A 922,746-nucleotide genomic window follows, 5' to 3' on the forward strand; every position below is an offset into this window, starting at 1 on the left:
GGTTGAGGTCTTCCAGGGTTTCCTGGATCCGCGCCGACCGGAACGCCAGGGCCGCGACCGAGCCCAGGCCGACGATGAAGGCGACCTCGTCGTCATCGAACGGCTGGCCGTTGTGCTTGGGGCCCAGGACGACCACGCCCGCCAGCTCGCCGTCGGAATCGAGCGCGGCGGCCATCTCTCCCCCCAGCGCGATCATCGCGTCGGTTGCCGGGTCGGGTCCACCGCCCGATCCTGGCGAGTGCGAGACCCGCACGATCGGAGTGGTCCCGAGCCGCACGACCAGGGCATTGTTTGGTGAGAGCCGGCGCTCGTCGGGTTCGGGCCCGTGGCAGGCCGTCAGCCAGAGCGAGGGGTCGGGCGGCTCGCTCAGGTAGATCGCCCCCCACTCCAGACGCAGCACGTCGGTCACCGCCTCCAGCAGTCGCCGGCCCAGCGTCTCGTTGTCGGCCAGGCGGTCCACCGCCATGCTCATCTTGCGCATGGCCAGGTCCAGGTTCGACTTCTCCTTGGAGAATCGCCGGTCGATCGCCCGCTGGAACCGGACCCGCGCCAGCTCCGACAGCACCAGCACGACGATCGCCGTGACGACCACCAGGATCGGATCGTGCGACCACCGGTCGCCCGACAACTTCAGGCCGATGAGGGTGCCGCAGACCAGGAGGAACGAATAGATCAGTCCCGCGCCGGCGCTGATCAGGAAGTAGCGTAGCCCCTGGTTCCAGACATTCTCGACCTGAACCAGGCGATAACGCGTGATGCTCAGGGCATAGCCCATCGTGTACAGCAACGACACGATGAACATCGGCCAGGCCGCGCTCGGCCTCCCCAGCGCCGCCGGGTCGAGATAGGTGTTCCGGATCAGGTAGCCGATCGGGATCACCGACACCAGGGACGCCAGCAGGATGTACTGGACCTGGTTCCGCTCGGCCCGCGACTTCGCCCGGCGATAGCTCCCCCAGAGGATCAGCACGCAGAGCCCGAACAGGGCCACCGCCACGCCGACGTAGGTGAGTGCCAGGAACTTCACCCAGTCCAGCGCCACGATGACCAGGGGCGACCGCTGCTTCCCCAGCTCGCGCGACCAGATCATGGTCGACCAGGTCACGCACAGGTACGTCAGCGGCAGGCCATACATCAGGCCGAGGGTCAGCTTGTGACGCCGGACGATGAACGGGCGAGGGGTGGGGAAGACCAGATAGAAGTGGAGGCAGGCCACAGGCAGGAGGATACCGTAGAACGCGAACGCATAGATCATCCAGGGCCAGAGGACGATCTCAGTCCAGTGGTAACCCCCCATGTACGCGCCGACCGTGGCGATGCAGACCCAGAAGAAAACGCTGGCCGACTCATCCTCGGGACGCTTCCAGAACACGAGGAAGCCGATGACGAAAATAATTAGTTCTTGCGCAAACCAAATGGCGGAGCCGAGATAGGTCCAGACAGGCGGTCGTTGAACCGTGGCATAGGCGGAATGAGCCGTCGGCTTCCCGCCCGGATCAGGAGACGACCATCGGACCAGGACACTGCTGCCGATCTTGTCCTTGATCGAGCGCTGCGTGTCGACATAGTCGGAGTAGTAGGTGATCGTCCGGCCATCGAGCTGCAGCAGCGTGTCGCCCGCCTTGGGGCCCGGGACGCGAGCGGTCTTGTCCAGGTTGGTCCAGACATAGGACGGCTCGATCGAAACCTTCACCTCGGTGGTGAAGACGCAGCGCAACCCGATCGATCCGGCCGTCGAGATCGCCAGCAGGACGAGCAGCGAATAGGCGATCGTCAGCAACGACAGGACGATCAGGCCGATCCGGTGATCGAGAATCCACCGGCCCCGACCTTCCTCGGATCGCCTGGCCTGCCTCGGGGCGCGGCCCTCATCCGGGCGGTGAAACGGCACGCTGAGCGCCATAAAGAAGAAGACTCGAAAGAGGTCGATCATCGAGGCGGTCGCATGGTGGTCGCGTCTTCTAGTTGACCTCACAGGGCGACGAAAGACAAGCGAATCGTGTCGAAATTTCGGCGCCGGACCAGCAGTTGGCGAAAAGACATCAGCATTGTTAGCCGACTCGTCGTCGTCGCCAGGTCTTAATCCTGAGAGAGTTCTCCAGTCCGCCAAAGTCGATTTTGCCTTCGGACGATGCGTAAATCACCTATTTTATGAGAATTTGGGGGATATGGGTTGGATGGGGACTTATTCAGATTCCGAGTAGCGAAAATTCGTCAGTCCCGTCATCCAGAATTTCACCAAATTGCGTCGGTCGTGCTGGGTGTCGGATTGGCGAAATGGTGGAATTTCTCCTGCGGTACGAAACCTGCCTTATAGCTACCCGCAAAGCACCTCCGACGTTCATCGACTTGCAGTGCTCGCGGGAGAAACTCATGAGGCTTGGAACTCGCAGGCGTGGCGACTATTCTGCTTCATGGAATGCGGTCGAAGGGGACCGAACACAGATCCGTGTGGGTCGAGGCATGGCCGAGATCGTTCGGCTCGGCCAGGGTGATCCGATCGTCATGGTCCCGGGTCTCGCGGGGGGCTGGAAGCTGCTGGCGCCCCTGGCCAGGTCGCTCGCCCGCACGCATCAGGTCGTCCTCTATGATATGAGGGGCGATCGCGACTGGATCGGCTCGCCGAGCGCCCTGGATCTCGGCGAATATGCCGATGACCTGGCCGGCGTGATCGAGGGGACTGGCCTCGAGCGGCCGGCCGTTTTCGGCGTCTCCTTCGGCGGTGCCGTCGCGCTCGAGTTCGCTCTGTCCCATCCGGGACACGTCTCATCCTTGATTCTCCAGGGTGTCGAAGCTCAGTTCGAGCGCACCATCGGCTCGCATATCGCCCGCTGGGCCCTGGAACGCTTCCCTCTGCCCGCCGATAGCCGGTTCATCAACCAGTTCTTCAACTTGCTGCATGGCAAGAAGCCCCAGCCGGGCCCCCTGGTCGACTTCATCGCCGAGCGGATCTGGAAGACCGACCAGTCGGTGATCGCCAACCGGCTCGCCCTGGTCGAGCAGTTCGACGTCTCCGACCGCCTCTGGCAGCTCGACCTGCCGACGTTGGTGATGGCCGGATCGCGCGACGCGATCATCACCCCGGCTCGCCAGCGGATGTTGGCCGATTCCATCGCCGGCTCGAAGTTCCAGGCCATCGAGGGGGCGGGGCACGTCGGCTTCCTCACGCACCGCAAGGAAACGGCCGCCGCCGTCCGCGGCTTCGTCCGCAGCCTGGCCCATTCTTCCTGCTAATCGAGCGATCGTCCGGACCGGCTTACCGTTTCCCGGAGAGCCGCCTTGCTGCTGAGCCTGACCCTCGAACGGGCCCTCCGTTGGGCGGCGACCTGCCATCAGGGGCAGGTTCGCCGGGGGAGTAACGCCCCCTACGTGGAGCATCTCGTCGGGGTCGCCTGGATGCTCGACCGCCTCGGGTATCCCGAGCACGTCGTCATCGCCGGCCTGCTCCATGACGTCGTCGAGGACACGCCTGCCACCCTGGCCGAGGTCGAAGCCTCGTTTGGCGCCGACGTCGCAGCGATCGTCGGGCATTGCAGCGAGGTCAAGCTCGACGAAGCTGGTGCCCAGCGGCCCTGGGCCGACCGCAAGCGAGATCACCTGGCCGCCCTGACCCTGGCCCCTGCCGAGGCCAGGGCCGTCGCGCTGGCCGACAAGGTGCACAACCTCCTGAGCATCGCCCTCGACCTGCGAGAGGGGCGCGACGTCTGGTCGCAGTTTCACGCCGACCGGGCACGGGTGCTGGCCTATTACCTCGAGGCCATCCGGACCCTGGGTTCGGGCGATGCGCGGCTCTCGAAGCTCTCCGCCGAGGCGACGGAACTCCTTGCCTTGATCGGGGATTGAGTGTTGTCACCCGAAAACTTTCGAAATCATCGCTTCTGCCCGTTGATCCTCGATGCCTCGAGGCTATATTGAAGGTGTCGGACGCGGCAGACGAAGCCCGGACGACTGGGTCGTGCGGACGTGGCACGACTGGCCGAAGCCCGCTCCTGCTCGAGGCTGGACTCCCTCAGGACCGGGGTGGCTTTTCCGGAAGGAGGTGATCACGTGTGTAGTGAGAACCAGAGGCGGCTCGCCTAACGGCGACTGACGGGTTGCCCGTCGGGCAGCCGCATCTTCCGCTGACACGGTCAGCACGACCCGGCCAGGCCAGCAATCAAGCCGGCCTGGCTGGGTTTCTCAATAGATTCACAGGCCAGTTTCAAGACAGAGGCGAGTGAGTCGGTGAACGCGTCGTCCTTCGGTCAGTATGGCTTCGGCTCCTTTACCGCTTGGTGGTACCGGTTTTTTACCGGGATCGCCGATCGAGGTGCCGGGCCGTGGACTGACCGACCTTAGACGAGTCGTCCACCGATTCACTCTCTCGCGAGAGAATTCGAAGCCCCGGGACCTGATCGGTCCCGGGGCTTTTTTTTGTCCCCAGATTTTCCACGAGGGCGGCCCACCGTGATTGTCGTGATGAAACCAGGCGCATCTTCCGAGCAAATCAACCACATGGTCGCCCACATCACGGCCCTGGGCATGAGCCCTCAGGTGCTCGTCGGCACCCAGCGAACCGTGATCGCGGCCATCGGCGAGGAGCGTGCAGGCCTCCTGGAAGCCCTCGAGCCCGGCGAAGGGGTGGAGAAGGTCTTGCCGATCGTCGCCCCCTACAAGCGGGCCAGCTCCGAGCTGAAGCGCGAGCGGACGGTGGTCCGGGCCCTCGGCCTGGAGATCGGCGGCACCAAGGTCGCCGTCATCGCGGGCCCCTGCACGGTCGAGAGCGAGGCCCAGATCGTCGGCCTGGCCGTTCAGCTCAAGGAGAAGGGTGCCCACGGGTTGCGCGGCGGTGCCTACAAGCCCAGGACGAGCCCGTACAGCTTCCAGGGGCACAAGGAAGACGGCCTCAAGATGCTTGCCGCCGCGCGTGACGTGACCGGCCTGGCCATCGTCACCGAGGTCATGGCTCCCGAGCACGTCCCCCTGGTGGCCAAATATGCCGATATGCTCCAGATTGGCGCCAGGAATATGCAGAATTACCAGCTCCTGCAGGCCGTGGGCGAGTCCGGCAAGCCGGTCCTGCTCAAGCGAGGGATGAGCGCGACGATCGAGGAATTCCTGCTCGCCGCCGAGTACATCCTCGACCGAGGCAACCCCGACGTGGTCCTCTGCGAGCGGGGCATCCGCACCTACGAGACCCACACCCGGTTCACGCTGCCGCTGGCCACCGTCCCCTACCTTCAGGAGAAGAGCCACCTCCCCGTGGTGGTCGACCCCTCGCACGGCACGGGCAAGGCCAGCCTGGTGCTGCCGATGGCCAAGGCCTCCGTGGCCGCGGGCGCCGATGGCCTGATCGTCGAGGTTCACGACGATCCGGAGCACTCCTTCAGCGACGGCTCGCAGACGATCACGCCGGCCGCCTTCAGCCTGATGATCGACCAGTGCCGCCGGGTTGCCGAGGCCGTCGACCGCTCGCTCTGAGCTCGATCCTCGACGCCGCGCAAAGCCGCCGGATCGCCCTTGGCCATCCGGCGTGCCCGTTGTATCATCCCCGCCGCCCGAGTCGGCGCGCACCCATCGCGTGCGCCCGGCCGGCGATGGCACGTAAGCCCCGGCACGTCCGGGCGTCGGCAAGGAGGCCGTACGGTGACTCGAAGCCAGACATCCCGGCCGCACCGCGGCGCCTCGAAGCTGGGCCTCCTCGCCCTGGTGCTCTCCCCCCTGGTCGCGGTTGGCTGCGCCAATTTCCAGGGGACGACCGCCGCGAGCTTCATGAAGACGCTGCAGACCAGCGACGACCCCAACCGCCGCTACGTCGCCTATTCCAAGCTCGGCTCGGCGAATTGCTACGACACCCCCGAGCAGCGTGAGCAGGCCGTCAAGATCATGGTCGCCAGCCTGGAGTCGGGCAAGGAACCGATCGCCACCCGTGCGATGATCTGTCGGAGCCTGGGCAGCCTCGCCCTCCCCGAAGGCCGTGGCGCGCTCTTGAAAGCCGTGCAAGACCCCGACGGCGTGGTCCGCACCGAGGCCTGCCGCGCGCTCGGTCGAGTGGCCCAGCCCGAGGACGCCACCGTCTTCGCCCGGGTCATGGCCGTGGAGACGATGGAAGATTGCCGGATCGCCGCCATCGAGGCCATCGGCGCGATGAAGGCCAAGGACCAGCGGGTCCAGTCGATGCTCGTCAGCGGGCTGGAAGACGACGACCCCGCCATCCGCCTGGCCTCGTTGAACGCCCTCCGCGCCATCGCCGGCAAGGACCACGGGATGCTCGCCACCGACTGGACCACCGCCCTGAATCTGCCCACAACGTCCCCCGCCAAGCCCGACCCCGCCGCCGCTGTCGTCGAGGCCCCGACCTTGCCCCAGCGTGCGCCCGAGGACACGCAGACCCAGCCCGCAACCTACCCGGGCTTGCCGCCGATCCCCTGATCGCGGGCTCACGCGATAGACTTCGCACCCGGTCAGGCTAGACTTGAAGTAGCCGGGGCCGGCTCGATTCGTCGTGCGTCGAGCTGGATGTCGAGCACGCCCCGGCTGACCCGGATCGGGGCATTGTCTTCAATGCCCCGCGTTCGAGCGTTCGTCACTCGAGCGGGGCGTTCCCATGAGCCGCCTGAGCTCGATCGATCTTGCGAGCAACCCGGCAGGGGCGTCGCCGGCCCTCCTCGCCAGCGTTGCGTCCGCTCGCGTCTTGATCTCCACCGGCGACGGGATCGAAGATCGGACCGATTGGGTCGTGGTCGAGGAGCCGCTGGAGATCCGCGCCGGCGGCTTCGGCCAGGCTCCGATCAGCGTCGCCGTCACCATGCGCACGCCCGGCCATGATCCCGAGCTTGCCGTGGGGTTCCTCTGGACCGAGGGGCTGATCGCCCCGGGCGTCGAGGTCATCTCGGCCACTCCCTGCGGGCCGAAGGGGCCCGATGGGGGTTCCAACGTCATCCGGGTTGTCCTATCGGAACCCTTCGACGGCTCGGGCTTGAAGCGGAACTTCTTCGCCACGTCGAGTTGCGGCATCTGCGGCAAGGCAACCCTCGATCAGGTCGCCCTGCGTTGCCCGGTTGTGGCGCCCGGCCCCGTCGTGGGTCGTTCCACGCTCCTGGAACTCCCCGGCCTGCTGCGGCAGGCGCAGGCGGCGTTCGACCGGACCGGCGGCCTGCACGCGGCGGGGATCTTCGACGCCGACGGCCTGCCGATTGCCGTTCGAGAGGATGTCGGCCGGCACAACGCGGTGGACAAGCTGATCGGCCGGGCCTTGCTCGACGGCAAGCTGCCACTCTCCGGGCACATCTTGATGGTTTCGGGCAGGACGAGCTTCGAGATCTTGCAGAAGGCCGCCGCGGCCGGCCTGCCCATCGTCTGCGCCGTCTCGGCGCCTTCCAGCCTGGCGATCTCCGCGGCCGATCAACTGGGAATCACGCTCGTCGGCTTCCTCAGGGGCTCGACGTTCAATCTCTATACCCATCCGGGACGCATCGACGCGGGCCGCTGACGGTCTACGCGAGGGGGTTCTATGTCCGTTCTCGATCCGAACAGCAAGACCGTAGCGGGACCGGCGAACGAGGCGGGCGCGGCCCCCGTCGAACTGGCCCAGATCGACCTCCGGCCCTATCATCACGCGGCCGGCGGCCTGGGCGCCATCGTCAGCACGTTCAAGCAGTCCTTGCCGCAGATGGGCGTCGTGCGCACGGGCCTGACTCTCTTGAGGCTCAACCAGCCGGGCGGCTTCGACTGCCCCTCGTGCGCCTGGAGCGAGCCCGACCCCGCCCATCGGGCCATGGCCGAGTTCTGCGAGAATGGCGCCAAGGCCGTCGCCGCCGAGGCGACCCTCGCGCGCTGCACCCCCGAATTCTTCCGCGAGTGGTCGGTCACCCGACTCCTGGATCAGCCCGACCACTGGCTCGAAGCCCAGGGGCGACTCACCCATCCGATGCTCCTTCGCGAGGGCTCCGACCACTACGAGCCCGTCTCCTGGAGCGAGGCCATCGGCCTCATCGCTGCCGAGTTGAAGGCCCTCGGCTCGCCCGACGAGGCCATCTTCTACACGTCGGGCCGGACGAGCAACGAGGCCGCGTTCCTCTATCAACTCTTCGTCCGGATGACCGGCACGAATAACCTGCCCGACTGCTCCAACATGTGCCACGAATCCACCAGCGTGGGCATGGCCGAGACCCTCGGCGTGGGCAAGGGAACCGTCTCGATCGAGGATTTCAACCACGCCGACGCCATCTTCCTGATGGGCCAGAACCCGGGGACCAATCACCCGCGGATGCTCACCACCCTGGAACACGCGGCCAGGCGTGGCTGTCATATCGTCGCCATCAACCCGATCCACGAGCTTGGCCTGTCCAGATTCGCCCATCCCCAGAGCCCGGTCGACATGCTCACCGGCGGCCGGCAAATCTGCGAGCTGTTCCTGCAGGTACGCATCAACGGCGACGTCGCCCTCCTGAAGGGGATCATGAAGGAAGTGCTTGAGGAGGAGCGTCGCCGCCCCGGCGAGGTCCTCGACCACCGCTTCATCGACGCCCACACCTCGGGCTTCCGGGAGTTCGCCGCCGACATCGAGGCCGCCTCCTGGGACGAGATCGTCGAGAGTTCCGGCATCGATCGGGAGCTGATTCGCAGCGCCGCGCAAATTTATATCAATGCGAAGGCGACCATCATCTGCTGGGCCATGGGACTGACCCAGCACAAGAACGGCGTCGCCAACATCAAGGAGATCATCAACCTCCTGCTGATGAAGGGAAACCTCGGCCGCCCCGGCGCCGGCCCCAGCCCCATCCGCGGGCACAGCAACGTGCAGGGCGACCGGACGATGGGCATCTACGAGCGCCAATCCGACGCCGTGCTCGACGTGCTCGCCAAGACGTTCGACTTCGAGCCCTCACGCGAACACGGCTACGACGTCGTTGCGGCCGTCAAGGCGATGCACGAGGGCAAGGCCCGCGTCTTCCTCGCGATGGGCGGCAACTTCCACTCCGCCGCGCCCGACACCCATTACACCGCCGAGGCCCTGCGCAACTGCCGCCTCACCGCGCACGTCTCCACCAAGCTCAACCGCTCGCACCTGGTCCATGGCAAGCTCGCCCTGATCCTGCCCTGCCTGGGCCGCACCGATCTCGACATCCGCGGCTCAGGGCCGCAGTTCGTCACCGTCGAAGACTCGATGAGCAACATCCACTCCTCCGAGGGGAAGCTGACCCCCCCCTCCGAGCACCTGCTCAGCGAGCCCGCCATCGTCTGCGCCCTGGCCGAGGCTGTCCTCCCTCCCAACCCGCGCCTCGACTGGCCCGCGATGGCGGAGAACTACGACCTCATCCGCGACCAGATCGCCAAGGTGCACCCCGACTTCCACGACTTCAACGCCCGCGTGCGCGTCCCCGGCGGCTTCATTCTTCCCAGCCCGGCCAACGCCTACAACTTCAAGACCGAGACCAAGAAGGCCATGTTCACCGTCCAGCCCATCCCCCACATCCCGCTGGGCCCCGGGCAGTTCCTGATGATGTCCATCCGCAGTCACGACCAGTACAACACGACCATCTACGGGCTGGATGACCGCTACCGGGGCGTCTACAACGAGCGCCGGGTCGTCTTCCTCAACCCCCTGGACATCGACGACTTGGGCCTCGTCCCCAAGCAGGTCGTCGACCTCATCGGCGAGTATGGCGAAGAGCGTCGCTACGCCCCCCGCTTCATCGTCGTCCCCTACGATATTCCCCGCCGCTGCGCCGCCACCTACTACCCCGAGACCAATGTCCTCGTCCCCGTCGACGACAAGGCCGACTACAGCTTCACCCCCGCCTCCAAATCCACCGTCATCCGGATCGTACCCGCCGGGACGAGTTGATGCTCAAGGCAGGTTGTAGTCGCGGAGGAACTCGGCCGGCGGGTTCTCGGCGGGGATGGTGATTGACTCGATGGGGATATTACCGGGGCCGCTCAGGTCATACTTGCCGGCGGGGAGCAGGATCCTGTATCGGCCGGCTTCATCGGTCCCTCCGGAGAATCGAATTCGCATTTGCTGATTGAATTCGGCGCCCTCGCGGCGAATCTTTTCGGGTATGCTGCCGAGTTCGATCCTTGCATCGAGATATTGGAGGGGGGCAGGGACGGCCATTATCCCCTTGGTGACCGTCCCGTGCATCCAGGTCCCGTGCCGGAGGATCATGTCCTCGGCTTCGGTCCGCTCGCCAGGTCTCGTGATCAGGACGGACTTTCCGAAGCCTATCAAGTCGCCCTTAGTCGCGGTTACAACGTAGGCGAGATTGCTGTTCGTTAACATTGAATATCGCCCTTCGCTGTCCGTGACGTCGGTCCCTGGTATTTCCATCGGAAAGTTACCGCCGGAGCCAAATCCCTTCGCCTTGACGCCAGCACCGCTCACCGGTTGCCCGTCAGCGGTCCTGATGATGCCCGAAAGGTGGCTAAAGCGGACGTGGGCGAGGATCTGATCGGTCTCAATCGAAGTCGATAGCCGTGGGAGTACGTTCTTTGGATGGTATTCGTGCGAGTCTGTGAAGACGTTGACCGGGTCTCCGATGTCTCGCGGCAGCCAGTCGACGACCGCGACTCCGTCTTGGCCTGTCTGGGTCTTTGAGAATCGCCCCAGGCCACCCGAAACATCCACCCCAGCGACCTTGAAGAGTGGAACGGAGAGATTTAATTCGGGGATGGGCTCGCCCCGTTCATCCACCGCCTTGATCTTCAGCGGCGGCCCAACGCCTTCAAGCTTCATGGAGATCGAATCGGGCAGAGGATGAGTGGGAGCTGTGACATTCGAGTTCGGACGGGTTGATACAAATGCGATTCCAACCTTAGGTTTCAAGGCCGCTACGCTGGCCTTCGCCAAGTCTACCGGCATCGAAAACGAGAGGTGCCCATCCGGTCCCGTCTCTCCTTCGAAGACGCAGGTCCAATCGGACATCGCCACAATCGAGGCCCCGGCGACCGGATTTTCCTCTGCGTCGACCACAAGAACGCGGATCGTACGCCCAGTCTTGACGACAATTCGGACGGGTTCAGTTCGCTTCAATGCACCGACGCCAAAGACACCGAGGCGACCATCATCGGTCTTCGCCACCAGGCTGAAGCTGTGATGATCCATGAGAAGTGACATGTCCTGAATCGAGACAGAAAACTCTCCGTCGAGTCCGGTCCGGCATCTCCATTCTTTGAGATCTCGATAGAGGACCATCGCGCCAGCGACGGGCTTTCCAGCCTCGTCGACCACCTGGCCCGACATGGTTGCCCTGGAATACCGGCTGTCTTCGTCGGCGGGCGATGGTTGCGGCGCCGAGGCGAGCCAGCAAGCTAGGAGGAGAAAAGAACGGGCGTGGTGGGCGCTCCTCGATTCGAGCATGCGGGATTCTCGTTCGACGTGATTTCGAGATCTGTCTGGGAGAGCGGTGCGATCCAGGCTAGCAGAGCCCAGTGGGCGATTCTCGGAATTCCAGCGGGCGGGGTCGGAATCGAGTTGGGTCTGACCTTGCACGCGGGCGCAAGGGGACGGGACAATCGTTTAGTAGGGTGGGCGGGCGAACCGTCGGGCGGGGTTTTGTGTCCGGGACGGACGCAGGGGGCTTGGCTCGGGCGCGGGGCTCGGTGGGTCGGTCGGGCTTTCGAGGTGACATGGATACGCATACGCTGGGTTTGCTCGACTTCGACAAGATCCGCGCGATCGTCGCCACGTATGCGGCCTGCTCGCTGGGCAAGGGCGAGGCCCGGGGGATGGAGCCGAGCATCGAGCCAGGAGTCGTCCGCGAGTCGCAAGCCCTGACGACCGAGATGGCCGAGGCGCTTTCGGCCGGGATCTCGCCCCCGTTCGGCGGGCTTCATGACATCCGGCCGCTTGTCAGGCGCGCCCAGATCGGCTCGACGCTGGCCGCCGAGGAGCTGGCCGAGACGGTCGAGACGTTGCATGCCGTCGAGGGATTGGGGCGGTGGCTCAAGAAGGTGGGCGAGGAGTTCCCCAGGCTGGGAGGGATGGCGCTGGGGGTCGGGGAGTTCGCCGGGGTCGTCAACGCGATCGAGGCTTGCCTGGACAGCCGCGGGAATGTGCTGGATACCGCCAGCCGCCGACTGTCGGTGATCCGCGGCGAGATCCGCAAGGTCGAGGAGCAGATCCAGGAGATCCTCAAGCGGATGCTGCGGTCGCCCGAGATCAAGCGCATCCTCCGCTTTCCCAACTTCACGATGGTGGGCGAGCACTACGTCCTGCCCATCTCCAAGGATCACCGGGGCGAGATCCAAGGGTCGGTGCACCGCACCAGCGCCAGCAACGAGACGGTCTACATCGAGCCCCAGGCCATCGCCGAGAGGTCGGCCCAGCTCTCGTTCCACAAAGCTCAGGAAGCCAAGGAGATCCGGCGGATCTTGCGGTACCTGAGTGCCCAGGTGGGCCAGGTGGCGGAGTCGCTGCTGGAAAGCCTGGAAACCCTTTCGCAGCTTGACCTTATCTTTGCTCGGGGGCGGTACAGCCTCGACTTCAGGATGAGCCCGCCGGACCTCAACCAGGAGGGGAAGCTGTCCCTCAGAGGCGCCCGGCACCCGATCCTGGAATCGCTGTTCCGCGCCGAGGCCCAGCCCAGAAAACGAAACGAACCCGAACCGGGCGAGGAGGCGGAGGCCGAGGCCGCCCAGCCCGAGCTGCCGCCGAAGGCGCGGACGGTCACCCCGATCGACGTCCACCTGGGCATCCAGCACCAGATCCTGATCGTCACCGGGCCCAACACGGGCGGCAAGACGGTGGCCATGAAGACGATCGGCCTGCTGGCGGTGATGGCCCAGTGCGGCCTGCACATCCCGGCCAGCCAGGGTTCGCAGCTCCCCTTCTTCGATGACGTGCTGGCCGATATCGGCGACGAGCAGAGCCTGGAACAGTCGCTGTCCACCTTCTCGTCGCACGTCCGGCGGGTCTCGGAGATCTTCAAGCGGGCGACCCCTCGCTCGCTGATCTTGATGGACGAGATGGGCGCGGGGACCGACCCGATCGAGGGGGCCGCGCTGGGGCGGGCGATCCTCGACGAGATCGACAGCGTTGGCTGCCTGGCCCTGGTGACGACGCATATCGGCGACCTGAAGACTTACGCGTTCAACAACCCGAGGGCCCAGAATGCGGCCGTCGAGTTCGACCTTGAAACGCTCAAGCCGATGTACCGCCTGCACATCGGCGACGTCGGCCAGTCGAACGCCCTGGAGATTGCCCGCCGCCTGAACCTGCCCGAGCACCTTGTCGAGCGTGCGTCGCGGTATCTCAACCAGGCGAGGGGGGCCGATCAGCCGGAGCTGGAGATGCTTCAGAAGCTCCGCAGGGAGGCCGAGGTGGCGAAGCTCGCGGCGTTGCAGAGCCAGGCCGAGGCCGAGCAGACGCGCGAGGCCCTGAACAGGCGGCTGGCCGACCTGAACCAGCAGACCGAGATCGACGCGCGCCTGGTCGAGGCCCGCGCCAGGCTCCAACCCGGCGACCGCGTCGTCGTCCCGAGGTTCGGCTACGACCGGCCCGGACGGGTCGTGAAGATCGACGCCCGCAAGAAAACGGCGTCGGTCGCCATCGGCCGGATGAACTGGGACGTCCCGATCGAGGAGCTGATCCCCCAGATCATCAAGACCCCCGACATCGGCCCCGACACACCGCCGGCGGGGAAGAAGTTCGGCCGGTTCGACGACTTCAAGGGCTGAGCCCCGGTCAGTCTTGCTTCGGCCCGCGTCGGACCGAGCCGAGCAGGTAGGTGGTCTTGGACTGGGACTCGTAGTAGGTGCGCATCACCATCTCGGCAAGCACGCCGAGCATGATGCTCTGCAACCCGCCCAGGAAGAACATCACCGCGAGCAAGGGGAGGGGGGTCTCCACGAACGTCTTGGGCGGGAGATTCCAGCCCATCGGCCAGGGAAAGATGTACTTGAAGTAGAGCATCGCCGCGAACGAGAGGATGCTGAGCAGGATCGACCAGAGCCCGATCCGGCCGAAGAGGTGGATCGGCCGCTGGGAATAGCGTTCGAGGAACCGGATCAGGATCAGGTCGAGCACTACGTTGAAGATCCGGCCCAGCCCGTACTTGGTCCGGCCGGCGGTCCTCGGTCGGTGGTTGACGACCATCTCGGTGACCCTCGCCCCCTGCCAGGTGGCGTAGACCGGGATGAATCGGTGCATCTCGCCGTAGAGCCTGATCCCTTCGAGCACCCGCCGGCGATATGCCTTCAGGGTGCAGCCGAAGTCGTGGAGCGGGACGTGCGAGAGCCGGGCGACGATCCGGTTGGCGACCCACGACGGGATCCGCCGGGAGATGAGCTTGTCCCGCCGGTCGCGCCTCCAGCCCGAGACCACGTCGAAGCCTTCATCCAGCCTGGCCAGCATCCTGGGGATATCCGCCGGGTCGTTCTGGAGGTCGCCGTCGATCGGCACCAGGACCGACCCCCTGGAAAGGTCGAGCGCCGCCGAGAGCGCCGCCGTCTGGCCGCAATTGCGGCGCAGGGATGCGACCAGGACGTGCTCGGGGTCGGCCGCCTGGATCGCCTCCAGCCGGTATGCGGTTCCGTCCGTCGACCCATCGTCCACGAAGATGATCTCGTAACGCAGGCTCGTCTGAGCCAGCGCCTCGGTCAGCTCGCGGTGCAGCGGGCCGACGTTCTCGAGTTCGTCGTGCACCGGGATCAGGATCGACAGGTCGATGGGCAGGGCATCGGTGTCGGTCGTGGGCGAGTCGTCGATGATGTCGGGTTGCATCAGGCGATGAACTGCTTGAGGTAGCGGCCGGCGATTCGCAGGGCCTCTTTCCGCTTGTCGAGGGAGCCTTCGAAGGCACGATCCTCGACCTCGATGGCGACGTGCCCGTCATAGCCGGCGTCGGTCAGGGCGCCGAAGAACTTGCCCCAGTGGATGTCGCCCATCCCGGGGATCTTGGGCGTGTGCCAGAGCCCCGGATACGACAGGACCCCGTGGTCGTTCACCGAGTCGAGGTCGAGCCTCGCGTCCTTGGCATGGACGTGAACCAGCCGACTCTTGAAGTCCTTCATCGGCCTGAGGTAGTCCATCTGCTGCCAGACCATGTGCGACGGGTCGTAGTTCAGGCCGAAGGACTTGCTGGGGATCGCCTCGAACATCCGCCGCCAGATCGCCGGGCTGGTCGCCAGGTTCTTGCCCCCCGGCCATTCGTCGGCCGAGAACAGCATCGGGCAATTCTCGATTCCGATGCGCACCCCTCGCTCCTCGGCGCGGCCGATCAAGGGGGTCCAGACCTCCAGGAATCTCGGCCAGTTGGCGTCGACCGTCCTGGCCGGGTCGCGGCCGATGAAGGACGTGACGGTGTCGAGTCCCAGTTCAGGCGCCAGGTCGATGACCGTCCGGAGGTGGTTGATGGCGACTTCGGACTCGGCGGCGTCGGCCGACAACGCGTTGGGATAATAGCCCAGGGCCGAGGCGACGACGCCGGTCGTCTCGAATAACGTCTTCAGCCTCGTTCGGGTCTCCTCGACCGGCTGGCTGGCGTCGATGTGGGTCGTGCCCGCGTATCGCCTCAGGGCCTTGCCCGGCGGCCAGCACATGACCTCGACGCTGGCGAAGCCCGCCTCGCCGGCGAACTCGAAGACCTCTTCGAGGGTCAGCTCCGGGAAGATCGCCGAGACGAATCCGAGTTGCATCGCGGTCGATCCCCTCATCCCCATTCAATCGTGGCTTGGCCCCATCTTAAGGGGCGTCCGCGGGCGAATAAAGGCCGCGCATCTGGAAAGCTCGGATCATGGGTCAGTAGCGCATGAATCCGAAGACCATCCCGACGAGCAGTCCGCCCACATGAGCCCCGTTGGCGATCGGGCCCACGACTCCGGTCATGCAGATGATCAGCCAGATGACCATGATGTTGACCACCTGCGGGCGGATGGCGATGCCGTCGCCGAGGTCGAAGATCGTCTTGCCCCAGAGGTAGCCGAACAGGGCGTAGACCACCCCCGACATCCCCCCGAACAGGGTCGGGACGCCGTGGGAATGGACCGACCAGGCATGCTGCGCGAAGTTGGAGAGGAGGGCCGAGACCAGGACCAGGACGGCAAGCTTCCCGATCCCCTTGCGGTCTTCGATCAGGCGACCCAGGTCGAGCATCCACCACATATTGAAGAGCAGGTGGAAGCCGTCGAAGTGGACGAAGATCGGCGTGATCGCCCGCCAGATCTGCCCCTGCCCGAGCTTGCCGAAGCCCATCGGGTCATCCAGGACGACGTGCCGCCCGAGGATGTGGTACGAGTCGAACGTGAGGTAGCGGAGGATCGAGGTGTAGTCGTGGCCGAAGTTCGTCGCCAGCGAGGCGGCGATGCTCGTGAGGATGAGCACCGAGGTCAGCGGCCGACGCCGCCACTCGGACAGCGTGCTGCGTTCGCTCACATGACGGACCTGCTTGCGATACGACTTCTCCGCGCGTTCTTCCTCGCGACGCACCTTCCCGGCGACCTCCTGGGCCGCCCTGAATCTGGCGTCGTCGGGCGAGGCCATGAACTCGGAGTAGGCCTCGCGGGCGGCCGGCAGCCGGTTCTCGTCGATAACCCAGATGACCCGGCCGTCGGGCCCGGTCATCTCTTTCGAGTCGATGCTGAGGCTGAGGAGGTAGTCGACGAACCGCGCCGCCTGTTTCGGATCCTCGATGGTGCCGATCTGCCGCATGGATGACTCGCCTGGGGGGAAGGGCATGCCGAATGAGCGGCCGATCCAGGCGAGTATGCCGGGCTCAGGCCGAGGCGGTCAACCGGTTCGGCACCTGCCGGCCCGTCCGGTCCTCGGCCTCGGTCGCCTCCTCATGGTACTCCGCGTCGGTGTTGACCTTCCAGGGATCGAACGTGCCCAGGCCCAGGATGTTCCGCGCCGCGAGCACGGCGGTCATCATCGAGTGGTCCTGATTGTTGTACTTGTGCATGCCGTTGCGGCCGGCCAGCTCCAGGTTCGACAGGTTGCTCAGCCAGCCACGGACCACGTTCAGGTGGTCGCGATAGCTGTCGTCGTAGACCGGATACGCCTTGGGCATCCGGACGACGCAGCCGTCGACGACGTCGCCGGCCGAGATCAGGCCGATCGAGTCGATCTCACGCGTCCCGAGCGCGATCAGGTCGGCGTCGGACTTGCTCCAGAGGTCATCCCCCTCGAAGCAGAAGTATTCCAGGCCGAGGCTCGACATCGAGGGGTCGGGGACCAGGTGGGGCGACCAGTTCTTGAAGTTCTGGACGCGGCCCAGCTTGACGTCCGGCTCGTGAACGTAAATCCAGTTGTCCGGGAAGGTTTCGGCCTTCTTGACGATGAGCACCACCGTCAGGAAGTCGCGATACTTGAGTGACTCGGCCGCGTGGACAACCTCAGCGGGAGGCTGGGGGTTCATGCCGCGGATCAGCTCGCGGATCGGCAGGGTCGAGAGGAAGTGCTTGCCGAGGTAGCGCGTCTGCTTGCCCTGCTGGTCGCGGGTGACCACGGAGTTGACCGCCGACCCGTCGTGCTCGATGCTCACGACGCGGCTGTCCATGTGCACACCGCCGCCGTCGGCTTTCACGCGGTCGCGGGCCATCTCCCACATCTGGCCCGGGCCCAGGCGGGGGTACTGGAAGGTGTCGATGAGGGTCTTGATGACCTCGCCCTTGCCCTTGGTCTTGCGGCCGAAGGAGGGCATCAGGGCGGTCCAGACGGCCCGGAAGAGGCTCAGGCCCTTGATGCGCTGGGCGGCCCAGTCGGCCGACATCTCCGAGGTGGGCATGCCCCAGACCTTCTCGGTGTAGGTCTTGAAGAAGATCTCGAAGAGCAGGCGGCCGAAGCGGTTGACCACCCAGTCTTCGAAGCTTCGCTCGGGCTTGATGGGCTGGAGCCGGGCCTTGATGTAGCTGGCCACGATCATCAACGACTTAATCGGCCCGAGCTGGCTGAGGGCGTTGACCGGCTTCAGCGGATAATGGAAGAACTTGCGGTTGTAGTAGATCCGGCTCAGGCGCGACCGGGTGATGAGCTGGTCGCCCAGGATCTCGGCCCAGATCGCGTTGACCTCGTCGCTCTTGGAGAAGAACCGGTGGCCGCCGATGTCGAAGCGGTAGCCCTTGTACTGGTCGGTCCGGCTGATGCCGCCGACCAGCTTGGGGTCGGCCTCCAGCACCACGCAGGGGTGTCCGTGGCGCGACAGCTCGAACGCGGCGGTGAGCCCGGCTGGGCCCCCTCCGGCGATCACCGTGTCATAGGCGGCCACGACGCCGACCTGGCCAGGCTCCTCGACCCGCGTCCAGCGGTGCGGCGGAAGTCCCGGGCGGGTCGTCTGGGTGTGGTGGCGCGGAGTGTCCGGTGCCATCGGGGCATCCCTTCCATCCATGGCGGAAGCCCGCGCGATTCCATTCCGCGCGAAGTTGCGAGCGTCCTCACCGATGAGATCGGCAGGGACGTGACGCGAGTTGTGGCAAATCGGCCCGAATCGGTCAAGGCCGCGGGGCCAGGCCTCCCGACCCGCCCACTCCGACCCTCCCAGGATGCAGGTCGAGATTCGGCCCGTGGAGTCGCCTCTTGGCGCCCAGGTCCTTGCCGCCGCCGACCCCCAGCAGCTGGCAGAGCCCCGCGATCAGCACATGCTTCGTGATATTCAGGCCGATGAAGCCATAGATGAATCCCTGGCGGAAGAGCCAGAAATTGATCGCGACCCCGGCGACCAGGCCAAGCATCGCCGTCACGCTGATCTGGAGTCCGCGTCGTTCCATATCAGGTTATTATGGGCCCGGGCCCGTCGCCCGGGAAGGAGACGCGCCCGGAATCCGGGGCCAAATTCAGTGACGAGTGCGCATCCGCGGTCCCCACTGGCCAAGCTCCGACCGCCGGTCTAGGATAGGCGCACGCTAGCAAATCCGTCGGGGCGGACGCGACCGACCTCCTGGTCGAGCGATGAGCCTGCGTGCGGGCCGGGGCAGCCTTCCCGGAACGACTCTTCGCACCCCAATCCCTAAGATTGACTATGTCGACAACGACCCCGCAGCCCTCGATCATGCGGCCCGAGTGGATCACGGTCATCGACCCCGTGCTCCAGAAGGAACTCGAGCAGCACGTCCTGGTCACCAACTGGGACAACCTGCTCAGCGTCGTCGACTCCGTCTACAACTGGGGCCGACGCTCCAGCCTCTGGCCGCTCGGCTTCGGCCTCGCCTGCTGCGCCATCGAGATGATCTGCACGGCCTCCAGCCGGTTCGACATCGCCAGGTTCGGCGCCGAGGTCTTCCGCGGCTCGCCCCGTCAGGCCGACGTCATGATCGTCTCCGGCACCGTCACCAAGACGATGATGCCGATGATCGCGCGACTGTACGACCAGATGCCCGAGCCCAAGTACGTCATCTCCATGGGCGCCTGCGCCAACGGCGGCGGCCCCTTCAAGGAAGGTTACAACGTCGTCTCCGGCGTGGATAAGTACCTGCCCGTCGACGTCTACATCCCGGGCTGCCCCCCCACGCCGCAGGCCCTCTTGAACGGCCTGATCGTCCTCCAGAAGAAGATCGACGGCGAGCGGATCACCCAGTCACCCTGGTATCTGGGCAACGTCGAGCGTGACGTGGCCGTGCCGGTCCTGGGCCCCGACCTGGTCGACCTCCGCCTGCTCGAAATCACCGCCGAGAAGACCGCGCAGGGCCTCTGCGAGGCTCGCGAGGAGACGCTCGTCAAGCCGACGATCCTCCCCGCCCCGCTGCCCGACGGCGTGGCCGAGCCCGAGCCGGCCCCCGTCGTCGCGGCCGAGGCGACGGCCGAAGGCGAGACGCCCGCCCCCGCCCCCAAGCCGGCCGCCAAGCCCGCCAAGAAGGTGAAAAAGGCCGAGGTCAAGCCCTCGCTCGTCTGGCTGGGCGACACCGGCCTGGCCGCCTTGAATGGCCGCATCAATGCCGAGTTCGGCGAAGGGGCCTCGGCCATCGTCCAGGCCGGGCTTCTCGTGCCGGCCAACAAGCTCGTCGCCATCTCCACCTATCTGCGGGACCGCAACTCGATCCTGTACGACTACCTCGTCAGTCTTCAGAGCGTCCATTACGAAGACTGCATCGAGGTCAGCTACCAGCTCGACAGCACCACCCAGCCGGGCAACCTGATCGTCCTCCGGGTCCGGACGTCGCAGGTCGAGGGCGAGGGCGAGGTCCCGTCGGTCATCTCCGTCTGGCGCGGGGCCGACCTCCAGGAACGCGAAGTCTACGACATGATGGGCGTCCGGTTCGCCGGCCACCCCGAGCTGAAGCGCATCCTGATGTGGGACGGCTACGCCTACTTCCCGCTCCGCAAGGACTTCCTCGAGCCGTACTACGAAGGGCCGACGAAGGTCTTCGACAGCCGGGTGGAAGAGGGCCAAGGCAAGCATTTCCGCGCCGAGGAGTTCAACCCCTACGGGTCGAACACCAAGATCCCCAAGGACTTCAAGGACTGGGCCTCGCTCGACCCGGCCGACGACACCAAGGGCAAGAACCTGATGCCCGCGGGGGTCTCGGTCGAGGAGCTGGGAAGCGACCAGTTCATCGTCAGCATGGGCCCGCAGCACCCGAGCACCCACGGGGTGTTCCGGATGAACCTGAGGGTCGACGGCGAGACGATCATCGGCCTGAAGCCCGTCATGGGCTACATGCACCGCAACCACGAGAAGATCGGCGAGCGCAACACGTTCCTGATGAACTTCCCGTTCACCGACCGGCTCGACTACCTGACGAGCATGGGCAACAACTTCGGCTACGCCCTGGCCGTCGAGCAGCTCATGGGCGACGACGCCAAGGTGCCCGAGCGGGCCGAGTATATCCGGGTCATCATGGCCGAGCTGACCCGCGTGGCCAGCCACATGTGGTCGATCGGCTTCCTGCTGAACGACCTGGGCGCCTTCTTCACGCCGGCCCTCTACGCGATCGAGGAGCGCGAGCTGATCCTCGACCTCTTCGAGTGGGCGGCCGGCAGCCGGATGATGTGCAACTACTTCCGGTTCGGCGGGGTCGCCTTTGACCTCCCCAAGGGCTGGATCGAGCGCTGCCGCGGCACCGTCTTCGACCGACTCGATGGCAAGATCGACGAGCTTGACCGGTTCCTGTCCAAGAACGAGATCTTGCTCGACCGTTGCAAGGGTGTCGGCGTCCTGAGCTCCGACCAGGCGATCAATTTCTCGACCGCCGGCCCCGTGCTGCGTGCCTCGGGCGTGGCGTATGACATCCGCCGGGCGGCCCCGTATAGCATCTACGATCGGTTCGACTTCAACGTGGTGACCGGGACCAAGGGCGACCTGTACGACCGCTACTATGTCCGGCTGCTCGAGATGCGCGAGAGCGTCAAGATCCTCAAGCAGGCCATCGACCAGATGCCCGCCTCGGGGCCGATCCTGCCGGGCAAGAAGAGCTATCAGATCAAGGTCCCGGCGGGCGAGGCTTACTCCCGGGTCGAGAACCCCAAGGGCGAACTCGGCTTCTACGTGGTGGCCGACGGCTCGGCGACCGCGTACCGCTACCACATCCGCAGCCCAAGCTTCATCAACCTGACCGCGCTCGAGCAGATGTGCCTGGGCCACACGATCGCCGACGTCGTCGGCATCCTGGGCAGCCTGGACATCGTGCTGGGCGAGGTCGATCGCTGAGCCGCGTCGGCCGGGCACCTTTCCTCCATCCTTGCCTCATTCGCGGGTCGTGCACATGGAACTCGGACAAGGGATCCTCGTCGGTCACTGGGTGACGCTCAGGCGTTTTCTGCTGACGTTCTGGCGCGACCTACGCACCGGCAAGGCCATCCATCGGCGGGGCGGCGGGCACATGCTCATCGACCTCTGGGGCTCGCCCAGGAGCCGGGCCGACACGCCCGTCGTCCAGCAAGACTTCAAAACCGACGGCCTTTTCACCGTCGAGTATCCCGACGAACGCCTGCCCGTCTACGAGCGGTTCCGCGTCCTGCCGGTCCTGCTCTACGACACCGAGGACGGCAACGTCCGCTGCACGTCCTGTAATATTTGCGCCAAGGTCTGCCCCCCCCAATGCATCTGGATGAGCCAGGCCAAGGGCCCCAAGGGAAACGTCCTGCCGCTGCCCGAAGAGTTCTTCATCGACATGGACGTCTGCATGAACTGCGGGCTCTGCTCGGAGTACTGCCCCTTCGACGCCATCAAGATGGACCAGAACTTCGAGCTGTCCAACTACGAGCGGCACCAGACGCACATCTATAGCCTGCAAGACCTGCTCGTCTCGACCGAGTATTACGCCAAGACCCACCCCGAGGCCTGGTCGAGCCCGGAGGAGGTGGCCGAGCGTAACAAGGTCGCCAAAAAGAAGGATCAGAGGCTGCAAAAGGCCCTCGGCGCGACCGCAGCGCCGGCCAAGCCCGCCCCCCAGCCGGCCAAGGCCTGAGGCCCTCATGCCGACCCGCGACACCACCGACGACCTGCCCGAATCGATCCGCGACAGGCTTCCCGAATTGATGCGGGCGGCCGTCGCGCAGGGTCGAATTGGCGACGACCCGTTCGGTTGCGTGCTCGCGGCCCTCGATGACGGCCGGATCGTGCTGGAGGCGGGCAACTCGGCCGGCGGCGATCCCACCGCGCACGCCGAGATGAACGCCCTGAGGCGTGCCGCCGAACGCGGCCTCGACCCGACGTCGTTGGCCTTGATCTCCACCGCCGAGCCATGCCCGATGTGCATGGCCGCGTCGTGGTGGGCGAAGGTGCCCGTCGTCGTCTTCGGCACATCGATCGAGTCGCTCATCCGGTTCGGCTGGACTCAGGTCGATCTTGCTTCGGGCGAGATCCTCCGGTTGGCCCGCGGCGGGCCCACGATCCAACTCGTCGGGGGTGTCTTGACGGCCGAGACCGATCCTCTTTATTCGGGCGGACCGCGATCGAAGGCCAGGCCCGGTGGCCACTTGCCCGGCTCGTCCGGCACCTTGTAAGATACGCCCCTTGACCGGCCGGAGACGGCCGGCCCCTCCCGCGAGTTCCCCGCATCCCCGGACAACTGGATCGAACGATGATTCCCACGCCGCCCAAAGCGCGTTACGAGCCAGGGACCCGTCTCCGCGTCCAGCACTCGGTCCGCGTCGGCCACCTCCTGTGGAAGACCTGGGTCGAGGGGACTGTCGAGCGCGAGGGGCTCAGGCCCGTCGGCGGCATGGAGATGGGAGGCAAGTCGCTGTACTGCCACCAGCCCACGCTGAGGCTGAGGCGCGACGACGGCGAGATCACCTCGGTGGCGCTCGACGACGACACCCTCGTCGAGGTCGTCGGCGGAACCCGCTAGCCCTGGACCGAATCCCGACGACTCGGCCCGCACCCGGAACGCCACGACGATGATTATTCTGAACTACGTGTTCATCGGAATGCTGCTGATCGGCGCCATCGGGTTCGCCCTGTCGCCGATCGTGCTCGTCTCAATCGTGGCGCCCCGCAAGCGGTTCCGGACCAAGTCCGACATCTACGAGTGCGGGCTGCGGACCACGGGCGAGACCTGGGTCCGGTTCCGGATCCAGTATTACATCTATGCGTTGATGTTCGTGATCTTCGACGTCGAGACGGTGTTCCTCTACCCCTGGGCGGTCGCCTACGGCGGCCTCGGTTGGTTCGCCCTCGTCGAGATGATCATCTTCCTATTCATGCTCTCAGTCGGCCTGATCTATGCGTGGGCCAAGGGCGTCCTGCGCTGGGTCTGAGAGCGGGCGGCGTCGTGCGGGATCATTCGGCCGACTAGCGGGGGACTTGTTCGTTGAATTTCGCGACCGACTGGCCCGCGACTCTCCTCTGGGCCCAGCAGAGCCAGCTCGACTCGGTCCCCTGGATCAAGTGGATCCTGGTCGTGCTGGTCGTCTTCCTCGGCATCTTCCCCGGCATCGTCGCCTACATGGTCTGGGGCGAGCGCAAGGTGGCTGCGCGGTTCCAGGACCGGATCGGTCCCAACCGGGTCGGCCCCCTGGGCCTCTTGCAGCCGATCGCCGACGCCATCAAGCTGATCATCAAGGAAGACATCGTCCCCAGGTCGGCCGACCAGTTCGTCCACCTGCTGGCGCCCGTGATCATGATCGTCGGGGCCTTCCTCGGGCTGGCGGTCATCCCGTTCGGCATCGGCCTGGCCGCGGTGAACCCCCCGTCGGGCTTGCTCTACCTGATCGCGGCCTCAAGCCTCTCGTCGCTGGGCATCTTCCTGGCCGGCTGGTCGAGCCGCAATAAATACTCGCTGCTGGGGGCGATGCGGGCGGTGGCCCAGCTCGTCTCCTACGAGATCCCGCAGGTGCTGGCCACCGTGCCGGTGGTGCTCTGGGCGGGCAGCCTGAGCATGGTCACCATCTTCGAGCAGCAGCTCGTCCACGGCTGGAACATCGCCTCGCCCCCCGGTTTCCTCGCCTTCATGATCATGACCATCGCCAGCATCGCCGAGGTGAACCGGGCCCCGTTCGACCTGCCCGAGGCCGAGTCGGAGATCATCGCCGGCTACCACACCGAGTACTCGGGCATGCGGTTCGGCCTCTTCTTCCTGGCCGAATATCTGAGCATCTTCGGCGTGAGCTGCCTGGGGACGGCCCTATTCCTGGGAGGCGGGGCGCTGCCGTTCCTCGACGTCACTGAGATCTTCGGTCGCGGCGACACCTGGGGCGCGTTCCTGGTGGTCAACTCGATCTTCCTCGCGAGCTTCGCCGTGAAGGTCTCGGGCTATATCTTCGCCATGTTCTGGATCCGGGCGACGCTCCCCAGGCTCCGGGTCGACCGCCTGATGAACTTCGCCTGGAAGTTCCTCGTGCCGCTCTGCCTGATCAACATCCTGATCGCGGCGATCTGGTACGAATGCGTCATCCGGCCCGGGTCGCCCAACTACCTGCTCGGCTGGGCGATCACCGGCCCGCTGGTCATCCTCGCCTACGTCGGCATGGCCGCGATCAACCGCCTCGGCCGTCCTGCGGTGCCCAACGTCGCCCCGAAGCCGTATCTCGGCCTCGTCGCCGTGCCGGGAGCTCGCTGAGTCGTCCGCCCGCAAGGTCGTTGGGTCGTCCCTCTCCTCCACACGAAGTCCCCCGGCCGGAGTCTCGCCCCGTGATCCGCATCGTGTTCGGCGTCTTCGCTGGCCTGGGTTTGCTCTCGGCCCTGGGCGTCGTGCTGGCCCGGAACCTCGTCCACGCGGCGCTGTTCCTGGTCGCCTTCTTCTTCATCGTCGCCTGCCAGTTCCTGCTGCTGGAGGCCGAGTTCATCGCCGCCGTGCAGGTCCTGATCTACATCGGCGCGGTCGCGATCCTGATGATGTTCGGGATCATGCTCACGCGAAACATCCAGGGGGACGACACGACCATCGTCCCGCGCGGGTGGAAGATCCCGGCGGCGCTCGTCGCCTTCGGTGTCGTCGCCATCCTGTTCATCGGCATCGGCGACCAGAAGGGTGACGGGCTGACCGCCTCCTGGTCGGACACGACCGAACGCCCGTCGATCCTGCCGCAGGACGGCCGCGACAAGACCCCGCAAGCCCTGGCCATCAACGACATGGGCAAGGCGATCGGCGTCGAGATGATGACCCGATACGTCGTCCCGTTCGAGCTGGCCGGCCTGCTGCTGACGGCCGCCGTCGTCGGTGCGATCGCCCTGGCGAAGCCCGAGGACACGGACGCGGTGATGCCCCTCTCCAACGCCGAGGAAATCGCCCGGTCGCCGCTTTCCAGGGGGATCGACAAGGGGGTGCCGGCCGAGCTGGTTGCCTCCTCGGTCGCCGACGACGGCTCGATCTGAGCCCGCCTGAGCACGACACCGCGATACCATCCAGATCAAGGGCCTCGCGACAGGACGAACCGAATGACCGACATCCCGCTGACTTGGTTCCTCTACTTCGCGGCCGCGTCATTCGGCATCGGCCTCTTCGGCGTCCTGGTGCGCCGCAACGCGGTGGCCGTGCTGATGGCCATCGAGATCATGCTCAACGCGGCGAACATCAACCTCGTCGCCTTCTGGCGGTATCGAGAGCCCTCGCCCGAGGACGGAGCCCTGACCGGCGTCATGTTCGCCGTCTTCGTCGTGACCATCGCCGCCGCCGAGGTCTCCGTGGGAATCGGCATGATCTTGCTGGCCTACCGCCGCTGGCAGGCCGCCGACGTCGACCGCTACAACTCGCTGGCCGGCTGAAGCCGCCCGACCCGAATCGCCCCGACGCAACGCCCACCGCCCGAGGCTCGCATCGATGTCCAGGCTGCCCTTCATGACCGACTTCGTGTTCCTGATCCCCCACACGGTCCTGGCCGCCGTGGGGCTGCTGGTGCTCGTCGTCGACTTCAGCCTGCTGCGCAACACGCCTCCGGCGCAGCGCAACCGGGTCCTCGGCACGCTGTCGCTGCTCGGCATCGTGGCGACCCTGTTCCTGGCCGCCCCCTTCGTCTCGACCCGGCTCAGCTACGAGAAGCCATTCTTCCTCGGGCTCAACCTGAATCTCAACGCCGACCCGCTGCTGTTCATGGGCACGATCTCGGGCGACCTGGCCGTCGCCTGGTTCAACGTCATCATCCTCGCCATGCTGGCCCTGGTGGTCATCCTGTCGATGGGCTGGGACTTCACCCGCGACTGGGGCGAGTACTACGCCCTGCTGCTCTGGGCGACCGTGGGCATGCTCTTCCTCGTCGCGGCCGAGGAGTTGCTGACCCTCTTCCTCGCGCTCGAGATGATGACCATCTGCCTGTACCTGCTCACGGCCATCCAGAAGGACAAGCGGCGCTCGGTCGAGGGGGGCCTGAAATACTTCGTCTACGGCAGCGTCTCCTCGGCGCTCTTCCTCTTCGGCCTGAGCTTGATTTACGGTCTGACCGGCACGACCAGGCTTCCGGCCATCGCGGTGGCGCTGACTCCCAAGTCGGGCGAGATGGCCGGCCTGGGCGGGAACATCGCCGCCGCGACGGCGGTCCTGATGATCCTGGTCGGCTTCGGCTTCAAGATCGCCGCCGTGCCGTTCCACCAATGGGCTCCCGACGCCTACGAGGGGGCACCGGCACCGGTCGCGGCCTGGGTCGCCACGGGGTCGAAGGTCGCCAGCTTCATCGCCATGATGAAGGTGATGCTTTACGCCCTGGGCCCATGGTCTTATGGCGCCGCCAGCGAGCTGAGCCCCGGCTGGATTGGCATCGTTGCGGTCATCTCCGCGGCGACCATGACCTACGGAAACTTCGCCGCGCTTGCGCAGACGAACTTCAAGCGGATGCTGGCCTACTCGTCGATCGCCCACGCCGGCTACATGCTCGTCGGCGTGCTGGCCGCCGGGATCTCGGTGCGGGGGAATGAGGCGACCGGCGCGGTGCTCTTCTACCTGGTCATCTACGGGTTCAGCAACATCGGCGCCTTCGCCGTCGCCGCCTGGCTGGCCAAGGAGCGGGGTACCGACGAGATCGACGACCTGAATGGCGTCGGCCAGACGTATCCGATCCTCGGCGTATGCATGGTCTTGCTGATGCTCTCGCTGATCGGCATGCCGCCGCTTGCGGGCTTCAACGCCAAGATCTTCATGTTCAGCGAGGCGCTCAATGACGGCGGCGAGAAGGGCCGGCTGGCCTTCCGCTGGCTCGTCGCCCTCGGCCTGTTCAACAGCGTCGTCTCGGCGTTCTACTACGTCCGGGTCCTCAGGGCGATGTTCCTGCGCCCGCCCGGTCCGCTGCCGATGAGGCCCACTCCGGCGACCATCCGGATCCCGGTCCTCGTGGCCACGGTGATCGTGACGGCCTTCGGTCTCTACCCGGCCCCTCTGCTCGACGCCATGACCACCGCGGCCGAGCCCATGCTCATCACCGGAACCCAGGTCATCCAGTTCCTCGACGAACCGGCCCCGGTCGACGCCTTGAATGAACCCCCGGCAGTCCGAAAGGTCACGATTCGGTAGCCACCGCTGCGGCGCTATGGCCGCCTGGCTCTCCCGTGACGACCTCGTCCCCGATCCTCCCTTCCCCGCGATGCGAGTGCGACGCAATGGGCATCGTCAATACGCTGGCAAAGTGCCTCGACAGCCCATATCTGTTTGCGGACGCCGAGGCGAAAAATCGCATCGGCGGGCTGCTGGCGATGGCCGGCGATCGGCTTGAGGCGGCCTCCAATCTCCAGTCGACGGGGCAGGGCGACCCTGCCGATGTGACGTTCCTCTGCTACGAGGCGATGTTCTCCTGCATCCGGGCCCTGGTCTACGCCAAGGGTTACCGCGAGGCGGGCCTGCGCTGCCTGCTCCTCGCCTGCGAGACGATCTACGTCCGCCCCGGCCTGCTCGACGTCGAGTTTCTTCACGCGTTCGAGCGCATCCAGGGGCTGAAGGCCAGCCCCGAGGACAGCCTGGCGTCCGCCTCCGCGCTCATCAAGCGGACCTTGCAGCTGCTGGCCCAGTGATTCTTCGGGGAAACCCCGAACGTTCGCCGAGGGCGAACTTCGATGGGCGCGCGGGAGGATCGCGGTTAGCATCCGCCCGACTCCCACGATGAGGCCTCCTCGGAGGGCAGCGCTGCCCTCCCACATCGGGCCTCGAACTCATGCGAGGTACGCCGATGGAACGGCGCGGAACGATCTTGCTCGTCGAGGATGAAGCGATCCTCCGGCGGCTCGTCGCCGAGTATCTCCGGATCGAGCGTTTCGTGGTCGTCGAAGCCGCCGATGGGCAAGAAGCCATCGAACGTTACGACGATTCCGGACCCTTCGACGTCGTGCTCTGCGACCTGAACCTCCCCCGTCGCAGCGGCGTTGAGGTGAGCCGCTGGATCAAGGCACGCTGCCCGTCTCAGGGCCTGATCATTTGCAGTGCGGCCGTCCAGGGCGAGGCTGAGGGGATGCTTCGTTCGGTCGGGGTCGACCGCTTCCTGAGCAAGCCGTTCCTCCCCTCGGAGCTGGTCCGGCAGGTGGGAGCTGAGACGTCCGCCTCACGTGGTCGCGTGGCGCGTGGTATTGCGGGCGATCTGCGACTAAACTAGAGCTCGTCCGATCTGGCACGTGAATCCCGAACGTCCGTGCGCGTGTCGGATCGCTGCGCCCGGCTCGGCGAGAGCAACTGGTCCCGTGAAGGGCGACATCAATGGCAGGCAAACCGCAGAATCGCATGGACTTGCGTCGACAATACGACGCGGCCGAGCCGCTCGATCCCATGGAGGACGAGGCGGAAGATCAGGTCGAAGACGCCGATGATGAATCGGAACGACGTCCGAAAAAGAAGCCGAAGGCCACCAAGGCCAAGGTCAAGGCCGTCAAGGCCGTCAAGGCGGCCGCTCGGATGCGGATCGTCTGGACCGTCTTGAATGACGCCTTCAAGCCGATCGCAACCTTCGAGTTCGCCCAGAAGGAGGCGGCCGAGGCCAAGGCGGCCGAGATGACCGCTCGCGGCAAGGGCACGCACTTCGTCCAGAAGACGAAGGAGCCGATGCCCGACAATGCCCCGGGCCTTGGCTCCGCCATCCCGCGTCCCCTCGCCATCGAGCCCGTCGTCGCGGCCATCACGCCCGGCGATGACGACGAGGAAGGCGAGGAGGATGACGATACCGATGCCGACTCCGATTCCGACTCCGAGGCGGAAGCTGAAGAGGACGACGACGAGGAATGAGCCTCGCCGCTTGAGTTCAACGAAAACGGCCCCCGCAGCGATGATTCGCTGCGGGGGCCGTTTTTCATTTGGGCGCACGAGGATTTGAACCTCGGACCTCGCCCTTATCAGGGGCGCGCTCTAGCCAACTGAGCTATGCGCCCGATGCTTGGCTGACGGGACTCATTCTAATCCGAGTCCACCAGGAGTCAATGATCCAGTGCCCCCGACGTCCATTTCGGGAAGATTGAGGCCCGCGCACCGGCTTCCAGGCGGTCGATGACCGCTGGGTCCAGGGCGAAGGCAGAAACCGACACAATCGACCCTCCCGACCATTGACCCCGGGTGGCCTGCCGCGATATGATGCCCCGGCGTCGTTCGACCGGGCCATTCACCATGGATGACCCGCAGAGTCCGATGTCTCCCGGGCAGATAGCTCAGCTGGTAGAGCACAGGACTGAAAATCCTGGTGTCGGCGGTTCGATCCCGCCTCTGCCCATTCCTCCTCATGGCCTTGAATCCGAAGACGCTGCACGAAGTTCCTTGGTCCTGGATCTTGATAAGTGCGGCGGGGTTTAGACCCGCCGCTAACGATGGATCGCCAACCTGGCCCTTGCGTCAGGGGACCTGTCGGTTTAGCCGCAAGAGCAGGCGCTCGGCGCGGAAGACGACCTCGATGTCCTTGTCTTTCAAGGCATCTTCGAGGACCGGGATGGCGGCGGCTCCCAGCTCTTGCAAGCGGGTCTCGGCCGATTCTCGCGTCTTGGGGGTGGCGTCGCCGAGCTGCTGCACCAGGGTCCGCGCCTTGTCCTGGAGCCTCGGGTCGATCCCGTGCGTGACGACGAGCGCCGTCCGGACGAATGTCTTGGGCGGTGGGAAGACGTCGAGGAGCACCGCCTCGTCGATCGCGTCGCGCGACAGGTGGGCCAGTACGATCAGCTCGCCGGGTTCGAAGAGATTCTTGCCATATCGTTCCAGCAGGAGCCGGGCGGACTCGTCGCGCAGCCCTTGCTTCTTCAGGCGGCGGGCGAGCGAGTCGTGCGTGACTTCGCGGTAGGAAGGGCTCGACGGCATCAGGGGCTGGCCCATGGTCAGCTTGATCGGCGGCCCCTCGACGGCGGCCCCTTTCTTGGTGTTGTCCTCGGCGAGTCTGGCGGCGGTGGTGATGTAGAGGCTGCCATTCTCGGTGATGCGGTAGCTCAGGCCGGCGCCCGCGAGCACGTCCGAAAGGGAGTCGCGGGCTGTTCCCTGGCCCACCTTCAGGGTGGCTGGCAGGCTCATGTCGACCTCGGCCTTGGCCAGGGCCTTGTCGTCCAGCTCGTAACTCAGGCGAGCCTGGCCCGCGATCAGGCTGATGGCATCCTTGCGGGGGGCCCGGTCGACGGCCAGGGTGATGGGTCGATTGAGGATCTGGTCGACCTGGGCACGCACGTCGGCGTCGCCCTCGGCGGGGATCGGGGTGAGGGCGTCGTCCTTCGCCTTGGGGGCCTTCTCGCCCTCCTCGAAGACCGCCTCGGCCTTCTCCTCGGCGGTCTTCTTCGCCGACTTGTCGTCCTTCTTTTCCTCTTCCTTCGCGGGCGCGGCGGTTGGCAGCTCGTCGAGCCAGCCGACGCGGAAGCCCCCCGCGGCGGGGGCGATGACGGCGATGTCGACGAGCGTGCGTCCGGTCAGGTTCTGGAGGGTGTACTCATCGGGACCGCCCCGGAGCCGCACGGGGACCGGCGTGGTCAGCTCGGTGTCGTAGGCGAGGAATCGTTCGGTTCGCGTCTCGTTTTTCACGTAGAGGGCGGGCTTCGAGGCCCTCAAGGTTTGGAACCAGTGGGTTTCCGGCAGGTAGTTTTCGGGGATTCCCGGCGGGAGCGCGGCGAGGAGGTCGGATCCGAACCACTGGATCCGCCCGCCCCGGTCGGTGCTGGGGGGCCAGTGTGCGACGAACGTCCCTTTCTTGGCGCGAATCTCGATGTCGACATCCTTGGTCGGCTCGCCGTACGCCTGGACGACGGAGATCGGCGCGATCGGGAACTTGGCGGCCAGGTCCTTCTCCTCGAACTTCGCTCGCGAGGTGCCGACAACGTCGGGCATCGCGTTACGATAAATCCTGGTCCCGTTGAGGTTCGGCTGCGCGGGCTGGCCGACCCAGATCGACCATTCGTGGACCTCGATCGGCGATGCCTTGGCGTCGTCGGCCGCCGGCGCGAAGGTCGGCGCACTGACCGCGGACGCGGCCCAGAGGAGCAGGATTTGGACGAGAGGTCGCTTCATCGATGGGCCCTTCGCTGACTCGGTCGCGGCGAACTCGGCTGTTCGTTGGGGGTCAGTCTTTCGCGGGAGCGGCGCTCGTCGCGGAGACCTTCGTTGGGGCCTTGAGGTAGATCCTGGCGTCGGCCCAGATCAGGCGATCGCCGGTGTCCTCCCCCTGTCCGTAGTCGACCAGGAGCGTCAGTTGCTGGGCCCCCTCGACCGGGAGGCTGAGTTTGACCGGCTCACCGTCGGCCCTCAGGTCGGTGTTGGCGAAGAGTTCCTTGCCGTCGGCGAAGACCCGGCAATCGACGCGTCCCTTGCGGCTGGCCGCATCGTCGAAGCCGACCAGGGCTTCGAAGGTCGAGTATCGACCGTCGAGGTCGTAGGTCAGTCGGCTGCGTGAGTGGACGGCCAGGCCACGTTCATAGCGTTGCCCGCCCATCTTCAGGGGTTCGCCGTTTAGCGCCAGGTCGCGCCGATACGGCACCTTGCGGCCGAAGAAGGGTGTCTCCTCGATCTTGCTCGGGACGAGGTCCGACAGGAAGGTTTGCTTGCCGCCTCGGAACCGGACCTCCTGAACCTCGGGCGCGGGGAGCTTCAATTCCTGGCCCCAGGGGGTCTCGACCTTCCATGTGGCGGCCTCGATTCCCTTCCAGGTCCCCGAGATCGACTGCCCGCCGGGGAGGGAGAAGGTCGGTCGCAGGTCGTTGGCCTTGCGAGCGTTGGGCCTCGAGGCCATCACCAGGCCTTCGACGAGCTTCAGGGGGAGAGTCCTGAGTTTCCCTTGATAGCGGAAGCTCAGCTTCTCGGCCTCGGAACCGGCGACGACTCCCGAGATGGCGACGACGTCACCCGCCTTCGACCGGGCCAGCAGGAGGTCTTCGGTGCCGGGAGTCTTGAGCCGCCGCGCGAACGATTCGGGCGTTTCCTTTCGCCCTTCCTGGGCGAGATGGACTCCTGCAATCCGGCCGAGCGGCACGTCAAGTTTGTCCTGCCAAGGCGTGGTCAGCGTCAGTGTCTCCTCGCCGATGGCCCCCAGCTTGCCGAAGATCTTCTCATCCCCGATCAGGTAGACCCAGGCGTCGGGGGCGGGATCGGCGGGCCCTTTGGGGTCGACGGCGAGCTTCGGGTCGGTGTGCTTGCTGGCTTTGAAGGTCGCATTCGCGTTCTGACCGTCGGCATAGGTCACCGCGACGTTGAAGTCTTTCTCGAAGCAGTCGCCGGCGGGGGGCTCCAGGAACAAGTCGGCCCAGCCTTCGGTTCCCGAGCGGCGGACGACGAGGGGCCAGTCCGCAGACCCGGAGGTGTCGAGCCGCCAACTGCCTTGACCCTTGTCGGTCGGGCAACTGACGGTCACCTGCGTGATGGCCGCGTTCCTGAGGTTGCCCAGCGATAGTTGCAGATCCCGGATCCCGTTCTTCTTCGGTTCCACCTTGGCTTGAACCGTCGGTGCGGCGGCCGTGCCAGGAGGAGGTGCATTGACATCCAGGGCGGTGGGGGTCTTCTTCGTCTCGTCCTTCTTCGTCTCGTCCTTCTTCGTCTCGTCCTTCTTCGTCTCGTCCTTCTTCGTCTCGTCCTTCTTCGTCTCGTCCTTCTTCGTCTCGTCCTTCTTCGTCTCGTCCTTCTTCGTCTCGTCCTTCTTCGTCTCGTCCTTCTTCGTCTCGTCCTTCTTCGTCTCGTCCTTCTTCGTCTCGTCCTTCTTCGTCTCGTCCTTCTTCGTCTCGTCCTTCTTCGTCTCGTCCTTCTTCGTCTCGTCCTTCTTCGTCTCGTCCTTCTTCGTCTCGTCCTTCTTCGTCTCGTCCTTCGCGGGGGAAGGGTCCGTCTTTGCCCCAGGAGCGGGCATGGTGAAGTCGAAGTTGGGTTGACCCAGGAAGTGGCCGGTCAGGGCAGGGGTTCGCTCGAATCGGACGAGTTCGACCTCGTCGAGGGGGATTCGTGCTTTCTCCTTGGGCGGCTCCGGGGGCTTGGCCGGCGCCGAGCCCGGGGCGGTGCCGGCAGGGGAAGGCGTGGCATCCTTGGGGGGCGTAGGCGTGGTGCCCGGTTTGTCGGCCGGCGCTGCCGGGGCCGCGACGACCGGCGCAGCCGGAGCGGGGGCGGGGGCGACAACCACAGCTGCGGCCGGAGCGGGGGCCGCAACAACGACACGATTGACCGCGACCGCGACCTCCGTGGTTGTCGTGGTCGCGCCCCCCGGCACGACCGTGCGAGGTTGGCCTGGATTGGCATTTCCTGGCTGCGGCGTGCCTGCAACCTGGCCGCCGATGAGTAGGGCTCCATCCTTGATGGAGGTGGGCTCGCCGTAAACGATCTCGCCGCGGATGGTGCGGACCGAGGTGCCCAGGCCGGTGATTCGGTCGGCGTGGATCGTCAGGTTGCGCAGAAGGACGTTGATGGGCTCGGCGCCGTTGCGGTTCGTGGCGAACAGCTTCAGGGCGGCGATGTCGCCCGGCCCGAGGTTGACTTGCCCTAGGTAGCGCGGGCGGCCCCCGACGCCTTCGGAGACCTGGTAGCGGACGGTTCCCCCCTCGCGCTTCAGCTCGAAGTGGACTGTATCGCCGGCGGCGGGGAAGGTCATACGCGGCGGCTTGGGAGGCTTGGCGTTCGGCTGCGGGAAGCCCATTCCCCTCATGTTCATCATCATCATCTGCTGCTGCATGCGCATCTGCTGCATCGGGTCGTTGGGGTTGGGCTTCTCCACGGATCGGTAGACGTCGGCGCCGCCAGGCTCGCGCAGGCGGATCAGGGCAAGGTCGGGCTGATTGATGTCCTGCGTGGCGATGGCCAGGCCCACGGCCACGCCATCTTCCTGGGCGGGCTTGGGCATCGTCTTGATCGAGAGATCGGCGGAGATGGTGAAGTCTCCGCCGATCTTGAGCGCCTGCGGCGACTTCCAGCCGGTCTCCTGGTTGCCCGGCCCGAGGGTGATCCTCAGCCCGTCGTCCTCCCGCTTCAACGCCTTCTTCTCGCCGTAGCCCTCGACATCCAGGGTCGCCTGGTCGAGGGACTTGGCGTCGAGCGCGCGGGCGTAATTGGCGGAGCTGCCTGGGGTGGCCACGGCGACCGGGACCGGCTGGCCATTCGGGCCCATCTGGCCCCGGAAGACCATCTGGCCTTGGAAGACCACCATCGGGCCCTGGAAGCCGATCAGGAGCAGGATCAAGGCGTGCATCGGTCGTCCTCGGTGGCTGCGCTACGTCTGGTGATCAACCCGCCCACCGCTCGGTCGTTCAGGGCGTTTCCGTCCTGGTCGCGTCGGCCTTGGCGGGGGCGGCCGGAGATCCGGCGGCGGACTTCTCCTCGGCCAGGCGCCGGTAGTAGCGTTCCAGGACGACCTGGTACTCGGGCGGGAACCCTTCGGTCATGGACTGGAGGATGCGGTCGCGCTCGCGGTCGGAGAGCTTGGCCCAGTCCTTGTTCCCCTTGCCCGGCTCGGCGAGGTCGCCGATGCCGCCGGTCCCCCCCCTGATGACCGAGTCGGCCAGTGGCGAGTTGGGGTTGTTCTTCTTGATGCCGTTCTTGCAGGCCTGGCACTCCTTCTCCAGGGCCGCGATGATGGCGTCCAGGTCGCTGACGATCGCCTTCTCATCCTTCTGGACCGGCTCACCGGTCTTGAGTTTTCCCAACTCGCCGGCGACTCCGGTCATCTTTGACGAGATGCCCGAGAGCGTCTGGGCGTGGGCGGTGCTGGCCATGCAGGCGGCCACCGCGGCCGACAGGAACAGGGGGCGAATCGATCGTTTCATCGGACCCTCGCGTGTAAGATGGTCGATGCGTTTGAGTCAGATTTCGCGCTTCTTCAGGAGCCGATCGGGGTTGAGCAGGGGGTTGTCCGATTCCGGCGGCGGCTCGAGTTGCTCGGAGATCTTCGACAGCGAGTCGCGGATCTCTTCCTGGGCCGAGTTGAGGGCCTCGATCTCCCGCCGGAGGGCGGGCGGGATCGTCGCGGCGCCGGGGCGGGTGCCGTCGACCGCGACGGTGTCGTCGTTGAGCCGGGTCTGGAGCAGGCGGATCATCTTCAGCTCGGCGACGAGCCGGTTCAGCTCGCGCTCGCGGTCCCTCGGATTCGAGGGGAGTGGGGTGCCGGGGGGCGGCGGCTTCGTGGGCGAGAGCCGGCGCATGGCCTCGGCCAGGCTCAGCAGGTCTTCCTCGATACGAATTTCCAGGGCGATGGTCGCCGGGGAGGCGTCCCCCTCTTTGAGCAGGATGCTGGCCTTGACCATCTGGCGGGACAGGACTCCGAGCGCGGTCGGCAGCGCGATGCCGAACTCGATCTCCTCGGTCAGCACGCGGAGGGTGTTGGTGCGGCTGGCCAACTCGCCCTCCTTCTGAGAGAGGCCGGAGAGGAGGATCAGGGCCGTACGCGACTTCTGGGCGACGCGCGGGGCCTGTGCCTGGGTGGTCTCGCGGATCGAGACCTGGATCTCGTGCATCTCGGCCAGCTCGGCGATGATCCTGGTTTGCAGCTCTCCGCGGAGTTCGGTGAGCAGGCTCTCGGACGCCTTGGCCAGCTCATCCCGCCCTTTGGTCAGGTGCTTCAGGGCCTCGAGCTGGTCCTTCGACGCGGGCTCGGCCTCGGTCTTGGCGAGATCCCCCTCGGCGGACTGCATCGAGCCGCCTGCGCGGATCAGGTCCTTCTGGAGGGCGACACCGGTGTTGCCCAGGCGGGCCGAGGCCTTGCCCAGGGAGTCGGTCGCGGACCGGTTGCGGGCCTGGTCGATCTCTGACTTGCGGAACTCGTCGGCGGCGACCGCCTTGGTGGCCTCCTCGATCCGCCCGTTGAGCCGTTCCAGCTCCTTGCGGAATGATTCCTGCGCCTTCTCCTCATCGGCGACGGCCTCCTTGCCCTTCTCCGCGGCAGCCAGGTTGGTCAGGGCATCTTCGAGCGGCTCGTCGGCCTGCTTGAGGTGGGCTGGCTGCTGGGTGGCGAAGAGGGGATCGGCGGCGAGCTTCGCGGCCGACTTGCGGACCTCGGCCTCTCGACCGCGGAGGGCCTCACGCGCCGGCGGCTCGGCCCCGGCGGGGACGGCCTTTGTGTCCGCGATGACCTTCCCCTGGGCGAGGACGAGCGCCTCCAGGTCGGCCTTCCTGGCCTTCAGCTGCTCGAGTTCGGCTTGGGTCTCCAGGGCCGTCCGCGACCAGGCCATCTCGCGCTTCTCGTCCTTGATGATGCGGTCGAGCTGGGCAAGGCTCTCGCGGATCTGCCTGAGCCGGGCCAGCTTCATCTGGAAGTCGAGGTCCTCGGCCAGGAGCAGGTTGCGGAGGTGCTCCAGCTTGGCAAGCAGCTCCTTGGCCTCGGTCTCGGCCTTGGAGAGCTGGGCCTCTTTCAGGAGCTTCTGGGTGTCCCGCATCTGGTGCAGGATCAGCTCCTCGCGGGAGAACTTCAGGGCGAGGTTCAGGCGAGACGCGTTCTCGGGCTCCAGGGTGCGTAACGCCTCCGAGAGCCGGAACATGCGCTCCTCCAGTTCGGTCATCTGCGAGGCGACGTTCTCCTGGGTGAAGCCGATCGAGTCGGTGCCCTGCGCGGGTTCTTCGGCCTTGGCCTTCGGAACCTCGGTTGGCTTCGTTTCGCCCGGCTTCGGCGATTCTTCTTTGGGCGTCTCCGGCTTCGGCGTTTCTTCTTTCGCCTTCTCCGGCTTCTCCTCGTCGAAGACGTCGGCGGCTTTCGGGTCCTGGGCCAGGGCCCCTCGATGGGTGGGATTGGCGATGAGGAGGGCCGCGACGAGGCCGGCCGCGAGGCAGATCCGTCGTCGCTCGGTCGGCGGTGCGGGTCGGCTAGGGCTTGTCATCGAAGACCTCCTGCGTTCGCGATTCTCGGGCCTTTTCGGTGGATTGGAGCACGCCCTGCTGCATCCGAATAACCTCGGCCACCTGGTTCACGACGTCGATGAAGCTCTCCCACTGCGACATCTGATCCAGGATCGCCTTCATCTTGGTCACCACCTCGTCGTGCAGGCGGCGGGCCGTTTCGCGGTCGGACTGCTTGCCGCCGGCCGGGCTGGAGAGGGGTTGGAGGGCCGCCCTCGTCGCGTTCATCGGGCCGGCGGAAAGGGCCTTCGTCGGGTCGATGACGGCCTCTTGCAGCAGCCTGTGGGACTTGGGCGTGCCGACCTGATTGAGCTTCATCTCCTGCAAGGTGTCGGTCAGCCGGCCGGCGATCTGGTCGACCAGGCGCGAGGCCGAGTGATGGGCACGCAGCACCTTCAGGACGTCCTCGGGGGGTGCCTCGGTAGCCAGCGTCGGGGTCTGCTTCTCCAGGCCCTCCAGCGCCGCGACGAACTTGGCCCGCTCGGCGCGCTGTCGGATCAGGATCTCGTAGAAGAGTTCTTCGACGGAGACGACCATGAGCTGGAGCGTGCCCGACCGGCCGGTCTGAGCACCCCGGGCGCAGCGGTCGTCGGCCTCGGCCACGAACCTGAGGATGGTGCCGACCTTGGGGGGCTCGGCCTGGAGCAGCACGTCATGCTGGAACTGCTGGTCGAGCACCGCGCGGTCGGAGTCCTGGGGTAGGGGGAGGGGGATTGTCTTGCGGGCCGTCTTCGGCTCCTCAGAGTCGCCGCCGGGTGTCGTCCGGTCGGCCTGGATGCGGAGCGCCGCCAGGCCGAGGTCGTCGGTGGCCCCGATCGTGAGCGGGATGGTGGCGACCGGCGTGACCCGGGTTCCGACGCCGACGGCCCGCATCGTGATGCGAGGCTCGCGGTCGCGCTGGATGCTGATCGACAGGAAATTGGGCTGCGAGGTCAGGCCGTTGGACGCCGAGGTGAGGACCACCTCCAGCGTCGTGGCCTCGTGCAAGACCCACTTCGCCTTGAACGTCTTCGGGTCGATGCGTTCGACGACGGGCGGGCTGCCGGGGTGGACGTTGAGGCGGATTCCGGCCAGCGGCTCGCTGCCGACGAACGTGAATTCGACCTCGGTGTCGGGCAGGAAGAGCAGGTGCTGGCGAGGATCGGCGACGTTGCGGGCCCCTTCGTAGGTGGCGCCCGGCTCCCGGACGCTGAGCCTGAGATCGGCCAGGGTTGGCCGGTCAACCCGCTCGACCCGGATCGGCCCGAGCCAGTCGTCGTTGGCGGTCAGCTCGAAGGTCGAGGGCGTGGGGGACGCGGGCAGCTCGTGGCGGAATTGCGCCGGGCCCGAGGCCACCATCACGGCGTCGCGCCTGGCTCCTTCGGCGGTCCGCTCGCGGATCGAGACGGCCGCCGGGACGCCCGGCTTGCTCGGTTTCTTCGCCAGGACCAGCGGTTCCCCCCGGCCGCCGACGGCCCAGCGATCGCCCCTGCGATCGACGAGCGGCATGTCGCCGCGGACCTCGACCTGGAACCGCTCGCCGCGCGGGGCGATCAACATCCCTCGGGAGTCGAGGCCCATCACGGTGAGGTAGGTCCGCTGCGGCCAGCGTTCCGACGACCCGAGCAGCCAGCGGGCGAAGCTCAGGCGGGCTGCCGCAGGTGCGACCAGGGCGAACGCGGCCGGGACGAGCAGGCCCAGCCCCAGCGCGACGAGGCACGCCTTCGTCCGCCTTCGGTTCCAGAGCGAGCCCCAGTCCGAGCCGGCCAGGGCTTCGCTCGCCCGCCGCACGGCCAGGCGGACCATCGCCGGCGACGCATGCGCCTCGGCGTCGGGACCGTCGACAAGGTCGGGGAGCTGGAGCACGTCGGCGATCTGCTGGCCGACGCCCGGGCGGTAGTGGTCGAGCGTCATCGCCAGCGCCAGGTCGTCGACCTTCGACGATCGCCAACGCTTCAAGGCTCGGATCGCCAGGAAGGTCAGCCCCGCGGCCAGGGCGATGGCCAGCAGCGCGAGCCGGGCGGAAACTCCCGGACGAAGCCACCAGTCCAGCAGCACCAGGGCGGCGGCGGCCAGTACCAGGACGGTCGTCACCTCGACGGCGGATTCCAGGGTCAGCTGGAGCTGCAAGCGGCGGCGTAGCCCGGCGAGCCGCGCACGCAGGGCGGCCTGCTCATCTCTGAGTGATTCCAGGCCTGGAAGTTCGGTCGCAATCGCCACGATTCGGCCCCCGGACTTTCGGACTGCTCGACGCCGTTGCTGGTCAGACCATCCGGAACATCTTGCGCAAGATCCACTCGGCGGTGAGGCTCAGGACAATTGTCGCGGAAAAGAGCGGCGCGTCCCAGAGTTCGTCTCGCGTCTCCAGGGTCCGCGTCACCTCTCGGATGGGGATGGCGGCGTCGAGCTTGCTCACGTCGGCCAGCTCGAAGACGCGTCCCTTGGTGATACGGGCCAGCTCGGTGAGGAGCGGCCGGTTCAGGGCGGGCTCGTCGATCTCGCGACGGGGGGGCTCGACCCGGAACGTGGTGGTCGAGGCCCGGACGCCCGACCCCGGGTCGGCCGCGGTGGCCGAGACGATCCGCAAGGTGTAGGCACCCGCCTGCTGCGCCGGGAAGGTGGCGGTCAGCGTGCCGGGCGTGTCGGCGGCCGCCTTGAACGGCAACGGCTCGGGCGGCTGCCCGGCGATTTCCAGCTCGGCGGTCAACTCGGCCGCCTCGGCGATCGCGCCCGGCTCGGTGGACCGGACATCGACGGTCACCTGATCGCCGACCCGGTAGGCCCCCTTGCCGAGGTGGACCTGATAGGGGAATCGCCCGCCGAGCGCCTTGTTGCGACCGGCCCGGTCGACCAGTCGAGCCCAGAAGCCGTCGTAGTAATCTTCGGACAGATAGCGCCAGCGATAGGTGCTGTCGAAGCCGATGAAGACCGTACGGCCCGGCCCATACAGCTGCGAGGCGAGCAACACCTGCCGCCCGTGCTGGTTCTGCATCCGAGGGTCGCCGTGGCGGGTGAGCACCGTGGCCCCCGGCCTGGCCCGGGTGACGGGGAAGCTCCAGTACATCCCCGGCAGGCTCGTCAGGATCGACCGGTTGCGGATCGGGTCGGCGTTGAACTCGAAGACCGGGTCGCTGCGCCCTTCGCCGGTGAGGTCGAGCGTGTAGGTGCTCTGGGTGCTCAGCCGGACCTCGGCCTCGGTGCGGAAGAGGCCGGGATCACGCACCACCGGCAAGATCTTTGTCCAGTTGCCCGAGGCGCTCGCCGCGTCCGCCTCGTCGTAAAGCTGCTGCGAATAAAGCTCGCCGGCGACGTAGATCAGGCCCCCGCCTTCCTGGCCGACGAAGTGCGTGATCAGGTCGGGCCACTCGGGCCCGAGGTCCTTCATATCTGGGTCGATCAGGAGCAGGGCGTCATACTTGCGCAGCTCCGCCTGGTCGCGGGGGAGCCTGGCGATGGGCCGGTCGCCGGCCTGGCGGTAGCCGGGGTCGGCGTGCTGGAGCCAGGCGGTGAACTCGACGTGCTGGTCGCGCATCAGGGCGTTGCGCAGGAACTGGACCTCGGGCGACGGGGCACCGGCGATGACCAGGACCCGGATCTGCTGGCGGACGACCTTCACGGCTGCGGTGGACACATTGTCTTCCTGGGTCAGCTCGGGCCCCGCGTCCTCGACCCGGGCGCGAAACTCAACCTGGCCGACCACCTTGGGGGTGACCCGGAACGTCGTCCGCTTGAGGATACCGTCCTCGCCCAGCACGACCCGCTGGCTGGCCACCGACTCCCAGCCGCCGTCGTTGGTCCGCTGCTCCAGGACGACCGTGGCCTCGGCGTCGCGCAGGCCACGGGCCTCGACGACGACGGCCACGTTCATCGGGTCGCGGACGAAGACGACCGGGCTGACCTCGATCTCGGAGAGCCGGACGTTGCGCGGACCTTCGTCGGCACCGGCGGCGATGACGTAGATCGGGATGTTCTGGCGGACGGCGGCCTCGGCGGCGCGGAGCGGGTCATCGCCGGCGTTCGACCGGCCGTCGGTCGCCAGGACCAGGCCCGCGACGTGCTGACCCCGGTGCGCCGCTAGCACCCCGCCCAGGGCATCGCCCAGCGGGGAGATCGGCCGGCTGGGCTTGATCGCGTCCACCGTCCTGGTTTTCGCCGACGAACCCGTGCCGCCGCGGGCCGCGGAGTCGAGGTCGTAGACGAACAGGTCGCGGCCCTTGCCAAGCGCATCGAGGGTGGGCCTGAGGGCCGTCTTGACCAGGTCGAGGCGGGGGGTCTCCCGCAGCCGATCCGCGGGGGCACGGCCATCCGCGGTTTGCAGCTTCAGGGCCGACGCGATGTCGACGGCGCGCGAGGCGTCGGTGTATGGGTCGGAGAACTTCATGCTCTCCGAGTCGTCGACCACGATGGCCAGCTGCGATTTCAGGGTCTCGGTCCGGCTGGAGACCAGCACCGGCTCCAGCAGCATCGCCGCGAGCGCCAGCAGGGTCAGCCCGCGCAGGCCGACGAGCAACCCGCGCTTGCCGGGCGACAGGTCGCGGCTCTCGCGGCGATAGAGCCGCCAGAGCAGGTACGCGACCGCGACGGCCGCCAGCGCCAGCGCGACGGAGACCGCCCCGCGCGGCAGGGCCGCGAACTCCAGCCGCGAGCCGACGCCCGCCTCGGCGCCCGGCGACCGATCCAACCCCAGGAGTAACCGCGTGAATGTGTTCATGAGTTCCCTGGGGACATCAACGAGAACGGCCGACCCACGCCGCCACGATCGACTCGCCGACGAGCAGGACCAGCAGGAAGAGGGCGGCCTCGTGCCAGAGTTCGCGGCCAACCGGCGAGAAGAGGTCGGCCCCGCCCCCACGAGCCTCGGCCACCTCGACCTGCAAAGGGGCCAGCAGCGTCTTCAGGTCCGCCTGGCCGATCCGATCGAGATCGCTCTCGCGGGCGTCCGGGTTCACGGCGTACGAATCCTGCTGAGTGCCCAGCGCCCCCTCGTCCCAGGAGACCCGATAGAGCCCGGCCCGACGCGTGTCCGGCACGCTGAATTCGACCGCCGGGCCCTCGTCGTCGGGCCTGCCCTGGACGGGCGAGGCAAGCAAGGGCAGGGGCTCGCCGCCGCCCGGGGGGGCGACCCGGACGTTGGAGACCTGCTGGCTGGTCAGCACGACGCGCCGGACCAGGTCGCCGGCGCTGACCGTGTTGGCGAAGCTCGTCGGCCGCGAGACGCCCAGGACCGCCTCGCGCATCGCCAGCACGAAGCTCGGCTCGATCGGCCAGTCGTTGCCGGCCCGGTCGGCGGTGGTCGTCCAGAGCAGGACCCGGCCTTCGCCCGAAATCCGCTCGATGACCGCCGGCGATCGGCCCGGGTCGTTCCACCTCGCCAGCACGCGGACCTTCCCCTCCTCGCTCGTCTCGTCGACCGCCATGATCTGCCGGACGGGGACCCGCTCCAGGGCCGACGTCTTCAGGTCGAGCAGCTTCTCCAGCGGGGAAGGCCGCAGCGGTTCGACGACGATCCCGCGGATTTCCTCGTCGACCAGCGATTTCAGGGCGACGGGAAGCACGCGGGCGTTGGTCCGGTAGAGCAGGTCGTTGTAGAGGCCGGTGTCGAGCTTGGCGCCGGTGAAGATCATCAGGCCCATGCCGTCGCGCACCATCCGGTCGATCCGCGAGGCCTGCTCGGCGGTGGGCGCGGCGACGTTGGCCATGACCAGGACGTCCGGTGAATCGAGCCTGGGCGAGACGAAGTCGGTTTCCTGAACCACCTCGGTTCGCCAGGCTTCCGCGGATCCCACGCCGATGGAGAGCGGGGCCGCGAGGAAGTCGACCTCCGACCCGAACGGCTCCGACGATGGCTCGCCGTCGACCAGGCGGATCAGGAGCGAGTCCTTCACCGGGACCGAGGACCAGCGCCTGTTGTCTCCTGCAAGCTCGTCCTCGGGTAGCTCCAGCGACACGTCGTGCATGCCGGCGCCCGGGAACCGGACGGTCAGGGGGACGCGTACCGCCTGACGGGGCGCGATCTCAGGCAGGGTGACCTCGGTCGGCTGGTCGTCGACCCTGAGGATCGCCTTGACTCCCGACAGCACGCGGGTCGAGTCATTCCGGACGGTCGCCTCCCAGCGGCTCTCGGAACCGGCGAGCACCGTCCGATCCTGGGGGATGAGCGACCGGATCGAGATGTTCGAGGTCCCTTCGTCGCCCACGTCAACGATCCTGACCCGCACGCCGGCCTCGTCCCAGGCCTTGGCGATCGGCGCGACGCCGGCTCCCCAGCCTGAGCGTCGGAGGTCGGTGATGATCGTGACCTGCCGGGTGGGATAGGTGCATGACTTCAAGACCTCGTCGAGCCCTTCCAGAACCCTCGACCAGGAGGCGTGCGAGGCCGTCGGCACCAGGCCCGAGACGGCGCCGGACAGGTCGTCTCGGCGTGCCCCTTCGACCTCGGAGAGGATGGGCGTCGTGGGCGACGAGCTGGCCAGCAGGGTGCAGCGATCCTGCGGCCGGGTGCCGGCCAGGAGCGCCCCGGCGACTTCCTTGGCCCGGCGGAAGGCGGGCTCACCGCCGTCGGCGGCGTAACCCATGCTCAGCGAGTCGTCCACGAGCACGACCTGGCTCGACCGGCCCCCCGAGCCCAGCCAGCCCTCCAGCCCGGTCGGGTTCAGGACAGGCCGCGCCAGCAGGAAGAAGAGCAGGACCAGGCCGGCGACGCGCAGCAGGAGCAGCAGCCATTGCTCGATCTGGACCCGTCGCCGGTTGCGCTGGATGGTCAGCCTGAGGTGGCGCATCGGGGCCCATTCCACGCGGCGGAACCGTCTGCGGTTCAGCAGGTGGATGATGATGGGGATGGCGCCCAGCAGGGCCCCCCAAATCAGGAGCGGGCTGAGGAAGGACATCATGAGGGTCGCCCGCCGCGGCTCTTCTCCTCGCGTGCGTGGAGGAAGGTGCTGAGCGACGAGACCAGGGGCTCGTCGGTGACGAATTGGACGTGGTCATAGCCGCGGCTACCGCACTCGCGCTTCACGTCACCGAGGAACTCCACCATCGCGTGCTTGTACGACTTGCGGAAGGCCCAGGGCTCGGCGAACAGCTCTTCTTCCCCTTCAATGTCGTGGAAGATCGTCGGGCCTTCGAAGGGGAGGTCCAGCTCGTCGCGGTTGAGCACCTGGAGCATCAGGACCTCGTGACCCTGGAACCGGAGCCGGTTGAGGCCGTCGTAGACCGGCTCCATGTCCGTGAACAGGTCCGAGACGACGACCAGCAGGCTTCGCCGCTTCAACTGGCCGGTGACGGTTTGCAGCAGCCCGCCCAGTTCGGTCTTGCGGGACGGGACGCACTTCTCCAGCAGGCCGGCGATGACCATCACCTGAGACTGCGTGGCGTTGGGCGGCAGGATCGTGCCGGCCTTCTCGTCGAAGAGGACCAGGCCGACTGGGTCTTGCTGGCGGGTCAGCAGCATCGACAGGGCGACGACCAGGGTGGCGGCGTAGTCGTACTTCGACAGCGCGGCGGATCCCTTGTAGTTCATCGACGCGCTGGCATCCACGAGGAACGTCACGCGGACGTTGCTCTCTTCTTCATATTGTTTGATGTAGTGCCGATCGGACCGGGCGAAGACGCGCCAGTCGAGCCTGCGCAGGTCGTCGCCGGGGGTGTACTCGCGATACTCGGCGAACTCGACGTTGAAGCCGTGGAACGGGCTGAGATGCTGCCCGCTGATGGCCCCCTCGGCGAGCCTCCGCGACCGCAGGGTGAGGTCGGAAATCCGCGCGATCGCGTCAGGGTCGGAATACTTCGGCGACGGCGGCATCGGCGGCTCCCTTCCGGACGGGGATGTCCTTCAAGAGTCGCTTGATGATCGAGTCGCTCGTCTCGCCGGCAGCCTGGGCGTTGTAGTTCAACACGATCCGGTGCCGCAAGACCGGGTGGGCCACCGCGCGGATGTCCTCGACGGAGACGCTCGCCCGGCCGGCGAGCGCGGCCTTGGCCTTGGACGCGAGGATCAAGGACTGCCCGTCGCGCGGGCCGGCGCCCCAGGCGACATACTCGCCGATGAATCCGGGGCCGCCATACGCGGGGCCGCGGGTCGCCCGGACCAGGTCCATCGCGTAGTCGATGCAGTGGTCCGAGACCGGCACCCGACGCACCACCTTCTGCAAGGCCGCGATCCGCGCCCCGTCGAGCGTCGGCGTGATCTCGTGGTCCTGAGATCCGGTGGTGACCCGGTAGATGCGCCGCTCTTCCTCGGGCGTGGGGTAGGTGATGAAGATCTTGAAGAGGAACCGGTCGAGCTGGGCCTCGGGCAGGGGGTAGGTCCCTTCCTGCTCGATCGGGTTCTGGGTGGCCAGCACGAAGAAGGGGTCGGGCAGGCCGTGGCGATGCCCGCCGGCGGTGACCTGCCGCTCCTGCATGGCCTCCAGCAGCGCGGCCTGGGTCTTGGGCGGGGTCCGGTTGATCTCGTCGGCCAGGATCAGGTTGGCGAAGATCGGCCCGGGGACGAACCGCAGCTCGCGGGCGCCGCTGTTGCGGTCCTCGTAGAGCACCTCGGTGCCGGTGATGTCGCTGGGCATCAGGTCGGGGGTGAACTGGATCCGGTTGAAGTCCAGCGAGAGCGAGCGGGCCAGCGAGTTGACCATCAGGGTCTTGGCCAGGCCCGGCACCCCTTCCAGGATGCAGTGGCCGCGGGCGAAGACGGCGATCAGGAGCTGGTCGACGACGTCGTCCTGGCCGATGATCTGCCGCGAGATCTGCTCGCGGATCTGCGCATGGGCCGACTTCAGCTCGTCCAGCTCGGCCAGGTCGATGTCGATCTCTTCTTCGGTCGTCCCGCTCAAGGTCGCGTCTCCAGTCGGGCTATCGTTGAAAGACCGGCAGATATTTGTAGGGGAGCTGGAGGATGATCACGCCGATGGCCGTGCCGTAGACCTGGCCGATGCCGTCGCCGTTCCACGAGCCGTCGGGCGCCTGCATGGCGATCAGGGCATCGCGGGTGCCCGGGAAGTAGGCGTCCCAGTACTTGTCGCCGGCCATGTAAAAGCCCTGCGACGCATAGAGCTGCGAGTAGAAGGCGTGGCCGCCCCCCTTATCCCAGCCCGGGACGGCCTGGTACTGGTCCCAGACATATTTGAGGCAATCGGTGGCGATCCCGCTGTCGAACTGGCCCGCGTTGTACAGGGTGGCCACCGCGGCCGCGGAGATGGCCAGCCGCGGGCCGGAGGGTGACCTGAGGGAATACTGGATTCCCCCCTCGGGGGTCCGGCACTTTTCCAGGTATTTGGTCGCCTCCTCAATGACCGCCTGCGGCACCAGGAAGCCGGCGTTGTGGCAGGCCCGCAGCGCCTGGACCTGGGTGACGGTCACCGACCCTTCGTCGCCGGTGCCCGGCACGTAGGTCCAGCCCCCATCGGCGCTCTGGCCCTGGCTCGTCAAGGCGACCGCCTTGCGGATGGCGTCGCGCACCTTCAGTCGCAAGGACTCCTTGGTGATCATCCCGTAGACGGAGGCCAGGAACATCAGGGCGAAGCCGTGCCCGTGCATCGGCTGGCCGCTGTCCTGGCTGGGGCCGGTGATCAGGCCGGTGGGCGTCGCGCAGCGGACCAGGTACTCGACGGTCCCCTGCACGTTCCTGGAGTATTTGCCGCGGGTGGGCGAGTTGCCGTGCGCCAGCATCGCCGTGCCCGCCAGGCCGGCCATCGCCACCGGATAGGCTTGCCCTCCCCCGGCGATCCAAGACCCGTCGTCGGCCTGGCTCGAGGCGAGGTAGTCGAGCCCCTTGACCACGGCCTTGAGCGCCTCGGGCGTGATGTGCTTGGGCAGCACTTCGGACTCCGCCGCGCGGGCGAGGCGGTCACCCGCCGCCAGCCAGGCGGCGGCCGCGCAGCCCATGCCCAGGACGTCCCGGCGCGTCGCGCGGCCGGCTCGGGTCCAGCTTTCAATGCGACCGGTCGTGTTCATTTCGCGGCGGCCCCCTCGGGCTTGGCGTTGGCCGTCGTCGAGGGTCGGATGCCGAATCGCACGAGCAGCTCGACCCGGACCGGGATCTCCTGGAACTTCGATGCCTCGAGCCGCCGGGGGCCGCGCTCCTCCTCCTCGCCGGTGTACGGATTCATCCGGGGCCGTTCGCCGGGGACGAAAACCTCGCGGACGGCCAGGACCGGACCCAGATCCACGCCGCTCATCGTCGCCAGCCGCTTGGCGCGGGCGCGGGCGTCGTCCATCGCCTTCTTGAAGGCCTCGTCCTGGATCGCGTCGAGGTCATCGACGACGAATCGGACGAGCGACTGGTTGTTCATTTGATAGGGGTTGTAGTAATACGGATTGAAGTTGTTCGACCCGCCGATCTTACCCCCGGCGTCCTGGGCGACGTCGAGCAGCCGGGCGATGAGCGGGAGCAGCGTGTCCTCGTCCATCGGCCTAATGTTCGACACCTTGACGATCAGCTTGCGGGTCAGCTGCACCTCGGTCCTGGCCCGCGTGCTCTGCGGCATTCCGTTGAAGTAGTTCTGGTTCATCATCCCCTTCTGGTCGACCAGAAGGCCGCGTTCCTCGACCTTGACGTCGGCGAGCTTCAGGGCCGTGAAGGCCTCGCTGAGCTTGCGCTTGGCGTCGCGGTATTTGACGATCGCGTCGGCGGAGAGCTCCGAGGCGGCATTGACCTCGAGGTCGATCTCCAGCAGGTTCGGCTTGACCCCGATCGACGACTTGCCGACCACCGAGAAGCCCTCGATGTTGCCCGAGGAATCTCCGCCCGCCCCGCCGTAGGAATACTGCGCCTCCGAACGCGCGGCGGCGACGGAGAGCCCGATCGACAGGGCGAGCAAAACGACCTTCGAGCTATTCATTCGATGCCCTCGCCTTGTTGGACCCGGGGCCGCCGCCTGAGGCCACCCCGGCGCCGGCTGCGCGGCGGTCATATACCGAGATCGTCCGATTGGAGACCGAGACCAGCATCCGGTCGGTCACGATCAGGTCGCCGCCGGCCACGCCGAGGTCGTCGCCGCGGATGATCCTGCGAGTGTCGCCCGTTCTGGGGTCGATCTCGAAGATTCCCCGATGGGTCAGCTGCCAGATCCCGTCGGGCCGGGCGAGCACCTTCCCCTTCAGGCTGCCGCCCGGGAGCTTCGACGACCACCCGAGCTTGCGGGTCTCCAGGTTCATCTCCCCCAACTCGGGGCCGCCCAGGTAGAGAGCCCCGGCGCCCGCGGCCAGCAGCCGCGTGGATCTGGCGATCGGCCGTTCCCAGGCCAGCTTCTGCGTGTTGGGGTCGACCGCGTAGAGCCGATCCGACTGGGCCCCCTTGATCAGCAGGAGTTCGCCCGCCGCCAGCGGAGGATTCCCCGAGCCCGCCGGCTCCACCTGCATGTTGCCGTTGAAGAAGAAGAACCGATTCTGCCCCTGGACGGGATCGGTCCGGTAGCCGAAGCCCCAGTCGATCGCGCCCGTCTCGGCGGTGACGCGGGCGAGCACGCCGAGGTGCGTGTCCACGTACACCGATCCGGCCCGATAGAAGAGCTGAGGCTGGGTCGAGGAACTCTGCTGGTATGGATTCCAGTACTGCTCGACCGACCGGAGGGCGCCCAGCTCGGCCTTCCAGAGCAGCTTGCCGTCATGGCCTCGGATCGCCACCAGGAACTGCTCGGCCTTCCCCTGCTGCCGCTGATTCATGCCGGACTTGGCGGCGACGAACAGCGTCTCGCCCACGAGCAGGGGTTGCCCCACCAGGTCGACATCAACGTAGTCGGACAGGTCGGTCGAGTTCCAGATGACGTCGCCGTTGGTGGCCCGCCGGCAGGTCAGGCCGAACGGGGCCATGTAGTTCTGATCCTTGAGGTCGCGGCCCAGCGTCCAGACGCTCTCTCCCGAGGCGACGACCGCGAACCGGCTCGTGTCCATGAACTGGACCTGCTGCTGCATCGCCGAGAGGTCGACGTGATGGAACGTGCCCGAGCGCCAGAGCAACTTGCCGGTCCTGGCGTCGATGGCGAAGATCGTGCCGAGGTAGTTGGCGTAGATGTTGGACCCGTCGACGGCCACCGCGGGGACGACCAGGCTGAGGGGGGTGGCCTGCCACTGGACCAGCTCCGCGGGCGTCATCCCCGCCTCGACCGAGTCGGCAAATCGCATCTGCCAGGACGCCGTCGCCGAGTCGCCGAGGTCCGGGGCGGGTACGACTGGTGTGGCCTGGGCGACGCCGGGGCCGGCAAGGGCCTTCTCGCCCTCCTCGCCGAGCAGCAGACGGAGCACCTCGGCCGGCGAGCCGCTCCTGCCGCCGAGCGTGACCTTCTCGTCGGCGTGCCGTTCCGCCAGGTCCGTCCGGACCTGCGCGAGTTCCGCCATTCGCCCGGCCCGGTAAAGTGCCAGGGCGGCCTTGAGGGAGACCAGGCCGATCGAGAGGTCGGTGTCGGGCCGCTCGCGGACGATGGAGAGCCAGCATTCGGCGGCCCGGTCGAAGTGGCCCAGCTCGAAGTTCAGGTCGCCCAGCCGGTCGGCCGCGTTGTCGCCGACGGACGAGGCGAAGTAGGCCGAATAGACGCGTTCGAGATTCTTCTTCTCCGAGGAACCATCGGCCTCGTCGAGCAGCTTCTTGGCATCGGCGTCGTAGAAGAGGCGATAGGCCGCCTGGCCCTCGGGCGGCAGGCTCGAGAGCACGGCCCGCCGCTTCTGCGCCACCGAGATGATGAACCCCCCCTCGCCGTCGACGAACTTGGTCGTCTGCTCGTCGGGGATCGTGAAGAGCGCCTTGAGGGCCCGCTCCCAGGCATTCCGCCGCTTGAAGCGTTCGAAGTCGTCGAACGCCTCCTTCACCTCCGTCGACGCCGGAGGCATCTGGAGGGGCCGGTCGGGCTGGTCGTTGGAGACCTTGTCGGCCTTCTCGTCGACCGCCTGTCCGGGCGCGAATGCGGCGATCAGCAGGAGGAGCAAGCTTGCCAGCAGCGGGCGCATCGCGGGCATCACACCTCGGGGGAATGAGGTTTCCTGACGCTCGGCCGCCCCTGGGGGCGGGCCACGGCCACGAGTCGACGCAATCCATATTTCATGATAACGCCAGCCAGATTCGGTCGGCGTTCACTCCGAATAGATTGATAGGACACTTGTAGACGAATTCGCCCCACCGTTGCAAGCAAAATCATGGGAGCGTGAGGTGACGCTCGGGGCAGACTTCCCGGGGCGATGTCGCGGACGGTGTCGGCTCTGGATAGAGTTCGAGTTTCCGACGCGACTGCCGTCACGCCATCTTGCCCAGGGAGCCGCACCGATGCCCTCGATCTCTCCTCGATCTGGCCTCGCCTGCTTACTCGCCGCGTCTGGCCTCGTCGCCTGCCTGGCCGCCGACGTGGGCCCGCCCGGGGCCGAGCCCGCTCGCTGGAGGCAGCACGACATCCGCAGGCCCAAGCCGCCCGTGGCCGAGCCCTCGGAGGCGGCCGCACCGACGAAACCCCCCAAGGGCGCGGTCGTGCTCTTCGACGGCACCGGTCTCGACGCCTGGAAGGCATCCGCAGGAGGCGGCCCGGCGGGCTGGAAGGTGGTCGACGGCCAGATGGAGACGCTGCCCGGGGCCGGCAAGATCGAGACGAAACAGGGCTTCGGCGACATCCAGCTCCACGTCGAGTGGGCCTCGCCCAGGGAACCGAACGGGGTCGGCCAGGACCGCGGCAATAGCGGGATCTTCCTGATGGATCAGTTCGAGATCCAGGTGCTGGATTCTTACAAGGCGGATACCTACGCCGACGGCCAGGCGGGGGCGATCTACGGCGAGTACCCGCCCCTGTTCAACGCCTCACGCCCGCCCGGCGAGTGGCAGACCTACGACATCGCCTTCCGCCGCCCCCGATTCGACTCGGCGGGCAAGCTGAAGGAACCCGCGCGCATCACCGTCCTGCACAACGGCGTTCTGATCCAGAACAATGAAGAGCCGTTTGGCCCCACATCCTGGCTCAGGTGGCAGCCTTACGCCGATCGAGGCGACCGAGGGCCGATCTCGCTCCAGGACCACGACCACCCCGTGCGCTACCGAAACATCTGGCTGCGCGAGATTCCCGAGCGGCCCGCGCCAACGGCGTCCGACCTCGCACGCCCCAAGGTCATCACGCTGCCTCAGGCCACCCTCGACCAGTACGCGGGAAATTACCTTTTGAACGCCAAGCCCAACGCGCCGGTCGCCGCGATTGCCCGCGAGGAAGGGCACCTGACCATCAAGCTTCCGTTCCTGCCAAGGCCGCTCGCCCTGGAGCCGATTTCCGAGACCGAATTCGACATGCCCCACACCGACGGCCGCTTCAAGTTCGCCAGGGACGATGCGGGGAACGTGACCGGAGTCCAATTCCGGATCGGTGACGGCCAGCGTGAGATGAAGCGGACCCCCTGAATTCCGTCGCCGGTCAGTTCGCCGAGGCCTCGGCCGCCAGGTCTGCGAGGATCGGCTCATTGGCCTCGGGGAATCTGTGGGTCGTGAGGTCGCGGGTGGCGGCCCAGAGGAATCCGGAGCCGAGGGCCGGCTCGGCGCCGGGTTCGGGCGTGCACTGGTAGTAATGCAGGCGGACGAAGCCGTGTGGGTACCGGTGGACGACGACTCGGCGGCACCGGTCGACGCTCACGATCAGGCCGGTCTCTTCGAGGCATTCGCGGGCCGTGGCGGCCTCGGGCGGCTCGCCGGGCTCGCATTTGCCGCCGGGAAATTCCCAGTAACCGGGCATGGGCGAGCCGACGGGCCTGCGGCGAATCAGGTACGACCCGTCGCGGTGGACCAAGGCGATGCCCACGTCGAGCGGCGTCTCGGCTGGCGTGCTCGACATGGGCGAACCCCTGGAACGATCACCTGACGGGCCTGATCAATCAGTGCGGGATGGCGCGGCCTGGGGAGCCCATGGCGTTGTAGCCGCCATCGACGTGGAGGATCTCGCCGGTGATGCCGCTGGCCAGGTCGGACAGGATGAACATCCCGGCCGCGCCCACTTCCTCGCGGGTGATGTTGCGACCAAGGGGGGCGACTGCTTCGTAGAGCTCGGCGAGCTTGCTGGCGTCGCCCACGGCGGAGGCCGCCAGCGTCTTGACCGGGCCGGCGGAGATGGCGTTGACGCGGATCTTCTTGGGGCCGAGGTCGTAGGCCAGGTACTTCACCGCGGCATCCAGGGCGGCCTTGCAGACGCCCATCATGTTGTACCCCTCGACGACGCGCTCGCCGCCGAAGTAGGTCAGCGTGGCGATCGAGCCGCCGTCGGGCATGACCTCGGAGGCGTACTTCGAGACGGCGGCCAGCGAGTAGACGCTGATGTCCATGGCCGTCTTGAAGCCTTCGCGGCTGGCCTGCACGAACGGGCACTTGATGTCGGCGATGGGGGCGAACGCGATCGAGTGCAGCACGAAGTCGAGCTTGCCGTAGGTCGCCTTGGCCTCTTCGAAGACCCGGGCGATGTCCTCGTCCTTCTGCACGTCGCAGGAGGTGACGAGCTTGGCCCCAATCGGGTCGGCCAGCTTGCGGACCCGCCGCTCCATCTTCTCGCCGGGCAGGTGGGTGAACCCCAGCTCCGCGCCTTGCTCGAGAAGTTGCTGGCTGATCGCCCAGGCGATGCTGAAGTCGTTGGCGACCCCGAGAATCATCCCCTTCTTGCCATCGAACAACCCCATCGGTCGATTCCTTTCTTATCCGGACTTGCGGCGGCGAGGCCCGAGGCCCGCACGCCACGTTCGAGTTCTTCCAAGGGGCGACGACGCCCGAGGGCATGACGGCCGACGCGACGGGACCGGCCTGGAACCAGGCGGGCCCCTAGGCGGGGATGCGGCTTCAGGATAACGTCGGGGGGCCGGACGCTCAACCTCACTCGCGCGCAAGGCCCTGCGCAGAGGCGGTTTGAGCCGGCAGGAAAGGGAGGCGAGGATGGCTCAGGCGGGCGATTCCGGTCCCGGCGAAGGGTCGCGGCGCTGGCTGGTGCCCGCAGTCCTCTTCCTCGTTGCGCTGGCGCTGAGATCGCTGGACCTCGGCCGGCTGAGCCTCTGGTATGACGAGGTCGTCAGCATGCACCTGGCCCGGCAATCGGGGCCGATGGCCTTGCTCGAACGACTGGAGGCGACCGATGCCACGCGGGCCCCTTTGCATCCGTTCCTGCTTCAAGGATGGCTGGCGGTGTTCGGCACCTCGGATCTCGCGGGTCGGTCCTTCAGCGTCGTCTGTGGGGTGGTGACCGTTGGCCTCATCGGCTGGATCGGGACGGTCGTCTTCGACCGACGAGCTGGGCTGGCGGCTGCCTGGTTGGCGGCGATCTGCCCTCCACTTGTCGTCTACTCACGCGAAGTCCGGATGTATGCCCTGCTAACCCTGCTCACCTGCCTTGCCTGGGCATTGGTGCTCCGGCCCGGAGGGCTCCGGGGCATCGGAAGGTCGGTCGTCTATGTCGTGCTACTGGCGGCACTCGCGTATTGCCACCCGCTCGGATTGATCATGGCGGTCACCCTGGCCGGGGTCTGTTTGGCGGAGTCGGGAAGGTCGTGGTTTAGCCTGCGCCGCTGGTTCGTCCTGCACTCCGCCGCCCTGGCCCTGGTGGCCCCCTGGTTGGGGCACTTTCTGGACCATGATCCGGAATCGGTCACAGGCCCGCTGCCGCTCAAGTTCCTGCTGGGGATGCCCATCGCGTTCGTCGGCGGGAATGCCCTGACCCTGGTCGGCATCGTCTTCCTGGCGGCACTGGGCTGCCTGGGCCGGGGAACCTGGCCGAGGCCCGGTATCGACCGCAGGGCCTTGCCGCTGGTCGCCTGGTTCGTCGTGCCGCCGACGGCCCTTTACCTGTATTCGCTGGTGGGCCATCCCCTCTTCGGCCCGGTCCGATACACCCTGTTCTCGGCCCCGGCCTGTCTGCTTCTAATTGCCGGGGGGCTTTCACATCTGCCGAGGAGGACGTCGCTGGCGGTCCTGTGCGGCCTGAGTCTTCTGACCATCGTTCCGCTGAAACAAGGAGTTTTCGCCCCCGACTTGAAGGCCGACTGGCGTGCCGCCGCCTTGTTCCTGGGGGATCGGCCCGCGAGCGAGCCGCTGCTCGTGACTTCGAGCGACCCGAGCCAGAATGTCGAGGTCGAGGCGGCCCGGTATTACGTCGAAGGGTCGAGGCGGGTCGAGGCCTGGCCGATCGAGGACGACGAGTGGCCTTCGGACCTTCTGAGTGCCCCCTCGGCCTGGATCTCCGAGCCGGTTCGCGATGGCAAGATCGTCGCCCAGGCTCCCGAGTTTCTCGGCCCCTTCGCGGCCAGCGGCGAGGTCAAGGCGCTGCCGGGCTTGCGGCTGGTGCGTCTGGTGAGGCGGCCGGAGCCTGGTCCGGTGACCGCTCCCTGACGGGCAGGGCCAGGCGATCGAGGTCGCCCTGGATCTCGGCCCGGGCCGAGCCCAGCGCCTGCCGGGTCGCCGCGCCGATGCCGAGGCTGGTCCGCTTGAGCTCGTCGGGAATCCCGCCCAGGTTCAGGGACTCGACGATGCCGAAGACCGCCTTGACCTGGGGATCGGCCAGCAGGTCGGCACCGTCGCCGGCCCCACCGGCGCCCGGCCTGCCGCTCGCCTGCCGGGTCGCCACCTGGTGCCAGTTCTCGGGACCGAGTCGGGCCCAGAGCGTCGCCTGCACCTGGACGCCGGAGTTGTCGGGTGCCACGTCCAGCTTGGTGACGAGCACGCCGACCCGGCCGCGTGCCTCGGCCTCGCGCAGTTTGGCGGGCAGGGGGTCGACAGGTGCGACATCGGACAGCAGCGACTTCAACGCGCCCGTCACGGACGAGAGCCCTTCGAGGGGCGATGGCATCTCGCCGGCCGCGGGTTCGGGCAGCAAGATCTCGCCGTGCCTCAGGTAACGAAGGCCATCATCGTTGGCCACCTCGGTCGCAGCCCTGCGAGCCAGCCACTCGGCGTCCGACTCCGTCTGCGGGGGCAAGAGCGCCGAGAGGTTGGGCTCGGCCATCCGCGTCGCCGAGACCCCGCGCCCTTCCAGGGCCTGTTTCAGCTGATCTGCGTCCAGGCTCGCCGCGTCGTGGATGCCCGACGACCAGGCCAGCTTCAGCAGCCTGGTCGAGGCGATGGGAGCACGGGCGATGGTCCGTATGTCGCCCCTCAGGATCCTGGCGACCAGAAGAGGCGATTGGGCCGCGGAATTGTCGGCCCGGGCTCGCTGCGCCTCGATCCAGTTGGAAATCGCGTCGTCGGCCCCGGCCGAGTGACGTTCGGCGGCCCAGTCGTCCAGTCGTTTCCGCCTCTGCTTCGAAGCGGCGAGCGTGGAGGGTGCCTCGGCCCGCTCCCAGCCTTCGAGCCACTTCGGGGCGTTGGCCTTGGCCCAGCCTCGCTCGACGATCAGGGTTGGCCCACCCCGGGGCGAAACCTGGATGATGACCCCCGGCACGACAACCCCGTCCCGGAGCGTGACCTGGTCGGCCGCCGGAGCGGCACCCAGGGTTGAGATCGCGAGCAGCATCAAGGCAGACATGGACGTGCCCCCCGACTGGACGGCCGCGGCCTCGGTGGACGAGGGTTCGAGGCGCAGCCCATCCCCTCATGTTAGAACGTTCGAGCTCGGCCCGACAGGGCGCATCCCCGTCCGAGACTCTTCCGATGCCTCGAATCCAACCGCTCGGTGACCGAGCCTGGCTCGCCCGATTCGACTCCGAGGCCGACGCGGCAGCCTGGGCCGGGGCCGCCCGCGCCGCGGCCCGGCCCGGTGTGGTCGACCTTGTCCTCGCCTACCGGTCGGCCGCCGTCTACGTCGACCCCGACCTGGCCGACCCCGCCGAAGTGGGCGAATGGCTCGGCCGATTGACGGTCGCTGACAGGGCGGATGAGACGACCGATGCGCATCGGATCGTGGTGCCCGTGCTGTACGACGGCGACGACTTGGCCGACGTCGCGGGACGCGTGGGGCTGAGCGTCGACGAGGTCATCGGGCGGCACGTCTCGGCCGAATACCGCGTCTTCGCGGTCGGGTTCCAGCCCGGTTTCCCGTATGCAGGATATCTGCCGGAAGGGCTCGCGGGCCTCCCTCGCCGGGATCGGCCGAGGACGGTGGTGCCGGCCGGTTCGGTGGCGATCGCGGGCCGGCAGACGGGCATCTATCCGGCCCCTTCGCCCGGAGGCTGGCACCTGCTGGGCCGGACGCCGCTGACGATCGCCGATCTCGAACGCGGCTTCTTCCCGATCCGCGCCGGCGACTCGCTCCGATTCCGGGCGATCGATCGGGCCGAGTTCGACCGCCTGCTGGGCCTGGATCTCGGGACCGAGCCCCCTTGAGCGTGGCCGGCCGATTTGGCGACTGGGGTCTCGATTGGTAGAATTCGCCGAGACCAGAGCCGATGGCCGACTCGTCGGGCTCGCGGACGTCGCCGACGTCGTCCGGGCCAGCTCTTACCCGGGACCACCGACGATGGACCTCGCCGCCGAGCAGCGACCGCGCGTCCTGGTCATCGAAGACAGCAAGACCGACCAGTCGATTTACCGCCACACCTTGCGCGACTACGACCTGAGCTTCGCCGACTCGGGCGAGTCGGGCCTCGATCGCCTGGACCGGGAGAAGTTCGGCCTGGTCATACTCGACTTCCACCTGCCGAGGATGAACGGCGACGAGGTCCTCAGGGCGATCCGCGACACCCTGAACCTGGAGATCCCGGTCGTCGTCGTCACCGGCGGCGGCTCGGCCAGCGTGGCCGTGGACTTGCTGAAGCGTGGGGCCTCCGACTACGTCACCAAGGACGAGCTGCACACTCCGCGGGTGGCCTCGGCCGTGCAAGGGTCGCTTAAGCGGCACTGGCTGGAGCTGGCCCGCCGCAAGGCCGAGGACGAGCTTCGGACCCGCAATGGCGAGCTGATGGTGGCCATGCGGCAGCTCCAGGAGGCCCAGGCACAGCTCGTCCAGAGCGAGAAGATGGCCAGCCTGGGCCAGCTCGTCGCCGGCGTCGCCCACGAGATCAACAACCCGCTCGCCTACGTCAGCAATAATATCGCGGTGCTCGACCGCGACGTCCGCCACCTCGCCGAGATCACGCAGGCCTATCGGGCGCACCTGGGAGCCGCGACGCCGCAGGAGATCCTCGACCGCGAGGAGGTCGTCGACCTGGCCTACACGATGGAGAACCTCGACCGGCTTCTGAAGTCGTCGCGCCAGGGCTTGCAGCGGGTCCGCGAGATCGTCTCGGGCCTGCGTGACTTCTCCAGGCTGGACGAGGCCGACCGCAAGCAGATCGACCCCAACGAGGCGGTGCTCACCACGCTGGAGCTGGTCCGCTACCACATCCGCCAGAAGGGGGTGCACCTCGCCCTCGACCTGGGCCAGCCCCCACTCATCTGGTGCTTCGCCGGCAAGCTGAATCAGGTCTTATTGAATATTCTGATGAATGCGATCCAGGCCGTGGGGCCCGGCAACACGATCGAGGTGTCGACCTCGGCCCGGGGCGAGGGGGGCGAGGTCGAGTTCGTCATCAAGGACGACGGCCCCGGCATCCCCGAGTCGATCCGCGGGAGGATCTACGACCCCTTCTTCACGACGAAGCCCCAGGGGGTCGGGACCGGCCTGGGGCTCTGGATCAGCTACAACATTGTCTCCGAGCACGGCGGGCGGATCGAGCTGACGACCGAGGAAGGCAAGGGGACCACCTTCTCCATCATCCTGCCCGTCAGCCAGCCGGGCGACCCCGGCTGAGGACACCGCTCAGAGGCCTTTGTACTTGTAGACGGGCGGCTGGTTCGGGTGGAAGTGCCGGGTCCTGGGGATCAGGTTGCCCACGTGAACCAGGGGTGCACCCTGCGGGGCATACTGCACGACCGGCGCGGCCTGCGGGGCATACTGCAACGGCTGGGTCACGACCGGCGCCTGGGCGTAGCCATAGCTGTAAGTGGGGTAGGGGACTGCCTGCGGAAACGCGGCAAAGGGAGAGGAAGCCGCCGGCGCGTGGGCCAGCAGGCTCGACGCTGGCGCGGGGGCCGCGGCCGACGTCTGCGCGGAGAGGGCCGCCTCGACCATCGACTCGACGTCCTGATTCTGCTCGGCGCTCAGCTCGGCCAGGTCGGGGTCTTTCTGCTGGACCGCGGCCAGGTAGAGTTCCTGGCCCTGCTCGACCAGCTCGCGGATCCGACCCGAGGCCGTCGTCTCCGTCCCCCTGAAGTCGCGCAGGTCTTGCAGGATCGCCTGGCGCTGGAAATTCGAGAGCCCCAGGCGTCCCGAGACCGCCGGGGCAAAGCCCGCCGCCGGCGCCGAGCCGGTCGTGGTCAGCGTGTAAGTCGTGACGGTCGGCGCCTGGGAATAGGTCACCACCGTCGGTGCGGCCATCACGGTCGGGGCCTGGGAATAGGTCACCGTCGGGGCGGCGGAATAGGTGACGGCCGGGGCCTGGTAATACGTCAGCGGGGCCTGGGCGACGGCCATCGGCTGCACCGCGTACGAATAAGCCGGCGCGGCCGCTTTGTGTCGCAGGTGGTCGCCCGCGAGGCAGGCATGGCCGGCGAACAGCAGCAGTCCGAGCGTCGCGGGGACGATCGCGGGCCGTCGAGGTTCCATCTCCGATCCCTTCTTCTGATGGCCGTCCGCCCGTGACCGAGGCCGTGGACGTCCGATACTTCCGACCTTGGCGATCATCCGGGGTCGACCCGAGGCCGAATCCGTCCCGGCTATGCCCTCATGCGAACTATACCCCGCTGCCAAACTGACGCGGTCCTAATCGCGAGATTATGCCGTTTGCATCCCTTCAAGCCGATCCAACGCGCATAATGAAGCCAGATTGGCCGAGTCTGCCTCCGTAGAACCGGCCTCACCCGAAGACCTGGGCACGACCCGAGTGTCGCTTATTCCTTAATGACGTGTCGTCCGGACCGGGTGATGCCCGGATGAGGTCCTCGACGATGAAGCGGACTGAACGCATCAAGGGTTCCGGGCCGGCCCGCGCGGCGATCGCGATGGCCCTGACGCTGCTGGCCACGGTCCACGAGGCCCCGGCGGGCCAGGCGCGATACGACCCCGCGACCAGGTCGATCAAGCTGACTTATACCTTCGCGTCGCTGGCCGAAGGCTATGCCGGCGGGGCGGCAATCGGCTCGCCCCAGGTGCCGACCAATGAGCAGCATGCGATCGTCAGGAGCCTGCTCAAGGAGGTCAACGACGCCGTCTCCCAGGCCACCGGCGGACGCCTGACGATCAGCTCGCTCGACCGGGTCGACGACGTACGCAACGTCGACCTCGTCATCTCGATGTCCGGCAAGCCGGCCAGCGCGGGCTGGGCCATCGTCGGGGCCATCGAGGGGAAGCCCGGCCAGATTGGCCTCTTCTATCAGACGCTCGCCGACCGCTCGCTCTATGTGCGCAGGGATGCCGTGCTGGCCGCCTCGCACGAGCTCTCGCACTACCTCTTCTCATTGACCGACGAGTATGCCTTCCCCGGCGGTTGCCCGCTCGATCACCCGGGCTCCCCCGGCTGCCTGATGGATAACTACAACACCAACGGTGTCCGCCACGGCTGGTATGGCCGGTATTGCAACGACTCGGACCACGTCCACGGCCAGTTCCAGCAGCCCCGATCGTGCCAGTCGATGGTCGACGAATTCTTCGCCGCCCGCGGCAATCCCTCGCCGCAGCAGGGCAACGGCGACGAAGCCCAGCTCGGGTATCTGGCCGACGCCGCCTTCGGCCACGCCCAGGAGCAGGCCGCGGCCAGGAAGGGCCCTCGCTCCCCGACGGGCACGTTCCCGTCAGGCGCGGTCCGCAGCTCGGCCGACAAGTTCCTCCGCGAGCAGGTCGCCCGCCTCGGGCTGAATGTCTCTCCCCAACTCGTCCGCAAGACCGTCGTCGACGTCTCCAAGGACGCCGCGAGGATCCCCCTGGGCAACCCTGGGCGGCTCGACAAGGCACTCATCGGCGAGCTCACCGCGAAGGCCGCGAAGTCGGCCGCCGAGTCGCTGATCGGGGAGCCCGGCAGTGCCCAGAGGGCGACGGTCCGGTCGGCGATCCTCCGCGAGCTGCTGGGCATCGCCAAGGCGGCCCTCTTCGCGGCCGCGGCCCCCTCGTCGCTGACCGCGGACGAGCAGCGTTACATCGCCGGGATCGCCGCCGCCGCCGCCGCCGAATCGCCCGAGGAGAGGCGATTCGAGAGGCTCGTCACGGCCGCGAGGCTCCAGATCAAGTTCGACCAGGAGACGGCCGTCACCACCGTCGAGATCGCCGACGAGCTGGGCATCCCCGGCACGCCCGACCGGCTCAAGGTCCTGCGTGAGCTCGACGAGGAGCTGCGGAGCAACGCCCTCCCCGGCCGGACCTCCAGCCGGTTCGGTCGCCGCCGCACCCTGATCATCGCCCCCGACCCGATCGACCCCAAGTATGATTACATCCCCACGAAGGACGGGATCCACCACTACGACGAGCTCCGCGATGACTGCATCGACGAGTTCAATCGCCTGATCGACCGGGCCAAGGTGCTCCCCACGCTCGTCACCGGCGCCGAGGTCCAGGGAGCTCCGTTCCTCGGCGGCCTGCGCGATCGACGGCCCGAGATTGCATTCGGGGAGGTCGATCGGCCCGACACCGCCCACGAGCGCAACGAGGCGATCCGCCGGATCTTCGCGCAGGCGATCGACCAGATCCGCCGCAACCGGATCGAGAACATCATCATCGTCGTCCCCCCCGGCGGCCTCCCCCCCGACCTCGGCCGCTCGCTGGAGACGATCCGGACCGAGATGATCTCCAAGGCCGACCTCCGCCTCGACGTCGTCCTGTTATGCGACGAGGTCATCCCGGCGCAGCTCCGCGACCTCTCGATGCGCTCGGGCGGCTCGATCCTGACGATCACCGACATCGACGAGGTCGGCGCCCTGGCCCAGCGGCTCAAGAACGCCCAGTCGGCCGGCGCCTGGGTAGTCATCCCGCTCCAGGACGAGATCCGGCCCCTGGGCGAGGACGCCGCGGCGAAGGAGCCCGCCAAGTCCTACGACGCGCAATCGTACAAGCAAATGGTTGTCGACACCCTGGCCTCCATGGCGGCCGACGTCGCGGCCCTGCGAAAGATCGCCCCGACCCAGGGCGCCCAGGACCTTGAGGACGCGATCAAGGCGACTCAGAAGGCCGTCGCAGCCTCCAAGGAGATGACCTACGACCGGTTCATCAGCGTCCTCGGGCCGTTCGTCCGGGCCCAGGACGCCCTCCGCCGGATCAGGCTCGACGCGGTCGGCGGGCTCCGAGACGCCGGCCAGCCGGGCGATCCTGGCGCGATTGTGACCTTCCCCGGCGGCCAGCCCCAGGCCGCCCAGGCCAGGCCCGCGGAACCATCCCAGACGCCCGAGGCCCTGGTCGCGAGCCTCTCAGCTCACTTCCGCCGGATCAACGGGCCGACGGCCCAGCTCCTGGGGGCCCCCGCCGCCAGCAGGATCGACCGCCGAGCCGTCGCCGAGGCCGCACGCACCCTCATTGTCCCCGACGCGGGCGGGCAGACCCCCGAACAGCTCGCCACCAGGCGAACCCAGCAGCAGGACGCCCTGAAGGCCAGGAATGACGACCCGAAGGGCCGCGAATTCGTCATCCCGCTGCTCCCCTTCTATGCGGAGAAGGGGGCGAAATTCGAGCTAATCGTCGGCTCGACCGAGCCCCTTCCCGGGGTCACCCTTCCCTTGGCCCGCGAGGAGACCCCCTGGGCCAAAAAACTCCCCGGCATTCGCTTGACCGATGCCGACGGCAAGCCGGTGGAGGCGCCGGCGCTGCTCCTCGACCGCGACGCATCGACCGACACGATCCTGGTCTATCGCCTCCAGTTCCTCAAGCTGTTCGACGGCAAGTTCTACTTCGCCGAGCTGGTGCTGGACAAGGAGGAGTACTCGAAGCTCGACCACGCGATCAACTTCACCTTCTCGGTCTCATCGTCGAGGCCCAACGTCCAGCTCCACGCGTCGCTGGTGCAGGCACCGCCCGAGTCGGACATCGACCCGCCCCCGGCCGACCGCGGCACAGTCCGGACCGAGCTGGGGCAGGCCCGGATCGAGGTCCAGGTCTTCGGCGGCACGTCGGTCCGCGACGCGCACGTCTTCGGCGGTCTCCAGAAGCTCACCCCCGGCGTCGGGCCCATCGATCTCTCGTACCTGTCCTTCAAGGACGGAGGAGCCGACGGCGACCGCGTGGCCGATGACGGCGTATACACGGCCCTGATTCCCATCGATCGGCTGGGCCAGGAGGCCGAGTACCGCGTGAGCATCCAGGCGCTCTCGACCCCCAAGAGTCGCAACATCGTGCCCGAAGACCCCAACGCCGGGGACGCCGCCCGCCGCAAGGCCCTCATCGACTCCGGGTTCAAGAAGATCGTGCCCAAGCCCGCGACGCCCGAAGGTGGCGACAAGGACGCGACGAAGGCCGACGAAACCCCCAGCCTCGGCAAGGCCCTGGAGTTCGAACGCGCCACGTCGATCCACTTCCGCGTCGAACGCTGAGCCGAGAGGTGGTCGTGGGCGGTCCGATCAACGGAGCGGGGGCCGGCGGAGGGGAGTTCCCCATCGCCGGCCCCGCTCGCATCGTCGTCAAGGCTCGCTGGATCAGTGATTCAGCATCCGATGGATCAGGCCCGGCTGAGGCTGGTCCTGCTGCGGCGACCCGGTGGTCGTGGGCGGCGGGGCGGGGGGCGGATAATAGCCCGGATTTTGCGGCGGGTACGAGGGGGGCGGCCCGTAGCCCTGCTGGGCGTAGACCGGGATGATCCCGGGCGCGGCCTGGGGCATCTGCATGGCGGCCACGGGGGCCTGGGCCATCTGCAGCCTCGGGTTCTTGAACTGCGAGAGCCCTTCGCCCACCGCGCCGATCACCCGGCCGAACAGCCGAGGGGTGGTGACCACCATCGCCGATTGAGGCGCCGCGGCCTGGACCGGAGGGGCGGCATACACCGGCTGCGGCGCCTGGGCATAGACCGGCTGTGGTGCCTGGGCATAGACGGGCTGCGGCGCGGGGGCATACATCGGCTGAGGCGCCTGGGCGTAGACCGGCTGCGGCTGCGGGGCCTGCTGGGCGAACAGGGGGAGGACCGGGGGGGCCGCCATCGCCGGGGGCAAGTTGACGTAGTTGATCGTCGGGCCAGCCGTCGGGGCAGGATTCAAGATCGTGATGGTCGGCGGCGGGGCCGCCTGGATCATGATATTGGGCGCCTGCTGCTGGATCAGGACCGGCGAAGGAGCGGTCTGGACCACCACCGGCTGGGGCGACTGCACCGGCACATACTGCGGGGGCTGCTGCTGAGGCGGCGGAGCATACGCCGGCGGGGCATAGTTGGGCGGCGGGACCGCGACCGGCGGGGCGTAGGACGGCGGTGCTTTCGTCGGCGGCTCGGGCTGCGCCACATACGGCTGCTGCGGGGTCGGCTGTGCCCGCTGGGGGCTGGCTGAGCCGTGCCCGCCGGTCTGCCGGACCTCGGGATCGACGATGGTCGACTCGCGACCGGGGGAACGACCGGCCAGCGTCTCCGAGATGTTCGTACGCGACATCGCCGCGGAAAGCCAGCGAATGGAGTCCTCGGGAGACCTCGGGGTGTCCAGTCTGGCCACCATTTCCGCCTTGTTCGCCGCGTTCCGCTTGTACAGGAGCATGCAGGGGGTCTGCTTGACCTTCAGCCGTTCCATCCAGCCGGGCTCGGCCTCGGCCGAGAGCTCGACGAACTGGAGCGCCGGCCTGAGCCGGACGAACTCCGGCCGGTAGGCGATCTCCGACGCCAGGAGTCCCGAATCCGGATTGGCCGCCGAGGTCACGACGACCAGCATCGGCCGCCCTTCGCTTAGCAGCGCCCGATAGGCCGCGGCCAGCGCGGGCCAGCTCGGGTCGGCCGCGGCCGTCGCGACGCCAGGCGCCATGGTCAGGGCCAGGGCCGACGCGGCCAGGGCCCTGAGGCGTATTGCACCCGATCTCCGAAGGCTCATCGACTTCCCCTTCCGGGCGACCGCGTCGCCAATTGGTCCCACAGGCCCTCATCCTCGCGTCGCCCGGACCGGATCCGGGCACGACTCTCAGCGGAGCCCCGGGCCCGGGCCTGCGGCCCGGAACCCCTCGGCCATCGCCCTGAACTGCTCCGCAAGCTGCTCTTTCTGCGCATCGCTCAGCGGGGCCGATTGCCCCTCCACGCGGGTCAGGTCCACACCCGCCGTGCGAAGCCGGTCGACCAGGCGGACCGTCAACGGCGCGAAGACACGCTGGCCCCAGGCTGCCCTGAGCGCCGGATCGGCCGGCACGGCGGCCTCGATCCGCCGGGAAATCTCCTGGTACGCGTCGGCGTAGGTGCGATAAAGGTCCATCCGGCCGGCGATCCCGTCGAAGGCCGCCGCCAGCCCCTCGGCCGACGCGGGGCCGCCGTCCATGGTCGACAGCACGCCGCGAGCGATCGCCTCGGTTGCCTCCTCGGGCTGCAAGGCGTTGGCGGCAGGCACCTTCTTCGCAGCCGATTCGTCGCGGCCATCGCCGATCCCGGGGCCAGCCGTCGGGATCCCGCGATCGGTGACCTTCCCGACGAAAGCGCTCAGCGACGCGATCGGGGTGATCGGCTCGCCGGCGAGTTCAGCGAGGTCATCGCCAGCGTCGGCCTTCAGGTCCAGTTCGACCGACTTCGCCGGATCTTGGGGCGAACTCACCGAGATCGAGAGCGGGGCCGTGTCCAGCCCCTGGGCGTTGCCGACGACGAGGAGGAACTCCAGCCGGGCGTCGGCCTGCGGTAGACTGACGCGTGTCCTGCCCGATTGCGGCCGGTCGACCACCACCTTCGGCCCCTGGATCTGCACCCAGAGGTGGTTCAGTTCGTTCCCCAGCGAGTCGTCGCCGACGAGGGTGATCTCGTAGCCGGGAAGTGGCCGCCCATCGAAACGAGCAACCGCCTTTGGCCTCGTCGAGACCTGGATCATCTGAGAATCGTCGAGGACAACCGGCTGAATGACCGGTTCTTGGGCCCTGGCGAGAACCAAGCTGGGCTTCGCCGCCGGGGTGTCCTTGAGGGGAGGAGTGGCCAGATTGAGCGGCCAGGTCAGGAAGGCGACGGGAAGGCCCAGGCCCACCGCGACAAGGCCGCAACCGACGGCTCGGTAACCGGATGCGGAAATCGGGTTGGCTCGCTTCATCTGGGATCCCTCCCCGGTCGCTTCGCGGTTTCGAGCTTAACTGTCCGTGTCTATCCACAAATTCGGATCATGAGGGCGTTCACTTGAAGGAAACCGCCGGATTGTGCCTGCTATGTGGTTTATGTCGGCCAGACTGGCGGTCGAGAGGGAGCCGGCTCGGCTCTTCCAATGGCGAAATGACGGCGAGGGCCGGCTTTTGAAGACAATCGACCTCAATGTCGACCTCGGCGAGGGGTTTCCCTGGGATGCCGAGTTGCTACCCCTGGTTAGCTCCGTCTGCGTCGCATGCGGCGGCCACGCCGGCGATGCCCGCACGATGGACGCCACGCTCCGTGGCGCGAAGCTGCGAGGCGTCACGGCGGGGGCTCATCCGGGATATTTGGACCGCGCGAACTTCGGCCGGATTGACCGGGAGGCCACCGCCGAGGAAGTGCGGGGTCTCATCCTCGAACAGTGGGATGCGCTCCAGGCCGTCGCCTCCTCGATAGGCATTCCCCTTAAATTCCTAAAGCCACACGGTGCCCTGTATAATCAGGCCCGCCTCAGCGAGCCCCATGCATTGGGCATCGTCGAGGCCGCTGCCTCCCTCGGGATGCCGGTCCTGGGAATTTCGGGAGGGCTCGTCGAGAGTCACGCCGCCCGTCGCGGAGTCCGCTTCGTCTCCGAGGGCTTCGCTGACCGGCGTTATCGGCCGGACGGCTCGCTCGTCCCGCGGAGCGAAGCCGGGGCTGTACTCGATGACCCGGCCGAGGCGGCGGAACAAGTGTTGACCCTGACCGAGCGCGGGATCGAGACGCTCTGCATTCATGGCGATCATCCGGAGGCCGTCAAACTGGCCCTGGCGATCCGAGTGACCCTGCAACGCTCAGGAATCGAAGTCCGCTCCGCGTTCTGAGCCCCGGAGGTACCGATGGGCCTGATCGTGCTCAAGTCGGGGCTTTGGACGACGTTTCAGGACGAGGGGCGGCCGGGATACCGTGATCGTGGAGTTCCCCCGGCGGGAGCGTTCGACCTCGGTTCGCATCGACTGGCCAATGCCTTGCTGGACAACCCGCGAGGGGTCGCCACCCTGGAATTGACCCTCGACGGGGGCCATTACCAGGCCACGGCCGCGATGGAACTGGCCATCGCAGGCGCGGCCATGCCTGCTCGGATCGAGCTGACCGGGAGACAGCCCGTCATCCTGCGACCTCCCTGCGCATTCCTGCTTCGAGGTGGCGAACGCCTGACGATCGGTCCCGCGCGGACCCAGATCCGGGCCTACCTCGCGGCCCGCGGAGGCTGGCGGTCGCCGGTCGTCCTGGGGAGCAGATCGTCCGAAGTCCCGATCAAGGCTGGGATTGTGCTCGAAGACGGGTGGACGCTCGACGCGGAAATGGATCAACTTCGGTGCAATGGGAGGCGTCTGGGTTGCTTCGAGCCCTCCGCGGACGAGGGACCCTACCGAGTCATGACCGGGCCCGACGCAGTGGCCGATTTCGAGAACTCACCGCTCCTGACGGGGGAGTTTCGCGTCCTGCCTCAATCCAACCGGATGGGTCTGAGGCTGGAAGGCCCCGCCTTGAACGTGCAAGCCGATCCCGATCGGCTGTCCGAGCCGGTCGCCGTTGGCGCGGTCCAGGTCGCGGGCGGGCAACCGCTCATTCTGGGGGTGGCCTGCGGCACGATGGGGGGTTATCCGCATCTGGCGCAGGTCGTCTCGGCCGATCTCGACCGGCTCGCCCAGGCCAGGCCGGGTTCCTTGATCCGATTCGGGCGGGTGGAGCCGGAGGAAGCGAGGCGTCTGGACTCGGCGCATCGGCTTGAGCAATCTGCGTTTCTGAGTCGCGTCGAGTTGCGGGTCCGCGACCATCGGCGGCTTCTCGAGGCGGGCGGCTGAGCTTGCCGTCTGGGCCCGAATCGAGTATTCCGTTCGCCCAGGGAGGGCCGGTCGTGGCCCCTCCGGGTTGGGCTCCGACTTTCGATCCGGTCGCAGGAAGAGGCGCTATTGATGTCGCAGGGACGCTCGACTCAGGTCCATGCACTGAGATGGGCCCTGGCCTTGGCCATCGTCGGGCCCACGGCCGGCGGCTGCCGGATGGCCCAGAGGCGGCATGATCGGCCGGCCGGCGCGAGGCCCGAATCTCGGGTGCCCGCCCTGCCCATGATCTCGGCCGAAGCCCCCCGGAGCGACTCGGAAACCCGGACCACCGGCTACGAGGTGGTGGCCGAGCCGGGCGAGGAGAAGTCGCCCCCGGAATTCGCCCCAGCCCCGACACCGATGCTCGACCGGGCGATCGTCCGCTCCAAGGCGATCCAGGACGGGGTTGTGGCCGGGATGACCCAGCCTGCACCCGCCGTCGCGCCGGCCTCGACGCCAGACTTGCCTTTGATTCCGGTTTCCACCGCCGCGGCGGCCCCGGCCGAACTCGCGGCGGAGGGCGACGCGCTCCCGACCATGCCCGTCCCCGAGCCCACGCCGCCTGCTCCCGCGGTGGTGGTCGCGGCCAATCCGGCCCCCGCTCCAGCCCCGAAACCCGAAGCGAAGCCCGAGCCGACTGCCGAGGAAGCCTGGGACGAAGCCCTCGCCCGCCTGCGGGCACTGGCTAAAAATGGCCAAGGCTCGGGCGACGCGCCTGGGGCCTTGGCCTGGACGCTTCCCGTGATCGATTGGCTGGCCCGGCCGGCTGGGGACGAAGGGGCCGGTGCCGACCCGATTCGCCCCGTGATTGTCGCCCTGATCCGCGAGGCCGAGCCCGTCCCGGGTCGGGAATCGGCCCGCATCCGCGAGGCGGTCGGTGCGCTCGAAGCGGCCTCGCCGCTGGAGATGACCGACCTGCGATGGTGTCGCAACGTCTACGGGTTCGGCGAGTTCGAGCCGATCGACGAGCCCGCGTTCCATCCGGGGCAGGCGGCGATCCTTTATTGCGAGCTTGCCGGCGTCCACTCGGTCGAGGCCGATGGCCAGTTCCGGTCGAAGCTCCAGGCACAGCTGGCGATCGTCCCCGACGGAGGGGGAGCACCCGTCTGGACCCAGTCGTTCGACCCGGCCGAGGATCGTTGCCGCCGACGCCGTCGCGACTTCTTCGTCAACTACTCGTTCAGCATCCCCGAGAGCCTCGCCCCGGGCCTCTATCGACTTCGCCTGACCCAGACCGACCAGGTGGCCGGCCGGGGCACGACCCGCGAGATCGCCTTCTCGATCGAGCCCAAGGTCAAGGCCGAGCCCGCGCCCGCGGCGGCATCCGCGGCACGCTGACCCGGCCCCAGGCCAATCAAAGTTCCCGAAGGGCGCTGATGACGTCCAGGCGAACGGCGCGAATCGCCGGGAAGAGGCCGCCGAAGAGGCCCATCACCGCCGTCATGCCCACCGCGATGATCATCACGGTTGGCCCGAGCCGGAAGTTGACCGTCAGCTCCGAGAAGGTGTCGCTGCTCAGGGTGCCGAAGGTCAGGGCGCTCAGCGGGATGGTGGCGAGCAGCCCCACGGCGCCGCCGAGCATGCAGAGCAGCAGCGACTCGGACATGAACGAGATCAAGACGTCCGACCGCGAGAACCCCAGGGCCCGCATCGTGCCGATCTCGCGGGTTCGCGACGACACGGCCGCGAACATCGTGTTGGCCGCCGAGAAGAGGGCGCCGATCGTTAATAGCACGGCGATGACGGTGCCGAAGACCTGGAGGAAGATGCTCGACTGGGTCTGCTTGGCGAAGTAGTCGACCTCCGAGAGCGGGTCGAGCTTGAACTGGTCGTTCGACGAGATTGTCTTCTTGAGCCGGCCCAGGGCCTCGGGAGAGACGGCCCGAAGCTGGATGCAGCTCACGGAGCTTTCGCGATTCAGGGCCCGGGACAGGTCCTTCTCGTCGACCCAGATCTCGCTCTCGGCCGAGCTGCCGCCGGCGGTGAAGATCCCCACGACCCGGTACGACTCGCGGTCGCCGCACCTGATGACGCCGCCGATATTCGCCCCCTTGAACCGGCCCGCCAGTAATTTGGGGACGATACACTCGCCGCGGCCCAGCTCGAGGTCTCGCCCCTCGGTGATCTTGAAGTCGGGTCGCAGGGCCCTCGACGCCGGCTGGATTCCGCGCACGATCAGGTTCGTCCGGGTGCCGTTGGCCCGCTGCACCACGGGGATGCTCAGCAACTCGCCCGCGATAAGCGGGAGCCCACGCTCGTCGCGGGCGATCCCGTCGAGGGTGGACATCTCGTCGGCCGTCTTCTTGTCGATGCCGCTGGTCGTCTCGGCATCGGCCCCTTTGCGCAGGACGATCAGGTCGAGCGGGTCGCCGGAGACCTTCAGGCTGTGCTGAAGCCCCTCGACCATGCCGAAGAGGATGCACGAGCACCAGACGACCGCGCCCGTGCCCAGCACGGTCATCAGCGTGGTGGCCCAGCGCACCCGCAGGTTCCGCACGTTGTACTTGATCGGGATCATGGTCGGTTCGCCATCCTTGTGAGAGAACGGGGGAGGGGGCCGGGCGGCCGGTCAGACGACCTTGCGCAGCCCCTTGATCACCGACAGGTTGGCGGCCAGGATCGCCGGGATCAGGCCGCTGACCAGGCCGATGGCCAGCGAGGCCGCCATGCCCACCAGCGCCGTGCTCCAGGGGACGTAGAAGAAGGGGAGGAAGCCCGCGGTGTAGGGGGCGATGTCCACGAAGTCGAAGAAGAACTTCGCGCCGATCGCGCCGACGAGCCCGCCGATGCCGGCGACGATGATGGCCTCGCTCAGCACGATGAAGCAGACGAGACCCTTGCTGAATCCGATCGCCTTGAGCACCGCGACCTCGGTCGTCCGCTCGCGCATCGCCATCGCCATCGCGTTGCCCGCGACGCAGACCAGGGAGAAGACGACCGCGACGCCCACGGCCAGGATCAGGTCCTTCAGGTTGCCGAAATACTCGGCGAACATCTTGCCGAAGGCCTCTTCCGTCTGGGTCTTCGTCGGCATGTCGCTGTTGGTGTAGGCCTTGTCGATCTTCTCCGACAGCATCGCCATCGCCGCCGGATCCTTGCACTTCAGGTAGATGATCCCGGCATTGCCCGCGGCGCCCGCCATGCTCGACTTCTTCAGCCCCTCGTCCAGATAATCCCAGTTGAACATGCACATGCGCAGGTCGCGATTCGACGGCCCGTCGTAGATCGCGCGCACGGTCAGGTCGAGATCGAACGGGTAGATCGTCCCCTTCAGGGGGAGCGGGTCGCCGATCTTCAGCTTGCGGTCGGACGCCAGCTTGGCCCCGATGACGCAGCCCGCCCGGTCCTTCTTCCAGGCCTCGAGCTGGTCGGGCGGCACCGACAGCTCGTCCATGATCGTGAAGATCTGCGACGGGTCGACGCCGAACTGGGCGAAGGGCATCCGCTCGTTGCCGACGCTGCCGCCGTACCAGCTGAACGGACTTGCCGCGACGACGCCGTCCATCGCGGCGACCTCGGCGACCCGGGCGACCGGCACCTTGCCGCCGAGCCCCTGCGAGCTCATCGTCACGACCCGGTTGTAGATCTTGACCGACGAGTTGACCTCGTCGTTGACCGTCAGGAACGACGCCAGGATCATCGACAGGAAGAGGCAGACGCTCACCGATCCGACCGTCAGCAGCGAACGGATCGGGTTGCGGCGGGCGTTGCGGAAGATGTAGACGAGGAACTTCATGACGCGGCCTCCAGGCGACTTTCACGCACCACGTCGCCGACGAGCTGACCCTTGTCCAGGTTCAGCAGGCGGCTGGCCCGCTGCGCCGCGTGGGGGTCGTGGGTGACCATGACGATGGTCTTCTTGAACTCGCGGTTGAGCTGCTCCAGCAGGTCGAGGATCTCCTCGGCGCTGGTGCGGTCGAGGTCGCCGGTCGGCTCGTCGGCCACGAGCAGATAGGGGTCGGTGACGATCGCGCGGGCGATGGCCACGCGCTGCTCCTGGCCGCCGGAAAGCTGCCTGGGGCTGTGGTCCTCGCGGCCGGCCAGGCCCACGATGCGCAGGGCCGTCATCACGTTCTCGCGCCGCTTGCGCTTCGAGAGCTTGGTCAGGAGCAGGGGGAGCTCGACGTTCTCGAAGGCGGTCAGCACCGGGATCAGGTTGTACATCTGGAAGATGAACCCGACGTTGTTGGCCCGCCAGCGCGTGACCTCGCCCTCGCCCATCCCGCCGATGTCCTGGCCGTGCACCCGGACCACGCCGCGAGTCGGCCGGTCGAGCCCGGCGATCAAGTTCAGGAGTGTCGTCTTGCCCGAGCCCGACGGGCCCATCAGCGCGAGGAACTCTCCCTCCTCGACCTTCAGGTCCAGGCCGCTCAGCACGGGGACCGTGAAGGAATCTCGGCGGTAGGTCTTGTCGACCCCCTCAAGCTCGATCGAATACGTCGCGCCGCTCATAGGCCTCTCCTTCTTGGAGTCAACGGTGGGGATGTCCGGGCCGAGGGCTAGCGGGCCACGGAGACTCGCTCGCCGTCGCGTAAGGCCTTGGTCGGGTTCAGGACCACGCGATCGCCGGCCTTCACGCCCGACTCGACGCGAGCCAGGTCGTCATTGGTCAACACCACCTCGATGCCGCGTCGGCGCACCTCGTCCTTGTCGTCGATGACCCAGGCGTACCAGTGCCCGGTCTCCTCGACGATGGCCGCCTTGGGCAGGAACAGGAAGGCCTTGCCGGCGTCGGGGTTGACCACCCCCTTGTCGGGCAGGAAGTGCACGGTCGCCCCCAGCTCGGGGAACAGGGAGGCGTCGGGGTCGAGGATCTCCACCTTCACCTTGACCGTCCCCCGGGCGCGGTCGCCCATCGGGATGATCTGCCTGAGCCGCCCCCGATAATGTTTGCCCGCCACCGCGCTGACGGAGACTTCCGCGGGCTGGCCGATCACCACGCGCGAAAGCAGGGCCTCGTTGACGTCGGTATCGACCTCCATCCGGTCCAGGTTGGCCAGCGTCACCACGGCCGAGCGGCCGGTCGAGCTGCTCATGCTCATGCTGGTGATGACCTCGCCGACCTCCCCCTGCTTCTCGACGACCGTACCGTCGAAGGGGGCGTAGAACGACATCTGGCGGATGTTGTCCTCGCACTCGGCCACGTTGGCACGCAGCAGTTTGGCCGCCGCCTCCAGGGCCGCCACGCGGGCCTCGCCCATCTCGCGGGCCGTGTCCGCCTGCTCGACCTCCTCCAGCGACGCGGCGCCGTTGAGCGACCGCAGGCGAACCATCCGCTTCGCCTTGCGGTCCTTGTCCTTCAGGTCGGCGCGGGCCTCCAGCAGCTCGGCGTCGGCCTTCAGCACCTCGGCTTTTTTCGATTCGAGCAGGGCCTCCATGTCGCGATGCTCGAGCACCGCCAGGAGGTCGCCTTTCTTGACCTTGCTCCCCTCCTCGACGCGCATCTCCTGCACGCGTCCGGGGAACTTGGTGCCGATCATCGCCTGGTTCCTCGACTTGAGGTAACCCTTGGCGCTCAGCAGCTTCTCGGCCTCGCCGGAGGTCATCGTCGAGACCACGCCGACGTTCACCTCGACCTTGGTGCGGATCTTCTCGTACTCGCGATAGGCGTAGAATCCGCCGCCCGCGAGCAGGCCCAGCGGCACCAGCCAGATCGACCAGCCCAGGAGCGCCGAGCCGAAGCCCCTGCGCCTGGCGGGGCGACCGGGGCGGTCGTCGCGTTGTCGGATCGTCGAGCCGCGTCCGTGGTCGCCGCGGTCGATTTTCAGCGAGGCCAGGTCGTCGCGCAGCGTGCTCGCCATCTGGGTACGCCCCTCCCCGATCGAAGCCCGTGTCTCGCAAGGGCGTTCGTCGCCCGCCCCGCTTCGTTAGGTCAGGCCGCGAAAATTCCCGGGCCCACTCCATCCAGTCATGCTGGAATGAAGGGCGCGATCGGGTTTTTTACGGCTTCATCGGGACAGGAGTATACTACCTTGCGATCGATGTCAAGTGGTCGCACGATCACCATGACAACCGGTCACGTCTCGATCGGTCAATAGCCGCAGGCCTTCAGGTGCTGGACGCTGCGCACGACCCGATCATGTCGACCTTCCAGGCCGGGCTCGGGTTCGCCCAGAATTCCCTCGATCTCGATGGTGTAGGCACCGCCGTATCCGACCTTGTCGAGCGTCTCGCGGATCCGGACGAAGTCGACCCCGCCCCCCTCGCCGATCGCCGGGAAGTACCAGTCCTCGAACCGGCCTCGCCCGTCCTTGACGTGAACGTTGCGGACCAGGTCGGCCACCTTGGCCAGTTCGTCGACCGGGTCCACGCCCTCGTTGTAATAGCCGATGTTGCCCGTGTCGAAGTTCAGGCGGATCGAGGGGTGATCCAGGTCCGACATCAGGTCGAGCATCGCCTTGGCGTTCTGGGTCGGCCCTTTGTGGGTCTCGAGGGCCACGGTGATGCCCAGGGCCCCGGCGGTGTCGCCGATCCGCTTCAGGTTCTTGACGATCAGCCGACGCTCGTCGGCGTCGGCGGGCTGGCCGGCGCCCGAGACGACCAGGCCGACGTTGAACCACTTGCCGGCGAAGGCGATGCGCTTCTGGGTCGTCTCGACCCCCGCCTCGGTGCGGATGTCGGCGCCGCCGACGTTGCAGCCCGAGATCCCCACGCCTTCCTTCTCAAGCAGGGCCACGAAGGCCGAGGCGGTCGCGTCGTCGGCCTTCTCGGTGATGACGGCCGACTCGGGGATGACCAGCCCCCCCATGTCGTGGCCGCGCAGGGCCAGCTCCAGGTGATCGATCCCGGTCGATCGGATCCGTTCGACGGCGGTGCGGACGCCCGAGGCGCCGTAGCTATTGGTGAAGCAGCTGACCAGGCGGTTCATGACCGGAAGACCTCGCGCGGATTTCTCGGGGACCTGGGGCCGTTGCTCGGTCCCGTTCAACCTTCGGATCGCTTTTCCAGCGCCACGGGGACCTCGGCCAGCGGGTCCACAACCCTCAGCGAGGTGCGACCCGCCAGGACTTCCAGCAGGGTCTGGCCGCAGACCTGATCGCGCCAGCCGTCGGCGAGCACCGGCCTGGGCAGGCCGAGGCTACCGTCGAGGCTCCAACGGATCAGCTCCTTCAGGTCGGCCGCGGAGCCGACCAGCCCGGTCGCCACCTTGTGCTCGGCGCAGCAGCGGGCGAGCGTTGCGGCGAGCAGGCTGACGACCATCGACAGGCCGGGCCCCTCGTCGAATCGCTCGGGGGCCTCGGGGAGCGACTCGGCGGGCGTCGCCTGCGCGGCCTGGATGACCTCGACGACCTCCTGCGACTTGGCCAGCAGGTGCGGCCGGTTGTAGTCGCGCAGGGCTTCCAGGTCGCGGCGGCTGCTCGGCTGACGCTTGGCGATGGCCGTCAGCAGGTCGTCGCGCATCACCTGTCGCATGGGGCGATTGGAGCGCCTGGCCTCCTCGGACCGCCACTCGTAGAGGAGCCGGGCGGCCTCGAGGCCCCGGCGCGAGAGCTGGTGAAGCCCCGAGAGCTTGCGCCAGCGCTCATCGTCATCGCGCCTGCGGATCACCTCGATGAAGTCGGCGTACTCGGCCTCGGCCCACTCCGTCCGGCCGAGCTTCTGCAATCCGGCCTTCAGGGTGTCGACCACGCGCAGCAGGTGGCGTACGTCGTCCAGCGCGTACTGGATCTGGGCCTCGCTGAGCGGGCGGCGGCGCCAGTCGGTGCGCGTCTCACCGCCCGTGACGCTCACGTGCAGGACCTGGCCCAGCAGATTGCCCAGCGACAGCGGGTAGCCCATCCCGACCAGGCCCGCGGCGATCTGGACGTCGACGACCCGCGCGGGGAGGAAGCCGGTCTGGAACCGGCAGATGCGCAGGTCTTCCCCCGCGGCGTGCATCACCACCTCGATCGTCGGGTCGATGACCGCCTGCCAGAAGGGCCCGATGTCGCGGATGGCCAGGGGGTCGACGATCGCCAGCCGCTTCCGGGTCGCGACCTGGATCAGGCAGAGGATCGGCTCGAACGTATCCTCGCTGACGAACTCGGTATCGAATGCAAATTGCCCCTCCTCGCGGAGGTGCGCAACCAGCTCGGCGAGCCCCTTGGCGTCGTCGATGAATTCTTCTTGAATCGGTTCGGTCATGCGAATCGTGCCCGGTCGCGGCCTCCGGACTCCCCGAGCTTCGTGCCCGCGGCCCCACCGGCCCGTCGCGACTGGTTGGGATTGTCACACCGAAGTCGCTCGGATGCAAGCGTCGGCCCACTGATGCGGGAACATTTGGACACGTTTTCTCGACGTGCCCGTTGGCGAAGCCGCGGGCATTCGAGGCTCAGGGTGCGGCGTCATACAGCACGAAACAGGCCCAATGAACCGGATCCTGGAACTCGGGATTGCGTGCAACCAGCCTGCGGGCGGCCTCCAGGGCGCGGGCGGGCGAATCGCCGCGGGCCACCCCACGATGGAATTCAGACAGCAGGATGGCCGACGATTCGGTCGGCGGATCCCAGAGGCTTAGCAAGACGGTCGAGGCTCCGGCCGAGAGACCGGCCCGCGCCAGGTCGCGGAGCGCCGCGGGTGTCACCGCACCCCGGTCGTCGGGGTCGCCGACCGCCATCGCCAGCACCTCGGCGGAGAGCGGGACCCTCAGCAGGTCGCCCGCCGAGACCCGGCCGTCGACGCGGCAAGGGGGGGGATCGCCGGGCCTGAGCAGCAACTCGGGCTCGCCCGACGGCGTGCGCGACGGGTCGAGCACGGCCAGGGCCGAGACCTGGATCGACCGGGCGTGCGCCACTTCGGAACTCAGGAGCCGGCGAGGGCCCGCGTCCGGGCCGGCGTGCAGGACGACGGGGCGTGTCAGCGCGCGGATCACCTCGGCGAGCTCGGCATGGATGAACGGGTCGGCCCAACCTCGCCGGGACAGGCCTCGGGGAGTGTCCTCGGGGCTGGCGACGATGAGCAGTCCCGTGCCGCGCGGCGGGTGCTCGGCCCGCTGCCTGCGGATCAGGGTCAGCGAGGGGGCATACCTCAGCCCGAACCGCTCGCCGAGCGGCCGGTCGCGGCCGATGACCTCGAAGGCGACGGCCGACGTCGCGTCGCCGGGGACGATCAGGAGCCGTTCAACGCCATTGAAGGCGGGACCGAAGGGGCGGATCAGGACGTCGTCGAGGAACGTCCCCCAGTCCTGGGCCTGCGGCGGGGGGGGCATGCCCGAGGGGGTGCTGGGCCGATCCGGCTCGGGCAGGAGTCCGATCAGGGCGTCGGCCCGGCCTGGCTCGGAGACGCGTAGGCCTCGCCCGGAATCGCCCAGCTCCGAGCGCCAGGCCTCGACCGCCCTGCGCAGGAGGGTCCGCGTGACCGGCACGCGCCTGGCCTCGACCCCCAGGCCCGGCCGGATCAGGAAGCCGACGAGCGACTCGGGGCCGGCAGCCGCATAGACCAGCACCGCCTCGCCGGTGCGGAGCTTGAGCCCCTCGACGTCGACCCCCTTCGCCGGCCCTTCGAGGTCGAGTCGGGCGCCGTCGGCTTCGATCCCGGCAGGGGGTTCCTCGGCCTCAGTTTCCCCGCCCAGCCAGGCGACGAGCCGCCGCTCGGCCTGCGGGCGGCCCGACTCGGGCAGGAACGCCATCGAGGCCGAGGCGAGTGAACGGCCGACTCGATCGCCCCATCGTCGTCGGTCGGCGCGGTCGAGCGCGGCGAGGGCTTCCTCGGGCCTGCCGGTGGCGAGCTTGCAGCGTGCGGTCCCTCGGGCAATCCGGCCGTCGGCCCCGAGGATCGGCCGCGAGGCCTCGCCGCCGGTCCCCTTCAGGGCGCGGTCCGCCAGCCGCCGCCTCAGGTCCGAGAGCAGGTCGGCCGCCGCGTCGGGCTGCCCGGCGCGTTCCAGGATCTCGGCGCGTTCCAGGTCGGCCTCGGCCGCGAGCCAGGGGCGCCCCGCGGACCGGTGCGCGGCGGCGATCCCGTCCAGCTCGTTAAGTACGCGGGACAGCTCAGGGACCTGTGAGGGGTCGGTCGCCTTGCCGACTTCCTCGGCCGCCAGCCGCCTGGCCCTGATGTGAGGGGCGACCGCCGCGTGCCAGGGCCCCGCGTCCGCGAGATGGCCGGCACGTGCCAGGAAGGTTGCCCGCCGGAGATCCCAGGCGGGCTCATCGGCGAGCGAGACTCCGGCGAGGTCGACCCCGTCTCGCCAGCGACCCAGGGCTGCCAGCGCAGTCAGCCTTCCCAGGGCCGCCTCGCGCCAGAGGCCAGGGCGGCCGGCCCGGTCGACCCTCGCCAGGACCCGGGCGTCGGCCGCCTCGGCGGTCGGCCAGTCCTCGCGGCCAGCGGCCAGCGCCGCGACAATCCGGTCCAGCTCCGGGACCATCCGCAGGACCGGGTCGGACCGGATCGACGGGCCGAGGGTCGCCACGACCGGGCCGGCCGGCCCCCCCTCGCCCTCGACCGACGCGATCCAGCCGCCCAGGGCCTCGGACAGGACACGGAGCCGGGGCATCGGCGGGCTCGATCGAGATGCCAACTCGGCGGCCAGCCGCGCGTGGTCGCGGGCCTCGGCCGCGTCGATCCCGTCGCCCCCATCCAGGCCGGGGGCCAGCTCGACGGCGAGCCAGAATTCCATCTCGGCCTGGCGGTCGAGCCGCTCGCGCCGGCCGAATGCCGCCGAGGCCCGGCGGACCGACTCCACGACCGTCGCGGTCGGGCGCCCTTGCCGCCGCTCGATCGTCGCCCTCAGCGTCAGGACCTCGGCCGCAGCCAGCGGTGTCATGCCCGGGTCCGCCTCCAGGTGGAGGAGCGGCCCGGACAGGTCGTCGCCCTCGCCCCGGTCGACCCGGTCGACGAGCGACTCGTATCGGGCCGCCAGCGCCGTGGGCAGGTCGAGCTCAGCCGAAGATCCGCGGCGCCGGTAGAGGCGACGGTCGGGCTGGAAGGCCAGGTCGGCGGCATCTTCCAGTGACCAGGAAACAGCCCGCCGGAGCGCCGATGCCGTCGGAATCAGCTCGATCCGCCCCGACGCCCTGGCCAGACCGATCCGCCCGCCATCGGGCGAGGTCGAGGCCGCAGTCCAGCGATCCAGGGGCTCGGACGCGGCGAGAAACCGGGCACGCGACGCGAGCGAACTCGGCGAAACTTCGGCCGGAATCAGGAGCACCCCGCCGACGATGGGGACCATCACCGAACGCTCGCCGGCGGTGCCCACGAACGCGATCGTGCCGGCTGCGTCCGCAACCGAGAGCCGCAGCGCCGGGCCGCCGACGACCCGCTCGATCGAGACGACCGGCCCTTCGGCCAGTCGTGCCAGGCCGGCCGAAGGAGACTTTCCGCCCGCCGTCGCCACCGCGATCGCCGCCCCGAGGTTGACTCCCTGCCCCGAGAGGTCGCGGCGATGCCGCTCGACGCTTCCCCCGGCGCGGCGGACGAGCAAGCTCGCGCCACCTGCATCGAACGCGATCGACGTGGGCCTCAGCCCGGGGGAAAGTGAGGCCGGCTTCTGCTCGCCCGAGGGGCCCGCGATCCGTCCGTCGGGGGTGGTCGTGACGCGGAGGAGCCGGCCGTCGTCGAGGCCAGCGATCACGTCTCCGTCTACGTCGGGCGAGCAGGCCAGCGCCGAGACGGCACCGCAGTCGAGCCTGGCTATCGGCTGCGTCGATTCGCCCGAGACGTCCCAGAGGACCAGGCCGGCCAGGTCGCCGGTGACGACCCGGCCGCCGGGGCTCACTCCCAGGGCCCTGGCCCCCGTCTCGGCCGGCGAGACGAAGGTCGGCCGGTCCGACCGGTCGGGCATGTAGACGGCGAATCGCCCGTCGAGGAACCGGACCACCAACCGCAAGGTTCCCGCCCTGAGGCCCATCCCCTCGGCCCAGGCGAACTCGACCGCGGGGGTTGCCTGGCCGTCGGGCCTTCGGAGCGAAACCGTCCCGAGTTCCGCCGTTGCGGCCGATTTCCGGGGGCGAGCGGGCCGCGCGGGATCGTCGAACGGGCAGCCCGTCGCCGTCAGGAGGGCGAGCATGGCCGCGAGCCAGGCCGGCCCGGGGCTTCGGCTCATGCCAGCCCGCCGAGGAACTCGCGCAAGGCGGCATTGGTCCGTTCGGGCTGCTCCAGCGGGGCCAGATGACCGGCCCCCGGCACCACCACGAACCTGGCGCCGGGGATCGCGGCGGCCATCGTCCGCGACTCCTCCAGGGGGATGAGCTGGTCTTCCTCGCCGGCAAGCACCAGGGTCGGGACCTTGATCGAGCCGAGGAAGTCGGTCCGATCCGGCCTGACGGCCATCCCCCGGGCCGCCGCCGCCACCCCCTCGGCGGACGCCCCTCGCATCACCCGGCCCATCCGCTCGACCAGCTCGGGTTTCGCCTGATAGGTGGCCGGCGCGAAGAGTTTGGGCAGGGAGGCCCTGACCGCAAGCTCGGGGCTACCGGCCTCTTCGACCATCGTCGCCAGCTCCTTGCGACCCCTGGCCGTCGAAGGCGAATCGATGCCCGCCCGCGTGTTCAGCAGGAGCAGGGCCCGGACGAGCTCGGGGTTGTTCTCGGCGATCGCCAGGGCCACATACCCGCCCATCGACAGCCCGCCCACGACGGGCGGGGCCGGCAGTTGAAGCGACTCGATGAGCGCCACGACCTCTTCGGCCATCTCGTCGATCGTCAGGGTGCCCGGGATCGCCGGCGACCGGCCGTGGCCGGGGAGGTCGGGCGTGATCAGGCGGTAGTCTCCCGCCAGGGCCTCGACCTGGTCGCTCCAGGTTGTTCGGTCGAAAGGATATCCGTGCAAGAGCACGACGGCCGGCCCGGCCCCCTGGTCGTCATAAGCGAGCATCGTCGATGGCCCCCAATCGGCGTCCTGCGTCCTGGCTCCACGGATTCTAGGCCACCTCATCGGGCCCGGTCAACGTCGAGACAGGTGACCTTGCACCCTTGAGAATCGCGAGCCGGTCGACCATCGTTGAGCATCCCCGAACCCAAACCCAGGTCAATCGCATGCTCGCAGCTCGATCTCAGATGCAACTCCTGTCCGCACTGGCCTTGCTCGGCCTGGCGGCGGCCGGCTCCACGGCCAGGGCCGACGACTTCGGCCGGCTCGACGGCAAGGTCCTCGAGCGGGTCGCGGGCGAGGCGAAGCCGGCGCCGGGGCCGCTCACCATGTCGGCGATCGCGCGGCTTCCGGCCGTGCTGGCCGGCTCAAGGTCACCTCTGCTCGTGGCCAGGAGCAACGAGAAGGGGATGGCCCGGCTGCTGGTCGCCCCTGCGTTGAAGAAGCGGGCCGGCGGCGGCGAGCCGATCCCGGTCCTGATCATCGAGCGGTTCGACGCCTTCGCCGCCGGCGAGTCGACCACCCGCCAGGCCCATGCCCAGGACCTGATGCTCTTCGACGGCTTCGAGTTCGACCTCGACGCCGGCCAGGTCGTGCCCTCGGGGCAGGGGGGCGACCTCAGGTTCTCGGCCGAGGGCGAGGGAGGCCCGCGGCTGATCGCCCTCGGGGACGCACAACTGTTCATCCCCGAGTCCAACCCGCTGCCCGCCGCGCCCGAGCCGGGCAAGCCCTCGGCGGGCCGGGCGGTGATCCCGGGCGACTTCGGCGGGGTTTACCGCCTGAATGCCGACGGCCAGTGGACCGGCTCGCTGGAGCTGAAGGTCGGGCCCGAGGGCGAGGTCTCTGGCCGGTTCGCCTCGGACCTGAACGGGACGGTCTACCCGGTCGAGGGGGAGGTCTCGCGGGAGTCGCCCCAGAAGGTCAGCTTCCGCGTCAAGTACCCCCGGGCCGAGCAGGATTTCGAGGGCAGGCTCTTCACCGAGGGGAAGAATGCCCTGGCCGGGACCGTCGTCATGCTGGGCAAAGCTTATGGGTTCTATGCCCTGCGCGAGACGGCCCCGGAGCCCGCTCCGGCCGGGAAGTAGGTCAGTCCTCGGTCTCGGCGAGCAGCTCGTTGATCTCGTGGTTGAGCATGCCCATGTCGGCCCCCTCGTCGTCGAAGTCGTCATCGAAGCTGTCGATGTCGTCGCGGCCCATGCGGCTGCCGTAGTCGACCCTGGGGTCGGAGACGGCAGTCTCGCGGCGGCCGCTGTCGCCGACCTCGGTCTGCGACCTCGCCCTGAGGTAGAGCTTGATCGGGATGTCCTGGAACGGCAGCCGCTCGCGGAAGGCGTTGAGCAGGTAGCGCTGGTAGGTCGGCTCGAACAGGGACGGCCGGTTGACGAACAGGACGATCGTCGGCGGGGCCGAGCCGACCTGGGTGGCGTAGTAGACCCTGGGGAACTTGCTGTCCTTGCCGGTCGGCGGGTGCGCCTCCAGGGCCTCGCGGACGATCCGGTTGAGCATGCCGGTGCCCACCCGGCCGTTGGCCTGCTTGAACATCGACTGAGCAAGGTTCAAGAGCGCTTTCACGTTCTTGCCCGTCTTGGCGGTGATGAACGCCATGGGCATGTACGTCATGTTGCGGAACGAGGCCTGCACGGCCCCCGCCGCGCGGCCGGTGGCGTTCTCGATCCGGCCGGCAGGGTCGGACATCACCAGGTCCCACTTGTTGAACACGAAGATGCACGGCTTGAACTGCTTGGCGATGTAGTCGGCAAGCTGCTTGTCCAGCCGCGAGATCCCCTGCGTCGGGTCCAGGAACAGCAGGACCACGTCGGCGCGGCGGATCGAACGCTCGGCCCGGTGCACGCTGTAGAAGTCCAGGTCGTCGCGGATCTTCGCCTTGCGGCGGATGCCCGCCGTGTCGATCGCGGTGAACGGCAGGCCGTCCAACTCGAACCGGACGTCGACGGAGTCGCGGGTGGTGCCGGCGACCTCCGAGACGATCATCCGCTCGGCGTGGGCCAGGGTGTTGATGAAGGTCGACTTGCCCGTGTTGGGCCGGCCGACAGCCGCGATCTTCATCACCGACTCGCGCGGCCGGAAGTCGTCGCCGGTCGGCAACCGCTCGGCGATCATCTTCTCCAGCAGCCGCTTGTTGCGCCTCTGCTCCACGGAGATGTACACCGGCTTGCCGCGGCCGAGCTTGTAGAAGTCGCCGCCTCGGCTGTCGAACTCCTCGGTATCGGCCTTGTTAATCACCAGGATGACCGGCGTGCTCAGGGGCCGCAGGCGCTCGGCCACCTCCTCGTCGAGCGGCATCCGGCCGTCGCGGACGTCGACGACGAAGAGGATCAGGTCGGCCTCGTTCAGGGCCGTCTCGATCTGGCTGTCGACGTGCGCGCTCAGGTCGTCGCGGTCGACCATGCCGATCCCGCCGGTGTCGATCAGCTCGAAGAACCGGGCGTTGGCGTCCTCGCCGACCTGGGCCAGGGTCCCGACCCGGTCTCGGGTCACGCCCGCGACGTCGTCGACGATCGCGATCCGGCGGCCCGCGAGCCAGTTCATGAGGGACGATTTGCCCACGTTGGGGCGGCCGACGATCACCACTTTGGGCAATGCCATGAGGAACGAACTCCGGGCGTCGTATCCCGACCCCGCAGGGTCCGGCGACGCCAATCCACTGGAACGGTCGACGTAGGGCCCCGTCCTATCCCGGAACGGCCGCAACGAGAGCGGCCGCCTGGCCCCGTCCCCGGCCCGACCTGGGTCAATTTCACCCAGGGCGGCCGGGCCCCGCTTCGTCTCACGACGATCGGCGCACGACACAAGGTTTATTATAAAGGAATCCATCCGAGGGCAACAGCGTGATTGATGATATGGTCCCAGAGCAACCGACCGATCCGGCATCAGGAGCAAGCTTTGAGGGCTCCTCCGCGATTTTCGAGGCCACCGACATTTTCAAGGGGCTCCCCACCCCGGGGCGTCTGGATTTGCTGACATCCATGAATGAGGGCGATCGGATTGCCCTGTTGGGTTCCCTTTCCCCGGACGACCGCCGCGCCCTGATGGACGGGCTCGCCGCGCGTGGGGCACTCTCCCCCGCCGAGACCCCGGAACCGGCACCGGCCGTCATCCCCGGCAATGACCTGACCATGCCCGACCTGGCGGCGTTCGTCGTCGGGGCGGCCGTCGCTTCGGCCCACCTCCGGCCGCAGTTGGATGGCGGAATCCTCGGCGTCACCTGGCTCATCCTCGGCCCCGTCTTCGTCCTGATCTCGGTCACCGCCTCGGGCCCGTTCCTACTCTGGATCAGGCGCCGGGTCCGCCGGGTTTCTGGATATCCCAAGCTTGGCGATTTGCTCTGGGGCATGCTCGGTGCTCCCTGGGTCATCTTCGCCCCCTTCGCGGGTCACGCGCATTCCGATGTCAGCCTCGCCGCGATCGGTCTTTCCTGGTCCCTGGGCCTGGCGTGTGTGGTCGCCCTGGCCGCGGTCGTGTTGAACTGGTCCAACGTCAGCCCCGAGCGGGCCTCGCTGACGGCCGGCCCCCCCTGGACGAATCGCCTCGGCCTGTTCCTCGCGGTCGCCTGGCCGTTCCAGTGCGCCTCGTGCCTGGCCGTCCTCAGCGGCTGAGCGTGCGCCAAGACACCGGAGGCCCGAGCATGACCGAACCCGCCCCGCCTCGCCGCTTCCGGCTGCTCGACACGGCGGCCCTGGTCGTGGGCTACGGCCTGGCCTCGCTCCTCGTCCGCGCGTTCTGGCCCGAGGCCCCCACGACCCCGTTTCCCGTCGCCGCGGCCATCGGCCTGGAATACCTCTGGCTCGGCCTGGCCATGAGCGGGCCCATCGTCATGGCGGCCAACCGCCGCAAGCCCCCCGACGACATCGACGACGACGAGACCCCCGACTCCGAGCGTCCCAGGGCCACCTGGGCCGAGAACGCCTGGATCCTGGTCGGCGTCTACTGGATCTGCCTGACCATCCTGGTCGTCCCCGCGCGTCTCCGTACCACCCGCGTCTCCGACGTCGCCTTCCTCGGCGTCTTCCCCATCCTCGCCTCGATCGCCCTCGGCTGGCTCTCCCGCAAGGAGCAGCCCCCGGAATACAACTGGACCCACAAGACCGCCGTCTGGCTGATCCTCACCTGGCCCGCCGCCTGGGTCGTCCTCATCCTCCTGGGCAAGGTCCTGTAGCTCGTCTCCCGGTGCCATGTTCTTGCAAAGCATGGGCATGAGTCAATCGACCCCCGATCCCCGGACACACTCCACGCGCAAGCCCGCCGCATCGCCCGACCGCGCGACGAGGGAAAACAGGGACTGGCTCCGCAGCGAAGCGCAGGTGCCTGTCTCCGTTTTCCCGGCAGACCGTTGGGGACGCGACGTTCAGGCGGGAACCGCGCGGCCAGTGCGTGGAAACCCCTCGATCCAACCGGATTGTTAAAGATCGGCACATTTCCAGGATACCGGCCCGACTTCAGGCAGCCGGCAGGGCGACAATGCGGAGCAATTCCGGGCGAACCGTCCGGGTCACCACCGCCGAAGGCCGGGCCAGCCGCCGGCGGGGCCTGACCGCCCGCATCAAGGTCCGCGCGACCGCACCCGGCCCGGCAAGCGAGCGGGCCAGCAAGAGCAATCGGCCCGCGAGATGGGTCCGCCCGGCGAGTTGGCCCGACCCCCCGCGTTGGCTTCGTTCGGCGCGTTGCATCCGCAAAGCGTCGTGGCTTCGTTCGGAGCGAGGAACAGCCCCGGCGGGCAGGGAATGGCCGTTGCTTGATGCGTGGTCGCCCCGATCATGCGTCCGATCGGAATCGGGCGTGGGGGCGCCGGGATCGGGGTTGGGGGCGGGAGATTCCGGGTGCGGGACCGGGTCGGGCGCGCACCAGACGGAGGAGACCTGCCGGGGACGCTCAACATAATCGTGCGTCATCACCGGGATCGGGGCCGGCTTCTGGCGCCCCTTGTGCAGCATGTCCAGCGCCCACCGCTGTCGGCGGAAGCTGGCCGTCTCGTACCGACGAAGCAGGACCAGCGTCGGGTCATCGACGGCGATCAGGCCCATCGACGTCGCCTCGCGCAGGTCATCATCAATCGCGTCGAGCGCCTCTTCACGGCGCATCAGCAGCCCGTCAATCTCCGATTCGACCAGCTCCCGCAAGTGGGACATCAGGGCATCGCCGTCGGATGGATCGAGCGGGTTGTCCATCTCGCGGACCTCGGCGGAAACCCCCATCAGGTCCATCGCCAGCGACCGCTGCGGTTCGCTCCAATCCCCCGTTTTTTCCAGCACCTTGCCCAGCGCCTGCCAGCGGACCAGCATCCAGTCGCACCCGGCCGAACTCGTCGACAGCTTGGGCGCCACCTCATCAGGGCACCCCGCCAGAGTCTTCCCCAGCTTCGCCGCCTCGGCCTTCCGCTCGTCGAGCCAGCACGCCCCGGCCCGCCGAGCCCGGACATCCCGCACCAGCCGCTCCTCGATCCGGCAGCGGTCGATCCGCACGCTCTCGATCGCAATCGTCTCGACCAGCCCCAGCTCGAACGCGTTCATCGGCCGCAGCGACGAGACCAACTGCTCGCCCCGCTCGCGGGCGGCCTGCGCCTCGTCCTCGGGGACCACCACCCCGGCGCCGGCCAGCCCGTGGATCAGGCTATTGCGCCGAGACCGCGCCTTGCCCTCCTCGGTCCTGGGCCCGGTGCTCTTCTGCGCGTTGCGGCGATTGGCGTCGATCCGGCGCTGGCTGCTCTCGGAGTTTCCCATGGTGCTGCGTCGCTTCCTTGGGGTGCGGATTCAGGAGGTGTGCAAGCCTCGCCGACATCGGCGAAGGGCCCGGACCGCGCGACTTCGCGCCAGTCCTTGGGGCCTCTCCTCAAGAATATCCCCTAAGCGGGAGATAATGCCCCAAGAAAATCGACAAATTCGGAAAAGAATTCCGGACCCCCATCTCGGCCCGGCAAAATCCCGCCCGCGTCCGGGCCTGAACGGGCCGAAATCGCGCCCGGCACCCTCCGTGTCCAGGGCAGTCCAGACCTTAGCCGCGGGGAGCGACGGGGCACGCGGCCGAAAAGGCATGTCCCGTCGAGCCCCGCCCAATCATCAACTCCGGCTGACCCCGCCCAATCCTCAATGGCCCTCATCCGTTCCGTCCATTCGAGCCTTGCGACCTCCCTTGGGCGTGGATAGGCTCGCAGTCGTCCGCGACGCGCGGTGGTCTCCGCCCGCCCTGAAAGCGATCCGACCGCTTTGGAGTGTTCCATGCCCCGCAATTTCGTGCTGACCCTGGCCGGGCCCGACCGGATCGGGATCGTCGAGGAAGTGACCCGCCTGGTGCTCGAGAAGGGCGGCAACGTGGAGGCCAGCCGCATGGCGCGTCTCGGCGGCGAGTTCGCCGTCCTGATGCTCGTCGCGACCCCCGCGGGCAAGGGCGACGTGACCGAGGCCGATTTCGACGGCCTGAAGGCCCAGGGCTACAAGCTCTCCGTCGCCCCCGCCGCCATGCCCGCCGACTCCGCGCACGAAGGCTGGAACCCCTACCGGATCGAAGTCGACGGGGCCGACAACGAGGGCATCATCCACGAAGTCTCCCGCCACCTGGCCGCCCACGGAATCAGCATCGAGGAAATGGACTCCGAGTCCGCCCCCGCCCCCACCAGCGGAGTCCCCCTCTTCTCCATGAGAGCCCTCGTCCTCGTCCCCCCCGATGTCGACGAAGCCTGGACCGACGGCCTCAAGGAGATCGGCTGGCGGATGAACCTGGAAATCGACGTCGCGCCTGCGTCGGAGGATGAGGTCGATGAGGATTGACGGGCGAGGGCAGGTCACCTAAACACTGGATTCCCCCCCTCTAGCCAGCCGAAGCCCGAGGCCTGGGCCCTTCTAGTTAGTAGGATCCGGCGGACACGATCTCACCACCGCTCCTCGTCGAGAGGGCCCTCCACACCTCGATCGAGATCGTTTCTCTTGCCGACACGACGTGACCGTCCGCGAACAGGCAGTTCGACGAGGTCCCGTGGAGGCTACCGGCGGTGTAGGCACCCTCCTGGGCATACCCGTCGTTGGAGCACGTCTTCCCATTCGGCGTGATGTTGTGGTTGTAGACTGTCATGCTCAACTGCCCTTCGAGCCATTTGAGGCCCTTGGCCTCGCGCTCCGCGAGCGCCGTGCTGCCGAGGCAGGCGGCGATGAATGCGTCAAACTTCTCGGGCCCTCGGATCATCGGCGTGATGTAGACCTGCCGCTTGGGCTCAGGATCGGGCGCGGTCGGGGGCGGGCTGACCAGCCATTCGGACATCGCCACGGTATTGGACATGCCATCCGCGATGCCGGCGATCCGGATGGGCTGTTCGAAGCCGTTCACGAAGATGCCGTTGCTCGAGGCCTCGGGCACCGAATTCCTCTGGGCACCGAAGCCGATGCACACGGGATAGCTGGCGGGTCCGCCCGGGCCACGAGCGGCGGAGTCCGAAGGGCAGGCGAAGATGGAGAGCGACGTGGATCCGACGGTCCTGTTCTGCGACGAATAGGGGTTCACGTTGAAATTGATCGAGTGGTACAAGGCCGTCTGCTCGCAGAACGGGAGCATCATTGAGTGGGCCGAGAAACCGTTGATATTGCCCGCGAACGGCATCGAGCTCAGCGCGGTTTCGTATGACGACAGGGCGATGCCCAACTGACGGAGATTCTGCATACAGCTGGCCCGCCTAGCCGCCTCGCGTGCCGCCTGGACCGCGGGCAGCAGGATCGCGATCAATACACCGATGATGAGGGCCGCGACCATCGCCTCGATCAACGTGAATCCGTTCACTCGTCGTCGCATGGATGACCTCGGGTTGGCCGGTCGAGTTGGAATCGGGACGGCGGACAATGTCATCGAGGGAAAAGGGGACATTCTACTTTATTGAAGTGGGCCCGCCTTCCTGGGGCGGGGCTTGGAAAAGTAGAACGTCCCCTTTTTCCCTTTCAACGAGGACTTGGCGTTTTGGGTGAGGTTGCGGTGGACATCTCGATGACGGCAATTCTCTGCTTCGCGGCCTTGGCCTGGGGGCTGTCCGGGTAATTTTGGATCAGCAAGCGGTAGGCTTTCAAGGCTTCGGAGGGCTTCCCCATCGACTCCAGATGGCCGGCCTTCAAGAGCAACAAGGCGGCTTCGTCGGGAGCAGGCTCGTCTTCCTGGGCGAGTTCGATCAGGTCGCTCCGGTTGAGCTTGCGCCCCAAGCCCACGAGCAAATTCGTCGCCTCATTGACGGTCGTGATGTCTGCCTCCATCTTCCGGACTGCCAGAAGCCAATCGACGGCAGCTTCCCGCTTGCCCTGGCGTATCAGGGACTTTGCGATCGCGAGGTCTGAATTCGCCTTCGTCACCGAGCCAGGGGCTTGCGATCCGCCCTTGCCGGTCGAGTTTTGACTGTCCGCGACGGCGACTGACGCCGAGGTAGGCTTGGATGTCGTTCTCGCCCGCTTCTTCTTCGACCTTCCACCTATCCGGGGTGACGGCGGAATGTATCCTGTCGCGTCGTGGCCAGTCGCCCGGTAGGGCTGGGCGTTGATAGCCTCGGCAAGCCCGCCGCCGAAGCCCATGCCGACTCCGCCCCCGTAACTGCCGTCATATCCGGCGGAGTTCGGCAGGAACTGGCCACCGGCGTAGAACTTGCCGTTGACGGTGATACCGCCGGCCGGGGCGTGCCGCTGCTGGGCCATGCATTCGCCGGAAACGGTCAGAATCAGGTATGCCGAGATTCCCAGAACGATGCGTCTTGAAATCGTCTTTGTGGACGGTTTGGACATGATTCAACTCGATGGGGGGCGAACTTCAGAGCGTCGAGGCGAGATCATCAGGTATATCGTGCGATCATGCAATCGTGTCGGGGCGAAATGAGTCTTCCCGGCGACGAAAGTGCCGGCGGCGGGGCGAGAGGGGAAAAGGGGACATCGAATCGACCCCCCCGAAGTCGCCACGCTCGGCTGGGATCGGCCCGATGTGCCGGAGAGGGTTAACCTGGCCAATCTCTCGAAGATCGGGCAGCGGGAGGTCGAGTCACGCGGACCCGATCAGCTCGTCGTCGCCCCCAGCTGCATCATCAGGCCCAAGGTGTCCATAAGGATTCGGGTGTCCTTGATCCGCCCTTCGATAAGCCGGTCGATGACCATTCCCCATACGGACACACCGCGGCCGGTGGCCGGGATGCCGAGGAATGGCCCGTTGTGGGTCCCGGTCCACGCGAACCGAGTGAGCACGCGGTCGCCTTCGGTGAGTTGCTCCTCGATGGTCCAGTGCATGTCGGGGAACGCGGCACGCATGCCACGCAGGACGTCCTGAAGGCCGGTTAGGCCAGGTCCCTGGCCCGGGAACGGAACAAGTTCGACCACGTCCTCCCAGGCGAACCGATCGGCCCCGTCCACGTCCCCCTGATTGATGACCTCCTCGATGAACCGGCGGACGATGGCGGCATTGTCGGGCATGGACGGTTCTCCGGACGGTTCGGGCGACCCCAAAGAGGCCCGGAGAGTTTACCGCGGTCCTGACCTCTGCGCAAGGGTGACCCCATGGCGAGCTAAGTCGTTGCCGGTTCCCATGATCTCGCACGCGGCCCGCCCCGCGGTTCTCGCCCGGAGCAGCTTTCGAAGGAAAGGGAAAAGGGGATCGATTCACGACGTTAAGATTCTTCTGGATTCAACGCATCACCCATGGCATCATGATCGGCTCTTCTCGTCATCACCTTTCTATCGAGAATCTCCGACGATGCGAACGAGGATCTATTCCACCGGTCTCCTTTGTCTCGCGATGATCGCGACAGCGTCCTCGGCCCGGTCCGAGGCGATCGGGATTTCCTTTTACGGCAGCCTCTACGACATCGACCTGGCGACCGGTGCTGCCACAAATCTCCGGAACACGGGGCTTCAGTCGGTTGTCGGGGTCGCCCTGCGTGCGGATGGCGCCCTGTTTACGATGACGACATTCGGCGACAACATCCCATCAACGCTCATGCGCATCGACCCGCTCACCGGGGCCGCGACTGTCATCGGTGCGGTGGGCCTGGACATCCGCGAGGGCGACCTCGGCTTCGACCCGAGCACCCAAGAACTGTTCGGGCTCTTTAACCTCGGGAGCGGGGGTACGCAGAGCCTGCTGCGATTGGATGCCGACACGGGGCAGGCCACGGTGATCGGTGTGGTCCCGGGGGGGGTTGACGATATGTCCGGCCTGACATTCGACGCGTCGGGTAATCTGCTCGTCCTGGAGACTCGCATCAGCACGGATGGAGACTCAAGGCTCCTGACGCTGGACAAATCGACCGGTGCAATCCTCTCTGCGCTGACGCTCGATCGTCAACTCGGAGTGGTCGGGGGTCTCTCGTACGACGGCCTCTCCGGCAATCTCTACCTCGTCGAAGGCAATTTCGGCTCATCCGACCCGAATTCCCTCTACACGGTTGATCGGACAACGGGTGGATTGACCGCGGTCGGGCCGACCGGCCTATCGACCGAAGGCCTGGCGGGCCTGACGATCACCCCGTTCGCAGTCGCGGTCCCGGAGCCGGCGTCAGTTGTTCTTTTAGGCCTTGGTGTCGCAGGCCTCGGGGTCCGGCTCCTACGTCAGCCCCACCGTCGGGCCATGACCCGTTAGGTGGACGACCAGTTCCCCGCCTTAACGTGGGCGCAATGCGGCCCACTCCAGGAGGGCGTCGAGTGCCGGGCACATCGCCTTGCCCCACTCGGTCAACTCGTATTCAACCTTCGGGGGGACCTGGGGATAGACGGTCCGCTTGACCACGCCGTCTCGCTCGAGCTCGCGGAGCTGCTGGATCAGCATCTTCTGCGAGACGGCGGGCAGGGCCTTCTCCAGCTCCGAGAATCGCAGGACCCCGCTGCCGAAAAGCTGGAAGATGATGGCCATCTTCCATCGCCCCTCCAGGATGCGAAACGCATCCGCGACGCCGCTGGCGGCCATCGCGGGGGTGACGTCGTCTAACTTACCTGTGGGTGAGTACCCCACTTTTTTGTCTGTTCTTGCCATGGTTGTCAGTATAGCCATAAAGTTCGGCTCAAGCGATTGGCCCTCTCGGTTTGTGTTGACCGACGGCTGCTGAATCGCTCAAGCCGAGGCGACGATGAGCAATTATCTGGGGTTCAAGGGCACACGAGCCCTCGTCACGGGCGGCAGTAAGGGCATCGGCGAGGCGGTCGTCCGGCGAATGCGGGAGGCCGGTGCGACGGTGCTCACCACCGCTCGCACGCGGCCCGCGGACATCCCGGACGACGAGTTTTTCGTCACTGCGGACGTGGCGACTGCCGAGGGCTGTACGACCGTGGCTGACGCGGTCCTGGGGCGACTTGGCGGGGTCGATGTCGTGGTCCACGTCGTCGGCGGGTCATCGGCCCGCGCGGGAGGGTTCGCGGCGCTCGACGACGGCGCATGGCGGCGGGCACTCGACCTGAACCTGTTCCCGGCGGTCCGATTGGATCGGGCCCTGCTGCCGTCGATGCTCGAGCGGGGGGCGGGCGTCATCATCCACGTCAGCTCGATTCAGCGAGTTTTGCCCCTGCCCGAGGCCACGATGGCCTACGCCGCGGCGAAGGCCGCGTTGTCGAACTACAGCAAGGGGCTCTCGAAAGAAGTGAGCCCGAAGGGCGTCCGCGTGGTCCAGGTCTCGCCCGGGTGGGTCGAGACCGAGGCCTCCACGGGACTTCTCCGGGAGTTGTCGAAGACGATGGGTTCAGGGATCGAGGAGGCCCGCCAGGCTCTGATGGCCTCGCTCGGGGGCATCCCTATCGGCCGGCCGGCCCGTCCCGAAGAGGTGGCGGACCTCATCGCGTTCCTCGCCTCGCCACGAGCGGCCTCCATCACGGGGGCCGAGTACGTCATCGACGGAGGGACGGTGCCCACGGTGTAAGACCTCGAGGTTGATCTGCCGCTTGATCATCACCCCATGACCTGCCCACCTTATGGGAAGGGGACATTCGACTTGATTGAAGCGAGGTCGTCTTGCTGGGGCGCGAGGAGCACGACGTCGAGTCGAGCTTCTCGCGGGGTTGCTGCGGAGTTGTCACACAATCGGGGCCGGTTTCGTCCTTGTGGTCAGTCGGGGGCATCGGTGGGATTGGACCGGGTCGCACTCGTCGAGTGGCGGCTCTGGTCCTTCCGCCGCGATGTGCGGGCGACAATTCGGGAGACTTGCCATGAAGATTGTGGTGATTGGCGGCAGCGGGCTTATTGGTACGAAGCTCGTGAGCAACTTGCGGGCGGCTGGCCACGAGGTCGTGTCGGCGTCGCCCTCGTCGGGCGTGAATACGCTCACGGGCGAGGGCCTTGCCGAGGCTCTGGCGGGGGCCAGCGTGGTCGTCGATGTGGCGAACTCGCCTTCGTTCGAGGACAAGGCCGTCATGGACTTCTTTGAGACGACGGGCCGGAATATCCTCGCCGCCGAGGCGATTGCCGGGGTTTCCCACCATGTCGCCCTGTCGGTCGTCGGCACCGAACGGCTGCTGGCGAGCGGGTATTTCCGGGCGAAGATGGCCCAGGAAACGCTGATCCAGGGCGCGAAGATCCCCTACACGATCGTGCGGTCGACGCAGTTCTTCGAGTTCGTCGGCGGCATCGCCCAATCGGCCACCGAAGGGACGACCGTCCGCCTCTCGCCGGCCCTGTTGCAGCCGATCGTTTCCGATGACGTCGCCGCGATCCTCGCCGAGGTCGCCGTCGCGGAGCCCTTGAATGGCACGATCGAGATCGCCGGCCCCGAGGCCATCGCCCTCGACGAACTCGTCCGCCGCTATTTGATCGCGAACCATGACCCGCGAACCGTCATCACCGATCCCAAGGCCGGATACTTCGGCACCGAGGTGGACGACCGGAGCCTGACCCCCGGCCCCGGCCCCGGCGCCCGCCTCGGCGCCACCCGTTACAACGACTGGCTCGGGCGTACCGCCGCCAAGGCTTGAGGCATCGTGCGGCCCCATGCTTCCGGAAGGCCTACTCCGAGTCTTCACGGTCCGAGGTCGATGTGCCGCTGCCGGTGGCTTCACCGCGGCGGGGAAAGGGGGGATACTCTCCCTTTTGTCGGGAAGGCCGGCGGTCTCGGACGCGAGGGGCGGTCTTCGAGATCGACGCATGGGAAACGGGGGCTCGAAGTGACGATTGACGCGGACCACATTCGTCTTGGACGACGGGCCTTCCTCAAGAACGGGACTCTGGTGCTGGCGGCGGCCTCTCTGGGGTCGGCGAAGCTGATCGCCGACGAGGGCGCTCCGCGCGTGCGTGTGGGGCTTATCACCGACCTGCATTACGCCGACAAGGCGCCGGCCGGCACGCGGCACTACCGGGAGACGCTGGCGAAGCTCGACGAGGCGGCCCGGCAGTTCGAGCAAGACAAGCCGGCGTTCCTGGTGGAACTCGGGGACCTGATTGATGCGGCCGACTCGGTGGATGTGGAGTTGGGCTATCTCAGGACGATCGAAGGGAAATTCTCGGCGATCTGCAAGGATCGGCACTACGTCCTGGGCAATCACTGCGTGGAGACGCTGAGGAAAGAGGAGTTCCTGGGCGACGTCGGGCAGGCGACGTCGTACGAGTCGTTCGACCGGGGCGGAATCCATTTCGTCGTGCTGGATGCCTGCTTCCGCGGCGATGGCAAGCCGTATGGCCGGAAGAACTCGAAGTGGGACGACGCCAACATTCCCGCCGCCGAACTCGAATGGCTGGAAGGGGATCTCAAGGCGAATGACAAGCCGGTCGTCGTGTTCGCGCACCAACGTCTGGATGTCAGCAATGCTCACGGCGTGAAGAATAACGGCGAGGTGCGGAAGGTCCTCGAAGCGTCGGGGCGGGTCCTGGCCGTGTTCCAGGGGCACAGCCATCAGAACGACCTCAAGGAGATCGGCGGGATCCACTACTGCACGCTGGTCGCGATGGTGGAAGGCTCGGGCGCCGAGAACAGCGGTTACTCGCTCCTGGAGATCGGATCGGATGGGACGATCGAGCTGACCGGGTTCCGCAAGCAGAAGGGGCATACCTGGGAGCGTCCGCAATAAACGCTTGCCTTCGGGATGTTCGAGTTTGTGATCCGGCATCCTTGGAAGGTCGAGCACACCGTTCTTGCCCTCTCGGTCGTCGCCCCGACGGCGACCCCCACGACGGTCGCGTCGGGGTTCATTACGATGGACACCTCGCTCGATTCGAGCGATGCGCGACCCGAGGGGCTCGACCCGTGGTGAATCATCGGCGCGGGCTTCGGCTCGGTCTCGGCCCCGTCTTCGCGTTCGAGTGGACGGCGTGCTCGCGGCGGTGGCAATGGTATGCGCTGCGGGTGTTGTTCGCGGGGACGCTGCTGGCGGCGCTCCTGGTGGCCAACTCTCAATATGTAGGGCCAAGAAGCGGGGCGACGCTGCGCGACCTGGCGAAGCTCGGCGAGAATTTCTACATCGCGATGATCGGGACCCAGCTGACCCTGGTGCTGCTGGCGGCCCCGGCCGCCACGGCAGGCGCGGTCTGCCACGATCGTTCGTCGGGCATGTTGACTCACGTGCTCCTCACCGACCTGTCCGACTCCGAGATCGTCCTCGGCAAGCTCGCCGCCCGGCTGGTGCCGGTGGTCGGGCTGGTGGGCTGCGCGTTGCCGCTGATGGCGATCCTGACCCTGATGGGCGGGGTCGACCCCGAGGCGCTCGTCGGGGCGTCGCTCGTGACGGTCGGTCTGGCGGTGCTGGGGTGCTCGCTCGCGTTCCTCCTCTCGCTCTGGGCGAGGAAGACGCACGAGGCATTGCTCGGCACCTATGCCGTCTGGGGGATCTGGCTAGCCGGCCGGCCGTTCCTCGGGTTGTTGAACTCGGCGTTCGGATTGTCCTTGGCCGTTCCCCCCAGGCTGGTCGATCCCTATTACCTGGCCTTCGCGCCTTACTGGTCTCCCGGCACCGTTTCGTTGGGCGAGTACGGCCTCTTCCTGGCCGCCACCACCGGTGTCGCGTGTGTGCTCGTCGCCGTCGCGGTGTTCAGGCTCCGGGCGGTTTGCACCCGGGTGAACGTCGCCAGGAAGCTGAGCGTTCGAGGCCGGCTTGAGAGGTTCGCCGCCCGACTCGACCCGTCGCGGCTTCTGCCCGGCCCCTCGCTCGACTTCAACCCGGTGCTCTGGCGCGAGTGGCACCGGGCTCGCCCCTCGGGGATGGCACGCGTCGTGGGTGCGTGCTTCATGGCGAGTGCGGTCGTCGCGAGCCTCGCCGCGATCATGATGCCGAGGTCTTCGTTCAGCATGGCCTGGGTCAACGGCCTCCAGGTCTCGATCGGGATGCTCCTGCTGAGCGTGACGGCGGCGACGTCGCTGGCCGAGGAGCGGGCTCGGGGAAGCCTCGACGTGCTGATGACGACGACGCTCTCCACGCGCCAGATTGTCATGGGCAAATGGCTGGGGACGTTCCGCCTGGTCCCCTGGTTGGCGGTCCTGCCCGTCCTTGTCATCCTTTGCAGCGATCCCTTGAAGCGGGCTTACGTTCGTTCCGCCCTGCTGACGTTCCTCTTCGTTCTCGTCTGCGGTGCGGCGGTCACCGGTCTGGGGCTCGCGATGGCGACCTGGTGCTCCAGGCTCGGTCGGGCGATCGCGCTGACGGTTTCGATCTATGTCCTCCTTGCGGTCGGCTGGTTTTTCATCGGGGCGGTCTCCATGAGGAGCCCCGACGGAGAGGGGTGGATGATGGCCAGCCCCTTCTTCTTCCCGGGCCAGCTGGCGGCCGACATGTGCGCCAATAACCCCGATCGAAATCACATCGAGTGGGCGATCTACTGGACGCAGGTCTATGCGGTCGCTGCCGTACTGCTCTTTGTCGCGACGCTGCTCACCTTCAACCGATGCCTGGGCCGAGTCGAGGTCGGGCTCCCCCTGGCTCGTCCGATGCTGCGAGACGGGGCCGAAACCGTGAAGACCGTGGCGATCGGCGGCGATCCGGCGGGTCATTGAGCCGCGGGTACTGTCGGTGGCGGCGTCCGAGAGACGCTCGGCGTCCCTCGTGAGGGGTCGGATCCGGCTCTTTGTCGCGGAGGACGTCCCACCAAAAAAGTTGACCTACGCTTGTCTCGGCCCAGACGTGCATGGACTTCCCCGATGATGGGGAACGGGCGGGGCCCGCGCGGTTGACTTTGAGGGTTCTGATGATGCTCCGCCGATCGGTGGTTGCCGGCGTGGCCTGCTGCGTTGCGGCCGTGTTCGTCGCCGGCGTGGCCCAAGGGGCTGCTCCCGTCCCGGCCGCGGGGACGGAAGGGGGGAGGGGACGGTTCCCGGATTTCGGGTTCTTGCCCCAGGGGTATTCCGGCCGGAGCTTCAAGCTCAGCCAGGACTATCCGTCGGTTGCGCCGGACAAATCCGCGGTCCCCGAGTTTTTCGGGGCGGAGACGCGGAGCGACTGGGTGGAAGGGTCGCTGCGGGCGGGCTGGAAGCCGTATATGCTGGCCCTCAGGCGATATTGCTATGAAGGGAATGTCGAGGCCGACTGGCGGGTCGAGGAGAACAAGGTCCGCCGCTGGTATCACATGCCCTGGCAGCACTTCGGCCCCACCGGGCGCGAGGGAATCCGAGGGATGACGAAGGAGGCGGAGGTCAAGAAGTACCAGCTCGCCCCGGGACAGACGTACTCCGGCGGGCAGACCTATGCCGTGGCGTATTACAACGAGATCGCGGGATACACGATCGGCCAGGTCTGGAAGAACCACGAGGCCCCCGACTTGCAGGGCGGGGCGGAGTTCGGCCACGGCTCGGTGATTTGCAAGCTGCTGTACGTGGACGTGCCGACCGAGCAGGTGCCCAGCCTGGTGGATCCGATCCTCTGGCAGGGCTATATCTGCGACAACTTCGCGTCGGACAATCGCTCGGTGCGGCCGCTCGCCCTGATCCAGATGGACGTCATGGTGCGGGACGACCGGACGCCGACGGGCTGGCTGTTCGGCACGTTCCAGTACAACGGGACGCTGAAGCGGGCCGACCGCTGGGACAACCTCGTGCCCGTGGGAGTGCAGTGGGGCAACGACGAGGGAGTCAGGACCGACAAGTATCACATCCGCTGCCCCGAGCGGACCTTGACGGTCGCGGAGATCCGGGAATCGATCATCAACGAGGACCGGGACGAATTGCCCGCGACCCACCTGGGGTGGAACGGCCGCCTGAACGGTCCGGTGGACAATCCCCGCAGTTCTTGCATGAGCTGCCACTCGACGGCCCAGTATCCGATCAAGTCGGAGATGGCCCCGTTCTTCGAACAGAACCCCCCGGCGCCGGGCGACGATCGCTGGATGCGCTGGTTCAAGAACAACAAGTGCACCAGCAAGGGGGGCGTCGCGTTCGACGAGGGGAGCCAGTCGGCCGATTTCTGCATCCAGCTCGTGCAGGGGATCGACAACTTCCATCGCTGGAAAGACCAACGAGGCGGGATCTTCGCCTCCGAGATCGACAAGCCCGGGGTGCTCGACCGCCCCGAGGCCAGCCGCGACCGGCCCGAGACCGACCGGAATGACCGGAACGACCTGGGCCTGGACCCCAAGCCGCTGTCGAGCATCCAGCCCGACCAGGACGACGAGCCCGACCCGCTGCCGAAGCGATAACGATCTGTCACTTCGCGAGAAGAACTGAGGACCGGTGCGGCGGCCGCGAGGAGCGGGCCGCGGTGCCGGTCCTCTTCGCATGCGCAAGCCGACTTTCAGAGGGGCTTTCCTCCTCTTCGGGCACTGTCGGGGCGGCGTTTATCGCTTGCTTGATGAATGTTGGAATTTTTGCTAGGGTTCGTGGATCCCAGACCTCAAACCTATGCACGAATTTCGAGAGCGGAGCGGCTCGGATGCTTCGATTCCTCGGCCCTTCGTCCCGTCTTTGCGACGGCTTGACACGCCGCGAGATCCTCCGCGTAGGCGGGCTCGGCTTGCTGGGCTCGGGCCTGAACATCGCGGACCTGGCCCGCGCCGGGGTCGCCGGGGGGCGTGCGTCGGCCGGCTCGACGTTCGGGCGGGCCAGGTCGTGCATCGCGCTGTTCCTGATGGGCGGGGTGCCGCAGCACTCCACCTGGGACCCCAAGCCGGACGCCCCCGAGCAGATTCGCGGCGAGTTCCGGCCGATCGCCACGAAGGTTCCCGGCCTGAGCCTCTCGGAGCTGATGCCGCGGACCGCCGCGGTGGCCGACAAGCTCTGCATCCTGCGGGCGATGTCCACGGGCGACAACGCCCACTCGTCCAGCGGCTATTACATGCTGACCGGGCAGCCCCACAACCCGAAGAATTTCGAGAACGCCAACCCGGGGGCGCCCAACGATGCCCCGGTGCTGGGTGCGCTGGTCGGCCGGCTCGCCCCGCCCCTGGGCGGTTTGCCTTCCGCCGTGACGCTGCCGCACCGGATCTTCAATACCGACGGCAGCATCTGGCCCGGCCAGGATGCGGGGTTCCTGGGCCGGTCGAGCGACCCCTGGTTGTTGAACGCCGTGCCGACCGCCGAGGGCTACCAGATCCGGGAGATCAACCTGCCCGCGGACCTCGACCCGGCCCGGCTGGGGCGGCGCAAAAGTCTCCTCGACGAGGTCAACGCCTTCAGCCAGGGCCTCGGGGCGAAGTCGATGGAGGGGCTGACCCGGCAGGCGCTCGACCTCCTCTCGTCGGCCCAGGCGCGACGGGCATTCCAGCTCGATGACGAGCCGAGAGAGAGCCGCGACCGTTACGGGGCCAGCCCGTTCGGCCAGGGGGTGTTGCTGGCCCGCCGCCTGGTCGAGGCCGGGGTCCGGCTGGCGCAGGTCAACTGGTATCGGGCGGCCGACGAGCCGCAGGCCAATCCCTGCTGGGACAGCCACGAGAACGAGGCGGGCCGCCTCAAGACGGTGCTGATGCCGCCGACCGATCAGGCCTACTCGGCGCTGCTCGAAGACCTCGACCGGCGAGGCCTCCTGGACGAGACGCTGGTCGTCTGCATGTCCGAGTTCGGCCGGACGCCGAACCTCGATGCCAGGGGGGGCCGGGGCCACTGGGGGACCGTCTTCTCGGTGAGCCTCGCGGGCGGAGGGGTGCGCGGAGGCCAGGTGTACGGGGCTTCGGACAAGATCGGCGGCGACCCGCGCGACGGGCTGGTTCGGCCCGAAGATCTGGCGGCCACCATCTTCCACTGCCTCGGCTACAGCCCCGACACCGAGTACCAAGATCCCCTCGGCCGCCCCCACCCGATCAGCCGGGGCACGGTCCTCCACGCGATCCTCTGACGTCGATCGGTGATCGCGAGGTCCGATCGGTCGAGCATGGATTCCCGGGCAATTCAGGGCACCGGGGATTCCGCCGGGCGGGACTCTGAAGTTCTTGGGTCGCGTCGGGAAGTCTCGGCATAATTTCGGACGTGGTTGGGCGAACGTCTTCCATGAGCCACGAAAACCCCTCCCTCGGCCGACGATCCGACCTGGACGCCCTGCGGGCGGGCGCCATGCTGCTGGGGATCGTCCTGCACGGGTCGCTCTCGTTCTTCCCGTCGTTCTGGGTCGTCACGGATCGTCGGCAGGATCCTGCTTTCGGGATCGTGTTCTCGGCCATCCATGGCTTCCGGATGCCGCTCTTCTTCGTCATGTGCGGTTTCTTCAGCGCCATGCTGCTCCACCGCCGAGGCCGTTGGGCGCTGGTCAAGCACCGGTTCCACAGGGTGTTCCTCCCGTTGTTGCTGGGGATGGCCACCGTCGTCCCGGCCACGATCTGGATCTCGGGCGTCGCGATGTCGTCCGCCCCCCCCAAGCCGGCCGCCCTGAAGCCGGCCGCCAAGGCGTCGAACATCTGGACGGCCGCCCAGGCAGGGGACCTCGGCGCCATCGAGGGGTACCTGGCGAGCGGTGTGGCGGTGGATGAGACGGATCCCGAACAGGGCGGGACGCCGCTGCTCTGGGCGGGGGCCTCCGGTCGGGCCGAGGCGATCGAACTGCTCATCAAGCGGGGCGCCGATGTGAACGCCTCCGACCGTGAAGGCGGGACGGCCCTGCACGCGGCGGCCTTTCTGGGTCACGAGCTTACCGTCGATGTGCTCCTCAGGAACGGCGCGAAGGTCAACGCGACGAATAAGCGCGGTAACACGCCTCTCGATCTCGCGGTCCTCGATGAGGAGACCACCCGGTTCTACGCGTCGCTCCTCCAACTCAAGGCGAACGAAGACGGGTTGGGACGGCACAAGGCCACGATCGCGGAGTCCCTGCGCCAGCGTGGCGCGAAGGTGGGGCGCACGACGAGCGTGGCGGAACTGCTGATGCAGATCCCCATCTTCCACCACCTCTGGTTCCTCTGGTTTCTCTGGTGGCTCGTCGTCGGCTATGCGGCCCTCTCCGCCCTCGGCGCGAGGCTGCCCTCGGTCCACCTGCCCGACTGGCTGGTCCTCTCGCCCGCCCGCTACCTCTGGCTGGTCCCACTGACGATGATTCCCCATTGGTCCATGGGAGACGGGGGCGCGTCCCCGATCTTCGGGCCCGATACCTCGATCGGCCTTCTGCCGATCCCGCACGTCCTGGCCTATTACGCGATCTTCTTCGGCTTCGGTGCCCTCTATTACGGGGCCGAAGACCGGTCCGGTCGCGTCGGCCTGCGATGGTGGCTGCCGCTCTCGATCGGGCTCCTCGTCGTCTTCCCGCTGGGGATGGCCCTCATGGCGGGCTGGGCCGGGCCCGCGGGCGCTGAACTCGGGCCGCTGCAGCGACGAGTCCTGATGGTTCTGTTGCAGGCGGCCTTCCCCTGGCTCATGACGTTCGGACTCATGGGATTGTTCCGGCGGGTCTGCTCGGTCGAGAGCCCGACGATGCGTTATCTGTCCGACTCGGCATACTGGCTCTATCTCGCCCACCTGCCGCTGATCATCGGGGCCCAGTACGTGGTCCGAGACTGGCCGATCCCGGCCCCGGTGAAGTTCGTGCTCATCGTCGTGGCGGTGACCGCGTTCCTGTTGTGGACCTATCAGGCCATGGTCCGCTACACCTGGCTGGGGCGGTTGCTGAACGGGCCGCGCACCAGGCCCGCGCCTGCCGGGGCGCCCGTCGTCGTCGCATGAAGCCGTGTCACGTCAGTGACGTCTGCGTTAACGGCCGATCCCTCACGCTCGGGGGACCGGACCGATCAGGGGGCCTGCGAGGTGGCCGCGCCCTGGGACAGGAGGTTGTCGAGGTCCAGGTGCCGGGAGAACATGGCCAGGCCGCCGTCATGGTCGCGCGGCCATTCCTCGCGGGGGCGGTCCCAGTAGAGTTCCACGCCGTTGCCGTCGGGGTCGCGGATATAGAGGGCCTCGCTGACCCCATGGTCGCTCGCGCCTTCCAGGGGGATTCCTGCCGCGATGAGCTTTCGCAGGGCATCGGCGAGCGCGACGCGGGTCGGATAGACGATGGCCAGGTGATAGAGGCCGGTGGTGCCCGGCGGCGGGGGCGTGCCGCCGAGGCTCTCCCATGTGTTCAGGGCGATGTGATGGTGGTAGCCGCCCGCGGAGAGGAACGCGGCGCTCTTGCCGTACCGCTGGGTCAGCCCGAAGCCGAGCACACCGCGGTAGAAGTCGAGGGCGCGGTCCAGGTCGGCCACCTTGAGGTGGACATGCCCGATCCCGACGCGTGGATCGATTGGCTCGCTCATGGCCCTGCTCCCGGTCGTTTCCTGGGGCGGATGTCGGCGACCAGGACATGGACCGGGCCGCCGACATGCCTGCCATCGTCAAGGTTTTCCCGATGTCTTCCCGGCCAAGAGGGCGGGATCGACCAGGAGGGCGAGGATCGCCTGGGCGTAGACGCGGTGGCCATAGTCGTTGGGGTGATTGACCCCGTTGCCGTTGAGGTCGAGGTGATGCTTCCGAGCCAGCAATCGACTCCAGATTGAAGTGAGGTCGACGAGGACGACTCCCGGGGCTTCGAGCGAGGCCAGCGCTTCGCGGTACTCGGGGAACATCGACGGCGGGGTCGCCATCCAGTCGGGGTTGCCGGTCATGGTGGCGACCAGGATGACTTCGGTCTCCGCATTCGTCGCATGGATGCGCTTGAGCATGGCTTCGATGTTCGCCCGGAACGCCTTGGGGTTACGCCCGCCGACGTCGTTCATCCCGTAGGCGATCACGATCAGGTCGGGGTTCGACTTCAGGAGCTTGTCGACGTCGTTGAGCCCTTGCCCCGACGACCAGCCGCCGACGGCGAAATTGCGGAGCGTGACCTTGGCGCCGTAGGTCGCCTCGAGCTGGGCCGCGACCAGCGTGGGGTAGGGGGGGAGGAACGGGAGTGTCTTGGTGAACTCCGATGCGTTGTATCCCTCGGAGATGCTGTCGCCGCTAACGGCGATCGTCACGGGCTGCTTCGCCTTGAGCCTGTCGATGGTTCGCCCGAGCCGTTCGCCCGCGAACGAAGGTCTGTAGGCATCCCACTTCGCGTCCCTGGGGACGTAGCTTACCTCGACCTGGCGGTCGTGGAAGAAGTGGGCGTTGTCGAAGAGGATGCTCGTCTCGGGATGACCTGTGCGGTGGCCGATGCTATTGGGCGATCCCTTGGGAGGGAACAGCTCCCCCTCGGCGAGCGACGCGATTTTCGAACCCTGGGGGAGCACGATCCCCGAGCCGTCGGGGGTCAGTTGATAGTCGGTCTCGTTCTCGAACGAGCGGAGTCCATCGGCGGAACGGACTTCGAGCACGCGTTCGGCGTCATAGAGGAGCCTGGCCGACGGCTTGCCGTCCGCCCCCTTGATGAACAGCACGCTCTCGCGGTGGATGGTGCCGCCGTCCCAGGGCCCCTTGAGAAGGTGGAGATCGGGCAGGCGTTCGGAGATCGGCGCCGGTCGCGGCTGCGGATCTTCGGCCCGTGCGGGGGTGGCCACGAGGCCGATCAATGCCGGGAGGGACAGGACACAGCGCGATCGGAATTGCATCGGGATTCTCCGCGAGGATGGATTGTTCGTTTCGGCGGCCCGTTGCGGGGCGGGAGAGGCCGGCCAGCTCAGATGAGGCCGCCATTGGCGCGGATGTTCTGCCCGGTCACCCAGCGAGACTCGTCGCCGGCCAGCCAGGCCACGACGTCGGCGATGTCTTCCGGCCGACCAAGCCGGCCCAGGGCGGCCATCTGGGCGAACCGCTGCTTGTCCTGCTCGGACTTCCCCTGGCTGAACAGCTCGGTGTCGGTCGGGCCGGGGGAGACGACGTTCACGGTGATCCCGCGAGGTCCCAGCTCTTTGGCCAGGACGCGGGACATCTGCTCGACGGCCCCTTTGGTGGCGACGTAGGCCCCGTAGGTCGGCAGCATCATCGCGGTGGTCGACGACGAGAAGTTGATGATACGCCCGCCGTCGGCCATCCGTCGCGCGGCCTGCTGGCAGGCGAAGAAGACCCCCTTGACGTTGACGGCGAAGAGGCGGTCGAACTCTTCCTCGGTCACGTCGGCGATGGGCGCGTTGGTCAGGGCGCCCGCGTTGTTGACCAGGATGTCGAGCCGGCCGTATCGGCCGATCGCCTCGTCAAAGAGTCGCACCACGTCAGCGACCCTGCCCACGTCGGCCTGCACGGCAAAAGCCTTGCCGCCCGCCTCTTCGACGGCGGCGACGGTGTCGCCTGCTGCCTGGGCGTTGCCCGAATAATTGACGACGACCGAGGCCCCCTCCCGACCCAGGCGAACGGCGATCGACCGGCCGATCCCCCGGGAGGCCCCCGTCACCAATGCGACCTTCCCGACGAGTCCCGGCATGCTGTCTCCCCCTTTGACGACCCGCTGGTTGCACGACCGGCCCGGCCCGAGATCATTGACGGGCGGGAGCCATGCGACCGGGCGATTGTAACCCGGCGTTGGGGGTGGGGCGACGGGCCTCGCCGGCCGGTCCGATCGCCGCGAGGCGTGCCATGGTCGGGGGGAGAGTGCTCGGGCGGCCGGCAGCCCGGACTTCTTCCGGGGTAAGGAATGTCCTCCATTCACTCATGTCGCGGGGGCTGGTACGCTCGTCGGGTACCGGAGGAGCACGCAATGCCCGTGGAACGACTGGCCCGCCCGCTCGAACTCATCCCGGCGTTTGCATCGACGGTGCTCCACCTACCAACGCGGGTGCGTGGCTACAGGAGGTTCGCCGTCCTGGCGGTTTATCTGCTGGCGATCGTCGCGACCTGGACGTTGCTCTGGAGGTGGTCGCAGCTGCGTGAACTCCCCGACGTCGGGGATCGGGCGTTTCGCGTCACGCGCACGCGGCCACCCGCCGAGCTCAATGCCTTCGGCCCTTATCTCAGGGCGATCGAGGGGCTCGGTGAGGTGATCGAGGCCCAAGGTGGCGTAGCAACGAGCGGGTACGTCGACCAGAACGGGGTGGACCCCGTGATGCGGGCCTGGATGTCGCAGCATCCCGGGGCGATGGAGCTGCTGATCGAGGGAGCGTCTCGCCCCGATGCGTTCATCGACGTCGAGGGGGGTATGACCGGGGCGAGGGCGACCGCGATCAGGCTCGAAGCGACGAAGAGGCTGGCGGCGCTCGCCGACGCGGCGCTGATGGAGGCGGGGCGGCTCAGGAGAGAAGGGGACCTGGCCGGGGCCTGGGCGCACTTGATTGCCGCGATCAGGGCCAGTCGTCACATGGCGATGGCGGAGCCGACGGCCCGCTTCGAGGCGTCAAACCTGGCCGAGGTGGCGATCGAACCGGTCTTTGAATGGGGCCGCGACCCGAAGGTCGACCTCGCCCTGCTGAGACGGGCCCTCGACGAGCTGGCGGCGGCCGAGGCGCTCACGCGGCCAATCTCGGACGTCTATCGGGCGCAATACGCGACCGCCGAGGAATCGCTCTCGAACTTGCGGCCTCTGATCCACGGGTGGTCGGAGGTGCGTCAGCCGGCGGAATGGCCCGACCCACTGGCGCACACCCCCGCCCTGGAATCCTTCCTGAACGGGGAGCCCGAGCGGAGCCGCAGGGTCTTGCGACTCCTGGCCGCGAATGACCTCGCCTGGTGCGACCGGCCGATCTTCGAACGGCCGGAATTTGCCGAGCCCCGCCTGCGGATCTACGCGAGCGACCCGGCCGCGCTGGCGGCGGCCCGGGCGCTCCCCGCCGACGATCTGGCCCGATGGCTCGACTCGAGCCTGATCGCGCCCACGCTGCTCTGGAGGCTGGGCGAGGCCGAGCTTGTGGATCGGGGTGACCGCCAGTGGATGGCCCTGCTCAAGGATGCGGTCGCCGTGCCGCTGTTTACCCGCGAGATGGGCCGCCCACCCGCTTTTTCCGCCGAGGCCATCCGTCACTATTTCCCCGATCCGGCCGCCGCGTTGGATCCAGTCGAGCCGGGGCCGGCTTCCGGTCGGGTCGAGGAGAAATGACCGGCGTGCTCAAGCCCGGCCGTTGGGCTCGATGAGCGGGCCGTAGAAGGCGGGGCGGCGGTCGCCGATGCGGTCGACTTCGTGCTTGCCGGGGACCCGGATGAGGCGCTTGGTTCGGGCACGGATGGGGTCGATGTCGGCCTGGAGGATGACCTCTTCGTCGGGGCCGGCCATGGCAAGGACGTTGCCGGCGGGGTCGACGATGGAGCTCCGGCCGATGAAGCGGAAGCCGGCTTCTTCGCCGACCCGGTTGATGGCCATCGCGTAGACGACGTTCTCCATCGCCCGGGTGGGCATCATGTGCTCGGCGGCGCACTCGGCGTGGGTGGGCCAGTTGGTCGGCAGGACGAGGAGGTCTGCGCCCAGGAGCGTCTGGATGCGGCCGGTCTCGGGGAATCCGGCGTCGTAGCAGATGTGCATGCCGATGCGAACGTCGCCGGCATTAAGCACGTCCAGGGGGCGGTCGCCGGGGTCGACGTGCATGTCGATGCCCAGGAACGGCAGGTGGATCTTGCGATAGGAGCCGACCAGGCCCGAGGGGCCGACGAGGACGCAGGCATTGAAGAGTCGGTCGCCGTCGCGCTCCAGCAGGCCGAAGACGGCGTGAACTCCTAGGCGGGCGCAGGCCTCGGCGACCTTGTTCGTGGCGGGGCCGGGGATGGTCTCGGCGTGGTCCATGCCCTCGGCCTTGCTGCCGAAGCCGTAGCCGGTGAGGGCGCACTCGGGGAACGCGATGAGCGCGGCGCCCGTGGCGGCGGCCTCGTCGAGCTTCGAGAGGATCGCGTCGAGGTTGCGGCCGAGCTTGCCCAGCTTCGGCTCCATCTGCACGGCGGCCACCCGGACCAGTTTGGACGTGCTCAAGGTCGGCCTCACTTCGAAGGAACTTGGTCGGTCCACACGGTGCCGGGGTCGAGCGGGAGGATCGGCCGGCGGATCCGATGATACTCGAACAGCCTCGGATTGGCGGCGGTCAGGCCCGGCGTATCGACCTCGATGACCGTCCCCCCGAGCGGGACATAGGCCGCCTTGTAGGCGACCGCCGCCTTGACGACGATCTGGTCGAAGCCGTGCGGGTCGAGCCCCAGGCTGGTGATCTGCCCCAGGCTGAACGGCGGATGCCTGAGCGAGTTGACCACGACGGCATGCTCGCCGCCCGGCGCGGCGGGAACACGAATGACGGCCGTCGGCCCCTGGTCGTTCAGGCGGATCCCGCCGTGGCGGGCCTGCTCCTCGACGTAGAGCCCGTCGTGTAGCGTCTCGACCCGGCCGGAGACGAACACGGGGGGGGCATTCGTGTCGGCCTTGCCACCGACTTCCAGGTGCACGGTGGCCCCGACGCCGGCGTCGCGGCAGGCCTGCGCGGCCGCGGGGTCGTGCAGGACGACCAGGCTCGGGCCGGCGTCCTGGCGGATCAGCTCGTGCAGCAGGACCGTGCTGTCGGCCGCGGATCCGCCGCCGATGTTATCTCCCAGGTCGATGAGCAGCGCGGGGCGAGCGGTGACCTGCCTGGCCAGGGCGACCGCCTCGGCGGGGCCGGGAGGGCCGGCGGTGAGGGTGGCGCGGGCGGCCCAGAGGGATTCGCCCAGGAAGCTGGCCTCGCGGCGGGCGAGCGCGGCATCGCCGTCGGCGACGACCACGCAGGTCGGGCCGCAGGCGGGGACGTCGGCGTAGGGGAAGCCGGCGAGCAGGCTGGCGTCGAGGATCCCGGCCGAACTCGCGAGGATGTTCGTCTGCGCCATCAGGGCGGCCATCGGCCCGCGCCCGGTCTCCTGGGCGAGCAGGTGGATGAGCATCGGGGGCTTGGAGATCGCCTGGACGGGCCTGATCTGCCCGAGAGCCGCCCGGTAGGCCAGGGTCGCCGCTTTGAGGCCGCGCGGGCGCTGGTCGACGTGCGGGTACGTCTGGTAGGCGACGAGGGCGTTGGACTGGGCGGCCATCTGCTCCGAGACGTTGGCATGGAGGTCGAGCGTGACGATGAGCGGCTTGTCGGGCCCGATCGTCCGTCGCACTCGGGCCAGGGTCTCGCCGTCGGCGTCGTCCAGCCCTTCCACGGCCATCGCGCCGTGGAGCGCGAGCAGGACGGCGTCGAGGGGGCCCGCGGCCTGGATCTGGTTGAGCAGCCTGTCGACGAGGATCTCGTAGGTGTCGCGGCCGACGGTGCCCGACGGTGTGGCCCAGGCCATGAGCGTCGGGACGGCCTCGAAGCCGAGGGACTTCGCGCCCTCGAAGAAGCCGCCGACCTCGTGGTGTGCGTCTCCCCAGCGGTCGCGGATGCCCGGGCCGACTTCGAGCCCGCCCGACTCGAAGCCGCCGAGGCCGGTAGGCGTGGCGGAGAAGGTGTTCGACTCGTGCATGAGGCCGCCGACGGCGATCCGGATCATGGGAGGCGGCCCTCGTCATTCGTGAAGGTCGGGCGCGGCGGGTGAGAACCGTCCGCCGCGCCCTGGTCTCGTTCAGACGGCCGGGCTCGCGCCGTGGGCGTGGCCTTCCGCGGCGTGCCTCAGGTCCAACGTCGCCGGGGCCGGCGCATTGGGGGGCTGGACATCGAAGAGCAGCGAGACGCGTTCCTCGTCGAGGGGGGCCGTCAGCAGGCTGACGATGACACCCGCGGCGAGCGATGCGCCCAGGCCCCAGACGCAGGGGTCGAGGCCCAGCAGGTAATAGGCCACGAACAGGCCGGTGGGCTGGGGGCCGATCGTCGGGTCGACTCCGTACTTATATTTCAGCACGAAGCCGGCGACGTAGAGGCCCATGGTGACGGCGGCGCCCACCGACATCGCGGCGATCGCGCCGGCGGCGTTGGCCCTGCGCCAGAAGGCCCCCAGCATCGCGGGCATCAGGAAGGCCGCGGCCATCCCGCTGGAGGAGAAGACCACGATCATTTGCAGGTACTGCGGGGGATTGATCGCGACGACGGCGGCCAGGATGCCGACGCCGACGGTGGCGATGTAGCTCGCCCGCTCGACCTCGCGCTCCGTCGCCGCGGGGCGAAGGAACCGCTGGTAGACGTCGCGCACCAGGCCCGAGGCGACGATGAGCAGGAACCCGCTGACGGTGCTCATGACGGCCCCGTAGGGGGCGGCCATGATCAGGCCGGCGATGTAGGGGTTGGCCAGCTTGATGACCATCCGCGGCATCACCTCGTCGGGCTTGGCCAGGTCGGGCAGGATGCTCCTGGCGGCGACGAAGATGAGCACGAGCGGCACGTAGATCACGATGTTGTAGAACACCAGGTAGATGATCGACGTGCGGAGCGTGCGCGAGTCCTTGAAGGACATCAGGCGGACCATCGTCGAGGGCTGGCCCATGCCGGTGATGGCCCACATGACGAAGAACGAGAAGGCTAAACCGATGGTATGGAAGTCTCGACCCGCCCCGGGCCCGAAGGCGAACCCGTTGCCGGCCAGCTCCATCCCCTTGGTCGTCGCCTGCTCCATGCCCCCCACCTGCCACAGCGCAAGTGGGAGCAGGATCATCACCCCCACGGCCATGACGAGGCTCTGGAAGACGTCGGTCCAGACCGCCGCGAGGAACCCGCCGTAGGCCGTGTAGGCGATGACGGTGATGGAGAAGATCGCCAGCCCGAGGAAGTAGCCGATGTCGGCCGTGGCCGGGGTGTCCTCGGTGACGAACATGTTGACCGTCTCGGAGGGGAGCACGGTCTTGAGGATCACGGCGCCGGCCTTGAACTGCGGGACCAGGTTGCAGGTGAGGAAGAACATGACCAGGAGGCTGGTGAGCAGGCCCAGCGTGGGGCTGCCGAACCGCTCGCGGAAGAGGTCGGGCAGTGTAATCGCGCCGGTGCGCCTGGAGAGCTGGCCGATGCGCTTGCCCAGCACGCCCAGCACGGTGAGCGGGGCGATCATGTACGAGGCGATCCAGAGGCCGACCACCCAGCCGTGGGTGTAGATCAGCGCGGGGAAGCCCATGAAGGTGCCGCCGCTCATGACGGCCGCCGTCAGCGCGACGGCGAAGGCGCCCAGCGAGCGGTTGCCCAGGAAGTATTTCTGGAGGAAGCCGGCCCTGCGGCTGGCGACCATGTTGGCCACCACGCCCAGGCCGAGCGAGATGAGCGTGAAGAGGACCAGGGCCACCAGCGTCGCGGGCTGGGCCCTCCCGGGATCGACGTCAGGCATCGACGGCCCCCTCGCGGATGTCCGCCTCGAGCTCCGCGGAATGGTCGACGCCCAAATCATCGTCCTTCATGACGAAACCGGCGAACCAGACGGTGAACACGCCGCAGACCAGCCAGGGGACGATCCAACCCCAGAAGGCCCACGAGGGGATCCCCCAGATGGGCTTGACGTCGGCCGGGCCCAGCGTGCGGGTGGCGGTGTTATAGCCGAAAAGATACGAATAAGTGCAGCAATAGATCGTGGCCGCGAGCCAGGCGAGGCCGATCCAGATGGCCTCCCTGCGCGCGTTCTTCAGCACGGGATCGGTCGACTCGGCCAAGGCGGGCTCCTCCGAACGAGGTGGGCGAAACCGATCAAGGAACCGGCGGGTGGTCGGCCCGGCATGCGGGCCGCAAGGGCGGTAGGCTGAACCGTTGTCTCACGCGGCGGCCCAGGTTGCAACCGGTTACCCGAAACCGCATTACTTGGCGAAAATTCTGCATCAAGTCTCAAACAATCCCCTTGTATTCTTTAGAACTTCCGGTCATCTTCACGATCACCTCTCCCCTAACGGCTGGTCTGCACCCTCACATCTGAGGAGCAAGTCGTGATTCGACGAAATCGTGCGCACGGACTCCGCGCAGGCTTCACCCTCATCGAGCTCCTCGTTGTCATCTCAATCATCGCGGTGCTGATCGCCCTGCTGCTGCCGGCCGTCCAGTCGGCCCGCGAGGCGGCCCGCAGGACGCAGTGCGTCAACAATCTGAAGCAAATCGGCCTGGCGATGCACAATTACGAGAGTGCCAACGGCGCCCTGCCGCCGGCCAAGATCCGCTCGGGGAGCTGCGGGGCCGACTATCCCGCCTCCAACGGCCTCCCCTCGGGCTGGATCCTCAACACGACGGGCTTCACCATGATCCTCAGCATGATGGAGCAGTCGACGCTATCCAACGCCTACAACTTCAGCCAGGCGTCGTCGAACAGCCTGAGCTGGTTCCTCTCGGGCAACAAGACGCTGGCGGGCAATGCCCTGGTCAACACGACCGTCACCGGCTCAATGGTCGCCGCCTTCTGGTGCCCCTCGGACAATCCTCCCGAGTCGAAGGACTTTGACGTCGCCGGCTTCGGGCCTTACTCGATGCAGAAGGCCCGCCGCAGCAATTACGGGCTGATGTCCAGCAGGTACACCGAATACGACTGCCCGCCGGCCTCGGCCAACTACAGCGATCGGGGGATGTTCTTCACCGACCTCTCCACCACGTTCGGCAGCGTCACCGACGGGCTGAGCAACACCTGCATGGTCGGCGAGATCCGTCAGAAGAAGCTCGACTGGACGGCCGACTACTCGGTCCAATACTTCGGGCCTTACTGGGGCTCGGGCACGCACACGTCCACTCACGCGGTGGTCTATCCGCCCACGCATGCCAATGCCCCGACCTCCGTTCCGAACGCGGGCTGGGTGTTCGACGGGCAGAGCGCCAACCCGCAGAATCTCCCCTATGCCTGGCGGATCAGCGGCCTCCACCCCGGCGGCGTGAACATGGGCATGGGCGACGGCAGCGTCCGGTTCTTCAAGAACACGGTCAACACCTACACCTGGTGGGCCGTGCAGACGATCTCCGGCGGCGAGATCGTCAGCTCCGACGCCCTCTGAGGCGCGGGCCGAGTCGAACTGATGCTGGGGCCGGTCGCCGCCCGATCACCGGCGGCTGCCGGCCGTACTCCGATCGAACAGGCCCCGTCGAGAGTTCACGATCATGGCTCGCAGGCTTCTTTTCCGACCCCTCGCCGGGGCGGCCTGCTCATTGGCCGTCCTGGCCGGCTGCGGCGAAGACGGGCCAACGCTCGTGCCCGTCAGGGGCACGGTGACCCTGAACGGCCAGCCGCTGGCCGATGCCGAAATCGTCTTCGTCCCCGACCCAGCCAACACCGACGTCACGGGCGGCCGCGACAAGTCCGGCCCCGATGGCAATTATCTCGCCACGTACAACGGCCGATCGGGCCTGGCCGTGGGGCGGTACAAGGTCCTCGTCAGCAAGAAAGCCGAGGCCCCTCCCGGCATGGTCCTTCCCGATGCGATCAAGATGGACCGCGTGCAGCAGGAGATGATGGGGATCCGCAAGGAAATCCTGCCCAGCAAGTATTCCAGCGCGACGAAGTCGGACTTCGCGGCCGACATCAAGGAACAGGGGGGCGTCTTCGACTTCGACGTCAAGGCCCCCGCCAGCAAGGTCGCCTCCAAGAAGTGAACTGAACGAATCCCGACGCGGCCGCGTCCCCCATCTCCGCGACGGCGGGACGCGGCCGCGCTTCCCATGGCCGACTATGAGGGAAGCGCCCTTGAACGATCGACTCGCCGCATTGTGGCCCCTCCTCGCCTGCACCCTCCTGGCCGGCTGCGAGATGGGCTCCGCAGATTCCGCCCGCCCCAGGTCGCCCAAGCGTGTCCCGACCTCGGGGGTGGTCACCCTCGACGGGAAGCCGCTGGCCGGGGCCGTCGTCACGTTCCTGCCCATCGATGAAGAGGGGAGCCTGACCGTCAGCGACGTCCGAGAGGGCGGGCACTACGACCTGACCTATGTCACATTTCCCGGTGGGACCGCCCCGGGCAAATATAAGGTCGCCGTCAGCTATCTGATCGGGACCGACGGTCGCCCCGTCGATCTGGGGACCCGCAGCGCCTTGCAGGTGCCCAAGGAGGCAATCGAGGCCAAGGAGCGCCTGCCCAAGAAGTACAGCGACCTGGGCGTGACCACGCTGGTCGCCGTCGTCCCCCCGGCGGGGGGCACCTTCGATTTCCCGCTGGAGGGGCCGCTCTTGCCGGGCCCCGATGTTAAGCTGGGCGACGCAGACCTGGAATCGGAGCAACCTCCTCCCGATCGTCCAGGTCTCGCCGATCCGAACCTACCGCCATCGACCGAACCGAAGTGACCGGAGACCCGCGGGTGATGACGACTGCCCAGATCTGCTCTCGCCCGCGGGGTCGCCGCCTCGGCTCCTCCATGATCCTCTCCCTTCTCTGCCTCACCAGTGGCGCGACGGCCGCCCTCGGGCAGGGCCCGACACCCCCGGCGGCCCCTCGCGTGGGCGGCCTGACTCCGGAGCAAGCCCGGGCGAAGATGACCCTGGCGCAGGGGATCTCCGCCGGTGTCTTCGCCTCGGAGCCGATGGTCCGCCAGCCGGTCGCGGCCTGCTTCGACGAGCGCGGGCGGATGTGGGTGATCGAATACCTCCAATATCCGAACCCCGCGGGCCTGAAGCCGGTCAAGGTCGACCAGTTCCTGCGCACCGAGTACGACCGCGTGCCCGAGCCGCCCCCCAAAGGCCCGCGCGGGGCCGATCGGATCAAGATCCTCGAGGACACCGACGGCGACGGCGTGGCCGACAAGTCGACGGTCTTCCTGGAAGGCCTGAACCTCGCCACCGGCATCGCCGTAGGCCGCGGCGGAGTCTTCATCGGGCAGGCACCTTACCTGCTCTTCTATCCCGACAAGGACCGCGACGACCGGCCCGACGGCGACCCCGAGGTCCTGCTCTCGGGCTTCGGCCTCCAGGACGCCCACGCCACCCTCAATTCGCTGACCTGGGGCCCCGACGGCTGGCTCTATGGGGCGCAGGGGAGTACCGTTACCGCCAAGATCCGCGGGATCGAGTTCCAGCAGGGCATCTGGCGCTATCAGGTCGAGTCCAAGCGTTTTGAGCTCTTCGCCGAGGGGGGCGGGAACACCTACGGGCTCGACTTCGACCGCACGGGCAACCTCTTCGGGTCGTCCAACGGCGGCTTCATCGCGTTCCACATGGTGCAGGGGGGCTACTACTGGAAGGGCTTCGCCAAGCACGGGCCGCTGCATAACCCCAACACGTTCGGCTACTTCGACGCCATTCGCTACGTCGGCACCAAGGTTGGCGGGCACGTCACGCCCGGCGGGATCATCTACAAGGGCGGGGCCTTCCCGGCTGAGTTCGACGGCGCTTTCATCGGCGGGAACCTGCTGGCCAACGCCGTGTACTGGCACACGCTGACCCAGGACGGGTCGACCTTCGCCGGCAAGTTCGCCGGGACCCTACTCGATTCCCACGACCCCTGGTTCAGGCCCGTCGACCATCTCGTCGGGCCCGACGGCGCCGTCTATGTGGTCGACTGGCACGACAAGCGGGCCAGCCACCTCGATCCCCGCGACAACTGGGACCGTTCCAACGGACGGATCTTCCGGATCACCCACGGGGCCGGCAAGGCCACGGCGCCCTTCGACCTGGCGGCGAAGTCCACCGCCGAGCTGGTCGCCCTGCGAACCAGCCGCAATGACTGGTACGCCGCGGAGGCCCGGCGGATCCTCGCCGATCGCCGCGACCCCGGGGCGATCCCCGCGCTGAAGGCGCTGCTGGCCGACGACCGCGATGAGACCCTGGCGTGCCGCGACCTCTGGATGCTCAACATCTGCGGCGCCCTGGATGACGCCTACGCGGAGTCAGTCCTGTCGCACCCGGTCGCCGCCGTCAGGCGCTGGACAGTCCGGCTGCTCGGCGACGACCGGAGGATGAACGCGACGCTCCGGGGCAAGCTCCTGGCGCTCGCCTCGGACGACCCCGACGCCACCGTCCGGTCCCAACTCGCGGCCAGCTGCCAGCGCTGGGACACCGCCGACGCCCTGCCGATCCTGGGCAGGCTGGCAAGCCGCTCGGAGGACGCCGGCGATCGGTTCATCCCGATGCAGCTCTGGTGGGCGCTGGAGCGGCATCTCGGCGACCATGCCGATGACGTCGTCGGTTTGATGGCGGACCGCGACGTCCAGGGATCGCCAATCGTCCGCGAGATCCTGCTCGAGCGGCTGGCCCGGGCCCTCGGTTCACGCGGCACCGAGGCCGACTTCAGCCGTTGGACGCGGCTCCTCGAAGCGGCCCCGAGCCGCGATCAGGTCGACCGGCTCATCGCCGGATTGGAGAAGGGCCTGGAGGGGCGGAAAATCGACGAGGTCCCCCCGGCCCTGGCCCACTCGATGCGCACCCTGGCCGCCGCCGACACGCCGAGCGTGGCCCAGCTTCGGCTGGCGATCCGGCTCGGTGTCGACGACGCCTACGCCCGGGCCGTCGTTCTTGCCGGCGAGCGAGGCACGCCCGAGGTCGATCGCATCGCGCTGATCGAGATCCTCGGGCAGCGGCCTGAGCCTGCCGGGGAAGTGGCCCTGCTTAAGCTGATCGGCTCCGATCAGGCCCAGGCGCCGCGAACGGCCGCCGTCGCGGCGCTCGGAGGCTACGATCGCCCCGCGATCGCCGATGCCCTGGTCGCCCTCGTGCCGGGCCTTCCCGCGGCGATCCGCGACCGCGTCGTCGACGTCCTTTGCAGCCGCAAGAGCTGGGCGGGCACCCTGGTCGGGGCGATCGAGGCGGGCAAGATCCCCGTGAAGGACATCAGGGCGGCGCAGGTGATCAAGATCGCCCAGCTGAGCGATCCGGCCCTGACCTCGCGTCTCGAGGGGGTCTGGGGTCGCGTGCCCACCTCCAACTCGGCGGAGAAGGCCCGACGCATCGCCGAGGTCCGGGGGATGCTGCCCGAAGGGGACAAGGGCGACCCCAAGCGGGGTGTGCTCGTCTTCCGCGAGCACTGCGCCACCTGCCATCTGCTGCACGGGGAGGGAACCGCGATCGGCCCGGATCTCACCGGCGCGGAGCGGGGCGACCTCGACTTCCTGCTCACCAGCCTGGTCGCCCCCGGGGCGGTGATCCGCAAGGAATACCAGGCGCAGACGGTTGCCATCGACGACGGCCGGGTGCTCACCGGACTCATCGTCGAGGAGTCGCCGGCGGCGATCACGCTGCTCGACGCCAACCGCCAGAAGACGGTCATCCCCCGCGACGGGATCGAGGAGCTGAAGCTCTCGGAGACGTCGCTGATGCCCGAGGGGATCCTCGACAAGCTGAACGAAGGCCAGGTCCGCGACCTGTTCCGTTACCTCCAATCGAGCCCGCCCGCACGCTGACGCCGACCCTCGGACCACCCGGGGAGGCATGGATCAGTTGATGATTGTTTGAGTCGCGCGATCGCGTCGACGAGGGGTCGCGCGACCCCTCGGGGCATCAATCCCGAGTTTTCTCGTCGTCAAGCTCCAGGGTTTGCGGGTCTCGACGGCCAGAGACGGATCCATTCAAGAATGATTGTTTGAAGTTCGAAGGCCGGCAAAATTTCTTTGGCGTGAATGGCCTTTTATTGCGGGAAATCGTGGTTTTCGGACAAAGATCCGTCTTCGAATGGTGAAAAACTGACTCCGGAGTCATAGACTTCCTCGATGCCTTCTCTATGATGTCCTGACACGTCTCGACGGTGGGATGAGCTTCTCCGTCGATTTTGCAACCTGCCCCGATCGGCTCGGGCTGCGTCCCTTCCCGATTGTGCGCGGCGTCCAGGGATTCGGATCCGTGCGCACCTCGTCTGTCCGTTGCTCCCCGAGCGAGCGGACGCACGACGACCCGCAGTCCACCTTCGGCATGTGCTCTTATCGCGGCGAGCAGGAGAAGCGCCACGACTCCCGGTTCGTCTCGGCGAGCTGCAAACGCCCCGACAACTTCGACTCGAGGATGGCCGATCGCAGTGTCTGGTTCGTCAAGCGTATGAACAGATGCAACCCCGTGCGGGCCCTGGGTCGCAAGGTCGGCGGCGAGATCGTCGTCGCCGATGCGTCGCGGAAACGTGCCGAGTCCTTCGAGAATTGCGGCCGGGGCGACAAGCCCGGCCCTAACCCCAAGAACGTCCGCGTCATCGCCACGAAGACGTGATTCGCCCCCCGATCGGAGCTGATCGGCGCGTTGGCGCGGACGTTCTTGCCGATGGCCGGCCCCTCTCCCGAGGGGCCGGCCATCTCGTGTTTCGGGGGTTGATGCCGAGGAGCCCAGGCCTCAGGCCTGCTCGTTGACGGCATCCTTGCGGCCGACGCGAGAGGTGAGGAATTTGGGGCGAGGCGGCACCGATCCGGCGGGGTCGCCGCCGTGGAATCCGCGCGGGCCGATCGGGCCTCTGGCGCTCCCTTCCCAGGCGTGCCGATTGATGCTGTCGACCACCTGATCGGCCAGGCGCATCGCGCGGAGGGCGATCTCGCCCGAGACGATGGGGGCGGTCCGGGCGCGGATCGAGCGGACGAAGTCCTCGAGTTCCAGGGCTAGCGGCTCCCGGCCCGAGCACTGAATCGACTCGGGCTGGAGCACCGTGCCGAAGACGTGATCCTTGACGGCCGGCGGGCTGGACAGGTCGACGCCTTCGAGCTGGAGATCGCCCCGGAGCAGGGCTTCCGAGGGCCGGACGATCGTGGCTTGCCTGGCGCCGAAGTCGAGCGTGGCGTAGCCTTCGGGGCCATATAAACGCATCTTGCGCACGGCCTGGTAGCTGGCGCGGCTCGCGGTGATATTGGCCACCGCACCGTCCTCGAATTCGATCCGGGCGTTGGCCACGTCTTCGAGCGTCCCGAAGAGGCTGACGCCGACGGCCTCGACCGAGCGGACGGGGGCCGCGATGAGGGACAGGATCAGGTCGAGGTCGTGGATCATCAGGTCGTGGACGACGCCGATGTCGGTCGACCTGAACGTGTAAGTGCCCAGCCGTTCCGCGGCGATGTATTTCGGCCGGAGGTCCAGGCCGTCGAGCGCGGAGAGGGTCGGGTTGAACCGTTCGATGTGGCCGACCTGGAGCGTGGCGCCCGAAGTCCTGGCCAGCTCGACGAGCTCTGCGCCCTCGATCGAGTCGATCGCAAGCGGCTTCTCGACCATTGCGGAGAGGCCGCGACGGAGGAATTCGCCGGCGACCTCGCGGTGGGCCGAGGTGGGGACGGCGACGCTCACGGCGTCGACCTGGTCGAGCATTTCGCGCCAGTCGGCGAACCAGGTGGTGCCGCAGCGGTCAGCGACGGCCCGGCCCTGATCGGGACGGGAGTCGGCGACGCCGACGAGCAGGACGTCGTCCATGGAGGCGAGGACCCGCGCGTGATGCTGGCCGAGATGGCCGACCCCGACGACTCCGAGGCGAAGGCGATGCATGTCAGCCCTTTCTCATGCGTTCTCGGGCCCGGCCGTGCTTGCCCTCGGCCTGGTCGTTGATGAATCGGAGCAGGCGGGCCACTTCCGGGGTCATGTGCCCGTGGGACGAGAGGATCTCGGCGGCGTGGGTGGCCGACATCTTGGCGCGATAGATCAGGCGATGGGCCTCGTGCAGCGCGTCGATCCCCTCGGGGCCGATGCCGTTGCGCTTCAGGCCGACCACGTTGATGCAGCGGACCTTCGATGGATTGCCGTCGATGAGCATGTACGGCGGGACGTCGTGGACGATGCGCGACTGGCCGCCGATGAAGCTGTAGCCGCCGATGGACGCGTAGTGGTGCACGGCCACGCTGCCCGAGACGCTGGCGTGCGACTCGATGTGGACGTGGCCGCCGAGCATCGTGCCATTGGCGATGGTGATCCGGTCGCCGAGCTTGCAGTCGTGGGCGACATGCGTGGTGGCCATCAGGAAGCAGTGGTCACCGATCCGGGTGACGCCGTCTTCCTTCTCGGTCCCGCGGTTGATCGTCACGCCTTCGCGGATGATATTGTGGTCGCCGATGGAGACCCGGGTTGGGGAGCCCTGATAGGAGAAGTCCTGCGGGTCTCCGCCGATGACGGTGAAGGGGCTGAAGACGTTCCCCTCGCCGATGTCGGCCACACCCAGGATGCAGACGTGACCGATCAGGCGGGTCCCCCGGCCGATCTTGACGTCGGCCCCGACGACGCAATAGGGGCCGACTTCGACGTCGTCGGCCAGCTCCGCCCGGGGGTCGACGCATGCGGTATCGGCGACGAGAGTGGCCATTGGACGCTTCCTCGCTCAGGGATCACGCCGCGCCGGACGTCCCGGCGGGCGACAGGCGGATACGACGCCCGCTCAAGCGGCCCGATCGGCCTCGACCATCACGAATTTGATCTTGGCTTCCGCCGCGAGCTGGCCGTCGACCCGGGCCACGCCCTGGACGGAGGCCGACCGCTCCTTGATCCGGATCCCGTCAACTTCCAGGCGGAGCTGGTCTCCCGGGATGACCGGGCGCCTCAGCTTCACGCCGTCGATCGACGCGATCAGGGCCACCATGCCCGTGGGGTCGATCTTCTCGGCGATCATCAGGCCGGCGGCCTGAGCCAACGCCTCGACGATCAGCACACCGGGCATGATCGGCCGATCCGGCCAGTGACCTTGAAAGAACGGTTCGTTACAGCTGACGTTCTTGATCGCCACCACCCGCCGGCCCGGCGTCAGCTCCAGCACGCGGTCGACCAGCAGGAAGGGGTAGCGGTGCGGCAAGATCCGGCGAATCGCCGCGAAGTCGCGCGGGCCGCCGTCGATCCGCGTGCTCTGGCTCGACCTCTCGACGGAGGCGAGCAGCTTGCGCACCAGCCTGGCGTTGAGCTCGTGCCCCGAGCGATGGGCCACGACGTGGCCGGCCAGGTCGACGCCCAGCATGGCCAGGTCGCCGACCATGTCCAGGATCTTGTGGCGCACGCACTCGTCGTGATAGCGGAGGGTGTTGCCCACCACGCCATCGGGCCCGAAGATCAGCAGGTCGGAGTAGGTCGTTCGGCTCCCCACCCCGGCGTTGCGCAGGGAGTCGGCCTCGGACTGGAGGAGAAACGTCCGGCTCGGGGCCAGCTCGTTCCGGAAATTCTCCGGGCTGATCTCGACGAACCGACTCTGGCTGCCGATGGGCGACTGCCGGCCGTAGTCGAGGTTGTACGAGAGCACCAGGCGGTCGGGGGCGCCGGGGTGCGCGGTGAGGATCGAGTCCCCCTCGCGAACCGTGACGGGCCGGTCGATGACGTAGGTCGACCTGGGCTGGCCCTGGTCGGAGGCGCCCGCGTGGTTCAGGGCCTCGACGAAGGCCTGGCTCGACCCGTCGCAGCCGGGGGTCTCGGGCCCGTCGATCTCGACGATGCAATTGTCGATCTGGAGGCCCGAGAGCGCGGCCATGACGTGCTCGACCATCTCGACGACGGCCGGGCCATCCTGGATGGTCGTGCGACGCTGCCTGGGGATGACCTTGGAGACGTGGGCGCGGACCGACGGCGACCCGGGCAGGTCGGACCGCACGAAGACGACGCCTCTTCCCGTCTCGGCGGGGCGAAACGTCATCCTGACGTCGAGCCCCGAGAGGAAACTGACTCCGCTGAGCGACGATTCGCGGGCGATCGTGCGCTGCGGACGGCTCGCGGTGAGCATGCGAGTCGGACCCCTACATCCGTGTTGGGTGATCCTGTCCACGCCGTTCGATCGGATCGTGGCCGGGCCGCTGTGCGCAGCCCGGCCCTGGTCGGGTCGATCTGGCCCGCCTTGGCCGATCGAGCGTCGTGGTCCATTGTGACCTGGGAGCTGGGCCCCGGCCGGTTCGGTTTAGCGGCCCTGGCCTGCGGCAGGCGCGGTCGGCGCGGCAGGCGTCGTGCCCGGGGCGGCGGCCCTGGGCTTGGGGGCGACTCCGCCGGCCTGGCGATAGGCGTTGTTCAGGTGGAGGACGACGTCGTTGGTGATGTCGTTGCGAGGGTCGGAGTAGATCATCGCCTTTGACATGGCCAGGCCGACCGACTCCGGGTCGCTGCCGCTGACCGGCGAGCTGGACGTCTTGATGACGTGCGTGATCTTGCGATAGGGGGCCACCCGGGCCACCATCGCCTGGATCTCGTTGTAGACGGTGGCGACCGACTCCGCCTCGCGGCGGGCGAATTCCATCTGCGACTGCTGCTTCATCGCCTCGCCCTTGGCCGCGAGGCTGGTGATCTCGATCTCGACCTTCTTGTAGTCGGGGCTCGACGGCGCCAGCTTGGACATCTTTTCGGAGGCCAGCTTGGCGTCATTCATGATCTGCATCAGGTCGGCCTTGCGGGCCTGGACGGCCGCGGCGAACTCCTCGGAGTTGACCTTGAACTTGTCGTACTTGCGGAGGGCTTCCTCCAGGTCGATCGTGCCCAGGACCGTCACCGCAGGGGCGGGCGGTGCGGTGGCCGCGGTGGTGGCCCCGGTGGCAACCCTCTGCACCTTGGCGTCCGGCTGCTGCGCCAGGACGGGGACGACGACGAGGCAGAGGCCTCCCAAGCCCGAGCCGAGGGCCCAGGACACGCGCGCCGAGATGGACATCGATCGAACTCCTTTTCGATGCGAGAGTGCCGGGTTGTGCTTCCGGGCTGTCGTCGGCCGCCAGCGTCATCGTTGGCAGATCAAGGTGAAGGCCTTGACCGACGGCGGGGCATATCGTGTCGGAATCGGCAGAAAGGGTCAAGTCGACCCGGACGAATCGGGGGGATCGATTCGTAAGGAGTCTGTCAACGACGACACGCGGGGCGTCGCGCCCCGCGAAGTCGTTGTAACAGGCGGCCTCGATCGGCGGCTCAGCGGTTGGGCAGGCTCAGCGTGAAGTCCTGGAACTTGATCTTGCTCGGCATCGGGCCGGCGGCGGAGAAGAGGCTCTCGAGCAGCTCGCCGAAGTGATCGGTCCGGACGCTGTAGAAATTGTGCTTCCCCTCGCGGCGGGATTCGATCAGCCCGGAGACGCGCAGGAGGGCGAGGTGGTGGCTGACGGCGGGCTGGCTCTGGCCGAGGCGGTCGCAGAGGGCCGTGACGTGCAACTCTTGATTCTGGGCCAAATAGAGGAGAATCCGGAGGCGGGTCTCGTCGCTGAGGAGCTTGAAGACTTGTGCCAGCTCGCGTACCGAGGAGTCGGAGACGGGAGGCATGGTCTGGACCGCGGTCGCGGTGCTCTCGCCCACTTTTTTCGTCGTCGTCTTCCGTGCCATGGATGCTCACCTTTACGGATCGGAGTAAAGAACCCGGATGACCCGGGACCAGAGCCTCGGGAAAGCCCCGAGACGCGAGCAGCTGAGAGTCCCTGCCGGTCATGCTCGCGGATGACCTGGCCGGCCAAATCAATGGTTTGAAGATGAGTGGTTCGGACCACTCATCGAGGAAGAACACAGCAAAGGATGCGCCGCATCAACGGCCATCCTCGAGTAAGCCGTAGCCGATGAGGCTCCGGCGGACAATCTCGCGCGACCGTTCGTCGAGCGGGGTGAGCGGCAACCGGACCTCGCCATTGCCGCGTCCCAGCAGGGCCATGGCCTGCTTCAGCGGGATCGGGTTCGACGCGAGGCCTAGCAGGTCGCGGCAGAGAGGGAAGAGCTTCGCGTGCCGACGGCGAGCCGCGACAACGTCCCCGCGGGCAAATTCGGCCACCATGGCCATGACGTCACGCGGCACGATGTTGGCGGCGACCGAGATCACCCCCTCACCGCCCACTGCCATCATCGGCAGGGTCAGGCTGTCATCGCCGGAGAGGAGCGTCAGGTCGGTGCGGCTGACCAGCTCGCTGACCCGGTCGAGGGAGCCGCTGGCCTCCTTCATTGCCACGATGGGGGCGATCTTCGAGAGCCGCTCGACGGTGTCGGCCTCGATGTCGCGCCCGGTTCTTGAAGGAATGTTGTACAAGACGATGGGTAGATCCGTTGCCTCGGCAATCTTGGCGAAGTGGGCGTAGAGCCCTTCCTGCGTCGGGCGATTGTAGTAGGGCCCGACGATCAGGGCGGCGTCGACCCCGGCACGGGCGGCGAACTTGGTCAGCCGGACCGCCTCGGACGTGGAATTCGAACCCGTGCCGGCGATCACCTTGGCCCGGCCCGCGGCCCTCTCGACGACCAACCCGACGACGCGCTCGTGCTCGTCGTGCGAGAGCGTCGGGCTCTCCCCGGTCGTCCCCACGGGGCTCAGGACCGGCGTCCCCTGCTCGAGGTGCCAGTCGACCATCCGGCCGAGGGCGACCTCGTCCAAATCGCCGTCGCGAAATGGGGTGACGAGGGCGACGGTGCACCCCGCGAAAGCCCGCCCCTTTGATCGTCGTTCGTCGCCCACGCTGATCCCCTTGGTGTCAGATGTCAACATGATAGAAGCAAATCCTTAAAAGGGAAGTGTATGTCCCTCAGAATTGCGTGACCCCACGAGGCCTTTGTCCATGCATGAGCGCTTTCATCTCGCCCACGGCGCGATCCAGGCCGACCATGATCGCCCTAGCAATAATGCTGTGACCGATGTTTAACTCAGTCATCCCGCCAATTTCGGACACGCGGGTCACGTTCAGATAATCCAATCCGTGGCCCGCGTGGAGCAGCAGTCCGAGTCCCAGGGCCGAGGCCGAAGCCCGCGAAAGATCGCCAAATTCAGCGTCCCTCGCCTCTGCCGTCGACGCGTCGGCGTAGCGGCCGGTGTGCAGCTCGACGGCCTGTGCGCCGCAGTCGGCCGAGGCCGCGACCTGATCGGGGTGCGGGTCGATGAAGAGGCTGACCTCGAGCCCCGCCGCGCGGCAGCGGGCCACGGCGGCGGAGACCCGGGCGCGCTGGCCGACCACGTCGAGGCCCCCCTCGGTGGTCAGCTCCTCGCGGCGCTCGGGCACGAAGGTCAGCTGGTCGGGGCGGGCCGCGATCGCCAGGTCGATGATCGAGGGCTCCAGCGACAGCTCCAGATTCAGGCGCGTCGAGATCGTCTCGCGCAAGACGCGGAGGTCGCGGTCCTGGATGTGCCGGCGATCCTCTCGCAAATGGATCGTGATCCCGTCGGCGCCCGCGAGCTCGGCGATTACGGCGCCGTGCACGGGGTCGGGCAGCCGGCCGCCGCGTGCCTGCCGGATGGTGGCGATGTGGTCGATATTGACGCCCAGGCGCGGCATGATTCGTCTCCTCTGGGTCGGCCGGCGAGCCCCGCGGGGAGGTCCCGGCCTGCGTTCGAATGGGGGGGGCATCGTCAGCGGCTTGCCACCACTCGCAGGGGCGACCGGGCCAGGACGAACGTCCGTTCCCCGCCGATGGTGAAGGCGACGCGACCCTTGCGATTCGGCCCGGCGCCGTCGACGGCGACCAGCCGGCCGATGCCATATTGGGGGTGAATGACCGAGACTCCCGGCCGAAGTGCGTCGATGTCTTCCGGGGCGCGGGCCTGCGGAAGGCCCGCAAGGGCTGCGGCGGTGGTCAGGCGGAATTCCGACGGGGGCCTGCGGCTCGGGGTGGGCGTGGTCGGCTCGCGCTTCTGCGGCGGGGCCGACGGCCAGCTCGCGCGGAAGCTGAGCGAATCGCGCTCCGAGAGGTCGACATGATCGATGCTCTCCTCGGGAAGCTCGGCCAGGAACGGCGAGGGGATGGCCACCTGGCGCTGGCCCCGGAAGTCGCGGATCCGGCAGTGGCTGAGATAGAGTTCGCGCTCGGCCCGGGTGATCCCGACGAAGAAGAGCCGACGCTCTTCCTCCATCTCGGAGTCGCTCTCCAGGGCTCGCGAGTGCGGCAGCAGGTTCTGCTCGATGCCGACGATGAAGACGACGGGGAACTCAAGCCCCTTGGCCGCGTGCAGGGTCATCAGGGCGACCGCCCCCTTGCCGTCGTCCCAGCGATCGACGGCCGAGGCCAGGCTGATATCCTCGAGGAAGTCGAGGATCGACGAGCCCGGGTGCTCCTGATCGAAGGCACGCGCCGCGGTGATCAACTCGTCGATGTTGGCCAGCCGGTCCTCGCCGCCGCCGGACTTGTCCTCGGCCAGCGCCTCGCGGTATCCGGTCAGGGTCAGCAGCCGGCGGATGACCTCCTCGGAGGGGTGATCGCGGAGCGTGTTCAGCTCGTCCATCAGCATGGCGAAGTCGCGCAATGATCGCGCGGCCTTGTCCTTCATGCCGGGGATCGAGGCCCCCTCGCGGGCCATCGCCAGCATCGGCAGCGAGAGCGCCCTGGCCCGTTCCGACAGCCGTCCCAGGGTCGTCTTGCCCAGCCCGCGGGGGGGGACGTTCACGACCCTGTCAAAGGCGACGTCATCCTTGGGGTTCGACAGGAGATTCAGGTAGGAGAGGACGTCCTTGATCTCTTGACGCTGATAAAAGGAGACACCGCCGATGATCTGATAGGGGATTTTGGCGGCTCGCAACGCGGCCTCCAGGCCTCGGGTCAAGGCCGTAATCCTGCAGAAAATGGCGATGTCGGCGTAGGTCCGGTTGCCTTCTCTGACGAGCTCGACGATCTTCGATGCCACGCCGCGTGCCTCGTCGGCCTCGGCGGCGTAGGTGGTCAGGTTGACCTGGTCGCCGTCGGCGTTCTCAGTCAGGAGCGATTTCGGCTTGCGCTTTCGGTTGTGACGGATGAGGGAATCGGCCACCCTCAAGATATTTTTCGTGCTCCGATAATTCTGCTCGAGCTTGACGACCTTGCTGCCCGGGTAGTCGTGCTCGAATTCGAGGATGTTGTTGAGATTGGCCCCGCGCCAGCCGTAGATCGACTGGTCGGGGTCGCCGGTGACGCATAGGTTGGGCGTGTCGCGCGAGAGGGCACGGATGATCCCATATTGCGCGATGTTGGTGTCCTGATACTCGTCAACCAGGATATAGCGGAACCGGGCGTCGAGGGTTTTGCGCACATCCGGGTGAGATTTCAGAATTGTGACGAGGTGGACCAGCAGGTCGTCGAAATCGACGGCCGAGGACTCGACGAGCTTCTTCTGATATTCGGCGTAGACCTTGGCGGCCACGGCGGCGACGTGGTCGCCGGCTCGCTTCGCCATCAACTCGGGGGTGATCAGGTCGTTCTTGGCCCGGCTGATGATCGAGTCGATCCGCTCGGGGGTGACCCCCGCGGCGGCGAGGTCGAGCCGCTCGACGGCCGACTTGACCGCCCTGAGTCGGTCCGACTGGTCGTAGATTGTGAAGGATCGGTCAAGGCCCACAAGGGGGGCGTATGACCGCAGGAGCCTGGCGCAGAGGGCGTGGAAGGTGCCGACCCAGACCTTGGAGTCGGGCGCCAGCGCCTCGATGCGCTGGCGCATCTCGCCGGCCGCCTTGTTCGTGAAGGTGAGGGCCAGGATGTTCGAACCGTGGACGCCCCGCGAGAGCAGGTTGGCGACCCGCCTGGTGATCACGCGAGTCTTGCCCGAGCCGGCGCCTGCGAGGACGAGCAGGGGGCCGTCGACGTGGGCGACGGCCTCGCGCTGGGCTGCTGTCAGGTCGCTATTCGGATCCATGAAGCGATCTACCCGAGACGTGTACGGGGCGGCGGGCGCGAACCATCGGGCCGGGGCCGCCGGTCGCGGATACCCAGACTATAGCCGACGAATGGCCTTGCCGCGACAGGAACATCGACCATATGCGGGCCCGTCATGGCCGGATGACCCATCGAACCGTGGTTGCATGAGCAATCGTTCGTCGCAAAATCGGCGCATCTTGCCGCCGCGGGGCGCCGTCCGGCATTGGCCAGGCCGGGACCCGGTCGATAAACTGGCTCGACGCGAGGCCGGTGCTCCCGCATCGCCCGCGGCGGCCGACAATCGAAGACATGTACGCGAAGAGCGCCCGCCCACGGGAGTAGCCGTTCGATGAATATCCTGGGAATCGGCACCGACATCATCGAATGCCCGCGGATCGGCAAGATGATCGAGACGCACGGAGAGGTCTTCCTGCGTCGGGTCTACACCGACCGGGAGATTCGCTACTGCAATGCACGCAAGCACGCGATCGAGCATTTCGCCGGGCGATGGGCCGCCAAGGAGGCAATCCTGAAGGCCCTGGGGACCGGCTGGGCTCGGGGAATCGCCTGGACGGACCTGGAAGTCCGGAACCTGCCGGGCGGCGCGCCTAAGGTCCACGTCCGCGGAGGTGCCAAGGACGCCGCGATCGGCCGCGGGATCGGCGACATCGTGGTCTCGATCTCGCACTGCCGGACGTACGCCACGGCCTTCGCGCTCGCGATGGCCGGCGGGGTCGGGGGGGCTCCCGGCTCGCTGTTCGAAGCGGGCCGGGAGCCCGACGAGCCCGAGGGTTACTGACGGGCCCGGCGCCGTTCAGGCGCCAGGCGTCGCGCCGGTGGCCACCTCGGTCGCCTGGTCGACGGCCCGGCGAAGCTCGTCGGGGCCCGGGTTGAACAGGGTCTCGTTGTTAATCCGGATGGTCGGCAAGACCCGCTTGCCGCCGTTCAGGTCGGCCAGATATTCGTTCAGCTCGGGCGACTCGTCGACATCCTTGAACTCGAAAGGGATCTGCTTGGCGTGCAGCAGGGCGGTGGCTCTGGTGGTGTCGGGGCAGGTCGTCGATCCGTAAACGGTCACATTTGCCTGGGACATGGGAAGCACCTCTCCCCACACGCGGGGGCCTTTACATCGTTCGGGAAGGCGAGCGAATCCTCGCCCCTCGCCCTCCAACGATGCAAAGGCCGCGCCGCGGCGGGCTGAGGGGTCAATCTTCGCCGTCAACTTCCACCTCGGCGTCGACTTCGACGTCGAGTTCCACGTCGGAGTCGGCCGCGGCCGCCTCGTCGGTGGGTAGCTCGGGCTTCTCGCCGGTGGCCGCCGAGATCTTCTCCAGGCTCAGCTCGCTGGGCTCGCGGGTCCCCTTGCATTTGGGGTATTTCGAACAGCCGAGGAAGTAGCCCCGGCGTCCCTTGCGCACGGTCATCGTGCTGCCGCAGTCCTCGCAGGTCTCGTCGACCTGGATCGACTTGAGGTCGGGGCCGCTCGATGCCGAGGCGGGGGCGGCGGTGGCCAGGTCGCCCAGCTTGTCCTTCAGGTCATCGGGAATGGGCGCGGTGGTCCGGCACTTGGGATAGTTCAGGCAGCCGAGGAAGGCACCCCGGCGTCCCTGCTTCAGGCCCATCGGCCCGCCGCACTTCTCGCACTTCACGTCCACCGCCACCGGCACGACCGGCTTGCCCGCATCATCCACGGGCATGGTGTTGCGGCACTTGGGGTAGCCCGTGCAGCCGAGGAACGACCCGCGTGAGCCGGTCCGCAAGGCCATCGGCTTGCCGCACTTGTCGCAGACGTGCTCGGTCTCGATCTTCGACGGGACGGGCTTGCCGTCCACGGGGTCGATGTTGAACGACTCCTTGCAACCTGGGTAGCCCGAGCACGACAGGAACGGCCCGCGCTTGCTCTCGCGGAGCATCAGGGGTTTGCCGCATTTGGGGCATTTGTGCTCGGTCTCGACCGCCGCGGGCCGGGCCTGGCCGTCCATGGGGCGGGTGGCCTTGCACTCGGGGTAGCGGGTGCAGCCCAGGAACGAGCCGGTCTTGGTGAACTTGATCGCCATCGGGGCATTGCAGTCCTGGCAGAGCTCCTTGCTCAGGACCTGCACCTTCTCCATTTTCGTCTCGGCCTCTTTCAGGGCCTCCTGGAAGGGGTGATAAAACTCGTCGAGAACGCGGGTCATCTCGACGTTGGAGCTAGCGATCCCGTCGAGCTCGTCCTCCATATGGGACGTGAACTTCAGGTCGAGGATCTTGGGGAAGTGCTTGACCAATAGCTCGGTGACGATCATCCCCAGGTCGGTGGCGAAGAATTTCCGGTCCTTCTGCTCGACGTAGAGCCGGTCCTGGATCGTCTGGATGATCGGCGCGTACGTGCTCGGCCGGCCGATGTTCTCCTTTTCCAGGGCCTTGATCAGCGTGGCCTCGGAGAACCGGGGGGGCGGCTGGGTGAAGTGCTGGGTCGGGTCGACCGAGTGCATGTCCAGGGCCGATCCCTGGCTGACGTTCGGCAGGAGCGCATCCTCCTGCTTGCCCGCCGGCGGCAGCGCCCGCCGGTAGCCGTCGAACTTCATGATCTTGCCCTGGGCCTTGAACAGCCCCTCGCCGGCGCGGACCTGGACGTTCGTCACGGCGAAGACCGCGGGGGTCATCTGGCTGGCGACGAACCGCTTGTAGATCAACGAATAGAGCTTGTACTGGTCGATCGACAGCTTGCCCCGCATCGACTCGGGGTCGAGCGACAGGTCGGTCGGGCGGATGGCCTCGTGGGCCTCTTGCGCCTGCTTGTTCGCGGCATATCGGTTCGGCTTGGCGGGCACGTAGCGGTCGCCATATTGCTTGGCGATCATCTCGCGGACGCCGGCGATCGAGTCCTCGGAGACCCGCAAGCTGTCGGTACGCATGTAGGTGATGAGCCCGGTGGGCCCGTCGCCGCCGACGTCGATGCCTTCGTATAGCTCCTGGGCGATCTTCATCGTCCGCTTGCCCGAGAACCGCAGGCGGATGACCGACTGCTGCTGGAGCGTGCTGGTCTTGAACGGGGCGTCGGCCTTGTCGAGCTTCTCCTGCTCCTCGACGGAGGAGACGGCGAAGCTGGCGGTGACAAGGGCGTCGCGTGCGGCCGTCGCGTCCAGCTCGTTATCGGCCTTGAACTTCTGTCCCTTCCACTCGGCCAGCTCGGCCTCGAAGCGGTCGGACTCGGCGGTCGACCCGGCCGGGGAGACGGTGGCGGAGATGCGCCAGTATTCCTCGCTGACGAAGGCCTTGATCTCGGCCTCGCGCTCGGCGATCAGGCGGACGGCGACCGACTGGACCCGGCCGGCGCTGAGGTGGCGGGCCACCTTGCTCCAGAGCAGGGGGCTGAGCTGATAGCCGACGAAGCGGTCGAGGAACCGCCTGGCCTGCTGGGCGTTGACCTTGTCCATGTCGATCGGGCCGGCGTGATTGAACGCCTCTTTGACGGCCTTCTCGGTGATCTCGTAGAACATCACGCGCTTGACGCGGTCGTCGGGCAGTCCCAGGGCTTCCTGAAGATGCCAGGCGATGGCCTCCCCCTCGCGGTCGGGGTCAGTCGCCAGGTAGACCATCGAGGCGCGGTCGGCTTCCTTCTTCAGGTCGACGACGGTGGCCTTCTTCTTGTCGGGCACGACATAGCTGGGGACGTACCCGTTGAGGACGTCGATGCCCAGGTCTCGGACCTTGCCTCGCTCGGGCAGGTCGCGGACGTGGCCCATGCTCGCCTTGACGACGAAGGCAGGGCCGAGGAACTTGCCGATCGACTTGGCCTTCTTGGGGCTCTCGACGATGACCAGGCTGCGGCCACCCTTCGGTGTGCTGTCCGCGTCGGATTTGGCCACCTTGGGCTTGGCGACGCGCTTGGTCGCGGGCTTGGTCGCGGCCTTCGGCTTGGCCGGGGCCTTCTTGGTCGTTCGTTTAGGGGTCGGCTCGGACCCCGGTTCGGTCTCAGACTTGGCGGACTTGCGGGCCACGATGTCTTCCTATCATTGATGCAGCAAACGACTTGAGGCCACCGACGGTCGAGCCACGGGGGCCGGCCGGTTTCCGGGGCGGGGCCCGGTCTGCCTTGGCTGCGGCGATGCGTGTTGTTACACTTCAAGAGAGGCCGGCGATTCGGAAGTCGCGCCCTTCAAATAGCTAGGGTATCGGCGCCTGTCAAGGGGGCCGGCATCGGGCGAGGCCCGCCCCAGAATCCACCGCGTCGAGATAACCTCATGCCCTTCTCCGTCTTCCGTCAACACCAGAAGAAACTCCTGGCTGTCTTCGGCATCATGGCCATGATCAGCTTCGTGCTGGCCGATAGCCTACCCAGGTTCTTCAGCCCGGCCGAGGGGCCCAATGGCGGAGATCCGGTCGTCGCCCGGCTCTACGGCAGCGATGTCCACCGCTCCGACCTGGCCAAGCTGGCCCAGGATCGGCGGTTCGCCAACATGTTCGTCGGCCAGATTGTCGGCAACCCCGGCCTGACCCCCTTCGGCGGCTACAGTACCCGTGACCTGGTCTCCGGGCTTATTTTACGCCACGAGGCCGATCGCCTGGGCCTACCCGACTCGCCGCAGGTCGCCCGCGACTGGCTCAAGCAGGTCACCAACAACCGGATGACCCGCGAGCTCTTCGACGTGGTGATGGCGGGGTTCGCCGACCAGATCACCGGCGAGCAGGCCCTCTCGGCCATCTCATCGCAGGTCAGGCTGACCCAGGTCCCCCGGCTCATGGCCGGCACGATGGTGACCCCCTTCGACGTCTTCCGCTCCTATCGGGATCAGTCCGAGAGCGTCTCGGCCAAGGTCATCAGCGTGGCCACGGCCGATTATCTCAAGTCGATCAAGGATCCCTCCCCGGCCGAGCTGCAGGCCTTCTTCGACAAGTATAAGGACGCCTTGCCGGACCCCTCGAGCGAGACGCCCGGCTTCAAGGTCCCCCGCCAGATCCAGGCCGAGATCCTCAGCATCGACGGCGCGGCACTCGCCAGGCAGATCCGGCCGACCCTGACCGATGCCGAGCTCCGCGTCAGCTACGACGGCCGCAAGGACGAGTTCGCCATCCCTTCGGAGCTGCCCGCCGAGATCTTCAAGGACGGAGCGGACCTCACCCCGGTCCTCTACCAGTCGTTCGACGAGGTGAAGGACGGGCTGGCCAACAGCCTGGCCGAGGAAAAGGCCCAGGCCGACATCTCCGCCAAGTTCACCGCCTTGAAGGATGAGGTGCTCATCCCGTTCGCCGACAAGTATCAGGAAGCGATCGACGAGATCAAGGACGCCCAGAAGAACGGCGAGACCCCCACCACCACACTCCCCAAGCCGGCGGACCTGGAGCCGGTCGCGAAAAAGGCTGGGCTGAACTACGAGAAGAGCCCGCTGCTGGACCGCGAGCAGGCGGGCCGCTACGGCCAGGTGGCCAACGCCGAGCTGGGCCTTAGCCCGCTCAGCGGCGGTCGGAAATTCGCCGACGAGATGTTCGACGCTCGCAATGCCCTGTACGAGCCGATGGAATTCACCGACGCCGACCGCCGCCGGTTCCTCGTGCTCAAGACTCAGGACAACCCGCCGAGGGTTCCCACGCTCGACGAGGTGAAGGCCGAGGTCACGCTCGCCTGGAAGTCGGAGCAGGCCCGCCCGCTGGCCCAGAAGGCCGCCGACGAGCTTGCCGAGAAGCTTCGAAAGGCGGGGGGCAAGGTCGAAGGGGCCACGTTCGAGGGCCGACCGGTCGTTGTCACGGGCGCCGTCCCCAAGCTTCAGCCGGGCCTGCCCATCCCGGGCCAGTTCCTCGACGCTGGGGCGCCCACCCCCTCGACGATCCTGGAGCTTCCCGACCCCAGCCCGACGCTCAGGGACGACTACTTCGCCCTTGAGCCCGGGAAGGTCGCCATCGGCTGGAACGCCCCCAAGACGATCGCCTACGTGCTGACCCTCGATCGCCGGACGCCCGCCGCCTTCTCCGACCTCTTCGGCCGCGTCAGCTCCTATGCCGTCTATCAGCGTGAGGCCATGAACGAGGCGGCCCGCGTCGCCGGCGAGACCTTCATGGCCAAGCTCCGCAAGGACGCCGGCCTGCCCGACGACTGGGTGCCCGAGGACGAGGCCGATCGCGCCAACTCGGCCTCGCAGACCGCCAGTCTCTGATCCAATGACCCAACCCTCGCCGGCAGGCCATACCTTGGCCGAGCCGGCGAGCATGTCCCGGGTTCGTTTCGTATCGGGAGCCGCAACCGGCCATTGACGCCGGCGTGCGGCCCCGATTTTTTACTGTAAGTCGTTATGTGAAAACAGCTTCGGAATCATTTTTCCGATCCTGGCGGGCGGGACATCCTCCTGATCTGCGACGACCGATGCGACACCCGCCCCGCTGGCAGCGGGCTCTTTCGGGGGCAATCTGGATGACTTCTTACAGCGACGAGGCCGACGAATACTTCGTCAACATGAACCTCAGCACCGAGATGGAGCTGCCCGACAATCGCGACACCGTGCTCCATTTCTATGAGCGAATGAGCAAGGCGTTCCCCGACTTGCAGAACTTCTACACCAGGGAGAACGACGACCTCGTCCTTGAAGGGGACAAGGAGTCGGGCTCCTACCGATGGCTGACCATCGAGGCCCGCCGACTCTGTTCGGGGCATGTGAATCCCGAGAGCCTGGACGAGGCCTACCGTCAGCACGAGATGGTCCTCGACCTGGCCCCCCACCTCTTGACCCTCAGCGTGCTCGACTGCGAGGCGCTCGACCTGATGTACGGGTTCGACTTCAACTACGAAGGCAACCACGACGAGATCGTCGTCGAGGCCCTCGGCCTCGGTTCGGGCTTCGAAGGGGTCCTTGAGACCGGCGGGACGGTGCTCAACTACGAGCCCTCGATCACGCTGGCCCTCGATCCCGGCTGTCGGCTCCAGGCCCGGCTGTCGATCGAGACCCGCACCAGCGCCTACCAGGTGCGCACCGGCGAGTTCGGCGACGACCAGATCAGCGTCTACTTCACCGTCAGGCAATACTGGAACAACGTGGCGGGCGACTCGTTCGTCGACTCCCTGCGCCGCCAGCGTGCCATCGGCGAGAAGTACGTCGAGTCGGCCGTCATCCCGCGTATCGTCCGGCCGATGGCACGGGCGATCGCCGCGCGTTAGTCTCGGCGTCGGGCGACCGCGACCATCCACGACGAGGCGACGACCGACCATGCCGCGACTGAGCCGACTTGCGGGCGGCCTCACCGCCGAGACCGCGTTCACCGTGCTGGCCCTGGCCAGGGCCCTGAAAGCGAAGGGCAAGGACGTCGTGGAGCTGGAGATCGGCGACAGCCCGTTCCCCAGCCCGCCGCACGCCAAGGCGGCCGGCATCCGCGCGATCGAGCAGAACGAGACCGGTTATGGCCCGAGCCTGGGCCTGCCCGAGTTCCGCGCCGCCGCCGCCCGGATGGTCCGCGACGAGTTCGGCATCCGGGCCGGCGCCGAGAACGTGGTCATCGCGTCCGGCGCGAAGCCGTTCGAGCAATACTTTGCCGAAGCCCTGCTCGACCCCGGCGACGGCGTGCTCGTCTTCAGCCCGCACTTCCCCACCTACCTGCCCAACATCGAGCGCCGGGGGGCCCGAGCCGTCCTGGAACCGCTCCGCGCCGAGGACAAATTCCGCCCCCGGGCCGAGTCTGTCAGGCGCTTCCTGGAGACCGACCCCAGCCCCCGGGCCATCTTCCTGAACTCGCCGCACAACCCCACCGGCGGCGTGGCCACGCTCGAAGACCTGGAGGAGATCGCCGACGTCGTCCGAGGCACCGACCTGATGGTCTTCTCCGACGAGCCTTACTGCCACATGATCTGGGACGGCCGTCACGAGTCGATCGCCGCGCTGCCCGGGATGCTCGACCAGACTGTGGCGGCCTACACGTTCAGCAAGTCATACAGCATGAGCGGCTGGCGTATCGGCTTCGCGGTGGCCCACCCCGACGTGGTCGACGCAATCGGCAAGCTGATCAACACCACCGCGTCGTGCAGCCCCCCGTTCGTCCAGCGGGGGGCCATCGCCGCACTCGAGCGCGACAGGCCGGACCGCGACGCGACGATGTCCAAGTTCCGCACCAAGGTCGAGACCCTGACCCGTGGCCTTGCCCTCATCGATGGCCTGACAGTCCGGGAGCCGGTGGGGACGTTCTACGTCTTCCCCGACGTCCGGCCCATCTGCAATCGCCTGGGCATCACCTCCCACGGCCTGGCCCTCTACCTCCTGGAAGGCGCCGACGACGCCTTCGGGGTCGCCTGCCTCGGTGGAGAATGCTTCGGCCCCGCCGGAGCCGGCTTCCTCCGCTTCAGCTGCGCCGAGCCCGACGACCGGATCGCCCGGGCCCTCGCCTTCTTGCCCGGCGCCTTGGCCGACACCGCCCGTGTGGCCGCTTACCTGGCCCTTCACCCGGAACACCGCGCGACCGCCCCATATTGATGGGCAGCATCAACTCCGGGCCAGGACTGACGGTCTGAGATCCCCGACCCCGGCCGGGGTCAAGTCGCCATCGAGTGAGTGATCCGAGCTGACGTCGTTTCCATTGCCCAGCCGGGCAAGGTGGGGCCCTCTGGCCCGTGGTCTCGTTCGGTGCATTCGAAGGTGCTCATTCGTCGGTTGTCTCCCGCGCGATTGCCACGTCGCCCGATGGCTTGATCCGGGCTGCGCCGGGATTTTGCTCGCCGCCACATCCCACCGATTCGATCGATCCGCCCCAGGCGCAGCGGGTCTCAATGCGATGGCGTCAGACTCGGTCGATTGTCAAGAGAGCGTGGAGAATTTGCGACAAGTCAAAGCATTAGCTGGCAATGCGGCAAATGTTTTATGATATTCGTCGGCTAAAGAGATGCCGATTCGGCCGTTGTTCGTCCCCCCCATCTAGGTCCGGCCCAAGCATGAATCAAAATTATGATGCCAATTCGACACATGGCGAATTGGATAATGAAGCGGATATGGTCGAGCCGCCTACTCGTCCCTTCCTCGACGACACGACGTCCCCTGCGGAATCCCGACAACGGGATCCTGGCGGAAGCGAAGAAGGGACCGAATCGTGGCAGGAGCGAGTTTGCCGGCTGGCCCACCTGAAAGGCGAGGTCTTCGTATCCGAGCCTCGGAAGGTCTATCGTGCTGAGCATCAGGCGATCGCCGAGCGTCGACGGTTCTTCGAGCAGGGGGATTTGAAAGCGGGGGAGAGTCTGGAGGACCCCGACGGCGAGAAAGTCAAGGATGACCTCATCGGCCTTTCCCTGTCGGGCGGCGGGATTCGCTCGGCGATGTTCAATCTGGGCCTTTTGCAAGCCTTCTGGAGGCGAGGTGTTCTTCCTCAGATCGATTATCTGGCGACCGTCTCCGGCGGCGGTTACGTCGGCTCCCGGCTGACCCAGGCGGCCGCGACCTGGTCGGCGGAACAATCTGACGACAGCAAAGATCAGAGCCGCCGGGCGACAAAGTCCGATGGCGATCCTAAGGGGGCGGTGCCATGGTTCCCGTTCGACTTCCGGGCCAATCGGCCCGTGGCCGCGAACTCGACCGGCCCTCGCCAGATCTACAATCGGGGCGACTACCTGAATGATCCTTTCCGGTTCTTCTTCCAATGGTTGCCTGGCATGGTCATCAACCTCGTCATCGTGCTCTCTATGCTGGCGATCGTCGCGTCGGCCGCCGCCTGGATCTTCCGGGCCTTCGATCACCCATGGGTCGATTCCGGGATGCGCGGTTGCGTTATGCAGATGCTCATGGGGCTGCGCCACATCGGTGTCTACTTAGGGATAGATTGGTCGAGTAATTGCGATACTTCTCGACCCAGGAACGCCTTCATCGGTCAGTGCTGTGTCTTGGCGACGCTCCTTGTGCTCTGGATCGCGCTGCTGGGCCTGGCGTTCAGCGTCCGCAGGCATCTCGGTCCGTCGCGGTTCAAGCGGATGGCCAGGGGCATTTTAACGATCGTTGTGGCTTGCTACCTATTCGTCGCGGCCGTGGGATTCACGTCACTCCTCCGCTGGCCCCAAGGTAATCCGAAATGCGACACCGCGGGATACTTGTCTAAAGACAAGGATGTCCCCGCCAAGGATCCGCAGAATATTAAGCAGCCGACGGGAATGGAATTCAACCGCACCCTGAGTCTTTCCAACGAGATCTTGAAGCCGCAGGATCCCACGGCAACTGACCATTTGCGAAAAAAGCGAGCCCGGGAGCTGGCGCAGGTTGTCGAGTACTTGGTCGATGAGGATCCCTGGTATCAGGTTAGGGCCCTGAAATCGTGGGAGCGTCTCAAGGATGATCCCTCCCAAGCAGGCTCGCAAGGCAGGAACCTCGTCAATCGACTCATTACTACCTTGGCAGTGCTCAGGGCTGAATCGCCGGACGGTGTTGTTTGGAGCTTCGACCGGGTCACGAAGGCATTAAGATCGATCTGGATTGGGTCGCCTGACCAGGTCGTAAAGGGTTTCGAGGTTCTCGATTCCCCAGACATCACAGAAACGATCACTGCGCAAGCAAAAATTCTCTTCTGGCCCGCCTCCAGGGATTTGATCGCCGCCTGTGAGGAACTGAAGGTCGAACCTGTCAAAGTTTTCGACGGGACGCCTTCCAGGAATTTGGGAACATTTCGCGAAAGTATGATCGCCCTGGAGACGTCGAGCTTGATTGTCACCGATTTGACCCGTGCGATGATCCCGGCCCTCATTTTCTCGGCTTTGTATGGGGTCCTGCACCTCGCTCGCTACGTTTTGGTCGACATGCACCCTCGGAACAACGGGCGTCTGCGTTGGTTGGAGGGGAAACTAGGTGCCCTCTCATGGATCGCGGCGTTGCTGGGCATTTTTGTCCTCCTCGGGAATGGCGACACCGACATCGGTGGCTTCAAATACTTGAGGCCGGACGCCTGGAACAATATCAGCGCCGACGACTCGAATGAGGGCATCCTGCCCAGCGCGAGGTATTCGCTGCAAGAAGGCCTCCAGGCCTTCATACACACGATCCTGCTCGTGCCTACCGCCATCGCCGCAGCCCTGGCCCTGGTGCCGATCCTCGCGCCCGGCAAGTTCCTCCAGAGCAGCGAGCGGCCCAGGGACTCGGTGCAGGGCCTCGTCTACCGTCTGGTCGTGGGCTCATTCATCCTCGTCTTTCCTCTGGCCGCGTTCTTCTTCCTGGCCAGGGAGAACGTCTCGGGCGCGGCGCCTTCGAAAACGGAAACGGCCACCTACGAGAGGGAGGCCATTCCTGGTCGAGGCGAGGACAGACCGCCGGATGCCTCGGGCCTCGCAACCGACCCCAATCGATCGAACGCCGACGAGCCGCGGGGCGGCGAACCCGGGCAGGTGCCGGTGAAGAACATCGCTCGGATGGCGTATTGTCCCGCGGGCCTTTTCACCACCTTCGGCTACCTGATTCAGAATGACCAGGCTATTCGGGGCCTGATTTTCTTCGCCGGCCTGGCCGTCTTCTTCATCCTGGGGACGCTCTCGAACGTCAACCGCTCGTCGATCCACTACTTCTACCGCGAGAAGCTGCGCGAGACGTATCTCAACTGGGACAGGGACATCGGCAGGGATAAGACTGTCGCGGAAAGGCCCGACTATCGCAAGCTAAAGGACCAGCGGGGCAGTGAGGTCGGCGCCCCGTATCATATCCTGTCGGCGACGTTGAACGTCATCGTGAACCCCACCGAGCGCCGAGAGCTGAAGGAAATCCGCCACAATTTCATCTTCTCGCCGCTCTACTGCGGCTCGAAGGAGGTCGGGTTCCGCAGGACCGACAAATATCACGGGGGAGTCGACTTGGCCGATGCGATCGCGATCTCCGGGGGTGCCATCAGCCCCATCCAGGGTCTCACTTTCGGTGGCCGGTTCTGGATGGTCCTGCTCAATGCGAGGCTGGGCCAGTGGTACGCCAATCCCAACCCGAAATTCGAGCCGTGGTCCATGCCCACGATCCCGAGCCTGATGGCCGAGTACTTCTTTCACAGCTGGAAGAAGCGGGGCCATTATTTCCTCTCCGATGGCGCCCACCGCGACAACCTCGGCCTGGAGCTGCTCCTCCTGCGTCGTTGCCGTCTCATCATCGTCTCGGACGTCTCGCACGACCCCAAATATGAGCTGAACGACCTCATCCGCGACCTGCGGCGGGCACGGATCTGGGAGGGCATTCAGTTCCGGCCGCTGTCGATGAAGGCGATGGAGGAGGCCATCCCCAGGCTCTTCAAGACGGTCCCATCCGCGGCGCCGCTCTTCGGCCTAGACCAGTTCTCCGACGATGTGGCCGCGAAGGCCGCGGGCAAGAAATATACGCGGGAGAATTTCTTCCTCATCCAGATCTGCTATCCCTCAATCCCGCCCGAGAAGGATGGGACCGGCGGCGAACCGGCGCGTGATGGGCTGCTGATCGTCGTAAAACCGTCGCTCAGTGCCCGGTTCCCGACGCCGGGCGAATTGGAGCAGCACTACAAGATCAACCCGTCCTTCCCGCACGACCCGGATCTCGAGCAAATCTACGAGGAGGATCGGATCGAGGCCTATCGCCAGCTCGGCGAGCACATCGGGATTTCGCTCTCAAACGGGCTGAGCTGCCTCGTCGACACCGACGCCGACCAGAGCTTCGCGTCGAAGCGGGCCTCATTCTTCGAGCTCAGCGATCGAATCCTGAAGGCAGCCGGCTCGAACTCTCGCACCGAGTAGGTCGCAGCGTCCGGCTCCTCGTCGAGGAATGCGACAATCGCAGGAGCTTCGACGAGATAAGGGATGTAAACAATCGGAAAATCCGCACATGATTGTGCGTTATAGCGATAATATTGACCGATGATCGAATGGGGGACGATAATGTCCCCCTCCTCACTTCTTGCGAGCCCTCGGGACAGCCTCGCGACATCGGGACGATGGTCGGCCTGCATCCTACATCGTATGTCCTCTCCTTCGAGGATGGGAGCAGACGCGGCGTCATAGGCCGACACCGGCCGGTTTGGCGGAGAACGATTCGGAATGATGGATAAAAACGTCCCCCCGGAGGCTTTCTTTCTCATAGAGCAATCGAATGCCCTGGAGGACGGACCATGGGACGAAACCCTGGCGGCTCAGCCCGCCTCTACTTCAAGTCGCTCGTCGAGGGCGAACATCAATCCGGACTGACCGACGGTCAACTCCTGGAGCGGTTTACGACCGGCAACCCCGACTCATCCTCGCTTGCATTCGCCGGCCTGGTCGAGCGTCATGGCCCGATGGTCCTCAGGACTTGCCGGGGAATCCTCCGGGATGAGCACGAGGCGATGGACGCCTACCAGGCAACATTCCTCGTTCTCGTGCTCAAAAGCCGGTCGCTCTGGGTCCTCGAGTCCGCGGGCCCCTGGCTGCATCGGGTCGCATGCAGGGCGGCCAGGAGGCTTCGGACCGGGGCGAGGCGTCGTCGAGAGATGGAACGAACGCTGTTCGGGAGAATCGCGGCCGGCCGGCCGGCCGGGCCTCCGGACGGCCTGGTCGCGGCGATGCACGAGGTCCTCGACCGACTCCCCGAGCGTCAGCGCGTGCCGATGATCCTCTGCGACCTCGAGGGCCTCACCTGCGAGGCGGCGGCACGCCGGGTCGGGTGCCCCATCGGCACCCTCGCCAGTCGACTCTCCCGAGGCCGAGAACTACTCCGCGTCGGGCTCATACGCCGCGGATATGCCCCGTCCATCGCCGTCTCCTTCGCCGATCACGCGTGCGAATTCGGCGGTTCGACGGTCCCTCGTTCCCTCGCCGAGTCGGTCGCCGCCCTCGTTGGCGGTGGTGCCGACGGCCTCGGGACGGTGTCCGGTTCTTCCATCCAGATTGCTCGTTCGGTCGCGAGGAGCATGATCATGGCCAAGATGATGTCAGCCTGCGCCATCACCGCCGTCGCCCTGGGTCTCTGCGCGACGTCAACCTGGACCCTGCGGCCCGGCCTCGGCTCGCAGCGGCCGGATGGGACGTCGCCCGATGTCAAAGCCGGAGCGACGGAGAAAAACGCCAGGCCCGAGGCCAAGGTCCGGGTTCTCGCGGCGGGGGAAAATCTCCACGGTCCCGGGAACGTCGACAATCGTTGGGAAGGCGGGAGGGAATCCGACCTCTTCCGAGTTCCCGCACCGCCCCAGCCCCTCCACCGGGACGAGGCGGGCCCGATTGGGCCGGAGAGTCGGCAGGCGATCGTCTATCTGGACGGTTCGGTCAAGCTCTGGAAGTATCACGGGCCGAATTCAGTGCTGGCGACCTTGCGGCATGACGAGCCGATCCGGAGCTTCGGCTTCGTCGCGGACGTGGGCCTGTTGCTCACCACGTCGGACCATACGGTCAAATCCTGGGATGCCTTGACCGGTGCGCCTCGCAAGGTGCTGGCGGGGCAGACGGCGCCATGGCTGAATCCCGCACTCCCGATCAGCGGGAGGCGATTCGTCACGACGTCGCCGGGTCTGAAGGGGTTGACGATCTGGGACGGGAGGTCGATGGAACCCGTGGCGACATTTCCATCGATGAGCCTGGAAATCCGCGATCGGCCCATCCCGTCGCGGGACGGTAAGACGCTCGCCGTCTTCAGGTCCGATCCGGCCTTCTCCGCGGAATTGATCGACTTGAGGTCGAAGAGTTCATTCGCCACGCTCAGGGAACCCTGCGCGGCACTGGCCGAGTTCGACCACGGCGGCTACTCCTCGAATTATCTCACCGATTCGGGTCGTTTCTGGTCCGTCGCACGCCTCCTGTCTCCGCCTCACGAGGATGCGGAGGACTGAGGACGCGGCGGGCTGTCAGTCCGAGATTCTTCAGTGTCTGCCCGATTCTCCCTTCGAATCCGGGGGAAATCGGTTGTCGCCCGGGCCGTCATCGATCCATGTTGGGGTGTGCGATGGAGCATATCGAACGAGGATCGAACGGGGGACGATGATGTCCCCCTCCTCGCTTCCTGCGAGCCCACGGGGCAACCTCGCGACATCGCGACGATGGTCGGCCTTGCATCCTTCATCGGACGCGGGCCGAGGCTGATCGGGGGCCGATCAACGCCCCGGGGCAGTCGGTTGATGGCCGGGGTGCGATCCGTCGCGACGGTTGGGCGTCCGGGCCTGCTTGCGGATCGATGCGGCGGCTTGAGGAGCGAGAGCGAGGCTCGGGCGACCTCAGAGGGTCGGGCCTTGCATCTCGTCGACCGAGTAGTCGAGACAGGCGCGAATGTCGGCCTCGGACAGCTCGGGGTAGCCCCTCAGGATCTCGGCCCAGGACCAGCCGTCGACCACCCTGGAGACGACCTGAGTGACCGTGACCCACGTCCCCTTGACCACAGGAGAGGCTTCGGAGATGTCGGCGTCGAAGACGAGCCGGTCGCTCCAGGCCCCTTCGACCTCGGTGCAGGTGTCGTCGTCCGCCTTGGGTTCGGCGGTCTCGCCTTCGCATTCCTCGGCGGCTTCAACAGGGGGGCGAGCGAGCGTCCGGGCGGCCCGGCTCGGCGTGCGCGGCTCGTCGGCGACGACGGGCTCGCGGGTGAGCTGGCGGACCCGTTCGAGGCCCTCGATGGCACGATCGAGCGATCGCTCGGCGCGGACGACGTCGCGTCGGACGGCGTCGAAGGTGGCACGCAGCAGGTCGTCGCCCGCTTCGATCGATGCCTCGGCCTTCAGCCAGAGCAACTCCTCGCGGGTCGCAACCCAGAGGTTCCACGACGCGATCACCACCCGCTCGGCCAGGATCTGCTCGAGCGAATCGATCGCACCCAGCCGGCGGCGGACGGCGGCGGCGTAGGCTTCGAATTCAATCGAGGGGGAATCGGCCGTCGTATCGGGAAGCCCGGCGGGGAGGCTCCCCCCGTCGAACCGATTCATGCCCTCGGAGTTCCGACCCAGGAAATTGCAGTTGGCGGTGGGGTCGTTGAAGTTAAGTCCGCAATCCATGGCTAATCCCTCGTCGTTGAGGTGCTCGCACGATCGCCGCAGACATCACGGCGACGCACTCCTGACAATAAGATCATCCTAAAAACTGGCCATAACGTACTGCCTATTTCGGAAATAACCCCCAGATTGCCCACTTACTTTGGCGGTGTTTCTTTTTGTAAACGTTTATTGATGAAAAAAGCCGCCATCTCCCGCTTGAATCGGAGCGATGGCGGCTTTAAGTATTATTAGGCCATTTTAATTGGGCGTATTCATCCGCGACGCAGGGCCCGCCCGGGGGTTGCACCCGTGGGCTCGCCGTCCAGGAGGGCCAGGGTGCCGTTGACGACGACGTGCTTCATCCCCTCGGCGAGGGTCCGGCCGGCGGCGTAGGTGGAGCGGTCGATGATGGTCAAGGGGTCGAAGATGGCCAGGTCCGCGATGAAGCCGGGCCGGACCAGGCCGCGATCGGTCAGGCGGTAGCGGCGGGCGGCGTGGGTAGCCAGGTGAGTAACGGCCTCGGCCCAGGTGTAGTCGCCCAGCTCGCGGGTATGGTAGCCCAGGAAGCGGGCGAAGGCGCCCCAGCCGCGGGGGTGGGGGAAGCCGCCGCCGAAGATTCCGTCGGAGCCGGCCATGTGCGCGGGGTGGCGGAGGATGGCCCGGACGTCGTCCTCGGTCCGTTCGCCCGGCCTGAAGCCGACGATGCCGACGGCCATGGAGGATGCGCGGAGGATCTCGCAGACGAAGTCGCCCGGGGCGAGGCCCGCTTTCTCGGCCGCCGCGACAACGGTGAGGCCCTCGGCCCAGCGCCAGTCGGGGTTCGAGACCATGGCGATGGAGGTGGTCTCGAGCGGGTAGGGTGTCCCCTTGCTGAACCAGTCGGAGTTCAGCGTCTTGCGGATCGAGGGGTCGCCCAGCCGTTCGACGGTCGCCTCGATGCCACCTTCCTGCACCCAGGGAGGGAGCGCGACCATGCCCAGGATGGTGCTGCCTGCGAGGTAGGGGTAGGAGTCGAAGGTGAGGTCCAGGTCCATGGCCAAGCCCTGGTCCATCAGGGGGAGCATCAGGCTGGCGGGGCCGTTGTAGTGCGAAACGTGGGAGGCAACGCCCGAGTCGCGGGTGATCTGGTAGACCTCGTCCATGCCGACCTTGGAGTTGGCTCCGTAGGCCCGCATGTGGGTGACGTAGATCCCGCCGTCGGGGACGATCTCCTTGCAGAGTTCGGCGAGCTCGCGGCCGTCGGAGTAGCGGCTGGGGATATAGTCGAGGCCCGTCGACAGCCCGACGGCGCCCGAGTCCATCCCCTGGCGGATCAGGCGACGCATCGCCTTGATCTCGTCATCGGTGGCGGGCCTGGGGTCGAGGCCCATCACTTCCATCCGCACGTTGCCGTTGGGGATGAGGTAGGCGACGTTAATGGCGACGTTGCGGTCGAACCGGGCGAGATATTCGTCGACGGTGTTCCAGGTGTAGTCGACCCCCTCGGGATTGGCGTTGAAGCCGGCCGAGTACCGCCTCATATAGTCCATGGTGGCCGGCGAGGCGGGCGCGAACGAGGTGCCGTCCTGGCCGATGATGTAGGTCGTCACCCCCTGCTTCAGTGCGGGCAGGTGGACGGGGTCGGCCAGCAGGACGGCGTCGCCGTGGACGTGGGCGTCGATGAAGCCGGGCGTGATGTACAGGCCTGTGGCGTCGAGGGTGCGCGAGGCGGCCGCGCCGTCGAGCCGGCCGACATCGGCGATCATGGTGTCGACGACGCCGACATCGGCGGTGAAGGGGGGGCCGCCGCTGCCGTCGATCACCTTGCCGCCCTTGATGAGCAGGTCGAACTCCATCGGTCGCCGTCCTTCGATTCGTCGTTGAATGTCGGAAGTTTCCCGCGTCGGCTCAGTGTCCCTTGAGGACCTTGCTGGCGGGCGGGTTGTCGATCTCTTCCCAGAGATACCACATCGCCGCGGTCCGGTAGGGGCGCAGCGGCTCGGTCAGCTCGCGGCACTGCTTGGGCGTGGGCATTTCCAGCAGGCCGTGATGCTTGCGCAGGCCGACCCGGATGCCCAGGTCGCCCACGGAGAGGACGTCGGGCCGGCCCAGCGCGAAGATGAGGAACATCTCGGCCGTCCAGGACCCGACCCCCTTGATGGTCGTCAGGCTCTCGACGATCTGCTCGTCGGTCCAGTCGTGGAAGAGCTCGATCGGCACGCGGCCTTCGCGGACCGCGTCGGACAGGTTGAGGAGATAGCGGGCCTTAACCCCCGAGAGGCCGACGCCGCGCAGGCCTGGCTCACCCAGGGCCAGCAGCGGGTCGTAGTGGTGCGGCTCGCCGGCCAGTTCGCGGAGCCGGCGGTCGATCGAGGCGGCGGCCTTGGCCGAGATCTGCTGGCCGATGATGGCGCGGACGAGGGTGCCGAAGCGGTCGGGCCGGACGGTCAGCCGGCAGGGGCCAACGCGGTCGACGAGGGCACGCCAGCCCTCGTCGACCTGACGCAAGTGCTTGACCGCCTTGGCCCAGGGGTCGGACGTGGTCGTCTTGGTGCGGGTCGCCATGGCCTCTCCGTGTCCTTGGGTCCGTTCCGTCTCGATTCGCTCAGTTAAGGATCTCGAGCTTGGGCATTTTGGGGGCCTTGATGTTCTGGATGCTGATCTGCGCGGCCAGCTTCTCGACGATGCCGAGCAGGTAGGGCCTGGCGGGGGAGTCGGGCCCCAGGGCCGACTTGATCTTGCCGGCGTCGCCCGCCTTGCGGATGTCGACGGTCAGGGGGACGTCGCCCAGGTATGGCAGGTTCGACGCCTGGGCCATCGCCTGCACGCCCCCCTTGCCGAACATCTCGCCGGTCATGTTCTCGACGACCCCGAGGATCGGGACCTTCAGCTGGTTGAACATCGCCACGGCGCGGCGTGCGTCCAGCAGGGCGACCTCCTGCGGGGTGCAGACCACCACGGCGCCGGTGAGCGGCAGGGCCTGGGCCAGGCTCAGGGGGACGTCGCCGGTGCCGGGGGGCAGGTCGATGACCAGGTAGTCGAGCTGGCCCCATTCCACCTGGTGGAGGAACTGCTGGATGATCCCGTGCAGCATCGGCCCGCGCATGATGACGGCGCGGTCGGGCTCGACGAGCAGGCCGATGGAGATGATCTTCAGGCCGTCGGCCTCGATCGGCTGGATTCGCTCGCCCTGCGCCATGGGCCGGCCGGTGGCGCCGGTGAGGTGGGGGATCGACGGGCCGTAGACGTCGGCGTCCATCAGGCCGACCTTGGCGCCGTAAGCTTGCAGGCCGTAGGCGATCGCGGCCGCGAGCGTGCTCTTGCCCACGCCCCCCTTGCCCGATCCGACGGCGATGACGTTCTTGACGCCGGGGATGTCCCCCTTCTCCTTGATTGCCTTGCCGCGCACCTCGGCCGACATCTGGATCAGGAACTTGTAGGTGCCGCCGAAGTGGGCGGCCAGGGCCTCGCGCACCTCTCGCTCGATTTGAGCTTTCAGCGGGCAGGCGGGGGTGGTCAGGTTGACGGTCAGGGAGATGGTGTCGCCGTCGACCTGGATGGCCTTGATCATGCCGAGCTCGACGAGGTCGCGGTGGATCTCGGGATCCTTGACCCCCTTGAGGGCGGCCAGCACGTCCTGCTCGGTCGGGGTCTCGGATTTCTTGCCGAACATGGGGGCGTCGTCCTTGGAATGGGACTCTGTCGGGGCGGGGCTTGTCTGCGTGTCGTATCGGGTTCAGCACGCCTCGGCGATGGCGATCAGCTCATCGATGAGGCCGGGCTTGGGCTCGCGGTCGGGGGACCAGCCGTCGGCGTCGGATCGGGCGTCGGCCAGGGCGATCCATCGGGTCAGGAGGTTGACCATCGCGGGGGGGACGACCACGCCGGGGAGGACCAGGGTCGCCCCCATCTCGGGGGCCAGGGCGACAGCCGCGGGGCGGCTGCGGGGCTCGACGACGACGATCAGGGCGTCGGGGGCGGCCTCGCGGGCCTCGGCCAGCTCGGCCAGGCCGCGACGGAGGGGGTCGCCCAGGTCGAGCACGACGATGGGGCGCGACCGGCCGAGCAGGGCCGCGCGTAGGTCGGCCGTCGATCGGGTCTCGACCCAGCGGATCGACTCGGACGGGAACCTGGGGCGGAGCTGCCGCGCCCAGAGGCCTCGCCGCTCGTGGGTGATGATCGTCCGGGTCGTCGAGGCCAAGGCAAGTGGGTCCGGAGGCGTTGAGGGCATGCCCCGAAGGGCGGGCGCCGACATCGACGCCGAACGAGACGATTATTGTACGGCCCTGGACCTTGCGCGGCGAGTGCCGAGGTGGCCGGCGACCGGTTCGCGGCGGCTTGAACCTGCCGTCGGACGCGACGTATGATAGGATCGGACAGGATCCGGCGAGCCGCGACGATTGACCGCCAGGGCTCCCACTTCTTCGAGGCAGAGATGGCCGAACGCGACTATTACGACGTGCTCGGCGTGGCCCGGACCGCGACCGCCGACGACATCAAGAAGGCTTATCGGGGCATGGCCCGGAAGTTTCACCCCGACGTGAACCCCGGCGACAAGTCGGCCGAGTCCAGCTTCAAAGAGGTCCAGCAGGCCTACGACGTCCTCTCGGACGCGGAGAAGCGCCAGACCTACGACCGGTTCGGCATGGCCGCCTTCGGCGGTGGTTCGTCCGGCCCGCGCGGCCACGCCGCCGACTGGGCCGCAAGCCAGGGGGGCGGCCGCCCCGGCGCCGGCGGGGCCCAAGGGGGGTTCGAGAATATCGACTTCAGCCAGTTCTTCGGCGGCGGCCCCGGGATGTCGGCCGAGGGGATGAACGAGGGGGGCGGAATCTTCGACGACCTTCTCGGCCGCGTCCGGGGCGGACGGGGCGGGAAACGCACGCGCGGCCCGAGGCCGGGGCCCGCCGTCGAGGCCGAGCTGACCATCCCCTTCCTGACCGCCGTGCAGGGTGGCGAGACCTCCTTCGAGATCGCCCGCGACGGCGGCAAGAACGAGACCCTGGTGGTGAAGATCCCGCCGGGCGTCGAGACCGGTGCCAAGCTCAGGCTGAAGGGCCAGGGGGAACACAGCGAGGAAGGCGGCCCTCGCGGCGACCTGACGATCATCCTCAAGGTGCATTCTCACCCTTACTTCCAGCGTCACGGTCGCGACCTCGTCGTCGAGGTCCCCCTGAGCGTCTCCGAGGCGATCCTGGGCGCGAAGATCGAGGTGCCGACGCTCGACGGCCACAAGGTGTTGCCCGTCCCCGCGGGCACGTCCAGCGGCCAGCGTCTGAGGCTCCGCGGCCAGGGCGTCCCCGCGTCCGGCGGCAAGCCCGAGGGCGACCTCTTCGTCTCGGTCAAGATCGTGACCCCCAGAGCGATCGACGACGAGAGCCGGGCGCTCATCGAGCAGTTTGCCGCCCGCAACCCGCAGTCGCCGCGTCTGGGGCTCTGGTAAGCGACCCCGGCTGACCATGTCGCCGGGACGCGCAACCCTTGGATCGGGAGGCCGAGGTCCGATGACGCCGAATTTCATCGCCCGCGACGAGGTAGCCGAGCACCTCTCCGTGACCACCGCCGTGCTGAGGAGATACGAGGCGCGCGGGCTCGTCCACCCAGTTCGCCGGGGGGAGCTGGAGGGCTACGAGACGCGCGAGGTGGGACGGCTCTGGACGATCGTCACCTGCCAGCGCGACCTCGGGGTGAACCTCGCCGGAGTGGAGGCCATCCTCAAGCTTCGGGACCACCTCGACGATGTCCACCGCCGGATCGCCCTCCTGGCCTCGGAACTGAACACCGCCCTGGATGAGTCCGAAGTCGATGATTGACGCACCCGCCCGGAATACGCGACCCGACCCCGCCGAGGCCAGGCGACGCTTGGGCGAGGCCGCTACGTCCTTGCTGGGCTGGGGCCTCGCGGGCATCGTTGCGCTCGGGGCCCTGGCCATCTGGCACCTGGTCCGGCGCGGTCGCCTGATCCGAGACGGGCTCGCCCCGCCCAGGGACGTGCAGCTCCCCGAGATTCCCGACGGCTTCCCTCGGGACAAGTCATGACCACCGCACGATTCAGGCCCCACGAGCGCCTGCGAGACTCGGCCGCGTTTCGTCGCGCCTTCGACCGGCGGAAGTCGGCCTCCGACGAGCGCCTGATTGTCCACGCCTCGGAGAACGGCATGGACTGCGCCCGGATCGGCATCGTCGTCTCGCGCAAGCGGATGCGGCACGCCACCGACCGCAACCACTTCAAGCGGATCGTCCGCGAGACCTTCCGCCTGACCCGCGCCGAGTGGCCCGTCGGCTTCGACTACATCGTCCTGCCACGCGGCAAGACCCCCACCCTCGCCGAGACCATCGCCAACCTCCCCGCCCTGGCCCGGGCCGTCGCCCGCCGACTTGCCAAGAACGTCGGCCCCGCCGCGACACCCCCCGAACCGCCGAAGCAGCCGTGAGTCGGCCCAGCTTGCCATCCAGGGCCCTGATCGCCTCGATCCGCGCCTACCAGGCCACGTTCAGCCAGCTGCTCGGCCCCGCCTGCATCTACGAGCCGAGTTGCAGTCGCTACATGGTCGGCGCGATCGAGAAATATGGCCTCGTCCGCGGTGTCCTCAAGGGGCTGAGGCGGATTGGCCGCTGCCACCCCTGGGGACGAGGCGGCTTCGACCCCCCCTGAGCCGATGGGCGCTTGGGGGCTCCGAGGATCAGAAGGTCGGCTTGCCCTTGAGCAGCTCGTCTTCCCAGGCGTCGAGCAGGGGCCAGTCGACGGCACAGGTGCCGAAGTCGGCCATGTGGGTGTAGCCTTCCAGGCGGGCGATCGTGGCGTCGAGCAGGGCGTTGTCCTTGCGGAAGATCGGGCCGTGGGAAGGGAGGATGAATTTGGCGTCGCAGTCGCGGATGCGCTGGAGGCTGGCGATGTAGTCGACCAGGTTCGAGCCGTGGTGGGCGTCGATCACGCCGACGCAGCCGTCGCGGAAGATGTTGTCGCCGGAGAAGAGCAGGTCGCCCATCCGGAAGCTGAGCTGGCCGTCGGTGTGGCCCGGGGTGCTCCAGACTTCCAGCGACTTGTCGCCGACGGTCAGGACGTCACCCTCGTTGATGACCTGATCCACCTTGCACTTGGGCATCTTGATGTGGATGTTCTGGGCATCGATCCGGGCGTAGGTCGTGATCTCGTCGGCCTCTTCGAGCGGCTTGACGCTCTTGGGGTGCGCCAGGACCTTGGTGCGGAGCACGTCGCGGGCGCGGGCCAGGCCCTGGGTGTGGTCGACGTCGGCGTGCGTGGCGAGGATGAACTTGCAGGCGGAGAAGCTGAAGTTCATCTGCCGGATCAGCTCCAGCACGTCGGGAAGCTCATCCAGGAAGCCGACGTCGATGATCGCGAACTCGGTGCCGCCGTCGATGATGTAGATGTTGACGCCAAGCCGCCTGCGTGCCTGGACATTCAGCTCGATGACGCCCGGGAAGACATATTGACGTTCGACCATTCCGGGACGAGCTCCAGGTGCGACGGGGGTCGGCATGTTGCGGGTGAGACGACCCAGCACGATCGCGTTGGGCGGCCCTTGGATCATACCCAGGGCCCCTCGACGCGGCAACCTCGCCCGGAGACCCGCCGGGCCCGCACATGCGTCATCCCGCCCGCCCGCGAGCCGTTTCCGGTGGGACCTGCGGACATTCCAGGAGAGGCCACATGGATCCCCGCTGAAGACGCCGGGGACAGGGGCGACCCGGGATTTCGCGGGAGAAGCCGCTTGACATGAGCGGCCGACCGTGCACTATGGGTCGTAGTACTACTGTCCATAGTATTGGAGGTCGCATGGACGACGACACGCTCGACGAGCTTGGGGAGCTGCAGCGCTCGGCGCTCGAGGCCGTCTGGGAGCTGGGCGAGGCGAGCGTGCAGGGGGTGCGCGACCGGCTCGCCGAGTCGGGGCGCGGCGGGCTCGCCTATACGACCATCCTCAGCGTGATGCAGAAGCTCGAGAAGGCAGGCTGGCTCGACCACAGGGCCGAAGGCCGGGTCTACATCTACAGGCCGACCAGGTCGAGGGACGAGGCCGACTCCTCGACGGCCAGGTCGCTGCTGCGCAGGGTGTTCGGGGGCGATCCGCTCCGGCTCTTCCAGCACATCATCGCCGACGAGGACCTGTCGGATCAGGACCTCGCGGCCCTTCGCAAGCTCATCGAGCGCAAACGCACGGAGAAAGGGAGGGGGGCATGATGACGGATTCGCTGAGCATGGCCACGCCCGCGTGGGTCGCGTTGGCCTGGCAAGTCGCATGGCAGTCGACCGCGGTGCTCGCCGCGGGCCTGGTCGCGTCGTGGACGGTGCCGATGCGGCCGTCGCGGGCCCATCGGATCCTCCTCGCCGCGGCGATCGCGTGCCTGATCGTCACACCCGCGTCGCTCATCGCACGCAGGTTCGACCTCGGCCTGCTCCCCCCGCGTCTCACGACCAATCCGCCCGAGGTTGCGGCCGAACCCGGGCCCTCTCCGCGGCCGACCCTGGCTTCGTCCGGGGTTGTGGCACCGCCTGTGAGCTTCGCTTCGGGGCGCGACATGGCGCGGCCCGAGGTCCAGCCCATCGGCTTCAATCCCACACTGCAAGAACAGTCAGATGTCTCGATCTCGCCGGTGACCCCGAATCCGGTGGCGAGCGAGGCGTCGATCGTTTCGTTGATCCCGCCGGCCTGGGCCGTCCTGACACTCGTGGGCCTGTTGTCGCTGCTCGCATCCTACGCTCTTGGGCTGAGGCTCAAGGCCGGGGCCGCGATTCTCCGCGATGGCGACCTCGTGGAGGCGGCGGGATCGGCGTCCAGGAGCCTGGGAATGTCAATCGTGCCCGAGTTGCGGAGGTCACGCTCGGTGCGGTGCCCGGTCGTCTGGTGCTGGGGGCGGCGACCCGTGCTCATCGTGCCGGATTCGCCGTCCGCCGCGGACACCGGCCACTGGTCGGCGATCTTCTGCCACGAGCTGGCGCACTGGACGCGCCGCGACCACCTCTCGGCGCTGGCCGGCGAGTTGCTCACCTGCCTCCTGCCTTGGCATCCGCTCGCCTGGACGTTGCGCGGCAGGATGGCCGACCTCTCGGAGCTTGCGTGCGACGACTGGGCGCTCGCCCATGCGCCCGGGGTCTCGCCGCCCGACTATGCCGCGTCGCTGCTCGGGCTGGCCGTCGACCGTCGCCGCCCGCTGGTCCCGTCGGCCGTCTCCCGTCGGTCGGGTCTCGGAGCCCGCGTCCGTCACATCCTCGAAGAGTCCGATCCGAGGCCACGCACCGGAGCCGCCTGGAACTCGCTCCTCCTCGGCCTTTCCCTGGGGCTGATCGTCACCCTCACGCTCGCCCAGGCCAGGCAAGCCCGGGCGATCGTTGCGGCGGCCGTGCCCCGCGTTGCGGACGACGCGGCTCAGGGATCAGGAGGTGCAAGATTGACGACGATTGAAGGCACGGTCCGGGACATGAGCGGGAAGCCGCTGCCCGAGGCGGAGGTCCTCTGGATCGGAGTGGACGCGCCAACCCTCAGCCATGTCGCCATGCCGCACGACCATCCCGACTACGGCAGGCATGTCAACAAGGTCGTTGCTCGCGGCGTGGCCGACGATCGCGGGAGATTCACCCTCTCAAGCTCGACCCAGAGGCCATCGAACGATCGGCCACTCGCGATGGTCGTCGCCCATGTCAAGGGCCTGGCCCCGGCGAGTTCCATCGCCGCTTTCGACGGCAAGCCGATCGAGATCGTCCTCCAACCTCCGGTGCCGATCGTCGGGCGGTTGATCACCCCCGGGGGCGAGCCCGCGGCCGGCGTCGTCGTCCGGCTCGAGACCTATTCCAACGGCTTCTGGCGCGATACCAAGACGGCCCGATACACCCAATATGGGATGGACGGGGAGGATTGGGACGCTCGGCCCAGGTTCTATCCGGGCGAATTCCGCACCGATGACGAGGGCAAGTTCGTCATCGACGGTTACGTGCCTGCGAATATGTTCGCGACCCTCACCCTCAGGCATCCCGACTACTCCGTCGAAGAGCTGACGGTCTCGACGGGGGCCAGCATCGAGCCGACTCCGGACCTGGCGGCCTTCAGCATCAGACCCTTGCCGCGAGAATTTACCCACACTCTCCTTCCGCCCCACCCGGTCGTCGGCCGGATTACGGACGCGGAGACCAAGGCCCCGCTGGCCGGGGTGACGGTCGAGGTCACGCCGATGCGTAAGCACGGGGGGAAGCCGATCCGGAGCCTGACAGACGCCGACGGTCGCTATCGCGTCTCCGACCGCGAGGGAGAGCACTACTGGGTGGCCGTCTACCCGAAGTCCAGCTCGGGCTATCTCCCGGCCGAGCGGGGCATGGTCCAATGGAAAGACGGCGAATCCGACCTGCGGATCGACCTGCCACTCCGCCGCGGCGTCGTCATCCGAGGTCGGGTCATCGATGAGACGAACGGCGGGCCGATCGCCGGCGCCGGGGTCGTCTATCAGCCGAAACGAGGCAACCCACAGGTCCGCGCCGACGACGACTTCCGCAGCCCGACGATCACCGATTCCGAGGGCCGTTTCACGCTGACCGGCGTCCGTGGTCCCGGTGTCGTCGTCGCCGAGGGGCCTTCCGACTCCTACATACGCCGCGCGGTCGCCCCGATCGACTTCGGCCACACGTCGAGCCTTCACGTCCACGGCCTCGCCCGGATCGAGGTCCCCGCCGTGGGCGAGGGTTCCGAGGCGGTCGTCGGACTGAAACGCGGTTTTACCTTGGAGGCCAGGGTGACAGGGCCCGATGGCTCGCCGCTCGATTCGGTCCGCGCGTGGTGCCCGGAACTGAACGCGAGGCTCCTGGAGAATTGGGTCTCGCCCCTCATGTTCAGCGACGGCATCTTCCGCCTTCCGGGGGCCGAACCGGGTCGCACCTACCGCGTGTTCCTGCTCGATGAGGGCAGGAAATTCGGTGCGGTCGCCGAGCTGAAGGCCGACGCCGATCGCAAAGAGCCCCTTGAGGTCAGGCTCGCCCCCACGGCGACCGCCCATGGGCGGGTACTCGGCAACGACGGGAAGCCGCTCGAAGGATCTCAAATCCTTCCCAACATCCAGCTCGTCGATCAGGGGAGCGATCTGACCGAGAGAGACCGTTACGACCGGTTCGGCCTCCACATCTACTCGATGTTCACGGATGAGCCACTGAAACAGGTCTATCCGGCCGACTTTCGCTATGTAGGGCTCATCCCCGGGGTGCGTTACTTCGTGATGTGGAACAGCGGTGGAGTTCCCTGCTGGCGTGCGATCGAGCCCCTGAAGCCTGGCGAGGATCGGGACCTGGGAGATATCCGGGCAGACAAGAAGAAGGAGGCCAAGGATGGGAACTGACCCGGAATCTCCCTGGGATGGCGAGCCCGCCGCGGCCTGGGAGCCCTACGACCCGTCGCGCGACGGGGCCTGGGACCTAGCTCGCGTCGCGCATCTGCATCGTCGGGCAGGGTTCGGGGCCGGGGCGTCCCGCCTGGCCCGGGACGTGAGCGACGGGCACGAGGCGTCGATCCGCCGCATCGTCGAAGGCGATCCCGTCGGCCCGGACGGCCGGACTCGCGCCGAGTTCGACGACCTGGCGGGCTCGATGACCGATTCCGCGCGGCGCGATCCCGCCATCGGCCGCGTGCGGCTCGCCTGGCTCTTCCGGCTCTTGAACGGCCCGCACCCGCTCCAGGAGCGGATGACCCTGGCCTGGCACGGTCACTACGCGACAGGGGCGCGGAAGGTCGCGGATCCGCTCGCGATGCTCGATCAGGTCGAGGCGATGCGGGGGCTCTGGAATGCTCCCGTCTCCAAACTCCACCGCGCCATGCTCGACTCCGCCGCGATGCAACTCTGGCTCGACGGACCTTCCAGCGATCGGGACAGGCCGAACGAGAATCTCGGACGGGAGTTCCTCGAACTCTTCGCGCTCGGCGAGGGGGCATACGGCGAAGGCGACGTGAAGGCGGCCGCCCGCGCATTGACCGGATACCGCGTCGGCGGCGGAGCAGACCTGCGAGCTCGCTCCGTCGTCTTCGACCCGAAGCGGCACGACGGCGGCGAAAAACTCCTGCTCGGCGAGACTGGCCCCTGGGGTCCGGCCGACCTGGTGCGGATCGCCTCGAAGCAGCCGCCCGCCGCGCGTGCGGTGGCGCGGCGACTCTTCCTCACGTTCATCGACGACATCACCCCGCCGCCGGCCCCGCTCGTCGATGCGCTCGCGGATCTCATCCGCACGCCCGGCGATGTCGACGTCGCGCGGGGCATCCGGGTCGTCCTGGGTTCCCGCTGCTTCCATTCGGGAGGGGTGCGGGGACGGAAGGTGAAGTCGCCGGTCGACTTTGTCGTGGGCCTGATTCGCACGACCGGCTGGTTCCGCCCCACACCTGACCCGATCACGATCGACGTCTCGCTCACGCGGATGGGCCAGACGCTGCTCGACCCGCCGAGCGTCGCGGGGTGGTCGGGCGGATATTCGTGGCTCGGCGCCCCGCTGCTCATCGCCCGCGCCAACTTCATGGCGGAAATCACCTCGACGGCAGGCGCCGAGGCGAAGCTCAGGACGCTCCACGGCAAATCCAGGGGAGGCTCCCCGTCGTCGTGGGGCGCATCGGTCGCCGGGGCATTCGCACCTTGCGTCCAGGGGCCGGGCCTGCGAGGGGCGAAGGCCCCCGCGAGCTATGCCGAGGCCCTGCGGCTTGTCGCCTCGTATCCCGAAGCCCATCTCGCCTGAGGAGTCCAGGCCATGAATCGACGCCGCTTCCTCTCGAACACGTCCGCCCTCCCGGTGTTCGGCTCTCTCCCGGGCCTCTGGAGTCGCGCGGCAGCCGCCGCAGGGCCTCAGTCGGACGCGCCCATCCTCGTCGTCGTCGAGTTGACCGGCGGCAATGACGGGCTGAACATGGTCATCCCTTACGTCGATGACGCCTATCACCGCGCACGTCCCACGATCGGGATCGCCGCCGACAAGGTGCTCAAACTCGATGATTCGATGGGCCTCCATCCGGCGATGACCGGCCTGCGGACCCAGTGGGACGCGGGGAAGCTGCGCGTGCTGATGAATGTCGGCTACCCGAGGCCGAGCCGATCGCACACGCGGGCGATGGAGATCTGGCAGTCCGGAGACGTCGCGCCGTTGCCGACCACGGGCTGGCTCGGCCGTTACTCGGAGATCACGCCGGAACGCTCCCCCTCCTGTTTCGTCGGCCCCGACAGCATGCCGCTCGCCGTCCGGGGCCGCAAGGTCGCCCCGTTCGCGCTCGGCGACATCAAGGCGATGACGCTCCGACCCGAGGCCGCGCTGACCCCGATTGCGGGCCTTGCGGAGACGTCGACTCCGGCGGGTCGCGTGGCGAAGGCGATGGAGGCGGCTCGCTCGATTGCCGATCGGGTCGCGGCGATGCGCCCGGACGATGCCACCGCAGGGCGAGAAGGCCTGGAAGTGAAGCTCGCAGTGATCCGCCGGCTCATCGAGTCGGGCTCAGGGTCGAGGGTCTATTACACCTCGCTCGACGGCTTCGACACGCACGCCGGGCAGGAATTCGCCCATCAAAGCCTGCTAGGAACGCTGTCCAAGGCGCTTGCTCGCTTCCAGGCCGACCTCGAAGCGAGCAAGCTCGACGATCGCGTGGTCGTGCTCGTCTTCTCCGAATTCGGTCGACGTCTCGAAGAGAACGGGTCGAAGGGGACCGACCACGGAGCGGCCGCGCCTGTTCTCCTCCTAGGCTCGGGGGTCGCAGGCGGTCTCCTCGGCGGGCCGCCGGATCTCCGGGACCTCGACGAAGGGGATGTCCGCTTCACCCTCGATTTCCGCGACCTTTATGCGTCATTGCTGGCGGATTGGCTCGGCGTCGACCCGACCCCGGTGGTCGGCCGGGGCCAGGAGGGTCGTCTTCACCTGTTCCGTTGAGTCTCAATGTTCGGCTTCGGCCGCACCTTCGAGGAGGCGGATGTCCTTGATTTCGAGCTGGATGGTGCGGCGGCCGTTCCACTCGTTGATGGCGGGGTGGTAGGCCAGGTCGACGAGCATGCCGGCCTTGAGGTGCTTGTAGCGTTCGCCCATGTTCCAGCCCACCGCCTCGACGGTGGCCGTGCCGTGGGCCACGCGGAGCTTGATGTGCTTGCCCTCGGTCATCGTCTTGGGGTCGCCGACGAGCCGGACGCCGGAGGTCGCCAGGATCGGCCTGAGGTTGCCGATCCCGTGGGGTTCGAGGGCCTCGATCTGCTCGGCCACGCGGATGGTGAGCATGGCCAGCTCGATCTCGGCGTCGATCGACAGCTCCTTGACCAGGGCCTCGGGCATGATCGCGTCGCGGCAATGGCGGTCGAACAGCTCGGTGAACTGCGGGAGCGAGGCGGCGGGGAGGCGGACGCCCGCGGCTGCGGAGTGGCCACCGAACGCGCTCAGCACGTCGCCGCAGGCTTTCAGGGCGTCGTACAGGTTGAAGCCCGGGATGGACCGGGCCGAGCCCTGTCCTCGTTCGCCGTCCAGGGCGATGATGACGGTGGGCCGGTGGAACATCTCGGCGATCCGGCCGGCGACGATGCCGATGACGCCCGGATGCCAGCCCTCGCGGGCCAGGACGATGCCCCGGCGCTCGTCCATTCCGCCCAGCTCGTCGAGCATGGAGCGGGCCTCGGCGACCATCCGCGCCTCGACCTCGCGGCGGCGGACGTTGCACTCATCCAGCCCTCGGGCGAGCACCATGGCCCGCGCGGCGTCGTCGGTCGTGAGCATCTCGACGGCGTGCATCGCCCGTTCAAGCCGCCCCGCCGCGTTGATCCTCGGCCCGAGGGTGAAGCCGACGTGGCCGCTGGTGATCTTCAGCTTATCCTTCAGGCCAGAGACCTCGATGAGCGCCTGAAGGCCCGCCGATGGGGCGCGGTTCAGCCCATCCAGGCCGTGCTTGACCAGCACCCGGTTCTCGCCGAAGAGGGGGACCATGTCGGCCACGGTGGCCATGGCGACCATGCCCATGGCGTTGATGAGGAACCCGCGCATGTGGGGTGACGCCTTCTTGCCATCACCGAAGGTCTTGGCCATCTGCCAGGCGAGCTTGAAGGCGACCCCACAGCCGCAGAGCTCGGGAAACGGGTATTGGCTGCCGATCAGCTTGGGATGGACCAGCGCAGCGGCCTCGGGGAGCCGATCGCCGATGGTGTGATGATCGGTGACGATGAATTCGAGGCCCAGCTCCCGGGCGAGCTCCGCCTCGGCCACCGCCGAGATGCCGCAGTCGACGGTGACGACCAGCTCGGCCCCCTCGGCGGCCAGCTTGCGCAGGGCGTCGGCGCTGACGCCGTAGCCTTCCTCGACGCGGTGGGGGATGTAGTACTCGACGTTGGTGGCGCCTGCGAGTTTCAGGCAGTGCCAGAGGATGCTCGTGCCGCAGACGCCGTCGACGTCGTAGTCACCATAGATGACGACCTTGCGGTTGGCCCGGACGGCGGCCACGATCCGGTCGGCGGCCTCGACGATGCCGGGGAGGCTTTCGGGGTCGTGCAGCCCCTTCATCTTCGCTTCGAGGAACTCGGATGCGGTGATCGCGTCGCGGATCCCCCGATTCCAGAGCAGGTGGGCAAGCAGCGGTGGGAGGCCCGACTCGCGAGCTAGCTCCTCGATGGGCCCCCGGTCGAAGGGCCTGAAGCGCCAGCGTGGGGCGAGCATCCGGGGTCTCTCGCGGGCCTGCGGGACGAGGTCGATGGCCATCAGAACCATCCGCGGAGGCGGCTCCAGAACCAGAGGACGTAGGGGGTGGCCGCCATCACGATGACCGACGCCCAGAACAAGGTGGCCTTGGGCAGGGGGGGGCCGGTGAACTCCAGCGTCTGGCCGAAGAAGTTCATGCCGAAGAACCCCACCAGGAAGGTCATCGGCAGGAACATCACCGTGACCAGCGTCAGAGTTTTCATGATGTCGTTGGTCCGGTTCGAAACCGCCGAGAGATAGGTATCGAGCGCCCCCGAGATCAGGTCGCGCAGGCTCTCGGCGATGTCGTGGGTCCGGACCAGGTGATCGTAAATGTCGCGGAAGTAGACGCGATTCTCCGCGTGGATCTGGGCGAATGGGTCGCGGGCCAGGCGATTCATGATTTCGCGCTGGGGGGAGAGGGTGCGGTAGAGCCGCAGGCTCGCCCGTTTGATGCGGAAGATGCGCTTGAGGGTCCTGGGCCTGGCCTTCTTGAAGACTTCGTCCTGGGCCGCGTCGATGGCATCATCCAGGTGTTCGATGGCGGGCAGATATTCGGCGACGATCGCGTCGAGCAGGTGATAGAGGAGATGCTCGGCACCCCGGCCATTGCGGTTGCTAGGGTCGCGCTCGATGTTCCGACGGTGCTGGTCGAGGGCGTTGATCGGCTCGGTGTGGTACGTCAGTAAATAGTTCACGCCCAGGAAGATATCCAGCTCGTGCATGCCGAGCTTCTCGTCGCGTTTCCGGAAGTCGATGGTATGAAAGACCAGGTAGAGGTAGCTGCCCCAGTCGTCGAGCTTGGCGATGTGGGTTTGCTGGAGCGCATCCTCGATGGCCAGCGGGTGGAACTGGAAGGTATCGCGCATCAAGGTCTCGGCCTCGGCGGTGACCGTCCCCGGGTCCTCGATGTCGATCCAGACGCAACCCTCGCGGTCGTCGAGGGCCTGCTGGAGCTGTTCCCTGGGCCAATCGCGGTGCAGCTCTCCCGAGCTTGAGCGGTAGAGGACCGAGATCGCTGGGTCGGTCTTCGACCCCTGGGCGGGGGCTTCGGCGGTGGTTTCCGAGGTCGCCATGCGTCGCAGCTCCGTTGCGGTTGGCTGGCGGGGGATCAGCCGTTGGGGGACCAGTCGGGGGGGACCTCTCTCAGGGCGGCCCGAAGCTCCAGATCGAGCGTCGAGGCGGAGGTCGGATCGATTGTACGCCTCAAGGGGCTGCGGAATCCGCCGAAGACACGGCCGAACGTGATGGGCGGGGCCACCGGCACTCGGTTGGCCGAGCTGTGCGAGACGGCGACCAGGTTCCTGCCGACCGCGACGCCGGTCGCCTCATAACGGCCGTCGAGGCCGATCGGCGCGGTTCGGTGGTGGCCGACGGCGCCGTCAACGGGGACGAACTCGACCCAGCCGCCGACGACGGGGCGACCGTCGACGGTGATCCGGCCGCGGACGACCGCAGTGTGGGCGACGACCGGGTGCAGCTCCTCGGCGCAGCCCGCGGCGAGCAGGGCGGCCAGGCCAATCCAGGCTTCGCCGAAGTGGGACATGGCGGGTCGCCTCGCGGGCACAATCGGGTCAGGAAAGGCCGATAAGTTCGGCGGGAATTTCGTCGATCGTTGAAAAGAGGACAAGGTCTCCGCCGGTCCGGCCTCGGCCCGAGTGGGGACCGACGGAGCCGAGGGGGGCGTAGATGACCCCGCCCGACTGGCGCTCGCCCAGCAGGCGGCCGACTCGGCCTCGATACAACTGGCTGCCCCCCTGGCAGTTGAGCCCGGCACGATGTCCCGCGTCGCCAGCGATGATGAGGGTGCCCCCCCGCTGGTCGTAGCCCGGGGCGTCGGTGGCGGAGCCCAGCACGACGACCCGGCCGGCCTTCATGCTGCGAGCCACGCCGTCGGCGGCGTCACCCCGGCAAAGGACGGTCAGGCCGGGGGCGTTCAGGCCGGCGCCCAACTCGGGGCCGGCGTTCCCCTCGACCTCGATGACGGCCTTCCACGCGCCGGCGAGGCCGGCGGCCAGAAGGCGTTGACGCTCGACGCCGACGAGCCTCACGCGAGGCGAACCGGAGTCGAGCAGGCGAGTTAGCTCGGCGTTGATGCGCTGGTAGTCCCTGATATCCGGGACCACCAGCGCGTCCCCCTCAGCGTGCGGCATCGGGGTACTCGGCTCCGCCGGCGACGAGGCGGCGGTCCTTGGGTGTGTTCTTGTCGAGGGTCGCCTTGAGGTCGGCGACGCGGGCGGAGAGGTCCTTCTTGCGGGCCTCGATCGTCGTTCCGGCCGCCTGCGAGAGGCGGACGGCGGCGGCGGCGACGGCCTTGACCTGGTTGACGATCTGGTCGACGACCGCCTTGTCGGCCCCCTGCGCCTTGCTGGCACCGGAGCCCTGCACGGCGGGGTCGCCGGCCAGGGCGGGGTAGACCTGATAGAGCAGCATCGAGGTGAGCTGCTGGGCCTTCTGGGAGCCTTCCGACGAGTGCGTCTCGACGATCTGGTCGCCGAGGTCGGCGGCGGCGCGGCCGATGGCGTAGGCGGCCAGGTTGGTGTTATAGCCCTGAAGCGGCGGGGCGATCTTCATCATGCCGAGGCTCCAGGCGGCCTGCGACCGGACCTCGATGCGCTCCTTCGGGTCGCTCAGCAGCTTCATGGCCGCGTTGACCATCTCGGCCTTGCCGCTGACCAGCGGGGTGGGGATTCGCAGCGCACCGATGGCCTCGACGACCCTCATCCGGACCGGCCAGGGTGCGCCGGTCTCGCGATCGAGGAACGAGGCCAGAGACTGCCCGGCCTTGATGGCCCTGGCCGTGTCGGTCAGCGTCCCGCGTCCCCCCTGGGCGGCGTTGGTGATGCCGCGAGCTGCCCAGAGCTTGACCCAGACTGATTGCTCGGGGTCATCCAGCTGCTTGATGTAAATATCAAGAGCGTCTGGACTTCCGGTCATTCCCAGGACAATCATCGCCTGGATGCGGGCGTAGAAGTGGTTGTCCAGCAGCTTGGGCAGTGTCGAGATCAGGATGGGGACATAGGCGTTGAGGAACGCCGTGTTGCGGGGGTTGGTGGCCATCGCCGTCGTCAGGGGGTCGATCAGCGCCGTCGCGGCGCGGTCGATGGCCCGGGCGGCTGCGGCGTTGCGGCTGGCCTCCGAGGCGTTCTTGGGCTGCGACGGGGGATCGAGCAGGGCCTTGATATTACGATGGCTGGTCAGCTCGGCCGTCCAGTAGTCGACATACCGCTGGAGGAATGCCTTGTCGGCCTGGCCGCTGCCGCCGGCCCAGCCCCTGATGCGTGAGAGGTCGTTGGGGTTACCGACCAGGTCGAGTGGCGGGTTAGGCGGGCGCAACTCCTTGAAGGTGTTGACCAGGGCCGCCTCGGTCTTGGGGTCCTTGAAGACCTCGTCGACGTTCGACTTGGTCTCCTCAGAGGCATCGACCATGCCCTTGAGCTGGGCCTCGTTGGGGGCCGAGACGTCCTGGGGGACGACGGCCGGCTCGGCCTTGGGCTCGGGGGCATCCTTGGCCGTCGCGGCGGGCTGGTCGGCCTTCTTGGCCGGTGCCTGCTGGGCGACGGCGGAGGCGAACGTGGCGATCACGACCAAGCAGGACACCACCGGCACAGGCCAGAGGCACACCCGCGAATCTCCCCGCAGCACCCTCGGGGCGGACGCTTGGAGCATGTTCGCTAACCTTTACAGGGTTGATTCGAAAGGAAAGGACGCGAGCAGGCCGCGGCCGAGGACGATCGGGGGCGGGGACGAAGCCGCCCGCGGGACCCGGAGACGGGCCCCGAAACCCGGCCCGATGGATGCGACGAACGTCGCAGTCGGGCCTTGCGGCATCCCAGGTTCAGGCTAACCCGCTCCCGGACCCATGTCAAGTTTCCCAGACACCTTACCTCGCCTCGCCGGAAGGTTGCATGACCCATTCGACGCCCCCGGCGACCGATGGTTCCATCGACCGTGTTGCACCCCGCTCGAATCCGGCCCCGAAGCCCGGGTTCGTTTCGTCTTCCCGGGTTCGTTTCGTCTTCCCGGGTTCGTTTCGTCTTCCCGGGTTCGTTTCGTCTTCCCGGGTTCGTTTCGTCTTCCCGGGTTCGTTTCGTCTTCCCGGGTTCGTTTCGTCTTCCCGGGTTCGTTTCGTCTTCCCGGGTTCGTTTTGTGTTCCAAACATAGTTGTGCAATTAAATGCTCTTCCGGAAACTTCAGTGCCTGGAAGCCGTTGTGTTGCGCGTTTTCTGGTTTCTGGATGGCGGTGTGATTCTTCTCAGCTCAACGGATCCTGACCTCGGACTCGAGCGAAGTCATTCGCTCGAATGAGCGAGTTCTCCATAAGAGAACCATCTGAATTTCTGAAGGCTTCCTCCCTACTTTCTGGAAATTTTTCGGGGATGATGCGTGGCGTCAACATGTTGGATCGAGGTGGCGGGCTGCTGAAGGAGTTTCCCGGCATGATCCGGACCGTGATCGTCGGCTATGGGTTAGCCGGTCAGTCGTTTCATGCCCCGTTGATCCGGCGGCAGGGCCGGATGGAGATTCGCGGGTTCGTGGCCCGGGATGCCGGTCGCAGGGCCGAGGCGGTCGCGGGCTGGGGGGGCGTCGGGTACTCCAGCCTGGAGGGGGCTCTGGCGGATTCCGAGGTCGACCTGATCGTGCTGGCCACTCCGCACGACGTGCATGCATCGCAGGTCATCCAGACGTTGGAGGCGGGCAAGGATTGCGTGGTCGACAAGGTGATGGCCCTGAGCGAAGCCGAGGCCGACGCGATGATCGAGGCGCGAGATCGGTCGGGGCGGATGCTGTCGGTCTTCCATAACCGGCGATGGGATTGGGACTTCTCGACGGTCAGGGGGGTGCTTGCGTCGGGGCGTCTGGGGCGGCCGTTCCTGGTGGAAAGCTCGGTCTGCCGGTATGCGCCCCCTCGCACCTGGCGGGGCCGGGCGGCGGAGGCCGGGACGATTTTGCATGACTGGGGGGCCCACCTCGTCGACCAAGCGTTGCACCTGGGTCTGGGTCGATTCGAAAGGTTGCGGGCTACTCTGACGCCGGCCCCCTGGCCGGGCGTGGATATCGGCGGGCATGGGCGGATCGTGCTGGAAGGGGCCGGGACTCTGGTGCAGCTGGAGACGAGCCGGATCTGCCGGCTGGATCGGCCAAGGTGGTGGGTGCTGGGCCCGAACGGGGGGTTGGTCAAGGATGGGCTCGACCCGCAGGAGGCGGCGTTGCGGGAGGGGAACCTGGACGCGGCGAGCGAGGCCGACGACCGGCGGGCGCGGGTCAGGGATGAGTCGGGCGAGTCGGTCGTCGAGACGATTCGAAGCTCCTGGGACGCCTATTACGCGAACATCGCGGCGCACCTGATCGACGGCGAGCCGCTTGCGGTGACCGCGGAGCACGGGCGCGAGGTGGTCCGGGTGCTGGACGCCGCGGTGCGGTCGGCCGCCGAGGATCGGGCGGTGGAGGGACCCTGGGGCTGGCCTGACTGACGTGGCGATGCGCGGAGTTTTGCCGGGTCTTCGCGCGGTCGGAGGTCGGTTCTTCACGGTCCTCTGTCAGAACTGGAGGCCTGTGGCACCGACCCTCCGAATCGTCCCGGACGTCATCTCGCATTCCCGCGGATGTTGGCGGGTGGACTGGCCCGGCGAATGGCCCGATCATGGCGCCATGGCCCGTGGTTCCCGCCCCTGGACGATCGCACGGGGCCTTCGGCGTGCGTAGACCCCTGGATTTCCGCGAGTTGACCCGACCGGAGACACTCCATGTTCGACCGCAGGACGCTCGAAAGCGCCGTCCGTTCCGAGGGGGGCATCAGCCGCCGCCTGATGCTGAGCTATGCCGGGGCGCTGGCCGCCTTGCCCATCCTGGGCCTGCGGGCCGAGGGCCGCACCGTTCGCAAGCCCAGGTTCGATTCCGACCCGTTCACGGTGGGCGTGGCATCGGGCGACCCGACCGACACGGGGGTTGTGCTCTGGACCAGGCTGGCGCCCAGGCCGCTGGAGCCGGGTGGCGGGATGCCCGAAGAGAAGGTCGCCGTGGCCTGGGAATTGGCCGACGACGAGGCCATGACCAACATCGTGCGCCGGGGCGAGGCCCTGGCCACCCCGCAGCTCGGGCACTCGGTGCACGTCGAGGTCGACGGCCTGAAGCCCGGCCGCTGGTACTACTACCGGTTCCAGGCGGGCGACGCCGCCAGCCCGGTGGGCCGGACCCGGACGGCGCCCGAGGCCAGCTCGACGCCCGACACGCTGAAGTTCGCCTTCGCCTCGTGCCAGCATTACGAGGCCGGCCACTTCACCGCTTATGAGCACATGCTCAAGGACCAGCTCGACCTGGTCGTCCACCTGGGCGACTACATCTACGAGGGGCCCGGCCGCGACAACGGCGTCCGCAAGCACCAGGGCGCCGAGATCGAGTCCCTGAACGACTACCGGATTCGCCACGCGCAGTACAAGACCGACAAGCACCTGGCGGCGATGCACGCGGCCTGCCCCTGGGTGGTGACCTGGGACGATCACGAGGTCGACAACAACTACGCCGCCGAGATCAACGAGAAGGACGGCGTCGAACCCATCGACTTCCTCCTCCGCAGAGCCAACGCTTACCAGGCCTACTATGAGATGATGCCGCTGCGGCGCGACAGCCTGCCCCAGGGCCCGAACTTGCAGCTCTACCGGACGGTGAAGTTCGGCCGGCTGGCCGAGTTCCAGGTGCTCGACACCCGGCAGTATCGCTCCGACCAGCCCAACGGCGACAAGCGATCGCCCCTGAACGACGCGGCCCTGGACCGGAAGAATTCGCTGCTGGGTGCCAAGCAGGCCGACTGGCTGGCCTCGCGATTGCTGGACTCGGGCGGCACCTGGAACATCCTGGCACAGCAGGTGATGATGGGCATGGTCGGCTTCCCCTCGCCGGGCGAGCCGCAATATTCGATGGACCAGTGGCCGGGTGCCGCCGCCGAGCGTATCCGCCTGGTCAAGTTCCTGGCCGATCGCAAGATTCCCAACCCGGTCGTCCTGACCGGCGACATCCACTGCAACTGGGCCAATGACCTGCGAGTCGACGACCGCAAGGTGGACGAGCCGGTGGTGGCCGCCGAGTTCGTGGGCACGTCGATCTCCAGCGGCAGCGATGGTTCCGACACCCGCAAGGGCTCGGATCTGATGCTCGCCGCCAACCCCGGCATCCGCTTCTTCAACGCCCAGCGCGGCTACGTGCGCTGCAACGTCACGCCGACCGAGTGGCGCACCGACTATCAGGTGCTCGACCAGGTGACCAAGCCCGGCGGAGTCGCGTCCACCCGCGCCTCGTTCCGCCTGGAGGCGGGCAAGCCCGGCCTAAGCCCGGCCTGAGCCTCCGACAGTTGCAGGTTCGCGGCGGCCCGATGGTGCGATGGAGGCAACTCCTGCGTACCATCGGGCCGCTTTTCCAATTTAAATTTGGAACCTTCGACCGCCGGCGCGGCGTTATCCACAACGAGGCCGGGGCGGATGGCGGGCGCTGGAGGCGATCGTGTGGCAACCAGCCGGGCAGACGGGGCGGCGCGCGACCTGGCGAGCCTGTTCGGGCTCGGCGCGTCGGGCTCGCTGAGCGACGGTCAGTTGCTGGAGCGCTTCGTCGAGGGGGAGAATCCCACGGCCCAGCTTGCCTTCTCCGCGCTCGTCGATCGCCACGGCGCCCTGGTCCTGGGCGTCTGCCGGTCGATCCTACGCGACGAGCACGACGCCCGCGATGCTTGCCAGGCGACCTTCCTGGTGCTTGCCCGCAAGGCTCGTTCGCTCTGGACACTGGAAACCCTCGGCCCCTGGCTGCATCAGGTGGCCCTGCGCGCCGCGAGGTCGTCGCGAGCCTCGACGGTGCGTCGCCGGGGCCACGAGCGAACGGCCGCGTCTCTAAACCAGGAACGCGTGAGCCCCGGCGAAAGACTTGGCCCCGACGCCTGCGTGGTCCACGAGGAGATTGGCCGGCTGCCCGATCGCTACCGCATTCCGGTCGTTCTCTGCGACCTGGAAGGCCGGTCCTACGCGCAAGCGGCGCATTCCCTGGGCTGTGCCGTGGGGACTCTCAAGAGCCGTCTATCGCGAGGTCGGGCAAGGCTGAACTCACGGCTGACTCGGCGGGGACTGGCCCCGGCGACCTGGGTGCCCGGGGCATTGCTTCGGGAGGAAGTTGGCCTGTCGACGATTTCGAAGGCCCTCGCGGATTCCACGATGATCGCCGCGATGGAGGCTCTGTCGGGCGGTGGGTCGTCGGGGTTGGTCCTTCGACTAACTGAGGGAGTGCTCATGAGCATGTTCAAGGCCAAGTTGAAGTCGGTCGGACTGGCCACGCTGGCCGCCGTCATGGCGACGTCGGGTGCGTTTGTCATTGCACGACGGATGAATGCGAGGGAGGATCCCGCCCAGGTTGCCCCGGTCGGCCCGGCCGTGACCACCCGGACGGGCCCCGAAGTGTCGGAGACGAAGACGGACGCAGTGGATAGCGACCGCGCCTTGGCCGTCGGGTTCAGCCCCGATGGCAAGAGGATTGTCTCGGCCGGGTTCGGCCCGATTTTGCTCTGGGATTTCGCCACAGGTCAGAAGCGAGCCCCCACCGGTGGGGGCGGGCGAATCATCCGCACGATCGCCTTCTCCCCGGACGGATCGGTCATGGCGAGCAGCGGCGACGATGCAATCGTCAGGCTCTGGGATCCCCATTCGGGAGCACCGATCCGCTCATTTCCAGGGCTGAGCGAGGGCCTGCTCGCAGTTGATCCGAACATCGGTGTCTCCTCGATCGCTTTCTCTCCCGATGGTGGCTCGATTGCCATCGGCGGTGGAATCGGTGTACTGCTCGATAAGTCCGCCTACGAGGTGCGTCTCTTCGAGGCGAAGACCGGCAAGCTGAAGTGGACCCACATGGGCCGCATGGACTGGGTGCTCTCGGTTGCCTTTTCGCCCGACGGAAAGTCGTTGGCGAGCACGGGGACCAACAAGGTCAGGATCTGGGACGCGCGGACCGGGGATGTCCGGGTCGCGCTATCGCCGGCAAGGGGGAGCATCTACTCAGTCGCGTTTTCTCCCGACGGCAAGACACTTGCAGGAGGAGGGGCGTATCTCTCCGAGGATGGAATCCGGCCCGCGGGCCAGGTGATCCTGTGGGATGTGCTGACGGGTGATGCTTTGCGGACCCTGGAAGGACACCACGGGGGTGTGATGGCGATCCAGTTTTCCCCCGATGGACGGTCGCTCGCGAGCGGCAGCAGCGGCCCGGTCCGCCAAGATCCCCCCAGGTCGCCCGGAGGAATCAGCCCCGGCTGGAGGCTCGTCAGCGAGGTCAAGCTCTGGGAGGCGCGAACGGGAAGGCTGCGTTGGACCTATGAGGGTGAGTCGTCGGACGTGACATCACTGGCCTTCTCGCCCGACGGGAAGGCCCTCGTGTCTTGCGACAACAAGACGGTCACCGTTATCGGCGTGGAGTCGGGCCTGGCCGAGCGAACGCTGATGACGACTGAATTTTCCGCCGCGAAGGTTCGTCCTTAGCATGGACCTTACCGGTCCGTCTGGTTTCCCCGGGTTAGAAGAGCCAATCCCGGGCGCCTGGCACGGTTTCGACCGGGTCGAAATGAAGCGTTCTGGAGAGTCGTTTCCTGCGGGAATAGCCTCATGCCCATCAACGCACGCCTGATCCTGGATGCGGTAATGGAAGAGTACGTCATGTCCCCGGGCGGGATTCACGGCGTCTCTCACTGGGCGCGGGTCTGGGAGAATGGGCTGAGGCTGGCGACCGAGACGGGGGCGGATGTAGAGGTCGTCAAGGCGTTTGCGCTGATTCATGACTCGAAGCGATGGAACGACGACGATGATCCGGGGCATGGGCCCAGGGCGGCCGTGTTCGCCAGGACTTTGCGTGGACGGGGGCTTGAACTCGGGGAGGAAACCTTCGAACTCTTGTTCGTCGCATGCCGCGACCACACGTCCGGGCGGACGCATCCAGACCCGACGGTCCAGACCTGCTGGGATGCCGACCGGCTCGACCTCGGCCGGGTGGGAATCTGCCCCGAGCCCGCCTTCCTCTGCACCGAGGCGGCGAGCCGTGCGGTGATGATCGACTGGGCCAACGGTCGGTCCGAGGCGTGCGAGATGCCCGACTGGGTGGCGGACGCGTGGGGGATCGAGATCGAAGGCGCCGATTGAGGCGTGGAGGTCGGGCATCCGGCCTGGAGGGTTGGCCGATCAGAAGTCGGTGAGGATCCGGGCCTGGAAGCGGGTGCCGATCTCCCCGGCGAAGTAGCCGTAGAGGTCGTTGGCGGCTGGGGAGTGGTTGACCTTCTTGGTCTCGAAGGTCCCCCGGACGTTGCGATTGTCGAAGACGTACCAGTTGATTCCGCCGCCGATCTCGGTCCCCTCGCCGAACTTGCCCGAGACGATGCAGACCCGCCCGAAGAGGTCGAGCCTGCGGGGAATGATCGAGTAGGAGAGCTGCACGAGTCCGCCGGTGTCGAACTGGCTGAGGTCGCCGCGTGGAAAGGAACCGCCTGCGGCGTCAATGCCCTGGATCCATCGGGCGTAGAATTCTCCGCTGGCGCTGAATCCGCGATATTTGAGGGCCAGGTCATAAGAGAAGAGGGTGACGTCGGCGGCCTTGACGAGGACGCCCGGAGCGAGCGCGCCCCGCTGGAAGAGCGGCGTGCCGTCGGAATGGCAGAGGATGGTGTTTTCCGGTTTGACGGAGCCGGCGGCGAAGTCGGACTCCCTGACGCTGCGGAGTTAGGTGAGCCGAGAAGGCGAAGCCGCTCAAGGTGAACCAGGCGCGATTGAGGTTGAAATTGCTCTGGTTCAGGACCGGCTTGACCATGCCCGAGCTGTCGGTCCAGGTGGGAACGGCTCGCGAGAAACCGCTGTAGCGGACCTGCGAGGTGAGATTGAACTTGAGTGCGAAGGGGGCACGCTGCTTGTCGGAGGGGGCGACGATGACGAAGCCGTTGTCGTCGTTGCCGGCGATGAATTTGGTGTCGGGGGCGGTGATCCGGGCCGGCTTAGTCCCTCCGCCCGAATCGAGCAGGGCGTTGAAGGCGGATTTCTCGGGCGGTGCGACAGTCGAGGCGGGAACCGGGACGGGGCGACGTCTGCGGGTACCTGGGCCTTCGCGGCTGCAGAGAGCGATGTCGCAAGGAACACGACGAGCAAGAGCCGGTAGCCACGCGACGCGTGTGACTTCTCACTCAGAAAACCCGTCCTCGACGGATCAGGCACGCGACCTCCTCGGTCGAGGGGGGGACGATCGGTCGGCTCGATCAGAAGAACATGGCGAACCGCATCCAGACGGTCTGGTAGGTGTCGATCGGGCTCCGGCCGCTCAGGGGAATGGCCTCGTTGAAGTGGGTCCAGACGTAGTCGAGGCTGAGCCTGGTGTAGCGGTTGGGCCACCAGTTCATGCCGGTCATGAAGTTGCCCATGCGGCTGGCGTTGTTGCCCGCGGTGACGAACCCGCGAGCGAAGTCGCCGGTCCCAGCGTTCAGCTCCGACCACTGGGCGGCGATCTGCCAGGCACCCGGGCCATACAGCTGTCGGCTGGGGATGAACGGTCGATTGGGGATGACGGTTGAGTAGCCCTGGAAGCCGTTGCCCTTGAAGTCCTTCTCGCCGGTGAGATAGTAGGACAGATTGACATAATAGCCGCGCTGGGTGGATCGGCCCTTGGTGTCGCCGTCGGTGAGCACGCGGCTGTGGTTGATGTATTCGGCCAGGGCGCTGAAGCGGCCGTACCAGTAGACGTGCGGGGCGAAGACGTCTCGCATCCCGTCGGCGGAGACGTTGGCGTTATAGCTGTGGAAGGGGATGCCCAGGACGGTGGTGAAGGCCTCGTTGGTGGTGGACTCGCCATTGTTCGTGAAGGCGGTCCCCCCCTGTTTGAGGAGGTATTGCTGCTTGCCGGCGGAGAAGCCGACGCCGGCCCCGAGGCCTTCCCAGATGGTCCCTTCCCAGTCGTCGCCCCGGAAAGGGGTGACGTCGACGGCGCCGTTGAAGTCCTGGTTGCGGTCGATGTTGCCGAACAGGCTGGCCCCGCTGTTATTGACGCCCGACCACCACTGGATGCGTTTGTCCCAGAGCGTGCCGGTGAGCATCATGCCGATGGGACGCTTGCCGGCCAGCTGGTAGAGCGGCGAGTTGGTGATGACCGGTTCCAGCGCGGGGCTGAAAGCGTAGTATTCATACAAGGGGGGGGCCAGACCTTTGCCTGCGCGGAGGGTGATGTCGTCGGTGATGTGCCAGGCGAGGAAGGCATCGAGGAGGTTGAACGTGCCGAGGAAGCCCTGGACGCCGACCTGATAGCTCCAGTCCTTGGTGATGTTGCCGTAGATGAAGGAACGAGTGAAGGGCATGTTGAACCCCTGCTCGTCGGTGGGCAGTCTCGCCCGGTCGACGAAGGTGCCGTCGACGGTCACCTGGTTGGTGACGTTGAGGCTGTACTCGTCGTCGTCGGAGCTGAACGCAAAGTAGCCGCCGCCGCCCAGCGGGCCGGTCGCCTTCTCGTTGTACTTATAGCGAGCCTTCAGCCCGAAGCGACTGGTGCTGGGATTGGGGTGGTCGCTGCCGGCGAACGCCCCCGAGTGGTAGCGTTCGGGTACGCCGTTGATGCCGTCGCCCGCCTCGGAGGCGGTTCCGCCACGAGGGTTGCCGGCTTCACTGTAGGCGCCGACATCGGCCGCGGGCAGCTCGCTCATCGCGCGGATCTCGCCGCGAAGCTGGAGCAGCTCGGCCTTGAGTGCGCGGGCCTCGGCGACCTCGGCGCGCAGGCTACGCATCTCGGCGGCGAGCTCGGCGTTGGTCGGGTCGGCCTGGAGCGGGTCGGCGGCGACCGCGGGCGCCGGATTGGCCACTGGAGCCGCCGGAGCAGGCATGACGGCGATGGGCGCCGGCGGGACGAACACCGGCTGGGCGGCTGCGCCGCGAGCCCTGCTTCCGGGGCGGGGGGGCGTCGGGTTCTGCGCGTCTGCCGTCGATGTCAGGACGAGCAGGAGGGCCAGAGGTACAGCCAGGACGGATCGTCGCGGCCGGCGCGGGGCGGTGCGTGCTGACCGATTTCTAAGATCCGTCATCTGGGGATACCCCCACCTGGGCGTGCGGACGCGAGCCGTGAGTCCTGTAGGACGTATGCGTTAGAGATGAATCGGTCTGCGGAGGCCGATCGCTTGAAAACTCGTCGGAATAATCCGCATAACAGGGCGACTGACTCTTGCCTTGCCCCAGCGACGCCTCTATAGTGCAGGCCGAAAACGGCTCGGGGCGGCGAGCCGTAACCTTCTAAGTCCAATCGGCTTGTACGATTTGCACCTGGGGTGGGGCGTTATGCCTGAGCGTTGGAACGGGGCGGTTGGTGCCCGACGCATCATGTCGGTCGTGCTCCGAGGCGTCGCCCAGGTGATGTTCCAGCCCCATGCTGGGACTGGCCTTCTGTTCGTGATCGGCCTGGCGTTCGGCTCTCCGTTGTTCGCGGCCGGGGCCTTGCTCGGCTCGCTCATCGGGTCGGCAGTGGCGGTGGCATTGAAGTTTCCCGCCGACGAGATTGAGCAGGGGATTTACGGGTTCAACTCGGCGCTGGTGGGGCTAGCCCTGCTGGTGCTGCTGCGGCCGGTGCCGACGACCTGGATCCTGATCGTCGTCGGCTGCGTGCTGGCGTCGCTGGTCACGCGCCTGGCACGGCAATTCCTGCCGTTCCCGACGTACACCGCGCCCTTCGTGCTGGTGACCTGGGCGGCGTTGCTGACGGCGCACGGGATGGCAGGCAACTCGATCGATCCGCCTCACTCCCCGGTGCCGGTCGAGTCCGCGGGATTCCTGCGGTCTGTGCTGGCTGGCGAGGCCGAGGTGATGCTGGGGGCGAGCTCGCTGACGGGGGCCTTCTTCCTGATCGGCATCGCGTTGAGCGACCCCCGGCACGCCATCCTGGCGCTGGTGGGATCGACGGTCGGTACGCTGACGGCGATGTATCATGGTGACCCCGATCCATCGGTCTCGCTCGGGCTTTACGGCTACAACGCGGCGCTCACGGCGATGGCGGTCTACCTCTGGCGGAGGTCGCTGCTCGTCCCCATCCTGGGGGCGCTCATCTCGGTGCCGTTGACGGAGTTCTTCCCGAAATCGCTCGGCCTGCCCGCGCTCACGGCGCCGTTCGTGGTCGCATCGTGGATTGTCCTCATCGCCGGGATCGTCGAGCGCGAGTTCCTCAGGGAACGGCAGGCACGATAACCTCGGATTGGTCCATTCGCTCCGGCTTGTTCTCCTCTCTTCCAAAGCCCCGGGGGGTGATCGATGCACCTGACGCCGCGCGAGCTCGATAAGCTCATGATCCACACGCTGGCCGACGTCTCCCTGAGGCGCAAGGCCAAAGGGCTGAAGTTGAACCATCCCGAGTCGATGGCCGTGATCTGCGCCGCGGCGCTGGAGGGGGCCCGCGAGGGGAAGTCGGTCGAGGAGGTGATGAAGGACGCCGCCCAGGTCCTGACGAAAGCCGACGTGATGGAGGGGGTGGCCGACATGATCTCCTACGTCCAGGTCGAGGCCGTCTTCACCGACGGCAGCCGTCTTGTGACGGTGCACGACCCCATCAAGTAACAAGGGTGTCTCGATCTCGTCCGATCCCCGAGCCGCAGGAGACCAGCCCATGGCGGAGCCCGAATTCAAGCCAGGCACCGACGAGACGGGGGTCGGCCCGTGGCTGCGCCACCCCGACGCCGCGCCGCAGGCCACCAGCCTGTCCGAGGCTCCCGTGGGGGGCCTGATCCTGGGCGAAGGGGACATCGAGCTGAACGCGGGGCGCCCCCAGACCAGCCTCGAGGTGCGGAACACCGGCGACCGACCCATCCAGATCGGCTCGCATTTCCACTTCTTCGAGACGAACCGCGCCCTCGAATTCGACCGCCCCGCGGCGTTCGGCCTGCGGCTGGACATCCCCTCGGGGACAGGCGTCCGCTTCGAACCGGGCGACCAGAAGACCGTCCAGCTCGTGCCCATGGGGGGCAAGCAGCACTGCTACGGGTTCAATAACCTGGTCGACGGCTGGACCGGCGGCGGGCCCGAGCCCGACTTCCGGCCGAACCGGATCACGGCGATCGCCAAGGCCGAGGCGCTCGGCTTCAAGTCCTCCAAGAAGGCCTGAACCGACCGAGACACCCGGGGGAGTCTAGCCGAGCCATGTCGAAGATCTCCAAGAAGCAGTACGCCGACCTGTACGGGCCGACCGTGGGCGACCGGATCAGGTTGGGCGACACCAGCCTGTTCATCCAGATCGAGCGCGACCTGCGCAACTACGGCGACGAGCTGCAATACGGCGGCGGCAAGACCCTGCGCGACGGCATGGGCTCGGACAACCAGATCACCCAGGCGGCCGGCTGCCTGGACATGGTCATCACCAACGTGACCATCCTGGACCCGCTGCTGGGCGTGGTGAAGGCCGACGTGGGGATCCGCAACGGCCGGATCGTGGGCATCGGCAAGGCGGGCAATCCCAGCACCATGGACGGGGTGACGCCTGGGCTGACCACCGGCACCGCCACCGACGCCATCGCCGGCGAGCACCTCATTCTGACCGCCGCCGGGATGGACGCGCACATCCACTTCATCTCGCCGCAGCAGGCCTACGCCGCGCTCAGCAACGGCATCACCACACTTTGGGGGGGAGGAATCGGGCCATCCGACGGGACCAACGGGGTCACCACGACCAACGGCCCCTGGAACATGGAGATGATGCTCCGGGCCGCCGAAGGGCTTCCCGTCAACGTCGGCTTCCAGGGCAAGGGGAACTGCTCGGGCCGGTCCCCGCTCGTCGAGCAGCTACTCGCCGGGGCCGCCGGGTTCAAGATCCACGAGGACTACGGCACGACCCCGTCCACGATCCGCTCCTGCCTGCGCGTTGCCGATGAGTTCGACGTCTGCGTGGCCATCCATACCGACACGCTCAACGAGGCCGGCTACGTCGAGGACACCATCGCCGCCTTCGACGGCCGGACCATCCACACCTACCACAGCGAAGGGGCCGGCGGCGGCCATGCGCCCGACCTCTTAAAGGTGGTCGGGCAGTCGAACGTGCTCCCCAGCTCGACCAACCCGACGCTGCCTTGCGGCGTGAATTCGGTCGCCGAGCTGTTCGACATGATCATGGTCTGCCACAACCTGAGCCCGAAGATCCCGTCGGACGTCGCCTTCGCCGAGAGCCGGGTGCGCGGCGAGACGATCGTGGCCGAGAGCGTGCTGCACGACATGGGGGCCATCTCGATCATCAGCAGCGACTCGCAGGCGATGGGCCGGGTGGGCGAGAGCTGGCTGCGCAGCATCCAGACGGCCGACATCATGAAGAAGGCCCGCGGCCCGCTCCCCGAGGATTCCGAGGGAAATGACAACGAACGCGTGCTCCGCTTCGTGGCCAAAGTCACCATCAACCCCGCGCTCACCGTGGGCATCGCCGACACGCTCGGCTCGATCGCGCCGGGCAAGATGGCCGACCTGGTCCTCTGGGAGCCCGCGTTCTTCGGCGCCAAGCCGAAGCTGGTCCTGAAGGGGGGCTTCATCGCCTGGGCGAACATGGGCGACCCCAACGCCTCGCTGCCCACCTGCCAGCCGATGTATTATCGGCCGATGTTCGGCGGCTTCGGATCGGCGATGACTGAGACGTGCGTGACATTCATCTCGAAGGCCGCGTTCGACCTGGGAGTCGCCCAGAAGCTCGACCTCAAGCGGGTGGTCAAGCCGGTCTACGGGACCCGCACGCTGACCAAGCACGACATGGTCCGCAACAGCTATCTGCCCAAGATCGAGGTGAACTCGCAGACCTTCGCCGTGACGGTCGACGGGGTGCACGCCACGATCAAGCCGCCCACGCATATCTCGCTGAACCAGCTCCATTTCTTCAGCTGAGCCGCGACCAACGCCGAACCCGGGGTGGAGCATGATCCTCGTCGAGAAACCGCTGGGAAATATCCGCGATGCCGAGTGGGCGCGGAAGCTGGAAGGGGCGGTCGTCGACCTGCTGCATCTGGACCAGTGGCAGGCGCAGAAGAACAGGTTTCGCCTGAGAAGCGAGAACGGCACCGAATTGGCGGTGGCCCTGGAGCGCTCAACCCACCTGAGCGACGGAGACATCCTGGCCTGGGACGAGGCGACCCGCACCGCAAACGTCGCCCGCATCAGGCTCCAGGACGTCCTGGTGATCCACCTGGACGGATTGCTGGGAGAGCCGGCCGAGATCCTCGCTCGCACCTGCTTCGAGCTCGGCCATGCGCTCGGCAACCAGCACTGGCCGGCCGTGGTGAAGGGGACGACCGTCTATGTTCCCCTGACCGTCGACCGCAAGGTGATGGACTCGGTAATGCGGACCCATGCATTCGTCGGAATTCGTCACGAGTTCAAGCCGGGCCAGGAGATCGTCCCCTACATGGCCCCGCACGAGTCCAGGCGACTCTTCGGCGGCGCCGACGCCACGCCCCACTCGCACGCATCGGGGCTCGTGGCGCCGCAGGATCCTCCGCCGACCGGGGCGGTCGTCGGTCCGTAATCGCTATTCACGATGACAGGGAAGGGCGGACGTTCGCACACCCGCATGAGTATCCCAACAGACACACGACCTGATCCCGTCTCCGTTCCCATGACGGATCTCCTGGGCGTGATGCGCCTGCTCCAGTTCGGCGACTCGATGCTGCCGGTTGGCTCATTCTCGTTCTCCAACGGGCTCGAATCGGCCGTCCAGTGCGGATTGGTGCAGGACCAAGAAACCCTGGAGGCCTTCGTGCGCACCGCCGTGCGGCAGGCCGGGACGTCCGACGGCATCGCGCTGCTTGAGGCCCATCGAGGCACCCTCGCCGGTGACCTCTCGCGGGTCATCCTGGCCGACCACGCGGTGTTCGACCGCAAGCTGGGCGAAGAACTTCGCACCATGAACACGCGCATGGGTCGCAAGCTGGCGGAGATGGCCGGGCGTGTGAACGGAGACCCGGCCGCCGCGAGTTGGTTGGCCTCGATCCGCGCGGGCGAGACCCCGGGGACCTATCCGGTGGCCCAGGGGCTCGTTTTCGCGTCCATGGGGCTCGACGAGCGGATCGCCTTCGGGGTGCATCAGTACGGCGTGGCGAGCATGATGCTGGGGGCCGCGCTCCGACTGATGAGGCTCGACTATCTCGATGCGCAGGCGATCCTCTATCGGATCAATGACGGGGCCGACGCCGCCTACGAGCGGGCCGCCGTCGCGCCGCTCGAAGAGATGGCGTCGTATGCCCCCTCGATCGACGTGCTGGCGGCCGTGCACGTCGGCGCCCACGTCCGGATGTTCATGAATTAGATTCGTTGGTTGACGGGAATCGGGGCGTCATGAAGAAGATCACGCGCATCGGAATCGGCGGCCCGGTCGGGTCGGGCAAGACGGCGATCGTCGAGTCGATCACCCCCAGGCTCGTCGATCTCGGGATCCGGGTCCTGATCATCACGAACGACGTGGTGACGACCGAGGACGCCAAGCAGGTCCGCCGCACGCTCAAGGGGGTCTTGATCGAGGAGCGGATCCTCGGCGTCGAGACCGGCGCCTGCCCGCACACCGCCGTCCGCGAAGACCCGAGCATGAATCTGGCCGCCGTCGAGGACATGGAGGCACGCTTCCCCGACACCGACGTCGTCCTCATCGAGAGCGGCGGCGACAACCTGACGCTCACCTTCAGCCCGGCACTCGTCGATTACTTCATCTACGTGATCGACGTGGCGGCCGGCGACAAGATCCCGCGCAAGAATGGCCCGGGCATCACCCAGTCCGACATCCTGGTCATCAACAAGACCGACCTGGCCCCTTACGTCGGCGCGAGCCTTGAGGTGATGGACCGAGACTCGCAGTTGATGAGGGGGGGGAAGCCTCACCTCTTCACCAACTGCAAGACCGGCGAGGGGGTCGACGAACTCGTGCACCTGATCCGCGAGAACGTCCTGTTCGATCTCCAGTTGAAGGCCATCAAAGAGTGACCCCCCTTCACCTGGTGCCCGAGCTGGCCCCCTATCAGGACGAACCGGCACAGCTCCCGAGCGGCTCCCTCGGGAAGGATGCGCGACTGCGCCTCAGGTTCGAGCGGCGGGGGGAGAAATCGATCCTCTCGCACATGGAACGCAAGGCGCCTCTGCTCGTCCAGCGTGCAATCTACTGCGACGAGGGACTGCCCGGAATCCCCTGGGTGTTCATCATCACCAACTCCGGCGGGATCCTCCAGGGCGACCGATACCAGATCAAGATCGAGGCGGGGCCCGGGGCGATCGGCCACGTCACCAGCCAGGCCGCGACGAAGATCCACGAGATGGACGCCAACTTCGCCGCGCAGGAGCAGGAGATCATCCTGGAGGAGAATTCCTACCTGGAATATCTCCCGGATCAGATCATCCCGTTCCGTCACTCGCGATTCCTGACCCGGACCCGCCTGAACGTCGACCCCACGGCGACCCTGTTGTATTCGGAAATACTGATGGCCGGTCGCAAGTATTACGGCGACGGCGAGTCCTTCGAGTTCGACCTCTTCTCGTCCACCGTCAGGGCCGAGCGTCCCGGCGGGAAGACACTCTTCGCCGAGAAATACGTCATCGAACCGCACGCCCTCAGCCCTCGCGAACTTGGCGTGATGGGCGATTACGACGTTTTCGGCAACGTCATCCTGCTCACTCCGAAGATTCACGCCGAGGCCATCTTCGCCAAGGTGAGGCCGTCGTTCGACCGATCCTTGCCCTGGGTCGAGGGCGTGTCGAGGTTGCCCAACGACGCGGGACTGATCTTCAAGGTGCTGGCCAGGGAGTCGAGCATCGCCCGTGCCCGGATCCGCGAGTTCTGGTCGATCGTCCGGCCCGTGGTCGCGGGCTCTCCGGTGCCTGCGGAATTCCTCTGGCGTTGATCGGAATATGCGGTCTTAGCGATATGAAGAACTCGAGGAGTATGCCCTTGCGGCCGATGAAGAATCGGATAGGCGGGACATTGGCGGCCGGGCCGATTGGACTTTTGGGGATTTGAGGCTAGAGTTCACTGGAGGCCTTGCCCTCCAGGATTCTCCCGCGTGGCCGGTCCTCGGTCAGCGCCGATGGAGTGGAATTCCCGTCAGTTGTCGATTTTTCGGGCCTGTTGATGAACCCTTTTATGGGGCATCGAGCCATGAAAAAGGGCAGACGGCACTTCCTCAATACCCGGTTCGCCCGCCTCCGGCGGCACCTGGAAATTAGCGCCGACATGGCCCGCCCCCGGCGGATTCGCACCAGGTCGGCCCGCTATGCCGCGTCGCTTGCCGAGCAACTCGGCCTGATCGAGCGCCCGTCGTGCTGCACCTGGTGCCGCCGGCATCAGAGGCTGGAGCGGCACCACTGGGACTACCAGGAGCCGCTCGTCGTGACGTTCCTGTGCGAAGCCTGCCACGAGGTGGCCGACTCGATGGTGGGTCGCTCGCAGACCGCTTAGTCGTCTGCCAAGTTAAATTTGCGGATCGTCTTTCACCTGGGTTCAGGTGGGTCTGACGACACCGGAAGCCACGGGTGGCTGGATGCGTCTTGGTATTTCAGGCTGAGTGCGTGATGGTATTCGGCGCGTATCTGATAACTTTCGGCGTCGGCTGTCCCGGCTTGATGCCCCGCCAAACCTATCATCTTAAGGCGATTGATCAGGTGATTTCGTGCCAAGGCGCGGAACCTTTGCCTCCGCTGGTCCATTTGTCGAAGACCAGCAAGGCCACCGAACGCGATTCCCAGGATTGCCACGGCGATCATCAAAGTTCGGAGGCGAAATTTCGAGATGCGCAAGGGCTGACCTCCGAGTGTTTCGTTTGAACTTACCTCAGGGGTGCGAATCCCGAAAATCTAGGGCCATGCTTCTGTTGCGGGCTGATTCTCGGCAAACGTGACGTTCCCGGGGAGATGCCAACCCCGCAACGTGGGTATGTTGGACGACTATCCCGGGCTGGGGGGTGGGCCCGCCTCGCCGAGGGGAAGCGGCCTGACGACCGGGCTGAGCGGGAGCGTGGCGACGAACGTGGTCCCCTGTCCCGGAGAGGAATGCCAGGCGAGGTGGCCCCCCGCTCGTTCGAGGTAGCGGGCCGCCCGGGGCAAACCCAGGCCGAGGCCTCGGCCCGCCTGTCGACCGCAATAGAACGGGTCGAAGAGGTGGCTGGCGTCGGTCGCGGAGAGCCCACGTCCTTCGTCGTGGACCGTCCACCGCAGGCCGGCGAGGGATCGTTCGGTCGTGACCGAGATGCTCGATCCCTTGGGGCTCGCTTCCAGGGCGTTACGCACCAGGGCGTCGGCGACCTGCCGCAGCGGGTCGGGGTCGACCCAGGCGGCGGGCCCTGCGTCGCGGTTCTCGGACTGGATCCGGATGTCGCGGGCCTGCGCCTCGTGCTGGAGGTCACGCAGGCAGCCGTTGATGATCTCGGCGGGCTGGCACGAACGCGGCCTGGGCTCGGCCGGGCGGGCGACGTGCATCAGGTCGCGGAGGATGTGGTGGGCCCGCTGCGCCTGGCCGATGATCGCCCGCAGCGACTTGGCGGTGTCGGCGTCGCGGGTCGCGGCGAGAAGGAGCTGGGCCCGGCCGAGGATGACGGCAAGCGGGTTGTTCATCTCATGGCTGGCCCCGGCGGCGAACTCGGCCAGGGCGCCCAGATGATCCGACTGCTTCGACCGGGTCTCGTCTCCGAGGTGCGACCGATGCGAATGCACCACCGCGTCGAGCCTGCGAGCAAGCCGGTCGCGGTCGCTGACACGGCCGGCCCAGGCGCGCCAGGCCTCCAGCGTCGGGTGGCGTAGCAGACGAGCGGCGTCGGCCGGATCTTCGGGCCAGAGATGGACTTCCGCACCCTGGCCGTCGGCCGAAAGTGGGACGACGAGCGGTGGCCTGGGATTGGCCGACGGGGTAAGACTCTCGGGAGACCAGGAGACCCGTGCGCTGGCGACCCCGGGTTCTTCACACCACAGGCGCCCCGCTTGAGCGGCCCAGTTCGCGGGGGAATCGGCGGGGTCGGACGAGGTGAGCGCGTCGAGGAACCGGTCCTTGGCGGCGAGGTCGTGGGCGAGACGACGATGCTTCAGCGTCAGCGCGACATGCCGACGGGAGAGGTCTTCCTCGCGGCGTGACGAGTCGTCGGCGACCAGGTTGCCGGAGCAGCGGACCTGGACCTCGGCGATGAGCAGGCGGACGCGGACGTCGGTGGGCCCGGCGCCGTTGCGGGCCTGCGGTGCGAGGGTCCATGGGGTCTGGTTGGCCCGGGCGTGGGCTTCCTGGATCCAGGACAGGCGCAGGGCGTCCGAGGCGCCGGAGTTGAGCGATCCTCGCTCGTCGGAGGCGAGCCAGGCGGCGTCGGCGACGAGCGAATCGCAGCTAAGCCGATCGGCCAGGGCCAGGCCGATGGACGGCGCATCCTTGCCCAGCTCGAGGACTTCCAACGCATGCCGTTCGGCCGGGTTGGCCATCGCGAGCAGTCTGGCCAGGAGATCCGGACGGTCGGCGGCGATGGACCAGTAGCCGAGATTGGCGAGCAGGCCGGCGCGTCCGACGCGGTCGGGATCGGTGTCACCCGCTTCTCGTGCGATGCGCCTGGCGGCGAGCATCACGGCGACGGAGTGCCGCCAGAGGGTCTCGACCGCCTCGGCAGCGGGGCCGTCGAGTGTCGGCCACCAGGTGGTCTCGGCGACGAGACCGGCGGGACTCAAAGGGCCGGATTGACGCAGGCGGGAAGCGGCGAGCTGCCAGCCCGGGTCGATCTCGGCGGCGGCGGGCGCGACGAGGTCGGGCTCGCTGCGATGGTCATCGGGCTCGCGCTCGGACTCGGCCAGCCTGGCCAGCACGAGCCGGGCGGTCGCGGGACGGAGGGGCAGGGGGGCCGGGCCTGCTGGCCGACGCGTGTGGTCGGGCCTCGCGGACATGGGAACACTCACCGAGTCGGGCTCCTTCCCCTCGGCGCCATTCGGCGGGCATCCTGCCACGCCGGGACCGCTCAGCTTGCCGCGGTCTCAATGTCTAGTTGTCGGCAGATTCGCCGGAGGAGTTCATCGATGTCGAGCGGCTTGTGGAGGAAATCATCGGCCCCGGATGCCCGCAGCTCGTCAATCTTGTCTTCCTCGATCAAGCCCGAGATGCAGATGATCTTGATGTCCGACATCGTCGGGTCTTTGCGGATCAGCTCGCAGACGGCCTGGCCGTTGATGTCGGGGAGCATCACGTCGAGGATGATCAGGTCGGGGTGATACTCCTTGGCGAGCATCCCGGCGCCGAATCCGTTATTCACGACCTTGGTCTCGAACCGGGCGTCGCCGGCGAGCACGTCGACGATCAGGTCGACAACAGCCTGGTCGTCGTCGACCACGAGGATCCGCCGCCGGCCGCTTTCGAGGGCGTCGGTGGGGATGCTGTTTTCCTTCATGAACCGGAAGAGCGACTCGCGTGGGATGCGGCGAAAGCGCGAGCCAGGGACGCGAAATCCGCGTAGCTGGCCCGAGTCGAAGCAGCGGATGATGGTCTGCTGACTGACTTTACAGATCTTCGCCGCTTCACCGGTCGTGAACACGGTCTTCATAGTTGCATTGGTCCTATCCTACGGGTTCGTGGAACCCGATCGACCCAGCAGTCGGCGTACCAGACCTCCGCGGGGCCGTCCCGCCGGTCGCCCGACCCGCCCAAAGAATCGTCCTTGGCCGACCGCTGCCTACCATGGAATGCAACCTGGTAAAGTCGTCCGGTTTTAACGATCTTACCAGAATTGCCGACACGGCCAATTATAAGACGCCCGCCTATCCTGTCAATCCAGATGATCGGGCCGCCAGATACCCATCTTCCATGACCGTCGCACGCGCCTGACTTGACCCAACCCTCCAATTGATAAGGGGTTGTTGGCAGGGTGGCGATACGAGGTGGGCTGCGAGCCCGGTGGCGGCGCGGCAAGTCACGTTGCGGAACGGGTTGCGCGTAGGGCTGTGGACCTGGGGTTGCAGGGGGCGCTGCGCGGGTCGGCCGGCCTCGGGCTTAGCGGAAGACGCCGGGCCGGGCCTCGCCGCGGTTTTCTCGCTTGAGGTGGATCAGCAGGGTGGCAACATCGGCCGGGGAGATCCCGGCGATCCGGCCGGCCTGGCCGAGCGAGATGGGCCGGACGCGGTCGAGCTTCTCGCGCGCCTCGGCCCTCATCTGGGGGATGGTCAGGTAGTCGAGCCAGTCCGGAAGCTGCTTGTCTTCGAGGCGGCGGAACCGCTCGACCTGCTCGGACTGACGCTTGACGTAGCCGCCGTAGCGGGCCTCGACCAGCGTCAGGGCGACCGCTTCGAGGTCATCCTCCAGGTCGACAAGCCCGGGATGGTGCACGAGAAGGTCGGCCCAGGTGGTCTCGGGTCGGCGGGCGACCTGTTCGAGCGTGGGGCCGTCGGACCCGACCCGGACCTGTCGGAGTGTGGCCTCGATCTGGTCGACTCGATCTCGCTTGGCCTCGAAGCGGGCCCAGCGCTCATCATCGACCAGGCCGATCTCACGCCCCAGCGGAGTCAGGCGCATGTCGGCGTTGTCGTGGCGGAGGAGCAGTCGATATTCGGCCCGGCTCGTGAACATCCGGTAGGGCTCGTCGACTCCTCGGGTAACGAGGTCGTCGATGAGGACCCCGACGTAGGCCTTGGAGCGGTCCAGGTAGAACGGTTCAAGTCCCGAGACGGAGCGAGCGGCGTTGATGCCGGCCATCAGGCCCTGGGCGGCGGCCTCTTCATAGCCGGTGGTGCCGTTGATCTGGCCGGCGAAGTAGAGGCCGGGGACGCCTTTGGTTTCGAGGGTCGGCGCCAGCTGGGTGGGGGGGGCGTAGTCGTACTCGACCGCATAGCCGTAGCGCATGATCTCGGCGTGTTCCAGGCCGGGGATCAGGGGGATGATGCGGTCCTGGACGTCGCGAGGGAGGCTTGTGCTGATGCCGTTGCAGTAGTATTCGAGGGTGGTCCGGCCTTCGGGTTCCAGGAAAATCTGGTGGCTCTCTCGGTCGGCGAAGCGGACAACCTTGTCCTCGATCGACGGGCAGTAGCGCGGCCCCGTGCTCTGGATCTGGCCGGAATACATCGGGGCGCGATCGAGGTTGGCCCGGATGATCTCGTGGACCTCGGCGTTAGTCGACGTGATGTGGCACTGCATCTGGGGCTGGTCGATCTGCCGGGTCAGGAACGAGAAGGGTACCGGAATCTCATCGCCCGGCTGAGGCTCGGCCTTGCTGAAGTCGATGGTCCGACCGTTCAGGCGCGGCGGGGTGCCGGTCTTGAACCGGTTGAGCTCGAAGCCGAGCGAGCGGAGGCTGCCGGACATCCCTTCGGCCGAGGCGTCGCCGGCTCGGCCGCCCGCGGTCTTGACCTCGCCGGTGTGCATCAGGGCCCGCAGGAATGTGCCGGTGGTGACGATGACGGCCCTGGCGCGGTACTCGATTCCGCCGCGGCAGGCGACCCCTTGAATTCGTCCGCCCTCGACGATCAGCCCTTCGACCATCTCCTGGCGAAGCGTCAATCGTTCCTGCCGCTCGACTTCTAGCTTAGCCAGCGCCTGATAGGCCTTCTTGTCGCTTTGCACGCGTGGGCTGTGCATCGCGGGCCCTTTGGCCCGGTTGAGGAGGCGGAACTGGATGGCCGTGGCGTCGGCGATGCGGCCCATCGCGCCGCCGAGCGCATCGATCTCGCGGACGATCTGCCCCTTGGCCACTCCGCCGATGGCGGGGTTGCAGCTCATCTGGCCGACGGCGTCGCAGTTAATGGTCAGCATCGCGGTGCGTGCGCCCAGGCGTGAGGACGCGAGGGCCGCTTCGAGGCCGGCGTGGCCTGCACCGATGACGATGACGTCGAACTCGCTCAAGGCCATGAATCTGCCTCGCCGGGCGGCCTGGTTGGGGGCAGGCCGGGCGAGCATGGCACGCGAGTCCCGCCGGGCCAGGCCTCGTGGTCGAGGTGGTGCCGGCGGTGGTTCGCGAGTCGGCGGGCCGAGGTTGCCCGAGGGGAAGGAGAGGGAGACGTACTGACCGAGTGGGCGCTACTGGACTCGAACCAGTGACCCCTACCGTGTGAGGATAGTGCTCTAACCAACTGAGCTAAGCGCCCGGTCATCGGAGGGGGTGACAGGACGCAGTTGCGTCCTTCAACCGTGCCCCGAAAGGGTCCACCCCGGCCTGGGCGTTGGGTCGGGTTCGACGTCACGTCGGGCCGGGGCGAGAGGACACATGATACGAAAAGCCTGGGCGAGTACAAGCCCCGGGTGCCCCCGGATCAGTCGGGATAGACCTGAGGCTCGTATTCCATCTTGGGGACGGGGGGGGCCGAGGGGGCTTCGAACTTGGGGACCTCGGCGACGGGGCTCGACTTGCGCGAGGAGTCGAAATCGTAGTCGTCGCGGCGGGCCGGGGTGGAGCTCATGCCGTTGGAGGCGGCATGGAACTCTTCCTCGATGCCGCTGAGCCCCTTCTTGAACTCGACGATCCCCTTGCCGAGCGACCGGCCGACTTCGGGCAATCGCTTGCCGAAGAGCATCACGGCCACGCCCATCACGACGAGCATCTCGGGTAGGCCAAGCTGCGGGAACATAGATCAGCCTCGCGGGTTCCGGGTTCGTTCGGTCGTGAGATCCGTCTGGTGGGGGCAGGTGTCCGGCCCGAATCAGGGGGTGGTCGTCGGGGTCTTCTTCTCGGCGACGACGTTCTCGTTGATGTCTTCCTCGATGCCGGAGACCCCCTTCTTGAACTCGGTGACGCTCTTGCCCAGCGATCGCATGACGCTGGGCAGGCGGTTGCCGAAGATCAGGAGGGAGACGAAGGCGACGATCATCAGCTCGGGGGTGCCCAGGTTGGGCAGGAATGCGAGTAGGGTCATGGTCGATGTCCTCGGTCGAGACGTCGTTCGTCCGGCAACGCGGTCGGTTTCAGGAAGTCCGGGGGGGTAGGGTTGCGACCCAGACCCGGGTGATGACGAGGGCCGCGACGGCGGTGGCCGCCAGGACGGTCAGGAAGAGGAAGACTCGGTTGGACAGCCAGTGGGCCTTGTCGCCGCGGCCTCGAGCGTTCGGGCCGCGTCCCTGGGGAGGTCGCATGCCAGGCCGCAAGATCGCCCTCAGGGCGCCTGAGCGACCATAGAGGGTGATGAGCACCACGGCGATCAGGGTCAGCTCCCGCAATCCGGGAATGAAGCCCATCGCGAAATCCGTCGGGAAAAAGGACGAGGCGGTGTGGCGGGTGCCAACCGGAGGAGGGGGGGCCGACATCTCGGCGCCGACCGGGGAGTGCGTCTCGTCAGGGACGACGCATCATCGAACGGACCCCTTCATGCTACCGCCCGCCCCGCCCCAGTCAACCGGCTCCTCCGGCAACGACACGGGAATTGACGAAGAACCATGCTCCATGGCCCGGTGAGGGGGCCGCCTCAGGGGCCTCTCTACCTCGAAGTCGGCGGGTGATCCCACAAATGCGACGGAGTTCTGGTATTGACCATTGGGGCTTGCTAGGATCCGAGCGATCCAACTTCTATCGCCGTCTCGACCGCGATTGGCCGGGACCGGTGATCGATGCTCGTTCGCGGGAAATCCGTGTCGATGAGCTGCGACTTACGTCCAAACTCTGGACACACTCGAGGCCAGGTGCTGCTCGCACTGGCGGCCTTGCTGATTGCGCTGTCGTCACCTCGCGGCGCGCAGGCGGCTGGCTGCGCCGGTCACTCGGGCTTTCCGCTGGATCAGATGCTCGGCGAACTCGCCTCACTGTCCGGGAATTTGAACGCGAACCTCCCCCCGCTCGACAATCCGGTCGAGCCGCCCCGAGGCCCGTGCCGGGGTTCGTCTTGCTCGGGGAGATCGTCGGATCCGGCCCTACCAAGCAGCATCGACCCGGCCCGGACCCGGATCGACCGCTGGCCGGCGCTGCTGTTTGCTCCTCCTGTCTTCGCTCCACGTTCGGTGGGCCTTGACCCGAGCGAGCCGGACGTCAGGCCGATTGACCGCAACGAACCGGTCGACCGACCTCCGCGACGGGGCTCCTGACCCGACCGCGCACGTCCCCTGGTCAATCGCCGGCCTCACCGGCGTGCCGTGGCGTCGCGCGTTGACATCGCGCTGAATCCGTGGAAATGGCCCGAGCAGGGGGCTTCGTCGGACCGTCTGAGCCGTCGTGCGCCGCATCGTGTCGCATCAAGGCCGGGGGGGGATCCGCGGGAGCCTCTGGGTCGTCTCCTCGGGATTGCATGAGCGAGTGCCCGGCCGCGTTGGACGGTCCCGGGTGCCCGCGTCATCAGACCGTGCGCACGCCCGTTTTCCGCGTTTTCTCGACAAGAGAAGGCGTTAAAGATCGGGATCGGTCATCGATTCGGATGGGTCGCGATATTTCGAATTCTTACTCGCTCGCTCGAATCAATCCTTGGAAAGGGGTCGATCATGATCGGAGCCCGAATGCCTCGTCGCGCGTTCACACTCATCGAGCTACTGGTGGTCATCTCAATCATCGCGGTGCTTATCGCATTGTTGCTGCCGGCGGTGCAGAGTGCCCGCGAGGCGGGCCGGCGGATTCAGTGCGTCAACAACCTCAAGCAGATCGGCCTGGCGCTGCACAATTACCACGACACGGTCGGGGCGTTCCCGACGAACCGCTCGACGTACAACACGGCCTTTTCGTATTCCGCGCTCGCCCAGATGCTGTCGTTCATGGAGCAGTCGCAGCTTTTCGCGGCCTTGAACTTCAACGTCAGGCGCGACGACGCGTCGAACCTGACCGCGCAGGGGACCGTGATCAAGGCGTTTCTCTGCCCGTCCGACTCATGGTCGGCCTACCCCGTCAAGACTGCAGGCACGAATTATCGTGCCAACGAAGGTCGGAACATCCTGCACCTCTACGGGGCGGCCGACCCGACCGGCAGCAACGCCAATCAGCCCCCGCCCGACGGACCGTTCTTCGCCAATACGTCGTTCAGGCTGGCCGACATCGGCGACGGGACGAGCAACACGCTGGCCTTCGGCGAGATGACGATCGGCGACATGAGCAACGCGATCGCCACCACGAACCGCGACATCTTCTCGCCGGGGACGAGCCCCGCGAATCTGGACGAGGCCATCGCCGATTGTCGGGCGATCGACCCCAAGATCCTCACATTCCAGTACTGGTCGACGTCCGGGGCGCCCTGGCATTTCGGGTCGGGGGCGTATTCGGTCCTGAAGACGGTCGCGACGCCCAACACTCGTTCGTGCGCCTACCCGGCCAACAATCGGATGCTTGAGACCGCCATCAGCTTCCACCCAGGCGGGATCAACGGTTCGTTCTGCGACGGATCGGTGAAGTTCATCAAGGACACAATCTCGGTCCAGGTCTGGCGTTCGCTGGGCTCGCGCAATCTGGGCGAGATCATCAGCTCGGATAGCTACTGAGCCGGGCCGTATGCGCGGCACTCGGTCGATTCTTCGCGGCGAGACGAGATTCCGACACCTAATTTCGAGGGAACCTGCGATGCGATCCTCTTTGACCGTTTTCTGCCTGGCTGCGATGGCCGCCCCTGCGTTCGCAGACGGCCCCCCGCCGGTGCCCCTGACGCGGGCTGAGATGAAGCGGATGATGGAAGAATCGAAATTGGATCGGCCGCGACTCTCCGCGACGCCTTCCGCGAACGCCGACATCAGCGTCTCGCTCAGGGGCACGGCGGCCGTCCAGATGCTTCTGCCCAAGGAGCTGCGCGACGGGTTCAGCTTCTTCATGACCGACGGCCGGTTGATGGAGATGAGCAAGTTCGCGCTGAGAAACCCCGCGATCACCGAGAGTCCGACGGCCCCCTCGGCGCGTGGCCCCAAGGTCGAGCGCGACCCGAACATGACGATGGAGTGGGCCTATCGGACGATGATTTTCTGGGTCGTGTCGCGCAGCAATAATTGCATTTATTGCATGGGACACCAGGAGAGCTCGCTGCCCGCGGTGGGCGTGACCGAGGATCGGATTGCGGCGCTCGACGGCGACTGGTCGGAGTTCACCCTCGCCGAGCGTGCGGCATTTGCGCTGGCCAGGAAGATGACTGTGGCGCCTCACACGATCGTCGACGCGGACATCGAGGCGGTGCGGCGTCATTACGCCGACCTTCAAGTGTTGGAGATGACTGGGTTGGTGGCCGGGTTCAACGCGATGAACCGATGGACCGGCCCGCTGCGGCTGACTCAGGAGGGATTTCGCGAGTTCCTGACACCGACATCGTCGAAGTACGCCTCGATCGTGACGAAGGTCGGGCCGGTGCCCGGCGGTGTTGTCGGCGCGCGATGTGCCCCGGCGGCGATGGACCGGCCGGCCCTGGAGCCGCGGTCCGAGGTCGAGGCGAAATGGGACGAGTGCCGGGCGCGTAAGGCCCGATTCCCGCTCGTCGACCCTTCGGCAGTGCGCGCGATCCTGGCCGAGGGCACGTTACCGGCGGATCGCCCGGTGCCGAACTGGGTCCGCCTCTTGCTGAATTTCCCCAAGGCCGGGCCGGCGAAGGTGTCGACGCTGAGTCTCTCGAGGACGAAGGGGGCGGTGCCCGCCAAGCTGAAGGCTCAGCTCGCCTGGGTTTCCGCGAGGGCCGATCGATCCTGGTATGCCCTGGCCGAGGCTCGGGATCGCCTGCGTGCGCTTGGTGCGTCCGACGACGCAATCTTCGGCATCGACACGGCCAGCGAAGGGGAATTCACCCCCGCCGAGCGTGCGGCGTTCGCCTTCGCCCGCAAACTGACGATTGACCCCGCGCGGATTGACGATGCCGATTTCGACGCGATGAAGGCGCACTACAGCGACGCCTTGATCGCGGAGATCCTGTTCCACACCAATCACTCGATCTTCTTCAACTTGCTGACCGAGACGGCCGGCCTGCCGCTCGACGATGCCCCGGACAAGGCGGTCTCGAGTCCCGCGTCGGGAGGCCAAGGCTGACGCGGCGTTCCGGGCCTGTCTCCCTCCCGGTCGTGCTGCGGCCGAGGAGGGTGACGGGACGCTCGGCGTCCTCAGGCGGAGGGTTTCGCCGGAGTCGCTGCCGCGGTGGCGGGCTCGGGCTCAACGTCCCAGTCGTAGACGGCGTCAAACGGCTCCCACCACTTGGCGACACCGGAGGCGGGGTCGCTGTGGCGGCCGAGGCCACCGGCGGAAGGGGGCTCGATGTGGTAGGTGAGCTTGTAGGATCCGGGGGGGGGAAGCTCCATGCTGGCCCCGTAATGCAGGCCATCGATGGCGACCATGGGAATCATCTCTCCCTGACTGATGACGGCCTTCTTGGCGTCGGCCAGGGTGTACCTGACCTTCAGGTAGGGGACGAACTCGTTGAGGGCGAAGCCGTTGGGGTTGTTGGCAAGGGCGCGGACGTCGGCCTCGACGTGGATCAGGCCGGGAGCCGAGGAGGCCATGCCGTCCATCATGATCGAGCGGAGCCAGACGGCGGCGAAGCGGATGTGGTTCTTCTCGACATCCTCGCCGATGGGGTATTCCTGCAACTTCGGCCGCGAGGCGTCGCCGGTGGCATCGGGGCCGGCGACGAGTGCGGAGGGGGCGTTCTCTCTGGTGGGGCCTTCGGCGGCGGGGCGCGTCGTCTCGACGTTCAGGTAGAGCAGCCCGGCCACGCCGAAGACGATCAGGGATGCCAGCAGCGGGCCGACCCAGCGTTGTGACACGGCGATGTTCCTTTGGATGCGGTGAAAGGCGAGCGTTCGAAGCCGACGCCGTGGTGTCAGGACTTGACTCCGACGGTCTCGGTCTCGGGTGTCCTGACCCCTCGGGACTCGGCGGTCGCGGTTTCGGGAGTTTTGGTCGCTGAGGGCTTGGAGGCCTTGGTCTCGGGCGTCTTGACCGCTCGGGACTTGGCGGTCGCCGCGGACGGGTCGAGTCGCATGAGGACGTAGGCGGAGAGGGCTCCGGCGATGAGGAGCCCCTGGATCGCCAGGCACTGGACGTTAGGGTAGATGCCCAGCCAGCCAATGCCGCGCCCGGCCCATTCGACGGCCGTCTGCTTGATCCAGCCGGACTGCTGCAACTCGGCGACACCGTGGCCGGCGAAGACCACCGACATGGCGAAGAGGACCACGCCCGTCACCTGGAAGAACCGACGCAACGGCAGGCGTACGGCGGTTTTACGAATTGCGCGGTCGATGAAGATGAGGGCGAACAGGCCGGCTGCCAGGCCTGCGGCGAGCCCGAGCAGGCCGGGGCGGGCTCCCCCCTGGTTGGCGATCATCGCCTGGAAGATGAGGGCAGTCTCGGCCCCCTCGCGGAAGACGGCCAGGAAGGCGGTCAGCCCCAAGGCGCCCAGGCCCCCGACGGAGGTCGACTTGCTGGCCTGGGCCTTGATGAAGTCGGTCCAGCGCTTGGCCTGGGTCTGCGCGATCAGCCAGTAGCTGACGTAAAAGAGGACCATCGAGGCGGAGAGCAGGACGAGCCCTTCCATCACCTCGCGGGTGCGGCCCTGGGCCGACGCGATGAGCATGTTCAGTGCGACGGCCGTGATGAGGCTGGCGACGACGGCCAGTCCAACGCCGACCCAGATGGCCCGGAGGCCATCGGGACGACCGGCCTTGGTGGCCAGCGCGGTCAGCATGGTGAGCAGGAGGATGACCTCGACCCCCTCTCGGAGGATCGTGATGAGCGAGGCGAAGAAGGCGGGGGCGAAGCTGCCGACCTGCTCGCCCTCGGCCCTGAGCAGGGCGGCGTCGATCTCGGCCTTCAGAGAGCCGAGCTTGGCGGCAAGCGGCTCGCCCTTGAGGCCCGAGCCGAGGTCGCCTCGTAGCCGGCCGAACTCGAGTTCCAGGGGCCGGACGGAGGCGGGATCGCGGATGATGAGAAACCGCTCGATCGGCTCGAACGCGTCGAAATACGCCCCCGTAAGCGCCGACGATGCGTCATCGGCCTCGTCGGCGTCGGCAAGCTCCCGGACGTTGTCCAGGGAACGCGACAGGGCCATCCGCAAGGTCTGACGGTCAACCGAGCTGACGGGTCCATCGGCGGCGAGTGCCCGGCCGGCTCCCAGCTTCGAGCCGTCGGTGATCCCCATCCGGTTGAGGTCGTCGGACGCCTTGACCAGGTTGATGAGGAGGTCGCGGGTCAGGGTCGTCCACCTGGCGGCGTCGATCTTCCCCTCGGAGAGCTGACGGCTGGCCTTGAAGAGGTCGCGGAACTGAGACTCGAGCTCACCGGCTCGGTCGACGCCGAGGTTCGCCCGGACGGCGACCTCCATGTCGGACAGCTCGAACTCGACGAAGTAGGAATCCTCGGCGAGCCTGCGTGCTTTCTTCGCTCCACCCGGCTTGGCTCCTTCGGCGCGACTGCTGCCCAGGAGCAGGCCGATCCGGTCGATGACCTCGGGCCAGATGCGGGGGGGGATCTTCAGGGCTTTCCCGCCGGAGGAGACGTTGGCGGGCGCGGTGAGGGTGAGCGTGCCGAGGTCGAGACCGTCGTCGGCCACCACGACCTCGCGTTCGAGCGGGTCGCCCATCTCGTGCCAGACCTTGGCGAGGTAGCGGCCCGGTGCCACGTCACGAATCTTAAACGTGCCGCCGGCCCGGCAGACGGCGACGTTGGGACTGTCTGCCACGAGGATGAACGCCCGCATGTGGCTGTGGACGTCGCAGCCCATTTTCAGGAGACCCGGGGCGGCCGGGGTATAGTCTTCGATTCCGCCGGGCCCCATCGACTTGTTGAAGGAGAGGCCGGGCGTGAGAAGATGAAGGTTGTGGGTCTCGCTGTCCTGGTTGGTGAACCGGATCGTCTGACCGACCGAGATCGCCTGGATGCGAGGGACGAACTGGAGGCCGCTCTGGTTCACCAGCTTGACGTCGCCGGCCTGGCCTTTGGGTTCGTCTCGTTTCGGCGCGTCCTTGGATTCGAGGACGACCACCGCGGGGCTGACCGCGGGCGAGCAGACGTCGGGCATGGAGACCCGGCCACGAACCTCTCCGGCCGCCGCGGTCATCCCGCAGGCGAGCGCCAGGGCGAGTGCGAGCGGGAACGACGAGGTGGGAAAGGTCGGACGCATGGGGGTCGCTCGTGGACTGGGTCGCCCCGGGACCAGCCAGGTCCGGGGCGACAGAGGGTTGAGATCGAGTCTCAACTTCCGGTGATTATAGTCTCCGTCAAGGGGGGGGTCAAAGGGTGGGTGCTGAGGCAATGCGGATGGAGGACGAAATGGCGAACGCCGGAGCGACGGCCTACGAGGGGCCGATCACGTCGACCCCGTTCACGATCGGCGGCACGAAAATCCAACTGGCGAGGCCGGCCGACCCCGACCTGATGCTGGAAGCAGCCGACGTGCAGGCCTGGAACGCCCGCGACGACTACATGCCCTACTGGGCCTACCTCTGGCCAGGCTCCTACATGCTGGCCGATTGCCTGGGCCGGACGGCCGAGATCGGCCCGGGTGTCACCTGCCTGGAGATTGGCTGCGGCCTGGGCCTGGCGGGCCTGAAGGCCCTGGCGATGGGAGCCTCCGTCCACTTCACCGACTACGACTCGACCGCGCTCGCCTACGTGGCCCGCAGCATCGAAGAGTCCGGCCTGGACGCGACCCGGGCGACCTTCGAGCGCCTCGACTGGCGCGACCTGCCCGCCGATCGCCGCTACCAGGTGATTCTGGGGGCCGACGTCCTGTACGAGCGCCGGCTCGTCCCCCTGGTGGCCAACCTCCTGGCCCGGATGCTGGAACCAGGCGGCCTGGCGCTGCTGGCAGGCCCCTATCGGGTGGCAACCAAGGATCTACCCGAAGCCCTGAAAGCGGAGGGCCTGGTGTGCGAGGTCGCGGACATCGAGATCGAGTCGCCCGAGCTTGGACCGCTGCGGGGGGAGTTGCACACGGTGCGACGGCGGACCGTGGCGATGCCATCGGAACCGATTTAACCCTGGCGGTGATGGCGGTCAATTCCAGGTCGGTCCACGTCGGTTGTCGGGCCTCGAATTCATCTTCCGTCCGAAAGGCTTGGCGATGAGACCCGATGCCGGTTGATCCCGGAGCGAGTGTTCGTTTCACGGCTAACCTTCCCTCCTGGCAGCGGATAAGCTGGAACGACCGCTGAGATTGGGCAAAGTTTCGAGAACTGCTACGCACTCGGGCAGCTTGGCGAGCTTTCGCGGCGCGGAATCGACGCGCCGTCGCAGAACCGGGCTTTGTCAGGAAATACCGATGGCCTCACCCTGGCGTCTCTTATGGCTGGTCGTGCTGGGGTTCCATGCCGTCGCCGCCAGTGCTTGGTGGTGGCTGATGCCCGGCGGGTTTCCGGCCTGGCATCAGCGATTCTGGGCGAACGGCGTCGCCCCTCTGGTTGTGCTGTCGGCGGTGGTCCTGGCCGTCATGGCGGCGCGGCGCAAACGTTTGAGGGTGCTCAGTTTGACTCTCGCGGCGTTTCCCGCGTGCTGGGCCGCCGTGGCGGTCGCGGGCCGGGCGGCGTTTCCCATCACCCTGCAACGGATATTTGTGGTCCCTCTGGCGTGCGGGGTGGTGATGGGCCTCCTTTGGTGGCTCACCTTCAGGCGACAGCTCGCCGGGGAATCCGCACCGCCGAGACGGTCCTTGTGGACGGCCGTGCTCACGTCGGTGGCGTTCGGGGCCACGTTTCCGTTCCTGATCCGTGCTCCCGCGGCGGAGACACGCCCGACCGACATGGCGTTCCCCGATGTCGCTGGCGGGTCGACGACGCTGGAGGGGGGCGTCAGCCGCCGGCTGTTTGTGCACGGGGGCGACGGTTCGGTGACGGTGAAGGCGGGAGGATTGAACCTGTCGATCCAGCCGTTGCTGACCTTCATCAGCCGCTCGCCGGACGGCTGCCAGACGATCCTGGCCCCGGCCTCGCTGCGGGAAGGGCCGTCGAGGCGGCTCATCTCCGCTGAGCGGGTCGAGGGCGGTCTCTCGGCACTGTATCGGGAGGATTTCGATGCCTTGTTGCGCATTGAGCCGGACGACGGGTCCGGGCCGATCCGGCTGGAAACGCTCGCCTCATTGCCGCGCCGGATCGACTCGCACTTGAACTCCTTCTGCGATGTGGAGGTTTCCGGCCACAAACGGCTCGCGTTGTCGTTCTCGCCCTGCCCTAAACATCGCATCGAGGTTTTGCCCGCCGATTACCCGGTCGGGCGCCCGATCCGCCTGGCCTATCTGGACGATGCGGGCGGGTTCCACGTCGTGGAGGCTTCCAACAGCGAGAAAGGCCCCTTTCGCGAACTGGCCGGGGGTCGGCTCAAGCGAGGCGAGGTGCTGACGATCACCTTCCATGACGAGGGAAAGGCGGTCGCGAGCGTGACTCTGGACGACTGGTCTGCCCAGGTCGCCACGGCCCTGTCACCGACCGCTGGCTGGGGACTGCCGGTCAACGCGATCGAATTCAGCCGGGCGGGTAACGAGCCCAACGCCATGGCTGGCATCTACATCACCCTGGCGAGCACCTCCGTCGGGCGGGGCTGGGATAGCGTCGGCCACTATCCGGGCGTCTATCGCAATCGGTTGAGGATTGAAGATTTGAGGCAGAACAAGCCTGTTTCTCAATGACCGTTCTTGCGTCCGATTCTGGGACGATTCAGTTCGAGATGTGACTGTTTTTGCCGGATGGCATGGTCTCTGGCCGCAGGCCATTCCGCATGCAGTCTGCGTTGTCTGTCCTGCTTGTCCCAACCTCGTCTGGCGGAATTGCGATACGTATTCTCATAATCAATTAATGTTGATTATTGGGTGGATTTTGTTCGCAATCTATATACCCTTGGGAGTCGGCGGATCCATCGTCTTCTACTGGTCGAAGGATGCGGATTTCAAACGAGAGTGGTTTTCCTTGTGGAGTTGGTCGTCGAGCATTCTCTTTGCATTGATTTTAACCATCTTTCTATCGAGTGGTAAGTCATGGAAGTTTGGCGTGGGGGCACTGTGTCTCGCCGTTCCGTTCTGCAGCCTTATCGCCTGGCTTAAGGTCAGGACCACCAATTTCTGCGGCCGTTGCGGTGCGACTTCCTCCACCTGGGATTGGATGTCTACGGTCGGCAGATGTTCCAGGTGTGGGGCAGAATTCGACTCGACCCGGTAAGGCACCTGCAGGAAACTCGGCCGATCCAATGAGTTCTGTCGGCGAATGAAACGAGAGTTCGTCGATCAGAAGACATATCGGGCCGAATCACGATCGAGGTAGAGGCGGGCGCCGGGGTGGCGGCGGAGGGCGGTGGCGGGGCACGATTCGTGGATCGGGCCTTGCAAGGTAGCTCGGACGGCCTCGGCCTTGAGGGGGCCGGGGACGACGACGGAGACGATCGGGGCCGATAGCAGGGCCGGGACGGTGAGCGTGTAGGCGTGGGTCGGGACGTCGTCCAGCGTGGCGAAGCAGCCGTCGTGGACTTGCTGGGTCCGGCAAGGCTCGTCGAGGCGGACGACCTTGACCAGGACGGGGTCGAGGAAGTCGGCCACGGGCGGGTCGTTGAAGGCGAGGTGCCCGTTCTCGCCGATGCCGGCGCAGACGACGTCGGTCGGGTTGGCCTTCAAGGCGGCCTCATAAGCCAGGGCCACGGCGAGTGGGCTGACGGTGGACTCGCCGGGGATCAGGTGGAGACGGTCGGAAGGCAGGCCGACGGGCTCGAAGCAGTGCTCGCGGAGGTAGCGGCGGAACGAGGCGGGATGGTCGGGACCGAGGCCCAGGTACTCGTCCATGTGATAGCCGTCGACCTTCGACCAGTCGACCGAAGGGTCGGAGACGAGGGCGGCGAGCATCTCGTCCTGGCTGGGGGCGGCGGCGAAGATGACGTTGGCGTGGCCCGCCGCGCGGATCCGGTCGCCGATGGCCTGGGCGACGTGAGCCGCGGCGGCCCGGCCCATCTCGGCCCGGTCTTCGAAGACGAGGACGTGGAGCGAGTCGACGCGGAATTCGGCGACGGGGCGTGGGGGCTGGCTCATCGACCGGTTGACCTTCGGGTTCGGGGGGCGCCTTAAGGCCGGCCAGCGTATCGGCGCCCCCTGCGCAGGACAAGGGTCAGGCCGAAGTGCGTCGTTCAGCCTGCCCCCAGTCGCGGGCGTCCCGAGTTCGTTCAGAAAGAGTCGGCGCTGAGGACCTCGTTCCCCCTGCGGGTCGAGAGCGCCTGGTAGACCTGGGGGACGGAGGAGCCAATGTGGGGCTCGCCGCAGTCGATGCCGTAGGCGATGCCGATCGGGTCGCCATTGACGTTGTTCACGTCGATCGGCCAGGACGAGATGGTCTCCTTGATGAACCGGACGGAGCCGTCGACCATCGAGAAATTGGCGCCGCCGGGGTGGAAGCTGGAGGCCGCCTGGAGGGGGACCCAGTACCAGCCACTATTGACGATTTGATCGCGGTATTTCTTGTGGCCGTTGATGGGGTAACTGGTGTCGAACATGGTGTCGGTCCAGTAGCCCGAGTGCCACCACTGGAAGCCTGTCCGGTCGGATTGGGCGATGACACCGCGGGCGTGCTCGCCGAATAGGAGCGTGTTGCTGGTGCCGTCGGAGATTTCTGCGAGACTGACCGTCCCCTGATCGAAGATTGTGCCATTCATGGCGCTTCGATAGGTCGGCAGGCAGGCGCGGGTGACGGTGTAGAAGGTGTCACCCCAGTAGCTCCCACGGTTGCCGACGTAGCTGCTGAACTTCTGGGTGATGCTGGGGGGTGTGTAGCCGTAATAGGCCTGGTCGAGCGCCAAGCTCTCCGAAGAGACCGGGTCGCTCGGGCACCACAGGCCCAAGATCCCCACGCCGGCGACCGTGACGTTTGACGGCGATCCGATAAACAGGTTGAAGTTGAACGCGTTGTAGGCCTGCGCCTGTTCCAGGGTGGGGGCCAGCAAGACGAGGGCGTTGATGCCCAGCCCATAGGTCGTGGCACCGTCGGTGCGCAGCGAGAAGTGGCCCGAGGGCAGGGCTCCGGTCTGAGACTCGTAGTTGGCGGCGGCCAGGGCAAGTTGCTTGAGATTGTTGACGCACTGCGAGCGCCGGGCGGCCTCGCGTGCCGACTGGACGGCGGGCAGCAGGAGGGCGATGAGAACCGCGATGATGGAGATGACGACGAGGAGCTCGATCAGCGTGAACCCGGGAGGGCGCCGCGTTCGGCGGGTGAGGTTCATGGGGAGGCCTCGGATGTTCGAAGGGGCTAACCGTAACCGGAGTGATGGCCTCGGTGAAGTCAGGACCGGGCGGGTTGTGACGTGATGATGGGAGGTGAAGTGAGGTGGGGCGGGGTCTCAGCGGCCCGGGCCGCGTGAGGTGGATCGGATTGGCGGTCCCGGGGGATTCGCCGCGTTTCGGCCGACCCCTCTTGCCTTGGAGTTCGTGATTGAGACAGGTTTACGGGAAATGCCCTTGGAATCGGCGATTGACTTGGACTTGCCGAGATCGATCGTCCCCACCTCGCTCTCGCCGCAGCCGATCGACACGGTCGCGAAGATCAGGGCGAGGTACGGGGCTCCGGGGCGCTTTCTGAGCGTTGGCATCGGGGGTGTCCTGGAATGTCTCTCGGGGTTGGGAGAGATTCCAACGAGAGAGGCAAGCCTCTTCTGAGAACTGGAGGCAGTTTACCCGCGAATCCGACCGGATGAGAAGGAGGTTTCAAAATCCACTTCAAATCCATCCCCGAAAGCCCCGTGCTTCACCTCGCGCGCAATGTTCAGTCGACGCCCAGGAATCGGCCGCCATCCACCCGGTAGCATGCGCCGGTGACAAAGTCGGAGCCTTCCAGGAGGAAGAGGATCATCCGGTTGGCGTCTTCGGGGGTTCCCAGGCGGTGCAGGGGGGTGGCGTCGAGGACGGCGGTCCGATCGGACTCGGAGAGGTGGGGAGGTGGGTCGATCATGGCGGGCTGGACCATGGTGACGGCGATCTCGGGGGCAAGCTCTTTGGCAAGGGCCAGGGTGAAGGTGGTCAGGCCCCCCTTGGCGGCGAGGTAAGGGAGGTAGTCGCGGTAGGGGCGATCGGTGGCCCAGTCGCCCACCTGGACGATCTTCCCCTTGATGCCGTCAACGGCGGGCTGCCGTCGCATCTGGCGGGCCGCGGCGATGGCCGCGTGGTAGGGGGCGGCCAGATTGGCCGCGAGCATCGCGTCGAAGTCGGCGGCGGTCAAGTCGTCGAACGGAGTCTTCTTGTAGACGCTGGCCATGTTCACGAGGATGTCGATCCGGCCGAGGGACGCGACGACCTGCGTGATGGCGGCGTCGGCCTGGTCGGCGCGGGAAAGGTCGGCCTGCACTGTCAGGGCCCGGCGTCCCCGGGCTTCGACGGTCTCGGCGGTGCGTTCGATGGCTTCGCGGCTGGTGTGGTAGGTCAGCGCGACGTCGACGCCGCGGTCGGCGAGCATCAGGGCCAGTTGGCCGCCGACTCGTCGACCGCCCGTGATGAGGGCGACCTTACCCTGAAGGTTCAAAGCCCACCCCAGGGGGTGTCGGCGACGCCGGCCTCGTGGTTGATGCTACGGGCCATCACGAACAGGTAGTCGCTCAGGCGGTTGAGGTAGACGATGACGTCGTCGGAGACCTGCTCCTCGGGTTTGTTGCGCAGGGCGACGACCAGTCGCTCGGCGCGGCGGCAGACGGTGCGGGCCAGGTGCACCTGCGCGGCGGCGGCGGTGCCGCCGGGGAGGATAAACTGAGTGAGCGGAGGCAGGCCGGCCTCCATCTCATCGATCTGGCCCTCCAGTCGGATCGCGTGGGCCTCCTTGATGGCGTTGTAGAACCGACCTTCGGGGTCGGGGTCGGCCAGTGCGGATCCGACGGCGAAGAGGTCGTCCTGGACGGCGGCGAGCCAGCCGTCCAGGCTTGAGGAGACCCCAGCAGCTCGGGCCAGGCCGAGGACGGCGTTCAGCTCGTCGACGGTGCCATAGGATTCGATCCGGGCGTCGTCCTTGGAGACCCGGCCGCTGCCGAGCAGGCCGGTCATGCCCTTGTCGCCGGTCTTCGTGTAGATCTTCATGCGTTCGCCGAGGGGGGGGCGCCGGGCCTTGGCGAGCGCCCGGCGATGGATTTATACTTGGCACGCTCGGGGCCGCGACGGACGAGACTCGCCGCGCAGCCCGACCCGACAGACCCCGACGGAGCCACTCGCCATGCTTTCCATCCTCGTCGCAGCGGCCATTGTCGCGGCCGAACCCCAGGGGCCGCCCGCCGCCGAGCCGGCCTTGCCTGCCGCCGAGGTAGCCAAGCTTGAGTCCAAGCACCTGCGGAATATCCGCCAGGTCACCAGGGGCTTCGCCAGGGCTGGCGAGGGCTATTTCCGGCCCGATGCGAAGGCCATTATCTTCCAGGCCAACGATCCCGACAAGCAGGATTACCAGATCTACACCCAGGACCTGGCCGAAGGGGCCAAGCCTCAGCTCGTCTCCACCGGCGAGGGGAAGTGCACCTGCAGCTACTACCACCCCGACGGCAAGTCGATCCTGTTCGCGTCGACCCACCTCGACCCTGCCTTGAAGGAGGGAATCCCCAAGCCCGCCACCAAGACGGGGCCGGCTTACAGCCGATCCGAGCGGTACAAGTGGGAATTCGACCCGCAGATGGACATCTTCAAGGCTGATCTTGACGGGAAGAATCTCGTCCGGGTGACCGACACGCCGGGCTATGACGCCGAAGGGAGCTACTCGGCCGACGGCAAGCAGATCATCTTCACGTCGTTCCGCGACGGCAATGCCGAGATCTACATCATGGACGCCGACGGCACCAACCCCAGGCGGATCACCGACGCCAAGGGATACGACGGCGGCCCTTTCTTCAGCCCCGACGGCAAGAAGATCATCTACCGCAGCGACCGCAAGGAGAACGACCTCCTCCAGCTCTTCATCAACACCCCCGACGGCAAGAACGAGAAGCAGCTCACCGACAACAAGGCCGTGAACTGGGGCCCCTACTTCCACCCAAACAGCCGCCACATCCTGTACTCGACGAGCATCCACGGGCATAGCAACTACGAGATCTACCTGATGGACACCGAGACCGGCCAGCAGGAGCGGATCACCTACCGCGAGGGGTTCGACGGGCTCCCTGTCTTCAGCCCCGACGGCAAGAAGGTGCTCTGGACCTCGAAGGGTCGCAACCCCGAGAACACCAGCCAGCTCTTCATCGCCGACTTCGAGCTCGAGCCGTCGGCCACCGCCGCCCGCTGATCCCTCTCCCCTCTCCCACTCGAGCGATTCGACATGACGGCCAAAGACCTGATCGATCAAGGTTTGGCGCGGAGCGAGTTCTTCCTGGAGAAATACCTGGAAGGGCTCGACGACGCCGACCTGACGCTGGTGCCGATCGAGGGGATGAACCCGATCGCCTGGCAGCTCGGGCACCTGATCTCGACCGACACCAGGCTCCTGGAAATGATCAGGCCAGGCGCGGCCCTGCCGCCCGGATTTGCCGAGGCCCACCCGCGCGACCCGTCCGCATCATCCGGGGCGTTCCTGACCAAGGCCGAATACTTCGACCTGCACGGGAAGGTGCGGGCCGCCACCCGCGCGGTCCTGGAGACGATGGACGACGCCGGGCTGGACACGCCCAGCCCCGAGGCCGTCCGCAAGAACTTCCCGCTGGTGGGCAACATGCTGAATCTGATGGGCCAGCATGCCGTCCTCCACGCCGGCCAGTTCGTCGCGGTCCGACGGGCCCTCAAGAAGCCGATCGCGTTCTGAGGCCTTGAAAAACACCCCCGCCCGGCGCGGACGGATTCGCGCGGGCGGGCGGCTCAGAAGACGAGGTCGGCCACGCCGACGACGAGCAGGCCCATGCTGATGGCGACGTTGACCTGGAAGAAGGCGACGTTGACCCGCGTCAGGTCATCGGGCCTGACGATGGCGTGCTCGTACACGAGCAGGAGCGCCACCGCGGCCACGCCGCTGAAGTAGATCGTGCCCAGCGGATAAGCCAGGCCCAGGGCCACGAGCGCCACGACGGTCAGGGCGTGGCAGGCCGCCGCCAGGCGCAGGGCGTTGGCGATGCCGATGCGTCCGGGGATTGAATGCAGGCCGGCGCCGCGGTCGAACTCGGCGTCCTGGCATGCGTAGATGATGTCAAAGCCGGCCACCCAGAACAGCACGGCCAGGCCGAGCAGGACCGGCGACCAGGCGATGTCGCCCCGCAGGGCGATCCAGGCCGCCACCGGTGAGAGCATAAGCGCGAAGCCCAGCCAGAAATGTGCCAGGCTGGTGAATCGCTTGGCATACGAGTATCCCAGCAGCCAGAGCAGGACCGGCACGGCCAGGATGATGGGCCAGCGGTTGGGCAGGAACAGGAGCGTCGAGGCAACGAATGCGATCGAGCTGAGCAACGTAAAGCTCGCCACCGCGCTGGCCGACAGCAACCCGGCGGGAATATGGCGCCCGGCCGTGCGCGGATTCCTGGCGTCGATCTCGCGGTCCGCCCAGCGATTGAACGCCATCGCCGCGGTCCGGGCCGTGGCCATGCACAGGAGGATGCCAATCCAGTCGCGGGGCCGCCCACGCCAGCCGTCCGGGCCGTGGGCCGCCAGGGCGGCGCCCAGCAAGGCGAACGGGAGCGCGAAGAGGGTGTGGCTGAAACGGACGAGCGAGAGATAGTCGCTGAGTCGCAAGGCTTTGCCTGATAGACGGGTGTGGCGGGCGATCGGACTTGCCGGATGCTAACCGGATCGCCGCCCGGCCGTCCAGGACTCGGGTTGCCCGAGTCCACAGTCGCCCCATCCTTCGGGGCGGATCGAGGGCAGACCTGGCCCTTCGGTACGGGCGTCGACTTCTTGCGGGATGAGCGGAGATTCGGCCATATAGGTACCCAGTGATCGATTTCGACTCAACATGGAGATGAATGGATGAGCAGCCCCAAATATCGGCGAATCTCCAAGGATGACGCCGCGGTCCTCTTCGTGGACCATCAATGCGGGCTCACCGCGCTGGTGCAGGACTACTCGCCCTCGGAGTTCAAAAACAGCGTCCTGGCGCTGGCCGACATCGCCAGTTATTTCAAGCTTCCGACCATCCTGACGACCAGCTTCGAGGAAGGCCCCAACGGTCCGCTCGTGCCCGAATTGAAGTCGATGTTCCCCGACGCGCCTTATATTGCCCGCCCCGGGCAGATCAATGCCTGGGATAACGAGGATTTCGTCAACGCCGTGAAGGCGACCGGCCGGAAGCAGCTGATCATCGCCGGGATCGTGACCGAGGTCTGCGTGGCCTTCCCGGCGCTCTCGGCGATCGAGGCGGGCTACGAGGTCTTCGTCGTCACCGACGCCTCGGGGACGTTCGACAAGGCGAGCCGTGACGCCGCCTGGCTGCGGATGTCGGCCGCGGGCGTGCAGCTCGTCAACTGGTTCGCCGCGGCTTCCGAGCTTCATCGCGACTGGCGCAATGACGTCGAGGGCTTCGGCAAGCTCCTCATCGACCACACGCCCATCTACATGGCACTGATGACGGCACACAATAGCCGGAAGCAGGCTTGATCGCGGAGCGTCAAAACGAGATTCGCGTCGCCCTGCCATCGGGCAGGGCGACGCGAATTGATGAATCAAGCACATGCTCGGGCGTTTGAACGTAACGTGCTCAAACGTCGGCGCTCGCGCGTCCAGGGGGGTGCCGGCGGTTCAGATCCGGTCCCAGGCGTCGCGGGTGGCGTGCTTGGCCTTTTCCCAGCCCAGCTTGGTGTTGTGCTTGGTCGCTTCCCAGCCGGACTTCAACTCGGCCTCGGCGTCCTGGAAGCTGGTGTGGGCGGACTTGGCGCGGGATTCCCAGCCGTACTGATAGGCGGGCGCGTAGTCGTCGTAGGTCGCGTCCGAGGAGGCATAGGGACGAGACTTGTAATTTTCGCGCCAGTAGGACGCCTCGGCGGTCGGGTCGATCGATTCGGCGACGCCCTTGCCGGCGAGGCCGCCAGCGACGGCACCGACGACCGCGCCGATGGCCGCACCAACCGGGCCGGCCGCCATGCCGATGGCCGCACCGGCCGCGCCGGCGCCAGCCGCGCCCAGGCCGGTGCCGACCGGGTGCGCACCCGGCTCACCGGTGATCGGGTCGCGGTTTTCGTCACGGTTCTTATCTTCGGGATTGATGGCCATGAGTCGGCTCCGAGAGAGGAGGGGCGAATCTGCATTCACGGCAGGTGGAATTGCAAATGGAGTGCCACAGGAGGTTTCTGGTCGCGTGTGTCAAATCGGGGACGGTTATTGACCGGGATGCCCATTCGGGTGGACAATCGTACCCGACCGACCGTCGGGGCGCCGCCGCGGGCGACGCAGTCGAAATGGCCCTTCGATGCCGAGCGGGGCCGGTCCCTCGATCCAGGCACCTCGACCACATGCTGGCCAAGCTCAGCTCGTATACGCTCATCGGCATTGATGCCGCCCCGGTTGCCGTCGAGGTCGACGTCTCGTCTTCGTCGATGCCCAAGACTGTTCTTGTCGGGCTGGCCGAGGCGGCCGTCCGCGAGAGCACGCATCGGGTGGAGCGGGCGCTGGTCAACTCGGGCTACCGACGGCCCGACGACCGCGTGATCATCAACCTGGCCCCGGCGGACATCAAGAAGGACGCGGGAGGGCTCGACCTGCCCATCGCGCTGGGCCTCTTGATCGGAAGCGGCCAGGTGCGCTGCGATCGACCGGGCCGGTTCGCGGTGATCGGCGAGCTAGCGCTCGACGGCCAGACCCGGGCCATCAAGGGGGCCCTGGCGATGGCCCTGACGGCGTCGTCCGAAGGGATCGACGGGCTCCTCGTCCCCGAGGCCAACGCGGCCGAGGCCGCGGTCGTCGAAGGGTTGCCCATCTACGCGGTCGGCAGCCTGGCGCAGGCGGTTGGCTTCCTTTCCGGCCAACTCGACCTGGAGCCGACGCGGGTCGACCTGGACGACGTCTTCACCCGGCTGGCACGCTACGAGGAAGACTTCGTCGACGTCAAAGGCCAGGACTACGCCAAGCGTGCCCTCCTGATCGCGGCCAGCGGCTCGCATAATGTCCTGATGATCGGACCTCCCGGCACGGGGAAGACGCTGCTGGCCCGCCGGCTGCCCACGATCATGCCCTCGCTGACGCCCGCGGAGAGCCTGGAAACCACGCGCATCTATAGCGCCATGGGCCTGCTAAAGTCGGGCGAGCCCCTGATGGCCGTCCGCCCCTTCCGCTCGCCCCACCACTCGGTCTCGGACGCGGGACTGGTCGGCGGCGGAAGCACGCCCCATCCCGGCGAGATTTCGCTCGCACACAAGGGGGTCTTGTTCCTGGACGAGCTGCCCGAGTTCAACCGCAAGACCCTGGAAGTGCTGCGCCAGCCGCTGGAAGAGGGGCAGGTGACCATCAGCCGAGCCTTGCGGAGCACCACCTTCCCCGCCGACTTCGTGCTGGTTGCGGCGATGAACCCTTGCCCCTGCGGCTATCGATCCGACCCGCGCCGGGCTTGCACGTGCACGCCCCCGCAGGTGGACCGCTACCTGAGCCGGATTTCCGGGCCGCTGCTCGACCGGATCGACCTGCACGTGGAGGTCCCCGCCGTGCCGTTTGCGCAGCTGAACGAGGCCCCGCCGGGCCCGACCTCGGCGGAATTCCTCGCCCTGGTCGTGAAGGCCCGTGCGCGTCAGGCCAGGAGGTTCGGCCCGAAGGGGACGGCGGTCAACGGCCGGATGACCCCCCGGCAAGTGCGGAAGTACGCGGTCCTGGGGCCCGACGCCTCGTCGCTGCTGCGGGCGGCGATGGAGGAGCTGGGCCTCTCAGCGCGAGCCCACGATAAAGTCTTGCGCGTCGCGCTCACCATCGCCGACCTGGAGGGGGTCGACACGATCCAGGGTCATCACGTTGCCGAGGCCGTCGGTTACCGATCGCTGGACCGAGGAGTTTTCTGCTAAGGTCAAAATGAGCAAGCCCGATCGTCGAAGTATGGGTGGTGAGTCGTGCAATCCCATCGCTCGGAGCAAGGGGGCATTCCGTGCCAATCACCTCGGTCGCGATCTGGCTGACCTTGCTGGCCACGGGTGCCACGCCGGATGGTGGCCAGCTGGAGGTCGACCCGCCCGCATTCCGGTTCGTCGGTACTGACGGCCTGGGCCAGATCGTCGTGACGGAAAACGACATCGACCGGACGGCCGATGCGACCTACGAGAGCCTTGATCCGGTTGTCGTCCAGGTCGACGACCGGGGCGTGGCCCGGCCACTCGCCGACGGGGCGACCTCGATCGTCGTGCGGGTCGGATCACGCGCCTCGCGGATTTCGGTCGAAGTCACCGAGTCGGCAAACGGGCGGCCGGTTGCCTTCGAGTCTGACGTGGTCCCGATCTTCACCAGGCTCGGCTGCAATGGCGGCGGTTGCCACGGGAAATTGGCCGGTCAGAATGGGTTTCGGCTGAGCCTGCTTGGGTTCGATCCGGCGATGGATCACGAGACGCTGGTCAAGGAGGGCCGGGGGCGTCGGGTGTTCCAGGCCGCGCCCGGGTCCAGCCTGGTGTTGGCGAAGGCGACCAATGCCTTGCCCCATGGCGGCGGTAGGAGACTCTCGGTCGACTCGGCCGAGTACCGCGTGATCGCACGCTGGATCGCCCAGGGGGCCAGGTCCCCTGAGGGGCGGGGGAAGTTGGCGACGCGGATCGAAGCCAGGCCCCATTGGAGGAATCTTCCGGCCGGGGGCGGCCAGCAACTCCGTGTGGTGGCCCACTACGCCGACGGGTCGCAGGCCGACGTCACCCAACTCGCGCAATTCCAATCCAATGCGGCCGACCTCGCCACGGTCGACGAGCGAGGGCATATCCTGGCCGGCCGGGGCGTCGGCGAAGCCGCCATCATGGCCCGGTTCAACGGGTTGGTGGCCGTCGCGCGAGCGACCCTCGCACGTCCGCCGGTCGAGGGAGAGGCAGCCGTCGCCGATCCCCCGGCCAGGAATTTCATCGACCCGCTCGTGATGGGAAAGCTCCGCTCGCTGGGCCTTGCTCCGAGCCCGGACTGCACCGACGCGGAGTTCGCCCGGCGCTCGTCGCTGGACCTTTGCGGCGTCCTCCCACGGCCTTCCGACGTCGCCGCGTTCGAGGCCGACACCAGGCCCGACAAGCGTGAGCGGTGGGTCGACCGGCAGGTCGAGCGTCCCGAATATGCCGACCTGTTCGCGATGAAGTGGTCGGCGATCCTCAAGAACAAATCCCCGTTCGGCCCCAGGTCGCAGCCGGCCACTTACGCGTTCCATGCCTGGATCCGCCAGGCGATGGCCGAGAATATGCCCTATGACCGATTTGTCACCGCGATCGTCGCGGCCAGGGGAGACGCCCTCGTCAACCCGCCGGTCGTCTGGTATCGCGGGGTGTCCACCGTCGAATCCCAGGCCGACGACACCGCCCAGCTCTTCCTCGGCCTGAGGATTCAGTGCGCTCGCTGCCACCATCATCCATTCGAGCGCTGGAGCCAGGACGACTACTACGCCTTCGCCTCGATCTTCGCGCGGATCGACCGCAAGCCGGGCTCCGACCCATTCAGCCCTCGCCTGTTCGTCAAGCCGAAGGGCCTGGCCACGCACCCGATCACGAAGCGAGATCTCCCCGCGAAACCACTGGGGAGCCCCGCCTGGGCCGATCCCTCGGCCACACGCGACCCGAGGCAGGACCTGGCCGAGTGGATGGGACGGTCGGACAACCCGTTCTTCGCCCGGGCCCTGGTCAATCGTTACTGGAAGCACTTCCTCGGTCGGGGCCTGGTCGAGCCCGAGGACGACATGCGGGCGACGAATCCAGCCACCAACCCCGAACTTCTCGACGCGCTGGCCGATGATTTCGTCGCGCACGGTTTCGACCTGAAACGCCTCGTCCGCCTGATCGCTACGAGCCGGGCCTATGACCGGAGCAGCATGCCGATCCCTCAGAATGAAGGGGACCGCCAGAACTTCGCCAGGTTCTATCCGCGACGCCTGCCGGCCGAGATCCTCCTAGACGCTGTCAACGAGGCCGCCGGCACCCGCGAGGCGTTCGCGAACGTGCCCGGCGAAACGCGAGCCGTGCAACTTGCCGACGCCGGGGCCGACTCGTATTTCCTCGACGTCTTCGGCCGCCCCGCCCGTGAGAGCGTCTGCGAATGCGAGCGGTCGCCCGAAGCGAATCTGGCGCAGACCCTCCACCTGCTCAACTCGCCGGAAATCCAGCAGAAGTTGACCGAGGGCAAGGGCCGGGCCCAAATTCTAGCCGCCGACTCCCGCCCCGATGCCGAGAAGCTCGACGAACTCTATCGCCTCTGCGTCAGTCGACCTCCGTCGGCCGACGAGCGTGAAACCTGCCTGGCCCACCTGGCACGCCGACGCTCTCAGGAGAGGCTTGTCCAGGGTTATGAAGACCTGATCTGGGCTCTGATCAATACCAAGGAATTCCAGTTCAATCGCTGAGGAAACGCCCTTGGCCTCGGGGCAGGTTGTCCTGAGACGACAAATTTTCCGAAAGCGATTGATCTCTGGATTTTGGCGATGGATCGTTGGTGAAGTCACTGATAGCATGGATGCTAATCTGCGAGGCATCCACGCTCGACCGCCATGTTGGGTTTGGCGACGCATTCGAGGCCCGCAGTTGCTGTCACCTCTACGGACTCCTCCCAGTGAACGAACCCAATCCAGAGAAGCCGCGGGGTCGCCGTTCGCCCGGTAACTTCGTCGTCGGATTCGTCGCCCTGGTCGTTCTTGTCGGGGCCGGGAGTGTGATCTGGGGAGCCATCGGCGAGGACGTCAAGCAGGCCATCGCCCAGGCCAGGCTCGCCGTCGCCGCGAAGCCCTTGGCACAGGTTGCCGCCGCGCCCCGACCGCCAGTCGCCGCCGCTCCGGTCCCGATCGAGGAGGATGAATCGGCCTACTGGAGCGATGTCTCAATCTACAAGGCAAGGCCGGGGCGGCCGATCCCGATCGTGGTTCTCCAGCGAGGTAAACAGCCCGAAACCGCGGAGAATTACTCGATTTACCTGGGGCTCCTGGCCCGCGATATGGTCCGCCAGGGCCTGCTCATCTCGGCCCGCGAGGAACTGGGCGCCTTGACTCGCGACGTGCCCATCGGCGACCACGCGCCTGCGGGCGAGCCCGACGTCCGCTTTCGCATCGGGTCGCAATTCCTGCGCGAATACGAGTTGCCCCCGGGAGAGACCCCCCACGGCAGGATCACGATCGTCGAGGGGCAGGGGGAGACACGGAAGGTCGTCTGGGCGACCCGTGTCGACTACAAGCTGCCAATCGCCCCCGATTACAGCCAGCTGGCCGGCGAGGTCGAGGGTTTTTCTCGCAAGGAATTCCGCCGCGCCCTCGAAGGCCTTGGCCTGAAGCGCACGGAGCCTGCGCCGGCCCGCCAGCCGGAGGCCCCCCTTCCCGAGAAGGTGGAAGCGAGCCTGAAGCAGCCGGTCGAGACCGAGCAATTCGCGGCGATCCGCGCCTTGCACTCGGAGATCCGGCGGGGTGGCGAATCGAGGACGCTGCTGGTCGCCCTGGCCAGGGCCTACGCCCATCTCGGCTCGCTCTCGGAAGGGCAGTGGACCTCCGATTCCAACGCGTTCCAGGCCAGATCGTTGCTGTACGGGCGGCGTGCCCTCTCGCTCGACGAGAACAATCCCGAGGCCCTGAGCGGCCTAGCCTATGCCGAGGCGGTCGTCGGCCTGAACAGGCCGGCGAGCCAGCACTTCTTCGAGGCCGACGAGGCCGGGATGGTCGGCCCGGACCCCGACTGGATCAGGATGATCAGGGCCTTTCTCCTGTCCGATTGCAAGACGCTGGCGACGATAGACTCGGAGAAGCCCGGCGACCCCTGGCCTGCCTACTTTCGATTCCTGTCGATCTCGCGGTCTTCGTCCATCTTCGACGGCCTCGACCGGGTGAATCGGCACGAGATCGTCGAAGCCGGCCGGCACCTCCTGACGCGTGTGCCCGACTGTTATCGGGTCCACGACGGGCTGGCCGCCATCGGTGGGGTGTCGAATCTGCACCGGGCGACGACCGAAGGCCAGGCTCTGTATGCGGGTGCCGTCCTCAGGCGAATTTCTACCTTGCAAGGGCTTCCCGCGCGGGTCGCGGGCCTGGTTGACGACGGTGGCCATCCCGACGAGGTCTCGCTTCGAAGGGCGTTTGATGAATCGGCCGGGGAAGACGAGGGAGACGTGACCTGGGGCGTGCTCGCCAGGCAGCTCCGCGAGATCCGCTTCACTCAGGTCTGCCGTCGCCTTTACTTCCTCACCGACTGGCTCAATGTCTCGCCCGCGGAGTTCGCCGAGCAGGTTACCCCCTACGTCGCCGACCACCCGAGCCGGTCGTATGTCGCCCTGTTCGCGGGCGTCGATGCCGAAGCGATCAAGGGGATTCGGGCCATTGACCTGGATGACATGCCGTACAGGGCGAATTCCATGTTCAAGCATCTGCAAGGGATCGACACGGCTTGGGCGGCACAAGCCGGCCTCATGGCCTGGTCGCGGAACGAACACGGGACGGTCCCGGGGATGGTCGAGAGGATCGCCGCGATCCGTGGCATCGGACTGAGTTCCGCGGCGCTTCAACTGCGTCAGCTCGACCCCTACTCGCCACTGGGCCGTGGCGCATGGATTTACGTCGATGAGTCGCTCTCCGACAAGGAAGCCACGGAATGGCGAAAGGACCACGGGGGAGACGATACCTACGTGCTGGCCACGCTCGGCATCAAGCTCGAGGGCAAGAATAAGCTCGACGAGGCCCAGGAACTTCTGGAAGCGGCGCTGAAAGCCTCGCCCGATCTCTGGATCTTCGACGGCCTGGTGAACATTTACCTGAAGACCGGCCGGGCCGACCGCTGGATCGCGGCGGTCGAGGAGTTCGTCAAGAACGAGGACATGGCCCTCGACCACTCCAAGGCGCTCATGGGCATCGCCAAGTTCCTGATGGCCAAGGGCGAGTACGAGAAGGCCCGATCGTTCGCCGAGCGGGCGGCTGCGTCGTGGTCGGGCGACTCGATGCTCATGGCCGCCAAGTGCGCCGAGGCGATGCAGGATTGGGACGGGGCTGAGCGCTGGATCCGCCGGATCTCCGAACGCTATAGCAACGACTGGCTGTCCTGGGCCTACTGGTGCAAGCGGACCGGCCACGGGGACGCCAAGGCCGCCGCGGCGCTCGTGGAGGCACAGCTCGCTGCCGGTCGCGTACCGAGGCCCGACGAGGAACTTCACGTCGCCATCATTCAGATTCTCGACGGCAAGCCCGAGAAGGCCCGAGAGAGGCTGGTACCTCGCTTCGCCGCGACGAATGACACGACCGACGGGGCCATCCTGGCCCTCGCCTGTGAGCTGGCCGGCGACAAGGCGGGCCGCGATGACGCGTTGAAGGCGATTGGCGACAACCCGAGCCCGAGCAGCCCCAGGACCGCGAAGGTCATGGGCAGGCTCGGTGTCTGGCTCGCCAAAGGGGATCCCAATGAACTCGACATGGAGGCGCTCAAGGCCGAGATCGAGGAACTCACAGCATCGAAATGGCCCTCGACTTGCGCGATCCTCGCCCCCTTTCTCGAACGCAACGGTAAGCAGGAGGCCGCCCTCGAGTACTTCAACCTGGCGAACGCCGACCCGTGCTATGCCTGGTTCAGGCTTATCGCCCAGGACGGCCTACGTGCCCGAGGTGTCGACCCGGGAATCTTCCCCTGGTAGACGACTGACGCTGTTGGGATGGTACGATCGAAGTTCCATGGAGGTTGGCCGCCGGGCCGATGTTCCGGCGGGAGATGCACCGATCTCGGCCCGGTAGGGGAGGGGTAATCGGCCATGCTCGATCTCATCTCGGGGCGTTCCAGGACGTGCGACGGCCTCACACGGCGCGGCTTCCTTCGGGTGGGCTCGCTCGGGCTGGGTGGGCTGACTCTGGCCGATGTTCTGCGGCTGCGATCGAAGGCCGCGGAGGCCGGGCTTCCGACCAGGGATACGGCCGTGATCCAGGTTGTGCTGGGGGGCGGCCCCAGCCAGATCGAGACATGGGACCCCAAGCCCGACGCTCCGGCCGAGTTCCGGGGCGAGTTTAAACCAGTCTCCACCAACGTCCCGGGAATTTTCCTGGGCGAGATGTTCCGCGGCCAGGCCGGCCTGATGGACAAGCTGGCCGTCGTTCGTGGGCTGCACCACGAGGCCGACGATCACAATATCGGCAGCCACTGGATCATGACGGGGTTCAGGGCCGACTCCGCATTCCAGCCGACGAACGGCCGGCCCAGCGTCGGGTCGATCGTCGCGAAGATGAGGGGACCCAACGCGGTCGGCCTCCCCGCGTATGTCTCCGTGCCGGGCGCCCCGTCGTATGCCCAGGCGTCGTACCTGGGGGCGGGCTACAACCCATTCCGGGTCGACGGCGACCCCTCGGCCAATGCCCGGGTGCGGAACCTCGTCCCCCCGGACGGCCTGGACCTCGACCGGATCGACGACCGTCGCCAGCTCCTGGCGCAGCTCGATCGGATCGAGCGTCGTCGGGACGCCTCGGGAATGATGGACGGCCTGGACCGATTCGCCGTCGAGGCGAACGCGATGGTGACGGGCAAGGCGGCCCGACGCGCCTTCGACCTGACGACCGAGGACCCACGCCTGCGCGATCGCTATGGTCGGACGAAGGTCGGCCAGAGCTGTCTGCTGGCACGCAGGCTGGTCGAGGCGGGCGTGACGTTCGTGACCGTGAATGACACCGGCTGGGACCACCACGGGCAGGTCTTCCAGGCCTGCCGCCGCCAGCTTCCCCCGCTCGACGCGGCCATCGCCGCGCTGGTCGAAGACCTATACGACCGCGGGCTCGATCGGCGAGTCTTGCTGGTCGTCTGGGGCGAATTCGGCCGCACCCCCCGAATCAACGGGTCGTCGGGGCGCGATCACTGGCCCAACGCGATGAGCGCGGTCCTTGCCGGCGGGGGCCTGAATGTCGGTCAGGTCGTCGGCGCGACCAATCGCAACGGAGAACGTCCCGTGGACCGCCCGCTCAGGCCAGAGGACCTGATCAGGACGATCTACCATGTCCTCGGGCTAAACTCGTCTCACGAATTCCCCGACGACTCCGGCCGACCCAGGCCGGTTCTCAATGTGGGCGAGCCGATTGCCGAGCTGATCTGAGCTCCGGCGATTCGACTCATTTCGGCTTGGGCTCGAGCGCCCGCTCTAGGTCATCCAGCGAGACCTGGGTGGGCATGGCATTGCCGAGCAAGGCGCTGAGCTGGAGGCCGACGAGGGCTTCGCTCGAACTCTTGTTCTCGGTGACCATATTCAGATACGCGTCGGCACCGACGAGCACCGCCCTGGGCTTGCCGTGGACCGTCAGCACGTAACGGACGTCACCTCGCTCAAGCTCGCGGAGGATATTGGGCAGATTCTGGTGCAGTTCGCGACTGCCGATGATGCGCACCGGCGAGTCATTCGTCTTGTCCGGCATGGGACCGGATCTCCAGGCTCGAGAGAGGTTGTCCGCGTGGTCCGGAGGTCGGACGTGACGACGGGAGTCGGACGTGACGTCGAGGAACGCGGTCGGAGACCGGCCGAATGGCGATGACGAGCCGTGATCACGATCGATCAAGGGCCGCGAACCGCTTCGGAAGGCGTTGACCGCTCGAAGGGTGAGCTTCGGAATCGAGGCTCTGTCGCCCAGCTGCGCAGGTCCGTCCGAATCTTTCGCGACATGGCGTATTCTAACGGAGACTCGGCAGATTTCAAGTTGCCCTGACGCCACGCAGGTTGGCGGCGGCTCTCGAGTCACCGGTCGGTCTCGGCCGCTTTCCTTGTAAGGAGAAGGATGTTATGTTAATCGGCCTCGCGGCCTTCTCCTGAAGCGCAACGGCTCAGGCATGGCGTCCCGGTTCTCCTCTGGATCCAGGAGTTGGGCCTTGCTCTTCAATTCGGTCGACTTTCTCGTCTTCTTCGCGATCTTCTACGCGCTCTATCGCCTGATCACGGACGTCCGCTCGCAAAATCGCCTGCTGCTGTTCTCGAGCTACATTTTTTACGGCTGGTGGGACGTCAGGTTTCTGTACCTGGTCGTGCTATCCACTGGTCTCGACTTTTGCTGCGGGCTCTTGCTGGGGCCGGGTCGAATTCCGCTCCGAGACCGACTGGCCGTCTCGGCGTGCCTGATCCTGGCGGCCGTCGCGTTCGTCCTCCCTCGCTGGGGGGCGATCCAGTTCGACCGACCGGCCGTGGTCGGCCCCGCGTCAGTCCCCGAACTGTGGGGCGTCTCCACCCCGATGGGGCGGGCGACCGTGGACTTCGGTCAGCTCCTCACGCCCGACCAGCTCGGCTGGTCGGTCTTGCTGGGGACGATCATCGCGGTGGCCCTGGCCAACGCCGCGTATCGTCCGCTTGCACGCATGCCCGAGACGGCTCGACGCCGGTTCAGCCTGGTGATGACGGTGGTGTCGAACCTGGTGTTCCTGGGCTTCTTCAAGTACTTCAACTTCTTCATCGACAGCGCGGGCCGGCTCGTCGAGGCCCTGGGCGGGTCGGCGTCGACCTGGCACCTGGACATCATCCTGCCCGCCGGCATCTCGTTCTACACCTTCCAGTCACTCAGCTACACGATCGACGTCTACTATCGCCGGACCGAGGCCGTCGAGCGTCTGGAAGATTACGCCCTGTTCGTGATGTTCTTCCCGGTCCTCGTCGCGGGGCCGATCGAGCGCGCCGGGCATATGATGCCCAAGCTGATGCGGCCCCGGGTCCTGACCGTCGACCAGACGACGCGAGGCCTGTTCCTCATCCTCTTCGGCCTGATGAAGAAGGTCGCCGTCGCCGACGGTCTGGCCCCCGCGGTCAACTCGGTCTTCAACTCGACCTCGACGCCCTCCTGGGCCGACATCGTCCTGGCGACCCTGTACTTCACGTTCCAGATCTACTGCGACTTCTCCGGCTACACCGACATCGCCCGCGGGGTCGGCAAGGTCCTGGGCATCGACCTCCTGTACAACTTCAACCTCCCGTATGTGTCCCGCAGCCCGGGCGAGTTCTGGCAGCGCTGGCATATCAGCCTCTCGTCGTGGCTGAGGGACTATCTGTACATCCCCCTGGGGGGAAATCGCAGGGGAGTCGGGCGTACGTACAGGAACCTGATGCTCACGATGATCCTGGGCGGTCTCTGGCACGGGGCCGCCTGGAATTATGTGCTTTGGGGCTTCTATCAAGGGGCCTTGCTCTGCGGCTACAGGCTGCTCGCGCCCGGGATCGCCGGGTCGGTCCCACCGACCCATACCGGGCCCGTCCCCGAGGATGGCTGGCGGCGAAATCCGTTCACCTTCGGGCTGTCCATCGCGGTCTTCTTCGCGTTCACCTGCTACGGCTGGCTCCTGTTCCGCGCCTCGTCGCTCGACCAGGTCGTGCGGTATACGGGGATCCTATTCCGTAACGTCGGCCAGATGGGGCTGTCGATCGGCAAGCCCACGTTGTCGGCCCAGGCGGGATTGCTCGTCCTGCTCGCGTTCGAGGGGCTGGAATATCTCGCGGGCACGCGCACGTTCTATCGGAGCTGGCCCCGACCCGTCCGCGGCGTCCTTTATGCGTTGATCACGATCGTCCTGGCCATGGGGTTCTCCAATGAGGCCGCTCAATTCATCTACTTCCAGTTCTGATCCGGCGGGCAGCGGTGTCCCCACCGGCGACGAGGCTGGACGGGCGGATGGGACGGGCGGCGGGAACGATTGGCGCGATGCCCTGATCGTCGCGGCCTGGTTCCTCCTGGCCCTCGCCGGCGCCGATGCGGCGATCAACGTCCTGTTTCGCAGGCCAACCGACCCCAGGGCCGGTGCTGGCAACTCGCTCCAGGCCTATTTCAACTATGGGTGGTCGATCGAGTCGAAGATCCGCCGCGACGTCCGCCCCACCGACGAGGCCGGCTCCCCGCTGATGACCGCGGGCTGGGTCGAACGCGAAGTGGTCCGCAATCGGGTCGAGCCGGGCAAGGGAGGTGGCAGGCCGACTGTCTCTTTCTACGGTATGTCGTTCTCCAACGACATCGCCCGGAGCTTCGAGCGGATCGCGCCTGAGTATCGCGTCAGGATGCTCGCCGGCCCGGCCGCGCCCCCGAACCACTCGTTCGCCCTCTTCGAGGCCGATCGCGACGATCCCTCCGAGGTCGTCGTCCTGGGCATCCTCGGGTCGAGCGTGGTTGGCCTGGGCACCAACAATGGCATGACCTGGCGGTTCGAAGGGCCGGCCCCGTTCACCTATCCACGATATGACGTGGCGGGCGGCGCCCCGGTCGCCGAATGGCCGATGGTGAGGAGTCTCGACGACTTACGATCCCGGCTCGACGACCCGGCGGCCTGGGATGCGTACCTGGGCCAGCTCAGCCAGACCGACGAGTTCTACAACGCGTTCCTCTTCCGGCATAACTTCAGCGACTCCTCCGCACTGGTCAGGATGATTCGCAGGGCAGTCGCCCAGCGTTGGCAGACCTCGCGTTCCGATCGAATTCATCGACGTGACGGATTTGTCGACAGCTCTACGGCCCTCGTGACGCTCAGGGGGATCGTGGCCGAGTTCGCCTCCGAGGCGAGGAGACGCGGCAAGGTCCCCGCCGTCCTGCTGATCCAGGATAAAGGCTATCGCGATCACCTGAACCTCTCGCTGGCGGCGACCCTTGAACGCGACCGGATCCCCTATGTGAGCACACACGCGCTTTCTCCGGACACCGACCCCCGGAATTTCGTCGCCGACGGCCACTTCACCGAGGAGGCCTACGGGAAGATCGCGTCGGCCCTGCTTGAGGTCGTGCGGAAAGAAATGGCGGCGGTCGGTAAGCCTGCGCCGGTCGCTCCGGGCGCAAACTAGCCGGGTGCCCGGCCTCCCTTGCAGGGTCTAGCCCGCGGATGCCGACGGGGTCGATTCGGATGGCCGCTCGATTGGCCCGGTTCCCTCGCCTATAATCGATGGGCGGGGCGCCGAAGTCTCCGCCAGACGCCGAGGCAGTCGCATGGATCATGAATTCTCCAAGGTCGAAGACGCATTGAATGCCCTGGAAGAGGGGCGGTGCGTGATCGTCGTGGACGACGAAGACCGCGAGGACGAAGGAGACTTCATCGCCGCGGCCGATCGCGTGACGCCCGAGCTGATCGAGTTCATGATCACCCACGGGCGCGGGCAGCTTTGCATGCCGATCATGCCCGAGATGGCCGCCAGGCTCGACCTGAGGCCGATGGTCGAGCACAACAACGCCCCTTACAAGACTCCGTTCACCGTGCCGGTGGACCACGCGAGCTGCCGGACCGGGATCAGCGCCGAGGAACGGGCCCTGACGATCCGGTCGATCATCGACCCGGCGACGAAGCCCAGCGACCTGGTCCGCCCCGGGCATCTCTTCCCGCTGGTGGCCAAGGAGGGGGGCGTCCTGCGCCGGGCCGGCCACACCGAGGCGACGGTGGACCTGGCCAGGTTGGCGGGGCTCACCCCTGCCGGCGTGCTCATCGAGATCCTCGACGGCATCAAGGTCGCCAAGCGAGCGAAACTGCACGCGCTCGCCGCCGAGTTCAACCTGCCGATCCTGTCGATCGAGCTCCTGATCCGCTATCGCCGCCGCCGCGAGAAGCTCGTCCAGCGCGCGGCCGAGTCCGAGCTGCCGACCCGATACGGCCGAGGGAAGATCGTCGGCTACCGGATCGAGCACGAGCCGGGCAACGAGCCGGTGGCCATCGTCATCGGCGACCTCGCCTCCAAGGCCGCTCCGCTCATCCGGATCCACTCGTCCTGCTTCACCGGCGACCTGCTCGACTCGCTGCGGTGCGATTGCGGCGACCAGCTCCACATGGCGATGGCCATGATCGCCGAGGAGGGCGTGGGCGCCCTGATCTATCTGCCGCAGGAAGGGCGAGGGATCGGACTGATCGAGAAGATCAGGGCGTATCACCTCCAGGATCAGGGGATGGACACCGTCGAGGCCAACCTGGCGCTCGGACATCGCGCCGACCAGCGTGATTACGGCGTGGGCCTGCAAATCCTCCAGGATCTCGGGCTCTCGAAGGTGCGTCTGCTGACGAACAACCCCAAGAAGATGGACGCGTTCGTCATCCACGGGCACGGCCTGGAAGTGGTCGGCCAGGTCCCGATCGTCGCGCATGACGAGCCCGACCGTCGGGCTTATCTGGAAGCCAAGCGAAGCAAGATGGGCCACCTGCTCCCCGAGCTCGACTGAGCCCCGCCCTCCCCGCCGCCGATCCAACCAACCCGCCGAGCCCGCGGACCTCTCGCCGCGGGCTTTCCCACCTGCCACGCGAGACCCTTCCATGCGAACTTCCCGCCTCGTCGGACTGCTGATCCTGGGCCTGTCGGCCCAATCGATGGGGGCCGAGCCAGAGAAATCGCCCGAGGCGAAGGGGAGGCTCGATGCGGTCTCCAAGGCATACCGCGCCCTGGAAGGCTATGCCGATCAGGGGCATATCGAGCTGATCGCCACCATAGACGGCAAGGTGCGCAACGAGACGGCCGCCGCCAGCCTGGCCTTCGCCCGGCCGAACAAGGTTCGCGTCGACACCGACATGGTCAAGCTGCACAGCGACGGCTCGACCCTGACGACGTCGGTCACCCCCCTGAAGCGCTACATCGCCGGCCCGGCACCCCAGCTCATCGCCACCGACTCGCTCATCGACGGGCCGATGGCCGCCACCCTGTTCAGCGGACCGGTTGGCCTGCCGCCGCTCCTGACCCTGAACTTCCTGGTGTCCGAAGACCCTTTGAAGCTGATCGGCGACCTGGCCGAAGGCTGGAACGTCGAGGCCGACGCGAAGGTCGAGGGCAAGTCGTTCCAGGTCGTCCGGCTGGACATGTCGAAGGGCCCCGACCTGAAGCTCCTGATCGATCCCGAGACGAAGCTGCTCGGCCGGATCGAGGTCCTGTTCCCCAAGCCCGAAGGTGACGGCCCGGTCCCAGGGACCAAGGTCTCGATCGACTCCTGCATCTGGATCGCTGGAGCCGTGGAGACCAAGGCGCCCGCCGCCGACCTCTTCGCCTTCAAAGTTCCGGCCGGCTACGAGAAAGTCGCCTCGCTCCAGGAGGCGATCGCCGACAAGCCCGGGGACGCCGAAGCCCAGAGCTCCCTGGTGGGCAAGCCGGCCCCCGAGTTCACCATGATGGCAATCGACGCCCCCGGCAAGCCGAAGCCTCTGACCAAAAAGGACTTCGCCGGCAAGGTGGTGCTCATCGACTTCTGGGCAACCTGGTGCGGACCCTGCCTTAAGGAGCTACCCGAGATCCAGAAGATGGTCGAGGCCTACGCCAAGTCGGAGAAGCCGCTGGCGGTGATCGCCTTGAGCGTCGACGACAACGACGGCGTGGACCTGATCCCCGCGCGGACCCTCATCGAAGAGACGCTCAAGGAGAAGAAGATCACCCTGACGGGCAACTCGGTCGGTCGGTTGGCGATCGACCCGGGCGGAGAGATCGGCAAGGCCTACCAGGCCAATGCGATCCCGATGCTCGTGCTGCTCGACGCGAAAGGTGTCGTCCGGGCCGTGCACATCGGCTACACCGAGCGATCAGAACTGACCGCCGAGATCGACGCCCTTCTCGACGGCAAGCCGCTGCCCGGCGAGGCGGCGAACAAGGACGACAAGCCCGCCGACTGAAACGCTGAGGGGATCAACTCAGAGCCCGCGTCCCAGGGTCTCCAACTCGGAGACGTGGATCACGCGGGCCTTGAGTTTCTCGTCAAACCGGGTCACACCTCGGACTCCGACCCGGCTTCCCATGAGCTTCTGGGAGTCAACGCCGACGGGAAGATCGAGATAGGCGATGGCCCGGCCGTTCTTGCCGATCAGAGCCGCCGCCTTGCGCCCCTCGATCAGCCTCGACGAACTTTGCAGCAGACCGGTCGCGGCGAATGGCTCCGCCTCCTCGGCCTCCGTCTCTTCCTCGTCTCGCTCGCCCCGCTCGACCTTGAGCTTGGCGTCACGTTCTCGACTCTTCTGTATGATGGCCACGAATGATCGGGCCGATTGGGCCGAGGCCTCGAGCTTGCTCAAGCGGTCCAGGCGGCGCTCGATCTCGACTCGACCGCCGGAGTCGGCCGCATCGCGCAGGGCGATCAGCCTTGAACGGATCGTGGCGAACCGCCAGGTCTCGACAGGATCGCGCAAGGTCGCGGCCACTTGCAGGTCCAGGTCTGCTAGCTCGTCTCGCGCCGGGCCGGATTCCAGGCCCACGCGGATCGTCGACGGGTCGGCCTGGCGAGGTTCCGTGGCGGTACCCGACGCAGGGCGGTTCGGTCGGAACGGGCCGAGATCGTCGAGCCTGAGATAGGCCGTCGAGTTCTCGGTCGGCCAGACGGCTCGCCAGGTCCGCGTCTTCTTTCCCTGCTTCGTGGCCAGGGGATCGAGGTCAAGCAGGCGGAGTTCGGTGCCGGCGCCAAGCTTGCATCGGACCGGGCCGGGACTTGTTGCCTCGGCATTGCCAAAGCGAACCGTGGTGTCTTTTCCCTCGACCCTGGCCCAGTTGGCGTCCAGAATTTCGAGGTCGGCCTCGTCGATCCAGTCGACCGAGCCGACCGGAGGGGTGACCTCGACCCAGCCGCCATCGAGCGTGCGGTGGACCTCGACGACTGACCCTCGAGCGAGCTGGGCGGTGACGAACGCGGTGGCGTCGGGCCTGGCATAAACCTCCGCATTTTCGACGCTTACATCGGCGCGCCGGATCGGCGCATCGACCTGGAGTAGGCCGAGCGTCGCCGTCAACACGCAGATCGTCAGGGTCGGCAGCACTCGGGCCTTTCGCCGGGGGCACCCGCCGGACCGGGGCGCGCCGTCTCTTGCGGCGCAGACCGTCGCCGGTACTGGTCGGGGCAATACCCGATCGTCGGGAGGCCGTCAATGCGAGGACCTCGACGCGGGAGGGGGGTCCGGGGATAATGAAGGGCCCGAATCCGCCGCCCGACTGCCGAGGCCCGCCGCAATGTTCCAGCCCGCCCAAGGCTATCCCACTCACCAACTCCGACGTCTCCGCGGCCACGCCCAGATGCGTGCCCTGGTGCGTGAGAACCACCTCTCGACCGACGATTTCATCTATCCACTATTCCTCTATCACGGCACGAACCTGAAGCGCGAGATTGCGTCGATGCCGGGGCAATATCAGCTCTCGCTCGACCGCATGAGTGAGGTGATCGCCGAGGTCGTCGACTGCAAGATTCCGGCCGTCGTCCTGTTCGGGATCCCGCAGCACAAGGACGCCGACGGCTCGTCGGCCTTGCTCGACGACGGGATCGTCCAGCAGGCCATCCGCCGGATCAAGCTCCAGGCACCCGACCTGATGGTGATCACCGACGTCTGCTTCTGCGAATACACCGACCACGGCCATTGCGGGCCTCTGGTGGATCGGGGCGGACGTATCGACGTGGACAACGCGGCGACTCTGCCCCTTCTGGCTCGGCAGGCCGTCAGCCACGCCAGGGCCGGTGCCGACATGGTGGCGCCCTCGGGGATGATGGACGGGATGATCGGCGCGATCCGCGCGGGACTCGATGAGTCGGGTTTCTCCCACATTCCCATCCTTTCCTACGCCGCCAAGTTTGCCAGCGCCTATTACGGCCCCTTCCGCGACGCCGCCGAGAGCACCCCCTCCTTCGGCGACCGGAAGGGATATCAAATGGACCCCGCCAACGGCCTTGAGCCGCTGCGCGAGGTGGCCATCGACCTGGCCGAGGGGGCCGACCTCGTCATGGTCAAGCCGGCGCTCGCGTACATGGATATCATCCGACGGGTCAAGGATCGGTTTGAGGTCCCCGTCGCGGCCTACAACGTCTCGGGCGAATACGCCATGGTGAAGGCCGCCGCCGCCCGTGGCTGGATCGACGAGCGCCGGGTCGTGCTGGAGACGCTCCTCGGATTCAAGCGCGCCGGTGCCGACATGATCCTGACGTATCACGCCCTGGATGCCGCCCGATGGCTCCGCGCGGGCGAGTGACGACCCCTCTCCATCATCCTGAGTCTGCGAGTTCCATGACTCCAAGCACCCCCGCCTCGTCCGTCCCGTCGTATGAGCTGCCCCTCAGCCACAAGGCGTTTGTCCGGGCGAATCGATCGATTCCCGGCGGAGTGAATAGCCCGGCGAGGGCCTTCGGGGCCGTCGGCGGCGAGCCCCCGTTCATGGCTCGCGCCGCGGGGCAGTATCTCCACGACATCGACGGCCACACCTACATCGATTACATCGGCTCGTGGGGCCCGATGATCCTCGGCCACGGCCACCCCCGGGTCCGCGCCGCGATCGAGGCCGCACTCGACCAGGGGACGACCTTCGGCGCACCGACCACGCGCGAGGTGGACATCGCCGAGGCGGTGATCGCCGCCGTGCCGTCGATCGAGAAGGTTCGTTTCGTATCCTCGGGCACCGAGGCGTCGATGTCGGCCGTGCGCGTGGCGCGCGGCGTCACCGGCCGTGACAAGATCATCAAGATGACCGGCCATTATCACGGGCACGTCGACGCCCTGCTCGTCGCGGCCGGATCGGCGGCCACCACGCTCGGCACCCCCAACAGCCCGGGTGTCACGGCCGGTGCCGTGGCCGACACGATCCTCTGCCCGTTCAACGACTCGAAGGCGGTCGCCGAGGCTTTCGCCCGCTATCCTGGGCAAATCGCCGCGGTCTTGCTGGAGCCAGTCGCCGGCAACATGGGGCTCGTCCCACCGAAGTCGGGGTACCTTGAGAGCCTCCGCGACCTGACCCGCAAGGATGGGGCGCTGCTGTTCTTCGATGAGGTGATGACCGGCTTCCGCCTCGCTTATGGCGGCGCCCAGGAGCGTTACGGCGTGACGCCCGACATGACCGGGTTGGGCAAGATCATCGGCGGCGGGCTTCCCGCGGCGGCGTATGGCGCGGCCGGCTCGATCATGGATTTTGTTTCTCCGGCCGGGCCGATCTATCAGGCCGGGACCCTTTCGGGCAATCCGCTTGCCATGGCCGCGGGGCTGGCGACTTTGGAGGAGCTGAACGAAGGGACGCACTACGAACGGCTCGAGACGCTCTCGCGCAGGCTGGAAGAGGGGCTGCACCGCGCGGCGTTCGATGCCAGGGTGCCGCACGTCGTCCAGCGGGTCGGGAGCATGCTCACGCTCTTCTTCCATGACGGCCCTGTCGAGAACTACGAGGACGCCAAGCGCAGCGATACGAAGCTCTTCGCCCGCTTCTTCTGGGAGATGCTCGCCCGGGGCGTCTACCTGCCGTGCAGCCAATTCGAGGCCGCCTTCGTCTCGTCGGCCCACACCGAGGCCGACATCGACCATACCATCAAGGCCGCGGCCGAGGCGCTCAAGGTGAGCGTCGGCTGACCCGGCCTCGGCCTTCCCGCTCGTCTCGGCGATGCGGGAAGGCACGCGGGCATTTCTGATTGACACCGGCGGGCATGATGGATACTGTCCCGCCGCACGTCGCGACCATTGATGGTCCGGCCGCCTCAGACTCGACGACGACACACCTTGCCACGCAGCAGAATTGAAGGGCGGCCGTGCACCAGCAACGGTCCCGGCACGCGTTCGGGCGACCCCAAGGATGGGGATGCATACCGGCGCGTGCCTGCTTGACGGCGAGGGTGGTTCATGGATGAGTTCCCCGCCGATCCGGCGAGCTTGGGGCCTCGGAGGCACGCGCTCACCATCGTCATCCCCGTTTATAACGGGGGAGACGACCTGGGACGCTGCCTCCGGGGCCTCGGCACATCAACCCGGACAGATTACGAACTGATCGTCGTCGACGATGGCTCGACCGACGCCTCTGCGTCGCTCGCCGCCTCCTTCGGCGCGCGGGTCCTCCGTCGCGACCGCCCGGGTGGCCCTGCGCTGGCCCGCAATGACGGGGCCCACGTCGCCTCCGCACCGATCGTCTTTTTCCTCGACGCCGACGTCGTGGTCCACCCCGACACGCTCGCCCGCGCCATCGCCCGCTTCGACGCCGATCCCGGCTTGGCCGCCCTCTTCGGCTCCTACGACGATACGCCCGCCGACCCGGGGCTCGTCAGCCGATTCCGCAACCTCTTGCACCATTATGTCCATCAGTCGGGCGAGTTTGTCGACGACACACGACCCGCCCGGACGTTCTGGACCGGCTGCGGCGCCATCCGCCGCTCCTCCTTCCTCGGCGTTGGCGGATTCGACCCCCGCCTCTATCGTCGTCCCGCGATCGAGGACATCGAGCTCGGCTATCGTCTGACCCGGGCCAAGCAGAAGATTGTCCTGGCCCGCGACGTCCTGGCCACTCACCTGAAGCGCTGGACGCTGGCCAACGTCGTGCGCACCGACATCGTCTGCCGGGGCGTCCCCTGGCTCTTGCTGATGAAGCGAGAGCGGATCCCTGAGACGGATCTGAATGTCAAGTCGTCGCAGAAGCTCAGCGTGGCGCTGGCCGTGCTCGCGATCATGCTAGTCCCGACTTCCTTCTGGATTCCCGGCGCAGCGGCGGTCGCGGCCGGATGCGTGGGGCTCAATGCCTGGCTGAATCGGGACTTCTATCGTTTCCTGGCCCGCCGTGGCGGTTGGGGTTTTGCACTTCGGGCCTTGCCGCTACATTACGTCTACTTCGTCTGCTGCGCCTTGTCGGTCGTGATCGCCGAGGCGATCTGGCATCTCGGCCTCGGCCCTCGCGAGGCGGCGAAGGCCCAGGATGGGGCGACGGAACGGGGGGAGGCGGCCGGCGCAACGATGCGTCGCCCGCACGCCGCCAAGGCACGGAGGCCGGCCGCACCATGGACGCGAAACCGAGAGTCGCGCTCGTCCGATCCGATAATCGACGAGGCGCGATCGCGCAGGCCCTCACGCTAGTTTCCGACGACCTGCGCCGCGTAGCCTCGCCCGAAGTTCTGCTGAAGCCGAATCTCGTCAGCCACTCGAGGCAGGGCCCGTCGACCCACGCCGATGCCCTGTCGGCCACCCTCGACGCCCTGTTCGCCGCGGGGTCGCAACGAGTCACCGTCGCCGAAGGGGCCAGCGACGCGGCCGCGGGCTTCGAACGCATGGGATACCTGCGCGAGACGGCCGGCCGGCCCGTCTCTTATTTCGACATCAACCGGGATGAAGATGCCTGGGAGATGCTCGACCTGGTCGGGGTGGACGGCCGGACGCTGCGGGCCCGCGTCTCGCGGACGATCGCGGGGTCATCCTGTCGCGTCTCGCTCGCGCTGGCCAAGACCCACATGATCGTCCCCCTGACGATGACGCTCAAGAATATGCTTTCCAGCATCCACCCGGCCGACCGCGTGATGATGCACGGCTACCCGGCCGGCCAGAACGGCACGAAGGGTTGGAAACGGCACATCGTCAACTGGCTCAAGCGAGACGATCTCCTCGTCAATCTGGCCACTCGCACGATGGGCCGGGGTCGTAACCTGGTCCACGCGGCCAGGCGGCTTGACTCGATCGACGGGCACACCCGCCTGAACGGGTCGGAGCGGCATTTCCTCAAGTCGGTCGCGGCGATGCAGGCCAATCTCGTCGCCCTCAATCACCTCGTCCGACCCCACTTCGGAGTGATCGACGCCTTCGTGGGCATGCACCGGGAAGGACCGAGGCACGGCACCCCGATCCGGTTGGGGATCGCCGCGGCCGGGGCCGATCCGGTTGCCGTGGACGCCGTCGTCGCCGCCTCGATGGGCTTCGATCCCATGGAGATCGGCTACCTGCGGGACGCCGACGCCGCAGGGTTGGGTGTGGCACGGCTCGACGCCATCGAGATCGTCGGCGATCGCCTGGCGACGGTAATTCGCAAGTGCGTGCCGCATTCGACGCACGTCATTCAGCGGCATGTTTCGAGCGTCGTGGGGCGCCCCGTCGGGGCCGCCGGACCCGCTCTCCGGGGCCCGCACGCGTCTGGGTCTCGCACGCTAGCCGGTCGTCCGAAGGAATCGGACGCCTGAGACGGAAGCTCGACGAACGATGGTTCTCCGCATCCTGATGCGGAACAACTCGGGAGGGCCTGGCATGGATGCCGGCAATCGGGATCTGGGCGTGCTGGTGGTGGGCGTTGGTTTCCTGGGCTCCCTGAGGACAGCCGCGGTCGCCGCGGCTCGCGGGATGAAACTCGTCGCGGTGCTCGACCCCGACGAGGCCAGGGCCCGCGCCGTGGCCGCACGCCACGCGGTCTGCACGTTGCCCGACATGGCGACGGGCCTGGCGATGCCCGGCGTCGATCTGGTCATCGTCGCCACGCCTCACTCCGATCACGCCCAGGCCGTGCACGCCGCGCTCTCGGCCGGGAAACACGTCCTCTGCGAGAAGCCGCTCGCGACGAGCCCCGAAGACGCCCGCGCCCTCGCGTATCAAGCCGATGCCGCCGGCCTTCGGCTCGCCACCGGCCTGAATCACCGGTTCTACAAGCCGATCAGCGACGCGCTGGACCTGATCCGGTCCGGTGCCCTGGGCCGGGTCGACTCGGTACGCGCCACGATCGGCCATTCTGCGACCGCCGAATTCCTCTCCGGATGGCACTCCGACCCGCGCATTTCCGGCGGAGGCACGCTGGCCGACAACGGCCCCCACGCCTGTGACCTGATCAGGCACCTGCTGACGGAAGTCGTTGCGGTGAAGGGCTACGTTCAGCAGGGCCTGCACCTGCCCGAAGGGTGCGAGACCGAGGCATTCGCCCTCTTCCGCAACCATGACCTCGGCGTCGGCGAGCTGCACTCGAGTTGGAGCCAGCCCGAGGGCTACCTCACGCTGGAGATCCGCGGAACGCAGGGGCACCTGCGCGTCGAGACCGCCCCCTGGTTGCTCACCGGTCGCGTGCGGTCGGGCAAGGCGATTCGCCGGCGATACGTCTCGGAGCGGCTGGCGGAGAAGGCTTATCGCTGGCGTCACGGCTGCGAGTCGAGCCTTGTCCTTGAGCTGGAATCGTTCGTCGAAGGCCTGGCGACCGGCTTGCCGGGGCCGGCCGCGACCGGCTGGGATGGCGTGCGGGCCGCCGAGATGGTGGCGGCCGTTTATGAGTCGGATCGGACAGGCGAAGAAGAGTTCATCGCCCCCTGGCGCGATGCCCCCGAGATCCTCGTCCGCGAGGACGCCCCCAAGGAGCGCGTCGCATGACGACCAAGGTCGCGGCATTCGGGCCGCTCCCCATCCTCACGTATCACGGCTTCGGGCTCGGTCACGCCGCCACCACGGCCGATCCCGAATGGTTCGTCGAGACCCTCGACGCGCTCGCCGGCGAAGGCTTCCACTGCGTCGATCTGGAAGCCTGGATCCGGGCCGGACGGCCGGCCGTCGACCGAGGGTTCGCCCTGACGTTCGACGACGGCCTGGCCTCGATCCTGGACGTCGCGGAGCGGGTCGTGCATCACGGCTTCACCGCGACCGTCTTCGTCGTCACCGACCGCGTCGGGCAAGAGAATGACTGGCCCGGTCAGCCCGGTTGGGTTCCTCAGGAGCGGCTCCTTTCCTGGCCTGAACTGCTGGACCTTGACCGTTCAGGCCTCCGTCTGGGTGCCCACGGTCGGACTCACAGGCGTCTTGGTCGACTCGACGACGCAACGGTTGCCGACGAACTTCGCGGGTCTCAGGACGCGATCGAGCAGCGCACGGGCCGTGCCTGCTCGCTCTTCGCTTACCCCTACGGCGACACGTCCGCCGGGGTTCGCTCGCAGGTCCGCACGCTCTTCGATGGCGGCCTCGGCACCTGTCCAGGCCTGGCATGCCTCGCGGATCACCCGGCCCACCTTCCTCGTGTCGACGCCTACGACTTGCGGACCCCGGCCGCCCTGCGTTCCCTGCTTGAAGGTTCGCTCGCAGGCCGCCTCCGCCTTCGATGGGTCGTCCGGGCCGCCCGAGCTTGTCTCGTTAGCCGACCGGACTGATTCCTCGCGGATTCTCACCCTGATACGCCCGGCGAAAGGACCGCAACCTTGTCGACCTTGATCGCAGAATCGGCCGTCGCGACCCGGGCGATCGCTCCGTCAAGGGCGCTCGGGCTGGCCTGCGTCGTCTGCCGTGGCGAGCTTCTCTCGCATGGCGGCGGTCACGAATGCGAGGCGTGCAGTCACGTTTATCCGGACATCGCTGGCATCCCAGACATGCGCCTCGCCAACGATCGGTATCTCAGCCTGGACGAAGAGCGAGCGAAGGCCCTGCGTCTCGCCGCCGGTGAATCTACTGGCGATCTTGGATCGATGGTCTCGGCCTATTACGCGATGACCGCCGACGTGGACGCACGCCGTCGCGCCGGGTTCTCCTCGCACATCGAAGGGGCCGAACGCCGCGGCGCGACGCTCGCGGGCTTGCTCCCGAAACGGGGCCAGATCCTCGAGGTCGGATGCGGAAGCGGCGGATTCCTTTCGGCCTGTCGGGACAGGGGACTCGATGCGGTCGGCGTGGACATCGGCCTTCGTTGGCTGGTCATGGCGAGGCGTCGCCTGGCTGATCGTGGAGGGACGGCCTCCCTGGTCGCGGCGTCCGCCGATCGGCTCCCCTGGCCCGACGCCACCTTCGATGCGGTGGTGGCGGACAGCGTCCTGGAACATACCGATGACGCCCTTGCATCGCTCTGCGAGTGGCGACGCGTCCTGAAGCCCGGGGGCCGGCTGCTGGTCTGGTCGCCCAACCGTCACTTCCTGGGCCGCGATCCCCACGTCTTTCTGGTCGGTGTCGGCTGGATGCCGCGGTCCTGGGCCGAGCGATACGTACGGCTCCGTCGCGGTGACATCTGGCTACCGAACTGTCTTACTCCGGCCGAGTCGAGGACGCTTGCCGACGAGGCCGGGTTCTCGAACCTGATGGTCGGGCCGGTGGACATCCCCGAGTCGTGGGCCCGATCGCCTCGCCAGCGGCTAGCCATCCGCCTCACCTCGGCATGGACTCGGGTGCCGGTCATTCGATCCGCGTGGCTAGGCCTGGGCCCGCTCTGGCAACTTTCGGGGGTGGCTTCATGAGCATCGGCCTGAGTATCGACGAGCCCGCCTATTTCGATCGTCTGGCGCAAGTTGAGGCCGAGCACTGGTGGTCTCGCGGCATGTGGCGCCTCGCGTCGCATTGGCTCGACGCGGCCATCGGCGAGACCCACCTCGCCCGCGCCCTTGATGTCGGCTGCGGGGCAGGGGGGACTGCGATCCGCCTCGCCGATCGCTATCGGATCGGCGAGATCATCGGCCTCGATCCGAGCGAGGCGGCACTCGACCGGGCCCGGCGCCGCCACGACGGGCCGCTCATCCTGGGCTCGGCCCTTGAACTCCCATTCGAGGATGCCTCGTTCGACCTGGTCGCCTGCCTCGACGTGATGCAGCACCTGCCCGAGGACGACGATGCGAGGGCCGCTTCGGAGCTGCACCGGGTCCTCCGGCCTGGTGGCCTGGCGCTGGTCCGGTCCAATGCGCTCAGCCGGCGTGCCTATCGGGGCGAGGGGGTGCGTGCCCTGGGCCTGCGGCACCTCGTCGGGGTGCTCAGCGACGCAGGGTTGAAGATTCGTCGTGCCAGCCGCGCCAACTGTCTTCCGGCGATGGCCGAGGAGGTGCGAGGGCGGCTCGGGTCACGACCGAGGCAGGTCAACGCCTCGAAACCGGAGGGGGGCGGCCTCTGCATCCGGGTCCCATCGCCGGCAGTCAACCGCATCATGGGTGCGGTCTCGACGGCCGAGGCATGGGTGGCGGGCAGGGCGGGCGTGCCGCTCCCTTACGGGCATAGCACGATGGTCCTGGCCACACGCGAGGGAGGTTGACGCCATGCGCATCGGCATCGACGGCGCCTGCCTGTCTAACCGCCGCGGCTTCGGCCGCTTCGCCCGCGAGAGCCTCAAGGCCCTGGCCCGCGCCGGTTCCAGGCACGAATTCAAGGTCTTCGTCGATCGCCCTTCGATCGATTTGGTCGAGGTTCCGTCAGGCTTCGAGACCGTCCCCGTCGAAGTACGCGAGGCCCCGAGCCGGGCCGCCTCGGCGAACGGGCGTCGAGGGCTGCGGGACATGCTGGCGGTCGGTCGATCGATGGCCCGCTCCCATCTCGACCTGGCCTTCTTCCCGGCCAGCTACAGCTTCGTGCCGGTCTGGAACGTCGGCAAGGTCGTGGTGACGATGCACGACACCCTTGCGCTGGCTCATCCCGAGCTGGTCTTCCCAACACGCGCGGGGCGGATCGCCTGGGCGATCAAGGAGCACGTCGCCGTGCTGCGGGCCGACCGCATCCTGACCGTCTCCGACTCCGCGAGGCGCGACCTGATCGACTGGTTCCGCCTCCCCGAGAGGCGGGTCCGCGTGGTCACCGAGGGACCAGACGACGCGTTCCATTGCAGGCCATTCGGGGCCGAATCCGACGCAATCTTGCGTAAATATACCCTGGAGCCCGGAGAGCGGTTCTTCCTGTACGTCGGCGGCCTGAGCCCGCACAAGAACCTGCCGAGGTTGGTCGAGGCCCTTGCCCGTGCCGGCCGAGACGATGCCCGGCTGATCCTGGTTGGAGACCTCGGCGATGTGTTCCACACCCACGTCCCCGAGCTTCGAGCGGTCATTGAGAGGCTGGGGTTGGGGCACCGGGTCCACCTCGCCGGCTTCGTCCCCGATGACGAGCTGGCCTATCTCTACAGCCGGGCCTTTGCCCTGGTGCAGCCGTCGCTGATGGAGGGCTTCGGCCTTCCGCCGGTCGAAGCCATGGCCTGCGGCACGCCGGTTCTGTCGAGCACAGCGGGCTCGCTTCCCGAGGTCGTCGGCCCCGCCGGTCGGTTCTTCGACCCCAGGGATATCGACGCCATCGCCCGGTCGATGCGTGAGCTTCTGGACGATCCCGCCGGGCGTGATCGCCTGGCCGAGGTCGCCGCGCGACGCGCGGGCAAGTTCACCTGGGATGCCTCGGCCCGGTCGATGCTCGACTGCTTCGAGGAACTCGCGCCCAAGCGGGATCGCCCCGCCGCCCCGCATCAAGGCCCGTCGTCGTCCATCGCCGGGCGAAGGCCGAGGATCCGCGCATGACCTTCTGCATGCTGACCACCTTCTTCGGCCCTCACAGCTTCGGTGGCGACGCCGCCTTCGTCGACCGGCTCTCGCGGGCACTTGCCAGGAGAGGGCACGACGTCCACGTCATCTACTGCCGCGATGCCTTTGAGATGTCGCGCGGCGAGCAGACGCCAAGGCCCTACGAACCGCCGCCGGGCGTGACAATTCACGCGCTCTCGAGTCCGCTGGGGTTGCTGTCGCCGCTGGCAACCCACCAGACCGGCGCCCCCTGGTTCAAGCTGCGGGCCATTCGAAAGATTCTCCAAGACGTAAGGCCCGATGTCGTCCATTTCCACAACCTCTCGCTCATCGGGGGCCCGGCCTTGCTGAAGGTCCAGGTCCCTCATGCCGTCAAGCTGATGACCGCACACGAGCACTGGCTCGTCTGCCCCCAGCATGTCCTCTGGAAGACCGGCGAGGGTTTGTGCCAGGCCCGCGATTGCGTCCGCTGCTGCCTGAAGGCGGGGCGGCCGCCGCAGCTTTGGCGGTCGAGCGATCTTCTCGAAGACTCGCTGACGCATCTCGACGCGCTCATCGCGCCGAGCGCATCGACCGTCGCCGAGCACGCCCGCCGCGGCCTGCGTAGTCCCATGCTCCACCTGCCCTATTTCCTGCCCGATGACTACGCGGGGACGGCCGCCCCTGCGCCGACTCCGTCACACGACCGGCCTTACGTGGTGGCCGCCGGGCGTCTGGAGGAAATCAAGGGCTTCCAGGACGCCATCGACGCGATGCGCCGGCTCCCCGAGGTCGACCTGCGGATTGCCGGCACGGGCGCCTACGAGGCAGTCCTCCGCGCCAGGGCCGCAGGCATGCCGAACGTCCACTTCGAGGGCCGACTCGACTCCACCCAGCTCGCCGCCCTCTTCCGCGGCGCCCGCGCCCTGGTTGTCCCCAGCCTGGTCTATGAGACGTTCGGGTACGTCGTCCTGGAAGCGTTCGCCGAGCGTACGCCCGTGATCGTTCGCGACCTTGGCGCCTTGCCCGAATTGGTGGCGTCCAGCGGCGGCGGGTTCGTGTTCCAATCCGTCGAGGGGATGGTCGACGCCATCCGTCGGCTGGCCGACCCCGAACTCCGCGTTCGGTTGGGCGACAGCGGACATCGGGCCTGGAAGAGGGTCTGGTCGGAAGACGATCACCTCGACGCCTATTTCTCCCTCATCGAAGACTGCCAGCGCTCCCGCCATTGGGGCGAAGAGGCCGCAACCCTGCCGGCAGCGATCCCGGAGGCGAAACGGGCCGCCGCTCAGCCAGTCTGATTCGCGGTGTAGGCTTCTTCGAGTACCCTTCCGACCCCCTGGGCGAAGGCGGCCACCGTAAATCGGGCCGCGTGCGCGAGCCCGCGTGTGATCCGCACCGATCGCTCCGCCGGATCGTCCGCCAGGCGGTCTAACGCCGCGGCGATCGAGCCCGGCCCGACCTCGCCGAGATCGTAGGCCGCGTCTCCTCCCGACTCGGCGAGGGCCCCGCGCACCGAGGTCACCGCGGGGCATCCGCTGGCGAGTGCTTCCAGGATAGGCAGGCCGAATCCTTCTTCCGACGACGGATAGACCAAGGCCCTGGCGCCGGCGACCAAACCGTACAGGACGGCGTCCGGCACGCGCCCGGCCGCGATCACACCATCAGGGCCTCCGAGGGCTTCGGTGCCGGGCCCGGCGAGGACAAGCTTGATAAGTGGGTGATTCCGTCGGTGACGCTCGAATCCGGCGAGCAATGCGGGAAGGTTGCGGCGTACAGACGGCTTGCCGAGGAAGAGGAGATAATCGGCATCGCCGAGACCGACGGCTGCACGGGCTCCGAGCACGACGGGATCGGAAGCCGTCCGGGGGTGGAACTCGGGGGCGACGGCCGGATCGACCGTCCGAAGACGATCGGGAGCGATCCCGAGGTGCTCGATCACGCCGCGAAAGGTCGCCCGTGATGGGACGATCACCAGGCTTGCCCGGTGGGCTGCCAGTCGCATTCGGCGACCGAACCAAACGCGGTTTCGCCACGTAAATCCCTGCGGGGCGGTCCAGAGCAGGGTGTCGAACAGCACCAGAACCGATGGCCCCGGCCAGTTGGCCGGGATCAGGTTGGTGGGCGCGAAGAGCACGTCTCCAGGACGATACGACCTGCCCAGCGCAATCCGCTCCCAGGCCAGTCCGGGCCAACCGACCCCTCGGACTTGTGCCGTCATGTTCGGGCAATTCGGGATCAAATCCAGTCCCGCGGGATCGTGCAAGATGACCAGAGTCTCGGACGGCGGGCCGCCCGCATCGGCCCAGCCGTGTAGCAAAACTTCCAGATAGCGACCAACACCCGTCTGTCCCAAACCCAGTCGCCGGCCGTCGACTACGATACGCATGGCGACCCCGTCCGGCTTCGGGCCAAGAGATTCAGCCCGGCTATTCTTATCATGGCGTAGAGTGCCCAGCGCGTTCCAGTCGATCTGGGCTGGTTGTCGGGCGCAACGATGCGCGAATTCCGACCGCCTCGGGTTCGCAAACCTAGACGGCCGTGGTAAGATGTTTACGTCCAGAACAGAGGTGTCTAGCACCCCGCCGGCTCCAGGCCGTGTCTCCCCTCGCGGATCCCCTGCCTCGTTGGTCGCAATGCGCTGACTTCGACTCTCCGAATCCGAACGGCCCGACGAAGGGCCCGCCGGGCACGGACTTCTGGGCGCGAACTGGCCGACAGCATGATCGCCGCGTTCGAGGTCGGGCGACCATGCTGGTCGTGCCGCCGCTGCCCGTAGTCCGGGGTCCATAGGAGCGTTCTTTTGCAGACGCAGATCAGTCCCGAAGAAGAGTCAGAAACCCCGATCATCGCGACCACCCCGACCTTCGAAGACCTGGGCGTCAGCCCGGTTTCTCAGGTTGCGCTGGCCCGTGCGGGTTATGCAGAGCCTTCGCCGATCCAGCAGCATCTCCTGCCTCCCGCCCTGGCGGGACGCGACTGCCTGGGTAATGCCCCCACGGGCACCGGCAAGACGGCCGCCTTCCTGCTGCCGATGTTGGAGTTGGTTGACGAGAGGGATCGTGCCCCGCAGGTCTTGGTGCTGGCACCGACCCGCGAGCTCGCCCATCAGATCGGCCGCGAATTCGAAAAACTGTCGTACGGCCGGAATACCCGCGCCGCGGCGATCGTCGGCGGCGAGTCGATCCACAATCAGATGCGCCAGCTCGGTGGCGGCTGCCAGATTGTGATCGCCACCCCCGGACGCCTGATGGACCTGATGGAACGCAAGTCCATCCGGCTCGATCGCGTCAAGATGGTCGTCCTCGACGAAGCCGACCAGATGCTCGACATCGGGTTCCGCCCGGCCGTCGAAGAGATTCTCCAGTCGGTCCCGGCCGGCCGTCAGACCCTGCTGCTCTCGGCCACCATGCCCAAGGGCGTGAGCGACCTGGCTCAGCGGTACCTGAATAACCCGGTCGACGTCCGCCTCATCCGCGAGAACGAAGACGCGACCATCCCGGCGATCAAGCAGTCGTACATGATGGTCCATCGCGACCAGAAGTGCGAAGTGCTCGTCAAGCTGCTCCAGCGTGAGCAGCCGCAGCGTGCCATCGTCTTCTGCCGGACGAAGCACGGGGCCGACGAGATCGGGGCGATCCTGCGTTCCGAGTCGCTGAAGGCCGACGCGATGCATGGCAACCTGTCGCAGGCCCAGCGCAACCGCGTCCTCCACAACTTCCGCTCCGGTCGGTTGAACATCCTCGTCGCCACCGACGTCGTCGGCCGTGGCATCGATGTTCGGGGCGTCACGCACGTCTTCAACCTCGACCTGCCCGAAGACCCGGAAAATTACATCCACCGGATCGGCCGTACGGGCCGAATGGGCTCCGATGGCGCCGCGTTCTCCTTGGTCTTGCCCGACCAGGGTCGCCTGCTCGACATGATCGAGAAGGCGATTTCGCGAGACATCGAGGCCGACCAGCTCGAAGGGTTTAACCACCCGCCTCGTCCCTTCTTCCGCCAGCAGCAGCGTCAGCAGGGCGGTGGCCCGCGTCGCGGCGGCGGCGGCTTCCGCGGCGGACGTCCCCCTCGCCGGGGCGGCGCTGTCACCGAATTCCACAACGGCATCCGGCGTCCCAAGCGGTCGCCCCAGGGTGTCAGCCGCGGTTGATCCCGCAACCCTGACTGTTCCGATGCACGGCGGCCTCGCACCATTTCCCGGTGCGAGGCCGTTGCATGCGCCTCTCGCAGCATTGTCCCTGATGCCGCTTGCCGTTACGCTGAGACGAGTGACCCACCCAGACCCCGCTCGAACTCGCCTCCCACCGCCCATCATCGAGGAAGCCCACGATGCCCGTCATGGCATGCCTCAACGGCGAACTGATGCCCGCCGACCAGGCTCGTGTCCCGATCTCGGACCGCGGATTTCTCTTCGGCGACGCCATCTACGAGGTCTGCCGCGTTTATCGGGGCCGTTGCTGGCTCGAAGACAGCCACATGGATCGGCTGGCCCGCAGCCTCCGCGAGATGCAGTTCCCGCCGATTGACCTCGTCGGCGTCCGACGTCGGATGCACGCGACGATCGAGGCGAGCGATGTGGCCGAGGGGACGGTCTACATCCAGATCACCCGAGGCGTCGCACCTCGCGCCCACGCGTTCCCCAATCCACCTGTGCCGCCGACCGAAGTCATCGTGGCACGCCCCTACGACGACTCGGCCACGGCCCTGATGCGAGAGACGGGATGCCGGGTCATCAGCCATGCCGACATTCGCTGGGGACGCTGCGACGTCAAGTCGGTGAATCTCCTCGGGAATGTCCTGGCAAATGAGGCCGCGCATCGTGCCGGGGCCTTTGAAGCAGTTTTGATTGACCGAGACGGATTGATCACCGAGGCGACGCATTCTTCGCTCTGTTGGGTCAAAGATGGCGTCATCATCGGCACGCCCGACGGACCGGAGATTCTCCCGGGGACGACCAGGCATCGCTCCGCGGGGCTTGCCGAACGGCTGGGCTTTGCCTTCGCCGATGGTCGGATTACGCTCGAAGACCTGAAGCGTGCCGACGAGGTGATCCTCACCGGGACGACCATCGAGGTCCTCTCGGTGGTAACCATCGACGACGCGACCATCGGCGACGGTACGCCGGGGCCCGTGACCCGCAAGCTTCAGTCTGCATTCACCGAGGCCGTCCGACGCTGGCTTGCCGGCGACGAGGGCTGAGGGTTACCTCGGTCTCGTTTTCCCAGGCGGGCGGGCGCGAAGAGGCGGCCGATGAGTCGGATTCCATCGAGGGTCGGAGCCGGCATGAATCCGATCGACAGCTCGCTCCTGTTCGAAGATGACCCCTACGCCGCCCACTATCGCCGCGAGCCGCGGACCGGCATGCCCGTGCTCGCCCTCGTCTTCGAGAGGCCCGGAGCGGCGGGGACGGCCGAGGTCGTCGACGGCCTGACAAGGCTCCTCAACCGCAAGGGGAGGAAGCCACGGGTCGAGATCGTCCGGGTCGATGATGGGCAGGCGCACGCGGAAGTGCTGGCAAACGTGCTAGCCGAGGGCGACGAGCCGCTGATCCTGATCACCACGGCGACGAAGCCCTGGAGCGAAGCCCATCTGACGGCCTTGCTCAAGGCGATCGACCAGTCCGACCATGTCATCGGCCGGCGCAAATGTTCCTTCTCAGGACGGTTGCGACGCTGGGTTTCGAGCCTGCCCTGGAGATGGATCTTCGCCGTGCCGGTCCGGGACGTGCATTCCCCATGTCGCCTCCATCGCCGCGAGGCCCTGGCCGCGATCCCGCTCCAGTCGGCATCCGACTTCCTCGACGTTGAGATCCTGGCCAAGGCGACGTTCTTCAGCCAGTTGATCGACGAGGTGGACGTGCCGCCGCTGCCCTCGGACCCTTCAAGTGTCGCGATCCGCGATCTCGCGGATGTGTTTCGCCATCCTCGCCTGAAGTTCGTCGAGCCGTCAGTTCCAGCGGAAGATTTTCAATGCGATGAGGAACGTCCCGATGGTCCAGGCCATCAGGATAGCCAGCGCGGGGGCGACGGCGACGAACCCGGCCCCTTCGAGCATCACCATCCTGAGGGCGGAGATGATCTGGGTCAGGGGCAGGGCCTGAATGAAGGGCTGGGCGGAGGCAGGGAATCGCTCCGAGGAGAAGAAGACCCCCGAGAAGAGCCACATCGGCAACATGACCAGGTTCATCAACCCGCTGACCGTCTCGGTGGTGGTGGCCCGGCTGGCGACCAGTAGGCCGATCCCGGCGAAGGCCATGGCGCCCACGACGTCGACCAGGATCAACAGCCAGAACGATCCGCGAATCGGCATGCCGAACATCCAGGTCCCCAGCACCAGCAAGACGCCCAGGTCGGGGATCAGGAACGTGAGCCTGGCCCCGATCAATGCCAGCAGGAAGTTCCGCCTGGGCATCGGTGTGGCGCGGAAGAGCTTTAAAAGCTTGGCCACGCGGAAGTTGACCAGCAGGAATCCGATTCCCCAGAGCCCACCCCCCATCGTGTTCAGGCCGATCAGGCCGGGGATGAGAAAGTCGATGTAACGCGAGCCCGGCTCCTGCACGGCCTCATCGGCGGTCTTCAGGGCATCGAGGCGGCCGAAGCCGACCTGGAGGACGTTGTCGACCGCGGCGCGAGCGGTCAGGGCCTCGGGCCGGGTTGGGTCATATCTGTAGGTGAGGGGTGCATTCGTTGACGTCCCCGGGATGACGATCAGCGGCGTCTTGCCGGTTTCCAGCCTCGACTTCGCCTGGTCGACGCCCAGGACCTTGATCAGGAGGTCGGGCGTGCCAGCCTGGCGTTTTGCCTTGTATTCCTCGAGCTTCGCGAGGATCTCTGGAGTGCCCGCGTTCTCCACGAGGTCGAGCTGGACCAGCTCGGCCGGCTTGCTCCGAAATGCAAGGCCCAGGCCGATGGCCAGGACTGTGGGGAACCCGTAGACCCAGAAGATCCGCGCGGGCTGGCGGAAGAACTCCCGGAGCCTGGAGAAATAGAGTTCTCTGAGGGAGTGGTCTCGCGGCATGAAGTCGCTCGATGGGGCGTGTGGTTCGGGCGGGCGGCCCGAGATTGTGCGAATCGGGTCGTTCGGCTCTCGCGGCGCAAGGTCAGTCGGCTCGGCCTAGCGTCGGCGTCCTCGTCGACGCTTCGGCTTGACCTCTGCGTCCGACTCGTCGGCCTCGCGAAGATGGCGGCCGGTTAGCGACACGAAGACATCCTCGAGGCTCACCTGGCGCGTGTTGAGCCGGGCGAGCTGACGCCCTCGCGCATTCAGGTCTTCGAGCAGGGCCGGGATCGCAAGATGGGGCTTGCCCACGGTCAGGGCGAATCCGTCGGCCTCGGCACGGCTGGCGAGCACCGTCAGGAGCGGGGCGAATTCCGAGGCCTCGGCGGGGGGGCTTTCGTCCGTCAGGGCGAACTCGACGACGTGCTCTCCGCCGAGTCTGGAGATGAGGTCGGCGGGCGACCCCAGGGCGATCACCTTCCCTTTGTCCACGATCGCCACCCGGTCGCAGAGCCGCTCGGCCTCGTCCATGTAGTGCGTGGTCAGCACGGTCGTGCGCCCGCGCTCGTGGAATTCGTTGATCACGTCCCAGAGCTGCCGCCGAGACTGGGGGTCGAGGCCGGTCGTCGGCTCGTCGAGGAACAGCAATTCCGGGTCGCCCACAAGCGCGATCGCCACCGCGAGCCGCTGCTGCTGGCCGCCGGAGAGGGTCTCGACGAATGCACCCGCCTTGCCTTCCAGCGAGACACGCCTGAGGGCCTCGATCGGCTCCAGGCCGGAGGGATAGAAGCTGCGGAAGAGGCGGGTGAGCTCCAGGACGGTCTGCTTGTCGGGGAACCTCGTCTCCTGGAGCGTGACCCCGATCCGGCCCCGAAGCTCCTTCTCGTGCGTCTTCCAGCGTCTTCCCAGCACCTCGACGTCGCCGGAGGTCGGCTCGTTGAGGCCTTCGAAGATCTCGACGGTGGTCGTCTTGCCCGCGCCGTTGGGGCCGAGGAGGCCGAAGCATTCGCCGACGTAGACCTCAAGGTTTAGCCCATCAACCGCGTCGACCGGGCCTTCGCGACCTTTGTATCGCTTGCGGAGTTCCTGCACGCGGATGGCGCAATCTGGCATCGTGGGCAAGCTCGCGAGGTCGGGGCGAGGTGGGGGAGGGGCCCCCAGATTCCCGGACCATCATAACAAGGAATCAGGCGCCCGCCCACCGGCCGGAAGCGGCCGGCTCGCTCAAGCCCCGGGGCGGATGGCACCGATGAATGACTTGAGCCGAGCGTGCCAGGAGCGGCTGCCGGCAGGCCACCGCCCCTCCCAATCCACGGAGGGGTCGGGCCCGATTGACGGTCGTCCCGGGACCAATTCGCCCGGTGCGAACCGAACGTCGGCCGTCGTCCCAGGATGCTGAAGGATTCCATCGATGGACCTAGCCAGGCAAGATCGAGCCGCGCACCCATCGGAGGGCCGAGCCGAGTCCGGTCCGCCCGGGGACTTCATCCTCCCCAGCCGGGCCGCCGCACTCGATGCCTGCCGGGCTGCGGGCGAGGAACGCCTGGGACCGCTGCTCCTGACCGGCGCGGCCGGGGTCGGTAAGTCGTGGCTCTGGCGCCGGATGGCCCGTGGGTTCCCGTCGTTTTTCGGCGTGATCTCCGTCGACCTGGCACCCAGCGACACTCCGGCCGACTTGCTCAGAGCCATTCTCCACGCTTTGGGAGTCGACTCGAAAGTCTCCGGAGGATGCAGCCGGCTGGAACTCCACGAGGAACTTTCCCGCAGGTCCGAAGATGGGGAGCGATGGCTGCTCGTCCTTGACGAGGCCCAGAATGGCTGCGACTTCGTGCTCGAAGAGGCCCGCCTGATGGCCAATCGGCTCGGCGAGGCCGACGGATTCGAGACCCTTCTGCTCGTCGGCCAGCCCCACCTCGCCCATCGACTCAGGGGGCGATCGCTCCAGGGGTTGAGAAACCGACTCGGGGCCCACCAAACGCTGGGAGCCCTGGACATCGAAGAGGCCGGGTCACTGCTGCGGTCGGCTCGACCCGGGCTGACCTGGGATCAGGGTGAGATCGACCGACGGCATCGCCTAGCTTCGGGGAATCCGCGTCGGCTGCTCCTCCTGGCCCGGCCAGGGTTGGTCGCGCCCGCGGGCGTGGCTCGGCTCGCCGAGACCGTGACGGACGAGGCACTCGTCGCGAGATCGCCCTGGGGGCTGTCCTCCAAGCCCCCGTTGAGGGTCGAGGATGGCCTGATCGAGGTCGGTTGGTCCTCGGCATCCGAGACAGCAACTCCCGACGCCGAGAACTCGGAACGAGCCGAGCCCGACAAGGCCGCGTCGGGTCACTTCCCGGCGGCGACTGGCTGGGATGACTGGGACGACGAGGCCGAGCGAGAATCTGACGATGCCGAGGCCTTGTACGACTCCGAGGAGCGGGCCCGCAAATCGGTCGCCACGCAGGAACCGGCCGACGACGGAGTCGAGGCGGAGCTGCCGCTTCTCAGGGCCGAGCCTCAGCACGGCTATGCGCCTTATGGCCCCCTGTTTTCCAGGCTCAGGCCGGCGCGCGACGCCGAATGACGTGGGACCGGATTGACCCGCCACGGACGCCCCACAACGGTCGGATCTTTCGCTCAAGTCTCCAACCGAGTTCCGCCGAATCCACTCCTGTGATCCCCGATGGTCGATCAGGTCGAAGCGGGGATCGCCTCAGTCCATTCGAGCAGGTGCCGTCCTCTTGGTGCTCCCAGGACCTTCTTTTCCCGGAGAAGGCTTCGATGACGCCCGTCCTCGCCCCCGGTTTAGGCCGAGGGGGGTACGTCGGACGTCTCGATGAGCGGCACCTGCTCGATTTCAACCCCATTGCGGCCTATCGGTTCGACGTCGAACCTCGCCCCCTCCCGCCCTATCGTTCCCTCGGCTTGCCGCCGAACGTACGCTTGGCGCGATGGACCATCTTGCACTAGAATCCGCCGGTTGGGCGGGCGACGCGGACCTCGATGTCGGGTCCGTCCCCTTTCGAACTCGAGCGAGTCCCCCCGGCCGTGCCGCAGACACCTTCGGAACCGGGCCCGCAGCCGCGCCTGCTCATCTCCTTGGCCACGTATAACGAGGCCGGAAATCTCGCGGAACTCGTCGCTGCGATTCGCCAGAACGTGCCCGACGCGTCGATCCTGATCATCGACGACAACTCGCCCGATGGCACCGGAGCCATCGCCGACGAGCTCAAGGCGTCGATGGACGAGATCCACGTCATCCATCGCACGGGCAAGCAGGGGCTGGGCACGGCGATCATCGCGGGAATGCAATACGCGATCGACCGCGGGTTCGACTATTTCCTGAACCTCGACGCCGATTTCAGCCACCCGCCTCGGTTCATCCCCGCCCTGGTGGAAGGCATGAGCCGCTACGACGTGATGATCGGGTCGCGCTATGTCCCGGGCGGCGGCGTCGACGGCGACTTCAATTTCCGCCGTAAGTTCATGTCCACCGGCATCAACGTCTGGGCCAGGTGCTTCCTCGGCTTGAAGACGCGAGATAACAGCGGCTCGTTCCGCTGCTACCGGGTGTCGAAGCTGGCCCTGATCGACTTCACGAAGATCAGGTCACGCGGCTATTCGTTCATGGAAGAGATCCTCTACTGGTGCCGTGTCGTCGGCTGCACCTTCGGCGAGACGCCGATCATCTTCGAGAATCGCCGCGCCGGCTTCTCCAAGATCAACAAGATGGAAGCCGTCAAGGCGCTCCAGATCATCGCGCAGATCGGCCTGGAACGGGCCCTCGGCGTCCGGCACGCAACGAAGCAGGCCTGACTCCGCCTGTTCCAGTCTGCCGGCGCATGAAACGACGACGCCGGAGCTAGGCCCGGGGCCCGCATCCGGTGTCGACGATTCGATCGATCTCGGGGTTGCGCTGTCCGGATCAGCTAAGGTCGTGCTCGCGCACGGTCACATAAACTTCCTGGCAGGTCTCGGCGATCTTGTCGCCTAGCCCTTGATGCCGGGTCTCGAGCTGCGCCGAGTACATCGACAGCACCTTGCAGAGGAAGCTGCCGTGGCAGGGGTCGGCCTCGACGCCGAGCTGCTCGAGTGACTCCTCGATCTGGTCGGCCAGATAGAGCAGGAACTGGGCCTGCCCCTTGACCTCGGCCAGCGAGCGGGTCAGCTCGGGCGAGGTCGGCATGGCGACCGGCATCGCCGAAGTCGCGGGAGACGGGGCGGAGGGAGCCTCGCGGCCGACGGTCAGCGGGCCGCCGAGCGATCCCCTTGAAGGCGAGGCATTCATGCCGCGTCTCCGTTGTCATACGAGTCTTCGTGCTGGACGTTGACCGACGATTCCAGGGCCCCGCAGAGCTCGCCGACGAGCCGCATGTTCTCGCACTCGACGGCCAGGTTCGAGGCGTGCATCTCGATCAGCTGACGCAGGAAGATTTGCGTCCCCGCGTCGGTCTCGTTCTGGAACCGGTCGACATCGGCGACCGCGGCACGTACCAGGTAATCCATGAATTGGAGCTTACCGCGGATCGAGGTGCAAAGCTTTTCGAGGTGTGCCCGGTCGGTACCTTGGGGCATGGCGGTGACTGATGACATCCGTATCAGATCTCCCCCGACCCTCTGGGTCGGCTCCAAAGGGAACTGCGCGCGGTTCGAGGTCCACGCGTGCTCGTCCTGCGGCGACCGGTGCGCCTCCCTTATGCCGAGAGAGTAGCGATCCCGGCCGGTCCGGGCAAGCGCAAACCCCCAGGTCGGGGTCGTCGGCAACCTGGCCCTCGGTTCCCGGACACCCCCATACCGCGCGTCTCGGGGCGAGGTTACGATGCCAACGTCAACGCCCCGCCGGGCTTCGTCTCGGCGCGGCAATCCCCGCCGGATCCTCTCCACAACGTACCGGGAGTGATGGACGATGCAGATCACCCGTCGACAGGCCCTGCTGGCGGCCGCTTCCGCCGCTCTGGGCGCCGGGGTTACCCGCAGGTCGGTCGCCGCGCCGGCGACCAAGAAGGTCCTCTTCTTCACCAAGAGCTCGGGCTTCCAGCACTCGGTCATCGCCCGCAAGGGTGACGAACTGTCCCACGCCGAGAAGATCCTGGTCGAGATCGGCAAGGCTGCGGGCTTCGAGGTCGTCCCCAGCAAGGACGGCCGGATGTTCGACCCCGACAAGATCGGCCAGTTCGACGCCTTCGTCTTCGTCACGACCGGCGACCTGACCACGCCCGGCACCGACAAACAGCCGCCGATGAGCCCCGAGGGCGAGCAGGCCTTCTACGCCGCGGTCAAGTCGGGCAAGGGCTTCGTCGGCATGCATTGCGCCAGCGACACCTTCGGCCACCACCGTCACCGAGGGGCCGATGATCCGTTCATCCAGCTCATCGGCGGCGAGTTCTCCGGCCACGGCGCCCAGCAGAAGGCCACCATCCTCGTGAGCGACCCGGCCTTCCCGGGCGCCACGGCGTTCGGCGACAAGTCGTTCCAGATCGAGGACGAGTGGTACGCCCAGAAGCACCTCGCCAACGACTTGCACGTCATCCTCACCCAGCAGACCGAGGGGATGAAGGGCAATGACTACCAGCGCCCCAACTTCCCCCAGACCTGGGCCCGCAAGCACGGCCAGGGGCGCGTCTTCTACACCTCGATGGGCCACCGCGAGGACGTCTGGGACCGCAAGGAATATCAGGACCTGATCATCCAGGGCCTGAAGTGGGCCACCGGACAGGTTGAGGCCAACATCGAGCCCAACATCTCGACCGTCACTCCTGAATACGACAAGGTCGCAGGCAAGGGAATCTTCACCCCTGTGGAGAAGGTGTTGAAGAGGGCCGTCAAGTAATCCGACGTCGATGACTTTCCACGCCGGCACGGACCAGGGTCGGCGTGGAAAGTCCGAATTTCGCCACGCTTTCTTGAATGGCATCAGAGTTCCGGTCAGCTCGACGGGCCGTCCGTGGTCAGGCGAAGGGCCCGGCCCGGCAGGACTCGACGCGGCTTCCCTTCGGCGATCGCGGCGACCCCGTTGACGAAGAGGTAGGCCACACCGGGGGCGTACCGGGTGGAGTCGTCGAAGGTGGCCGCGTCGCGGAACGTCTTCGGGTCGAAGACCACCAGGTCGGCATAGGCACCCTCGCGGATGACGCCCCGGTCGCGCAGGTGGAGGATCTCGGCGGGAAGGCCCGAGGATGATCGGACGGCCTGTTCCAGGGTGATGACCTTGTCGTCGAGGGCGTAGCGAATCTTGCGCGGGAAGGTGCCATAAACGCGGGGATGGGGCTTGTCCGGGCCACCGGGGACATCGGCCCCGCCGTCGGAGGCCGTGGCCACGTAGTCATGCGTCATGATCTGGCGAACTTCCGCCTCGTCCATCCCGAAGCTGATCGCCTGGGCCCCTCCGTTCCGCTCGATGTCGAGGACGACCTCCAGCGGTGTCGTCTGTTCCGCGGCGGCAATCTCCACGAGATTCTTGCCGACCCGGCCCGGAGCCCTGGCGTAGCGGGCGATCCGGACCGAGGCACCGCCCGAGCGCTGTTCCAGCTCCTTGGAAATCTCGGCTCTGAGCTTGGCTCCTCGGACGGGGTCGTCGGCAATGCGTCTGAACTCATCGGCGTTGCCCTGGCGGGCCCAATGCGGCACGACCATCGCGGCGAGTCGCGTGCTTGAGGCGATGTAGGGGTACTGGTCGGCCGTGACGCGCTGACCCTTGGCGCGGGCCGCCTCGATCCGCTCCAACGCCTTGCCGGCCAGGCCCCAGGCCGCCTTGCCCGATGCCTTCAGGTGCGAGATGTGCACGGGCAGTTTGGCTTCGCGGCCGATCGTCAGGGTCTCGTCGATCGAGTCGAGCAGGGCCGTCCCCTCATCTCGCATGTGGCTGGCATAGATCCCGCCGCGTTTGCCGACCACCTTCGCCAGCGAGACCAATTCGGCCGTATCGGCGTACATGCCGGGCACATAGATCAGGCCGGTGGACATGCCCCAGGCCCCCTGACGCATCGCCTGGTCCACTTTCGAGGCCATGGTTGCCAGCGCCTCGGGGGTCGCCTTCACCTGGGCGTTACCCAGCACCGACTGGCGGAGGGAGCCATGCGGGATCAGGTGGATGACGTTGGTTCCGGCCCCTTGCTTGTCGACCTCCTTGAGGAAGCCCCCAACGTCGATGGGCCCGCTGCCGCAGTTGCCGGTGACGATCGTGGTGACCCCCTGGGCCTGATAATTCAGGTTGGGCCGGGTCTTGGGCTGGAGGATCGCCGTGTCGGAGTGGGTGTGCAGGTCGATGAACCCCGGCGCCACCACCCAGCGCGACGCGTCGATCACCTTCGCACCGGGCACGACCTTGAACGATCCGACCGCGACGATGCGCTCGCCGAGGATCGCGACATCGGCTCTCTTGCCGGGTGCCCCGGTTCCGTCGACGACGAGGCCCCCCTTCAAGACCACGTCGGCACGGACGGGGGAGGGAGCGGGCCTGGGCTCGTCTCCTCGCGTACCGAAGGGGGACAGAAGCAGCAACGCACCGAGCCACCAGATCAACGGACGTCGAGCCACGCTCAAGACTCCCACCTCTCAAGGCCCCGGAAGCGGGGCAACACATTTGAGGACGCCCCATGATCGCACGTCGGCCCCCAACGCCCAACCGTCCGATCCGCCCCGAGGCCTTCCCTCACACGATTGGCCGGGCGTATCCTCGTGGAAGTCGCCGGTAGGATGAAGTCGCACCTCGATCGAGAAGGGATACGCCGTGGTGCATTCCATTTCGCGGGCCAGGATCTCGACGTTGCTCGTCCCGATCCTGATGGGCCTTCTAGCCTCGTTGAATCCAGGCGATAACGCCCGGGCGCAAGGGGTGGTCGCGTTCCAGCCGGAGATCGACGCCCTTCCCAGCGGCGTCTCCCTACCGGTGACCCCCGTCGTCTCGGCCGACCGTCGCTACGTCCGGCTGGGGATGAATCCGCAGTTCACCGACTTCGGCGGGTTCCAGACGTTCCCCGTGCCGGCCGCGGTGGCGGGCGGGAATTCCAGCATGGGGCTGGGGATGAACGGCGGCTTTTCCGGCATGAACGGGCCCGAGTCGGCACCCTCGCCGTTGTACGCCCAGGGCCTTGCCGGAGGCGACGCGTTCATGCCCGCGGGGCGATCCTCGACCGACTTGCCGTTCCAGGCCGCTCGGCCGGTCGTGAGATCCGGGGCTGCTTCCCGGTACTCGACGGCGGCCAGTCCGGTTGACGGCCGACGCCAGCGTCGTAAAGCAGCCCGGACACCACTGAAATCCGCCACGTCGACGGCTCGCGTCGGCAGCCGCTGACCCGTCAAATCACGACTCGGGGGGCGGCGGCTTCATCGCCTCGAGGCCCGCGCCCCAGGTGAACCTGTGCAGGCTCCCGGCCCATCGGTCGTGGACCTTCGGTCGACCGTCAGGTCCGATCTGCACCGCCGAGGCCAGCACGATCAAGGCCATGAGGATCAGGCCCAGGCGTGGCCATGAACGGGGCCAGCCCGGATCGGCGTTTTCGGGCACCGGCGTCGCCAGTCGACGCGGCCAGGCCAGGCAGGCGAGCGAAGTCAGCAGCCCCCCGATGGTCAGGATCAAGCCTTCGGTCCATCGGGCCGGCTGATAGGTGAAGATCACCCGATGCTCGCCGGCGGGCATCGCCACGGCGCGGAAGGCCAGGTAGGCGGCCCGGATCGGGGCCGGCTTGCCGTCGAGGGTCGCCGACCAACCGGGATCGCCGGTGTCGGCGAGCACCAAGTAGGCCGACCCGGCCGAGGCGGTCGAGACTTCAACTCGCTCGGGCAGGTCGACTTCGATGGTCGCTCGTCCGCTCGCCTCCTGGTCTTCTCGGATCGGGCGGTCGGGATCCTCGACGACCAGATGGTCGGTCACCTTGATCGCAAGCGTGGCCATCGCCGCCCGGGCCGAAGGGATATCGGCGGCATAGACGGGGCGACCCATCAGCCTGGCCCTTGGTAATGCGAAGCGATTTGTATAGATGAATGCGGTCCCGACCTCCTCGGGTGGGCCCGGCAGGTTTTGCTGCCTCCGGCCGGTCACCCAGTGCGTGACCCCTTCGAGGATGAACCTGCCCCCGGTCTTGCTGGCCTGATTCATGTAGTCGAGCAGCCGCTTCGGGATGATCGGCGTGGCCCCGAGCGCAGAACGCAGGCCCCAGATCGTCGGCAGGCTCCAGTCGAGGGTGTCGCGCACGGCGAAGAAGTCGATCGGCTCGGACGCGTACCCGGGCTCGCCGGCCGACAGCTTCGCGATCCCGAACAGCCGGATGAACGTCGGATCGGCCTTCAGGCGTTGGGCCGTCGCGGGCGGATTGGTCCAGTAGGACGGGGCGACCGTCGCGACGTCATTCCAGTGGGCTCCGAGCAGCTCGGCGATCACCACAATGGGGAGGAAGGAAGCGACCAAGGCACGATGTCCGGGCCTGGAACTGCGAATCGCCGCGAAGGCGAAGGCGATACCGAGGCTCGCGAGCGTCAGCGACCGCAGGCTTCCGACGATCAATTCCCGCCCGAGCCAGCGATATCGGGCCTGGTGGTATTCCTGGGCCCACCGGCCGGGCTGGGTCCAGACCGGTGAATAGACAATCAGCAGGATGGGCACCGAAGCCAGGACCATCAGCAGGATGAGGCGTATTGGCCCCCGCAGACTCACGGTCCCCGGCCGCGTCACTCGGTCGACCCCGACCGCGGCCAGAGCGGCGACCGCCATCGTCATCCAGAGGTGGAACCGCACCGGGATCCGCGAGCTGCCCACGATCGGGATCCGGTGAGCCAGGTCGAACAGGAACGTGAACCGGCCCAGCATCAGCATCGCCGAGACCCCGGCCAGCAGCACCCAGAACCCGACCCATCGGTCCTTGTAGCGTCCGGCCCCGACCGCCGCGAGCATGATCGCGGTGATGCCGAGATAGGCGTTCATCTCGTGATAAGGGTAGAACCCGTCCATCCAGTCGGTGTCCCGCGCCCGCGTCCCGTAGGCTTCGCGCACGAGCAAGGTCGGCAGTAGCTCAGGGTGCCACGACCCATAGGTGAGGTCGTCCCAGGTCAATCCGCCCGCCCGCGGAGACCGGTCGAGCAGCTCTTTCGAAGGCATCCACTGGATCGCCGAGACCAGGCCCCCCAGCGCGATCGTCAGCCCGAGCGTCCCCAGCACGAAGGCCCTCGGCCGCCAGCTTACCTCGGTGGCCGCCCGATAGAGGCCGTAGGTCGTCAGCAGTCCGGAGGTCAGGATGACGTCCTGCAAGTGGCCGGCGAAGACCTGGCAGGCCAGCGCGAACCCGGCCAGGGCCACGCCCCGGAGCCTGCCCCCTGACCAGGCGCATTCCAGGCCCCAGAGGGCGAACGGCACGCTTGTGAGCGCATTGTTCATGCTGGTATGGATCAGGTGGGCCCACGTGAACCCGCCCAGCCCGCACACCGCGGCCCCCGCCAGGGCCCCGCCCGCCCCGACATGCCGCCTGAGCCAGCCATACGCCCCGAGTCCGGTCAGCCAGACCGACCCGACCGTGTCCAGGTTGAACGCTTGCCAGGTCGCCATCCAGGGATAGAGCACATACTTGAGCGGGTGGAGATAGCCCGCCTGGCTCTCGGCGAAGAGAGGCAACCCGCAATAAAGATCGGGGCACCACCGCGAGAACCGCCCGGCCTTCAGCTCCCTGGCGAAGAACTCGCGATAAGCGTAGTTGATCTCGGTGATGTCGAAATAGAAGAGGGCCTTCGACAGCCGCACGACGTCCCAGAAGAAGAAGACAATCGCCGCCGTCCAGACGGCCAGCGCCAGCAGATCCGCCAGGCCCCAACGCGGTGAGGCGGTCGGCTCGATGACGTCGGGAATCGGGGACGGCACTGCGGAATCCATGGCGATGGCTCAGGGGGCTTCGAGGATCGTGACGCCCCGGGTACGGAAGACGGGCCTGGCGCCCTGCTTCAGTGCCTCGGCGGCGAAGAACTGAGACTCGGCCGCGGGCCGGACCATCGTCCATCTCGGGGCCCCGTCGGCCGGCCAGGGTCGGCGTTCTGGGAAGCGATTCGGGAAGACGGGGAACGGCACCCCTTCAAGGCGTCCGCCAACGAGGAAGGCCAGGCGATAGGCGTCCCAGTAGCCGGCGAAGAGATGAGTGACCTCGGGATGTTCGATCAGCCAGGCGAGAGTCGGGTCGTCGATGGCCGTGCGGACGGGTCGAGAGCCCTCGTCGATCCATCCGAGCCGGCGATAATATTCGGCCGTGTCGAGCGTCATGATCAGCGACAGTCCGGCGGCAAGCACGGAGGCGACAGCCAGGCCACACGGGCCACGCGATGAGAGCCTGGCCGCCAGCAGACCGAAACCCGACGAGGCCGCCGGGATCAGAAAGACGAGATATCGGTAGTTATCCGAGTTAAAAATATTCCGATTCAAAACGAATCCGGCGGCTACACCGACCGACGCCAGGGCCAGGGTCCGCCGCACCGCACGGGCGGCCCGAGCGTCGGAGGCCTCGCGAACGATCAGCAGCGAGATGACCGAGGCGGCGAACAGGCCGAGTCCGGTCACCGTGGCAATCACCGCAACCGGGCCAATCTCGGAGGCACCTCGAATCGGAGGGCGGCCTGGCAGTGCGGTGGGGGCGGGCTCGGCCTGGAATCCGGGCAGGCGATGACCGGCGACCAGGCGGGGAAGGCAGTCAAGCAGCAAGATTTTCGCATGCGCCGCCAGGACGCTCGGCTTATAGATCGGCGCAAACTGCTCGGCGTACGCGTCATGCGGCTCGAAGTGCTGGCCCGCAAGGTAAGGGGTGAATCCCAGGGCCAGAGCCGGCAGAAACGAACCCAATGCGACAAGGCCATCGCGTCCGAAACCATTCGCGGCCCACGCCCAACTGCACGCCAGCCCGATCGAAGCCAGAGTCACGACGAACATCGAGTCGACATACAACCCGAGGCCGCACCAGAGCCCCAACGCGGCCGCTCGCAAGACACTCGGCCGGGCCATCGTCGCGCCCAGCCCCGCGATCGCGACCGCATGCCAGGCGGTCACGAGCAAGTGGCCGCCGGTGATCCGGCCGGAGAGCCAGACGACGCCCGTCGACCCGAAGGCCAGTGGCACCAGCGACCAGGCGGCGGCATTCGGGCCAAACCCGCGCCAGCAAGCGAGGAAGCTCGCCGTTACCACCAACCCCCAGGCAACCGTGCCGCCGCTGACCAGGGTGATCGGCGATGCCCCCCAGACCTTGGCCTGGACCCAGGAGAGCAGGACGGGCGGAGTGCCGATGTGCGGCGTGCCCGGGTAGTGCCATCGCCAGTGGCCGTCGAGGGCCTCGAACAGCGTGAGCCCGTCGACGGCCAGGTCGCTATCGAGGTGATCGGCCGCATTCAGGACGAGCGGGACGCGGACGAGCGATGACCAGGCGATCGCCAGGATCAAGATCGCCCAGGGCCAGAGCGGGCGTCGCGGCGTCGCGGCGATGGGGTCGATCATTGGTCGGGGTTTCTGCCGCCTCAGTCACAATGTTGGATCAGGGAAAGAAGTCGGCCACGGCGCAGCGGAAGCCTGGAAGCTCGGGCAGGTTTTCCAGGGTATCCGAATCTTCGTAGGTCAGCGGGGCTTGCTCATCTCCGCGGTAGAGTACGACCTTCTTCGACTTGGGATAAACGATCAAGACGACCATCACGCCGACATTCAGATATTCTCCCACCTTCGTCAGGATTTCGCCGCGACGATCGCCGGGCGAGACAAGCTCGACGACGAGATCCGGAGGAATTTCTGGGAGGATGATCGTCACATCAATCGGAAGACGAGCAAAGCTGAAATAAGAAACGTCGGCCCCGCGTACCGAGTCGGGGCCAGCCGTGGTTTTGACGGCCGTATCGTTGCAGAGCGCATATCCGTGGCCGGTCTCGTGGCCAAAGTTGCCGAGGATGCGGTTAATCTTCGAGCAGACAAACCCGTGAAGGAAGTTCGGCGGGCTCATCTCGACCACCTTCCCGCGGACCAGTTCCAGGCGTCGGCCGTCGTCGGGCAGGTCCATGTACTGGTCCGCGGTCATCAAGGGCTCCCCGATCGGGGGTGGCACCTTCGCTTCCTCGGTCGAAGTCGCCATCGGATGCCTCCTCGTCCTGGAGAGCGCCGGGTCGCCTGCTCAGACGGCCCCGGCCATGGCTTCGAGCTGGATGACGGAGCGGTTCTGCTCCTTGGCCAGGTAGTCTCGGCCCTTCTTGACGAGGATATGGTCCCAGGGGAGGACTTCTTCGATGGGCCGGTCGCGCTGGGAGTAGAAGCCGACGTCGATGCCCAGGTCGTCGAAGGCTTTCCACCAGATCTTCGGCTGGAAGTGCTCGGTCCAGGCGTCGAGGCGGGCACCCTGACGCCAGGCCTCTTCCAGGGCGGGGGAGACCCGGCGGTCGCCGCGGGTGAGGATGCCTTCGAGCATGCTGGTCTCGATGTCGTGGCACTTGACAGTGACCGACTTCATCCGGACGCGCGACCGGAGATATTTGTGGGCCCAGCGGAAGTATTCCCGTTCACGCATCCCGTTCCACTGGTAGGGGGTGTGGGGCTTGGGGATGAAGTTGGAGATACTGGCGAGGACCTCGGCGTTGCGGCCGGTGACCTCCCTGCCGATCTTGGAGAGTGTCTCGGCCATCTCGATGATGCCGTCGAGGTCGGCCTGGCGCTCGCCGGGCAGGCCGCACATGAAGTAGAGCTTGACCTTCTTCCAGCCTCGCTTGAACGCCTCGGCCGCCCCCTCGTAGAGGTCCCGATTGTCGATCGGCTTGCGGATCTGCTCGCGCATGTCGTCGCGGGCCACTTCCGGGGCCAGCGTCAGGCCGCCCCGGCGCCCCTCGTCGAGCAGTGCCGGGATCTTCTTCAGGGTCTCGGTGATCCGCAGGCTGGGCAGCGAGATCTTCACGCCAAGAGGGGTGAAGACCTCGCTCATCTTCGTGACCAACTCCTCGAAGTGCGGGTAGTCGCTGGTGGACAGCGAGAGCAGGCTGATCTCGTCGTAGCCGGTGTTCTTGTAGCTCTCCATCGCCGCCTTGAGGATCGTCTCGACGGTCCGATAGCGCAGCGGGCGCTTGATGACGGTGCTCTGGCAGAAGCGGCACTGCCAGGGGCACCCGCGCATGATCTCGATGGCGATCCGGTCGTGGGCCGTTTCGACGAACGGGATGATTGGGCTGGTGGGCAGGGGGCTGGCGTTGAAGTCGTCGATCACGCTGGCGCGGATGGTCTCGGGGACGTCATCCCTGGTGCGGTCGAAGCCTTCGAAGGCGCCTTCGGCGGAGTATCGAGGCTCGTAGAACCTGGGAGCATAGGCCCAGGGGACCTGACCGACGATCTTCGCCAGCTTGTCCTCGCGGGACAGGCCGCTCCCCTTCATCGACAGCCAGAGCTCGCAGACCTTCGGCAGGCTCGGCTCGCCGTCGCCCACGACGAAGAGGTCAATATAAGGGGCGAGCAACTCGGGGTTCTGGGCGCCGGGCCCGCCGGCGATGACGAGCGTGTCCTCGTCCAGGCGGTTGACCGCGTGGAGCGGGAGGCCGCCGAGGTCGAGCATCGTCAGGACGTTCGTGTAGCAGATCTCGTACTGGAGCGAGAAGCCGAGGACGTCGAACTTGCTCAGCGGGGTGAACGTCTCCAGGCTGTAGAGCGGCAGGCCGTGCTCGCGCAGCTTGGTTTCGAAGTCGGGCATGGGGGTGAACGACCGCTCGCAGGCCCAGCCGGCGTCGTTCATCAGGCTGTAGAGCACCTGCAAGCCGTGGTGGCTCATCCCGAGCGTGTAGGCATCGGGGAAGGCCATGCAGAGCGTGCCGACGCACTCGCGGTGGTCCTTGCGGGTGGAGTTCCGCTCGCCCCCCAGGTACTGCGCCGGCATCTGCACGTCCATGAGGATGCGTGAGGTGATGTAATCCTTCAGGGCCGTGTTGAGCATGCGGGCAACTCCGGATACGTCGGCTTGAGCGTGTGCGAATGGGGCGTCGGCCGGGAATAAGCCTCCCGGTGGACGAGTCGTTCGAATTCCTCGGCGGCCCGTCGAGAGAGACCTCGCCGGGCCGTCCGCGTCCCGGAGTTACGAGGGGTCGTAGGACAGGTTCGGGGCGAGCCAGCGTTCGGCCTCGGCCCGCGTCATGTGCTTGCGGGCGGCGTAGCTGTCGACCTGCTCGCGGGTGATCAGGTCGACGGCGAAGTAGCGGGCCTCGGGGTGGCCGAAGTAAAAGCCGCTGACCGACGAAGCCGGGTGCATCGACAGGCCTTCGGTGAGCACGATGCCGGTGGCCTTCTCGACGTCGAGCAGCGACCAGAGCGTCCGCTTCTCGGTGTGGTCGGGGCAGGCGGGGTAGCCGGGCGCGGGCCTGATCCCTCGGTATTTCTCCTCGATCAGATCCTCGGCGCTCAAGTCCTCATTGGATCCGAAACCCCATTCGACGCGTGCCCTCTGGTGCAGCATCTCGGCCAGGGCCTCGGCCAGTCGGTCGGCCAGGGCCTTTGTCATGATCGAGTTGTAGTCGTCGTGATCGCGCTCGAAGTGGGCGGACAGCTCGTCGGCGCCGAAGCCCGAGCTGACGGCGAAGCAGCCGAGATAGTCGTGCAGGCCGGAGGAGGCGGGGGCGATGTAGTCGGCCAGGCTGCGGAAGCTCGTCTGGCCTTCGCGTTCCCACTGCTGCCTGAGCATCGGGAACCGGGCCCTCTCTGCCGTCCGACTCTCGTCCTGGTAGATCACCAGGTCGTCGTCGTCGCTGTTGGCCGGGAAGAATCCGTAGATCGCCCGCGCAGTCAGGCTTCCGTCGCGGATGATCGTGTCGAGCAGGGCTCGGGCATCCTTGTAAAGGGACTTCGCCTGGGCACCCACCACCGCGTCGTCGAGGATCTTGGGATACTTCCCGGAAAGCTCCCACGACTGGAAGAAGGGGGACCAGTCGATATAGGGGACGATCTCGGCCAGAGAAATCTGGTCGAGGATCCTGGCACCGGTGAACGAAGGCTTGGGCAACTGGGCCTGCGACCAGTCGATGGCGAATCGCCGGGCGACGGCGTCGGGGTAGGAGACGAGCTTTCGCTGCCGACGCTTGGCGAACGACTCGCGCTCGCGTTCTTGCATGGCCCGGTTCTCGACGGCCAGGTCCTGCCTCGATTCGGGCCGAGTCAGGCGATCGACCACGCCCACGCTGCGCGACGCGTCCTTGACGTAGAGGACCTCGAAGTCGTACCCCGGCGCGATCTTCACCGCGGTGTGCTTGGCGCTGGTGGTCGCTCCGCCGATGAGCAGTGGGATCTTGAACCCTTCGCGCTGCATCTCGCGGGCGACGTGCGACATCTCGTCGAGCGAGGGGGTGATCAGGCCGGACAGGCCGATCATGTCCACGTTCTCGGCGCGGGCGGTCTCCAGGATCTTCTGGCAGGAGCACATGACGCCCAGGTCGATGATCTCGTAGTCGTTACAGCCCAGGACGACGCCGACGATGTTCTTGCCGATGTCGTGGACGTCCCCTTTCACCGTGGCCATCAAGACCTTGCCGCGCGACTGGCGACCGCTGAGTTTCTCGCCGCCGGCCTTGGCCTTCTCTTCTTCCATGAAGGGCATCAGGTAGGCGACGGCCTTCTTCATCACTCGGGCGCTCTTGACCACCTGCGGCAGGAACATCTTGCCGGAACCGAAGAGGTCGCCGACGACGCTCATCCCGTCCATCAAGGGCCCCTCGATGACGTGCAAAGGGCGCTCGTAGTGGTGGCGTGCTTCCTCGGTGTCCACGTCAATGTAGTCGGTCAGGCCGTGCACGATCGCGTGCTTGAGCCGCTCCTGCACCGTGGCGTCGCGCCAGAGGTGCGCGACTTCTTCCTTCTTCCCCTTCTTCTTGACGGTCTCGGAGAATTCGGTCAGGCGGTCGGTGGCGTCGGGCCTGCGATTGAGCAGGACGTCCTCGACGCATTCGAGCAGATCCTTGGGGATGTCGTCATACACGGCGAGCTGGCCGGCGTTGACGATTCCCATGTCCAGGCCGGCCTTGATCGCGTGGTAGAGGAACGCCGCGTTCATCGCCTCCCGGACGACCTCGTTCCCCCGGAAGGCGAACGAGACGTTGGAGACGCCGCCCGAGGTCTTGGCGTCGGGGAACTTCAGCTTGAGCTGGCCGATGGCCTCGATGAACTCGACGGCATAGTTGGAGTGCTCCTCCATGCCCGTGCCGACGGTGAGGATGTTGCTGTCGAAGATGATGTCGCTGGAGTTGAAGCCGACCTGCTCGGTGAGCAGCCGGTGCGCCCGGTCGCAAATTTCCAGTTTGCGGTCGGCCTCGACGGCCTGCCCCTCCTCGTCGAAGGCCATGACCACGACCGCGGCGCCATACCGCCTGACCGTGCGGGCCTGCTCGAGGAACTTGGCCTCGCCTTCCTTCAGGCTGATCGAGTTGACGATTGCCTTGCCCTGCACGCACTTCAGGCCCGCCTCGATGACCGCGAAGTTCGAGCTGTCGATCATGATCGGGATGCGGGCGATGTTGGGGTCAGCGGCGACCAAGTTGAGGAACCTGGTCATGGCCTTGGGCCCGTCGATGAGCCCTTCATCCATGTTCACGTCGAGGATATTGGCCCCCCCCTCGACCTGGTCGCGGGCGATCGATAGGGCCTCGTCGAAGTGGCCGTCGCGGATGAGCCTGGCGAACTTGCGCGAACCGCTGATGTTCGTCCGCTCGCCGATCATGAGGAAGTTGGTCTCGGGGCGGATCGTCAGCGGCTCCATCCCGCTGTAGCTGGACAGCCCCTTGTGCTTGAGCCTGGGCCTGGGCTTGATGTCCTTGACGGCCTCGGTGATGGCGCGGATGTAGTCGGGGTTGGTCCCGCAGCAGCCGCCGACGATGTTCAGCCAGCCGTTGCGGGCGAACTCCGAGACGACCTTGGCCATCTCGGCGGGGGTGCTGTCGAAGTTGCCGAAGCCGTCGGGCATGCCCGCGTTGGGGTGGCTGCTGATGAACGTCGTGGCCACCTCGGCCAGGCTCTCGATGTTGGGCCTCATCTCCGACGCGCCAAGCGCGCAATTGATGCCGACCGAGAGCATGTCGAAGTGCGAGACCGAGTGCCAGAACGCCTCGATGGTCTGGCCCGAGAGCGTCCGGCCCGCCTTGTCGATGATCGTGCCCGAGATCATCACCGGCAGCGTGATGTTGTTGTCGACGAAGTACTTGTCGATGGCGTAGAGGCACGCCTTCATGTTCAGGGTGTCGAAGCTCGTCTCGGGGAAGAGGATGTCGACCCCACCCTGAACCAGGCCGTGGATCTGCTCGGTGTAGGCCTCGACCAGCTCGTCGAACGTGACGTTGCGGTAGGAAGGGTCCTCGACATTCACGGCGACCGAGGCCGACTTGTCGGTCGGGCCGATGGAGCCGGCGACGAACCGGGGCTTGTCCGGGGTTAGCCGCGTGACCTCTTCGGTCACTGACTTCGCTAGCTCGGCGGCCACCCGATTAATCTCGACGCAGCGGTCTTCCAGGCCGTAATTGGCCATCGTTAGCCGGTTGGCGACGAACGTGTTCGTCTCGATGATGTCGGCGCCGGCGTCGAGGTAAGCCCGATGGATCGCCGCGATCACGTCGGGCCGGGTCATCACCAGCAGGTCGTTGCAACCCTGCAACGGCTTGGGATGATCCTTGAAGATCTCGGCTCGAAAGTCTTCCTCGACGAGGTTGTACGTCTGGATCATCGTCCCCATGGCGCCATCGAGGATCATCAGCCGCTCGGCGAGGATCTCTTCGAGTTGCTCGCGTACCGAGGTGTGGACCGATCGCGCCGCGGAGGTGGAGATCATCGTTGACTCTCGGAGGGGACGGTTCGATCGAGACCGGCGGGGCGGGACCATCGCGGGCAGAACCCGTCCAATGTCTCACGCCGCCGTGAGCCGCTCACCAACGAATTATGAGTGCACCCAGGAAAGGGTGTCAAGCTCCGCATCGCGGGGCTTGTACTGGCCATCCGTCCAAAGCGCGATGACACCCCCGACTCTTCCGAATTCCCGAGTTCTCAGGTGGATTTTCGAGCTCCAACTGAGAATCTGGGTTTGATGCAAAGAATGGGTTGAGTTGAAAGATCGTCGGGCCGATGAAGTTCGGAAAGCCGCATTGGACCGACCAGGTTTCCCTTTTGAGACGGCAACCCCGCGAGGACGCTGACGATGCGGCGCCGACTGCCCGATTCACGTGCCGTGGTTGGGACGATGTCGACCCGCAACGCGGCCCATCGCCCCGTGTTCGACTCCCTCGAACGGCGACGCCTGCTGGCCACCTTCATTGTGTTGAACACGAACGACGCCGGCGAGTCTTCGTTACGAGACGCGATGGATCTGGCCAACATGTCGGGCCAGGCCAGCACGATCGAGTTCCGCATCCCCACGCAGTCTCCGGTGATCGAGACACTCGTGGTCAACTCGCCCCTGCCGGTGATGACCGTCCCGATCTCCATCGACGCGACGACCCAGCTCGGCTACAGCCAGATCCTCCGCCCCGTGGTCGAGTTGAGGCCGCAATTTGACCAGGGAAACGCGGCGTTCCGCGGGGCCGGCCTGGTGCTGCGTGGGGGTAATAGCTCGGTCCTGGGCCTGGCCATTGGTGGGTTCGATGGCGAGGGGATTCTGCTTTCGGGCGGTAGCAATCGGATCCTGGGAAGCTACGTCGGCACAGACGCCACGGGGACCGTCGCCGTCCCCAACGCGGGTGATGGCGTGTTGATTCAGGGGGGTACCGGCGACCAGATCGGTGGCCCTGGGTTGTCCGAGCGGAACATCCTCTCCGGCAACGGCGGGTCATACCAGCCGTCGAGGTCCCTCCCGGCCGCAATCGGCTCAGTCGCGGTTGTTGCGTCCGCTTATCAGACGGGAACCGACCGGTCGCTGGGCTCATTCGTCGCCACCTCAGCCATCAGCGGATCGATCACGGTGGACAGATCGATCGACGGCGTGAATTTTCAGCGGATTCAGACGCTCGGCTCGAACTCACCCGACGGGATCGTTTCGGGCGACTTCAATGCGGACGGCTTGAATGATCTGGCCGTCTCATCCAATAATTCGCGGCAGATCCAGGTCTTCCTGTGCCAGGCCGACGGCACGTTCTCGGCCCTGACTCCGATCGACCTCGATGGCTCCCCGAGCCCCTTGGTCGTGGGCAATTTCAATGGCGACAGCCTTCCCGATCTCGCGGTCGCCGTCTCCTCATCGGACAGCGTTCCTCCCGGAATCGCCGTCTTCCTGGGTCTTGGCGATGGACTCTTCTCGCAGGGGGCCACCACGCCGACCGACCGGTTCCTCACCTCGATCACGACGGGACGCCTCTTCGGCTCCAGCGTCGATGACATCGCGGGGGTGAACGAAGAGCCCAGTACTCTCACCGTCTTGAAGAACGACGGCCTAGGCGGATTCTCGGTCGATTCCACGACGAGCCTGACCCATACTCCCTCAAGGATCGTCTCAGGCGAGTTCGTGACGGCCGGGGTTTTCGATCTCGCGGTCTCTGACAAATTCAATTCGACGGTGACGATCCTCAATAACCTGGGGAACGGAAGTTTCTCGGAGTCCAGCCCGATGCCAGCCGGGGCCTTCCCGTCGGCCATGGCCACCGGAGACTTCAACGGGGATGGTCTCACCGATCTGGTTGTCGCGGACTCGGAAATTAATTCGAGTTCATTGCTCCTCTTTCAGCATGGTCCGACCAGTCTCATTCCGACCCTGCGGATTCCCGTGGGACCGGGGCCGCTCGGCGTCTCGATCGCCGACCTTGACGGCGACGGCAGGCCTGACTTTTCGACCGCCCAGTCCGAGGACAGCACGGTTGGCCTGGTCCTGAGTCGCAATTCCGCGCGGGGCTTGCACGTTGTCAATGCCACCGGCACCACGGTCCAGGGAAATCTGATCGGCATCGATGTCACCGCCACAAACGCCCTCTCGAACTATGGCGGCGGCATCGGAGTCGAAGATTCGTCGGGCGTGGTCCTCGGTGGCGAACAGATTGGCCAGGGCAACGTCATCTCGGCCAACGGCGTCGGCGTGATTCCCGGCAGCGGCATCAGCGTGGTCAGGTCGCCTTCGACCTTGATCGCGGGGAACAGGATCGGGGCCGACGTCCGAGGCAACAGCAGCGATGGAATCTCGCTGGTCGATAGCCGGGGAGCGATCATCGGCGGTGCGGGCGGGTTCGGCGGCAATCTGATCTCGGGCAACGGCGGTTCGGGCATCCTGGTCGTCGGCATTGATAGCGCGGGAACGGGAATTTACGGCAATCGAATCGGCACCGACGCGTTGGGCCTGTCCGCACTTTCCAACGCCCAGTCGGGAGTTACGCTGGCAGGTGGGGCGAATCTGGTCGCCATCGGCGGAGATGGAGTTGGCCAGGGCAACCTCATCTCGGGAAACGGCGTGCACGGGGTCGTGCTCACGACGGGATCGAATCGAAACACGTTGGTCGGCAATCGGATCGGCACCGACGCCGCAGGCCAGGCCGCGATCCCCAATGCCCAGGCCGGCGTGGCCCTCTCGGGAGTTGACGTCGTCCAGAACCAGATCGGTAGCAGGACGCCCTTCGGCATGCCCGCCTCGGGCGAGGGCTACGGCTCGGGCAACCTGATCTCGGGAAACGCGGCGCACGGCATCCAGTTGCTCGATGGGACAACCGGCAACGAGATCCTGAGCAATTTCATCGGCTCGAATTTCGACGGCACAAGGCCCATCGGCAATGCCCAGGGCGGCATCGTGCTGATGGGAGCGAATCCCTCGGGAAACATCATCGGAGACCTGTCCGATTTCCGCGGCCCGAATCTGATCTCGGGCAACGGGCTCTTCGGCGTCCTGCTGAGCGGAGTGGGCACGACGCTCCTGCGATCCAACTTGATCGGCACCACCGCCGATGGCCAGAATGCGCTGGGCAACTCGGGTTCGGGCGTCATCGTGCAAGACTCCCAGGTCGTCATCGGCGGTGCGGTCCTCGGTTACGGCAATACAATCTCTTCCAACGAGCTGGCCGGGCTCCTGATCACCGGAGGAGGTTCCTCCGGCTTGCGAGTGGGGAACAACCGCGTCGGGGTCGGTTCGACGAGCCTGGTTGCCCTGGGCAACGGAGCGGCTGGCATCGTCGTGGCCGGCGGTGCGAGCCAGACGCAGATTGGCTATGGAGACGGTGAAGGGGGCTTCTTCCCGAACCTTGTCGCTGCCAACAGCGGACCGGGTGTCCTGATCGCGGGCGCGGGCGTTTGGGGCGCGGCGGCCGGCATCGGCAATTCGGTCCTCGGAAACTCGATCTTCTTCAACGCCGGGCTGGCCATCGACCTCGGGCCGGTGGGGCCGACGCAGAACGTCCCGGGCAACCCCCCGGGCGGACCTAATGACCTTCAGAACCACCCGGTTTTCGACCACGCCACCCTCGACTCGGCCGGCGGACTGGACGTGGGCGGCACCCTTGGGAGTCGCCCGAACAGCACTTACCGGATCCAGTTCTATGTCTCCGCGACATTAACAGCCGGCGATCGCGCCGATGGCAGGACCTTGCTGGCTCAGTCCACGGTCACGACCGACGCCGCGGGAAATGCCCCGATCGCCGCATACTTCCCCGCGGGAACTTCCCCGGGCGTCGCAATCGGCGCGTACTTTGGCGCCACGGCCACCGCCGAGGATGGCAGCACCTCGGAATTCTCGGTCGGGACACTCATCGACGACCTTTCCTTCACCGTCATCAACACCAACGACTCGGGCCGGGGCTCTCTCCGGCAGGCGATTCTCAACTCGAACATCCACCCCGGCCGCGACACGATCGACTTCAAGATCCCGGGCCCGGGGCCGTTCACGATTCCGGTCAAGTCGCCCTTGCCAGCCCTGACTGATCCAGCTGCGCTCGACGCCGCGACGCAACCCGGGTACGTCCGTTCGCCCATCGTCGAAATCACCCCCGCGAGCCCGACCGTTGGCGGTGACGGGCTCGTGCTCGTCGCGGGCAATACTCTGGTCCGGGGGTTGGTGATTAACCGCTTCGCCGGCGCGGGCATCCGGATTGAAGGAGCCGGGCAGGATCAGGTCGAGGGCTGCTACATCGGCCTCGACCTCTCAGGCCAGACGGGCCTGGGCAACAGCGGCGACGGCGTCCTGATCCGCCAGTCCGACGGGAATGTCATCGGCGGCCAGCTCGCGAATTCCAGCAACGTCATCTCGGGCAATAACGGCCGTGGTGTGCGAGTCTTGACAAGCGCCGGGACTCGGATCGAGGCCAACCTTATCGGCACGAACCTCAATGGCAACACCGCGATCGGCAATGCCCTCTCGGGCCTGAGCCTGGAGGATTCCGCATTGGCGCTCGGTGGTCTGGCCTCGGGTGGGGTTGGCAACCTGATTTCAGGGAACGGCGGCGATGGGATCTCGATTTTCGGCGTCGGCTCCTCGGGATCGAGCGTTGCCTCGAGCCAGATTGGCACCGATCGAACGGGTTCGATCGGGCTTGGAAATCTCGGAGCGGGGATCCGCATCGACGGGGCGAGTTCGGTGACGATCGGGAGCGGACCGGCATCGCTGCGGAATCTCATCGCCGCGAATCTCGGGCCCGGAATCCTTGTCGCGGCGACCCGTGGCGCGGTCGCGGGCACCTCGATTGTCGGCAACGACATCGGCTCGACGACCTCGTCCGGCGTCCCGCTGGGAAACTCCGTCGGTATTGTCCTGGCTGGCGTGGCCGGCACGACCATTGGCGGGACGGGGCAGGGCCTGGGCAATCGAGTTACCCAGAATCGGATCGGCGGGATCGAGGCTTTCGGCGGATCGACCTCGACCCTCATCCAGCAGAATCTCATCGGGCAGAACGGCTTCGGCATCGCCCTGCATGGTGCCACCGGCACCCAGATCGGCGGCGATACTCCGAATGCCAGCAACACCCTGACGAGCAACGCCGGCGACGGAATCATTCTGGAAGGGGCCGGCACATCGGCCAACCTGATCTCGGGCAACCACATCGGTGTTGATGCGGTCGGCATCATCGGGCAGGGCAATGCCGTCGCCGGCATCCGCCTCAGGAATGCGCCCGCCAACACGATCGGTGGCCTGGCACCGGGGACCGGCAACCTGATCTCGGGCAACACCGGCGATGGGCTCGTTCTGGAAGGCCAGGGATCCAACACCAATCTCGTGGCGAGCAATTTCGTCGGCCTGGATATCAACGGCGCTGGGCTCGGCAACGGCGGCGACGGCATCTCCCTGGTCGACGCGCCTGACAACACGATCGGGTCGCCGACGACCGCGCCGGGTAACGTGGTTTCGGGCAACGCTGGCATCGGCATCGCCTTGCGGGGGGCGGGATCTACGGGCAATTGGATTATCCGCAACCATATCGGGACGAATCCGGCGGGTACCATTGCCGTCGCCAATGCCGTGGGGATCGCGCTGTCGGGGGCCTCGCGCAACACCATCGGCGGCCCCAACTCGACCGATGTCAACCTGGTCTCTGGCAATCGGGACGCTGGGATCCAGATTCTTCTGGGATCAGGAGGCAACAGGGTGTTGGGGAACACGATCGGGCTGGACGCGACCGGCCAGGCGATTCTGGCCAACGGCACCTACGGCATCATCGTGTCCAACTCCGGGGGCAACGTCATCGGCGGTCCGGGGTTTGGCATGCGCAACCTGATCTCGGGCAATGAATCGGTCGGCCTGTCACTGGTGGGGGCGAGTTCCACATCAAACGTCGTCTCGGGGAACTTGGTCGGGACGGACTCCACGGGGACGCTCGCGCGGGGAAACGGAGACATCGGAATCCTGGCGGACAATGCGCCCGGGAACACGATCGGAGGGCTCACCTCGAGCTCGGGCAACCTGATCTCGGGCAATGGCCAGATTGGCCTGGAGCTTGCCGGCCTGGGGACGTTTGGCACGACCATCGTCGGCAATCGGATCGGGACGACCTTTGACGGTTCGAGGTCCCTTGGCAACGGCTCCGATGGCATCTTCCTGAACGGTTCGCCTCGCAACCAGATCGGCGGCACTGCGGCCGGGTCGATGAATCTCGTCTCGGGGAACCTTTCGACCGGGATCCAACTTTTCGGCCCGGGTGCTTCGGGCAACGTTATCGAGGGGAACTGGGTCGGCCTGGACGCGACGGGCCGTTTTGCTCTGGCCAATCGTTTCGGCCTGTTCCTGAATAACGCCGGTGGAAATCGCCTGGGTGGCCGCTCGACGGGCTCAGGCAACGTGGTCTCCGGGAACGCAGCCGTCGGGGTGGAGCTTGCTGGCCTCGGTTCGGCTGGCAATAGCATTCAGGGCAACAACATCGGCGGAGACGTGTCGGGCACACGACCGATCGGCAATGATGTTGGCCTGTTCCTCGCGGGCGCCGGGGTGAACACCGTCGGGGGGACCCAACCCGGGGCGCGCAACACCCTCCTCGGGAATCGCGTGGACCTGCTGGAAACGCCCGCGACGACGACCACCGCGAAGGTTGCGGTCGCGTCGCTCAGGTCTTCGAGATTGACGCTCCCGGCTCACTGGAGACGCCCGAGGTCCTGAAGGATTCGGGCTGGGTCGTCATGGGCGTAAGCCGCATGTCATGAGGTCGGCCCTGACGCCGGATCCGGAATCAGCCGGAGTGTGTGCTCGGCCGGCCCGGGCAGCAGCGGAGACGGCAGTCCGCGGACCCAGTCGTCGTGCCCGGCGCGGTAGAAGGGCGAGAAAGGGTGCCCGCTCTGCCCGCAGGGCATATGGAAGATCCCCTCGTCCTCGCGACCCGGCGAGACCACCATTCGCTCCGAGGCGCCGTAATCGGGCCCCTGGATGAACGGCATGTCGGTCCAGGCCCCTCCCATCGCCACGGCCGGCATGTTCAGGAACCGGCCAATCAGCGGGATCGCCGCGGCAAGCGGGTGCCCGATCGCCAGCGTATTCATCTCCCCCCAGGTCCGACCTTGCGCTCGACCGTCGGCAGCCCCTCCGATCATCTCGTCGAGGATGGACAGGAGAAAGTGGTCCCAGGATGGGAAACGCGGGTCCAGCAGATGTGGCGGTCGTTCGGTCACCAGCGACCAGGCCGGGCCTTCGAGCGTTCCCAGTCTCGTGAGTCTGAAGCCAGGATCGGCGTCCCTGCACGCGGCAAGAAGGGGAGAGAGCGAGTCTCGAACCACCCGGAGCCTGAACTCGCGGACCAGGCCGTAACCCTCGGAGTCCGCCGTCGCCCGGCCGTCCCAGGCCTCGACCAACCTCGCCGGCCCGGATCGCCGCGGATCTTCGGAGAGCGCGGGCTCATTCAGGGTCTCGACCATCAAGGTCCGCCAGCGCCCGAGGAACAGGGCTCGGTCGTCGCGCTGAAGATTCAGCATGTCCTGCTCGGTCGCCCGTTCCAACACCAGGAGCGAATCGCGGATTTGACGCCCTCGAGCACCCCGATCATAGGGCCCGTGGCCGACCCGGGAGAGATCGGGCCCGAGCACCGATCGGCCGTTGCCATTCCAGATCAGGCCGTCGGCGGGCTTGACCACTCGAGGGTTCTCGGCGGCCGGGAAATATCCGTCCCATCGCCGCGTCCCGTCGGCCCAGGACGTGGGCCTCCGCCCATCCAACCCGACTCTCCGCGGGATTCGGCCCATCACCGTCCAGCCGACGTTCCCGTCCCCGTCGGCCGCGACGCAGTTCAGGTGCGGCACGCCGCCCAGGTTGGCCCGGTCGAGCAAATCGCCAAGGGTCCTGGTCTCGGCCAGTTCCATGATCCCCAGGTGGACCCCCTCCGGGTCGAAGGCCGTCCAGCGCATGACCCGCTTCCGGCCCAGGTGGTCGACATCGAAGACAGGTCCCCAGATCGTCCGCTCGACGACCAGAGGGAGGTCGGCCCCTCCTTTCACGCGGACGATTTCCTCCGACCGATCGAACTCCGCCCAGCCTTCGGGCGTCCGATATCGACTCGGATCGCCCGGGTCCACCTCCAGCTCGACCAGATCGCACCAGTCTCCCTGCGTGTTCGTGAACCCCCAGGCGACATCCCCGTTGCTGCCGACGACGATCCCCGGTCCTCCCGGGATCGAGACGCCGACCGCCGATCGTGGACCGTCTTCTTGCTGAGCGTCGCCCCACTCAATCCTGGCGCGATACCAGGTATTGGGAACGCGCAGGAAGAGGTGCATATCATTGGCAACGATCGCGCCGCCATGCTCGGAACGTGAGCCGGCGACCGCCCAGGCATTGCTGCCCGCGACCAGGCGTTCGATGTGGTTCGGCGAGATCAAGTCTCGCGATGGCTCCGGACGGTCCCTGAGGTCGAAGACCTCGGGACCGGGCACCGGCGGGACCGGGGACGATGCTCCATAGAGCGGAGCGTCCCAGTCGGGGTTCTCCTCGGGCGTGAGGAACTCGGCCAACCCTCTGGGGAGCAGGTCGTGCACCAGCCCCACGGCGGACTCCAACGGCGGATTGTCGCCCTGCAAGTCGAGGTACAGGGCCAGCACGACAAGCAATGAGTCCTCGGATTTCCAGGCCTCGGGCTTCGATCTCAGCAGGCCGAACTCGAATGGATAGGCACTCAGAGAGGCCACGCCGGCATTCACCCCGTCGACATAATTCCTAAGTCGTTCCCGCTGGGATTCGGGCAGGGCACTCACAGCGCGGGTCGCCACGCCATGCAATCCGAGCGTGCGCACCCGGCGATCCAGGTCGATCAGCTGGCCCTCCTCGCCGGGGCCGAACAGCTCGGAAAGGCGGCCCGAGGCGTAGCGACGAAGCGCCTCCATCTGGAAGAGGCGATCCTGCCCGTGGACGAACCCGAGGCCATAGGCCGCGTCCATCGCCGACTCGGCCCGGATGGTGGGGACGCCCATGGCGTCTCGTTCGATCGTCAGGGGACGCCCCAATCCGATGACGGTGACCGAACCGTCGAGCCTGGGCAGGCTGAGCCGGAGGTGGATGCTTATTGCCGCGAGCAGGATCAGGGCAGGGACGAGAACGACGAGGCCCAGGACAAGAGCGACCAAAACCACCATAGCGGCCCCCGACATTGCCCGGGCCGACGCGGGCCAATCGCGGCCCGTCGCGGCAACAGTCGCCCAATGTAACAGGTCAAGGTCGGTCGTTCGACTTGAGACGCGAGACTCAGGGGGTGACATCGCCGAGCGTGGCCCGGACGACTTCCGCGAGGGTGGCGACCTCGGCCATCGCACCAACCCCGAAATCGCCGCAAGCCAGCCGCTTGGAGATTGGCGGGATGAGAACCATCCCGGGGGCGTGCCTCGCGAAGATCTCGTCGGCCTCGTCGAGCGAGAACGGGGGCAGGGGCGATCCGTCGCCGTGGTCTTCCAGCAACATCCTCAGATGCCTGAGCGTGACGGGGTTCCGCCACATCAGCGTGTTCATCGCCGGCGCGAGCAGCACGGGACGTTCAAAATTCCAGGCGCGGAAGACGCAGGTCAGGAAGTTGTCGGCCAGTCCCTGGGCAAACTTGCCCAAGGTATTGGCATCCAGTGGCGCCACGACGAGCACCTCGGCCCAGTCTCGGAAGTCGATATGGGGCACCGCATCGCCCCGAGCATAGGGCGAAGCGGGCCACTCATCCGAGTCGCGGAAGACCGGGCCTCCCTCGTCCCCCTCGCCCAGCTCGGCGGGGTCGAAGAAGTGGAACGCGGGTTCGGTCGCCACCACGCGCACGCGGTGACCGAGCTGGCGGAGGGCCCCGTAGAGCGCAGGAGTGCGCGTCGCGGCCACCGAGCCCGTCACCCCGAGGAGTAGCCGCGCCATGGTCGGAATTCCTTCGTCGTCGATTCGGATCGCATCATCTGTGGGGGCGACGCCCCAATCCCGACTCTCTTCGTCGGGCAAGACCTGGCCGACGCGGAATTCGTCGCGTCAGGTCGGGTGGGTCGCGAACTCGGCGAAAGAGTCCATCGTCATCGAGTCTCGGCCGACAGGGGCTTCAAGGAATCATTGACGGCGGCCGTCACGCGATCCCAGATGCTGGCTTGCAATTGCTTGTATTCGCGCCTGGTCAGATACAGACGCTCGTGGGCGCGTTGCGTGAGCGCCCCGACCATGGCTTTCAGGTCGGCCTCGAGCAGTCCCTCGAGGCCTTCGAACTCGGGGGGCAAGTCGAACGACTTCAGGGGAGGTGAGATCTTCTTGCAAGTAGCCATCGGGTCCCTCCTTGGCCGGTGTGCGCGATGATGTGACGGCGTGGTCCTTGCCGAGACCGACAAACTACGCCGCGTGTGCACACCGGTCAAGTGATTCGGCCGGGAGGCGACTGGCCGCAACGATTCGGCCCGTGATTATCCCGGAGACGTGAAGATCCCGCCCGCGACGATGACCGTGATCCGGCAGAGGTCTCCGGCCCGGTCCTCGCGCTGCGGGGGGAGAAGAGTGCGAATCTCGCGCCGGTCTGGCGCGAGTGCCCGGAGTTAGAACCAGACGGGCTCTGGTTCCTTGCGCGAACCCGGCCCCATGGCATCCTGCACCAGCTCGATCAGCCTGGGCCCGTCGATCAGCTCGATCGGGTGCTCCGCGGCGAATTTCTCGGCGGCCAGGGTGAACGTGCGAGTGGTCACGAAGAACCCCTTATGACTGCGGGTGTGATGGACCGTGCCGAGGAACTTCTGGAGCTCGGGCGAGCCGATCACGCCACGGCTGTAGTACTTGCACTGGACGACCGCACGCAGTCCGTCACGGCCGATCCTCAGGTCGGCCCCCTCATCGCCGCTTCCGCCCACGCGTTCGACGGCGTAGCCGAGCGACTCGAAGACCTCGGCGACGAACTCCTCGAAGCCCTCGGGGCTCAGGCTGCCGAGCTGGCTGATCTTCAAGTCGGCACGCTTCGCCTGCATCCGCAATCGCTCCCCGCGCTCCCGCCCCTCGCGTACCTCGTCCCGCAGGTGCTCGTACTCTGAAAGGACCTTCGTCCGCCCTTCGGCAGTCTCCAGACGCTCGGCGTAGCGCTCGACCTTGTAGAGGGCATTCTGGATCGTGTTGTCCAGCCTGGCCCGCTCGGCCCGCGTGAGCTGATTCTGATATCTACGGAATACTGCATAACGCAAATGTTCAAGCGTGCCATCCAGCTCGGCCTCCGTGAAGATCGCCGGCGCCTCGTCCTGATAGGGGGCCGACCTCCAGAGGATTCCCTGCTTCGGCGCCGTCGTCGCGGGCATCGGTACCTCGGCGGCACCGGCCGCATCCGCCGACCCGCCCGCGATCCGGGCCTTGATCCAGTCGAGCAACAATGCCGCGCATTGCGGAGCATCGCAGTCCATCTTCGCCCCCCCGAACCCCGCCGCGCTGCTCCGTCTTGCCGGCGTATCCCGCACGCCGCCGGTCGCGACCCACTCATTCAAGAATGGGCCCGGAGGCCCTTCGCCTCAAGCGAAATCCGGGAATTTTCACCGATGAAGGCGTTCGCACGTCCTGTTGAATCAACGACTAAACTTCGACGCCACGCCAGACGGGGCGATCGGCATCGGTTCTGGTAGCATGGGAAGGTCGGGCGGCCGCCGTGCGGCCTCGATTTCGCCCCGCGGAGATCATCGCGCGATGCCTCGTTTCGCACTCATCCTGCCCGCCGCAGGCCGTTCCACCCGATTTGGCTCCGTGCTCGACGACAAGAAGCCTTACGTCCCCCTCGACGGTCGGGCCGTCTGGCTGCGGGCCATCGATCCTTTCCTCAAGCGCGACGACGTCGTCCAGTGGATCGTCGTCATCTCGCCCGAGGACCGCGAGCTCTTCGAACGTCGCTATCGGCCCAGCGTCGCGTTCCTCGACATCCAGGTCGTCGAGGGGGGCGCGGAGCGATTCGATTCCGTCGCGAAGGGCCTCGCCGCCATCCGCGATGACTGCGACCACGTCGCCATCCACGACGCGGCTCGACCATGCGTCACGCCGGCGATCATCGATGCCGTCTTCGCCGCCGCGGTCAGGCACGGTGCGGCACTTCCCGGGGTTGCCGTCGCCGATACCCTCAAGCGAGTGGACGACCAGCTCCGCACCGTCGAGACCGTCTCCAGGGCGGGCCTCTACGCGGTCCAGACCCCGCAGGCGTTTCGCAAGGATCTGCTCCTTCAGGCCCACGCCATGCGTCCTCAACTGCCGTCCCACGTCGTCGTCACCGACGATGCGCAACTTGTCGAGGCCACAGGCCACGCCTGTCAGATCGTCGTCGGCGACGCCCAGAACCTGAAGATCACGACCCAGGCGGATCTCGCCCTGGCTTCCTCGATCTTGAAGTCTCGACTCACGCCCGAACGCGAGCCCACCCCCAGGCGGCTGGGCGACGAAGGTGAGCTCTGGGACTGACCTCGATCATTCCGCGGGCTTCCCCGCGCAGCAGGTGAGATAGAGCGTCCAGAGACCCCCGGGAAGGCCGAGCCCATCGTCCGGGGGCGTCTCCCCCTTTTCGAGATGCCAGGCCCGGAACCGGGCCTGAGCCTCGTCATCCAGGAACGCGGCCAGCGGCACCGGCTTCCCTTGCCTGGCGACCCAGGTCGCGTGCCGAACGACTGCCGAGTGCTCCAGGCCGCGAATCGCCGCCGCCTCGTCGAGCGTGAATCCACGATCCAGCAGCCGCCACGTCCACTCCTCCGTCGGCACGTAGGACGTCGGCGACGGAGCGGGAGGCGTCGTCTCGACGACCGGCCGTCCCGTGACCGTCGGACTCACGACGGCCGTTGCCGGTCGAGGGGCCGCGGGGGCAGAAACCGGCTCGGGCTTGCTTGCCCGTGGTGTCGGGGTCGATTCGATCGACCGAGGGGCGGGGCTGACGGGTTCTGCCCCCGGCCCGCAGTATTCCTTGATCGCTTCGAGAAGTGCCTGTCCGTATCGCTCGAGTCTCGCAGGGCCCAGGCCTTTGATGGTGGCGATCGCCGCGGGAGTGGTCGGCCTGTTTCGGACGAGCTCGTCCAGAGTTTGATTGGTGAAGACGACGTACGCGGAATATCCGGACTCACGCGCCCAGTCGCCACGCATCGTCCTCAGCCGGGCCCTCAGCGGATCGTCGTCGCCGATGGACGAAGGATCACCATCGACAACCGACTCACTGACCCTGGCCGGCGTCTCGGGTTGGCGAGCCGAACGCCGTTCCAGGCCGCCCTGGCGGATCTTCAAGGCAAGTTCGGCGGGGATCGGCAGGGTCAGGGGCATCTGCTGGTCGCGGAGCCACTCCTTGCCACGCGCGGTCAGGTCGATAATCGGCCTGAAGCGGTCGACTTCCTGGGCATGCACCAGCCCGGCCGAGCTCAAGGCGTCCAGGAGTTGCGTGACCTCGGTCTGGCGGAAGGCGGACAGGAGGCCGAAGGTGCTCAGACTGCGCAGGCCCAGGCGATCCATCTTCTCCGAGCCCGAGCCGGTCAGCATCTGGGCGACCATCGTCTTGCCGAACCGACCCTTGGCGCGGGCGACGCCTGAAAGGGTCTTCAGGAGCACATCCCTGCCCGCTTCGGTATCGATTTCGGCCCCCGCGAGCTCGTCGGGGCGACTGTAACCGTCGTCGCCGCAGTTGTCGCAATGGCCGCACCGATCCGCCATTGCGTCGCCGAAGTAGCCGAGGATATAGGCCCGACGGCAGTCTCGCCCGGTCGCGTAGCCGATCATCCGGTCGAGCTTGTCGTACTCCAGCCGCTTGCGGCGATCCAGCTCGGTGAAGTCGACGGTCAGGTCACGTGTCGGCCGTTCGCGGTCCACGATCCTCGTGGCGTTGCCCCGGAACGGCGGGACGTAGTCGATGGGCAGCTCGGCAACCAGATTCCTAATCGCGCGGGTGAGGGCGACCCGGTCGAGGCCCAACGCGCCGGCAAGCTCGTCGGGATTGAAGTAAACCTGCTCGTTGAACCGGCGATTGACTAGCCCTTCCAGGCCCAGCAGCACGATGCGCTGGGTGTGGGCCTGCGGGCCGAGGCGCCCGACGAGGCTCGGCTCGTCGTCCTCGACGTTGAACCGGATGATCGCCATGTTCTCGCGGGGACGCAGCCGCTCGACCGCGCCGGCCCCTTCGAGGATCTTCAGGACGGTGCCGATGGCGCTCTCGTTCAGGTCCAGCCCCACCACGTCCTTGATCTCGGCGTGGGTCAGCTCGATCGGGTCGGCATCCATCCGACGCATCGACTCGTACGTGCGGAAGACGGCATCTCTCGGCGGATATTCGTTCTCGATGAACATTTCCTGGAGGAAACGGTCGCCGGGGGCATAGATCAAGGCGCACGCCGAGGGCAGGCCGTCGCGGCCGGCTCGTCCCGCCTCCTGGTAGTAGGCTTCCAGGGTGCCGGGGATGTTGAAGTGGACCACCGAGCGGACATCAGCCTTGTCCACGCCCATGCCGAATGCGTTGGTCGCCACCACGACCTCGGCACGGCCCGACATGAACAAGTCTTGCGCCTCGGAACGCTCTTCGCGTCCCAGCCCGGCGTGATAGACAACCACCTCGCGTCGCCTAGACCGCCGCAGATAGTCGCCGATCATCTCGCATCGCTTGCGGCTGGATGCATAGATGATGGCGGGGCCGGGGTTCTGGTCGAGCACCTCCGCCAGGGCATCGAGCTTATTTGCGTCCTTCGCGGCTTCGATCACGGAGTAAGCCAGATTTGGCCGGTCGAACCCGGTGACGAAGATCGCGGGGTCGTGCAGGTTGAGCTGATCGGCAATGTCCCGGCGCACCAGATCGGTGGCGGTGGCGGTCAGGGCGATCGCCGGCGGCATGCCCATCGCCTTGCGGGCCTGGCCGATCTTGGCATAGTCGGGGCGGAAGTCGTGCCCCCACTCGCTGATGCAGTGCGCCTCGTCGACGGCCAGCAAGGCCGGCTTGATCCGGGCCATCGCCTCGACGAACCGGCCGCTGCGGAACCGTTCGGGCGCTACATAGACGAGGTCGTACTGGCCTCGCTCGATGTCCAGCAGCCGGGTCCGCTGCTCCTCGAGTTCGAGCGTGCTGTTGATCAGGGTGGCACGCAGGCCACGCCTGAGCAGGGCGTCGACCTGGTCCTTCATCAAGGCGATCAGCGGGCTGACGACCAGCGTGACCCCGGGCAGAAGGATGGCCGGCAACTGGTAGCAGAGGCTCTTGCCGCCGCCGGTCGGCATCACGCAGAGGACGTCGCGCCCCGCTAGCACCGATTCGATGACCTCTCGCTGTCCGGCGCGGAATCGCTCCAGCGCGAACCGTTCGCTCAGGGTCTGATCGAGTTCGAGTTCGGTCATCGGTCGCGACATCCGGGCGGTCCCTCCATCCCTCAAGCCGGCCCATTATAGGGGCCGAGCGGCCGACCTTGGAACGCCCCTATGCCGGAACAAGTGTCACCTGCCGGTTTGACGCCCCCCCATCCCGGACATTAGCATCGGGCCGACGGCCGGGGATGTCCCCGACGGTCATTGACTCCGGTGTCAAAAACGCGAAACGAGGCGGCGATGGCCGACCGGCCCAAGGCGGTGGTTCTGCTCAGCGGTGGGCTCGACTCGGCGACGGCACTGGCCGAGGCGCTGGACGCGGGCTTCGAGCCTCACGCGCTCACGGTCATTTACGGCCAGCGCCACGCCGTCGAGCTCCAGGCCGCCCGGCGTGTCGCCAAGGCGTTCGGCGTCTCCCATCACATCGAGTCCCAGGTCGATCTCCGGGCCTTCGGCGCCAGCGCCCTGACGGCCTCGATCGACGTTCCTAAGGATCGACCTGCCGACGCGATGTCCCACGGAATCCCGGTCACCTACGTTCCCGCGCGCAACACCGTCTTCCTCTCCCTGGCGCTCGCCTGGGCCGAGGCCATCGGCGCCTTCGACCTGGTCATCGGGGTGAACTGCGTCGACTATTCCGGCTATCCCGACTGCCGTCCCGAATATCTCACCGCCTTCGAGGCGATGGCCAACCTCGCCACCCGGGCCGGCGTCGAGGGGACGGGCAAGTTCCGGATTCACGCCCCGCTGCTGACGATGAGCAAGGAGCAGATCATCCGCCGGGGGCTCGACTTAGGGGTCGACTACGGCCTGACCCACAGCTGCTACGATCCCACACCCGAAGGCAAGTCGTGCGGCCGTTGCGACTCCTGCACGCTCCGCCTCGCCGCCTTCAGCAATCTGGGCATCCACGATCCGATTCTTTATGCCTGAGCCCCAAATGAACGATCGGCAGCCCGTGCGAGTCGGGCTGCCGATCATGAGAATCGAGGGCCGATTCCTGGGTCGCTTGATCAGGACGTGGTGGCCACCGGGGCGGCGACCTGCTTGACCTTCTCGCCCGCCTTGGTCTTCAGCAGGGTGATGCCCATCTTGACCTTGTCGGAGATGGTCTTCTGCGAGAGGCAGGTGTAGAGGCAGAGGCGCTCGCAGCCGACGGTCTGCTTGCGAATCTCCTGCGCCTTGGCCCCGTGCCAGATTTCCTTGGCGCTGGATTCTTTGATGTTGCCGATGGGCGGGTAGAAGAAGCAGACCTCGATGTTGCCGTTGGTCCGGATGAAGAAGTCACGCATGCCGACGCGGCAGGGCATCACGTCGGTGGGGGCCTTCTCCTCGCGGAAGTGGGCGGGCAGCAGGCCGATGACCAGTTCGGAGGTCAGGATCGGGGCGCCAGCTCGCTTCTGCTCAATCATGATATCGACAACCTTCTGGAGGTCGTCCATCTCATCATTCTCGATCCAGAGCTCGTCGTACGTCTCTTCCGTCCAGCGGTCCATCGGCTGGAAGTTGACGCAGGTGGCGCCCACGTTCTGCGCGAACTCGACCATGTCGGGCAAGTACTTGTAGTTCTTCTTGCCGATCGTGGGCTTGATGATGATCGGGAAGTCGAGCCCGCGGCGGTCGCGCTCCTCGCGGACGTACTTGATGCCGTCGGTGAGCTTCTTGAACAGGCCCGGGTAGCCGCGGAGATAGTCGTGAACTTCGGCGTTCGGGGCGTCGCAGGAGACGTTCAGGGCGAACGGATGGGCGTCGCAGAGCTTGGCGGCGTTCTTCTGGGTCAGGGCCGACCCATTGGTCGTCACGCTGCTGTGGATGCCGTTCTGGTAGCAGAACTTCATCAGGTCCAGGAAGCCCGGCTTGATGAACGGCTCGCCTCCGCTGAAGCTGATGGAGAACTCGCCGACGAAGTCCTTGATGCTCAGCAGGGCATTCTGCCACTGCTCGATCGACATCTCTTTTTCATAAGTTGGAAGCCGCCAGTATTCGCAGTAGCGGCATGCCACGTTGCAGCGCTCGTTGACCAATCCGTAAAAGGTGATCGGCTTGGTGGCGTCGTAGCCAGACTTTAAATAAACAGCTTCGGCAATGTGATTGCGGGTGTGCTTGAAGGCCAGGCGGGATAGGGTGGCGAGATTCATTCAGACCTCGTCGGTGAAATGCGAAGGTGGCCGCGTCGGGCCGGCGGGACGAACGACGTGAGAAGAGGCCCTCGGGCAAGAAGGCCCATCTTAGCGTCAGCCTGTGCGACTGACAAGTTGCCGGGCGCCCTCGACCAAGCGGAACTTTCATGATGACATCTGAGGTATGGAACTCCCACGACCTGTTCGTCCGGCCGCGATTGGGTTAGTCCAAGGGCAACCATAGGTTACGGCGGCCGAGTCGTCCAATGCTCGGCCCGGACCGGCCTAAAATCGCCGGGGAATTCCCCTTCACGCCCCGTGGCATTCCGGCTACATTTCCCGAAAATCGGCCGGAACCCCCGCGTCAAGCGGGCGGAATCACCTCGGCCTACCCACAGGAAGGGACCACCATGCGACGGATCGCGGTGCTGAATCAGAAGGGGGGCGTGGGCAAGACCACGACCACCGTCAACCTCGCCGCCGCGCTGGCCGCCGAGGGGTACAAGACCCTCGTCCTCGACCTCGACCCCCAGGCCCATGCCACGCTGCACCTCGGCCTGCTGCCGGGTCGGTCGGGCCCGTCGCTCTACGACGTCCTGACCCAGGGCCTTCCGCTGGCCGATGCGCGACGCGAGATCACGCCAAACTTGCACATCGTAGGCAGCCACATCGACTTGGCCGCCGCCGAGGTCGAGCTGATCGGCACCGTCGGTCGCGAGGTCGTCCTGCGAGACCAGCTCGAGGCCGATACCGAGCAATACGACTACGTGCTGATGGACTGCCCCCCCTCGCTGGGGATCCTGACCCTCAACGCCCTGTGCGCCGCACGAGAGGTCTTCATCCCGTTGCAGGCCCACTTCCTGGCATTGCACGGGCTCTCCAAGCTGCTCGAGACCATCGCCCTCGTCGCCCGCCGGGTCAATCGCGAGTTGACCGTCGGCGGCGTGGTGCTCTGCCTCTACGACGCGGGGACCAAGCTGGGCGCAGAGGTCATCGACGACCTGGATACCTACTTCGACGGCCGTCGCCACGGCCAGTCGCCCTGGTCCAACGCCAGGGTCTTCCGCACCCGGATCCGCCGAAATATCCGGCTCGCCGAGTGCCCAAGCTTCGGCCAGTCGATCTTCCAGTATGCCGCAAGCAGCCGCGGCGCCGAGGATTACGCCAGCCTGGCCGCCGAGGTCCTGGGCCGCGAGCCGGCCGCCTGCTGGCTGACCCCCGAGACCAAGGTGGCGCCGCCCGCGGCCGATCCGATCCCCAATGGGATCGAGCAGGAGCCTCATCGCCAGGCCGTCTGACAGCCAATGATCTCAACCTGAATCCAGGAAAGAGCAGTCGCCGGTCGTCGCTGGACAATCGGCGACTGGCCGGGGTATAGATAGTTTGTTGACGAGATCGCCCCCGCCGGCCTGCGCGCCCGCCCACTCACCCTCGACGATGCCACGATGAACGTCGCGATCATCATCGTCAATTATCGGACCGCCGGGCTGACCATCGACTGCCTCGCCTCGCTCGCCCCCGAACGCGAGCGGATGCCGGGGCTGCGGGTTTACCTGACCGACAACGCCTCGGGCGACGGTTCCGTCGATCTCCTCCGCAAGTCGATCGACGAGAACGGCTGGGGCGATTGGGTCCATCTCAGGCCCCTGCCGCGCAACGGCGGTTTTTCGTACGGGAATAACGAGGGGATTCGCGAGGCAATCGCCGTCGAGCCCCGCTTCGACTCCATCCTCCTCCTCAATCCCGACACCTACATCCGGCCGGGCGCCGTCCTCACGCTCGTCGAATTCCTGGAGCGGCACCCCGACGTGGGGATCGCGGGCAGCCGCCTGGAAGACCCCGACGGCACCGCTCAGCGGTCCGCGTTCCGGTTCCCGACGGTGGCCAGCGAGTTCGAGCAATCCCTCAAGTTCGGGCCCGTCTCCCGGCTTCTGGCCTCGAAGCTCGTAGCCCCTCCGGTCCCCGAGGCCGACTGCCCCACGGGCTGGGTGGCCGGGGCAAGCATGCTCATTCGCCGCAGCGTCTTCGACGCGATCGGCCTGCTCGACGAAGCCTTCTTCATGTATTACGAAGAAGTCGACTTCTGCCTGAGGGCGGCGCGGGCGGGCTTCCCCTGCTGGTACGTGCCCGAGAGCCGGGTGGTGCACCTCGTCGGTCAGGCCTCGGGCGTGACAAACGCGGCCAAGTCCAGGCGCAGGCGTCCCGGCTACTGGTTCGACTCGCGCAGGCGGTTCTTCATCAGGAACTACGGCCGCGCCTACGCGGTCGCGGCCGACCTGGCCCACTCGACCGCATACATGGCCTGTCGGATGCGCTGCCTGCTGACGGGCAAGGCCTCGGCGGATCCCGAGCGGTATCTGCGCGACTTCTTCGGCCATAATGCGCTGATGCGGGGGACCGAGCCTTGAGCGACCTGGCCCGGCCGGTCCCCGGCCTCTGGGCCCAGATCCGCGAGGACTGGGTCGCCCACGGCCGCGACTGGACCAAGCCCGGCTTTCGGGCCGTCGCCGTCCATCGATTCGGCAACTGGCGCATGACCGTGACGCCCAAGGTCGCCCGGGCCCCGTTCAGCACCCTCTATCGAATGCTCTATCGACGGGTCCGGAACGTCTACGGGATCGAGCTGCCTTACACCGTCAGGCTCGGTCGTCGGGTCATCTTCGAGCACCAGGGCGGTGTGGTCATCCACGGCCACTGCGAGATCGGCGACGACTCGATCGTCCGCCAGTGCGTGACGATGGGCATCCGCACGCTCGACCGCCTCACGGATGCACCCAGGCTCGGACGAGGGGTCAGCGTCGGGGCTGGCGCCGTGCTGCTCGGGTCGATCACGGTGCATGACGGCGCGTCGATCGGCGCCAACTCGGTGGTCCTCGTCGACGTGCCCGCCGGCGCCACGGCCGTCGGTGTCCCGGCCAGAATCATCCCCAGCCGTACCTCGACCACGCCCGCCGAAGGCCTGGAAGGCTGATGCCGCGGCGATTCTGCGGGATCGACGAGGCCGGCTACGGGCCGAACCTCGGCCCGATGGTCATGGCCTCCGTCGAGGCCATCATCGATGACGAGAATCCGGCCTCCGACGGCTTCGACCTCTGGTCGTTGCTGCCTCAGGCCGTCAGCCGAGCCCGAGGGCCAGCTGCGTGCCTCTGGGTCGACGATTCCAAGAGGGTCTACAAGCCGGGCGGCGGCCTGAGCCGGCTCGACGATGCCCTCGGCTCCCTGATGTCCACCCTGGCGATTCCCGCCCCGCGCACCCTCGGCGAGGTGGCCTCCAGCCTTGAGGTGTCCGAGGACCAGGCCGAACTCGAACCCTGGGCGGAGGGAGTGCCTCAAGCGTGGCCACGCCCCTCGGAACGCCCAGGTCCGTCGCGGCTGGTGGACCTCCGAGGCAAGCATTGGCGTCTGACCAGCATCCGCGCCGTGATGGTCGGACCCAGGCGGTTCAATGAAGGATTATCCCGCCACGGGAGCAAGGCGGGCGTGCATTTCGAGGCGTTTTCATCCCTGCTCGAACAATGCTGGACGAGAGCCGGCGACGGCATCCCCACCTCGATCCGGGGGGACAAACACGGCGGGCGCCACTACTATGCCGCCCCGGTCGCCGCGGCCCTGCCGGATGCAGGGATCGAGATCGAGGTCGAGTCGCCGGCCTTGAGTCGCTACAGGCTCGGCGGCCAGGGGAGGCAGGTCAGCCTGGGCTTCGAGCCTCGTGCGGACTCGGGCGATGGGCTCGTCGCCCTTGCATCGCTGATCGCCAAGGGGCTCCGGGAGCACTGGATGGCGATGTTCAACGGCTACTGGGCCGGCCGCATCCCCGGCCTGCGGCCCACCGCCGGCTACCCGCTCGACGCCGCCCGGTTTCGCGCCCAGATTGAGTCGACGGCCTTCGACCGGGGGCTATGTCCGGACATCTGGTGGCGACACCGCTGAAACCCGGGTTTCCGCCGGGAAGTTCGAGGCGCAGCCCGGCCGAGCCTGGGTCGGGCCAGACAACGTCGGGCCGAACCAGATCGGGCAGGTCCGCGATTTCTGAGGAGAGTGGATGCCAGGGCTGGGCATCCAGGGGCGGAGGGCGGCCTCTGGCGGAAGGCTCGGCTCAACGCTCGCGGTAGACGATCCGCCCCTTGGTCAGGTCGTACGGGGTGATCTCGATCGTCACGCGATCTCCCGGCACGATCCTGATGAAATTCTTGCGCATCTTGCCGGCGATGTGCGCCAGGACGCGGTGTCCCGTCTCCAGTTCGACGAGGAACTGGGTGTTGGGGAGCGCCTCCACGATACGACCTTCAGTCCGGATCGGTTCCTCTTTGGCCACCTGGATCTCCAGAAAACCGGCCCGGCCGCGGCCTCCGGGCGGTGAATGCTAGGGGACGCCCGCCCATGGATCTGGCGGTCACGTCGTCGGCGAGATCCCGAAAGGGACGCACGCTGTGAGACCTCGCCGTCTTGGCGGGCGAGGAGGGGGCGCGGATTTCCCGTATGCCACAGGCTACCGAAATCGGAAGGTTTTTGCCAGCGTTGAGGCGTCGAGAAACACGCGCATGGGAACCGCGATGCCGACACTTGCCCCCATCCGACTCGCGACAACTAGCCTGGACCGGAGCATCCCGGATGGAGGCCAGGGCCCCCACTCCAGGATCGCGTCGGATGATTCCGGCCTGGCCCGGCGACGACCTTGAACGCATTCCGGGGGAGACCCACGGGGCCGTAGTCCAGGCCTGTTCAGCGGGCGGGGCCCGGATCGCCGGCGCGGAGCAGGGCCTCGCCCAGCGTGAACTTGCCGTCGTAGAGGGCCCGGCCGACGATGCTCGAGGCAACGGGCAGCAGGGCGAGCCGGTCGATATCCTCGATCCGCCCAACTCCGCCCGAGGCGATCACCGGGGCCTTCAGCCTGCGGGCCAGCGCCTCGGTGGCCTCCAGATTGGGGCCTTCCAGCGTGCCGTCACGCGCGATGTCGGTGTAGACGACGCCCGCTAGGGGGAGGTCGTCGAACTGCAAGGCGAGGGTCGTCGCGTCGACCGCGGAGACGTCCAGCCAGCCCTCGGTGGCCACCTTGCCGTCGCGTGCGTCGAGGCCCAGCAGCAGACGACCAGGGTATTTGGCGATCATGGTCCGGAACCAATCGGGCTGCTTCAGGGCCTGCGTCCCGACGATCACGCGCTCGATTCCCGCCTCCAGCCAAGTGATGATCGTCGCCTCGTCGCGAATTCCGCCGCCGAGTTGGCAGGGGACGCTCACCCTGCGCAGGATTGCGCGCACCGGCTCGACGTTCACCGGCCGACCTTCCTTGGCCCCGTCCAGGTCGACGAGATGGATGCGTCCCGCCCCCTGGTCTTGCCAGAGCCCGGCCATCGCGGCCGGGTCGTCGCCGAAGACGGTCTCCTGGCCGTAGTCGCCCTGCCGCAGCCTGACGCAGTTACCCCCGCGGAGGTCGATCGCCGGGATCACCTGCATGGTCGTCACCGATCTTTCTCTGAATGCGATCTCGAAAAACCCGAAGGCGTGCCGGCCTCGGCCTACATCCTGGCGAAATTAGCGTACATGGTCAGCCCGGCCTGCTGACTCTTCTCGGGGTGGAACTGACAGGCGAGGAGGTTCTCACGCCCCACCGCCGCGGCGAACGGGCCGCCATGGTCGCTGGTGGCCAGCACGTGCTCGGGCCGGTCGGGGCGGGCGTAGTAGGAATGGACGAAATAGACAGAAGGCGCGGCTCCGAGCCCGTCGAACAGGGGGGTCGGTCGCGCCAGGTCGAGCGTGTTCCAGCCCATGTGCGGGATCTTCAGGCCGGGCTGAGACGCAAACCGGACGATCCGGCCGGGAATGAGGCCCAGGCCTTTGTGGTCGCCGTCCTCGTCGGAGCCGTCGAACAGGAGTTGCAAGCCCAGGCAGACTCCCATGCAGGGAACGCCCCGTGTCACGGCCTCGGTGAACGCCTCGGCGAGCCCCGTCCGGCGCAGCTCGGCGATCGCGTCGGCGAAGGCCCCCACGCCGGGCAAGATCACGCGGGCGGCCGTCCGCACGACGTCGGGGTCGGCGGTAATCGTTCCCTCGGCCCCCACCGCGGCGAGCGCCTTCTGCACGCTCCGCAGGTTCCCCATCCCGTAGTCGATAATCGCGATCATCAAGCCGGCCCGCCCCAGTTCTCAATCCGAAACGGCCATCGTAACGGCCGGCACGACGAGTCGCCACCCGCAGTCCGATGCGCGGGCCTCGATGGAGGTTCGCGGATGCGGGTCAATCGACGGAGGACGGGCGCCCGGGCCGTGCGATCGGCAGCCATCCCCCGTCTTCCTCCTCGCGATCCTTGCGGGTCGGCGTGGGCGTGCGCCGGGCGGGTGTGTTGACCGGAGGGATGTCGTCGGGCGGGCCGAACGAGTCGTTCGATGACTCGTCGATCGGGTCGCCCTGGCCCTTGATATTGGCCACCGGGGGCTTCCTCGTCCGGGAGCGAACGGGGCGGGTTGGCGCGGGATTGCTGGCCGATCTCGCGTCGGAATCGAAGTCCATACCGGCGGAGCGACTGGTGCCATCCTGCTCGCTGATCTGGACCCGAGCGTCGTCGAGCCTCGCGGTCAACTCGCCGTTGAGCGACTCGATCTTGACCAGGTTATCCTCGACCTTGCGGGCCTCTTGCTGCGACTGGGCCAGCTCGTTGCGCAGCTTGGAATTCTCGGTCTCAAGCTGGACCACGCTCGTCTTCAGGTCGGCCATCGAGGTCCGACGGGCGAGGAAGGGGGCCTGCTGCGAGCAGCCGGAGAGAACCCCGAGCACCAAGGTAAGGGCGAGGCCGGCTCCGGGATTGGCGCGACCGTTGAACATCGTGGGGCATCTCCGAATCAGTGGTCCGCGCCGGGGCTTCGATCTCCGTACGTACGACATCCGCCGGGCGGCCCCCGATCCGTCGTAGGGGCATCGCGGCGGGTGTCCGAAGGCTGGAGCGATCTCCGGGCGGGCGGGGCCGGGCTGATCCGCCGGCACACACCTCAGCTCGTTGAACGTAGCCTCATCTCGAACATCGGGCGGATCGCGTCGCCGGATCACGGAAATCGGCCGATTTCAGGACCAGTCGGCGTCGCGAAAGCCCTCACCGGTTTTCGCGGCATAATCGGACGGGGGCCGATCATCTGGGATCGAGGTCGACTCGCTCAGGTCGGGCCGGGAAGGGCCCCCGCGGCTCCGCCTGATCGCCAGGTAGACGGTCATGGTCAGGGCCGTGATCACCGAGCCGGCCAGGGCGCTCAGCAGGATCACCATGCCGGTGGTGCTGGAGAGGCTCCCCATTCCGAAGGGGAGAAAGATCTGCACCGCGGCGTTGTTCGCCCAGATGAACCAGAGCATCAGGCCCAGAACCATCGCCAGGCCGACGAGCCTCCGGTAGATCCAGAGGTTCTTGACCAGGGAGGGGCGTCGCCGCTTGTAGGGATAGACCGGTGCCATGTCCGTCGTTCCTTGGCTAACGCCCGCTGCGATCATCCCAGCAGGGACCAGAAGATGTCCGCCGCGATGTCGAACCTGGGCTTGGCCCAGGCATCCCAGGCCCAGGGCCAAGCATACATCAGGGACAGCGCCGCGAGTCCGAGGCAAGGCCCGAAAGGCAATTCGCCGTCGGCGGCCGACAATTCTTGTTTTCGCCGGCGCTTGATCGCCTTCACAATGATCTTGAAAATCGCCACCGGAAGTCCGAAGAACGGGGCGATGAAGAAGGCCAGAACCGCCGCCTGCCAGCCCATGAATGCGCCGATGAGGGCCAGGATGCGGATATCGCCGTCCCCCATCGCCTCGCGACGCATGATCACGCCGGCGATGAACCGCACAAACCAGACCAAACCACCGCCGACGACCAGGCCAATCATCCCGACCTTGAACCCCTCTAGCATCGTCAGGGCTGACGAGGGGGTGGGCCGGATGTCCGGGATGAGGGTTCCCAGCAGCACGCCCAGGACCATCCCGGGGATCGTCACGGAGTCGAACACCAGTTTCGACTCGGCGTCGATCACGCCGATGACGACCAGGAAGGCGATGAGGGTCAGGTGATAGACCGTCCTCGCCATCTGATGAGAGGTCACGTCGCCGAAGTGCCCGCCGCCCGTCGGGTTGAACGCGACGTCGGTGAGGTAGGCCCCCAGGAAGAGCAGGGCGACCATCAGCTCGATGATCGGATAGCGAGGCGAGATCCCCAGACCGCACCGCCTGCACTCGCCCCGGAGCGCCAGCCAGCCGAGGATCGGCACGTTGTCCATCGCCGCGATCGACGAGAGGCAGCGGGGGCATCGGGAGTCGGGCCAGATGACGCTCTTTTCCAGGGGGATCCGGTAGATGCAGACATTCAGGAAGCTGCCGACCACCGACCCTATCAGGAAGATCCCGCAGCCGATTGTCAGGTGAATCACCAGGGGGATGCTCATGAACGGCCCCCGTCCCAGGCTGGTTGAAGTTCCGTCCAGCGGCGGGCCACTTCGTCGGCGACCTCCGCCGGGGTCCGCCCCGAGGTGACGACGACGAAGTCGGCCACCGATCGGTAATGCGTCTCTCTCGCCTCCAGCACGGTGTTGATCTCGTCGAGCACCGATCGACCGGGGGTGAGCGCCGGGCGCGAGGCCAGGCCCCGGGGATCGGCGACGAGTCGGCCGGCGATGTCGTCGGGCGAGGCCGTCAGCCAGGCGACCAGGCCGTGGTTCCGCAGCGACGAGCGATTGGACTCGCGCAGGATCGCGCCGCCGCCGGTGGCCAGCACCAGCCCTTCGATCCCCGTCAGCTCGGCGATCATCGCCTCCTCAAGGTCACGGAAGGCGGGCTCGCCCTGAGTTTCGAAGATCGAGGCGCTCGACCGGCCTGAGCGGCCCTCGAGCGCCTCGTCGGAGTCGATGAACGTCCGGCCCAGCCGCTCGGCGAGCAGTCGGCCGACGGTGGTCTTTCCCGTGCCTCGATAGCCGACCAGGGACAGTCCGGGGACGCGCCGAGGGATCATGACTGGAGCGGCCCCAGCTTGCGGCGGACGACGTCGCGCATCAGGTCCATCGGCGCCTCTTGGCCGGTGAACAGGTGGAACTGGAGCGCGGCCTGGCGGATGAACATGTCCACCCCGCTGATCGTCGTGCAGCCCCGCTCCTTGGCCAGCTTGAGGAACATCGTGTTCTCGGGATGGTAGATCGTGTCGAAGACGATGCTGCCCGAGCGGAAGCCGGCCGGGGGCATCGGGGTGTCGTCGACGTCGGGATGCATGCCCACGGGGGTGCAGTTAACCAGGATGTCGGCCAGAGTGCTGGCCCGCATCCCCCACGGGATCGTCCGGCAGCCGACCTCCTCGGCGAGCGCGATGGCACGTTCGTCGGTCCGGTTGGTCAGGGTCACGCCCGCCCCTCGCCGGTTCAGGCCGTAGGCGATGGCCCGAGCCACGCCGCCGGCGCCGAGGATGAGCGCCTGCCGGCCCACCAGCGAGCCCGCCTTGTCCTGGACGGCCTGGCCGTGGACCGCCTCTTCGAGCGAGTCCATCGCCGCCCGATAGTCGGTGTTGTGGCCCATCACGCGGCCGTCATCGTGCATCACCACCGTGTTGCACGAGCCGATCCGGCCGACGGCGCCGTCGACCTTGTTCAGGCAGGGGACGATCGCCTCCTTGTGGGGGATCGTCACGCTCAGGCCCTTCAGGCGCAGCGAGGTCAGCTGCCCCAGCGTCTCCTTGACCCGGCCCGCGGGAACCTGGATCGGCACATAAACCTTGTTCAGGCCCAGCGCGCGGAACGCCGCGTTGTGCACCGCGGGGCTCAGGCTCTGGCGGACCGGGTCGCCGATGACGGCGTAGATCTCCGACTCCCGGTCGATCTTGTCGAACTGGTAGGTCCGCTGGAGTTCCTTCAGGGTCGGCAGGCCGGGGGCGAAGACGCGGTCGGGGTTGAAGCCGGCGTAGGTGAACGGGGCGCCGAACTTGGGGCCCAGGATACGGGTGAAGAACCCGACCTCGCCCATGCCGATGGCGATCGTCGGCAGGGCCGTCTCCGAGGCCAGTTCGAGCAGCCGGAGGCCGTCGACGATCGACGCCGCCAGGGTGGCGATCTTGACGATGTCGGCGTTGGCCTCGGCGCACCGGCCGTAGAGTTCCCCGAGGTCCTCGGGGGTCTTCCGCATGTTGTGGTAGCTGACGATCCGCTTGGTCTTGCCGAACCGGGGGATCTGGCCGGCGATGTCCGATTCGAGGTCGATGTAATCGACCCCCATGACGATCGCCTCGCGGATCAGCTTCTGACGCTTCTCCTCGTCGCCGCGCCAGAGTCCGCCGTCGGCGGCGCGTCGGACCGTGACGATGACCGGGGTGTGCCGCTTGGCGAGCAACCGCTTGAGGTCGGCCTCGCGCCTCAGGCAGTCGAGGCGCAGCTCGACGAGTCCCGCTCCGGCGTTGGCCGCGGCCTCCCACTCTTCCAGGACCGAGGAGTGACGCCCCCGGCCGATAATGGCGCAAATCATAATTCGGTCGCTCCGCCCTAGACCCAAGGGCCGGCCTCGCTCGACCGGGTACGGCCAGACGTGCCGACTCCGAGCCCAGGGGCATAGTCAGCTAATTGTAATTCGTCGCCGCGCCGCGATGAAAGCGCCCAGGCCTGAAACCGCGTGCGGCCGGGGCCGGTCTTGCGGATCGAGGGGCATCCGGGGGATAAAAGCGACATCCTTCCCGTACGCCGCCCGCATCAATCGCCCGGCCGCCCCAGGAGACGCCCCCTTGATACCGGTCCTGCGCGACGCCGGCCTGTCGGCCCTCATTGACTCCGAGACGCTCCAGAGCGTCGCCAACGGCCTCCAATTCACGGAGGGGCCGCTCTGGAGGCCGGATGGCTCCCTGCTGTTCCAGGATCTCAAGGCCGAGCGCACCTACCGGGTCGCCCCGGACGGCGTCGTCTCGGTCTTGCGAGAGCAGACTGGCGCGGCCAACGGCCAGGCGTATGCGCCGGACGGACGCATCGTCTTCTGCGAGCAGAATGGCCGTCGGGTCTCGACGATGCTCCCCGACGGCACCGACGTCCGGACGCTCGCCGAGGAATGGTCGGGGAAGCGTCTGAACAGCCCAAACGATGTCGTCTGCCACACCGACGGGTCCGTCTACTTCACCGATCCCCCCTACGGCGTGAAGCCCGAGGATCGGTCGATCCCGTTCCAGGGGGTCTACCGGATCGGCCCCGACGGCCAGCCGGTCCTGCTCGCCGACGACTTCGAGAAGCCCAACGGACTGGCGTTTTCGCCAGACGAGGCAACCCTCTACGTCTGCGACACCGGCCGCTACCACGTCCGCTCGTTCGCCCTGAAGCCGGACGGAACCCTGCGAGAGGGCTCGGGGGCAATCTTCTGCACCCTCGACCCCGGAGAGGCCGGCGGCCCCGACGGGATGAAGGTCGACCGCGCAGGCCGGGTTTACGTGGCCGTCGCCCTGGGAATCTGGGTCTATGAGGCGGATGGCACGCTCATCGGCATCCTGGGGACGCCGAGCCGCCCGTCGAATCTGAACTGGTGCGGGCCCGACTTCCGGTCGCTGGCGATCACGATGGGCGACACGGTGCTGAAGGTCCGGCTGAAGGTCGAGGGAGTCCGACCCCCGTTCCTGCCCGCCTGAAGGGGACGCGTCCCGGGTTCGGCTTGGCCGGCTCGGGACGCCCGCCCGGGTTCAGCGGCCGACGCCGTAAAACACGCCGCCGCCGAAGCCGATGCCGAAGTTCGGCCGGGCGTAGCTGTTGATGCTCCCCTGGATCGCGTTATAACGCTGGGTTCCGGCGTTATAGGAGGCGATCTGGGCGGACCGCTGGGTCGCGGCGGGACCCTGGTCGAACTGGGCCGCCTTGAGCTTGGCCCCTTCGTTCTGGAACCGGTCGCCGGCGGGGTAGAACTCCGCGTTGCGGCCGACGCCGCCCGGATTGCGATAGCCGGGGGCCTGGTCGTCCTGCGTCCCCCCGTAGCTGTAGCGCTCGTTCAAGGGGTTATGGCGGATGACGCTGCGGTGCGCCGGCTCGTAATAGTCCGGATGCGCCGGGTCGGTCGGGATCCCGGGCTGGTGGAGCCGCTCCTGGTTGGGGCGATACGCGGTCCGACGCGTGGTGGTGGGGTCGGCGTGCCTGGCGGCCGGGTCGGTGGCCTTCGGCTCCTGGGCGCCCGCGTTGGTGCCAATCGCGGCAGCCGCGAGAACAAGGCAGCGGATCCTGGTCCGGAACATGGTTCGAGTCTCGTCGGGCTGCGGTTCGGCAGTGCGTGATCCGGCTCTATTCTAGATGACGACCGGGCCGGGTGGAAATCCTTCCGGCGAATCCGGGCGATTTCCCGGCCGCACCGCTCGTCTAAGGGCCGACGATCCCGAATTCCTTGATCTTGCGATACAGGGTCCGCTCGCCGATGCCAAGCAGGCGGGCGGCCTCCTCGCGGTTCCCCTCGGCCAGCTTCAGGGTCTCCGCGATGTAATACTTCTCGATCTGGTCCATGGATTTGCCCACGAGCTGGTCGCTGCCGCCGGGCCCCTCGGCGATCGCGCCGGCCGTGGCGAGCACGTCCTCGGTCAGGTCGTCCACGTCCAGGATGCCGTCGCTGTCGATGACGACCATGCTCTCGATGGTGTTGCGCAGCTCGCGGACGTTGCCCGGCCACGAGTAGCCCATGAGCGCCTTGCGCGTCGCGGGGGAGATCACCGGGATCGGCCGCTCGTGCGCGTTGGCGAATTCCTTCAGGAACGACTCGATCAGCAGCGGGACATCCTCGCGCCTCGAACGCAGGGGCGGCAGGTGGACGCCGATCACCTTCAGGCGATGGAACAGGTCCTGGCGGAATGCACCCGAGGCGATCGCGTCTTTCAAGTCACGATTCGTCGCCGAGATCAGCCGGACGTTGACCTTGAACGCCTCGTTCGTGCCGACGCGGACGACCTCGCCCGACTCCAGCACGCGCAGGAGCTTCACCTGGGTGGCCAGCGGAATATCGCCGACCTCGTCCAGGAACAGGGTCCCGCCGTTGGCGTGCTCGAAGTACCCTTTGCGCTCGCGATCGGCGTTGGTGAAGGCCCCCTTCACGTGGCCGAACAGCTCGCTCTCGAGGATGTTCTCGCTCAGCGCGGCGCAGTTCAGGGGGACGAACGGCTTGTATCGCCTCGGGCTATTGGTGTGCAGCGCCTTGGCCACCAGCTCCTTGCCGGTGCCGCTTTCCCCCGTGATCAGCACCGTGGCCGACGTGGGGGCGACCTGCCTGAGCTTGGCGACCACCGAGTGCATCAGGGGGCTGTTGCCGATGACCCCTTCGAAGCCGAACTTCTCATTGAGCTGCTTCTGGAGCTCGATGTTCGACCGGGCCAGGCGCTGGGTCTGCGACGCCTTGTCGACGACCGTGCGCAGCTCGCTGATATCTAGCGGCTTGGTCAGGTATTGCGTCGCCCCGGCCTGCATCGCGGTCACGGCGGTCTTGATCGTGCCGTGGCCGGTGAGGATCACCACCTCGGAGTCGGGCAGCTCGCGCTTGGCCTTGGCGAGGATTTCCAAACCGCCGACCCCGTCCATGATCAGATCGGTCAGGACGATGTCGAAGTGCTGCTCCTCGATGAGCCCCAGCCCGACCCGGCCGCTGTTGGCGACCACGCACTCGTAGCCGACCCGTTCGAGGCTCTCGGCCACCGCCTGCGCGTGCGGCTCGTCGTCGTCGACCACCAGGACTCGGATCGACTGTTCCACGGGGTCGTGCTCCGGGGCCGGGAAGGGGTCAGGCGGGCAGGCGGACAGTGAACCGAGAGCCGAGGCCGGGCTCGCTGAAGACCTCGATCGTCCCGCCGTGCGCCTCGACGATCTTGCGGGTCGTGGGCAGGCCCAGGCCCGTCCCGCCGGGGCGCGTGGTGAAGAACGCCTGGAAGACCTTCGCCTGATGGTCGGGCAAGATCCCCTTGCCGGTGTCGGTCACATCCAGGACCTGGAAAGCCCCCTCGGAACGCGTGCTGAGGATCAACTCGCCCCCGTCGGGCATCGCGTTCAGCGCGTTGAGGATCAGGTTCAGCAACGCCTGCTTGAACAGGTCGACGTCCAGGGGTAGGGGGGGGAGCTCTTCGTAATGGGTCCGGATGACCACGCCGTTGACGGCCGCCTGCGGCTCGCAGAAGTCGCGCAGCTCCTCGACCACCCCTTTCAGGTCGCACGGGTCGTCGCGCAGAGCTTGCACACGGGCGAAGCGGAGGAAGTCCTCGAGGATGTCCTGGAGCCGGTCGGTCTGCTGGCGAATCCGGTCGATCTTCTGGCGGATCCGGCGATCGCGCTGGGTCTCGGGGTTCTGGAAGTCCTCGGCCAGGAGGTCCAGATTCAGGCTCATCGTCGACAGCGGGTTGCGGATCTCGTGGGCCAGGCCGCCGGCCAGTTCCGCGATCTCGGCATAGAGTGCGGACGGGTCGGACATCGGTCGAGACCTCGCTGAATCGGCCCGCGATCGGTGGCAACCGGGCGAATGGAGAGGGGGCGCCGTCGACCGGCGCCCCCGTGCATTCCTTTAGTCATCGATCTCGGCCTCCGAGCCCGAGTTTCAGCCTCGGAGGTCCGCGGAAGGCAACTCAGTCGCGCCGGGGCGGCCCGCCGCGGTCGCCGGGGGGGCGACGAGGGGGGCCACCGCGATCGCCGCCGGGAGGAGGCCCGCCGGGGCCGCCGCCCATGCCGCTACCGGGGGGCCGGACGGCACCGCCGAGCGGGTCTTCGATCCCACGCTCGGCCAGGGCGGCCTTGCGCGAGAGCTTGACGCGGTCCTGATCGTCCACGGCGATGACCTTCACGAGCATCGTGTCGCCCACGCGGCAGATGTCGGTCACGGAGCCGACGTAGCCGTTGGACAGCTCGCTGATGTGGACCATGCCGTCCTTGCCGGGCAGGATCTCGACGAACGCGCCGAAGTCCTTGATCGAAGAGACTCGGCCTTCGTAGATGCCGCCGACCTTGGCCCCTTCGGTCATCGCCTGGATCTTGTCGCGGGCGGCCTCGGCCCCTTCGGCCGTGGGGCTCGAGAGGGTGACGATGCCGCTGTCCTCGATGTCGATCTTGGCGCCGGTCTCGTCCTGCAGGCGACGGATCGTCTTGCCGCCCGGCCCGATGACCAGGCCGATCTTGTCGGGGTTGATCTGGATCTGGATCAGCCTGGGGGCGTTCACCGAGATCGAGTCGCGGGGCTTCTTGATCGAGCGGAGCATGGTCCGCATGATCTCGAGGCGGGCCTCGCGGGCCTGCTCCAGCGTGCCGCGGACGATCGGCTCGGTGATCCCGAGGTTCTTCAGGTCGAGCTGGATGCCGGTGACGCCGTTCTGGGTGCCGGCGACCTTGAAGTCCATGTCGCCGAAGTGGTCCTCGTCACCGATGATGTCGGTGAGCAGGACGAACTTGCCGGTGGCGTCATCCTGGACCAGGCCGATGGAAATTCCACCGACCGGGTCGTGGATCGGCACGCCGGCGTCCATCAGGCTGAGGGTGGCACCGCAGACGCTGGCCATCGAGCTGGAGCCGTTGGACTCCAGGATGTCGCTGATCAGGCGGATCGTGTACGGGAACTTCGACGCGGGCGGCAGGATCGGCGCCACGCAGCGCTCGGCCAGCATGCCGTGGCCGATCTCGCGACGACCGGGCCCGCGGATGGGCCGGACCTCGCCGACGGCGAACGACGGCATGTTGTAGTCGAGGTAGAACTTCTTGGTGTACTCCTCGGCGATGCCGTCGACCCGCTGCTCGTCGCCGGTGGTGCCCAGCACGGTGGTCACCAGCGCCTGGGTCTCGCCGCGCTGGAAGATGGCCGAGCCGTGGGCGCGGGGGAGGATGCCGACCTCGGACGTGATCATCCGCAGGTCGCGGGGGCCGCGGCCGTCGGGCCGGATGCCGTCGAGGATCATCTCGCGGACGATCCGCTCCTCGATGCCGTGGAAGGCCGACTTGACCCGCGCGGGGGTCATCTCGGGCTTGGGGTTCTCGACCGAGATGAACTCGGCGAGGGCGACCTTGAGCAGGTCCTTCACGGCCGCGTTGCGGTCCTGCTTGCCGTGGATGGCCTTGGCGGCCTTGAGGTCGTGCGCGAACCGGCCATACAGGTCGGCCTTCAGCGGGTCCTGGACCGGCTTGGGCTTCACGTAGGCGGGCAGGCCCAGGGCGGCGAGCAGGTCGGTCTGCAGGCCGATCATCTCCTGGTTGAGGCGATGGCACTCCATGATCGCGTCGAGCATCTCGGCTTCGGGAATCTCGTGGCCGAAGCCTTCGATCATCACGATGGTCGAGTCGGTGCTGGCGACGATCAGGTCGAGGTCGCTGTCCTTCATCTCGGTGGCGGTCGGCAAGACGATGTACTTGCCCTCGACCCGGCCCAGGCGGATGGCGCCGATGGGGCCCATGAAGGGGACCTTGGCCAGCAGCAGGGTGGCGCTGGCACCGTTGATCGAGAGGACGTCGGCGTCATTCTCGCGGTCGGCCGAGATCGGGCCGCACTGGATCTGGACCTCTTCGCGGTAGCCCTCGGGGAAGAGGGGCCGGATCGGCCGGTCGATGAGCCTCGAGGTGAGGACTTCCTTGGTGGTGGGCCGCCCCTCACGCTTGATGAAGCCGCCGGGGAACTTGCCCGCCGAGTACACTTTCTCTCGGTAGTCGACGGTGAGCGGGAAGAAGTCGAGGCCTTCACGGCCGGGGCCGGACACGGTGGCCACCAGGCTCATCGTGTCGCCCAGTCGGACGACGACGGCGCCGCTGGCTTGCTTGGCGAATCGTCCGGTCTCGATCGAGACGGTCTTACCGCCGATCGTCCGTTCGACGGTGACGGGCTTGCGGCCCGGATACGAGGAGGCGCTACTCATCTACAGTGTCCTCGGCCGTGGCGAGGTGGGGTCCGCGATGGGGCATCGGCCCGACGTCGGACCCCCCCAGCAACCGAGACTCTTCGCCCTAGCTCCAGGCGCGCGAACACGCGAGGCCTCGCCGAGAGAAACTCCGGCTCGACATCGCGACAGGTGTTGGCACGGGATGGATGCATCGGTGCGCTAGGGCTCAGGGTGCCGTCGCGGCAGACAGGGAGGAGGTGCATAAGAGACGGAGACTGGGCGATCCATGAAGGAAGGCCCGCACGAGGCGGGCCCATCGCACCAACCGAAATACAAAGAGAGCGGTGGCGGGCCGCCCACCCCGGATGAAGGGGATGAGAAGCGCCCCGACCCGTCTTCGACGATTACTTGCGGATACCCAGCCGGCTGATCAGCTCAAGGTAGCTCTTACGGTTGTGCAGCCGCAGATATTTCAGCAGGCTCGACCGCTTGGAGACCATCATCAGCAGCCCACGGCGGCTGGCGTGATCCTTGCTATGCGCCTTGAAGTGACCCGTCAGGTCCACGATCCGCGCCGTCAGGAGCGCAATCTGGACCTCAGGCGAGCCGGTATCGGCTTCCGCCCGGCCAAAGTCGCCGATAATCGTCTGCTTCTTCTCCTTCGTGATCGCCATCGCACGCCCCACTGCCACCGGCCTGATTCGGAGCCGTCTTTGTGTCGGAACTCGTACGCTTGAAGACGCAGATCGTAGACGATCGATGACTCGAATTCAATCCCTACTCGCCCCTTTCCCCGATCGTCGCCGCCCCGGCCTCCCCGGCTCGCCCCCCTTGTCCCCCGTCGAACGGCCGCGTCGAGCCCGCCGCCGCGATCGACGCAAGATTGGCGTTGGCAAGGGTTGCCGGGTCGGGCTATAGTCCCCGCGAGAGACCCCGGCGTGGTTCCCGTCAGGAGGACGGAATGCAGGCCTTGGCCCTCGTTGAAACGCCCGATCACGTCTGCTGCCGCTACCGGATCCGGCCCTTCCTGCCGGCCCTGGAACGGGCCCACTGCGACGTCGACATCGCCGGCCTGGAGCGGCAGCCGTTCGCCCGCGCCGGCCAGCTGGCCCGTGCAGCCCGGCCCGATGTCGTCCTGCTCCAGCGCAAGCTCCTCAGCGGCTGGCAGTGGGCACTCCTCCGCCGTCAGGCCCGACGACTCGTCTTCGACTTCGACGACGCCGTCTTCCTCCGCGACTCCTACGACCCGCGCGGACCTAACTGCCCGCGACGCGCCCGCAGGTTCGCCCGGATCGCCCGCGAGGCCGATCTCCTCATCGCCGGCAACGCCTTCCTGGCCGAGGCCGCCATCGAGGCCGGCGCGAGCCCGAGCCGCGTCCGGGTGATCCCCACCTGCGTCGAGCCCTCGGCCTATCCGGTCGCCTTCGATCGGCCGCGAACGGAAGGGCTGGACCTGACCTGGATCGGCTCCTCCAGCACCTTGCGCGGGATCGAGTCGAAGGCCGACCTCTGGCGACGAGTCGGCCGGTCGGTCCCGTCCGCCAGGTTCCGGGTCATCTGCGACCGATTCCCGAGGTTCGACCCGCTGCCGGTCGTCGACGTCGCATGGGCCGAACAGACCGAAGGGGCCGAACTGGCACGGGGCGACGTCGGGGTTGCCTGGGTGCCGGACGACCCCTGGAGCCGCGGCAAGTGCGGCCTCAAGGTGCTCCAGTATCAGGCGGCGGGTTTGGCCGTCATCGCCAACCCGGTGGGCGTCCAGGCCCGGATGGTCGAGCCAAGCCGGAACGGCTGGCTGGTCGAAGACGACGATTCGTGGGTGGCGGCGGTTCGCGAGGCGGCCGGATCGCCGGATCTCTGCGAGGCGATGGGCCGGGCGGGTCGCGCCTCCGTCGAGGCCTCCTACTCGGTCGAAGGCTGGTCGGGTGAGTTCGTCGGCGCGTTGACGGGCCGTCCCGCATCTGTCGCGGGCCGACCCCTGGCGGCGGCATCTCGAGCGTCATAAAGGCTGAAGAATTGCGTCGTCGCGGGCGGCGACGGAAACGCGGGGCGGGGCGGCACAGGATGGCCGCCGTCGGCGGACAAGGATGGGGCTGATGCCGGAGGCGACCCGAACCACGCTCGAACAGGAAGAAGGCCGGGACGCCCTGTTCCAGGCCCCCGCCTGGCAATGGCGCAGGGCCGGCCAGGTTGGCTGGTGGTTCAAGCCCGAGTGGGGCCCGGTGCTCATCGGCCCCGACGGGCTCAGGCTCGACGAGTGGCGCCGGTCGGATTCGCTCACCACCATCAAGACGGGCCCCCACCGGGTCGTCTATCGGGCCGACCTCCCCGAGGGGGTCGTCTTCATCAAGCACTTCCTCGTCCCCGACTTCCGCGCCATCCTTCGCCAGTGGTTCCGCCGCGGCAAGGGGCGCAACGAGGGGAGGAGGGCCTCGGCCCTGGAAGCCCTGGGCATCCCCACCATCACGCCCATCGCCCTGGGCGAGCAGCGCAAGCGGCGGTTCCTCTTCGAGAACTACCTCGTCACCCACGCGATCGACCGGGCCATCCCCCTCGACGAGTTCGTCGAGCGTGAGCTTCCCTCCGTCTCGCTGCCGCAGCGCGCCACGATGGCTCGCGAGCTGGCCCAGGCGCTGGGAATCCTCACGGCGAGGCTGCATGACGCCGGGCTCGTCCACCTCGATTTCCACCCCGGAAACATCCTCGTCCGTCGCGGCACCGGCGACCGCATCGAACTGGCGATGATCGACCTGGACGCCCTGCGCACCGCACGAGTGCCGCTGAATCGGGGCGCCTCGCGCGACAACCTGGCGCTGTTGAACCATTACTTCTGGCTCCGCTCGGCGAAGACCGACCGCAGGCGGTTCCTCAAGGCCTACCTGGAAGCCAGGCAGACGCCGGAGTCCGACGACCGGGCCTTCGCCCGCGAGATCGAAGGGGCCACCCGTGACTGGGCCGAACGCCTCTGGAGGCGCTGGGGCCGACGCTGCCGGGGGTCGAACAAGTACTTCACCGTCGGCAGCGACAAGCAGGCCTCGACCCACGCCATCGCCTCGCGCGACCTCGACCCGGCCGACCTGCGGGCCCTGCTCGCCGACCCCGAGGCGCCGTTCCGCTCGCCCAAGTCGAGGTTGATCAAGGACTCTCGCACCACCACGGTCATCGAGACCGAGATGACGGTGCTGGGCCGTCCGACCCGCGTGATTTACAAGCGGTTCAACCCCAAGAAGCGGCTCGAAGCGATCCTCAACCTGGTGCGCCCCTCGCGGGCCTGGCGGGCCTGGCAGGCTGCCCAGCACCTGGTCAGCCGGGCCCTGCCCACGCCTCAGAATCTGGTCTACCTCAGCAAGTCCCCCGGTCGAGGCCTTTTCAGGCGGCTCCGCGCCGCCGAGACGACCTATCACGCCGTGGTGAAGGCCGAGGACACCGTCACCCTGGGCGCCTACGTCTGCCAGGTCTTGCCCACCCTCGGGGCCGAGGAGCAGGTCGCGACCAGACGCCGGCTCCTGCGCGAGCTGGCACTGCTGATGCGGACGCTCCACGAGCGCTCGCTGTCGCACCGCGACCTGAAATCCGAGAACATCCTGGTGAAGGTCGACGGCGAGACGGGCCGGTTCGAGCTGAGCCTGATCGACCTGGTCGGGGTCCGGCTCAGCCATCCGCTGCCCAGGGACCGCCGGGTCCAGAATCTCGCCCGTGTCTACCTCAGCCTGCGCGAGATGCCTGGCGGCACCCGCTCCGACATCCTCCGCTTCCTGCTGACCTATCGCCCCGAGGCCAGGGCCCGGGGCGACGAATGGAAGGCGCTCTGGCGAGAGGTCTTCGCCGCGTCGAAGGCCAAGATCGAGCAGAACCGCAGGCGGAATCGACCCATCAGCTGATTCGACCCATCGACGCGAGCCGGCATCCAGGGAGGGACACCATGACACGACGAAGCTGGGGGATCCTGGCGATCCTCCCCCTCATCGGACTCTCGGGCTGCTCGGTCATGGGCGACCGAGGGCCGGCCCTGCTCCCCACGCGGTACCAGCTGCGCACGGGCCCCTACGTCGTGTCGAGCCAGTTCCCCATCTCCGCCGAGCACCCCGTCATCGGCCAGCTCACCCACCTGCAAGGCGAGGTCGAGACCACCCTCGGGCTGGGCCAGGATCAGATCACCGGGCCGGTCGAGATCTTCATCCTCGACGACAAGAAGGACTACCTGAAGTTCCTCTCGATCCACTTCCCCGAGCTACCCCCGCGCCGGGCCTTCTTCCTGGCCAGGGGAGGCCGGCGGATCATCTACGCCTTCCTCAATGAACACATCGAGGAAGACCTCCGGCACGAGGCCACCCACGCCTTGCTGCACGCCTCCGTCGGCGATCTCCCCCTCTGGCTCGACGAGGGACTGGCCGAGTACTTCGAGCCCCCCTCGCAGCGATCCAGGCTCCACCCCGAGCATCTGGCGCGGCTGAAGGAGCTGGCCAGCACCGGCTGGGAGCCCGACCTCCCGCGTCTCGAATCCCTGGGCCAGATCGATGAGATGACCCCCAAGGAATACAGCGAGAGCTGGGCCTGGGTGCACTACCTCATCAACGGCCCGGCCGCCGACCGCGCACGCCTGGGCGACTATCTCCGCGACGTCCAGGCCAGGCGCCAACCCACCCCGCTCTCCGCCCGCCCCGGAGAGCCCCAGCCCCAGCTCGCGGGCGAATTGCTCGACTACCTCTCCAAGGTCGAAAAGGTCCCCGCCTCGACCCTGGCCTCGGGCGGAGTCTCCGTCCGATCTCAGAGCGACACCCTCAAGGTCGAGCGCGAGCCCGCCCGCCGCCGCTCGTTCTTCCCCTGGCTGGGGAGGATCTTCGGCCGCGACGACGAGCCCGCGCGATGAAATGAAGCGTACGCCCGCCGCCCCGGGGACGTCCCCGGGGCGGCGGGCGTTTTTGGTCAGCCCTTCGAGATGGGCCTGGCCCTCAACAGCAACGCATGGCGGGCTGCTCCGCCGGGATATCCGGTCGCGGCGACCTTGGGCTTGGCGGTGGCCTTCGCGGCCACCTTCTTGGCGGTCGTCTCCTGTGGCGGCACCTTCCCTTGCAGGATGTTCTGCCCGAAGGTCCGCACGTAATTGCTGCCGGGCAGGCCGTCGCCAACGCCGTCGAGCGCAACCCCGTCGGCACTCTTCACCGAATCCAGCACGACGAGCTGATACAGCCGGTTGTGCAGCGCCAGTCGGGTGCGTGGGGCGAGCGTCACCGACGAGTTGGCGGCCGAGTACGTCGCGGCGACGATCGGCACGACCCGGTCATCATGCGTGCCCAGCTTGCGGTCGGGCCCCAGGTTGATCAGCTGATAATTCGAGGTGGCGCCGGCGGTCGACGCGTCCATGGGCCGATCGAATGACACGACCAGGCGGGTCGGATAGTAGTGATATCCGTATCGGGCCAGATTCGAGACCGTGGGCGGGGGCACGGGCAGCACCTGCGTGCTGATTGCGGCCGAATTGTTATTCGGGTCCGAATCGCCTCCGCCGACCGACACCTCGATCCAATTGACGACGGTCTGGCCCGCGGCCGAGGCGAGGGGCAGGGCCACGATCGTCAACGTCTGGGAGGTGTTGGCCGGCATGAGGCCAATGTCGGCCGACACCATGCTCGACGACACCGACACCGTCCCCTGGGTGGTGATGGCCGAGACGTACGCAACGCCGACGGGCAGGGTGTTGGCGATCGCCACGCCGAAGGCGTCAGACGGGCCGTTGTTGGTGACCGTGATCGTGTACGTCAGATTCTGGCCGGGGAGGACTTGCGTGGGACTGCCGGACACCGACAACGTCACACTGGGCAGGACCTGCGGCTGGATCGTGAGCGTGTAGGGAATCGAGCCCGTCGCCCCAACGCTGTCGACGGCCGAGATCACGAAGTTGACGTCGCCCGCGAAGAGTGGCCTGCCGATGAGATTGCCGAAGGGCGACAGTTGGAGGCCTGCGGGCAACTCGCCGGAGGCGACCGAGAAGAAGACGTCGCCCGTCGCTCCCGTGGCGACGATCGTCTGGCTATAAGAGGCCAACACCTGGGCGGGGGGGAGCGTGGTCGGCGTGAGCGTCAGCGTGGCGGCCTCGGCATTGATCCCCGAGGCCTGGCCCAACAGACTCGGGCCAATCAACCCGCCGGCCTGCGCCAAGGGCAGGATGATCGCCGGGACGACGCGCCCTTCCAGCCGTTCCAGCTCCAACTTGACCCGCGACGAGTGGCGCTCGGGGCGCTGAGATCCCTTGGCGAAACCGCGTCGATGATCGGGCATGGAAGAGTCCTCGTCGTTGGGGTGTCCTGGTGATAATGGGAGGTCTGGATAAAAGTAATCGATTGAAACCGTCCGTTCAAGGAATTCATCCTCTTCGGATCACCAGGTCACTCAGGCCAAACGCTTGCCAACTCCGATGTCTCCTCCCCCGGCCGGGCCGCGGCCAGTTCGGCGGTCCATCAACGAAACCGGGCCCCTCCGATGAAGGAAGGGCCCGTTTCCGCAGCGAGTTGATTTCGTCGATCAATGGCCGAGGGCCGGAGTCGCGGGCGGAGGGGTCGCCGGCCCGTTGGTTGCTGCCTCGGCGTTCGGCCGGGCGTGGCCTTCCTCGCTCGCATCATCTTCCTCATCCTTCGGGCGCATGGCCGCAAAGTAGTCGATGATCCGCTCGCCGAGGACGTAGTAGATCGGGATGACGAATCGGCCGAGCACCGTGCTCACGCCGATGCCGAAGGCGATGACGATGCCCAGCGAGTTGCGGCTGTAGGCTCCGGCGCCTGTGGCCCTCGCCATCGGCAAGACGCCCATGACGAAGGCGAACGAGGTCATCAAGATCGGCCTGAGCCGTTCTCGCGAGGCCGCCTTGGCGCTCTCAATGATCCCCATCCCGTGCTTCTCGCGCATCTCGACGCCGAACTCGACGATCAGGATCGCGTTCTTGGTCTCCAGGCCGATGAGCATGACCAGACCGATCTGGCCGAAAACGTCAAGCGGCATGTCGTAGAGCCAGAGGCCGACGATGGCGCCGAACATGGCCAGCGGCACCGTCAGGATGATGACCGTGGGCCTGATCCAGCTCTCATACAAGGCGGCCATGAACAGGAAGACGCAGACCACCGACAGAGCGAAGATGTAGGTCGAAAGGTTGCCCGTCTGCTGCTCCTGGAACGTGGTGCCGGTCCACTCATAGCCGAACCCCTCCGGCAAGACCGAGGCGGCGACCTCTTCCATGGCGGCCTGGGCCTGGCCCGAGCTGAACCCCGGCGCGGGACCGCCATTCACCTTGGCCGCGGCGTACAGGTTGTAATGAGGGACGTCGATCGGCCCGAGCGCGTACCTGACCTCTCCCAGCGAGCTGAACGGGACCTTCTCCCCCTTGCGATTGAGCACGTACAGCCGCTGGATGTCCTCGGGCGTGCGGCGGACCGCGCCCTCGGCCTGCATCAAGACCTTCCAGACCTTCCCGTAAAGGTTGAAGTCATTGACGTAGTAGGCACCCAGGTTCGTCTGGAGCACGGCGAAGACGTCGGAGATGGGCACGTCCAGGCGGCGGGCCTTGGTCCGGTCCAGCTCGAACTTGAGCTGCGGCACGCGGGCCGAGAAGGTCGAAAACACGCCGGCAAGCTCGGGGCGCTGGCGGGCCTTGGCCTGGAACTGGTCGATCACGGTCTGGAGCGCCTGCACACCTCTGCCCGCGCGGTCCTCCAGCATCATCTCGAAGCCGCCCGTCTGGCTCAGGCCGCGGATCGGCGGCGGCTGGAGCACCAGGACGACGGCGTCGCGAATCTTCGCGGAGATCATGCCCTGCAACTGCTGCGTCAGCGCGGCGGCCCTCAACTCGGGCGTCCTCCGCTCCGACCATTCTTCCAGCGGCAGGAAGATGATGCCGGAGTTCGTCTGGTTCGTGCCGCTCAGCACGTTCAGGCCGTCCAGGGTGACAGTATGATGCACCCCGTGCAGCTCCCTGCAAAGATCCTCGACGCGTGACACCACCCGCGCGGTCACCTCGCGGCTGGTGCCGTCGGGTGTCTGAATGGCGACGATGAGGTACCCCTGGTCCTCCGTCGGGATGAACGACTTGGGCCGCTCCATGATCATCCAGCCCGTCAGCGCCAGCAGCCCGAGCGATGGCACGACGATCATCCACCAGTGATGCGCCGTCAGGTCGAGGATCGAGTCGTACGAGTTCTCCAGGTAGCGCATCCCGGCGTTGAACCAGCGGAAGAGGAAGAACTTCGCCTCGCCGTGCTTGGGCTTCAGGAACAGGCGCGACATCGCCGGGCTGAACGTCAGCGAGTTGAACGACGAGAACAGGAACGAGAAGACGATCGTCATGGCGAACTGGTTGTACAACCGGCCCGTCATCCCCGGGATGAACGCCACCGGCACGAAGACCGCCGCCAGAACCAGCGTGATGGTCACGATCGGAGTCGTGATCTCGGCCATCGCCGCCCGCGTGGCGGCCAGCGGCTTGAAACCGCGTTCCAGGAACTTCTCGACGTTCTCGACCACGATGATCGCGTCGTCCACCACCAGGCCGATCGCCAGCACCAGGCCGCAGAGCGTCAGGGAGTTCAGCGAGAACCCGAAGATTGCCATCAGCGAGAACGTGGCGATCAGCGAGATCGGGATCGCCAGCATCGGGATGATCGTCGCCCGCCACCCCTGGAGGAACAGGAACACCACGAGCATGACCAGGATGAACGCCTCGATCAGCGTGTGGACGACCTCGTCGATGTTCTCTTCGACATACTTGGTCGTGTCGTAGGCGATCCGGTATTCGAGCCCCTCGGGGAAGCTCTTCGACAGCCGGTCCATCTGGGTCTTCACCTGCTCGACGATCGAGAGGGCGTTGGCGTCGGCATACTGGTAGATCGGCATGGCGCCGGCGGGCTTGCCGTCGAGGCGGCCCGACGACTCGAAGTTCTCCGACGACAGCTCGACGCGGGCCAGGTCCTTCAGCCGGACGACCGAGCCGTCGTCCTTGCGGCGGACGATGATCTCCTCGAACTCGGAGACCTTGGTGAGCCGCCCCTTCACGGTGATCGGGAACTCGAAGGCCTGCCCCTCGGGCACGGGCGCCCCGCCGATCTTGCCGGCGGCGGCCTGGAGGTTCTCCTGCTGGATGGCCAGGATCACCTCCGTCGGCGGCACCTTCATCTCGGCCATCCGGTTCGGGTCGAGCCAGATCCGCATGGCATACTTGCGGCCGAAGACGACGACGTCGCTGACCCCCTTGATCCGCTTCATCGAGTCGGCGATGTAGATCTGGCCGTAATTGTCCAGGAAGTTGGCGTCGTAGAGCCCTTTGCCCGAGTTATCGACCAGGTTGACCACGCAGACGATGTCCGTCGACGTCTTCTTGATCGACACGCCGTACTGCTTCACCTCCGGCGGCAAGGTGGGCGTGGCCGTCTGCACCTTGTTCTGAATGTCGACGGCGGCGATGTCCTGCGAGTAGCCGACCTCGAACGTCGCCAAGATGTTGGCCACGCCGTTGCTCGTGCTATCCGAGCCGAAGTAGATCATCCCCTTCGTGCCGTTGATCTGCTGCTCGATCGGCGTCGTCGCCGTCTCGGCCACCGTGATCGCGTCGGCCCCGGTGTAGGTCGTCGTGATCTGGATCTGCGGCGGCGCGATCTGCGGATACTGCGCGATCGGCAGCAGGAAGGCGCAGATCCCGCCAATCAGGACCATCAGCAGTGAGAGCACGGTGGCGAAGATTGGCCGACCGATGAAGAAATTGACCATGGGGGCAACGGGCTCATTGATGGATGGGTCGGGCGTCAACGGTGCGGCGTGGTCTCCGTCAATTCTGCGGCCGTGCGGCCTGCCCGGGTGCGGCCTCGGGGGTTTGCTTCGGAGCTTCGGCCGGCTTGGGGGCCTCGGCCTGCTTCGGAGCTTCGGCCGGCTCGGGGGCCTCGGCTTGCTTCGGGGCCTCGGCTTGCTTCGGGGCCTCGGCTTGCTTCGGGGCCTCGGCCTGCTTCGGGGTTTCGGCCTGCTTCGGCGTTTCGGCCTGCTTAGGGGCTCCGGTCGCCTCTGTCGGCGGCGTGGCCGGCTTCGGCTCGGCTCCGCCGGTGGCGCTGCGGACGGGCCTGGGCAGCACGGCGGGCTCCGTCTTCACGAGCATCCCGGGGCGGATCAGCTGGAGGCCCTGGACGATGATCGGGACCCCTGCTTCGAGGCCCGAGAGGATCACGCGGATCCCTTCGAAGGACTGGCCCGCGATGACCTTCTGGATGGCCACCTTGCCGTCCTTGTCCACGAAGTAGACGGTCGGGCCCCCCTCGGTCTCCATGACCGCCATCTCGGGCACCACCACGGTATCGACCAGGCGGTCGACCACCGCCTTGATGGTCACGTACTCGCCCGGCAGTAGCGACCGTTCGGGGTTGGGCACGCGCGCCTTGACCAGGAACGTCGAGGTGGTCGGGTCGATCGTGTTGTCGATGAAGTAGGAGACCCCCGGGTAGGGGTACTCCTGCGGCCCGTTCATGCCCGGCACCGTCAGATGCACCTGCAGGCCATCGCGGATCAGGCGGGTGGCCCGCTCCAGCGACCTCGAGCTGACGCGCACGTCCAGGCCCATCGGGTCCAGTTGCTGGATGTTCGCCAGCTCGGTATAGCTCCCGCCGCCGCTGCTGGCGTCGGGGCCGACGAGGTTGCCCACCTTCACCTTCGACTCGCCAATCCGGCCGTCGATCGGCGAGTACATCCGGCAGTACCCCAGGTTCAGCTGGGCGTCGTTCACGGCCGCGTTGGCGGCCTCCAGCATGGCCTTCGACGACAGCAAGCCCACCTCGTAGTCGGCCTTGGCCTGCTCGGCGTTGGCCATGCTCGCCTCGACCTGCGCCTCGTTCTTCTTGCGATCGGCCTCGGCCTTGTCCAGGTCCTCGCGCGACCCCGCGCTGCGGGCAAGCAGCGCCTTGGCCCTCCGCTCCTCGATCACCGACAGGGTTAGCTGCGCCTGGTCGAGCGCCAGCTGCGACTGCGAGACCTCGCGGATCTTCGACTTCTCCGCCTTCGTCACCGAGGCCTCGGCCTCCGACCGCTTCGCCTTCGCCGAGCTGAGCGCGACCTGGTAGGGCAGCTCGTCGATGACCAGCAGCAGGTCCCCTTTCTTGACGTACGACCCCTCATCGAAGTGCCGTTCCAGCAAGAACCCCCGCACCCGCGCCCGGATCGAGACCTCCTCCAGCGCACGCGTGGTCCCCGTGTTCTCGCTCAGCACCGGCACGCTCATCCGCCGCGAGTCCACGATCCCCACCAGCGGAGGAGGCGGCGCGACCTGTTCGGCCGGCTTGCGGCACCCGGCCAGCAGGGTCGAGGCGGCGGCCAGGGCGAAGCAGGCCACGCGTGCGGCCGGGATCCGGGTGTGTGTGCGCATCGTCCGCGGCATTCTGAGATGCCGTCCGTGAAGTGGGGGCGTCCGGGCCGCCGGCGCCGACCGAGGAACCTCGGGCAGGGCGACCCGTGACAGGGGAGACCGACTCAACCCGCGTGTCGGGGCCTCGTCGGCGCACCTAGAATCCGAGTCAACGGCCGTTGACACAAGATAGTTCCGGTTGACGGCGGAAGTCAACCTGTGTTTACTTTGAGTCCGTGCCAACGTGAGTCAACCGCGGGGAACGTCGATGGAAGACGGGGCCGGGACCACCGTACCCAGGAAGCGCTCGGCCGCCGCAACGCGCGAGTCGATCCTGGCGGCGGCCACCCGGCGGTTCGCGTCCCAGGGCTACGAGCGCTCCGGGGTCCGCGAGATCGCCGGCGACGCCGGAGTCACCGCCGCCCTGGTCAACCGCTACTTCGCCTCCAAGGAAGGCCTCTACGCCCAGGTCATCGACCGCTCCTTCGACGTCGGAGACCTCTTCGACGGCCCCCGAGCCGACCTCCCCCGCCGCATCGCCCGCCGCGCCGTCTACGGCCACGGAGAACAAGGCCAGACCACCTTGCTCCTCCTCCTCCGCTCCGCCACCGAGCCCCACGCCGCCGTCCTGCTCAAATCAAAGATCAATCAAAACTTTATCCAACCCCTCGCCCAGAAACTCGGCGGCTCCCACGCCGAGGCCCGCGCCGCCCTCATCGCCGCCCAGCTCACCGGCTTCGCCACGCTGGACGAGCTCATCCACGTCGATGTCCTTACTACGGCCGACCGTGAAGGGCTGGTAAATATGCTCGTCGAGATGCTGCAGACGTGCGTTGGCGAAGAAGAATAGAACTCATTCCCGGAGTCGGCCGAGATGATACGCCAAGGCCACGCCGCCTATCGGGTCATCACCAAAGGCTGGGACGCCCCGAAGCTCGGCGAGGAGTGCGGGTGTGTACCGTGAGAATCCCTCTCCGATGATCAGGAATTTTTAACGAAGCTCGGATTGACGAGAGTGTCGATCTCCCATATGACCCCGTGAACGCGAAACATCACCGATGCACGGATGTCCGGAGATTGTCGATGAAAATGGGAATTGTAAGACTTGCCATCATCTGTTCTGGCATCGCGGTGATCCCGTTCGCGATGTCGAAATATGCGTCTGCCTCAACCCTGAACAATCAATACATGTCTTACGGTCATATCGACTACCCCTCGCGGGTTTCTGACATGGTGATGTGGAGCAGCAACATCGGCGGTTCGAACGAGGACGATTGGGCCCAGGAGCAGGTCCCGCTCGGCTGGGTCAACAGGTCGTCTGTCGGATCCTACCCGACCCCGGTGGGGCCGATTGCCGTTTATGATCACGTTCCCTTCTCCTTCTCGATTTTCCCGAGGATCGGAGCTCCGAGCTCCCCGCCGGGGTACCACTACGACTACACCGTCACCGGCCCGGCCTCGGATGGCGTCCTGATCCGCGGCCATCTCAACGGCACCTTCTGGAACGACGGGACATCTGACGTCCTTGCAACCTACGAGCCGCCCACTCCCTTTGATATAGCCAAACGATTTCGCGAGGATCTCCATATCCCTTACATCGTCGACCCGAATCTCCCGAATCCGTTCCCCATCGATCGATTGATCTTGCCGGAATCGGTGAAGGTGAATGCGAGCGGTTATACCGTCTTCTATGCCTCTCTCCGGCCCGATCCCGTGCCCGAGCCAGCCGTGATCGTCGCCTTCGTGCCGCTCGCTCTCATCTTGGCCTATCGACGTTGGTCACGCGTTTCGCCGCGTCAGGCCTGCTGAGGGTGCGACCGGTTTACGAGCAGGTGTGCGTCATTCCTCGCGGCCTTCGCCTTCAATGCGAATCCGGCGTTGAACGATCCTCGATCAACAGGGCCTCACTTACCTTGGTGAGGCAGCCTTTCCACCCATCGATCATTCTCCGGCCCGTGGTCCGAACACGCAGGTTCCATCCAGGTAAGTGCTCAAGGCCCGAGTCTCCCGGATCTCATCCTCATCGCAGCTCAGCAGGTCGCGATCAATCACCACGAAGTCGGCCTTCTTGCCCGCTTCGAGCGAGCCGATCCGGTCTTCCAGGAACAGCAGGCGGGCGTTGTTGATTGTGTAGAAGCGGATCGCCTGCTCCCTGCTCAGGGCCTCCTCGGGGTGGAGCCGGTCGTTGTAGCCTTTCGCCCGGCGCGAGACCGCGACCCACATGGCCAGGAATGGGTTGTAGGGGTTGATGGATCGGAGTGAGCCGATCTTCTGCATGTGGTCGGAGCCTCCGCCGGCGGTCACCCCGGCCTCGAACAGGCTGCGCAGGGGCTGGAAATAGCGGAGGCGGTCGACGCCGAACTGGGCGGCGAGCGTCCTGGTGTCGAGGTAGAGCCAGGCGGGCTGGATGTCGACGACGGCTCCCAGCTTCGCGGCCCGGTCGATCGCCTCGCGGCTCATGAAGTTCGAGTGCGTGACGCACGGCCGGGTCGGTGCCACCGGCGTCGTTTTGTTCACCTCTTCATAAGCGTCGAGCAGCGCATGCACGGCACCGTCGCCGACGCTGTGGGCGGTGAACTGGAGCCCCGACTCCACGGCGGCCCGGACCATAGGCACCAGCCGTTCGCGGGGGATGAACAGCACCCCGCGATACGTCGGATCGTCGATCGCGTAGATCTTGCTAATTCCCCAGGGCTTGCGCATGAAGGCGCTTCCGGTCAGCATCCCGCCGTCCAGATAGGCCTTCACCCCGACGATCCGCAGCCTGTCTCCCCCCCTGCGTAGCGGGTGCTCGGCCGTCTTGCGGATCTCGGCGACGATCGCGTCGAGTGGGCCCAGGTTCTCGACATGCCTGGAAATCCCCAGACGCACCGACAGCTCGCCGGCCTCGTGCAACCGCGAGTACCGGTCGATATCTTCGTCGGCGGCGTCGCGGTCGATCACGGAGGTGAGGCCGACGGAATTGTAATCCCTGAACAGCTCCAGCAGTCGCCTGTCCTTATCTTCCTCGGTGGGCTTCCCTTCCGAGGGCGTTGCCTTCACATATCGCGTGAGGTTGCGGAGGATGCCCGTCGGCTCGCCGGTTTTCGGGTCCTTCTCGACCTTGCCCGGCCCCTCGGGCTTGAAGTTCGCGTCGATCCCGCTGAGCTTCAAGGCCAGCGTATTGAGCGACGCATCGGGGCCCGTCGCGAACAGCACCGGGTTGGCCGGAGCGGCCCTGTCCAGCTCGTCGCGGGTGGGGTAGCGTTGCTCAGCAAGCCTGGTGATGAACACCTGCTTGACCACCACCCACTTCTCGGGCCCGAGCGCCCTGGCCCGCGAGCCGATATACGCCAGCACATCCGCGATCGTCTCCATCGCCGGCACCGGGTGGTCGAACTCGATCATGCTCGCTTCCGCCGGATGCGTGTGCGAGTCGATGAGCCCCGGCAGCACCATCTTCCCCCCGAGATCCACCACCTTGGTGGCCGGCCCTCGGGTCTTGAGGACCTCCTGGTCGGTGCCGACGCGTAGCAGGCGGTCCCCCTTGACGGCCAGGGCCTGGCGGATCGAGAACGCGCCGTCGACCGTGACGACCTTGCCGTTGTGCAGGATCAGGTCCGCCTCATCGGCCGCGCCGCAGAGGCAGAGCGACACGAGCAGGGCGGCGAGACACGAGACGGTGCGAGGCGTCGCCATGGGAGAGACTCGGGGCGAACTCTGCCGAGAAGCGGCCCGGCCGCCCCCCTCCGGGACCATCAGCCGGATCATAACCGAAGGGTCCGTCCCGCGACATCTTCAGGGGATCCGGCCGCAATCCAAGGAACCAAGGGGCACAGGGAAGGGCGGGCATGCCACCCTCCTTCGCCACATGAACTAGCCCGACGGCCGGGCGGGGGCCCTGGTCACGGGATCGAACTTCGCGAATGCGACGGAATTCCATCGACCTCCGCCATCATTTCTCCCATGGCGAGCGGGGGAAGTTCGAGCGACGCCGGCGAAGGGAGCAGTCTGGACAACCGGCCGGCAGATCCTAAGGTTGCAAGATCGGGTCGCGCCGATGGCGTGATGGGCGGCGGCCGGAAGTCGCCGCTCCCCCGCGATCAAGACGGTCGATCGCGTCCGGCCGGACCTTCGAAGAAAGCGCGCCATGATCCGGCATCTGCTCAAGCCGTTCCTGTGCCTGGCCACCCTAGCCCTGACCACCTGCGCCCCGGACCGATCCGCCGCACCCCCGGCCCCGCACACGATCACGCAGGTCTCCGTCATCAACGCCCTGATGGTCGGCCGCTACGACGGCTTGATGCCGATCCCCGAACTGCTCCGCCACGGCGATTTCGGCGTCGGGACGCTCGACCACCTCGACGGCGAGCTGACCATCCTCGACGGCAAGGCCTACCAGGTCCGCGGCGATGGCAAGGTCGCCGCCGTGCCCCCCGACCGCTCCACCCCCTTCGCGGTCATCACCCCGTTCTCCGAGGACGGCAATTTCCCCTGCCAGCAGGTCCCCACCCTCGAAGCCCTCGACGCCCACCTCGACGACGCACTGCCGCAGAAGAACAACTTCGTCGCCATCCGGATCGACGGCCGATTCGACTCCATCACCCTGCGCAGCGTCCATCGCCAGGAGCCCCCCTACAAGCCCCTGGCCGAGGTCGCCAAGAGCCAGTCAATGTGGACCCACACCACAAAGACCGGCACGATGATCGGCATCCGCTCCCCCGCCTGGGTCGCCGGCCTGAATGTCCCCGGCTACCACTGGCACTTCCTCACCGACGACCGCACCATCGGCGGCCACGTCCTCGACTGCAAGTTCGCCCAGGCCCGGGTGAAATTCGCCGTCTGCCCCGACTGGCTGCTCAAGCTCGACCCCTCCCCAGCCTTCAACGCCGAGGACCTGGGCCAGGACCTCCGACGCGAGGTGAAGCGAGTGGAAAGCTCACGCGGCGGCGAACGCGATTGAGATTGAGCCGGAGAGGATGGGAAGGGGACATGCCGGCCGGGAATCGATGCGATCTTTGGCCTGCCCCAGGTGGGCGGGCTCACTTTATTAAAGTAGAATGTCTCCTTTTCCCCTCTTCCGGAATTTTTTCTGAAATTGTGCGATCTCTCAACACGGTTAATCCCGAATTAGGGACGCTATTCAGTGGTGGCCCAGGAGGGCCATTCGACTTTTCCCCGCCCAGCCCCATGAAGGCGGGGCCTCTTCAAAAAGGTCGAATGTCCCCATTTACCCTCCATACTTGAGCCGAAGCGATCTCATTCAAAATTGATTCGTCGTTTAGTTCATTTGCGCGTTAGAGTCTGCTCAGCTTGCTCCGACTCCCGCGAGACAAGTCGCCCCTCGGGCAAGTGGGCGTCCCCTTCTTAGGAGATCCGCATGCGTCGCCCCTCCCAGCCCCAGCGACGCCGTGCGTGGACTTCCCCTCGTCTTCATGTGGAATCACTGGAGGCCCGCCGGCTGCTGGCGACGATCACCGTGACCGGAACCGGCGATACGATCGCCGCGGACGGGATCGTCACGCTACGCGAGGCGATCACGGCGGCCAACACCGACGACGTCTCCGGCGACGCCGCGGCGGGCAGCCCGGGACTGGACACCATTGCCTTCAACATCGCCGGCGTAGACGTGCGGACGATCGTCTTGGCGGCGGACCTGCCGGCGATCACCGACGAGCTGGCGATCGACGGTTACACCCAACCGGGCGCGAGCCCCAATACCAACGGCCCGGGGCTCGGGAACAACGCGACCTTGAGGGTCCAGATCGTCCCGTCCGAGCCGAGATTCGGGTCCAACGGCCTGCGGGTGACCGCCGGCCAGAGCACCGTGCGGGGGCTGATCCTCGACGGGTTCGCCACGGGCATCAACCTCCAGGCCAGCATCGGCGGTAGCACGATCGCCGGCAACTACATCGGCACGACCCCCGACGGCTCGGATCGCGGGGCACGGAGCCCGGCCGCCATCGATGCGGTCCTCCTCCAGTCGTCGAACAACACGATCGGCGGGGTGGCCCCGGCAGACCGGAACCTCCTGAACTCCCCCATCCACGTCCCGCTCAACCCGACCTTCCCGGCCTCGGACAACGTCATCCAGGGCAACTTCCTCGGCATCGACGCCACCGGCAAGAACAGCCTTCTCGGGAGTTCGAGCCGTATCCTGATCGAGTCGGGGTCGGGCGATCGGATCGGCGGGGCCGGAGCCGGCGAGGGCAACCTGATCTCGGGCGGCAACGGCACGGGGATCTTCATCAAGCTCGGGGGACCAGCCCCCGGCTCGGCCCTCAACGGCAACGGCGGCCACATCATCCGGGGCAACCTCATCGGCACCGACCTCACGGGGGCCGCCGTGCCGTCCTTCCGCGCCGGCGGTTCGGGCCTGAGTAACGGCATCACCATCCTCCCCCGCCTCCCGGGCGAACCGCAATCGCCGACGATCGACCCGCTGCCGATCGCGATCGGCGGGGCTCAGGCCGGCGAGGGGAACGTGTTCGGCGGCATCACGGATCAGGCGATCAGGCTCGAATACCGCGCCGATTTCACGGCCCCGACCGCCGTCCGCGGTAACTTCATCGGCACTGACCGCGCCGGCACGGTGGTCCTCGGCGGCGGGGATTCGGGCGGGATCTCCCTCAACCTCGCGACGACGCGGAACGTCACGATCGCGGGCAACACGATCGCCTTCAACGGCTCGAACTCGGCCGTGATCGTCCCGGGCGGCGAGACGGGCAACCTGATCGTCGCGAACTCGATCCACGACAACGGCCGGGGTGCCCCGGGCATCATCCGCAGCACCGACCTCGGCCCGGCGATCCCGAGCCTCGCGTCGGCCGCGGTCTCCGGCATCAATACGTTGGTCCAGGGGACGACCCGAGGCGCCGTCGGGACGACCATGCGGGTCGACCTATTCGCCAACGCGACCCCGACGCAGGGCCTCACCGTCCAGGGCCAGACCCCGGTGAAGTCGTTGCAGGTCCTCATCGGCGCGGATGGCACCGGGGCATTCACCGCCTCGTTCCCCACGGTAGCCTCGCAGCCGCTCATCACCGCGACGGCGACCTCCCCATCCGACACCACGAGTCCATTCTCCGCCCCCGCCCCGCTGCTGCCCCCAGTCGTCACAGCCGCCGACCTGGACGTCAAGGCGACCGCAACGCCGAATCCGGTGGCAGCCGGGGACGTCCTGACCTACACGATTGTCGTTACCAACACCGGGCCCGACGCCGCCGAGTCCGTGACCTTGACCGGCGTGATCCCGGCCAGCACAACATTCATCTCCTTCAGCGCCCCGGCCGGCTGGACGGTGGCGGCACCGGCCGTCGGCGGCGCCGGCGCCACCTCCGCGACCGCGTCGACCCTTGCCGTCGGCGGTGTCGCGACCTTCACGTTGTCCCTCCGCGTCGCCGCCGGCACCCCCGCCGGCGCGCGGATCTCCTACACAGCCATGGTCGCCTCGTCCGCGTCCGACCCCTCGCCATCGAACAACTCCGCCACGCGGGAGGCGATGGTCGTCGCCGTCCCTCCCGTCGCCGTCCCTCCCGTCGCCGTCCCTCCCGTCGCCGTCCCTCCCGTCGCAGTCCTCCCCGTCTCCGACCTAGTGGTCGCCGTGGCCGCGCCGGCCACGGTCCTCATCGGGGCGGACCTCACCTACACGGTCACCGTCAACAACCGCGGCCCCGCCCTCTCCGCCCCCGGCGTGCGCCTGACCTTCACCGTCCCGGCCGGCACGACGTTCGTCTCGGCGACGACCAGCGACGGGATGGCCGTGCAGGCGGACGGGACGGTCACGGCGGTCATCGGCCCGATCGGCGACCGCCCGGCGACGGTGACCATCGTCGTGAGGCCCACGGTCGTCGGGTCGCTCATCGGCACCGCCCACGTCGTCGGCGACATCACCGACCCTAACGCGGCCAACGACGCCTCCGCGGCCGTCACGCTCGTCAACGCCCCCGTCCTCGCGTCGGCCCTCGAACTAAAGCTCCACCAGGATCAAGAACGACGGGCTTATCTCGCGTACGCACGCGCCCTCCGGGGCCAGATCCGGCCCACCGATCTCCCGGCCCGGGCCCGGGCGGAGCGAGCCCTCCGGCGCGTGCTCGCCGCGTTGCGGGCTCACTGGGCCTTGGAGGCGAAGACCCGGACGATCTCGGCCTTCAACTTCCCCGCGCCACCCGCCACCGACCTTTCTGTCTCCATGGTCGCTTCGCCCCAGCCCATACGGCTGGCCGGTGGCCCGCTCACCTACACGGTCACCGTCTCCAACCGTGGCAGCGTTCGGGCCATGGGCGTGACCTTGGTCGATACCCTGCCGGCCGGGGTCGACTTCATCTCGGCCACGGGCGGGGCCGTTCCGGACGAAGGGGTCCTGACCTTCCGGCTCGGCAACCTGGCCCGAGGGGCCGCGAGGACGCTCACGATCGCCGTCCTGCCCGGTTCGGTCGGGACGCTGATCAACACGGCGGTGGTGAGTGCCAACCAGCCCGAGACCAACGGCGTGGACAACACCGCCACCGGGTCCGCGCTCGTGGCCCCGGCGCCGGCGACCTCGACCCCGGCCCAGATCCGAATCAAACATCGCGCCGAGCGGGGGGCCTACCTGGCGTTCCGGCAGAAGGCCGTGGACCAGCTCACGCGCGGAGCGGCCGCCCAAGTCCTCCGAGAGTTGCTCCTGGCCCTGCGGGCGCATTGGGCTGCCGAGATGGGCAGTGGCACCTCGGGGGATCCCTTCAAATTTCCGGACATCTGAGCCAGCGGACTCGGCGAGACCGGTGCACGACGCGTCCCGGAGTTTCGCACGAGTGGATAAGGCTGACGGCCGCTCTCGTTCGCCTCGAGTGAAGTTTATGTAGATGACGACAGCTCGCGCCGAGTTGCGAAAACGCCTGATGGCGCAGAGCTTTTTGCTTAGCTTAATGGCGTTCGGAATGATCTCCGGCAAAAGGCCTGATCTGCCCCCCTCAACCGAGTCCGGCGGTGATGCGACATCGTCGCCGGTTTAGTGAGGTGGGGGTAAGGCCCGGGCTGGCATTCGCGAGGGCCGGGCACAATTCGACCCGTCCAGGCCCGGACGCGGGCGGGATTTTGCCGGGCCGAGATGGGGGTCCGGAATTCTTTTCCGAATTTGTCGATTTTCTTGGGGCATTATATCCCGCTTCAGGGATATTCTTGAGGAGAGGCCCGAATGACTGGCGCGAGGCCGCGCGGTCCGGGCCCTTCGCCGATGTCGGCGAGGCTTGCACACCTCCTGAATCCGCACCCCAAGGAAGCGACGCAGCACCATGGGCAATTCCGAGAGCAGCCAGCGCCGGATCGACGCCAATCGCCGCAACGCGCAGAAGAGCACCGGGCCCAGGACCGAGGAGGGCAAGGCGCGGTCTCGGCGCAATAGCCTGATCCACGGGCTGGCAGGCGCCGGGGTGGTCGTCCCCGAGGACGAGGCGCAGGCCGCCCGCGAGCGGGGCGAGCAGTTGGTCTCGTCGCTGCGGCCGATGAACGCGTTCGAGCTGGGGCTGGTCGAGACGATCGCGATCGAGGGCGTGCGGATCGATCGGTGCCGGATCGAGGAGCGGCTGGTGCGGGATGTCCGGGCTCGGCGAGCCGGGGCGTGCTGGCTCGACGAGCGGAAGGCCGAGGCGGCGAAGTTGGGGAAGACGCTGGCGGGGTGCCCGGATGAGGTGGCGTCCAAGCTGTCGACAAGTTCGGCAGGCTGCGACTGGATGCTGGTCCGCTGGCGGGCGCTGGGCAAGGTGCTGGAGAAGACGGGGGACTGGAATGAGTCGCAGCGGTCGCTGGCTCTGGACTTAATGGGGGTTTCCGCCGAGGTCCGCGAGATGGACAACCCGCTCGATCCAACCGACGGCGATGCCCCGATGTCCCACTTGCGGGAGCTGGTCGAGTTCGAGATTGACGGGCTGCTGATGCGCCGTGAAGAGGCCCTCGACGCGATCGACGATGACTTGCGCGAGGCGACGTCGATGGGCCTGATCGCCGTCGACGACCCGACGCTGGTCCTGCTTCGTCGGTACGAGACGGCCAGCTTCCGCCGACAGCGTTGGGCGCTGGACATGCTGCACAAGGGTCGCCAGAAGCCGGCGCCCGTCCCGACAATGACCCACGACTACGTCGAGCGGCCCCGGCAGGTATCCTCCATCTGGTGCGCCCCCGATCCGGTCCCGCATCCGGACGGCCCCGCCCCCAACCCCGACCCCGCCGCCCCCATGCCCGATTCCGATCGGACGCATGGTCGGGGCGATCACGCATCTCGGGGAGAGCAACCCCGACCGGGATCAGGTACCGCGATTTGCGCCGAACGAAGCCAAAACGTTGGGCCAGGTCGTTTCGCCGAACGAAGCCATCTGGCTGGCCGCTTACGCCTGCTTGCTAGGCTATTCGCCGCGAAGGCCGCGTCCGTCCGGCCCGCGAGCCCGTTGGTTAGGCCCGATCGACGGCTTGGGCGGCCCTCGTTGGTCGCGGCCCGGCCGATTCGCCCGGAATTGTTCCGCCATTTTGACGTTCCGGCCGCCTGAATTCGTCTCGTCATCGCAGAAATGTGCCGATCTTTGACAATCCGGACGGATCATGGGATTTCAGCGCACCCTGTCCGGGATGGCCCGCAGGCCTGCGGGCGAGCGTCGTGGCGTGGTGCCTCATACCCGGTTTGATACGCCGTTGAAGGTAGCTCTACACATCGCGGGGACGATCTGGCGGAACGCAACCACGGCCTGGTCGGACTTCGAGGAGACCCGGCGCTCTGCGCACCACGCGATTCTGATTGGCTCACGCGATGGTCTGTTATTCTACTCCGAGCAACATGGAGTAGAACTCGGCATACTCATCGCCTCCGGCCAGCGTGGCACACTTGTTCGCGGTTGCTTTCACTGCTTCCAAGTCATCGAAATCAATAATGCCGATGGTTCGATCGCTGAAGAATTTCGCAGCTACTCCAAGAGCATCGAGAAATTTGCCTGGGGATCGCGCGGTTTTCCAAAGAATATGTCCAGCGGATTCGACTTCTTCTACGACGAGTTCCGAACCAGTCTTGGTAATCACAAGTGGATCGGCTTCGACAAGCCCAATCTGGATTCCCGAACTATGATGAGTTGGCGTCCCCAATAATCGCACCATTCCTACTTCAACCCTACTTACATCCCACCGGTTGGCGAGCTCAAGTATCTCGTTGGATGCGATCAACGGCAAAGCGTTATTTCGGGGCAGGCAAATAAATCCGGCCCTGAACGCCTCCGCTTCTTTCGTGTTCAGCCCTACCTCACGAAGGCTCTCAATCGATGGTGAACTGGCAGAAAGTTTCATGACAAATTCATCTGAATTCATCGATTGGCAGCTTTCGGGGTGCAGGGTGCCATTCCGGAATACGCTTTGTCTATGAGGCGGAAAGATTCCTGCTCCGAGGTCAATGAGCATATCTCCAACGTGGACGTCCCTTGCGGTGCTCTGAGCCTCGCCCGAAGGACCGTGGCTTTCGCCGAGCGAGCGTATGCCACCTCGACGTGGACGCTCGCCCGGATCCGCTCGCGGGGTTGGGGTTCAGGCGTTGCGGGCGGTTGCGGATCGGTTGGCGGTCTGGGCGTCGCGGATGATGGGCGGGGGCGGGGTGGGCGTGGGGGGGTGGGCGATGATTTCTTTGTCGGTGAGCTTGCGGGCGATGTTGGTGGTCGAGTGGCCCTCGACCAGGGGGATGAGGGCGAGGCTTCCTCCCCAGGATTCGACCTCGTCGCGGCCGACGACCTGGTCGGGGCGGTAGTCGCCGCCCTTGACGAGGACGTCGGGACGCAGGGCGTTGATGAGTTCCAGGGGGGTGTCTTCGTCGAAGATGGCCACGGCGTCCACGCAGCCCAGCTCGGCAAGCAGCTCGGCGCGGGCGTCCTGGGGGTTGAAGGGGCGAGAGATGCCCTTCAGGCGCTTCACGCTGGCGTCGGAGTTCAGGCCGACCACCAGGTAATCGCCCAGGGCGGCCGCCTGACGGAGCAAGCGTCCGTGGCCGACGTGGAGGATATCAAAGCATCCATTGGTAAAGACAACCCTGCGCCCGGCGGCCTTGTGGCGGGCCACCTCGGCGACCAGGCCGTCGCGGTCGGGGAGCTTGGTGGTCTCGGGGCGGGAGTGGTCGAGCAGGTCGGCCATGATCTGCTGGCGCGAGAGGAGGGCGACGCCGAAATGCTCGACTTCCAGGCCTCCCGCGACGTTGCCCAGGGCCACGGCCTCGTCGTAGTCGGTTCCGCAGGCCAGGCAGAGGCCGACGACGGAGAGGACCATGTCGCCGGCGCCTGTGATGTCATACACCTGGCGGGGGCGGGTCGGGATGACCTCGGCCCGGCCGTCGCGGCGGACGAGCGCCATGCCGTCGCGGTCCAGGGTGACGATGGAGGCTTCCATCTCCAGGTCGTCGAGCAGCGTCTGGGCCAGGACCAGGGCGTCGGCCGGCTGCTGGATCGCCAGGCCGGTGGCGAGCTGGGCCTCGAGCCGGTTGGGCGTCATGGCGCTGACGCCGCGGTAGCGGGAGTAGTCCTTGCCGCGGATCGGGTCGGCCACGACCCGCTTGCCGGCGGCCCGGCAGGCGTCGATGAGCGAGCGGAGCAGGGGGGGCGTGCAGACCCCCTTGTCGTAGTCGGAGATCAGGACGATGTCGGCCCAGGCGATGGCCGCGGGGAAGGCGTCGCCGAGCGAGGCCTGGACCTCGACGGGGATCGGGTCGCGGGTCTCGTAGTCGACCCGGATCATCTGCTGCGGGTGCCGGTCCTGGGCCCGGCCGATGTACCGCTCTTTCAGGGTCGTCGGGCGATCGTCGAGGGTGACAACCAGCGAGGTGTCGACGTGAAGACTTTCGAGCATCGATCGGACGACGGCGGCCTCGGGGTCTCGGCCGACTCCGCCGACGAGCATGACCTCGGCTTCGAGGGCGCGGAGCATGGAGGCGACGCTGGCGGCGCCGCCGAGCCTGTGCTCGCGGTGGTCGGCCCGCAGCAGGGGGACGGGGGCTTCCTGACTGATCCGCTCGGCGTTGCCCGAGACGTAACGGTCGAGGATGAGGTCGCCGACGACGAGGATGCGGGGTCGGCCCAGCGTCTCGACGCGCCGGATCAGGTCGTAGGCCATGGCGGGTCCTCCTTGACCCTGCGAACTTCGCCGGCCGGCGCCCGCGTCAAACCGCGTGGCGCCCGGGCGAATCGACCCGACACCATAGCCCAAGGCCCTGAGTCGTCAAGCCCGACTCCGCTGGCGGCGGGCCGGACGGCCGGGGTATGCTTGGGACCAACCCTGCGAGGTTCTCCCGATTCCAAGGTCGTAGGAGGGGGCGACGTGTCCTCCGAGATCGTGCTGGCCGATGACGACGCCGACCTCCGCAAGGTTTATGCAACCTGGCTGCGGACCTCGGGATACACCGTCTGGGAGGCCGCCAACGGCGCCGAGGCGTTGGCCCTGGTCCGCGACCGAAAGCCGGGGCTGCTGCTGCTCGACGTCTGGATGCCCGCGCCCAACGGAATCGAGGTGCTGGAGGCCCTGAAGCTCGACCCCGTGGCGACCCGGATGCGGGTCGTGATGCTCTCCAGCCTGGGCGAGGCCGACACCCGGCTGGAATGCTTCGCCCTGGGGGCTAGCGATTATCTGGTCAAGGGCTTGGCGCTGACCGACCTCAAGTCCTATGTTGACCGGGCCTTGCAGGCCGACCCCGCCGACTGAAAGGCCGACGCGTTCGGGCCACGATCGGCCCCAGGTTCGGTTCGAACCTTCCCCCATTTCCCCCGGCTCCAGGCGAGGCCCCGCGCCGCCATGCCCGACGACTACCAGGGCTGCCTGGACTACCTGTACGGCCGCCTGAACTACGAGCGCGTGGGCATGCCCCGCACGCCCGAGGAGCTGCGGCTGGGCCGGATGCGTGCCCTGCTCCGCAGGCTGGGCAACCCGCAGGACGCCTACCGGATCGTCCACGTCGCCGGCACCAAGGGGAAGGGCTCGACCTGCTCGATGATCGCCGCCGCGGTCAGTGCGTCTGGTCGCCGCGTCGGCCTGTTCACCTCGCCGCACCTGCACCGGCTCGAAGAGCGGTTCGTCGTCGACGGCCTGGACGCCGACGCGTTCGACCTCGTCGAGCTGACCCACCTGGTCCGGCCCGCCGTCGAGGGCCTAGACCTGGACTCGGGCGACGCGGGCCATCGCGGGCCGACCTTCTTCGAGGTCACCACCGCCATGGGCCTGCTCCACTTCGCCAGGCGCAACGCCGAGGTCGTGGTGCTGGAGGTCGGACTGGGCGGCCGGCTCGACTCGACCAACGTCGTCCGCCCCGAGGTCTCCGTCATCACGCCGATCTCGCTGGACCACACCCGCCAGCTGGGCCAGACCCTGGGCGCCATCGCCGGGGAGAAGGCCGGGATCATCAAGGCGGGCCGTCCGGTCGTCAGCGGAGCCCAGGGCGACGAGCCCCGCGCCGCGATCCGTGCCGAGGCCGAACGCCGTGGCTCGACCCTCCGCGCGATCGACGCCGACTTCCACTACCGCTTCGAGCCCCCCGCCCGCCCGTTGACCCAGCCCGAAGCCGGCCGCGTCTCGGTGCAGACCTGGCGGACCGACTGGGGGACGCTCGACCTGCCGCTGCTGGGCGACCACCAGGCCCTGAACGCCGCCGTGACCCTGGCGACGCTTGACACCCTGGCCGAAGGTGGCATCGAGGTGAGCCGCGACGCGGTTGTCCGCGGCTTCGCCGGCCTGTCCGTGCCGGCCCGGGTGGAGGTCATCGGCGGACGCCCCTGGACGGTCATCGACGGCGCCCACAACGTCGCCTCGGCCGAGGCCCTGGCCCGGACCCTGAAGGCCTGCCTGCCCGACGTGCCCCGCACCCTGGTCTTCGGCGCCACCCGCGAGAAGGACATGGTCGGCCAGCTTCGGGCCCTGCTCCCGCTGTTCCAGACCGTGATCGTGACCCGCTACGTGGAGAACCCCCGCGCGGTGCCGGTCGAGGAGATCGCCGATGCGATCGTCGACCTCGGCCGCCCCACCCCGCTGACCGCCGACGACCCCGCCGCCGCGCTTGAGCTGGCCCGCCGGGTCACGCCGGACTCCGGCCTGATCTGCGTCACCGGCTCCCTGTTCCTCGCCGCCGAGACCCGGGCGCTCATCCTGGGCCACGAGCCCGCCCCCGGGCCTGGCAAGGCGGTGCCATGAGCGCAGCCCGAGAGGCGGCCGCGACCCGGACGGCCAACCAGCGGACTCCCACGAGGCTCCGGTTCGGCCTGCTCGACCTGATGATGACCGTCGTGCTGGTAGCTCTCGGGCTTGGAGTCGTGCGAGCCCTGGCGAGTACGCCCTATGGGAACTTCATCAACGGCGCCCTCGGCCTGCTTTACTTGCCATTCCTGACTTTCGGCTGGTTCAGGCTCTGGACCCGGCCGATCTCCCGATTCCAGGCGGCGAGGCACTGGCTCCTGGTCGGATTCACCTCGGGGATCGTCGTCGCATTGATGGCGATGACGTCCACGATCCTCCAATTTTTCAGCTCGTTCTGACAGACGGGAGCCTCGGCGATGAACGGGTCAACATGGATCAGGTTCGGGGCAATCTTCGGGTTCCTGGGGGTCGCACTCGGGGCCTTCGGCGCCCATGGCCTGAAGGACCGGCTTGCCGAGCTGGGGACCTCCGCCAACTTCGAGACGGCCGCCCAGTATCAGATGTATCACGCCCTGGCCTTGCTGGCCGTCGGCCTGGTCGGCAGCCTGGGGCGTGGGAGTGCGGCCCTGTCGGTGGCGGGCTGGTCGTTCAGCCTCGGCATCCTGGTCTTCTCGGGGAGCCTGTACATTCTGTCGCTAACCGGCTTAAAATGGCTTGGCGCCATCACGCCGATCGGTGGTGTCGCCCTGCTCGTCGGCTGGGCGGCGCTAGCCGTCGCGGCGTCGCGGTCGTCGGCGATCCCCTGAGCCCTTCGAGCGGGACCGCTCGCCGCCGGCACCACATTCGATTATGCTGTCGCCATCGACGGCCCGGAACCGGGCCGGCCGACGGTCCCGCGGGAGCTGAAGAGTTATGGCCACTTATATCGTCACGGTCACGTCGAGCGACACCGTCGGCATCGTCCACGCGGTGACCGGGGCGCTGCACGATCAGGGGGGGAATATCCTGGAGCTGAGCCAGACGGTCATGAGGAACTTTTTCACGATCATCCTCGCCGTCGAGTTCCCTCAGCCCCAGGATCGAGCCGCCCTCCAGAAGGCCATCGCCAGCGCGGGCGAACGCTTCAACCTCACCGTCGTGGTGCTCGAGGCCTCGTCAACGCCCGCCGCGCCCGCCGTCCCGCGCGGCGAGCGGTTCATCCTGACCGTGCTGGGCGCCGACCGCCCGGGCAACATCCGGGGCATCGCCGGCCGACTTGCGAACCGTGGGGTCAACATCGTCGACCTGCACGCCCGGACCGAAGGGGCCCGCTTCTCGCTGGTCATGGAGGCGTTCCTGCCGCCGGATCTCCCTCCCGCCGAGGTCCGCGCCGAGCTCGAACGGTTCGGCAAGGAGCAGGGGCTGGAAGCGTTCGTCCAGCATGAGAATATCTTCCTGGCCACCTCCGAGCCGGGACCCGTCCGCGTCTCGCCCGCCCAGATCGTCGCGGGCGGCTCGCAGGTCCCGCACTGACCGGCCCGAACCCTGCATCCCCCACCCCCCCCACCCGACCGACCGGAGTCTGCCCGCCGTGTACCGCACCGAGGACGTCCTGGCTACCCTGGGAATGGTCAGGCAGAACAAGCTTGACGTCCGGACCGTGACGATGGGCATCGACCTCCACAGCTGCGCCTCGCCCGATCCCAAGGACCTCTGCGAACGGATCGCCGCGCGGCTGAGGAAGTACGCCGGCCGGCTCAAGCAGGTCTGCGAGGAGGTCGAGGGCCGCTACGGCATCCCGATCGTCAACCGCCGGATCGCCGTCAGCCCGATCGCCGGAGTCGCCGCCGGCCACGACACCGAGGGCTATCTGGCCGTCGCCCGGACCCTCGACGCCGTGGCCGAGGAGGTGGGGGTCGACCTCGTCGGCGGGTTCTCCGCGCTCGTCCAGAAGGGCTGGACCGAGGGGGAGCAACGCCTGATCCTGGCCCTGCCCGAGGTCCTGTCCACGACCAAGCGCGTTTGCGCCTCGGTGAACGTGGGGACGACCGCCGCCGGCATCAACATGGATGCCATCGGCGAGCTGGGCCGGGTCCTGGTCGAGACCTCAAAGCGGACGGCGTCGCACGACGGCTTCGGCTGCGCCAAGCTGGTCATCTTCGCCAACGCGCCCAACGATAACCCGTTCATGGCCGGGGCCTTCCACGGGGCCGGCGAGCCTGACTGCGTCATCAACATCGGCGTCAGCGGCCCTGGCGTCGTCAAGGCGGCCGTCGAGAGCTTCGTGGCCAACTCGCCCACCAGGCCGACCCTCGGAGAGATCGCCGAGGAGATCAAGAGCACCGCCTTCCGCGTCACCCGCGTCGGCGAGCTGATCGGCCGCGAGGTCGCCTCCAGGCTGGGCGTCGCCTTCGGCATCGTCGACCTCTCGCTGGCCCCCACGCCGCAGGTCGGCGACAGCGTCGGCGAGATCCTCCAGGCCATGGGCATCAGCCGCCTCGGCGGGCCCGGCTCGACCGCCGCGCTCGCCCTGCTGAATGACGCCGTGAAGAAGGGGGGCAGCTACGCCTCGTCGAGCGTCGGCGGCCTCTCGGGCGCCTTCATCGCCGTCAGCGAGGACTCGGCCCTGGCCCAGGCCGTCGAGAATGGCGACCTGACCCTGGCCAAGCTGGAGGCGATGACCGCCGTCTGCTCGGTGGGCCTGGACATGATCGCCGTGCCGGGCGACACCGACGCCGAGACCCTCTCGGCGCTCATCGCCGACGAGGTCGCCATCGGCGTCATCAACCACAAGACCACCGCCGTCCGGGTCATCCCGGTCCCCGGCAAGAAGGCCGGCGAGCGCGCCGTCTTCGGCGGCCTCTTCGGCGAGATGATCATCCTCCCGGTCCACGCCCCCGGGGGCTCCGGGGCCTTCATCCGCCACGGAGGCCGCATCCCGGCGCCCCTGTCCAGCCTGCGCAATTGACCTCGGAACCTGCCGATTTACGCTTGAGGGCAGGGTCCGAGTCGACCCGCACGAGTTATGGGCCGGATCGAACGCGGCGACCGTCGTCACCAGGTCGGTGAAGTGCATGACCGTCCCGTCGAGCCATGCCTAAGAAGACGAGGATCGAAGTCTTCAACTCGTTGGGCTAGATTTCGCGAAGGACCAACGTGCGGAACCAGGCAGCCGACGCGATGAGGCGGCCGAGGCAAGCCGCACGAGTCATGCCCCGGCGAGGCCGATCGATGGTCCTGAAAAGAAGTAGATGAACAGCAAGTGCCGGTCGTCCGCACCGACGGCCTTCATGATGCCGATCGTTCGCTTCGTCTCCAGCACGCTCGATTAGCCCGGGGGACGACCTGGCCCGATCCTCCGGGGTTGAATCTCAACCTGCTCCCGAGGGTGCTCGGGCAGTCTTTGATTGCGCCGCGAGAATTCTCCGAGAACGTCCCATGACCGGTGAACGCGGGACGTCGCTGCGCAGTTACTAAGGGATAGGACCCGAGGTCGGCACGGGATGGACGACGATCGGAGCAGGCTCCGACCTTTCCGGTCCAGACGCCTCGGCCGACCCTCTTGCAGCACGATGTCGAGTGCATGAGACCAAATCAAAGGAGATGGCGATGGCCACACCGACACGTCGCAACTTGCTGATCGCGTTGGCCGTCGTGCCTCTGGCGGGGCTGACGTCGTGCTCGGAGAGTGAAGTCGTGATCGGGAAAGGTGCCTCGGGCGCGAGGCGGAAAGGGCGGGAAGAGTCCGAGATCAAGAGTCGGCGCAAGACCCGAGGCAGGGGCGCCTCGTAGCGAGTTTAGACCGCCGGGGCCGCGCCGTCGCGGCCTTCATAAAATTGCTGTAGATTGAAATCAATTATCTGTGATCACGGGTGCATTTGCCGTGGTCACCGAGGCAATTCATCGTTATGTAACCTCCGAAATCAACGTTGACATCGGCGTCACCCGGCCGCGATGCGGGCCATTCCCCTTCAATCGAGGTCGAGAATGCGTGCTCACCGATCGAGTCGTTGCTCCGGTCTCACGCTCATCGAGCTGCTGGTTGTCATCTCGATTATCGCGGTGCTGATGGCACTGCTGCTGCCGGCCGTCCAGTCGGCCCGCGAGGCGTCGCGGCGGATGCAGTGCTCGAATCACTTAAAGCAGGTCGCCCTGGCCCTGGCCAACTACGCCGACGCCCAGGGGAGTCTGCCGATCGGCAGCAGTTCGGCTCAGGGATGGTCGACAGGGAGTTTTTTCCTGATGATCCTCCCGCACCTCGATGCCCAGCCGACCTATAACATCGTCAACTTCAGCGTGAACTTCGCCGAGTCTCAGAATGCGACGATCCACGACGCACGTCCCAGCAGCCTGGTTTGCCCGAGTGACCCCGACGCTTCCCGGCGGGTGAGGGTCGATGGAGCCTATGCATTCGAGCTCACTCCGTTCCCCGTGCCCGTGCGATTCACCAGCTATGCCGGCTGCACAGGGCTGTATTATCAGTTCAGCCGTCTCCCCGAGCGCCTCACCCAGCAAAACGGCCTGATCGTGCACCGACAGACCGTCACGATCGCGGAGATCACCGACGGGACGAGCAACACGATGTTGGCGAGCGAGCACGCCGTCTCGAAGCTCCAGGAACCCGAGCGGTCGGAATGGCACTGGTGGACCTCGGGTTACATCGGCGACACACTCTTCACCGGGCTGTATCCGATCAATCCGTTCCAGAAGATGCCCGAAGTCGTGGCCGACGACAATACCGGCCCATACCTCGAGGCGGCCTCGAGCATGCATCCCGGCGGGGCGAACTTCGCGTTCGCCGACGGCTCGGTCCGCTGGATCAAGGATACGATTGATTCCTGGACGAATGACCTGCAGACGGGCCTGCCCCCGGGGCTCAGCTACTCTGGCGGGATCTACAAGCTTGCCCCGCAGGCAAAGCTGGGGGTCTACCAGAAGCTAATGACCCGCAACGGCGGCGAGGTGATCGGCGACGGGTTCTGAAACCGGCCCGGGCTCAGGGCCGAAGATCATCGGTCCTCGATGGTACGCGACCCTGACGTGGGGCGCTCCCCTCGATCGATGAAGGGATTGACCCCGGCCTCCCAGACCCGCACCGTCCCCCCCGTGTCGGCCGAGACGAGTCGACTGCCGTCGGTGGCGAACGCCAGGCCGACGACATCCCCGGAGTGCCCGAGGAGGGTCAGGACCTCCTGGCCGCTGAGGGGGTCCCAGATCCGGACCGAGGAGTCCCGGCCCACCGACGCCAGTCTGGGCTCGCCTCCCCCGCCGAAGGCCAGACTCCAGACACTCCGAGTCTGCTTGGGCAACCGGACACTTCGAGTGTGCTTGGAGAGGGTCCGGAGCGGCCGGCCGTCGGCGGTCTCCCACAGCTTGATGACGCCGTCGGACCCGGCCGTGGCGATCGACTTCCCGTCGGGGTGGAATGCCAGGCCGTGGATCATCGAACGGTCAGCCTCCCAGGCCAGGTCGGGCCGTCGATCGTCCGAGGCCCAGAGTCGGACGATTCCGTCTCCGCCGGCGGAGGCGACGGTCCGGCCGTCAGGGCTGTAGGTGACGGCGTAGACAACGCCCGAGTGGCCCCGCAGAATTGAACGACTCCGCCCCGTCGCGGGGTCCCAGAGTCGCACGGTCCCGTCGCCCCCGGCCGAGGCGATCTCGCGGCCATCGGGGCGGTAGGCGACTCCGTAGGTCGGTCCTTGATGGCCTGACAGTTCCAGGCGCGTCAGGCCGGAATCGGCATCGACGACCCGGATCAGGCCGGAGTGGTTCGCGACGGCCAGGGTCCGACCGTCGGGCGCGAACGCCAGTCCGAGTATCGGGACACCTCCCTCGGGAGTGGAGACCGCGGGGCGTCCGCCGTCGTGGTCGTCGAGGCGGAGCGAGCCGTCGGCCTGGCCGACCGCGATCCGGCGGCCATCGGGCGAGACCGCCAATGCCTTGATCGGGCCCGGGTAGATCTTGTCGGTCGACGGCGGCTTGGCTGATGTGGTGAGCCAGAGGTGGACCCCGCCCTTCAGGTCGGTCGTGACGAGTCGGCCGCCGTCGGGCCGGTAGGCCAGGCACATCACCACTCCCCGGTTCGCCGTCATTTTGAAGAGCAACTGACCGCGGCCATCCCAGAGGTTGACGGTCCGTCGACGGGACTGCAACTGGGGCATGTCGGGCATGTTGGAGGGCTCGCGACCGAAGCTGGCGGCGATCTGGTCCCCACGCGGCGGGGAGAATGCGAGGTCGGTCAGGTACCCGTAGTGGTTGAGCTCGTTGTTGGAGACGGTGGTCAAACGGAGCGACAACTGCCCCGATTCGAGGGTAATCACGACGCCCGAGCCGTCGGAGCTCGCGACACCCAACCGTTTCCCATCGGGGTGGAAGCCCATGGCCAAAGCCCCCCAGTTGGGAAACGTCCTGAGACTGGCCCCCGTGAGGGCGTCGCGGAACTGGAGCAGGCTGCTACCGCCAGAGATGACCTGGGAACCGCCCCGGGTAAAGCCCAAGGCGGTCGAAGAGCCGGCCAAACAGGGCTCGATCCAGAGTCGTCGGTGCGATGCGATCTCCCAGGCAGCGACCTCGCCGTGGAGATTCAGATCGGGGCGATCGCCGTGGATCGAGTAACGGTCTCCGCTGGTCGTTGCGAGAAGTCGGCCGTCGGGGCTGAAGGCGACCCCGTTGCAGACCTCCCGGAATGGGCCGTATTCGCCGAGCAACGCCCCGGTTCTCGCGTCCCACCGGCGGGCCAGTCGATCGGCCCCGGCGGTGGCGACCTCTCGGCCGTCGGGGGAGTAGGCGATGTCGAAGACCGGTCCAGCGTGGGCCTTGAAGCGGAGCGGGCGACCCCCGTCCTCGGCGTCGCAGATCAGGACCTCGCCCGGCGTCTTCTCGAAACCTCGCTTGTCTCCGAAGCCGAGGCCCAGGGCGAGCCGCCGGCCGTCCGGACTGTAAGCGACGCTCTGGACGGGCGCCTTGGCATCCCACTCCCTCAGGTGTTCATAGGCGCAAAGGCGCCAGAGGTAGGACCACTCGAAACCCCGGCGATCGCGCTCGCCCGGCGCGTTTGGTCGGAGGCTTTCGAGTTCGAACAACGCGCCGGCGACGTCGCCGACGTCGATCGAGCGGCGGACGAGATTCACGTTCGCGATGTAGGCGCCGCTCTCGGCCCGATCCTGCTGGTAGCGGGAGTCGGCCAGTGCGCGCGAAAGCTGCAGGTTGTACCAGGAGGTCAGGATCAGGCCGCCGACCAGGGAGGCGGTCGAGAAGCCGAGCAGGCCTGCGAGCGCCGGCTTGCGCCTCGCCCACTTGATGGAACGCTCCAGGTGCGAGACGCGACGGGCGGCGACGGGCCGTCCTTCCAGCCAGCATTGAAGGTCGTCGGCCAGCGCACCCGCGGAGTCATACCGCCGCGCGGGCTGCTTCTCGATGCACTTCAAGCAGATCGTCTCGAGGTCGCGCGGGATCCCCGGGGCGAGCCTGCGGGGCCGGGGCGGCTCACCCTCGGTTACTTGCTGGATGAGGCGGTTCCGGTCGACCGCGTCGAAGGCCGGCCGGAGCGTCAGCAACTCGTAGAGCGTCAGGCCCAGGGCGTAGATGTCGCTGCGGGCGTCGGAGAGGCCGTCGAACCGCTCGGGGGCCATGTATCTGAGGGTGCCGACGACGTCGCCGGTGTGGGTCAGGTCGGCGTCGGCGATCGCCTTGGCCAGTCCGAAGTCCGCGACCCAGACGGTCCCTTGCATGTCCATGAGCAGGTTGGAGGGCTTGATGTCGCGGTGGAGGACCCCCTGGGAATGGGCGTACTGCAAGGCTCTGGCAACCTGAAGCCCGACCCGAGCGACTCCAGGCCAATAATGTTGAGACGTATCGGATACCGAATTGAGGCCGGAGAGCCCCGGCTGGCTCGTCGCGCGCGGAGCGGTGCCGGACCCGACTCCTGCCCGCTCGACGGTTGTCCTGGGCTGCACTTTCGCTGACGATCCCCGTTCGGTCCGTGCGATCGAGGCCGGCCCTGTGTCCGCGTCGTCCGAAGGCCCGAGGCCCGCAGCGAGGGGAATGGGGAAGCTCCCGGTCACGAGGGCCTTGGCCACGTCGGCGGCCGATGCCTCGGCCGCCGTGAGGCCCGCGTCGAAGGGCCCGCCCAGAAGGCCTTCGGCCTGTCGAGATCGCTGCAATTCCCGGATCACCTCGTCGAGCCCGCGTCCTCGGATGTATTGCATGACGTAATAATGGACGCCTTCGTGCTCACCGATTCCGAAGACCGGCACGATATTCGTGTGGTGCAGGCCGGCCGCCGACTTCGCCTCGCGGCGGAAGCGGAGCACGACCTGCTGGTTGGACAGGGCGTGTGCGGGCAGGAGCTTCAGCGCGACGCGGCGCCCGAGCGAGACCTGCTCGGCCTCGTAGACGACCCCCATGCCGCCGCGGCCCACCTCCCTGAGGATGAGGTAGTCCCCCATCCGTCGGATCGGCACGCCGGATCCGGTGGCCTCGTCCTCTGGCGCTTCTTTCCCCCGCAGGTCGGGCTCGTCCGATTTGAATCGCTCGATGGCCACCAGGGCCGGAAACAACTCCAGGATCTCCCCCGCCAAGGTGGGATATCTTCCCGCGTACTCGGAGGGAGACGGAGCCTCTCCATCGCGGAGACGCGCGGCGAATTCTTCGGCGATCTCCCCGAGCAGGTCCTGGTCGGCGCCAGTCGGATCGTGGGGCATGAGCGGGCTCGGGGGGTTGCGGGTAGGGCAGATCAGCGGGTGAAGAAGCCGGGCATGCCCGAGAGGATCTCCTTTAGACGCTTCAGGGCACGGAAGTAGCGATTACAGGCGGCAGTCTTACTGATGCCCAGGACCTCGGCGGTCTCGGCATTGCTGAGCTCCTCGAAGTGGCGCAAGGTCAGGACCTCTCGGTCGATCGGATCCATGCCGTTGAGCGACTCCTGGAGGCGGAGCTTCATCTCGGCTCGGTGAGCCGCCTGGGTCGGCGAGGTGAGGCGTCCGAGCAACATCGCCGCAAGGGAAACCGATGACGCCTCGGGCAAGGCCCCCCGGTAGATCGACACCTCCTGGCCGGCGTCCCTGGCTTTGGCCCCGAGGTGGTGGCGGTGGAAGATCGTGAGACGTTGGGCAGTGAGGAAGCGGAGCCAGAGGAAGGGGGTCATCGTCGGATTGGCCACGTATTCGCCGGCCCTGCGGAGGATGTCGATCTGGGCCTCCTGGAGGACATCGGATGGGTCGACACGGCCCTGGATACGTTGGTCGAGACGAAGGTGGACCATCCGGCGCAGTCGCGACCGATGGCGGATGAAAAGTTCCACCAAGCTCTGCTCATCCACGTCGCCCGGGATGACGTGTTCGTCAGATCGAGTGATATCATTCATTGAAAAGATTTTGCCCCGTGTATCTTACACTGCGCGGCAGCATGGATTGTTCACGGAGAATCCCGATTATTTCGGCGCCGCCTCTCCGTTGGCTCCAGCGGTCCCTGGGTCGAGAGTTCGCGTGGGCCGATCTCAGCCCTCGCTCCGCGTGGTGCGACTGTCACTATGGCCGTCTTCGGCGGCCTCTTCGGCGAGATGATCATCCTTCCGGTCCACGCCCCGGGAGGTTCAGGGGCCTTCATCCGCCACGGCGGCCGCATCCCGGCGCCGCTGTCCAGCCAACGCAATTGAGCCGTCGGTCAATCACAAATATATTCACAAATTCACATCATTATTCATCATGTCGGCCTGGCCGCACGTCTCACGGAGGCCAACCGACCCGCGAAATTCCGGCGAAGGGGACGAAACGAGGTCCCGGTTTTATTTGGGCGCGGCGTGCGGATCGATCGGCTACATTCGTGTAGAACCCCCGTGGCTGTGTGGGGCCATTGGCCTCGTTTCCACTTCCGATTCCGAGATCGAGGAGAGCCCAGACATGAGCGAACCGCACACGAATCCCGTGGATCGCCGGGTGTTCCTCCAGGCGGGCATGGCGGTCACGGCCGCCACGACGGGCCTGGGAAGCGGCTCCGCGGCCGCGCAGGAGCCCAAAGGGGTCCAGAAAAAGAAGGTCCTTCCGACGCGGGTGCTGGGCAAGACCGGCGTCGAGGTCACCCTGCTCAACCACGGGACCGTCGGCGAGCCCGCCGGGCTCAATCGCCTGCTCCGCGCCGCCTACAACGAGGGCGTCCGCTACTTCGACACCGCCGAGGGCTACAAGAACTCGGAGAGGGTCATCGGCGACTGGCTGACGGCCATGCCGGAGGTGCGTAAGTCGATCTTCCTGGCCACCAAGAGCCACGTGAAGACCCAAAGCGACATGCTCAAGAAGCTCGATGAGCGGCTGGCCGCCCTCAAGACCGACTACATCGACCTCCTCTTCTTCCACGGCCTCGAGACGAACCAGACCGACTGGCCCAAGAGCAAGGAACTCAAGGAGGCCGCCGAGGCCCTGAAGAAGACGGGCAAGGTCAAGTTCGTCGGCTTCTCGACCCACGACAGGATGATCGCCGAGCAGATTCAGAACGCCGCCGACGGCGGATTCATCGACGTCATCATGCTCAAATACACCCCCTGGCTCGACAAGAACGCCCCGCTCAACAAGGCCCTCGACGCCTGCCACGCAAGGAACATCGGCCTGGTCTCGATGAAGCAACTCGCCGGCCAGACCGAGTTCACCGCCGAGCGCGTCCCCTCGATCAAGGCCAAGGGGCTGACCCCCGCCCAGGGCCTGCTTCAGGCGATCTGGTCCGATGAGCGGTTCTCGGCCTCGTGCGTGACCCTCCGGAACGTCGAGCAAGTCGCGGAGAATGCCGACGCGGCCAGGCGCTTCGAGCCCCTGAAGCAGGCGGAGATCGACGAGCTTCGCGACGCCGTCCTGGCCTCCAACCCGACGATGTGCCCCGGCTGCGACGGCCGCTGCTCGGTCGCGGGAGGCACCAAGGCCCGGCTCGGCGACCTCGCCCGGTTCTATACCTATCACGAGTCGCACGGGATGAGGGGCGTGGCCCGCGAGTCGTACGCCGAGCTGCCCGCCGAGGAGCGCGACTGGAAGGGCGCCGACCTCGTCGCCGCACGCGAGGCCTGCCACCACAAGATCGACTTCTCGTCGATGCTCCCCGAGGTCGATCGCCTGCTGAGCTGATCCTGGCACTTCTCCATCCTGCCGGTCCTATTCCGCACCTGATGCCGGCGGTCGCGAGTGGCTCGCCGGTGTCAGGGCGCTCGACGATCGCGTTCTCGGGCGAGTCGGGCTCCTTCCGAACGCCCTCACTCGTGCCGCAGGGCCGTGACCGGGTCGACCTTCGCCGCGTGCCTGGCCGGGTAGTACGCGGCGACGGTCGTTACCAGCACGGTGAAGAGCACGACCGTCGCGCCGATCCAGGCCGGGAAGACGAAGATCGATGATTCCAGGTCGACTTTGAGATCACGCAGGATCATCGTCCGGACCCAGGCATCGGCCGGAAACGAGGCCCCCCAGGCTAGCAGCAGGCCGAGCGCCGCCCCGGCCAGGCCGATCAATGCCCCCTCGACAAGAAACACGGACAGCAAGTGCCGGTCGTCGGCGCCGACGGCCTTCATGATGCCGATCTCGCGCTTGCGCTCCAGCACGCTCATCAGCATCGTATTGGCGATTCCCAGCGATGATACGAGCAGCGCCACGCCCGCCACGCACGTCATCCCGCCGAAGATCAGCAGGTAGATCAGCCGCTCACGCTCGATGAACTCGATCGCCGCCCTCGCCTGGACACCAAGGCCGAGCAGCGACTCGACGACCTCCTTGACCTCCTTCTCATCATCCACGAGCACGTACGCGTTATTGACTCCGTCGACTTCGCTCCCCGGAAATCGGAGGTAGAGATCGGCCGCCGTCTGATAGGGAAGGAGCACGTCGGATTCGACCTGGGTATAGTCCCACGTGGCAATTCGCTCTTCGTCCGAGGGCGGTCGTGTCACCCCGATGACCGTGTATTCCTCGCTGAAGACCTCGGGTGCAGGCTGACCGCCCAGGCCCTTCCGCAAGACCTCGACTTCCGGGCCGCTCAGCCCTAGCTTCTCGAGCGAGCCGGGTAAGTTCGCGACCACCTTGTCGAGCGCCGCCCTCTCCTCGCGTCCCGACTCTGATTTCATGATGACCAGACGGAAGCCCGACTCGAGATTCTGAGGCCGGAACTCCAGGCGGAGCTTCTTGCCGACCAGGCCATCGATGTCGGAGTCGGTCGTCAGCCCCAGGCGATAGGCGAGGAACTCGCTGACCACAACCGCCCGTTCGTCGGGTGCCTTGAAGAACCGACCGGCGACCAGACGCCGCCGGATCGGCTCGGAGTCGGGCCTGGCGGAAATGACCTGCGTCCATACCGACTTCTCGCCCAGGATTGCGAATCCGCCGCTGTAGGTCATCGGGATCACGCGGTCAACGTGCGGGATCGCGGCAATCTTCCCCAGCATCGACCCTGAAAGGACCGTCCTGGCCTGAATCGAATTGGCCTGCTGCGCCTTCTCGGCGTTCGCCTTGCGAAGCCGTTCCCGGCGGGCCTTTCCAAGCGTCCCTTCAACGGTGATCTCGTCGGCCCCCGTCTTCACTTCGGCGGGATTCGCTTTCGAATAGACGTCGATCCGTCTCGCCACCTCGTTCCTCCGAGATTCACGCGCCATCGTCTCCTGCACCCCCTCGCCGATCGACAGGCTCGCGGCAAGGACGAACGCGCCGAAGACCACGCCCAGGGTGGTCAGCACGGTCCTCATCTTCTGCTGCCAGAGCGCCGCGATGGGCAGGGTGAGCAGGTCGACCGTCCGCATGCAGGCCCCCTTCGGTCGTCAATCTCGGGAGATCAATCGCCCGTCTTTAAGCCTGACGACCCGATCGGTGCAGGTCGCGGCAAGCTCCTCATCGTGCGTGACGAGCACGAGCGTCGCGCCGTTCTCGCGGACGTGGTCGAGGATCAGATCCATGACTTGCCGGGCCGTCTGGCTGTCGAGATTGCCGGTCGGCTCGTCGGCGAGAACGACCGACGGTCGATTGACCAGGGCGCGGGCCACCGCGACCCGCTGGTTCTCGCCGCCGCTCATCTGCGCGGGGCGGTGGTGCAGGCGATCGCTCAGGCCGACCTTCTCGAGTGCGACTCGCGCCAAATCGCGTCGATCTCGGGTCGAGACGCCGGCGAAGATCATCGGCAGCTCGACGTTCTCGACGGCGGTCCTCGACGGGATCAGGTTGAACGACTGGAAGATCATCCCGACCGTGGTCGACCGGAACCGAGCCAGGCCACGCCCGTCGAGCCGCTCCAGGTCATGACCGCCGACCCTCAGCTCGCCCGAGCTGGCGTGGTCCAGCCCGCCGAGGAGATTCAGAAGTGTGGACTTTCCCGAGCCCGACTTCCCCAGGAGCGCCACCCGCTCGCCCCGCGTCACTTCCATGCACAGGCCCCGCAACGCCTCCACGGGCGAAGACTTCGAGCGGTAGGTCTTGGACAAATCCATCGCTCGGATGGAAATGCACTCATCCGTGGGAAGAAATGGCGTCGCCACAAATTCCGCCTCCGATCACATCGTCCGACATCTGTCAGGCGTGAGGTGATCATAGCATTCGAAGCGGCGTTGCAACATCGCCAGGCGCAATTGGCGGTCTCATCGATCCGAGTTGGTCGTCCCCCTTCCCATCACGATCGATCGGTCAAACTTCCGGTGTCGGGGCGACCGGATCTTCGTTGCGTCGGCGACTCTCGGAGAAGGCCGTCGAAGCTCCCAGGGCGATGGAGAGGCCGACGATCAGGCGCGCCAGGAGGCGGGAGGCGGAAGACTTCGAGATCGCCTCGCCCGTCTCGTCCAGGGGGAACGCCATCGCGCCGACGACCTCGTAAACGGCCGTCCCGACGAGAGCCCCGATGACTCCGCCCGCGATGCAGGCGACCACGCGCCGCCGGGAGCCTCCCTCCGCTCCGAGCCCCAGCGCGACGGAGACCGCCGCGCCGATCGTGCCCCAGATGAGCCCATGCATCATGATCGATGCCAGCGTTTCATCGGGGATGCTGGTCCGGAGGCTGTCGTGCAGGGGAACGGCCAGGAACGGCAAAGCGCCCCCCGCGATCGCGCCCAGGATTGCTCCGATGAGCGCCGGCTTCAGGCCCGAGCGGATGCCGCCGCGTGCCAGTGCACCCGCCAGCCCGAGGGTCAGGCCGAGCAGGAGGCCGAACGCCCCGTAGACGCGGGCCGAGCTCGCCGTCAGCGCCTTCAACTCGGTGTCGTGCGTCGTCGAAAGGTTGAGATTGCCCAGCGTATTGATCCAGACCCTCGACGGCCTCACGGTGCCGAATGGCGTCTCGCCCACGAGCCAGGCGAGCAGACCCGCGACGAGCGCCGCGAGGAGTGCCAGGCCCATGACCGGGGTCATCGATGGGCCGGCGGCCAGGCGTCCACGGGGGGAGGTGTAGGTCGGGGATGGCTCCGAGGGGCTGGCCGCATCGGTCGGGTTCATCGCGGATTCTCGCTTCAATTCCGGGGGAGGGACGCGGGCTCAGATGCCGATGATTTGAACGAGGGGAGGGGGACGGGCGTGCCGGACCCTTCGACGAGACGATAGGCGCGGTCGGCGGGCAGCGGCCCGACCTTGTCGACCTGACCCGACGGCCAGCGGATCTCGATCGACTCGACCGTTTCGGAGCGTCCCAGCCCGACGTGAAGCCTCGGGTCAGAGGCCGAGAGGAAACTCCCGCCACCGAGCCGCCAGACCCGACGATCGCGGCCGCCTGCCCGGACGACGACGGATGCGCCGATGCCGTCCCGGTTGGATCGGACCCCTTGCAGGGCCATGGTCACGAAATGTCCGGCATCGTCGGGTGTTCGATTGTGCATGTAAGCGATCGGGCTGTTCTGGGCCAGAAGGATCGCGTCCTGGCGGCCGTCATTGTCGAGGTCGCCCGAGACCATACCTCGCGAGACTCGAGGCACGGCCCAGGGGGGGCCCGCGTCGCGTGTCACGTCGGTGAGCCGCCCCCCCTCGCCGCCGGTCATCAGCAGGGCGGGCATGTCATAGGGATAGTCGGGCCGATCGTCATTGACGTGACCATTGGCCGTGGCCAGGTCGAGATGGCCGTCATTGTTGGCGTCGAGCAGGATGATGCCGAAGCCGAGCAGGTAGCGGCTGGGGGCGGCCAGCCCGATGGCGGCGGTGTTGTCGGCGAACATCGAGCCTCCCAGGTTCTTGAAGAACGTGGTCGACTCGCCGTAGAAATTCGTCACCAGAAGGTCGGGCTTGCCGTCGCCGTCCATGTCGCCGCAGGCCGTGCCCATGCCAGCCTGGAACGCGCCTGCCGCGTTGCAGCCGACGCCGTTCAGCATCCCGACTTCCTCGAACTTCATCCCGCCGAGGTTGTGCCAGAGGTAGTTTGCCGTGGTGTCATTCGCCACAAAGAGGTCGACGAGGCCGTCATCGTCGACGTCGGCCGCGACGACTCCCAGGCCTCGGCCGTCGGCGTCGACGATCCCCGCCTCGGACGTCACATCCACGAACTTGCCGCCGTCATTGCGGAACAAGTGGTCGGGCAGGGCGGCGTAGGGACGGGGGGTACAGTAGTTGTTGTTCTGGCCGGGATCGCTCCGATCGGCGGCCGATGCGTTCGTCACGCGGGGACAGAGGGGCGGGTTGTCGGCATCCCATTGGAGATAATGGGCGACGTAAAGGTCGAGGTCGCCGTCGTTGTCCAGGTCGGCGAACGCAGATGAGGTCGGCCAGTCCCGGTCCCCGCCCAGCCCCCAGGCCTCCGTCGCGTCCTCGAACGTGCCGTCGCCCCGGTTGCGATAGAGGGCATAGGAACGCCATCGGGTGATGAACAGGTCGGGGTGCCCGTCATTGTCCACGTCGCCGACGGTGACGCCGTGGCCGTACCCCCGGGGCATCGCGGCGATCCCCGATCGCTCCGTCGCGTCCTCGAACGTGCCGTCGCCCCGGTTGCGAAAGAGCCTGTCGCCGGTGTTCGGCCTCGACGGGTCGGGCGGGAAGACCCCCCCTTGGATCGCGAAGACGTCGAGGAATCCGTCGCCGTCGTAATCGATCAGTCCGAGGCCGCCGGACGACGTCTCGGGGATCTGTCGGAGCGGCGATTTCCCGTTGTCGAACGTGAATCGGAGACCGGCCGACTCCGCGTCGTCGACGAACTGGGGGACGACGTTGGCGGCCACAGCCCGCGAGACGACCGACGATCGAGGAGCCGTCCTCGGAGTCGCGGCCGGTTCGAGGAGCGACGCAAGGGTCTGGCCCGGCGCGGGAGGGGAGGCTTTCGCAGGCTCTCGGAGCCGGGCCAGCGCCGCGCGGGGGTCCGGGTCCTGGGGAGAGTATGCGGCCCGTAGGGTCCACCATCCGCGGGCCTCGAACCGACGATCGAGCGACTCGGCGAGCATGGCCAGTGGTAAGAACTGGGAGGGCTCCAGCGACCTGTCCATCAAATCTCGATACTGATCGCGGGCCGCGTCGAGGTCCGACTTCCGCCGCCTCAGCTCTTTCGCCCGCTCGAGATCGCCCGCCTCAACCGCGAGGGTGGCGAGCCGGTCGATTGCCGGGGCGTCGCCGGGCGCGATCGCGATCAGTGCATCGAGGGCCTGGCGTTCGGCCGCGAGATCCTTGTGGCGTGCCAACAACCAGGCGTCCAGCGAGAGCCGTTCGATCTCATCGAGCGCCGAGGCCGGCAGGTGGCCCATCGCGAGCCGTACACCTTCAAGGTCGTCGGCACCCTTCGCCAGATCCAGGCGGGCCCGCCAGACGGCCCTGTCCTCGGGCTGTTTCTTGATGCAGCGATCGAGCCAGGCGACGGCTTCGGCCTGATGGCCCGACAGAAGGGCCAGGCTTGCCTTGGACAGCCAGACCCGGTCGTCCTCGGGGGCAAGCGTCCCGGCCTGGTCGACTTCCGAGGCGACCTTATCGAACATGGTCGTCGCGGTCTCGGCCCTCCAGTGGTCGCGGAGGTCGCCGGTCGGGTCGGTCGTGTTCGGCCAGCCCTGTTCCAGGAGCCGGCAGACGTCCTTGCGTCGTCCCTGCCAGAAATAGAGCTCGGCCAGCGTGCGGCGTATCTCGTGGTCGGAACCCAGGGTCGCGCCCGACTCGATCGTCGATTCGAGCAGGGTTTCCGCATCGCGGAATTTCCCCAGGTTGCCGACGAGCGTCCCCGCGCGGGCGAGTACCGCCTTGGTCGACCACTCCGAGCCCGGACCGACTCGCTCCCAGGCCGCCAACGCCGCCGGGATGTCCTTGCCCGCGTGGGCGCAGACGCCGAGCCGGTAGGCGACCTCGGGGGAGCTTGACCCGGAGGCCATCTGCGCCGCGAGCCAGGGCCTGGCTTCAGTAAAGTCCTGGGCATCCATCTGCCCTCGGGCCAGCTCCAGGCCCGACTCGAACATCCAGGACGAGACCACCATCCAGACGAGGCCGCCCACCAGCACGGCGAAGACGGCCGAGATGATCCACCGGAGTCGACCTCGAATCATGGAGCACCCCGGCAAACGCAAGGGGCGGGGCCCGAAAGGCACCCGCCCATGTGGCGTCGATCGTCAAGTTGTGGGGTCGAGTTCGCCCGGACGAGCTCGCGTCTGTTTCGGGAGAGATGACTTCGAGTTCAGCGGCTCGACGACTTCTTCTTGGGGACCATGCCGGAATTCGCGTTCTTCATCGCGTCGGTCGAGCTCTTCAAGAACGTGTCGGTGACCTCGGCCGGGGGATTCGGCTGGTCGGTGCCACCGCAGCCGGAAAGGTAGCAGGCAAGGATCGCGGCGATCACAGCGTGGCGGGGCCGAAGCATGCACTCATCTCCACAAAGCCAGCGGGAAGTTCCCAACGTCGAGATCTGGCGACGGATTGGCCCGCCCGGGCGCCATTGACTCCCGGGCGGGCCGAGTTTTCGTCGAGGACCGACCGTCAATACGCGTCGGAGCTGAGGACCTCGCGGCCGTTGCGGGTGCCGACGGCCCACCAGGTCTGCAGCGAGACCGTGTCCTTGATGAACTTGACGGAACCATCCGCCATGGTGACGTTCACGCCACCGGAGTGGTTGCTGGTCGCGGTGATGGCGTCATTGAAGCCGCCCGGATAGCCGCCGTAGGAATTCGATGCGACGCACGAATTCGAGTTCGGGGGCATGAAATGGTCATAGGCGTTGAAGTGCAGGGTGCCGGCGTGGCTGCCGGTCCAGCACGATCCGGACCACGCGGTGTTGTCGCCCGCGGGCTTCGTGGTCGCGGGGATGCTCTTGCACGCAGCCACGAACGCCTGGGCTTCGTCGCCACCGTTGACGCTGTCTCGGTTCGAAGCAACGCTGAGCTGGAACTGCACCCGCTTGCCGTCGGCGGTGCCGGGGATGGCTTTGGCGGCATAGCCGTTCAGGCCGACCAGCTTCTCCGAGAAGAGCGCGGTGTTGCTCAGCCCGTCCGTGACGGATTCGAATCCGAGGATGCCCTGATTGCGCGTGGCACCGCCGTCCGCATTATTGAAGCCGGGCTTGTTGTTCGGGTCGCTGCGGGTCGGGACGATCGGGCCGCTCCACGAGGCCAGCGGGGCGGGGCCGCCGAAGTTCGCGTGGTAGTTGGTCCAGGACGAGGCAATCCACGGGCCCGACTTCATGTCTTCCGACGGGCAGACCAGCGAGGCGACCCGCACGTTGGCGATCGTCGCATTCTCGCCATTGCTCGCCCCGAAGGCGTAATTGGCCGAATTCGCCAGGGCCGTCTGCTCGACATAGCCCATGAGGCCAACGGCCCAGCCGAGTGGCCACCAACCCGCGCCAGCATCGGGGAAGCCGCCCGACGTGCTCCCGCTCGCCGAGAGGGCGAAGTTGCCGAACAGGATCGGCAGCGCGTTGTTGGTCGAGTTGTAGTTGTGGACGGCCAGGCCGAGCTGCTTGAGGTTATTCACGCACTGGGCGCGGCGGGCGGCCTCGCGTGCGCTTTGCACGGCCGGAAGGAGCAAGGCGATCAAGACGGCGATGATGGAGATGACCACCAACAGCTCGATCAGGGTGAAGCCACGGCGTTTCGGCGACATGCAAGTACTCCCGGGGAAAAGAGCGGATGAGCACGGATCTCGAACCATGCACCGGAGCGTCCGGACACCCGGAATAGGTGCCCGGGACAGCCCGAATAAGGGGCCGACCTAAGAATTTCGTTCTAAGGACGATGAGAGCATGGGGCGAAAGAGAACGGCGGAACCGTCGGATGGAAACGAACGAAATTGCACCAAGGTGACAATTTCGCCGACGGACTCGAGAAGCAAAACCTGCGCACGACTGCAGGAAGGCTCGATTAACTGAACCGATGGAATAGACGACGTCCCGGCCCACGTTGGACCAGGGAATAATCGACTGTTTCAAGGGTTTTGGATCAATCTAGAACCGAGCAAAGCCTCATGAGAGTATCTTTTTTTGAAATCTTGACAAGAGTGCGTCTAGAAAAATCTTCGCCCTTGATTAAACAGAGCGAATTGAATACGGGTACCTTGGGGCGGAAATCCACGCATCCAACCCGGATCTCGGGAGTCTCGGCGCCTGGCTTCCAGTTTTGTGTCGGGCCTTGATATTTCGTTGCAACCGATCTCAAGATCGCAAAGAAGCTTGCAGATTTGCATCCCTCGAACGTCGCTCATCGCGTGGCGTAAGTCGAATGAGGGAAAGATGATCGAGTTCGATTCTTGGGTGGGTTCGTTCAGCTTTGTTCAAGATCTTTCCAGATCGGCCCCGCGTCTTCGGGCACATGGGTCAGGAGCTGGTCGACGGCATCGTGCGGATCGGACAGGACGAGGATCTGGCGGCGGTGCTCGGGCCTGAGGAATCGCTGGTCGACGGCGGCGTCGAGCAGCGCCAGCAGCGGGTCGAAGTAGCCGGCGATGTTCAGGACGGCGATCGGCCGGCGATGCAGGCCCAGGGCCGCCCAGGTCAGGATCTCGAAGAACTCCTCGTAGGTGCCGATCCCGCCTGGAAGGGTCAGGAAGGCCGAGGGCCTGGCGGCCATCAACGCCTTGCGCTCGTGCATGCCACGCACGACGTGCAGCTCAGTGAGCCCTTCGTGGCTGATCTCCTTCAGGGAGAGGGCCTCGGGGATGACCCCCACCACGCGACCGCCCGCAGTGAGCGTGGCATCGGCGACCTCGCCCATCAGTCCGACGCGGCCGCCGCCGTAGACCAGGCCGATCCCGCGCGTTGCCAGCGAGGTGCCCACCGCTCGCGCGGCCTCGACGAATGCGGGGTTTGCCCCGCGCGAGGAGCCGCAGAAGACGCAGATATGCGGGCGGTCTGGCATGGCGGGGTCCATCTACGGGGTGTCGCGCGTCAGGCGCGTGCGGCGTCGAGCTTGGTGTCGGTGGTCGCCTTCAGGATCGTCACGTAATAGCTGGCCATGAACAATCCGAGATAGGCCAGGCCGACGAGGCACCCGACCGCCAGCTCGGACCCGCTCACTCCGGGGTTGCCGGGCGCGATCGGGAGCGAGGGCCCATGCGGGATTGGCTGGAAGCTTGCGGCGGGCCGCCTCAGCATCCAGAGCATCATGGCCGTCAGCCCGGCCGAGGCCCCTCCCAGCACGACGACCAGCGCGTGCATCAGGAAGAAGATCGAGAGCGGATTGACCCGCTTGACCCGCACGTTGGGGAGGCCAAGCAGCGCGTTCATCTTGGCCGCCTCATAGATCAGCCCGATCCTGGTCCGGATCAGGATCAGGGCCATGAAGGCGCCGATCACCGCCAGGGTGCCGAGAGTCAGAGGAAGGCACCAGAACTGGATCGTCTTCAAGGGGACGATCGGCACCACGTCGGCCTTCACGTTCAGCAGGGCCGTCGAGGCCCCGAACGAGATCGAGGCGACGAGCAGGAAGATGCCGACCGTGCGATTGCGGTCGGTGATCAGCTGATGGATGGTCCTGGAGACGTGCAGGTAGCGCACCTCGGGGGAGAGCGTCGGATGCGACGCCGGCTTCCATCCCGCGGCGGCCTCCTCGCCGGCCATCTCCAGACTGGCCAGGGCCGCGTCGACCGAGTCTTCTCCGGTCGCGTCGATCTGGATCCCCTCCGCATGCTCGGACGCCTTGATCTCGGGCTTCGATTCCGGCTGGGACGGCGTCTGGGTCATGGGTGTCCTGCGACTGGAGGAGGGCCATGGGAACGGCCGACTGGACTCTCCCCGCGGATCCGATCGCGGAGAGCGGCCGGGGCCGCTATCATGGGACGAGGGGTACCGGTTGGCAAGCCGGCGCGAGGTGGGACGGGAGAGTCGTCGACGTGGCCGAAGCCAGCAATTACGTGACGGTGGCCCGGGTGGGCGAGGTCGCCGAGGGCCGGGCGATCCCCGTGAAGGTCGACGGCCGCGCGATCGCCGTCGTTCTCGACGAGGGGATTTATTACGCCATCGACGACCAGTGCCCCCACAAGGGGGTGCCGCTCTGCGACGGGTTCGTCTTCGGCGGCACGATCACGTGCCTCTGGCATGGCTGGCGGTTCAAGCTGGCCGACGGCCGGTGGATGGACAGCCCCAGGGTGCGCATCGGCACCTACCCGGTCCGGATCGTCGGCGACGAGATCCAGGTCTCCATCGACTGAGATTCGGCCCGCCGGAATGGGCAAGGGCCCGCTCCGTCGTGGCTGACGGGGAGGGCCCGAGGAGAGGAGAGGCTCGCCGCGATCGGGTTCAGGGCAGGATGCGCTGGCCGATGGCGTTGTTCACGCCGAGCATGCTGCGGCGGTGGCGGACGGCGGTGTCGCGGAACGCCTTGACCGCGTCGTTGTACTCGCGCTGGCCATTGAGCAGGACGACCAGGTTCTCCTCGCCCCCCTTGAAGAGCTGCTCCAGGGAGTCGCGCAAGTCACGCGCGGTCGGCAGCAACTGGGACTCGACCCGCTCGACGGCCTGCCGGCTGACCCGGTACTCCGACTCCGCGGCGCGGACCTCGTTGATGATCTGGCGTTCCAGGTTCACCGTCTCGATCTGGGTCTGGGTGATGTTCAAGCGGGCCCGCTGGATGTTCCCCTGGTTCCGGTTGTAGACCGGGATCGGCAAGGTGATGCCCAGGGCATAGGACGTGGCGCTCTTCAGGCCCTGGGGCGCGTTGTCCTGGTAGGTGAAGGGCTGTGCCAGCAGGTAGGCGTCCTGATAGGCATTACGCCTGGCCAGGGTGACGTCCGACTTGGCCCGCTCGATGCCGAGGCGGTATGAGTTGAGGTCGGGCCTCGACTGGAGGGCGGCCCTGATCAACTCATCGACGGGCGGGGGCGGCGGGGCTTCGTCGCGGATGGTGCCGCGAATCTCGAAGTTGTCCGTCTGTTCGGGCGGGAAGTTCAGGAGCGTGGCCAGGGTGCGCTTGGCCCGGCTGTACTGCTCCCTCGCGTCGAGCACGCCGATCTCGGCGGCCTGGACCTGAATCAGGACCCGGTCAACGTCGGCCCGCGTCTTGTTCTCGCCCTTCTGCTGCAAGGTCTGGGTGATTTCCTGGATCCGCGAGAGACCATTGACGCTCGTCTCGGCGTAGCGGACGGTCTCGCGGGCGGCCAGCACGTCGACGAACGCGGTGTGCAGGTTGGCGATCTGCAACCGGACGGCGTCCTGATACTGCGCCTCCAGCACCTTGCGGGCGCGGATCGCGACATTGATCCGGGCGGCACGCTTGCGTGAGAGATCGAGCGGGTGCGAGATGTTGATATCGTATTGCGTCTGGCCGCCCGGACGTTGCTGGGTGTATTGCCCATACGGGATAAGCTGGGCGTCGGCGTAAAAGATGGGATTGGCCCGCAGGCTGGCGGTGAGCACGTCGGCGTCGGCCTGGGGGATCTCGTACGCCTTGGAGCGTAGGTCGAGATTCTCGCGGACCAGCCTCTCGATGGCCATCTGGAGCGTCAGGCCGTCGGCCGGTCCCAGGTCCTCGGGGGCGCCCGGTGTTTCCAGGGTGCCGAAGAGGGGCGTATTGCCGACCGGAAGGGCGGCCGGCGCGGAGATTCCCTGCGAGGGGGGCGCGGTCACCTGCGGCCCGGTCTGCATGATCGAGCTGGGCACCTTCGGCCCCAGGATGGCCGCACCGCCGCCGAGCAGGCTGTCGCCCCCGCCCAGCGAAGAGTCGTTGCCGCCGATCGTCATGAAGGACGAGGCCCCTGCGCCGGGGGCCGGTCCCATCCTCGATCCCGCGCTGCCCGGGGGCCGCGTCTCATCGCCGCCGATCGTCGGAGCCTGGCCCTCGGCGCGAGAAGTCGCGAGGGCGGCCACGCACAGAATTCCCCAAAGCCAACCTCGGCGTGTCATGGTGGATTCGCCCTCCCTGGCTTCCACGACGGGCGACCTGGGCCGATCCACGGCCCGCAACCTCGGCTCTCCGGCCGACCCGCCCCTCGACATCCTCAAGCTATCGGACGGCCCTCGGCGAGACTCTGAACCGGTTTGAGAGGCCGACGACTCCCGTAACGCTCCCATCCCTATAACCCGACGGACAAGACCCCATTGGCCATGTCGCCGGACACCTTCGAACTTTCGATTTTCGAAAATTCTATCCGTCATGAGTGTCATCCGAAGCGGGCGGAACTTGGCAACTGCTTCGTTCTCACAAGCCTAAGCGGCACCGGCGGATGACGTCTCGGCACTCCACGGCCCGCGACGATCTGGCCCGCCCGGATCGATCGAACGCGGCCAGGATTGCGTCCGGTGGAGCTTGCAAGGCTCGGATGTTGATGATAAGACAGGCCTCAACAGTGTCGCACGCTGTACGGCAAGGATTGCTCCAGGGCGTCCCGCCGCCGTGTATGGTGGGATCCCGACAGATGTGCGGCATGGACGGTCTCGCGGCGATGATAGGCCGTGAGCCGTCCCCATCTCTCCGGCGAGCACGGACGACGAGCAACGTCGCCCACCGGCGAGCAAGCCCGGCCGAATCGAGCCCAATCGGCAGACGGGCAAGCCTATGAACGGCGACCGGCAACTCCTCCTGTTCCGGAGGTGGCTCGAGCCCCTGCGTACCGTTGCGTCCCCCGCCGGGGTGGACTAAGGTAAAGCCCTCGGGCCGGACGAGGCTGTGCAGGCGCCGCATGGGGCCGAACGCCGACGGCCGCGGGTTCTCTTTCTCTTTCGTTTGCGGGGGACGGGCCATGCATTCGCATGATGAAGGATCCAGGCTCGGGGCATCGGACTGGTCGCGTCGCGGCTTCTTGAAGGCCGGAGGGCTGGGGACGCTCGGCCTGGCCTCGGCCGAGCTGATGGCGGCCGGCGCCAGGGCGTCGGGCGGCACCGCGACCCGTCGCGCAGGCTCGGTCATCTTCATCTCGCTGGTGGGCGGCCCGAGCCAGCTCGAGACCTTCGACCCCAAGCCCGACGCCCCATCCGAGATTCGAGGGCCGTTCGGGTCCATCGCCACGTCGGTCCCCGGCGTCCGGATTTCCGAATACTTGCCCGGCCTCGCCCGCAGGATGGATCGCCTGACCCTCGTGCGGTCGATGACCCACGCCGAGGCCCCGATCCACGAGACCGGCCACCAGCTCCTGAACACCGGCGGCCTCTCCCGCGCTGACGCCGACCGCCCTCACTTCGGCGCCGTCGCGTCGCACCGGCTGGAGACCGACGGCCGCTCCCCCCGCTTCGTCATGATCCCGGGGCCGATCGGCCACACCGGCGTCTCGATCTCGCACGGCCAGGCCGGCGGGATGCTCGACCCCAAGCTCGGGCCGTACACCACGGACGCCACGCCCGGCACGGTCGGTTACGACGCCCGCGCGATCGCCCTCAGGGCCGGCTCACTCGGTCGGGGTGACAATCCGTTCAACCTCGACGACGAGCGGAGCTCGACGCGCGACGCTTACGGGCGGACCACACTGGGCCAGGGCTGCTTGCTGGCCCGTCGCCTGGTCGAGTCGGGCACGCGAGTCGTGGCCCTGAACATGTTCGACACGGTTTTCGACAAGGTCACCTGGGACGCCCACGGGCGCAAGCCCTTCAGCAGCCTTGAGGATTACCGCCGGACGCTGCTCCCCACGCTCGACCTGGCCGTCTCGGCCCTGGTTGACGACCTGCAAGGGCGTGGGCTGCTCGACTCGACGCTCATCGTGGCGACCGGCGAGTTCGGGCGCACCCCGAGGCTCAACCAGTGGGGCGGCCGCGACCACTGGCCGGCCGTCTGGACCGCACTCCTCGCCGGCGGCGGCCTCCCCGGCGGCCAGGTCATCGGGGCCAGCGATGCCCACGCGGCCGAGCCTTACGAACGCCCCGTCGCCCCGGTCGACCTGACGGCGACCATCTACCGGGTTCTCGGGATCGACCCGGCCCTGGTCCTCGACACGCCCGGCGGCACCGGCCTGGCCATCGCCCCGGACGCCCGCCCCTTGATCTGATCGAGTCGACTCCTTATTCAACCTGAGAACCGGCCCGCGCGACTCGGACGAGTCGCGCGGGCCGGTTCTCATTCCCGCCGGGATGGATTCCGGCCGCCGTTCAAGTCGGCGGTGCCCGCGGCCGATCTTCCTCCGATGATGAGGATGAGTCGCTCGCCGCAAGGACGTGGCACCCCTTTGATTTTGAAGCGAGGCGGCGATGCGGGGTTCGATCTCCAGGCGTTCATTCCTGGGCGCGGGCCTGGCGGGCCTGGCATTCTCGACGGCCATGGGAACACGCAGCATGGGCTCGACCGGCTGGACGCTCGACCAACTCGTCCGGCTTTCGCCCGCCGAGATCGAGGGGCTTTACGCCGCCTCGGGCGTCGGCCAGCTTCCCAGCGGCAAGGCGACCGGCCGTGCGATCCTCTTCGGCGGCTCGAAGCTGGCGGCGCCGGCGTCGCGCATCGGTCGGGCTTTCTGGCAGGGGAAGGTCTTCTCGCCCGACCAGGGGAAGGCCGTGAACCGCTTCTTCGGCATCAGGAGCGTCCCCGCCGCCCTCGGCTTCGGCCCTAGCTGGCGCGACGGCAATCCGGCGATCATCCTCGACTATGCCGAGACCTCTCGGATCTACGCCCCCTATCGGGACGAGATCCGCGAAGTCTCCCCGGGCTTGTTCCTGGGCCTGATGTTCGACCGCCGCACCGCTCCGCCCAAGCTGGCCCTCTACTTCGCCCTGGAGATGAGCTAGCCAGTCGTCAGGCGATCCCTTCGAACCCGTCTCCCGGGCGTGAGATCGCCCGCGACGGGTCGACGAACAGCCAGCAAAGGCCGCCCGCGAGGAACACGATCCCCGTGATGGTCAGCGGGATGCCCCATCCCCATCCGAGCTGGATCAATTCGCCGAAGAGGATCGGCGAGAGGAACGCGCCGATCCCGCTGGCGGTGTTGACGACCCCGGCCACCCGGCCGGCGTCGCGCTCGCCCAGGTCCATGATCGCCGCCCAGAGCGAGCTTGCGGGCAGGTCATTGAAGAACCCGGCCAGGGCCATCAGCAGGACCGTGGGGATGGGCGACTTGACCTGCAAGCTGAGCAGGAAGCAGACCCCCGCCATCGTCGCGCCGATGAAGCCGACCGCACGCCTGGCATAGCGTGTCCCCCCCATCATCGCCACGAGCGAGTCGCTCATCCAGCCGCCGAGGGCGCACCCCAACACGCCCGCCAGGAAGGGGAGCGCGGAAAGATTCGCCACGCTGTTGGGCGTCATCCCTCGCGCTTCCTTGAGGTAAGTGGGCATCCAGGTCGCGAAGAAATACCAGGCGAAGGCCGAGCAAGCGGTCGCCCCGCAGAGTCCCAGGACCGATGGATTCGTCAGAATCGCCCGCCACGACGCCCCTCCGGCGGGATCGGCTTCCGCCGTCCCTTGCTCCTTCTGCCATGACGCGATCCAGTTGCGCTCCTCGTCCGAAATGTCCGGATGGTCTGCGGGCTCGTCGCGATACCAGACCCGGAACACGCCGGCCCAGACGAGCCCGACCAGCCCGTAAATGACGAACGTCATCTTCCAGCCGACCAGGGAGAGCATCCACTGGGTCAGGGGGAGCGAGACCGCCGCGCCGATCCGCGCGGTCGTCCAGATCGTCCCCTGGGCGCGGCCCCGCTGCTCGGTCGGGAACCAACGCGTGAGCGCCCGGGCGATATTCGGGAATGCCCCGGCCTCGCCGCCGCCGAAGCAGAAGCGGACGAGGAGCAGCGATTTCAGGCCCATGACCAGGCCGGTCACCGCGGTGAAGGCGCTCCACCAGAGAACGACGCGGGTGAGCACACGCCGCGGGCCGATCCGGTCGCCCAGCCAGCCCGTCGGCACCTCGAAGATCAGGTAGCCCAGCGTGAAGGCGCTGAAGACCCAGCCCATCTGCCGCTTATCGAGGCCGAGCTCGGCGCTGATCGGGCCCGCGGCCTGAGACATGCATATGCGATCGAGGTAAGTGATCGCCGCCAGGATCGAGAACATCCCCAGCACCTGATAACGGACGAACCCCGCCGGCCGGATTCGCGCAGGACCCTCGTCCAGGTCGGGCAGATTTGTGGCTAAGTTCATCAGGCATCTCAAGATGAAGGGGGGCAATCGCTGGCGGCCGGCCCCAACTTAGCCGTCGTGTCGAGCCCAAGCAAAGGAAATGGTTGAACAACCACAACCATGAACCGGGGATTTCCCTGCACGAGATCGGCGTCTCCGACTATGATCAAAGGAGCATGGGGGTCGTGCCCCGCGCCATCATCCGGAGGATCGATCGTGGCCCATCGCCGGCTCATCTTGGTACTTACCTTGCTCGCCTCCTTGGCCGGTTGTTCGCCCGCGATGGAGAGCGCCTCCAGGGTCGTGCCGGTTGGCCCCGATCGGGGGGCGGAGTCCTCGACCGACGGAGTTCGCCCGAAGTCGACCGGCGCCCAGGTCAAGATTCCCATGCATTGAGCGACCTTCAATGATCGCGGACCAGGCGGCGTCCGCCCCGAACTCGCCAAGGATGAAGACGATGGTCCGGCCTGAATCCAGAGATCACGCCCCGGGCTCGATGCGCGACGACCGGCCGCTTGTGGCCCTGACGATGGGCGATGTCGCCGGGGTCGGCCCCGAGATCATCGCCAAGGCCTGGTTCAAGGGCCCTTTGCGCACGATCGCGCGGCCCATCGTTATTGGCAGTGCCTCGGTGCTGCGCCGGGCCCTGAAGACGGTCGGCGGCGATGCCCGGGTTCAGGTGATTCGCGACCCCGAAGAGGCAACCCCGACCGCCGCTCTCATCCCCTGCATCGAGGCCACGCGCGAGGACCTGGAACTGGTCCGGCCCGGCAAGGTTGATGCCCGAGCCGGGGCCGCGGCTCGCGACTTCCTCATCGCTGCGGCCGACCTGGCCCTCGCCGGCAAGCTCGATGCGCTGACGACCCTGCCGCTGAACAAGGAGTCGCTGCACGCCGCGGGCGTGAAGCACCCCGGCCACACCGAGATCCTGGCCGAACGCTGCAACGTGCCCAATCACGCGATGATGCTCTACATCGGCCCGCCCGCGGGCGGCGAGGCCGGGCTCGGCGTGGTCCACGCCACCTTGCACGTCCCCTTACGCCGGGTCTTCGAGCTGCTGACGATCGATGCGGTGGAGGAGAAGATTCTCCTCGCGAACAAGGTCTTCGCCCCGCTCATCCAGGGCCGGGCCCCGCGCGTGGCCGTGGCCGGCCTGAACCCTCATGCCGGCGAGAACGGCCTGTTCGGCGACGAGGAGGCCCGGATCATCGGGCCCGCCATCGAGCGTGCTCGTCGCATGGGACTGGACGTCACAGGACCCGTCGCCGCCGATACCCTCTTCGCCCGCGCCCTGGCCGGCGAGTTCGATGCCGTGGTCGCCATGTATCACGACCAAGGGCACGTCGCCTTGAAGACGGTCGGCTTCCAGCATGCGGTCAACGTGACGCTCGGGCTGCCGATCATCCGGACCAGCGTGGCCCATGGCACCGCCTTCGACATTGCCTGGACCGGCCAGGCCGATATTTCCAGCCTGATCGAGGCGGTGCGCGTCGCCGCACGCCTCTCCGAAGGCCGACACGAGGCAGCGACCCACCGATGACCACTGTCGTCTACCTCATCCGTCACGGTGCCACCGCAGTCAACCGAGAGATTCCCAACCGACTCCAGGGCAAGGGGATCGACCTGCCGCTCGACCCCATCGGCCGCGAGCAGGCCGCCCGAGCCGCCGAGGCCCTGGCCAGCCATCCCCTTCGGGCGGTCTACGCCAGTCCGATGCTCCGCGCACTGGAAACGGCGTCGATTGTGGCCGTGCCGCACGGCCTGGCTCCCATCCCGGTGGAAGACATCATCGAGGCCGATGTCGGCCGCTGGGAGGGCCTGACCTGGGCCGAGGCCAGTGCCCAGGACCCCGAGCAGCACGACCAGTTTCACGCCAATCCCGGCACCGTCCCCTATCCCGGTGGCGAATCCTTCCAGGACGTCCAACGTCGATCGGTCCCCGCCCTCGCCGCCCTGGCCGCCAGCCATGCCGGAGAGCGAATCGCCGTGATCGCGCACAACGTGGTCAACAGGGCGGTCCTGGCGTCGCTGCTCGGCCTGCCCATCGACCTGGCCCGGGCCCTGCGCCAGTCCAATTGCGGTATCAACGTCCTGCACTACCACCGGGCCGGGCGCGTCGAGCTCTTCGCGATGAACGCCTGCCTGCACCTGGAAGGCCTCGAACCGGGCCCCTGAGCCTAGCGGCGGATCACCCGAACCTCGACCCAGTCAGTGACGATCGTCCCGGGCCAGATCGACCTGAGCGTCGGGTCGGACCATCCCAGCTGCGGGTCGGGCCGCAAGACGACGCGTAGCCGGCGCAGGCCCGGGGCATCGATTCCAGTTACCCCAGTCCCCGCGATCGGACCGATCGGCCGGAGGATCTCTCCCTTCGGCTCGTCCGGGGTCCCCGCGAAGACGACCTGCCCGGCCTCATAAGTCTCGTCGATCCCCTCGAATTCCAGGTAGGCCCGATGGGCCAGCTCGGAAGGGAGCGGGGTTGTCAGCCTGAGCAGGGGCGGGTCTCGCAGGACGAACTCGCGGTTGAGGGTCAGGAAGGCCGAGGAGCCGTCGGGTTCCGTCGTCTCGCCCTTCGAGGGCACCAGCGTCAGGGCCTTCTGCATCGCCTCGCCCCGGGTGTCGTCGGGCATCGTCAGCAGGGCATCGACGGCCAGGTTGCGGTCGAACTCGAAGCTCGTGTTCACCTGCGGCAGGTCGAGCTGCCATTGCTCGGTCAGATCCTTGGTCCTGGCTCGGGCATGGAGCACCAGCCGGTGCGTCCCTTCGCCCTGAAAGTCACCCGGGTTCAGCTCGAACCGGGCGGAAATCGGTCCGGGCGCCCATTCACTGTAAGATTCGAGCGCGGCCCGCTCGGTCCCCATGACCCGATAGGACCATTCCAGGTTCGATGGCTTCAGCCCGTCGCCCCCTTCGGCCAGGAACGGCACGCCGAAGCTCACGGAGACGGGGAAGGCGACTTCCAGGCCACGCGGATAGCGACGACGAAGGGACCAGTCGACGCGATAGCCGCGGCGCACGAGGCCTTTCTCCTCCTCGGCGATGAGCATGTCGGCCTTCCAGAGAGCCGACAACGCCTCGCCGGCCGCATTGCGAATCTCGGAGGTCTTCCCCTCGTCGAGCAGTCGGTACAGGTCGATCAGTCCCGCCCGCCCGTATCTGGACGCCTCGAGGATCGACGCCAGATCGGGCCGATCGCCGGCCAGGCGGTCGACCGCGCCTCGGGCCTTGAACCCTTGCAGCACCTGCCGTCCACCGCCCAGGCCGATGACCAGGGCCAGCGTGACTAGCACGGCCGTACGCGGGTCGGCCAGGTACGCGGTCCAGCCTCGCTGCGGCACGGTCGGAGCCTTGGCGTCGGCATCTTGCGCCGCCGCGTGCCCCGCCGAGCACAGGACCATGGCCAGGGGGAGGATGCAGCGTGTTCGCCGCGGGATTCGGGCGTGGGTCATGGATTCAGGCACCGGGTCGCGGCCTCGACTTCTTTTCCGGCTGCGCCGGATCCTCACCCTCGGGCTTCTCTTCGATGATCGTCGGCTTACGCAGGAGAACCCCTTCGCCGTCGAGCCCCAGGGCCGCGGCGATGTCGTCGATCCGGTCCTGAAGGTCGTGCAGGTCTCGGTGCAGCGCCTTGATGTCGCCGATCACGCGGTCCATCGGCTCCTCGGCCCCTTCGGCATCGGTGATCAAGAGCAGGTTGTCCTCGGGAATCACCTTGAAAGTTAGGCCGACCTGGTCGAGCAGCAGCTTCAGGCCGGTCTGGAGCCGGACTCCCTCGGGCAAGTCGATCTGCACCGACTCGTCTTCGGCCAGCGACAGTCGGTCGAGCGCCGAGGCATCGAGGACGACTCGCCCCTTGAGTTGGGTCTTCAGGTGAAGGGCCAGCATCTTCAGCGTGGTCGGCTCGCCGAACGCCCAGGGATAGGGCTTGCGCAAGGCGTCTCGCACCGAGTCGACCGGCGGTGCAGCGAGGGCTGGATCCTCGGCAAGGGATGGCAAGAGTGTCGTGCCCAGCAGCAGCGTCGCGGCGACGGCGGAGGGGTAGGCCCAACGTACGATCGTCATGATCTGCGGTCTCTCGGGTGAGGCGTCCGGGCCTGGACGCCCTGCGGTTAGGCCACCGCCCGATTGTAGCGGCAACCCCCTCGAGTTGCAGGCCCCAGGCCGCACTCGCCCGGTCAGTCAACCCTGCCGAGCGCGACCGCACGCTCGACCTCGAAAGTGTCCGGGAAGCCGAATCGTTCGCGATCCAGGACCAAAGCCGCCGCGGCCGAGGCCCTGAGCATGGCGCCGCGGAGCAAATTGAGCGGGACTGGCCCCGGAGTCCAGCCCTCGGCGAGCAACTTCCGAACAAACGACGACGCGAATGCCTCGCCAGCCCGGTTGGTGTCCCTCGGCGGATGAGTCCTGGGGAACGCCGGCAAGCGGATCGACTCGACCTCGCCCGATTCCGCCCGGACGATTGCCTGGGCTCCCTCCGGGCCGTCGGTGACGATCACAACAGGGATCAGGCCCGGCAGCGAACCCGATTCCGCCAGGGATTCCCACTCCAGCCGGTTGCACGCGAGGATATCGATCGATCCCGCGAAGTCGGCCAGTGGGCAAGCCCGGTCGACCATGTTCCTCATCGCGGGCGCGAAGACGCGAATCGTGGGCGCGTTTGCGTCTCGCAACACGAACGAAGAGAGCGGGTTGGGCAAACCCGCGACCACCGTGAGTCGGGGCGGCCTGTCGTCGTCGATCCACAAATCGCCCGGTTTTAAGGCCGCGTGACAGCCGCGAAAACCCGCCGCCAGCTTGTCGCCGTGCGGCCCGCTGGAGATGAGCAGGGTCCAGTCGGCTTCTTTGCCCGAGATCTGGATTGGTCGCGCGTCGATCCCGGAGATTTTCAGCATCCGCAGGACGTCGCCGCTGAGCGAGTCGGTCTCAGGCCCCAGGGCGCAGACCAAGGTGCCGCAGAGCGCGCTGGCGTATCCGGCACCCATCCCGCCCAGGTCGTCATGCCAGCCGATCGACGGGATCGGGCCATTCCCGGCCGTTTGGCGATCCAGGGTGATGCCCCGGACCCGGACGACGCCGAAGGGGCCCGGCCAGTCCTGGGGCAGATCGATGCGGAGGAGCGTCCCGGCGTCGTCGAGCAGGGCCAGGCCGGGGCCGGGTTCCAGGCTGCCGTCGGCACTCCGGTCGACGGGTTGTTGCCCTGCGGTATGCAACGGCCGGTCGATGCGCAGGACGCGATCGAGGTAGGCGGGGCCGTAGACGTGGACTTCGGACATGGTGGGTGGTCCCGGCTGTGCGGACTCGGTAGGGCGGGCCATCTGGCCGGTTCGCTTCCGGGAGATCGGCAGAGGATACAATGGAAGGACGAGGACGCCAGCCCCGGGATGGGATCCGAACGCATGGGTATCATTCGAGCACTCTCGCCGTCCGTCATCAACCAGATCGCCGCCGGCGAGGTCATCGAGCGACCGGCGAGCGTGCTGAAGGAATTGCTCGAGAACGCGATCGACTCGGGCGCCTCGCGCGTCGACGTCTCGGTGGAGCGCGGCGGGAAGGACCTCATCCGCGTGGCCGACGACGGCAAGGGGATGGACGCCGACGACCTGCTGCTCGCGTTCCAGCCGCACGCCACGAGCAAGCTAAAAGAGCCCGACGACCTCTTCAAGATCGCCACCCTGGGCTTTCGTGGCGAGGCCCTGGCCGCCATCGCCGAGGTCTCCAAGGTCCGCTGCCAGACCCGCGAGGCCGATGCGCCCCATGGGCTGGAACTCTCGATCGAGGGGGGAGTTGCCGGCGAAATCCGCGAGTGCTCGGGCACCCCGGGAACCGTCTTCGAGGTCCGCCAGCTCTTCTTCAACACCCCGGTGCGGCGGACGTTCCTCAAGGCCGACTCGACCGAGGCCGGCCACGTCACCGACATGTTCACCCGAATTGCCCTGGCGCATCCGGCAGTCCACCTGACCTTCAGGTCGGGCGGCAAGGTGCTCTACGACCTGCCCGCGTCCACCGGCATCAAGGACCGGATCGCCACGTTCTTCGGCCGCGAGATGGCCGACACCCTGATCTGGGTCGAGAGCCGGGTCGAGCAGACGCACCTCTGGGGCTATGTGGCCAACCCCGAGCAGAGCCGGTCGAACACCAAGGGGCAGTTCCTCTTCGTCGGCGGCCGGTTCGTCCGCGACCGCTCGCTGGGCCACGCACTTTCGGAGGCCTACCGTGGCCTGGTCATGGTCGGCCGATCGCCGATCGCATTCCTGAACCTGGAAGTTCCGCCGGACGAGGTCGACGTCAACGTCCACCCCACCAAGATCGAGGTCCGATTCCGCGACAGCCAGAGGATTTACAGCCAGCTGCTCGCCACGATCCGCGAGGCGTTCCTGGGCAGCGATCTCCACGCCAGGCTCCACGCTCCTCCGCCCACGCCCCCGGCGCCTTCGCCCTGGTCGTCCAACGCGATCCTCAGCATGCCGGAGCCACCACCGCTACGGCTGAACTCGTGGAGCGATCGTAAGCAGGAGGTCTCCTCCTGGTTCGCTCCCCCCACCCAGCAGGCGTTCCAGTCCTTCCCGCAGCCCGGATATGCCGGCGGTCCCCCGGTGCCCGAATGGTCGCACCACCTGCCCAATCCCGCGACCACGGCCAGGGCGTTCGATGAGTTCTCGGGCGAGGAGGCTACGTCAAATCCGGACCCCGCTACAGATGCGACAACGACCGGAAACCAGCCCGCCGAAGCGTACTCACCCGAGCGAGTCGCGGACGAGTCAGCCCAGCTTCTGGCCCGGTCGATGTCTCCGCGTGCCATCCAGATTCACGACAGCTATCTGGTCGCCGAGACCGACGAGGGCCTGGTCGTCATCGACCAGCATGCGCTCCACGAGCGGATTCTCTACGAGGAGTTCAAGGCCCGCGTGGAACGGGGCGGCGTCGAGTCCCAGCGGTTCCTCGTGCCCGAGCCCGTCGAGCTGACCCAGGTCGGCGCCGACGAGCTATTACTGCACAAGGAGCTGCTCGCCAGGCTGGGCCTGGAGATCGAGCCGTTCGGCGGCGGGACAGTACTTGTTCTGAGCGCCCCGGCGATGCTCGGTGGTGTCGAGCCCGAGCGGCTCGTGGCTGAGCTTGCCGAGCACTTCCGGTCCAGCCCCCTGCCGCCGACCGCCGATGGGCTGCTCGAAGGGGTCCTGAACATGCTCGCCTGCAAGGCCGCGGTGAAGGCCGGCCAGAAGCTCGACCCCGAGGAGGTCGCCGCGCTCCTCTCTCGCCGCCACCTGGCCGCCAACACCCACCACTGCCCGCACGGCAGGCCCACCGCCCTGACCTTCACCAAGGCCGAGCTGGAACGCCAGTTCGGCCGGATCTAGATCGGAGATCGCTTGAACGTCGCGGCTCTCCTCGGAAAAGAGGGCCAGGCCACTGCGCTTCGCTGCGGAGCCAGTCCACTTTTTCAGGCACATCGGCTTCTCGCCGAAAAAGTCCTTGCCGTCGGCGATCGCATCGAGATCGCAGTGCGCGTGCAGGTCGCACGGGATGGCGCTGATGAGTGCGTCGATCCCTTCTGTTGCCAGGACTTCCTTCCAGGTGACGTCGGTCGATCCAACCGGGCGCTTCTGGCCGGCGGTCTCGACGGCCTTGAGACCGCGTACCAGGTGGCCCGCGTCAAGGTCGAAAATGGCGCGGACGGCTACGCCGGGGATCTGCAGGAGGTTCGCGAGTAGGGCCGATCCTCGGCTCCCCGCTCCGATCAGAGCGACGCCGAGCGTGTCGTTCGCTCTTGCCTGTTGGGCGTGAAGGAGAGGAGCTGTGGCCAGGGCCCGGCGCTCATACCCAGGAAGGCTCGATTCGGGATGCTCGTCATCTCAAAATCTCCGGGTGGGTCTGCGCCAACGTGATCGCCCCGACCCCCGGGACGATCTTGCCGGAGCCCATCCAACCGCCGAATGTGAGTCGATCCGATACCGCGTCGCAAGACAATGCTTCCCGACCTGCTCACTCCTTCGAAGGTGGTCGGGATTTTCCGCAGCACCGGCCTGACTTCCCCGAGGGGGCCGTGGACCTCGGGGATGCTGTCCCTGTCGTCGTCGTCATGACCGACGTTCCCGGCCTGGATTGGTCTAGGCGACCCGAAGGATCGACGCATAATGTCGCGCCTCGCTTCCCTGGGCCGGGGCGCGAACTTTCTCTCACACCGGACGAGGATTTTGAACCATGGGCAATGTTCCGATGCAGGTCGCATCCCCCCGAGGCTGGCCGCTGGCCCGGACCCGATGGGCCTTGATCGGGGTCGCAGTGGGTGTCGTCGGTTCCTCCTGGTTCGGCGTCGGACGACACCCATCCATGGCGGCCATCAATCCGCCCGCGGCGTCCGCTGATGAGTCGAATGAGCAGGTGGCCGAGTCGGACGAATCCCAGCCGGCAGACGGAATGATCGACGGCGCCGTGCGGAAGGTCGCCCAGGGGATCGAAGACGCATCGACGACCGTACGGGACCGTTATGACATGGTGGTGGGTGCGACCCGCAATGGGGCACTCGCCTCCGAGGTCAATTCCCGACTTCGCCAAGACCGGGCGCTCGAGTCCGGACGAATCGATGTGCAGGTCGAGGAGGAAGGTACGGTCATCCTCAAAGGCCAGGTGCCTGATGCCGAGTCGAAAAACCATGCGGTGGAATCGACTCGCGAAATTCGCGGGGTGGTCCGGGTGGAAGACCATCTGGCCGTCCCGCCGACGCCGCGAGTCTACAATGCTCCCACAGGCGTCGCCGCCACCTCTCGGACTCGCCGCATTCGCTGAACGCGAGTCCTGGGGATGCGGGCCGGTTCGAGTCGCCTGTCCGCTCGTTCTCGGCAGGATCACGAACCGCCTCGTCATCCTTGATCGGCGTTCGCCCTGCCCTCAGTCGGTCAAAAAGAGGAAGCCAGGTCGCACAGCGAGGCGACCTGGCTTCGTCCGCGTTTGCTGAGAGTGTCGATGGACGCAGTCGTCAGGGGCACCCCTCAAATCGAGCGTAATAGGCGAGTGCGAGTGACATTGTGCTCCATATTTTCTGCTCGCGCCTCGCGGATGCATGGCCCCGGAGGTTACTTGGCGGCGAGCTTCTTGAATCCCGGTGCCGCCACGATCGTCCGGATCGGCTTGCCGTCCTCGTAATTCCAGAGTCGGACCTCGCCGTCCCAGCTTCCCGAGGCGATGGTCTTGCCGTCGCCGGAGATGGCGAACGAGTAGACCCAGTCGGTGTGGCCTTCCAGGGCTTTCAGACGGGCACCGTCGGCGGGGTTCACCACGGCGACGACCTTATCTGATGAGCAGGCGACGATCGACTTGCCGTCGGGCATGTACTGGATCCGGAAGACGGCGCCGTTGAAGCCGCCGATCTGACGAGTCTGCTTGCCGTCGTCGTCGGGGGCCCAGAGGCGGATCGAGTTATCGGCACCCGCCGAGGCGATGGTCTTGCCGTCGGGCCCGTAGGCGACGCTGTAAACCGGCTCGGCATGCGCGGGGAAGGTGACGAGCGACTCCTTCTTGACGACGTCGAAGACCTTGCTCGTCTTGTCGCGGCTGGCGCTGGCGAGCCGCTTGCCGTCGGGGCTGAACGCGAGGTCGTAGATCCAGTCGGCGTGGTCCTCGATCGTCGCCGTCTCCTTGCCGCTCTCGACCTCGTAGATCCGGATCGCGCGATCGGCGCCCGCGGCGGCGACGAGCTTGTTATCCGGGCTGAAGGCGACGGCGAAGACGCTGTCGGTCGACTCGACCAGGGTCCTGACGAGCTTGGCGTTGCCGTTGGGCTCGGCCGCCCAGAGCTGCGCCAGGCCAGCCTGTCCGGGGTCGCCGCTGGCGATGGCCAGCCACTTGCCGTCGGCGCTGTAGGCGATGTCATAGACACGCTCGCCCATCGGCCGCAGGCGTCCGGCGAGCGAGCCGTCGGCGGGCTTCCAGAGGTTGACCTCGTGATAACCGGCCGAGGCGAGGCTGGTGCCGTCGGGGCTGAAGGCGAGCGCCGTGATGGGGACCGCGACGGGGTAGTCTTCGGGGATGACGACCGGCACGCTCCGGCGATACACGACCGTCCAGTCCTCCGTCGGGCTGGCGCCGTCGTACTTTGCCCCCTGCTTCACCCAGGTCTCGATGAGGGCCACCTGCTCGGCGGGCAACGCGTCCATCTTGTAGGGCATGCGGGGCTCGCCGTCGGGGCGGATCAGCTCGACGAAATAGCTCGCGTCCGCGTCTCCAGGCTCCAGCGTGACCCCTTCTCCCTGGGCCCCGCCCTTCGCCAGCGCGGCGAAGTTGGTCATCGAGTATTTGCCCTCGGACTTCCGAGGGTTGTGGCAGGCGATGCAGTTCTGCACCAGGATCGGGGCCACGTCCTTGATGAAGCTGATCGGCTTGGCCTCTTCCGGCTTAGCGGCGGGCTCTTCCGGCTTGGGCTTGGCCTCGTCCGGCTTGGCGGGAGCGTCGGCGGGCTTGGCTTCGGCTTCAACCTTTGCGGCGGCCGCGGGCTTGTCCTCCGCCGGCTTGGCGGGCGGATCTTCCACGGCGGAGGCCATCAGGCGCGGGGCCAGGCACAAGGCAAGGGCCAGGGCGAGCGAGCATGGGCCGAGGCGGGGCATGGGCGGGTCTCCGTGGGCGATCAGGTCCGGCGATCCAGGTGCGGCGGTTGACTTACTTCGGCAAGACCTTGATGGCCAGGGCGCCGGGGGGCGTTGGGTAATCCTTCTTCTCGATCTGGAACGCCACGAGCACCTTGGCCGCGGCCATCGCGGCGGCGGCGGTCGGCTCGGCGACGACCTTGATCGTGAAGTCGGAGGCGTCGGGCGCGACGGTCACCGGGTCGGCCTTCAGGCCGGCGGGCAGGCCGTCGAGCTTGACGGTGACCGGCTCCTTGAACGCCCCCTTGCGGACGACTTTCCCCTTCACCTCGACGGTCTCGCCCGCCTTTACCTCGGCGGTCGCGGCGACCTGCAACTCGGCCGGCCGGACGACGTTGACGATCACGGCGGGCACGGCCAGCGTCCGCTCGCCTCCCGGCAGTGCGCCCTTGGCCAGCAGGGCGACGGTCATCGCCCCCAGCGGCACATCCGCCGTGGCATGCACATTCGCAACCCCTTCGGCGAGCTTCTCAGCGACATTCACGGCCGGGACGGTCAGGCCCGGCGGGAGCGGGGCGGCTGTGATGGCCAGGGCGGCGTCTGCGCCGGCGGCACGGGTCACCTTCAGCGGGATCGGGCTGGCATAGCCGTGCACCACCTCGATCGGGCCGACGGGGGCGTCCAGCGAGGCCGGGGCGGGCAGGGCGGGGGCGACCGTCGAGGCGTGGAAGGTCATCGTGTTCGTGGGAACCGGCCCCTGCGAGACGAACGTGACCGACTTGGTGGCGCGGGCCACGATCGGACCGGCCGGGCCGGTCGCCTTGCCCACGACGTTCAGGCCCGTCACACCGAACGCCGCATCGGCCGCGGCGCTCAGCGTCAGCACCCCGACGAGCTGGCCGTCGGCGATCGTCCCCGGCCGCGCGGTCAGGCCGGCGGGTAGGTTCTGAACTTCGAGCTGGATCGGGCCGGCGTAGTCGCGGCGCACGACCGTCACCGGCAGGGCTGCCGTCCCTCCCTTGGGGATGCTCAACTCGCCGTCATTCAAGGTGACCGAGAACCCCGGCCCGCCCGGCTCGACCACGATTCTATAGGGGTAGCCAATCCCGCCGCGCTTCTGGATGTCGGTGATCGCCAGCGTGATCTCCGTCAAGCCGGCCGGGACGGTGAAGCCCTGAATCGGATCGAGCGAGTTGATCGCGTTGGCGGCCACGGCCACCTTGTTCCTCCGGCCCGTGGGCGCGTCGTCCGCCGTGGTCAGGACCGCGCCGTCCTTGCCCAGGATCTGGAGCTGGGCATCGAGCGACGATCCGAGGTCGGCCGCCTCGACTTCGACCCTCAGGACCTGCCCGGGCGCGACGGCCAGCGTGAAACGGTCCTCGTCGCCGGCCGGGTCGATCCGGCCGTTGATCACCGATGGGCTCGCAACCCGGATCGGTGCCGCCGCCGGATCGACAGGCTCACGCGCCTCGGTGGTCTCGCCCACGGCGACCGGAGAGAGCGAGTCGAGATCCATGGGCAGGCCGATCGATGTGCCCGCCGCACGCGGAGAGGCTTCGAATAGGCCCGGCAGCGAGGCGATCGTGGCCGCGAAGATCTTCGTGCCTTCCAACGTCCCGCCGCGAGCCTCGAATCCGACCGTCTCGCCCTGGCGACCGCCCAGCGGATAGACCTCCTCGGCGACCGGAATCTCCCCCACCATCAGGCGATAGACCGGCCTGGCCCCGCCCTGGTAGCGGGAGTCGGACAGCTCGATCACGTAATCGCCGTCCTCGGGCAAGGCGATGATGAGCCGCGCGTCGGTGATCAGGCCCGCGGAGTCGTCGGCCGACCCGACGTAAGCGCGGCCGGCGGTCGTCAGGCGGATCGAGGGGTCGACCCCCGAGCCGAGCCGGTTGCACTGGGCGTCGATGACGAGTTTCTGCCCCTTCTTGCCGGCGAACTTGTAGTAATCGACGTCATTGCCGGCCGCCTGCCCCTCGACGACGATCGGGGGCGTGATCACCTGAGCGGTCTCGAAGGTGCTGTTCTCCTCGACTTCGGCAACTTGCCCGACCTGGCCGACGGCGACGAGGAACGGATTGGAAACGCCATCCTCGGTCTTCACCCGCACGGCGTAGACGCCCGTGGGGGTGGCCGGGTCGACGGTCGCCTTGAACTTCCAGTTGGCGGCGTCCTTGTTCTCGGGCGCGGCCGGCTCGACCGTGACCTTGAACGGCGCCACCAGTTCGGGTTTGCCCGCCAGGGCCCCGCCGTTGATCGTGACCTCGATGGCCGCCCCACGCGCGACGCCCGCCGGAGTGATCCCGGCGATGGTCGGGGCCGCAGCCCGGGCATTCGAGGCGAATAGAACGTGCCCGATCAGCACACTCAGGGCCGTCAACCGGCCGGCACGTGCGCGAGTCATGGGTCAATCTCCGGAGTCCAGGCCAGTCGGGCGGGCGGGATGCGCACGCACCAATCGAGGCGCGTCGAGCAACAAAGCGGGAGGGATCGCAGCATTCGGGCAGGAGCCGGGATCGCGTCCGAGAACGCCGGGGAGGCGTCTCGATTCGTCGCGACCACCGACCGCACGGCAAGCGGGGGTCAGGGGCAGACCTATTGTACCGTCTCACGCGGATGCATCGGTGTCAAGTTGCCAGGATGTTGTCGGACGACCACACCCTTGAGGTCGCACCCCGCCGCCCATAGGATGTCGGCCTCTTGCATTTGGCCGCGGGGCTTGCGGCTTCTCGCTTTCGATGATCGAGACTTTCCGGAGTTTGACCCATGCGCTGGATTGTGCCGGGGCTTGTTGCTGCGCTGCTACTGGCGAGTCCGGTCGCGAAGGGGGAGGAGCCGGCGTTCTCGACGTCGATCTTGTTCCCGTTCGAAAAGAAGCACAATCACGCCTCGTGCGTGGTCGAGCTTGCCGACGGCAGCCTTCTGGCCACCTGGTACACCGGCTCGGGCGAGCGGAAGTCGGATGACGTCAGGATCGTCGGGGCCAGGCTGAAGAAGGGGGCGACGGCCTGGGGGCCTGTGTTTGAGATGGCCGACACGCCGGGGTATCCCGACTGCAATCCGTCGGTCTTCGTCGGGCAGGACAAGGCGCTCTGGCTGTTCTGGCCGACGATCCTCGACCATCGCTGGGAAGGGGCCCTGCTCAAGTTCGCCAGGGCCGAGGATGGCACGGGCGAAGGGACCCCTCGCTGGACCCGCGAAGGGGTGATCCACATCACCCCCGTCAAGTTCGAGGACGACATCCAGAGTTCGCTCAAGACCGTGACGGCCGAGGAACGCGCCAAGCACAAGGCAGAGGTGGATGAGCTCGAATCGCGGGCCAAGGACTTGATCTATCAGCGGCTCGGCTGGATGCCCAGGGTCAGGCCCATCGTCCTGCCGTCGGGGCGCTGGCTCCTCCCCCTGTATACGGACACGTACTCGATGTCGCTGGTGGCGATCAGCGACGACCAGGGGGCGACCTGGCAGACGAGCCGGCCGATGATCGGGTTCGGCAACATCCAGCCCAGCCTGGTGCGCAAGAAAGACGGGACGATCGTCGCATTCATGCGCGAGAATGGCCCTCGTCAGAAGATCAGGCTCAGCACGTCGAAGGACGAGGGGCAGACCTGGAGCGTCGTCACCGAGTCGTCCCTGCCCAATCCAGGCGCGGGGGTCGACGCGATCCTGCTGGCGAGCGGCGCCTGGGCCATCATCTACAATGACCTGACCGACGGGCGGCACTCGCTGGCCATCAGCCTCTCCGACGACGAGGGGGCGACCTGGCCGATCACGCGGCATGTGGAGTCGCACGCCAAGAAGGATGGTTCGTACCATTATCCTTCGATCTTGCAGGATTCCGACGGGGCGATCCACGTGACGTACACGAACGGGGGGAAGCCCGAGGGGAGCACGATCCAGCATGCCAGGCTCAACGAGGCCTGGATTCGCCAGGGCGACCCGACCCCGAAGCGCTGAGCCGTTTCGGTCGCTGATCCAGGTTCGATTGACTCCCCTTCTTATCGCGCGGACGGAATCGTTTCATGTCGAGCATGCCGGAAGATCGGGCCGCGGCCAGGCGCAGGCGAGAACCCTGGGTGGTTGTCGCCTTGCTCTGGTTCTGCGGGTTCTTCAATTACGCCGATCGCCAGGCGGTCTTCTCGGTCTTGCCGCTGATCCGCAGCGAGTTCGCCCTCAACGACACTCAGGTCGGCTACCTGGGCTCGGCGTTCATGATCGTCTACGCGCTGGCGGCCCCGATCGCGGGGTCGGTGGTCGACCGGCGCCCGAGGCGGACGCTGATCGTCCTGGGGCTAGGGGTCTGGAGCGCCGTCTGCGCCCTGACGGGCACGGCCCGATCGTTCGCCCAGCTCATCTTCTACCGTGCGGCCGAAGGGCTGGGCGAATCGTTCTACTTCCCGGCCTCGATGTCGCTGCTGGCCGACCACCACGGCAAGCGGACGCGGTCGAAGGCGATGGCGATCCACCAGTCGAGCGTCTACCTCGGCACCATCGGCGGCGGTGCGCTGGCGGGCCTGATGGCCCAGTGGACGGGCGACTGGCGGACCCCATTCCTGGTGCTCGGGCTTGTGGGGATGGCGTATGCCGTCTCGCTCCGGTTCCTGCTCAACGAGCCGAAGCGAGGGGCGACCGAGGAGCCCGGGAGCCTCGCCCTCGACCCCGAATTCTCGGCCCATGTCGCGCCTCCGCACGACCCGGAGATCCGCGAGACCTTCGGCGATCGGCTGTCGGAGTTCGGCCGTCGTCTGGGCCTGATCGTGCGGCAGCCGGCGGCGGTGTTTCTGCTCCTTGGCTTCGGCGTCGCGAACTTCGTCGCGGCCAGCCTGCTGGCCTGGCTGCCGCTGTTCGTCTTCAACAAGTTCAAATTGAACCTGGCCAACGCCTCGCTGACGGCGACGACCTCGATGCAGCTGGGCAGCGTCCTGGGCGTGCTGCTGGGCGGCTGGCTGGCCGACCGCGCGGCGCGCAGGGCCGGGGGCCGGATGCGGGTCCAGGCCCTCGGCCTGATCTTCGCCGCTCCGTTCCTCTATGTGCTCGGCACCACCGAGAGCGTCGCGATCCTGATCGCCACCCTCGGGGCGGTCGGCCTGGGGAAGGGGATCTACGACTCGAACATCTTCGCCGCGATGTACGACGTGGTCCCCGTCGAAGTGCGCGGGACGGCCGCGGGGCTGCTGAACACCGTCGGCTGGACCTTCGGCAGCCTGGCCCCGACGGCCATCGGCATCGTGGCCGACAGCAGATATGGCCTGAGCATCGCCCTGGCCTCGACCACCGCCTTCTACTTCGTCGCCGCCGGCCTGGTGCTCATCGCCGGCTTCCTGGCCCGGAGGCGCGCCGCGGGCCTCTGACGCGAAATGGGGGGGCAGGACGATTGATGGACCGGCCCGGGTGGGGTACCTTTTCATTCCTCTCCCGGCCCTCGTCTCGGGTTCAATCCCCGCAGGCTCGTCCGCACATCTCCCAGCCCGTCAACGCTCATCTCGGCCCGCCCAGGAGCTGACACCCGGTGTCCACCCTTGTTTCGCCTGCTCCGTCGACGACCCGCTACCCTTGGGGCGTCCGAGGGGATATCAACGCGTTCTTCGGGCTGATGCTCGATAACATCGGCGACATGATCCTGATGGCCGCCCTTCTGGTGAAGGTCTTCGGGTTGCCGGTCGACTTCGTCCTGACTCGGATGATTCCCGGCACGGCCATCGGCGTGATGGTCGGCGACCTGATCTACTCGGCGATGGCCTTCCGGCTCGCACGCAAGATGGGCCGGTCCGACGTCACGGCGATGCCCTTGGGGCTGGATACGCCGAGCACCTTCGGCATGGTCTTCCTCATCCTGGGCCCTGCCTACAAGGCTGCGCAGGGCAGGGGGCTGGGCGACTCCGACGCGGCAACGCATGCATGGTTCGTCGGAATCTCGATGATCATGGCCTCGGGGATCTTCAAGCTGATCTGCTCGGTGCTGGGCCCGCAGTTGCGCCGAGTCGTGCCCAGGGCTGGGCTGCTGGGGTCGCTCACGGCGATCTCGCTGGTCATCATCAGCTTCCTGCCGCTGCTGGACATCGCCTCGCAGCCGATCGCCGGGTTCGCCGCGCTGGGTGTGGTCCTCGTCACGCTCACGGCCCGCTGGGAGCTGCCCGGCCAGATTCCGGGGGCTCTGGCGGCGGTGCTCGTGGGCTGCCTGATCTATTACGGGCTCTGGGCATTCGGGTTCGGGCCCGGCCTGGGGGCCGAGGGGGGGACGCCTTCGGCGACGCTCAGGGCGTCTCTGCCGTTTCCCGCGGGCGACTGGTGGGCCTGGTTCCGCCTGAACTGGGGCGAGGCCTCGGGCTATCTGCCTGTGGCCTTGCCCCTGGCCCTGGCGACGGTCATCGGCGGGATCGACTGCACCGAGAGCGCCTCGGCGGCGGGCGACGATTACTCGACCGGGCCGATCCTGGCGGCCGACGCGATCGCGACCCTCGCCGGCGGCCTCTTCGGCGGGGTCATCCAGTCCACCGCCTATATCGGCCACCCGGCCTACAAGGCGATGGGAGCCCGCGCGGGTTATACCCTCGCGGTGGCCCTGTTCGTGGGGGCGGCGGGCATCTTCGGGTTCTTCGACTGGATCTTCTACGTCCTGCCCAGGCCGGTCGTCTTCCCGATCCTGATCTTCGTCGGCCTGGAGATCACGTCGCAGTCGTTCCACGCCACGCCGTCGAGGTATTATCCCGCGGTGACCCTGGCCTGCGTCCCGGCCCTGGCCTATCTCGCGTCGCTGGCCCTGGGACAGGTGCTCCCCGAGACCGGCAAACCGTTTGAACAGCTAGGCGCGCAAACACAGCAGTGGGTACAAACGGTGACGATGTTGGCCGGCGGATTCATCGTCACGAGCCTGATCTGGTCGACGACGCTCTCGCACCTGATTGACGGCAAGATCAGGCCCGCGGTCTGCACGCTGCTGGTCGCCGCGGCGTGCTCCCTGTTCGGCGTGATCCACTCGGGATTGCCTTCGGGGCCGCTGATCACGCCCGGCGAGGCCATCCGCAGGCTGAAGGTCGAGGGGCGATACGAGGCGTCGATTCGCCAGACTCCGTACCACTGGGCGGCGGCCTACGCGACGGTGGCCGCGATTTTGCTTGTAATCGGGAGCGTCGGGCGTGCCCCGTCCGTCGAGGCGGCCGACGAGCCTCGGCCGATTTGAACAGCTTGAGCGGATGTCGACGGACCCCGGTGCCGGGCGCTCCCGGTCGGGTTTGTCTGGGCGACCTGGGCGTGTTAAAGTGGCGATCCTATGTATAAAGGCGTCGCTGTCAGCCCTGGCGTTGTGGTGGGGGTCGCGTATCGCGTCGACTCCGTCTTCGGGCCGGGCGAGCCGCGCTCGCTGGCCGATGCCGGCCTGGTCCCCGAAGAGGTTGAGCGGTTCACGCTGGCCGTCGCCAAATCCGCCGAGGAACTCGAGCAGATTGTCGTCAAGGTCGCCGAGCAACTTGGCGCGGCCGAGGCCGATATCTTCAAGAGCCATCTCCAGATCGTCAACGACCGGACCTTGATCTCGAAGGTCAATGACCTCATCGAGACGCGCCACCTGACGGCCCTCTCGGCGCTCCAGGAAGTTCTGCAAGGTTACGCCGCCACCTTCGCCCGGATCGAGCACGACTATTACCGGGAACGAATCGCCGACATCCGCGACGTCATCTCCCGGATCGGCTCGCACCTGACCGCGCAGTCGCCGTTCGACTCCCACGGCGACTCGGCCTTGAACGGCGACGAGCCGGTCATCCTGGTCGCCCACGAGCTGCTGCCCAGCCAGGCCATGAGCCTGGGCAACCTGCCGATCGCGGGGATCGTCACCGAGACCGGCGGCGGGACCAGCCATGCGGCCATCCTCGCCCGCAGCCGTGGGATCCCGGCCGTCTCGGGCGTCATCGACATCACCCTCGTGGTCCAGTCCGGCGACCCCATCATCGTCGACGGCCGCGATGGCCTGGTGCTCATCCGGCCCGACCCCGAGGTCACCTCCGCCTACCGCAAGCTCCAGCGCGAGTTCTTCGACCTGAAGGATCGCCTGATCCTCAACAGGGATCAGCCGGCCGTCTCCGCCGATGGCGCCCAGATCGAGCTGCTTGCCAACATCAACAACATCGCCGACGCCCAGGCCGCCTCGCAGGTCGGCGCCACCGGCGTCGGCCTCTTTCGCACCGAGTACCTCTTCCTCACCCACCAGGACGTGCCCGACGAGGAAGAGCAGTACCAGTACTACCGCCAGATCATCGAAGACTCGCCCAACAAGACGATCACAATCCGGACCCTCGACCTCGGTGGCGACAAGACCCTCCCCTACCTGGGCAGCCGCAACGAGGCCAACCCCTTCATGGGCTGGCGGTCGATCCGGCTTTCGTTCGAGCACCCCAGGCTCTTCGAGCGCCAGATCAGGGCCATCCTGCGGGCCGCCAGGCACGGCAAGGTGAGCATCCTCTTCCCGATGATCACCACCCTGGAGGAGCTGAGGTACGTCAACCGGATGGTCGACGAGACGCGCCGGAACCTGCGGCGCGAGGGCGTCCCATTCGGCGAGGACGTGAAGACGGGCCTGATGGTCGAGGTCCCCGCGGCGGCCATCTGCATCGACGCCCTCCTGCGCGAGACCGATTTCATCTCGATCGGCTCCAACGACCTGATCCAGTATTTGGTGGCCGCCGACCGCGACAACCCCAAGGTGGCCCACCTCTGCGAGCCCCTGAGCCCTGCAATCTTCAAGATCCTCCAGATGGTCATCGACGCCTGCCAGCGCATGGGCACGCCGGTGACGCTCTGCGGCGAGATGGCGGGCCAGCCCAAGAGCGTGCTGACCCTGTTCGGCCTCGGCCTGCGCCGGTTCAGCATGAGCCCCGCATTCGTGCCGACGATCAAGGCGCTGCTCGCGTCGGTGACCACCGCCCAGGCCGAGCGGTTCGCCCACCAGGTGCTCCAGCTCAAGACGGCCGAGGAGATCCGCGGCTACCTCTCGGCTCGGCTGCACGAGGTCTCCAGTACGCTAGAAGTCCTCGATTCCAACTGATCCTCCCGCAGGGCCGCAGCCGGCCGCGGATCGGGCCGATCGAAGGGTGCAGGAGTGTTGCGGGGCCGCGCCCGCTCGGCTACTCTCTCTAACGACTGCCTTCCCTCCCCCCTAAGAGCGAGAGTCGCCTAAAGCGACCGCTGCACCCTGAGGGTCGGGATGCACGTCGTCACCAGCCTTCCCTGAGTTCTCGGCTTTGATACGAAACCGGCGGTTCATTCTCGAAATCGGGAATGCTCGCCCCTCGTTCATCCGAGGACTCATCCAGAAGTCTTGTGCGGCTTGATGTTTAGGGGAAGTGGTTCGGATAAGTTCAGTTCGGCACCGGCGTTGCTCGGCGCACCTCTTCTCTTCTTCCTGTCGTGCGGATGTTGTCGAAGGGGCTCGACGCGGGGCGTCCGGAACCGGATGTCGGTCGTCGCTTCGATCAGGGTGGGGATTATCGATGGCTCAACGTCCGAGCGTGAAAGAGATACTGGAACTCGCCAGGCGTGGCGGGGCCGCCACGCCCGAGGGCGCGGCCCCCGCCCCGGCGCCGACCCCCGAAGCCGAGCCCGAGCTTGAAGCCGCCCCCCCGCCGGCCGCCGCCGAGCCCGCCCCGACCGCCGCGAGCCTTGGCCGCCCCTTGACGCTCAAGGAGAAGCTGGCCGCCGCCCGCGCCGGCGGTGCCCCCGGCGCGACGCCGGCACCGGCCGCATCCGCGCCGAAGCCCGCGGCCGCGGCCCCGGTCGCCTCGGGCGAGAAGACGGTCCCGGCCCCCGCCGAGTCGCTCGGCCGTCCGTTGACGCTCAAGGAGAAGCTGGCCGCCGCCCGCTCGGGCGGCACGGCCCCCGCGCCCGCCGCCGGCGCCTCGGCCTCCTCGGCCAAGCCCGCCGCCGCCAAGGCCGCGCCGGTCGCGAAGGTAGCCCGCGAGCTGCCGCCGCTCGACGAGATCACCGATCCGAAGGACCTGGCCGAGGCCCTCCGCCGGGCCGGGGCGAAGAAGGACCAGGAGGTCGTCTCCGAGGCCGCCGTCGCCAAGGCCGCCGCCGCTGGCGCGACCCCGGGTGCCGCCGCCGCCGCGGGCCGGGCCGCCGCGACCAAGGCCGCCCCCAAGGTGATGCCCGTCCCGCCCAGGCCGAGCCGGCTTGCCTCGCTGGTCGAGCGGGTGACCCCCCGCCGCGACTTCAATACCTATACGGTCCCCTGGCTGGCCATCGGCTGGATCTCGTTCTCCGCGGGCATGGGCGCCCTGTCGCTCATGCTCGGCCGGTTCATGTTCCCCAACGTCCTGGCCGAGCCGCCCAGCACGATCAAGGTGGGCGTCCCCACCCAGTTCGAGCCGAGCGAAGTCAACGAACGCTGGAAGGCCGAGTGGGGCTTCTGGATCGTCCGGTCCAGCTACGAAGGGCAGGACCAGATCTACGCCCTCCAGTCGATCTGCACCCACCTGGGCTGCCCCCCCAACTGGCTGGCCAGCGAGCAGAAGTTCAAGTGCCCCTGCCACGGGAGCGGGTTCTACATCTCGGGCGTCAACTTCGAGGGGCCCGCGCCCAGGCCGCTCGAGCGATTCAAGCTGAGCCTCGCCGACGACGGCCAGCTCGTCGTTGACAAGAGCCAGCGGTTCCAGCAGGAGCTCGGCCAGTGGGCCGACCCCGATAGCTTCATCGCCGTCTGATCTGATCTCAGGTCGATCGAACCCAACACGACACCCCCTGGCCTCCGCCCGGACTTACGCCCACACCCACGCGGGGAGCGGACCGACACACGATGTCCATCGCCGACAAGATCTACGAGAGCCAGATCTGGAAGAGTGTCTTCCGGCACCCCATGCCCACCGACCGGCGCAACCGGGTCGTGGTCATGCTGTCGAACTTCTTCCTCCACCTGCACCCGGTCAGCGTCCGCAAGCAAGGCATCGCGCTGAGCTACACCTGGTGCATGGGGGGAACGACCTTCTTCCTGTTCATGGTCGAGGTCGTTACCGGCGTCCTCCTGATGTTCTACTACCGGCCGACGCTGGAGCACGCCTACAACGACATCCTGGCGCTCCGCGACGTGACCACGCTGGGCATCCTCCGCGAGCTGCATCGCTGGGGGGCGCATGCGATGGTCATCGCGGTCTGGCTGCACATGTACCGCGTGTTCCTCACAGGCAGCTACAAGCCCCCGCGCGAATTCAACTGGGTGGTGGGCGTCCTGCTGCTCGTGTTTACACTGCTCTTATCGTTCACGGGGTACTTGCTCCCCTGGGACCAGCTCGCCATCTGGGCCATCACCGTCGGCTCGAACATGGCACGGGCGACGCCCGGCGTGGGGGTCGAAGGCCCGGGTGCGGCCCTGTTGAAGCTCAACGGGGTGAGCCTGATTACCAACGGGTCAGACGCCAAGTTCGCGCTGCTCGCTGGCCGGACCGTGGGCGAGATGACCTTGAACCGGTTCTATGTGCTGCACTGCGTGGCGATCCCGCTAGCGGTGTCTCTGCTGATCATGATCCACTTCTGGCGCGTCCGTAAGGACGGCGGCATCAGCGGGCCGATGTAATCGACCCCGGGAAAGCCCGCCGGGTCACGCCAGTTCGCTTCGATTCGCCTTGAATACGAAACGAACCCGGCGCATCCCCGGCCGGGCCGCGGCCGTCGGCCGGAGGGCCCCGCGGGAACGGGCCCCCCAACGCGTACCAACCAGACCCGACACCGATCAACAGCGAGCCTCGCTCGAAGACCATGCACCACCCCGACCTCACCCCCGCCGTGATGACCGGCCTCGGCTGGTATTACCTGCTGGCCGCGACGCTCAACGCGTCCGCGGCGGCGTATGTCGCGTACATGGAGATGGTCTCCGAGGGGGCCTCGAGGGCCGGCCTCAGGCCGAAGACTCGCAGCCTCCCCGGCTGGATGGTCACCTCGGTCCTGGTCCTCTACGGAGCGGCCACCCTGGCCCTGCTGCTCAGGGAGTTCATCCCCCAGGCCCTGACCATCACCTTCGGGCTCTGCGGCCTGGCCAACCTCATCGTCGCCATCGGCGCCGGTGCCGACGCCGCGCACCATGCCGAGGTCCACTCGGCCGGGCACGGGGTCGGCTCGGACTTCCACAAGCCGACCCTCGACGACCACATCCCGGCCGTCGGCCTGGGTAAGCCGATCAACCGGACGCTCTGGGCCCTGATCTGGGCGATCACCGCCGTGGTCTTCCAGGCCATCGGCGCGGCCTACATCCTGGGCGGGCAGGTCGTCCTCCCGCAGTTCATGCGGGACGCGGCCGACACGGTGTCGGGCCCGACCACCTTCTTCGTCGGCGCGACCTTGCTCTTCTACGGGCTCTATCGCTACCGCCGATTCCTGGCCAACGGCCTGGTCGCCTGGACCCTGACGAACCTCGCGCTGCTCGCCTTCGGCATGAGCATGACCGACTGGGACTTCCGCGACATCGTCACCAAGCCCGACAACGTGCCGATCATCGGCCTGATCGTGCTGGTCGGCTTCTTCACCTGGATCGGCCTGCGTCGCGCCGTCATCAATGACTCGCGGATGGCCCAGGGGCTGCCCAACCTGGAGGAGCTCCAGCCCGAGAAGACCTTGACCTGGCCCGACCTGGTCTACACCGAGCTGATCGCCATGATCGGCCAGACGATCTTCCTGACCATCTGGGCCATCGTCTTGCAGGCCCCGCTGGAACAGCCCGCCTCGTCCACCGTCGCCCCCAACCCGTCGAAGGCCCCCTGGTACTTCCTCGGCCTCCAGGAGATGCTCGTCTACTTCGACCCCTGGATGGCGGGCGTCGTGCTTCCGAGCATGATCGTCGTTGGCCTGATGGCCATGCCCTACATCGACAACAACAAGCAGGGCAACGGCTACTACACGATCGAGCAGCGGAAGTTCGCCTGGCTGACGTTCCAGTACGGCTACCTCGTCTTGTGGGTCATCCTGATCCTCCTGGGGACGTTCTTGCGAGGGCCGAACTGGAACTTCTTCGGGCCCTATGAGTACTGGGACCTGCACAAGGTCATCCCGCTGAACAACATCAACCTGTCGGACATCGTCTGGGTGCAGTTCCTCGGCACCAGTCGCCCGACGAACGTCCTCATCCGCGAGGCGCCGGGCATCGTCGCCGTGCTGGCCTACTTCACCGTTGTGCCGGCCATCCTCTACCGGCTCTTCTTCCGCAAGTACACCGAGCAGGCCGGGATCGTCCGCTTCCTGACCCTCGCCGTCCTCTTGCTGTTCATGGCAAGCCTGCCGATCAAGATGGTCTTGCGCTGGACGATCAACCTGAAGTACCTGGTGGCGATCCCCGAGTACTTCTTCAACATCTAATAACCGGGGAGGAGTGGGTCGACCCGCGCCGCGCCGTCCGCCCTGGGCGGGTCGGGGCCCGACTCACGCACGACGCACATGCCCGCCACCGAGGAAACGTTCCGGAAGCAGACGACGCTCCACGTCGTGTTCGCGATCACCTCGGTCGCCATGACGCTGTCGATCGTCTGGATGATCATGGCCGACCACCTCCGGCCCTGGAAACAAACCCAACGCGCCTTCCACGTCGTCGAAGACGAGAAGCTCCGCGTCGCCGAGCAGCAGAAGGTCCAGGCGCTCAAGACGACCAAGCAGGCCGAGCTCGACAAGATCGAGGCCGAGATCAAGGCCGCCGAGCAGACCCAGGCCGACAACAGCCGGAATATCAAGCTCCAGGACCGCGAGCTACGCCGGCTGGAGGGGACCTTCCAGGACCTCGACACCGCAGCCCGGTTCCAGAAGGCCGAGCTTGACAGCCTGCGCAGCCTCTATGACGGCATGATCGACCGCGGCGAGGAGCGCGAGGCCCGCGCCTACATCGCCTCGACGATCGTCCCCGCCGAGGCCAAGCTCGCCGAGGTCAAAGGCAAGCTCGAAGGGGCCACCAAGGTCCTCGCCGCCGGCAAGGCGAAGCTGTCCGACCTGAAGGGCAACATCACCGCCCTGGAGAAGAAGCGGGACGACATCCGCCGAGAGGTCGACCGCGCCGGCCGGGTGCTGGCGCAGAAAGAGGCCCAGTTCTTCGGGCCGATGGCGTTCGTCCGCGGCCTGCCCGGACTCGACCTGGCCGCCTCGCCCACCAGGATCCAGCAGATCAGCCTGCCCGACCTGACGATCAACTACAACTTCAAGGATGTGCCCCGGTACGACCGCTGCACCACCTGCCACCAGGGCATCGACCGACTTGGCTATGACGTCGCCCCCGACGGCAAGACGCCGATGAAGGAGATCAACCCCGCCTTCGCCGCGCACCCGCACCTGACCGACGGCGCGACGACCATCGACCCCACCGGCAAGGTGGTTCCCGCGGGCCTCTACCTGGACAGCAACGGGCCGCACGGCATCAACAAGATGGGCTGCACCATCTGCCACGGCGGGCAGGGGTCGGGCACCGACTTCACCTACTCGTCGCACGAGCCGAACGACCCCGAGCAGAAGCACAAGTGGGAGCAGGACCACGCCTGGCGCGAGATGCACCACTGGGACGAGCCGATGCTCCCCAGCCGGTTCATCGAGTCCAGCTGCATCAAGTGCCACCACCAGGTCACCGACGTCCCCGACGCCAAGAAGCTCCAGGCCGGCTTCGAGCGGATCACCAAGTACGGCTGCACCGGCTGCCATACCATCGGCGGGGAGGGCTCCTTCGGCCCCGACCTGACCGACGCCCGGCAGGTCGGCCCGAACCTAAAGCACCTCGCCTCGAAGGTCTCCAAGGACTGGACCGCCCGCTGGATCAAGAACCCGCACGCCTTCCGCCCCGACACGCGGATGCCCCGGTTCTATGACGTGAGCAACAACGCCTCGGCCAAGGACCAGCCCAAGGTCGCCGCCGAGGTGCACGCCATGACCCACTACCTCTTCTCGGTGAGCAAGCCCCCCGAGGGGTTCGTCGACGTCCCCGCCAAGGGAGACGCCGCGAAGGGCAAGGAGACGTTCCTCCAGAAGGGATGCCTCGCCTGCCACGCCCACAAGGAGACCGGCCCGGCCACCCTGCCCGAAGGGGCCAAGGAGTATGCCTCGGCCGACTTCGGACCGAACCTGTCGAACATCTCGGCCAAGTTCGGCTCCAAGGACGACGGCTTCCGTTGGCTGGCCAACTGGGTCAAGGCGCCCGAGGCCTACCACGCCAAGAGCCTGATGCCCAACCTGCAACTTTCATGGCAGGACTCGGCCGACATCGCCGCCTGGATCCTCTCAATCCCCGGCGAGTGGCCCGGACAGGTCGCCCTCGAGGCGCTCGACTCGCCCGAAGTCTCGAAGGGGCTCGACGAGCTGGTCAAGCTGTACAAGAGCAAGACCGAGGCGATCTCGGAGCTTGACGGCAAGGTCGCGGCCATGACCCGCGATGACAAGCTGATGTTCCTGGGCAAGACGACCATCGGTCGGCTCGGCTGCTTCGGCTGCCACAACATCGCGGGCTTCGAGGCCTACAAGCCGATCGGCACCCCGCTCAACGGCTGGGGGGCCAAGAGCCCGACGAAGCTCGACTACGGCCACATCGCCGAGTACTTCATCGACCAGGTTCCCGACGACCACGGCAACCGCGACGGCACCGACCACTACTACCAGGAGAAGATCGAGGAGCACACGCGCTCCGGCTTCCTCTACCAGAAGCTCCACCGCCCGCGCAGCTACGACTTCAAGAAGACCAATGAGGACGTGAAGGCCTGGGACGAGCGGCTCCGCATGCCGCAGTTCAGCTGGGCCAACGACCCCAAGGCCATCGAAGAGGTCATGACCTTCGTCCTCGGCCTGACCGGGGAGAAGATCGCCTCGAAGTACCTGCCGGCGACCACCGCCACCCCGGCCTCGAACGCCGTGGCCGAGGGCCGCAAGCTCCTGAGCCGGTATAACTGCACCGGCTGCCACGTCCTTGAGATGCCCAAGTACACGATCGCCGGGGCGACCAAGTTTGAAGAGGCCTTCCCCACGTTCGAGACCAATGTCCGCGTCGCCTACAACGCGAGGCAGACGGACTACCTGGCCGAGCTCTATCCCAAGCTGACGTACGACCCCAAGACACAGCCCACGATCGGGCCGGTCGACGGCAAGCCGATCACGTTCGAGGCGATGCCCACCGGCACGTTCGAGAACGAGTTGACCGTCACCCTCTGGCGCCCCACGACGATCCGCGGGTTCACGTTCAACGTGGGCGACACGCTCACCCTGGACTCGACGAAGGTGGCCAAGACCCCGGCCGTCGGCGGCGACTTCGCCTGGCTCTCCGCGGCCTACCAGGCCGAGAAGACCGGCACCGACTACGCCACGTTCTGGAACAGGCTTCCCCCGCCGCTCTTGCGGGAAGGGCTCAAGGTGCAGACCCCCTGGCTGACCTCGTTCCTGAAGGATCCGTACCAAATCCGGCCGGCGGCCAACCTGCGGATGCCCAAATTCCACTTCGGCAGGGTTGACGAGCTCGGCCCGGCCGAGACCGCGGGCCTTGCCAACTACTTCGCCGCCAATGACGGGGCCGAGTTCCCCTACCAGGCCATCCCCGAGCGCGAGCAGGGCTACCTGACCGAGGCCGAGGCCAAGCACGCCAACTACCTGGGCGGCGGCTGGCAATTGATGACCAAGGGGGCTTGCGTGGGGTGCCACTCGATCGGTGCCTTCAAGCCGAACGGCGGGCCGCAGGTCGTCAATGGCCCCGACCTCCGCCAGGTCAACAATCGGTTCCGGCCGGGGTATCTGGCCGAATGGCTGGCCAACCCCAAGCGTCTCGTTCCGTACACGGCCATGCCTCAGAACGTCCCGCCGAACGGCCCGCCCGCGGTGGGCGTGCCCAAGTCGATGGAGGGGCAGACCTGGGTGCAGGTCAAGGCGATGCGTGACACGCTCTTGAACTACGTCAACGCGGTCGAGTCGCAGCTTGCAGGTGCGGCCCCCGCTCCCGCGGCCGCACCCGCCGAGGCCCCGGCCGCCCCCAAGGCCCCGGGTGCCTCGGAGTAATCGATCCATCAGCGGCCGGCCCGGGGTGGCAACGCCCCAAGGGTCTGCCGCGACGTGCCGCCAACCGGGCGTGGCCGGGCCCTCACCGGGGCCTGCCACGCCCGGTCGCTTTGCTAGCCTGGCTGAAATCGCGCCGTTTGCCGGCTTGGCGTCTAGAATGTCCGAATCAGGTCTCGAGTGAACTCTCCAGGAGAAGCCCCGATGAGCCCGTCCGCGATGCGCAAATCCCTCGGCGCCGGCCTGAGCCTGGCCACCCTGCTGCTGCCGGTCATCGGTTGCGGCGGCGGCGCCCAGTCGGTCGACGACGCCGTCCTCGTCTCGGCCCCCGAGGCCAAGACCGACGCCCCGGCTGCCCCCGCCGTCGGTGCTCCCGCCGCGCCCACCTCACCCGCCGCCGCCCCCACCGCGACGCCTTCGGCCGCCGTCCCGTCGACCGCGCCTGCCCCCTCGGCGACCGCCGCCGCCGGCTTCGGCACACTCAAGGGCAAGGTCGTCCTGGGCGGCGCCGCGCCGACCCCCAAGATCCTGGTCACCAAGGGCGATGCCACGGTCAAGGACCCGAGCGTCTGCGCCAAGGAAGACATCAAGTCGGAGCGGCTGGTCCTCGGCAAGGACAACGGCGTCCGCTACGCCATCGTCTACATCCCCAAGCCCACCGCCGTCAGCCCCGAGGCCAAGTCGGCCGCCGAGACCGCCACGGTCGACTTCGACCAGAAGGGTTGCACCTTCGTTCCCCACGTCGTGGGCGTGATGACCGGCTCCAAGATCAACATCAAGTCGAGCGACCCGGTCGGCCACAACGTCAACTCGAAGGTCCAGAACAACCCCTTGAATAGCGCCATCGCCGGCGGCTCCGAGGTCCCGTTCACCACCCAGGCCGCCGCCCGGGCCCCCGGCCAGGTCGTCTGCGACATCCACCCCTGGATGACCGCCTACTGGATGGTGACCGACAGCCCCTACATCACCGTCACCGACGCCGACGGCAACTTCGAGCTGAAGAACGTCCCGGCCGGCTCGCAGAAGGTGGTCGTCTGGCAGGAGGCCAAGGGCTTCGTCACCCCCAGCTCGGGCCAGGACATCGTCGTCGCCGCCAACGGCGAGACCAGCCAGGAATTCAAGATCGATCCGGGTGCCCTGAAGCCCGAGAATTGATCGACGTATGACGCATGACTGATGAAAACGGCGTCGGCGACCCACTCGGTCGCCGACGCCGTTTTCATCTCGGCCCAAGCACGCTTCACCCGGCTTGCCGCCCCGTGTTATGCTCGAACCGGAGGGTTGCCACGCAGTCGTGCGTCTGACGACCCCCACGCCAGGCCCCGCCCCCAACTTCCCACCGCGTCTGTTCGAGGTCGAGCCCGCCATGAATCACGCCCGCTCGTCGGTTTCCAGCCTCCTTCGGATCGGCGCCTGCCTGTCGGCGGCCCTGCTCCTGACGGCCTTCGCCGCGTTCGACTCGACCCGCGCCGTCGCCGCCCCGCCCGCCGCCGGCGCCCTGCTGCCGCTGGCCGGGGCCTCGGTCGGCCAGGCCGGCTTCGGCACCATCAAGGGCCGGCTCATCTGGAATGGCGCCGTGCCGGTTCCCAAGCCGCTCGCGACCGAGAAGGACCCCGAGGTCTGCGGCAAGCCCCCCATCTACGATCGTGGCTTCGCCGTCGACGCCAAGACCAAGGGGATCAAGCACGGGATCGCCTACCTGGTCGCCCCCAAGGGGAAGAACCCCGAGGCCGAAAAGGCGCTCTTGGCCAACGCCGCCACGGTCGTGGTCGACCAGAAGAACTGCGAGTTCATCCCGTACACGCTGGCGATGCACAAGGACCAGGCCCTGGACTTCAAGTCCAGCGACCCGGTCAATCACAACATCCGCTACACCGGATTCGCCAACGGCGGATTCAACCAGATGCTGGCCCCTAACGGCACGATCCAGCGTAAGCTCGTCGCCGAGAAGCGTGTCCTGCCGCTGGCCTGCGATATCCACCCCTGGATGAAGGGATTCGTGATGGTCCTCGACCACCCGTTCTTCGCCATCACGGGCGAGGACGGCTCGTTCGAGATCAAGGGTGTGCCCGCCGGCGCCCAGAACATCGTCGTCTGGCAGGACAAGGTCGGCTACGTCACGGCCGGCCTCGGCCGGGGCCAGGTCGTGAACGTCACGGCCGGAGCCACGGTCGACATCGGCGACGTCAAGCTCGACCCGGCCAAGGTCAAGTAATCCGGCCTTTTTGAACGACCCCAATTCCCGGACCCGGCGGGCCGGCTCGCGCCACCTGCCGGGTGCTCGGAGGCACCTTGTCGCAAAATCGCTACGCCTTCGGCCGGTCGGTCCAGCTCGTCGGCCTGATGATCCTGCCGTTCGCGATCGTCTCCGAGCTGACCAACAATGTGGGGCTCGGTGTGTCGATGCTCATCGCCGGCGCCGGGGCGTTGATCTTTTATTTCGGCTATCTGATCCAGGGTCAGCCGAACTAGAGCTTGCCTGTATCCGGGGCGTCTACGCCCGTCGGGAAGGCAGTTTGCGGCGGATTCGAGTCGGCTCCCATCGATTTTCTCCTCATGATTTGCTCGAAATCTTGCCGCGGTCCCCAATTTGCCTTGCCATTCGATTTGCCCTGGCCTGCACAATGGCAGAAGTGGGACGATGCGAGCCCCGAAGGATGAGGATGAAGGCGAGCCCGCGTGGAGGCGACTGACGCTCTTCCGGGTGGGCGACCTCGATCTTGACGCTCGCCCTCGACTCCTTCGTCCAGCCACCGCCGATCAGACCTCTGTCGAGCCTCTCACTCGCGAGGAGGGCCGAATGACGATCGAGACCCGTACGGTAGGACGATCGATCCGCGCTGGCGGGCGGGCCTTCTCGGCGTGTCTGGCCGTCGTCTCGGCGATGATCGGAATGCATGCCGCGGCCCAGGAACCACACCGCGCGGGGCCCCCGTTCCGGGCCGACACCAGTCACTCGGCGACGACCCTGCTGCGTAGCGCCGCCTCGCACGCCAAGGACGCCCACTGGGCCGAGGCGATCGACATCTACTTGAAGGTGATCCAGCAGTTCGGCGACAAGATGGCCGAGCTGCCCAAGGATGACCCGCTCTCCGACCCGACCGGCACCGTCTCCCTGTCCGTCGATCTGCGGCACTTCTGCCAGCGGCGGATCGCCGAGCTGCCCCCCGAGGCCCGCGCGTTGTACCGTGCCAGGGTCGACGACCAGGCCGAGCGGTGGTACCGACAGGGTGCCGAGCAACGCGATTGGGCCCTGCTGCGTCGGGTGGTCGACCAGGGATTCTCAAGCTCATGGGGGGACGATGCGCTCGACCTCCTGGGCGACCTTGCCTACCAGGATGGCCGGTTCGCGGAGTCGCTTTCGTACTATCGCCAGCTTGTGCCCGACCGCGCCGAAGGCCCTCGCGGGCTGGTCCACCCCGACCCGAGCATCGACCTGGCGAAGGTCGCGGCGAAGAAGATTCTCTGCCGGGCGGCGATCGGCGAGGACGTCCCCGGACCGGCCGACATCGAGGCGATGGCAAAGGCCTATCCCGATGCCAAGGGCCCACTGGCCGGCATCGACGGGCTGTTCGCAACGACCCTGACCGAGGCCCTTGCGCACGGGAACCTGGCCCCGCCGGCGCAGGCCGACGGCCGCTGGCCCACCTTCGCGGGGGCTCCCACCCGGACCAAGATCGCCGCGGGGCCGATCGACGTCGGCTCGTTCCAGTGGAAGATCGAGCTCGAGCCCCCGACCAGGCCGGGCGGGTCGCGCGGCGGGTTCAACCCGATGGTCAACCCGTCGATTTCCTCGGTCTCGCCGGAGCGGCTGCTGGCCTATCACCCGATCATCGTGGGCGATCAGGTCATCGTCCGCGATGACAAGCAGGTGGTGGCCTACAACCTGGGCGAGCGGCCCGCGGGCGAAGGGGGGAGCCGGGACGGCATTGTCCCCGTGGCCTGGAAGCATGAGAACCAGGCGGGTCAGTTCGTCCCGTCGGCCGCCCGCAGCTCGATCGGCGTGCCCAGGTTCACGCTCACGGCCGTCGGCGACCGGATCTTCGCGCGGCTCGGGCCCCCGGCCATGACCTCGATGAGCCGCATGCCGTCCACGCCCCCGTCCTCGATCGTGGCGCTGGACCGGGCCAGCGACGGCAAGCTGCTCTGGCGCCGACATGCGGCCGACCTCGACATGGCCAGGCGCGGCGGAGAAGGGGGCCGCAGCCCGACCTTCGAAGGCACGCCCGTCGCAGATACCCGGGGGGTCTACGTCGGCGTGACGGTCAACGATGTCGGCGGCCAGACCGCGGTGCACGTCGCCTGCCTCGACGCCGACACCGGGCAGACCCGATGGATTCGCTACGTGGGCGACTCGTCGGCCGACAACCCGTTCAACGGCATAGGGGGCATGGGCGGCATGGGGATGAGCGGCCCCGGCGCCGAGCTGGGCCATCGCCTGCTGAGCCTCGACGGCTCGACGGTCTTTTACCAGACGAACTTGGGCGCGGTCACGGCGCTCGACGCCGAGACGGGCTCGATCCGCTGGGTCGCCGCCTACCACCGCCAGGAACGCCAGGCGGGCTCGGCCCCGGTGCGCGACCTGAACCCGGCGATCGTCCACGACGGCCTCGTGCTGGTCGCGCCCGAAGACTCCCCTTCAATCCTGGCCCTCGACGCGGCCACGGGCCGGCTCGTCTGGAAGACCGACCCGCTGCCGGAGGAGGTCCGCCTGACCCACCTGCTCGGTGTGGCCAAGGGACGCCTGATCGCCACCGGCGACGTGGTGATGTGGTTCGACATCAAGACGGGTAAGCGCCTGCACACGTTCCCGGACACCGCGCGGACCTATCAGGGGTTCGGCCGCGGGATCCTCGCCGGCGACCGCGTCTACTGGCCCACCCGCGGCGAGATCCAGGTGCTCGACCAGTCCAACGGCCTGCGCACCGAGCCGCCGATCAAGCTGATGGAAGACTTCCAGATCAACGGCGGCAACCTCGTCGCCGGCGACGGCTACCTGATCGTCACCCAGGCCGATTCGATGGTCGTCTTCTGCCAGAACCGCCGTCTGATGCAGCGCTATCGCGAGGAGATCGTCAAGGCGCCCGAGAAGGCGTCCAACTACTACCGCCTGGGCCGCGCCGCCGAGGCCGTCGGCGACGACGACGAGGCCCTGGCCAACCTGGCGCTGGCCGCCGATAAGGCCGGGCCGTCCGAGCAGATCGACGGCCAGCTTCTGGCGGGGATCGCCGGAGACCACAGGCATCGGCTGTTGATGAAGCTGGGCCGCAAGGCGCGAGACGCCAAAGACTGGGCCGTCGCCGCCGATCGGTTCAGGGGGGCCGCCGCCGTCTCGCGGGTCGACCGCGATGCCCTGGCCGCAAGGCTGGAGCTGGCCGACGTCCAGGTCCGCAGCGACGAGCCCGCCCTCGCCGTCGGGACGCTTCAGGATGTCCTCAAGGACGAGCGGCAGCGGTTGGTGAGCGTCGCCCTGGCCGACGGACGCAGGACCGTCAGGGCTGACCTTCTCGTCGCCGATCGGCTGGCCGAGTTGCTCGCCGCCAAGGGGCAGGGGCTCTACGCCGAGTTCGACGCCAGGGCCGCCGACCTCTACGGGCGGGCGAAAGCCACGCTTCAGGCCAGGCCGCTCGAGGAGATCGCCTCGGCCTACCCGGTGGCCACGGTCATCCCGGACGTCTGGCTGACCCTGGCCGAGCTTCACGACGGCGCCGGCCGGCACGGCGACGCGGCACGCGCCTACAAGCACCTGCTGGACGCGACCCACGAGAATGAACTGAAAGGCCGGGCCCTCTGGGGGCTGGCCCGGGCCTACGAGGCTCAGAAGCTCTGGATCCCGGCTCGCGACGCCCTGGCCAGGCTCTCGCGGATGCCGGACGCCGCCTTCGAGGGCAAGGACCTGGCGGCGCTCGCCTCCTTGAGGCTCCAGTCCGATCCCTTCGACCGGCTGGTCTCCGGCGGTGGCGACTCCGAGCCGACCGTCCCCCTGAAGCGGACCTGGAGCCGGCCCGAGCAGGTCGGGCAATCCAGGTTGCTCGCCGCGGAGGGTGTCCCTCCCTCGTCGGACGCCGCGCGGATCTTCCTCGTCGAAGGGTCGAGGCTCGCCCCCATCGAGATGCTCAGCGAACAGGCCTCCTGGTCGGTCGAGCTGAAGTCTGAGCCGCTCTGGGCGGGTTACCTGGCCGACCGCTTGGTCGTGGCCACGTCGCGTGGGCTCGTGGCGCTGGCCGTCGACACCGGCGTCGAGGCCTGGCGGCAGGAAGTTGCCGCCGAACCTGGGGGCAAAGGCGGCGCGAATCCGTTCGCCAGGCGCGACCGCGGCGACGGCCGGGGCGTGCCCGATCCCGGGCTGCTTCACGGCTTCCGCGTCGTGGGCGACCGGATCTACTGTCTGCGGGGCGAGTCGAGCCTGATGGCCTTCGACGGCGAGAATGGGCTGGTCGCCTGGACCTATTCCCCGGAAGGGGCGCGGATCAACCCGCACATGGCCGTCACCGCGCGGCACATCATCCTGCAAGCCCGCTCGCCCAACGCGATCGACGTGCTGGACACCGAGAGCGGCCGACGGCTTTCGAGCTCGGCTCGTCCCGAGGACGAGGACTGGCTCCGCGACCCGCTCCCGCTGGACGATGATCGGCTGGCCCTGGTCCTGAACAAGCGCACGATCGCCCTGTTCGAGGTCGCCCGCGGCGAGATCGGCTGGAACTTCCGCGAGAGCGAAGTCCTGCCCGGCCGAGGCAGCCCCCGGATCCTGGGCGACGCCGAGCACCTGCTCGTGCTGCACGACGGCCTCCGCCTGATCCGGCTCGACCCCAAGACCGGCAAGAAGCTCTGGGAATGCCCGCTCGGGGTGGACAACCTCAGCGAGCGGCCCGAGGCCATGGCGCTCGACGGCCTGAGGCTCTATGCGGCAACGGATAACGACCTGGTGGCGGTCTCGCTCGCGGACGGCAAGCGGGCTTGGCGGCGGACCCTCTCGGGGCCGAGGGCTCGCTGGTCGGTGGAGCTGGGCCGCAACGGCCTGGTCGCCTGGCCCACCCCGTCCGACGGCGAGCCGGGCGACCTGCCGGTGGTCTTCCGGTCGAGGTCCGACGGCGGCCTGCTCCAGCGGTTTGTCTTCCCGGTGACGAGCGGCGGCCTCGACGTCAGGCTGGCCACTCGCGGGGCGGTTATCGCCTCGTCGGGGGCCCTCTGGGCTCTCGGGGATCGCCGGACGATAGACGCGGCGGCGGCGCCGCGTTAGCTTGGAATCAGAGGCAGGCCGCGTCCCAACAGGGTTGCGGCCACGCCGCGACGCCCCGCGCGACGGGGCCGAATCGAGGGAGTGCCAGCCCGTGAGCGATGAATCCGCACCCGCGACACTCCCGCCCGACGACCTCGCCGCCGTCGAGCGGCTCAAGGACGCGTTCGAGAATCTCAAGGCCGAGATGGGCAAGGTCATCATCGGCCAGCAGTCGGTCCTCGAGGAGCTGCTCATCGCGGTCTTCGCCCGCGGCCACTGCCTGCTCATGGGCGTGCCCGGCCTGGCCAAAACCCTGATGATCCACACCCTGGCCGACGCCCTGAACCTCAGCTACAACCGGATCCAGTTCACGCCCGACCTGATGCCGTCGGACATCACCGGCACCGAGGTCATCCAGGAAGACAAGGCGACCGGCGTCCGCCAGTTCAAGTTCCTCCGCGGGCCGATCTTCGCCAACATCATCCTGGCGGACGAGATCAACCGGACCCCGCCCAAGACCCAGGCCGCGCTGCTGGAAGCCATGCAGGAGCGGCAGGTCACCGTCGGCGGCGAGCGGCACCGGCTACCCGACCCCTTCTTCGTGCTGGCCACCCAGAACCCGATCGAGCAGGAAGGGACCTACCCCCTGCCCGAGGCCCAGCTCGACCGGTTCATGCTCAACATTGTCGTGGACTATCCCGAAGAAGAGGAAGAATTCCAGATCGTCCGGATGACCACGGCAAACCACAAGCCGTCGGTCTCCAAGGTGCTCTCCGGCACCGACATCCTGGAACTCCAGGACATCGTCCGCAAGGTGCCGGTGGCCGACCACGTCATCCGCTACGCCCTGCGGCTGACCCGCTCGACCAGGCGCGACAAGGGCGACGTCCCCGACTTCATCCGAGACTACGTGAGCTGGGGCGCCGGCCCGCGTGCCAGCCAGTACCTGGTGCTCGCCGCCAAGGCCCGCGCCGTGCTGAATGGCCGGTACTACGTCTCGACGGAGGACATCCGGTCGGTGGCCGGGCCCGTCCTGCGGCACCGGATCGTCACGAACTTCAACGCCGAGGCCGAGGGCCTGAAGCCCGACGACATCGTCAAGCGGCTGATCAAGGCCATCCCCGTCGACGACCGCGAGGCCGAGCAAAGTGGAAGACTCCCAAAGATATTTAAATCCGCTAACGCTCGCTAACCTCGAGGGCCTGGACCTCCAGGCCCGGATGGTCGTCGAGGGGTACGTCTCGGGCCTGCACGCCAGCCCGTACCACGGCTTCTCCGTCGAGTTCGCCGAGCATCGCGAATACGTCCCCGGCGACGACATCCGCCACGTCGACTGGAAGGTCTGGTCCAAGACCGACAAGCTCTACCTGAAGCAGTACGAGGAGGAGACGAACCTCCTCACGTACTTGCTCCTGGATACGAGCGAGTCGATGGCTTATGCCTCGCCGGGCAACGTCAGCAAGCTGCGGTACGCCCAGTTCGTGGCCGCGTCGCTGGGCTACCTGGTGCTCCAGCAGCAGGACTCCGTCGGCCTGGCTACCTTCGACGAGACGATCCGCCGCTACCTCAAGCCATCGGGCACCCCGTCTCAGCTGAAGGAGCTGATCCACCTGATGGAGGTCGAGCCGGCCCGGCACAAGTCCGACGTGGGCTCGGTCTTCCATGACATCGCCGACCGGTTCAAGAAGCGCGGGGTGGTGGTCGTCCTGTCCGATCTGTTCGACGACCCCGCGCGGATCATCGCCGGCCTGCGCCACTTCCGCCACCGCCGCCACGAGGTCATCGTCTTCCACATCCTCGACCCCGCCGAGCTCGACTTCCCGTTCCGCGACACCACCCTGTTCAAGGGGCTCGAAGGCATGCCTGACGTGCTCACCGAGCCGCACTCGCTTCGCAAGGCGTACCAGGCCGAGCTGGGCGAGTTCCTCGACCAGCTGAAGCGAGGCTGCCGGATGGCCGACATCGACTACGTCCCTCTGAGGACCGACCAGGACCTGGGCCTGAGCCTGTCGACCTACCTGGCCTCGCGCGGCCTCCGGACCCGTTGACGACGACCGCCGACCGACCTCAGTCGAGATGACCCGGTCCCCTTCAGGAGTGCTGCACGTTGCTCCCGCCGGTCGTTCTAGCCCTCGGCTTCGCCAACCTGCCGCTCCTGTACGGCCTGGGTGCCGCGTCGCTGCCCATTTTGCTGCACCTGCTCAACCGCCGGAAATTCCGCGAGGTCCCGTGGGCGGCCATGCGGTTCCTGGTCGCGGCCATGCGCAAGAACCAGCGGCGGGTCAGGGTGGAGCATTGGCTCCTTCTGGCCGTGCGCACGATGCTTGTCATCGCCGTGGTGCTGGCGATGGCCAAGCCGTTCCTGGAGAGCATGGGCGCGCTACCGGTGCTGGCGGGCCAGCGGACTCACCGGGTCCTGGTGCTCGACGGCTCCCTGAGCATGGGCTACGCGCCCGCCGAGGCGACCCGGTTCGACCAGGCCAAGCAGCTGGCCATCCAGGTGGTGCGCGAGGCCAGGCGCGGCGACGTCACCAGCGTCGTGCTGATGGCCGACCCGCCCAAGGTCATCATCGGCACCCCTTCGCCGAGCGCCGACGAGGTCCGCAAGGAGCTGGAGTCGATGGTCATGCCGCACGGCGGCACCGACCTGGTGGCCAGCTTCGCGGCGATCGACCGGGTGCTCGACGTCTCGACCATCCCCCAGAAAGAGGTCGTCTTCCTGACCGACCTGCAAGCCACCAGCTGGCGCAAGCCCGAGGCCGCCGCCGAGCTGAAGCGGGTCGTCGACAAGGTGCAGGCCCGCAAGGCCCGGTCGGTGGTCATCGACCTGGGCAAGGAAGGGAGTGGCAACCACGCCGTCACCGAACTGGCCCTGGGCGCGCCGGTCGTCACGTCGGGCTCGACCGTCTCGATCCGCACCGTGGTCCGTAACTTCGGGCCTGCGCCCACGACAGGGGCCAGCGTCAGGCTGGTCGTCGACGGCCAGGTCGGCCCTGAGCAGACGGTCGACCTCCCCGTCGGCGAGGACGTCCCGCTCGTCTTCACCCAGACGTTCAACTCCGACGGCGACCACGTCGTCGAGGCCCGCGTCGACGAAGACTCCTTGAAGCTGGACGATCGCCGCGTGCTGGCCGTGCCGGTGCGCGAGTCGCTGAAGGTCCTGCTCGTCGACGGCGACTTCAAGTCGGAGGCGTTCCAGGCCGAGACCGACTACCTGGCCCAGGCGCTCAGCCCTTCGGGCGACCAGGGGGGCCCGGCCTCGCCGATCAAGGTTCAGGTCGTCCCCGAGAACCAGCTGGTGCGCCGGGAGCTCTCCGACTACGACGCGGTGATCCTCTGCAACGTCGCCCAGGTGACGGAGGCCGAGGTCGCCTCGCTCGAGGGCTACCTCAAGCAGGGGGGGGGCGTGGTCATCTTCGGCGGCGATCAGGTGCTCGCCGACAACTACAACCGCCTGCTCTACGCCGACGGCAAGGGGCTTCTCCCCGCGCTCATCGGTCCGTCCGTGGGCGACGCGAAGCTGATGCAGACCCCGTTCACGTTCGACGCGAAGGGATTCAAGCACCCGATCGTCGCCCTCTTCGGCGACGAGTCGGACCAGGTTCAGGCGGGCCTGACCTCGGTGAAGACCTGGAAATACCAGGCCCTCAAGCTGCCGGCCGACACCAGGGCCCGGGTGGCCCTGGCGTTCTCGGGCACGGGCGATCCGGCGGTCATCGAGGCCCCCAGGTATCGCGGTACGGTGGTCCAGGTCGCGACCACCGCCGACGCCGGCTGGACGACCTGGCCGGTACACCCGAGCTTCCCGCCTGTCATGGAGCAGGTCGTCTTCCAGGCCGCCGCGGGCCGGCTCGCCGAGCGCAATGTCCGCGTCGGCCAGCCGCTCGACCAGGCCCTGCCCCCGGCCGGCGCGGAGGTGGTGGCCTCGGTGCGCACGCCCGACGGCCGCGACCTGCCGGCCCGGCTCAAGCCCGACGGCGACGTCAGCCTGCTGCATTTCGAGGAGACCGACCTGTCGGGCCTCTACAAGGTGAAGATCGGCCCGCCGCTTGCCAGGGAGTCGACCTTCGCCGCGGTGCCCGACCCGGCCGAGAGCGACCCGGCGAAGCTCGACCGCGCGGGGCTCGCCGCCGCCGTCCCCGGCTGGAACTTCGCCTACTTTGTCAACCTTCAGCAGGCGGGGGCCGACACCGCCGCGATCAGCCGCCAGGGCGAGCTGCACCGGCCGTTGCTCTTCGCCGTGCTTGCCTTGCTGCTGATCGAGTCGACCCTGGCCTGGAAATTCGGCCACCACGCCTAGACTCCCCTACAATTCCCCGGACGGCTCCCAATTTCCCCTCCCGCGCCCGACGCCCCCTGGACCCCTCGATGATGGACTGGCTGCTCCGACGACTGGCGGACCGACTGGGCGTGGAGCGTGCACGCGCCGGCGAGGCGATCACGCCGCACGTCCGGTTCGAGCAGCCCTGGTCGCAGGGCGTCCTCCTGCTCGTGCTGGCCGCCAGCATTGCGCTCGTCATCTGGCTCTACCGCCGCGAAGGGCAGGCCTCGCGCCCCTGGAAGGTCCTGCTCGCCTCGCTTCGCATCTGCTTGATCCTGCTGGCCGTGTTCATGCTGTCCGAGGCCGTGCTCTCCGTCGACCGGACGGGCCTGCCTTACTTCGTCGTGATGCTGGACGACTCCGCCAGCGGCCAGATCGTCGACCAGCCGGCCGACCCCAAGGCCAAGGCCGCCGCGCAGGAACTTGCCAAGGCCGCCGGCAAGACCGAGCCCAGCCGCGCCGCGGTCGCCCAGGGCCTGCTTGCCCGCGACGATGCCGCCTGGCTGAAGGAACTCCAGAAGCAGCACAAGATCCGCCTCTACCTTCTCTCCGGGGCCGCAAGCTCGCTCGCAGAGGTCGACAAGCCCGAGGACGTCAAGCCCGCGCTCGAGAAGGTCAAGGCCGCGACCGCCCAGGGGGCGCAATCGCGCCTGGGGTCGGGCGTCCGGCAGGTCCTCACCGAGCTCAGGGGCGTCCCGCCCACGGCGATCCTGCTCGCCACCGACGGCCAGACTACCGACGGCGAAACCTTGCCGCAGGCCGCCGAGTTCGCCGCCCGCAAGGGGGTCCCGCTCTTCGTCATCGGCCTGGGCGATTCCGAGCCGGCACGCGACCTGGAAATCGGCGAGCTGCTGGTCGACGACGTCGTCTTCGCCGACGACCTCGTCCGGTTCCAGGCCAAGCTCAGCAGTAAAGGCTTTGCCGGCCAGCCGCTCACCGTCAAGCTCAAGCAGCGCGACGCCTCGGGCGCCGTGCGCGACCTGGAGACGATCAGCGTCGTCGCACCGCCCGACGGCCAGCCGGCCAGGATCGAGATCCCCCACCGGCCCAAGGACGTCGGCGACATCACCTACGTCGTGCAGGTCGAGCCCAGGGAACGCGAGCTGCAAGTCGAGAACAACGCGATCGTCCGCACGGTCACCGTGCGCAAGGATCAGCTCAAGGTCCTGCTCGTCGACGGCGACCCTCGTTACGAGTACCGCTACCTGAAGACCTACCTGGAACGCGACTCGACCATCGACCTGAGCGTGGTCCTCCTCTCGTCCGACCCCGAGTACAGCGAGCAGGACCGCTCGGCCTTGCCGACGATGCCGGCCTCGAAGGAAGACCTCTTCAAGTTTGACGCGGTCATCATGGGCGACGCCGACCCCAGCTTCCTCAGCGCCGTGCAGATGCAGAACCTCGTCGAGTTCGTGGCCGAGAAGGGGGCCGGCCTGCTGTTCGTGGCGGGCGAGAACTTCAACCCCTTGCTCTATCGAGGGACGCCCCTGGAACCCCTCTTCCCGGTCGAGCTGGGCGACGCCCGCAACCCGATCGCGGTGGGCAACAACCTGGCCGCGTACCGCCCCGAGCTAACCGCCGAGGGCCGCACCAGCCCGATCTTCCGTTTCGGCGAGGACGAGGCGTCCAGCGAGCAGATCTGGCAGTCGCTCCCCCCGCTCTACTGGTTCATGGAAACCCCGCGCAAGAAGCCCGCCGCCCTGGTCCTGGCCGAGCACCCCACCGCCACCGGCTCAGACGGCAAGCTGCCGCTGATGCTCTACCAGTTCTACGGGTCGGGCAAGGTGATGTTCAACGCGGTCGATGACACCTGGCGCTGGCGGTTCCGGGTCGGCGACAAGTATTTCGGCCGCTACTGGGTGCAGACGATCCGGTTCCTGGCCCGGACCAAATTGCTCGGCCAGAAGCAGGCCGAGGTCACGACCGACCGCCGCCGCTACCAGCGCAACCAGCCCGTCATCGTCCGCGTCCGATTCCCCAACCCGGCGCTTGCCCCCGGATCGGGCGAACTTGCCGTCCAGATCGAACGGAAGGGACAGGGACCGCGCCGTTTGACGCTGAAGAACTCAACGGGCGCGAAGAATGTCTTCGAAGGAGCGCTGCCGCAGGCCTCCGAGGGAGAATACACGGTTCGCTTACTGCCGCCGCCGATCCTGGAAGGTGCGGTCCCCACCGCCGGTTTCCGAGTCGACCCGCCCGCCGGCGAGCTGGAGCGGGTGCCGATGAACCGGGCCGAGCTGATCCGCACCGCCAGCACGTCCGGCGGCAAGTTTTACACTCCCGAGGCGGTCGACAGCCTGCTTTCCGACCTGCCCAAGCCCCAGAAAGTGCCGCTGGACACCGACCCTCCAATCCCGCTCTGGAATAGCTGGCCGGTCCTGGCCCTGTTCCTGACGGTGCTGACGGCCGAGTGGGCCCTGAGAAAACGCAACCAGATGGTTTAAGATGGAATAGAACGGACGGCCCTTGACGCGGATTGGCTCGAAGGCTGCCGGGAGGCATTCGGTGATGCGTGGTCCCCTCGAAACTCGGATCGCGTCGCTGCGGGGGCAGGTCCGACGCCAGCTGGCATTGCACGGTGCGGGCCTGCTGACGGCGGGCATCGTGCTGGCCATCATCGGTGCCTGCCTGCTCGACTTCCTCTTCCACCTGGCACCCGAGGTCCGGCTCGTCCTGCTTCTGGCCACGATTGGCCTGGGCGCCTGGCTGCTGGCCCGGCACGTCGTCCGGCCCCTGATCGTCCGGTTCCGCGACCTCGACATCGCGATGCGCATCGAGAAACGATGGCCGGGCCTCAACGATCGTCTCGCGAGCGCCGTCCAGTTCCGCGACGGAACCGAATCCGATGACCTGGGCTCGCTCGCCCTGCGTAACGCGACGGTACGACAGGCCATCGCCGAGACCGAGTCGATCGACTTCCGCGAGGTCGTCGACAAGGCCCCCACGAGGCGTGCTCTGGCGGCCGCCGCCCTGACGATCGCGGCAGGCCTGGGGATCTATGCCGCGTCGCCGGCCCTGTCGCGGATTGCCTTGAACCGGTTTGCCAGGCCCTACGGCGGCACCGCCTGGCCCAGGCAGACCCATCTCAGCCTGGCCGAGGCTCGCCGCAAGGTGGCCCGCGGCGAGTCCTTCGATCTCGCCGTCAAGGTCGCGCCCGGCGAGACCGTCCCGACTTCCGCGAAGGTCACCTATCGCTTCCCCGACACCGGCGAGTCGGTCGTCGAGTCGCTCCGCGCCGTCGAGGGGGGTCTCTTCCGCGGCCGGATCGAGTCGGTCTCCCGCCCGTTCACCTTCTCGGTGGCCGCCGGCGACGACTCGACCAGCGTCCGCGACGTCGCCATCCAGGTCGTGCCGCCCCCTTCGCTCGTCGAGATCGCCGTCACGGTCGTCTCGCCCGACTACACGGGCGTCGGCCCCAAGACGCTCGCCGCCGGCAACTCTCAGGTCCGTGCGGTGGCCGGCAGCAAGGTCGAGATCCGGGCGTCCGCGAACAAGTCACTCGCGTCGGCCGAACTCCGGATCGGCGAGGCCACGGTCCCGGTCACGCTCGACCCGAAGTCGCCCAAGAAGGTCGTGACCCGCTTCGACGTCAAGGCCTCGGCTCCGTTCTACTTCGACCTGAAGGACACCGAGGGCTTCAAGAACCAGGAAGCCCAGCGGTACGACGTCAGGATGGACAAGGATGAGGCCCCCAGGGTCGCCATCGAGGAGCCGAACAACGACCGCGACGTCCCGCCGGGCGCCACGGTCCCGCTCAGGTTCACCGTCGACGACGACTACGGGACCCACTCAGCCCGCCTCGCCTACAAGATCGCCAACGGCGGTTCCGAGCCCGGACCCGACGCCTTCATCCCTCTCTGGAACGCCCCCGAGACGCCCGAAGGTCGGACGACCAAGCACACGGAGATCGGCCACGCCTGGTCGCTCGCGTCCCTGAATCTGACCCCGGGCGCCGTGATCACGTTCCACGCCGACGCTCGCGATTACGACACGATTAACGGCCCTAACCTTGGCAAGAGCCGTGAGTTACGCATTCGAATCATCAGCCCCGAGGAACTCGCCAGGAACCTGGAGGCCCAGCGTCGCGAGATCCGCGAGGAGGCCGAGCGCATTCTCAAGATGCAGGAGCAGGCCCTCCGGCCGGTCGAAGAATCCAGGCGCACCCTGAACCAGGCCGGCAAGCTCGACCCCAAGGGGCGCGATGACCTCAAGGTCGCCGAGATGATCCAGCGACAGCTCGCCGGCCGGGTGACCAACCAGGCCGACGGACTCGACCAGAAGATCGGCCGGTTCCTCGACGACCTCAAGAACTTCAACGTCGAGAACCCCGACGCCGCCGCCCAGATGCAGGAGATGAAGGCAGGGGTCGACCGGATCCGCGACGACCACCTGACCGCCGCCGAGCAGGCCCTCAACCGCGCCTCCAAAGCCCTCGACGAGCAGCAGGACCAGCAGGCCGAACAAAACCAGGCAGGCGCCCAGGCTCGAAACGAACCCAACGCCCCGTCCCAAACGAAGCCAACGGCCCCCCAATCCAAGGGAGCTGCCGCCGATCAGGCCAAGGCTGCCGTCGGACAATCCAAGCAAGCCCAGGCCGGCGAACAGTCCAAGGGCCAGCCTGCCGGGAAGACCGAAGCTGGCGACCAGGCGAAGGGTCAACCGGCCGGGAAGGCCGAGGCGGGCGAACAGGCCAAGGCCGATCAATCCAAGGGGCAGGCTGGCGGCGATCAGGCTAAGGGCCAGCCGGCCGGCAAGGCCGATGAGTCGAAGCCGCAAGAGCAGGGGGGGGCCGACGAGGGCAAGGCCCCGGATGCCAAGGAGTCGCTGGCCCAGGCCGAGACCAATCAGAAGGCGATCGCCGGCGAGCTGAAGAAGATGCTCGACGGCCTCAGCGAGTTCGAGACCTATCGAGGCGTGGTCAAGGACGCCCAGGAACTTCTGAAGGCCCAGGAGCAGGTGATGAAGCAGGCGGCCGAGGCCGCCGCCAAGCCCGAACTCACCGGCAAGACCCCCGAGAAACTCGACGACGCCCAGAAGGCCGAGCTAGGCAACCTGGCCGGTCGCCAGAACGAGGTCGCCCGCAACCTCCAGGGGCTCATGGAGAAGATGGCCGAGATGGCCAAGAAGCTCGACGCCGAAGACCCGCTCGCCGCCTCCGCCATGAGGGGCGCCGCCGAGGAGTCTCGCGCCAAGGGGACCGCGGGCAAGATGGGTGAGGCCGCCGAGCAGCTCGAGAAGAACCAGATGGGGTCCGCCCGCGCCGGCCAGGAGAAGGTGCGTGACGAGCTGAAGGAACTGGTCGACTCCATCCAGGACCGCAAGGGCCGCGAGCTCTCCAGGCTCGTCAAGGAGCTGAAGAACGCCGAGGAACGACTCGAGCAGATCAAGAAGCGCCAGACCGAGAACCTCAAGAAGACCCAGCAGGCCCGCGCCGAGAAGGACCCGAAGAAGAAGTCGGACTCCCTGAAGAAGCTCGCCAAGGAGCAAGCGGAGATCGAGAAAGAGCTGAAGAAGGAGTTACAGAAGCTCGCCAAGCTCAACGCGGGCCGGGCCGCCCAGAAGGGGGAGGAGGCCGCCGCCAAGATGAAGAAGTCGGAGCAGGGGCTCGACCAGGACCAGGGTGAAGAGGCCGAAGAGGACCAGGAAGACGCCCTGGCCGACCTTGAAGAGGCGCAAGAGGAAGTGGCCGAGGCCCGCAAAGAGGCCGAGGAGCAACTCGCCATGGAAGAGCTGGCCAAGATGACCGACGAGCTCAAGTCTCTGGCCGAGCGGCAGGAGAAGGTGGCCGTCGAGACGGTCGACTACGACAAGAAGCGGCTCGCCGCCGGCGGCAAGCTGACCCGGGGCGAGAGCATCTCGGTGCGTGACCTGGGCAAGACCGAGCTCGGCCTGAAGTCGGAGACCGCCGAGCTGGTCAAGAAGCTCGAAGGGGCCCCCGTCTTCGCCCTCACGCTGAAACGAGCCACCGAGGGGATGGACTCCGCAGGCCAGCGGCTCCAGGGGCTCAAGACCGACGCCGAAACCCAGCGCCCCGCGCGGGCTGCCGCCGACCGGTTCAAGCAACTCGTCGAATCCCTCAAGCCCGACAAGCCCAAGCAGGGTGGCGGCGGGGGCGGCGGTGGTGGCGGTGGCGGCGGAGGGGGCAACAACGACGGAATTCCCGCCTCGGCCCAGCTCAAGATCCTCAAGTCGCTCCAGCAAGAGATCAACGACCAGACCGACTTCTTCGAGACCCTCAAAGAGCGCAAGAAAGAGCTGACCGACGCCCAGACGGCCGAGGTCGAGCGGCTGAAGATCGAGCAAGGCGCGCTGGCCGACCTGGTCCGCGACATGACCAAGCCCAAACGTGATGACGGGGAGGACTGATCATGAACGCGGCCTACATCCGACACCGAGGCTCAGCACCGTCCAGGCTCACCGTCCTGCTGGGCGGCCTCCTCCTGACCGCCTGCCTCGCACCGTTCGCCCCGGCGCAGGACGCCCCCAAGAAGGACGACGCCCTGGACAAGCTGCTCCAGGAAATCGACGAGTCCAAGGCGGACAAGCCAGCCGCCGAATCGAAGCCCGAAGCCAAGGCTCCCGAGCCCGCCCAGGATAAGCCGAAGACCAAGGCCGACGAGACGCCCAAGCCCGACCCCGAGAAGGCGAAGGTCGCCCCCAAGGATGAGGCGCTCGACAGCCTGCTGGAGAAGCTCGGCCAGGCCGAGGACGCGCCGGACACGAAGGAGAAGCCGAAGTCCAAGTCCCCCGACGAGCCCATGCCTCCCGACGAGAACACGCCCAAGCCCGACGACCAGCCGCAGCCCGGCCAGGACAAGAAGCCCGGCGAGCCCAAGCCCGACGATCTTAAGGGGGAGTCGAAGCAACTCGACGAGCACCTCGAAGAACTCACCGGGCGCAAGAGCAAGCGTGACAAGCAAAAGCAGAAGGGCGGGGGACAGGGGCAGGGCGAAGACCAGGGGCCGATGGGCGAGGTGACCAAGCGGATGCGCGAGGTTGAGCAACGCCTCGGTCAGCGAGATACCGGCGAGCAGACCCGCCAGCGGCAGACCGAGATCGTCAAGAACCTCGAACAGCTCATCGAGCAGGCCAGGGCCACCGAGAGCAAGTCGCAGGGCAAGCCCTCCAAGCAGATGGCACAAGGCAAGCCCAAGCCGGGAGGCAAGGAGGGCGACCAGCCGGGGGCCAATGCCCGAGGCGTGGGCCTCCAGAAGCCCTCCAAGCCCGAGAGCCGGCACGCAAACGCCAACGGCAAGGACGAGTGGGGCCACCTCTCGCCCATGATGAGGGCCGAGATGGAGAACACGTTCAAGGAAGACCCGCTCCCCTCTCGCGAGGAGCTCATCAAGCGGTACTACACGGCGGTGGCCAAGAAGGCGCTCGCACGGGAGGAATGACGCCATGCGGCCCACGATCAGCGCACTCTGCCTCGGATTCGGACTCGTCAGCCTGGCCCAGCCGGCCCAAGCATGGCAGGCGGCCCAGGATCCGCCTAAGCCCGCCGCCCCGGCGCCGGCCGAGGCCAAGCCAGACACCGCCCAGGCCAAGCCCGCCAAGCCCGCCGACAAGGACATCGGCAGCTTCGGCGAGGCAACCCGCGGGGGCGACGTGCCCGATGGCGCCGCCGACCAGATCACGCCCGACGCCCAGCGATCGATCGACTCGGGCCTGGCCTGGCTGGCCAAGCAGCAGAACGCCGACGGCTCGTATGGCAACGGCACCTATCGCGGCAACATCGCCGTGACCAGCCTGTCGGCCCTCGCGTTCATGGCCAACGGATCGAGCCCCGGCCGCGGCCCCTATGGCCCTCAGATCGACAAGGCGTTGCTCTATGTGATGGAGAACACGTCGGCCTCGGGGTTCATCGCGGTGCCGTCGGCGGCCACCCACGGGCCGATGTATTCCCACGGATTCGGCACGCTCTTCCTGGCCGAAGCCTACGGCATGACGCACCGGCCCGAGCTGCGCGAGAAGCTCCAGAAGGCCATCCGCCTGATCATCGATACCCAGAACAACGAGGGGGGCTGGCGCTACCAGCCCGTCCGCAACGACGCCGACATCTCGGTGACCATCTGCCAGATCAACGCCCTGCGGGCCGCACGCAATGCCGGCCTGTTCGTCCCTCGAGAGACCGTCGAGAACTGCATCCGCTACGTCCGCCAGGCGCAGAACCCCGACGGCGGCTTCCGCTACCAGCTCCAGGGAGGCGCCAGCGCCTTTCCCCGTAGCGCCGCCGGCATCGTCGCCCTCCAGAGCGCCGGCAAGTATGACGGCAAGGAGATCGACTCGGGGGTCGCCTATCTCAAGCAATACATGCCCGAGATCAAATTCGGCCAGCGTTATAGCCACTACTTCTACGGCCACTACTACGCCGCTCAGGCCATGTGGATGCGCGGCGGCAATGATTGGAACGTCTGGTTCCCCGCCATCCGCGACGAACTCGTCCGCCGTCAGGCACCGCAGGGCTTCTGGCAGGACAGCATCTGCCAGGAATACGGCACCGCGATGGCCCTGCTCGTCCTCCAGATGCCCAACAACTATCTGCCAATTTTCCAGCGATAATCCCTCAGGCCAGGGCCGATGGGCCCGGGGATTGCACTCAACGTGTCAGGCTCAATCCGGACGTCCGACACGCGAGGCCCGACCGCTTTGAGACCGCCCACCGAAATCGATCCTGCTGGCGTCGCCCGAGCTTCGAGCCACTCCGTCGAGGTCCCACCTCGCCGCCCGGTGGCCTTGCGGGTCGCGGCGGCCCTGCTCGCATGTTGGCTCCCCCAGCCGGCCGGAGTTTCCGCAGCCCCGGCCGAGCCGACGTTCACGGCCATTGGAGTCGACGGGAGCCACGTCGGCGGCCGGCTCCGGATCCTCTCCGAGGCCGAGGGCGTCACGATCGTCGACGAGGCGGGGAAGGACCGAGTCGTCCCCGTCGACCATCTCTTCAAGCTCGAGCGTGACGGGACCCCGCGTCCAATCACCTCGAAAGAAGCGATTGTCGTCTTCCCGGAAGGCGACCGCCTCAACCGTGTCGAGATCGGCACCGCCGGCGAGGCGAGCCTCATCGTTCAGTCGACTTTCCTGGGCCAGATTTCGGTCCCCCTGGACGCACCCATTGGCCTGATCACCAACCCGCCCGCGGATCCCGAGGGCCGGCAGGCCCTCATCAATCGCGTCAGGGCCGACTCCCGCACCTCCGAGGTCCTCTGGCTGGCCAATGGCGACCGACTCCAGGGGAGCTTGCTGGGCGTCGGCGAGAAGTCCCTGACGTTCCGCGGGGATGCGGGGCAGACAGAGGTCGCCAGATCGGGCCTGGTGGCCATCGGATTCGACCCTGCCCTCGTCTCCTATCCGCGTCCTGAGGGGGTCTGGTGGGAGCTGAGCCTCAACGACGGATCGCGCCTGGGCATCCTCGGGGCTGAGATCAACGACGGCGTCCTCAAAGCAAGAACACGCTTCGGTGCGACCTTGGCCGTCCCAATGTCCGAGGTCAGGCGGATCGCGGTCAGGCGGCCCGGCATCGTCTATCTCTCCGACATCGACCCTCTGAAGGCTCAATACATCCCCTATATCGGCCCGGTCCGGCCCTTTCGCAAGGATGAGTCGGTCGAGGGCCAGCCGCTGAGACTCGGCGGACTGGCCTTCGACCGCGGCCTTGGCACCCAGAGCAGGACCCTTCTCGCTTATCGACTGGGACCGGGCGACCGCCGGTTTCAGGCGACCCTCGGGGTCGACGACCGCGCCGGCCCGCTGGGCAGCGTGGTCTTCCGCATCTTGGTCGACGGCAAGGAGCGATTCTCGTCGCCGCCGATGTCGGCGCGAGATACACCCCTGAACGTCGATGTTGAGTTGGACGGGGCGAAGTTCCTGATCCTGGCCACAGAGTTCGGTGATCGCGGCAATGTCCGCGACCTGGCCGACTGGGTCGAGGCGCGTCTAATTCGCTGAACGAGACCCGGATGATGACCCGGACGGCCGGCTCCCGCGGCGGGGACGGTACGTTCTTCGGAGGATGAGGCGTGGCCGAGAACGAATCGGAAGAACGGCGGATGCTGACAGACTTGGGGCATCTCTCCTCGGCGGTCGGTCATCACGTCATCAACGCCTTCGCCGCGATCGTCGCGAATGCCGAGATCCTCCGCCTCAAGGCGGACAACATCTCGACGCTCGACCTGGTCGGCGTCTCCGAGATGATGGTCCAGACCGCGCTGGAAGCCTCCGGGGTCGCCCGCCGCCTGATCGATTACACCAGGCCCATCACCACCCCCCGGGGCGAGAGCGTCTCGCTCGACCGGCTCGTCGCCGAGGTCTATGACCAGGAGCGGGCCAAGGGGCGTGCCGATACTGAATGGGCCATCGACTTCGCGCCGATCCCTCCGATCGTCGGCAGTCCCGAGCAACTCCGGCAGATGGTCCGGCTGTTCCTGGCCAACTCGTACGAAGCCGCCCTCGAGAAGCCGCTGAAGATCAAGGCCAAGGGCATGGTCGACGGCCGTGGGTGGATCGTCATCGAGTTCACCGACGATGCCACCGGGATGCGTCACGAGGAGTCGGGTCGGGCTGTCGAGCCCTTCTTCACTTCCAAGCCGGCCCACATCGGCGTCGGCCTGAGCATCGCCAACGGCATCTGGAGGCGTCACCGGGGTACTCTCTCCGTCCGGAGTATCCCCGACGAGGGTACCTGCATCCGTCTCTCGATCGAGCCCCCGCGCCTCCGGACTGCATGATCGTCGACGGGCTGCCCGGGGAGCCGACGAAGGTTCCTCGTCGATCGGGTTGAGGTCCCCGAGATGCACTCTGATCGGCGCGAGCAGGTCATCGCCCGACGTGCCGAGGCTCGCCAGCAGGGGTAGACCCTGCTGAGGTGTCATCAATCAGGTCACGCCTCGAGCATTGCCGAGGATCGCGCCAACGCATTTCCCGCGCGATCTCGAGCGGGCAGCGAATTTCTCGACACGACAGACCGGACCCGAGTTCGTCCACGACAACGGTGTCGGGCGGCCGCTGATACGCCTTGCCCGTCTGATTTCCTGGCTGCATGGAAATCAGTGGGGGCGTGACCTGTGGCCGAGGTGAGGAGAGGAGGACGTGATCCGCCCCTCCGTCCCCAGTTAAATCAGCAAACGATGATCTGATTGGTCAGCACGGTGTGGCTGTCGGTCAGGTCGAGGGCGGCCTGCTGGGCGAGTTGCTTCGCGTGGTATGTCCGAGCTCGACCCTGAAGGATGATCGTCTCCTCGAAGCATACGACGTGCAGGTCGCGGATCCGGCCGCTGGCTATCCGCTCGATGTAGTCTTCGATCTGCAGGGCCAGTTCGGCCGGCAATTGGTCGCACGCGAGCTGCCGGTAATCCATCCCGGAGAGATGCGTCGCCATGATCCCAGGCTCCCTAGTTGCGGGCGATTCCGGCGTGGCTTCCGTTGCCGAGTGGTCGGGGAGTTAATCCGGGCGGTTCATGAAATGAGGTCGGCCGGGGACAGCCGGCTTCGTCCATCCGGATCGAGGCGTCGCGTCCGCCTGCTTCCACTCGACAAAGGCTGAAGAGGGCGTTCCAAGGCCCCCTCCACCCCGTCATATTTCACGCTATCCTGGGCGTCGATCCCAGTCAATCATCGGACGTCGAAAAAATCCACGAATTTCGACGCCACGATCCGTAACGCGGAGCCGGCTAGGGTCTCGGGGCGAATCGACGGCGGCAGATTCACCGCTCAGGCGAGGCCGCTTGTCCCCTCCAGCAGCTCGTCCGCCTGGACGATCGACTCGGCCAGCTTGGCCATGGGCATCCGCCGGTCCTGGCTCTGGCGCTGGAGGAAACGAAATGCCTCGGGCTCGGAGAGCCCTTTGCGGGCCATGAGAATCCCCTTGGCGCGCTCGATCAGCTTGCGATCGCGAAGGCTCACCTCGAGTGCCTGCACGCTGTCACGCAGCTCACGGACTTCCCTCGAGCGCGCGACCGCCATCTGGATGGCGGCGTGCAGGTCGGGGCTGGTCACCGGCTTGAGTTTATAAACGAACACGCCATCTTCGGCCGCCTGGTCGATGAGGTTGGGATGTCCGTGCGCCGTCAGGATGATGACGGGGGTCCCCGGATCTTTGGCGATCTGGCGGGCCGCGGAGAGGCCGTCGAGGCCGGGCATCTCGATGTCGAGAAGGGCCACGTCGGGCAGTTGCCGGCGGCAGACCTCGATGGCCCTGTGGCCGTCGTCGACCACCGCCACGACGTCATAGCCCAGCGCCTCGAGCTGGCCTTGCAAGCCGGTGGCCACCGGCTTTTCGTCGTCGGCGACGAGGACTTTCAATGCGCGATTCAATTGACTCGAAGGCATCTGGCAATTTCCTCCACGGCAGGCATGGCCGAACACGGCCTCTCGCAACCGAGTGCCGACCGCCAAGTGCAACTCTCGTAGGGCGACCCGTCGACCACGCACGTTTTCGGCACCCTACGGCGCGTGCCGGCCCCGCCTTGACGACTCGGGGTAAGAACTAGCACAATCCGTACCTAAACCCAAACGCATTTTCGCCGGCCGACTCGTCGCGCCGGCAAGTTCCACACGACCGAAGGTGCCGACTTGAGCCGCCGGTCGATCACAGCCCTCAGGTTCCAGGATCTCGCCGTGGGCGACGAGTGGGAAAGCCCCGCCCGGACGATTACCCAGGCCGACGTGGCCGCCTTCGCGGGCCTTTCCGGCGACTATAATCCGCTTCACATGGATCACGAGGCCGCGGCGGCCGGGCCCTTCGGCGCCCCGGTGGCGCACGGCCTGCTCGGCCTGGCGGTCTCCTCGGGGCTGGCCAGCAACGCGCCTCGCGTGGAGACTCTGGCCTTCCTTTGCGTCATCCGCTGGGAATTCCTCAGGCCGATCCGCTTCAATGATACCGTACACGTCCTGACGCGGGTCGAGGCCCTGGAGTCCAGGGCGAGGGGACGCCGGGGACTGGTCACCTGGCGACGCCAGGTCATCGACCAGGCGGGCCAGGTGCTTCAGGACGGGACGATCCAGACCCTCGTCCGCGGCCGGGATGCGGTCGAGCCCGAATCCGGCGAATGACCCGCGGTGTCGTCCTCCGATGCCGGTCAAACACCACGAGCCCCATCCCGTGATCGAATATTCCACCCGGGTCGTCGTGGCCAACGACCGCTACGTTTGCCTGCAACTTCCCCCGGACTGGCCCGAGGGCGAGGCTTCAATTACCGTCACAGTCCGGGCTGCAACGGCCGCCGACGGGGTCGAGGCGGAGGCCGAACCCCCCCTCGAATCGTCGTCCTGGTCCGATCCTGTCGAGCCGGTGCGCGACGAGGTCGAATGGTGGGATGAGGGGTAGGCAGACCGTTTCTCAATGCGTCGGATCGAGATGGCCCCGAGGGTATGGCTGCGATGACGAGCATGTTCGACGTACGAGAGATCGCCCTCGTGACGGGCTCGGGCCGGGGCATCGGCCTGGGGATCGCTCGGGCGCTGGCCGGTGCGGGACTGAAGGTCATCCTGGCGGACCTCGACATTGCCTCGGCCCGGGAATCGGCCGCCGAGCTTGGCCCTGATGCCCTTGCCCTGGAACTTGACGTCTCGAAATCAGCCGGCTGGGTCTCGGCAATCGAAGCGATCCGCGCCCGGTATGGGCGGCTCGACGTCCTGGTTAATAACGCCGGGATTAGCCCGCGAGGCACGCCCGAGACCACCGATGAAGAGCTCTGGGATAGGACGATGGGAATCAACCTGAAGGGGGCCTGGCTAGGAATCAAGGCCGCCCTGCCGCTGCTCAAGGCGACCCGTGGGACCGTCATCAACATCGGGTCGACGCGGGCCACTCGCCCCTTGCCCGGCCTGTTCGCCTACGGCACGAGCAAGGCGGGTCTGCTCGGCCTGACCCGCCAGATGGCGGCGGAATATCTGGCCGAAGGTGTCACCTGTAACATGGTCGCGCCAGGCTGGGTTGACACCCCCGGCGAGCGGATCCTCCAGCGCAGCCACGGAGTCGCCAATTTCCCGGAGGGGCTCCAGAATCTCATCACGACCGATGAGGTGGGGGCCGCCGTCGCCTACCTCATCTCGCCGCTGGCGCGCAAGATCAACGGCATCATCCTCTACCTGGACGCCGGCCTCCACGTCGCAGACGACGCCGGGATGGTTTACCTCCCCGGCATCTCCCACGGCCGTTACACCCAGACTGGGATGGATTGATTCGCACTGCCGGCGGCGGCCTCAGTATTTGGCAAGCTCGGTGACGTCGCACCCTGGGTTCGTCGCTCGGACCAGCTCGGTGGCCCCGTCGAGGATCATCTTCAGCTCGCTGCCGACGGCGATGAACTTCCAGCCCTGCTCGACCCGCTTCTTGGCGGCTTCGATCGAGGTGACGTGCAGGCCGCACGGGACCCCCTGACGATCGGCTGCTTGCTTGATGCGGGTCAGGGTCTGCTCCATCAGCTCGGCGGAGGGCGGGGTCCCGTCGGGGTCGCGGAGTGTGGCGGCCAGGTCGTTGGGACCGACGAAGATGGCATCGATGCCGGGCACCGCATAGATCTCGTCGGCGATGTTCACGGCATCGATGTGCTCGGTCTGGATCACGACGAGGATCTCGTCGTTGGCACGCCGGTAATACTCGTCGGCGGTGGCCCCGTAGTTCATCGCGTGCAGACCGCCCCCGACCGACCGATTCCCTTGGGGGGCGTAGCGGGTGGCCGCGACCATGGCGGCGGCCTCAGCGGCGGTCATCACCATGGGCACAACAATGCCCATAGCCCCGCAATCGAGGACTTGCTTCACGTACTCGTGCTTCGAAGCCGGAATCCGGGCCAGCGGGACGCAGCCGGCATCGGCGATGGCGCCAAACATCATCGCGGCAGTCTGGAGGTCGACGTGCGAGTGCTCCATGTCGACGGTCAGCCAGGGGAGGCCCGTCCGGGCCAGGAACCGGGCGGCCACCACGCTGCCCAGCGATAGCCAGGTGCCCACCTGGGGCTCGCCCCGCTTCAATGCCTGCTTGACCTGATTGACCTTCACGGCGCGATCCCCCGCGGCTTACTCGGCTTGCCTGCGACTCGGCCGGCGAGTCTGCCACGTCACCGGTGCCGACGCAACCGGCCTTCAGGAGTTAAGGCGCCAGATCGTCAGGTTCAAGACCCCTGCAAAGCTGACCCATGCGAGGTAAGGAACGAGCAGCGCCGCGGCCGGCCGGCTGATTGGGGCGAACCTGGCGATCGTCGCGGCGATCGCCAGCCAGAGCAGGACGATGTCGACGAATGCAAGGTCGGGCCGGTGCAGGCCGAAGAAGAGCCCCGACCAGGCGACGTTCAATGCGAGCTGGATGCTGAAAAGCCCCAGGGCGACCATGCCCGTCCGGCTCCAGCCCTCACGCCGCCAGATGATCGAGGCCGAGACTGCCATCAGGAAATAGAGGGCCGTCCAGACCGGCCCGAAGATCGAGTTCGGCGGATTCCACGACGGCTTGCGAATCCCTGCGTACCAGGTCGGGATGCTCTCCAGCGTCCAGGCCGATCCCAGCCCCGCCGCGGCGAAGCAGATGAGGAGGCTCACGGCCAGGGCGATCAGGTCCGTGGCCAATCCGCGTTGTCGCATCGTTCGCATTCCCGTTCCAGGTTACTCGCCGAGGACCGTCACGGTGACCTTCCGTCGGTGAGGAGCCGTCCGGTGCTCCCAGAGGAAGATCCCCTGCCAGGTGCCGAGGTCGCATCGACCCTCGGCGATGGGCAGGCTCAGCGAGTTCTGCGTCAGGATGGTCCGGATATGCGCAGGCATGTCGTCGGGCCCTTCCGCGGTGTGGCGGAAAAGGGGATCGCCGTCGGCCACGAGCCGCGCGAAATATCGCTCCAGGTCGCGCCGGACGCTCGGGTCGGCATCCTCGCAGAGGATCAATGAAGCGCTCGTGTGGTGCAGGAAGGCCACGCAGAGCCCCCTCGTCGCCTCCGACTCGCGGACGACCGCCTGGACGCGGTCGCTGATCTCCAGCGTCCCGCGTCCGGTGGTCGTGATGACAAAGCTCTCGGCGTGGATCATCGTGGTGCCTTGAGCGTGAGGGGCCGATCCATCAACGCACGACCTTGAGGTTGGCCTTCCCCTCGGTCAGCTTCTTGACGCCTTCGTCGGTGACTTTCGTGCCGGCGACGAAGACCTCGCGGATCTCGGGCAGTTCCTTGATCGACTCGAGCGCCTTGTCGCTGATCTGGGTGCCGACGAGGCTGAGGACCTTCAGCTTGGCCAGCCCCTTCAGCCGCTCGATCCCGGCATCGCCGATCTTGGTGTCGACGAGATAGAGCTTCTCCAGGTGGGCCACCCCTTTGATGTGGTCGAGCCCCGCGTCGGTGATCTTGGTGCCGTTGAGCGTCACCTTCAGCAGGGTGAACAGCAGGGGGATCGGCGCAAGGGCCTCGTCGCCGACGCCGGTGGTGGCGAAGTTCACGCCGACGACCGGCTTGCCCGGCTTCGTTTCGTCGCGGTCAATCTTGCCGCCCAACTTCTGGATCGCCTCGATGGCCTTGGCCTCATCCGGGCCGGGCTTGACCGGCTCCTCTTTCGGCTTCTCCGCTTCCTTGGGCTTCTCTTCGGCCTTGGGAGCGTCTTCCTTGGGCTTCTCCTCGGCCTTGGGGGCGTCTTCCTTGGGCTTCTCCTCGGCCTTGGGCTTTTCGTCCGGCTTCTTCTCGTCCTTCTTGGGCTCGTCGTCGGCCAGGGCACCGTTGGCGAAGGAGGCGAATGGGAGGGCGAGTCCGAGGAGGGCGCTGCGGCGGGTCTTCATGGGGAGGGGTCCTGCGTGGGGCGCGTCGCTCTCGCGACGTCTGGAATCAACGCATGTTCGATGGAACGGCCGAAGTCAGGGCTTCCACACGACGCCGAAGTGATGGAATGAATGCCTCGCCAAATCTCGATCCTTAAGCCGTCGGTCAATCGGGGACCTGTTTTCGAGCCCGGCCGCGTCGTGCACACCATCGGCCACCGACACCCGGACCGGTCGCATCAAACGATTCGTGGGCTGCCTCGCTGGACATCGCAGAGCAGGCCGATGCCGAATTCCGGAGTCGTTCAAGGATCGAGGGTTGGGTCGAGGCATGAATTCCGGATTGGGCGAGGATCGCGGACTTTCCGTGCTTGACCGTGCATGAAGCCCGGCGAAGTTCCCTGGATTGTCCCTCGCTCGGGCTCGTATTTCAATGGACCGGGATCCGAGTACCGTCCGGCTTGGGCCTGCCGAGCGGGGCAATCCACCTCCCTCACGCAGCGAGGTCGCCCCGGCCCCGGGCCTTGCGGTTATCATCCAGCGTCAGTTCGGCTCGTTGCAGCCATGCGAAGCACGTTGCAGAAACGCCGACGGCTCACGCCGTCAGAATCGTTTCCAGGCGATTTTCCTCGGCGTTCGTTAAACTCTCTTATATTGCCCGCCGATATCGGAGTGACCAGGTGTGAGCGATTTGCTGACCAGGATGTTCTTCGGCGGATTCGTGCGGATGCACATCCTTTACCATGCGACGAAAGAGCCCATCTTCGGCGTGGAGATGATGGAGGAGCTTGCCCGGCACGGCTACGAAGTCGGGGCGGGCACCCTCTACCCGATGCTCCATCAGCTCGAACAGGTCGGCTACCTCACGTCGCAGGGCGAAGTCGTGGCGGGCAAAACGCGGAAGTATTACCGGGCGACTGCCGAAGGGGCCGCAGCCCTGGAGGCGATCAAGGGCAAGCTCCGCGAACTCGTCAGAGAGGTCGTCGACGACAGGCCCCCGCAGCCGTCCATCAAGTCCGACCGGCGGGACGAATCCCCTTGAGGGAACCGGTCTACGGCGTTACGACCCTCCAGGCTCCGACCCTCGGCGGCAGCCCTCCCCGAAGAGACTTCGAGCCATGAACCCGATTGTCTTCGCCATGAGGCGGCCGCTGACCGTGATGGTGGCCGTCGTCGCCGTCGCCCTCGGGAGCGGGCTCGCCGTCCTGCGAATGCCCGTCGACATCTTCCCCAACCTCAATCTGCCGGTCGTCTACGTCTGCCAGCCCTACGGCGGCATGGACCCCGCCCAGATGGAGGGGCTGCTCACGAATTATTACGAGTACCACTTCCTCTACATCGGCGGCATCCACCACGTCGAGTCGAAGAACATCCAGGGCATGGCCCTGATGAAGCTGTTCTTCCACCCGGGCACGAACATGGCCCAGGCGATGGCCGAGACCATCGGCTACGTCACGAGGTCGCGGGCCTTCATGCCGCCGGGGACCGTCTCCCCGTTCATCACGCGCTTCGACGCCGGCAGCGTGCCCGTCGGCTACCTCGTCATGTCGAGCGAGACCAAGAGCATCGGCGAGATCCAGGACCAGGCCCTCTTCAAGGTCCGGCCGATGTTCGCGAGCTTGCCCGGCGTCTCGGCGCCGCCCCCCTTCGGCGGGAGTCAGCGGACCGTCGTCGTCCGCGTCGACCCGGACAGGCTCCGCTCCTACAAGATGTCGCCGGATGAGGTCATCAAGGCGCTGACCGCGGGGAACGCGATCAGCCCTTCGGGGAACGTCCGGATCGGCGATGAGATGCCCATCGTCGCGGTCAACTCGCTCGTCAAGCAGGCCGACGAGTTGAAGACTATCCCGATCCGCCCCGGCGTGAGCCCGACGGTCTACCTGCGCGACGTCGCCACGGTCCAGGACGCCTCCGACACCACGACCGGCTACGCACTCGTCAACGGCCGACGGGCCGTCTACATCCTCGTCACCAAGCGGGCCGACGCCTCGACGCTCTCGGTGGTCGAGAACGTGAAGGCCGCGCTCCCCTCGATGCAGGCGGTCCTGCCCGACGACATCAAGGTCAGCTTCGAGTTCGACCAGTCGCCGACCGTCACGAACGCGATGTCGAGCCTCGCCACCGAAGGGGCCCTCGGGGCCGTGTTCACCGGGCTCATGGTGCTCGTGTTCCTGCGCGACTGGCGGAGCGTGGTCGTCGTCGTCCTGAACATCCCGTTCGCCCTCTGCGGGGCCGTCGTCGCCCTGTGGCTCACGGGCCAGACCATCAACCTGATGACCCTCGGCGGGCTCGCGCTCGCCATCGGCATCCTGGTGGACGAGGCGACCGTCGAGATCGAGAACATCCACGCGAAGATGGATCACACGGAGAGCATCCCGCGTGCGGTCAGGCAGGGCAACCTCGACACGGCCGTGCCCAGGCTCCTGGCGATGCTCTCCATCCTCGCCGTCTTCATCCCGTCGTTTTTCATGCAGGGGGCGGCCCAGGCCCTCTTCGTGCCGCTCTCGCTCGCCGTCGGCTTCGCGATGGTCGCGTCCTACGTGCTGTCGAGCACCTTCGTTCCGGTCCTCTCGGTCTGGCTCCTCAGGCACAAGGCCGGCGGACGCTCGGCGAAGCGTTCGGTCTTCGAACGGGCGCGGGACGCCTACGGGATCGGGCTCGGGCGGGTCGTCCGGCTCCGCTGGCTCGTCGTCCCGGCGTATCTCGCCGTCGCCGGGCTGGTCACTTACGGCGTGGGTCGCCAGCTCGGCCTGGAGATCTTCCCGAGGGTCGATGCCGGGCGGTTCCAGCTCCGCATCAAGGCGGCGGCCGGCACGCGAATCGAGAAGACCGAGCAGATCGCGAAGGCCGCCCTGGCAGCGGTGAAGGAAGAGGTCGGCGAGGACGGCGTGGAGATTTCCGTCGGCTACGTCGGGGTCATCCCGTCGAGCTACCCGATCAATGCCATCTACCAGTGGACCGCCGGGCCCGAAGAGGCGCTGCTCAGGGTCGCCCTCCACGAGAAGGGTGGCGTGGACGTCGAGGCGCTCAAGCGGCGGCTCCGCGACACCCTCTCGGGCCGGATGCCCGACGTGCATTTCTCCTTCGAGCCCGCCGACATCGTGAGCGACGTCATGAGCTTCGGCTCCCCCACGCCCGTCGAGGTCGCCGTCAGCGGCCCGGCCTACGCGGACGTCCGGGCCCATGCGGCGAAGGTCAAGGAGGAGCTTGCCAAGGTCGAATCGCTCCGCGACCTCCAGTACGCCCAGTCGCTCGACTACCCGACGGTGAGCGTCGACATCGACCGCGAGCGGGCGGGACTCAGCGGGGTCACGGCCGAGGAGATCGCCCGCTCGCTGGTGACCGCGACCTCGTCGAGCCGGTTCGTCGTGCCGAATTACTGGCCCGACCCGAAGTCGGGCATCGGCTACCAGGTCCAGGTCGAGATCCCGATCGCCCTCATGGACTCGGTGAAGCAGGTGGAGACCATCCCCGTCCAGCGCGCGGGCGGCCCGTCGCTCCTCCTGAGAGACGTCGCCAAGGTCGGCCGCGGCACGATGCCCGGCGAATACGACCGCTACAACATGAAGCGGTCCATCAGCCTGACCGCGAACATCGTTGGCGAGGACCTGGGCAGGGTCGCGAGCCGCGTCACACAAGCCATCGAGCGGGCAGGCGCCCCGCCGAAGGGCGTGAATGTCGACATCCGCGGCCAGATCGTCCCCATGCGGGAGATGCTCAACGGTCTCTCGGTGGGGCTCGCGATGTCCATCGCGGTCATCCTGCTGCTGCTCACCGCCAACTTCCAGTCGCTGCGGCTCGCCCTGGTCGCCATCTCGACCGCCCCGGCCGTCATCTGCGGGGTCGTCACTGCCCTCTGGCTCACCGGGACGACGGTCAACATCCAGTCGTTCATGGGGGCGATCATGGCCATCGGCGTCGCCGTCGCCAACGCCATCCTGCTCGTCACCTTCGCCGAGCGTCATCGTCGCGAGGACTCCGCCGGGGCGACCGAGGCCGCGGTCTTCGGGGCGAAGGGGCGACTCCGGCCCATCCTCATGACGAGCTGCGCGATGACGGCCGGCATGGTACCGATGGCCGTCGGCTGGGGCGAAGGGGGCGGGCAGACGGCCCCGCTCGGGCGGGCCGTCATCGGCGGCCTCGTCGCGGCGACCTTCGCCACCCTGCTCGTCCTCCCCTCCATCTTCGCCCTCGTCCAGGGGTGGGCCGGCCGAGATTCCGCGTCCCTGGACCCGGACGACCCCGAGAGCCGCTACTTCGACCAACCCGCCGAACTCACTCCCGTCGTGCACGCGAACGGGGACGGTCGCGAGGCCGCGACCTGGGATGCGATCGAGAGTGGTCGTGCCCACGATGCACGCGATGACCGGGGGCACCAATGAACCGCCTGCGCCTCCGAAACGGGAGACACACGATGCCGATGAAACCTCACCTCGTCGGGTCGGGCCTCGCCTGTCTGGGCGTGCTCGCCGCGCTCGGCTCCGGCTGCGGGAAGACGCCCATCGAGGCCACCGCGAAGGCGACCTCGGCCGGCCCGCCGCCGGTTGCCCGGGTCACCACGATCGTCCCCGAGCGGATGACCATCCGGCGGGTGAGCGAGCAGCCGGGGCAGATCGAGGCGGCCGAGGTCACCCCCATCCATTCGAAGCTTTCCGGCTATGTGCGCAGCGTCGCCGTCGATATCGGGGACCGCGTGACGCAAGGCCAGGTGATGGCCGAGCTGCGGATGCCCGAGGTCGAGGCGGACCTCAAGCAGAAGCGGGCCACGATCGAGCAGGCCCAGGCCGAGGCGAAGCAGGCCGAGGCGGCTGTCGCGGTGGCGCTAGCGGGGGTCGCCAGTGCCGAGGCGAAGGTCTCGGAGATTCAGGCCGGCATCCGCAGGGCCGAGGCCGACGCGAGCCGCTGGCAATCGGAGTTCGCCCGCGTGCAGCAGCTCGCCCAGGAGCGGGCCCTCTCCGGGAGCCTCGTGGACGAGACGCGGAGCAAGCTCGGGGCGGCCCAGTCCGGCCTCGACGAGGTGAAGGCCAGGGTGAAATCCGCCGAGGCCGCACTCGCCGAGTCCAGGGCACACCTCGACAGGTCTCGCTCGGACGTCCAGGCGGCCATCTCGCACGTCGAGGTCACCCGCTTCGACGCCGAGCGGGCCGAGGCGATGGCCGGCTACATGAAGCTCGAAGCCCCCTTCGACGGCGTCGTCACCCGTCGCAAGCTCGACACCGGCCAGTTGACCACGCCGGGCACGGCGGGCGAGCCGTACTTCGTCGTCGCCCGCTCCGGCATCGTCACCATCGCCGTCGGCGTGCCCGAGGCCGACGCGCCGTTCGTCAATGCAGGCGACCCCGCCCAGGTCCGCCTGGTCGCCCTCGACGGCCTGAAATTCGAGGGCAAGGTGACGCGGACCGCCTGGGCCCTGGAATCGGCGACCCGGACGCTGCTCGCCGAGATCGACCTTCCCAACCCGGACGAAGTCCTGCGACCGGGGCTCTACGCCTACGCGACGATCGTCGCCGAGGAGCGCAAGGACGCCCTGACGCTCCCCTCGACCGCCGTGTTCAAGGACGGCGGGAAATCCTTCTGCGTCACCGTCGCGGACAAGCGGGCGAAGCGAAGGGAGATCAAGCTCGGCCTGAGCGAGGGTAAGCGGACCGAAGTCGTCTCGGGCCTTTCCGATGGCGAGATGGTCGTCGAGGCCAACGCAGCCTCGCTCGCCGACGGCCAGCCCGTCGAGCGGAATCTCCCGCTAAGTGACACCCCGAAGCCGAAGAGTTGACCCAGGCGTCATAGAGCGAAGCCGCGACATTCTCATCGATGCAATCCGATGATGCGGCCGGACCGACGCGAACGACCTATTGAAGCGAGCCCGGAACCGTTTGGCCAAGGAGGGCCCGATGAAAACCAGGATGCCAGTGAACAGGGCCGGTTTCATCGGGGGGGCGGTCGCGCTCCTCATGCTCGGGGCCGTCGAGCCGCAGGACGGTCTGCCGCCCATGCCGGCAACGCGAGCCGGGACGGATGCACGTCAGGATTCTCTTCCCCAGGCCCTCCCCGGCGACGCACGGAGGGCCGAGCCCGAGGCCCTGGCCATGCCGCCCGGGGAGCCCCTGGGGACGCCGCTTGTCCCCGGGCAGGTCATCCAGCCGATTGATCTACCTGGGGCCCTCCGGCTGGCGGGGGCGAACGACCTCGACATCGCGATCGCCCGCGAGCGCGTCGCTCAATCCCTCGCCGAGTTGCAGCAGGCCCGCGTGATGTGGCTCCCGAGCATCTATATCGGGCCAAACTGGATTCGCCACGACGGCCAGGCCCAGGTCGTCGAGGGCCAGGTCCGCACCATCAGTAAGAGCTCGCTGTTCCTCGGGGCGACCGCCGCGGCCGGCTCCAGCGTCTCGGGCCCCGTCCCCGCGGGCGGCCCCGCGCAGGTTTCCGGGCTCACCTCCATCCTCCGCTTCTCGGATGCCATTTTCGAGCCGCTCGCCGCGAGCCAGGTCCTGGAAGCGAGGAAGGTCGGAATCCGGACCGTGACCAACGACTCCCTGCTCGGGGTCGCCGAGTCTTACATGGACATGCAGCGTGCGGCCGGGACGCTCGCCATCGCCCGCGAGGCCGCGACAAACGCGGAGACCCTGGCGAGCCTCACGGAATCGTATGCCCGGAGCGGGGCCGGGCTCGACGCGGATTATCGCCGGGCGGTCACCGAGCGGGACCGACAGCGGAAGAACGTCGAGGCAGCGGTGGGCGAGCTCGAGATGGCCTCCGCCGACCTGATTCGCCGAACGCGGCTCGACCCGAGGCTCGTCGTCGCCCCGGTCGAGCCGCCCGAGACCGTGCTCCGCATCGTCCCCGAGAATTACCCGATCGATGAGCTGATCACGGCAGGGCTCCGGTGCCGCCCCGAACTGGCCGAGGCCCAGGCCCTCGTCCAGGCGACGCTCACCCGTCTCAAGCAAGCGAAGCTCAGGCCGTTCATCCCGAGCCTCGCCCTACGATACTCCGGCGGCGGATTCGGCGGCGGCACGAATGGTTTCTTCGGCAACTTCAACGGACGCAGCGACGCCGACGTGAACCTCTACTGGGAGGTCCAGAACCTGGGATTCGCCGACCGGGCCATCGCCAGGCAGCGGGCCGCCCAGCAGCGGACGGCGACCCTGGAAATGATGAAGATCCAGGACCGTGTGGCCTCCGAGGTGGTCCAGGCCGAGAAGGGCCGGATCGCCGCATCGAGGCAGATGGAGCGGGCGGGCCAGGCCCTGCCCGAGGCTCAGGCCTCGCTCGCCCTGAATCTCACGAACATCCGACGAGGTGCGGGACTTCCCGGTGCCACCCGTCCCATCGAGGTACTCCAGCCCATCCAGGCACTCGCCCAGGCACGGGCGGACTATCTCGAAGCCGTCCTCAATTACAACCGATCCCAGTTCCGCCTCTACCGGGCCCTCGGTCGGCCGCCTGCCCTGAACACGCCCCTGATCGCGACCGCCCCACCGACCGAAACGCCTCCCGGCCCCAAGCCCGTCCGGCGGTGATCGGTCGACGAGGCCGAAGATCGCCCGGTGCCCCTCCGCATTAAATGCCTACGCTTGGGCAGACGCTTTTACACCGATTTCTGTTCAACCACCTGGCAGACGGACATCGAACCCAATCCGACGATGAAGTCTGAGCGACTCATCGTCTGCATCCGACCACAATTTTTTCCCCGTTTTCGACCCGATCTGCGGTGATCGTCGATCGAAGGCGAGGAAAGTCGCTCAAATCCTACAAGAAAGGTAGAATTAGTCGGAGATTAATCTTGACCATTCCAATCGAATAAGAGAGTATTCCCCTCCGTCGGGCAAGTCGTCCTCGTCCGGGACATCCTGGACGGTGCCCCGGCTTGGTTCCCGCATGCTTGAGTCATGCCTTACGCAGGGAGAAATCCATGTCGAAGCGATCGATCGGTTTGAAGGGAGTCGATCCCAACCGACTGCGGCTTCCAGGGGCTGTGCGCCTCGGATTCACGCTCATTGAGCTGCTGGTCGTCATTTCCATCATCGCGGTCCTGATCGCATTGCTGCTCCCGGCCGTGCAATCGGCCCGCGAAGCGGCTCGCAGGATCCAGTGCGTCAATAATCTGAAGCAACTGGGGCTTGCTGCCCATAATTATCAGAGCGTCAACGGCACACTGCCGATGGGCGAGGCTCCGGGGGTCATCTCCCCATTCGTGTCACTGCTCCCGTACGTGGAACAGACGCAGGTCTTCAACTCGCTCAACTTCAACACGAACTTCATCACGCTCTACTCGCTCGACTTCCTGAGCAACAACCTCGACAGCCTGACCGCCGGCCGGACTCGCATCTCGGCCTACGTCTGCCCCTCGGAAGTGAACACCGGGGTCGACAACTTCGGCTTCGGCTACTGGGCCGCCACGTACGGGTGGAATGCGGGCCGATGGCACATCCAGACGAAGCAGTGGGACGGCCTCTTCGGCCGGTCGATCGACTCCACCACGGGTGGCCAGCTTGTTCCCAAGCTCCCCGTCGTCGGGTTCGAAGGGGTCACCGATGGCCTGAGTAACACGCTCCTCGTCGCCGAGGTGGCCGCGGGGCCGATCAACCAGGGCGTCGCCCCGACCCGAGTCTCGGAATGCTATGGGCTGTCGAATGTCGGCGGGCCCAAGAGCGGCACCGACCCCGCCCTTCTGGTCGAATATTGCCGCAACTTCGACTGGAAGAACCCGGCCGGCATCGCCATCAACGCGGGCCTGCAATGGCGCTACAAGGGCTATAGCTACATGGACGGGACGATCGGCAGGACCTGGTTCAACACCATCCTCGGCCCCAACAAGCTCTGCTGCGCTTACGGCGGGACGAACATGACTGCCGCCATCAAGCCGGCGTCTTCATATCACCCCGGTGGCGTGAACACCGCCTTCGCCGACGGAAGCGTCAAGTTCATCAAGGACACGGTCAACAAAGACGTCTGGACCGGACTCGGCACCCGAACCGGTGGCGAGGTCATCTCGGCCGACTCGTTCTGACTCGAGAAATCGCGGGCTAATTCCTACTAAATCGACGGGAATACTTTAATGTGTCCCGGGAGCTTATCTCATGCTGAGTGTGGAAGCGAGTGACGGGGTCAGGCTCTGCGACGGCCTGACTCGTCGCGAGGCCTTGCGGGTGGGCGGGATCGGGCTTGGAGGCCTGACTCTGCCGGGACTTCTGCGTCATCAGGCGCTTGCCGCCGAGTCGGGGGGCTCGGGACGTGGGCCCTCCTTCGGCCGGGCAAAGTCGGTGATCGTCTTCTGCACCAATGGCGGCACCGCCCAGATGGACTCGTTCGACCCCAAGCCGGACGCTCCGGCCGAGGTCAAAGGGCCCTACAAGTCGATCTCGACGAGCGTCCCCGGGGTCTCGCTCAACGAGTTCCTCCCGCGGCTGTCGAAGCTCCAGCACAAGACGGCGATTCTCAGGGCGATCCATCACAACCAGACGCTGCACCCCACGGCGATCTACCTGACGCTCTGCGGCGACACGATCACACGCGTCGTGACGCCCGACTCCGCCACGATGAGCCGCGAGGACCGGCCGCACTTCGGCTCGGTCGTCGCCAAGATGCTCCCCGTCCCCAAGGATCTCCCCGGTTGGGTCATGCTCCCCGAGGCAATGGGCCCCAACGGGCCGGAATGGCCCGGCCAGTTCGCCGGGTTCCTGGGGTCCGCCTATGACCCGTATCGGATCAACAGCTTCCCGGGCAGTCCCGGGTTCTCGCCCGGCGCGGTCGCCTCGAATACCGAGGTCTCGGGCGACCGGGTGCACGACCGTCGCGCCCTGCTCGAGCAACTTGGCCGCGGGGCTCGCTACCTCGACGGCGTCGCCGCGACCACCTCGCTCGATCCCCACTACGTCAAGGCGTTCGACGTCATCTCCTCGCCCAGGGCGCAGAAGGCGTTCGACCTCGAGGCCGAGTCCCCCGAGACCCGCGATCGCTACGGCAAGCATTACTTCGGCCAGTCTTGTCTGATGGCCAGGCGTCTGGTCGAGGCCGGCGTCAAGCTCGTGCAGATCAACTGGCTGAGGAGCAACATCGGCGGGCCGGGCGGGCCGGGTTACGACACCCATGCCAACCACTTCGCCATCACCCGTGACCAACTCTACCCGCCGACCGACCAGGCCTTCTCGACCCTGATCGAAGACCTGGAGGAGCGGGGCCTGCTCGACGAGACCCTGCTCGTCTTCCACAACGAGTTCGGCCGGACGCCCAAGGTCAATCCGCGTGGCGGGCGAGATCACTGGCCGCAGTGCTACAGCACGCTCCTGGCGGGCGGCGGCATCAAGGGCGGCGTCGTCTATGGAGCGTCCGACAAGATCGGCGCCTATCCCTCGGCCGACCCGGTCACGCCCAAGGACGTGCTGGCCACCATCTATCACCTGCTGGGCATCGACGTCGAGTCGATCCTTTACGACAAGCTCAATCGCCCCCACAAGCTGGTGCATGGCGAAGCGATTCAGGCGTTGATCTGAGCCCTGCCCGCACCCGACCTCGTGACAAGGGGACATGCGTCCGATGCAAGCCACACGCCGTTTTCCCAGGGTTGCGCGACTGGCCGGGATGCTCGCGGCGATCTTCGCCGCGGCGTACCCGGCCGTCGGGGCGGAGCAGGGGGGGGCCGTCGAGTTCCTCGGCAGGCCCGCCCAACTCGTCGTCTCTCCCCCGTCGATCACGCTGCGCGATCGTCGCGAATCCGTTCAGCTCATCGTCTCCGGCCGATTCGGCGGCGGCGTTGACCGCGACCTGACCCATCTGGTCAAGGTGGAAGTGGTCCCCGCAGGCATCGTCGAGGTCTCTCCCACCGGCTACGTCAGGCCGCTGGCGGACGGGAGTGCGAATCTCGTCGTCCGTCTCGGGGACCGCGAGGCCAGCATCCCCGTCGAGGTCGCGAGCCACGGCCTTCCCTCGCGGGTGAGCTTCCGACGCGAGGTGATCGCCGCTTTCAGCGTCGCGGGTTGCAACGCTGGGGCCTGCCATGGCACTCCCTCCGGCAAGAACGGGTTCAAGCTTAGCCTGCGCGGGTTCGACCCCGCGGCCGATTTCGCCCAGCTCACCCGCGACCAGTCCGGCCGCCGGGTCAATACGCTCGACCCCGACGCCAGCTTGATTCTCGAGAAGGGTGAGGGGCGGGTTCCCCACGAGGGGGGCCAGCGGCTCGTCCCGGACGGCGATTACGCCACCCTCCTCCGCGACTGGCTCAACGGCGGTGCGCCGGCCGACCCGGTTGACCTTCCCGGTCTGGTGTCGATCCAGGTCAACACCGGCACCCGCGTGCTGCACGCGCCGGTCGCCCGCCAGCAGCTCAGCGTCGTTGCCAGCTTCGCCGACGGAGGTTCACGCGACGTTACCAGGCTGACCGTCTTTAGCAGCAGCGACGAGGACGTGGCCAAGGTCGACGGCGATGGCCTGGTCACGTTTGGCCGGCCGGGAGAGGTCGCCATCCTGGCCCGCTACCTCGGGCAGCTCGTCCCCATCCAGCTCACCTATGTTGACCCGGGTTCCAGCAAGCCCTGGCCCGATCCGCCGGTTAATAATCATGTCGACAAACATCTCTACGCCAAGATGAAGCTGCTGGGCCTGGCTCCGGCCGACCTCTCGACCGACGACGTCTTCATCCGTCGAGCATCGCTCGACCTCCTCGGCGTCCTGCCGAAGCCCGAAGAAGTCCGCGCCTTCCTGGCCGACGGCGGCGCCGACAAGCGATCCAGGCTGATCGATTCGCTGCTGGAACGCCCCGAATACGCCGACTTCTGGGCCCTGAAATGGGCCGACTTGCTGGGCGTCAACCGGCGTTCGATCCAGGCCAAGGGGACGTACTCGTTCCACCTCTGGCTCCGCGATCGGATCGCGCAGAACAGGCCGTTCGACGAGGTCGTGCGAGAGATCGTTGCCGCGAAGGGGAGCACGTTCGTCAACCCGCCCGTCAACTTCTTCCGCAACGATCGAGTGGCCAAGGACCCCCAGCTCCTGGCGCAGAACACCGCGCAGGTCTTCCTTGGTGTGCGGGTCTCATGCGCCCAGTGCCACAACCACCCGTTCGAGCGCTGGACGACCGACGATTACTACGGCTTCACCGCCTTCTTCTCCAGGGTGACGTCGAAGTCCGATCCGCTTTATCCTCGGATCGCCCGGTTCAACACCGGTGCGCTCGTCATCGAGGATGATCGGAGCGGCGAGGCGATCGACATCCGGACCGAGAAGGTCGTTGCCCCCAAGTTCCTCGGAGGAGAGGCCCCCGAGATCAAGCCCGACCAGGAGCGCAGGGCGGTTCTCGCCTCGTGGATGACCTCGGAGGGGAACCCCTTCTTCGCCCGCCAGCTCGCCAATCGGACGTGGCATCACCTGCTCGGGCGGGGGATCATCGACCCCGTGGACGACGTGCGAGACTCCAACCCGGCCGCTAGCAAGGAACTGCTCGACCAGCTTGCGAAGGAGCTGATCTCTTCGTCTTACGACGTCAAGAAACTGATTCGCACGATCATGAATTCGCGCATCTATCAGTTGGGGACGCTGTCCGATGCCCAGGCCCTGGGGGGCGAGAAATACTTCGTCGGGGCGGTCGTCAAGATGCTCCCCGCGGAGGCCCTGCTCGACGCCCTCTCGGCGGCGACCGACTCGCCCGAGGTCTTCGGCGACCCCGACAGGCGCAATGCCGACGTGGGCCAGCGAAGGGCCGACAAGGCGGCGGCGGTTCGCGAGACCTTCGGTGACCTGCCCGTCGGCATGCGTGCAACCCAGCTCTCCGACGGCGACGTGCTCCAACATCCGTTCCTCTCTGCCTTCGGCCAGCCCGCCCGCGAGACCTCCTGCGAGTGCGAGCGGACCGGGGACGCGGGCCTCGGCCACGCCCTCCAGCTCGTCAACGGCCCCAGCATTTTCCAGAAGCTGAGCAAGCCGGACAACCGGATCGGCAAGCTGATCGGCGCGGGCCAGGAGCCCCCCGCGATCCTCGAGGAGCTGTACCTCGCCAGCCTCAGCAGGCCGCCGACCGACGCCGAGCGAGCCGCCGGCCTCGCCTACGTCGTTAAGGCCGGCGATGCGCGGAAGGCCTGGGAAGACGTGCAGTGGACTTTGCTCAACTCCAAGGAATTCCTCTTTCGCCACTGAGCCAGACGAGACCCGCCCCACCCCCCCGTGAGCCTCGGAAATCGGACAAGAAGCCCCGCAGGCCCGGGGGGCAATTCCCCACGCGATCCCTTTGAAAGGAGCGATATGTCTGACTATTCTCACTCAACCGGAATCATCCTTCGATGCGTCGCGATCGGGGCCCTGACATTCCAGACCCTCGCCACGTTGGCTCAGGAACCGGCCAAGTCGCCGGCCGAAAAGCCCAAGGAACCGATTCCAGCCGCAAGGGCCGAGGCCCCCGAACTGAAGCCGGGCGAGCTGCCCAACGGCGTCGTCTCGGTGCTCGGCGGCGGGTCTCGCCAGTGGGACGTCGTCCGCTCCGTCGCCTACAGCCCCGACGGGAAGATTCTCGTCTCCGGCTGCGATGACGGCTCAATCTCCAGCCATGACCCGCTCACCGGGGCGCTCCTGAAGATCATCAAGCCGAAGCGAGTGGCCGCCGGCGAGGGGACGCAGGGGGGCTCCTTCGGCGCCCTCTTCGGCCTCGTCTTCAGTCCCGACTCGGGCGTTCTCGCCATCGCCTCGGGCGACCAGCAGGTGAAGATCCTGGAAGTCGAGGGCTGGAAGCAGCGCGATAGCCTGACCGGACATACGGATGCCGTCATCAATGCCATCTTTACTCCCGATGGCAAGACGATTGCCTCGACTTCGGATGACCACACCTCACGCGTCTGGGACCTGGCCACCGGCAAGGCACGCCTGGTGCTCCCCCATCCGGTCGGGTTCTTGTCCTCCTCGGCCATCAGCCCCGACGGCAAGACGCTCGCCCTGGGGGGCTGGGACCACAAGATCCGGATCTTCGACCTGGCCGACGGTTACGAGGTGCGAACGATCTCCGGCGGCGATGGCCGCGCGATGTCGCTGGCCTTCTCACCGGACGGGCAGATGCTGGCCGCCGCCTGGCTCGACGGCTCGATCAGGCTGCTCGACCCGGCCGATGGATCCACGCGCAAGAACCTGAGCGGGCATCGCGGGCCGGTCCTCGCGCTGGCCTTCACCTCTGACGGTCGGTCCCTCGTCACGGGGGGCTCCGACGGCTCGCTCCGGGTCTGGTCGCCCGCATCCGATCAGCAGCCGAAAGTCATCACTGGCCACTCGGGCCCGGTCCTTGCACTATCGATCCACCCCGACGGCAAGCTCCTGGCGACCGTGGGAGCCGACCGTTCGATGCAGGTCTGGGACCTCTCCACCGGTCTTCCCGCGGCCGGCCCCTCCAAGGTGACGGGTGCCATCCTGTCCGTCGCCTACAGCGCAAACGGTCGGACCGTGGCCACGGGCGATTCCCTCGGCAAGGTCACGATCTGGAAGGCCGACACCGCCGAATCAAGGATCACCCTGGACGGACATGCAGGGTCGGTCGACGCCGTCGCCTTAAGCGCAGACGGCAAGACGCTTGCCTCCGCCGGCGAGGACGCAATCGTCCGACTCTGGTCGGTCGCCGACGGCTCGCCGCTCGCCACGCTCGCCGGACATAAGGATTCCATCGCTTCGCTCTCGTTCTCGCCCGACGGCAAGAGCCTCGCGTCGGCCGGCGCGGACAAGACGATCATTTTCTGGGATGTTGCCGCGGGTGCCAGGAGGCTCGGCTTCTTCGCCCACACCGGGGCCATCACCTCCGTCGCTTATAGCCCAGACGGCCAGTCAGTCGCCTCGGCCTCCAAGGACCGAGCGATCAGGGTCTGGGACCAGGCCGAGGGACGCAAGCGGCTGGAGATCGAGCCCGACGAGGATGACGATCCCGACGTGATCGCCTACAGCCCCGACGGCTTGATCCTCGCCGCAACCGGCCACCGCGACCTGAGCGTCAAGCTCTGGGACGCTTCCACAGGCGCCCCGAAGCGGACGCTCATCGGTCACCGGATTCGCACCGTGGGGGTCGCCTTCAGCCCCGATGGCAAATCACTGGCGACCACCGCCGGCGACGGCACGGCCAACCTCTGGGACCTGGCCACCTACAAGCCAACCCGCCAGTTCGCCCTGCACGCGCCCCGCGGCGAGATCAGCCAAGTCGCCTTCAGCAAGGATGGCCACCTCGCCACCGTCAACGGCAACGGGACCGTCTATCTGATCGACCCGTCAATCCCCGCTCCCACCGAGCCCGTCCAGGCCGCGGGTCGGTGACGCCCTCCATCACCGCGAACATCGAGCCATCTACTTCAGGAGGTTCCCGACATGCGACGTCTCAAGCTCCTCTGCCTGGCCAGCTTCCTCGCCGCCCCCGTCCTGGCCGCCGCCCCTGGCTGCAGTGATGAATGCGTGGTTGCCGCCTCTGCCGACGAACTTGTCGACGCCCAGAAGCAGCGTAACGCCAGCCTCGTTGGCGAGACCGGCGGCGCGGCGCCGAGCAAGTCCAAGTTCCGCCGGCGATGACCTGACCGCGGGGAGGACCGCTTGAAACCCGGTCTCCTCGCCCGTCTCCACATTCTCAGCTCAGCCCGAAGGAGCCCAGGTCTCATGCATCTCATCAGGCTCTCCGTCGCCGCCGGGATGATCGCCGCGGCGCAGGCCGCGTCGGCCGGCGAGGCCCCGCCCGAGCCCGCGGGCGTCAGCTTCCTCGGCGACGTGGCCCCCATCCTCCGCAAGCATTGCGTGGGCTGCCACAACCCGAGGCGTACGGAGGGCAGGTACGATCTGACCACGTTCGCGGGCCTGTCCGAGGGCGCCCGCGGAGGCGAGTCGGCCTTCGCCCCCGGCGACCCCGCCGGCAGCCATCTGGTCGACTTGATCCGGCCCGACGGCCAGCCAAGGATGCCCTTCAAGCAGCCGCCGATCTCCGAAGCCAAGCGACAAGTCCTGGAACGCTGGATCGCCCAGGGCGCACGGTACGACGGCGAAAAGCCTTCCGAGGACTGGCTCGCGCTGCTCCGCAAGCGATCCCCGGCCGCGGTCCCCGACTCCTACCCCGCGCCCGTGGCCATCGCCGCCCTGGCATTCCGCCCCGACGGCCGGGCCCTGCTCGCATCGGGATACCACGAAGTGAATACGTGGGACGTCGCCGATGGGCGGTTGGGCCCACGCCTTCGGGGCTTCGGCGAGCGGGTCCATGACATCGCCGTCAGCCCCGATGGCAAGCTCGTGGCCGTCGCCAGCGGCGATCCCGGGCAGGGAGGTTCCGCCCGCATTCTCAGGTTCGTCGAGGGAACGATCGATGAAGGCCGCTCCCTCGTCGAGACCGCCGACGGCGTCTTCGCCATCGCCTTCAGCCCGGACAGCAGGCTCGTCGCCGCCGCGGGCGCCGATCGGACGGTCAGGATCTGGGAGGCCGAGACGAGCAAGCTTGTCAGGACCATCGAAGACCACGCCGACTGGATCCTCGACCTCGCCTTCAGCCCGGACGGCAAGCGGATCGCCACCGCCAGCCGCGACAAGACGAGCAAGGTCTTCGACGTCGCCGGTGGCGAGACCGTCGCCACCTTCCCGGGCCATGCCGAGACCGTCTCGGCCGTTGCCTATAGCCCCGACGGCAAGTTCATCGCCACCGGCGGCGACGACAATCAGGTACGCCTGTGGAACCCCGACAATGACGCCAAGCAGGCAGGCTCACTCACCGGATTCGGCGGCGGTGTCTTCCGTATCGCCTATACGGCCGACGGCCGGGACCTGGTCGCCACCTCGGCCGACGGCATCGTCCGGGTCTTCCGCGACGGCGCCCGACGCCTGGAGTTGAAGGGTCACACCGACTGGGTCTACGCCCTTGCAATCTCGCCGGACGGCGCCAGACTGGCCTCTGGAAGCTGGGACGGAACGGTCCTCGTCTGGGATCTGGCCGAGGGCAAACCACTGCTCAATTTCCAGGCGCGGCCCGGGCCCAAGACGGTCTCCGGCGTGACTGCCGCACAGCCTTGAATCAACCCACGCAAGTCCGACAGGACGCGACGACGTCGACCTAGGAATAGGACCCGCCCATGACTCGAACCTCGTGCCCAGCCTGGGCCTTCTCGATCCTGATCCTCGCCTCGCTCCCCGCCGTCGCCGCGGACAAGCAGGCCGCAGACGGGGTGACTGTCATCCCCGATGTGGCCTACGCCGCCGGTGGAGACCGCCAGAAGCTCGACCTCTATCTGCCCAAGGGGCGGACGGATTTCCCGGTGGTCTTATTCTTCCACGGCGGAGGATTCAAGGCGGGCGATCGCAAATCGGCCGCGAACATCGGCGAGACCTTCGCCCGACGCGGCGTCGGCGTCGCATCTGTTGGCTACCGCCTCTTCCCCGAGGTGAAGCATCCCGTCCCGGCCGCCGACGGGGCCGCGGCCTTCGCTTGGATCAAAAAGAATATCGGCACGTATCACGGACGTGCCGACCAGATCTTCGTCGCCGGCCACTCGGCGGGCGCCATCCTCGCGGCGCAGATCGCCACCGACGACCGCTACCTCCAGTCCGCCGGGGCCTCGACCGGGGACATTCGGGGGGCAATCCTCCTGAGCGGCACCTACAACCTTCCGGAGAATCGTACCGACGTCTTCGGCGACGCCGAGGAGCGCAAGGCGGCGTCGCCGTTCAGCCATGCCCGCTCCGGCCTTGCCCCGTTCTTCCTGGCCTACGCCGAGCGTGACAATCCCGGGATCGAGGACCAGACCAAGGCCTTTGCCGCCGTGCTCAAGGCTGCCGGCGACGAAACCGTCGTCGTGCTGGCGAAAGATCGAAGCCACGGCACGATCGCGTCTCACGTCGATGAGAACGACCCCACCGCGGACCAGGCCCTCGCCTTCGTCAAGTCTCGCCTGGACAATCGTTGACGATCCTGATTTCGAGACCAGTGACCCTCAAGCACAGAAACGAGACCAGACCGTGAAAATCGCATCCCCCGTCAAGTTCCTCGCCGCCACCGCCGCCGTCGCCCTGGGCCTCATCGCGGGCACTGCCCTGGCCGACGAGTTCTTCGGCACGATCATCAAGTCCGACGCCGAGGCCAAGACCGTCACGGTCGTGGACAAGGAGACCGGCAAGGAAATCGTCGTGAAGACGACCGACAAGACCGAGTACGTCACGAAGAAGGGGAGCTCCCCCATCGACTACGAGAAGGTCGCCAAGAACATCGAGAAGGCCATCTCCAAGGGCCGCAAGGGCATCTCCGTCAAGGTCGAGCACGAGAACGCCGTGGCCACCAAGATCCACAACGTCCCGCCCAAGGACGCGCCCGCCAAGAACTAAGACTCGCGCCGACCCGTCCCGCCCATACAAAGATCGACCGCGAGCCCTGGACCAAGGTCGGACCAGGGCTCGCGGTCAATCGCCCTCGAATAACGCCAAATCAGGCGAGAGTCGGCTATGCGTCATCTGCTCGGTTCGATTCCCCTCGTCGCGATCTTCGGCCTGGCGTCGCTCGACTCGCCGACCCCCGGCCAGCCCGCGCCAGCCGGCACGCTTTCGTCCGCCGAACAGGCGAAGTTCGCGGACCGATTCGAACGCGACGTCTGGCCCCTGCTTATCGAGCCCGCCGACGCGAGGAAGGCCTGCGGCGCCTGCCACCACGACGACGGATCGAATACCTCCACCCTTGTCCTCGCCGAAGACCCCAAGGAGGCGTTTGATACTCTCCTCGACGAGGGATTCTTCGACCGCGAGAATCCCGATGCCCTCCTCGCTCGCATCGCCCGCAAGGCAACCTCTCCGAAGCGGATGCCCCCGGAGCCCGCTCCGTCCTGGTCGGAGCAAGAGATCGAGCAGCTCCGACGTTTCGTCAGTGCGCTGGAGGAGGCGCAGGCGTCTCGTTGACCATCGTCGGCCGTCCCGAGCCGGGCGTTCAATTCACGCATCGACTGCGGCGCGAGAGTTGACAAGACTTAGCTGATCGCTAACAGTGATTGGAGGAAGACCGGCAAATCACTCACACCAAAGAATCTCGGCGGGCACGGGCTGTTTTGTCCTGAAAGCCACGAGACTGGCCCAGGCGTTTCCCCCTGCGGTTGGGCGACAATGGGACGATATGCAACCTTCCGCGAAGTGTGATTACGCCCTGCTTGCACTGTACGCCCTGGCCGAACACACGGACCCGTCCCCTCTCAAAGCAGGCGAGATCGCCCACCGCCACAACATCCCGATCAAATTCCTCGAGGCGATCCTCAACCAGCTCAAGGGCGGAGGGTATGTCATCAGCCGTCGAGGCGCCGAAGGTGGCTATCACCTGGCCCGACCGGCCGCCGACATCAGCCTCGGGAACATCATCCGGCTGATCGATGGCCCCGACGCCACCGGGCGGCCGAAGTCCTCGCTCTCCAGCAGAAGCTCACGTCTCGAGCCGTCGCCGTTCGCCGGTTTTTGGGGGCGTATCGGGGAGTCGATCGCCCGATTGACCGATCAAACGACCCTGGCCGACATCGTGAAAGAGCAGGCTCAGAGCGAGAGTTACAGCCTGGATTGGGTCATCTGAAGTCCTCGACATTCCAGCAAAGGGATGGCACGTCTGCATGTCCGAACCGGCATGCAACCCGCCCCGAACCTGCGTGATGGTGCGCGTGTCCGACCGGTTCTCAGAGCCCCTGATACCGGAGGACACCCCACGATGGACGCGTCGACTCCCCTGATCGACCCTCTCGGCCTCATCGAAGCCTATCTCGGCGGGACGCAGACGCTGCGACGTTCGCTGGATGGCCTGAGCCTCGAACAGATGCGGGCCCATCCCATCCCGGGGACCTGGAGTTGTCTTCAGGTGCTCGGGCACCTGGTCGACTCCGAGATTGCCTGGTGCCATCGGATCCAGCGGGTCGCCTCCGAGCCCAGGCCGTTGCTCATCGGCTACGACGAGACCCATTTCGCCGCGACCCTGGGTTATCAGGATCTCGACCCGGCCAGGGAGCTCGACCTCATCGACCGCTTGCGCGCTCGGCTTGCCGGGATGCTCCGCGGCCTGCCTGCGGAGGCATGGACTCGGACGGGGGTGCACAGCGAGCGTGGCCTGATCACGCTCGCGGAGATGGTCCGGGTCGAGGCCGAGCACATTCACCACCACGTCCGATTTCTCGAGGCCAAGCGTGCCGCGATGGGCCTTGCACCGGCGACGACCTGATCGATCCGTACTTACCAGCGAGGGGCCGCCCCGAGTGCCCGACGCAGCAGGCCGATCTGGCCCGCGTGCAGCATCTCGTGGGCGGAGCACCAGTCGTAGATCTCGGCCTTTGTCGAGCAGAAGGCGTGCGGGGTGTGGATCGGCTCGGCCAGGAGCGGATCATCGATCTGGTCGAGCAGTGACAGAGCGGCCTCATGAACGCGGGCCATCACGGCCCGGATCTCGGCGGGCGACGGCCGGCCCTCGTCGGCCTCTCGGGGTGTTGAGTCGCGGTGGAACCGAGCGATGAACTCGGGCGAAATGAGGGCTGCGTCCTCGGGCCTGGGGCCTCGGACTCGTTCGAGGCAAAGGCGATATTCGGCCATCGCCAGGTGCCCGGCCTGCCAGGCAATATTTGTCGGACAGCCCCCCGGCATCCGTGACCAGTCGGCATCGTCGACGCTGTCGAGGAGGCCCAGGGTGTAGCGGCGCGCGAAGCTGATCCTGCGTATGATCGAGTTGACCTGGGACATGATCGGGGCTCCGAGCTTGAGGAGTCGCCGGGCGAAGCGGCTCGTCTTTCCTCTTCAGAGATTCCCGCTGACAGGTCGGTTCGCGCCAGAGATCGGCAGGGCTCTTCAGACGCGGCTGGTCGCTCGCCGGCGTCGGGTGTGCCAGCCCATGCCGATGAGAGCGGCGGAGAATGTGGCGAGCGTTGAAGGTTCGGGGACGACGACGGCGTCGCCCGGGGTTTTCGGCTGCGCGGCCAGGGCGATGTCCATGGTCGGGTTGTTGCTGCCGAAGGAGATGGTCCGGATCCAGTCGGGGTGAGCAATCATGCGCTGGAAGATCGGCGGATAGAGCGCGAGCTGCGCTTCGTTGGCCGTCGTTGCGACCTTCGGGTTGATCAGCGACTCCATCGGGTTGTACGCCAGCCACCTGACGCGTCCGTCGAGATTGATGGACGGAAGTCCGTTGTTGAACTGGAACTGGAGGTGGAGGATCCCCGCCCAGGGGTTGTCATTGCGCTGGCCGACGGCGATTGAGCCCAGCTTGATTCCGTCGCCGGAGGCGTCGGCATTGGCCACGCCGATCAGGGTCCTCGGACCCCAGCTCGTCTCGAGCGTTCCGGAGGTGGAGACGAGGACGGCCTGGACCGCCGCGTCCTGCGTGGGCGATTCGAGGACCGCCGCGGCCGACGCCGAGGTGGCCTGGATTGAGCCCAGGACGAGGGTGGCGAGCAAGGGCCACGCGAGACGGATCCAGGGACGTCGATCGGTCATGGTCGGCCCATCCTTGGGTCTTATAGGCGGGCGGGGTACGGGCCCCCGGTCCCTGTGCGGCCATACTTTACGTTTTCAGGGGACTCCTTCAAGATCAAAGCGATCGGGCCGGAATTCAGGCCAAAATCTCCCGGACGACCTCGCCGTGGACGTCGGTCAGGCGGAAGTCGCGCCCCGCGTGACGGAAGGTCAGGCGGGTATGGTCCAGCCCCAGCAGGTGCAGGATGGTGGCGTGCAGGTCGTGGACGTGCACCTTGTTCTGGACGGAGTAATAGCCGTAGTCATCGGTGGCCCCGTGCACCATGCCGGGCTTGATGCCGGCCCCGGCCATCCACATCGTGTAGCCGTGCGGGTTGTGGTCGCGACCGTCCCCCTGAGAGGTCGGGGTCCGGCCGAATTCGCCCCCCCAGAGCACGAGCGTGTCGTCGAGCAGCCCGCGTGACTTCAGGTCGGTGAGCAGTCCGGCGATGGGCCGGTCGACTTCCTTGGCATTGCGGGCGATGTCGGCCTTAAGATTGCCGTGCTGGTCCCACTTGTAGCTGTGAGACGCCTGGATGAATCGCACGCCGCGCTCGGCGAACCGCCGGGCCATCAGGCACATCCGGCCGAAGTCGGAGGTCACCGCGTCGTCCAGGCCGTAAAGCGCCCGGGTTGCGGGGCTCTCGCCGGCGATGTCCTGAAGCTCGGGCGCGGCGGCCTGCATCCGGTAGGCCAGCTCAAGTGCGTTGATCCGCCCTTCGAGCGCCTGGTCTTCGCCCGAGCGGCCGAGGTGGTCGCGGTTCAGGCCTTGCGCCAGGTCCAGTTCCATGCGCTGGAGGTCGCGGGGCGTGTCGTGGGCGCTCTTGATGAACGGGATCACGGCGCGGTCGGAGGGGATTCCGGTCGTGCCCAGGGGCGTCCCCTGGTAGGCGGCCGGCAAGAAGGCGCTCGACCAGTTGTTCACGCCGCCGTGGCTCAGGTTCGGGCAGATCGTCACATAGCCGGGGAGGTCCTGGTTCTCGGTCCCCAGGCCATACGTGATCCAGGAGCCCATGCTGGGCCGCACGAACGTGTCGCTGCCGGTGTGCAGCTCGAGCAGGGCGCCGCCGTGCCTGGAGTTCGACCCGTGCATCGAGTTGATGATGCAGAGGTCGTCGACCCGCCGCGCCACCTCCGGGAACAATTCACTGACCCAGGCGCCCGACTGGCCGTGCTGCTGGAACTTGAACGGCGAGCCCAGCAAGTTCCCGGTGTCCGAAGAGACAACCCTCGGCTTGGCGAAGGGGAGCGGCTTGCCGTGGTCACGGGTCAACAGCGGCTTGTGGTCGAACGTGTCCACCTGTGACGGGCCGCCGTGCATGAACAGGAAGATCACCCGCTTGGCCTTGGCCGGGAAGTGCGGCGACCTGACGGCGAGCGGCATCGTCGGGTCGGGGCGGCCGACCTCGACCGCCCCGACCTTCGTCTGTTCCGCGATCAGGCCCGCCAGGGCGAGCCCTCCGAATCCCGCGGCGCTCGATCGCAGCAGGCTCCGGCGCGAGAACGAGGGGATGAGTCGGTCGCTTGACATCGCGGAGGCTCCCGGTTCGGACATCAAAAGTCGATCCGATTCAGTCGATGGTCAGGAACTCGCTCGACGCCAGCAGGGCATGGCAGAAGCCCCGCCATGCCCTCTGCCGCCGCGCGGCAGGGTCGGCCTCGCGTGGCCCGATCGCGGTCTCGTAGCGGCCGAGGAAGTCGATCGCCCCGGACACTTCAGTTTCGGAGGCCGGCCTTGAATAGGCCAGCTCGTAAGCTCTTCGGACCCTTGCCGGGTCCTCGGGCTGGCACGTGCTTGCGTCGAAGAGGCGGGCGGCGAGGGCCTTCGACTCGCTCAGGATCAGGTCGTCGTTGAGCAGGAAGAGGGCCTGAGGGGCGACGGTGGTCGTCGCCCTCGATCCGTTCGGCGCGCTCGGGTCGGCGAAGTCGAACGCCTGGAAGACGTCGTAAACTCCGCTGCGGATCACGGGCATATAGACCGAACGACGTGGCATGGCGTAGCGGCCGGCGCCCGACTCCGAGGCCGTGCTGCTGACGTAGGCGTGATTCCCCGTCGGCAGAAGGTTACCCCCCATCGTCGTGTCGAGGTCGCCGCCGACGCTGAGCAGGGCGTCGCGGATCGCCTCGGCCTCCAGACGGCGCCGGCTCATCCTCCAGAGGAGGCGATTCTCGGGGTCGATTCGTACCGCCTCGGGGTCGAGCTTCGTGCTCATCTGGTAGGCCGATGACGCCATAATTCGACGATGCATCGCCTTGATCGACCACCCGTCCTCGACGAATCGGAGTGACAGCCAGTCGAGCAGCTCGGGGTGGTCAGGACGCTCTCCGAGCCGGCCGAAGTTATCGGTGGTGCGGACCAGGCCTTCACCGAAGTGCCATCGCCAGAGGCGGTTGACCATCACGCGGGCCGTCAGCGGGTTGCTCGGCCCGGCGATCCAGCGGGCAAGCTCGCCCCGACCACTGGTCCCCTCGGCGATCGATGGGGGGGCATCTCCGGCAACGACCCGCAGGAATCCGCGCGGGGCCTTCGTGCCAAGCGTCAGGTGGCTCCCTCGGATGTGGATCTGTAAGTCCGTCGGCGTCTGGTCCTGGACGGCCAGCGCCATCGGCGTTGCCGCGGCCTTCGCGTCGAGTGCATCGCTCTCGATCTTCAACGCCCCGAGCTTCGTCCGAATCTCCGCCGGATAGGAGGCCGTCGGATCGACGGGGAGGGCGGCCGGCGCACCGGGTTGGTTCAGGAACGCGTGCAGCGGGCTGCCCTCGGCGGACGTCCCGGACGAAGCGATGAGGACGCTTTGATATCGATCGGCCAGTTCGCGTTTGGTCCCGGGCCGGGGGTCGGCGGTCAGGGCGGCGTGCCAGGAGGTTTCCGGGCCGATAAATCCGGGATTCGTCTCGCCGGTGAGCTCATGCCAGGCCGACAGGATCGAGTCGGGGTGACCTGCGGACGACTCGAGTGCCGTCGCCCAGCGTCCGACCGCGTCGGGGTGGAGTCCGGCGAACGCTTCGATCGGATCCGTGCTTTTCGGACCGGTCTCCACGACCGGGATGAGTGCGATCTTGTCGATGTGGGGAAGGGGGCCGTCGCGTTCGATCACGAGCGTCGAAGGGCCGGCGGTCAGGACGTCGACCGCCACGACCGACCAGGTCTGATGCTCGGGATTCCAGCCGCCTGTCACCTTGGCCGCGACCTCCTGGCTGAGGGTTCGCCCCGCCAGGGTCAACCGGACGGGCCTCGTCTCCTCGGCGGCATAGCGGAGTTCCACCTGATAGGCTCCCGACGTGGGGACCGTCAGGTCGTATTCCGCCCGGTTGGGAACCGGGCCGGCGTTCAGGATCACGCCGATCCCCTTGCCGTAGGTGGCCGTGTCCTTGGCCACGTTCCCCCTCTGAAATGCCTCGGCCTCCACCATCAACGAGCCGGCGGAGGCGGATTCGGCCAGCGGGGCCGTCGTTGGTGCCACGACCCGGCTCCGAGCAACACGTGCGTCCGCGGCCAGAAGAGTGTCCGCGATCCGGCCTCGGAGTTCGTCCAGCACTTTCCCGTTCGAAGCGGCGGAGATCGTCGCGGCCTCGGACCGCTTGGCGTTGGCCTGCGACTTGAAGGCGGCCGCATCGGCGATCTGGGCAGCCGTTGGTACGGGACGCTCGTTCCACATGGCAACCACCTTGTGGTTGGCCATCGTCCGGGTGCTCTTGAAGATGCCCGCCAGCGCGTAATAGTCGGCCGTCGGGATGGGGTCGAACTTGTGGTCGTGGCAGCGTGCGCAGCCGATCGTGAGGCCGAGGAACGTGCGGCCGATGGTGTCGACCTGCTCGTCGATGATGTCCATCTCCATCTTCTGCGGGTCGTCCTCGGCCAGCATCTTCGGGCCAATCGAGAGGAAGCCCGTCGCCACGAGCCGCTCGACCCTGCGTGCACCGCCGTCGGCCTCCGCGGCGAGGTCGCCGGCGATCTGCTCGCGGATGAACTGGTCGTAGGGGAGGTCGGCGTTGAAGGCCCCGATGACGTAGTCTCGGTAGCGATAGGCGTTGGCCATCGCCACGTTCTCATCCATCCCGTTGGAGTCGGCGTAACGCGCCACGTCGAGCCAGTGCCTGCCCCAGCGTTCGCCGTAACGCGGGCTCTCGAGCAGCCGATCGACGACTCGCGCGAAGGCACCCGGGCGGTCATCAGACAGGAATGCGACAACTTCCTCGGGGGTCGGCGGCAGCCCGGTCAGGTCAAACGTCGCGCGACGGATCAGGGCCCTGCGCTCGGCGGGAGGGGCCGGCGTCAGAGCCTTCGCTTCCAGGCCCGCGATCACGAATCGATCGATGGGGGAGCTGGGCCACGAGGTGTCGCGGACCGGGGGGGCTGGGACGTCGACCGGGGGTCTGAAGGCCCACAACGAGGCGTCTTCGGCCGGGTTTGCACCCGGGGACATCCCCTCGGATTTCACCCCGGCATCGGCCTCGTTCGCCGGCTCGACCACGGTCCCCTTGGCGGCCGGCCAGGGGGCTCCCTGCTGAACCCAGTTGGTCAGGGCGGCCAGGATCGGCGCGGGAAGCTTCCCCTTGGGGGGCATCTTCAATTCCTGGCCCGGGGCATGATGGAGGGCCGTGATGAGCAGGCTCTCGCCGGCCTGGCCCGGCACGATGGCCGGCCCGTTGTCTCCGCCCTTCAGCAATGCCTCCCGCGAGTCGACCCTCAGCCCACCGCGATCCTTTTTGGGACCGTGGCAAGCCTGGCAATGCTCGATCAGGATCGGCCGGACGTTCTTCTCGAACGAGCTGATCGCCTCGGGACTGGCGGAAGACTCGTCGGCGAGGACGATCGAGCCTCCACCCAAGAGTGCTGAGGAGACGCACCAGGCTGCGACAGGTCGGACCCAATCCCGGGGAGTGCGCACGATCTCACCTCTTGCGGAGCGGGCGGGGCGGTGCAGGTGGGGCGTCTAGACACTGCGGTCAGGGGCGCAACGTCTTCAACGAGTGCTCGCCGGGGAGGGCGAATGGCGGAGGAGTGTATTCTTGTTGGATTTTAATCGGATAGCAAGGACAAACGGGCTGAAACCCTTGGTGGGTCTCGCCCGTTTTCCGGAAATCAGGACCGTGAGGGTGACCGATTGATCGAGGAGGAAATCTCGTTGGGCGGTCAGCCCTTGGCGGGTTCTTTGGTCTCGGTCTCGCGGATTTCCGCCAGAGCGACGGCGAGGGTGGCGAAGCTCGGCCAGCGATCTTCCTTGCGTGCCAAGGTTTTGCGGAGTACTTCGCAGAGCGAGGCCGGTAGCTTCGGATTGGCGATGGCGGGGTCGATGGGGGGCGAATTGACCCGCTGGATCATGGCCGCCATCTTGTTGCCGACGGTCGGATTGCCGTACGGAAGCGCATTCGTCAGGAACTCATACGCCATCGCGCCGAAGGCGAAGATGTCGATCGTCTCGTCGATCGCCTCGCGACGAATGACTTCGGGGGCCATGTAGGCGAGCGCCCCCGTGCGGTTGCCCGGCTTGCGGAACGCCGCGGTGTTGGGAATCGTCAGTCCGAAGTCGATGACCTTGACGATGTTCTGACGGTTGACCAGGACGTTGCGTGGGTTGATGTCGTGGTGGATGAAGCCAGCTTCCACTACTGCGTTGAAGCCTTCGGCGGCCTGGATCAGGAGTTTCAGGCGACCGCGGAGGTTCAGGCGGATCGTCTCGCGGACGTGCTGGAGGCTGACGCCGTCGATATGCTCCATGAGCATGTAATGCTCGTCGCGGGTCGTCAGTCCGTATTCAATCGTCCGGACGACGTTGGGGTGAACGATCGCGGCGCCGATCGCCCCCTCGGCGGGCCGTTCCTCCTGGGTCGTTCGGGCGCCCGCGGCGGCATTCTTGTCGCGATCCTGGATCTTCAAGCAGGCGGTCTGCCCCGACTCGTTATCCAGGACGCGATAGACCTTCGACATGGTCCCCTGACCGGTCACGTCGGCGAGGGTCACGAAGCGGCTGGAGACGTCGACGCGGCCCTTGCGTGCGCCGGGATGAGCCGGCTCGCCCGATCCCAGAATTCCCTTGAGTTTAGCGAGCATGCCCGTCTCTCCTGAGTGCCTCGATCGATCCTCGAGACCGACCCAGTCGTCATTCTCGCCGTTCGACGCGAACGAGTTTCGGACCAGTTCACGCTCCATCAATCTGCATTGCCATCAATCCACGAGTCGCCAAGGCTCGTCGGATAGCCTGGCATTTCGGGCGCATACCCTCAGGCACCAGAATACGTGATGGAAATCGATTTGTGACGACCCCCGGACGAGAATTCCTCGGGATGCTCACGAGACCGCCCGCCGTTTGCTCACGGAGTCGACGAGGGTCTCGTGTTGTCATCCATTTCAAGGAGGGTCACCATCGGCCGGCGGGTCGATTTCAGGACAACCTGAAGGCGAGCGGGAGCAGTTCGGCCAGAGTGAAGCGGCCGACGCGGTCGACCAGGATCGGGGTCTCCGGGCCGCAGAACTCGGCGAGCACTTGCCGACAGGCGCCGCAGGGCATCGCGTGCGTCGGCTCCGAGCCGTCCTGGGCATCAACGCATGCGACGGCGACGGCTTCGATGCGTGTCGCTCCGTCGAGGATCGCGCGAAACACCGCCGTACGCTCGGCGCAGACGGTCAGGCCATAGGAGGCGTTCTCGATGTTCGCCCCCGGGTAGATCCGGCCGCCGGCGAGGACGGCCGCGCCGACGTGGAACCGCGAATAAGGGCAGTAGGCCGAGCGGCTCGCCTCGCGTGCGGCCTGCATCAACTCGTCGAGGAGATCGGGCATCGGCGACCTCGGTCCTGGGTCATGGTCGTTTTACGTACCTCAGCACCCTTGAAACGACGACGGCAGATGCCACGCCGGCTGGGCGTGGCATCTGCCAGGTGGTGTCGGCGAATCGGCCGGCCGGCGCGATCCTCAGTTGTTATTGAACTTCACGTCCTGGATGTCGTCGCCCGGTGCGTGTTCGACGAAATGCCATGAGATCTCGGCAGCGACGACCTTGACGAACTTCTTTTTGAAGGACGCGGGGCTGACCCCGCTCTCGACCGAGACGGGCCCGCGTACAGGGAAGACGGTATCTCGGTAGTCGTCATACGCCGTGTTGACTTCCTTGGGCTGGTCGGTCATCCGCTTGCCCTTGGAATTCTTCGGGTGATCGATCTCGATGAGCTGGATGTGGGTCCTGGAATTGCCCTGGAGCAGGCCAGGGCTGTTGGAGTTCTGGTACTCGAAGGCTTCGAGTTCCAGGACGATGGCGACGTCGGCTTCGAAGGCCTTGATGGCCTCGGACGGGTCGGTCCAGTTGGGATGGGCCTCCACCCAGTCGGCGACCTTCTTCTCGTCGACGATCTCGATCTTCTTGACCTTCTCGCGGAAGATGCGCCGCAGCTCCCGGTTGATCTCGGTGTCGATGCCGAGCGAGTCGGCCTGCGCCGCGGGGGTGGCGTGGGTGAGGATGATGATCTTCCTCCCCTTGAGCGACGGCCCCGGCGCGGGGATCGTTGGCTCGAAAGGCTGGAGGAAGTAGAGGAGTGTGCGGGGATCGCAGCCGGCCCCGGGGAGCAGGACCAGCGCCCCGAAGGCGATCATGGCTGCGAGACGAGTCGTGCGATTGCGGGGCCGATTCCGAGGGGCCATCCGTGTGCCCTCCTGTCAGGTCAGGTCGTTCGTAGGATTCGAATGGTCCAGGCCAGCAGGCTGATCGCCGCGATGGCCACCACCAGCCGGACGAGCGGCTCCGCCACGGTCCGGGTGCCCCAAGGCCTGCCCCGCAGGGCCGACGCTAGGAGCCAGGGGACGATCACCAGGCAGGTCGGGGCGAGCAGGACCCCGGCCGCGTTGGCCGAGAAGGCTCGGTCGAGACGCCCCCGGGCGAACCAGGCGAACGACGTGGTCATCCCGCACGACGGGCAGGGCTTGCCAGTCAGGGTCAGGAAGGCGCACGGCGAGAGTCCGAGCCGCTCATGGGTGCCATATCCGCGCGGGTCGGGCTCGACAAGTCGGGCCACGGCCAGCACGGCGATCAGGCCCAGGGCCGCCGCTGCGAGGGCCCCTCGGCACCAACCGCCCAGTAGATGCGAATCGCAGGTGGGATGACTCATGGGGAGGGAGGAATCGCGAGGGGGCCGTCCCGCGTCGGGAATGGCCTCCGGGTCGATGGGCGGGCGGAATCTAACCCAACTCACGAAGGACGGCAAGCCCGATCGGGCCGCCGCTCAGGAGGCGATCCCGGCCTGCAAATCCGAGGGGATTGCAGGCCGGGCGAGCGAACGGAGGGATGCCCGTGCGAAGGTCATTTCGGGTCGGGCGCGACTTCGGGTTTGGCGGCCGGCGCTGTCGGCTCGACTGGGGCCGGGGCCGGAGTTGCAGACTCCGGAGTTGCAGGCCCCGTCGCAGCGGGCTCCGGCGTGGTCGCGACCACGCCGGAATTTTCGTCGGATTTTAGCGGGGGGACGGGCTTCCCCAGTTTCTCCAGGTAATAGGCGATGATCGGGCGATTGGGGTTGTTGGGTTGAAGGGTCAGGGCGTTCGTCAGGTGCTGGGCGGCCTGCTCGGGGTTGATCCCCCCCTCCAGGAGCGCCATTCCCAGGTCATTCTCCCAGGCCGACTCGTTGCCGATCTTCGCGGGGAGCTCCAGCAGCGAGTTCGTCGCATTCTTCAACTCGCCTCTCAGGCTGAAGACCCCGGCGATGAGGCTCTCATTGGCGGCGAACGACTGGATCTGGCGGATCGCGTTTGTGCCCCAGCAGTCGGCGGCATTCTGATAGTTGCCGATGAGCAATGAGACCAGGCCGTTGCGATAGGCCGATGTTCCAGGCCCGTCGCTGAGGGTCGGGTCGTCGATCGAGGCGCCGCCGAGCAGCTCGATCGCCCGGTCGGGCCGGCCCGACTGGCAGTAGAGGTCCAGCAGCATGGGCTTGATTCCTTGCTGGCTAAGGCCCGACTGCTCGGCCTCTTCGAGTTCGCGGATGGCCAGCCCGATCATTCCCTGGCTCATTGCCACCGACGCTCGCTGATAGGGGCCCGCCTGCTGGTCGATCTGCAGGTCGCTGATGGCTTCCTGGGCCTTGGCGATCGCCTCATTCAGGGGGATGAGTTGCTGGCTGATCTGGATGCGCATGTCGGAAGGCAGCTCCTTCCTCGAGTCCACGTCGAGTGCGGCCTGGAACCTGTCCCGCGCCTCGTCGGCGTAGCCCATATCGAGGTAGAGCTGTCCGAGCTCGATATTGCGCTCGGCCAGCTCACGCCTCGACTCGCGGTCGATGGGCTTGGCCGAGGTGAGGATCGCGTAGCGAAGGGCCGCGACGCGCTGGCGATAGCGGTTGATGAGCAGGGTGATGGGGATGGGGTTCTGCTGGATCTTGGCCAGGTTCTCGGGAATCGGCTGGAGCCCGCTGAGCAGGGCGCCCTCCTGGATCATGAGGAGGCGATAGGCCTCCGCAAGGATCCGGTAAGCCACCGTGTCGTTCGGATTCTTCGACAGGGCGATCCGGCATTCGCGGACGGCGAGGAGGCAACGCGCGGGCTCGGGGATGTACGACACGCCGGGAAGGGTGTCGGCGCCGGCCTGGAGCCATCGCCTGGCCGCCTGGACGTGCGGCTGCGCCCGGACCGGGCCTTCCGAGGAGACGACGCTATCGATGAGCGTCTTCTCGGTAGGCGGCAGGTCGGGCGGCGGCACCGCCCTCGGATTCTTGTAGGCCCTGGACTCGGGCTCGAGCCTCTCGGCCTGGAAGTAGGCGACATCCTCGGCAGGAGCCCCCTCATCCAGCCGTCCGAAGAGCACGACGGCGCCGTCATCATAGAAGGGGGACCAGTTGACGCTGCGACTGAGCGACTCGTAGGTCTTCGGTGAGCCGAACTGCTGGATCATCACGGCGCTGATCTTGTGCTGGTCGAGCAGCGGCTTCCAGACCTCGATCGCGTCGTCGCTGAGAGCCTTCTTGAGATCCTGGAACTCGCGGCGCAGTTCGGCCGGGAAGAGGTTCCGGCGCTCGTCGATGAAGGGCTTACGGAGCGGGTAGGCCCGCCAGTTCAAGGCGTCGGCCTGAGACAGGCTCGTGTTCAGGACATTGCCGCTGAACTTGGCCGACTTGAGATAGTCGGCCGCCTCGAAGACGAAATCGTCGGGGTTGAAGCCGAAGCCGAACTGCGGGTCTTGCGCTTCTTTCCACCAGGGGGTGACCGCATGGGTCGCGGCGGCGAACACGACCATGATTGTGATCGCACGTCCGCCGACCGACCAGATCCCCCAGGATCGTTCGATGCGGCCCTCGACCCCGAAGGTCTCCTGATACCACTCCTGCCCATTCAGCGCGAGCATCGAGGCCCAGACGAGCGCGAATTCGCCATTCTTGCGGAACATCATCGCCCAGACCAACGACGCGATCAGGTACGTCGCCAGCCTCCAGGCCGAGAAGTTCCGGCGGTTCAGCCAGAACGAGGCGAGCCCGATGCCAACGACCGCGACATAATAGACGCGAACCTGCGTGAGCAGCGCCCCGAAGAAGTCGACGGCCTGCGCCCCGAAAATCGAGGCCTGATCATTCGTGGCCGGCGCGACCGTGCTGAAGAAGAGGTGTGAGTAAGAGTCGAACGCGGCCGGGAAGATCCGGAAGAGGGCCGGGTTGACCACGCAGGCGGCTATGGAGAGGCCCAGGACCAGTGCCCCGCGAGTCGAACGCATTCCCAGAAGCGTCCCCGAGGCCAGCACCAGCAGGCCGATCAGGAACGAGTCGTCTACATTGGCCCAGATCGCGAAGATCGGGATGAGCCAGAACGCGGCGCCCGACTGGCCCCGATCCGTCGCCCGATGGAGCAAGAAGAGCTCGGCGGCGAGAAAAAGCAGACCGACCGACTCGGGTCCAACAGCGGCCGGGCCGGCGATTCCGCCCAGGCTGATCCACGAGAGCCGTCCGCCCGCGCTCGACACACTCAGCGGCGAGAAGAAGACACCCAGCGCCGCGGCGGCGCAGCTGGCCGTCCACCAGAGTCCCGTGCCCGGACGGCGGATACTCAAGATGAGGAACGCGGTGGCACAGCGAGCCAGGGCCGTCAGGGCCACCAATGTCCCGGCGGCAAGCTGCTCGCCGCTCCAGGCACCTGTGCCCGCGGACGGGTCCACTGCGGCGTTGGCGCCGCCCGCATCGCCGACCGGATTGGCCGTTGCCGGAGCCATTCCATACGCGAGTTGATAGACCGTCGCGGCGCCCCACTCGTAGAGCCAATGCACGTCCACCCAGGGCGTTCCCGAGCGGGTCGCCGAGAGCGGGTCGGACGGCAAAGGACCCCCTCGCTCGGCGATGAGCTGGCCCAGCTTCAGCTGGGTCCAGATCGACGAGTCGGCGATCCGATTGGACGAGGCCAGGAAGGCGAGCACCAGCACGCCCAGCACGACGTATTTGTCGTAGTAGCGGTTCCAGACCAGGGCCCGCTCGGGGGTCCAGGGCTCCGGCGGAGGGGCCGGTTCGGGGCTCGTCTCGGCGGGCTCGGGCACCGCGGGCAGTACGGGTTCGGTCATCGCGGAGGTCGCCGGGTCGGGATGAGGTGCGAGCGTCGTACGCCCCTGGAAAGAATGGACTTGATGCTAAGACTGGGCCGACGCCCCGGTCAAGGGGGCGGCACGCGCGGCGCGACCCACTCCGTTGACTTCGCACCCATGGCGCATAAAATGCGTGGGCCCCGGCGGACGCGGGCCGCATCAACGCCGCCCACTCAGGATCTTCGCGGACCGACCCCTGGAAGGCCCAAGCCTCTATGCGCCTGCTCACCGCGATCCCCGTCTACAACGAAGAGGCACACCTCGCGCCTGTGCTGGCCGAGGTTCTGAGATACGTCGACGACGTCCTCGTCGTCGACGACGGCTCCTCCGATGGTACGCCCGAACGGCTGGCCGAGTTTCCCGGGGTTAAGGTCGTCCGCCACCCGGTCAACCAGGGCTACGGCGCCGGGCTGCGGAGCGCCTTCAAGTACACGCTCGAGCATGGATACGATGGCCTCGTCACGCTCGACTGCGATGGCCAGCACGAGCCGAGGCGGATCCCCGACATCGCGGCCCCGCTCGCCAACTTCGACGTCGTCTCCGGCAGCCGCTACCTACAGGTCTTCGACCCCGGCCAGAGGCCGCCCGAGGCACGCAGGAAGATCAACGTCGAGGTCACGCGCTGGCTCAATGAGTGCCTCAACCTGAACCTGACCGACGCCTTCTGTGGGTTCAAGGCCTACCGGGCGAGCGCCCTGGCCAAGTTCGACATCACCGATTTGGGCTACGCCATGCCCTTGCAGGCCTGGGTGCAGATGGTCGAGCACGGCATGTCCGTCGTCGAGGTGCCGGTCGAATTGATCTACCTCGACGAGAACCGGGCCTTCGGCGGCGCATTGGACGATGCCGAATTTCGCCTGAACCACTATCGGTCGGTGTTCCAGGAAGCCATGCAGCGTGCGGGTCTTGAAGTGGGCGGGGGGTGTCGTTGATGGAAACGCACCGCCTGCGAGCCCCCTCCGGCGACGGCGCCCTGCTGGCCTCGCCCTCGGTGGCCGAAGCCTCCGCGCTCCTGGTCCGAAACTCGTCGACCCTATCGGGCTGGCAGCACGACTTCCAGGGAAGGTCCGCCGATCGCCTCCGCGCCATGGCGCGTTCGCAGGCGCTCCAGGCGTCTCGCCGCTACCTGGAATCACATGGGCTGGATGTCCCCGCGATGCCCACTCGGGCGGAATTCCCGATCGTGGTGACCGGCCACCAGCCGGAACTTTACCACCCGGGTGTCTGGGTCAAGAATTTCTGCGTCGCCCGGCTTGCCCGACAGCAATCGGGCGCCGGCCTCAACGTGATTGTCGACGACGACACGCCCAAGTCCTCATCGATCCGCGTCCCCGTCGAGCTCGACGGGGTGCTGAACGCCGGCCGAGTTGACTTCGATCGATGGGAGGGGGAAGTTCCCCACGAAGACCTCCCGGTCCGCGACGAAAGCCGCTTCGCGAGCTTCGCCGATCGGGTTCGTGCCGCGCTTCCCCGGAGCGTGGCCGACCCCTTGATCGGCGAGTTCTGGCCGCGAGTCCTGAGGTTCCGAGGAACCACCGACCGCAGCGGGCTCCGCATCGCCCTGGGTCGTCGCGCTCAGGAGGCCGCCTGGGGCGTCCACAACTTTGAAGTTCCGCTGAGCGCCCTGTGCGAGACCGAGGCCTTCACCTGGTTCGCCTCGCACATCATGGCCAACCTGCCGAAGTTCCAGGACGTCCACAATCAAGCCCTGGATCGCTACCGAGAGGCGTACGGGATCCGCAGCAAGAATCACCCCGTCCCCGCGCTCGGCGGCAAGGACGGCTGGCTCGAGGCCCCCTTCTGGGCCTGGCGAGCCGCGTCGCCTCGACGCCGACCCCTGCTGGTCCGGCAACTGAGCCACACGCTGCAAATCAGGCTCTCCGGCGAGGATGCGCCGCTGATGGAGCTGCCGCTCTCGCCCGACCGCGAGGCGTGCTGTGCCGTCGATCAGCTCATGGAATTGCCCTCCATGGGGGTCCGGCTCCGGACGCGTGCGCTCACCACGACCATGTTTACCAGGCTCCTCGTCGGGGATCTCTTCCTCCACGGAATCGGGGGAGCCAAGTACGACGAACTCGGAGACGAGGTCGTCCGGGGCTTCTTCGGCGTCAGGCCGCCCGACTTCCTCACCCTCTCACTGACCCTCTGGCTCAATCTCGGGGCCGAGCCCGCCACACTCGGACGACTCCACGAGGTCGAGCGAGACCTGCGCGAGACGGTGTACAATCCCGACCGACACCAGGCCGATCCGGGATCGCCCGCGGTCCGTGACCTGATCGGACGGCGACTTGCCGAGATCGAGCGACCGGTCGAGCGGCCCGCGGAGAAGCTGGAACGATTCCGCAACCTTCGCCAAATCAACGAGTTGCTCCAGCCCGGCGTGGAGTTGGAGCGGGTGTTCCTGATCGCCGAGCGGGCGCGCCTCGCCGAGGGTGTCCGGCGCAATCAGATCGCGCAGAGCCGGGAATTCTCGTTCGTCCTCCACCCCGCCGAGCGTCTCCGTCGGGCATTCGAGCTTGAGGGCAAGGGGCCCGGGGCGGCCTGATCGTCAGAGACGGTCGAAAAATCGCGGCGCGGGGGCTCCAGCTTGCAGCAGTCGGGGCCCCGCCCGCCTAGAATGTGCAGACGGACCTCGGGCCCTCGGTGGCCCGGCCGACATCCCTTTCGATGGGGACGTCGTCGCCAAGGTCCGAGCATAGAAGGGACGAGCCCGAGGTGGTCGTTTCGATGAAAGCACCCGAGCCGGGCGTCCGGCTGCCCTTCCGCCGAGGTCCCGTCGAGTTCAGCGTCGGCTCCGAGGCGGATCATGAGGCAGTCTACCAATCGCTCCTCCACGTCTTCCACGGGCCAGACCGGGAGTCGTTCCTTGGCGCACTGAATGACCCCGTCTATCAGCCCTATCAACGCCTCCTGGCCAAGGTCGACGGCCGCGTCGTCAGCCATGTCCACCTGACCGAGCGGATCATCCGCTATGGCTCGTCCACGCTGCCGATGAACGGGGTCATGTGGGTCGGCACCCTCCCCGAGTATCGAGGCCTGGGGTTCGCGCAGAACTTGATGCGGCTGGCGGCGACTCGGGCCAAGGAGTCGGGTGTCGCGGTCCAGGCCCTGACCACGGGCATGCCGCAGTTCTACCGCCCTCTCGGCTGGGGTGTCTGCGGTCGGGTGACCTTCGCACAGACGCTCAGTCGTAACCTTCCGGCGGTCTCCGACGGGATCGCCGACGGGAAGGGAGGCCCCTGGCAGGTCCGCCCCTGGCGCCAGGTCGAGCTGAGTAATCTGATCCGGCTCTATGATGCCCAGTACGCCCACACGACTGGGGCCGTCCTGCGATCCGAAGACTATTGGCGCTGGATCATCGGCCGGAAATATGCCCATGTCATCTGGGTCGCCTGCCAGGGTGAGGAAGTCCGGGGCTATGCGTTCGTGAAGGACCACCGGGTCCTGGAGATTGCATCCGACCCGGCGCACCCCCAGGCACTTCGCGCCCTGCTCGGGCGGGTCCGCGCAGAAGCCCTCGAACGCGCCTATCCCGAGGTGGTCGTCTACGCCCCGGCCGACCATCCTGTGATCGACGCCTTCCGGGCGGCGTCCGGAAAGCTGGTCGACCAGGAAGACTGGGAAAATTCGGTCTCGATGTATCGGACCGTCTCCCCGGACACCTTCCTCAAGGCGGCCCTTCCCGAGCTGACCAGGCGTGCGAAGGCTGCCTCGTCCCACTTCCCGATGGAGCTGGGGCTGACGGTCGACGACAAGCGATGGATGCTCCACCTGACCGAGGAGGGGAGCCGGGTCGAGCCCGAGAAATCGAGCCGCCGCTATCTGACTCTCACCACGTCGGCCTTCACCCGCCTTGTGATGGGCCACACCGGGATTGACCGGGCCATCGCCGAGGACGGTGTCGAGGCCTCGACCGGGACGGCCGTCGATGCCGCGAGGGTGCTCTTCCCCGTGGCTCCCATCTGGCGGAGCCCGCTCGATAGTGCAACGGCCTGAGTCGAAGAAAGTTCCCCCGGTCCTCAGCGGTTGAAGTGCCGCCGGACCGGGGGGCTGTTCAGGTAGATTGAGGCCGCCGCGTAGCCGAGCAGGATCGTGATCCCCCAGGTCACCTGGTTGATCGGGAATTGCTCGGTCAGTGGGGGTGCCACGCCCGTCTCGTCGAAGGAGACCACCTCTTCCTTCGCGCCGAGGAGCGGCTCTTGCATCTGCACCTGGTAAATCGGCATCACGATCAGGGCCAGCACGGCCACCAGGGCCCCGAGGGTCAGGGCGATCGCCAGGAGTTTGATCGACTTGCCGCGGAGGAACTGCACCGCGGCGAAGATGCCGAAGGCGCAGATCAGCATGAGCATCTGGAAGCCGAGGGCCAGCTCGGGGTTTCTCGTCGACTGGACGAGCGCAATGATTCCCAGGCCCAGGCCAAGCAGCAGCGAGATCCCGCCGAGCAGCATGACGCCGATCGGAGAGCCCGACGGTCGGGCCGGCCCCGAGATTGGGACGAGGTCCTCCTCGAGGTCGACCCGCTTGCCCGTGTCCATGTCGAGTCCGCATGTCTGGCAGATTGACATGCCGATGGGGACCACACCGCCGCAGGTCGTGCACCTCCGCGCCTTCGACCTACCTTCGGCCATGGTCGTCCGACGTCGCTCGGGGCCGGGCTCGGCGAAGAGGGCGAGGGCGTCGGATGTCTGCCGCGCGGGCTGACCCGACCCTCCCACCAGATCCCCCTCGCCGGTCATCGAGGTCAGGTCGAACGTCTCGCGTAAGTCCCCCTCGGACGTTGCCATCGGTAGGTCGAAAACGGCGGGGCTCGCCGTCTCCATCATCGACGACGAGGCCCGGACGTCCTGGACGCCGGAAGGGGCCGAGGTCGCGGTCCCCTGGCCCTCGCCGATGATCGGCATCCGAGTCCCGCACCGCGGGCACTTCAGGCGCTTGCCGATCGCCCCGGGGGGGACATTCAGGACCACACCGCATTGGGGGCACTGCGTTGTGAGAGCCATCGAGGGGTCGCCGAGACCAGGGAGACGGGGCAGATTCTGGGCGAGAGGAACGCGGCAAGACGCCGCGAGCCGATGCGCCAGCCACGTCAAGCATCATGTGATCTTACATCGAAGTTCGAAGGCAGGCCCAGCCTAAAACCCCGAAACCAGGGGCTTCGCCCGTACAGTCCACGTCGCCGGCGCATCCCAGGTTACGCCGACATCTCGAGGAATGTTCGTCCGTCATGGGAATTATTGGGGAGGATCACGCCATCGGTCGCGCCTCCTGATCAGCATCCTGCCAAGGAGTTCGTCGTAATCGGCCTCATTACGGCGACGCTTCGGGTCCCAGCGTTGCCCCTTCTCCCAGTTGCAGCGGCCGTGTACGACGGCCAGATTACTCAGATCCTCGGTCCCGCCCCGCGACTTCGCCCGGATATGCTCGACGGTCCCCCCCTCGCCGGTCCCGGCGTCGAACGCGATGGGCCCGTTGCAGATCAGGCACTTGCCCACCCAGTTTCCTCCCGACCGGCGGAAAGTCCGGTCGGTCGCCGCGATCCGGCACATCAAATCCGACGTGGCCACTGTCCTCGCCCTCATGCTTGTCCCGGCGGATCAATTTGGCATCGTCCCGGATGGAATTTCGATCCCCGTCCGCGACGGTTTGACACCCCCTACGCGTGACCTACTCTTGCCTCGGGTCGGCCGGGCGGGCCGTCATCGACTCGGGTTATGTCGCGGGCCAGAGACGGCACGAGGCAATGATGGGTCCCCAATCTCTCGCGGGACCGGACCAGGGCGGGGCTCATGGACAAGAACAGCTCGACGCAGGTCTGCAAGATTCCGCGGGCCGCAGATCTGGACCCACCCGGCGGACCGCTTCGCCATTATCTGATCGTGCTTCGCGGCCCGGCAATGGGGGCCATGATTCGCCTGAATGCCGGCTGCGTGACCGTGGGAAGGTCTCCCGAAAGCCTCGTCCAGTTCGCCGACTCGAGCATCTCGCGGCATCACGCCACTCTCACCACCGGCGAAGGGGGCCGAGTCAGGCTCGTCGACCTGGGCAGCACCAATGGGACATTTCTGAACGGCAAGAGAATCGGGGCGATGGAGATGGTCGAGCTGGCCGATGGTGACCGGCTCCAACTTGGCACGTCAACTCTGTTGAAATTCGCCCGCCCCGACGCGCTCGAGGAGAAATTCTGCCGCGAGCTGTTCGACCGGTCGGTCCGCGATCCCCTGACGGGCCTCTACAACCGGGGCTACTTCGTCGACGAGGTCCGCGCCCTCTACGACCGTGCCGCCCTGTCGGGCCTCGGCCTCTGCCTCATCCTCCTCGACATCGACCACTTCAAGAAAGTTAACGACAGCCACGGCCACGACGCCGGGGACGCTGCGTTGAGAGAGGTGGCGGCGGTCCTCCGGCAATCGACCCGCCCCGACGACCTGGTCTCACGCTACGGCGGCGAGGAATTCGTGTTAGCCTTGCCCGTCGGCGGCACCGATGCCGCGATCGAACGCGCCGAGCATCTTCGCAAGATGGTCGGTGCACGGAGGATCCGATTGCCCGAGGGCGAGACCCTATTGCTCACCGGCAGTCTCGGCGTGGCCTATGCCGCGCCGGACCTCCCGTTCGATCCGCCCGAGATCATCTCGCTGGCAGACAGGGCCCTCTACCTCGCCAAGCAGAACGGAAGAGATCGCGTCGTCATCCTGCGCGAGCGGAGGTTCGCCGAGGCGGCCGGTGTCACACAATCGATCACCCTCGAGATCGAGACCTGAACGAGGGGGCTGCAAGGACATCACACCGGGCCTTGAACGCAGGGGATCGACCGAGACCGATGGCGCTGGGATGTGGTATATTGCCACCCCCGGAGCCACGGAGGGCCGCACCAGACGACGGCCAACCGGGCCCGGATCTCAGGTGACCCGATGAGCGTCAAGGCAATCCTCTTCGACTTCGACGGCACCCTGGCCGACACGGCCAACATCCACGTCGCCGCCTGGGAGCGGACCTTCGCCGAGATCGGCTTCGTGATCCCCCAGGATGTCTGCCTCCGCGCCGTCGAGGAGGATGATCGACGCTTCCTCGTAGACGTGTTCGCCAGCAAGGACGTCCTCGACGGCGACGTCGAAGGCTGGCTTCGCCGGAAACAGGACGTCACCGCGACGATGCTCGCCGACGCCCCCCAGATTTATCCCGGCGTCATCGAGCTCATCACGAGACTCCGCGATCATTATCGCCTCGCCGTCGTCACCACGACCTGGCGTGAGAATGTCGTCGCCACTCTCGAAGCCGCCGGCATCGCCGACGCGTTCGAGGTCGTCGTGGCCAAGCAGGATGTCGCCTCCCAGAAGCCCGACGCCGAGGCTTACACACTGGCCCTGTCGCGGCTCGGCGTCGACGCTTCGTCGGCCTGGGCCGTCGAAGATTCCCCGAGCGGAGTCCGTGCGGCAATCGCCGCGGGCCTGAGGGTCGTGGCCGTCGGTCACCGAAGCCCGCGCGGCGACTGGTCGGTCGACGCCACGTATCTGGAAAGCCTGGTAAACGAACTCGATTTCCTCGAGGTCGTGCGCGCAGAGCCGAGCTGAACGACCGCGATCGATCCATGTCCACGCCCGAAGGTTGCCGCGATGTCCAACCCCAACGTCTACGAAAATCCGCTGATCACCCGCTACGCCTCGCGGACCATGGCCGAGCTCTGGTCGTCGCAGCGCAAGTTCTCCACCTGGAGACGCCTCTGGGTCGCCCTGGCCCAGGCCGAGCGTGACCTGGGTCTGCCGATCTCCTCGGAGCAGGTCGCCGAGCTGCGGGCCCACGTCGACGATATTGATTTCGCCGCCGCCGCAGGCTACGAGCGCAAGTTGCGCCATGACGTGATGGCGCACGTCCACACATATGCCGACGCCGCGCCCGGCGCCCGGGCCATCATCCACCTGGGTGCCACAAGCTGCTATGTGACCGACAATACCGACCTGATCCTGATCCGCGACGCCCTCACCCTCGTCCGCGATGGTTTGGTCCAGTCCATCGACGCCCTCGCCGATTTCGCGGTTCGTTACAAGGATTTGCCCTGCCTGGGCTACACCCATTATCAGCCCGCGCAACTCGTCACGGTCGGCAAGCGTGCCACCCTCTGGTGCCACGAGTTAATCCTGGATCTCAGCGAGATCGAGCGCCGGATCGAGACCCTACGATTCCTCGGCGTGAAGGGGACCACCGGCACCCAGGCCAGCTTCCTGGCCCTCTTCGACGGCGACCACGGCAAGGTCGAGGCCCTTGACGCGGCTGTCGCCCATGCCTTCCGCTTCGACTCCACTTATCCTGTCTCCGGGCAGACGTATTCCCGCAAGGTCGACTCCCAGGCGCTGGCGGCGCTCGGCGGCTTCGCCGAGAGCGCCCACCGATTCGGCTCCGACTTGCGGCTGCTCGCCCACGAACGCGAGGTCGAAGAGCCGTTCGAGTCCGACCAGATCGGCTCCTCCGCCATGCCGTATAAACGTAATCCAATGCGTGCCGAGCGAATGTGCTCGATCGCCCGGTTCGCCATGGCACTCCCGGCCACGCTCGCGCAGACCGCCGCGACGCAGTGGCTGGAACGGACGCTCGACGATAGCGCGGTGCGGCGCATCGCGATCCCGCAAGCGTTCCTGGCCGTCGACGCCCTGCTGACGCTCTACCTGAATGTTGTCCCGGGCCTGATCGTCAATCCGGCCATCGTGGCCAGGCGGGTGGCCGAGGAACTCCCCTTCATGGCCACCGAGAATATCCTGATGGCCGGGGTCAGGGCCGGCGGCGACAGGCAAATCCTCCACGAGTCGATCCGGAACCACTCCATCGCGGCCGGCCTCCGCTTGAAGCAAGGGGCTGCCGACAACGACCTGATTGCCCGGATCCGCGGAGACGCCGCGTTCGGGGCGGTCGACGTCGATGGGGTTCTCGACCCGACTCGTTATATCGGCCGATCTGCCGAGCAGGTCGTCGCGTTCATCAAGACCGAGGTCGAGCCGATCCGCCTGCGTTATCCCGGTCAGAAGGCCAGGGCGCGCGAAGTTCACGTCTGACCTGGCGGTATTTCGGGCCAGCGGGTCGGCCGTCGATCGCCCGGAGAGGCGTCATCACGGCCGGCTCGAGGCTCGTTTCCTACCGGATCCGACCCGGGGTCAGCATGGCGTGGTCGACCAGAGGCCCATGACTTCCGCGGCGCCTTTGGAGAGATGGATCTTCGAATCGACCGATTGCACGAGGCTTATGGGAATCTCATGGAGCCTGCCGTCGATCGAGTCAATCTTCGTCAGCCTGATGTGCGAGCCGGTGATATGATCGACCTTGCCGATCAGCTGGCCGCACGATGTGATCACCTCCATGTGCACTGCAATCCGGCCGATTTCCTGCATTGAAGTCGTCATGATGATCCTCCCGGATGGTGCTCGCTCGACTTCGTCGACGATTAATTCTTGGCGTGCAAGCCTCGTGCCGCACTCAGATATGGCCTCCGGATCGCCCCGCCTCGTGGCCTGGACAGTACGTCGAGTACCGAAGGGCCTTGCGTGCCCAGGGTCCTGAAGAAATAGCCCCGGCAGACGACGACCGAATCTCGATAGGGGACGTGTTCGCCCAGGATTTCGTGCGCCCGTGCGACCCGGTAATGCGGCACCATGGCGAACAGGTGGTGCGTCAGGTGGAACGCCTGTCCATAGGGGAAGATGGCCGCAGAGAGCAAGGGATTGATCAGGAAGACACGCGAGTTGGTCAGGTCCCCATCGTCGGGGGCATTCGAGTGGTGCGCGATCTCACGCAACTGCATCAGGATCGGATACGCGGTCAGCAGCGGGACGATCCAGAACAGCCCGAAGGTTGCCCACGAGCCCGAGAGGTGGACCGCTGACAGCAGGCTCAACCAGTAGGCCCCACGCATGCAGCGGGCCACCCGCACCGAGTAGACCCCGCGAAGGGTCTTCGAACCGTCAACTCCCAGATTAGCCGCCTTGGCCCTGCCGAACAAGTAGCGCAGGATCGAGGGAGGCCAGAGACCGAGCACGACGTATCGATGCCAGAAACCCGATTTGGTGATCGGGAAATGCTGGGGATCGGGATGATTCAGGCGCATCAGATCGGGGTCGCGTGCCGGGTCGTTGACGAACTGATGATGACCCAGGTGCGCGGCCCGATATTTCTGGGTCATCGCCACGATGGGGAACATCAGCAGCAGGTCGGAGACAAGCTCGTTCGCCAGCTTGTTCCGGAACAAGACTTGATGGCTCGCGTCGTGCGCCAGGCCGGAGAGCCGATGCTGGCCGATGGCGACGAGGAGAACGCCGAGCATGGCCAGCGGCGCGAACAGCCCGGTCGACAATGAGTCGGTTGACCGGGTCGCCATCAGCATGTGGCAGCCGGATAGGACGACCGCCAGGAAGAGGTATTCCCTGGCGATAAAGCCGATGTTCGTTCGATTGTCGGGCTTCATCAGGGGAACGAGCCGGCGATGAGCATCGTCCCAACTCAGGTCGTTCTTGGGCATCGTCGGCATCCGTGCACTCGGCATTGGGGGCGTTCCGAGGCGCCCCTCCGTCGGGCTCGCCTACTCATGGACCGGCTTATTTCATCGGCCCGGGAGGGAGGCCTGCACGAGTTGTGGGCTTCGCAACCCGGCCGGTCATCGAGACTCAGGCGGCTTCGATGGCGGCGGTTTCCGGGGCGAGCACCTCGTCTGGCGGCCCCGAACGAGCGACCCGGCCTCCTTCAAACACGTGGACGGTCTGGGCCACGCGGCGAGCGAATTCCATGGCGTGCGTCACCACGATCATCGTCAGGCCGTCGCGGGCCAGGTCATTGATCACGGCCAGGACCTCACCGGCCATGCGCGGATCAAGCGCGCTGGTCGGCTCATCGAACAGGATCGCCACGGGTTGCATCGCCAGTGCTCGGGCAATCGCAACCCGCTGCTGCTGGCCTCCGGAAAGCTGCCCGGGCCTGGACTCGACCTTGTCCGCCAGCCCGACCCTGGCCAGAAGTGTCCGGGCCAGCTCCTCGGCCTCGAGTCTGGGCAGGCCGAGGACCGATCGAGGACCCTCGGCCACATTCTGGAGCGCCGTCTGGTGCGAGAACAGGTTGAACGCCTGGAAGACCATACCCACGCGCCGCCTGATCGAGAGCAAGGTCGTCTCCCGAACCTTCGCCGTCATCGTCGAGGTCAGGACCTGGCCGTCGATCTCGATTCGGCCCCCTTCAATCGACTCGAGGCCGTTAAGGCAGCGCAAGAACGTGCTCTTCCCCCCGCCGGAAGGGCCGACGATCGCTGCCACCTCGCCTCGCTCCACCCGCAAGTCGACGCCTCGGAGCACGTCCGACGCCCCGTGCCGCTTGATCAGACCGCGGACCTCGATCATGCGGGAGACCTCCGCTCGGATTGCTCGCCCGAGAGACGACGTTCGGACCAGCGCGAGAGCCAGGACAACGGGAGGCTCATCCCCAGGTAGAGCAAGGCCGAGGCGGCGGCGAATTCCAGGACACCACCCGTGCTGTTCGCCAGGATCGAGTATTGCTTCGTCAACTCCACGAGGGTGATGACCGAGCAGACCGAAGTATCCTTGAACAGCGCGATGAAGTCATTGGTCACAGGCGGGATCACCATCCGCACCGCCTGAGGAATCACGATCCGACGCAGGCCCTGCGCCCTGGTCATTCCCAGGGCCAGTGCCGCCTCCATCTGGCCTCCGGGGATCGCCTGCAATCCGGCCCGGTAAATCTCCGCCTCGTAGGCCGAATAATTGATCGCCAGCCCGGCAATTCCCGCCATGATCGGCGGCAGCGAGACGTCCAGCTCCGGCAGCAGGAAGAACAGGACGTAAAGCTGGAGCATCAAGGGCGTCCCGCGAATGAGCTCGACATAAGTCGCGAGGATCCAACGGGCGGGCGGCGGCCCGTAGAGCCTGCCGAGAGCCACGGCCAAGCCAATCGCGATCGCGAGAGGCATCGATGCCGCCGCGAGGAACACCGTCATCGCGGACGCCTTCAGCAAGGTTGATCCGTATCGCCAGATTAGGGCCAGGCCTCGGCTCGTCTCGTGTGCCGCCGACTCCGAGTCACCGGTCGCTTTCCGGGCGGATTGACCGGGGGTCTCGGCCTTGGCGAGATCCTCCTGAAGCGCGGTCCAGATCCCGTATTTCTCGTAGAGCCGCCTGAGTTCGCCGGAGCGGATCAGGCGGGCCAGTCCTCGGTCGAGTCGATCGCGGAGCGGGGCGTCCTGGCGCCTCAAGTACATCACGTAAGAGCCTCCGCCCAGCGGCGGCCCGACGACTTCCAGCGCGGGATAATTGGGCGCGTAGAACCGCGCCGCGGGCAGGTCTTGCAGCGTCGCGTCGATCTGCCCGTTCTTGGCCGCCATCATCGCGTCGGTCGCGCCGTTGAACGAGAGGACCTCGACGCTCCCTCCGCCGTGATCACGCGCGTAAGTCTCGGCCGACGACCCACCGAGAACGCCCACGCGCCAGCGAACTCCGTCTGGCCTCGCGACTCTCAGGCTCTCCCAGCCCCGCACGAGTCCCCCGCGGGGGACCATCAATTCCATCTGGAAGAGGTAATAGGGCCGCGTCGCCAGGTACTGGTCGAGCCGAGGCGAAGTCAACTCGTAGCCGTTAACGACGACGTCGACACGGCCCGTCTCCAACACTGGCAGCAGCGTATCCCACTGGCCCTGGACGAGGACCGGAGTCGGGCCGAACTCCCCTGCAAGCAGGCTCATCAACTCGACTTCAAAACCCGTGACCCGGCTCGGGTCTATGGGATCGGGATAAGCATAGGGGCCGCCCCCTTCCTGGTCGCAGCCGTACCGCAGCTCACCGCTCGATCGGATCCGATCCAGCGCATCGCCGCGGCAAGGCACACCGGCCAAACATGCCAGGATGAATGCGAGCAGGAATCGACCAGAGCAAGAAATCCGTGACAATGAATCGACGATCGAGTCGTCCCCGGCGACGAGGGCCTGATCAGAACCGCTCCGAGATCGTGGAGCGTCGGCCGCATCATCGTCCATGAAAGGGGGTTCCCCGTCGTTGGCCTGTCAATCAGATCGAAGGACTCTCGCCCCGTGCGCGGAAGCGGACGACTCGCCGGACTCGCTGACGAACCACTCGCGGGACCCGGGCCAATCGTAGCCGCGTGAATCGCCCGATGATCAGCCGATGCCCACGCCAGACGACTCGCTTGTTAACCAGCGCGTCGAACCAGACCGGCAACAGGAACAGATCCTTCACGGGACTCAACCAGAGGTGCCGGGCCTTGGGCCAGGTCCCACGCAGCCAACGAGTCTGCACCGAGTCGCGGACCACACCGAGGCCGACCAGTACCAGCAATCCGCCCCAGGCCAGTCCGGATTCGCCCGAGAGCGCCCAGATCAGGCCGACTCCCGCGAGATTGGCCGCGGGCTCGATCATGAACGCCGGCCAAGCGAGTCTCGCGCGGATCTTGTACCACCGAGAGTGGCGGTTGAGGAACCAGTGCAAGTCTCGGTCGTAGTTCACGTTATCGATGACGTGATGGCTCAGGCGGACCTTGTAGCCAGCCTGCCGAACGCGCATCCCGATGACCTGGTCTTCGGCGAGCAGGTTTCGAACCCGAGCGAAGCCACCGATGGCATTCAGGGCTTCGGCTTTCATGAGCATTGATTTGCCGACGACACACGTCAGGCCGAACACCGAGGCCATCGCCACTCCGCCGGCGATGAAGCCGTTGAGCTGCAAGTTCTCGATCGCCGCCCCGGACTGCCGTTCGCCCACCCCGGTGAAGAGGTTGGTGACCAGCCCGACTCCAGGCTCCGACAGGTAGCAGACCGTCTCGCGCAGATAGCTCGGCCGGGCACGCACGTTGGAGTCGCTGATGAGCAGGACGGCGTGCTTGCGGAACCGATCCATGGCCGCCAGATTTTCCACCTTCGGGTTGAGCCCGAAGACGGGGCTGCCGACGATCAGGCTCGCATCGCGACCAGGGTACTCATCCAGCAATTGCCTGACGATGGGGATTGCCGGGTCGTCCTCGTCGGCGACGCCGAAGAGCAGCTGATACTCGGGATAGTCGAGCAGGAAGAAACTCCGGAGATTCTCCTCGAGCCCTTCATCGACCCCTTTGAGCGGCTTGAGGATCGTCAGCGGCGGCAGGTAGTCGGGGGAGCCGATGGAGCCGGTGCGACGCGGGCGGATGACCCACGCGAGCGCGGCCATCGAGAGCAGCGTCGTAGTGACGGCGAACCCCGCGACGATGAGCAGCAGCACGTTACCCGGGACCATGACGGTCTCCTGGCCGGTGACCTTCTCGAGCAGGGAGTCGCCGGCTTCCACGCCGACCAACGTCCCGAGATCGGTGGCAGTCCGGGCGAAGGCAACGGCGGCGTCACCTCGGCGGGTGCCTTGGGGCGCACAAGGTCACCATCCCGGCCCTCGGCGTCAATCTCAATCTTGGATTGCACAATCGTCGCGAAGTGAGGCGTGCAATCTGTCGCGTGAACTTCTCGTCAGGGAGCTTCGGGCTTCATCCGAAGCTCCATCGACCCCTGACAGCACGGACAAATCTGTGGATATCGTACCGAAATTGTGCAGATGTCGCAATAATATTCGGGCGTTCGCCAATGTCCCTCTTCTTTGACTCGAAACGACATGACCTGGAGGAAGGGGAGCCCGGCGTGTCGTCGGCCGATGAGTTCGATCTCGCGATCGCGCATTCGTGCGTCGAGGATGAGGGCCCGACTCGCCGTGTCGGGTAGCAACGCTTCATACTGGTCATTCGGGCGTTCGAGGACGACCTGCTTGGCGATCGCGTCCTCATCCGCCGTGATTCCCAGTTCTTTGAGGCGTGACTCGAGCAGTCTCGCCTTGCCCGTAATCGTGATCAGGCCTGAGGGAGGCTCGGTTGCGTCACAGACCGAAGCCATAAGCAGGGAGGCTAGGATCCATCTGAGCAGTAGTTCGGGTCGGAGTAACATCGGATGTCATTCCTTTCCCTGATCGAGCTTTCGTAGCAGGTCTTCGAAACGCAAACGGGCCGTGCATCGAAATGCACGGCCCGCTCGCTCATTGCGCCGGCGGGAATTGAACCCACTGCCTCCAGGTTATGAGCCTGGCGAGCAACCGTTACTCCTCGACGCAAAGGAATAGTACCAGGGATCGGGGGCACGTCAAGAAATACTCCGAAACGCCGACCTCGAGAATGTCCGAAGTGACGTCTCTTCCTGATGTTGGATCTGAAGCTTTCTGACTCGAACGCCCCAGGCTTTGATGCATCGGGCGTCTCGTGTGGGGCGAAACGTTCGAAAACGAAAAAGGCCCAAGCGTTGGTCAACGCTTGGGCCTTGAAGATCGGATCGAAATTGCGCCGGCGGGAATTGAACCCACTGCCTCCAGGTTATGAGCCTGGCGAGCAACCGTTACTCCTCGACGCAAAGGAATAGTACCAGGGATCGGGGGCACGTCAAGAAATACTCCGAAACGCCGACCTCGAGAATGTCCGAAGTGACGTCTCTTCCTGATGTTGGATCTGAAGCTTTCTGACTCGAACGCCCCAGGCTTTGATGCATCGGGCGTCTCGTGTGGGGCGAAACGTTCGAAAACGAAAAAGGCCCAAGCGTTGGTCAACGCTTGGGCCTTGAAGATCGGATCGAAATTGCGCCGGCGGGAATTGAACCCACTGCCTCCAGGTTATGAGCCTGGCGAGCAACCGTTACTCCTCGGCGCAAGGGAAGAGTACCAGAGATGGCCGGAGAGGTCAAGAATTGGGGAGCGAATCCGCGGGTGAATATCGAAAGTCGGTCCGAGACACTCGGATCTCGGGAGGAAGTCATATGGAGCCACCCGTCCCCGGGCGAAGTCGCTCGGGCCCGTTCAGGTTCGGAATGGCGACCCGGCGATCATCTCGCAGAAGTTGGGGCGTACGTAACCCGGCAGGAGCTTCTCGAGCACGTCGGCCTTGACATTGCCGAAGGCGGTCTGGGGCTTGTGGGCAATCCCGTCGGCAAACGCCCGGACGATCCCCTGTTTGAAGTCCACACGCGGGAATGCCGCCAGGACCTGCTGTCGGGAGTCCGCATCGATGTCTTCGTATCCCATGCCCAGGACGTCCAGCTCGACGCCGGCCGTGACCAGGGCGACTTCGGGTTTCTTCCATCGAGGAATTCCCGGCGTGGTATGCAGGGCGATCGCGTCCCAGACGATCTCGATCGAGGCCTCGGTCAGTCCGTGCCGCGTCATGAATTGCTTTGCCGCGTTGGCGCCGTCGACCTCGAACCGCTCGTCCGGGCTGCGAAACTTTTCTGTCAGGCCGAGGTCATGGAAAATGGCGCCTAGATAGAGGAGTTCGGCGTCATAGCTCAGGCCGAGGCGCTTTCCCTGCAACGCTCCAAAGAGGTAGACACGCAACGAATGATCGAAGAGCAGATCCGACTCATTGTCGCGCACCAACTCCGTCGCCTCGGTCGTCAGCGAGCTATCCGGGATGGGAATGCCGGCAATTTGCTTGGGGAGCATCGACCGTCCTCTGCCAGTTCGGCAACTCGATGTGTCAGCCTCTGCGGATCGACGCCCGATAATTCGACCCTGGAGATGACCTGAATGACGCGACTTGCTCACGACCTCGCCCGGAATGCCTTCGGTCTCCGGGAATGACACGACCTGACTGCTCAAAGTTCGTTAAGGACGGTATGTCCGCGATCAATTCGATGAGGAACGCGCCGCAGGGCTTGAATCTCGTCGCCCGCACGGAAAAAATCGAGACAACTGCCCTACCAAAGAGATTCGCATTCGTGCCGCCAAATCCGCTGCAACGCCGTTCCTGTCCTAATTTTCGCCGGTTGTCGGCAAGAAGTCTCCGAAGGATTTCGCATAGGTTATCCTGACAAGCTCAGGTTGACCGAAGATTCAGGGGATCAGCCCGCCTCAGCCCATGCATCGGGCCTTCGAGAATTCTTTTCGCAGAAATCCGGTCGGGCACGAGGACGTCTCTTTCGCCCCGCCTGAGTTTCGCCCGACGGAATCGGCCGACGAGGTGACCGTTGCGAGATCCGATCCGACAGATTTGCCGTGTTGCTCATTCCCGCATGCTCGCGAGGATGGCGACGCTCCTCGCATTCGGAATCTGGGGCTGCAACCTCGCGACCGCGGCGGAGTCGTTCGTGGAGCAGATCCTTCCGATTCTCGAGGATCACTGCTTCGCGTGCCACGGCAACGGGATCAAGAAGGGGGGCGTTGACCTGGAGTCGGCGACTCCCAGGGATTCGAAGCTATGGTGGGCCGTCCTGAAGAACGTCCGCTCCGGCCTGATGCCGCCGGGCGATTCGCCGCAGCCATCCGCTCAAGAACGTCGACAGCTTGAATCCTGGATCAAGCTGGATGCATTTGGGATCGATCCGGAACATCCCGACCCGGGCCGCCTGACGGTCCACCGGCTCAATCGGGTGGAATATCGCAATACGATCCGCGACCTCATGGGCGTGGATTTCGACACGACCGCCGAGTTCCCATCAGACGACTCCGGCCACGGATTCGACAACAACGGCGACGTGCTGACGCTGTCTCCCCTGCTGATCGAGAAGTACCTGGCCGCGGCGAAGTCGATCGTGGCCAGCGCGGTTCCTTCGACCTCGAAGGTGGTCGCCCGGCGAGAAATCCTCAGCCGTGACTTTCGTCGCGAAGGCGTTGCGGAGCCTGCCTCCAAAGATCTCTCTCTCTCGTATTACGAGGCGGCGACTGTCAAGGCTGACATGGCAGTGGAGCATGGCGGCCAATACCGGCTGCTCCTCGAAATGTCCGTGAGCGAGAAATATGTCGACGGCATGAACGACGAAAACCGGTGCCGACTTTTGGTGCGGATTGATGCCGAGGAACTGCACCGGGAGGAATTCGGCCGGAGAGATGGGCGAACGATGAGGCTCGAGTTCGACCGCGAATTGGCGGCCGGCCCGCATGAGCTGTCGATCGAAATCCAGCCGCTTACCCCCGAGAAGAAGCAAGTCCGGGCCCTGGCGATACGATTTAGGTCGATCGCGCTGGAAGGCCCTCAAGGCGAGAGATTCGGCGTCAAGCCTCCGAATTACGCCCGATTCTTTCCGGGAACGGTGCCGGAAGACGGGGCCGGCCGTCATTCCTCCGCCCGCGAGATCCTGGGTCGGTTCGCGGAAAAGGCCTACCGACGACCGGTTGACGAGCGGACGAAAGACCGACTCGCCGACATGGCGGAGGCGACCTGGGAATTGGATGGACAGACGTTCGAGGCGGGCGTTTCGCAGGCCATGACCGCGGTGCTCACCTCCCCGCGGTTCCTCTTCCGCGAAGAGGATGTCGATCCCGACTCGCCCGGCCGATATCCGCTCGTCGGAGAATATGAGCTGGCGTCGAGATTGTCGTATTTCTTGTGGTCAACGATGCCCGACGACGAGCTCTTCCGGCTGGCGGCCGAGCATCGTCTGCGTGAAAATTTAGGCCAACAGGTCGCTCGGATGCTCGCCGACTCCCGTTCTGGCGAATTCAGCCGCCACTTCGTCGGCCAGTGGCTCCAGGCACGCGACATCGAGACCGTGCTCATCAACGGCTCGGCGATTGCCGCACGCGATGAGCCGCCCGACCCGAGCGCCGAACGCCTCCGTGCCCGCTTTCGCCTCCTGAACCGCAAGGCCCCAGGCGAATTATCCGAGGAAGAAAAGAAGGAGCTCAGAGAGTCCCGGGAGGCCTTCCAGAAGTCGTTCCGCAGATTTCGTGAGTTCGAGCTCACGTCCGACCTTCGCAAGGACATGCGCCACGAGACCGAGATGCTGTTCGAGCATGTCGTGCGCGAGGATCGGCCGTTGCTGGATCTCCTCGACGGCGATTACACGTTCCTCAATGAGCGGCTCGCTCGCCATTATGGCATCGAGGGGATCAAGGGAGTTGAGCTGCGGCGTGTCGAACTGCCGGAGGGCAGTCCCCGAGGCGGCGTCCTGACTCAGGGCACAATCCTGGCAGTGACGTCGAACCCGGACCGGACCTCGCCGGTGAAGCGTGGGCTGTTTATTCTCGAGAATATCCTGGGCTCTCCGCCCGCCCCTCCGCCGCCGAACATCCCCTCGCTGGAGGAATCCGGCAAGGCGATCGCCGGCCGGACCCCGACCTTGCGAGAGTCGATGGTGCTCCACCGGAGCATGCCGTTATGCTCCTCGTGCCACTCGCGGATGGACCCGCTCGGGCTTTCCCTCGAGAATTTCAATGCCCTCGGCCGATGGCGAGACAATGAGCGAACCGTCCCGATTGACGCGACCGGCAAGCTCATCACGGGCGAGCCCTTCCGCGATATTCGAGACCTGAAACGCATCCTTGTCGAGAAGCACAGCCTCGACTTCTATCGATGCCTGAGCGAAAAAATGCTCACCTACGCCTTGGGGCGAGGGCTGGAGCCCTACGACGTGCAGGCGGTCGACACGATCGTCGGGAGGATCGAGGCGGGAGAGGGGCGTGCCTCCGCCCTGGTCTCGGGAATTATCGACTCCGTCCCCTTCCAGAAGCGCCGTCGCGAGACCGCGATCGACACGGCAGACGTCCCGGTCCGGCAACCTCGCCGGGCTCCCGACTCGACCCGCTGAGGAGCCGATCCGATGACCAGGGAACTCGACCCGACCTCCCCGTCTCCCTCCTCTGGCCCGAGCCGCCGCCTGTTCCTACGCGGTCTGGGGGCCTCGATCGCGTTGCCGGCGTTCGCATCGTCCCTGCCGACGCGTCTGCTGGCCGCGGATGGCTCGCCAGCCCTGGCGACGGCGGCATCGGGATCGCCCATGCGGACCGCGTTCGTCTATTTTCCGAACGGAGCCATCCCGGCTTCCTGGTGGCCGGAGGGGCAGGGGACCGAGTTCAAGCTTGGCCGGACCCTTGCGCCTCTGGAGTCGTTCAAGGGCCAGATTCAGGTGATGGGCGGCCTGAATCACAAGACGGCCGAGGGGCGGGCCGACGGCGCCGGCGACCATGCGCGCGGGCTCGGGACATTCCTCACCGGTGTCCGGCTCAACAAGAGCGCGACCGATGTGCGGGCCGGAATCTCGATCGATCAGGTCATGGCGCAAAAAATCGGCCACCTGACGCGGTTCCCCTCTCTCGAACTGGCCTGCGAGGCGAGCCGGAAGGCGGGGGCCTGCGACTCGGGCTATTCGTGCGCCTACCAGTACAACCTCTCTTGGAGTTCGCCGACCACCCCGGTCCCGGCCGAGTCGAACCCCCGCCTCGCCTTCGAACGCCTCTTCGGCAGCGGGTCGCCGGGGCAGAGAAAGGCCAGCCTGAAGCGGCGCCGCCAGGAGCAGCGATCCATTCTCGACTTCGCCATGGAGGATGCCCGCGCGATGCAGCGCCGGCTCGGCTCGGGCGACCGCGAGAAGCTGGGTCAATATCTCGACGGGGTCCGCGAGATCGAGACCCGGATCGAGAAGGCCGAACGGTTGGGAGACGGTCCGGAGCCGGCCGCAGAAACTCCCGCCGGCGTCCCCTCGGACTATGCGAATTATGTCCAGCTGATGTTCGACATCCTGATCCTGGCGTTCCAGACCGATTCGACCCGAGTCGCGACCCTGATGCTTGCCCACGACGGCAGCAACCGCTCGTTCGACCACATCGGGATCTCCGAGGGGCACCACGACCTGACGCACCACCAGAATCGGACCGATTGGATCGACAAGGTGGCCGACATCGATCTCTGGTACGTCGGCCAGTTCGCCCGGTTCCTGGAGAAGTTGGAGGCGACCAAGGACGCCGACGGGACGCCTCTGCTCAGCAACTCGATGGTCGTCTATGGCAGTGGAAACGCCGACGCGAATCGTCACACTCACGACAATCTGCCCGTGATTTTGGCCGGCGGGGGGGGCGGCACCCTCAATGCCGGACGGTACGTCAACCACGGCTCAGAGCCGCTCACGAACCTGTATCTCAGCATGGCCGACCGAATGGGGATCCGGGTCCTCGAACGATTCGGTGACTCCGCCGGTCGGCTGGCGAATCTCTGATCTTGCAGGGTTCCCCGATCACCATCGATCGCTCTTGGCCTGGACGCGTTCGTTGTGTCCGGGTCTTTCAACCGAACAATGACCTCGCTCCGAGCGTTCTTGACATTCTCGAACCGAAACATCCGGAAGCGGGAGGATCTGGCTGAACTTCAATGTTTCTCGCCCATCTTTGCAGCGTTCACGGTTTGGAAGCGGTTAAGGATCATCCCCGCATCAACCGATTTAAACGCTAGGAGGCGTCATCGGCCGTCGACGGAGCCGCCCGACCGCCGGAACCATCGCATTCGAGGGTCGGATCCTGAGATCATCGAAACCTGGTCGTCCGCACTGACCGAGGCCTGATCTCGATTGCCGACCGGAGGATGCGTCTTTCCGACCAAGGATGGGGGAACGTCGTGATGAAGGATTGGATGAAGTCGTTCGCAGGCCGCATGGGACCGGTCCTGAGCCTGAAGCGGGCTGAAAGGCCGCGACGAGCTTCCGGCGGTCGAACGATCCGACTCAAGGTCGACGGGCTCGAGCGGCGCGAGGTGCTAAGCACCGCGACCGTCACCCCGTTCCTCTCGGTCCCGGGCCAGGTTGGGGCATCGGGCCAAACAACCTCGGTCTCATTCCAACTCGCTCCCGGGTCTGTCAGCGCGGGCAAGAATGCCTCGACGGTCTTCCTGGGCTTCAAGGCGAGGCCGGCGGTCTCAACGTCTGCAACCCCCGTCGTCACCGGGGTCGTCGCCTCCGGCCTGGTGAAGGGGACTCTTCTCGGGTCGACAGGGAACCCCTTTCTCACCAAGGTCTCGGTCCCTCGAACCGGGGCCGACAATTACGCCGTGACGGTCGCGGGGGTCGACCCCCAGGCGGTTGATTTCGCGCTGGATTCGTTCTTGCCCGGCGATGTGAATGGAGACCTTCAGGTCGACCCGACGGACCTGCAAATCATCCAGTCGGCGTACGGCGCCTACCTCGGCGATTCGAAGTACAACGCGGTCGCCGACATCAACGCCGATGGCCGCGTCGGTGCTCTCGACAAGCTCTATGCCACGAAGAATCTCGGTGCGAAGGCGACCTCAGTCGCATCCGCACCTACCGGTGCCGCAGGAACCGCGCCGGTCGTCGTGACGCCCGTCACGGTGACGACGGTCCCGCCTGGGACGCCCGCGAACGCGATCCCGGTGACTCTCACGCCCGGATCCGCGACCACGCAGACGGGTACGATCGTCGCCTCCGGTTCCTCCCTCTCCACGAACCAGCTTTACTATCTGGTACCGGCCGGCACGGCGCAGTCCACCAGTCGCGTCGGGGCCAACGTCACGATGACGCAATCGGCCGCCTCGACCACGTTCGGGAGCCCGGTTACCTTCAACGTGGGAGTGACCTCCGCGTCGAGCGGAACGGCGGTGCCAACGGGGACGGTGACCTTTGCCGAGAACGGGAAGACCATCGCCTTGGTCAAGCTTGTCGACGGGGCAGGGACGTTCGTGGCCTCGTCGCTGTCCGCGGGGAATCCCACGATCACGGCGACCTACAGCGGCGACTCCTTGTTCACGCCCCAGAACAGCGCCACCGCGAACGTGGTCGTCAACCAGGACTCCACCGCGACGAAGGTGGAGATCGGCCATTACGCAGAGGGCTTGGTGCTCTCGGCTCGGGTCGACCCGGGCTCGGCCAGCGCGGCCATCCCGACCGGCAGCGTCACGGTGCTGCTCGACGGCGTTGTGCAAGGGACCGCAACCCTTTCCGGCGGCTCTTATCGCTGGTCGGTCCCGATCGTCAATATCGCCAAGGGGATGAGCTACACCGTCCTGTATCTCGGGGACACCAATTTCACTCCGAGCACATCGGCCCCCGCGGTCATCGGCTGAGCGTTGACGCGAACGGACAACATTCGACGGGCCTGGTGCCGCGAGGATTTAGCTCGCGACATCAGGCCCTCTGTGTTGGGCCTGAACGCCGATTCGGGCGATCGCGTGCAAAGGCCTGTTTGGTGCTTGACTGGGTCGAGGGTGGCCCATCCAATGAGATTTGGAATGCCCCACGAGGCCGGCTCGGCTCCGAGTCAACTCGGGGGGCGATCCCTCATCGCGGCGTTCGCCGATGCGCCGGGCCGGCGACGGGCAGGGCCTCGTCGGTCGAGGATGAACCCCCTGACCAACAACCGGATCGACCCCATGAAGACTTCCCTCTTCTCCGCGCTGGTTGCTTGTAGCGTTGCACTCGGTCTTGGGGCCGGGCCGCCTTCCGCGGGCCTGCCACGCAGCAGTCCCGAGGCGCAGGGCCTCTCGTCACTGGGAATTCTCGCGTTCGTCGATGCCGTGGACAAGTCGGTCGACTCGCTCCACGGGCTCATCATCGTCAGGCACGGGCAGGTGGTGTCCGAGGGATGGTGGGCGCCCTATGACTCGACCACCCCGCATTCGCTCTTCTCGCTGAGCAAGAGCTTCACCTCAACGGCCGTGGGACTGGCCATCGCCGACGGTAAGTTGAGCGTCGACGATCAGGTCTTGAAATTCTTTCCCGAGGATGCCCCGACCGATCCCAGCAAGAACCTCCAGGCGATGCGCGTCAGCGATCTCCTGCGGATGTCGACCGGGCAGCAGGAAGAACCCCCGCGGAAACCCGATCAATCGTGGACGAAGGCCTTCCTGGCCCAGCCCGTGCCGTTCAAGCCGGGCACCCACTTCCTGTACAACACCTCGGCCACTTACATGCTCTCGGCCATCGTCCAGAAGGTGACGGGCATGACGGTCCTGGACTATCTGAAGCCCCGAATCTTCGAGCCGCTGGGCATCGAGAATCCGACCTGGGGGACAAGCCCGCAGGGCATCACGCTTGGCGGCTATGGCCTGAGCGTCCGGACCGAAGACATCGCCAAGTTCGGCCAACTCTTCCTCCAGAAAGGGGTCTGGCAGGGCAAGCAGCTCGTCCCCGAGTCGTGGGTCGACGCTGCCACCGCGATGCAGACGTCCAATGGCAGCAATCCCAAGAGCGACTGGGACCAGGGTTACGGCTACCAGTTCTGGCGAAGTCGCAACAACGCCTACCGTGGCGACGGGGCATTCGGCCAATACTGCGTCGTACTGCCTGAGCAGGATGCGGTGATCGCCATCAACGCGGGCCTGAAAGACATGCAGTCGGTGCTCGACCTGGTCTGGGAGCATCTCCTCCCGGCCATGAAGCCCTCGGCCTTGCCCGCGAACGATGCACTCGTCGGGAAGCTCAAGGCCAGGCTCGAAGGACTCTCGATGCGCCCGCAGGACGGCTCGAAGTCGCCCGGGAAATTGTCCGGCAAGACGTATACGTTCCCCGAGAACGAGAGGAAGATCGAATCGATCAAGCTGGTCGATGACGGCAAAGGCGATGGGGCGACGCTCGTCATCAGGACCGACGGCGAAGAGCGGACGATTGCCTGCGGCCGTGGCTCCTGGACCAGGGGACGGACCGCCTTCATGGCTCCACACGAGCAGGCATGCGCCGCCAGCGGCGCCTGGACCGCCGATGATACGTACAAGGCAAAAATCTGCTTGTATGAAACCCCGTTCGTCGTGACAACAACCCTGAAGTTCAACGGAGACGAACTGACCCTCGACCTCGACTCGAACGTCGGCTTCGGCCAGACGACGCAAAAACAACTGGTCGGCAAGGCAAAGTGAAGATTGGATTGAGGGGTCCGGGGGAGGGGAGGGCTGGATGGAGCCTTCCTCCGGCTCTCCTCTGACGTCACAATTCGAGACGCCCTGGCCGATCCGTTGACGATCTTTGGGCAGGAAGGGTGTCGGGGGACACCGCGACCTCGCCCGAATTGCGAGCCAGGAAAGGCTCCAAAGTCGGCCCGTCCAACTCGGGCGACGAGGACCCTGGCTTCGACCGAGCCGATCTCGGCAGTCGATGATCGATGGCGACATGGTCGCGAGAGGGGCGGCGAAACACGCATGTTTCCCCGGTCATCGAAGACGTTCGTGGAATAAATCCTGCCGCTTTTGAGCAATCGCCGGCGGGCGACTTACCCGTATGATTCCCCTGTTCCGCCCGATGCGGCAGCCCGGTGCTCCTCCCGGGAGGGCCGTGCCTCGTGACCAGAATCCTACCTCTCCGTCGGTTGCGTCGCACCTCGCCCATCCGCCCGCCGGCGCGTTCTCGTCCTCCAGAATCCTTGCAACGGTTCACGCGTCGAGGGTCCGAAGACTCCGGCCGGTACGGGCGACAACCGACGGCCGTTCGCTCCTTCGTTCGAACGTCTCACCTCCCATCGGGGCGCGGCACTCGACGACACCGACCGGTCGCAACTCGCTCATCGCGAACCACTACTTCGATTACGCGACCGGCCGTTTTCACGGTCGAATCGTCCTCTTCTCCGAGGGAAATGGACATGGCAGGCATCTGCAATCTCCTCGGTCGTTTGGCTGGGGCCGCCCTCCTCTCGTCCCTTATGCTCGTCGGCGATTCGTCCTCGATTGCCGAGGACAACCCTCCGAAAGTCGCGGCGGATGTCGAGCACCGACATCCACTCGACCCGCTCGACCCCGACGAGATCCGCCTGGCGGTCGCCACGCTTCGCAGTGAAAAGACGATTTCCGAGGACTTTCGGTTCGTGAGCATCTCGCTCAAGGAACCCGCCAAGGTCCTGCTTCAGAAGCCGCCCGGGGGCGGTCGCATCAACCGTGAGGCGTGCCTGGTCCTGCTGGACCGGGCGAGCGGGAGAGGCTACGAGGCCACCGTGAATCTGACGAGCAAGTCGGTCAGTCGGTTCGAGCCGCTGCCGCCGGGCATCCAGCCGGGCATCATGCTCGACGAGTTCGCGGAGTGCGAGGAGGCGGCCAAGAAGAGCCCGGCGTTCCTGGAGGCGCTCAAGAAACGCGGGATCGAAGACCCGAAGCTCGTGATGGTCGACGCCTGGTCGGCGGGGCATTACGGAAATGAGCCCGAGGAAGACAAGGGAAAGCGGATCGTCCGGTCGCTGAGCTGGATTCGCTACGGCGAGGCCGACAATGGCTATGCCCACCCCATCGAGGGGCTCGTGACCGTCATCGACCTGAACCGCAAAGAGGTCGTGCGGGTCGAAGACCACGGCGTCGTGCCGATCCCGCAGAAGCCTGGCAACTGGAGCGGCAAGGCGCTGCCCGCCCCTCGCACCGGCCTGAAATCGCTGGAAGTCTCGCAGCCCGATGGGCCGAGCTTCGAAGTGAAGGGGCAGGAAGTCTCCTGGCAGAAGTGGGCCTTCCGCGTCGGATTCAACCCCCGCGAGGGCCTGGTCCTCAACACGGTCGCCTATGACGGCCGGCCGATCATGTTCCGCGGTTCGATCGCCGAGATGGTCGTCCCCTACGGAGATCCGAAGGTTTCGGCCTATCGCAAGAGTGTCTTCGACCTCGGCGAGTACGGCGTCGGCATGCTGGCAAACTCGCTGGAACTGGGCTGCGACTGCCTGGGGACGATCCGCTACTTCGACGGACACCTGGCCGACAATCTCGGGCGGCCTGTGACGATCAAGAACGCGATCTGCGTGCACGAGGAGGACTCGGGCATGCTCTGGAAGCACACGGACTGGCGGACCGGCCAGTCCGAGGTCCGCAGGTCGCGCCGGCTGGCGGTCTCGATGATCGCCAATGTGGGCAATTATGACTATGGGTTCTACTGGTACTTCTATCAGGACGGGACGATCCAGCTCGAGGTGAAGCTCACCGGGATCGTGAACACCCAGGCCCTCCATCCGGGCGAGGTGGCCGGGTTCGGGACCGAGGTCTCGCCGGGCCTGAATGCGCCCAATCATCAGCACTTCTTCAACGCGAGACTCGATCTGGACGTCGACGGCGAGATCAACACGGCCCAGGAGGTCAACACACGAAGCCTCCCCGAAGGCCCGCAAAACCCCTACGGCAATGCATTCATCGCCGAGGCGACCCCGCTAGCCAAGGAGATGGAAGCACGACGCAATACGGCACCTCTGTCGGGACGGTTCTGGCGTTTCGTCAACGAGACGAAAAAGAATGGGATGGGAGGGCCGGTCGGCTACCGCCTCTGCCCGGGCGAGACGACCCTGCCGTACGCGCTTCCTTCGTCGGCCTTGCTCAGGCGTGCCGGCTTCCTGACCAACAACGTCTGGGTCACCCCGTACCGCGCCGACGAGCGATACCCGGCGGGCGAGTATCCCAACCAGAACCCCGAGGACTCGGGGCTGGGAAAGTGGACGAAAGCGGACCGAAATGTTGCCGCGACCGACCTCGTCGTCTGGTACAACTTCGGACAGACTCACATCCCACGCATCGAGGACTGGCCGGTCATGCCGGTCACTTCCGTCGGCTTCCAGCTCAAGCCCGACGGGTTCTTCGACGCGAATCCGGCCCTCGACGCTCCGGCTCCGAAACACTGATCCGACTAACCCGCAGGCTCGTCTCCGTCGCACCCCCGGCAATGTGCCGGGCCGCGCGGCGTCGTCGAGCACATAGAGGAGTAGTTTCCAGCGTTCGGGGGGGAAAGTGGGGCGACTCGGCTTTGTTTCGTTCAAGCTTCCCGACCGGAGAGTTGTTCCGTAGCCATCGGTATCCCCCTCGATTCTCTGTTGAATGGGGGCTTGGCGAAACAGACGAGGGCCCAGGGAGCCGAATGGCCCGACTTCCAGGGCGATCTTGTGGACGCGGGTGTTCGGTCCGGTTCCAATGCCTTTTCGGATGAGCCGGGCGGCGAGTTCAAGCCTCAGGTCTGGAATCCCGGCTCGAGGGTTGCTAGATGGCAACGAGACGCATCACATTTCCTCCGATCAACTTGGGGCCACACTCGCGAGCTCGGCTCGGTGTGTTGGCAGCCTGGTTCGCTTGCCTGATCTCGGCACCGATCTCGGGCCGGGAGCCGGATCACCGAGACAAGCCGCCGACCTTCGCCGGCGATGTTGCGAAGATCCTCCAGGAGAAGTGCCAGATCTGCCATCGCCCGGACCGGGTCGGGCCGTTCGCCTTGGAAACCTACGAGCAGGCCCGGAAACGTGCCGCCGACATCGCCGAAGTCGTGTCAAGTCGGAAGATGCCCCCCTGGATGCCCGAGCCCGGGGTCGGCCCGCCACTCAAGGACGACCCGTCGCTCACGCGCGAGCAGATTGCCATCCTGGTTGACTGGTCCGCGGCGGGCGCCCCGCCGGGCGACCTGTCGACCATGCCTCCTCCGCCCCAGTTCGCCGACGACTGGAAGCTTGGGACGCCCGACCTCGTGCTCGAGCCGGCTGAGGAATTCTCGATCCCCGCTGGAGGACCCGACCTCTACCGCTGCTTCGTCGTCCCTTCGAAGCTCGCGCGTGATGTCTTCCTCTCCGCGATCGACTTCCGGCCCGCCAATCGCCGCGTGGTCCATCACATCACCGCGTACAGCATCCCCGCAGGCTCAGCCAGGCAGATCGACGAGGCCGACTCGGGCCCGGGATATTCCTCATACTCGGGGCCGGGAGTCGAATCGTCCGAAGTGCTCGGATTCTGGAGCGCCGGGCACGAGGCAAGCCACCTTCCGGCCGGGATCGGCCTCTTCCTGTCGGGATCAGCCGACTTGGTCTTCCAGATCCATTACCACCCGAGCGGCAAGCCCGAGGTCGATCGCACTCGGCTCGGGCTTTACTTCTCCCGCAAACCGGTCAAGCAGGCACTCCACTGGAACTCGGCCAAGGACCTCGACTTTCGGCTCCCGCCGGGCGACCCCGACATCGAGGTCGAAGCGAGCTGGTACGTGCCCGTCGATGTTGAGGCCCTGGCCGTCTCGCCCCACATGCACCTGCTCGGGCGGTCCATGAGCATGGCCGTCACCCATGCCGATGGCCGCACCCAGGAACTGATCCGGGTGCCTGAATGGGATCCGGCGTGGCAGAGCGCGTACTTCTTCCAAGAGCCCCTCACCATGCGCAAGGGCTCGGTCCTCAAGGTGGTCGCCCACTTCGACAATTCGCCGCATCCGCGCAACCCCAATCGGCCGCCGAAGCTCGTCCGATGGGGCCACAGCGTGAACGACGAGATGTGCGACGGATACGTCGCCCTGGTCAAGAAGGACCAGGACCTCACGAGCCTCCGATCCACAGATGACCTCCCCGAAATCTTCGCAAGACAGCGGATGAAGAACTTTCGCAAGGAGTCGGTCAAGCGGCGGCGCTAAGCCGTCCGACGCCGGCCAGGATGCACGTCGGGGTGCGGGACGCGATGTCGAACTCATTTCAGCGGTGGGGGAAGTTCTCTTGAGGATCGCACACCGATTTCCGATTTCCGCCGCGTTTCTCATCATGTTCGTTGTCCAGGCGGTCGGTGCCGACGAGCCCAACCTTGGTACGGAAGATCGCCAGACGTTGGAACGACGACTCCACGACTTGACGCGACGGCTTGATGCCTTGCGGAGAGGCGAGGGGCAGAAGGATCAGCGAGATCGCCTGGCCGATGCGGAGGTGTTCGCCAAGGGCATCGCCTGGGGGCTGAGATACGACACGACCTTCACGACGGCCGACCAGACGCTCTTGAAGACAGCCCTCGAGAGGTGCCAGGGTCGGCTCGCCTCGCTCGAGGCTGGCCAGGCGCCCTGGACAGTGAGGAAGGGGAAGGTTGTTCGCGGCTTCGTCTCGGCGGTGGACGGATCGGTCCAGCCTTATGCCGTCATCGTGCCCGCAAGTTACGATCGGACTCGGCCCATCCGGCTCGACGTGGTGCTCCACGGCAGCAGCAAACCCGTGGGCATGAGCGAACTACGCTTCATGGCCCGCTTCGACGAAGTGGAAGGGAACGAACTCGGCGCAAACGCCCCCGACTGCGACTACATCGAGTTGCACCCGCTCGGCCGGGTCGAGAACGGCTATCGCTGGGCCGGCGAATCCGACGTATTCGAGGCGATCGAGGCGACCTGCCGGAACTACGCCGTGGACCGGGACAAGATCGTCCTGCGAGGAATGTCGATGGGGGCCTCCGGGGCCTGGCACCTCGGGCTCAAACACCCCGACCGTTTCGCGGCCCTGGGGCCCTATTGCGGTTACGTCGACACGCATGAATTCTCGAAAACCCCGCTGCCAACCTTCGTCGAAGTCGGCAAGCTCCCTTCCGACCAGGAAAAGATGCTCCACATGCTCGACTCGGTCGACTACGCCGCCAACGCGGGCATGGTCCCGAGCATCGCCTGCATGGGCGAGAAGGACGTCTTCTTCCAGGCCCACGAGATCATGGGCCGGGCGATGGCGAAGGAGGGGCTGCCGATGGTCAACATCATTTCCCCGGGGACCGGCCACGTCCTCGACTCCGTCACGCACGCGGAGCAGATGCGACGCATCGGCGAAATCATCGGCAAGGGGCGGGTGCATCCCCGCGAGCACGTCCGGTTCGTCACCTGGACGCTCAAGTACAGCCGGTGCGACTGGCTCCAGGTCCTCGGGATGGGCGAGCACTACGCCCGCGCCGAGCTTGATGCGAAGTTCGGCATTAACGGAACGGTCGAGTTGGCGGAGCCGAAGAATGTCAGCCGCTTCGCCATCCTGCCTCCGGTGGCATCGGCATTGAAGACGATCCGGGTCGGGGGGGCGGTGGTCCAGGTTCCAGATCACCGAGATGGTACGGAGCGATCCGGCATCGTCCTCGGCAAAGAAGGCGGCCGGTGGTCCTATCTGGGCGCGCTCGACCGCCTGGAACTGGTCGGCAAGCGGCCCGGTTTGCAGGGGCCGATCGACGACGCGTTCACTGCCCCGTTCCTCTGCGTCAGGGGCACCGGCACGCCCTGGGACCCCGCCGTGCAGGCGTGGGCTGAAGCCAATATGAAACGGTTCTCTCACGAGTGGCGTCAGTATTTCCGCGGCGAACTGCCGATCAAGGACGACACCGCCGTCACCGAGGACGACGCCCGCCGGTTCAACCTGATCCTCTTCGGAGACCCCGGGAGCAACTCGTGGATCGCTCGTGTGCTGCCCAAACTGCCGATTCGCTGGACGCGTGAGGAGTGCGCGATCGGCGGCCTGAGCGTTCCCTCCGCCGGTCACTCGCCCGTCCTGATCCAGCCGAACCCGCTCGGCGCGGGTCGCTATGTGGTCCTCAACAGCGGGCATACGTTCCATGAGAAGGAACTTGCCACGCTGAACTACCTCCTCTTCCCCCGCCTGGGAGACTGGGCCGTCGTCAAAGTTCGTGGCAAGCACAGCAGCGACCCGTCCGGGCCATCGGGAGAAGATGTCGTCCGCGACGGTTTCTTCGACGAACAGTGGGCCGCTCCCCGGCTCAAGGATGATCGGGCTGGGAGCGGTCAGTAGCCGACGCTGGAACTCCGCTCATCCGCAGGGCCCGTCGACAAGGCGGCGAGATCCCTCTCCTGTCGAGGTTTCCGGGCGGCCGCCAATTCCTTGACGCCGCCCGGCATGCTCGAATCGCGCCGTTTTCATCTTCCTGGTGGTTGCAAGGTCCAATCCCACTCAAGGGGACGCGGTGACCAACTCGGTGATGCGACGGTGGACCTCGGCTCTCGTCCGCTCACAGGTCATGGCCTCGACGTGCGACCGGTCCGTGCGAGTCAGCTGACCAAGAAGAACGGCGAGTTCGTTGAGGCCAAGGGTTCGCTGGGCCGCGTCGAGCGGGTGGGTCAGCAAGACTCGCCTGGGATGGGCGAGATCCAGGAGTTCGACCAGGTCGTGGTCATTCCCGAGGCCGGGAAGAATGGACCAGTGATAGGGCGGGGCGATCAGGCGACAGGTCGCGAAGTCAGTCTCTGCACCGGCGATGTAGGAAAGCGAAGTCCGGTCGAGCACCAGGCAGACCCCCGGCGGCAACAGTGGAGCCGAGGCCAGGAGAAGTACGCCGTCGAACCCGTGAGCGACCAGCGACACCCGTCGTTGATCCGTGACGAACCCACGGTCGCGCAGGACGAGCAATGCGACCGACAGATCGCGGGCTCGCTCGGCGAGCAGCGAACGGCCCGAGGCCGTCAGCGCCGATCCGAGCTGCCCCTCGCGGTTCGCGTCGAGAGCCGCGCCGGTGTACGCAAGCGTGACCAGAACGGCGTGATCCTTCACTCGGTCGTCCCAGTAGAGACGTTCGAGCTGTGGCTCGGGTCGGTCCCGATCCTCGAGGTGAATGACGACCTGCCCTACCTCATCTCCTCCGGCCGGTCGAGTGACGACGGCCGTGACGTCCCCGCCCAGGCCCGAGGTCCAGGAAAGCCGCTCGCGGGGGCCACCGCTCCTCGGGTCCGGGCCGAGGTCCCGACGCTCGATGCGCGAGGGCAGGGAGGGTTCGCCGGACCAGCGGCGACGGATCGTTGACGCGAGCCGCTCGCGGTCGGCCTCGAGCATCCGCCCTCGAGCGGCCGTGTCACTGCCCGCCCCCGCACTTCGTAATCGTGATCGATTGAGGTCCGAGAGGGTCAGCGAGCCCTCGGGGAGGTCGCCGTCTGCGTAGCAGCCGAAGAGGTCGGCGTCTCGGGGACCATCGCCGGGGGGCAGGCTCGCTAGCTCGGTCAGACCGAACTGACGCCGGAACCAACCGATCTGCCGGTCGATCATCGCGTCGGTCCACTCGTGCGGGGCGTCGAATTCAGCAAACTCAACGGCCTCTTCCCGGCCATCCGCCGCGTAGAGCCGCTTCGCCTGGGCAAAGGCCGATCGGGCTCCCGCCACCGGAAAGATTGGGTCCCTCGTGCCGTTGACCACAAGGAGAGGCCTTGGATAGGCCATCGCCAGGAAAAGTCCGTGGTCGCCCACGGTGAGGATGTCATGGGCCAGCTCGCAGACGCACATCGTGGTATCGGCCAGGTCTGCGCGGAAGGTCGTCACGGCACAGGTGGGGGACGCGGCCTTGAGCCTCGGCTCGACCGCCATCGTATAAAGTGTCTGGCTTCCCCCTCCGGAGATGCCGGCCATGCCCAGTCGCTCGCCGTCTACGTCGGGCCGGGTCAGCAGGTAGTCCAGGCAGCGGATGTTGTCAAATACTTCCAGCGCCAGCAACTCGGTGCCCGTCAGTGCGAGCTGACCCCCCGCCTCGCCGTGCCCGGTGCCCCGCCGCTCCTGCTTGCCCCAGCCGTCCTTGGCCAGGACGATGAAACCCGCCTTGGCGAATCGCTGATAGGCGTTCTGGTAGATGGGCCGGTCGCGTCCACTGTGGCCGTGCGGAGAGAGTAAGGTCGGCTTACGCGTCGGTCCCGACTTCGGCACATAGAGATTGCAGGGGACGGGCACCCCCGGCGCGGCCTCGATGATCAGCTTCTCGACGCGGTACTCCGGGAAATCCAAGACTCCAGCCGGAGTCACCGCGGGAGGACGGCGAGGTGTGTCCAGGTCGAGGTCCAGCAGCGAAAGGAATCGCGCCCGGGCCCGTGTGAGTTCGCGTGTGAGCGTCTCAGGGCCGTCGATCTTCGCGAGCCGTGCGTCATGCGACTCGCAGAGCCGGTCGATGTGGTCCTGGACGCCTTGGATCACCGGATCTTGATGCTTCGGGACTTCCGATCGCTCCGCTTGCGCGCGGGCCGCCGAGGGGAGGAAGACCATGAAGGTCGAGACGGTTGCCATTCCCAGCCACCGGAATCCACGCGCCATTGTCCATTCCTCCCAGGGACCGGCCTGGTCTCCGCACGGTTGCCCGCTCGATCAGCGGGAACCTGACGTTGAGCACGACAGACATGGGCAAGGTCGCTCAAGGCCGCCGGAGCGGGCTGATGGACGATGTCGATCAATCCAGCGGCTTGATCAGGACGTTGCGGAATGCCACGGGGTCGTTGTGCCCTGCGAAGCCGAAATAGCCCGATGTGCGGTCCTTGCCCGGGTGGGGAGTTCCGCTCTTGAACTCGGTGATCTTGCTGACATCGGCATCGACGATCACCGTCCCGTTCAGCTCGACCTTGATCCTCGGCCCATTGACCGTGACTTCCTGGAAGTTCCACTCGCCCACCGGTCGCAGATAGCCTCGCCTGGCGGCGACCATCCCGTAGATCGAGCCGTTGTACTGGCGAGGGTCGAGCTTGGCGTATTGGTCGGCCGTGTCATCGAGGATTTGAAGCTCGCACATGCCGGTGGATGAGGTGTTCCCATGGCCGGGGTATCGGATTGCCAGGCCGTTATTGCCGCCGGCCGGCACCTTGAACTCGACCCGCGCCACGAAGTTGGAAAGCTCCTTGGGATGGTAGAGCACGCCGCCCTTACCGGGCTTGCAGCGAATCAGGCCGTCGACGACTTCATAGTTCTGGACCGCGCCAGCCCAGCCGTCGACCGACTTGCCGTCGAAGATGGGGGTGAAGGCCTTCGCGCCGGCTGCGGAGAGGATTGTGTTCGCCTCAACGGCGGGGATCTCGCGGAGGAAGAGGTTGCGCCAGCGGATCTCGGCGCCGTGGGTCTGGAGCTGGATCACGCCCCGCGCCAGCAGGGGAGCGGAGCGATCCCAATAGTTCTCCATGGTGGCATGGTCGACGACCAGCGTGTCGTTCAGGTAAACCGTCGTCCTCGCCCCGATCTGGATGATCCGCAGGTGGTTCCACTCACCAAACGGCTTGTCGGCCACGACGAGGGGGTCGCGGCCAGGAGTTCCGGGACTGTTGTTGAACAGGCCGCCCGAGCCCTTTTCCGACCCGATGGCCTTACTGGGCCCGCCGGGGGTCGCGTCCCAGATCTGAACCTGAGGAGTACCGCGGAGGTAGATGCCGCTGTCGGCCTTGGCGACGGTCTTGTAGTCGATGAGGAGCTCGATGTCGCCGAACTCCTTGTCGGTTGTCAGGTAAGCGCCGTGGCCGTCATTGACCAGTTCGCCCCCCTCAACCGTCCAGTGTTTCCTGGCGTCCTCGGTCCACACGGCGATCTGCCTGGACCGTTCCTCGTCGGTCATCGCGGCGAGCTTGCGGGGGTCGAAGTGGGGCATCCCGTGCCAGCCCGTCATGTCCTTGCCATTGAACAGGGCGACGAAACCCTTCGGCGGCTCGGTCCCTTCCACGGCGCGGGCATTGGACAGCATGCTGAAGGTCAGGGCCAGGCCGGCGGCGAGGCCTAAGGGACGGAGGTTCATGGGGTGAGTCCGGATGGGAAGGAGGAATTGCGCGTTTCGAACGATTCGTTCTGATCCGCCACGCCGCCGATATCGCCGAGAATTGCCCCGTCGATCGCTGCAAACGAACGGCGACGCGACCGGGCTCCAGGCCCGGCCCATGGTCGCCGAGGAGTCGCCAACGAGTCAGGCCAAGAGGTCGTCGACCACCTTCGCCGGCTGACCGTCCACGAGCGAGCCGTCCCCGCCGGGGCGAGCGAAGGCGAGCGTCTGATGGTCGAGGCCGAACAGGCGGAGGAGGGTCGCGTGGTAGTTGCTGTGAGTCACCACGTCCTCCACGGCCTTGAGGCCGAGTTCATCGGTGGCACCGTGGGTGTGACCTCCCTTGAAGCCGCCGCCGGCCAGCCACATGCTGAAGCCATGCGTGTTGTGGTCTCGACCGACGTTCTTCTCGTTCTGCACGACCGGCAGCCGGCCCATCTCGCCGCCCCAGGCGACCACGGTGGTGTCAAGCAGACCGATCCGCTTGAGGTCGGCGACCAGGGCGGCCGAGGGGCCATCGACCTTGCGGCACATCTGGGGCAGGCCCTTGGCGATCCCGCCGTGGTGGTCCCAGTCCTGGTTGCCGGTACAGACCTGGACGTAGCGCACCCCGCGTTCGACGAGACGCCTTGCGATCAAGCAGCGGGTCCCATATTCGCGGGTGTCGTCGTGTTCAAGGCCGTACAACCGCTTGGTCTCGGCGCTCTCGCCCGACACGTCGAGCGCCTCGCGGGCTGCGTACTGCATCCGGGCCGCCAGTTCGTAGCTGGAGATCCGGGCGGCCAGATCATGGTTGCCGGCGTGCTCTGACAGGTGGTCGCGGTTGATCCGATCGAGGAGCCGGAGTGACCGGGCCTGGACCGTGCCGTCGAGGCCTGGCGGCGGATCGAGGTTGAGGATCCTCGGCTCGCGAGGGCGGATCACAGTGCCTTGATAGATCCCAGGCAGCCAGCCGCTCGACCAGTTGTCGACCCCAAGAACGGGAACGCCGCCCGGGTCGCTCAGCACGCAATAAGCCGGCAGGTTGTCGCTCTCCGACCCGAGCGCGTAGGTGAGCCAGGAGCCGACGACCGGCCTGCCCGCTGTGATCCGCCCGGTATTGAGCGCGTTGATCGACTGGCCGTGATTGTTGACGCCGGTCTGCATCGAGCGGACCAGGCAAATATCATCGGCGACCGAGCCAAGGCCGGGGAGGAGTTCGCTCAGGGCCATCCCGCAATCGCCCCGCGGGATGAACTTCCAGGGGGAGGCGAGCAACCGGGCGCTGGCCTCTCCCGCGTTGTCGCGACTGATCTCGCCGGTGAAGGTCTTGCCGTCGCTCTTCTGGAGTTCGGGCTTGGGGTCGAACAGGTCGAGGTGGCTGGGCCCGCCCTGCATGAACAGGGAGATCATCGCCCTGGCTCGCGCCTGGCGCGGCGGGGTCTTGGGCCGGAGGTCAAAGGTCGGCTTTTCCAGGTCCGGCTTTCGGGGGCCGGCGGCCTTGTCGGCGGCCAGGGCCAGCCCGTCGCGGTGGAGGAGCCAGGTCAGGGCGAGGCCGCCCAGGCTCATTCCCTGCTGGGCCAGGAGATGTCGACGGGTGACGTGCGAGCACGGCTCGAGCGGATGGGCCACGATTCGGACTCCGCGGTCTCGGACTCGACTCGGTCAATCGACATAAAGGAACGCGTTCGATCCGAACAGAGCCTGCCCCAGCGTCGCCAGCGCGGCTCGCCCGTGATCGGGAGCAGGGGGAGCTGGACCGTCTTTCGGGGCGGGAGGCGGCGTCGAACGGGCGGAGAGATCGGCCTCCTGCTCGGCCAGGAAGCCGACGGCATCGGCCTTCTGCTCGGCCGTGGGCCCGTGCCCCAGCGCGATCCACCAGGCCCGATCCACCCGCGCCGCCGGGTCGGCCCCGGCGAGTCGGATCACCCGGTCGGCGAAGGCCAGGGATTGCTCGATCACGAATTCGTTGTTCATCAGAGCGAGAGACTGCGTCGCCACCGTCGAGCTGGCCCGCCGCTCGCAATTGGGCGTGAGCGTCGGCATGTCGAAGGCTTCGGAGAAGCTCAAGGGCAGGCTCCGCCGGACCTGGATGTAGAGGCTCCGGCGGAACTCGGACCCCCCGAGCGAGCCCGGCTTGCCGCGCTGGCGGCCCGCGGTATCTCGGGTGTCCATCCCCACGAGCACCTGGCCCGCCTCGTCGAGTGCGACCGGCAATGGCGGGCCGAACATCGTCTCATCGAGCTTGCCAGAGGCCGCGAGGATCGCGTCCCGGACCTCCTCGGCCTCCAATCTCTGGACCGCCATCCTCCCGAGCAGGCGATTGTCGGGGTCGCTCGCGATGGATGTCGCCGCCCGGCTCGACGCCTGACGATAGGCCGTCGACGTCATGATCTGTCGGTGGAGACGCTTGAGACTCCAGCCTCCGTCCATGAAGTCTGCGGCCAGCCAGTCGAGCAACTCGGGATGGGACGGACGATCGCCGAGGGTGCCGAAGTCGGCCGGCGTGGCGACGATCCCCCGGCCGAAGTGGTGCATCCAGACGCGATTGACCAGCACTCGGGCCACCAGCGGATGCTTCCCATCGGTGAGCCGACGGGCATACGCCAGCCTCCGGCCCGTGGTCGGCAGCGATGGGTCATCGTTGGGGATCTCCGCCGGGCCAGTCGAGGCGGCTAGCACGGTCAACTCCGCCGGCGCAACCTCGTGCGAGGGCTGTTTCGGATCGCCCCGCACTTGCAGCCTCGTGGGTGGGGCCGAGTTTGGGACTTCGGTCGTCGCGTGAACGTAGGCCTCAGCCGGTCGACCGAGGCGTGCTTCGGCGGCCTTCTTGTCGAACTCGGCGGTGATCTCACCGAAGGTCTTGCCGTCGTACAGGCTCACGTTTCCCGCGTTGACCAGCAATCTTGGATGGGCCTTCAGGAGTTCCTTCTGCTCGTCGGTCCGCTGCGTCTCCGGGGCATTGAGGGCCTCGCGACTCTTGGGTCTGAGGTCTTCCGGCAATTCGTCCATCTCGCGTTTGAGAACCTGGCCAACCAGTTCCTCGACCTTCTTTGTCCGTTCAGCCTCCACCATCTTGGCCCTGGCATCAACCTCGGCAGCCTTGGCACGATCGTCGGCCGACCAGAGCGAGACCAGCCGTTGGGTCGGCGTCCGCCATTGGCTGACGTTGTACGCCGGGTCGAAGATTGCCCGGAACCGGTAATAATCATCGTGAGTGATCGGGTCATATCGATGGGAATGGCACTGGGCGCAGCCGACGGTCAGGCCGAGCAGGGAGGACGAGACGACTTTGATCGCGTCGGCCACCACTTCATTTCGGGCGATGTCGGCGTCGACGCCCGGCTCGGAGGTGGTGTCGGGCACCATTCGGAGGAACCCGGTGGCGATCAGGCGACTGCGATCCTCGGCCGTCAGGTCCTGGTACGGCGGGATCAGCATCTCGTCGCCGGCCAGTTGCTCTCGGATCAAGACATCCCAGGGGCGGTCGCCGTTCAGGGCGCGAATGAGATAGTCGCGATAGTGGTAGGCGTAGGGCCGGACGGTGTCCTGGCTCGGCTCGCCGTCGCTGTCGGAGTAGCCCACAACGTCCAGCCAGTGCCGTGCCCAGCGCTCTCCATATTGGGGGCTCATCAGCAACCGGTCGACCATCCGGTCGTAGGCATCGGGCGTTGTGTCGGCAAGGAAGGCTTCCACGTCCTCGGGCTTGGGGGGCAAACCCGTCAGGTCGAAGCTAGCCCGGCGCATCAAGGTGGCCTTATCGGCCTCGGGGGCGAACGCGAGCCCGTCTTTCTCCAGGCGGTTGAGGAGGAAGGCGTCGATCGGGTTGCGGACGGCCTTGGATTGGGTGACTTGCGGCACCTCGGCGCGTGTGATCGGGCGGAACGACCAGAACTCGCGTTCCTCGTCGGTCAGGACTGGACCGGGGGGCGGTAGGGTTTCGGGCTCGGGTCGCGCGGTGGGAATCCCGGCGACGATCCATTCTGCGAGCGCGGCCTTCTCTCGGGCCGACAACTTCTTGTCGCCCGGGGGCATCTCGTCGGCGTTGACTCGTTCCCAGATCTGGCTTTCATCAAGTCGGCCGGATTCCACCGCGGGACCAGATTCCCCACCGACGACCATCGCGCGGACCCATCGCAGGTCGAGTCCACCTTTCGGCTTCGCCTCCTCGCCGTGGCAATGGAAGCAGTGAGCCTTCAGGATCGGCCGGACCGTCGCCTCGAACGTCGGGGCCACAGCCGATGTCTCGCCGGCAAGGGTACTAGCGGGGTTGAGCAGGGCCATCAGGACGGCCAAGTGCATAAGGCGGGGCGGCACCATGGTGGGCTCCCGGGCGGGCAAGGGGTGGGGCGAGGCAGAGAATCGGGTGGCCTCTCGTTAAACATATCGCCAACACGAGTGTCAGACAACAGTTCGGATCCCGCCCACCAACCCCGGAGACGATCAGGGACTCCCTTCCGTTCACGATCGATGCAAGGCTCGTTGGTTCGTCACGCCGACGAATTCGCGGAGGGGCCTGCCTTGTTTCGAGGTCTTCGAATCGCACTCGAGCAAGTTAAACCAGAGACGATGACCGGAAACTGGTGACTCGTGACCTTGAGATCTCGTCGATGCGGCCGCCCACCGTTCCCGGTACGAACGCCCGGCCACGTGGGGTTCATCAGTCTGGAGCCGGGCGTCGGGGGATCGTGGGCGTACCAGTACCGGGGCCGGACAGGGATCGTCGGACCATGATTACGACGGAGCCGAGGTTGCGTCGCGAGGCGATCACCGCTTCAAGGCTTCGCCGACGAATCCGAACAACGCGATCGTGCCAGGATCGTCGGGCACGCCGAGATCCGCGTTGAGCTTATTGTGGGTCGATTCCCGGGCACCGAAGACACTGACCGAGACGCCCGAGTTCTTGAGCACGCTCGCAAGGGCCTGCGCCTGCACGCTCGTGTCGGGATTCTCGGCGACATGCATGATCAAGAAGGGAGGGATGCCTTTCTCCTTGGCAACATGCGAAACGGCGGAGAAGTCGCGATGCTTCGCCGGATCGTTGCCGAACTTCTCGCGGTGGCCAAACGTCGCTTGCGGCTGGCCATGGACCCGACGACGGGTCTCGGCTGTCTCGATGATGGCCGGCACGTCGTAGGTGTCGCCATCGACGGGGACGCACCCTTTGATCATCTCAAGCGACAGCCCCTCGGCCTTCAAATATCGATCATCGGTGCAGACCAGCGCGGCGAGTTGCGCACCGGCGGAATGACCCATGACGAAAACGCGCTGCGGGTCGCCTCCGTAGTCGGAGATATGGTCGTGCACCCAGCGGATCGACGTGGCGATGTCGCGCACGATGGTCCCCATGTCGACATGCGGCAGGAGTCGGTACCCGGTGGAGACGAAGACGAACCCCTTGTCCATGAACGCCTGCGGCTTGACCTGGACGTCCGACTTATCGCCGGCCTGCCAGCCGCCGCCGTGAATCCAGAAGACAACCGGCAGGTTCTTCGCATGTGCCGGTGAGTAAACGTCAAGCATCTGGCGTTCGTGCGCCGGGGTTGCATATGGGATGTCGCGTTTGACTTCCTGTGCACGCGACTCCCGCTTGATCCGGAGATTTCGGTACTCGACCACGTTGGTCTCGGATTGCAGCGAGAGCGGTCCGTTGGCGGGGACTTCGAGGGCCTCTTCCAGCACCTCGCCGTTGCAGGTGCAGCGAGCCCTGGTGCCGGTGACGACCACCTCGATCGCGTTCCAGTCGTCGGCCTTGTAAGACTTCAGCGTCTTGTACGGGCCGACTCGGGGATAGTCGCGGATCTGGAACTGATGCGCGAAGGCCTTGTCCCGCAGGTGAAGGCCGCTGTTGGCGTCCCTGGAGGCGCGGAATTCCAGGCGGAGGGTGAAGTCGCCGTCATACGAATCCACCGTGTCGATCTCGGCCATCTTGGGAGGCGAGTCCTTCGATCCGGTGATGACGAGGATGCCGTCCTTGACCGCGAAGCGGCCGTCCTCAGTCGCTGTTCTTCCGGACAACGGCGTCGTGCCCGCGCGCCAGCCGGTCAGGTCCTTCCCGTTGAAGATGGAGAGGAAGGCGGGCTCGTCAGCACGAGCCGCAGTGAGAAGGAATGTCCAAACGAGGAGAGTGAAGACGCTCGACTGAGCCGCGTATCGTCGAAGAATCCGCGTCATCATCATGCCCTCGGGATGGATCAGGCCTCGAACGAAGTCTCGTCACAGGATAGGCGAGCCGTCACGAGCGAGCAATCCAGGGCGTGGAGGGCGGATCCGATCGAGTGAACGAGAGCTTCGGCGTGATCTTCTGGCCATGGAGCCGCCAACTCGGAAGCTCACGATGGCTCGCACCGGTTTGCAGTGACCGGCGTAAAAGTCCCGGCATGGAGGCACCGATTCGACTCGGTCGCCCGCCGGATCAGGGCACGGCTCGCTCGCAGCGAGCACATGACTCGGGCGTCATCTCAGTCAGCGACGCTGATCGGAGAAAATGGGCCAGTCGCCCCGAGGAAACGCGGTTTGCCACCAAGCTTCGGCTGACCAGAGCTTGACTGTTGGAGCAGGGGCGGCGTTACCTGCTGGGCGACAAAGTACTCGGATCGTCAGCGCGGTACCCAATCAGTCGAGAGGGGAACGAACTGCGGCCCTCGAGCCGAGGGGATCGGCTACCCTCAAGTGGTCGCACGATGCAGATGCCAACTCGACTTTGCACACAGATCGGCACCGATATTGGCGATCTCGGATCGCCGTTAGCCCTTGCCCTACCTAATGGAGACGAGGGGGATCGAACCCCTAACCTCCTGGTTGCAAACCAGGCGCTCTCCCAATTGAGCTACGTCCCCGAATCGTTCGATTTCGATCAGGAGTATCATACCCGGCAATTCGCCGGTCGCAAGAATCTCGTGAACTCGACGCGAAGGTGACGAACAATGCGACGGAAACGCCCCGTTGGATGGCGTCTCGTCGCATGCTCATTTCATCGAGTCCGCAAGGAAACCGCTCAGGTCGGCTGTGCGTTTCGTTCGATGACCAACGATCAGACGCGGATCGCCTGACGGGCCTTTCGCAGACGCTTCAGCTCCTCGCGGCGACGACGCTCGCTGGGCTTTTCATAATACGCCTTGCGGCGCATCTCTTTGCGCAGGCCGCTCCGCTCGCAGAGCTTGCGGAAGCGGCGGACCGCTTCCTGGATCGACTCGCCCGCCCGAACCCTGAGCTTCACCACGGCCCGAACCTCCCGCCAACAATGCAATCTCAACCAGACAGAAAGGTCACGCGAACCCGACGCCGAGGGCGGAGGCTCGCACAGCCCATCGATCATTCCCTTGGGTCGCCTCCGAGGCGATGGGAAAGAGTCCCAGCTTAACCGACCCGGCCCGCTTTGCCAAGGGCCGGCAGTCCTGCGAGATCGGTGGACCGGGCGGCCACCGATCTCGAGGGCTCAATTCATGACAGGCAGCGATCGACTCGCGGCAGCAACTTCGCGAAGTTCAGGCCGTTCGGGCAGGCCGCGCGGGCGGCCTCCAGGTCGGCTCCCGACCAGTCTCGGTCGGCGTTGGGTAACTCGGAGTAGAGCCGCTTGGCCTCTCCGCGGAAGCCGTGGTGGTCGTGGTAGGTCAGGAGCCGGGTCAAGTCGCCCAGCGAGGCCTCGGTCCCGGCCGCGCGGCCGCAACGCCCGTCGCAGTCGGCGCACAGGGTCGGGCCCACGGCCAGGAAACCGTCTCGTAGCTGATGAATTTCGGCCTTTGTCAGAGGCTTGGTGAACGACCGCGCGGCCTGGACGTTCTCGCGGATCTGCTCGATCGAGCGCATTGACACGCACGAGGTCGCAATCCGCTCGTCCGACCAGATCGCGTGCAGCAGCCCCTGGTAAGGGGTCAGGCCCTTTTCCTTGAGCATCGGCGTGCGACGGACGACCTCGGCGAGCGGGTCGATCTTGTCGTCGAGGCCCGCACCCTGTCCGGCGACCTGCTTCATCGAGATCAGGCCGATGCCCGCCTTGTGGCAGGCGTCGAGCGACCGATTCAGGTCATCGTCCTTGTCCAGCCAGGGGGTGTACTGGACCATGATCGCGTCGATGAACCCACCCTCGGCGGCCGACTTCAAATACTGCGCACGCTTCGCGTCGTGGCATGAGAAGCCGACGAACTTTGCCTTGCCCGACTTCTTGATCGCCTCGACCGTCTCGCGGAATTCCTTGCTCTTGGGGAGGTCGACGGGGTTCGATCCGCCGATCCCATGCAAGAAATAGAGGTCGACGTAGTCGGTTTGCAGCGTCTCGAGCCGCTTATCAAGCGTCTTGATCAGGTCGGACACCTTCTGCGGGTGGTCCTTCGTGACCAGGAAGATGTCCTTGCGGACTTCGGGCATCGCCTTGAACCACGACGCGATGCCGGGTTCCGAGCCATAAGAGGCGGCGGTGTCGAAATATCTGACGCCGTTGGCGTAGGCGAATCTGAGCAGTCGGTTGAGGCCGGGGTTTCGCCAGGTTCCCAGGTTCAAGAGCGTGACGTCGACGCCCGTCTTACCCAGAGTCCGCCTGGGCAGGGGGGGAAGCGGATCAACCTTCGGTATGCCCGGGGCCTGGGGGGCGGCCGACGCCAGTCCAGCGGTGGCTGACAGGGCCGCGGTTGCCAGGGTGCCCGACTTCAAGAACTCACGGCGATCGACTTGGAGCGGCGAATAATCCGACTGGGGCATGGGGCGACTCCCGGGGCTGCCGCGTCTCGGCCGTCGCGAAATCGGCCGGGCCGGCGGACCTTGGCCATTGATGCATTCTGGGCCCGATGTCCCAGGCTAGCACGCCCCTGACACACTCAGGCAACAAATTCCGCGGGCCGATCGGGACCAATGCCCTCGGCCCTCGTCCGCCAAATCTCGCCGACGCACCTTGTTCCCGGCGGCGTCATCCGCTATCGTTCCGCCTCGGCCGGTTGGCGACGAGGTCAACGGTTGAGCGGATCTGAATCTCCGCGGACAGGTCGATCAGATCTGAATGCTCACCGGCTGCTTCACGAGAACGCCATCGTGATGGTTCGGGGCGATCTCCTGACGGAAGACCGGGACGTGATGCGGGGCTTCGATGCCCAGGCGGACCTGATTGCGGTCGATCTTGACCACCGTGATCACGATGTCGTCGCCGATGACAATCCGTTCGTTCAGCTTTCGGCTCAGGACCAGCATGGCATCCTCCCTGGTTCGCCCATCGGGCGATCGACGGCGGGTTAACTCATGAGTGCGGCTGGAACAGTCGGGCATCCCGTGCCCCGTCGTCCACCGCGTTAACCCGCGATAGATTTAAGTATTGCACGGGCCATGCCGACATCGAACAACTTTTTTTCGAATCATTAAAGTCGGTCGCCTCTCCCAACTTGCGCCTCAGAAATTCTCCAGGGGTGTTCGCTCGTTCATTGTCATTTCGTGAAATTGACCTTGATCCTTGGTCATTTTGGCAGCCCATTGCCCCGTTCTCGCCCAGGGTTGCCGCGGAGGCCCTCCAGGCCCGAGATGCGGGAAGGATGGCCTTCGGAATGCCGAATGGATACCATCCTTTGCGTTGCACTCGACTGCGCACGGGCGGGCTTGGTTCCTCCCAACCGATCATGAAGGGGACGAAGTGCGGATTGGCATCGGCCACGACACGCATCGACTCGAGGCCAACCGGCCTCTGATCCTGGGCGGCATACGGATCGAGCATGAGCTGGGGCTGGCGGGTCACTCCGACGCCGATGTCGTGCTGCATGCCGTGGCCGATGCCCTGCTCGGGGCGTCGGCGCTCGGCGACATCGGCGAGCATTATCCGGACACCGACGCCCGCTGGTCCGGCCTGGATAGCGGCGTCCTGCTCGCCGAGGTCGTCGCCCGAGTCGCACGCGCCGGGTGGCGTCCCTCGAATCTCGACCTGACCGTGCACGCCCAGCGGCCGAAGCTCCTGACTCACAAGCCCGCCATCCGCGCCAACATCGCTCGGCTGCTCGGCCTCGACCCGTCGGCCGTGAGCGTGAAGGCCAAGACCGGAGAGCTGGTCGGCCCGATCGGCCGCGGCGAGGCCATCTCGTGCGAGGCCGTCGTCCTGCTGATCCCCTCGGCGATCGACGCCCAGGCGACCCCCGCGCCAACCGCTTCATGTTGAAGCCGCACGCGCCGCGATGGATACTCAGATGCTCCGGCGAGGGCGTGACCCGCCACCCGCGCACCCCCCCGCGGTCGCCTTCTTGCCTGTTTGACCTCTCTCGTTCGCGTGATTCGCCCGCCCCCGCCGGATCGGACGACCTTTAACGCACCTGACACGAACCGAAGCGACCGCCCATGCTCCGCCTTTATAATACGCTGACCCAGGCCAAGGAACCGTTCCAGCCCGTCGTGCCCGGCGAGGTCGGGATGTACGTCTGCGGGCCGACGGTCTACTCCAAGAGCCACGTCGGTCACATGGTCGGGCCGGTCATCTTCGACACCGTCAAGCGATACCTCAGCTATCGCGGATATAAGGTGACCTGGGTCGTCAACATCACCGACGTTGACGACAAGCTGATCGTCCAGGCGAAGAAAGAAGGGACTAGCGTCAAGGAGCTCGCCGAGCGCATTACCGGCGACTACCTCGATTGCCTGGCTTCCCTGGGCGTCGACGGCATCGACCACATGCCGCGCGCCACCGAGCACATCGCCGAGATCATCGAGATCAATCGGGGCCTCATCGAGAAGGGGTTCGCCTACGCGTCGGGCGGAGACGTTTATTTCGACGTTAGCCGCGCCCCCGAGTACGGCAAGCTCAGCCATCGTAACCCCGAGGACCTCGAGGCCGGCGCACGGATCGAGCCCAGCAGCCTGAAGCGGCACCCCGGCGACTTCGCGCTCTGGAAGGCCTCCAAAGAGGGCGAGCCCTTCTGGGAAAGCCCCTGGGGGCCCGGCCGACCGGGCTGGCACATCGAATGCTCGGCCATGAGCATGAAGCTCCTCGGCCCGCACTTCGACATCCACGGCGGCGGCATCGACCTGGTCTTCCCCCACCACGAGAACGAGGTCGTACAGTCCGAGTCCTTCAGCGGCCAGCAATTCGCCACCTACTGGATGCATAACGGCCTGCTGACCAAGGAAGGCCGGAAGATCTCCAAGAGCGACCCCAACACGATCGTCCTGATGGCCGACCTGATGGCCAAGCACGACGCGGACACCATCCGTGGCCTGCTCCTGTCCAGCCACTATCGGAGCCCGATCGACTACGGCCCGACCCGGCTCGACGAGGTCGCACGCAGCTTCCAGGCGTTCCGCAACCTCTTCGAACGGTTCGAACGGATGACCGGCGAGTCGTTCTACACCCTGGATGCGCCGAACCGAGAAGGGGAGGTTGGGCCCGAGGTCTCTACCGAGGTGTCCGACCGCCGCCGCGAGTTCCTCGAAGCGATGGACGACGACTTCAACACGGGGGCGGCCCTCGGCGAGCTGTTCGAGCTGGTCCGCACCCTGAATCGTCAGGCCGACGCCGACAAGCTCGAGACCGCCGGAGAGTCCGCATCCAGGGCCACCTTCCGCGCCGGGATCGTGGTCTTGAAGGAACTCTGCCAGCTCCTCGGCCTCTTCGGCAAGCCGCCCGCCAGGGCCGAGGCCGCCGCCGACACCCTGACGCCGGCCCTGCTCGACTTGCTGATGGACCTGCGAAAGCAAGTCCGGGCCAAGAAGGACTTCAGCCTCGCCGACTCGATCCGAGACCGCCTCGGCGAGCTCGGCGTGGTCCTCGAAGACCGTCCCGAGGGGACGCGCTGGAAGATCGAGCGAGGTTCCTGAACACGATCCTCAAGACCATGCGGGCGGCTCGATTCGCCTCCCGCATGGCCTGAGCATTTGTCTCCCACGGCTCGCCCTCGGATGCTACACTCTCCGTTGTAGGCCCGGGCCGACGCGGGTGCCGGCCGGCCGATCCCAGGGAAGGGAGCGACCCGACGATGTTGACTTCCGCGCGAGCCGACATGGATGACACGACCCCGCATGCTCACCCCCGCCGAGTCCTGGGCATCGACCCTGGGCTGAACGTCACCGGCTACGCCGTCATCGAGCCGTCCCGGAGTGGGACGTTCGTCGTCGAGGCCGGGGTGATCCGCCCTCGCAAGCCCGCCGGTGCCGACGCCCTGGCAGCACGCCTGGCGGTGCTACATAACGGCGTCCTGGAGATTATCGACGCGTTCACGCCCGAATCGATGGCGCTGGAGCAGGTGCACAGCCACGTCAGGCACCCGCGCACCGCCATCTTGATGGCACACGCGCGAGGCGTGATCATGCTCGCCGCCGCCTTGCGGGGGATCCCCGTCTCGGGCTATGCCGCATCGAGAATCAAGGCGACGCTCACCGGCAGCGGCGCGGCCCCCAAGCTCCAGATGCAGCACGCCATCAGAACCGAACTGGGCCTCGACCAGCTCCCCGAGCCGCACGACGTCGCCGATGCCTGCGCCGTGGCCATCTGCCATCTTCAGATCGGCCATATCTTGCGTACATTGCGCGATCATTAATCTCCGCGCAGGCCGCCTGATCGACTTATGCGGTCTCGGGCAACGAGTACTCGAAGCGGTATGAGTGCGCGTCGTCCGTGATTTCGATGGCCATCACTCCGGCGAGCCCGGCAAGCTCGCCGGTTCCCGAGTCGGGCACGACAGTCACGAGCAGATGTGGAACCCCTCGATCCATCGTCCCGCTGTGCTGGAGCGCGAAGCTGCCTTCACGCCCGCTCAAGGTCCCCGTGACGCGCTCCATCGCGACGTAGCCGGCCGATCCGCGTTCGGTGCGGAGGGCCAGCATCTCGCCCTTGCTGGTGGCCGCCAGGTCGCCTTGGAACTGCTTGTCGATGGCGAGCCTGCCGACTCCCGGGTCGCCGACACCCTCGACCGGCGCCTGCGGAGAGAGCTTCACCAGGAATAGCCCGCTTGCATGTGTCGCCATCACATCCTCCTGTTCGCATGGACAGAGGCCCGGAGGATAAACGACGCTGAGGCTCACGGGCAAGGTCGTCTCGTCCCGATCAACGGTCGGGAATCCAGGGGCGCATGCAAACGGCCCGCGTCCATCCGGGGTCGGAGGGCGCGGGCCGTCGTCGCTGAGTCGGGGGCGATTCTCGGCTCAGCCCAGCAGCGTCTTGACGACGCCGGCGAGGTCGTTGCCGGTCTCGGTCAGGCTGTAGAAGTTGTTCTTGCCCGAGCGGCGCGGGGCGATGACGCCGCCGTGGCGGAGCAGGGCCAGGTGGTGGCTGACGGCCGGCTGGCTCTGGCTCAGGCGGTCGCAGAGCGCGCCGACATGCTGCTCACCTTCGGACAGGATCAGGATGACCTGAAGGCGGGTCGGGTCGCTGACGTGCTTCAGCAAGGTGGAGGCGCGCCGGGCCTTCTGCAGGCTTTGGGCCTCGGCGGTCGCCTTGGCCTTCTTCACGGACGCCTTGATGGCGGGGGCCTTCTTGGGGGCGGCCTTGACGGCGGGGGCCGGGGCCGGCGCGGCGGCCTTCGGTGTGGCGGCCTTGGCGGCCGCCTTGGGTGCGGCGACCGGTGCGGGCTGGGCTTGCTTGGCGGCGGCCTTGGTCGGGGGCATCGCGTGAGGCTCCTGGTTCCGGGACGTCGTCATCATCGGCGGGTGTCGATCATGCGGAGGTCGGTCCCGGGCGTACATTCCATCTCGTCGATCGGTAGGACAAGCAATGTCCGCGCCGGGGACACGCGAGAGTCTCGTGGCCCGGCACACCGCCGACGTGCCGGCCGTCTTCTGTGGACAGTCCATGCATCGGTGGCGGTTAGCTACTTCCAATCTAGCACGCGTCGTGGAATAGACAATATCAATCTTCTAAATGGTCAATGGTCTAAGACCTTTCAGACGTCATGGTCCCTCATGAGTCGATCTTTGGGGCGTGAGGGCCTTCCGAGACGGCCCGATTCCTCCATGCGACGGCCTCTAGGGCAGCAGGCTCGCGACCGTCTTGAGCATCTCGGGGGCGGTCCATTCGTTGGCCGTGCCACCCACGTCCAGGCGGGCTAGCCGGCCGTCGGGGCCGATGACCGCCGTCGTCAAGTTATGGATGATCTCGTCTTTCGTCGGCCCATACATCAGGCCCAAGGGGGCGGCAACCTTCGACAGTTCCTCGTGCTGGGCGACCGCGAAGGTCCAGAGCGGAGGCGCGGCGCCCTGCAATTTCGCGTGCTTGGACAGCACCTCGGGCGTGTCGTGCTCGGGGTCGAAGCTTATCGACAGCAGCCTGACCTTCTCAGCACGGCCCGAGACCGCGCCGACCAGAGATGCAAGCGCCGAGAATCGCCGATCCATCGCCGGGCAGAAGTTCGGCAGCGGGCATCTCGTGTAGATAAACGTCAGCACCACCACCTTCCCGCGCAACTCCGACAGCCTCAGCGGCTTCCCCTCCTGAGTCGTCAACGCGAAATCGGGGACTTCCTGCCCGATTTCGAGCCGCGCGGGGGTCGCCTTCAGCGTCGCCCCGCCCTTGCCCAGGTTCAGGGTCATGGTGGGCGGTGGGGCCATCTCGGTCACTTCGAGCTTCGTCAGGAAGGAGTCGTCCCCCTTCACCGCGAGCGTCCCGGCGACCTTGTCACCCACCTGCACGTCGTCCAGCAGGGCCTTGTCGCGGACCCGGAACGGCATCGTCATCGAGGGCATGTACCCATCGATCGCCTCGTGCTTGATCGTCACGCCGAGCGTCGCGGGGTCAACTGCCCTGACGATTCCCACAACCGGATAGTCGAATTCCGCGGCCTTTTTAACCACGCTTTCGACCTTGGGCGCGGGGGCAGCCGCGTCGCCGCAGCCGCTAAATCCTGCCAGAACGCATGCCGATGCCAGGCCATGTTGAACCATCGAGTGCCTTGACATTATCACTTTGAGCAAGCGCATCTCGCCTCAATAAGGGAATCGTTCGTCCGCCGGCGAGGCCGACAGCTCGATCAGGAAATCCGCAAGCCGGCCGACGACCACCTCCGTCATCGCCCGGCCCTTCTCCGCCGACGCGGGCCGAGGGTCGCCGGCCCCGCTGTTCGTCGTCAAGAGGTGCCAGGGGCGGGTGATGTCCACCCAGCCATTGTTCACCGCCTCGAACCGCGTCGCCGCCATCGTCCCGGCGTCGGCCTGCTCGCTGAAGACCAGGGCCGGCGCGTGCGCCAGCATCATGCTCGTCTCCATCTCACCGGCGTGGTCGCCCGGGTCTTCGAAGATCTCCGAGTCCTTCCCCTTGGCGGCCCGCCACCAGTTGCACAGGAACAGGTGCACAGGTGACTTCGAGAATTGCTCGCGCAAGACCCACTTCAGGTCATTCCCCCCGTGCCCGTTGAGCAGGAGGCACTTGCGGATCCCGTGCACGGCCAGCGAGTCCACCACGTCGACGATCACGCGCGCGACCGTCGACGGGTCGAGGTTGATCGCCAGCGGGAACCGCATCTGGTTGGTCTCGGTGCCGAACGGGATCGTCGGCAGCCGCAGCACCCTGGCGCCCTTCGCGTGGGCCCTTTCGCAGGCCAGGTCGGCCACCGCGTCCACCTGATAGGTGTCGGTCCCATAGGGAAGGTGCAGGTTGTGGGGCTCGGTGGCTCCCAGCGGCAGGACGGCCACCTCGAAGGGGGGGGCGTCCTTCACGGCCTGGTAGTTTAACTCGGCGAGGTGCCAGGGACGCATAAGTCGGCGGGCTCGCGTGGTGTCGGCATTGGGACGGGCCACCCGCGCGTTGCGGGTGTGCGTCGTGGTCCGGTAGGATCTGTGGGCGGCGCCGAGGCCATCGCACCCCGTTGCGGTTGCGCCGCTCCCACGATCACTTGATACGGAGATCAACCGCCCGATGCAAGCCTTCGAGGCCACGAACCTCTATTTCGACCGAGCGGCCAGGCTGCTCGACCTCTCCGACAACACCCGCACCATGCTCATCGTCCCCGACCGCGAGCTGCGCGTCGAGGTCGCCATCGAGATGGACTCAGGCCAGATCGGCAACTTCATCGGCTACCGCGTCCAGCACGACAACGCACGCGGGCCGTTCAAGGGGGGGCTCCGCTACCATCCCCACGTCGACGTCGACGAGGCCCGTTCGCTCGCCAGCTTGATGACCTGGAAGACGGCCGTCGTCGATCTCCCCTACGGCGGGGCCAAGGGGGGCATCAACTGCGACCCTTCGAAACTCTCGCGCGGCGAACTCGAGCGCGTCACGCGCCGGTTCACCCAGCAGATCCACGACTTCATCGGCCCCGACAAGGACATCCCGGCCCCCGACGTCGGCACCGACGGCCAGGTGATGGCCTGGATCATGAACGAATACAGCAAGTTCCACGGGTTCCATCCCGCCGTCGTCACCGGCAAGCCGGTCGAGTACCACGGCTCGGCCGGCCGAGAGGCCGCAACCGGCTACGGGGTCGCCCTCATCTGCCGAGAGGCCCTCAAGCGCGAAGACCGCGAGGTCGCCGGCACCTCCTTCGCCCTCCAGGGCTACGGCAACGTCGGCAGCTTCGCGGCGCGCTTCCTCCACCGGATGGGAGGCAAGATCGTCGCCGTCTCCGACGCCTTCGGCGCCCTGCTCAACCCGCAAGGTATCGACATCCCCGCCCTCGACGCCCACGTCGCCGCCCATCGCAAGGTCATCGGCTTCGGAGGAGCCAAGGCCGGCTCCAACCACGACCTCCTGACCATGCCCGTCGACGTCCTCATCCCGGCCGCCCTCGGCGGAGTCTTCGACGCCAAGCTCGCCCGAGAGGTCAAGGCCACCATGATCGTCGAGGCCGCCAACGGCCCCACCTGGCCCGAGGCCGACGACGTCTTCCACGAGCGAGGCATCACTGTCGTCCCCGACATCCTCGCCAACGCCGGCGGCGTCATCGTCAGCTACTTCGAGTGGGTCCAGAACCTCCAGCACTTCCGCTGGCCCCTCGAACAGATCCAACGCGAGCAGGAAACCCGGATGGTCGAGAGCTTCGACAAGGTCTACGAGACCGCCAAGAAAAAGTCCGTCAGCCTCCGAACCGCCGCCTTCCTCGTCGCCATCTCTCGGGTGGGGCGTGCGCGGGTCCTGGGTGGGATCTGAGCGAGGAAGAAGCCGATGGCGACTCCGTCGCGGATCGACCACGAATTCACGCTGACGCTCGGGGGTTTTCCGAAGGCGGGGACGAAGGCCGCCTTCCGGGAAATCGCCGAGATCCTCATCGTTGGAACAATGCATGACGCCGCCCCGACTCTCCGGGACGGACGCATCTACGTCAACTTCTGCCGCAAGGCCGCGACGATTCGGGCCGCGGTCTCATCAGCCCTGCGAGACGTCGAGAGGCTCGGCCTGACCACGGTCAACATTGAAATCCACATCATTCATGACTGAACCGAGCGATCCAACCCTCGTCCGAATAAAGCTCCCCGCACAGTCCATCGGAGATCTCTCTCAGGTCGGACACTGTCTGGTCGCCAAGTTCAATGGAGACCCTCAGGTCTTCTTCTTGCTCGAGCAGCCAAAGGAGATTGTGAATAGTTCGATCGACGCTTTCTGACACGAGAGTCATCGCGAATTCTCGATCGCTCGGAGACATTTGCGACAGGCGAGCATGGATATTTACGGATTCCTCTCCTTTCATTCGTCCATCTTCGATCATCTTCAACTGTTGGATCGTCTGGTCACGAACATGTTCCATGAGCAACTTACCAAACAGGTCCAAAGCGGCTTTCGACATCGTTGCTTACCTTAACTTGGAATCCAACGCTCTTGCCACGAAAGAACCCCGGTTTACCCCGTCAGGTTGATGACAGAGACTACGCTCAGCATTCAGATCTGCACCAATCGACATACCGACGAATGCCCTCTGCAAACACGGTTGACGGCGAATATCCAAGATCTGCGGCGGCCCGGCTAATATCCGCGCACGTCATCCGCACGTCGCCAGGCTGCTCGGGCTTTCGTTCGATGATCGGCTCTCGGCCGACGGCGCGGCCGATGGTCGCGATCATCTCCGAGAGGGCCACCGGATTGGTGTTCCCAAGATTATAAATGTGGTAGCCCGAGCATTCTTCGATCGCGCGGACGACGCCGTCGACGATGTCCTCGACGAAGGTGTAGTCGCGTTTGGTCGATCCGTCGCCGAACATGGGGACGGGTTCGCCCCGCTCGATGAGGGCGGTGAACTTGGCGATGGCCAGGTCGGGTCGGTTGCGGGGTCCGTAGGCGGTGAAGAAGCGGAGTCCGGTGGTGGGCAAGGCGTGGAGGTGGTGGAAGGTGTGGGCGAGTAGTTCGCAGGCTTTCTTGGTTGCGGCGTAGGGGCTGACCGGGTTGTCGACTGAGTCGCTCTCGCGGAAGGGGGCGTTGTCGCGGTCGCCGTAGACGCTGGAGCTGGACGCGTAGACGAATTTGGGGAGGGTCGAGAGGCGTGATGCGGCCTCGAGGAGGTTCACCGTCCCGGTCACGTTCACGTCGGCGTACAGCGAGGGCTGCTCGATGCTCGGGCGCACGCCGGCCCTGGCGGCGAGGTGGACGACCGCGTCGGGCCTGATCTCATCGAAGATCTTGTCCATCAGCGGCTTGTCGCGGATGTCGCCCTGGATCAGGCGGAAACGTTCGTGGCCCATCGCGGCGGACAGGTTTCGGCGCTTGGTCGCCTCGGCATAGAACCCGTCGAAATTGTCGAGCGCCACCACCTCGCCGCCATCGGCGAGCAGGCGGTCGACGAGGGTCGAGCCGATGAATCCGGCCCCGCCGGTGACGATCGTCCGCATGGTCGCGCCCCTCGTGCCCAGTCGAATCAAATCAAATCGGATCAATCGGCGATCAGTTCCCAGTGCCGGGTACCAGGATTGCCGTCCAGCCGTAGTCTCGGCCCGTCGCTGCCCGCGTCCAGCTTCACCTCGGCCGCACGCTTGCCGGTCGCGTCCAGCGCATAGGCCTTCACCGCTCCCTTGCGGTTCCAGGTCACGCTCCCACGGATCGGCTCGGCAAGCAGGGGGGGCGTTCCGGGGCTGGCCAGGTCGCGGCGGCTCTCATCGGCGAAGGTCATCCCGGTCGGCTCGACCCGGCCGACGGCCGTCACGAGCAGCCGCTTCGCCTCGGCGATCGGGGCGTCGCCCAGCGACGACGCGACCACCGACGCATAGGTGTTCTCGACGCTCACCGCGATCGACTCGCAAGACGCGGACAGCCCGCCTGGCCAGCCGGCAACCCCCTGCGTGTGCGGCGTATCGATCAGGATTCGGCCCGATTGCGCATCCCAACCCGGCACCGTTCCGCTCACGGCCTGATCTCCCTTCGGCCGGCGCAGGGCCAGGGTCGCGGCGTGCGGCCAGAGGTCGTAGACCTGCGGGTTGGCGTTCAGTGCCTCGGGAATCCGGTAGATGTCCTCGGCACCGCCGGTCCCAGGCGAGGCCGAGCCCCAGACCTTCGGGTGCAGGAAGATGCCTCGTCGGGCCATCGCGTCCCAGTCCTTGGCCGCCATCGTCCGGGCGGCCAGCAGCAGCTCGGCCCCTTCGAAGGCTTGAGCCCATGCCCCGTTCGTCTGGTCGCACCACTGGCCGATCACATAAGGATGATCGTCCTTCCGCTTGCCGTCCATCGCCGCGAGGCCGCCTTCGGTGGACAGCACGAACGAGCGCCGGTCGGGATCCATCGCCAGGGAAGGGGCCCAGTACAGCCGGTCGTCCACCAGGTCCAGGCCGGGGGCCATCAAGGTCGCGAGGAACTCGGGCTCACGCCGCCAGTGCGAAACGCCGGCGATCGGCACCCGCACGCCTGCGCCTCGAAGGTCGCGGGCAATCGACGGCCAGGTCGCATTCTCGAGGGCCTGCCAGCCTCGGCGACCCGAGGCGCCGACCCCCTTCAGGTGCTCTCGCAACGACGCCAACGCCCCGGCGTTGAGCTGGCCGGGGTCGTCGATCAGGTCGAACAGCGAGAGTTCCCCGGCGATGGTCAGCCAGGCGAACGCGGGGTCGTTCTTCAGCGCGAGCCCGGTTTCCGGGTTCATATGGCCAACAAGCGCCTTCGCGAACTCGCGTATTCGCTTGCCGATCTCCGGATCGAAGGCCGCCGCCGGGCCGCCACCCGGGGGGAGCACGCCCAGCCGTCCAAGATTGTCTCCTTCGCGGAACCGCCTCGACGAATGCAGCTCAATCGCTAGGTAGATCCCGCGCTTTTTCAGCGCCGCGATCAAGTGGTCGAGCCTTGCGAGCGCCACGGTGTCCATCGAAAGGGTGTCGTCGCGATTGTCATCGATCAGGCTCTGCCCGGGCCCGTAGGCAGCGTCCAAGTCGCCCAGCCGGACCAGGTTCACGCCCATCCGCGCCAGCCGATCGGCCAGGTCGTCGGCCTGTTTGGCTTCCAGGAAGGCGGTCGGCGGCAGTAGCGTGACCCCGAAGAACCGGGCCCGGCCGCCGTCGGCGAAGTGCAGCCGACCCTTGTCGACCTTCACGAACCCATGCTTGCCCGCCGGCGCATCGAGCAATGCCGACGCATCCAGGGCCGAGCCCGGCTCGATTCCCGACGACCCCTCGACCGGTTCCCAGCCCTTCGTGTCGGTCCCGGCATGGTCCGGGGTCCATGTCCCAGCCTGGGGGTCGGGCCCGGCCGTGACCGTCACGTCGTCGAGCTTGAGCGTCCCCTGGCCGTCGAGCTTCTCGAACTGGAGTACCGCCCGCCGCGTCCCTTTCGGCACGTTCACACGCGTCTTGTCGGTTCGCCAGTCATAGGTCCCGCCGAACGTCAGGATCGGCCGATCTCCGATCGGGATCGGCCGGCCATCGGCGTCGACGAAGAAGAAGATGGCTCCCACGCCGCCGGAACCCCTGAGCCTCGTCCCCTTCGAACGGACCGACAATTCCAGCGACCCGAATTGATCAACCGGCAATGCCAAGGGCACCAGGGCCCGCGCGCCCGCCTCCGGGAGCTCGAGCGCCGCGGTCGACTTGTCCCCCGGGTAGGAGCGCCTCGCACCCTTCTCGACGACCCAACCCGAGGGCTCGGGCGACCCCAGCTCGAAGTCGCCGTTGGGCACCAGGTTGGTCGTCGGCTGACCTCCGCGTGGGATCAACTCGACGGTCAGATCGTCCATTTCCAGGACGCCCGTCGCGCCCAGGAGGCCGACGGAGAAGATCACGTCGAGCGTCTCGGGCGGGACCGGGATCCGCTTCACTACCCGCGCCCACTTCGCCCCGACGTTCTTGCCGGTCCATGGGCCCATGCTCCCCCGGCCGACCGTGCGAAGTCCATCGCCCAGGAAGTCGACGATCAGGGCCGGGTCGTCGCCCACGCGCTCGCCGGAGCGGGGCGCCTCGGGTAGTCGGATCCAGAGGCCCATCACGATCGCCTCGGTCGTGCGGCCGTCGACCCCAAAGGCCCGGCTGATCCGCGCGGGACGGCCTGGCTTGCGGTTTTCGAACCGGATGCACGTCTTGCCGTTGATCCCGCCGGGGGCCATCGCGCCGTCGCGGAGGTTGTACCAGCCGTCCGGCACGCCGTCGCCGTTGCTGTCCACCTCGAGGCTATCGCGCGCCGGCGGGCCCTGGCGCACGATCAGATCGTCTTCCTGGGCGAAGACGGACGCGGGGACGCAGGCAGCCAGTGCCAGCGCGACGCTCCTCAATTGCGACATCAAACGGGCGAGACCCTGGGTCTGTGCGATCACGGCTTCTTCGCCTCCGTCCCGGTCCCTTTGCCCGCGGCCTTGTCCTTGTCGACCTTGCCGGCCGATTTGGCCTTCGCCTGCCGTCGCTCCTCGGCCGCCTCGCGCTGGGCACGGCCGGTCATGGGCACGAACAGTGTGGGCTTCAGGATCTTATCGCTCAATTTGCCGTCCCGCTTGACCATCAGGTGGACCACCTGGTCGAACCGTGACCCAAGTGGGATGACCAGCCGGCCCCCTTCCTTGAGCTGCTCGACCAGCGGGGGCGGGATCTTTTCTGGGGCGCACGTCACGATGATCGCGTCGAACGGAGCCGCCTCGGGCCAGCCCAGATACCCGTCGCCCACCCTGGTGTGGATGTTGTCGTATCCCACCTCCTTGATCACCTTCGCCGCGCGGTCCCCAAGCGCCTTGTGGATCTCGACGGAGTAGACCTCCTTGACGCACCTGGAGAGGATCGACGCCTGATAGCCCGAGCCGGTCCCCACCTCATAAACCTTGTCCGTCGGCTTGGGCTCCAGCGCCTCGGTCATGAACGCAACGTCGTAAGGCGGGGTAATCGTCTGCCCCTCGCCGATCGGAATCGACTCGTCGTCATAAGCCTGCCGCCGGGTGTCCGGTGGGAGATACTTGTGCCTGGGGACTGTCCTGAACGCCTTCAAGACCGCCGGATCCTTGATCCCGCGCTCCACCAGGTGCCGCTCCACCATCCGATTCCGGGCCGCAGCCGTCGGGTCGTCTTCCGCCCCACCGCACCACCAGCAGGCCGCCAGCACCGCACCCATCACCCCGACCAAACGACACGCACGTCCCGCAACCCAAGCCACGCTACCCATCGCCAAATCCTCCCATCCCTGATCCAACCGGACCCGGCCGACCGGCCCGTCCCATCCCTTAGATCATCCTACGTCAGCCCCGACCAACATGGCAGTTGCCACGCTTCGAAGTCCTGCGATCCCGAGACCACATCCAGGAACCGGGCCTGAATGTTCTCCTTCGCCCTGAATGATGCCCCGACACCACACGAACGGGACGTTGAGCGAGGTTTTCGGAAATTCTTTCCGAAAGTAGGGAGAGATTCGATCGCCCGAAGGATGGTTTCCAGTAGGGACGTTCTCCCACCACGGAGCATGTCCCTACTGGAACCAGGCTCTTTCTCAATTCGGAACTCCGACGGACGCCGCGCGACCTGCTGTCATCTGACAGAAGGCATAGCAGGCCCGCAATCGCACGGCAAGTGTTTCGCCCCGCCTTCAGAGGGCCCGACGTGTCGATGCGAAACGAAGCCAAGACCCGACCATGGCGAGAAGACGAAACGAACCCGGGCCCATCGAAAACCCGTTTTACGAAACGAACCCGGCGCCTCGCAGCTTGCCGTGGCCAAACGACTTGCGTCTAGGATTTCGGCCGGAGCGAGAACGGGTCGAGCAGCGAGCGTCGCGGCGGCGGCGGCACCGGGCCGACCACTCCGGTGGGGACGTGCGAGGCTTGAAGGACGGGAAGGGTCGGCACCCTGGGCTCGATCCGACGGGCCTTCGAGAGGTCGATCCGCTCGTCGGAGACGTTGACCTCGAACCGCCGATTCCCGGGCAGTTGCAGCGGGATCCGCACCGTGAAGATGCTGCCGTGGCCGAGCCTGCTTTCCAGGTGGACATCTCCGCCCAGCAGCCTGGCCAGCTCGCGGACGATTGATAGGCCCAGGCCGGTTCCCTGGTGCTCGCGGGTCAGGATCGAGCTCGGCCCGTCCGGCCCGCTGACCTGGCGGAACTTCTCGAAGATCTTCTCGCGGTCTTCCTCGGCGATCCCGATGCCGGTGTCGGCCACCGAGAGGACGACCGAGCGCCCCTCGACGGCCACCTTCATCGTGACCTTGCCCCCTTCGGGCGTGAACTTCACCGCGTTGGAGAGCAGGTTGTAGATGATCTGGCGGATCTTGCCAGGGTCTTGCCGGAGCAGGGGGATGGCCTCATCGAGCCTGCATTCCAGGTCAATCTCCTTCTTCTCGGCGGTCGGCCTCATCAGGCTCGTCAAGGCTTCGCAGACATCGCGGATCGAGAAGTCCTCGGTTCGGACCTCCATCTTGCCGCTCTCGATCTTGGCTAGGTCGAGGATGTCGTTGATCATGCCCAGCAGCATCTTGCCCGACGACTGGATGTTCGTCGCATACCGCTTCTGGCGCTCGGGCAGGTGGTCGCTGCCGGTGAGGACCTCGGAAAACCCGATGATCGAGTTCAAGGGCGTGCGCAGTTCGTGGCTCATCGTGGCGAGGAAGTCGCTCTTGAGCCGGTTCATCTCGAACAGGGCGAGGTTTGCCTGCGCCAGCTCGTCCACCTTCTTGTCCAGGTCGCCGTTGACCTGCCGCAGCTCCTGCTGCATCGCCACCAGGTTGTGGAGCATCCGGTTGAACGCGTGCGAAAGCTCCTCGAAATCGTCACCCGTCTGGATGTGAGCCCTGATGTTCAGCTTGCCCGCGGCGATGGCGTCCGAGACGTCGCGCAAGTGCTTGAGCGGCTTGACGATGACGTATCGGACGATCGTCGCCGATCCATACATCGCGATGAGGGCGGTGACCAGGGCCGACGTGATCAGGAACGCGCGATTCTGGTGGATCGCTTTGCGGGTCTGGTCCATCGGCAGGCCGACGACCACCGCGCCGGCAAGCTCGTCTTCCTTCACCAACTCGTACTTACCGTCCGCCTTCTCTCGACTGCCGTGGCAGCCGCCCGAGAAGCAACCGCTCCGGAACTGGATCGCCTGCACGTACTGGAACTGTTTCTTCTGTTCGTTGATCTGCCAGCGTTCCATCGGGGTGTTGTCGGGAAAGCTGAACGGCTTCCGCGTCACGCCCGGAGGAGTCTTGGTGTTCGCCGCCGCGAGGAAGATGGCGAGCGACTCGCGTTCGTAGGCATCGAGCTTCTTCTGCTCCTCAGCCTTCTTGCCGATCGGGTAGGCCGACAGGATGTGCTGCTCGAAATTGGGCAGGTCGTCCCGCCCCTTGATCCCGTCGAACATGCCGGAGATGACCGGCAGGTTGTAGACGTCGGAGAAGTTCCGCTTGTAGTGGTCCATCATCAGGACCTGGTCGACCAGCCGGCGCGCAGCCTGGGTGGTCTGCCCGATCACCAGGCCCTCGGTCTTCTGGCCGTACCACCAGAAGCTGAACGTGACCAGGAAGAAGATGCCGCCCGCGAAGATGTAGCGGCACTTGCGCTCGAGGCTCGTCTCGCCAAGCAAGTGTTTGAATGAGCGGTACGACACGGGGCGGCTCCCAAGGCTCCACTGGTCTCACCACAGCTGAGGACACCCCGGAGTCATCGTTCACCATACTCCAAATCCGACGCCCGGAATAGCGAGGTTCCCCAATCGCATCGCCGGCCCAGCCAATGTCCTCAACTCGTTTCTCAGACAGGCTTTCTGGTCGTCCGAACCTTCGGCTTGAGCGGCTGGCAGGTCGGGCAAAGATAGGTCGGACGCCCGATTAGCCCGGCGATCTTCCGCTTCTGGACCGCCTCGCCGCACCCGGGGCAGGGCTTCCCCTCCCGGCCGTACATGGCGTTGAGTGCGAGGAACCCCCCCTCCAGCCCCAGGACGGTTCGGTATCCCGCGTCGAAGCTCGACCCCTCCGCCGCGATCGCCTCGGACAGCACCGCACCGATCGCGGCATGGATCCGGCCGACCTCGGCCGCCTTCAGCGACGACGCAGGCCGCTCGGGATGGATCCGAGCCCGGAACAACGTCTCGTCGGCGTAGATATTGCCGATCCCCGCCAGCACCTTCTGATCCATCAGGGTCGGCTTGATCGGCCTGGAGGTCTTCGCCAGCCGGGCCAGCAGATCATCCGCCCCGATCGCCAGCGCATCGGGCCCGTGCGACCGTGCGAAGGCGGCCTCGGCAATTTCCTCGTTCGCGTACCAGGCGATCTTGCCCAGGCGTCGGGCGTCGCAGAACAGGACGGGAAGGTCCGACCCGACGATCCGGAATGTCAGGCGCACGTGTGCGGGTCGGTCGGCCGGAATAAGCCAAAAGCCTCCAGTCATACGGGGTTGGATGACGATCAATCCCCTGTCCTCGTCGAGCTCGATGACGACCCACTTGCCGCGTCGGAAGACTGATTTAACCAGGGACGTGCCGACTTGACGGGTGAATTCCTCGGAGTCGATCCCCTGGAGCATCGAGGGGTCGTGCACCTCGACCGCCCGGACTTCTCGACCCACCAGGGCAGGCCTGAGACCCCGGACCATCGTCTCGACTTCCGGCAACTCTGGCATCGGTCCGGTCTCCTTTGGAAGGGATGAAACCCTCTCGAACAAGTCTAGCGGATCGACGAGGTCGGCGAATCGGGCCGACCGGGAGAATCCGCCTGATTGGTCTTGAGTGGTTTTGATGAAATCTTTTGAAGGTTCTTGACAGGCCCTGACGCCGGGTGCAGACTCGACTTCTCGGATGGCGCCGACCGATACTCCCATTGGGACCACATGCTCGCCGAAACCCGCCGCAAAAGGCTGATGGAACTCATCACCAACCAGGGCTTCGCCACCCTGGAAGAGCTGGTGCGCGGCCTCGGTGTCTCGGAGAGCACGGTCCGCCGCGACCTGGAGGCGCTCGACGCCGCCGGGGCAATACGCCGGACGCACGGCGGTGCGGTCGTCCCGGGTGAGGGGCGGGCAATGCCTGCCCTGGAAGATCGGTCGACCACCGCACAGGACGAGAAACGGGCCATCGGCCAGGCCGCCGCCGCCCTGGTCGAGGACGGCGACACAATTCTGCTGGACGGCGGCACGACGACCCTGGAGGTGGCCCGCGCCCTGGCCCACAGGCCGGTGCAGGTCGTCACGAACAGCCTGCCCATCGCCCAGTTGTTGACCTCGAGCAAGGATATCGACCTGATCCTGGTCGGCGGTTACGTCTATCCCAGGACCGGCGTGGCCATGGGGCCGCTGGCCACAGCGACGCTTCAAGGCATCCGGGTGCGTCACGCCATCCTGGGCGCCGGAGGGATCGTGGCCGATGGGGTGTACAACTCCAACGGCCTGCTGGTCGAGACCGAACGCGAGATGATGGCCTGTGCCCAGGACGTGATGATCGTCGCCGATCGGTCGAAGTTCGGCCGGATCTCGCTGAGCTGGCTCTGCGGCTTCGACGCCATCCGCCTCCTGGTCACCGACCCGGGGCTGCCCGACGAGTATCGGTCGCTGCTGGAGGCCGCGGGCGTCCAGATCAAGATCGCCACGCCGGACGTCGAGCCTGCCGACGTGGCCCGAGGCAACGGCCTGGCACGCGTCAATGGAACGGGAACGAGGGACCACGCATGAGCACTCTGGCCTCGCGGGAGAATGTCGAGTCGATCGTCCGGGCGATCCTTCGCGACCGCCTCAAGACCTCGACGCCCGCCCCCTCGAACGGCGAAGCCCGCGCAACTGCCGCGACGGGCTACACGCCGAACCTGGTGGTGAACATCTCGGCGAGGCATTGCCACCTGAAGCAGGAGGATGTCGATGTCCTATTCGGCAAGGGCTATCAACTGACCGAGCTGAAGCGGCTCTATCAGTCGACCGACTTCGCCGCCAATGAGACCGTCGCCGTCGTCGGGCCTCGTCAGCGAATGATCCCCGGCGTGCGGATCCTCGGCCCCTGCCGTCCGTTCAGCCAGGTTGAGCTGTCCTTCACGGACTCGATCAGCCTGGGGATCGAGCTGCCGGTGAAGCTCTCGGGCGACGTCGAGGGGACCCCCGGCTGCCTGCTCATCGGGCCGGCCGGGAGCCTGGTTCTTCCCTTCGGCGTCATCCGCGCCGAGCGGCATGTCCACATGGGCCCGAAGGACGCCGAGTACTACGACGTGAAGGCCAAGGACCGGATGAGCCTGCGGATCCACTCGTCCTGCCCGACCACGCTGGAAGGGCTGCTCGTGCGGACCCACCCTGACTGGAAGCTCGAGGTCCACATCGACACCGACGAGGCGAACTGCAGCGACCTGCCGAACGCCTCGAAGGTCGAGCTGATCAAGTCCTGACCTGATCCGAACCGATCAAACCGAGCCGAATCGGTCTCCAACGCGTCAATCTACCCCACTTGCAACCGCATACTGCACCGAACCGAAGGAGTGCCTGATGGCCTCGTCCTCGCTTGAAGCGCTCGGCATGATCGAGACGAAGGGTTTCGTGGCGTTGGTCGAGGCCAGCGACGCGATGTTGAAGGCCGCCAACGTCGAGTTGATCGGCTGGGACAAGATCGGCAGCGGCCTGGTCACGGCCTTCGTCGTGGGCGACGTCGCTGCGGTCAAGGCGGCCATCGACGCCGGTGCGGCCGCGGCCAGCCGGATCGGTGAGGTCGTCAGCGTCCAGGTCATCGCCCGCCCGCATGAAGACCTCGGCGGCGTGCTCACCTTCGCCAAGCCGGCGTCCCCCGCCGCGGCGATCACCACCAGCAACACCAAGGAAGGGGCCTGAGCCGTGGCGACCATCCAGCGAAGCGGCCAGCGTGCCCTCCCCGGCTCCAACGGCTCCGGCGAGGCCCTCGGCCTTGTTGAGACCAAGGGCCTCGTCGGCGTCATCGAGGCGACCGACGCCATGCTGAAGTCGGCCAATGTCACCCTGCTCGGCCGGGTGAGCATCGGCGCGGCCTTCATCACCACCCTCGTCCGCGGCGACGTCGGCAGCGTCCGCGCCGCCGTCGAGGCCGGAGCCGAGGCCGCCAGCCGCGTCGGCGAGCTGGTCAGCGCTCACGTCATCCCACGCCCCTCCGAGGACGTCCTCAAGACGTTCCTCGGCTGAGACGCCGCAGGATGGACCGGGTTGCGGGCCGCCCACCGAGGCGGCCCACTTCCCCGGCTCCGACACCCCTCGACCTCGACGCTCAAACGAATGCACACGACAGAAGGACGACCCCGATGAACGGCTCGGCGCTGGGGCTCATTGAAACGCAGGGGCTGGTCTGCCTCATCTCCGCGATCGACGCGATGCTCAAGGCGGCCAGCGTCGACCTGGCCAGCACCGTCATCAAGCTCGACGGCGGCGTCGTCAGCGTCATGGTGCGCGGCGACGTCAGTAGCGTCCGCGCCGCCGTGGAAGCCGGCGCCGAGGCCGCCAGCCGCGTCGGCGACCTCAAGGCCGCACACGTCATTCCCAGGCCTGGCGCCGAGGTCCTCCGCACCTTCGGCGGGGGGACGGTCCGTTGAAGATCCTCGTCGCCAATCTCGGCAGCACCAGCTTCAAGTATCGCCTCTACGACCTGACCGAAGGCGGCGACGAGATCCTCCTCGCCCGCGGCGCCGTCGAGCGCATCGGGTCCGATAACGCCAAGGTCTCGGTCAAATCGCCCAAGGGTGATGCCGAGGAAGTCCGACGCGTGGGCGACCACGGCGAGGCCCTCCGCCTCTGCATCGAGCAGCTCACCGATCCCAAGCTCGGCGTCCTCGGCTCGGCCGCGGACGTCGCCGCTATCGGGTTCAAGGCCGTTCACGCCAAGGGGATCACCGGCGTGCATCGGGTCGATGAGACGGTGCTCGTGGCGATGGAGGCTTTCTCCGACGTCGCACCCGCTCATAACCCGCCGTACATCAAGGCGATGCGGACCCTTCTGAGCCAATTCCCCGAGCTACCGTTGGTCGCCGCCTTCGAGACCGGTTTCCACCGGACGATGCCCGAGGCGATGCAGCGTTACGCTGTGCCCGAAGAGTGGTCCACCGAGCTGGGCATCCGCCGCTGGGGTTTCCACGGCGCCAGCCACCGTTACATCGCCGGCCGGATGGCCGAGCTGACCGGTCGCAATGACCTGAAGCTCATCTCGTGCCACCTTGGCGGCAGCTCGTCGCTCTGCGCCATCAAGGATGGCAAGTCGATGGGGTGCAGCCTGGGCATGAGCCCGCAGTCGGGCCTGCCGCAGAACAACCGGGTCGGCGACCTCGACGTTTTCGCCCTGCCTGCCATCCTCAAGGCGACCGGCCAGACCCTCGACCAGGTGCTCGACACGCTGGCCAATCGGTCGGGCCTCGAAGGCATCAGCGGTGTCGGTAACGACCTGCGCGACATCGAGAAGGCGGCCGAGGCGGGCGATGCCCGCGCCAGGCTGGCCCTCGACGTCTACATCGCCGCGGTCAGGCAGTACCTCGGCGGATTCATGGTCGCGCTTGGTGGCGTCGATGCGATCGTCTTCACCGGCGGCATCGGCGAGAACTCGACAGTCATCCGGTCGGGCGTCCTCCGCGACCTGGACTGGTTCGGCATCACGATCGACCCGGCCAGCAATGCCGGCGGGCCGCCCGAGCGGAAGGTCTCCCTCGCCGGGGCTCGGGTTGATGTCTGGACCGTGCCGACCAATGAAGAGATCGTCGTCGCCCGCCAGACCCGCGACATCCTGACGGCCAAGTCCTGAGGCGGCCCCGGTTCCACGACGGAGGTAGCCCATGTTCGTCGCCCGAGTGACCGGCAGCCTGGTGGCCACGCAGAAGCTGCCCTCGATGACCGGCCACAAGCTCCTGCTGGTCGAGCCCTACCGTGTTGACGAGAAGACCCGCGATCGCCTGGTTCCCACCGGCCGTTCGTTCGTCGTGGTCGACACGCTGGGCGCGGGCCTCGACGAGATGGTGCTCGTCTGCCAGGGGTCGAGCGCCCGACTGACGCCCGAGACCGAGAAACTGCCGATCGACGCGGTGGTCATCGGCCTGATTGACACCGTGGATGTCGCCGGCAAGACGATCTTCTCGAATCGGTCGACCCAGGCCGAGCCGCTCGAGACAACGAACGCGAACTGACGCCCAGATCGAACCTAACCAGCCAAGACGCGAGCCCGCGTTGGGGTGCCAGCCATGCAAATGTCCGAGGACCTGATCCGAAGCCTGGTCCAGGAAGTCCTCTCTCAGATGGGTGGCAACGGCGCGGCCGCGACCAACGGCAACGGCGTCTCCCGCCCACCGAGCGGCCGCCTGGGCGTCCATTCCACGGTCGATGAGGCGGTCAAGGCCGCCGAGGCCGCCTTCCAGCAGTACCGGACCCGGCCCTACGCCGACCGACGTGCCGTGGTCGCGGCCATCAAGTCGATCTGCGTGAACCAAGCTGAAGAGCTCGGCAAGCTGGAGTTCGAGGAGACCGGCATCGGCCGCCTCGACCACAAGATCGCCAAGCTCCGAGACGCCATCCCCAGGGCTCCCGGCGTCGAGTTCCTGCACACGCTCAACGCGTCGGGCGACGATGGCCTGATGCTCACCGATTTCTCGCCTTTCGGCGTGATCGGTGCCACCACGCCGGTGACCCACAGCCTGCCGACCCTCGCCGGCAATGCGATCAGCATGCTCGCCGCGGGCAACACGGTGGTCTTCAACGCCCACCCGTCGGGTGCCAAGATCGCCGCCGAGGGCGTGCGACGCTTCAACAAGGCGTTCATCGAAGCCATCGGCATCGAGAACCTGATCAACATCGTCGACCCGCCCACGCTGGAGACGGCCAACGACCTTTTCCAGCACCGAGGTGTCAAGGTCCTGGTCGTCACCGGCGGGCCCGCAGTGGCCCGCGCCGCCCTGGGCAACAAGCGACGCGCGATCGTGGCCGGCCCCGGCAATCCCCCTGTGGTCGTCGATTCCACGGCCGACCTGGACCTGGCCGCGAAGTCGATCATCACCGGCGCCGCGTTCGACAACAACCTGCTCTGCATCGGCGAGAAGCAAGTCTTTGCCGTCTCCGACATCTTCGACAAGCTGATGGAGGCGGTCGCCAAGCACGGCGGGTATCGCCTGAACTCGGGGCAGATCGACGCCCTGACCCAGAAGGCGTTCATCGCGGGCAAGGATGGCGCCCTGCACGTCAACAAGGACCTGGTCGGGCAGGGGCCCGTCGTCCTCGGCAAGTATGCCGGAGTCTCGGTCCCGGCCGAGGCCCAGATCCTCTTCGGCGAGACCGGCGACGACCACCCGTTCGTCGATCATGAGCAGATGATGCCGTTCATCCCTTTCGTCCGCGTCTCCAACGTGGACAGGGCCCTGGCCCTGGCCAAGTCGAGCGAGCACGGTTACGGCCACACCGCCGTCCTGCACTCACGCGACCTGAACGTCATGAGCCGCATGGGCAAGCTGATGGATTGCACCATCTTTGTCGTCAACGGGCCGAGCACCGCGGGCCTCGGGCTCGGCGGCGAAGGGTTCCTGTCATTCTCTATCGCCGGGCCGACCGGCGAGGGCGTGACGACACCACTGACCTTCTGCCGCCAACGCCGGACGACCATCGCTGGCGGGATGCGGTTCGTTTGATCGGCTGATTTCAGGCGAGCAGGCCGAGTCCCTCGGCCTGCTCAAGCGTTGACCCGGAGCCCATCGATGCAAGTCGGCCGCGTGCTGGGATCGGCGACCTCGACCGTCAAGCACCCCTCGTTCGAGGGGGAGCGGATGCTCGTCGTCCAGTTCCTCACCGGCGACGGCAAGCCCGAAGGCGAGCCGGTCCTGGCCTTCGACCGGATGGGCGCGGGCCGGGGCGATCTGGTGATGCTGACCAGTGACGGGGCGATCTTGAGTGAGCTGCTCGGGCGGAATACGCCCGGCCGCTGGAGCGTGATGGGGCTTCCCGACCGATGACCAACCGCCAACAGCCCGGACAGTCCGAAGTGGAGGCCGCCGTCCGCGCGGTGCTCGCCGGCATGGGTCTGCTGGGCGGTCGCCCTCGCGCCTCGGAATTGGCGACCGTCACCGCAGCGGGAGTCGAGCCTTACGCCGGCCGCCTCTTCGGTGCCCGTCAGGTCGAATCGCTCTCGGCCGAGACCCGCGAGATTCAGCTAGCACCGGCCACCATCATCACGCCACTCGCCCGAGACCTGCTCAAGCGACTCGGGATCACCGTGACGCGGGTCGCAAGGCTCAAGGTCGAGCGGCCCGGCGAGTGGGGCTTCGGCGTCGAGGTCGAATCGGGCGTCACCGAATCAATTCGACGCACCTGGCTGGATTCGCCCGTGCTCTGGACCGACCTCGGTCCCGATGTCGACGAGGTCGCCCGCTGGATCTCCGACGGGTCGGATCGTGGAGCGTTGGTGCTGACGCCTCAGGCCTCGGTAGCCCACTGGCGGGCGAGCCAGGTCGCCGAGGTCCGGGCCGCGACGGTCAATGATGGTGACTCCGTGGCCCGTGCCATCCGGTTCCTGGGCGCCAACCTGCTGGTGATCGAGCCGGCTGGCAGAACCATTCATGAGTTGAAGTCTGTGGCCGATGCGTTCCGCGCCGGGGGGGCGCCGAGGCGGCCCGACTGGCTGGCCGGGACTGTCGGACTTGGGAGCTTGGGCCATGCGGATCGCCGAGGTGATCGGACGGGTGACGCTCTCCAGGCAGCATCCCAGCTTGCACGGGGCCCGGTTCCTGCTGGCCTTGCCGATGACTTACGAGGGCCTGATGGACGACTCGCCCTCACGCGGGGAGGAGGTCATCGTGTATGACGACCTCGGTGCCCGGCCCGGCGATCTGATCGGCCTGAGCGAGGGGGGCGAGGCGGCCAAGCCGTTCGGTCGCCGAAAGGTGCCGATCGACGCCTATAACGCATGCCTGCTCGACGCGATTTCAATCTGACACGATCCGCGATAGAGACAAAAGCAACGCCGTCGCGACGCGAGTCGCCGGTCAATCGACGCTCAGAGACACTCGAAAGGGCACGACCCATGGCCGGCGAATCTTCGATCATGAGCGAATGGAAGCTGCGGGAGCAGATGTGCGAGATCGGCAGGCGCGTGTACGCCAAGGGCTTCGCCGCCGCCAATGACGGTAACATCAGCATGAAGCTGAGCGACGACCGCGTCCTCTGCACGCCGACTCGCATCAGCAAGGGCTTCATGAAGCCCGACGACCTCTGCATCGTCGACATGGACGGCAAGCAGATCTCGGGTAAGCGCAAGCGTTCCAGCGAGATCCTGCTGCATCTGACCGTGATGAAGACCCGGCCCGACGTGAAGGCCTGTGTGCACTGCCACCCGCCCCACGCCACCGCCTTCGCCGTGGCCCACGAGCCGATTCCCAAGTGCACGATGCCGGAGTTCGAGGTCTTCCTCGGCGAAGTTCCGATCGCCCCTTACGAGACCCCTGGTTCGCAGAACTTCGCCGACACGATCATCCCGTACGCCAAGGATACCGACACGATCCTGCTGGCCAACCACGGGACGATCACCTACGGCGGCGACCTGGAAGACGCCTACTTCAAGACCGAGATCATCGACGCCTACTGCCGGATCCTGCTGCTGACCCGTCAGCTCGGCCGGGTGAACTACTACTCGGACGAGAAGGCGGCCGAGCTGATCAAGCTCAAGCCGCTGCTCGGCATCGCCGACCCCCGCTTGACCCGTGGCCTCGAAAATTGCGACCTCTGCGGCAACAGCCTGTTCCGCGAGGGGTACAGCGACTTCAAGCCCGAGCCCAAGGCCTTCATCCCGGCCAAATTCCAGAGCCAGCAGAAGCCCGAGGGCGACTGCGGATGCCACGGCGGCGGTTCGGTTGAGAAGGCCAAGACCGCGGCGAATCTCTCCGATCAGGACATGGACACCCTCGTCAGGCTCATCTCCGACCAGGTGATGAAGGCCATCGAGGGGGGCTCGGGTTCGGGCAACGCGAATCGTGCCCGCTCGGGCGCCTCGTCGAACTGAAGGTGGTCTGTCGTCGGGACCGGGCCAGTCCAGTGAGCGAACCAACCCGCGAGAGTCGCGGAGCGAGAGTGACCGGATGAACGTCAGCATTATCGGTGGCGGAGGGCTGGTCGGCTCGTGCGCCGCATACGCCCTGCAGTGCGGCGGACTGGCCAGCGGGCTCGACCTGATCGACCTGAACGCGGACCTATGCCGCGGTCAGGCCCTCGACCTGCTCCACGGGGCCTCGATTGCGGCCGACCAGCGCATCCGCGCCGTCGGGTACGAGGCGATCCCGTCGAGCGACATCGTCGTCATCACCGCGGGCCTGCGACGCAAGCCCGATGAGAGCCGGCTCGACCTGATCAATCGTAACGTCGAGCTGTTCCTGGGCATCCTCGCCCAGGTCAAGGCCGCCGGATTGAAGAAGGACGCGAAGGTCCTGGTCGTCTCCAACCCGGTCGACGTCCTCACGTACCTGGCCACCAAGCAGCTCGGTCTGCCGTCGTCACAGGTCATCGGCCTGGGGACGCAGCTCGACTCGGCTAGGTTCCGCAGCCTGATCGCCGAAGCCCTCAAGCTGCCAGCCACTCAGGTCACCGCGACGATCCTGGGCGAGCACGGCGACAGCATGGTCCCGATCTGGTCGGCCGCGCAGGCGGCGGGCCTTCCCCTGGAAAAGTTCCCGGGCTGGAACGCCGGGTCGGCCGACGCCCTGTTCGCCAAGACCAAGGGGAGCGGCGCCGAGGTCATCAAGCTGAAGGGCGGGGCAGGCTTCGCCGTCGGCCTGGCCATCCGCGAGGTGGTCGACGCGATCATCCTCGACCGCAAGCGAATCCTGCCGGTCGCCTCTCTGGTCGACGGGGTTTATGGGCTGCGTGACGTCTGCATCTCGGTTCCCTCGGTCATCGGCCGCGCCGGCGTCGAGAGCCAGATCGAGATCGAGCTCTGGCCGAAAGAACTGTCGGCCTTGCAGCACTCGGGCCGGGTGTTGCGCGAGACGATCGACCTTGTCCTGAGCAAGAACCCCAACGCGACCAAGGGGGCGCCCGCTTCGGTACCGGTCCAGGTCCTGCGGCCCACGATCGTCGGCCACCCGGTCAGGGTGACGACGGGTGGCGGCGGATCTGGCAACGGCGGCGGATCGTCCCGGGTCACGATCTCAGGGCAGCACGGCGGGGGTCGCAATGGATAAGTCGCTCGACCGCAAGCTCGCCGCAATCCGGGCCGACTCGAACTCGCGCGAATTCATCCTCGCCGATGCCAAGGACGCCGACATGGCGTTCGGCATCGGCGCGCCGGGGCTTTCGCCCGAGTCCCACCCGGGCGAGGTCCGTCACAAGACCCTCGCCCAGTATCGAGCCCAGATCCGAGAGATCACGCAGCAAGGTCTGGTCGACATCATGCTGATGTCCGCCAGTACCAATCATGCGTTGACGATCGAGGAACGGATCTTCGAGAACTCGCACATCACGCCCGCCATCCGGGCCAATGACACGACCGACGTGCATATCGCCCGTGGCTCGCATTACGCGGAAAGCGCCTCCAGGCCGTTCCGCAGCGCCAGCCTCGACCATGCCCAGTGCGGTCACCTCGACTGCACGCCCGAGGAACGATCGATCGGGGCGAATCTCGGCCTGTACTCTGTCACGTTCAATAACGATCTGGAACGCGACCTCGAGACGCTCGAAGCCTTCCACGTCTTCCGCGCCGAGGCCGAACGCAAGGGGTTCCGGTACTTCCTTGAGGTCTTCGACCCGAATCTTCCGGGCGTCGTCGCCCCCGAGATCCTGGGCGGTTACATCAACGACATGATTGCGAGGATGCTCGCGGGCGTCGCCCCCGCCGGCAGGCCGCAGTTCCTCAAGATGGTCTATCACGGCCCTTCCGCGATGGAAGAGCTGTTCCGCTATGACCCGAATCTGGTCATCGGCATCCTCGGCGGCTCGGCCGGCACTACGCGCGATGCCTTCCAACTCCTGGCCGACGCCCAGAAGTATGGGGCAAAGGTCGCGCTTTTCGGCCGCAAGATCAACGGGGCCGAGAACCAACTCGCATTCGTCCAGTTCCTCCGCCTGATCGTCGACGGCGTCATCGGGCCGGTCGACGCGGTGAAGGCCTACCATGCCGTGCTGGGCAAGCTCGGCATCAAGCCGCACCGCAATCTGGAAGACGACCTTCAGGTGCAGAGTCTGGCGATGAGCTACGGCGGGACGTCGACCAGCGTCACCGTCCCGCCCAAGCCGGCGCCCGCTCCGGCAACAGCCCCCGCGCCCAAACTGGTGGCGACCGTCGTTCCCGCCGCGAAGTCGAATGGTCAGGTCCATGCGAATGGGAATGGCAACTCGTCGGCCTTCCCGACTCATGCCGACGGTCTGCCCGACTTCGGCAAGATGGACGTGACGCAGCGGCTTGCCTATCACCGGCAGCGGCTGGGCCTCGGGAACTGACTAAGAGGAACGGGATGCGCGTCGGTCGTCATTGGCCTTCACGCATCCAGACCTCGGCAGCCTGGGCGGCACTCGTCCGGGTCCCGTGGGGCATTAACTGCCATTGAGGCTGCCCGCCGTCGGCCGCCGTGATTCGTTGGATCCACTCGTCGATGGCCGACAGCGACTGGCTGACCATCGCCGCCCGGCGGATCATGTTCCCAGGGATCGGCTGCGCGAACATCACGAAGTAATAGGGCGGCGCGACGAAGTTGATCTTCCCGAGATAAGTCCGCATCGCTTTCTCGAGCTTGATCGGGTCTCCAGGAAAGGCCAGGCGGAAGTCGGTAAGTTGCTGATCTGGAGTCCGCGTGGAGAGAGGCTCGAGCTTGGACATGAGCTTCAGATAGCTCCAGAATTCGTCCTTGCGCTTATTCGCCAGGTAATGGACCAGCGCCCACGACAGGGCGTAGTCCGTCGGGCTCAGGTCGACGCTGCGGACGATCTGCGGGATCAATGGCCTGGTCGGATCGCGTGGAGGAGGCGGCTGGCCCGACCCGTTGTACTGGAGCGCGGCCTGGTCGTAGAGGTCGTGGATCGTGGCCATGTGAAGCGCGTTGATCTTGCCCAGGCCGGCCCAGTCCACGGTATTCTTCTTCGTGGTCGTCGCCGGTGAACAGAACTCGGCGAAGCCCTCGATCAACCAGAGCGGCCAGGGGGCCAAGCGGGGTTGTACGCCGACATTCGAGAGGATCTGATGAGTTCCCTCGTGGGCGACCGTTTGCGGCTTGCGCAGGGCGAGCGCCGGATTATCCCCGCCCTGGTCGGCGGTCTCGTAGAAGAAGATCCGGTTCGAGTCGATCTCGTAATAGGCCTGGACGTCGGCGGCAACCTCGCGGTGGGCCCTGAATTCGCGTTCGGTCGCGAAGATGACGGCCACCAGCGGGAATTCGGTCTCATGCACCTCGAGCCCGCGATCTTTCAGGCCCGCGGTGAGCTTGCTGTACAGGTTCTCGAGCAGTGTCCGGCTTCCCTTGGCGAAGTAGTCGGAGCACATGGCGAAGATCAGGTAATGTTTGGACTCATAGATTCGATAGCCTCGATATGGGCCGTTCTCGAGGCGTTGTCTCATTTCGGCCAAGGTCAGCGGCACGAACGGTTCTTCGGTAGAGATTAAGCGAGAAGGATAGCCAAGCTGACCGTCGGGCAAGAGCGTGATGACCCGGTCGCCGTTCCGGCCGTGCTCGCGAACGACGACTTCTCGACCCGTCTCGTCATGGACCTTGTAGCGAGGCTCTGAGGCGACCGGCGCGGCGAGTTCCATCGCCGCGGTCGGATTCGAGGGCGTCGGAGCCTCAACATGTCCGGGCGGAGCAGGCGTCGCCGGTTGAATCGTCGCGGCCTGCGGATCTGATGAACTCGCTGGCACCTGAGATCCGGCCGAGACGGTCGAAACCTGCTCGATGGGAACAGCATCCGCCTCGACAATGCCAAGCGGCGGAGTCGAATGGAGATTGGCCACCTCAGCGAGCTTGACGGAGACCGGACAGGCAATCCCGGGCAAGGGATTTCTGGCCTCGATGACCCTCGGGTCGAGCTCGGGAGGAATGACACCCTTCCAGGCGGCAACTCCCATGGCACCTGCGGTCAAGAAAAGAGCCAGGGCGGTGAGTGACCTCACGGCTCGAGGAGTTTCAGACTTGATCGGAGGGTTGAGTCGAAAGTTGGATGAGGGAATCTCGACGGCGATGTCGAGCGAAGACGCAACCGAGCGAGTCATCGGCTCAGGAAACGGCCCTGCCTCCCCGGGGTCGGTCCCGAAGATCGAGGCGACTGATTCAGCGAGTGAAATCTGGCAGCGTGGGCAAGCTCTGGAGGCGGCGCGTTCGGGGCTGGAAGTGCGGATCTTCGCCCCACATCCAAGACAAATCACCAGAACGTGTTCCATCACACAATCCCCTGGCGCGATCCTTCGTTGCGATCGTTTCCCGCCTCAAAGAAAGATACCGAACCGAGGGGGGCGGGGGTAGACCCGGCGCTCATAATTCAAGGTCAAAAGACCGATTCTGCCCTTCGGTTCGAGACTTTGCCCGAACGGGCAAAGTCTCGAACCCGCAGCTTCGACATTTGGGACGCAACGGCAGGCAGACCTTCGATCCGAAAGGGGAAGAGGTCAGGACTTCTCCTCGACTGGGAGATAGGCATCATGGCGGGCGTAGTGAATCACAGCCTCATTTTTTTCCCTTGGGTCGGGTTTCCTCCCACCTCGCCAATCGGACCACGCTTCGATCGCATCCAGGGCGAGTTGGACCAGAAGAACTGAACGCAGCGATCGATCTTTGGGACAGGTTCGAGTCCCTTCTTCATCTCCCGGGCAGATCAGAGCGAGTTCGTGGCGCCTGCGCCGGGACCTCCTTCTGCGAAGATTTCCAAAGGCTGATAAGGATCGGAATCATCAAATTTATCTAAGTCATCGATCAAATCGATCAATTTCCTTGCCAAAAATCGCTCCTAAATCATCGAACTGATCAAGGATGACTGGTCGATTTTGACATCCTATTCTGGCCAAACTGACAAATGTCAAGAAGCACACACACGCGGCAGCGTGGGCTTTTTGCATCGCAGACTTTCTGACCGTGTATCATCAGAACTTCGTGATTGTCGTAAACCTCCTGGGCGGATGAGTTGGGGGGAAGCTGCGCCTCGAGAAGTGCGTGGGCCTTGCCCACGGGCACATTTGCGGGGATAAGTCCTAACCGGGCGGCCACCCGATGATGGTGACTGTCGACCGGCAATGCGGGCCTTCGCAGCGAACTGAAGAGGAGCACTGCCGCGCTCGTCTTGGGACCGATCCCGCGGAGCGATTCAAGCCACGAGCGGGCCTCGGGGACGGTCATCTCGGCGAGGAAGTCGAGGTTCAACTCACCTCGTCGCTCGCCGATCTCGCGGAGTATCTCCCGCAATCGAGGGGCTTTTTGCTCGGGCCATGTGCAGGGGGCGAGTGCGTCCTGGATTTCGGCGGTCGGGGCGTCGCGGACCAGTTCCCAGGTGGGAAATCGCCTGCGAAGCTCCTTGAACGCCCGGCCCGAGTCCGAGTTTCGTGTGCGATGGGACAGGAGCGAGGAGACGAGTTCGCTCAGCGGGTCGAAGTTGTGGAAGAAGGGGATCGGGCATCCGTAGGTGGCGCAGAGGCGTTCATGGACGAGCCTGGCGAACGCCATCAGTTCGTCGGAGGCGGTTGCACACCTCGCCGCGTTGGGCACAGTCGTCGCTCCGTCCTGGGTGAGGGGCGGTTGCGACGAACTCAAGGCACATGGCGCGCCAGCGCGGCGTCGTCCCGCGCGGGCGGCCTATGTTGTCCGCTGATCAGACGATCAACGTGAAAGGATGCGCACCTTGAAGCCCAGGGCGCGAGACAGGGCGACGAGCTCGCCGAAGATGTCACCGTAAGCGACGGCGACATGGTTGCTCATGTAATGCGCCATGATGGTCTCCTTCGAGCAGCCGAGGTCGGCGGCCATGAACGGCCACTGGCGGGTGGTGCCCTTCCACCAAGCTTCGCGGACATCTTCGGGGAGGGCGACCGACTCGCCGCGTCCGATGTCCATGACGAGCTCGCCCTGACGGTCGATCCAGGCCCTCGACCAGGTGAGCGGGCCGGGCAAGCTCTCGCCCGCGAAGGTGCCGCCGGCGACCGGGAAGTAGCCCGAAGGCTGCCTGTAGCTGTGCACGCCGCTCAGGCTGGTGATGTCGTGGTTGAACGCGTAGGCGCCGCAGCTCCCGGAATTCAGGAGAACCCAGAGGAACCGACCTTCATGCTCGGCCCCCCAGCGCACGTCGTGGAAGAGGACCGAGCCGGGCAGGCCCTTCGCCTCGAGGATGCGTTTCATCAACTCCATCGGCACCAAGTTCCCCTGGTCGGCCTCGGTGCTGGTGATGACGACGTGGCCGTTGCCCTCGGGGCGGGCGTGGGAATTGAGCAGCCCCTCGCTGAAATCGCTGGGGGGAAGAGCCTTGATGAGGCCGAGCTGATATTGCCAGCCCAGGCAGTCGGCCTTGAACTCGGCCATCAGGTCGAGCACGGCCAGGTAGCAGCGGAGCTGGTCGCGGGTCGACTGGGGGGTGAAGTCCTCGGCGTCTTGCTCGCGCCAGTGGAAGGTGACGCCCTTCTCATTGACGAACTTGAACGCGTCTTCCACTCGGGCGTCGGCCACCAGCTGGGCACGCTCGATGAGCCAGGCCTGGTCGACCTTGTGCTCGCTGAAGCCGATGGGGTAGAGCAACCGGGGCCCGAAATAGCCGTTGATCATGCCCATCGACGTGTCGCCCAGCATCAGGGCGAGCACGCGTTTGCGGCGGATCTCGGCGTGCACCGTCTCGGCGAGTGCGATGGCCTCGGGGGTGAGGGCCGCGGTGTGTTTGATCTCGGACTCATCGTAAACGATCCGGCCGGTGGTGCACCACTCGTCGAGCCGCTCCATGAACTGTGCGTCGGCGGTCCAGTCGGTGCTGTCAGTCCAGGCCCTCGACGCGTGCCTGCCGACGCTTTCCAGCGAGGCCCCGGTGTTGAGGAGGGCGACGAGGCCGGGCCAGGTCCCCGAGAAGTTCGAGGCCAGGAGCAGCGGGTTGTCCTTGCCGACCACGCCGTCGACGGTGTGCGGGGCATACGCCCAGTGGACAAAGACGCCGACCATCGGGTCGTCGATCGGTCCGAGCTTACTGATCGCCTGGTCGGGGCGGGTGAGGTAGCCCTCGACCTGATACGGAGTGCGTCCCAGCTTCTTCAGCGCCGAGACGAGTTGCCCGGTCGTCTCCCTGGACTGCTCGAGGGCCCATTCATTCGGCTTAGCCCGATAATCACCGGGCCAGAAAACGGCGACTTTCTTCGACATGACGGCGACCCTTTAAGCGGAACTCGGCCCGGCCGCTCGCTCGGCGGGCCTGGCCGATGATGCCACGTCGGCCCCGTCAATGGAACGACCCCGGCAGGCCAATCGGGCCAACCGGGGTCGGTTCTGATTCAAAGTCCGATCCGGTCGCGTGATCGCGATGGAGGCGGATCGGTCGATCCTCAGGGCCAGTGAGCCGTCTTCGCGACGTGCCCCGAGTCCGGCCGGCGGATGTCTGTCCGCGGCGAGGGACCAGGAAGCCGATCGCGTGCGGCCGGCCGGCCCATATTATTTCTTGCGATGACGGATGCGGCTCCGCATCCTCCGCTTCTTCCGACCGACCTTGCGGCGACCCTTTCCTCGACGACGACTGGCCATGCGACCTCTCCAGGGCGATTCGAAGGGCGAATCATGCGGGCGACGAAAGCTCGAAGGCCTCGTCCGGGATAGTCTCAGAGCGTAACCGATTGGGCGGCCAGACTCAAGGTGAAGGGGCCGACGATGCGAGGAGCGGGGTTCGTCTGGCCGGCCGCATCACCGGGGCGAAACGCCCTGGGCCCGCCAGTCGACCCCCGACAACCGCGCCAGAGCCAGGATTAAAGACTGGGTTCCCAGCCGTCCGTCGCCGTGGGCTTCCACCGCCCGATAAAGTTGCTGAGCCAGGGCCAGGCCGGGGAGTGAAAGTTTCAGCCGGCCCGCCTCGGCCAGGGCGATCCCCATATCTTTGAGGAAATGCTCGACGAGGAAGCCGGGGTCGAAGTTGCCCGCGATCATGCGCGGGGCGAGGTTGGACAGGCTCCAGGACCCGGCCGCGCCACTGCTGACGCTTTTCAGGACCGTCTCGGGATCCAGCCCCGCTTTGTAGCCGTAGAGCAGCGCCTCGCAGACGCCGACCATGTTGGTGGCGATCAGGATCTGATTGACCATCTTCGTGTGCTGGCCCGCGCCGGCCGACCCCTGGTGGACGATCGTCTTGCCCATCGCCTCGAACAGGGGCATCAGGAAGTCGACGGCCTCGGTATCTCCCCCGATCATGATCGAGAGTCGTGCTTCCTTGGCCCCGATGTCGCCTCCCGAAACCGGCGCGTCAACGGACCGGACGCCCTTCGCCTTTGCGGCCTCGGCGATGTCGACGGCCAGGGTCGGCTCGCTCGTCGTCATGTCCACGAGCGTGGAGCCGGCCGAGGCACCAGCGAGCGTCCCATCATCCCCGAGGGTCACCTGCCGGACATCCTGCGGGTAACCCACGATCGTGAAGACGACGTCGGAGGCCTGGGCGACCTCCTTCGGGTTGCCGGCCGCCTTCGCCCCCTTCTTGATGAGTGATTCCAGCTTCGACGGGCTCCGGTTGAAGACGGTGGCCGAATACCCCGCGTCGATCAGGTGGCCGCACATCGACGAGCCCATGACCCCGGTGCCCACCCAGCCGATGCGCGTCTGTCCCGGTTTCGCTTGACCCGGCATGGCGGACTCTCCTGCAGGCTTCATCGAGGTCGAATTCGAGCCGGCGAGAACCTCAGGTCGGGATCTCGCTCACCGCTCGCAGGTTCGTAAGATACGGACTAGAGCCCTTGAATTCCACGGCAGGCCCCCTGTTCGACACCTCGATCCGGAGGTCCGACGCATGATTCCGGCCCCGAGCCCACGGCGAGCTTCGGTCGTTACCCACTTCTGGTGGTCCACGCTCGTCATTCTGGGGATGACGGGAAGTTTCCCCGCGAATGTCCGGGGTGCCGAGCCGGAGCAACGCGCGATCGCGTTCCTGGCCCGCGAGGTCCCCGCCTGGTCGGCCGAGCATCGTTGCTTCTCGTGCCACAACAACGGAGACGGAGCCCGGGCCTTGTTCGATGCCCGGCTCCGTGGCTGGAAGGTGGCCGATGGGGCATTGACGGCGACCTCGGCGTGGTTGGCGAATCCCGCCGGTTGGCGGGAGAACGGCGGGGATGGGCCGTTCAGCGATCGAAGGCTGGCACGACTCCAGTTCAGCCTGGCGCTCGCGGCGTCAGTCGCATCGGGCAACTCGCAGTCCCGGCCTGCCTTGATCGTTGCCGCGAAGGAACTTGCGGCCGATCAACTCGAGGATGGTCGATGGACCATCGACGGGCCGGAGGCCCTCGGTTCGCCAGCGACGTACGGCACTCCGCTAGCAACCTGGTTCGCGATGGACGTGCTTCGTCAGGCCGACGAAACTCATTTTCGCACGACGATCGAGAAGGCCCGCTCCTGGCTGGCCCGGCTCAAGCCTGTCACCCTGCTCGATGGCGCGGCGATCCTCTTCGCCGGCGTGGGGGACCGCGACGCGGCACTCTCCCTGATTCAGACCGGGCAATCCGACGACGGCGGCTGGGGACCCTATTCGAATTCCCCACCAGAGCCGTTCGATACCGCGGTCGTCTTGATCTCCCTGACACGAATCCACGGGCCGACTCCCGAGATCGCGTCCCGGCTCCGACGCGGTCGCGCTTACCTTGTTGCTACACAGGGCGAGGACGGTGCCTGGACCGAGACGACGAGGCCGGCCGGGGGCGAAAGCTATGCCCAGCGACTCTCCACAACGGGCTGGGCCACGCTCGCGCTGCTTGCGACGAGCCCGAAACCCCCTCGTTAAACGAGAGCGTCAGGCGAGTGGCGACGTCGCGGCGACGAGATCGCACCGAGTCGCCAGCCGTTGGATCTCCGATTCGAGGGTGGAGAAGTTGACGGGCTTGGTGAGGTGGGCACGGAATCCGGCCGAGAGGCATCGCTGGACGTCGGCCTCCATTCCGTAGCCGCTCAGGGCAAGCGCCGGGACGTCTCGGTCCTCTCGTAATTGGCGGATCAGGTCGATGCCGGTGCCGTCGGGCAGGCCGAGGTCGCTGACCAGGATGTCAAAACGCGACGTTGCCGCGAGATTCAAGGCCGCTGCGATGCTATCCGCGGTGAGGACCTCGTGGCCGCGCCGCCTCAGCAAATTTGCCATCACCCGGAGCGTGTCCGGGTCATCCTCTACCAGCAGGATTGAGCAGGCTCGGTTCCCGGGGGCTTCGTCGGGGCCGAGCTGGGCGAATCTCGGGGCCGGGATCGGCGCCGGGGCGGTCGGGAATTCGAGCCGGAACGTCGCCCCCTTGCCGATGCCGGGGCTGTACGCAGATAGGGTTCCTCCGAGCGCCTCGGTAACCCCCCGGCAGATGGCCAGCCCCAGGCCCAGCCCGCCAAACCTGCGTGTCGTCGTCCCCCCGCCTTGTTCGAACGCGTTGAAGATCTTGGGGAGAACCTCGGGAGAAATCCCGACGCCATCGTCGCTAAATTCCAGGACGATCCTGGGACGGCCGTCCGGCTCGTCGCCCGGGACGTTGAATGTGCGGATGACGAGATGACCTCCAGCGGGCGTGAACTTCAGGGCGTTTTTGAGCAGATTCCAGAAGACCTGCTGCATCCGGGCCATGTCTACGAGGATGAAGACGTCATCGGCATGAAGCTCGGTTTCGATGGTGAGCTGCCCCGGCTTCATATCCGCGGTGGCAACCTCCAGGGCGCGCTGGAGTAGAACATGCGCATGAATGACCTCCATCGAGAGGCGGAGCTTCCCCTGGCTGATCCTCGTGATGTCGAGGAGGTCGTCAATGAGGCGGGCCTCCAGCTCGATATTCCGCTTGGTCATCTCCAGGGTTGGCCCGAGCGTGGGCGGGGTATCGGGGTCGTCGAGCATCGCCGAGACCGCCGCGAGAACCGGGGTCAGCGGGGTCCGTAACTCGTGGGAGAGGTCGGCGAGGAATCGGTCCTTCGCCTTGCCCGCCCCTTCGAGCGCCACGTTCGCTTGTTCCAGGAGCATCTCGGAGTGCTTCCGTTCGGTCACCTCGACGACGACGACGCCAACGCCCCAGAGTTCCTGGAGTTGAGAATGGACCGGGTAATAGCTGACCACGAAGCAGCGAGGATGTTCGGAAGAAGCCTCCAGCTCTTCGTCTACCTCGATGTCAAGAATCGGCCGGCCCGTCTCCAGGACCTCGCCCAACTCGGGACCTAGAATGATGCCGAGCGGCGATGGTTCGCCGTCGTTCCATCGTTCAAGGGCATCGTTGGGGTCGAGGCCGCAGATGGCGTTGAGCGTCCCGTTCATGCGGACGAGCTGCAGATCGTGGTCGAAGTAGGCGAGGCCGACGGGCGCCGTATAGAAGAGTGTGTCGAGCAGCGCGATCGCCTCGTTCATCGATCGGATGGCCTCGCGCGACTCCCGATACAATCGTGCATTGTCGACCGCCTGGGCCACCCTGGCGGCCAGATCGTCGACCATCTCGAGGTCAGCGAGGTCGTAGATCCTGCCAGATTCGGCGGTCACGACGCTGATGACCCCGAGCGTCCGCCCTCGCGCGATCATGGGGGCCGAGATCGCCGAGCGGAACCCAAATCCTCGCAGGACCTCCAGGTGCTGTTCGTCACGCGCGATGCCCTGCAGGATTGCATCGTTGATGGTCGGATAAAGCTCGGCCTGGCCGGTACGCAGCACTCTAGCCTGAGCGTGGCGTGCGTCCGGGGCAAAGGCATCGTCGCGGCCGACCGGCGTCGCCAGGGCCATCTTCGCGGGGTCGCTGTGGAAGAGGGCGTGCCGTCTGACCGATCCGTCGGGCTCGACCATCTCGACGAAACACCAGTCGGCGATCGCGGGCACGACCAGCCTGGCGACGTTGTCGAGCGTGGTCTCGTCATTGAGCGACTGGGACAGCACGGTGCCCGCCCTTGCGAGGAATTTCAGCCGTTCCTCAGCCCGTTTCCGCGCCGTGATGTCGATGCCGATCCCGACGAGCCGCGAATCCTTGCCCTCTTCGTCGACGAGCAGGCGTGCCTGGGTGGCGATCCAATGGGTCGAGGCGTCGGGCCGGACCACGCGGAACTCCGCGTTGAAGTCGGCCCCCGTCTCGACCGAAAGACGCATCGCACCCTCGACATCCGCTCGATCTTCCTCATGAATCTGGGCGAAGAAGTCGCGTTCGGTCGTGCTCGACCCTTCGACCGCGAGGCCGGCCAGCGGGGCCAGGCTCTCCGACCAGCTCATCAGTCCCCGGCGAAAATCCCATTCCCAGGTGCCCATGCGTGCGGCCTCGATGGCGGCCCTGGCCGCACTTGCGGCCTCATTGGCACGCCTCGACGCAGTCAGGTCGGCCACCGAGACGACTCGCTCGACGGGGATCGACGCGGTCCCACCGGCAGGGGCAATGCAGATCTGCACCCGGAGCCTCGTCCCATCGGGTCTCACGAATCGAGCTTCGAAGTTCTCAAGATCGACGTTCGGGCGTGCCCGTAAGCTCTCCGAGAACACGCCGACATCCTCGGGGGCGACGAAGTCGGTCAGGTTCCGGCCGGCCATCAGCCCCGCCTGTCGGCCGAGGAGAATGGCCAGGCTCGGGTTGATATAACGAATCGAACCCCGCTCATCCGTGATGCAGAGTCCGATCGGGGCCTTCTGCACCAGCCTTCGGAACCGATCCTGCGGCAGCGGAGCCGTCTCCACCTGCACCGGGACTCTCGACTCACGCGCCGTCAGGCGGCTTGCGAGGAGCAGGCCTAGAGGCAGGAGGCCGGCGATGGCAACGCCAGCGAGGCTCGGACCTGTTCCCAGACGTTGGCCGAGGAGGATGCCGGCGATCGCGGCCAGGGCCAATGCCCAACCCCTGGCGTTTCCTGAGCGCACGCCTTGCATCGTGCCTCCCTCGCCATGCCGAGACGACTTCGGCGTCGGTCAAACGGCAGAAAGATAAGTGGATTCAAGAGCTGCTTCAGACGGAATTGCGTCGTCAGCTTCGAACAACATAGCCGCGAATGCGGCGATAGGGAAGCGTTCAACAAGTCGTAAGTTGATCGACTCAAAGCATTGCGAGCCTGCTTGGATCGAGCGTTGATCGACCGGGTTCACGCATCACTGTATGCTCTACAAGGCCCTGAATGGGATGCGAAATGTCCTCGTTTCGTCGAGATTCGTCGAGGGGCGGGCGACGTCGACCTCGAATGGATGCAGGAGGTTATTGCCGGAACGATCTTCCAGGATGGCCTCGATCACAACCCGATAGCCCATCTTCGTCCATGCTTGCTTCGGACGGAATCGCCAGCGAGTTTCTCCGCGATCGACCTCGATGCTGCCCTCAATCGACTGATCTTCACCCACCTCGACCCGAAGGGCGCTTCGAAGAAGGGCGTCGTCCAGCGGCTCGGGGAAGTCGATCGAAACCGGCTCCAGGCTCCCGACCCGAGGAGGGGTGAGCTTCCAGCTTGAGAGGGCAGGCGAGACTTCGTCGGCGCAGGTCGCCCGGAACGGTTTACGGAATTCTTCGGCAAGGACATTCCCGCCTGCATCGGGCCATTCCTTGCGGATTCTCAGCGTGTATGAGCGACCCGAGATCAGGATCGGGCCTTCCTCCTCGCGCGGGACGAGCCCCCGCTTGATCCTTCCCGGGTCGAGGAGCAGCGTCAGGCGGGTGCCCGTGGGATCCCAGAGTTCCTCGCCAAGCTCGAGGAAGGGAAGGCTGAGTGGTCGGTCGTCCCGATCGAGAATCTGGACGTGAGTATATGCCTCACCTCGAGCCATTGGTGCCGAGAACGTGACGTAGAATTTCAGTAGGTTTTCCGGCAAGTCCTCAGCCGTGGGCGTTACTCGTATCACGCGCGCCGGAGGACCGCTGGGAGGCCTCGGCAGGCTGAAGTCCGCGTGGATCGCGGGGCGTCCTTCAAGGTGCAGGGATCCTCGATAAATCAGGCCCGGTTGGAGCGGAAATCTCGGCTCGAACCGGAGTGTCTGGCCGACGACGCGGCAGCGCCCCAGCATCGGCGGCCCCTCGGCGTCCTTCAGCCGGACGGTCAAGAGTTCGGACAGCCACCCCGGATCGGCAGCCCTCCCGGCCAGCGTCTTCCAGGCTTGCGGTTCCAGACCTTCGACGATGACCACGGCCGAGGGCCCGCCGGTCTCAAGCCTGATCTTCGGCCCCTGGCCGTCCGCGAAGGCGACCGAGGTGAACAACAACGCGTAGGCCATCGCGTGGAGCCTGAGATCCATCTGGGTCTTCCGTGCGGTAGTCGGCGTCGTCGGGGCGAAAAACCCCCGGCGTCCCATCCATGATCGGCCGGAGGTTCCAGTGCGATCGGCGACCGACCGTTCCCTGGTCGTCATTCGCCATGCGTCCGGCTTCAGGTCAGGGGAGGTCGATGGTGCGAAGGTCGAGCGACCCGTTCTCGCCGCGGACGAGGATCACCGCGTGATGGTCGTCGAGCTTGTCGAGCTGCTCGACGCCCTTCAGCTCGGCGATGGTCTCGTAGGGGACGCCCTTGGTCTCCGCGACCTTATCGGTGATGGGCTCGGCGGTGTCGGCCCCTTCGGTCGGGATCTTCATGACGCCCCGGCTGCTGTTGGCCAGCAGGAGGTAGTCCTTGCCATCCTTGCTGTAGGCGACGAGGTCGAGCGGCTTGTTGCGGTTGCCCAGCTCGGCGATCGTCTTCCCCTTGACGTGCGAGCCCGGCTTCAGGGCGGCGACGGGGATCTTCACCAGCGGGGTGCAGGTGTAAGCGGCCAGCAGGTGCGGCTCACCCTTGATCGAGTAAGGCACGAACGTCCGGACTGGGCTGCGAGTCTCGAAGCCGCCGTGGGCCCCGTGGTAAATCTCGAGGCTGGTGCCGTCACCCGACTCGACGAACGGGTAGGGGATGGCCATCAGCCTGGATGCGAAGTTCTCGTTGGACAGGCCGGCGACGAAGACCTTGCCGTCCAGGAACGCGATGTCGGTGATGGCATCGGTCCGGCCATTGCGAGGGGCATTGGCGGCGGGAAGGTTCGGTAGGGACGCCTTCGCGAAGTTGACGTTTTCGAGCGGGACCAACTCGACCGTCCCGCTCCCGTCCACGCGCAGGACAGCCGGCATGGCCTCTGGGCCATTACCGCGAGCGACGGACAGATATGCCTTGCCTGACGCCGGGTTCACGGCGACGTCCTGGATCAGGATCGACTTTGCGGTAGTCCCCAGCAGCCCGGCGATCTTCTCGTTGATCGCGGTGGCCTTGAGGGTGGCCTTGCTCGGCGGGGGCGTGGTATCGCCTGTCTCGACGGCGAAGATCGAACCGCCCTTGGTGTCGCCGATGAAGAGCAAGCCATTCGGGCCGAAGGCGAGCGCACCGGCAGACTTCAGCTCCGGGGTACCTTTCGTCATCCCGGCGGGCGGATCGGCCGCATAGGCGGTCGTCGCCAAAAGAGCTGCGCCCAGCAGGGCGGGCATTGCGAGTCGGTTCGGATGGTTCATGGTGGATGCTCTCCGGTCCGTGGTTCGAAGGGGTGTGGACGCCGGGTCGAGTCGCCACGAGTCTGGTCGAGGTCAGGGCGACGGCACAACAAGTTAGCGACACGCCCGCCCGTTCCGGCCTCGACTTCGGTCAGACCCGCCAAGAAATTGCAAAAGGGGGACGATCTGTCCCCTCCGGTCGTGCCCGGTCGGGGTGCCGACGGAGGTGACTCAAGCGGAGGATCGGAAGATCCGATCGCAAGGGGCGATCATTGGATCTTCACCGATCCATCCTCGGCCACGTCAAAGTTCATGGTCTTCGCGCCGGTGATTTCGACCGCGATCCCCGACTCCTGCGGATTGACCAGCTTCAAGGGCGTGACATAGCGGTATTTCCGGCCCCCGCGGTCGGTCATCAGGTCCTTAGCATTCGGAGACTGCCTGCGGGCCTGCGATGCTTTCGCCTTGGCCTTCATGTAGCCCAGCGGATTCGACTCGAGGTCGATGACCTCCGAATCGGCAACCGGCTTGGCTTCGACCCCGGTGATCCCCACCTTATGCGACCCGACGATGACACCGTCTCCGGAACTTTCCGTCGACATGATGTAGTGGCCGCCGGCGATGATCGAGCCGACGGCCGGGGGGCCCTCTGTTCCCTTAGATTCGTCGGGCATGAAGAAGATCGTCCCATTCTCCACGGGCTGGCCGTTGAAGGTCACCTTGCCGGAAACCTTGGCCAATGTCAGGCCGTTGTCGGGGCCGCAACTGAAGGCGGAGCACGCAGCCAGCATGCCAGCGAGAATCCATCCGCGGGGAGGATTCGGGGTCTTCATGGGGATCCCTCGTGGACGAAAGGCCGGGTGACGACAGCTCCATCGGCGGGCTCGTCGCCCCGGCTCGCGGCATGTCTTTGACCGGACTCAGAAGGCGTCCGACGAGACGATCTCGCCGCCGGCCCTGGTCCCCAGGGCGTTGTAGATTCTGGCGCTGATGGTCTGCTTGATGAACTTGACCGACCCATCGGCCATGGCGAAGTTGGCGCCGCCGGGGTGCCAGCTCTTGAAGCCATAATTGACCGTCTGATTTCGCCAGCAACGCAGGGCCTGGCTGAAATTGTTGAGCTGGCTGATGTCGCAGGTCGTCCCATCCGAGGGGTCGCGTTCGCCGTCCTTCAGCGTGCTCTTCCAGTTCAGAGGGATGACCGTCGACGCATAAGTGCCATCTCCATTAACCCAGAGCAGCGATCCATTCATGTTGGGCGAGCATTCGCCGACGAGGAGGGTGTTGCTGCTGCCGTCGGTGCAATCCCTCAACCCAGTCGTCTGGCCATTGCTACAATCGCCGAAGATGCCGCGGAATTTCCCGCCACATCCCCAGTTCGGCCCCAGGCCAGGGAGGCTCTCGCCCGAGTAGAAATCGAAGGTGGTATTGCCGATCTTCATATCGCCCCAGTTGCCGACGTAACAGGTCACGCCGCCGCTGAACGGTTGGCCAAGCGCCACAATCGTCGTCCAACGCATGTTGTCCATCTTGCCGGTCCCAACCTGATCCGATGGGCACAGGAAGGCACTTATGGACGAGCGCCATACCGTGACATTGGGGTCCTGGAGCGCCAGATCGTTGCTCGCGACGGAGATGTTATTCCGGGAAAAGTTGATGGAATTGTAGACATTCGTCTGCTCGATTTGCGGCAGTACGAAGGCCATCCAGTTCCACCATGTGCCGTTCCAACCCGTGTCGGCGATCGAGCCCGGTGCGAAGCTACCCACGACATCATGGTAATTGTGCATCGCCAGGCCGAGTTGCTTCAGATTATTGATGCATTGGGCGCGACGGGCCGCCTCGCGAGCTGACTGCACGGCGGGGAGGAGCAGGGCGATTAAAACCGCGATGATCGAGATTACGACCAGCAGCTCGATCAGCGTGAAGCCTCGGCGTCGCATGGGACGGACCCTCGAAGAGAGGTTGGATTCGGCGAGTTGGCGAACAAGCCTTCGTCCCGGGCCCCGTGATTGGAGCTGTGACGGGGTGGGCGTGGGCACGCAGCATACCCCGGCACGCACGCGACCGATCCAGATCCCGAGATCCTTTGAATTACATCGCCCCGGACGTCCGTGCAAGCAGAATCCCGCGCAATAAGACTTGGTGAGGTCGATCGACCCGCCGCGGCAAGATACGCGGTGTCGACCGACCTTCGATCCTGCCTCCTTGCATGATCGAAGCCCTCATGATGAGCCTGAGCAATATGCCAGGCCAATCGATGCGAGATCGCTGTCGATTTTCTTCACTCGTCTTCCGGGAGTTGCCCGTTTTGGACGAGGCGCATGGACTTGCAGAGAACCGCTCGGGCGGACCGTAGTCGGATCCTCGAAAGTCGGGGCATCTTCGCCCACGGTCCGATGCGGGCCGTCTCAGTCGTCGTCCTCGACGGAGAGATTGAGGACTTTTTCCACGGACCGAATGAGCTTCTCCATGGCGAACGGCTTGCGGAGGTAGTCTCTCACCCCAAGCATCTCGGCGTAGGCTCGATGGCGGCTGCCTTCGTTCCCCGTAATCATGATCGTAGGGATCAGGCCGCCGGGTCGGCTCTTGAGCTTCTCGAGGACAAGGAAGCCCGACTTCTTGGGCATCATCATGTCGAGGATGATCAGGTCGGGCGACTCACGCTCGGCGACAGCGAGGCCGGCATTGCCGTCGCGTGCGACGAGGATGCGGAACCCTTTGCCTTCGAGCACGGTCCGCATCGCTTCGATGATCTCGCCGTCGTCGTCGACCAGCAGGATGGTCTTGGGCAGTTGGGGCATGGGGTTGGGTCTCGCGCGGCGGGCTCGCTCGGTGTGATGAAGGGTCATCATAAAGACCGGGATGCACACGGGCAAGGGTGGGGCACGACACAGGCTCTGCCGCCGCGGAATCGGCCCGGTTGTCGCTTCCGCCCGGAAGTTCCGTCCGTCATAATCGAAGGAGAAGTGGCAACGCGTGCATGGGCTTCGAGAGTGTGCGTGCGCGGACTTTTATTCGACCGAGCCCAGAGAGAGGCAGACCGATGAGACCGACGAGAAGCGACGCGGCTCGGTGGGCCCTTGCGGGGCTCAGCGTCTTCTGGCTTGGCTGCGGAGGGGGCGACGATGTCCCCGATCCTGAGTCGGATTCCACCGCGGCCGTCGCGGGCGCGCCCGCCTCGTCGCCCATTCCCGCCCCCGCCGCCCAGGCACCCGCGGCCGTCCAGGCACCAGTCGCGGCGGCGGTCGCCGAGAATCCCGTTAAGGCCGATCCCACGACGGCCTCGGCACCGGCTGGGGCCCCCCTGCAGGCGGCTTCGGCTGAGGTTTCCCCCGCGACTTCCGCGGCGGAGCCGGTCGAGGAAACCGCGGCGGTCGCGGCCGCTCCCGTGAACGGCGCGACTTCCGAGATGCTCGCCCTTTCCAAGGGGGCCGCAGCGCCAATCGCCGAGGGCGACCCGGCCAATCCGGGCGCGCCGGTCCCAGGGGCCCCGACGACTCCCCAGTCTCAGCAGCAGATGATGATGGCGGGCCGAGCAGCGGGCCGCGATCAGCCGCCTGGAAATCCGTTCAACCCCCAGCAACAGATGCAAGGGCCAGCCGGGATGCCCGGCGGGATGCCCGGCAGCCAGCGGTCGATGGATGGCTCAGGCGGTGCGGGTTCCCCCGGGACTCCGGCCAAGCCGGGAGACTACCGCACGCCGATGGGGGCGGTCACCGCGTTCGTCGATGCGGTCAAGGCGAAGAATCGGGACTCTCTGCTGGAAGCCACGGCAATGCGTGCCAGCCGCATCGCGGCCGTCAAGAATCAGCGGCTCTTCGGCTCGATCCTCGACGGCAGCATCTCGGACGAAGACCTCGATGATCTCGCGGAGATCTTCGACGGCTATACCGTGTCGATGAAGCTGCCGGCGCACAATACCGGCGAATCCAGCGTCCTGCTCTCGAAGACCGAAGGCCGAAAGCAGCTGACGCGTCGTGTCGAGGTTCGGCATGAAAAGGCGGGGTGGAAGGTCAGTGACTTCACCGGCTACCGCGACATGCAATCGTCGGGCTCTGGCATCCGCAGGAAGTCAAAATGACATCCATCTCAGGCATTGTGTAAGTCTGACACAGCTGTCCGTGTAAGAATGACGCGCCTCTGCCGCGAAATAATCCGCGGCAGAGGCGTTTTTGTTCAAGTTTCGGACTTGATCGACCGGTGCCGAAGGCGGATTGGGCAGTTTGGATTGATTGGCACCGATTGTGCTTTTTCTTGGTCCACTCGATTCCGGCCGACATGATGTCGCCGCACCATCCGCCCGAGTTTCAAGGAAGGAATTCGGAATGGCCATGTCTCAAGTTCAACTCTGCGTAATCCTGGAATTGGCCGTCGTCCTGTTTCAGATCCTGGGCGTGCTCGCCCTGTGTCTGACCAGATTGATGCCCGAGACTTCCTGGGCATACCGTGGCCGTGTCGGATTTATTTTCGCCCTCTTCGGCCTGGGCGTCGCCGGCGCCCTCTGCGGACTTCACGATTCCGAGTTCGCCCTCTTTGCCGGAGTCACCATGACGGTTCTCCTCTTCGGAGTGACTGTCGGGGGCGGAATGGCGGGAGCGATCGAGACCAACTATGCTCACGGAGCGGTCGAACACGGCCCCCTTGTCTGACTCTGGCGTTGAAACATGACTCGAAGATCAACGACGAAGTGATGGCGGGCCCCTCGGGGCCCTTTTTTTTTGGTCGCACGTTTCCCAGCTTTCGATGAGCCGCCGCCAGCCGTCGGCCCTGTGATCGGCGAGGACTCACCTCGTACCAACATCAGTAATCTTTCAACTTCTTGCGATTTCAGCCTCTCGGCGAAGGTCGACCGGGCGGTTCCGGGGCGGGGTATGGTCGACCTTGCTGGTGGGTTCACTTGTCCGATGGGACATCCTGGGTCGCCTCAATCGGCCGTGATGATTCGGGAGTGGACCGGTCGATTCAGGAGTGCCGGCCTTGGTCGGACGTAGGCCGCGGCCCAATGAATTGGCCGAGGTATTCCGGACTGGATTTCCAGAAAATCCCCCGACTCGAACGACGCGTCCCGCACGCCGTTCGCACACGTTGAGGTCGGTCCCGGCGGGAGAAGGACATGCCCATGTTGGTTGGATGGAAAAGGACTTCGCTGGCTCTTGGGCTGATCGCGGGGATGTCGACGACGACCTGGTCGCAAGCTCCGGCCAAAGGTCGCAACCAGGCCACCGCGGAAGCGGTCGCCATGTCGCTCGGCTCGAGCAGGTCACTGGCCAAATACCGCATCGAGATCGAGGCGAAAGACGGCGTGGTGACCCTCGCGGGTGCCGTGTCGAACACCGCCCAGAAGGCCGAGGCCATGGATCGCGCCCGGCAGGTTGCCGGCGTCTCCTCGGTCGTCGATAAGCTGATGAGCAACGACTCCCGAGTTCGCCCGGCCCAGTATCAGCCGGCCGACCCCCGCCTCGCACTCGGCGGGCACGGCGGCCACGGTCACAACCAGGGTGGATACGTCGGCGGCGGCGGCCCGATCGAGGGCGGGACGGTGACGAACTCGGTCGCCTCCGACCCGTTCGCCGGCGGACCGGTCCCCGAGGGAGCGGCCGGAATGGTCGGTGCCTCGCAGGCCAGCGCCCCCGGCGCCCCGAATTACGCCTGGCCCAGCTATGCTCCGGGCAACAACTACTCGGCCGTCGGTTACCCGACCGCCTACCCCTGGCAGGCCTGGCCGAATATCGGCCCCTTCAACCCCTACCCCGAAGTGCCGCTCGACTGGCGTGCGGTCACCCTCCGCTGGGATGACGGCATCTGGTGGCTGGACTTCAAGAAGCACTACACCCGCCCGTTCTTCACTCCCTATCCCTTCGGAATCTTCGCCTACTGAGGCGAGACGAGACGGGCATCACGTCAACAGGGCCGCGCGGGCTATGCCCGCGCGGCCCTGTTGGCCGTTCGAAGGGTTTGTCTGTTTGGGGCTCGCTCGCCGGAGATTGCTCAAGCAAGAAGTTCGGCGCGAAACGAGCGAAACCAATCGGCCGTCGGCTTAGGGGTCTTGTCGGCACGGTACAGGCCGGCATTCGGGAAATGGTGGTTCGGCAGGCCGTCGCTAATCTGGCTCCACGTCACCGACCGGACGAATGGCTTGGCGACAGCCATCGCGATCCACTCCGTAGCCATCTGGTGCTGGCTCGCTTCATCAACCGGGCCCGGCCATTGCGAATCGTCGACCGTCACGGTGGACTCGGCGCGGGGGTCAGCCTTCGTAGACGAAGGGATGGCAAACGTCAGGTGCAGCGGCAAGTTCAGGAGAGCGTAGAGGTCCAGTAGCCTGGAAAAGTCGAATAGATCACGCAGATGGCTCCCGGGCGGCGAGAATCCCGGGGCAATTTCCAGGGCCAGGCCGGCGAGTCCGAGGTCGGCCCTCGCGAGATAATCGGCCAGGTGGAGCGGGCCGAGCTGGAACGGGCTCGATCCCATCCATTCTGCCCAGGGGCGATCGAATCCGATCACGAACTGCGCGGCGGGATCGGCCTGGCGTGCGACCTGGATGGCACGCGCCGTGATCCGCACCTGCTCCTCCTCGGAGAGGCCGAGTAGACCTGTGGTCGCAGGTCGCTGGACCAGATTCCAGACGGGGATCTGCCCTTTGAAGCGGCCGACGGTCTGCCGCACTAGCGACACGACGAGATCGAGAATCGCGTCGAAATCCCCTTCCCAGAGCCAGATCCAATCGGGCAGGGCACCGGCGCGGAACTCGACGAGCGGGCCGGCCTGGATGGGGAGCTGACGCTTGCGGCACCAGGCAAGACGAGCGTCGAGTTCCTCCCACCGATATTTCCCCTCGGAGGGCTCTAACGCCTTCCAGGTCGTCGGAACCTGGGCAGCATTGAAGAGTTCGGACCAGGCTGGGCCCCACGGATTGCTCATCGGATCGTCTTCGACCACGCCAGCCAGGAGCGTTGGAAGTTTGGGCGAGGCCGAGAGGCGGTTTTGCAGGACCTGGGTCGTGTACTCCGACGCGACGAGATGGCCGGCCTGACAAGAGGCTGCGAGCGAGTCTTGGGCCTCTTTGAACGACTCCGCCGGCTGATCACGCCGCGTTGCCGCAGCGACGAAGGAATGGCGGGCTGATCGCAGCAGGTTGTCCAGCTCAGGCGTGGTTGTCAGGCCCATCTGCCGCCAGTCGGCAACCTGGTTGCGCACCTCATTAAGTCGCCCGCGGGCCAGCTCGACGGCAAGGTCGTACGGCTCGTTCCGCTCGGAGAGGGTGGCCGTTGACAGGATCGGCGTTCCGGCTCCGGGCACGGGCCACGGGACCGAGAGTCGCGCGCTCTCGGCCACGTCTCGATGGCCGAGGAGGATGTTCGACTTGATCTCGACTCGCACCCTCCCCGGAGTCCGGTCGAGCCCCGTGACGTACGCGCGGCGTAGATCCGCGAGGCGTGCCGCGGGCAGGTCGGGGGGGAGACGAAATTTGATCACGCCCATGCGGACCCACCTTCCCCCGGAGTGACTGCCAGGATCCTCGCGGATGGCGTAGAGAAGCCGATCACGATCGTCCCCCGGCTTGGAGAACTTGCGGGTTCAGAAGATTGGGAGGGACCCGCCCATCGAGCGCGGCGATCAGGTTCTCCGCGGCCATCCGAGACATCGCCGCACGAGTTGCACGGGTGGCGCTTCCCAGGTGGGGCAGCAGCAACGCGTTGGAACATTGGGCCAGCCCCGGGGCCATCCTCGGCTCGTCCTCGTACACGTCCAAGGCAGCTCCGGCGATCTGGTCCGCCTTCAGGGCCTCGACCAACGCAACCTCGTCGACCACCGGCCCGCGTGAAGTATTGATCAGGTAGGCCGACGACTTCATCTTCGCCAGCGCGGAGGCGTCGATCAGGTGGCGGGTCTCTTCCGACAATGGGACATGCAGGCTGACGAAATCGCTCGATGACAGCAGCTCGTCAAGGCCGACGCCGCGTCCCCCCAGCGCGTCGAGCTCGGGCGAGGGACGCCGACCGTGGTAGAGCATTGGCATCTCGAAGCCGACGGCGCGGCGAGCGACGGCCGTCGCAATCCGACCGGGTCCGATCAAGCCCAGCGTGGCGCCGGCCACGTCACCGCCCAGCATGTAGAGCGGCCCCCAGCCGGGGAAACGGCCGGCGCGCATTTCCACGTCCCCCTCGGCCACTCGCCGTGCAATGCCCAGGATAAGGGCCCAGGCGAGGTCGGCGGTGGCCGTGGTGAGCACTCCCGGAGTGTTCGTCACCTGGATTCCCAGGTCGGTGGCCGCGGCCACGTCGATGTTGTTGTAACCGACCGCCATGTTGGCGAAGATGCGACACCCACGCGCAGCCTCCAGCACTGCGCGGTCGACCGCGTCGGTGAGGAGGCAGAGCACCGCATCGCAACCGACGACCGCCCGGCAAAGCTCGTCGTGCGAGAGCCCGCGGTCCTCGGAATTCATGGAGATCTCGACATCGGCGATCCCGTGGGCGATCAGGCCTGGGCCCGGCTCGGGGATCGGCCGCGTGATGAAGACGCGTTTCGGCACGACGGGAACCTCGGTCGATCGTCGGGCGCCCGGCCGTGCGGTTCGCCGGCAAACCGGGCATCCGCAAGGGCCTCAGGCACCAAAGATAGCCGCGCCTGCCGCAATTGGCCAGTCGCTTCGAAACGACCTTCGCGGGTTACTGTCTGGCACAACGTGTGCAGCGCCAAAGTGGTGGGCGAAAAGACGAACTGCCATCGCTGCCCGACGATCGAACCTGGAGATGTCGCATCCATGCGCATTCGCACGAAATTGCTATTGGCTGGTCTCGGCCTGGCTGGGGCTTCCGTCGGCGTCCGCACGTTTCTCAGGCACCGACGCAAGATTGCCCTTCCGGGGCGTATCGTGCTGGTCACGGGGGCGTCGAGCGGACTCGGCCTGATGGTCGCGCGGCAGGCCGCAGAGGGGGGCGCCCGCCTTGTGATCGCCGCCCGCGATGCAGAAGAGCTTGAACTCGCCGCGGAATTACTCAGGGACGCCGGCTCGCCGGAGGTCCTTGCCGTGCCCACCGACGTCTCCGACCCCGAACAGGTTCGGCGGCTGGTCGATAGGGCATTAACTCGCTTCGGCCAGATTGACATCCTGGTGAACAACGCCGGCACGATGCTCGTCGGGCCCGCCGAGTCGCTGACGACCGATGATTTCAGGGCCGTCATGGCCACCAACTTCTGGGGCCAGCTCCACCCGATTCTGGCGGTCCTCCCTTCGATGCGGGCCCGCAAATTCGGCCGGATCGTGAATGTGGTCTCGGTGGGCGGGAAGGTGGCTGTCCCCAGGATGCTCGCTTACACGGCCAGCAAATTCGCGCTCGCAGGCCTGAGTCAGGGCCTGCGTACCGAACTGGTCCGCGACAACATTCTGATGACAGCCGTCTACCCCGGCACGATCCGCACGGGCGGCCACACGCACGCGTGGATCAAGGGCGATGCCCAGGCCGAATACACCTGGTTTGCCCTCTCAGATGTCATCCCGGGCCTCGCGTCATCGGCCGAAGGAGCCGCCCGGACGCTCTGGGATGCCGCGCTACATGGCGATCCCGAGGTCATCGTCGGATGGAATGCCAAGCTCGCCGTGATGGCCAACAACCTCTTTCCCGAATGGATGGCCGAGACCCTGGCGGTCGTCGATCGCTACCTCATGCCGACGCCGACCGACCTGCAAAAGCCGGCCGTCCAGGGCGGCGATCTGGCCGGGAAAATCCCCGAATCCCTCAGTCGGATGATCCCAGCGTCGGCTCGACCGGAGACCGCGGGCTGATGCTGGCAACGGACTTCGCTGGGCGACCCGAACTCCATTGAAAATTCGGTCGCTGCGCGATTCGATCGGCTAGAGTAAAGCTCGAGCCGATCTCGGCCCTACCTTTTTTTATGCTGTCCTAAGCCTGGCGAGGCGGCCATGCCCAACGTGCTGATCGGACCCGAGCCCCTGCGTCACCAAGTAGGGGCATTCCGCGACCAGCTCATTGCCGCGGGATTCACTCCGATTGACCCCGAGGGAAACAACACGCTGACCGAGGAACAACTCCGCCGATGGCTGCCGGAAGCCGACGCCATGATCGCGGGCGGAGAACGGGTCTCGGCCGATGTGATCGCGTCAGCAAAGAGACTCCGGGTGATCGCCAGGACGGGGGTCGGTTACGACGCAATCGACCTGCCCACGGCGAATGCCCGGTCGATCGCCGTGACGACGACTCCTGGGACCAACCACGAGGCCGTCGCGGAGCAGGCATTCGCCCTTCTGCTGGCCGTGACCCGCAACGTGGTGAACAATGATCGCCTGATTCGCGGCGGCGGCTGGAATCGCACGCTGGTCGTACCCTTGCGAGGTCGGACTCTCGGACTGATCGGGCTGGGCAGGATCGGTCGGGCGATGGTCACCCGGGCCGTCGCGTTCGGGATGCGCGTCGTCGCGTTCGACTCCATTCCCGATCCCGACTTCGATGCCCGCCACGGCATCGTCCGACTCGATCTGGACAGCCTGCTCGGCCAGTCCGACGCCGTCAGCCTGCACCTGCCGCTCACCTCCGAGACGCACCAGATCATCAACCGTCGGTCTCTGGCGTTGATGAAGCCCGGCTCGTACCTGATCAACACGGCGCGGGGCGGCCTGATTGCGGAGGGGGACCTTTTCGACGCCCTGACGTCCGGCCATCTCGCCGGGGCGGGGCTGGACGTGACCGACCCCGAGCCACCGCTGGTGGACAATCCGCTCCTGGGTGTCCCCGGCGTCGTCTTCAGCCCGCACATCGCCGGCATTGACACTCGAAGCATGGCCGACATGGCGGAATTGGCCGCGCGCTGCGTGATCGACCTCTCACAGGGACGCTGGCCCGAGGAGTGCGTCGTGAACCCGCAGATTCGTCGTGGTTATCGCTGGGCGATCTGACACGCCCGGGCCGGCAAGGCAACACTCGGTCGCCCTCGAAACCGTCGAGCTTGGGCCGCCTTCACCGGGATCGATTTGACCAGCTTGCGGAAATCCTCACGGGTCTGGAGCTGGTCGTAATCGGGGTGAAGGAACTCCTCGGGATCATCGAATCCGGCGTGGATGGCCATCTTCAAGACGGCAATCGCGCGATCTCCATAGGCTGAAGTCAATTCAGGGCGTTCTTCCACGGATAGGGAGCGATCCTGGGCCGACACCGACGCGCAACGAGCGAGGAATCGACCGGCCCGACGGAGTTCTTCGGCGTCGGTTGGGGTCAAGGCGACGATCTCTTCGGCGGTCTTGGCCGCATCGAAGTGGTCTCCGCGTCCGAGGTTGGCTGCGGCGAGTTGTGCCAGGTCGACGAGCAACTCTCCCTCGATCCGCTTATCGCCCGGCTCGGACTTCAGGACGTATCTGCGTTCATCGATGGCACGGCGTAAGGAGCGGGAAGCATTGCCGTATTCGTGGAGTTCTAGCCAGACTTCCCCGATGCTCGACAGGAATGAGGCGTGGTCGGTGTGATACTCGACGACCTCGGGGAACCGCTGGACGAGGGAGCGGATTTCCTCGAGGCCGAGCTTGAGCAAGATGAGGGCCTCCGGATATTGCGCGGTGAGCTGGAGGTGCCTGGCCATCGCGAGTCGAACGAAGGCGAGCCGCCGGAGGTAGTCGAGTAACTCGGGCGACTGCTTGACGAGTCCCTCGCGGATCTTTAAGGCGCGCCTGAGGTCGTCATCGGAGTCTTGGAGCCGACCTTCGTCCTGAGAAACCGCCGCCCGGTCCGTCAGGATTCCTGCCAGTTCATTTCGATAGTCGACCACGGTGGGATATTCGGTTACGAGCCGTTCGAATCGCTCATAAGCCTCTCGCAATGCGTCATGGGCCTCGTTCGTCTTGCCGAGGGACGAGGAGGTGAAGGCCACGTTGCCGTAGGAGCGGGCAAGCCTCCATCGCACGGACGCCTGACCGGGCGAATCGCGCTCCAGAACCTTGAGAATGTCAATCGACTCTTCGAAGGTCTTGAGGGCGGCGTTCAGGTCCTTCTTGGACTGGAGCATGCCAAGATTGTTGAGGTTGCGGGCCAGGTCCAGCTTGAGATCGGGCCGTTCGCGATTGGATTCGACCAGGTCTCGGAGTTCCCGGACCGCCTTCTCGTAGGCAGGCAAGGCCTCGGTGGATCGGCCGGTGAGCCTTGCCATCAGGGCGCCGAGCTGATATCGGGTGTCGGCCAAAGCGGCGCGATCTTCCGGGTTGCCCAACTGGTTGAGAACCAAGGCCTCGCGAAGGCTCAGAGCCTTACGCATCATCGCCTCGCCGTCGGCAAATCGATTGAGCTTACGCAGGACGACGCCGAGCCCATGGTATCCCTGAGCGAGCGAACGCTGGAGTGTCGGATCCTCGGGGTGGGTTGCCGCCAACGTCTCCAGGATCTTCAGTCCCGAGCGATGGTCACGCTCCGCCGAGGAAAGTTCCGAGAGCATCGCGCGGATCTCGCCCAGGCGGATCGACGCGATTCCCACCTCGGCCTGAGAGACCCGATCGTCGGGTCTCTGCCTCGCCAGCTCGATATAAAGTCGGACGGCGTCGTCGAGCAGGTTTTTACGCACCTGTTCCATTTGCGGGATGTCGGCCAGTTCCGACTGGCCGAGCCGGGTGAGCATCCTGTCCACGGCCTGGTGCGCGACCCGGAAATTTTTCGTTGCCCGGTCGCGTTCCCGTGCGATCAGCACGTTGCCCACGGCGAGCGAGATCGTGAGGGTGGCCGCGACCAGCGCCGCCGCAACGGTTGCCCCGCGATGTCGCCTCGTCCATCGGGCCAGCCGTCGATGCCATGGCTCGGCATAGCATGAGACGGGCTCATCGGCCAACCAGTGCTCAACATCGTCCGCCAATGATGTGGCCGAGGCGTGACGATCGGCGGGCAGTAGGGACATCGCCTTCATGCAGACCGCGTTCAAGGGGGCGGGGACCGACGACTCAACAGATCTCGGCGGAGCAAAGGTCCCCTCCTTGACCTTCTCGATCACCCGAATCGAGTCGGCGGCGTCGAATGGAGCCTTGCCGGTAAGCAGCACATAGAGAGTGGCACCCAGACTGTAGATATCGCAGGCGGGCCCCATCTGCGCGAGATCACCGCGCGCCTGCTCGGGGCTCATATACTGGGGCGTGCCCACCGCCCACCCTGCGACCGTCTCCTGCGAGCCGACCCCCGATCGAACGGTCAGAGGGCCCTCTCCCGGCGCGATCTGCGTTGCGATCGGGTCGTCCCCTTGTCCCATTGCCTTGGCCAGGCCCCAATCGACCACCAGCGTCTCGCCGAACTTGCCGAGCATGACATTGGCTGGCTTCAGGTCGCGATGGATCACTCCCCGGCTGTGGGCGTACGCCACCGCATTGCAGGTGGCCACGAACCGTCCGAGGAGGTCGCGTAGCCCCAACTCGCGATCGCCCGGAGTCTTCGGGCCCGTTTCCGGGTCGTAGAACCGATCGATGGCCTCGCCAAGACTCTCACCCGAGATGAACCTCATCGCGTAATAAGGACGGCCGTCGCCGTAGGTTCCCAGGCCGTAGACGGGCACAATGCCCGGGTGCTCCAGCCGCCCCGTGATCTCCGCCTCGAGCAGAAATCGAGACCGGCTCGACAACTGATCGGCGTGCCGAGCCTGGATCTCCTTCAACGCGACGTCGCGATTCAGTTCCTCGTCGCGAGCCAGATAGACTTCACCCAGGCCGCCTCGCGCGTGTCTGCGGATGATCTTGAAGCGTGACTCGTGCGGCGTGCGCGTGGGAGATGGCTCCTGCGGCCCCTCATCGTCGGGAAGTCGCCGAGTCGAGCCGGATTCCACGTGGGTCGCTGCCGTCAACGCCCCCCTGCTGGCGGCACGCGTGGCATACGGGTCAAACTCGACGGAAACCTGCCTGAGCGTATTGGCAGGGCTTTCACCGGTCGCAATCTCTGTCCGAGCTGGATCTGCGACCGTCGGGGTCTGCTGCGTCGTCTCCGACGAATTCGGCCTGGGCCGTTCGTGGAGAGTCACTGGTTCGACTCGATTCCCGATCGTCCGATGCCTCTCATCATCCCTCGGGGCAAACAGCGTCGAGAACGGGTCGTGGTCGGGCAGGGTCAAAGGCTGGGTAGGCTGGAGCCGATGAGAGGTGGGTTCTCGCGTCCCTCGGTCATCGAGCCTCAGGCCCTCCGCTGATCTAAACCGCCGTTCATCTCGTGAAGGCTCGAGATTGGTTGCTTGCCCTTCGAAACGACCGAGACCTTGGTCTAAGAGATGAATCTGAACGGATTGCGCCGCAAGTTCTTGAATATCAGGGCTTTGCGGTAGCGAATCGGCCAGTTCGCAGGCCGCGGAGAATTGCTCACGAGAAAGGGCGGCGGCCTCGAGGCTCAGAGCAAGATCGCCCTGATGCGCTCGGATATGCTCCTCGGCTAGAGCGATGAGTAGGTTGGCCCGGCTACGGTCGAGATCTCCGCGTTCGACGAGGAGGCCGAGAATGTCGGCATCGGGCCGATCTCGCAGGCATTCGATGCCCGACTGCAACGCCTCCAGCGTCAAGAAATCCAGTTGCAACGCGAGCAGCGAGCGAAGCAAATTCAGATCGGAGTGGGCTCGGGCCATGGAATAGCGACCTCGAGGAGGGGCTGAGTCCGCTTATCCGCAAGCGTCGCGGGGGCGGTTCAGATCGGTTCGGTGCCGTCGCGTCGATGGTCGAGGGTAGATCGGGCGGAACTTGCTCGGCCCCATGAATTTTCGCAGAGCCTTGATCAGCGTACAACGCCCCGACCGCCCCGTCGTCACCGATCGAAGACTGAATTGAAGGGCGCTCAACTCGAGCGGGCGCGATGACCGATGAATCGTGAGAGATGTGGAAGTTCGCTCGCTGGCGAGCTGCCGGGGGCCTTGCAAGAGGAATTCACCCCACAACAGGGAAATTCCTCACACCCGGACGCTCGACAGTTCGATAAGAACAGCACACGGTCGGTCGCCCTGCTGCAAGAGGCGGCAGGAACGGCTCGGCCTCGATGAGATGGTCGTCCAAAGGATTTCGGACCCGGCGCCAACGCCGGCGGCCCCGGGCAACCCGGCGGCCACCGTCGCAACCGCGCACGTTCCTAGGAGGGGATGTTCTCATGACCCGATCCGCGCGGCACCGTGGCCCGATCACCCCGCGTTGGGTTCGAGGCCTGATCACGGGTGCTTTGTTAGCCGTCGTTTCCACCAGCTTCGCAGGCTGCGGCCTGACGTATGTCGCCAGGAATATCTCCCCGCTGCACGTCACGGGCTGGTCGATGGTCTGGCCCATCCTCCCGTCGCAGTCGCAGCGGCTCGAGCACGACATGGCTGCTGAGGAACGAGACAGGGTACCCATCCTCGACCCAATTCCCGGCGATTTCGCCGCGGCGACTTGCCTTGATCCGCCCAGCGAGCAAGAAGTCTGGGACAAGGTCCCCAAGTTCAAGAACGGCTCGGCCCCGTTCTATGAATCCCAGCGCAATAACGTCAGCTTCCTCATCGAGAAGATCGGCGAGGCTCTGGACCCCTGCAAGGTCTATCCCCTGGCCGGTCCCTGCCAGCTCGTGCACTGCCACTACAAGTGCACGATCTATTACGATGAGGTCTACACGGCCGACTACCCGATTCCCTTCCAGCACACCGCTCACCGCGTCGAAGTGGTCTTCATCGACAAGGACCACCTCCGTCGCTGCGGCGGCCCGGCCGTCGCCACCGCCCCCCCCGCCGAAGGGCGCTAAGCCAACCCGCACAGGCTCCCGGCGACGAAGATGTCGCCGGGTTCGCCTCGAGTCATTGCCGACTTCGTTCCTCGACCCCGCACGAGCACGGCAATCGCCGGCCTGTGCGGGGTCGAAGTCGTCCAACGATCCGCGCGCCGTCAAAAGCGATGGCACCGATCCATCATCCTCGGTCTTATTTACGATCGGGCAGCGGGAACATCTTCCGCAACTCGTCCTTCGACGGCTGAGATCCATACTCGCAGAGCTCGAAGGCTTCGGCGACCTTGACCGCCTTGCCTTTCTCCTCGCCCAACTCCTCGACGAGCAGCTTGCGGAAGCGATCCGCGACCTTGCCATACTGTGACTCGGCCCGTTTGCGGGTCCATTCCAGCCGCCCGGCTTTGTCCTTCGGAACGCTGTCCAAATAATCGAAGAGCCAGGGGTTCCACTCATAAAACTGCGACTCGAGGGCGTCGATGCACTGCACCTTCTTGTCGATCGTCTCGTCGATAGGGACCACGACGTCCGGTTCGAACGGGTTCGGCTTCTTGAACGAGTCTTCGGTGTACATGAACACCGGATTCTTCCGCAAGGCGGGCACGTCGGGGCAGAAGTTGGGGACGATCACCATGAAGGCCGCATCCTGGAGCAGAATGCCCGTGTAGCGATGGTCCGGATGGTAGTCATTTGGCCTCGGGCCGATGACGAGGTCGGCCTTCCACTCGCGAATCAACTTGGTGATCGTCTTGCGATTCTCCAGGGTCGGCAGGACTTCGCCGTCGTGGATGTCGAGCACCTGCGTGGCGATGCCCAGGATCTCGGCGCAACGGTTCACCTCGGCCGTTCGCCTTCTGGCGAGCGGCCCGCCGGCGATCTCGTGGTGGCCGATATCGCCGTTTGTCACCGAGACGAACTTAACCTTGTGCCCCTGCTTGGCCCAGAGCGCCGCGGTCCCGGCGGCCTCGAGTTCACAGTCGTCGGGATGGGCCCCGAAGACGATGATTCGAAGCGGCTCGGCGGCCGAAGCCGGCGTATGCGAGCCGATCCAGCAAGCCGATAGGCCGATGAGCAGGAGGCGGAAGGGTGTGCATGAATTTCTCGAAGGGGATGCTCGCATGGTGCAAATCCTCTTGAAGACGATGTCGATTTCAGCTCGATACTGGCCCCGGGGGCCCCGTTTGTAACCGTGCCGTCGGGTCGAGTCGACGGTCCTCCTCTCCCGGGCGAAACGCGGTACGGCTCGGGACTTTCGATCGTCCCGGGCTCGACCGGGTTTCGATCTCGGGACTTCTCCAGGGGGGAGCCTCATGGAGATGACGGAGACCCCTCGCAAAGGGAGCCCTAAGTCGGCGAGCCTGGACTGTCCGGAGTTCGGCCCTTGCAAGGGGATTGATCTTGTCAGGTTGCTCTCGATGCCGATGATCCCGAAGCTGCCCCGTCAGCTTGATTTGGATTGGGGCCTGCTCATCGCGGAACGAGTGAACTTCGCCCGATCTCTCGAAGTGCGGGAATCGAGGCGAACTGTCCAGTAGACCTGGGAGAGGAATTGCGCCATGGGCCCGATCTGGCGAAAACTGTCACCTTCCGGTCAACCTCGAGATCGTGGCATTCGCGAGCGCAGGCCCATCCTCGATGCGCTCGAACGACGCGACCTGATGGTCACGCAGATCGTGTTCCCCGCGGCTGTGCCGCATTACGTCTTCCCGCCGGACGGTCGGACGGTCACCATCCACGTCAGCGGATTTGTCGCGACATCCCGGACCGACAAGGCTCCGGTGGCCCATTTCCGGGTCGTGGACAAATACCGTCAATATGAGCCGCAGGGGATCGTCGCCCTGACGAAACTCGACCCGAACGGCTATTCCTATGCCTTCGACGTCAATGTCCCGGCTAAGAACGGGCCCCTCGACCAGCAAGGTCGGTTCTTCAATATTCTCGTCGAGGGGACCGATCAGGACACAACCGCGGGTTCCTATGTTCGCGTGTCAGTTCCCGGTCCCCAGGCAGCCAAAGCCGCCAAAGCGACTCCGAAGCCGACCTCGACCGATCCCGACGCCATCCCGACGACGATCCCGACCAAGTATGGGCCGCAGCCTCTCTCGCCCCGCCAACTCAACACGGCAAAATTGGCTTACGCCAAAGCGCATCCAATGCCCGCGAACGCCAAGAAGTTTATTTAGTGGGTTGAATCGGATTTTCCGCCTGGAAAGGCGTTGAGAGATTGTGCTAGAATTTTATCGTCCCAATAGCCGAGCCTCTCTCGAACCGATCGAGAACGACAAAGGGATTTCGATCCAAAGTCCGTTCGATTTTGGTTCTCCCCTATCAACACCATCTCCGCCAACCAGGGGCTCGATCTAAGCCTAACTTAGCTAGTGATTCCTTCGTATCTACATCATTTAGTTAGGTTGATTAAAATTCCAACCATTTGATTGACGTCCTCGTTGTCCATCGCTATTTATTATTTCGTTGCGGACAAACGTGGGGTCATGGTTGCACAGGGCACAACGACCATGGCCCGGATGAGAAATCCCATTTCATGGATCGACGTGGGTTCGTCTCGCCTCTCCGATCGGAGCACGGCTATCACGCTCGCCCAAGAGGTCTCCCCATGATTTCGCAGTTGCGCTCGTTCCGTGGCCTCGCCATCGCGGCCGGCCTTGCCCTTGCTCTGTCCACCTCGGTCAAGGCTGACCAGATCGCCCAGTTCGCTGAGTCGGGCTCCACCCCGCACTTCACGTTCTCGAACCTTGGCGTTGCGGGCGGAACCATCGTGGGCACGACCTCAGGCTTCTTCGTCGATCAGACGACGTCGAGCCTGTATTTCGCCTCGCTGGAGCTGAACCTGACGTTCGTTAGCGGCGACACCTACACCGGCTCCTTCACGGTCACCGCCACCCAGCCCGGCCCCATTGGCGACCCCAATCCGGTCATCCTGCCCGGCGATGTCCTCCTGAGCGCCGATTACACCGCCATCCTCACCGGCGGCAACCAGTCGCTGTCGCTGAACAACATCTCGACCAGCAATACCGGCAGCGTCATCTTCGACTCGCTGCCCGGCCTGACGGCTGGTTTCACCTTCACCAACGTCTCGGGCGGAATCGCCTCGTCGTCCCTGCCCGTCACCGGCAGCGGCACGGCCAACGGTTCGGCTTCGTTCGCCACCGTCCCCGAGCCCGCTTCCATGGTCATGCTGGGCCTCGGCCTGGTTGCCCCGGTTGCCGTCTCCTACCGCCGCAAGATGCTCCGTAGCAGCAACTGAGCACGGTTCGACCGATGCAGTTTCCGACGTCGCGGGGCTAACCATGCCCCGCGACGTTTTTTCGTCGACGGAAATTCCGACTTGGATCACGAGGATGATTAGGATTGACTGCATGATTGACGCAATGTTGTCTGGCAATTGACGGTTCGTGGCTGGCGGGCAAAATTACCGGGACGGTCGTCTGGCCACGATCGAATTGCCCGGTTCTTAACATTAACCTAGATCATGACGAGACTTGTTTCGCATAATCAACATGCCGGACCTGATAGCGTTTGACTTTCATCATGTCCAGGACGAAGCCTAGACCAGATCGGTCGGGGACGCGAAGGTAGCCGGGCGAGTGGAGTTCCAGGCGAGGTACGGTGAAATCGTCAACGAACCAACGCGAACTCGGTTCGATGTCAGTCGGGTATCGACAATTTCCCAGCGATGCGAGGTGAATCCCGTGGGCCTGACCTACCCCCAGCTCGGGCATCGTTCCGACCCAGCAGGCGATGCCCTTTGATGCGCAATAGTCGTGGATAGCCTTTGCGGGGCCATACCCCCCGACCCGCTGGAGTTTGAGGTTGACGATCCTGCAGGCCTCTTGCTCGATCGCCTCGACGGTCATTGCGAGCGTATCGGCGGTTTCATCAATGCAGATCGGTGTAACCAGACTGGCCTGAAGTCGCGTTAATCCCGCGATGTCGCGAGCCGCCAGGGGTTGCTCGATCATCAGGAGATCGAAATCGTCCAGAGCACGAAAGGTCTCCATCGTCTCGGCATCGAGGCGATACGCTGCATTCGCGTCGACCATCAACGGCAGTTCGCCGAAATGCTGGCGCACTGCCCTGACGAGTTCGAGGTCGCTGCCGGGGCAAATCTTGATCTTGACCCGACGATATCCTTCAACCAGATGTGTCTCGATCGTCCGCAGCAGCTCAACGACCGTCGGATAGAGACCGACGGCCAGGCCCGATTCGATGCCCAGCGAAGCCTGTTCCGCGGAGACGCCCAGAAGTCCCGCGATGCTCGTGTGGCGGGACTGAGCGAGTAGGTCGTGAAGGGCCGTCTCGGCGCCCGCCACTGCGAAGCGACTGGAAGCATCCCATCCCGCAACCAGTGACGCGATATCCTCGACGCTCGCGACCGACCGGCCCAGCAACGAGGGAACGATTTGCCCGACCAGGTCGTCCCAACACCCCTCGGGTGTGTCGGACGAGTATCCGAAGCTGGAGGCCATGGGGGAACTCTCACCCAGCCCCAGACCGCCCGACGACTCGATCGTCACCAGGATCGCGTCCTTGATGGCGACTTCGCCTCCCGAAATCCGGAACGGTTCTTTCAGCGGTATCTGAATGTGAGTCAGGCCCACTCTCTCGATCGTCTCAGACATCGAGGCCCTCCGATACGCGAGCGGGTGCCCGCGAAACGTCGCCAAGGACATTGGCCTCATGGGCGAGAATTAGCCGCCGATCCCGTCTGCAAAGGCTCGATGAAACCGAGGGACGACGTGCCGATGGATGCAAGCGGATGATCAGTCAACTTGGAAGGCACCATGTTGGAGTCTGCCGCACGACCGTCCCGGTCTATTGCAGTCAGAGAGCTCTCGCTTCACTTGGCAGATTTGCAAGTTCCGAAGGGGCTCGTCAAGCCTTCTCATCGAAACTTGGCTGCTTTTGTGCGGGACAATGACAATTTCGACGCGATCAGTGTCGCCTCGTCGCTGGACGCTGTCGATCAGCAAGACTCGGTAGAGCGGTTCCAATGGATTCCTTCCTCGGGTACGACGTCCTGGGTTGCCCGTCGTCGATTGGGGGTCGTACAATCGACCAACATGAAGCGGAACGCACTCATCTTCGTCGTCTTGGTCGGTACGATTGGCCCTGGATACGTCCGGGCCCAGGATCGGCCCACATCGCGGGCCGCCGGTGAAATGCTCCTCAAATCGCCCGGCGGACATGTGCCCGGTCGATTGGCGACGTCAGAACGTTCGCGACTCAGGTTCTTGCCCGCCAGTGGAGCGGCCCCGATCACTATCGAGCCAGGTATGGCAATCCAGAGCGAGCCAGGCATCGCCACGAGCAACAGTCATCCCGCGGCCTTTCGGGCATCCCTTGGATATGACCAACGGATTTCCGGGCGTCTCATCTCGCTTGATGAGGTTGGGGTCTCGTTCGAAAATCAACCCGGTCAGAAGCCACTGATGATGATCAGGGGTGGAGTTTCCTCGATTCTTCAGCGTGAGGGCGAGGTCCAGGTTCTCCTCGACGACTTCGAGTCGATCGATCCCTCACGATGGTCGATGCTGGGAACGGCCGAGGTTGACAAGGCCTTGCACCTTATCGGAAAGGGTAGCCTGCTCCTGCCTGCGGGGGGGACCAGCCTGACGAGCCGCCTTGCCGAGCCCATCGCGGACGGACGCCTCGACCTTGCCTATCATGACAGCGGACAGATTGTCGCTGGCCATGAGTGGTGCGTCGACCTCCTCTTTCGGGGCCGTTCAGGTCCTGAAATCATCCGAGTCGTCCCTGGCTGGGGCGACGAGAGCATCGGGGTGGAAAGCCCCGGTGGGCCCGCTCTCGCGGTGCAACGGCTTTCGCGGAAGCCCGGCTGGCATCGGCTCTCCGTGCGGTTCGGTTCCGAGCGAACTGACGTGTCGATCGATTCGGATGAGCTCGTCCACGGCAAGGGGCCCGGTGGGCCATTAGTTGAGGTCCGACTCTCAAGTCTCGTTGGCAATAATATTCCAGCCGCCAACGAGGGATTGTCTGCTCACGTCGATGACTTGCGGCTCGTCCGTTTCACACGGCCTTCAGCGGAGGTCGAGCTCGACTCGAGCCAGGACGAAGCTCGCCTGGTGGGCGGAGACCAGATCTATGGATCGATTGTTTCGGCCGATTCGTCTCGTCTGACGATGACGATGGCGAGCCGAACCATCGAACTTCCCTGGTCCGAGACCGTCGGAATCAACTTCCGGCGCAGCCCGATTCAATCCAGGCCGGTCGAGGGGCCCATCGTCCTGGCGGAGTGGCGGCCCGTTTCCGGCCCTGCCGAGGACCTCGACGGAATCGACGGAATCGAGGGGGCGCTCGTCGGAGTATCGGACGTTGCCCTGACGCTGGAAACCCCATTCGCGGGCACGATCGTCGTGCCTCGTGACCGCCTGTCACGGCTCGAAATTCGCAGCGGATGGGCCCGCCGAATTGTCTTCGACTCTCACGCCCACCACCTGGGCAACGAGGTCTCGAGCGAGCCTCCGAAACTTGACCCGCCCCAGCCCGAAGGGGGAACCCTGGAGCGTACCATTGAGCTCAAGGTCATCCCGGAAGGGCGGCCCGTCCTGGTCCTGGACGTGGTGCAGGTCGTCGGCGAGACGGGCAACATCAACTTCTCAAAGTTACTGGCGGACGGGCAGTTACGTACCGAAGTCCGGCTCAATGGGGAGATGTTCGACACGATCAATCGTCATATCAAGACCAGCAACGAGACACCGGAGCGTATCCGCTTGCCGCTGCCCGACGGCCTGCTCCGGCCTGGCATCAATCTCATTCGATTCGATCAGAAGGGCCTCAACGGCGATCCGGACTATCTGGACGACCTGGGCATCCTAGCGATGGCGATGGAATTCGAGGTCCCTGCACCTGCCGACGAGGGCGGACGGGGCCGACCTTGAACGTCCTGACTCGCAGCCTGGTCAAGCACGCACACGCGATCGCCCGCGAATCAGGGGCACGTACCATTCTGCTGCACGCCGACGTCGTCGAGGAAGACGACGCCCTGGCTTCGCTCATCCAGGATGTTGATTTCCGGGTCGTCCTCGTCTCGCGAAGGGTAGGGTTCCAGGCCCCCCCGGGATGGGGTGAACTGTGCTCGATCGTCCGTGTGCCGGACATCCCGATGACACGAGCCGGCCAGATCAAGGTCGCGGTGCTGGTCGCCGCGGCCGAGGGTCTGATCACCATCGGTGACCGGATTCTCTGCCTGGGAGGCCAGGATAGCTCGGGGATCCTCGATACCCTGATGGTACTGGACCTGGGCGAGGAGATCGAACTGTTCGCGGCCTCCGCCACGACCCCCTTGCCGTCCGACGTGGCCCCGACGGTGTTCGAGCGGCTCCTGACCCTGGCCAGCGAGCTTGGCCTGGAAGGCCGAGAGGGGAAGTCGGTCGGAACCCTCTTCATTCTGGGCGATACGGATACGGTTCTCTCGCAGAGCCGTCAGTTAGTGATCAACCCATTCCATGGCCATCCCGAGTCGGAGCGGAATGTCCTCGATCCCCGACTCGAGGAGACGGTCAAGGAGTTCTCGGCAATCGACGGTGCGTTCATCATCCGCGGTGACGGGGTGATCCTGGCCGCTGGACGCTATCTCACGCCGCAAACCGAGCTGGAAGTGCCGCTTCCGCGTGGCCTGGGGACGCGCCATGAAGCCGCCGCCGGGATTACGGTGAACTCGGACGCGCTGGCCATCTGCATCTCACAGTCAACCGGGACCGTATCCATCTTTCGCCACGGCCGGTTGATGACCGATCTGTCGAAGCCGAGGAAGCGTTCACCTCAAGCACTCTGATGGGATTCAGGGCTGGCGGTGGGGCGGAGCTTCACTTTGGCTTCGCGGCCTTGGGCTGGCCGGGGAGAGATCGGAGCTTGGCGTCGGCCAGGGCTTTGGCGAGATCTGCGTTCTTCGCCTTGGCACTCAGGCTGGAGGCCTCGGCGAACAGGGCTTCGGAACGGGACCGATCTCCGGCTTTGGCCCCGACCTCGCCGGCGAGGATGAGGAGCCGGCCCAAGGCGACGGGGTCCTCGTCCTGGCGGGCGGTGTCGACGGCCTCTCCCAGGGCTTTCGCCGCGGCCGACCAGTCATTCGTCTTGCCGCGGGCGTCTGCGAGCAAGACCAGCGCGGCGATCTCGCCGGGACGATCATCCGCGGCGCGAAAGGCCTCGACGGCACGGTTGGCGAATGTGGCGGCGTCGGCGGGTCGTCCCTGGCGGATGCGAAGTGCCGCAAGCCAGGCTGCGTCATCAGCTAGGTCGGCCTGCTGTTCGAGCTTGGTGTGGGCCTCCAGGGCCATCTCGGCGCGGGCCGAGGCGGCGTCGACATTACCCAACTCCGTCAACACGTCGGCGAGTCGCCGGTCGACCTCCGCCACCTCGCCTGGTCGGTCGAGCTTTGTGAGTGCGAACCGGGCATCGCTGAACGTCTCGGCCGCGAGAGCGTTGGCGCCGAGCATCGCAGCGGTCCGGCCGAGTTCGGCCTTCAGCCTGGAGAGACGCCCAGCATCCTTGAGTGACTCTGCGAGCTGAATCCCACGGGTGAGCGCCGGCCAAGCGATGTCGGCGCGGTTCAGGTCAATCGCCAGCTGCCCGTAAAGCCACTGGGCATCGGCCTCGTGATCGACCTCGGAAGCCTTGGAAAGCAGGGCGATCGATTTCCGGAGGGCCCGGACGGCGTCGGCGGGCCGCCCTCGATCCTTCTCCGCCTGGCCGATCAGGAGCCAGTCGTAGCCCAGGTCACCGACCGCCTTCCGCTCGGTATCGATGGGGATGACTTCGAGATAGGCCTCGATCGCCCCGTCGAAGTCTCTCAGATTCGCCAGGCAGGAGCCGATCGCGCGGGCGGCCAGTGATTCGTATCTGAGATCGCCGAGGATCTTACGGCTCGCTCGCTCGGCCTGGTAGATGGGCAGGGCGGCGGCATAGTCGCCCGCCTTGAAGAGCCGATCGGCCTCCGCGGCCTGCGCCGTGGCCTCGGATTCAAGACGGGCCCGGCCTGCGTCTTGCCCGCGAGCCAGGCCCGCGGAGAGGAGCAGGATCGTCATCAATGCCGCCGACGATTGCAGGAAATGCCCAGCGAACCCGGCCATGTTTCGCTCCTTCTGGACACCAACGGCTCTGATCATCGCCAACCCGGCTTCCACCAGCGTTCGTCGTCGCGGCTGAGGACCACGTCAACATAGGGGGCATTGACGTCCTGCTCGATGACCGGGATGCCCGGGGGGGAGTCGATCGTCCCGGCGACGAAGGCGGTCTCGGTCGGGGTCGGGGTTTGAGTCGGCAATGGGTCTTTGCCGTGTTTCAGGTTGTGCACCAAGACCACGAACGCAGGGACGAGGATCGGCCGGACGATAAAGGTGTCGAGCAGCACGCCCAGGCCGAGTGCGAACCCGAGCTCTCTCAGGGTCGTCAGGCTGCCGGTGAGCATCGAACCGAACGTACCGGCCATGATCAGGCCGCACGAGCTGATGATGCCGCCCGTGTGCGACATCGCCTGACGCGTCCCTTCGATCGTCCCGTGCTTGCGTTCCTCCTCCAGGACGCGGGCCATCAGCAGGATGTTATAGTCCTCGCCGACGGCGACCAGGATCACGAAGAGGAAGAATCCGACCTTCCAGTCCAGCCCGACCCAGGGCTCGGGCCCGACGTGCATCGCCTTGAAGGCAAGTTCGGTCATGCCCAGGGACGCCAGATAGCCCAGGATGACAGTAAAGATGAGGTAGAGGCAGATGCCCGGACGCCGCAGCAGGATCACGAGGATCGTGTAGACGCCGAGGGTCACCAGGACGTACATCCTCTGCTGGTCACGAGTTGTGACGTCCTTGAGGTCGTAGATCAACGCGGTGGCGCCGGTGAAGCCGGTGGCGGACATTCCCGCCATGGGATGTCCAGGCTGGGCCTCCGCCTTCACGACCTTGCGGACGTCATCAAGGGCATTGAGACTCGTCTCGGCGAAGGGATCGTACTTCAGGACGAGGTCGATCTTGGTGATGTGGTCATTGTCGGCCGCAGAGGTCGATTGCGTGGCGATATACCGCGGGTCGGCCGCGGTGCGGAATCCCCTTCGCAGGAGCTTGTCGGCGAAGCTCAGGTTCTCGGCGGTCTTTTCGGGCTTGCCCAGGGGCCGAGAGGCCGAGCGGACCTCGACGACGTGGGGCAGGGCGGCCAGCGACTTGCTCAGGGCCTCGATCGCAGCCCGGCCTTCCTCGGAGCGGAAATTGAGCTTCGGATGCGCCAGTAGCACGCTGGACGGGCCCAGCTCTCCGACGGCGAAGTATTTCTGAACGATCCGCGAACCGACAACGCTGGGCTGGTCGTGGCCCAGGTCGGCGAGCTGGCTGTAGTTGGGGGTGGTTTGCGAACCGATCACCGCGAACGGGAGCAGGGCGAGCAGGCTGACGAGCAGGATCCGGCCCGGGTAGCGAACGACGAAGTCGGCAATGCGGGCCCAGGCCCCGTGCATGGGTAACTGCTCGAGCGCCTCCTGGTCGCGGTCATGGCCCAACTCGTGATGCGGCGGGCGGAACGGCCAGAAGACGGCGCCACGGAGCCAGTGGAGCAAGACAGGGGCCAGTGTCAGCGCCGCCAGCAGGCCGATGGCGAGGCTCAACGCGATCGCCGGGCCGGTGTACTGGATCTTGGCGAAGCTGGAGAACCAGAGCATCCCCAGGCCGCAGATGACCGTGCCGGCGCTGGCCACCAGGGCCCCGCCCACCTGGACGATTGCCTCACGCAACGCGTCGGGGCCACTGCGGCCCCGGGCCAACTCCTCGCGATAGCGGGCAATGAGGAACAGGCAGTAGTCGGTGCCTGCTCCAAAAAGGATGACGATCACGAACACGTTCGTGATGTTGATGACCTGGAAATTGAGACCAGGGATACGCGTTAGCGCGGCGATCCCCCAGAGCGACGTTTTGACCGACAGGCCGATCGAGAGCAAGGGGAGCAAGGCCAGCAGCGGAGACCGATAGACGATCAAGAGAATGAGGACGACGAGCAGGATGGTCGCCTTGGTCGTGGCGTCGATGCTGGAGTTGGACGCGACGTTGACGTCCCGCCCCACCGCCGCCGATCCGGTGACGGCCTGGACCAGGCCCTCGGGGGCACGCGGCTCCGTCTTGAGGATCCGGAGCACGGCGTTCACCGCGACCCGGGTCTGGCGCGCAAGGTAGGTGCCGCTGAGGGTGACAACGGTGAGCGCCGCCTGCCCGCCGCCGGCCTTGGTGCCGACAAGCCGGGGGCCGATGACCAGGGCCCGGTGGTCGACGACTTGCTTGATCCCCAGTCCGGTGCCGGCGAGCCTGAGTCGATCGACGTCGCCGGCCATCTCGGTCTCGCCGAGCGCTTCGAGCTCTTCGACGACCTTGCCGATCTCCAGGTTCTGGATCCGCTTGATAGCGTCGGCCATGCGGTCGACGTGCGCGAGGTCGGAGGCGGTCAGGGGACCGTCGGGCCGCTCTGCCACGAGGATGAACTGGGCTCCCGAGGCGTCCTTGGGGAACCCTCGTTCGAGCAGGTCCTGGCCGACGACGCTGGGATAGCCGGGCGGGAAAAACCGCACGTCGTCGTCGCGGCTAACCGTTTCCCATGGGGGTGCGATCGCACGCAAGGTGATCGCCAGTGCGATCCAGCCGAGCACGACCAGCCATCCCCGGCGGATGACGACGGAGGCGAGCAGATCAAACATGTGCGGGGCCAAGTCCCTTCCGAGCAACGCGGGCGGTCATCTTCGATCGTCGCGTGGAGGGCAGCCTCCGAACTGCCGGCCACCTCGCGGGCCTAACCCGTCCCGTCGCAACATAATGTCGCCAGAGGAGCCTGTCAAACCCGATCGCCGCCGTCACACGGGCCGACTCCCGCCGTCGAGATCTTTGGAGCTTCCCCTTGTCCGGCCCGCTATGATAGTTCCGACGCATCAAGAGGCCCGCCCGGACACGCGACGGGCCGCATCACCCCGGAGGGATTTTCACGCCGTGCCCGCCCAAACCGTTCGCGACCTGTCCCGTCAGTGGATCGACCGCCTCTCCGGCTTCCGCTCGCACAAGAATGACGAGCACCGCGAAGCCCTCGTGGAAGAAGCGAGCCGATACGCCGGGATGCATCTGGAAAACGACCTGGCCCGCTCGGGCTATTGGTCGAAGGCTCCGCTGTCTCGCCGCGTCGCCGTGCTGCTCTTCCTCGTCGATCGCGGCGCCGTCTGCCGCGGGGTCGAGAATGGCCGACGCGTCTATCTGGCCCAGCCGCATGCCGAAGAATGGGTCCTTCAGCAGCAAGCCCTGGCCCCCTATCTTGGGCCCGTCCTGGAATTGATCGCCGCCCTGCGCACGGCCAAGGCCGACCGCGGCACGATCAACCCCTCCTGAGCCGTGCCGGGGACGCAGCCGGCCAAGGCTGGTCCCCGTTCTGGCCCCCCTCGATGGTGACTTGAGGGGGGCATCCCCGGCCGTTACGATGCCCGGGGGTCGAGCGTTGAGACGCGTTGGACGGGCCTTGCGCCGCGGTTCGACCTGCGCACCGACCCCGGGAGTCCCATCGATGCAATGCTGGAACCGCCGCAGGGCTGGCCTCGTGCTCGCCGTCCTCTCGACGCTCGCGTCGATCGCACCGAGGACTCACGCGGAGAAGGCAGCGGGGGAGAAATCCGTCCGCCTGTTCAACGGTAAGGACCTGTCCGGCTGGACGACCTTCCTCGTTCATCGGGACAAGGCGATCGATCCCCGTTCCGACCCGCTCGGCGTCTTCAAGGTCGAGGACGGCCTGATCCACGTGTCGGGCCAGGAGTTCGGCGGCATCACGACCGAGGGCGAGTACGAGAACTATCGGCTGCGCCTCGACGTGAAGTGGGGGGCCAAGAAATGGCCTCCTCGGATGAACGTCGTCCGAGATTCCGGCGTCCTGCTGCACTGCGTCGGGCCCGACAAGGTCTGGACCAAGTCGATCGAGTGCCAGATCCAGGAGCACGACACGGGCGACTTCTGGGTGGTCGACGGGGCCACGATCGAGGTCGACGGCAAGCCGATCAAGACCATGTCGGTGAAGAAGAAGGACGCCGAGAAGCCGACCGGCGAGTGGAATACCGTCGAGGTCGTCTGCGACGGCGGGCGCATCACCAACATCGTCAACGGCGTGGTGGTCAACGAGGGGACCAACGCCAGCGTGACGCGCGGTCGGATCCTGCTCCAGTCCGAGGGGGCCGAGGTCTTCTTCCGGAATATCGAGCTGACTCCGTTGCGCTGAGTCCGGCGGGCGTGGCCGAGGGATTTCGTCGGGAAGTTCCGACCTTGCCTCATCCCATTGTCTGGGGTACAAGGCCCCGCACTCGTCACCCTGGTCGCGATTCTTGAGAGATTCCCTGCGCCACCGGCGGCTTCCCCCGCCCGGGCGTTGGAGCGAGTGTCCGAAACGTCCGGTGCCCGAGATCCATGGATGGGTCGAGGGCTCGCCCGGGCCACCGTTCCAGTAGGCCACGTCCGCCCTTGGATGAGGGTCGCCCCCCCGGCGACCACGCCGGGCGGCCCTCCGTTGGGAAGCGATCGCCCATGAGACGCGGCTCAACCGTGCAGCCGTCGTGGCCAGGGATGGCCCCGTCGGATCGATCAGCGAACCGAGGTGACTTCCCGGGTCGCTCGAGCTTCGCCCCCGGCGGGTCGACGATGGCCGCGATGGGCCTCCTCGTCGCCTTCGCTCTGCTGGCCCTCGGGGCCGGGCCGAAACCGCTGCCCGAGGGGACGATCACCGAGGTCGTCATCGAAGGGAACGACACGGTCCCCGCCGCCGACATCAAGGCGAAGCTCCAGAGCAGGGCGGGCCGGCCACTCGACCAGAAGACGATTGACGTCGATATGAAGAATCTCTTCGCCATGAAGAAATTCTCCGACGTTTTGCCGTATTACGACCCCGATCCCGACGGCAAGGGCTACAAGCTGATCTACAAGGTCACCGAGATGACCATGCTCACCTCGGTCGAGTTCCGGGGTCGCAAGAAGGTCAAGCTGAGCGACCTGGAAGAGGCCACCGAGCTGAAGAAGGGCTCCAGGGCCGATACCATGCGGGCCCGACTGGCCGTCAACCAGATCACCCGCGTCTACCAGGACAAGGGTTACGAGCTTGCCCGGGTCCAGCTGCTCGAAGGGGGCAAGGAAGGCGACACGAAGGTCGTCTTCGAGATCTACGAGGGGCCGTACTACCACGTCGGCAACGTGACCTTCAAAGGGAACACATTCGTCAGTGACGCCACGCTCGCCACGAAGGTTGGCAGCAGGGCCGCGATCCTCGGGCTCATCGGCGGAAAGTACCACAAGGAGAGCCTCGACGAGGATCGCCGCAAGCTCGTCGAGTATTACCAGGCCAATGGGTTCCTTGAGGTGAAGGTTAGCCCTGTCACACGGACCGGCAGCGACCTGGGCGACCTCCGTATCGAGTTCGTCATCTCCGAGGGGGTGCAGTACAAGGTCCGCGACCTGAAGTTCGAGGGGAACAAGAAGATCCCGTCCGAGGATCTGAAGGTTGGCCTGAACCTGCACTCCGGTCAGCCGTTTAACGACTCTGTGCGCGAGGCGGATCGCAAGAAGATCCTGACGAAGTATTACGAGCTCGGGTGTATCGACACCCAGATCAACCCGGAGCCGAAGTACACCGACCAGCCCGGCGTGATCGACTTGGTCTACGCGATCGACGAGGGCGAGGTGTACTACCTCGCCGACTTCCTTGTCCGCGGGAACCAGAGCACCCGCGATAAGGTCATCCGCCGAGAGGCGATCATGGCCGGGGTGCTCCCGGGCGAGACGCTCAACCTCAACCGGCTCGAGACTTATCGCACGCGACTGCAGAATCTGAACTATTTCCAGACCGACCCGCAGCTTGGCAAGGCGCTGGACATCAAGATCGTCAACCGCAGGCCGAACGATAAGCCCTACGGCGACCTGCCTGTGTTCGACATCGGCCAGGCCCCCAAGGAACGGATGCAGGATTCCCCGGTCGAGGTCACTCGGACTCGGATGCAGAGCCCCGACCCCGCACAGGACCCGATCCCCGCGCTGGAGCCCGGCCCGCCCCCATCGCTCGACGAGCCACTTGAGGTCCCCGCGGCAACGGCCGAGCCTCAACCGGGGCAAGGAGTCGGCCTACCTTTCGGTGCGGGCGCCGACTTCCAGCCGCCCCCGGATACCCCTCCGATGACGGTCGTCCCGCCGCCCGGCGGTGGCCGTAGGATGGACCCCCGACCGATCGCGCCTCAGGTGGTCTCCCCGGAAGGGCCTCCGCCCAGTTCACCCGACGGGTTCCCTGAGCTGCCCGGCGGTAACATGACGGACGTCGGCCCCGACCGCCAGGAGCCCTTTTCGAACAGGTCGTATGCCGATATCGTCACGCAGGTCGACGAGGCCCCGACCGGGCGACTCCTGTTCGGCGTCGGCGCGACCAGCTACGGCGGGCTCAGCGGAAATCTGATCCTCCACGAGCGGAATTTCGACATCTTCAATGCTCCACGCAGCTTCGGCGACCTGACAAGCGGCCGCGCCTTCCGCGGAGCCGGCCAGGAGTTCCGGGTCGAGCTGTCGCCGGGTACGCAGATCAATCGATTCGTGGTCAGCTTCCGCGACCCTTATCTCTTCGACCAGCCTCTCGGCTTCGGCTCCAGCGGCTACATCTTCCAGCGCATTTACAAGGACTGGACCGAAGGTCGCGCCGGCGGTCGGTTCTCGCTGGGCTATCAGTTCAGCCCGCAGGCCTACGCCGACATGGCCTTCCGCATTGAAGACGTGAACCTCTACGGCTACAAATCCCCCGCGCCTGCCGACCTGCTCGCCGCGGCCGGCCACACGACGCTGGCCACGCTTCGCCCGAGCCTCCGCATCGATAACCGCAATAATCCATTCCTGCCGACGAAGGGTCAGTATCTCGAGTTGGCCTATGAGCAGCTCTGGGGCACCTTCACCGCCCCCAAGTTCACCGCCGAAGGTCGTCAACACTGGCAGACCGGCAGCCGCCCCGACGGCTCGGGTAAGCGCACCCTGACGGCCCGCGGATTCTTCGGGATCACCGGCCGAGACACACCGATCTACGAGCGGTTCTTTGCCGGCGACTTCCGCAGCATGCGAGGCTTCGCCTATCGCGGCGTCGGCCCGCACCAGCTCGGCGTGAACGTTGGCGGCGTCATGACAGCCGTCGGCTCCCTGGAATATCAGTTCCCCTGGACGGCCAGCGACACCCTCCAGCAGGTCATCTTCTGCGACTTCGGCACCGTCGAGGCCGACTACAGCTTCACCAACTTCCGCGCCGCGGTCGGCACAGGCATCCGGGTTTCGATCCCCGCCCTCGGCCCCTTGCCGCTTGCATTCGACCTGGCCTTCCCTGTGGCCAAGGACCCCGGCGACCAGACGAAGTACTTCACCTTCTTCATCGGCGCGTTCTGGTGAGATCCGGACTCGAGCCGATCTGGCCGCTCATTTTGAATTCAAGGGGATCCGGATCACTAACCCGGCGAAGTTCGGGGACTTGGTTTGTCGCACGGAAAATCCCGCGTGACATCCGACACAGCCCGCCGTCAGCGGGATGGCCCCGGCACGCTGGTAGTAGTCCTTCTCGACGCGCTCAAACTCGCCCTTTCCCGAGGCAATTTGCCTGACGGCCTCCAGCTCGAAATCGCTTTCCGCCTGATGATCGAGGCTCATCGCCTTGGTCGTTACGGCGATCCAACGGCTCTGGATTTTCGATTGTTCGGCCAGCTCATCGAAGACGTCCTCCATCGCTCGGGCGGGTAGGATGGAATTGCCTTTCCGGAAGTAGTGGTGGTGAAGGGCCTCCAGGGTTGACGCGTAAATGGTGTGCATCAATTTGGCGCGATCGCGTGCTTGCTCGACCGTAATAGGGAGATCGCCGTCGACCGGTGTTGAGACGGTCGAACGCTTGTCATCTTCCGGCCCGGGCCCGGCCATTGCGGGCGACTCGACGCTCGGGAGGTAGCCGGCGAACAAGGTTCCCATCCCGATGGCTACCCCGACCAGGCCTGTCAATGTTCCGCGACGCATCTCGGCAATCTCCTTGATCAGGGCTTGGCGCTGATTGAATCGAAATTCGTGAGCTGATCGATGGCCTGATTCTCGCGAGACCTCGCCGGTAGAGCCTCCGTCTCGCAATCCGCCCCCCCATAGTGTGTTCACCTCGCTCTGGAAAAGCGTCCGTGACGACCGGTCTGGCGATGGCGAGGATTGGGACAAAGAGATCTCCTAGGATTGAAACAGGATAGCCATGTCCTGTTTAACAATAATCACGCCGCGAGGCAATCGGGTCAGTCTCGACAAATGGTCGGGTCGCTAGCGAATTGGCTGGAGTAAGGGCTTTTCAGGCAGACATCGACGGCCAAATTTTGAAATCGCTTTTCTCGGAATCAGGTCGAGGGAGCTTTGACAGAAGCTTGGAATTCCGGGGCACACCGCATCGTGAATCCGACATGGTACTGTCCGAGTCACGGTCCTTTTGACTCAGGCTCAAGTCGAAGGGCATCATTCGGCTGATCCAGACAGTGCGAGTCGAAACCAATTTTGCACCGCTCGAATCCCATCGACCCATCGAGTTTGTCTTCCGCCGGCGGAGAGATTCTTATCCCGATCGTCGTCATGAAGAATTCTCGGATAAGCGATGGGCCCCTGGCAGTATCCAGACTCCTTGGGTTTCTGATGTCGTTGGGCTGGCCTTCCTTCCGGTCCCTCCTGGCGTGTACCTTTGATTCAGCAACATCGACGCGTTTTGCGACACTCGGAAAGATCAAAGGTCGCCGAGACTCGGCTCGGGTTTGATCGAGCCAATCGCGATGGACCGAAATCATCGCGATCTCGATCGCCCTTCCGAAGGGCACGACTCGCGATTGGGGAACGAATGCACGACTACTTTTACCTGGCCGTGATGATCTCGGGTGCCGTCCTGATGATGCTCGTTGGATATCTCGGAATCTGGTGGATGTGCCTCCAGATCCCCTCGGACGAGCCTGTGATTCGTCCGACGAGTGATGCAGAGTCGACACCAATCATCGGACAGACGGCACGAGAAGCGCCGTACAAAGCCTGAGGAAAGCCCTGTTTGCTGCATCTGGCTTCACGAATCCATCCTTTCGATGTCCGAGCGGATCATTCGTTGAGGAAGGCACGATCGGCGGATTCCACGGTCCGAGTTCATCCTGCGATCCTGCTCGTTCATCCATCGAGGATTCGGTTCCATCCCACGATCGTCGAAGGATAGACGACTGGCGAGTTATACGGGCGGTATCGCTGCGTTCCGACCTAGTCCGTACAACGGAGTGTGTTGGCGAACCTCCGGAGCCGCGAAATGACGACCGTCCGAGCCGCCGTGGTGCAGTCAGCCCCCGTCGCTTTCGACTGCAGGAGGACCCTGGAGAAAGTCGGCGAGCTGGCCGCGGAAGCGTCCGCGTTAGGGGCGAAGCTTATCGTTTTCCCCGAAGCGTTCCTCTCCGGCTATCCGCGTGGGCTCGACTTCGGCGCCAGGGTTGGCTCACGCACCCCCGATGGACGGGAATGGTTCCGTCGCTACTGGGAAAGCTCGGTCGACGTTCCGGGCCCCGAGATCCAGGAGATTGCGTCGATCGCTCGGGACTCGGGGGCCTTCATAGTCATCGGCGTCATCGAGCGAGATCGGGGGACGCTTTACTGCTCGGTCCTGTTCTTCGGCCCCGGCGGCACCCTGATGGGCAAGCATCGCAAGCTCATGCCGACGGCGGCCGAACGGCTCATCTGGGGGTTCGGCGACGGCTCGACCATCCCGGTGTTCGAGACCCCGATCGGTCGCCTGGGCGCGGCGATCTGCTGGGAGAATTACATGCCTCTCCTGCGGACGCACCTCTACGCCCAGGGCATCGAACTCTACTGTGCGCCGACTGCCGATGACCGCGAGAGCTGGCAGTCGACCGTCCGCCACATCGCGGTGGAAGGGCGCTGCTTCGTGCTCTCGTGCAACCAGTTCGCCCTTCGATCGGACTATCCGGCCGACTACCCGGCGATTCAGGGAGATGACCCCACGACCGTCATGTCGCGCGGGGGAAGTTGCATTGTCGACCCGCTGGGACGGGTCCTTGCCGGCCCGCTCTATGATTGTCCGGGGATCCTCACGGCGGACCTGGATCTCGGCGAAGTGGCGAGGGGCAAGTTTGACCTCGACGTCGTCGGCCATTACGCGCGTCCGGATGTCTTTCGACTGATCGTCAATACATCGCCGACTCCGCCAGTCGTTGCCGGGGCGATGGCTTTGCAATCCGAGATCCACAGGGGGCGTGAAGCCGATTCCGGCGCGTTCTCCGACGAGCCTGGAAAGAGACTCTCATGAACTCGCCCCACGAAACGCATCGGCCCTCGAAGGGTATTGGCGGGCGGGTGCCGCTGGCCGGAATCCGTTCTCTCTTCCCCGCCTTGAAGCAGGACGTTCATGGCAAGCCGCTGGTCTACCTCGACAACGCCGCCAGCACCCAGAAGCCGCGGGTCGTCATCGATGCCCTCGTTCGGTTCTACGAAATGGACAATTCGAACGTCCATCGGGGGGCCCATGCGCTGAGCGACCGCGCCACAGCGGCCTACGAGCGAGCACGCGATACGGTCAGACGTTTCCTGAATGCCCGAGAGGCCGGGGAGATCGTGTTCGTCCGGGGTGCCACCGAGGCGATCAACCTCGTAGCCCAGACGTTCGGCCGCCAGCAGGTCGGCCCCGGCGATGAGGTGGTGGTCACAGCGCTGGAGCATCACGCCAACCTCGTGCCCTGGCAGCAACTCTGCCGCGAGAAGGACGCAGTCCTACGCGTCGTGCCGATTACCGACCGCGGCGAGATCCGGCTGGACGCCCTGGAATCAGTGCTGAATCCTCGCACGAAGCTCGTCGCTGTGTCCCACGTCTCCAATGCCCTCGGCACGGTCAACCCGGTGAAAGAGGTTGTTGCTGCGGCCCACCGATGGTCCGTGCCGGTGCTGGTCGACGGCGCCCAAGCCGCTCCCCATGTCCACGTCGACGTTCAGGATCTAGACTGCGATTTCTATGTCTTCTCGGGCCACAAGGTATACGGGCCAATGGGCATCGGGGTTCTGTACGGGAAGTCGGAGCGGCTCGCCGCGATGCCCCCCTGGCAGTTCGGCGGAGACATGGTCGAGACGGTCGGTTTCGATGAGACCACGTTCAATGAGGCCCCCTATCGGTTCGAGGCGGGTACCCCGAATGTCGCCGGTGCGGTCGGACTGGCGACTGCCCTGGAGTTCCTGGAAGGGCTCGGCCGTGACGAGGTGGCCGCTCATGAGTCCGAGCTGCTGGAGCTGGCCCTGAAACGCCTCTCGGAGATTCCGGGCATCCGGATCGTTGGCGAGCCGAGCGAACGCGCCGGGGTCATCTCGTTCTCGGTGGAAGACCCGCCGATGTCGGCCCTCGATGTGGCAGCCCGCCTCGATGCGGAAGGGATCGCCGTCCGAGCCGGGAACCATTGCTGCATGCCTCTGATGGGGCGACTCGGAATTCCGGGAACGGTCCGCGCCTCCTTCGGCCTCTACAACAACGAGGACGACGTCGAGCGACTGGCGTCCGCCGTCAGCGCGATCATTTCAGATTCGATCAAAGTCCGCCCCGTCTCTGGTCATCGAAGCTTGACGGAGAAGGACTCGGGCCCTTCGGGGTCGAGAGAGCGGGCGGAGACGGTCGGCATGGTTGCAGCGACTCTTCTCGACGAGTTCGATGCAATGGAGGACTGGGCCGAGCGTTATGAATTCCTCATCGACCTGGGACGTCGAGCTCCGGCCTTGAGTGACGACCTGAAGACAGAAGCCAATCGGGTGCGAGGCTGCCAGAGTACGGTCTACATGGCACCCAGTCTCAAGCCAGGTACGCTCGACGTCATCGAGTTCAAGGCGGATAGCGACAGCGAACTGGTCAAAGGGCTGCTCGCCTTGTTGCATCTCCTTTTCTCCGGCCATCGCGCTGAAGACGTGCTCGCCTTCGACCTTCCGCGATTCCTCGAAATGGCCGGTCTGAACTCGAATCTGACGACCGGGCGGAGAAACGGCCTGGCGGAGATGATCAAACGTCTTCAAGGATTCGCTGCCGGATGCCAGGTCGCCAATTCGACGATCGATCCAAGGCATTCAAGCCCCGCTCAACAAACAATCGCAGGTCGCCCCGCTTGATCAGGAGGCTGAAAAGTCCGGGCGGAACAGACAGGTTGTCATTCGTTTTTCGACCTTGGCGATCAAGGTCATCGCCCGAAGTCCTGGCGAGATCTGGGCCTGTTTACCGGCTAGGATCCGACAAAAGCGAAGACGCCCCGGCGAGGTGGGCCTCGCCGGGGCGTCCTTGATTCGCAGGGCCGCCGACCGAAATCGGTCAGGCGGCCTGATTTGTACGCGAGCCGATCACGGCCCGAGTCCGCCGTGGGTGCGGAACGGGGTCATGTGAGAGGGCTGATCGAGGAACCAGAAACGGTTCCACTCGTCGCCGGCCTGTCGGAGATTCTCCGAGTCGACCAGCAGTTGTTCCACCCGCTGCGGCGGGTTGGCCGCATAGCGCGGCAAGGGCACTGGCGCACATCCCTGGCCCAGGGCGAGGGTAGCCACCACCAGGGCGATGGCCAACAACGATTTCCGCATGTGGGGTCCCTCCCGACGTCGATCCTGGCCGCCAGATCGATCGGCCGCGGCGTCCTGACCGCGATCGTCCGACCTGCTCGGGTCGCCTTCATCGCCTCGGCCCGGAGGCCTTGGTCGAGCTCGGCGCAGCCCGAGTCCGTTCGCAACTATCGAGGCTCGCCCGGCTACTCCGTCCGATTCGCTTCAACGCGAGGCAACCGCGGCTGGCCTCATCCGGGGGAGGGACGGGTGGTCACTCTCCGGAGTCGGCCCGTGCCGAAGTTTCCGATCGGGGCGGCTGGGCGGGCCCGTTACTTACTTCATCGGCTTCTCGCTCGTCGTCCAACAGCGGAAGATCCTGCGGATTCATCTTTCGGACGAGTTCTTCCATTTCCTTGCCCGGCTTGAACGTGACTACGTTCTTGGGGGGCACGTAAACCTTGTCGCCGGTCCGAGGGTTGCGGGCCTTGCGGGGGGCCCGACGCTTGACCTCGAAGACGCCGAAATTGCGCAGCTCGATCCGCCCTTCGGAAACCAGCGTCTGGATGATCGCGTCAAGGGTTCTCTGGACGATGTCCTTGGTCTTGAGCTGGGTCAGACCGATGTCCTCGGAAATCTTCTTGACGATCTCTTTCTTGGTCACTTGGCGGTCTCCTGATGGACGGGGTGACCCGTGCCTCGGCGATCGGCTCAACTGTATTTGTAGCTTGGACTAATGTCAAGAAAATTTACTGAAGTGGGCGTCTCGAGCTTAGACTTAATGCCGACTCGCGATCGGGTTTTCCGATCCCAGACTGTCCGCTTCAAGACTCTCCGACCTTGGCGTTCCCATCAAGCCAGAGCGAACGGCCTCGTCAAGGTGACGGTGGAGCGGGGCGTAATTCCAGGGAAGCCCCATCTCGATGACCATCGCCTTGATGCGGGCCAGGAATGCTTCGGTCAAGTCAGGTGCCAGCGGTTCGTAGGCCGGGTCGCAGAAATAAACCCTGCATCCCAGGGGCCGTGCGTCGCGTGCCGTGCACCGATTATTCAAATCCTGCCAGGGGCAGGTCGCACCGCCGTCAAGCGGCCTGGAAGGCGTTGGGGCATCGGCGAGGAGCAGGTCGAACTCCGGGGCCGAGACGAACAGAGTGTGCCCGTACTCTTCGAACTTGCAGCAGCGGCCGCTGAGCGAGCAGACCGGCGCCAGTCGGGCAATCTCCGCGTCGAGGTCTCGATAGATGCCCTGAAGCCGTTGTCGAAAGCGAGATGGGTCCGTCGAGTCTTCGTCGCCCAGTCGAGGAGGGTGTCCGCTCATAAGCCAACCCTCGCGGCGTTCAGGCGGATTTCATCGAGGGTAAAGACGCGGCCGACCCCGGCACCCGGGCAACCACGCTGGACTCGCTGCCAGTCTCCGGGAGTCTCGATGTTCTCATCCCAGAATGGCCAGGTTTGGCATTGATCGGGGCGAGCAGAGTAGACTGTGCAGCCGCTAGCTTTCTCCCAGAAAATGCAATCGCCCCCGGGACGTTCAATCAGGCTGAAGCGGTCATTAACCTGGCGGACATAAGTCAAGCAGAAGGTCTCGACCGATTCTCCCCGGAATGCGGCGAGCCTGGCGATTTCTTCGTCCTGGACCCAGACGTAACCCGGGGCTCCCGTGCAGCAAGCGCCGCAGCGGGTGCATTCGAATGCGAGTCCGTCGCGATACCAAGGTTCGTCCCGGACTTCCATCGCTGGTCCCTTCCGACTCGCCCGCCCGTCCCGGTTCGGGCCCAGTGTACCGACGACGGCCGCCGTCGATCAACGACCTTCCGCCTCAAGACGAATCAAGCTCTCGGCTTGCGGAACAGTAAGGCGATCCGGGGGGTCTGGGTCGAGTGCGTGGATGGCTTGATAAGCGGTCGAATTAACCGCCGATTGAGTGCATCAATCGATCTGGTTTGATAAAGCGAGAAGACGAGATTTGATGACCTTCCCACTTACCTTCCACGCTCATCATGATCGCGGAGGCCAGGTCCTGGTCGCTTGACCCGTCGCGCAGGAGGCCACGCAGATCGGTTTCGTCGATGGCGAAGAGGCAATTTCGCAGCTTACCGTCGGCCGTGATACGAATCCGGTTGCACGATGCACAGAAGGGGCGGCTCACGGAGGCGATCAACCCGATCCGCCCGCACCCATCGTCGTAGTCATAATCCAGGGCTGGGGCACGTGCATCCTGGTTAGCGGCGGGCGTGAGGTGGCCGAACTCGCGCGAGAGGATTTCGAGGATGTCTTCGGCGAGCAGGACTTTCTGACGTTCCCACGCCCCTGCATCGAGCGGCATGTACTCGATGAATCGCAGTTCGAGGCGATTTTCGCGGGCGTAACGGGCTAGAGGGATGATGTCCTCTTCGGTGGTCCCTTTGATTGCCACCGCGTTAAGCTTGATGGGGTCGAAACCGGCGTCCTTCGCGGCTTGAATCCCTTCGAGCGTTTGCTCAAGGCCCGTTCGACGGGTGAGGGTGAGGAACCGGGCCGGGTCCATTGTGTCCAGGCTGACGTTGAGGCGGAGGAGCCCGGCGTCCCGTAGCCGTCGCGCGAGCGGGGCTAACAGGATCCCGTTGGTCGTGAGGCCGACGTCCTCGATCCCTGGGACTGCGGCGATCTTCTCGACGAGATGCGGGAGATCCCTGCGGACGAGCGGCTCTCCGCCGGTCAGTCGAATCTTGTTGACGCCCAGTGAGGCCGCGACGAGGACGATCCGGTGAATTTCCTCGTAGCTGAGCAGGTGCTGGCGGGGCATGAAGTCGACGACCTCGGGCATGCAATACACGCACCGGATATTGCAGCGGTCGGTCACGCTGATCCGGAGGTTGTTGTGCACCCGGCCGAAGGAGTCGACGAGGCGTCCTGTCGTATCATTCATGAGGGACGCCGCCTCGAAACTGGTTGCTCGGGAGGGGTTGAGACTCGCCCACTCGATCCGTTTGATTGTAAGGCCACCACCGCCCAAACCCAAGGGGTGGACGGGCGCGGGAGGCTGCGCCGTGGCACGGAATTGGTATCGTCACGAGATCTCGGGGGATTGGGCCTCGACCATAGCGGAGCGGCCACTGCCATGTCGGAATCGCAGCCTACGTCGTCGATCGGCCGATGGCTGACCGACCAGAGCAGGCCGGAGCAGGTGAAGATCTGGCTCTCAGGGGTCGGTGTCCGCGACACGGAACGCGCCGAGGCCGACCTGCGCGACCTCGCAAGGCGGGCGCACAGTCCCGAGACGATGGTGGTCCTGGCCGACTTGCTAGGGGGGCTGCTGAGTCGCAGTTCCGATGCAGGGATGGCGCTTAGGAATCTCGAACGATTCGTGTCGGCACATCCCGAGCCGGGCTCGATCTTGGCGGAGCTGGCAGTCTCGCCGCGCACGACCGAGATCGCGGTGCAGCTCTTTAGCTCGAGCCAATATTTCAGCGAGATGCTCATCCGCGAGCCGTCGTTGCTGGGCTGGTTGAGGTCGGGTGCCGAGCGTCGCGACCGGGAAGATCTGGTCGAGGACCTCTGGGCCGAGCTCAAAGATGTCGGGGACGAAGGGCGTGAGAGGCTCGTTCTCCGGCGGTTCCGCCGCAGGGAGCTGCTCCGGATCGGGTTCAACGACATTGTCCGGGGCGTGCCGCTTGAGGTCACCACGCAGGACCTCTCGCACCTGGCCGACTCGTGCGTCGAGTGCGCCTACCGCCTGGCCAGGCGCAGGGCGAGAGCCAGGCATGGCGAGGGGCTCGGCCACGATGGCACGCCGATCAGATTCGTCGTCTTGGCCCTGGGCAAGATGGGCGGTACCGAGCTGAACTACAGCTCGGACATCGACCTGGTCTTCCTTTACGAGTCCGAAGGGCAGACCGAAGGGCCAAGGTCGGTCAGCTTCGCCGAATTCTTCGCGAGGATGGGCGGCGACATGGTCCGACTTCTCTCGGATCACACCGAGTTGGGAGTGGGATACCGGGTCGATATGCGTCTGCGGCCGGACGGCGACCAGGGACCACTCGCTCGATCGCTCTCGGGCACGCTGGAGTACTACGTCAACAGCGGTCGGACCTGGGAGCGGCAGGCCCTGATCAAGTGCCGGGCAGTCGCCGGCGACCTCGCCCTGGGCGAGCAGTTCTTGCATGCGATCGCCCCGTTCGTTTATCGGAGGTATCTGGGCGCGACGGAGATCGCCGAGATCAAGACGATGAAGCGGCGGATCGAGGGCCGGACGATCTCCGCGGGCGAGGCCGACTTGGAGGTGAAGACCGGCCACGGCGGGATTCGTGACGTCGAATTCGTCGTCCAGTTCCTCCAACTCTTGCACGGAGGCCTGCTGCCTGGCGTGAGGGACTCGAACACGCTGATCGCCCTTTCGAAACTGGAGGAGGTAGGCTGCCTGACCCCCGAGGAGCGGGGGATCATGGACGACACGTATCGATTCCTGAGGCAGGTTGAGCACCGGCTTCAGACGATGTTCGACCGCCAGACCCACAAGATGCCAGCGGACTCCGAAGGGGCCCGCACGCTGGCGATTCGGATGGGGTATCCCCCACTCAATCGCTGGGAGGATCGGGTCGGCCCGTCGGAGCGATTCCTGTCCGACTACCGCGCGAAAGCCGAGCTCAATCGGCGGATCCTGAATCATTTGCTGCACGACGCCTTCCGCGACGACGACGGGGCCGCGGCGGACCCGGTGGTCGACCTGGTCCTCGACCCTGAGCCGCCGCCCGAACTGATCGCGTCCGCGCTGGCGCGTTATCCCTTCCGCGACCCGTCGCTGGCGTATCAGAACCTGATGGCCCTGGCCCGAGAAGAGTACCTGTTCCTGTCGCAGGCAAGGTGCCGGCACTTCCTGGCAGCGATTGCGCCCAGGCTTTTGCAGGCTGTCGCGGAGACGTCCGACCCGGACATGGCCCTGAACAACCTGGAGAAGGTCTCGGCCTCGCTCGGAGCTAAGGCGATGCTCTGGGAACTGTTCAACTACAACCCGCCGACCTTACGCCTGTTCGTCGAGGTCTGCGCCACGAGCCAGCTCCTTTCGGAGATCCTGATCGGTAATCCGGGGATGATCGACGACCTGATGGATTCGCTGGTCGTCGACCGGCCTCAGCCGGGCAAGGCCATCCGCACGGAGCTTGCCGAACTCTGTCATGGAGCCGAGGACCTGGCGCCGATCCTGGTCGGATTCCGCAACAAAGAATGGATCCGGATCGGCACGCGCGACGTGCTGGGCCGTGAGCCGATCCGCGACGTCACGAGAGAGCTTTCCGATGTGGCCGAGGCGATCGTCGGCCAGGTGGCACGCGTGGAGTGGGACCGAAGGGCGGAGAAGCACGGCGAGCCCCGGACGATCGAAGGGGCCCGCGACCGGTGGGCGATCGTGGCGCTGGGCAAGTTCGGCGGAAGGGAGTTGAACTACCGGAGCGACCTCGACCTGGTGTTCCTGAACGAGTCGGACGGCCGGACCGTTCGCCGGGCGTCGGTCCCGATCGACAACGACTTGTTCCTGACGGAGGTGGTGCGTCGACTGATCAAATCGCTCGCCGATCCCGCCTCTCCCGGCCCGCTTTACGTCGTGGACACACGCCTGAGGCCGCATGGGGGCTCGGGGCCGCTGGTGCTGACCCTGTCGGCCTTCGTCGACTATTTTGCGACCCAGGCCAAACCCTGGGAACTGCTGGCGTTGACGAAGGCGCGGGTGATCTTCTCATCGGGAGACTTCGGCAAGAAGGTCTCTGAGTCGATCCAGGAAACACTGACGAATCAGGTGGACGCTTGCCTCTTGGGCGCCGAGGCCCTGGCGATGCGTAAAAGGCTGCAAGATTCGAGGTCGCCCGGCGACCTGAAACGCGGTGCGGGGGGCCTGGTGGACGTCGAGTTCGTGGTCCAGTACCTGCAACTGGTCAACGCACGGGAGCATCCCGAGATCCTGAGAACGAACACCTGGGATGCCCTGGATGCCCTGAAGCGGGCCGGCATCCTGAGTCGTTCCGACCACGCCTCGCTCCGCGACGCATACGACTTTCTGCGAGCGGTGGAAAGCCGTCTGCGGATCGTCAGGAACAGGAGCTCAACCGGCTGGCCGGAGCAGGACGAGGAAGTAGCGAAGCTGGCCAGGCGACTACCCCAGATCGAGGGGGACGCGCGTGATTCGGCCGAGGCATTCCGGGCCCTCAAGCTCGGGCACGCCACGCGGACTCGTGCCGTGTTCGACGGCTTCTTCGGGCGTTTTGGTGGGGCCAAGCTTTAAGAGGACGAAGCCGGATGCGACAGACCAATCACTGGCCTGTCGCATCTCGGGCCGATGAAGTCGTCGAATCAAGGTGCCTCGACGAGCGCTCGCTGCGGATTGCGGAACTGGCCGGCCTTCCAGCCCGAGACGCGTGAGTCCGCGGGACGGGAATCGGGCTCGGGGATGTCTTCCGCGTTGAGCTCCAGATCCGCGTCTGAGGGGTCGGAAGTCGGGGCCGTGTCGGCCGGGGTTTGCTCGCGAACGAGCCCGACCTGGACGCTGCGATTGCCCTCGTTCGACTCGTCGGACGTTGTGGGTTGCAGCCGGGCGACCCGCCGGTCACCCCTCGGTGAGTCGGTCTTCCAGCCGATGGCGCCCGGGTCTCGGATGCCGAGCAGGTCCGGGGGAGGAACGGTGATGTCGCCGGCCTCGGGAGACTGGGCCCTGGCATGTGCGATAAGGCGATTCTGGTCCTTGACCGCGCGGGGCTTGGCCTGGGCCAGCATCTCGCCGTTGTTCTTGCCTGGAGGGGCATAGAGGGCCATCAGATTGTTGCGATCGAGCATGGCGTAGATCGACCGCGGGGTGGCATACAGGCCGTGGTCGTCTTGCGGCGAGGCAAAGTCGCAGACGCCGGCGACGAAGCCGTCATGAGTGAACAGGCCGCCGCCGGACCGGCCCTGCTTGGGGGCGGTGGTGCACTCGATGGCCTCGTACTGCTGATGGCCGGGGACGTTCATCATCGAGGCCTTGACGATGACGGTATCCCAGGCGGTTGCGTCCTGGCCCTCGGGGCAGCCGACCGCGATCATCCCCATGTCCTTCTTGGGCTTCCAGAACGCGGGAACGACCCGGGCGGCGGGAATACGCTTGCCGGGGCGGATGCGGAGCAGGCCGACGTCCTTGACAAAGTCATAGTCCATCGCCTGGCCCTTGTAGGTCTCACGGGCATAGTGGACCTGCGCGGGTTGCTGGCCGCTGAGCTTGCCGTCGAAGAGGTCAACCTGGATGGGGCTGGGGAACTTCGACGGGTGGGCCTGGCGTGGCCCGTCGAGCTTGAAGATGTGGGCGCAGGTGAGGATGATGGCCTGCTCGGGATCGCTGTAGATCACCGTGCCGGAGCCGAAACCGGTCATGTTGCCGGGGCCCTGCACCTTGATCCGGACGACCGTCTGCCAGGGCTTGGGGTTGATGGGAGCAGCGGGCTCCACAGCGACGTCGAGGTCGGCGGGCTCCGACGAGCCGTCGTCCTCGGGCGTGGGGACCGAGTTGTCGGCGGCCTGGATCTCGGCCGGGACGACCTCTTCGGCGGCCTCAGGCGGCGCCGCGGCGATTTCGGCGTATTCGTCGGCCGCCTTGTTGCGTGCGGCGAGGTAGAACCTGGCGAGCTGCCCGGCCGGGCGCGGACCGACTGTCTTGGCGAGCACCTTGCCCGAGCCGTCGACCACGACGAATGCGGGGATGCTCGTAATCTGATATTTCTTGGCCAGCTCGGGCGAGCGGTCCACGTCGATCGACTTGATCGGATATTTGTGCTCGATGAGCCGGCGGACTGCCGGCCTCATCTCCTGGCACGGGCCGCACCAGGAGGCGTGGAAGTCGAGCAGGATTGGCGTGTCGGCGCGTTCGGCCCCGGCGGAGACGACGGCGGCGAGGAGCAAGGTTGTGACGATCATGCCGCAAGGACTCCTTTCCCACGGGACGACCGGGCACCATCGACCGTCGTGAACGGGCGGGCTGGACTCCTGCGATCCGCGAGGGCCGAGGTGTGGTCGGCGCCTGCGTCTCGTCGGGTCTCGCCCCTCGGGTCGAGGGCGTACCGGGTTCGGGCCGCGCTACGCGAGGGGGCCACCAAACGCAACATGCCAGGACCCGTGAGGGGTCGGCAGCCGCGATGGCACACGCCCGGTTGCCCGGGCGGGTTCGCCTTGTGAAGAGGAGGAGTATTCGAGGGGTGTTGCGCCGGCCGGGGAGATTCCCCGGCCCTTCGTCGGGCGAGCTTCGCGTCGAGGGCCCCGCGCCCGACCGTCATGGCCGAACGCGTCCCACCAGCAATGCCCGAGGGCATGGCCGGCGAGACCGCGGCGTCGACATCCCTTTCGTTGTGACGGTCCGAACATCCTGTCGGACCGGGTCGGGCAACGTTGGGCGTCGCGTTCACCGCGGATGGCCCCTTTTACTCGGAGTGTGGCTTGTGTACCAGATCACTTATCGACCAGCCGGGAGTTCAACTTGAACGTCGATTGCGAGAGTTCCCATTTCCTCGGGAAAACTGACATAAATTCCAAATTGGTAGGAACTTAAGTGGGAATTAATGCTGGGAATTCAGGGATTCTAGACCGATCGGTCTAGCCCGAGCTTGCCTTCTTGACCGACCGGTCTAGGATCAACTCATGGAGACGAAAGCCGACCGCAAATCGAATTTGAGACCGGCGACCTATGAGGCGTTGCTCGATGCCGGGACCGAGCTGATCCTGGAGAAGGGCTACAACCACTGCGGCCTCGACGAGATCTTGAAGCGTGCGGGGGCTCAGAAGGGGTCGTTCTATCACTTCTTCGCGAGCAAGGAAGATTTCGGGCTGCGGGTGATTGACCGGTACTCGAAGATCCGGCTCGCCAGCATGGACGAATACTTGATTGACCCCTCGCGGGCGCCGCTGGCGCGACTCAGGCGTTGGTATGAGAGCACGTGTCTCAGGAAGCTCGATCAGGAGTGCCGCATCGGCTGCCTCTTCGGGAGCCTGAGTCAGGAGCTTTCCAACCAGAGCGAGGCGATCCGCCAGAGCCTGGATCAGTGTCTTTCCCAGGTCCGCAAGCGTCTGACCGCCTGCCTCGTGGAAGCCCAATCCGCGGGCGACCTGCGTGCCGACCTCGACGCGGCGCAGCTGGCGGAATACTGCCTCAATGGCTGGGAAGGGGCACTCCTTCGCATGAAGGTGGTCCGATCCGTCGAGCCGCTGGAAATTTTCGTCCGCGTCACCTTCGACCTGGTCCTCAGGCCCTGCTCGTAACCCAACCGTCTGACCCGCCCCGTACCCCGCCCCCAATCATTTCCGCCGGCGTGGGCTCTCCCCTCGCGGCCGGGAATTCGCCGGACACCGGAGCCATCCATGTGGATCGTCGAGCTGGCCTTGCGTCGGCCTTATACGTTCGTGGTCATGTCCTTGATGATTGTGGTGCTCGCCGGGGTGACGATCCTGCGGATGCCCGTCGACATCTTCCCGGAGATCGACATCCCCGTCGTGGCGGTCGTCTGGAGCTATCCGGGGGTCTCGCCCGACGAGATGGAGAAGAGGATCGTCACCGTCTGCGAGCGGGCGATGACGACGACCGTCAATGACATTGAGCACATCGAGTCGCAATCGCTCAGTGGCGTGAGCGTCGTGAAGGTCTTCTTCCAGCCGGGGGCGAAGGTCGAGGCGGGGGTGGCGCAGATCAACGCCATCAACGCGACCATCCTCCGAGTGATGCCGCCGGGGATCACGCCTCCGCTGATCATCAGATACAGCGCGACCAATGTGCCGATCGTTCAGATCGGCGTCGGCAGCGACTCGATGTCGGAGCAACAGCTCTACGATTACGGGCAGAACTTCATCCGGACGCAGCTCGCCACGGTGCAGGGGGCCCAGGTGCCGCTGCCGCTGGGGGGCAAGCCGCGGCAGATCATGGTCGACCTCGATCCGCAGGCGCTCTACTCGCACAAAGTCTCCCCGGCGGACGTCAGCGCGGCGATCAACGCCCAGAACCTTATTCTGCCGGCGGGCTCGGCCAAGATCGGCCCCCGAGACTATCAGGTCCAGCTCAATAGCAGCCCCGAGGTGATCGACGCCCTGAACGACCTGCCGATCAAGATGGTCAACGGCGCGGTGGTCACCATCCGGGACGTAGCCCACGTCCGCGACGGCTACGGCGTGCAGACGAATATCGTCAACACCAATGGCAAGCGGGGCAGCCTGCTCACCGTGCTGAAGGCAGGCGGGGCTTCGACCCTGGATGTTGTTCGCAGGGTGCGCGAGACCCTCCCGCGGATCATGGCGAATCTGCCCGACGAACTCAAGACGACGCTCCTGTTCGACCAGTCCCGATTTGTCGCCGCGTCGATCGAGGGGGTGCTGCACGAAGCCCTCATCGCGGCGGGACTGACGGCCCTGATGATCCTGCTCTTCCTGGGGAGCTGGCGCAGCACCGTGATCGTGGCGGTCTCGATCCCGCTGTCCATCCTCGTTTCGATCCTGATCCTCAGCATGCTGGGGCAGACCCTCAATACGATGACGCTTGGCGGGATGGCCCTGGCGGTCGGGATCTTGGTGGATGACGCCACCGTCGAAATCGAGAACATCCACCGGAATCTGGGGATGGGAAAGCCCTTGAAGCAGGCGATCCTGGATGGTGCGCAACAAATCGCCACGCCAGCATTCGTCTCGACGCTGGCCATCTGCATCGTCTTCCTGCCGGTCGGCTTCCTCACGGGTGCGGCCAAGTCGCTCTTCGCCCCGCTGGCCATGGCGGTGGTGTTCGCGATGCTGGCGTCGTACTTCCTCTCGCGGACCATCATCCCGACCATGACGCACTATCTGCTCGCCAAGGAGGTCGACCTCTACCGCGAGCACGCCGAGGGGGGGCACGAGCCCGCCCGCGACGAATTCGGCGTCCCGAAGCCCGCGGCCCCCAAGGGGGACATCTTCTGGCGGGTGCACCGGGCCTTCAATCGTCAGTTCGAGAAGTTCCAGTGTGTCTATCTGTCGCTGCTGGGGTGGGCGTTGCGGCACCGGGCCGCGGTGGTCTGCTTGTTCTTCGCCTTCGTGGGCGGGACGATGACGCTGACCGGTTACCTTGGGCAGGACTTCTTCCCCGAGGTGGACGCCGGCCAGTTTCGACTCCATGTGAGGGCCCCGGCCGGGACCCGTGTGGAGGAGGCCGAGCGACTCTTTTCGCGGGTCGAGGCCGAGATCCGCAAGGTCGTCCCGGCGGACGAGATCGACCTGATCCTGGATAATATCGGGCTCCCTTCCAACGGAATCAGCCTGGCATTCGGCGACAGCAGCACGATCAGCAACTCCGACGGCGAGATCCTCGTCGCATTGCACGAGCATCACTCGCCGACGGCCGCATACGTGGCGCGACTGCGGAAGGAACTGCCCAGGAAGTTTCCCGAGGCGGTCTTCTTCTTCCAGCCGGCGGACATCGTCGGGCAGATCCTCAACTTCGGACTCGCGGCCCCCATCGACGTGCAGGTGATGGGCAACAGACGCGACGAGAACTACGCGCTGGCCCGCAAAATCGAGGCGGCGATGCAGAAGATCCCCGGTGCCGTGGACGTCCACCTGCATCAGGTGACCGATGCACCTTCCCTGAAGTTGGAGGTCGACCGGGCCCGGGCCGAGCAGATCGGCCTGACTCAGCGGGACGTGGCCAGCAGCATGCTCGTCTCGCTCAGCTCGAGCGGCCAGAATGCCCCGAATTACTGGCTCAACCCCAAGAACGGCGTGAATTACATCGTCGCCGTGCAGACGCCGCAGTACAGGATCGACTCGGTGGAGGCGCTCATGAACACGCCGATCATCGCCCCCGGGGCCACGGAAGGGAGGCCACAGCTCCTGGGAAACTTGACCAAGCTGGAGCGGGGGACGACGGCCTCGGTGGTCAGCCACTACAACGTCCAGCCCGTCTTCGACGTCTTGGCGGCGGTGCAGGGACGCGACCTGGGTGGGGTCGCGGCCGACTTGAACACGATCCTCGACGAGATCGGCGGCAAGCCCGACGCGAGCGGTTTGAGGCCCAAGTTGCCCAAGGGGACCACGATCAGCGTGCGGGGCCAGGTCGAGAGCATGACCTCGTCCTTTAAGGGATTGGCCGCCGGACTCGTCTTCGCGGTCCTGCTGGTCTATTTCCTGATGGTCGTGAATTTCCAGTCGTGGCTCGACCCATTCATCATCCTCTGCGCGTTGCCCGGGGCGATGGCGGGGATCATCTGGATGCTCTTCGCCACGCAGACGACCTTGAGCGTCCCGTCGCTCATGGGCGCGATCATGTGCATCGGCGTGGCCACGGCCAACTCAATTTTGATGGTGACGTTCGCCAACGAGCGTCGGGCCGAGGGGGATGATGCGATCACGGCGGCTCTTGCGGCCGGGCACACAAGGCTGAGGCCAGTGTTGATGACCGCCGCGGCGATGATCATCGGGATGCTACCGATGTCCCTCGGCCTGGGCGAAGGCGGAGAGCAGAACGCTCCCCTGGGCCTGGCCGTCATCGGCGGCCTGACGGTCGCCACGGCCGCGACCCTGCTCTTTGTGCCGGTGGTTTACAGCCTGCTCCGGACCAAGGCGCCGACGATCCTGCTCGAAAACTGAGGCAGAACGAACCATCCACCCATCGGGATTCCTAGTAATGACAACGGCAGTGCAAGAGCCGAAGACTCATGCGACGAGACAGATCATGCCGCCCCCTTCGAGGGGCTGGCGGGGCCTGCTCCAATTCCTGTTCGTCCTGATCGCGATCGGGGCCGCGATCGGCGGGTTGCTGGCGGCGGGGATCTTCCCCAGGATCCGGCAGGAGGCAGAGCTTCACGCCGGATCGGTCGAGGTCGCGACCTCATTGCCGCGAGTTCGCGCCGTCCAGCCGAAACGCGTCACCGGAACGTCCGAGATGATCCTGCCGGGCGATGTGACCGCCTTCAGCGAGACGAGCCTGTTCGCCAGGACCAACGGCTACCTGAGACGCTACCTCGTCGACATCGGCGACAATGTGAAGGCCGGCCAATTGCTCGCCGAGATCGAAACTCCCGAGCTCGACCAGGAGTTGCTGGTGGCCAAGGCGACCGTCGACCAGTTCGACGCGGAGCGACTGCTGGCCTCGGCGAAGGAAGACCTCGCCCGCGTCTCCCGGAATCGCAACCTGAGCCTGTTCAATCGCAACGCCGCGACCCGCCAAGAGGTCGACGATGGCGACGCCGCGCTCAAGGTCGCCGAGGCCGCTGTGAAGGCCGCCGACGCCGCGGCCGACGCGAAGCGAGCTGCCGTCAACCGATTGGAAAGCCTCCAATCCTTCCAGAAGATCCTCGCCCCATTCGACGGAGTGGTCACGGCAAGGAACGTGAATCAGGGCGACCTGATCGACCAGAACGGTGCGACGGGAGGGCGTGAGCTGTTCAAGCTGGTCAACGTCGACACCTTACGCATCTTCGTCTATGTGCCGCAGCTCGAAGCCCCCGAGATCCACAACGGCCAGGAAGCCCAGCTCCTGGTCCGCGAGTTTCCCGATCGAGCCTTCGTGGGCAAGGTGGTCCGGACCGCCGGAGCCATCGACCCTGCATCTCGCACATTGCTGACCGAGGTGCAGATCGATAACGGCAACAAGCTTCTCTACGCGGGGATGTACGTCAAGGTCCGGTTCCAGCTCAAGCGTGCCAGGCAACCCCTGACCGTGCCGGCGACCGTGCTGAGCGTCAACGCGGACGGGACACGCGTCGCGTCGGTCGGCAATGACGGAGAGATCCATTACTTGAAGATTGAACTCGGGCGTGACATGGGGCAGGACGTTGAAGTCCTCTCGGGCCTTGTCGGCGACGAGTCTTTGATCCTCAACCCGATCGAGTCTCTGAGCGAAGGCCGGAAGGTCGAGATCATCGCGGCCGTTTCCGCGACCGCCGAGCCCTCGCCCGCGAAGCCAGCCGCACCCAAGGTTCACTGAGCCCATCAACGCGAGACGCCCGCTCGTCCCCGAGAGATTGATCCTCGGGGATGAGCGGGCGTCTGCGGCGTCTCGGGCTCGATCGGTTTACTTGCGGGCGGGCTTGGGGTCGAGGTTCTTCGCGAGGTCTTCCTTGGAGACTTCGGTCTCGACGCCGCCGGCCGGGATGTCGACCTTGGCCGTCCAGAGGATGCCGTTGAGGACGAGCTTGCGGAAGTCGGCGTTGCCCCAGTTGGTGTGATTATGGCCACCGGTGAAGCCGAAGGCGCGGCCCCCGTTTTCACGCTCGACGGCCCAGCCGAGGGTTTCGTTGTTCGACGAGCCCTTGGGCAGGATGCCGGTCAGGACCGGGGTGACTCGCTTGTCGTTGTCCCGGAAGCGGATCTTGTAATACCACTCGTCGTTGGCCTGGAACGGCTTAACGCCGCTGCTGATCGGATGGCTAGCGGCCGGGGTGACTGTGATGTCGTTGTGAGGGTTGGTCGAGTAGCCGGTCTCGTAGTAGCCGCCGAGCCAGTCGAGAATGGGTGTGGCGTGCTCCTTGGGGAACTCGACGGCGTAGTGCAGGCAGACGAGGCCGACACCCTTGTCGATCTGCTTGCGCAGAACTTCGAGGTGGTTCGACTGGATGACCGGGTGGCCGCCGCCTCCGTCCATGAAGAAGACGATCGATTTGGCCCCGTCGAAGACCGACTCATCGGCCGGCCATCCCCCCTTGACGACGACGGGATCGACGCCGTGCACCTGCTTCAGGCACTTCTCCAGCAAGAGGATGCCGGCGTTGAACTCATGCTCGCCTGGCCCGTGGCTGGGCTTGCCGGCGACGAGGACGATCTTGGCGTCGGCGGCGAAGGCAGGCGCGGACGCCGCCAGCGTGCCAAAGGCGAGCGCGAACAGTCCGAGCGTCTTTTTCATCGATGCGGGCCTCGCGTGGGGTTGAGTGAATCCGAGTCGTCGATGGATGCAGGGCCCGTAGACGCGAAGGGCCCGCCCCGCGCCCTTGTGTGGGCGAGGCGGGCCCCGGCGTCGGGCATGGCTTCGTTCAGATGAGCTCGGTGATGCCCGGCATGGCCACGGGCGGGACTTCCAGCGGTCCGAAAGCGAGATCCTTGGGCTTCAGGTCGAGCTTCGACTCGAGCGCCTGCTCCCAGGTCACGGCCTTGCCGGTGTAGGCCGACATCCGCGACATGATCGCGGTGAGCGTGCTCTCGGCGACCGTCTTCAGCTCATTGAGCGGCTTGCCCGAGCGGATGCTCTCGATCAGGTCGATGTGCTCCTGCTCGTACGGGTTCCGCTCCTTGTCGCGCCAGCGGAACTTGGTGCCGCCGGTCATCTTGTACTGGCCGGGCTGGAGGTTGTAAGACCCCTTGGTGCCGACGACCGCCTCGGAGACGTTGTTCTCGCACCCCTCAATCTGGCGGGCGAAGCTGAGGACGTGGACGTCGTTGGCATATTCCAGGTCGGTGGCAAAGTGGTCGAAGATGTGGCCGTAAGCCGGGTCGGTGCGGACCTGACGCCCGCCCAGCGAGACCGCACGCAGGGGGTGCGAGCCGATCGCCCAGTTCAGGACGTCCAGGTTGTGGACGTGCTGCTCGACGATGTGATCGCCCGAGAGCCAGGTGAAGTAGAGCCAGTTGCGCATCTGCCACTCGACGTCGGTCCAGCTCGCCTGGCGGGGCTTGTTCCAGAGCGGTCCCTGGTTCCAGTAGCAGCGACCCGAGACGACATCGCCAATCTCACCCTCGTGGATCCGCTTCATCGCCTCGATGTAGCCAGCCTGGTGGCGGCGCTGGGTGCCGGCGACGACGGCCAGGTTCTTCTTTTTGGCCTCTTCGGCGACCTTGAGCACCTTGCGGATGCCGGTGCCGTCGACTGCGACCGGCTTCTCGGTGAAGACGTGCTTGCCGGCGTTGATGGCGGATTCGAGGTGATCGGGGCGGAAGCCCGGGGGGGTGGCCAGGATGACCAGGTCGACGTCGGACTCGAGGACATGCTTGTAGGCATCGAGGCCGACGAACCGGCGATCGGCGGGGACGGCGACGCGGTCGCCGAGATTGGACAGGCTCTCGTGCGCCGAAGCGAGGTTGTCGGCGAAGGCGTCGCCCATGGCGACGAGCCGGACGTTGCTCGACGCGTTGACGCACTGTTCGGCTGCGCCTCGGCCGCGGCCGCCGCAGCCGATGAGGCCCACCTTGATGACGTCGCTGCCGGCGGCGTAGGCCGTGGGCAGCGAGCCGGCCAACGCGCCGAAGGCGGCGACGCCGCCGGTGGTCGCGAGGAACGAGCGTCGGGACGAGTCGTTCGTGACCTGTCGCTTCGGATCGGTCATGGCATGGGTCTCCGGGAGAGAGTCGGGGCGCGTGCCGACGCGCCCCGGTCGCGGACTTTCGAGGTTGAGTCAGGAGGCCTCGTCAGCCGTGCGGGAATGGAGCTTACTTGCTGCCCTTGCCCTTGACGACCAGCGACTTCACCCCGCGGAGATTTTCCTGCTCGTCCAGCGGCCGGACGAGGCGGAAGCCGCAGAATGTGGCGTCGGTGTGCCACCAGATGCTCTGGGGTCGCTGGGGGTCCTGCACGCTCCACTCGAGGTCTGAGCCCCGGCGGGCGGCCGAGCGGAGGCGGTCGGAATCATCGTCCCACGACCCGCCGCGGGCGACGTAGGAATATTCCTTGGGCGTGGGGAAATTCACGGGGCCTGGCGCGGTCGCCGCGGCCGTCCCGTAGAACTTGGGGTCGTAATGGTCGATGCACCACTCCGCGACATTCCCGTGCATGTCGTGCAGGCCCCAGGGGTTGGGCTTCTTCTTGCCGACCTGCTGCGGCTTCTCGGTGTTCTCGACGAACCAGGCGTACTCGTCGATGTCGGCGGGGTCGTCGCCGAAGGAATAGGCCGTCTTGGTGCCGGCGCGACAAGCATATTCCCACTCGGCTTCGGTGGGCAGGCGATAGGTCTTGCCCGTCTTGGCCGAGAGCCATCGGGTGTATTCCATCGCGGCGTGGTGGGTCATACAGATGACCGGCTGATTCCTGCGTCCGTAGCCGAAGGTCATGTCGGCGTAGGGCGGGGTCGGCCGGGTGACGGCGTCGCCGGCCTTCTCGGAGTCAACCTGAGCCTTCAGGTCGATCTTCTCGCGCGACTTCCGCTTGAGGTCCATTGCGGCGGCGAACTCGTCGAATTCGTCCCAGGTGACCTCGACCCTGCCCATCCAGAACGGGGCGATCTTGACGTCGTGGACAGGCCCTTCGTCGTCGGATCGCTTGGCCTCGGTGTCGGGGCTGCCCATCGAGTACGTTCCCCCCGGGATGGGGAGCATCTGGAAGGAGAGGGCCGTGCCGGGGATGGTCTCGGTGTAGGGTTTCTGATCGCCCGCAGGTGGGGCGGCTTCCTGGGCGCCGGCGACGGACGCGACGCCGATCGCGGACGAGGCGAAGACCGCGAACAGACGACGCAGCGGGATGGGGGACACCTGTGGTAAGCTCCGGATTCTGGGACGCGAACGAGACGCATGGCCTCGATTTGGGAGAATCAACGCCGATGATCGGGCGGAATCGAGCCGCGTATGCGGCGGCAATCGCGGCGGGTTTGCTGCTGCTGGGCTGGGCTGCGTCTACGGCCATCGCCCGCGGAGGGCTTATCCGTTTCGAGTTCGTCGAGACGCACATGGGAAGCCCGTTCCACCTCGTTTTATACACCGAAGACGAGGCATCCGCCAGAAGCAGCTCGGCGAAGGCGTTTGCCCGGATCGCCGAGCTGGACCTGGCCCTCTCCGACTACAACCCCGAGAGCGAGCTGATGCGGCTCTGCGGCCGGGCCGGAGGCGGCCCCGTGTCCGTCTCCGCCGACCTGTTCGACGTGCTTCGGCGATCCCTGGTGTTCGCGGAGTGTTCCGATGGCGCCTTCGACCCGACGGTTGCTCCCGTCGTCCGGCTCTGGAGGCGTGCACGCCGCGAACGCAAGATGCCCGATCCGGCCAGGTTGGCCGAAGCTCGCGCCCTGGTGGGCTGGCGGGACGTCGTGCTCGACGCCAAGGCACGCACCGTGACCCTGCGCAAGCCGGGGATGAAGCTCGACTTGGGGGGCATCGCCAAGGGCCTCGCCTCGCAGGCGGCCGTCGATGTCCTGCGTCGCGAAGGGGTTCCGATCGCGCTGTGCGCGGGCTCGGGCGACATCGTCGTGGGCGACGCCCCGCCGGGCAAGGCGGGCTGGGACATCGGGCTCTCGCCGCTGGAGGGGGATCCCACGCACCCGAGCCATCGGGTTGTACTGAAAAATGCGGCCGTCTCATCGTCGGGAGACGCCGAGCAGTTTGTCGTGATCGACGGGCGGCGCTACTCTCACATCGTCGACCCGAGGACCGGGCTGGGGGTCGTCGACCGCTGCGGAGTGACGGTCGTCGCGGGCGATGGGGCCACGGCCGACGGGCTCGACACGGCGATCTTCGTGATGGGCCCCGAACGCGGGCTCGCCCTGGCCGAGGAAATGACCGGGGCGGGTGCCCTGGTCGTTCGTGCGACGCCGGACGGGCGGAAAATCTGGCAATCGTCCCGATTCGACGCCCTGGCGCCTCCGTCTTCCGACCGGGAGAAGCGGCCTTCGGATGCAAATCGGGCGGGACCTCAGGATTTACGTTGAAGAGGATGTTGTCTCAACCCGCCATATCACCTTAGAATCGGCGATTCCGGGGGGAGGCTCCGGGTTCCCCGATTCCGCCCCGGCCACGGAAAGGATGTCGCACAGATGCGTTGGGTGATCTCGGTGACAGCCGCGGCCATGGGGATGCTCGCCTGTTGGTGCCCCGCCGCGCACGCGGATGAGGCCGACGTGATCGAGCTGAAGGACGGTCATCAGATCGTCGGCGACGTGGTGTCCGAAAAGTCGGGCACGATCTATATCGACATCGGCTTCGACGTCGTCCGGATACCTCGCGAGAGCATTGTCTCCCGTCGAAAGGCCGACGAGAAGCCGACGACGATTCAGGCTACCGCCCGCGAAGCCCAGGATGAGACCGACTCAACCGGGTTCTTCTCGACGGGCAAGCCCAAGCCGGCCAATGTCAAGGACCTGGTCCATACCTTCGGCGAGGCGGTCATCTCGATCGAGACCCCGTCGGGCAAAGGTTCGGGCTTCATTCTCAATCGCGACGGCTACGCGGTGACCAATGCCCATGTCATCGAAGGGGAAACCCGGGTTTCGGTGGTCCTGTACCAGAACGTCCCCGGCGGCCTGGCCCGGCGGCGGATCGAGAACGTCGAGATTGCCGCGATCAACCCCTTCGTCGACCTGGCGCTCCTAAAGCTCCCGCCGCAGAAAGACTTGAAACTTGGCCACGTCGTGCTAGGTAACCTCGATGATCTGAACGCGGGCGACGGCGTCTTCGCCGTGGGCAATCCGCTCGGGCTGGAACGCAGCGTCTCTCAGGGGATCCTCAGCACCCGCAATCGCAACTTCGAAGGCAAGATCTACCTCCAGACCGACGCCGCGATCAACCCGGGCAACTCCGGCGGTCCGCTGTTCAATCTCAAGGGGGAGGTCGTCGGCGTGACCAACATGAAGGCCACGCAGGGCGACAATCTCGGCTTCGCGATCCCGATCAGCTACGTGAAAGACTTCCTGCGCAACCGTGAAGCGTTCTCCTACGACAAAGACAATCCCAACACGGGCTATCGCTATCTGGATCCCCCGCGTCGGATGCGCCGGGGGATGCCGGATTCGTCCGAAGAGAAGCCCAAGGCGGGATGACCCGCCCAGGGTCACTGACCGACGATCCGCGACGAGATTTGCCCGAGGGTGCGGCCCCGGTGTGGTTCGCTCGGAGCGGCCCACCGAACAGGACCGGCCCGAATTTTCTCGCGGTAGCCCCGCTGGCCATCGCGCCTGCGGCGGCCGAGGTGAGCGTTCAGGCAGGGACGGCCCCGGCCCGAGATCGACCTTGATCCGGCTTTGAGACCTCAGGAGTTCCAGGACCATGGGTATTTCGACGCGGGCCGCGGCCCGCATGTTCCGTCCCTTCGTGCTGGGCGTCTCGGCCCTGGCCCTGGCCGTCACCCCGGCCTTCTCCGCCGGGCCGATCGACAAAGCCTTGCCGGATTCGACGATCCTCTTCGTCCGGGTCACCAACGCGGCCGCATTTCGCGAGTCCCTCCGTCAGAGCTCGACCGGCCAGTTGATCGCCGACCCGGCCATGAAGCCGCTGGTCGACGATTTTCTCGGCAAGCTGGAAGGGCAGAGCAGCGAGCTCAAGGCCAAGCTGGGCGTCAGCATCAGCGAGCTGCTGGAACTGCCGCAGGGCCCGATCAACGTGTCCCTGATCGCACGTCCCGACGCCAAGGTGCCGGTCGCCTTGCTGATCGCGGCCGATGCCGGCAAGAACAAGGAGACGGTGCAGGGGGTCCTCACCAAGGCCACCGCCCAGGCCGAGGAGAAGGGCGCAAAGGTCGCCACCGAAGAGTTCAAGGGTGTGACCATTAACCTGGTCAAGCCCCCCAGGAAAGATGACAACGCCCCCGACGTCACGTTCGCCTGGGCCAACACCGGCACCACCTTCAACATCACCAGCGATGTCGACGCCCTGAAGGAATTCCTCACCAACGCCGAGGGACGCGAGGACTCACTGTTCTCCAACGAGTCGTACCAGGCCGTCCTGAAGCGGGTCGGTGCCGAGTCCCAGGTCCTCTGGTTCCTCGACGCCAACAAGGCGCTGCAGCTCGCGCTGGCCGCTGCGGCCAAGGGCGACGGCGGGGCCAATGTCCAGCAGGTCGAGGCCGTCCTCCAGCTGCTCGGGCTCAAGGGCCTGAAGGCCATCGGCGGCGGCACGACGTACGGCGTCGGCGGATACGACACCCTCACCAAGACTTACTTCTACACCCCGGGCCCCGCCCAGGGAGTGCTCAAGGTCTTCAACACGCCGAAAGCCGACCTTCGTCCCCAGGCATGGGTGCCCGCCACGGTGGCCACCTACCAGAGCCTGAGCTGGGACCTTGACGCCGCCTGGTCGGCGGTCAACGAGCTGGCCAATACCTTCCAGCCGGGAATCCTGCAGGTCGTCCAGCAGCAGCTCGTCGGTCCCGACGGGCAGACCCTCGACTTCCAGAAGGACCTCTTCGGCCCCATCGGCGACCGCATCACGGCGATCTCGGACTTCAAGAAGCCGACCGGCGGCGAAGACACCCAGCGCAGCCTCTTCGCCGTTGCCCTGGAAGACACCAAGGCCTTCGAGGCGACTCTAGGCAAGATCATCGCGATCACCAATGCCCAGCCCAAGAAGCGTGAGTTCCAGGGCACGACGATTTACGACTTCACCCTCCCCGAGATGCCCAACGCCGCGAACAACCCCTTCAAGGGCCCGCTCAGCGTTGCGATCGCCAAGGACAACGCCTACATCGCCACCGACCCCAGCTTGCTCGAACAGGTCCTGCGCGGCGGCCCTGGACTAGCCGACACGGCCGAATTCCAGGCGGTTGCCAAGTCCATCCCCGAGCAGACGACCACGCTGACTTACACCAAGCCTGAAGAGGCCGCGCGGCAGTCGTACGAGATGATCAAGAGCGGTCAGCTCGAGAAAGCCTTCGGCGGCGCGGCCGCTGCGGGCGGCCCCGACCTGAAGGAGCTCGGCAAGCTGATCGATAAAGAGAAGCTGCCCGACTTCTCCGTCTTCGCCAAGTACCTCTCCCAGGGGGGCGGCTTCGGTACCTCCGACGAGGATGGCGCCTTGTTCACCACCTTCATCCTGCGCAAAACGAACCCCTGATCCGAGGCTGGTCGGGGGGGACGCGATCCGTTCCTTCTCGTGCCGCCGGCGATCGACCTGCAACGCCGCCGAACCCTCGAGGTTCGGCGGCGTTGCGTCATTTCCATCGGCCACGGTCGGGGCCGATTGCCGGCCCCCTCCAAATCGGCGTCTCCTGCGCCGTGCGCACCCTCCGCTCAAGCCGTCTAATCGTTCCGCCGATAACGGTGGAGGATCACTCGTCCGACCGGTCGCCATCGCGGCCGGCTTGGCCGGAGTACGGACCTGTTGGGGAGGTGTCGGATGTGGGACCGCACGGAGGCGGGGCCGATCCGCCGATCGGATCGTGTACGTAGGGCTGGTTCGGGCCGCGGGCGGATTGCTCCACGGGTCGAGGCCCTGGAAGGCCGCGCCTTGCTGGCCGCCGCCGTCGCCCCGATCGCCACCGTCCTGTCCGGCGCCGGGGTAGGCTATCAGCTCCCCCTTGATGGCTCCGGGTCTGTGAACGCCCAAACATTCTCGGTGACCTCGTCGAATCCCGACGTGAAGGCGACTGTCGCCCAGGGACAGTTCATGACCATCAACGTCACCCACGCCTCCAGTGGCGCGGGCGACCCGGCATTCTCTGGAACCCTGGTCTACCAGCTCTTCCAGGACCTGACCCCGGACACCGTCTTCAAGATCAGCGGGCTGGTCAACGACGGGTTCTACACCGGCAAGAACTTCCATAGGATCGCCAACGGATTCCCCACCGCGACGACTTACATCGTCCAGGGGGGATCGGTCAACGGCGACGGGACCGGTAACGTCAACAAGCCTGGCTTCCCGTTCCCGGACGAGTTCAACGCCCAGCTCGTCTTCAACGGGACCGAGCAGTTGGCGATGGCCAACTCGGGCAACGATACGAATAGCTCGCAGTTCTTCACCACGACCGGCTCTCCCAGGGCCCTCGACTTCGATTACACGATCTTCGGCCAGCTTGTCTCCGGCGGCGACGTTGTCACGAAGATGACCCAGGTCGCCCTGAAAGCCGACGCCAGCGGCAACGTGACGACGCCGGTCTCGCCGATCCTGATCGAGTCGGCGAATATGTCCAACGCCAACCCCAACGGGGTGATTCACATCGACACGACCGGGGCGGAGGCCGGGGAAGACTCGAGCGTCACGGTCACGGCGACTGACCCGACGACGGGCACCACCGCCACGCAGACGTTCTCCGTCGATGTCGTTCCCAATGAAACGGCGAATGGCGAGCGGCCATTCCTCAACCCCCTACCTGTCCTCCCCGCGCTGGGAGCCGGACAGGCCGCCATATTCCAGGCGACTGCCACGGACGTTAACCCGGGCACCCAGTTGACCTATGTGGTCAACGGGGGATTGTCCGCCGACGGTGCCACCTTCACGCCCCTGACCAACGCCACGGGGACGGTGGACTCCAGCGGCCTGGTTACCATCACCCCGTCCAGCTCGACCTTCACCGGCACGATCACGGTGCTCGTCGGCGTGCGTGATCAGACGAATCGAGTCGTCTCCGGGACGCTCGAATCTCCGGGCAATTACGACACTCAGACGTTCACGCTCACCTATCAGAGCGGTGCCTTCGTCAATCTGGCCCCCGTCGCCAGCACGATCGCCCAGACCGTGCCATCCAGCCAGTCCACGGACATCGCCCTGACTGGCCTCACCGCCAATCCGCAATCGACCACCCAGACGATCAGTGGCTTCACCCTCGTCTCGCAGCCAACCCACGGCACGCTGACCAACTTCAACCCGATCACCGGCGCGGCGACCTACACGCCGAACGCCAACTTCTCCGGCATCGACACGTTCCAGTACACGGTCACGGACAGCGGTGCACCGACTCCCAACCTCACGAGCGCGCCGACGAAGGTGACGCTGACCGTGACGAGCGGGGCGGTTCGTCAGATTGACGATATCCTGTTCGTCACAGCACCGTCGGGCGGGCCCAAGCAGAAGAACACCATCCTGATCAATCAGGTCAACGGTGTAATCCTGACGAGCATCAATGGCGTCATCGACTCGACCCGCCCAACGGTGAGCGGCCTCAGCCGAATCGTCATCTACGGGGCGAAAGCGAGCGACTCAATCAACGTCAGCGACGTGGTCGATGTGCCGACGACGATCGACGGCGGCAGGGGGGGGATCAATAACCTGAAGGCGGGAGCGGCCTCGTCGCGGCTTCACGGTTGGTTCGGCCGGAATGTCCTTCAGGGGGGCGAGTCGGACGACGCCCTGATTGGCGCCACGGGGCGGGTCAAGTTCATCCGCAGCGGCGGGAACGACTCCCTCTTCACCGGCGGGCCCAGCACAATCCCGTCCCTGTACGGCAGTCGCGGGACCAACCGTCACAGGACGCCACCCAAGCGGACCGCCTTCACGAAGTCTCTGGCCCCGACCGGAACGTTCTACAAGTTCGTGGGCACGGGCAACCAGGTCGTGGCGATTCCGACGCCCAAGTCCGTTCCCTTCAAGGCTCGCGGCAGCGCCGGCGGTCACCATAAGGCGACCGAGTCAGGGACGCTCCCCTGATCCTCAGGTCTGCCGATCGTCGCAACGGACAACGATCGCCCCCGGCACCGGCCTTGCCCCTCGATCGGGGCAAGGTCGAGGTTCGGGGGTGATGCCGTGTTGTCACCCCGGCCGATGATCTGCCATAGTGGAAACGCCCCGGGCCGATTTCGCCCGTGCACAGTCCCGGCCGGAAATCGCCCGTCATGCGCATCGAGCGGATCGAGCTCAGGATCGTCAGCCTCCCTCTGGTTCGACCTTTTCGCACCAGTTCCAGCGTCAAGAACCACATCCAGCACATCCTGATCCGGGTCGAGGATGGCGGGGGCCGCTCGGGCTGGGGCGAGTGCGCCAGCCCTGCCGATCCCTATTATTGCCCCGAGACGACCGGGACCTGCTGGCACATCCTCAACGACTTCCTCGCCCCCGCGGTCCTCGGGCGCGACTGCTCGACCGTCGAGGATCTGGTCGATGCTTATCGATTGGTGAAGGGGAACAACTTCGCCAAGTCGGGCCTGGAGATGGCCTGCTGGGACCTTCTCTCACGATCCGAGGGCAAGCCGCTCCATGAAATGCTGGGCGGCACTCGAACTCTGATCGAGTCGGGAGTGAGCCTGGGCATCGAGCCGGACGTTGATGCCTTGCTCGCTCTGGTCGGGAAATACGTCGACGAGGGCTATCGCCGGGTGAAGCTCAAGATCGGGCCCGGACACGACGTCGAGGTCCTTCGCCGAGTCCGTGCTCAATTTCCCGATCTGCCGCTCCAGGTCGACGCCAATTCGGCCTACACGCTCGACGATCTCGACCTGCTCAGGCGTCTCGACGAGTTTGGCCTCCTGCTCATCGAGCAGCCGCTGGATCATGACGACATCATCGACCATGCCAGGCTGCAACGGGCGATCGAGACACCTGTTTGCCTGGACGAGAGCATCCACTCGGCCGAGGACGCCCGTAAGGCGATCGAGATCGGTGCCTGCCGGATCATCAACATCAAGGTGAGCCGGGTCGGCGGCCTGGCCGAGGCGAAGCGGGTGCACGATGTCTGCCAGGCGCATGACGTGCCGGTCTGGTGCGGCGGGATGCACGAGTTCGGCGTCGGCCGAGGCGCCAACATCGCCATCGCGTCGTTGCCCGGTTTCACTCTGCCGGGCGACGTCTCGGGCTCGGACAAGTATTATCGAGAGGATGTGGTCGTGCCCGCCATTCGCGCCGAGGATGGCTGCATCGCCGTGCCCGATCGGCCTGGACTGGGCTTCGAGCCGATCCTCGAACGGATCGAGGCGCTAACTTCACGCTCCGTCCTCTTGACGGTCTGATGCATAACGATCCGGTGATTTTGCAGAGCGGGAAACGGAACGCGAAGGGGCGACGTTGATGAATTTGGGGCAGATTCTGCTGGGTGCCCTCCGCGAACAGCGCGGGGCGATGCTCGTCGAGTTGGCGGCCCTGGTCGGTCATGAATCACCCAGCCGTGACAAGCACGCGCTCGATGGCCTTGCTGACTCGATCGCCGGTCGCTTCGGGACTCTCGGCGGACAGATCATCCGCCACGTCAATCCGGCCGGCGGCGACCATATCGAGGCCCGATTCGAGGGAGCCGACCCACGGCTGGCCCCAAGCCTGGTGCTCGCCCATTTTGACACCGTCTGGCCGACGGGCACGCTTGCCCGGATGCCCTTCCGGGTCGAAGATGGCAAGGCCTACGGGCCAGGCACCTACGACATGAAGGCGAGTCTGGTCCTCCTCGAATTCGCCCTTAAAACCCTTCGAGACCTGGGCCGAGCACCGGCCCGTCCCGTCGTGGCCCTGCTCACCTCCGACGAGGAGATCGGCAGCGCATCCTCACGCCCTCTGATCGAGGAGCGTGCCCGGTCGGCGGCGCATGTGCTCGTGCTGGAGCCCCCCCTGGCCGACGGTCGTCTGAAGACCGGGCGCAAGGGGGTTGGAAAGTTCGTGGTCACCATCAGGGGGCTCGCCGCACATGCCGGCGTCGAGCCCGAGAAGGGGATCAACGCAATCCAGGAACTCGCCCATCAGGTGCTACTCCTGCACGGCCTGGCCGACCTGGAACGAGGGACGACGGTCAACGTCGGCGTGGTCGCGGGTGGGACCGTCTCCAACGTGGTGCCGGCCGAGGCGACCGCGAGGGTGGACGTCCGCGTCAAGACGCTCGACGAAGCCGACCGCATCGTTCGCGCCTTCGGGTCGCTCGAGCCCTTGGTCCAAGGGATCCGCCTGAGCGTCGACGGCGAGTTCGACCGACCGCCCATGGAGCGTACCCAGCGCAGCCACGAGCTGTTCGAGCGGGTGCGCGAGATCGGCCGGACGGTGGGCCTGGAACTGGGCGAGGGCTCGACCGGCGGTGCCAGCGATGCCAACTTCACCGCGGCAATCGGTGTTCCCACGCTCGATGGGCTGGGCGCCCAGGGGGCCGGTGCACATGCTGATTATGAGCACGTCCTGATTGATGCCCTGCCCGAGCGGGCCGCGCTTCTGGCCGCGGTGTTGGCCTCGATCTAATTTCGGCCCGATCAGGATCCATCCGGAACGACGCCACGCATGAGCGACGAAATCGTCATCCGACGCGCCGAGACTCCCGCCGATTACCGGGCCTGCCAGGAGGCTCAGCGCCTGGCCTGGGGCATCACCGAGGACGGCTACCTCGTCCCCGTCGCCACGCTCGTCGGTGCGCAGCACCACGGCGGCCTTGTCCTGGGTGCGTTCCTGCCCGATGGCCGGGCCGCCGCACTCTCGTTCGCCTTCCTCGGACGCATCGATGGCCGGTTCTGCCTATATTCGCAGCTGACCGGCGTGATCCCCGAGTACCAGGGTCGTGGGCTCGGGCTCGACCTGAAACTCGCCCAGCGGGCGTATGCGCAGGGGCAGGGGATCGGACTCCTCGCCTGGTCGTTCGACCCGATGCAGGCGGGAAACGCCAACTTCAACCTCGGCAAGCTGGGCGCCACCGTGGGCAGGCATGTCGCCGATATGTACGGCCCGAGGACCGATGCCCTCAACGCGGGGATCCCCACCGATCGACTCATTGCGGAGTGGTCCACCCAGGGGATCTTTAAGCCCGGGCCCGTGGATCGGCCGCTTCCCGATGCCCCCCGGCGCATCAAGGTTTTCGTGGGCGAAGACGGCCTGCTCCGCCCCGATGGCCTGGAGCCGACGACCTCCGCGAACATGCTCATCGAGATTCCCGAGGAGATCGGGGTTCTGCGGCGCGACCATCCCGAGCTGGCCTCGGAGTGGCAGCTCGCGGTCCGCGAGGCGTTCAGCCGGGCTTTTGCCGACTCCTACCGAGCGGTCGGCTTCGGCCGGACGACCGAGGACGGTCGTCGACGAAACTTCTATCTCCTGACCCGGCCTGAGCCATCGAAGGTCGACCGTGCGCCGGGATCCCACAACTCCGGCGAGGACTGATCGGGGCAAGATCGGCGGGCTTGCCCCTCGTGGTGGGGGCGTCGGCGGGCTATCATCGACGCCGCGCCGGCCCGTCCGTGCGGGCCGCTCGACATACACCCATTCTCAGGTGGCGCCGTGAGCACCCCTTCCACTCAGAAGCTTCCCCCGCTGGCCCTCGGCGTTTGCAGCTGGAGCTTGCAGGTCAAGAACATCCCCGAGCTGAAGCGGCTGCTGGACGGCCTCGGCGTCTCGGTCGCCCAGCTCGCCTGCGGCGACCCGCATCACGCGAGCTGGGACGAAGGTGATGACCTCGCCCAGGCCGCCCTCGCCTCGGGCCTGACCTTCACAGGTGCCATGCTCGGCTTCCCCGGAGAGGATTACACCACCCCGCAGACGATCAAGGAGACGGGCGGATTCGGCAACCCGGCCGATCGCCCCGAGCGGCTCAACCGGCTTGCCTGGGCGCTGGACCGGACCCGGGCCCTGGGCCTGACCGACCTGATGCTGCACGCCGGCTTCATCCCCGAGCCCGGCTCGCCCGACCGCGTCGGGATGCTGGAAACCTTGGCCAAGGCCGGGCAGATGGCGGCCGAGAAGGGGGTGACCCTGGCCTTCGAGACCGGGCAGGAAACAGCCCAGCTCTTGCGCCAGACCCTCGACGATCTCAGGTCGCCCAATATCAAGGTGAACTTCGATCCCGCGAACATGCTGCTCTACGATATGGGTGATCCGCACAAGGCCGTCGAGCTGCTCGGCCCCGACATCCGTTCGGTGCACGTCAAGGATGCGATCCGCCCGTCAGTCCCCGGCCAGTGGGGCCAGGAGGTCCCTCTGGGACAGGGAGAGGTCGACATCCGCAAGTTCGTCAAGACGCTGAAGAAGGTCGGCTACACCGGCGCACTCGTCGTCGAGCGAGAAGTCGGCGACCAGGCAGGACGTCTCAAGGACGTCGCCGATGGGCTAGCCTTCTTGCGTGAGTGCCTGGCCGACTGAGAGGACTTGGCCGAGATTGCGTCGGACACCGCTTCCTCCGGGATCGCGATTTGTCGATCAAATCGTGGTTCCGAGGGGAGGGCGGGGGCGAAATCAGGTTTTCAGACCCGGGATCGGATCCCAGCCGGTCATCGTCTGGGCGAACTCCCGTGGGAGATTCGGGACGAGCCGTAGCTGGGCGACGTCGAATAATGTATGCATGATCGTGGAGATTAAATGGCGTGCCGTGACAGGTTCCGAGAGCGGCGCGGAGCCGTCTCGATTGGAGAGGCCGACGATCTGACCGGTCGGCATCCCGCCCCCGGCCAGGAGCAATGGGCCCAGATTTCCCCAGTGATCGCGGCCCCCCTTGGCGTTGACCCGGGGTGAGCGGCCCATCTCGCCGCAGGCGACCACGAGGACTTTCTCGTCCAGGCCTCGTGCCTGAAGGTCTTCGAGCAAGGCCGAGAGCGCGTGGTCGAGCGGGGGGCCCATGTAGCGCATCCCCTCTTCCATCGTCGCGTTGTTGTCGTCGGCGTGCATGTCCCAGACGAAGCTGGTCGTCACCGTGACGAACCCGCAGCCCCGCTCGCACAGGCGGCGGGCCAGCAGCAGGAGCTTTCCCAGGGCCTTGGCGTTGTCCGCGTAGTTCTTGTGGTTCTTCCAGGTCTTGCTGATGGTATCGGGGAGGAGCAGCGGCGCGGTGTCGTATCGTGACACAAGCCGAGGGTCTTCGCGGCTCAGGTCGAAGGCCTCGGCCAGTCCTCCCGTCAGCAGCCGATAGGCCTGGTCCCACATCCCGTCGACCCCTTCGAGCGCCTGACTTCCTTCCAGGCGACGAGTGAGCCCATCCAGAGCCGTCAGCAGTGAGCGGCGGTCGTCGAGCCGATCGCGCGAGAACGGCAGGCCAAGGTCGCCCCCCAGACTGGGGGTCTAGGGGGCATCGGCTGAAGAGAGCGGGCCGGTCGCGTTGAACCGGCCGAAGTTCGTCGTGACGTCCTTCGTTGTCGCATCCACGGCGCGGGGGACGAGCAGAACGTTGGTCGGTAGGCCGGTCTGGGGGTGATTGGGGCCGGCGACCCGCGAGTACACCGAACCGAGATTGGCACCGAAACTGTCCCGGCCCACGATCGGCTTGAGGTTGTGATCGGCGTCTCCCGGCACATACGACCGGACGATGTTCAACCGATCGGCCAACGCGGCAAGCCGGGGTAGCGATTGTCCGAAAGTCACACCAGGAATTCGGGTGGCAAGTTCACCCGTGACGCTCCGGATCCCCGATGGCATCCCCATCTTTGGGTCGAACGTTTCGAACTGGCTCGGGCCGCCGTGCAGGAACAGGAAAATGACCGACTTTCCCGTGAGCACTCCGGGAATCGTCTCGGCACGAGCCCGCAGTGCGGCCAGGTCCGCGAGAGTGACCCCACCGGCCCCGAGCGCGACCGAGCCGCCGATGCGCAAGAAATCTCGTCGTGAGTGCCGCGCATCTCGATCGATAAACGAGAGCATGACGAGGCTCCGCTGCGCCGGCGCCGAGAATCGCGGATGAACGGATTGCCGCCAATCCTCGTAGAACCTTTGTTAACCACAAGTAGAACCGATTGGATCGTCGGACTCTACGGCCCGTCACCCTCACAGAGATTTGTAAACGAGGGAGTTTGTGACGACCTCCAGAGAGACCGTTGACTTAAGGCAAGCCCCCGGCCGATCGCCGATCGGCCGGGGGGCGGATTGGCTCAGTCGCCGGAATCGATCCAGCGGGCGAGCGCCTCGGCACCCGGATTTTCGGCCTCAATACGCAAGGCGCCGCGGGAATCGGCGAGTGTGTAGGCACGCGTCGGCCAGTTCGCGTTGAATTCCTTGCCGGGGCGAACGATCCGCAACTGGGCCGGCGCTGCCAGGGCCGCCGCGGCATGCAAGCCCCCGAACTGGAGCACACCGGGGAGGTCGAGAGCTGCCGGCACGGGTTTCGTGCCATCGCCGAAATCGAAGCCGTCGAGGTCGATGGCCGTCCGACCAAGCCCGGGCATCGACGGTAACGCGAGCAGGGCCAGCGGGGCGACGTCGGGGCCCGCGATCAGGTTGACTTCGGTCACATCGGTCCTCGATCCGGCCCACGCGATCACGGTCGCCAAGTCTTGCATCCGATCGGCGGCGAGCGACTTGTTGTAGGTATTGAAATGGACCACCCCGGGCCTCGTCCGGGACGGTGACGCGTGGTCGAACGCCTCGCCGATGTAGATCGGGTCGAAGCCGACGACGGTCTGTCCGCATCCGAGCAGGGCTCCGACCGTGGGGTTCCAGGCACCGGCCGCGTCGATCAGGCCGGCCTTGCCTTGGCGGTCGAAGACGACGGTGAGACGTCCACTTGGATTCTGCGGCATGAGCATCACGACCGGGATTTCCTCGTCCGGTCCTCGACCGATGACCGAGTGTCGAACCGAGACGCGGCCGATGTTGGCCTGATGCCGCTCTTTCTCGACGAGTTCGGCAGGTCTTGGGACGACGACTCCGGCGCGGATTCGATGGGTACGGCTGAGCAGGGCTCGACCGGCTTCCCAACGCTCGGACGAATCGGCGGGCGCCAGAGCTTCGATCTGGCTGGAGAGTTTGGCGGTCTGCTGGGCTTCGATCTCCGCGGCCGACCTCAGCCCCGCATCGGTTCGACCGTCCGTCGGGAACGTGCGAAGGTCATCGGGACGTTCGAGACTCTGCTCCCCTTCGAGGGTCGACTTGGCGTCTCGATTCCCCAGTAGCCAGCGGCCGAGGAACGGGTAGACGGCGTTGCGCGAGGTCTGGTTGTAGTTGTGCGGGAAGTCGAAGACGTCGGCCGAGATCCGGTCGGTGGTGCCGTAGAGTTTGTAGACCTGACGCAAGGTGGGATAGGCCCTGGTCATCGTCTCGGCGGTCCAGTCGCCTGTGGCCCCGACGAGCTTCAGGGGCCTGGGGGCACAGAGGGCAGCGAACTCGACGTTATCGGTGTCGTGTCGCAGACCCGCGGCATTCTCGCAGACGCAGCCCCCCTGGAAGGTGGCCGAGACCATGACCACCGGTGCCGAGACCTTGATGCGTTGATCGAGGGCCGTCAGCAGGAACGTCTGCGTCCCGCCGCCCGATTCCCCGGTGCAGCCGATCCGAGCAGGGTCCACGTCGTCAAGGCTCGAGATCCAGTCCAGGGCCCGGATGCTGTTCCAGGTCTGCATGGTCGCCAGGCTGAGGCCCCAGCGCGTCAGGTGGTCGTTGGAAAACTCGTGGCCGAACGGCTTGCTATCGATGTATCCGACCATGTCATAGGAGAAGACGACCGCACCCAGTTTCGCGAGCCTGATGCACCGAGACTGCGTCATCTCGCCCACCCGACCCTCCGGTCCATGCCCGTGAGGGCAGAGAATCGCCGGGCGACGCGAGGTGCTGCCAGCGGGACGATACAGGTTGCCCGAGAGCAAGAACCCCGGCAGAGTCTCCAGCACAACCTTCTCGATCGTATATCCCTCCCGTTCCACCCGCCCGAACACACGCGGCTTCAGAGGGGTCTTCGGGGGCTCGGGCAACAGGCCGAGCGTGACGCGAAGCTGGTCTCGTACAGCCTCGGCTCGATCGCTCCATTCCCGGACCGAGTTCGGCACCTTGAAGTCGGTACCCAGCTGATTGGTCAGCGAAACGGACCTGCGGATATCGGACGCAGGAGCGTCGGTCTCCAACCGGCCGCGTAGGATCTCGGTCGCCGGGCCGGGGTTATAGTCCGGATCGGTGCTCAGCGCGATCAGGGCGGGCAACGCCGGGCCGTGCTCGACTTTGACCTTGGGGAGAGCCGCCGCGGGGACGGACGAGGAAGTCGGGTCGGGCGACGGTGGGCCTTCCACGCGGAATTTCGCGGGCGAGGCCCCGCCGATTGACGCCTCGCCGGCGACCAGCCAACGCATCGAGGAGCCTTCGCCGACGGCCTCGGCGGAGAGCCTCACGGCGGACCCATCGGCCGTCGCCTTCCAGGTCCGATTCTCGGGCGTCCAGACCTTGATCGTGTAGACGGCCGGGCCGGGGAGGGCGATCCCATCGGTGAGTCGGTCGAAGTCTGAGGCCGCGAAGATTGCGGAATGGGCAGGCGTCTCGGCGGCCTGAAGGCCCGAGGACCCGGCAAGCGCGAAGGCGAGACAAGACAGGGCAGTGCCCCAGCGGCGGCATTTCTTCATGGTGCGGCTCCTCCGTTCTGACATCTGGGCCCGGGGTTTCGTCGGGTCGCCCCTTGTCCCTCGCCCGCGGGGGATGGTATGACGGACCATCCCGGATTGCGAGCCAATTCCTCCCGCACGGCCGGTTTGCGTCGCTCACAGCGGCGCCGTCGCGGATCTTGGGCGGGGCGTCTCCCCTGGTTTCGCCTCCCTCTCGGCATTTCTTGCCCGTCCAGCCATCGTCATCCGCGATCAAATTCAACTCCGCGGGAGCCTCCCGATGCCGCGCCCACCCGTGCGTCGTCCCTTGCTTCGTCTGGCCGTTTCCGCAGCCGCGGTGGCCGCGCTGACCGTCGCGATCGCCCCCGCTCTCCCCTCGGCGGACCTGCGGCCCGACTACAAGCCGGCCGCTTATGCGATCCGCGGTGCGACGATCGTCCCGGTCGAGGGGCTGACGATCAAGGACGGCACGGTCATCGTCCGCGACGGCGTCATCGAGGCCGTCGGGCCCGCAGCCGAGGTGGACATCCCGTACGACGCCGAGGTGATCGAGGCCAAAGGGAACTACGTCTATCCGGGATTCATCGACCTCTATTCGACCCTCGGCCAGACAAACGCCGCGACACGATCACAGACGGGCGCCGGCAGAACCGTCCCGTATGTCGACTTCGCCCTCCCGCGCACCCCGACCGACAACCGCAATGGGCTGACCCCGGAATATCAGGTCGCCGCCGGTCTCGAGCTGACCGATTCGGCCGCCGAGGAACATCGCCGACAGGGCTTCACCGGCCTGCTCATCGCACCCGGGGGCGCCATCGCCGCAGGCCAGAGCGCCCTGGCCGGCACGAGCGCCCTGCCCAGGCGCGAGACCATCATCCGGTCGCCCGTTGCGCTCCATATCGCCCTTCGCAGTCCCTCGGGCTCCGGACTGGGGGACGATGACGGCGACGGCCACGACCATTCCCATCAGGCCATGGCCACCGACACTCCCCGGCCCGCGACCGATCCCGGGCCGACTCAGGCATCCCCCCCGCCGGCAACCCCGCCGCCCTCGCCCACGCCGGTCCCGACTCCCGCCCCGGCTCCGAATGTCCGAAGGGGACCGGGGGGCGGCGGCCCGATCTATCCCACATCGTTGATGGGCGTCGTCTCGCACCTCAGGCAGGCGATGCTCGACGCCGAGCACAACGGGGCCTTGCATGCGTATTATGCGGAAAAAGGGGGGCCGAGGCCGCCCGTCGACCCCGCGCTCGATTCGCTCCTGGCCGCCAGGCACAAGTCCCTGCCGGTCTGGTGGGAGGCCAATACCCGCGACGAAATCCTCAGGGCGCTGGACCTCGCCGAGGAGTTCGGAACCACGGCGGTCATCGTCGGAGGCCGCGAGGCCGGTAAGGTGGCCGGTCGACTCAAGGCGTGTGACGTCCCGGTCGTCCTCAGGATCGACTTCCCCGACGAGCCCAAGGTCCCGACGGCCGCCGAATATGCCCGCAAGACATCTGAGGAGCGTGAAGACCCCTTGGCCGTACTGAGCGACCGGGCCCGGCTCTGGAAAGAACGAGTCGCCACGGCGTCCGAGCTGCACAAGGCGGGCGTCCGCTTCGCCATCTCCGGTGATGGCCTTGCCAAGTTCGAGACGATCCATGCGCAGGTCCGGAAGCTGATCGCCGCGGGACTTCCCACCGATGCCGCGGTCGCCGCCCTGACCCGCAACGCCGCGTCGATCGCCGGCCTTTCGAAGCGGCTCGGAACGGTCGAGTGCGGCAAGCTCGGTCAGCTCGTCGTGCTCACCGCCGAGTACGGCGACGAGAAAGCCAAGGCCCGATATGTCCTGGCGGATGGTCTGAAATTCGATCTGGAGAAGGGGGCCGTCGCCGCGAAAAAAAGTTCGGGAGATCGAGGGCCGGTCGCCGGTAAGGCAGTAGCAGTAACGCCCACGCCCGCCGGCGAGCCAGTCGTCGCAGAGGCGAAGACGAAGGATGATGCCAGGCCCAAGGCGCTCGCGGCCAAGGAAGCAAGTGACCAGGCCAAGGATGCACCGAAGGTCCCCGAGGCCGGTCCCAAGGCAGAGACAGGGAAGGACTCGGAAAAGGCTAGGCCCGAACGATCGGGGATCGAGGAGGCCGCGCGGGCCCCGAAGCTCGCGGCCACCGATTACGCGACCGAGTTCGACGCCCGGCGCAAGCCGACCCTGAAGACCGGCGGCGACGTCTTCATCCAGAATGCCACGATCCTGACCGTCACCAAGGGAACAATCCCCAAGGGGGCGATCCTCATTCGCGGAGGGAAGATCGCCGCCGTCGGCACCAACCTCCAGCCTCCCGATGGGATCATGGTCCTGGATGCGAACGGGCTCGTCGCGATGCCCGGGATCATCGACACGCATTCGCACATGGCGATCGCCGGCGGCGTCAATGAGATGAGCCTGTCGATCGTCCCCGAGGTCCGCGTCAAGGACGTGATCCGGGGTGACGACCCGACGATCTACCGGGCCCTCGCAGGCGGGACGACCACGGCCAGGCTGCTCCACGGCTCGGCCAACGCGATCGGCGGCCAGGACGCGGTGATCAAGCTGAAGTTCGGCTCGCCCGCGCGAGACCTGCTGCTGAAGGACGGGCCGCAGGGGGTCAAGTTCGCCCTCGGCGAGAATGTCACCCGCCGGGTCGGCCGGTTCCCCAATACCAGGATGGGGGTCGAGGCCGCCATCGAGCGGGCGTTCCTGGAAGGCAAGGCCTATCGCGAGACCTGGAAGGCCTACGAGGCGGCTCGCGTCGCTGGCAAAGCAATCGCCCCGCCGCGTCGCGACCTACGGCTCGATGCCCTCTCCGGGATCGTCGACGGCTCGATCCAGATCCATAGCCACTGCTACCGGAGCGACGAGATCCTGATGCTCCTCCGCGTCGCCGAGCGTCATGGCATCAAGGTAAAATCGCTCCAGCATGTGCTGGAAGGCTACAAGGTCGCCGCCGAGATCGCCGCCCATGGCGCCAGCGCCTCAACCTTCTCCGACTGGTGGGCCTACAAGGTCGAGGCCTACGACGCCATCCCCTACAACGCCTCCCTCCTGACGCAGGCGGGCGTCTCCGTCAGCATCAAGAGCGACAGCGACGAGCTGGTCCGGCACCTCTACCTGGAGGCGGCCAAGATGGTCCGCTACGGCGGGGTGTCCGAGACCGAGGCCCTCGCGATGATCACGATCAATCCGGCCCGCGAGCTGGGCCTCGACAGCCGGATCGGGTCGATCGAGCCGGGCAAGGACGCCGACATGGCATTGTTCAATGCCCACCCGCTCGACAGCTTCGCCCGCTGCGAGCTGGCCCTCATCGACGGAGAAGTCCGGTTCCAGCGGGTGCCGGGTGATTCCAGGACCTTGCCGGCCCCCAGGCCCGGGGATCATTCGAGGATGCCATCCGCGGTCAATGCAGGCCAGGGCGAGCTCGTCCTCTCCTGGCCGACCGACTTGCGGGGCAAGTTTGCCCTGACCCATACGACGATCCAGACGGCGGCCGGCGAGCCAATCGACGACGGCACGATCGTCGTCGACGACGGCACGATCGTCGCGGTCGGAGGCCCTGAGACAGCGGTGCCTGCCGGATTCCGGGCGCTCGATCTCAAGGGCCTGACGACCTGGCCTGGCCTGATCGACGCCGGCAGCTCGGTCGGCCTGACCGAGATCGGCAGCCTCAACGAGACGCACGACTACGCCGATTCCGCCCAGTTCCAGCCCGAACTGCGGTCGGGAGTCGCCCTGCATCCCGACAGCGAGCTCATTCCCGTCACTCGCGCCGCCGGCGTGCTCGCCAGCTACGCCCAGCCGAGCGGAGGCAGTATCTCGGGACAGGGATGTGTTTTCCAGCTCGACGGCTGGGTCCCTTCCGAACTCATCCTGCGCGATCGGGTGGCGCTGAACATCAGCATCCCCGCCTACACCCCGATCAATCCCGACGCCCCCGCTCGCGCCATCGCCGGTCCGGGCGGATCGGCAAACCCGGAAGAGGCGAAGCGTCGTCGTCAGGAGCGGATCGACGCGATCAAGGAACAGTTCCGCGAGGCACTCGCCTATGACAAGGTCGTGGCCGGTGCGCTCGCTCACAAGGCAGCCCCCCCGACGCCCGACCCGAGGCTCGAAGCCCTGGTCCCCTATGCGAAGGGGGAGAAGCTTGTCCTGATCGGCGCGAACCATCGAGTTGAGATCCTCGACGCCATCAAACTCGCCAGGGACCTGAAGCTGAAGGCGGCCATCTCCGGCGGCGAGGAAGCCTGGAAGGTTGTCGACGCGATCAAGGAGTCGGGCCTCCCCGTGATCCTGGCCGGGACGCTGCGGATTCCCGGCGAGGAGTCCGACCCCTACGACTCGGCCTACGCCTCGGCGGCCGAGCTTCAGAAGGCAGGAATCCCGTTCGCCATCCGTTCGACCAGCAGGGGAGCCGATCAGGCCACCTCGTCCAGGAATCTCCCCTTCGAAGCCGCGACCGCCGTTGCCTATGGATTGACCCCCGAGCAGGCAATGCGGGCCCTGACCGTCGGGCCGGCCAGCATCCTGGGCGTTGGCGACCTGATCGGGTCGATCGAGGTCGGCAAGCGGGCGAACCTCGTGATCACGGACGGTCACATCCTTCAGCCAACCAGCCAGGTCAAGGCGATCGTGGTCGGCGGCGCGGCGATGGCTCCGCCGACGAGCCGTCATACCCAGCTCTACGGTAAATACAGGGGACGCCTCGACGCCGTCCAGGCCGGCAGGGCTCCGCTCGGCCTGGATCGCCCGGATCCGGTCAAAGATGCCCCCACCTCTCCGGAGACGAACGCAGTCGCCCCGACGCCCGCGGAGCGACAGTGATCCCGGCCCTTACGCCGCCCGTCTTCTCGCGTCGATTGAGCCCGGAGGCCTGGGGGCTTACAATTGCCGGGCAGGACGAAGCCACGCAGTGAGAGATCCGCCTTCGAGAATGGTCCCATGGAACAGATCGACAGTCAGCCCAGGCCACAAACGATCGTCATCGACCGGAAGGAGCGGCGGATCCCTCGGATGCTCTTGCTCCTCCTTGGCGGCTCCATTTTCGCCAACATGACGATGTGCGCACGCACCGTCGCGCCCGGAATAGGCGGGCTCGACGAGCGTTACGTCGCCGGATCATCCGGGCTGGCCGACCCCGAGATCGCAATCGTCGAGATCAAGGGGGCAATCGTCGACTCCGAGGTCGAGTACGTCCTCAAGCAGATTCGCCAGGCCCGCGAAGACACCCAGGTCAAGGCCGTCGTCCTCCGGGTCGACTCCCCCGGCGGCACCGTGGGCGGCTCCGACCAGATCTGGCGCGAGCTGGAAACCCTGAGGACCCGCGGCAAGCCGGTCATCGCCTCGTTCGGCGGGATGGCCGCCTCGGGTGGCTACTATGTCTCGGCCAATACCGACCTGATCGTTGCCGAGCCGACGACCCTCACCGGCTCGATCGGGGTCAAACTGGAACTACTCCAGGTCTCCGACCTGATGAAGAAGGTGGGCGTCTCCAGCGAGTCCATCACTACGGGCGCGTTCAAGGACACCGGTTCGATGTATCGGCCGATGACCGAGGAGGAACGCTCTCGATGGAAGGTCGTCATCGATGACGCCTACAACCGGTTCCTCAGGATCGTGGCCCAGGGGCGCAAGCTGCCGCTGAAGGACGCCAGGGCGCTGGCCGATGGAAAGGTCTACACCGCCAAGGAGGCGCTCGACGCGAAGCTGATCGACCGGATCGGTTACCTCGACGACGCCATCGCACTGGTGCAGACCAAGGCAGGCCTGGTCTCCGCCCGCATCATCCGCTACGCCAAGCCGATGAGCCTCAGCGACGCGATCAGCTCGCTCGGGGCCTCAAGCAGCGCAGGCGGGGCGGGGCTCCGAGTCGACATCAGCTTCGACTCCCTCCTCAAGCTCAGAGGCCCGCAGCTCCTCTTCATGCTCGACTGAGACCGACGGATCGGGCCCATCGCCGCTCGGGCACGCCGATGGGCCCGATCCATTCGTCAAGGCTTCCTGATCCGCAGCAGGAGTGTCAAAGGCTGCTTCGGATCGAGGGACTTCACCGCGGCATGCGGGGTGGATTCCGCGAACTCAGGGGCGGGATTTTTCTCGGAGTCGAGCTCGACGAGATTGTTACCTTGATTCGAGCTGGCCAGGATCGGCCGGTCGGCTTGTTGCGGATGCTGGACCGGGTTGAGGGGGGTGCCGGCGACGAGTTGGAGCCCGGCCGCGTCGCCCAGGGGATAGAGCGTTGGTCCGCCCGCGATCGACTCGATTTCGCCGACTTTGCCCGCCGGGAATGCCTTGCGGATGAGGTCGTGTAAATGGCCCAGCTCGCAGGGCCTGAGCACGACGGCGAAGGAATCGTCGTCGGCCTCCGACCCGGGCAGCCGCGTCTCCCCGAGGTGGGCGAAAGTCGGATCTTTGCGGGCCGTCGTCCGGAGAATCTCCACGATGAGGTCCGAGGGCTGCGTCGCCGGGCTGGCTTTCACGACGAGCTGGCGAATATCCTGCCCATCCAGCCAGTGGCGCACCTGGACTCGCTCGGTCTCGAGATCGAGATCGTTGGCGGGTCGGGCCGAGTTCAAGACGGGGAGGATCGCCGAACTCGGGCCGGCATTCGCGAGAACCGGCTCACCACGAAGGGTCTCGGGTCCGTGCTGGACGAGGTTCGGCCGATTCTCGATCGCGGGATTCCGCGGAAATCGGGGAGGAACATGGAGTGGGTTGGCGAACGCGAGCCAGATCGCGGCCGCAGCGGCCAGCCCCGAGGCCATCAACGAAACTCGCAACGGCGACCAAACTCGTCGGCGCCGGGTCGTCTGAAGTTCTGACAGGACGTCCCAGGCCAGGTCGACGCGGGGCATGCCCGGCCGAGGGAGCGACGCGACCGCGTCTCGGACTCGCGTGAGATCGTTGAGAAACTCGACGAGGGCGGGGTCGGCGGCCATCGACGGATCGAACGCACCCCGGTCAGCAGGCGAAAGTTCGCCGTCGAGGAAAGCGCTGAGGAGGGGGTCGTCGTCGAATTTCATGGTCCGCTCGCTGTCCCAGAGGTCCGAACGAAACGTTCGACTCTTCGATGCATCTGTCGAGTTCAAGGAATTTCGCCGGGGCCCCGTGGGGCCGATTGATCGTCGAGAATCAGATCGCGGAGACGATCCCTCAGTTCGCAGCGGGCCCGATGCAGCCGGCTTCGGACCGTGCCGACCGGGACATCGAGCATCGAGGCGATCTCTTCGTAACGCAGGCCATCGAATTCCTTCATGACCACCACCGCCCGATGATCGGGGGCCAGGGCGTTCAGGGCATTCTGGACTTGAAAGTCGCGCTCGGAGCGATTCAACGCGTCGGCAGGATCGGAACGCTCCGAGGTGTCGGCCAGGTCGGGGACCAGGGAGACTTCGGATCGGCCAGGCTTGCGTCTCTTACGCCGCTCGCTCAGGGCCAGGTTGACCATGATCCGGTAGATCCAGGTGTAGAACGAACTGTCACCGTGGAACCGGTCAAGCTTCTGGAACGCACGGAGGAACGCGTCCTGGAGCAGGTCGAGCGCGTCTTCCGGGCGACCCGTCAATCGCAGGGCGGTCGGATAGAGCCGATCCTGGTAGCGCCGAATCAACCCTCCAAAGGCCTCGGTCCGGCCGGAGCGGCACGCTTCGATGAGTTGCTGGTCATCATTGCCACCGCTCATCGTACCCCTTGGACGCCCGTAAGTGATCTGCGGTTCCAAGATCTTTTCTTGGCGTTTTGGGACACGAGTCGAATAGCGATTAATCATCGCGCGAGAGGGAGGCAGACGACGGCTCCCCAGTTCAGCCGGCGGATACGACTTCCGGCGTCTGGCGGATCGCGGGATCGGCCTCGATCCAGTGACCATCGACGCAGGTTGAGACCAGTCGGAACGTGGGGAATGGTCCTCCTTGATCGAGGCGAAACGCGATCAGGTTTGCCCGCGATCCGGGGGCCATCGGCGTCTCACCCGCCCCGAGCAGATTCGCCGGATTGAGAGTCGCGGTCGTCAGGGCTTCGGCAAGCCCGCAACCGGCCGCTCGCATCAAGGTGTTGATGCCCTGGTCGAGATCTTGATTCGATCCCGCTAAATAAGGGGTGCCGGCGACGAGGATCTTGCCCGACGGATGGACCTCCCAGTCGCCATAGACGCCAGCTGGGAGGCCGGCAAGCGGGCTGTGGTCGCTCACCAAGATGGATCGTCGGTGCGTCTTGGCGCGGATCAAGACTTTCAGCGTCGAATCATCCAGATGATGGCCGTCGGCGATGAACGACGCCATCAAGGCGTCGGCCGCAGCCTGATGCCAGATCGGGTTGGGGTGGCGACTGATGGGCGTGGCGATTCCATTGCCCAGGTGTGTCGAAAGCCTTGCCCCCGCGGCAATGGCGGCCCACAGGGTCGCGGCGTCGGCCGAAGTATGGCCGAGGGCCACGATCACCCCTGCGGCGTTTGCCCTGGCGATGTACTCGATCGATCCGGAACGCTCTGGCGCGAGAGTGACGATCCGGATTCGGCCATCAGCGGCTTGCTGAAGTTCGGTGAATTCAGCCCAATCCGGATCACGAATTGCCGATAGCGGGTGGGCTCCACGGTATCCATCGATCTCACTGATCGAGGGACCTTCCAGGTGGATCCCTGCGACCATCGCGTCGACAATCGGATCGGCCCGGCAAGCCTCGGCGATGGCCCGGACCCCGCGCAGGGTGTGCTCGGCGGAGGCGGTGATCAGGGTCGGGCATAGCCGGGCGGTCCCCAGGTGGCGCAGGGCCCGGACAACCTCGATGACCTGATCGGGCGTGATCGTTGGCGAGGAATAGGAGATCCCCCAGCGACCGTTGGTCTGGAGATCCCAGAATGCGGGACCGATCCAGAGGTCGGCCGGGTCCGGCGAGCCCGGCCCATCCGCGGGTCTGGTCCGACCGATTCTCGATCCGTCAATCTCGACCTCAACCCAACGACCGGTGTCCCAAGCTCGTGCTCGCATGAATAAGGGCGACTCCGAGATCAAGGGGTCGGCGAGAACCAATGCTTCAAGGTGACGAGCCAGGAGGCCCCGAGATAGAAGATGACATAGAACAGCGAGACCGCGACCAGCCAGTAGCCGGTCTGCCAAGCGGTTGACTCGGGATTCTCCTGCATCAGCCAGAAGCCCGGAATCAGGACGGCCGCCCAGACCGCCCCCAACGCGTTGCTCAGGGTATTCAGTCGGCTACGCCTGGACGACGGGTAGAGGTAGAAGCTGGGAACGAACGTGAGCAGGCCCAGGAAGATCAGCGAAGCGAGCGAGAGCCATGTCGGCGGGCTCAGGGCGTAGATGTAAAAGGCGACTACATTCCAGAGCGAGGGGAAGCCCAGGAAATAGCCGTCGCTGGTCTTGATCGAAACCTGACAGAAGCCGTAGACGCTGGCCATCAGCGGCAGGAGGAGCCAGGCTTCCTGCCCATCGGGCAGGGACTTGGCCCGCCAGAGCAGGAGCAAGGGGAGGAAGGTGTAGTTGAGGAAGTCGATGATGTCATCGAGCCGCCGACCGTCGAAGCCGGGCACGACCTCGCGGATCCTAACCTTGCGGGCGAGGGTGCCGTCGGTGGCGTCGATGAACGTGGCGATGGCCATCAAGGCGAAGGCCCAGCTGAAGTCCGAAGGAGTTCCTCGGACGATCGCCAGCGCGATGCCGGCGGCTGCGACCAGCCCCAGCGCGGTGTAGCCGTGGACGCACCAGCCCAGGATCGGGCCAATCTTGCCGAGGGGCGTCTCGTCGGGTGCGACGGGTTCGATGGCGTGGGCCGGCATGGGCGTCGGTCGACCTCGGTTCGTTCGGGGCCTGGGGCGTCAGCTCGGGTTCGTTTCGTATTGAGGCGAATGAGGGCCGCGCCGGGGATTGGGCGCGACCCCATCGTCGATCATAACTCGAATGATCAGGCGGGTTTGTGGGCGACGTAGATGCCCCACTTCATGTCGCCGGCCTTGCAGTAGCCGTCCTTGGCGAGCCAGCGCTCGAGCAGGTAGTTCAGGTCCTGCTCGCCGAAGATGGCCAGGAACTCGTCCCGGTTGTTCTTCAGGCGGTCGGCCTCGCGCTGCATGATTTCGAGGAAAGTCGCGGTGGCGTCCTCGGCGTGGACGTCGACGAAGCCGGCCCCTTCGAGGAGCTTGCCGTAGCTGGCCGGATCGGTCAGGGAATAGCCGGTCTTCTTGACGTAGGCCTGGAATTCGGCCGAGCCCGCGCCCACGCCCTTGGCATAGTCGGTGATGACCAGCGTGCCGCCGGGGGCCATCAGGTCGAAGAGCCGCTTGAAGAGCCGGGGCTTGTCCGGGATGTGCATCAGGGCATCGCGGCTCCAGATGACGTCGAATGGCTCCTTGAACTCGGTGGTCAGGATGTCGCCAAGAATGGTTGTGACTGAGTCGCCGACGCCCGCCTTGGCGGCGTTCTCATTGGCGAGCGTGACCATCTCCTCGGCGAGGTCGATGCCGACGACCTTGGCGCCGTAAGTCTTGGCGAGATAGAAGGCTGCGCCACCGATGCCGCTGCCGACGTCGAGGATCCGGGCTCCCGGCTTGAGCGCCGCCTTGATCCGGCCGACGAGGTTGTCGGTCGTTTCCTGGCCGCCTGTGCTGATGTAGCCCTCGCCGAAGATCTTCTCGTAGCGGAGGATGCTCGCCCGGCTGTACTGGCCGTTATTGTCGAACTTCTGGCCCTGCTCGCTCGACGTCGCCGTCGTGGTCATATCGGAACCTTGCTTCTGATGGGGGAACACGGGGACGCATGCGGGCCGGTCGGCCGGGGCCCCGCGGCGGGTCGTCCCCTCGCTTCGGAAGGAACTCGGGACGGAACTCGGATTGAGATTGTAAGGAAAGCCAACGCCCACGGCCAAGACTTTCGATCGAGGTTTTCGCGGGATCAGGCCGCCCATCAAAGGGCTACGAGCGAGGACATGACTCCGTCGGCCCGCTCGTCGAGTTGGCGACGGACCCGTCGATAGGCGTCGAAGTTTTCGGTGGCATAGGCCTGATAGTCGAAATCAATCGAAGAGGTCGCCGACTGGATGCACGACCAGAGCGCCTCGCGTAGCAACGAGGCGACCTTGAAGATGCGCAACTCGCTCATCAGGTCGATGCTCAGTTCCCGATCACCCAGATAGTGGGCAAGCAGGGTCTGCTCCTGATCGTCGTCCAGCCTGCAGTTGGCCGAGACTCCCGCCAGGTCGAAGAGCGGGTGGCCGATGCCGGCGTACTCCCAATCCACCAGCGAAATCCGCTCGCCATCATTGAGTATGTTGGCCGGCAGCAAGTCGTTATGACAGAGCACCGGCGTGAACGGCTGAATGCGGCGGGCGAGGGATCGGGCATCGTCCACCAACTCGTCGACGTCATCTGGAAGTGAGGCTTGCAGGACCTTGGCATTCTCGGCGTAGGTGCGGATGGTCTGGAATGAGGAAAAATAGAGCATCTCGCCCGAGAGCCCATCCCAGGCATCGTGAAGTTTGCGCAACGTGGCCGCGAGCCTCACCAGGCAGTCAGTCGCTTGCATGGACTCCGCGGTCATCGTCCGGGCGTCGAGATATCGGGTGACAAGCAATCCCGGCTCGTGGTGGACGATCTCGGGGGCGATTCCCAGGCTCGACGCCGCGGCCTGACAGGCGACCTCATTGCGGCGATCGACGCCGAGCAGGGGAAGGTCGGCGCCAGACCTGGCGACGAACTTCCGACCGCTTGCGTCGACGACCAGCTCATTCCGATTGGTAATCCCGCCTGGCAGGGGATCGATGGCGATCGGCTCACGCCAGATCGGCAGACTCCGCAGGCGGGGGTGATGAGTCTGGTCTGGCGTCATCTTCGGTCGCAGTAGGTTGGGGCGGGCCGATCGAGGGGCGGGTCCGGGCATGATAACGGGCGAGAACCCGGGTGGCGAGGGGGCAACTCGTCGCCTCTCAGCGACGGGTGGCGCGGACGACTCGCGGGTGATTGGCGTGGTCGCGGATGGTCGGGGCGAGGTCGAACTCGGGGTGTCCGGAGATCAGGGAACGGACCTCGGCCTCCTGAGCCGAGCCGATTTCGAGGATCAGGTGGCCGCCCGGCTTGAGCATCGGGATGGCGTCGCGCACGAGGGGCTCGACCACGCGCAGGCCGTCGGGGCCGCCGTCGAGGGCCAGGTGGGGTTCGTAGTCGCGGACGCCGACCTCGAGCCCGGCCAAATCTCCCGCCTTGATATAGGGGGGATTGGAGATGATCAGGTCGAACGGGCCGAGGTCTGCCAGTGGCTCCAGCAGGCTGCCCTCGTGGAAGGTCACCTGGTGCTCGAGCACCAGCTCTTTCGCATTGGCGCGGGCGACGGCCAACGCCTCCGGGCTGAGGTCGACGGCGTGGAACCTGGCCTCGCGGTTCGAGTTCGAGCAAGCCAGGGCCAGGCAGCCGGAGCCGGTGCCGATGTCGGCACACAGGACGGGCCCTTTGCCCTTGGTCAGGCCGATGAACTCGACGACCACGAATTCGCTATCAGGCCTGGGGATCAGGACCGCGGGGCTGACCTTCAAGCTCAGGGCGTAGAACTCTTTATGGCCGGTGAGGTAAGCAACCGGAGACCCCTCCGCTCGCTTGCGAACCAGCTCGCGGAATCGGGTTCGATTGGCTTCGTTCGGCTCGGAGTCGAACTGGGTATAAAGCTTGACCCTGGGCCATCCTTGGACGTGGGCGAGCAGCACCTCGGCGTCGAGCCGGGGGCTTTCCGAGCCCTTCTTCTTGAGGAAGTCGGCGGTCCAGGTCAGGAGCCGGCCGACGGTCCAGGTTTCGGTGTTGGGCATGGCGGCTCGCGTCTGGGAGGGACGACACGGAGATAGGGCCGGCCGGATGAGGAACATCGTGTCAGACGTGTCAGATATCGCCGAGCTGCTCGCGGCGGTCGTGGTCGATCAGGGCCAGAGTGAGCGGGTCGAGGTCGCCCTGGATGATCCGGTCGAGGTGATAGAGAGTCAGGCCGATCCGGTGGTCGGTCACACGGTTCTGGGGGAAGCTGTAGGTCCTGATGCGCTGGGAGCGATCTCCGGAGCCGATCAGGGTGCGGCGTTGCTCGGCCCGCTGGGCGTTGGCCTTCGCCTGGGTCTGGTCGAAGAGGCGGCTGCGGAGCAGGCGGAGGGCCTTGGCGCGGTTCTTGTGCTGGCTCCGCTCGTCGCGGCAGACGACGACGATCCCGCTGGGCAGGTGCGTCATCCGCACGGCACTCTCGGTCTTGTTCTGGTGCTGGCCGCCCGGCCCGCCGGCCCGCATCACGTCAATCTGGAGGTCTTCGGTCCTGACCTCGACGTCCACTTCTTCGGGCTCGGGGAGCACGGCGACGGTGGCGGCCGAGGTGTGAACTCGCCCCTGGGCTTCGGTTTCGGGGACGCGCTGGACCCGGTGCCCGCCGCTCTCGAACTGGAGGTTGCGGAAGGCCCCGTCGCCGGCGACGCCGAAGGTGGCCTCGCGGAATCCGCCCAGCTCGGTGGGGACGACGTCGATGACCTCGAACGTCCAGCCCTTGGTCTCGGCGTACCTGCGATACATCTCGTAGAGGTCGCGAGCGAAGAGGGCCGCCTCGTCGCCGCCGATTCCGGCCCGGATCTCGATGATCAGGCTGGGTCGGTCGGTGCCGGCGACTCGGTCATAAAGGACCGTGCGAAGGGCGTCGCCCTCGCGGATCCGCTCGACTTCCAGCTCCTCAATCTCGGCCTCGGCGTACTGGCGCATCTCGAAATCGGGCTCGGCCTCGACGAGGGCCCTGGCCTCGGTCACCCGGCGCGAGAGGTCGAGGTATCGGCCGTACGGGATGGCCAGCTTGGCCAGGGCGCTCCGCTCCTTGGCCAGGCCGGCGAGCCTGGATGGGTCGGACGTCACCGCCGGGTCGAGCAGCGCCGCGTCGAGTTCCTGAAACCGAAGGTAGTCCGCCTGGAGCTTCTCGAACACAGCCCTTGGGGCCCTCGAAGTCGGCGAAGGAAGATCATCTGGCGGATGGCGCAACGCGAGACGGCCTCCGGACTTCGTCTCGCGTCAAACGCGTCCGACGAGGGCCGGTAGGCCGCCTTGGTTGATTCGGGTCCGAGGGTCAGACGGCGGCCGGGGTCGGCGTCTCGGTTTCTTTCTTGGCCTTGCCGTACTTGCCCTGGAACTTCTTATTGAACTTGTCCACGCGGCCGGCGGCGTCGACGAACTTCACCGAGCCGGTGTAGTAGGGATGGCAGGCCGAGCAGACCTCGATCCCGATTTTCGGCTTGGTGCTGCGCGTCTCGAAGGTGTTGCCGCAGCCGCAGGTGACCACGCTGTCGAGGTACTTGGGGTGGATGCCGTCTTTCATGAGAACCGCCGCCTCCGCCGGCCACGGAGCCGGCATACGTTCGATGTGCAGATAGGTCGCATTCCGGGCGATTGAGCCGCACGGAGAATTTCGAGCCCAATTCTAGCAGGCGTCGATGGCCCTGACGAGGGGAAGCCCGTCCCGACCTCGGAATCAAGGGGCGGCCGTCCCCTTGGGCGCCGGGCCTTCGAGCAAGCCGGCGACGTATTTCTCGACTTCCTCGTAGGTGAACTGGTTCTCGACGTCGTCCATCGTGAACCGCTTCAGCTCGGCGCCATCAGGCCCGAAGATGAATACGGCGGGGATGGCGTTGATGTTCAGTTTCTCGAACGCTGGCTCTTCTTCCTCGTCGAGCAGCAGGTTCGTCAGGGTCGCCTTCTGCTCCTTGAGGAACTTGCGGGCCTCGGCCAGGTCGGCGGGCACATCGGGGTGGTCGAGCGAGAGCGAATAGACGGCCAGGCCCTTGTCGGCATACTTCTTGTGCATCTCGACGACGTGCGGGAAGTTCTCCTTGCACGGGGCGCACCAGGTTGCCCAGGCGTCGACCATCGAGTACTTGGCCTTCTTGTTGGCCTTGATCCTGGCCAGGTAGGCGTCGAACTTGACCGGGATCAGGGAGATCTCGCCGGCGGCGGCTTCCGGGGCAGCAGGCGCGGCGGCGATGGCGCCCAGGTCGACGGGCGTGACGCCCTTGGTCGGCTCGGAATGGGCCGTCTCGGTGACCGGCTTGGGCTCGGCCTCGGGTGCGGCCTTTGCGGGCGTACTCTCGATTGGCTGGATTCCGGCGGGGGTGCTCTCGATCGCCTTGACCTCGGCGGGCTTGGGCTCGTCGGGGGCGGCCGGATTCAGGACGGTCGAGGGCGTGGGATTGACGGTGTTCTGCGAGCCTTCGCCGAGGCAGCCGGCCAGGCATCCGAGCCAGAGCGCCGGGGCGAGGGCGCGAAGGGTTTGCCGAGTTTGTGTCGTCACGGTCGTAGCTCTCGCCGGTGTGGGCGCGTCGGCTCGGCGCGCCGGGGTTGGTCCATCGTCGATCTTGATTCTAGGATGCGAGCGAGGCGACCGCCTCCGGCGGGATGGGCCGGTGGAGATCGCCTCGTGATTCTGCGTCGACAGTTCGAGCTGTCAGATCCTCAACGTGGCGCCGGGTGGGCGACCCCGAGTCGGATTACTTGCTCTTCTTGTAGCCGATGCCGCAGCCGCGGGCCTGGGTCTTGGAGACCTCGACCGACTCGCCCTTGAGCACGGCGTCGATGGCGTCCTTCAGGTAGGTCTTCTCGACCTTGTTCTCCTGCATGCTGTCGTCCAGGGCGCCGATGTACTGGACGGTGCGGCCCTTGTCGAGGACGAAGAACTGCGGGGTGACGACCGCGCCGAAGTCTTTGCCAATCTGCTGGGACACGTCGGAGCCGTAGACGAAGTTGTACTTCCGGTCCTTCACGCGGGCCTTGATGGCGTCGAGGTCGTCTTCGGCCGTGTCGCTGACGGAGACGGCGACGAGCTTGACGCTCTTGCCCTTGTAGCCCTTGGCGAGGTCGATGATCCGGTCTTCGTAGGTGGTCACGGCCGGGCAGTGGTTGGCCAGGAAGACGACGACGACAACGTCTTCCTTGATGTCGGACAGGGCGAGGTTCGTTTCCTTGTCGCCATCAATGGCGGGGATGCCGGCGAAGGCGGGGGCCTTGTCACCGACCTTGACGGCGCCGAAGGCCGGGGCGGAGATGAGGGCCAGGGCGGAAAGGCTCAGAAGCATCTTACGCATCGATTCGTTCTCCCGAATGTGTGCATCAGAGGAAGATGAGCCGGCCGCCGGCCACTCATGCCGACGGGACGACTTCACCGGGGGCCCCATCCATCCCGGGGGCCCCGCAGCGATCAGAGGCTTATGTGCCTCGGGTCGTTCGCAAAGAGTAGAGCGTCAAACGTTGGCGTGCCGGCCCGAAATCGTAGCGATTTCTCCGGGATCCGACGAGCCAGAGTGTCTCACACCCCGGGCGTCGGGCCAATCCGTCGGAGCCAGTACGGCTCCGGTCGCCTCGAGGTTCGGAGAATTCCGAAAATCTCGCAAACGAATATGCAATTGATTGTTTGATTGCATGTCTGCGTGATGCCGGCGGATTCTTGGGCTCGATGGGGTCAGGGAGTCGATCGAGCGACCTCAGGGGGGTGGTGAGAGCGAGAGCGACGGCATCCCGCCCATCGGAAGGTTCGATGCACCGAAGCCGGTGGGAGGAGAACCGCCGAGACTGGGAGTCACCGAGTTGAGGGTCCCGAGTGCGCCGCTGGGGCCACCGGGTCCATCCGCGGAGAAGCGGCCCGTGGCATAAGGCCCGGTGCGGTCGACGCTCGGATTGGAGACGGAGCCGCTCAGGGAATTATACGGCCAGGAGGTGACGCCGATGGCCGGCCCGGGCATATGCCGGCTGATGCCGGGAGGGAGGGGTCCGCCATAGTTGCCGTCGAAGCTGACCGACTGGTTGTAGGCCCGCGCCAGGCCGGTCTGCCTGTCGTACACGATCGTGGTGAGACCTCCGTTGGCATTGAGGTAGCTCGTCATCTGATAATTCTGGCGATCAGTCAGGTTGTTCCCCCCCGGCAGCGGGATTCTGCCCGAGACGAAGGACATCCCCGGCCGGAGCCCGGCGATGGGGGCCAGATTGACCCGCGGCCCGGCAGGGGGGAGCGGCACATGATCGGTTCTGCGCATCGTCTTCAGGTCGAGCGGCCCGAACAGGGTCGGTCGCATCGGTCGTGGGTCGGCATTGATAACGGAGGCGGGCGGCTGAAAGATCGCATTGGGGTTGCCCCTGGGCCGGGCGGCCTGCCTGGCAGGTGCGGCCGGCGTCGTGTTCGAGGCCGGGGACCGGCGGGGGGCTGATGCAGCCTTCGTGGTCGTGGGAGATGAGCCTGCGGCAGGGCGGGCAACGGCCGTGGCCGGACGGGGGACGAGGGAGCCCGACGCCGGCCTGACGGCGCCCGGGGCTTGGGAAAGGGCCGGGCCTGGGACGGGGATAGGGTCCGAAGGCACGTTAGACTGCGCACCGGCTTCGGTTGCGATCAGCACTCCGAAGATGACGATCCAGGTCCGAGGCATCGTGGCCTCCAGGTCGGTCTGAGATGGCCCGCCCGCACAGGGGCTCGAGGCGAGCAGGGGTCGGGAATTGAAGTTTGCGAGGTGAACGTTTCATCCTAGCGTGCAAGTCTCGACCCGGAAATGCGTCGACTGGCGGGTTCTCCGCCCGGATACTCCGGGCATCGACCGGCGATTGACGCCGGCTTCGTACGTTCGTTCGCGTCACCCAGGAGACTCTCATGACTGCCGGCAGGCTTCTCATCCATTCTTCGTTGGTGTTGGCCGCTCTCTGCGCAGGGACATCACAGGGCGCGGCCCCCGTCTTCCGGGCCGGCGCATTCTCGGCGGATGTCACCCCCCTGAAATTCCCGATCTCGATGAACGGGCAGCTCAATAACCAGGTAGCGAATTCGGCGTCGAGCCGGCTCCACGCCAGGTGCATCGTGCTCGACGACGGGACTTCGAAGGTCGCGATCGTGGTGGTGGATAGCTGCCTGATCTCCGACGAGATCTTCGACGAGGCGAAGGCAAGGGCCTCGAAGGCAACCGGAATCGCCGCCGACCACATGATGATGTCGGCCACCCACACGCATACGGGGCCGGCCTCGGTCGGCGTCTTCCAGAGCGAGCCCGATAAAGACTATGTCGCCTTTCTCATCGGTCAGATTGCCGAGGGGGTCATCAAGGCGGACGCGAACCTGGCGCCTGCGCGGGTGGGCTGGGGTAGCGGCAGCGACCCGACGCAGGTCTTCTGCCGCCGCTGGCTGATGAAGCCCGGTACGGCGCTGACAAATCCGTTCGGCGGGACCAAGGATGACCAGGCGCAGATGCATCCTGGGTTCCAGAACCCGAACGCGGTCGAGGTGACCGGGCCGGTCGACCCGGAGATCGGGCTGCTCTCCTTGAAGCGGGCGAGCGACGGGCGGCCGATCGCGCTGATGGCCAATTACGCCATGCATTACGTGGGATACGGGATCCCGGCCGGGACGACCTCGGCCGATTACTTCGGCAGGTTCTGCGAGCGGATCGAGGCGAAGCTGGGCGCGGGACCCGGAGAGGGCCCTCCGTTCGTCGCGGCACTGGCCAACGGCACATGCGCCGAGACGCAATGCTTCGACTATAGCAAGCCGAAGGGGAACGTCACGATCGAGACGGTCTCGGCCAGCGTCTCGGAGCGTGCGCTCGAGGCTTATCAGACGATCGAATATCACGACTGGGTTCCGCTCGTCGCCCGCGAGACCATCCTCACGATCCCGCTCCGACTGGCCGGCGCCGACGAGGTGGCCCGCGCCAAGGCGGTGCTGGCCCCCATCAAGGGGCGTTCGTTGCAGGGATGGGAAGAAATCTACGCTCGCGAGACTGTTCTCTTGTCCGTCGGTCCCAAGGAGGCACGGGTCAAGCTCCAGGCGATGCGGATCGGCACGATGGGGCTGGCCGCGATCCCGAATGAGGTCTACTGCCAGACCGGCCTGGCGATCAAGGAGGGAAGCCCCCTGAAGCCGACGTTCATCAATGAGCTGGCCAACGGCTATCACGGCTACCTGACGCCGCCGGACCAGCACAAGCTGGGGGGCTACACCGCCTGGCGGGCGCGGTCGAGCTGCCTGGAGGTTGGGGCTGAGCCGAAGGTGCGGCGGGCAGTGCTCGACCTGCTCAAGTCGGTGGCAGAGGCGACGATGCCCGACGTGCGCTGATGGGATGGATCAGCGGCGGCCCCACCCAATCTCCGAGGCGGTGAGCGGGTCGATCCTGAGCTGCGAGAGCCTGGGCGAGTCGAGCCGCATGACGTCGCGGCTCGTCACGCCCGGGCTCGGCCCGTCGTCCAGCGGCAGCCCGTATTTATCCTCGGCGCCAAAGAGGTGGAGGATCTCGTGGGCCACCGTGGCGGGATCGGTGCCCACGGCCCCTTTGAGACGCCCTGAGAAGTCGGAATAGCGTGGATAGCAGACCGCGAGGTTGACGCCGGGAAGGTGGCCATCGGACTCGCGGACGGCGAACGAGAGGCCGGAGCGCATCGGGCAAAGGATCCAGGCGATGGCGTCGGCCTCGATCCTCCTTCCGATCGAATCCACCAGGTCCGCGGCGTCGCGGAAGCCGAGCTGACCGGCCGCCCGGCTCATGGAAGAGAGTTCGCTGACGACCTGCCTCGGTGTGCTGGGGACGAGCTCATCGCCCTGGTAGCCGAATCCAAATTCCTGGGAACCGGCGGGCTCCGTGTCCTCGGCCTCCAGGAAGACGCGGGCCAAATCGATGTGGAGCGGCACGGCATGCGTCGCCGCCTGGCGCGCGATCCAGCGCGCGGCCCTCGCAACCTCGTTCAGGCTGGATCGGATCTCATCGGGCTGCCAGCGACGCCCGTCTCGGCCGACGAAGACTGAGGCGAGGACCACCCGCCCCAGGAGGGGGGGGCGAGAGTTGCGCGGCGGAGTGTCGATGACCGGGTTGTCGCGAGAGAACGCCTCGAATCGCGAGAACTCGCCGTACTCTCCCGACTCCGAAACGGCGACTCCCGGGACCTCGGCGATGCCGGTCGCGCCATCGGCGAGCTCGGTCCAGCGGATGGGGACGAGTTTTGCGGGAGATGCGCGTAGGAGGAGCAAGATGCACTCCGAAGCGATGATCGAGAGGAGGATCGGGGCCAGGAAGGCGGCGAGGTGTTCGGCCGAGGAGGATCGCTGCGGGAGCGACGCGACCAGGGCGGCCCCGAGCAGAGCCCCGAAAATCCAGGACGAGCAGCGGAGGGAGAAGGCCTGAAGAGGATGCATCGGCTCGGTGCATAAAGAGAGAAACGCCCCGATGACCTGGGGTGGCCGTCGGGGCGTCTGGGGGAGTGTCTAACGTCCGACCTCAGCGGCCGATGAGGACGATCGTGCTTCGCGGCTCGATGGTGATGTGGGCCTCGGGGACGAAGACGGCCGCCTCGTCGAGGAGGATGTCGTCGACCGCGCTCCGGTTGGTGTCAACCACGCGATACCAACGCCTGCCTTGCACAACCGGCAGCTCGGCCGTGATCGGCTCCCAGTAAGAGTTGGAGGCGACGTAGATGGGGACGTCGGAGCGCTGGTCGGTCTTGAAGGCTTCGAGGGTCCAGGCGATGAAACGGGACGACTCGCCGAAGTCGGCCTCGCTCGGCTTCACCCCGTGCCAGGTGATCTGGCGGAGGGTCGGCGTCTCGGAGTCCTCGGGGGTCAGGTAGCGCCAGCGGCTGACGATCTGGTGACGCTTGCGAAGGGCGATGATCTTGCGAGTGAAGTCGAGGATCTCCTCGTTCTTCTTGGCGTCTTCCCAGTTGATCCAGTTGAGGTGGTTATCCTGGAACACGGTGTTGTTGTCCCCCTCGGCGGTCCGACGCATCTCGTCGCCGTAGAGGAGCATCGGGGTGCCCTGCGAGAGGAAGAGCAGGGTCAGGAAGTTCTTGATCTGCTTGCGGCGAAGGGCCTCGATCTCGGGGTCGTCGGTGTAACCTTCGATCCCGCAGTTCCAGCTCTCATTGTCGTTGGCGCCGTCGCGCCCTTCCTCGCCGTTGCGTTCGTTGTGCTTCTCGTTGAAGCTGACCAGGTCATTCAGCGTGAAGCCGTCGTGGCAGGTCACGAAGTTGATGCTGTGGAACGGCGACCGTTCGTCGCCGTCGCCGGAGCCGAAGAGGTCGTATGAGCCGGCGACGCGAGTGGCCAATTCGCCGACGACCCCGGCGTCCCCTTTGATGAATTTCCGCAGGGTGTCGCGGAACTTGCCGTTCCACTCGGCCCATCTCCGGTCCGAGAAGCTACCCAGGCGGTACTGGCGGATGCTCCAGGGCTCGGCGATGAGCTTGATCCGAGAGAGGACCGGGTCGGTCTCGATCTCGTGGATGATCGGCGTCTTGCCCTTCTCCTGCTGGTCGACGTCCACGGCGAAGACGGCCGCCAGGTCGAACCTGAAGCCGTCGACGTGCATCTCCTCGACCCAGTAGCGCAGGCAATCCAGGATGAACCTGCGGACCACCGGGTGGTTGCAGTTCATCGTGTTGCCGCAGCCGGTGAAGTCGTTGTAGTAGCGCGGGTCGGGCGCGAGCATGTAGTACGTGCCGTTGTCCAGCCCCTTGAAGCTGATCGTCGGGCCGTAGTGGTTGCCCTCGCGCGTGTGGTTGAACACGACGTCGAGGATGACCTCGATGTTGTTCTTGTGCAGCTCGCGCACCAGCATCTTGAATTCGTCGATCTGCTCGCCGCACTTGCCATAATAGCTGTAGTGCGACTCGGGGGCGAAGAACGCGACCGTGTTGTAGCCCCAGGCGTTGCTCAGGCGTTCGCCGGTCATTGGGTCGCGGAACGGGGCATCGAAGGCGTCGAACTCGAAAACGGGGAGCAGCTCGACCGCCGTGATCCCCAGGTCCTTGAGGTAGGGGATCTTCTCGATGAACCCGCGATACGTGCCGCCGAAGTCGCTCGCCGCCGAGTGGTGCCGCGTGAACCCGCGCACACTGACCTCGTAGATGATCGACTCTTCGATCGGGATGTCGGGGTGCCGGTCCCCTTCCCAGTCGAAGTCGCTCCGGTAGGCGACGCAGCGAGCGGCCGCGGTGACATTCTCGACGGTCGACGGCTTGAGGTCGCGGTCTTCGAGCGTGGGATCGTTGTTGTCGTAGCCCAGGGCGTCGGCCATCAACCAGTTGAAGTCGCCCGTGACGGCCGGGGCATAGGGGTCGAGCAACGTTTTGGCGCAATTGAACCGCGCGCCCGTCGCCACCGGGTTGTAGGGGCCGTCGACCCGGTAGTTATACAGGGTCCGGTTGGGCAGTCCTTCGACGAAGATATGCCAGATGTCGCCGGTCTTGTTCGTCTCCTCGGAGAGCGGGATGACCTGGGCGGGACGTTGATCGGCGATATTGTCGAAGAGGAGCAGCTCGACGCGGGTCGCTCCCGACGAGTGGATTGCGAAGTTGATCCCCTCGGGGGTGATCGTCGGCCCAAGCTTGTCGGGCTGTCCGGGGAGCAAATTCTTGATTCGGGGCATATGGGCAGGGCGTGCGACGCCACTCCAGCGTGATTGGCTGTGGCGCGGGACGAGGCTCGCCCCGCGTGACGGAGGACGCACGCGAGGCGTTCGCGGTCGTTCCGATCGTTTTGCCCCTGGAGAGTCCCGCCGTGGTGGCTCAACCCCTGGGCATTATTTCTCGCTCAATACAAGTTCCGTACCAATGCCGAGAAAACTCCGCAAGCACCCGGCGGGTCACGAACACGAATCCAGATCAATTGAATTTCTACTAAATTTCTTATGAAGGGGCCAGCGAGGCCGGCATCGTGCCGGGAAGCAGGTGGCGTGCTGTTTGCTCTGCCCGTGTCGGAACTATCCCATCCTCGCCCGGAGAACGCCCGAGCCATGGCCACGCCCAACGATCGAGACCACGCGGCAACCGAGGACGACGCGCGGCAGCGGACGGGCGTTGCCGGCCGGATCTTCGCCGAGGTCGCGGGGCTCCGGGTCGAGCGGCCTCTGACGACTTACCGGCTCCAGGTTCACGCTGGGTTCAGGCTCGACGCGGCCACGGGCCTGCTCGATTATCTCGACGATCTGGGCATCACCGACCTCTACCTGTCGCCCTTCCTGAGCGCCCGACCGGGGAGCACTCACGGTTACGACGTCTTCGATCACAGCAGGCTCAACGCCGAGATCGGCGACCAGGCGGCGCACGACCGGCTCGTGGCCGGGCTGGCCGGGCGAGGGATGCGGCGAGTGCTCGACATCGTGCCGAACCACATGGGCATCGCCGGCCAGAATCGTTTCTGGCTCGACCTCCTCGAACTGGGCAAGCAATCCTCCTCGGCCCGCTTCTTCGACATCGACTGGCAGCCGGTCAAGGCCGAGCTCGCCGGCCGCGTCCTGATCCCGATTCTGGGCGGACAATATGGCAACGTCCTCGAGAGCGGCGCCTTCCGGATCGAGTGTGCCGGCGGCGTTTTCACCTTCCACTACGGCGAGTGGGTGTTGCCCATCCACCCGAGGTCGTACTCCCGGTTGCTCGATGACCGGGAAACAAGTTTCCTAGTCGACTGCGACCTGGGCGATTGGGACATGCTCGAGCTGAGGAGCATCCGTGGCGCCGCGGACGAACTACCCGACCGAGAGGCCACCGACGTCGCCTCGCTCGAGCACGTCAGGCGCGAGACGGAAGTCCTGAAGCGGAGGACCGAACGGCTCATCGGCGAGAGCCCTCGGGTCGGGGAATTCGTCGAACGTCGCCTCGGATACTTCCGCGGCAAGGTCGGCGAGCCCCGCTCGTTCAACCCGCTTCACGAACTGCTGGAGGAGCAGGTGTACCGGCTGGCCTTCTGGCGGGTCGCGTCGGAAGAGATCAATTATCGCAGATTTTTCGATATCAATGAGCTGGCCGGCCTTCGCACCGAGGATCCGAGCGTCTTCGAGGCGATTCACGTCCAGATCATCGAATGGGGGGTGAAGGGGGGAGTCTCCGGCCTCCGGATCGACCATCCGGACGGACTGGCCGACCCGAGGGGCTACTTCTGCAACCTCCAGCGGGCCCTTTTCCTGTCCGCGTGCAGAGCTCTCGTCGAGGGCGATGCGCAGGGACTCGCCTGGAAGGACGTCGCGCTCCCGATAAGGGAGCAATACGACGCGGAAATCGCCCGGGACGCGAAATCCGAGCTAGCGGGCCGCTTCCCGATCGTCGCCGAGAAGATCCTCACGGGAGACGAGCGGCTGCCAGAAAATTGGCCCATCGATGGAACGGTCGGTTATGAATATCTGAACGCCTTGAACGGCCTGTTCGTCGACCCGGCCTCGGAATTGGCGATCGACGAGGCCTATCGGTCGTTCAGCGGAGACCGCCACACCCTGGAGGAGACGATCCGCGAGTGCAAGGGATACGTCACCGGAACGTCGATGGCCAGCGAGACGAACATGCTGGCCAATCGGCTCAGCAAGATCGCCGAGGGGAATCGTCACTCGCGCGACTTCACCTTGAACCAGCTGACGCGGGCCCTGCGCGAGGTGATCTCAGCATTCGGCATCTACCGGACCTACATTCGCCCGGGCGAGCCGATCTCGCCGACCGATCGGGCCTCGATGGAGCTGGCGTTCTCACACGCCCGGCGGCGTGAGCCCTCGATCGACCCGTCGGTCTTCGACTTCCTCGAGTCGGTCCTTCTCCTGGACCCGCCGGCCGATTGCTCCGACGCCGAGCTACGCCGGCGCGAACTCTTCCTCGGACGGTTCCAGCAGACCACGGGCCCGGTCGAGGCCAAGGCTCTCGAAGACACCGGCTTCTACCGCTTTGTCCGGCTCATCTCGCTGAACGAGGTCGGCGGCGACCCCGAGCACTTCGGCCGCTCCGCACGCGAGTTCCACGATCAGAACTTGCATCGCCTTCGCGACTGGCCGGGCGGCCTGAGCACGACGGCGACCCACGACACCAAACGCGGAGAGGATGCGCGGATCCGCATCGACGCGATCTCCGAATTCGTGGCCGAATGGCCCGCCCGTCTAGCCCGCTGGTCGGAACTGAACAGATCCATCAAGCCGGAGGTGAACGGCAAGCCCGTCCCCGATCCGATCGAAGAATACCTGTTCTACCAGACGTTGATTGGCGCATGGCCGGCCGGCGAGCCTGCGAGCCCCCCGACAGAGGAGTTCGCCTCACGCGTGGCGGCCTACATGGTCAAGGCGGCACGCGAGGCCAAGCGGAACACGAGCTGGTCCGACAGCGACCCGGCCTATTGCGATGCCCTGAGCGAGTTCGTCAAGAACGTTTTGCGGGGCGAGAACACTCTGCGCTTCCTGAACGATTTCAGCGAATTCCAGGGGCGGATCGCCCGGGTGGCGATCGTCCACTCGCTCGCGCAGGCGGCGTTGAAGATCGGATCGCCCGGCGTGCCGGACGTCTACCAGGGATGCGAGCTCTGGGACTTCAGTATGGTGGACCCGGACAATCGCCGGCCGGTCAACTACGAGGTTCGACGCAAGATCCTCGGCGAGATCCGCGCATCGCTCGATGCGGGCGAATCCCGTGAGCAACTCGCCCAGAGCCTTCTCGAAGCTTCCGACGACGGGGCGGTCAAGCTCTACCTGATCTGGACTCTGCTCAATCACCGCCGGAGTCGGCGCGACCTCTACGAGCGGGGTGATTATCGCCCCATCGAGGTCGTCGGTCCTCATGCCGATCGAGTCCTTGCCTTCGCCCGCACCCGAGAAAATCGGGCGGTTGTATACATCACTCCCCGGCTCGTCGCGCCATTGATGGGTGACGATGCGAGGACACTCCCCGTCGGCAGCCTTTGGAGCGGGACGAAGGTCATCCTCCCGTCCGGCGCGTGGACGGATCTCATCTCGGATCGCTGCATCGCGGCACAGGCGGAAGGCGATGCGTTCGCCGTCGACCTCTCCGACCTGTTCGCCACGTTCCCATTGAGCGTGATCGAGTCCCGGGCCTGAAACGGACCAGGTGCGAACCGCCCGCCGGCCTCATCGATCTGAGGAGGCCGGCGGGCCTCGATGCACGCGTCGAGGCCGCGTCGTCAGATGAGCTCGGGGAAGCGGAAGGCGTCGGGGGTCGCGCCGTTCCAGCGGCCGTAGACGGCGGTCAGTTCGGCGAGGCGTAACCTGCTGGAGACGTCGAGCTGGGTGGGAAGCATGCGCCAGCCCCAGTTTCCCTTGGCTCGCCCGGGGACGTTCATCCGGGCCTCTCGGCCCAGGCCGAGGATGTCCTGCATGGGGATGATCGCCGTGTCAGCCGCCGACGCCAGGGCCAGGCGGATCATGTCCCAGTTGATTTCCTTGCCCTGCGAGCCGAGGTAGCGGAGCGTGAACGCCCGCTCTTTCAGGACCTCGTCCTGGTTCTGCGTCGTGTCCGAGCGAGGGCCGGTGAACCAGCCGATGGTCGTGTCGTTGTCGTGGGTGCCGGTGTAGACGAAGCAGTGATTCACAAAATTGTGCGGCAGGTGGATGTCGGTGCGGGGGTCGGAGTTGAACGCGAACTGGAGCACCCGCATCCCCGGCAGCTCGAAGCGGTCGCGGAGGAAACGCACCTCGTCGGTGATCATGCCGAGGTCTTCGGCGATCAAGGGAAGCCCCCCGAGCCCTTCGCGGATGGAGTCGAAGAAGGTGGTTCCGGGCCCCATGGCCCAGCGCCCTTCCATGGCGGTCGGGGCGGTGGCGGGGACTTCCCAGTAGGCCTGGAAGCCGCGGAAGTGGTCGAGCCGCACGAGATCAACCAGCCGCGTCGTTGCCTTCAGCCGGCCGATCCACCAGGAGTAGCCGTCTCGGGCCATCACGTCCCAGCGATAGAGGGGGTTGCCCCAGAGCTGTCCCTCCGCGGCGAAGTAGTCGGGCGGGACCCCGGCCACGACCGTAGGCCTGCCGGAATCGTTCAGCTCGAAGAGTCCCTGATGGCTCCAGACGTCGGCGCTGTCGTGGGCGACGAAGATGGGGACATCGCCGATCAGGCCGACGTTCCGGGCATTGCAATATTCCCTGAGGGACCGCCACTGTCGGGCAAGGGAGAACTGGAGGAACTGGGCATAGCGGATTTCGGTCGCGAGCTTCTCACGCCAATAGGCCATGGCTTCCGGCTCGCGGTGGATCAGCTCGGCCGGCCAGTCAAACCAGCAGGAGCCGCCGTGTGCCTCCTTGATCGCCATGTAGAGTGAATAATCGTCGAGCCAGAAGGCCTCATCGTTGATGAAGTTGTGGAAGCCGAGCTGGTTGGAGTCGAATCGATCGAAGGCCTTCTTGAAGAGCTTGTCCTTCGCGATCGTCACGGCGTCGAAGTCGACGTGATCCTCGGCCAGGATCGGATAGTCCGACCAGTCATCCGCGGTGAGCCAACCGTCATCCACGAGTCGCTCAGGGCTGAGAAGCAGCCGATTTCCCGCGTAGGACGAATAGGCCTGGTAAGGGGAGTTGCCGAAGCCGGTCGGGTTGAGCGGCAGGACCTGCCACCACCTCTGGCCGGCCTCGGCCAGATAATCGACGAAAGCCGTCGCGCCCGGCCCAAGGTCGCCGATGCCGAAGCTGCTGGGAAGGGACGTTGGGTGGAGCAAAATGCCGCTGGCCCTGGGCAGGCGCATGTCGACTCGTCCTCAATCTCGGGGAAGTTCAGGCCGGGGCATCCGATGGGGCTCCGAGACGGACGCGGGTGAGGGCATCGCGTTGAGCCAGCTCCCCTTCCACCCGTCGCGGAGCATTTCCCGGCCGGTCAGAATGATCGAGTCGCGTCGACCCGACAAGGCCGAAGCGCGGCCCCGATGGATGACGCGGACCAGGATCTCGTCTCGCTCCGCCAGTGCAACCGCCACACCATGCCACGCCCGATTCTGGGGATAGAGCGGAGTTCCCCGCTCGGCAAGGCTCCATCCGGCGAGGTCGAGCGCCCGAAAATCCCCCATCTCGTCCCGTCCGAGGTGTCGTCCGAGCGAATCCGGCAGTCGATTCGCGTCGTCCGCCGCGACGGCGACCTCGGTCCGTTCCGCATGGCTCGCATAGACGGCGTGCGAGGGCCAGGTGTCGAACAGGCCGAATCGTTCGCCGAACGGAAGCAGCATGGAGGCGTACAGGACGACCCGGATAGGAAGGAACGAAAACCTCCGTTCGGCCGGCCCTATGAGAAAGCACCCCGGCCCGAAGATCAGCAGATCCTGGGCGATCATCGAGCCGTTCCAGATCAGGACATTCGCGCTGTGGTTCAGGCCGAGGGGCCCGAGAACCGTCAGCAACCCGAGATGGACCGCGATCGCCCCGACGAGCCCGGCCCGTCGAGTCTTGCGACAGGCCAGGCACGCGGCGACGAGCAGCTCCGCACCGGGCATCGTCAGAGCGGCCACGATCCTGGCCGTAGGTGACCAGAGTTCGGGACGGAGGCCGAAGGGCCGCAGCGACGTCTGAAGGAAGGTCTGCCCCAACTCGTCGCAGAAGGAGAAGTCGATCTTGGACAGGGCGGAATGGGCGTAGAGGGCGATGAGACACCAGCGTGCGAAGACCAACGCTTCAGCCGCCGGGGCGACCGCCAGGGCCAGGCCGATGAGCAGGAACTGGTAGGCCCAGGGCTGGAATCGATGCTGATCGCCCAGGATCAGGGAAGTCATCAGCACCAGCGCAACGGCCAGGGATCGCCGAGGGACGACCCCGATCGCGGCGAGCAGCAACCCGGCAATCATCCCGGCCCGCAGGAGCGGGGCGAGGATTCCCGCTTTCGGCCATCCGAGGAAGAAGGGGACGCGGGGGAACGGGCCATCGTCGGCCCAGAGGGGCCACGACCCGACGAGCATCGTCAGGGTCGCGGCGCACAGGACGAACCGGTATCGCGTTGCGGTCGAGTCGGTCGAGGCCTCGCTCACAAGGCCCCGTCCACCGTCGTATAAGTCCCGTGCCCTTCGTTCTTGAGCCGCTTCAGGGCGACAAGCTCGTCCCAGATTCCTGCGGGGTGGCCGCCGGGAGGAGTGATTCCGGCGATCTTCGAAGTCTTGGTGCCCGGGCTGAGCCCCGACGCGTCGTCGAGCCTGGCCAGCTTCAGGCGCTTCTTAAAGGCCTTGTAGGCCTTCTTCAATTCCTCTTCGGTCGCCATCGTCGCTCCTCCAAGTTTGTCCCATCGGTCCAGTGCGCAGACCCTATGCCGGCGACGGCTCCGCTGCAACCCTCGATCCCGCGTGTTCGTCGAGGAAAGCCTCGACGGCCTCGCGGAACGCCGGCCCATCCTCAATATGTGGCAAGTGGCCCACTCCGTCGAGCAAGATGAGCCTCGCACCCTGGATCGAGGCGGCCAGGTCGGCGGCTACCGCCGGCGGATTGACCAGGTCCGCCATCCCCGAGATCACGAGCGTGGGAACGCCGATCGAGCCGAGTCTCGGCCTCGAGTCGTGCGCGACGGCGGCCGCGGCCTGGCGGTCGAATGCGTCGGCTTCCTGCGGATAGGGGTTCTTCTCGGCGAACCGGACCATCCCCTCGACCTGACCCGGATTGTTGAAGAACGAGGGGCCCACCAGCCAGGGGAGCGTACCCCGGGCGAACTCGGCCGCGTTCACCCGGCGCTTGAGGATGGCCCACGAATCAACGACCCCTCGCTTCCAGGGGCTCGTGCTCGCGTGGCTCGAAACAAGGATCAGGGCGTCGAGACGATCGGAATGCCGGAGGGCGAATTCCTGGGCGATGAGTCCACCCAGGGAGTGGCCGAGTACCGTGGCGGATCGGACGCCCAGCGAGGTCAGGCAGGCGGCGACATCGTCGGCCAGGTCGGCCGTGGTGTACCGGACTTCGGACCGGGTGCTCTGCCCCGAGTCGCGGGCATCGATCGCGATCACGCGAGAACGGGCGGCCAGTGCACGGCTCGTGACCGCGAAGGCCCGATGATCACCGCCCAGGCCGCTGAGCAGGACGATCGCATCGCCCGACCCGGAATCGTCCACGAAGAGCCGATTTGGCCCGACTGTCACGTACGCCATACTGTCGAAATCCTCGATAACGTCGTCTTCGGCTTTCGATCGGCCTGGAGGGTTGACAACCCCTCGGTCAGGGGTAACAATAAGTCCCGTCAGCCCCCATCGTCTAGTGGCCTAGGATACTAGGTTCTCAGCCTAGGGACCGGGGTTCGAGTCCCCGTGGGGGTATTGATCGCGGGCCCTGCTCGGTGCCGGCCCGACCACGACGTCGGAGGCCGGCCGTCGTCCCCCCGTATGATAGACTGATGGGTCTGGTCCAGCGGGACCGCCCGCCTCGCGCGTGGATCCGAGTTTCGGTCCGGGAGCCGTCATGGCCAAGCATATTTTCGTGACCGGGGGCGTCGTCAGCTCGCTGGGCAAGGGTCTCTCGTGCGCATCAATCGGGATGCTGCTCGAGCACAGGGGCCTGCGGGTCCGGCTCCAGAAGTTCGACCCCTACATCAACGTCGACCCCGGGACGATGAGCCCCTACCAGCACGGCGAGGTCTACGTCACCGACGACGGCGCAGAGACCGATCTCGACCTCGGCCATTACGAGCGGTTCACCGAGGCCCCGCTGACGAAGGATTCCAACTACACGACGGGCAAGATCTACCTCTCGGTGATCCAGAAGGAACGCGAGGGGACGCACTACGAGGGGCGGACCGTTCAGGTCATCCCCCACGTCACCGACGAGATCAAGGCGGCCGTGCATCGGCTGGCGACCGACGACGTCGACGTCGTCATCACCGAGATCGGCGGCACGGTCGGCGACATCGAGGGGCTGCCGTTCCTGGAAGCGATCCGCCAGTTCCCCATCGACGTGGGCCGCGAGAATTGCCTGTTCATTCACCTGACGCTCGTCCCCTACCTGAAGGCGGCGGCGGAGTTGAAGACGAAGCCGACCCAGCACTCGGTGGGCATGCTCAGGCAGATCGGCATCCAGCCCGACATCCTCATCTGCCGCACCGAGCACCCCATCTCGGCGGAAGACCGCGAGAAGATCGGCCTGTTCTGCAACCTCGACCGCAAGGCTGTCATCGAGGAGCGGGACAAGGAATTCACGATCTACGAGGTGCCGCTCAGCCTCGTCTCCAACGGGCTTGATGACCTGATCGTCAAGCGCCTGAGCCTGAAGGCCAGCCCGCTGGAGATTGGAGATTGGCGCGAGCTGGTCGACCGCGTGATGCACCCCAACACGGAGGTGACCATCGCCGTCGTCGGCAAGTACATGAAGCATCGCGACGCCTACAAGTCGGTGTACGAGTCGCTCGATCACGGGGGCATCGCGCACAGGGCGCGCGTCGTTGTCCGGCGCATCGAGGCCGAGGACGTCGACCGCGAAGGGGCGGCCAACGTGCTTTCGGGCGTGGACGGGATCCTCGTCCCTGGCGGGTTCGGGATGCGCGGGATCGAGGGGAAGATCGAGGCGATCCGGTTCGCCCGCCGCAAGAACATCCCCTTCTTCGGCATCTGCCTGGGGATGCAGTGTGCCGCCATCGAGTTCGCACGCGACGTCCTGGGCCTGGCCGACGCCAACAGCACCGAGTTCGACCCGACCACTCAGAACTCGGTCATCGCCCTGATGGACGATCAGTCGAATGTCCTCCAGCGCGGCGGCACGATGCGGCTGGGCAGCTATCCGTGTGTCCTGGCGCCCGACTCCGCGGCGCGTCGTGCGTATGGCCAGGACCTGATCCACGAGCGGCACCGGCACCGCTATGAGCTGAACAACGCTTACCGCGCGGCGTTCGAGGCGAACGGCCTGATCCCCACCGGGACCAGCCCCGACGGCTCGCTCGTCGAGATCATGGAACTCGTCGACCACCCCTGGTTCCTGGCCGTGCAGTTCCACCCCGAGTTCAAGTCGAAGCCGACGAAGGCCCACCCCTTGTTCCGAGATTTCATCGCCGCGGCCCTCGTCCGCCGCGAGTCGACCCGCACCGTCGAGGTCTGATCGCGGTGCGGGGAAGGGGGCCCGGGCACGCTCAGACGGTGCCCGACCCCTCCGCGGCCTTGGCGAGCTTCCGGCCCTCCTCGACGTTCACCATCATCAGCAACGCCCCGCCGACGATGAAGAACGGGATCACCGTCAGGATCGAGTTGCGGGTCGAGCCAGTCAGCTGGATGCTGATCGCGAAGAGCGCGGGGCCGAAGATCCCGGCGAACTTCTCCATCACCGCGAAGAAGCCGAAGAATTCGCCCGACTTGTCACGAGGGATCAGGCCCGCGAACAGCGAGCGGCTGAGCGCCTGGCTTCCACCCTGCACGGTCCCGACCAGGATGGCCAGCAGCACGAAGTGCCAGGACGTCTCCATGAAGTATCCCAGGATACTGATGAAGATGTAGACGACAAGCGTGAACAGGATCAGGTTCTTCGAGCCGAATCGGCCCGCCAGCCCGCCGAACAGGAACGCGAACGGGATACCCACGAACTGGACGAGCACCAGCGAAGCGATCATCACGCTGGAATCGATCCCCTTCGACGTCCCGTAGATCGTGGCCATCCGGAAGATCGTGCCGATCCCGTCGTTGTAGATCAGGAACGCGACGAGCATCAGCAAGCCTTGCCGGTACTTCTTGAGCTCACCGAACGTCGCTCCCAGTCGTGCGAACGCCTCGCGGATCGGGCTGCCCTGCGACTCGACCCGCCTCACCTTGGGCTCGGGCACGCGGAGGAACAGAGGGATCGAGAAGACCAGCCACCAGATGGCCACCGACAGGAAGGCCAGTCGGGCCGGCAGCGATGCTTGGGCCGACGTGAGGTTCGGTCCCGACGGCAGGCCGAACCACTCGGGCTTGAGGATCCAGGCCAGGTTGGCCATCAGCAGCAGCCCGCCGCCGACATAGCCGAGCGCATAACCGGCCGTCGACACGCGGTCGATCTCATGCTCGTCGGCAATATGAGGAAGCATGGCATCATAGAAGACGAAGCTTCCATTGGCCCCGATATTCGCAACGATGAAGAGCACCGACGCGAGCAGCCAATCACCCTGGGCGATGAAGAACATCGAGGCGACAGCCGCGATGCCCAGCGCCATGAACGACCCGAGCAGTTTCTTCTTGATCGGCCGCTGATCGGCGATGACCCCCAGGATTGGCGCCACGACCGCGATGATCACCATCGCGATGGTGCTCGACCAGGCGAAGTTGCGATCGGCGACCTCGGTGGGCAGGCCGTGGCTGGCGACCTTCGAGTAGAAGATCGGGAAGACCGCCGCGATGATCGTGGTGACCATCGCCGAGTTGGCCCAGTCGTACATCGCCCAGGCCCGAAGTTCGGGCCGGTGCAGGCCGAGCGCATCGAGCGGATTCCACTTGGAAGGCGTCTCGCTCGGGTGGTCGACGGCAAGTCCGGGCATGTCGTGGATTCCTGAGAGGGGCGGTCCGCGAAGCGCGGCAAGGGGGACATCCTACCGACCACTCGTTGGCTCGGCCATTCCCTTGGCGGGTCGATTCCAGGACCCTCGCATCGCCGGTGAGACCTGCGACAATCGGCCAATCCGCGCCAAGGCGGGGCCAGCCCGGCCCCGACACGCGACACACAAGGGAGCAACCCCGCGATGCGACCCTCTTCGATGAACTGGCTCTTTGCACCGCTCGCACTCTGGCTCGGGGCCGGAACGCATGCGGCCCTGGCCTCGCCGCCGAAGGCCGACGAACCCTTCGCAGTCTTCGTTGAACGCTATTTCGCCGCCAAATTCCGCGAGAACCCATCCCAGGGGACCGCCGCGGGCCTCCACGAATACGACACCAGGCTCGAGAACCTGTCCCGAGAGAGCATCAAGGCAAGAGTCGCCGACCTCCACGTCCAGCTCGACGAGGTTGGTGAATTCGACCTCGACAAGCTCTCGCCCGACGACGCCGTCGACGCCAGGATCCTCGAAGGCCAGATCCGGGCCGAGCTGCTCGACATGGATACGCTCGAGCTCTGGAAGACGAACCCGATGATCTATGCGGGCCTGCCCGGTGGGGCGGTCGACGGCCTGATGAAACGCGACTTCGCCCCGCCCCACGAGCGTCTGCGCTCGCTGATCGCCCGCCTCAAGCAGGTCCCGGCCATCCACGCCGCGGCGCGTGCCAACCTGGAGAATCCACCCAAGGAGTTCACCGATCTGGCAATCCGCATGGCCAAAGGGTCGGTCGGCTTCTTCGAAACTTCCATCCCGACCTGGGCCAAGGATGCCGCAGGCCAGGATCGTCCGCTCGCCCACGAATTCGAGGTCGCCAACGCCGCGGCGATCGCCTCGCTCAAGGCGTTTGCAAGCTGGCTCGAGGCCGATTTGAAACTGCGGTCGAAGGGCAAGTATGCCATCGGCGCCGAGATGTTTTCGAAGAAGCTCCTCTACGAGGAGCTGGTCGACCGGCCCCTGCCGGAGATTCTCGCGCGAGGAGAGGCCCAGCTCGCCAAGGACTATGCCGCATTCGTCGAGACCGCAAAGCTCATCGACCCCAAGAAGTCGCCCGCGGAGGTCATGACGTCGCTCTCCGATAAGCACCCCACCGCCGACGACCTGATCCCCTCGGTCCGCCGCTCGATCGACGAAACACGCGCGTTCGTCGCCGAGAAGGGGATCGCCACGATCCCGTCGCCGGTCCCCCCTCGCATCGAGGAGACGCCCCCTTATGCACGATCGGGGAGCTTCGCCTCGATGGACACCCCCGGGCCGTTCGAGGCCAAGGCCACCGAGGCGTTCTACTACGTCACGCCGGTCGAGAAAGACTGGGACGCCAAGCATGCCGAGGAGCACCTGCGGCTCTACAACGGGCCCGTCGTGGCGATGATCAACATCCACGAGGCCTATCCCGGCCACTACCTCCAGTTCCTCTACGCCAAGTCGTTCCCCACCAAGACCCGCAAGCTCGTCTTCTGCGGCACCAACGTCGAAGGGTGGGCCCACTACACCGAGCAGATGATGGTCGACGAGGGGTTCGGCGGTGGAGACCGCAAGATTCGCCTGGCCCAGCTTCAGGAAGCACTCCTGCGTGACTGTCGGTATGTCGTGGGGATCAAGCTCCACACCCAGGGGATGACCGTCGAGGAGGGCGCCAGGCTCTTCGTCGAGAAGGGCTTTCAGGAGCCCGCCAATGCCTACGAGGAGTCGCGCCGCGGTGCCTACAACCCGACGTATCTTTACTACACCTACGGCAAGCTCCAGATCCTCGACCTGAGGCGCGACTACCTGGCGAAGACGGGTAAGACACTCCGCGAGTTTCACGACGCATTCGTCGCGCAAGGAGGCGTGCCGGTCGACCTGTTGCGTGGCATCCTCCTGCGCGAGACGAAATAGCCCTCAGCGGGGGAGGCCTTCGAGCAGTTCGCCGCTCGTCATCGACGGGCACCAGTAGGCCTCGATGTGCCGTACGACGAGATTCGTTCCTTCGTCGTGCGGCACGTAGGGCCGGTCCCTGGGATCGTACATCGCGTCGGTCAGGTCTCGGACGAGGACGCAGTTGATCCCCCATCGGGTCATCTGCTTGATGGCGAACGACCGATTCATGATGCACATGTTCGTGTGCACGCCCATGATGAGCAGGTTCTTGATCCCTTGCTGGCGGAGGAAGTTGTAGATCTCGACGCCGCTGTCGCTGACCCCGTCCTCGGGTGCAACCGTCAGCAGTGGGGTCTGACGCGTCCAGGCCAGGTACATCGAGTCGTCGGTGTCGCAGCCGCCGTCCTTGTCGTCGATCGGCAGCGGCGGCTCGACGGATCGGTCCGGGGCCGTCGCGGGGGGAGTGACCTTGGCGGCCCGCTGCATGCGGACCCGCTGAGGCGATCCCTGGTAGAAGTCCATGCACTCCGACGGGGCATGGATGATCCGGATTCCCTTGGCACGGGCGGCGTCGAGCACCGGATTCATCCGGGCGGCGATTGCGCCGCAGCGAGCCGTGGCGCCCGAGCACCAGTGCTTGTCCCACATGTCGCAGATGACGATGGCCGTCTCGGAGACCGGGACTTTACGCTCGGAGAGGTCGTCGGCGAACAGGCCGCTCCCCTTGACCGCCTCGACCCGGCCACGGACCTTCAAGGTCAGCGTCCCCTCGGCCTTCGGCGGCTCGGAGGGGGTTACTGGATCGGCATGCGTGACGGGCCTGTTGGCGGCCCAGAAGAGGGCGTTGACCAGCATTCTGCGGAAGCCCGCGTTGTCGAAATCCCCCGGCGCACCCAGCGACGTATAAAAGACGCGCTGCCCATTACGCTCGCGGATCCACGCCGCCGGCTCCGTCGCCTCGGGGCTCTTGGAGACGAGCAGCGTGGTCGCATCCGCGGCGATCGGGCCCGTTTTGTACAGGCTCCCCCGCGAAGCGATCCCATGCACGCCTTCCAGAATCGGATGACCCTCGGCACCCTTTACCGGCGTTGCACGCTGGGAGATCTCGTTGGCGTAATGCCCTTGATAGTTGCCTCCGAGCACCTCCTTGTCGAATGCCAGCCAGTTCTGGAACCCATGACTGGCCGTGCGGACGGCGACGATCGGCTTGCCCGAGGCGACGTAGGCCTTGATCCGGTCGAGCTCGGGCCCTTCAATCTTCAGGCGACGCGTGAAGAACAACGCGACGTCGGCGTCGTCGAGCGCCTCGAGCCCGGACAGCCTGGAATCACCCTCGGCCTTGAGGAGCACGCATTTCACCGGCCAGGTCGTACGCAGAGACTCCGCGAACGCGGCCAGGGTGCGATCGGACTCATACTCCTCCGAGCCCGAGACGAGCACGATCTTCATCTGTGCCGGCACGTCGGCGTCGGACTCATGCGTCGTGACGAGCCCGAGTCCGAGGGTCAGGAGTAGGGCGAGTCGGCGAGTGCGCGGCAACATGGGCTCGACTCCGGGGGCTTGGTTCGTTTGAGGCAATGGATCGGTCAATTCCCACGTGACACGGCCACGACCGGCGGGAGAAGCTCGCGTCGGATCTCGTCGACCCGATAGCCGAAGCCCGGCCCCGAGATCGAGTCGAGCCGGACCACGCCTTGCTCGCGGCGATAGAGGCCCGGGTGGACGGGCATCTCTGGCAGCGAGGCATCGGGGTAGAACTGGCAGGCGTTGGTCTCGACGCCCATGATCGTCCCGGCGTGCGCAGCCAGCAGGACGTGGGGGATCTGGGCCAGCATCGGATTGGTCAGGTCCTGCACCATCAGGGTCATCCCGTGGGCCTTGGCCCAGCAGAGCGACAGGAGGGCGCCGGTCTGCGTCTTGCAGGTCTTGAGCGCGACGCCGGTCCAGCCCAGCGAGCGGCCCAGGCGGACGAGACGCCAGTCGTGGGCGCTCTCATCCATGAACAAGGGCTTGCGTGCCGAGACGCTGTGGACGTCGATCGGATGGGCTTCCAGGTCGTACGGGAACGGCTGCTCGACGTAGAGGATCATCCCGTAGATCCGTGGCTCGTCGCGGACGAGCCGGTCGAGGATCGCATTGACGTATGCGGGGTCGGAGACGGTGCAGTTGAAGTCGGTGGTCAGCCAGGAGACCCCCTCCTCGATCGCCATCCGGCCGATCTCGACCAGGCGGCTGGAATCCCAGGCCGGGTCGTCGCCGCGGAGCTTGACCTTCAGGCAGTCGAGGCCGTCGCGTCGGATCCAGTCTCGCAGCAAGACGGGATACCCGTCGTCGGGCTCGTCGCCCGTCAACTCGGCGGCGGAGACGGGGTCTTTGCCTCCCACCAAATGCCAGGCGGGCAGGGCGGCGGGGGCTTCGACGAGGAAGTCCTCGGGATAGAGGCCATGGAACGAGACCCGGGAACCTTCGGCCGGCTCCAGAAAGGCGGAGAGGTCGCTGTTCATCCAGGCCGCGTTGTATGTCTGGTAGATCGGCACCCCGTGGAGGACACCGAAGGCGTCATGCAGGGCGATGTCATAGGCCGAGGCACAGACCAGGGCCGCGAGGTGTGGGACCGGCCCCGGATCGTCGTCGCGGCCCTCGTTGAACTCGTCGAGCAGCGACGGGAGCCCGTCTTCGAGGAAGGCGTGGCCCACCTCGATCGGGTGGCCGAATTCAGGGCCGGCGACGTAGGCCGCGGCCAGCTTCGAGGTGAACTCCTTGAGCGCCCGATGCCGGTCGGCGAAATGCCCGGCGGCGGGCCAGACCCACTGGACGCTCAAGGGGGTCTCGCCCCAGCCGACGGCGGTCCGGCCCTCGCGGTCGGCCACGGTCAGCCGGACCCGGGCGCAGGTGACCTCGGTCGTCACCTCGGTCCCGAATTTCAGCGGGACGCGGGTCTTGATCGGCAGGAAGTAGAGCTCGGCGGCAATCGGCCGGACGTCGGTTGGCTTGGGCATGCGTGGATCCTCGGGATCGTGCCCAACATGACCGACGCGATGGGGTGCGTCAAGGTCGCGGCCGCACGGCGGTCGGGTTGTGAACGGGGCGGCGGCGTGGTAGCCTTTGAACAAGGGTTGGACAATGCGCAAGAGGGTCTGACCATGAGTTTGGCCGCACGATTCGCGTCGCTTGGCTCGCTCTGCCTCTGGTTCACGGCCGCTGCGATGGCCGGCGATGGCCCGGGCGAGGAGTTCTTCGAGAAGGAAGTGCGCCCGCTGCTGGTCGCCCGCTGCCAGTCGTGCCACGGCGAGGCGAAGCAGAAGGGGGGACTTCGGCTCGACTCGCTCCCGTCGGCACTGGCCGGCGGAGGCACCGGGCCCGCGGTCGTGCCCGGGAAGCCCGCAGAGAGCCTGCTCGTCGACGCGATCCGCTACGGCGAACTGTACCAGATGCCCCCGAAATCGCGGCTGCCCGAGGCCGAGGTCGCGACCCTGACTCGCTGGGTCGAGATGGGAGCCCCCTGGCCCGCGTCGGTCGCGGCCGCGGCCAAGCCTTCGAATCACTTCGACCTGACCGAACGGGCCAGGCACTGGAGCTTCCAGCCCGTCCGTCTCGCCGAGCCGCCCAGGGTCGCCGACGAGGCCTGGCCCACCGGCGAGATCGACCGATTCCTGCTGTCCAGGCTCGAAGCCAAGGGCTTGAAGCCCGCCCCGGACGCCGGGCGCGTAACCTTGATCCGCCGCACGACCTTCGACCTGACCGGGCTTCCGCCCACCCCGGCGGAGGTCGACGCCTTTATGGCCGACATGGCGCCAGACGCCTTCGCGAAGGTGGTCGACCGTCTGCTCGACTCGCCGCACTACGGCGAGCGCTGGGCCCGGCACTGGCTCGATCTCGTCCGGTTCGCCGAGACGGCCGGGCACGAGTTCGATTATGATCATCTGGACGCCTGGAGATATCGCGACTACGTCATCCGTGCGTTCAATGCCGACGTCCCCTACGACCGGTTCGTGGTCGAGCACCTGGCCGGCGACCTGGTGCCCGACCCCAGGCGCGACCCGGCAAACGGCGCCGATGAGTCGATCCTCGCCACCGGCTTCTTCCTGCTGGGCGAGGGGACGCATTCGCCGGTCGACGTCCGCGAGGAGCAGATGCGTCGTGTGTCCGACCAGGTGGACGTGATCAGCAAGGCCTTCCTCGGCCTGACCGTCGCCTGCGCCCGCTGCCACGACCACAAGTTCGACGCCATCTCGACCCGCGACTATTACGCGCTGGCGGGCTACCTCGCCAGTTCGAGGCATCAGCACGCCCCGATCGACAAGCGGGCCGAGATTGCCGCCAAGGCGGCCGAGCTCAGGTCGATCAAGTCGCAGTTCACTGAGGCGTTGCCCAAGCGGACGAGTCCCGAGACCGTCGCGGCCCCCGCGGCCGACGGCTCGATCCTGTTCGAGGACTTCGGGACGCCCGGGTTTGCGGGCTGGACCGCGACCGGGCAGGCCTTCGGCGACGGCCCCAGCCAGCCGGGCGCATTCCGGCCGAACACCGTCGCCGAGGGGCCGGTCGGCTGGGAGATCCCCGCGGGCCAGGCCCACAGCGGCCTGATCGCAGACCGGTTGCAGGGCGTCTTGCGGTCGAGGACTTTCTCCATCGGGGCGAAGTATGTCCATGTCCTCGCGGCGGGAAAGGGTGGGCGGATCAACTTCGTGATCGACGGCTTCGAGAAGATCCGCAGCCCGATCTACGGCGGCCTGACTATGGGCATTGACGCCGGTGACACGCCCCGCTGGTATTCGATGAAGCTTGAGGCCTGGAATGGACAGCGGGCCTACATCGAGCTTGCCGACGGCGGCACGGTCATCTATGAGGCCGCCATCCCGTTCTATTCGAACGGCGACGGATACCTCGCGGTCGACGAGATCCGGTTCTCCGACTCGGCCACACCGCCGGTCATTACGGGACGTGTCCCGGTCGCCATCGACGGGCGTCGAGATGGCGATCTGGACCGCCGATATGTCGCGCTGGCTTCCTCCGTCCCCGCCCCGGAGTACGCGCCGGCGCTGCTCGACGGCGACGGCGAGGACGAGCGAGTTCACATCCGGGGGAGCCACAAGACGCTGGGTCCCGAGGTTCCTAGGCGCTCGCTCGAGGCCTTCTCGGGCGTCGATCAGCCGCACCCGGACAAGGGGAGCGGTCGACTCGAACTGGCCCGGCGGGTGGCCTCGGCCGACAACCCGCTGCTGGCCCGGGTGATGGTCAACCGGCTCTGGCAGCATCATTTCGGCGAGGGCCTGGTACGGTCGGTGGACGACTTCGGCAAGATGGGGCAGGCTCCCTCGCATCCTGAGCTGCTCGATTGGCTGGCGAGCCGATTCGTCGAGGGGGGCTGGTCGGTCAAGGCGATGCATCGCCTGATCTTGACGAGCCGGGCCTATCGGATGTCGAGTCAGATCGACCCGGCGTCGGAGCCCGAACGAATCGACCCGAGCAACATCCTGCTGCACAGGGCGAACCTGCGAAGGCTGGAATCGGAGTCGATCCGCGACGCGATCCTGGCCTGCTCGGGCTCGTTGAAGGGCGACATGTTCGGCCCGAGCGTGCCGGTGCACCTCACCGAGTTCATGGACGGCCGGGGTCGTCCCGGCTCGTCGGGGCCGATCGACGGCGACGGCCGGCGGAGCATCTACCAGAACGTCAGACGTAACTTCCTGGCTCCTCTGCTGACGGCCTTCGACAGCCCGCCGCCCGCCTCTCCCATGGGCCGGCGGAACGTCTCCAACGTGCCGGCCCAGGCCCTGACGATGCTCAACGATCCGTTCGTGCTGGGCCAGGCCAAACTCTGGGCGGAACGGGTTCTGGCCGCAGGACCTCGGACCTCGGAGGCTCGGGTTGAGCTGCTCTACAGGACCGCCTTCGGGCGCAGCCCGACGGCCGACGAGCGGGCCGCGGCGTTGGCGTTTGTCCAGGGGGCTGAGGACGACGCGGGCGCCTGGGGCGACCTCTGCCACGTCCTGTTCAACGTCAAAGAGTTCGTCTTCGTCGATTGATCGAAGTGCCGGAACGGCGGGGCGATTGCCATGCACTGCGGACGATTCGTCGACAGGCCGCTCAGCCGGCGCGACATGCTCATCCGGTCGGCCAACGGCTTCGGCGCCCTGGCCCTGACGGGCCTGATGGGCGAACGCGCCTACGGCGACCGGCTCGCCGCGATCGACGCGCCGGGGCACCCGCCCGTCCGAGCCAAGGCGGTGATCTGCCTGTTCATGGACGGCGGGCCGAGCCAGGTTGATACCTTCGACCCGAAGCCGAGGCTCGACCGCGAGCACGGCGAGGCGATCAAGGTCAAGACGCAGCCGACCCAGTTCGACAACGTCGGCAAGGTGCTCAAGAGCCCCTGGGCCTTCCGCCAGTACGGCCAGAGCGGCACGCCGGTCAGCGACCTGTTCCCGGCGACCGCCAAGCATGTTGACGACATGGCGGTGGTCCGGTCGATGGTCTCGTCGTTCTCCGAGCATACGGCCGCCAATTATTTCATGCATACGGGGTCGGGGCTTCAAGGTCGACCAAGCCACGGGGCATGGGTCACTTATGGGCTGGGAAGCGAGTGCAAGGACTTGCCGGGGTTCGTTGTGCTGAACGGCGGCCTGATCCCGCCGGGCGGGCTCGACTGCTTCACCAACGGCTTCCTGCCGGCCACCTTCCAGGGTTCGATCTTCAAGCCGGGCGAGCAGGCGGTCGCCAATCTCAAGTCGGCCGATGCCGATGCCGGGGTGCGTCGTCGCAAGATGGAGCTGCTGGGCAGGCTGGACCGCGGGGTGCTGGGGCGGATCGGCCATCACGATGCGCTGGAAGCTTCGATTGCCAATGATGAGCTTGCGGCCAAGATGCAGATTGCGGTGCCCGAACTGACGGAAATCACGGGGGAATCGGCGGCGACCAGGCGGCTGTACGGGCTCGACGATCCTTATCCTCACACTCAGATCTATGGTCGGCAATGCCTGCTGGCCCGGCGGATGGTGGAGCGCGGTGTGCGGTTCATCGAGGTCTTATGCCCCAACGTCGGGACCGACCGTTGGGACCAGCACGGCAACCTCGTCAAGGGGCATGCCGACAATGCGAGGGCGACCGACGTGCCGATCGCGGGGCTGCTGACCGACCTGAAGGCCAGAGGGCTGCTCGACTCGACACTGGTTATCTGGGGCGGAGAGTTCGGCCGGACCCCGATGGCTCAGGGAACCGACGGGCGAGATCACAATCCGTTCGGTTTCTCCATGTGGCTGGCGGGAGGTGGCATCAAGGGGGGCGTCATCCACGGGGCCACCGACGATTACGGCTACCATGCGGTCCAGGATAAGGTTGAGATCCACGACCTTCACGCCACGATGCTGCACCTTCTAGGAGTCGATCACACCAAGCTGACGGCAAGGTTCGGCGGGCGGGACATGCGGCTCACCGACGTCCACGGCGAGGTCGTCCGCGGGATCGTCGCCTGAACGGCTGAAGGGGGGCACTTTGGCCCCCCCCTGGCTTGGTTCATCGGTCGGTTGGTTCAAGCCTTGGGCCTGGCCTGGGCCAGCGCGAGCAGTGCGTAAGCGGTGACGAGGTTGGGGTCGCCTTCCATGAAGAGGTCGTTGGCGTTGACCCAACTGCCGTTGGCGGCCTGTCGCTTGGCGAGAGCATCGACGAGGTCAGCCCGCCAGTCGTGCGAGGCACCATTGGCATCGACGAAGCTCTCCTGCTCCAGCGCGGCCATGGTCTTGCCGAAGACCTGGTAATAGTAGTAGAGCCCCTTCTGGCCGAGGCCCGGGTTCTCATCGAGGGTGTAGTTGGATTTGAGGTACTGGACGGCGGCCCGCACCCGGGCATCGTCCTTGGTGAGGCCGGCGTAGATCATGCTCTTCAGGCCGGCATAGGTCATGCTGGCATACGACCGCAGGCCGCCCTGATCGTCCTTGCCGGCAACGCTGGTGCCGCCGTTGGCCGCAGTGTAGATGAAGCCGCCGTCGTTGACCTTGCCGGCCCACTCCTGATCGTTGAACTCGCTCTTGAGGTTCTGGCAACGCGAGACGAAGACGAGCGCCTTCTGGAATGCTGGGTCGTCGGCGGGCAAGCCGGTGTCGTGCAGGGCTTCCAGCATGAACGTGGTGTTGGACAGGTCCGGTCGGTTGCTCTTACCGCCGTACCCGGCCCCGCCGTAGAACGGATCAGCGGATGCTTTCCCTTCAGTCTCGTCCCACTGCATCGTCTTGAGGAAGTTCTGGCCGTCCTTGATCACCTTGTCATACTTGCCGCCGACGTTCGCCTCCTGGAACGCGATCAGGCCGATGGACGTGGCGTAGTTGGCGTGGTTGACGTCGGAGAGCCCCCCTTTGGCGGTGACGAACTGCTCCAGATAGGCCAGCCCTTTGACCACGAACGGCTCGGCCGGCGTCACGAGGCGCGAGCGGAGCAGGCCCGCGATGACCAGGGCGGTGATGCCCGGCTCCTTGCGATCGGCGGACCAGCTCCCGTCGCTCGCCTGCCGGGGTCGGAGGAATTCGACTCCCCTGCGGTTCAGCTCGCCGATTTTGGCGGAGCTTGCGCCGGCATCCTGAGCGGGCGACGCGCCGAAGGCCGAGACGCGGCCGAGTCCGGCCTCCCACCCTGCGACGGCTGCCAGACCAAGGCCCAGGATCGTCCGGCGGCGAATGGATTCCATCGTCAACAGCCCTCAAGAGTGACTCAAGCAAGGCCGGGCCCGGCTTCGGTGCCGGCCGACTCCTCCGATGTAGATCGCAAACCACGCGCCCTGGTCGGGAGGCCCGGATCGGTTTGGCCGTCGCCTGACCATTCCCGGGTTCGTTTTGTTTTATCGCCCAGACCACGAGAGCGACGGACAAACGGATTCGAGGCGTATCCCATGATATTGCTTTAACTTCAGCGATTCTCGGGTTCGTTTAGTCATTCTCGAAGTGCGTTTCCATAGGCTTCCCGGGTTCGTTTCGTCATTTTCGTTTGAAGGATTGCTGTGGACACTTTCTGTCCAGAAACGGGACAAACATTGTCTAGTCTGAGCCAAATGTTCTGACCTTAGGAGAATCGGTCGCCAATCTCAATCCGCCATTCCGGGGGGCGACACCATCGGCGCGGAGGTCCCCTATGGGAACTATCCTGAAATCAGGGCGGTCCATCCCTGGTTTTCGGCAATGTTGCCAATTATCACCAAGCCCATCAGTTTAGCGGGCCGGTGCGGGTTCCTCGCCGGCGGGCCTCAAGCCGTTACCGACGCGGTCCATGAGCGAATCGCCCAGGTCGACTCGGGCGCGTTCGGCGAGGTCGAGAAGGTGACGGACGACGTCGGGGTTGGCTGCGGCAAGGTCGCGGGTCTCGCCTGGATCGGCCTTCAGGTCGTAGAGCTCGGGGGCTGCGATGGCCTTGGGCTCGTAGCGAGCGGGCTTGCCGTCGCGGCCGGGGGGCCTGCCGGCGAGCGTCTGGTAAGTGTGCGGGAGTTGCAGCTTCCAGCGGCCGTCACCGCTTGTGATCGCCTGCAACTCATTCTTGCCGTAGTAGAAGACGTAGGCATCGTGCGGGTTGGTGGCTCCGGGCTGGCCTGAGAGGAGCGGCCAGACGTCGAGGCCGTCGATGGGGTGCTCCGGAAGCCTGGCGCCGGCGAGCCCTGCCAGGGTCGGTGCCAGGTCGATGGTGACGAGAAAGTCATCCGACACCGTGCCCGCGGGGAGCTTGCCGGGCCAGCGGGCGATGAAGGGGATCCGGATGCCCCCTTCCCAGCAGGTTCCCTTGCCCTCGCGCAAAGGGCCTGACGAGCCGCCATGGTCGCCGTAGTTCAGCCAGGGGCCGTTGTCGCTGGTGTAGATCAAGAGGGTGTCGTCGGCCTGTCCATTGCGTTCCAGCGCCACCATGACCTGGCCGACGGACCAGTCCAGCTCCATCTGCACGTCCGCATACGGCCCGAGCCCCGACTTGCCGTGAAAGGCGGGGCTGGTGTGCAGCGGGACATGGGGCATGCTGTGGGCCAGGTAGAAGAAGAAAGGGCGGTCGGACCCCTTGTGGCGGTCGAGGAACGCGACGGCTCGCTCGGTGTAGCGACTTGTCAGGGTCGGCTGATCCTCGGGCGTCACCTCGGGGTCGATGACGGCGTCCCCTTCGATCAACGGCAGCCTGGGGTAGTCCTTCTGCTTGAGCTGGGGGTTGCCCGGCCACATGTCGTTGGAGTAGGGGAGCCCCAGATATTCGTCGAACCCCTGATGGGTGGGGAGGAACCGCGTGGGCCGCCCCAGATGCCACTTGCCTGCCATGCCGGTGTCATACCCGCCCGCCCGCAGCATCTCGGCAATCGTGACCTCGCTCTCGGCAAGGCCCACCCGCGAGTCGGCCCTCAGGGCGCCCTGGATGCCGACCCGGCTGGGATAGCAGCCGGTCAAGAGTCCGGCCCTGGAGGCGGAGCAGACGGGCTGGGGGACGTGGAAATTCGTGAACCTCCTACCCTGAGCCGCGAGCTTGTCGAGGTTGGGAGTAGGCGCCCCCTTGCCGCCGTAGCAGCCGAGGTCGCCGTAACCCTGGTCGTCGACGAAGATCAAGACAACATTCGGTCCACGGGCCTCGGCTTGCGACGCCGACAGGCTCAGGATCAGGACGAGGGGCAGGTGCCCAATCGTGGCGAGGATGCGGTCTTTCATGGGCTTATCCCACCAATTCCGCACGTTCGCCGTCAAGCATCCATCGTCCGAGCATCATGCCCGGGAAGGCGTCGCGAATCGATTTTACCCGGATGATATTGATTTCGGGTTTGATCCGGGTAATATTCTGTCGAGAGCGACAATTCACGGGGAGGCACGACGATGGATGGCGGCGAGCGGTCGGGATACACGGCGTTTGAGGGAGCCAGACGCATCGCGTCGGGGGACCGGGCCGAGGTGGCGTTGTTGACAAGGGACGTCGTCGAGCGTGGGGCCAGTGGGGCCGTGCTCATCTTTGACGACTCGACGGGCGAGCAGGTCGATTGGGACTTGCGCGGGACCGCGGAGGAAGTGCGGGAGAGGCTATTACCACCGACTCCAGACGATGGGCCCGTTGCCGAAAGGCCCGAGGAGCCGGGGCCGACGCGCGGGCCGGGTCGGCCGAAATTGGGGGTGGTCGCCCGCGAGGTCACGCTGCTGCCGCGCCATTGGGAATGGCTCAACGGACAACCCGGCGGCGCGTCGGTGGCTCTTCGCAAATTGGTCGAAGTGGCCAGGCGAGAGAACGAGTCGCGGGACCGAACCAGGAGGGCGACCGAGGCGGCTTATCGCTTCATGTCGGCCATGGCCGGCGATCGACCTGGATTCGAGGAGGCGAGCCGGGCCTTGTTCGCGGGCGATGCCCGACGGTTCGAAGAGCAGATCAAGGCCTGGCCTGATGATCTACGGCAGCACCTGCGCAGCATGGCCGATGTGTTCATGAATTTCGGGGAAGCATCTCCGGATCAGGATTGAATCGAACTCGACCCTCGCGCCGCAGGGCGAGACGGCGGGGTCAGGTCTCGGATGGTGATGGATCTGGGGCCTGATTCCGCGAACCCGACCGCGACGTCTGTGTCGACCTGGGCGAGTGACACTCTCATGGTAGTCGATGGATCTGTCATTTTGCTCGTCGTGCTCCACCGTGTTGGGCGGGCCCGAGGAACGTCAGAGTTTCGTGGACAGAGGGTCGCGGAAGGACTGTTGATTGACGGTGGTTCGCCCTGAAGGTGTCAGGTAGTCGTCCACGCGGCATGGGAGAAATCAATGACGAGATCAGAATCCAGGCAGTCCGACGAGGAGTCCGTCGCGGCGATCGCTGGACATCGTGGACTCGCGCTGGACGGCGAGATCGAGTTGATTGACCTCGGCCTCGATTTCCGCGTTGGCCTGGCGACCGACACGGGGGGCACGCCCTGGGTGCTGAGGGTTCCCCGCCGTCCTGATGTCATCCGGCGGGCCGAGAACGAGGCACGCGTCCTTGACCTCCTCAAGGGGAGGCTGCCGGTTGAGGTCCCCGATTGGCGGATCATCACGCCGGAGCTAATCGCCTATCCGCGCCTGGCCGGCACGACTGCCGTGACCCTGGATCCGGCGACCAAGGTGCCGACATGGAATATCGATAAGGAGTCCACAGCATTCGTGGGGAGCCTCGCCCGTGCTCTCGCGGCGCTGCACGGGATCGATCCCGCCGAGGCTGACGCGGCCGGGCTGAAGGTCTCATCGCCGGAGGAGGCGCGGCGGTCTGTTGCCGACGACCTTGATCGGGTGAAACGCGAGATCGGGGTCGGCGAAGGACTCGACCGCCGATGGCGGGCCTGGCTCGATGACGACGCGTCGTGGCCTCCGTTCACGACACTAGTCCATGGTGACCTTCACGTCGGTCACGTCCTCGTTGATGAAACCTCGAGGGCGACGGGGATTCTGGACTGGACCGAGGCCGAGGTGAATGACCCCTCGATCGACTTCATCTTCCATCTCATGGGATTCGGCGAGGAAGGCCTCGATCGTCTCCTGGCCGTATATGACCAGGCAGGCGGCCGGACATGGCCGGGCATGCATGGCCACATCGGCGAGAGGCTCTCCGCCTTCCCCATCAAATATGCCTTGTTCGCGCTGACGAGCGGCCAAGACGAGCATCTCGACGCTGTCAGGTCGCAGCTCGGAGTCGATCCGTCACCGAGTTGAACGACAATCCGTCAGGTCCGATTCCTGCGATAGGCCGGCATCCTCACGCCCGGTAATTGCTGTTTGGGATCGGTCTTCGTCGCCGCGACATTCATCTCGGCCGCCCGGATCAGGGGCGGTCGAGGCCGAGGCGGCGGAGTTTCTGGCGGAGGGTGGTGCGGTGCAGGCCCAGGACCCGGGCCATGCGGGCCTGGTTGCCGTGGGACCAGGTGTAGAGTGTGCGGAGCAGGGGGCCTTCGACGGCCTGGACGAAGGCCTCGTGCAGGGGCGTGCCCTCGGTCTCGGCGACGTCGACGCGGGCGGCGGCCCATTCCTCGATGGTTCTGGAGAGGTCGTCGGCGGGGTTTTCCGGCTGAATGATCGGATGCGTGGTCACGGAGGCGGGGAGGTGGTCGACGTGGATCCTGCCCCCCTGCGCGGCTCGTGCGGCGTTCTCGGCGGCGTTACGAAGCTCGCGGATGTTGCCGGGCCAGTCGTGGGCGAGGAGGGCCAGGCCGAGTTTGGAATCCGGGTCGAGAGGGGCAGAGGGGGAGGCGACGATCCGGCCGACGAAGTGGTCCCAGAGCAGGGGAATGTCGTCGGGGTGTTCGCGCAGCGGGGGGAGGTGGATGGTGAGGACGGCCAGGCGATAGTAGAGGTCTGCGCGGAAGCGACCGGTGCGGGCCCAGTCGGCGAGGTCGCGGTTGGTGGCCGAGATGACCCGGGCGCGGAGATGGCGATCGGGGCCTCCGCCCACGGCCCGATACTCGCCGCCGTCCAGCACGCGCAGGAGTTTGGCCTGGAGAAGGGTGGGGGTCTCGGCGATCTCATCGAAGAAGATGGTGCCACCGGCGGCCCGGTCGAGCAGGCCGGGAGACGAGGCGTCGGCGCCGGTGAACGCACCTCGCTCGTGGCCGAACAGCTCGCGCTCGGCCAGCGAATCGGGCAGGGCGGCGAGATGAACCGGGACGAACGGTTGGGACGCACGGTCGGAATGCTGGCGGATCGCGCGGGCGACGAGTTCCTTGCCCGTGCCACTCTCGCCGGTGATGAGGACCGGCTCGGCGCAGGCCGCAGCGATGGCAATCTGCTTGAACGCCTGCTGGATCGGGGCGCTGCGGCCGACCATGAGGCCCGGGGTCTCGTCGCGGCGGTCGGGCTGCGACGGGGCCTCGCGGGAGTCGATGGCACGGCGGACGAGGCGACGGACCTGATCGAGGTCGAACGGCTTGGGGAGGTAGTCGAAGGCGCCACCTCGGACGGCGTCGACGGCGGTTTGCATCGTGCCGTGGGCAGTCATGATGACGACCGGTGTGGTCGGACAGAGCCCTTTCAGGCGTGCCAGGGCCGAGAGGCCGTCGAGGCCAGGAAGGCGGACGTCCAGGAGGACGACGTCCGGGGGTGCGACGCGGGCGTCTTCGATGGCCTGCTCGGCCGTGGACGCGATCGAGACGCGGTGACCGTCGCCGGTGAGGAACTCGCGGAACGCCCAGCAGATGCTCGGCTCGTCGTCGACGACCATCACGTAGGCCATGCCGTTGCGTCTCCCTTCTCCATGGGGGCCGTGGCCGGCAGACCGACCCTGAACCTTGTGCGGCCCCCCACCCGACTGTAACCGATTGTACCGCCGTGCTCGCGGACGAGCGCGGCGCAGAGGGCCAGGCCCAGGCCGACGCCCTCGGGCTTGGTGGTGAAGAATGGTTCGAAGATCCGGCCGGCGGATCCCTCGGGAACCCCCGGTCCGCTGTCGAGCACGTCGATGCAGACCTGGCCCGCATCCATCGAAGCGGCCAGCGTCACGCGCCCGCCGGGGCCGGTGGCGTCGAGCGCATTGCCCGCGAGATTGGTAACGACCTGGGCGAGCTGGTCGGCATCGCCTTGGATGAGCGCGAGGTCATCGGCAAGCTCGACATCCAGGAGAATCCCCTGATGCGAGGCGGTGGCCGCCAGGCTGGCGGCGCAGCGTTCGAGGAGTGCGCCCGGGTCGACGGGCTCGATCGACTGCGGCTCGGGCCGGGCGATCTGGAGGAACCGCTTGACCTGACGCTCCATCCTGGCGAGTTCGTCGAGCGCGATGCGCACGGGCTGGTCGTCGCGGCGAGGGTTGCGTTCCAGGTCGATCTGGAGGGTCATCCGCGCGGCGGTCAGGGGATTGCGCAGCTCGTGGGCCAGGCCGGCGCTGACCTGCTGGATGAGCTGCAACCGATGGGTCCGCGCCTGCTCGTCTTGCAGCTTGCGGAGCCAGCCTGCCATCTGCGCCACCCCTTCGGCGAGTTCGCCGATCTCATCGCTGCGGCCGATGGGCAAGCCGGTCGGCTCCAGGTCGCCCCGGCCAACCTGGCGGATGGCGTCCAGCACCGCCGAGAGCGGGCGAGAGAGGCCCGCGGCGATCCGGCTTGCCAGCCAGGCGGCGATCACCGCGGCGACCAAGCCCGGCACGATCGCGGCGCGGCTTGCATCTCGGGCGGCGTCGTTCAGGCCCGCCTCGGGAAGCAGGATGACCAGGCGACTCGGCCCGCCGCGGTCTGTCGGCCGGTCGAGCACTGAGACCCTGAAGCGTTCGCCGCCGCTGGTCCATTCCCGTTCGAAAGAGGTCGAATCGGGCGGGCGCGGGAGGTTGGCGGCGAGAGCCCGGACGTCGGACGCCGAGGGCGAGAGGGTGCTCGCCAGAAGCTGGCCGCCGTTGCTCAGGAGGACAAACTCGGCCCCGCCGAGCCCTTTGAGCTGGCCGAGCACCGGTCCGGTCCAGGGGAAGCTCGAGCGGGCCAGGGTCTGCGCGATGCCACGACCGCGTTCGAGGAACTGGGTGCGAGCCTGAGACCCAGCCCACGAGGCACACGCCAGCGCGGTGCCGCCGACGCTTGCCAGGGCGAGGGCGACGTAGGGGGCCATGATCCGGTCGCTGATCGATCGGGGGAAGGGGAGGCGGTGGGGCATGGCGGCCTCAAAACTGCGACCCCCGGGAACGAGGGACGGGCACCTTCGCATCGATGCGCAGCCCGCCCCTTGTACCCCTCTCACCCAGGCGATGACCGCCTAGAAGGTCTCGACCGACAGGGAGTGCTGAGCGATGAACGCGTCTGCCTCGGCGCGGTTGAAGACGCCAGCGGTGGTTCCGACGGCGCGGACGCAGCTTGCTCCGACGGCGCTGGCGAGCTTGAGGCATTCCAGCTCTGGGAGGCCGTCGACAAGGCCGGCGATGTAGCCGGAGTCGAAGGCATCGCCCCCGCCGGATCCGTCCACGAAGTTCACCGGGTAGGCGCCTACGCGGGCGTTGAACCCTTCGGAGGCGACGACGGAACCCTTGTCGCCGCAGGTGATGACGACCCGTCGGGCGCCCATGGCGCGGAAGGCCAGGGCTTGCCGCACGGGGTCGTGCTCGCCCAGGATGATGGCGGCCTCGTCGGTGTTGGGCAGGAAGAGGTCGGTCTGCGGCAAGACCGGGCGGAGAAGGTCGAGGTGATTGCCAGGGCCGGTGGTCACCACGTCCAGCATCGTCCAGCCGCCCGAGGCGCGGACCTTGGCGAATCGGTCGGCGAGCGCGGCGGGGTCGAGGCCGGGTAGGATCAGGTAGCCGCCGACGTAGAGGACCTTCGGCATCCCCGCGGCGAGCGCCGCGTCGATGTCGGCAGCCACGAACCCCTTGCTGGCCGAGACGGCATGGATGAACCGGCGATCCTGGCCGCGGACGTTGATGATGAGCGACTGGCTGGTGGCCCGGTCGGGGTCGATGCGGATCCCTCCGACGTCGACGCCCGCGTCGGTGAGGGTCTGCGCGACGAACCGACCGAAGACGTCGTCGCCCACCTTGCCGCAGACGGTGGCGTGCACGCCCAGGCGGGTCAGGTTCATCGCGGCGTTGGTGGCGCAACCGCCGATGTTCAGCACCAGCTCATCGGCGGGGACGAGCTCGCCGGCGGCCGGGATGTGGTCGATCGGGGTGCAGAGGTGGTCGGCGACGATGATCCCGGCGCAGACGACGGCGGGGGCGGATGAGGGAGTTGCGGCGGGCACGGCGGGGGCTCCTCGGCGAGCGTCGGGCGCACGTGGTCGGCGCACGGACGAAGCGGGCGGCGAAGCGGCCCCTGGCGTCCGACCCCCGGACACCCCCTGGGCGGCCTCGCCCGATCGGCGCGCGAGAGCGGCCCCCGAGTCTCGACTCGGGGGCCGCATCCGCACGGCCGGGTGGCCAGCTTAACCGAGGGAGTCGGGGTTGTCGATCGAGGCGATCACGGCGTCCTTCGGGGACGGCTCGGCCCCCTTCGGACGCTTGCCGATCAACTCCTCGATCTCGCCCACGGTGAGTACCTCGCGCTCGATGAGCGCCTCGGTGAGGCGTTCCATCTCGTCGCGATGCTCCTTCAGGAGGAGGTAGGCACGTTCGTCGGCCTCGCGGAGGATCCGGACGACTTCCTCGTCGATGAGCTGGGCGGTGTGCTCGGAATGGTCCCGGGTCTCGCCCATCTCGCGGCCGAGGAACGGATGCTCCTCGCCCTCGCGGAAGAACATCGGCCCGACCCGCTCGCTCATGCCCCACTGGGTGACCATCATCCGGGCCATACGGGTGGCCTGCTTCAGGTCATTGGCGGCGCCCGCGGTCAACTCGTCGTAGACGAGGCGTTCGGCCGCACGGCCGCCGAAGGCGACCGCCAGGCGGGCGAGGACCTCGCCGGCGTTGATGCCGATCCGGTCTTCCTCGGGGAGGAAGTGGGTCACGCCCAGGGAACGTCCTCGGGGGATGATCGTCACCTTGTGAACTGGGTCGGCCTGGGGGATGAACCAGGCGACCAGCGCATGGCCGGCCTCGTGGTAGGCGGTCAGGCGCTTGTCCTTTTCGGTGATGACCTCCTCACGCTTGGCCCCCATGATGATCTTGTCGCGGGCGGCGTCCAGGTCGTCCATGTCGACGGCGGGCTTGTCCAGGCGTGTGGCCAGCAGGGCCGCCTCATTGACGAGGTTAGCCAGGTCGGCACCGCTCATCCCGACGCTCCCCTTGGCGATGTAGTCGAGGTCGACATTATCGGCCAGCGGGATGTTCCGGGTGTGGACCTTGAGGATCTCCATCCGCCCCTTGCGGGTCGGGCGGTCGACGGTGACGTGGCGGTCGAACCGGCCGGGTCGCAGGAGCGCGGGGTCGAGGACGTCGGGCCGGTTGGTGGCGGCCAGGACGATGACGCTCTCATTCGGCGAGAACCCGTCCATCTCGGTGAGGATCTGGTTGAGGGTCTGCTCGCGCTCGTCATGCCCGCCGCCGAGGCCCGCGCCTCGGACCCGGCCGACGGCGTCGATCTCGTCGATGAACAGGATGCAGGGGCTCGATTCCTTGGCCGTCTTGAACATGTCGCGGACGCGGCTGGCGCCCACGCCGACGAACATCTGGATGAATTCCGATCCCGAGATCGAGAAGAAAGGGACCCCCGCCTCGCCGGCCACCGCGCGGGCCAGCAGCGTTTTGCCCGAGCCCGGAGGGCCGATCAGGAGGACCCCCTTGGGGATCCGGCCGCCGAGGCGCTGGAACTTCTCGGGGTTCTTCAGGAACTCGACGATCTCCTGAAGCTCCATCTTGGCGTTCTCGAGGCCCGCGACCTCCTCGAAGGTGGTCCGGCTCTTGGACTTGTCGTGCCGCTTGGCGGGGCTCTTCACGAAGTTGCCCAGGATCCCGCCGTCGAACTGGTCGCGGGCCCGGCGCATCATGAAGTAGACGAGCCCGAAGATCAGGAAGGTCGGCAGCAGGAGGGTCGCCCAGACCAGGCTATTGGCCGTGTCGCGGGGGCTCCCCTGGATCCGCACGAGTCGCCGATCGTGGCCGTTGACCTTCTCGGTCGAGCGAAGCTTGGCGATGATCGGGTCGATCGACTCGTCCCGGGCCAGATAGGCGACGAACTTGTCGACGTCGACGGTCTGTGCGGGAGACGGGGGGTTGTACTTCGTCTTGACGCGAAGCTTCCCCTTCACCTCGTTGCCCATGACAACGAGGCTCTCGATATTGTCCTTGTCGACCTGCTCGGTGAAGAAGGGGCTGAAGTCGACGACCGTCTCGTCGCGGGGCTTGATCATATAAATGAACAGGCCGACGATGCCGACGACGAAGATCCAGAGCCAGGGGGGCGTTTGCGCGCCTCCGGGGCTCGGGGCCTTGCGCGGCTTGGCGGGCGCCTTCTTGGGCGATTCTTGAGGCGGTCGGCTCTCCATACGTTTCCGTTCCCGTGGATGTTGCGGCAAGGCCGACGGCCGCCCGCCTGAGTGGCGATCGGGCGATTCGGACGAAATCATTGTAGTCAACGGACCTGCAAAAGGCGAAAGGTCTACCACGGCCGTCACCGGTTGCCCATCCCATCCCGTCGCACGAGGTGGTCTGGGCGAAAACGACGCACCGTGAGCGACTTCATTCGCCCTGAAGTTCCAGCCATTTCTCGCAGTCGATCGCGGCGGCGCAGCCCGAGCCGGCGGCGGTGATCGCCTGCCGGTAGTGGGTGTCCACCACATCGCCGCAGGCGAAGACCCCCTCGATGCTCGTGCTGGTGCCGAATTCGGGGAAGCTCTCGTGCCAGTCGGCCGGGCCGCCGGCATCCTTCCAGGCCAGGGAGGTCCGGTTGAACAGATAGCCCTCGGCGTTCATCGCCAGCTGCTTCTCGAAGGCCGACGTGTTGGGGACGTGGCCGATGGCCAGGAAGAGCCCGTCGAGCTTCAACTCGCGCTTCGATCCGTCGTCGGTCGACTTGAGGCGGACCCCTTCGACCACCTTGTACGGCTCGCGGGCTCCAAGGACCTCTTCGACCTCGGTGTTCCAGGCCAGCTCGATCTTGGAATTGGCCAGGACGCGTTCGCGCATGATTTTGGAGGCGCGCAAGTCGTCGCGGCGATGGATAAGCGTCACCTTCCTGGCGAATCTGGTGAGGAAGTTCGCCTCCTCGGCGGCCGTGTCACCGCCGCCGACGACGGCGACCTCGCGGTTGCGGTAGAGGGCCGCGTCGCAGGTTGCGCAGGTGCTAACGCCGAAGCCCATGAACTCCCACTCGCTGGGCAGGCCGAGCAGGCGGGCCGAGGCGCCTGTGGCGATGATGACGGCGTCGGCCTTGTACTCGACGACGGCCGAGTTCTCGTCCTTGGGGTCTTCGGTGGCCCAGACGCGGAAGGGGCGTTTGGAGAAGTCGACCTTGGTGACGGTCTCGAACCGGGTGTCGGCGCCGAAGCGTTGCGCCTGCTTGCGCATCTGCTCCATCAGGTCGGGGCCGTTGATGCCGTCGGGGAAGCCCGGGAAGTTCTCGACGATGGTGGTCCAGGTGAGCTGGCCACCCGGCTCCTTCCCCTCGAAGACGATCGGGGCGAGGTTGGCCCTGGCGGTATAGAGGGCGGCGGTAAGGCCGGCCGAGCCCGACCCGATGATGATGACCGATGGGTGCGACATAATTGCGGGCTCGAGGACGACGTAGGGAGGGGCGCCGCGGACGGCGGCCCGTCAGGGGGGTCGCGCGGCCGCCGACGCGTCGAAGGCCCACGATTGTCGGGGCTGGGCCCGACAATTACCAGACGGGCGAGGCCCCGGTGGTGCGCGCGGACCGGCCCTCACGGTTCGGTTGGTTCTTCGAAGGCCAACATCCCGCATTTTTTATCGGGTTGGTCGGATGCGAGCTAGTGTTCTTGCAGACGCCCCGACCGCACGTCGAGGGCATAAACCAACCGATGGCCGAGGCCGCCCCGTCCGGGGCGTTCGGGCCGATCTGCGAACGACCTAGGAGCCGCACCATGCTGGTGTTAACGCGCAAGCTCATGGAAAAGCTGTACATCGGCGACGAGATTTGCGTCACCGTGGTTCGACTCGAGGGGGGGCAGGTCCGCCTGGGAATCGAAGCCCCGCGAACGGTCTCCGTCGTCCGGGCCGAGCTGGTCGACGGCCGCGCTCGCCCCGTGGCTGCGCCGGGTCGCCGGGTCAACTCCGAAGTCGTCCTCTCCGCGACACCGACGACGGTGCTGGAGCCCCTGGTCAGTCTTCATCCGAATTCGGGCTCGAGCCCGGCTCGCGGAATCGGTATCCAACGCCGCGTACCGTCTCGATGAGGTCGGCCGTCTCGCCCATCTTCTTCCGCAGGCTCTTGACGTGGACGTCGATGGTCCGCTCCAGGACAATGGCGTCCTCGCCAATGGCCGCGTCCATCAGCTCGTGACGGCTGAAGGCACGTCCCGGCTGCCTCAGCAGCACCTCAAGAAGGCGGAACTCCGTCGGCGTGAGCACCAGCTCGCCCTCGGGGACGGTCGCCCGATGTCGCTGGCGGTCGACGACGACCCCCTGACTCTCGATGACCTGGGCCGACTGGTCCTGGCGGTGGTCCCTGCGCAGTTCCTTGCGGATGCGCTGGACGAGCACCTTCAGGCTGTACGGCTTGGTGACGTAGTCGTCGGCCCCCAGCGCAAAGCCGATCAGCTCGTCGGACTCCTCCGCCTTGGCCGTCAGCATGATGATCGGGATCGCCCGCGTCCTGGGCTCCCCTTTGAGGGCCCTGCAGACGTCCAGGCCGGGCATCACCGGCAGCATCAGGTCGAGCACCACCAGGTCGGGCAGCTTGAGCTGCGCCTGTCTGAGGCCGTCCTGGCCGTCGGTGGCCGTCATCACCTCGAACCCTTCGCGTTCGAGGTTATACGCCAGGACTTCGAGGAGCGCTCGCTCGTCTTCGATCACGAGGATACGGGGATTCGACATCGACGGTCGCCTTCTTCCGGCCATTGAGTCTGGATCCGTTGCCCCGCGGCTCCATCGTATCCGCTCGTTCATTAAGGATCGTGAAGAAACGATGCGAGGCCCGTGAAGTTCGAGCTTAACTTCACGGGCGACGCCAAGGTTTCGCTCAAGGGCGACTCGAAGCACCGGCGGCCGAGTCTTGCCACGGCCACCGAGCGTGAATGGGCGCAAGAAAAAACCGCAGGACCCCGGCGTGGTCGCCGAGGCCCTGCGGGATCGTTGTTGAAAGTGCGGACGCTCGATCGAGTCGTCGATGGCTCAGTTCGAGTCGGCGTTCAAGGTGCGTTGGGCGAGGTTATTGACCAATTCGGCCGCATCGGCCGCTCGCCTGGAGTCGCCGTACTTCGCCAGGGGCGCCGAACACGTCCCATCACCGTAGAGACCGACCACGGTATGTAAGCCGTGAAGCTCACCGACCAAGGCACTCGTGAATAAACCCGAACGGATCAGCGACGCAAGGTTGCGCTGCCAGAGTTGGGTTTCGGCCAGCTTCGATGTCATGGCGAGCCCCTTGTCGTGAGGAGGGTGGACCCATCCTTGGCCAAGATCGCCCCGTGGCTTGGGGACGACCTCTACTAAGCTAAACGATCGATCACGGCGTTTTGTTTTCCACGCAGTCGGAAAAACTCCGCAACGTTCAAGGGACAGGGGATTCTTACGCTTTTTTGTTAGTCGTAAAGGGCGAATTCCAAAATCATGGAAATTCGGTCTTCAGGACGGTTGCCACGTGACTTGACGTAAGTCGTCTCGCCACGCGGACAATTGACGAAAAGCGGGAACCCCGAGACGCGTTCCGATGAGGAACAAAAGACGCAGAGCAAACCTTGGGCCGAGTGGTATTTATTCGCCAACCTCGTGATCGTCAAGGAGGACGTTTTTCATCAATCACGGAGACCTCGACACCAGTATGCATCGCAAAGCCTTCCGCCAACGAAATTTTGAAGATCTGGGGTGGATTGGCCGAGCGCCTCGTTTTCCGTTCGCGACCCGCTCGGGACAGTTTAAGCAGGCGAATTCTCCCAGAGTCGCCGGGCCGTGATCGCCTCGATTCGAGGCTCGACTGCCAGACGACGGGGCAGAAGTCCCACGCTCAGGCGGCACTGCCCGCCAGGATCAGGGCGCCGTGGACGACGACTCGCTCGCCAAGCGAGGCCGGCACTAGTCGATAGGTCCCGCGAAATGGACCGAAGACGCGCCGGTGGAGTTCGCGCCGAATGGGTTCAAACCAGAGTTCTTCGCCCATGAGCGAGACCCCGCCACCCAGCACGATCGTGCGCGGGGCCAGGAGCGTGGTTGCATGCCCGAGGGCGATGGCCATCGCGTGGGTCGCGTCCTTGAGGACGGCCAGGGAGAGCGGATCGCCCTGGGAGGCCGCGCGGGCGACGATCTCGGCGTTGATCCGATCTGTCGGTCCAGCCGCGAGGCCCGGCATGGAACCGCCAGTCCCCCCTTCGCGGATGTTCTGCTCGACCAATCGCCGGGCCTTTTCCCCGATCCCCCAGCCTGAAGCGATGGATTCGAGCGTCGGCGGGTCGTCTCCGTCACCAATCCGGAGGTGGCCAATTTCGGTCGCGCCTCCCCCCCAGCCCCGATAGATCCGGTCGTCTAAGATCAGGCCGCCGCCGACTCCACTGCCGATGGTGACATAGAGAACGGGCGAGGTCCCCGCTCCGGCACCGATGCGGGCCTCGGCCAGTCCCGCGGTGTCGGCATCGTTCTCGATCGAGACCCGGCTCGTCTTCAGCAACCATGAGAACCAGTCGGCGAGTGGGAAGTCATCCCATCCATCGACCTGGTGCGACTTGATCACGGCACCCGAGGCGGAATCCACCGGGCCGCCAAACCCGATCCCGACCCCCTCGATGTCGCCTCGGCCGAGCCCGACCTTGAGGAGTAAGGGCTCGATGGCGGACTCGATCTGGGCGAGGATTCCGGCGGCGCCTCGGGCAGGATCGATCTGGAGGCGTTCGAGCCCGTCGATCTTGCCGTCGGCGCCGCCGACTCCGAGTTGCAGCTTTGTGCCGCCGATCTCGATGCCGAGGAGCATGGGCGGGGTCCTCTGCTGGGCCACGGTTCAGCGGGACAGGGCGGGCGCCGTGACCGGCCCCGAGATTCGCCGGTACATGTCGTCGATGATCCAGTGGAAGGCGACCTGGTGGACCGACTCCACGATGCCCATGTCGTCGATGGGGACGTGCAGATTGTGTTGGGCGAGTCCCTTGAGCGCGCCGCCGCCGAAGCCGGTGATGCCCACCGTCTCGAGGCCGTTGGCGTTGGCCCAGTCGACCGCCTTGAGGATATTGGGGCTGTTGCCCGAGCCCGAGATGGCAAGGAGCAGGTCGCCGGGACCGGCGAGATTCTTCAACTGTTCGATGAAGATCCGGTCGTAGCCCTCGTCATTCGCCCAGGCCATGATGCCGGCGGTGTTGTCTGTTAGACTGAGGACCTTCAGGCGTTTCTGGCGTTCGAAATCACGCAAGGTACACTTAGCCAGGTCTTCGCAGAGGTGCGACGCATTGGCGCCCGAGCCTCCGTTGCCGCAGATGAAGACGAATCGGCCGGCGTGGTAGGCCCTCTCGATGAGAGTCGAGACCTGCTCAACCTGGCCCAGGTCGAGGCGGCCAATCTCGAGGCAGACGCGATCGAGGTAGTCTTTCGCGCCCAGGGTGGCACCGAGCATTCGACCGGCCTCCATTGATCGATGAGGGGATGCCGAGAGGGCGACTTCGTCCCCATCGGCCGGCGCCGATTCTAGCGGCGGGCCCCAAAAGCGAGAAGGTCGGTCGCGGGGGGGCGGTCAGCGATGGGTCTCGCGGTCTCGGTCCTGTTGAACTCGCTGCTCGGGCTGGGCGCCTGGATCGCGGCGCGGTCGTGCTTTCGCCAGCGAGGTGGGCTGCCCCGCGCGATCGCGGCGGGCGTGCTGGCCTGGTCCTGGGCGGTCCTGGGGGTCGAGGTTCTGGGGGCCACCGGGTTCCTCGGCCGATGGCCGCTCGTCGGCTGGGCGACGCTGGGGCTTGCCACGGGGATCGGCGGCCGTCTCGTGCGCGGCACACTGGACGAGCCCGACGCGGGCCTGCCCGCGGGCAAGCTCGGGCCGATCGGGGTCGCGTCAATCGTCTCGACCTGGTGGGCTTGCCTCGTTCTGCTCACCCCTTCGCTCGTCTACGGCGTAAAGGTGGTGAGCGACGGTCCGATTTATCACCTCTACTTTGCGGTACGCTGGTGGAAAGCGGAAGCTTTGACGCTCGTCCCGATCCCGTTCGGCGAGAGTGCCGCGACCTACTTCCCGGCGGCCGGGGATGCCTGGTTTGCCTGGTTGGTGGCCGGGTATGGAGGGGAGCAGCTCGCCAAGGTGGGACAGGCCCCGTTCCTGATCCTCGCGGGATTCGCGGCCTACGGGCTGGCTCGGCGAATGGGCGCCTCGGCCGACTCCTCGGCCCTGGCCTCGGCCTGGTTCCTCACGGGTGCACCGCTCCTGCTCTTCGGTTTCGAGCCCAACGTCGACGTGATCTTCGTGGCCGCCTATCTGGCCTCGGCCTACTTCTTCGCGAGGTTCGCGCTCGGCGATGACGGGGCCGCCTCCCTGGCCCTGGGTGCCCTGTCGACGGGAGGGGCTTGGGCGACCAAGCCGACCGGGACAGTCTTCGTCCCGCCCATGCTCGCCTTGATCGCCTGGTCTGTCGCCCGCCAATCCTGCAAATCGGCGCGCACCAGGCGTCTGGAACTAGCCACACTGTTCGGCTGGACGCTCGTCATCCCGGCTTACTGGTGGGCCCGCAACGTCTGGTTGACGGGCAATCCGCTCTATCCCCTGCAAATTCGGGTCGGTGGGCTGGTGCTGCTTTCGGGCTGGTTCGACTCCGAGGCCATGACCCGGAGCGTCTACTATCGCCCGATGGCCGACTGGCGCGCGTTCGTCGACATCCTCGCCGCCGTGACCGACCCCCGGATGCTGCCGCTCTGGTTCGCCGCGATTCTCTTCGGGATCGGGAGCCGGAGGGCGAGGCCGGTGCTGACCTGGATCTGCGTGGGCGCGATCGCCAACGTGGCACTCTACTGGCTGCTGATCCCGTACCGGACCCAGCAGCGTTTCATGCTGCAAGGGATCGGACTGGCGGTCGCACCGCTGGCACTCCTCCTCGATCGATCGACGCTCCTACGATGGCTGGGCCTCGTCCTGCTCGTTGCCCATTTGATCACGCCCCAGACATGGCCGTTCGCCAACGTGGAGGCGGCGATTCCCTGGGACCTCTCGCCTCAGATTCCGAACATGGTGCCCGCGATGGTCGACATCGGTCGGCAGACGACCGCCCGGGTCGAGCATCTCTGGCTAGGCTTCGGCGCGGCGCTGATCGGCCTGTCCTGGTTGTGGGCCTCGGCGAGACCGACCGTGACGCGGCGGTGGGTGGCGTCTCTGGTCCCCTTGGGGGTCATTCTGGCAGCGGTCGCCGTCGATTGGCCCGCGGGGAAGGCGTCGATCTTGCGGTTCTACCCATCATTTCGCGATCACGTCGGCGGCTGGTTGGCCCTCGAGGAGCGGATGCCCTCGGCGGGGGCTCGCATCGCTTATGCCGGCACCAATATCCCTTACTACTTGTTCGGACAGCGGTTGCGAAACGACGTCAGGTACGTGAATGTTGACGATCATGCCGATTGGCTGATGCATGACTACCATCGGCGGGGCGTTGCCGAAGGCCTACCCAACTGGCCCAACTCGAGGCCCGGCTGGGACCGGATGCACCCGGACTACGCCGCCTGGCTGGCGAACCTGGAGCAGGCCGGAATCCAGATTCTGGTGACGACCCGCGTGAATCTCGGTGAAGGGGAGCACAACGCGGCGACCCCCGATGGTTTCCCGATTGAGGAGGCCTGGGCCGTCGCCCATCCCGAATCGTTCGAGCCGATCCACGGGGCGGCCGACGGCGATCGCCTGTTTCATGTTTACAGGGTGAAGTCGGCCGGGCCGAGAAGCCTCTGATCGGCCCTCGTCGAAATTCCGGCCGGATTTCTCGACGGATTACGTCCCGAGATCGCACTAACAAGGAAACGCGATCGACCGGACACCCGCGGGACGCACCGAGATGAGACTGACACTCCGAACGCTCCTGGCCTGGCTAGACGACACGCTCTCGCCGTCGCAAGTCCGCGAGATTGGCCAGCTGGTCAAGGACAGTCAATTCGCGCGTGACCTCGTGGATCGGACCCACCGTGTCACCCGCCAGCGTCGTCTGACGGTGCCGACGGGCCCCGAGGCCTCCGACCCCAACGTGGTTGCGGCCTACATCGACAATACGCTGCCCGCCGATCAGGTGAACGAGTTCGAGCGGATCTGCCTGACCTCGGACGTCCAGCTTGCCGAGGCGGCCAGTGTCCACCAGATCCTCAGTTTGCTCGGGCACAAGGCGAAGGTTCCGCCCGAGGCCAGGCAGCGGATGTACCGCCTGGTGAAGGGGCGTGAGGCGGTGACTCAGCAGACGATCCGGAAGGCCCCCGTCCCGCCGGTGGTCAAGTCTCACCACGTCTCGTCCGCTCCTGAGCCCAGGACGTTCGCCCCTCTGGAGGCGAGCCAGCGGGGCCCGATCGAGCGGTTCGGGCCGGCCGCCCTCGCCGTCGCGCTCATCGGCGTGCTACTGGCCTCGGCCTTGTACAGCCTCCCCTCGGATCGAGGCCCTGCCGTATCCAGGGACGAAATCCCGGCCATTGCCGAGGCTCCGAAGCCGGAGGTGAAGCCTGCCGCCAAGCCCAACGACGTTCCTCCCCCCGCCCTGACCAAGGTCGAGGCCAAGCCCGAGCCCGCCCCACCGACCGAGGAGCCCGAGGTCGCCGGCCTGCTGAACCTTCCCGCGGGAGCGATCGGAGGCCTGGCCCAGTCGCCCGGGGTCGTCTTGCGTGAGGACGAGGAGACCAAGGAATGGGGCCGGATGAAGGAGGGAGACGCCCTGAAGGCCGACGAGCGGGTCGTCAATCTCGACCCGTTCCGCGACACCTTCCAGGTTGGAAAGACCCGGCTCGAGATGGTCGGCGCCGGAGAGATTCATCCGCTGCCGAATACGGCCGATCAGAAGGGGAGGCTCCACCTCGACCGGGGCCGGATCCTGATCGGGCCGTTGGCCGACGGCGCCCGGCTCGCATTGGCTGAGGCCGTGGGCGACGTCTTGATCACACCGCCCCGCGACGGCAGGGTTGGTCTTGAACGGTTCTACGATGCAGGGAAACCGAGCCTCGACCTGCTCATTTCCGAAGGGAACGCGACCGTCTCGATTGGCGATGCCGTCCATGAACTCAAAGGGCCTGGCGTTTTCGAGCTAGCCGCCGACGCGGGGGCGCCGACCAAGACCGATGAGGAGCTTCCCGCCTGGTTCCTGGCCACGGAGCCGACCCCGTTTGCCAAAGGGATCGGCGAGAAATTCCTCTCCTACTTCAAGGAGGGCCGGCCCACCATCAACGTGTTGACCGAGGCCATGGACGACACCCAGAAGGACGTCCGCCAGGTGGCCATCGCCACCTTGGGCGTGCTGGGCGAGTGGTCCCTGATGGTCCCGTCGCTCGACAAGGCCAATGACCCACTCGCCAGGACCACCGCAATCGAAGTCTTGCGCGGGAGGCTTCAGGGCGGAGGACCCGGTGTCGAGGCCCTCCAGGCCGAGATCATGAAGGTGTTCGGAGACGAGGTCGGCGAGGTCGTCCAGAAGCTCCTCCTCGGGTTCTCCGAGGCCGAGTCCAAAGCCGACGCCACCTACACCCAGCTCGTCGCCGACCTGAATGCCCCCGAACTTGCCGTCAGGCAACTGGCGGTCGACAATCTGATTCGCCTGACCGGCCGCGACGACATGGAGTTCGATCCCGACAAGCCCGATGCCACGGGCCTGAAGAACTGGCAGGATTGGCTCGTCCAGCGCAAGGCCAATCCGGCCAATCGCCGCTGAGCCAGGCCTTAACTCGGTGTTCCGAAGCCCCGGTCCCTGGTTCCGCCCACGAACCTGGCGCCGGGGCTTCGCCGGTTTCTGGCCCGCCGGTTTGCCTGGACCGATCCCGCGAGACGGGGCAGAATGGCGCGGGACCGCCATGCGTCGGGGCGATCGTCGTTTCGCGACGCGGAAATCCCTGGTTTCCCGGGAAGGAACCCGACGATGCCTCGACTCATCTCTCGCCCTGTTCCCGTGCTCTGCGTCCTGGGCCTGGGTTACCTCGCAGGCTGGCTGACGGGCCAGATTTCCTCCCCTCAGCTGAAAGCCGGGGGGGGCGATCGATGGGGCGACTCGATCCTGACCGCAGGGTCGGTGTCGACGCAGTTCCATGAGGGCCTTAAGGTTCAGGTCACCCAGGACGCGCTCTATTTCCTCGACTATCGAGGGGGGCGACTGCTGGCGACCGTCCCCAACTCGATCGTCACGGCGACCGCGATCAAGCCGACGGGGACGACCAAGATGCTGGGCGAGTTCGCCGAGCGTGATCTGGCCGCCGACTTCAAGATCGACCCGGCCGTCGGCCCGACGCCGCACTTCCTGATGACACCGATGTCGCTGGGGATGGCCAGCGGCCTGCTGGCCGGGGTCAGCCCACTTTGCGTCGTCGAGACGACGACCAACCAGGTTGCCCTCTATCAGGTCGAGCAAACGAACGTGGGCGCGGCTTCGAAGATGCGAATCGACCTGAAAGAGCTGAAGTCGATGAGCAAGAGCGACGCCGGCCAGGGTCGCTGAGAGCGACCCCGCCGGCGTTTGAGTTTGATCGATTGACTTGCGACGATTCGTCAACGAAATCGTCAGGGATTCGTCGGGGCCAGGCCCCCGACGGCACCGGCGGTTCCTCCGGGAATCCCCGGCCCTGGGCGACCTTGCATCTGACCCTGCTGCCCGCCAGGGGCGCCGACCGGGGTCGGGGCGGCGCCGGTGGCCGCACTCGGGTCGGCCGGGGTATCGCCCAGGACCGATTCGTCGCCGTGGGGACGGGCTGCCATGTGGTCGATCAGCCATCGACCGTGCGGGTCGAAGGCGTGCGCGGTGCCGAACTCGCGGTCGCGGCTCTCGTTGCCATAGCGGGCGAACGGGTAGCCGCTGACGAACTGGAAGAAGCCGAGCCAGGATCGGTCGAGCCCCTGGCCGAACGGTGGCTTCGACTTGTAATCGATCGAGCCGAAGACCTTCTTGTCGACGGGCGAGGCCTCGTAGGCCAGCAGCATGATGCTCATCGTCACGATGCTGGCGCCGAGCCCGAAGATGATCCCGCCGATCATATACAGCATGGAAGGGAACCGGACCATCGCCGGCGCGATGCGGTCGGTGGTGATGCGGAGGACGAACAGCGAGCCGGCGTAGATCCCCATCAGGCAGAGCGAGTCGGCGAAGTTCTCGAGGAACGAGACGTTGGTGGCGATGATCGCCGCCAGGGGCTCGTAGAAGTTGAATGCGATCATGCCCGCGAACAGGGCATTGAAGAACATGAGCGCCGCGCCCCAGAGCCCTTCGCTCATCAGCGCGTAGGTCATGCCGAGCATGATGACGACGATTCCGACCTCGATCAACATCGGCGGCATGGCGGTGGGCCTCAGGGGCGAGTCGGACGCGGGGCCCGGGGGCACGCTCGCGCGGAAGTCAGACCGATGGACGATGAATTCGAGCCACAATCCTGGCGATCGCCGGGCGGCCCGGTTATTTGACGACGCGGAGCAATTCCTCGATCGAGGTCTTGCCCTGGATCACCTGGCGGAGGCCGTCTTCCTGGAGGTAGATCATCCCGTTCTTGCGGGCTTCTGCCTTGATCGCGTTGATCGAGGGATTCTCGCGGATCATGTCGCGGATCGGCTCGGTGATGATCAGCAGCTCGAAGATGCCGGTCCGGCCCAGGTAGCCGGTCCCGCCGCACATCGGGCAGACCTGCTGCATCTCGGCCGGCTTGCGGTAGAAGACGTCGACCTTGTCCGCCGGCAGGTTCGCCTTCTTGAGGAACTCGGGCTTGGGCTTGTACGGCTCCTTGCAGGTTTCGCAGAGGACCCGCACCAGCCGCTGGCCCAGCACCGCGGTGAGTGCCGAGGCGATCATGAATGGCTCGACGCCCAGGTCGAGCAGGCGGAAGAGGGCCGTGACGGTGTCATTGGCATGGACGGTGGAGAAGACCATGTGGCCAGTGGTCGCCGCCTGGCAGGCGATGTTGGCCGTCTCCTGGTCGCGGACTTCGCCGATCATGATCACGTCGGGGTCTTGCCGCAGGATCGACCGCAGGCTGCCGGCGAAGGTCTGGCCGCTCTTGGTGTTAATCTCCATCTGCGTGATGTTGTCGAGGTGATACTCGATCGGGTCTTCGACCGTGATGATGTTCTTCTGGAACCGGTCGATCTCACGCAGGGCGGCGTAAAGCGTGGTCGTCTTGCCCGAACCGGTCGGCCCGCAGCAGAGGAACATCCCGTGGGGCTGGGTGACCAGCGAACGGATCTCGCCGACCAGCTTGGGGCGCAGACCGACCTCGTCGATCCGGCCGACGCTGGAGGCGTTGTCCAGGATTCGCATGACCATCTTCTCGCCGGCCTTCGACCCGGACGTGGCCACGCGGAAGTCGACCTCGCGGCCTTCTAGCTTCGCCCCGAAGGAGCCGTCCTGCGGCTTACGCTTCTCGGAGATGTCCATCGCGGCCAGGACCTTGAAGACGTTCAGGACGGCGTCGCCGGTGGGCCGGTCAAATGGCTCGGCGGCGTGGAGGATGCCGTCGATCCGGTATCGGATGGCCAGCTTCTCGGTGTCGGGCTCCAGGTGGATGTCGGTCGCTCGCCTCAGCACGGCGTCGTAGACCAGCTCCTTGGCCGCCATGTACGACTTCGATTCCTCGGCGCGGCGGATCCGTTCGGGGTCGTTCTTCGAGGCACCCTGGCTCTTGCCGACGAACTCGATGGGCGGGCCCGAGCGGTCGGACGAGCCGGTGTCTCGGTTGAAGATCCCCCTCATCCCGGCCTTGTTCATCAGGCCGTTGGCCACCTCGCCCAGGTGATAGGCGGTGAGGACCTTGGAGTCGTCGGGCACCGTCTGGTTGCGGGCGTAAACGTAGGTGAGCAGCGGCACGAAGTAGGCCAGCAGCAGCAGGGTGATGCCGACCGGGTACATCGGAATGGAGAGCACCAGTGCCAGGCCGAGCAGGCCCGAGGCGAAGATGACGCTATTCCAGAGCTCGAACTTGACGTTGTTCAGCTCGCGGGTGTCGTCGTCCACCCAGTAGGTGGTCCAGGCCCAGAGCAGGTAGATGCCCAGGACCGGGATGAACTTGAAGAGGTTCAGGTAGAAGCCCGGGCCGCGGAACGGGGCGATGGCCGCCGACTGGGCGAGCAGGGCCCAGGGCTCGGAGGCATGGGCCCCGGCGGCCGAGCCCAGGAGGATCAGGGCGGTCGTCGCGATCACGGGGCGCGGGCGGATCATCGCACACCTTCCTCGGTCGGGGGCAGGGGCCGCCCCGCGTCGACCCTCGCGGTCGTACGGGGGCGGGGGCACCGTCGTCTTCGTGTCGTCGTCGTCTGCAATCGCGCGGGACGCTTAAAGGATACCCGGTTGGGAGATGGTAATCCCCTTAAGGGCCATTTTCAAAGTCTCGGGCGACGGAGCGACCTCGAAGGCCGTCGATCGCTCGATCTTCTCGGCGACGCAGAGTTGCCGCAGGCTCTCAGTGAAGTCCATCATTCCCTCGTCCTTGCCGATACGGATGGCGTCGCCCAGCTTGGTGTCTTCCTCGTTCAAGATCAGCTTGCGCACGGTCGGGTTGGTGCGCATGATCTCGACGGTCGGCACGCGGCCGACACCCTTGGCGGCCCATTCCTTGGTGGTCGGCAGCAGCTTCTGCGCGATGACCGCCTTCAGGTTGAAGGCCATCGACTGCCGCAGGGCCGAGTGCATGTCGCGGGGGAAGAGGTCCAGGATGCGGCTGATCGTCGACGGGGCGCTGGAGGCGTGGATGGTGCCGAAGACGAGGTGGCCCGTCTCGGCCGCGTGCATGGCCGCGCTGAAGGTCTCGCGATCACGCATCTCGCCCACCAGGATGATGTCGGGGTCCTGGCGCACGGCGTGCTTCAGGGCGATGTCCCAGTTGATGACGTCGATGCCGACCTCACGCTGGTTGATGATCGACTTATCATCCTTGAATGTGAATTCGATCGGGTCTTCGATCGTGACGATGTGATAGCGCTCGTTCTCGTTGATGAACTGGAGCATCGACGCGATGGTGGTGCTCTTGCCCGAGCCGGTGACGCCCGCCAGGATGATGATCCCTTGGTCGTACTTGGTGATCTCGGCCATGATCGGCGGCAGGCCGAGCCCCTCGAAGTTGGGGATCGACGTATTCACGCGGCGGGCGACCAGGCTGAGCCGGCTGCGCTGCTTGAAGAGATTCACGCGGAACCGGGTCTCGTCCTTGCCGTCGTAGATGATGTGGGCGAAGTCGACGCCCCCTTCCTCGTCGAGAATGCTCCGCTGGCGCGGGTTGAGCAGCGGGAACATCAGCCGTTCCATATCGGCGGCCGACAGCTCGGGCAGCTGCATCTGGCGCAGGACACCCGAGAGGCGCATCGCGGGGGCAAGCCCCACCTTCAGGTGGAGGTCGGACCCCTTGTGCTTCATCACCATCCGGAAGAGCTTGTTGGCCTCGGGCTCGCTTGCAGGAACTTCGACGATGGATTCGATCGCGGTGGCCATGGGCAAGAAGTCCTCCGGCGAGAGCCTGAAGTGGCGGGAATCGATTCGCGGGACGTGGCTCGTTGGGGCGGGATCCGGATCAATGGAGGCCGGCGTGGGCCTCGACCCTGCGGACGTGCACTCCGTGCTCGGACAGATAGTCCTTGACCTCGCCGATTCCGTACTGACGATAGTGGAAGATGCTCGCGGCCAGGGCGGCCGAGGCCCCCCCCTCGTCGAGCGCCGCACGCAGGTGCTCCGGCGAGCCGGCGCCGCCGGAGGCGACCACGGGGATCTCCACGGCGTCGGCCACGGCGCGAGTCATCGGCAGGTCGTAGCCGTCCTTCGTGCCGTCGGCGTCCATGCTGGTCAGCACGATCTCGCCGGCGCCCATCCGCTCGACCTCGCGAGCCCAGTCGACCGCCTCGTGCTCTGTGGGGATCCGGCCGCCGTTGATGTGCACCATCCAGCGTTCGCGGCCGTCGACCGTCACCCGTTTCGGGTCGATGTTCACCACGATGCATTGCCGGCCAAACCGGCGGGCCGCGGCGCGGACGAACTCGGGGTCGCGCACGGCCGCCGAGTTGATCGAAACCTTGTCGGCCCCGGCATTGAGCAACGCCCGGATATCGTCCAGGGTGCGGATTCCGCCGCCGACTGTCAGCGGCATGAAGCAGACGTCGGCCGTGCGAGCCACGACGTCGAGGATGATCCCGCGCCCCTCGTGGCTGGCCGTGATGTCGAGGAAGACCAGCTCGTCAGCCCCTTCGGCGTCATATCGGGCGGCTACCTCGACGGGATCGCCCGCGTCGCGAAGCTGGACGAAGTTCGTCCCCTTGACCACGCGGCCCTTGTTCACGTCGAGGCAGGGGATGATCCGCTTGGCGAGCATACGAGTCCGTGGTCTTTTGACATCCGGGGAGCCGAAAGTGGGGCACCCGCTCACCCGGTATTGTATCTCACGGAATGCATCAATCCTAGCGGCTTGGTCCAGTTCGCTCGGGCCCGGGCATTCCCGGCCCGGTTCCCCCCTCGACGCCTCCCTCGATCCGGCTCAGCGACTCAGGTCCAGCACCTCGACGATCCGCTCGCAGTCGGGCAGCGATGCCAGGAATTGCCTTCCATAGGGCTTCGTCAGCACCCTAGGGTCGAGGATCACCACGTTTCCCGTGTCGGTCCTCGTGCGGATCAGGCGGCCGAACCCTTGTTTTAGCTTGATGATCGCCTCGGGAATCTGATGCTCGGCGAACGGGTTCCCCCCGCGCTTGCGGATCGCCTCCAGCCGTGCCTCCAGCAACGGGCGATCGGGGACGCTGAATGGGAGCCGGACGATGATGACGTTGGAGAGGGTCTCGCCCGGCAGGTCGACCCCTTGCCAGAAGCTCTCGGCGCCGAAGATCACGCTGCGTACGTCGGCCTTGAATGCCTCGATCATCTTGGATCGAGGCATGCCGTCGCATTGGGCCAGCAGCGTCATATCATGCTCGGCGAACCAGGGGGCAAGGTCGCGCGCCGCTCGTTCAAGCATCCTGTGTGACGTGAACAAGACCAGGGCCCGCCCGTTGCTCCGCCCGACGTAGTGGCGGATCGCGCGGACGGCCGCGTCCTCGAAGGCCGATGGATTTTCCGAGGGATCGGGCAGGTTCCTCGGGATCGTGATCGTCGCTTGCTTCTTGTAGTCAAACGGGCTGCCGTGCCTTGCCGTGCCGCACTTGGTCATGCCAAGGCGACTCTTGGCGAATGTGAAGGAGGGGGGTGAGCTGACGCTCATGGTCGCCGAAGTGAGGATGCACGTCGGGCCGGCATCGAACAGCTCGCGTTTCAAGACCGGCCCTGCTTCCAGCGGGGCGCTGGCGAGCGTGATCCTCGGGCGTGTGCCCGGCTCGAAGTCGACCCAGTAGACCGTGTCCTTGATCGTCTGGCCGAGCCAGGCAGCCACCGAGTTGGCCAGGACCTCGCACCGCTCGGAGGATGAGGTCAGCTCGATCCGCTGGTCCTCGGCCTCTGTCTCCTGCGCCGCCCCATCGAGGGCCGTCGAGAGCTTGCGGAGCTCTTCGGAGAGCACGTCGGGCCAGACAACCGGGGACCTGAGCCGCCCGTTGCCGCTGGCTGCCTTCGACCTCCAGTCGGCGGCTCGCGTGAAGAGTTCGGAGGTGGCGTGGCGTGTCCTCCGCACCTGATCGATCACCTCGTTGAGCTGCATGTAGGCGAGCAGGCCCTTGCGGCTCCGGTCGTTGTAGAGCCGGCCCAGGAGGAACTCGATCTGGGTGTTGGCCGCACGCATCCCCAGGTGCTCGCTTGCGACCGACTCAAGCATGTGGGCTTCGTCGACGATCACCACGTCATAGTCGGGCAGCAGGCTTGCCCCCTCGCTTCGAAGGGCGAGGTCGCTAATCAGCAAAGCGTGATTGACGATCAGGATATTGGCCGTACGCATCCGCTGCCTGGCTTTGTAGTAATGGCAGTCGCGGAAGCGCCTGCATTGCTTTCCAAGGCAATTTCCGTGCTCGCTGGCCACGGCATCCCAGACCGCGGGCGACGGCTTGAACGAAATGTCGGACCGGCTGCCGTCGGTGGTCGATCCCGCCCAGAGTTTGAGGTCGACCAGCTGGTCGATGTCCTCGGGGCGCTGGAACGTCGATCCGGCTCGCGCGGTCGCGGCCTCAAGCCTTCGCAGGCTGATGTAGTTGGACCGCCCTTTGACCAGCACCGCCGAGAACTCGTGCGGCATCACGGCGCGCAGGAAGGGGATGTCCTTGTCGAGGAGCTGTTCCTGGAGGCTGATGGTGTGGGTCGAGATCACGACCTTCTTGCCCGCCTCGGCCGCGGCCAGGATGGCCGGCACCAGGTAGGCGAAGCTCTTGCCGACGCCGGTGCCGGCCTCGACCATCAGGTGCTCGCCCGCCTCGATGGCGCGTGCGACGGCCTGGGCCATTTGGAGCTGCTCGGGCCGGCTCTCATAGCCCGGCAGGCGCCTGGCGATCGAGCCGCCTGGCCCTAGGACGGGTGCCGGATCGAATAACGACATCCCTGTTTCCCTCTGTGCGACCCGATCCCGCGTGCCGCCGGCGGAGATGTCCGTCGGTCAGGTGCCGACGCGCCCATCGATCGGGCTCGACGCGGTCGCGTACAGCTTCCGTGCAATCCGCCCTGCGCCGCTGGCAAGGCGGCCCGCCTCGACGGCCAGCCGCATGGCGACGGCCATCCGCGCCGGGTCAGCGGCCCCGGCGATCCCCGTGTTCAATAGCACGCCGTCGCACCCCAGCTCCATGGCGAACGCGACGTCGCTTGCAGTCCCCACCCCGGCATCGATGATCACCGGGTAGGTGGGATCGTCCCCCTTCAGGTCTTCCAAGATGATCCGGATGTTGTTGGGGTTGAGCACCCCCTGACCGCTGCCAATCGGGCTTCCGGCCGGCATCACGCTGGCGGCGCCGGCGGCCTTGAGGCGGCGGGCCATCACGGGATCGTCGCTGGTGTAGCAGAGCACCTGGAAGCCTTCGGCCACGAGAACTTCGGTCGCCTCCAGGGTCGCCAGGGGGTCGGGCAGGAGGGTCCTGGTGTCGGCCAGGACTTCGAGCTTGACCCAGTCGGCCCCGGGGTTTCCCAGGTTCGTCAGCAGTTCACGGCCCAGCCTTGCGGTACGCAGGGCGTCCTCGGCGTTGAAGCAGCCGGCCGTGTTGGGCAGGATCGTGTACCGTTTGGGATCGAGGAACTCGAGCAGGCTCCGCCCTTCGCGGTCGAAGAGGCGTTCGCGCCTCACGGCAACCGTGACCACCTCGCAGCCGCTGAGCGCTAGGCAGTCGCGCATCAGCTCCAGGGTGGCGTACTTGCCAGTCCCGACCAGAAGACGGCTGCGGAATGAGTGCGTGCCGATCACCAGGGGGGGGGCCTCGGGCAGCCCGCCCAGCTCGTCTCCCGATCCGCCACCAACCAGGGTGACGATCTCGACGACATCCCCGCCGGTCAGGGCGACCTCGGCATGGCGTGCCCTGGGGACGATGTCGCGGTTTCGCTCCACGGCCACTTGCTCGGGCTTCACGCCCAGCGACCGGACGAGATCGGCGACGCTCGATGGATCCGGGACTTCACGCCGCTGGCCATTCAGGGTGATGATCACTGTTCGCCCGTCTACCCGCCCGGACCGCCGCCCGCCGGCTCCGGCCCGACCTCGGGCCCGCCTCGTGCGTCGCGTTCGCCAGTCGCCATGGTAAATATGCGCCCACCATGCGGTCAAGCGGCCCCGTTCACGAACCGTCAGTCGCGGCCGCCCTAAGTCGCTGCCGCTCGAGAACCTCGAGGTTGCAGGCCAGGCCGCTGTAGAAGATGTAAATGATGCCGAGCTCCCAGGTCAGGAAGACGCTCAGCCAGGTGACAGTCCCGACGATACTTGCCGCGAATAGCCCGGAGGCCAGCGGCGCGTACGGGCCCACCTTCGCCCAGGCGATCTTGCCGTACCGGTAGATCATGCACACCGTGATGAGGTGGAACGAGAAGAGGAAAAAATATCCCGATTGCAGGGTGCTGAGGATGTAATGGCTGTCGATCGACCTGGAGAAGACCCCGGCCACGTTGTACCTCGACATGTAACCCTGAAGGTCCGGGCCGAGCCCGGTCATGCCCGCGTCCCTGAGCGCGACGGCAAAGACCTTGTACTGCAGGATCCGATGCCGGGCGCTGTTGTACATGTACGGCTCGCCCTCGATGAAGATCATCGAGTTGCCGGTCTCATCCTCGCCCCCCATCGATGCGATCACGGAGATCGCCATTTCCTCGCCGAGGACCAAGCCCGCCGCGGCGACCGCCAAAGCCAGGCCCATCAGGAAGCGATGGCGAGAGCGTGTGAAGGCGATCAGGTAGAGGGACTCGAAGAACCCCAGGATCGCGCCTCGGGTCAGGGTGGTCACGATCGCCAGCAGGTTCATCCCCGGATAGAACCACTTGCCGATTCTCGACCTCGATGTCTTCCGGGATGCCACGAGGCACCAGGGGAGCATCATGACCATCACCTGCCCCATCGTGATCGGGTGGCCGAAGAAATTGTGGGCCCTCGACATTCCGAACCGCCCGCCCTCTGTGAGATACCAGACGCCGAGAAGCTTGGTCGACAGGCTGACGTGGGTCACCGCTTCGAAGAGGCCGATCAGGGCATTCACCACGCAGAGCCCGCCGACGATTCGACTGACCTTGGGGATGTCATCGGCCGACACCAGGAAGATCCGGCCCATGACGTAAGGCAGGAGCCACTGGCAGAACGCGGATGGGATGGACATCGGCGTCTGCTCGTTGTGGGAGAACTGCGACGCCAGGATCGCGATCGGGGCCAGGACCGCGGCGACGTCGCTGATCATGAACCGATAGCGGGGCAGCGGCACCGGGCTGACGAGATAGCTGATCAGGCAACTGAGCCCGGCGACCATCGGGAAATTGATGACGAACCCGCCGGTCGGCACGAATCGCAGGGCGCCCGGCAGGATCAACAGCGACATGAGCCAGACGACCCACATCCCCTCCCGCCATCGCCGCTGGAGTGCATACCAGAGATTGAGGAGGATGATCCCCGCGGAGAACGCGAAGAAGCAAATCGTGTAGAGCATCGTGGTCGATTTGACTCGGCTCGGCGGTGCGGGGAATTGGTGACCGATTCTAATCGAACTCGACGCCGGTGCGGGCCAGGTTCACGGGATAGGTAAAGCTCTCGACGCGAGCGGTGGCCTCGGCTCCCGGTGGCTCCGGGCGGATGCGACGGCTAGGTCTTCGCCCTTCGAAGCGCGTCCCGGGTCAATCCAACATAGACGCGCCGTCGATCCCGCACTATCGTTTTCGAAGAAACACCCCGCCCCGACCGTGGCGGGCGGGCGACCTCCCTCGTCCCCAACGCCGTTCCGAAGGAGGAACTGATGTCCGGACCGATCATCCGCAAGTACGGATTCCCCAACTTCGAAGAGATCTTCGGCAAGAGGGAGATGAAGCACGGCGTCGACCCCGCCGAGGCTTCCAAGCCCCAATCAACCAAGGATGAGCCTTCCAAGCCGGTGCCGACCGTGGGAGAAGACGCCGGCGTGAAGAAGCCGAATTGAGGGCCCCGCTCAGCCGTTTAGGTCCGCCGACAGGGCATCGCGGAGCTTCTGGAAGGCCCTCGTCTTCTCGTTGCTGACCGTCTTGGGCGCGACGCCCCAGCGGGATGCGATCTCGGCGGGGGTCTCGCCTCGCATTGTGGAATCGATCAGGTCCGCTTCGCGGGTCGTCAGCGTCTTCGATACCGCCTGCCGGATCGTCGAGGACCAGTCATCCGGGTCGGGAGAAGGAGCGACGGCCACCATCGAAGATTCGACCAGGTCGAGCGGCTGGTAGGAGCGTTCTCGCTGGGCCCGCTTCTTGACCGTGTCGATGGCGCGGAAGAAGTCGGGCCCCTCGACCGTCTCGCGACTCAGGACGTCGCGAATGCCCGAATGGCCGATCTCACCCAGGAGGTCATCAAATCGGTCCCGTCCCAGGGTCTGAAGCAGGGTGACGTAAACGGCCTGGGTGCTGTCCTCATGCTTCTGGGGAGCGATTCCGGCGCGGGACCACGCCCGGGTCAGATAGCGGTCGAGTTGGCCGAGCCCCTTGATGACGTCGGCGGATTGGTCGAGGGCAGTCGTCTTGCCCAGGAGGTCCGAGAGACGAGTCTGGCCGAGCGCCGCGTCCCAGGCGGATGTATCGCCTGCGAGCGATGAGCCGTAGGCCGCGTTCGGCTCGACCGTCGATCGCTCGGCGGCCAGGTCGGCCAGGAGATTCGAAGCCGCGTCGAGCAGACGCACGGCCTCGAGCGTCTCGACCGTCGGCCGATAGCTGCGTCGTCGCTTTTGAGGTCCGCGATCGGTCACCGCTCGCCACTCCCTGCGTGTGGAAATGCCCCGACTCCGCCGAGATGCGGCGAGAGTATCGGAACGCCCGACTTCCATCGAGTCCAATTCTCTAGACTACGATATCATGCACGCAATTGTTCGGCAAGCACGGATGTTGCCTCGAGGTGTGCTGACTCCTTGAATGTAGTTCATCTCCTATGTGCTTGAGAACACTTATTGCAACATTCCTCGCCCGGCGATCGGCCAGGATGCCTCGACCCGGCCCCGTCGATGGGCCAAAACACGGTCGTGGAGCACGAAAGTCAGGTCGCTATAACCGGGAATTAATTCCAAGAATTCTCCGATTCGTGGGTCGGCTCCTTCCGGCAAATCGACGGTCGCGTGCTCGGCCGAGAGCCCGACCACCCGATAATCGGGGTGTCCCTTCACGGTGGGCGGGGTCCGGTGCTCGCTCATCGACTTCAGTCCGGCGTCGAGGATGGCCCGGCCAGGCCGAGGCCGACTGACCACCGTCGTCAGGACGGTCAGGGCAGGGGAGTGCTCGACGACCTGGCAGACCTTCGAATAGTAATTGCAATAGAAGATGCCGCCCCCTGCCTGCAATTCGGTGGTCCCGGGCAGATCGGCGGTGACCTGGTACGAGCCGGTCCCGCCGGCGGAGACGATCCGGGTGGGCAAGCCTGCCGCGTTGACGGCCTCCCTGGCAAGATTCAAGCGGCCGATCGCCGCTACGATCGCCGCTTGCTTCTCAACGACGTCGGGCATGGGGACGGTATGGCCCTCGTATCCCATCACTCCATCGAACCGAAGGCCTGGTGCGTCGGCAACTTGCCTTGCAAGCTTTACGGCGGCCTCAGGCGACGTGACCCCCGTCCTTCCCATCCCCAGGTCCACATCGACGAGCAGGCCGACCGTTGTGCCGGCCTCGATCGCCGCCCGGGAGATCGGCCCGACTTGGTCGATGTGGTCGACCGTCGCCTTCACGTCGGCAATCCGCTGGAGCGCCGCCAGGCGGCGGACCTTGCTCTGGCCGACGACGAGGTGGGCGATGAGGATGTCATCGATTCCTCCCTGGGCCATGACCTCGGCCTCGGAGATCTTGGCCACCGTCACGCCGATCGCCCCGAAGCATTTCAGCCTGTGGGCAATCACCGGCGACTTGAACGCCTTGGAGTGCGGCCGCCACTGGATCCCACGCTCCGCGAGGTGCCCGGCCATCTTCGCCGCGTTGTGTTCGAAAGCGTCGAGGTCGAGGAGGAGGGCAGGGGAGTCGAGCTGATCCAGGGTGAGGCCGACTGGGCTGAGCAGCATCGTTCGAAGCTCTCCGGAATCGAGGCATGCGGAAGGTGAGATGCACCAGTGAGTGATCGCTGGGCGTCGTTTAAAAACGGTTATTCACTCAGGAATCCGAGGATCAGACCTGCGAAGGCATCTCGAACCGGCGGCCGTACTCGCGAGAGAGCAGGGCGTTGGCTTCGTTGTCTTTCCCGAACGACTCGGTCGCGGCGTCCCAGGTCAACTTCCGGCCCAGTCGATGGGCAATGTTGCCCATGTGGCAGAGCCGAGTGCTGGCGTGACCAATCTCGACGTCGGCGGCGGGTGCCTGGCGCGATCGGACGCAATCGAGGAAGTTCTTCACGTGGGCCGCCTGACCCTCGGTCTGCTTGCCACCCGCTTCGGGCCCGTCTTCGACGTGCCAGCCCTTCGAGTCGACGATCAAGGTCCCGGCGTCTCCGTAGAACGCGATGCCGAAGCCCGAGCCCTCCTCGCCGTGCTTCGACCACATCCGGTGCTCCCAGACGATGCACGTCCCGGGATAGTCCCAGGTCACGATCTGGGTGTCGGGAACCTCTTGGTCGTCGTCGAAGACATACTTCCCGCCGCCGGAAGTCACCGTCGTCGGGGTGTCGACTCCCAGGCCCCAGCGCGCGACGTCGACTCCGTGGATCCCGTTGTTGCCGATCTCACCGGTCCCCCAATTCCAGAACCAGTGCCAGTTGTAGTGGAACCGGTTTGCCATGAATGGGCGGTCGAGCGCCGGGCCCTGCCAGAGGTCGTAATTGACCCCCTCGGGCACCGGACCGGGGGCCCCTTTGCCGATCGGCTTGCGTTGCTGGTGGATCCATGCCCGGGCCATCCCGACCTTGCCCAAGGCTCCCGACTTCACGTAGGCGACGGCGTCGTGGATGTGCGGCATGCTCCGCCGTTGGGTTCCGACCTGGACGATCCGGCCATATTTTCGGGAGGCCTCGATCATCCGCCGTCCCTCGACGACGTTGTGGCTGGCGGGCTTCTCGACGTAGACGTCCTTGCCAGCCTGACAGCCCATCACCGTCATCAGGGCATGCCAGTGGTCGGGAGTGGCCACGGCGATCGCGTCGATCGACTTGTCTTCGAGGATCTTGCGGAAATCGGCCTCGGTCCGGGGAGCGGGGATTCCGGCGGCCTCGGCCGTCTTCAGGGGCTTGGCGAATGTCGACGGATCGATATCGCAGATCGCCACGAGTTCCGCGCCAGGTTGCCTGGCAAACTCGTTGACGAGGTCGACGCCACGGCTGTGCACCCCGATGACGGCCACCCGAACCCGATCATTGGGCCCGGCCCCGCGCGTCAACCTCGACCCCGCGACCGCGGCGGCCGTGCTCATGACAAAGACTCGGCGATTCATCGGCGATCCCCCGGGACGAAGTCGTGGCGTTGAGGTCCCATTCCGCCAAGGCTATCGGGCCGGCCGGCTCGGGGATAGCGCCCGCCGGATCGCTTCAGCGATGGTCGCGCGCCAGGGCAATGATCGCATGCAAGAAAACGGCCGCCCCCAATAATAAAAACCAGACCCTGAGCTGAAAACCCGGCGAAGGCCTGCGCCAGCGTCGGCGCACCCCCTCCCGTCGCCGTAAGGCCACCATCTCGCATTCATGCCGGGGCCAGTTTCGATACATTCCTGTCCGGCCGCAGTCGCGACAGTGGAATTGCAGCAGGAGATAGGGGATCGGGAGTGCCAGGAACGAGAGGACGACCGCGACGGTCGGATGGCCGTGAGTCAGCCGGAACAAGATTTTCCAGGTGGCAAGAACGCAGAACACCGCCAGGAATGGATTAACGACCAGCCTCTGAAAATGCTCGATGCGATCGTCCAGCAACTCACCCCGGCGCCCTGCGGGCGCGGCCAGGTCGAAATCGAGGTCGGCCTGTGGAGGCGGCCTGCTCCGTGATCCGGCCTGCACGCGAGCCTCCCCGAAGTCCTCGTCAATCAGACCTGGAACGGCCAGCGGTCGCCCAACGCATCGCGTTGGAGCCCCTTCAACTCGGCGATCCCTGCTGATGCCAGGTCGAGCATCTCGTCGAGTTGCCCCCTGGAGAACGTCCCGCCTTCGCCGGTCCCCTGGACCTCGACGAGGCCGCCGGAACCGAGTTGGACGACATTACAGTCCACGTCGGCACGTGAGTCTTCCACGTAGTCCAGGTCGAGGACGGCCGTTCCCTTGACGATGCCCACGCTCACCGCGGCGATGCTGTCTCGCAAGATCGAGGCGGCGGCCATCGGGAAACGCGAGCCCACGGCGTCGGCCACGGCCACGAATGCAGCGGTGATCGCCGCCGTCCTGGTCCCGCCATCGGCCTCGATCACGTCGGCGTCGACATGGATGGTCCAGGGGCCCAGGGCCTTCGTGTCCACGATGGCCCTCAGGCTCCGGCCGATCAGACGCTGGATTTCGGTGGCCCGTCCGTCGGGCCCGCGCGATTTCCGGGACGGCGTGCTGCCGGGCAGCATCGCGTATTCGGCCGTCAGCCAGCCGACCCCTTTCCCTTCGAGAAACGGGGGGACCTTATCGGAGATCGAGGCCGTGACCAGCACGGTCGTCGCGCCCGAACTGTACAGGACGCTCCCGGCCGCCTGCCTGGCAAACCCTCGGCGCATCGTCACGGGGCGTAACTTGTCGGGCAGGCGGCCGTCGTGGCGAGTCATTCGTCGGTTCACTCGGTGGGAGGGATCGTTGCGGACCGGGTTCAGACCGTCGTACGGGCGCGAGCTTGGGCGGGCTGCCCTTGGCCATCATTGGTCTTGTCCTGCATCAACCAGACGAGCAGAGCCTTCTGGAAGTGCAGCCGGTTCGCCGCCTGGGGGATGATCAGGCTGCGCGGGCCGTCGATCACATCGGCGGTGACTTCTTCCTCACGATGCGCGGGCAGACAGTGCAGGAAGATCGCGTCGGGGCTTGCCAGCCTGAACATCGCCGCGTTGACCTGATAAGCGCGGAATGCCTCGAGCCGCTTGGCACTCTCGGCCTCCTGTCCCATGCTCGTCCAGATATCGGTGTATACGACGTGCGCGTCGCGGACCGCCTTCGACGGGTCGTGCTCCACATTCAGCGGTACGCCCGGAAATGTCCTGGTGTACTGATCGCGGAACTCGGCCGGGAAGTCGTAGTCCGGCGGACAGGTCAGCACGAACTCCAGGCCCAGCAGCGCACAGGCCAGGGCCAAGGATCTCGCCACATTATTGCCGTCGCCCACGAAGACCAGTCGGATTCCGTCGAGCTCGCCCAGGGCCTCGTGGATCGTCAAGATGTCGGCCATCGCCTGACAGGGGTGGGCGCTGTCGCTCAGGGCGTTGATGACCGGGACCGTGGCGTACCTGGCCAGTTCCTCGACGTTCGATTGCGCGAACGTCCGGACGGTCAGGACGTCGACGTACTGGCTAATCACCCGGGCGAAGTCGGCGATGGTTTCGCGCTTGCCCAGGCCAACTTCCTCGCCCCTGAGGAATATTGAGCTTCCTCCGAGCTGCGCCATTGCGGCCTCGAAGCTCACCCTCGTGCGCAAAGAGGGTTTCTCGAAGAGCAGGCCGAGCATCTGACCGGGCAGGTAGAGCCGGCGATTCCCCTCCTGCTCCTCGCGTTTGATCACGATCGCGAGCTGGAGCAGCTCCCGGGCCGCCTGGGGCGTCAGGTCGAACAGGTCGACGAAGTGGCGTATCATCTCTCGAATTCCCTTGTACGCCGCCCGATCAGAGGGCGCGAAGCACCTCGGCGAGGATCCCGCATCCTTCATCGACCTGCTCGTCGGTGAGCGTCAGGGCCGGCAGCAGGCGGACCACGGTGCCGTGGGTCGCGTTGATCAGTAAGTTCCGTTCCAAACAGGCCGCGACGACAGGCGACGCGTCCTTGGAGAGTTCAACGCCGATCATCACCCCGCGGGCACGGATGTCGAGGATCAGGTCGGGCCGCTCGTCGCGGACCTTGCGGAAGTGTCCCTCGAAACGAGCGGCCAGTTCGCCGGCGCGTCGCAAGAGGCCGTCTTCCTCGATCGTCTCGATCGTGGCCAGGCCCGCACGGCAGGCGATGGGATTGCCGCCGAACGTGCTCGCGTGCGTCCCGGGGACCAGGCTCCTGGCCACCTCGGGACGGGCCATCATTACCCCGGCCGCAACCCCACCGGCCAGCGCCTTGGCGCAGGTCAGGACATCGGGAATAAGGCCAGCCTCATGCTGATAGGCGAACCAATTGCCTGTCCGGCCCAAACCCGTCTGCACCTCGTCGAGCATGAGCAGGGCGCCCCGCTCATCGCAAAGTCTTCGGAGGGCGGTCAGATACCCGGGCGGCGGGACATTGACTCCCCCTTCGCCCTGGATCGGCTCGATCAGCACGGCCGCGGTCGAGTCGTCGATCGCGGCGGCGGCGGCCTCGACATCGCCGTATGGCACATACTCGAAGCCGGGAACCAGCGGTTCGAAGCCCGCATGGTACTTGGGTTGGGCCGTGGCCGTCAGGGCGGCATAAGTCCGGCCGTGGAACCCGCCCGTCATGGTCACGATCTTTGACTTGCCGGCGGGATGCCCATGGACCCGCGCCAGCTTGATCGCCGCCTCGTTGGCCTCCGCCCCGCTGTTGCAGAAGAACGCCTGGCCGCCGAACGATCGTTCCGAGAGCGCCTGCGCGAAGGCCCCCTGCGACTCGATGTACCAGGTATTCGGCACGTGGATGAGCTGGCCGACCTGCTCGCGTACGGCCTCGACCAGCCTTGGCGGGCAATGGCCCAGCAGGTTGCAGCCCCAACCGGGGAAGAAGTCGAGGTACCGCGTACCCTCGGCGTCCCAGATCCAGGACCCCTCCCCGCGCACGAGTGCGACGGGATAGCGGCGATAGTTGCCGATCACGTAGCGATCGAACTGGGCGATAATCTCGGCCGAGCCGGGCTGGGCGACCTGGGCCATGGCGGCGGAATCTCCGACGTTGTCGAGCGAAAAGATCCGAATTGAAGGATGGACCCGTCGACCTGCGAGCGACGCAGGGGCGACGGGCTGCGTCAGATCGGGGCGATCTCTCAGGGCATCTTGGCCGGGACCGGCCTACGCTGGCGTTCGGCCTGCGTCGCGGCCGTCTCGTTCCTGGGGACGATCATCGTGCCGACGCCGGTGTCGGTGTACATCTCGACGAGCAGCGAGTGCCGCATCCGGCCGTCGATGATGTGCACCTTGCCCACGCCCGCCTCCAGGCTCTCCAGGCAGGCCTCGACCTTGGGGATCATCCCCTTGTCGATCACGCCCGATGCGATCAAGGCGCGACAGCCCTCTGGGTCGAGACTCTCGATCAGGCTCTTGGGTTCGTGCCTGTCGCGCAAAATTCCGGGGGTGTCGGTCAGGAAGACCAACTTCTCGGCATGAAGCGCCTGCGCCACGGCCGCGGCGGCGGTGTCCGCATTCACGTTCAAGAGGTTCCCGTCGTCGTCCTCGGCCAGGCTGGGCAGCAGTGGGACAACCCCCGCCAGGCAGAGGTCCTCGATCGGCTGGGCGTCGACCTCCGTCACCTCGCCTACCCGCCCCAGGTCAACCTCGCGGCCGTCCAGCTTCGTCAACCTGCGGCCGAAGAGGCACTGATGAGTCTTGTGATGCATCCCTCGGGCGCGGCCGCCGAACTTGTTGATGTGCCGCTCGATGTCGAGGTTGATCTCCTCGGCGAGCACACGAGCCACGATCTTCAGGGTCGCCTCATCGGTGTACCGGCGACCCTGGACGAACGTGGGCTCTAGCCCGGCGGCTGCCATCGCTGCCGTGATCGCCTTGCCCCCGCCGTGCACCAGCACGGGCCGCATCCCCACGCTCTGCATGAACACCACGTCGACCAGCAGCGCACGGAGCGCCTCGGGAGACTCCATCACCGAGCCCCCCAGCTTGATGACGGTGAACTTGCCGTGGAACTGGCGGATGTAGCCTAGGGCTTCGATCAGGACATCCGCCTTGCGGATCGCTTCCTCATACAACGTCGGAACCCTCGTCTACGACCGACCCAATCCCGAAATCAGCAAGTCGCCGATTGTCCCGCCCATCCCGCGTCCTGTAAAGCCCCCATCGGTTGGCCTGATCAGAGACAAGCCTCTCCTCTTCGTTTACAAAAGGTGTCGCTCACGCCGATGGCTCGGCCTTTTCGCACAGATTAAGATGCTGTGCATACTTAGGCTTGCTACGCCACGGTCCCATTGTCCGGTGCTGGCGCCGATACGGTCACCCACTCCCAGACTCTCATCCTAAGGGACGAAATGCCCATCGCCCGCCGCCCTGTGACGTCCGAAGCCCGCCGCTCGCGTCTTAGTCCCCGTTTTCGAAGACCTCGAATCCCGCGCGTTAATGGCCGCATCACCGTCTACTGTCGGCTCTCAGATCGCCAAACGGCTGGCCGACACGGCCTACGTCGAGAAACTCATCGGCGCCAGGGCCTTGGCCACCGCCGACGGGACCGCCCTTCGAAATCGAACGGTCGCCGATCTCAGTCGCGGCGCCTCGCGCCAGGGCGTCGTCCTGCGCATCCTCCGCAGCCCGGCCGCCGCCAACGAGGAGGTCAGTCACGTTTACCTGAATGTCCTCGGCCGATCCCCCTCCGCCGCCGAGCTCAAGGTCGGTCGGCAGGTCCTTACGCTCGGGGGCGACTCGCGCACGCTCATCATCCGGGCCGCGTCTGGTGCCGAGTTCCTCGCCCGCAATGGCGGGGACCAGAGCAAGGCCATCGGGGCGCTCTACCCGCTCATCTTAAGCCGAAATGGCTCGGATGCCGAGATTGCCTCTCATGCCGCATAGTCCGCGGCCAGAAGTGGCAACCTTCGCGCCGTGGCCCGGGCCATCGCGTTCAGCCCCGAGTCAAACACCCGCACCGCGTCCGTGATCCTGGCCAAATTCGGCGCCGCCACGCCGCAGACCCTCAGGTCGGCCGCGCTGGCCCTCCTCAGCCCGGGGGGCGTCACCCGGGTTGAGGCCAATGCGCTTGCGACGGACTCGGCGTACGCCATGCTGACGATCCCCGCCGAGACGGCCACTCCGCGTCTTGCCGCCGGCAACGGGCAGGTCAAGACCCGTGCAGCAATCGAGAGCGCCCGATCCGGCGTGCCGCTCGCCCCCGGCTTCAATCTCCGCAGTTCGTTCACCAACTTGCCGGTCCTCATCGATCCGTTCGCCAACTCGTTCCTCACATTGAATCTCACCTCGATGGGGCAGGACGGATCGGTCTGGGCTAGCGACGGCTATTCCATCTTCGTGCTCCCGCCCGCCGCAACGGCCTGGACGGAGGTCCTGACGGTCTTCGGAGGTTTCTCGGATCTCGCGGCGACCTCCTCGAGCACTGCCTGGGCCATCACCAGCGGGTTCGTCTCCCATGTTGTTGGGGGCTCCTGGTCGATCGCACCGTTACTCCCCGGCGGGGACACGCCGTCGGCGATCGCGGCTGGTGTCGACACATTTGTCAACGTCCTCGGGGCCTCGGGCCAGATCTATCAACTCGATAACGCGGGACAGTCGTGGAACACCCTCCCCACGCCAGGGGCCGGCCTCACCACGATCAAGGCGTCCGGGACCGATGTCCTCATCGGGATCGGGGCGGGCAATGGGGCCGCCGATCGGTCGCTCTGGACGTTTGCGAACGGGGCCTGGTCTCAGATCTCCGGAGGGCCCGCGCTGACCGATGCCGCGGTTGGCGCCGACGGAGCAATCTGGGCCTGGGGTCAGAATTCGACGACGATCAACGTCATGCTCCCGGACGGCACCTGGACCGTCCCCCCCACGACGAACCTGCTCTCGACGTCGCTGAATCAGACGATCGGTTATGTGATGGCCACCTCGGCCAACCTCGCGGTTGTCGTCCCCACCCAGGGACTCTACCCGTTCCCGCAGACCGTTCAGTTTGCTTACGGGTTGCTCGACAGGCCGGCGACCACGTATCCGGCCTTCACGAACAACGATCAGGTGACGGCCTATAACGCGATCGGCACCACGCTGGGCATCACCGTCTCGGGCGGGATCCGCGGCCAATATCCAAATCTCGCCTTCGACCCGGATCTGGCGGCCCTGACGGTCACGCAGATGACCGCGCCGCTGGGCGTTTCCCAGTCCGACTGGCACATCGTCCAGACACAGGTCCTCAAAGAACTCTCCTACATCGGCCCCATCCAGAAGCTCTATCAGAACTTCGGAGACCTCAACTCCAGCCTCAACTCACTCAGCAACACGGTCTTCCTCACCAGCATCGACCTGGTGCTGGGTTCGACCACTTCGCCCCAATCCAACAACACCGCCACGCTCGTCGTCGAGGCCCTGGGCGAGGCCATCCTCGGGGCCATCGGAGGGGCAGGCGTCGGCCCCGCTTACTCGATCGCTGCCTCCCTCCTCTCCACGACCCTTGTGGCGGCCATCTCCGCCCTCCAGGGGACCAACCCTCCCGATGCCAACGGCGCCGTGTACATCGTGGCCGCCGACCTCGGCCAGACCGTCGCCAATCTTTTCGTCAACACCTCCAACCAACAGGGCAACGACGAGATCGCGGTCCTCTCCAACTGGTCCTATCTGTCGGCGGTCGGCCAGCAACTGACGTCCGGCCAGTGGGCCTGGCCCGCGAATCAGTCCGCCGTCATGCTCAACGCAGCCAGTCCCGCTCTGGAGCTCTACTTCCTCCAGGCCCTCATTCCCGCCAAATATCAAATCATCGGATTCGAGTACGGAGATTACGTCAAGCAGCCACTGAGCCAGAATCTCAACGTCCCGTCCTACGACATTGAGACCGTCTATGGCGGGATGCAACCACGGCCGCCCCTGGGAGTACGTCTACTTCATGAACGCCCAGGGCGCCTCACACAACCCGTTCGACGGGGAAGACCTGAGCCCGTTCCCAACCTCGAAGACGTTCGAGACCCTCTTCAATGACCTTGGCGTGAATCCGGACGATCTCTGGGCTGGAAATGGCGGCTGGGCCGAGATCCCCTACCTCTTCGTCAAGCCCGCCTGAATGAGACCGCGGGCGGATCCCTGATCGCCTCAGATCCGATTGTGGACGTCCACCACGATCGGGATCATCGTTGCCCGGCCGATCCTGTAAAATGTGATGAGCCCGGTCGATTGACCGGGCTCATCGATTCGTGCAGGGCAGGGGGCAGGGTGCATGGCTTCGACATTCTGGTTGATCGCGGCCCTCGCAACGTCGCTCGCGGAAATCCCGCCGCAAGACATCCTCCCCCCGCCCGAGGCCGTCGATGCCGCTGCCGGCGCGCTCCGCCAGGAACGCCGGGCGATCCACGACCGTGAGACATCGCGACTGCTGACCGTCGCCGGCCGCCTCGAGAACGAGGGTAAGAGCGACGAGGCCCAGGCCGTACGCGGCCTGATTCGGCCCCTGGGGAAGGGGAGCGATGCCACCCGTTTCGTCCCCTGTGTCGACATCGTCCCGGCGGGTTCAGCGACCAGACCCAACCCCGGAGGCGAGGAGATCGCGGCCGTCCTGAGTGAAGCCGCCGATGCGCTCTTCGCTCTGGCCGGTAAGTCCGCAGCGGGCGTGGAGCCGAACCTGGCACTGGCCGACGCCTGCCTTCGGGATGTCCTCGAGCGCAGGCCCGACCATGCCGAGGCACGCAGATTGATGGGCTATATCGCCTACAATGGCGGTTGGGCGACACCTTATGCCGTTGCACGCCTGAAAGAAGGGATGGTGCCGCACGCCACGTTCGGCTGGGTGCTGGGCGATTGGGTCCCGCACCTTGAACGAGGCGAACTGCCCGCCTTGCCCGTGAAGAATCAGGCGACCCGGTGGCTTCCCGCCTCGCAGGCCGATGCACAGCGGCAGGAATGGTCCTCGGCCTGGAAGATCAACACCGAGCATTTTCAGATCCAGACCAATGCGCCGCTGGCCGACGCCATCGCGTTCGGTCGCAAGCTCGAAGCTCTCGACGACCTCTTCTTCGCCCTCATGGCCGACGTGATTGGTCCCGAACTGCCGCTGGCTAAACGGTTCCGCTCGAAGGGTTTCGCGACGGCAGGCCCTGGCCGGACCCATCTCGTCTACTATTACGCCAACCAGAACGAGTACATCGACGCTCTCTTACCCCGCCAGGGAGAGTCGATCCGCGAGAGCCTGGGGATTTACATGCCGAGGGAACCGAAACGGAAAATCCCCGGGGCGAGCTATTTCTATCGAGACCCCAAGGCGCAGATTGACACCACTGCCACCCTCTTCCACGAGGCCTCGCACCAGCTCCTCTTCGAGACCGCGGGCAAGTCGGATTACTCGGACAAGGCGAACTATTGGGTCATCGAAGGGATGGGCTGCTATTTCGAGACCCTTAAATTCCAGTCCGACGGCACGCTCAGGATTGGCGGAATGGTCGGCCCACGCCTCGCCATCGCACGCAAGAGGGCGATTGATCATGGCGAGTTCATGCCTACCGAACGCCTCGTTGCCCTCGGCCGCAACGCCTTTAACGGCATTAACGGAGGAGATGTCTACCTCAATTATGCCCAGGCAATGGCCCTGACCACGTTCTTGATGCAGCGCGAGGGGGCCCACGGCCGTGACGCCTTCCTCGATTATGTCCGCGATGTGTACAAGGGGCGCACCAGGGCCAAGATTGGCCGGAGCCTTCAAGATCGCCTCCAGGTGTCATACGAGACCCTGGACGCCGAACTCCTTGACTACCTGAAGGGTGAGGAGACCGCCGCGCCGATCCTAGACGGTGCGCGCGACGAGTCCGGCGACCCCGCCCGTAGGGGTCGCTAGACGCGTCTGCATCGATCGAACTTATCTCGGCCGATGCCGCTCAGGAATATGGAAGGCCCGGGGATCAGGCGGGCTGGTTTCCTGTCCGTCGCGACGAACCTGGCCGGAAGTAAATGCCGGGAGAAATCCCGGCCCTGGGCAAAGGGCGGCACTCAGGCCGCGTCAATCGCCGGCAATCGCGAGTCAATAAAACCCACCTTCGACGGCTTACTCGCCGACGTAGGGGATCAGGGCCAGGAAGCGGGCCCGCTTGACCGCGTCGCTGGAGGCTCGCTGGAACGCGGCGCAGTTGCCGCTTCGCTTGCGGGAGAACATCTTGCTCTGGTTGGTGCAGAGCTTCTTCAAGAGGCCGATGTCCTTGTAGTCGACATAGGCGGGGCGAGGGCAACCTTCGGGGGTGCAAAACCGGCAGCGGTTCTTGCGATTTCGGCCGAATTTCTTCCGCGGCATGGAACCTGGTGTCCTGGATACGGTTGTGTCAAGCCTAGCGTCCGAATCGGGCGTCGGACGCATCCCGAGTCGCGCACAAGTGGGAATCGGACACTCTAGGCTCTCCCAGGATGCCGGTCAAGGTCAACCCTGACACATCGTCGCCCCTCGATTAGCTCGGAGATGGGCGGGGAGGGGGGGCAGGACGGGATGCGGTGGTCGAACCGGTTAGTTCCTCACTGAGATCCCAGAGCCGTCGGGCCGCATCCACGTCGTTGGAGGCCTTCGACGACGGGACCGCCCGCTCATCGACGAAGTAGCGGCCGGTGACTCCCTCGACCTCGGGCGAGGATGCCAGGTACACCAACGTGCGTGCGCCTTCTTCGGGGCTGATGAATTTCGTACGCAGAAGGCGTTGATAGAAGAACGACAACACCTGCCAGGACAGGCCGTTATTGGTTCCAATGTTGGTCGCCACGAGGCCGGGGTGGAGTGCGTTCACGGTCACACTCGTCCCTTCGAGCCGACGCGCCAGCTCATAGGTAAAGAGCAGGTTTGCCAGCTTGGAGTGGTGGTAGGCAGGGAATCCGGCTCGGTATCCGCGTTCGAACTGGAGGTCGTCGAACCTGGCCCCTACGGACATCTCGTGACCGATCGACGAAACGTTCACGATACGCGCTGGTGCACCGGAGCAGATCCGGTCGAGCAACAGGGTTGTGAGTAGAAAGTAGGCAAGGTGATTCAAGGCGAAGGTCATTTCGATGCCGTCGGCGCTCAGACGCCGTGTCAGGAAGATGCCCCCGGCGTTGTTCACCAGCACGTCGAGGCGAGGATACTGTTCGAGGAACTGTCGAGCCAGCTCCCGGACGTCGGCTTGGCGGGATAGGTCGGCCACGAGGGATCCGACGGAAGGATTCCCGGTCCGCTGGCGAATCCGAGCGGCCACTGCCTCGCACTTCGCCGGGTCTCGTCCCACGATGACGACCTTCGCCCCCTGTTGAGCCAGAGCTTCTGCAGTGACCGCGCCGATGCCTGAGGTCGCACCCGTGACCAAGCAGACTTTTCCCTGCACGGTAGCCCTCCCGTGGATCGGAGTTCGTGTGGGTGGGCGATCGGGACTCGCTATTCGGCGTCGTCGATCACCTTCTTGTTCATCGCCTTCGAGATGATGTGGTCGTAGACGGTGCAGGGGAGCAGTCGGAGGAGTCCCATGGCCCAGCTTGCCTGCCAAGGGAACCGCACTTCGGCACGCCCCTCGGCGATCCCCTTGAGGATTGCCCGCGCGGCGGGCTCGACCTCCACCATGAACCGTGGGGAGCGGATCGACGCGGTCATCGGGGTGCGGACGAATCCTGGCCGGACGGTCGTCACCGAGACCCCGAATGGTTTCAGTTCCACGCGGAGGCCTTCCAGGAGTGCGGCCACAGCCGCCTTCGAGGCGATGTACCCCGAGACGAGCGGGGACCCCCGATAGGACGACAGGCTGCTGATCCCTGCAATTCGTCCTCGACCGCGTTCGAGCATCCCCGGGAGCGTGGCCTCGATTGCGTAGACGATCCCGAGGTAATTCACACGCATGAGCGTCTCGAAACCGCCGGCTTCGAAGGGGGTCGCCGGTGTCCCGAGTCCGATCCCGGCGTTGGCGATCAGAAGATCGATCGGCCCCAACTCCGCTTCAACTCGCGCGATGGCGTGCCGAACAGAGTCACGGTCCGAGACGTCGGCCTCGACCGCCGTCGCCACCCCTCCGCGTCCTCGGATGGATTCCATCGTGGCGTAGAGTGCATTCTCCGGCAAGGCGACCAGGCCGACACGGGCCCCGGCTGCCGCCAACTGGCCGGCAAGCTCGGCACCGATCCCGCTGGATGCGCCCGTGATCACAGCGACCCGGTCCTTGAATGACATTGAAATGCGACTCGATTTGAGGTCCGGCGTGGTGTGAAAGGGCTCTCTCCGTACTCGCTCGGTTGGCCCCAAGCCTGGATGAGGAGACCGGCGTCGCAAAGCCTCCGGCAGCGTGTCGAGGGTCGGGTCGTGGGCATCTGTTGAGATGGAGTCGGAGGCGAGGACCATGATCACCGCCGGCATCGGTCGGGTCAACAGATAAGGTGAAATGAGACGGGATGTACCCGAAAGCCGCCAATGGACATCGATAGTGAGCGACTGTGTGTCGACCATGCAATCTGCCACCTGCCACTCTGTCCGAGTCGCAGATCAATCCGATCGGAATAGCGATGGCCGAGGCCGCTCGGCTGGTGCGGACCTGGCAGCGCCTGAACGGCACGGGAACGTGTTGCAAGAGTCGGGATTCTGCAACAATTCGACCGCAGCGGGTTATTGGCGGGGGCCGCCTGAGGAATTGTGACGATCGCGATACGCTCGGGACGGGGTTCGCCGGTCTCGCCATCGAAATGAACCCATAAGCTCCATTATCGGACGCAAAATCTGGCTGCAAAATTGGGGAGCATTCGATCGCATCGAATCGAACGCGTCATCGGTCCTTCCCCATGACCTTGTTGAGCAGCTCGAGGATACGACTTGATGCGGGCCCCGACCCCTCGACGAGCTCTTGAGCCTCGGCAAAGCTCAGCCTCGGGTCAGGGAATGGGAGTCGGCCTTGCGCGTGCTCAAGAGTCGCGTGAAGGCGGTAAGTCTTCTCCGAGAGCGAGACGCGGATCCCGCAGCGTTTGAGCAGTTGGAGCTCGCGATAGAAGGTTCTCAGGCCGATCCCGAGGTTCTGCATCAGGGCGTCCCTGGACTTGGGCGGGGATTCACCCATCAGTCCGAGGAGCCTGAAAAGCCGTGCGGCACGTGAAGGGGAAATTTGCGCGATTTGTCGACGTTTAGCGGCAGCTCGTTTCGGCATGAATTCGGCCTCCTTGTCCAGTGGTGGGCTCTCCCCGCGAGCGTGTCAGTGGCGATGGTCCTGAGAATTTCGACGGATGCATCAAGTCTGCCGGTTGTCCGGTCGATCTTTGCTATCAGGCCTGACCGACGCCGGTTTCACGATCGATGTTGGAGCCGAGCGTCGAGGCGAGGGCGGCCCTTGCCGGACGCCGCACCGTCGCGAGGAAACGCCGAGTCGAGGGGGAGTCTCCCCACGGCCGTCACTAACTCGCCGTCTTTCTGCGCATTGGGAGCCCCGCTTATGTCGACCCCGAAACAAGCCGCGAAAACGCGGTCCGTTCGCCCGGAAGCTGAGGCCCTGGAAGGACGTCGGCTCTTGTCCATGACGGTCAGCGGGCAGGATGTCGACGGCGACACGTTCACCATCCGGCTCGTTGGGCCGGGCGATCTCCGCGTGGTCAAGCAGAACGATTCCACCGGCAATCCGGCGTCGCTCAGCTCGGCCAGCCTGATCAACGAGATCACGGTCGCCGGGACGAATCCCCAATCTTCCAGGCTCGTCGCCAGGGTGAACAAAGCGCCCACCGGGGACGGCAAGGTCTTTTTCGCCAACCTCACGCAGCTGAGTTCGCGTTCCCTGACCGCCGGGAATGGTAACGGCTTGCAGTCGGTTGATATGCCCAACTTCTACCTGGGAGACACCGACCCTGCGACCGCGAGCGTTCAGGGTACGCCCAAGGCCTCGATCAGGATCCCCGACGGTGTGAACACGTTCCGCTTCGGAGGTGCCGACACCACGGCCTTCTTCGGGACCACCAACAGCCAGCGTCTGAACCAGAACAACACCTCCGACCTTTTCGTCATCGCCCTGGGCGAGCCGGTCAGCGGAGGTGTTCGGGTCATCGCAAACAGCTTCGTCAGCGATGCCCAGGCCGCTGTAACCACCGGCACGACGCCCGGAAGCCCGACGCAGGACGGGATCCAGCTTGTCGTGCAGGGACGCCTGAATTACTTCCAGGCCAATACGATCCAGGGCAATTCGTCGCTCCCCTCCGGACGGTTTTCGAACTCCGGGGGGACCTTGGTTCAGAGCGTGCCCGACGTGGCCGGTCTGACCGGTCAGATTGGATTCGTGAAGATCGGCGGCGACGCGACCAACTTCTCCGTCCAGACGAATGACCGGATCAGCGATTTCTTCATCGGCGGTGAGACCAACAATATCTTCCTCCTCACGCCGGGCGGGTCGCGCAACCTGCAATTCGGCAAGGGGATGGATAATGTCAGTGTCCTCACCCATAACATCCAGACCGTCAGCGCAAATCGAGGCGCGACGAACTCGTCGATCTCGGCCAATCGCGAGGCGGGCCTTCTGAGATTCGGCGGCGACGTCCAGGGCACGACCGTTGAGTCGGGCGTGAATCAGGATCTCCTCAGCGCCTTCAATAATCAGTCCGATCCGACGACGTCGAATGCCCAGTCGGGTGGCGGCATGACCGTCCAGATCGCCGGCAATGTCGTCGATTCGGTCTTCGCCGCCTCCGTCGAACCCTTCAACGGCGTCTTCGGCTCGGCCAATGACCTCAATCTGCCTCACGGCAATGTCGTCGCCAAGGTGGAGGGGACAATTAGCAACGCCAATGCGACCCCCGACTCGCCGAATCAGGCGTTCTACGCCAATGACGTGAACGTGACCCGTGGACCGGTCATCCCACCCAACGTCGCAGAGACCCCCTTCACCCCGACGAGCACGGTGAAACTTCCCGGGATCGGGAAGCAGGTCAACGGTCAGCCAGTGATCCGGATTTGAATTCTCAGGCATTGCTGTTCGCCCTCGAACACCCAGAGTACATGCCTGACGTCATGCACGCAATCTTTTTGGGACGGCCCGCCACTTGGCGGGCCGTCTTCGTTGGTTTGCGCAAAAGCCCATTCCGAATACGGTTGCCGCAAGCATGTTGAGTAGCTCCCCGGCATTACGGGATCACTTACTGCGTTTTAGACCGCGACAGGACTTGTTTTCCGCGTCGCCCAGAGTGGACTTGGAACGCCCAAATTCTCGTTTGAATGCGATCATCGACCCGTGCATGAGCGTGTGTTCGCCTGCAAGTGGCAACATGCGAGCGATCTCGATAAGCATCGCTCTCCTGAGAGGGACGCCTCTACTCTCAGCGGCGTGGACCGTGTTCAGGCCGGTCGTACAGCCGACGCTCCAATAAAAAAACCACAAGTCTGCCTTTCGACATAACTTGTGGTTGAATTTTCAGATCAAGGATTGGCTTGGGGTGTCGTTTGGATGATCGATGAAGAAGGAGGGTCGGGTCAAATCAAGAGGTCAGCTATAGAGGGCCGTGCGGCCGTGTACTGCCAGAGAACCGACAGGATTCGGGGAGATGATCAATTTCCGCCAAGCGTCTGCGTCCTGGAATCGGCCAGGCCGGGGGGGAGTGGCAGGTAGCGTTGAACCACCTGGGATTCGGCCGTACCGGGGACCAGGGTGCTGGCGTCGCCGGGGAACATCGCCTTGATCAGGCCACGTACGTTGGCCGTTCCCTGAGGGGCGCTTGCCATGGGGGAAACTTGATTGAGGGCGACCAGGATGCCGTCTGGATTGTATTCACCGCCGAGGGCGCCTGCGACGCGGATCTCGCCATCGTGGTTGAGGTGGAAGCTGGCCCCGAGTGCCCTGAATTCGAGGTCTCGGCCTTGCTCCTGGTTCTGCACCTTGGCCGTGGTCCTAAACTGCATCTCGGAGGCGAGGGCCTGGACGAGACTCGGGCTGACGGAGCCCTGCCCCGCGGTCAGCTCACCCTCGGCCTCGACCCAGCCGAAGCCCTGTCCCGGGCGATCTCCCCATCGGGCCGATTTGAGCGACAGCTTCGCCTTGCCGCTCAATCTGTGCGCCGGGAACCGCTCAGAGACTAGCGAGGCGAGATTGATCTCGGTCAGGTCGCCTTGGAAGTGGCCGGTCCATTCCGAGTTCCCCACCTGACTGAGCGTCAGTGAGCCCCAGACGCGGGAGCCTTCCCCTAGCCAACTCCTGGAATCGAAAAAGGGGTTGAGGATCGAGGCGTCGATCGGAGGGCCTTCCATCGTCTTGAAGGCGATGGAAGTCCTGGCCGGGGAAGTCTGAGCATCCCGCGTGTAGGTCAGCTCGCATCGGGTGGACCCGCGGTCATCGGCCATCCGATAGCTGACCTTCGCCTTGGGATTGCCCCTGTCGGTGAGCAACTCGCCGGCCACGTCACTGAGCCGATACTTTGTCGATTTCCCCTCGGGGCCAAGGTCGATCTCGCAACCAGGGATTGCCAGGGCGACCCGACGCACGCTGGAGCTGGAAAGCCTGCGGAGGACCGCATTGACCTGGGACAGCAGGAGTTCGGCGCCGTCACCTCGCACGCGAAGGCCCGAGGCCTCCAGAGTCAGGTCGCCCGTCGATCGATTCAGGCGGACGGAGTCGGCCCTGGCGACGACGGCCGGGCCTGTGCGTCGTGCATCGTCCTGGCGGATGACGAGCCCGCCGAAGACGACCTCGCCCGGCTTCGGATATCGGACGGTCTCGATCGAGACGGCCAGGCCGAGCTCGCGACGGAACTCGGCCTCGACCTGCCTGACGTGCGACGGCCTGGAGATCGCCCAGGCCGTGAAAACGACGTAGCAGGTGGGAATGACGGCGAAGGCCAGGAGGCCGAGGGTCGCGAGCGCCTGGCGGGCGGGTCGAGTGAGGGGCAACATCCGTGTCCTCCCCGGAAGGTGGTGGGTGCGAGAGCGGCCTGGGTGTATCGCCGGTTATTTCCGAGCGTCTTCCGTCCAATGATCGGCCAAATGCCTGGCGGTCAGGACATGCATCGCGGACATTGCCGCGTGAATCGCGTCCAGGCTGGTCCCGACATACTTCTCGACGACCGCCGCGGCGATCTCGAAGGCGACGACGTTCTCGACGATCACGCTTGCGGCGGGCACCGCACAGACGTCGGAACGCTCATAAGTCGCCGGCTGAGCCTGCTTGGTCGCCATGTTGATCGAGGGGCCGCGAGTGGCCAGCGTGCTGATCGGCTTCTTGCTGGCTCGGACGAGGATCGGCTCGGCGTTGGATGTCCCCCCCTCGATCCCACCGGCATTGTTCGTCGGCCTGCGGAAACCGAAACGGCGATCTTCGGGCGAATGATCCGGATCGAACGAGATCGAATCCATCACCTTCGAGCCGGGCCTGCGGGCGGCTTCGACCCCCAGGCCGATCTCGACCCCCTTGATCGCCTGGATGCTCATGACGGCCGCGGCCAGCCGAGCATCGAGCTTGCGGTCATACTGGACGTGGCTGCCGAGGCCGATGGGGCAGCCGGTGACGATGGCCTCGACGATCCCGCCGAGTGTGTCGCCCGCAGCCTTCGCCGCATCAATCGCCGCAATGATGGCGGCATCGGCTCCGGGGTTCAGGCTGTAGACCGGGCTGGAATCACGGACGGCCAGATCATGAGAGAGAGGGACGGCTTCGATCCCGCCCAGTTCGCGGACGTAGCCGAAGACCTGGATCTCCAGCTCTCGCAGGAGCAAGCGGGCGAGGGCCCCGACGGCGACCCGCAAGGCGGTTTCGCGGGCACTGGCGCGTTCGAGCACCTGGCGGATGCCGGTCTGATAGTTGAGCGAGCCCGCAAGGTCGACGTGCCCTCCCCTGGGCGAGGTCGGCTGCGCGAGGCGCTCCAGCTTCGAGTCGTTGTTGACCAGCCTGAGCGTGATCGGGGCGCCGGTCGTCACGCCGTGGAAGGTGCCCGACTCGATGAAGACGAGGTCGGTCTCCAGCGTCTGGCGTTTCCCTCGGCCGTAGCCCCCCTGCCGGCGCCTGAGCTCGCCGTCGATGAAATCCTTATCGATCGCGACGCCGGAGGGGAACCCTTCGACGATCGCCGTCAGGGCCGGGCCGTGCGACTCGCCGGCGGTCAGATAGCGGAGCATGTCATTCCCAGGTGAAGGCGCGGCCGGTCAGCGTCTCGTAAGCCTGCACATATTTGGCGCGGGTGAGTTCGACGACTTCGGCGGGCAGTGGCGGAGCCTCGCTCGACTTGTCCCAACCCGACGCGTCGAGCCAGTCTCTCACATATTGCTTGTCGAAGGAGGGCTGCGGGCCCCCCTCGGCGTACTTGTCGGCGGGCCAGTAGCGTGAGCTGTCCGGGGTGAGGACCTCGTCGACCAGCATCAGCTCGCGCGTTGCCGAGTCTCGGCCCCACTCAAACTTGGTGTCGGCGAGGATCAGGCCGACGTTTGCCGCGTGCTCGGCGGCGAGACTGTAAACATCCAGACTGGCCCGCCTCAGCTTGTCGGCCGTCTCGATGCCGGTGACCTGGGCCATCGTCTCGAAGGAGACGTTCTCGTCGTGGCCGGCGTCGGCCTTGGTCGCGGGGGTGAAGATTGGCGGGTCGATGCGGCTCGACTCCACCAGGCCCTCGGCCAGCCGCTCGCCGCAGACGGTGCCGCTCTGGCGATATTCCCGCCAGCCGCTCCCCGAGAGGTAGCCCCGGACGACGCACTCGAACGGGACGACTTCGGCCTTCTTCACGACCATGGAACGTCCGCGAAGCTGCTCGATCTCGGTCGGATCAAGTCCAAGGCCAGCGTCGACGGGATTGGTCGAGATGAGGTGGTGGCGGACGCCGAGCTTGGAGAACCAGAACTCGCTCAGGCCGGTGAGGATCCGCCCTTTGTCCGGGATGCCCGTGGGGAGGATCCAGTCGTAGGCGCTAATCCGATCGGTGGCCACGATCAGGAGGCGGTCGCCCAGGTCGTAGACATCCCTGACCTTGCCGCGCCGGCAAGGCAGGCCCCGTCCCAGGTCGGATCGCGTATACGCCTCGCCCATCGCCGGCTCATCTCCCGTGATCAATCGACTTCGATCGCGATTCTCGACTCTAATCCAATCCCCTGAAACCGACAACCCAGGGTGGTCATTGCATGCAGTCGGCCCGAGATGGGTCACCAGCCTCGCAACCGAACTCGTCTCCCCGGCCTGGGCCCGATATCATCGGACCCATGAAGACGCTGCCGATCATGATGCTCGGATTGGGGACGGCCCTCGTCCTGGTGCTGACTCTGGGAATCGCCGGCGGACGCATCCCGACCGGCGTGGTTGGCGAATGGACGTGGCTCAAAATCCCGTTTTCACCCAATCTCGGGGGGCTTACGCTCGGGCTTGCCGTCGTCGTTGCGTATGCTTTGTTTGCGGGCCTGGGTTGGAGGGGCGTCGCCCGCAAGGGTCGGGCCAGGACGTTTTGGCTCGTGGGCCTCACTGGTGGCTCGGCCCTGACTCAGCTTGCACTTACCAGCGCGGCGCCCATCGGCTACGACTTCGCCAAGTGGAGCTTCGCGCTCTATAGCCCGGGTTCCAGCGGATATTACACGGTGGCGAAGCAACAGGTCTCGGCCGATCCCCGGAGATTCCTGGCCGAATATCCCGCCTGGATCAAGGGACAGGATGCCCTGCATGTCGGGACCCACCCGCCTGGTCTCTTCATGACGTCCTATGCCATGCTCCGACTGATGGAAAAATTCCCTTCCCTCGCCCGAGTTATCTGCGACTTCCTACCCCGCTCACTCGACGAGGGATACCGACAGCTCGACGCTCTCTCGCGTCTTCCTAGAGCAGACCGAGCGGCTATGGCGGCGACGGGTCTGCTGATGCTCCTGGCGTGCTCCGCGACGGTCTTGCCGATCTATGCGCTTGCACGGATCTCGGTGGAGCCGCGCGCGGCATGGTGCGCGGCGGCCCTCTGGCCGGTCGTCCCGTCGTCGATCCTCTTCGGTCCCGGGGCCGACACTGCCTTCCCTCTGCTGGCAACGCTGGCCCTTGCCCTGACGGGTTGGTCCGGTGTGCGCCGCGGCCGGTTGGGCTTCGGATTGGCAATCGGTGCGGGATTGGCCTTGGGGGTCGGGACTCTCTTCACCCTGGCCTTCTTCCCTGTCGGCCTGATCGCGGGGCTCATCCTCGGCTCGGCCCGACTGGGAATCCGCCCGCGACTGGAGCGGATCGGGGCCGTGGGTGGAGGCTTCCTGGCGATAGTCCTCCTGTTCTGGGCGATCACCGGGGCCAACCCATTCGTGGTCTGGTGGTGGAACCAGGCGAATCACGGCCGATTTTACGTGGAGTATCCACGGACTTACTGGATCTGGATCTTCGTCAATGTCCTGGAGCTGGCAGTCGGCCTCGGCCTGCCGATCTTCGTCTGGGCCCTGGCCGGCCTTGGCCCTCGAACTTTGATCCCGAGGCCGGTCTGGGCCGGTGTCGGTGTGTTGATCCTGCTCAACCTCAGCGGCAAGAACCTGAGCGAGGTCGCCAGGATCTGGCTGATCTTCATGCCGACCCTGGTCATCGCGGCCGGCTGGGGGATGGCTCGGCTTGGCGGCGGAGCCAGGACGCTTGGCGCGACGATCGTTCTCACAGGGCTTCAGACGATGGCACTCCAGGTTCTGATCCAGGTGGTTTACCCCACCTGACGGCAAACTACAGGAAGACATTCGTCAGGCGGATGGCCAGCTCCGTGTCGAGTTGGACCAGCTCTCCGCGGGCAACGAGGCGCCCGTTCGACGTGAGTTCGACCGGCTCACGCGGGTTACGCCCCATCTCGACAATGTCGCCGGGCTTCAGGTCGGCGACCCGCCCGAGCGAGAGGTTAACCCGACCCAGTTCTACGACGAGCGTGACGGGGATCTCGGTAGCCGGAAGGGCCGCCGGCGCCGGGGTTGTCTCGGCAGCTTCCGCGTCCTGATTGATGCTCACGGCGATGGGCCCTCGAGGGGTCTGGACTCTGAGGTGATGACTGGAAAGCCGGAGCTTGGCCCCCGCAGAGCCCGGCTCGACGTCGGCGAGAAACATCGAACGACCGTCCCGGTCGGTGAGCATCAGCTTGACCGTCCCCCCGGGGCTGGCGACCGAGCCCCCGAGCGGTGCGCCGTCGATGGGCAAGACCCCACGAGGTCTCAGAGCACTCAGCCCTCGCGGTAAAGTGACCGTCCCGGCCTCGGCTCGCCAGATTCCGTCGAGGTCCGGGAGCGGTCGCGAGTCGAATCGACTCGATCGATCGGCGTTTTCCGGAACGCGTTCCGATAAGGCCCGAAGAACCACGGACTCGGGCAGCCACAGTCTGAGGGATCCCGTCACCCGGCCAAGGTGAACCGGCCAGCGGATCGTGCAGACCTGGCCTAGCCCCGAGGGATTGAATGGATCGGGACCCACACGATCGAGTCGCAGATCAAAGGGCCCGAGAATGCCGGCCAGTTCGCGGAGATGCCCGAGGAAGCGAGCTGCAACATGGGTGAGAATGCCCCACTCGACTGGCGTGACCTGGAGGTTATCTTCTCCAGGCTGACGATCGAAGCCGAGCAGGCGGTCGACCATTGCGTGCGCCAGGGCCGTGTCGACAGCCAGGGCAACGCGGGTTTCGAGACGAGGCCAGACGAACTCGGCGATCACGCCCGGCCGCTTCAATCCCGAAGGACGCCAGCGAACCTCTGGGGGATCGAACACGATCTCGTCTGGCCGAACGTTGATGAGGGCCTGCCGAAAAAGCCTTTCGGCCTGATCTGTGGCCAGGGAGCGGCCGAGCGACTCCTGGATTCGCCCCAGCTTGGGAAGATTGCCGAACACGCCCGACCAAGCGTGAGAAACCTGGGTCTTGGCTTCGGAACCCGGACCAGGGTCGATCGGAACCTCTCCATCCAGGATGAATGCGGGCGATTTCTGCTCGCGGGTCATGGATGCCTTCCTGTCTAAGCCGGCCATTCAAGCAGTTGACGGGCTTCCAGCCCTCGGATCGCGTGCTCGACCAGGAGCGACTCGCCGCCAATCCAGAGCCGAGTTTTGGGAAGGACGACCGACATCCTTGCACGGATCTGCTTGGCCAGTGTGTAAGGGAGGTGCTGGAGCGTCCAGCGGACGCGAGTCGGCTCGACGAGCGAGAGAAGCCTGGCCGCCGTGGTCAATCCGAGCGAGGCGATCCCCCGGAAGTCGGTCGTTGGCAGGGCTTCGACCTCACGAAGAGTCAGCGCCGGGAATCTGGGATCGAATCGATCGATTGCCGGCTCGAATGGCGTGCCACTCCCGGAGGCTTTGGTACCTCGCACAGCCCATGTTCGCTTCAGCGTCCCGATTTCATGGGCCAGTCGAAGCAGGGCCATCGAGCCGAGACGACTCAAGGCAACGACGACGGGCGGATCATCGGGACTTGGGGCTCCGCCGACCAGCCTCTCGGTCCAAAGGATCAAGGCGCGCCAGACGGACTCGGGATCGGGCTCATGTCGCGGGTCGAGTTCCGTGTCGTCGAGGCCAAACTCGCGTCGGAGGATTGCCTCGATCCGGCCTGAGGAGTTTCGTACCACCGTGCGGACAACTGCCGGCGACTCTTCCCGGAGTGCTCGGACGATCCAGGTCGAGTGGATGCGCGAGAGGTCGACATGCGCTTCGGCAGAATGCCAGCGACGCAGACGTTCCGACGCTCCCTCGCTTTCATTTTCGTGATCAGCTTCGACGGCCCCTCGAAGCCGATCCTGGAAGGCTTCGGTGAGGCCCGCCCAGAAGACCTCGTCGGTGGCCTCGCCCGAGTCGCGTATCGAGAGGGCGAAGGCCGCCTCGGCGGTGGAGTTCGATGACGCACGCTCGACCATCGATCCTCCCGGATGAATGCCTCCCGGATCGCTCGCCGCAAGTGCGAACTCCAACGACCTCGATTAGATCTCCGCGCGGCCCGCAACGCTCCACATATTTCCGTCGATCGACCGATTTTCGCGGCCGGGTGGACGAGCATCGAACCCCCTCGCCTGTCGGGTGTCTTGTCTGGGGCGTGCAATGATTGGTATGCTGATCCGCTTCTAAGGCTGGGACCCCGCGGCGGCGAGATGCCTCGATCGACCGCGTTGCGGGCCGGCCAGCTTCAGCGAGATGGTGCGATGTCGACCCCGAATCCTTCGAAGTCCGACGGCTCGTCCGGCCGGATGCGGCATGTGCTCTCGGCCCTGGTGCAGAACCAGCCCGGTGTCCTGGCCCACGTCTCCGGCATGTTCGCCTCGCGCGGATATAACATCGACAGCCTGGCGGTCGGCGAGACCGAAGACCCGCAGATCTCCCGGATTACCGTCGTCGTCAGGGGCGATAACCGGGTCCTGGAGCAGATCCGTAAGCAGCTCGAGAAGATCGTCACGGTCGTCCGGGTCCAGGATATCTCCCGCGAGAACTTCGTCGAGCGGGACCTGATGCTGATCTCGGTGAACGTGCCCCCCGAGCGACGGATCGAGGTCCAGGCCCTCGTCCAGATGTTCCGCGGTCGAGTGGTGGACGTCGGCCCCGACCAGTTGATGATCGAGATCTCCGGCCAGGAGAAGAAGATCGAGGCCTTCATCGAGGCCGTCCGCTTCTATGGGATCCGCGAGCTTGCCCGCACCGGCCGCATCGCGCTCGTCCGCGGCAGCCACCCTTCCACGCTCGACGACGACGCGATTACCGACGAGCCGGCTGAGGCCGTCGTCGGGCACTCGAACCTCTGATCGATCGCATCGGACCGATCCTGCCCCTGCCCCTTCTCGCGAGAGGCACGGGGCTTCGCTCGTCGTCGCCGCCGCGAATCTGGACTGAGTCCATCGCCCTCCCGGATCGCGATAAGATCGAGGTCGATTCGGCTGGACTGGGATGGGAACGACGGGGTTCGGATGTCGTAGGTCTGACCGTCCCCCGGGTCCGTAGACGTCCGGACGCAGACTGCGTCTCGCAATTTTGTACCGCTTGGAATTAGGACCGTCCCGAGCAGGACGGCCGCAATTGCTTCGAGGATTGACCATGCCGGCCACGATGTACTACGACCAGGATGCCGATCTCGGCCTGCTCAAGGGCAAGACGATCGCCATCATCGGCTATGGCAGCCAGGGGCACGCCCAGGCCCAGAATCTCCGCGACTCGGGCTGCACCGTCGTGGTCGGCCAGCGTCCCGGTTCGGCCAACTACGACGCGGCCATCCGCGACGGCTTCAAGCCCGTCTCCGCCGCCGAGGCCGCCGCGGCCGGCGACCTGATCAACATCTTGCTGCCCGACGAAGTGCAGGGCGACATCTACGAGAAGGACATCAAGCCGCACCTGAAGCCGGGCAACCTGCTGCTCTGCTCGCACGGCTTCAACATCCATTTCGGTCAGGTCGTGCCGCCGAAGGGGGTCGATTCGGCCCTCATCGCTCCTAAGGGTCCCGGCCACCTCGTCCGCAGCGAGTACGTCAAGGGCGGCGGCGTTCCCTGCCTCATCGCCACCGGCGACGGCTGCTCACCGGCCGGCAAGGCCCTGGCCCTGGCCTATGCCAAGGGGATCGGCGGCACGCGCGGCGGCGTGCTCGAGACGACCTTCGCCGAGGAGACCGAGACCGACCTGTTCGGCGAGCAGGTCGTCCTCTGCGGCGGCGTGTCCGCGCTCGTGAAGATGGGCTTCGAGACGCTGGTCGAGGCCGGATACCAGCCTGAGAGCGCCTACTTCGAGTGCATGCACGAGCTGAAGTTGATCGTCGACCTGATGTATCAGGGCGGCCTCAACTACATGCGCTACAGCATCTCGAATACCGCCGAGTATGGCGACTACACCCGCGGCCCGCGCATCATCAATGAGCAGACCCGGGTCGAGATGAAGAAGATTCTCGCCGAGATCCAGTCGGGCCAGTTCGCCCGCGAGTGGATCCTCGAGAACAAGGCGAACAGGCCTGGCTTCCTCGCCACCCGCCGCCGCGAGCAGAATCACCCGGTCGAGAAGGTCGGCAAGCGCCTCCGCGGCCTGATGACCTGGATCGACTCCAAGGACGTCTGAGCGAATCCGAGCCCGCCGGTGCGGCCCACGATGGTCGCGCCGGCGTCTCCTCTCCGGGGGCGAGTCCTCCCATGGCCGACAAGACGCGCAAGGTCGCCGAGAATGTGCCCGGTCGTTACTTCGTCGATGTCACATGCATCGACTGCGACCTCTGCCGAGAAACTGCGCCTGGAAACTTTTCCCGCCAGGATAAGGCCCGCTACAGCTTCGTCTCGCACCAACCGCTCGACCCTGCCGAGGAAACCGCCTGCATGGTCGCCCTCGAAGAATGCCCGGTCGAGGCGATCGGCTATCTCCCTTCCTGACCGTTGGCGATTTCGGTCCGAGAACGGACAAGCAACCCGGCCCGCCGCACCTTGAATGGTTTGGCGGGCCGGATTCCGTTCATGACCGAGGGGTCCTGCTCATCAAAACTTGGGCCACCCGTTCGCGGCCGGACGAGACACCGGCCGGTGAAGAATCGGCCTCGTCCAGTTCGACCTCGGGGAGATTGGCAAGGCGATCACGAACGTATCGGAACGATTCCTCAACTGAGTCGGGCTGGATCAGGACGAGGTCACCCGGACGAAGTCCATCAATCGCAGCATCGATGGCGGCACGCTCCCCACGCCAGTCGGAGTGCTCGCGAACCCGACTGCAGGTGCTCATTCCGGCCTTGATCAGGGCCACGATCTCGCCGTCGGGGCGACCTCGTGTGTACTGATCTTCGTAGAGGATCACCTTGTCGAAGGACTGCCCGAGTACCTCGCCCAGGCGGATGATGTCCGAATCTCGGCGGTCGCCCACCGCGGTGAATACCGCCACCCGGCGCTCGTGGGGGAAATGGCCAATCGCTTCCACGAGGGCCATCAAGGCCGATGGATTGTGACCGTAGTCCAGGATCACGGTCGCGCCACCGCCGTGGAGCATGTTAAACCGACCCGGGGTTTGCCGGTCATCGGCCCGGAACGATTCGAGTCCGGAACGGATTGAGTTCAGGTCCACGCCCGAGGCCCAGGCGGCCCCGACCGCGGCGAGCACATTTTCGACCTGGAAGACGACCCGGCCCCCGTGGGTCATCGGTACATCATCGAGTGAGATCAGGATGTTCTCGGTCTGCTGGCCTTGCGCCAGGATAATCGAGCCGTCGCGGACGAACGCGACCCGATGACCGGCCTCCCGGTGTGCGTCGAGCACGCGTTGGTTCTCATCCAGGGCGAAGAACAAGACTGATCCCTTGCACTTCTCGGCCATCGCGGCAACGAGCGGGTCATTCGCGTTGAGAACGGCCGTGCCGTCTTCGGCCAGCGAGTCGACGATCGTTTGCTTGACGGCGGCGAGACGTTCGGTGCTCTCGATCCAATTCAGCCCAAGATGGTCCCCTTCGCCGATATTCGTCACGACGGCGACGTCGCATTGGTCGAAGGCCAGGCCCTCACGCAAGATTCCGCCTCGCGCGGTCTCCAGGACGGCCAGCTCGACGGCCGGATTGAGGAGCACTGACCAGGCGCTCTTGGGGCCGCTGCAATCCCCGGTCTCCACCTGACGGGTGCCGATATAGATCCCGTCGGTGCAGGTCAGGCCCACATTCTTGCCGGTTTGGCGGGCGAGATGCGCGATGAGCCTCGACGTAGTCGTCTTGCCATTGACTCCCGTGACGGCCACGATCGGGATCCGACCGTCGTCTCCAGGGGGGAAGAGCATGTCGATAATCGCCCGGCCCACCGGCCTGGGCTGGCCAACCGACGGTTCGAGGTGCATCCGCAGGCCAGGGCCGGCGTTGACCTCGACGATGATCCCGGCTTGCTCTTCCAGCGGGCGTGAGATGTCGCGGGCCACCACGTCGATGCCGGCGACGTCCAATCCGATCACCCGTGCGGCGTCCACCGCCCGTGCGGCGACGTCGGGATGAATCTCGTCAGTCACGTCGATCGCCGTACCGCCCGTGCTGAGGTTGGCATTGCGCCGGATCAGGACGAGGAGTCCGGCCGCGGGGACGGAATCGGGCTCGAACCCCTGCGAGGACAGGACATCGAGCGAGACCGCATCGAGCTGGATTTTCGACAGGGCTGTCGCGTGATCTTCCCCACGTCGAGGGTCGGAGTTGACCACATCGATGAGTTGAGCAATCGACGAGATCCCGTCGCCGATGACATGTGCGGGCTCGCGCCTGGCGACGGCAACGACCTTGTTGTTGATGACGAGGACCCGATAGTCGGCGCCGGGGGAGAAGCTCTCGACGATGACGTAGGGAGACTCAGCCAGGGCGTGGGCGTACGCCGTACGCACCTGCTCCTCGGTGGTCAGCTCTGTTGCAACCCCCCTGCCGTGGTTGCCATACTGCGGCTTCACGACGACGGGGCCGCCGATTTCCTGTGCGGCGACCCAGGCATCCTCGGCACTCTCGACGGCGCGCCCGGTCGCCACCGGGACCCCCACGGCCTTGAGCAACGACCTGGTCATCTCCTTGTCCTGGGCGAGTGCCTCTGCGATGGCCGAAGTCATCTCGGTCTCGGCGGCGACGATCCGCTTGCGGCGGGCGCCGTGGCCGAGCTGGACGAGGCTGTCCTTGTTCAGTCGCCTGGCGGGAATGTTGCGCTCTCGAGCGGCGTCGACGATGGCTCGTGTGCTCGGCCCGAGGCAGACCTGTTGGGCCAGCGACCTGAGGGTTTCGACCGTCGTCCCGACGGCATACTCGCGTCCTTCGACGGCGGCCATGCACAGGTCGCGAGCGTGTTCAATTGCGGCCCTCGCAACATTCTCGTCCTCGTACTCGATCGCGACCTTGTAGACCCCATCCTCGGAGGTTTCACGTGCGCGACCGAAGCTGACTTCGTTCCCGGCGAGCGACTGGAGCTCGAGCGTGACATGCTCGAGGATGTGGGCGAGATAGGTCCCACGCCGGAGGCGCTCGAAGAACCCACCGCGCGTGCCGACGCTACATCGGTGCTCGACCATGCTGGGCAGCCACCCGGTCAGCCGTTCGTTGAAGCCGGGCATCTCGTCTGACGAGACGTCCTTGTGCGAACCGAGGTCCACCCAGGCTTCGAGGACGGGAAAATTGGCCCAGACGTTCGGCCCGCGCAGGGCCAGCACCTTACGAAACTGCATGCCCGAAGCTCCCGCGACCGCCCCCGTCGTGGTGAGGCCGCCGCGCATTCGTATGGAATCGAGTCGAGACGACGGAATTCGCGCCGACCCCTCGGGCGAATTCATGCCTCGATTCCGTGGTCCGTTCGCTACGAAGTGAGGGTCACCGAGAAGAGCGACGTGTGTGCGGCGTCCGGCCCGAACAGGCCCGAAATTCCTGAGCCGATCGGCTCGGGTGAAGTGAATACGGGCCAAACAGGCCGCGGCGTTGGAGGTTCATCGAGATGAAATCCACTCGGGCCATGTCATTGTCGCCCGCCATCGGATGAGAAGTCGAGCGGCTCGCGAAATTTCCAGGTCATTCGGATTAACATCCCATGTCGGGCGTAACACCAAAGAGATTCCGCAATTTCGAGGCCGAAGTAACTCTGACCGTGAATCTCACGCGAACTCGCCTCGAGAGGTTCAGATTGGTCCATCGGAGCATAAAGATGATCCTTTTGCGAGATCGAACGAAATGAGATCTCACTGCGCTACGAAGATTCTAGACTATCTCGATCGGGATATGAAAAATCAATGTGTGAGACTGCAAATCTTTCGAGTGTTTCCGGATCACGTGAGGAAAGCACGGCCGATTCCCCTCGGGTCCAGGGGAGATCTTCTCGCGTCGACTGGTCGGGGGCGCTCATCGGGGTAGAATGATTTTGGGCGGGGTCCGCCGTGGGCATGGTCGTGGGAATCGACCTCCTCGGGAGCGAATGGGATGCCCTCGGAGAAACGGATCGTTGGAGATCTCACCCGACGGACGCGCGGATGTCCCGCCACGCTGGCGAGCGGCGGTCCGCGACCGCCTCGAATCCGGCGAGTCGATCGTCGCCCATCTGACGATCGATCTGGATGACTCCCTGCGCTTTGCCGAATCGTTGCTCGTCCTGACGGATCGTCGCCTCATTGTTTGGTCCTTCGACGGTTCGGTTCGTGACTGGCAGGTGGAACAGGTCGCGGCGATTGAGGTTCGCGATCGATCGGGCCTCGGCACTCTGGATCTCATCGCCGACGACCGTTTGCTGGCCCGCTGGAAATACACCGCAGCCCGCGTGTCGTCAGCTCGCCGCCTCGCGGACAAATTCGAGGCGCAGGCCCGGCCGGTCGTTGATGCGACGGCAACATCGGCAGAGCTGGCCGAAGACGCGATCCCGACGTGCTCACGGTGCGGCGGTCTTCTGTCCGAGGAGGGGGCCCCCTGCCCCGATTGCGTCCCCGAGCCACGGGCCAAGGCCCTGGCGATGCTTCGTCTGGTCGGATTTGCCCGCAAGCAAGGGGTCGCGATCTTCATCGGATTCGTGCTGACCGCTCTCGGCACGGCGGCGGGACTCGTTCCGCCGTACCTGACCCAGCCATTGATCGACGACGTCCTGGTGCCCCGGCAGGCCGGTCAGCCCGCCGATTTCGGCCTGGTCCGTTGGTACGTCGGCCTGATGGTCGTGGCGTCGGTGCTCTCGTGGCTGCTCGGCTGGCTCCGCAATTACGTCATGGGACGGGTCAGCGAACGGATCAGCGCCGAGCTGCGCGATCAGCTCTACAAGCACCTCCTCAAGTTGTCGTTGGAATTCTTCGGCGGCAAGCGCACCGGCGACCTGATGTCACGGATCGGCAGCGATACCGACCGGATCTGCACGTTTCTGTCGGTGAATCTCGTCGACTTCGCCAATGACCTTCTGATGATCGCCGGCACGGCCTGGATCTTGACGATGGCCTCACCCACCCTGGCGGCTGCGGCCCTGATCCCGCTGCCGCTCGGATTGATCGTCGTGCACTGGGTCCGAGGGAAGCTGAGGCGTGGATTCGCCGCGGGATCGCGGGCCTGGTCGGCCATGACGAGCGTCCTGGCCGACACGATCCCGGGGATCCGGGTGGTCAAGGCGTTCGCGCAAGAGGGTCGCGAGTTCGATCGGTTTCAGCGTTCGAATTTGAATGTGGTGCTCGTCAACGACCGGGTGAACAACACCTGGGCCTTCTTCGGGCCGATGATCGGCCTGCTCTCTCAGGTCGGACTGCTTTTCGTCTGGGTCGTCGGTGCATGGCTTGTGTTCGATCACAATTTCAAGGTCGGGCTCCTGACCATGTTTCTCACGTACCTGGGCCGGTTCTATACCCGCCTTGAGTCGATGAGTCGCATGGTGCAGGCCACCCAACGCGCGGCCGCCGGTGCCCAGCGCATCTTCGAGATCCTGGACCGCTCTCCCAGGGTCGCCGAGCCGACGAACCCGATCCTGCCCGGCAACCTGAAGGGGATGATTGAGCTGCGAGGGGTCGGGTTCAGGCACGGGAACCGGCGCATCCTGGAAGATATCAACCTCAAAATTCGCCCGGGCGAGATGATCGGCCTGGTCGGGCCGAGCGGGGCGGGCAAGAGCACGCTCGTCAACCTGATCTGCCGATTTTACGACGTGCTCGACGGTGCCATCCTGGTCGACGGCACCGACATTCGATCGTTTCCCATCTCGGCCTATCGCCAACACATCGGCATCGTCTTGCAGGAACCATTCCTCTTCTTCGGCACCATCGCCGAGAACATCTCCTACGGCAAGCCGGGGGCCTCGCGGGCGGAAATTGTGGCGGCGGCCCGTGCGGCTCGCGCCCATGAGTTCATCCTGCGGTTAGCCGATGGATACGACTCGCTTGTCGGGGAACGCGGCCAGTCCCTCTCGGGCGGCGAGCGGCAGCGAATCTCGATCGCCCGGGCCCTGCTCATCGATCCGACCATCCTGATCCTGGATGAGGCGACTTCATCGGTCGACACCGAGACCGAACGCGAGATCCAGGAGGCCCTGGATAACCTGATCAAGGGACGCACGACGATCGCGATTGCGCATCGCCTGAGCACGTTGCGCAAGGCCGACCGGGTCGTGGTCCTCGAAGACGGACGGATCAGCGAGATCGGTCCGCATCGTGAGCTTGTTGGCCATTCGGGCACCTACTCCCGCTTGCACCGGGCTCAACTCGAACTAGCCGTCGGGGCGGATCTCGTCGGGGCAGACATCGAATGATCGGCGTCAATGAAGAATCCGCTGATGTCACCGAACAATCCGACGGTGCCGAGCCTGAAATCGCCAACGGTCCTTTCGGCCTGGTTCACGATGCCCGAGGGAGGCTCGTCCTCATCGACGCGATGGGCCGCCGTCATGTCGGCGTCGAGCCGGTCCGCTCGTTTCCGATCACCGATCCCGAGCGCTGGATCGTCTTGCTCGATTCGAGGGGGCGTGAACTGGCAACGGTCGCCGACCTCTCCTCCTTGCCTGTAGCCCTGAGGAAGACTCTGGAACAGGAACTCGCGTCGCGCGAATTTACACCCGTGATCCGCAGGATTGTGGACATCGCGGGCGAGAATCTGCCGACCGAGTGGAAAGTGGAGACCGATCGCGGCCCGACCCGATTCACCCTCGACGACGAGGACAACATCCGCAAGTTAGGATCGGGAAAGCTGATGATCTCCGATGCCCAGGGAACCCGTTATCTGATCGAGGATTCCAGCTCGATGGATTCGGCCAGTCGGCGTTTCCTCGAGCGTTTCCTCTGATCAGAGACCGTCATGCATGGCGTCCGACGTTGAGTTAAGATGGAAGGAGCCGGGGCGGGGCGGGAGATCGGCCGACCTCGGACCAATGGAACCCGTCAAGGGGAGGGGCGGATGCCATGGCGACCCCGCACCGTTTCCATCGAAGCACGCCGATCATGGCCGCCGCGTGTCTGGCCGTCTCGGGGCTGATGATCTACGCGATCCTCTCCGATGAGCGGCCTACGACCGGGGGGGCGGACTCAGGGGGCGGCGATGCCCTGGAAATCGCCGTCTTCCTCGAAGCTCGGTCGGACTGGTCGAACTTCCGCAAGGCGCTGCATGCCTGTGCCAGGCTCGGCATCGTTGGCTCTGTCACCGATGGAAATGAGGAACTCGGCGCGATCACGTCGGGCCGAGGCCGCCAGCTCAGGTTTCGACGCCGGGCTGACGCGGGGAGCCAGGGGCTGCGAGAAGCGGTCAAACGCATGGCCGAACGGCCCGTTCCGCCGCTCGCCGTGATTGGTTCGGCCAACTCGCTCCTGACCGGCACCCTGGCCGATCAGCTCGCTCGGTCCTTCGCCCCCGACGCGAGAGAGGGGCCCTTGCTCTTCGTCCCATGGGCCAGCGCCGTCCTGATCGATGCCGAAGACGGCGAAGTCCCCAGGCGTTTGCTCGACGTTTACCCGGGTCGGACCTTCCGCTTCTGCCCGAACAACCAGCGCGAGGCCGACCTAGTCGTCGATGGCCTTCTCGCGCTCGACCCCCGATCAAAGCCTTGTCGCGCCCTCTTGATTGTGGATCGCCGCGACCCGTACTCGGTGGACTTCGCCGACTGCTTCCGCCGGTCGATCGCGCGGGCGGCGCCAGAGGCAGAGATCGTCGAGCGTGCCGATGGCCTCGACTTCTCAGGGGATGAGACCGGCCGACCTGGCCCGTCTGAATACGCGCTCGCCGAGGCCGCCTGGAACTCCGCCGGCGAGGGGCGTGCCAAGGGGGCGACCTGGGTTGTCCTGCCGCTACTCGAGGAACCTGCCAGGCGAGTCTTGAATGCCCTACTCGATCGCGCCGGCAAGCCAATGAGCGAGTTCGGAGCGGGGCTGCTCCGCGTGATCTGCGGGGATGCGATCGGCTTCGAGGTGCTCGACGAACTCCAGGCGTCGAGCGGCCCCTTTCCTGTCTGGTGTCCGACGTCGGGGGCCGTCCTTACGGGGGGGCGTGCCGGTGAGAGGCTCACGCCCGACACCCAGGTTCTCGCCGAGATCATCGTGGCGCTTGCAATCGCCGTCGACTCGATCGATGCTCCACGTCCGACTCCCTCGGATCTGCACAAAGCGGTCGAGGCGCTCGATCTCCCGGCCGACGACCCGAGGGCGTTCGGCCGCCCGCTCGCGTTTACACGAGGCCATGAGCGGAAGGGCGATCTGGCCGGTCACGTCCTGGCCTATCGGCCCGAGGAAGGCGGAGTTGTCGCCCTGGAACGCGACAGCCAGGGGGCCTGGATCGCGACGCCGGCGGCGGTCGCCCGTCCCACGGAATGATCATGAACGCGCCTCGATACGCCCTCGACTGGCTCGGCCGGCTGCACAGGATCGTCGGCGGGCCCGGCCTGATGATCGCCCTGACGTCACTCGTCTCGTTCGTCTTCGGGCTTTTCATGCTGGTCCGCGAATATGACAAGCCTCGAGACTCGGGCCGTGCCGTGATGCGCTCGGTGCTCAAAGTCTGGGCCCGCGCCCCCTATTACCCGGGCCTGAACCTCATCGACTGGGCTGACCGATGGCGTGAGGCCCGGCCCGAAGATCGGGAGCCTTACGTCGTCGAGCTGAACTCCGCGTTAATGCGCCTGGGCGGGGAACTGATCCGGCAGGAGGAGCGGTTCCCGCTCGTACGCGTCGAATCCATGGAATTGAAGCCCGGCTCCGGTGAGACTCTCGTCCGATGGACCTCAGACCCTGAAGTCAATGAGGCGGCTGGGACAGTCGTCGAGAATATCCGCCTGCTTGAAGCCTCCGGGTCGCAACCTTCCGTCGACCTCGTGGCGCGATATCGCCTGGAGTCCGAGCTAACTCGTGGCCTGATGGGCCTGGAAACCTCCTACAGGCGGCTGCTTCTGGCCCTCGCTGGACTCTCGGGCTACTCGCTGCTCTGCCTCGGATACATGGCCCTCCAGGCCAGGAATTTGAGGGACAGGGCGGCCGTTGAGGCGGCCCGCGAGGCGACGCTCGACCTGGCCGATCGGGCCTGCCACGAACTCGGCAACGGCGTCTTCGTGCTCTCCAACGAGCGTCGCAACCTCGTCTCACACCTCGAATTGGTCGACCGGTTTCTGACCGAGGAAGCGGACGCCTTCCAGACTGCGGCGCGGAGGGCGGGGCTCGATTCCGGGGCAATCGCCCGGCTGGAACATGCGCTGCGACGCGAACGCGAGCACCGGCAGATCGATCCCGAAGCCGACCTTCGGCCCAGCCTGGCCCTGGCCCGTGACGTCTGCCGTCAGATCGCGGCCTGCTCTGATTTCTTGACCCTCACCGTCCGCGACCTCGACGGCCACCTCAAGGATGCCTGCTTGCCTGTCGCCATTGAGCCCGTAAATCTTGGCGATTGCCTGAGCGAGGCGGGCACCATGCTCGGTCCAAGACTGACCGACGTCGTCTTCCAGGCCGAGATCGATCCTGACAGCACGGTAACAATGCGGGTCCTTGCCGATCGAAGGCTCCTGCTTCACGCCCTGATCAACCTGCTCAAGAACGCCCAGGAAGCGACCGCCGGAGATCCCAACGCGCGAGTGGTCGTGTCATGGCGGCGCCATGGCAACCATGCCGAGATCGACGTCGCGGACAACGGCCCAGGCCTGCCCGCAGGGCTCGATGCCGCGATTTTCGACGGTGGCCGGAGTACCAAAGGACCTGGCCGAGGTCGAGGACTGGCCATCGTCCGCGATGCGATCCGGTCCCAGGGGGGGACGATCTCGTCGCACCAGCCCGGGGGGCACGGGGCCCTCTTTCGGATTCGACTTCCGCTCGACCCGGAAGCGATAAAGGGTTCAACTGAGACAATGGGGCACTTGAATTCGACCGTCAGCGTGACTCACGGTCGTTGATCCATTGCCTGAGTGTGTTGGCGGGGATCCCCAGCGATTTCTCGGCGGGAGCCGGTCCACCAAGGCGGCTGACCGAGTAGCAACGCCAAAGGTCATCCCAGACCGGCAGCGGGATCGTCGGCCTCGACGAGGCGGGGGCTCGGGCCGATTCGACCGCCTTCCAGACCAACGGAAGTTCCGACTCGAAGAGCGTCTCCGCGAGGAGTTCTGCCTCTGACGGCGGGATGGAGAGCCCCTTGGCCAACATCTTCGCCGCCAGCGATCGGAGTCGCCTGGACCACTCATTTGTGGGCGTGCTGCTCGCCTCGGGGAAAGAGGAGATCGCCCCGACCCGGACTGTAGTAGGTGCGGGCGCCGGGTTCGAGTTGAGGGTCAGCGAGGGGCGGACCAGATCCCAGGTGAGCAGATCGGTCTCTCGGGCATGGCGATAGATCGAGCGTTCGATGACATTGCGAAGCTCACGGCTGTTGCTCTCGGCGAAGTCCTGGTTTTTCAGGCCTTCGATCGTGTCATCCGCCAGCTCGATGTCGACCCGCAGCTCGGCGGCAATGGCGTGAGTGAGCCAGCGTGCCTGGGCCTCGATATCTTCAGGGCGGTCACGCAGCGGCGGGATCGACAGAGGCAGCCTCTCGACGCGCGCGAGGAAGGCGAGCGGAAGCTCTCCCGATCGGCGACGTTCTGCCCAAGGGCCCGTCTCAACCGTGAGGACCACGGCGGCCTCGGCATGGCGGCGGATTTCTTCCTCTCCCAGCCTCGCATACTCCCCATCTTCCAGAAACGAGTGAAGGATGGCCGAGCCTGTCGCGGGGAGCCTGTGGAAATCATCGAGCAGGAGCATCCCCTTTCCGGCCGCCGAGACGAGGCCTGGCCGGTCTTCGCGGGCATCGGTGAAGGCTCCACGTTTGTGGCCGAAGAGGATCCCACGCAGTAGGGTCTCATTCGTCAGTTCATTACACGAGGCCACCGCCATCGGGGCGTCGCGGCGGGCGCTCGCGGCGTGCAGGGTCGCGGCCAACCCACGCTTGCCGGTGCCGCTCTCACCGTCGAGGAGCAGAGTCGGCAGCGGGCGCCTCGCCCGCGCCGTTCCCCGCGCCGCCCCGTCATCGGGACCAAGCAGACGTGAGAGGCCGAAGAGCTGCGCGAGGGTCGTTCCGAAGGCGTCCGACTGATAGATTAGCCCCTGATCGGCCACGGCAGCCGCGAAGGCATGAACAGACGGGGTGGCCAGACATCGCACCAGGGCCCGGATCATCACGTCCGCCAGCCCCGCCACGTCCGGCCCGCCTCGCCGATCCTCGCCCCCTTTGCGCAAGAATCTCTCGGCCGGGAACCCGTCGGGCTTCGGGTAAGCCGAGTAAAGCAGGCCCTCGAGCTCAGGGTGGACCCGTAATGCCTCGTCCACGAAAAGCTGGCCTGCGCGTTGACCACCTGCATCGTCGGAGAACCGCAGGTCGGAGACGACGACGGCGAACAGTTGCGTGTTCAGCAGGCTGCGGGCGAGATCGAATCGCCCCCCCTGCTCTCTCACCAGGTGGAGATGGACCTGATGGGGCTGCCGCGCCCGATAGGAAGCCACCCGTTCGCTGGGATAGCCGTGCGCGCTGACCTTGATCCGGAGCGGCGAGGTCCTCTCTGACTCGGGCTCACCGCGGAGCAGCATCGTCCGAACTGCCCTGTCCTTCCCGAGCCCGGTTGCCAGGTCCTCGACCAGCGAAGGCACCAAGGAATCCAGGACGCGCGGGTCGTCGTCCAGGACCATCAGGTGGGGAATCCACGGCATCGACCGGACCTCGAAGCGGTGCGTAGAGCGTGGAGGCGGCCGCATCGACCACCCGGCGATGTCGCCGCCGGTCAGTCCCGTTCGGCCGATTCACTCTAACGCAAGGTTCTCCTGGAGGTCGAGCCGGGCCGACCGACATCCAGGCACCTTACACCAGCTCGTCGATAATTTGCACGTTGGGTGCCAGGAAGGTTGGCGTCATAACGCCGAATGAATTCGAAGCCACGACGGCTCGATGATCTCGGGCTTGATCGTTCGGCCTTCGATCTCCTAAAGTTGTGATCCCACCCGGGATGGGTGTTCGAGTCATGGTCAAAATGTGGGGGACAATGTCTTGGCCGGAACTCGGATTGCTAGCGTCTCGGGATTACGCGGGATCGTCGGCGACGGGCTCGACCCGATCGTCGTCGTGGAATTTGCCGCGGCCTATGCCTCGGGCCTCGGTCCCGGTCCGGTCATCGTCGGACATGACGGCAGGGTCTCGGCCCACGTCTTCGAAGCCGCAGTCGTCTCGGCAATCGCCGCCACCGGCCACGACGTCCTGCGTGCTGGCCCCGTCGCAACACCGACGATCGGCCGTCTGGTCCGGGAGCGAAGAGCCGCCGGCGGCGTTCAGATCTCGGCGTCGCATAACCCCCCGACTTATAACGGGATGAAAATGTTCCAGCCCGGCGGGATGGTTCTGGACGCCGGACAAGGTCGAGAGTTACTCGACCGACTGGAACGCCGCGATTTCCGCTGGGCGAGCTGGGATAAGCTAGGCCAGATCGAGGGACTTGAGCGACCTGAGGACGATCACCTCGAAGCGGTCCTCAGGCTTGTCGACGTCGCCTCAATTCGCTCGAAGGGGTTCGTCGTCGCGCTGGATGCCTGCCACGGAGCGGGGGGACGACTTGGAACACGGCTCTTGAGGGAACTGGGCTGCCGCCCGATCGTCCTCGGGGGCGAGCCCGATGGAAAGTACGACCACCCCCCCGAGCCGACGGCGACGAATCTCGCCGCCTTCGCCCGGATCGTCGAGGCGGCAGGTGCCTCGATTGGCTTCGCCCTCGACCCCGACTCCGATCGGCTGGCGATCGTCGATGAGCGAGGCCGCTACATCGGTGAGGAACTTACCCTGGCCCTGGCCGCGATGCGGCGTTTCTCCCAGGTTCAGGGGCCCTTCGTGCTGAACCTTTCGACATCTCGGACCGCGGAGGATGTGGCCAAGGCACGCGGCTGCCAGGTCCATCGGACGCCCGTCGGCGAAATTCATGTCGTCCAGGGAATCAAGGCGAACGACGCTGTCCTTGGGGGTGAGGGGAATGGGGGCGTGATCGACCCCAGGGTTGGCTTCGTCCGCGATCCCTTCGTGGGGATTGCATTGGTCCTCGACCTGCTTGCATCCGAGGACAAATCTCTGTCGGAATGGGTCGACGTCCTCCCCCAATATGCGATGGTGAAGGACCAATATCCCCGCGGTCAGATCGAGGCGGCCGAGTTGTTCGACCAGATCGCTCAAACCTATCCCGAGGCAAGGGCCGACCGTCGCGACGGCTTGAGGCTCGATTGGCCCGACGCCTGGGCCCATGTCCGTGTGAGCAACACCGAGCCCATCGTCCGGGTGATTACCGAGACCGCCGACCAGACCTCGGCACGGTCCCTGGCCGATGCGATCGGGCGTGCTGTCACGACTGGGAGGAAGGCTTGAGCGGTATCACGACCTCGTCCTCGGCGTGGCCGACCTTCGACAAGCCTCCGGCTGCGGCGTTCGTCGATGTCGACGGCACCCTGCTCGCCGAGACAACCACCTACCTGTTCGCGCGCATCCTACGCCAGCGGGGACTCTTGCGACGATCGTTCATCTTCCGGGCGTTATTCCATGGCCTTCAGCATCGCTTCGGGCGGCTCGATTACGGCGCCCTGATTACCTTCGGTCTCAAGAGCATCTCCGGCATTCCAGTCGTCGACCTGGAGCGGATCGCTTACGAAAATTTCGCTCAACAGGTGAAGCCTCGGCTCTATCCTGGGGTGGTCGACCACTTCAATGCGTTGAGAAAGCAAGGGACGGCCATCGTCCTGGTCTCCTCGTCGCCAGGACTCGTGATTCGTCCGCTGGGTATCTTTCTCAGTTGCTCGGACATGCTGACGACGCCGGTGGTCATCCGGCGTGGCCGACTGATCGGGATTGGCGAAGGGCCCGTCTGTTACGGCGAGGGGAAGCTTCACTACGCACGACAATGGGCCGAGGAAAACTCCATCTCGATGGCAGATACGGTCGCTTATGCCGACAACTGGAGCGATCGCGCGCTCCTGGAACAGTCCGGTCGCGCGATCGTCGTCAAGCCGCACGGAAAGCTCAAGAAATTGGCCGTCGAGCGGAATTGGACCGTCGTAAAGCCTTGATAGAACATGGAATGCAACATTTTTTCGCCGGATTTCGAACTCGACCCAGGTTCGAAATGGCGTTTTCGCAATTCCTCAAAGGCCATCATCTGGCTAAGATGAATCATTGACCGGGGTTGAACGACTTGAGCGACCAGGAGCGAGCCATGCCCGAGAGCGATCCGGGTCCGATGAAAGGCTATCGGCCACTGCGATCGGCCGGGCCGAAGGCGATGGCGTTGGTGATCGGCCTCGCGGCCTTGACCGCCCATGCCTCCGAGTCGGATCTCGTCCACGACATCCAGCGTTATTGCACTGTCTGCTGGCGAAACGCACGCCTCGACCCGGGACTCTGGGACGACTGTACCCAGGAAGTCTGCTATCGCCTGCTGACAAAGGCCCGCGCCGGCGAACTCGATCTCAACCTAGTCCTGGGCGAAGAGACCGACGAGCGTCGCGAGCTCGTCCGGGCCATTGATACGATTCGCAAGCGGGTGCAGCGGGCCAAGAAATATCAGTCTCTGGACAATGAAGCCGCCCCCGGCCATGACCTCGACGCTCGCGAGCGGAACCGCCGCGAGCTGGGTGAGATCCTCGAAGCGGCCCGGAACGCCGTCCTGACGCCTCGCCAGGACCGGATCGTCGAACTCTGGACCCGCGGCTGGACCGTCCCCGAGATCGGCGAACTGCTCCAACTCCCCCTCGCTCGGGTCAGCGATGAGAAATACAAGGCCCTTCGCAAACTGGAGCGGCACCTGGCCGGACGCGACGATCTCGACGAGATCGCCAATGGCTCCCCGGCAGCGGATTCGGACCAAAAGCTTCAAGCCTGAGTTCAGGATTGTCGTCCGAAGTCGAGCGAATGCGGTGGTGGCGGAGTGGATCGCATGGGGACTTGCGAGACCTTCGACCACACCGCGGATCTCGGGCTCCGCATCCGGGCCGAGAGCCTGAACGACCTCTTCGTCTCCGCGGCCGAAGGGTTGTTCGACGTGATCCTTGTCAACCGGCAAGAGGTCCGTCCTGAGCTGCACGAATCCATCCAACTCAGTGCTGAGTCGCCTGCGGAACTACTGGCGACCTGGCTGTCCGAGCTCATTTTCCGGTTCGAGACGACGCATCGTCTCTACAGCCGCTTCGAAGTTGAGGTAAGTCCCGACGGGTGCAATCTGATCGGCCAGTTAGCCGGTGAGGCTCTGGACACGGTGCGGCACCAGCTCGATCATGAGGTCAAGGCCGTCACCCGCCATGGCCTCTTCCTGAGACCGGATGGCTCGGGCTGGCTTGCCGAGTTGATCCTGGACATTTGAGCTTCATTCACGCCTAGATTCGCTGGGCGCATAAAAAAGCCGGCCGTGTCTGTTGGATCGGGTTGACCACCTCTCCCATGGTCAACCAAATCCGCGAGACACGACCGGCTAGTCGGGGCATCTCCAACCCGAAATCGGATCGGAAACGCAGTGTGAGATAGGGCGAGCGGGGGGGTCGTGCGAGGCATCCCGCTCGCCCTTCGACGGTGAGCCACGTCATTGAACGTAGCCGTCGTCGGGTGGAAGGCTTGGTAGGTCAGGACCGCACGTCACAAGAGCTTCATCGTTTGCTCTTATTTCTTTGCTGGCCGCTTAAACCTGATGCAGGGAACATAGAGCAAGGGGGGTGCCAAAACCTCAGAAGGCCGGTTCGTAATTTTGAGGAAAACTCCGTCTTAGATTCATCAATTTCCCTAAGTTTCTGATAAATAACGATCTATAGACGATCGCTGATTATCGAAATGCTTTGTCCACGTTGCGAAAATGACGAGGGGCGGAATCGCGAGGAGGTTTGAGATGGTTCTGGATGCTCTGTTTTGGTGCAGTTGTGCTTTTGCAGTCGGCATCCCGACGTCATTTCCCATCCTGACAATCGAGAAATGGCTAACAAGTTTGTCTGCTGTTCGATCAATGCTTAATAAATGAGCATATTCGGTTATTGGCGTCGGAATGAGTTCCAACGTGGGTTGGCTTCAGCCGAAATTGGGATCGGGACGGTCTGACCCAGGTTTCACCGTGGTATGTCCCGACCTTCTCAAGGTCGATTCGAGAGGAACTGATTGTGAAGCTTCCGGACAAACTCTCGGAATGGCTTGGGGCAGACTGGCCCTCTCCGCCCGGATCGTCCCCGGCCCAGCTCCTCTGGTCGAAGAGTTCGGCCGAGGTGGCGGCGGCGGACTGGAGCGTTTCGATCGGCCAGACACGGGTCATCCGCACGATCGCCGTGTTGCGTCGATTCAAGGTGGCGTTGATCGCCGAGCAGGTTGAGCAAGGGCACGGGGAGTGGAGCATCTCCTTCCCGTTGCCCGCCGGCTCGGTGGCCAGGAAGATCCACGAGAAGCCATCGATCCTGGTCGAGCGAGAAGGCGCTCTCGGATTCGGTCAGATCCTGCCACTCTCGCTCGAATGTCGCGATGACGCCGGCTGCCTGGATCGTTTCGACGTCAGGTCAGGAAATCTCACCATGACGAGAACGCTGCAAGGGGGCGTGTCCTACAGCGCGATCCTCATCGCCTGGGGCCGGCCCAGGTCGACGAGCCCGGCAACCTGGACCCCCCTGACGGTCACCGAGCAGGCCCGCGAATGCCCGGGGACGCGGGCCTTTGCCGTGAGAGCTTCGTGGGGCAAGGACCAATTCGTCGTGTATCGGTCCCTGGCCGAGCCCACGCTCCGGGCATTCCTCGGCCATCAGACGTCGGCCAAATTCCTGATGGGGCGATTCACGCCGACCGGCACCGTTCAGCCGATTATTCTTCAAAATGCCTGAGTCGTTCAGCGATCGCGGCGGGTCGGAATCGACAAGATCGCCGGCAGGCTGGCGCCGATATACAGCAACGCGACGACCACCGCCAGATAGCCGGTGTGCTGGTGCGACTTGATCAGTTTCACGTTTCCTCCGACGATGAGCTGGCCCATCACCAACTGCGACAAGATGAGCAGCGCCGAGATAAATCCGAGGATGACAAGGACCAGCTTGCGAGGACCGTTCATGACCAACCCTTCTGAAAAATTCGGTGCGTGCGAGTGAGATTCTTCCTCACCTGCTGGGGTCGAGAAGAATCGACCTGATCAGGATAGACCATCGCCGAAGTCGCGTCACGCTGCACGCGAGGCTTGGCGCGTGCGAGAAGGCCTCTACACTAGAACGATGGATGCCGAGCGACTGCGAGAGAACTGGACGAGCGTCGGGGCACGGGTCGACGAGGCGACGCGTCTGTCGGGCCGGAAATCGGGCGACGTCAGGCTCGTCGCCGTCACCAAGCGGGTGCCCGCGTCGGCGGTGCGCGCCCTGATCGACCTTGGCGCGAAGACGTTCGGCGAGAATTATCCGCAGGAACTCTGGGAGAAGGTCGAGGAGATTCCCGACCCCTCCGTGCGCTGGCACCTCATCGGCCACCTCCAGGGGAAGAAGGTGAAGAAAACCCTCCCCCTTGTCGAGATGGTGCACGGGGTCGACACGATCAAGTTATTGCAGTCGCTGAACTCGGCCGCGGCCGAGCTGCCGCAGGTCCCGAGCGTCTGCCTGCAAGCGAACCTCTCGGGGGAGCCGACCAAGCACGGTTGGACCGCGGAGGGGCTGCTGCTCGACGCCGAAGAGATTGCCAGGTGCCGGTCGATTCGCGTCGTCGGCTTGATGACGATGGCCGGCCTGGGCGACCAGGGAGAGGCGGCCCGACCGACGTTTGCCCAGCTCCGGCAGTTGCGCGACGAACTGGCACGTCGAACGGGACTCGCTCTGCCCGAGCTCTCGATGGGAATGTCTGGCGATTTCGAGGCGGCGATCGCCGAAGGGGCGACGCTCGTCCGGGTCGGATCGGCCCTGTTCGAGGGAGTCGGCACATGATCGAAGCGAAGGCCCATGCCGACGGGGCGGTGTTCCCGGTCCGGGCGCAGCCTGGGACCAAGCGCTCGAAGATCCTGGGCGAGCGAAACGGCGCCTTGCGAGTCGCCGTGACCGCTCCCCCCGACCAGGGGAAGGCGAACGCGGCACTGGTCGAGGCCATTGCTGACGCGCTGGGCTGCAAGGCGTCTCAGGTCGAGTTAGTCTCGGGCCAGGCCCATCGCGACAAACGCTTCCTGATCCGCGGTATGGGCCCGGCCGAGCTTGAGCTCAAGCTTGCCGGGCTCGTCAAGATAAGCGACTCGTCCGCAGCAACAACCGAGAAACGATCGAAAACGCCCTGATGGCGTCGAGTTAGAAAGTTAGAGCCGATGTCGACCTATCCAGAACAATTCGTCGTCCCAACCCTCGCCGGGCGTCCCCTCTCGGCCACTACACGGGTTCCAGGCTCCAAGAGCATCACCAACCGGGCCCTGGCGGTCGCTGCACTCGCCGACGGGATCAGCACGCTGACCGGTGCCCTGGATAGCGACGACACACGGGTGATGATCGACTCCCTGCGCAAGCTGGGCGTCGTGATCGATCACGACACCGAGGCGTGCTCCGTCCGCGTGGTGGGTTGCCGAGGTCTGTTCCCGGCCAAGGAAGCCGATCTTTATCTGGATAACTCGGGAACCAGCCTGAGGTTCCTCACCGCGATGCTTGCGGCCTCGCGGGGCACCTTCCGGCTCGACGGCTCCGCGCGGATGCGCCAACGCCCCGTGGCCGACCTCCTGACGGCGATCAACGGGGTCGGGGCCGATGCCAGGAGCGAGCTTGGCACGGGCTGCCCTCCGGTCTTGCTGAAGGCCGACGGCATCCACGGCGGGTTCGCCACGGTACGCGGCGACGTGTCGAGCCAGTTCCTCAGCGGCCTCTTGATCGCCTCGCCCTACACCCGAGACGTCCTGACCGTCGAGGTTCAGGGGACGCTCGTCTCGGTCCCTTACGTCGCGATGACTCTCGACGTGATGGGGGCGTTCGGGGTCCAGATCAGCAATCGCAAGTTCAAGCGATTCGACATCCAGACCCAGCGTTACAACGCACGGTCCTACGCCATCGAGCCCGACGCCTCGGCCGCCAGCTATTTTTTCGCCGCCGCAGCCATCGCGGGCGGGACGGTCAAGGTCGAAGGGCTCGGCACCAATTCGATCCAGGGGGACCTCGGCTTTGTCGACATCCTGGAGCATATGGGCTGCACGGTCGAGCGCGGCAAGGACTCGACGACGGTGACCGGCGGACCGTTGCGCGGGGTCGACGTCGACATGAACGCGATCAGCGACACCGTGATGACCCTGGGCGTCGTGGCCCTGTTCGCACAGGGGCTGACGCGCATCCGCAACGTCGGCCACATCCGCCACAAGGAGACCGACCGGATCGCCGCCCTCGCCACCGAGCTGCGCAAGTTCGGCGCGACGGTCGATGAGGCTCCCGACGGCCTGATCATCATCCCGCCCGAAAAACCCGTCGCCGCGACAGTCGCCACGTACAAAGACCATCGGATGGCGATGTCCTTCGCGATGGCGGGCCTGAAGATCGAAGGGGTCACGATCCTCGACCCGGGCTGCGTGGCCAAGACGTATCCGGGGTTCTGGGACGATCTGGCGAAGCTCGAGACGGTTCCTCCCGCCTGAATCCGTCAGTAGACCCCGTGCAGGGGACCGCCGGGAGCCGCCCAGGCATCCACCTTCCGCTCGATCTCAGGATCGTCGATCAAGGGGGGGGCGTGCTGCGACTTGACCCGCGCGTCGATGACCAGCGGTCCTCGGCAGCCCCAATGCTTTCGATCACTGAACGACCGGATCCCGTCGATGTCGGCGGCGGGATTCGACCGGGTGAAGGTCACCCAGAGGAAGTTGCCGATCGATCGGGCCGCGAACTCGCTGTCGTCAACCAGGACGACCAGCGGGAACGCGTCGATTGGGTGCCCATTCGGGAAGGCGTTGCAGAACGCCTGGAGCCGCTCGACCGACTCGGCCTCGGGACCATGCGGCGGCGCCTGAATGACGAGCACGCCGGGCATGGCGAGTCGTGGATCGTGGTAGCAGTCGGGGAATGTCAATCCTTCGGGGAGCTCCGTTGGGAGCGAACGACGCACAGGGCCGGCGGCGGCGATGACGAGCTTAGACCCCTGGTTCAGGCCGTGGCCCGAATAGTCCAGGGTGTCGATGGTGGTCCGGGTTTGGAAGTGGAGGTCGCTCTCCCAGTCGACCCGCTCCAGGAGCCGACGCAGGAACATGCCGACGTCGTGGATGTCCAGGTCGGGGACGTCTCGCTCGGCCATGATGAGCAGGTACTTGGCCAGCGACATCTGCCCCTGGCCCAGGATCGCATTCGCCTGAGTCAGGATTTCTCGCGGGCGAGAGTCTCGCGCGTAGGGTACATATCGCTCGCTACCGATGGCGAGCAGGAGCGGATGGACTCCGGCGGCATCGACGGCGTGGACCGCCTTCACACCCGGGAGAACGGTCGGGACGAGCGGGCCGGTCAGCTCGTGAATCAACTGGCCGAAGGAGGTATCCTCCTGCGGTGGCCGGCCGACCGAGGTGAACGGCCAGATGGCGCCCGGGCGATGGTAGACGCGCTCGACCTGCATCACCGGGAAGTCGTGGGCCAGCGAGTAATAGCCCAGGTGGTCGCCGAACGGCCCTTCGCGTTTGGTCCGGTTGGCGTCAATTGTGCCGACCAGGCAGAAATCGGCCTCGGACGGTATCGCCGGGCCGCCTTCGGGCCGGACCATCCGCACGCGGCGCCCTCCCAGGGCTCCTGCGAAGGAAAGCTCGGGCAAACCTTCGGGTAGCGGCATCACTGCCGCGACCGCCATGCAGGGGGGCCCTCCGACGAAGACGTTCACCCTCAACGGTTCACCGTGACGGATCGCCGCCGAGTGATGGACGCCTATCCCCCGATGGAGCTGGTAGTGCAGGCCCACCTCGCGGTCGGGCATGTAGTCGTTGCCCGAGATCTGCACCCGGTACATTCCCAGGTTCGACTTCGCCAGGCCCGGGTGGTCGGGATCTTCGGAATAGACCTGCGGCAGGGTGATGAATGCGCCGCCATCCATCGGCCACGACTTGAGCTGAGGAAGTTTCGAGAGAGTTGTCTGATGCGAGAGGATCGGCCCGCTGCGGGAGAGCTTTGGCAACAGGTGCCAGGCGGCGAAGGGGACGTCGCGGTATCTCCAGGGACGACGGAGAAAGGCCGGCGGGGCGACTTTCAGCTCGACGAGGTGGCGGACGGCTTGCAAGGTGTCGCGGAACAGCCAGCGGGTCCGCTCGATCGTCCCGTAAAGGTTCCCGAGCATGGGGAACGGCGTCCCCTTCACGTTCTTGAAAAGGAGCGCGGGCCCCTGCGCCTGGTAGACCCGACGCTGGATGGCGGCCGCCTCCAGGCAGGGATCAACCTCGGCTTCGATGGTCACGAGCTGGCCGGTCCGTTCGAGGTCCCGCACGCAGTCCGACAGGTTGCGATACCCCATGATGTCCCGTCGCTGAGTTCCGATGGTCGCTTTGGCGTTGGCGCGCAGGCGTACCGGGACAGAGTAGGGCGATCGAGCCCAATCGCCAAGGCGGATGGGCGAGAGGCCCGCCCGCAGATACACTTAGAGGACGACGAGTCGATGCGTCGGCTTGCATTCCCAGCACCATGCCTCCCGAGGTCCGACCGATGGTCTCCGGCAGTCCGGTCGTCGATCCACCCGCGTCAGAGAGCCCCTCGGTGGACAAGTCGGACCGTCGGGTCCGGTCGATGTTCGCCTCGATTGCGGGCCGGTACGACCTGCTCAATCGCGTGTTGAGCCTGAACATCGACACATCCTGGCGGCGATTCACCACCAGGACCGTCCCCCCCCTGCCCGGCTTGCCCGTCCTCGACTGCTGCACCGGCACGGCCGACCTGGCGCTCGATTATCACGCGGTTTCACGCGGTCGCTCCAAGATCCTGGGAGCCGACTTCTGCCGCGAAATGCTGGTCGTGGGCCGGCAGAAGGTGCTGAATGCCGGCGCGGATGAGTCGGTGACGCTCGTTGAGGGGGACACCCAGCGACTTCCCGTCCCTGACAACACCTTCGGCGTCGTCACCGTGGCGTTCGGCCTACGCAATGTGGCCGATACCGTCCTGGGCATCGACGAGATGGTCCGCGCGGCGGCCCCGGGCGGGAAGGTGGCGATCCTCGAGTTCTCGCGTCCCACTAATCCCATCCTGAGCCGGATCTATCTGACCTTCTTCAGGCGCATCCTGCCGAAAGTCGGCCAGACGCTGGCACCCAACCAATATGACGCCTATCGGTACCTGCCCGAGAGCGTCCTCCAGTTTCCCGATGGCCAGCGGATGCTCGACCTGCTCGCTTCTCGTGGACTGATCAATCTGGTCGGTCACCCGCTCACGTTTGGGATCGCCACGTTGTATGTCGGGACCAAGCCCGGCCAACTCTCAACGACGGAACGTAAAGAGAGCTGACGTGCCACCAGCAGGAAGAGTCGTCCTCGTCACGGGTGCATCGAGCGGCATCGGTGCCGCACTCACCTTGGAACTCGCCCGCCGCGGATTCCGCCTCGCGCTGACTGCGCGTCGCGGCGATCGACTGGAATCCATCGCGGCCGAAGCGCGGAGCCTCGGCTCGCCCGAGGTCGCCACGATTGTCGCGGATCTCGCGGACGGGGCCGCTCCTGAACTGATCCTCGGTGAAACGCTCGGGCGTTTTGGCGGCCTCGACGTGCTCGTGAATAATGCCGGCCTTGGTCTGCCCGAACCGTTTGCGTTGGCGGATCGAGGGATGTTGCGTCGGCAGGTCGAGGTCAACCTGCTTGCGCCGATGATGCTCGCTCATTGGGCGATCCCGGCGCTGGCCGAGCGTCGTGGCACGATCATCAACGTGGGCTCGGCGATCAGCACGATCGCGATCCCGATGTTCGGCGCCTACGGCATGACCAAGGCGGGTCTGGCCTACTGGAACGACGCCCTGAGGCGTGAGCTTCGCCCGCAACGGATCAAGGTCTGCCTGGTCGAGCCGGGCCCCATCGGCACCGAGTTCTTTCGCGCCATCTCGTCGCTCTATCCCGAGGGGAGCAGCGAGTTGTCCGAGCCGCGTGCGCCTGCCATTCCGCCCCCGTCGTTCGCCACGGCTAAGGTCGACGACGTGGCCCGCCGGATCGCCAACCTCATCGACCGGCCCAAGCGGCGGCTGTCCGTTTTGCGCAGGCTGGTCTGGCCGTTGCGGGCGCTGGGTGCCTTTTTCCGCGCCGCCCCGGTCGTCGCCGACCTTGCCCTGGTCGACGCGATCCGGAGGCTGCAACGCGAGTGGAAAGATCGGCCGCCGGGCTAAACGAGATCAGACCGGGGCGGCGATGTTTCCCATACCGATCTGAACCGGCTCGGCGGCCGACCAGGTGACGCCGTCGCGGTCGACCCGATGGTAGAGGGTGTCGCGCTCGATGGGGATCCGGCCGGCCTCGATGATGAGCCTGCGGATCTCGTCGACCGTCACTTCCTGGGGCGTCTCGGCGCCCGCCTCGTGATAGATCTTCTCGTGCACAACGGTACCGTCGAGGTCGTCGGCCCCGAAGGAGAGGGCGATCTGGGCGGTCTTGATGCCGAGCATCACCCAGTAGGCCTTGATGTGCGGGAAGTTGTCGAGCATCAGGCGGCTAATCGCCATCGTCTTCAGGTCCATCAGGCCCGAGGGCTTCGGCAGGCTGTCCATCCGCGAGTTGTCGGGGTGGAAGGCCAGCGGGATGAACGTCTGGAAGCCGCCAGTCTCGTCCTGAAGCTCGCGCAGCCGGACCATGTGGTCAATCCGGTGGTGGGGCTTGTCGATGTGCCCATAGAGCATGGTCGCGTTGGAATGCAGGCCCAGGCTGTGGGCGGTCCGGTGGACCTCCAGCCAGACGGCCGTCGAGGCCTTGGCGCCGCAGACTTCCTCGCGGACCTCGGGGTGAAAGATCTCGGCACCGCCGCCCGGTAAGCTTCCCAGGCCGGCTTCCACGAGGCGCTCGAGGACCTGGCGGATAGAGAGTCGGGAAATCTTAGCGAAGAACTCGATCTCGACGGCGGTATAGGCCTTCAGGTGGAGTTCGGGGTAGGCCTCGTGGATCCAGCGGACGAGGTCGACGTAGTAATCAAACGGGAGCTTGTGGTGCAGGCCGCCGACGATGTGCAGCTCGGTTGCGCCCCGGTCGTGGGCCTGCTTGGCCCTGGCGAGGATCTGGGGCTCGTCCATCACGTAGGCGCGGGGATCGTCGAGATCGGCCCTGAACGCACAGAAGTCGCACTTATAAACGCAGACGTTCGTCGGGTTGATGTGCGTGTTGACGTTGTAGTAGCCGAAATTGCCGTTGGTCCGCTCGCGGACGAGATTGGCCATCTCGCCCAGGGCGAACAGGTCGTTGGAGGCTTCGAGGGTCAGTCCATCGTCGAACGTGAGGCGTTGCGAGGCCTCGACCTTGTCCCGAATCGCCCGCAACTTCGCCGCGTCGGTGGTCATTGTCGTGGGATCCTTCTCGGGCACGGACGTCGCCCGGCCCGGTAGAGCAAGTCTGGCTTACTCAGATTTTAGTCGGGACTGAAACCTCCGACAAGCTCGGGCGACGCGTTCTGTCCGCTCCTTTGCCCCGAGTTGGTAACGGGGATGTTAAGAGGATGGCCGAATCCATAGAATGAGCGTCAGTGCGAATCGGTTCGATTGCTCGCGATTGGCAATCCGAGTGCTGCGTGGTCTGGTCGTCTGGACGGGGCGAGAGCCTGGGAGTTGTTGAGTTGAAAGTTCTGGTCGTCGGCAAGGGTGGTCGTGAGCATGCGCTCTGCTGGAAGCTGAAGCAGTCCCCGAAGGTCCGGGCCGTGTTCTGCGCCCCAGGGAATGCAGGCACCGCCGTCGACGTGACGAACGTCGGGATCGAGCCGGGAGACACCCGGGCCCTGATCCAGTTCGCCAAGCGTGAGCGGATCTACCTGACCGTCATCGGCCCTGAAGAACCGCTCGCCAGCGGCATCGTCGACGCCTTCCAGCGCGAGAACCTTCGGGTCTTCGGCCCCCGGCAAGACGCCGCCGAGCTGGAAGGCAGCAAGGTCTTCGCCAAGGAATTGATGAGGCAGGCCGGCATTCCCACGGCCGACTACCGGGTCTTCAAGGGGGCTCCCGACGCCGAGCATTACCTGCTCAGCCGAGAGGTCTCGCTCGTCGTCCGCAGCCGGGGCCGGTCGACGATGCGACACACGATGTCGTGCCGCACGGCCGCCGAGACCCTGGAAGCGATCGACCGGATCATGGATCCGCGCGAGATGCTGGCGCCCGGCGTTCAGGTGGAGATCGAGGAGAAGAATACGCGTAAGGTCTTCGACACCGGGGCCGAGGCCAAGGCCTACGTCCTCAACCGGCCGCTCGGCATGGTTTTGAAGGCCGACGGGCTCGCCGCGGGCAAGGGCGTCTACGTCTGCGACAACCTCCGAGAGGCCCTCATCGCGGTCGACGACATCATGGTCTCCAGGAAGTACGGCAAGGCCGGCGACCGGCTCTTGCTGGAGGAACGGCTCGACGGCCACGAGACGAGCATCCTCGCCTTGACCGACGGCCGGACGATCGTCTCCCTGGAAACGAGCCAGGACCACAAGCGAGCCTACGACAACGACGAAGGGCCGAACACTGGAGGCATGGGCGCCTACTCCCCGGCCACCGACATCGTCACGCCCGAGCTGATGGCACAGGTTGAGAGCGAAGTGCTCGTGCCCATGGTCCACGCGATGAAGCGAGCCCGGAAGCCGTTCCGGGGGGTGCTCTACGCGGGCCTGATGCTGACGAACCAGGGTCCGAAGGTCCTCGAGTTCAATGTCCGCTTCGGCGACCCCGAGTGCCAGGTCCTGATGATGCGCCTGAAGTCGGACCTGTTCGAGGTGCTCAACGCCGTCGTCGACGAGAAGCTCGATACGATCCACCTGGAATGGGATCCTCGCCCCGCGGTGACCGTGGTCATGGCCGCGGAAGGCTATCCCGGTCACTACGAGCGCGGCCGGGCGATCAATAACCTGGAGCAGGCCGGGCGGATGCCCGACGTGAAGGTCTTCCACGCAGGGACCTTGCTGCGAATCGACCCGAGCCTGAAGGGTGGCCAGCAGGCTGTCGCCGATGGCGGACGGGTCCTGAATGTGACCGCGATTGGCGACACCCTGGCGCAGGCGCAGGCCAAGGCCTATGCGGCGATCAAGACGATCCGGCTCAACGGTGGCTGGTATCGGAAAGACATCGCCGAGAAGGGCATCCGCAACGCCGACCCCGTATAAGGGGCCGACGTCGCGGAGTTCGACGGGTAACCTGCAGGTCAGGTCGTCGGCTTGGGCTCATCGGACTCGGGCCGACGACGGGTCTGGCCGAGGGCCGAGCGCGGGGGGCGAGGCTTGGAGGCAGGACGACGGAGCCTGGGCCCCTGGTTCTGGCTCTGGCCCTGACTCCGATCCATACCGATGATGATCCGGCCGCCACCCTGACCGTCGGAGAGGTCAACCCGGGGCGTGGGGCGACCGCCCTGTGCCGGGGTGCCGGGTCTCCCCTGCGGGGGGCCGTCGGCGCGAATCTGGTACTCGTTGTCAGGCTGACCGGGGCGGAGCGGCTTGCGTCCGCCGCTCGACTGCGGCTCACGACTATGACCGCCAGCCGGGGTGCGGCCGGGGCCACCATCCAGGACAGGTCCACGGCCCGGGCCGACACCATCCTGGTTACGACGCATGGCGGGCTGGGAGCCCTGGAAGTGCGGCGGGATGGCCGAAGGCCGCGGACGCTGTGAGGGGGGCAGGCCCAGGGGGCGGGGGACTTCACCTCGCCTCAGCGGGCGCGGGAGGTTGTCATGACCCTCGGCGGTCTGCGGGATCCGGCCGTCGGGTCGCGGTCGCATGGCCGGACCACGCGAAGGACCTGCAGGGCGGCTCCCCTCGACTCGATCGGGCCTGCGGGCGCCCCCATGACCCATCGAGCCTGAACCCTGGAACGAGCCAGTCCCGGCGCCGGTGCCGGCGGTCGGGAACCGACGCGGGCCCTGAGACTTACGATCATCGGTGCGGACCGTGGGCAAAAGAAGTCCGGCCGCGACCTTGCGGAGCAGCTCGACCTCGCCGCTGCCGAGCGGCCGGAACTCGCCAGGCGCCAAGCCCTTGATGGTGATCGGGCCGACGGCGATGCGGGTCAGGGACATGACCTTGTGCCCCTCCTTGGCCAACATCCGGCGAACTTCGCGGTTTTTCCCTTCGGCGAGCACCATCTCCACGATGGTCGCATCGCCCTGGCGACCAACGATCTTGGCCCGCTTGGCGCGCACCTTGCCGTCGGACAACCAGATTCCTGCGAGCAATTTCTGGATGGTCTCGGGGCTGGGGAGTCCGGCCACGATGACCCGGTAGACCTTCTCGACCCCGAACTTGGGGTGGGCCAGCTTGTTGGCGAGCTCCCCATCGTTGGTCAGCAGCATCAGGCCGACGCTCATCTCGTCAAGCCGACCGACCGTGTAGACGCGCTCTGGGACGTCGGGCAGCAGATCCACGACTCGGGGCCGGCCGGCCGGATCGCTGTTGGTGGAGACGTAGCCCTTGGGCTTGTTCACCGCGAAGTAGACCGACCGTTCCAGCCTGACCTTCTGGCCGTCGACGTGGATCGTGGCGGACGAGGCATCAACCTTCGTTCCCAGTTCGCGGACAATCTGATTGTTGATCGTCACTCGTCCCTGGAGGATCAGCTCTTCGCAGTTTCGCCTCGAACCGAGCCCGGCCTGGGCCAGGACCTTCTGGAGCCGCTCGGGTTCGTGGGACTTGGACCGTTCGACGGTGCGGAGCGCGGGGCCGCTACGGGTGCCGGGAGCACCGATCCGGTCGTGGCTCCTCGGTCGATCCGAGCCTCCACCACCACCCGAACGCTGCGGCGGGCCGCCGGGACGGCTGCCCCCCTGGCCTGGCCGGCGAGCCCCGGGCCCTTGACCCTGGGGGGGACCACCGGGTCGACTGCTTCCTTGCCCTGGCCTGCGCGCTGAGGGCCCCTGACCCTGGGGGGGACCACCGGGTCGACTGTGGCTCTGCCCGGGGCGGCGGGCGCCGGGCCCCTGAACCGGGCCACCACCACCGGGGCGACCGCCAGCCTGCGCCGGGCGGCGGCCTGCGGGGCCTTGACCTTGCGGAGGACCGCCGGGGCCCGAGGGCCTGCGGCCGGGGGGACGAGATGAGTGGCGAGGTCCGCCGTGGCCGGGACCGGCGCCGGGGCCGCTGCGGCGGGGGGGCTTGTTGCTGGGCATGGAACGATCATCCTGCGGATTCGATCCGCGGAGCACGGCTTCAAACAGCCGGGCAAGACTCGATGTGGGGAAACTCGGACGGTGGACATGGTCATCGCGACCAGGTCAGGGGAACGGCTAGTTGACCTCGGGAGACTCGCGGTCGGTAACCTCTTCGGTGCCCACGCGAGGCTGCTGCTGGGTCATGCAGTGCAGCGTACCAAGTCCCCAGACGAGGTCGAGGGCGTGGACGCCGACGACCTCTCGGCCGGGGAAGCAATGCTCCAGGGTTGACAGCGCAAGTCGGTCGGCCGGGTCATTGAAGGTCGGGACCAGGACCATGCCGTTGGCGATGTAGAAGTTGGCGTAGCTGGCCGGCAGACGCTGGCCTTCGAACTCGATGGGCCGTGGCATCGGTAGCTCGATGATCTCGAGCGGTTCGCCGTCCTGGTCGCGGGCCTCGGCCAGCCGGCATCGATTGTCGGCCAGAATCTCGAAGTTCTCGTCCGACTCCCGCTTCTCGACGACCGTGACGACCTGCCTCGGCCCGACAAATCGGGCGAGGTCGTCGACGTGTCCATGGGTGTCGTCGCCCACGATCCCCTTGCCCAGCCAGATGACGTGCCGGGTGCCGAGATATCGATGCAAGACCTCTTCGATGCTGGACTTGGAGAGGCCAGGGTTGCGGGCCTGGACGTCGTCCAGCAGGCATTCCTCGGTCGTCAGCACGGTGCCGGCGCCATTGACGTCGATCGATCCCCCTTCGAGGACGATTCGCCGCGGGGCCCCTTCGAACTCCGCGGTCGGCTCTTGACGCGAAAAGCCGAGTTTCTTGGCCAGCCTCCGCGGGAGGCGGTCGTCGGCCTTGTGGTTGCTGTACTTGGCCCAGCCGTTGAACTGCCAGTCGACCAGGATTGGGTTCGTTTCGTTTTCAGCGACTACAAACGTCGGGGCGGTATCGCGGGTCCAGATCCGGTCGGTCTTCACCTTGTGGAAATCGACGCGGCCGAGGTCGACCCCAGCGCGCTCAAGTCGCTCGGTGGCGTCCCGACGCTGCTTGCCCCCCAAGACGAGGATGGCCACCCGTTCGTTCTGGGTGAGCAGGTGGACGACCTCGACGAAGACCCAGGGGATGGGGCCGAACTTGCCCGGCCAGTCTTCCCGGTTGTGGGGCCAGGCGATCCAGGTGGTCTCGTGCGGCTCCCACTCGGCGGGCATGCGTTGGCCGGGGATGGGTTCGATCGGATCGGTCATGGGTCAGACTCCCCAGCGTTGAGCGATGGCGCCGTAGGCGTCGACGCGGCGGTCGCGGAAGAAGGGCCAGTTGCGGCGCGTGTCCTCGATCATGGCGGGGTCGACCTCGGCGACGACCACTTCCTCGGCCTCGCGCCCGGCCCTGGCCAGGATGCGGCCGAAGGGGTCGGCCAGGAATGAGCCCCCCCAGAATTCGATCCCGCCGTCGGCGGCTCCTTCATGACCCACCCGGTTGATGGCCGCGACAAAGACGCCGTTGCTGATCGCGTGGGCCCGCTGCATCGTCTCCCAGGCGTCGGCCTGGGCGACGCCGAACTCGGCCTTCTCGCCGGGATGCCAACCGATCGCGGTCGGGTAAACCAGGATCTCAGCCCCCTGCATGGCGGTCAGGCGGGCGGCCTCGGGGTACCACTGATCCCAGCAGACGAGCGTCCCGACGTTGGCAACCGACGTGTCGAATGACTTGAAGCCGAGGTCGCCGGGGGTGAAGTAATACTTCTCGAAATAGAGCGGGTCGTGGGGGATGTGCATCTTGCGGTAGCGACCGACCAGCGACCCATCCTTCTCGATGACCACCGACGTATTGTGGTAGATTCCGCCGGTCCGCTTCTCGAACAACGAGCCAATCACGACGACGCCCCGCGTCCTGGCGAAGGCTTCCAGGGCCTCGGTCGTCGGGCCCGGGATCGGCTCGGCCAGATCGAAGTATTTGGCGTCGTGGGTCTGGCAGAAATATTCGGAACGAAACAGTTCCGGCAGGCAGATCAAGGACGCACCTTCGTCGGCCGCCTGCCCCATCAGCTCGATGGCCCGACGGACATTGGAGTCGGGATCGGCCGAGCAGCGCATCTGGATGAGGCCGACACGATAGGGCTTGCTGCGGGCGGCTGCGGTCATGGGTCGGGCGTAACCTCAAATTTGTCGTGTGTGATCGTTCATTCTACCAGGCGGTCAAGGGACGTGAGAGCCTGGACGTACGAATTCCGGCGTCGCGGGCAAAACGGCTGGGATTGGGCCTGAAACCCTTGTAAGATTCGAGTAGGACGAAGACTTCGTCGCGTCCGCTTGCCCCACCCGCCCGCGGAGCACGCCACGCTCCGCGAAACGTCCCGCCGTCGCCGATCGATGCTCACGCTCCATGCCTCAGGGGCTTCCTCATGATTCGACGTCTCGCTCGCATGACCCTGGTCGGCCTGATCGGAGCGGCCTGGTCGTTCGCATCGGCTGCGGAGCCGACCGCCGAACAGGCCCGGTTCTTCGAGGAGAAGGTCCGGCCCATCCTGGTCTCGCAGTGCCTGAAGTGCCACGGCCCCGACAAACAGAAGTCGGGCCTGCGCGTCGACGGTCTGGCCTCGATGCTCAGCGGCGGCGACTCGGGGCCCGCGGTGGTCCCCGGCAAACCGGGCGAGAGTCTGCTCATCGCGGCGATCGGCTACGAAGACGACGCCTACAAGATGCCTCCGGCGAAGAAGCTCGCCCCCGAGGAGATCGAGGCCCTGACCACCTGGGTCGAGACCGGTGCCCACTGGCCGGGAGGCGGCGTCGCGGCAGGCTCGGCACCCCCGGTCGCAGGCGGTCTGCGCAGGCCCGGCGACCCCATCACCCAGGCCGACCGCGAGCACTGGGCATTCCGCCCGATCAAGGCTGACGCCGTGCCGACCCCGGCCGACGCCACCTGGGCCTCGAGCCCGATCGACCGATTCATCCTATCGAAGCTCGACACCAAGGGCCTCACGCCTAACCCGCCAGCCAGCAAGCAAGAATTCCTCCGACGCGCGACCTACGACCTGACGGGGCTCCCCCCGACCCCGGCAGAGGTCGCAGCCTTCCTCGCCGACGACTCGCCCGAGGCCTTCGAGCGAGTGGTCGACCGCCTGCTCGCCTCGAACCACTACGGCGAGAAGTGGGGCCGGCACTGGCTCGACCTCGTTCGATATGCCGAGACGAATAGCTACGAACGCGACGCGGCCAAGCCGTCGGCCTGGCGATACCGCGACTATGTAATCCGATCGTTCAACGACGACAAGCCTTACGACCGATTTGTCCGCGAACAGCTCGCCGGCGACGAGCTTGCCGACGGCGGCCCCGACGGGCAGATCGCGACCGGCTACTACCGGCTGGGGATCTGGGACGACGAACCGACCGACCGGGAGCAGGCTCGGTTTGATAGCCTCGACGACATCGTGGCGACCACCGGTCAGGTCTTCCTGGGAATGACCGTCGACTGCGCCCGTTGCCACGACCACAAGATCGATCCGATCCCCCAGAAGGACTATTACGGCTTCGTCGCCTTCTTCAACCAGATCAACCACTATCGCAACGGCGGACCCACCGACGAGGTCCAGCTCTTCGAGAACCAGAGCAGCCGCGACGATTATCTGGCGAAGGTGGCCGCCCTCGAACACGAGAAAGAGCGGATCCGAACGGCGATTGGCGACCTGGAGCGGATCGCGCTGGCGAAGCATCTGGGGATCGACCCGGGCAGCGTGACCAACGCGGTCGACCTTGCCGACCTCAAGTTCAAGTTCTATCGCGATACCTGGGACCGCCTCCCCGACTTCGACGCCCTGAAGCCGGAGACGAAGGGGGTTCTCGGCGAGACTTTCTTCACGCTGGCCAAGAAAAGCCGCGACATCGCCTTCGGCATGGTCATCGAAGGGGCCCTGATCGTCCCCGAGGACGGGACTTATACCCTCTACCTCGACTCCGACGACGGCTCACGACTGCTGATCGACGGCAAGCCGGTCATCGCTCATGACGGCGTCCATGAGCTGGGCAAGGAACAGGCTGGCTCCGTCGAGCTGAAGCGTGGCCGGGTCCCGATCCGGCTCGAATACTTCCAGCGCGAGGAGAAGCTGGGCCTGAACGTCGCCTGGTCGGGGCCGAATCTCCCACGGAGGAGCCTCTCAACTGGGCGCCCCAAGGTCGACATCGCAGCACTCATCAAGGATGACTCGCTCAAGCTGCTGAGTTCGGACGAGAAGGGCCGCCACGGCTATCTTGTCAACGAGCTCAAGAAGCTCAACGAGCGGCCGATCCCCAAGGAGACGGCCCTCTGCGTCACCGAAGAGCAAGGGCCGATCAAAGACACGTTCATCCTGCTGCGGGGCAATCCTCACGTCCCCGGCGACAAGGTTCAGCCCAGCTTCCTCCAGGTTCTCGGCTCTCCGGAAATCCCGGCGCCGACGACCTCCGCCGGGTCGAAGACGACGGGCCGTCGCACGGTCCTGGCCGACTGGATTACCTCGCCGACCAACCCCTTGACCGCCCGCGTGATGGCCAACCGGCTCTGGCAGCATCACTTCAATCGGGGCATCGTCCGGTCGTCGAACAACTTCGGCACCCAGGGTGACCGACCGACCCACCCCGAGCTGCTCGACTGGCTGGCGAATTCCTTGATCCAGGGGGGTTGGAAGCTGAAGCCGCTGCATCGTCAGATGATGCTCAGCAACGCCTACCGGATGTCGTCGAGGGGCCGCGAGGATGGTTTGAAGGCCGATCCGACGAATGACACCTTCTGGCGGTTCGAGCCGCGCAGGCTGTCCGCCGAGGAGATCCGCGACTCGATCCTGGCGGCCTGCGGCAACCTGAACACGAGGATGTTCGGACCCGGAGTCTTTCCAGAAATTCCCGCCGAGGTGCTGGCCGGCCAGTCGGTGCCGGGGCTGGGCTGGGGCAAGTCGAGCCCCGAGGAGCAGGCGAGGCGTAGCATCTACGTGCACGTCAAGCGGTCCCTGATCATGCCAATCCTGGAGAGCTTCGACGTCGCCGAGAGCGACCGATCGTCGCCCGTCCGGTTCAGCACCACCCAGCCGACGCAGGCCCTGGCCATGCTCAACGGCTCATTCGTCAACAAACAGGCCGAGCTGCTGGCAGACCGCCTCCGCCGCGAGGCGGGCGTCGAGCCCAGGAATCAGGTCGTCCTCGGCCTGGAATTGCTGATGAGCCGCAAGCCAACCGACGCCGAAGTCGAGCGTGGCCTGACGCTGATGGGCGACTGGAAGGCGGCCACTCACACGGACGACCGGGGTGCCTTGAAGGCGTTCTGCCTGGTCGCGCTGAATCTCAACGAATTCGTCTACCTGGACTGAACGACCCGCACGAATCCGAGTCGAGGAGACGTCCCATGGCGAGCCAGATTCCCGACAGCGACAAGCCCGCCGGCACCTTCTGCGGGCAGACCAGGCGCGAATTCCTCTGGGAAGCGGGCGCAGGGTTCACGGGCCTCGGCCTGATCGACCTGATGACGCGGGATGCGTTCTTCGCCTCGAAGGCTGGAGCGGCCGAGGCGGCGGTCAAGTCCATCAACCCGATGGCACCAAGGCCGCCGCACTTCGCCCCCAAGGCCAAGAGCGTCATCTTCCTGTTCATGTACGGCGGCCCCAGCCAACTCGACACGTTCGACTACAAGCCCAAGCTGTTCGCGCTGGATGGCAAGACGATTCCGATCAAGACGTTCGGCCGAGGCGGTAAGAAGAACGAGGGGCGGGTCGTCGGCCCCAAGTGGAAGTTCAAGCAGTATGGGCAGAGCGGCAAATGGGTCAGCGACCTGTTCCCGAACCTGGCCACCTGCGTGGACGACCTGGCGTTCCTCCACTCGATGACCGCCGACTCGCCGATTCACGGTTCGGCCATGCTCCAGATGAACACCGGCAAGATCCTCTCGGGTAGCCCCTGCCTGGGCTCGTGGGTGAACTACGGCCTGGGAAGCGAGAACGAGAACCTGCCTGGGTTCGTGGTGATGCTCGACCCCACAGGCGGCCCAATCAGCGGTTCCAAGAACTGGTCGAGCGGCTACATGCCCGCTTCCTACCAGGCTACCCTGCTGCGTTCGGCCGGACAGCCGGTTCTCGACCTGAAGCGCGCCGAGGGACTCGCCGAGGCCGATCAGAGGCGGCTGCTCGACCACCTGAACGCCTACAACCGCGAGCACCTGGCGACGAGGGCCGACAACAGCAACCTCTCGGCGCGAGTGGCCAGCTACGAGATGGCCTACTCGATGCAGCGTCACGCCCCCGAGGCGGTCGACCTCTCGACCGAAGACGCATCGACCAAGGCCCTTTACGGCATGGACGAGCCCAAGACCCAGGAGTTCGGCCGACGCTGCCTGATGGCCAGGCGCATGGTCGAGCGTGGCGTCCGGTTCGTCCAGCTCTACGCCGGCGGTGCCCACAACGACGACAACTGGGACGCCCATGGCGACCTGGAGCGCAACCACAACTACCACGCGGGCCGCACCGACAAGCCAATCGCGGGGCTCTTGAAGGACCTCAAACGCACCGGCCTGCTCGACGAGACCCTGGTCGTCTGGGGGGGCGAGTTTGGCCGCCAGCCGACCGCCGAGTATGCCAACGGCACCGGCCGCGACCACAACGCCTACGGCTTCACGATGTGGATGGCCGGCGGCGGGATCAAAGGGGGCATCTGCGTGGGCGAGACCGACGAGATCGGCGGCGCGGCGACCACCGACCGGATGCACGTCAAGAACCTGCACGCCACGATCCTGCATCAGCTCGGCCTGAATCCCGAACGACTCTCCTACTTCTACAACGGACTCGACCAGAAGCTGGTCGGAGTGGAAGGCGCCGAGCCGATCCACCAGATCATCGCCTGAGCGACCTGCCCGTTCCCAAACCGCCCCGCGAGCCCTCTCCCATGAACCGTCGCAACTTGATCTCGTTCGCCCTACTGACCGCATGCGTGGCGGGCCTCGCCGCCGAGGCCCGGGCCCAGACGCCCACGGGCCGCAAGGTGCTGGGGGCCGATCGGGGCCGCCTGGCGATTGTGAACCAGGACGGGGCGGTCGAGTGGGAGATGCCCTTCCCCGCCTCGGTCCACTCGCTCCAGCTCCTTCCCAACGGCCACATCCTGACCCACAACGTCACCAAGGTTTTCGAGATCGATCCCAAGACGAAGGAGGTCGTCTGGGCCTACGAGTCGCACCCGCGCGAAGGGTACACCGGCAAGATCGAGATCCACACCGTCCGCCGCCTTGCCGACGGCCTGACGATGATCGCCGAGACGGGCAACAAGCGGATCATCGAGGTCGACCGCACCGGAACGATCGTGCACTCAACCAACCTCAAGGTTGAGAAGCCCGACACCCACCGCGACACGCGGATGGTGACCAAGCTGAAGAGCAGCAACTACCTGGTCTGTCAGGAGTTGGACGGTGCCGTCAACGAATATACCCCCGACGGCGAAATCGTCTGGACCTACAAGCTCGACCTCGCCGGCCGGCCCGCCAGCCCTGGTCACGACGGCCACGGCACCGAAGTCTTCGGCGCCATCCGACTCAAATCCGGCAACACCCTGATCGCCGCCGGCAATGGTAACCGGGTCATCGAGGTCAACCCCTCGGGCAAGGTCGTCTGGAGCATCGAGCAAAACGAGCTTCCGGGCATCAAGCTCGGATGGGTCACGTCGCTGGTGGAGCTGCCTAACGGCAACATCCTCTTCGGCAACACCCACGCTGGCCCCGAGAATCCGCAGCTCATCGAGGTGACCCGCGACAAGGCGGTCGTCTGGACCTTGAAGGATCACAATAACTTCGGCAACGACATGGCCGCGGCCGTCGTGATCGACCCGCCCAGCGGCAAGTAAGCAAGCCCGAAGCTTCAGGCCAGGGGCGGTAACCCCGAAGCTTCAGGCCAGGGGCGGTAACTTGAAGAGCGCCATGGCGTTCCGGGTTGTCGCCTTGGCAAGTTCCTCGATCATCAAGCCGCGTAGCTCGGCGAGCCTGGCGGCGACAAGCGCAACGCGGGCGGGCTCGTTAGGCTTGCCGCGAAAGGGTGCAGGGCTGAGATAAGGACTATCGGTCTCGACCAGGATCCGATCGAGCGGGGCCATTGCGGCGGCCTCTCGCAGCGGGTCGAGCGTCTTGTTGGCGAACGTCAGCATGCCGGCGAAGGAGAGGTGCAGGCCGAGGTCGAGGAATCGCCCGGCCAACGCAACGTCGCCGGTGAACGAGTGCAAGACCCCCTTGATGGGCCGCCCGAGTGTTTCGAGTTGCGCCAGGATGTCATCGGCCGACTCGCGGCAGTGGATGACGACCGGCAGGTTCAGGCGGTGTGCCAGGTCGAGGTGCCTGCCGAAGTAATCTTGCTGTAACTCGAACGGGGTGAAATCCCAGTGTCGATCGAGGCCCGTCTCGCCGATCGCGACCACGGCGGGGTCTGAAGCGAGATCTATGACCTGCTCCCAGTCCCCCTCGGCGGCCTCCGCCGCATGGTTGGGGTGGATCCCGACGGTCGGATGAAGGAACGAAAATCGGCCGACGAGATCCAGGGCGACCCGGCTATCGGCGGCCGTGGTCCCGACCACGACGATACGCCCAACGCCCGCGGCGCGTGCGCGATCGGACACACTTCCGACGTCGGCTAGGAGCGGGCCATCGGCCAGGTGGGCGTGGGTGTCGACCAGCATCGGTCGTTGGCTGCCAGTCACTCGTCGGAAGCCCCAGGCTGGTCATCCTGGTAGTAGCCAACCAGTTCGAGCCTGTACCCGGTCACGTGGAACCCCCGGCCTTCCAGCTTGGCGGGCAACGCAGGGTCGAGCTTGGCGATCAGGTCGGGGTCGAACGGGGTGGCGAGATCTTCGACCGTGCCCGAACGGAGGCAACGCAGGTGATAATGCGGCTCGCCCCTAGCGTCATACCGCGCCGACCCGTCTTCGTGGGTCAGCTTCGCCGCAAGTCCTGAAGAGACAAGAGCTTCAAGTGCTTTATAGACGGTGGCCAGGCTGATCTTGGGCAGGCCCGGCAGGACGCCACGATAGACGTCCTCGGCCGACGGATGGTGGGAGGCTCGGACAAGGTAGTCGTAGACGGCCACGCGTTGCCTGGTGCAGCGGCAACCGGCCGCTTCCAGCAGGTCGCGGAGGGTCGGGCCGCCGGCGGGGCCGGTCACTGTGGGCTCGTCGGTGTGCGGTCGCCGCTCGCTCATCCTTAAAGACTTCCCGGGCCGTCGATTGGGCCGCGTGCGTTGGCACCGAAACGATTGTTCGGCGACTTGACAGCGATGTCAACCGCTTGCTACGTTTGATGGCGGGGAAGTGCGGGTCGAGGGTGGTCACGGGACTACACGGGGCAATGTCTCCGGATCGGCTCGTGCATTTCCGTGACGTGTTCGTCGACAGACGAGCCCGTCTATCGGAGTTGGGCCTTGCCGTCAGGCCGGGGCGAACGCCGGGTCGCGGCAGGCTTTGCGCGTGGCGTCAGCCGCCGCGGCGAATCGTCGCGGCCGCCGCCTGATGGGGCCTCGGCCCGGTCTCGGCTGCCCAGAATGCGGCCCACCGGTTCGGCCATCTCGCTACGCCACGCCTCGGAGCATCTCAATGAGCGTCGACCTGGTCCGGATCGTCGATAGCATCCATCGCGACAAGAACATCCCCAAGGAGGTCTTGTTCGACGGGATCACGTCCGCGATGGTCACGGCGGCGAAGAAGCACTATCCCGACGCCGAAGACATCCAGATCACGATCGACCCCGAATCCGGCGTCGTCGTCTTCACCAAAGACGGCACGAAGATGGACCCCGGCGAGCTCGGCCGGATCGCGGCGCAGACGGCCAAGCAGGTCATCATCCAGAAGATTCGCGAGGCCGAACGCGACAGTCTCTTCGACGAATTCGAGGAGCAGCGCGGCGACCTCGTCACCGGCACCGTCCAGCGGTTCGAGGGGGGCGCGGTCACCGTCAACCTCGGCAAGACCGACGCCTTGCTCCCACGCAGCGAGCAGATCCCCGGCGAGAGCCACCACCCCGGCGAGCGTGTCCGGGCGGTCATCCTCGACGTCCGCAAGGTCGGCCAGCGGGTCAAGATCATCCTCAGCCGGACCCACCCCGACTTCGTCCGCCGGCTCTTCGAGCTGGAGATCCCCGAGATCGCCGACCAGATCATCTCGATCCGGGCCCTGGCCCGCGAGGCCGGATATCGGTCGAAGGTCGCCGTCTCGTCGATCGACGTGAAGGTGGACGCCGTCGGAGCATGCGTCGGCGTCCGCGGCACCCGCATCAAGAATATTGTGGATGAGCTGGGCGGCGAGCGGATCGACATTGTCCGCTGGAACGAGTCGCTCCAGGTCCTGATCCCCAACGCCTTGCAGCCGGCCGAGATCGAAGAGGTCATGCTCTGCCAGCTCCTCGGCCGTGCCATCGTCCTGGTCCGCGAGGACCAGCTCTCGCTGGCGATCGGCCGACGCGGCCAGAATGTCCGGCTTGCGTCCAAGCTCTCGGGCTGGGACATCGAGATCATGACCAGCGACGAGCTGGACGAGCTGATCGAGAAGTCGGTCGCCGCCTTCACGAAAATCGAGGGGGTCTCGACCGAGCTTGCCGAGCGGTTTGTGGAACAGGGGATCCTCAGCTATGATGATCTGTCGGTCATGGAAATCGACGACCTGGTGAACACAATCGAGGGCCTGGACGAAGAAATGGCCGTGGAGATCGTCGCCAAGGCGGAGATCATGGCCGAGGAATCGACCGAGGACATGCCTCGACGCAAGGGTGCACGCACCTCGTCGAACGTCCGGAATGAGGCTCCTCCCGCGGATAGCCCCGCCCCTTCGATCGCCGACCTCCTCGGCGATGGTTCCAACCCAGCGCCATCCGAGCCCGACTCGGACGACGAGAATCGAGACGAGGCCGAATCCAGCCTTGAAGCCACCGATCGTGACGAGTCCGCGTCCATCGACGAGGACTCGGACGAGGACGTGGGTGCCGACCTCGAAGGAGATCAGGCCGATGGCGACATGCCGCGGGACCTGGCCCTCGCGACCGAGCACCTCGACAATGACGGGGAAGTGACCTCTCCCCCCGGCGAGTCCGACCAGGGCGAGTCGGGCCGTATCATGATCGCCGCAGTCGCGTCGGGCTCGTCGGACGACGAGTACCTGCCCGACTCCAGCCCCGACGGTGAAGACGTCCCATTGCCCGATGACGAGACCGGCTCGACCGGATCGTCTCCCTCGCAGCAGGACCCGAAGCGTATGCCCCGACCATGAGGCCCCGTACGGGCCAGAACTCGTGTGCCGGCCAGGCCGGCCAGACCCTTCGCTCCCCCTGAGTCGCCCGCCAAGCACGGGCCTCAGGAGAGGCATTCGGGCTTGGCAGGCCTGGTCGGTCCAGTCCACAATACCGATCAGGCCCGCGGCCCGGAGGCCGCCGGCGTAGCCAGGAGGAGTTGCCGTTGTCCACGCGTGTCCACGAGCTGGCGAAAGAACTGGGCCTCAAGAGCCAGGATCTGATCGACCGAATCCAGAAGTGGGGCCTCGGCGTCAAGTCGAGCCCGTTAGCGAGCCTCGATCCCGAGATGGTCGATCGGATCAAGTCCCTGGCGCGGGACTTGTCCGGTCCGGAGACGGCTTCGGCGACCCCGGCAGCGTCGGTTTCCACTCCACGCACTTCTCCCCCGGAGATTCCCGCTATTCGCCCGACAGCTACCGTGGAGCAACGGCCTATGGCCGACGCAAAGGTCGCAACCCCTGAGCAGCCGGCCGCCGCGAAAGTCGCGCCTCCAGTGCCGCCGACCGCCGCGAAGGTCGCCCCCGCCGAGCCGCTGACCGCCGCCGCCCCGCCCACCCCAGTTCCGGCGCCGGTCGCCCCCGCCACCAAGCCTGTCGCGACGCCCACCGCCGCGACGGCTCCCGCTCCCACTCAGGTCCCTGCCCCCGCACCTCCGGTGTCGCGTCCGGCCGCTCCCGCGGGCCCGGCCCTCGCCTCGCCTCCGGCGGGCATGGCCAGGCCCCCGATGTCCGCGACCACCCCCGCCGCCCCTGCATCGGCGCCGGGACAGGCCAGGCCGGGTCAGCCCCTCTCGAGGCCCGCCGCGGAGCCGAGGTCCGGCGCCGAAGCCCCGGCGAATCCGGGAATGACCGGCACGCCCAGGGTCGCACCGCCCCTCGGCGGGGCTCGCACCGGCACCCCTGGCCCCCTGCACCGCACCGGCGGCTCGGGCGCGGGCGGCGCACACTCCGGCCAGCCCCAGCCCCGTCCGGGTCAGCCGTCGAACCTCGCGCCGATCCGGCCCCCAGGGCTGGGCTCCAGTGAGCCCCGGCCGAATCCGACCTCGCCGCCCCCGCTCCGTCAGTCCGACTACATGACCTCCGCGGGGACCCGGGTCCAGCCCGGTGCCAGGCCCCCGCTGCAGCAGTCGCCACGTCGGCCGCTCGAAGGTCAGACCGGCTCCGGAGACGGCCCTCGCTACGGCGCTTCGGGCACGACCATGCCCCGGCGCCCGCTCCCCCCGGTGGCCGGCCCTACCTCCGGCCCGCAGATGAGGCGCCCCCCGGGCGCCCCTCAGGGTGGCGGCGACCGCCCGCCGACCGAGCTTCGTGGGGCCCAACGGCCCGACATGAAGTTCACCCCGGACCAGCTCCGGGCCATGCGCGAGTCGGGCCAGCTCGGCTCGATGGTCGCCCCGCCCGGCCGACCGGGCGCCCCCGGCACCTCACGTCCAGGCCAGCCCGGGATGAATCGTCCCGGCATGCCGGCGATGCCGGCCGGCCGCGGACCCGGCTTCGCCGGCGCCCCGCCGATCGGCCTCCGCAGGCCGCCGGCCGCCCCCGGCCTTCCCGCCGCCCCCGTGGCGCCGACAGCCGAGGAAGATGAAGATCGCAAGGGCAAGGGGTTGCCCGGCAGCAGGCTTGGCACCGCCGCCGACCGCAACGCCAGGCGGACCAAGCGCAACGAACGCGCCAACGAACGCAAGAGCTTCTCGCCCCAGCCGGCCTCGGCCCTGCTCAGCGAGTCCGAGGAAGAGGCGAGGCGCGGCCGATCCGGCGGCAGGGGCCGCGGCAAGGGCAACCAGCGCGGGATGATGGCGCCGACCCGCAGGTCGACCGCCGAGATCGCCCCCCCCTTGAGCGTCCGCAACCTGTCGGAAGTCATGGGCGTTAAGGCCAACGACCTCATCAAGCGCATGATGACGTCGATGAACATGCTCGTGCAGATCAACGCCACCCTCGACGAAGAGTCGGCGGTGATGCTCGCCATGGAGTTCGGCGTCGAGCTGACCGTCGTCCACCCGCGCACCGCGGAAGACGACATGCTCGAGTCCATGGAACCGACCGAGGCGGGCAGCGAGACCCTCGAGCCCAGGCCGCCGATCGTGACCATCCTCGGCCACGTTGACCACGGCAAGACGTCCTTGCTCGACAAGATCCGCAAGGCCAACGTCGTTGACTCCGAGAGCGGCGGCATCACGCAGCACATCGGCGCTTACACGGTCGTGCAGGACGGCAAATCGACGACCTTCGTGGACACCCCCGGTCACGAGGCGTTCACCGCCATGCGTGCCCGCGGTGCCAATGTCACCGACATCGTCGTCTTGGTCGTCGCGGCCGATGACGGCGTCATGCCGCAAACCCAGGAAGCCATCGCCCACGCGAAGGCCGCCGGCGTCCCGATCATCGTGGCGCTCAACAAGATCGACCTGCCTAACGTCAACCTCAACAAGATCTACGGCGAGCTTTCGCAGCAAGATCTCGTCCCCGAGGAATACGGCGGCGACACCCCGATCGTGAAGACCTCGGCCCTCACCGGTCAGGGGATTCCCGAACTGCTCGAAATGATCTCGATCATGGCCGAGCTTCGGGAGTTCAAGTCCGACCCGAATCGGCCGGCGACCGGTACCTGCCTCGAGTCGTCGATCTCCGAAGGTCGCGGCGTCGTGGCGACCCTGCTGGTCCAGGACGGCACCCTCAAGGTTGGCGACGTGATCGTCTGCGGCGACGGCTACGGCCGCGTCCGGGCGATCTTCGATGACAAGGGCAAGTCGCTCGAAGAGGCGGGCCCCTCGACTCCGGTCGAGGTCTCAGGGCTCGACGAGGTTCCGACCGCCGGCGAGAAATTCGCCGTCGTCAGCGACATCACCCGTGCCCGCGAGATCGCCGTGGCCCGGCGCACGCGGACCCGAGGCGTCAGCCTGGGCGAGCGGCAGGCCATCACGCTGGAGAACCTCTACAGCAAGATGGCCGAGCAGAAGATCAAGAGCCTCAACTTGATCCTCAAGGCTGACGTTCAGGGCTCACTCGAGGCCCTTATCAAGGAACTCGAGAAGCTGCACAACGACGAGGTCCCCATCCGCATCCTGCTCAAGGGTGTCGGCGGGATCAGCGAGAGCGACATCCTCCTGGCCGACGCGTCCCAGGCGATCGTCATCGGCTTCCGGGTCGCCCCGGAAGACAAGGCGATGTCGGAGGCCGCCGAGAAGAAGATCGATATCCGCCGATATGATATCATCTACCAGGTGACCGACGAGATCAAGAAGGCGATCGAGGGCATGCTCGTGCCCGAGATCAAGGAAGTCCACCTCGGCCGCGCCGTGGTCCGGATGACCTACCGGATCTCCAAGGTCGGCATGGTCGCCGGCTGCTTCGTCACCCAGGGGACGATCGAACGCTCCTCCAAGGCGCGGATCATCCGCGAGGGTCGCGAGATCTACAAGGGGGGCGTCGAGGCCCTGAAGCGGTTCAAGGACGATGCCAAGGAGGTCCGCGAGGGCTTCGAGTGCGGCATCAAGGTGACGAACTTCGAAGACCTGAAGGTCGACGACGTCATCGAGGCCTACCGGATCGACGTCATCCGCAGGACCCTCTGAGAATCGCGTGCGGGCCGGGCTTACCCTTCGACGGGGGGCCCGGCCCCGTCCACGCGCCCGCGGATGGGTCGCCATGAACGTCATCACGTTGCGACTCGTCCTGCTCGCGACCGACTGCCGCAGCGCCCGCGAGAAGCGGAAGCGGATCCGGGCCATCCTGGATCGGCTCCATCAATCCTTCAACGTCTCGGTCGCCGAGGTGGACCGCCTCGACCACCCCCAAGAGTCCGTCATCGGAGTCGTGGTGGTCGCCGCCACCCGCCGCGAGGCACGCGAGACCCTGGCCCGCGTGACCGACGCCGTCGCCGCCCACCCCAGGGCCGAGATTCTCGACCAAGACACCTTCGAGGCCTGACGTCGCCATGCCCTCGCACCGCAGCCTCCGCATCGCCGAGGCGATCCGAGAGGTCGTCTCCCAGGCGATCCTCTTCGAAGTGGCCGATCCCCGCGTCAAGAGCATCACCGTCCTGCATGCCGAGGTTTCCAGCGACCTCCACGCCGCCACCGTCTACGTCTCGATCATGGGCGACGAGAAGCAGCAGAAGCTCTCGATGCGTGGGCTCCAGCACGCCACCGGATTCCTCCAGGCCCGGGTCGCGGCCCGGCTCCAGACCCGATCGACGCCGGTCCTGAAGTTCAAGGAAGACGACAGCGTCAAGAAGTCGGTCTCGATGTCGCGACTGATCGAGGAGACGCTGGAGGCCGACCGGCTCGCCCGTGGCGGGGTACCCGCCCCCGAGGCAAGCCCCGTCGTTCCGAACCTCGCCCGCGAAGTCGACGAGACGGATGAGGACGCCGAGGACGAGAACGACACCTGAGCGGCGCCTTGCTCCGCCCCTCGACCACCGATCGATCGCCCAGCGCGGACCTCATCCCAACACCAAACTTCGATCTCCACAAGACTTATGGCTACACCGAACAAAGCTCAATTTCTGACCGAGATCCAGACGCTGCTCAAGAAGCGTTACAAGACTTCCCCGCCCCCTTCCAAGCCTAGCATCATCGAGGCGGTCGTCTACGCGATCTGCCATCAGGGGACCACCCGCGTTCAGGCAGAGAAGACGCTCGCCAGATTCAAGGAAGATTACTTCGACTGGAATGAACTGCGGGTCACCTCGATGGGCGAGATCGAGGCCGTCTTCGCCGATCAGCCCGACGGCGATTTGAGGGCCATCGCCCTGCGGCGGTTCCTCAAGCAGCTCTTCTCGAAGACGTACAGCTTCACGCTTGACGCCCTCATCAAGAAGCCGCAGAAGGAAGCCCTGGCAACCCTCGTCGAGTACGACGCATTCAAGTCCGACTACATCGAGGCGACCGTCGTGCGGCTGGCGCTCGGGGGCCACGCGATCCCCGTCGACACCCCGATGAAGCGGGCGCTCACCCGGTTGGGCGTCGCCCCGGCCGATGTGGCGGTGCTCGACCTGCGGAGCCTGCTCGAACGCGCCGTGCCCAAGGCGAAGGGCCCCGAATTCGTCGACCTCGTCGAAGACCTGGCATTCGACACGTGCGTGGAGGGGACCCCGAACTGCCCGGAGTGCGAGCTGAAGAGCATCTGCCCGACGGCCCCGATCGTGCTGGCTCAGCTCGCCGGTGGCGCCAAGGTCGGCGGCGGCATCAAGGTCGTGACCAAGGTCCCGAGGGTGCCCAAGATCAAGGGTTCAGGGATCCAGACCCCGGTGAACAAGTCGGCCAAGGGTGAGACGCCTACCCCCCCGACGTCCGGACGAAACAAGGGCAAACCGACCCCTCCTTCGTGATCGGACGGTCCTTCGCGACGTCGCTTGCGGGCCTGACGCCCGCCCTTGGGTCGTGCCGGCGAGCTTGGCAGGGTTCGGCGGGCCGTGCTACCATGAGGGCCTCGTGACGGATCTGTCCCGAGGCTTGACCATGCCCTGGCAGTGGAGGCTCGAGATGTCGCGCTCGACCCGTTGGCTTCTCCCGGTGGTCCTGGCATCCTTGGCGATGATCTCGGCTTCCGCGACCCGCGCCGACGACCCAGCCAAGGCCGCCGATGAACAAGCGATCAAGCCCGAGGAGCGGCCCAAGCTGCTCACTCGGCCGGGCGAAGACGCGCCCGAGCCGTTCGTGCCGCTGAAGCCGCGGACCTCGCAGGACCGTAAACGGATCGAGTCGCTGCGAGACTACACGTCGGCCCGCGCCTACGAGGACCGCCGGCAACTTGCCGAGGCGGTAACCCTCCTCGAGAAGGCGCTCGCCAACGATCCGGGCGCGAATGCGATTGTTCGCCGGCTGGCCAAGCTGAATCGGGCGCTCGGGCGCAACGAGGCGTTCATCGAGACCAGCCGCAAAGCGATCCAGGCCGACCCCAATGACGCCGAGACGATCAGCCTGCTGGTCACCTATTACGCCGTACGTAAGAACGACCCGGCCGCGGCCGAGGCGTTCCTGAACGAGACGCTGGCCAACCCCAACCTCGATCGCAAGGCGCCCCCCTTCCTCCTGATCCAGAATGACCTCGGCCGGCTCTACGCAGGCCCTCTCAGGAAGGTCGAGAAGGCCGCTGATGCCTACGCGATCGTGATGGCGGCGCTCGACGATCGGGCCGCGATCGCCTTCACCAATGCAGACCTGAGGCGGATCCTGGGCGTCAGCGAGGCGAATACCTATCTCGAATTCGGCCGAGTCTTTCTGACGGCCGGCCGGGTTCCCCTGGCCATCCAGGCGTTCGAGCGGGGGCTGACGTATGACCCCGACCACCCGCTCATCCCCCTGATCCTGGCCGAGACCCAACTCGACAATAAGCAGGGCGCGGCGGCCCTCGCCGTAATCGATCGTTACCTCAAGCGACAGCCCTCGGGTCGCGAGCCCTATGACCTGCTCGTCAAGATCCTCGAATCGCTGAAACGCGACGCCGAGATTCTGCCCCATCTGGAGCGTTCCTCCGCGAATGATCCCAAGAATCTCGCCCTCCGCGCGCTGCTCGCCGACCGCTTCCGCCTCGCCGGCCAGGTCGATAAAGCGAATGCAATCTACAAAGAATTGCTCGCGGCGCAGCCCGACCTGCAGGGAGTCGCCCTCGTCTTCACGACGCTCCTGAAGGAGAAGAAGACCGAGGAACTGCTGAAGGTCCTGGAGACGGCCCTGACCAGGCTCAACCGGATCGAGCTGCTGAAGCCGCAGATCGACGAGCTGATCGCCGACTCGGCCTACACCGACGACGTCCTGGATACCGGCCTGAAGATGCTCTCGGCCGACCCGCCCTCGCTGGGGCAGAGGGCCTGGCTCGTCCTGATCAATATCGCGTCGACGGCCGAAAAGAACGACAAATATCTGGCCCTGCTCCGCTGGTCGTTGGATCGGACACCGTCGCCCCTGGTGTATCGCGAGATGATGAGGACGCTGGCGACGGCCGAGAAGTATGACGAGGCCGAGGCCGCCTTCAACGACCTGATCAAGAAATTTCCCGATGAGCGTAATGCCCGCTCCCTGACGGAACTTTGTCGGGTCCGGTTGCAAGCCGGCAAGGCCGAGCAGGCGCTCGAAGCCGCCCGCGAGGCCCTGAAGCTGGAGCCCAACGACGAGGAGGCCCTGCGGCTCACGTCGCTGGCCCTGCTCCGCCTCGGCAAGGCCGACGAGGCCCTGGCGACGATCCAGGACGTCTTGAAGAAGTCGCCCAACAACCTCGAGCTGTCATTCACCTACGGCACCTTGCTGACCCAGGTTGGCCGGCTGGAAGAGGCCGCGACGTTCTACAAAGAGCTGATCGACCGCAACGCGGGCAATGAGGAGCTGATCAAGCTGGCCCGCTCCACGCTCTCCACCGTCTACAGCAGCCTGGGCGACTTCCCCAAGGCCGAGGCCGAGTTGGAGACGCTGCTGGAGAAGGAGCCCGACGACCCCGGGATTAACAACGACCTGGGTTACCTCTACGCCGATCAGGGTAAGAACCTGGATCGCGCGGAGTCGATGGTCCGCAAGGCACTCCAGGAAAAGCCCGACGAAGCCGCCTATCTCGACAGCCTGGGCTGGGTGCTCTTCAAGCAAGGCAAGCCCGAAGACGCCCTATCCCCGCTGGAGAAGGCCGCAGCCACCGCCCGGGGCGCGACCGACGTGGTGATCATGGAGCACCTCGGCGACGCTTACTTCCAGCTCAAGTCGTTCGCCAAGGCGAAGGACGCCTGGAAGAAGGCCGAGGCGGCCGCCGGCAAGGCCGTCCCCCCCGACAAGCGTCTGGCCGAATTACGCAAGAAACTCGAGACGCTCGATAAGCTCGGAAATAGCCCGAAAAACTCGACGGGCGAGAACCCGTGATTTCATGTGCCGGGCTCGATTCGAGCCCGATCTGACCCAGAGGAACTCCTCGCCGGATCCGGGGCCGTTACGCTGTTGACCTACGGCCATCGATGGCTCGGTTGCACCTGTGTTCGGACTTCCCCCCTGGCCATGTTGAGATAGGATCGGACAATGGCAGGCCACTCTCACTCGGCGAATATTGCCCACCGCAAAGGGACCGTCGACGCCAAGCGCGGGAAGCTTTTCACCAAGCTGTGCCGGGCGATCTACGTCGCCGCCAAGACGGGCGGCGGCGACCCCGACATGAACCTGCGACTCCGCTACGCGATCGACAAGGCTCGCTCCTACTCCTGTCCCAAGGAGAACATCGAGCGATCGGTCAAGAAGGGGACGGGCGAGATTGGGGGCGAGAATTACGACCAGGTGATGTACGAGGGCTATGGTCCCGGTGGCGTGGCCGTCCTCTGTGACGTGCTGACCGACAACCGGAACCGGACCGCTAGCGAGCTGCGTAAAGCTTTCGAGGTCTGCGGCGGGAACCTGGGTGCCAGCGGTTGCGTCAGCTACCTGTTCGACTACAAGGGGATCTTCGTCGTCGACGACAAGGCCGTCGCAGAAGACGCCCTGATGGAGATCGTCCTCGAAGCGGGCGCCGACGACCTCACCCACGTCGAGGGCTATTTCGAGGTCACCTGCGACCCCAAGAATTTCGACGTGGTCCGCAAGGCCATCGAGGCGGCCAAGATCCCGCTGGAGTCGGCCGAGACAAGCTACCTGGCCACGACCATCGTCGATCTCGACGCCGACCTCGGCAGGAGGATGCTCCGCCTGCGTGACATCCTCGACGAGAACGAAGACGTTCAGAACATTTACGCCAACGACAACATCCCCGAATCCGCGATGGCCTGAGCCGACGCGGCACGTCTCCGGGATGTTTCATTGACCACCCGTTCTATTCCAGGAAGATCGATGGCGACCACTCCCTTCGCGAAGGCCGAACGACTCCAGAAGCTTCCCCCCTATCTGTTCGCGGAGATCGATCGGAAGAAGAAGGCCGCTATCGCCGCCGGCCGCGACGTGATCAACCTGGGGGTCGGCGATCCCGACCGGCCCACCCCCCGTCCGATCATCGAGAGCCTCCAGCGCAACGTCGAGAACCCGAGCTTCCACCAGTACGCCCTCGACCAGGGCGCGCCCGAGCTGCGCGAGTCGATCGCCAAGTTTTGCAAGAAGCGGTACGGCATCGACGTCGACCCGGCCACCGAGATCCTGCCGCTCATCGGCTCGAAGGAGGGGATTGCCCACTTCCCTCTGGCGGTCCTGAACCCCGGCGACATCAGCCTGGTGCCCGACCCCTGCTACCCGGTCTACCGCAGCAGCAGCATGTTCGCCGGGGCCGACGTCTACACAATGCCCCTCGAACGCGGGCGCGGGTTTAAGCCGGACCTAGACGCGATCCCCGCCGACATCTACACGCGTGCAAGGCTCCTCTTCCTCAACTATCCGAACAATCCGACGGGCGGCACGGCCGACCTGCCGTTCTTCGAGCGGGTGGTCGAGGTCGCCAAGGCTCATCATCTCGTCGTGGCGCAAGATGCCGCGTACAACGAGATGTACTTCGAGACGCCCGCCCCCAGCATGCTGCAGATCCCCGGGGCGAAAGAGCACGTCATCGAATTCCACAGCCTCTCGAAGACGTTCAACATGACCGGCTGGCGGGTGGGCTTCGCAATCGGTGCCGCTCCGCTCATCGCCGCGCTCGGGCAGGTCAAGGCGAATACCGACTCGGGCATCTTCACCGCGATCCAGTTCGCCGCCAAGACGGCGCTCGACGAGTACGACACCATCGTCCCGCCCCTTCGCGCCGTCTACCGGGAGCGGCGTGATGCCTTCGTCGCCGGCCTGAAGAAGCTCGGCTGGGATGTCCCGACCCCCGAAGCGACGTTCTACGTCTGGATCCCCTGCCCCGCGGGATACACGTCCACCACCCTGTGCGCCCGCCTGCTCGAGGAGGCCGACGTGGTGACGACCCCGGGGCTCGGCTTCGGCCGGACTGCCGACCAGTTCATCCGAGCGGCCCTGACCGTCGAGACGCCCCGGCTCCTCGAAGCGGTCGACCGCATCGGCAAGCTGAAACTCTGAATCGACCCGCCCCCATGTCGACCTTCGCCTTGATCGGTCTGGGGAGCAATGTCGGCGACCGCGAGGCCACCCTGGGCCGCGCGGTCGCCGCCCTCGGCCGCCTGCCGGGTACGCGACTCCACTCGTTCAGCCGCCATCACACCACCGCGCCGGTCGGTGGGCCCGGCGGGCAGGGCGAGTTCCTCAATGCCGCCGCGTTGCTGCGGACGTCGCTCTCCGCGCGGGATTTGCTCGGCTCACTCCACGAGATCGAACGCTCGGAGGGACGCGAGCGCATTGTTCACTGGGGTGAGCGGACGCTCGACCTGGATTTGCTCCTCCACGGCGACTCCGTCATCGACGAGGCCGACCTGGTTGTCCCGCATCCGAGGATGTCGGTCCGTCGATTCGTGCTCGCGCCGGCCGTCGAGATCGCCCCCAGGTTGGTCGACCCGCTCACGGGACGCACCCTCGATCGGCTGCTGGCGAACCTCGACCGGCGGCCGACCCAGATCTCAATCCTGGCCCCGCCCGGCCCGCCGACCGCCTCGCTCATCGAGGCCTTGGCGGGGCATTTCGGGTCATCCCTGGTCCGTGGACCTTCGTGCGGGATCGATTCCGGCGAGACGTTGGCGACTGAAGCCGACGAGTCGAGATTCCGATCGGCGTTCGACGACTTCCTGGAGGGGAATCGGATCGAATCGACGCCCGAGCCGATAGGCGGGGCATCGCTCCTCCTCAACCTCGCGTGGTACGATCAATTTGCGGTGATCGCGCAGCGGCGTTATGCCTCGAATCCGTGCCGCCTCCTGCCATTTCTCGATGCCTGGAAGCGTGGCCGGGCGTTCCTGAGGGCTCCGACCTTCGTCATCTTTTGGGATCCGCCCTGGCCCGGCCCTGGCGAGAATCTCGAGGGGCGGTCGGCGGAGGGCTGGCTTGGATTAGCGCCCGCATACCGTTCGCATTTGGCGTCTCGGTTGCGGACGGATCCGGTCCTGCACGTTCGTTCGCCGCGTCTTGGCGACGCGGTCGAGGAGGCGGTCGCCGCCTTCGCCGCGTCGCGAGGTTGACGGGTCATTGGCCGGAACTATTCAACGCGTCCCGATCGCCCTCAATCTTCTGGGCACGGTCGGCAATCGCGACGTCTCGACGGGTGTGGCATGGCTAAGAACGACGGTTCCAAGGCGAAATCCAAGTCGAAGGACGACGAGGAAGCGATCAAGATCGTGGCCCGAAATCGGCGGGCCCGATATGAGTACGACCTCCTCGAGACGGTCGAGGCCGGAATCGTCCTGACGGGGACCGAGGTGAAGAGCCTGCGAACTGGCAAGGCAAGCCTGGACGAAGCCTACGCGGATGTCAGCAAAGGTGAGGTCTGGCTCCTCGGGTGCGATATCCCGGAGTATCTCCAGGCCAACCGGATGAACCACAAGCCCAAGCGGCCCCGCAAGTTGTTGCTGCACAAGACCGAGATTGCCAAGCTCGGCACCAAGTCGTCCGAGCGTGGCTTGACCATCGTGCCGCTGAAGATCTACTTCAAGAAGGGGATCGCCAAGGTCGAAATCTCGATCGCCAAAGGCCGCAAGCTTCACGACAAGCGAGAGGCGGTCAAGAAGCAAGATGCCAAGCGAGAGATGGATCGGGCAACCAAGCGAGAATGACAATTTGACAGTCGGTTGTCAGTCTCGAGTGACAATGGCTGATCAAACTGGAAGGATTCTGGACAGATTCCTCATTTTGTTCCCCCCCAGACGAATCGACCCGCACGATCGGATTTGGCCTGGAATTCGCTTTCCATGGAGTAAGCTAGCCTGAGTGGGTCAACCGTCGTCATGGGATGGACCGATGAGCAACGCTAAACTTCTCGTTCTGCTTCCCATTCTCATGCTCGTCGGGATGGGCTTGATGCTCACGCTCAGGGACGGGATGGAAGAGAGCGTTGGTGGTCGGAAGATCAAGCAGTTCGGGAGCAACCTGGCCAGGACGATCCTGACCACCGGTGGCTGGCTCGCCGGGATGGCATTCCTCCAGCAACTCGCCGGATTCCGCGTGTATTACGGTTGGTGAGCCGTTCGGTCGGAGTTTGGGCTCCCGTCAAACGCCCCGGGCATCGGGGGCCCAGAGCTGCTTGTGAAGCTGGATCTGGAGGCGGATGGGACGCCCGGACTCGAGGATCCAGGCGGCTAAGTCCGTCGGGTTGACCAGCCCGAATGCGGGGCTCATCAGCACGGCACAGCGTTCGATCAACGCATGCTCGCCAATCGCGTTGAGCGACCAATCGAAATCTCGACGATCGCAGATGACGAACTTCAATTCGTCCGTCGGTTTCAGGAGTTCGAGATTCGACCAGAGGTTCGCCTCGTGCTCCCCCGAACCGGGCGTCTTCAGATCGAGGATGACATGAACTCCGGGTGGCACCTGCTCGATGCCAACTGCGCCACTGGTCTCTAGCAAAACCTTGCGGCCGGCTTCGACGAGTTGGTGCATGAGAGGGTAAACCTCCGCTTGAAGCAGAGGCTCGCCGCCCGTGACTTCGACGACCGTATCCCCCAGCGCGAGGGCTCGGCCGACGAGTTCGTCCAGCGCGACGAGGTCTCCCTGGCCGAACGAGTATCGGCTATCGCAATAGCTGCAACGAAGGTGACAGGCGGTCAGCCGGATGAAGGTGCATGGGAGCCCCGCATACAGCCCTTCGCCCTGGATGCTCCGGTAAACCTCGTTGACGAGCAGGGTCCCGGGTGGCCTGAGGGCGAGCGGCTTCAATCTGGCGGCGAGTTTCGCATCGGTCGGGGAGATCACGTGGCCTTACCGAGGAGTTCGAGTCTCTGATGGGCTGGTGGCGAGACGATCGAGGCCGGTCGCTCAACGAGCTGCCTGGGAACCGGCCTCGAATTTCAGGATCCGATTGATCCGCTCGATCTCGCCTTTAAGGAAGTCGACGTCGAGGAACGGATCTGCGGAGACGCGGCTGTGTCGGACCTTCCCCTTCGCGTCGATGAAGAAGGTGCCGTGCAGCGGCACGTCCTCGAAGTCATCGAAAACCTTGTAGGCTTTGAATCGATCGAGCGACGGATTCGAGAGGATCGGCATCGGGAAGTTGACCCCTTCCGCGTTCGTCTTCAGCGCTCGTGTCGCCTCAACGTCGTCGGTCGAGACGGCCACGATGTCGGTGTTCAGCTTCCCGAACGCCTCCAGCTCCTTGCCGAAGAGTTGGAGTTGCTGCATGCAATGCGGGCACTTTCCGCCCAGGAAGAAGAGCACGATCACGTTGCGACCGGCGCGGGAGGACAACGACCAGGTCGCTCCTGACGTGTCCGCAAGCTCGATCGGCGCCGCGGAATTCGGCTCCCAGCCAAGTGGGCCGAGGGTCGTCAGGTCGATTCGCCCGGTCTCCTGCGTCTCCCCGGGAGGCGTGGTTTCCCACACCTTCGTGAACGTCGCTAGCCGCGACATCACAGGCAGTTCCTTGTCCGCGTTTCTTGCCAGTGCTGTCAGTTTACGGTAGGCCTCGCGGGCCTCTGGCTCCTTCCCGCAGGCATGCAAGACCTCGACGAGCGCGGCCAGGGGCGGGATCTGGCTCGGATTGTTCTCGACGGCTTTCTTGGCGGTCGATTCGGCGAAGCCGAAATTTCGGGCGGCCAGTTGGGCCCTTGCCAGGGACTCGGGCCTCATCCGACCGGCCTTGCCGAATCGCTCGAAGGCCGCGCTGAGATCGGCATTCAGCAGAGCCCGGTGCCCTTCGAGCTCGGCGATGAGTGGGGCGTTCGAGTTCCGGGGTTCTTCACCCTTTTTCGAGGCGTCGGCGGGCTTATCCGGCTTGGGAGTCGCTGCAATGAGGGCGTTGAGCTGAGCGCCCAGCTTGTCCTTATCCCCCTTGGCGGCATAAGCCAGGCCCAGATGATACGCCTTCAGCGCCGCCTCTTCGGGGAGGTCGGACCAGTCGATCTGGCGTGACTCGATTGCCCCGAGCAGGTCGTCCCAGAGCTCGTACCGGGCCAGAACCTCGGCCCAGCGGAGACGCCCCACGCGTTGCGCCGAGCCGCCGTCCTTGGGCCCATTATTGGCGGGATCCCGGGGCTGCTCCACGAGGTTGCGGGCGACCTCGACGGATTCGCGGACCCGGCCGACGTGGCTCAGGCTGGTCGCCAACCACTGGTTGTTATGCGCGTAGTTGAAGATCTGGAACGGCATCGTGCCGTCGCGAGCCATCGCGGCGTGGTCGACCCGGGCCGAGCCTTCCTGCTGATAGGCGGCGTCGGCGAACCGATTCAGGCTGGTGTAGGTGTGGCCTGGCATATGCCAGGCATGTGCGATGCCGGGCGCGGTTCCCGCGTAGAGGCCCGCCGATTTCTCGGCGCGGGCTGGTTTCTTGCCGTCCCAGAGGTGGATCCGGTAGTGGTGGGCCCCAGGGTGTACCGGCTCGTCGCGGATGACGCTTTCGATGAGCATGTCGATGGCCTGACGGCTGCCGATCCCGTCGTCCTGGCTCGATTGCCAGGTCGCCATCGCCAGCCAGGCACGCGCATTGAAGTCGTCTGGGAATTCCTGAACGATCGTTTCCAGGCCGAGCAGGAAATTCTGCCTGGCCCCCTTGTCGACCTGCTCCGAGGCGAAAAGGGCACCGAGGGACTCGATGTAGAGTTCCTCGCGACGCGACGGCTTCGTCTTGCCGGCGCGGGTGAGTGCCTCGGCCAGGAACCCTCGGGCCCGCTTCGGGTTGTTCACGTTCGCCATCGCCATGCCCCAGTAGACCATGGGGCAACCGGGATCGAGCTTGGCGGCCTGGCGGAAGGATCGCTCGGATTCGTAGTAATAGAATGAGTGGAGTTGGGCGACTCCTTGATCCACGAACGCCTGAGCCTGAGGGATCTGGGTGGTCACCGCGAAGTGGACCTTGCCCATGCCGGGGAGCAAGGCCGCGGCCTGGCGCGGGCCTTCGTTGAACGCATCCCCGTGCAGCGAGTGCCCCGCGGCCGGCGTGGCTGGATTTGATTCCGTGGGCGAGGGAGTTGGCCTGTTCGGCTCGTCGGCGAGGGCTCTGCCGCAACATGTGATCGCCGTCAGCAGGAAAATCCGCAAGCGTTTCTTCGTCATCGAATGGTTCCGCCAGGCCGCCGACGATTTCCTGTTGCGGGGTCCGCCACCCAGGCCCGCTCCCGATCTGCCATCTTACTCTCGAGGTCGCCCATCCGTCAGCAGAATGCCTCGTCCGGTCCGAGGCCCAGCGATCTGGTCCAGCCTGCGAGTTGATCATCGAGGGCATCGAGCACTTCGATTGCGGTTCGTCCGGTGACATTCACCGTCAGCACCGGCTGACCTGCCTCGAAGGGCTCGCCAGGTTCCGGCAAATCCGAGAGCCAGCAACCCGGCAATGGGCCCGAATCTGGAATCAGCGGCAGATCAGTCGCCGGCATGACCCAGTCGCGGGAAGCGAGGATCGTTCTTTTCGCGGCGAATGAGACCGCCGGCCGAACTCGGGGGTTACCGACACTCGGATTGGGCTTGAAGCAGCGGGCATGCTCGACCAGGAGGCTCGAGCCGGTCGTCCATTCCAGGATCTCGACCGAGGATGTGTACCGAGGGTTCACTTCGATGACCGCGAACGATTCCTCGTCCTGGATGAGATCGACCCCGAAGATTCCCCGCAGATGAAAATTGGTCGCCAGAAATCCCCCAAGTCGGAGGATTTCGGTACGCACAACCGGCGAGACCTGCCATGGGCCGACGCTGCCCAGATAGAGGAACGGATTCGGCCCGTTCGATAGGATCTGACGCGTCAATCCGACGAGCCGGGTTCGGTTTCCGTCGCCGAGAAAAATCGCTGAGAGAGGTGTCCCGACGACCAGGCGCTGGAGGTAGAAGCCGTCCGCGATCGAATCATTTTGGCGAGCGTCCCAGTGCTCGATCCCCAACCCACCCCCGGATGCGTAAGGTTTCAGGAGCCATGGGCCGGTATCGACGGGCACGGTCTGGGCGATGTCCGGGTAGCAAAACCCGCTCGAGGCCAGTCCGCGGGCCAGGCGTTCGGGATCGCGGACTTCCTTCAGCACATCACCCGGCTGGCCCCAGAGCGGGCGGTCGCGGACGAGCTGATCGATGAGGTCGGGCCGGTTCTCCAGCGGTCCTGTGTAGAGGAACGGTCCGGTCGGTAGTGACCGGGCCATGCGCTCGATGTCGGCCGGGGAGAAATCCTGGTCGAGTCGAATCGACGGACCTAGCCGCCTGAGGTCGCGGTCGGCATAAAAGTCGATGCCCGACGGTGAGAAACCGGCGTCTCGGGCCGACTGGGCCGCGGCACGCACGCTGGCACCCAGGATCAGGACATTGGTTGCCAAGGTCGCCTCGAGGCAAAAAAAAGGCCGTGCCTCTTGTGAGAGGCACGGCCGGCATGCATTCAGCGATCGGGCGGCGTTCAGTCTTCGACGACTTCGATCTTGGAGACGGTCAGGACCTTCTTGCCGTCCTCTTCCTTGACGGTGCCGGTCGCCTTGACCTTCTTGATCTCCTGGCAGACGTTCTTGTGGAACTTGTCGCTGACGTCATTCTTGGCCAGGTAGTAGGTGATCTTCTTGCCGTCTTCCTCGGTGACGATCACGTTCTGACACTTCGGGGTTTCCTTGAGCGAGCACTTGGCGCACTGGCCCTCGCCGGTGATCGTCTTGTCTTCGGCGGCCAGGGCGACGAGGCCCAGGGACGAGGCCAGGGCCGCGACGGCGAGCATCGAGAAAAGCTTCTTCATAGCGAATCAACTCCGGACTAGATCGCGTGGGCAGACCTGGATCGCGCGAGCGCGAGCCAAGGCAGGGCGGCACGACGGCCGTGCCGGACATGGCACATTCGAGCAAACTGGGGACCGTTAAGCAACTCAATTTGTCCCACATTGAATCAACATTCGACCCTGCGGCGCGAACTGGTGGGACTTGCGGTTCGATTCGGTGCTGGTATCATGCCAGGCCATGCTGGCCCTTGCGGGCCTCGTGCGAGCATCGTTGATGCGAAGGGGGCTGAGGCCGGCCGTTTTCCCGGCCGGTTTCGCCCCGACCTGCCCATATTTCCCAGGGAGTTCCCGCGACCATGGCCAGCGACTACACCCTCCTCGTCGGCGAGGCCCTCTCGGGCGACGGCAACGAAATCGCCCACATCGACCTCCTCGTCGGCACCAAGGACGGTCCGGTCGGAGCCGCATTCGCCGCCGCCCTGGCCAATCAGTCGGCCGGTCACTCGAACCTGCTGGCCGTGCTCACCCCCAACCTCGCGGTGAAGCCCGCCACCCTGCTCGTCACCAAGGTGACGATCAAGGGGATGAAGCAGGCCGTCCAGATGTTCGGGCCGGCCCAGTACGCCGTCGCCAAGGCGGTCGCCGACTGCCTCGCCGAGGGGACCATCCCCAAGGATCAGGCCGAGAAGCTCGTCATCATCTGCGGTGTGTTCATTCACCCCGCCGCCGACGACAACGCCAAGATCCTCAAGTACAACTACGACGCCACCAAGCTCTCCATCGAGCGGGCGTTCAAGAGCTCCCCGTCCGCCGACGAAGTCATCGCCGGCAAGGACACCGCCAAGCACCCGTTCGCCTGACACCAGGCTGAATGGCTGCTGCTGGGATTCCTCGACGCGTGCCGGACGGGCAACCGACCCGGCACGCGCCACATCCATGTTTCGACGGCAGGGGGCCGGATTCATGGCGGGCGAGACACCGGGCCAGAAACCGAGCATCCTCCTCCAGCTCGATTCCGACCCTCAGCCGAGCGTCTTCGACGCCGTGGTCGCCGTCGACTCGGGCGTCGCGCATCTGCTCAGGCACGGCGGGGTTACCCCCTCGGCCGTGCGAGACCTCGTCCACGGCGCCCTCTTCACGCGCGGCCTCGACGACCTGAAACGGACGGCTATCTTCGTCGGCGGTTCCGACGTGGTTGCCGCCGAGGCGATCTTCGGTGCGGTCAAGGACGCCTTCTTCGGGCCGTTCCGGGTCTCCGTGCTGTTCGACGCCAACGGCTCGAACACAACCGCCGCTGCGGCCGTCCTCGCGGCCCTGGAAGGCTGCGAAGGCTCGGTCGCCGATGTGCCATGCGCCATCCTCGGAGGGACAGGCCCGGTCGGACAGCGAGTCGCCCGGCTGCTTTCCGGATTCGGAGCACGCGTCGCGGTCGGCTCGCGTGACGCGAGCAAGGCCGATGCCTGCGCCCGGCGGATCCGGGAGATCACCGGTGGCGAAGTCGTCGGCTTCGCCGCGCAGGATCCCGACCAACCTGCCGAGCCCTTGCGGAACGCCCGGGTCGTCATCGCCGCGGGAGCTGCCGGCATACGCCTGCTCTCCGCAGGGGCGAGGGATCAACTCGCCGACCTGAAGGTTGCGATCGACCTCAACGCGGTCCCTCCGCTGGGAATTGGAGGGATCGAGGCGACCGACAAGGGCGTCGAGCGCGGAACCTTGAAGGTCTGGGGAGCACTTGGGGTCGGCCGGACCAAGATGAAGATCCACAAGAAGGTGTTGCGAGAACTCTTCCTCACCAATGACCGGGTCTTCGACGCCGAGCAAGTTCTCGAGCTCGGCCGGGCCGGGATCTAGGTTCCATGGCGAGGGTCGTCGGCTGCGATCCGGGGACGAGCAGCCTCGACCTCCTTCTCTGGTCAGAGGGGCGGGTCGTCGATCAGGCGCGATTCATGCCCCAGAGTCTTGCCGACGGTGCCGGCCCACTGCTCGCGAAGTTGGATGCCTGGGCACCTCTCGACCTGGTTGCCGGGCCATCGGGATACGGCCTGCCGCTCGTCCGTGGAGAGCAAATCACTCCTCGCGACATCGCCCTGATGGCCTTGCCAGCCTCCGGCGATCTTGGTGTCGACGCGGGGATCGCCGGTTTCCGATCGAGGTCGGCAGCCCTGGTCACGTGCGGACACCCCCTGGTTTTTTTGCCGGGCGGGATCCACCTCCCGACGATCCCGGCCCACCGCAAGCTCAACGCGGTCGATATGGGAACTGCAGACAAGATCGCTGTGGCCGCACTCGCGCTCTGGTTTGATACCGAGCGGGGGCACCGTCCGGCGGCCGAATCGACCTTCTGCGTGGCCGAAATCGGCAGCGCGTTCACGGCCCTACTCGTCGTGGACCAAGGCAGGGTCGTCGACGCGGCAGCCGGATCTCGGGGGCCGATCGGCCTGAAGTCGGGAGGAGCCTGGGATGGCGAAGTCGCCTGCCTCATCTCGCCACTCTCCAAGCGCGACGTATTTCGTGGGGGGCTGGTCGATATGGGCGAGCCCGGCCTTGATGCGTTCCTCGAATCGCTGATCAAGCATTCAGCTGGCCTCAGGGCCGTGACACCGTTTGATCGGATCTACCTCTCAGGCGCTGGGTTGGCCGATGCCGAGGTTGGCCGGATCGTCGCGCGAGCCTTCCAGTCGTTCGAAGATGTTCGCCCACTCCCGTCGTTAGACGGTGCCTGGGTCAAGCACGCGGCGCAGGGGGCGGCCCTCATCGCCGACGGCCTGATGGGGGGTGAATGCCGTGTGCTGATCGAGGCCCTAAGGCTGCGCGAGGCGAGCGGAACATGCCTGGATTTCCTGACCTGCCGCGGCCGGATCGGCGATCCGGGGCGGTTCGGCCTCGCGGCCGATTGACGGCGAGCCGCTTTCGTTTTACTCTTGTCAGAGAAGCAGCCCGAGGCCGGACGCGAGGCGGATGATGCGACGACGTGGCTTTAGCCTGATCGAATTGTTGATCGTCGTCTTTATTATCTTCCTGCTCATCTCGATCATCCTCCCGTCGATCTCCTCGAGCCGCGAGGCGGCTCGGCGGGTTGGATGCATCAATAACATGCGGCAGATCGGTCTCGGGATCCACAATTACAAGTTTACTCATAACGTCATCGTGCCGGGCCGGATCTGGAGGAGCGGCGAGAATCCTTGCGGCCTCGTCCCGGGCGACGAATGCCAGGATACCCCCTGGCAGGCCCTGCTCCTGCCCCATCTCGAGCAACAAAGACTCTACAATTCGATCAACATGGAGGTCGGGACGTGGGGGCCCGGAGCGTCGGGCTATCTCAGCAATTCCGGCGTTATCGCCACTACGCTGACAGCGTTTCGATGCCCCAGCGACGGCGCGGGATCTTTTCAATTCCCGTCGAGCATCGCCGACGCCTCGATCTCCGGGGTCGTCGCTTCCCGCTGCAATTACGCGGCGAACTGGGGGAATACGACCTGGTCGCAGCATGACCTTGAGGGGAAATCCGGTGCGGCTCATCTGAGGTCTCCGTTCGGCCATCGGGCCAACGTGCGCGACGAGCAGATCAGCGACGGGCTGAGCCAGACGGTCTTCGTCGCCGAGGTCCGTTGCGGGGCCGAGAATGACGTTCGGGGGGCCTTCTGGATCAGTCAGGCTGGCAGCAGTATGTACATGTCGGGCCTGACGCCCAATGGAATCACCCATCGGTATGGCCTCAATGAGGGCCGGGGCGATTATCTCGTCGCTCCGCAACTCTGCGTCGATAATCCCAAGGACGGGCTCCCCTGCACCGGCAATCCGCAGGGACTTCCGGGTCCAACCTTCGCCGGGTCGAGGAGCGGGCACCCAGGTGGTGTTAATGCCCTGATGGGCGACGGCAGCATCCAGTTCCGGCGCAACTCGATCTCGCCTGATGTATGGATCGCGATCCACACGATCTCGGGCCGCGAGATCGTCGACGGTCGAGGGTATTAGAGGCCGCACCCCCGCGTTACCATGCGGCCTTCAGGCCGGCCCATCGAGGTCGGCCAGTTCGTCGAACTGGACCGGGAGAAGCGACCGATGAGATTCCGCCCGAGACTGCTGGCGTGGGCCCTACTGCTGCTATCCGTCACCCGTCTGCCGGCTCAGGCCGGCGAACTCGAGATCTACTTCATCGACGTGATGGGCGGCGCCGCCACGCTCGTCGTGACGCCCGAGCGTGAGTCGATCTTGATCGACAGCGGTTGGCCCGGTCTTGGTGATCGCGACCCCAAGCGGATCGTGCATGTGCTCAAGGACGTGCTCAAGCTCGACCACATCGATCACCTGGTCACGACCCACTGGCACATGGATCACTTCGGCGGCGTGGAAGGGCTTTCCAGGCTGACCAGGATCGACCATTTCTGGGACCGAGGACTGCCCAATCTTGCCGCGGCCGACCAGGACAAGGCCCTCTTCCCGGACGGCCCGAAGGCGGATGACGCACTCGGAATTGCCTATCTGAAAGCGTCCAAAGGGAAGCGGACGACGCTGAAGGCGGGCGATCGCCTGCCCCTCAAGGGGAAGGTCAACGCGTTGGTCCTGGCCGCCAGCGGGGCCGTCATCGAAGGCTCCGACTTCCCGGTCAACCCCCTCTGTGCCAACGCGCCTGCGGACCTTCCCCCGGACCCGAGCGACAATGCCCAGAGCATCACCCTGAGATTTCGCCTGGGTGCGTTCGACTTCCTGGACTGCGGCGACCTGACCTGGCGGGCCGAGAAGCGGCTCGTCTGCCCGCTCGATCGCATCGGACCGATCGACCTCTACCAGGTGACCCACCACGGGATGGACATCTCCAATCATCCGACGCTGCTTCAGACGGTGCGGCCCAAGGTGGCCATCATGAACAACGGCCCGCGCAAAGGGGGGAGCGCCGAGACGGTCGCACGCCTGCGCGGGATCGACTCCATCGAGGCAGCTTATCAGCTCCACAAGAACGAGGAGACGGCCGCGAGCGAGAATGTCGAGGCGAGTCGGATCGCCAACGCCGACAGCGCCGGCGGCAAGTACATCAAGGTGAGCGTGTCGGAAGACGGTTCCAAATTCGGCGTTCAGATCAACGGCGAGGGCGAGGTCCGGACCTTCAAGGTGGACTGACGATCTCGGATTCCGGCGCGGCGGGGGCCTTCGACGAGGGGGCCCGCTTCGCCTTGGGTTTATGCTTCCAGCGCCGATGGAGCCAGAGATACTGCTCGGGGTCGCGGCGGACGATTCGCTCCAGGGCCGAGGTGTATCGCTGGGTCAGCAACCGGGCGTCGTCGGCCGTTCCGGTCCATTCGGACGGCAGGATCAGCTCCTCGCAGCCCACTTCATAGCGGAACCCGGGGCCGATGCGGCGGGCGTAACCCACGACGACCGGGGCCTTGTGCTCGATGGCCAGCAGCGCGATCGCCTTGTGGGTCGATGCCGGCCGGCCGAAGAAGTCGACGAACATCCCGCGCTCGCCGGCATCCTGATCGGCGAGGAAGGATAAGACCCCGCCTCGCTTCAGGACGTCGAGCATCTCGTCATATCCCCCCTTCTTGGGGATCAGCTTCTGGCCGGTCCGCTCGCGGAACGAGCGGAGGAAACGCTCCAGATGCGGGTTGTCCAGCGTCCTGGCGACGGAGTAAGGGGGGAAACCGAAGACGCCGAACAGGTATCCGGCCATCTCCCAGTTGCCGAAGTGGCCGCTGAGCATGATGACCGGGCCGCCGTCGAAGAGTCGCTCGAGCACATCCCGATAACTCTTCAGCTCGATCCGATCGCGCCAGGTCTCCAGGTGGAGCTTTCGGGGGATGTGGAGGATCTCCATTAACATCCGGCAGAAATGCCGATAGACCTCGCGGACGGTGCGGTCGCGGTCTTCGGGCGACATCAAGTCGCCATAGGCCAGCTCCAGGTTCTCCAGGGCGACCTTGCGGTGACGCTTGTCGACGCGATAGAGCAGCGCGGCGAGGCCGTCGGCCAGGGCATACGACTGCTCGAGGCTGAGGATCTGGGCGAAGCCGACGAGAAGGCGGACGGCCAGGTAGGAAATGTAATCGAGGGCCCGGTTGCGGGGGCGTGCCATGGGCTGTTCGCTCCGTTTACCGGCTGTCAATCAGCGGGAGATGCACGGCGGCGCCGGTCCTGGCCGACTCGTAGATAGCGCGGATGATCTCGACCGACTTGCGGCCCTCCCGGCCGTCGACGGCCGCCGGGACGCCCCGGTCGATGGAGTCGAGGAAGTCGGCGAGTTGCTCGCGATGGCCGGCGTGGCCGATCGCTCGCGGGTCGCTCGCTCCCGCCGCGAAGCCGGTTCCGCCGGCGATCGACAGTCGAATGGCGTCGTCTCCCTCGCCGTGCTCCGCGAAGGTCCAGAGCGTGATGTCGTCCTGTTCCACGCGGGCAGAGCCCCGGTCGCCGTGGATCTCGGTGCGCTTGAGCAGCCCCGGGAACGCCGAGGTCGCGGCCTCGATGACCCCGAGCGCCCCGTTTTTGAAGCGGATGGACGCGACGGCGGTGTCTTCGACCTCGATCCGCTCATGAACGAGGGTGGCCGTCATCGCCTGGACGGCGGCGACGTCGCCCATCAGCCATTGGAGCAGATCGACGTTGTGGATCGCCTGGTTCATCAGGGCCCCGCCGCCGTCGAGGTCCCAGGTCCCACGCCAGCCGCCCGAGTCGTAATATTCCTGCGTCCTCCACCACTTCACGTGAGTATCCCCCAGCGTGAGCCGGCCGAACCGGCCGGTGTCGATGGCGGCCTTCAATGCCACGTTCGCCGGGGTGAAGCGCGAGGGGAAGATGGTGCAGAGGCGGACCCCGGCGCGGTCGCAGGCCTCGATGATGGCGTCGCACCGCGGCAGGGTGATTTCCAGGGGCTTCTCGACGACGACGTGCTTGCCGGCGGTGGCGGCCTTCACGGCGGGGTCGAGGTGGGCACCGCTCGGAGTGCAGACGCAGACGACGTCGAGGCCGGGATGGTCGAGCATCCGGTCGAGGTCGTCGTAAACCCTGCAGTCGCCGTCGGACATCGTGGCGATCTTGGCCCCATTGGCCTCGGAACGGCTGAAGGCCGCGACTACCGAGGCCGCTTCGATCTCGTTGATCGCCCGGGTGTGGAACTCGGCGATCATCCCGCAGCCGATGATCCCGATGCCGTGCTTGGCCATATCTGCCTCGCCAAGGTTCGTTGCAAGGATTTTGATTTATTCAATCGTTAAGAGAGGCGAACGCGGGCAATTTTCCGCTTGCCGACCCGGACGATCAGGCCGTCTTCGACCGCGATGATCGCCTTCGGATCCGCGATCGCCGTCCGGTCTTCGCCGACGTTCACCCCCCCCTGCTCGATCGCCCTGCGTGCGTTGGACGTGCTCGTGTCCAGCTTGAGCGCGACGATCAGGTTGGCCAGCGGCATCTGCCCTTCGGCGTCGAGCAGGGTGCGCGCGAGCGACGCATCGGGGATGACGTCAGGGTCTCCACCCAGGGCCCGCTTGCGGAACAGGGCTGCGGCGGATTCCGCGGCCTCGGCGCCGGAATACATTCCGACGATCGACCGGCCGAGCACTTCCTTGGTGTCGCGCGGGTTCACTCCCTCGGCCAGGAGCCTGTCGACCTCGTCGAGCGGCAAATCGGTCAGCAGGGTGAAATACTGCCGCATGGGGCCGTCGGGGATGCTCATGATCTTGCCGAACTGGTCGGCGGGCGACTCGGCCACGCCGATGTAGTTGCCCAGGCTCTTGCCCATCCGCATCGTGCCGTCGGTGCCGACCAGGATTGGCATGGTCAGGGCGATCTGCGGTGCCTGGTCGCGGCTGCGCTGGAGGTCGCGGGCCACCATCAGGCTGAAGAGCTGCTCGGTGCCCCCCAGCTCGACGTCGGCCTTGACCTCGACGGAGTCCCACCCTTGCATCAACGGATAGAGGCATTCGTGGAGATAGACCGGCTTGGCGGCGCTCAGTCTCTTGGCGAAGTCCTCGCGCTCGATCATCCGCGAGATGGTCATCTGCCGGGTCAGGTCCAGGACGTCCAGGAACGACCATTTGCCGAACCAGTCGCCGTTGTGATGGACCTCGGCGCGGCTGAGGTCGATGATCTTGCCGACCTGCTTGAGATAGTCTTTGGCGTTCTCGGCGACCTTCTCCTCGGTCAGCGCCACGCGGCTCTCGTCGCGGCCAGAGGGGTCGCCGACGAGCGCGGTGTAGTTGCCGATGATGATGACGGCGGTGTGGCCGAGGTCCTGGAACTGCCTGAGCTTACGCAAGGGAACGGTGTGGCCGAGATGGACGTCGATACCGGTGGGGTCGATGCCATACTTCACGCGGAGCGGCGTGTTCGTCGCGACCGATCGCTCCAGCTTCTTGACGAACTCGTCCTCGGGGACGATCGCCTCCACGCCGCGCCTCAGGATCGTGAGCTGTTCAGCAGCCGTTAACATCGCAGGGCCATCCGTCGGATCGGGCATTCGTCGTCCCACTAAGAGGCAGGATTGTAGGGGAAGGCGGCTCGAAGGGGCAAGGTCGGCGTGGGCCGACAGACGACCCACCGGGATGCTCGTGGAATTCCTGAACCGCAGGCTTGACTTCGGCTTTCCGTCGCGTCGATGATCGTTGCTGAAGGATTCTCGGCCCCGCCCTCGTCGATGGGCCGAGCTGGAATCCCGGAGGTCGATGCGAACCGTGCTCCACCTGCGTCGATGGTTGATCCTGGCCTACTCGCTCTCCACCTTGGTGGCGACGCTGGGCCACGACCATCACCGCGAGCCAGAGATTCTGTTCGCCGAGGCGGGTTGCGACGACCAACGGTCGCACTTCGCGAGCCACGAGGGGACCGACCTCTCGAACTCGTTCTCCGAATGCCCGATCTGCCAGTATCGCACTGGCCCGCAGATCGAGCAGACGCAGGTCAGCTTCATCCCGGACGCCGCGGCGTCCGGCGAGCTTGCCATCCTCTCCGAGCCGGACGCCGTCGTCCAAGAGCTCCGATGGGTCGCGACGAGGGGCCCGCCCCGAGCCTGACGATTGCCCACCGAGATGGAGGCTTGGTGACCTTGGTGCGCCACGTCTCCGGTGCTGTCGCCCGCTCGATGCGTCGATCCCCTCGTTCCCATGGGTTAGCCCCGTCGCGTCCCACGATGCGCCGGCGCGATCTCGTTCGATCCGGAGAGTCCTATGTCCGCCACCAAGAATGGTGCCGGCGCCGCTCATGCACGCCGCGCCTTCACGCTGATCGAATTGCTCGTCGTCATCTCGATCATCGCCGTCCTGATCGCTCTGCTGCTGCCCGCGGTCCAGAGCGCCCGAGAGGCGGCCCGACGCATCCAGTGCGTCAATAATCAGAAGCAAATCGGCCTGGCCCTGCACAATTACCACGACTCGCACCAGACATTCCCACCCGGCTATGTCAGCCACTGGAAGCTCGACGGTAGCGATCCTGGTGTGGCCGACGATGACATCGGGCCTGGCTGGGCTTGGGGCAGCATGATCCTGCCGTTCCTTGAGCAGACCAACCTCTTCAACGCGATCAACTTCACCCAGACCGTGGGGGTTCCCGCCAACACGACCGCGGCGCTGCGCCGGGTCTCGGGCTACCTCTGCCCGTCCGATACCCCACCGGCGACCGTCCCCGTGCGGAACGAGGCCAATACCGCGACCATCAATACCGTTGGGACCAGCAACTACACGGGCATGTACGGGCTCGGCGAGATTGGCGAGGCGCCCGGACGCGGGTCGGGGACGTTCTTCCGCAACAGTAAGGTCGGCCTGAATGACATGAAGGACGGTTCGAGCCAGACGATGGTGGTGACCGAGCGGAGCCACAACCTCAGTTATGTGACCTGGATGTCCCGGAGCCCCGGCGGATGGCTGTTCAAGACCTCCTCGCTGGAAGGGGGGACCGACACCTTCCATGTGGAGCCCGAGGAGGCCTTCACGATGGTCCTCGGGCCCATCGAGGTCGACGACGAGAGCCGGACCATCAACCATCACAAGGCCCATGTCGAGGACATCTGGAGCCGTCACACTGGGGGGGCGAATATCCTCTTCGGCGACGGCTCGGTGAGGTTCCTCAAGGACGGGATCAACGCGTCCGTGCTGCGAGCCCTGGCGACCCGCGCCGGCAACGAAATCGTCAGCTCCGACAGCTTCTGAGCGGGCAATGCAGGGCCGGACTTTCGAACTCATCCGCGGCGTCCCGGCGATTCGTCTCGCCGGTCGGCCGCGGGAGTCGTCCCGTCGGTCGTCGATCAGGGATTGGTGAATCGGCATCGATCCGATCGATCAAGGTCGGTGCTTGAAAGTCTTGTCGAGGAATTCATAAGCGGTCAGGCGCGTGGCATCGGGGAAGTCGTGCTCGGCGTCGGGATAGGCGGCGACCAGCGAGTCAGGGGCCCCGAGGAGGGCATAGATCGGCCCGGCGGCCTCGATGCAATCGCGGACCCCCTGGACCTCGAAGTTGTCGTCGTGGGTGGGCGAATTGGTGAAGAACGGACGCGGTGCGAGGGCTCCGACGAGTTCGGGGAAATCGAACGGAACCCTCGTCAGGTCGAGGTCGTAGTCCTCCTTCAGCCGGGGCATGTAACCCTTGTGCGACCAGCCGGTGATGTTGCCCTTGTAGTACTGCGGGAAGCTATTGAAGCCGGACGACGAGACGATCGCGGCGATTCTCGGCTCGAACGCCGCCGTGAAGATCGAGTTGTGCCCGCCCAGCGAGTGGCCGATGACGCCGATGCGGGCGGGGTCGACCTCCTTCATCCCTTGCAGCAGGTCGACGGCCCGCATGTTATCCCAGATGGCCTTCATCGAGGCGCTGGCGTATCCCAGGGCGTAGGCGTCGACCTTGTGTTCGCCGAAATTGGGATAGTCGGGGCTCAAGGTGACGTAACCTCGTTCGGCCAACTCCTTGGCATAGCGGAGGTGCGGCTTCCCACCCAGGCCAACGGGCTCATCCTTGCCGATGGTCGTGGTCTGGTGCAGGCAGAGCATCGCCGGCCTCGGGCCCGAGGCCGGCTTCTTGGGGACGAGGAGCCAGGCCGGAACGCGGTCGCCCGGCTCGCTGGCGTAGGTGATCTTCGTACGCGTGTAGGCGGGCTCGTCGAACGTCTCAACGACCTGGACATCGAGCGGGACTCGGCGACCAGCACCCGGGACGGGCCCCATGACCCGCTGGAGGTTGCCCATGACGTGGGCCCGCCGCACCGACCAGTCGGCGGGCGTCTTGGCCGGGACGGACTGGCCTGCGGCGTCGCGGACGACCAGGAGATTGGCATGGTCGGTGTACGTGGGGACCTCGGGCTCGACGGCGAGGGCGGCCGGCGTGACGAAGGTCAGGATTCCCAGCAGTGTCTTGAGCGTCGAACGATTCATGGGCGACCTCGGGCATCGGGTGTTTAACCAAGGTGGAATGTCCGGTTTCGAATGGCCAGTCGCAAGTCCCACGTTCAGGCTGAAATGGAGAAGCCCGGGTTCGTTTCGTGATTTCAATTCGTGCAGCTGATCGGACGCTCGGGTTCGTTTCGTTTTTTGAAGTTCCCTACGCCTCTTTACGCTTCGGCCGTTTCCTGAGCGGCGAACGAAGCCCTCCTTCATAACTATCCTTAAAAATGAGAGCTACCTCCCTACTATTTCTTGATTAGTGAGATTTTCTCTGAATTTCTCAGTGTTCCCGGTTCTGGTCCCATGCACGGAGGTTCGGGCGGGCCGACGACACCGACGACACTCGGGGACTGGGGCACGTCATCGGCGGTTTGATTGGGATTGCCGGGAATGCCGGAACGGGCGATCCTGCGGGGAATGGCCCGGAGCCCGATCGGTTGGCTCCGTGGATCTTCCGGCGTTTGGCGCCGGCGGATGCGGTTGGCGGGGGGGAGGCCTCCGCCGGGTTGGGTGGGAATGGAGGCTGCGATGCGGTCCTTGAAGACGAGCCTGGCCGTGGCCTGCCTGCTGGGGATCGCCCCCTCGGGCGTCTTTGCTCAGACGGTCGACGGGCTCCTGCGGTTCAAGCCGGTCGTGGCGGGCGTCGAGTACGACATCCCGGCCGACCCGCCTGCGGTCGCCGCGTGCAAGATTGAGATCATCAGCAAGAACGGTAGCGGGTATGCGCTGCGCGACGGCCAGGGGCAGCTCCTGCGCAAGTTCGTCGACACCAACCAGGTCAAGGATGCCAGCGGCAAGGCGAACCTCGACCAGTGGAGCTATTACAAGGACGGGTTCGAGGTCTATCGCGAGCTCGACCTGAACGAGGACAAGAAGCTCGACGAGTGCCGCTGGATGAACTCCGGCGGGACCCGGATCGCGGTTATGTCAGGTGGGGCGATCCAGGCCTGGAAGCGGATCTCGGCCGAGGAGGCCTCGAAGGTCCTGGTCCAGGCGCTACTCGCCGGCGACCCGGCGCTGCTGGAGACCGTGATGGCCACGCCGGCCGAGTTGACGGCCCTGGGGGTGCCCAAGGGGGTGGTCGATCAGGCCGCAGCGGCCACCGAGACCCGCAAGGGGAAGCTCAAGGACCTGGTGACCAAGCTCGGCTGGAGCGACCAGACAACCTGGTCGGGCCTGAACGGGCAGATGCCGCACCTCCTGCCGGCCGATGCCGGGCTCAAAGACGACCTGATGGTGTACGAGAATGCGATGATCTCGGCCAGCAAGGGGACGAAGGGGACCGAGGAGTCGTACCTCCTGGTTCCCGAGTTGGTGAAGATCGGCGAGACCTGGAAGTTCGTGGCCCTGCCCGCCGCGGTCAAGCCGGGGGACGGCCCGATCCCGCTCGTCGACGCCAGCATCCGGTCGGCCCTATACCGCGAGGCGGCCCCCGAGGTCGCCAACCGCGACCCCAAGATGGATGAGGCCCTGAAGAAGCTGGCCGACTACGACGCGGCCAAGTCCGACCTGCTGTCGAGCACCGACGTCAAGGAAGTGCTGGCCTATCATTACAACCGGATCCCCCTGCTGCGCGAGGTCTCGAAGGTGGCCCCCGCGGAGGAGAAGATCAACTTCGACCGCCAGGTGGCCAATGCCCTGGCCGAAGGGGTGGCCACCGGCAAGTTCCCCGAGGGGATCAAGTACCTCGACGGCCTGATCGCCGAGAAGGGGAAGATCGGCTCATACGCGGCGCTCCGGAAGATCGGGGCCGAATATGCGCTGGCGAATGATGAGGCAGGCGCGACGCCGGTCGCGGTTCAGAAGAAGTGGCTGGGCGATCTCAAGGCGTTCCTGGAAGCCTATCCCAAGAGCGACGAGGTGCCCGACGCGCTCTATCAGCTCGCCTGGACCAGCGAGGTGAACACCGACGAGGACGAGGCGAAGCTCTACTACGCCCGGCTCGCCAAGGATTTCCCCGACACGACCACCGGCAAGAAGGCGGCCGGTGCGCTCCGACGGCTCGATCTGGTCGGCAAGCCATTCGACCTGAAGGGGACCGGCCTGACCGGCAGCCCGGTCGACCTGGCCCGCTTCAAGGGCAAGACCGTGTTGGTTACGTTCTGGGCGACCTGGTCGGGCGACGTGAAGCGCGAGACGCCCGAGCTGCTCAAGGTCTACGAGGCCCACAAGGCGCAAGGCTTCGAGATCGTCGGCGTGAATCTGGACACGGAGAAGGCCGACCTCGAGGCTTTCCTCAAGGAAGTGCCGACCCCCTGGGCCCAGATCTTCGAGCCCGGCGGCCTGGAAGGGCGGCTGGCGCAGGAGTTTGGCATCTTCGCGCTGCCGACGATGATCCTGGTCTCTCCAGAGGGCAAGGTAATCAACCGGGGGATGCGGTTGGTCTCGCAGGTCGAGGCACAGCTCGACAAGGTGCTCGGGGCCGGCGGCAAGGGCGTCGCGCTCGGACCGAAGTGATCCGAGCGACCCGAAAGGGACGGCGTATCGAGTGTCGGATCAATGAACGAGGCCGGCGCCCCCCGATCTGTGGGGGCGCCGGCCTCGTCGCATTGACGTGTCGTGTGCGGTGGCCGATCAGAAGCCGCGATTCTCGCCCCTCGACCGATTTCGCTCGATGGCGGAGATGATGCCGTCGTTGACGCTCCGCTCGAGCGTGGGCTGATATTCGGGGGGCATCTCCGAGCGGATCCAGGCCATGGCCGACTCGGCCGCTCCGCGCTCGCCTTGCCCTCGGGCGATGGCGATCAGGGAGTTGACCCGGAACTGCTCGGACGGGATGAGGGGGACGGTCGCACGCGCGTCCTCGAAGCGGCCTCCGGCGATGAGGCTGTCGATCAGGATCCGGGCGAGGATGATCCGCAGGCCCGGGGGCTTGATCTGGGCGACGGCCTGGGCGGCCTCGGTGAAGACCACCGTGGCATCGTCGGCGTCGCCGTGGAGCGACTGTTCCTGGGCCAGGCGCATCAAGGCGTTGGCGCGGACCTCGGGGGACGGGATCGTCCGGGCGATAACAAGGCCTCGCTTGAACTGGAGCGAGGTCGCGGCGTAGGGGACGATTCGGTCGAGGGCCTGGTCGCGCCAGGCGGGCCGCGTGATGAGGAAGGCCGTCTCCGTGGCATCGCGGAGGATGCGGTCGGCAATTTCGGGATTGGCCACCTTGCTGGCCTTGGTCACGTCGCCGGCCGTCTGCGCGGGAGGCTCGAACGCGTTGAGGAGCACTGGTTCCGAGGCGATGTCGTGACTGCCCAGCCCCTGGCTTTCCACGACCTTGTAGAGCTGCTCGGCGCGAAATGTGGGGTTGGGGATCGACTGGGCGAGGCGGGCGGCGTACTGCCAGTCTGCGATGGCACGGCGGTAATTGCCGGCCTTGTCGGGCGTTGGGGTCGCAGCCTTGGCGTCCGCGTCATCTTCGGCGTCGAGGATTGTCAGGGACTCGCGCGAGAGCCGGACTTCTTCCTCGGCGAGCAGGAGCAGCGAGTTGACGCACGCGTTGAGGCGTTGGGTCTTGATGAGGTAGTCGGTCTCAGCCGAGGCGGCCTGGCCGGCTTCGGTCAGCGACTCGCGTGCCTTGTCGAGCCGACCGTTGAAGATCGCGAGCCGACCGATGCGCTGGAGCGCCAGCGATCGTTCGCCCGGGTTGGTGATCGCGCGGGCGTCGGCAAGCAGCTCGGGGCCGACGGTCTCGAGGTCGCTGGGGCCGCCCGGGATGGGGGGGAGGAGCGGGTCGACGCTCTCGGCCGGCGATCCCGGCGCGAGAGGAGTCCGAGGCCCTTGAGAATTCGTCGTCGAGGCGGGCGAGGGCCTGGAACCTTCCCGCGGCGTGTCCGGGGTGGTGCGAGGTGTGCCGCCAATGGGGTTATTCTGATGGGCGAGAGCCGACGGGACCAGGCCGAGGAGGATCGCCAGCGCGATCGAGGCAGGCGGGCCCGCGGGTCGGGTTCGGGAGTTCATGGATGCCGATCCTTCCGGCCGGGCCCGATACGGGAGGCGCGGCCGTGCGGGGAAGCGCCTGGGCGTGGGCTCCGCCCTCCCGCGGGCGCGGAATAGTCTGTGGCAAGGATTCCCCCGGAACCTCGGGTCGTCAAGTTTTGGGCAGCACGATCCGGGAGGTTTCCTCCCCCCCGAAGAGACGCCTCGGATTCTCCAGCAGGACCTGACGGGCCAGGTTGAGCGCACGGTCGGCCGACCAGCCCCGGCCTCGGATGCAATCTTCGGCAAGCACCTCGGCCAGCACCTTGCGATAGGTATTGAATTTGGGCAGGACGAACTCAAGCTTGTACGCGTCCGAGTAGTAACCGACCTGCTTCACCTTGGGCACCGCCTGGAGCCTGGCTCTCAAGTCGGCCGCGATGTAGGTGGGGACGTTGGAATACCACCAGTGGCCCATGGGCACGACATTGGGAAAGATCCACGAATAGGCGACCAGCTCGGGCGCGGCATCGGGCGAGAGTGTCGACACCGGGAAGGTCACGCCCGGGAAGTGGTTGAACAGCTCGGCATAATCGGCCAGGCTGACGCGGCGATCGAACAGGTCGCGGCCGCCCGCCACGCCCGACGAGTAGGCATTTCGCACGGGGCCGATCATCAGATCGAACGGCAACCGGAACTCGGCGCAGAATTCGGCGATGGTCCAGAAGAGGATCCGCCGAACTTCCTGGATCTCGTCATGGCGGACGTCCATCCCGTGGATCGCGCGTCGGACGGGGGTGACGGCCTTCTTGGGGGTACCACGTGAGGGGATGAAGTCGGGAGGAAGGCTGATCGCGCAGGCGCGAGCCCCCTTTGCCTTGAAGCGTTCGAAGGTCTTGCCGATGGCGTCTCGGAGGGTGGCGAAGTCGTCGATGTCGACCCCGGTCGACGCGCGCAGGCGAGCCAGGGTTCCCGGCTCGTGGAGCTTTAGGACGAGGTCGTCGGTGCGCAGGCAAGGGACGTAGCGGCCGGTGTCCCAGCCTTCGAGGGGGTCGTCGAAGTCATTCGTCAGATAGACAGCTTCCAGGCCGGATTTGTCCCAGACTTTCTGGTCCCAGGCGGGGCCCGAGGCGGACTTGTCGGCCGTGGCGTAGAGGGATTCGATCGTGTCGGGGCCGATCCGTTCTCCCTCGAAGCCGTGGAAGGTCCGGGCGATCTCGACGAGCCAGTCGTGCTGGACGGTGTTGTCGATCCGGTCGAGATAACCCGCGAGATTGCGGGCGCGATGGGCCGGGGCGAGGTCGGGGGAGACGAGTGCGGCTGGCATCCCCGCGGAGTGGGCCAGCTCGGTATAGTAGTGGTAGCCCAAGACTTCGTCGAAGTTGCGGGCGGCCGGGCTGTGGGGGTTGATGTGCGAGTGCGGATCGTAGATCGGCCAGCGCGTCATCTCGTCGAACAGCTCGCGTGCGGCCGGGTCGTGGGGCGCGTTGGTCGTCGCTGGCGCGTGCATCTGCGTCGTTGTCCTGGGTCCGACGAGGGGATGTTTCCGGCGTGACTGACGCAGGCCGTGCCGTCGAAGGTAGCCCGGTCGCTCCGGCCGGACAAGGCCCGGAACCCCGCGCAAGTTCCACCTGGAACGTCGTGGTTACCGGCGGCGGCACCGTCGCGGCCATCGACGAGGTGCGTCAGATCGCCAACCGGTCGACCGGTCGAATGGCGGCGTCGATCGCGGAAGCCTGCCTGGGCCGTGGCGCGAGCGTCTGGCACGTCGCGGCGCCCGGGTCGCAGCTCGCGTTCGAGCGCCGGGCGCAACTCGATCTCGACGCAGCCGATCCCGCCGTCGAATTCCGGCGGCTCGAGCGCCTTCGGGCCGAGTGGCTGGCCGTGAGGGACCGCTACCACCCCGTTCGTTTGAAAAGAGGGACGGTCGACGACTACGCGCGGCGGCTTGAGGAGACGCTCAAGGAGCGGCCCGTGGACATCGTCTTCCTGGCGATGGCCGTGTCGGACTTCGAGCCGGAGCCGGCCGAGGGGAAGATTCGATCCGAGGCCGACTCCCTCGTGATCCGATGCAGGCCCACGGCCAAGGTGATCCGCAAGGTCAGGGACTGGGCGCCGGACGCCTACATCGTCGGGTTCAAGCTGCTTGCGGGCGCGACCACCGCGGAACTTGTCGAGGAGGCGCGGCGGGCCCTGGTCGTCAACCGTGCCGACCTCACGGTGGCCAACGACCAACGCACCGTGACCGAGGGGCGGCACACGATCCACCTCGTCCGCGAGGGCGGGCCGGTCGAAACCTATGCAATGCCCGAGCCGATCGCCGAGCGACTGGTGGAACGGTCCCTGGAATGGAGCGCCAAGCGGAAGAGGGGATGAGATGAAGTCGAAGGTGAGTCGGTTGGCACTGGTGCTCGCGGGCGTCCTGCCCTATGCCCTGCCCTACCTCGCGCATCTCATCCGCTTGCAGGCGGGTGCGACGGGCTTCATCCAGTATGACCAGCCGTACTACCTTGCCAACGGCCGCGCGATTTTCGAGCGAGGCAACGGCCTGGCCTATCCCAATCCGTACGATCCCTCGCCGGATGCGCCCGTCATCTACGTTCAGTGGCTGATCTGGGTTCTTGGCGCGGGCGTGTCGGCCCTGGGGGTTGACCCGGGGGTCTGGCTTGACTTGCTGGGGATACTGGCGGCGCTGGCCTGTTCGTACGCGACCCTGCGACTGGTGGAATGGGTGATCGGGGACGGGACCGATCCTGGATTCGCCTTCCTGCTGGTGATGTGGGGGGGCGGGATCTTCGCCTGGCACGGGCTCTGGACCTGGCTAAGCGGGCCCGAACGATCGCTGCCGTCCCTGGGCACGGCGATGGCGGGGGCGGAGTCGGGACTGGGCTGGTGGTGCCTCTTCTGGGGCCGGAATGTGGTCCTGCCGCTGGAGGGGGTGTACCACGCGCTGATGGGCTGGTGCTGGCTGGCGGCGTTGCGTGGCCGCTGGGCCCTGGCGCTGGGGCTTGCCGTCTTGCTGGGGGCGACGCATCCGTTCACCGGTGCGCAGGTCATCGCGATCCTCTGCGTGGGGAGCATCGTCTTTCGGCTCGCGTGGGGCCCGGAGCGGGTGCCGGCCTGGGTTTTCCCCGCCTTCTGGGGGCTACTGGCCGTATTCGCGGGATATTATCTCGCGTTCCTGAACCTCTTCCCCTCGCATCGGGCGCTGCAAGAGGTCTGGTCGCTCGCATGGCGAATCGACGGGGCGAGCTGGCTGCGGTCTCACCTGCTGGTGGGGGTGTTCGCGGCCTGGCGACTGATCAAGGACGGCCGGAACGTGGGCCGAGATGTCCCGTTCTTGGCCGCCGCGTTCGTGGTTTCGCTGGCATTATCGAACCACGACCTCTTTATGCGGGCGCGTCAGCCGGCGCACTTCAGCAGGGGATATTCATGGCTGGCCCTGGCCCTGATCGGACTTCCGGCGGTTTGCGAGACGATCGGTCGACTCGGCACGAGGCGTAAGGCCGTCGCCGCCTTCGTCCTGGTGGTGGCGAGCCTCGACAATGTGGTTTGGCTGGCGACGACCAGCCTGGGCGCGGAACCGCCGGGGATCGCCCTCAAGCCCGGGGAGCGCGAGATCCTGGCGACGATCAATCGGCTCGGATTTCGAGGGGTCCTGCTGACGGAGGACGCTCGCCTCTCCTACTTGGCGGCAACCTATACGGCGGTCCGGCCCTACCGGGGGCACGACTACAACACGCCCGATTCCGAGCTGAGGAGGGCCAGGGTGCGCGACTGGTTCTGGAAGGGGGAGATCGGACCCTGGTTTGATGAGGTCGATTTGATCCTGGTCGAGCACGGACGACTGGCCGCGCGCCACCTGAGGGGGCGATGGGAAGTGGCGGCTTCGGGCCATCAATTCGAGGTTCTCGGGCGAGTCAGGCTCCCCTCGGCCGTGGAGACCTTGCGGCGTGGACCGACGGGAGGATCGGGTCAGTTGAACTAGCGGTGCGGCGTGAAGGGCCGGAGACCTAGCGAATTGACGTCGGCGAACACGACGGTGGCGGACCCCACGCCGCGGAGCCTGGCGCCGATGCCGGTGCCGCTCACGATCGTGTACTTGAAAACGTGCGGGACGGTGGCCTGAACTTTCGGGCCCGGGGTCTTGCCGACGATGTCGAGCCTGAGCGTGCCGCGCGGGGCGGTCAGGACGATCGTGCCGGTGGTCGTCCCTGCGCTGGCGCCCGTGCCCGGCCTGTAGGTGGTGACGATCGTCGACACCCCGAGGTTATCGACCTGCCCACGCGTGGCAAGCCTGGTCGTCCCGGCGGTGACTGTCACGGTGCCGAGGGACGTCGACTCGATATTGAGCGGGTAGGTGAACGGGACGGCCGGACGGTGGCCGTGGCTGCCGCTGAGGGCGATGCGACTTTCGAGGCCGGAGACGGTTGGCTTGAACGATCGACGCATGAGTTGACTTGCTCCGAAGGGGCGGTCTGGACCCGATCATGGAGGATTGGACGCGTCTGAGCGGTCGCTGGGCAGATCCGTCTGACTCGAACCGAGGCGGTCGGCCGATAGCCGGCTCGTCGGGGGGGGCGGCGACCTGCTAAGCTTGTTCGATTGATGCGCCGACGGGATGGACCCGATCGACGTGAGGGGACAGATGCAAGGGTCGGCCCGACGCGATGAAGCTCAAGCGACTGCCAGAAGATTTCCGGGTCGAGGAACTGCCGACGGTCCGGGGGGCCGACCGCGGTCGCTATACATTCTACCGCCTGAAAAAACGCGGGGTCGGGACCATCGAGGCAATCGACTCGATTGCCAGACATTGGAACCTGGCGGCCAGGCAAATCAGCTATGGCGGCCTGAAAGATCGGCACGCCGAGACGATCCAGTACCTGACGATCGCCGATGGCCCCGCCCGCGCGATCGAGGAGCCCAACCTTCTGCTGGAGCCGTTGGGTAAGCTCGAGTTCGCCTACGGGCCGGCGCACTTCCGGGGGAATCGCTTTGGAGTCGTCCTGCGCGACCTATCCGGGGAAGACGCTGCCTCCGCGATCCGTGCGATGGGCGAGCTGCCCGTCGACGGCCTTCCCAACTACTTCGACGACCAGCGATTTGGCTCGGTGGGCTACGACGGCGACTTCATCGGCAGGGCCTGGCTGGCTGGCGACCATGAGAAGGCCCTGAAGCTGGCGATCGCCGAGGCCAATCCCTCGGATCGGCCCGACACGAAGGTCGAGAAGGCGATCTTGCGCGAGAACTGGCGAGACTGGGCGGCGGCCAAGGCCAAGCTCGACCGGTCGCACGCGCGAAGCCTGGTGACTTACCTGGTGGACCATCCCGAGGACTTCAGGGGCGCGTTCGCTCGCCTGAAGCGCGAGCTGCGGAGCCTCTATTTCTCGGCCTACCAGAGCCACCTCTGGAACCTCGCGCTCGGCCGCCTGATCACTCGGGTGACGGAGCCCGACCAGCGTGCCGAGATCGAGTTCAAGGCGGCGACGATGCCGATCCATCGCGGCCTGACCGCCGAGCAGGCGGCCACGCTGCGCTCGACCCAGATCCCCCTGCCCTCGTCACGCAATACGATTCCCGACGGGCTGCTAGGCGAGATCCTCAACGAGGTCGCGACCGAGCAGGCGATTCCCTGGAGCGAGATGCGAGTCAAGCACCTGAAGGACGTCTTCTTCTCCAAGGGGCACCGGGCGGCCCTGATCGACACCGGCGGTCTGTCGCACAACGACGAGGCCGACGAGCTCTATCCGGGGCGACGAAAGCTCTCGCTGGAGTTCGAGCTGCCCAAGGGGGGGTACGCCACGATCGTGGTGAAGCGACTGACCGAGGCGGCCCGATGATTCCGATTCTTTATCAGGACAACCATTGCCTCGCGCTGGATAAGCCGGCCGGGATGCTCAGCCAGGGGGACCACACCGGCGAACGGTCGGTGGTGGACGTGGCCCGTGACTGGATCAAGGACGAATTCAAGAAGCCCGGGAATGTTTACATCGGGCTGGTGCATCGGCTCGATCAAGTGACTTCGGGGGTCGTCCTGCTGGCCAGAACGAGCAAGGGGGCATCCAGGCTCTCGGAGCAGTTCCGCGACGGCAAGGTTGGCAAGACCTACCTGGCGATGGTCGAGGGGTTCCCGGCGGCCGACGAGGGGGAGTGGGAAGACTTTCTCTGGAAGGACGAGGCCTCGAACGTGGTGCGCACGGCGGAACCCGACGAGCCTGGGGCGCGACGGGCCAGTCTGAAGTATCGGGTTGTGGAGCGAGGCCGAGCAACCTCGACGATTGAGCTCATCCCGGGAACCGGGCGCGGTCATCAGCTTCGGGTGCAACTCTCGTCGCGCGGACTGCCAATCCTGGGTGATCGGAAGTACGGGGCGACCAAAGCGCTTTCGGCCCGCGATGGCGGGCTGCGGATCGCACTCCATGCGATGGAACTCTCGTTCAGTCACCCGACGAAAGGGGAACCGATCGTCGTGAAGTCGCCGATGCCGAGAGACTGGCCGATCCGTCTATGAGCATTTAATCGATCTCGGAGCGGCGGCGGGACCTTATCGGCCAAGATCCGCGAAGCCGGAGGTCGCGGCAGCGGCGGCGTTTGCTTGAGTATTGCCGGATTCGGCGGCGGCTTCGCGTGGGAGCGGCGCCGGCGGGGTGGTTGCTGGCTCGGCCGGATTGGCGGCTGCGGCGGACGTCGAGGGTGTCGGGCGCAGGCCGGTGACCAGTTGTGAGGCCGCGAGGATCCAGGCCTCGTCCGAGGTCCCCAGTTCCTTCGCCTGTCGGCGAGCCGTCGCCTCGTCGACCTTGGCCGAGGCCATCTGGTCGGCATACCAGACCGCCCCTGCGCGATTACCGTCCCCGTCGAAGAAATATGCCAGGCCCTTGCTCATCGCCAGCTCGGATCGGAAACGGCTCAGATGATCGGCATCCAGGGTCTTCAGCGACACGGGGAGGGGAACATAACGGAGCCCACGCTGGGTCACGGCTTCAATGAAGGCGGGGGACATCTCGGAGGTTTCGCGGAGGTCGATCATCGTCTTGTAGCCCATCTTCGCCAGCCATTCGAGGCCCTCGGCGGCGGGCAGGCTGCCGCCGGCGACCTCGGGGGCGACTGAAACGAACCGCGCGATCCCGGGCGCCTTGGATTGCGAGGCGGCGGGGATCGGCGGCGGGGTGGCATCGGTGGCCGGAGTCGCTGGCGGCTCGGGCGCGGCGGTCGGGGTCGCGGGCGCCGGGGCGGGGACCGGGTTGGCCTCGCCCAGGAGCTTGGGCTTGCTCGCCTCGGTCACCTCGCTGGGCAGGTCCAGCGGGGGGAGATTGTCGAGCGGGCTGGGCTCGGCGGCAGGCTTGGCGGCCGGATAATTGGTACGCGTGGCCTCGGGCCCACGCGCGAAACGCCCCCCCCGAGATTGGGGGCGGGCGGCCTCGTAAGAAGTTTTGTTCCCGGCCGGGGAGGCAGCGGCCCCCTTGGTCGTGGGCGCCGGCTCGATGCCACCCGGCTGAATCGGGGACGACTCCAGGGGCGAGATGTCCGGGACGACCGTCGAGGGAGTGCCCTGGATGACGGCGCCAGGAGCCACGATCACGCCCGGGGTGCCGTACTCGATGGGCATCGACTCGCCGCCGCACCCGCAATCCGCCGCCGCGGCGACGATCCGCCCCGACTTGCAGTGGAAGATGCGAGAGCCGAGCTCACGGAACTTGGCCCCGACGCCCGACAATACGGAGCGGGCACCCAATCCATTGCAGCCGCCGCAGCCGCCCAGCTGGCAACCGGTCTGCGCCAGCGTCGCGACCGCAAGCAATGCCGCCGCGGCCAGGCGGAAATAACCCGAGGCCGGTCGTCCCCGGCCACGTCCGCCGAAGATCACCCCGATTCGTCTCATCGCAGGCTCCCCCTCCATCGACCGAGACCCCGCTCGAACGCCGTCGACATGCCCGAAGGCTCGTCGCAGACGCTCTCGCTCGGCGCAAAGAACGGACAGGTCACGCGAGGGAAGTTGAGGTCGGCCGGGACGGCCTGGCCTCATCGTTCCATCGCCCGGGCAGAGTTCCTCGGCCGATCTCCGAATGCCCTCAAATCGCACATCCAGGGGATGCCGCCTCGAGAAACTCGGTGCAAGCCAGGAAATAAGGGCCGGTCGACGCGGGACGCTCTTGGCGCGGGTGTCGGGTCGCAGGATGTTCATCGTTCACGCCGTTTCGTGGTGCCGGGCAACGCCCGGTCCCTCGTCGCGGCGAACCAGTCGTTCGGGCAGCACCCATTCGCTAAGGTCATCCGGGAAGACCCGGTCGGCCTTGCTGGTTGGGCAGACCGCCTCGTCGGAGGCCGGTCGCTGAACCATAGCCGATGATCCCCCGGTTGCAAAAAAATGAGGCCGATTTCTAGAATATGATTGACCTTATGACAAAAAGGTGCCCGCGAACCTTGCCCAGTCATCAATCTTAACGAGGACGTTTCATCCGTCATGATCCCCCAAATCGGCACGACCCGGCCCGCAAGCCTCAAAACACGCGGCTGGACCTGGGGGGCGGCAATCGGGCTCTCCGCCCTGCTCTGGTTCTTCGTCGGAATTCCGGGCGAGGACGCGTTCGTCGACGAGTGGGCTTATGTCAGTCAGTCGTACTATGCCGATCTGTATCTCTCGGGGAACTGGGACGATCGGATGTGGCTGGACTACCCGGCCTATGACCTGCCCCCCCTGCCGAAGTACACGATCGGCCTCTCCCTGATGTCTCAGGGGTACGCGCGTCCCAAGCGAGCCGCCGCGGTGGAGTGGTACCGGAACACGTCGTACGCCGCAGGGCCGCGATCGATGCTCATCGCCGCCCGCTGGCCAACCGCGGTGTTCGGAGCCTTCGGCTGCGTGGCCCTCTTCGCCCTGGGGAGCGTGGCCTTCGGGCGAGCCGTGGGCCTGGTCGCGGCAATCCTGCTGGCCTTGAATCCGCTCTACGCCTTGCACTCCCGCCGTGCCATGTCCGACGTGCCCGCGGAAGCCTTGATTCTGGCGACCGAAGCCCTGGCGCTCTTCCTGATCGTGCGAGCTGGACGATGGAGTCTCGCACGGTTCTTGGTCTGGGTTGGCGTGGGGATTCTCGGCGGGCTCGCGGTCCTTTCGAAGCTCAACGGATCGCTCGCTTTGATGACCGTCGTGGCCTGGTCTGCGGCCGTCTTCTTCGTCCGGTCATGGCCCGCAGGTCGGAAATGGACCATCGCCTCGGCGACCGTGCTGGCGGGATGCGTCGGCCTGCTAACCTTCGCGCTGGGAAACCCATTCTTGACGGCCAACCCGGCGGTTCGGCTCGGCGGCGAGGATTCGAAGATCGCCGAGATGGGGATCATGCAGAGGGCACGCTACGTGGCCGACCATCGGGTCGGAGTCTCGAGCGGGGCCGCGAAGCAATTTCCCAACGACGCGCTGACGACCCTGCCGGCCAAGGTCTCGGTCATGTTGGTCCAGGGCCTGGGGCGTTTCGGTCCGTTCGGGCCTGCGCATTCCGACTCGACGAAGCGATTCGACCGGGCCCAGGACTGGGGTGCCCTGCCCTGGGGCTTCGGCTTGATGGTCGGGGCATTCTTCCTGATTCGACGGATCCTGGATGACCGATTAAACGGCCGGCCACCGACGGCGCTGCTCATCGCGGTCCAGGTTAGCCTCGCGGTGCTGGTCGTGACTGCGTTCATCCCGCTGGCCTGGGACCGCTATTTCTTGTCGATCCAGCCTTCGATGGCTCTGCTCGGAGCGCTCGGACTTTGCAGTCTCTACCGATGGCTGCGACCGAACGTCGTCGCCGGGAGTTTTCCCCGATGATCGCAGGCTGGTCGCGCCGCCCCGAGGTCTGGACGTTCGTCATCCTGCTGGCCAGCTACGCCTGGTTCTGGCATGGCCGTGACTGGAATTCGGCTTCTCGGCTGATGCTGACGTACGCGATCGTCGACCGGGGGACGATCGTCATCGATGGTCTTGACGACCAGACGCACGATATCGCGGTCTACCGCGGTCGGCATTACACGGACAAGATGCCCGGCTTCTCCGTGCTGGGGCTGGTCCCTTACTCGGCGGCACGATGGACCCTGGGCCTCCCGCCTCATCCGCTGGGAGTGAAAGGGTTTGCGTACTGGCCCGCGGATTACTGGGTGACGCTGGGAGTCTCGGGCCTGGCGACGGCGGCGATCGGGGCGTTGCTTGCCCGGCTGGCCCTTCGGATGGGGTGCGGGCCGCGGACTTCGGTGTTGGTCGGCCTGGGTTACGGGCTGGCAACGCCGGCGTACGTCTACGCGACAATGAGCTATGGCCATCAGCCGGCGGCGTTCGCCTTGCTGGCTTCGTTTCTGATCCTTCGAGGGGTGATCGGCGGCGCTACGACGTTGTGGCTGGCCACGGCCGGATTCCTGGCGGCTTATGCGTCGGTCATCGAGCTGCAAGTTGGCCCGGTCTCCGCGATCCTGGGCCTGGACCTTGTGGTGCAGGTGATCGCACGCAGGAGGCCGGTCGGGGCCATGTTCGCATTCGGCGCCGGGGCGTTGATGCCGACGTTCTTACTGCTGGGCTACAACGCGGCAGCGTTCAGCTCGCCCTTCGACATGGGCTATTTCCACCTGATCACGGAGCAGTTCGCCAAGGTCCACAACAAGGAGAATCCGCTGGGCCTGACGCGGCCGGATTGGTCGGTCGCCACCAAGCTGCTCTGGGGGCCGACGCGCGGGATCTTCCGCACTGCCCCTATCTTGCTGCTGGCCACGCCGGGTGTGATCGTCCTCGTCCGCCGGCGGGCCTGGGCCTGGCTGCTCACGCCGATGCTCGTCTGCCTGTCCGTCTTCTGGGTCAACCTGAGCTATCCGGAATGGACCGGCGGCTGGTCGACCGGGCCTCGCCTGCTGGTCCCCCTGCTGCCGTTCGGCATGATTCCGGTGGCCGCCTTACTCGCATGGGGCAAGCGACGCTGGACCTGGGCCGCTGCGGGGCTGGCGCTCCTAGGGGCCGTGATCGTCTTCTTGTATCAGGGAGTCGGGGGCCGCATCCCCAACCCGATCGAGAACCCATTCCTGGACGGTGTCTGGCCGCTCTGGAGCGGCAGGCCGATCCCCCCCTGGTCGTTCCACGGGAGGTTCGAGAAGACGGTAATCGACCTGGTCGCCCCCGGATGGATTGCCGGGGTGGCGGAACGGGACCGCTGGATTGCGTTCGTCCCGCTGGTGGCGTTCCAGGTGCTCGCGATCGGCCTGATGGCCTGGTTTGTCCGCGTGCCCGGCGGTCAGGCGGCCGAGGTTCGGGAGTCGGAGACCTCGGCAAGCATCGGATAGAGGGCGGCCCAGACGCGATCGGGGCTTAGCTCGCTCATGCATTCGAGCCGGTCGCACGTTTTCACGAAGCTGGGGGCGCACCAGACGCAGCTCTGGATGCTCCGGGAACGCGGCCCGTACGGCCCAGTCTTCTCGGGGCTGGTGCAGGTGTAAATGCCCAGCACCCTTGCCCCCGCGGCGGCGGCCAGGTGGATCGGCCCTGTGTCGTTGGACAGGACGAGATCGGCCTCGGCCAGGACGGCCGTCAGGCGTGTGAGGTTCGTCGTCCCGCAGAGGTCGAGCAGTGGCAGGCCACGGAGTGATGCCGCGAGTTCGTCGACGAGGGGCCTGTCCTCGGGCGCGCCGACCGCGACGAGGCCGCACCCGAAGGTTTCGGAAGCCCGACGCGCCAGCTCGGCGAAATGGGCGGGGGGCCAGCGTTTGGTCAGCCAGCGTGCGCCCACGTTCAGGACGAGTCGAGGGCCGGCGATCGGGGCGAGCGTCCTGTTGGCCCAGGCGCGATCGTCCTCGGGGCAGGCGACGCGAAATTTTGCCGGCGACTTGGGTGCCCCGAATGCGTGCGCGACGGCGAGCAGTTTGTCGACGACGTGGGTCGTGCCTGGTGGCGTGGCGACGGTCCGGTCATAGAATTGGGTCGCCCCTTCGCGGGCTTCGGCCAGGCCGACACGGACCGGGGCGCCGGTGGCCCAGGTCATGAGGCCTGAGCGGAGGAGGCCCTGGAGGTCGATGGCGACGTCGAATCGCTTCGAACGCAACACACGACCGAACCCGGCGATCGAGGCCAGGCCTGCCGACGAAACCTTGGCGGCGGCGCGGTCGAACGGGATGACCTCGTCGAGCGCGGGGTGACCCTCCAGCAACCCGACGAGTGACCGGTTGACTACCCAGCTGATCCTCGCGGACGGCCAGAGAAGGCGGAGGGCTTCCAGCGCGGGAAGCGCGTGCACAACGTCGCCCAGGCTGCTGGGCTTGATGAGGCAGACGCGCTCGGGTCTGAGGGTGTCCAGCGGCAGTCTCGGTCTCGGCACGGCGGGAACTCCCTTTCCCGGACCCAGGATCGCGGCGTACTTTACAAGTCGGACCTGAAACCGGCAACCCGAGGCCCAGCAGGGGAAACGATGGGATCCTGGATCTTGAGCCTGAGCCTCGTCCTGATCGCAGCACCCCCCGCCGAGCGTGGCGTTGTCGCGTTCGTCCCCTTGAAGGCCGAAGCTTCGGTCCCCGAACGATTCCGGCTGGAAGCGGCGGAATTTCACTACGAGCTGGAAGGCTGGCAGGACGCCGGCCTGTACACGGTCGAACGCCTGCGGTTCCCGTCGCCGATCGTCACGCCCGACGAGGCGAATAACACGGTCCACGCCGAATATTTCAGGCCGAAGTCTCCGGGCAAGCACCCAGGGGTCGTCGTGTTGCATATCCTCGGGGCCGACTTCCCACTCTCCCGCTACCTGGCGGCCAGGCTGGCCGAGCGCGGAGTCGCGGCCCTGTTCGTCAAGCTGCCCTATTATGGCGAGCGTCGGCCGGTCGGCGGCGAGCAACGGCTGCTCTCGGCGAACGTGGACCGTTCGGTCCTGTCGATGCGACAGGGGGTGCTCGACGTCCGCAGGGCGGCAACCTGGCTGGCAAGCCGACCCGACGTCGAAGCGTCTCGCCTGGGTGTGACGGGGATCAGCTTGGGGGGGATCGTCTCTTCGCTGGTCGCGTCGGTTGATCCCAGCATCCATCGGGCGGCCCTTGTCATGGCCGGTGGCAACCTCGCCGAGGCGCTCTGGAGCATGCCCGAGAGCCGGAAGGTGCGGGAGCTCTGGATCTCCGCAGGTCGTACCAAGGCCCAGCTCATCGAGGTCATGCGGCCGGTCGACCCGCTGACGACCGCTGCCGGCCTGATCGGCAAGCGAGTGGTGATGTTCGCCGGCAACGCCGACGAGGTGATCCCGCCTGACTGCACCCGCGTGCTCTGGGAAGCGGCCGGCCGACCGCCGATCCGCTGGTACGATTGCGGCCATTACTCGGTGGCCGGATTCCTCCTCCCTGCCATCCGCGAGGTCGTCGATTTCTTCGCCGACGAACCGCCCAGCCCTTGAGCGAGCGGCAAGGAGGGTTAGGTCCGCGGTTTGCATTCGGGATAGGCCGCCCTCATCAAGACACAAGGGAGCCCCACCCATGCCCGAACAAGAAGCCGCCGTGAACACGCAGGCCATGCCGACCGGTCAGCGGCTCGGTTGCACGAAATGCGGGTCGGAGATCGAGATTATCGTCCCCTGTACGTGCAAGCCGCCCGACCAGAAATTGAGCTGCTGCGGCCGGCCGATGAGCCGCCTGACGGGCAACTCGATCCATGTGAGCGTTGAGTGAGCGGGTTCGCGTTGCCTCCCGCCCGAATACGCGGTAAGGTCCGCCCCTCAAGGGGATTTCGGGACGAGTCGTCCTCGGGGAGACGGGCATGAACGGACAGGTCACCAGCGTCTTCCTGTACTGCGAAGACGTGGTCAAGTCGATGGAGTTCTACAACGAGATCGTCGGGGCCGAGGTGGCCCAGGTGCACACCGAGGTCGAGGGGGGGCCGATCAGCCTGGCGATCCTTCGGATCGGTGCGTTTTCCCTGATGCTGCACCCGCAGGACGAGCACGCCGAGGAGTTCGACGGCAACCGGCTCGGCGTCGGTATCCACCTCCAGATCCGGGTCGACGACGTGGACGCCTTCTACCAGCACTGTCTGGACGAAGGCGCGATGCTCAGCGTCTCCGAGGAGCCCGTCGACCAGGCCTGGGGATGGCGTGAATTTGCCTTGCGCGACCCCGATGGCTTCGTCTGGTCCATCTATCAGGACAAATCCGACGGCCAGTGGACCTGAACCTGCCGACGACTTCTCAGCGGGGCCGTCCGAACGAATTGAAGATCGAGGCGGCCCCGACCAGTCCGGCCGTTTCGATTCTCAGGATCGTCGGACCGAGTGTGATCGACTGCCATCCGAGCGACCCGGCGAGTTTCACCTCTTCGTCCGTGAAGCCCCCTTCCGGGCCGATCGCCAGGCAGGCGTCCGTCGGGAATGGCTCCAGAAGCGTCGCCACGTTGACCCCGCCTGGATCGGCCAGCAGGCGCGTGGCCCCGGCGTTCGATCGGGCGAACTCAGCCCAAGGGGTCGGAGCATCGATCTTCATGAGCCGGTTCCGACCGCACTGCTTGCAGGCCTCGATGACCGTCCGACGCAGCCGATCGAGCTTGGTCGAGCGCGGATCGACCACCGAACGCGTCGTCACCAGCGGCACGAGCCGATCGACTCCGAGTTCGGTGGCCTTCTCGACGAGCCAGTCGATCCGATCTCCCTTGGGGATGGCCGTCGCGAGCGTGAGCCTCGGCACCGGGATTCGGTCGGGGATCGGTTCCGGGAGCACCTCCAGGTCGACCCGTTCCTTACCCAGGCCAACGATCCGCGCGGAGTACGCGGCGCCCTGCCCATCGAAGAGATCGACGAGGTCGCCCACCTCGGCGCGACGGACGCGGGCCAGGTGGCGTGCCTCGTCGCCGCCGAGAGTCAGTTTGCCAGGCTGGAGAGGATCCGGGACATAAGCTCGGTCGTGCAAAGGTCTTTCGCTCCCCAGGATCGGCGTCATTCGAGGCGGCTGCGGAGTATCGTACCGAGGATCGTAGGACGCGGGGAACAGACCGCCGGGAGAGTCCTCGATGAGCGAATCAGGATGGAGCGAGTGGGGCCTGAAACGCGATCCGTTTCAGGGGTCGGGGACCTGCTACGTGCCGACTTCCACGCACGAGGAGGCCATCGCCCGAATCCGTTACGCCGTCGAGACCGGCCTGCGTCGTGTCTGCGTCCGTGGCGAGGAAGGCCTGGGGAAATCCAGGGTCCTTGAGCGTGCAATGGCCGAAGTGAGGCATCCCACGAGGCGACTCATCCGAATTGGCGCCGGTCATTCCCCGGCCGATTGTCTCCGACGTCTCGCGGAGTCGCTTGTCGGGGTAATGCGTCTGGCTTCCAACGCTCAGGACGACTGGTCAACTTTGAGACAGGCCTTGGAGCGTTGCCGTCGCCAGGGGTTACGCGTCATCATCGCCGTTGACGAGGATGAGCGACTTGCCGAGATCGGGGCGGCAGCCGACTTCTGGCGAGGCCTGGAACAGGCCGGAACAGGGCTGACCGTCGTGAATTCAGGTCGTTCATCGGAGGAGACTTCCGGCGACGATCAGGCCGATCTGATCGCTCGCATTGCCCCCCTGGGATTTCAGGAGGCGGCCGGATATCTGGTCGAGAAGCTGGGTCGAGGAGGCCGTTCGGCGGAGACCTTCACCCACGGTGCCCTCGTGGCCCTGCATGGAACCTCGGGCGGAAACCCCCGCAGGCTCGAACGGCTGGCGTCCCTGGCCATGCTGGCGACGAGCCACCAGCGACTGAAGCTCGTCGAGCGGGATTCGGTCGATCAGCTCACACGGCCCGGCTTGGTCGCCTGAGCGTCTCTAGCGATAGCGAGTCGAGACCGGTTAGGATGCATGGAACTCAGGGGCTGTCGCGGATGACGGACCCGGTGGCCAACATGGGACTGGGCGGTTCAGGATGACTCAACACGCGACGACCGTTCCGCTTCGTGACCCGGCGAAGGCCGCGGTCCTGGCCTGGCTCGTTCCGGGCCTGGGTCATGCCTATCAGGGCCGATACGGCAAGGCGGCGCTCTACGCGACGTGTATCCTGGGCCTCTACCTCACGGGGATGATCGTGGGTGAGTGGAAGATGGGTTTCTGGACCTGGTCCACTCCCGTCTTCAACCCCGACAAGTTTCGGTGGCACTTCCTCGGCCAGTTCTGGGTCGGCTTGCCCGGCGCCTTGGGCCTGCTCCAGGCGACCTTGAGGCATTACGGTCACGAAGCCGTGATGGGCGGACTCTTTGCCGAGCCCACTCAGGCTATCATCAATGGGCAATACGCCCGACTCGGCAAGCTGGTTGAGATCAGCTCGATCTATACCGTCGTTGCCGGCCTGCTCAATATCCTGGCGATCTACGACGCATACGCAGGCCCGGCACATCAGGACGACCCGGCCGCCGCCAGGGTCGATGAGAAGCCGGCGCCGATGGGCGGCCTGACCGCGGAGGCGACCCCTTGATGTTCGCCATGATTCATGTTTATTGGTTCGTCTTGCCCCTGGTGGCCGCCATCAGCCTGGTCTACTCCGCGTCGAGGCACGAAGATTGGCGACTGATCTGGGCCGGGGCGGGACGGCTCGCCGCGACGATCCTGGGGATTCTCGTCGCGACGACCCTGATCCTGCTCTTCATCAATAGCCGCGTCTGAAACCGGCTTCGAACACGTTGCCCCGGCCTCAGTTCTGGTCGATCCAGTTGATGGGGCTATCCCACTGCGGCGGAGTTGGCTGGTTGCGGAACCCGTAGTAGTTCTGGCCGCGAGTCGGATAGATGGCCGGCGAGGCCGACGGCAGGTACGGGGTGGTGAATGTCGTCCCCTCGTTGGCCGTGACGACTCCGTTGTAGCCGCGGTTATAGGTGACGATGGGGGCGGCGACGGTCCGCAACGAAGAGAGCGGGCCGTAGACATCGAGGCTGGTGTCGCTGCCGCCGACCCCCAGGGGTGAGTAGCCGCCGCCGGTCGGCATATTACCGCGGACGGTCATGTAGGGAGTGGGGTAGAAGGTCCCGAGAATCGGATCTCTCGGTTGCGCCGCGGGTCGGACGGCGGCCGTCTGCACGGGGGCAATCACGACGGGCTGACGTCTGCCGAAGAATCGCCCCCCGGCCCAGGCCTGGACGGATCCGAGCGACGATTGAGCGAGGATGAGGCCGGCGCAGAGGCCGGCCAGGCGATAGGCCCGGCGATTCATGGGTGCGGTCTCTTTGGGGTGGCCAGCGAAAAACGGACATCTCGTCCGAATCGCATCCGACCTTGAGCCAGTTTACCCCACGAAATTCAGCCGTGCTCCGAATTCGACGATGATGCCGGTCGAGATGAGACGAGCATCCCGTGCATCCCCTGCACGACGCTGACGAGTCCATCGGCCAGGGGTGATCGGAGTAGGTCGGTTACCTTCGAGTGCAACTCGGATTCCGCGTTAAGGGCCGTTGCGTGATGAGCATCGAGGTCGGCCCTCGCGAAGGGTGTGATGTAGTCATCGGCGGGCAGGCCGACGAGCGTCTCATGTTCGAGGAGGACTTCGACGGCGATCCCGAAGGCACGGGCGATTCGCCGGACCGTCGCGGCGCGAGGTAGCTCGGTCTTCCCGCTCTCGATCTGGTAGAGCGCGGTCCGGGAGATGTTCGCCCGACTTGCGAGCTCGTCGGGGCCCCAACCTTTGGCGTATCGATAATCCCGGACGCGCTGCGCGAGGCTCATGAGATGCTCTCCTTCATGGAGAAGTCCGTGACGGAGGCTGAATTGTACAGGAGCCAGCGGTGGACTCCAAAACAGTTCATCACGAAAGACATCCGAATCCCGTCCATCTTCGAATCGTCTTCGGGTGGGCCTCGGGCCGCGTCTCAGGCCTTGCCGTCGATTTCCTTGAGCACGCCCGCGAGCAGGGTCGGGTCTCGTTTCTCCAGAAGATGTGCGATGCGTGTCGCGGGAAATTCGAGCTTCGCCAGCGACTCGGCAACTTGCTTCCAGAGCCGATCTTGCTTCTTGGCGTCGGCCAGGTAGAGGTCCCCGACGAGTTGGGAGAGCTTCTGGAACTGGAGACCCTCGGAGTTCTCGTAATAGCGCTTGATGATCTTCTGCTGATGCGGGGAGTAGTTGCGTTCGGCCGCCATGTTCAATCCTCCGGGGTGGGGCGGTCGGGGCGAGATTTCGCGCGGAATCATTCCGACGAGGGCCCTCGCCTGAGCTTCTTGGTCTCGGAGCGTCGGACCTTGTCATCGACGCGGCGGGTCTGGGAGGCCTTGGTGGGCTTGGTCGCACGCCTGAGCGTGGGTGGGGTCAGCGCGGCCAGCACGGCCAGCCGGACCTTCTCCAGGCAGTCGTCGATGTTCCGCGACTGGTCGCGGGTTTTCTGCGAGGTGACCAGCCACTCCCCTTCCGTCGTGAGCTTCGAGCGGAGCTTGGCGAGCAATCGGGCTCGGACGGGCTCGCTGAGGCTGGGGCTGCGGCCCGGCGCCCAGCGGAGGAGGGCCTTGGAGTTTACCTTATTGACGTTCTGCCCGCCGGGACCACCAGAGCGGGCGAACTCGAACGTGAACTCGTCCATCGGGATCGAGAGCCGTTCGCTGATCCGTAACATGACACGCCCCCGCCACGAACCTTGGCCGACGTCGCCTCGCGATGTTCATTCTAGCAACTCGGCCGCAACGGCGTCACGATTCGCCAGGAGGCGAGGCAATGCCCTCACCTCTGCACGACCGGGCCGCCCCCCGCCGCGTTGATCGCGGACGAGGGGCGGCCCGGGCTGGGAGAGGTCGATCAGGACGCCGAGGTCGAGTTGTAGTTGACGGAGTAGGTCGAGTTCTTCGCTTTCGAGGAGGACAGGATCGCGGCGTTGCTGGCCTTCGGGGTAGACGCCGTGGCGACGGCCAGGTCGGCGAGGGCCGACCTCTGGTTGATCTTCACGGTATTCATCGGGGCAAGGCTGGAAGACTGCGGGGATGCCGCACCTGGGGTGATGATCAAGGCTTCGAGCGCCGCGTCGGTCACATCATCCGGGGAGGAGGTTTGAACGACCTGGGCAGCCGTGGTCGCGGTCGTCGGGCTGAGCAGGCCTCGGTCGATCAGGGCATCTTGATTCTTGGCCCTGCGAGCGGCCGCGGCGGCCAGGTCGGCTTCGGAGTAGAACGACTCATCGCGGTTGAAGACCGGCGAGGAGCTTGAGAAGGTCGTCGTCCCGTCGGTCAGCGCTCCTGTGATCGTCCCGGAGGTGTAGCCCGGCGGCAGATCGACATCGAGGCCCCTGAAGACGAAGGTCCGGTCGAGGAACCCGTCCTTATTAATGTTCCGGGTGAAGTCGAAAGCCGGCTCCGCCCCTCCGAACCGCACCGTGGCCGGGTCGATCTGGGTCACGTCGAAGCCCGACGTCCCCAGAACTGAGACACGGATATAAGTCGGGTGCGCCGTATTAATATGGCGGCCCGAGTGGGGATTGATCAGAATAGGCGGCGAGACGGGCGGGCAGACCGGGGGTGGGACGACGGGCGGCGTCGCGTCACCAAGGGTCACCGGAGCGGGCGGGAAGTAGGCCTCGCTGATCCCGTCGTCGTCATTGGAGTTGCCGAATGCACCGACCTTGAAGGTGCTTGTCGCGGTCAGGTCGGCGCCCGTCTTGAGCTTGTAGAGCTGCGAGAAATTCTTGATGCTGAATTCGAAGTTGGGGTGGGCAGGGTCGTTGACGAGGTAGACATTACCCGCATATTCCGGCCTAAGCGTGCCGAAACCGGGGATCGTCGATGGGAAGCTGGGGTTGACCGTCGCGTCGGCAACCTGGTATGTCTTCGGCACCCCGGCGTCGCTGGCGATACCAGCCACGATATCGGGGATGCCGTCGCTATTCAGGTCGAGGATGGCCCCCATCGTCTCCGAGCCGCGAAGGTCGGGGAAGTCGATGAAGCTGGGCTCGATCGCGAGGACGCTGTCGGCGACGGAAGATGAGTCGAGGTTGTTGTCGGTGTCGCCGGAGATGACCGGCTGACCCGTCTTTTGATTATCGGGCTGTCCCAGCCCAATGCTGAGGGTATCATCCGCGGGCGTGTAGGAAACCCGGATTTCGTTGATGTCCAGGCCCGAGACCTTCACGTCGCTCTCAATGAGCGCGGGAATCAAGGGGTGGACGACCGCGGGGCTATCGGGGATGACGACAACGCCCGGGGACATTGTAGCGGGAAAGTCGGTTATGACGTTTCCCGTGAAGTTGACGGCCAGGAGCTTCCGATGATCGAGATGCTCGAAGGAGACGACGGCCCGTTGCGCGGTCTTCACACCACCGCGACGATGCCGCCACGATCCAACGAGCTTCGCGAGTTTCGTGTACAACGACATCGCGCTTACGTCCTTTCAAACTTGGACCGCGTGCGACCCGCGGAGTGACTGAGCGGCACGAGAAGTTGGGATGATCCGAAGGCCGAGGATCGGCCAGAGGACCAACCGTGGCGCGAGAGCGTCCTGTCTCGCACACCGGAGGGGAGTCCGGTGGGAGTGGCCTCAAGGCCGCCGATCGATCCGGACGAGTAGCCCCGCGATCCATCCCCGACCGGCCTACCCCGCGAGCGAGGTCGGCGAGCCGGGGATGTCTGAGCTGAACACCTTAACGTGGAAGGAGACTCGTTATGGTTCGCCGAAGAGTGTTCCGCTGGTGCCTTGCCGTCGCCGCGCTGTCGGGCGTACGGGCCGCATCCGCGGACGCCATCAACTTTACTGGTAACGTCGCCAACGACATGGTGATCTCGAAGACCTCCAACACGGTCCAGATCAACCGAGGTGCAGGCCATGTCGCCCAGGCCAAGTGGATGACCGACCGAGGTTGGACCTCGGGCTGGAGCATCAACGACATGCGCCTGTCGTACGACCAGAAGACCGACACGATGTTCGTCGGCGTCAACTTCTTCGGGATCGCCGGCGACTCCGACGGCAATGGCGACCCCGGCTCGGCCGACGCTAAAACGTTGGCTTCCGGCGGAATTGACCTGGCCCACCTGGGTGGCCGGAAGTCGATCTCCGTGGCCTTCGCGCCCGACTCTGCCAGCGGGCTGAGCAAGGCCGGGGCTCCGGTCCTGATCGCTGGCGTGCCGGCCGACAAGTCGCAGGCGGGAACGGGCATCAACGGCTTCAATGTCGCCGCCTACAAGCCGTCCAACATGGGGATTGCCTACAATTACGGCAAGACGCTGACCGACCACATGGGGGCCCTGGCCTTCGACCCGTCGGCGGAGCACCCCGGCTTCGAGTTCACGATCACGAACTTCAGCAAGATTGTCGGACTCGACCCGTCGAAGGGTTTCTGGGTCCAGGCCTTCGCCGGCTCGCCCGACGATATCGTGGCCGGCGAGGATTCGGTCCCGCTGACCAGGATCGGGCCTCTCAGCCCGCAGGTTCCCGAGCCCACCACGGTCGTGGCCTGGGGTTCGGTCCTGCTGGGTGGCGCACTCTGGCGGTCGCGACGTCGTCGCGCCTCGGCCTGAGCGTACATCCCGATCCTTGGGAAGCATCCGTCAACTCCCATCCATGAGAAGGCGGCGGTCCGATCCCTCGGGCCGCCGCCTCATTTCATCGACGCTCCCGCCCCGCCAGTCGAGATGCAGTGCACTTCCTGCCCGACCCGCCCTCCGACATCGTGCATCATGAGACTGTCTTGCCCCGCCGTCACAACCGGCCGAGTCAAGTCCCCTTCTATCGTGGTGAGCGATAGGCCGTCGCGGTCGCGTTCCAAAGTGGTTGATCGCCCCGCCTCTCTCAGGTAGCCTGGCTGAAATCACCTCCAGGGGGAGATCAGCCATGGACGACCGCCGGACGTTGCTGCATGCCGATCGTTGGGCCTTCATGTTGGCCATGCTCCTCGTGTCCGCCCACATAGCGGGCGCGGCAGACGACGAGCCCGGGGCCACCGACCTGTCGATGACCGAGGCCGTGGTTTGCAGCACGATCCATGGATTCGAGGACTTCGAAGCGCGGTCTTCCCCGAGCCTTACGGCCGACGAGAAACTGCTCGTCTACTACAAGCCGCTTAATTACAGGGTGGACTCGAAGGGGGAGCGGTACTTCCTCCACCTGACCCAAGACGGGCAGATCAGGCGTCGGGGCAGCAAGACGGTGATCTGGAAGAAGAGCAAGCTGCTCGACTATGACGTCGACACCACCAAGTCACCTGGCACGGTCTATCTCACCAATACGGTTGCACTGAAGCAGTTGCGGCCGGGTGAGTACGAGTATGAGATCATCCTGCGCGACGAGCGGGACGGGGGCCAGGTCGCGACCCAGGTCGTCAAGTTCGAGGTCGTGCCCCCTGCCACGACGGTTCGCAAAACCACGCCGGATGCGTCCGAGTCGAAGGGCCGTTGATCGGGTAATCTCCTAGCGTGAGCCGAGACGTTCAGGAGGCGGGCGTTCGACTCTTTGGGGGCGTGTACGGCTCCTCGAAGGGGAGCCTACGCTGCGCGTCGGGTTCGAGAGGGAGGTCGGCCCTGGGCCTGGCCGCGCGGATATAGACGTCCATCTGCTGACCGACATACAGGAAGTCGGGGTGGGGATCGGGCAACTCGTAGACGACCTGGAGGACTCGAGTGTCGACGCGCTCGGAGTTGTCGCCGGTCAGGCTTTTCTTGGGGATGACATAAGGTTCGATCTTGTAGAGCTCGAGATTGAATCGTACCTGCGGTCGACCTTTGAGAGTCGCGATCGCCTCGGCCTTCTTGTCGAAGAGGGGGAGGTCGTTCTCGTCGATGTCGACGCGGACGTGCAGGCGTTGGAGATCCCCCAGGATGATGAGGGGCTCTTTCCAGACGAGCGCGGCGTACTGTCCGGGGCGGACGTTGACCTGCAGGATCTCGCCATCGGCCAATGAGCGGACGACCAGCCGGTCGAGCGTGCTCCGGACCTGCTCGACCAGGCTCTCGGCCTGGAGGACCGAAACCCGGGCGATCTCGAGGTCTTCCTTCCAGGTGCCCGCTTCCATCTTCCTCAGGTCGGCCTCGGCCTTGGCCAGTGCGGCGCGGGCCCCGCTCACGGTGAAGCGGTCCTTATCGTAGTCGCTGGCGGGCACCATTTGCTTGGCATAGAGCCGCTCGGAGCGGCCCGCCGCGGCCTCCGCGTCGGCGAGGTGGGCGCGGGCTTCCTCGACGGCGGCACGCAAGGGCGGGAGATCTTCCTGCCTGGGAGCGGCTTCGAGCTTTCGAAGTTGCGCCTTGGATGCGGCCAACGCCGCCTCGCGGACTTTGCACTCGGCTTGATACTCGCGGTCGTCGAGCCTGAAGAGGGGTTGCCCTTTCTTGACTCGATCTCCGATCTTGACGAAGACCTCGACGACGACTCCGGGGATCGTCGCGCCGATCGGAATATTCTCCAACCGGGCCTCAATCAAACCCGCGCCCGCGATGGCCCGGACGCTGCTCGGGCGAGTTGGCGGCACGACGATCGGAAGCGAGGTGGGCGATGCCTTGCGAGCTTCGACCACGCTGAAGATCGCATAGGCCAGGCCGACGACGGCCAGCAGGGGCAGGACGTAGCGTGGGACCATCTCGGGTCTCCGCCTTTCAAGTGAGTGGGAATGCCGGCGGAATTCGGCCGGGCGCCGGCCTCCAGATCGGTTCGATCAATCATCAGGGTGTGCCGGGGCAAGCCCGGGCACCTGGTCTCGCATCTCGGCCACCCGTCCATCGTCCATCCGGACAATCCTGTCGGCGAAATGGAAGACGCGGTTATCGTGCGTGACAACGACCACCGATCGGTCAACGCGCACCGCGGCTTCACGCAGCAATTCCATGACGGTCTGTCCGGTCTCGTGGTCGAGAGCGGCTGTGGGTTCGTCGCAGACGAGGAGGCTGGGCTCGTGCACCAGCGCCCTGGAGATGGCGACGCGCTGCTGCTGGCCGCCGGAAAGCTGGTTGGGGAGGCTCTCGGTCTTGTTTCCCATGCCCAGGCTTTGAAGCACCGATCGCGCGCGGTCAACCGCTTCGGCCTTCTTCATGCCGGCGATGACCAGCGGGATCGCGGCATTCTCGGCGGAGGTGAGCGCCGGCAGGAGATTGTATTGCTGGAAGACGAAGCCAATCCTTCTGGCCCGGAAGCGGGTGCGTTCGCGATCTCGCATCGCGGTCACGTCGCTGCCGAAGATTTCGACCGCCCCTTCGTCGGGGTTGAGGATCCCCGCAATGACCGAGAGCAAGGTCGTCTTGCCGCAGCCCGAGGGGCCGATAATCATCGACATCTTCCCCTTCTGAAACTCGCAGCTGACGCCCCGAAGGGCATGGACCTTCTGCTCACCGGCTCCGAACGTCTTGACCACGCCCCTGACCCGGACCGCGACGGGGTCGGCTTCCTGGTCAAGGCCCGTTGATGTCATCCCCGATGGAGTTGCGATCGCCATCAATTCCATGACTCCACCTGCTCGTCATACCACATCCTCGATCCGACTCGCGTGGCTCAACCGCGGAAGACAACAGCGGGCTCGAGGACGATCACGCGACGAACGGACAGGATGCTCGCCAGCATGCAAATGAAGACGACAGCGACGCCGGTAATCGGCAGCAACTGCCAGGGTGTATAGAAGGCAAGCTCCGTACCTTTGCTCCGCGCCCCGAAGAGTGCAGCAGCCCCGACGCCAATTCCGTAACCCAACAAGCCGACGACGGTGGCCTGGAGCAAGATCATCCGGACGATGGTCAGGTTGGTCGCCCCCATCGCCTTGAGAGCACCGAACTGCTTGAGGTTTTCCAGCGTGAAGTTGTAGAACGTTTGCCCAGCGATGGCGGTGCCGACGAGAAAACCCAGGACGGCGGTGATGCCGAAGTTGATGGGGATTCCCGTATATTTCAAGTAATAGTCGATGGTCATCCAGGTGAATTCGTCGCTGGTCTTCGCCCCCAGGTCGGTCTGCTCGGTGATGCGCTTGGCCACGTCCTGAGGCGCCAGTCCCGGCTCAGTCTTGGCCAGGATATACGAAAGGACCTTACGCTCTTGAGGGGCGTACTGCTTGGCCCGACTGTAGGTCGTGTAGAAGACCGCATTCGACTGGAACGTGCGAGTTGCCTCGCAGACGGCCACGATGACGGCCCGACGATCGTTCATCTCCAGGTCGCGGCCGATGAACGTTTTGAAGAACTTCACGCGTCCGTCATCGCCCGCGGGGATCGAGCCATATGCAGCCAGGAATCGGGCCTGGACCTCCTTCGAGAGACTGGTCGCGAGCTTGCCATTCGCCTCGAGCAGCCCCCAGTCTTCGCCGGGATAGAGCTTCTGGAGGCGGGTTGAGTCGACCATGACCGCATCGGGCTTGCGGAGGTTGATCAGGTCGCCCTCCAGGATCCGCTGGGGCGGCGGGGCCCCGACCATCGAGGTGTCGTCGAGCCCCAGGAGGATGATCTGCTCGATGACCTCGTGCCGGGTACCGTCGTAGCCCGTCGAGTTCAGCTTGGCCCGAGCATTTCCTTTGTAGAGCGGGACGGCCCACAGCACCCCCTCGACGCCGCGCACCCGGTACAGATTGTTCTCGATCATGGGTTTGACGTCGTCGATGAATCGGACGTTGGGGTCCATCACCCAGAGGTCGGCCCCGGTGATGTCGGAGATCTGGCCCGCGGTCCGCAGCATCAGGCCGCAGAAGATCGACCCTTGCTGGGTGATCAGGAGCGCCGCGAAGGTGAGGCCCATGACGATGCCGTAAAACTTGGCCCTGTCGCCGACAAGCATCTTCAACGCGATCCAGCTCATCGTGGATCCCCGCTCGTCTCGGAACCGACGGCCGCGACCGTCTCGCCGGCGCTGTCGAGGGGCGGGAGCAGCCCGAGGGCGGCCAGGGTCATCGAGCTGATGTGATCGGCCAGGAACGCCACGTTCAACTCGCTTGGATCAAGATCGTTCGCCAAGCGCGATGAGATGTGTGGCACGAGACGATAGTGCAGGCATTGCCCCAACACGCTGAAGGCCAGCGCGTGCATCCGACGCGGGTTGGCATCGGGGCAGATCCTTCGCAAGATCCCCTGGAGCTGATCATAAAACGGGCGACTTCCTTCCCGCACGAGGGTCTCGGTGGCCGGAGTCGGGGCCATCAGCTCCCGAAGGATGAGCGCCTGAGTCCAATCACCCTCCTCGACGACGGCGAGCGTCTTACAAAGGAAGTGACGAATGTAGACGCGCAATTGCGCAGCCGGCTCGGCTTCCGGGTCGATTTCAAGCAGGTTGATCCGACATTGGTGGGCGTGGAGCACGGCCGCGATGTAGAGGTTCGCCTTGTCGTTGAAGTAGTAATTGACCGCCGCGATGTTCACTTCCGCCAGCTTGCAGATGGACCGAATCGTGCCACATTCGAATCCCTTCTCCGCGAAGACGCGGACGGCGGCCTGCAGGATTCGATCCCTGGGGTGTTCGGGATTCACGGCGAGGACCCCCAGATTTGACCGACTTCGATGGACCATGGCGATTCAAACGCTTGTTTAAATTGAGTCTAAGTTGAGTCCATCGATCGTCAACCCACGTTTGTCAAGAATGATCGGTGCCGCGTCGGTCCGAGATGGTCTTGAAGGAAAACTCGGTCCGGAGTGTACTTTCCCCTGGCTCCATTGTCGGGCCATGACAAGAGTTCGAACGCGGCAGGGAGCTGACGCTTGCCGACGTGCCCGAGAATAACGTGCGTACTGGGGACTCGCCCGGAGGTCATCAAGATGGCCCCGGTGATCGCGCGCTTACGACGAGTCGGACCGTCCTTGCACATCGAGGTGATCACCACCGGCCAGCATCGGGGCCTGCTCGACCAGGCCCTGGCCGATTTCGGCGTCGTCGCCACCCGTGATCTGGACTTGATGAGGCCCGACCAGGGGCTGGCTGACTTGACCGCCCGAGCCCTCGTCGCCCTGACGGCCGAGTTTCGAGAATATCGTCCCGATCTCGTGCTCGCTCAAGGGGATACTTCGACCGTCTTGGCGACTGCTCTGTCCTGTTATTATGAAAAGATCGCGTTCGCCCATGTTGAGGCGGGCCTGAGGACCGGGAGGGCCTACGAGCCGTTTCCCGAGGAGAAGCACCGTGTGCTGGCCGGGCACCTGGCCGACCTCCACTTCGCCCCGACAAGCCAGGCCCGCCAGAATCTCGAACGCGAGGGGATTTCCCCGAGCTCAATCCTCGTCACCGGCAACACGGTCGTCGATGCACTTCGCGAAGTCGGCGGCCGTGGTTCCTCGCATCGGATCATGCCCGAGGGCTCGCGCTACCTGCTGGTCACGGCCCACCGCCGCGAGAATTTCGGCGCACCCATCGACGAGATCTGCGAGGCGGTCCTCGAACTTGTCCGACTTGATCCCGGGCTGTCGGTCGTTTTCCCCGTACATCCCAACCCTCATGTTCGAGACGCCGTCTTCGGCCGCCTCTCGGGCTCCCCTCGGATCATCCTGACCGAGCCGCTCGGCTATCGCGAGTTCGTCTCCTTGATGAGCGGGGCCGAGGCGATCCTGACCGACTCGGGCGGAATCCAGGAAGAAGGCCCCGCACTGGGCAAAACCGTCTTCGTGCTCCGCGATGCCACCGAGCGGCCCGAAGCGATCCGGTCTGGCCTGGCGAGGTTGGTCGGTCCCCACCGCGGTGCAATCCTCTCGGCTTATCGCGAATGGCGATCCGCCCGAGGGCGAGCCGACGTCCCGATCGCCAATCCTTACGGCGATGGCTGGGCCGCCGAACGCATCGCTCGCTGCCTGGCGGCCCGCTTTCAGCTCGATCTCGGGCCCTGGCCCGCCGGCGTCGAGGCCGAGTGGGACGACTCCCCGGTGCCTGGGACCGATCAACACCTCGTGCCCGTCTCTCTGTCCGCAAGTTAGCGGAGCGTGATAGACTCAAGAGGTCCCTCGCAGGACTAAGCCAGACCTGACACCCCCTCTCCCAGGGGACGCGAGCCCATGCTGGCGCTCGAACTCCTCCGAAGTCCGACCAAGGCGGGAAAAAAGCCCGTTTTCGCGCTCTTCGGCGATGATCCGTACCTTCGCCACGAGGCGCTGCACGCAATTGTCCGCTCAACCTTGGGCGACCAGGCCGACGACATGGCCGTCTCGAGGTTCGCGGGCGAATCGGCCGGGCTTTCCGACGTGCTCGACGAACTGCGAACTCTGCCGTTCCTCTCGAAGTGTCGAGTCGTGGTGGTCGACAACGCCGACCCGTTCATCACGGCGCACCGCAAGGAGCTGGAAGCGTACGCCGACAGGCCATCCTCCTCCGGTGTCCTGATCTTGATGGCGAAGCTCTGGAACGGTTCGACCCGATTGGCCAAGATCGTCGAGAAGATTGGCCTGGCCGTCGACTGCAAGACACCCGACGAACGTGGCCTGATCGGATGGATGCTTCAGCACGCCAAGGAGCAGTCCGTCAGGCTCGACGAGGAGGCCGCCAGACTCCTCCTGGAACTCGTCGGCCCCGAACCCGGAATCCTCGCCACTGAAGTCGACAAGCTCGCCGTCTACGTCGGTGATGTAGCTGCAATCCGGGTCGAGGACGTTGCCAGGATGGTCGGGGCCGGCCGGGTCGAGACGATCTGGAAGGTTCTGGACGCTGCGACCACCGGCGCAATGGGCCCCGCCCTCGCGGACATGGATCGCCTGATTGCGAGCGGCGAGCATCCGGTCGGCCTGCTCGCTGCCATGTCGGCGTCATTACGCAAACTTCATCATGCCGGCCAGTTGCGTCGTCAACGTGTCGACTTGAAGGACGCTTGTCAGCGTGCCGGGATGCCCCCCTACCCGAAGATGATCGAGCAAGCCCAGAGGCAGCATTCCCACCTCGGTCCCGCACGAGTCGACCGACTTCCGGGACAACTGCTCGAGGTCGATCTCAATCTGAAGGGCTCGTCACAACTCGCGCCTCGGACCATCATCGAACGCCTCATCGTCGAGCTGGCTCGAAGGCGCGAGGATTAGGATCATGCCGATTCCCCGGTTCAGGCCGTCGAAGGTCTGTTGCTTATCAATCAACGATGATGTCGAATGCTTGAGCGTCCCTCGCACTATTTCTTGGCAGTTGCCCCAAAGATTTCGCGGTTGATGCAAGTTGGTACGCTCGCTTACAAAAATTGAAGACCAATCTTAACGATTATGCCATCGACACAAGAGATCCATTGCCTGGCGACGATCGACCGGATCGTAGCACTTAAGATCCCTGATTCTCGATCGATCCTCCAGTTGGGCTATAACTTAGGTCGACTGAGCGAGATAACGGGACTTGGCCGTGAACCCTTCTGGGATCGCTGGAAAGACGCAGTCACGACTTGGGACAACGAAATACTTCGGGACTTGGCCCTGGAATTGCACAAGATTCTTGCAACCCCTTGATGAATCGAACGATCGAATCGGAAGCAACCCTCACCCAGTCCCTACCGTGTGGGTTTTCGATCGGATTTCGCGAACTTCCGCCCTGGTTGTGTGCGTCTGAGGAGGAGAGGGATTTGACTCGCAACGAGTCTCGTTCTATTCCCTGTCAAACACCATGACCGCGAAGTCTGGGCGGAATTGAGTTGGCGGTGAGAATGGAGGTTGATTTGTCCATATTTCCTCAAGCTTTCAGCGACTCCCTTGCCATGATCGCCCACACTTGCGAAGATAAGTGTCTTCCCGATGAATCGATTCGACTGATCCATGGCCAGTCGCCGGTGACCTTCCCCATCCGACCTCTTCCGGAGAGTGTGTCTATGCCTGCGGTCTTGATTCCTGCCTCCGACTCGCTCGCGGACCTCGTAGAACGGCGCGTCCGCCAGTCGACCCACGGGCGGATCAGGAATCTCTGCGTCGAGGAAGTCCAGGGGCGTTTCGTCGTCCGTGGTCAGGTTCCCTCGCATCACACCAAGCAGCTTGCGTTGCACGGAGCTCTCGAGCTGATTGGTTTCGAGCAATTCCATTCGCAACTCACGGTTGGCTGAATGACTCGCCTAGAATGAGTTGGAAGCGGCCGCCCGATTCTTCGAATCGGGCTGGCCGCTCGTCGTTTCCCCCTCCGCTCGCGCCCCACCCAACACGCACACACCCCGTCGTCGACCGATTCTAGGCGAGACGATGTCCCCGATCGTTTCATCCCTCGCGGGACCTCCGTTCGGCGGCCGATTGGCTGCATCCGCGATCCGAATCTGGCCGATCTTGGTAAGATTCGACGACGCGGGCCGGCCGTTTGGCGTTCGCCGCACCCCTTTGGGTCCACGCGAAAGGATTTGAGATGCAACTTCCTGGACGCCGAGCCTGGCTCGGAGTGGTCGCCCTCGGGGCGATCGCAGCCACCTTGGTCGGAGCCGCGCGCGCCGATGAATCCTGGGACGCCGTCTACATCGGTGGGTCCAAGGTCGGCTTCACCCACCTGCGGGTGATGTCGGTGACCGACAAGGACCGCAAGCTGATCAACGTCCAGTTCGAGCAGGAGATCGACGTCAACCGGTCGTCCGACCGCCTGCGTATGAAGCTGCGCTATGGCACCATCGAGACCCCCGAAGGGGAAGTGCTCCGCCTTGATACTAGGGTTCAGGCGGGACGCGACGAGTTACGGACTCACGGCGACGTGATCGACGGCAAGATGGACCTCAAGGTCTCGTCGGGCGGCCGCGAACAGCGGAAGGTCATCGACTGGCCCGCCGACATCCGCGGACCCTATGCGGCCGAGCTGAGTCTTGCTCGCTCTCCCATCAAGGTGGGCGAGACGCGTCAACTCAAGATGTTTATCCCGATCCTGAATGTCGTCGCCAAGCTCGACCTCGTCGCCAAAGGGGTCGAAGACGTGGAGTTGGGCGGCGGAGTGAAGCGTCCATTGATGAAGGTCGAGTCGATCGTCACGATGCCGGACGGAAAGGTTGACCTCGAACAGAGCACGACATTCTGGGTCGATAACGCGGGCCAGGCCCTGAAGCAGTACGCCAGCGTCTTCGGAGGCTCGTACACTTACAGGACTTCCAAGCAGGCCGCCATGGCAACCGACCCGGGGGGACGGCTCGACCTGATCGCCCTCTCGGTCGTGAAGGTGACCCAGAAGATCCCCCGTTCCGAGCTGACCCGGAACATCAGTTATCGCCTGAGGTTCAAGGGAAACGACCCGGCGCAATTCTTCCCGACCGACCGGAGGCAAGAAGCCAAGTCGGCCGGCGACGGCACGACGGCGACTCTCCTCGTGCGCACCGCCGGCCCGCAAGACGGTCAGCCCGAGGCCTCACCGGGCGATGAGTTCCTGCGGTCGAATCCGATGATCAACTCAGAAGACCCTTCCGTCGTCAGGCTCGCCGCCAAAGCCACGGCGTCGGCGGGCAACGATCCCTGGGCCAAGGCGGTCGCCATCCAGCAATTCGTCTTCAAGACGATGAAGAGCCAGAACTTCCGGACCGCCTTTGCACCCGCCCATGAGGTCGCCCGCACGCTCGAGGGCGATTGCACCGAGTTCGGCGTGCTCACCGCCGCCATGTGCCGAGCCTCGGGCATCCCCGCCCGCGTGGCCGTCGGGCTCGTCTACGGCGATAGCCTGGGTGGCTTTGGGTTCCATATGTGGAACGAGGTGTATGTCAATCAGCGATGGGTCGCCATCGACTCGATCTTCAACCAATCCGAGGTTGACGCAACCCACCTCAAGCTCAGCGATGCAAGCCTGGACGGCGTTTCGCCTTATGAGACGTTCACGTCGGTCGCAAAGGTCTTCGGCAACCTGACAATCGAGCCGGTCGAGATCCGCTGAACGGCGGATTGAATGACAAATTGCAGGCGGACGGGATGCGGCCGATCCCGTCCGTTGTGAGCTGAATCGCTTGTTCTGCCGGTTTTCGGGCCGTAAACTTCCGGGAGACCGTGGCGCCGATAAACGGCCGCCGGGGTCTCTCCCGGGAGGTCCTGCACCATGACGCGGCATCGATTCCGTCGCGCGGCCCTGTCGGCCAACGTTTGCATGGCCGCCCTGGCGATCGCATCACCATTGGCGGTCGCACAGCGGACAACTCCACCTCCGGTCGGCCGAACGGCCGAGGCACCTCCGACCGCGTCCCGTCAGGCGCCGGCATCCCCCGTTGCCTCGCTCCAGTCGAGCCTCCAGTCGAATCCGGTCACTGCTCCTTATCGGATCGGCGTGACAACCAAGAACGGCCGGGCGTTGCTCACGGGTCGGGTTGGTAGCAAGGCCATCTATGACGTGGCCATCCGGACCGCGATCAATTCGGGCGTGGCGTTCACCGACCAGCTCATCATCGATACCGCGATGCAGCGTGCGATGGCACGCGCCCAGGGTGCGCTGATCGACACCTACATCGTCCCTCCTGCCTTCGGCCTTTACGGCTACGGGGGTGGTTATGGTCTGGCTTACCCCTCGCCGTTGCTCGGCCCTTACGATGCTCCCCAGATCTGGGAGCCTCCGGTGATTTCCTATCCTCCCTACTGGGAAGAACTCTCCGCGAGCCGGCTGGGCGAATCGGCCCCGTTGGCCGGAAACGACGTGAACGCACCGGCGGCGGGTCGCGGGGCATCGAACACCGTCGAGGCGACCATCGATCCCCTCGGCGTGGCGACCTTGCGAGGAACCGTCTCGACCATGGCCGAACGCGTGGGGGTCGGCCAGAAGCTGGCCCAGACCCAGGGTGTGACCGAGGTCATCAACCTCCTTACCGTTGATCCTTCGGTCCCTGGATCTTCGGCTGCCAGATCCGAGGCCGCCGACGCACCGCCGCCGCCGCCAATCCCGATTCCTCCGCCCACGCCGGAGACCGCCGAGCGCCGTCCTGCACCCGAGTTCAGCCCCGATGAGGCGGAAAAGCCGGCCGCTGCGGCGGGAGGAAGTGCCGGCGAGAGGCTCAGAGCCTCTCTCGCCCGACGGCCGGCCCTCGAAGGTCTCTCCGTCCAGGCATCGGTCGATGACGGGATTGCCACCCTGCGTGGCCAGGTCCCCACGGCCTACGAGGCGATGCTCGTCCACCGGACGGCACAGCTCCAGCCGGGCGTGAAGAGCGTGGACGATCAACTCCGGTTCCAGGTTCCCGACACCGAGCATCCCAACCCCCTGCGTGAGAAGGGACGTCCCGAAGACGTCGAACCTTACCTCCAAGCCCAGGTCCAGCGTCAACTCGGCGACCTCGCCCATCTCGATCGCACGCGTCTCTCCGGCGAGGAGCTCGACCTGAACATCCAGGTCATTCATGCGGACGACTCCCCGAGAGTCGAAGCGATCTTGAGGTCGATGCCGCTGCTCCGCGGCTTCCGCGTCCAGCCTAAGATCGTCGTCGAGGAAACCGGAAACTGAAGGGGCTGCGCGGAGTTTGCAGGCCCGGCCGCACCGGCACGGCGAAAAGTCGTGCCGGTGTAACGGTTTGGGCTTGCCGGGTAGCCGCCGGGGCTCTTACGATCCGACTCTCCTGAATGATCCGGCGCCGACGCCGGAATGCCCCGAGATTCGTCCGCTTCGCCCCGGAGTCGGGTAGGGATGCCTTCCAACACTGCCTCGCTGACGTCGCTCGGTAGGACCGGGCCCATCGCGGAAAACGCCGCTCGCAGACCGATCAAGGCGGACTCGCGGCTCGATGAAGCGATCGCGGCGAGCCGAGACTGGTTGCTCGAACGCCAGGCCACCGATGGCCACTGGGTTGGTGAGCTGGAAGGCGATTCGCTCCTGGAGTCGGAGTACATCCTGCTCCTGACCTTCCTAGGACGCGAGCGAGAGCCCATCTGCCAGAAGGCGGCCGCCTACATCCTGCTCCAGCAGTTGGAAGACGGAGGTTGGGCAATCTATCCGGGTGGGCCGGCCGAGATCAGCTCGTCGGTGAAGGCCTATTTCGTCCTGAAGCTGACCGGGCTGGGGATCGATGATCCGAGGATGGTCCGGGCACGGCACCGAATCCTGGAGCTCGGCGGAGCCCAGGCCTGTAACAGCTTCACCCGATTCTATCTGGCTCTCCTCGGCCAGATGACCTACGACGAATGCCCCAGCGTACCTCCCGAGCTGGCCCTTCTGCCGCACAATTACGGGCTGGGTGCGATGTCGGCATGGACCCGGACGATCGTGGTCCCGCTGGCGATCATGTCGGCCTACAAGCCGGTGCGGAACCTGCCGGAAGAGCGCGGGATCGCCGAGCTGTTCCGGCTCGACCGGCCCCGGCGGGTGAGCCGCAGGACGAAGCGCGCGGTGAGTTGGGAGAATTTCTTCCTCGTCGGCGATCGCCTGCTGAAGCTCAGCGATCTGATCCTGCCGCGGTTCGTGCGTCGGCCAGGGATCAATGCCTCCGAGCGATGGATGGAGCAGCATCTCGAGCATTCCGACGGCCTGGGCGCCATCTTCCCGCCGATGATCTACACGATCGTCGCGTTCGAGTGCCTTGGCGTCGGACGAGACGAGCCGAAATACAAGCTGGCGATGAAGCAGCTCGAAGACCTGCTCATCGAGGACGGCGAAACCGCGCGTCTCCAGCCTTGCGTCTCGCCGGTCTGGGACACGGCCATCGCGGCGATCGCGCAGGCAGACGCGTCGCTGGGTGACGACCACCCCGACCTCCTGAGGGCCGCGAGCTGGCTCCTCGATCGTGAGATCCGAATCGAAGGGGACTGGCACAAGCGGCGGCCCGGTCCCGAGCCGACCGGCTGGCATTTTCAGTATCGCAACGGCTGGTATCCCGACATCGACGATACCGCGATGGTGCTGCTGGCCCTGCTCAGGACCTCGATCGCGGGCGAGACCGCGGTGCAGGACGCCACCAGGCGGGGGGTCGCCTGGCTGCTGGCGATGCAGAACAAGGATGGCGGCTGGGCGGCCTTCGACGTCGACATCGACTTCGAAGTCTTGACCAAGGTCCCGTTCGCCGACCACAACGCGATGCTCGACCCGAGCTGCGCCGATATCACGATGCGCATCGTCGAGCTGCTGGGCGTGCTCGGCCATCGCGCCGATCACCCGGCGATCTCCCGAGCCTTGGCGTATCTCTGGAAGACCCAGGAGCCGGAAGGTTGCTGGTACGGCCGCTGGGGCGTCAATTACATCTACGGTACCTGGCAGGTGCTGCAAGGCCTGAAGGCGATCGACTTCGACATGACGCACCCGGCCGTGGTCCGGGCCGTGGCCTGGCTTGAGCAGGTCCAGCAAGCCGACGGCGGCTGGGGCGAGACTTGCGAGACCTATGACGATCGGAACCTGATGGGACGGGGCGAGACCACGGCCTCGCAGACGGCCTGGGCCGTGCTCGGGCTCGTGTCCGCGGGCCGTGCCGGGACGGAAGCCGTTCAGCGCGGAATCGACTATCTGACCCGACGCCAGCAGGCCGACGGGTCGTGGGACGAGCCGCAATTCACGGGGACCGGCTTCCCCAAGGTCTTCTATTTGAAATATCACTACTATCGGATTTCGTTCCCACTGATGGCTCTGTCTCGTTATCGGGCAGCGATCACCGCGGGAGCGTGGCCGGAACGTCAGGCTGCGACGGCAATCGGCGGCCCTCGATGACCAAGGGCCCGAAGAAGGCCGAGGCTCCGATTGCGGCGGAGATCGGCATCGTCGCCGCGCTGCCGATCGAGGTCGGCTATCTCACGGACCGGATGGAACAGGTCCGCAAGTACAGCGGGCCGAGGTTCACGATACTCGAAGGGGAACTCGAGGATCGCCTCGTCGCGCTCGTCATCGCCGGGATCGGTCGAGGGCGGGCTCGCGAGGCAACTCGTGTGCTCATCGAAGGCCACCGCCCTCGATGGATCCTCAGCGCGGGCTTCGGCGGGTCGCTCGACCCGATCTTGAAGAAGTCGGACGTCGTCTTTCCTAATGAGGTCGTCGACCTCGCCGGGGCGAGCTACACGATCGACCTCGCGCTGCCGGAGAACGCGGCGGAACTCGGCTTTCGGTCGGGCCGTCTGCTCACGGTCGACTCGGTCGTGACCACGGCCGCTGCCAAGTCCGAGCTGCATTCTCAGCATGGTGCCACAGTGGTCGACATGGAGACGTCGGCTGTGGCGGAAGTTTGCAGCGAGCGCGGGGTCCGGCTGATCCCGATTCGTGTCATCAGCGACGAGGCGGGCGCCGACCTGCCGCGCGAGATCGCCACAATCATGGCGGCCAGCGGCAGCTATCGCGTGGGGGCGGTCCTCGGCACGCTCTGGAAGAAACCGGGGCGGATCAAGGATCTGCTCCAGCTTCGCTCCGACGCGCTCGTCGCGGCCGACCGCCTCGCGGGTGTCGTCGCCGGCACCATCCGCCAGCTCCCGCCCTGATCGAAGACGACCGGGGGCGGGATTTAAGAGGGGTTTTACTTCTTGACCGGCGCGGGTGCGGCCTTCGGGGCCGGCCTGGACAGGTCCGGCAGGGCCGACTTGCGCATCGGCTTGGGGTCTTCTCGATACTGAGTCCGACGATCGACGGGCCGCGCCCGGGTCAGGCTCTCGGCGGCGATCGTTGCCGCGCCTGGAATCAGGAGCAGGGTGGCCAGGCTGACGATCAGGGCGTGAAGCGGGTGGAATTGATAGATGAAGACGAAGATCAGGAACCAGACGATCGCCTGGAGCGCCGTCCAGTGCAACTCGGCGGTGTACATGGTCTCGTAGGAAGGCCGGGCCCACATGGCCAGCGCGGCCATGATGAACGAGCCCGCCGTCACCTTCAGGCCGGCCGAGGGCGTCACCTCGTCGTAGAACTGGCGTTGGGCCAGCTCGATCACGAAGAACGAGGCGACGAAGAACATGAACCAGTAGAGTGCGAAGGCGACCAGGAAGGAGACCATGGCGAATTCCAAAAGGGCGTGACCGCGGGGGAGGTTGGCCGAGCCGATTCTATCGCGCCCCCGGACGCCCGGCCATGAGACGCTAGCGGATTCCGGGGGAGGTGTTACGATAAGCCGCATCAGGACCGACCGACGACGACCCGCCCTTGGACCAACCGATGATCCACCTGAGCGCCTTTGCCGATGAGATTTCCGAAGATCCGGCCGAGCAGATGGACGTCCTGAAGTCCCTGGCGATCCACCACATCGAGTTCCGCTCGATCCTCGGTTTGAATGTCCTGGACCTCGACGACGCCCAGCATGAGGCGTTTCGCGAGCTGCTCAAGGCCCGCAGATTCACGCTCAGCGCCATCGGCTCGCCCATCGGCAAAATCAAGATCACCGATCCGTTCGAGCCCCACCTCGAACGCTTCGACCGGGCCCTCGAACTCGCCGACTTCTACAGCTGCCCACGGATCAGGATCTTCAGCTATTACATTCCCGAGGGCGACGCCCCCGAGCCGCACCGCGACGAGGTGATGCGTCGGATGGCTGAGAAGGCCAGGATCGCCGAAGGACGCGGGGTCTCGCTTCTGCTTGAGAACGAGAAGGGGATCTACGGCGACACCGCGGCCCGCGTCTCGGACATCCTCGAGACGGTCAACTCGCCGAGCCTCTCGCACGCGTTCGACCCCGCCAACTATCTGGAAGTCGGCCAGGGGATCGACGAGGCCTGGGCCCTTCTTCGCCCGAGGGTGACGCATTTCCACGTCAAGGATTACGTGAGCCTGACCCGATCCATCGTCCCTTGCGGCAAGGGAGACGGTCAGATCGCTCGCTTGATCGCCGATGCCGTGGCCCACGGCTATTCGGGCTATGCCGTCCTGGAGCCACACCTCAAGGTCGCCGCGGCGATGTACGGCTTCACCGGCCCTGAGAAGTTCGGCGAAGCCGCGCGGGCGCTCCAGGATTCGTTGCGATCGGCGGGCGTCCCCTTCGACGGCCCTTGATCCCTCTCTCCGGATCAGGGGCGGGTCCAGCGTTTCAGGCTGGCCGCGAGATCGGCGGCTTCCCGGGGCATGCCCAGGGCTTCGTAGCACTTGATCAGGCCGGCCGCGGCTTCCAGGAACGGCTTGTTGGCCACGCGGTGTGCGGGCAAGCGGCCGTGGAAGTTCGGCGGCAACGCGCTGACGCCGAGCTCGAACCCGTAGCCGAAATGGCCGCGTGCCAGCTTCGGGTCGTTGAACTCGCTGAGCGCTAGCTCCCCGAGTGCCGTGTGCACATAGAGATTATCTCCGCAGCCTTGTAAGGCATAGCGAAGGGCGTCGCGTGCCGATTCGGGATCGCCGGCCTTGAGGAACTCCAGCCCCTCGGCGTAGTCGAGCTCGGTCTCCTCGACGCATGGAGGGTGGTCGAATTCGTAGTCGTCTTCGCCCAGCAGGCGAAGGCGGAGGCCCCCTTTTTTCTTGGGCGGCCCCTTCTTCGGCGGGCCGGACCTCGGGCCGTCGTTGCGGGGGCCCTTCCTGGGTGAACCATTCGCGGAATGATCACCCTGACGCTCGCGATCGGGCATTTCGTCCTCGTCCACCAAACCTGGTGCAACCCGGGGGAGTCGGGTTGAGCGGCAAATCTGCCCAACATCGCGGCAAGCCCGTTGTCGATTGAGGCTATCGTCCGCAGGCCGTCGTCGCAAGTCCGACCTTGCCTCAGTCAAAATCGCCGGAATTCCGCTGCAATCGAGGCATCGATCGGGGAGAATGCCGCCCGGCATCTCTGTTGCATCTTCAAGGCCGGCCTGCGAGGAAAGAACTTCCCTCCCTGCAATCGTTGCCACCGACCCGAGTTCGACCGGACTTGCACTCCGCGCCGTTAACGTCAGCGCTTTACGCGCCGTGATGGTCTCTCTGCATTGGCCGAAGCAGGCCCACCGAGGATTTCCCTGATGAGATGCCGAGCCTTGCCCCGAGGCCTGACCGGAGCTGCGATCGCCCTGCTCTTGACGTATCCCTCGGCCGCCTGGTCCGAGGACGTTGTCGCGGCCACGCAGGCCACCGCCCCGGCGATCGACGGCGCCGACACGGCCTTCGTGATGATCTCGGCCGCGCTCGTGATGCTGATGACCCCGGGACTGGGGCTCTTTTACGGGGGCATGGTCCGGCGCAAGAACGTGTTGGCGACGTTCCAGCAGAGCTTCATCATGCTGGGGGTGATGACGCTTCAGTGGATCCTTTACGGTTACAGCCTGGCCTTCAGCCCCGATGCCTTCGGAGGCCTCGTCGGCGGCCTGAGCTGGGTCGGCCTCTCGGGCGTGGGCCTGGCCCCTTCGAGCGTGGCCGACTACGGCCCAACGATCCCTCATCAGCTTCACATGGTGTTCCAGGGGATGTTCGCCGTCATCACGCCGGCGCTCATGTCGGGGGCCTTCGCCGAGCGGATGAAGTTCTCGGCCTACCTGACCTTCTCGCTGCTCTGGGCCACGTTCGTGTACGACCCCGTGGCCCACTGGGTCTGGAACCCCGATGGCTGGATTTTCAAGCTGGGTGCCCTGGATTTCGCGGGCGGCCTGGTGGTGCACGTCATCTCGGGGATCGCGGCGCTCTGCTGCGTGCTCGTCATGGGCCGACGAAAGGGGCTGGGCGAGGAGGAGATGCATCCGCACAACCTCACGATGACGGCCCTGGGCACTGCCCTGCTCTGGTTCGGCTGGTTCGGATTCAACGCCGGCAGCGCCTTGGCCGCCAACAGCAGGGCCGTCGCCGCGTTCGTCAACACCAACGCCGCGGCCGCCGCGGGGACGGCATGCTGGGCCGCGATCGAGTGGGTCCACAAGGGAAAGGCTACCGTCCTGGGGGCCTGCACGGGGGCCGTCGCCGGCCTGGTCGTCATCACTCCCGCGGCCGCCTTTGTCACCCCGTTCTCGGCGATCTTGATGGGCCTGGCCGTCTGCTTTCTCTGCTATGGCGCCATCATGCTGAAGTCGAAGCTCGATTACGACGACTCGCTCGATGTCTTCGGCGTCCACGGCGTCGGCGGGGCTTTCGGAGCCGTCGCGGTCGGTATCTTCGCGGTCAAAAATATCGTGCCGGGAGTCTCCAGCCCCGGCGGGCTGCTCGACGGCCACGCCAATCAACTCGGCATTCAGGCCCTCTCACTCGGGGCGGCCGCGGCGTACAGCTTCGGAGTGACGTTCATCCTTCTCAAGTTCGTCGACCTGGTCATCGGCCTCAGGGTCGACGCCGATGACGAGGAGGCGGGCCTCGACCTCTCGCAGCATGGCGAGCGAGGGTACATCATGGGCGTCGGCGAATTCCTCGGCGGCGGTCACCCGCTTGAACGCGAGATCGTCGAAGGCGTCCACTCGCGCGAGGTCGAGGCACTGGCGTCTGCCTCGAAGTGACGGAAATCTCCATCGATTGACCGACGTCCGAGAGGCCCCCGCCATGTCACCAATGACCGGGGGCCTCTCTCGTTCGAAGCCGAGGATTGACAAAGCGCCTTGAGGAGTCGGGCCCGGTACAATAGCGGAGGTCGGCGGGCGAATGACCCGGGACGGCCGGACTGCGGATCGCCAATGACAGGCCGGACTTGCACGGAGCCCTCGACGTGAGCGACCCCCTGACGCGTGTGTACGGGATCGACCTTGGGACGACCTATTCGGCGATCGCCTATGTTGACGAGCATGGCAAGCCGGTGATCTTGCCTAACCAGGAGAGCGAGCGGATCACCCCCTCGGTCGTCCTGTTCGACGGCGAGAGCGTCATCGTCGGCAATACGGCCAAGGAGGCCGCCAAGGTCGAACCGCACCGGGTGGTGGGCCGCGTCAAGCAGCACATGGGCGATCCCAACTTCGTGTTCGAGCACGACGGCAAGTCGTACCGGCCCGAGGACATCAGCTCCTTCATCCTGCGGAAGGTCGTCGGCGACGCGCAGCTCGCCCTGGGCGACGGCGATCCCATCACGGACGTGGTCATCACCTGCCCGGCCTACTTCGGCACCGAGGAACGCGAGGCCACCGCGAATGCCGGCCGCCTCGCCGGCCTGAACGTCCGGGCCATCCTGAACGAACCCACCGCGGCGGCGATCGCCTACGGACTCGAGCACGGCGAGGACCAGACCGTCCTCGTGTATGACCTGGGCGGCGGCACGTTCGACGTGACGATGATCGAGATCCGCGACCGCCTCATCAGGGTCATCTGCACCGGCGGCGACCACCGCCTAGGCGGGACGCTCTGGGACGAGGCGATCGTGATGTACCTCTCCGATCAGTTCCGCGCCCAGTCCGGTGTGGAAGACGACCCGATGGACGACCCGGAGGTCTTGAACGACTTGTTCCTCCAGGCAGAGCGGGGCAAGAAGACTCTCACCCAGCGCGACAAAGCCCCCTTCCGCGTGACCCACGCAGGCCAGCAGGCCCGAGTCGAATTGGACCGGCCCAAGTTCAACGAGATCACCGCTCATCTGCTCGACCGGACCATCGAGCTGACCCGCGACATGCTCCGCGATGCCGAGGAGAAGGGGGTCACCGCCTTCGACAAGATCATCCTCGTCGGCGGTGCCACCCGGATGCCTCAGGTGCGCGATCGGCTCGTGGCCGAATTCGGCAAGGAGCCCGAGGCGTACGACCCCGACGAGGCCGTCGCCAAGGGGGCCGCGCTGTTTGGGCTCAAGGAGTCGCTCCAGCAGCAAGTTGCCGAGATCCTGGCGCCAGACGGGCAGTCGGGCGACAATGGGCAGCCGCACGACCTGGCCGCCGTCAGCGAGGCGGAGATGACTGCGGCGCTCGACGAGATCGAGCGATCGGTCGGTTTCACGCTCACCGGCCCAGTGCGCGAGCTGGTCAGCACGAGGATCGTCAACGTCCTGTCCAAAAGCCTCGGCGTCCTGGCCAAGGACGACACCGGCAAGGAGCAGGTCGTCTATCTGTTGCCCCGCAATGGCGAAGTGCCGATGGACTCTCAGCAGGACTTCGGCACCGACCAGGTCGATCAGGCGGGAGTCGACATCAAGATCATGGCCGGAGAGCGCGACAGCCCCGAGCCGCTCGACTGCAAGGACGTGGGCACGGCGACCCTGAATCTGCCCCCCGGCCTTCCTGCCCGCAGCCCAATCCGGGTGAAGTTCGCGATCAGCCGCGACGGTCGCCTGACCGTCAGCGCCACCGACCTGACTGGCGGAGGCTCGATCGATGTCGACTTCGAGACCGAGGCCGTGCTGAACGCCGAGCAGGTCGCCGAGCGATCCTCGGCCCTGCGGCTCCTGAACGTCTCCTGAGCGGGAGGGTCTGGCGATGGGCGCCTTCGTCGGCATCGACCTTGGGACGACCAACTCGGTGGTGGCCGCGCGCAATGCGTACGGCCGCCCCGAGGTCCTGGCCAATCGCGAAGGCCAGAATATCACCCCGTCGGTCCTCTACTTCGGCACCAATCCGCCGGCCATCGGCCAGGAGGCCAAGGAGTATGCCCGGCTCGGCACCGAGGAAGTCGCCAGCTTCTTCAAGCCGCAGATGGGCAACCCCCTGTGGACGCTTCGGTTCGGTGGCAAGGATTACTCAGCAACCGAGCTTTCGGCGCTCGTGCTGCGCAGGCTGAAAGAGAACGCGGAGGCGGCGCTCGGTCAGGACGTGGACCGCGCGGTCATCACCGTGCCCGCCTACTTCGGCGATCCTCAACGCAAAGCGACCATCGAGGCTGGCCGACTCGCAGGGCTGGATGTCCTGCGGATCATCAACGAGCCCACGGCCGCGGCATTGGCTTACGGTCTGAAGCAGGCCGCGACCTCCGAGACGGTCCTGATCTACGACCTGGGCGGGGGCACCTTCGACGTCACCATCGCCAGGATCGAGCCCGACGAGGTCGTCGTCCTGGCCACGGCCGGAGACCACGACCTGGGCGGGAAGAACTGGGACGATCGAATCGCCACGTTCCTGGCCGAGCGATTCGAACGCGACACCGGCCTCGACCCGCTCGATGACCCTGTCCTGCTCAATGAGCTGCTTTCTCGCAGCGAGCAGGCGAAGTGGCAGCTCTCCGATCGGGCCTCGACGCGAATCTCGCTCCAACTCGGGTCGGAGCGGCGGAGCTACGAGCTGAGCCGGGCCGAATTCGAGGGGATGACCTCGCCGTTGATGGACCGGACGCGAAGGCTGACCGATGAAGCCCTCGGCGAGGCGGGCCTCGGCTGGTCGGGGCTGTCGGAGATCCTGCTCGTCGGCGGCTCGACCCGAATGCCGATGGTCAGGTCTTATGTCCGGCAGATGGCGGGACGCGACCCTAGGGCCGGGGTCAATGTCGACGAGGTCGTCGCTCTGGGCGCGGCGATCCAGGCCTCGGCTGACGCAGGGGTCGAGACGACCGATGCCACCCCCAGGTTTCACCTGTCCGGGGCACGCAGGGTCAAGGACGTGATGTCGCACAGCCTGGGTGTGGTCGCCCTCAACCCCGAAGGCACCCGCTACGTCAACGACCACGTCATCCGCCGCAACCTGCCGATCCCCGCCGAGTATGGTAAGTCCTATCTGCACGCGACCCACGGCGGCGAGAATGATCGGCTGGAGGTTTACCTGACCCAGGGCGAGAGCGACGAGCCGCGTGACTGCTCGATCCTGGGAAAATATGTCTTCAATGGAATCGCCCCGACGGATGCCTCGGTGACGGTCGACGTCCGGATGTCGTACGACGAGAATGGGGTCGTCCAGGTGAAGGCGAACCAGCGCGACACCGGCCATGCCCTGACCCTGACAGTCGAGCCCGTGCCCGATGACCTCTCGTGGCTTGACGGCCCGCCGCCGCAGCCGAAATTGTCGAAGCCTAGACCTGCGACGATCTACCTGCTGATCGACGTCTCTTCGAGCATGGCCGGCCCCCCCTTGCAGGAGGCCCAGGAGGCGGCTCGCGGGTTCCTGGAGAAGTGCGATTTCACCTTGATGCAGGTCGGCCTGATCTCCTTCAGCGACGAGGTCGTCTTGCAGGCCGAAGCGACCGACAACCCCAGGCGAGTGCAGGCGGCGATCGGTCGACTCGAAGCCGACGGCACGACCAACCTGTCCGACGCGTTGAGGATGGCCGGCGACCGCCTGGTCGGCTCCGATCGACTGGGATATGTGGTCGCGCTGACCGACGGCTACCCCGATGCTGCCGACGATGCGATCGCCGAAGCCGCGGCGTTGCGCGAGCGGAAGATCGAGGTGGTCGCGATCGGCATGGGCTCCGCCGATCTGGATTATCTGCGGAAGCTGGCCAGCACCGAGGCCGGCTCGATCTTCGCCCGCCAGGGTGAGCTTGTCGGCGCCTTCGGCCATATCGCACGCGTGATCTCCGAGGGGGGCCGCGGCCTGCGGCGGCTTCCATGAGCGAGATTCTCCAGAGAGCCGGCCTGCGAAACGCCGACCTCCGACAGGCCATCGACCTGGCCGTGGCCGGCGGTATTGGCGCGGCCTTCGGCCTGTACCAGTACACCGAGCTCGTCCACGTCGGCTCGCTCTGGATGCGAGACGCCCTGGCCGGTGGGCTCATCGGCGGCATGATCGGGTTCGCCCTGAATGCGTCGGGGCCGATGCGGGATGGTTCATGGCCTGCGATGGCCCGGGCCTCGGCCTGGGGGGCGTTGGCCGGCGCGATCGGCGGTGCCCTCGGCCTGGTGCTGGGCGAGTTCGTCCTGGGCGGGCTCCAAGGGGGACTTCTGGGGCGTTCGGTATCGTGGTCGATCCTGGGCCTTGGGATCGGGGCCAGCCAGGGGCTTGCCTACCGGTCGAGGCAGAAACTCGCCTTCGGCTTGATCGGCGGAGGTCTCGGCGGGCTGGTCGGCGGGTTCCTTTTCGAGCTGCTGCGTCAGTCGTTCGGCAGCCGCTACGATTTGGGCCAGGGGCTCGGCATCGTGGTCCTGGGTGCCGGGCTGGGACTGGCCCTGGCGGCAGTCGAGCAGGCCTTGCGGCGTGCCTGGGTCGTGGTGATGTCGGGTCGTCAGGAAGGCCGTTCCTACCTGGTCCTCAGGCCGGTGGTCACGCTGGGCCTGGATGAGCGGGCCGACATCGGCCTGTTTGCCGATCCGACGATCGCCCGAGCCCATGCCGAGATCCGACGAGACGGCCGAGGCTACATCCTTCACCCGGTCTCGGGGGGCCTGACCCGAGTGAATGGGGCCGACGTGGCCGGCCCGACAGGGCTGTCCGATGGCGACCGCGTCGAGCTTGGTCAGACCTTGCTGGTCTTCCGCAGCCGCTAGAAGTCGAAGCCCGTCCGATGGACCGAGTTGAGGTGCCGACCGTGTCCGAGATGAGCTGGGCATTGACTGTGACGAAGGGAAGAGCCCCTGGAACGAGCTACCCCCTCGCGCCCGGCGAGACGATCGTGGGAGCGGCAAACGGTCCGGGGCGACGAATCGACCTCTCCGACCAGGAAGCGGGCGCCCGTCGCCTGGCCGATTCTCAGGCCTCGATTCAATGCGAGGTCGGAGTCGTTGCCGTGCGCGACCTGGAGAGCCCGGCCGGAACGTTCGTCAATCGGCGGCGAATCTTGCCCGGTCGGTCGCACCCGCTGGCGGACGGTGATCTGATCGATCTGGGAGGAGTCCAGGTCCGATTTTCAAGGGCCAACGGCAATGTCGAGATCCCTCGTCCCAGCAAGTCCCCCCGGGAGCCATTCCGCTTCTCAGGGCTGACGTGCAATGATTGGGATGACTTCGCCACCCTCTCGGCCCAGCACTGGCAGGGGATGGTGGCCGAGGTCGAGACCGGCCGTTTGTCGGCTTACCTCCTCAGGCATGGCCAGCCTCCCTTGCCCGACAGAGGGTCGGCCGCCGAGCGCCTGGACTTCTGGCTGGCCGGATTGCCAAGTGCAAAGGCGATCAAGCCCGAGCTGGATGTTCACCCGACCTCAATTGTTTGCGGGATCGAGGCCGGGGCGACGATCAGGCGCGAACTGACCGTGTCGAATGTCGGCTATCGGCTGCTGCGCGGGTCGGTCGAGCTGCCGGGTGTCCCCTGGCTTCGACTGATCTCAGGTGCACGGTCCGCGCCGTTCATCGTCGCCGAATCGTCGAAGGTGACGCTGGAAATCAGCCGTCCGGACGGCGGGACCGTCCCCTTGATGGCCGAACTTAAGGTCGTCTCCGATGGTGGCGAGTCGCGGGTGGCAATCCGCGTCGAGGGGACGGGTTCTTCTGCGAAGGTGGTCGACTCCGAACATGAGCCTCGCGTCTCGATGGTACCCTGGTTGGAGACCCTGAGTCCGTCTGCCTTGATCCTGGTCGGTGCGAGCCTTGGCCTCCTCCTCCGAACATTGCTCTGGGTTGGCGGGAGCCTGCTCGGCCAGGATCGTGGGCTGGCCGGTCCCGCGGCCCTCGGCCTTGGCCTGGGTGGGCTGGCTGGCCTGGTGGATGGCCTGCGGCGACAACCGGCGTCGCTGCCTGTCTCGGGGACAATGGCCGGAGCAATCGTCGGGGCGATGGCCGCGAGCCTGGCCCTGGCAATGAGCCGCGTCATTGAGGGCCCCCTGGCCTGGGGCGGGCCTTTGGTCGGCTTGCTGGCCTGGGCGGCGCTTGGCGCGGCGGTGGCGGCCTGGTACGCGTCGCATCGGCGGAATGCAGTGGGGAGGCCGGACTGATGGTCCCTCGAATCCTGGTTGGTTCATTGCTGGTCATCACCGGGATGAGCATGCGTGTGATTGCGGAGGAGCCCAAGACGGTTGCCGAGTCACCGGCCACTGTTGTGGTGACTCAGGCCGACGAGTCGAAATTCCCCGAGATCGAGCTGGCGTTCGAGGTTCGCAAGTCGGGCGGCGCATTCGTGCTGGACGCGGAGAAGGGGGCGTTCCGGGTCACCGAGTATGACCTCGAAGTGCCGGTCCTCGAGTTCGAAGCCCCGATCTCGACGGAGCGAAAGCCGACGACGATCGTGTTGGTGGTCGACCACAGCGGGAGCATGGGGCACGAGAGCCGGATTGACGGCATGAAGCGGGCGGTGGGGACCTTCCTGGAAGGGCTACCGGCGGGATCGAGGGTGGCCGTCGTGGCGTTCAGCACCGAGGTCCGGGTCGTCTGCCCGTTCACCACCGATTTCAAGGCGGTCAAGGCGTCGGTCGACGAGCTTGAGCCGTTCGGGGCCACCTCGTTCTTTGACGCGGTCGATCGGGCGGTCGAGCTACTGGGAGACGAGACCGGGCGGCGAGCCGTCCTGGCCCTGACCGACGGCATCGACACATCGAGCACCCGTCGTCCGGAATCGGTGGTCGAGAGGGCCCGAAAGTTTGGCCTGCCAGTCCACACGCTGGGGCTCGGGGACGAGCGCCAGATCGCCGTTGACTTGCTCAAAGCGATCTCCGAGGAAACCCGCGGGCAGGCTTATCTGGCCCGGCAGGTCGACCAGCTCAAGTCGATCTATGAGGAACTGGCGAAGCGGCTGGGGTCGAGCTATCGGCTGATCTATCGCAGCGAACGCGCCATCCCGGACGGGACGCTGAGGCCGGTGAAGGTGTACTACCGAGGGCAGTCGAAGGCGGGCGAGGCCGCGGTCTTCATCCCGGGCATGGTCGTCCCTGCCCCGGTCGGCTCGTTCCTCTTCCTCACGCTGGTCGGCGGACTGCTTGTGACTCGATCGATCGCGGGACGTTCGCGGCGTGCCGAAGGGGCGTCCTCGTGAGGCCACCGCCGATCCGCTACCCCTTGCCAACGCTCGTGGCTCTCCTCGCCCTGGCGGTCGTCGCCTGGAAGGGCAGCCATTGGGTCCTTCTGGCGATGGCTCGGCTGGCTCCGATGTCAACCATTGCTGGGACGGCTTACCCGAGCTCGACGAAGCCAATCGCCCTGGTCGGTCCGCTGCCGCTGAGGGTCTTGCTGCTAGGGACTTCGATCCCGGTCTCCGAGACTCCGGGCGGGCCGATGCTAGAGCCGATCCGGCATACCATGTTCGCCAAGGTCTTCGATACCTGGCCCCGGAAGGGGACTACGACGCATCTCAGGGTCGGCAACAAGTCGGCGATCGGCTGGGTCGATGTCAGCCTGACCCTGAACTGGCCGACGAGACTTGTCGTTCGCATTGAGAAGGTCGAGGGCGTGCCGTCCGGTGTCTACCCCGTGCTGTCGTGGCGCGAGGGGCGGGTTGTCCTCGCGATCTGGATGCCGAGGCGTGAATGGGCCGAGGTCGATCGCTATGCGACGCTCGATCTTGCCGACTTGGCTCCCGACGCCTGGCAGGTCTGGTGCAGCGAGGACGAGCTTCAATCGGCCCTGGGTGCGACGGTCGCGCCGCATGCCGCCCAGAAACCTGGCTCGATCCGACTGGCGGCCCTTTTCGGTCGGCTGGGGGAATCGACGGAATGGGACGCGCCGGACTTTAAAGCTGTCAGGGGATTTCTGCCCACTCAGTTAGCTATGTTCCCCGTTCCTCACCTGGCCGACGCAGCGGAACGGCTGGCCGAGATCAACCGGGCGTGGTCGCCCGACGCGACGTGGTCGGGGGTCGAATACCGGGCCGTGCCGGTGGCGGACTTCCCTTGATCTGTCGTTTCGACGGGATTGATCAAGCCTGAAAACATAGCCCCAGTGCAAACGGCAATGCCCGCGGCCGCCGGTCTGGCGGGTCCGCGGGCATTGCCGGAGCACGAAGGAAGGTCAGACGGTGAAGGTTCAGACCTTGGCCTTGGCCGAGGGCTTCCAGTTCGACCAGCTCGTGATCCAGCTCGGGTCGAAGCTGGAGGCGGAGGGCTTCGAGTTCGCGGAGGCCAGGGGGGCCAGTGTGGAATCCCTGAACGAGATCGGCTGCGACGCGTTGGTGTCGGGCGTCTGAGACTTGGTCGGGGTCGTCGAAACGGGAGGGACGACCGGGGTCACGGCGGGCGTGACGACGGCGGCCACTACGGGGGTGACGACCGGGGTCTTCACGGGGACGACAACCGGGGTCTTCACGGGCGTGACGACGGCGGTCTTTACGGGGCTGGCGACGGCGGCCTGGGCTCGGACGGGCTGGATCACCGAGACGGGCTTGGCGATGGTCACGGGCGGGGTGGCGTCACCGGCCTGCGACTGATCAATGCGGAAGTCAACCTTCACGTTGGACGACTGGATGTTGACCGACTGGCTCCCGATCAGCTTCGATCCGTCGGTCGCCGAGACCTGATAGGTGCCCGGGTCGAGGGGAATCTGGTACCCGCCCGAATCCCAGGTCTGAACCTGCGAGACCTTGCCGGTGCTGACATTCTTCGCCTGGATCGTCACGTCGCTGGCGCCTTCGCCGGGCGTGTAGAAGTTGTTGCCGTTCTTGTCGTCATAGACAACCCCGAGCACCTGCGACTTGTCGCCGGTGCTGCGGGCCATGTCCTGGGTGACGACGAGCGGGCCGAATCCGGGCTTGTTGCTCTTGACGATCCCGAGGCCGATTTCGTCGAAGCTCTGGTCCGACGAGTTCGTCTGGAGCAGGTTGTTGCGGTGCCCCTTGCTGTCCACACCCCAGTCGATCAGGAAGGCCCGCATGGAGTCGTCGACCGAGTCGGCGTAGGCGTAGGCGTTCTCGGAGGTGGCCGACGCGTCGAGGCCGGTACGAGTGATTCGATCGTTGGAGCTCGACCCGTCGGAGCCGGTATGCGACTGGAAGCCGTTGGCCGCCTGGTCCTGGCTGTGGGCCGTGGCGGCCGCGGCAAGCTTGTCGCTCCAGGCGAGAGGAGCCCTCGGCGTGATCGACGCGATCGCCTGCTTCTCGGCCTGCAGGTTGACCTTGTAGTAGGCCAGCGTGTTGACGGTCTGGTCGTCGAGCTTGGTCGTGAGACGATCGATGGTGGCCCCGGCGTTCGAGCGGGCGGCGTTGACCAACTCGAGCATGTACTGGGCCTCCGCGGTCGGGCCGCCGGAGGACAGGACCTGTCGGGACTCAAGATTTTCCATCAACGGCTGATGGCGGACGGACATCCGAGTCATTCGGGCCTCCTTGCCCATATCGGCGGCCCCCCGAGGGGGCGGAAGAGTGAAGTATCCACCCCGATCATCGAGGCGACTTTCCGTTGCGTTTCAGGCGTCGAAACTTGAGGAAAACCGCATCATTTCGGGGCGGGCTTGATGGCTCTGAAGAAAAGCAAGCCCAATGCCATCGCGGCGGAATCTGTCCGAAAATTCGCGTCGTGTGTCGCAAACCTTGGAAACTTCGGTGGTTCGGATTTCCATTTCCCCGCCCACCCGGCTTGTTCCCCACTTGCATCGAACTTGCGCCGGACCAATCGCCGTTCCGGCCTTGTTACGTTCTTACAAATAAGTGGTTCTTACAAGATCAACACGCGAAACATTTTCCGACGGAAATGCTGCTCAAGTTTCGAGTTATGTCATCCGATTGGGGGCGATTTTTTCCGAAATGAGCAGAAAAAGACTGGTGATTTGCCGTCTCGCGGTCGAGGGGTTGTCAACTGCCGGCCGGGGCTTCATCATGAGGCGTACGTAGCCCGGACATTTCGATCCGGGCGAGAGACGAGCCTGGAGCCGTGAGATGTCTTCGAGTGACGAGAGCCTGACACGCGTCGACAAGGCCGAGAAGTCGGGAGACCTCTCCGGCTCCGCCGCCGCGGAGATCCGGCGCTGGCTCACCGAGGAGCCGTTCGCGGCCTATCGCAGTTTGCTTGAGCGGGACATTGAGCAGGCGAAGTGGAAGACCCTCGATGACGCGTTCTACGCCGTGCTCGAGTTCGGCACCGGCGGCCGTCGCGGCAAGATGTATCCCGTCGGCACGAACGTCCTCAATGAGCGGACGATGGCCGAGAGTGCCCGGGGGCTCGCCGACTACGTCCTGAAGACGAAGGGGGAGGCGACGCCGAAGTCGTGCGTCATCGCCCGCGACACTCGCCACAACTCTCCCGAGTTCGCCGCGGTCTGCGCCCGCGTCCTGGCCGCGGCGGGATTCAAGGTCTACCTCTTCCCTGAGCCTCGCTCGACCCCCCTGCTCTCCACGGCTGTGCGTCACCTGAAATGCGACGCCGGCATCATGATCACGGCATCCCACAACGCGCCGCAGGACAACGGCTTCAAGTGCTATGCCGCCAACGGGGGCCAGGTCATCGCCCCCGACGACGCCGGGATCATCGCGTGCGTCAAGCTGGCGTCGGAGCGGGTCATCCCGCTGGAGGACCTGGACGAGGCGATCAAGGCGGGCACGATCGTGCTGGTCGGCGAAGCCGAGGATAAGTTCTATATCGACTCCGTCCTCAACGAATCCGTCTCCGTCGCACGCGACCTGTCGCTGGTCTACACGCCGATGCACGGGGTCGGCGAGTCTTCGGTCGCCGCAGCCCTGAAGGCGGCCGGATTCAGCAAGGTCAACGTACTAGCCTCCCAGCGCTCGCCCGACGGCGATTTCCCTAATGTCCCCGGGCACGTCTCCAATCCAGAGATTCCAAAGACCCTCGACGCGTCCATCCAGGAAGCCCGATCGACCGGCGCCCTGCTCGTCCTGGCCAGCGACCCTGACGCCGACCGGATCGGCGTGGGTCTGCCCGTCACGGGCGACCCCGCGGGCGAATGGACCACGCTGGACGGAAATCAGATTGGCGCGCTGCTGACCGCCTTCGTCATCAGGCAAACGAGCGCCATGGGGCAGCTCCGCGACGACCATTACATCGTCACGACGATGGTCTCGAGCCAGATGGCCAGGGCCATCGCGGTCCGGCACGGGGTGAAGTGCGAGGACGACCTGCTCGTCGGCTTCAAGTACATCGGTCAGCGGATCGACGAGATGGGCCCCGCCGGCTTCCTCTTCGGATTCGAAGAGTCGCACGGCTACCTGAAGGGGACCTACGCCCGCGACAAGGACGCCGCCGTCGCCGCATTCCTGTTTGCCGAGCTAGCCGCCCAGTTGAAGGATCGCCAGCAGACGGTCTTGGAGTACCTCGACTACCTCTATCTCGACGTCGGCTATTACGGCGAGCGGCTGATCAATAAAACTCTCGAAGGCCGCGAGGGGGTCGCCCAGATCAAGGCCCTGATGGAAGCCTTCCGCACTCGACCTCCGAAGGAAGTCGCCGGACTTGCCGTCACGGAAGTCTACGACTACAAAACACACGAGGTCCGCGACGCCCGCGATGGCAAGGTGACCCCCCTGCCCCAGCCCTCGGGCGATCTCCTGATCTTCCATCTGGATGCCCCGGGCGTCCGGTTTGCCGTCCGGCCGTCGGGCACCGAGCCCAAGATCAAGTTCTACCTGTTCGCCCGCGGCGAGACCCGTGACCTGAACGACCTGGCCCAGCTCGTGCCGGTGAAGGCCGAGACGTCGAAGCTGATGGCCCGGATGGCGGCCGACCTCGATCAGTTCGTCGCCACAGTGGTCGGCAAACCCTGATCGTTCGAGCACCTATCGACCGCGTCGCGCCAATCGGGGCGCGACGCCCAAGGATCGGGATCAACCACCATGGCCGACGTCCCCATCGAGGTCATCTTGCCGGGCGAGAAGGTCAGGACCTTCCCCACCGGCCCCGGCCTCTACCTGATGAAGGACGCCCAGGGACGGGTCGTTTACGTCGGCAAGGCCAAGAACCTCCGCGCCCGCGCCGGCTCCTACTTCCAGAAGACGGCCGCCGACGATGCTCGGATCCGTGACTGGATCGGCGAGGTCGTCGACATCGACTTCCTGCCCGCCGAGAGCGAAGTCGATGCCCTCCTGATGGAAGCGAGGCTGATCAAGGACATCCAGCCCCGGCACAATCAGGACTTGAAGGACGACAAGTCCTTCCCCTACCTGCAAATCACGATCGGCGAGGACTTCCCTAGGGTCAACTTCACCCGGACTCCGCTCGACCGCGGCGTGAAGCTCTATGGCCCTTTCCCTCGGGCCAAGAGCCTGCGAGGGGCCATCCAGGTCTTGCAGAAGGTCTTCAAGTTCCGGACCTGCGAGCTTGAGATTGCCGACGGTGACCCCCGTTGGCGCTGGTTCCGACCTTGCCTGCTCCATTCGATCGACCAGTGCACCGCCCCGTGCAACCTGCGGATCGACCGCGAGGCCTACCGCAAGGACATCCGCCGTCTCTGCCTCTTCCTCGACGGGCGTAAGGATGCGCTGCTCGCCGAGATGGAGGCCGACATGCGCGAGGCCAGCAAGAATCTCCAGTTCGAGAAGGCGGGACGGCTACGGGACGAGATCAAGGCCCTCGACTCGCTGAAGCTCCGCGGCGACCTCGACAAGCATGCCCAGCCCGAAGTTTTCTACGTGGATCCCAAGCGCGGCCTTCGCGGACTCCAGAAAGTGCTCCATCTGGAGAAAACGCCAAGGACCATCGACGGTGTGGATATCGCCCATCTCGGCGGCACCGAGACGGTCGGGTCGCTCGTCTCATTCATCGACGGGCTGCCGTTCAAGCCCGGCTATCGCCGGTACAAGATCCAGACGGTGAAGGGTGTCGACGACTTCGCCTCGATCCGCGAGGTGGTCAGCCGGCGGATCGTCAGCCTGCGTGAGAAGGATGAGCCATTCCCGGATATCTTCCTGATCGACGGCGGCAAGGGGCAGCTCAATGCCGCGCTGGCCGCGTTCGAGTCGGCCGGCGTGAAACCGCCGACGATCATCTCGCTGGCCAAGCGTGATGAGGAGATCTACATCCCCGGGCGGTCCGAGCCGATCGTCCTCCGTCGCCGCTCGTTCTCGCTCAGACTTCTGCAATACGTCCGCGACGAAGCCCACCGATTCGCGCAGCATTACCATCACATGCTCAGGAAGAAGCGGACCCTGGGAGAGTAACGTAGGGACGTCGGCACGAAAAATCGGCCGGCCGACGGCCTCAAGCGGTCCGAGATCGGCTAAGATGGACCGAGTCGAGTCGCCGGGTTGAGCGACCGCGAATCCTGCTCCTCCCCGGGTGATCGACGCGTCATGATCCTCGTCTCGGCCAAATCGCTCGGGCGCCAGTTCGCCGGCGACCCCATCTTCCAGGATCTCTCCTTCGACATCCGTGCCGGCGAGCGCATCGGCCTCGTCGGACCCAATGGCGCCGGCAAGACGACCCTGATGCGCCTCCTGGCGTCGCAGGATCAGGCCGACTACGGCCACATGCACGTCCGTCCCGGCGTGCGAATTAGTCTGCTGAAACAGCACCCCGAGATCGGTCCCGACGAGACCTTGATCGACGTCGCCCGCTCGGGCCTCGGCTCGCTGCTGGAACTCCAGGACTCCCTCGAGGAGGCGGCCCAAGAGATTGCCGACGCCGAGGACGACGGCGACCGCGACAGGGCCTCGCGCAAATACGAGGAACTGCGGGACCGCCTCGATCACCAGGATGCCTTCTCCGTCGACCACCGAGTCGAGGAGATCCTCGGCGGCCTTGGCTTCAGCACCGAAGACTTCACGCGCTCGGCCCGCACCTTCTCGGGGGGCCAGCAATCACGCATGATGCTGGCCAAGCTGCTGCTGGAAAGCCCCGACCTGATGCTGCTGGACGAGCCGTCGAACCACCTCGACATCGCCACGACTACATGGCTGGAGAGCTATCTCAGCCGGCAGACCGTCGGCATGGTCATCGTCAGCCACGACCGCTACTTCCTCGACAAGGTCGTCACCAAGATCTGGGAGCTGCACGAGGGGAAGATCGAGTCTTACCCCGGCAACTACACCAAATACTGGAAGTTGCGAACCGAGAAGGCCGAGGCCCTCCGCAAGCAGTACGAGAAGCAGCAAGAATATATCGCCGACCAGGAAGCCTACATTCGCAAGTATAAGGCGGGGAACAGGTCCACCCAGGCACATGACCGCGAGAAGAAGCTCGCCCGCATCGATCGGCTCGAATTGATGAGCGAGATCTCCGGCCCCGTCATGGGCTTCGGCGAGGTCGACCGCTCGGGCGACATCGTCATCGAGACTCGCCGCCTCAGCAAGGCGTTCAGCATGCCCCTGTTCACGGAGCTGAACGTCTCAATCCTACGCGGTCAGTGCATCGGCGTGATGGGGCCCAATGGCGCGGGCAAGACGACGCTCATCAAGACTCTCATCGGTCTGGAGAAGCCCGACTCGGGCGAGGTGAAGATCGGCCACAAGGTGCTCGTCGGCTATCACGACCAGGGACTCGCCTCACTCGCCCCCGAGACCTCCGTGCTGCGTGCCGTCTGGCCCGACGGCGAGACCGACCTCCTCCAGGAAGACCTCCGAGATATCCTGGCCCGGTTCGGACTCTCCGGCGACATCGTCTTCTCCAACGTCGGCAAGCTCTCAGGTGGCGAGAAGGCCAAGGCGGCCCTGGCACGGCTTGCGGCCACGTCCGCCAACCTCCTCGTGATGGACGAGCCGACGAATCACCTGGATATTTGGAGTTGCGAGGCCCTCGAGCGGTCGCTCCGCGAGTTCGAGGGGACGATCCTGGTCGTCAGCCACGATCGCTACTTCCTCAACCAGGTTGCCGATCGCATCATCGTCGTCGCCGACGGCAAGGCCCGCGTCGTCGAAGGCGACTACGAGTTCTATCAGCGACAAGCCGACGAGGCCCGCGCTGCTCAGGCCGCAAAGGCCAATGCTGCCGTCGCCGCGAAGCCGCAGCCTACCGGCTCGAAGGACGACGGCAAGACCGAACGCCGAAAGCGAAAGTATCCTTACCGCAAGGCCGCCGAGGTCGAGCGTGAGATCGGCCTGGAAGAGGCCAAGCTCGCCGCGGTCGAGGAGTCGCTCGGCCTGCCCGCCACCTATCGAGACCCCGTCAAGGTCCGCGACCTGCATCTCGCGCACGAAGAGCTCAAGAACGCGCTCGCCGCGCTCTATGAACACTGGGAAGAGGCGCTCGAGCTGAATTCGTAGGTCCAAGACCGACGATCGATCCGGTCCGATAGACACACTGGCTGAAGCGCCCTCCGCGGAACTCGACGATGCCCGATCCCCAGAAAGTGCTCGCCACGGTCCAGAAGGCCACCGTCCTCTTCCGCGGCACACCGGGGAGGACGGGCGCCACCGTCAGGCCCGTCGACGCCGAAGACGTCATGGTCGTCGGCGACCTGCACGGCAATACCCCGGCCTTCCGTGGCATCCTGGAGCGTGCGGCGCTCGACGCGAACCCGAAACGGCATCTGGTCCTGCAGGAACTGGTGCACGGGCCACGCCACTACACCGAGGATCGGGGAGACAAGTCGCACCAGCTCGTCGACATCATCGCCGCCCTGAAGTGCAAGTATCCCAATCGCTTGCATGTCATCATGGGAAACCATGAGCTGTCGGAGATCACCGGCCGGTCGATCGCCAAGGCTGGCGTCCCGCTCAATGGCCTCTTCCGCCAGGGAGTCGAGACCGCATACGGCGAGATGGCCGACCCGATCATGACGGCTTATCACGAACTCTTCCGCAGTTTTGCCCTAGCCGTCCGCCTGCCCAATCGGGTCATGCTCTGTCACACAATTCCCGACGGCTTCGACCTCGACCGGGTCGACCTTGCCGTCCTCGAATCCGACGATTTCACGCCCGAGCAGATGGCACGCGGCGGCACCGTCTATGCCCTGACCTGGGGCCGGGATACTCAGCCGGAGACCCTCGATCGGTTCGCCCAGATGGCCGACGTCGACCTCTTCATCACCGGCCACCAGCCTTGCGACGTCGGCTTCCGCCAGCCCAACGAGCGTCAGCTCATCATCGACGGCACCGACCCCTTCCCCACCTACTGCGTCTTCCCCGGCCAAACTGCCGTCTCGATCGGCGATCTGGTCAAGGGAGTCCGGGTGTTCTCCTACGACGAGTAGGACCGACGCCGCCCCTCTCCGGTCGAGCCTTGCCCAGCGGCCGTGGTCGCGTCATCATGTTGCCCCGACCTCCCGGCCGGACGGCCTTCCCGACTCACGCACCGACCCAGGATCCATCGCATGTCGACCGCCGATGAAACCTCCGCGAACCTGGCCCACATCGTCTACTTCACGCTGACCGACCGTTCAACCGAAGCCCGGGATGCGCTCATCGCGGCGTGCCGCGAACATCTCTCGGGACACGAGGGAGAGGTCTACTTCTCCGTCGGTCACCTGGCGGAGCAGTATCAACGCCCCGTGAATGACCGGGATTTCGACGTTGCGCTCCACGTCGTCTTCGACAGCGTCAAGGCCCACGACGCCTATCAGGTGGCGCCCCGCCACCTCAAGTTCATCGAGCAGAACAAGCCGACCTGGGCAAAGGTCCGCGTCTTCGACTCGATCATCGGCGCCTGACCGAGGACCGGCGTGCCATGCCGCGATCGGGCCGGGCATGGCACGCGTTCGTCCTTATTCCGCGGGCCAGAGGGAGTTGATCAGTGCGACGGTCCGATCGGCGAGCACTTGCCCCCCTTCGGGGCCAACGAGGTTGCTCTCGGCGATCGCGCTATAACCCCCGCCCTTGGCGGCGATCTCCGTGGGAAGGTAGCTGCCCGGGCCTGCAAGCTGGATGATGAACGTCTGAAGCGCCCGGCTGCGTGCCTTGATCTGGATTCCATACTGGGTGTAGAGCTCGAAGACGTTGGTGGCGATCACCACGTCGCCGAGGCGGATCGCGTGCAACTCCATCGAAAACGGCTGGACCGTCCCCGACTTCTGCCGTTCGAAGCGGTCGACGACCCCCTGATGCCAGCGGATGGAGGTCCGGTTGGCCGGGTCCTTGGAAAGGTCCTCGACCTTCGCCTTCGCCGCGGCGGCTTCGGCCTCGGTGACCGTTCTGACGGGTAGTTCGACCGTCTCGACCTTGTGGATCAAGGTGGGGTTGCTCACCTGCTCCTGGCGTGCCCCTTCGTAGGCCTCATCCCAGGCCCCGACGATCCGTTTGGCGATCTCATCAAGCCGGCTCAGCTTGCGGAGCGCCCTCATCCGCTCCTCGGCCTTCTTGCGATACATCAGGTGAGGGGACTGGTCCCCGGCCGCTCCCGTCCAGCCGAGGACGAGCAGGTCATCTCCGTGGCGAGCCCGCAAGGCCTGCCGCACTTCGTGCCAGAAGTCGGCGTTGACCGAGCTTTCTCCTTCAACTTCCTGCGACGGGCAGGCGACGTTGATCGCCGTCGCGATGAGCTTACCGGCGGCGTCCCAGAAGAACAGGACCTCGACTCCTTGGTCCTCGGGCCCTTCGATGCCGCGGAAATCGGGGGCATTCGTCGCGCCGTACATCACCGATCGCCCATCGGCATAGACTGCCCTTCGGTTCTGGGCGACGACGGCGTGCCCCAGGCCCCAGCCGACCTTGCCGGGCTTTCGCGATTGCCAGGCCTTCACCGCGGCATCGGCGACCTGCCCCGCCAAGAAGGTGGAATACGCGTCGGGCTGCATGATGCCGTCCTTGGGGATCTCGTAGCTCCCCTCCTCCATGACGGGCGCCGTATGCGTATGAGTCGCGCTCAACACCAGCTTGCGAGCATCGAAGTCGGGTAGACGGCCACGGACGAGTTCGCGGACCTTGGTGAGCACTGCGGCATCGATGACGACGAGATCGCACGAGACGAGGATCGTTTGATCGAGGACTTTGGATCCTTCCTTGGACTCCAACGCCAGGGCCGTCGCGGTGACGGGGCTCTTGACGTCGCGAGCGATCCGAGTCCGCATCTGCCCCGCCAGCGCGACCGGGCCTTCCGGCGTGATGCTGGAGGTCGCACCTCCGACTGAGAGATCGGCGGCCCGGCCGGGGGCGACCCAGGTCACTGCGGTGACGGCGACGATCCCGAAGATCGTGGATCGGAGCACGTTCGGATTCGTCGTGACCATCGGATACTCTTCTGTTCGAGTGACACGAATCATCAGTCGGGCCTGATTTCTGGCCTCGAAGCGTCTCGATCGGGGCCAGGGCACCGCTAATTCCTGGACGGGTCGCCGGGGAGTCGACCGACGCCCAGCAGGTCGTTCAGCTTGGTCGAGCTGATCTGGCGGATCATTTCATCCCAGAAATCATGATCTTCGGCCCAGAAGACGAGCCCGGGCGTGGCCTGGTGCACAAGCCACGAGCCTTCCAGCATTTCGGCCTCGAGCTGACCCCCGGACCATCCCGCATAGTTGGCGATGATGAGCGAGGGCTCCCGTTTCTCCTGCAAGATTTCCATGATCAGGTCGGTGTCGGCCGTGCTCGACACGCCCGCGATGATCTCGCGATCCGGGTCGCCATCGCCGCCGAAGAGCACCAGGAGCGGACCGGGAACGGGCCCGCCCATGTGGAGGAACTTCTCCCACTCCAGGTCTTCGGACAGGAATTCGCGGGCGAAATTGCCAACGCTGATCTCGGTGGGCCGATTCAGGATGACGCCGGCGGCCCCGGCGTCGTTGTGCTCCAGCATGAGGAGCACGGTCCTGGAAAAATTCCCCTCGGTCAGCGTCGGACTCGCCACGAGGAGGTGTCCCTTCAGCGAACTTCCTTCCATCGCCGTCTCCTCGATCGAGCCCCGGCCTGAGTTTCGCCGTCTCGTAGCAGGCCATCAAACGCGCCAGGACATCCGATCCGAGGCCGAAACCTCGGCGATTCCACCGACGAAGAACATCACTTCGCGTCGTTCTCGAGGATTTTCACGCCGGCCGACTTCAGCGCCGTGATCTGCTCGCCGGCGGCGGCCTCGGTCAGAGGGTTGCCGGTGAGGTACAGCCTGAGGAAGGGCGAGAACCGCTTCGGGCCCTCTGCATCGGCCTTCGCCGCCTTCACCCAGGCCGAAAGGTCGACGATGGCGTTCCGCTCCAGGAGCACGAGATTCAGGTCGCTCAGTGCCGCCAGCGGGGTGACGTCGACGACCTTGTTGTCGTTCAGGTCGAGGGTCGAGAGTCGTTTCAGGTTCGCCAGTGGGGTGATGTCCTCGACCAGGTTCTTGTTGGCATAGAACGAGGCCAGACCCTTGAGCTGGCCGACCGGTCCGAGATCCTTGATCTGATTCTTGCTGATGTTGAGCGCGGACAACTTGGCTAATTTCTCAAGCCCGGCGATCTCGACCACCTTGTTGTCGGACAGGTCGAGATATTGGAGCTGGGCCAGCCCGGAGAGGGCTTTGACGTCCTCGATCTGATTGCCGGAGAGGTCGAGCGACTGGAGGTGCGACAAATCCTTGAGGGGGCCGACGTTGACGATCTTGTTCTTCGAGAGCCTGAGGAGCGCGAGGTTCGTACATGCCTCCAGGCCGCTCAGGTCGGCGATCTCCTTCTCGGGGGCCTCGAGGATGTAGACATTCTTGAGCTTCTCGTCGGTCAGCTCTGCCTTCTCGTCCAGGCGGAGGACCTGACGGACCGCGGCCTCGAGCTTCTTATCCGCGAAGCCGGCGGCCTGCGCGGCGTCCGCGGACGACGCGATCAGGGCACAGGACGAGAGGAGCAGCAGGGCCGCGAGTTCGGGCCGTTTCTTCGACATGAATAGGCTCGCGCAGGTGGCCAGGGATGGACCGGGGCCCGACGGCCGCCATCTCGGCGGGTTCGCCGGTGACGAAGCCACGTTGTCGACCTTCGGAGAAGCCAGGTCAAGACCCTCGCGACCCAACGACCTGGCGCCGGGCAGAAGTCTCGCGCGACCGAATCGGCTCATGGCCCTCGCCTGGCGTCATCCACGCGTTACAATCGGGCTTCCTTGAGGTCGGAGCCCACCCCGTAACTCGCCTGGAATCACCCATGCCCCAACGATCAATGCTGTCTGCGGCCGCCGCCTTGTTCCTTTTCGTCGGGCTAACGTCTCTGGTGGCGTCGGCCCAGGAGGGCAATAAGCCCCCGAAGGGATTTGTCGCCATCTTCAACGGCAAAGATCTGGCCGGCTGGACCGCCTTGCCCCATTTCGACCCACGCAAGCTCGCCGAGATGACCCCGGAAGCCCGGCAGAAGAAGAGCGCCGAGGACTTCGCCGACGCCAAGAAGCACTGGACCGTCGTCGACGGCGACCTCGTCAATGACGGCCATGGCGCCTACCTGACGACGGAGAAAGAATACGGCGACATCGAGTTGCTGATCGACTACAAGACCGTCGCCCAGGCGGACAGCGGGATCTACCTGAGGGGCACCCCCCAGGTCCAGATCTGGGACACCACCGAGGCGGGCGGCAAGTGGAAGCTTGGCGCCGACAAAGGCTCGGGTGCCCTCTGGAACAACAGCCCCGGAGCCCCCGGCAAGGATCCGCTGGTCCTGGCCGACAAGCCCTTCGGCGAGTGGAACCGCCTGCGAATCGTCCAGGTCGGCGCCCGGACCAGCGTGCACCTCAACGGCAAGCTCGTCGTTGACCATGCCATCATGGAGAACTTCTGGGATCGCGAGTCGCCCCTGTTCGCCAAGGGCGTGATCCAGCTCCAGACGCACGGGGGCGAGATCCGCTGGAAGAATGTCTTCCTCCGCGAGATCCCCGCCGACGAGGCCAACGCCTATCTCGCCTCCAAGAACGACGACTCCTTCAAGCCCCTCTTCGATGGGAAGACCCTCGAAGGCTGGGCCGGTGCCGTCGCGAATTACGAGGTGAAGGACGGAGCGATCATCTGCAAGCCGGGCACCGGCGGGGTTCTCTATTCCGGCAAGCCGCTCGGCGACTTCGTCGCGCGGGTCGAGTACAAGCTCCCCCCCGGCGGCAATAACGGCCTCGCCATCCGCTACCCGGGCGAGGGCGCGAGCGACCCCGCCTACGCCGGGATGACCGAGATCCAGGTCCTGGACGACACTTCGTCGAAGTACGACAAGATCGACCCGCGTCAGCGCAATGGCTCGTCCTACGGCATGGTCGCCTCCAAGACCGGCTACCTCAGGCCCGTCGGCGAGTGGAACTTCGAGGAGGTCACCGTGAAAGGCTCGAAGATTCGCGTCGAACTGAACGGCAGCGTGATCCTCGACGCCGACCTCTCCAAGGTCCATGAATTCATGGCCAACAGCCCCCACCCTGGCAAGGATCGGACCAGTGGCTTCTTCGGTTTCGCCGGCCATGGCGACGCCGTGCAGTTCCGCGAGATCAAGGTCAAGCCCCTCGACTGAACCTCGGCTCGCTCATCCGATTGGCCCGTGCCGAGGAGACTTCTCGCCTCGGCACGGGTTCCTTCGGACGAGTGTCTTCGTTCTAAATTGCACGAGGTGAGTTGATACGGTAAGATTTGTCTGTTCAACGCTCGATCAATCTCCCGGATCGACTGCACTCCGCCCAACCCTCTCGCCCCGCCCGCCCCTCCAGACCCGCTCGTGGAGGCCTGCCGCATGCCGCGTCTAACGCCTTACGCAATCCTCGCGTCGTCGATGCTGCTCGCCTCGCCGATGGCAAGAGCCGCGGAACCGGTGAAGCCGTCCGCAGACGACGCGGCTCGCATCGAATTCTTCGAAACCTCGGTCCGGCCCGTCCTGGTCGCCCGCTGCCAGGCGTGCCACGACTCCAAGAAGGCCAAGGCAGGCCTGAGGGTCGATGGCCGCGAGTTTTTGATGCGAGGCGGCGAGTCGGGCCCGGCCATGGAGCCGGGCAAGCCCGATGTCAGCCGGATCATCGAGGCGATCCGCTATGCCGGCGACCTCCAGATGCCTCCCAAGGCGAAGCTCAAGGATTCCGAGATCGAGTCGCTGACGCGCTGGGTCCGCGACGGCGCCGTCTGGCCCGAGAATCTCTCCGAGATTCGCCCCCCTGCGTCGGAATCGGTCGCGACCAAGCCCACGATCTCGGACGACGATCGGGCGTTCTGGTCCTTCCAGCCCGTCCGCGACACGCCGCCGCCACTCGTCAAAGATGCCGACTGGGCCAGGACGTCGGTCGACTACTATGTCCTGAGTGAACTGGAAGCCAAGGGCCTGAAGCCTGTCCCGTCGGCCGGCCGACGCGAGCTGATCCGTCGTGCGAGCTTCGACCTCACGGGCCTCCCGCCTCGCCCCGAGGATGTCGACGCGTTCGTCGCCGACGAGTCGCCTGATGCCTTCCGGAAGGTCGTCGATCGCCTGCTGGCCAGTCCCCACTACGGCGAGCGCTGGGGCCGGCATTGGCTCGACGTCGCACGCTACGGCGAAGATCAGGCACACACCTTCGAGGCCCGAGTCTACCCGCAGGGGTTCCGCTATCGTGACTGGGTCGTCAAGGCCCTGAATGATGACAAGCCCTACGACCGGTTCCTCGTCGAGCAGATCGCCGGCGACCTGGTGGAAGGGCCAGATCGGCTCGAACGGCTCAAGGCCCTCGGCTTCTTCGCCCTCGGACCTGTCTATTACGGGGCTGCGGTCTTCGACGAGATCGACGACCGAGTCGACACCCTCGCCCGCGGCGTGCTCGGTCTGACCGTCGCCTGTGCTCGCTGCCACGACCACAAGTTCGATCCGATCCCGACGGCCGATTACTACGCCCTCGCCGGTATCTTCGCCAGCACACAGTACAAAGAGCAGCCCCTTGCCCCGCCCGAGACCGTCGCCGTCTATGACGCCGCGTCGGCCCGCCTCGAAGACGCGAAGAAGGCCATCAAGTCCTTCCGATCCGAGCAGGGCAAACTCCTTTCGAGGGCTGCCCTGGCGGATATCTCGCGCTACGTCACCGGAGCCTGGATCGTCGGCAATCGACGCAAAGGCGGCGTCGAGGCCAAGACAGCAGAGTACGCCAAGGCTGAACACCTGAATGTGGCGATCCTCGATCGCTGGATCAAGCTTCTCGACCCCGAGTCCGAGGCACCCGCGCCCGAACTGGCTCGACTTCGCAAGGTCATCAAGGACCTGGATCCCGCCCGCGACCTCTCTGCGGACCGAGCGGCGCTCGACGCAGTGAAAGTCGCGGCGAATGCGTTGCAAGCCTACGTGCAGACGTCGGCCGAACTCGACGAGGCATTGCAAAAGCACCGCGCGGCCTCTCTCGAGAATCAGACCGAGCTCCCCGCCGAGGCCCTGAAGCCGATTTCCGAGGCTTCGGTCAAACTCCTCGCAAGCTACCTGGGCGACCAGGGGATCCTGAACCTACCGAAAGATCAGATCGAAGACAGTCTCCCCGGGCCCGCGAAGCAATCGCTTGCGGCCTTGAAGGCGAAGGTCGACGAGTTGACGAAGCAACTCCCCCCGAAGTACGACGTCGTCCACTCGCTGGCCGAGGGCCCGAATCCGGCCCATATGAAGGTTCATCTCCGGGGGAACCCACAGAACCTGGGGGCCGAGGCGCCCCGCCACTTCCTGTCCGTCCTGGCCGCCGGCGAGCCTTCCACCTACGCTGAGGGGAGTGGCCGGCTGCAACTGGCGAATGCGATCGCCAGCCCCGAAAATCCGCTCACGGCCAGGGTCTTCGTCAACCGGGTCTGGGCCCAGCACTTCGGCAAAGGGTTGGTCGGGACCCCCTCGAATTTTGGCAAGCTCGGCGAGCGGCCCAGCCACCCCGCTCTGCTCGATCACCTCGCGGCGACCTTCGTGAACGGCGGCTGGTCGATCAAGTCGCTGCATCGGGAGATCATGCTCTCGGCGACGTATCAGCTCGCCGCCGTCGACTTGCCGGCCAATGCCGAGGTGGACCCCGAAAATCGGCTCCTCTGGCGGGCCAATCGCCGTCGGCTCGAGATCGAGCCGTGGCGTGACTCGCTCCTCGCCGTGACCGGGGAACTGGATGGTCGCCTGGGCGGCCCTTCCTCCAAGCTGACCGATGCCGCCAATGTCCGCCGCACCTTCTACGCGTCGGTGAGCCGCCATAATCTCGACCGGCTGCTCAGGCTGTTCGACTTCCCCGACCCTAATGCCACGTCGGAGCAGCGTTCCATCACCTCGGTCCCGGTCCAGGAGTTGTTCGTCCTGAACAGCCCGTTCATGGAAGACCGATCCAAGGCCCTGGTGGCGAGGTTGCAAGCCGCCGACGCCAAGGATGACTCGGGACGAGTACGGATCGCTTATCGGCTCCTTTACGGCCGCGACGCGACCGAGGCGGAGGTGAGGGTTGCCACGGCCTTCCTGTCGTCCGACGCCAAGGGTCGCTGGCCGCAGCTGGCGCAGGTGCTCCTGGCCAGCAATGAGTTCCTCTTCGTCGATTGAATCCAGCCGCGAACTCGAGGGGAGGAGACGACGATGAACGGATCGAATTTCAGCCGGCGAGACTTGCTCAGGCGCATCGGCGGAGGCTTCGGGGCCGTGGGACTGGCCGGCATGCTGGCATCGGAGGCGACGCGCGACGCCCGCGCCGATGTCGCATCTCCCGTTAGCCCGGAAAACCCGCTGGCCCCGCGGATTGCCCACTATCCAGCCCGTGCCAAGCGGGTCATCTTCCTGTTCATGAACGGCGGCCCGTCCCACGTCGACACGTTCGATCCCAAGCCCGCCCTTTCGAAACGCGACGGCGGAGCCCCTCCCGAGAAGATTTACACCGGCCGCAAGACGGGCGGCCGGCTGATGGGCTCGCCGTTCAAGTTCAGCAAGCACGGCCGCGCCGGGATCGACATCAGCGAGCTCTACCCGCACGTCGCCACCTGCGCCGATGACCTCTGCGTCATCCGGTCGATGCAGACCGACGTGCCCAATCACGAGCCCGCCCTGCTGATGATGAACTCAGGCATCATCCAGCCCACGCGCCCGAGCATGGGCAGCTGGTTGACGTATGGCCTGGGCAGCGAGAACCAGAATCTCCCAGGCTTCGTCGTCCTCTGCCCCGGCAAGCCGGTCGTCGGCCCGCAGCTCTGGAGCAACAGTTTCCTGCCGGGCATCTATCAGGGGACACACATCGATAACAAGTCGATGGATCCCAAGAAGATCATCGCCCATCTCTCGAATCGGGGCCTCGACCGTCCGGCCCAGCGCACGCAGCTGGATCTGCTCAAGACGATGAACGAGACCCACCTCGCCGCACGAGGGGGCCACGACGCCCGACTCGAAGCCCGGATCCAGTCGCTCGAGATGGCCTATCGCATGCAGTTCGAGGCCCAGGACGCGTTCGACATCAGCCAGGAGTCGACCCTCACCCGCGAGGCCTACGGCAAGGGCGAGTTCGCCGATGCCTGCCTCATCGCGCGTCGCCTCTCCGAGCGAGGGGTCCGCATGATCCAGGTCTACTATGGTGACGGCCAGCCCTGGGACGACCACGCCGACATCCTCAACCACCGCGACCACGCCGCCAAGTCCGACCGGCCCATCGCGGCTCTACTCAAGGACCTTAAGGCCCGCGGCATGCTCGACGACACCCTCGTCGTCTGGGGCGGCGAGTTCGGCCGCACCCCGACCAGCGAAGGGTCGAAGGGCCGCGATCACCACAGCCTGGGCTTCTCGATGTGGCTTGCCGGCGGCGGGACCAAGGGCGGACATATCCACGGAGCCACCGACGAGCTCGGCTTCGTCGCGGTCGAGGACAAGATCCACGTCCACGACCTCCACGCCACAATCCTGTACCTGATGGGCATCGACCACACCAAGCTGACCTATCGCTACAGCGGCAGGGACTTCCGCCTCACCGACGTTCACGGCGAGATTGCCACCGGCTTGCTCGCCTGACCTCCGACCCTGAGACGATCCGATGTCAGACCGACCCGTGGCCACCGTCAATCCCGTCGACGAGGCCGCCGCCAGCCCGCGTGTCGCCGCGATCTATGAAGACATCAAGGCGACCAAGAAGATCGACTTCGTCCCCAACATCTGGCGCGTGCTGGCGACCAGCCCCGACCTCCTCGAATCGACCTGGACCCGCCTGAAGTCGACGATGCACCCGGAGGCCACGGGCAAGGTCACACGTCTCGATCCCTTGACGCGTGAGATCATCGCCCTGGCCGTCTCCGCGACTAACGGGTGCGCCTACTGCATCAACTCGCACACCGCGGCCGTGCGCAAGCTCGGCCTTGATGCCGAGGGGTTGGGCGAGGTCATGGCCGTCGTCGCCATGTTCAATACGACCAACGCCCTGGCTGAAGGGTATCAGATCGAGCCAGACATCTTCCCGCCGCGCGACTGAGCCCGTTTACAACCGTTCAACGCCGGGGGGCGATGATGAGGTGTTCGATGAAGAACTCCATCATTCGTCCGCCCGAGAGAGCCGTGTGCCCCTGGTCGGGGCCGATCTGGACCTCGTAACTCTTGCCAGCCTGGTTCAGGGCCCGGATCATCTGGAGTGCGTTGGAGGGGTGGACGTTGTCGTCGGCGGTGCCGAAGTAGATCATCAAGTCCCCCTTCACCTTCTCGGCCTGCTTCACAGCCGAGCCCCCGTCGTACGCGGCCGCGTCCTCCTGAGGAGTCCTCAGGTAGCGCTCCGTGTAGATCGTGTCGTAGTTGCGGAAGTCGGTCACGGCCGACATCGCGCATCCGGCGCGGAACACGTCAGGGTGACGGATCAGGCCCATCAAGGTCGCGTAGCCGCCGTATGATGTCCCGAAGATCCCCACCCGGTCCTTGTCCACATAGGACCTTAACCAGAGCGACTTGACCCCCGCGGCCTGATCGTCGACCTCGACCGTCCCCAGCTTCCGGTAGATCGCGTCGAGGAACTTCTTCCCGCGGCCCGCGGCGCTCCGGGAGTCGAACGAGGCGACCAGAAAGCCATATTCGGTCATTGCGCTGGGCGTTGAGAATGTCTCCCTCGCTCCATTCGTCGCGGGGCCTGCATAGACGTTCACGAGCAGTGGATAGCGGCGGCTCGGGTCGAACCCTGACGGGAAGTGCAGCATTCCGTACAGGTCCGTCTCGCCGTCGGCGGCCTTGAACTTCAGGAGTTCGACCTTCTTCAACCCCAATGTTTCGAACGTCGATGCGTCGCTCTCCGCCAGAGTCTCCAGCACCTTTCCCTCGGCGTCGATCAGCCTTGTCGTGGGGGGCGTGTCATGGGACTGAGAGACGTCCAGGAAGTGGCGGCCGTCGGGGGCGAGGTCGACCTCGTGATGCCACCTCGGGTCGGTCAGCCGGACGTCGCCTCCTCCATCCAGCATGGCGCGGTGGAGTTGGAGCTTGAGCGGGTTGTCTCCGCTGCGGGCCAGGTAATGCACGAGGCCGGCCTTCTCGTCGACGCGCTCGATCGAGGCGACCTCGAACTCATGGTCCGTCACCACCGCGATCAGCGTCCCGGCGAGATCATATCGGTAGATATTCCGATATCCATTCCTCTCGGAGATCCAGAGGAACTCCTTGCCCCCATCGAGGAACCGGAGCGGAGGGGAATTCTCAACCCAGCTCGCTGGCCACTCCTCGCGGACGATGACGCGGACGGCCCCCGTCTTCGGGTTCGCCGCGGCGAATTCGAGGATGTTCTGATGCCGATTCGTCCGGTTGAAGAGCAGCTCCTTACCGTCCGGCGACCAGGCCACCCGGTAGACGTAGTGTCCCATCACGTCGTCGCCGAATGGCTTGCCGCCTCGCACGTCCATGGTCGAGGTGGTCTTCGTCTCGGTGTCGTAAACAAGCAGGTCGGCCACCGGGTTGGGCGAGCCCGCCTTGGGATAGGGCTCGGCACCTACGCGGCTCTGGAGGTCGAGCTGGTCCAGGCCAAGGTAATAGTCGACGACCTTGCCCTCGTCGAACCGATAGAAGGCGATTTTCTTACTGTCGGGCGACCACCAGATGGCCCGGTTCTGCTCCAGCTCCTCGCCGTAGACCCAGCTCGCGGTTCCGTTCTTGATCCGCTTCGATTCGCTCCCGTCGGCGGTGATCCGCGTCTCGATCACCCCCTTGGGGTCGCTCAGCCAGAGGTCCCTGGCCCGGTGGAACGCCTTCAGCGTGCCATCGGGAGACATCTCCGCCTCCACTTGCCGGCCGCGGCCAGGGGCGCCGTGGAACCGATTCGCGGGCTCTGACTTGGACTCGCCGAACGCGTCGATCTCCGCTGACTTGCGTGTCTCCAGGTCCAGCCGCCGGATCTTCCCCGCCTTGCGAAACTCGAGCGACTTCCCGCCGTCGGCCCATCGGGTCGTCAGGGTCCCCGGCTTCACCGACCCCGGGATCTTCTTGCTCATTTCCGAGTAACGCTCATACCCAGGCATCGCTTTGATGCGATCCTGAGCGTTCGCGTGACCCGCCGCAAACGCGGCCGCGAGGATGGATGCGATGAGCGTGACGACCCGAGGGCGGCGAGACTGGGGCGAATGCATCGGACGCGAATCCTCGATTTGGAAGACGTCGATCTTCAGGGGCTGGCCCGGCGATGACGCTCAGTCGTCCTGGGCCGTCGCCTTGCCCGCGGGGCCGGTACGCAAGCCTTCTCGCCCCTTCTCCGGGGTCGGGTCCTCGACGTCGCCCCATGACTGCCGGCCCTCGTGGTCCTCGGGCAGGTGCTCCGTGATGGGCAGGCCGTCGGGCCGGACGAAGAGGAGGCAGTGGCAATATTTGTAGTTCTTCATGTCCTCGCAGGCGCAGATCCAGGTCCGCTTCTTGATTTCGGCCTGCTTGTCCGCGTAGAACCGGCAGGGACAGAGGGGCCGGCCAATCTCGTCCTGGTTGCGGGCCAGGCCGAGGATGACCCCTTCGGTGATGTCCGGCTGCGGGTGGAAGGCGGTCCCGCTCTTTTCCGCATATTTGGCCGCGAACTTCCACATCCGGTCGAGATTCTTGGCGGACGGGTCCGGAGGCATGGGTCGTCGATTCTCCGGCTAGCGGATTCCGGGGAGAGGATTTTTGAAGGCGTGAGTTTACAGGAACTCCCCCTTCATTGACAAATCTGGACAGTCGGGCCTAAGCTCGCCGACCGCATTCGGGGCGGGGGCAGATCGCGCCCACCTCAAGTTGTGGGCCTCAACGGTGGGATGAGCTCGAGGCATCCCGGAGTCTGCAATGGCCAAGCCGCGATCGGGGGACGACGGCGCGAAAGGAACGAGCAGGGCGATCGCGGCCGGAGATCGGGCCGCTCTCCGCAACGATCCGACCTCTCGACGCGCGTTGGTCGTCGCCGACGCCAACTGGTTCACCACCGAGAATCTCTTCGGCGAGATACCCGAGGGCCTCGCATCGACGCTCCTGCTCAAGTGCATGGATTACAACAATGCGCTCCGACGCGGGATTCCACCGTGGTCGTGGGGCGGGACGCTGGAACGCAAGAATCAAGGGCAATGGGAGCGGGACCTCATCCTCCCCAGCGGCTGGATGAAACGCTTCCCCAGGCTGGGAATGAGGCCGATTGCCCGGGCCGTTCGAAAATGGCGCAGCGAGCATGCGGCGGGCGGTCGCCTGAGCCTGGTCTTCACCTATCCGCATTACTTGTACTTGCGCGACATGATCTCGCCCGATGACCACGTCTACTACAACGTGGACGATTATTCGCTCTACTGGCCCAGGGCGGCCGACGAGGTCCGTGCGTTGGAACTTCGGGCGGTCCGCGAGTCGACGCTCACCGTCTGCGTCTCGGCCCTCCGCGCCGACGAACTGCGGGCCGCCGTCCCGGCCGCGGCGCACAAGGTCCATCACCTTCCTCACGGGGCACCGAGGGGCTCGATTGACGACAGGGCCTGGCCCACGCCGGCCGAGGCCCCGGCTGACCTGACCCACCTGCCCCGACCTTATCTCGGCTACGTCGGCACGATGGAGGACCGGGTCGACTGGAGCCTCGTTGAGACGCTCGCCCGCTCGATGCCCGCCGCCTCGATCATTCTTATCGGTCGGCTCAGCCCCGACGAGCCCGAGGGGCGTCAGACGTGCCTCTCGCTGCCTAATGTCCACCATCTGGGCTGGCGGCCTCAGGTTTCGATCCATGCCTATAACCGGGCTTTTGACGTCTGCTTGATCCCGTACCTCGCCGATCACCCGTTCAACCGTGCCTGCTGCCCCACCAAGATCATGGATTACATGGGGAGCAGCCGCCCGATCGTGTCAACCGCCCTGCCCGAGTGTCTGCTTTACTCCCACCTTTTCGCAGTCGCCGCGACCACTCCCGCGTTCCTCGAAGCAGTCCGGTCGATCGTCGACGCGGGCTCAGATGACGGCCTTGCTCAGGCACGCCACGCCTGGGCCGTCGAGCACACCTGCGGTTCCGTCGTCCGGCGGCTCCTTTCGTGGCTGCCGGAATAACCGCCGAATCCCGGCCGAATTTCCCGGGCTCGAACTTCCAAGTGCTGGCTTGGCATGAACTTCGTCGTTAGATTTGTGCCGATCCCGGGGCGCCGATCCCCGTCCCCGCCCCAACGTCACGTCCGGAGAGATTGGCCATGACCCTGGGCCTTCGCGTCCGCCTGTCGATCATGATGTTCCTCCAGTACTTCATCTGGGGGATCTGGCTGCCCAACGTCGCGCAGCACCTCGGCGATAATGGAATCAAGCTGGCGCCGGTCGCGATCGGCTGGATCTTCACCGTCTACGGCTTCGGCGCCATCATCGGCCCGTTCGTCGTCGGTCAGCTTGCGGACCGCTACTTCTCCACCGAGAAGATCATGTTCTTCTGCCATTTCATCGGCGGATTTTTACTGATCGCATCGGCGTACGTCACCACGTTCTGGCCGCTTTTCGGCCTCCTCTTCCTCTACTGCAACCTCTACATGCCCACAATGGGCCTGTCCAACTCGATCACGTTTCGCAGCCTGGGCGAGGGGAATCAGCAATTCTTCCCGGGCATCAGGCTGTGGGGGACGATCGGCTGGATCATCGCCGGCCTGATGTTCGCCGCCTATCTGGATTACAACAACCTCGGCTTCTATAAGATGTTCGCCGACCTGCTCGGCATGACCGGCCCCTTCGAGAGCTTCCTGGGCTGGTGGAGGACGGCCGTCGTCCCGTCTCTGAAGCAACTGCACGCGATCTCGATCGTCGGCGAGCCGAATTTCAGGGACTGCCTGCGCGTCGCCGGCCTGATTTCGATCCTGTACGGGTTCTATTGCTTGCTGCTCCCGCACACCCCGCCCGTGCCCGCCAAGGACACCGATCCGATCGACAAGAAGTCGGCGGTGCTCGAGAGCCTGGAACTGATGCGCTTCCCCTCGTTCGCGGTGCTCGTCATCGTCACGGGGCTCGTCGGCATCATGCTGGCGTTCTACTTCGCCTGCGAGAGCTACTTCCTGGAGTCGGTCGGCATCGACCCCAAGAACATCGCCGCGTTCATGACCATCGGCCAGATCGCCGAGTTGGTCGTCATGGCCTTCGTGCCGATGGCCGTGGCCAAGTTGGGCGTCAAGAATACGATGCTCCTGGGTGCCGGGGCGTGGGCATTGCGTTTTGGCCTTTCCGCGTACGGCCGGCCGCAGTGGCTCATGATCGTGACCATTGCCCTCCACGGTTTCGCCTTCGGTTTCTTCTTCGTCGTCGCCCAGATGTACGTGGACAAGGCCGCGAGCAAAGACATCAAGGCCACAGCGCAGAATCTGCTCGTCTTCGTGATCTATGGCATGGGAACCATCGTCGGTAGCGTGATCACCGGCTGGATCCGCGACGCCAACACCGTCGCCGGCGTCGAGAACTGGAGGGGCATCTGGATGGGCCCATTCCTGCTCACGCTGGTCTGCATGGTCATCTTCGCCGTCGGCTTCCGCGAGACGTCGATCTCCAAGGAGAAGGTTGCTGCCGAACTTTTGGACGCTTGATCGACCTGGGCACGTCTTTGCCCCGACCGTCCACTTCTGGCGGTCGGGGCGAAGGCGGCACGTTTCTCGAGGTGGAGAGCCGGACCGATGCCAGACATTCACCTCGCCCGGTTTCAGGTCGACGCGACCCCGCCGATCGGGCACCCGCTCTGCGGCGGCTGGATCAAGCCGGTCGTCGGCGTTGACGACCCGCTCTGGCTGCGTGGGATCGTCTTGCAAGGGGCGGGGGATCCCATCGTCCTGGCGTCCCTCGACTGGACCGGCCTGATGAACGAGTCGCACCGCCTCTGGGTGGAGACTCTGGCCAAGGCTGCACACACCAGCCCCGATCGCGTCGCTCTGCATTGCGTCCACCAGCACAACGCCCCGTTCGTCGACCGCGACGGAAATGCCTTGCTGAAGAAGGCAGGGGCGACTCAGCTCATCTCCGATGATGGGTTCGTCGAGGCCCTGATGGAGCGTTCAGCCGCGTCGGTCCGGGATTCGATCGTCGGCTCCAAGCCGATCGACCGGGTTCGAGTCGGCCATGCCGAGGTCAAGCAGGTGGCCTGCAACAGGCGGGTCATCGGCCAGGACGGCAAGATCAGGTTCACCCGCACGAGCTCGACGACGGACCCCGCCGCACGAGCCGAGCCCGAGGGAGTGATCGACCCGATCTTACGATCGATCAGCTTCGGAAGTGGTGACCGGACCCTCGCCCGGCTCTACTACTACACAACCCACCCGATGAGCTACTACGGCGACGGGCGGGTCACGTCCGACTTCGTCGGCCTCGCCCGCGCGCGCCGAGACGCCGACGAGCCCGAGACCCAGCACCTTTACTTCACCGGCTCCGCCGGCAACGTCACGGCGGGCAAGTACAACGACGGTTCGAAGCCGATGCGCGCGATCCTCACCGATCGAGTCCACGCCGCCATGGTCGCCGCCGACGCGGGCTCTCAGTCTCACCCACTCGAGAAGATGAGCTGGACTACGTCTCCGGTTGATTTCACGTCTCGCGAAGACCTCGACCTCGATGCCCTGAAGGCAATCGTCGCCAATTCGTCTAAATCGGTCGTCGATCGGAACCGTTCGGCCATGACGTGCGGATGGCTCATGAGGGCCGCAACCAAACGCCCGATCCTCCTATCCAGGCTCGATCTCGGTTCGGCAAATCTACTCCATCTGCCGGCCGAGACGTTCGTGGAATATCAGCTCGCGGCCCAGGCAGCATTCGGTGCAACCCCCCTGGCTGTTGCCGCTTATGGCGATGGTGGACCATGGTATATCCCCCTCAGGAAGTCGTATGGCGAGGGGGGATATGAGCCGTCGGTCTCGTTCGTCAGCCCGAGCACCGAGCCTGAGTACCGTAAGTTGATCTGGGAACTGCTCAAGCGGCAGTAATCCGCCGCAAAGGAGGGCAGGATTCGACCGGCGCGCTAGAATGGAGGCGACAGGCCGGTCCCTTCCTTTGTCTTGCTTGAGGAGGTCGTCGAGCGATGCCGCTTCTTCGAGTGCACGCGCTCCTCGCTGCCCTGGCCTTGGTCCCTCTCATTGGCAGTCCGTCGCCCGCTGACGAGGTGGACCGGCACGTCTCGAACCTGCGCCAGCAATTCGAAGACTCGGTCGTCCCGGTCGCCCAGCGCGAGCGGATCGCGCTCGAGGCGGCTGCCACGCTCGACCGGGCGGCCCATGCGGCTCCGACGGCCGAAGCATCTCGCGCCCGTTGGGGCCAGGCTGTCGCGTTGCTCGACGACTTCGGCAAGACGCACCCCGATCAGCCGCGTCGTCGAGAGTTCGAGTTCCAGGCGGCCGTCTACCTCTGGGCCAATGCCCGAAGTCTCATCGAGCAGGCAGAAACTGCGTCGGATGCCAAGCCTCTCCGGGGGCAGGCCATCGAGTTCCTCGATGAAGCGATCGGTCGGCTGAAGCGGATCGAAGGGTCGCATTACGTTGCGGCCGAGGTCCTCGACCAGAACATCCGCTTCCGCCTGGCTCAGGCGTTGATCGACCGAGTTGACCTGACTCCCGAAGACATCGAGGCCCGCAATCGCTCGGAAAAGCTCGGGTTGTCGCTCCTCGAACTCCCGATCACCGAGCCCGGACTTCGAGGATATGCCCTGCTCCTCAAGTCGGAACTGCTAACCAGGATGGGTGCCCAGCGAGACCCGGGGACGGGGGCTCTGACAGATGAGGCCGATCGGAAGGCCAACCTCGACCGGGCCGACCAGGCGATCGAGGCTGCCGCACGTAACGCCCCCCCACCCCCAGCCTTCGCCCTCCTGGAAGCTCGCGTGGCGGTCGTCGTGGCCCGCCGCAGCTTTCCCGAGGCAATCCAGCTGATTGATGCCGCCAAGGGAGACGAGCTCGCCCGGGTCGCGTTGGCCGTTCGCGTCCGTCTCGCTCAGCGGGCGACGCTGAACGAGGACGATTCGACTCGGCCGACCCTCGATACCGAGATCCTCGGTCGGCTACTGAAGGTTGAAAAACGAAACGAACCCGAGATCATCCGGGCTCGTTTGGCAGTCGGTCGCTCGATCCGAACGCTGGCACCGACTTCAGAACCGCGAGAGTTCGGCCTGCTGGCCGCATGTCGGCTGGCAGCGGGCGATCCCAAAGGGGCCGCCGAGATCGCCGAGCAAGGGGCTGAACGTGCCGTCGTCCTGGGCCGCAAGCCCGAGGCGACGTCGTTGCGAATGAGGGCGGGAGCGATCCTGTTCCAGGCCGCACTCTATTCAGCCGTTGAAGGACCCTTGACCCGGGTCATAGACGACCCCGATGCTGGTCCATCTCGACCCAAAGCGAGCATGATCCGGGCGATGGCCCGAGGTCGAGGGCTTGCTGCCGGTCAGGCTGGCTCCACGGCTGCCTCCTACCAGAAGGCCCTGGAAGACCATCTCAAGGCCTATCCCGACGACCCGACGGCGGGAGAAGCAGCCTGGCTGCTGGCCCGCGTCTGCCGAGTCGATGGCCGGACCAAAGATGCCGTCAAACTCCTCGGGGCGGTCCCGAAATCGCACCCTCGCTGGCTCGATGCTCGCCGATCCATGGCCGAGATTGACCAGCAGGCCCTGGAATCGGCCAGTCAGACCGGCGATCGTACCCAGGTCCGCGCCGATGCCGAGGCCGCCCGGGTCCGGATTGCCGACAATCTGTCCGTCGCGAAGACGGATGCTGAGAGGACGTCGATCGAGCTCGACCGTGTACGCCTCGAACTGATCCCGGACGTCGGAAGCTCCGAAGTCGCCCGGGACATCTGCGATCGGCTCCTCAAGGCCTCGGTAACGCCGGAGTTACGAGACTCGGTCCGCCGGCTGCGGATCGTCGCGCTGGCCAAGCTCAACCGGATGATCGAGGCCGAGCAGGAGACGCGTGACCTGGTCACCCGCTCCTCCGCCGCAGACCTCCTCCGTATCGCCCGTCTCCTCGATCAGAATGCCGTGGCTTCCGATAGCGAGGTCGTCCGCCGTCGCTTCGGGATGCTCATGAGCCTGATGACCGACAAGGTGGTCCGCGATCTGGAGACGCTTTCGGCCGACCTGAAAGTCGAGGCCAATCTCCGCAATGCCCGCGCCTTGCTATTGAGCGGGAACATTCAGGTCGCTCGAAGGGCACTGGCCACCGTCGCGACGTCGTCGTCACTGAGCGATGACCAGCTCAAGGATCTGGCCGATTCTTACGACCGACTCGATGCCCAAGGGCTCGTCGTCGAGGTCCAGCGTCTTCGAGGGCGCAAGCAGGAGACGGGATCTCCAGCATGGTTCGACGCCCGATATGGCCAGGCTTTGGCCTATTACCGGGCGGGCCAGGCTGAGGAGGCTCGCCAGCTTATTGATGGCACGGCGATCCTCCACCCGGAGCTCGGCGGCGGCGAGATCCGGGCCAAGTTCGATCGGCTCCGTCAGCGATTGGGCAAGGACTGAGACGGCTCGTCGTCGAGATGATCGATCAGGACGTCGCCCCCGACTCCGGCAGGCGACTCGGAGGAGCCGGATCCATCGATCGCTCGGCCGTCCCCGGCGGGACCTTCGACCCCGTGGCGGTGCCTTCGGTCGAGTAGATGGCCCGCGTCGAACCGCTCGCCGATGTAAACCCGCCTTACCTCGGGGTTGTTCAGGATCGAGTCTCGATCTCCCTCGGCGATGACCTTCCCCGCGGCGATCAAATAATTGCGGTCGGTCACATCCAGCGTTTCGCGGACGTTGTGGTCAGTCAGCAAGATCCCCAGATTCTGCCGCTCGGCCAGCGCCCTGATCTCGACCTGGATCTCTCCGACCGTCTTCGGGTCGATGCCCGCGAACGGCTCGTCCAGCATGATCAGCTTGGGATGCGTGATCAGGGAGCGGGCGATTTCCAGCCGGCGCCGCTCGCCGCCCGAGACTCGATTGGCCTTGGTGTAGCGAATCTTGGTCAGGCCGAAGAGTTCGAGCAGCTCATCCTGGCGGATCTTGCGCTCGCGGCGATTGACCCCTGGCAGGGTTTCCAGGATCGCCATCAAGTTATTCTCGACGGTCAGCTGCTTGAAGACGCTGGATTCCTGAGCCAGATAGCCCATTCCGGCGCGAGCCCGCAGGTACATCGCTTGGCGAGTGACGTCTTGACCGTCGAAAATGACCGAGCCGGCGTCGGCGTCGACCAGACCGATGGTCATCCGGAAGCTGGTGGTCTTGCCGGCGCCGTTAGGGCCAAGCAGGCCGACAACCTCGCCGGGATGGACCTCGAAGTTCACTCCGTCGACCACCTTGCGGCGGCTCCGGCGCCATCCGTACGACTTTTCCAGGCCTCGAACGTCGAGCAGGGCCATCGGCCGATCCTCCTTGATCTGCCTCGTCGCGATCGCGTCGAAACGCCCGTTCGCGGTCGGGTCAGCGGATGAGTGTCATCCGCTCGAAATAGGGCCGGAACGGTACACGCCAGTCGGAGCCCACTCGGATCTCGGGGCCAAACGGCTTGCCGTGGGGCCAGTAGATGAAGAACGCCTTGCCGATTAGGAGCGACCGCGGGACCTCCCACGACTCGCGGATCGAGGGATCCCAGCCATTGGTCTGGTCCTCCTCAAGCTGGTCGCGTGTCCCCCACTGCCGGCCGTCCTTGCTCCGCGGGCTGTTGTCCCCCATCATCATGAACCGATCGGGGCCGATCTTGTAATCGCGCGGCTCCAGCGTGCCGAGCCAGGCGAAGTGGGTCTGGTCCGACAGGATGTCGATCAGGTCCGAGGCGTTCCTCGGCTCTCGGCCTTCCCAGAGGCCGTTGTAATCGACCTCCCCGGGAACCTGGGTATAGTAGATATCCCGACTTACGGCAAGCCCGCTCACCGCGGCTCTCATCCCGCCGCGAACCCGGATTCTCACCGGGCTGAGGTCCTCCGCAGTCGGCGCCGGACGCTCCTTCCCCTCGTCGTCATAAGTCCGCCCTTCGCCGAAGGGCAAAGATCCGTTGACCCAGAGCGTCAGGCGGTTGTCGACGTTGGCGAACTCGATCCGGCTCGTCTGACCGGCTTTCAAGTCGAGATCGATGGGCTCGCCGAGGGTTGCGTTGCCGTGAGAGAGGCTGACGATTCCGTCTGAGAGATCGATCGTGCAACGATTACTGACACCGCCTTCGATCAGTTCGACTTCGACGATGCCTTTGGGGTCGTCGAACTTCAGATCAAACGAAGTGGTCAGGTCGCCGACCCAGTGAGGCTGGCGCCAGGACGAGTCCCAGTTTCTCGGCGACCCGGCGAGGATCCCGGTGTTGTAGGAGTAGAAATCGGTGATCAGGCTCGCCTTGGGCGACTTGGCCGGGGTCTGGCCCGCGGCAAGCTCGGACCATTGGTCAGGATCGGGGATGAGGTGGCGATACCTCAACTCGGAGTCGGCCTTTTCCTCAGCCTGGAAGGTCCCCGGGGAGGTCTCTGAGAAGCCTTTCTCCCCCTTCCACCTCGTCCATTCCGGGCGCTGCGCGAGTGCGGTTGGCCGGTGACGGTCGTCGTTGACGTTCATCTGCATCGCCCGCTGATGGGCGGTGGGCTTACGCCTGATTGTGAACGGTTCGGCCTCGGCCGCCCGGGTGAGGATGTCGCCGTAATGGATTCGGAGCAGCTCACCGGGCAGGCCGACGAGACGCTTGATGTAATTTGTCTCGGGCTCTTCGGGATATCGGAAGACAACCACGTCCCACCGCTCGGGGGGGCGGGCGCCGGGGAGGAAAGGCAGTTCGAAGGGGAACTTGCTGACCAGGATCCGGTCGCCCTTGAAGCTCGGCTGCTCGGCCAGGCCGGTCGCGGTCCATCGGCAGTTGACGCAGACACTCGAGTCGACACGTAATGGGGGCTTTCTTCGAACCCCCTCCGGTTCCTCGGCGGCATTCACGGTGTAGACGAACCCGCATTGCGGGCAAGCCACCTCCTTGTGATGGCCCATTAGGGTGGGGGCCATCGAGCCGGTCGGGATGACGAAGGCCTCGGCGTCGAACGCGCGGATCAGGATGGCCAGGATGAAGGCCACGACGATCTGCTCGACAGTGTCGCGCCACGACTCTTTCGAGGTGGCGGCAACGGGCTTCGGGCTGACGTTGGTCTTCGGTTCAGGCCGAGTGACGGTCCGGCTCATCGGGCAAGTCCTGCTCAGAAGAGATCGAGTGGCGGCCGAACCGACCTACCGAATGTAGCGGATCTCCCTCGGGTCTGGAACCCAATAGACCGACCGTCCGAACACCTTCAGGGGCATGACCTGCCCGGGTAGGTGGACGAGGAACGGCTTGCCGAGGAACATCTCGGCCCGGACCACGGGGCTTAGCTTCCAGAACCGGGAGTCATTGGAGACCGCGCTGTTGTCGCCCAGGACGAAGAATTCGCCCTCCTTGAGCTGATAAGGCCGGTCGACACCGAAGGCCTTACGTGTTGCACCTGCCAGAGCCGCGGTGTAGAAAACGTCGCGGTACAACCGGATCGCGGAAACCTCGGCCCCACTCCCTTCCAATCCCAGCCCGACGGGACTGGCGAAGAGCGAACCGCCAATAGGGTCCTCGGTCATTTCGAAGTCGATCGGGTCGAAGAGCGGAGTTCCGTCCACGGCGACGATCAACCGCCGGTCCATCAGCGACGCTTCCACGCGCGAGACGACTGAGCTGTCTGGCGACGAAGTCAGGCTGCCTCGTAGATTCAGGAGCGGCACGATCAGGCCGTTGCGTCGGACCTCGGCCGGCCTGCGACCATCGACGGGAAGGCTGATGTAGAACCGATCGCCGTCGCGGCCAATCCGGATCGACAATGAACGGGCCTCGGGCTTGAGGGCGACGTCGACCTCCATCGAGAGGTCACCCACCGAGTTCTCGCCGCGGAGGTCGCCGCCGTTATAGGGGGAGAAGTCGTTGATCGGTCCGTAGCGGATCCTGTCCGGCTGCCAGTGGCGATAGTCGAGCCAGTCGATCGTCCCCTCCCCCGAGTCTCCGAGGTCGCGGTGGACGAATCGATTCTGGTCGACCGTCCAGCCACTCGCGGCGTTCCTGGGCCCGTTCGGGCGTGCCTTGTGGAAGACCCAGCGCGGGAAGCGGTTGGCGTCGGCTGGAAAATAGGTCGAGTCGTGGACCGGGATTCGCATCGCGTGCTGCTGAGCGAGTGACTTGCGGGCGATCTTTCCATCGATATAGAGGTCGCCGCCCAGGATCTGGACCGACTCCCCGGGCAGGCCCACCACACGCTTAACGTAGGCCTGATTCTGCTCCTCGGGGCTTTGGAAAACGGCGACTTCCCAGCGGCGGGGATCTCGCAGGTCATAAAGGTATTTCTGGACGAGCAGGCGGTCGCCGCTGCATTCCAGCGAGACGCCCTGGTCGAGACTATCGTGACCGCAGTTAGGGCAGACGGCGCGACCGGATCGGCCTTCCTCATCCATGCCGACGGCGAATGGCATCTTGCAGTTGGCGCAGGGCACGACCCGGTGCATCCCCAGCAGCGTGGGCGCCATCGATCCGGTGGGGACGATGTAGGCCTCGGCGGCGAAGGTGCGGAAGGTCAGGATGCTGAGGACCAGGACGACGATGAACTCGACGAGGGCCCGGGTCGACCCCTGGGCGACCACGTCTGCGAGTCGGGGCGAGTCGGTCGTCGGCTGGAGTTGCATCAGGATCGGTGCCCCGCGTTGCAAGGTCGGCCAAGGCGAGCGGTCACTCGTCTCCGTTGTCGAGGACCGACAGGAAGGCTTCCTGCGAGATCTCGACGTTGCCCACCTGCTTCATCCGCTTCTTGCCTTCCTTCTGCTTCTCCAACAGCTTACGTTTGCGGCTGATGTCGCCGCCGTAGCACTTCGCGGTCACGTTCTTGCGCAGGGCGGAGATCGATTCGCGGGCGATCACGCGGCTGCCGATCGCGGCCTGGATGGCGACCTCGAACTGGTGTCGGTCGATCTCACCCCGCAGCTTCTTGACCAGCTTGCGGCCTCGACGGTCGGCGTGCGCCTTGTGGACCACGATCGAGAGGGCGTCGACCCGCGAGCCGGCCACCAGGATGTCGAGGCGGCAGAGGTCGCTGTCCTTATAGCCGATCAGCTCGTAATCCATCGTGCCGTAGCCGCGCGTGGCGCTCTTTAGCTTATCGTAGAGGTCGTAGATCATCTCGGCCAGGGGCAGCTCGTAAGTGAGGATCGCCCGGGTCGGCGTAATGTACTCGGTCTTCAGATAGATCCCGCGCCGGTCCTCGCAGAGCTGCATGATCGCGCCGATGCAGTCCTTGGGGATGATGAAGTTGACCTTAGCGCACGGCTCGCGGAATTCCTCGATATCGCCGGCCTCGGGGATCCTCGTCGGGTTGGAGACGTGCATCGTCTCCCCCTGGCGGGTGACGATCTCGTAGGTGACCGTGGGCGCGGTCTGGACGAGCATCAGCTTACTCTCGCGCTCCAGGCGTTGCTGGACGATCTCCATGTGGAGCATGCCCAGAAACCCGCAGCGGAAGCCGAACCCGAGGGCATCGGACGACTCGGGCTCGTAGGTGAAGCTCGAATCGTTCAGGGCGAGCTTCTGGAGCGCCGTGCGCAGGTCTTCGAACTCGTTGTTCGTCGCCGGGAAGAGGCCGCAATAGACGACCTGGACGGGCTCTTTGTAGCCATCCAGGGCGACCGTGGCGCTCCGGTTCGCGTCGGTGATCGTGTCGCCGATGCGTACGTCGGCCAGGTTCTTGATATTCGCCGCGACGTAGCCGACCTGTCCGACCCCCAACTCGTCGCAGGCGGTCTCGTGGGGGCGGAATCGGCCCAGCCCGGTGACTTCGTACTCGGTGCCACCGGCCATCAGGCGAATCTTCTGGCCAACCTTGAGGCAGCCGTCGATGACCCGGACGTACGTGACAACGCCCTGATAGTCGTCGAACTTGGAGTCGAAGATGAGCGCCCGCAGCGGCTCATCGGGCGAGCCGCCGGGCGGCGGGACGCGCTCGATGATCGCCTTGAAGACGTCGGGCACCCCCTGGCCGGTCTTGGCGCTGACGGCCAGGACCTCGTCCGGGTCGATGCCCAGCGTGGCCATGATCTCTTCCTTGATCTCGTCGGGCCGCGAGGCCTGCATGTCGATCTTGTTCAAGACCGGCACGATCGTCAGGTCGCCGGCAATCGCCAGATAGGCATTGGCGACCGTCTGGGCCTGCACGCCTTGCGTCGAGTCGACGAGGAGGATGGCCCCCTCGCATGCGGCCAGGCTGCGCGAGACTTCGTAATTGAAGTCGACGTGGCCCGGCGTGTCGATCAGGTTGAGTTCGTAGACCTGGCCTTCGTGGGTATAGTTGATCGCGACGGCGCGGGCCTTGATGGTGATGCCGCGCTCGCGTTCCAGGTCCATGTCGTCGAGGAGCTGCTCGCGGAACTCGCGGTTGGTGATCGCGCCGGACTGGAGCAGGATCTGGTCGGCAAGTGTGCTCTTGCCGTGGTCGATGTGGGCGATGATCGAGAAGTTGCGGATGAATTTGGGGTCGAAGACCATCGAAGGTTCCCGGGGACGGGGTTCGGTCGATCGCGGGGCGGATCGGCGGGCCTGGTCGCGGGAAACCCCACCTCAGAAGGTCGGGGCGCGCCGGTGGGGGCCTTGGGGACGCATCTTGGTCCCCTGGATTATAGGCGGGAACCACGCCCCGGGTAAGCGGAATCGCCCGGGGACTGATTCCCGTGTCGAATTCTCGGTCATCAGACGGCTGAGTGAAGGCCAAATGTGGCCCGAGCCCAGCCCGCCGCGCCAATAAAACCGGCGTCGCCGCCCAGCTCAGCGTATGCGATGAGCGTCTTCTGGGCCGGAGTCGGGAAGGCAAGCTCCCGCACGTCGGCCTGGATCTGGCTGAGGAACTTGTGGCCAGCGGCGATCATCCCGCCCGAGAAGAGGACGATGTCGGGGTCGATCGTATGCATCAGATTGACGGCGCCGAAGGCCAGGTAGCGGGCCGTCTCACGCATCAGGCGGATTGCCAGCGCGTCTCCGGCCTCGGCGGCATCGTTGATAAGGCGGCTGGTCAATTCTTCCTCGGCATGGATCTCGGCCAGGCTCGAACCAGGCTCGACCTCGATCGCCTCAATGGCCCGCTTCACCAATGCGGTGGCCGACGCGTAGGCTTCCAGGTGCCCGCGCTTGCCGCAGGGGCATAGGCGGCCTCCTTCCATCTGGATCACGATGTGGCCGCACTCGCCTCCGTGGCTGTGCTGCCCCTCAATGATGTTGCCGCTCTCCACGATTCCGCAGCCGATTCCGGTGCCCAGGGTGAACAGGACGAGGCTCTGGGTCTTGCGGCCGGCTCCCGCCCAGTATTCCCCGTAGGCAGCGGCGTTTGCGTCATTCTGGAGCACCGTCTGCTTGCCCAGCTCGATCGCCAGCAGGTCGCGGATCGGCAGGTTGGTCCAACCCGGGAGATTCGGCGGATCGAGCAGCTTGCCGGCGCGGATATCCATCGTGCCTGGCGAACCGAGCCCGACACCGGCGATGGCGTCCCATCCAAGCCCGCTGGCCGCGACCGCGCGTCGGCCGGCTTCGGCGAGATTCGCCAGCCCAACGAGCGGCCCTTTGTCGGCCTCCGTCGGTAGGCTGACCGACGAGATCGGGTGCCCCCCGTCGTCAACGACGCCGCTCTTTATGTTGGTCCCGCCCAGGTCAATCCCCAGGTAATAGGGGGGGCGTTGGTTAGCGGCGTCGCTCATGCAAGGCCTCGGAGACGCGAGAGTCGCGGCTGAAGAGAGGGGGGTCGGTTATGATCGCGGGGGCGATTACGGCTGCGGTGTGGGCCGATCATGGCGGAGCGGGGACGTGGTCTGCGGCCGAAAGATCGGCTATCTTAGCCAAGGGCGCGGCGGTCGGTCAAACGCAACGGCCGCTTCGCCGCAAGGCTTAGCCAGGCTCGGATTTCGGGGCGACGTACCGGAGGTCGGGGCGATGAGACGACGCTGGTTCCTGAGGGGCATCGTCGCGGCCGCCGCCTCGGAGTTTGGGGCTTCACGGCTACTTGCGCGAGCGTTTGACGACCCGGAACCGGCCAAAGGGGACGGTGCCCAGGCTGTCATTGAGCTTTGCCGCAAGGTTGGATTGGACCGATCCGAGATCGAGCGGGGGACGGGCAAGTTGTTTGTGGCCGCGGGGGACGCTCCGCCGGCGTTCCGCCGTGAAGCTCTGAAGATTTGCGAGCTGATGGCGAGGTCGTATCTCGAGCACTTCAAGGCCAAAGGCTTCGAGGTCAAAGCACCCGACACCCCGATGGTCATCGTGACACTCGCCAGCGTGAAGTCCTTCGAGGCCTTCACGGGCGAGAAATCCACCGGGGGTGGAGGCCATTTCGACCTCGAGACCAACCGCCTCGTCATGTTCAACTTCAAAGCCAACGATGCGCCCCAGGTCGGCTCGGCCGAGATGGTAAATCGCCTGACCTTGATCCACGAGGCGATGCACCAGCTCTGCTACAACACGGGCTTGCTCGACCTGAACGCCGACGTCCCGATCGCGATCAGCGAGGGGTTTGCAACCTATGCAGAGCCCTGGAATTCTTCGACGAAAAAGGGCTTTGGCGCAAGAAACCCCGGCCGAGCCCTCGGTCTTTCGCAAGGCGTCCAGGAGGCCGGCGGGTGGACACCGATCCGGACGGTGATCGCTGATGACGAGGTCTTCCAACCCGGCAAGGCCCGGTCGCTGGCCTATTCCCAGAGCTGGTTGCTCACGAGGGTTCTCATGCAGGAAGCCCCCAAGCGGGCGAAGTTCCGGGCGTATCTCACGGCGCTGAAACAGCAGCAGGACACGACCGGGCGGGTTGAGCTCTTCGAGACGCACCTCGGCAGCCTCGATTCGCTCGATCGAGAGCTGCGGAAGGCTGCCGGGATGCGGTCCTGATTCTCGTCGGGTCGGATCAGCCAAGGACCGGATTCAGGCCCATGTTCTTGCGCATCTCGGCGCGTTGCTTCTCGTATTCCATCAAGAGCTTGCGATCGCGGAAATGCGACCGTTCCTTGCGGGCCTGGGCACGCAGGACGAGGTTACGCATGGACCGGCTGGTCAACTCGCCCTTACCCGCGTAGCGTTTGCGGATCCGGATCGCCGGCTTCTCGCCGTAAGCTTCAATGATCTCGTCTTCCAGCGAGACGAAGAACTGGCAGACGCCCGGATCGCCCTGGCGGGCACACCGGCCCGCGAGTTGACGGTCGACCCGGCGCGACTCGTGCCGCTCAGTCCCCATGACGTGCAGTCCGCCCTGCTCGCTCACGTGATCGCCGAGCTTGATGTCCGTACCGCGCCCGGCCATATTGGTGGCGACGGTGACGCGGCCAGGTTGCCCGGCCTGCGAGACGATCTGGGCCTCGATCTCATGGTTCTTGGCGTTCAGGACCTGATGCTCGATTCCCGCCGCGTTGAGCAAGGCGCTCAGCTTCTCAGACTTCTCGATCGATCGGGTGCCGACGAGCACGGGAACGTCGAGCTTGTTCCACTCGACGATCTGATCGGCAACGGCCTGGAACTTCTCGTCCTCGGTCGAGAAGATGCGGTCGGGGATCATCCGCCGCATCCCCTTGCGATTGGTGGGGACGGGGAAGACCCTCAGCTTGTAGGTCCTGGACAGCTCGCGGGCGTCGGACGACGCGGTCCCGGTCATGCCGCCGAGCTTCTTGTATCGCAGGAAGAAGTCCTGAACGGTGACGCGGGCCGCCGTGATCGTCTCCAGGGTGACTTCCAGCTTTTCCTTGGCCTGGATCGCCTGGTGCAGCCCGTCCTGCCACTGCCTGCCCGGCATCAAGCGGCCGGTGAACTCATCGACAATGACAACCTCGTTGTCCATGACCACGTAATCGCGGTCCTTCAAGTAGGCGATCTGCCCGCGCAGGGCCCGCTCGACGTATTCGTAGAGCCCGTCCACCGTCAGGGTGACGAACGACGAGTGGCCGGCGACGGCCTGTACCTTGCGGCGGCCGGCGATGTTCAATTCGGCCTTACGCTCGGCGGGGTCGTACTTGAAGTCCTTGCCGCGGACCAGGGTCGCGGCAAGCTGGTCGGCGCCATAGTAGGCTGCCGCTTCTTCCTGGGTCGGCTGGTTGTTGGCCCCGATGATCAACGGGGTCCTGGCCTCGTCGATCAGGATGCTGTCGGCCTCGTCCACGATGCAGAAGTGATGGGTCCGCTGGACCGGCTTCTCGGAGTCGGCGTGCTGGCTCCGATTCAAGAACGCCTGCTCGAACGACTTGCGGTGGGTGTCGCCAAGCTGGAGCCGCTTGAGCTCGTCGCGGAGGAAGTCGAAGCCAAATTCCTTCGACGTCCCGTAGGTTATGTCCTGGTTGTAGGCATTCCGGCGCTCGGGATCGCTCATCCCCGTCTGGATGCAACCGACGGTCATGCCGAGCAGGGCGTAGACCTGCTGGTTCCAGTCGGCGTCGCGCTTGGCCAGGTAGTCATTGACTGTGACGACGTGCGTCCCTTTGCCTTGCAGGGCATTGAGATACGCCGGCAGCGTGGCGACGAGCGTCTTCCCCTCGCCGGTCTCCATCTCCGCGATGCATTTGAAATGGATGGCCGCGCCTCCGACAAGCTGGACGTCATAATGACGCTGCTTCACGGTGCGCTTGGCCGACTCGCGGACGAGGGCGAAGGCTTCGACGAGCAACCTGTTGAGCGACTCGCCCATCCGAGCCCGATGCCTGAGCGCCAGGCTCTTGGCGGCGAGACCGGCATCGGTCTCCGCTTCCAGCGCAGGCTCTAGCGCATTGATCTTGTCGACGAACAGGGCGTAGCGGCTGAGTCTCCCGGAATGGGTCGTGACCGCAAGACGCTGAACCTGGTTGTACCAATTCGGGCCGAGTCGACTCGCCATGACCCCGGGTCTCCCTCTTCGATCGCGCACAACATCGGGCTACGAACACCTTGGATCGCGACGCCAGATCGCGGACGATTCGGCGCGCAGGCGTTCATCGACAACGGGACAGGCACGACCCCGATCCTCCCGCGCGGTCGCACCGATTTCTCCGCGCGAGCGGAGGTTCGCGCGTCAACGAGCCGGTGCGGGCGAATCCGGCTCGGAGTTCGGGCGCAATCCGTGGCGACCGAAGATCAGGAAGTCGGGCCTGGAGAGGGATAAGGTCCCCTGACGCGAGACCCACTCCTGGAGAAACCGCCATTTCGTCGCGGCATCGTGGCTCCCTGGCCGCTCGTCGCCGGGAGCTTCACCCCAGAGGATCGTGGTGCCGTCCGCGGTGCTGAGGAAAATGCCCCGACCCTCGTCGGGGAAGATCATCAAAATCGTCGGGGCGATCTTATCCGCGTCCTCTCGGTGCGTCCTGAGCAGCGCGGCCATCCGGGCCGCCCCTAACTGAGGGCTCATCGAGCCGGATTTGGCCACCGCAGTTGAGTTCGGTCGATCCGCTTCGTCGGGGGGTGACTTCCAGGGGTAGCCCGGCTTGCGCTCGTAAGGTCGGGGCACTTCGTTGGGTGGCCCGCTCGATTTGGTCTCGGTCTGGGTCACGATCCGGGGGAGCGGGCCCGTGGCCGTCCGGTCCAGGTCGTCCAGAGGCAGGATGACGGCATCGCCGTCGATGACGTAATTCTCCGTGGGATCCTTCCAGGAGACGTACGCGACGGGCTCGCGGTAGCGGAGCTCGACCGTCAACTGGCGCGGGAACCTGGGCTCGACCCGAACGACCCTCTCGACCCAGGGACTATCCAGGGCGAAGGAGCGGTACAGGTTCTCGGGCTCAGCGGGGTCGAGGAGCGAGATCGGTCGGTTCCAGTGGCCGTCTCGCTGAACCGATTCCAGGATGCCCCGGGCTCCTGACTGGATCCATGGGGGTGGCTTCGGGGTCAGCTCGATCTCATCGAAGCGAATCTGATAAGTGTCCTGGCCGTGTAGCCACGCGCGGATCCCTGCGAGACCGCGGCTACCCCCGGCGAAAAGCGCCACGAAGAGTGCCAGGCCGAGGAGGATCGCGGCGATGAGCCTGGCACGGGCGATGTGACGGACCCCCGCAGGGCGAGAAAGGCCCGAGAACCTCCGGCGAAAGCCGTCGCCGGGACGACCTTCGGTCGCGCCGGATGGCGTCGGATCGCGGCGGTCCATCACCTAGCCCTCCGACATTCCGTCGTTCCCGGATTTCACGTCGACTTGTCGTCCGACTACCAGACCTGGATCTGAAGTTCCAGGTCGTAGCCGAATTGCTGCCGGACCCGGTCGCGGACCTGGTCGATCAGGGTGAGGACATCGGCGGAGGTGGCGCCACGCTCGGCCAGGATGTAGTTGGCGTGGCGATCCGACACCTCGGCGTGCCCGACCCGGGCGCCGCGCATGCCGGCCTGATCGATCAGCATGCCGGCGGAGACCTCTGGGCTCGGATTCTTGAAGATGCAGCCCGACGACTGGTGGCCGTAAGGCTGGTTTTCTTTCTTGATGATCCAGATCCGCCGCATTCGCTTGATGACCGTCTCTTGATCTTCCGACTCGAATTCGAGGCGGGCCGAGAGGACGATCTCGTCGTCCAGGTCCGACTTGCGGTACGAGAACCCGGCCTCGTCGCGATCGATCTCCTGGATCTGCCCGGCGGAGTCGAGCAGCGTGATGCTGCGGATGAACTGGCCGATGGCCCCCTGCCGTCCGCCGGAGTTTCCCTTGATCGCTCCACCCAGTGTTCCCGGGATGCCCGTGAGCAATTCCAGGCCGCCGAGACCGACGCGGGCCGTCTGAGAGATGAGGGCCGTCAGCGGGACGGCGGCGCCCGCCTCGACCCGGTTCCCTTCCACCTTCACGTCGGAGAACGAGGGGCTTTCCAGGTGGACGACCAGGCCCGGAACCCCCTCATCGCGGACGAGGATGTTGGAACCGCCGGCGAGCACGCGAACCGGTAACCCGGCTTCGCGCGCCCGGGCGACCAATCCTGCCAGCTCCTCGGCGTTGCTGGGCTTCGCCAGGAATTGCGCGGGGCCACCCAGGCGCAACCATGTATAAGCGGCCAGCGACTCAGCCGGCCTGACGATCTCGCGGAAGTCGTCCAAGGAATGCATCGGCGATCGTTCCCACCTGACCCGAGCCCAGGGTGATCAGGACGTCCCCGGGCTCCAACTGCCGATCCAGGCGGTCCACCGCCTCGTCGCGATCCGCGACCGAAACCGCCGAGACGCCCTGCTCATCCAGTGAGCGGACGGCCGAGGTCCAGGTCCCGCACAGACCTTCGCGCCCCACGACCAGGACGCGATCGGCCCTGGACAGCGGCGCCACGAAGGCCTCGGCCAGGTCGGTCGACCCACGGCCCGGGCCCAAGACGGCCCAGAGCCTGCGTCGCCCGTAAATCATCCGGCCGACGGAGAGTGTTTCGTCCACCGAAACCGGGTCCTGAGCCTCATCGTCCACCAGTGTAACACCCCGGAAGCTGCCGCGGGACTCGAAACCGCGCGAAACGCCCGCGAACTCCTCGAGCGCATCCCGGATGGCGGGGACCGGTACATCAAGCCGCATGCCCGCGGCGAGGGCGGCCAAGGCGCAGAGCACTGGCCCGAGCCCCGGGACTCTCAACCGGATCTCGGCCACGAACGTCCCCTGGTAGAACGCGCGGAAACGAAATCGACCCTTGTCCTCGCGCAGGTCGGCTCCCCACCAGTCGTCCTCACGCCTGAGTCCAACCTTCTCGACCGGCCCTGTGCCACGCATCCGTAGCTCGCCCAGCTCGAGGTCACCGGCCACAAGCACGCCGCCACGCGACACATCGGCCGAGGATTCGATCAAGCTGCGGATTGTCGGCGAAACGGCCGGGCCGGTTGCCGTGATCATGAGCAGGGTCAACCAGGGGGCGAGTTGCTCGATCTCCTCGGGTTCGCATGCGGTCTCGATCACCGCCGTCGGTCCCCGTCCCAGCCGGCCCCAGCCCCCGAGTTGCGACGAACGGGTCGCCAGAACGACGGTCGGGTCCATCCCCGCACGGGTCAGGACGCCGGCCATCATCGCGCCAGCGAGGCCCGAGCCCCTGCCGCCGGAAACCGCGACAGCCAGCTTGCCACCGACCAACTGCCTGAGGATCTCGGCCCGGCTCGATTGAGGGGAGCCCGCCTTCAGTGCTGCAAGACGCTCAGGATGCTCTCGACCCTTGCTGACGTCGTAAACGAGGAAGTGAGGGCGCCTTGGCAGATGGCCTGGCGCGTGCCCCTCGTGGACCCGGATCCCCAGGCGCCTCAGGCCGTCGAGCTCCGGCCCTGCCGCGTCGTCGGACCCGCTGACGAGCAGTCCGCTCTGCGACAGAACTTGCGCAATTCCGGACATGCCACGGCCGCCCAGACCGACCAGGTGCGCGCATCGCGGCCCGAAGGCCACGCCGGCTGTTTCCCGATCTGTCTCGTCTCGCATGGGCCGATTCCTTCTCAATCCAGGGCGTGTCGGCCGGCCTGCACCCGAATGGATACCGCCGCCGCACGACCATTCGATCCAGGCCTAGTTATCGTCGCGATCGATCCAACCGGCCCACACTTTCCGACCCTCCCACGCAAGAATCCTGTGTAAGGCGTGAATTCTGATCTAGGACAACCTCAAAATGGACAGCTTAATCATGCTCAGCGAAGATTTTTTCGAACGAAAAAAGCCGTCCAGGTTGTGGCATGGACGGCTTCTCAACGACCGAAATGGTTTCAGTTCGGCGGTCTCACTCAGATCCTTCGATCTTGACGAGCTTGTTGTACAGGCCGAGCAGGAGGATGGTGGGAACCCATTGGCCGACGAACGTTGCAGCGTGACGCTTTCCAAGAAGCTGGAGTCCAAGAGAAAGGCCGATCGATCCGACAGCCAGGCCCAGGTAGGTGCCGGAGGGGACCTGACTTGTGTAGTACTCGATCTGCTTCGTCAGGTCACCTTCCGCGTGCTCATGAGGTGCGACGCCAGCCTGGCTTGATGGTGCGTAAGACATGGGTTGTCATTCCTGTAGGTTGGTGACAAAGGCCTGTGCTTCCGACAAAGCGAGAGCAGTGCAACTGTCGGGCCATTTCAGCCAGAACCTTTTGAGGCAACCGACGCCTGGAAGATCGCATTGAAGAGAAGCCGAAACGTCCCGTAAGTCTGTCCGCGATGCTGAGGGGGAAACCCGAAGAGCAGGATTCGGCCGTCTCCTCGCTTCGCCTCGACAATCGCCGCCTTACCCTGGAGTCTCCCCGCGCCGAGCAGCCATCCACTCTCGAGGACGTCCGTCGAGGCATAGCGAGCGACGATCGTTGGGGGCGGATCGGACCTCGGGACCATCTCGGATTGCACCTCGAACGCGTGCGAGCGGTCGAAATAGGCCGATCCTCTCGCGGGGAATCCCGCCATCAGCGGGTCGGTCGTGGTGGCCACGATGCCCAGGATCGATCCCGGCCCGTAGAACTCGGACGATTTCAGGCCTTTCAGAACGTCGACAACGGGCAGTGAAAACGCGTCGATCGCATATTGACACGAACCCTCAAGGCAGATAAGCGTCCCACCCTCCTCGACGAAGGCGACGAGGGCGACTCGGCCTTCAGCACCCAGTCCTCCCACGAACGCAGGCTCGGTCTCGTCGGGCCCCCATCCATCGCGAATGGTGCCTGGGTCGACGGAAGGCAGGATGATGGCGTCGTACCGCTGTCGAAGCTCGCCGACTCGGATCGACGCATTCTCAAGCGTCGTCGGCCGGAACCCGGCCGTTTCCAGGACGAGACGAGTCCAGCCCTCGTCCAGGCTCGGGATCCATGGTTTGTAAACGCCGACCCTGGGTGCTTTCAGGTTCAGGTGGATGGCCCGCTGAGCCGGGGCGCCGGGCTGCTCGGGCATCTCGGGTTCGATGATTGCGTTCAGCCGACTTGAGGTCCCTTCAAGCACCTTCAACAGTGGCTTATCGCCTGTCTTCGCCGGCCGGATCCGGATCGAGGCCCGATCGAGGTCCTCGGCCGGGGCATCGGGCCGGAAGTCCAGCGTCGCCTCAGCCCCTTGCGCGAGTAAGGCGTTGAGTGCCTTGTTGTCGTCGACGGAGCGGAGCGCCAGCCGATAGGTGTCGGCCGCGCCACCTACGACTTCGGGTTCCGGGACTTCGATCGTTTCGAGTTCGTCCATCTGGGCCAGAAATGTTCCGCGGATTGAGACCGCCCTTACGCCCATCTGGAGCGGCAAAGTCCAGCCTGCCACGTCGTATGGAGCCTCGGCCTGGCCGTTCGGGGTGAATCGGTCGGGATAAATCTGCCGCTCCATCATGTCCTTGAGATGGGCCCGGTAGGGTTGCGCCGCGGGTAGAATGAAGGAACCAGCGGGGAAGGCCGCGCCGTCGGCCTCGAAGGCCTTGGACGCGCGAAGGACATCGATGCCCGTCTCGCGGAGGATCCGGACCATCCGCGTCGCCGTTGCGAGGTCACGCTGGTCGGCAGGGACGATCCAGGCGTAGGGGGGCTCGGTGCTCCCACGCGTGATCGCATCTCGGCCCATCTGTAAGTAATTTGCCTGAAGAGTCGGGCCATAACGTGCCGCGTAGGTGAGGATCGAACGGCAGCAGATGAGCTGGTCCTCGACGATATCGCGCAGCCTCCACCAGCCTCCCGGCCACGGGGTGACGAAGTTCACCGCAGCCCGATGATCGGCGAAGCCACGGGAACCGCCCCTCAGCTCAGACTTCTCCACGAAGATGGGGCTTGCCAGGCGGACGCTGGCCGACTCGGTGAGCACCGCGACGATGTTGTGTCGCTGCGGCACCGTGCGGTTCCCGCCGTTCCACCAGTTGTCGTACATCGCGTTGGTCAGCACGCCCTTGCGGCCTGCCGCGGCGAGGTCGGCCGCCATATGAGATCCGACGTTCGAGATCCCCTGGTTCACCCGAGGATCGAGGTTGGGGTTGATTGGGTCGAAGAACGGCGGCACGAAGATACGCGCACCCTTGCTTCCCATCTGGTGAATGTCGTACGCCAGGGTCGGGAACCAGTCGCGGTAGAGCAGTCGCGTCATCAGCTGGGTTTCACGCAGATTCAGCATGAACCAGTCCCGGTTGGTGTCATGCCCTGCATATTTATGATAAAGCTCGGGCATGCCCCCCCCTTCCCAGGGCTTTCCCCGCGAGCGCTCGTACCATGCGGCGACCTTGTCGACCCCGTCCGGATTGATCGATGGGACGAGTAGGAGGATGACCTTGTCGAGTATCTCTCGCGTCGTGGGGTCATCCTTGGTGGCGAGGTCGTGGAGCAATTCCATCGCCGTGTGGGTCGAGGCGGTCTCCGACGAGTGGATCGAGCAGGTGATGAGGACTACCGGCTTGCTCCTGGCGAGGAACGACAGTCCCTCCGCCCCGACCTTGCGGGGATCGGCAATCAATTTTTGATAGCCTCGAAAGGTGTCGAGTTGAGTGATCGTCTCCGGGCTCGACACCACCGCAACAAGGAAGGGTCTCCCCTCGGTGCTCTCCCCAAGCCTGAGCACAGCAACGCGTTCGCTGGCCCGATCCACGGCCTGCGTATAGTCGACCACCTTCGGCCAGGTCACTAGGCGGAAGTCCTCTCCCATCCGGAATCCGAACCATCTCAACGGCGAAGGAATCTCCGCGGCGAGCGTTGCCTGCGAGACTCCAAGCAGGCTCAGGAACGCGAGTCGGGCCGAGACGCGAAAGAGATTGCGGCGTGTCGACATGGATCGACTCCAGTCTGGTCGCGGATCAACATCTAGAAAGGAAGGCGATCCCACGAATCCGATCTTCTCTTCCACGATGGTCGGGCTTGACGTCACCGCGGTCAAGCAAGCGGGAGGGACTTATCTCTCCCATAATTTGGCGAGATTCGCAGGGAGATTTGGTCGCATGTGTGGTAAGAATTCGTCATGAATTAAGTTTTGAATCCCCCTCTCGCAATCGTCCGACTCGTGTGCAATGATTCCAGAATCGTTCCCCTCTGCTCCTCTTGCGAATAAATCGGAGTCGAACCGTCATGCGTCGTCCACGCCGCTGTGCACGTCTGCGCGCGTTCACCTTGATCGAGCTCCTCGTCGTCATCTCCATCATCGCCGTGCTCATCGCCCTCCTGCTGCCGGCCGTGCAGAGCGCCCGCGAGGCCGCGCGGCGCATCCAGTGCGTCAACAACCTCAAGCAGCTCGGCCTGGCCCTGCACAACTACAACGACGTTCAGGGTTCCCTTCCCCCCGGTCGCGTCTGGGCTCCGAAGGCGAATGGGGGATTCCCCTCGATCTTCGCGGGAGCACAGAACACGACCTGGTTCGTCATGATGCTGCCGCAGTTCGAGCAGCAAAACCTCTACAACGCGTTCAATTTCATGCTGGGCAGTGAAGGGGTTCCGGGCTCGGGCCTCAGCTCCGTCGTGGGCATGTTCGCCAATACGACGATCTCGGCGACCAAGATCGCGATGTTCCAGTGCCCCAGCGATCGCGCCAATCTCTTCCAGATCAATCCCGGCTATGCGGGCGGCTTATTCAGCGGTTTCAAGATGACCAAAGGCAACTATGCCGCCAGCTGGGGCAACACCAACTGGGGCGCCGGCATGGGTGGCGATTCGACGCTCAGGACCGCCTACCGACCCGCGGCGTTTGGGCATTCGAACGTGACCCTGGCCAAGATCACCGACGGCACGAGCAACACCGTCTTCATCGGCGAAGTCCTTCAGGGTGCCGAGGGTGATATCCGGGGTGTCATGTGGTCGACCGTCTCTGGCGGCTCGTCGTTCATGACGCGATTCACGCCCAATTCGTTGAAGGATTACTTCAACCTTACCAACGGCGGTGACGCCGCACCCAATGATCCGGGCCTCTTCTGCGTCTCCGAGCCCGTGATGCAACTCCCCTGCACTTCGGGATACGGCGACAGCGATGCCTTCGCCGGCTCGCGTAGCCGCCACCCGGGCGGCATCAACACGGTGATGGGCGACGGCTCGGTCCGGTTCGTCAAGAATACGATCAATCACGAGATCTGGGTTGGACTGAATACAATCGGTGGCGGCGAGATCATCAGCGCCGACTCTTATTGACGGGAGTTCTTGAATCACGAGGAATCCCGGGTCCGCGATTGGGCCCCGGGATTTCTCGTTGACTCGCCCGGGAGTGGGCAAATGGGCCATGGTCCCGATCGATGTCGATCGGGAGGCTCTTGCCGGATCGCTCCAAACGCGACCCACGCCGCAAATTCCGGCATTTGATGCGTCGTGAACTGCGGCGGATCGTGCATTGAACTCATCAGGCGATAGGATCGGAGACGGATCTCTGTCTCTCATTCCATGCATGCCGAGAGACAATCATGGATTATTCTGTGTTTAGCCCTGTCAATCTTCTTGTTTGATTGCAATGATCATCTAAGCAGTAAGTTGTCCGGTTTAACTAAAGAATCCAAGGAACGAACCGTCATGCGTCGTCCACGCCGCTGTGCACGTCCGCGCGCGTTCACGTTGATCGAGCTGCTCGTCGTCATCTCCATCATCGCCGTGCTCATCGCCCTCTTGCTGCCGGCCGTACAGAGCGCCCGCGAGGCCGCCCGACGCATCCAGTGCGTCAACAACCTCAAGCAGCTCGGCCTGGCCCTGCACAACTACAACGACGTCAACGGATCGCTTCCACCTGGACGCATCTGGGCCCCAAATCCGTCCAAGGCGTTCCCGGTCTTCTTCTCGGGGGCACAGAACACGACCTGGTTTGTCCTGATGCTGCCACAGTTCGAGCAGCAATCCCTGGCCAATGCGTTCAACTTCAGTCTGGGCACCGAAGGGATACCGGGCCCGGGCTTGAGCGTCGCCCTGGGTTGGTTCGCCAACTCCACGGTGATGTCCACGAAGGTCGGGGTCTTCCAGTGTCCTAGCGATCGCTCGAACCTGTTCCAGATTAATCCGAGCTATCAGGGCGGCGTGCTCAGCGGGTTCAAGCTCACGAAGGGAAATTACGCCGCCAGCTGGGGCAACACCAACTGGGGCGCCGGCATGGGGGGTAATTCCACGTTGATGGCTGCCTACCGGCCCGCGGCCTTCGGGCATACGAGCGTGACGCTGGCCAAGGTCACCGACGGCACGAGCAACACCGTCTTCCTCGGCGAGGTGCTTCAGGGCGCCGAAAACGACGTCCGAGGGGCGATGTGGTCGAGTGTTTCGGGCGGCTCGTCGTTCATGACGCGATATACGCCCAACTCGCTGAAGGATTACTTCAGCCTCACCAACGGCGGCGACGCCCTGCCCAACGCTCCGGGCCTCTTCTGCGTCTCAGAGCCCGTGATGCAACTTCCCTGCACGGCTGGCGTTAGCGATAGCGATTCGTTCACGGGCGCCCGTAGCCGACATCCCGGCGTCATCAACACCGTCATGGGCGACGGATCGGTCCGGACGGTCAAGAACACGGTCAATGCCGACGTCTGGGTCGGTTTGAACACGATCAGCGGCGGCGAGATCCTCAGCGCCGATAGCTACTGAATCTTCGATCCGACCTCAGAAACCCGTAGCCCGTGCCGTCTTCATGTGCGGTCGGGCGGCCCATCCTCTGGCAGGGGACGGGCCGCCCGACCGCACATGAAGACGCTTGACTCAGACCGGTGGGTACTGGATGACGACGATATTGATGTCGTCCGAAGCGGATCCGGGCCTGACGTGATCGGCGACGGCCGCCTCGACCTTCGCGATGATCTCGGCGGCGTCCGCGTGCTTGTTCTCTTCCAGGAGTGCTTTGAGGCGATTCTCGCCGAACATCACGTCGGCCGGGTCCATCGCGTCGGGTAGGCCGTCGGTGTAGATCACAAGGGTCTCGCCCGGCTTCAGCTTGTCTGTGGCCGCCGCGGTCGCGTCCACCAGACCGATTCCAAGCAGGCCCGGATTGGATTCGAGCAGCCGCGTCGGATCGGGACCGACGATGATCGCCGAGGGGTGTCCGACCCCCGCATAGACGACCTCGCCGGTCTGTTCGTCGAGCATCAGGTAGAAGCCGGTGCAGAAATAGCCTTCGGGAAAGTAGCTCTCCAGGCCGGTGTCGAGCCCAGCGAGGACCTCGCCAGGTTCGGTCGTGGACTGGGCAAGGGGCGCGGCGAGGGCCTTGACCATCCCGGAGAGCATCGCCGAGTTGACGCCATGCCCCGAGATGTCGGCGACCAGGATGCCGAGCCGCCCATCGGGCAAGCGATAGAAGTCATAGACGTCACCGCCCAGCTCGTTGGCGGGCGTGTACTTGACCGCCATTCGCATCGGACCGCTGGGCTTGGGAGGCTTGGGCATCAGGGCATGCTGAACCTTCCGGGCGAGCTTCAGCTCGAGATCCAGCTTCTTCTTGGCATCCTCGAGCTGACGGTTGCGACTCGCGAGCTCTCCTCTCAGATCCGAAATTCGGAGTTGCGCGCGGATCCTGGCGAAAAGCTCCTGAATCTCCCCGGGGTTCCTGGGTTTCTGGATGTAGTCATCGGCCCCCGAGTCGAGCCCGACAACCTTACTCTCGCTGGCACCCAGGGTGGTCAGCATGATCACGGGAATGGACCGAACTTCCGGATCTGCCTTCAACGCCTTGCAGAGCGTGGGCCCGTCCATCTCGGGCATTTCGTAGTCGCTCAGGATCAGCTCGGGTTGCCCCTGCTTGGCCGCGGCCAATCCGAGGACACCATCCTCGGCTGTGGAGACCTCATAGCCGGCGTCCTGGAGGAGCGCCGAGATCATCCGGCGCATCGTCGAGCTATCTTCGACCAACAAGATCCGGCGAGCCGCCATCGCTCTCTCCCCACCGACCGACCGAGACCAGGCCGGGACCGGAATAGCATTCATTCGTAGGAAGCCAATTGGCCTCAACAATAGAACGATGGCCGCTCGACACCAAGGGGCTGGCAGCAGTCCGTCCGGCGAAATTGTTTACCCGTCCCTAGAGCCATCAGGGAAGCTGCATCAAGATTCCATCCATCTCGGCCGCCGCATGCAAGTCGCCCCGCGCCTGAGCCTTGGCGATTCCGGTCGTGAGGATCACGCGACATTCGTCGAAATCGGCGGTCTCGAGCAGCGATTGCCCGAGTTGCTGATAGGCGGCGACCTGTTGCTCGGGATCGTCGGCAATCAGCGCCGTCAGTCGTTCCCGCCCTTCCTCGATTTCTCCCTCGCGAAGGCACTGGAGGGCCAGTCCGTAGCGCAGGAAGGCGTCGCCGGGATCTTCGGCCAGGCTCGCCTCCAACATGAGGCGTCGCTTCGATTTGTCCGCCATGATCGTCTCAACCCTTTGGCAAACGCAATGTTCCGCACGTTCGATGGAAGACCGTAATACCCCGATCCTTCGACTGTCAAGTCGTCGACAACAGGGTCTTCTCGTTCCCGGTCGACTCTGCCGATCTGGGAGATCTGACCACAAATCGGGGTCGAAGGAATTGATTCCGTTGGACGCATTATGGAATGACTGACGACAATGCGGAAACGCTGGGAAGATGGGTCAATTCGGTATTTTGGCGATCAAGGCTAGACGGCGGGATTCCGATTCAATCGAAGTCGGAACGGGCGATGAGGCACGACGAGATCGCGTCGAGTCGCCCGGATCGGATGCTCTCGAATGATTCGACGAGCCGGAGTGACGGACCAGGGAGGGTTTCGCGATGGCCCTTTCGTCCGTCCGAGGTTGTGTCTTGGGGGTCGGCGGCCGATCTGGCCGGCCCAGCAACCATACGGAGAGGGGCTTCAACGTGCTCATGCCCACGAGGTGGCCGGGATGGTTGGCCTTAGTCGGCCTGGCGGCGGTCGTGCTCCCGGGCACGTCGGCTGAGGCATCGAACCGCAAGACCGTTGCGGTCGAGGCGGTCCGCAAGGCTCAGCCCAGCGTGGTGAGCATTTCCAGCGAGAAGAAGGCCGCGTCGTCAAGCCGCTGGCCATTCTCCTCCGAGGAGAGCCAGCAGCCGAGGGTTAGCGGGATGGGGACCGGGGTGATCCTCGACCAGAGGGGCTACATCCTCACGAATCATCACGTGGTCGACAAGGTCCAGGCCATCGAGGTCCATCTCAGCGACGGAACCGTCCTGCCCGCTCGCCTCGTCCAGCACGATCCCGTGATGGACCTGGCGATGCTGAAGGTCGAGTCGCCCACCCCCCTGCCGGCGATCACCGTGGGCACCTCCGCCGACCTGATGGTGGGCGAGGACGTGGTGACGATCGGCAACGCGTTTGGCTACGAGAATACGGTCTCAGTCGGGATCATCAGCGCCCTCGGGCGCAACGTCAAGCTGACCGACGACCAGGTCTATCGCAACCTCATCCAGACCGATGCCTGCATCAACCCAGGTAACTCTGGGGGGCCCCTGGTCAACGTAGACGGCGAGTTGATCGGCATCAACGTCGCGGTGAGAGCCGGGGCTCAGGGGATCGGCTTCGCCCTACCGATCGACGACGTCAAGAAGGTCGCCGCCGAGATGCTCAGCACCAAGCGGTTGGCCAACACCTGGCATGGCCTGATCCTCCGCGAGACCCCCCCCGGCGAGCCCAGGGGCGTGGCCGTCATCGAAGTGCCCCGCGGCAGCCCGGCCGAAGCGGCCGGCATCAAGCCCGGCGATCAGATCTTGAAGGTCAACGACCTGGGGATTGCCAACGCTCTTGATGTCGAACGAGGCTTCATCGACGTCAAGCCGGGACAGCCCGCCAAGGTCTCCTTCAGGCGTGCGAGCAAGGATCAGCAGGCCTCGTTGATCCCCGTCGCACTGGCCCGCCAGCCGTCGAACGTCGCGGTCACCGCGGACACCGGCGAGACGATCTGGAGCCTCATCGGTTTGCGGCTGACCCATGTCGACACCGAGTACGTGTCGTCGGCCTCGTCCAAGCTACGGGGCGGCTTGTATATCCAGTCGGTGCAGCCGGGCAGCCCCGCTCAGCGAGCGATGCTCCAGCCGGGCGACATCCTGGTGGGGATGAATGTCGGAACCAGGCACTGGGAGACGGTCCAGCCTGAGAATGTCGTCTACATCCTCAAGCAGCAGGAACTGCTGGTCAATCAGACTCTTCAGTTTTACATCGTTCGCCGCAACGGCATCCACCAAGGTGCCCTGACGCTCGCCGACCGCCCGCAAGGGACGGTGATGAAGTAAGCCGAGCGATTTCGGGCATCCGATCAAACGCGAGACGGGGCCGGGTGCAATCAATCGCACCCGGCCCCGTCTCGCGTTCGTCGCGTTGTTCTTACTGACTGAGCGGCAGTACGCCCGGCCCACGAATCGAATCGCCGCCGGACAGCTCTCGAGCCATGTTCAGGAACTCGACCTGAGAGCGAATCGTCGGCATCCCCTCGCCGGGAGAAGGTGTCTTGCGATAGACGCCGTCGGCGTGAAGGACGCGTGCCTTGACGTTGTCGGCGAGCGAGACGCCGAGGATTCCCTCAACGACCCGATCTCTCAAGCGTGGTTCTTCCAGAGGGAACATGACCTCGACCCGGCGCCTGAAATTACGCGGCATCCAGTCGGCGGACGCGAGGAAGAGCTCGGGCGAGCCGCCGTTCTGGAAGAACGTGATTCGCGAGTGCTCGAGGAACTTGTCCACGATACTGATGACCCGGATATTGTCCGAGACACCCGGCACGCCCGGCCGAAGGCAACAGATCCCTCGGACGATCAGGTCGACCTTCACGCCGGCCTGGCTTGCCGTGTAGAGCGCCTCGATCGCTGCGGGATCCACCAGCGAGTTCATCTTTGCGATGATTCGCGCCGGTCGACCTTCCAGGGCGTGCTGCCGCTCGCGCTCGATCAACGCGAGAATCCGGTTGGCAAGCATGCTCGGTGCGATGACCAGCTTACGCCAGGCATGGCCGGTCGAGTAGCCGGTCAGTAAATTGAAGAGGGCGCTGGCATCTTCGCCGTACTCGGGCTTGCAGGTGAAGTAGCTCAGGTCGGTGTAGATCCTGGCCGTGATCGGGTTGTAATTGCCGGTGCCCAGGTGGACATAGCGGCGGATCCCATCATGATCCCGACGCACGACGAGGGCGGCCTTGCAGTGCGTCTTGAGCCCCACCATGCCGTAAACGACGTGGACACCGGCCTTCTGGAGGGCGCGGGCCTTGACGATATTATTCTCTTCGTCGAGCCTCGCTTGAAGCTCGACGAGCGCCGTCACCTGTTTGCCATTCTCAGCGGCCCTGGAAAGGGCGTTGATAATCGGGTTGTCGTCTGAGGTTCGGTAGAGCGTCTGCTTGATTGCCAGGACGTGTGGGTCGTCGGCCGCCTGTTCGATGAACTGGACGACGGCGCCGAACGACTCGAATGGGTGGTGGACCAGGATGTCGCGCTCGCGGATCGCCGAGAAGATGCTGCTGCGGCCGACCAGCGCGGCGGGCATCCTCGACTCGAACGGCGGCTCTTTCAGCTCTCGGAAGCCTTCGATCCTCGCCAGGGCAGAGAGCGCGGTCAGGTCGACCAGGCCGGTCACCTTGTAGACGTCACGGTCTTCCAGGTCGAGGGCCGGGGTGGTCTGAAGCTGGGCCAGGAACCCTTCGTCCACGCGGTCGCTGATCTCAAGGCGGACCGCGGCCCCCCATTTTCGCTGGCGTAGGGTCTCCTGCACGATCGACAGCAGGCTGCTTTTCACGTCGGTCTCGGCGATGGTGAGGTCACTGTTCCGGGTGACCCGGAAGGCGACGCTCTTGGTCACCTTGTAACCGCCGAAGAGCGCATCGAGCCTGGGGCCGATCACCATTTCCAGCAGGATGAACCGCCGGCGTCCCTGGGAGTCGTCGGGGAGCCTGACGAGTCGGTTGAGTACCGAGGGGACCTGGAGCACGGCATAAAGCTGCTGAGTCGGGCCTTCGCCGGGCGTCTCGAGCCGAAGGATAAGGTTCAGGCTCTTGTTATGCAGGTGAGGGAAGGGATGCGCGGGGTCGATGGCCAGCGGGGTCAGGACCGGATAGACCTGCGTCGTGAAATACTCTTCCAGGAACGCCTGATCGCTGTCGGTCAGACCCGGCTGATCGGGACCGTCAAAGACGATAATCCCCCGCTCGGCCAGGGCGGGCTTGATCTCGTTGGTCCAGACGTCCGATTGCCGCGTGACGAACTCGTGGGCCAGTCGGGCGATCTCGTTGAGCTGCGCGAGGGGCGTCATCCCGTCCGGGGGCGAGTCCTGCGGCTCGAGGCTGTCATACAGCTCGGCTTGAAGCCCGGCGACCCTGACCTCGAAAAATTCGTCGAGATTCGACGCCGAGATGGCCAGGAATCGGGAGCGTTCAAGCAGCGGGTTGGACGGGTCGCGGGCCTCTTCGAGGACCCGCTCATTGAAGGCAAGCCAGCTCAGCTCGCGGTTGAAGAACATGTTGGGGCCGTAAGTCGCGGGCTCGGGCCGGCCGGAATCCGGTGACGAGGTCCTCGGATCGACGCCGGCCGGAGCCGAGCGATTCTCGTGACGGCCCTTCAACTTGGCGGTCGTCGGAGCTTCGGCCTGGCGTTCGTCATGCCTGGAATGGGCATCGGCAGTCTGCTTGGGATGATCCATCACGGTCGATGCAGTCCCGATCGGTCGCCCCGGGAGGTCGAAATCGGAGGCCTCACGCGCCGACTTCCCGGATCAGCGAGCGCAGCCGTCGGAGATTGATGAGGTCGAGATCCTCGCCGTCGACCGTCCCTTTGGGAGTCTCCAGCACCATCGGCAGCCCCGCGAAGCGGCGGTCATTCAGCACGAAACCGAATGGTTCCAGGCCGAGATGACCCAGGCCGATGCCCGCATGCCGGTCGACCCGGCAGCCGAACTCTCGGGCGCTGTCGTTCAGGTGCAAGACGCGGACGCGACCCAGACCGACGAGGCGGTCGAATTCTCCGAACGTCTCATCGTACTCCAATTGGGTGCCGAGCCGATACCCCGCCGCGAAAAGATGGCATGTATCGACGCACACACCCAACCGTTCGGGCTCTGCGACCTCGTCCATAATTCTCGCAAGGTGTTCGAACCGATGCCCGAGGCAACTCCCCTGCCCGGCCGTCGTCTCCAGTGCGATTCGGATCTCCAGGCCTCTCGTTGCCCGATGGATCTCGTCGAGGCCCTCCGCGATCCGCTTCAGGCCCTCCTCCTCACCCGACCCTACGTGCGCACCGGGATGCGCGACCAGGTCCGCGAGCCCGAGGGCCTCGCCCCGCTCCAGCTCGACGATCATGGCTGCGATCGACTTACGCCATAGCAGATCGTCCGCGCTGGCGAGGTTGATCAGATAGGAATTATGCGCTACCGGACGAGAAATTTTCGATTCGTCCAACAATTGCCGGAACGCCGCCACCCCCTCTTCTTTTAAGGCCGGTGCAGCCCATTGATTATTGTTCTTGGTGAAGATCTGCAATGAGGTGCAGTTCGCGGCGTTCGCCGCACGAATCGCACGATCGTGGCCGCCTGCGATCGACATATGTGCGCCTAACAGGTGAGCCATAAAAAATCCTTCTTGTGGCTTTCTTGAACCGAAGTGGCTGGCTGAATGTTGGGAAAATAACGACCTAATCCGGGGCATTCACGTCGTATCGTTCCTTGTCTAGCAAGTGTTTATTGTGTAGAATTCCCTACAAATTCAATTTTTCCGGCTCGACCTGTTTGGGGCTCGTCTCCCATGACTCTCCTCGTCTGGGCGATCGTCATTGCCGCTTGCCTCATCGGAATCTGGGCCGGTGCCAAGCCACTCCGCACGTCTTTCGAAGACGCGGAAGCGGCCCGCGCGAGGCTCGAATTTCGCCTGAAACGCGAATGGTTGGAAGCCGATTTCCTCAGCAAGGCGGTCCGGCGTCAACCGGAACTCGCGGAACTCTGGGAATTCGCCACCTGGAACGACGGCGTTACCTGGGCCCGTGATCGCCAGTCCAGGCAGTTCCTCGCACTTGTCCAGATCCATTTTGACCTCATATCGAGGCTGACCGGGACCACGAACAGCGAGATTTGCCCCGACGCGACCGCGATTTTCATCTACCGGTCCGGGCGATGGGGCTCAGTCGGGGAGTGGATTGAGGAGACGAAAGTTGAGGCGACCAGGGACCGATTTCAGCACCTGGAATTGCCCATTCGCGGGACTTCCTGAACTCATTTCGCATCCGGTTCGCGGTCGGTTTCGTCGGCTCCCGAGAAAATTCCCAGGATCGACGGTTTTCTCGCGAACCTTCCTCCCCTAAGATGCATCCAGTCCCGCGAACAGGGGACGATCACGTCGTCCGCTCGCCTGATTTGTCCGGGTCAACCCGGCCGATCTCTTCGTGGAACCAGGAACCGTCACGGAATCCTTGCCACTCGTTCGGAGGAAGGGACCGACCACCTTCCGTGCGTCCCTCTGACGAGGCCGCATCGCTCCCCACACCCGCCTCAATGATGGCGGACGCGAGGGTATGACCATGTTGAACCGCTCGAACCGGATGCTGTCGGCCAACACGAATCGGCTGAACCTCGGAACGCGGACGCTCGCCACCGGCGCGGGCCTCAACATCGGCTGCTCGACCCTACGCGCCCGCCTCGACTCCATGCGCGTGGCTCATCCAGGCCAGATGGTGCACGACAAGCCGCGATCGGCGATTACGTGGGAGTTCCAGGCCGTTATTCGGCCCGACTTCGCGTGGTCCAAATCACGGAAGTCGGGCATGGCTTGGCCGCTCGCCTCGAAGGCGTCTCTCGGACGCCCCGATGCGAAGGCAGGGTCGGCATCCGCTCTTACGTCGTCGGTCTTCGCCGAACCTCGGAGCTGGCAGTACGCCAGTTCCGCCCCGCGAGCTGCCATGGCCGCGAGGCGTCTGAGGATGACCGGTAGGACCGGCCTCGTCTGATCCCGCGGCCAACCGAAGACCTGGCCTTGTTGGCCGACCCCGGGATTGACACTCCCGAGGTCCACCCTGGATGAAGAACGGGACCTCCGCGCCCCCCTCGATCGACCGATCTCCACACCGCGTCTCTCCGCCATCGGGCGGTGACCGGCGATGCGAGCGGCCACTCGACGGGAATTCGGACTTCCCGAGAACGCGGGACCTTCGCGTCAGCGTAGGAATCTCCGCGACCACGCCGTCAACGTCCGTCGACCGTTCCCAACACCCTCTCGCTCGAGGGTCGTCCGAAGTCGGCTTGCGTCACTCGGGTTCCTGCGGAACTTCGGGGCGTTGCCGTCGATCGGATCGACCTCGCGAGCTGTGTGATTGATGGCCGAGTCGACCGGTTGATGAGTCTGCGTTCGACCGAGCAGGAGGCCCCACGACCCGGGGCCCGCTCGGATCTGAGACTCGCCATCGTGCGAGGAATCGATCCATCATGTTGGCGACTATGGAAGCGGCCCCCACCCAGAGGGGCGACTGGGACGAACTGGCGGACCTGGTCCGACTGGCCCAAAGTGGCGACCGCGAGGCCTTCGGCTCGCTGGTTGAACAGTTTGAACGGACCGTGCATGCGATCTGTCTGCGTCGGCTGGGCAGCCCGGTCGAGGCCCTGGAATTGACCCAGGAGGTCTTCATCCACGTCCTCAGGCGGATCCACCAGCTCCGCGAGCCCGAGCGGTTCGCCGGCTGGCTGCGCCAGGTGACCGTTCGGATGTCAATCAATCGGGCCACGCGTCGGCTCGAGCCCACCTCCGTCGAGCCTGCCATCCTCGCCGAAGCACGGAGCCGGACCGGAGAACCGCTCGACGACCTGATCGCTCGCGAACGCGCCGAACGGCTCTGGGACGCGATGGACGTCCTCAAGCCGATCGACCGTGAGGCGCTCGTCGCGTTCTATATCCAGGGTCGCTCGTTGATCGACATCGCCGACGAGCTGGACATCCCGATGGGAACGATCAAGCGACGCCTTCACACCGCCCGACGTCGGCTCAAGGAGACTCTCGAAGCCCGGTCGGTCGACGTCGATGAGTGGAGCATGTCAACCTTCGGTGACGCCGACGACCAGGTCGAGGAGTCCGCGGTCGCTCGAGTCTTCGAGCTCGTCTGAACAATCTGCTTGGCAAATCGCAATCGGGGGGACGGCCGGTTATCCGGCCTCCCGCCCGTTTCTCTCGGCGGCTGAAGCCGAAGTCGCCCGCTCCTGGCCCAACTCACGGAGATAGGCCGACACATTCCGGGAACGCCTCATCTGTCCCATCCAGGCCGAAGCGACGATCGGCAGGAGGATGAACCCGACCACCACCAGGCCGATATCCAACCGCCCGAACGCGGTGAAGATCGCCACGATGATCGACGCGATCAGGGCAACGACGCCCGTCAACGCGGCCACGACCCGCTTCGAGGCCGCGAGCTGCACCTCGAGCGATTCCGGATTCATCAGGAAGCGGCCGAGCTTGCTCGACCACTCGCGGCGGCGTTCGGGCGTCATTCGCGGAGCGACCTCGGGAAAGGAGCCATTCAGTCGAAGAGCGTCGTCCGCGGGCGTTCTGGGACGGAGGGCTCGGGAAGCTTCAGGAAGCCTCTGAGCTGGCGGGCCGTCTCGGGCGAGTGGCCCCCGTAATGATTGTTGACGAAGACCAGGACCGGGACGCTCGAGGCCAGGTTCTCGATCAACCCCGCGACCGACTCCAGGTCTTCGGTTCGATCGACCACCGTCTTGTCCCAGGTCGTCGTGATCTTCTCCATGCCTTCGCGATCGCCGAGCAGCCGGATCAGGCAGAACGGGCCGGTCAGGGGATCGATTTTTTTCATGACCTCGGCGGGCTTGGGCATCCAGGTCTGGTCGGTGAGTGTGTACGACGCCGAGTGGGCCCGCAAGACGTCGGTCAGCTCGGGCACGACCCATCGAGGATTGCGAATCTCCACCGCGAGCGGCAAGGTCCGCTGCGGCCAGAGTTCCAGGAAGGCGTCGAGTACCCTGAGGAACGCTTCGAGGGACGCGAATGCCCCCTTGTTGAAGTATCCCAGTTGCAGGAGCGCGACCATCGCCTTCTTGCCCAGAGGTGCGACCGACTGAATGAAGGCGTCGACCTCGGCCCCGCAGTCGCGCAGCATCTTCTCGTGGGTGATGGCCCTGGGGACCTTCAAGGCCATCCGGAAGTGATCGGGCGTCTTGTCCCGCCAGCCGCGGGCCATCGCGGGGCTCGGGGCCCGATAGAAGCTGCTGTCGACCTCGACGATGTTGAAGCGGTCGGCGTAGAAACCCAGGAAATCGCCCGAGGCCATCCCTTCGGGATAGAACGGGCCCGCCCAGTCGGGGTAGCTCCAGCCGCTGCAACCGATCAGGATCTCGTGGAGTCCGTCGCTCATCGGAGGTTCCCGCGGGCCTTGCCATTCAATCGGCCAGCTCCCTGAGCCGGCGGATCAGGTCGCGTGCGCCGTCCAGGTCGAGGGCTTCGGGCTCGACCTTCTTCAGGGCCTCGACCATCGGGTCGGGCAGGCCGGCGAAGAGGCTCCCTTGCAAACTCCTCGCCGACTTCGCCCGCGGTAGGCCCGCCGGCTTCAACTGGGCGGTCGAACTCTGGGCACCAGATTCGGTGGCGGCGTGCTGGCGTTCCAGGAAGCCGAGAACCTCGCGAGCCCGTTCCAGGACCGGGGTCGGGACGCCGGCCAACCGTGCGACATGGATGCCGTAGCTCTGGTCGGCGCCGCCGGGGATGATTCTGTGGAGGAAGACGATCTCGCCGTCCTGCTCGCGGACCGCGACGTTGGCGTTCCTGAACCGGGGCTTGATCTTCTCAAGCTCCACGAGCTCGTGATAGTGGGTGGCGAACAGGCAGCGGCAGCCGATGACGTCGTGAAGGTGCTCGGCGATTGCCCAGGCCAGCGAGACCCCGTCGAAGGTGCTCGTCCCACGGCCGATCTCGTCGAGGATGACCAGGCTCCTGGCCGTGGCGTTGTGCAGGATGTTGGCTGTCTCGGTCATCTCGACCATGAACGTGCTCTGACCCCGGCTCAACTCGTCGGTGGCCCCGACGCGGGCGAATAGCCGGTCGACCACCCCGAGCTTCGCCCTCCGCGCGGGCACGAACGAACCTGCCTGGGCTAGCACGGCCATTAAGGCCACCTGGCGGATGTAGGTGCTCTTGCCCGCCATGTTGGGGCCGGTCAGCAGGAGGAGTGTCGTCTCGTCGGGCCCGAGCTTCACGTCATTGGGAACGAACTGGCCGGCGGGCATGAGGCAATCGAGCACAGGATGCCGGCCTGCCTCGACGTCCAGCACCGGCTCGTCGACCATCTCGGGCCGGCAGAAGCCTTGCTTCGCGGCCAGCTCGGCCAGGCCCCCCAGCGTGTCGATCTGTGCCAGGATCGCGCCGGCCTGGACCAGCCGAGGGGCGTCTGCGCTGACCCGGTCGCGGAGGCTGGTGAACAGCTCGTACTCGAGCTCGCAGGCACGATCCTCGGCCCTGAGGACCTTGTCCTCATATTCCTTCAGCTCGGGGGTGATGTACCGCTCGGCGTTCTTGACCGTCTGCTTGCGGATGTAATCGGCCGGGACCTTCCCCCCCTGGGCGTGAGTCACTTCGATGTAATAGCCGAAGACCTTGTTGAAGCCGACCTTCAGGCCGGGGATGTTCGTCCTGCGGACCTGCTCGCTCTGATAGCGGGCGATCCACGACTTTCCCCCTTTGGCCAGCTCGCGAAGCTCATCGAGCTGCGCGTGATAGCCTTCGCGGATCAGACCCCCTTCCCTGGGGGTGAGCGGCGGGTCGTCGACGAGCGCGGTCTCGATTGAGGTGCGGACCTCGGGGCAGAGCTCCAGGGACGCTTCCAGCTCGATGATGAGCGCCGACCTGCGAGCCGCCAGCTTCGCCTTCAGGCCCGGCAATATCGCCAAGGTCCTGGCCAGCGCCACCAGGTCGCGGGGCGTGGCGCGGCCGGTGCCGATCCGGGCGGCCAGTCGTTCGAGGTCGTTGGCCTGCCCGAGCGAGGCGCGGAGGCCTTCGCGGAGGGCGTGCTCATTGATCAACTCGGCGACCGCGCCATGACGGGCCTCGATCCGTTCTCGATTGGTCAACGGCGAGGTCAACCAGTCGGCCAGGAGGCGGGCGCCCATCGCGGTGCATGTGCGATCGACGACGTCGAGCAGCGAGCCTTCGCGTTTCCCCTCGCGCAAGGTACGGGTCAGCTCCAGGCTGCGGCGGGTCATCTCGTCGAGCCCCAGCGTCTCCCCTCGTCGATAGGGGGTGAGCCGGATCAGGTGCCCGAGCACCGTCTTCTGCGTCTCGCGGAGATAAGCGACGAGCGCCCCGGCCGCCTGAATGTCGGGCGACTGGTCGTCGACGCCGAAGCCGGCCAGAGTGGTGGCGCGGAAGTGGTCGCAGAGGGCCCGGAAGGCCTGGTCGTGCTGGAAGTCCCACGAAGGTCGGATCGTCACGGCCAGCCTGGCCCGGCCGCGCAAGATCCTGACCCAGGGGGCCTCCAGGGCCGTCTCAGAGATGATCGCCTCGGCCGGGTCGAGCCGGGCGATCTCGTCGGCAAACTCGGTCCGCGATGCGCTCGACACGAAAAAGCGGCCGGTCGACAGCTCGGCCCAGGCCAGGGCGAGCTTTCCCTTCGCCTCAACCACGGCGACGAGATAGTTGGCCGTCTTGGGGTCGAGCAGCGCGTCATCGGTCAGCGTGCCGGGGGTCACGACCCGCACGATGTCTCGGCGGACGAGCCCCTTGGCTTGCTTCGGGTCTTCCACCTGCTCGCAGACCGCGGCACGCTGGCCGGCCTGGATCAGCTTGACGAGATAGCCTTCCAGCGCGAAGTGAGGGAACCCCGCCATGGGCATGGCATTGGGCCCTTTGTCGCGACTGGTCAGAGTCAAGCCCAGAAGCGGCGCGGCCCGCTCGGCGTCATCGCCGAACATCTCGTAGAAATCGCCCATGCGAAAGAGCAGGAGTGCATCGGGATCGCGGGCCTTCAGCTCGCGATACTGCTGCATCATCGGCGTGGCCGGGGTGTCGACACTGCTCATGGGATGACCTGCCCCGGGGCCGGATCCGCCGACCCAGCGCGCAACTGCGGGGTCCGCGGATTCTCACCGACGTGGACGTCGACTCCGACGACTCTCATCCTCACACCATCGGCGTGAGGAGCCCGAGTCCGCCAACGTCTCCGGCCCTCCGACGACGAGGTCATCCCGATTGGGCCGCCGGCAGCGGTCGACCGGGCTCGCCGTCCCGGCGTTTCCCATCGATCGCGGGCAATCCCCCCGCCCTTGCGAAGCATCGGAGAGGATCGCCCGGCCCGCGCTCAATATTTGTCGAGGGCCTGCTGCTCTTCGGAATAGATCTCGAAGACCTGATCCAGGCGTGTGATCCGGAAGACCTCGAGCAGGTCGGGGTGGATGCAGCAAAGCTTCAGCTTGCCTTTGACGGCGCTGACCTTCTTCTTCAGGTTGATCAGCTTGCCCAGCGCGGCGCTGGAAAGGTACTGAACATTGCCGAAGTTGAGGAGGATCTGCTTGTGACCCTCGTCCTCGACCAGGCTGTAGAGCTGATCGCCGACTTCCTGAATGTTCTCTTCGGTGACGATCTTGGTGTCGACGAAGCTGACCACCGTGACGCCGTCGATGGTTTCGAGCCTGAGGTGACGGCGAGGCGCTTGCGACATGGGGGCAGACTCCTGTCGATGACCGGTCCCGAGCCGACGAGACGCGCCGTTTGTCGTGCTCGATTGGTCGCGAACGCTGGGATCGTCGAGGCGGCGGTCCATAGGTCGCCATGGGCCGACTCGAACGCATTTCAAAGAGTTACCACAAACGCAACCGGAATCAAGGGGCGACCTATCGATCGCCCCACGCCCAGCCCGCCCCATCACCCCAAACCCGCCATCATGCAGGCCGAGGACCTGTCCCGATCCAGGATCAGGTGCCCCAGTCTCGCGAATAGCGGAAGTCGCGGTCGATCGTCCGATGCGACAGCTTGGCGATGAGCGGCAGCCGGCGCTTGTACTGGCTCGACCGGACCATCGTCCCGACACGCCGGATGAAGGCCGGATCGAAGCCCTCGGCTTCGAGCTCAGCAAGCCTGGCACGCTCGTCGACCATCCGCACGAGCAGCCGGTCGACGTCGCCGTACGTGAACCCTAGCTCCATTTCGTCGGTTTGTCCCGCCCAGAGGTCGGCCGTCGGCTTCTTCTTGACGACCGACTCGGGCACGCCCATGTGCTCGGAAAGGGCCCAGACTTGCGTCTTGTAGAGGTCGCCGATCGGGTTGATCGCCGAGGCCATATCGCCATAGATCGTGCCGTAGCCGATGAGCAGCTCGGTCTTGTTGCTCGTTCCCAGGACGAGCGCCTTCTGCTCGGCGGAATGATCGTAGAGGATCGTCATCCGCTCGCGGGCCATCTTGTTGGCCCGCCTGAGGCGGCTCGCGTCGGGAAAATTCCGGTAATAGGCGTCGATCTGATCGGTGATGGCGACGGTTCGCATCTCGATGCCGAGCTCGTCGGCGATGAGGGTGCCGTGCTCCATCGTCTCCGTCGACGACTGGCTGTAGGGCATCCGGATCCCGCAGACGTTCAGGGGGCCGAGCGCCTTCGCGGCGATGTAGGCCGAGAGCGTCGAGTCGATCCCGCCTGACAGCCCGAAGACGACCCGGCTCAGGCCGGTCCTGCGCACCTCATCGCGGACGAAGGCGACGAGGAGGGCCTCGACGAGCGCGCAGTCGATCGCCAGGGGTTCAGGAAGGGTTGCGGCGATTGGCTCGCTCATATTGGATCCGCTCCAGTTCCGACCGGGTCAACTCCAGCCGCTCGTCACGAGCCAGCGGCGCCAAAATCCGTTGCTTGCGCGTCTCGCGGTGATCGACGATCGCGGAGATGAACGCCGGCTCAAGTTCGGGCGCGACGGCGAGCGTCTGCCCACCCGGCCCCAGAATCCGGCTCCCGCCCCAGAATCCGACCCCCTCCTCGAACCCCACACGGTTGGCGAACGCTACCGGCACCGACAGGAAGGTCGAGTAGGTTTCCAGCAAAGTGGACCAGGCCCGTTCACTGTCGAAACCGGGCCCCCCCACGCCTCGAGCGGGCGAGTTGGCCAGGATCACCAGGAAGTCGATGTCCTCGGCCTGGAGCACGACCGCGCAGGAGAGGTGCCAGGCGTCCTCGCAGATGAGCAAACCCATCCGCCCGAACCGCGTGGGGATCGCCCTGATCCGGTCGCCGGGGGCGAAATAACGCCCCTCGTCGAACATCCCGTACGTCGGCAGATAAACCTTTCGGTGGATCGAGCCCGGGTTCGGCCCGTCAACATAGATCGCCGCATTGTGGAACCGATACGCAGGGTCTTCTTCGACGAAGCCGAAGACGACCGCCATCGAGCCGGCCGCCTCGCGGACGGCGGCGGCAAATGCACCCGCCGCGGGCTGGGCGACCTCGGGGACCAGGTCGCGCAGGTCGTAGCCCGTGGCCGAGAGCTCGGGGAAGACGAGCAGGTCGACGCCCGAAACTTTGGCCCGCTCGATCGAGTCCAGATGCATCCGCAAGTTCTGATCAACATCGCCGAGCCTGGGAGCGACCTGCGCCACGCCGAGGCGGAATGGGCGATCGCTTCGAGCGGGGGATTCGTGGCGGCCTGGCGTCGTCATCGTCGTCGGTTGGACCTCATCGGGGATTTGCCCGGCCCATTGGCGCGAAGCGAGGCCGGCCTGTCAAGCCGAGCGGCCGGGCTTCGTCCGGGTGAAGATGGGCAGGCGGGCGCGATTCTGTCAGTCCCATCGGACGAACGGGTCGATGCGGCTCCGGTCGGGATCGGGGGTCTCAGAATTGAGGCATGCGCGGACGATAACGTTTCAGTGGGCCATGCAATGACATGACCAACGGACAGGTTCGAGACTCGGTAACGAGCAGGAGGCTCTGATGGGGCGGCGAAATCGACTTGCCGCGGCGCTGGCGTTCGTTGTCCTGGCCGTCGGCACCACGTCCGCGAGCGCGGCGAATTGGGGCGAGAGCCTCTTCAGCGAGCATAAGCACGACTTCGGCACGGTGGCTCGCGGGTCGGTGGTCAGGCACTCTTTCGCCCTGACGAACGTGCTGACTGAGCCCGTCACGATTGTCAACATCCGGGCCTCGTGCGGCTGCACCAGCGGCTCGGCCAACGCCTCGATCGTCCCTCCCGGCGGGAAGGCGATCGTCGAGGCCCAGATGGACACGCGCAACTTCGTCGGCCCCAAGGCCACGGTGCTGTTCGTCCACCTGGCCACGCCGTCGGGCGGCGAGGTCGAGGTCGGTATTCCCGTCCAGTCCTTGATCCTCAGCGACGTCGTGCTGAACCCGGGGACGATCGACTTCGGCACGCTCACCCGCGGTCAGAAGGTGAGCCGCGAGCTGACCATCGACCGGATCAACCTCGACGGCTGGAAGATCAACAAGATGGTCTCCGCCAGCAAGGTGCTGGACGCCAGCCTCGTGGAGACCGTCCGCCAGGGGGCCACCGTCGGCTACAAGCTGACCGTCTCGCTCAAGGCCGACGCCCCCGCCGGCGTCATCCGCGACGAGATCAGGCTCCTCAGCAACGACCCCGCCACCGCCAGCATCCCCATCCCAGTCTCCGGGGTCATTCGCGGCGACCTGAACGCCTCGCCCTCCCAGCTCAACCTGGGCAACGTCATCTCGGCCGGCGGCGTGCAGGCCCGCTTCTTCGTCCGCGGCAGCAAGCCGTTCTCGATCATCAAGATCGACGGGGCCGGCGACGGCTTCGAGCTGAGCCCGCCCGAGAAGGGGGCCAAGGCCACCCATGTCGTCACCGTCACCTTCAAGCCCGAGGCCAGCCCCGCACGCGGGGAGATCAAGCGCGTCTTCCGCATCACCACCGACGTCGCCGGCGAGGCGCCCGTCGAGGTCAACGCGACACTTCAACTCGCCCCCTGATCGGTTCGATCCATCTCAGGTCGGAGGGCCGGCCTCGCATCGATCCGATGCCTGGCCGGCCCTCCTGTGTTTCGAAGGCAATCAACGCGGCTCGGCCCTGAGAAATTGCTCGATATCCCGCAGCGTCTCGGGAGCGATGGTCCGGGTTCCACCCGCGACAGCCTCCGTCCCCCGGACGTGGTACGAGTGGCAGAGCGTGCAGTCAAACGTCGCACCGCCGCTCGCAACCTTCGAGCTTGCTCCTGCCATCCAACCCGCCTGGGCCTTGGGCGCGTGACATTGGCGGCATGACTCGATCCCCGGGATCAGGACATCCGCTTTCGACATCGAGGCCGGGGTTGCGTCGGGATAGGCCCCCGCGTGGCACGACCGGCAGTCGACGCCTCGATGCGCCGAATGATCGAAGTTGGCATGCGTGAACCAGACTTGGGGGATGTTCGCGGCCTTGACCTGGGTCGGCGCCCCAAGCTGATCTCTTGACGCGTAATCATGGCATTTCTGGCAGGCTCGATCTCCATCGAAGAGCAGCGTGGAAGCTTCTCGAACCTTGCTAACCAGTCGATCGCCCAGCGTCTGGACCTTTGGTTCCAGGGCCGAGATCGGCCCCAGGCCCGGTCGGGCGGGGACGTATCGAGCCATGAAGGCCGGGTCGTCTCGCAAGATCTCGCCCGAAAAATACTCCCGCAGCCGCGTCGAAACCTCCGACGGTTGAATGCGGTGAGTCATCATCATGTCGGGTTTCGTTGTGTCGAAGCCCAGCTCATGACAGGCGCGGCATTGCACCTCGTAGCGGATCGGGAGCATCGACGCGCCGGTCGTCGCCGCGACGGAGAGGTCGACCCGACCCGGGGCACGCAGGTCGGCCGGGTTCGTCGCGTGACACGACTGGCATCTGAGACTCACCGAGCTGTCCGCGACGCCCGAGGATCCGCGATACGCGTCCCTGTCCTTTTCGAGGCGGATCTTCGAGGCCAGGAAGGGCTTCCCACCGGGCGTCGTCGTCAGGCCAGGGCTCATGTGCAGGGCGTGGTTGAACTTGATCCCGCCGGGATCCGGATGCTTGAGGGGCTCGAACTCGGGATGAGAATTCGACAGGCCCGTCGAAAAGCCCTCAATATTCGCTAACGCCGGATTCGCGGACCCCTCATGCCGGAAATCTCCGAGCATCGCATGGCAACTCTTGCACTTGGAGTCGTCGAGCCTCGTGAGCCTGGCAAGTCGGCCCTGATGGTCCTGGTGGCAGCCGGCGCAGTCGTTCTTGGCGACGTTCATCCCCGCGGGCGCGGCGTGATGGGCGGAACCCGCGTGGCACGACTCGCAGCGTGAGGCCGCCGTCGAGGTTTTCGCGGTCAACGCCAGGGCATCGAGCGGGGAATTCCCCTTGATCGGCGTGAACGGGACGTGGCACGCCTCGCAATTCGCCTCCCAGGTGGCGTGGGCCTCGATCAAGGGGCCGGGACTCGAACGCAGCCGGCCGCCGGCGCTGGACTTCAACGTCCGGCCGTCCCACTCGAGGTTCAGGGCAAACCAGGCGGCCACCGCGACGACGCCCAGGAAGGTCAGCGCCAGCTTGCCGCGCTGGATCCCGTCGGGCGTCTTGTAATAGTCCAGCTCGATCCGCTGGGCGCGGGCCTTGCTCTCGCGACCCTGACTGGCCATGAATCGATGACCCTTGATCCGAGAGGTTCGGCGGGCGGCACGCGACGCGTGCGACTCACCAGTAGCGCAAGGCGTCCCACACATGGATCGCCATCAGAAGAACCAGGATGATCGAGAGCGGCAGGTGCACCATCAGCCAGCCGTGCAGCAGCCGGTGCAGCCGGATCTGCCGGTCGAACTGACGTCGCTGGTCGACCAGCCCTTCGAGCGTCTCGATCGCCGGTAGCGCGGCCGTGTCGAGCTTGATCCGCAGGTCGCCGAAAACCAGGGCCGCCTTCTGGGCCGATCCGAGCGGCGACGACCGGCCACCGGCCCGCAGATAGGGGCCGATCAGGGACTCATGGAGAATCCGCAGGCCGACGGACCCGGCGACCATCGTCGCGGGCACCCGCGCCTGGACGATCTTCCCCGACAGCTTGCCCACCGACCGCACCGCGCCGACGGTGACATAACCCACCTTCTCCTCGGGCTCGGCCGTCTCGTCCGCCGGAAGGCCGGTGTTCACCTCGACGCCGCACGTCGCGGCGACCAGATCGTCGGCTTCGTCGGCGAGCATCCCCGCCAGCCGGTCGATCTGATTGTAAATCGTCTCGGCGGGAAGCTCGTCGAGCATCATCCGGGGGATGACCTGCTGCATCGCCAGGCCCCAGATCCCGCTGGCGACCACCACGACCAGGTCGGCCATCAGCAACGTCGTGAGCGTCCCACCCAGCCGAAAGCCGCTGTGCAACACCAGTAGCGGCAGGCAGAGTAGCCCCAGCCAGAGGTGCGCGCTCATCCAGTGCTTCACCCGGCCGATCCGCCAGGTCCGCAGCTTCTTGCGGGGCCAGAGGAACGTCTCGAACAGGATGATCCCGCCGCCGACCAGCCCGAATGTCAGGCCGGGCACGCTGCCGCCGCCCGGCCAACGCGCGCTGTTCCACCCCGCCAAGACGAACCAGGCGACGCTCGCGAGTAGGATGACCGTTGACAACGCGATCCAGGGGCGATGGAGCCGGAACTGCGGCCCGTTGATCAGCACGAGGTCGAAATCCTCAAACGGGTTGCGATCGTGGGACGTTGATCGTACACCTACCATACAACGAGCTTGGGTCGAGTCAACGAACGGCCGACGGTCGACCACGCCTCATCTCGCAAGTTTCGGCGATCTCCCCGCGTCGAGGGTGCCTTTTTGAACGTCCTCATCGCTCCAGATAAATTCAAAGGGTGCCTCTCCGCCGCGGAGGTAGCCCGCGCGATCGCCCGGGGCGTCAGGAATGCCGCCCCCGACGCCGTCATCGACTGCATTGCCCTGGCCGACGGCGGCGAAGGGATCGTTGACGCGCTCGTCGAGTCCTCCGCCGGCACGTTGCACACCGCGAACGTCTCCGGCCCCCTGGGCCAGTCGGTCGAGGCCACCTACGGCCTGCTCGGAGACGGGACCACCGCCGTCCTGGAAATGGCCGCCGCCTCGGGCCTCGTGCTCGTCCCGCACGACCTCCGCGACCCGCTCAGGGCGACCACGCGTGGCACCGGCGAACTTCTCCTGCACGCCGTTCGGGGAGGGGCCCGCCGGGTGATCCTGGGAATCGGCGGCAGCGCCACCAACGACGGAGGCGCGGGCCTCGCTCAGGCTCTCGGGTTCAGGCTGCTCGATGTCAGGGGGGCGGAACTCGGCCCCGGCGGCGGCCCGCTGAGCGATCTCGACCGCATCGTCCCGCCCGACCATCCCCCCCTGGGCGACGCCGAGATTCTGGTCGCCTGCGACGTGACCAATCCGCTCTGCGGGCCGCAAGGGGCCTCGGCCATCTACGGACCTCAGAAGGGGGCCACCCCCGCGATGGTGGCCCAGCTCGACGCCAGCCTCGAACACTTCGCCGCAATCATCCGCCGCGACCTCGGAGTCGACATCCGCGATCTCCCCGGAGCGGGCGCCGCCGGGGGCCTGGGCGCCGGTCTCGTCGCCTTCGCCGGCGGCTCGCTCTCTCCCGGCATTGAGATCGTCCTCAAAACCCTGGGTGTGTCCGCAAAAATGGAACGGGCCGACCTCTGCCTGACGGGCGAAGGCTCGGTCGACCATTCCAGTGCCTACGGCAAAACCGTCGCCGGAGTCGGAGCCCTCGCCGCCAGTCTGGGCGTACCGGCCATCGCCCTCGCCGGCACGATCGGACCCGGCTATGAACGCCTCCACGAGCGTGGAATCGTGGCGATTTTCCCGATTGCGCCAGGGCCCATCACCCTCCAAGAATCGCTGGCCCGGGCCCCTGAACTCCTGGAGGCCGCCGCCGAAAGTCTGATGCGCCTGGTCGTCGGGTTTGCGAGCGGGCCAAAGTCTCACCTCGAGATTCGGAATAGAAACCAAGAGGATTTGTGAGGCGAACCTACAAATGGGCGTGAATGAGATCGATCTCGAAGTACTTCAACTCGCCCTGGTTCGCCTTCTGGAACATATGCGCTTTACGCGAGGGTTGAAAACCATCCCCCTAGAGTCAGATTATTATTGGTCCATTCCACGTTCTCAGTCATTCGACCTGACCACGACGATCGAAGCATCCGACATCGACGTCGGAAGCCTCTTCGATGAGCTGGAGATCGTCCGGAAACTCGCAACTCGCCAAGCGGAACCTCTGTCGATCGAACTCGCGATGATCTCGGGGCTACTTCGATACGTTGGAAATACAGTGGGCGAGCTCACCTCGAAAGACGGAGGATGACGGAAAAGTCGTGATGAGTGCCGAAACGCAACCTTTCCGATCACCGATTTCGAAGAGCAAGCCAGGAAATTAGCCGATGCCCGGGGCCTCCGAACACGACCTCATCGCCTGGATTCGCGGCCAGGCCGCCACCAATTCGCAGACCCAGGTCGGCATCGGCGATGACTGTGCGGCGCTCCGGTTCACGCCCGGACGCCAAGTCCTGGTCACAACCGATCTGCTCGCCGAAGGCCGCCATTTCCGGCTGGTAGAGACCAACGCCGAGGCCGTCGGCCGCAAGGCGCTGGCGGTAAACTTGTCGGATATCGCCGCGATGGCCGGCACTCCGGTCGCCGCGTTCGTCGCCGTGTGCCTGCCGGTGGGATCGGCCGCCGAGGTGGCTCAGGGCTTGCTGCGCGGGATGATGCCGCTTGCCCGGCAGTTCGGCGTCTCACTTGCGGGCGGCGATACGAACTCGTGGGGCGAGGGGCTCGTGGTCGCCGTGACCTTGCTGGGCGAGGCGACCGAGCGTGGCCCCGTCTTCCGATCGGGTGCGAAGCCTGGGGACCTGATCGCCGTGACGGGGCGGCTGGGCGGCAGCATCCTCGGCCGCCACCTCTCCCCCCTGCCCCGGATCGACGAGGCCCTGAAGCTGCACAAAGTCGCCCCGATCCACGCGATGATCGACCTCTCCGACGGCCTCTCCTCCGACCTGCGGCATATCCTCCGCGAGAGCGGCGGCCTGGGAGCCCTGCTCGAAGCCGGGGCCATTCCGGTCCACGCCGATGCCGTGGATCTGTCCCGCCGCGACGGCCTGAGCCCCCTGCACCATGCCCTGGACGACGGCGAAGACTTCGAGCTCTGCCTCACCGCCCCCGCCGAATCGTTCCGACTCTGGAATCAGGCCCTCGGCGACGATTTCCCGCTCCACCAGATTGGCACGATCCGCGCCGAGCCCGGCCTTTTCATCCGCCTAGAAGACGGCCGGGTCGAACCTCTGGCACGCGGCGGGTTCGACCACTTCCTCCGCGATCCCACGACCGACCCGTCGGCAACGAACGAGAGGCCGAGCTGACATGGACGTCGATCAGACCGGCCGCATTCTCCGCGTTGACACCGAGGGCGAGCACGAGACCGACCTTGTGGGCCGTGCCCTGGCCGAAATCATCCGGCCCGGGACGGTCCTCGGCGTGACCGGGCCGCTCGGTGCGGGCAAGACGCGGCTGGCCCGCGCCCTGGCCGTGGCGCTCGGGGTCCCCGAGGAACTGGTCTCCAGCCCGACCTACGTCCTGATGCAGGAGTATCCCGGCAAAATCCCGTTCTGGCACCTGGACGCTTATCGTCTGCGAGGGCCCGAGCAGTTCGAGGCGCTCGGAGTCTCGGAACTCTGGGACGAGCCCGTCGGCTTGGTCTACGTCGAGTGGGCCGAGCTTGTGCTCGACGCCCTCCCCCCCCAGACCTGGCGTTTACGCATCGAGTCGACCGGCCCCGAATCACGCCGCTGGACCTTCGACTTTCCCGTTGAACGGGGCAACGACCCGGCCTCGCGGCTCGCGGATCTGCTCCGGGCACCGAACACCCGGGCATCCCGAGCGTAATGTCATACCAGGGCCCTTGATTTCGACGCTCTTCATAGAGAAGGGCCCCGACCTTGCCCGTCGGTTTGGCCATCGACTAGACTTGAAGTCCATCCACGGGCAGCGGCAAGCGTTCGATGACGACGCGTAGGCCCAGACCCGGACGGCGACCCATGCCCGACCGACCCACCCAGGAGGGTTCACGGATGCCTCGCAGGAAACTGCTCGCGATCGCGATGGTGGGAGCCATCACCGTCCCCCTCTGGCAGAATAGCCAGGCGGCCAAGCCCAAGGACGAAGTGATGGAGCTCTACGGCGTCTTCGTCGACGCCGTCGAGATGGTCGAGATGAACTACGTCCGGCCCGTCTCGCGCAAAGACCTCCTGGAAGCGGCCCTCCGCGGCATGCTCCAGGAGCTCGACCCGCACTCGTCCTACATCAACACCGGCCAGATGAAGAACTTCCGCCGCCAGATCGAAGGGAAGTTCGGCGGGATCGGCATCCAGGTCAACGCCGACCCCGAGATCAACCGGCTCAAGGTTATCTCCCCCATGGTCGGCACCCCCGCCTACAACGCAGGGGTCCTCGCCGGCGACACCATCCTCAAGATCGACGACACCACCACCGAGGGGATGGACCTCGACAAGGCCATCGAGCTGCTCCAGGGACGCCCCGGCACGAACGTCCGCCTGGAAGTGCTGCACGAAGGCATCGAGAAGGTCGAGAACATCACTCTGGCACGGGCCATCATCGACCTGCCCAGCGTCTACGGTAATGTTCGCAAGGCCGACGACACCTGGGACTTCATGCTCGACGCCGACAAGAAGGTCGGCTACATCCGCATCACCAACTTCATGCAGAACACGACCGATGAGGTCAAGCACGCGCTCGAGGACCTCAAGGCCCAAGGGATGAAGGGTCTCATCCTCGACCTGCGTGACGACCCGGGCGGGCTGCTCAGCTCGGCCGTCGAGATCTCCGACCTGTTCCTCGAAGAAGGACAGATCGTCAGCACCAAGGGACGCAACACCGCCCCCAAGACCTTCGATGCCGAGAAGGAAGGGACTTACAGCGACTTCCCCATGGCCGTCCTGGTCAACCAGAACTCCGCCAGTGCTTCGGAGATCGTCTCCGCCGCCCTCCAGGACCACGAACGCGCCATCGTTGTTGGGCAGCGCTCGTTCGGCAAGGGGTCGGTTCAGAACATCCTCGACCTGGAAGACGGCAACTCGTTCCTCAAGCTCACCGTCGCCACCTACTGGCGCCCCTCGGGCAAGAACATCCACCGCTTCAAGGAAGCCAAGGATTCCGACGAGTGGGGCGTCTCGCCCGACAAGGGCTACGAGGTGAAGTACACCCCCGAGGAGTACTATGCCTGGGCCATCGACCGCCGCGACCGCGACCAGGCCAGCTCGCATAACAAGCCCAAGGCCCCCAAGGTCGAAGCCCCTGTCGAAAAGACTAAGGACGCCCCCAAGGCCGACGAGGCGAAGCCCAAGGACGAGGCGAAGCCCAAGGACGCGGAGAAAACCAGCCCGGCTCCCAATGAGGACAACCCGGCCAAGGAGCAATCCGGCAAGATCCGCAAGCCGTTCATCGACCGCCAGCTCATCAAGGCCGTCGAGTTCGTCACGGGAAAGATGGTCGCCGCCAAATGACTGAGCCAGAGCCGGCGGCCGGCGGGGACCAGACCCCGCCGGCCGGGCGCCCGACGATCCTGATCCTCGCCATCGAGACCACCTGCGACGAGACCGGCGTGGCCATCCTGGAAGGCCCCCGGCCCCCCTTGCTCGGAGTTCCGCGCGTCAGGTCCAGCGTCGTCGCCTCGCAGGTGGCCCTTCACGAGCGTTTCGGCGGAGTCGTTCCCGAGGTCGCCGCCCGCGAGCATCTACGCCAGTTCCTCCCCGTGCTCGACGAGGCCCTACGCCAGGCCGGCGTCAGCCTGCCCGAGATCGGCGCCGTCGCCGTGGCCACCCGCCCGGGTCTCGTCGGTGCCCTCATCGTCGGCCTGACCGCCGCCAAGTCGCTCGCCGTCGCCCTCGACGTCCCGCTCGTCGCCGTCGACCACCTCGAAGGCCACCTCTACGCCTGCCAGATGGCCCACCCCGAGGCCGAGGTCTACCCGTGCGTCGGCCTGGTCGTCTCGGGCGGCCACACGAGCCTTTATTCGTGCTCCGGCCCGCTCGACCACAAGCTCCTGGGCGGCACCATCGACGACGCGGCCGGCGAGGCCTTCGACAAGGTGTCCACTCTCCTCGGGCTTGGCTATCCCGGAGGCCCCGGCATCGAGCGAGCGGCCCTCGAAGGCAACCCGAAAGCCTTCCGCTTCCCTCGTTCGCTCATCCACGAGGACCGACTCGCCTTCAGCTTCTCGGGCCTGAAAACGGCCGTCCTTTATGCCTTGAAGGGCCAGGACGCCCGCAGTGAAGGGAAGGACCTCTCCCCCGCCCTCGTGGCCGATGTCGCCGCCAGCTTCCAGGCCGCCGTGCTCGATGTCCTCGTCAGCAAGACCCGTCAGGCGCTCAAGCACACCGGCCATCATCGGATCGGGATCGGCGGCGGGGTCGCGGCCAACTCGGCATTCCGGGCCCGGATGCAGCGACTGGCCGACGAGGAGCAGGCCGAGCTCTTCATCCCGCCGCTCTCGCTCTGCACCGACAACGCGGCCATGGCCGGCATCGCCCTGCCCAAGCTCGCCGCCGGCCAGGTCGCGAGCCTCGATGTCGACGTCACTTCGGGCCTCGTCCGCTAGAGCGTCGGGGCGACTTCAGAACCTCGGGCCGGTGGCCGGAGTCGCGTCGCTCCTGCCTTCATTCGTGGCCATCGAGCGTTGCTGCTGCTCGAGCCTCCGCCTCCGTTCCAGGGCCTGGATCTGGGCGTCGGGAATCGCCGCCACGCCGGTTCGCGGGTCGGACGAGAGCCTGAGTCGTAAGCCGATGGGGTGCATGGTCTCAACCTCTCCTGAAGATTTTCGCTCTCATGTGTTCTACGTTTAGATTTGCAAGCAGACCTACCATTCCTGGAAAAATCGCCCACAATGTTTCTCTAGTCCCCCGGGTCGCAGCGTCTCGCGTGACCGGTCGGGCCTCGTGCCGAGCAGCTTGTTCGAAGACGATCGGCACGAGTTGACGCTAACGTGAACAAAACGCGACGAAGTTGGGGCCAACAGGCCGCCCCCGAGGCAAACCCGACGATGAGCACGACCGTCCGCTGGGGAGACATCCGCGGGATTGTCTTCGACGCCGTCGGAACCTTGATCGAGCCATCTCCTTCGGTCTCGGCGTCCTATGCCGCGGCGGCCACGCGTCAGGGCATCGACGTGCCGCTCGCCGAGATCAAGCACCGCTTCCGAACCCATTTTCGCGACGACGAGGTCGACGAGCAGCTCGGGCCGATGGTCACCAGCGAGCCCTGCGAATTTCGCCGCTGGCGGCGCATCGTCGGCTGCGTGCTCCCCGAGCTCCCCGACCCTGATCGCGCGTTCCGCGAGCTCTGGGACCACTTCGGCAAGCCCGAGAGCTGGCGGCCGTTCGCCGACTCGGCCCCGACGCTCCAGGCCCTGCGCGAGGCGGGCATCCCGGTGCGGATCGGCTCAAACTTCGACGCCAGGCTCCGCGGCGTGCTGGCCGGCCTTCCTGGCCTTGCCGAGGCCGACGAGCCCCCCTTGATCTCCTCGGAGGTCGGCTTCCGCAAGCCCCACCCCTCGTTCTATCGGGCGGCGTCGGAGTCCCTGGGGATGCCCGTCTCCGCGATCCTCTTCGTGGGCGACGACCCCGAGAACGACGTGCTGGGGCCCGTCCGCGCGGGCTTGCAAGGCGTGCTCGTCGACCGTGGGGGCGAACGGCCCGACCACCTGGCCCACTTGCCCGACCTGGAGCCGATCGTCGACTTCCTGCTGGAGGCCGGGTCGCACCGGATGGTGGGTCGACGCGGCGACAAACCGGCCCATTCGGTCAAGTGAGCCGCGTCCGGGGGCCGATTCGACTTGTGAGGCTCGGCTTGCTGCATTAGGATTCCGCCCGGTCGGCTCCCCACCCGACCGTTTGGCGGGATCGCCGGTGCGCGGCGGTTTGGTCCATTCGGGCTAATTCCGCGGGCGATTCCCCCCATCCGCTCCTTTCAAGGAAGAAAGGACAACTGACGTGGCGGCCACGCTCGAACAACTCGCGGCCCTGGTGCGCGGACGTCTCATCGGCGATGGGAAGGTCTCCATCCAGTCCGCCCGGCCGGTCGCAGAGGCCGGACCAGGCGATATTACGTTCATCGAGAGCGAGCGCTACGGCAAGCTCCTGCGCGGCTCGACGGCCAGCGCGGCGCTCGTCGGCCCGCACCTGAAGCTCTCGGCCGAATACGCGCCCGGCTTCCCCGTCATCGAGGTCTCCGACCCGATCGACGCCTTCATGGCCGTGCGCAACCACCTCGACGACGAGAAGCCCCCGCGCTGGGTGGGCATCCATCACCGCTCGTACGTCGCCCCGTCCGCGAAGCTCGGAGCGGATGTCGCGATCTATCCGCTCGCTTACGTGGGCGAGGACGTTGTCGTCGGTGAAGGGTGCACCATCCATCCCGGCGCGGTTGTCGGAAACCGCTGTCGACTCGGCCAGGGGGTCATCCTCCACCCCAACGTCGTCCTCTACGACGACGTGACCCTGGGCGACCGCACCGAGGTCCACGCCGGCACCGTCCTGGGCGGCGACGGCTTCAAGTACCGCACCGTCGAGGGCCGCCACCTCAAGGTCCCGCACACAGGGCGCGTCGAAGTCGGCTCCGACGTCGAGATCGGCTCCAACTGCGCCATCGACCGCGGCACCTTCGGCGCCACCAAGATCGGCGACGGGACCAAGATCGACAACCTGGTCATGATCGCCCACAACAACGTCATCGGCCGCCACAACCTACTCTGCGGCCAGGTCGGCATCGCCGGCAGCTGCACCACCGGCGACCACGTGATCATGGCCGGCCAGGCCGGCATCAAGGATCACACCGAGATCGGCGACAAGGTCATCGTCGGCGCCCAGTCCGGGGTCCATCGCAACGTCCCGAGCAACCAACAGGTCCTCGGCTCCCCCGCGATCCCCCTCCGTGACCAGCGCCGGATCTTCCAGATGACCGCCCGCCTCCCGGACATGCAACGCCAGCTCCGCGAGCTGACCGCCCGCGTCGCCCAGCTCATGGGCAGCAACAACCTGCCCGCCGCGGCCGAGCCCGTGCCGGCCCAGCCCGACGACCCGACCGGCTTCTGATCGATGCCCACATCGCCCCCTTCGAGGACCGAGCCGGTGGCAACGACGACCGCACCGGGCCCCCGAGCCACGACCCCCGCGCGGGCCGACTCGCCCGTCGGCCTGATCGCCGGCAGCGGCCGATTCCCGATCCTCTTCGCCCAGGCCGCCCGGGCGCAGGGGCTCCGGGTCGCCTGCGTCGGCATCCGCCACGAGGCGCCGCCCGAGCTTCGTGAGATGTGCGACTCTTATGACGAGGTCGGCATCAGCCACCTTGGCGGGATGATCCGCGCCTTCCGTCGACGCGGCGTCGAGCGTGCGGTGATGGCGGGCAAGGTCACGAAGAACGTGATGTACACCCCGCGCCGGTTCCTCCAGCTCTGGCCCGACCTGCGGATGATCCGCTTCTGGTACGGCCGCCTCGGCGACAAGAAGGACGACTCGATCCTGCTTGGCGTCATCGCCGAGTTCGAACGCGACGGGATCCCCTTCGGATCGGCCCTGGACTACTGCCCGGAGCTCCTCGTGACCGCTGGAACCCTCACACGCCGCCAGCCGACCACCAAGGAACGGCTCGACATCGACTTTGGCTGGACCCTGGCCAAGGAGATGGGCCGCCTCGACGTCGGCCAGTCCGTCGCCGTCAAGGAACTGGCCACCCTCGCCATCGAGGCCATCGAGGGCACCGACCGCTGCATCGAGCGGGCCGGCCACCTCTGCAAGTCGGGCGGCTGGACCCTCGTCAAGGTCGCCAAGCCCCAGCAAGATATGCGCTTCGACGTCCCCACCGTCGGCATCACCACCATCGAGAATCTCCACAAGGCCGGAGCCCGGGTCCTCGCCATCGAAGCCAGCCGGACCATCGTCATCGACCAGCCCGACGTCGTGAAGCTGGCCGACAAATACGGGATGACCATCATCGCCCTCGACCCCGACGCCCGCTGAGTTTATTCCATCGTTTTGGCCGCGTGTCCTTGTAATTTAGTCTGACCTCATTCCACTTCGTCGCCTGCCGAGCTTCTTGCAGAATACTTTCAACATATTACATAATTTTGCATGTTCCCCTTCCTGGGTTGCTCTCATCCCCACCTTCGCGGTGAGGGCCCGACGGGCGTCGTCGTCGTCGAGCTGAACGACCCGGCGTGGGAATTTGGTGGTCGTGGTCGTCACACCTCAGGATGCGAATTGAGTTGGACTGCGGTTCGCGAGTTTTCGATCGAGCAGGGTTTCCAGCGCATCGGTGCCAGTTTTGGAAATTGTTGTGTGGCTACGGGCTTACGACTCGGAATTTCTCGGGCCGAATCATCATTCGTGCGATTTGTGGCGCAGAATTGGAGGAGGTCATCTTTCAGTAATCGTCGCAGATTATCCTCAAGAGAAAGAGCCCCCGATGAATTCCGAAAACTCGAGGCTCGAGGAATCGCGTAGCGGTCGAGTCGAGTGGAAGAAGTGGGGGCCGTATTTGTCCGAACGCCAGTGGGGCACTGTGCGTGAGGACTACAGCGAAAATGGGGACGCCTGGAACTTCTTTACCCACGATCATGCCCGCTCGCGTGCATATCGCTGGGGCGAAGATGGTCTGGCCGGCATTTCCGATGACCATCAGCGGCTCTGCTTTTCATTGGCCCTGTGGAACGGTAATGATCCGATCCTCAAGGAGCGGATGTTTGGATTGACCAACAGCGAAGGCAACCACGGCGAGGACGTCAAGGAATACTACTTCTATCTCGACAGCACGCCGACCCACTCGTACATGAAGTATCTGTACAAATACCCGCATGCGGCGTATCCCTACGCCGATCTCTTGGAGACGAACCGGCGGCGAAACCGCGACGAGATGGAGTATGAGCTCCTCGACACGGGCATCTTCGACGACGACCGATACTTCGACATCTTCGTCGAGTATGCCAAGGGCGGCCCGGAGGACATCCTGGTGCGGATCACGGCCGTCAACCGTGGACCGGACGCGGCTGAACTGCATCTTCTGCCGACATTGTGGTTCCGAAATGACTGGTCGTCCTGGATCGCCGATTCGAACCGAGCGACCCAGAAACCCAACCTCACGCAGGTCAAGACCTCGGCAGGCAGAAGCGCGGTCACGGGCACACATCCGATTCTCGGTGAATTCACCCTTTACTGCGAGGGCGAGACCCCGCTGCTCTTCACCGAGAATGAAACCAACCACGAGAAGCTGTTTCCCGCGCTGCAGAACGAGAGCCCCCATGTCAAGGACGGCATCAACGACTACATCGTGCAAGGCCATCAGGACGCGGTGAATCCGGCGAAGCAGGGCACGAAGGCCGCTGCCCACTACCACGTCAATGTCGGCGGCGGCCAGACCGAAGTGATTCGACTGCGGCTCTCCAAGGCTTCTCCAGGGCAGACATGCAACCCGTTCGGCACGCTCTTCAATGAGGTCTTCGCGGACAGGCTTCGTGAAGCCGATGAGTTTTACAAGTCGGTGACCCCGCCATCGGTGAGCGCCGACGCGGCCAACGTGATGCGCCAGGCTCTGGCTGGCATGCTCTGGAGCAAGCAGTTCTTCTTCTTCGACGGCGACAACTGGCTGGATGAGCACAATTCCAACCCGCTGCATTCCGGATATCGCAATTCCCGGAACTCGGAATGGTTCCACATGTTGAACAAGGACATCATCTCGATGCCCGACAAGTGGGAGTATCCCTGGTACGCGGCCTGGGATCTGGCGTTCCATGCGCTTCCGCTGGCGATCGTTGACCCCGACTTCGCCAAGGATCAGCTGAGGCTGATGCTCAAGGGAGTTTACCTGCATCCCAGCGGCCAGATTCCGGCTTATGAGTGGAATTTCAGCGACGTGAACCCGCCGGTTCATGCCTGGGCAACACTCTTCCTCCATCGCACCACCCAGGCCCTGGGCGGCGAAACGGATGTCGATTTCCTCAGGGGGACGTTCAACAAGCTGATGTTGAACTTCACCTGGTGGGCGAATCGCAAGGACCGCTTCGGGAAGAACGTCTTCGAGGGGGGCTTCCTCGGCCTCGACAACATCGGCGTCTTCGATCGCAGCGCCCCGCTCCCGACCGGTGGCCACCTGGAGCAGGCGGACGGCACGGCCTGGATGGCGCTGTTCAGCCAGAACATGGCGGAACTGGCCGTCGAACTCGCTGTCCACGATCCGTGTTACGAGGACATGGTCGTTAAGTTCGTGGAGCAATTCCTCTACATTGCCGCGGCGATGAACCGTCGCGGGCAGGACAGCATGTGGGACGAGGAGGACGGCTTTTACTACGACCTCCTGCGACTTCCCGACGGCAGCGCCACGCGGCTCAAGGTGCGTTCCCTGGTGGGGTTGCTGCCCCTTTGTGCCACGACGGTCATCGAAGAATGGCAGCGAGAGCGCGTTCCGCGGGCGATGACCGGTCTGTTGGATCTGCTACGCCGGATACCGGAACTTGCGAATGCGATTCACCCCACCGGACCGGGTCACCTCGGCGCGAACGGGCGCGGGATCTTCGCCCTGCTCAATCCGGAACGGCTCCGCCGGGTCCTCACGAAGATGCTTGACGAAGACGAGTTCCTGGGCCCCTACGGAATCCGCTCGATCTCGAAGTTCCACGAGCAGCATCCCTACGTCTTCCACGTCCAGGGCCAGGAGTACCGGGTGGACTATCTGCCGGCCGAGTCGAACACGGGAATGTTCGGCGGCAATTCGAACTGGCGCGGCCCGGTCTGGATGCCGGTGAACGCCATGATCATCCGGGCCCTCCTGCAGTTCTACCTGTACTACGGCGACAACTTTAAGATCGAATGCCCCACGGGGTCGGGCAAGATGATGAACCTCTTCGAGGTGAGCGAGGAGATCTCCGACCGTCTCACTCGGACATTCCTGCGCGATGAGCAGGGCCGGCGTCCGGTCTACGGCGGCACGGAGAAATTCCAATCCGACCCCCACTGGCAGGATCACATCCTCTTCTACGAATATTTCCACGGCGACAACGGCGCGGGCCTGGGCGCGAGCCATCAGACCGGCTGGACCGGGCTCGTGGCCAAGTTCATCCAGCTCTATGGCTTCCTGGATGCGGATCAAGCGTTGGAAGGCGGCAAGATGGCGGGTTTCCAGAAAGTGAAAGGGGAACAATGACATGAGCGAGCCACGTTATCCCTCACTTTATCAGATCAATACCCGTGTCTGGCTTACGGAACTTTCCCAGAAGCTGGGACACTCCGCGACCTTGGACGACATTCCGGATGTCGAATTGGATCGCCTTGCCGAGTTAGGCTTCGACTGGATCTGGTTCCTTAGCGTCTGGCAAACCGGCCCGGGGTCGCAGCGAGTCTCGCGCAACAATCCAGATTGGCGCCGTGAATTTCAGGAGACGCTTCCGGATTTACGCGAGGAAGACATTGCCGGCTCAGGCTTCGCGATTACCGGCTACACGGTGCATCAGAATCTCGGAGGTGACGCTGCGCTGGCCCGCCTGCGCGAGCGGCTCCGCAAGTGCGGCCTGAGGCTCATGCTCGACTTCGTGCCCAATCACATGGGGCTCGATCATCCTTGGATCGAACATCATCCCGAGTATTTCATTCCTGGCACTGAAGTCGACCTGGCCAGCACTCCGCAGAATTTCACCCGAGTCAGTCGGCAGGGGGGCGATCTGATCTTGGCCTACGGCCGTGATCCGTATTTCTCCGGCTGGCCCGACACACTGCAACTCAACTATGCCAACACCGCTACGCAGGAAGCGATGATCGGAGAACTGGTCAAGATCGCCGGTCAGTGCGACGGTGTGCGCTGCGACATGGCGATGCTGGTCTTGCCGGACGTGTTCGACAGGACGTGGGGCCAGCGTGCGCCCCTCTTCTGGCCGAACGCGACACGACGGGTTCGAGAGCGCTCGCCGGGCTTCGTTTTCATGGCCGAAGTCTATTGGGACCTTGAATGGACGCTCCAGCAACAGGGATTTGATTACGCCTACGACAAGCGACTCTATGACCGCTTGCGTGACCACCACGCCCGTCCGGTCCGCGAACACTTTCACGCCGGCCTGGACTACCAGGATAAGCTGGCCCGCTTCCTGGAGAATCACGACGAGCCGCGGGCGGCGGCCACCTTCCCTCCTTGCATCCACGAAGCCGCCGCCGTCATCACGTATCTATCTCCAGGACTAAGGTTTTTTCATCAGGGACAATTCGAAGGGAGGAAGAAGAGGATTTCGCCCCATCTCTGTCGTGCACCGTTCGAGCCAGTCGATCCGGCGATTCGGCAGTTTTATGATCGTCTACTGACCATCATTCGTCAGCGAGTTGTGCGTGATGGTCAGTGGTACTTGCTCGAATGCGCGCCCGCCTGGGATGGTAACTGGACACACGATTGCGTCGTGGCTTTTGGCTGGCAAAGGGCGGATGGAGAACTGCTCCTCGTGGTCGTGAATTATGCCCCGAACCAAAGCCAGTGTCGTATCCGTCTATCGTTCTCGGATTTAGGTGGCTACTCCTGGAATTTACAGGACCAGCTCAGCTCCGACCGCGTTGATCGCGACGGCAGTGAACTTCAATCTCAGGGATTATTCGTCGATTTACGACCTTGGCAGGCGTCAGTCTTCACGTTCAGCAGGATGGCCGGGCCACCTACGTGACGCGTCCGGCTCACTGGCATGACCATGACAAATTCCGTCAAGCCCCGTTTTTCTTTGGGGATTTCTTGCCCTCCCTGCCGAGGAAAAGGATTGCGATGCTCTCGCGTCAGTCGTTCCCTTAGAACTCGTTCAGTGAGGTGGTTTTGCAGTCAGGCGGCGCGGGCACTCTCCGACTTTGCGTCGCAGTTCTGCTCCTCCTCTCGGGATCGGCATCGGGCGCCGCGCCGACCGAACAGGCTGGGATTGAAGATCCAGCGGAATCGACAAGGGGCCTCGATGAACAGATCGTCGCGCCAGTGCCCCGGCCAACGCTGGCCTTGCACCAAAGCTGCGACTTGTGGAAGCGATGGCAACTGCCAGGTGACTGGTTTGGCTCGCGAAACCAACTCGCCGAGAACGGCCTGACCTTCTTGGGTGATCTCACCCAGTACTATCAGGGGGTGACCACTGGCGGCCTGGCTCAGCGCTTTGCTTATGGTGGTCGCGGCGACTATCTGATCGACATTGATACCAGGAAATCGGGACTCTGGTCAGGAGGGCACCTCGATCTCCGCGGTGAGACGCGCCTGGGGCAGGACACAAATGAGATCGACGGCGCGGTGGCACTGTCGAACTTCGCCATGGCACTCCCGCGGCCGAACCGGGATGCGACGGCGCTCACCGGCGTGCAATACACGCAGGATCTCTCGCAACGCGCCTCCGTCTTCTTCGGTAAGCTCAACCTCCTGGATGGGACCCCTGCCGCGTACGCCCGAGGCCTGCGTCTGAACTACTTCTGGAACGCGGCGATGCAGGCCAACCTCAGCCGGGCCTATCTGCTCCCTAGCGCTCTGGGAGCCGGCTTCACGGTACGAGGCGAGGTCGAACCGGTGTTCAATTTTTATCTGCTCGATACCCATTACATCCCCATGACGAGCGGATTCTCGACGTTGTTCTCCAATGGCGTAGTGGCCTATGGAGAATACCGGCTGAGGACCTCTTGGTTCGACCTTCCGGGGCATAGCACGTTTGGATTTCTCTATTCTAGCGCGGCCCGGACGGCCCTTAATAGCAATCCTTATCTGCTTCTCCGGTTGGCCCTCTCGGGGGCTCCGTTACCTGTGGAGGACTCCGCCTGGACCGTGACCTATCACCTCGATCAGGTGCTTTATGCCGATGCGGACGATCCAAGGCGCACCTGGACCCTCAACAGTGATCTCGGCCTGACCGACGGGAATCCGAACCCGATCCGCTGGTTCGCCAACGTGTCCCTGGTCGGGAACAGCCCGATCCGCAGTCGCGAGAACGACACGATTGGCATCGGCTATTACCACCTCGGGGTCAGTAAACTGCCGATCCTGACAATTCACGGTCTCGGCGCCGAGGACGGCGTAGAATTATTTTACAATGCGGCAGTTACCCCATGGTTCCATGTGACACCTGACCTGCAAATCCTCGACCCCGCACAAGAGCACACCGCGCCGGCCCTCCTCTTCGGCATCAGGGCCAGGCTATCGTTCTGATCCGAGAACTTGAGATAAATCGTGGCGGGGGCCGGGAAGGGGACATTCTGATTTTCACAATAGTTCCACACGATCTAGAGGCCGTAATGGAAGCCTCTTTCCTGTGTCACTCTACGTGTTGGCCTACTTTACGACCGCCCTCAGATTGACCTGCGTAGGCCCGTGAACGGGCGGGCCGGGAACAATCCAACACGGCGGCTGGAATTATTTTCCCATTTTGCCCACTTTTATGTCCGGGACGTCCCTCTTAAGGGATAGTATTCAATAGAGGCCCAGATCTCGCGCGATGCCGCGCGGGCCGGGCCGCTCCGCCGACGTCGGCGAGCACTCGCACCCTCCGAATCCGCACCCAGGAAGCGACGCAGCACCATGGGCAAGCTCGAAGTCAGCCAGCGCCGGATTGATGCCAATCGCCGCAATGCTCAGAAGAGCACCGGGCCGAAGACGGAGGAGGGGAAGGCGCGGTCTCGCCGGAATAGCCTGATTCATGGGCTGGCGGGCAATGGCGTGGTTGTTCCCGAGAACGAGGCGCAGGCGGTCCGGGAGCGGGGCGAGCAGCTTGTTTCGTCGTTGCGACCGATGAATGCGTTCGAGATGGGGCTGGTCGAGACGATCGCCGTCGAGGGCGTGCGGATTGATCGGTGTCGGATTGAGGAACGGCTGGTGCGGGATGTCCGGGCGCGGCGGGCCGGGGCCTGCTGGCTTGACGAGCGGAAGGCCGAGGCGGCGAAGCTGGGCCGGACACTGGCGGGGATGCCCGACGAGGTGGCGCCTCGGCTGGCGATGAGTGCGGCCGGTTGTGACTGGCTGATGATGCGATGGCGGGCTTTGGGGAAGGTGCTGGCCAAGGCGGGGGGCTGGAGCGACGAGCAGCGGTCGCTGGCGATGGACCTGATGGGCGTGGCGGCCGATGTTCGTGCGATGGATAGCCCGCTCGATGCCCCAGAGGGGATCGACGCGGGGGAATACCTTCGGGAACTCGTCGAGTTCGAGCTGGAAGGGCTGGCGGCGCGGCAGGAGGAGGCCCTCGACGCGATTGACGACGACCTGCGCGAGGCGACGTCGATGGGCCTGATCGCCGTGGATGACCCGACGCTCGTGCTGCTGCGTCGCTACGAGACGGCCAGCTTCAGGCGTCAGCGCTGGGCGCTGGAGATGCTGCACAAGGGACGCCAGCGCGCCGAGCCGGTGCCGACGATGACCCACGATTACGTCGAGCGGCCCCGCCCGGATTTCTCAGTCTGGGGCGCCCCGGACCCGGTCCCGCACGGCGACGAGCCTTCGCCGCGTCCCGACCCCGATACCCCGACACCCGATCCTGATCGGTCGCATCCCAGGGCCGACGATTCGGATCTCGCCGACCACGCCCCGGCGAGCGGGGCCGCGACACCTCGCGCAGAACGAAGCCAAAACGTCGGCCCGGGGCATTTCGCGGAACGAAGCCATCTCGCGGGCCGGTTGCGTCGTCTGGCCCGGTCGCTGGGCGTGAAGGGTGTGGCCGTGCGGCCCGCCAGGCCGTTCAGAAAGCCCGAACCGCGACGGTCAAGGCCCTCGATGTTGCAGGCTCGGCCGATGCGCACGGAGATCCTCCGCGTCTTCTCGGCCCCGGCAGCCTGAAAACGCGCGTTGATCCATCGATAACGGCCCATTCTTTGACAATGCGGATGAGTCTGGCCAATGCATGCGCCAGCCGAAGCGTCCGCACGGACGTCGAGGGAGCACCCGTCGACCGCGCGCCCGGACTTGCCGATCTGCCCGAGGGCACTCAGGCGGAAGTGACGGACTTGCCCTCTATCGCGGGGGCATCTCGGAGGTCGAGCCAGAGCATGATGAGGCTGACGCAGGCCGCGACGACGAGTAGCCACTCGCCGGGCTTGTTCCACCAGCCGAGCACACCCAGTCCCGAGAAGGCCAGGGACACCGCGAGGATGATCAGGGAGAGCCGTCGATGGAACCGGCCGACGTCGGTCTCGTGGAACTCGGCGAGCGAGCGATAGACGTGCCGGCCCTCGTCATGAGGAGTACAGAACGACTTGAGCACGCACGCGTTGCACGACGGGGCCGGGGCCTTGTAGATTGCCAGCTTGTTCCGGTCGTCGAAGGTCTTCAGGGTGAGTAGCTCCCCCTGAGGGCACTCGTAACGGTCGAGGTGCACGTCATAGGCGAACCCGGCATGGGCATACCTCTCGGCGCGGTGGAAGTGGGCCCTGGCCAGAAACTCCAGGGCCCACCCGCCGACCCAGAGGACCATCACATAGGCCAGGAGCAGGACCAGCTCGAGGTCGAGCGGCTCCCCCCAGACGTTGAGCTTCGGCAGCATGGGAGGAAGCCCCCTGACCCGAATGAATCGAATGGCCCCGATTGATGGATCAGTCGCGGAGGATCGCCCCGGCGGGCGTGATCTCGGTGTAGAGCGTGGTCTCGAGCGGAGCCCCCGTCCGGTCCGCCGAGATCGAGGCCTTCCGCGTCCGAAGGGCGACCTTCAGCGTCAGCCAGACGAGCGGGAACGAGCCGGCCATGAACAGCAGGTCGCCCGGCATCCGAGCCCACGAGAGCCAGGGGTAGTTCAGATACCACTCCGTCCGCGCGTGCCAGTAGCCGTTGGTCACCACGTCCCCGAGCTGGAGCACACCGAGCGGGAAGAGGTGCCCGAGAATCATCAGCATCAGGCCGAGATTGGTCGCCCAGAAGGAGAACCGCACCAGCCCCTCGTTCCAGTCCTCGGGCCGGGCGAGGTACCTCGTGCAGAACACCAGGAGCGCCAGCGCGAGCATGCCGTAAACGCCCATGAAGGCCGCGTGGGCGTGGTTCGAGGTGAGGAGCGTGCCGATCTCGAAGTAGCTGACGACCGGCAGGTTGATCAGGAATCCGAAGACACCGGCTCCGAGAAAATTCCAGAACCCCACCGACGCTAGGAACATCACAGCCCATCGATGCGGGAACGGGGCACCCCCGGTGGCCTGTTGCCTGGTCCCGAGTTGGAGGAACGACCAGGCTTCAACCGTCAGGAGGGTCAGCGGGATGACCTCGGCCGCCGAGAAGAATGCCCCGAGCGCCATCTCGACCGCCGGCCCGCCGCTGAAGTAGCAGTGGTGGAGCGTCCCGACAACGCCGCCGATCGAATAAAGCATCACGTCGAAGTAGATGAGTCGCGTGGCAAACCGCTCGGAGACGATCCCCATCAAGACGAAGATCAGGGCCACGAGCATGGTCGTGAACAACTCCAGGAAGTCCTCGACCCAGAGGTGAACGACCCAGAACCGCCAGAAGTCGCCGATCGCGAACGTGCTCCGGGTGTGGGTCATCAGGCCAATCGCATAGAAGGCAGGGATCGAGAGCGAGCTGTAAAGGAACAGCCAGGGCAAGTTCCCTCGGCTCTCGATCGCCAGGCGTGGCCTGAGCCCTCGATAGACGATCACCACCCAGAGCAACATCCCGCCGATGAGGAGATACATCCAGAATCGTCCGAGTTCCAGATATTCCCACCCCTGCGCCCCGAAGAACGAGCGGAGCCCCCGCGGGAGAAGTCCATGGTAGCTGAGATACTCGCCGCCAAGGCTGCCGAAGACGACTATGGAGAGCGCCCCGAGCAACAACCCGGAGAGCACGCCCTGACCGCGCGGTTCGCGGCCGGAGATGAGCGGCGCGAGGAAGATGCCGGCCGCCAGGTAGGCCGTCGCCACGAAGAAGATGGCCATCTGGAGGTGCCAGGTCCGGGTCAGGTTATACGGCAGCCACCTCGGCAGGTCGATTCCGAAGAAGCCACCGGCCTCGACCATGTAGTGGACCGTGGCGCCTCCGACCAGATTCTGGAGCACGAAGAGAACGGCCACGACCAGGAAGAACCAGGCGGTCACGCGTTGGGCGGGCGTCAGGGCCACGGAGGAAGGGGGCACGAAGCGGATCTGCCGCTCCTCGGATTCATGCCAGCCGACGATCCGCGAATGTCGACCGTAGAGGCCGAGGACGAGGCCGCTCCCCCCCAGGAGTGTCACCAGCGACAGGGTGCTCCACATGATGGCATCGCCGGTGAGCACGTTGCCGACAAGCTCCTCGGGGGGCCAGTTGTTCGTGTACGAGTAGGTCTTCCCGGGTCGGCGGGCCACGCCCGTCCAGGCGGTCCAGGCGATGAAGGCCGAGATTGCGCGGGCATCCTCGGCGTCGGTGATCATCCCCGCCCTGAGCCCCTCGCCGCTCGCCTTCCGGTTGTACATCAGCTCGCCGAAGTGGACGTGGATCGTCTCGAACGCCGCCAACTGGCCGGCGGTCCAGACAAGTGTCCCCGTCTTCGGGTCATAGCGGTTCGCCTGAAGCTCGCGCCGCATCCGCGCCTCGGCCGCGTCGTCGTCGCCGTACGCGGCCTTCATCTGCACGGCCATCCGGTGCAGATAGTCGGCCGTGAAGTCAGGACCGAGGTAAGCCCCGTGGCCGTAGACGGTCCCGAACTGCATCAGGCCGTAGGTGAGGAACTGCTCCTGGCCGTCGAGGATCTGCTTCTCCGTGAAGAGCACATGGCCCGCCTCGTCGACGATCCTCGCGGGGACCGGCGCGTGATCCTGGTAGATGCGGATCGCCGAGAAGCCCAGGATCGAGAACCCGATGATGAAGGTCAGGATCGACCCCTGCAACCAGAGCGGCGAGACCGTCATGGGGCTTCGACTAGTCATGCTCATTGCTCCTGCGGGAGAGGTGGGAGCGTTCCGGAGAGACTCGAATCCGGATGGCATCGACCGCGACTTCGCCTCGGTCCTGCCGGCCGGCAGTCGGGCGAGAACGGCCGCGTTTTAGTGGAGATCATTCCCCGGATTGGGCGAGGCACGCTCCGTCCAGCGGAGGGGGTGGGCTCGCCGTCTCAGTGAGAACTCTCGGCCGGTGCCGAGCTGCTATCGAATGCCGCGAGCGATCGGGTCCATCAGGCCTTCGAGGCACCAGGATGTTAGCATACCGCCGATCCGATCCCGCGCGATTTCGTGCCACGGGCGATCGTTCTTCTCATCTGACCAAGGATTTCAGATCGCCACCAAATCGATTGTCAAGCTCGTCATTCAACCGAGTCGCCGAGAGTCGATCGTTCTGCTTTTCGATCAAGATGTTTTTAGAAGTTCGGACTGCCGATGCGGGTGAGCGTTCGAAAAATTGCTTCGGATTCGCCGACCTCATGTTCCCCACCGTCAGCGAAATGGCCGCTGCGGTCATCGAGGAGGCGACGACGGGTCGCCGAGGGAGGTCGGCTACCGCCATGGGCGCGATTAAGTCATTACGATCGGGCAATAATGACCTTTTGCTCCCGGAACCGCTTCCACGCGAGGGTGCCGAGGACGATGAACGCCAGCATCGAAACGAGCTGCGCGACCAGGAAGGGAGGTTCGGATTGGTTCGGGGCCAAGGCGTGGAGCACGGGCAGTTTCTGAAACGACTGGACGATCAGCACGAGAAAGTTGAGGTAGAGGGCGAATACCGCACCAAGCACGTACACCTGCCGCCAGGCTCCCGCGAGATGGCGGGAGTATTGGGCATAGATCACCGGTGCCAGCACGACCAGCGAGATCAAGCCCAAGGCGATCCCGGGAGTCATTCCCTTGATCGGGAAGCCGAAGCCGGTCACGCTCGTCGCAACCGTGGTCGCCAGGAAGAAGGAGGTCCAGCGGTCGAGCCGCCTGTCCGAGATCATCCCGAACAAGACGACGAAACCCGAGGCAATCGCGGCCAGGCTGATGGCGACGTGGACGATCGTGAAGGCCGGTAGCGCGGACGTTGGAATAAGCACCTGGACAAAGCTCCGCTCGAGGTCTGACTGTGACAGAAATCGCCAAAGTTTATCAAATTCGATTCGAAGACGCCCCGGTCACGCCGTCGCGATCGCCTCGGATTCCTCGCGATCAGGCGAGGTTTAACGGATCGTCAGACGAACGCTCCCCGATGCTTCTCGATGAATGCCTGGAGTGTCATCGGCGGCCGCCCGCCGAGCTTCTCCACGAGGTGGTTCGTGCCGGCAAAGATCCCGTTCTGGTGATCGATCGCGACTTCGTGGAGGTGCTGGAAGAGGAAGTCATCTCCCGCCTTCTGTTCGGGCGTCCGCTCGGCCTTCGCGTAGAAGGTCCTCGAGGATGGGTTGCTGGCCGATGCCCGCGCCCTGGCCTGCAAGGTCTGCTTGAACTCATCGAAACCGACCTGGTTGTACTCGATCTCCTTGCCGAGGACCTTGCTCAGGACCTGCGCCGTCTCCTGGTAGCTGAACTCGACCGGCCCGAACAGCGGATAGACCCCGCCACGGTGCGATTCGGGGTCTTCGAGGATGCCGACGATCACGCGTCCCATGTCTTCCGCGGCGATAGGCGCGTGCCGGCCCGTGCCGAACGGGACATGGAGCAATCCCTTGCGGATCATCGGGGCGACGTAGAGCAGCCACTCGGCGAAGTACGTGGGCCTGATGTGGGCGACGTTCAACCCCGACCAATCGAACACGCGTTCGGCCAGCCAGTGGAGGGTCGCCGCCTGGCTCTTCGCGTCTTCCCGGGCGGAGATTTGCGACATGTTGACGATGCCGTCGACGCCCGCTTCCCTGGCGGCCTGGGCGAACTGCGCCGTCGCCTGGATGATCCCAGGGCGGATCGGATAGACGAAGTAGGCCCGCTGGACCCCTTTCAACGCGGAACGCACCTGGCCGAAGTCGAGCAGGTCTCCGTAGACGACCTCGACACCGCGCTCCAGAAGCTTCTCCGACCGGTCATCCTGCCCGTGGGCCAGCGCCCGCACCTGATGTCCGCGCGCCAGCAACTCATCGATCGTCGCGCCGCCGGTGTCCCCCGTCGCTCCCGTGACCAGCACCTTGCCCGTGATCATCTTGAAGTCTCCCTCGGTGACGAGCTAAGATTTCGATTGACATCCAAATCGTAGGGACCACATTTTGGATGTCAATCGAAATCCAAATCTTCGCCCCGAGGAGGCGTCTCCATGAGGAAATCGAAGGAAGAGGCGGCGCAGACCCGCAAGCGAATCGTCACGGCCGCTGCGCGCGAGTTCCGCGAGAGTGGGGTCGTCGCGACCGGGCTCTCCGACCTGATGAAGGCCGCCGGCCTCACCCATGGCGGCTTCTACAAGCATTTCGAGTCGAAAGATCAGCTCGTCGAGGAGGCCTGTGCCGAGGCTGTCGACCGCTTGATCGAGACGATGTCCGCCGCCGCCGCTCGGGGAGGATCGAAAGCGGTGGCGGCCACGTATCTGTCGCCTGTCCACAGGGATTATCCGTCTCAGGGGTGCGTGCTTGCCGCGATCGGCAGCGAGCTTTCCCGTGCCGACGAGAAGACTCGTGCGGTAGTGACCGGAGGCTTCCTGAAACTCGTCGACATCATGGCGGGCCATGATGTCAAAATCCCTCCCGAGGTCGCGAGGCGACGAGCCCTGGTCGCGGTCTCGACTATGATCGGCGCACTGACGATGTCGCGCATCGTGACCGACCCGGTATTGTCGGCCGAGATCCTCAAGGAGGCAGAGCAGAGCCTGGCCAAGGGTTGACGAGATCTTGACCGGATGGTCGGGCTCGTGGCTTTCAGACAGAGTTCTGGTTTCCAACTCGCCAAAATTGCGCGACTCATCCTGATCGCTGGCGCCGGTGCTCCCTGTCGTGGCCACCGATCTCCGCATGCTGGACGACCAACCCGATGGCAAGAACTCGGCCGAGAATGGCGCCAATCTTTGACAATTCGGATGGGCCTGGATGATGCGTGCGCCGACCGACGAGTTCGAGCGCCCGTTGAATTCCTCACGTCACCTCGGCGGCCCTCGCGTCGAGACGAGCGTGACCGATACGATGTCCGTCGCAACGCGGTGCGAACGATCCAGCCGAGATGCCTTGAAGGCTGGATCCGGCGATTGAGCAGGAGGGGAGGCTCTCGAAGCATCATTCGAGCGAAGGTCCGGATCGGCATGTCAATCGAGGGTTCCGGATTCGCCCAGGGCCCCCATTTTCAAGGCTTGGAGGGGGCGTCGGTCACCCTTGACGCTTGCGTGCGGGCACCCGGGCGTCTATGTTCGGCGGGATACCGGCCCATGGCCGCGCCGTTCGCGGAGCCCTCCGCGAGTGCGGGCGCGGTGCCCGCCCGAGGGGTCGGGCGCGTGCGGACCAGGTCGCGTCGACTCGCCGTTTGTCCTTCCAAGGGGAGGGAAAACAAACACAGGCGCGGGGAGATTGGCGACAGGGCCGAGGGCCGGACCCGCCATCGCACACCCCTTGATTTGCCCCGCCACTGGAGTCCCTCCGCATGGTCCGCCCACGCCTTTCCGCTCGCCTCTGGGCCCTAGGCTCGGTCACATTCATCACGGCCGGAGTCGCCCTGGCCCAGCAGTCTGCCAAGGTGGCCGGCACGCTCGACGGGCACACCGACCCGGTTTATAGCATCGCCTGGTCGCCCGACGGCAAGTCGCTCGTCACCGGCGGGTTCGACAACACCGTCCGCGTCTGGGACGCCGCCACCCGCAAGGAGATCAAGGCGTACCAGGGGCACGCCAATCTCGTGCTCTCCGTCGCCTTCAACAAGGAAGGCACCCGCATCCTGTCGGCGGGGCTCGACAAGACGGCCAAGCTCTGGGATTTCCCCAAGGTGGGGCCGGTCAAGACACTGGCCGAGAACCCTGGTCCCGTGAAGGCGGTTGCCCTGAAGGCCGATGGCACGCTGGCCGCCGCGGCGACGGGCAACCTCGTCAAGGTCTGGGATGTCGCCGCCGCCAAGGTCGCTCGCGACCTGGCTGGGCACACCGCCGATGTCGAGTCGGTCGCCATCTCGGCCGACGGAGGGCAGATCGCCTCGGGCGACAAGGCGAAGACGATCAGGCTCTGGAACGCGGCCGACGGCGCCCCCGCGGGCGTGCTCGAAACCCCGGCTGACAGCGTGCTTGGCCTCGCCTACCTGCCCGACGGCAAGCAGCTCCTCTCGGGAGGATCCGACGGCCTCGCCCGGCTCTGGCAGCTCCCGATCGTCGCCCCCAGGGTCGTGGATGCAAAGGCCGAGATCAAAGGATTCTCCGCCTCGGCCGACGGTACCAAGGCCGTCACCGCGGGCGCCGACAAGGTCCTCCGTCTCTGGAACCTGGCCGACGGCGCAACCATCAAGGAATACCCGGCGCTCGATCAGGACATCGTCGCCGTCTCGCTCAGCGGAGACGCGACCAAGCTGGCCGTGGCGACCGCGAACAAGGCGGTCCGCGTGCTGGAATTGGCCGAGGGGAAGGAACTTAGCAAGGCCGAGAACCTCGCCGCCGGCATCACCGCGCTGGCCTTCCGTGCCGACGCCGCCCAGCTCGCCATCGGCGGCGATGACAACAAGGTGCGGGTGCTGAATGCAGCCGACGGCAAGGAGATCAAGGTCCTGGAAGGGCACGCCGGCCCGGTCAAGGCGCTGGCCTTCGCCCCCAAGGACGGCAACCTGCTCGTCACGGCATCCGCCGATAAGACGGCCAAGCTCTGGAATGTGACCGAAGGTAAGGCCACGATCGACTTCGCCGGGCACACCGACGCGGTTCTGAGCCTGGACCCGGCCCGCGCCGGAACGACCCTGGTCACGGGATCGGCCGACAAGTCGGTGCGCGTTTATAACCTGGCCGACGGCAAGCTGCTGGCCACCATCGTCACGGGCCAGCCCGCGACGTTGGTGGCGATCTCGCCCGACGGCGGCCGGGTGGCCACCTCCGGGGCCGACAAGCTGACCCGTGTCTGGGAGGCCGCCAGCGGCCGCGAGCTCCAGTCGATCGCCCAACCCGAGCCGGCCGCCTCAGTCGCCTTCGGGGCCGACGACAAATCAGTGATCACCTCCGGGACCGGGGCCGACAAGAACGTCCGGGTTTGGGCCCCCTCCGCCCTCCGGATCTTCGCCGGCCACGCCGGCCCCGTGCTTGCGGTGGCGCTGTCGCCCGACGGCAAGCAGGCCGTCACAGGCTCGGCGGACAAGTCGGCCAAGGTCTATACCGTCGCCGATGGAAAGGAAGTCCGCACCCTGGTCGGCCATGGCGAGGCCGTCAAGGCGGTCGCCGTGACCAAGGACGGCTCGAAGATCGCCACCGGGTCGGCCGACAAGACGGTCAAGGTCTGGAACGCCGCCGATGGCAAGAACCTCGGCACCTCGCCGGCCCTGGCCGCCGCCGTCCTCGCCGTATCCGCCAGCCCCGATAGCAAGCTGCTCGCAGTCGGCCTCGCCGACGGATCGGCCAAGGTTTATGACCTGGCCATCGCCGACATGGCCAAGGGCGAGAAGAACGCCATCGGCGGCATCGGCGGGCCGGTGAATACCCTGGCCTGGCTCCCCGATAACCTGACGCTGGCCACCGGCTCCGACGATAAGGCCATCAAGCTCTGGGCCGCAGGCGCCGGCGGGCCGCTCAAGTCGTTCGACGGCCACACTGGCCAGATCTATGGGGTTGCCTGGTCGCCCGACTCCAAGATCGTCGCCACCGGCGCCGCCGACAAGAGCGTTCGGTTCTGGGACGTCGAGGCGGGCAAGCAGGCCCGCGCCATCGAGAAGGCCCACGAGAACGTCGTCTACGCCGTGGCCTACAGCCCCAATGGAGAGGTCGTCGTCACGGCCGGCGACGACAAGCTGGTCAAGTTCTTCAAGGCGGCCGATGGGGCCCCGCTCTACACCGCCACCGGCCACGGAGCCCCCGTCTACTGCGTCGCCTATCGTCCAGACGGCACGCTCGTCGCCTCGGGCTCGGTCGACAAGACCATCCGCCTCTGGAACGCCGCCGACGGAAAGGAGAAGGCTAAGCTCGACGGCCACCCCGACGACGTCTACTCCCTCTCCTTCAGCCCCGACGGCAAGAAGCTCGCCTCCATCGGATACGGCGGCAACCTCTTCCTCTGGGATGTGGACGGGGCCAAGGCCATCTTCAACCAGAAGATTGCCCCCAACACCATGGCCTACGGCGTCGCCTTCAGCCCGGATGGGAAGCAGCTCGCCGTGGCCGCCTCCGACAACAAGGCCTACATCCTCGACGTCCCCTGATCTGACGGCACCCTCGCCAATTGCAGGGGCCGCCGGCGAGACCCTATGGTCTCGCCGGCGGCCCTTATCAATTCAACGACCCTTGATGTTCGCCCGTTTCGTTCAATCTTCGAGGGTCGGCTTCTTGGCCTTGCGGTTCACGTCATAGGCGGTCAACCATTCCCTGGCCCGGGGCAGGTTCACCTCGCGGACCCAGACCCTGGGGTTGGACGACCAGGCACCCAGGCTATCCTGCAAATCCTGGGTGTCGCTCACGGCCGGGATGCCTTGCTCATTGAGCTGGTCGGCCAGGAACTTGGCCTCCATCAGCGTGAGCGCCTGATAGGCCTCGACCAGGTCTCCCTGGAGGGCGTCGGGCTCGGGCGGAATCGACCCCGGATGGTCGGCGCGAACGTCCTCGATCGGTCCGGCCTCGTCGGCGGGCACGAAGGAGGGGTCGACCACCCCGTCCCGGGTGGTCCCGCAGTTCCAGCAGACTTCGAACGACGGGTCGACCTTCGTCGAGCAGGTGGGGCAGGTCCACATGGCGATCGGGCCTTTCTATGGGCTTCAATGAGGGACATTGTGTCGAACCGGACGCCGCCGCGATCGGGCCCGGGCTCAGATCTTGAGCGAGTCGAGCAGCTCGGCCGGCGGCAGGATGAAGCCGAAGTAGAAGTCTCCGAACAGGGCATAGCGCGCCGAGCTCTCGTCGAAGCGCATCGTGTAGACGATGTCCTTCAGATAGGTCGGGTTCTTCGCCCAGAGGGTGACGCCCCACTCCCAGTCATCCAGGCCGGTGGATGCGGTGATGATCTGGCTGACCTTGCCGGCGAACTTCATGCCGCTCTTTCCGTGCTGGCTCATCAGCTCCGACCGCACGTCGAAGGGCTGTGTGTACCAGTTCTGGTCCCCCTCGCGCATCTTGCTCATGGGATAGAAGCAAAGGCAGGGCCAGTCGGGGAACTCGGGCGTGATCCGCTGCTTGTTCATCGGCCCCAGGCGGCTCTCATAGGCTGCCACCTTCGCCTTATAGGACGGCGTTTCGGGGTCGATCCCCTCGCGGTCTCTGAGGATCTTGCCGTAGTCGTCCACGCTGGGGACGTACTCGGAGATCTCGGTGATTGAGTAGAAGGAATAGGGCATCGACAGCGTCTGGCCGAGCAGCGAAGCCTGGATGGCGACCTGGGCGTCGTGGATCGCGCGTAGGTCGGTCCCGGCCATGATCACGCCAAAGTCGGCCTTGTGGCCCGGCACGCCGAAGCACTGGAACTCGGCGATCTTGGGGTGCGAGGCCTTGTCCAGGATCAGCGCGAGCTGCTTGACCGCCTTGCGTCGCTCTCCCTTGCCTTTATGGGCGAGGGCCCCCCGATTCAGCTTGAAGTAGAGGTGCATGACGTGATAGCCGGCCTCAGGCTTCAGGGTCGCCTCGATCTTCTCGGGGGCCAGGTGACCGTGGGCTCCGGGGCGGCCCCCGGCCTGTGGGGGACGGCCCGTTGCCTTGACCTCGGCCGGGGCGTGCTCGGCCGGGCTGGGAGGAGTTTCCGCGGGAGCCTCGGGTGCGTCGGTCTCGGTTCCTTGGCTCATCGTGGCGTGCTCCGGGAGACCCTGATTGAACGCGAAACGGAAGGCCTCATTCTAGTTGCACGCAGGCGACCGGAACAGGCTGACGTCCGGCCCGATCGGCCCTGGCGCAAAAAGAGAGGCCCCCGACCGCGCGATCCGGAGGGCCCCGGATTCGAGCGGTCGGGGGCCCGTCGCGGCCCCTCGGTGGTCGAGGTCATGCCAACCAGACTTCGGGGAGCAAATCCCGGAGCCCGCGCCCGGAGATCAGGCCATGGCCGCGTATGCGGGTTCGTGATGATTCGTGGCGCCGGTCTGGAGCTGCTCGCAGAGCCTGCGGCACTCGGACAGATCGACCAGCATCGATTCGGTCAGGAAGGTGGCGGAGGAGCGGTCGGCCCACTGCAACTGCTCGTGGCAGCGGTTCATGTGCTCGATCAGATCCTTCATCCAGAGCAGTGTGTGTTGGCGATTTCGCATCGTGGTAGATCCCTGAAAAGGCGTGCCCAGGAACGTCCGGCCGGTCGCTTCCATCTCAACCTCGCCGGGTGGCCCCGGGTCGTCTCGCGTCGATTCCAGGGAGAAAGCAAGCCTCGTGCCGGAGAGCGGAAACCGGACCGAAGAACGTTCGAAGTGATTGGCTGAACGAAACTTGAGAGAAAATTTGGAATTCGCGCGGAATCTCGAGAATTGTGCGGGCCTTGTAAGAATGACAAGACAGCCCGCCAGCCGATCCCAAGCTTTCTTTCCTTCAAACGATGCGCTAAACTGAAATCGAGGCTCGCGGGCCTTGCGATGTTCTAACTCAGGGCGAGGGACCGGCGATCATGGCCGTGTCGGACGCGGCAAACAGTGCGGTCGAGACGACGGGCTGGGTGTCTCCCGGGGCCTGGCCGGGCGCCATCCGGCGCTGGCTTTCGCGCACGCCACTCAGACGCCGGGATCCTTCGCCGCCCGCTCCCGCCGTCGCCCGGTTTCGCAACCTCACCATCAGCCGTGAGGCCGGTGCGGGCGCAGGAACCCTCAGTCGACTGGTGGCGACCAGGCTCGACTGGAAGGTTTACGACCACGAACTGCTCGAAGAAATCGCGCGGCGGATGGAAGTCCCGGCCGAGGAGGTCCGCGCCACCGACGAGCTGTCTCCCAGCGTCATCCAGGACTGGCTGCTCCCCCTTCGTGAAGAGCATTACGCGCCGCAGGAGGCGTACCTCGATCACCTGGCCAAGCTCGTCGATGCCATCGGCCAGGCCGGCCAGTGCATCATCGTTGGCCGCGGCGCGGGGTTCCTGCTACCCCCCGAGTCGACCCTCAAGGTTCGGATCGTCGCCCCCTTGAAGTTCCGAGCCGCCAGGCTGGCCCAGCGGATGAACATCTCCAACCGGTCGGCGAGGGCCGCTGCGCGCGACCTCGACCGCCGTCGGGCCGCCTTTGAACGCACGATGTACCGGGTCGACGTCAACGATCTCCACAACTATGACATCGTCCTGGACACCGCAGCCCTCGGACTGACCATCGCCTCGGAGCTGGTCGTCCGGGCCATCCAGCTTGGCCTCCCCCCAAAGCCCAGACGAGCGGAATTTCTTCAGGCTGTGAGAACAGAACCTGAACCCGATGCCGATTCGAATACCCTCGCATGATTCTTCGAATCCACGGCGGAATTGTTCAAGTGCGGACCGGAGCCCGGCCGATCAAAGGAAAACGGCTGCCTCGCTCCATCGAAAGATCCGAGCCCGGCCGCCGAACACACGAGTAGGCAACCGGGAGTGCTGGGGGACGGACCGACATGGGCATCGATCTGGCGTTAGGAGCCCTGATCTTATTCGGGGCCATCCGCGGTTGGCTTCGCGGCTTTCTCTTCCCAGCAATCCGCTGGGTCTCCCTGATCGGCTGCGTCTATGCCGCCGATCCTGTGCGAGACGCCCTCCGCCCTTACCTGGCCGAGAGCCTCAGGTCGATGAAGCCGGAGCTGCTCGATCGGATGCTCTGGTGGGCCTCGGCGGTGCTTTGCTACCTCTGCTTCGTCGGGCTGGCCGGCCTGGCCGTCCGGATTCAGCGTAGGCGACCCTACGGCGAGCCCGAGCCCAATCGCCTCGACCAATTCGGCGGCCTCGTCCTGGGAACGGCCAAGGGATTCGCCTTCGCCGCTCTGATCGTCGCCGGCCTCGACCGCTTCGGTCGAGAGCAGATCAAGGGGGTCGACTGGGCCGAGCAGCAGGCGTCAACCTCCAGGTCGCTCGTCTGGAACGCGGCCTACCAGCCGGTCCCCAGAGCCTGGAATTCGCCGCCCGTTCAGGCGTTCGTCTCCAGGGTCCGCCTGCGAGGTCTGGCCGCCAGCAATCCCAACTCGCCGGACGACACCCACGAGGTTCCCCCGGCAGCGACCGCCGCGGCAAATCCGGTCAAGCTGCCCAGGCCCCTGGAATTACCGATCCCCGAGCGCGAGAGCTTGCCCAGGCCCGAGTGGGGCGACGAACTGAACTCGGCGGTGCGGCCCGACTCGCGTTGACGGATCCGGGGTCCGCCGCCACACTCCCTCGCGACGCCTGGCCGAGGCCGGCGTCCGGGGAGCCTCGCTCGATGACCGATCCCGATCCCCTTCAAGCCGCCCGGTCCCAAACCGTGGGCCGTCGTTTCGCCTGGTTCCTCGTTTTGCTCGGGCTGTACCTGACGCTTCGTGGTTACCACAGCCGTGACGGCGACCAGGCGTATCGGCTGCCGCTGCTCCTCCATCAGCAAGATCCGTCCCTCTACGCGGACGATCCCTTTGTCCGCGCTTTCGACGCCTTCAATCCCCACACGGGTGCCCTGGCGCTTCTCGACCTCGCCAGCCGCCCGCTCGGGCTATCGTTCGGACTCTTCGCCCTCTTCGTCGCCTCGTTCGGCCTGACAGCTCTGGGCATCGATCGACTCGCGCGGTGCACCTGGCCAGCTTGCGGTCCCTGGATTGGTCCGGTTGCGTTCGGATTCCTGCTGACCGCCAAGGCGGGCAACATCGGCACGAATCACCTGTTCGAGTCGATGTATCTGGACAGGCTCCTCGCGCTCGGCCTGGGATGGTACGCCCTCGCCAACGCCGTTCGCGACCCACGTCGAGTCATCTCCGCAGCCTTGCCGCTGGGCCTTGCCGCCTGCATCCATCCGTCACTTGGCCTGCAACTTGCCATGGCCTCGGCCGGTGCCCGGATCGGCTGGACGGTCGTTTTCAGGGGCGATTTCCGCACGAATGCCGTCGGACTTCTCGCCCTCGCCGGTGCCCTCTTGCCCGCGAGCCTCTACTACGGAGCCCAGTCCGGAGTTCTCTTTGAGGGGCTTCCCGAGGCTGAGTTCAGGCTGCTCGCCGTTCAGCTTCAGGGGCCGCAGCACATGCTGCCGCATCTCTGGCGAATGCCCCAGTGGCTCGCGTTCGGAGCCTACCTCATCCTCGGGATCGTCGCACTCATCCAGGGGCGCGACACCAATAACCCCGCGCGAACACGGCTTACGATCCTCCTAGCGACAACCTTGCTCGGCCTCTTCGCCGCCTGGGTCGGGATCGAGCAGATCGGACACCTGCGGCTGACCCTGTTCCAGCCCTTCAGGCTGGCAACCCTGGCCCGCGGCCTCGCCATCATTCTCATCGCCGGCCATGCCTGGGCTCTCGCGACGAGAGGCCGACGCATCGGCCGGCTTCGCGCGATCATGCTCCTCGTCGGGCTCACCGGTGACTGGACGTTGGTGGCCGTCTGTGTCGCAGAGCTTGGCTTCACCATTGGCGATCGTCTCTCCTTGACCGCATGGAAGCTCCTCGGATTCGCCGGACTCGCCTGGGGCGTCTGGTTCCTCTCATGCCACGACACTGAGTTCGGCAACCGGCGGATCCTCTACGCCCTCGCAGCGTGGGCCGTCGCCGAGCGCCTCGCCGCCCGCTTTCCCAAACTTCGTGTCCCAACCTGGAATCAAAGACGGATGGCATGGTCGATGGCGATTGCCTGGCTCATCCCGGCCATAGCCTCGACCATCCCGCTCGTCATCGAGGCCCCTTCCCTGGCCGAGCGTTACCGGTTCGCCGCGATCCCCGTCGACGACCTCGAACGGCTGGCTCTCTGGTGCCGCGATCACACGCCGTCTGGTGCCCGGTTCATTGGCCCGCCAGGGCCCAAGGCCTTCAGACTCTGGTCGAGGCGTTCCGTCGCCTTCAATCGCGCGTCCAGCCCCTATCACGCCGCGGGCCTGGCCGACTGGGCGAAGCGCTACCGCGACCATGTCGACTTCCAGGGCGACAACGCGGCCCTCGTCCAGGCCTATCTTCAGGACCGACACTGCCTGGAACGGCGATTCCAGGAACTACCGGAGACGGCCAAGGCCGACCTTGCTCGCCGCCAGGGGGCCGACTATCTCCTCGACGACGCGCCACGGGGCTTGCTCGCCGCCGATTCTCCGTTCGAACTCCTACGCGTCGAGGGCGCCGCCGCCGTCTACCGCGTCAAGCAACCTCAGGTCGCCGCCCGGCCTTCATCCATCCCTTGAAGCTCCGGTCCCGGGGAGCAGGCATCGTGCTCACCCGGGACCGATGGACTTCAGACGCCGACACCGGCGTCGGCGGGGACCGGGTAATCCTTGGTGAAGTCCTGAATTTCTCCGTGGACCCGAGTCGCCACAGCCTCGTCGTCGGCGGCCTCAAGCACTTCGATGATCCAGGCGGCCACCTGCTTGAAGGCGTCCTCGCGCAGGCCACGGGTCGTCAGCGCGGGTGTCCCCATGCGGATGCCGCTGGGGTCCATGGGCTTGCGCTTGTCGAAGGGGACCAGATTCTTGTTGACGGTGATCCCGGCTCGACCCAGAGCGGCCTCGGCGATCTTCCCGGTCAACCCCTTGCTCGTCATGTCGATGAGCACGAGGTGGTTGTCCGTGCCGCCGGAAACCAGGCGGAAGCCGGCCGAGATCAGGCTCTCGCCGAGCACCTTGGCATTGGCGACGACCTGCGCAGCATAACCCTTGAAGTCGGGGCGAAGGGCCTCGCCCGCGCAGACCGCCTTGCCAGCGATCACGTGCATCAGGGGGCCGCCTTGCAGGCCGGGGAACACGGCCGAGTCCAGCTTCTTGTGCCAGGCCTCGCGGCACATCGCCACGCCCCCGCGCGGGCCTCGCAAGGTTTTGTGGGTCGTGGTGGTCACGAAGTCAGCATAGGGGACCGGATTCTCGTGCTGGCCGCCCGCCACCAGGCCGGCAATGTGCGCCATGTCCACGAAGAGGATCGCACCAACTTCCTTGGCGATCTCGGCGAACTTTGCGAAGTCGATCGCCCTGGGATAGGCGCTGGCACCGGCCAGAATCAGCTTCGGCTTGTGCTCGCGGGCCAGTTTGACCAGCGTGTCGTAGTCGATCCGTTCAGTCTTCGGGTCCAGGCCGTAGGGCACGGTGGGGTACCAACGCCCGGAGAAGTTGAGCTTCATCCCGTGCGTCAGGTGGCCGCCCTGCGCCAGGTCCATGCCCAGCACCGTGTCGCCAATTTCCAGGGCAGCGAAGTAGACCGCCTGGTTGGCCGTGGCGCCCGAGTGCGGCTGCACGTTGACGTGATCGGCGCCGAACAGCGCCTTGATCCGATCCTGCGCCAGCCGCTCGACCGTGTCGACGTGGGTACAGCCGCCGTAATATCGCTTTCCGGGAAGGCCCTCGGCGTATTTGTTGGTCAGGACCGAGCCGACCGCTTCCTGAACCGCGGCGCTGGTGTAGTTCTCCGACGCGATCAGTTCGAGCTCATCACGCTGCCTGTTCTCTTCCGCGACGATCGCCTCGAAAATCTCGGGGTCCTGTTCCCTCAGAAAATCCATCGCGGAAATCTCCCGGCCAGTCATCGGCCATCGCATTGAAGTGTCCAGAGCCTCGCCAACTCAGTCTAGGATCGGTCCTCCCCAGTCGGCAACCACAATCGAGGCCCCTGCCTTTCCAGGCTTCGCTCCGGCGGGCTCAGCTCCCCGAAATAAATCGGGCCGGGCGGTGCGGTCGCATCCCACCCGGCTCCCGTGTGACCTCCCCGTCGCTCGTCACTTGATGCGGAGGAAGCTTTCTTCGGAGTCTCGGCTGCCGCAAAGCTTGAGGCTCCGATTGTTGCGGATGACAATCTTGATCGCGGCCTTGCCCGCGGTGGTCGTCTGCACTTCGTAGGCCGCACCCTTGGGAAACTCGTAATCCTGCCCCTCTGGCTCGTGGGCGATCACCATGTCGAAGCTGGAGTCATTGCTCAGCGTGAAGGTGCAATCCGTCGGTTCCATCGTCGTCGACCTCCGTCATTCGGGGGGAGAGGGAACGCCCTGATCGTCGAGTTTTCCCGGAATTCCTTCGGACATATCGTCGTCCGACCGTCCGGGAGAAACCCGTCCGATTCAATCATGCCCGGATCATCAGGCATGCCGCATTCTTGATCGGACAGGCCTGTTTTTGCCAGCACAAATCCAACAATTTTCAAGGCATGACGTCAATGCATGACGGGATGTGTTTGGGGCCTCGCTATCCGAACGGCACACTCCGTCGGGATTCGCGGGAAAACCTGACGGATCGAAGGCCATCCGGGCGGGGCGCAAGCTCGCGTATGTCTCTCGGCATCGGGCCGACGTCGCACGAATTAACCCCGATGTTGCCGAAATGCCCCGACGAGACGGTTCCTCATCGCAAGGCTCCCCGTTCGAGTCTGACTCATTCCACCACCGGCCTGATCCGCCTGGGTCAGAACGATTTCTTTCGGGCCTGTCGCGATGTCACCAATTGCCGTTTCGTCCGGGCGGCTCGATAGGCGGAGTATCCCGAATGCCCCGACTTAACGCGGGACCCTCTGCAATCAAACCGGATCGAGCCTCCGGCACCGCGGCGAACGCCCCGCCTTTCTGGCACCAAGCCCGTCGTATCTTCGAGTCATAAAATCCACTTATCTACAAGATTTAAATTTGTTTGGCCGGCAACGGCGATGCCGATATCGGCGAAGGTGGACGAACTGGAAGAGCGAGAGCCAGAAATCGATGCTCGGGACCCGCGGCCCGGCTTACAGAGGTTCGGCCTCTGTCGAGGCGTGAGAGATCCCTGCGTCGGGGGGCGGCCTCGTCGAGTGATCCGAGCGGGACTACCAGAACGAGTTGTCTCTCCAGAGCAGGACGGGGATTAAAATTCTAAATGGCGATCCCCATCCTTTCGCGAAACAAATCGACCTCTAATTCCTTGACGACCGCGGGGTCTCTACATTTGGGGATTTCCGCGAGAAATCTCGGGGGTTCAACCGAAGCGATCGCCCTTGATGCCCTCGGAAATTGACGGGGGACGAGCGGTCCGTTACACTCTGAGCCCGGCCTGGACAAGACATCCGCCCCGGAAAATCCCTAGCACGGTCGCCCCGGACTCGAATGGTTCGGGGGGCTCGACCCGGAACGTCCCAAGATTGGGAGTCGCATCTCGTGGCACTCGCGGTTAAAGACCTGATCGACGCCGGCGTACACTTCGGTCACCGGGCCAGCCGGTGGAATCCGAAGATGAAGCCCTACATCTACGGCAAGCGCAACCTGATCCATATCATCGACTTGAAGGAAACCGTGCGGGGCCTTCTCCGCGCGTGCAAGTACTTCCAGCGCATCGCCGCAGGCAACGGGCTCATCCTCTTCGTCGGCACCAAGCGTCAGGCCGCCGAGACCGTCATCGAGGAATGCACCCGGGCGGGCATGCCCTACGTCACCGAGCGGTGGCTGGGCGGCACGCTCACGAACTTCCGCACGATCCGCAGCCGCCTCCAGCGCCTCGAAGAGCTCGAGTCGATCCTCGACGGCGAGCAGGCGCTCAGTTATTCCAAGAAGATGATCAGCACGCTCACCCGCGAGCGCACCAAGATTCACCGCAATCTCGCCGGCATCCGTCACATGACGCGGCTGCCCGAGGCCCTGTTCATCATCGACCCGCACCGCGAGGACATCGCGGTCGCCGAGGCTCGCAAGCTGGGCATCAAGGTCGTCGCCCTGCTCGACACCGACTGCAACCCCGACCTGATCGACCTGCCGATCCCCGGCAACGACGACAGCATGCGGTCGATCGAGCTGATCATGAAGAAGCTGGCCGACGCGATCCTCGAAGGCAAGGCCGTCGCCCCCGACGAGCCCCCGCCCAAGGAATATGAGGCCCCCGGCCGCGGCGATCGGCGAGGCGGCGGTGACCGCGATCGTCGAGGCGGCGGTGGACAGGGCGGTCGAGGTGGACAGGGCATCAGCCGAGGCGGCATCCGCCCCGCAGCCCCGACCTATCCGCTTCCCCCGGTCGCCCAGGCGGCACCCAGCGAGCCCGAAACCTCGGCCGCCCCGGCCGTCGAGTCCGAGGCTCCTCAGGCCACCCACGTCGAGAACGCCCCGAGCACCGAGCCGGTCGCCGAGACGCCGGCCGCTCCGGCCTCGAACGACGTTTCGGACACCCCGCCGTCGGCCGAGTGACCCCGAGCGGCCTAGGCCGCCCGCGATGAGCGACAGGAATCCTTCGACGGCAGGCCGGGCCCCTTCGGGAAGCCCGCCTGCCGTCAAGGTGTCCCTGGACCGCACCCTCCGACCCCATCCGTCATCGAAACCTGATTTTCACGACCCAGTCAGCGATCCGAGGGAGGCCTCCCGTGGCCGAGATCACCGCCCAGGCCGTCAACGAATTCCGCAAACAGACCGGCCTCGGGCTCATGGAGTGCAAGTCGTTGCTGGCCGAGGCCGGCGGCGACGTCAAGAAGGCAACCGAGCTGGCCCGCGCCAAGCACGGCAAGAACGCCGAGAACCGCGCCGGACGCGCCACTAACGCCGGCCGCGTCGAGGTGTACATCCACCACGACGGCAAGCAAGGCGCCATGGTCCAGGTCAACTGCGAGACCGACTTCGTCGCTCGCAACGAAGAGTTCAAGACTCTCTGCAAGGACCTCGCCGTCCACATCCTGGGGGCCAACCCCAAGTACGTGAACCGCGAGGAGATGCCGGCCGCCGAGCTCGAGGCCAAGAAGGCCGAGTTCACCGCCGCCGCCGCCAACAAGCCCGAGAATATCCGCGAGAAGATCGTCGAAGGGCAGATCAGCCGATGGGCCGGCGAGAATGCCGTCCTGCTCGATCAGCCGTTCATCAAGGACGACGCCAAGACCGTGCGGAACCTCCTCCAGGAGGTCAACGCCCGCACCGGCGAGAATATCACCATCGGCCGCTACGCCCGCTTCATCGTGGGCGAGAAGACCGAAGAGGCCTGACGCCCCACACCCGGTCGTCCCCCGGCCGAGTCGCTCGGCCCGGGGCTGCCGGGGCAAGTTGCATTCTGGACCGGCCCGCTCCCCGTCGACCGCCCCCTGCCCCTCCCGGAGAGATGTTCATGGATTCGGTCGCTTCGCTCGGTCAGCCGGTCTTTCGCAGGGTGCTCCTGAAGCTCTCGGGCGAGAGCTTCTGCCGCCCCGGCGAGGGTGGCATCAGCGTCGAGGAAGTCAGCCGGATCGCCATGCAGGCCGCGCGGGTGGCCAATCGAGGGGTCGAGCTGGCCATCGTCGTGGGCGGCGGCAATATCCTCCGGGGCGCCACCTTCTCCCGCGACACCAACGTCATCAAGGAAGCGACCGCCCACTACATGGGCATGACCGCCACGGTCATCAACGGGCTGGCCCTGCAGGACGCGCTCGAGGCCATCGGTTGCCAGACCCGGCTCATGTCCACGATCCGGATGGACGAGGTCGCCGAGCCCTTCATCCGCCGCAGGGCCCTGACCCACCTGGAGCGGGGCCGAGTCGTCATCCTGGCCACCGGCACCGGCAGCCCCTTCGTGACCACCGACACCGCCGCCGCGTTACGCGGCAAGGAGCTCGGCGTCGAGGTCCTGATGAAGGCCACCCGGGTCGACGGCGTCTACTCGGCCGACCCCGAGAAGAACCCCCACGCGGTCCGCTACGATGCCCTCTCCTTCGATCAGGTGATGCGCGACGGGTTGAACGTCATGGACATGACCGCCATCGGCATGTGCCTCGACAACGACCTGCCCATCCTGGTCTTCAACTTTAAGAAGGAAGGCAACATCGAGCGGGCCATCTGCGGCGAGAACATCGGCACCTGGGTCGGCCGCTCCACCCGCCCCACGGCCATCGCCAAGGCCTGATTCCACCGCCGAGGCCGGCTCCTGTCCCTCAAGTTCGACCTATACGACACGAATGCACGCAGCCGGAGGGTTCGTCCCGTGAGCATCGAGGAGATCGCCCTAGAGGCCGAAGAGCGGATGGAGAAGAGCCTCGCCATGCTGGCCGATCAGCTCAAGGGGGTCCGCACCGGCCGGGCCAGCACCGGCCTGGTCGAGTCGATCCGCATCGACTATTACGGTTCCCCCACCCCGCTGAAGCAGGTCGCCAACCTCAGCACGCCTGAGCCGCAGCAGATCCTGATCCGCCCGTTCGACCCGACGGTCATCGGCGACATCATGAAGGCGATCCAGACCAGCGACCTGGGGCTCTCGCCCAACTCCGACAACAAGGTCGTCCGCCTGAACGTGCCTAGCCTCTCGGTAGAGCAGCGCAAGAAGCTCGTCGGCCGGGTCAAGGATCTCGCCGAGGAAGCCCGCATCTCCATCCGCAACATCCGCCGCGACGCGAACAAGCAGGCCGATCAGGAGCAGACCGACAAGCTCATGACCGAAGATGACCTGATCGCGTGCAAGGAAGAGATCCAGACGCTGACGAAGAGCTACGAAGCCAGGGTCAACGACACCGCCGAGAAGAAGTCGACCGAGATCCTCGACGTCTGAGGCCGCTCAGGGACCAGGGCCCGGGGGAAACACCCCCGGGCCGAATGAATTCGGTTTCCGATGAACCGTTATGTTTGATCTTTGCCGACGCCACGATCTCACGCTTGGTTCATCGACATGTGCGGAATCTAGAGATTTTTTTAAATCGCGAATACTTAAGCGTAATTTTGTCGAAATCTTAATTTTCGCCATGACTTTCGCCCGATGGATGTGATAACTATAAACTTACGGCGGACCGAATCCATTCGGTGATCCGACGTTTGTGCCGTCTCCTCGGCAGCATTCGGCCTCCGCTGCAATCATCCACCCCCCGGATGATGCGTGGGGTCATCGGTGGAGTGACTCCCGAGCGCCCCGGCCCCCTTGCCGCGTGCTCGAAAGCAACGCTCTGACCTCCCTCACAATCGATTTCCGTCTAGAGGGCAACTAAGCGTGATGGGACAGATTGATCGATTTCTGGCATGCCGGCGACTCGTCCTCGTGGCCTCGGCCTTCATCGCCGGCTGCGGCGGTGGCGGATCGACCGATGACCTGCCCAGGACGGCGGTTTCCGGCAAGGTGACGCTTGACGACAAGCCGCTCGAGAGCGGCTCGATCAGCTTCGATCCCGAGCCCGGGGTGAAGGACCCGGTCTCCGTGGGCGGCGTGATCGTCGACGGCACCTACTCGATTGATAAGGCAACGGGCCCGACGCCCGGCACCTACCGCGTCGCGATCCAGGCCAGCGAGGCCTCGGCCCCGATCCAGCCGGGAGTTGCCCCGGGTGCCACGCCCAAACCGGTGAAGGTCAAGCCGAAGATCCCGGCCAAGTACAACGCCAAGTCAGAACTGAAGAAGGATATCGCGGCGGGTGCGTCGAATTCATTCGATTTCGACCTGAAGAGCCGCTGATCTCGCCCGTGCATGTTCATCGTCCACCGTCGAACTCTGCGGGTTTCGCACTCACTTAAGGAGATGTCTCATCGTGATCAAATTCCGTAAGCGAGCGGGCTTCACGCTCATCGAACTGCTCGTCGTCATCAGCATTATCGCCGTCCTGATCGCCTTGTTGCTCCCCGCCGTGCAGAGCGCCCGCGAGGCCGCCAGGCGCATGCAATGCATCAACAACCTGAAGCAAATCGGGCTGGGGATGCACAATTACCAGTCGACCAACAACTGCCTGCCGCAGGGCACCCGCGGTTGCTGCTGGGGCACCTGGCTCATCCCGATCCTCCCCTTCGTCGAGCAGACCGCACTCTTCAATGCCTGGAATACCTGCGGCAATAACTCGGGCATCGCCGGCTACGTTGACGGGGAAGCCCGCTATGCCGGCGTCTACAACATTACGGTGACCTCCACCCGCGTCAACGCGTTCTTCTGCCCGAGCGACGGCAATAACACGGGCGTGTCGGGCATCGCCGTGACCGTGTTGGGCGTAGTGAAGAATGTGACCTCGCAGAACTACGTCGCCAACTTCGGCAACATCACCCACCAGCAGGGGACGCCCGGTTCGCCCTTCCTGCCCTACCTCGTCGATAACGGAATCACGACCCAGTTCCAGGGCGCCCCCTTCGGCGACATCGGTGCCCCCCTATCCGATATCACGGCTGGCACCGGCCTGGCGACCGCCAGCAGTGTCATCGACTTCGGTGCCATCACCGATGGGCTGAGCAACACCATGATGAACTCCGAGGTCATCGTCGGTGCCTCCACGGCAGCGCTCGACCTCCGAGGCTTCTCCCATTGGGCCTTTGGCTCGAGCTTCTCGGGATACCTGACGCCAAACTCGACCAAGCCCGACTGGACGCAGAACATCGCCTATTGCAACTATCCCTACAACAACAACCCGCCCTGCATCGGTGGGCCCAGTAGCATGGCGATGAACGCAGCGCGCAGCCGTCACCCTGGCGGGGTCAATGCAGCCTTCTGCGACGGCAGCGTCAAGTTCGTCAAGAATACCGTCAACCCGCTGACCTACCAGGCGCTTTCGAGCACCCGTGGCGGCGAGGTCATCAGCTCCGACGCCTACTGAGGTGAGCTGCGCCGAGTCTCGATGGATCCGGCCCGGCCCGGGGATCCGTTCCCCGGGCCGGGCCGATTCGATTATCCGATCCGGCCCGTGATGTACGCCTCGGTTCGGGGATCGCGAGGGTTGGTGAAGAGCCGGTCCGTGGGCGAAAACTCGGCGATCACGCCGCAACGCTGGCCGTCGGCCGCCTCGTCGAGCATTAAGCAGGCGGTCATGTCGCTCGATCGCCTTGCCTGCTGCATGTTATGGGTCACGATCACGATCGTGTAGTCGGCCGACAGGTCGTCCATCAGATCCTCCACACGCGCCGTGGCGATCGGGTCGAGGGCCGAGCAGGGCTCGTCCATCAGGATCACCTCGGGCTCGACGGCCAGGGTCCGGGCGATGCAGAGCCGCTGCTGCTGGCCGCCTGAGAGTTCCAGGCCAGAACGGTGGAGCTTGTTCTTGACCTCGTCCCAGAGCGCCGCGCGTCGGAGCGAGCGCTCAACCAGCTCGTCCATGTCTCCCTTGTATCCGTTGATCCGCGCCCCCCAGGCCACGTTCTGATAGATGCTCTTGGGGAACGGATTCGGCTTCTGGAAGACCATGCCGATCCGCCTCCTGAGGGCCACCGGGTCGACGTCAGGCGAGGCGAGGTCCTGCCCCTCGAATTCCAGGATCCCTTCCATTCGGGCGTTGGGCACCAGGTCATTCATCCGGTTGAAGCATCGCAAGAGCGTACTCTTGCCGCAGCCCGAAGGCCCGATGAGGGCCGTGATCTGGTTGCGCGGGATGTCGATGCTGATGTCTCGCAGCGCCCGGGTCGCCCCGTAATAAACCGACAGGTTCCGCGCCGACAGCACAATCGAGCCGGCCGCCGGCGCCGGATCGGCGTCGGGCGCGGGGGCATGGACGGGCGTGGTGGTGGGTCGGGGCTCGGCGGCCCTGGTCGTATCCATGCGAATGCGAGCCCTCAAGCCCGAGGTAGCCGGGCCGAACGGTTGCGGATCACGATCGCCGCGGCGTTCATCGTCAGGAGCATGATGAGCAGGATCAGGATGCCGCCGGCGGCCACCGACTGGAAGGCCACCGCGGGCTCCTGGGCGTAATTATAGATCTCGACCGGCAAGGCGGTATAGCGATCCCCGGGCCCCCTGGGCCGAGACCGGATCGCGCCCGCTGCGCCAACCAAAAGCAGAGGGGCAGTCTCGCCGACGGCCCTCGAAAGAGCCAGGATCGTCCCGGTCAAGATCCCGGGCATGGCCGAGGGCAGGACATGGTCCCGGACCACCTGCCACTTCGTTGCCCCCAGGGCCAGGGCCGCCTGCCTCAGCGTATTGGGCACCGTTCGCAGCGCCTCACGAGTGGCGATCACCACCGTCGGCAAGACCAGCAGGCTGAGTGTCAGGGCACCGGTCAGCAGCGAGGGCCCCAGGGCGAACGCTCGAAACCCGAACGCACGGTTGAACAGGGCTAGCCCAAGAAGACCGTAGACCACCGAGGGGACGCCCGCGAGATTGGCGATGTTCGTCTGCACGATCGACTTGAACCGACCCGGGCGAGCGTATTCTTCCAGGTAGAGGGCCGTGCCGACGCCGGTCGGGATCGCCATCAGGGCGACCAACCCGAGCAGCCAGAGGCTTCCAGCCACGCCCGCCTTGAACCCGGCACGATCGGCCTCCGAGGACGAAAATCGGCTGAGAAGTCGCATCAGGAATGAAGGCAAACCCCGCAGCGATTCGGCCAATGACTCTCCGGGTGTATGCCGCAGCGTCGAGAACAGGATCGAAGCGAGCAGCAACGCCAGCACGACCAGGCCGGTCAGTGTCGCCAGCAGGCAGGCCACCTTGAAGACCTCGCCCTTGATCCGCCTCGAGGTCCGATTCGGCTCGTAGCGTCCCGTACCCAGGCGGTTCATTGGTAGGGCTCGCGATAACGCCTGAGGACGGCCGACGAGAGGACGTTCAGCGCCAAGGTGATGGCGAAGAGCGCCGAGCCGACCGCGAACAACGAGAGATACTCGGCCGATCCCGCCGATGCCTCGCCGCTGAGCACCGAGACGATGTAGGCCGTCATCGTCTCCATCGAGGTCAGAAGATTGAAGGTGAGCTGTGGCCTGCTGCCGGCGGCCAACACGACGGCCATCGTTTCGCCGATCGCCCGGCTGATCGCCAGGATGAACGACGCGACCACGCCCGAGAGCGCCGCGGGTAGTACGATGCGAGTGGAGACCTCGTACTTCGTGGCCCCGAGGGCATAGCCCGCTTCACGTAAGCCACGCGGCACGGCGGTCAGGACGTCCTCGCTGAGTGACGAGACCATCGGGATGATCATCACCCCCACCACCACGCAGGCGCTCAGCACGTTGAAGGTCTCGACCTTCAGCCCCAGGGGTTGCAGGACCGCACGGAGCATGGGTGTGACGAGGATCAGGGCCAGAGATCCGTAAACGATCGTCGGAACCCCGGCGAGCAGCTCCAGCGAGGGCTTGAGCAATGTCCGGAGCTTTCTAGGGGCGTACTCGCTCAGGTAAAGGGCACTCAGAAGGCCGATCGGCAGCGCGATGACCGACGAGCCCACCGCCACGACGAAGGTTCCCCAGACGAGTGGGAGGATCCCAAATTTGGGGGGCTCGGCGTCAGGTGACAGCTCCGTGCCGAAGAGGAAGGCGATCGGCCCGATGCCCGAGACCCGGAAGAACTGGATTGTCTCGGACGCCAGCACGGCCACGATCCCGATCGTCGTCATGATTGTGACGATCGCGCAGAACCTCAGAAAGACCCCGACCCCCGCCTCCTGGGCTCGAAGCCAGCGCGAGGGGCCAGACCAGTTCGATCGGGCGTCGGAAATCTTCTGCTGGGTTGCCAAGGAATCGGGCCTCATCGTGTCAGCCGGCGGCCGCGGGGCTTGTTGCCGCGGCCTGGCCGAGCGCCTTTGCATTCGCCTCGACGTCGGCTGCGGTCGGCGGCACATACTGGGCGGCCTTGGAGACCTCGCCGACGTGGTCGAGGTAGAACTTGACGAACTCGGCCACCTCGGGACGCTTCAACGCTGCCGCGTGGACATAGATGTACAGCGGACGCGAGAGCGGTGAGTACGTCTTGTCGAGGATGGTCTCGGGGCTGGGGCCCACGGCGGGCTTCGATCCATCGGCGACCGAGAGCGCATTCAGTTTACCCGCGTTCGAGGCGTAGTAGGCATAGCCGAAATAGCCGATGGCGTCGACGTCGCCCGCCACGCCGCTGACGAGCTGATTGTCGTCGGCGTTGACCTGCACGTCTTTGCGCTGACTCTTCGCCTTGCCGACGACGGCCTCGGTAAAGAACTCGAACGTGCCCGAGGCGCTGTCGGGGCTATAGAGCGAAATCTTGCGGTCGGGCCAGGACGGGTCGAGGTCTTTCCAGGTCGTTAACTTGCTCTCGGGTTCCCAGAGCGCCTTGAGCTGGGCGACCGTGATCGACTTGGCGAAATCGTTCTTCTCGTTCACGGCGACCGTGATGCCGTCATAACCGACGAGGCACTCGATCCAGTCAAGGCCCTTGGCCTTGGCCTCGGCCGCCTCGTCCGCTCGGGCGGGGCGAGAGGCGTCGATGACGTCGACCTCGCCCTCCATATATCGCTTGAAACCGCCGCCGGTACCGTGCTTATCCACGACCACCTGGATCTCGGGGCGGACTTCGGAGAACCGTTCCTGCGCCGCCTTACTGATCCGGAAAACCGTGCTGGAGCCGTCGACACGGACCTCGCGGCCTGCGGACGGGGCGGTCTCATCTCCACCGCCGCAGCCTACGGGCACGACCAGGCAGAGGATTGCAAGCGTGATCGATCGCGACACGTTCGGGCGGTTCATCGTTGTTCGGGCTCTCGAATACTCGGGCCTGGACCGGATGACCGTATCCTGGACCGGGGGCCGACTCTCGGTCTCGGAGAACTGGGAGACCATCAAGATACACGCCAATTGTGAAGATTCGGTGAGGAGCGATGGAAGTTCCGCCGTTTTTCACGCGCGACGCCTCAAATCGTTTTGGCCGCAGGATTTAATATCTTCGGCAGATGGATCGAGAAGGTCGTCCCCTGGCCGAGGCGGCTCTCGACGGAGACTCGCCCCCCGAGGGCCTGGGCCAGATGTTTCACGATGGAGAGCCCGAGGCCGGTCCCCCCAAGTTCCCGGCTCCGCGCAGCGTCCACGCGATAGAACCGTTCGAAGACGCGGTCGAGCGACTCGCGAGGGATGCCGATGCCGCCGTCGGAGACGCGGATGACCACGCCCTGCTCGGTGTCTTCGACGAAGACATTGACCCAGCGTCCGGCCGACGAGTATTTGATCGCGTTGTCGACCAGGTTGTCCACGACCTGTCTCAGCGCCTCCCCGTCGGCCAGGACATAGGTTGTTGGACTGACTCCCGAGACGTCGACTGTGTAAGTGAGGCCGAGTGTCTCGGCCCGTTCTCGGTGCGCCTCGGCAAGATTTTCAAGCTCCTCGCCGATCGCGACGGGCGTGTGGTCGAAGGTGTCTCCGCCCGATTCCATCCTGGCCAGGCTGAGCAGGTCCATCACGAGGCAATTGAGCCGTTCCGACTGCTCCTCGATGCGCCTGAGGAACCGCAGATTGACGTTCTCGTCGCGGAGGGCCCCATCCAAGAGCGTCTCGGTATACGCCTTGATCGCGGCGAGCGGGGTCTTCAGCTCGTGCGAGGCATTGGCGACGAAATCTTGCCGCATTCGCTCGAGCCGCCTCAGCTCCGTCTCGTCGTGGAAGACGAGAACGGCGCCCGGGGGGGGCGAGCCGGGGAGCGGGGTGCCGGTCACGGCGAGGTGCCGACCGCTACCCAGACGCACGCCCTCGCGCTCGTTGATCGTCAGATCACCGCGATACGAGGAAGGGCCGGCGAGCGAGGCGTCGACGGCCTTCTGGACGCTCGGGCTGCGGATCAGCTCGTGGATTCGGCGGCCGACCGACCCGGAGTCGGTGCCGAAGAGGAGGTCGGCCCGTGCGTTGGCGAAGAGCAGACGCCTCCGCGCGTCCACAGCGATCACCGCGTCGGCCATCCCGCTGAGGACCGCGTGAAGCTGCTGACCGTCCCGCTCGAGTCGCCCGATACGAGCTTCAAGCTCGGGCATCGCCTCGCCGTACACTCGCACCAGCCGGGAGAGCGGCCAACTCGTCCAGGCAAGGACCGGCCGGGCCGACTTGTCGTCTCGGACTGCCTCCAGGCTCCGCCTCAACTCCTCAAGGGCGAGCAGCTGCGACCGGGCCCACGAGACGACGAAGAGCAAGACCAGGGCCGCTGTGATGATCCAACCGAAGGCCATCCAGCTCTCCCGACGCCGCGTCTCAACCACTCCTGCTTATTGACGCGTGACGATAATACGCGCCGCCACACATGGGGGACAAGCCGCAGGTCTGGCCGGAAGCCTCCAGTGATGCCGGAGGCCGATGAGGGCGGTTCACTTCGAGGTGTCGCCGTGATTGATCTCGATCACGCGGGCACGGCAAGTCCCGCAGTAGGAGTATCCGTCGGCCAGGGCTTCGTCTGCGTTGGCAAACGCCACCTTGTTCGTCTCGGAAATCTTCAAGGCCGAGGGGCACGCGGGGTGGTGGAACTTCTTCGAGTCGTGATTCGCGACGATGGAGCCCGCTGCCGCCTCGATGGCTGGGCGGGCGACGCGGTGGCGCTTCGTCGATCTGGCCCCTTCCGGGACTGGGCCGGGGGAGATCGCCCTGTGCGACTTCGCGGGAAGCTCGGAGTCGATCAAGGTGGAAATGGGCGCACTCCTGGCCCCAGGCGTCCACTCGAGGCCCTTGGAGCGGCCGGACCAGGGGATGCTCATGGCAAACCCCATCACGAGGACTGCGAGGCAGGCCACCGCCGCGGGCGCGAACGACCGCCAGTTCCTGGCCTCGAGATATTCGTCGAGGTCAACGATCAGGGCATCGGCATTCGGATAGCGGCCCATCGGATCTTCGCAGAGAGACTTCTTGCAGATCTTGAGCAGGGCCCTGGGGACCGCAGGGGCGAAGTTGCCGAAGACCAGCGCCGTCTTCGAGTCCGAGGATCGCTCGGTTCCTGAAGACCCTCGGATCGACGATCGGCTGACGGGAGTGGTGCCGCAGAGGAGCTCGTAGAGAATCATGCCCAGGCTGTAGAGGTCGCTGCGGGCGTCGGCCAGATGGCTTTGGCCATTGGCCTGCTCGGGGGACATGTACTTGGGAGTCCCCAGGACAACACCGTCGTTGGTCAGGTTCGAGTCGATGTCGAGCCGCCTGGCCAGCCCGAAGTCGGTGAGGTGCGGCCTCCCCTGCTCGTCCATGATGACGTTGGCCGGCTTCAGGTCGCGGTGGGTCACGCCCATCGAGTGCGCATGGGCCACGGCGTCGGCCAGGTCACGCACGATCGAGGCGGCCTGCGCCGGCGGTATCGGCCTCGACTCGACGAATCGGCCCAGGGTCCGGCCACCGGCATACCGGTAGGCGATCCAGCACCGGCCCTCGGCCTGACCCGCGTCATAGACGTCGACGATTCGAGAGTGGTGAAGCCGGCCGGCCGAGCGTGCCTCGCGGAAGAATCGCTCCATCGCCTTGTCCGAGACGTGCACGCTTTTGAGGATCTTGATCGCCACGTTGCGGTCGAGCCTCGGGTCATACGCCAGATAGACCTGGCCGTAGCCGCCGTCGCCCAGCAGGTCTCGGAGCTGATAGCGGCCGACCTGCCCGAGCGACCCGTCGGCCCAGGTCTTCAGCCAGCCCGACCCCTCCGCCGCATCCGACGGTATCTGCACGGTCCCGCTGCTCCGCGAGTCGAACTCCGAGGTCATGACCGCGTGCTCCCCGAGGATCTCGTGACATTCCGGGCAGCGAGGAGGCGTCCCGAGGTCGTCCCCCTCGA

713 protein-coding genes, 8 tRNA genes and 5 pseudogenes (2 of these 726 cut by a window edge) are annotated in these 922,746 nt (G+C 66.0%); 373 read left to right on the forward strand and 353 right to left on the reverse strand.

Features of this window, described 5'->3' with window-relative positions; genetic code table 11:
- Window positions 1-1,933: the 5' portion of a sigma-54-dependent Fis family transcriptional regulator gene (locus tag EP7_RS16060; protein WP_463522453.1), read on the reverse strand. The gene continues 1,220 nt to the left of window position 1, outside the view; only the first 1,933 of its 3,153 coding nucleotides appear in the window; its start codon is at window positions 1,931-1,933; its stop codon lies beyond the left edge, outside the window.
- A 530-nt stretch (window positions 1,934-2,463) separates the two neighbouring features.
- On the opposite strand from EP7_RS16060, the gene EP7_RS16065 reads away from it, so the two are divergent.
- The 6 genes from EP7_RS16065 to EP7_RS16090 all read left to right on the forward strand — a co-directional run bounded on the left by EP7_RS16065 (window position 2,464) and on the right by EP7_RS16090 (window position 9,829).
- Entirely contained in the window at window positions 2,464-3,234 is a 771-nt protein-coding gene (locus tag EP7_RS16065) for an alpha/beta fold hydrolase (protein ID WP_463522455.1), read from the forward strand.
- 45 nt (window positions 3,235-3,279) lie between these two features.
- Complete coding sequence (locus tag EP7_RS16070; protein WP_463522457.1) at window positions 3,280-3,843, forward strand: HD domain-containing protein; 564 nt, start codon at window positions 3,280-3,282, stop codon at window positions 3,841-3,843.
- A 603-nt stretch (window positions 3,844-4,446) separates the two neighbouring features.
- The gene (gene aroF, locus EP7_RS16075) at window positions 4,447-5,460 is read left to right on the forward strand and encodes a 3-deoxy-7-phosphoheptulonate synthase (RefSeq protein WP_463522459.1); all 1,014 of its coding nucleotides are present in this window, start codon (window positions 4,447-4,449) and stop codon (window positions 5,458-5,460) included.
- Between the two features lie 165 nt (window positions 5,461-5,625).
- A complete protein-coding gene (locus tag EP7_RS16080; RefSeq protein WP_463522461.1) occupies window positions 5,626-6,411 on the forward strand; it encodes a HEAT repeat domain-containing protein in 786 nt (261 codons plus the stop codon).
- A gap of 175 nt (window positions 6,412-6,586) precedes the next feature.
- A complete protein-coding gene (gene fdhD, locus EP7_RS16085) occupies window positions 6,587-7,471 on the forward strand; it encodes a formate dehydrogenase accessory sulfurtransferase FdhD (RefSeq protein ID WP_463522463.1) in 885 nt (294 codons plus the stop codon).
- A gap of 21 nt (window positions 7,472-7,492) precedes the next feature.
- Window positions 7,493-9,829 (forward strand): FdhF/YdeP family oxidoreductase, encoded by a 2,337-nt coding sequence (locus EP7_RS16090; RefSeq protein ID WP_463522465.1) that lies wholly within the window; start codon window positions 7,493-7,495, stop codon window positions 9,827-9,829.
- A gap of 3 nt (window positions 9,830-9,832) precedes the next feature.
- On the opposite strand, the gene EP7_RS16095 is transcribed toward EP7_RS16090, so the two are convergent.
- Window positions 9,833-11,341 (reverse strand): carboxypeptidase-like regulatory domain-containing protein, encoded by a 1,509-nt coding sequence (locus EP7_RS16095; RefSeq protein WP_463522467.1) that lies wholly within the window; start codon window positions 11,339-11,341, stop codon window positions 9,833-9,835.
- Between the two features lie 269 nt (window positions 11,342-11,610).
- Here EP7_RS16095 and EP7_RS16100 point away from each other — a divergent pair, with 269 nt between their 5' ends.
- Window positions 11,611-13,659: an endonuclease MutS2 gene (locus EP7_RS16100; RefSeq protein ID WP_463522469.1), complete on the forward strand. Its 2,049-nt coding sequence runs from the start codon at window positions 11,611-11,613 to the stop codon at window positions 13,657-13,659.
- Window positions 13,660-13,666: 7 nt separating this feature from the next.
- Here EP7_RS16100 and EP7_RS16105 read toward each other — a convergent pair whose 3' ends face one another.
- The 5 genes from EP7_RS16105 to EP7_RS16125 form a co-directional block, all read right to left on the reverse strand.
- Window positions 13,667-14,704, reverse strand: a complete 1,038-nt coding sequence (locus EP7_RS16105; RefSeq protein ID WP_463522471.1) for a glycosyltransferase family 2 protein — start codon at window positions 14,702-14,704, stop codon at window positions 13,667-13,669.
- Entirely contained in the window at window positions 14,704-15,618 is a 915-nt protein-coding gene (locus EP7_RS16110) for a sugar phosphate isomerase/epimerase family protein (protein WP_463522473.1), read from the reverse strand. Before EP7_RS16110 ends, EP7_RS16105 begins: the two co-directional genes overlap by 1 nt.
- A 103-nt stretch (window positions 15,619-15,721) precedes the next feature.
- Entirely contained in the window at window positions 15,722-16,630 is a 909-nt protein-coding gene (locus EP7_RS16115; protein WP_463522475.1) for a rhomboid family intramembrane serine protease, read from the reverse strand.
- A gap of 64 nt (window positions 16,631-16,694) precedes the next feature.
- Window positions 16,695-18,284, reverse strand: coding sequence for an NAD(P)/FAD-dependent oxidoreductase (locus EP7_RS16120; protein ID WP_463522477.1), 1,590 nt, complete (start codon window positions 18,282-18,284; stop codon window positions 16,695-16,697).
- A gap of 124 nt (window positions 18,285-18,408) precedes the next feature.
- Complete coding sequence (locus EP7_RS16125; RefSeq protein ID WP_463522479.1) at window positions 18,409-18,684, reverse strand: hypothetical protein; 276 nt, start codon at window positions 18,682-18,684, stop codon at window positions 18,409-18,411.
- 281 nt (window positions 18,685-18,965) lie between these two features.
- Here EP7_RS16125 and nuoB point away from each other — a divergent pair.
- The 13 genes and pseudogenes from nuoB to EP7_RS16190 all read left to right on the forward strand — a co-directional run.
- A pseudogene (gene nuoB / locus EP7_RS16130) lies at window positions 18,966-20,231 on the forward strand (NADH-quinone oxidoreductase subunit NuoB); the annotation flags it as partial.
- A 189-nt stretch (window positions 20,232-20,420) separates the two neighbouring features.
- A complete protein-coding gene (locus EP7_RS16135) occupies window positions 20,421-21,560 on the forward strand; it encodes an NADH-quinone oxidoreductase subunit D (protein ID WP_463528427.1) in 1,140 nt (379 codons plus the stop codon).
- 55 nt (window positions 21,561-21,615) lie between these two features.
- Window positions 21,616-22,320 carry a 4Fe-4S binding protein gene (locus EP7_RS16140; protein WP_463522481.1) on the forward strand — a complete coding sequence of 235 codons (705 nt, stop codon included), beginning with the start codon at window positions 21,616-21,618 and terminating at the stop codon, window positions 22,318-22,320.
- 7 nt (window positions 22,321-22,327) lie between these two features.
- Complete coding sequence (locus EP7_RS16145; RefSeq protein ID WP_463522483.1) at window positions 22,328-22,858, forward strand: nucleoside deaminase; 531 nt, start codon at window positions 22,328-22,330, stop codon at window positions 22,856-22,858.
- 77 nt (window positions 22,859-22,935) lie between these two features.
- Window positions 22,936-23,205: a hypothetical protein gene (locus EP7_RS16150; RefSeq protein ID WP_463522485.1), complete on the forward strand. Its 270-nt coding sequence runs from the start codon at window positions 22,936-22,938 to the stop codon at window positions 23,203-23,205.
- Window positions 23,206-23,257: 52 nt separating this feature from the next.
- On the forward strand, window positions 23,258-23,614 hold the full coding sequence (locus EP7_RS16155; protein ID WP_463528428.1) for an NADH-quinone oxidoreductase subunit A: 357 nt from the start codon (window positions 23,258-23,260) through the stop codon (window positions 23,612-23,614).
- Between the two features lie 53 nt (window positions 23,615-23,667).
- On the forward strand, window positions 23,668-24,915 hold the full coding sequence (gene nuoH / locus EP7_RS16160; protein ID WP_463522487.1) for an NADH-quinone oxidoreductase subunit NuoH: 1,248 nt from the start codon (window positions 23,668-23,670) through the stop codon (window positions 24,913-24,915).
- A 71-nt stretch (window positions 24,916-24,986) separates the two neighbouring features.
- Window positions 24,987-25,670: an NADH-quinone oxidoreductase subunit J family protein gene (locus tag EP7_RS16165; RefSeq protein WP_463522489.1), complete on the forward strand. Its 684-nt coding sequence runs from the start codon at window positions 24,987-24,989 to the stop codon at window positions 25,668-25,670.
- Window positions 25,671-25,733: 63 nt separating this feature from the next.
- Entirely contained in the window at window positions 25,734-26,060 is a 327-nt protein-coding gene (gene nuoK / locus EP7_RS16170; protein WP_463522491.1) for an NADH-quinone oxidoreductase subunit NuoK, read from the forward strand.
- 55 nt (window positions 26,061-26,115) lie between these two features.
- On the forward strand, window positions 26,116-27,795 hold the full coding sequence (locus EP7_RS16175; protein ID WP_463522493.1) for an NADH-quinone oxidoreductase subunit N: 1,680 nt from the start codon (window positions 26,116-26,118) through the stop codon (window positions 27,793-27,795).
- An 86-nt stretch (window positions 27,796-27,881) separates the two neighbouring features.
- Window positions 27,882-28,289 carry a HEPN domain-containing protein gene (locus EP7_RS16180; RefSeq protein ID WP_463522495.1) on the forward strand — a complete coding sequence of 136 codons (408 nt, stop codon included), beginning with the start codon at window positions 27,882-27,884 and terminating at the stop codon, window positions 28,287-28,289.
- Between the two features lie 155 nt (window positions 28,290-28,444).
- Window positions 28,445-28,864, forward strand: a complete 420-nt coding sequence (locus EP7_RS16185; RefSeq protein WP_463522497.1) for a response regulator — start codon at window positions 28,445-28,447, stop codon at window positions 28,862-28,864.
- Between the two features lie 101 nt (window positions 28,865-28,965).
- Entirely contained in the window at window positions 28,966-29,487 is a 522-nt protein-coding gene (locus EP7_RS16190) for a hypothetical protein (RefSeq protein WP_463522499.1), read from the forward strand.
- Window positions 29,488-29,556: 69 nt separating this feature from the next.
- Here EP7_RS16190 and EP7_RS16195 read toward each other — a convergent pair.
- Window positions 29,557-29,630, reverse strand: a tRNA-Ile gene (locus EP7_RS16195).
- A gap of 262 nt (window positions 29,631-29,892) precedes the next feature.
- Here EP7_RS16195 and EP7_RS16200 point away from each other — a divergent pair.
- Window positions 29,893-29,965, forward strand: a tRNA-Phe gene (locus EP7_RS16200).
- A 119-nt stretch (window positions 29,966-30,084) separates the two neighbouring features.
- Here EP7_RS16200 and EP7_RS16205 read toward each other — a convergent pair.
- Genes EP7_RS16205 through EP7_RS16260 form a run of 12 tightly spaced genes read right to left on the reverse strand, consistent with a single transcriptional unit; the run spans window position 30,085 to window position 50,433 of the window.
- A complete protein-coding gene (locus EP7_RS16205; protein WP_463522501.1) occupies window positions 30,085-31,728 on the reverse strand; it encodes a hypothetical protein in 1,644 nt (547 codons plus the stop codon).
- Window positions 31,729-31,780: 52 nt separating this feature from the next.
- Window positions 31,781-34,876 carry an NPCBM/NEW2 domain-containing protein gene (locus tag EP7_RS16210; protein WP_463522503.1) on the reverse strand — a complete coding sequence of 1,032 codons (3,096 nt, stop codon included), beginning with the start codon at window positions 34,874-34,876 and terminating at the stop codon, window positions 31,781-31,783.
- 58 nt (window positions 34,877-34,934) lie between these two features.
- Window positions 34,935-35,450, reverse strand: a complete 516-nt coding sequence (locus EP7_RS16215) for a hypothetical protein (RefSeq protein WP_463522505.1) — start codon at window positions 35,448-35,450, stop codon at window positions 34,935-34,937.
- A 36-nt stretch (window positions 35,451-35,486) separates the two neighbouring features.
- Entirely contained in the window at window positions 35,487-37,493 is a 2,007-nt protein-coding gene (locus EP7_RS16220; protein WP_463522507.1) for a coiled-coil domain-containing protein, read from the reverse strand.
- Entirely contained in the window at window positions 37,480-39,711 is a 2,232-nt protein-coding gene (locus tag EP7_RS16225) for a hypothetical protein (RefSeq protein ID WP_463522509.1), read from the reverse strand. Before EP7_RS16225 ends, EP7_RS16220 begins: the two co-directional genes overlap by 14 nt.
- Before the next feature lie 43 nt (window positions 39,712-39,754).
- A complete protein-coding gene (locus EP7_RS16230) occupies window positions 39,755-42,202 on the reverse strand; it encodes a vWA domain-containing protein (RefSeq protein ID WP_463522511.1) in 2,448 nt (815 codons plus the stop codon).
- A gap of 16 nt (window positions 42,203-42,218) precedes the next feature.
- A complete protein-coding gene (locus EP7_RS16235) occupies window positions 42,219-44,378 on the reverse strand; it encodes a BatA domain-containing protein (RefSeq protein WP_463522513.1) in 2,160 nt (719 codons plus the stop codon).
- Complete coding sequence (locus EP7_RS16240; RefSeq protein ID WP_463522515.1) at window positions 44,378-45,292, reverse strand: DUF58 domain-containing protein; 915 nt, start codon at window positions 45,290-45,292, stop codon at window positions 44,378-44,380. The genes EP7_RS16235 and EP7_RS16240 overlap by 1 nt, the downstream gene beginning before the upstream one ends.
- A complete protein-coding gene (locus EP7_RS16245; RefSeq protein ID WP_463522517.1) occupies window positions 45,261-46,316 on the reverse strand; it encodes an AAA family ATPase in 1,056 nt (351 codons plus the stop codon). The genes EP7_RS16240 and EP7_RS16245 overlap by 32 nt, the downstream gene beginning before the upstream one ends.
- Before the next feature lie 19 nt (window positions 46,317-46,335).
- Window positions 46,336-47,436, reverse strand: a complete 1,101-nt coding sequence (locus tag EP7_RS16250; RefSeq protein ID WP_463522519.1) for a prenyltransferase/squalene oxidase repeat-containing protein — start codon at window positions 47,434-47,436, stop codon at window positions 46,336-46,338.
- Window positions 47,433-48,323: an SIMPL domain-containing protein gene (locus tag EP7_RS16255; protein WP_463522521.1), complete on the reverse strand. Its 891-nt coding sequence runs from the start codon at window positions 48,321-48,323 to the stop codon at window positions 47,433-47,435. The genes EP7_RS16250 and EP7_RS16255 overlap by 4 nt, the downstream gene beginning before the upstream one ends.
- Window positions 48,316-50,433: an outer membrane protein assembly factor BamB family protein gene (locus EP7_RS16260; protein WP_463522523.1), complete on the reverse strand. Its 2,118-nt coding sequence runs from the start codon at window positions 50,431-50,433 to the stop codon at window positions 48,316-48,318. The genes EP7_RS16255 and EP7_RS16260 overlap by 8 nt, the downstream gene beginning before the upstream one ends.
- A gap of 304 nt (window positions 50,434-50,737) precedes the next feature.
- Here EP7_RS16260 and EP7_RS16265 point away from each other — a divergent pair, with 304 nt between their 5' ends.
- Window positions 50,738-51,847 (forward strand): 3-keto-alpha-glucoside-1,2-lyase-like domain-containing protein, encoded by a 1,110-nt coding sequence (locus tag EP7_RS16265; protein ID WP_463522525.1) that lies wholly within the window; start codon window positions 50,738-50,740, stop codon window positions 51,845-51,847.
- A 13-nt stretch (window positions 51,848-51,860) separates the two neighbouring features.
- On the opposite strand, the gene EP7_RS16270 is transcribed toward EP7_RS16265, so the two are convergent.
- Window positions 51,861-52,274: a (deoxy)nucleoside triphosphate pyrophosphohydrolase gene (locus tag EP7_RS16270; RefSeq protein ID WP_463522526.1), complete on the reverse strand. Its 414-nt coding sequence runs from the start codon at window positions 52,272-52,274 to the stop codon at window positions 51,861-51,863.
- A gap of 40 nt (window positions 52,275-52,314) precedes the next feature.
- Complete coding sequence (locus EP7_RS16275) at window positions 52,315-53,106, reverse strand: enoyl-ACP reductase FabI (RefSeq protein ID WP_463522527.1); 792 nt, start codon at window positions 53,104-53,106, stop codon at window positions 52,315-52,317.
- 250 nt (window positions 53,107-53,356) lie between these two features.
- Here EP7_RS16275 and EP7_RS16280 point away from each other — a divergent pair, with 250 nt between their 5' ends.
- Entirely contained in the window at window positions 53,357-54,802 is a 1,446-nt protein-coding gene (locus EP7_RS16280) for a glycosyltransferase family 39 protein (protein WP_463522528.1), read from the forward strand.
- On the opposite strand, the gene EP7_RS16285 is transcribed toward EP7_RS16280, so the two are convergent.
- On the reverse strand, window positions 54,729-55,934 hold the full coding sequence (locus tag EP7_RS16285) for a hypothetical protein (protein ID WP_463522530.1): 1,206 nt from the start codon (window positions 55,932-55,934) through the stop codon (window positions 54,729-54,731). The two genes, EP7_RS16280 and EP7_RS16285, sit on opposite strands and share 74 nt — an antisense overlap.
- 125 nt (window positions 55,935-56,059) lie before the next feature.
- Between EP7_RS16285 and EP7_RS16290 the strand changes: the two genes are divergently transcribed.
- Both EP7_RS16290 and EP7_RS16295 read left to right on the forward strand, forming a co-directional pair.
- On the forward strand, window positions 56,060-56,731 hold the full coding sequence (locus EP7_RS16290; RefSeq protein ID WP_463522532.1) for a 5-oxoprolinase subunit B family protein: 672 nt from the start codon (window positions 56,060-56,062) through the stop codon (window positions 56,729-56,731).
- A 133-nt stretch (window positions 56,732-56,864) separates the two neighbouring features.
- Window positions 56,865-58,136 carry a hybrid sensor histidine kinase/response regulator gene (locus tag EP7_RS16295; RefSeq protein WP_463522534.1) on the forward strand — a complete coding sequence of 424 codons (1,272 nt, stop codon included), beginning with the start codon at window positions 56,865-56,867 and terminating at the stop codon, window positions 58,134-58,136.
- Between the two features lie 9 nt (window positions 58,137-58,145).
- On the opposite strand, the gene EP7_RS16300 is transcribed toward EP7_RS16295, so the two are convergent.
- Window positions 58,146-58,991: a hypothetical protein gene (locus tag EP7_RS16300; RefSeq protein ID WP_463522536.1), complete on the reverse strand. Its 846-nt coding sequence runs from the start codon at window positions 58,989-58,991 to the stop codon at window positions 58,146-58,148.
- Between the two features lie 341 nt (window positions 58,992-59,332).
- On the opposite strand from EP7_RS16300, the gene EP7_RS16305 reads away from it, so the two are divergent.
- Window positions 59,333-62,893, forward strand: a complete 3,561-nt coding sequence (locus EP7_RS16305; RefSeq protein WP_463522538.1) for a choice-of-anchor X domain-containing protein — start codon at window positions 59,333-59,335, stop codon at window positions 62,891-62,893.
- Window positions 62,894-62,995: 102 nt separating this feature from the next.
- On the opposite strand, the gene EP7_RS16310 is transcribed toward EP7_RS16305, so the two are convergent.
- Window positions 62,996-64,363 (reverse strand): hypothetical protein, encoded by a 1,368-nt coding sequence (locus EP7_RS16310; RefSeq protein WP_463522540.1) that lies wholly within the window; start codon window positions 64,361-64,363, stop codon window positions 62,996-62,998.
- Window positions 64,364-64,450: 87 nt separating this feature from the next.
- Window positions 64,451-65,548 carry a hypothetical protein gene (locus tag EP7_RS16315; RefSeq protein ID WP_463522542.1) on the reverse strand — a complete coding sequence of 366 codons (1,098 nt, stop codon included), beginning with the start codon at window positions 65,546-65,548 and terminating at the stop codon, window positions 64,451-64,453.
- A gap of 196 nt (window positions 65,549-65,744) precedes the next feature.
- Here EP7_RS16315 and EP7_RS16320 point away from each other — a divergent pair, with 196 nt between their 5' ends.
- From EP7_RS16320 to EP7_RS16330, 3 genes are all read left to right on the forward strand, one after another.
- Entirely contained in the window at window positions 65,745-66,443 is a 699-nt protein-coding gene (locus EP7_RS16320; protein ID WP_463522544.1) for a LamB/YcsF family protein, read from the forward strand.
- A gap of 15 nt (window positions 66,444-66,458) precedes the next feature.
- Window positions 66,459-67,427: a 5-oxoprolinase subunit C family protein gene (locus tag EP7_RS16325; RefSeq protein WP_463522546.1), complete on the forward strand. Its 969-nt coding sequence runs from the start codon at window positions 66,459-66,461 to the stop codon at window positions 67,425-67,427.
- Window positions 67,428-67,538: 111 nt separating this feature from the next.
- A complete protein-coding gene (locus tag EP7_RS16330; RefSeq protein ID WP_463522548.1) occupies window positions 67,539-68,786 on the forward strand; it encodes a hypothetical protein in 1,248 nt (415 codons plus the stop codon).
- Window positions 68,787-68,802: 16 nt separating this feature from the next.
- On the opposite strand, the gene EP7_RS16335 is transcribed toward EP7_RS16330, so the two are convergent.
- The 8 genes from EP7_RS16335 to EP7_RS16370 all read right to left on the reverse strand — a co-directional run bounded on the left by EP7_RS16335 (window position 68,803) and on the right by EP7_RS16370 (window position 80,234).
- Entirely contained in the window at window positions 68,803-69,966 is a 1,164-nt protein-coding gene (locus EP7_RS16335; RefSeq protein WP_463522550.1) for an ABC transporter permease, read from the reverse strand.
- Between the two features lie 51 nt (window positions 69,967-70,017).
- Window positions 70,018-71,184 carry an ABC transporter permease gene (locus EP7_RS16340; protein WP_463522552.1) on the reverse strand — a complete coding sequence of 389 codons (1,167 nt, stop codon included), beginning with the start codon at window positions 71,182-71,184 and terminating at the stop codon, window positions 70,018-70,020.
- The gene (locus EP7_RS16345) at window positions 71,181-71,900 is read right to left on the reverse strand and encodes an ABC transporter ATP-binding protein (protein WP_463522554.1); all 720 of its coding nucleotides are present in this window, start codon (window positions 71,898-71,900) and stop codon (window positions 71,181-71,183) included. Before EP7_RS16345 ends, EP7_RS16340 begins: the two co-directional genes overlap by 4 nt.
- A 47-nt stretch (window positions 71,901-71,947) precedes the next feature.
- Complete coding sequence (locus EP7_RS16350; RefSeq protein WP_463522556.1) at window positions 71,948-73,249, reverse strand: efflux RND transporter periplasmic adaptor subunit; 1,302 nt, start codon at window positions 73,247-73,249, stop codon at window positions 71,948-71,950.
- A gap of 230 nt (window positions 73,250-73,479) precedes the next feature.
- Complete coding sequence (locus EP7_RS16355) at window positions 73,480-74,316, reverse strand: sugar phosphate isomerase/epimerase family protein (protein ID WP_463522558.1); 837 nt, start codon at window positions 74,314-74,316, stop codon at window positions 73,480-73,482.
- Between the two features lie 56 nt (window positions 74,317-74,372).
- The gene (locus EP7_RS16360) at window positions 74,373-75,572 is read right to left on the reverse strand and encodes a ribonuclease D (protein WP_463522560.1); all 1,200 of its coding nucleotides are present in this window, start codon (window positions 75,570-75,572) and stop codon (window positions 74,373-74,375) included.
- A gap of 187 nt (window positions 75,573-75,759) precedes the next feature.
- Entirely contained in the window at window positions 75,760-79,464 is a 3,705-nt protein-coding gene (locus tag EP7_RS16365) for a CHAT domain-containing protein (protein ID WP_463522562.1), read from the reverse strand.
- Window positions 79,461-80,234, reverse strand: a complete 774-nt coding sequence (locus EP7_RS16370) for an alpha/beta fold hydrolase (protein WP_463522564.1) — start codon at window positions 80,232-80,234, stop codon at window positions 79,461-79,463. Before EP7_RS16370 ends, EP7_RS16365 begins: the two co-directional genes overlap by 4 nt.
- A gap of 161 nt (window positions 80,235-80,395) precedes the next feature.
- Between EP7_RS16370 and EP7_RS16375 the strand changes: the two genes are divergently transcribed.
- On the forward strand, window positions 80,396-81,313 hold the full coding sequence (locus EP7_RS16375) for an ExbD/TolR family protein (RefSeq protein ID WP_463522566.1): 918 nt from the start codon (window positions 80,396-80,398) through the stop codon (window positions 81,311-81,313).
- A gap of 1 nt (window position 81,314) precedes the next feature.
- On the opposite strand, the gene der is transcribed toward EP7_RS16375, so the two are convergent.
- Window positions 81,315-82,835, reverse strand: coding sequence for a ribosome biogenesis GTPase Der (gene der, locus EP7_RS16380; protein WP_463522568.1), 1,521 nt, complete (start codon window positions 82,833-82,835; stop codon window positions 81,315-81,317).
- A gap of 380 nt (window positions 82,836-83,215) precedes the next feature.
- On the opposite strand from der, the gene EP7_RS16385 reads away from it, so the two are divergent.
- Both EP7_RS16385 and EP7_RS16390 read left to right on the forward strand, forming a co-directional pair.
- Entirely contained in the window at window positions 83,216-83,845 is a 630-nt protein-coding gene (locus EP7_RS16385) for a hypothetical protein (RefSeq protein ID WP_463522570.1), read from the forward strand.
- 29 nt (window positions 83,846-83,874) lie between these two features.
- A complete protein-coding gene (locus tag EP7_RS16390) occupies window positions 83,875-84,405 on the forward strand; it encodes a hypothetical protein (RefSeq protein ID WP_463522572.1) in 531 nt (176 codons plus the stop codon).
- A 280-nt stretch (window positions 84,406-84,685) separates the two neighbouring features.
- Here EP7_RS16390 and EP7_RS16395 read toward each other — a convergent pair whose 3' ends face one another.
- Window positions 84,686-85,966 carry a hypothetical protein gene (locus EP7_RS16395; protein WP_463522574.1) on the reverse strand — a complete coding sequence of 427 codons (1,281 nt, stop codon included), beginning with the start codon at window positions 85,964-85,966 and terminating at the stop codon, window positions 84,686-84,688.
- Window positions 85,967-86,461: 495 nt separating this feature from the next.
- Between EP7_RS16395 and EP7_RS16400 the strand changes: the two genes are divergently transcribed.
- The gene (locus tag EP7_RS16400; protein ID WP_463522576.1) at window positions 86,462-87,010 is read left to right on the forward strand and encodes a glycine cleavage system transcriptional repressor; all 549 of its coding nucleotides are present in this window, start codon (window positions 86,462-86,464) and stop codon (window positions 87,008-87,010) included.
- Between the two features lie 76 nt (window positions 87,011-87,086).
- On the opposite strand, the gene EP7_RS16405 is transcribed toward EP7_RS16400, so the two are convergent.
- The 3 genes from EP7_RS16405 to EP7_RS16415 all read right to left on the reverse strand — a co-directional run bounded on the left by EP7_RS16405 (window position 87,087) and on the right by EP7_RS16415 (window position 89,665).
- Window positions 87,087-88,022 carry a DUF1559 family PulG-like putative transporter gene (locus EP7_RS16405; RefSeq protein WP_463522578.1) on the reverse strand — a complete coding sequence of 312 codons (936 nt, stop codon included), beginning with the start codon at window positions 88,020-88,022 and terminating at the stop codon, window positions 87,087-87,089.
- A gap of 143 nt (window positions 88,023-88,165) precedes the next feature.
- The gene (locus EP7_RS16410) at window positions 88,166-88,990 is read right to left on the reverse strand and encodes a tetratricopeptide repeat protein (protein ID WP_463522580.1); all 825 of its coding nucleotides are present in this window, start codon (window positions 88,988-88,990) and stop codon (window positions 88,166-88,168) included.
- A 264-nt stretch (window positions 88,991-89,254) separates the two neighbouring features.
- Window positions 89,255-89,665 (reverse strand): ester cyclase, encoded by a 411-nt coding sequence (locus EP7_RS16415; RefSeq protein WP_463522582.1) that lies wholly within the window; start codon window positions 89,663-89,665, stop codon window positions 89,255-89,257.
- A gap of 280 nt (window positions 89,666-89,945) precedes the next feature.
- Here EP7_RS16415 and EP7_RS16420 point away from each other — a divergent pair, with 280 nt between their 5' ends.
- Window positions 89,946-90,830 (forward strand): PEP-CTERM sorting domain-containing protein, encoded by an 885-nt coding sequence (locus EP7_RS16420; protein ID WP_463522584.1) that lies wholly within the window; start codon window positions 89,946-89,948, stop codon window positions 90,828-90,830.
- Window positions 90,831-90,851: 21 nt separating this feature from the next.
- Here the strand turns inward: EP7_RS16420 and EP7_RS16425 are convergent, their stop codons facing one another.
- Window positions 90,852-91,220, reverse strand: a complete 369-nt coding sequence (locus EP7_RS16425) for a winged helix-turn-helix transcriptional regulator (RefSeq protein WP_463528429.1) — start codon at window positions 91,218-91,220, stop codon at window positions 90,852-90,854.
- 94 nt (window positions 91,221-91,314) lie between these two features.
- Here EP7_RS16425 and EP7_RS16430 point away from each other — a divergent pair, with 94 nt between their 5' ends.
- The 8 genes from EP7_RS16430 (at window position 91,315) to EP7_RS16465 (ending at window position 101,226) form a co-directional block, all read left to right on the forward strand.
- Window positions 91,315-92,097, forward strand: a complete 783-nt coding sequence (locus EP7_RS16430; RefSeq protein ID WP_463522586.1) for an SDR family oxidoreductase — start codon at window positions 91,315-91,317, stop codon at window positions 92,095-92,097.
- Window positions 92,098-92,383: 286 nt separating this feature from the next.
- Window positions 92,384-93,145, forward strand: a complete 762-nt coding sequence (locus EP7_RS16435; RefSeq protein ID WP_463522588.1) for an SDR family oxidoreductase — start codon at window positions 92,384-92,386, stop codon at window positions 93,143-93,145.
- Window positions 93,146-93,334: 189 nt separating this feature from the next.
- A complete protein-coding gene (locus EP7_RS16440) occupies window positions 93,335-94,234 on the forward strand; it encodes a metallophosphoesterase family protein (RefSeq protein ID WP_463522590.1) in 900 nt (299 codons plus the stop codon).
- 27 nt (window positions 94,235-94,261) lie between these two features.
- Window positions 94,262-94,417, forward strand: coding sequence for a hypothetical protein (locus EP7_RS16445; RefSeq protein ID WP_463522592.1), 156 nt, complete (start codon window positions 94,262-94,264; stop codon window positions 94,415-94,417).
- A complete protein-coding gene (locus tag EP7_RS16450; RefSeq protein ID WP_463522594.1) occupies window positions 94,411-96,150 on the forward strand; it encodes an ABC transporter permease subunit in 1,740 nt (579 codons plus the stop codon). The genes EP7_RS16445 and EP7_RS16450 overlap by 7 nt, the downstream gene beginning before the upstream one ends.
- Before the next feature lie 194 nt (window positions 96,151-96,344).
- Complete coding sequence (locus EP7_RS16455; protein WP_463522596.1) at window positions 96,345-97,784, forward strand: hypothetical protein; 1,440 nt, start codon at window positions 96,345-96,347, stop codon at window positions 97,782-97,784.
- Between the two features lie 233 nt (window positions 97,785-98,017).
- On the forward strand, window positions 98,018-99,415 hold the full coding sequence (locus EP7_RS16460) for a DUF1501 domain-containing protein (protein WP_463522598.1): 1,398 nt from the start codon (window positions 98,018-98,020) through the stop codon (window positions 99,413-99,415).
- A gap of 152 nt (window positions 99,416-99,567) precedes the next feature.
- A complete protein-coding gene (locus tag EP7_RS16465) occupies window positions 99,568-101,226 on the forward strand; it encodes an acyltransferase family protein (protein WP_463522600.1) in 1,659 nt (552 codons plus the stop codon).
- 65 nt (window positions 101,227-101,291) lie between these two features.
- Here the strand turns inward: EP7_RS16465 and EP7_RS16470 are convergent, their stop codons facing one another.
- From EP7_RS16470 to EP7_RS16480, 3 genes are all read right to left on the reverse strand, one after another.
- Complete coding sequence (locus tag EP7_RS16470; protein WP_463522602.1) at window positions 101,292-101,795, reverse strand: VOC family protein; 504 nt, start codon at window positions 101,793-101,795, stop codon at window positions 101,292-101,294.
- A 78-nt stretch (window positions 101,796-101,873) separates the two neighbouring features.
- A complete protein-coding gene (locus EP7_RS16475; protein ID WP_463522604.1) occupies window positions 101,874-103,067 on the reverse strand; it encodes an SGNH/GDSL hydrolase family protein in 1,194 nt (397 codons plus the stop codon).
- A 68-nt stretch (window positions 103,068-103,135) separates the two neighbouring features.
- Complete coding sequence (locus tag EP7_RS16480; protein WP_463522606.1) at window positions 103,136-103,876, reverse strand: SDR family oxidoreductase; 741 nt, start codon at window positions 103,874-103,876, stop codon at window positions 103,136-103,138.
- A 273-nt stretch (window positions 103,877-104,149) separates the two neighbouring features.
- Here EP7_RS16480 and EP7_RS16485 point away from each other — a divergent pair, with 273 nt between their 5' ends.
- Complete coding sequence (locus tag EP7_RS16485) at window positions 104,150-105,481, forward strand: hypothetical protein (protein WP_463522608.1); 1,332 nt, start codon at window positions 104,150-104,152, stop codon at window positions 105,479-105,481.
- 9 nt (window positions 105,482-105,490) lie between these two features.
- On the opposite strand, the gene EP7_RS16490 is transcribed toward EP7_RS16485, so the two are convergent.
- From EP7_RS16490 to EP7_RS16505, 4 genes are all read right to left on the reverse strand, one after another.
- Window positions 105,491-106,342 (reverse strand): carbon-nitrogen hydrolase family protein, encoded by an 852-nt coding sequence (locus EP7_RS16490; protein ID WP_463522610.1) that lies wholly within the window; start codon window positions 106,340-106,342, stop codon window positions 105,491-105,493.
- A gap of 8 nt (window positions 106,343-106,350) precedes the next feature.
- On the reverse strand, window positions 106,351-107,862 hold the full coding sequence (locus EP7_RS16495; RefSeq protein WP_463522612.1) for a M81 family metallopeptidase: 1,512 nt from the start codon (window positions 107,860-107,862) through the stop codon (window positions 106,351-106,353).
- Window positions 107,863-107,934: 72 nt separating this feature from the next.
- On the reverse strand, window positions 107,935-109,617 hold the full coding sequence (locus tag EP7_RS16500; protein ID WP_463522614.1) for a sodium:solute symporter family transporter: 1,683 nt from the start codon (window positions 109,615-109,617) through the stop codon (window positions 107,935-107,937).
- Window positions 109,610-109,936, reverse strand: coding sequence for a YhdT family protein (locus EP7_RS16505; RefSeq protein ID WP_463522616.1), 327 nt, complete (start codon window positions 109,934-109,936; stop codon window positions 109,610-109,612). The genes EP7_RS16500 and EP7_RS16505 overlap by 8 nt, the downstream gene beginning before the upstream one ends.
- Window positions 109,937-110,206: 270 nt before the next feature.
- On the opposite strand from EP7_RS16505, the gene EP7_RS16510 reads away from it, so the two are divergent.
- From EP7_RS16510 to EP7_RS16530, 5 genes are all read left to right on the forward strand, one after another.
- Window positions 110,207-111,250, forward strand: coding sequence for a DUF1559 family PulG-like putative transporter (locus EP7_RS16510; protein WP_463528430.1), 1,044 nt, complete (start codon window positions 110,207-110,209; stop codon window positions 111,248-111,250).
- A 103-nt stretch (window positions 111,251-111,353) separates the two neighbouring features.
- A complete protein-coding gene (locus tag EP7_RS16515; protein WP_463522618.1) occupies window positions 111,354-111,845 on the forward strand; it encodes a carboxypeptidase regulatory-like domain-containing protein in 492 nt (163 codons plus the stop codon).
- A gap of 91 nt (window positions 111,846-111,936) precedes the next feature.
- Window positions 111,937-112,527: a peptidase associated/transthyretin-like domain-containing protein gene (locus EP7_RS16520; RefSeq protein ID WP_463522619.1), complete on the forward strand. Its 591-nt coding sequence runs from the start codon at window positions 111,937-111,939 to the stop codon at window positions 112,525-112,527.
- A 17-nt stretch (window positions 112,528-112,544) separates the two neighbouring features.
- Window positions 112,545-115,574, forward strand: coding sequence for a PVC-type heme-binding CxxCH protein (locus EP7_RS16525; protein WP_463522621.1), 3,030 nt, complete (start codon window positions 112,545-112,547; stop codon window positions 115,572-115,574).
- A 436-nt stretch (window positions 115,575-116,010) separates the two neighbouring features.
- The gene (locus tag EP7_RS16530) at window positions 116,011-116,367 is read left to right on the forward strand and encodes a hypothetical protein (protein ID WP_463522623.1); all 357 of its coding nucleotides are present in this window, start codon (window positions 116,011-116,013) and stop codon (window positions 116,365-116,367) included.
- Between the two features lie 120 nt (window positions 116,368-116,487).
- Here EP7_RS16530 and EP7_RS16535 read toward each other — a convergent pair whose 3' ends face one another.
- From EP7_RS16535 to EP7_RS16570, 8 genes are all read right to left on the reverse strand, one after another.
- Window positions 116,488-117,618: a Gfo/Idh/MocA family oxidoreductase gene (locus EP7_RS16535; RefSeq protein WP_463522625.1), complete on the reverse strand. Its 1,131-nt coding sequence runs from the start codon at window positions 117,616-117,618 to the stop codon at window positions 116,488-116,490.
- A 1-nt stretch (window position 117,619) separates the two neighbouring features.
- On the reverse strand, window positions 117,620-118,426 hold the full coding sequence (gene lpxA, locus EP7_RS16540; protein WP_463522627.1) for an acyl-ACP--UDP-N-acetylglucosamine O-acyltransferase: 807 nt from the start codon (window positions 118,424-118,426) through the stop codon (window positions 117,620-117,622).
- A 72-nt stretch (window positions 118,427-118,498) separates the two neighbouring features.
- Window positions 118,499-119,821 (reverse strand): UDP-3-O-acyl-N-acetylglucosamine deacetylase, encoded by a 1,323-nt coding sequence (gene lpxC / locus EP7_RS16545; protein ID WP_463522629.1) that lies wholly within the window; start codon window positions 119,819-119,821, stop codon window positions 118,499-118,501.
- Window positions 119,822-119,992: 171 nt separating this feature from the next.
- Window positions 119,993-120,730, reverse strand: coding sequence for an OmpH/Skp family outer membrane protein (locus tag EP7_RS16550; protein ID WP_463522631.1), 738 nt, complete (start codon window positions 120,728-120,730; stop codon window positions 119,993-119,995).
- Between the two features lie 251 nt (window positions 120,731-120,981).
- The gene (locus tag EP7_RS16555; protein WP_463522633.1) at window positions 120,982-121,386 is read right to left on the reverse strand and encodes an ArsR/SmtB family transcription factor; all 405 of its coding nucleotides are present in this window, start codon (window positions 121,384-121,386) and stop codon (window positions 120,982-120,984) included.
- Between the two features lie 196 nt (window positions 121,387-121,582).
- Window positions 121,583-122,524 (reverse strand): 4-hydroxy-tetrahydrodipicolinate synthase, encoded by a 942-nt coding sequence (gene dapA / locus EP7_RS16560; protein WP_463522635.1) that lies wholly within the window; start codon window positions 122,522-122,524, stop codon window positions 121,583-121,585.
- Between the two features lie 37 nt (window positions 122,525-122,561).
- The gene (locus tag EP7_RS16565; RefSeq protein WP_463522637.1) at window positions 122,562-123,305 is read right to left on the reverse strand and encodes a pyridoxine 5'-phosphate synthase; all 744 of its coding nucleotides are present in this window, start codon (window positions 123,303-123,305) and stop codon (window positions 122,562-122,564) included.
- 74 nt (window positions 123,306-123,379) lie between these two features.
- Complete coding sequence (locus EP7_RS16570; RefSeq protein ID WP_463522639.1) at window positions 123,380-125,629, reverse strand: ATP-dependent helicase; 2,250 nt, start codon at window positions 125,627-125,629, stop codon at window positions 123,380-123,382.
- Between the two features lie 351 nt (window positions 125,630-125,980).
- On the opposite strand from EP7_RS16570, the gene acpS reads away from it, so the two are divergent.
- On the forward strand, window positions 125,981-126,430 hold the full coding sequence (gene acpS, locus EP7_RS16575; protein WP_463522641.1) for a holo-ACP synthase: 450 nt from the start codon (window positions 125,981-125,983) through the stop codon (window positions 126,428-126,430).
- Window positions 126,431-126,445: 15 nt separating this feature from the next.
- On the opposite strand, the gene EP7_RS16580 is transcribed toward acpS, so the two are convergent.
- Together EP7_RS16580 and topA are read right to left on the reverse strand one after the other, a co-directional pair.
- Window positions 126,446-126,724, reverse strand: coding sequence for a glutaredoxin family protein (locus EP7_RS16580; RefSeq protein ID WP_463522643.1), 279 nt, complete (start codon window positions 126,722-126,724; stop codon window positions 126,446-126,448).
- A 112-nt stretch (window positions 126,725-126,836) separates the two neighbouring features.
- Window positions 126,837-129,614: a type I DNA topoisomerase gene (topA, locus tag EP7_RS16585; RefSeq protein WP_463522645.1), complete on the reverse strand. Its 2,778-nt coding sequence runs from the start codon at window positions 129,612-129,614 to the stop codon at window positions 126,837-126,839.
- A 243-nt stretch (window positions 129,615-129,857) separates the two neighbouring features.
- Here topA and EP7_RS16590 point away from each other — a divergent pair, with 243 nt between their 5' ends.
- The 5 genes from EP7_RS16590 to EP7_RS16610 all read left to right on the forward strand — a co-directional run bounded on the left by EP7_RS16590 (window position 129,858) and on the right by EP7_RS16610 (window position 140,358).
- Window positions 129,858-131,765, forward strand: coding sequence for a hypothetical protein (locus tag EP7_RS16590; protein ID WP_463522647.1), 1,908 nt, complete (start codon window positions 129,858-129,860; stop codon window positions 131,763-131,765).
- A 254-nt stretch (window positions 131,766-132,019) separates the two neighbouring features.
- Window positions 132,020-132,760, forward strand: a complete 741-nt coding sequence (locus tag EP7_RS16595) for a hypothetical protein (RefSeq protein WP_463522649.1) — start codon at window positions 132,020-132,022, stop codon at window positions 132,758-132,760.
- 49 nt (window positions 132,761-132,809) lie between these two features.
- Window positions 132,810-134,063 (forward strand): pyridoxal phosphate-dependent aminotransferase, encoded by a 1,254-nt coding sequence (locus EP7_RS16600; protein WP_463522651.1) that lies wholly within the window; start codon window positions 132,810-132,812, stop codon window positions 134,061-134,063.
- A gap of 737 nt (window positions 134,064-134,800) precedes the next feature.
- Window positions 134,801-138,298 (forward strand): hypothetical protein, encoded by a 3,498-nt coding sequence (locus EP7_RS16605; RefSeq protein ID WP_463522653.1) that lies wholly within the window; start codon window positions 134,801-134,803, stop codon window positions 138,296-138,298.
- Window positions 138,299-138,669: 371 nt separating this feature from the next.
- Entirely contained in the window at window positions 138,670-140,358 is a 1,689-nt protein-coding gene (locus EP7_RS16610) for a sigma-70 family RNA polymerase sigma factor (RefSeq protein WP_463522655.1), read from the forward strand.
- 381 nt (window positions 140,359-140,739) lie between these two features.
- Here the strand turns inward: EP7_RS16610 and EP7_RS16615 are convergent, their stop codons facing one another.
- From EP7_RS16615 to EP7_RS16635, 5 genes are all read right to left on the reverse strand, one after another.
- Window positions 140,740-141,507 carry a DUF433 domain-containing protein gene (locus EP7_RS16615; RefSeq protein WP_463522657.1) on the reverse strand — a complete coding sequence of 256 codons (768 nt, stop codon included), beginning with the start codon at window positions 141,505-141,507 and terminating at the stop codon, window positions 140,740-140,742.
- 251 nt (window positions 141,508-141,758) lie between these two features.
- The gene (locus tag EP7_RS16620) at window positions 141,759-143,321 is read right to left on the reverse strand and encodes an N-acyl-D-amino-acid deacylase family protein (protein WP_463522659.1); all 1,563 of its coding nucleotides are present in this window, start codon (window positions 143,319-143,321) and stop codon (window positions 141,759-141,761) included.
- Window positions 143,322-143,373: 52 nt separating this feature from the next.
- Window positions 143,374-144,030, reverse strand: a complete 657-nt coding sequence (locus EP7_RS16625) for a DNA-3-methyladenine glycosylase family protein (RefSeq protein ID WP_463522661.1) — start codon at window positions 144,028-144,030, stop codon at window positions 143,374-143,376.
- 40 nt (window positions 144,031-144,070) lie between these two features.
- Window positions 144,071-145,138, reverse strand: a complete 1,068-nt coding sequence (locus tag EP7_RS16630) for an Mrp/NBP35 family ATP-binding protein (protein ID WP_463522663.1) — start codon at window positions 145,136-145,138, stop codon at window positions 144,071-144,073.
- Between the two features lie 63 nt (window positions 145,139-145,201).
- Window positions 145,202-145,666, reverse strand: coding sequence for a hypothetical protein (locus EP7_RS16635; protein WP_463522665.1), 465 nt, complete (start codon window positions 145,664-145,666; stop codon window positions 145,202-145,204).
- 234 nt (window positions 145,667-145,900) lie between these two features.
- Between EP7_RS16635 and EP7_RS16640 the strand changes: the two genes are divergently transcribed.
- The 5 genes from EP7_RS16640 to yidD all read left to right on the forward strand — a co-directional run bounded on the left by EP7_RS16640 (window position 145,901) and on the right by yidD (window position 148,117).
- On the forward strand, window positions 145,901-146,905 hold the full coding sequence (locus tag EP7_RS16640) for a DnaJ C-terminal domain-containing protein (RefSeq protein ID WP_463522667.1): 1,005 nt from the start codon (window positions 145,901-145,903) through the stop codon (window positions 146,903-146,905).
- A 61-nt stretch (window positions 146,906-146,966) separates the two neighbouring features.
- A complete protein-coding gene (locus tag EP7_RS16645; protein WP_463522669.1) occupies window positions 146,967-147,275 on the forward strand; it encodes a MerR family transcriptional regulator in 309 nt (102 codons plus the stop codon).
- Window positions 147,268-147,501 carry a hypothetical protein gene (locus EP7_RS16650; RefSeq protein ID WP_463522671.1) on the forward strand — a complete coding sequence of 78 codons (234 nt, stop codon included), beginning with the start codon at window positions 147,268-147,270 and terminating at the stop codon, window positions 147,499-147,501. Before EP7_RS16645 ends, EP7_RS16650 begins: the two co-directional genes overlap by 8 nt.
- The gene (gene rnpA, locus EP7_RS16655) at window positions 147,498-147,896 is read left to right on the forward strand and encodes a ribonuclease P protein component (RefSeq protein ID WP_463522673.1); all 399 of its coding nucleotides are present in this window, start codon (window positions 147,498-147,500) and stop codon (window positions 147,894-147,896) included. The genes EP7_RS16650 and rnpA overlap by 4 nt, the downstream gene beginning before the upstream one ends.
- Complete coding sequence (gene yidD / locus EP7_RS16660; protein ID WP_463522675.1) at window positions 147,893-148,117, forward strand: membrane protein insertion efficiency factor YidD; 225 nt, start codon at window positions 147,893-147,895, stop codon at window positions 148,115-148,117. Before rnpA ends, yidD begins: the two co-directional genes overlap by 4 nt.
- A 28-nt stretch (window positions 148,118-148,145) precedes the next feature.
- Here the strand turns inward: yidD and EP7_RS16665 are convergent, their stop codons facing one another.
- The gene (locus EP7_RS16665) at window positions 148,146-148,928 is read right to left on the reverse strand and encodes an MBL fold metallo-hydrolase (RefSeq protein ID WP_463522677.1); all 783 of its coding nucleotides are present in this window, start codon (window positions 148,926-148,928) and stop codon (window positions 148,146-148,148) included.
- A gap of 332 nt (window positions 148,929-149,260) precedes the next feature.
- Between EP7_RS16665 and EP7_RS16670 the strand changes: the two genes are divergently transcribed.
- From EP7_RS16670 to EP7_RS16685, 4 genes are read left to right on the forward strand one after another with little or no spacing between them, the layout of a single operon-like run.
- A complete protein-coding gene (locus tag EP7_RS16670; protein WP_463522679.1) occupies window positions 149,261-149,665 on the forward strand; it encodes a BlaI/MecI/CopY family transcriptional regulator in 405 nt (134 codons plus the stop codon).
- Entirely contained in the window at window positions 149,665-152,802 is a 3,138-nt protein-coding gene (locus EP7_RS16675) for a carboxypeptidase regulatory-like domain-containing protein (RefSeq protein WP_463522681.1), read from the forward strand. Before EP7_RS16670 ends, EP7_RS16675 begins: the two co-directional genes overlap by 1 nt.
- Entirely contained in the window at window positions 152,792-154,180 is a 1,389-nt protein-coding gene (locus EP7_RS16680) for a DUF1800 family protein (protein WP_463522683.1), read from the forward strand. Before EP7_RS16675 ends, EP7_RS16680 begins: the two co-directional genes overlap by 11 nt.
- A 12-nt stretch (window positions 154,181-154,192) precedes the next feature.
- Window positions 154,193-155,356, forward strand: coding sequence for a DUF1501 domain-containing protein (locus EP7_RS16685; RefSeq protein ID WP_463522685.1), 1,164 nt, complete (start codon window positions 154,193-154,195; stop codon window positions 155,354-155,356).
- 3 nt (window positions 155,357-155,359) lie between these two features.
- Here EP7_RS16685 and recJ read toward each other — a convergent pair whose 3' ends face one another.
- The 5 genes from recJ to EP7_RS16710 are packed head-to-tail and all read right to left on the reverse strand — an operon-like array spanning window position 155,360 to window position 160,759.
- Entirely contained in the window at window positions 155,360-157,156 is a 1,797-nt protein-coding gene (gene recJ / locus EP7_RS16690; protein ID WP_463522687.1) for a single-stranded-DNA-specific exonuclease RecJ, read from the reverse strand.
- Window positions 157,156-158,211, reverse strand: coding sequence for a magnesium/cobalt transporter CorA (gene corA / locus EP7_RS16695; RefSeq protein ID WP_463522689.1), 1,056 nt, complete (start codon window positions 158,209-158,211; stop codon window positions 157,156-157,158). Before corA ends, recJ begins: the two co-directional genes overlap by 1 nt.
- Before the next feature lie 35 nt (window positions 158,212-158,246).
- Entirely contained in the window at window positions 158,247-158,681 is a 435-nt protein-coding gene (locus tag EP7_RS16700; protein WP_463522691.1) for a hypothetical protein, read from the reverse strand.
- A 28-nt stretch (window positions 158,682-158,709) separates the two neighbouring features.
- A complete protein-coding gene (locus tag EP7_RS16705) occupies window positions 158,710-159,288 on the reverse strand; it encodes a GltB/FmdC/FwdC-like GXGXG domain-containing protein (protein WP_463522693.1) in 579 nt (192 codons plus the stop codon).
- A complete protein-coding gene (locus tag EP7_RS16710) occupies window positions 159,275-160,759 on the reverse strand; it encodes a HEAT repeat domain-containing protein (RefSeq protein WP_463522695.1) in 1,485 nt (494 codons plus the stop codon). Before EP7_RS16710 ends, EP7_RS16705 begins: the two co-directional genes overlap by 14 nt.
- Window positions 160,760-161,574: 815 nt before the next feature.
- Between EP7_RS16710 and EP7_RS16715 the strand changes: the two genes are divergently transcribed.
- The 4 genes from EP7_RS16715 (at window position 161,575) to EP7_RS16730 (ending at window position 167,295) form a co-directional block, all read left to right on the forward strand.
- Window positions 161,575-162,609: a Gfo/Idh/MocA family protein gene (locus EP7_RS16715; RefSeq protein WP_463522697.1), complete on the forward strand. Its 1,035-nt coding sequence runs from the start codon at window positions 161,575-161,577 to the stop codon at window positions 162,607-162,609.
- A gap of 273 nt (window positions 162,610-162,882) precedes the next feature.
- Window positions 162,883-164,472, forward strand: a complete 1,590-nt coding sequence (locus EP7_RS16720) for an alkaline phosphatase D family protein (RefSeq protein WP_463522699.1) — start codon at window positions 162,883-162,885, stop codon at window positions 164,470-164,472.
- 162 nt (window positions 164,473-164,634) lie between these two features.
- Complete coding sequence (locus EP7_RS16725) at window positions 164,635-166,641, forward strand: sigma-70 family RNA polymerase sigma factor (protein ID WP_463522701.1); 2,007 nt, start codon at window positions 164,635-164,637, stop codon at window positions 166,639-166,641.
- A gap of 123 nt (window positions 166,642-166,764) precedes the next feature.
- Window positions 166,765-167,295 (forward strand): HD domain-containing protein, encoded by a 531-nt coding sequence (locus tag EP7_RS16730; protein ID WP_463522703.1) that lies wholly within the window; start codon window positions 166,765-166,767, stop codon window positions 167,293-167,295.
- Between the two features lie 39 nt (window positions 167,296-167,334).
- Here EP7_RS16730 and EP7_RS16735 read toward each other — a convergent pair whose 3' ends face one another.
- Both EP7_RS16735 and EP7_RS16740 read right to left on the reverse strand, forming a co-directional pair.
- Window positions 167,335-167,586, reverse strand: a complete 252-nt coding sequence (locus EP7_RS16735) for a hypothetical protein (protein WP_463522705.1) — start codon at window positions 167,584-167,586, stop codon at window positions 167,335-167,337.
- Between the two features lie 809 nt (window positions 167,587-168,395).
- Window positions 168,396-170,201 (reverse strand): porin, encoded by a 1,806-nt coding sequence (locus EP7_RS16740; protein ID WP_463522707.1) that lies wholly within the window; start codon window positions 170,199-170,201, stop codon window positions 168,396-168,398.
- 250 nt (window positions 170,202-170,451) lie between these two features.
- On the opposite strand from EP7_RS16740, the gene EP7_RS16745 reads away from it, so the two are divergent.
- The 9 genes from EP7_RS16745 to EP7_RS16785 all read left to right on the forward strand — a co-directional run bounded on the left by EP7_RS16745 (window position 170,452) and on the right by EP7_RS16785 (window position 177,565).
- A complete protein-coding gene (locus tag EP7_RS16745) occupies window positions 170,452-171,351 on the forward strand; it encodes an urea transporter (protein ID WP_463522709.1) in 900 nt (299 codons plus the stop codon).
- Between the two features lie 63 nt (window positions 171,352-171,414).
- Window positions 171,415-171,717: an urease subunit gamma gene (locus tag EP7_RS16750; protein ID WP_463522711.1), complete on the forward strand. Its 303-nt coding sequence runs from the start codon at window positions 171,415-171,417 to the stop codon at window positions 171,715-171,717.
- A gap of 49 nt (window positions 171,718-171,766) precedes the next feature.
- Window positions 171,767-172,261, forward strand: coding sequence for an urease subunit beta (gene ureB, locus EP7_RS16755; RefSeq protein ID WP_463522713.1), 495 nt, complete (start codon window positions 171,767-171,769; stop codon window positions 172,259-172,261).
- Between the two features lie 35 nt (window positions 172,262-172,296).
- Window positions 172,297-174,015: an urease subunit alpha gene (locus tag EP7_RS16760; RefSeq protein WP_463522715.1), complete on the forward strand. Its 1,719-nt coding sequence runs from the start codon at window positions 172,297-172,299 to the stop codon at window positions 174,013-174,015.
- Window positions 174,016-174,046: 31 nt separating this feature from the next.
- On the forward strand, window positions 174,047-174,652 hold the full coding sequence (locus tag EP7_RS16765) for an urease accessory protein UreE (protein WP_463522717.1): 606 nt from the start codon (window positions 174,047-174,049) through the stop codon (window positions 174,650-174,652).
- 90 nt (window positions 174,653-174,742) lie between these two features.
- Window positions 174,743-175,432: an urease accessory protein UreF gene (locus tag EP7_RS16770; RefSeq protein WP_463528431.1), complete on the forward strand. Its 690-nt coding sequence runs from the start codon at window positions 174,743-174,745 to the stop codon at window positions 175,430-175,432.
- 29 nt (window positions 175,433-175,461) lie between these two features.
- Window positions 175,462-176,100, forward strand: a complete 639-nt coding sequence (gene ureG, locus EP7_RS16775; protein ID WP_463522719.1) for an urease accessory protein UreG — start codon at window positions 175,462-175,464, stop codon at window positions 176,098-176,100.
- Window positions 176,097-177,011 (forward strand): urease accessory protein UreD, encoded by a 915-nt coding sequence (locus tag EP7_RS16780; protein ID WP_463522721.1) that lies wholly within the window; start codon window positions 176,097-176,099, stop codon window positions 177,009-177,011. The genes ureG and EP7_RS16780 overlap by 4 nt, the downstream gene beginning before the upstream one ends.
- Window positions 177,012-177,265: 254 nt before the next feature.
- The gene (locus tag EP7_RS16785) at window positions 177,266-177,565 is read left to right on the forward strand and encodes a hypothetical protein (protein WP_463522723.1); all 300 of its coding nucleotides are present in this window, start codon (window positions 177,266-177,268) and stop codon (window positions 177,563-177,565) included.
- A 485-nt stretch (window positions 177,566-178,050) separates the two neighbouring features.
- Here EP7_RS16785 and EP7_RS16790 read toward each other — a convergent pair whose 3' ends face one another.
- From EP7_RS16790 to EP7_RS16820, 7 genes are all read right to left on the reverse strand, one after another.
- The gene (locus EP7_RS16790; protein WP_463522725.1) at window positions 178,051-180,030 is read right to left on the reverse strand and encodes an ATP-binding protein; all 1,980 of its coding nucleotides are present in this window, start codon (window positions 180,028-180,030) and stop codon (window positions 178,051-178,053) included.
- 59 nt (window positions 180,031-180,089) lie between these two features.
- Window positions 180,090-180,668 carry a response regulator gene (locus tag EP7_RS16795; RefSeq protein WP_463522727.1) on the reverse strand — a complete coding sequence of 193 codons (579 nt, stop codon included), beginning with the start codon at window positions 180,666-180,668 and terminating at the stop codon, window positions 180,090-180,092.
- Window positions 180,669-181,114: 446 nt separating this feature from the next.
- Window positions 181,115-182,962, reverse strand: a complete 1,848-nt coding sequence (gene mnmG, locus EP7_RS16800; RefSeq protein WP_463522729.1) for a tRNA uridine-5-carboxymethylaminomethyl(34) synthesis enzyme MnmG — start codon at window positions 182,960-182,962, stop codon at window positions 181,115-181,117.
- 162 nt (window positions 182,963-183,124) lie between these two features.
- Window positions 183,125-183,198: transfer RNA gene (locus EP7_RS16805), tRNA-Val, on the reverse strand.
- A gap of 165 nt (window positions 183,199-183,363) precedes the next feature.
- On the reverse strand, window positions 183,364-183,678 hold the full coding sequence (locus tag EP7_RS16810; RefSeq protein WP_463522731.1) for a Sec-independent protein translocase subunit TatA/TatB: 315 nt from the start codon (window positions 183,676-183,678) through the stop codon (window positions 183,364-183,366).
- Between the two features lie 72 nt (window positions 183,679-183,750).
- Window positions 183,751-183,963 (reverse strand): Sec-independent protein translocase subunit TatA/TatB, encoded by a 213-nt coding sequence (locus EP7_RS16815; RefSeq protein WP_463522733.1) that lies wholly within the window; start codon window positions 183,961-183,963, stop codon window positions 183,751-183,753.
- Window positions 183,964-184,012: 49 nt separating this feature from the next.
- A complete protein-coding gene (locus EP7_RS16820; protein WP_463522735.1) occupies window positions 184,013-184,282 on the reverse strand; it encodes a hypothetical protein in 270 nt (89 codons plus the stop codon).
- Between the two features lie 1,245 nt (window positions 184,283-185,527).
- Here EP7_RS16820 and EP7_RS16825 point away from each other — a divergent pair.
- Window positions 185,528-186,496 carry a DUF1559 family PulG-like putative transporter gene (locus EP7_RS16825; RefSeq protein WP_463522737.1) on the forward strand — a complete coding sequence of 323 codons (969 nt, stop codon included), beginning with the start codon at window positions 185,528-185,530 and terminating at the stop codon, window positions 186,494-186,496.
- Between the two features lie 79 nt (window positions 186,497-186,575).
- Complete coding sequence (locus EP7_RS16830) at window positions 186,576-188,012, forward strand: carboxymuconolactone decarboxylase family protein (protein WP_463522739.1); 1,437 nt, start codon at window positions 186,576-186,578, stop codon at window positions 188,010-188,012.
- Window positions 188,013-188,083: 71 nt separating this feature from the next.
- Here the strand turns inward: EP7_RS16830 and EP7_RS16835 are convergent, their stop codons facing one another.
- Together EP7_RS16835 and EP7_RS16840 are read right to left on the reverse strand one after the other, a co-directional pair.
- Window positions 188,084-188,743, reverse strand: coding sequence for an iron transporter (locus tag EP7_RS16835; RefSeq protein ID WP_463522741.1), 660 nt, complete (start codon window positions 188,741-188,743; stop codon window positions 188,084-188,086).
- Window positions 188,744-188,799: 56 nt separating this feature from the next.
- Window positions 188,800-191,097, reverse strand: a complete 2,298-nt coding sequence (locus EP7_RS16840; RefSeq protein ID WP_463522743.1) for an FTR1 family protein — start codon at window positions 191,095-191,097, stop codon at window positions 188,800-188,802.
- Between the two features lie 149 nt (window positions 191,098-191,246).
- Here EP7_RS16840 and EP7_RS16845 point away from each other — a divergent pair, with 149 nt between their 5' ends.
- Together EP7_RS16845 and EP7_RS16850 are read left to right on the forward strand one after the other, a co-directional pair.
- The gene (locus EP7_RS16845) at window positions 191,247-191,954 is read left to right on the forward strand and encodes a class I SAM-dependent methyltransferase (RefSeq protein ID WP_463522745.1); all 708 of its coding nucleotides are present in this window, start codon (window positions 191,247-191,249) and stop codon (window positions 191,952-191,954) included.
- A gap of 283 nt (window positions 191,955-192,237) precedes the next feature.
- The gene (locus EP7_RS16850; RefSeq protein ID WP_463522747.1) at window positions 192,238-193,596 is read left to right on the forward strand and encodes a hypothetical protein; all 1,359 of its coding nucleotides are present in this window, start codon (window positions 192,238-192,240) and stop codon (window positions 193,594-193,596) included.
- Between the two features lie 591 nt (window positions 193,597-194,187).
- On the opposite strand, the gene EP7_RS16855 is transcribed toward EP7_RS16850, so the two are convergent.
- From EP7_RS16855 to EP7_RS16870, 4 genes are all read right to left on the reverse strand, one after another.
- A complete protein-coding gene (locus EP7_RS16855; protein WP_463522749.1) occupies window positions 194,188-194,979 on the reverse strand; it encodes a glucosamine-6-phosphate deaminase in 792 nt (263 codons plus the stop codon).
- A 131-nt stretch (window positions 194,980-195,110) separates the two neighbouring features.
- Window positions 195,111-196,160 carry a DUF1559 family PulG-like putative transporter gene (locus EP7_RS16860; RefSeq protein ID WP_463522751.1) on the reverse strand — a complete coding sequence of 350 codons (1,050 nt, stop codon included), beginning with the start codon at window positions 196,158-196,160 and terminating at the stop codon, window positions 195,111-195,113.
- A gap of 539 nt (window positions 196,161-196,699) precedes the next feature.
- Window positions 196,700-197,452 (reverse strand): SDR family NAD(P)-dependent oxidoreductase, encoded by a 753-nt coding sequence (locus EP7_RS16865; RefSeq protein ID WP_463522753.1) that lies wholly within the window; start codon window positions 197,450-197,452, stop codon window positions 196,700-196,702.
- The gene (locus EP7_RS16870) at window positions 197,449-197,997 is read right to left on the reverse strand and encodes a cob(I)yrinic acid a,c-diamide adenosyltransferase (protein ID WP_463522755.1); all 549 of its coding nucleotides are present in this window, start codon (window positions 197,995-197,997) and stop codon (window positions 197,449-197,451) included. Before EP7_RS16870 ends, EP7_RS16865 begins: the two co-directional genes overlap by 4 nt.
- A gap of 133 nt (window positions 197,998-198,130) precedes the next feature.
- On the opposite strand from EP7_RS16870, the gene EP7_RS16875 reads away from it, so the two are divergent.
- Both EP7_RS16875 and EP7_RS16880 read left to right on the forward strand, forming a co-directional pair.
- A complete protein-coding gene (locus EP7_RS16875; protein ID WP_463522757.1) occupies window positions 198,131-199,183 on the forward strand; it encodes a TolB family protein in 1,053 nt (350 codons plus the stop codon).
- Window positions 199,184-199,216: 33 nt separating this feature from the next.
- Entirely contained in the window at window positions 199,217-199,696 is a 480-nt protein-coding gene (locus tag EP7_RS16880) for a DinB family protein (protein ID WP_463522759.1), read from the forward strand.
- Window positions 199,697-199,749: 53 nt separating this feature from the next.
- Here the strand turns inward: EP7_RS16880 and EP7_RS16885 are convergent, their stop codons facing one another.
- Entirely contained in the window at window positions 199,750-200,613 is an 864-nt protein-coding gene (locus tag EP7_RS16885; protein WP_463522761.1) for a UbiA-like polyprenyltransferase, read from the reverse strand.
- A gap of 234 nt (window positions 200,614-200,847) precedes the next feature.
- On the opposite strand from EP7_RS16885, the gene ycaC reads away from it, so the two are divergent.
- Window positions 200,848-201,474, forward strand: coding sequence for an isochorismate family cysteine hydrolase YcaC (gene ycaC / locus EP7_RS16890; protein ID WP_463522763.1), 627 nt, complete (start codon window positions 200,848-200,850; stop codon window positions 201,472-201,474).
- Window positions 201,475-201,615: 141 nt separating this feature from the next.
- On the opposite strand, the gene EP7_RS16895 is transcribed toward ycaC, so the two are convergent.
- Complete coding sequence (locus EP7_RS16895) at window positions 201,616-202,086, reverse strand: hypothetical protein (protein ID WP_463522765.1); 471 nt, start codon at window positions 202,084-202,086, stop codon at window positions 201,616-201,618.
- Between the two features lie 239 nt (window positions 202,087-202,325).
- On the opposite strand from EP7_RS16895, the gene EP7_RS16900 reads away from it, so the two are divergent.
- From EP7_RS16900 to EP7_RS16915, 4 genes are all read left to right on the forward strand, one after another.
- Entirely contained in the window at window positions 202,326-203,861 is a 1,536-nt protein-coding gene (locus tag EP7_RS16900; RefSeq protein ID WP_463528432.1) for a YifB family Mg chelatase-like AAA ATPase, read from the forward strand.
- Between the two features lie 80 nt (window positions 203,862-203,941).
- A complete protein-coding gene (locus EP7_RS16905; protein ID WP_463522767.1) occupies window positions 203,942-206,368 on the forward strand; it encodes a DUF1549 and DUF1553 domain-containing protein in 2,427 nt (808 codons plus the stop codon).
- 206 nt (window positions 206,369-206,574) lie between these two features.
- Window positions 206,575-209,619, forward strand: coding sequence for a tetratricopeptide repeat protein (locus EP7_RS16910; protein ID WP_463522769.1), 3,045 nt, complete (start codon window positions 206,575-206,577; stop codon window positions 209,617-209,619).
- 114 nt (window positions 209,620-209,733) lie between these two features.
- Window positions 209,734-211,056, forward strand: coding sequence for a DUF1501 domain-containing protein (locus EP7_RS16915; RefSeq protein ID WP_463522771.1), 1,323 nt, complete (start codon window positions 209,734-209,736; stop codon window positions 211,054-211,056).
- A gap of 16 nt (window positions 211,057-211,072) precedes the next feature.
- Here EP7_RS16915 and EP7_RS16920 read toward each other — a convergent pair whose 3' ends face one another.
- A complete protein-coding gene (locus EP7_RS16920; RefSeq protein WP_463522773.1) occupies window positions 211,073-211,372 on the reverse strand; it encodes a type II toxin-antitoxin system Phd/YefM family antitoxin in 300 nt (99 codons plus the stop codon).
- Between the two features lie 448 nt (window positions 211,373-211,820).
- Here EP7_RS16920 and EP7_RS16925 point away from each other — a divergent pair, with 448 nt between their 5' ends.
- The 4 genes from EP7_RS16925 (at window position 211,821) to EP7_RS16940 (ending at window position 217,541) form a co-directional block, all read left to right on the forward strand.
- Window positions 211,821-213,554 (forward strand): MBOAT family O-acyltransferase, encoded by a 1,734-nt coding sequence (locus EP7_RS16925; protein WP_463522775.1) that lies wholly within the window; start codon window positions 211,821-211,823, stop codon window positions 213,552-213,554.
- The gene (locus EP7_RS16930) at window positions 213,520-214,755 is read left to right on the forward strand and encodes a hypothetical protein (RefSeq protein ID WP_463522777.1); all 1,236 of its coding nucleotides are present in this window, start codon (window positions 213,520-213,522) and stop codon (window positions 214,753-214,755) included. The genes EP7_RS16925 and EP7_RS16930 overlap by 35 nt, the downstream gene beginning before the upstream one ends.
- Window positions 214,756-214,897: 142 nt before the next feature.
- A complete protein-coding gene (gene ribA / locus EP7_RS16935) occupies window positions 214,898-216,112 on the forward strand; it encodes a GTP cyclohydrolase II (RefSeq protein ID WP_463522779.1) in 1,215 nt (404 codons plus the stop codon).
- A 91-nt stretch (window positions 216,113-216,203) separates the two neighbouring features.
- The gene (locus EP7_RS16940; protein WP_463522781.1) at window positions 216,204-217,541 is read left to right on the forward strand and encodes a redoxin family protein; all 1,338 of its coding nucleotides are present in this window, start codon (window positions 216,204-216,206) and stop codon (window positions 217,539-217,541) included.
- A gap of 18 nt (window positions 217,542-217,559) precedes the next feature.
- Here EP7_RS16940 and EP7_RS16945 read toward each other — a convergent pair whose 3' ends face one another.
- The gene (locus EP7_RS16945) at window positions 217,560-218,672 is read right to left on the reverse strand and encodes an SH3 domain-containing protein (protein ID WP_463522783.1); all 1,113 of its coding nucleotides are present in this window, start codon (window positions 218,670-218,672) and stop codon (window positions 217,560-217,562) included.
- Window positions 218,673-218,862: 190 nt separating this feature from the next.
- Between EP7_RS16945 and hemB the strand changes: the two genes are divergently transcribed.
- The 10 genes from hemB (at window position 218,863) to EP7_RS16995 (ending at window position 230,115) form a co-directional block, all read left to right on the forward strand.
- Window positions 218,863-219,870 (forward strand): porphobilinogen synthase, encoded by a 1,008-nt coding sequence (hemB, locus tag EP7_RS16950; RefSeq protein ID WP_463522785.1) that lies wholly within the window; start codon window positions 218,863-218,865, stop codon window positions 219,868-219,870.
- A gap of 35 nt (window positions 219,871-219,905) precedes the next feature.
- On the forward strand, window positions 219,906-221,231 hold the full coding sequence (gene hemL / locus EP7_RS16955; RefSeq protein WP_463522787.1) for a glutamate-1-semialdehyde 2,1-aminomutase: 1,326 nt from the start codon (window positions 219,906-219,908) through the stop codon (window positions 221,229-221,231).
- A 267-nt stretch (window positions 221,232-221,498) separates the two neighbouring features.
- The gene (locus EP7_RS16960; protein ID WP_463522789.1) at window positions 221,499-222,716 is read left to right on the forward strand and encodes a glycosyltransferase family 2 protein; all 1,218 of its coding nucleotides are present in this window, start codon (window positions 221,499-221,501) and stop codon (window positions 222,714-222,716) included.
- Entirely contained in the window at window positions 222,641-223,807 is a 1,167-nt protein-coding gene (locus EP7_RS16965; RefSeq protein ID WP_463522791.1) for a DUF362 domain-containing protein, read from the forward strand. The genes EP7_RS16960 and EP7_RS16965 overlap by 76 nt, the downstream gene beginning before the upstream one ends.
- Window positions 223,808-223,871: 64 nt before the next feature.
- Window positions 223,872-224,972 carry a Gfo/Idh/MocA family protein gene (locus tag EP7_RS16970; protein ID WP_463522793.1) on the forward strand — a complete coding sequence of 367 codons (1,101 nt, stop codon included), beginning with the start codon at window positions 223,872-223,874 and terminating at the stop codon, window positions 224,970-224,972.
- A complete protein-coding gene (locus EP7_RS16975) occupies window positions 224,969-225,739 on the forward strand; it encodes a polysaccharide deacetylase family protein (RefSeq protein WP_463522795.1) in 771 nt (256 codons plus the stop codon). Before EP7_RS16970 ends, EP7_RS16975 begins: the two co-directional genes overlap by 4 nt.
- 48 nt (window positions 225,740-225,787) lie before the next feature.
- Window positions 225,788-226,810, forward strand: a complete 1,023-nt coding sequence (locus EP7_RS16980; RefSeq protein ID WP_463522797.1) for a methyltransferase domain-containing protein — start codon at window positions 225,788-225,790, stop codon at window positions 226,808-226,810.
- Complete coding sequence (locus tag EP7_RS16985; protein ID WP_463522799.1) at window positions 226,807-227,592, forward strand: class I SAM-dependent methyltransferase; 786 nt, start codon at window positions 226,807-226,809, stop codon at window positions 227,590-227,592. Before EP7_RS16980 ends, EP7_RS16985 begins: the two co-directional genes overlap by 4 nt.
- Window positions 227,593-227,596: 4 nt before the next feature.
- Window positions 227,597-228,832 carry a glycosyltransferase family 4 protein gene (locus tag EP7_RS16990; RefSeq protein WP_463522801.1) on the forward strand — a complete coding sequence of 412 codons (1,236 nt, stop codon included), beginning with the start codon at window positions 227,597-227,599 and terminating at the stop codon, window positions 228,830-228,832.
- A complete protein-coding gene (locus EP7_RS16995; protein ID WP_463522803.1) occupies window positions 228,829-230,115 on the forward strand; it encodes a glycosyltransferase family 4 protein in 1,287 nt (428 codons plus the stop codon). Before EP7_RS16990 ends, EP7_RS16995 begins: the two co-directional genes overlap by 4 nt.
- Here EP7_RS16995 and EP7_RS17000 read toward each other — a convergent pair.
- Window positions 230,103-231,203 (reverse strand): glycosyltransferase family 4 protein, encoded by a 1,101-nt coding sequence (locus EP7_RS17000; protein ID WP_463522805.1) that lies wholly within the window; start codon window positions 231,201-231,203, stop codon window positions 230,103-230,105. The genes EP7_RS16995 and EP7_RS17000 overlap by 13 nt on opposite strands.
- A gap of 414 nt (window positions 231,204-231,617) precedes the next feature.
- On the opposite strand from EP7_RS17000, the gene EP7_RS17005 reads away from it, so the two are divergent.
- Window positions 231,618-232,967, forward strand: coding sequence for a DEAD/DEAH box helicase (locus EP7_RS17005; RefSeq protein WP_463522807.1), 1,350 nt, complete (start codon window positions 231,618-231,620; stop codon window positions 232,965-232,967).
- 179 nt (window positions 232,968-233,146) lie between these two features.
- Complete coding sequence (locus tag EP7_RS17010; protein ID WP_463522809.1) at window positions 233,147-234,016, forward strand: aminotransferase class IV; 870 nt, start codon at window positions 233,147-233,149, stop codon at window positions 234,014-234,016.
- A gap of 747 nt (window positions 234,017-234,763) precedes the next feature.
- Here the strand turns inward: EP7_RS17010 and EP7_RS17015 are convergent.
- The gene (locus EP7_RS17015) at window positions 234,764-235,834 is read right to left on the reverse strand and encodes an ABC transporter permease (RefSeq protein ID WP_463522811.1); all 1,071 of its coding nucleotides are present in this window, start codon (window positions 235,832-235,834) and stop codon (window positions 234,764-234,766) included.
- A gap of 96 nt (window positions 235,835-235,930) precedes the next feature.
- Window positions 235,931-236,926: an ABC transporter ATP-binding protein gene (locus EP7_RS17020; RefSeq protein WP_463522813.1), complete on the reverse strand. Its 996-nt coding sequence runs from the start codon at window positions 236,924-236,926 to the stop codon at window positions 235,931-235,933.
- A 298-nt stretch (window positions 236,927-237,224) separates the two neighbouring features.
- On the opposite strand from EP7_RS17020, the gene EP7_RS17025 reads away from it, so the two are divergent.
- Both EP7_RS17025 and EP7_RS17030 read left to right on the forward strand, forming a co-directional pair.
- Window positions 237,225-238,379, forward strand: coding sequence for an AAA family ATPase (locus EP7_RS17025; RefSeq protein ID WP_463522814.1), 1,155 nt, complete (start codon window positions 237,225-237,227; stop codon window positions 238,377-238,379).
- 464 nt (window positions 238,380-238,843) lie between these two features.
- Complete coding sequence (locus EP7_RS17030) at window positions 238,844-239,611, forward strand: polyprenol monophosphomannose synthase (protein WP_463522816.1); 768 nt, start codon at window positions 238,844-238,846, stop codon at window positions 239,609-239,611.
- A gap of 109 nt (window positions 239,612-239,720) precedes the next feature.
- On the opposite strand, the gene EP7_RS17035 is transcribed toward EP7_RS17030, so the two are convergent.
- Entirely contained in the window at window positions 239,721-240,083 is a 363-nt protein-coding gene (locus EP7_RS17035; RefSeq protein WP_463522818.1) for a hypothetical protein, read from the reverse strand.
- Window positions 240,080-240,388, reverse strand: coding sequence for a hypothetical protein (locus EP7_RS17040; RefSeq protein ID WP_463522820.1), 309 nt, complete (start codon window positions 240,386-240,388; stop codon window positions 240,080-240,082). The genes EP7_RS17035 and EP7_RS17040 overlap by 4 nt, the downstream gene beginning before the upstream one ends.
- Before the next feature lie 313 nt (window positions 240,389-240,701).
- Between EP7_RS17040 and EP7_RS17045 the strand changes: the two genes are divergently transcribed.
- Window positions 240,702-241,625: a ThuA domain-containing protein gene (locus tag EP7_RS17045; RefSeq protein ID WP_463522822.1), complete on the forward strand. Its 924-nt coding sequence runs from the start codon at window positions 240,702-240,704 to the stop codon at window positions 241,623-241,625.
- 95 nt (window positions 241,626-241,720) lie between these two features.
- Here EP7_RS17045 and EP7_RS17050 read toward each other — a convergent pair whose 3' ends face one another.
- Window positions 241,721-243,331, reverse strand: a complete 1,611-nt coding sequence (locus EP7_RS17050) for an N-acyl-D-amino-acid deacylase family protein (protein ID WP_463522824.1) — start codon at window positions 243,329-243,331, stop codon at window positions 241,721-241,723.
- Between the two features lie 196 nt (window positions 243,332-243,527).
- Between EP7_RS17050 and EP7_RS17055 the strand changes: the two genes are divergently transcribed.
- Window positions 243,528-244,088, forward strand: a complete 561-nt coding sequence (locus EP7_RS17055; RefSeq protein WP_463522826.1) for a hypothetical protein — start codon at window positions 243,528-243,530, stop codon at window positions 244,086-244,088.
- Between the two features lie 9 nt (window positions 244,089-244,097).
- Here EP7_RS17055 and EP7_RS17060 read toward each other — a convergent pair whose 3' ends face one another.
- From EP7_RS17060 to metH, 5 genes are all read right to left on the reverse strand, one after another.
- Window positions 244,098-246,653 (reverse strand): YfhO family protein, encoded by a 2,556-nt coding sequence (locus EP7_RS17060; RefSeq protein WP_463522828.1) that lies wholly within the window; start codon window positions 246,651-246,653, stop codon window positions 244,098-244,100.
- A gap of 9 nt (window positions 246,654-246,662) precedes the next feature.
- A complete protein-coding gene (locus EP7_RS17065; protein WP_463522830.1) occupies window positions 246,663-248,252 on the reverse strand; it encodes an ArnT family glycosyltransferase in 1,590 nt (529 codons plus the stop codon).
- A 37-nt stretch (window positions 248,253-248,289) separates the two neighbouring features.
- Window positions 248,290-248,874, reverse strand: coding sequence for a Uma2 family endonuclease (locus tag EP7_RS17070; RefSeq protein WP_463522832.1), 585 nt, complete (start codon window positions 248,872-248,874; stop codon window positions 248,290-248,292).
- 39 nt (window positions 248,875-248,913) lie between these two features.
- Entirely contained in the window at window positions 248,914-250,707 is a 1,794-nt protein-coding gene (locus EP7_RS17075) for a TIGR03960 family B12-binding radical SAM protein (RefSeq protein WP_463522834.1), read from the reverse strand.
- A gap of 138 nt (window positions 250,708-250,845) precedes the next feature.
- Window positions 250,846-254,574: a methionine synthase gene (metH, locus tag EP7_RS17080; protein ID WP_463522836.1), complete on the reverse strand. Its 3,729-nt coding sequence runs from the start codon at window positions 254,572-254,574 to the stop codon at window positions 250,846-250,848.
- A 363-nt stretch (window positions 254,575-254,937) separates the two neighbouring features.
- Between metH and EP7_RS17085 the strand changes: the two genes are divergently transcribed.
- A complete protein-coding gene (locus EP7_RS17085; protein ID WP_463522838.1) occupies window positions 254,938-261,288 on the forward strand; it encodes an FG-GAP-like repeat-containing protein in 6,351 nt (2,116 codons plus the stop codon).
- Window positions 261,289-261,326: 38 nt separating this feature from the next.
- Here EP7_RS17085 and EP7_RS17090 read toward each other — a convergent pair whose 3' ends face one another.
- From EP7_RS17090 to EP7_RS17105, 4 genes are all read right to left on the reverse strand, one after another.
- Entirely contained in the window at window positions 261,327-263,741 is a 2,415-nt protein-coding gene (locus EP7_RS17090; RefSeq protein ID WP_463522840.1) for a penicillin acylase family protein, read from the reverse strand.
- Window positions 263,742-263,853: 112 nt separating this feature from the next.
- Window positions 263,854-264,495, reverse strand: a complete 642-nt coding sequence (locus EP7_RS17095; RefSeq protein WP_463522842.1) for a flavoprotein — start codon at window positions 264,493-264,495, stop codon at window positions 263,854-263,856.
- 149 nt (window positions 264,496-264,644) lie between these two features.
- Window positions 264,645-264,887 carry a hypothetical protein gene (locus EP7_RS17100; RefSeq protein ID WP_463522844.1) on the reverse strand — a complete coding sequence of 81 codons (243 nt, stop codon included), beginning with the start codon at window positions 264,885-264,887 and terminating at the stop codon, window positions 264,645-264,647.
- Between the two features lie 264 nt (window positions 264,888-265,151).
- A complete protein-coding gene (locus EP7_RS17105) occupies window positions 265,152-265,997 on the reverse strand; it encodes a restriction endonuclease (protein ID WP_463522846.1) in 846 nt (281 codons plus the stop codon).
- A gap of 277 nt (window positions 265,998-266,274) precedes the next feature.
- Between EP7_RS17105 and ispD the strand changes: the two genes are divergently transcribed.
- Window positions 266,275-267,033 carry a 2-C-methyl-D-erythritol 4-phosphate cytidylyltransferase gene (gene ispD, locus EP7_RS17110; RefSeq protein WP_463522848.1) on the forward strand — a complete coding sequence of 253 codons (759 nt, stop codon included), beginning with the start codon at window positions 266,275-266,277 and terminating at the stop codon, window positions 267,031-267,033.
- 6 nt (window positions 267,034-267,039) lie between these two features.
- Here ispD and EP7_RS17115 read toward each other — a convergent pair whose 3' ends face one another.
- Window positions 267,040-269,925, reverse strand: a complete 2,886-nt coding sequence (locus EP7_RS17115; RefSeq protein WP_463522850.1) for a RecQ family ATP-dependent DNA helicase — start codon at window positions 269,923-269,925, stop codon at window positions 267,040-267,042.
- A gap of 207 nt (window positions 269,926-270,132) precedes the next feature.
- On the opposite strand from EP7_RS17115, the gene queC reads away from it, so the two are divergent.
- Window positions 270,133-270,825 (forward strand): 7-cyano-7-deazaguanine synthase QueC, encoded by a 693-nt coding sequence (queC, locus tag EP7_RS17120; protein ID WP_463522852.1) that lies wholly within the window; start codon window positions 270,133-270,135, stop codon window positions 270,823-270,825.
- An 80-nt stretch (window positions 270,826-270,905) separates the two neighbouring features.
- Here the strand turns inward: queC and EP7_RS17125 are convergent, their stop codons facing one another.
- A complete protein-coding gene (locus EP7_RS17125) occupies window positions 270,906-272,030 on the reverse strand; it encodes a radical SAM protein (RefSeq protein ID WP_463522854.1) in 1,125 nt (374 codons plus the stop codon).
- A 392-nt stretch (window positions 272,031-272,422) separates the two neighbouring features.
- Between EP7_RS17125 and EP7_RS17130 the strand changes: the two genes are divergently transcribed.
- The 4 genes from EP7_RS17130 (at window position 272,423) to EP7_RS17145 (ending at window position 275,942) form a co-directional block, all read left to right on the forward strand.
- The gene (locus EP7_RS17130) at window positions 272,423-273,310 is read left to right on the forward strand and encodes a ParA family protein (protein WP_463522856.1); all 888 of its coding nucleotides are present in this window, start codon (window positions 272,423-272,425) and stop codon (window positions 273,308-273,310) included.
- A gap of 147 nt (window positions 273,311-273,457) precedes the next feature.
- Entirely contained in the window at window positions 273,458-274,420 is a 963-nt protein-coding gene (locus EP7_RS17135) for a glycosyltransferase family 2 protein (RefSeq protein WP_463522858.1), read from the forward strand.
- Window positions 274,417-274,983 (forward strand): serine O-acetyltransferase, encoded by a 567-nt coding sequence (locus tag EP7_RS17140; protein WP_463522860.1) that lies wholly within the window; start codon window positions 274,417-274,419, stop codon window positions 274,981-274,983. Before EP7_RS17135 ends, EP7_RS17140 begins: the two co-directional genes overlap by 4 nt.
- Window positions 274,983-275,942: a hypothetical protein gene (locus EP7_RS17145; protein ID WP_463522862.1), complete on the forward strand. Its 960-nt coding sequence runs from the start codon at window positions 274,983-274,985 to the stop codon at window positions 275,940-275,942. The genes EP7_RS17140 and EP7_RS17145 overlap by 1 nt, the downstream gene beginning before the upstream one ends.
- 166 nt (window positions 275,943-276,108) lie before the next feature.
- Here EP7_RS17145 and infA read toward each other — a convergent pair whose 3' ends face one another.
- The 8 genes from infA to aroE all read right to left on the reverse strand — a co-directional run bounded on the left by infA (window position 276,109) and on the right by aroE (window position 282,473).
- Window positions 276,109-276,327 (reverse strand): translation initiation factor IF-1, encoded by a 219-nt coding sequence (infA, locus tag EP7_RS17150; protein ID WP_463522864.1) that lies wholly within the window; start codon window positions 276,325-276,327, stop codon window positions 276,109-276,111.
- Window positions 276,328-276,734: 407 nt separating this feature from the next.
- Window positions 276,735-277,466, reverse strand: coding sequence for a 1-(5-phosphoribosyl)-5-[(5-phosphoribosylamino)methylideneamino]imidazole-4-carboxamide isomerase (gene hisA / locus EP7_RS17155; RefSeq protein WP_463528433.1), 732 nt, complete (start codon window positions 277,464-277,466; stop codon window positions 276,735-276,737).
- A gap of 62 nt (window positions 277,467-277,528) precedes the next feature.
- The gene (gene hisH, locus EP7_RS17160; RefSeq protein ID WP_463522866.1) at window positions 277,529-278,134 is read right to left on the reverse strand and encodes an imidazole glycerol phosphate synthase subunit HisH; all 606 of its coding nucleotides are present in this window, start codon (window positions 278,132-278,134) and stop codon (window positions 277,529-277,531) included.
- A 112-nt stretch (window positions 278,135-278,246) separates the two neighbouring features.
- On the reverse strand, window positions 278,247-278,831 hold the full coding sequence (locus EP7_RS17165) for a hypothetical protein (protein WP_463522868.1): 585 nt from the start codon (window positions 278,829-278,831) through the stop codon (window positions 278,247-278,249).
- A 237-nt stretch (window positions 278,832-279,068) separates the two neighbouring features.
- Window positions 279,069-279,449 (reverse strand): lipopolysaccharide assembly protein LapA domain-containing protein, encoded by a 381-nt coding sequence (locus tag EP7_RS17170; protein ID WP_463522870.1) that lies wholly within the window; start codon window positions 279,447-279,449, stop codon window positions 279,069-279,071.
- 32 nt (window positions 279,450-279,481) lie between these two features.
- Window positions 279,482-280,417 carry a prepilin peptidase gene (locus EP7_RS17175; RefSeq protein ID WP_463522872.1) on the reverse strand — a complete coding sequence of 312 codons (936 nt, stop codon included), beginning with the start codon at window positions 280,415-280,417 and terminating at the stop codon, window positions 279,482-279,484.
- The gene (locus EP7_RS17180) at window positions 280,414-280,980 is read right to left on the reverse strand and encodes a shikimate kinase (RefSeq protein ID WP_463522874.1); all 567 of its coding nucleotides are present in this window, start codon (window positions 280,978-280,980) and stop codon (window positions 280,414-280,416) included. The genes EP7_RS17175 and EP7_RS17180 overlap by 4 nt, the downstream gene beginning before the upstream one ends.
- On the reverse strand, window positions 280,977-282,473 hold the full coding sequence (aroE, locus tag EP7_RS17185; protein ID WP_463522876.1) for a shikimate dehydrogenase: 1,497 nt from the start codon (window positions 282,471-282,473) through the stop codon (window positions 280,977-280,979). Before aroE ends, EP7_RS17180 begins: the two co-directional genes overlap by 4 nt.
- Window positions 282,474-282,726: 253 nt before the next feature.
- Between aroE and EP7_RS17190 the strand changes: the two genes are divergently transcribed.
- Window positions 282,727-283,611 carry an SMP-30/gluconolactonase/LRE family protein gene (locus EP7_RS17190; protein ID WP_463522878.1) on the forward strand — a complete coding sequence of 295 codons (885 nt, stop codon included), beginning with the start codon at window positions 282,727-282,729 and terminating at the stop codon, window positions 283,609-283,611.
- A gap of 51 nt (window positions 283,612-283,662) precedes the next feature.
- On the opposite strand, the gene EP7_RS17195 is transcribed toward EP7_RS17190, so the two are convergent.
- From EP7_RS17195 to rpsO, 5 genes are all read right to left on the reverse strand, one after another.
- Entirely contained in the window at window positions 283,663-284,205 is a 543-nt protein-coding gene (locus tag EP7_RS17195; RefSeq protein WP_463522880.1) for a hypothetical protein, read from the reverse strand.
- Window positions 284,206-284,326: 121 nt separating this feature from the next.
- On the reverse strand, window positions 284,327-285,700 hold the full coding sequence (locus tag EP7_RS17200; RefSeq protein ID WP_463522882.1) for a sigma-54-dependent transcriptional regulator: 1,374 nt from the start codon (window positions 285,698-285,700) through the stop codon (window positions 284,327-284,329).
- A 28-nt stretch (window positions 285,701-285,728) separates the two neighbouring features.
- Window positions 285,729-286,409, reverse strand: a complete 681-nt coding sequence (locus tag EP7_RS17205; RefSeq protein ID WP_463522884.1) for a sensor histidine kinase — start codon at window positions 286,407-286,409, stop codon at window positions 285,729-285,731.
- A gap of 151 nt (window positions 286,410-286,560) precedes the next feature.
- On the reverse strand, window positions 286,561-288,825 hold the full coding sequence (pnp, locus tag EP7_RS17210; RefSeq protein ID WP_463522886.1) for a polyribonucleotide nucleotidyltransferase: 2,265 nt from the start codon (window positions 288,823-288,825) through the stop codon (window positions 286,561-286,563).
- A 368-nt stretch (window positions 288,826-289,193) separates the two neighbouring features.
- Window positions 289,194-289,463 (reverse strand): 30S ribosomal protein S15, encoded by a 270-nt coding sequence (rpsO, locus tag EP7_RS17215; protein WP_463522888.1) that lies wholly within the window; start codon window positions 289,461-289,463, stop codon window positions 289,194-289,196.
- 287 nt (window positions 289,464-289,750) lie between these two features.
- Between rpsO and EP7_RS17220 the strand changes: the two genes are divergently transcribed.
- The 3 genes from EP7_RS17220 (at window position 289,751) to EP7_RS17230 (ending at window position 293,659) form a co-directional block, all read left to right on the forward strand.
- Entirely contained in the window at window positions 289,751-290,794 is a 1,044-nt protein-coding gene (locus EP7_RS17220; RefSeq protein ID WP_463522890.1) for a glycosyltransferase family 4 protein, read from the forward strand.
- A gap of 91 nt (window positions 290,795-290,885) precedes the next feature.
- Window positions 290,886-292,670, forward strand: coding sequence for a lipopolysaccharide kinase InaA family protein (locus tag EP7_RS17225; RefSeq protein WP_463522892.1), 1,785 nt, complete (start codon window positions 290,886-290,888; stop codon window positions 292,668-292,670).
- A 41-nt stretch (window positions 292,671-292,711) separates the two neighbouring features.
- Window positions 292,712-293,659 (forward strand): DUF1570 domain-containing protein, encoded by a 948-nt coding sequence (locus EP7_RS17230; RefSeq protein ID WP_463522894.1) that lies wholly within the window; start codon window positions 292,712-292,714, stop codon window positions 293,657-293,659.
- Between the two features lie 56 nt (window positions 293,660-293,715).
- Here the strand turns inward: EP7_RS17230 and EP7_RS17235 are convergent, their stop codons facing one another.
- The 3 genes from EP7_RS17235 to EP7_RS17245 form a co-directional block, all read right to left on the reverse strand.
- Complete coding sequence (locus EP7_RS17235) at window positions 293,716-295,068, reverse strand: hypothetical protein (protein WP_463522896.1); 1,353 nt, start codon at window positions 295,066-295,068, stop codon at window positions 293,716-293,718.
- Between the two features lie 243 nt (window positions 295,069-295,311).
- A complete protein-coding gene (locus tag EP7_RS17240) occupies window positions 295,312-298,539 on the reverse strand; it encodes an efflux RND transporter permease subunit (RefSeq protein WP_463522898.1) in 3,228 nt (1,075 codons plus the stop codon).
- A gap of 58 nt (window positions 298,540-298,597) precedes the next feature.
- Window positions 298,598-300,175, reverse strand: a complete 1,578-nt coding sequence (locus tag EP7_RS17245) for an efflux RND transporter periplasmic adaptor subunit (RefSeq protein WP_463522900.1) — start codon at window positions 300,173-300,175, stop codon at window positions 298,598-298,600.
- 247 nt (window positions 300,176-300,422) lie between these two features.
- Here EP7_RS17245 and EP7_RS17250 point away from each other — a divergent pair, with 247 nt between their 5' ends.
- The gene (locus EP7_RS17250) at window positions 300,423-301,004 is read left to right on the forward strand and encodes a TetR/AcrR family transcriptional regulator (protein WP_463522902.1); all 582 of its coding nucleotides are present in this window, start codon (window positions 300,423-300,425) and stop codon (window positions 301,002-301,004) included.
- Between the two features lie 233 nt (window positions 301,005-301,237).
- Window positions 301,238-301,963, forward strand: a complete 726-nt coding sequence (locus EP7_RS17255; protein ID WP_463522904.1) for a hypothetical protein — start codon at window positions 301,238-301,240, stop codon at window positions 301,961-301,963.
- Window positions 301,964-302,095: 132 nt separating this feature from the next.
- Here the strand turns inward: EP7_RS17255 and EP7_RS17260 are convergent, their stop codons facing one another.
- Window positions 302,096-303,832 carry an amidohydrolase gene (locus EP7_RS17260; RefSeq protein WP_463522906.1) on the reverse strand — a complete coding sequence of 579 codons (1,737 nt, stop codon included), beginning with the start codon at window positions 303,830-303,832 and terminating at the stop codon, window positions 302,096-302,098.
- A gap of 451 nt (window positions 303,833-304,283) precedes the next feature.
- Between EP7_RS17260 and budA the strand changes: the two genes are divergently transcribed.
- The 3 genes from budA to EP7_RS17275 all read left to right on the forward strand — a co-directional run bounded on the left by budA (window position 304,284) and on the right by EP7_RS17275 (window position 310,656).
- Window positions 304,284-305,096, forward strand: coding sequence for an acetolactate decarboxylase (gene budA / locus EP7_RS17265; protein WP_463522908.1), 813 nt, complete (start codon window positions 304,284-304,286; stop codon window positions 305,094-305,096).
- Between the two features lie 417 nt (window positions 305,097-305,513).
- Window positions 305,514-308,876, forward strand: a complete 3,363-nt coding sequence (locus EP7_RS17270; protein ID WP_463522910.1) for a hypothetical protein — start codon at window positions 305,514-305,516, stop codon at window positions 308,874-308,876.
- 532 nt (window positions 308,877-309,408) lie between these two features.
- On the forward strand, window positions 309,409-310,656 hold the full coding sequence (locus EP7_RS17275) for a hypothetical protein (RefSeq protein ID WP_463522912.1): 1,248 nt from the start codon (window positions 309,409-309,411) through the stop codon (window positions 310,654-310,656).
- A gap of 265 nt (window positions 310,657-310,921) precedes the next feature.
- Here the strand turns inward: EP7_RS17275 and EP7_RS17280 are convergent, their stop codons facing one another.
- Together EP7_RS17280 and rfaE2 are read right to left on the reverse strand one after the other, a co-directional pair.
- Window positions 310,922-311,461 (reverse strand): hypothetical protein, encoded by a 540-nt coding sequence (locus tag EP7_RS17280; RefSeq protein WP_463522914.1) that lies wholly within the window; start codon window positions 311,459-311,461, stop codon window positions 310,922-310,924.
- Window positions 311,462-311,674: 213 nt separating this feature from the next.
- Window positions 311,675-313,243, reverse strand: coding sequence for a D-glycero-beta-D-manno-heptose 1-phosphate adenylyltransferase (gene rfaE2 / locus EP7_RS17285; protein WP_463522916.1), 1,569 nt, complete (start codon window positions 313,241-313,243; stop codon window positions 311,675-311,677).
- Between the two features lie 204 nt (window positions 313,244-313,447).
- Here rfaE2 and EP7_RS17290 point away from each other — a divergent pair, with 204 nt between their 5' ends.
- The 7 genes from EP7_RS17290 to EP7_RS17320 all read left to right on the forward strand — a co-directional run bounded on the left by EP7_RS17290 (window position 313,448) and on the right by EP7_RS17320 (window position 320,212).
- Entirely contained in the window at window positions 313,448-313,828 is a 381-nt protein-coding gene (locus EP7_RS17290; RefSeq protein ID WP_463522917.1) for a response regulator, read from the forward strand.
- A gap of 90 nt (window positions 313,829-313,918) precedes the next feature.
- A complete protein-coding gene (locus tag EP7_RS17295) occupies window positions 313,919-315,307 on the forward strand; it encodes a bifunctional folylpolyglutamate synthase/dihydrofolate synthase (RefSeq protein WP_463522919.1) in 1,389 nt (462 codons plus the stop codon).
- On the forward strand, window positions 315,304-315,648 hold the full coding sequence (locus EP7_RS17300; protein ID WP_463522921.1) for a hypothetical protein: 345 nt from the start codon (window positions 315,304-315,306) through the stop codon (window positions 315,646-315,648). The genes EP7_RS17295 and EP7_RS17300 overlap by 4 nt, the downstream gene beginning before the upstream one ends.
- 18 nt (window positions 315,649-315,666) lie before the next feature.
- Window positions 315,667-316,056: a DUF423 domain-containing protein gene (locus EP7_RS17305; protein WP_463522923.1), complete on the forward strand. Its 390-nt coding sequence runs from the start codon at window positions 315,667-315,669 to the stop codon at window positions 316,054-316,056.
- A 106-nt stretch (window positions 316,057-316,162) separates the two neighbouring features.
- Complete coding sequence (locus EP7_RS17310; RefSeq protein ID WP_463522925.1) at window positions 316,163-316,762, forward strand: glycine cleavage system transcriptional repressor; 600 nt, start codon at window positions 316,163-316,165, stop codon at window positions 316,760-316,762.
- Between the two features lie 58 nt (window positions 316,763-316,820).
- Window positions 316,821-318,197, forward strand: coding sequence for a DUF711 family protein (locus EP7_RS17315; protein ID WP_463522927.1), 1,377 nt, complete (start codon window positions 316,821-316,823; stop codon window positions 318,195-318,197).
- Between the two features lie 1,019 nt (window positions 318,198-319,216).
- Window positions 319,217-320,212 (forward strand): DUF1559 family PulG-like putative transporter, encoded by a 996-nt coding sequence (locus EP7_RS17320; RefSeq protein WP_463522929.1) that lies wholly within the window; start codon window positions 319,217-319,219, stop codon window positions 320,210-320,212.
- Window positions 320,213-320,238: 26 nt separating this feature from the next.
- Here EP7_RS17320 and EP7_RS17325 read toward each other — a convergent pair whose 3' ends face one another.
- Both EP7_RS17325 and EP7_RS17330 read right to left on the reverse strand, forming a co-directional pair.
- Window positions 320,239-323,931 carry a WD40 repeat domain-containing serine/threonine protein kinase gene (locus EP7_RS17325; RefSeq protein WP_463522931.1) on the reverse strand — a complete coding sequence of 1,231 codons (3,693 nt, stop codon included), beginning with the start codon at window positions 323,929-323,931 and terminating at the stop codon, window positions 320,239-320,241.
- Between the two features lie 32 nt (window positions 323,932-323,963).
- Window positions 323,964-324,593, reverse strand: a complete 630-nt coding sequence (locus tag EP7_RS17330) for a sigma-70 family RNA polymerase sigma factor (RefSeq protein WP_463522933.1) — start codon at window positions 324,591-324,593, stop codon at window positions 323,964-323,966.
- A gap of 535 nt (window positions 324,594-325,128) precedes the next feature.
- Here EP7_RS17330 and EP7_RS17335 point away from each other — a divergent pair.
- Window positions 325,129-326,337, forward strand: a complete 1,209-nt coding sequence (locus tag EP7_RS17335; protein ID WP_463522935.1) for an aldo/keto reductase — start codon at window positions 325,129-325,131, stop codon at window positions 326,335-326,337.
- 125 nt (window positions 326,338-326,462) lie between these two features.
- Here the strand turns inward: EP7_RS17335 and EP7_RS17340 are convergent, their stop codons facing one another.
- The 8 genes from EP7_RS17340 to EP7_RS17375 all read right to left on the reverse strand — a co-directional run bounded on the left by EP7_RS17340 (window position 326,463) and on the right by EP7_RS17375 (window position 336,292).
- A complete protein-coding gene (locus EP7_RS17340) occupies window positions 326,463-327,992 on the reverse strand; it encodes an ABC transporter permease (RefSeq protein ID WP_463522937.1) in 1,530 nt (509 codons plus the stop codon).
- Window positions 327,993-328,010: 18 nt separating this feature from the next.
- Window positions 328,011-328,673 carry an ABC transporter ATP-binding protein gene (locus EP7_RS17345; RefSeq protein WP_463522939.1) on the reverse strand — a complete coding sequence of 221 codons (663 nt, stop codon included), beginning with the start codon at window positions 328,671-328,673 and terminating at the stop codon, window positions 328,011-328,013.
- 193 nt (window positions 328,674-328,866) lie between these two features.
- Window positions 328,867-329,667: a hypothetical protein gene (locus tag EP7_RS17350; RefSeq protein ID WP_463522941.1), complete on the reverse strand. Its 801-nt coding sequence runs from the start codon at window positions 329,665-329,667 to the stop codon at window positions 328,867-328,869.
- Window positions 329,668-329,681: 14 nt separating this feature from the next.
- The gene (locus EP7_RS17355; RefSeq protein ID WP_463522943.1) at window positions 329,682-332,669 is read right to left on the reverse strand and encodes an FG-GAP-like repeat-containing protein; all 2,988 of its coding nucleotides are present in this window, start codon (window positions 332,667-332,669) and stop codon (window positions 329,682-329,684) included.
- A 128-nt stretch (window positions 332,670-332,797) separates the two neighbouring features.
- Window positions 332,798-332,980 carry a hypothetical protein gene (locus tag EP7_RS17360; RefSeq protein WP_463522945.1) on the reverse strand — a complete coding sequence of 61 codons (183 nt, stop codon included), beginning with the start codon at window positions 332,978-332,980 and terminating at the stop codon, window positions 332,798-332,800.
- A 116-nt stretch (window positions 332,981-333,096) separates the two neighbouring features.
- The gene (locus EP7_RS17365) at window positions 333,097-334,218 is read right to left on the reverse strand and encodes a DUF1559 family PulG-like putative transporter (protein WP_463522947.1); all 1,122 of its coding nucleotides are present in this window, start codon (window positions 334,216-334,218) and stop codon (window positions 333,097-333,099) included.
- 656 nt (window positions 334,219-334,874) lie between these two features.
- Entirely contained in the window at window positions 334,875-335,480 is a 606-nt protein-coding gene (locus tag EP7_RS17370; protein WP_463522949.1) for an LOG family protein, read from the reverse strand.
- A gap of 17 nt (window positions 335,481-335,497) precedes the next feature.
- The gene (locus EP7_RS17375) at window positions 335,498-336,292 is read right to left on the reverse strand and encodes a hypothetical protein (protein WP_463522951.1); all 795 of its coding nucleotides are present in this window, start codon (window positions 336,290-336,292) and stop codon (window positions 335,498-335,500) included.
- A 149-nt stretch (window positions 336,293-336,441) separates the two neighbouring features.
- On the opposite strand from EP7_RS17375, the gene EP7_RS17380 reads away from it, so the two are divergent.
- Window positions 336,442-336,759: a Rieske (2Fe-2S) protein gene (locus tag EP7_RS17380; protein ID WP_463522953.1), complete on the forward strand. Its 318-nt coding sequence runs from the start codon at window positions 336,442-336,444 to the stop codon at window positions 336,757-336,759.
- 88 nt (window positions 336,760-336,847) lie between these two features.
- Here the strand turns inward: EP7_RS17380 and EP7_RS17385 are convergent, their stop codons facing one another.
- Window positions 336,848-338,413 (reverse strand): TolC family protein, encoded by a 1,566-nt coding sequence (locus EP7_RS17385; protein ID WP_463522955.1) that lies wholly within the window; start codon window positions 338,411-338,413, stop codon window positions 336,848-336,850.
- A gap of 872 nt (window positions 338,414-339,285) precedes the next feature.
- Here EP7_RS17385 and EP7_RS17390 point away from each other — a divergent pair.
- Both EP7_RS17390 and EP7_RS17395 read left to right on the forward strand, forming a co-directional pair.
- Complete coding sequence (locus tag EP7_RS17390) at window positions 339,286-340,521, forward strand: DUF1501 domain-containing protein (protein ID WP_463522957.1); 1,236 nt, start codon at window positions 339,286-339,288, stop codon at window positions 340,519-340,521.
- A 199-nt stretch (window positions 340,522-340,720) separates the two neighbouring features.
- Window positions 340,721-341,251, forward strand: coding sequence for a hypothetical protein (locus tag EP7_RS17395; protein ID WP_463522959.1), 531 nt, complete (start codon window positions 340,721-340,723; stop codon window positions 341,249-341,251).
- Between the two features lie 7 nt (window positions 341,252-341,258).
- Here EP7_RS17395 and EP7_RS17400 read toward each other — a convergent pair whose 3' ends face one another.
- Window positions 341,259-342,602 carry an MFS transporter gene (locus tag EP7_RS17400; RefSeq protein WP_463522961.1) on the reverse strand — a complete coding sequence of 448 codons (1,344 nt, stop codon included), beginning with the start codon at window positions 342,600-342,602 and terminating at the stop codon, window positions 341,259-341,261.
- A gap of 427 nt (window positions 342,603-343,029) precedes the next feature.
- Here EP7_RS17400 and pdxA point away from each other — a divergent pair, with 427 nt between their 5' ends.
- Both pdxA and EP7_RS17410 read left to right on the forward strand, forming a co-directional pair.
- Window positions 343,030-344,121 carry a 4-hydroxythreonine-4-phosphate dehydrogenase PdxA gene (gene pdxA / locus EP7_RS17405; protein ID WP_463522963.1) on the forward strand — a complete coding sequence of 364 codons (1,092 nt, stop codon included), beginning with the start codon at window positions 343,030-343,032 and terminating at the stop codon, window positions 344,119-344,121.
- The gene (locus EP7_RS17410; RefSeq protein ID WP_463522965.1) at window positions 344,118-344,756 is read left to right on the forward strand and encodes a histidine phosphatase family protein; all 639 of its coding nucleotides are present in this window, start codon (window positions 344,118-344,120) and stop codon (window positions 344,754-344,756) included. The genes pdxA and EP7_RS17410 overlap by 4 nt, the downstream gene beginning before the upstream one ends.
- A gap of 2 nt (window positions 344,757-344,758) precedes the next feature.
- Here the strand turns inward: EP7_RS17410 and EP7_RS17415 are convergent, their stop codons facing one another.
- The 3 genes from EP7_RS17415 to EP7_RS17425 form a co-directional block, all read right to left on the reverse strand.
- Window positions 344,759-346,042 carry a hypothetical protein gene (locus EP7_RS17415; protein WP_463522967.1) on the reverse strand — a complete coding sequence of 428 codons (1,284 nt, stop codon included), beginning with the start codon at window positions 346,040-346,042 and terminating at the stop codon, window positions 344,759-344,761.
- Entirely contained in the window at window positions 346,035-346,643 is a 609-nt protein-coding gene (locus EP7_RS17420; RefSeq protein ID WP_463522969.1) for a hypothetical protein, read from the reverse strand. Before EP7_RS17420 ends, EP7_RS17415 begins: the two co-directional genes overlap by 8 nt.
- Before the next feature lie 113 nt (window positions 346,644-346,756).
- Complete coding sequence (locus EP7_RS17425) at window positions 346,757-347,854, reverse strand: carbohydrate kinase family protein (RefSeq protein WP_463522971.1); 1,098 nt, start codon at window positions 347,852-347,854, stop codon at window positions 346,757-346,759.
- Between the two features lie 123 nt (window positions 347,855-347,977).
- Between EP7_RS17425 and mutL the strand changes: the two genes are divergently transcribed.
- A complete protein-coding gene (gene mutL, locus EP7_RS17430; protein WP_463522973.1) occupies window positions 347,978-349,936 on the forward strand; it encodes a DNA mismatch repair endonuclease MutL in 1,959 nt (652 codons plus the stop codon).
- Between the two features lie 144 nt (window positions 349,937-350,080).
- Here mutL and EP7_RS17435 read toward each other — a convergent pair.
- Window positions 350,081-350,320: pseudogene (locus tag EP7_RS17435) on the reverse strand (Gfo/Idh/MocA family protein); the annotation flags it as partial.
- Between the two features lie 640 nt (window positions 350,321-350,960).
- Here EP7_RS17435 and EP7_RS17440 point away from each other — a divergent pair.
- Window positions 350,961-351,365, forward strand: coding sequence for a BON domain-containing protein (locus EP7_RS17440; RefSeq protein ID WP_463522975.1), 405 nt, complete (start codon window positions 350,961-350,963; stop codon window positions 351,363-351,365).
- 287 nt (window positions 351,366-351,652) lie between these two features.
- Here the strand turns inward: EP7_RS17440 and EP7_RS17445 are convergent, their stop codons facing one another.
- Together EP7_RS17445 and EP7_RS17450 are read right to left on the reverse strand one after the other, a co-directional pair.
- On the reverse strand, window positions 351,653-353,179 hold the full coding sequence (locus EP7_RS17445) for a c-type cytochrome domain-containing protein (RefSeq protein WP_463522977.1): 1,527 nt from the start codon (window positions 353,177-353,179) through the stop codon (window positions 351,653-351,655).
- 52 nt (window positions 353,180-353,231) lie between these two features.
- Window positions 353,232-355,565: a PPC domain-containing protein gene (locus tag EP7_RS17450; RefSeq protein ID WP_463522979.1), complete on the reverse strand. Its 2,334-nt coding sequence runs from the start codon at window positions 355,563-355,565 to the stop codon at window positions 353,232-353,234.
- Between the two features lie 362 nt (window positions 355,566-355,927).
- Here EP7_RS17450 and EP7_RS17455 point away from each other — a divergent pair, with 362 nt between their 5' ends.
- The 7 genes from EP7_RS17455 (at window position 355,928) to EP7_RS17485 (ending at window position 366,493) form a co-directional block, all read left to right on the forward strand.
- On the forward strand, window positions 355,928-357,118 hold the full coding sequence (locus tag EP7_RS17455; protein WP_463522981.1) for a sialidase family protein: 1,191 nt from the start codon (window positions 355,928-355,930) through the stop codon (window positions 357,116-357,118).
- 65 nt (window positions 357,119-357,183) lie between these two features.
- Window positions 357,184-358,512 carry a spinster family MFS transporter gene (locus tag EP7_RS17460; RefSeq protein WP_463522983.1) on the forward strand — a complete coding sequence of 443 codons (1,329 nt, stop codon included), beginning with the start codon at window positions 357,184-357,186 and terminating at the stop codon, window positions 358,510-358,512.
- 158 nt (window positions 358,513-358,670) lie between these two features.
- A complete protein-coding gene (locus EP7_RS17465; protein ID WP_463522985.1) occupies window positions 358,671-360,341 on the forward strand; it encodes a permease in 1,671 nt (556 codons plus the stop codon).
- A 90-nt stretch (window positions 360,342-360,431) separates the two neighbouring features.
- Window positions 360,432-362,198 (forward strand): phosphoenolpyruvate--protein phosphotransferase, encoded by a 1,767-nt coding sequence (gene ptsP / locus EP7_RS17470; RefSeq protein ID WP_463522987.1) that lies wholly within the window; start codon window positions 360,432-360,434, stop codon window positions 362,196-362,198.
- A gap of 445 nt (window positions 362,199-362,643) precedes the next feature.
- The gene (locus EP7_RS17475) at window positions 362,644-363,855 is read left to right on the forward strand and encodes a QcrA and Rieske domain-containing protein (RefSeq protein WP_463522989.1); all 1,212 of its coding nucleotides are present in this window, start codon (window positions 362,644-362,646) and stop codon (window positions 363,853-363,855) included.
- A gap of 92 nt (window positions 363,856-363,947) precedes the next feature.
- Entirely contained in the window at window positions 363,948-364,721 is a 774-nt protein-coding gene (locus EP7_RS17480; protein ID WP_463522991.1) for a cytochrome b N-terminal domain-containing protein, read from the forward strand.
- A gap of 182 nt (window positions 364,722-364,903) precedes the next feature.
- Window positions 364,904-366,493: a hypothetical protein gene (locus EP7_RS17485; protein ID WP_463522993.1), complete on the forward strand. Its 1,590-nt coding sequence runs from the start codon at window positions 364,904-364,906 to the stop codon at window positions 366,491-366,493.
- On the opposite strand, the gene EP7_RS17490 is transcribed toward EP7_RS17485, so the two are convergent.
- Window positions 366,490-366,672, reverse strand: a complete 183-nt coding sequence (locus EP7_RS17490; RefSeq protein ID WP_463522995.1) for a hypothetical protein — start codon at window positions 366,670-366,672, stop codon at window positions 366,490-366,492. The two genes, EP7_RS17485 and EP7_RS17490, sit on opposite strands and share 4 nt — an antisense overlap.
- On the opposite strand from EP7_RS17490, the gene EP7_RS17495 reads away from it, so the two are divergent.
- The 14 genes from EP7_RS17495 (at window position 366,644) to EP7_RS17560 (ending at window position 392,399) form a co-directional block, all read left to right on the forward strand.
- Window positions 366,644-370,141, forward strand: coding sequence for a c-type cytochrome (locus EP7_RS17495; protein WP_463522997.1), 3,498 nt, complete (start codon window positions 366,644-366,646; stop codon window positions 370,139-370,141). The two genes, EP7_RS17490 and EP7_RS17495, sit on opposite strands and share 29 nt — an antisense overlap.
- A gap of 201 nt (window positions 370,142-370,342) precedes the next feature.
- Window positions 370,343-371,293 carry a carboxypeptidase regulatory-like domain-containing protein gene (locus tag EP7_RS17500; protein ID WP_463522999.1) on the forward strand — a complete coding sequence of 317 codons (951 nt, stop codon included), beginning with the start codon at window positions 370,343-370,345 and terminating at the stop codon, window positions 371,291-371,293.
- Window positions 371,294-371,432: 139 nt separating this feature from the next.
- Entirely contained in the window at window positions 371,433-372,353 is a 921-nt protein-coding gene (locus tag EP7_RS17505; RefSeq protein ID WP_463523001.1) for a carboxypeptidase regulatory-like domain-containing protein, read from the forward strand.
- 77 nt (window positions 372,354-372,430) lie between these two features.
- Window positions 372,431-372,610, forward strand: a complete 180-nt coding sequence (locus tag EP7_RS17510) for a hypothetical protein (RefSeq protein WP_463523003.1) — start codon at window positions 372,431-372,433, stop codon at window positions 372,608-372,610.
- Between the two features lie 328 nt (window positions 372,611-372,938).
- Window positions 372,939-377,378 carry an outer membrane protein assembly factor BamB family protein gene (locus tag EP7_RS17515; RefSeq protein ID WP_463523005.1) on the forward strand — a complete coding sequence of 1,480 codons (4,440 nt, stop codon included), beginning with the start codon at window positions 372,939-372,941 and terminating at the stop codon, window positions 377,376-377,378.
- Window positions 377,379-377,469: 91 nt separating this feature from the next.
- Window positions 377,470-378,549, forward strand: a complete 1,080-nt coding sequence (locus tag EP7_RS17520) for an AAA family ATPase (protein WP_463523007.1) — start codon at window positions 377,470-377,472, stop codon at window positions 378,547-378,549.
- Window positions 378,506-379,405 (forward strand): DUF58 domain-containing protein, encoded by a 900-nt coding sequence (locus tag EP7_RS17525; RefSeq protein ID WP_463523009.1) that lies wholly within the window; start codon window positions 378,506-378,508, stop codon window positions 379,403-379,405. Before EP7_RS17520 ends, EP7_RS17525 begins: the two co-directional genes overlap by 44 nt.
- A gap of 59 nt (window positions 379,406-379,464) precedes the next feature.
- Window positions 379,465-381,657, forward strand: coding sequence for a BatA domain-containing protein (locus EP7_RS17530; protein ID WP_463523011.1), 2,193 nt, complete (start codon window positions 379,465-379,467; stop codon window positions 381,655-381,657).
- A 71-nt stretch (window positions 381,658-381,728) separates the two neighbouring features.
- Window positions 381,729-384,122 (forward strand): VWA domain-containing protein, encoded by a 2,394-nt coding sequence (locus tag EP7_RS17535; RefSeq protein WP_463523013.1) that lies wholly within the window; start codon window positions 381,729-381,731, stop codon window positions 384,120-384,122.
- A 64-nt stretch (window positions 384,123-384,186) separates the two neighbouring features.
- Entirely contained in the window at window positions 384,187-388,044 is a 3,858-nt protein-coding gene (locus EP7_RS17540; RefSeq protein WP_463523015.1) for a DUF4175 family protein, read from the forward strand.
- A 2-nt stretch (window positions 388,045-388,046) separates the two neighbouring features.
- Complete coding sequence (locus tag EP7_RS17545; protein WP_463523017.1) at window positions 388,047-389,075, forward strand: hypothetical protein; 1,029 nt, start codon at window positions 388,047-388,049, stop codon at window positions 389,073-389,075.
- Between the two features lie 4 nt (window positions 389,076-389,079).
- The gene (locus EP7_RS17550) at window positions 389,080-390,240 is read left to right on the forward strand and encodes a prenyltransferase/squalene oxidase repeat-containing protein (RefSeq protein ID WP_463523019.1); all 1,161 of its coding nucleotides are present in this window, start codon (window positions 389,080-389,082) and stop codon (window positions 390,238-390,240) included.
- 87 nt (window positions 390,241-390,327) lie between these two features.
- Window positions 390,328-391,620, forward strand: coding sequence for an NPCBM/NEW2 domain-containing protein (locus tag EP7_RS17555; RefSeq protein WP_463523021.1), 1,293 nt, complete (start codon window positions 390,328-390,330; stop codon window positions 391,618-391,620).
- A gap of 101 nt (window positions 391,621-391,721) precedes the next feature.
- The gene (locus tag EP7_RS17560; protein ID WP_463523023.1) at window positions 391,722-392,399 is read left to right on the forward strand and encodes an ATP-binding protein; all 678 of its coding nucleotides are present in this window, start codon (window positions 391,722-391,724) and stop codon (window positions 392,397-392,399) included.
- A gap of 389 nt (window positions 392,400-392,788) precedes the next feature.
- On the opposite strand, the gene EP7_RS17565 is transcribed toward EP7_RS17560, so the two are convergent.
- Window positions 392,789-393,049 (reverse strand): hypothetical protein, encoded by a 261-nt coding sequence (locus EP7_RS17565; RefSeq protein ID WP_463523025.1) that lies wholly within the window; start codon window positions 393,047-393,049, stop codon window positions 392,789-392,791.
- A gap of 332 nt (window positions 393,050-393,381) precedes the next feature.
- Window positions 393,382-393,999 carry an ANTAR domain-containing response regulator gene (locus EP7_RS17570; protein WP_463523027.1) on the reverse strand — a complete coding sequence of 206 codons (618 nt, stop codon included), beginning with the start codon at window positions 393,997-393,999 and terminating at the stop codon, window positions 393,382-393,384.
- Between the two features lie 243 nt (window positions 394,000-394,242).
- On the opposite strand from EP7_RS17570, the gene EP7_RS17575 reads away from it, so the two are divergent.
- The 3 genes from EP7_RS17575 to EP7_RS17585 all read left to right on the forward strand — a co-directional run bounded on the left by EP7_RS17575 (window position 394,243) and on the right by EP7_RS17585 (window position 395,853).
- A complete protein-coding gene (locus tag EP7_RS17575) occupies window positions 394,243-394,722 on the forward strand; it encodes a MaoC/PaaZ C-terminal domain-containing protein (RefSeq protein ID WP_463523029.1) in 480 nt (159 codons plus the stop codon).
- A 49-nt stretch (window positions 394,723-394,771) separates the two neighbouring features.
- A complete protein-coding gene (locus tag EP7_RS17580; protein WP_463523031.1) occupies window positions 394,772-394,996 on the forward strand; it encodes a hypothetical protein in 225 nt (74 codons plus the stop codon).
- Between the two features lie 62 nt (window positions 394,997-395,058).
- A complete protein-coding gene (locus EP7_RS17585; protein WP_463523033.1) occupies window positions 395,059-395,853 on the forward strand; it encodes an SDR family NAD(P)-dependent oxidoreductase in 795 nt (264 codons plus the stop codon).
- A 21-nt stretch (window positions 395,854-395,874) separates the two neighbouring features.
- Here the strand turns inward: EP7_RS17585 and EP7_RS17590 are convergent, their stop codons facing one another.
- The 4 genes from EP7_RS17590 to EP7_RS17605 form a co-directional block, all read right to left on the reverse strand.
- Window positions 395,875-396,672: an HpcH/HpaI aldolase family protein gene (locus EP7_RS17590; protein WP_463523035.1), complete on the reverse strand. Its 798-nt coding sequence runs from the start codon at window positions 396,670-396,672 to the stop codon at window positions 395,875-395,877.
- Between the two features lie 84 nt (window positions 396,673-396,756).
- On the reverse strand, window positions 396,757-397,248 hold the full coding sequence (locus tag EP7_RS17595) for a TspO/MBR family protein (protein WP_463523037.1): 492 nt from the start codon (window positions 397,246-397,248) through the stop codon (window positions 396,757-396,759).
- 21 nt (window positions 397,249-397,269) lie between these two features.
- Window positions 397,270-397,686, reverse strand: a complete 417-nt coding sequence (locus tag EP7_RS17600; RefSeq protein WP_463523039.1) for a secondary thiamine-phosphate synthase enzyme YjbQ — start codon at window positions 397,684-397,686, stop codon at window positions 397,270-397,272.
- Window positions 397,687-397,717: 31 nt separating this feature from the next.
- Window positions 397,718-398,422: a hypothetical protein gene (locus EP7_RS17605; RefSeq protein ID WP_463523041.1), complete on the reverse strand. Its 705-nt coding sequence runs from the start codon at window positions 398,420-398,422 to the stop codon at window positions 397,718-397,720.
- Between the two features lie 661 nt (window positions 398,423-399,083).
- Here EP7_RS17605 and EP7_RS17610 point away from each other — a divergent pair.
- From EP7_RS17610 to EP7_RS17680, 15 genes are all read left to right on the forward strand, one after another.
- Complete coding sequence (locus EP7_RS17610; RefSeq protein WP_463523043.1) at window positions 399,084-399,443, forward strand: PadR family transcriptional regulator; 360 nt, start codon at window positions 399,084-399,086, stop codon at window positions 399,441-399,443.
- 76 nt (window positions 399,444-399,519) lie between these two features.
- Window positions 399,520-402,783 carry an efflux RND transporter permease subunit gene (locus EP7_RS17615; RefSeq protein WP_463523045.1) on the forward strand — a complete coding sequence of 1,088 codons (3,264 nt, stop codon included), beginning with the start codon at window positions 399,520-399,522 and terminating at the stop codon, window positions 402,781-402,783.
- Between the two features lie 32 nt (window positions 402,784-402,815).
- The gene (locus EP7_RS17620) at window positions 402,816-404,171 is read left to right on the forward strand and encodes an efflux RND transporter periplasmic adaptor subunit (RefSeq protein ID WP_463523047.1); all 1,356 of its coding nucleotides are present in this window, start codon (window positions 402,816-402,818) and stop codon (window positions 404,169-404,171) included.
- A 118-nt stretch (window positions 404,172-404,289) separates the two neighbouring features.
- Window positions 404,290-405,921, forward strand: coding sequence for a TolC family protein (locus EP7_RS17625; protein ID WP_463523049.1), 1,632 nt, complete (start codon window positions 404,290-404,292; stop codon window positions 405,919-405,921).
- A gap of 392 nt (window positions 405,922-406,313) precedes the next feature.
- A complete protein-coding gene (locus EP7_RS17630) occupies window positions 406,314-407,411 on the forward strand; it encodes a DUF1559 family PulG-like putative transporter (protein ID WP_463523051.1) in 1,098 nt (365 codons plus the stop codon).
- Window positions 407,412-407,481: 70 nt separating this feature from the next.
- Window positions 407,482-408,894, forward strand: coding sequence for a DUF1501 domain-containing protein (locus EP7_RS17635; RefSeq protein ID WP_463523053.1), 1,413 nt, complete (start codon window positions 407,482-407,484; stop codon window positions 408,892-408,894).
- Window positions 408,895-408,937: 43 nt separating this feature from the next.
- Complete coding sequence (locus EP7_RS17640; RefSeq protein WP_463523055.1) at window positions 408,938-411,529, forward strand: DUF1549 domain-containing protein; 2,592 nt, start codon at window positions 408,938-408,940, stop codon at window positions 411,527-411,529.
- A gap of 105 nt (window positions 411,530-411,634) precedes the next feature.
- Window positions 411,635-413,671 (forward strand): WD40 repeat domain-containing protein, encoded by a 2,037-nt coding sequence (locus EP7_RS17645; protein WP_463523056.1) that lies wholly within the window; start codon window positions 411,635-411,637, stop codon window positions 413,669-413,671.
- A gap of 51 nt (window positions 413,672-413,722) precedes the next feature.
- The gene (locus EP7_RS17650; RefSeq protein WP_463523058.1) at window positions 413,723-413,920 is read left to right on the forward strand and encodes a hypothetical protein; all 198 of its coding nucleotides are present in this window, start codon (window positions 413,723-413,725) and stop codon (window positions 413,918-413,920) included.
- A gap of 84 nt (window positions 413,921-414,004) precedes the next feature.
- Window positions 414,005-415,396 carry a c-type cytochrome domain-containing protein gene (locus EP7_RS17655; protein WP_463523060.1) on the forward strand — a complete coding sequence of 464 codons (1,392 nt, stop codon included), beginning with the start codon at window positions 414,005-414,007 and terminating at the stop codon, window positions 415,394-415,396.
- A gap of 59 nt (window positions 415,397-415,455) precedes the next feature.
- On the forward strand, window positions 415,456-416,286 hold the full coding sequence (locus tag EP7_RS17660; RefSeq protein WP_463523062.1) for an alpha/beta hydrolase: 831 nt from the start codon (window positions 415,456-415,458) through the stop codon (window positions 416,284-416,286).
- A 52-nt stretch (window positions 416,287-416,338) separates the two neighbouring features.
- Window positions 416,339-416,701: a hypothetical protein gene (locus EP7_RS17665; RefSeq protein WP_463523064.1), complete on the forward strand. Its 363-nt coding sequence runs from the start codon at window positions 416,339-416,341 to the stop codon at window positions 416,699-416,701.
- A gap of 117 nt (window positions 416,702-416,818) precedes the next feature.
- Entirely contained in the window at window positions 416,819-417,265 is a 447-nt protein-coding gene (locus EP7_RS17670) for a hypothetical protein (RefSeq protein ID WP_463523066.1), read from the forward strand.
- Window positions 417,266-417,476: 211 nt separating this feature from the next.
- Window positions 417,477-417,920 (forward strand): RrF2 family transcriptional regulator, encoded by a 444-nt coding sequence (locus tag EP7_RS17675; RefSeq protein ID WP_463523068.1) that lies wholly within the window; start codon window positions 417,477-417,479, stop codon window positions 417,918-417,920.
- A gap of 132 nt (window positions 417,921-418,052) precedes the next feature.
- Complete coding sequence (locus EP7_RS17680) at window positions 418,053-418,556, forward strand: DinB family protein (RefSeq protein WP_463523070.1); 504 nt, start codon at window positions 418,053-418,055, stop codon at window positions 418,554-418,556.
- A gap of 11 nt (window positions 418,557-418,567) precedes the next feature.
- Here EP7_RS17680 and EP7_RS17685 read toward each other — a convergent pair whose 3' ends face one another.
- The 9 genes from EP7_RS17685 to EP7_RS17725 form a co-directional block, all read right to left on the reverse strand.
- Window positions 418,568-419,068 (reverse strand): DinB family protein, encoded by a 501-nt coding sequence (locus EP7_RS17685; protein ID WP_463523072.1) that lies wholly within the window; start codon window positions 419,066-419,068, stop codon window positions 418,568-418,570.
- Window positions 419,069-419,173: 105 nt separating this feature from the next.
- On the reverse strand, window positions 419,174-419,818 hold the full coding sequence (locus EP7_RS17690; RefSeq protein ID WP_463523074.1) for a PEP-CTERM sorting domain-containing protein: 645 nt from the start codon (window positions 419,816-419,818) through the stop codon (window positions 419,174-419,176).
- Between the two features lie 115 nt (window positions 419,819-419,933).
- Window positions 419,934-421,367: a DUF1501 domain-containing protein gene (locus EP7_RS17695; protein ID WP_463523076.1), complete on the reverse strand. Its 1,434-nt coding sequence runs from the start codon at window positions 421,365-421,367 to the stop codon at window positions 419,934-419,936.
- Window positions 421,368-421,407: 40 nt separating this feature from the next.
- Window positions 421,408-424,728, reverse strand: coding sequence for a DUF1553 domain-containing protein (locus tag EP7_RS17700; RefSeq protein ID WP_463523077.1), 3,321 nt, complete (start codon window positions 424,726-424,728; stop codon window positions 421,408-421,410).
- Between the two features lie 245 nt (window positions 424,729-424,973).
- Entirely contained in the window at window positions 424,974-425,891 is a 918-nt protein-coding gene (locus EP7_RS17705) for a serine/threonine protein kinase (RefSeq protein WP_463523079.1), read from the reverse strand.
- 331 nt (window positions 425,892-426,222) lie between these two features.
- On the reverse strand, window positions 426,223-426,618 hold the full coding sequence (locus EP7_RS17710; protein ID WP_463523081.1) for a cytidine deaminase: 396 nt from the start codon (window positions 426,616-426,618) through the stop codon (window positions 426,223-426,225).
- A 132-nt stretch (window positions 426,619-426,750) separates the two neighbouring features.
- Window positions 426,751-427,473 (reverse strand): hypothetical protein, encoded by a 723-nt coding sequence (locus tag EP7_RS17715; RefSeq protein ID WP_463523083.1) that lies wholly within the window; start codon window positions 427,471-427,473, stop codon window positions 426,751-426,753.
- Window positions 427,474-427,493: 20 nt separating this feature from the next.
- A complete protein-coding gene (locus EP7_RS17720; protein ID WP_463523085.1) occupies window positions 427,494-427,937 on the reverse strand; it encodes a DUF2752 domain-containing protein in 444 nt (147 codons plus the stop codon).
- A 191-nt stretch (window positions 427,938-428,128) separates the two neighbouring features.
- Window positions 428,129-431,356: a tetratricopeptide repeat protein gene (locus EP7_RS17725; protein WP_463523087.1), complete on the reverse strand. Its 3,228-nt coding sequence runs from the start codon at window positions 431,354-431,356 to the stop codon at window positions 428,129-428,131.
- Between the two features lie 236 nt (window positions 431,357-431,592).
- On the opposite strand from EP7_RS17725, the gene EP7_RS17730 reads away from it, so the two are divergent.
- The 3 genes from EP7_RS17730 to EP7_RS17740 all read left to right on the forward strand — a co-directional run bounded on the left by EP7_RS17730 (window position 431,593) and on the right by EP7_RS17740 (window position 435,373).
- Window positions 431,593-432,309, forward strand: a complete 717-nt coding sequence (locus tag EP7_RS17730) for a glycosyltransferase family 2 protein (RefSeq protein ID WP_463523089.1) — start codon at window positions 431,593-431,595, stop codon at window positions 432,307-432,309.
- The gene (locus EP7_RS17735) at window positions 432,309-433,922 is read left to right on the forward strand and encodes a hypothetical protein (protein ID WP_463523091.1); all 1,614 of its coding nucleotides are present in this window, start codon (window positions 432,309-432,311) and stop codon (window positions 433,920-433,922) included. Before EP7_RS17730 ends, EP7_RS17735 begins: the two co-directional genes overlap by 1 nt.
- Before the next feature lie 182 nt (window positions 433,923-434,104).
- On the forward strand, window positions 434,105-435,373 hold the full coding sequence (locus tag EP7_RS17740) for a GNAT family N-acetyltransferase (RefSeq protein ID WP_463523093.1): 1,269 nt from the start codon (window positions 434,105-434,107) through the stop codon (window positions 435,371-435,373).
- A 23-nt stretch (window positions 435,374-435,396) separates the two neighbouring features.
- Here EP7_RS17740 and EP7_RS17745 read toward each other — a convergent pair whose 3' ends face one another.
- Both EP7_RS17745 and EP7_RS17750 read right to left on the reverse strand, forming a co-directional pair.
- Complete coding sequence (locus tag EP7_RS17745; RefSeq protein WP_463523095.1) at window positions 435,397-436,380, reverse strand: zinc ribbon domain-containing protein; 984 nt, start codon at window positions 436,378-436,380, stop codon at window positions 435,397-435,399.
- 231 nt (window positions 436,381-436,611) lie between these two features.
- Complete coding sequence (locus tag EP7_RS17750; RefSeq protein ID WP_463523097.1) at window positions 436,612-436,944, reverse strand: HNH endonuclease; 333 nt, start codon at window positions 436,942-436,944, stop codon at window positions 436,612-436,614.
- A gap of 222 nt (window positions 436,945-437,166) precedes the next feature.
- On the opposite strand from EP7_RS17750, the gene EP7_RS17755 reads away from it, so the two are divergent.
- The 3 genes from EP7_RS17755 to purB all read left to right on the forward strand — a co-directional run bounded on the left by EP7_RS17755 (window position 437,167) and on the right by purB (window position 440,424).
- The gene (locus EP7_RS17755; RefSeq protein ID WP_463523099.1) at window positions 437,167-438,141 is read left to right on the forward strand and encodes a diguanylate cyclase; all 975 of its coding nucleotides are present in this window, start codon (window positions 437,167-437,169) and stop codon (window positions 438,139-438,141) included.
- A 150-nt stretch (window positions 438,142-438,291) separates the two neighbouring features.
- Window positions 438,292-438,951 (forward strand): HAD family hydrolase, encoded by a 660-nt coding sequence (locus tag EP7_RS17760; protein WP_463523101.1) that lies wholly within the window; start codon window positions 438,292-438,294, stop codon window positions 438,949-438,951.
- 42 nt (window positions 438,952-438,993) lie between these two features.
- Window positions 438,994-440,424 (forward strand): adenylosuccinate lyase, encoded by a 1,431-nt coding sequence (gene purB / locus EP7_RS17765; protein WP_463523103.1) that lies wholly within the window; start codon window positions 438,994-438,996, stop codon window positions 440,422-440,424.
- A 99-nt stretch (window positions 440,425-440,523) separates the two neighbouring features.
- Here purB and EP7_RS17770 read toward each other — a convergent pair whose 3' ends face one another.
- From EP7_RS17770 to EP7_RS17810, 9 genes are all read right to left on the reverse strand, one after another.
- Entirely contained in the window at window positions 440,524-440,769 is a 246-nt protein-coding gene (locus EP7_RS17770) for a DUF2171 domain-containing protein (RefSeq protein ID WP_463523105.1), read from the reverse strand.
- Window positions 440,770-440,810: 41 nt separating this feature from the next.
- A complete protein-coding gene (locus tag EP7_RS17775; RefSeq protein ID WP_463523107.1) occupies window positions 440,811-441,881 on the reverse strand; it encodes a fatty acid desaturase family protein in 1,071 nt (356 codons plus the stop codon).
- Window positions 441,882-442,026: 145 nt separating this feature from the next.
- On the reverse strand, window positions 442,027-442,749 hold the full coding sequence (locus EP7_RS17780; RefSeq protein ID WP_463523109.1) for an amino acid ABC transporter ATP-binding protein: 723 nt from the start codon (window positions 442,747-442,749) through the stop codon (window positions 442,027-442,029).
- Window positions 442,746-444,395: an ABC transporter permease subunit gene (locus EP7_RS17785; protein WP_463523111.1), complete on the reverse strand. Its 1,650-nt coding sequence runs from the start codon at window positions 444,393-444,395 to the stop codon at window positions 442,746-442,748. Before EP7_RS17785 ends, EP7_RS17780 begins: the two co-directional genes overlap by 4 nt.
- 31 nt (window positions 444,396-444,426) lie before the next feature.
- Window positions 444,427-445,695: a ceramide glucosyltransferase gene (locus EP7_RS17790; protein WP_463523113.1), complete on the reverse strand. Its 1,269-nt coding sequence runs from the start codon at window positions 445,693-445,695 to the stop codon at window positions 444,427-444,429.
- 732 nt (window positions 445,696-446,427) lie between these two features.
- A tRNA-Met gene (locus EP7_RS17795) sits at window positions 446,428-446,499 on the reverse strand.
- A gap of 221 nt (window positions 446,500-446,720) precedes the next feature.
- Window positions 446,721-446,792, reverse strand: a tRNA-Met gene (locus EP7_RS17800).
- A gap of 221 nt (window positions 446,793-447,013) precedes the next feature.
- A tRNA-Met gene (locus EP7_RS17805) sits at window positions 447,014-447,085 on the reverse strand.
- Window positions 447,086-447,231: 146 nt separating this feature from the next.
- Window positions 447,232-447,873 (reverse strand): HD domain-containing protein, encoded by a 642-nt coding sequence (locus EP7_RS17810; RefSeq protein ID WP_463523115.1) that lies wholly within the window; start codon window positions 447,871-447,873, stop codon window positions 447,232-447,234.
- A 581-nt stretch (window positions 447,874-448,454) separates the two neighbouring features.
- Between EP7_RS17810 and EP7_RS17815 the strand changes: the two genes are divergently transcribed.
- The 7 genes from EP7_RS17815 to EP7_RS17845 all read left to right on the forward strand — a co-directional run bounded on the left by EP7_RS17815 (window position 448,455) and on the right by EP7_RS17845 (window position 462,597).
- Window positions 448,455-450,956, forward strand: a complete 2,502-nt coding sequence (locus tag EP7_RS17815; RefSeq protein WP_463523117.1) for a DUF1592 domain-containing protein — start codon at window positions 448,455-448,457, stop codon at window positions 450,954-450,956.
- 12 nt (window positions 450,957-450,968) lie between these two features.
- Window positions 450,969-452,360, forward strand: a complete 1,392-nt coding sequence (locus EP7_RS17820; protein WP_463523119.1) for a DUF1552 domain-containing protein — start codon at window positions 450,969-450,971, stop codon at window positions 452,358-452,360.
- Between the two features lie 398 nt (window positions 452,361-452,758).
- Window positions 452,759-454,216 carry an Ig-like domain repeat protein gene (locus tag EP7_RS17825; protein ID WP_463523121.1) on the forward strand — a complete coding sequence of 486 codons (1,458 nt, stop codon included), beginning with the start codon at window positions 452,759-452,761 and terminating at the stop codon, window positions 454,214-454,216.
- A gap of 306 nt (window positions 454,217-454,522) precedes the next feature.
- Window positions 454,523-456,004, forward strand: a complete 1,482-nt coding sequence (locus EP7_RS17830; protein WP_463523123.1) for a serine hydrolase domain-containing protein — start codon at window positions 454,523-454,525, stop codon at window positions 456,002-456,004.
- A gap of 716 nt (window positions 456,005-456,720) precedes the next feature.
- Window positions 456,721-458,721: a primary-amine oxidase gene (locus EP7_RS17835; protein WP_463523125.1), complete on the forward strand. Its 2,001-nt coding sequence runs from the start codon at window positions 456,721-456,723 to the stop codon at window positions 458,719-458,721.
- A gap of 422 nt (window positions 458,722-459,143) precedes the next feature.
- On the forward strand, window positions 459,144-460,478 hold the full coding sequence (locus EP7_RS17840) for a monooxygenase (RefSeq protein WP_463523127.1): 1,335 nt from the start codon (window positions 459,144-459,146) through the stop codon (window positions 460,476-460,478).
- A gap of 187 nt (window positions 460,479-460,665) precedes the next feature.
- A complete protein-coding gene (locus EP7_RS17845) occupies window positions 460,666-462,597 on the forward strand; it encodes a prolyl oligopeptidase family serine peptidase (RefSeq protein ID WP_463523129.1) in 1,932 nt (643 codons plus the stop codon).
- 159 nt (window positions 462,598-462,756) lie between these two features.
- On the opposite strand, the gene EP7_RS17850 is transcribed toward EP7_RS17845, so the two are convergent.
- The 9 genes from EP7_RS17850 to csrA form a co-directional block, all read right to left on the reverse strand.
- On the reverse strand, window positions 462,757-464,871 hold the full coding sequence (locus EP7_RS17850) for an alpha/beta hydrolase family protein (RefSeq protein ID WP_463523131.1): 2,115 nt from the start codon (window positions 464,869-464,871) through the stop codon (window positions 462,757-462,759).
- A gap of 133 nt (window positions 464,872-465,004) precedes the next feature.
- Window positions 465,005-466,327: a 3-keto-disaccharide hydrolase gene (locus tag EP7_RS17855; RefSeq protein WP_463523133.1), complete on the reverse strand. Its 1,323-nt coding sequence runs from the start codon at window positions 466,325-466,327 to the stop codon at window positions 465,005-465,007.
- Window positions 466,328-466,492: 165 nt separating this feature from the next.
- Window positions 466,493-467,896, reverse strand: a complete 1,404-nt coding sequence (locus EP7_RS17860) for a DUF1501 domain-containing protein (protein WP_463528434.1) — start codon at window positions 467,894-467,896, stop codon at window positions 466,493-466,495.
- A 96-nt stretch (window positions 467,897-467,992) separates the two neighbouring features.
- On the reverse strand, window positions 467,993-470,647 hold the full coding sequence (locus EP7_RS17865) for a PSD1 and planctomycete cytochrome C domain-containing protein (protein ID WP_463523135.1): 2,655 nt from the start codon (window positions 470,645-470,647) through the stop codon (window positions 467,993-467,995).
- A 447-nt stretch (window positions 470,648-471,094) separates the two neighbouring features.
- The gene (locus EP7_RS17870; RefSeq protein ID WP_463523137.1) at window positions 471,095-472,501 is read right to left on the reverse strand and encodes a 3-keto-alpha-glucoside-1,2-lyase-like domain-containing protein; all 1,407 of its coding nucleotides are present in this window, start codon (window positions 472,499-472,501) and stop codon (window positions 471,095-471,097) included.
- Window positions 472,502-473,093: 592 nt separating this feature from the next.
- Window positions 473,094-473,166, reverse strand: a tRNA-Ala gene (locus EP7_RS17875).
- 194 nt (window positions 473,167-473,360) lie between these two features.
- The gene (gene rpsU / locus EP7_RS17880) at window positions 473,361-473,549 is read right to left on the reverse strand and encodes a 30S ribosomal protein S21 (RefSeq protein ID WP_463523139.1); all 189 of its coding nucleotides are present in this window, start codon (window positions 473,547-473,549) and stop codon (window positions 473,361-473,363) included.
- A 221-nt stretch (window positions 473,550-473,770) separates the two neighbouring features.
- Entirely contained in the window at window positions 473,771-475,024 is a 1,254-nt protein-coding gene (locus EP7_RS17885; protein ID WP_463523141.1) for an aldo/keto reductase, read from the reverse strand.
- Window positions 475,025-475,309: 285 nt separating this feature from the next.
- Complete coding sequence (gene csrA / locus EP7_RS17890; RefSeq protein WP_463523143.1) at window positions 475,310-475,507, reverse strand: carbon storage regulator CsrA; 198 nt, start codon at window positions 475,505-475,507, stop codon at window positions 475,310-475,312.
- A 433-nt stretch (window positions 475,508-475,940) separates the two neighbouring features.
- Between csrA and ispF the strand changes: the two genes are divergently transcribed.
- From ispF to ruvC, 3 genes are all read left to right on the forward strand, one after another.
- Window positions 475,941-476,456 (forward strand): 2-C-methyl-D-erythritol 2,4-cyclodiphosphate synthase, encoded by a 516-nt coding sequence (gene ispF / locus EP7_RS17895; RefSeq protein ID WP_463523145.1) that lies wholly within the window; start codon window positions 475,941-475,943, stop codon window positions 476,454-476,456.
- 176 nt (window positions 476,457-476,632) lie between these two features.
- A complete protein-coding gene (cysS, locus tag EP7_RS17900; RefSeq protein ID WP_463523147.1) occupies window positions 476,633-478,105 on the forward strand; it encodes a cysteine--tRNA ligase in 1,473 nt (490 codons plus the stop codon).
- Window positions 478,106-478,263: 158 nt separating this feature from the next.
- Window positions 478,264-478,824, forward strand: coding sequence for a crossover junction endodeoxyribonuclease RuvC (ruvC, locus tag EP7_RS17905; RefSeq protein WP_463523149.1), 561 nt, complete (start codon window positions 478,264-478,266; stop codon window positions 478,822-478,824).
- A gap of 25 nt (window positions 478,825-478,849) precedes the next feature.
- On the opposite strand, the gene EP7_RS17910 is transcribed toward ruvC, so the two are convergent.
- The 4 genes from EP7_RS17910 to EP7_RS17925 all read right to left on the reverse strand — a co-directional run bounded on the left by EP7_RS17910 (window position 478,850) and on the right by EP7_RS17925 (window position 481,972).
- The gene (locus EP7_RS17910) at window positions 478,850-479,251 is read right to left on the reverse strand and encodes a DUF3224 domain-containing protein (RefSeq protein WP_463523151.1); all 402 of its coding nucleotides are present in this window, start codon (window positions 479,249-479,251) and stop codon (window positions 478,850-478,852) included.
- A 177-nt stretch (window positions 479,252-479,428) separates the two neighbouring features.
- Window positions 479,429-479,890 (reverse strand): ArsR/SmtB family transcription factor, encoded by a 462-nt coding sequence (locus tag EP7_RS17915; protein WP_463523153.1) that lies wholly within the window; start codon window positions 479,888-479,890, stop codon window positions 479,429-479,431.
- Window positions 479,891-480,247: 357 nt separating this feature from the next.
- On the reverse strand, window positions 480,248-481,162 hold the full coding sequence (locus EP7_RS17920; RefSeq protein ID WP_463523155.1) for a copper-binding protein: 915 nt from the start codon (window positions 481,160-481,162) through the stop codon (window positions 480,248-480,250).
- Window positions 481,163-481,204: 42 nt separating this feature from the next.
- Complete coding sequence (locus tag EP7_RS17925) at window positions 481,205-481,972, reverse strand: creatininase family protein (RefSeq protein ID WP_463523157.1); 768 nt, start codon at window positions 481,970-481,972, stop codon at window positions 481,205-481,207.
- Window positions 481,973-482,132: 160 nt separating this feature from the next.
- Here EP7_RS17925 and EP7_RS17930 point away from each other — a divergent pair, with 160 nt between their 5' ends.
- Together EP7_RS17930 and EP7_RS17935 are read left to right on the forward strand one after the other, a co-directional pair.
- The gene (locus tag EP7_RS17930) at window positions 482,133-483,362 is read left to right on the forward strand and encodes a Glu/Leu/Phe/Val family dehydrogenase (protein ID WP_463523159.1); all 1,230 of its coding nucleotides are present in this window, start codon (window positions 482,133-482,135) and stop codon (window positions 483,360-483,362) included.
- Window positions 483,363-483,377: 15 nt separating this feature from the next.
- Window positions 483,378-483,650 (forward strand): hypothetical protein, encoded by a 273-nt coding sequence (locus EP7_RS17935; RefSeq protein WP_463523161.1) that lies wholly within the window; start codon window positions 483,378-483,380, stop codon window positions 483,648-483,650.
- On the opposite strand, the gene EP7_RS17940 is transcribed toward EP7_RS17935, so the two are convergent.
- The 6 genes from EP7_RS17940 to mutM form a co-directional block, all read right to left on the reverse strand.
- Window positions 483,637-483,996, reverse strand: a complete 360-nt coding sequence (locus EP7_RS17940) for an epimerase (protein WP_463523163.1) — start codon at window positions 483,994-483,996, stop codon at window positions 483,637-483,639. The two genes, EP7_RS17935 and EP7_RS17940, sit on opposite strands and share 14 nt — an antisense overlap.
- Window positions 483,997-484,081: 85 nt before the next feature.
- The gene (locus EP7_RS17945) at window positions 484,082-485,032 is read right to left on the reverse strand and encodes a GDP-mannose 4,6-dehydratase (protein ID WP_463523165.1); all 951 of its coding nucleotides are present in this window, start codon (window positions 485,030-485,032) and stop codon (window positions 484,082-484,084) included.
- A 41-nt stretch (window positions 485,033-485,073) separates the two neighbouring features.
- Window positions 485,074-487,926 (reverse strand): hypothetical protein, encoded by a 2,853-nt coding sequence (locus EP7_RS17950; protein ID WP_463523167.1) that lies wholly within the window; start codon window positions 487,924-487,926, stop codon window positions 485,074-485,076.
- Window positions 487,923-488,759, reverse strand: coding sequence for a protein-L-isoaspartate(D-aspartate) O-methyltransferase (locus EP7_RS17955; RefSeq protein WP_463523169.1), 837 nt, complete (start codon window positions 488,757-488,759; stop codon window positions 487,923-487,925). Before EP7_RS17955 ends, EP7_RS17950 begins: the two co-directional genes overlap by 4 nt.
- A gap of 559 nt (window positions 488,760-489,318) precedes the next feature.
- A complete protein-coding gene (locus EP7_RS17960) occupies window positions 489,319-491,181 on the reverse strand; it encodes a sensor histidine kinase (RefSeq protein WP_463523171.1) in 1,863 nt (620 codons plus the stop codon).
- Between the two features lie 143 nt (window positions 491,182-491,324).
- Window positions 491,325-492,191, reverse strand: coding sequence for a DNA-formamidopyrimidine glycosylase (gene mutM, locus EP7_RS17965; RefSeq protein ID WP_463523173.1), 867 nt, complete (start codon window positions 492,189-492,191; stop codon window positions 491,325-491,327).
- 207 nt (window positions 492,192-492,398) lie between these two features.
- Here mutM and EP7_RS17970 point away from each other — a divergent pair, with 207 nt between their 5' ends.
- The 14 genes and pseudogenes from EP7_RS17970 to EP7_RS18035 all read left to right on the forward strand — a co-directional run bounded on the left by EP7_RS17970 (window position 492,399) and on the right by EP7_RS18035 (window position 502,952).
- Window positions 492,399-493,235, forward strand: coding sequence for a DeoR/GlpR family DNA-binding transcription regulator (locus EP7_RS17970; protein ID WP_463523175.1), 837 nt, complete (start codon window positions 492,399-492,401; stop codon window positions 493,233-493,235).
- Window positions 493,232-493,933: a phosphate propanoyltransferase gene (gene pduL, locus EP7_RS17975; RefSeq protein WP_463523177.1), complete on the forward strand. Its 702-nt coding sequence runs from the start codon at window positions 493,232-493,234 to the stop codon at window positions 493,931-493,933. Before EP7_RS17970 ends, pduL begins: the two co-directional genes overlap by 4 nt.
- A 97-nt stretch (window positions 493,934-494,030) precedes the next feature.
- Window positions 494,031-494,369: a BMC domain-containing protein gene (locus tag EP7_RS17980; RefSeq protein ID WP_463523178.1), complete on the forward strand. Its 339-nt coding sequence runs from the start codon at window positions 494,031-494,033 to the stop codon at window positions 494,367-494,369.
- Window positions 494,370-494,372: 3 nt separating this feature from the next.
- Window positions 494,373-494,693 (forward strand): BMC domain-containing protein, encoded by a 321-nt coding sequence (locus tag EP7_RS17985; RefSeq protein ID WP_463523180.1) that lies wholly within the window; start codon window positions 494,373-494,375, stop codon window positions 494,691-494,693.
- 116 nt (window positions 494,694-494,809) lie between these two features.
- Complete coding sequence (locus EP7_RS17990; protein WP_463523182.1) at window positions 494,810-495,097, forward strand: BMC domain-containing protein; 288 nt, start codon at window positions 494,810-494,812, stop codon at window positions 495,095-495,097.
- A complete protein-coding gene (locus tag EP7_RS17995; protein WP_463523184.1) occupies window positions 495,094-496,293 on the forward strand; it encodes an acetate/propionate family kinase in 1,200 nt (399 codons plus the stop codon). The genes EP7_RS17990 and EP7_RS17995 overlap by 4 nt, the downstream gene beginning before the upstream one ends.
- Window positions 496,294-496,324: 31 nt before the next feature.
- Complete coding sequence (locus EP7_RS18000) at window positions 496,325-496,672, forward strand: EutN/CcmL family microcompartment protein (RefSeq protein ID WP_463523186.1); 348 nt, start codon at window positions 496,325-496,327, stop codon at window positions 496,670-496,672.
- A 54-nt stretch (window positions 496,673-496,726) separates the two neighbouring features.
- Entirely contained in the window at window positions 496,727-498,160 is a 1,434-nt protein-coding gene (locus tag EP7_RS18005; RefSeq protein ID WP_463523188.1) for an aldehyde dehydrogenase family protein, read from the forward strand.
- Window positions 498,161-498,226: 66 nt separating this feature from the next.
- Window positions 498,227-498,481 carry a EutN/CcmL family microcompartment protein gene (locus tag EP7_RS18010; protein ID WP_463523190.1) on the forward strand — a complete coding sequence of 85 codons (255 nt, stop codon included), beginning with the start codon at window positions 498,227-498,229 and terminating at the stop codon, window positions 498,479-498,481.
- Window positions 498,478-499,329: a hypothetical protein gene (locus EP7_RS18015; protein WP_463528479.1), complete on the forward strand. Its 852-nt coding sequence runs from the start codon at window positions 498,478-498,480 to the stop codon at window positions 499,327-499,329. Before EP7_RS18010 ends, EP7_RS18015 begins: the two co-directional genes overlap by 4 nt.
- Window positions 499,235-499,459 carry a EutN/CcmL family microcompartment protein gene (locus tag EP7_RS18020; protein ID WP_463528435.1) on the forward strand — a complete coding sequence of 75 codons (225 nt, stop codon included), beginning with the start codon at window positions 499,235-499,237 and terminating at the stop codon, window positions 499,457-499,459. Before EP7_RS18015 ends, EP7_RS18020 begins: the two co-directional genes overlap by 95 nt.
- Window positions 499,460-499,569: 110 nt before the next feature.
- A complete protein-coding gene (locus EP7_RS18025; protein ID WP_463523192.1) occupies window positions 499,570-500,523 on the forward strand; it encodes a class II aldolase/adducin family protein in 954 nt (317 codons plus the stop codon).
- Window positions 500,524-500,599: 76 nt separating this feature from the next.
- A pseudogene (locus EP7_RS18030) lies at window positions 500,600-501,526 on the forward strand (malate dehydrogenase); the annotation flags it as partial.
- A 163-nt stretch (window positions 501,527-501,689) separates the two neighbouring features.
- The gene (locus EP7_RS18035) at window positions 501,690-502,952 is read left to right on the forward strand and encodes a hypothetical protein (RefSeq protein WP_463523194.1); all 1,263 of its coding nucleotides are present in this window, start codon (window positions 501,690-501,692) and stop codon (window positions 502,950-502,952) included.
- Between the two features lie 28 nt (window positions 502,953-502,980).
- Here the strand turns inward: EP7_RS18035 and EP7_RS18040 are convergent, their stop codons facing one another.
- The 4 genes from EP7_RS18040 to EP7_RS18055 form a co-directional block, all read right to left on the reverse strand.
- Window positions 502,981-504,255: a DUF1570 domain-containing protein gene (locus EP7_RS18040; protein WP_463523196.1), complete on the reverse strand. Its 1,275-nt coding sequence runs from the start codon at window positions 504,253-504,255 to the stop codon at window positions 502,981-502,983.
- Between the two features lie 1,204 nt (window positions 504,256-505,459).
- Complete coding sequence (locus tag EP7_RS18045) at window positions 505,460-506,152, reverse strand: endonuclease III domain-containing protein (protein ID WP_463523198.1); 693 nt, start codon at window positions 506,150-506,152, stop codon at window positions 505,460-505,462.
- 153 nt (window positions 506,153-506,305) lie between these two features.
- Window positions 506,306-507,823, reverse strand: coding sequence for a fucose isomerase (locus EP7_RS18050; protein WP_463523200.1), 1,518 nt, complete (start codon window positions 507,821-507,823; stop codon window positions 506,306-506,308).
- A gap of 531 nt (window positions 507,824-508,354) precedes the next feature.
- Window positions 508,355-509,284 carry an NAD(P)-dependent oxidoreductase gene (locus EP7_RS18055; RefSeq protein ID WP_463523202.1) on the reverse strand — a complete coding sequence of 310 codons (930 nt, stop codon included), beginning with the start codon at window positions 509,282-509,284 and terminating at the stop codon, window positions 508,355-508,357.
- A gap of 160 nt (window positions 509,285-509,444) precedes the next feature.
- Here EP7_RS18055 and EP7_RS18060 point away from each other — a divergent pair, with 160 nt between their 5' ends.
- Window positions 509,445-510,428: a hypothetical protein gene (locus EP7_RS18060; RefSeq protein WP_463523204.1), complete on the forward strand. Its 984-nt coding sequence runs from the start codon at window positions 509,445-509,447 to the stop codon at window positions 510,426-510,428.
- A gap of 9 nt (window positions 510,429-510,437) precedes the next feature.
- Here EP7_RS18060 and EP7_RS18065 read toward each other — a convergent pair whose 3' ends face one another.
- The 6 genes from EP7_RS18065 to EP7_RS18090 form a co-directional block, all read right to left on the reverse strand.
- Window positions 510,438-513,497: an ATP-binding protein gene (locus EP7_RS18065; RefSeq protein ID WP_463523206.1), complete on the reverse strand. Its 3,060-nt coding sequence runs from the start codon at window positions 513,495-513,497 to the stop codon at window positions 510,438-510,440.
- 228 nt (window positions 513,498-513,725) lie between these two features.
- On the reverse strand, window positions 513,726-514,844 hold the full coding sequence (locus tag EP7_RS18070) for an Ig-like domain-containing protein (RefSeq protein ID WP_463523208.1): 1,119 nt from the start codon (window positions 514,842-514,844) through the stop codon (window positions 513,726-513,728).
- Window positions 514,845-514,980: 136 nt separating this feature from the next.
- Window positions 514,981-516,078 (reverse strand): hypothetical protein, encoded by a 1,098-nt coding sequence (locus EP7_RS18075; protein ID WP_463523210.1) that lies wholly within the window; start codon window positions 516,076-516,078, stop codon window positions 514,981-514,983.
- 248 nt (window positions 516,079-516,326) lie between these two features.
- Window positions 516,327-516,890 (reverse strand): hypothetical protein, encoded by a 564-nt coding sequence (locus tag EP7_RS18080; protein WP_463523212.1) that lies wholly within the window; start codon window positions 516,888-516,890, stop codon window positions 516,327-516,329.
- An 87-nt stretch (window positions 516,891-516,977) separates the two neighbouring features.
- The gene (locus EP7_RS18085) at window positions 516,978-518,000 is read right to left on the reverse strand and encodes a DUF1559 family PulG-like putative transporter (protein WP_463523214.1); all 1,023 of its coding nucleotides are present in this window, start codon (window positions 517,998-518,000) and stop codon (window positions 516,978-516,980) included.
- 468 nt (window positions 518,001-518,468) lie between these two features.
- On the reverse strand, window positions 518,469-518,861 hold the full coding sequence (locus EP7_RS18090) for a response regulator (protein WP_463523216.1): 393 nt from the start codon (window positions 518,859-518,861) through the stop codon (window positions 518,469-518,471).
- Between the two features lie 242 nt (window positions 518,862-519,103).
- Here EP7_RS18090 and EP7_RS18095 point away from each other — a divergent pair, with 242 nt between their 5' ends.
- From EP7_RS18095 to EP7_RS18105, 3 genes are all read left to right on the forward strand, one after another.
- Window positions 519,104-520,141 (forward strand): hypothetical protein, encoded by a 1,038-nt coding sequence (locus EP7_RS18095; protein WP_463523218.1) that lies wholly within the window; start codon window positions 519,104-519,106, stop codon window positions 520,139-520,141.
- 244 nt (window positions 520,142-520,385) lie between these two features.
- Complete coding sequence (locus EP7_RS18100; protein ID WP_463523220.1) at window positions 520,386-520,709, forward strand: hypothetical protein; 324 nt, start codon at window positions 520,386-520,388, stop codon at window positions 520,707-520,709.
- 464 nt (window positions 520,710-521,173) lie between these two features.
- Entirely contained in the window at window positions 521,174-521,938 is a 765-nt protein-coding gene (locus EP7_RS18105) for a BON domain-containing protein (RefSeq protein ID WP_463523222.1), read from the forward strand.
- A 110-nt stretch (window positions 521,939-522,048) separates the two neighbouring features.
- On the opposite strand, the gene EP7_RS18110 is transcribed toward EP7_RS18105, so the two are convergent.
- Together EP7_RS18110 and EP7_RS18115 are read right to left on the reverse strand one after the other, a co-directional pair.
- Window positions 522,049-523,542: an endo-1,4-beta-xylanase gene (locus tag EP7_RS18110; RefSeq protein ID WP_463523224.1), complete on the reverse strand. Its 1,494-nt coding sequence runs from the start codon at window positions 523,540-523,542 to the stop codon at window positions 522,049-522,051.
- Window positions 523,543-523,603: 61 nt separating this feature from the next.
- On the reverse strand, window positions 523,604-524,596 hold the full coding sequence (locus tag EP7_RS18115) for a 2-hydroxyacid dehydrogenase (protein WP_463523226.1): 993 nt from the start codon (window positions 524,594-524,596) through the stop codon (window positions 523,604-523,606).
- 231 nt (window positions 524,597-524,827) lie between these two features.
- Here EP7_RS18115 and EP7_RS18120 point away from each other — a divergent pair, with 231 nt between their 5' ends.
- Both EP7_RS18120 and EP7_RS18125 read left to right on the forward strand, forming a co-directional pair.
- Window positions 524,828-525,850, forward strand: coding sequence for an SDR family NAD(P)-dependent oxidoreductase (locus EP7_RS18120; RefSeq protein ID WP_463523228.1), 1,023 nt, complete (start codon window positions 524,828-524,830; stop codon window positions 525,848-525,850).
- A gap of 138 nt (window positions 525,851-525,988) precedes the next feature.
- The gene (locus EP7_RS18125) at window positions 525,989-526,978 is read left to right on the forward strand and encodes a phosphoglycerate dehydrogenase (RefSeq protein ID WP_463523230.1); all 990 of its coding nucleotides are present in this window, start codon (window positions 525,989-525,991) and stop codon (window positions 526,976-526,978) included.
- On the opposite strand, the gene EP7_RS18130 is transcribed toward EP7_RS18125, so the two are convergent.
- Window positions 526,960-530,649 carry a protein kinase domain-containing protein gene (locus EP7_RS18130; protein ID WP_463523232.1) on the reverse strand — a complete coding sequence of 1,230 codons (3,690 nt, stop codon included), beginning with the start codon at window positions 530,647-530,649 and terminating at the stop codon, window positions 526,960-526,962. The two genes, EP7_RS18125 and EP7_RS18130, sit on opposite strands and share 19 nt — an antisense overlap.
- A gap of 512 nt (window positions 530,650-531,161) precedes the next feature.
- On the opposite strand from EP7_RS18130, the gene EP7_RS18135 reads away from it, so the two are divergent.
- The gene (locus EP7_RS18135; RefSeq protein WP_463523234.1) at window positions 531,162-531,782 is read left to right on the forward strand and encodes a hypothetical protein; all 621 of its coding nucleotides are present in this window, start codon (window positions 531,162-531,164) and stop codon (window positions 531,780-531,782) included.
- A 175-nt stretch (window positions 531,783-531,957) separates the two neighbouring features.
- Here the strand turns inward: EP7_RS18135 and EP7_RS18140 are convergent, their stop codons facing one another.
- Window positions 531,958-532,881 (reverse strand): PIG-L deacetylase family protein, encoded by a 924-nt coding sequence (locus tag EP7_RS18140; RefSeq protein WP_463523236.1) that lies wholly within the window; start codon window positions 532,879-532,881, stop codon window positions 531,958-531,960.
- 436 nt (window positions 532,882-533,317) lie between these two features.
- On the opposite strand from EP7_RS18140, the gene EP7_RS18145 reads away from it, so the two are divergent.
- Together EP7_RS18145 and EP7_RS18150 are read left to right on the forward strand one after the other, a co-directional pair.
- Complete coding sequence (locus EP7_RS18145) at window positions 533,318-533,944, forward strand: hypothetical protein (RefSeq protein WP_463523238.1); 627 nt, start codon at window positions 533,318-533,320, stop codon at window positions 533,942-533,944.
- Window positions 533,945-534,375: 431 nt separating this feature from the next.
- Window positions 534,376-535,026 carry a PEP-CTERM sorting domain-containing protein gene (locus EP7_RS18150; RefSeq protein WP_463523240.1) on the forward strand — a complete coding sequence of 217 codons (651 nt, stop codon included), beginning with the start codon at window positions 534,376-534,378 and terminating at the stop codon, window positions 535,024-535,026.
- Window positions 535,027-535,249: 223 nt separating this feature from the next.
- Here EP7_RS18150 and menC (EP7_RS18155) read toward each other — a convergent pair whose 3' ends face one another.
- The gene (gene menC, locus EP7_RS18155; protein ID WP_463523242.1) at window positions 535,250-536,401 is read right to left on the reverse strand and encodes an o-succinylbenzoate synthase; all 1,152 of its coding nucleotides are present in this window, start codon (window positions 536,399-536,401) and stop codon (window positions 535,250-535,252) included.
- A gap of 1,527 nt (window positions 536,402-537,928) precedes the next feature.
- Here menC (EP7_RS18155) and EP7_RS18160 point away from each other — a divergent pair.
- A complete protein-coding gene (locus EP7_RS18160; protein ID WP_463523244.1) occupies window positions 537,929-538,681 on the forward strand; it encodes a hypothetical protein in 753 nt (250 codons plus the stop codon).
- Window positions 538,678-539,577 carry a DNA integrity scanning protein DisA nucleotide-binding domain protein gene (locus tag EP7_RS18165; protein WP_463523246.1) on the forward strand — a complete coding sequence of 300 codons (900 nt, stop codon included), beginning with the start codon at window positions 538,678-538,680 and terminating at the stop codon, window positions 539,575-539,577. The genes EP7_RS18160 and EP7_RS18165 overlap by 4 nt, the downstream gene beginning before the upstream one ends.
- Window positions 539,578-539,608: 31 nt before the next feature.
- On the opposite strand, the gene EP7_RS18170 is transcribed toward EP7_RS18165, so the two are convergent.
- Together EP7_RS18170 and EP7_RS18175 are read right to left on the reverse strand one after the other, a co-directional pair.
- Window positions 539,609-540,871, reverse strand: coding sequence for a tetratricopeptide repeat protein (locus tag EP7_RS18170; protein ID WP_463523248.1), 1,263 nt, complete (start codon window positions 540,869-540,871; stop codon window positions 539,609-539,611).
- A 32-nt stretch (window positions 540,872-540,903) separates the two neighbouring features.
- Window positions 540,904-543,468 carry an MMPL family transporter gene (locus EP7_RS18175; protein ID WP_463523250.1) on the reverse strand — a complete coding sequence of 855 codons (2,565 nt, stop codon included), beginning with the start codon at window positions 543,466-543,468 and terminating at the stop codon, window positions 540,904-540,906.
- A gap of 286 nt (window positions 543,469-543,754) precedes the next feature.
- Between EP7_RS18175 and EP7_RS18180 the strand changes: the two genes are divergently transcribed.
- The 3 genes from EP7_RS18180 to EP7_RS18190 all read left to right on the forward strand — a co-directional run bounded on the left by EP7_RS18180 (window position 543,755) and on the right by EP7_RS18190 (window position 548,197).
- On the forward strand, window positions 543,755-544,144 hold the full coding sequence (locus tag EP7_RS18180; RefSeq protein WP_463523251.1) for a hypothetical protein: 390 nt from the start codon (window positions 543,755-543,757) through the stop codon (window positions 544,142-544,144).
- A 172-nt stretch (window positions 544,145-544,316) separates the two neighbouring features.
- Window positions 544,317-545,018, forward strand: coding sequence for a 3-keto-disaccharide hydrolase (locus EP7_RS18185; protein WP_463523253.1), 702 nt, complete (start codon window positions 544,317-544,319; stop codon window positions 545,016-545,018).
- A gap of 425 nt (window positions 545,019-545,443) precedes the next feature.
- Window positions 545,444-548,197 carry a BamA/OMP85 family outer membrane protein gene (locus tag EP7_RS18190; protein ID WP_463523255.1) on the forward strand — a complete coding sequence of 918 codons (2,754 nt, stop codon included), beginning with the start codon at window positions 545,444-545,446 and terminating at the stop codon, window positions 548,195-548,197.
- A gap of 27 nt (window positions 548,198-548,224) precedes the next feature.
- Here the strand turns inward: EP7_RS18190 and EP7_RS18195 are convergent, their stop codons facing one another.
- The gene (locus EP7_RS18195; protein ID WP_463523257.1) at window positions 548,225-548,809 is read right to left on the reverse strand and encodes a c-type heme family protein; all 585 of its coding nucleotides are present in this window, start codon (window positions 548,807-548,809) and stop codon (window positions 548,225-548,227) included.
- 1,294 nt (window positions 548,810-550,103) lie between these two features.
- Here EP7_RS18195 and EP7_RS18200 point away from each other — a divergent pair.
- Together EP7_RS18200 and EP7_RS18205 are read left to right on the forward strand one after the other, a co-directional pair.
- Window positions 550,104-551,114 carry a carbon-nitrogen hydrolase family protein gene (locus EP7_RS18200; RefSeq protein ID WP_463523259.1) on the forward strand — a complete coding sequence of 337 codons (1,011 nt, stop codon included), beginning with the start codon at window positions 550,104-550,106 and terminating at the stop codon, window positions 551,112-551,114.
- Window positions 551,111-552,946: a SufS family cysteine desulfurase gene (locus EP7_RS18205; protein WP_463523261.1), complete on the forward strand. Its 1,836-nt coding sequence runs from the start codon at window positions 551,111-551,113 to the stop codon at window positions 552,944-552,946. Before EP7_RS18200 ends, EP7_RS18205 begins: the two co-directional genes overlap by 4 nt.
- A 225-nt stretch (window positions 552,947-553,171) precedes the next feature.
- Here the strand turns inward: EP7_RS18205 and EP7_RS18210 are convergent, their stop codons facing one another.
- The 5 genes from EP7_RS18210 to moaA all read right to left on the reverse strand — a co-directional run bounded on the left by EP7_RS18210 (window position 553,172) and on the right by moaA (window position 556,271).
- Window positions 553,172-553,405, reverse strand: a complete 234-nt coding sequence (locus EP7_RS18210; protein ID WP_463523263.1) for a hypothetical protein — start codon at window positions 553,403-553,405, stop codon at window positions 553,172-553,174.
- A gap of 232 nt (window positions 553,406-553,637) precedes the next feature.
- On the reverse strand, window positions 553,638-554,027 hold the full coding sequence (locus tag EP7_RS18215; protein ID WP_463523265.1) for an HU family DNA-binding protein: 390 nt from the start codon (window positions 554,025-554,027) through the stop codon (window positions 553,638-553,640).
- Between the two features lie 114 nt (window positions 554,028-554,141).
- A complete protein-coding gene (locus tag EP7_RS18220; RefSeq protein ID WP_463523267.1) occupies window positions 554,142-554,681 on the reverse strand; it encodes a hypothetical protein in 540 nt (179 codons plus the stop codon).
- Window positions 554,678-555,097 (reverse strand): YkgJ family cysteine cluster protein, encoded by a 420-nt coding sequence (locus EP7_RS18225; protein ID WP_463523269.1) that lies wholly within the window; start codon window positions 555,095-555,097, stop codon window positions 554,678-554,680. Before EP7_RS18225 ends, EP7_RS18220 begins: the two co-directional genes overlap by 4 nt.
- A gap of 175 nt (window positions 555,098-555,272) precedes the next feature.
- Window positions 555,273-556,271 (reverse strand): GTP 3',8-cyclase MoaA, encoded by a 999-nt coding sequence (gene moaA, locus EP7_RS18230; RefSeq protein WP_463523271.1) that lies wholly within the window; start codon window positions 556,269-556,271, stop codon window positions 555,273-555,275.
- A 192-nt stretch (window positions 556,272-556,463) separates the two neighbouring features.
- Here moaA and glnE point away from each other — a divergent pair, with 192 nt between their 5' ends.
- Complete coding sequence (glnE, locus tag EP7_RS18235; RefSeq protein ID WP_463523273.1) at window positions 556,464-559,616, forward strand: bifunctional [glutamate--ammonia ligase]-adenylyl-L-tyrosine phosphorylase/[glutamate--ammonia-ligase] adenylyltransferase; 3,153 nt, start codon at window positions 556,464-556,466, stop codon at window positions 559,614-559,616.
- Between the two features lie 68 nt (window positions 559,617-559,684).
- On the opposite strand, the gene EP7_RS18240 is transcribed toward glnE, so the two are convergent.
- The gene (locus EP7_RS18240; RefSeq protein WP_463523275.1) at window positions 559,685-561,274 is read right to left on the reverse strand and encodes a thioredoxin domain-containing protein; all 1,590 of its coding nucleotides are present in this window, start codon (window positions 561,272-561,274) and stop codon (window positions 559,685-559,687) included.
- Window positions 561,275-561,991: 717 nt separating this feature from the next.
- On the opposite strand from EP7_RS18240, the gene EP7_RS18245 reads away from it, so the two are divergent.
- From EP7_RS18245 to EP7_RS18255, 3 genes are all read left to right on the forward strand, one after another.
- The gene (locus EP7_RS18245) at window positions 561,992-562,609 is read left to right on the forward strand and encodes a TetR/AcrR family transcriptional regulator (protein ID WP_463523277.1); all 618 of its coding nucleotides are present in this window, start codon (window positions 561,992-561,994) and stop codon (window positions 562,607-562,609) included.
- A gap of 99 nt (window positions 562,610-562,708) precedes the next feature.
- On the forward strand, window positions 562,709-565,951 hold the full coding sequence (locus EP7_RS18250) for an efflux RND transporter permease subunit (protein ID WP_463523279.1): 3,243 nt from the start codon (window positions 562,709-562,711) through the stop codon (window positions 565,949-565,951).
- Between the two features lie 85 nt (window positions 565,952-566,036).
- Window positions 566,037-567,290, forward strand: coding sequence for an efflux RND transporter periplasmic adaptor subunit (locus tag EP7_RS18255; protein WP_463523281.1), 1,254 nt, complete (start codon window positions 566,037-566,039; stop codon window positions 567,288-567,290).
- Window positions 567,291-567,377: 87 nt separating this feature from the next.
- Here the strand turns inward: EP7_RS18255 and EP7_RS18260 are convergent, their stop codons facing one another.
- The 3 genes from EP7_RS18260 to EP7_RS18270 all read right to left on the reverse strand — a co-directional run bounded on the left by EP7_RS18260 (window position 567,378) and on the right by EP7_RS18270 (window position 570,757).
- The gene (locus tag EP7_RS18260) at window positions 567,378-568,205 is read right to left on the reverse strand and encodes a ThuA domain-containing protein (protein ID WP_463523283.1); all 828 of its coding nucleotides are present in this window, start codon (window positions 568,203-568,205) and stop codon (window positions 567,378-567,380) included.
- Between the two features lie 127 nt (window positions 568,206-568,332).
- Window positions 568,333-569,619, reverse strand: coding sequence for a Gfo/Idh/MocA family protein (locus tag EP7_RS18265; RefSeq protein ID WP_463523285.1), 1,287 nt, complete (start codon window positions 569,617-569,619; stop codon window positions 568,333-568,335).
- Between the two features lie 103 nt (window positions 569,620-569,722).
- Window positions 569,723-570,757 carry a formylglycine-generating enzyme family protein gene (locus tag EP7_RS18270; RefSeq protein WP_463523287.1) on the reverse strand — a complete coding sequence of 345 codons (1,035 nt, stop codon included), beginning with the start codon at window positions 570,755-570,757 and terminating at the stop codon, window positions 569,723-569,725.
- 68 nt (window positions 570,758-570,825) lie between these two features.
- Here EP7_RS18270 and EP7_RS18275 point away from each other — a divergent pair, with 68 nt between their 5' ends.
- From EP7_RS18275 to EP7_RS18310, 8 genes are all read left to right on the forward strand, one after another.
- Complete coding sequence (locus EP7_RS18275; protein WP_463523289.1) at window positions 570,826-571,923, forward strand: FAD:protein FMN transferase; 1,098 nt, start codon at window positions 570,826-570,828, stop codon at window positions 571,921-571,923.
- A gap of 105 nt (window positions 571,924-572,028) precedes the next feature.
- A complete protein-coding gene (locus EP7_RS18280) occupies window positions 572,029-573,030 on the forward strand; it encodes a S1C family serine protease (protein ID WP_463523291.1) in 1,002 nt (333 codons plus the stop codon).
- A gap of 226 nt (window positions 573,031-573,256) precedes the next feature.
- Window positions 573,257-575,038 (forward strand): hypothetical protein, encoded by a 1,782-nt coding sequence (locus EP7_RS18285; protein WP_463523293.1) that lies wholly within the window; start codon window positions 573,257-573,259, stop codon window positions 575,036-575,038.
- A 282-nt stretch (window positions 575,039-575,320) separates the two neighbouring features.
- Complete coding sequence (locus EP7_RS18290; protein WP_463523295.1) at window positions 575,321-577,567, forward strand: peptidylprolyl isomerase; 2,247 nt, start codon at window positions 575,321-575,323, stop codon at window positions 577,565-577,567.
- Between the two features lie 185 nt (window positions 577,568-577,752).
- The gene (gene menC / locus EP7_RS18295) at window positions 577,753-578,862 is read left to right on the forward strand and encodes an o-succinylbenzoate synthase (RefSeq protein WP_463523297.1); all 1,110 of its coding nucleotides are present in this window, start codon (window positions 577,753-577,755) and stop codon (window positions 578,860-578,862) included.
- A 58-nt stretch (window positions 578,863-578,920) separates the two neighbouring features.
- The gene (locus EP7_RS18300) at window positions 578,921-580,066 is read left to right on the forward strand and encodes a M20 family metallopeptidase (protein ID WP_463523299.1); all 1,146 of its coding nucleotides are present in this window, start codon (window positions 578,921-578,923) and stop codon (window positions 580,064-580,066) included.
- A gap of 39 nt (window positions 580,067-580,105) precedes the next feature.
- Window positions 580,106-580,972, forward strand: coding sequence for a hypothetical protein (locus EP7_RS18305; protein WP_463523301.1), 867 nt, complete (start codon window positions 580,106-580,108; stop codon window positions 580,970-580,972).
- A 117-nt stretch (window positions 580,973-581,089) separates the two neighbouring features.
- Window positions 581,090-581,947, forward strand: coding sequence for a sugar phosphate isomerase/epimerase family protein (locus EP7_RS18310; protein WP_463523303.1), 858 nt, complete (start codon window positions 581,090-581,092; stop codon window positions 581,945-581,947).
- 93 nt (window positions 581,948-582,040) lie between these two features.
- Here EP7_RS18310 and EP7_RS18315 read toward each other — a convergent pair.
- A pseudogene (locus EP7_RS18315) lies at window positions 582,041-583,435 on the reverse strand (DUF1501 domain-containing protein).
- 227 nt (window positions 583,436-583,662) lie between these two features.
- Window positions 583,663-586,116 (reverse strand): alpha/beta hydrolase, encoded by a 2,454-nt coding sequence (locus EP7_RS18320; RefSeq protein ID WP_463523305.1) that lies wholly within the window; start codon window positions 586,114-586,116, stop codon window positions 583,663-583,665.
- A gap of 259 nt (window positions 586,117-586,375) precedes the next feature.
- Between EP7_RS18320 and EP7_RS18325 the strand changes: the two genes are divergently transcribed.
- Window positions 586,376-590,929, forward strand: coding sequence for an amidohydrolase family protein (locus tag EP7_RS18325; RefSeq protein WP_463523307.1), 4,554 nt, complete (start codon window positions 586,376-586,378; stop codon window positions 590,927-590,929).
- Window positions 590,930-591,046: 117 nt separating this feature from the next.
- A complete protein-coding gene (gene sppA / locus EP7_RS18330; RefSeq protein WP_463523309.1) occupies window positions 591,047-592,039 on the forward strand; it encodes a signal peptide peptidase SppA in 993 nt (330 codons plus the stop codon).
- Between the two features lie 56 nt (window positions 592,040-592,095).
- On the opposite strand, the gene EP7_RS18335 is transcribed toward sppA, so the two are convergent.
- From EP7_RS18335 to EP7_RS18390, 12 genes are all read right to left on the reverse strand, one after another.
- Window positions 592,096-593,127, reverse strand: coding sequence for an anti-sigma factor family protein (locus EP7_RS18335; protein ID WP_463523311.1), 1,032 nt, complete (start codon window positions 593,125-593,127; stop codon window positions 592,096-592,098).
- Window positions 593,128-593,189: 62 nt separating this feature from the next.
- Window positions 593,190-593,786: a sigma-70 family RNA polymerase sigma factor gene (locus tag EP7_RS18340; protein ID WP_463523313.1), complete on the reverse strand. Its 597-nt coding sequence runs from the start codon at window positions 593,784-593,786 to the stop codon at window positions 593,190-593,192.
- A gap of 121 nt (window positions 593,787-593,907) precedes the next feature.
- Window positions 593,908-595,089: an N-acetylglucosamine-6-phosphate deacetylase gene (locus EP7_RS18345; RefSeq protein ID WP_463523315.1), complete on the reverse strand. Its 1,182-nt coding sequence runs from the start codon at window positions 595,087-595,089 to the stop codon at window positions 593,908-593,910.
- A 20-nt stretch (window positions 595,090-595,109) separates the two neighbouring features.
- Complete coding sequence (locus EP7_RS18350; protein ID WP_463523317.1) at window positions 595,110-595,895, reverse strand: CDP-alcohol phosphatidyltransferase family protein; 786 nt, start codon at window positions 595,893-595,895, stop codon at window positions 595,110-595,112.
- A 125-nt stretch (window positions 595,896-596,020) separates the two neighbouring features.
- Complete coding sequence (locus tag EP7_RS18355) at window positions 596,021-596,830, reverse strand: methyltransferase domain-containing protein (RefSeq protein ID WP_463523319.1); 810 nt, start codon at window positions 596,828-596,830, stop codon at window positions 596,021-596,023.
- A 185-nt stretch (window positions 596,831-597,015) separates the two neighbouring features.
- The gene (locus EP7_RS18360) at window positions 597,016-597,936 is read right to left on the reverse strand and encodes a phosphotransferase (protein WP_463523321.1); all 921 of its coding nucleotides are present in this window, start codon (window positions 597,934-597,936) and stop codon (window positions 597,016-597,018) included.
- 97 nt (window positions 597,937-598,033) lie between these two features.
- Window positions 598,034-598,903, reverse strand: coding sequence for a peptide chain release factor N(5)-glutamine methyltransferase (gene prmC, locus EP7_RS18365; protein ID WP_463523323.1), 870 nt, complete (start codon window positions 598,901-598,903; stop codon window positions 598,034-598,036).
- A 70-nt stretch (window positions 598,904-598,973) separates the two neighbouring features.
- Window positions 598,974-600,041, reverse strand: a complete 1,068-nt coding sequence (prfA, locus tag EP7_RS18370) for a peptide chain release factor 1 (RefSeq protein WP_463523325.1) — start codon at window positions 600,039-600,041, stop codon at window positions 598,974-598,976.
- A 139-nt stretch (window positions 600,042-600,180) separates the two neighbouring features.
- Window positions 600,181-600,429 (reverse strand): 50S ribosomal protein L31, encoded by a 249-nt coding sequence (rpmE, locus tag EP7_RS18375; RefSeq protein WP_463523327.1) that lies wholly within the window; start codon window positions 600,427-600,429, stop codon window positions 600,181-600,183.
- Between the two features lie 153 nt (window positions 600,430-600,582).
- A complete protein-coding gene (locus tag EP7_RS18380; RefSeq protein ID WP_463523329.1) occupies window positions 600,583-601,398 on the reverse strand; it encodes a TlpA family protein disulfide reductase in 816 nt (271 codons plus the stop codon).
- Window positions 601,399-601,594: 196 nt separating this feature from the next.
- The gene (locus EP7_RS18385) at window positions 601,595-602,188 is read right to left on the reverse strand and encodes a redoxin domain-containing protein (RefSeq protein ID WP_463523331.1); all 594 of its coding nucleotides are present in this window, start codon (window positions 602,186-602,188) and stop codon (window positions 601,595-601,597) included.
- Window positions 602,189-602,584: 396 nt separating this feature from the next.
- Complete coding sequence (locus EP7_RS18390; protein ID WP_463523333.1) at window positions 602,585-603,172, reverse strand: hypothetical protein; 588 nt, start codon at window positions 603,170-603,172, stop codon at window positions 602,585-602,587.
- Window positions 603,173-603,738: 566 nt separating this feature from the next.
- Here EP7_RS18390 and EP7_RS18395 point away from each other — a divergent pair.
- Window positions 603,739-605,193, forward strand: coding sequence for a neutral/alkaline non-lysosomal ceramidase N-terminal domain-containing protein (locus tag EP7_RS18395; RefSeq protein ID WP_463523335.1), 1,455 nt, complete (start codon window positions 603,739-603,741; stop codon window positions 605,191-605,193).
- A 9-nt stretch (window positions 605,194-605,202) separates the two neighbouring features.
- Here the strand turns inward: EP7_RS18395 and EP7_RS18400 are convergent, their stop codons facing one another.
- Together EP7_RS18400 and glgX are read right to left on the reverse strand one after the other, a co-directional pair.
- Window positions 605,203-606,264, reverse strand: coding sequence for a hypothetical protein (locus EP7_RS18400; protein ID WP_463523337.1), 1,062 nt, complete (start codon window positions 606,262-606,264; stop codon window positions 605,203-605,205).
- Between the two features lie 82 nt (window positions 606,265-606,346).
- Window positions 606,347-608,494, reverse strand: a complete 2,148-nt coding sequence (gene glgX, locus EP7_RS18405; RefSeq protein WP_463523339.1) for a glycogen debranching protein GlgX — start codon at window positions 608,492-608,494, stop codon at window positions 606,347-606,349.
- Window positions 608,495-608,860: 366 nt separating this feature from the next.
- Here glgX and treY point away from each other — a divergent pair, with 366 nt between their 5' ends.
- The gene (gene treY, locus EP7_RS18410) at window positions 608,861-611,929 is read left to right on the forward strand and encodes a malto-oligosyltrehalose synthase (RefSeq protein ID WP_463523341.1); all 3,069 of its coding nucleotides are present in this window, start codon (window positions 608,861-608,863) and stop codon (window positions 611,927-611,929) included.
- 83 nt (window positions 611,930-612,012) lie between these two features.
- On the opposite strand, the gene malQ is transcribed toward treY, so the two are convergent.
- Genes malQ through EP7_RS18430 form a run of 4 tightly spaced genes read right to left on the reverse strand, consistent with a single transcriptional unit; the run spans window position 612,013 to window position 615,930 of the window.
- Window positions 612,013-613,563 carry a 4-alpha-glucanotransferase gene (gene malQ, locus EP7_RS18415; RefSeq protein ID WP_463523343.1) on the reverse strand — a complete coding sequence of 517 codons (1,551 nt, stop codon included), beginning with the start codon at window positions 613,561-613,563 and terminating at the stop codon, window positions 612,013-612,015.
- A gap of 12 nt (window positions 613,564-613,575) precedes the next feature.
- Window positions 613,576-614,829 (reverse strand): MauE/DoxX family redox-associated membrane protein, encoded by a 1,254-nt coding sequence (locus tag EP7_RS18420; RefSeq protein WP_463523345.1) that lies wholly within the window; start codon window positions 614,827-614,829, stop codon window positions 613,576-613,578.
- Window positions 614,826-615,056 carry a hypothetical protein gene (locus tag EP7_RS18425; protein WP_463523347.1) on the reverse strand — a complete coding sequence of 77 codons (231 nt, stop codon included), beginning with the start codon at window positions 615,054-615,056 and terminating at the stop codon, window positions 614,826-614,828. The genes EP7_RS18420 and EP7_RS18425 overlap by 4 nt, the downstream gene beginning before the upstream one ends.
- A gap of 43 nt (window positions 615,057-615,099) precedes the next feature.
- Complete coding sequence (locus EP7_RS18430) at window positions 615,100-615,930, reverse strand: alpha/beta fold hydrolase (RefSeq protein ID WP_463523349.1); 831 nt, start codon at window positions 615,928-615,930, stop codon at window positions 615,100-615,102.
- A gap of 92 nt (window positions 615,931-616,022) precedes the next feature.
- On the opposite strand from EP7_RS18430, the gene EP7_RS18435 reads away from it, so the two are divergent.
- Window positions 616,023-616,095: transfer RNA gene (locus tag EP7_RS18435), tRNA-Glu, on the forward strand.
- A 142-nt stretch (window positions 616,096-616,237) separates the two neighbouring features.
- Window positions 616,238-617,863, forward strand: coding sequence for a CTP synthase (locus EP7_RS18440; RefSeq protein ID WP_463523351.1), 1,626 nt, complete (start codon window positions 616,238-616,240; stop codon window positions 617,861-617,863).
- 31 nt (window positions 617,864-617,894) lie between these two features.
- Here EP7_RS18440 and EP7_RS18445 read toward each other — a convergent pair whose 3' ends face one another.
- Complete coding sequence (locus tag EP7_RS18445; RefSeq protein WP_463523353.1) at window positions 617,895-619,268, reverse strand: MFS transporter; 1,374 nt, start codon at window positions 619,266-619,268, stop codon at window positions 617,895-617,897.
- A gap of 201 nt (window positions 619,269-619,469) precedes the next feature.
- Between EP7_RS18445 and EP7_RS18450 the strand changes: the two genes are divergently transcribed.
- Window positions 619,470-621,197: a DUF885 domain-containing protein gene (locus EP7_RS18450; RefSeq protein ID WP_463523355.1), complete on the forward strand. Its 1,728-nt coding sequence runs from the start codon at window positions 619,470-619,472 to the stop codon at window positions 621,195-621,197.
- A gap of 3 nt (window positions 621,198-621,200) precedes the next feature.
- Here EP7_RS18450 and EP7_RS18455 read toward each other — a convergent pair whose 3' ends face one another.
- Together EP7_RS18455 and EP7_RS18460 are read right to left on the reverse strand one after the other, a co-directional pair.
- Window positions 621,201-622,721, reverse strand: a complete 1,521-nt coding sequence (locus EP7_RS18455; protein WP_463523357.1) for a ThuA domain-containing protein — start codon at window positions 622,719-622,721, stop codon at window positions 621,201-621,203.
- Between the two features lie 44 nt (window positions 622,722-622,765).
- On the reverse strand, window positions 622,766-624,178 hold the full coding sequence (locus EP7_RS18460) for an enolase C-terminal domain-like protein (protein ID WP_463523359.1): 1,413 nt from the start codon (window positions 624,176-624,178) through the stop codon (window positions 622,766-622,768).
- A gap of 144 nt (window positions 624,179-624,322) precedes the next feature.
- On the opposite strand from EP7_RS18460, the gene EP7_RS18465 reads away from it, so the two are divergent.
- Both EP7_RS18465 and EP7_RS18470 read left to right on the forward strand, forming a co-directional pair.
- A complete protein-coding gene (locus tag EP7_RS18465) occupies window positions 624,323-627,205 on the forward strand; it encodes a PSD1 and planctomycete cytochrome C domain-containing protein (protein ID WP_463523361.1) in 2,883 nt (960 codons plus the stop codon).
- A gap of 30 nt (window positions 627,206-627,235) precedes the next feature.
- Entirely contained in the window at window positions 627,236-628,651 is a 1,416-nt protein-coding gene (locus EP7_RS18470; RefSeq protein WP_463523363.1) for a DUF1501 domain-containing protein, read from the forward strand.
- Window positions 628,652-628,707: 56 nt separating this feature from the next.
- Here the strand turns inward: EP7_RS18470 and EP7_RS18475 are convergent, their stop codons facing one another.
- Entirely contained in the window at window positions 628,708-629,856 is a 1,149-nt protein-coding gene (locus tag EP7_RS18475; protein WP_463523365.1) for a prenyltransferase/squalene oxidase repeat-containing protein, read from the reverse strand.
- 517 nt (window positions 629,857-630,373) lie between these two features.
- Window positions 630,374-631,834, reverse strand: coding sequence for a sulfatase family protein (locus EP7_RS18480; protein ID WP_463523367.1), 1,461 nt, complete (start codon window positions 631,832-631,834; stop codon window positions 630,374-630,376).
- A gap of 162 nt (window positions 631,835-631,996) precedes the next feature.
- Here EP7_RS18480 and EP7_RS18485 point away from each other — a divergent pair, with 162 nt between their 5' ends.
- Together EP7_RS18485 and EP7_RS18490 are read left to right on the forward strand one after the other, a co-directional pair.
- Window positions 631,997-632,629, forward strand: a complete 633-nt coding sequence (locus EP7_RS18485) for a DUF2239 family protein (protein ID WP_463523369.1) — start codon at window positions 631,997-631,999, stop codon at window positions 632,627-632,629.
- A 291-nt stretch (window positions 632,630-632,920) separates the two neighbouring features.
- Window positions 632,921-633,841, forward strand: coding sequence for a macrolide 2'-phosphotransferase (locus tag EP7_RS18490; RefSeq protein ID WP_463523371.1), 921 nt, complete (start codon window positions 632,921-632,923; stop codon window positions 633,839-633,841).
- Between the two features lie 109 nt (window positions 633,842-633,950).
- Here the strand turns inward: EP7_RS18490 and EP7_RS18495 are convergent, their stop codons facing one another.
- From EP7_RS18495 to trxB, 5 genes are all read right to left on the reverse strand, one after another.
- A complete protein-coding gene (locus EP7_RS18495; protein ID WP_463523373.1) occupies window positions 633,951-635,354 on the reverse strand; it encodes a sigma-54-dependent transcriptional regulator in 1,404 nt (467 codons plus the stop codon).
- Complete coding sequence (locus EP7_RS18500; protein WP_463523375.1) at window positions 635,342-636,757, reverse strand: sensor histidine kinase; 1,416 nt, start codon at window positions 636,755-636,757, stop codon at window positions 635,342-635,344. Before EP7_RS18500 ends, EP7_RS18495 begins: the two co-directional genes overlap by 13 nt.
- Window positions 636,758-636,856: 99 nt before the next feature.
- Window positions 636,857-637,834: a carbohydrate kinase family protein gene (locus EP7_RS18505; protein ID WP_463523377.1), complete on the reverse strand. Its 978-nt coding sequence runs from the start codon at window positions 637,832-637,834 to the stop codon at window positions 636,857-636,859.
- Window positions 637,835-638,014: 180 nt separating this feature from the next.
- Window positions 638,015-640,012, reverse strand: a complete 1,998-nt coding sequence (gene ftsH / locus EP7_RS18510) for an ATP-dependent zinc metalloprotease FtsH (RefSeq protein WP_463523379.1) — start codon at window positions 640,010-640,012, stop codon at window positions 638,015-638,017.
- 193 nt (window positions 640,013-640,205) lie between these two features.
- Window positions 640,206-641,228, reverse strand: a complete 1,023-nt coding sequence (gene trxB, locus EP7_RS18515; protein ID WP_463523381.1) for a thioredoxin-disulfide reductase — start codon at window positions 641,226-641,228, stop codon at window positions 640,206-640,208.
- Between the two features lie 338 nt (window positions 641,229-641,566).
- On the opposite strand from trxB, the gene EP7_RS18520 reads away from it, so the two are divergent.
- The gene (locus EP7_RS18520) at window positions 641,567-641,878 is read left to right on the forward strand and encodes a carbon storage regulator (RefSeq protein WP_463523383.1); all 312 of its coding nucleotides are present in this window, start codon (window positions 641,567-641,569) and stop codon (window positions 641,876-641,878) included.
- Here the strand turns inward: EP7_RS18520 and EP7_RS18525 are convergent.
- The 4 genes from EP7_RS18525 to EP7_RS18540 form a co-directional block, all read right to left on the reverse strand.
- Window positions 641,805-642,518, reverse strand: coding sequence for a winged helix-turn-helix domain-containing protein (locus EP7_RS18525; protein WP_463523385.1), 714 nt, complete (start codon window positions 642,516-642,518; stop codon window positions 641,805-641,807). The genes EP7_RS18520 and EP7_RS18525 overlap by 74 nt on opposite strands.
- A 297-nt stretch (window positions 642,519-642,815) precedes the next feature.
- The gene (locus EP7_RS18530) at window positions 642,816-643,058 is read right to left on the reverse strand and encodes a hypothetical protein (RefSeq protein WP_463523386.1); all 243 of its coding nucleotides are present in this window, start codon (window positions 643,056-643,058) and stop codon (window positions 642,816-642,818) included.
- A gap of 589 nt (window positions 643,059-643,647) precedes the next feature.
- Entirely contained in the window at window positions 643,648-644,604 is a 957-nt protein-coding gene (locus EP7_RS18535) for an ROK family protein (RefSeq protein WP_463523388.1), read from the reverse strand.
- A gap of 27 nt (window positions 644,605-644,631) precedes the next feature.
- Window positions 644,632-645,237 (reverse strand): D-sedoheptulose-7-phosphate isomerase, encoded by a 606-nt coding sequence (locus tag EP7_RS18540; protein WP_463523389.1) that lies wholly within the window; start codon window positions 645,235-645,237, stop codon window positions 644,632-644,634.
- A 123-nt stretch (window positions 645,238-645,360) separates the two neighbouring features.
- Between EP7_RS18540 and EP7_RS18545 the strand changes: the two genes are divergently transcribed.
- The 3 genes from EP7_RS18545 (at window position 645,361) to EP7_RS18555 (ending at window position 650,260) form a co-directional block, all read left to right on the forward strand.
- On the forward strand, window positions 645,361-647,535 hold the full coding sequence (locus EP7_RS18545; protein ID WP_463523390.1) for a glycosyltransferase family protein: 2,175 nt from the start codon (window positions 645,361-645,363) through the stop codon (window positions 647,533-647,535).
- Window positions 647,536-647,638: 103 nt separating this feature from the next.
- Window positions 647,639-649,483 (forward strand): hypothetical protein, encoded by a 1,845-nt coding sequence (locus tag EP7_RS18550; protein WP_463523391.1) that lies wholly within the window; start codon window positions 647,639-647,641, stop codon window positions 649,481-649,483.
- A 204-nt stretch (window positions 649,484-649,687) separates the two neighbouring features.
- Complete coding sequence (locus EP7_RS18555) at window positions 649,688-650,260, forward strand: hypothetical protein (RefSeq protein ID WP_463523393.1); 573 nt, start codon at window positions 649,688-649,690, stop codon at window positions 650,258-650,260.
- Window positions 650,261-650,322: 62 nt separating this feature from the next.
- On the opposite strand, the gene EP7_RS18560 is transcribed toward EP7_RS18555, so the two are convergent.
- From EP7_RS18560 to EP7_RS18590, 7 genes are all read right to left on the reverse strand, one after another.
- Window positions 650,323-651,093 carry a hypothetical protein gene (locus EP7_RS18560; protein WP_463523394.1) on the reverse strand — a complete coding sequence of 257 codons (771 nt, stop codon included), beginning with the start codon at window positions 651,091-651,093 and terminating at the stop codon, window positions 650,323-650,325.
- 115 nt (window positions 651,094-651,208) lie between these two features.
- Complete coding sequence (locus EP7_RS18565; protein ID WP_463523396.1) at window positions 651,209-652,960, reverse strand: GspE/PulE family protein; 1,752 nt, start codon at window positions 652,958-652,960, stop codon at window positions 651,209-651,211.
- Window positions 652,961-653,074: 114 nt separating this feature from the next.
- Complete coding sequence (locus tag EP7_RS18570; RefSeq protein ID WP_463523398.1) at window positions 653,075-654,226, reverse strand: type IV pilus twitching motility protein PilT; 1,152 nt, start codon at window positions 654,224-654,226, stop codon at window positions 653,075-653,077.
- 79 nt (window positions 654,227-654,305) lie between these two features.
- Window positions 654,306-655,097 (reverse strand): imidazole glycerol phosphate synthase subunit HisF, encoded by a 792-nt coding sequence (gene hisF, locus EP7_RS18575; protein WP_463523400.1) that lies wholly within the window; start codon window positions 655,095-655,097, stop codon window positions 654,306-654,308.
- A 162-nt stretch (window positions 655,098-655,259) separates the two neighbouring features.
- A complete protein-coding gene (locus EP7_RS18580) occupies window positions 655,260-657,233 on the reverse strand; it encodes an ATP-dependent DNA helicase (protein WP_463523402.1) in 1,974 nt (657 codons plus the stop codon).
- A gap of 57 nt (window positions 657,234-657,290) precedes the next feature.
- Window positions 657,291-658,325, reverse strand: a complete 1,035-nt coding sequence (thiS, locus tag EP7_RS18585) for a sulfur carrier protein ThiS (RefSeq protein WP_463523404.1) — start codon at window positions 658,323-658,325, stop codon at window positions 657,291-657,293.
- A 127-nt stretch (window positions 658,326-658,452) separates the two neighbouring features.
- A complete protein-coding gene (locus EP7_RS18590; RefSeq protein WP_463523405.1) occupies window positions 658,453-659,802 on the reverse strand; it encodes a hypothetical protein in 1,350 nt (449 codons plus the stop codon).
- A gap of 303 nt (window positions 659,803-660,105) precedes the next feature.
- Between EP7_RS18590 and EP7_RS18595 the strand changes: the two genes are divergently transcribed.
- A complete protein-coding gene (locus EP7_RS18595; protein WP_463523407.1) occupies window positions 660,106-660,285 on the forward strand; it encodes a hypothetical protein in 180 nt (59 codons plus the stop codon).
- A gap of 9 nt (window positions 660,286-660,294) precedes the next feature.
- Here EP7_RS18595 and EP7_RS18600 read toward each other — a convergent pair whose 3' ends face one another.
- From EP7_RS18600 to argB, 8 genes are all read right to left on the reverse strand, one after another.
- The gene (locus EP7_RS18600) at window positions 660,295-661,074 is read right to left on the reverse strand and encodes an RNA polymerase sigma factor (protein WP_463523409.1); all 780 of its coding nucleotides are present in this window, start codon (window positions 661,072-661,074) and stop codon (window positions 660,295-660,297) included.
- A gap of 195 nt (window positions 661,075-661,269) precedes the next feature.
- Entirely contained in the window at window positions 661,270-662,367 is a 1,098-nt protein-coding gene (locus tag EP7_RS18605) for a DSD1 family PLP-dependent enzyme (RefSeq protein ID WP_463523411.1), read from the reverse strand.
- Window positions 662,368-662,470: 103 nt separating this feature from the next.
- Complete coding sequence (locus EP7_RS18610; protein WP_463523413.1) at window positions 662,471-663,703, reverse strand: Gfo/Idh/MocA family protein; 1,233 nt, start codon at window positions 663,701-663,703, stop codon at window positions 662,471-662,473.
- 115 nt (window positions 663,704-663,818) lie between these two features.
- Entirely contained in the window at window positions 663,819-664,196 is a 378-nt protein-coding gene (locus EP7_RS18615) for a hypothetical protein (protein ID WP_463523415.1), read from the reverse strand.
- 110 nt (window positions 664,197-664,306) lie between these two features.
- Window positions 664,307-665,023, reverse strand: coding sequence for a ribonuclease PH (gene rph / locus EP7_RS18620; RefSeq protein WP_463523417.1), 717 nt, complete (start codon window positions 665,021-665,023; stop codon window positions 664,307-664,309).
- 41 nt (window positions 665,024-665,064) lie between these two features.
- Complete coding sequence (gene argF, locus EP7_RS18625) at window positions 665,065-666,036, reverse strand: ornithine carbamoyltransferase (protein WP_463523419.1); 972 nt, start codon at window positions 666,034-666,036, stop codon at window positions 665,065-665,067.
- A gap of 28 nt (window positions 666,037-666,064) precedes the next feature.
- Entirely contained in the window at window positions 666,065-667,270 is a 1,206-nt protein-coding gene (locus EP7_RS18630; protein WP_463523421.1) for an aspartate aminotransferase family protein, read from the reverse strand.
- Between the two features lie 110 nt (window positions 667,271-667,380).
- Window positions 667,381-668,316, reverse strand: coding sequence for an acetylglutamate kinase (gene argB, locus EP7_RS18635; protein ID WP_463523423.1), 936 nt, complete (start codon window positions 668,314-668,316; stop codon window positions 667,381-667,383).
- A gap of 364 nt (window positions 668,317-668,680) precedes the next feature.
- Here argB and EP7_RS18640 point away from each other — a divergent pair, with 364 nt between their 5' ends.
- The 3 genes from EP7_RS18640 to EP7_RS18650 all read left to right on the forward strand — a co-directional run bounded on the left by EP7_RS18640 (window position 668,681) and on the right by EP7_RS18650 (window position 673,082).
- The gene (locus tag EP7_RS18640) at window positions 668,681-669,127 is read left to right on the forward strand and encodes a hypothetical protein (RefSeq protein ID WP_463523425.1); all 447 of its coding nucleotides are present in this window, start codon (window positions 668,681-668,683) and stop codon (window positions 669,125-669,127) included.
- A 30-nt stretch (window positions 669,128-669,157) separates the two neighbouring features.
- The gene (locus tag EP7_RS18645; RefSeq protein ID WP_463523427.1) at window positions 669,158-671,239 is read left to right on the forward strand and encodes a hypothetical protein; all 2,082 of its coding nucleotides are present in this window, start codon (window positions 669,158-669,160) and stop codon (window positions 671,237-671,239) included.
- A gap of 235 nt (window positions 671,240-671,474) precedes the next feature.
- Window positions 671,475-673,082, forward strand: coding sequence for a DUF1570 domain-containing protein (locus EP7_RS18650; protein WP_463523429.1), 1,608 nt, complete (start codon window positions 671,475-671,477; stop codon window positions 673,080-673,082).
- A gap of 207 nt (window positions 673,083-673,289) precedes the next feature.
- On the opposite strand, the gene rpsR is transcribed toward EP7_RS18650, so the two are convergent.
- The 4 genes from rpsR to EP7_RS18670 all read right to left on the reverse strand — a co-directional run bounded on the left by rpsR (window position 673,290) and on the right by EP7_RS18670 (window position 676,290).
- Window positions 673,290-673,532, reverse strand: coding sequence for a 30S ribosomal protein S18 (gene rpsR, locus EP7_RS18655; protein WP_463523431.1), 243 nt, complete (start codon window positions 673,530-673,532; stop codon window positions 673,290-673,292).
- A gap of 151 nt (window positions 673,533-673,683) precedes the next feature.
- Window positions 673,684-674,583, reverse strand: coding sequence for an SDR family oxidoreductase (locus EP7_RS18660; RefSeq protein WP_463523433.1), 900 nt, complete (start codon window positions 674,581-674,583; stop codon window positions 673,684-673,686).
- Window positions 674,584-674,633: 50 nt separating this feature from the next.
- Window positions 674,634-675,416 (reverse strand): SDR family NAD(P)-dependent oxidoreductase, encoded by a 783-nt coding sequence (locus tag EP7_RS18665; protein WP_463523435.1) that lies wholly within the window; start codon window positions 675,414-675,416, stop codon window positions 674,634-674,636.
- 586 nt (window positions 675,417-676,002) lie between these two features.
- A complete protein-coding gene (locus EP7_RS18670) occupies window positions 676,003-676,290 on the reverse strand; it encodes a hypothetical protein (RefSeq protein WP_463523437.1) in 288 nt (95 codons plus the stop codon).
- Between the two features lie 444 nt (window positions 676,291-676,734).
- Here EP7_RS18670 and EP7_RS18675 point away from each other — a divergent pair, with 444 nt between their 5' ends.
- Window positions 676,735-678,165 carry a hypothetical protein gene (locus EP7_RS18675; protein WP_463523439.1) on the forward strand — a complete coding sequence of 477 codons (1,431 nt, stop codon included), beginning with the start codon at window positions 676,735-676,737 and terminating at the stop codon, window positions 678,163-678,165.
- A gap of 587 nt (window positions 678,166-678,752) precedes the next feature.
- On the opposite strand, the gene EP7_RS18680 is transcribed toward EP7_RS18675, so the two are convergent.
- The 3 genes from EP7_RS18680 to EP7_RS18690 are packed head-to-tail and all read right to left on the reverse strand — an operon-like array spanning window position 678,753 to window position 682,209.
- Window positions 678,753-680,090 carry a hypothetical protein gene (locus EP7_RS18680; RefSeq protein WP_463523441.1) on the reverse strand — a complete coding sequence of 446 codons (1,338 nt, stop codon included), beginning with the start codon at window positions 680,088-680,090 and terminating at the stop codon, window positions 678,753-678,755.
- 54 nt (window positions 680,091-680,144) lie between these two features.
- On the reverse strand, window positions 680,145-681,308 hold the full coding sequence (gene aroC, locus EP7_RS18685; protein ID WP_463523443.1) for a chorismate synthase: 1,164 nt from the start codon (window positions 681,306-681,308) through the stop codon (window positions 680,145-680,147).
- Between the two features lies 1 nt (window position 681,309).
- Window positions 681,310-682,209: a phosphoribosylaminoimidazolesuccinocarboxamide synthase gene (locus EP7_RS18690; protein ID WP_463523445.1), complete on the reverse strand. Its 900-nt coding sequence runs from the start codon at window positions 682,207-682,209 to the stop codon at window positions 681,310-681,312.
- A gap of 170 nt (window positions 682,210-682,379) precedes the next feature.
- Between EP7_RS18690 and EP7_RS18695 the strand changes: the two genes are divergently transcribed.
- On the forward strand, window positions 682,380-683,840 hold the full coding sequence (locus EP7_RS18695) for a hypothetical protein (protein WP_463523447.1): 1,461 nt from the start codon (window positions 682,380-682,382) through the stop codon (window positions 683,838-683,840).
- A 7-nt stretch (window positions 683,841-683,847) separates the two neighbouring features.
- Here EP7_RS18695 and EP7_RS18700 read toward each other — a convergent pair whose 3' ends face one another.
- On the reverse strand, window positions 683,848-684,309 hold the full coding sequence (locus tag EP7_RS18700; protein WP_463523449.1) for a FliM/FliN family flagellar motor switch protein: 462 nt from the start codon (window positions 684,307-684,309) through the stop codon (window positions 683,848-683,850).
- 345 nt (window positions 684,310-684,654) lie between these two features.
- On the opposite strand from EP7_RS18700, the gene EP7_RS18705 reads away from it, so the two are divergent.
- Entirely contained in the window at window positions 684,655-685,116 is a 462-nt protein-coding gene (locus EP7_RS18705) for a hypothetical protein (RefSeq protein ID WP_463523451.1), read from the forward strand.
- Here EP7_RS18705 and EP7_RS18710 read toward each other — a convergent pair.
- Entirely contained in the window at window positions 685,113-686,006 is an 894-nt protein-coding gene (locus tag EP7_RS18710; protein WP_463523453.1) for a hypothetical protein, read from the reverse strand. The two genes, EP7_RS18705 and EP7_RS18710, sit on opposite strands and share 4 nt — an antisense overlap.
- A gap of 327 nt (window positions 686,007-686,333) precedes the next feature.
- Here EP7_RS18710 and ilvN point away from each other — a divergent pair, with 327 nt between their 5' ends.
- The 3 genes from ilvN (at window position 686,334) to EP7_RS18725 (ending at window position 688,481) form a co-directional block, all read left to right on the forward strand.
- Entirely contained in the window at window positions 686,334-686,882 is a 549-nt protein-coding gene (gene ilvN, locus EP7_RS18715) for an acetolactate synthase small subunit (RefSeq protein ID WP_463528436.1), read from the forward strand.
- 289 nt (window positions 686,883-687,171) lie between these two features.
- Complete coding sequence (ilvC, locus tag EP7_RS18720) at window positions 687,172-688,176, forward strand: ketol-acid reductoisomerase (RefSeq protein WP_463523455.1); 1,005 nt, start codon at window positions 687,172-687,174, stop codon at window positions 688,174-688,176.
- Between the two features lie 71 nt (window positions 688,177-688,247).
- The gene (locus EP7_RS18725) at window positions 688,248-688,481 is read left to right on the forward strand and encodes a ferredoxin (RefSeq protein ID WP_463523457.1); all 234 of its coding nucleotides are present in this window, start codon (window positions 688,248-688,250) and stop codon (window positions 688,479-688,481) included.
- A 79-nt stretch (window positions 688,482-688,560) separates the two neighbouring features.
- On the opposite strand, the gene cphA is transcribed toward EP7_RS18725, so the two are convergent.
- A complete protein-coding gene (cphA, locus tag EP7_RS18730; protein ID WP_463523459.1) occupies window positions 688,561-691,266 on the reverse strand; it encodes a cyanophycin synthetase in 2,706 nt (901 codons plus the stop codon).
- A gap of 737 nt (window positions 691,267-692,003) precedes the next feature.
- Between cphA and EP7_RS18735 the strand changes: the two genes are divergently transcribed.
- The 4 genes from EP7_RS18735 (at window position 692,004) to EP7_RS18750 (ending at window position 697,904) form a co-directional block, all read left to right on the forward strand.
- A complete protein-coding gene (locus tag EP7_RS18735; protein ID WP_463523461.1) occupies window positions 692,004-694,295 on the forward strand; it encodes a cyanophycin metabolism-associated ABC transporter in 2,292 nt (763 codons plus the stop codon).
- Window positions 694,292-694,825 (forward strand): cyanophycin metabolism-associated DUF1854 family protein, encoded by a 534-nt coding sequence (locus tag EP7_RS18740; RefSeq protein WP_463523463.1) that lies wholly within the window; start codon window positions 694,292-694,294, stop codon window positions 694,823-694,825. Before EP7_RS18735 ends, EP7_RS18740 begins: the two co-directional genes overlap by 4 nt.
- Window positions 694,826-694,941: 116 nt before the next feature.
- Complete coding sequence (locus tag EP7_RS18745) at window positions 694,942-696,342, forward strand: hypothetical protein (protein WP_463523465.1); 1,401 nt, start codon at window positions 694,942-694,944, stop codon at window positions 696,340-696,342.
- Between the two features lie 2 nt (window positions 696,343-696,344).
- Window positions 696,345-697,904 (forward strand): ATP-binding protein, encoded by a 1,560-nt coding sequence (locus EP7_RS18750; protein ID WP_463523467.1) that lies wholly within the window; start codon window positions 696,345-696,347, stop codon window positions 697,902-697,904.
- On the opposite strand, the gene EP7_RS18755 is transcribed toward EP7_RS18750, so the two are convergent.
- Window positions 697,882-699,684 carry a sigma 54-interacting transcriptional regulator gene (locus tag EP7_RS18755; protein ID WP_463523469.1) on the reverse strand — a complete coding sequence of 601 codons (1,803 nt, stop codon included), beginning with the start codon at window positions 699,682-699,684 and terminating at the stop codon, window positions 697,882-697,884. The two genes, EP7_RS18750 and EP7_RS18755, sit on opposite strands and share 23 nt — an antisense overlap.
- A gap of 334 nt (window positions 699,685-700,018) precedes the next feature.
- On the opposite strand from EP7_RS18755, the gene glmM reads away from it, so the two are divergent.
- The 5 genes from glmM (at window position 700,019) to EP7_RS18780 (ending at window position 704,844) form a co-directional block, all read left to right on the forward strand.
- On the forward strand, window positions 700,019-701,374 hold the full coding sequence (gene glmM / locus EP7_RS18760; RefSeq protein ID WP_463523471.1) for a phosphoglucosamine mutase: 1,356 nt from the start codon (window positions 700,019-700,021) through the stop codon (window positions 701,372-701,374).
- The gene (locus EP7_RS18765; protein WP_463523473.1) at window positions 701,371-702,069 is read left to right on the forward strand and encodes an HAD family hydrolase; all 699 of its coding nucleotides are present in this window, start codon (window positions 701,371-701,373) and stop codon (window positions 702,067-702,069) included. The genes glmM and EP7_RS18765 overlap by 4 nt, the downstream gene beginning before the upstream one ends.
- A 170-nt stretch (window positions 702,070-702,239) precedes the next feature.
- Window positions 702,240-702,881 carry a sigma-70 RNA polymerase sigma factor region 4 domain-containing protein gene (locus tag EP7_RS18770; RefSeq protein WP_463523475.1) on the forward strand — a complete coding sequence of 214 codons (642 nt, stop codon included), beginning with the start codon at window positions 702,240-702,242 and terminating at the stop codon, window positions 702,879-702,881.
- A 54-nt stretch (window positions 702,882-702,935) separates the two neighbouring features.
- Window positions 702,936-703,358 carry an archease gene (locus EP7_RS18775; protein ID WP_463523477.1) on the forward strand — a complete coding sequence of 141 codons (423 nt, stop codon included), beginning with the start codon at window positions 702,936-702,938 and terminating at the stop codon, window positions 703,356-703,358.
- Window positions 703,359-704,139: 781 nt separating this feature from the next.
- Window positions 704,140-704,844 carry a hypothetical protein gene (locus EP7_RS18780; RefSeq protein ID WP_463523479.1) on the forward strand — a complete coding sequence of 235 codons (705 nt, stop codon included), beginning with the start codon at window positions 704,140-704,142 and terminating at the stop codon, window positions 704,842-704,844.
- A 5-nt stretch (window positions 704,845-704,849) separates the two neighbouring features.
- Here the strand turns inward: EP7_RS18780 and EP7_RS18785 are convergent, their stop codons facing one another.
- Entirely contained in the window at window positions 704,850-705,068 is a 219-nt protein-coding gene (locus EP7_RS18785; protein ID WP_463523481.1) for a hypothetical protein, read from the reverse strand.
- 157 nt (window positions 705,069-705,225) lie between these two features.
- Here EP7_RS18785 and EP7_RS18790 point away from each other — a divergent pair, with 157 nt between their 5' ends.
- Genes EP7_RS18790 through aroA form a run of 3 tightly spaced genes read left to right on the forward strand, consistent with a single transcriptional unit; the run spans window position 705,226 to window position 707,591 of the window.
- On the forward strand, window positions 705,226-705,921 hold the full coding sequence (locus tag EP7_RS18790) for a YggS family pyridoxal phosphate-dependent enzyme (RefSeq protein ID WP_463523483.1): 696 nt from the start codon (window positions 705,226-705,228) through the stop codon (window positions 705,919-705,921).
- Window positions 705,918-706,262 (forward strand): DUF167 domain-containing protein, encoded by a 345-nt coding sequence (locus EP7_RS18795; RefSeq protein ID WP_463523485.1) that lies wholly within the window; start codon window positions 705,918-705,920, stop codon window positions 706,260-706,262. Before EP7_RS18790 ends, EP7_RS18795 begins: the two co-directional genes overlap by 4 nt.
- A 27-nt stretch (window positions 706,263-706,289) precedes the next feature.
- Window positions 706,290-707,591: a 3-phosphoshikimate 1-carboxyvinyltransferase gene (gene aroA / locus EP7_RS18800; RefSeq protein WP_463523487.1), complete on the forward strand. Its 1,302-nt coding sequence runs from the start codon at window positions 706,290-706,292 to the stop codon at window positions 707,589-707,591.
- A 5-nt stretch (window positions 707,592-707,596) separates the two neighbouring features.
- Here aroA and EP7_RS18805 read toward each other — a convergent pair whose 3' ends face one another.
- Window positions 707,597-709,435 carry a UbiD family decarboxylase gene (locus EP7_RS18805; protein WP_463523489.1) on the reverse strand — a complete coding sequence of 613 codons (1,839 nt, stop codon included), beginning with the start codon at window positions 709,433-709,435 and terminating at the stop codon, window positions 707,597-707,599.
- Window positions 709,436-709,623: 188 nt separating this feature from the next.
- Here EP7_RS18805 and EP7_RS18810 point away from each other — a divergent pair, with 188 nt between their 5' ends.
- Together EP7_RS18810 and EP7_RS18815 are read left to right on the forward strand one after the other, a co-directional pair.
- Window positions 709,624-710,415: a class I SAM-dependent methyltransferase gene (locus EP7_RS18810; protein WP_463523491.1), complete on the forward strand. Its 792-nt coding sequence runs from the start codon at window positions 709,624-709,626 to the stop codon at window positions 710,413-710,415.
- 1 nt (window position 710,416) lies between these two features.
- Window positions 710,417-711,280, forward strand: a complete 864-nt coding sequence (locus EP7_RS18815; protein ID WP_463523493.1) for an SDR family NAD(P)-dependent oxidoreductase — start codon at window positions 710,417-710,419, stop codon at window positions 711,278-711,280.
- Window positions 711,281-711,286: 6 nt separating this feature from the next.
- On the opposite strand, the gene mqnE is transcribed toward EP7_RS18815, so the two are convergent.
- Window positions 711,287-712,438, reverse strand: a complete 1,152-nt coding sequence (mqnE, locus tag EP7_RS18820; protein ID WP_463523495.1) for an aminofutalosine synthase MqnE — start codon at window positions 712,436-712,438, stop codon at window positions 711,287-711,289.
- 272 nt (window positions 712,439-712,710) lie between these two features.
- Here mqnE and purD point away from each other — a divergent pair, with 272 nt between their 5' ends.
- Window positions 712,711-714,228: a phosphoribosylamine--glycine ligase gene (gene purD / locus EP7_RS18825; protein ID WP_463523497.1), complete on the forward strand. Its 1,518-nt coding sequence runs from the start codon at window positions 712,711-712,713 to the stop codon at window positions 714,226-714,228.
- Between the two features lie 38 nt (window positions 714,229-714,266).
- Here the strand turns inward: purD and EP7_RS18830 are convergent, their stop codons facing one another.
- The 3 genes from EP7_RS18830 to EP7_RS18840 form a co-directional block, all read right to left on the reverse strand.
- Window positions 714,267-716,219 (reverse strand): pseudouridine synthase, encoded by a 1,953-nt coding sequence (locus EP7_RS18830; RefSeq protein ID WP_463523499.1) that lies wholly within the window; start codon window positions 716,217-716,219, stop codon window positions 714,267-714,269.
- Between the two features lie 117 nt (window positions 716,220-716,336).
- The gene (locus EP7_RS18835) at window positions 716,337-717,452 is read right to left on the reverse strand and encodes an agmatine deiminase family protein (protein ID WP_463523501.1); all 1,116 of its coding nucleotides are present in this window, start codon (window positions 717,450-717,452) and stop codon (window positions 716,337-716,339) included.
- Between the two features lie 3 nt (window positions 717,453-717,455).
- Entirely contained in the window at window positions 717,456-718,349 is an 894-nt protein-coding gene (locus EP7_RS18840) for a carbon-nitrogen hydrolase (protein ID WP_463523503.1), read from the reverse strand.
- Between the two features lie 260 nt (window positions 718,350-718,609).
- On the opposite strand from EP7_RS18840, the gene EP7_RS18845 reads away from it, so the two are divergent.
- The 3 genes from EP7_RS18845 to EP7_RS18855 are packed head-to-tail and all read left to right on the forward strand — an operon-like array spanning window position 718,610 to window position 724,055.
- The gene (locus EP7_RS18845) at window positions 718,610-721,543 is read left to right on the forward strand and encodes a DUF1549 domain-containing protein (RefSeq protein WP_463523505.1); all 2,934 of its coding nucleotides are present in this window, start codon (window positions 718,610-718,612) and stop codon (window positions 721,541-721,543) included.
- A gap of 35 nt (window positions 721,544-721,578) precedes the next feature.
- Window positions 721,579-723,066, forward strand: a complete 1,488-nt coding sequence (locus EP7_RS18850) for a DUF1501 domain-containing protein (RefSeq protein WP_463523507.1) — start codon at window positions 721,579-721,581, stop codon at window positions 723,064-723,066.
- Between the two features lie 41 nt (window positions 723,067-723,107).
- On the forward strand, window positions 723,108-724,055 hold the full coding sequence (locus tag EP7_RS18855; protein ID WP_463523509.1) for a beta-propeller domain-containing protein: 948 nt from the start codon (window positions 723,108-723,110) through the stop codon (window positions 724,053-724,055).
- 42 nt (window positions 724,056-724,097) lie between these two features.
- On the opposite strand, the gene EP7_RS18860 is transcribed toward EP7_RS18855, so the two are convergent.
- Together EP7_RS18860 and EP7_RS18865 are read right to left on the reverse strand one after the other, a co-directional pair.
- Window positions 724,098-724,898, reverse strand: coding sequence for a TatD family hydrolase (locus EP7_RS18860; protein WP_463523511.1), 801 nt, complete (start codon window positions 724,896-724,898; stop codon window positions 724,098-724,100).
- Entirely contained in the window at window positions 724,895-725,395 is a 501-nt protein-coding gene (locus EP7_RS18865; protein ID WP_463523513.1) for a Fur family transcriptional regulator, read from the reverse strand. Before EP7_RS18865 ends, EP7_RS18860 begins: the two co-directional genes overlap by 4 nt.
- Before the next feature lie 391 nt (window positions 725,396-725,786).
- Here EP7_RS18865 and nusA point away from each other — a divergent pair, with 391 nt between their 5' ends.
- From nusA to EP7_RS18925, 12 genes and pseudogenes are all read left to right on the forward strand, one after another.
- Complete coding sequence (nusA, locus tag EP7_RS18870) at window positions 725,787-727,451, forward strand: transcription termination factor NusA (protein WP_463523515.1); 1,665 nt, start codon at window positions 725,787-725,789, stop codon at window positions 727,449-727,451.
- A 185-nt stretch (window positions 727,452-727,636) separates the two neighbouring features.
- Window positions 727,637-727,762: pseudogene (locus EP7_RS18875) on the forward strand (translation initiation factor IF-2 N-terminal domain-containing protein); the annotation flags it as partial.
- Between the two features lie 144 nt (window positions 727,763-727,906).
- Window positions 727,907-731,047 (forward strand): translation initiation factor IF-2, encoded by a 3,141-nt coding sequence (gene infB, locus EP7_RS18880; RefSeq protein ID WP_463528437.1) that lies wholly within the window; start codon window positions 727,907-727,909, stop codon window positions 731,045-731,047.
- Between the two features lie 73 nt (window positions 731,048-731,120).
- Window positions 731,121-731,402 (forward strand): DUF503 domain-containing protein, encoded by a 282-nt coding sequence (locus EP7_RS18885; protein ID WP_463523517.1) that lies wholly within the window; start codon window positions 731,121-731,123, stop codon window positions 731,400-731,402.
- Between the two features lie 7 nt (window positions 731,403-731,409).
- Window positions 731,410-731,865: a 30S ribosome-binding factor RbfA gene (gene rbfA / locus EP7_RS18890; protein ID WP_463523519.1), complete on the forward strand. Its 456-nt coding sequence runs from the start codon at window positions 731,410-731,412 to the stop codon at window positions 731,863-731,865.
- An 87-nt stretch (window positions 731,866-731,952) separates the two neighbouring features.
- Complete coding sequence (locus tag EP7_RS18895; protein ID WP_463523521.1) at window positions 731,953-732,804, forward strand: endonuclease III domain-containing protein; 852 nt, start codon at window positions 731,953-731,955, stop codon at window positions 732,802-732,804.
- 154 nt (window positions 732,805-732,958) lie between these two features.
- Window positions 732,959-735,319 (forward strand): tetratricopeptide repeat protein, encoded by a 2,361-nt coding sequence (locus tag EP7_RS18900; protein WP_463523523.1) that lies wholly within the window; start codon window positions 732,959-732,961, stop codon window positions 735,317-735,319.
- Between the two features lie 153 nt (window positions 735,320-735,472).
- Complete coding sequence (locus tag EP7_RS18905; protein WP_463523525.1) at window positions 735,473-736,210, forward strand: YebC/PmpR family DNA-binding transcriptional regulator; 738 nt, start codon at window positions 735,473-735,475, stop codon at window positions 736,208-736,210.
- Between the two features lie 60 nt (window positions 736,211-736,270).
- The gene (locus EP7_RS18910) at window positions 736,271-737,443 is read left to right on the forward strand and encodes an LL-diaminopimelate aminotransferase (protein WP_463523527.1); all 1,173 of its coding nucleotides are present in this window, start codon (window positions 736,271-736,273) and stop codon (window positions 737,441-737,443) included.
- 14 nt (window positions 737,444-737,457) lie between these two features.
- Window positions 737,458-738,492 (forward strand): 2-amino-4-hydroxy-6-hydroxymethyldihydropteridine diphosphokinase, encoded by a 1,035-nt coding sequence (folK, locus tag EP7_RS18915; RefSeq protein WP_463523529.1) that lies wholly within the window; start codon window positions 737,458-737,460, stop codon window positions 738,490-738,492.
- Between the two features lie 90 nt (window positions 738,493-738,582).
- Window positions 738,583-739,083: an SsrA-binding protein SmpB gene (gene smpB / locus EP7_RS18920; RefSeq protein WP_463523531.1), complete on the forward strand. Its 501-nt coding sequence runs from the start codon at window positions 738,583-738,585 to the stop codon at window positions 739,081-739,083.
- Between the two features lie 184 nt (window positions 739,084-739,267).
- Window positions 739,268-739,489 (forward strand): hypothetical protein, encoded by a 222-nt coding sequence (locus tag EP7_RS18925; protein WP_463523533.1) that lies wholly within the window; start codon window positions 739,268-739,270, stop codon window positions 739,487-739,489.
- A gap of 27 nt (window positions 739,490-739,516) precedes the next feature.
- Here the strand turns inward: EP7_RS18925 and EP7_RS18930 are convergent, their stop codons facing one another.
- The 4 genes from EP7_RS18930 to EP7_RS18945 all read right to left on the reverse strand — a co-directional run bounded on the left by EP7_RS18930 (window position 739,517) and on the right by EP7_RS18945 (window position 744,161).
- Window positions 739,517-740,221, reverse strand: a complete 705-nt coding sequence (locus tag EP7_RS18930) for a radical SAM protein (RefSeq protein WP_463523535.1) — start codon at window positions 740,219-740,221, stop codon at window positions 739,517-739,519.
- A gap of 63 nt (window positions 740,222-740,284) precedes the next feature.
- A complete protein-coding gene (locus EP7_RS18935; protein WP_463523537.1) occupies window positions 740,285-742,516 on the reverse strand; it encodes a redoxin domain-containing protein in 2,232 nt (743 codons plus the stop codon).
- Between the two features lie 98 nt (window positions 742,517-742,614).
- Window positions 742,615-743,757: an ATP-grasp domain-containing protein gene (locus EP7_RS18940; RefSeq protein ID WP_463523539.1), complete on the reverse strand. Its 1,143-nt coding sequence runs from the start codon at window positions 743,755-743,757 to the stop codon at window positions 742,615-742,617.
- A gap of 77 nt (window positions 743,758-743,834) precedes the next feature.
- The gene (locus EP7_RS18945; RefSeq protein WP_463523541.1) at window positions 743,835-744,161 is read right to left on the reverse strand and encodes a DUF6370 family protein; all 327 of its coding nucleotides are present in this window, start codon (window positions 744,159-744,161) and stop codon (window positions 743,835-743,837) included.
- A gap of 335 nt (window positions 744,162-744,496) precedes the next feature.
- On the opposite strand from EP7_RS18945, the gene fae reads away from it, so the two are divergent.
- From fae to EP7_RS18970, 5 genes are all read left to right on the forward strand, one after another.
- Window positions 744,497-745,000, forward strand: a complete 504-nt coding sequence (gene fae / locus EP7_RS18950) for a formaldehyde-activating enzyme (RefSeq protein ID WP_463523543.1) — start codon at window positions 744,497-744,499, stop codon at window positions 744,998-745,000.
- 103 nt (window positions 745,001-745,103) lie between these two features.
- Complete coding sequence (locus EP7_RS18955) at window positions 745,104-745,991, forward strand: NAD(P)-dependent methylenetetrahydromethanopterin dehydrogenase (protein WP_463523545.1); 888 nt, start codon at window positions 745,104-745,106, stop codon at window positions 745,989-745,991.
- Window positions 745,992-745,996: 5 nt separating this feature from the next.
- On the forward strand, window positions 745,997-747,037 hold the full coding sequence (locus tag EP7_RS18960) for a DUF1464 family protein (protein WP_463523546.1): 1,041 nt from the start codon (window positions 745,997-745,999) through the stop codon (window positions 747,035-747,037).
- A 61-nt stretch (window positions 747,038-747,098) separates the two neighbouring features.
- Window positions 747,099-748,115 (forward strand): DUF1559 family PulG-like putative transporter, encoded by a 1,017-nt coding sequence (locus EP7_RS18965; protein WP_463523548.1) that lies wholly within the window; start codon window positions 747,099-747,101, stop codon window positions 748,113-748,115.
- Window positions 748,116-748,202: 87 nt separating this feature from the next.
- A complete protein-coding gene (locus tag EP7_RS18970; protein WP_463523550.1) occupies window positions 748,203-749,258 on the forward strand; it encodes a ComEC/Rec2 family competence protein in 1,056 nt (351 codons plus the stop codon).
- Here EP7_RS18970 and EP7_RS18975 read toward each other — a convergent pair.
- Genes EP7_RS18975 through tyrS form a run of 3 tightly spaced genes read right to left on the reverse strand, consistent with a single transcriptional unit; the run spans window position 749,245 to window position 752,562 of the window.
- A complete protein-coding gene (locus tag EP7_RS18975) occupies window positions 749,245-750,213 on the reverse strand; it encodes a lysophospholipid acyltransferase family protein (protein WP_463523552.1) in 969 nt (322 codons plus the stop codon). The genes EP7_RS18970 and EP7_RS18975 overlap by 14 nt on opposite strands.
- Window positions 750,214-750,229: 16 nt before the next feature.
- Window positions 750,230-751,297 carry a Gfo/Idh/MocA family protein gene (locus EP7_RS18980; protein WP_463523554.1) on the reverse strand — a complete coding sequence of 356 codons (1,068 nt, stop codon included), beginning with the start codon at window positions 751,295-751,297 and terminating at the stop codon, window positions 750,230-750,232.
- A gap of 47 nt (window positions 751,298-751,344) precedes the next feature.
- On the reverse strand, window positions 751,345-752,562 hold the full coding sequence (gene tyrS, locus EP7_RS18985; RefSeq protein ID WP_463523556.1) for a tyrosine--tRNA ligase: 1,218 nt from the start codon (window positions 752,560-752,562) through the stop codon (window positions 751,345-751,347).
- Window positions 752,563-752,794: 232 nt separating this feature from the next.
- Here tyrS and EP7_RS18990 point away from each other — a divergent pair, with 232 nt between their 5' ends.
- A complete protein-coding gene (locus tag EP7_RS18990) occupies window positions 752,795-753,142 on the forward strand; it encodes a hypothetical protein (protein ID WP_463523558.1) in 348 nt (115 codons plus the stop codon).
- 153 nt (window positions 753,143-753,295) lie between these two features.
- Window positions 753,296-754,273: a DUF1559 family PulG-like putative transporter gene (locus EP7_RS18995; protein WP_463523560.1), complete on the forward strand. Its 978-nt coding sequence runs from the start codon at window positions 753,296-753,298 to the stop codon at window positions 754,271-754,273.
- Window positions 754,274-754,402: 129 nt separating this feature from the next.
- Here EP7_RS18995 and EP7_RS19000 read toward each other — a convergent pair whose 3' ends face one another.
- Complete coding sequence (locus EP7_RS19000) at window positions 754,403-755,488, reverse strand: alpha/beta hydrolase family protein (protein WP_463523562.1); 1,086 nt, start codon at window positions 755,486-755,488, stop codon at window positions 754,403-754,405.
- A 537-nt stretch (window positions 755,489-756,025) separates the two neighbouring features.
- Between EP7_RS19000 and EP7_RS19005 the strand changes: the two genes are divergently transcribed.
- Window positions 756,026-757,954, forward strand: coding sequence for a redoxin domain-containing protein (locus EP7_RS19005; protein WP_463523564.1), 1,929 nt, complete (start codon window positions 756,026-756,028; stop codon window positions 757,952-757,954).
- A 117-nt stretch (window positions 757,955-758,071) separates the two neighbouring features.
- Here the strand turns inward: EP7_RS19005 and EP7_RS19010 are convergent, their stop codons facing one another.
- Window positions 758,072-759,448 (reverse strand): hypothetical protein, encoded by a 1,377-nt coding sequence (locus EP7_RS19010; protein ID WP_463523566.1) that lies wholly within the window; start codon window positions 759,446-759,448, stop codon window positions 758,072-758,074.
- 130 nt (window positions 759,449-759,578) lie between these two features.
- Window positions 759,579-760,916, reverse strand: coding sequence for a glucuronate isomerase (locus EP7_RS19015; RefSeq protein ID WP_463523568.1), 1,338 nt, complete (start codon window positions 760,914-760,916; stop codon window positions 759,579-759,581).
- 41 nt (window positions 760,917-760,957) lie between these two features.
- Here EP7_RS19015 and EP7_RS19020 point away from each other — a divergent pair, with 41 nt between their 5' ends.
- Together EP7_RS19020 and EP7_RS19025 are read left to right on the forward strand one after the other, a co-directional pair.
- Window positions 760,958-761,782, forward strand: coding sequence for a phosphopantothenoylcysteine decarboxylase domain-containing protein (locus tag EP7_RS19020; RefSeq protein ID WP_463523570.1), 825 nt, complete (start codon window positions 760,958-760,960; stop codon window positions 761,780-761,782).
- Window position 761,783: 1 nt separating this feature from the next.
- Entirely contained in the window at window positions 761,784-763,394 is a 1,611-nt protein-coding gene (locus EP7_RS19025; RefSeq protein WP_463523572.1) for a hypothetical protein, read from the forward strand.
- Here EP7_RS19025 and EP7_RS19030 read toward each other — a convergent pair.
- Complete coding sequence (locus EP7_RS19030) at window positions 763,391-763,858, reverse strand: hypothetical protein (protein WP_463523574.1); 468 nt, start codon at window positions 763,856-763,858, stop codon at window positions 763,391-763,393. The two genes, EP7_RS19025 and EP7_RS19030, sit on opposite strands and share 4 nt — an antisense overlap.
- A 218-nt stretch (window positions 763,859-764,076) precedes the next feature.
- On the opposite strand from EP7_RS19030, the gene truD reads away from it, so the two are divergent.
- Entirely contained in the window at window positions 764,077-765,246 is a 1,170-nt protein-coding gene (gene truD / locus EP7_RS19035; protein ID WP_463523576.1) for a tRNA pseudouridine(13) synthase TruD, read from the forward strand.
- A complete protein-coding gene (locus EP7_RS19040; protein ID WP_463523578.1) occupies window positions 765,243-765,917 on the forward strand; it encodes an RluA family pseudouridine synthase in 675 nt (224 codons plus the stop codon). Before truD ends, EP7_RS19040 begins: the two co-directional genes overlap by 4 nt.
- 33 nt (window positions 765,918-765,950) lie before the next feature.
- Here the strand turns inward: EP7_RS19040 and EP7_RS19045 are convergent, their stop codons facing one another.
- Both EP7_RS19045 and EP7_RS19050 read right to left on the reverse strand, forming a co-directional pair.
- Window positions 765,951-767,285, reverse strand: coding sequence for a fused DSP-PTPase phosphatase/NAD kinase-like protein (locus EP7_RS19045; RefSeq protein WP_463523580.1), 1,335 nt, complete (start codon window positions 767,283-767,285; stop codon window positions 765,951-765,953).
- A gap of 306 nt (window positions 767,286-767,591) precedes the next feature.
- Entirely contained in the window at window positions 767,592-767,744 is a 153-nt protein-coding gene (locus tag EP7_RS19050) for a hypothetical protein (protein WP_463523582.1), read from the reverse strand.
- A 123-nt stretch (window positions 767,745-767,867) separates the two neighbouring features.
- Between EP7_RS19050 and EP7_RS19055 the strand changes: the two genes are divergently transcribed.
- Together EP7_RS19055 and EP7_RS19060 are read left to right on the forward strand one after the other, a co-directional pair.
- On the forward strand, window positions 767,868-769,211 hold the full coding sequence (locus EP7_RS19055; RefSeq protein ID WP_463523584.1) for a glycosyltransferase family 39 protein: 1,344 nt from the start codon (window positions 767,868-767,870) through the stop codon (window positions 769,209-769,211).
- Window positions 769,208-770,704 (forward strand): hypothetical protein, encoded by a 1,497-nt coding sequence (locus EP7_RS19060; RefSeq protein ID WP_463523586.1) that lies wholly within the window; start codon window positions 769,208-769,210, stop codon window positions 770,702-770,704. The genes EP7_RS19055 and EP7_RS19060 overlap by 4 nt, the downstream gene beginning before the upstream one ends.
- Here the strand turns inward: EP7_RS19060 and EP7_RS19065 are convergent.
- Complete coding sequence (locus EP7_RS19065; protein ID WP_463523588.1) at window positions 770,656-771,732, reverse strand: glycosyltransferase family 9 protein; 1,077 nt, start codon at window positions 771,730-771,732, stop codon at window positions 770,656-770,658. The two genes, EP7_RS19060 and EP7_RS19065, sit on opposite strands and share 49 nt — an antisense overlap.
- Window positions 771,733-771,837: 105 nt before the next feature.
- Here EP7_RS19065 and EP7_RS19070 point away from each other — a divergent pair, with 105 nt between their 5' ends.
- The 3 genes from EP7_RS19070 (at window position 771,838) to EP7_RS19080 (ending at window position 773,558) form a co-directional block, all read left to right on the forward strand.
- Entirely contained in the window at window positions 771,838-772,788 is a 951-nt protein-coding gene (locus tag EP7_RS19070) for an alpha/beta hydrolase (RefSeq protein WP_463523590.1), read from the forward strand.
- Window positions 772,789-772,867: 79 nt separating this feature from the next.
- Window positions 772,868-773,059 (forward strand): hypothetical protein, encoded by a 192-nt coding sequence (locus tag EP7_RS19075; RefSeq protein WP_463523592.1) that lies wholly within the window; start codon window positions 772,868-772,870, stop codon window positions 773,057-773,059.
- 88 nt (window positions 773,060-773,147) lie between these two features.
- Complete coding sequence (locus EP7_RS19080) at window positions 773,148-773,558, forward strand: VOC family protein (protein WP_463523594.1); 411 nt, start codon at window positions 773,148-773,150, stop codon at window positions 773,556-773,558.
- Window positions 773,559-773,574: 16 nt separating this feature from the next.
- On the opposite strand, the gene EP7_RS19085 is transcribed toward EP7_RS19080, so the two are convergent.
- Complete coding sequence (locus tag EP7_RS19085) at window positions 773,575-774,288, reverse strand: RsmE family RNA methyltransferase (RefSeq protein ID WP_463523596.1); 714 nt, start codon at window positions 774,286-774,288, stop codon at window positions 773,575-773,577.
- Between the two features lie 100 nt (window positions 774,289-774,388).
- Between EP7_RS19085 and EP7_RS19090 the strand changes: the two genes are divergently transcribed.
- From EP7_RS19090 to EP7_RS19100, 3 genes are all read left to right on the forward strand, one after another.
- Window positions 774,389-775,168 carry an AAA family ATPase gene (locus EP7_RS19090; protein ID WP_463523598.1) on the forward strand — a complete coding sequence of 260 codons (780 nt, stop codon included), beginning with the start codon at window positions 774,389-774,391 and terminating at the stop codon, window positions 775,166-775,168.
- A 103-nt stretch (window positions 775,169-775,271) separates the two neighbouring features.
- Entirely contained in the window at window positions 775,272-775,817 is a 546-nt protein-coding gene (locus EP7_RS19095) for a DUF6677 family protein (RefSeq protein WP_463523600.1), read from the forward strand.
- Entirely contained in the window at window positions 775,817-776,005 is a 189-nt protein-coding gene (locus tag EP7_RS19100; RefSeq protein ID WP_463523602.1) for a hypothetical protein, read from the forward strand. Before EP7_RS19095 ends, EP7_RS19100 begins: the two co-directional genes overlap by 1 nt.
- Window positions 776,006-776,033: 28 nt before the next feature.
- Here the strand turns inward: EP7_RS19100 and EP7_RS19105 are convergent, their stop codons facing one another.
- The 5 genes from EP7_RS19105 to EP7_RS19125 form a co-directional block, all read right to left on the reverse strand.
- Window positions 776,034-776,549 (reverse strand): hypothetical protein, encoded by a 516-nt coding sequence (locus EP7_RS19105; protein WP_463523604.1) that lies wholly within the window; start codon window positions 776,547-776,549, stop codon window positions 776,034-776,036.
- A gap of 86 nt (window positions 776,550-776,635) precedes the next feature.
- Window positions 776,636-777,058 (reverse strand): helix-turn-helix transcriptional regulator, encoded by a 423-nt coding sequence (locus EP7_RS19110; RefSeq protein ID WP_463523606.1) that lies wholly within the window; start codon window positions 777,056-777,058, stop codon window positions 776,636-776,638.
- A gap of 143 nt (window positions 777,059-777,201) precedes the next feature.
- On the reverse strand, window positions 777,202-777,471 hold the full coding sequence (locus EP7_RS19115) for a hypothetical protein (RefSeq protein ID WP_463523608.1): 270 nt from the start codon (window positions 777,469-777,471) through the stop codon (window positions 777,202-777,204).
- A gap of 47 nt (window positions 777,472-777,518) precedes the next feature.
- Entirely contained in the window at window positions 777,519-777,938 is a 420-nt protein-coding gene (gene arfB / locus EP7_RS19120) for an alternative ribosome rescue aminoacyl-tRNA hydrolase ArfB (protein WP_463523610.1), read from the reverse strand.
- A gap of 179 nt (window positions 777,939-778,117) precedes the next feature.
- Window positions 778,118-779,683 (reverse strand): hypothetical protein, encoded by a 1,566-nt coding sequence (locus EP7_RS19125; protein ID WP_463523612.1) that lies wholly within the window; start codon window positions 779,681-779,683, stop codon window positions 778,118-778,120.
- Window positions 779,684-779,970: 287 nt separating this feature from the next.
- Here EP7_RS19125 and EP7_RS19130 point away from each other — a divergent pair, with 287 nt between their 5' ends.
- Together EP7_RS19130 and EP7_RS19135 are read left to right on the forward strand one after the other, a co-directional pair.
- Window positions 779,971-780,822 (forward strand): hypothetical protein, encoded by an 852-nt coding sequence (locus EP7_RS19130; RefSeq protein ID WP_463523614.1) that lies wholly within the window; start codon window positions 779,971-779,973, stop codon window positions 780,820-780,822.
- A gap of 313 nt (window positions 780,823-781,135) precedes the next feature.
- Complete coding sequence (locus tag EP7_RS19135) at window positions 781,136-781,699, forward strand: hypothetical protein (RefSeq protein ID WP_463523616.1); 564 nt, start codon at window positions 781,136-781,138, stop codon at window positions 781,697-781,699.
- A gap of 31 nt (window positions 781,700-781,730) precedes the next feature.
- Here EP7_RS19135 and EP7_RS19140 read toward each other — a convergent pair whose 3' ends face one another.
- From EP7_RS19140 to EP7_RS19155, 4 genes are all read right to left on the reverse strand, one after another.
- Window positions 781,731-782,873 carry an HlyD family secretion protein gene (locus tag EP7_RS19140; RefSeq protein ID WP_463523618.1) on the reverse strand — a complete coding sequence of 381 codons (1,143 nt, stop codon included), beginning with the start codon at window positions 782,871-782,873 and terminating at the stop codon, window positions 781,731-781,733.
- A gap of 75 nt (window positions 782,874-782,948) precedes the next feature.
- On the reverse strand, window positions 782,949-783,722 hold the full coding sequence (locus tag EP7_RS19145; protein ID WP_463523620.1) for an ABC transporter ATP-binding protein: 774 nt from the start codon (window positions 783,720-783,722) through the stop codon (window positions 782,949-782,951).
- Between the two features lie 56 nt (window positions 783,723-783,778).
- On the reverse strand, window positions 783,779-785,065 hold the full coding sequence (locus EP7_RS19150) for an ABC transporter permease (RefSeq protein ID WP_463523622.1): 1,287 nt from the start codon (window positions 785,063-785,065) through the stop codon (window positions 783,779-783,781).
- On the reverse strand, window positions 785,062-785,730 hold the full coding sequence (locus EP7_RS19155; protein WP_463523624.1) for a TetR/AcrR family transcriptional regulator: 669 nt from the start codon (window positions 785,728-785,730) through the stop codon (window positions 785,062-785,064). Before EP7_RS19155 ends, EP7_RS19150 begins: the two co-directional genes overlap by 4 nt.
- A 228-nt stretch (window positions 785,731-785,958) precedes the next feature.
- Here EP7_RS19155 and wecB point away from each other — a divergent pair, with 228 nt between their 5' ends.
- The 6 genes from wecB to EP7_RS19185 all read left to right on the forward strand — a co-directional run bounded on the left by wecB (window position 785,959) and on the right by EP7_RS19185 (window position 795,522).
- Window positions 785,959-787,161, forward strand: coding sequence for a non-hydrolyzing UDP-N-acetylglucosamine 2-epimerase (wecB, locus tag EP7_RS19160; protein ID WP_463523626.1), 1,203 nt, complete (start codon window positions 785,959-785,961; stop codon window positions 787,159-787,161).
- Window positions 787,162-787,239: 78 nt separating this feature from the next.
- On the forward strand, window positions 787,240-788,250 hold the full coding sequence (holA, locus tag EP7_RS19165) for a DNA polymerase III subunit delta (RefSeq protein ID WP_463523628.1): 1,011 nt from the start codon (window positions 787,240-787,242) through the stop codon (window positions 788,248-788,250).
- Window positions 788,251-789,535: 1,285 nt separating this feature from the next.
- The gene (locus EP7_RS19170; protein WP_463523630.1) at window positions 789,536-791,029 is read left to right on the forward strand and encodes a transglutaminase-like domain-containing protein; all 1,494 of its coding nucleotides are present in this window, start codon (window positions 789,536-789,538) and stop codon (window positions 791,027-791,029) included.
- Window positions 791,030-791,188: 159 nt separating this feature from the next.
- Window positions 791,189-792,577, forward strand: coding sequence for a BON domain-containing protein (locus EP7_RS19175; protein WP_463523632.1), 1,389 nt, complete (start codon window positions 791,189-791,191; stop codon window positions 792,575-792,577).
- A gap of 180 nt (window positions 792,578-792,757) precedes the next feature.
- Window positions 792,758-794,764 carry a squalene--hopene cyclase gene (gene shc / locus EP7_RS19180; protein ID WP_463523634.1) on the forward strand — a complete coding sequence of 669 codons (2,007 nt, stop codon included), beginning with the start codon at window positions 792,758-792,760 and terminating at the stop codon, window positions 794,762-794,764.
- Entirely contained in the window at window positions 794,761-795,522 is a 762-nt protein-coding gene (locus tag EP7_RS19185) for a phosphorylase family protein (RefSeq protein ID WP_463523636.1), read from the forward strand. Before shc ends, EP7_RS19185 begins: the two co-directional genes overlap by 4 nt.
- A gap of 35 nt (window positions 795,523-795,557) precedes the next feature.
- On the opposite strand, the gene EP7_RS19190 is transcribed toward EP7_RS19185, so the two are convergent.
- Entirely contained in the window at window positions 795,558-796,028 is a 471-nt protein-coding gene (locus tag EP7_RS19190) for a hypothetical protein (RefSeq protein WP_463523638.1), read from the reverse strand.
- Between the two features lie 158 nt (window positions 796,029-796,186).
- Between EP7_RS19190 and EP7_RS19195 the strand changes: the two genes are divergently transcribed.
- Entirely contained in the window at window positions 796,187-797,017 is an 831-nt protein-coding gene (locus tag EP7_RS19195) for a sugar phosphate isomerase/epimerase family protein (RefSeq protein ID WP_463523640.1), read from the forward strand.
- 14 nt (window positions 797,018-797,031) lie between these two features.
- Here EP7_RS19195 and EP7_RS19200 read toward each other — a convergent pair whose 3' ends face one another.
- Window positions 797,032-797,580: a tetratricopeptide repeat protein gene (locus tag EP7_RS19200; protein ID WP_463523642.1), complete on the reverse strand. Its 549-nt coding sequence runs from the start codon at window positions 797,578-797,580 to the stop codon at window positions 797,032-797,034.
- 369 nt (window positions 797,581-797,949) lie between these two features.
- Here EP7_RS19200 and EP7_RS19205 point away from each other — a divergent pair, with 369 nt between their 5' ends.
- The 7 genes from EP7_RS19205 to EP7_RS19235 all read left to right on the forward strand — a co-directional run bounded on the left by EP7_RS19205 (window position 797,950) and on the right by EP7_RS19235 (window position 807,497).
- The gene (locus tag EP7_RS19205) at window positions 797,950-799,404 is read left to right on the forward strand and encodes an ammonium transporter (protein ID WP_463523644.1); all 1,455 of its coding nucleotides are present in this window, start codon (window positions 797,950-797,952) and stop codon (window positions 799,402-799,404) included.
- A 206-nt stretch (window positions 799,405-799,610) separates the two neighbouring features.
- The gene (locus EP7_RS19210; RefSeq protein ID WP_463523646.1) at window positions 799,611-801,278 is read left to right on the forward strand and encodes an Hsp70 family protein; all 1,668 of its coding nucleotides are present in this window, start codon (window positions 799,611-799,613) and stop codon (window positions 801,276-801,278) included.
- A gap of 16 nt (window positions 801,279-801,294) precedes the next feature.
- Window positions 801,295-803,355, forward strand: a complete 2,061-nt coding sequence (locus EP7_RS19215) for an Hsp70 family protein (RefSeq protein ID WP_463523648.1) — start codon at window positions 801,295-801,297, stop codon at window positions 803,353-803,355.
- Window positions 803,352-804,227: an FHA domain-containing protein gene (locus EP7_RS19220; protein WP_463523650.1), complete on the forward strand. Its 876-nt coding sequence runs from the start codon at window positions 803,352-803,354 to the stop codon at window positions 804,225-804,227. Before EP7_RS19215 ends, EP7_RS19220 begins: the two co-directional genes overlap by 4 nt.
- A 17-nt stretch (window positions 804,228-804,244) precedes the next feature.
- A complete protein-coding gene (locus tag EP7_RS19225; protein WP_463523652.1) occupies window positions 804,245-805,606 on the forward strand; it encodes an FHA domain-containing protein in 1,362 nt (453 codons plus the stop codon).
- On the forward strand, window positions 805,606-806,640 hold the full coding sequence (locus tag EP7_RS19230) for a vWA domain-containing protein (RefSeq protein WP_463523654.1): 1,035 nt from the start codon (window positions 805,606-805,608) through the stop codon (window positions 806,638-806,640). Before EP7_RS19225 ends, EP7_RS19230 begins: the two co-directional genes overlap by 1 nt.
- Complete coding sequence (locus EP7_RS19235) at window positions 806,637-807,497, forward strand: hypothetical protein (protein WP_463523656.1); 861 nt, start codon at window positions 806,637-806,639, stop codon at window positions 807,495-807,497. Before EP7_RS19230 ends, EP7_RS19235 begins: the two co-directional genes overlap by 4 nt.
- Window positions 807,498-807,626: 129 nt before the next feature.
- Here EP7_RS19235 and EP7_RS19240 read toward each other — a convergent pair whose 3' ends face one another.
- Window positions 807,627-808,910: a CAP domain-containing protein gene (locus EP7_RS19240; RefSeq protein ID WP_463523658.1), complete on the reverse strand. Its 1,284-nt coding sequence runs from the start codon at window positions 808,908-808,910 to the stop codon at window positions 807,627-807,629.
- Between the two features lie 559 nt (window positions 808,911-809,469).
- Here EP7_RS19240 and EP7_RS19245 point away from each other — a divergent pair.
- The 5 genes from EP7_RS19245 (at window position 809,470) to EP7_RS19265 (ending at window position 816,128) form a co-directional block, all read left to right on the forward strand.
- Complete coding sequence (locus EP7_RS19245; protein ID WP_463523660.1) at window positions 809,470-811,311, forward strand: phospho-sugar mutase; 1,842 nt, start codon at window positions 809,470-809,472, stop codon at window positions 811,309-811,311.
- Between the two features lie 69 nt (window positions 811,312-811,380).
- A complete protein-coding gene (locus EP7_RS19250) occupies window positions 811,381-812,703 on the forward strand; it encodes an excinuclease ABC subunit UvrC (protein ID WP_463523662.1) in 1,323 nt (440 codons plus the stop codon).
- A gap of 87 nt (window positions 812,704-812,790) precedes the next feature.
- The gene (locus EP7_RS19255; RefSeq protein WP_463523664.1) at window positions 812,791-814,743 is read left to right on the forward strand and encodes an ABC-F family ATP-binding cassette domain-containing protein; all 1,953 of its coding nucleotides are present in this window, start codon (window positions 812,791-812,793) and stop codon (window positions 814,741-814,743) included.
- A gap of 68 nt (window positions 814,744-814,811) precedes the next feature.
- Window positions 814,812-815,672: a metallophosphoesterase gene (locus EP7_RS19260; protein ID WP_463523666.1), complete on the forward strand. Its 861-nt coding sequence runs from the start codon at window positions 814,812-814,814 to the stop codon at window positions 815,670-815,672.
- Window positions 815,673-815,792: 120 nt separating this feature from the next.
- Window positions 815,793-816,128, forward strand: a complete 336-nt coding sequence (locus EP7_RS19265; protein ID WP_463523668.1) for a Dabb family protein — start codon at window positions 815,793-815,795, stop codon at window positions 816,126-816,128.
- Window positions 816,129-816,182: 54 nt separating this feature from the next.
- Here EP7_RS19265 and EP7_RS19270 read toward each other — a convergent pair whose 3' ends face one another.
- The 3 genes from EP7_RS19270 to EP7_RS19280 all read right to left on the reverse strand — a co-directional run bounded on the left by EP7_RS19270 (window position 816,183) and on the right by EP7_RS19280 (window position 819,258).
- The gene (locus tag EP7_RS19270; RefSeq protein ID WP_463523670.1) at window positions 816,183-817,643 is read right to left on the reverse strand and encodes a hypothetical protein; all 1,461 of its coding nucleotides are present in this window, start codon (window positions 817,641-817,643) and stop codon (window positions 816,183-816,185) included.
- 86 nt (window positions 817,644-817,729) lie between these two features.
- Window positions 817,730-818,290, reverse strand: coding sequence for a YqgE/AlgH family protein (locus tag EP7_RS19275; protein WP_463523672.1), 561 nt, complete (start codon window positions 818,288-818,290; stop codon window positions 817,730-817,732).
- Window positions 818,291-818,406: 116 nt separating this feature from the next.
- The gene (locus EP7_RS19280; protein ID WP_463523674.1) at window positions 818,407-819,258 is read right to left on the reverse strand and encodes a leucine-rich repeat domain-containing protein; all 852 of its coding nucleotides are present in this window, start codon (window positions 819,256-819,258) and stop codon (window positions 818,407-818,409) included.
- 254 nt (window positions 819,259-819,512) lie between these two features.
- Between EP7_RS19280 and EP7_RS19285 the strand changes: the two genes are divergently transcribed.
- From EP7_RS19285 to EP7_RS19300, 4 genes are all read left to right on the forward strand, one after another.
- Complete coding sequence (locus EP7_RS19285; protein ID WP_463523676.1) at window positions 819,513-820,847, forward strand: 3-keto-disaccharide hydrolase; 1,335 nt, start codon at window positions 819,513-819,515, stop codon at window positions 820,845-820,847.
- Window positions 820,848-821,063: 216 nt separating this feature from the next.
- Window positions 821,064-823,835 carry a PSD1 and planctomycete cytochrome C domain-containing protein gene (locus EP7_RS19290; protein ID WP_463523678.1) on the forward strand — a complete coding sequence of 924 codons (2,772 nt, stop codon included), beginning with the start codon at window positions 821,064-821,066 and terminating at the stop codon, window positions 823,833-823,835.
- Window positions 823,836-823,868: 33 nt separating this feature from the next.
- Window positions 823,869-825,281: a DUF1501 domain-containing protein gene (locus EP7_RS19295; RefSeq protein WP_463523679.1), complete on the forward strand. Its 1,413-nt coding sequence runs from the start codon at window positions 823,869-823,871 to the stop codon at window positions 825,279-825,281.
- A 37-nt stretch (window positions 825,282-825,318) separates the two neighbouring features.
- Window positions 825,319-825,735 (forward strand): carboxymuconolactone decarboxylase family protein, encoded by a 417-nt coding sequence (locus EP7_RS19300; protein ID WP_463528438.1) that lies wholly within the window; start codon window positions 825,319-825,321, stop codon window positions 825,733-825,735.
- 16 nt (window positions 825,736-825,751) lie between these two features.
- Here the strand turns inward: EP7_RS19300 and EP7_RS19305 are convergent, their stop codons facing one another.
- On the reverse strand, window positions 825,752-827,857 hold the full coding sequence (locus EP7_RS19305; RefSeq protein WP_463523681.1) for a S9 family peptidase: 2,106 nt from the start codon (window positions 827,855-827,857) through the stop codon (window positions 825,752-825,754).
- A gap of 60 nt (window positions 827,858-827,917) precedes the next feature.
- Window positions 827,918-828,337 (reverse strand): ferredoxin-thioredoxin reductase catalytic domain-containing protein, encoded by a 420-nt coding sequence (locus EP7_RS19310; RefSeq protein WP_463523683.1) that lies wholly within the window; start codon window positions 828,335-828,337, stop codon window positions 827,918-827,920.
- A gap of 199 nt (window positions 828,338-828,536) precedes the next feature.
- Here EP7_RS19310 and EP7_RS19315 point away from each other — a divergent pair, with 199 nt between their 5' ends.
- From EP7_RS19315 to EP7_RS19330, 4 genes are all read left to right on the forward strand, one after another.
- Window positions 828,537-829,766 carry a glycosyltransferase gene (locus tag EP7_RS19315; RefSeq protein ID WP_463523685.1) on the forward strand — a complete coding sequence of 410 codons (1,230 nt, stop codon included), beginning with the start codon at window positions 828,537-828,539 and terminating at the stop codon, window positions 829,764-829,766.
- A 137-nt stretch (window positions 829,767-829,903) separates the two neighbouring features.
- The gene (locus tag EP7_RS19320) at window positions 829,904-831,268 is read left to right on the forward strand and encodes an MFS transporter (protein ID WP_463523687.1); all 1,365 of its coding nucleotides are present in this window, start codon (window positions 829,904-829,906) and stop codon (window positions 831,266-831,268) included.
- 87 nt (window positions 831,269-831,355) lie between these two features.
- Window positions 831,356-832,651 (forward strand): hypothetical protein, encoded by a 1,296-nt coding sequence (locus EP7_RS19325; protein WP_463523689.1) that lies wholly within the window; start codon window positions 831,356-831,358, stop codon window positions 832,649-832,651.
- A gap of 95 nt (window positions 832,652-832,746) precedes the next feature.
- Window positions 832,747-835,170, forward strand: coding sequence for a hypothetical protein (locus EP7_RS19330; protein ID WP_463523691.1), 2,424 nt, complete (start codon window positions 832,747-832,749; stop codon window positions 835,168-835,170).
- On the opposite strand, the gene lptB is transcribed toward EP7_RS19330, so the two are convergent.
- The 5 genes from lptB to EP7_RS19355 all read right to left on the reverse strand — a co-directional run bounded on the left by lptB (window position 835,149) and on the right by EP7_RS19355 (window position 842,400).
- A complete protein-coding gene (gene lptB / locus EP7_RS19335; RefSeq protein WP_463523693.1) occupies window positions 835,149-836,051 on the reverse strand; it encodes an LPS export ABC transporter ATP-binding protein in 903 nt (300 codons plus the stop codon). The two genes, EP7_RS19330 and lptB, sit on opposite strands and share 22 nt — an antisense overlap.
- A gap of 61 nt (window positions 836,052-836,112) precedes the next feature.
- Entirely contained in the window at window positions 836,113-837,840 is a 1,728-nt protein-coding gene (locus tag EP7_RS19340; RefSeq protein ID WP_463523695.1) for a S26 family signal peptidase, read from the reverse strand.
- A 45-nt stretch (window positions 837,841-837,885) separates the two neighbouring features.
- A complete protein-coding gene (lepB, locus tag EP7_RS19345) occupies window positions 837,886-839,352 on the reverse strand; it encodes a signal peptidase I (protein ID WP_463523697.1) in 1,467 nt (488 codons plus the stop codon).
- Between the two features lie 43 nt (window positions 839,353-839,395).
- On the reverse strand, window positions 839,396-841,201 hold the full coding sequence (lepA, locus tag EP7_RS19350) for a translation elongation factor 4 (protein ID WP_463523699.1): 1,806 nt from the start codon (window positions 841,199-841,201) through the stop codon (window positions 839,396-839,398).
- Between the two features lie 200 nt (window positions 841,202-841,401).
- Complete coding sequence (locus EP7_RS19355; protein WP_463523701.1) at window positions 841,402-842,400, reverse strand: ROK family protein; 999 nt, start codon at window positions 842,398-842,400, stop codon at window positions 841,402-841,404.
- A 232-nt stretch (window positions 842,401-842,632) separates the two neighbouring features.
- On the opposite strand from EP7_RS19355, the gene EP7_RS19360 reads away from it, so the two are divergent.
- Window positions 842,633-843,577: a DUF1570 domain-containing protein gene (locus EP7_RS19360; RefSeq protein WP_463523703.1), complete on the forward strand. Its 945-nt coding sequence runs from the start codon at window positions 842,633-842,635 to the stop codon at window positions 843,575-843,577.
- Between the two features lie 16 nt (window positions 843,578-843,593).
- On the opposite strand, the gene EP7_RS19365 is transcribed toward EP7_RS19360, so the two are convergent.
- The 6 genes from EP7_RS19365 to EP7_RS19390 form a co-directional block, all read right to left on the reverse strand.
- The gene (locus EP7_RS19365) at window positions 843,594-845,543 is read right to left on the reverse strand and encodes a preprotein translocase subunit SecA (RefSeq protein WP_463523705.1); all 1,950 of its coding nucleotides are present in this window, start codon (window positions 845,541-845,543) and stop codon (window positions 843,594-843,596) included.
- Window positions 845,544-845,717: 174 nt separating this feature from the next.
- Complete coding sequence (locus EP7_RS19370) at window positions 845,718-846,782, reverse strand: hypothetical protein (protein WP_463523707.1); 1,065 nt, start codon at window positions 846,780-846,782, stop codon at window positions 845,718-845,720.
- A 56-nt stretch (window positions 846,783-846,838) separates the two neighbouring features.
- A complete protein-coding gene (gene murB, locus EP7_RS19375; protein WP_463523709.1) occupies window positions 846,839-847,720 on the reverse strand; it encodes a UDP-N-acetylmuramate dehydrogenase in 882 nt (293 codons plus the stop codon).
- The gene (locus EP7_RS19380) at window positions 847,677-849,053 is read right to left on the reverse strand and encodes a Mur ligase domain-containing protein (RefSeq protein ID WP_463523711.1); all 1,377 of its coding nucleotides are present in this window, start codon (window positions 849,051-849,053) and stop codon (window positions 847,677-847,679) included. The genes murB and EP7_RS19380 overlap by 44 nt, the downstream gene beginning before the upstream one ends.
- A 292-nt stretch (window positions 849,054-849,345) precedes the next feature.
- On the reverse strand, window positions 849,346-849,606 hold the full coding sequence (locus tag EP7_RS19385) for a hypothetical protein (RefSeq protein ID WP_463523713.1): 261 nt from the start codon (window positions 849,604-849,606) through the stop codon (window positions 849,346-849,348).
- 77 nt (window positions 849,607-849,683) lie between these two features.
- Window positions 849,684-852,317, reverse strand: a complete 2,634-nt coding sequence (locus EP7_RS19390; protein ID WP_463523715.1) for a M14 family metallopeptidase — start codon at window positions 852,315-852,317, stop codon at window positions 849,684-849,686.
- 293 nt (window positions 852,318-852,610) lie between these two features.
- On the opposite strand from EP7_RS19390, the gene EP7_RS19395 reads away from it, so the two are divergent.
- Together EP7_RS19395 and EP7_RS19400 are read left to right on the forward strand one after the other, a co-directional pair.
- Entirely contained in the window at window positions 852,611-853,660 is a 1,050-nt protein-coding gene (locus EP7_RS19395; protein ID WP_463523717.1) for a DUF1559 family PulG-like putative transporter, read from the forward strand.
- A gap of 372 nt (window positions 853,661-854,032) precedes the next feature.
- Complete coding sequence (locus tag EP7_RS19400) at window positions 854,033-855,082, forward strand: DUF1559 family PulG-like putative transporter (RefSeq protein WP_463523719.1); 1,050 nt, start codon at window positions 854,033-854,035, stop codon at window positions 855,080-855,082.
- A gap of 111 nt (window positions 855,083-855,193) precedes the next feature.
- On the opposite strand, the gene EP7_RS19405 is transcribed toward EP7_RS19400, so the two are convergent.
- Together EP7_RS19405 and EP7_RS19410 are read right to left on the reverse strand one after the other, a co-directional pair.
- Complete coding sequence (locus EP7_RS19405; RefSeq protein WP_463523721.1) at window positions 855,194-856,357, reverse strand: PP2C family protein-serine/threonine phosphatase; 1,164 nt, start codon at window positions 856,355-856,357, stop codon at window positions 855,194-855,196.
- Between the two features lie 157 nt (window positions 856,358-856,514).
- A complete protein-coding gene (locus EP7_RS19410) occupies window positions 856,515-856,838 on the reverse strand; it encodes a tetratricopeptide repeat protein (RefSeq protein WP_463523723.1) in 324 nt (107 codons plus the stop codon).
- 499 nt (window positions 856,839-857,337) lie between these two features.
- On the opposite strand from EP7_RS19410, the gene EP7_RS19415 reads away from it, so the two are divergent.
- The gene (locus EP7_RS19415) at window positions 857,338-858,696 is read left to right on the forward strand and encodes a S1C family serine protease (RefSeq protein ID WP_463523725.1); all 1,359 of its coding nucleotides are present in this window, start codon (window positions 857,338-857,340) and stop codon (window positions 858,694-858,696) included.
- Window positions 858,697-858,787: 91 nt separating this feature from the next.
- On the opposite strand, the gene ppk1 is transcribed toward EP7_RS19415, so the two are convergent.
- Both ppk1 and EP7_RS19425 read right to left on the reverse strand, forming a co-directional pair.
- Window positions 858,788-861,085, reverse strand: a complete 2,298-nt coding sequence (gene ppk1, locus EP7_RS19420; RefSeq protein ID WP_463523727.1) for a polyphosphate kinase 1 — start codon at window positions 861,083-861,085, stop codon at window positions 858,788-858,790.
- A 52-nt stretch (window positions 861,086-861,137) separates the two neighbouring features.
- Entirely contained in the window at window positions 861,138-862,007 is an 870-nt protein-coding gene (locus tag EP7_RS19425; RefSeq protein WP_463523729.1) for a deoxyribonuclease IV, read from the reverse strand.
- A 174-nt stretch (window positions 862,008-862,181) separates the two neighbouring features.
- Between EP7_RS19425 and EP7_RS19430 the strand changes: the two genes are divergently transcribed.
- The 3 genes from EP7_RS19430 to EP7_RS19440 all read left to right on the forward strand — a co-directional run bounded on the left by EP7_RS19430 (window position 862,182) and on the right by EP7_RS19440 (window position 864,523).
- Window positions 862,182-862,643 (forward strand): hypothetical protein, encoded by a 462-nt coding sequence (locus EP7_RS19430; RefSeq protein WP_463523731.1) that lies wholly within the window; start codon window positions 862,182-862,184, stop codon window positions 862,641-862,643.
- A 307-nt stretch (window positions 862,644-862,950) separates the two neighbouring features.
- Window positions 862,951-863,376 (forward strand): hypothetical protein, encoded by a 426-nt coding sequence (locus EP7_RS19435; RefSeq protein ID WP_463523733.1) that lies wholly within the window; start codon window positions 862,951-862,953, stop codon window positions 863,374-863,376.
- Window positions 863,377-863,851: 475 nt separating this feature from the next.
- Window positions 863,852-864,523 carry an RNA polymerase sigma factor gene (locus tag EP7_RS19440; protein WP_463523735.1) on the forward strand — a complete coding sequence of 224 codons (672 nt, stop codon included), beginning with the start codon at window positions 863,852-863,854 and terminating at the stop codon, window positions 864,521-864,523.
- Window positions 864,524-864,562: 39 nt separating this feature from the next.
- On the opposite strand, the gene EP7_RS19445 is transcribed toward EP7_RS19440, so the two are convergent.
- The 6 genes from EP7_RS19445 to EP7_RS19470 all read right to left on the reverse strand — a co-directional run bounded on the left by EP7_RS19445 (window position 864,563) and on the right by EP7_RS19470 (window position 871,055).
- Window positions 864,563-864,904, reverse strand: coding sequence for a hypothetical protein (locus EP7_RS19445; protein WP_463523737.1), 342 nt, complete (start codon window positions 864,902-864,904; stop codon window positions 864,563-864,565).
- A 29-nt stretch (window positions 864,905-864,933) separates the two neighbouring features.
- On the reverse strand, window positions 864,934-865,785 hold the full coding sequence (locus tag EP7_RS19450) for a DUF72 domain-containing protein (RefSeq protein WP_463523739.1): 852 nt from the start codon (window positions 865,783-865,785) through the stop codon (window positions 864,934-864,936).
- A 25-nt stretch (window positions 865,786-865,810) separates the two neighbouring features.
- A complete protein-coding gene (gene mutS, locus EP7_RS19455) occupies window positions 865,811-868,441 on the reverse strand; it encodes a DNA mismatch repair protein MutS (RefSeq protein ID WP_463523741.1) in 2,631 nt (876 codons plus the stop codon).
- Window positions 868,442-868,719: 278 nt separating this feature from the next.
- Window positions 868,720-869,079, reverse strand: coding sequence for an STAS domain-containing protein (locus EP7_RS19460; RefSeq protein ID WP_463523743.1), 360 nt, complete (start codon window positions 869,077-869,079; stop codon window positions 868,720-868,722).
- A gap of 253 nt (window positions 869,080-869,332) precedes the next feature.
- The gene (locus EP7_RS19465; protein WP_463523745.1) at window positions 869,333-870,181 is read right to left on the reverse strand and encodes an NAD+ synthase; all 849 of its coding nucleotides are present in this window, start codon (window positions 870,179-870,181) and stop codon (window positions 869,333-869,335) included.
- Entirely contained in the window at window positions 870,150-871,055 is a 906-nt protein-coding gene (locus tag EP7_RS19470; RefSeq protein WP_463523747.1) for a nitrilase-related carbon-nitrogen hydrolase, read from the reverse strand. Before EP7_RS19470 ends, EP7_RS19465 begins: the two co-directional genes overlap by 32 nt.
- Window positions 871,056-871,326: 271 nt before the next feature.
- Between EP7_RS19470 and EP7_RS19475 the strand changes: the two genes are divergently transcribed.
- The gene (locus tag EP7_RS19475) at window positions 871,327-872,337 is read left to right on the forward strand and encodes a DUF1573 domain-containing protein (protein WP_463523749.1); all 1,011 of its coding nucleotides are present in this window, start codon (window positions 871,327-871,329) and stop codon (window positions 872,335-872,337) included.
- An 81-nt stretch (window positions 872,338-872,418) separates the two neighbouring features.
- On the opposite strand, the gene EP7_RS19480 is transcribed toward EP7_RS19475, so the two are convergent.
- Window positions 872,419-873,996: a cytochrome c3 family protein gene (locus EP7_RS19480; RefSeq protein WP_463523751.1), complete on the reverse strand. Its 1,578-nt coding sequence runs from the start codon at window positions 873,994-873,996 to the stop codon at window positions 872,419-872,421.
- 55 nt (window positions 873,997-874,051) lie between these two features.
- On the reverse strand, window positions 874,052-875,017 hold the full coding sequence (locus tag EP7_RS19485) for a hypothetical protein (RefSeq protein ID WP_463523753.1): 966 nt from the start codon (window positions 875,015-875,017) through the stop codon (window positions 874,052-874,054).
- Between the two features lie 150 nt (window positions 875,018-875,167).
- Here EP7_RS19485 and EP7_RS19490 point away from each other — a divergent pair, with 150 nt between their 5' ends.
- From EP7_RS19490 to tsaD, 6 genes are all read left to right on the forward strand, one after another.
- Window positions 875,168-876,349, forward strand: a complete 1,182-nt coding sequence (locus EP7_RS19490; protein WP_463523755.1) for a glycerate kinase family protein — start codon at window positions 875,168-875,170, stop codon at window positions 876,347-876,349.
- Between the two features lie 13 nt (window positions 876,350-876,362).
- Window positions 876,363-876,689 carry a hypothetical protein gene (locus tag EP7_RS19495; protein ID WP_463523757.1) on the forward strand — a complete coding sequence of 109 codons (327 nt, stop codon included), beginning with the start codon at window positions 876,363-876,365 and terminating at the stop codon, window positions 876,687-876,689.
- A gap of 76 nt (window positions 876,690-876,765) precedes the next feature.
- The gene (locus tag EP7_RS19500) at window positions 876,766-877,743 is read left to right on the forward strand and encodes a thiamine-phosphate kinase (RefSeq protein ID WP_463523759.1); all 978 of its coding nucleotides are present in this window, start codon (window positions 876,766-876,768) and stop codon (window positions 877,741-877,743) included.
- A 1-nt stretch (window position 877,744) separates the two neighbouring features.
- Window positions 877,745-878,266, forward strand: coding sequence for a tRNA (adenosine(37)-N6)-threonylcarbamoyltransferase complex ATPase subunit type 1 TsaE (gene tsaE, locus EP7_RS19505; protein ID WP_463523760.1), 522 nt, complete (start codon window positions 877,745-877,747; stop codon window positions 878,264-878,266).
- A 185-nt stretch (window positions 878,267-878,451) separates the two neighbouring features.
- Window positions 878,452-879,903: a S41 family peptidase gene (locus EP7_RS19510; RefSeq protein WP_463523761.1), complete on the forward strand. Its 1,452-nt coding sequence runs from the start codon at window positions 878,452-878,454 to the stop codon at window positions 879,901-879,903.
- Window positions 879,900-880,997: a tRNA (adenosine(37)-N6)-threonylcarbamoyltransferase complex transferase subunit TsaD gene (tsaD, locus tag EP7_RS19515; RefSeq protein WP_463523762.1), complete on the forward strand. Its 1,098-nt coding sequence runs from the start codon at window positions 879,900-879,902 to the stop codon at window positions 880,995-880,997. The genes EP7_RS19510 and tsaD overlap by 4 nt, the downstream gene beginning before the upstream one ends.
- Window positions 880,998-881,012: 15 nt before the next feature.
- Here tsaD and EP7_RS19520 read toward each other — a convergent pair whose 3' ends face one another.
- Entirely contained in the window at window positions 881,013-881,192 is a 180-nt protein-coding gene (locus EP7_RS19520; RefSeq protein WP_463523764.1) for a hypothetical protein, read from the reverse strand.
- Between the two features lie 246 nt (window positions 881,193-881,438).
- Here EP7_RS19520 and EP7_RS19525 point away from each other — a divergent pair, with 246 nt between their 5' ends.
- The 7 genes from EP7_RS19525 (at window position 881,439) to EP7_RS19555 (ending at window position 892,201) form a co-directional block, all read left to right on the forward strand.
- Entirely contained in the window at window positions 881,439-882,206 is a 768-nt protein-coding gene (locus EP7_RS19525; RefSeq protein WP_463523766.1) for an HAD-IA family hydrolase, read from the forward strand.
- A gap of 181 nt (window positions 882,207-882,387) precedes the next feature.
- On the forward strand, window positions 882,388-883,488 hold the full coding sequence (gene lpxD / locus EP7_RS19530) for a UDP-3-O-(3-hydroxymyristoyl)glucosamine N-acyltransferase (protein WP_463523768.1): 1,101 nt from the start codon (window positions 882,388-882,390) through the stop codon (window positions 883,486-883,488).
- Window positions 883,489-883,524: 36 nt separating this feature from the next.
- A complete protein-coding gene (locus tag EP7_RS19535; RefSeq protein WP_463523770.1) occupies window positions 883,525-884,412 on the forward strand; it encodes an LpxI family protein in 888 nt (295 codons plus the stop codon).
- 445 nt (window positions 884,413-884,857) lie between these two features.
- Window positions 884,858-887,587, forward strand: coding sequence for an MGH1-like glycoside hydrolase domain-containing protein (locus EP7_RS19540; protein WP_463528439.1), 2,730 nt, complete (start codon window positions 884,858-884,860; stop codon window positions 887,585-887,587).
- A gap of 1 nt (window position 887,588) precedes the next feature.
- Window positions 887,589-889,082 (forward strand): alpha-amylase family glycosyl hydrolase, encoded by a 1,494-nt coding sequence (locus tag EP7_RS19545; protein WP_463523772.1) that lies wholly within the window; start codon window positions 887,589-887,591, stop codon window positions 889,080-889,082.
- A 335-nt stretch (window positions 889,083-889,417) separates the two neighbouring features.
- Window positions 889,418-890,584: a carbohydrate porin gene (locus tag EP7_RS19550; protein WP_463523774.1), complete on the forward strand. Its 1,167-nt coding sequence runs from the start codon at window positions 889,418-889,420 to the stop codon at window positions 890,582-890,584.
- A 369-nt stretch (window positions 890,585-890,953) separates the two neighbouring features.
- Window positions 890,954-892,201, forward strand: a complete 1,248-nt coding sequence (locus tag EP7_RS19555) for a hypothetical protein (RefSeq protein WP_463523776.1) — start codon at window positions 890,954-890,956, stop codon at window positions 892,199-892,201.
- Window positions 892,202-892,349: 148 nt separating this feature from the next.
- On the opposite strand, the gene EP7_RS19560 is transcribed toward EP7_RS19555, so the two are convergent.
- The 4 genes from EP7_RS19560 to EP7_RS19575 all read right to left on the reverse strand — a co-directional run bounded on the left by EP7_RS19560 (window position 892,350) and on the right by EP7_RS19575 (window position 897,427).
- Entirely contained in the window at window positions 892,350-892,904 is a 555-nt protein-coding gene (locus EP7_RS19560) for a hypothetical protein (RefSeq protein WP_463523778.1), read from the reverse strand.
- 49 nt (window positions 892,905-892,953) lie between these two features.
- A complete protein-coding gene (locus tag EP7_RS19565) occupies window positions 892,954-895,251 on the reverse strand; it encodes a nitric-oxide reductase large subunit (protein ID WP_463523780.1) in 2,298 nt (765 codons plus the stop codon).
- A gap of 590 nt (window positions 895,252-895,841) precedes the next feature.
- Complete coding sequence (locus EP7_RS19570; protein WP_463523781.1) at window positions 895,842-896,351, reverse strand: hypothetical protein; 510 nt, start codon at window positions 896,349-896,351, stop codon at window positions 895,842-895,844.
- Between the two features lie 134 nt (window positions 896,352-896,485).
- Window positions 896,486-897,427, reverse strand: a complete 942-nt coding sequence (locus EP7_RS19575; protein ID WP_463523782.1) for an NmrA family NAD(P)-binding protein — start codon at window positions 897,425-897,427, stop codon at window positions 896,486-896,488.
- A gap of 111 nt (window positions 897,428-897,538) precedes the next feature.
- Between EP7_RS19575 and EP7_RS19580 the strand changes: the two genes are divergently transcribed.
- Both EP7_RS19580 and EP7_RS19585 read left to right on the forward strand, forming a co-directional pair.
- On the forward strand, window positions 897,539-898,099 hold the full coding sequence (locus EP7_RS19580; RefSeq protein WP_463523784.1) for a TetR/AcrR family transcriptional regulator: 561 nt from the start codon (window positions 897,539-897,541) through the stop codon (window positions 898,097-898,099).
- A 746-nt stretch (window positions 898,100-898,845) separates the two neighbouring features.
- Complete coding sequence (locus EP7_RS19585) at window positions 898,846-901,581, forward strand: WD40 repeat domain-containing protein (RefSeq protein WP_463523786.1); 2,736 nt, start codon at window positions 898,846-898,848, stop codon at window positions 901,579-901,581.
- 102 nt (window positions 901,582-901,683) lie between these two features.
- On the opposite strand, the gene EP7_RS19590 is transcribed toward EP7_RS19585, so the two are convergent.
- From EP7_RS19590 to EP7_RS19600, 3 genes are all read right to left on the reverse strand, one after another.
- Window positions 901,684-902,106, reverse strand: a complete 423-nt coding sequence (locus EP7_RS19590; protein ID WP_463523788.1) for a putative signal transducing protein — start codon at window positions 902,104-902,106, stop codon at window positions 901,684-901,686.
- A gap of 75 nt (window positions 902,107-902,181) precedes the next feature.
- On the reverse strand, window positions 902,182-903,147 hold the full coding sequence (hemQ, locus tag EP7_RS19595) for a hydrogen peroxide-dependent heme synthase (protein ID WP_463523790.1): 966 nt from the start codon (window positions 903,145-903,147) through the stop codon (window positions 902,182-902,184).
- A gap of 243 nt (window positions 903,148-903,390) precedes the next feature.
- The gene (locus EP7_RS19600; RefSeq protein ID WP_463523792.1) at window positions 903,391-903,603 is read right to left on the reverse strand and encodes a hypothetical protein; all 213 of its coding nucleotides are present in this window, start codon (window positions 903,601-903,603) and stop codon (window positions 903,391-903,393) included.
- A gap of 347 nt (window positions 903,604-903,950) precedes the next feature.
- Between EP7_RS19600 and EP7_RS19605 the strand changes: the two genes are divergently transcribed.
- The 3 genes from EP7_RS19605 to EP7_RS19615 all read left to right on the forward strand — a co-directional run bounded on the left by EP7_RS19605 (window position 903,951) and on the right by EP7_RS19615 (window position 907,629).
- Window positions 903,951-904,760 carry a cytidylate kinase-like family protein gene (locus EP7_RS19605; protein WP_463523794.1) on the forward strand — a complete coding sequence of 270 codons (810 nt, stop codon included), beginning with the start codon at window positions 903,951-903,953 and terminating at the stop codon, window positions 904,758-904,760.
- A gap of 146 nt (window positions 904,761-904,906) precedes the next feature.
- Window positions 904,907-905,629 carry a CvpA family protein gene (locus tag EP7_RS19610; protein ID WP_463523796.1) on the forward strand — a complete coding sequence of 241 codons (723 nt, stop codon included), beginning with the start codon at window positions 904,907-904,909 and terminating at the stop codon, window positions 905,627-905,629.
- Between the two features lie 71 nt (window positions 905,630-905,700).
- Window positions 905,701-907,629, forward strand: a complete 1,929-nt coding sequence (locus EP7_RS19615; protein WP_463523798.1) for a DUF6798 domain-containing protein — start codon at window positions 905,701-905,703, stop codon at window positions 907,627-907,629.
- Between the two features lie 50 nt (window positions 907,630-907,679).
- On the opposite strand, the gene glyA is transcribed toward EP7_RS19615, so the two are convergent.
- Both glyA and EP7_RS19625 read right to left on the reverse strand, forming a co-directional pair.
- A complete protein-coding gene (glyA, locus tag EP7_RS19620; RefSeq protein WP_463523800.1) occupies window positions 907,680-908,933 on the reverse strand; it encodes a serine hydroxymethyltransferase in 1,254 nt (417 codons plus the stop codon).
- A gap of 213 nt (window positions 908,934-909,146) precedes the next feature.
- Window positions 909,147-909,374 (reverse strand): hypothetical protein, encoded by a 228-nt coding sequence (locus EP7_RS19625; protein WP_463523802.1) that lies wholly within the window; start codon window positions 909,372-909,374, stop codon window positions 909,147-909,149.
- Between the two features lie 1,170 nt (window positions 909,375-910,544).
- Between EP7_RS19625 and rpsB the strand changes: the two genes are divergently transcribed.
- The 6 genes from rpsB to EP7_RS19655 all read left to right on the forward strand — a co-directional run bounded on the left by rpsB (window position 910,545) and on the right by EP7_RS19655 (window position 915,883).
- Window positions 910,545-911,561, forward strand: a complete 1,017-nt coding sequence (gene rpsB, locus EP7_RS19630; protein WP_463523804.1) for a 30S ribosomal protein S2 — start codon at window positions 910,545-910,547, stop codon at window positions 911,559-911,561.
- A gap of 173 nt (window positions 911,562-911,734) precedes the next feature.
- Window positions 911,735-912,343, forward strand: a complete 609-nt coding sequence (gene tsf / locus EP7_RS19635) for an elongation factor Ts (protein ID WP_463523806.1) — start codon at window positions 911,735-911,737, stop codon at window positions 912,341-912,343.
- 119 nt (window positions 912,344-912,462) lie between these two features.
- Window positions 912,463-913,233 (forward strand): UMP kinase, encoded by a 771-nt coding sequence (gene pyrH / locus EP7_RS19640; protein ID WP_463523808.1) that lies wholly within the window; start codon window positions 912,463-912,465, stop codon window positions 913,231-913,233.
- 78 nt (window positions 913,234-913,311) lie between these two features.
- Window positions 913,312-913,872, forward strand: coding sequence for a ribosome recycling factor (gene frr / locus EP7_RS19645; RefSeq protein ID WP_463523810.1), 561 nt, complete (start codon window positions 913,312-913,314; stop codon window positions 913,870-913,872).
- A gap of 432 nt (window positions 913,873-914,304) precedes the next feature.
- Window positions 914,305-914,763, forward strand: coding sequence for a hypothetical protein (locus tag EP7_RS19650; protein ID WP_463523812.1), 459 nt, complete (start codon window positions 914,305-914,307; stop codon window positions 914,761-914,763).
- Window positions 914,764-914,836: 73 nt separating this feature from the next.
- Window positions 914,837-915,883, forward strand: a complete 1,047-nt coding sequence (locus EP7_RS19655) for a DUF1559 family PulG-like putative transporter (protein ID WP_463523814.1) — start codon at window positions 914,837-914,839, stop codon at window positions 915,881-915,883.
- Between the two features lie 71 nt (window positions 915,884-915,954).
- On the opposite strand, the gene pstB is transcribed toward EP7_RS19655, so the two are convergent.
- The 6 genes from pstB to EP7_RS19685 all read right to left on the reverse strand — a co-directional run.
- A complete protein-coding gene (gene pstB, locus EP7_RS19660) occupies window positions 915,955-916,818 on the reverse strand; it encodes a phosphate ABC transporter ATP-binding protein PstB (RefSeq protein ID WP_463523816.1) in 864 nt (287 codons plus the stop codon).
- 14 nt (window positions 916,819-916,832) lie between these two features.
- The gene (pstA, locus tag EP7_RS19665) at window positions 916,833-917,777 is read right to left on the reverse strand and encodes a phosphate ABC transporter permease PstA (protein ID WP_463523818.1); all 945 of its coding nucleotides are present in this window, start codon (window positions 917,775-917,777) and stop codon (window positions 916,833-916,835) included.
- The gene (gene pstC / locus EP7_RS19670; protein ID WP_463523820.1) at window positions 917,774-918,832 is read right to left on the reverse strand and encodes a phosphate ABC transporter permease subunit PstC; all 1,059 of its coding nucleotides are present in this window, start codon (window positions 918,830-918,832) and stop codon (window positions 917,774-917,776) included. Before pstC ends, pstA begins: the two co-directional genes overlap by 4 nt.
- Window positions 918,747-919,709: a PstS family phosphate ABC transporter substrate-binding protein gene (locus EP7_RS19675; RefSeq protein ID WP_463523822.1), complete on the reverse strand. Its 963-nt coding sequence runs from the start codon at window positions 919,707-919,709 to the stop codon at window positions 918,747-918,749. Before EP7_RS19675 ends, pstC begins: the two co-directional genes overlap by 86 nt.
- A 164-nt stretch (window positions 919,710-919,873) precedes the next feature.
- Complete coding sequence (locus EP7_RS19680) at window positions 919,874-921,172, reverse strand: sensor histidine kinase (protein WP_463523824.1); 1,299 nt, start codon at window positions 921,170-921,172, stop codon at window positions 919,874-919,876.
- Window positions 921,173-921,307: 135 nt separating this feature from the next.
- A protein-coding gene (locus EP7_RS19685) for a serine/threonine protein kinase (RefSeq protein ID WP_463523826.1) crosses the window boundary here: on the reverse strand, window positions 921,308-922,746 show its 3' portion. Its footprint extends 55 nt past the window's final position; 1,439 of the gene's 1,494 nt are visible here — the last part of the coding sequence; its start codon lies beyond the right edge, outside the window — the gene reads right to left on this strand; it ends in the stop codon at window positions 921,308-921,310.

Source organism: Isosphaeraceae bacterium EP7, assembly GCA_038400315.1.
Lineage (GTDB): Bacteria > Planctomycetota > Planctomycetia > Isosphaerales > Isosphaeraceae > EP7.

Coding starts and splice junctions, on each gene's coding strand:
- EP7_RS19520 (WP_463523764.1), bottom strand. CDS start 881,192: ATGCACCCCATCGGCTTACGACTCAGGCTCTCGTCCGACCCGCGAACC.
- mnmG (WP_463522729.1), bottom strand. CDS start 182,962: ATGGCCTTGAGCGAGTTCGACGTCATCGTCATCGGTGCAGGCCACGCC.
- EP7_RS16975 (WP_463522795.1), top strand. CDS start 224,969: ATGACGACCAAGGTCGCGGCATTCGGGCCGCTCCCCATCCTCACGTAT.
- EP7_RS19060 (WP_463523586.1), top strand. CDS start 769,208: ATGATCGCAGGCTGGTCGCGCCGCCCCGAGGTCTGGACGTTCGTCATC.
- menC (WP_463523242.1), bottom strand. CDS start 536,401: ATGTCTGAGACGATCGAGAGAGTGGGCCTGACTCACATTCAGATACCG.
- EP7_RS16795 (WP_463522727.1), bottom strand. CDS start 180,668: ATGAAGACCGTGTTCACGACCGGTGAAGCGGCGAAGATCTGTAAAGTC.
- EP7_RS19590 (WP_463523788.1), bottom strand. CDS start 902,106: ATGTGGACCTGCCCCACCTGCTCGACGAAGGTCGACCCGTCGTTCGAA.
- EP7_RS18640 (WP_463523425.1), top strand. CDS start 668,681: ATGGCCGCATCACCGTCTACTGTCGGCTCTCAGATCGCCAAACGGCTG.
- EP7_RS17270 (WP_463522910.1), top strand. CDS start 305,514: ATGCGTCGCCCCTCCCAGCCCCAGCGACGCCGTGCGTGGACTTCCCCT.
- EP7_RS18605 (WP_463523411.1), bottom strand. CDS start 662,367: ATGCTGCTCAGCCCAGTCGGCCTCACCCTGGATCAGCTCGACTCCCCT.
- EP7_RS17515 (WP_463523005.1), top strand. CDS start 372,939: ATGACGATCGAGACCCGTACGGTAGGACGATCGATCCGCGCTGGCGGG.
- folK (WP_463523529.1), top strand. CDS start 737,458: ATGTCGACCTTCGCCTTGATCGGTCTGGGGAGCAATGTCGGCGACCGC.
- EP7_RS17830 (WP_463523123.1), top strand. CDS start 454,523: ATGAAGACTTCCCTCTTCTCCGCGCTGGTTGCTTGTAGCGTTGCACTC.
- EP7_RS17885 (WP_463523141.1), bottom strand. CDS start 475,024: ATGCCCCAGTCGGATTATTCGCCGCTCCAAGTCGATCGCCGTGAGTTC.
- EP7_RS19510 (WP_463523761.1), top strand. CDS start 878,452: ATGCCTCGCAGGAAACTGCTCGCGATCGCGATGGTGGGAGCCATCACC.
- EP7_RS16210 (WP_463522503.1), bottom strand. CDS start 34,876: ATGCACGCCTTGATCCTGCTCCTGATCGGCTTCCAGGGCCCGATGGTG.
- glgX (WP_463523339.1), bottom strand. CDS start 608,494: ATGCCCCGAATCAAGAATTTGCTCCCCGGACAGCCCGACAAGCTTGGG.
- EP7_RS19675 (WP_463523822.1), bottom strand. CDS start 919,709: ATGAACCGCCCGAACGTGTCGCGATCGATCACGCTTGCAATCCTCTGC.
- EP7_RS18000 (WP_463523186.1), top strand. CDS start 496,325: ATGTTCGTCGCCCGAGTGACCGGCAGCCTGGTGGCCACGCAGAAGCTG.
- fae (WP_463523543.1), top strand. CDS start 744,497: ATGGCCAGCGACTACACCCTCCTCGTCGGCGAGGCCCTCTCGGGCGAC.
- EP7_RS18830 (WP_463523499.1), bottom strand. CDS start 716,219: ATGCCCAGCAACAAGCCCCCCCGCCGCAGCGGCCCCGGCGCCGGTCCC.
- EP7_RS17100 (WP_463522844.1), bottom strand. CDS start 264,887: ATGGCTACTTGCAAGAAGATCTCACCTCCCCTGAAGTCGTTCGACTTG.
- EP7_RS16150 (WP_463522485.1), top strand. CDS start 22,936: ATGATTCCCACGCCGCCCAAAGCGCGTTACGAGCCAGGGACCCGTCTC.
- EP7_RS18795 (WP_463523485.1), top strand. CDS start 705,918: ATGATCGAAGCGAAGGCCCATGCCGACGGGGCGGTGTTCCCGGTCCGG.
- EP7_RS18445 (WP_463523353.1), bottom strand. CDS start 619,268: ATGCCCGGACTTGCCGTCGACCACCCGAGCGAGACGCCTTCCAAGTGG.
- EP7_RS16760 (WP_463522715.1), top strand. CDS start 172,297: ATGTCGAAGATCTCCAAGAAGCAGTACGCCGACCTGTACGGGCCGACC.
- EP7_RS18865 (WP_463523513.1), bottom strand. CDS start 725,395: ATGAGCGAGCGGCGACCGCACACCGACGAGCCCACAGTGACCGGCCCC.
- EP7_RS18695 (WP_463523447.1), top strand. CDS start 682,380: ATGAAGACGCTGCCGATCATGATGCTCGGATTGGGGACGGCCCTCGTC.
- EP7_RS16425 (WP_463528429.1), bottom strand. CDS start 91,220: ATGGCAAGAACAGACAAAAAAGTGGGGTACTCACCCACAGGTAAGTTA.
- EP7_RS17565 (WP_463523025.1), bottom strand. CDS start 393,049: ATGGCGACGCATCTCTCCGGGATGGATTACCGGCAGCTCGCGTGCGAC.
- EP7_RS16870 (WP_463522755.1), bottom strand. CDS start 197,997: ATGAAGATCTACACGAAGACCGGCGACAAGGGCATGACCGGCCTGCTC.
- EP7_RS18755 (WP_463523469.1), bottom strand. CDS start 699,684: ATGCCGTGGATTCCCCACCTGATGGTCCTGGACGACGACCCGCGCGTC.
- EP7_RS18265 (WP_463523285.1), bottom strand. CDS start 569,619: ATGACCGATCCGAAGCGACAGGTCACGAACGACTCGTCCCGACGCTCG.
- EP7_RS18150 (WP_463523240.1), top strand. CDS start 534,376: ATGATTTCGCAGTTGCGCTCGTTCCGTGGCCTCGCCATCGCGGCCGGC.
- EP7_RS17010 (WP_463522809.1), top strand. CDS start 233,147: ATGCCCGTCATGGCATGCCTCAACGGCGAACTGATGCCCGCCGACCAG.
- EP7_RS16715 (WP_463522697.1), top strand. CDS start 161,575: ATGATCCGGACCGTGATCGTCGGCTATGGGTTAGCCGGTCAGTCGTTT.
- EP7_RS16765 (WP_463522717.1), top strand. CDS start 174,047: ATGATCCTCGTCGAGAAACCGCTGGGAAATATCCGCGATGCCGAGTGG.
- EP7_RS16845 (WP_463522745.1), top strand. CDS start 191,247: ATGGCGAACGCCGGAGCGACGGCCTACGAGGGGCCGATCACGTCGACC.
- EP7_RS19525 (WP_463523766.1), top strand. CDS start 881,439: ATGAGCACGACCGTCCGCTGGGGAGACATCCGCGGGATTGTCTTCGAC.
- lepA (WP_463523699.1), bottom strand. CDS start 841,201: ATGGTCTTCGACCCCAAATTCATCCGCAACTTCTCGATCATCGCCCAC.
- EP7_RS18980 (WP_463523554.1), bottom strand. CDS start 751,297: ATGGCCAAGCACGGCATCGGGATCATCGGCTGCGGGATGATCGCCGAG.
- EP7_RS17125 (WP_463522854.1), bottom strand. CDS start 272,030: ATGAATCTCGCCACCCTATCCCGCCTGGCCTTCAAGCACACCCGCAAT.
- EP7_RS18485 (WP_463523369.1), top strand. CDS start 631,997: ATGGATGGCGGCGAGCGGTCGGGATACACGGCGTTTGAGGGAGCCAGA.
- EP7_RS17670 (WP_463523066.1), top strand. CDS start 416,819: ATGCGTCATCTGCTCGGTTCGATTCCCCTCGTCGCGATCTTCGGCCTG.
- lepB (WP_463523697.1), bottom strand. CDS start 839,352: ATGCAACTCCAGCCGACGACCGACTCGCCCCGACTCGCAGACGTGGTC.
- EP7_RS18525 (WP_463523385.1), bottom strand. CDS start 642,518: ATGTCGAATCCCCGTATCCTCGTGATCGAAGACGAGCGAGCGCTCCTC.
- EP7_RS18065 (WP_463523206.1), bottom strand. CDS start 513,497: ATGCAAGGCGTGCGCTCAGGAAACGCCAGGGGTTGGGCATTGGCCCTG.
- EP7_RS17635 (WP_463523053.1), top strand. CDS start 407,482: ATGCTGAGTGTGGAAGCGAGTGACGGGGTCAGGCTCTGCGACGGCCTG.
- EP7_RS17495 (WP_463522997.1), top strand. CDS start 366,644: ATGACGCTGTCGATCGTCTGGATGATCATGGCCGACCACCTCCGGCCC.
- EP7_RS17330 (WP_463522933.1), bottom strand. CDS start 324,593: ATGAATGATATCACTCGATCTGACGAACACGTCATCCCGGGCGACGTG.
- EP7_RS18085 (WP_463523214.1), bottom strand. CDS start 518,000: ATGCGACGCCGAGGCTTCACGCTGATCGAGCTGCTGGTCGTAATCTCG.
- EP7_RS17680 (WP_463523070.1), top strand. CDS start 418,053: ATGGACGCGTCGACTCCCCTGATCGACCCTCTCGGCCTCATCGAAGCC.
- EP7_RS17940 (WP_463523163.1), bottom strand. CDS start 483,996: ATGTCGAAAGCCGCTTTGGACCTGTTTGGTAAGTTGCTCATGGAACAT.
- EP7_RS18100 (WP_463523220.1), top strand. CDS start 520,386: ATGGCCATGTCTCAAGTTCAACTCTGCGTAATCCTGGAATTGGCCGTC.
- EP7_RS19095 (WP_463523600.1), top strand. CDS start 775,272: ATGACTCAACACGCGACGACCGTTCCGCTTCGTGACCCGGCGAAGGCC.
- EP7_RS18690 (WP_463523445.1), bottom strand. CDS start 682,209: ATGGGCGAGGCGTATACGCGATCCGACCTGGGACGGGGCCTGCCTTGC.
- EP7_RS18400 (WP_463523337.1), bottom strand. CDS start 606,264: ATGCATCCTCTTCAGGCCTTCTCCCTCCGCTGCTCGTCCTGGATTTTC.
- EP7_RS16315 (WP_463522542.1), bottom strand. CDS start 65,548: ATGAAGCGAGCCAACCCGATTTCCGCATCCGGTTACCGAGCCGTCGGT.
- EP7_RS18205 (WP_463523261.1), top strand. CDS start 551,111: ATGAACTCGCCCCACGAAACGCATCGGCCCTCGAAGGGTATTGGCGGG.
- cysS (WP_463523147.1), top strand. CDS start 476,633: ATGCTCCGCCTTTATAATACGCTGACCCAGGCCAAGGAACCGTTCCAG.
- EP7_RS17390 (WP_463522957.1), top strand. CDS start 339,286: ATGCATTCGCATGATGAAGGATCCAGGCTCGGGGCATCGGACTGGTCG.
- EP7_RS19410 (WP_463523723.1), bottom strand. CDS start 856,838: ATGGCGGACAAATCGAAGCGACGCCTCATGTTGGAGGCGAGCCTGGCC.
- EP7_RS16340 (WP_463522552.1), bottom strand. CDS start 71,184: ATGAAGTTCCTCGTCTACATCTTCCGCAACGCCCGCCGCAACCCGATC.
- EP7_RS18285 (WP_463523293.1), top strand. CDS start 573,257: ATGGGTATTTCGACGCGGGCCGCGGCCCGCATGTTCCGTCCCTTCGTG.
- EP7_RS16415 (WP_463522582.1), bottom strand. CDS start 89,665: ATGCCCGACAATGCCGCCATCGTCCGCCGGTTCATCGAGGAGGTCATC.
- EP7_RS16940 (WP_463522781.1), top strand. CDS start 216,204: ATGCGAACTTCCCGCCTCGTCGGACTGCTGATCCTGGGCCTGTCGGCC.
- EP7_RS19370 (WP_463523707.1), bottom strand. CDS start 846,782: ATGGACCGCCGCGATCCGACGCCATCCGGCGCGACCGAAGGTCGTCCC.
- EP7_RS17305 (WP_463522923.1), top strand. CDS start 315,667: ATGAACGGGTCAACATGGATCAGGTTCGGGGCAATCTTCGGGTTCCTG.
- EP7_RS18125 (WP_463523230.1), top strand. CDS start 525,989: ATGCCCAACGTGCTGATCGGACCCGAGCCCCTGCGTCACCAAGTAGGG.
- EP7_RS19540 (WP_463528439.1), top strand. CDS start 884,858: ATGAATTCCGAAAACTCGAGGCTCGAGGAATCGCGTAGCGGTCGAGTC.
- EP7_RS18460 (WP_463523359.1), bottom strand. CDS start 624,178: ATGCCCAAGCCAACCGACGTCCGGCCGATTGCCGCCGAGCTCTACTTC.
- EP7_RS19185 (WP_463523636.1), top strand. CDS start 794,761: ATGACCAAGGGCCCGAAGAAGGCCGAGGCTCCGATTGCGGCGGAGATC.
- EP7_RS18725 (WP_463523457.1), top strand. CDS start 688,248: ATGGCCGACAAGACGCGCAAGGTCGCCGAGAATGTGCCCGGTCGTTAC.
- EP7_RS18290 (WP_463523295.1), top strand. CDS start 575,321: ATGTGGGACCGCACGGAGGCGGGGCCGATCCGCCGATCGGATCGTGTA.
- EP7_RS19440 (WP_463523735.1), top strand. CDS start 863,852: ATGTTGGCGACTATGGAAGCGGCCCCCACCCAGAGGGGCGACTGGGAC.
- treY (WP_463523341.1), top strand. CDS start 608,861: ATGGCCACGCCCAACGATCGAGACCACGCGGCAACCGAGGACGACGCG.
- EP7_RS18590 (WP_463523405.1), bottom strand. CDS start 659,802: ATGCTCTACACGATTTGCTTCTTCGCGTTCTCCGCGGGGATCATCCTC.
- EP7_RS18925 (WP_463523533.1), top strand. CDS start 739,268: ATGAGCAACGCTAAACTTCTCGTTCTGCTTCCCATTCTCATGCTCGTC.
- EP7_RS17925 (WP_463523157.1), bottom strand. CDS start 481,972: ATGCGTCCCTGGCACCTCGCCGAGTTAAACTACCAGGCCGTGAAGGAC.
- EP7_RS18040 (WP_463523196.1), bottom strand. CDS start 504,255: ATGGAACTCGCCGCGCCGGTCGCCTCAGAGCCTCGCTACAAGGTCCAT.
- EP7_RS18105 (WP_463523222.1), top strand. CDS start 521,174: ATGCCCATGTTGGTTGGATGGAAAAGGACTTCGCTGGCTCTTGGGCTG.
- EP7_RS16205 (WP_463522501.1), bottom strand. CDS start 31,728: ATGAAGCGACCTCTCGTCCAAATCCTGCTCCTCTGGGCCGCGTCCGCG.
- EP7_RS16595 (WP_463522649.1), top strand. CDS start 132,020: ATGACTTCTTACAGCGACGAGGCCGACGAATACTTCGTCAACATGAAC.
- EP7_RS17490 (WP_463522995.1), bottom strand. CDS start 366,672: ATGATCATCCAGACGATCGACAGCGTCATGGCGACCGAGGTGATCGCG.
- EP7_RS19405 (WP_463523721.1), bottom strand. CDS start 856,357: ATGGCGGCTCGCCGGATCTTGTTGGTCGAAGATAGCTCGACGATGCGC.
- EP7_RS19385 (WP_463523713.1), bottom strand. CDS start 849,606: ATGTCTTACGCACCATCAAGCCAGGCTGGCGTCGCACCTCATGAGCAC.
- EP7_RS17605 (WP_463523041.1), bottom strand. CDS start 398,422: ATGAAGACCCGCCGCAGCGCCCTCCTCGGACTCGCCCTCCCATTCGCC.
- EP7_RS16580 (WP_463522643.1), bottom strand. CDS start 126,724: ATGTCCCAGGCAAATGTGACCGTTTACGGATCGACGACCTGCCCCGAC.
- EP7_RS19295 (WP_463523679.1), top strand. CDS start 823,869: ATGAACGGATCGAATTTCAGCCGGCGAGACTTGCTCAGGCGCATCGGC.
- EP7_RS19240 (WP_463523658.1), bottom strand. CDS start 808,910: ATGACTCGGATGTCCGTCCGCCATCAGCCGTTGATGGAAAATCTTGAG.
- ftsH (WP_463523379.1), bottom strand. CDS start 640,012: ATGGAGAGCCGACCGCCTCAAGAATCGCCCAAGAAGGCGCCCGCCAAG.
- EP7_RS18450 (WP_463523355.1), top strand. CDS start 619,470: ATGCGACCCTCTTCGATGAACTGGCTCTTTGCACCGCTCGCACTCTGG.
- EP7_RS17000 (WP_463522805.1), bottom strand. CDS start 231,203: ATGCGTATCGTAGTCGACGGCCGGCGACTGGGTTTGGGACAGACGGGT.
- EP7_RS17020 (WP_463522813.1), bottom strand. CDS start 236,926: ATGCCAGATTGCGCCATCCGCGTGCAGGAACTCCGCAAGCGATACAAA.
- EP7_RS17095 (WP_463522842.1), bottom strand. CDS start 264,495: ATGGCGCGGCTACTCCTCGGGGTGACGGGCTCGGTGGCCGCGACGCGC.
- EP7_RS17310 (WP_463522925.1), top strand. CDS start 316,163: ATGGCCACTTATATCGTCACGGTCACGTCGAGCGACACCGTCGGCATC.
- EP7_RS16630 (WP_463522663.1), bottom strand. CDS start 145,138: ATGTTCGGCAAGAAATCCGAGACCCCGACCGAGCAGGACGTGCTGGCC.
- EP7_RS17130 (WP_463522856.1), top strand. CDS start 272,423: ATGCGACGGATCGCGGTGCTGAATCAGAAGGGGGGCGTGGGCAAGACC.
- EP7_RS17255 (WP_463522904.1), top strand. CDS start 301,238: ATGAAAATGGGAATTGTAAGACTTGCCATCATCTGTTCTGGCATCGCG.
- EP7_RS19605 (WP_463523794.1), top strand. CDS start 903,951: ATGGCCGTGTCGGACGCGGCAAACAGTGCGGTCGAGACGACGGGCTGG.
- EP7_RS18220 (WP_463523267.1), bottom strand. CDS start 554,681: ATGAGCGGACACCCTCCTCGACTGGGCGACGAAGACTCGACGGACCCA.
- EP7_RS17275 (WP_463522912.1), top strand. CDS start 309,409: ATGGGCAATTCCGAGAGCAGCCAGCGCCGGATCGACGCCAATCGCCGC.
- EP7_RS18550 (WP_463523391.1), top strand. CDS start 647,639: ATGAGACTGACACTCCGAACGCTCCTGGCCTGGCTAGACGACACGCTC.
- EP7_RS19325 (WP_463523689.1), top strand. CDS start 831,356: ATGCCAGACATTCACCTCGCCCGGTTTCAGGTCGACGCGACCCCGCCG.
- EP7_RS17730 (WP_463523089.1), top strand. CDS start 431,593: ATGCGCCTGCTCACCGCGATCCCCGTCTACAACGAAGAGGCACACCTC.
- EP7_RS16405 (WP_463522578.1), bottom strand. CDS start 88,022: ATGCGACGACGAGTGAACGGATTCACGTTGATCGAGGCGATGGTCGCG.
- EP7_RS19265 (WP_463523668.1), top strand. CDS start 815,793: ATGTCGACCGCCGATGAAACCTCCGCGAACCTGGCCCACATCGTCTAC.
- hemQ (WP_463523790.1), bottom strand. CDS start 903,147: ATGAGCCAAGGAACCGAGACCGACGCACCCGAGGCTCCCGCGGAAACT.
- EP7_RS19400 (WP_463523719.1), top strand. CDS start 854,033: ATGCGTCGTCCACGCCGCTGTGCACGTCCGCGCGCGTTCACGTTGATC.
- EP7_RS16665 (WP_463522677.1), bottom strand. CDS start 148,928: ATGGTCGAACGTCAATATGTCTTCCCGGGCGTCATCGAGCTGAATGTC.
- EP7_RS19395 (WP_463523717.1), top strand. CDS start 852,611: ATGCGTCGTCCACGCCGCTGTGCACGTCTGCGCGCGTTCACCTTGATC.
- EP7_RS16140 (WP_463522481.1), top strand. CDS start 21,616: ATGGAACTCGGACAAGGGATCCTCGTCGGTCACTGGGTGACGCTCAGG.
- EP7_RS16850 (WP_463522747.1), top strand. CDS start 192,238: ATGGCCTCACCCTGGCGTCTCTTATGGCTGGTCGTGCTGGGGTTCCAT.
- EP7_RS17355 (WP_463522943.1), bottom strand. CDS start 332,669: ATGATTCGAGGTCGACTCCGGTGGATCATCTCGGCCGTCTTCGCCGTG.
- EP7_RS16305 (WP_463522538.1), top strand. CDS start 59,333: ATGAAGCGGACTGAACGCATCAAGGGTTCCGGGCCGGCCCGCGCGGCG.
- EP7_RS17025 (WP_463522814.1), top strand. CDS start 237,225: ATGGACCTAGCCAGGCAAGATCGAGCCGCGCACCCATCGGAGGGCCGA.
- EP7_RS17815 (WP_463523117.1), top strand. CDS start 448,455: ATGGCGACGCTCCTCGCATTCGGAATCTGGGGCTGCAACCTCGCGACC.
- EP7_RS18665 (WP_463523435.1), bottom strand. CDS start 675,416: ATGTCATTCAAGGACCGGGTCGCTGTGATCACGGGCGCATCCAGCGGG.
- EP7_RS19140 (WP_463523618.1), bottom strand. CDS start 782,873: ATGGTCCCACGCTACGTCCTGCCCCTGCTGGCCGTCGTCGGCCTGGCC.
- EP7_RS16090 (WP_463522465.1), top strand. CDS start 7,493: ATGTCCGTTCTCGATCCGAACAGCAAGACCGTAGCGGGACCGGCGAAC.
- EP7_RS18120 (WP_463523228.1), top strand. CDS start 524,828: ATGCGCATTCGCACGAAATTGCTATTGGCTGGTCTCGGCCTGGCTGGG.
- EP7_RS16465 (WP_463522600.1), top strand. CDS start 99,568: ATGAGCCACGAAAACCCCTCCCTCGGCCGACGATCCGACCTGGACGCC.
- EP7_RS17040 (WP_463522820.1), bottom strand. CDS start 240,388: ATGTCATCAGTCACCGCCATGCCCCAAGGTACCGACCGGGCACACCTC.
- EP7_RS17650 (WP_463523058.1), top strand. CDS start 413,723: ATGCGACGTCTCAAGCTCCTCTGCCTGGCCAGCTTCCTCGCCGCCCCC.
- EP7_RS17485 (WP_463522993.1), top strand. CDS start 364,904: ATGCACCACCCCGACCTCACCCCCGCCGTGATGACCGGCCTCGGCTGG.
- EP7_RS18775 (WP_463523477.1), top strand. CDS start 702,936: ATGGGGACTTGCGAGACCTTCGACCACACCGCGGATCTCGGGCTCCGC.
- EP7_RS17260 (WP_463522906.1), bottom strand. CDS start 303,832: ATGGCGACGCCTCGCACCGTCTCGTGTCTCGCCGCCCTGCTCGTGTCG.
- EP7_RS18350 (WP_463523317.1), bottom strand. CDS start 595,895: ATGCCGGCCCACGCCATCGAACCCGTCGCACCCGACGAGACGCCCCTC.
- EP7_RS17820 (WP_463523119.1), top strand. CDS start 450,969: ATGACCAGGGAACTCGACCCGACCTCCCCGTCTCCCTCCTCTGGCCCG.
- dapA (WP_463522635.1), bottom strand. CDS start 122,524: ATGTTGACATCTGACACCAAGGGGATCAGCGTGGGCGACGAACGACGA.
- ruvC (WP_463523149.1), top strand. CDS start 478,264: ATGTTGACTTCCGCGCGAGCCGACATGGATGACACGACCCCGCATGCT.
- EP7_RS18385 (WP_463523331.1), bottom strand. CDS start 602,188: ATGCGTAAGATGCTTCTGAGCCTTTCCGCCCTGGCCCTCATCTCCGCC.
- EP7_RS16065 (WP_463522455.1), top strand. CDS start 2,464: ATGGCCGAGATCGTTCGGCTCGGCCAGGGTGATCCGATCGTCATGGTC.
- EP7_RS19270 (WP_463523670.1), bottom strand. CDS start 817,643: ATGGTCACGACGAATCCGAACGTGCTCCGATCCACGATCTTCGGGATC.
- EP7_RS17595 (WP_463523037.1), bottom strand. CDS start 397,248: ATGCGACAACGCGGATTGGCCACGGACCTGATCGCCCTGGCCGTGAGC.
- EP7_RS18945 (WP_463523541.1), bottom strand. CDS start 744,161: ATGAAGAAGCTTTTCTCGATGCTCGCCGTCGCGGCCCTGGCCTCGTCC.
- EP7_RS18170 (WP_463523248.1), bottom strand. CDS start 540,871: ATGGCCGGGTTCGCTGGGCATTTCCTGCAATCGTCGGCGGCATTGATG.
- rbfA (WP_463523519.1), top strand. CDS start 731,410: ATGCCCTCGCACCGCAGCCTCCGCATCGCCGAGGCGATCCGAGAGGTC.
- EP7_RS18015 (WP_463528479.1), top strand. CDS start 498,478: ATGACCAACCGCCAACAGCCCGGACAGTCCGAAGTGGAGGCCGCCGTC.
- hisA (WP_463528433.1), bottom strand. CDS start 277,466: ATGCAGGTGATCCCGGCGATCGACCTCCGCGGGGGTAACTGCGTCAGG.
- EP7_RS17180 (WP_463522874.1), bottom strand. CDS start 280,980: ATGATCCCTCGGCGCGTCCCCGGACTGTCCCTGGTCGGCTATCGAGGC.
- EP7_RS17070 (WP_463522832.1), bottom strand. CDS start 248,874: ATGGCGACTTCGACCGAGGAAGCGAAGGTGCCACCCCCGATCGGGGAG.
- EP7_RS19100 (WP_463523602.1), top strand. CDS start 775,817: ATGTTCGCCATGATTCATGTTTATTGGTTCGTCTTGCCCCTGGTGGCC.
- EP7_RS18140 (WP_463523236.1), bottom strand. CDS start 532,881: ATGCGAGCATCCCCTTCGAGAAATTCATGCACACCCTTCCGCCTCCTG.
- EP7_RS19625 (WP_463523802.1), bottom strand. CDS start 909,374: ATGGAACCGACGGATTGCACCTTCACGCTGAGCAATGACTCCAGCTTC.
- EP7_RS17175 (WP_463522872.1), bottom strand. CDS start 280,417: ATGAGCATCCCCCTGGTGATTCACCTGACAATCGGCTGCGGGATCTTC.
- ilvC (WP_463523455.1), top strand. CDS start 687,172: ATGCCGGCCACGATGTACTACGACCAGGATGCCGATCTCGGCCTGCTC.
- EP7_RS16335 (WP_463522550.1), bottom strand. CDS start 69,966: ATGATCCCGATCAAGTACAACGTGCGGAACCTGCGGGTGCGCTGGGCC.
- EP7_RS17165 (WP_463522868.1), bottom strand. CDS start 278,831: ATGTTCAACGGTCGCGCCAATCCCGGAGCCGGCCTCGCCCTTACCTTG.
- EP7_RS17365 (WP_463522947.1), bottom strand. CDS start 334,218: ATGTCGCCGAAACGCCGTGGCTTCACCCTGATCGAGCTGTTGGTGGTC.
- EP7_RS16815 (WP_463522733.1), bottom strand. CDS start 183,963: ATGACCCTACTCGCATTCCTGCCCAACCTGGGCACCCCCGAGCTGATG.
- der (WP_463522568.1), bottom strand. CDS start 82,835: ATGGCATTGCCCAAAGTGGTGATCGTCGGCCGCCCCAACGTGGGCAAA.
- EP7_RS18055 (WP_463523202.1), bottom strand. CDS start 509,284: ATGCCGGGTCAAGCGAAACCGGGACAGACGCGCATCGGCTGGGTGGGC.
- EP7_RS17245 (WP_463522900.1), bottom strand. CDS start 300,175: ATGCGCACACACACCCGGATCCCGGCCGCACGCGTGGCCTGCTTCGCC.
- EP7_RS16895 (WP_463522765.1), bottom strand. CDS start 202,086: ATGGCCATCAATCCCGAAGATAAGAACCGTGACGAAAACCGCGACCCG.
- EP7_RS18390 (WP_463523333.1), bottom strand. CDS start 603,172: ATGCGACCGACCCTGTTCGGGCCGCTCGACCTGAAGACGATGCGCAGA.
- EP7_RS18900 (WP_463523523.1), top strand. CDS start 732,959: ATGTCGCGCTCGACCCGTTGGCTTCTCCCGGTGGTCCTGGCATCCTTG.
- sppA (WP_463523309.1), top strand. CDS start 591,047: ATGGAACAGATCGACAGTCAGCCCAGGCCACAAACGATCGTCATCGAC.
- EP7_RS18745 (WP_463523465.1), top strand. CDS start 694,942: ATGGCGACCCCGCACCGTTTCCATCGAAGCACGCCGATCATGGCCGCC.
- EP7_RS17860 (WP_463528434.1), bottom strand. CDS start 467,896: ATGAGCCTGGGCGGCCTCGCCCTGACCTGGCTCCTCCACCGCGACGGG.
- EP7_RS17540 (WP_463523015.1), top strand. CDS start 384,187: ATGCGTGGTCCCCTCGAAACTCGGATCGCGTCGCTGCGGGGGCAGGTC.
- EP7_RS18210 (WP_463523263.1), bottom strand. CDS start 553,405: ATGCGGAAATCGTTGTTGGCCATCGCCCTGGTGGTGGCTACCCTCGCC.
- EP7_RS18045 (WP_463523198.1), bottom strand. CDS start 506,152: ATGGCGTTCGCCAGGCTCGTCCATGAACGCCTCTGCGCCACCTACGGA.
- EP7_RS16395 (WP_463522574.1), bottom strand. CDS start 85,966: ATGGGAAACTCCGAGAGCAGCCAGCGCCGGATCGACGCCAATCGCCGC.
- EP7_RS16120 (WP_463522477.1), bottom strand. CDS start 18,284: ATGGCACCGGACACTCCGCGCCACCACACCCAGACGACCCGCCCGGGA.
- EP7_RS17970 (WP_463523175.1), top strand. CDS start 492,399: ATGCTCGCCGAAACCCGCCGCAAAAGGCTGATGGAACTCATCACCAAC.
- nuoK (WP_463522491.1), top strand. CDS start 25,734: ATGACCGACATCCCGCTGACTTGGTTCCTCTACTTCGCGGCCGCGTCA.
- EP7_RS18200 (WP_463523259.1), top strand. CDS start 550,104: ATGACGACCGTCCGAGCCGCCGTGGTGCAGTCAGCCCCCGTCGCTTTC.
- EP7_RS16280 (WP_463522528.1), top strand. CDS start 53,357: ATGGCTCAGGCGGGCGATTCCGGTCCCGGCGAAGGGTCGCGGCGCTGG.
- EP7_RS18240 (WP_463523275.1), bottom strand. CDS start 561,274: ATGATCGTCACAACCTTGCTCCTCGCCGCCGTCGTCTCCGCCGGGGCC.
- EP7_RS16985 (WP_463522799.1), top strand. CDS start 226,807: ATGAGCATCGGCCTGAGTATCGACGAGCCCGCCTATTTCGATCGTCTG.
- EP7_RS17280 (WP_463522914.1), bottom strand. CDS start 311,461: ATGAATTCAGATGAATTTGTCATGAAACTTTCTGCCAGTTCACCATCG.
- malQ (WP_463523343.1), bottom strand. CDS start 613,563: ATGCGCCTGCCCAGGGCCAGCGGCATTTTGCTCCACCCAACGTCCCTT.
- EP7_RS17980 (WP_463523178.1), top strand. CDS start 494,031: ATGGCCTCGTCCTCGCTTGAAGCGCTCGGCATGATCGAGACGAAGGGT.
- EP7_RS17460 (WP_463522983.1), top strand. CDS start 357,184: ATGTCGAGCATGCCGGAAGATCGGGCCGCGGCCAGGCGCAGGCGAGAA.
- EP7_RS19220 (WP_463523650.1), top strand. CDS start 803,352: ATGAGCGAGATTCTCCAGAGAGCCGGCCTGCGAAACGCCGACCTCCGA.
- EP7_RS19360 (WP_463523703.1), top strand. CDS start 842,633: ATGAGACGACGCTGGTTCCTGAGGGGCATCGTCGCGGCCGCCGCCTCG.
- EP7_RS17015 (WP_463522811.1), bottom strand. CDS start 235,834: ATGCCGCGAGACCACTCCCTCAGAGAACTCTATTTCTCCAGGCTCCGG.
- EP7_RS16105 (WP_463522471.1), bottom strand. CDS start 14,704: ATGCAACCCGACATCATCGACGACTCGCCCACGACCGACACCGATGCC.
- glyA (WP_463523800.1), bottom strand. CDS start 908,933: ATGGATTTTCTGAGGGAACAGGACCCCGAGATTTTCGAGGCGATCGTC.
- metH (WP_463522836.1), bottom strand. CDS start 254,574: ATGATCTCCACCTCCGCGGCGCGATCGGTCCACACCTCGGTACGCGAG.
- EP7_RS17930 (WP_463523159.1), top strand. CDS start 482,133: ATGCAAGCCTTCGAGGCCACGAACCTCTATTTCGACCGAGCGGCCAGG.
- EP7_RS17760 (WP_463523101.1), top strand. CDS start 438,292: ATGAGCGTCAAGGCAATCCTCTTCGACTTCGACGGCACCCTGGCCGAC.
- EP7_RS16880 (WP_463522759.1), top strand. CDS start 199,217: ATGACGGCCAAAGACCTGATCGATCAAGGTTTGGCGCGGAGCGAGTTC.
- EP7_RS17370 (WP_463522949.1), bottom strand. CDS start 335,480: ATGGACCCCGCCATGCCAGACCGCCCGCATATCTGCGTCTTCTGCGGC.
- EP7_RS19305 (WP_463523681.1), bottom strand. CDS start 827,857: ATGCATTCGCCCCAGTCTCGCCGCCCTCGGGTCGTCACGCTCATCGCA.
- EP7_RS16515 (WP_463522618.1), top strand. CDS start 111,354: ATGGCTCGCAGGCTTCTTTTCCGACCCCTCGCCGGGGCGGCCTGCTCA.
- csrA (WP_463523143.1), bottom strand. CDS start 475,507: ATGCTGGTCCTGAGCCGAAAGCTGAACGAACGGATTGTCATCGGCGAC.
- rpsO (WP_463522888.1), bottom strand. CDS start 289,463: ATGGCGATCACGAAGGAGAAGAAGCAGACGATTATCGGCGACTTTGGC.
- EP7_RS16525 (WP_463522621.1), top strand. CDS start 112,545: ATGACGACTGCCCAGATCTGCTCTCGCCCGCGGGGTCGCCGCCTCGGC.
- EP7_RS16600 (WP_463522651.1), top strand. CDS start 132,810: ATGCCGCGACTGAGCCGACTTGCGGGCGGCCTCACCGCCGAGACCGCG.
- EP7_RS18965 (WP_463523548.1), top strand. CDS start 747,099: ATGATGCGACGACGTGGCTTTAGCCTGATCGAATTGTTGATCGTCGTC.
- EP7_RS19015 (WP_463523568.1), bottom strand. CDS start 760,916: ATGCACGCGCCAGCGACGACCAACGCGCCCCACGACCCGGCCGCACGC.
- EP7_RS16750 (WP_463522711.1), top strand. CDS start 171,415: ATGCACCTGACGCCGCGCGAGCTCGATAAGCTCATGATCCACACGCTG.
- EP7_RS18750 (WP_463523467.1), top strand. CDS start 696,345: ATGAACGCGCCTCGATACGCCCTCGACTGGCTCGGCCGGCTGCACAGG.
- EP7_RS16375 (WP_463522566.1), top strand. CDS start 80,396: ATGCTCGCAGCTCGATCTCAGATGCAACTCCTGTCCGCACTGGCCTTG.
- EP7_RS16900 (WP_463528432.1), top strand. CDS start 202,326: ATGCTGGCCAAGCTCAGCTCGTATACGCTCATCGGCATTGATGCCGCC.
- EP7_RS17075 (WP_463522834.1), bottom strand. CDS start 250,707: ATGCTCAACACGGCCCTGAAGGATTACATCACCTCACGCATCCTCATG.
- EP7_RS18360 (WP_463523321.1), bottom strand. CDS start 597,936: ATGACGCCAGACCAGACTCATCACCCCCGCCTGCGGAGTCTGCCGATC.
- EP7_RS16830 (WP_463522739.1), top strand. CDS start 186,576: ATGCGATCCTCTTTGACCGTTTTCTGCCTGGCTGCGATGGCCGCCCCT.
- EP7_RS18160 (WP_463523244.1), top strand. CDS start 537,929: ATGGCGAGCCGAACCATCGAACTTCCCTGGTCCGAGACCGTCGGAATC.
- EP7_RS16115 (WP_463522475.1), bottom strand. CDS start 16,630: ATGCGGCAGATCGGCACCATCGAGGATCCGAAACAGGCGGCGCGGTTC.
- EP7_RS16645 (WP_463522669.1), top strand. CDS start 146,967: ATGACGCCGAATTTCATCGCCCGCGACGAGGTAGCCGAGCACCTCTCC.
- EP7_RS18025 (WP_463523192.1), top strand. CDS start 499,570: ATGAGCGAATGGAAGCTGCGGGAGCAGATGTGCGAGATCGGCAGGCGC.
- EP7_RS18535 (WP_463523388.1), bottom strand. CDS start 644,604: ATGCTCCTCGGCATCGAGATCGGCGGCACAAAGCTGCAACTCGGAGTC.
- moaA (WP_463523271.1), bottom strand. CDS start 556,271: ATGAATGATACGACAGGACGCCTCGTCGACTCCTTCGGCCGGGTGCAC.
- EP7_RS18630 (WP_463523421.1), bottom strand. CDS start 667,270: ATGGCCCAGGTCGCCCAGCCCGGCTCGGCCGAGATTATCGCCCAGTTC.
- holA (WP_463523628.1), top strand. CDS start 787,240: ATGCTGGCGCTCGAACTCCTCCGAAGTCCGACCAAGGCGGGAAAAAAG.
- EP7_RS18555 (WP_463523393.1), top strand. CDS start 649,688: ATGCCTCGACTCATCTCTCGCCCTGTTCCCGTGCTCTGCGTCCTGGGC.
- EP7_RS18145 (WP_463523238.1), top strand. CDS start 533,318: ATGGGCCCGATCTGGCGAAAACTGTCACCTTCCGGTCAACCTCGAGAT.
- lptB (WP_463523693.1), bottom strand. CDS start 836,051: ATGGCCCTGCTCGACGTTCGAGGCCTGGAAAAGTCGTACGGATGGCGC.
- EP7_RS16700 (WP_463522691.1), bottom strand. CDS start 158,681: ATGTCCCACTTCGGCGAAGCCTGGATTGGCCTGGCCGCCCTGCTCGCC.
- ureB (WP_463522713.1), top strand. CDS start 171,767: ATGGCGGAGCCCGAATTCAAGCCAGGCACCGACGAGACGGGGGTCGGC.
- EP7_RS17990 (WP_463523182.1), top strand. CDS start 494,810: ATGAACGGCTCGGCGCTGGGGCTCATTGAAACGCAGGGGCTGGTCTGC.
- EP7_RS16995 (WP_463522803.1), top strand. CDS start 228,829: ATGACCTTCTGCATGCTGACCACCTTCTTCGGCCCTCACAGCTTCGGT.
- shc (WP_463523634.1), top strand. CDS start 792,758: ATGCCTTCCAACACTGCCTCGCTGACGTCGCTCGGTAGGACCGGGCCC.
- EP7_RS19460 (WP_463523743.1), bottom strand. CDS start 869,079: ATGTCGCAAGCGCCTCGCCGTCACCTCAGGCTCGAAACCATCGACGGC.
- EP7_RS17675 (WP_463523068.1), top strand. CDS start 417,477: ATGCAACCTTCCGCGAAGTGTGATTACGCCCTGCTTGCACTGTACGCC.
- EP7_RS18035 (WP_463523194.1), top strand. CDS start 501,690: ATGGATAAGTCGCTCGACCGCAAGCTCGCCGCAATCCGGGCCGACTCG.
- EP7_RS16620 (WP_463522659.1), bottom strand. CDS start 143,321: ATGGAGTTCGACCTGCTCATCAAGGGCGGCAAGGTGATCGACGGCAGC.
- EP7_RS19125 (WP_463523612.1), bottom strand. CDS start 779,683: ATGTCGTTGTACACGAAACTCGCGAAGCTCGTTGGATCGTGGCGGCAT.
- EP7_RS18110 (WP_463523224.1), bottom strand. CDS start 523,542: ATGGGCGTGATCAAATTTCGTCTCCCCCCCGACCTGCCCGCGGCACGC.
- arfB (WP_463523610.1), bottom strand. CDS start 777,938: ATGTTACGGATCAGCGAACGGCTCTCGATCCCGATGGACGAGTTCACG.
- EP7_RS16810 (WP_463522731.1), bottom strand. CDS start 183,678: ATGTTCCCGCAGCTTGGCCTACCCGAGATGCTCGTCGTGATGGGCGTG.
- EP7_RS17945 (WP_463523165.1), bottom strand. CDS start 485,032: ATGCGGACGATCGTCACCGGCGGGGCCGGATTCATCGGCTCGACCCTC.
- EP7_RS18895 (WP_463523521.1), top strand. CDS start 731,953: ATGGCTACACCGAACAAAGCTCAATTTCTGACCGAGATCCAGACGCTG.
- EP7_RS18475 (WP_463523365.1), bottom strand. CDS start 629,856: ATGGAATCCATTCGCCGCCGGACGATCCTGGGCCTTGGTCTGGCAGCC.
- EP7_RS18990 (WP_463523558.1), top strand. CDS start 752,795: ATGCGAACCGTGCTCCACCTGCGTCGATGGTTGATCCTGGCCTACTCG.
- EP7_RS18175 (WP_463523250.1), bottom strand. CDS start 543,468: ATGTTTGATCTGCTCGCCTCCGTCGTCATCCGCCGGGGATGGCTGGTC.
- EP7_RS19225 (WP_463523652.1), top strand. CDS start 804,245: ATGGACCGAGTTGAGGTGCCGACCGTGTCCGAGATGAGCTGGGCATTG.
- EP7_RS19290 (WP_463523678.1), top strand. CDS start 821,064: ATGCCGCGTCTAACGCCTTACGCAATCCTCGCGTCGTCGATGCTGCTC.
- EP7_RS19330 (WP_463523691.1), top strand. CDS start 832,747: ATGCCGCTTCTTCGAGTGCACGCGCTCCTCGCTGCCCTGGCCTTGGTC.
- EP7_RS17835 (WP_463523125.1), top strand. CDS start 456,721: ATGGCAGGCATCTGCAATCTCCTCGGTCGTTTGGCTGGGGCCGCCCTC.
- EP7_RS16650 (WP_463522671.1), top strand. CDS start 147,268: ATGATTGACGCACCCGCCCGGAATACGCGACCCGACCCCGCCGAGGCC.
- EP7_RS19135 (WP_463523616.1), top strand. CDS start 781,136: ATGGACGACCGCCGGACGTTGCTGCATGCCGATCGTTGGGCCTTCATG.
- cphA (WP_463523459.1), bottom strand. CDS start 691,266: ATGCAGTTTCGTAAGGTGCTGGCCCTGCGCGGGCCGAACGTCTGGGCC.
- pstB (WP_463523816.1), bottom strand. CDS start 916,818: ATGGATACGACCAGGGCCGCCGAGCCCCGACCCACCACCACGCCCGTC.
- EP7_RS19010 (WP_463523566.1), bottom strand. CDS start 759,448: ATGAACTCCCGAACCCGACCCGCGGGCCCGCCTGCCTCGATCGCGCTG.
- EP7_RS16230 (WP_463522511.1), bottom strand. CDS start 42,202: ATGAACACATTCACGCGGTTACTCCTGGGGTTGGATCGGTCGCCGGGC.
- EP7_RS17230 (WP_463522894.1), top strand. CDS start 292,712: ATGACACGACGAAGCTGGGGGATCCTGGCGATCCTCCCCCTCATCGGA.
- EP7_RS16190 (WP_463522499.1), top strand. CDS start 28,966: ATGGCAGGCAAACCGCAGAATCGCATGGACTTGCGTCGACAATACGAC.
- EP7_RS16930 (WP_463522777.1), top strand. CDS start 213,520: ATGAGGCCGCTCAATTCATCTACTTCCAGTTCTGATCCGGCGGGCAGC.
- EP7_RS16470 (WP_463522602.1), bottom strand. CDS start 101,795: ATGAGCGAGCCAATCGATCCACGCGTCGGGATCGGGCATGTCCACCTC.
- EP7_RS19355 (WP_463523701.1), bottom strand. CDS start 842,400: ATGAGCGACGCCGCTAACCAACGCCCCCCCTATTACCTGGGGATTGAC.
- EP7_RS17455 (WP_463522981.1), top strand. CDS start 355,928: ATGCGCTGGATTGTGCCGGGGCTTGTTGCTGCGCTGCTACTGGCGAGT.
- EP7_RS18050 (WP_463523200.1), bottom strand. CDS start 507,823: ATGTCGAAGAAAGTCGCCGTTTTCTGGCCCGGTGATTATCGGGCTAAG.
- EP7_RS17755 (WP_463523099.1), top strand. CDS start 437,167: ATGGACAAGAACAGCTCGACGCAGGTCTGCAAGATTCCGCGGGCCGCA.
- EP7_RS18595 (WP_463523407.1), top strand. CDS start 660,106: ATGTCCGGACCGATCATCCGCAAGTACGGATTCCCCAACTTCGAAGAG.
- EP7_RS16250 (WP_463522519.1), bottom strand. CDS start 47,436: ATGAACACGACCGGTCGCATTGAAAGCTGGACCCGAGCCGGCCGCGCG.
- EP7_RS18480 (WP_463523367.1), bottom strand. CDS start 631,834: ATGAAAGACCGCATCCTCGCCACGATTGGGCACCTGCCCCTCGTCCTG.
- EP7_RS16260 (WP_463522523.1), bottom strand. CDS start 50,433: ATGCCCGCGATGCGCCCGCTGCTGGCAAGCTTGCTCCTCCTGCTGATC.
- EP7_RS17720 (WP_463523085.1), bottom strand. CDS start 427,937: ATGAGTCATCCCACCTGCGATTCGCATCTACTGGGCGGTTGGTGCCGA.
- pyrH (WP_463523808.1), top strand. CDS start 912,463: ATGGATTCGGTCGCTTCGCTCGGTCAGCCGGTCTTTCGCAGGGTGCTC.
- EP7_RS17785 (WP_463523111.1), bottom strand. CDS start 444,395: ATGGACGATGATGCGGCCGACGCTCCACGATCTCGGAGCGGTTCTGAT.
- EP7_RS16740 (WP_463522707.1), bottom strand. CDS start 170,201: ATGACGGATCTTAGAAATCGGTCAGCACGCACCGCCCCGCGCCGGCCG.
- rpmE (WP_463523327.1), bottom strand. CDS start 600,429: ATGAAAGACGGCATCCACCCCAAGTACCTCGACAGCGTGGTCACCTGC.
- EP7_RS17620 (WP_463523047.1), top strand. CDS start 402,816: ATGCCGATGAAACCTCACCTCGTCGGGTCGGGCCTCGCCTGTCTGGGC.
- EP7_RS18735 (WP_463523461.1), top strand. CDS start 692,004: ATGGGATGCCCTCGGAGAAACGGATCGTTGGAGATCTCACCCGACGGA.
- EP7_RS18970 (WP_463523550.1), top strand. CDS start 748,203: ATGAGATTCCGCCCGAGACTGCTGGCGTGGGCCCTACTGCTGCTATCC.
- EP7_RS19250 (WP_463523662.1), top strand. CDS start 811,381: ATGGCCGACGTCCCCATCGAGGTCATCTTGCCGGGCGAGAAGGTCAGG.
- EP7_RS16235 (WP_463522513.1), bottom strand. CDS start 44,378: ATGTCCTTCCTCAGCCCGCTCCTGATTTGGGGGGCCCTGCTGGGCGCC.
- EP7_RS17910 (WP_463523151.1), bottom strand. CDS start 479,251: ATGGCGACACATGCAAGCGGGCTATTCCTGGTGAAGCTCTCTCCGCAG.
- EP7_RS17065 (WP_463522830.1), bottom strand. CDS start 248,252: ATGATCGACCCCATCGCCGCGACGCCGCGACGCCCGCTCTGGCCCTGG.
- EP7_RS19555 (WP_463523776.1), top strand. CDS start 890,954: ATGGGCAAGCTCGAAGTCAGCCAGCGCCGGATTGATGCCAATCGCCGC.
- EP7_RS19480 (WP_463523751.1), bottom strand. CDS start 873,996: ATGGCCAGTCAGGGTCGCGAGAGCAAGGCCCGCGCCCAGCGGATCGAG.
- EP7_RS16820 (WP_463522735.1), bottom strand. CDS start 184,282: ATGGGCTTCATTCCCGGATTGCGGGAGCTGACCCTGATCGCCGTGGTG.
- EP7_RS19200 (WP_463523642.1), bottom strand. CDS start 797,580: ATGCCCGATCGCGAGCGTCAGGGTGATCATTCCGCGAATGGTTCACCC.
- EP7_RS19475 (WP_463523749.1), top strand. CDS start 871,327: ATGGGGCGGCGAAATCGACTTGCCGCGGCGCTGGCGTTCGTTGTCCTG.
- EP7_RS17170 (WP_463522870.1), bottom strand. CDS start 279,449: ATGGCACCGGTCTATCCCTACAAGCGGCGACGCCCCTCCCTGGTCAAG.
- EP7_RS16555 (WP_463522633.1), bottom strand. CDS start 121,386: ATGGCACGGAAGACGACGACGAAAAAAGTGGGCGAGAGCACCGCGACC.
- hisF (WP_463523400.1), bottom strand. CDS start 655,097: ATGCTCGCCAAGCGGATCATCCCCTGCCTCGACGTGAACAAGGGCCGC.
- EP7_RS19320 (WP_463523687.1), top strand. CDS start 829,904: ATGACCCTGGGCCTTCGCGTCCGCCTGTCGATCATGATGTTCCTCCAG.
- EP7_RS18935 (WP_463523537.1), bottom strand. CDS start 742,516: ATGACGAAGAAACGCTTGCGGATTTTCCTGCTGACGGCGATCACATGT.
- EP7_RS18185 (WP_463523253.1), top strand. CDS start 544,317: ATGCAATGCTGGAACCGCCGCAGGGCTGGCCTCGTGCTCGCCGTCCTC.
- EP7_RS16215 (WP_463522505.1), bottom strand. CDS start 35,450: ATGAAACGATCGATTCGCCCCCTGTTCCTGTCGGCCGCGGTGGCCGCC.
- EP7_RS17725 (WP_463523087.1), bottom strand. CDS start 431,356: ATGACCGAACCCGTACTGCCCGCGGTGCCCGAGCCCGCCGAGACGAGC.
- EP7_RS18545 (WP_463523390.1), top strand. CDS start 645,361: ATGGGTCTCGCGGTCTCGGTCCTGTTGAACTCGCTGCTCGGGCTGGGC.
- EP7_RS17735 (WP_463523091.1), top strand. CDS start 432,309: ATGGAAACGCACCGCCTGCGAGCCCCCTCCGGCGACGGCGCCCTGCTG.
- hemB (WP_463522785.1), top strand. CDS start 218,863: ATGTTCCAGCCCGCCCAAGGCTATCCCACTCACCAACTCCGACGTCTC.
- EP7_RS17780 (WP_463523109.1), bottom strand. CDS start 442,749: ATGATCGAGGTCCGCGGTCTGATCAAGCGGCACGGGGCGTCGGACGTG.
- EP7_RS16370 (WP_463522564.1), bottom strand. CDS start 80,234: ATGCTCGCTTATGACGACCAGGGGGCCGGGCCGGCCGTCGTGCTCTTG.
- EP7_RS18570 (WP_463523398.1), bottom strand. CDS start 654,226: ATGGCCACCGCGATCGAATCCATCGTCGAAGTTCCTGCAAGCGAGCCC.
- EP7_RS18975 (WP_463523552.1), bottom strand. CDS start 750,213: ATGGCACGCCCCCGCAACCGGGCCCTCGATTACATTTCCTACCTGGCC.
- EP7_RS18300 (WP_463523299.1), top strand. CDS start 578,921: ATGAATTTGGGGCAGATTCTGCTGGGTGCCCTCCGCGAACAGCGCGGG.
- EP7_RS16970 (WP_463522793.1), top strand. CDS start 223,872: ATGGATGCCGGCAATCGGGATCTGGGCGTGCTGGTGGTGGGCGTTGGT.
- EP7_RS17865 (WP_463523135.1), bottom strand. CDS start 470,647: ATGGTGCCGCCCCGCCTTATGCACTTGGCCGTCCTGATGGCCCTGCTC.
- budA (WP_463522908.1), top strand. CDS start 304,284: ATGATCCGGCATCTGCTCAAGCCGTTCCTGTGCCTGGCCACCCTAGCC.
- EP7_RS17770 (WP_463523105.1), bottom strand. CDS start 440,769: ATGACGACTTCAATGCAGGAAATCGGCCGGATTGCAGTGCACATGGAG.
- EP7_RS18325 (WP_463523307.1), top strand. CDS start 586,376: ATGCCGCGCCCACCCGTGCGTCGTCCCTTGCTTCGTCTGGCCGTTTCC.
- EP7_RS16990 (WP_463522801.1), top strand. CDS start 227,597: ATGCGCATCGGCATCGACGGCGCCTGCCTGTCTAACCGCCGCGGCTTC.
- EP7_RS18960 (WP_463523546.1), top strand. CDS start 745,997: ATGGCGAGGGTCGTCGGCTGCGATCCGGGGACGAGCAGCCTCGACCTC.
- EP7_RS16670 (WP_463522679.1), top strand. CDS start 149,261: ATGGACGACGACACGCTCGACGAGCTTGGGGAGCTGCAGCGCTCGGCG.
- EP7_RS17625 (WP_463523049.1), top strand. CDS start 404,290: ATGAAAACCAGGATGCCAGTGAACAGGGCCGGTTTCATCGGGGGGGCG.
- EP7_RS16920 (WP_463522773.1), bottom strand. CDS start 211,372: ATGCCGGACAAGACGAATGACTCGCCGGTGCGCATCATCGGCAGTCGC.
- EP7_RS18680 (WP_463523441.1), bottom strand. CDS start 680,090: ATGTTGCCCCTCACTCGACCCGCCCGCCAGGCGCTCGCGACCCTCGGC.
- EP7_RS16365 (WP_463522562.1), bottom strand. CDS start 79,464: ATGAGCCGAAGCCCCGGGCCGGCCTGGCTCGCGGCCATGCTCGCCCTC.
- fdhD (WP_463522463.1), top strand. CDS start 6,587: ATGAGCCGCCTGAGCTCGATCGATCTTGCGAGCAACCCGGCAGGGGCG.
- EP7_RS16355 (WP_463522558.1), bottom strand. CDS start 74,316: ATGAACCGCCTGGTCAGCTGCTTCACCAATAGCTACGGCGCCTCGGGC.
- EP7_RS18495 (WP_463523373.1), bottom strand. CDS start 635,354: ATGGCCTACGTGATGGTCGTCGACGACGAGCCGAGCATCTGCTGGGCG.
- EP7_RS16325 (WP_463522546.1), top strand. CDS start 66,459: ATGGGCCTGATCGTGCTCAAGTCGGGGCTTTGGACGACGTTTCAGGAC.
- EP7_RS16240 (WP_463522515.1), bottom strand. CDS start 45,292: ATGCCGCCGTCGCCGAAGTATTCCGACCCTGACGCGATCGCGCGGATT.
- EP7_RS19500 (WP_463523759.1), top strand. CDS start 876,766: ATGCCCGGGGCCTCCGAACACGACCTCATCGCCTGGATTCGCGGCCAG.
- EP7_RS19050 (WP_463523582.1), bottom strand. CDS start 767,744: ATGGTTCAGCGACCGGCCTCCGACGAGGCGGTCTGCCCAACCAGCAAG.
- EP7_RS17480 (WP_463522991.1), top strand. CDS start 363,948: ATGTCCATCGCCGACAAGATCTACGAGAGCCAGATCTGGAAGAGTGTC.
- EP7_RS17345 (WP_463522939.1), bottom strand. CDS start 328,673: ATGGATTTGTCCAAGACCTACCGCTCGAAGTCTTCGCCCGTGGAGGCG.
- nusA (WP_463523515.1), top strand. CDS start 725,787: ATGAGCGTCGACCTGGTCCGGATCGTCGATAGCATCCATCGCGACAAG.
- prmC (WP_463523323.1), bottom strand. CDS start 598,903: ATGCCCAACACCGAAACCTGGACCGTCGGCCGGCTCCTGACCTGGACC.
- EP7_RS19680 (WP_463523824.1), bottom strand. CDS start 921,172: ATGGCCTTCGGTTGGATCATCACAGCGGCCCTGGTCTTGCTCTTCGTC.
- EP7_RS16680 (WP_463522683.1), top strand. CDS start 152,792: ATGGGAACTGACCCGGAATCTCCCTGGGATGGCGAGCCCGCCGCGGCC.
- argF (WP_463523419.1), bottom strand. CDS start 666,036: ATGATACGCCACTTCGTCGACCTGTTCGACCTGACGCCCCAGGCGGCC.
- EP7_RS16770 (WP_463528431.1), top strand. CDS start 174,743: ATGACGGATCTCCTGGGCGTGATGCGCCTGCTCCAGTTCGGCGACTCG.
- EP7_RS19260 (WP_463523666.1), top strand. CDS start 814,812: ATGCCCGATCCCCAGAAAGTGCTCGCCACGGTCCAGAAGGCCACCGTC.
- menC (WP_463523297.1), top strand. CDS start 577,753: ATGCGCATCGAGCGGATCGAGCTCAGGATCGTCAGCCTCCCTCTGGTT.
- EP7_RS16180 (WP_463522495.1), top strand. CDS start 27,882: ATGGGCATCGTCAATACGCTGGCAAAGTGCCTCGACAGCCCATATCTG.
- EP7_RS19575 (WP_463523782.1), bottom strand. CDS start 897,427: ATGATCACGGGCAAGGTGCTGGTCACGGGAGCGACGGGGGACACCGGC.
- EP7_RS16565 (WP_463522637.1), bottom strand. CDS start 123,305: ATGCCGCGCCTGGGCGTCAATATCGACCACATCGCCACCATCCGGCAG.
- EP7_RS18910 (WP_463523527.1), top strand. CDS start 736,271: ATGGCGACCACTCCCTTCGCGAAGGCCGAACGACTCCAGAAGCTTCCC.
- EP7_RS17395 (WP_463522959.1), top strand. CDS start 340,721: ATGCGGGGTTCGATCTCCAGGCGTTCATTCCTGGGCGCGGGCCTGGCG.
- EP7_RS18345 (WP_463523315.1), bottom strand. CDS start 595,089: ATGCGAGCACGAGCTTGGGACACCGGTCGTTGGGTTGAGGTCGAGATT.
- EP7_RS19205 (WP_463523644.1), top strand. CDS start 797,950: ATGAGATGCCGAGCCTTGCCCCGAGGCCTGACCGGAGCTGCGATCGCC.
- EP7_RS16330 (WP_463522548.1), top strand. CDS start 67,539: ATGTCGCAGGGACGCTCGACTCAGGTCCATGCACTGAGATGGGCCCTG.
- EP7_RS19580 (WP_463523784.1), top strand. CDS start 897,539: ATGAGGAAATCGAAGGAAGAGGCGGCGCAGACCCGCAAGCGAATCGTC.
- EP7_RS19450 (WP_463523739.1), bottom strand. CDS start 865,785: ATGAGCGACGGACTCCACGAGATCCTGATCGGTTGCAGCGGCTGGAGC.
- EP7_RS18080 (WP_463523212.1), bottom strand. CDS start 516,890: ATGAAGACCCCGAATCCTCCCCGCGGATGGATTCTCGCTGGCATGCTG.
- EP7_RS17825 (WP_463523121.1), top strand. CDS start 452,759: ATGAAGGATTGGATGAAGTCGTTCGCAGGCCGCATGGGACCGGTCCTG.
- EP7_RS19130 (WP_463523614.1), top strand. CDS start 779,971: ATGGTTCGCCGAAGAGTGTTCCGCTGGTGCCTTGCCGTCGCCGCGCTG.
- ispD (WP_463522848.1), top strand. CDS start 266,275: ATGCCTCGTTTCGCACTCATCCTGCCCGCCGCAGGCCGTTCCACCCGA.
- EP7_RS17240 (WP_463522898.1), bottom strand. CDS start 298,539: ATGGTCAATTTCTTCATCGGTCGGCCAATCTTCGCCACCGTGCTCTCA.
- trxB (WP_463523381.1), bottom strand. CDS start 641,228: ATGTCGCACCCATCGGTCATCATCATCGGGTCGGGCTCGGCCGGCCTT.
- EP7_RS16185 (WP_463522497.1), top strand. CDS start 28,445: ATGGAACGGCGCGGAACGATCTTGCTCGTCGAGGATGAAGCGATCCTC.
- EP7_RS18610 (WP_463523413.1), bottom strand. CDS start 663,703: ATGAGCACGGCCGCCGCGGTCGCGGGGTCGAGGTTGACGCGCGGGGCC.
- EP7_RS18075 (WP_463523210.1), bottom strand. CDS start 516,078: ATGAACCATCCGAACCGACTCGCAATGCCCGCCCTGCTGGGCGCAGCT.
- EP7_RS19600 (WP_463523792.1), bottom strand. CDS start 903,603: ATGCGAAATCGCCAACACACACTGCTCTGGATGAAGGATCTGATCGAG.
- mutS (WP_463523741.1), bottom strand. CDS start 868,441: ATGAGCAGTGTCGACACCCCGGCCACGCCGATGATGCAGCAGTATCGC.
- rpsR (WP_463523431.1), bottom strand. CDS start 673,532: ATGCCGCGGAAGAAATTCGGCCGAAATCGCAAGAACCGCTGCCGGTTT.
- EP7_RS18470 (WP_463523363.1), top strand. CDS start 627,236: ATGCACTGCGGACGATTCGTCGACAGGCCGCTCAGCCGGCGCGACATG.
- EP7_RS18855 (WP_463523509.1), top strand. CDS start 723,108: ATGAACCGTCGCAACTTGATCTCGTTCGCCCTACTGACCGCATGCGTG.
- EP7_RS17550 (WP_463523019.1), top strand. CDS start 389,080: ATGCGGCCCACGATCAGCGCACTCTGCCTCGGATTCGGACTCGTCAGC.
- EP7_RS17920 (WP_463523155.1), bottom strand. CDS start 481,162: ATGGTTCAACATGGCCTGGCATCGGCATGCGTTCTGGCAGGATTTAGC.
- EP7_RS19030 (WP_463523574.1), bottom strand. CDS start 763,858: ATGCGTCGATCGTTCAAGCCAACCGTCTCCGGCCTCGAAAGTCGCATC.
- rph (WP_463523417.1), bottom strand. CDS start 665,023: ATGACTCGCCACGACGGCCGCCTGCCCGACAAGTTACGCCCCGTGACG.
- EP7_RS18305 (WP_463523301.1), top strand. CDS start 580,106: ATGAGCGACGAAATCGTCATCCGACGCGCCGAGACTCCCGCCGATTAC.
- EP7_RS16840 (WP_463522743.1), bottom strand. CDS start 191,097: ATGCGTCCGACCTTTCCCACCTCGTCGTTCCCGCTCGCACTCGCCCTG.
- EP7_RS18785 (WP_463523481.1), bottom strand. CDS start 705,068: ATGAACGGTCCTCGCAAGCTGGTCCTTGTCATCCTCGGATTTATCTCG.
- EP7_RS17615 (WP_463523045.1), top strand. CDS start 399,520: ATGAACCCGATTGTCTTCGCCATGAGGCGGCCGCTGACCGTGATGGTG.
- EP7_RS17710 (WP_463523081.1), bottom strand. CDS start 426,618: ATGCCCGATCTCCTCGACGAGTTGATGCAGGCCGCACGCGAGGCGAGC.
- EP7_RS16265 (WP_463522525.1), top strand. CDS start 50,738: ATGCCCTCGATCTCTCCTCGATCTGGCCTCGCCTGCTTACTCGCCGCG.
- rnpA (WP_463522673.1), top strand. CDS start 147,498: ATGACCACCGCACGATTCAGGCCCCACGAGCGCCTGCGAGACTCGGCC.
- EP7_RS18060 (WP_463523204.1), top strand. CDS start 509,445: ATGATTCCGGCCCCGAGCCCACGGCGAGCTTCGGTCGTTACCCACTTC.
- EP7_RS17085 (WP_463522838.1), top strand. CDS start 254,938: ATGCGGCGCCGACTGCCCGATTCACGTGCCGTGGTTGGGACGATGTCG.
- EP7_RS17105 (WP_463522846.1), bottom strand. CDS start 265,997: ATGGACTGCGATGCTCCGCAATGCGCGGCATTGTTGCTCGACTGGATC.
- EP7_RS19025 (WP_463523572.1), top strand. CDS start 761,784: ATGAAGTCGAAGGTGAGTCGGTTGGCACTGGTGCTCGCGGGCGTCCTG.
- glnE (WP_463523273.1), top strand. CDS start 556,464: ATGTCGGAATCGCAGCCTACGTCGTCGATCGGCCGATGGCTGACCGAC.
- recJ (WP_463522687.1), bottom strand. CDS start 157,156: ATGGCCATCGACCTCGTCCCGCAGGCCCGCGAGAGACCCCGGATGCTC.
- EP7_RS18395 (WP_463523335.1), top strand. CDS start 603,739: ATGACTGCCGGCAGGCTTCTCATCCATTCTTCGTTGGTGTTGGCCGCT.
- EP7_RS19445 (WP_463523737.1), bottom strand. CDS start 864,904: ATGACGCCCGAACGCCGCCGCGAGTGGTCGAGCAAGCTCGGCCGCTTC.
- EP7_RS17145 (WP_463522862.1), top strand. CDS start 274,983: ATGCCGCGGCGATTCTGCGGGATCGACGAGGCCGGCTACGGGCCGAAC.
- EP7_RS17655 (WP_463523060.1), top strand. CDS start 414,005: ATGCATCTCATCAGGCTCTCCGTCGCCGCCGGGATGATCGCCGCGGCG.
- EP7_RS16435 (WP_463522588.1), top strand. CDS start 92,384: ATGAAGATTGTGGTGATTGGCGGCAGCGGGCTTATTGGTACGAAGCTC.
- EP7_RS19000 (WP_463523562.1), bottom strand. CDS start 755,488: ATGAATCGTTCGACGCTCAAGACACTGCTGGGAATCCTGACCTTCGTC.
- EP7_RS16855 (WP_463522749.1), bottom strand. CDS start 194,979: ATGAGCCAGCCCCCACGCCCCGTCGCCGAATTCCGCGTCGACTCGCTC.
- EP7_RS17690 (WP_463523074.1), bottom strand. CDS start 419,818: ATGACCGATCGACGTCCCTGGATCCGTCTCGCGTGGCCCTTGCTCGCC.
- EP7_RS17445 (WP_463522977.1), bottom strand. CDS start 353,179: ATGCCCCGCCTCGGCCCATGCTCGCTCGCCCTGGCCCTTGCCTTGTGC.
- infB (WP_463528437.1), top strand. CDS start 727,907: ATGGCCGACGCAAAGGTCGCAACCCCTGAGCAGCCGGCCGCCGCGAAA.
- corA (WP_463522689.1), bottom strand. CDS start 158,211: ATGGCGACCTCGGAAACCACCGCCGAAGCCCCCGCCCAGGGGTCGAAG.
- mutL (WP_463522973.1), top strand. CDS start 347,978: ATGGGTATCATTCGAGCACTCTCGCCGTCCGTCATCAACCAGATCGCC.
- EP7_RS17235 (WP_463522896.1), bottom strand. CDS start 295,068: ATGCCCGATCATCGACGCGGTTTCGCCAAGGGATCTCAGCGCCCCGAG.
- EP7_RS16610 (WP_463522655.1), top strand. CDS start 138,670: ATGGGACGAAACCCTGGCGGCTCAGCCCGCCTCTACTTCAAGTCGCTC.
- EP7_RS16475 (WP_463522604.1), bottom strand. CDS start 103,067: ATGCAATTCCGATCGCGCTGTGTCCTGTCCCTCCCGGCATTGATCGGC.
- EP7_RS16125 (WP_463522479.1), bottom strand. CDS start 18,684: ATGGAACGACGCGGACTCCAGATCAGCGTGACGGCGATGCTTGGCCTG.
- EP7_RS16455 (WP_463522596.1), top strand. CDS start 96,345: ATGCTCCGCCGATCGGTGGTTGCCGGCGTGGCCTGCTGCGTTGCGGCC.
- EP7_RS16705 (WP_463522693.1), bottom strand. CDS start 159,288: ATGCCGCACGCTGAGGGGGACGCGCTGGTGGTCCCGGATATCAGGGAC.
- EP7_RS17250 (WP_463522902.1), top strand. CDS start 300,423: ATGGAAGACGGGGCCGGGACCACCGTACCCAGGAAGCGCTCGGCCGCC.
- EP7_RS19280 (WP_463523674.1), bottom strand. CDS start 819,258: ATGTCGAAGAAACGGCCCGAACTCGCGGCCCTGCTGCTCCTCTCGTCC.
- EP7_RS17705 (WP_463523079.1), bottom strand. CDS start 425,891: ATGCTCGCTAAACTCAAGGGAATTCTGGGATCGGGCGAGCCGGCTCAT.
- EP7_RS17220 (WP_463522890.1), top strand. CDS start 289,751: ATGCAGGCCTTGGCCCTCGTTGAAACGCCCGATCACGTCTGCTGCCGC.
- EP7_RS18335 (WP_463523311.1), bottom strand. CDS start 593,127: ATGAAATTCGACGACGACCCCCTCCTCAGCGCTTTCCTCGACGGCGAA.
- EP7_RS18195 (WP_463523257.1), bottom strand. CDS start 548,809: ATGCGTCGCGGAACATTGACAGGCCTGGTCGGGGTAGCCATCGGGATG.
- EP7_RS19465 (WP_463523745.1), bottom strand. CDS start 870,181: ATGAGCGAGCCAATCGCCGCAACCCTTCCTGAACCCCTGGCGATCGAC.
- EP7_RS18580 (WP_463523402.1), bottom strand. CDS start 657,233: ATGTCGTTATTCGATCCGGCACCCGTCCTAGGGCCAGGCGGCTCGATC.
- EP7_RS16640 (WP_463522667.1), top strand. CDS start 145,901: ATGGCCGAACGCGACTATTACGACGTGCTCGGCGTGGCCCGGACCGCG.
- EP7_RS19170 (WP_463523630.1), top strand. CDS start 789,536: ATGCAACTTCCTGGACGCCGAGCCTGGCTCGGAGTGGTCGCCCTCGGG.
- aroA (WP_463523487.1), top strand. CDS start 706,290: ATGTCGACCTATCCAGAACAATTCGTCGTCCCAACCCTCGCCGGGCGT.
- EP7_RS18905 (WP_463523525.1), top strand. CDS start 735,473: ATGGCAGGCCACTCTCACTCGGCGAATATTGCCCACCGCAAAGGGACC.
- EP7_RS16110 (WP_463522473.1), bottom strand. CDS start 15,618: ATGCAACTCGGATTCGTCTCGGCGATCTTCCCGGAGCTGACCCTCGAA.
- EP7_RS16965 (WP_463522791.1), top strand. CDS start 222,641: ATGGACGCGAAACCGAGAGTCGCGCTCGTCCGATCCGATAATCGACGA.
- EP7_RS16480 (WP_463522606.1), bottom strand. CDS start 103,876: ATGCCGGGACTCGTCGGGAAGGTCGCATTGGTGACGGGGGCCTCCCGG.
- EP7_RS18005 (WP_463523188.1), top strand. CDS start 496,727: ATGCAAATGTCCGAGGACCTGATCCGAAGCCTGGTCCAGGAAGTCCTC.
- EP7_RS19430 (WP_463523731.1), top strand. CDS start 862,182: ATGACTCTCCTCGTCTGGGCGATCGTCATTGCCGCTTGCCTCATCGGA.
- EP7_RS16685 (WP_463522685.1), top strand. CDS start 154,193: ATGAATCGACGCCGCTTCCTCTCGAACACGTCCGCCCTCCCGGTGTTC.
- EP7_RS17740 (WP_463523093.1), top strand. CDS start 434,105: ATGAAAGCACCCGAGCCGGGCGTCCGGCTGCCCTTCCGCCGAGGTCCC.
- EP7_RS19315 (WP_463523685.1), top strand. CDS start 828,537: ATGGCCAAGCCGCGATCGGGGGACGACGGCGCGAAAGGAACGAGCAGG.
- lpxA (WP_463522627.1), bottom strand. CDS start 118,426: ATGGCCACTCTCGTCGCCGATACCGCATGCGTCGACCCCCGGGCGGAG.
- EP7_RS18440 (WP_463523351.1), top strand. CDS start 616,238: ATGGCCAAGCATATTTTCGTGACCGGGGGCGTCGTCAGCTCGCTGGGC.
- EP7_RS17645 (WP_463523056.1), top strand. CDS start 411,635: ATGTCTGACTATTCTCACTCAACCGGAATCATCCTTCGATGCGTCGCG.
- EP7_RS16360 (WP_463522560.1), bottom strand. CDS start 75,572: ATGACCGAACCGATTCAAGAAGAATTCATCGACGACGCCAAGGGGCTC.
- pstA (WP_463523818.1), bottom strand. CDS start 917,777: ATGAACCGCCTGGGTACGGGACGCTACGAGCCGAATCGGACCTCGAGG.
- EP7_RS18840 (WP_463523503.1), bottom strand. CDS start 718,349: ATGACCGCAGCCGCCCGCAGCAAGCCCTATCGTGTCGGCCTCATCCAG.
- queC (WP_463522852.1), top strand. CDS start 270,133: ATGGCCGACCGGCCCAAGGCGGTGGTTCTGCTCAGCGGTGGGCTCGAC.
- EP7_RS18955 (WP_463523545.1), top strand. CDS start 745,104: ATGGCGGGCGAGACACCGGGCCAGAAACCGAGCATCCTCCTCCAGCTC.
- pduL (WP_463523177.1), top strand. CDS start 493,232: ATGAGCACTCTGGCCTCGCGGGAGAATGTCGAGTCGATCGTCCGGGCG.
- EP7_RS19470 (WP_463523747.1), bottom strand. CDS start 871,055: ATGACGACGCCAGGCCGCCACGAATCCCCCGCTCGAAGCGATCGCCCA.
- rfaE2 (WP_463522916.1), bottom strand. CDS start 313,243: ATGGCCTACGACCTGATCCGGCGCGTCGAGACGCTGGGCCGACCCCGC.
- EP7_RS18465 (WP_463523361.1), top strand. CDS start 624,323: ATGAGTTTGGCCGCACGATTCGCGTCGCTTGGCTCGCTCTGCCTCTGG.
- EP7_RS17915 (WP_463523153.1), bottom strand. CDS start 479,890: ATGCCCCCGACCAAGGCCGCCGCCAAGCAAGCCCAGCCCGCACCGGTC.
- EP7_RS16730 (WP_463522703.1), top strand. CDS start 166,765: ATGCCCATCAACGCACGCCTGATCCTGGATGCGGTAATGGAAGAGTAC.
- EP7_RS19435 (WP_463523733.1), top strand. CDS start 862,951: ATGTTGAACCGCTCGAACCGGATGCTGTCGGCCAACACGAATCGGCTG.
- EP7_RS18810 (WP_463523491.1), top strand. CDS start 709,624: ATGGTCTCCGGCAGTCCGGTCGTCGATCCACCCGCGTCAGAGAGCCCC.
- EP7_RS16095 (WP_463522467.1), bottom strand. CDS start 11,341: ATGCTCGAATCGAGGAGCGCCCACCACGCCCGTTCTTTTCTCCTCCTA.
- EP7_RS16295 (WP_463522534.1), top strand. CDS start 56,865: ATGGACCTCGCCGCCGAGCAGCGACCGCGCGTCCTGGTCATCGAAGAC.
- EP7_RS19565 (WP_463523780.1), bottom strand. CDS start 895,251: ATGACTAGTCGAAGCCCCATGACGGTCTCGCCGCTCTGGTTGCAGGGG.
- EP7_RS18670 (WP_463523437.1), bottom strand. CDS start 676,290: ATGGGTGAATCCCCGCCCAAGTCCAGGGACGCCCTGATGCAGAACCTC.
- EP7_RS17410 (WP_463522965.1), top strand. CDS start 344,118: ATGACCACTGTCGTCTACCTCATCCGTCACGGTGCCACCGCAGTCAAC.
- EP7_RS19615 (WP_463523798.1), top strand. CDS start 905,701: ATGACCGATCCCGATCCCCTTCAAGCCGCCCGGTCCCAAACCGTGGGC.
- EP7_RS18245 (WP_463523277.1), top strand. CDS start 561,992: ATGGAGACGAAAGCCGACCGCAAATCGAATTTGAGACCGGCGACCTAT.
- EP7_RS18250 (WP_463523279.1), top strand. CDS start 562,709: ATGTGGATCGTCGAGCTGGCCTTGCGTCGGCCTTATACGTTCGTGGTC.
- EP7_RS19090 (WP_463523598.1), top strand. CDS start 774,389: ATGAGCGAATCAGGATGGAGCGAGTGGGGCCTGAAACGCGATCCGTTT.
- EP7_RS17195 (WP_463522880.1), bottom strand. CDS start 284,205: ATGTTCCGGACCAGGATCCGCTGCCTTGTTCTCGCGGCTGCCGCGATT.
- EP7_RS16310 (WP_463522540.1), bottom strand. CDS start 64,363: ATGAGCCTTCGGAGATCGGGTGCAATACGCCTCAGGGCCCTGGCCGCG.
- acpS (WP_463522641.1), top strand. CDS start 125,981: ATGAATATCCTGGGAATCGGCACCGACATCATCGAATGCCCGCGGATC.
- EP7_RS16420 (WP_463522584.1), top strand. CDS start 89,946: ATGCGAACGAGGATCTATTCCACCGGTCTCCTTTGTCTCGCGATGATC.
- EP7_RS17850 (WP_463523131.1), bottom strand. CDS start 464,871: ATGGCGCGTGGATTCCGGTGGCTGGGAATGGCAACCGTCTCGACCTTC.
- EP7_RS16145 (WP_463522483.1), top strand. CDS start 22,328: ATGCCGACCCGCGACACCACCGACGACCTGCCCGAATCGATCCGCGAC.
- EP7_RS19285 (WP_463523676.1), top strand. CDS start 819,513: ATGCCCCAACGATCAATGCTGTCTGCGGCCGCCGCCTTGTTCCTTTTC.
- EP7_RS18430 (WP_463523349.1), bottom strand. CDS start 615,930: ATGGCGTACGTGACAGTCGGGCCAAATCGGCTCTTCGTGGACGATTCC.
- ribA (WP_463522779.1), top strand. CDS start 214,898: ATGGATCATGAATTCTCCAAGGTCGAAGACGCATTGAATGCCCTGGAA.
- EP7_RS18190 (WP_463523255.1), top strand. CDS start 545,444: ATGGGCCTCCTCGTCGCCTTCGCTCTGCTGGCCCTCGGGGCCGGGCCG.
- mutM (WP_463523173.1), bottom strand. CDS start 492,191: ATGCCAGAGTTGCCGGAAGTCGAGACGATGGTCCGGGGTCTCAGGCCT.
- pstC (WP_463523820.1), bottom strand. CDS start 918,832: ATGTGCCGCCGACCGCAGCCGACGTCGAGGCGAATGCAAAGGCGCTCG.
- EP7_RS18705 (WP_463523451.1), top strand. CDS start 684,655: ATGGGTGAGAATGCCCCACTCGACTGGCGTGACCTGGAGGTTATCTTC.
- EP7_RS16220 (WP_463522507.1), bottom strand. CDS start 37,493: ATGACAAGCCCTAGCCGACCCGCACCGCCGACCGAGCGACGACGGATC.
- EP7_RS19075 (WP_463523592.1), top strand. CDS start 772,868: ATGCCCGAACAAGAAGCCGCCGTGAACACGCAGGCCATGCCGACCGGT.
- EP7_RS16275 (WP_463522527.1), bottom strand. CDS start 53,106: ATGGGGTTGTTCGATGGCAAGAAGGGGATGATTCTCGGGGTCGCCAAC.
- EP7_RS17450 (WP_463522979.1), bottom strand. CDS start 355,565: ATGACTCGCGCACGTGCCGGCCGGTTGACGGCCCTGAGTGTGCTGATC.
- EP7_RS18845 (WP_463523505.1), top strand. CDS start 718,610: ATGATTCGACGTCTCGCTCGCATGACCCTGGTCGGCCTGATCGGAGCG.
- EP7_RS16430 (WP_463522586.1), top strand. CDS start 91,315: ATGAGCAATTATCTGGGGTTCAAGGGCACACGAGCCCTCGTCACGGGC.
- EP7_RS16270 (WP_463522526.1), bottom strand. CDS start 52,274: ATGTCGAGCACGCCAGCCGAGACGCCGCTCGACGTGGGCATCGCCTTG.
- EP7_RS17695 (WP_463523076.1), bottom strand. CDS start 421,367: ATGTCAAGCGACCGACTCATCCCCTCGTTCTCGCGCCGGAGCCTGCTG.
- EP7_RS19005 (WP_463523564.1), top strand. CDS start 756,026: ATGCGGTCCTTGAAGACGAGCCTGGCCGTGGCCTGCCTGCTGGGGATC.
- EP7_RS17300 (WP_463522921.1), top strand. CDS start 315,304: ATGAGCGCAGCCCGAGAGGCGGCCGCGACCCGGACGGCCAACCAGCGG.
- EP7_RS17570 (WP_463523027.1), bottom strand. CDS start 393,999: ATGCCTTCGAGTCAATTGAATCGCGCATTGAAAGTCCTCGTCGCCGAC.
- EP7_RS18255 (WP_463523281.1), top strand. CDS start 566,037: ATGCCGCCCCCTTCGAGGGGCTGGCGGGGCCTGCTCCAATTCCTGTTC.
- EP7_RS19145 (WP_463523620.1), bottom strand. CDS start 783,722: ATGGCGATCGCAACTCCATCGGGGATGACATCAACGGGCCTTGACCAG.
- EP7_RS18355 (WP_463523319.1), bottom strand. CDS start 596,830: ATGACCACGACGGCGACGTCGAGCGAGCAGGGCCAGAAGTTCGACAAT.
- EP7_RS16590 (WP_463522647.1), top strand. CDS start 129,858: ATGCCCTTCTCCGTCTTCCGTCAACACCAGAAGAAACTCCTGGCTGTC.
- ppk1 (WP_463523727.1), bottom strand. CDS start 861,085: ATGGATCATCCCAAGCAGACTGCCGATGCCCATTCCAGGCATGACGAA.
- EP7_RS19195 (WP_463523640.1), top strand. CDS start 796,187: ATGATCCACCTGAGCGCCTTTGCCGATGAGATTTCCGAAGATCCGGCC.
- EP7_RS18650 (WP_463523429.1), top strand. CDS start 671,475: ATGGCTTCGACATTCTGGTTGATCGCGGCCCTCGCAACGTCGCTCGCG.
- EP7_RS19055 (WP_463523584.1), top strand. CDS start 767,868: ATGATCCCCCAAATCGGCACGACCCGGCCCGCAAGCCTCAAAACACGC.
- EP7_RS18520 (WP_463523383.1), top strand. CDS start 641,567: ATGCTGGTGTTAACGCGCAAGCTCATGGAAAAGCTGTACATCGGCGAC.
- EP7_RS17360 (WP_463522945.1), bottom strand. CDS start 332,980: ATGCTTCGGCCCCGCCACGCTGTGATCGCCGCGATCCTTGCCTGCTAC.
- lpxC (WP_463522629.1), bottom strand. CDS start 119,821: ATGCTCACCGCGAGCCGTCCGCAGCGCACGATCGCCCGCGAATCGTCG.
- EP7_RS19340 (WP_463523695.1), bottom strand. CDS start 837,840: ATGAGCCGGACCGTCACTCGGCCTGAACCGAAGACCAACGTCAGCCCG.
- EP7_RS17205 (WP_463522884.1), bottom strand. CDS start 286,409: ATGTCCGACCCGTCCGCACTCTATGCCGAGATCGCGGAACTGGCCGGC.
- EP7_RS19390 (WP_463523715.1), bottom strand. CDS start 852,317: ATGTCGACACGCCGCAATCTCTTTCGCGTCTCGGCCCGACTCGCGTTC.
- EP7_RS17475 (WP_463522989.1), top strand. CDS start 362,644: ATGGCTCAACGTCCGAGCGTGAAAGAGATACTGGAACTCGCCAGGCGT.
- EP7_RS19545 (WP_463523772.1), top strand. CDS start 887,589: ATGAGCGAGCCACGTTATCCCTCACTTTATCAGATCAATACCCGTGTC.
- EP7_RS19040 (WP_463523578.1), top strand. CDS start 765,243: ATGATTCCGATTCTTTATCAGGACAACCATTGCCTCGCGCTGGATAAG.
- EP7_RS18275 (WP_463523289.1), top strand. CDS start 570,826: ATGATCGGGCGGAATCGAGCCGCGTATGCGGCGGCAATCGCGGCGGGT.
- EP7_RS17660 (WP_463523062.1), top strand. CDS start 415,456: ATGACTCGAACCTCGTGCCCAGCCTGGGCCTTCTCGATCCTGATCCTC.
- EP7_RS18850 (WP_463523507.1), top strand. CDS start 721,579: ATGGCGAGCCAGATTCCCGACAGCGACAAGCCCGCCGGCACCTTCTGC.
- EP7_RS17545 (WP_463523017.1), top strand. CDS start 388,047: ATGAACGCGGCCTACATCCGACACCGAGGCTCAGCACCGTCCAGGCTC.
- EP7_RS17340 (WP_463522937.1), bottom strand. CDS start 327,992: ATGCGGACGGTCGACCTGCTCACCCTGCCCATCGCGGCGCTCTGGCAG.
- hemL (WP_463522787.1), top strand. CDS start 219,906: ATGACTCCAAGCACCCCCGCCTCGTCCGTCCCGTCGTATGAGCTGCCC.
- EP7_RS18130 (WP_463523232.1), bottom strand. CDS start 530,649: ATGGCCCGAGCCCACTCCGATCTGAATTTGCTTCGCTCGCTGCTCGCG.
- EP7_RS16175 (WP_463522493.1), top strand. CDS start 26,116: ATGTCCAGGCTGCCCTTCATGACCGACTTCGTGTTCCTGATCCCCCAC.
- EP7_RS19045 (WP_463523580.1), bottom strand. CDS start 767,285: ATGAGACGAATCGGGGTGATCTTCGGCGGACGTGGCCGGGGACGACCG.
- EP7_RS18425 (WP_463523347.1), bottom strand. CDS start 615,056: ATGGCGACCGAAGAGGAATTGAAGAAGGCCTACAAGGCCTTTAAGAAG.
- EP7_RS18340 (WP_463523313.1), bottom strand. CDS start 593,786: ATGAGCGGTGGCAATGATGACCAGCAACTCATCGAAGCGTGCCGCTCC.
- EP7_RS17060 (WP_463522828.1), bottom strand. CDS start 246,653: ATGGATTCCGCAGTGCCGTCCCCGATTCCCGACGTCATCGAGCCGACC.
- EP7_RS17585 (WP_463523033.1), top strand. CDS start 395,059: ATGTTCGACGTACGAGAGATCGCCCTCGTGACGGGCTCGGGCCGGGGC.
- EP7_RS16460 (WP_463522598.1), top strand. CDS start 98,018: ATGCTTCGATTCCTCGGCCCTTCGTCCCGTCTTTGCGACGGCTTGACA.
- EP7_RS16390 (WP_463522572.1), top strand. CDS start 83,875: ATGACCGAACCCGCCCCGCCTCGCCGCTTCCGGCTGCTCGACACGGCG.
- EP7_RS19560 (WP_463523778.1), bottom strand. CDS start 892,904: ATGCTGCCGAAGCTCAACGTCTGGGGGGAGCCGCTCGACCTCGAGCTG.
- EP7_RS19585 (WP_463523786.1), top strand. CDS start 898,846: ATGGTCCGCCCACGCCTTTCCGCTCGCCTCTGGGCCCTAGGCTCGGTC.
- EP7_RS17560 (WP_463523023.1), top strand. CDS start 391,722: ATGCTGACAGACTTGGGGCATCTCTCCTCGGCGGTCGGTCATCACGTC.
- EP7_RS17775 (WP_463523107.1), bottom strand. CDS start 441,881: ATGCCCAAGAACGACCTGAGTTGGGACGATGCTCATCGCCGGCTCGTT.
- EP7_RS17035 (WP_463522818.1), bottom strand. CDS start 240,083: ATGAATGCCTCGCCTTCAAGGGGATCGCTCGGCGGCCCGCTGACCGTC.
- EP7_RS19080 (WP_463523594.1), top strand. CDS start 773,148: ATGAACGGACAGGTCACCAGCGTCTTCCTGTACTGCGAAGACGTGGTC.
- tsaD (WP_463523762.1), top strand. CDS start 879,900: ATGACTGAGCCAGAGCCGGCGGCCGGCGGGGACCAGACCCCGCCGGCC.
- EP7_RS16345 (WP_463522554.1), bottom strand. CDS start 71,900: ATGAGCGGCGCGACGTATTCGATCGAGCTTGAGGGGGTCGACAAGACC.
- murB (WP_463523709.1), bottom strand. CDS start 847,720: ATGCATTCCTTGGACGACTTCCGCGAGATCGTCAGGCCGGCTGAGTCG.
- ureG (WP_463522719.1), top strand. CDS start 175,462: ATGAAGAAGATCACGCGCATCGGAATCGGCGGCCCGGTCGGGTCGGGC.
- aroE (WP_463522876.1), bottom strand. CDS start 282,473: ATGATTTGCGCCATTATCGGCCGGGGGCGTCACTCCTCGGTCCTGGAA.
- EP7_RS19380 (WP_463523711.1), bottom strand. CDS start 849,053: ATGCGAGACGAGACAGATCGGGAAACAGCCGGCGTGGCCTTCGGGCCG.
- EP7_RS18500 (WP_463523375.1), bottom strand. CDS start 636,757: ATGCCCCACCGCCTCCCCTTCCCCCGATCGATCAGCGACCGGATCATG.
- EP7_RS17400 (WP_463522961.1), bottom strand. CDS start 342,602: ATGAACTTAGCCACAAATCTGCCCGACCTGGACGAGGGTCCTGCGCGA.
- EP7_RS16615 (WP_463522657.1), bottom strand. CDS start 141,507: ATGGATTGCGGACTTAACTTCAACGACCCCACCGCCAACTGCAATTTC.
- EP7_RS18490 (WP_463523371.1), top strand. CDS start 632,921: ATGACGAGATCAGAATCCAGGCAGTCCGACGAGGAGTCCGTCGCGGCG.
- EP7_RS16135 (WP_463528427.1), top strand. CDS start 20,421: ATGCCCGCGGGGGTCTCGGTCGAGGAGCTGGGAAGCGACCAGTTCATC.
- EP7_RS19310 (WP_463523683.1), bottom strand. CDS start 828,337: ATGCCTCCGGACCCGTCCGCCAAGAATCTCGACCGGATGTGGAAGTTC.
- EP7_RS17935 (WP_463523161.1), top strand. CDS start 483,378: ATGGCGACTCCGTCGCGGATCGACCACGAATTCACGCTGACGCTCGGG.
- EP7_RS17955 (WP_463523169.1), bottom strand. CDS start 488,759: ATGGGTAGCGTGGCTTGGGTTGCGGGACGTGCGTGTCGTTTGGTCGGG.
- EP7_RS18070 (WP_463523208.1), bottom strand. CDS start 514,844: ATGGATCTCAGGCTCCACGCGATGGCCTACGCGTTGTTGTTCACCTCG.
- mqnE (WP_463523495.1), bottom strand. CDS start 712,438: ATGACCACCGACGCGGCGAAGTTGCGGGCGATTCGGGACAAGGTCGAG.
- EP7_RS16285 (WP_463522530.1), bottom strand. CDS start 55,934: ATGTCTGCCTTGATGCTGCTCGCGATCTCAACCCTGGGTGCCGCTCCG.
- EP7_RS18805 (WP_463523489.1), bottom strand. CDS start 709,435: ATGGGGTATCGCAACCTGTCGGACTGCGTGCGGGACCTCGAACGGACC.
- EP7_RS16410 (WP_463522580.1), bottom strand. CDS start 88,990: ATGTCCAAACCGTCCACAAAGACGATTTCAAGACGCATCGTTCTGGGA.
- EP7_RS17870 (WP_463523137.1), bottom strand. CDS start 472,501: ATGACGCGGATTCTTCGACGATACGCGGCTCAGTCGAGCGTCTTCACT.
- EP7_RS16400 (WP_463522576.1), top strand. CDS start 86,462: ATGCCCCGCAATTTCGTGCTGACCCTGGCCGGGCCCGACCGGATCGGG.
- EP7_RS17375 (WP_463522951.1), bottom strand. CDS start 336,292: ATGACCCAGACGCCGTCCCAGCCGGAATCGAAGCCCGAGATCAAGGCG.
- EP7_RS16875 (WP_463522757.1), top strand. CDS start 198,131: ATGCTTTCCATCCTCGTCGCAGCGGCCATTGTCGCGGCCGAACCCCAG.
- EP7_RS17420 (WP_463522969.1), bottom strand. CDS start 346,643: ATGACGATCGTACGTTGGGCCTACCCCTCCGCCGTCGCCGCGACGCTG.
- EP7_RS19150 (WP_463523622.1), bottom strand. CDS start 785,065: ATGAGCTGGATCGCGTTGAAGATGCTTGTCGGCGACAGGGCCAAGTTT.
- EP7_RS16825 (WP_463522737.1), top strand. CDS start 185,528: ATGCCTCGTCGCGCGTTCACACTCATCGAGCTACTGGTGGTCATCTCA.
- EP7_RS18455 (WP_463523357.1), bottom strand. CDS start 622,721: ATGTTGCCGCGCACTCGCCGACTCGCCCTACTCCTGACCCTCGGACTC.
- EP7_RS16485 (WP_463522608.1), top strand. CDS start 104,150: ATGCCCGTGGAACGACTGGCCCGCCCGCTCGAACTCATCCCGGCGTTT.
- EP7_RS17325 (WP_463522931.1), bottom strand. CDS start 323,931: ATGCCCCACGATCCGACTGGCGCCGACCAGGACCTGCTCGGGGAGATC.
- EP7_RS17715 (WP_463523083.1), bottom strand. CDS start 427,473: ATGGCCCCTCGGAATCGGCCCCGCAATCGCACGACTCGTCTCGCAGCC.
- EP7_RS18560 (WP_463523394.1), bottom strand. CDS start 651,093: ATGCCGCCGATGTTGATCGAGGTCGGAATCGTCGTCATCATGCTCGGC.
- EP7_RS17135 (WP_463522858.1), top strand. CDS start 273,458: ATGAACGTCGCGATCATCATCGTCAATTATCGGACCGCCGGGCTGACC.
- EP7_RS17350 (WP_463522941.1), bottom strand. CDS start 329,667: ATGAACCCGACCGATGCGGCCAGCCCCTCGGAGCCATCCCCGACCTAC.
- EP7_RS16495 (WP_463522612.1), bottom strand. CDS start 107,862: ATGATCCGGATCGCCGTCGGCGGCCTCATGCACGAGTCGAACACCTTC.
- EP7_RS16785 (WP_463522723.1), top strand. CDS start 177,266: ATGAAAAAGGGCAGACGGCACTTCCTCAATACCCGGTTCGCCCGCCTC.
- EP7_RS18740 (WP_463523463.1), top strand. CDS start 694,292: ATGATCGGCGTCAATGAAGAATCCGCTGATGTCACCGAACAATCCGAC.
- EP7_RS19190 (WP_463523638.1), bottom strand. CDS start 796,028: ATGGTCTCCTTCCTGGTCGCCTTCGCACTCTACTGGTTCATGTTCTTC.
- EP7_RS16675 (WP_463522681.1), top strand. CDS start 149,665: ATGACGGATTCGCTGAGCATGGCCACGCCCGCGTGGGTCGCGTTGGCC.
- EP7_RS17640 (WP_463523055.1), top strand. CDS start 408,938: ATGCAAGCCACACGCCGTTTTCCCAGGGTTGCGCGACTGGCCGGGATG.
- ptsP (WP_463522987.1), top strand. CDS start 360,432: ATGTATAAAGGCGTCGCTGTCAGCCCTGGCGTTGTGGTGGGGGTCGCG.
- EP7_RS18770 (WP_463523475.1), top strand. CDS start 702,240: ATGAAAGGCTATCGGCCACTGCGATCGGCCGGGCCGAAGGCGATGGCG.
- EP7_RS18710 (WP_463523453.1), bottom strand. CDS start 686,006: ATGGTCGAGCGTGCGTCATCGAACTCCACCGCCGAGGCGGCCTTCGCC.
- EP7_RS16915 (WP_463522771.1), top strand. CDS start 209,734: ATGCTCGATCTCATCTCGGGGCGTTCCAGGACGTGCGACGGCCTCACA.
- EP7_RS16550 (WP_463522631.1), bottom strand. CDS start 120,730: ATGTCCATCTCGGCGCGCGTGTCCTGGGCCCTCGGCTCGGGCTTGGGA.
- EP7_RS19425 (WP_463523729.1), bottom strand. CDS start 862,007: ATGGCTCACCTGTTAGGCGCACATATGTCGATCGCAGGCGGCCACGAT.
- ycaC (WP_463522763.1), top strand. CDS start 200,848: ATGAGCAGCCCCAAATATCGGCGAATCTCCAAGGATGACGCCGCGGTC.
- EP7_RS17535 (WP_463523013.1), top strand. CDS start 381,729: ATGGACTGGCTGCTCCGACGACTGGCGGACCGACTGGGCGTGGAGCGT.
- EP7_RS16860 (WP_463522751.1), bottom strand. CDS start 196,160: ATGAACCTCACCCGCCGAACGCGGCGCCCTCCCGGGTTCACGCTGATC.
- EP7_RS18225 (WP_463523269.1), bottom strand. CDS start 555,097: ATGGAAGTCCGGGACGAACCTTGGTATCGCGACGGACTCGCATTCGAA.
- EP7_RS17745 (WP_463523095.1), bottom strand. CDS start 436,380: ATGGCTCTCACAACGCAGTGCCCCCAATGCGGTGTGGTCCTGAATGTC.
- EP7_RS18835 (WP_463523501.1), bottom strand. CDS start 717,452: ATGACCGATCCGATCGAACCCATCCCCGGCCAACGCATGCCCGCCGAG.
- EP7_RS17335 (WP_463522935.1), top strand. CDS start 325,129: ATGAGCGAACCGCACACGAATCCCGTGGATCGCCGGGTGTTCCTCCAG.
- pnp (WP_463522886.1), bottom strand. CDS start 288,825: ATGAGTAGCGCCTCCTCGTATCCGGGCCGCAAGCCCGTCACCGTCGAA.
- EP7_RS19110 (WP_463523606.1), bottom strand. CDS start 777,058: ATGAGCCTCGCGCAGCGCGTCCGGGATTATCGATACGCCAAAGGTTGG.
- EP7_RS18095 (WP_463523218.1), top strand. CDS start 519,104: ATGAGACCGACGAGAAGCGACGCGGCTCGGTGGGCCCTTGCGGGGCTC.
- EP7_RS17045 (WP_463522822.1), top strand. CDS start 240,702: ATGCAGATCACCCGTCGACAGGCCCTGCTGGCGGCCGCTTCCGCCGCT.
- EP7_RS16625 (WP_463522661.1), bottom strand. CDS start 144,030: ATGGCGACCCGCACCAAGACGACCACGTCCGACCCCTGGGCCAAGGCG.
- EP7_RS16500 (WP_463522614.1), bottom strand. CDS start 109,617: ATGCCTGACGTCGATCCCGGGAGGGCCCAGCCCGCGACGCTGGTGGCC.
- EP7_RS16960 (WP_463522789.1), top strand. CDS start 221,499: ATGGATGAGTTCCCCGCCGATCCGGCGAGCTTGGGGCCTCGGAGGCAC.
- truD (WP_463523576.1), top strand. CDS start 764,077: ATGAAGCTCAAGCGACTGCCAGAAGATTTCCGGGTCGAGGAACTGCCG.
- EP7_RS16720 (WP_463522699.1), top strand. CDS start 162,883: ATGTTCGACCGCAGGACGCTCGAAAGCGCCGTCCGTTCCGAGGGGGGC.
- tsaE (WP_463523760.1), top strand. CDS start 877,745: ATGGACGTCGATCAGACCGGCCGCATTCTCCGCGTTGACACCGAGGGC.
- EP7_RS19105 (WP_463523604.1), bottom strand. CDS start 776,549: ATGAATCGCCGGGCCTATCGCCTGGCCGGCCTCTGCGCCGGCCTCATC.
- EP7_RS19495 (WP_463523757.1), top strand. CDS start 876,363: ATGGGCGTGAATGAGATCGATCTCGAAGTACTTCAACTCGCCCTGGTT.
- purB (WP_463523103.1), top strand. CDS start 438,994: ATGTCCAACCCCAACGTCTACGAAAATCCGCTGATCACCCGCTACGCC.
- EP7_RS19230 (WP_463523654.1), top strand. CDS start 805,606: ATGGTCCCTCGAATCCTGGTTGGTTCATTGCTGGTCATCACCGGGATG.
- EP7_RS16385 (WP_463522570.1), top strand. CDS start 83,216: ATGAATGAGGGCGATCGGATTGCCCTGTTGGGTTCCCTTTCCCCGGAC.
- ilvN (WP_463528436.1), top strand. CDS start 686,334: ATGCGGCATGTGCTCTCGGCCCTGGTGCAGAACCAGCCCGGTGTCCTG.
- EP7_RS18995 (WP_463523560.1), top strand. CDS start 753,296: ATGTCCGCCACCAAGAATGGTGCCGGCGCCGCTCATGCACGCCGCGCC.
- EP7_RS16570 (WP_463522639.1), bottom strand. CDS start 125,629: ATGGATCCGAATAGCGACCTGACAGCAGCCCAGCGCGAGGCCGTCGCC.
- EP7_RS17810 (WP_463523115.1), bottom strand. CDS start 447,873: ATGCTCCCCAAGCAAATTGCCGGCATTCCCATCCCGGATAGCTCGCTG.
- tyrS (WP_463523556.1), bottom strand. CDS start 752,562: ATGTTAACGGCTGCTGAACAGCTCACGATCCTGAGGCGCGGCGTGGAG.
- EP7_RS16745 (WP_463522709.1), top strand. CDS start 170,452: ATGCCTGAGCGTTGGAACGGGGCGGTTGGTGCCCGACGCATCATGTCG.
- EP7_RS17500 (WP_463522999.1), top strand. CDS start 370,343: ATGAGCCCGTCCGCGATGCGCAAATCCCTCGGCGCCGGCCTGAGCCTG.
- EP7_RS19175 (WP_463523632.1), top strand. CDS start 791,189: ATGACGCGGCATCGATTCCGTCGCGCGGCCCTGTCGGCCAACGTTTGC.
- EP7_RS16255 (WP_463522521.1), bottom strand. CDS start 48,323: ATGAATAGCTCGAAGGTCGTTTTGCTCGCCCTGTCGATCGGGCTCTCC.
- EP7_RS17855 (WP_463523133.1), bottom strand. CDS start 466,327: ATGAACCTCCGTCCCTTAGGCCTCGCCGCCGGCCTGGCCCTGACCTTC.
- EP7_RS18090 (WP_463523216.1), bottom strand. CDS start 518,861: ATGCCCCAACTGCCCAAGACCATCCTGCTGGTCGACGACGACGGCGAG.
- EP7_RS18790 (WP_463523483.1), top strand. CDS start 705,226: ATGGATGCCGAGCGACTGCGAGAGAACTGGACGAGCGTCGGGGCACGG.
- EP7_RS19245 (WP_463523660.1), top strand. CDS start 809,470: ATGTCTTCGAGTGACGAGAGCCTGACACGCGTCGACAAGGCCGAGAAG.
- EP7_RS16290 (WP_463522532.1), top strand. CDS start 56,060: ATGCCTCGAATCCAACCGCTCGGTGACCGAGCCTGGCTCGCCCGATTC.
- EP7_RS16100 (WP_463522469.1), top strand. CDS start 11,611: ATGGATACGCATACGCTGGGTTTGCTCGACTTCGACAAGATCCGCGCG.
- EP7_RS17295 (WP_463522919.1), top strand. CDS start 313,919: ATGCCCGACGACTACCAGGGCTGCCTGGACTACCTGTACGGCCGCCTG.
- EP7_RS16300 (WP_463522536.1), bottom strand. CDS start 58,991: ATGGAACCTCGACGGCCCGCGATCGTCCCCGCGACGCTCGGACTGCTG.
- EP7_RS18540 (WP_463523389.1), bottom strand. CDS start 645,237: ATGCTCGGTGCCACCCTGGGCGCGAAAGACTACCTCGATCGCGTCTGC.
- EP7_RS18885 (WP_463523517.1), top strand. CDS start 731,121: ATGAACGTCATCACGTTGCGACTCGTCCTGCTCGCGACCGACTGCCGC.
- EP7_RS17630 (WP_463523051.1), top strand. CDS start 406,314: ATGTCGAAGCGATCGATCGGTTTGAAGGGAGTCGATCCCAACCGACTG.
- EP7_RS16350 (WP_463522556.1), bottom strand. CDS start 73,249: ATGGCGAGCACGCTGCGCGACGACCTGGCCTCGCTGAAAATCGACCGC.
- pdxA (WP_463522963.1), top strand. CDS start 343,030: ATGAAGACGATGGTCCGGCCTGAATCCAGAGATCACGCCCCGGGCTCG.
- EP7_RS18280 (WP_463523291.1), top strand. CDS start 572,029: ATGCGTTGGGTGATCTCGGTGACAGCCGCGGCCATGGGGATGCTCGCC.
- EP7_RS18530 (WP_463523386.1), bottom strand. CDS start 643,058: ATGACATCGAAGCTGGCCGAAACCCAACTCTGGCAGCGCAACCTTGCG.
- EP7_RS19365 (WP_463523705.1), bottom strand. CDS start 845,543: ATGGCGAGTCGACTCGGCCCGAATTGGTACAACCAGGTTCAGCGTCTT.
- aroC (WP_463523443.1), bottom strand. CDS start 681,308: ATGCTCCGCTATCTGACCGCCGGCGAGTCGCACGGCCCGGCCCTGACG.
- EP7_RS18010 (WP_463523190.1), top strand. CDS start 498,227: ATGCAAGTCGGCCGCGTGCTGGGATCGGCGACCTCGACCGTCAAGCAC.
- EP7_RS17685 (WP_463523072.1), bottom strand. CDS start 419,068: ATGTCCCAGGTCAACTCGATCATACGCAGGATCAGCTTCGCGCGCCGC.
- EP7_RS19275 (WP_463523672.1), bottom strand. CDS start 818,290: ATGGAAGGAAGTTCGCTGAAGGGACACCTCCTCGTGGCGAGTCCGACG.
- EP7_RS19115 (WP_463523608.1), bottom strand. CDS start 777,471: ATGGCGGCCGAACGCAACTACTCCCCGCATCAGCAGAAGATCATCAAG.
- EP7_RS19610 (WP_463523796.1), top strand. CDS start 904,907: ATGGGCATCGATCTGGCGTTAGGAGCCCTGATCTTATTCGGGGCCATC.
- EP7_RS18565 (WP_463523396.1), bottom strand. CDS start 652,960: ATGATCCGCCCGCGCCCCGTGATCGCGACGACCGCCCTGATCCTCCTG.
- hisH (WP_463522866.1), bottom strand. CDS start 278,134: ATGATCGCGATTATCGACTACGGGATGGGGAACCTGCGGAGCGTGCAG.
- EP7_RS17115 (WP_463522850.1), bottom strand. CDS start 269,925: ATGACCGAACTCGAACTCGATCAGACCCTGAGCGAACGGTTCGCGCTG.
- EP7_RS17225 (WP_463522892.1), top strand. CDS start 290,886: ATGCCGGAGGCGACCCGAACCACGCTCGAACAGGAAGAAGGCCGGGAC.
- EP7_RS19215 (WP_463523648.1), top strand. CDS start 801,295: ATGGGCGCCTTCGTCGGCATCGACCTTGGGACGACCAACTCGGTGGTG.
- smpB (WP_463523531.1), top strand. CDS start 738,583: ATGGCTAAGAACGACGGTTCCAAGGCGAAATCCAAGTCGAAGGACGAC.
- EP7_RS17425 (WP_463522971.1), bottom strand. CDS start 347,854: ATGTCCGAAGTCCACGTCTACGGCCCCGCCTACCTCGATCGCGTCCTG.
- EP7_RS18320 (WP_463523305.1), bottom strand. CDS start 586,116: ATGAAGAAATGCCGCCGCTGGGGCACTGCCCTGTCTTGTCTCGCCTTC.
- EP7_RS18260 (WP_463523283.1), bottom strand. CDS start 568,205: ATGAAAAAGACGCTCGGACTGTTCGCGCTCGCCTTTGGCACGCTGGCG.
- EP7_RS18135 (WP_463523234.1), top strand. CDS start 531,162: ATGACCCGATCCGCGCGGCACCGTGGCCCGATCACCCCGCGTTGGGTT.
- EP7_RS16535 (WP_463522625.1), bottom strand. CDS start 117,618: ATGCATCGCCTTCGCCTCGGAGTCGTCGGGGTCGGCCATCTCGGCCAG.
- EP7_RS17600 (WP_463523039.1), bottom strand. CDS start 397,686: ATGATCCACGCCGAGAGCTTTGTCATCACGACCACCGGACGCGGGACG.
- EP7_RS17320 (WP_463522929.1), top strand. CDS start 319,217: ATGCGTGCTCACCGATCGAGTCGTTGCTCCGGTCTCACGCTCATCGAG.